The 922,746-nt window shown below is 42.9% G+C and carries 726 protein-coding genes, 11 tRNA genes, 1 other RNA gene and 4 riboswitches (2 of these 742 only partly in view); of the genes, 419 read left to right on the forward strand and 319 right to left on the reverse strand.

Annotated features, from left to right (window positions below; all coding sequences use genetic code 11):
• The 11 genes from AABK40_RS04730 to AABK40_RS04780 form a co-directional block, all read left to right on the forward strand.
• Window positions 1-473 carry the 3' portion of an acetyltransferase gene (locus AABK40_RS04730; protein ID WP_338397765.1) on the forward strand. It extends 145 nt beyond the left edge of the window, so the window shows 473 of its 618 coding nt (coding positions 146-618); its start codon lies beyond the left edge, outside the window; it ends in the stop codon at window positions 471-473.
• Complete coding sequence (locus AABK40_RS04735; RefSeq protein ID WP_338397766.1) at window positions 470-1,612, forward strand: hypothetical protein; 1,143 nt, start codon at window positions 470-472, stop codon at window positions 1,610-1,612. The genes AABK40_RS04730 and AABK40_RS04735 overlap by 4 nt, the downstream gene beginning before the upstream one ends.
• Window positions 1,612-2,463 (forward strand): glycosyltransferase, encoded by an 852-nt coding sequence (locus AABK40_RS04740; protein WP_338397767.1) that lies wholly within the window; start codon window positions 1,612-1,614, stop codon window positions 2,461-2,463. The genes AABK40_RS04735 and AABK40_RS04740 overlap by 1 nt, the downstream gene beginning before the upstream one ends.
• 632 nt (window positions 2,464-3,095) lie before the next feature.
• Window positions 3,096-4,241: a glycosyltransferase family protein gene (locus AABK40_RS04745; RefSeq protein WP_338397768.1), complete on the forward strand. Its 1,146-nt coding sequence runs from the start codon at window positions 3,096-3,098 to the stop codon at window positions 4,239-4,241.
• Window positions 4,242-4,248: 7 nt separating this feature from the next.
• Complete coding sequence (locus tag AABK40_RS04750; RefSeq protein WP_338397769.1) at window positions 4,249-5,262, forward strand: CgeB family protein; 1,014 nt, start codon at window positions 4,249-4,251, stop codon at window positions 5,260-5,262.
• A 21-nt stretch (window positions 5,263-5,283) separates the two neighbouring features.
• Entirely contained in the window at window positions 5,284-6,537 is a 1,254-nt protein-coding gene (locus AABK40_RS04755) for a hypothetical protein (protein ID WP_338397770.1), read from the forward strand.
• A complete protein-coding gene (locus AABK40_RS04760) occupies window positions 6,489-7,523 on the forward strand; it encodes a glycosyltransferase family 4 protein (RefSeq protein ID WP_338397771.1) in 1,035 nt (344 codons plus the stop codon). Before AABK40_RS04755 ends, AABK40_RS04760 begins: the two co-directional genes overlap by 49 nt.
• On the forward strand, window positions 7,495-8,631 hold the full coding sequence (locus AABK40_RS04765; protein ID WP_338397772.1) for a glycosyltransferase family 4 protein: 1,137 nt from the start codon (window positions 7,495-7,497) through the stop codon (window positions 8,629-8,631). Before AABK40_RS04760 ends, AABK40_RS04765 begins: the two co-directional genes overlap by 29 nt.
• Window positions 8,612-9,157, forward strand: coding sequence for a hypothetical protein (locus tag AABK40_RS04770; protein WP_338397773.1), 546 nt, complete (start codon window positions 8,612-8,614; stop codon window positions 9,155-9,157). The genes AABK40_RS04765 and AABK40_RS04770 overlap by 20 nt, the downstream gene beginning before the upstream one ends.
• Complete coding sequence (locus tag AABK40_RS04775; RefSeq protein ID WP_338397774.1) at window positions 9,127-9,618, forward strand: hypothetical protein; 492 nt, start codon at window positions 9,127-9,129, stop codon at window positions 9,616-9,618. The genes AABK40_RS04770 and AABK40_RS04775 overlap by 31 nt, the downstream gene beginning before the upstream one ends.
• Window positions 9,619-9,726: 108 nt before the next feature.
• The gene (locus tag AABK40_RS04780; RefSeq protein WP_338397775.1) at window positions 9,727-10,287 is read left to right on the forward strand and encodes a WcaF family extracellular polysaccharide biosynthesis acetyltransferase; all 561 of its coding nucleotides are present in this window, start codon (window positions 9,727-9,729) and stop codon (window positions 10,285-10,287) included.
• A 52-nt stretch (window positions 10,288-10,339) separates the two neighbouring features.
• On the opposite strand, the gene AABK40_RS04785 is transcribed toward AABK40_RS04780, so the two are convergent.
• Complete coding sequence (locus AABK40_RS04785) at window positions 10,340-10,705, reverse strand: GxxExxY protein (RefSeq protein WP_338397776.1); 366 nt, start codon at window positions 10,703-10,705, stop codon at window positions 10,340-10,342.
• Window positions 10,706-10,912: 207 nt separating this feature from the next.
• Between AABK40_RS04785 and AABK40_RS04790 the strand changes: the two genes are divergently transcribed.
• The 5 genes from AABK40_RS04790 to fcl all read left to right on the forward strand — a co-directional run bounded on the left by AABK40_RS04790 (window position 10,913) and on the right by fcl (window position 18,180).
• On the forward strand, window positions 10,913-11,653 hold the full coding sequence (locus AABK40_RS04790; protein ID WP_338397777.1) for a glycosyltransferase family 2 protein: 741 nt from the start codon (window positions 10,913-10,915) through the stop codon (window positions 11,651-11,653).
• A gap of 425 nt (window positions 11,654-12,078) precedes the next feature.
• On the forward strand, window positions 12,079-13,218 hold the full coding sequence (locus tag AABK40_RS04795) for a glycosyltransferase family 4 protein (protein ID WP_338397778.1): 1,140 nt from the start codon (window positions 12,079-12,081) through the stop codon (window positions 13,216-13,218).
• Between the two features lie 408 nt (window positions 13,219-13,626).
• Window positions 13,627-15,369: a hypothetical protein gene (locus AABK40_RS04800; protein ID WP_338397779.1), complete on the forward strand. Its 1,743-nt coding sequence runs from the start codon at window positions 13,627-13,629 to the stop codon at window positions 15,367-15,369.
• 776 nt (window positions 15,370-16,145) lie between these two features.
• Window positions 16,146-17,255, forward strand: a complete 1,110-nt coding sequence (gene gmd, locus AABK40_RS04805) for a GDP-mannose 4,6-dehydratase (RefSeq protein ID WP_338397780.1) — start codon at window positions 16,146-16,148, stop codon at window positions 17,253-17,255.
• Window positions 17,248-18,180 carry a GDP-L-fucose synthase gene (fcl, locus tag AABK40_RS04810; protein WP_338397781.1) on the forward strand — a complete coding sequence of 311 codons (933 nt, stop codon included), beginning with the start codon at window positions 17,248-17,250 and terminating at the stop codon, window positions 18,178-18,180. The genes gmd (AABK40_RS04805) and fcl overlap by 8 nt, the downstream gene beginning before the upstream one ends.
• Before the next feature lie 934 nt (window positions 18,181-19,114).
• On the opposite strand, the gene AABK40_RS04815 is transcribed toward fcl, so the two are convergent.
• A complete protein-coding gene (locus AABK40_RS04815) occupies window positions 19,115-19,417 on the reverse strand; it encodes a hypothetical protein (protein WP_421953297.1) in 303 nt (100 codons plus the stop codon).
• A 590-nt stretch (window positions 19,418-20,007) separates the two neighbouring features.
• Window positions 20,008-21,165 (reverse strand): DUF6359 domain-containing protein, encoded by a 1,158-nt coding sequence (locus AABK40_RS04820; protein ID WP_338397783.1) that lies wholly within the window; start codon window positions 21,163-21,165, stop codon window positions 20,008-20,010.
• A 214-nt stretch (window positions 21,166-21,379) separates the two neighbouring features.
• Between AABK40_RS04820 and ppk1 the strand changes: the two genes are divergently transcribed.
• Together ppk1 and AABK40_RS04830 are read left to right on the forward strand one after the other, a co-directional pair.
• Window positions 21,380-23,536 carry a polyphosphate kinase 1 gene (ppk1, locus tag AABK40_RS04825; protein ID WP_338397784.1) on the forward strand — a complete coding sequence of 719 codons (2,157 nt, stop codon included), beginning with the start codon at window positions 21,380-21,382 and terminating at the stop codon, window positions 23,534-23,536.
• A 733-nt stretch (window positions 23,537-24,269) separates the two neighbouring features.
• The gene (locus AABK40_RS04830) at window positions 24,270-24,824 is read left to right on the forward strand and encodes an REP-associated tyrosine transposase (RefSeq protein ID WP_338397785.1); all 555 of its coding nucleotides are present in this window, start codon (window positions 24,270-24,272) and stop codon (window positions 24,822-24,824) included.
• An 860-nt stretch (window positions 24,825-25,684) separates the two neighbouring features.
• On the opposite strand, the gene gyrB is transcribed toward AABK40_RS04830, so the two are convergent.
• Window positions 25,685-27,646 carry a DNA topoisomerase (ATP-hydrolyzing) subunit B gene (gene gyrB, locus AABK40_RS04835; protein WP_332922036.1) on the reverse strand — a complete coding sequence of 654 codons (1,962 nt, stop codon included), beginning with the start codon at window positions 27,644-27,646 and terminating at the stop codon, window positions 25,685-25,687.
• A gap of 588 nt (window positions 27,647-28,234) precedes the next feature.
• Between gyrB and AABK40_RS04840 the strand changes: the two genes are divergently transcribed.
• Complete coding sequence (locus AABK40_RS04840; RefSeq protein ID WP_338397786.1) at window positions 28,235-29,224, forward strand: beta-ketoacyl-ACP synthase III; 990 nt, start codon at window positions 28,235-28,237, stop codon at window positions 29,222-29,224.
• Between the two features lie 287 nt (window positions 29,225-29,511).
• Here the strand turns inward: AABK40_RS04840 and AABK40_RS04845 are convergent, their stop codons facing one another.
• Window positions 29,512-30,141 (reverse strand): histidine phosphatase family protein, encoded by a 630-nt coding sequence (locus AABK40_RS04845; protein ID WP_332922038.1) that lies wholly within the window; start codon window positions 30,139-30,141, stop codon window positions 29,512-29,514.
• A gap of 175 nt (window positions 30,142-30,316) precedes the next feature.
• Here AABK40_RS04845 and AABK40_RS04850 point away from each other — a divergent pair, with 175 nt between their 5' ends.
• The 5 genes from AABK40_RS04850 to pyk all read left to right on the forward strand — a co-directional run bounded on the left by AABK40_RS04850 (window position 30,317) and on the right by pyk (window position 35,825).
• On the forward strand, window positions 30,317-31,033 hold the full coding sequence (locus AABK40_RS04850) for a tetratricopeptide repeat protein (RefSeq protein WP_338397787.1): 717 nt from the start codon (window positions 30,317-30,319) through the stop codon (window positions 31,031-31,033).
• A gap of 63 nt (window positions 31,034-31,096) precedes the next feature.
• Window positions 31,097-31,585 (forward strand): hypothetical protein, encoded by a 489-nt coding sequence (locus AABK40_RS04855; protein WP_332922040.1) that lies wholly within the window; start codon window positions 31,097-31,099, stop codon window positions 31,583-31,585.
• 332 nt (window positions 31,586-31,917) lie between these two features.
• A complete protein-coding gene (locus AABK40_RS04860) occupies window positions 31,918-32,640 on the forward strand; it encodes an outer membrane beta-barrel protein (RefSeq protein ID WP_338397788.1) in 723 nt (240 codons plus the stop codon).
• Between the two features lie 80 nt (window positions 32,641-32,720).
• Window positions 32,721-33,515 (forward strand): thymidylate synthase, encoded by a 795-nt coding sequence (locus tag AABK40_RS04865; RefSeq protein ID WP_332922042.1) that lies wholly within the window; start codon window positions 32,721-32,723, stop codon window positions 33,513-33,515.
• Window positions 33,516-34,382: 867 nt separating this feature from the next.
• On the forward strand, window positions 34,383-35,825 hold the full coding sequence (gene pyk, locus AABK40_RS04870) for a pyruvate kinase (protein ID WP_332922043.1): 1,443 nt from the start codon (window positions 34,383-34,385) through the stop codon (window positions 35,823-35,825).
• A 247-nt stretch (window positions 35,826-36,072) separates the two neighbouring features.
• Here the strand turns inward: pyk and AABK40_RS04875 are convergent, their stop codons facing one another.
• On the reverse strand, window positions 36,073-38,013 hold the full coding sequence (locus tag AABK40_RS04875; RefSeq protein WP_338397789.1) for a RecQ family ATP-dependent DNA helicase: 1,941 nt from the start codon (window positions 38,011-38,013) through the stop codon (window positions 36,073-36,075).
• Window positions 38,014-38,254: 241 nt separating this feature from the next.
• Here AABK40_RS04875 and AABK40_RS04880 point away from each other — a divergent pair, with 241 nt between their 5' ends.
• Both AABK40_RS04880 and AABK40_RS04885 read left to right on the forward strand, forming a co-directional pair.
• Window positions 38,255-39,457 (forward strand): aspartate aminotransferase family protein, encoded by a 1,203-nt coding sequence (locus AABK40_RS04880; protein ID WP_338397790.1) that lies wholly within the window; start codon window positions 38,255-38,257, stop codon window positions 39,455-39,457.
• Between the two features lie 455 nt (window positions 39,458-39,912).
• A complete protein-coding gene (locus AABK40_RS04885; RefSeq protein WP_338397791.1) occupies window positions 39,913-42,447 on the forward strand; it encodes a carboxypeptidase-like regulatory domain-containing protein in 2,535 nt (844 codons plus the stop codon).
• A 607-nt stretch (window positions 42,448-43,054) separates the two neighbouring features.
• Here the strand turns inward: AABK40_RS04885 and AABK40_RS04890 are convergent.
• From AABK40_RS04890 to AABK40_RS04905, 4 genes are all read right to left on the reverse strand, one after another.
• A complete protein-coding gene (locus tag AABK40_RS04890) occupies window positions 43,055-44,455 on the reverse strand; it encodes a voltage-gated chloride channel family protein (protein ID WP_332922048.1) in 1,401 nt (466 codons plus the stop codon).
• A gap of 3 nt (window positions 44,456-44,458) precedes the next feature.
• On the reverse strand, window positions 44,459-44,896 hold the full coding sequence (locus AABK40_RS04895) for a hypothetical protein (RefSeq protein WP_332922049.1): 438 nt from the start codon (window positions 44,894-44,896) through the stop codon (window positions 44,459-44,461).
• 450 nt (window positions 44,897-45,346) lie between these two features.
• On the reverse strand, window positions 45,347-45,925 hold the full coding sequence (locus tag AABK40_RS04900) for an acyl carrier protein phosphodiesterase (RefSeq protein WP_338397792.1): 579 nt from the start codon (window positions 45,923-45,925) through the stop codon (window positions 45,347-45,349).
• Between the two features lie 165 nt (window positions 45,926-46,090).
• A complete protein-coding gene (locus AABK40_RS04905) occupies window positions 46,091-46,960 on the reverse strand; it encodes a pentapeptide repeat-containing protein (RefSeq protein WP_338397793.1) in 870 nt (289 codons plus the stop codon).
• Window positions 46,961-47,381: 421 nt separating this feature from the next.
• Between AABK40_RS04905 and AABK40_RS04910 the strand changes: the two genes are divergently transcribed.
• From AABK40_RS04910 to AABK40_RS04965, 12 genes are all read left to right on the forward strand, one after another.
• The gene (locus tag AABK40_RS04910) at window positions 47,382-49,295 is read left to right on the forward strand and encodes an AAA domain-containing protein (protein WP_338397794.1); all 1,914 of its coding nucleotides are present in this window, start codon (window positions 47,382-47,384) and stop codon (window positions 49,293-49,295) included.
• 102 nt (window positions 49,296-49,397) lie between these two features.
• Complete coding sequence (locus tag AABK40_RS04915) at window positions 49,398-53,759, forward strand: PAS domain S-box protein (protein ID WP_338397795.1); 4,362 nt, start codon at window positions 49,398-49,400, stop codon at window positions 53,757-53,759.
• A 135-nt stretch (window positions 53,760-53,894) separates the two neighbouring features.
• On the forward strand, window positions 53,895-54,686 hold the full coding sequence (locus AABK40_RS04920; protein ID WP_332922054.1) for a DUF5020 family protein: 792 nt from the start codon (window positions 53,895-53,897) through the stop codon (window positions 54,684-54,686).
• Between the two features lie 160 nt (window positions 54,687-54,846).
• A complete protein-coding gene (locus AABK40_RS04925; protein ID WP_332922055.1) occupies window positions 54,847-56,151 on the forward strand; it encodes an NCS2 family permease in 1,305 nt (434 codons plus the stop codon).
• A gap of 463 nt (window positions 56,152-56,614) precedes the next feature.
• On the forward strand, window positions 56,615-59,440 hold the full coding sequence (locus AABK40_RS04930; RefSeq protein WP_338397796.1) for a M16 family metallopeptidase: 2,826 nt from the start codon (window positions 56,615-56,617) through the stop codon (window positions 59,438-59,440).
• Window positions 59,441-59,513: 73 nt separating this feature from the next.
• Window positions 59,514-62,513, forward strand: coding sequence for a SusC/RagA family TonB-linked outer membrane protein (locus AABK40_RS04935; RefSeq protein ID WP_332922057.1), 3,000 nt, complete (start codon window positions 59,514-59,516; stop codon window positions 62,511-62,513).
• A gap of 5 nt (window positions 62,514-62,518) precedes the next feature.
• On the forward strand, window positions 62,519-63,895 hold the full coding sequence (locus AABK40_RS04940; protein WP_332922058.1) for a RagB/SusD family nutrient uptake outer membrane protein: 1,377 nt from the start codon (window positions 62,519-62,521) through the stop codon (window positions 63,893-63,895).
• Between the two features lie 2 nt (window positions 63,896-63,897).
• Window positions 63,898-64,392: a hypothetical protein gene (locus AABK40_RS04945; protein ID WP_332922059.1), complete on the forward strand. Its 495-nt coding sequence runs from the start codon at window positions 63,898-63,900 to the stop codon at window positions 64,390-64,392.
• Between the two features lie 39 nt (window positions 64,393-64,431).
• Entirely contained in the window at window positions 64,432-65,172 is a 741-nt protein-coding gene (locus AABK40_RS04950; RefSeq protein ID WP_338397797.1) for a hypothetical protein, read from the forward strand.
• 129 nt (window positions 65,173-65,301) lie between these two features.
• Window positions 65,302-65,769 carry a hypothetical protein gene (locus AABK40_RS04955; RefSeq protein ID WP_338397798.1) on the forward strand — a complete coding sequence of 156 codons (468 nt, stop codon included), beginning with the start codon at window positions 65,302-65,304 and terminating at the stop codon, window positions 65,767-65,769.
• Window positions 65,770-65,791: 22 nt separating this feature from the next.
• A complete protein-coding gene (locus AABK40_RS04960) occupies window positions 65,792-66,250 on the forward strand; it encodes a hypothetical protein (protein WP_338397799.1) in 459 nt (152 codons plus the stop codon).
• Window positions 66,251-66,361: 111 nt separating this feature from the next.
• Window positions 66,362-66,955 (forward strand): hypothetical protein, encoded by a 594-nt coding sequence (locus AABK40_RS04965; protein WP_338397800.1) that lies wholly within the window; start codon window positions 66,362-66,364, stop codon window positions 66,953-66,955.
• Window positions 66,956-67,778: 823 nt separating this feature from the next.
• Here the strand turns inward: AABK40_RS04965 and AABK40_RS04970 are convergent.
• The 20 genes from AABK40_RS04970 to AABK40_RS05065 form a co-directional block, all read right to left on the reverse strand.
• Entirely contained in the window at window positions 67,779-68,600 is an 822-nt protein-coding gene (locus tag AABK40_RS04970; protein ID WP_338397801.1) for a hypothetical protein, read from the reverse strand.
• Window positions 68,601-68,610: 10 nt separating this feature from the next.
• Window positions 68,611-70,236, reverse strand: a complete 1,626-nt coding sequence (locus AABK40_RS04975; RefSeq protein ID WP_338397802.1) for a glutamate synthase-related protein — start codon at window positions 70,234-70,236, stop codon at window positions 68,611-68,613.
• 333 nt (window positions 70,237-70,569) lie between these two features.
• Window positions 70,570-71,316 carry a ferritin-like domain-containing protein gene (locus AABK40_RS04980; RefSeq protein WP_338397803.1) on the reverse strand — a complete coding sequence of 249 codons (747 nt, stop codon included), beginning with the start codon at window positions 71,314-71,316 and terminating at the stop codon, window positions 70,570-70,572.
• A 344-nt stretch (window positions 71,317-71,660) separates the two neighbouring features.
• On the reverse strand, window positions 71,661-72,104 hold the full coding sequence (locus AABK40_RS04985; protein WP_338397804.1) for a hypothetical protein: 444 nt from the start codon (window positions 72,102-72,104) through the stop codon (window positions 71,661-71,663).
• A gap of 126 nt (window positions 72,105-72,230) precedes the next feature.
• On the reverse strand, window positions 72,231-73,136 hold the full coding sequence (locus AABK40_RS04990; RefSeq protein ID WP_338398059.1) for an IS3 family transposase: 906 nt from the start codon (window positions 73,134-73,136) through the stop codon (window positions 72,231-72,233).
• A complete protein-coding gene (locus AABK40_RS04995) occupies window positions 73,127-73,414 on the reverse strand; it encodes a transposase (protein ID WP_338396827.1) in 288 nt (95 codons plus the stop codon). The genes AABK40_RS04990 and AABK40_RS04995 overlap by 10 nt, the downstream gene beginning before the upstream one ends.
• 193 nt (window positions 73,415-73,607) lie before the next feature.
• Complete coding sequence (gene rplI / locus AABK40_RS05000) at window positions 73,608-74,051, reverse strand: 50S ribosomal protein L9 (RefSeq protein WP_332922068.1); 444 nt, start codon at window positions 74,049-74,051, stop codon at window positions 73,608-73,610.
• A gap of 31 nt (window positions 74,052-74,082) precedes the next feature.
• A complete protein-coding gene (gene rpsR, locus AABK40_RS05005; RefSeq protein ID WP_332922069.1) occupies window positions 74,083-74,334 on the reverse strand; it encodes a 30S ribosomal protein S18 in 252 nt (83 codons plus the stop codon).
• Window positions 74,335-74,337: 3 nt separating this feature from the next.
• Window positions 74,338-74,709, reverse strand: coding sequence for a 30S ribosomal protein S6 (rpsF, locus tag AABK40_RS05010; protein WP_332922070.1), 372 nt, complete (start codon window positions 74,707-74,709; stop codon window positions 74,338-74,340).
• 605 nt (window positions 74,710-75,314) lie between these two features.
• Window positions 75,315-76,208, reverse strand: a complete 894-nt coding sequence (locus AABK40_RS05015) for a chromosome segregation protein SMC (RefSeq protein WP_338397805.1) — start codon at window positions 76,206-76,208, stop codon at window positions 75,315-75,317.
• Window positions 76,209-76,473: 265 nt separating this feature from the next.
• The gene (locus AABK40_RS05020; RefSeq protein WP_338397806.1) at window positions 76,474-77,250 is read right to left on the reverse strand and encodes an O-methyltransferase; all 777 of its coding nucleotides are present in this window, start codon (window positions 77,248-77,250) and stop codon (window positions 76,474-76,476) included.
• A 53-nt stretch (window positions 77,251-77,303) separates the two neighbouring features.
• The gene (gene apaG, locus AABK40_RS05025; protein WP_332922073.1) at window positions 77,304-77,690 is read right to left on the reverse strand and encodes a Co2+/Mg2+ efflux protein ApaG; all 387 of its coding nucleotides are present in this window, start codon (window positions 77,688-77,690) and stop codon (window positions 77,304-77,306) included.
• A 315-nt stretch (window positions 77,691-78,005) separates the two neighbouring features.
• A complete protein-coding gene (gene lepB, locus AABK40_RS05030; protein ID WP_332922074.1) occupies window positions 78,006-79,103 on the reverse strand; it encodes a signal peptidase I in 1,098 nt (365 codons plus the stop codon).
• An 11-nt stretch (window positions 79,104-79,114) separates the two neighbouring features.
• Window positions 79,115-79,831 (reverse strand): 4-hydroxy-tetrahydrodipicolinate reductase, encoded by a 717-nt coding sequence (dapB, locus tag AABK40_RS05035; RefSeq protein WP_332922075.1) that lies wholly within the window; start codon window positions 79,829-79,831, stop codon window positions 79,115-79,117.
• 36 nt (window positions 79,832-79,867) lie between these two features.
• Window positions 79,868-80,575, reverse strand: coding sequence for a DUF5683 domain-containing protein (locus AABK40_RS05040; protein ID WP_332922076.1), 708 nt, complete (start codon window positions 80,573-80,575; stop codon window positions 79,868-79,870).
• A 6-nt stretch (window positions 80,576-80,581) separates the two neighbouring features.
• The gene (locus tag AABK40_RS05045) at window positions 80,582-81,487 is read right to left on the reverse strand and encodes a ParB/RepB/Spo0J family partition protein (RefSeq protein ID WP_332922077.1); all 906 of its coding nucleotides are present in this window, start codon (window positions 81,485-81,487) and stop codon (window positions 80,582-80,584) included.
• 73 nt (window positions 81,488-81,560) lie between these two features.
• Window positions 81,561-82,334 carry a ParA family protein gene (locus AABK40_RS05050; RefSeq protein ID WP_332922078.1) on the reverse strand — a complete coding sequence of 258 codons (774 nt, stop codon included), beginning with the start codon at window positions 82,332-82,334 and terminating at the stop codon, window positions 81,561-81,563.
• A gap of 5 nt (window positions 82,335-82,339) precedes the next feature.
• Window positions 82,340-83,023 carry a metal-dependent hydrolase gene (locus AABK40_RS05055; RefSeq protein WP_338397807.1) on the reverse strand — a complete coding sequence of 228 codons (684 nt, stop codon included), beginning with the start codon at window positions 83,021-83,023 and terminating at the stop codon, window positions 82,340-82,342.
• A 267-nt stretch (window positions 83,024-83,290) separates the two neighbouring features.
• On the reverse strand, window positions 83,291-84,775 hold the full coding sequence (locus tag AABK40_RS05060; protein WP_338397808.1) for a magnesium chelatase ATPase subunit I: 1,485 nt from the start codon (window positions 84,773-84,775) through the stop codon (window positions 83,291-83,293).
• An 88-nt stretch (window positions 84,776-84,863) separates the two neighbouring features.
• Entirely contained in the window at window positions 84,864-85,964 is a 1,101-nt protein-coding gene (locus AABK40_RS05065; protein ID WP_332922081.1) for a vWA domain-containing protein, read from the reverse strand.
• A 172-nt stretch (window positions 85,965-86,136) separates the two neighbouring features.
• On the opposite strand from AABK40_RS05065, the gene AABK40_RS05070 reads away from it, so the two are divergent.
• The 7 genes from AABK40_RS05070 (at window position 86,137) to AABK40_RS05100 (ending at window position 95,748) form a co-directional block, all read left to right on the forward strand.
• The gene (locus AABK40_RS05070; RefSeq protein WP_332922082.1) at window positions 86,137-86,970 is read left to right on the forward strand and encodes a formate/nitrite transporter family protein; all 834 of its coding nucleotides are present in this window, start codon (window positions 86,137-86,139) and stop codon (window positions 86,968-86,970) included.
• A 1,035-nt stretch (window positions 86,971-88,005) separates the two neighbouring features.
• Window positions 88,006-89,955, forward strand: a complete 1,950-nt coding sequence (gene thrS, locus AABK40_RS05075) for a threonine--tRNA ligase (protein ID WP_338397809.1) — start codon at window positions 88,006-88,008, stop codon at window positions 89,953-89,955.
• Window positions 89,956-90,328: 373 nt separating this feature from the next.
• Entirely contained in the window at window positions 90,329-90,856 is a 528-nt protein-coding gene (infC, locus tag AABK40_RS05080) for a translation initiation factor IF-3 (protein ID WP_332922084.1), read from the forward strand.
• Window positions 90,857-90,956: 100 nt separating this feature from the next.
• Window positions 90,957-91,151 (forward strand): 50S ribosomal protein L35, encoded by a 195-nt coding sequence (rpmI, locus tag AABK40_RS05085; RefSeq protein WP_332922085.1) that lies wholly within the window; start codon window positions 90,957-90,959, stop codon window positions 91,149-91,151.
• Window positions 91,152-91,254: 103 nt separating this feature from the next.
• Window positions 91,255-91,599, forward strand: coding sequence for a 50S ribosomal protein L20 (gene rplT / locus AABK40_RS05090; RefSeq protein ID WP_332922086.1), 345 nt, complete (start codon window positions 91,255-91,257; stop codon window positions 91,597-91,599).
• A 223-nt stretch (window positions 91,600-91,822) separates the two neighbouring features.
• Window positions 91,823-94,618, forward strand: a complete 2,796-nt coding sequence (locus AABK40_RS05095) for a TonB-dependent receptor domain-containing protein (RefSeq protein WP_338397810.1) — start codon at window positions 91,823-91,825, stop codon at window positions 94,616-94,618.
• 296 nt (window positions 94,619-94,914) lie between these two features.
• The gene (locus AABK40_RS05100; RefSeq protein WP_332922088.1) at window positions 94,915-95,748 is read left to right on the forward strand and encodes an endonuclease/exonuclease/phosphatase family protein; all 834 of its coding nucleotides are present in this window, start codon (window positions 94,915-94,917) and stop codon (window positions 95,746-95,748) included.
• A 122-nt stretch (window positions 95,749-95,870) separates the two neighbouring features.
• Here AABK40_RS05100 and AABK40_RS05105 read toward each other — a convergent pair.
• The 9 genes from AABK40_RS05105 to AABK40_RS05145 form a co-directional block, all read right to left on the reverse strand.
• A tRNA-Met gene (locus AABK40_RS05105) sits at window positions 95,871-95,944 on the reverse strand.
• A gap of 48 nt (window positions 95,945-95,992) precedes the next feature.
• Window positions 95,993-96,066, reverse strand: a tRNA-Met gene (locus tag AABK40_RS05110).
• 48 nt (window positions 96,067-96,114) lie between these two features.
• Window positions 96,115-96,188 (reverse strand) — tRNA-Met (locus tag AABK40_RS05115).
• Window positions 96,189-96,236: 48 nt separating this feature from the next.
• A tRNA-Met gene (locus AABK40_RS05120) sits at window positions 96,237-96,310 on the reverse strand.
• Between the two features lie 48 nt (window positions 96,311-96,358).
• Window positions 96,359-96,432 (reverse strand) — tRNA-Met (locus tag AABK40_RS05125).
• A 47-nt stretch (window positions 96,433-96,479) separates the two neighbouring features.
• Window positions 96,480-96,553, reverse strand: a tRNA-Met gene (locus tag AABK40_RS05130).
• Window positions 96,554-96,602: 49 nt separating this feature from the next.
• Window positions 96,603-96,676 (reverse strand) — tRNA-Met (locus AABK40_RS05135).
• Window positions 96,677-96,725: 49 nt separating this feature from the next.
• A tRNA-Met gene (locus tag AABK40_RS05140) sits at window positions 96,726-96,799 on the reverse strand.
• A 48-nt stretch (window positions 96,800-96,847) separates the two neighbouring features.
• A tRNA-Met gene (locus AABK40_RS05145) sits at window positions 96,848-96,921 on the reverse strand.
• Between the two features lie 217 nt (window positions 96,922-97,138).
• Between AABK40_RS05145 and AABK40_RS05150 the strand changes: the two genes are divergently transcribed.
• The 7 genes from AABK40_RS05150 (at window position 97,139) to bshB1 (ending at window position 105,698) form a co-directional block, all read left to right on the forward strand.
• The gene (locus AABK40_RS05150; protein ID WP_338397811.1) at window positions 97,139-98,962 is read left to right on the forward strand and encodes an LptF/LptG family permease; all 1,824 of its coding nucleotides are present in this window, start codon (window positions 97,139-97,141) and stop codon (window positions 98,960-98,962) included.
• Window positions 98,963-99,082: 120 nt separating this feature from the next.
• Window positions 99,083-99,358: a 30S ribosomal protein S15 gene (gene rpsO / locus AABK40_RS05155; RefSeq protein ID WP_332920507.1), complete on the forward strand. Its 276-nt coding sequence runs from the start codon at window positions 99,083-99,085 to the stop codon at window positions 99,356-99,358.
• Between the two features lie 234 nt (window positions 99,359-99,592).
• Window positions 99,593-101,815 carry a polyribonucleotide nucleotidyltransferase gene (pnp, locus tag AABK40_RS05160; protein ID WP_332920350.1) on the forward strand — a complete coding sequence of 741 codons (2,223 nt, stop codon included), beginning with the start codon at window positions 99,593-99,595 and terminating at the stop codon, window positions 101,813-101,815.
• A gap of 176 nt (window positions 101,816-101,991) precedes the next feature.
• Window positions 101,992-102,855, forward strand: coding sequence for a sigma-70 family RNA polymerase sigma factor (locus AABK40_RS05165; RefSeq protein ID WP_332920351.1), 864 nt, complete (start codon window positions 101,992-101,994; stop codon window positions 102,853-102,855).
• A gap of 124 nt (window positions 102,856-102,979) precedes the next feature.
• Window positions 102,980-103,936 carry a thioredoxin-disulfide reductase gene (gene trxB / locus AABK40_RS05170; RefSeq protein ID WP_332920352.1) on the forward strand — a complete coding sequence of 319 codons (957 nt, stop codon included), beginning with the start codon at window positions 102,980-102,982 and terminating at the stop codon, window positions 103,934-103,936.
• A gap of 23 nt (window positions 103,937-103,959) precedes the next feature.
• The gene (locus AABK40_RS05175) at window positions 103,960-104,970 is read left to right on the forward strand and encodes a peptidoglycan DD-metalloendopeptidase family protein (protein WP_332920353.1); all 1,011 of its coding nucleotides are present in this window, start codon (window positions 103,960-103,962) and stop codon (window positions 104,968-104,970) included.
• Window positions 104,970-105,698, forward strand: coding sequence for a bacillithiol biosynthesis deacetylase BshB1 (bshB1, locus tag AABK40_RS05180; RefSeq protein WP_338397812.1), 729 nt, complete (start codon window positions 104,970-104,972; stop codon window positions 105,696-105,698). The genes AABK40_RS05175 and bshB1 overlap by 1 nt, the downstream gene beginning before the upstream one ends.
• Before the next feature lie 65 nt (window positions 105,699-105,763).
• Here the strand turns inward: bshB1 and AABK40_RS05185 are convergent, their stop codons facing one another.
• The 4 genes from AABK40_RS05185 to AABK40_RS05200 form a co-directional block, all read right to left on the reverse strand.
• Window positions 105,764-106,375 (reverse strand): hypothetical protein, encoded by a 612-nt coding sequence (locus tag AABK40_RS05185; RefSeq protein WP_338397813.1) that lies wholly within the window; start codon window positions 106,373-106,375, stop codon window positions 105,764-105,766.
• 154 nt (window positions 106,376-106,529) lie between these two features.
• Window positions 106,530-107,300: a pyruvate formate-lyase-activating protein gene (gene pflA, locus AABK40_RS05190; protein WP_338397814.1), complete on the reverse strand. Its 771-nt coding sequence runs from the start codon at window positions 107,298-107,300 to the stop codon at window positions 106,530-106,532.
• A 119-nt stretch (window positions 107,301-107,419) separates the two neighbouring features.
• Complete coding sequence (gene pflB / locus AABK40_RS05195; RefSeq protein ID WP_338397815.1) at window positions 107,420-109,672, reverse strand: formate C-acetyltransferase; 2,253 nt, start codon at window positions 109,670-109,672, stop codon at window positions 107,420-107,422.
• Between the two features lie 35 nt (window positions 109,673-109,707).
• Window positions 109,708-110,565, reverse strand: a complete 858-nt coding sequence (locus AABK40_RS05200; protein ID WP_332920358.1) for a formate/nitrite transporter family protein — start codon at window positions 110,563-110,565, stop codon at window positions 109,708-109,710.
• Between the two features lie 460 nt (window positions 110,566-111,025).
• On the opposite strand from AABK40_RS05200, the gene AABK40_RS05205 reads away from it, so the two are divergent.
• From AABK40_RS05205 to AABK40_RS05280, 16 genes are all read left to right on the forward strand, one after another.
• Window positions 111,026-111,568 (forward strand): hypothetical protein, encoded by a 543-nt coding sequence (locus tag AABK40_RS05205; protein WP_332920359.1) that lies wholly within the window; start codon window positions 111,026-111,028, stop codon window positions 111,566-111,568.
• Window positions 111,569-111,620: 52 nt separating this feature from the next.
• On the forward strand, window positions 111,621-112,475 hold the full coding sequence (locus AABK40_RS05210) for a hypothetical protein (RefSeq protein WP_332920360.1): 855 nt from the start codon (window positions 111,621-111,623) through the stop codon (window positions 112,473-112,475).
• Between the two features lie 88 nt (window positions 112,476-112,563).
• Complete coding sequence (locus tag AABK40_RS05215) at window positions 112,564-115,590, forward strand: ATP-binding cassette domain-containing protein (protein WP_338397816.1); 3,027 nt, start codon at window positions 112,564-112,566, stop codon at window positions 115,588-115,590.
• Between the two features lie 6 nt (window positions 115,591-115,596).
• Entirely contained in the window at window positions 115,597-116,361 is a 765-nt protein-coding gene (locus tag AABK40_RS05220) for an EI24 domain-containing protein (RefSeq protein WP_338397817.1), read from the forward strand.
• A 36-nt stretch (window positions 116,362-116,397) separates the two neighbouring features.
• Window positions 116,398-116,898: a YkgJ family cysteine cluster protein gene (locus AABK40_RS05225; protein WP_338397818.1), complete on the forward strand. Its 501-nt coding sequence runs from the start codon at window positions 116,398-116,400 to the stop codon at window positions 116,896-116,898.
• A 178-nt stretch (window positions 116,899-117,076) separates the two neighbouring features.
• On the forward strand, window positions 117,077-120,061 hold the full coding sequence (locus tag AABK40_RS05230) for a SusC/RagA family TonB-linked outer membrane protein (RefSeq protein WP_338397819.1): 2,985 nt from the start codon (window positions 117,077-117,079) through the stop codon (window positions 120,059-120,061).
• A gap of 12 nt (window positions 120,062-120,073) precedes the next feature.
• Window positions 120,074-121,717, forward strand: coding sequence for a RagB/SusD family nutrient uptake outer membrane protein (locus tag AABK40_RS05235; RefSeq protein ID WP_338397820.1), 1,644 nt, complete (start codon window positions 120,074-120,076; stop codon window positions 121,715-121,717).
• Window position 121,718: 1 nt separating this feature from the next.
• On the forward strand, window positions 121,719-122,816 hold the full coding sequence (locus AABK40_RS05240; RefSeq protein WP_338397821.1) for a SusE domain-containing protein: 1,098 nt from the start codon (window positions 121,719-121,721) through the stop codon (window positions 122,814-122,816).
• 199 nt (window positions 122,817-123,015) lie between these two features.
• A complete protein-coding gene (locus AABK40_RS05245; RefSeq protein WP_338397822.1) occupies window positions 123,016-126,525 on the forward strand; it encodes an alpha-amylase family glycosyl hydrolase in 3,510 nt (1,169 codons plus the stop codon).
• A gap of 217 nt (window positions 126,526-126,742) precedes the next feature.
• Window positions 126,743-127,807 carry a class II fructose-bisphosphate aldolase gene (gene fbaA, locus AABK40_RS05250; protein WP_332920368.1) on the forward strand — a complete coding sequence of 355 codons (1,065 nt, stop codon included), beginning with the start codon at window positions 126,743-126,745 and terminating at the stop codon, window positions 127,805-127,807.
• A 243-nt stretch (window positions 127,808-128,050) separates the two neighbouring features.
• Window positions 128,051-129,931: an alpha-amylase family glycosyl hydrolase gene (locus AABK40_RS05255; RefSeq protein WP_338397823.1), complete on the forward strand. Its 1,881-nt coding sequence runs from the start codon at window positions 128,051-128,053 to the stop codon at window positions 129,929-129,931.
• Between the two features lie 428 nt (window positions 129,932-130,359).
• The gene (locus AABK40_RS05260) at window positions 130,360-131,685 is read left to right on the forward strand and encodes an MFS transporter (RefSeq protein WP_338397824.1); all 1,326 of its coding nucleotides are present in this window, start codon (window positions 130,360-130,362) and stop codon (window positions 131,683-131,685) included.
• 317 nt (window positions 131,686-132,002) lie between these two features.
• Window positions 132,003-132,653, forward strand: a complete 651-nt coding sequence (gene pgmB / locus AABK40_RS05265; RefSeq protein WP_338397825.1) for a beta-phosphoglucomutase — start codon at window positions 132,003-132,005, stop codon at window positions 132,651-132,653.
• 112 nt (window positions 132,654-132,765) lie between these two features.
• A complete protein-coding gene (locus tag AABK40_RS05270) occupies window positions 132,766-135,078 on the forward strand; it encodes a family 65 glycosyl hydrolase domain-containing protein (RefSeq protein ID WP_338397826.1) in 2,313 nt (770 codons plus the stop codon).
• 180 nt (window positions 135,079-135,258) lie between these two features.
• Window positions 135,259-136,347 carry a LacI family DNA-binding transcriptional regulator gene (locus tag AABK40_RS05275; protein ID WP_332920373.1) on the forward strand — a complete coding sequence of 363 codons (1,089 nt, stop codon included), beginning with the start codon at window positions 135,259-135,261 and terminating at the stop codon, window positions 136,345-136,347.
• Between the two features lie 188 nt (window positions 136,348-136,535).
• Window positions 136,536-137,468, forward strand: coding sequence for an ROK family protein (locus AABK40_RS05280; RefSeq protein WP_332920374.1), 933 nt, complete (start codon window positions 136,536-136,538; stop codon window positions 137,466-137,468).
• Between the two features lie 289 nt (window positions 137,469-137,757).
• On the opposite strand, the gene AABK40_RS05285 is transcribed toward AABK40_RS05280, so the two are convergent.
• Window positions 137,758-138,135, reverse strand: a complete 378-nt coding sequence (locus AABK40_RS05285; RefSeq protein WP_338397827.1) for a hypothetical protein — start codon at window positions 138,133-138,135, stop codon at window positions 137,758-137,760.
• Window positions 138,136-138,288: 153 nt separating this feature from the next.
• On the opposite strand from AABK40_RS05285, the gene AABK40_RS05290 reads away from it, so the two are divergent.
• The 4 genes from AABK40_RS05290 to AABK40_RS05305 all read left to right on the forward strand — a co-directional run bounded on the left by AABK40_RS05290 (window position 138,289) and on the right by AABK40_RS05305 (window position 143,815).
• Window positions 138,289-138,765, forward strand: a complete 477-nt coding sequence (locus AABK40_RS05290; protein WP_338397828.1) for a hypothetical protein — start codon at window positions 138,289-138,291, stop codon at window positions 138,763-138,765.
• 149 nt (window positions 138,766-138,914) lie between these two features.
• Window positions 138,915-140,783 (forward strand): DNA topoisomerase IV subunit B, encoded by a 1,869-nt coding sequence (locus AABK40_RS05295; protein ID WP_338397829.1) that lies wholly within the window; start codon window positions 138,915-138,917, stop codon window positions 140,781-140,783.
• A 75-nt stretch (window positions 140,784-140,858) separates the two neighbouring features.
• Window positions 140,859-143,432: a DNA gyrase/topoisomerase IV subunit A gene (locus AABK40_RS05300; protein ID WP_421953304.1), complete on the forward strand. Its 2,574-nt coding sequence runs from the start codon at window positions 140,859-140,861 to the stop codon at window positions 143,430-143,432.
• 104 nt (window positions 143,433-143,536) lie between these two features.
• A complete protein-coding gene (locus AABK40_RS05305) occupies window positions 143,537-143,815 on the forward strand; it encodes a TIGR03643 family protein (RefSeq protein ID WP_421953298.1) in 279 nt (92 codons plus the stop codon).
• Between the two features lie 161 nt (window positions 143,816-143,976).
• Here AABK40_RS05305 and AABK40_RS05310 read toward each other — a convergent pair whose 3' ends face one another.
• The gene (locus tag AABK40_RS05310) at window positions 143,977-145,185 is read right to left on the reverse strand and encodes an OFA family MFS transporter (protein WP_332920379.1); all 1,209 of its coding nucleotides are present in this window, start codon (window positions 145,183-145,185) and stop codon (window positions 143,977-143,979) included.
• 529 nt (window positions 145,186-145,714) lie between these two features.
• Here AABK40_RS05310 and AABK40_RS05315 point away from each other — a divergent pair.
• A complete protein-coding gene (locus tag AABK40_RS05315) occupies window positions 145,715-146,440 on the forward strand; it encodes a TrmH family RNA methyltransferase (RefSeq protein ID WP_332920380.1) in 726 nt (241 codons plus the stop codon).
• Between the two features lie 226 nt (window positions 146,441-146,666).
• Window positions 146,667-147,296, forward strand: coding sequence for an NAD(P)H-dependent oxidoreductase (locus AABK40_RS05320; RefSeq protein ID WP_332920381.1), 630 nt, complete (start codon window positions 146,667-146,669; stop codon window positions 147,294-147,296).
• Between the two features lie 49 nt (window positions 147,297-147,345).
• Here AABK40_RS05320 and AABK40_RS05325 read toward each other — a convergent pair whose 3' ends face one another.
• From AABK40_RS05325 to AABK40_RS05335, 3 genes are all read right to left on the reverse strand, one after another.
• Window positions 147,346-148,533, reverse strand: a complete 1,188-nt coding sequence (locus AABK40_RS05325; RefSeq protein WP_338397831.1) for an MFS transporter — start codon at window positions 148,531-148,533, stop codon at window positions 147,346-147,348.
• A 180-nt stretch (window positions 148,534-148,713) separates the two neighbouring features.
• Window positions 148,714-153,411, reverse strand: a complete 4,698-nt coding sequence (locus AABK40_RS05330) for a glycosyl hydrolase family 18 protein (RefSeq protein WP_338397832.1) — start codon at window positions 153,409-153,411, stop codon at window positions 148,714-148,716.
• Window positions 153,412-153,918: 507 nt separating this feature from the next.
• A complete protein-coding gene (locus AABK40_RS05335) occupies window positions 153,919-154,086 on the reverse strand; it encodes a DUF2256 domain-containing protein (protein WP_332920384.1) in 168 nt (55 codons plus the stop codon).
• 175 nt (window positions 154,087-154,261) lie between these two features.
• Between AABK40_RS05335 and cysM the strand changes: the two genes are divergently transcribed.
• Window positions 154,262-155,143, forward strand: coding sequence for a cysteine synthase CysM (gene cysM / locus AABK40_RS05340; protein WP_338397833.1), 882 nt, complete (start codon window positions 154,262-154,264; stop codon window positions 155,141-155,143).
• Window positions 155,144-155,296: 153 nt separating this feature from the next.
• Here the strand turns inward: cysM and AABK40_RS05345 are convergent, their stop codons facing one another.
• The 3 genes from AABK40_RS05345 to AABK40_RS05355 form a co-directional block, all read right to left on the reverse strand.
• Window positions 155,297-156,040, reverse strand: a complete 744-nt coding sequence (locus tag AABK40_RS05345; protein WP_338397834.1) for an LrgB family protein — start codon at window positions 156,038-156,040, stop codon at window positions 155,297-155,299.
• Entirely contained in the window at window positions 156,030-156,380 is a 351-nt protein-coding gene (locus AABK40_RS05350) for a CidA/LrgA family protein (RefSeq protein WP_332920387.1), read from the reverse strand. Before AABK40_RS05350 ends, AABK40_RS05345 begins: the two co-directional genes overlap by 11 nt.
• Before the next feature lie 98 nt (window positions 156,381-156,478).
• Window positions 156,479-157,471, reverse strand: coding sequence for a 2-hydroxyacid dehydrogenase (locus AABK40_RS05355; RefSeq protein ID WP_332920388.1), 993 nt, complete (start codon window positions 157,469-157,471; stop codon window positions 156,479-156,481).
• A 463-nt stretch (window positions 157,472-157,934) separates the two neighbouring features.
• On the opposite strand from AABK40_RS05355, the gene lepA reads away from it, so the two are divergent.
• The 3 genes from lepA (at window position 157,935) to AABK40_RS05370 (ending at window position 164,307) form a co-directional block, all read left to right on the forward strand.
• Window positions 157,935-159,725: a translation elongation factor 4 gene (gene lepA / locus AABK40_RS05360; protein ID WP_332920389.1), complete on the forward strand. Its 1,791-nt coding sequence runs from the start codon at window positions 157,935-157,937 to the stop codon at window positions 159,723-159,725.
• A 201-nt stretch (window positions 159,726-159,926) separates the two neighbouring features.
• Window positions 159,927-161,579: a sulfatase family protein gene (locus tag AABK40_RS05365; protein WP_338397835.1), complete on the forward strand. Its 1,653-nt coding sequence runs from the start codon at window positions 159,927-159,929 to the stop codon at window positions 161,577-161,579.
• 1 nt (window position 161,580) lies between these two features.
• Entirely contained in the window at window positions 161,581-164,307 is a 2,727-nt protein-coding gene (locus tag AABK40_RS05370; protein ID WP_338397836.1) for a glycosyl hydrolase family 28-related protein, read from the forward strand.
• Window positions 164,308-164,642: 335 nt separating this feature from the next.
• Here AABK40_RS05370 and AABK40_RS05375 read toward each other — a convergent pair whose 3' ends face one another.
• Window positions 164,643-165,674, reverse strand: coding sequence for a LacI family DNA-binding transcriptional regulator (locus AABK40_RS05375; protein ID WP_332920392.1), 1,032 nt, complete (start codon window positions 165,672-165,674; stop codon window positions 164,643-164,645).
• A gap of 416 nt (window positions 165,675-166,090) precedes the next feature.
• Between AABK40_RS05375 and AABK40_RS05380 the strand changes: the two genes are divergently transcribed.
• The 7 genes from AABK40_RS05380 to AABK40_RS05410 all read left to right on the forward strand — a co-directional run bounded on the left by AABK40_RS05380 (window position 166,091) and on the right by AABK40_RS05410 (window position 180,339).
• On the forward strand, window positions 166,091-167,590 hold the full coding sequence (locus tag AABK40_RS05380) for an aldehyde dehydrogenase family protein (protein WP_332920393.1): 1,500 nt from the start codon (window positions 166,091-166,093) through the stop codon (window positions 167,588-167,590).
• 27 nt (window positions 167,591-167,617) lie between these two features.
• Window positions 167,618-169,177: an acyl CoA:acetate/3-ketoacid CoA transferase gene (locus AABK40_RS05385; RefSeq protein ID WP_338397837.1), complete on the forward strand. Its 1,560-nt coding sequence runs from the start codon at window positions 167,618-167,620 to the stop codon at window positions 169,175-169,177.
• 48 nt (window positions 169,178-169,225) lie between these two features.
• The gene (locus AABK40_RS05390) at window positions 169,226-169,924 is read left to right on the forward strand and encodes an enoyl-CoA hydratase/isomerase family protein (protein WP_332920395.1); all 699 of its coding nucleotides are present in this window, start codon (window positions 169,226-169,228) and stop codon (window positions 169,922-169,924) included.
• A 157-nt stretch (window positions 169,925-170,081) separates the two neighbouring features.
• Complete coding sequence (locus tag AABK40_RS05395; protein ID WP_338397838.1) at window positions 170,082-171,443, forward strand: glycoside hydrolase family 88 protein; 1,362 nt, start codon at window positions 170,082-170,084, stop codon at window positions 171,441-171,443.
• Window positions 171,444-171,744: 301 nt separating this feature from the next.
• Window positions 171,745-174,510 (forward strand): outer membrane protein assembly factor BamB family protein, encoded by a 2,766-nt coding sequence (locus AABK40_RS05400; protein ID WP_338397839.1) that lies wholly within the window; start codon window positions 171,745-171,747, stop codon window positions 174,508-174,510.
• A gap of 117 nt (window positions 174,511-174,627) precedes the next feature.
• A complete protein-coding gene (locus AABK40_RS05405; RefSeq protein WP_338397840.1) occupies window positions 174,628-176,949 on the forward strand; it encodes a GH92 family glycosyl hydrolase in 2,322 nt (773 codons plus the stop codon).
• 408 nt (window positions 176,950-177,357) lie between these two features.
• Window positions 177,358-180,339 (forward strand): T9SS type A sorting domain-containing protein, encoded by a 2,982-nt coding sequence (locus AABK40_RS05410; protein ID WP_338397841.1) that lies wholly within the window; start codon window positions 177,358-177,360, stop codon window positions 180,337-180,339.
• 441 nt (window positions 180,340-180,780) lie between these two features.
• Here AABK40_RS05410 and AABK40_RS05415 read toward each other — a convergent pair whose 3' ends face one another.
• The gene (locus AABK40_RS05415) at window positions 180,781-181,311 is read right to left on the reverse strand and encodes an NUDIX hydrolase (RefSeq protein ID WP_338397842.1); all 531 of its coding nucleotides are present in this window, start codon (window positions 181,309-181,311) and stop codon (window positions 180,781-180,783) included.
• A 290-nt stretch (window positions 181,312-181,601) separates the two neighbouring features.
• Between AABK40_RS05415 and AABK40_RS05420 the strand changes: the two genes are divergently transcribed.
• The 15 genes from AABK40_RS05420 to AABK40_RS05490 all read left to right on the forward strand — a co-directional run bounded on the left by AABK40_RS05420 (window position 181,602) and on the right by AABK40_RS05490 (window position 213,124).
• A complete protein-coding gene (locus AABK40_RS05420; protein WP_338397843.1) occupies window positions 181,602-183,059 on the forward strand; it encodes a hypothetical protein in 1,458 nt (485 codons plus the stop codon).
• A gap of 18 nt (window positions 183,060-183,077) precedes the next feature.
• Window positions 183,078-186,311, forward strand: coding sequence for a SusC/RagA family TonB-linked outer membrane protein (locus AABK40_RS05425; RefSeq protein ID WP_338397844.1), 3,234 nt, complete (start codon window positions 183,078-183,080; stop codon window positions 186,309-186,311).
• A gap of 8 nt (window positions 186,312-186,319) precedes the next feature.
• Window positions 186,320-188,074, forward strand: coding sequence for a SusD/RagB family nutrient-binding outer membrane lipoprotein (locus AABK40_RS05430; protein ID WP_338397845.1), 1,755 nt, complete (start codon window positions 186,320-186,322; stop codon window positions 188,072-188,074).
• Window positions 188,075-188,086: 12 nt separating this feature from the next.
• Window positions 188,087-189,163, forward strand: a complete 1,077-nt coding sequence (locus AABK40_RS05435) for a glycoside hydrolase family 71/99 protein (RefSeq protein ID WP_332920404.1) — start codon at window positions 188,087-188,089, stop codon at window positions 189,161-189,163.
• 10 nt (window positions 189,164-189,173) lie between these two features.
• Window positions 189,174-190,697 (forward strand): hypothetical protein, encoded by a 1,524-nt coding sequence (locus tag AABK40_RS05440; protein WP_338397846.1) that lies wholly within the window; start codon window positions 189,174-189,176, stop codon window positions 190,695-190,697.
• A 62-nt stretch (window positions 190,698-190,759) separates the two neighbouring features.
• Window positions 190,760-193,429 carry a PQQ-binding-like beta-propeller repeat protein gene (locus AABK40_RS05445; protein WP_338397847.1) on the forward strand — a complete coding sequence of 890 codons (2,670 nt, stop codon included), beginning with the start codon at window positions 190,760-190,762 and terminating at the stop codon, window positions 193,427-193,429.
• Window positions 193,430-193,594: 165 nt separating this feature from the next.
• Window positions 193,595-195,904, forward strand: coding sequence for a GH92 family glycosyl hydrolase (locus tag AABK40_RS05450; protein ID WP_338397848.1), 2,310 nt, complete (start codon window positions 193,595-193,597; stop codon window positions 195,902-195,904).
• A 155-nt stretch (window positions 195,905-196,059) separates the two neighbouring features.
• Window positions 196,060-198,741, forward strand: coding sequence for an outer membrane protein assembly factor BamB family protein (locus tag AABK40_RS05455; protein WP_338397849.1), 2,682 nt, complete (start codon window positions 196,060-196,062; stop codon window positions 198,739-198,741).
• Between the two features lie 77 nt (window positions 198,742-198,818).
• Entirely contained in the window at window positions 198,819-200,075 is a 1,257-nt protein-coding gene (locus AABK40_RS05460) for a glycoside hydrolase family 99 protein (RefSeq protein WP_338397850.1), read from the forward strand.
• Window positions 200,076-200,186: 111 nt separating this feature from the next.
• Window positions 200,187-202,898 carry an outer membrane protein assembly factor BamB family protein gene (locus AABK40_RS05465; RefSeq protein WP_338397851.1) on the forward strand — a complete coding sequence of 904 codons (2,712 nt, stop codon included), beginning with the start codon at window positions 200,187-200,189 and terminating at the stop codon, window positions 202,896-202,898.
• A 410-nt stretch (window positions 202,899-203,308) separates the two neighbouring features.
• Window positions 203,309-206,002 (forward strand): outer membrane protein assembly factor BamB family protein, encoded by a 2,694-nt coding sequence (locus tag AABK40_RS05470; protein WP_338397852.1) that lies wholly within the window; start codon window positions 203,309-203,311, stop codon window positions 206,000-206,002.
• A 262-nt stretch (window positions 206,003-206,264) separates the two neighbouring features.
• Window positions 206,265-207,905, forward strand: coding sequence for a TIM barrel protein (locus AABK40_RS05475; RefSeq protein ID WP_338397853.1), 1,641 nt, complete (start codon window positions 206,265-206,267; stop codon window positions 207,903-207,905).
• Window positions 207,906-208,193: 288 nt separating this feature from the next.
• Window positions 208,194-210,908, forward strand: coding sequence for an outer membrane protein assembly factor BamB family protein (locus tag AABK40_RS05480; protein WP_338397854.1), 2,715 nt, complete (start codon window positions 208,194-208,196; stop codon window positions 210,906-210,908).
• Between the two features lie 132 nt (window positions 210,909-211,040).
• A complete protein-coding gene (locus AABK40_RS05485) occupies window positions 211,041-212,285 on the forward strand; it encodes an RHS repeat domain-containing protein (RefSeq protein ID WP_479681203.1) in 1,245 nt (414 codons plus the stop codon).
• 623 nt (window positions 212,286-212,908) lie between these two features.
• Window positions 212,909-213,124 (forward strand): hypothetical protein, encoded by a 216-nt coding sequence (locus tag AABK40_RS05490; RefSeq protein ID WP_338397856.1) that lies wholly within the window; start codon window positions 212,909-212,911, stop codon window positions 213,122-213,124.
• Window positions 213,125-214,038: 914 nt separating this feature from the next.
• On the opposite strand, the gene AABK40_RS05495 is transcribed toward AABK40_RS05490, so the two are convergent.
• The 3 genes from AABK40_RS05495 to AABK40_RS05505 all read right to left on the reverse strand — a co-directional run bounded on the left by AABK40_RS05495 (window position 214,039) and on the right by AABK40_RS05505 (window position 219,056).
• Window positions 214,039-214,734, reverse strand: coding sequence for an outer membrane beta-barrel protein (locus AABK40_RS05495; protein WP_338397857.1), 696 nt, complete (start codon window positions 214,732-214,734; stop codon window positions 214,039-214,041).
• 622 nt (window positions 214,735-215,356) lie between these two features.
• A complete protein-coding gene (locus tag AABK40_RS05500; protein WP_338397858.1) occupies window positions 215,357-217,309 on the reverse strand; it encodes a RecQ family ATP-dependent DNA helicase in 1,953 nt (650 codons plus the stop codon).
• A gap of 250 nt (window positions 217,310-217,559) precedes the next feature.
• A complete protein-coding gene (locus AABK40_RS05505) occupies window positions 217,560-219,056 on the reverse strand; it encodes a Na+/H+ antiporter NhaC family protein (RefSeq protein WP_338397859.1) in 1,497 nt (498 codons plus the stop codon).
• A gap of 372 nt (window positions 219,057-219,428) precedes the next feature.
• Here AABK40_RS05505 and AABK40_RS05510 point away from each other — a divergent pair, with 372 nt between their 5' ends.
• From AABK40_RS05510 to AABK40_RS05525, 4 genes are all read left to right on the forward strand, one after another.
• Window positions 219,429-220,244 (forward strand): 2,3,4,5-tetrahydropyridine-2,6-dicarboxylate N-succinyltransferase, encoded by an 816-nt coding sequence (locus AABK40_RS05510; RefSeq protein WP_332920425.1) that lies wholly within the window; start codon window positions 219,429-219,431, stop codon window positions 220,242-220,244.
• A gap of 150 nt (window positions 220,245-220,394) precedes the next feature.
• Complete coding sequence (locus AABK40_RS05515; protein ID WP_338397860.1) at window positions 220,395-221,354, forward strand: hypothetical protein; 960 nt, start codon at window positions 220,395-220,397, stop codon at window positions 221,352-221,354.
• 125 nt (window positions 221,355-221,479) lie between these two features.
• On the forward strand, window positions 221,480-222,016 hold the full coding sequence (locus tag AABK40_RS05520; protein ID WP_338397861.1) for a hypothetical protein: 537 nt from the start codon (window positions 221,480-221,482) through the stop codon (window positions 222,014-222,016).
• Window positions 222,017-222,227: 211 nt separating this feature from the next.
• On the forward strand, window positions 222,228-223,163 hold the full coding sequence (locus tag AABK40_RS05525) for an ion channel (RefSeq protein ID WP_338397862.1): 936 nt from the start codon (window positions 222,228-222,230) through the stop codon (window positions 223,161-223,163).
• On the opposite strand, the gene AABK40_RS05530 is transcribed toward AABK40_RS05525, so the two are convergent.
• Complete coding sequence (locus AABK40_RS05530) at window positions 223,160-223,372, reverse strand: hypothetical protein (RefSeq protein WP_338397863.1); 213 nt, start codon at window positions 223,370-223,372, stop codon at window positions 223,160-223,162. The genes AABK40_RS05525 and AABK40_RS05530 overlap by 4 nt on opposite strands.
• A 349-nt stretch (window positions 223,373-223,721) precedes the next feature.
• Between AABK40_RS05530 and AABK40_RS05535 the strand changes: the two genes are divergently transcribed.
• On the forward strand, window positions 223,722-224,684 hold the full coding sequence (locus AABK40_RS05535) for an L-threonylcarbamoyladenylate synthase (RefSeq protein ID WP_338397864.1): 963 nt from the start codon (window positions 223,722-223,724) through the stop codon (window positions 224,682-224,684).
• 65 nt (window positions 224,685-224,749) lie between these two features.
• On the forward strand, window positions 224,750-225,937 hold the full coding sequence (locus AABK40_RS05540) for a phosphoglycerate kinase (protein ID WP_332920431.1): 1,188 nt from the start codon (window positions 224,750-224,752) through the stop codon (window positions 225,935-225,937).
• A gap of 71 nt (window positions 225,938-226,008) precedes the next feature.
• Here AABK40_RS05540 and AABK40_RS05545 read toward each other — a convergent pair whose 3' ends face one another.
• Complete coding sequence (locus tag AABK40_RS05545; protein WP_332920432.1) at window positions 226,009-226,326, reverse strand: hypothetical protein; 318 nt, start codon at window positions 226,324-226,326, stop codon at window positions 226,009-226,011.
• Window positions 226,327-226,659: 333 nt separating this feature from the next.
• On the reverse strand, window positions 226,660-226,968 hold the full coding sequence (locus AABK40_RS05550; RefSeq protein ID WP_332920433.1) for a hypothetical protein: 309 nt from the start codon (window positions 226,966-226,968) through the stop codon (window positions 226,660-226,662).
• Window positions 226,969-227,357: 389 nt separating this feature from the next.
• Between AABK40_RS05550 and AABK40_RS05555 the strand changes: the two genes are divergently transcribed.
• From AABK40_RS05555 to AABK40_RS05565, 3 genes are all read left to right on the forward strand, one after another.
• Window positions 227,358-227,684: a hypothetical protein gene (locus AABK40_RS05555; RefSeq protein ID WP_332920434.1), complete on the forward strand. Its 327-nt coding sequence runs from the start codon at window positions 227,358-227,360 to the stop codon at window positions 227,682-227,684.
• A gap of 158 nt (window positions 227,685-227,842) precedes the next feature.
• The gene (locus tag AABK40_RS05560) at window positions 227,843-228,211 is read left to right on the forward strand and encodes a hypothetical protein (RefSeq protein WP_332920435.1); all 369 of its coding nucleotides are present in this window, start codon (window positions 227,843-227,845) and stop codon (window positions 228,209-228,211) included.
• A gap of 121 nt (window positions 228,212-228,332) precedes the next feature.
• Window positions 228,333-229,841, forward strand: coding sequence for an IS1634 family transposase (locus AABK40_RS05565; RefSeq protein WP_338397304.1), 1,509 nt, complete (start codon window positions 228,333-228,335; stop codon window positions 229,839-229,841).
• Window positions 229,842-230,070: 229 nt separating this feature from the next.
• Here AABK40_RS05565 and AABK40_RS05570 read toward each other — a convergent pair whose 3' ends face one another.
• Window positions 230,071-230,634: a GIN domain-containing protein gene (locus tag AABK40_RS05570; protein WP_338397865.1), complete on the reverse strand. Its 564-nt coding sequence runs from the start codon at window positions 230,632-230,634 to the stop codon at window positions 230,071-230,073.
• A gap of 10 nt (window positions 230,635-230,644) precedes the next feature.
• Window positions 230,645-232,996 carry a TonB-dependent receptor gene (locus tag AABK40_RS05575; protein WP_338397866.1) on the reverse strand — a complete coding sequence of 784 codons (2,352 nt, stop codon included), beginning with the start codon at window positions 232,994-232,996 and terminating at the stop codon, window positions 230,645-230,647.
• A gap of 311 nt (window positions 232,997-233,307) precedes the next feature.
• Between AABK40_RS05575 and AABK40_RS05580 the strand changes: the two genes are divergently transcribed.
• From AABK40_RS05580 to AABK40_RS05610, 7 genes are all read left to right on the forward strand, one after another.
• The gene (locus AABK40_RS05580; RefSeq protein ID WP_338397867.1) at window positions 233,308-233,583 is read left to right on the forward strand and encodes a hypothetical protein; all 276 of its coding nucleotides are present in this window, start codon (window positions 233,308-233,310) and stop codon (window positions 233,581-233,583) included.
• 375 nt (window positions 233,584-233,958) lie between these two features.
• Complete coding sequence (locus AABK40_RS05585; RefSeq protein ID WP_332920439.1) at window positions 233,959-234,963, forward strand: multidrug DMT transporter permease; 1,005 nt, start codon at window positions 233,959-233,961, stop codon at window positions 234,961-234,963.
• 543 nt (window positions 234,964-235,506) lie between these two features.
• Window positions 235,507-235,977 carry a hypothetical protein gene (locus AABK40_RS05590; protein ID WP_332920440.1) on the forward strand — a complete coding sequence of 157 codons (471 nt, stop codon included), beginning with the start codon at window positions 235,507-235,509 and terminating at the stop codon, window positions 235,975-235,977.
• Window positions 235,974-236,465: a GNAT family N-acetyltransferase gene (locus AABK40_RS05595; protein ID WP_338397868.1), complete on the forward strand. Its 492-nt coding sequence runs from the start codon at window positions 235,974-235,976 to the stop codon at window positions 236,463-236,465. The genes AABK40_RS05590 and AABK40_RS05595 overlap by 4 nt, the downstream gene beginning before the upstream one ends.
• A gap of 44 nt (window positions 236,466-236,509) precedes the next feature.
• Window positions 236,510-236,989 (forward strand): MarR family winged helix-turn-helix transcriptional regulator, encoded by a 480-nt coding sequence (locus AABK40_RS05600; RefSeq protein ID WP_338397869.1) that lies wholly within the window; start codon window positions 236,510-236,512, stop codon window positions 236,987-236,989.
• An 802-nt stretch (window positions 236,990-237,791) separates the two neighbouring features.
• The gene (locus tag AABK40_RS05605) at window positions 237,792-238,745 is read left to right on the forward strand and encodes an immunity 49 family protein (protein WP_338397870.1); all 954 of its coding nucleotides are present in this window, start codon (window positions 237,792-237,794) and stop codon (window positions 238,743-238,745) included.
• Window positions 238,746-239,183: 438 nt separating this feature from the next.
• The gene (locus AABK40_RS05610) at window positions 239,184-240,137 is read left to right on the forward strand and encodes an immunity 49 family protein (protein WP_338397871.1); all 954 of its coding nucleotides are present in this window, start codon (window positions 239,184-239,186) and stop codon (window positions 240,135-240,137) included.
• A 427-nt stretch (window positions 240,138-240,564) separates the two neighbouring features.
• On the opposite strand, the gene AABK40_RS05615 is transcribed toward AABK40_RS05610, so the two are convergent.
• From AABK40_RS05615 to AABK40_RS05625, 3 genes are read right to left on the reverse strand one after another with little or no spacing between them, the layout of a single operon-like run.
• Entirely contained in the window at window positions 240,565-241,881 is a 1,317-nt protein-coding gene (locus AABK40_RS05615; RefSeq protein WP_338397872.1) for a TolC family protein, read from the reverse strand.
• Window positions 241,882-241,905: 24 nt separating this feature from the next.
• Entirely contained in the window at window positions 241,906-243,465 is a 1,560-nt protein-coding gene (locus tag AABK40_RS05620; RefSeq protein ID WP_332920444.1) for a DHA2 family efflux MFS transporter permease subunit, read from the reverse strand.
• An 11-nt stretch (window positions 243,466-243,476) separates the two neighbouring features.
• Window positions 243,477-244,523, reverse strand: coding sequence for an HlyD family secretion protein (locus AABK40_RS05625; RefSeq protein ID WP_332920445.1), 1,047 nt, complete (start codon window positions 244,521-244,523; stop codon window positions 243,477-243,479).
• A gap of 344 nt (window positions 244,524-244,867) precedes the next feature.
• Between AABK40_RS05625 and AABK40_RS05630 the strand changes: the two genes are divergently transcribed.
• On the forward strand, window positions 244,868-245,356 hold the full coding sequence (locus tag AABK40_RS05630) for a MarR family winged helix-turn-helix transcriptional regulator (protein WP_332920446.1): 489 nt from the start codon (window positions 244,868-244,870) through the stop codon (window positions 245,354-245,356).
• A 2-nt stretch (window positions 245,357-245,358) separates the two neighbouring features.
• Here the strand turns inward: AABK40_RS05630 and AABK40_RS05635 are convergent, their stop codons facing one another.
• On the reverse strand, window positions 245,359-246,105 hold the full coding sequence (locus AABK40_RS05635) for a phenylalanine 4-monooxygenase (RefSeq protein WP_338397873.1): 747 nt from the start codon (window positions 246,103-246,105) through the stop codon (window positions 245,359-245,361).
• A gap of 230 nt (window positions 246,106-246,335) precedes the next feature.
• Here AABK40_RS05635 and AABK40_RS05640 point away from each other — a divergent pair, with 230 nt between their 5' ends.
• From AABK40_RS05640 to AABK40_RS05670, 7 genes are all read left to right on the forward strand, one after another.
• Window positions 246,336-247,031, forward strand: coding sequence for a CoA transferase subunit A (locus tag AABK40_RS05640; RefSeq protein WP_332920448.1), 696 nt, complete (start codon window positions 246,336-246,338; stop codon window positions 247,029-247,031).
• Window positions 247,032-247,059: 28 nt separating this feature from the next.
• Window positions 247,060-247,716 carry a 3-oxoacid CoA-transferase subunit B gene (locus tag AABK40_RS05645; protein WP_338397874.1) on the forward strand — a complete coding sequence of 219 codons (657 nt, stop codon included), beginning with the start codon at window positions 247,060-247,062 and terminating at the stop codon, window positions 247,714-247,716.
• 18 nt (window positions 247,717-247,734) lie between these two features.
• Window positions 247,735-248,901, forward strand: coding sequence for a homogentisate 1,2-dioxygenase (locus AABK40_RS05650; RefSeq protein WP_338397875.1), 1,167 nt, complete (start codon window positions 247,735-247,737; stop codon window positions 248,899-248,901).
• 199 nt (window positions 248,902-249,100) lie between these two features.
• On the forward strand, window positions 249,101-250,225 hold the full coding sequence (gene hppD, locus AABK40_RS05655) for a 4-hydroxyphenylpyruvate dioxygenase (protein ID WP_338397876.1): 1,125 nt from the start codon (window positions 249,101-249,103) through the stop codon (window positions 250,223-250,225).
• Window positions 250,226-250,279: 54 nt separating this feature from the next.
• Window positions 250,280-251,560, forward strand: coding sequence for a fumarylacetoacetase (gene fahA / locus AABK40_RS05660; protein ID WP_332920452.1), 1,281 nt, complete (start codon window positions 250,280-250,282; stop codon window positions 251,558-251,560).
• 87 nt (window positions 251,561-251,647) lie between these two features.
• A complete protein-coding gene (locus AABK40_RS05665) occupies window positions 251,648-252,550 on the forward strand; it encodes a flavin reductase family protein (protein WP_338397877.1) in 903 nt (300 codons plus the stop codon).
• A gap of 171 nt (window positions 252,551-252,721) precedes the next feature.
• A complete protein-coding gene (locus tag AABK40_RS05670; RefSeq protein WP_338397878.1) occupies window positions 252,722-253,123 on the forward strand; it encodes a hypothetical protein in 402 nt (133 codons plus the stop codon).
• Window positions 253,124-253,160: 37 nt separating this feature from the next.
• Here the strand turns inward: AABK40_RS05670 and AABK40_RS05675 are convergent, their stop codons facing one another.
• The gene (locus tag AABK40_RS05675; RefSeq protein ID WP_332920455.1) at window positions 253,161-253,625 is read right to left on the reverse strand and encodes a PaaI family thioesterase; all 465 of its coding nucleotides are present in this window, start codon (window positions 253,623-253,625) and stop codon (window positions 253,161-253,163) included.
• 337 nt (window positions 253,626-253,962) lie between these two features.
• On the opposite strand from AABK40_RS05675, the gene AABK40_RS05680 reads away from it, so the two are divergent.
• Complete coding sequence (locus tag AABK40_RS05680; RefSeq protein WP_332920456.1) at window positions 253,963-255,171, forward strand: C1 family peptidase; 1,209 nt, start codon at window positions 253,963-253,965, stop codon at window positions 255,169-255,171.
• 99 nt (window positions 255,172-255,270) lie between these two features.
• The gene (locus AABK40_RS05685) at window positions 255,271-256,428 is read left to right on the forward strand and encodes a C1 family peptidase (RefSeq protein ID WP_338397879.1); all 1,158 of its coding nucleotides are present in this window, start codon (window positions 255,271-255,273) and stop codon (window positions 256,426-256,428) included.
• Window positions 256,429-256,505: 77 nt separating this feature from the next.
• Here the strand turns inward: AABK40_RS05685 and AABK40_RS05690 are convergent, their stop codons facing one another.
• Together AABK40_RS05690 and AABK40_RS05695 are read right to left on the reverse strand one after the other, a co-directional pair.
• A complete protein-coding gene (locus AABK40_RS05690; RefSeq protein ID WP_338397880.1) occupies window positions 256,506-257,015 on the reverse strand; it encodes a dihydrofolate reductase in 510 nt (169 codons plus the stop codon).
• Window positions 257,016-257,083: 68 nt separating this feature from the next.
• On the reverse strand, window positions 257,084-259,144 hold the full coding sequence (locus tag AABK40_RS05695; protein ID WP_338397881.1) for a M13 family metallopeptidase: 2,061 nt from the start codon (window positions 259,142-259,144) through the stop codon (window positions 257,084-257,086).
• Between the two features lie 188 nt (window positions 259,145-259,332).
• Here AABK40_RS05695 and AABK40_RS05700 point away from each other — a divergent pair, with 188 nt between their 5' ends.
• From AABK40_RS05700 to AABK40_RS05715, 4 genes are all read left to right on the forward strand, one after another.
• A complete protein-coding gene (locus AABK40_RS05700) occupies window positions 259,333-259,800 on the forward strand; it encodes a hypothetical protein (RefSeq protein WP_332920460.1) in 468 nt (155 codons plus the stop codon).
• Window positions 259,801-259,912: 112 nt separating this feature from the next.
• On the forward strand, window positions 259,913-260,071 hold the full coding sequence (locus tag AABK40_RS05705; protein WP_332920461.1) for a hypothetical protein: 159 nt from the start codon (window positions 259,913-259,915) through the stop codon (window positions 260,069-260,071).
• Between the two features lie 87 nt (window positions 260,072-260,158).
• Window positions 260,159-260,425, forward strand: coding sequence for a hypothetical protein (locus tag AABK40_RS05710; RefSeq protein WP_332920462.1), 267 nt, complete (start codon window positions 260,159-260,161; stop codon window positions 260,423-260,425).
• A gap of 117 nt (window positions 260,426-260,542) precedes the next feature.
• Window positions 260,543-261,187, forward strand: a complete 645-nt coding sequence (locus AABK40_RS05715) for a peroxiredoxin-like family protein (protein WP_332920463.1) — start codon at window positions 260,543-260,545, stop codon at window positions 261,185-261,187.
• Window positions 261,188-261,248: 61 nt separating this feature from the next.
• On the opposite strand, the gene AABK40_RS05720 is transcribed toward AABK40_RS05715, so the two are convergent.
• The 6 genes from AABK40_RS05720 to AABK40_RS05745 form a co-directional block, all read right to left on the reverse strand.
• The gene (locus AABK40_RS05720; protein ID WP_338397882.1) at window positions 261,249-263,312 is read right to left on the reverse strand and encodes a M13 family metallopeptidase; all 2,064 of its coding nucleotides are present in this window, start codon (window positions 263,310-263,312) and stop codon (window positions 261,249-261,251) included.
• A gap of 168 nt (window positions 263,313-263,480) precedes the next feature.
• A complete protein-coding gene (locus AABK40_RS05725) occupies window positions 263,481-265,163 on the reverse strand; it encodes a sensor histidine kinase (RefSeq protein WP_338397883.1) in 1,683 nt (560 codons plus the stop codon).
• 135 nt (window positions 265,164-265,298) lie between these two features.
• Window positions 265,299-266,969: a PAS domain-containing sensor histidine kinase gene (locus tag AABK40_RS05730; RefSeq protein WP_338397884.1), complete on the reverse strand. Its 1,671-nt coding sequence runs from the start codon at window positions 266,967-266,969 to the stop codon at window positions 265,299-265,301.
• A 45-nt stretch (window positions 266,970-267,014) separates the two neighbouring features.
• Window positions 267,015-268,661: a PAS domain-containing sensor histidine kinase gene (locus AABK40_RS05735; RefSeq protein WP_338397885.1), complete on the reverse strand. Its 1,647-nt coding sequence runs from the start codon at window positions 268,659-268,661 to the stop codon at window positions 267,015-267,017.
• 218 nt (window positions 268,662-268,879) lie between these two features.
• Entirely contained in the window at window positions 268,880-270,526 is a 1,647-nt protein-coding gene (locus AABK40_RS05740) for a sensor histidine kinase (protein ID WP_338397886.1), read from the reverse strand.
• Window positions 270,527-270,569: 43 nt separating this feature from the next.
• Complete coding sequence (locus tag AABK40_RS05745; protein WP_338397887.1) at window positions 270,570-272,117, reverse strand: sensor histidine kinase; 1,548 nt, start codon at window positions 272,115-272,117, stop codon at window positions 270,570-270,572.
• A 287-nt stretch (window positions 272,118-272,404) separates the two neighbouring features.
• Here AABK40_RS05745 and AABK40_RS05750 point away from each other — a divergent pair, with 287 nt between their 5' ends.
• On the forward strand, window positions 272,405-274,009 hold the full coding sequence (locus tag AABK40_RS05750; RefSeq protein ID WP_332920470.1) for a SulP family inorganic anion transporter: 1,605 nt from the start codon (window positions 272,405-272,407) through the stop codon (window positions 274,007-274,009).
• A 206-nt stretch (window positions 274,010-274,215) separates the two neighbouring features.
• On the opposite strand, the gene AABK40_RS05755 is transcribed toward AABK40_RS05750, so the two are convergent.
• The 3 genes from AABK40_RS05755 to AABK40_RS05765 all read right to left on the reverse strand — a co-directional run bounded on the left by AABK40_RS05755 (window position 274,216) and on the right by AABK40_RS05765 (window position 275,823).
• Window positions 274,216-274,839: a MarC family protein gene (locus tag AABK40_RS05755; RefSeq protein WP_338397888.1), complete on the reverse strand. Its 624-nt coding sequence runs from the start codon at window positions 274,837-274,839 to the stop codon at window positions 274,216-274,218.
• A gap of 78 nt (window positions 274,840-274,917) precedes the next feature.
• Entirely contained in the window at window positions 274,918-275,313 is a 396-nt protein-coding gene (locus AABK40_RS05760) for a hypothetical protein (RefSeq protein ID WP_332920472.1), read from the reverse strand.
• 309 nt (window positions 275,314-275,622) lie between these two features.
• Complete coding sequence (locus AABK40_RS05765; RefSeq protein WP_332920473.1) at window positions 275,623-275,823, reverse strand: YwbE family protein; 201 nt, start codon at window positions 275,821-275,823, stop codon at window positions 275,623-275,625.
• A 131-nt stretch (window positions 275,824-275,954) separates the two neighbouring features.
• Here AABK40_RS05765 and AABK40_RS05770 point away from each other — a divergent pair, with 131 nt between their 5' ends.
• The 7 genes from AABK40_RS05770 (at window position 275,955) to AABK40_RS05800 (ending at window position 282,856) form a co-directional block, all read left to right on the forward strand.
• Window positions 275,955-276,530 carry a Maf family nucleotide pyrophosphatase gene (locus tag AABK40_RS05770; protein ID WP_338397889.1) on the forward strand — a complete coding sequence of 192 codons (576 nt, stop codon included), beginning with the start codon at window positions 275,955-275,957 and terminating at the stop codon, window positions 276,528-276,530.
• Between the two features lie 269 nt (window positions 276,531-276,799).
• Window positions 276,800-277,789, forward strand: a complete 990-nt coding sequence (locus tag AABK40_RS05775; protein ID WP_338397890.1) for a Smr/MutS family protein — start codon at window positions 276,800-276,802, stop codon at window positions 277,787-277,789.
• Between the two features lie 144 nt (window positions 277,790-277,933).
• An RNA gene (gene rnpB / locus AABK40_RS05780) (RNase P RNA component class A) lies at window positions 277,934-278,307 on the forward strand.
• Window positions 278,308-278,383: 76 nt separating this feature from the next.
• On the forward strand, window positions 278,384-279,541 hold the full coding sequence (locus AABK40_RS05785) for a sigma-54-dependent transcriptional regulator (protein WP_332920476.1): 1,158 nt from the start codon (window positions 278,384-278,386) through the stop codon (window positions 279,539-279,541).
• A gap of 320 nt (window positions 279,542-279,861) precedes the next feature.
• Window positions 279,862-280,743, forward strand: a complete 882-nt coding sequence (locus AABK40_RS05790) for a glycine betaine ABC transporter substrate-binding protein (RefSeq protein ID WP_338397891.1) — start codon at window positions 279,862-279,864, stop codon at window positions 280,741-280,743.
• An 82-nt stretch (window positions 280,744-280,825) separates the two neighbouring features.
• Window positions 280,826-281,377 (forward strand): YehS family protein, encoded by a 552-nt coding sequence (locus AABK40_RS05795; RefSeq protein WP_332920478.1) that lies wholly within the window; start codon window positions 280,826-280,828, stop codon window positions 281,375-281,377.
• Between the two features lie 144 nt (window positions 281,378-281,521).
• Window positions 281,522-282,856 carry a DDE transposase gene (locus AABK40_RS05800; RefSeq protein ID WP_338397441.1) on the forward strand — a complete coding sequence of 445 codons (1,335 nt, stop codon included), beginning with the start codon at window positions 281,522-281,524 and terminating at the stop codon, window positions 282,854-282,856.
• Between the two features lie 341 nt (window positions 282,857-283,197).
• Here the strand turns inward: AABK40_RS05800 and AABK40_RS05805 are convergent, their stop codons facing one another.
• The 3 genes from AABK40_RS05805 to AABK40_RS05815 all read right to left on the reverse strand — a co-directional run bounded on the left by AABK40_RS05805 (window position 283,198) and on the right by AABK40_RS05815 (window position 285,279).
• Entirely contained in the window at window positions 283,198-283,389 is a 192-nt protein-coding gene (locus tag AABK40_RS05805; protein WP_332920479.1) for a cold-shock protein, read from the reverse strand.
• A 283-nt stretch (window positions 283,390-283,672) separates the two neighbouring features.
• Entirely contained in the window at window positions 283,673-284,179 is a 507-nt protein-coding gene (locus tag AABK40_RS05810; protein WP_332920480.1) for a DUF6933 domain-containing protein, read from the reverse strand.
• 287 nt (window positions 284,180-284,466) lie between these two features.
• Window positions 284,467-285,279: a hypothetical protein gene (locus AABK40_RS05815; RefSeq protein ID WP_338397892.1), complete on the reverse strand. Its 813-nt coding sequence runs from the start codon at window positions 285,277-285,279 to the stop codon at window positions 284,467-284,469.
• A gap of 308 nt (window positions 285,280-285,587) precedes the next feature.
• Between AABK40_RS05815 and AABK40_RS05820 the strand changes: the two genes are divergently transcribed.
• The 12 genes from AABK40_RS05820 to AABK40_RS05875 all read left to right on the forward strand — a co-directional run bounded on the left by AABK40_RS05820 (window position 285,588) and on the right by AABK40_RS05875 (window position 294,941).
• Window positions 285,588-286,937 (forward strand): DEAD/DEAH box helicase, encoded by a 1,350-nt coding sequence (locus AABK40_RS05820; RefSeq protein WP_338397893.1) that lies wholly within the window; start codon window positions 285,588-285,590, stop codon window positions 286,935-286,937.
• Between the two features lie 535 nt (window positions 286,938-287,472).
• The gene (locus AABK40_RS05825; RefSeq protein ID WP_338397894.1) at window positions 287,473-289,104 is read left to right on the forward strand and encodes an ABC-F family ATP-binding cassette domain-containing protein; all 1,632 of its coding nucleotides are present in this window, start codon (window positions 287,473-287,475) and stop codon (window positions 289,102-289,104) included.
• Between the two features lie 323 nt (window positions 289,105-289,427).
• The gene (locus AABK40_RS05830) at window positions 289,428-290,324 is read left to right on the forward strand and encodes an SH3 domain-containing protein (RefSeq protein WP_338397895.1); all 897 of its coding nucleotides are present in this window, start codon (window positions 289,428-289,430) and stop codon (window positions 290,322-290,324) included.
• Window positions 290,325-290,437: 113 nt separating this feature from the next.
• Window positions 290,438-290,650 carry a hypothetical protein gene (locus AABK40_RS05835; protein WP_338397896.1) on the forward strand — a complete coding sequence of 71 codons (213 nt, stop codon included), beginning with the start codon at window positions 290,438-290,440 and terminating at the stop codon, window positions 290,648-290,650.
• A gap of 23 nt (window positions 290,651-290,673) precedes the next feature.
• Window positions 290,674-290,814, forward strand: coding sequence for a hypothetical protein (locus AABK40_RS05840; protein ID WP_338397897.1), 141 nt, complete (start codon window positions 290,674-290,676; stop codon window positions 290,812-290,814).
• 41 nt (window positions 290,815-290,855) lie between these two features.
• Window positions 290,856-291,185, forward strand: a complete 330-nt coding sequence (locus tag AABK40_RS05845) for a hypothetical protein (protein WP_338397898.1) — start codon at window positions 290,856-290,858, stop codon at window positions 291,183-291,185.
• Between the two features lie 167 nt (window positions 291,186-291,352).
• On the forward strand, window positions 291,353-291,943 hold the full coding sequence (locus AABK40_RS05850) for an SMI1/KNR4 family protein (RefSeq protein ID WP_338397899.1): 591 nt from the start codon (window positions 291,353-291,355) through the stop codon (window positions 291,941-291,943).
• A 132-nt stretch (window positions 291,944-292,075) separates the two neighbouring features.
• Window positions 292,076-292,240 (forward strand): hypothetical protein, encoded by a 165-nt coding sequence (locus tag AABK40_RS05855; RefSeq protein ID WP_338397900.1) that lies wholly within the window; start codon window positions 292,076-292,078, stop codon window positions 292,238-292,240.
• 85 nt (window positions 292,241-292,325) lie between these two features.
• Window positions 292,326-292,604, forward strand: coding sequence for an AHH domain-containing protein (locus tag AABK40_RS05860; RefSeq protein ID WP_479681204.1), 279 nt, complete (start codon window positions 292,326-292,328; stop codon window positions 292,602-292,604).
• 2 nt (window positions 292,605-292,606) lie between these two features.
• A complete protein-coding gene (locus tag AABK40_RS05865) occupies window positions 292,607-293,215 on the forward strand; it encodes an imm11 family protein (RefSeq protein ID WP_338397901.1) in 609 nt (202 codons plus the stop codon).
• 68 nt (window positions 293,216-293,283) lie between these two features.
• Entirely contained in the window at window positions 293,284-293,547 is a 264-nt protein-coding gene (locus tag AABK40_RS05870) for a hypothetical protein (RefSeq protein WP_338397902.1), read from the forward strand.
• Window positions 293,548-293,741: 194 nt separating this feature from the next.
• Complete coding sequence (locus AABK40_RS05875) at window positions 293,742-294,941, forward strand: hypothetical protein (protein ID WP_338397903.1); 1,200 nt, start codon at window positions 293,742-293,744, stop codon at window positions 294,939-294,941.
• A gap of 199 nt (window positions 294,942-295,140) precedes the next feature.
• Here AABK40_RS05875 and AABK40_RS05880 read toward each other — a convergent pair whose 3' ends face one another.
• Window positions 295,141-295,680: a toxin-antitoxin system YwqK family antitoxin gene (locus AABK40_RS05880; RefSeq protein WP_338397904.1), complete on the reverse strand. Its 540-nt coding sequence runs from the start codon at window positions 295,678-295,680 to the stop codon at window positions 295,141-295,143.
• A 173-nt stretch (window positions 295,681-295,853) separates the two neighbouring features.
• On the opposite strand from AABK40_RS05880, the gene AABK40_RS05885 reads away from it, so the two are divergent.
• Window positions 295,854-296,123 (forward strand): hypothetical protein, encoded by a 270-nt coding sequence (locus AABK40_RS05885; protein ID WP_338397905.1) that lies wholly within the window; start codon window positions 295,854-295,856, stop codon window positions 296,121-296,123.
• 649 nt (window positions 296,124-296,772) lie between these two features.
• Here the strand turns inward: AABK40_RS05885 and AABK40_RS05890 are convergent.
• Window positions 296,773-297,042, reverse strand: coding sequence for a hypothetical protein (locus tag AABK40_RS05890; protein ID WP_332920487.1), 270 nt, complete (start codon window positions 297,040-297,042; stop codon window positions 296,773-296,775).
• 101 nt (window positions 297,043-297,143) lie between these two features.
• Here AABK40_RS05890 and mnmE point away from each other — a divergent pair, with 101 nt between their 5' ends.
• The 7 genes from mnmE (at window position 297,144) to AABK40_RS05925 (ending at window position 304,774) form a co-directional block, all read left to right on the forward strand.
• The gene (gene mnmE / locus AABK40_RS05895; protein WP_338397906.1) at window positions 297,144-298,520 is read left to right on the forward strand and encodes a tRNA uridine-5-carboxymethylaminomethyl(34) synthesis GTPase MnmE; all 1,377 of its coding nucleotides are present in this window, start codon (window positions 297,144-297,146) and stop codon (window positions 298,518-298,520) included.
• Between the two features lie 344 nt (window positions 298,521-298,864).
• Window positions 298,865-299,245: a helix-turn-helix domain-containing protein gene (locus tag AABK40_RS05900; RefSeq protein ID WP_332920489.1), complete on the forward strand. Its 381-nt coding sequence runs from the start codon at window positions 298,865-298,867 to the stop codon at window positions 299,243-299,245.
• Window positions 299,229-300,107 carry a hypothetical protein gene (locus tag AABK40_RS05905; protein WP_338397907.1) on the forward strand — a complete coding sequence of 293 codons (879 nt, stop codon included), beginning with the start codon at window positions 299,229-299,231 and terminating at the stop codon, window positions 300,105-300,107. Before AABK40_RS05900 ends, AABK40_RS05905 begins: the two co-directional genes overlap by 17 nt.
• A gap of 101 nt (window positions 300,108-300,208) precedes the next feature.
• Window positions 300,209-301,339 (forward strand): tyrosine-type recombinase/integrase, encoded by a 1,131-nt coding sequence (locus AABK40_RS05910; RefSeq protein WP_338397908.1) that lies wholly within the window; start codon window positions 300,209-300,211, stop codon window positions 301,337-301,339.
• On the forward strand, window positions 301,339-301,743 hold the full coding sequence (locus AABK40_RS05915; protein ID WP_332920492.1) for a hypothetical protein: 405 nt from the start codon (window positions 301,339-301,341) through the stop codon (window positions 301,741-301,743). The genes AABK40_RS05910 and AABK40_RS05915 overlap by 1 nt, the downstream gene beginning before the upstream one ends.
• A gap of 172 nt (window positions 301,744-301,915) precedes the next feature.
• Window positions 301,916-303,268, forward strand: coding sequence for a DUF3987 domain-containing protein (locus AABK40_RS05920; protein ID WP_338397909.1), 1,353 nt, complete (start codon window positions 301,916-301,918; stop codon window positions 303,266-303,268).
• A 255-nt stretch (window positions 303,269-303,523) separates the two neighbouring features.
• Window positions 303,524-304,774 carry a DUF6371 domain-containing protein gene (locus tag AABK40_RS05925; protein ID WP_338397910.1) on the forward strand — a complete coding sequence of 417 codons (1,251 nt, stop codon included), beginning with the start codon at window positions 303,524-303,526 and terminating at the stop codon, window positions 304,772-304,774.
• A gap of 341 nt (window positions 304,775-305,115) precedes the next feature.
• On the opposite strand, the gene AABK40_RS05930 is transcribed toward AABK40_RS05925, so the two are convergent.
• The 11 genes from AABK40_RS05930 to AABK40_RS05980 form a co-directional block, all read right to left on the reverse strand.
• Window positions 305,116-305,832, reverse strand: coding sequence for a type IX secretion system membrane protein PorP/SprF (locus tag AABK40_RS05930; protein WP_338397911.1), 717 nt, complete (start codon window positions 305,830-305,832; stop codon window positions 305,116-305,118).
• A gap of 61 nt (window positions 305,833-305,893) precedes the next feature.
• A complete protein-coding gene (locus AABK40_RS05935; RefSeq protein WP_338397912.1) occupies window positions 305,894-306,709 on the reverse strand; it encodes a hypothetical protein in 816 nt (271 codons plus the stop codon).
• Entirely contained in the window at window positions 306,691-307,776 is a 1,086-nt protein-coding gene (locus AABK40_RS05940) for a hypothetical protein (protein WP_338397913.1), read from the reverse strand. The genes AABK40_RS05935 and AABK40_RS05940 overlap by 19 nt, the downstream gene beginning before the upstream one ends.
• Before the next feature lie 550 nt (window positions 307,777-308,326).
• Window positions 308,327-309,025 (reverse strand): type IX secretion system membrane protein PorP/SprF, encoded by a 699-nt coding sequence (locus tag AABK40_RS05945; protein ID WP_338397914.1) that lies wholly within the window; start codon window positions 309,023-309,025, stop codon window positions 308,327-308,329.
• A gap of 46 nt (window positions 309,026-309,071) precedes the next feature.
• A complete protein-coding gene (locus tag AABK40_RS05950; protein ID WP_332920496.1) occupies window positions 309,072-309,878 on the reverse strand; it encodes a hypothetical protein in 807 nt (268 codons plus the stop codon).
• Window positions 309,860-311,101 carry a hypothetical protein gene (locus tag AABK40_RS05955; RefSeq protein WP_338397915.1) on the reverse strand — a complete coding sequence of 414 codons (1,242 nt, stop codon included), beginning with the start codon at window positions 311,099-311,101 and terminating at the stop codon, window positions 309,860-309,862. The genes AABK40_RS05950 and AABK40_RS05955 overlap by 19 nt, the downstream gene beginning before the upstream one ends.
• 354 nt (window positions 311,102-311,455) lie before the next feature.
• The gene (locus AABK40_RS05960) at window positions 311,456-311,629 is read right to left on the reverse strand and encodes a hypothetical protein (RefSeq protein ID WP_338397916.1); all 174 of its coding nucleotides are present in this window, start codon (window positions 311,627-311,629) and stop codon (window positions 311,456-311,458) included.
• A gap of 11 nt (window positions 311,630-311,640) precedes the next feature.
• Window positions 311,641-312,192, reverse strand: a complete 552-nt coding sequence (locus AABK40_RS05965) for a type IX secretion system membrane protein PorP/SprF (protein WP_338397917.1) — start codon at window positions 312,190-312,192, stop codon at window positions 311,641-311,643.
• Between the two features lie 87 nt (window positions 312,193-312,279).
• Window positions 312,280-313,305, reverse strand: a complete 1,026-nt coding sequence (locus AABK40_RS05970; RefSeq protein ID WP_338397918.1) for a PQQ-binding-like beta-propeller repeat protein — start codon at window positions 313,303-313,305, stop codon at window positions 312,280-312,282.
• A 524-nt stretch (window positions 313,306-313,829) separates the two neighbouring features.
• Window positions 313,830-314,396, reverse strand: coding sequence for an SMI1/KNR4 family protein (locus tag AABK40_RS05975; RefSeq protein WP_338397919.1), 567 nt, complete (start codon window positions 314,394-314,396; stop codon window positions 313,830-313,832).
• Between the two features lie 229 nt (window positions 314,397-314,625).
• Window positions 314,626-315,399, reverse strand: a complete 774-nt coding sequence (locus tag AABK40_RS05980; RefSeq protein WP_338397920.1) for an IS5 family transposase — start codon at window positions 315,397-315,399, stop codon at window positions 314,626-314,628.
• 102 nt (window positions 315,400-315,501) lie between these two features.
• Between AABK40_RS05980 and AABK40_RS05985 the strand changes: the two genes are divergently transcribed.
• From AABK40_RS05985 to AABK40_RS06030, 10 genes are all read left to right on the forward strand, one after another.
• Window positions 315,502-315,831 (forward strand): 5-methylcytosine restriction system specificity protein McrC, encoded by a 330-nt coding sequence (locus AABK40_RS05985; RefSeq protein ID WP_338397921.1) that lies wholly within the window; start codon window positions 315,502-315,504, stop codon window positions 315,829-315,831.
• Window positions 315,832-315,883: 52 nt separating this feature from the next.
• Entirely contained in the window at window positions 315,884-316,534 is a 651-nt protein-coding gene (locus AABK40_RS05990; protein ID WP_338397922.1) for a hypothetical protein, read from the forward strand.
• A 190-nt stretch (window positions 316,535-316,724) separates the two neighbouring features.
• The gene (locus AABK40_RS05995; protein WP_338397923.1) at window positions 316,725-319,616 is read left to right on the forward strand and encodes a S1 domain-containing protein; all 2,892 of its coding nucleotides are present in this window, start codon (window positions 316,725-316,727) and stop codon (window positions 319,614-319,616) included.
• Between the two features lie 2 nt (window positions 319,617-319,618).
• Complete coding sequence (locus AABK40_RS06000) at window positions 319,619-320,614, forward strand: hypothetical protein (protein ID WP_338397924.1); 996 nt, start codon at window positions 319,619-319,621, stop codon at window positions 320,612-320,614.
• Window positions 320,615-320,650: 36 nt separating this feature from the next.
• Window positions 320,651-323,119: an AAA family ATPase gene (locus AABK40_RS06005; protein WP_338397925.1), complete on the forward strand. Its 2,469-nt coding sequence runs from the start codon at window positions 320,651-320,653 to the stop codon at window positions 323,117-323,119.
• 1 nt (window position 323,120) lies between these two features.
• On the forward strand, window positions 323,121-324,197 hold the full coding sequence (locus AABK40_RS06010) for a hypothetical protein (protein ID WP_338397926.1): 1,077 nt from the start codon (window positions 323,121-323,123) through the stop codon (window positions 324,195-324,197).
• A gap of 30 nt (window positions 324,198-324,227) precedes the next feature.
• Window positions 324,228-325,562: a hypothetical protein gene (locus AABK40_RS06015; protein WP_338397927.1), complete on the forward strand. Its 1,335-nt coding sequence runs from the start codon at window positions 324,228-324,230 to the stop codon at window positions 325,560-325,562.
• 186 nt (window positions 325,563-325,748) lie between these two features.
• A complete protein-coding gene (locus AABK40_RS06020) occupies window positions 325,749-327,335 on the forward strand; it encodes an ATP-binding protein (protein ID WP_338397928.1) in 1,587 nt (528 codons plus the stop codon).
• A gap of 506 nt (window positions 327,336-327,841) precedes the next feature.
• The gene (locus AABK40_RS06025) at window positions 327,842-331,090 is read left to right on the forward strand and encodes a S41 family peptidase (protein WP_338397929.1); all 3,249 of its coding nucleotides are present in this window, start codon (window positions 327,842-327,844) and stop codon (window positions 331,088-331,090) included.
• Window positions 331,091-331,737: 647 nt separating this feature from the next.
• Entirely contained in the window at window positions 331,738-332,208 is a 471-nt protein-coding gene (locus tag AABK40_RS06030) for an SEC-C metal-binding domain-containing protein (protein ID WP_332920518.1), read from the forward strand.
• 111 nt (window positions 332,209-332,319) lie between these two features.
• On the opposite strand, the gene AABK40_RS06035 is transcribed toward AABK40_RS06030, so the two are convergent.
• The 3 genes from AABK40_RS06035 to AABK40_RS06045 form a co-directional block, all read right to left on the reverse strand.
• Window positions 332,320-333,525: a DUF418 domain-containing protein gene (locus AABK40_RS06035; RefSeq protein WP_338397930.1), complete on the reverse strand. Its 1,206-nt coding sequence runs from the start codon at window positions 333,523-333,525 to the stop codon at window positions 332,320-332,322.
• Window positions 333,526-333,669: 144 nt separating this feature from the next.
• A complete protein-coding gene (locus tag AABK40_RS06040; protein ID WP_338397931.1) occupies window positions 333,670-334,470 on the reverse strand; it encodes a hypothetical protein in 801 nt (266 codons plus the stop codon).
• Between the two features lie 7 nt (window positions 334,471-334,477).
• Window positions 334,478-335,395, reverse strand: coding sequence for a hypothetical protein (locus tag AABK40_RS06045; RefSeq protein WP_338397932.1), 918 nt, complete (start codon window positions 335,393-335,395; stop codon window positions 334,478-334,480).
• A gap of 655 nt (window positions 335,396-336,050) precedes the next feature.
• Between AABK40_RS06045 and AABK40_RS06050 the strand changes: the two genes are divergently transcribed.
• Window positions 336,051-337,775 carry a GAF domain-containing hybrid sensor histidine kinase/response regulator gene (locus AABK40_RS06050; RefSeq protein WP_338397933.1) on the forward strand — a complete coding sequence of 575 codons (1,725 nt, stop codon included), beginning with the start codon at window positions 336,051-336,053 and terminating at the stop codon, window positions 337,773-337,775.
• A 21-nt stretch (window positions 337,776-337,796) separates the two neighbouring features.
• Here the strand turns inward: AABK40_RS06050 and AABK40_RS06055 are convergent, their stop codons facing one another.
• On the reverse strand, window positions 337,797-338,477 hold the full coding sequence (locus AABK40_RS06055) for a pseudouridine synthase (protein ID WP_338397934.1): 681 nt from the start codon (window positions 338,475-338,477) through the stop codon (window positions 337,797-337,799).
• Between the two features lie 123 nt (window positions 338,478-338,600).
• Here AABK40_RS06055 and AABK40_RS06060 point away from each other — a divergent pair, with 123 nt between their 5' ends.
• Window positions 338,601-338,834, forward strand: a complete 234-nt coding sequence (locus tag AABK40_RS06060; protein ID WP_332920524.1) for a hypothetical protein — start codon at window positions 338,601-338,603, stop codon at window positions 338,832-338,834.
• A gap of 58 nt (window positions 338,835-338,892) precedes the next feature.
• Here the strand turns inward: AABK40_RS06060 and asnB are convergent, their stop codons facing one another.
• The 7 genes from asnB to AABK40_RS06095 all read right to left on the reverse strand — a co-directional run bounded on the left by asnB (window position 338,893) and on the right by AABK40_RS06095 (window position 346,315).
• Entirely contained in the window at window positions 338,893-340,569 is a 1,677-nt protein-coding gene (asnB, locus tag AABK40_RS06065; RefSeq protein WP_338397935.1) for an asparagine synthase B, read from the reverse strand.
• Window positions 340,570-341,117: 548 nt separating this feature from the next.
• Entirely contained in the window at window positions 341,118-341,567 is a 450-nt protein-coding gene (locus tag AABK40_RS06070) for a thioredoxin family protein (protein ID WP_332920526.1), read from the reverse strand.
• Between the two features lie 154 nt (window positions 341,568-341,721).
• Entirely contained in the window at window positions 341,722-342,630 is a 909-nt protein-coding gene (locus AABK40_RS06075) for a metal ABC transporter permease (protein WP_338397936.1), read from the reverse strand.
• An 11-nt stretch (window positions 342,631-342,641) separates the two neighbouring features.
• Complete coding sequence (locus tag AABK40_RS06080; RefSeq protein WP_338397937.1) at window positions 342,642-343,934, reverse strand: metal ABC transporter permease; 1,293 nt, start codon at window positions 343,932-343,934, stop codon at window positions 342,642-342,644.
• A gap of 5 nt (window positions 343,935-343,939) precedes the next feature.
• On the reverse strand, window positions 343,940-344,737 hold the full coding sequence (locus AABK40_RS06085) for a metal ABC transporter ATP-binding protein (RefSeq protein ID WP_332920529.1): 798 nt from the start codon (window positions 344,735-344,737) through the stop codon (window positions 343,940-343,942).
• Between the two features lie 8 nt (window positions 344,738-344,745).
• The gene (locus AABK40_RS06090; RefSeq protein ID WP_332920530.1) at window positions 344,746-345,666 is read right to left on the reverse strand and encodes a metal ABC transporter solute-binding protein, Zn/Mn family; all 921 of its coding nucleotides are present in this window, start codon (window positions 345,664-345,666) and stop codon (window positions 344,746-344,748) included.
• The gene (locus AABK40_RS06095) at window positions 345,656-346,315 is read right to left on the reverse strand and encodes a metal-dependent transcriptional regulator (protein WP_332920531.1); all 660 of its coding nucleotides are present in this window, start codon (window positions 346,313-346,315) and stop codon (window positions 345,656-345,658) included. The genes AABK40_RS06090 and AABK40_RS06095 overlap by 11 nt, the downstream gene beginning before the upstream one ends.
• Before the next feature lie 315 nt (window positions 346,316-346,630).
• On the opposite strand from AABK40_RS06095, the gene AABK40_RS06100 reads away from it, so the two are divergent.
• The gene (locus AABK40_RS06100; protein ID WP_332920532.1) at window positions 346,631-348,154 is read left to right on the forward strand and encodes an AAA family ATPase; all 1,524 of its coding nucleotides are present in this window, start codon (window positions 346,631-346,633) and stop codon (window positions 348,152-348,154) included.
• Complete coding sequence (locus tag AABK40_RS06105) at window positions 348,147-349,568, forward strand: VWA domain-containing protein (protein ID WP_332920533.1); 1,422 nt, start codon at window positions 348,147-348,149, stop codon at window positions 349,566-349,568. The genes AABK40_RS06100 and AABK40_RS06105 overlap by 8 nt, the downstream gene beginning before the upstream one ends.
• A 2-nt stretch (window positions 349,569-349,570) precedes the next feature.
• On the opposite strand, the gene AABK40_RS06110 is transcribed toward AABK40_RS06105, so the two are convergent.
• The gene (locus AABK40_RS06110) at window positions 349,571-350,551 is read right to left on the reverse strand and encodes a ComEC/Rec2 family competence protein (RefSeq protein WP_338397938.1); all 981 of its coding nucleotides are present in this window, start codon (window positions 350,549-350,551) and stop codon (window positions 349,571-349,573) included.
• A gap of 661 nt (window positions 350,552-351,212) precedes the next feature.
• Here AABK40_RS06110 and AABK40_RS06115 point away from each other — a divergent pair.
• Complete coding sequence (locus AABK40_RS06115; RefSeq protein WP_338397939.1) at window positions 351,213-354,791, forward strand: hybrid sensor histidine kinase/response regulator; 3,579 nt, start codon at window positions 351,213-351,215, stop codon at window positions 354,789-354,791.
• Between the two features lie 52 nt (window positions 354,792-354,843).
• Here AABK40_RS06115 and AABK40_RS06120 read toward each other — a convergent pair whose 3' ends face one another.
• Both AABK40_RS06120 and AABK40_RS06125 read right to left on the reverse strand, forming a co-directional pair.
• Window positions 354,844-355,278 carry a GNAT family N-acetyltransferase gene (locus AABK40_RS06120; protein ID WP_332920536.1) on the reverse strand — a complete coding sequence of 145 codons (435 nt, stop codon included), beginning with the start codon at window positions 355,276-355,278 and terminating at the stop codon, window positions 354,844-354,846.
• Window positions 355,279-355,390: 112 nt separating this feature from the next.
• On the reverse strand, window positions 355,391-356,347 hold the full coding sequence (locus AABK40_RS06125; protein ID WP_332920537.1) for a PhoH family protein: 957 nt from the start codon (window positions 356,345-356,347) through the stop codon (window positions 355,391-355,393).
• An 86-nt stretch (window positions 356,348-356,433) separates the two neighbouring features.
• Between AABK40_RS06125 and AABK40_RS06130 the strand changes: the two genes are divergently transcribed.
• Entirely contained in the window at window positions 356,434-357,219 is a 786-nt protein-coding gene (locus AABK40_RS06130) for an SAM hydrolase/SAM-dependent halogenase family protein (protein ID WP_338397940.1), read from the forward strand.
• Window positions 357,220-357,235: 16 nt separating this feature from the next.
• Here the strand turns inward: AABK40_RS06130 and AABK40_RS06135 are convergent, their stop codons facing one another.
• On the reverse strand, window positions 357,236-357,883 hold the full coding sequence (locus AABK40_RS06135; protein ID WP_338397941.1) for a class I SAM-dependent methyltransferase: 648 nt from the start codon (window positions 357,881-357,883) through the stop codon (window positions 357,236-357,238).
• A gap of 94 nt (window positions 357,884-357,977) precedes the next feature.
• Here AABK40_RS06135 and AABK40_RS06140 point away from each other — a divergent pair, with 94 nt between their 5' ends.
• Window positions 357,978-358,550, forward strand: a complete 573-nt coding sequence (locus AABK40_RS06140; RefSeq protein ID WP_338397942.1) for a thioredoxin family protein — start codon at window positions 357,978-357,980, stop codon at window positions 358,548-358,550.
• A 162-nt stretch (window positions 358,551-358,712) separates the two neighbouring features.
• On the opposite strand, the gene AABK40_RS06145 is transcribed toward AABK40_RS06140, so the two are convergent.
• The 6 genes from AABK40_RS06145 to AABK40_RS06170 all read right to left on the reverse strand — a co-directional run bounded on the left by AABK40_RS06145 (window position 358,713) and on the right by AABK40_RS06170 (window position 366,416).
• The gene (locus tag AABK40_RS06145) at window positions 358,713-360,503 is read right to left on the reverse strand and encodes a T9SS type A sorting domain-containing protein (protein WP_338397943.1); all 1,791 of its coding nucleotides are present in this window, start codon (window positions 360,501-360,503) and stop codon (window positions 358,713-358,715) included.
• A 265-nt stretch (window positions 360,504-360,768) separates the two neighbouring features.
• A complete protein-coding gene (locus AABK40_RS06150) occupies window positions 360,769-361,557 on the reverse strand; it encodes a PASTA domain-containing protein (RefSeq protein ID WP_332920542.1) in 789 nt (262 codons plus the stop codon).
• Window positions 361,558-361,593: 36 nt separating this feature from the next.
• The gene (locus tag AABK40_RS06155; RefSeq protein WP_338397944.1) at window positions 361,594-362,679 is read right to left on the reverse strand and encodes a D-alanine--D-alanine ligase family protein; all 1,086 of its coding nucleotides are present in this window, start codon (window positions 362,677-362,679) and stop codon (window positions 361,594-361,596) included.
• Window positions 362,680-362,792: 113 nt separating this feature from the next.
• Window positions 362,793-364,967 carry a M43 family zinc metalloprotease gene (locus AABK40_RS06160; RefSeq protein ID WP_338397945.1) on the reverse strand — a complete coding sequence of 725 codons (2,175 nt, stop codon included), beginning with the start codon at window positions 364,965-364,967 and terminating at the stop codon, window positions 362,793-362,795.
• 91 nt (window positions 364,968-365,058) lie between these two features.
• Window positions 365,059-365,316: a NifU family protein gene (locus tag AABK40_RS06165; RefSeq protein ID WP_332920545.1), complete on the reverse strand. Its 258-nt coding sequence runs from the start codon at window positions 365,314-365,316 to the stop codon at window positions 365,059-365,061.
• A 5-nt stretch (window positions 365,317-365,321) separates the two neighbouring features.
• The gene (locus AABK40_RS06170; protein ID WP_338397946.1) at window positions 365,322-366,416 is read right to left on the reverse strand and encodes an Mrp/NBP35 family ATP-binding protein; all 1,095 of its coding nucleotides are present in this window, start codon (window positions 366,414-366,416) and stop codon (window positions 365,322-365,324) included.
• A gap of 343 nt (window positions 366,417-366,759) precedes the next feature.
• Between AABK40_RS06170 and dnaG the strand changes: the two genes are divergently transcribed.
• The 6 genes from dnaG (at window position 366,760) to AABK40_RS06200 (ending at window position 373,966) form a co-directional block, all read left to right on the forward strand.
• On the forward strand, window positions 366,760-368,790 hold the full coding sequence (dnaG, locus tag AABK40_RS06175) for a DNA primase (protein WP_338397947.1): 2,031 nt from the start codon (window positions 366,760-366,762) through the stop codon (window positions 368,788-368,790).
• Window positions 368,791-368,831: 41 nt separating this feature from the next.
• Window positions 368,832-370,052, forward strand: coding sequence for a bifunctional 3,4-dihydroxy-2-butanone-4-phosphate synthase/GTP cyclohydrolase II (locus AABK40_RS06180; RefSeq protein ID WP_332920548.1), 1,221 nt, complete (start codon window positions 368,832-368,834; stop codon window positions 370,050-370,052).
• Between the two features lie 255 nt (window positions 370,053-370,307).
• Window positions 370,308-371,570, forward strand: a complete 1,263-nt coding sequence (locus tag AABK40_RS06185; RefSeq protein WP_338397948.1) for a right-handed parallel beta-helix repeat-containing protein — start codon at window positions 370,308-370,310, stop codon at window positions 371,568-371,570.
• 109 nt (window positions 371,571-371,679) lie between these two features.
• Entirely contained in the window at window positions 371,680-372,348 is a 669-nt protein-coding gene (locus AABK40_RS06190; RefSeq protein ID WP_332920550.1) for a hypothetical protein, read from the forward strand.
• Window positions 372,349-372,431: 83 nt separating this feature from the next.
• Window positions 372,432-373,202 (forward strand): 5'/3'-nucleotidase SurE, encoded by a 771-nt coding sequence (gene surE, locus AABK40_RS06195; RefSeq protein WP_332920551.1) that lies wholly within the window; start codon window positions 372,432-372,434, stop codon window positions 373,200-373,202.
• A gap of 302 nt (window positions 373,203-373,504) precedes the next feature.
• Window positions 373,505-373,966, forward strand: a complete 462-nt coding sequence (locus AABK40_RS06200) for a hypothetical protein (protein ID WP_332920552.1) — start codon at window positions 373,505-373,507, stop codon at window positions 373,964-373,966.
• 24 nt (window positions 373,967-373,990) lie between these two features.
• On the opposite strand, the gene priA is transcribed toward AABK40_RS06200, so the two are convergent.
• The 6 genes from priA to AABK40_RS06230 all read right to left on the reverse strand — a co-directional run bounded on the left by priA (window position 373,991) and on the right by AABK40_RS06230 (window position 382,497).
• A complete protein-coding gene (gene priA, locus AABK40_RS06205) occupies window positions 373,991-376,489 on the reverse strand; it encodes a replication restart helicase PriA (RefSeq protein WP_332920553.1) in 2,499 nt (832 codons plus the stop codon).
• 68 nt (window positions 376,490-376,557) lie between these two features.
• Window positions 376,558-377,241: a hypothetical protein gene (locus AABK40_RS06210; RefSeq protein WP_338397949.1), complete on the reverse strand. Its 684-nt coding sequence runs from the start codon at window positions 377,239-377,241 to the stop codon at window positions 376,558-376,560.
• Between the two features lie 599 nt (window positions 377,242-377,840).
• Window positions 377,841-378,827: a GSCFA domain-containing protein gene (locus tag AABK40_RS06215; RefSeq protein WP_338397950.1), complete on the reverse strand. Its 987-nt coding sequence runs from the start codon at window positions 378,825-378,827 to the stop codon at window positions 377,841-377,843.
• Window positions 378,828-379,085: 258 nt separating this feature from the next.
• On the reverse strand, window positions 379,086-379,607 hold the full coding sequence (locus AABK40_RS06220) for a GNAT family N-acetyltransferase (RefSeq protein ID WP_338397951.1): 522 nt from the start codon (window positions 379,605-379,607) through the stop codon (window positions 379,086-379,088).
• A gap of 104 nt (window positions 379,608-379,711) precedes the next feature.
• Window positions 379,712-380,701, reverse strand: a complete 990-nt coding sequence (gene hutG / locus AABK40_RS06225; protein WP_332920556.1) for a formimidoylglutamase — start codon at window positions 380,699-380,701, stop codon at window positions 379,712-379,714.
• Between the two features lie 164 nt (window positions 380,702-380,865).
• A complete protein-coding gene (locus AABK40_RS06230) occupies window positions 380,866-382,497 on the reverse strand; it encodes a S41 family peptidase (RefSeq protein ID WP_332920557.1) in 1,632 nt (543 codons plus the stop codon).
• 405 nt (window positions 382,498-382,902) lie between these two features.
• A riboswitch (TPP riboswitch) is annotated at window positions 382,903-382,993 on the forward strand.
• Between the two features lie 130 nt (window positions 382,994-383,123).
• Between AABK40_RS06230 and thiS the strand changes: the two genes are divergently transcribed.
• Genes thiS through thiH form a run of 7 tightly spaced genes read left to right on the forward strand, consistent with a single transcriptional unit; the run spans window position 383,124 to window position 389,061 of the window.
• Window positions 383,124-383,327, forward strand: a complete 204-nt coding sequence (gene thiS / locus AABK40_RS06235) for a sulfur carrier protein ThiS (protein ID WP_338397952.1) — start codon at window positions 383,124-383,126, stop codon at window positions 383,325-383,327.
• A gap of 3 nt (window positions 383,328-383,330) precedes the next feature.
• The gene (thiC, locus tag AABK40_RS06240; protein ID WP_338397953.1) at window positions 383,331-385,190 is read left to right on the forward strand and encodes a phosphomethylpyrimidine synthase ThiC; all 1,860 of its coding nucleotides are present in this window, start codon (window positions 383,331-383,333) and stop codon (window positions 385,188-385,190) included.
• Complete coding sequence (locus AABK40_RS06245; protein WP_338397954.1) at window positions 385,191-385,802, forward strand: hypothetical protein; 612 nt, start codon at window positions 385,191-385,193, stop codon at window positions 385,800-385,802.
• Complete coding sequence (locus tag AABK40_RS06250) at window positions 385,792-386,532, forward strand: hydroxymethylpyrimidine/phosphomethylpyrimidine kinase (RefSeq protein ID WP_338397955.1); 741 nt, start codon at window positions 385,792-385,794, stop codon at window positions 386,530-386,532. Before AABK40_RS06245 ends, AABK40_RS06250 begins: the two co-directional genes overlap by 11 nt.
• 2 nt (window positions 386,533-386,534) lie before the next feature.
• On the forward strand, window positions 386,535-387,176 hold the full coding sequence (thiE, locus tag AABK40_RS06255; RefSeq protein WP_338397956.1) for a thiamine phosphate synthase: 642 nt from the start codon (window positions 386,535-386,537) through the stop codon (window positions 387,174-387,176).
• A complete protein-coding gene (locus AABK40_RS06260) occupies window positions 387,170-387,943 on the forward strand; it encodes a thiazole synthase (protein WP_338397957.1) in 774 nt (257 codons plus the stop codon). Before thiE ends, AABK40_RS06260 begins: the two co-directional genes overlap by 7 nt.
• Window positions 387,943-389,061, forward strand: a complete 1,119-nt coding sequence (gene thiH, locus AABK40_RS06265; RefSeq protein ID WP_338397958.1) for a 2-iminoacetate synthase ThiH — start codon at window positions 387,943-387,945, stop codon at window positions 389,059-389,061. The genes AABK40_RS06260 and thiH overlap by 1 nt, the downstream gene beginning before the upstream one ends.
• A 74-nt stretch (window positions 389,062-389,135) precedes the next feature.
• Here thiH and AABK40_RS06270 read toward each other — a convergent pair whose 3' ends face one another.
• From AABK40_RS06270 to AABK40_RS06295, 6 genes are all read right to left on the reverse strand, one after another.
• Window positions 389,136-391,271 (reverse strand): OmpA family protein, encoded by a 2,136-nt coding sequence (locus AABK40_RS06270; protein ID WP_338397959.1) that lies wholly within the window; start codon window positions 391,269-391,271, stop codon window positions 389,136-389,138.
• Between the two features lie 2 nt (window positions 391,272-391,273).
• Window positions 391,274-392,185 (reverse strand): PorP/SprF family type IX secretion system membrane protein, encoded by a 912-nt coding sequence (locus AABK40_RS06275; RefSeq protein WP_332920566.1) that lies wholly within the window; start codon window positions 392,183-392,185, stop codon window positions 391,274-391,276.
• A gap of 3 nt (window positions 392,186-392,188) precedes the next feature.
• Window positions 392,189-398,464: an Ig-like domain-containing protein gene (locus AABK40_RS06280; protein WP_338397960.1), complete on the reverse strand. Its 6,276-nt coding sequence runs from the start codon at window positions 398,462-398,464 to the stop codon at window positions 392,189-392,191.
• 281 nt (window positions 398,465-398,745) lie between these two features.
• The gene (pth, locus tag AABK40_RS06285; protein WP_332920568.1) at window positions 398,746-399,306 is read right to left on the reverse strand and encodes an aminoacyl-tRNA hydrolase; all 561 of its coding nucleotides are present in this window, start codon (window positions 399,304-399,306) and stop codon (window positions 398,746-398,748) included.
• Window positions 399,307-399,411: 105 nt separating this feature from the next.
• Window positions 399,412-400,002, reverse strand: a complete 591-nt coding sequence (locus tag AABK40_RS06290) for a 50S ribosomal protein L25/general stress protein Ctc (protein ID WP_332920569.1) — start codon at window positions 400,000-400,002, stop codon at window positions 399,412-399,414.
• A 156-nt stretch (window positions 400,003-400,158) separates the two neighbouring features.
• Complete coding sequence (locus AABK40_RS06295; protein WP_421953299.1) at window positions 400,159-401,100, reverse strand: ribose-phosphate pyrophosphokinase; 942 nt, start codon at window positions 401,098-401,100, stop codon at window positions 400,159-400,161.
• 785 nt (window positions 401,101-401,885) lie between these two features.
• On the opposite strand from AABK40_RS06295, the gene AABK40_RS06300 reads away from it, so the two are divergent.
• From AABK40_RS06300 to AABK40_RS06320, 5 genes are all read left to right on the forward strand, one after another.
• A complete protein-coding gene (locus tag AABK40_RS06300) occupies window positions 401,886-402,497 on the forward strand; it encodes a TetR/AcrR family transcriptional regulator (RefSeq protein WP_332920570.1) in 612 nt (203 codons plus the stop codon).
• 2 nt (window positions 402,498-402,499) lie between these two features.
• On the forward strand, window positions 402,500-403,876 hold the full coding sequence (locus tag AABK40_RS06305) for a TolC family protein (protein ID WP_338397961.1): 1,377 nt from the start codon (window positions 402,500-402,502) through the stop codon (window positions 403,874-403,876).
• Between the two features lie 18 nt (window positions 403,877-403,894).
• Window positions 403,895-405,058, forward strand: coding sequence for an efflux RND transporter periplasmic adaptor subunit (locus AABK40_RS06310; RefSeq protein ID WP_332920572.1), 1,164 nt, complete (start codon window positions 403,895-403,897; stop codon window positions 405,056-405,058).
• An 11-nt stretch (window positions 405,059-405,069) separates the two neighbouring features.
• Window positions 405,070-408,549, forward strand: a complete 3,480-nt coding sequence (locus AABK40_RS06315) for an efflux RND transporter permease subunit (RefSeq protein ID WP_338397962.1) — start codon at window positions 405,070-405,072, stop codon at window positions 408,547-408,549.
• A 285-nt stretch (window positions 408,550-408,834) separates the two neighbouring features.
• On the forward strand, window positions 408,835-410,127 hold the full coding sequence (locus tag AABK40_RS06320) for a metallophosphoesterase (protein WP_332920574.1): 1,293 nt from the start codon (window positions 408,835-408,837) through the stop codon (window positions 410,125-410,127).
• 19 nt (window positions 410,128-410,146) lie between these two features.
• Here AABK40_RS06320 and AABK40_RS06325 read toward each other — a convergent pair whose 3' ends face one another.
• The 5 genes from AABK40_RS06325 to AABK40_RS06345 form a co-directional block, all read right to left on the reverse strand.
• Window positions 410,147-410,578, reverse strand: a complete 432-nt coding sequence (locus AABK40_RS06325) for a hypothetical protein (RefSeq protein ID WP_332920575.1) — start codon at window positions 410,576-410,578, stop codon at window positions 410,147-410,149.
• Window positions 410,579-410,597: 19 nt separating this feature from the next.
• Window positions 410,598-411,053 (reverse strand): pantetheine-phosphate adenylyltransferase, encoded by a 456-nt coding sequence (coaD, locus tag AABK40_RS06330; RefSeq protein WP_332920576.1) that lies wholly within the window; start codon window positions 411,051-411,053, stop codon window positions 410,598-410,600.
• 31 nt (window positions 411,054-411,084) lie between these two features.
• A complete protein-coding gene (locus tag AABK40_RS06335) occupies window positions 411,085-411,975 on the reverse strand; it encodes a DUF3822 family protein (RefSeq protein ID WP_338397963.1) in 891 nt (296 codons plus the stop codon).
• 8 nt (window positions 411,976-411,983) lie between these two features.
• On the reverse strand, window positions 411,984-412,571 hold the full coding sequence (locus AABK40_RS06340; protein ID WP_332920578.1) for a hypothetical protein: 588 nt from the start codon (window positions 412,569-412,571) through the stop codon (window positions 411,984-411,986).
• A gap of 75 nt (window positions 412,572-412,646) precedes the next feature.
• A complete protein-coding gene (locus AABK40_RS06345) occupies window positions 412,647-413,138 on the reverse strand; it encodes an NUDIX domain-containing protein (protein WP_338397964.1) in 492 nt (163 codons plus the stop codon).
• Between the two features lie 74 nt (window positions 413,139-413,212).
• Between AABK40_RS06345 and AABK40_RS06350 the strand changes: the two genes are divergently transcribed.
• The 6 genes from AABK40_RS06350 (at window position 413,213) to AABK40_RS06375 (ending at window position 420,461) form a co-directional block, all read left to right on the forward strand.
• Window positions 413,213-414,616, forward strand: a complete 1,404-nt coding sequence (locus AABK40_RS06350; RefSeq protein ID WP_338397965.1) for an ATP-dependent DNA helicase — start codon at window positions 413,213-413,215, stop codon at window positions 414,614-414,616.
• Window positions 414,617-414,618: 2 nt separating this feature from the next.
• On the forward strand, window positions 414,619-414,996 hold the full coding sequence (locus AABK40_RS06355; RefSeq protein ID WP_338397966.1) for a DUF1573 domain-containing protein: 378 nt from the start codon (window positions 414,619-414,621) through the stop codon (window positions 414,994-414,996).
• Window positions 414,997-415,068: 72 nt separating this feature from the next.
• The gene (locus AABK40_RS06360; RefSeq protein WP_332920582.1) at window positions 415,069-415,548 is read left to right on the forward strand and encodes a DUF4494 domain-containing protein; all 480 of its coding nucleotides are present in this window, start codon (window positions 415,069-415,071) and stop codon (window positions 415,546-415,548) included.
• Window positions 415,549-415,876: 328 nt separating this feature from the next.
• Window positions 415,877-416,497 carry a hypothetical protein gene (locus tag AABK40_RS06365; protein ID WP_332920583.1) on the forward strand — a complete coding sequence of 207 codons (621 nt, stop codon included), beginning with the start codon at window positions 415,877-415,879 and terminating at the stop codon, window positions 416,495-416,497.
• 8 nt (window positions 416,498-416,505) lie between these two features.
• Window positions 416,506-417,741 carry a transglycosylase SLT domain-containing protein gene (locus AABK40_RS06370; RefSeq protein ID WP_338397967.1) on the forward strand — a complete coding sequence of 412 codons (1,236 nt, stop codon included), beginning with the start codon at window positions 416,506-416,508 and terminating at the stop codon, window positions 417,739-417,741.
• 107 nt (window positions 417,742-417,848) lie between these two features.
• Window positions 417,849-420,461 carry a malectin domain-containing carbohydrate-binding protein gene (locus tag AABK40_RS06375; RefSeq protein ID WP_338397968.1) on the forward strand — a complete coding sequence of 871 codons (2,613 nt, stop codon included), beginning with the start codon at window positions 417,849-417,851 and terminating at the stop codon, window positions 420,459-420,461.
• 68 nt (window positions 420,462-420,529) lie between these two features.
• On the opposite strand, the gene AABK40_RS06380 is transcribed toward AABK40_RS06375, so the two are convergent.
• A complete protein-coding gene (locus tag AABK40_RS06380) occupies window positions 420,530-422,824 on the reverse strand; it encodes a patatin-like phospholipase family protein (RefSeq protein ID WP_338397969.1) in 2,295 nt (764 codons plus the stop codon).
• A gap of 125 nt (window positions 422,825-422,949) precedes the next feature.
• Window positions 422,950-424,260, reverse strand: coding sequence for a pyridoxal phosphate-dependent aminotransferase (locus AABK40_RS06385; RefSeq protein ID WP_338397970.1), 1,311 nt, complete (start codon window positions 424,258-424,260; stop codon window positions 422,950-422,952).
• 184 nt (window positions 424,261-424,444) lie between these two features.
• Here AABK40_RS06385 and AABK40_RS06390 point away from each other — a divergent pair, with 184 nt between their 5' ends.
• From AABK40_RS06390 to AABK40_RS06425, 8 genes are all read left to right on the forward strand, one after another.
• Window positions 424,445-425,107: a hypothetical protein gene (locus AABK40_RS06390; protein WP_338397971.1), complete on the forward strand. Its 663-nt coding sequence runs from the start codon at window positions 424,445-424,447 to the stop codon at window positions 425,105-425,107.
• A gap of 478 nt (window positions 425,108-425,585) precedes the next feature.
• Window positions 425,586-426,104: a hypothetical protein gene (locus tag AABK40_RS06395; RefSeq protein WP_338397972.1), complete on the forward strand. Its 519-nt coding sequence runs from the start codon at window positions 425,586-425,588 to the stop codon at window positions 426,102-426,104.
• A gap of 19 nt (window positions 426,105-426,123) precedes the next feature.
• Complete coding sequence (locus tag AABK40_RS06400; RefSeq protein WP_332920590.1) at window positions 426,124-427,542, forward strand: CCA tRNA nucleotidyltransferase; 1,419 nt, start codon at window positions 426,124-426,126, stop codon at window positions 427,540-427,542.
• 116 nt (window positions 427,543-427,658) lie between these two features.
• Entirely contained in the window at window positions 427,659-428,381 is a 723-nt protein-coding gene (locus AABK40_RS06405) for a tetratricopeptide repeat protein (protein WP_338397973.1), read from the forward strand.
• Window positions 428,382-428,789: 408 nt separating this feature from the next.
• Complete coding sequence (locus tag AABK40_RS06410) at window positions 428,790-429,146, forward strand: CsgE family curli-type amyloid fiber assembly protein (RefSeq protein ID WP_338397974.1); 357 nt, start codon at window positions 428,790-428,792, stop codon at window positions 429,144-429,146.
• A gap of 11 nt (window positions 429,147-429,157) precedes the next feature.
• On the forward strand, window positions 429,158-429,589 hold the full coding sequence (locus AABK40_RS06415; RefSeq protein ID WP_332920593.1) for a curli assembly protein CsgF: 432 nt from the start codon (window positions 429,158-429,160) through the stop codon (window positions 429,587-429,589).
• Window positions 429,589-430,971, forward strand: coding sequence for a CsgG/HfaB family protein (locus AABK40_RS06420; RefSeq protein ID WP_338397975.1), 1,383 nt, complete (start codon window positions 429,589-429,591; stop codon window positions 430,969-430,971). Before AABK40_RS06415 ends, AABK40_RS06420 begins: the two co-directional genes overlap by 1 nt.
• A 6-nt stretch (window positions 430,972-430,977) precedes the next feature.
• Window positions 430,978-432,504, forward strand: a complete 1,527-nt coding sequence (locus tag AABK40_RS06425; protein WP_338397976.1) for a carboxypeptidase regulatory-like domain-containing protein — start codon at window positions 430,978-430,980, stop codon at window positions 432,502-432,504.
• Window positions 432,505-433,084: 580 nt separating this feature from the next.
• Here the strand turns inward: AABK40_RS06425 and AABK40_RS06430 are convergent.
• Window positions 433,085-433,519: a hypothetical protein gene (locus tag AABK40_RS06430; RefSeq protein ID WP_332920596.1), complete on the reverse strand. Its 435-nt coding sequence runs from the start codon at window positions 433,517-433,519 to the stop codon at window positions 433,085-433,087.
• 52 nt (window positions 433,520-433,571) lie between these two features.
• The gene (locus tag AABK40_RS06435; RefSeq protein ID WP_338397977.1) at window positions 433,572-435,455 is read right to left on the reverse strand and encodes a hypothetical protein; all 1,884 of its coding nucleotides are present in this window, start codon (window positions 435,453-435,455) and stop codon (window positions 433,572-433,574) included.
• Window positions 435,456-435,931: 476 nt separating this feature from the next.
• On the opposite strand from AABK40_RS06435, the gene AABK40_RS06440 reads away from it, so the two are divergent.
• The gene (locus AABK40_RS06440; protein WP_338397978.1) at window positions 435,932-436,300 is read left to right on the forward strand and encodes a hypothetical protein; all 369 of its coding nucleotides are present in this window, start codon (window positions 435,932-435,934) and stop codon (window positions 436,298-436,300) included.
• 156 nt (window positions 436,301-436,456) lie between these two features.
• Here the strand turns inward: AABK40_RS06440 and gldC are convergent, their stop codons facing one another.
• Window positions 436,457-436,804, reverse strand: coding sequence for a gliding motility protein GldC (gene gldC, locus AABK40_RS06445; protein ID WP_332920599.1), 348 nt, complete (start codon window positions 436,802-436,804; stop codon window positions 436,457-436,459).
• A 95-nt stretch (window positions 436,805-436,899) separates the two neighbouring features.
• Between gldC and AABK40_RS06450 the strand changes: the two genes are divergently transcribed.
• The 9 genes from AABK40_RS06450 (at window position 436,900) to AABK40_RS06490 (ending at window position 448,199) form a co-directional block, all read left to right on the forward strand.
• On the forward strand, window positions 436,900-437,898 hold the full coding sequence (locus AABK40_RS06450) for an endonuclease/exonuclease/phosphatase family protein (RefSeq protein ID WP_338397979.1): 999 nt from the start codon (window positions 436,900-436,902) through the stop codon (window positions 437,896-437,898).
• 71 nt (window positions 437,899-437,969) lie between these two features.
• A complete protein-coding gene (locus AABK40_RS06455; RefSeq protein WP_332920601.1) occupies window positions 437,970-439,004 on the forward strand; it encodes an NADP(H)-dependent aldo-keto reductase in 1,035 nt (344 codons plus the stop codon).
• Between the two features lie 247 nt (window positions 439,005-439,251).
• The gene (gene holA, locus AABK40_RS06460) at window positions 439,252-440,274 is read left to right on the forward strand and encodes a DNA polymerase III subunit delta (protein ID WP_338397980.1); all 1,023 of its coding nucleotides are present in this window, start codon (window positions 439,252-439,254) and stop codon (window positions 440,272-440,274) included.
• 45 nt (window positions 440,275-440,319) lie between these two features.
• The gene (locus AABK40_RS06465; protein ID WP_338397981.1) at window positions 440,320-443,412 is read left to right on the forward strand and encodes a tetratricopeptide repeat protein; all 3,093 of its coding nucleotides are present in this window, start codon (window positions 440,320-440,322) and stop codon (window positions 443,410-443,412) included.
• A gap of 22 nt (window positions 443,413-443,434) precedes the next feature.
• The gene (locus AABK40_RS06470) at window positions 443,435-445,078 is read left to right on the forward strand and encodes a TonB-dependent receptor (RefSeq protein ID WP_338397982.1); all 1,644 of its coding nucleotides are present in this window, start codon (window positions 443,435-443,437) and stop codon (window positions 445,076-445,078) included.
• Between the two features lie 144 nt (window positions 445,079-445,222).
• The gene (locus AABK40_RS06475; RefSeq protein WP_338397983.1) at window positions 445,223-445,993 is read left to right on the forward strand and encodes an SPOR domain-containing protein; all 771 of its coding nucleotides are present in this window, start codon (window positions 445,223-445,225) and stop codon (window positions 445,991-445,993) included.
• A gap of 207 nt (window positions 445,994-446,200) precedes the next feature.
• Window positions 446,201-446,902 (forward strand): MotA/TolQ/ExbB proton channel family protein, encoded by a 702-nt coding sequence (locus AABK40_RS06480; RefSeq protein ID WP_332920606.1) that lies wholly within the window; start codon window positions 446,201-446,203, stop codon window positions 446,900-446,902.
• 41 nt (window positions 446,903-446,943) lie between these two features.
• Window positions 446,944-447,339 (forward strand): ExbD/TolR family protein, encoded by a 396-nt coding sequence (locus tag AABK40_RS06485; protein ID WP_332920607.1) that lies wholly within the window; start codon window positions 446,944-446,946, stop codon window positions 447,337-447,339.
• Window positions 447,340-447,341: 2 nt separating this feature from the next.
• A complete protein-coding gene (locus AABK40_RS06490; RefSeq protein ID WP_338397984.1) occupies window positions 447,342-448,199 on the forward strand; it encodes a hypothetical protein in 858 nt (285 codons plus the stop codon).
• A gap of 174 nt (window positions 448,200-448,373) precedes the next feature.
• Here AABK40_RS06490 and AABK40_RS06495 read toward each other — a convergent pair whose 3' ends face one another.
• The 3 genes from AABK40_RS06495 to AABK40_RS06505 are packed head-to-tail and all read right to left on the reverse strand — an operon-like array spanning window position 448,374 to window position 450,917.
• Window positions 448,374-449,228, reverse strand: coding sequence for an SAM-dependent methyltransferase (locus AABK40_RS06495; protein ID WP_338397985.1), 855 nt, complete (start codon window positions 449,226-449,228; stop codon window positions 448,374-448,376).
• Window positions 449,229-449,232: 4 nt separating this feature from the next.
• Window positions 449,233-449,958, reverse strand: coding sequence for a hypothetical protein (locus AABK40_RS06500; RefSeq protein ID WP_338397986.1), 726 nt, complete (start codon window positions 449,956-449,958; stop codon window positions 449,233-449,235).
• Between the two features lie 38 nt (window positions 449,959-449,996).
• Complete coding sequence (locus tag AABK40_RS06505; RefSeq protein ID WP_338397987.1) at window positions 449,997-450,917, reverse strand: prenyltransferase; 921 nt, start codon at window positions 450,915-450,917, stop codon at window positions 449,997-449,999.
• Between the two features lie 101 nt (window positions 450,918-451,018).
• Between AABK40_RS06505 and AABK40_RS06510 the strand changes: the two genes are divergently transcribed.
• The 3 genes from AABK40_RS06510 (at window position 451,019) to ribB (ending at window position 454,502) form a co-directional block, all read left to right on the forward strand.
• Complete coding sequence (locus AABK40_RS06510; protein ID WP_338397988.1) at window positions 451,019-452,815, forward strand: mechanosensitive ion channel family protein; 1,797 nt, start codon at window positions 451,019-451,021, stop codon at window positions 452,813-452,815.
• Between the two features lie 165 nt (window positions 452,816-452,980).
• Window positions 452,981-453,517: a carboxymuconolactone decarboxylase family protein gene (locus tag AABK40_RS06515; protein WP_338397989.1), complete on the forward strand. Its 537-nt coding sequence runs from the start codon at window positions 452,981-452,983 to the stop codon at window positions 453,515-453,517.
• Window positions 453,518-453,668: 151 nt separating this feature from the next.
• Window positions 453,669-453,783, forward strand: a riboswitch (FMN riboswitch).
• Between the two features lie 74 nt (window positions 453,784-453,857).
• The gene (gene ribB / locus AABK40_RS06520; RefSeq protein WP_338397990.1) at window positions 453,858-454,502 is read left to right on the forward strand and encodes a 3,4-dihydroxy-2-butanone-4-phosphate synthase; all 645 of its coding nucleotides are present in this window, start codon (window positions 453,858-453,860) and stop codon (window positions 454,500-454,502) included.
• A 180-nt stretch (window positions 454,503-454,682) separates the two neighbouring features.
• Here ribB and AABK40_RS06525 read toward each other — a convergent pair whose 3' ends face one another.
• The 5 genes from AABK40_RS06525 to AABK40_RS06545 form a co-directional block, all read right to left on the reverse strand.
• Window positions 454,683-454,871: a hypothetical protein gene (locus tag AABK40_RS06525; RefSeq protein ID WP_332920615.1), complete on the reverse strand. Its 189-nt coding sequence runs from the start codon at window positions 454,869-454,871 to the stop codon at window positions 454,683-454,685.
• An 82-nt stretch (window positions 454,872-454,953) separates the two neighbouring features.
• Entirely contained in the window at window positions 454,954-455,403 is a 450-nt protein-coding gene (bcp, locus tag AABK40_RS06530) for a thioredoxin-dependent thiol peroxidase (RefSeq protein ID WP_332920616.1), read from the reverse strand.
• An 81-nt stretch (window positions 455,404-455,484) separates the two neighbouring features.
• Window positions 455,485-457,392: a M23 family metallopeptidase gene (locus AABK40_RS06535; protein ID WP_338397991.1), complete on the reverse strand. Its 1,908-nt coding sequence runs from the start codon at window positions 457,390-457,392 to the stop codon at window positions 455,485-455,487.
• A 111-nt stretch (window positions 457,393-457,503) separates the two neighbouring features.
• Entirely contained in the window at window positions 457,504-458,115 is a 612-nt protein-coding gene (locus AABK40_RS06540) for a fumarylacetoacetate hydrolase family protein (protein ID WP_338397992.1), read from the reverse strand.
• A gap of 119 nt (window positions 458,116-458,234) precedes the next feature.
• The gene (locus AABK40_RS06545; RefSeq protein ID WP_338397993.1) at window positions 458,235-458,846 is read right to left on the reverse strand and encodes a fumarylacetoacetate hydrolase family protein; all 612 of its coding nucleotides are present in this window, start codon (window positions 458,844-458,846) and stop codon (window positions 458,235-458,237) included.
• Window positions 458,847-458,957: 111 nt separating this feature from the next.
• On the opposite strand from AABK40_RS06545, the gene AABK40_RS06550 reads away from it, so the two are divergent.
• The gene (locus AABK40_RS06550; protein WP_332920620.1) at window positions 458,958-459,503 is read left to right on the forward strand and encodes a hypothetical protein; all 546 of its coding nucleotides are present in this window, start codon (window positions 458,958-458,960) and stop codon (window positions 459,501-459,503) included.
• Between the two features lie 225 nt (window positions 459,504-459,728).
• Here AABK40_RS06550 and AABK40_RS06555 read toward each other — a convergent pair whose 3' ends face one another.
• Window positions 459,729-459,950 carry a hypothetical protein gene (locus AABK40_RS06555; protein WP_332920621.1) on the reverse strand — a complete coding sequence of 74 codons (222 nt, stop codon included), beginning with the start codon at window positions 459,948-459,950 and terminating at the stop codon, window positions 459,729-459,731.
• 160 nt (window positions 459,951-460,110) lie between these two features.
• Between AABK40_RS06555 and AABK40_RS06560 the strand changes: the two genes are divergently transcribed.
• The 6 genes from AABK40_RS06560 (at window position 460,111) to AABK40_RS06585 (ending at window position 465,381) form a co-directional block, all read left to right on the forward strand.
• Window positions 460,111-461,154 (forward strand): glycosyltransferase family 9 protein, encoded by a 1,044-nt coding sequence (locus AABK40_RS06560; protein ID WP_338397994.1) that lies wholly within the window; start codon window positions 460,111-460,113, stop codon window positions 461,152-461,154.
• Between the two features lie 3 nt (window positions 461,155-461,157).
• On the forward strand, window positions 461,158-461,970 hold the full coding sequence (gene murI, locus AABK40_RS06565; RefSeq protein ID WP_332920623.1) for a glutamate racemase: 813 nt from the start codon (window positions 461,158-461,160) through the stop codon (window positions 461,968-461,970).
• 10 nt (window positions 461,971-461,980) lie between these two features.
• The gene (locus AABK40_RS06570; RefSeq protein WP_338397995.1) at window positions 461,981-462,883 is read left to right on the forward strand and encodes a histone deacetylase family protein; all 903 of its coding nucleotides are present in this window, start codon (window positions 461,981-461,983) and stop codon (window positions 462,881-462,883) included.
• A gap of 111 nt (window positions 462,884-462,994) precedes the next feature.
• Complete coding sequence (locus AABK40_RS06575) at window positions 462,995-463,747, forward strand: rhomboid family intramembrane serine protease (protein WP_338397996.1); 753 nt, start codon at window positions 462,995-462,997, stop codon at window positions 463,745-463,747.
• Window positions 463,748-463,846: 99 nt separating this feature from the next.
• Window positions 463,847-464,449: an OmpH/Skp family outer membrane protein gene (locus tag AABK40_RS06580; protein ID WP_332920626.1), complete on the forward strand. Its 603-nt coding sequence runs from the start codon at window positions 463,847-463,849 to the stop codon at window positions 464,447-464,449.
• Window positions 464,450-464,721: 272 nt separating this feature from the next.
• On the forward strand, window positions 464,722-465,381 hold the full coding sequence (locus AABK40_RS06585) for a M48 family metalloprotease (RefSeq protein WP_332920627.1): 660 nt from the start codon (window positions 464,722-464,724) through the stop codon (window positions 465,379-465,381).
• 11 nt (window positions 465,382-465,392) lie between these two features.
• Here AABK40_RS06585 and AABK40_RS06590 read toward each other — a convergent pair whose 3' ends face one another.
• Both AABK40_RS06590 and AABK40_RS06595 read right to left on the reverse strand, forming a co-directional pair.
• Window positions 465,393-465,842: a DUF7832 domain-containing protein gene (locus AABK40_RS06590; protein WP_332920628.1), complete on the reverse strand. Its 450-nt coding sequence runs from the start codon at window positions 465,840-465,842 to the stop codon at window positions 465,393-465,395.
• Between the two features lie 130 nt (window positions 465,843-465,972).
• Window positions 465,973-467,211: a nucleoside recognition domain-containing protein gene (locus tag AABK40_RS06595; protein ID WP_338397997.1), complete on the reverse strand. Its 1,239-nt coding sequence runs from the start codon at window positions 467,209-467,211 to the stop codon at window positions 465,973-465,975.
• Window positions 467,212-467,310: 99 nt separating this feature from the next.
• Here AABK40_RS06595 and AABK40_RS06600 point away from each other — a divergent pair, with 99 nt between their 5' ends.
• From AABK40_RS06600 to AABK40_RS06610, 3 genes are all read left to right on the forward strand, one after another.
• On the forward strand, window positions 467,311-467,823 hold the full coding sequence (locus AABK40_RS06600; RefSeq protein WP_338397998.1) for a hypothetical protein: 513 nt from the start codon (window positions 467,311-467,313) through the stop codon (window positions 467,821-467,823).
• Window positions 467,824-467,989: 166 nt separating this feature from the next.
• The gene (locus tag AABK40_RS06605; protein ID WP_332920631.1) at window positions 467,990-469,660 is read left to right on the forward strand and encodes an AMP-binding protein; all 1,671 of its coding nucleotides are present in this window, start codon (window positions 467,990-467,992) and stop codon (window positions 469,658-469,660) included.
• Window positions 469,661-469,797: 137 nt separating this feature from the next.
• Window positions 469,798-471,219 (forward strand): YfcC family protein, encoded by a 1,422-nt coding sequence (locus tag AABK40_RS06610; protein ID WP_338397999.1) that lies wholly within the window; start codon window positions 469,798-469,800, stop codon window positions 471,217-471,219.
• A 341-nt stretch (window positions 471,220-471,560) separates the two neighbouring features.
• Here AABK40_RS06610 and AABK40_RS06615 read toward each other — a convergent pair whose 3' ends face one another.
• The 3 genes from AABK40_RS06615 to AABK40_RS06625 form a co-directional block, all read right to left on the reverse strand.
• Entirely contained in the window at window positions 471,561-472,451 is an 891-nt protein-coding gene (locus AABK40_RS06615) for a DUF6089 family protein (RefSeq protein ID WP_332920633.1), read from the reverse strand.
• A 172-nt stretch (window positions 472,452-472,623) separates the two neighbouring features.
• Complete coding sequence (locus AABK40_RS06620; RefSeq protein WP_332920634.1) at window positions 472,624-473,151, reverse strand: ferritin; 528 nt, start codon at window positions 473,149-473,151, stop codon at window positions 472,624-472,626.
• 44 nt (window positions 473,152-473,195) lie between these two features.
• Complete coding sequence (locus AABK40_RS06625; RefSeq protein ID WP_338398000.1) at window positions 473,196-474,131, reverse strand: sulfotransferase family protein; 936 nt, start codon at window positions 474,129-474,131, stop codon at window positions 473,196-473,198.
• 122 nt (window positions 474,132-474,253) lie between these two features.
• Here AABK40_RS06625 and AABK40_RS06630 point away from each other — a divergent pair, with 122 nt between their 5' ends.
• The 4 genes from AABK40_RS06630 to AABK40_RS06645 are packed head-to-tail and all read left to right on the forward strand — an operon-like array spanning window position 474,254 to window position 478,735.
• A complete protein-coding gene (locus AABK40_RS06630; protein WP_338398001.1) occupies window positions 474,254-475,435 on the forward strand; it encodes a glycosyltransferase family 2 protein in 1,182 nt (393 codons plus the stop codon).
• Window positions 475,425-476,333 carry a glycosyltransferase family 2 protein gene (locus tag AABK40_RS06635; RefSeq protein ID WP_338398062.1) on the forward strand — a complete coding sequence of 303 codons (909 nt, stop codon included), beginning with the start codon at window positions 475,425-475,427 and terminating at the stop codon, window positions 476,331-476,333. Before AABK40_RS06630 ends, AABK40_RS06635 begins: the two co-directional genes overlap by 11 nt.
• A gap of 1 nt (window position 476,334) precedes the next feature.
• Window positions 476,335-477,513 (forward strand): glycosyltransferase family 4 protein, encoded by a 1,179-nt coding sequence (locus tag AABK40_RS06640; RefSeq protein WP_338398002.1) that lies wholly within the window; start codon window positions 476,335-476,337, stop codon window positions 477,511-477,513.
• The gene (locus AABK40_RS06645; protein WP_338398003.1) at window positions 477,503-478,735 is read left to right on the forward strand and encodes a glycosyltransferase family 2 protein; all 1,233 of its coding nucleotides are present in this window, start codon (window positions 477,503-477,505) and stop codon (window positions 478,733-478,735) included. The genes AABK40_RS06640 and AABK40_RS06645 overlap by 11 nt, the downstream gene beginning before the upstream one ends.
• A 22-nt stretch (window positions 478,736-478,757) precedes the next feature.
• Here the strand turns inward: AABK40_RS06645 and AABK40_RS06650 are convergent, their stop codons facing one another.
• Both AABK40_RS06650 and AABK40_RS06655 read right to left on the reverse strand, forming a co-directional pair.
• Window positions 478,758-481,154: a GIN domain-containing protein gene (locus AABK40_RS06650; protein WP_338398004.1), complete on the reverse strand. Its 2,397-nt coding sequence runs from the start codon at window positions 481,152-481,154 to the stop codon at window positions 478,758-478,760.
• A complete protein-coding gene (locus AABK40_RS06655; RefSeq protein WP_332920640.1) occupies window positions 481,151-481,489 on the reverse strand; it encodes a PadR family transcriptional regulator in 339 nt (112 codons plus the stop codon). Before AABK40_RS06655 ends, AABK40_RS06650 begins: the two co-directional genes overlap by 4 nt.
• A 527-nt stretch (window positions 481,490-482,016) precedes the next feature.
• On the opposite strand from AABK40_RS06655, the gene AABK40_RS06660 reads away from it, so the two are divergent.
• Entirely contained in the window at window positions 482,017-483,741 is a 1,725-nt protein-coding gene (locus AABK40_RS06660) for a GNAT family N-acyltransferase (protein WP_338398005.1), read from the forward strand.
• Between the two features lie 41 nt (window positions 483,742-483,782).
• On the opposite strand, the gene AABK40_RS06665 is transcribed toward AABK40_RS06660, so the two are convergent.
• Together AABK40_RS06665 and AABK40_RS06670 are read right to left on the reverse strand one after the other, a co-directional pair.
• Window positions 483,783-484,514 carry a hypothetical protein gene (locus AABK40_RS06665; RefSeq protein ID WP_338398006.1) on the reverse strand — a complete coding sequence of 244 codons (732 nt, stop codon included), beginning with the start codon at window positions 484,512-484,514 and terminating at the stop codon, window positions 483,783-483,785.
• Window positions 484,515-484,603: 89 nt separating this feature from the next.
• The gene (locus AABK40_RS06670) at window positions 484,604-486,394 is read right to left on the reverse strand and encodes a GAF domain-containing protein (RefSeq protein ID WP_338398007.1); all 1,791 of its coding nucleotides are present in this window, start codon (window positions 486,392-486,394) and stop codon (window positions 484,604-484,606) included.
• Window positions 486,395-486,470: 76 nt separating this feature from the next.
• On the opposite strand from AABK40_RS06670, the gene AABK40_RS06675 reads away from it, so the two are divergent.
• The 5 genes from AABK40_RS06675 to cobC all read left to right on the forward strand — a co-directional run bounded on the left by AABK40_RS06675 (window position 486,471) and on the right by cobC (window position 490,882).
• A complete protein-coding gene (locus AABK40_RS06675; protein ID WP_332920644.1) occupies window positions 486,471-487,229 on the forward strand; it encodes a patatin-like phospholipase family protein in 759 nt (252 codons plus the stop codon).
• Between the two features lie 71 nt (window positions 487,230-487,300).
• The gene (locus AABK40_RS06680) at window positions 487,301-487,870 is read left to right on the forward strand and encodes a 1-acyl-sn-glycerol-3-phosphate acyltransferase (RefSeq protein WP_332920645.1); all 570 of its coding nucleotides are present in this window, start codon (window positions 487,301-487,303) and stop codon (window positions 487,868-487,870) included.
• A gap of 92 nt (window positions 487,871-487,962) precedes the next feature.
• Window positions 487,963-488,146: riboswitch (cobalamin riboswitch) on the forward strand.
• Between the two features lie 364 nt (window positions 488,147-488,510).
• On the forward strand, window positions 488,511-489,557 hold the full coding sequence (gene cobT, locus AABK40_RS06685; RefSeq protein WP_338398008.1) for a nicotinate-nucleotide--dimethylbenzimidazole phosphoribosyltransferase: 1,047 nt from the start codon (window positions 488,511-488,513) through the stop codon (window positions 489,555-489,557).
• A 29-nt stretch (window positions 489,558-489,586) separates the two neighbouring features.
• Window positions 489,587-490,315 carry an adenosylcobinamide-GDP ribazoletransferase gene (locus AABK40_RS06690; protein WP_338398009.1) on the forward strand — a complete coding sequence of 243 codons (729 nt, stop codon included), beginning with the start codon at window positions 489,587-489,589 and terminating at the stop codon, window positions 490,313-490,315.
• Complete coding sequence (gene cobC / locus AABK40_RS06695) at window positions 490,316-490,882, forward strand: alpha-ribazole phosphatase (RefSeq protein WP_338398010.1); 567 nt, start codon at window positions 490,316-490,318, stop codon at window positions 490,880-490,882.
• A gap of 41 nt (window positions 490,883-490,923) precedes the next feature.
• On the opposite strand, the gene AABK40_RS06700 is transcribed toward cobC, so the two are convergent.
• Window positions 490,924-491,709: a lipopolysaccharide kinase InaA family protein gene (locus AABK40_RS06700; protein ID WP_332920649.1), complete on the reverse strand. Its 786-nt coding sequence runs from the start codon at window positions 491,707-491,709 to the stop codon at window positions 490,924-490,926.
• Between the two features lie 320 nt (window positions 491,710-492,029).
• Between AABK40_RS06700 and treF the strand changes: the two genes are divergently transcribed.
• The 10 genes from treF to AABK40_RS06750 all read left to right on the forward strand — a co-directional run bounded on the left by treF (window position 492,030) and on the right by AABK40_RS06750 (window position 501,833).
• A complete protein-coding gene (gene treF / locus AABK40_RS06705) occupies window positions 492,030-493,562 on the forward strand; it encodes an alpha,alpha-trehalase TreF (RefSeq protein ID WP_338398011.1) in 1,533 nt (510 codons plus the stop codon).
• A 77-nt stretch (window positions 493,563-493,639) separates the two neighbouring features.
• Window positions 493,640-494,026 (forward strand): hypothetical protein, encoded by a 387-nt coding sequence (locus AABK40_RS06710; RefSeq protein ID WP_338398012.1) that lies wholly within the window; start codon window positions 493,640-493,642, stop codon window positions 494,024-494,026.
• Between the two features lie 418 nt (window positions 494,027-494,444).
• Window positions 494,445-495,314, forward strand: coding sequence for a FixH family protein (locus tag AABK40_RS06715; protein WP_338398013.1), 870 nt, complete (start codon window positions 494,445-494,447; stop codon window positions 495,312-495,314).
• A 262-nt stretch (window positions 495,315-495,576) separates the two neighbouring features.
• Window positions 495,577-497,517 carry a TonB-dependent receptor plug domain-containing protein gene (locus tag AABK40_RS06720; protein ID WP_338398014.1) on the forward strand — a complete coding sequence of 647 codons (1,941 nt, stop codon included), beginning with the start codon at window positions 495,577-495,579 and terminating at the stop codon, window positions 497,515-497,517.
• A 341-nt stretch (window positions 497,518-497,858) separates the two neighbouring features.
• On the forward strand, window positions 497,859-498,164 hold the full coding sequence (tnpA, locus tag AABK40_RS06725) for an IS66 family insertion sequence element accessory protein TnpA (RefSeq protein ID WP_338398015.1): 306 nt from the start codon (window positions 497,859-497,861) through the stop codon (window positions 498,162-498,164).
• Window positions 498,158-498,520, forward strand: coding sequence for an IS66 family insertion sequence element accessory protein TnpB (gene tnpB / locus AABK40_RS06730; RefSeq protein ID WP_338398016.1), 363 nt, complete (start codon window positions 498,158-498,160; stop codon window positions 498,518-498,520). Before tnpA ends, tnpB begins: the two co-directional genes overlap by 7 nt.
• A 35-nt stretch (window positions 498,521-498,555) precedes the next feature.
• Window positions 498,556-498,765 (forward strand): hypothetical protein, encoded by a 210-nt coding sequence (locus AABK40_RS06735; RefSeq protein ID WP_338398017.1) that lies wholly within the window; start codon window positions 498,556-498,558, stop codon window positions 498,763-498,765.
• Between the two features lie 57 nt (window positions 498,766-498,822).
• Window positions 498,823-500,022, forward strand: a complete 1,200-nt coding sequence (tnpC, locus tag AABK40_RS06740) for an IS66 family transposase (protein ID WP_338398018.1) — start codon at window positions 498,823-498,825, stop codon at window positions 500,020-500,022.
• A 27-nt stretch (window positions 500,023-500,049) separates the two neighbouring features.
• Window positions 500,050-501,426 (forward strand): RHS repeat domain-containing protein, encoded by a 1,377-nt coding sequence (locus tag AABK40_RS06745; RefSeq protein WP_338398019.1) that lies wholly within the window; start codon window positions 500,050-500,052, stop codon window positions 501,424-501,426.
• Window positions 501,426-501,833, forward strand: a complete 408-nt coding sequence (locus tag AABK40_RS06750) for a hypothetical protein (RefSeq protein WP_338398020.1) — start codon at window positions 501,426-501,428, stop codon at window positions 501,831-501,833. Before AABK40_RS06745 ends, AABK40_RS06750 begins: the two co-directional genes overlap by 1 nt.
• 191 nt (window positions 501,834-502,024) lie before the next feature.
• Here AABK40_RS06750 and AABK40_RS06755 read toward each other — a convergent pair whose 3' ends face one another.
• From AABK40_RS06755 to AABK40_RS06770, 4 genes are all read right to left on the reverse strand, one after another.
• Window positions 502,025-502,330 (reverse strand): transposase domain-containing protein, encoded by a 306-nt coding sequence (locus AABK40_RS06755; RefSeq protein ID WP_421953300.1) that lies wholly within the window; start codon window positions 502,328-502,330, stop codon window positions 502,025-502,027.
• A 787-nt stretch (window positions 502,331-503,117) separates the two neighbouring features.
• Window positions 503,118-503,735 carry a rhomboid family intramembrane serine protease gene (locus AABK40_RS06760; RefSeq protein ID WP_338398021.1) on the reverse strand — a complete coding sequence of 206 codons (618 nt, stop codon included), beginning with the start codon at window positions 503,733-503,735 and terminating at the stop codon, window positions 503,118-503,120.
• Window positions 503,719-504,411, reverse strand: a complete 693-nt coding sequence (locus tag AABK40_RS06765) for a TVP38/TMEM64 family protein (protein WP_338398022.1) — start codon at window positions 504,409-504,411, stop codon at window positions 503,719-503,721. The genes AABK40_RS06760 and AABK40_RS06765 overlap by 17 nt, the downstream gene beginning before the upstream one ends.
• A 373-nt stretch (window positions 504,412-504,784) precedes the next feature.
• The gene (locus AABK40_RS06770) at window positions 504,785-506,374 is read right to left on the reverse strand and encodes a polyamine aminopropyltransferase (protein WP_338398023.1); all 1,590 of its coding nucleotides are present in this window, start codon (window positions 506,372-506,374) and stop codon (window positions 504,785-504,787) included.
• Between the two features lie 283 nt (window positions 506,375-506,657).
• Here AABK40_RS06770 and AABK40_RS06775 point away from each other — a divergent pair, with 283 nt between their 5' ends.
• On the forward strand, window positions 506,658-508,460 hold the full coding sequence (locus AABK40_RS06775) for an AMP-dependent synthetase/ligase (RefSeq protein ID WP_338398024.1): 1,803 nt from the start codon (window positions 506,658-506,660) through the stop codon (window positions 508,458-508,460).
• A 460-nt stretch (window positions 508,461-508,920) separates the two neighbouring features.
• Here AABK40_RS06775 and AABK40_RS06780 read toward each other — a convergent pair whose 3' ends face one another.
• Window positions 508,921-510,807, reverse strand: a complete 1,887-nt coding sequence (locus AABK40_RS06780) for an LTA synthase family protein (protein WP_338398025.1) — start codon at window positions 510,805-510,807, stop codon at window positions 508,921-508,923.
• 214 nt (window positions 510,808-511,021) lie between these two features.
• On the opposite strand from AABK40_RS06780, the gene AABK40_RS06785 reads away from it, so the two are divergent.
• A complete protein-coding gene (locus tag AABK40_RS06785; protein ID WP_338398026.1) occupies window positions 511,022-513,046 on the forward strand; it encodes a transketolase family protein in 2,025 nt (674 codons plus the stop codon).
• Between the two features lie 268 nt (window positions 513,047-513,314).
• A complete protein-coding gene (locus AABK40_RS06790; protein ID WP_338398027.1) occupies window positions 513,315-516,932 on the forward strand; it encodes an AAA domain-containing protein in 3,618 nt (1,205 codons plus the stop codon).
• Window positions 516,933-517,059: 127 nt separating this feature from the next.
• On the opposite strand, the gene AABK40_RS06795 is transcribed toward AABK40_RS06790, so the two are convergent.
• The 8 genes from AABK40_RS06795 to AABK40_RS06830 all read right to left on the reverse strand — a co-directional run bounded on the left by AABK40_RS06795 (window position 517,060) and on the right by AABK40_RS06830 (window position 529,142).
• The gene (locus AABK40_RS06795) at window positions 517,060-518,712 is read right to left on the reverse strand and encodes a sensor histidine kinase (protein ID WP_338398028.1); all 1,653 of its coding nucleotides are present in this window, start codon (window positions 518,710-518,712) and stop codon (window positions 517,060-517,062) included.
• Window positions 518,713-518,756: 44 nt separating this feature from the next.
• Complete coding sequence (locus AABK40_RS06800) at window positions 518,757-520,415, reverse strand: sensor histidine kinase (RefSeq protein WP_338398029.1); 1,659 nt, start codon at window positions 520,413-520,415, stop codon at window positions 518,757-518,759.
• Window positions 520,416-520,613: 198 nt separating this feature from the next.
• Window positions 520,614-521,816 (reverse strand): acetate/propionate family kinase, encoded by a 1,203-nt coding sequence (locus AABK40_RS06805; RefSeq protein WP_332921629.1) that lies wholly within the window; start codon window positions 521,814-521,816, stop codon window positions 520,614-520,616.
• Window positions 521,817-521,939: 123 nt separating this feature from the next.
• On the reverse strand, window positions 521,940-523,157 hold the full coding sequence (locus AABK40_RS06810) for an acetate/propionate family kinase (RefSeq protein ID WP_332921630.1): 1,218 nt from the start codon (window positions 523,155-523,157) through the stop codon (window positions 521,940-521,942).
• 38 nt (window positions 523,158-523,195) lie between these two features.
• A complete protein-coding gene (locus tag AABK40_RS06815) occupies window positions 523,196-524,152 on the reverse strand; it encodes a 3-hydroxyacyl-CoA dehydrogenase family protein (protein ID WP_332921631.1) in 957 nt (318 codons plus the stop codon).
• 78 nt (window positions 524,153-524,230) lie between these two features.
• Entirely contained in the window at window positions 524,231-525,232 is a 1,002-nt protein-coding gene (pta, locus tag AABK40_RS06820; protein WP_332921632.1) for a phosphate acetyltransferase, read from the reverse strand.
• Window positions 525,233-525,604: 372 nt separating this feature from the next.
• Window positions 525,605-527,407 carry a membrane protein insertase YidC gene (yidC, locus tag AABK40_RS06825; protein WP_332921633.1) on the reverse strand — a complete coding sequence of 601 codons (1,803 nt, stop codon included), beginning with the start codon at window positions 527,405-527,407 and terminating at the stop codon, window positions 525,605-525,607.
• Between the two features lie 118 nt (window positions 527,408-527,525).
• On the reverse strand, window positions 527,526-529,142 hold the full coding sequence (locus tag AABK40_RS06830) for a CTP synthase (RefSeq protein ID WP_338398030.1): 1,617 nt from the start codon (window positions 529,140-529,142) through the stop codon (window positions 527,526-527,528).
• Window positions 529,143-529,509: 367 nt separating this feature from the next.
• Between AABK40_RS06830 and AABK40_RS06835 the strand changes: the two genes are divergently transcribed.
• Window positions 529,510-530,730 (forward strand): response regulator, encoded by a 1,221-nt coding sequence (locus AABK40_RS06835; protein WP_338398031.1) that lies wholly within the window; start codon window positions 529,510-529,512, stop codon window positions 530,728-530,730.
• Window positions 530,731-531,258: 528 nt separating this feature from the next.
• Here the strand turns inward: AABK40_RS06835 and AABK40_RS06840 are convergent.
• Window positions 531,259-532,272 carry a 3-oxoacyl-ACP synthase III family protein gene (locus AABK40_RS06840; RefSeq protein WP_332921636.1) on the reverse strand — a complete coding sequence of 338 codons (1,014 nt, stop codon included), beginning with the start codon at window positions 532,270-532,272 and terminating at the stop codon, window positions 531,259-531,261.
• Between the two features lie 429 nt (window positions 532,273-532,701).
• On the opposite strand from AABK40_RS06840, the gene AABK40_RS06845 reads away from it, so the two are divergent.
• The 6 genes from AABK40_RS06845 to AABK40_RS06870 all read left to right on the forward strand — a co-directional run bounded on the left by AABK40_RS06845 (window position 532,702) and on the right by AABK40_RS06870 (window position 538,780).
• Window positions 532,702-534,111, forward strand: coding sequence for a DUF5106 domain-containing protein (locus AABK40_RS06845; RefSeq protein ID WP_338398032.1), 1,410 nt, complete (start codon window positions 532,702-532,704; stop codon window positions 534,109-534,111).
• A gap of 135 nt (window positions 534,112-534,246) precedes the next feature.
• Complete coding sequence (locus AABK40_RS06850; RefSeq protein WP_332921638.1) at window positions 534,247-534,636, forward strand: GtrA family protein; 390 nt, start codon at window positions 534,247-534,249, stop codon at window positions 534,634-534,636.
• A gap of 3 nt (window positions 534,637-534,639) precedes the next feature.
• A complete protein-coding gene (locus AABK40_RS06855) occupies window positions 534,640-536,349 on the forward strand; it encodes an ArnT family glycosyltransferase (RefSeq protein ID WP_338398033.1) in 1,710 nt (569 codons plus the stop codon).
• Between the two features lie 33 nt (window positions 536,350-536,382).
• Window positions 536,383-537,990 carry an OmpA family protein gene (locus AABK40_RS06860; protein ID WP_338398034.1) on the forward strand — a complete coding sequence of 536 codons (1,608 nt, stop codon included), beginning with the start codon at window positions 536,383-536,385 and terminating at the stop codon, window positions 537,988-537,990.
• A gap of 2 nt (window positions 537,991-537,992) precedes the next feature.
• Window positions 537,993-538,142, forward strand: a complete 150-nt coding sequence (locus tag AABK40_RS06865; protein WP_332921641.1) for a hypothetical protein — start codon at window positions 537,993-537,995, stop codon at window positions 538,140-538,142.
• The gene (locus tag AABK40_RS06870) at window positions 538,139-538,780 is read left to right on the forward strand and encodes a DUF7255 family protein (protein ID WP_332921642.1); all 642 of its coding nucleotides are present in this window, start codon (window positions 538,139-538,141) and stop codon (window positions 538,778-538,780) included. Before AABK40_RS06865 ends, AABK40_RS06870 begins: the two co-directional genes overlap by 4 nt.
• A gap of 69 nt (window positions 538,781-538,849) precedes the next feature.
• Here the strand turns inward: AABK40_RS06870 and AABK40_RS06875 are convergent, their stop codons facing one another.
• From AABK40_RS06875 to AABK40_RS06885, 3 genes are all read right to left on the reverse strand, one after another.
• Window positions 538,850-539,467: a deoxynucleoside kinase gene (locus tag AABK40_RS06875; protein ID WP_332921643.1), complete on the reverse strand. Its 618-nt coding sequence runs from the start codon at window positions 539,465-539,467 to the stop codon at window positions 538,850-538,852.
• A 1-nt stretch (window position 539,468) separates the two neighbouring features.
• Window positions 539,469-540,086 carry a deoxynucleoside kinase gene (locus tag AABK40_RS06880; protein WP_332921644.1) on the reverse strand — a complete coding sequence of 206 codons (618 nt, stop codon included), beginning with the start codon at window positions 540,084-540,086 and terminating at the stop codon, window positions 539,469-539,471.
• Window positions 540,087-540,188: 102 nt separating this feature from the next.
• On the reverse strand, window positions 540,189-540,518 hold the full coding sequence (locus AABK40_RS06885) for a tetratricopeptide repeat protein (RefSeq protein WP_338398035.1): 330 nt from the start codon (window positions 540,516-540,518) through the stop codon (window positions 540,189-540,191).
• 205 nt (window positions 540,519-540,723) lie between these two features.
• On the opposite strand from AABK40_RS06885, the gene AABK40_RS06890 reads away from it, so the two are divergent.
• The 4 genes from AABK40_RS06890 (at window position 540,724) to AABK40_RS06905 (ending at window position 544,531) form a co-directional block, all read left to right on the forward strand.
• A complete protein-coding gene (locus AABK40_RS06890) occupies window positions 540,724-541,461 on the forward strand; it encodes an electron transfer flavoprotein subunit beta/FixA family protein (RefSeq protein ID WP_332921646.1) in 738 nt (245 codons plus the stop codon).
• 30 nt (window positions 541,462-541,491) lie between these two features.
• Window positions 541,492-542,463, forward strand: a complete 972-nt coding sequence (locus tag AABK40_RS06895) for an electron transfer flavoprotein subunit alpha/FixB family protein (RefSeq protein WP_332921647.1) — start codon at window positions 541,492-541,494, stop codon at window positions 542,461-542,463.
• A 6-nt stretch (window positions 542,464-542,469) separates the two neighbouring features.
• Complete coding sequence (locus AABK40_RS06900) at window positions 542,470-543,129, forward strand: bifunctional nuclease family protein (RefSeq protein WP_338398036.1); 660 nt, start codon at window positions 542,470-542,472, stop codon at window positions 543,127-543,129.
• 100 nt (window positions 543,130-543,229) lie between these two features.
• The gene (locus tag AABK40_RS06905) at window positions 543,230-544,531 is read left to right on the forward strand and encodes a NupC/NupG family nucleoside CNT transporter (protein WP_332921649.1); all 1,302 of its coding nucleotides are present in this window, start codon (window positions 543,230-543,232) and stop codon (window positions 544,529-544,531) included.
• Between the two features lie 85 nt (window positions 544,532-544,616).
• Here the strand turns inward: AABK40_RS06905 and xseB are convergent, their stop codons facing one another.
• From xseB to AABK40_RS06930, 5 genes are all read right to left on the reverse strand, one after another.
• Window positions 544,617-544,826, reverse strand: coding sequence for an exodeoxyribonuclease VII small subunit (xseB, locus tag AABK40_RS06910; RefSeq protein ID WP_338398037.1), 210 nt, complete (start codon window positions 544,824-544,826; stop codon window positions 544,617-544,619).
• 71 nt (window positions 544,827-544,897) lie between these two features.
• Window positions 544,898-546,199, reverse strand: a complete 1,302-nt coding sequence (xseA, locus tag AABK40_RS06915; protein WP_338398038.1) for an exodeoxyribonuclease VII large subunit — start codon at window positions 546,197-546,199, stop codon at window positions 544,898-544,900.
• 2,370 nt (window positions 546,200-548,569) lie between these two features.
• Window positions 548,570-549,025, reverse strand: coding sequence for a hypothetical protein (locus AABK40_RS06920; protein ID WP_338398039.1), 456 nt, complete (start codon window positions 549,023-549,025; stop codon window positions 548,570-548,572).
• Between the two features lie 15 nt (window positions 549,026-549,040).
• The gene (locus tag AABK40_RS06925; RefSeq protein WP_338398040.1) at window positions 549,041-549,460 is read right to left on the reverse strand and encodes a hypothetical protein; all 420 of its coding nucleotides are present in this window, start codon (window positions 549,458-549,460) and stop codon (window positions 549,041-549,043) included.
• Between the two features lie 41 nt (window positions 549,461-549,501).
• Window positions 549,502-550,047 (reverse strand): RNA polymerase sigma factor, encoded by a 546-nt coding sequence (locus AABK40_RS06930; RefSeq protein WP_421953301.1) that lies wholly within the window; start codon window positions 550,045-550,047, stop codon window positions 549,502-549,504.
• 176 nt (window positions 550,048-550,223) lie between these two features.
• Between AABK40_RS06930 and AABK40_RS06935 the strand changes: the two genes are divergently transcribed.
• Entirely contained in the window at window positions 550,224-550,835 is a 612-nt protein-coding gene (locus tag AABK40_RS06935) for a 3'-5' exonuclease (RefSeq protein WP_338398041.1), read from the forward strand.
• A gap of 94 nt (window positions 550,836-550,929) precedes the next feature.
• Here the strand turns inward: AABK40_RS06935 and AABK40_RS06940 are convergent, their stop codons facing one another.
• A complete protein-coding gene (locus tag AABK40_RS06940; protein ID WP_338398042.1) occupies window positions 550,930-552,615 on the reverse strand; it encodes an AMP-binding protein in 1,686 nt (561 codons plus the stop codon).
• A gap of 436 nt (window positions 552,616-553,051) precedes the next feature.
• Here AABK40_RS06940 and AABK40_RS06945 point away from each other — a divergent pair, with 436 nt between their 5' ends.
• The 8 genes from AABK40_RS06945 to AABK40_RS06980 all read left to right on the forward strand — a co-directional run bounded on the left by AABK40_RS06945 (window position 553,052) and on the right by AABK40_RS06980 (window position 560,096).
• Window positions 553,052-553,519: an Lrp/AsnC ligand binding domain-containing protein gene (locus AABK40_RS06945; RefSeq protein ID WP_053406889.1), complete on the forward strand. Its 468-nt coding sequence runs from the start codon at window positions 553,052-553,054 to the stop codon at window positions 553,517-553,519.
• Window positions 553,520-553,714: 195 nt separating this feature from the next.
• The gene (gene sufB, locus AABK40_RS06950) at window positions 553,715-555,166 is read left to right on the forward strand and encodes a Fe-S cluster assembly protein SufB (RefSeq protein WP_332921656.1); all 1,452 of its coding nucleotides are present in this window, start codon (window positions 553,715-553,717) and stop codon (window positions 555,164-555,166) included.
• 57 nt (window positions 555,167-555,223) lie between these two features.
• On the forward strand, window positions 555,224-555,985 hold the full coding sequence (gene sufC / locus AABK40_RS06955) for a Fe-S cluster assembly ATPase SufC (protein ID WP_332921657.1): 762 nt from the start codon (window positions 555,224-555,226) through the stop codon (window positions 555,983-555,985).
• A gap of 27 nt (window positions 555,986-556,012) precedes the next feature.
• Window positions 556,013-557,314 carry a Fe-S cluster assembly protein SufD gene (gene sufD, locus AABK40_RS06960; RefSeq protein ID WP_338398043.1) on the forward strand — a complete coding sequence of 434 codons (1,302 nt, stop codon included), beginning with the start codon at window positions 556,013-556,015 and terminating at the stop codon, window positions 557,312-557,314.
• A gap of 249 nt (window positions 557,315-557,563) precedes the next feature.
• Window positions 557,564-558,793, forward strand: a complete 1,230-nt coding sequence (locus AABK40_RS06965) for an aminotransferase class V-fold PLP-dependent enzyme (protein WP_338398044.1) — start codon at window positions 557,564-557,566, stop codon at window positions 558,791-558,793.
• A gap of 38 nt (window positions 558,794-558,831) precedes the next feature.
• The gene (locus AABK40_RS06970) at window positions 558,832-559,269 is read left to right on the forward strand and encodes a SufE family protein (protein WP_332921710.1); all 438 of its coding nucleotides are present in this window, start codon (window positions 558,832-558,834) and stop codon (window positions 559,267-559,269) included.
• An 18-nt stretch (window positions 559,270-559,287) separates the two neighbouring features.
• Window positions 559,288-559,599 (forward strand): SUF system Fe-S cluster assembly protein, encoded by a 312-nt coding sequence (locus AABK40_RS06975; RefSeq protein ID WP_332921660.1) that lies wholly within the window; start codon window positions 559,288-559,290, stop codon window positions 559,597-559,599.
• A 77-nt stretch (window positions 559,600-559,676) separates the two neighbouring features.
• Entirely contained in the window at window positions 559,677-560,096 is a 420-nt protein-coding gene (locus tag AABK40_RS06980; RefSeq protein ID WP_332921661.1) for a BrxA/BrxB family bacilliredoxin, read from the forward strand.
• A 292-nt stretch (window positions 560,097-560,388) separates the two neighbouring features.
• On the opposite strand, the gene AABK40_RS06985 is transcribed toward AABK40_RS06980, so the two are convergent.
• The 9 genes from AABK40_RS06985 to AABK40_RS07020 form a co-directional block, all read right to left on the reverse strand.
• Entirely contained in the window at window positions 560,389-561,114 is a 726-nt protein-coding gene (locus AABK40_RS06985; RefSeq protein WP_338398045.1) for an SH3 domain-containing protein, read from the reverse strand.
• Window positions 561,115-561,173: 59 nt separating this feature from the next.
• A complete protein-coding gene (locus tag AABK40_RS06990; protein ID WP_338398046.1) occupies window positions 561,174-561,764 on the reverse strand; it encodes a hypothetical protein in 591 nt (196 codons plus the stop codon).
• Between the two features lie 39 nt (window positions 561,765-561,803).
• Window positions 561,804-561,980, reverse strand: a complete 177-nt coding sequence (locus AABK40_RS06995; RefSeq protein ID WP_338398047.1) for a hypothetical protein — start codon at window positions 561,978-561,980, stop codon at window positions 561,804-561,806.
• A complete protein-coding gene (locus tag AABK40_RS23830; protein ID WP_421953302.1) occupies window positions 561,910-562,077 on the reverse strand; it encodes a transposase in 168 nt (55 codons plus the stop codon). The genes AABK40_RS06995 and AABK40_RS23830 overlap by 71 nt, the downstream gene beginning before the upstream one ends.
• A 90-nt stretch (window positions 562,078-562,167) precedes the next feature.
• Entirely contained in the window at window positions 562,168-563,133 is a 966-nt protein-coding gene (locus AABK40_RS07000) for a tetratricopeptide repeat protein (protein ID WP_338398048.1), read from the reverse strand.
• Window positions 563,134-563,223: 90 nt separating this feature from the next.
• Window positions 563,224-563,643 (reverse strand): hypothetical protein, encoded by a 420-nt coding sequence (locus AABK40_RS07005; protein ID WP_338398049.1) that lies wholly within the window; start codon window positions 563,641-563,643, stop codon window positions 563,224-563,226.
• A gap of 380 nt (window positions 563,644-564,023) precedes the next feature.
• Entirely contained in the window at window positions 564,024-564,875 is an 852-nt protein-coding gene (locus tag AABK40_RS07010; RefSeq protein WP_332921667.1) for a DUF350 domain-containing protein, read from the reverse strand.
• A 253-nt stretch (window positions 564,876-565,128) separates the two neighbouring features.
• Entirely contained in the window at window positions 565,129-565,899 is a 771-nt protein-coding gene (locus AABK40_RS07015) for a hypothetical protein (protein ID WP_332921668.1), read from the reverse strand.
• Window positions 565,892-566,455: a DUF4178 domain-containing protein gene (locus AABK40_RS07020; protein WP_338398050.1), complete on the reverse strand. Its 564-nt coding sequence runs from the start codon at window positions 566,453-566,455 to the stop codon at window positions 565,892-565,894. The genes AABK40_RS07015 and AABK40_RS07020 overlap by 8 nt, the downstream gene beginning before the upstream one ends.
• Window positions 566,456-566,931: 476 nt before the next feature.
• Between AABK40_RS07020 and AABK40_RS07025 the strand changes: the two genes are divergently transcribed.
• The gene (locus AABK40_RS07025) at window positions 566,932-568,116 is read left to right on the forward strand and encodes a hypothetical protein (RefSeq protein ID WP_338398051.1); all 1,185 of its coding nucleotides are present in this window, start codon (window positions 566,932-566,934) and stop codon (window positions 568,114-568,116) included.
• Window positions 568,117-568,237: 121 nt separating this feature from the next.
• Here the strand turns inward: AABK40_RS07025 and AABK40_RS07030 are convergent, their stop codons facing one another.
• Window positions 568,238-569,467, reverse strand: a complete 1,230-nt coding sequence (locus AABK40_RS07030; protein ID WP_338398052.1) for an S-adenosylmethionine:tRNA ribosyltransferase-isomerase — start codon at window positions 569,465-569,467, stop codon at window positions 568,238-568,240.
• A gap of 453 nt (window positions 569,468-569,920) precedes the next feature.
• Here AABK40_RS07030 and AABK40_RS07035 point away from each other — a divergent pair, with 453 nt between their 5' ends.
• The 4 genes from AABK40_RS07035 to AABK40_RS07050 all read left to right on the forward strand — a co-directional run bounded on the left by AABK40_RS07035 (window position 569,921) and on the right by AABK40_RS07050 (window position 578,204).
• Window positions 569,921-572,935, forward strand: coding sequence for a SusC/RagA family TonB-linked outer membrane protein (locus tag AABK40_RS07035; protein ID WP_338398053.1), 3,015 nt, complete (start codon window positions 569,921-569,923; stop codon window positions 572,933-572,935).
• A gap of 12 nt (window positions 572,936-572,947) precedes the next feature.
• A complete protein-coding gene (locus AABK40_RS07040; protein ID WP_338396566.1) occupies window positions 572,948-574,441 on the forward strand; it encodes a RagB/SusD family nutrient uptake outer membrane protein in 1,494 nt (497 codons plus the stop codon).
• Window positions 574,442-574,443: 2 nt separating this feature from the next.
• The gene (gene bglX / locus AABK40_RS07045; protein WP_338396567.1) at window positions 574,444-576,732 is read left to right on the forward strand and encodes a beta-glucosidase BglX; all 2,289 of its coding nucleotides are present in this window, start codon (window positions 574,444-574,446) and stop codon (window positions 576,730-576,732) included.
• An 80-nt stretch (window positions 576,733-576,812) separates the two neighbouring features.
• Entirely contained in the window at window positions 576,813-578,204 is a 1,392-nt protein-coding gene (locus AABK40_RS07050) for a hypothetical protein (RefSeq protein WP_338396568.1), read from the forward strand.
• 142 nt (window positions 578,205-578,346) lie between these two features.
• Here AABK40_RS07050 and AABK40_RS07055 read toward each other — a convergent pair whose 3' ends face one another.
• Window positions 578,347-578,670 carry a DUF2834 domain-containing protein gene (locus AABK40_RS07055; protein WP_338396569.1) on the reverse strand — a complete coding sequence of 108 codons (324 nt, stop codon included), beginning with the start codon at window positions 578,668-578,670 and terminating at the stop codon, window positions 578,347-578,349.
• Between the two features lie 150 nt (window positions 578,671-578,820).
• On the opposite strand from AABK40_RS07055, the gene AABK40_RS07060 reads away from it, so the two are divergent.
• The 3 genes from AABK40_RS07060 (at window position 578,821) to AABK40_RS07070 (ending at window position 581,513) form a co-directional block, all read left to right on the forward strand.
• Window positions 578,821-580,500 (forward strand): AAA family ATPase, encoded by a 1,680-nt coding sequence (locus AABK40_RS07060; protein ID WP_338396570.1) that lies wholly within the window; start codon window positions 578,821-578,823, stop codon window positions 580,498-580,500.
• A 469-nt stretch (window positions 580,501-580,969) separates the two neighbouring features.
• Complete coding sequence (locus AABK40_RS07065; protein WP_338396571.1) at window positions 580,970-581,266, forward strand: type II toxin-antitoxin system RelE/ParE family toxin; 297 nt, start codon at window positions 580,970-580,972, stop codon at window positions 581,264-581,266.
• Window positions 581,253-581,513 (forward strand): helix-turn-helix domain-containing protein, encoded by a 261-nt coding sequence (locus AABK40_RS07070; protein ID WP_338396572.1) that lies wholly within the window; start codon window positions 581,253-581,255, stop codon window positions 581,511-581,513. The genes AABK40_RS07065 and AABK40_RS07070 overlap by 14 nt, the downstream gene beginning before the upstream one ends.
• Window positions 581,514-581,703: 190 nt before the next feature.
• Here the strand turns inward: AABK40_RS07070 and AABK40_RS07075 are convergent, their stop codons facing one another.
• Window positions 581,704-583,020 (reverse strand): D-alanyl-D-alanine carboxypeptidase, encoded by a 1,317-nt coding sequence (locus AABK40_RS07075; protein ID WP_338396573.1) that lies wholly within the window; start codon window positions 583,018-583,020, stop codon window positions 581,704-581,706.
• 191 nt (window positions 583,021-583,211) lie between these two features.
• On the opposite strand from AABK40_RS07075, the gene AABK40_RS07080 reads away from it, so the two are divergent.
• The 14 genes from AABK40_RS07080 to AABK40_RS07145 all read left to right on the forward strand — a co-directional run bounded on the left by AABK40_RS07080 (window position 583,212) and on the right by AABK40_RS07145 (window position 596,773).
• Window positions 583,212-583,625 (forward strand): META domain-containing protein, encoded by a 414-nt coding sequence (locus AABK40_RS07080; RefSeq protein ID WP_332921679.1) that lies wholly within the window; start codon window positions 583,212-583,214, stop codon window positions 583,623-583,625.
• A gap of 487 nt (window positions 583,626-584,112) precedes the next feature.
• Window positions 584,113-585,534, forward strand: coding sequence for an anthranilate synthase component I family protein (locus tag AABK40_RS07085; RefSeq protein ID WP_338396574.1), 1,422 nt, complete (start codon window positions 584,113-584,115; stop codon window positions 585,532-585,534).
• Window positions 585,535-585,561: 27 nt separating this feature from the next.
• The gene (locus AABK40_RS07090; protein WP_338396575.1) at window positions 585,562-586,134 is read left to right on the forward strand and encodes an anthranilate synthase component II; all 573 of its coding nucleotides are present in this window, start codon (window positions 585,562-585,564) and stop codon (window positions 586,132-586,134) included.
• Window positions 586,135-586,330: 196 nt separating this feature from the next.
• Entirely contained in the window at window positions 586,331-587,332 is a 1,002-nt protein-coding gene (gene trpD / locus AABK40_RS07095) for an anthranilate phosphoribosyltransferase (protein ID WP_338396576.1), read from the forward strand.
• A 150-nt stretch (window positions 587,333-587,482) separates the two neighbouring features.
• Window positions 587,483-588,265, forward strand: a complete 783-nt coding sequence (trpC, locus tag AABK40_RS07100; RefSeq protein WP_338396577.1) for an indole-3-glycerol phosphate synthase TrpC — start codon at window positions 587,483-587,485, stop codon at window positions 588,263-588,265.
• 194 nt (window positions 588,266-588,459) lie between these two features.
• Entirely contained in the window at window positions 588,460-589,089 is a 630-nt protein-coding gene (locus AABK40_RS07105) for a phosphoribosylanthranilate isomerase (RefSeq protein ID WP_338396578.1), read from the forward strand.
• A gap of 6 nt (window positions 589,090-589,095) precedes the next feature.
• Entirely contained in the window at window positions 589,096-590,283 is a 1,188-nt protein-coding gene (gene trpB / locus AABK40_RS07110) for a tryptophan synthase subunit beta (RefSeq protein ID WP_338396579.1), read from the forward strand.
• 205 nt (window positions 590,284-590,488) lie between these two features.
• Window positions 590,489-591,265, forward strand: coding sequence for a tryptophan synthase subunit alpha (gene trpA, locus AABK40_RS07115; protein ID WP_338396580.1), 777 nt, complete (start codon window positions 590,489-590,491; stop codon window positions 591,263-591,265).
• Window positions 591,266-591,459: 194 nt separating this feature from the next.
• Window positions 591,460-592,047: an imidazole glycerol phosphate synthase subunit HisH gene (hisH, locus tag AABK40_RS07120; RefSeq protein ID WP_338396581.1), complete on the forward strand. Its 588-nt coding sequence runs from the start codon at window positions 591,460-591,462 to the stop codon at window positions 592,045-592,047.
• A gap of 103 nt (window positions 592,048-592,150) precedes the next feature.
• Window positions 592,151-592,870 (forward strand): 1-(5-phosphoribosyl)-5-[(5-phosphoribosylamino)methylideneamino]imidazole-4-carboxamide isomerase, encoded by a 720-nt coding sequence (gene hisA / locus AABK40_RS07125; protein WP_338396582.1) that lies wholly within the window; start codon window positions 592,151-592,153, stop codon window positions 592,868-592,870.
• A gap of 6 nt (window positions 592,871-592,876) precedes the next feature.
• The gene (gene hisF / locus AABK40_RS07130; protein ID WP_332921689.1) at window positions 592,877-593,635 is read left to right on the forward strand and encodes an imidazole glycerol phosphate synthase subunit HisF; all 759 of its coding nucleotides are present in this window, start codon (window positions 592,877-592,879) and stop codon (window positions 593,633-593,635) included.
• A gap of 9 nt (window positions 593,636-593,644) precedes the next feature.
• Window positions 593,645-594,238, forward strand: a complete 594-nt coding sequence (gene hisIE, locus AABK40_RS07135; RefSeq protein WP_332921690.1) for a bifunctional phosphoribosyl-AMP cyclohydrolase/phosphoribosyl-ATP diphosphatase HisIE — start codon at window positions 593,645-593,647, stop codon at window positions 594,236-594,238.
• 312 nt (window positions 594,239-594,550) lie between these two features.
• Window positions 594,551-594,982 carry a hypothetical protein gene (locus tag AABK40_RS07140; protein WP_338396583.1) on the forward strand — a complete coding sequence of 144 codons (432 nt, stop codon included), beginning with the start codon at window positions 594,551-594,553 and terminating at the stop codon, window positions 594,980-594,982.
• Between the two features lie 243 nt (window positions 594,983-595,225).
• Window positions 595,226-596,773: a MutS-related protein gene (locus tag AABK40_RS07145; RefSeq protein WP_338396584.1), complete on the forward strand. Its 1,548-nt coding sequence runs from the start codon at window positions 595,226-595,228 to the stop codon at window positions 596,771-596,773.
• Between the two features lie 17 nt (window positions 596,774-596,790).
• Here AABK40_RS07145 and AABK40_RS07150 read toward each other — a convergent pair whose 3' ends face one another.
• On the reverse strand, window positions 596,791-597,606 hold the full coding sequence (locus tag AABK40_RS07150; protein WP_338396585.1) for an SDR family NAD(P)-dependent oxidoreductase: 816 nt from the start codon (window positions 597,604-597,606) through the stop codon (window positions 596,791-596,793).
• A gap of 79 nt (window positions 597,607-597,685) precedes the next feature.
• On the reverse strand, window positions 597,686-598,612 hold the full coding sequence (locus tag AABK40_RS07155) for a phosphodiester glycosidase family protein (RefSeq protein WP_338396586.1): 927 nt from the start codon (window positions 598,610-598,612) through the stop codon (window positions 597,686-597,688).
• A gap of 102 nt (window positions 598,613-598,714) precedes the next feature.
• On the opposite strand from AABK40_RS07155, the gene AABK40_RS07160 reads away from it, so the two are divergent.
• Entirely contained in the window at window positions 598,715-598,957 is a 243-nt protein-coding gene (locus AABK40_RS07160; protein WP_338396587.1) for a hypothetical protein, read from the forward strand.
• 48 nt (window positions 598,958-599,005) lie between these two features.
• Here the strand turns inward: AABK40_RS07160 and AABK40_RS07165 are convergent, their stop codons facing one another.
• Window positions 599,006-600,142 carry a glycerate kinase gene (locus tag AABK40_RS07165; RefSeq protein ID WP_338396588.1) on the reverse strand — a complete coding sequence of 379 codons (1,137 nt, stop codon included), beginning with the start codon at window positions 600,140-600,142 and terminating at the stop codon, window positions 599,006-599,008.
• 152 nt (window positions 600,143-600,294) lie between these two features.
• On the opposite strand from AABK40_RS07165, the gene ctlX reads away from it, so the two are divergent.
• Both ctlX and AABK40_RS07175 read left to right on the forward strand, forming a co-directional pair.
• Complete coding sequence (gene ctlX / locus AABK40_RS07170; protein ID WP_338396589.1) at window positions 600,295-601,221, forward strand: citrulline utilization hydrolase CtlX; 927 nt, start codon at window positions 600,295-600,297, stop codon at window positions 601,219-601,221.
• Window positions 601,222-601,342: 121 nt separating this feature from the next.
• Window positions 601,343-602,368 carry a tetratricopeptide repeat protein gene (locus AABK40_RS07175; RefSeq protein ID WP_338396590.1) on the forward strand — a complete coding sequence of 342 codons (1,026 nt, stop codon included), beginning with the start codon at window positions 601,343-601,345 and terminating at the stop codon, window positions 602,366-602,368.
• Window positions 602,369-602,468: 100 nt separating this feature from the next.
• On the opposite strand, the gene AABK40_RS07180 is transcribed toward AABK40_RS07175, so the two are convergent.
• The 4 genes from AABK40_RS07180 to AABK40_RS07195 all read right to left on the reverse strand — a co-directional run bounded on the left by AABK40_RS07180 (window position 602,469) and on the right by AABK40_RS07195 (window position 606,175).
• Complete coding sequence (locus tag AABK40_RS07180) at window positions 602,469-602,948, reverse strand: DMP19 family protein (protein ID WP_338396591.1); 480 nt, start codon at window positions 602,946-602,948, stop codon at window positions 602,469-602,471.
• 81 nt (window positions 602,949-603,029) lie between these two features.
• Window positions 603,030-603,512 carry a hypothetical protein gene (locus AABK40_RS07185; protein ID WP_338396592.1) on the reverse strand — a complete coding sequence of 161 codons (483 nt, stop codon included), beginning with the start codon at window positions 603,510-603,512 and terminating at the stop codon, window positions 603,030-603,032.
• Window positions 603,513-603,557: 45 nt separating this feature from the next.
• Window positions 603,558-604,652: a hybrid sensor histidine kinase/response regulator gene (locus AABK40_RS07190; protein WP_338396593.1), complete on the reverse strand. Its 1,095-nt coding sequence runs from the start codon at window positions 604,650-604,652 to the stop codon at window positions 603,558-603,560.
• A 101-nt stretch (window positions 604,653-604,753) separates the two neighbouring features.
• Window positions 604,754-606,175 (reverse strand): FGGY-family carbohydrate kinase, encoded by a 1,422-nt coding sequence (locus AABK40_RS07195; protein WP_338396594.1) that lies wholly within the window; start codon window positions 606,173-606,175, stop codon window positions 604,754-604,756.
• Between the two features lie 518 nt (window positions 606,176-606,693).
• Between AABK40_RS07195 and AABK40_RS07200 the strand changes: the two genes are divergently transcribed.
• The 5 genes from AABK40_RS07200 (at window position 606,694) to istB (ending at window position 612,833) form a co-directional block, all read left to right on the forward strand.
• Window positions 606,694-607,869: an ABC transporter substrate-binding protein gene (locus AABK40_RS07200; protein ID WP_332921700.1), complete on the forward strand. Its 1,176-nt coding sequence runs from the start codon at window positions 606,694-606,696 to the stop codon at window positions 607,867-607,869.
• A gap of 53 nt (window positions 607,870-607,922) precedes the next feature.
• Window positions 607,923-608,903 (forward strand): iron chelate uptake ABC transporter family permease subunit, encoded by a 981-nt coding sequence (locus tag AABK40_RS07205; protein ID WP_338396595.1) that lies wholly within the window; start codon window positions 607,923-607,925, stop codon window positions 608,901-608,903.
• Between the two features lie 4 nt (window positions 608,904-608,907).
• Complete coding sequence (locus AABK40_RS07210) at window positions 608,908-609,882, forward strand: ABC transporter ATP-binding protein (protein ID WP_338396596.1); 975 nt, start codon at window positions 608,908-608,910, stop codon at window positions 609,880-609,882.
• Window positions 609,883-610,566: 684 nt separating this feature from the next.
• On the forward strand, window positions 610,567-612,087 hold the full coding sequence (gene istA, locus AABK40_RS07215; protein WP_338396597.1) for an IS21 family transposase: 1,521 nt from the start codon (window positions 610,567-610,569) through the stop codon (window positions 612,085-612,087).
• An 11-nt stretch (window positions 612,088-612,098) separates the two neighbouring features.
• Entirely contained in the window at window positions 612,099-612,833 is a 735-nt protein-coding gene (gene istB, locus AABK40_RS07220) for an IS21-like element helper ATPase IstB (RefSeq protein ID WP_338396598.1), read from the forward strand.
• Window positions 612,834-613,293: 460 nt separating this feature from the next.
• Here the strand turns inward: istB and AABK40_RS07225 are convergent, their stop codons facing one another.
• The 5 genes from AABK40_RS07225 to AABK40_RS07245 all read right to left on the reverse strand — a co-directional run bounded on the left by AABK40_RS07225 (window position 613,294) and on the right by AABK40_RS07245 (window position 618,006).
• A complete protein-coding gene (locus AABK40_RS07225) occupies window positions 613,294-613,635 on the reverse strand; it encodes a hypothetical protein (RefSeq protein ID WP_338396599.1) in 342 nt (113 codons plus the stop codon).
• Window positions 613,636-613,987: 352 nt separating this feature from the next.
• Entirely contained in the window at window positions 613,988-615,184 is a 1,197-nt protein-coding gene (mnmA, locus tag AABK40_RS07230; RefSeq protein WP_332922574.1) for a tRNA 2-thiouridine(34) synthase MnmA, read from the reverse strand.
• A 98-nt stretch (window positions 615,185-615,282) separates the two neighbouring features.
• On the reverse strand, window positions 615,283-616,008 hold the full coding sequence (locus AABK40_RS07235; protein WP_332922573.1) for a tetratricopeptide repeat protein: 726 nt from the start codon (window positions 616,006-616,008) through the stop codon (window positions 615,283-615,285).
• A gap of 65 nt (window positions 616,009-616,073) precedes the next feature.
• Complete coding sequence (locus AABK40_RS07240) at window positions 616,074-617,681, reverse strand: S8 family serine peptidase (RefSeq protein WP_338396600.1); 1,608 nt, start codon at window positions 617,679-617,681, stop codon at window positions 616,074-616,076.
• The gene (locus tag AABK40_RS07245) at window positions 617,674-618,006 is read right to left on the reverse strand and encodes a thioredoxin family protein (RefSeq protein WP_338396601.1); all 333 of its coding nucleotides are present in this window, start codon (window positions 618,004-618,006) and stop codon (window positions 617,674-617,676) included. The genes AABK40_RS07240 and AABK40_RS07245 overlap by 8 nt, the downstream gene beginning before the upstream one ends.
• A gap of 142 nt (window positions 618,007-618,148) precedes the next feature.
• Here AABK40_RS07245 and AABK40_RS07250 point away from each other — a divergent pair, with 142 nt between their 5' ends.
• Window positions 618,149-618,763 carry a beta/alpha barrel domain-containing protein gene (locus tag AABK40_RS07250; RefSeq protein ID WP_332922570.1) on the forward strand — a complete coding sequence of 205 codons (615 nt, stop codon included), beginning with the start codon at window positions 618,149-618,151 and terminating at the stop codon, window positions 618,761-618,763.
• A gap of 103 nt (window positions 618,764-618,866) precedes the next feature.
• On the forward strand, window positions 618,867-620,558 hold the full coding sequence (locus AABK40_RS07255; RefSeq protein WP_338396602.1) for an ArnT family glycosyltransferase: 1,692 nt from the start codon (window positions 618,867-618,869) through the stop codon (window positions 620,556-620,558).
• Here the strand turns inward: AABK40_RS07255 and AABK40_RS07260 are convergent.
• The 6 genes from AABK40_RS07260 to AABK40_RS07285 all read right to left on the reverse strand — a co-directional run bounded on the left by AABK40_RS07260 (window position 620,548) and on the right by AABK40_RS07285 (window position 632,102).
• Window positions 620,548-623,847, reverse strand: a complete 3,300-nt coding sequence (locus AABK40_RS07260) for a SpoIIE family protein phosphatase (RefSeq protein ID WP_338396603.1) — start codon at window positions 623,845-623,847, stop codon at window positions 620,548-620,550. The two genes, AABK40_RS07255 and AABK40_RS07260, sit on opposite strands and share 11 nt — an antisense overlap.
• A gap of 461 nt (window positions 623,848-624,308) precedes the next feature.
• A complete protein-coding gene (locus tag AABK40_RS07265; RefSeq protein WP_338396604.1) occupies window positions 624,309-627,587 on the reverse strand; it encodes a PP2C family protein-serine/threonine phosphatase in 3,279 nt (1,092 codons plus the stop codon).
• A 363-nt stretch (window positions 627,588-627,950) separates the two neighbouring features.
• Window positions 627,951-629,318 (reverse strand): hypothetical protein, encoded by a 1,368-nt coding sequence (locus tag AABK40_RS07270; RefSeq protein ID WP_338396605.1) that lies wholly within the window; start codon window positions 629,316-629,318, stop codon window positions 627,951-627,953.
• Between the two features lie 184 nt (window positions 629,319-629,502).
• Complete coding sequence (locus AABK40_RS07275) at window positions 629,503-630,129, reverse strand: phosphatase PAP2 family protein (RefSeq protein ID WP_332922566.1); 627 nt, start codon at window positions 630,127-630,129, stop codon at window positions 629,503-629,505.
• Window positions 630,126-630,818, reverse strand: coding sequence for a tRNA (guanosine(46)-N7)-methyltransferase TrmB (gene trmB / locus AABK40_RS07280; protein WP_332922565.1), 693 nt, complete (start codon window positions 630,816-630,818; stop codon window positions 630,126-630,128). Before trmB ends, AABK40_RS07275 begins: the two co-directional genes overlap by 4 nt.
• Window positions 630,819-630,824: 6 nt before the next feature.
• Window positions 630,825-632,102: a bifunctional folylpolyglutamate synthase/dihydrofolate synthase gene (locus AABK40_RS07285; RefSeq protein ID WP_332922564.1), complete on the reverse strand. Its 1,278-nt coding sequence runs from the start codon at window positions 632,100-632,102 to the stop codon at window positions 630,825-630,827.
• A 178-nt stretch (window positions 632,103-632,280) separates the two neighbouring features.
• Between AABK40_RS07285 and AABK40_RS07290 the strand changes: the two genes are divergently transcribed.
• The 5 genes from AABK40_RS07290 (at window position 632,281) to AABK40_RS07310 (ending at window position 635,942) form a co-directional block, all read left to right on the forward strand.
• Window positions 632,281-632,871 (forward strand): DUF6134 family protein, encoded by a 591-nt coding sequence (locus AABK40_RS07290; protein ID WP_338396606.1) that lies wholly within the window; start codon window positions 632,281-632,283, stop codon window positions 632,869-632,871.
• Window positions 632,872-632,995: 124 nt separating this feature from the next.
• Window positions 632,996-633,118, forward strand: a complete 123-nt coding sequence (locus AABK40_RS07295) for a hypothetical protein (protein WP_332922562.1) — start codon at window positions 632,996-632,998, stop codon at window positions 633,116-633,118.
• 152 nt (window positions 633,119-633,270) lie between these two features.
• Complete coding sequence (gene nadA / locus AABK40_RS07300) at window positions 633,271-634,275, forward strand: quinolinate synthase NadA (RefSeq protein ID WP_332922561.1); 1,005 nt, start codon at window positions 633,271-633,273, stop codon at window positions 634,273-634,275.
• Between the two features lie 189 nt (window positions 634,276-634,464).
• Window positions 634,465-635,715 carry a U32 family peptidase gene (locus AABK40_RS07305; protein WP_332922560.1) on the forward strand — a complete coding sequence of 417 codons (1,251 nt, stop codon included), beginning with the start codon at window positions 634,465-634,467 and terminating at the stop codon, window positions 635,713-635,715.
• Window positions 635,715-635,942 (forward strand): ferredoxin, encoded by a 228-nt coding sequence (locus tag AABK40_RS07310; protein WP_332922559.1) that lies wholly within the window; start codon window positions 635,715-635,717, stop codon window positions 635,940-635,942. The genes AABK40_RS07305 and AABK40_RS07310 overlap by 1 nt, the downstream gene beginning before the upstream one ends.
• A 71-nt stretch (window positions 635,943-636,013) precedes the next feature.
• Here the strand turns inward: AABK40_RS07310 and AABK40_RS07315 are convergent, their stop codons facing one another.
• Window positions 636,014-636,442: a hypothetical protein gene (locus tag AABK40_RS07315; protein WP_338396607.1), complete on the reverse strand. Its 429-nt coding sequence runs from the start codon at window positions 636,440-636,442 to the stop codon at window positions 636,014-636,016.
• Window positions 636,443-636,717: 275 nt separating this feature from the next.
• Between AABK40_RS07315 and AABK40_RS07320 the strand changes: the two genes are divergently transcribed.
• From AABK40_RS07320 to AABK40_RS07330, 3 genes are all read left to right on the forward strand, one after another.
• The gene (locus AABK40_RS07320; protein WP_338396608.1) at window positions 636,718-638,184 is read left to right on the forward strand and encodes a nicotinate phosphoribosyltransferase; all 1,467 of its coding nucleotides are present in this window, start codon (window positions 636,718-636,720) and stop codon (window positions 638,182-638,184) included.
• 275 nt (window positions 638,185-638,459) lie between these two features.
• Window positions 638,460-639,857 carry a spermine/spermidine synthase domain-containing protein gene (locus AABK40_RS07325; protein WP_338396609.1) on the forward strand — a complete coding sequence of 466 codons (1,398 nt, stop codon included), beginning with the start codon at window positions 638,460-638,462 and terminating at the stop codon, window positions 639,855-639,857.
• Between the two features lie 3 nt (window positions 639,858-639,860).
• A complete protein-coding gene (locus AABK40_RS07330) occupies window positions 639,861-641,378 on the forward strand; it encodes an FAD-dependent oxidoreductase (RefSeq protein WP_338396610.1) in 1,518 nt (505 codons plus the stop codon).
• Here the strand turns inward: AABK40_RS07330 and AABK40_RS07335 are convergent.
• Window positions 641,375-642,217: a helix-turn-helix domain-containing protein gene (locus AABK40_RS07335; protein ID WP_338396611.1), complete on the reverse strand. Its 843-nt coding sequence runs from the start codon at window positions 642,215-642,217 to the stop codon at window positions 641,375-641,377. The genes AABK40_RS07330 and AABK40_RS07335 overlap by 4 nt on opposite strands.
• A 79-nt stretch (window positions 642,218-642,296) precedes the next feature.
• Here AABK40_RS07335 and AABK40_RS07340 point away from each other — a divergent pair, with 79 nt between their 5' ends.
• The 5 genes from AABK40_RS07340 to AABK40_RS07360 all read left to right on the forward strand — a co-directional run bounded on the left by AABK40_RS07340 (window position 642,297) and on the right by AABK40_RS07360 (window position 646,758).
• On the forward strand, window positions 642,297-642,689 hold the full coding sequence (locus AABK40_RS07340; protein ID WP_332922553.1) for a YbjN domain-containing protein: 393 nt from the start codon (window positions 642,297-642,299) through the stop codon (window positions 642,687-642,689).
• Between the two features lie 19 nt (window positions 642,690-642,708).
• A complete protein-coding gene (locus AABK40_RS07345) occupies window positions 642,709-643,410 on the forward strand; it encodes a PspA/IM30 family protein (RefSeq protein ID WP_332922552.1) in 702 nt (233 codons plus the stop codon).
• Window positions 643,411-643,592: 182 nt separating this feature from the next.
• Window positions 643,593-644,507 (forward strand): mechanosensitive ion channel family protein, encoded by a 915-nt coding sequence (locus AABK40_RS07350; protein WP_332922551.1) that lies wholly within the window; start codon window positions 643,593-643,595, stop codon window positions 644,505-644,507.
• 169 nt (window positions 644,508-644,676) lie between these two features.
• Window positions 644,677-645,252 (forward strand): efflux RND transporter periplasmic adaptor subunit, encoded by a 576-nt coding sequence (locus AABK40_RS07355; protein WP_338396612.1) that lies wholly within the window; start codon window positions 644,677-644,679, stop codon window positions 645,250-645,252.
• A 153-nt stretch (window positions 645,253-645,405) separates the two neighbouring features.
• Window positions 645,406-646,758 (forward strand): fasciclin domain-containing protein, encoded by a 1,353-nt coding sequence (locus AABK40_RS07360; RefSeq protein ID WP_338396613.1) that lies wholly within the window; start codon window positions 645,406-645,408, stop codon window positions 646,756-646,758.
• A 106-nt stretch (window positions 646,759-646,864) separates the two neighbouring features.
• On the opposite strand, the gene AABK40_RS07365 is transcribed toward AABK40_RS07360, so the two are convergent.
• The 3 genes from AABK40_RS07365 to AABK40_RS07375 form a co-directional block, all read right to left on the reverse strand.
• Window positions 646,865-647,866 (reverse strand): 7-cyano-7-deazaguanine synthase, encoded by a 1,002-nt coding sequence (locus AABK40_RS07365; protein ID WP_332922548.1) that lies wholly within the window; start codon window positions 647,864-647,866, stop codon window positions 646,865-646,867.
• A gap of 151 nt (window positions 647,867-648,017) precedes the next feature.
• Window positions 648,018-648,878, reverse strand: coding sequence for a sugar phosphate isomerase/epimerase family protein (locus tag AABK40_RS07370; protein ID WP_338396614.1), 861 nt, complete (start codon window positions 648,876-648,878; stop codon window positions 648,018-648,020).
• Window positions 648,879-649,426: 548 nt separating this feature from the next.
• Window positions 649,427-650,332: a phytanoyl-CoA dioxygenase family protein gene (locus AABK40_RS07375; RefSeq protein ID WP_338396615.1), complete on the reverse strand. Its 906-nt coding sequence runs from the start codon at window positions 650,330-650,332 to the stop codon at window positions 649,427-649,429.
• Window positions 650,333-650,434: 102 nt separating this feature from the next.
• Between AABK40_RS07375 and AABK40_RS07380 the strand changes: the two genes are divergently transcribed.
• From AABK40_RS07380 to AABK40_RS07405, 6 genes are all read left to right on the forward strand, one after another.
• Window positions 650,435-651,286, forward strand: coding sequence for an AraC family transcriptional regulator (locus AABK40_RS07380; protein ID WP_338396616.1), 852 nt, complete (start codon window positions 650,435-650,437; stop codon window positions 651,284-651,286).
• Between the two features lie 92 nt (window positions 651,287-651,378).
• The gene (locus tag AABK40_RS07385) at window positions 651,379-652,974 is read left to right on the forward strand and encodes an ATP-binding protein (RefSeq protein WP_338396617.1); all 1,596 of its coding nucleotides are present in this window, start codon (window positions 651,379-651,381) and stop codon (window positions 652,972-652,974) included.
• Between the two features lie 647 nt (window positions 652,975-653,621).
• A complete protein-coding gene (purL, locus tag AABK40_RS07390) occupies window positions 653,622-657,317 on the forward strand; it encodes a phosphoribosylformylglycinamidine synthase (RefSeq protein ID WP_338396618.1) in 3,696 nt (1,231 codons plus the stop codon).
• A gap of 194 nt (window positions 657,318-657,511) precedes the next feature.
• Entirely contained in the window at window positions 657,512-658,354 is an 843-nt protein-coding gene (locus tag AABK40_RS07395) for an LA_2272 family surface repeat-containing protein (protein WP_338396619.1), read from the forward strand.
• A 236-nt stretch (window positions 658,355-658,590) separates the two neighbouring features.
• Complete coding sequence (locus AABK40_RS07400; protein ID WP_338396620.1) at window positions 658,591-659,706, forward strand: YARHG domain-containing protein; 1,116 nt, start codon at window positions 658,591-658,593, stop codon at window positions 659,704-659,706.
• 616 nt (window positions 659,707-660,322) lie between these two features.
• Entirely contained in the window at window positions 660,323-660,610 is a 288-nt protein-coding gene (locus AABK40_RS07405; RefSeq protein WP_338396621.1) for a hypothetical protein, read from the forward strand.
• 901 nt (window positions 660,611-661,511) lie between these two features.
• Here the strand turns inward: AABK40_RS07405 and AABK40_RS07410 are convergent.
• A complete protein-coding gene (locus tag AABK40_RS07410; RefSeq protein WP_338396622.1) occupies window positions 661,512-661,922 on the reverse strand; it encodes a response regulator in 411 nt (136 codons plus the stop codon).
• The gene (locus AABK40_RS07415) at window positions 661,915-665,433 is read right to left on the reverse strand and encodes a chemotaxis protein CheB (RefSeq protein WP_338396623.1); all 3,519 of its coding nucleotides are present in this window, start codon (window positions 665,431-665,433) and stop codon (window positions 661,915-661,917) included. The genes AABK40_RS07410 and AABK40_RS07415 overlap by 8 nt, the downstream gene beginning before the upstream one ends.
• Window positions 665,434-665,607: 174 nt before the next feature.
• Here AABK40_RS07415 and AABK40_RS07420 point away from each other — a divergent pair, with 174 nt between their 5' ends.
• From AABK40_RS07420 to AABK40_RS07435, 4 genes are all read left to right on the forward strand, one after another.
• Window positions 665,608-669,648 (forward strand): chemotaxis protein CheB, encoded by a 4,041-nt coding sequence (locus AABK40_RS07420; RefSeq protein ID WP_338396624.1) that lies wholly within the window; start codon window positions 665,608-665,610, stop codon window positions 669,646-669,648.
• A 151-nt stretch (window positions 669,649-669,799) separates the two neighbouring features.
• Window positions 669,800-670,177 carry a winged helix-turn-helix transcriptional regulator gene (locus AABK40_RS07425; RefSeq protein ID WP_338396625.1) on the forward strand — a complete coding sequence of 126 codons (378 nt, stop codon included), beginning with the start codon at window positions 669,800-669,802 and terminating at the stop codon, window positions 670,175-670,177.
• Between the two features lie 702 nt (window positions 670,178-670,879).
• Window positions 670,880-671,902 (forward strand): helix-turn-helix domain-containing protein, encoded by a 1,023-nt coding sequence (locus tag AABK40_RS07430; protein WP_332919292.1) that lies wholly within the window; start codon window positions 670,880-670,882, stop codon window positions 671,900-671,902.
• A 112-nt stretch (window positions 671,903-672,014) separates the two neighbouring features.
• Window positions 672,015-673,082 carry a J domain-containing protein gene (locus tag AABK40_RS07435; protein WP_338396626.1) on the forward strand — a complete coding sequence of 356 codons (1,068 nt, stop codon included), beginning with the start codon at window positions 672,015-672,017 and terminating at the stop codon, window positions 673,080-673,082.
• A gap of 105 nt (window positions 673,083-673,187) precedes the next feature.
• Here the strand turns inward: AABK40_RS07435 and AABK40_RS07440 are convergent, their stop codons facing one another.
• From AABK40_RS07440 to AABK40_RS07460, 5 genes are all read right to left on the reverse strand, one after another.
• Window positions 673,188-675,242 carry a T9SS type A sorting domain-containing protein gene (locus tag AABK40_RS07440; protein WP_338396627.1) on the reverse strand — a complete coding sequence of 685 codons (2,055 nt, stop codon included), beginning with the start codon at window positions 675,240-675,242 and terminating at the stop codon, window positions 673,188-673,190.
• Between the two features lie 71 nt (window positions 675,243-675,313).
• The gene (locus AABK40_RS07445) at window positions 675,314-676,888 is read right to left on the reverse strand and encodes a RagB/SusD family nutrient uptake outer membrane protein (protein WP_332919289.1); all 1,575 of its coding nucleotides are present in this window, start codon (window positions 676,886-676,888) and stop codon (window positions 675,314-675,316) included.
• An 11-nt stretch (window positions 676,889-676,899) separates the two neighbouring features.
• Window positions 676,900-680,091, reverse strand: a complete 3,192-nt coding sequence (locus AABK40_RS07450) for a SusC/RagA family TonB-linked outer membrane protein (protein ID WP_338396628.1) — start codon at window positions 680,089-680,091, stop codon at window positions 676,900-676,902.
• A 901-nt stretch (window positions 680,092-680,992) separates the two neighbouring features.
• Window positions 680,993-685,744, reverse strand: a complete 4,752-nt coding sequence (locus AABK40_RS07455; RefSeq protein WP_338396629.1) for an InlB B-repeat-containing protein — start codon at window positions 685,742-685,744, stop codon at window positions 680,993-680,995.
• Window positions 685,745-687,414: 1,670 nt separating this feature from the next.
• Window positions 687,415-691,272 carry an InlB B-repeat-containing protein gene (locus AABK40_RS07460; protein ID WP_338396630.1) on the reverse strand — a complete coding sequence of 1,286 codons (3,858 nt, stop codon included), beginning with the start codon at window positions 691,270-691,272 and terminating at the stop codon, window positions 687,415-687,417.
• Between the two features lie 398 nt (window positions 691,273-691,670).
• Here AABK40_RS07460 and AABK40_RS07465 point away from each other — a divergent pair, with 398 nt between their 5' ends.
• Complete coding sequence (locus tag AABK40_RS07465) at window positions 691,671-692,384, forward strand: hypothetical protein (RefSeq protein WP_338396631.1); 714 nt, start codon at window positions 691,671-691,673, stop codon at window positions 692,382-692,384.
• A gap of 85 nt (window positions 692,385-692,469) precedes the next feature.
• Here the strand turns inward: AABK40_RS07465 and AABK40_RS07470 are convergent, their stop codons facing one another.
• From AABK40_RS07470 to AABK40_RS07490, 5 genes are all read right to left on the reverse strand, one after another.
• Window positions 692,470-694,002: a sulfatase family protein gene (locus AABK40_RS07470; protein WP_338396632.1), complete on the reverse strand. Its 1,533-nt coding sequence runs from the start codon at window positions 694,000-694,002 to the stop codon at window positions 692,470-692,472.
• A 217-nt stretch (window positions 694,003-694,219) separates the two neighbouring features.
• The gene (locus AABK40_RS07475; RefSeq protein WP_338396633.1) at window positions 694,220-695,686 is read right to left on the reverse strand and encodes a sulfatase; all 1,467 of its coding nucleotides are present in this window, start codon (window positions 695,684-695,686) and stop codon (window positions 694,220-694,222) included.
• A complete protein-coding gene (locus AABK40_RS07480) occupies window positions 695,683-698,946 on the reverse strand; it encodes an Ig-like domain-containing protein (protein ID WP_338396634.1) in 3,264 nt (1,087 codons plus the stop codon). The genes AABK40_RS07475 and AABK40_RS07480 overlap by 4 nt, the downstream gene beginning before the upstream one ends.
• 7 nt (window positions 698,947-698,953) lie before the next feature.
• The gene (locus AABK40_RS07485) at window positions 698,954-700,468 is read right to left on the reverse strand and encodes a hypothetical protein (protein WP_332919281.1); all 1,515 of its coding nucleotides are present in this window, start codon (window positions 700,466-700,468) and stop codon (window positions 698,954-698,956) included.
• Between the two features lie 20 nt (window positions 700,469-700,488).
• Complete coding sequence (locus AABK40_RS07490; protein WP_338396635.1) at window positions 700,489-702,759, reverse strand: GH92 family glycosyl hydrolase; 2,271 nt, start codon at window positions 702,757-702,759, stop codon at window positions 700,489-700,491.
• 592 nt (window positions 702,760-703,351) lie between these two features.
• On the opposite strand from AABK40_RS07490, the gene AABK40_RS07495 reads away from it, so the two are divergent.
• On the forward strand, window positions 703,352-704,245 hold the full coding sequence (locus tag AABK40_RS07495) for an ABC transporter ATP-binding protein (RefSeq protein WP_338396636.1): 894 nt from the start codon (window positions 703,352-703,354) through the stop codon (window positions 704,243-704,245).
• A gap of 14 nt (window positions 704,246-704,259) precedes the next feature.
• Window positions 704,260-707,835, forward strand: a complete 3,576-nt coding sequence (locus AABK40_RS07500; protein WP_338396637.1) for a M1 family aminopeptidase — start codon at window positions 704,260-704,262, stop codon at window positions 707,833-707,835.
• A gap of 51 nt (window positions 707,836-707,886) precedes the next feature.
• Here AABK40_RS07500 and AABK40_RS07505 read toward each other — a convergent pair whose 3' ends face one another.
• The gene (locus AABK40_RS07505; protein ID WP_338396638.1) at window positions 707,887-708,489 is read right to left on the reverse strand and encodes a hypothetical protein; all 603 of its coding nucleotides are present in this window, start codon (window positions 708,487-708,489) and stop codon (window positions 707,887-707,889) included.
• A gap of 1,582 nt (window positions 708,490-710,071) precedes the next feature.
• Between AABK40_RS07505 and AABK40_RS07510 the strand changes: the two genes are divergently transcribed.
• Window positions 710,072-710,872: a hypothetical protein gene (locus AABK40_RS07510; protein ID WP_338396639.1), complete on the forward strand. Its 801-nt coding sequence runs from the start codon at window positions 710,072-710,074 to the stop codon at window positions 710,870-710,872.
• A gap of 463 nt (window positions 710,873-711,335) precedes the next feature.
• On the opposite strand, the gene AABK40_RS07515 is transcribed toward AABK40_RS07510, so the two are convergent.
• From AABK40_RS07515 to adhE, 6 genes are all read right to left on the reverse strand, one after another.
• Window positions 711,336-711,740, reverse strand: a complete 405-nt coding sequence (locus AABK40_RS07515; protein WP_332919276.1) for a DoxX family protein — start codon at window positions 711,738-711,740, stop codon at window positions 711,336-711,338.
• 98 nt (window positions 711,741-711,838) lie between these two features.
• Window positions 711,839-712,441 (reverse strand): hypothetical protein, encoded by a 603-nt coding sequence (locus AABK40_RS07520; protein ID WP_338396640.1) that lies wholly within the window; start codon window positions 712,439-712,441, stop codon window positions 711,839-711,841.
• Between the two features lie 318 nt (window positions 712,442-712,759).
• Entirely contained in the window at window positions 712,760-713,230 is a 471-nt protein-coding gene (locus AABK40_RS07525; protein WP_338396641.1) for a GNAT family N-acetyltransferase, read from the reverse strand.
• Entirely contained in the window at window positions 713,227-713,562 is a 336-nt protein-coding gene (locus AABK40_RS07530; protein ID WP_338396642.1) for an avidin-fold protein, read from the reverse strand. Before AABK40_RS07530 ends, AABK40_RS07525 begins: the two co-directional genes overlap by 4 nt.
• 57 nt (window positions 713,563-713,619) lie before the next feature.
• Window positions 713,620-713,913, reverse strand: coding sequence for a PD-(D/E)XK nuclease domain-containing protein (locus tag AABK40_RS07535; RefSeq protein WP_338396643.1), 294 nt, complete (start codon window positions 713,911-713,913; stop codon window positions 713,620-713,622).
• Between the two features lie 331 nt (window positions 713,914-714,244).
• Window positions 714,245-716,896, reverse strand: coding sequence for a bifunctional acetaldehyde-CoA/alcohol dehydrogenase (gene adhE, locus AABK40_RS07540; RefSeq protein ID WP_332919271.1), 2,652 nt, complete (start codon window positions 716,894-716,896; stop codon window positions 714,245-714,247).
• Window positions 716,897-717,836: 940 nt separating this feature from the next.
• On the opposite strand from adhE, the gene AABK40_RS07545 reads away from it, so the two are divergent.
• A complete protein-coding gene (locus AABK40_RS07545; RefSeq protein WP_338396644.1) occupies window positions 717,837-718,862 on the forward strand; it encodes a DUF4421 family protein in 1,026 nt (341 codons plus the stop codon).
• A 2-nt stretch (window positions 718,863-718,864) separates the two neighbouring features.
• On the opposite strand, the gene AABK40_RS07550 is transcribed toward AABK40_RS07545, so the two are convergent.
• From AABK40_RS07550 to AABK40_RS07565, 4 genes are all read right to left on the reverse strand, one after another.
• The gene (locus AABK40_RS07550) at window positions 718,865-719,299 is read right to left on the reverse strand and encodes a TlpA family protein disulfide reductase (protein WP_338396645.1); all 435 of its coding nucleotides are present in this window, start codon (window positions 719,297-719,299) and stop codon (window positions 718,865-718,867) included.
• Between the two features lie 88 nt (window positions 719,300-719,387).
• Entirely contained in the window at window positions 719,388-726,872 is a 7,485-nt protein-coding gene (locus tag AABK40_RS07555; protein WP_338396646.1) for a S8 family serine peptidase, read from the reverse strand.
• A gap of 503 nt (window positions 726,873-727,375) precedes the next feature.
• On the reverse strand, window positions 727,376-729,031 hold the full coding sequence (locus AABK40_RS07560) for a tetratricopeptide repeat protein (RefSeq protein ID WP_338396647.1): 1,656 nt from the start codon (window positions 729,029-729,031) through the stop codon (window positions 727,376-727,378).
• 820 nt (window positions 729,032-729,851) lie between these two features.
• A complete protein-coding gene (locus AABK40_RS07565; protein ID WP_338396648.1) occupies window positions 729,852-732,191 on the reverse strand; it encodes a glycoside hydrolase family 31 protein in 2,340 nt (779 codons plus the stop codon).
• A 276-nt stretch (window positions 732,192-732,467) separates the two neighbouring features.
• Here AABK40_RS07565 and AABK40_RS07570 point away from each other — a divergent pair, with 276 nt between their 5' ends.
• Entirely contained in the window at window positions 732,468-733,844 is a 1,377-nt protein-coding gene (locus tag AABK40_RS07570; protein WP_338396649.1) for a response regulator, read from the forward strand.
• 151 nt (window positions 733,845-733,995) lie between these two features.
• On the opposite strand, the gene AABK40_RS07575 is transcribed toward AABK40_RS07570, so the two are convergent.
• From AABK40_RS07575 to AABK40_RS07585, 3 genes are all read right to left on the reverse strand, one after another.
• The gene (locus AABK40_RS07575) at window positions 733,996-734,919 is read right to left on the reverse strand and encodes an aspartate carbamoyltransferase catalytic subunit (RefSeq protein WP_338396650.1); all 924 of its coding nucleotides are present in this window, start codon (window positions 734,917-734,919) and stop codon (window positions 733,996-733,998) included.
• Window positions 734,919-735,473, reverse strand: coding sequence for a bifunctional pyr operon transcriptional regulator/uracil phosphoribosyltransferase PyrR (gene pyrR, locus AABK40_RS07580; protein WP_332919263.1), 555 nt, complete (start codon window positions 735,471-735,473; stop codon window positions 734,919-734,921). The genes AABK40_RS07575 and pyrR overlap by 1 nt, the downstream gene beginning before the upstream one ends.
• A 163-nt stretch (window positions 735,474-735,636) precedes the next feature.
• Window positions 735,637-737,157, reverse strand: coding sequence for a hypothetical protein (locus AABK40_RS07585; RefSeq protein ID WP_338396651.1), 1,521 nt, complete (start codon window positions 737,155-737,157; stop codon window positions 735,637-735,639).
• Window positions 737,158-737,347: 190 nt separating this feature from the next.
• On the opposite strand from AABK40_RS07585, the gene AABK40_RS07590 reads away from it, so the two are divergent.
• From AABK40_RS07590 to AABK40_RS07600, 3 genes are read left to right on the forward strand one after another with little or no spacing between them, the layout of a single operon-like run.
• Window positions 737,348-739,051 (forward strand): DNA polymerase/3'-5' exonuclease PolX, encoded by a 1,704-nt coding sequence (locus tag AABK40_RS07590; protein WP_338396652.1) that lies wholly within the window; start codon window positions 737,348-737,350, stop codon window positions 739,049-739,051.
• Between the two features lie 4 nt (window positions 739,052-739,055).
• The gene (locus AABK40_RS07595) at window positions 739,056-740,084 is read left to right on the forward strand and encodes a glycosyltransferase family 9 protein (RefSeq protein ID WP_332919260.1); all 1,029 of its coding nucleotides are present in this window, start codon (window positions 739,056-739,058) and stop codon (window positions 740,082-740,084) included.
• 8 nt (window positions 740,085-740,092) lie between these two features.
• The gene (locus AABK40_RS07600) at window positions 740,093-740,530 is read left to right on the forward strand and encodes a hypothetical protein (RefSeq protein WP_338396653.1); all 438 of its coding nucleotides are present in this window, start codon (window positions 740,093-740,095) and stop codon (window positions 740,528-740,530) included.
• Between the two features lie 40 nt (window positions 740,531-740,570).
• On the opposite strand, the gene AABK40_RS07605 is transcribed toward AABK40_RS07600, so the two are convergent.
• From AABK40_RS07605 to folK, 10 genes are all read right to left on the reverse strand, one after another.
• A complete protein-coding gene (locus AABK40_RS07605) occupies window positions 740,571-740,993 on the reverse strand; it encodes a gamma-glutamylcyclotransferase (RefSeq protein ID WP_332919258.1) in 423 nt (140 codons plus the stop codon).
• A 227-nt stretch (window positions 740,994-741,220) separates the two neighbouring features.
• Window positions 741,221-742,474, reverse strand: coding sequence for a tetratricopeptide repeat protein (locus AABK40_RS07610; RefSeq protein WP_338396654.1), 1,254 nt, complete (start codon window positions 742,472-742,474; stop codon window positions 741,221-741,223).
• A 31-nt stretch (window positions 742,475-742,505) separates the two neighbouring features.
• On the reverse strand, window positions 742,506-745,076 hold the full coding sequence (gene gyrA / locus AABK40_RS07615; protein ID WP_338396655.1) for a DNA gyrase subunit A: 2,571 nt from the start codon (window positions 745,074-745,076) through the stop codon (window positions 742,506-742,508).
• A 421-nt stretch (window positions 745,077-745,497) separates the two neighbouring features.
• Window positions 745,498-746,667 carry a hypothetical protein gene (locus AABK40_RS07620; protein WP_338396656.1) on the reverse strand — a complete coding sequence of 390 codons (1,170 nt, stop codon included), beginning with the start codon at window positions 746,665-746,667 and terminating at the stop codon, window positions 745,498-745,500.
• 3 nt (window positions 746,668-746,670) lie between these two features.
• Window positions 746,671-747,615, reverse strand: coding sequence for an FKBP-type peptidyl-prolyl cis-trans isomerase (locus AABK40_RS07625; protein ID WP_338396657.1), 945 nt, complete (start codon window positions 747,613-747,615; stop codon window positions 746,671-746,673).
• A 185-nt stretch (window positions 747,616-747,800) separates the two neighbouring features.
• Window positions 747,801-748,868, reverse strand: coding sequence for a response regulator (locus tag AABK40_RS07630; RefSeq protein WP_332919253.1), 1,068 nt, complete (start codon window positions 748,866-748,868; stop codon window positions 747,801-747,803).
• Window positions 748,869-748,978: 110 nt separating this feature from the next.
• Window positions 748,979-750,586: a hybrid sensor histidine kinase/response regulator gene (locus AABK40_RS07635; protein WP_338396658.1), complete on the reverse strand. Its 1,608-nt coding sequence runs from the start codon at window positions 750,584-750,586 to the stop codon at window positions 748,979-748,981.
• Between the two features lie 41 nt (window positions 750,587-750,627).
• On the reverse strand, window positions 750,628-751,086 hold the full coding sequence (locus tag AABK40_RS07640) for a response regulator (RefSeq protein WP_332919251.1): 459 nt from the start codon (window positions 751,084-751,086) through the stop codon (window positions 750,628-750,630).
• A gap of 232 nt (window positions 751,087-751,318) precedes the next feature.
• On the reverse strand, window positions 751,319-752,845 hold the full coding sequence (locus AABK40_RS07645; protein ID WP_338396659.1) for a sensor histidine kinase: 1,527 nt from the start codon (window positions 752,843-752,845) through the stop codon (window positions 751,319-751,321).
• 1 nt (window position 752,846) lies between these two features.
• On the reverse strand, window positions 752,847-753,341 hold the full coding sequence (gene folK / locus AABK40_RS07650) for a 2-amino-4-hydroxy-6-hydroxymethyldihydropteridine diphosphokinase (RefSeq protein WP_332919249.1): 495 nt from the start codon (window positions 753,339-753,341) through the stop codon (window positions 752,847-752,849).
• 103 nt (window positions 753,342-753,444) lie between these two features.
• Here folK and sppA point away from each other — a divergent pair, with 103 nt between their 5' ends.
• Complete coding sequence (sppA, locus tag AABK40_RS07655) at window positions 753,445-755,208, forward strand: signal peptide peptidase SppA (RefSeq protein WP_332919248.1); 1,764 nt, start codon at window positions 753,445-753,447, stop codon at window positions 755,206-755,208.
• 166 nt (window positions 755,209-755,374) lie between these two features.
• Here the strand turns inward: sppA and AABK40_RS07660 are convergent, their stop codons facing one another.
• The 4 genes from AABK40_RS07660 to AABK40_RS07675 all read right to left on the reverse strand — a co-directional run bounded on the left by AABK40_RS07660 (window position 755,375) and on the right by AABK40_RS07675 (window position 758,344).
• A complete protein-coding gene (locus AABK40_RS07660; RefSeq protein WP_338396660.1) occupies window positions 755,375-756,070 on the reverse strand; it encodes a potassium channel family protein in 696 nt (231 codons plus the stop codon).
• A 273-nt stretch (window positions 756,071-756,343) separates the two neighbouring features.
• Window positions 756,344-757,111: a S1/P1 nuclease gene (locus tag AABK40_RS07665; protein ID WP_332919246.1), complete on the reverse strand. Its 768-nt coding sequence runs from the start codon at window positions 757,109-757,111 to the stop codon at window positions 756,344-756,346.
• Window positions 757,112-757,155: 44 nt separating this feature from the next.
• Window positions 757,156-757,827, reverse strand: coding sequence for an HD domain-containing protein (locus AABK40_RS07670; RefSeq protein WP_338396661.1), 672 nt, complete (start codon window positions 757,825-757,827; stop codon window positions 757,156-757,158).
• Entirely contained in the window at window positions 757,817-758,344 is a 528-nt protein-coding gene (locus AABK40_RS07675; protein ID WP_332919244.1) for a gamma carbonic anhydrase family protein, read from the reverse strand. Before AABK40_RS07675 ends, AABK40_RS07670 begins: the two co-directional genes overlap by 11 nt.
• 36 nt (window positions 758,345-758,380) lie before the next feature.
• On the opposite strand from AABK40_RS07675, the gene AABK40_RS07680 reads away from it, so the two are divergent.
• From AABK40_RS07680 to AABK40_RS07690, 3 genes are all read left to right on the forward strand, one after another.
• Window positions 758,381-759,676, forward strand: coding sequence for an anthranilate synthase component I family protein (locus tag AABK40_RS07680; RefSeq protein WP_338396662.1), 1,296 nt, complete (start codon window positions 758,381-758,383; stop codon window positions 759,674-759,676).
• A 26-nt stretch (window positions 759,677-759,702) separates the two neighbouring features.
• Window positions 759,703-760,503 (forward strand): DUF3298 and DUF4163 domain-containing protein, encoded by an 801-nt coding sequence (locus AABK40_RS07685; protein WP_338396663.1) that lies wholly within the window; start codon window positions 759,703-759,705, stop codon window positions 760,501-760,503.
• 220 nt (window positions 760,504-760,723) lie between these two features.
• Entirely contained in the window at window positions 760,724-763,069 is a 2,346-nt protein-coding gene (locus AABK40_RS07690) for an outer membrane beta-barrel family protein (RefSeq protein WP_338396664.1), read from the forward strand.
• Between the two features lie 60 nt (window positions 763,070-763,129).
• On the opposite strand, the gene AABK40_RS07695 is transcribed toward AABK40_RS07690, so the two are convergent.
• The 3 genes from AABK40_RS07695 to AABK40_RS23835 form a co-directional block, all read right to left on the reverse strand.
• Window positions 763,130-763,795, reverse strand: a complete 666-nt coding sequence (locus tag AABK40_RS07695) for a Rossmann-fold NAD(P)-binding domain-containing protein (RefSeq protein ID WP_338396665.1) — start codon at window positions 763,793-763,795, stop codon at window positions 763,130-763,132.
• Between the two features lie 855 nt (window positions 763,796-764,650).
• On the reverse strand, window positions 764,651-765,085 hold the full coding sequence (locus AABK40_RS07700; RefSeq protein WP_338396666.1) for an IS1 family transposase: 435 nt from the start codon (window positions 765,083-765,085) through the stop codon (window positions 764,651-764,653).
• Window positions 765,086-765,134: 49 nt separating this feature from the next.
• Window positions 765,135-765,404, reverse strand: coding sequence for an IS1/IS1595 family N-terminal zinc-binding domain-containing protein (locus AABK40_RS23835; protein WP_421953285.1), 270 nt, complete (start codon window positions 765,402-765,404; stop codon window positions 765,135-765,137).
• Between the two features lie 320 nt (window positions 765,405-765,724).
• Here AABK40_RS23835 and dpp5 point away from each other — a divergent pair, with 320 nt between their 5' ends.
• From dpp5 to AABK40_RS07715, 3 genes are all read left to right on the forward strand, one after another.
• Window positions 765,725-767,764, forward strand: coding sequence for a dipeptidyl-peptidase Dpp5 (gene dpp5, locus AABK40_RS07705; RefSeq protein WP_338396667.1), 2,040 nt, complete (start codon window positions 765,725-765,727; stop codon window positions 767,762-767,764).
• 132 nt (window positions 767,765-767,896) lie between these two features.
• Window positions 767,897-769,114, forward strand: coding sequence for a 6-phosphofructokinase (locus tag AABK40_RS07710; protein ID WP_332919239.1), 1,218 nt, complete (start codon window positions 767,897-767,899; stop codon window positions 769,112-769,114).
• 153 nt (window positions 769,115-769,267) lie between these two features.
• The gene (locus AABK40_RS07715) at window positions 769,268-771,325 is read left to right on the forward strand and encodes a T9SS type A sorting domain-containing protein (protein WP_338396668.1); all 2,058 of its coding nucleotides are present in this window, start codon (window positions 769,268-769,270) and stop codon (window positions 771,323-771,325) included.
• Between the two features lie 41 nt (window positions 771,326-771,366).
• Here AABK40_RS07715 and AABK40_RS07720 read toward each other — a convergent pair whose 3' ends face one another.
• Window positions 771,367-771,648: a DUF427 domain-containing protein gene (locus tag AABK40_RS07720; protein WP_338396669.1), complete on the reverse strand. Its 282-nt coding sequence runs from the start codon at window positions 771,646-771,648 to the stop codon at window positions 771,367-771,369.
• A gap of 190 nt (window positions 771,649-771,838) precedes the next feature.
• Window positions 771,839-772,492, reverse strand: a complete 654-nt coding sequence (locus AABK40_RS07725; protein ID WP_338396670.1) for a hypothetical protein — start codon at window positions 772,490-772,492, stop codon at window positions 771,839-771,841.
• 595 nt (window positions 772,493-773,087) lie between these two features.
• Here AABK40_RS07725 and tyrS point away from each other — a divergent pair.
• From tyrS to AABK40_RS07740, 3 genes are all read left to right on the forward strand, one after another.
• Window positions 773,088-774,386 (forward strand): tyrosine--tRNA ligase, encoded by a 1,299-nt coding sequence (gene tyrS / locus AABK40_RS07730; RefSeq protein ID WP_332919235.1) that lies wholly within the window; start codon window positions 773,088-773,090, stop codon window positions 774,384-774,386.
• A 156-nt stretch (window positions 774,387-774,542) separates the two neighbouring features.
• On the forward strand, window positions 774,543-775,367 hold the full coding sequence (locus AABK40_RS07735; RefSeq protein WP_332919234.1) for a patatin-like phospholipase family protein: 825 nt from the start codon (window positions 774,543-774,545) through the stop codon (window positions 775,365-775,367).
• Window positions 775,368-775,451: 84 nt separating this feature from the next.
• Window positions 775,452-776,189, forward strand: a complete 738-nt coding sequence (locus AABK40_RS07740) for a DUF4145 domain-containing protein (RefSeq protein WP_338396671.1) — start codon at window positions 775,452-775,454, stop codon at window positions 776,187-776,189.
• A 316-nt stretch (window positions 776,190-776,505) separates the two neighbouring features.
• On the opposite strand, the gene AABK40_RS07745 is transcribed toward AABK40_RS07740, so the two are convergent.
• Window positions 776,506-777,525 carry an aldo/keto reductase gene (locus tag AABK40_RS07745; protein WP_338396672.1) on the reverse strand — a complete coding sequence of 340 codons (1,020 nt, stop codon included), beginning with the start codon at window positions 777,523-777,525 and terminating at the stop codon, window positions 776,506-776,508.
• Window positions 777,526-777,718: 193 nt separating this feature from the next.
• On the opposite strand from AABK40_RS07745, the gene AABK40_RS07750 reads away from it, so the two are divergent.
• The gene (locus AABK40_RS07750) at window positions 777,719-778,249 is read left to right on the forward strand and encodes a hypothetical protein (RefSeq protein ID WP_338396673.1); all 531 of its coding nucleotides are present in this window, start codon (window positions 777,719-777,721) and stop codon (window positions 778,247-778,249) included.
• A 77-nt stretch (window positions 778,250-778,326) separates the two neighbouring features.
• Here AABK40_RS07750 and AABK40_RS07755 read toward each other — a convergent pair whose 3' ends face one another.
• The 10 genes from AABK40_RS07755 to AABK40_RS07800 form a co-directional block, all read right to left on the reverse strand.
• A complete protein-coding gene (locus AABK40_RS07755) occupies window positions 778,327-778,941 on the reverse strand; it encodes a hypothetical protein (protein ID WP_338396674.1) in 615 nt (204 codons plus the stop codon).
• A 2-nt stretch (window positions 778,942-778,943) separates the two neighbouring features.
• Complete coding sequence (locus tag AABK40_RS07760; protein ID WP_338396675.1) at window positions 778,944-781,337, reverse strand: TonB-dependent receptor; 2,394 nt, start codon at window positions 781,335-781,337, stop codon at window positions 778,944-778,946.
• Between the two features lie 226 nt (window positions 781,338-781,563).
• Window positions 781,564-782,922 carry a DEAD/DEAH box helicase gene (locus AABK40_RS07765; protein ID WP_332919228.1) on the reverse strand — a complete coding sequence of 453 codons (1,359 nt, stop codon included), beginning with the start codon at window positions 782,920-782,922 and terminating at the stop codon, window positions 781,564-781,566.
• A gap of 768 nt (window positions 782,923-783,690) precedes the next feature.
• Window positions 783,691-784,773, reverse strand: a complete 1,083-nt coding sequence (locus AABK40_RS07770) for a hypothetical protein (RefSeq protein WP_338396676.1) — start codon at window positions 784,771-784,773, stop codon at window positions 783,691-783,693.
• 462 nt (window positions 784,774-785,235) lie between these two features.
• A complete protein-coding gene (locus AABK40_RS07775) occupies window positions 785,236-785,670 on the reverse strand; it encodes a hypothetical protein (protein ID WP_338396677.1) in 435 nt (144 codons plus the stop codon).
• Window positions 785,667-786,929 (reverse strand): RHS repeat domain-containing protein, encoded by a 1,263-nt coding sequence (locus AABK40_RS07780; RefSeq protein ID WP_338396678.1) that lies wholly within the window; start codon window positions 786,927-786,929, stop codon window positions 785,667-785,669. The genes AABK40_RS07775 and AABK40_RS07780 overlap by 4 nt, the downstream gene beginning before the upstream one ends.
• Before the next feature lie 500 nt (window positions 786,930-787,429).
• Entirely contained in the window at window positions 787,430-788,044 is a 615-nt protein-coding gene (locus tag AABK40_RS07785; RefSeq protein WP_338396679.1) for a hypothetical protein, read from the reverse strand.
• A gap of 241 nt (window positions 788,045-788,285) precedes the next feature.
• Complete coding sequence (locus tag AABK40_RS07790; protein ID WP_338396680.1) at window positions 788,286-788,645, reverse strand: phage holin family protein; 360 nt, start codon at window positions 788,643-788,645, stop codon at window positions 788,286-788,288.
• A gap of 172 nt (window positions 788,646-788,817) precedes the next feature.
• Complete coding sequence (locus AABK40_RS07795) at window positions 788,818-790,473, reverse strand: pyruvate dehydrogenase complex dihydrolipoamide acetyltransferase (RefSeq protein ID WP_338396681.1); 1,656 nt, start codon at window positions 790,471-790,473, stop codon at window positions 788,818-788,820.
• Between the two features lie 264 nt (window positions 790,474-790,737).
• Window positions 790,738-793,665, reverse strand: a complete 2,928-nt coding sequence (locus tag AABK40_RS07800) for a TolB family protein (RefSeq protein ID WP_338396682.1) — start codon at window positions 793,663-793,665, stop codon at window positions 790,738-790,740.
• A gap of 149 nt (window positions 793,666-793,814) precedes the next feature.
• Here AABK40_RS07800 and AABK40_RS07805 point away from each other — a divergent pair, with 149 nt between their 5' ends.
• From AABK40_RS07805 to AABK40_RS07815, 3 genes are all read left to right on the forward strand, one after another.
• On the forward strand, window positions 793,815-794,591 hold the full coding sequence (locus tag AABK40_RS07805; RefSeq protein WP_338396683.1) for a hypothetical protein: 777 nt from the start codon (window positions 793,815-793,817) through the stop codon (window positions 794,589-794,591).
• A 244-nt stretch (window positions 794,592-794,835) separates the two neighbouring features.
• Window positions 794,836-796,647 carry a translational GTPase TypA gene (gene typA, locus AABK40_RS07810; protein WP_338396684.1) on the forward strand — a complete coding sequence of 604 codons (1,812 nt, stop codon included), beginning with the start codon at window positions 794,836-794,838 and terminating at the stop codon, window positions 796,645-796,647.
• A gap of 548 nt (window positions 796,648-797,195) precedes the next feature.
• Window positions 797,196-798,164: an OmpA family protein gene (locus AABK40_RS07815; RefSeq protein WP_332919222.1), complete on the forward strand. Its 969-nt coding sequence runs from the start codon at window positions 797,196-797,198 to the stop codon at window positions 798,162-798,164.
• Between the two features lie 271 nt (window positions 798,165-798,435).
• On the opposite strand, the gene AABK40_RS07820 is transcribed toward AABK40_RS07815, so the two are convergent.
• The gene (locus AABK40_RS07820; RefSeq protein ID WP_332919221.1) at window positions 798,436-798,858 is read right to left on the reverse strand and encodes a response regulator; all 423 of its coding nucleotides are present in this window, start codon (window positions 798,856-798,858) and stop codon (window positions 798,436-798,438) included.
• 189 nt (window positions 798,859-799,047) lie between these two features.
• Here AABK40_RS07820 and AABK40_RS07825 point away from each other — a divergent pair, with 189 nt between their 5' ends.
• Entirely contained in the window at window positions 799,048-799,686 is a 639-nt protein-coding gene (locus AABK40_RS07825) for a transglutaminase-like domain-containing protein (RefSeq protein ID WP_338396685.1), read from the forward strand.
• Window positions 799,687-799,874: 188 nt separating this feature from the next.
• Here AABK40_RS07825 and AABK40_RS07830 read toward each other — a convergent pair whose 3' ends face one another.
• The 3 genes from AABK40_RS07830 to AABK40_RS07840 all read right to left on the reverse strand — a co-directional run bounded on the left by AABK40_RS07830 (window position 799,875) and on the right by AABK40_RS07840 (window position 802,460).
• A complete protein-coding gene (locus AABK40_RS07830; protein ID WP_338396686.1) occupies window positions 799,875-800,108 on the reverse strand; it encodes a heavy-metal-associated domain-containing protein in 234 nt (77 codons plus the stop codon).
• Window positions 800,109-800,130: 22 nt separating this feature from the next.
• A complete protein-coding gene (locus tag AABK40_RS07835) occupies window positions 800,131-800,775 on the reverse strand; it encodes a 7-carboxy-7-deazaguanine synthase QueE (RefSeq protein ID WP_338396687.1) in 645 nt (214 codons plus the stop codon).
• A 797-nt stretch (window positions 800,776-801,572) separates the two neighbouring features.
• Window positions 801,573-802,460 (reverse strand): bifunctional 5,10-methylenetetrahydrofolate dehydrogenase/5,10-methenyltetrahydrofolate cyclohydrolase, encoded by an 888-nt coding sequence (locus tag AABK40_RS07840; protein ID WP_332919217.1) that lies wholly within the window; start codon window positions 802,458-802,460, stop codon window positions 801,573-801,575.
• A 260-nt stretch (window positions 802,461-802,720) separates the two neighbouring features.
• On the opposite strand from AABK40_RS07840, the gene AABK40_RS07845 reads away from it, so the two are divergent.
• From AABK40_RS07845 to AABK40_RS07915, 15 genes are all read left to right on the forward strand, one after another.
• Window positions 802,721-804,259 carry an alanine/glycine:cation symporter family protein gene (locus AABK40_RS07845; protein ID WP_338396688.1) on the forward strand — a complete coding sequence of 513 codons (1,539 nt, stop codon included), beginning with the start codon at window positions 802,721-802,723 and terminating at the stop codon, window positions 804,257-804,259.
• 163 nt (window positions 804,260-804,422) lie between these two features.
• Window positions 804,423-806,012 (forward strand): ATP-binding protein, encoded by a 1,590-nt coding sequence (locus AABK40_RS07850; protein ID WP_338396689.1) that lies wholly within the window; start codon window positions 804,423-804,425, stop codon window positions 806,010-806,012.
• A 103-nt stretch (window positions 806,013-806,115) separates the two neighbouring features.
• Window positions 806,116-806,814, forward strand: a complete 699-nt coding sequence (locus AABK40_RS07855) for a hypothetical protein (RefSeq protein ID WP_338396690.1) — start codon at window positions 806,116-806,118, stop codon at window positions 806,812-806,814.
• Window positions 806,815-806,849: 35 nt separating this feature from the next.
• Window positions 806,850-807,221 carry a hypothetical protein gene (locus AABK40_RS07860; protein WP_338396691.1) on the forward strand — a complete coding sequence of 124 codons (372 nt, stop codon included), beginning with the start codon at window positions 806,850-806,852 and terminating at the stop codon, window positions 807,219-807,221.
• Window positions 807,218-807,985: a class I SAM-dependent methyltransferase gene (locus AABK40_RS07865; protein WP_338396692.1), complete on the forward strand. Its 768-nt coding sequence runs from the start codon at window positions 807,218-807,220 to the stop codon at window positions 807,983-807,985. The genes AABK40_RS07860 and AABK40_RS07865 overlap by 4 nt, the downstream gene beginning before the upstream one ends.
• Window positions 807,986-808,102: 117 nt before the next feature.
• Window positions 808,103-808,648 carry a hypothetical protein gene (locus tag AABK40_RS07870; protein WP_332919214.1) on the forward strand — a complete coding sequence of 182 codons (546 nt, stop codon included), beginning with the start codon at window positions 808,103-808,105 and terminating at the stop codon, window positions 808,646-808,648.
• Window positions 808,649-808,821: 173 nt separating this feature from the next.
• Window positions 808,822-809,352, forward strand: coding sequence for an outer membrane beta-barrel protein (locus AABK40_RS07875; RefSeq protein ID WP_338396693.1), 531 nt, complete (start codon window positions 808,822-808,824; stop codon window positions 809,350-809,352).
• Between the two features lie 207 nt (window positions 809,353-809,559).
• The gene (locus tag AABK40_RS07880; protein ID WP_338396694.1) at window positions 809,560-810,258 is read left to right on the forward strand and encodes a pseudouridine synthase; all 699 of its coding nucleotides are present in this window, start codon (window positions 809,560-809,562) and stop codon (window positions 810,256-810,258) included.
• A gap of 147 nt (window positions 810,259-810,405) precedes the next feature.
• On the forward strand, window positions 810,406-812,160 hold the full coding sequence (locus tag AABK40_RS07885) for an ABC transporter ATP-binding protein (RefSeq protein ID WP_338396695.1): 1,755 nt from the start codon (window positions 810,406-810,408) through the stop codon (window positions 812,158-812,160).
• 300 nt (window positions 812,161-812,460) lie between these two features.
• On the forward strand, window positions 812,461-812,697 hold the full coding sequence (locus tag AABK40_RS07890; protein WP_338396696.1) for a hypothetical protein: 237 nt from the start codon (window positions 812,461-812,463) through the stop codon (window positions 812,695-812,697).
• A gap of 99 nt (window positions 812,698-812,796) precedes the next feature.
• On the forward strand, window positions 812,797-814,695 hold the full coding sequence (serA, locus tag AABK40_RS07895) for a phosphoglycerate dehydrogenase (RefSeq protein WP_332919209.1): 1,899 nt from the start codon (window positions 812,797-812,799) through the stop codon (window positions 814,693-814,695).
• Between the two features lie 147 nt (window positions 814,696-814,842).
• Window positions 814,843-815,952, forward strand: coding sequence for a GDP-mannose 4,6-dehydratase (gene gmd / locus AABK40_RS07900; RefSeq protein ID WP_338396697.1), 1,110 nt, complete (start codon window positions 814,843-814,845; stop codon window positions 815,950-815,952).
• 904 nt (window positions 815,953-816,856) lie between these two features.
• Window positions 816,857-817,231, forward strand: coding sequence for a hypothetical protein (locus AABK40_RS07905; protein ID WP_332919207.1), 375 nt, complete (start codon window positions 816,857-816,859; stop codon window positions 817,229-817,231).
• A 473-nt stretch (window positions 817,232-817,704) separates the two neighbouring features.
• The gene (locus tag AABK40_RS07910) at window positions 817,705-818,061 is read left to right on the forward strand and encodes a hypothetical protein (RefSeq protein WP_338396698.1); all 357 of its coding nucleotides are present in this window, start codon (window positions 817,705-817,707) and stop codon (window positions 818,059-818,061) included.
• Between the two features lie 295 nt (window positions 818,062-818,356).
• Window positions 818,357-819,364, forward strand: a complete 1,008-nt coding sequence (locus tag AABK40_RS07915; protein WP_338396699.1) for a universal stress protein — start codon at window positions 818,357-818,359, stop codon at window positions 819,362-819,364.
• 42 nt (window positions 819,365-819,406) lie between these two features.
• Here the strand turns inward: AABK40_RS07915 and AABK40_RS07920 are convergent, their stop codons facing one another.
• Window positions 819,407-819,688: a hypothetical protein gene (locus tag AABK40_RS07920; RefSeq protein ID WP_332919204.1), complete on the reverse strand. Its 282-nt coding sequence runs from the start codon at window positions 819,686-819,688 to the stop codon at window positions 819,407-819,409.
• A 205-nt stretch (window positions 819,689-819,893) separates the two neighbouring features.
• On the opposite strand from AABK40_RS07920, the gene AABK40_RS07925 reads away from it, so the two are divergent.
• Window positions 819,894-821,939 (forward strand): M3 family metallopeptidase, encoded by a 2,046-nt coding sequence (locus AABK40_RS07925; RefSeq protein WP_338396700.1) that lies wholly within the window; start codon window positions 819,894-819,896, stop codon window positions 821,937-821,939.
• 116 nt (window positions 821,940-822,055) lie between these two features.
• Here AABK40_RS07925 and AABK40_RS07930 read toward each other — a convergent pair whose 3' ends face one another.
• The 3 genes from AABK40_RS07930 to AABK40_RS07940 form a co-directional block, all read right to left on the reverse strand.
• A complete protein-coding gene (locus tag AABK40_RS07930) occupies window positions 822,056-823,090 on the reverse strand; it encodes a PorP/SprF family type IX secretion system membrane protein (protein WP_332919202.1) in 1,035 nt (344 codons plus the stop codon).
• Between the two features lie 518 nt (window positions 823,091-823,608).
• Complete coding sequence (locus tag AABK40_RS07935; protein WP_338396701.1) at window positions 823,609-825,678, reverse strand: dipeptidyl-peptidase 3 family protein; 2,070 nt, start codon at window positions 825,676-825,678, stop codon at window positions 823,609-823,611.
• Between the two features lie 12 nt (window positions 825,679-825,690).
• Complete coding sequence (locus tag AABK40_RS07940; RefSeq protein WP_332919200.1) at window positions 825,691-827,643, reverse strand: OmpA family protein; 1,953 nt, start codon at window positions 827,641-827,643, stop codon at window positions 825,691-825,693.
• 161 nt (window positions 827,644-827,804) lie between these two features.
• Here AABK40_RS07940 and AABK40_RS07945 point away from each other — a divergent pair, with 161 nt between their 5' ends.
• Entirely contained in the window at window positions 827,805-828,887 is a 1,083-nt protein-coding gene (locus AABK40_RS07945) for an aminotransferase class V-fold PLP-dependent enzyme (RefSeq protein ID WP_338396702.1), read from the forward strand.
• On the opposite strand, the gene AABK40_RS07950 is transcribed toward AABK40_RS07945, so the two are convergent.
• Window positions 828,884-829,915 carry a hypothetical protein gene (locus AABK40_RS07950; protein ID WP_338396703.1) on the reverse strand — a complete coding sequence of 344 codons (1,032 nt, stop codon included), beginning with the start codon at window positions 829,913-829,915 and terminating at the stop codon, window positions 828,884-828,886. The two genes, AABK40_RS07945 and AABK40_RS07950, sit on opposite strands and share 4 nt — an antisense overlap.
• A 259-nt stretch (window positions 829,916-830,174) precedes the next feature.
• Window positions 830,175-832,223: a methionine--tRNA ligase gene (gene metG / locus AABK40_RS07955; protein WP_338396704.1), complete on the reverse strand. Its 2,049-nt coding sequence runs from the start codon at window positions 832,221-832,223 to the stop codon at window positions 830,175-830,177.
• A 185-nt stretch (window positions 832,224-832,408) separates the two neighbouring features.
• Between metG and AABK40_RS07960 the strand changes: the two genes are divergently transcribed.
• Window positions 832,409-832,951: a GNAT family N-acetyltransferase gene (locus tag AABK40_RS07960; protein WP_332919196.1), complete on the forward strand. Its 543-nt coding sequence runs from the start codon at window positions 832,409-832,411 to the stop codon at window positions 832,949-832,951.
• A gap of 220 nt (window positions 832,952-833,171) precedes the next feature.
• Here AABK40_RS07960 and nuoL read toward each other — a convergent pair whose 3' ends face one another.
• From nuoL to AABK40_RS07985, 5 genes are read right to left on the reverse strand one after another with little or no spacing between them, the layout of a single operon-like run.
• Entirely contained in the window at window positions 833,172-835,340 is a 2,169-nt protein-coding gene (nuoL, locus tag AABK40_RS07965; RefSeq protein ID WP_338396705.1) for an NADH-quinone oxidoreductase subunit L, read from the reverse strand.
• A complete protein-coding gene (gene nuoK, locus AABK40_RS07970; RefSeq protein ID WP_332919194.1) occupies window positions 835,341-835,628 on the reverse strand; it encodes an NADH-quinone oxidoreductase subunit NuoK in 288 nt (95 codons plus the stop codon).
• Window positions 835,629-835,632: 4 nt separating this feature from the next.
• Window positions 835,633-836,733, reverse strand: a complete 1,101-nt coding sequence (locus AABK40_RS07975; protein ID WP_332919193.1) for a complex I subunit 1/NuoH family protein — start codon at window positions 836,731-836,733, stop codon at window positions 835,633-835,635.
• Entirely contained in the window at window positions 836,730-837,245 is a 516-nt protein-coding gene (locus AABK40_RS07980) for an NADH-quinone oxidoreductase subunit J family protein (RefSeq protein WP_338396706.1), read from the reverse strand. The genes AABK40_RS07975 and AABK40_RS07980 overlap by 4 nt, the downstream gene beginning before the upstream one ends.
• Before the next feature lie 5 nt (window positions 837,246-837,250).
• Window positions 837,251-839,029, reverse strand: a complete 1,779-nt coding sequence (locus AABK40_RS07985; RefSeq protein WP_338396707.1) for a 4Fe-4S binding protein — start codon at window positions 839,027-839,029, stop codon at window positions 837,251-837,253.
• Between the two features lie 229 nt (window positions 839,030-839,258).
• Here AABK40_RS07985 and AABK40_RS07990 point away from each other — a divergent pair, with 229 nt between their 5' ends.
• Window positions 839,259-840,161: a DUF3078 domain-containing protein gene (locus AABK40_RS07990; RefSeq protein ID WP_332919190.1), complete on the forward strand. Its 903-nt coding sequence runs from the start codon at window positions 839,259-839,261 to the stop codon at window positions 840,159-840,161.
• Between the two features lie 56 nt (window positions 840,162-840,217).
• Window positions 840,218-840,994 carry a YdcF family protein gene (locus AABK40_RS07995; RefSeq protein ID WP_338396708.1) on the forward strand — a complete coding sequence of 259 codons (777 nt, stop codon included), beginning with the start codon at window positions 840,218-840,220 and terminating at the stop codon, window positions 840,992-840,994.
• Between the two features lie 363 nt (window positions 840,995-841,357).
• On the opposite strand, the gene AABK40_RS08000 is transcribed toward AABK40_RS07995, so the two are convergent.
• The 4 genes from AABK40_RS08000 to AABK40_RS08015 all read right to left on the reverse strand — a co-directional run bounded on the left by AABK40_RS08000 (window position 841,358) and on the right by AABK40_RS08015 (window position 846,288).
• On the reverse strand, window positions 841,358-843,145 hold the full coding sequence (locus AABK40_RS08000; protein ID WP_332919187.1) for a glycoside hydrolase family 15 protein: 1,788 nt from the start codon (window positions 843,143-843,145) through the stop codon (window positions 841,358-841,360).
• 260 nt (window positions 843,146-843,405) lie between these two features.
• Window positions 843,406-843,594 (reverse strand): PspC domain-containing protein, encoded by a 189-nt coding sequence (locus tag AABK40_RS08005; protein WP_332919186.1) that lies wholly within the window; start codon window positions 843,592-843,594, stop codon window positions 843,406-843,408.
• A gap of 188 nt (window positions 843,595-843,782) precedes the next feature.
• Window positions 843,783-845,600 carry a DUF349 domain-containing protein gene (locus tag AABK40_RS08010; RefSeq protein WP_338396709.1) on the reverse strand — a complete coding sequence of 606 codons (1,818 nt, stop codon included), beginning with the start codon at window positions 845,598-845,600 and terminating at the stop codon, window positions 843,783-843,785.
• A gap of 106 nt (window positions 845,601-845,706) precedes the next feature.
• On the reverse strand, window positions 845,707-846,288 hold the full coding sequence (locus AABK40_RS08015) for a YqgE/AlgH family protein (RefSeq protein WP_338396710.1): 582 nt from the start codon (window positions 846,286-846,288) through the stop codon (window positions 845,707-845,709).
• Window positions 846,289-846,397: 109 nt separating this feature from the next.
• Here AABK40_RS08015 and pdxH point away from each other — a divergent pair, with 109 nt between their 5' ends.
• The 3 genes from pdxH (at window position 846,398) to AABK40_RS08030 (ending at window position 850,196) form a co-directional block, all read left to right on the forward strand.
• Window positions 846,398-847,036: a pyridoxamine 5'-phosphate oxidase gene (gene pdxH, locus AABK40_RS08020; protein WP_338396711.1), complete on the forward strand. Its 639-nt coding sequence runs from the start codon at window positions 846,398-846,400 to the stop codon at window positions 847,034-847,036.
• A 49-nt stretch (window positions 847,037-847,085) separates the two neighbouring features.
• A complete protein-coding gene (locus tag AABK40_RS08025) occupies window positions 847,086-848,357 on the forward strand; it encodes a glycosyltransferase family 2 protein (protein ID WP_338396712.1) in 1,272 nt (423 codons plus the stop codon).
• Between the two features lie 612 nt (window positions 848,358-848,969).
• Window positions 848,970-850,196, forward strand: coding sequence for a Glu/Leu/Phe/Val dehydrogenase dimerization domain-containing protein (locus tag AABK40_RS08030; protein ID WP_338396713.1), 1,227 nt, complete (start codon window positions 848,970-848,972; stop codon window positions 850,194-850,196).
• 42 nt (window positions 850,197-850,238) lie between these two features.
• Here the strand turns inward: AABK40_RS08030 and AABK40_RS08035 are convergent, their stop codons facing one another.
• Both AABK40_RS08035 and AABK40_RS08040 read right to left on the reverse strand, forming a co-directional pair.
• A complete protein-coding gene (locus AABK40_RS08035) occupies window positions 850,239-850,433 on the reverse strand; it encodes a hypothetical protein (protein ID WP_332919180.1) in 195 nt (64 codons plus the stop codon).
• Window positions 850,434-850,480: 47 nt separating this feature from the next.
• Window positions 850,481-851,371 carry a YheT family hydrolase gene (locus AABK40_RS08040; RefSeq protein WP_332919179.1) on the reverse strand — a complete coding sequence of 297 codons (891 nt, stop codon included), beginning with the start codon at window positions 851,369-851,371 and terminating at the stop codon, window positions 850,481-850,483.
• A 247-nt stretch (window positions 851,372-851,618) separates the two neighbouring features.
• On the opposite strand from AABK40_RS08040, the gene AABK40_RS08045 reads away from it, so the two are divergent.
• The 8 genes from AABK40_RS08045 (at window position 851,619) to AABK40_RS08080 (ending at window position 857,567) form a co-directional block, all read left to right on the forward strand.
• Window positions 851,619-852,158 carry an RNA polymerase sigma factor gene (locus AABK40_RS08045; RefSeq protein ID WP_332919178.1) on the forward strand — a complete coding sequence of 180 codons (540 nt, stop codon included), beginning with the start codon at window positions 851,619-851,621 and terminating at the stop codon, window positions 852,156-852,158.
• 93 nt (window positions 852,159-852,251) lie between these two features.
• Window positions 852,252-852,971 (forward strand): hypothetical protein, encoded by a 720-nt coding sequence (locus AABK40_RS08050; RefSeq protein ID WP_338396714.1) that lies wholly within the window; start codon window positions 852,252-852,254, stop codon window positions 852,969-852,971.
• 137 nt (window positions 852,972-853,108) lie between these two features.
• Window positions 853,109-853,990: a cell division protein FtsX gene (locus AABK40_RS08055; protein ID WP_338396715.1), complete on the forward strand. Its 882-nt coding sequence runs from the start codon at window positions 853,109-853,111 to the stop codon at window positions 853,988-853,990.
• Between the two features lie 18 nt (window positions 853,991-854,008).
• Window positions 854,009-854,215 (forward strand): DUF3098 domain-containing protein, encoded by a 207-nt coding sequence (locus AABK40_RS08060; RefSeq protein WP_332919175.1) that lies wholly within the window; start codon window positions 854,009-854,011, stop codon window positions 854,213-854,215.
• 3 nt (window positions 854,216-854,218) lie between these two features.
• Window positions 854,219-855,013 carry an undecaprenyl-diphosphate phosphatase gene (locus tag AABK40_RS08065; protein ID WP_338396716.1) on the forward strand — a complete coding sequence of 265 codons (795 nt, stop codon included), beginning with the start codon at window positions 854,219-854,221 and terminating at the stop codon, window positions 855,011-855,013.
• A 16-nt stretch (window positions 855,014-855,029) separates the two neighbouring features.
• Window positions 855,030-855,716, forward strand: a complete 687-nt coding sequence (truB, locus tag AABK40_RS08070) for a tRNA pseudouridine(55) synthase TruB (protein ID WP_332919173.1) — start codon at window positions 855,030-855,032, stop codon at window positions 855,714-855,716.
• Window positions 855,717-855,750: 34 nt separating this feature from the next.
• Window positions 855,751-856,692, forward strand: a complete 942-nt coding sequence (locus AABK40_RS08075; protein WP_332919172.1) for a bifunctional riboflavin kinase/FAD synthetase — start codon at window positions 855,751-855,753, stop codon at window positions 856,690-856,692.
• Between the two features lie 50 nt (window positions 856,693-856,742).
• Window positions 856,743-857,567 (forward strand): M48 family metalloprotease, encoded by an 825-nt coding sequence (locus AABK40_RS08080; RefSeq protein ID WP_332919171.1) that lies wholly within the window; start codon window positions 856,743-856,745, stop codon window positions 857,565-857,567.
• 135 nt (window positions 857,568-857,702) lie between these two features.
• Here AABK40_RS08080 and AABK40_RS08085 read toward each other — a convergent pair whose 3' ends face one another.
• Window positions 857,703-858,353 carry an NUDIX hydrolase gene (locus AABK40_RS08085; protein ID WP_338396717.1) on the reverse strand — a complete coding sequence of 217 codons (651 nt, stop codon included), beginning with the start codon at window positions 858,351-858,353 and terminating at the stop codon, window positions 857,703-857,705.
• A 215-nt stretch (window positions 858,354-858,568) separates the two neighbouring features.
• On the opposite strand from AABK40_RS08085, the gene pgi reads away from it, so the two are divergent.
• Window positions 858,569-860,218, forward strand: coding sequence for a glucose-6-phosphate isomerase (gene pgi, locus AABK40_RS08090; protein WP_338396718.1), 1,650 nt, complete (start codon window positions 858,569-858,571; stop codon window positions 860,216-860,218).
• 121 nt (window positions 860,219-860,339) lie between these two features.
• Here pgi and AABK40_RS08095 read toward each other — a convergent pair whose 3' ends face one another.
• Entirely contained in the window at window positions 860,340-860,477 is a 138-nt protein-coding gene (locus AABK40_RS08095) for a hypothetical protein (protein ID WP_332919168.1), read from the reverse strand.
• Between the two features lie 249 nt (window positions 860,478-860,726).
• On the opposite strand from AABK40_RS08095, the gene AABK40_RS08100 reads away from it, so the two are divergent.
• Together AABK40_RS08100 and pepT are read left to right on the forward strand one after the other, a co-directional pair.
• Window positions 860,727-861,413, forward strand: coding sequence for a hypothetical protein (locus AABK40_RS08100; protein WP_332919167.1), 687 nt, complete (start codon window positions 860,727-860,729; stop codon window positions 861,411-861,413).
• Between the two features lie 44 nt (window positions 861,414-861,457).
• Window positions 861,458-862,690, forward strand: coding sequence for a peptidase T (gene pepT, locus AABK40_RS08105; RefSeq protein WP_332919166.1), 1,233 nt, complete (start codon window positions 861,458-861,460; stop codon window positions 862,688-862,690).
• A 119-nt stretch (window positions 862,691-862,809) separates the two neighbouring features.
• Here pepT and AABK40_RS08110 read toward each other — a convergent pair whose 3' ends face one another.
• The 3 genes from AABK40_RS08110 to sdaAB are packed head-to-tail and all read right to left on the reverse strand — an operon-like array spanning window position 862,810 to window position 866,293.
• On the reverse strand, window positions 862,810-864,120 hold the full coding sequence (locus AABK40_RS08110) for an efflux RND transporter periplasmic adaptor subunit (protein ID WP_338396719.1): 1,311 nt from the start codon (window positions 864,118-864,120) through the stop codon (window positions 862,810-862,812).
• Window positions 864,121-864,141: 21 nt separating this feature from the next.
• Window positions 864,142-865,590 carry a TolC family protein gene (locus AABK40_RS08115; RefSeq protein ID WP_332919164.1) on the reverse strand — a complete coding sequence of 483 codons (1,449 nt, stop codon included), beginning with the start codon at window positions 865,588-865,590 and terminating at the stop codon, window positions 864,142-864,144.
• 28 nt (window positions 865,591-865,618) lie between these two features.
• Entirely contained in the window at window positions 865,619-866,293 is a 675-nt protein-coding gene (gene sdaAB / locus AABK40_RS08120) for an L-serine ammonia-lyase, iron-sulfur-dependent subunit beta (protein ID WP_332919163.1), read from the reverse strand.
• 71 nt (window positions 866,294-866,364) lie between these two features.
• On the opposite strand from sdaAB, the gene AABK40_RS08125 reads away from it, so the two are divergent.
• Together AABK40_RS08125 and AABK40_RS08130 are read left to right on the forward strand one after the other, a co-directional pair.
• Window positions 866,365-867,192 carry an aminotransferase class IV gene (locus AABK40_RS08125; protein WP_338396720.1) on the forward strand — a complete coding sequence of 276 codons (828 nt, stop codon included), beginning with the start codon at window positions 866,365-866,367 and terminating at the stop codon, window positions 867,190-867,192.
• 81 nt (window positions 867,193-867,273) lie between these two features.
• Entirely contained in the window at window positions 867,274-867,558 is a 285-nt protein-coding gene (locus AABK40_RS08130; protein WP_332919161.1) for a hypothetical protein, read from the forward strand.
• 122 nt (window positions 867,559-867,680) lie between these two features.
• Here AABK40_RS08130 and AABK40_RS08135 read toward each other — a convergent pair whose 3' ends face one another.
• The 3 genes from AABK40_RS08135 to miaA form a co-directional block, all read right to left on the reverse strand.
• Entirely contained in the window at window positions 867,681-869,267 is a 1,587-nt protein-coding gene (locus AABK40_RS08135) for a M1 family metallopeptidase (RefSeq protein ID WP_338396721.1), read from the reverse strand.
• A gap of 151 nt (window positions 869,268-869,418) precedes the next feature.
• Window positions 869,419-869,550, reverse strand: a complete 132-nt coding sequence (locus AABK40_RS08140) for a hypothetical protein (protein ID WP_338396722.1) — start codon at window positions 869,548-869,550, stop codon at window positions 869,419-869,421.
• Between the two features lie 67 nt (window positions 869,551-869,617).
• On the reverse strand, window positions 869,618-870,538 hold the full coding sequence (miaA, locus tag AABK40_RS08145; protein WP_338396723.1) for a tRNA (adenosine(37)-N6)-dimethylallyltransferase MiaA: 921 nt from the start codon (window positions 870,536-870,538) through the stop codon (window positions 869,618-869,620).
• 75 nt (window positions 870,539-870,613) lie between these two features.
• Here miaA and AABK40_RS08150 point away from each other — a divergent pair, with 75 nt between their 5' ends.
• The 3 genes from AABK40_RS08150 (at window position 870,614) to AABK40_RS08160 (ending at window position 872,958) form a co-directional block, all read left to right on the forward strand.
• Entirely contained in the window at window positions 870,614-870,979 is a 366-nt protein-coding gene (locus tag AABK40_RS08150; protein ID WP_338396724.1) for an arsenate reductase family protein, read from the forward strand.
• A gap of 40 nt (window positions 870,980-871,019) precedes the next feature.
• A riboswitch (cobalamin riboswitch) is annotated at window positions 871,020-871,195 on the forward strand.
• Window positions 871,196-871,274: 79 nt separating this feature from the next.
• Complete coding sequence (locus tag AABK40_RS08155) at window positions 871,275-872,042, forward strand: DUF4465 domain-containing protein (RefSeq protein ID WP_338396725.1); 768 nt, start codon at window positions 871,275-871,277, stop codon at window positions 872,040-872,042.
• A 130-nt stretch (window positions 872,043-872,172) separates the two neighbouring features.
• The gene (locus AABK40_RS08160) at window positions 872,173-872,958 is read left to right on the forward strand and encodes a DUF4465 domain-containing protein (protein WP_338396726.1); all 786 of its coding nucleotides are present in this window, start codon (window positions 872,173-872,175) and stop codon (window positions 872,956-872,958) included.
• Between the two features lie 22 nt (window positions 872,959-872,980).
• Here AABK40_RS08160 and AABK40_RS08165 read toward each other — a convergent pair whose 3' ends face one another.
• From AABK40_RS08165 to AABK40_RS08190, 6 genes are all read right to left on the reverse strand, one after another.
• Window positions 872,981-873,667 carry a VOC family protein gene (locus AABK40_RS08165; RefSeq protein ID WP_338396727.1) on the reverse strand — a complete coding sequence of 229 codons (687 nt, stop codon included), beginning with the start codon at window positions 873,665-873,667 and terminating at the stop codon, window positions 872,981-872,983.
• Complete coding sequence (locus AABK40_RS08170) at window positions 873,660-875,315, reverse strand: ATP-binding protein (protein WP_338396728.1); 1,656 nt, start codon at window positions 875,313-875,315, stop codon at window positions 873,660-873,662. Before AABK40_RS08170 ends, AABK40_RS08165 begins: the two co-directional genes overlap by 8 nt.
• Before the next feature lie 33 nt (window positions 875,316-875,348).
• On the reverse strand, window positions 875,349-876,950 hold the full coding sequence (locus tag AABK40_RS08175; protein ID WP_338396729.1) for a sensor histidine kinase: 1,602 nt from the start codon (window positions 876,948-876,950) through the stop codon (window positions 875,349-875,351).
• A gap of 148 nt (window positions 876,951-877,098) precedes the next feature.
• On the reverse strand, window positions 877,099-878,673 hold the full coding sequence (locus AABK40_RS08180; protein WP_338396730.1) for an NAD(P)/FAD-dependent oxidoreductase: 1,575 nt from the start codon (window positions 878,671-878,673) through the stop codon (window positions 877,099-877,101).
• Window positions 878,674-878,894: 221 nt separating this feature from the next.
• On the reverse strand, window positions 878,895-879,626 hold the full coding sequence (locus tag AABK40_RS08185; RefSeq protein WP_332919301.1) for an RluA family pseudouridine synthase: 732 nt from the start codon (window positions 879,624-879,626) through the stop codon (window positions 878,895-878,897).
• A gap of 190 nt (window positions 879,627-879,816) precedes the next feature.
• Window positions 879,817-881,397: a peptide chain release factor 3 gene (locus AABK40_RS08190; RefSeq protein WP_338396731.1), complete on the reverse strand. Its 1,581-nt coding sequence runs from the start codon at window positions 881,395-881,397 to the stop codon at window positions 879,817-879,819.
• 220 nt (window positions 881,398-881,617) lie between these two features.
• Here AABK40_RS08190 and AABK40_RS08195 point away from each other — a divergent pair, with 220 nt between their 5' ends.
• The 4 genes from AABK40_RS08195 to AABK40_RS08210 all read left to right on the forward strand — a co-directional run bounded on the left by AABK40_RS08195 (window position 881,618) and on the right by AABK40_RS08210 (window position 887,450).
• The gene (locus tag AABK40_RS08195) at window positions 881,618-883,426 is read left to right on the forward strand and encodes a dipeptide ABC transporter ATP-binding protein (protein ID WP_338396732.1); all 1,809 of its coding nucleotides are present in this window, start codon (window positions 881,618-881,620) and stop codon (window positions 883,424-883,426) included.
• Between the two features lie 204 nt (window positions 883,427-883,630).
• Complete coding sequence (gene rnr, locus AABK40_RS08200; protein WP_338396733.1) at window positions 883,631-885,799, forward strand: ribonuclease R; 2,169 nt, start codon at window positions 883,631-883,633, stop codon at window positions 885,797-885,799.
• Window positions 885,800-885,801: 2 nt separating this feature from the next.
• Window positions 885,802-886,779 (forward strand): polyprenyl synthetase family protein, encoded by a 978-nt coding sequence (locus AABK40_RS08205; RefSeq protein ID WP_332919146.1) that lies wholly within the window; start codon window positions 885,802-885,804, stop codon window positions 886,777-886,779.
• A 137-nt stretch (window positions 886,780-886,916) separates the two neighbouring features.
• Window positions 886,917-887,450, forward strand: a complete 534-nt coding sequence (locus AABK40_RS08210; protein ID WP_338396734.1) for a hypothetical protein — start codon at window positions 886,917-886,919, stop codon at window positions 887,448-887,450.
• Window positions 887,451-887,484: 34 nt separating this feature from the next.
• On the opposite strand, the gene AABK40_RS08215 is transcribed toward AABK40_RS08210, so the two are convergent.
• The 3 genes from AABK40_RS08215 to AABK40_RS08225 all read right to left on the reverse strand — a co-directional run bounded on the left by AABK40_RS08215 (window position 887,485) and on the right by AABK40_RS08225 (window position 888,859).
• Window positions 887,485-887,949 carry a thioredoxin family protein gene (locus AABK40_RS08215; protein WP_338396735.1) on the reverse strand — a complete coding sequence of 155 codons (465 nt, stop codon included), beginning with the start codon at window positions 887,947-887,949 and terminating at the stop codon, window positions 887,485-887,487.
• 129 nt (window positions 887,950-888,078) lie between these two features.
• Window positions 888,079-888,558: a hypothetical protein gene (locus tag AABK40_RS08220; protein ID WP_332919143.1), complete on the reverse strand. Its 480-nt coding sequence runs from the start codon at window positions 888,556-888,558 to the stop codon at window positions 888,079-888,081.
• 100 nt (window positions 888,559-888,658) lie between these two features.
• The gene (locus AABK40_RS08225; RefSeq protein WP_332919142.1) at window positions 888,659-888,859 is read right to left on the reverse strand and encodes a hypothetical protein; all 201 of its coding nucleotides are present in this window, start codon (window positions 888,857-888,859) and stop codon (window positions 888,659-888,661) included.
• Window positions 888,860-889,051: 192 nt separating this feature from the next.
• Between AABK40_RS08225 and AABK40_RS08230 the strand changes: the two genes are divergently transcribed.
• The 5 genes from AABK40_RS08230 (at window position 889,052) to AABK40_RS08250 (ending at window position 895,131) form a co-directional block, all read left to right on the forward strand.
• The gene (locus AABK40_RS08230; RefSeq protein WP_332919141.1) at window positions 889,052-890,938 is read left to right on the forward strand and encodes an amidophosphoribosyltransferase; all 1,887 of its coding nucleotides are present in this window, start codon (window positions 889,052-889,054) and stop codon (window positions 890,936-890,938) included.
• 198 nt (window positions 890,939-891,136) lie between these two features.
• On the forward strand, window positions 891,137-892,717 hold the full coding sequence (locus AABK40_RS08235; RefSeq protein ID WP_332919140.1) for an AbgT family transporter: 1,581 nt from the start codon (window positions 891,137-891,139) through the stop codon (window positions 892,715-892,717).
• A 110-nt stretch (window positions 892,718-892,827) separates the two neighbouring features.
• Complete coding sequence (locus tag AABK40_RS08240; protein ID WP_332919139.1) at window positions 892,828-893,859, forward strand: elongator complex protein 3; 1,032 nt, start codon at window positions 892,828-892,830, stop codon at window positions 893,857-893,859.
• Window positions 893,860-894,035: 176 nt separating this feature from the next.
• A complete protein-coding gene (locus AABK40_RS08245; RefSeq protein ID WP_338396736.1) occupies window positions 894,036-894,437 on the forward strand; it encodes a hypothetical protein in 402 nt (133 codons plus the stop codon).
• Window positions 894,373-895,131, forward strand: a complete 759-nt coding sequence (locus AABK40_RS08250; protein WP_338396737.1) for a hypothetical protein — start codon at window positions 894,373-894,375, stop codon at window positions 895,129-895,131. Before AABK40_RS08245 ends, AABK40_RS08250 begins: the two co-directional genes overlap by 65 nt.
• Window positions 895,132-895,190: 59 nt before the next feature.
• Here the strand turns inward: AABK40_RS08250 and deoD are convergent, their stop codons facing one another.
• Genes deoD through deoC form a run of 3 tightly spaced genes read right to left on the reverse strand, consistent with a single transcriptional unit; the run spans window position 895,191 to window position 897,730 of the window.
• Complete coding sequence (gene deoD, locus AABK40_RS08255) at window positions 895,191-895,889, reverse strand: purine-nucleoside phosphorylase (protein WP_332919136.1); 699 nt, start codon at window positions 895,887-895,889, stop codon at window positions 895,191-895,193.
• A gap of 12 nt (window positions 895,890-895,901) precedes the next feature.
• The gene (locus AABK40_RS08260) at window positions 895,902-897,056 is read right to left on the reverse strand and encodes a phosphopentomutase (protein WP_338396738.1); all 1,155 of its coding nucleotides are present in this window, start codon (window positions 897,054-897,056) and stop codon (window positions 895,902-895,904) included.
• Window positions 897,057-897,067: 11 nt separating this feature from the next.
• On the reverse strand, window positions 897,068-897,730 hold the full coding sequence (deoC, locus tag AABK40_RS08265; RefSeq protein WP_332919134.1) for a deoxyribose-phosphate aldolase: 663 nt from the start codon (window positions 897,728-897,730) through the stop codon (window positions 897,068-897,070).
• Between the two features lie 215 nt (window positions 897,731-897,945).
• Between deoC and AABK40_RS08270 the strand changes: the two genes are divergently transcribed.
• From AABK40_RS08270 to AABK40_RS08340, 15 genes are all read left to right on the forward strand, one after another.
• Window positions 897,946-898,539, forward strand: a complete 594-nt coding sequence (locus tag AABK40_RS08270) for an alpha-ketoglutarate-dependent dioxygenase AlkB family protein (protein ID WP_338396739.1) — start codon at window positions 897,946-897,948, stop codon at window positions 898,537-898,539.
• A 31-nt stretch (window positions 898,540-898,570) separates the two neighbouring features.
• Window positions 898,571-899,260, forward strand: a complete 690-nt coding sequence (locus AABK40_RS08275; protein ID WP_332919132.1) for an SIR2 family NAD-dependent protein deacylase — start codon at window positions 898,571-898,573, stop codon at window positions 899,258-899,260.
• A gap of 267 nt (window positions 899,261-899,527) precedes the next feature.
• On the forward strand, window positions 899,528-899,974 hold the full coding sequence (locus AABK40_RS08280; RefSeq protein ID WP_332919300.1) for a response regulator: 447 nt from the start codon (window positions 899,528-899,530) through the stop codon (window positions 899,972-899,974).
• Window positions 899,967-901,199, forward strand: a complete 1,233-nt coding sequence (locus AABK40_RS08285; RefSeq protein WP_338396740.1) for a sugar transferase — start codon at window positions 899,967-899,969, stop codon at window positions 901,197-901,199. Before AABK40_RS08280 ends, AABK40_RS08285 begins: the two co-directional genes overlap by 8 nt.
• On the forward strand, window positions 901,141-901,932 hold the full coding sequence (locus AABK40_RS08290) for a TolC family protein (protein ID WP_332919130.1): 792 nt from the start codon (window positions 901,141-901,143) through the stop codon (window positions 901,930-901,932). Before AABK40_RS08285 ends, AABK40_RS08290 begins: the two co-directional genes overlap by 59 nt.
• Before the next feature lie 5 nt (window positions 901,933-901,937).
• The gene (locus AABK40_RS08295; RefSeq protein WP_338396741.1) at window positions 901,938-904,142 is read left to right on the forward strand and encodes a GumC family protein; all 2,205 of its coding nucleotides are present in this window, start codon (window positions 901,938-901,940) and stop codon (window positions 904,140-904,142) included.
• A complete protein-coding gene (locus AABK40_RS08300) occupies window positions 904,121-905,350 on the forward strand; it encodes a glycosyltransferase family protein (RefSeq protein ID WP_332919128.1) in 1,230 nt (409 codons plus the stop codon). Before AABK40_RS08295 ends, AABK40_RS08300 begins: the two co-directional genes overlap by 22 nt.
• A complete protein-coding gene (locus tag AABK40_RS08305) occupies window positions 905,313-906,635 on the forward strand; it encodes a lipopolysaccharide biosynthesis protein (RefSeq protein WP_338396742.1) in 1,323 nt (440 codons plus the stop codon). Before AABK40_RS08300 ends, AABK40_RS08305 begins: the two co-directional genes overlap by 38 nt.
• Window positions 906,636-906,697: 62 nt before the next feature.
• Window positions 906,698-907,360, forward strand: a complete 663-nt coding sequence (locus AABK40_RS08310; protein ID WP_338396743.1) for a TetR family transcriptional regulator C-terminal domain-containing protein — start codon at window positions 906,698-906,700, stop codon at window positions 907,358-907,360.
• Window positions 907,360-908,676, forward strand: a complete 1,317-nt coding sequence (locus AABK40_RS08315) for an ABC1 kinase family protein (protein WP_338396744.1) — start codon at window positions 907,360-907,362, stop codon at window positions 908,674-908,676. The genes AABK40_RS08310 and AABK40_RS08315 overlap by 1 nt, the downstream gene beginning before the upstream one ends.
• A gap of 91 nt (window positions 908,677-908,767) precedes the next feature.
• Window positions 908,768-908,844, forward strand: a tRNA-Ile gene (locus AABK40_RS08320).
• A 44-nt stretch (window positions 908,845-908,888) separates the two neighbouring features.
• Window positions 908,889-908,962: transfer RNA gene (locus tag AABK40_RS08325), tRNA-Ile, on the forward strand.
• Between the two features lie 194 nt (window positions 908,963-909,156).
• A complete protein-coding gene (gene menD, locus AABK40_RS08330; RefSeq protein ID WP_338396745.1) occupies window positions 909,157-910,863 on the forward strand; it encodes a 2-succinyl-5-enolpyruvyl-6-hydroxy-3-cyclohexene-1-carboxylic-acid synthase in 1,707 nt (568 codons plus the stop codon).
• Window positions 910,854-911,951 (forward strand): AMP-binding protein, encoded by a 1,098-nt coding sequence (locus tag AABK40_RS08335; protein WP_338396746.1) that lies wholly within the window; start codon window positions 910,854-910,856, stop codon window positions 911,949-911,951. The genes menD and AABK40_RS08335 overlap by 10 nt, the downstream gene beginning before the upstream one ends.
• The gene (locus AABK40_RS08340) at window positions 911,908-912,330 is read left to right on the forward strand and encodes a DUF2141 domain-containing protein (protein WP_338396747.1); all 423 of its coding nucleotides are present in this window, start codon (window positions 911,908-911,910) and stop codon (window positions 912,328-912,330) included. Before AABK40_RS08335 ends, AABK40_RS08340 begins: the two co-directional genes overlap by 44 nt.
• Here the strand turns inward: AABK40_RS08340 and AABK40_RS08345 are convergent.
• Window positions 912,327-913,295 (reverse strand): lipid A deacylase LpxR family protein, encoded by a 969-nt coding sequence (locus AABK40_RS08345; protein WP_332919121.1) that lies wholly within the window; start codon window positions 913,293-913,295, stop codon window positions 912,327-912,329. The two genes, AABK40_RS08340 and AABK40_RS08345, sit on opposite strands and share 4 nt — an antisense overlap.
• 206 nt (window positions 913,296-913,501) lie before the next feature.
• On the opposite strand from AABK40_RS08345, the gene AABK40_RS08350 reads away from it, so the two are divergent.
• Together AABK40_RS08350 and AABK40_RS08355 are read left to right on the forward strand one after the other, a co-directional pair.
• Window positions 913,502-914,053, forward strand: a complete 552-nt coding sequence (locus AABK40_RS08350) for a GNAT family N-acetyltransferase (protein WP_338396748.1) — start codon at window positions 913,502-913,504, stop codon at window positions 914,051-914,053.
• 61 nt (window positions 914,054-914,114) lie between these two features.
• On the forward strand, window positions 914,115-915,053 hold the full coding sequence (locus AABK40_RS08355) for a hydrogen peroxide-inducible genes activator (RefSeq protein ID WP_332919119.1): 939 nt from the start codon (window positions 914,115-914,117) through the stop codon (window positions 915,051-915,053).
• A 35-nt stretch (window positions 915,054-915,088) separates the two neighbouring features.
• Here AABK40_RS08355 and AABK40_RS08360 read toward each other — a convergent pair whose 3' ends face one another.
• A complete protein-coding gene (locus AABK40_RS08360; protein ID WP_338396749.1) occupies window positions 915,089-915,622 on the reverse strand; it encodes an NUDIX hydrolase in 534 nt (177 codons plus the stop codon).
• 2 nt (window positions 915,623-915,624) lie between these two features.
• Entirely contained in the window at window positions 915,625-916,041 is a 417-nt protein-coding gene (locus tag AABK40_RS08365; protein WP_332919117.1) for a BT0820 family HAD-type phosphatase, read from the reverse strand.
• A gap of 195 nt (window positions 916,042-916,236) precedes the next feature.
• Here AABK40_RS08365 and AABK40_RS08370 point away from each other — a divergent pair, with 195 nt between their 5' ends.
• A complete protein-coding gene (locus tag AABK40_RS08370) occupies window positions 916,237-916,851 on the forward strand; it encodes a hypothetical protein (RefSeq protein ID WP_338396750.1) in 615 nt (204 codons plus the stop codon).
• Here AABK40_RS08370 and AABK40_RS08375 read toward each other — a convergent pair.
• The 4 genes from AABK40_RS08375 to AABK40_RS08390 form a co-directional block, all read right to left on the reverse strand.
• Window positions 916,832-919,306, reverse strand: a complete 2,475-nt coding sequence (locus AABK40_RS08375; RefSeq protein WP_338396751.1) for a PIG-L family deacetylase — start codon at window positions 919,304-919,306, stop codon at window positions 916,832-916,834. The genes AABK40_RS08370 and AABK40_RS08375 overlap by 20 nt on opposite strands.
• Before the next feature lie 120 nt (window positions 919,307-919,426).
• Window positions 919,427-919,810 carry a DUF3127 domain-containing protein gene (locus AABK40_RS08380; protein ID WP_332919114.1) on the reverse strand — a complete coding sequence of 128 codons (384 nt, stop codon included), beginning with the start codon at window positions 919,808-919,810 and terminating at the stop codon, window positions 919,427-919,429.
• A gap of 67 nt (window positions 919,811-919,877) precedes the next feature.
• On the reverse strand, window positions 919,878-920,690 hold the full coding sequence (locus AABK40_RS08385; protein ID WP_332919113.1) for an XRE family transcriptional regulator: 813 nt from the start codon (window positions 920,688-920,690) through the stop codon (window positions 919,878-919,880).
• A gap of 12 nt (window positions 920,691-920,702) precedes the next feature.
• A complete protein-coding gene (locus tag AABK40_RS08390; protein WP_332919112.1) occupies window positions 920,703-921,011 on the reverse strand; it encodes a hypothetical protein in 309 nt (102 codons plus the stop codon).
• Window positions 921,012-921,142: 131 nt separating this feature from the next.
• Between AABK40_RS08390 and AABK40_RS08395 the strand changes: the two genes are divergently transcribed.
• Window positions 921,143-921,580, forward strand: coding sequence for a peptidylprolyl isomerase (locus AABK40_RS08395; protein ID WP_332919111.1), 438 nt, complete (start codon window positions 921,143-921,145; stop codon window positions 921,578-921,580).
• 64 nt (window positions 921,581-921,644) lie between these two features.
• Here the strand turns inward: AABK40_RS08395 and AABK40_RS08400 are convergent, their stop codons facing one another.
• A complete protein-coding gene (locus tag AABK40_RS08400) occupies window positions 921,645-921,998 on the reverse strand; it encodes an Hpt domain-containing protein (protein WP_332919110.1) in 354 nt (117 codons plus the stop codon).
• Between the two features lie 25 nt (window positions 921,999-922,023).
• Window positions 922,024-922,746: the 3' portion of a sigma-54-dependent transcriptional regulator gene (locus AABK40_RS08405; RefSeq protein ID WP_332919109.1), read on the reverse strand. The gene runs 645 nt beyond the window's last position; the window shows 723 of its 1,368 coding nt (coding positions 646-1,368); the start codon falls outside the window, past its right edge — the gene reads right to left on this strand; it ends in the stop codon at window positions 922,024-922,026.

Consider the following 922,746-nt stretch of genomic DNA (forward strand, 5'->3'; position numbering starts at 1 on the left):
GATCCAAAGAAAGCCTAGGGAAATATTTTAAGAAGAAACCACAATTTGTTTTAGGAGTAGGAGGTGTTCATGTCCGAGAAAAATTATATGATTTGGCTGTAAAAATGGAGGGTGATCCTTATACGCTTGTAGCAGTTAATTCCACGGTGAGTAGGCAAAATACGACTATAGGCTTAGGCTGTTCAATAATGCAGTATGCATTTGTGGGTCCTTCGGTGCATATTGGTAAAGGAACGCTAATAAACACACGTGCAAATATTCACCATGATGTTGTCATAGGCAATTTTTGTGAAATTGCTCCAAATGCTCTTTTGTTAGGTAGGGCTAAAATTGGATCCAATGTATTTGTTGGTGCAGGGGCAGTAATACTTCCTGGTGTGGTGATTGGTGATAATTGTAGAATTGGAGCGGGAGCAGTAGTTACGAGAGATGTTCCTAGTAATTTAACTGTGAAAGGGAACCCTGCTAAATGATGAAATTTATACCAGAGTACTTTAAGCGAGTAATTCGGTTTTGTTATTACAGAAACGAGCGCAACAAAGTTTATCGAGAAAGGCTGATTCGTAAAAATCAGAACAAACAACTACAATTACAATATAGTTCTGAAATTGAAAAATTGATTATTTTCGTGGTTGGCGGAGCAAGTTGGTTTACGGGTAAAGATGAGATTTCTGGTGGGATTATGTCTATAGCGTCAATTTATGAGGAAACCGTGAAATTGAAGGAAATTCATTGCGCAGAAGTTATTATGGTAACAAGTCCTGATGCTCATCTTTTACTGAAACATACACAGTTTCCAAATGATATCCCACTTTACAGGTTCAATCAATTATCGTTTTTTTCTAACTTACATGAGGTTACCATTCATATACCTGAATATATGTTTAAGCCACTATTGATTGAAAAATTACGACAAAAGCTATCTCCGATAAAAGTAAATCAGTTTCATTTGAATATTTTAAATCAAAGAATTGATATAATGCCAACACCTGAAGTTATCAATTCGATTAGGGGCAAAGGATATTATGTTACCCAAACCACTGCGCACGAACAATACTCTAACATTGAGATTCGTGAGAAGTATGGGGTGCCCTTACATAAGCTGTCCGTTTATGCCACCCCCGAGCGATATGACTTTAGACCATATTCAGAAAAAGAGGATATCATCTTAGTTTCACCAGATATGGGCGAACTTAAAGACCTAATTTTAGAAAAAATTAAGCGAGAGCTTCCGAGGTTCGAAGTGATAATTATTTCAGGAATTACTTACATGAAATATCTCGAACTTATTCAAAGAGCTAAATACATGATTACTTTAGGAGAGGGCTTGGACTTTTATTTCATTGAAACGGTGTTTTCAGGGGGTGTGTCTTTTGCTGTTTATAATCAAGATTTTTTTACACCAAGTTTTGAACATTTAAATGGTGTATTTGATAGTTATCAATCGATGGTTGAAAAGATTGATGATGTGATTAATAAAGCTGAGACAGATTTGAATTATTTTCAGGATACTAATGGACAGCAATTTGAAGCGTGTCACAAGATTTATAATGGGGATTTTTATAAACAAAATTTGATTGACTTTTATACAACGGATTATTTATTTCCATAATGAATAAAAAAACGGAAAACACATCACCATTGGTGACAGTTGCAATGGTGACATATAACTCATCCCTTTATGTTCGCCAAGCCATTGAAAGTGTTTTGGCAAATAAATATGCTAACATAGAATTAATTATTTCTGACGATTGTTCTACTGACAACACCTGGCAGATAATTACTGAGTATAATGACAATCGAATAGTAACAGTACGGCATGAAACAAATATAGGTGAATATCCTAATCGTAATTTTTGTCTTCAGATGGCTACGGGTAAATATATAATTTATATTGACGGAGATGATAAATTAAATCCAGAAGGATTAGGGAGTGCAGTCAAAGAGATAGAAAAATACAAGGATTGTGGCATGCTAATTTCTAGAGATTATGATGAGTATAGGTTGTTTAGCTCTGAAGAGTGTATGCGAAAACATTACCTTACGAATTATTCGATGTTAAATTTAGCATTGGTATACGATTTAATAAATAGAGATTTTTTTTTGAGGCTTGGTGGTTTTTCAACGAAGTATAAATCAGGAGATGACTATGCAAGGTTATTAATGGCCACTCATTATTCTGTATTAATTCAACCATCTGGTTTAGCTTGGTGGAGGCTTAGCCCTAATTCGGCTTCTCAAAAATTATTTAAATCGTTTAGTGGAGTTAGTGAGCCATTTGAAATCAAGTTTTATTTTTTGAAGATGCAGTCTTATTTAAGTAACTCGGAGGTGCGTATGGCTCACCGGAAAATTTTTTATAAGATCTACTTAGTTATTAGATCCTTGGTAAAAAGAGGGAGAATAGCCTGGATTTTTTTACTATTGTATAAGGTTCTCAAGTGGAGGGGTAGGATTGTTTAGGGATATGTTCTTAACCGTCAAAAAAAATGGACTGGTTTTATAGCATGAAACTAGATTCAAATGGTCGTAGAAATTAAAAAAATGCTGGATTTTTACGAAGTGGAAGAAATCTATTAACCTTAGAACAAAAAGCTTCAAATGAATAAAGTAGTGAGCAATCATCTCTAACCGCATACGATTTGGGCAGTGGTATCGTTTAATTACATGTTAACTTTAGGTTTGATGATCAGAGGCCAAATGTGGTGTGATTATGGGTGTTAAATTTAAGGAGAATTCCTCGGAAAAAACTCCTTTGGATTTTCTTAATCAGCAAAACGAAGATCTTTTGAAGGCTTTGGTAATGTTACTGGCATATCAATTTTTTACTTTACATACAGTTGCTTAATTGTTTTAGTTCTTCATGGGAAAGGGCAATTAGGATTGTCCTATTTGCTAGCGGGAGCTCTTTGTTGTTATTGTTCAATGTGATTTTATATTCACATGGGATTTATGGGAAAATGTAATTTCATATCTATGAATTAATCCTTTCCCCAATGCCATAGGCGAATACTGAATTGTCTAGTATTTTATAAATTGAATGTTATAGTTTATTTAGTTTTAAAGTGAAATGTAGGTTTTTGTATTAAAATGACATGTTAAATAATAATTGTACTAAATTGGCAATTATTCACTTTCAACCTTTGGAATATTATCCGCCAGTTTGTAATTTAATAAATACTCTTGGCGATAGTTTTAGTTCCGTTAAAGTGTTTAGTTGCTCTAATGTTGCTCAACGAGATTCATTTACCCCGGATAGACCTGCTAATATCTTTATTCATAAATTCCCCTTTACAAAGATTGGGGAAAGTCGAGGGTTTAGGTTATTGAAGTATATTTTTTTTAACCTCTTCACTCTATTAAGATTGCTGTTTTTTCGGCCAAATAAGTTGTTGTATTTTGAGTCATCTTCTGCCTGGCCCGCATATGTGTATCTTCGCTTCTTCAATTCTAAATGCCAATTGTTTATTCATTATCACGAGTATGAGTCTCCAAAGGATTATTTACAGATGATGACAACCGTTAGGTTTTATCACGATTTAGAAAAGAAGTGGCTTTATTCTAATGCGAAATGGATTAGTCAAACAAATGCGGATAGGATACAATTTTTTCATGAAGATCATCCTAATTTGATGAAAAACCAATTACGAATTATGCCTAATTATCCTCCAAAGTCTTGGTTATATAAATCTCTTTCAGTTAAAAAAAGGAATATTGGTTCACTTAAGTTAATATATGTTGGCTCACTATCTTTTCAATCAACTTATTTGAAGGAAGTTTGTGAATGGGTGGAAAATCAAGGGGGGCGTGTTCTATTTGATATTTTTGCCTATAATGTTTACACCGATGTTAAGGATTATTTAAATGAAAGGGAAAAGGGCTATATACGGTACTTTGAAAAGGGAATCGAATACCAAGATCAACCACCACTTCTTAGTCAATATGATGTTGGCTTAGTCCTGTATAAAGCGCATAATCAAAATTTCACCTATAACGCACCCAATAAACTGTTTGAATATTTAGCCTGCGATTTGGACGTTTGGTATCCCGATGTACTTAAAGGGCCTGTTCCGTATCAAACGGTAGATACTTTTCCAAAAGTCTTGCCTATGAATTGTGAAGATATGGAAGCCTTTGACTATGGGGAGGCTATTGATCGTACAGGGTTGTCGTACAAACCTTCTACTTATTTTTGTGAGGATGTGTATGCTGAATTATTGAAGGAAATTTCAGAAAGCTAAGTTTCGGATGAGGGTTTTATATATAGGGCAATATGATGAGGGGACGACGAGTAAAATGCGCGCTGATAGGCTCAAGTTCATTCTTAAGCCTGGAGAATTTTCTGTAATTAACACGAATATACCATTTTTTAGACCAAATAAGGTATTTCGTTCAATTGGGTTTCGGTATAAGGTAGGGCCAGTTATTTCAGCTGTCAATGAATACATATTAAGCTATATAAATGGGGCTTATGATCTAATTTGGGTGGATAAGGCTATTTATATTACTAAAAAAACTACAAAATTCCTTAAGTCCTGTACTAATAATTTAGTGCACTTCACTCCTGACCCAGCTTTTACCTTTCATAGATCAAAACATTTTAATCAGAGTGGAGGACTGTATGATTATTTGATTACAACAAAGAGTTATGAGTTAGACTGTTATTCAGATTTTTCTGATAGTAAAGTGCTTTTGGTAACTCAAGGTTTTGAGAAAGGATTGCATAAGCCAGGGGTATTTGCTCAAAAAGATGTTGATGTAGTTTTTATCGGTCATTATGAAAAAGAACGATCGAGATATATTTCTTTATTATTAAATAATGGAATAACAGTTGCATTGGCAGGGATAAAATGGGAAACCTTTGAGGCTAAGCATAAAGGTAATAGTAATTTAATCTACTTTGGGAAAGGTGTTTATGGAACGGATTACGTGAAGACGTTACAAAAGGCAAAAATTGCTTTTGGTTCGGTTAGTAAATGGGTTCCAGAAAAACACACGACTCGTACTTTTGAAATTCCAGCATGTGGAACCGCTTTGTTAACAGAGTGGAATGAGGAAATCGCTTCATTTTATGAGGATGATGAAGTCATCTATTATAGAAGTGAGAAAGAGTTTGTAGAAAAGGTGAAATATTTTTTAGCCAATGAAGAGGCCTTGAAGGCGGTTACAAAAAATGGTCACCAAAAAGTAATCCAAGGAGGCTATGATTATGAGTCTATAATGAGGAAGCTTTTAGGTCAAATCTTTGAAAAAGCCATATAGTATTTTGATTGATTTAGGTGGATGGTGATAGATTTTTGGTCCTTTGTTGGCTTGCTGTTAACAGCGTTTTTATTTTATCGGTTTATTGAGCAATTAGGGAAAGGTTTTCCTGTTTTTGAGTTAATAGGCCTGTTGGCTTCTCTGCAATGGATTTTAGGGCCTTTTCAAAGCTACAATAATCCGATAAGTCACTATAAATATTATATGTATGTAAGACAGGAGGAGTATATGGCTTTTGTGGTACCTGCGATGCTTTTGTTTAGTTGGCTGCTTATGAAAAAGCGGACGATCAATATTAATATAGGTATTCTTAAGAATTACTCCAATTATGGTCTTCCCCTGTTGTTCATCGGTTTCTTTGCCGACTTGGCAAGTGGTTTTGTGCCGAATGCACTTTTATTCTTTTTGTTCTTAATTAGCAATTTCAAATATGTTGGGGCTGTGTTATTGCTTTTTTCTCCTAACCCAACGCATCGAACGTTCTTTTATGGCTCTTTGGTGTATTTGGTTTATAGGGCATTATCTTCAGGAATGTTCCATGATTTGATTTTATGGAGTATTTTCTTTTTGATGTTTTGGGCGGTAAAGTATCGTCCTTCCTTCAAATTTAAGTTAGTTATTATTGGTGTGGGTATCTGCTCTTCTATCGCCATTCAGGTTGTCAAAGCGCAATATAGAGTTGCCTTGAGAGGTAGTGGAGCGATCAACAAAGTCGAGCTATTCACTTCTATCTTCGTGGAGAGAATGGAAGCAGGAGTATTGGAAGAGGAAGAAGGGCAGGAGGAGCTGAATGTACGACTGAATCAGGGATGGATTATTTCTGCTATTATGCACCATGTTCCCAATAGCGAAGATTATGCAGGTGGTGAAACCATTATTGAGGCTTTTTCAGCAAGTTTGCTTCCCCGGTTTCTTAACCCAAACAAGAAAAAGGCAGGAGGGCGTGAAAATTTTATGCGATTTACAGGGCTTCCTTTGGGGGGAAATACAAGTATGGGAACCAGTGTGATTGGAGAAGCCTATGCTAATTTTGGGAAATGGGGTGGAATTGGGTTTATGTTCTTCTGGGGAGGAATCTTACTTTGGTATTGGAATCAATTACAGCGTTTGATTTTTACAACACCATTATTGGTGGTGTTTGTTCCATTATTATTTTTGCAGGTCGTTAAGGCTGAGACCGAGTTAGTTGTGGTGTTAAATCATTTGGTCAAAGCCTCCATGGTTGTATGGATGTTTTTTTGGGGAGCGAGGAATATATTGAAATGGGAGGTTTAGTGTCGCCGGTATTTTTATTTCGGGCAAAAAGAGCAGGAGGGAATAGCATCGAGGAGTTGTTTTCAACTATTGTTGGAGGCTTAAATAACCCCGCGAAAGTGGTAAATATTCCACATGTAGGTGCTTCGTTCAAGGCCTTATTCAAAAATATCATATTTGGAAAAAGACTCAAGGGGCAAGTTTTTCATATCACTGGGGATGTGCAGTATATGGCATTAGGGACAGGGCGAAATACGGTTTTAACGGTTCATGATGTAGGCTCAGCTCTACAAGGGAATGTGTTAAAGTGGTTTTTAATTAAGCTGTTGTGGTTTTGGCTGCCTTCTTTAATCGTAAGAAAGATTACCGTTATTTCTGAATTTTCAAAGGGTGAGCTTTTGGAGATTATACCTTGGGCAAGGCATAAGGTGCAAGTAATTCCTAATCCAGTGGATTACGAGCGTTGCATGATATATACGAGGCAAGAACCTACAAAATTCACCTTGCTATTAGTGGGGACTAAACCCAACAAAAATCTTGAAAAAACAATTGAGGCACTAAAAGGGCTTGATGTTCATTTAAATATTATCGGATCGCTAACTGAGGTACAGCAATCTTTACTAACGGCAACCCATCTAACTTTTGATAATTATGTGAACATTAGTTATGATGAGGTTTTAGGACTGTATGCGAGATCCTCTTTGCTTTGTTTTGCCTCTACCTATGAGGGTTTTGGAATGCCTATTATTGAAGCGCAGGCCATCGGAATTCCAGTGATTACGTCAAATGTGGCCTCTATGCCAGAAGTGGCAGGGGATAGTGCTATTTTGGTTGATCCATTGAATGTTGGAGAAATTCGGGAAGCAGTTCTTCTTGTAAAAAACAATCCATCAAAAGCACAAGAGTTAGTAGCGAAAGGGCGTGTTAATGTTGAGCGGTTTAAATTGGCTAATATAGTGGCTCAATATGAGGCCGTGTATGAGGAGGTGTATAATGGAAAGGCCTAAAGTATTGTTATTTACGGAATACTTTGCTCCCGCCTATAAGGGAGGAGGGCCTATTCAGTCTTGTGTAAATTTGGTTCGATACCTTGCTCAGGCCTATGATTTCTATGTAGTATGTCAGGCTTTTGATTTAGATAAATCCCCTTTGGGTGTGCCATTTGAGGAGTGGGTTGATTTTGAAGGCAAGGCGCAAGTTTTTTATGGAGAGGAGCAAAAATATAGCGACATTAAAGCGATCATAGACCAGGTAAAACCTGATGTGGTTTATGTTAATGGCGTTTTTAACCTTTTTACCACTTTGTTTCCTTTGTTATCTAATCGGAAGGTGGGTAGTCAGGCCAAAGTAATTATTGCTCCAAGGGGAATGTTGCAGCTTAATTCACTGAAAATTAAACGACTTAAGAAGCGCCTATACTTAGAGGTTTTGAAGCAATTGTTACCAAAAAATTTGATGTGGCAATTCACCACCCAACAGGAGCAATTGGAATTTCGGACACTTCGGCTTCAAGGTTTACAATCCATTGTAGGTAATGTACCTAACATTTCAATTGGTTTTTCTAAGGGACAAATGAAAAGCAGTGAGGCAATAAAATTAGTTACCGTTGCATTGATAAGCCCTATGAAAAACCATTTGTTAGTGATTGAAGCTTTAAAAAATGTGAAGGGGAATGTACAGTGGGACATATATGGACCTGTAAAGGATTCTCAATATTGGAATTCTTGTCAGGAAACAATTAACCGTTTACCGAAGAATATTATTGTGAATTATCATGGGGAGGTGAAACCTACGAGAATAGGGGAGGTGTTGAAAAAAGCAAATGTTTACATTCAGCCAAGTCAAAGTGAAAACTTTGGACATTCTTTGTTTGAGGCATTTGCAAATGGCCTACCTGTAATTAGCAGTAACCAAACGCCGTGGAGAAATTTGAAGGAAAAAAAGGCAGGCTGGGATGTGGTTTTAGAGGGTAATGAACTGCAAATTGCCATCGAGGAAGCCATTTCGATGGATAGTGAAACTTTTGGTATATGGCAAAAAGGAGCAAGAGCAGTGGCTGAGCAATATATGAGTGAAGCCAATTTAAAAGAGGAGTATGGGCGTTTATTTGGATAGAGTTCGATATTATTGGCAGGTGCCTTTGGTGAAGTTCTTGTTTCGGTTCTTATCCTTGGGACTAATTTGGTTTGTTGTTTATCATTTAGTTTTGGAGCCTTCAGGTGTTCTGGATACTTGGATGACAAGTGGTGTAGCTAAAGTTGCTATTTATTTCATGAATGCTTTTGGTTTGATGATCCAATCTGTAACTAATGCAGATGGATCTGTAACCATGCTTCTTAATGATTTAAATTTGTTGCGTATTGCTCACCCTTGTAATGGGTTAGAATTGGATGTGCTGTTTGTGGTATTCGTGCTTTCCTATGGAAATAGCAAGCTTGTTCCGAAAGTTTCATTTTTGATCGGAGGTTTAATATTTCTATTCTTCTTAAATGTTTTACGGGTTATTGCCTTGGTGAAAATTCAGATGGTTCACCCTGAGTGGTTAGATTTTAGCCATAAGTATTTATTTACTGCGGTGGTGTATGGTTTTGTTTTGTTATTGTGGTGGGTATGGGTAGAACGATTTCAAAAGCAAAGATAGTTTGTCAAAAAATAGTGATGTTAATAGCCCTTAGTGGGCTTTTTTTTATTGGGTATCATCACTATTTGTATGTGTTTGATATTTTTCATTTGGCAGACCCATGGCTTTCAAGGGCTGGTGGTTTTAGTACCTATTCATTCTCAAAATTAGCTTCGGGAGAGGATCCCCGTCTTTATAGTTTGATGTTTTACATCGGAACAAGCACTGTGTTAGGCAGTATTTTTTTGAGTAACGGTTTGAAGGTTGGCCATAGAAGAGCATTACTTATTTATTTCTTAACCTATACAGTGCTTTGTGCTGTTGGAGCCGTGGTTTGGTTAATTTTCAATTTGGAATTAGCGTTTAAGATTATGCAGGAAGGGAAAGCGGTGTTAATAGGGCCTTTTTTTACGATGTTTTGTTTTTTTGTGGGGCGGTTTTTAGTCAATGTTGACAAACGCTCAGGTAGCATTGTTATATAGAGAGTTGAGGAAGGAGAGACGTTTATTGTACACAGATTACACAGATTAACGCAGATTTTTTATTGGTAGGTACAGGGCATGCTCTGCACCTACGAATGATATAAACAAATGAAAACAAATCTATCCATATACAACAACGCTTGGTACTCCACCGGTGCAGGACGCATCAAACGCCTTTTTTGGTATTTTACCAACATTCTATTTTTCATTAACCCACTGAATATTTCTTCGGGGCTAAAAGTCCTACTCCTTAAATTTTTCGGAGCAAAGATCGCCGAAGGTGTGGTGATCAAACCTGGGGTGAACATCAAATACCCATGGCGGTTAGAGATCGGACCGCACAGTTGGATAGGCGAGAAGGTGTGGATTGATAATTTGGTGGCGGTGAAGGTTGGGGCGAATTGTTGTTTGTCGCAGGGTGCGATGTTATTGACGGGTTCGCATGATTATAAGAAAGCTACCTTTGATTTGATGGTGGGAGAGATTGTGTTGGAAGATGGTGCCTGGGTAGGTGCTCAGGCGGTGGTTTGCCCGAAGGTGAGGGTGGGGAGTCATGCGGTGGTTGCCGTGGGGAGCGTGGCGACGGGTGATGTTCCTGAGTATGAAATTTGGCAGGGGAACCCTGCTGTTTTTAAGCGGGAGCGGATTGTTTTTGAACCCACGGATTAGTGTTTTTTATTGTCCACAGATTACACAGATTTCCACAGATAATTATTTTAGTTTATAATATTACTCGCTTGTATTCAAGGCTTTTCGCTCCAAAGTTTAGAATGAGTCCTTTCTTGAATTTTGTGGCTTTCAAGTAATTTAGCGTTTGAGCTGTATGTGCTGGTTCTAATTTATTTACTGCTTTTAATTCTACAATGATATTTTGAAAGCAAATGAAGTCAGCATAATATTTCTTTTCGAGCAATTGGTTTTTATAGTAAATACTAAGCATTACTTCATGTTCGAAAGGAATGTGTGCAGTATTCAATTCAATGGAGAGAGCTTCATGATAAACATGCTCTAAGAAACCTTTACCTAAGTTTTTATGAACCTCCATTGCGGCGCCTATTATTTGATAAGTTTGCGGATCTTTAGTCATACCCATATGTTTTGTGAATTACACGAAGGTATCGTTAGATAGTTCACCGCAGAAAAAGAATCTATGTATAATACTGAACCATTTCCCTTAGTCATTAAAAAAAGAAATCTGTGCTAATCTGTGTAATCTGTGGACAATACCTACGCTTTCAATTGGTTATGAAAGAAGAAATCTGTGGGTGGATAAAACACAATCTGTAGTTAATAAATGAAAATATCAATCATAACGATCTGCTACAACGCAGAGCAAACACTGCCGAGCACTCTCGCCTCGGTGGAGCAACAGGATTACCACAATATTGAATACATCGTGGTAGATGGCGGTTCCAAAGACGGAACCATGGATTTAGTGAAGGCTTGCCAACGGGTGGATCGCTATGTGAGTGAGCCTGATAAGGGACTGTATGATGCCATCAATAAGGGTATTGCCATGGCGACGGGTGATTATGTCGGCTTGATTCATGCAGATGATTTTTTTGCGGATCATCAGGCGGTTTCTAAGATTGTCAAGCAATTGGAAAAGGCACCTGCGGATGGACTGTATGCTGATTTGGATTATGTGGATCAGGAGGAGGTGAGCAAGATTCACCGGCATTGGGTGTCTGGGGAATATGATGCTAAGCGTTACCTGAAGGGGTGGATGCCTCCGCACCCGACATTTTATTGCCGTCGGGAGTTGTTTGCGCAGTTTGGGGGCTATCGACTGGATTTTGGTTCGGCAGCTGATTATGAATTGATGCTGCGCTTTATGGTGAAGCATCAGATTTCGATGACTTATTTGCCGGAGGTATTGGTGAAAATGCGGGTCGGTGGGGCAAGTAATGAAAGTTGGAAGGCGCGTTGGAAAGCGAATCAGATGGATGCCCGTGCCTGGGAGGTGAATGGCTTACAGCCGAAGTTTTATACGCGCTGGGCGAAGCCATTAAGTAAGCTGGGGCAGTTTGTTTGATTTATTGAGAAGGTCGTAGACAGGAGCCTACGACCGGTACGTGCGGTGTGGAAATGTAGGGACGTTGCATGCAACGTCCGTACCGGCAGGCACATGAATTGCAGAACAAATAGATGTCCACTTTGAGCCTTTGCTGTGAAATCAATTTTTTACATATTTTTATTTAATGCAAATTTTATTTTACTTTAAGGCGATTTGTTTTTCTTACACTGTAAATAGTTAAACGCCTTTATCACTGTGAGGCATGTTTTTTGAAATATTTGATCCAAGCGAGACGCTTGAACTAAATAATGTGTCAGGCTACACACGATCATACAAAAAAAATATGTGGACAATAAAAAACATGAATCTGTGGATAAAATATAACCTAATCAACGTTAATAAGAATACCTATTAGGGTATAACCTTAACTCAACATCTCTATTATGGATTTTAGCTTTGAATTCCCTTTTTGGGGTCAAGCATTTTTGGCCTTTATCGCCTCTTTATTTTTCAGTTTAATCACTATTCCAGTGGTAATTAATGTTTCGTTGGCAAAAGGATTGTTTGATGAACCTAACGGTCGGAGTTCGCATCAGCGTGTAACACCTACTTTAGGAGGCGTTGCTGTTTTTATCAGTCTGATATTGACCTATTTATTGGTCGGGGGCGTACATTTTGTTCCTGCTATCCGTTATCTTTTTGCCAGCTTGCTGATCATCTTTTTTATTGGCATTAAAGATGATATTCTGGTGATTGCACCGATAAAGAAACTGTTGGCGCAGCTCTTTGCGTCTTTGATTGTGATCATCATGGCCGACATCCGTATTGGCTCATTGCATGGTGTGGTGGGCATCTATGAAATCCCCTATATTGCTTCAGTCGTTCTTTCACTGTTTGTGTATGTGGTGATGATCAATGCGATCAACCTTGTTGATGGTATCGACGGACTTGCGGGAGGCTTAGGGATTGTCATGGCAGGTTTTTTGGGCGTTTGGTTTTATGTCAATGGCGCATATTCTTACGCTTTATTATCAGTGATTTTGATCGCTTCCTTGATCGGGTTTCTGCGGTTCAACTTCTCTCGGGAACAGAAAATTTTCATGGGCGACACGGGTTCCTTGCTTTTGGGATTTGTGTTGGCGGTATTGAATATACAGTTTTTACGGATGCACGAACTGCCCGAGGTAATGGTCTTCAGCTTTAAGTCTGCACCAGCCATGGCCGTTTTGCTTTTTGCCATTCCATTATTTGACACTTTGCGCGTTTTTACGAACAGAATCAGCGAGCGTCGATCACCTTTTTTTCCCGACCGTAACCATATCCATCATATCTTTATCGACAAGGGACTGCAACATTGGAAAGCTACAGCGCTGATCTGTATCTGCAATGTATTGTATGTGTTGCTGTTTACCTATATCGTGGAGGCACTTTCGCCTTCATTATCCTGCTTGTTTATTTTTGGTTTGTTCCTCATTTACGCCTATGTGTTGAACTTGATGAAGATGCCACCAACCAGCAAGATGTTTGTGAAGAAGTCAGTGGTGAGGTTTCAGCAACGGACGAATATGCGGAAGCGGGCGTGATTTGACGATTTATTTGTAGCCGCACCGCATGCGGTGTGGTATTGTAGGGACGTTGCATGCAACGTCCGTACGGGTTTGGGTATTTTGATAACCATGGTTGAAACCATGGCCTATCAGCACAAAAACCTGCTAAAGCAGGTTGGCTCCGTACTCCTATTCAAGCAGGACATTTTATAAAATCCGTAGTGTCAAATTAAGTGCAATACTAACCCATTTTAATGGGTTTTTGTATTGATAGACCATTGCTTTAGCTGTGGGATAATATGATTCGTCTTAATGATCGGGTCGTAGATCGGAGGCTACGACCAGGATAGTAATTATAATAAAAAATAATCTGTGTTAATCTGTGAAATCTGTGGACAATATTTAACCACTCCAACTTCAATACAATAACAATACTATTAATCAATGAAAAATACCTACCCATCAGCCAAAATACTCAGCTTTTTGGCTTTTTTTATGCTCTTTTTTCAAGGATACAAGGTCATTGGTCAGCGGGCAAGTGTGCCACTGAACGATGATTATTACTATTTGATTCAACGGTTTGAAGGGCTTTCGGGCAAGCAGAACCCTCAGCTGCACACAACGGTCTTGCCCTATCGACGAGATCTATTGGTGCCGTTTTTACAGTCGTTGGATCAGCGTGCATTTTCTCGTGTAGATCAGTTTAATTATCAGTATTTGCTGAATGACAGTTGGGAGGCTTCTTCGGATTCCACCACTGGCAACAGTCAGAAGACGATTTGGAATACTTTTTTTAAGAAGCAGTCTGATTTTCTGATGGTCAATACCCCTCGATTTGATGTGCATGTTAACCCCGTGATTTATTTCGCTGGAGGGGTGGAACGCAAGGGGCAGGTTGCCGAAGGCGGTAGTAATAGCCAAACCTTGTTTCAGAATACCCGGGGCGTGGAAGTTCGGGGACAGATTGGTCAGAAGGTGGGGTTCTATTCTTTTTTGGGTACCACCCAAGCTGTTTTTCCGAGCTATGTTCAAAATCAGTTTGGCAAATACCGCTCATTGCCTGGCGAAGGTTACGTGAAGGATTTCAAGGAGAACGGTTTCGATTATTTTACCTCCAGAGGTTATTTTACTTTCGATTTTATTCCTGAAATTAATGTGCGTGCAGGTTATGATCAGGTGAAGGTGGGCGAAGGTTTACGATCGATGATCCTGTCCAACAATGCGAACAGTTACCTTTTTGCCCAACTGACCACACAGGTATGGAAGCTTCAGTACACCAGTATTTATGCACAGATGGCAGCTTTGCCGTCGGATCAATATTTAGGAAGTGAAACCTATTCAAAAGGCTTTGGCTTTCATCGTTTGGGTTTGAATATCGGAAAGAAAGCGAATATAGGGTTGTTTGAAACGGTGAATTTTGGGGGATACGATAGCCTTGCTCATCGTCCGTTACCGATGCCACTGACCTTCTATAACCCCATTATTTTCTTTCGGGGGATGGAGCTGGAGTCAGGTTCTTATTTCGGCAAGATGCAAATTGGTCTGGACTGGAAGTGGTACCTGACGCCTGGCCTGAAATGGTATGGGCAGTTTGTTTTGGATGAGTTCAACTTGAACATGCTGAAGGAAAACGACGGTTGGTGGGCGATGAAGTTTGCTGTGCAGTCGGGTTTGGCATGGTACAATGTTGGAGGAGTCAATAATTTGGATTTACAAATTGAAGGGAATCTGGCACGACCATATACCTATAATCACAAGTCGCCCTATTCGGCCATGACGCACTATGGAGCCTCACTTGCGCACCCGCTTGGTTCTAATTTTTATGAGCTTTTGGCAGTGGTTCGAGCGCAACCTTTTCCTCGACTCAGCCTTGTTTTTCAGGGACAATATGCCATTTACGGACAGGATTACCTGAAGGAAGATGGCACAGAAACCAACTTCGGCAGCGACCCGATGAAGGATTATGACACACGGGAATCGGATACGGGCAACTATATCGGTCAGGGAAATACGACACGACAATTGATGGCAGATATGCGGGCAAGCTATCAGCTGAAGCACAATCTGTTTATCGACGGGCGTTTGCTAATGCGTCAGGTGCAACCTGAAATGACTACGGCTTATACCGACATCACTACCACCATGAGTCTGCGGTGGAATATTGGGTATCGGTCGGATTTTTATTGATAACCGGTAGCCCCACTGCACGCGGTGGGGAAGTATTGAGAATAAAATTTGAATCCACCGTCAAAAATCCGTAATTGCCGTTTTTAAAGAAGAAATGTAATGGTTGAGTCGTAGACGAGAGCCTACGACCAGTGTTCATGGATGCATTTCGATAACCATGGTTGAAACCATGGCCTATCATCACAAAAACCTGCTAAAGCAGGTTGGTCTTGTTTTTTCAATGGAACACCACAATTATTTAAAAATGGTGTTTTATTCGAGGCGCAGGTTCAACCCATTTCAATGGGTTTTTGTATTGGTAGCCCATTGCTTTAGCTGTGGGTATTTAAAGTTGGGTCGTAGACAGAGCCTACGCCCAGTGTTCATGGGTGCATTTCGATAAGGGGCTGTTGCTCAATCATAAATTGATATTGTCCCACGAAATTTTATTTGGTCACTGTATGGGCAGACCTGTGTGTCTGCCCGAATCATAATAAATTTTGTATGGTTTGGATACACACTTAGGTGCATCCGTACAGCTCACGAAATAGTCTTTTGTGCTAAATGAATAGAACTGAGTTGTGCGACAGCCCCCTATCATTACAAAAACCTGCTAAAGCAGGTAGGACTTGTTTTTTCAATGGAACACCACAATTATTTAAAAACGGTGTTTTATTCGAAGCACAGGTTCAACCCATTTCAATGGGTTTTTGTATTGGTAGCCCATTGCTTTAGCTGTGGGTATTTAGATAAAAGAAATTAACGGGTATTCAACCCAACAAAAACTGAATTTATAGATGAAAAAGGCTTTAATCACCGGAATTACCGGTCAGGATGGTGCTTATTTGGCGGAATTGCTTTTGGAAAAAGGCTATGAAGTGCATGGAATCAAGCGCCGTAGTTCTTTGTTCAATACGGATCGTATCGATCACCTGTATCAGGATCCACATGAAAAGGGGATTCGTTTCAAATTGCATTATGGGGATTTGACGGATTCCATGAACCTGACGCGGATCATTCAGGAGGTGCAGCCGGATGAGATTTATAACCTCGGGGCGATGTCGCACGTGAAGGTGTCTTTTGATACGCCGGAATACACGGCCAATGCGGATGGTATTGGGGTTACGCGTATTTTGGAGGCGATCCGTTTGTTAGGCTTGGAGAAGAAGACCAAGTTTTATCAGGCATCGACGTCGGAGTTGTATGGCTTGGTGCAGGCGGTGCCTCAGAGTGAGACGACGCCATTTTACCCACGCTCGCCTTATGCGGTGGCGAAATTGTACGGCTATTGGATCACGGTGAACTACCGCGAGGCTTATGATATGTATGCCTGCAACGGGATTTTGTTCAACCACGAATCTCCTTTGCGTGGCGAAACTTTCGTAACCCGTAAGATTACCCGAGGGGCTTGTAAAATTGCCTTGGGGCTTGAAGAAACCATCTACCTGGGTAATATGGATGCTAAGCGTGACTGGGGACATGCCAAGGATTATGTGAAGGCGATGTGGTTGATGTTGCAGCAGGAAACTGCCGAGGATTTTGTGGTGGCTACGGGCATTACAACGACGGTTCGTGATTTTGTGAAGATGTCTTTTGCCGAGTTGGGTATTGAGGTGGCTTTCTCTGGCGAAGGGGTTGATGAAATCGGTTCCGTGGTGAAATGTACCGGTGAATACCAATTACCAGAGGGTATGGTGGTGGTTCGTGTCGATCCAAAATATTTCCGTCCGACGGAAGTAGATTTGTTGATTGGTGATCCAGCCAAAGCGAAAGAGAAATTGGGATGGGAGCTTGAGTATGATTTACCTTCTTTGGTGAAAGATATGGTTCAGAGTGATATGAATATCTTCAAGCGTGATAAATTCTTGATGGAAGGCGGTCATAAAGTCTATACTCAATATGAATAAGGATTCGAAAATATATGTGGCAGGTCACCGTGGAATGGTGGGCTCGGCGATTGTCCGCAATTTGCAGGCAAAGGGATTTGAAAATATTGTTTACCGTACATCCAAAGAATTGGATTTGCGGGATACGGTAGCGGTAAAAGCTTTTTTTGAAGCTGAAAAACCCGATTACGTTTTCTTGGCGGCAGCCAAAGTTGGTGGAATCGTGGCGAACAATACTTATCGTGGTGAATTCATTTATGAAAACTTGATGATCCAGAACAATGTGATTCATCAGGCGCATTTGGCTGGGGTGGAGAAGTTGATGTTTTTGGGTTCATCCTGTATTTACCCAAAATTTGCGGAACAACCGATGCGTGAAGATGCTTTGCTGACAGGGATTTTGGAACCAACCAATGAACCTTATGCGATTGCAAAAATCGCAGGGATCAAAATGTGTGAGGCTTATCGTTCACAATATGGTTCGAATTTCATTTCGGTAATGCCAACGAACCTGTACGGTCCGAATGACAATTATGACTTGCAGAATTCCCACGTATTGCCGGCATTGATCCGTAAGTTCCATGAAGCAAAAGTGGAAGGCAAGGACTCGGTGGAAATCTGGGGAACGGGCTCGCCGAAGCGTGAGTTTTTGCATGCCGATGATTTGGCGGAGGCTTGTGTTTACCTGATGGAAAACTACAATGAGGAATCATTGGTCAACATCGGAACGGGTGAGGATATTTCGATCAAGGACTTGGCCTTGTTGGTAAAAGACACCGTTGGTTTTGAAGGCGAATTGAAATTCGATACTTCGAAACCGGACGGCACACCTCGCAAGCTGATGGATGTATCGAAATTGCATTCAACAGGCTTCCGACACAAGATCACTTTGGCGGATGGTATTGCTGAAGTTTATAAGGATTTTGTGGAGCATCCTCCGGTTTAAGGGGATCGCATGTAATCATATTGTAGTGACGTTGCATGCAACGTCCGTACCGTAGGTGCAAAATCAAAAACCGCAACATGGAATTGCTTCTTGTTGCGGTTTTTTTATTTCCATTCTTTGAGATGTTTGACGGGATTTCATAATGTAGTGACGTTGCATGCAACGTCCGTACCGTAGGTGCAAAATCAAAAACCGCAACATGGAATTGCTTCTTGTTGCGGTTTTTTTATTTCCATTCTTTGGGATGTTTGACGGGATTTCATAATGTAGGGACGTTGCATGCAATGTCCGGAACGATAGATACAAAATCAAAAACCGCAACATTGGAATTGCTCCTTGTTATGGTTTTTTTTATTACCACTTTTTTGGGATGTTTGACGGGATTTCATAATGTAGGGACGTTGAATGCAACGTCCGTACCGTAGGTGCAAAATCAAAACCACAACATTGGAATTGCTTCTTGTTGCGGTTTTTTTTATTTCCACTTTTTTTGGGAAGTTTTAATGGTATCGCATAATGTAGTGACGTTGCATGCAACGTCCGTACCGTAGGTGCAAAATCAAAGACCGTAACATTGAAATTGCTCCTTGTTACGGTTTTTTTTATTACCACTTTTTTGGGATGTTTGACGGGATTTCATAATGTAGTGACGTTGCATGCAACGTCCGTACCGTAGGTGCAAAATCAAAACCGCAACATTGGAATTGCTCCTTGTTACGGTTTTTTTATTACCACTTTTTTGGGATGTTTGACGGGATTTCATAATGTAGTGACGTTGCATGCAACGTCCGTACCGTAGGTGCAAAATCAAAACCACAACATTGGAATTGCTCCTTGTTGCGTTTTTTTATTTCCATTCTTTGAGATGTTTGACGGGATTTCATATTGTAGTGACGTTGCATGCAACGTCCGTACCGTAGGCGCAAAATCAAATTCATGAATGGAATTTATCTTGTGCCCATTTCTGTGGATTATTTTTAATGTAGTCATCGATATTATGAAAGGCCTCTTGATCCTTGATGATATGATCGTAAAATCTGTTGTGCCATTGCATGGGATAACCCAACTGATTACAAGTTTTCGTTACTGCAGATTTGTACGACCTGATGATTGTTGATATGGAGTTCTGTTTTGGCGTGATTTTTCGGAAGTTGCTATTTTTATCTGTTGCTGCTGAACATTCCTTGGAATGGTGAAACTGATTTAGTTGAATGATTCCGTGTAGATGATTAGGCATGATACAAAAAGACCCTAACCAAATTTTATTTTTTGTATGATATGGGATCTGTTGCCATAACAAATGAGCAACCAAGCCGGCATGTGACAGTGTCATTTTACCTGAAATAATATTGCCGAATAAATGTCGGTATTCGTGTGTGCAGATGGTGATGAAATAGGTTCCCGGCCAACGATAATCCCAGCCATTTAGCCGACTTGATTTTCTGTTTCATGTTGGTCTTGTTTTGTGGACGTTGCGTGCAATTCCCGTACAGGGTTAGAATAAATTGGGTGTAGTGACGTTGCATGCAACGTCCGTACCGATAGGTACAAAATCAAAAACCGCAACATTGGAACTAATCCATGTTGCGGTTTTTTTTATTTCTATATTTTTGGATGGCAAAATGTATGGAGGTTACATTTAACATTCATATTGAAGGTAATGACGGCAAGTTGATCATAGGTCTAAAAATGCAAGTTGAAATATAAATTACAGATCGCCATTATCAGCTGTATTCTTGTAATAGTTCAATTTTTAGATATTGGTAATGGTTCCAAAAGGCTGAAATTCTTACGGATGTAAGTCCTTCAGCCTTTCGTGAAAGTGCATCAGGGTAATATTTCATATTCCTTCGGTGATTTGAGGCCTGTTGTTCCGAAGTAGCTTTGAAGCGTTCCTCCTCTAACAACAATTTTTTTGCCTAACAGGTCCGGATTATCCTTCAGGTTGAGCACTTCCCGAATAGTACCGCTGGGTAGCTGAAGGGGGAGAATTTTTGTGACAACGGTTTCATTGGGCGTGTCCGCTAATGCGATATTTGTGGAGGAAGTGAAGGGCGCTGTCAGTTTAAAGTTTGGACCCGAGGAGGTTGTTCCGACGATATATCCGTGTAGGTCTGCTTCGGTTTCCAGAGGTGCTGACAAGGCTTCATTGATGGTCAGGCCGAGTTCAGGGTTTTCCGCAGGAGGTGTCGGAGGCTCCTCATTATTACAGGCGATGGTGTCAAACTGAAACGTAACAGGGGATCCGTCGAGGGCTTTCAATTCGGTAAGGGAGAGCTCCAGCGATTTTTTGGCTTCTTCGGTCTGGAAGTCAATATGGTATTTTTCAGCCGACTCGACAAGCAGACTGTGGTATTGGGCGTGGTTTTCATTGATCCTTGCAAAGGGGATTTCCCGACCTTGTGAATCTGTGATTTGAGGCGCTTGCTGAAAGTATTCCCAGCCGTTCAGTGGACAAATATACCGAAGCGCAACGAGGTTGAAGGGGATGAGCTCAATCAGTGTAACCTCCATGCCAATGCCTGTTTCTTGCGGTGCTTTTGGCGCTGCTACGCTAATGGTGGTCAGGTTTATGGTATTGGTGACGAGCGGAGCAATGCTGAAATCAAGCGGCAAACACGCATCGATGGCCATAAACTGTCGGCACAATTCACTTTCCTGGCCGGGGGTGTAATACAGGGGCTCAGCCTGTGCATTTCTTACTTCCAGTTTAGTCAGTTGGTATGTCCCGACAGGAAGCTCGATAGGTGCAAAGGATACACGACCATCAGCCAGCTGAATAGGCAGCGGGCCAAATTGCAGTGATTGAGCATCGTCCATACTGGTGATTTCAATATGGATATGATCGATAGTAGCGATGTCCGCCTGTCGATGATTGAGGCTGGCGACGCTGCCACGAAATTGAATTTTTCCCATAGGTTCCTCGACCTGGGTTTTTGTACAGGCGGCAAGCAGTATGCTCAGCCATAGACAATATTTCAGCATAGTGTTCAAGAGATTTTATGCTGATATACTTTGGAAAATAAGGCACATTTCTGTGGTGAAGGATTTCAGTGGAACATTGGGGTAGGATTCTTTTCTGTGATTTATGGAATATCATGTAAATAGTGGAATTTTTGATTTCTATTTGTGTGCTGAAATCCGTAAATTGAAGGTAGTGGTGTTCACGAGTGAATAAGAAAATTACAATTCAAAATATATGGCTTCAGTAGAAACAGATCGGATTTCCAAATTAATTGACAGCAGTGACTTGATCAGCAGGGACTTAAGCTGGTTGAAGTTCAACGAGCGTGTGCTTGATCAGGCGAAAAAAGATCGCAGCCTACTGGAGAAGCTTAAATTTTTGGCCATCACAGATTCAAACCTCGATGAGTTCTTCATGATCCGAGTGGGCTCGCTGTATAATTATATCGATTACGGTAAGGAGCGCACGGACTACTCGAAGTTGCGGGAGTATCAGTTCAAGAAGCGGCTGTTTGCAGAAACTCAGCGCTTTGTGAATCAGCAACAGAGTTTGTTCTTAAGTCTAGTGGATCAGTTTGAGGGCAGTGGCTTTCGGATTGAAAACGATCTGGATCAGCTGACGATGAATGACCGTGCGGAAGTGGAGGAGTTTTTTGATCGGACGGTTTTCCCGATGTTGACACCAATGGCCTATGATAATTACCATACTTTTCCGCTGTTGATGAATAAGTTATTGATCTTTGGGGTGTGGACGCAAGCGGAAGATGGGGGAAATCAGCATAAATTATCCTTCGTACAGATTCCTGCCAATTTACCGAAATTCTATGAGATCGAGCGTCAGGACTTGCTGTTGTTCGTTCCGATTGAGCAGGTGATCCGCTATTATATGCAGAAGCTTTACCGCAATGTGGTGATTGATTCGCTGACGCTGTTCCGTATCACGAGAAATGGTGATTTTACCTTGGAGGAATCGGATGATATTGAGGCGAATTTTCTCGATGAGTTGCGCCTGAAGCTGAAAACAAGGAAAACGGGTCGCGTGGTTCGGCTGGAGACCGAGTACAATCCTGATCCCAACCTTTTGGCGATTTTGAAAGAGCGTTGGCTGATTGATGAGGACAATATTTTCAGGATGCACCAGGCGAGTCTGGTGGATTATACCCGTTTTTGGGGCATCGTCAATCACCGATTGTTGCGTGCGCATCTTCCTAAGCAACCTTCGCCAGTACGGCCAGTGAGCTTGCCTCCAAAGGGGGAGCAAAATATGCTTGAGGTACTCAAAAAGCGTGATGTGTTGATGCATCACCCTTACAATAATATGGATCCATTGCTTGAATTGCTGGATCAGGCTGCTGATGACCCAAAGGTGTTGTCGATCAAGATTACCATTTACCGTTTGGCAAAGCGATCAAGAATTGTGGAGGCCCTATTGAAAGCCGCAGAAAATGGAAAGCACGTTTCGGTTTTATTTGAGGTCAAAGCCCGTTTTGATGAAGAAAACAACCTTGCGGCAGCGAAACGATTGCAGTCTGCAGGATGCTTTGTGATTTATGGAATTTCCAACTTTAAAACCCACACAAAACTGTGCTTAATTGTGCGTAAAGGGGAATCAGGCATTACCTCTTACGTGCACATGTCAAGTGGTAATTACAATGAATCCACGTCGAAGCTGTACACTGATTTGGGGATGCTGACCACCAAAAGGGAATATGCGAAAGATGTGGCGGAGTTTTTTAATGTGATTACGGGGCATTCGAACCCTAACCGATTTAAATCCCTGATTACTGCGCCAACCAATATGCGTGATCAGTTGATTGAGATGATTGATCAGGAAACGCAACATGCCAAGCAAGGTTTGCCCTCAGGTATTTGCATCAAGATCAATTCCCTGCAGGACAAGAAAACGATCAAGGCGCTTTATAATGCCTCTCAGCAGGGAGTGCCCGTGAAGCTGATCGTCCGTGGAATTTGCTGTTTGCGCCCACAGCGTCAGGGTTTGAGTGAGAATATTGAGGTAATCTCTATTGTAGGCGATTATTTGGAGCACAGCCGAATTTATTATTTCCACAATCAGGGCGACCCTTTGTTGTATTCAGGCTCTGCTGATGTGATGGTGCGCAGCTTTGACCGTCGTCTGGAGTCTTTGTACCTCATTACGGATGAATTGCTTAAAAAGCAGGTAACCAACATTCTGGCTTATAACCTCAAGGACAATGTGAATGCCTATTCTATGCATGAGGATGGCAACTTTACCCGCCGGGAACCGCAAGAAGGAGAGAAAAAGTTCAATGTGCATAAGGAGTTTTTTAAAGTACGGGCGACGGCCATCAAAAAAGTGTCCTTATTTGCGGATCAAGTGGAAGAATCCACTCCGACCACAACGAAAAAATAATGCTTTTTCGCAGATGCTTATCGCTGATCTTCGGAAAAGCCTATGAGGATTATTTTGTCACGCGACGGAGTCACGCGACAGGTGTGTTTTTAGTCAAAGTATTCTTTTCTGTTTACCCTATCGCGAGAGTCTCTCTCGTAATAATTGCTTATTATGATTAGTTCGTCACGAGACGGAGTCACGCGACAGGTGTGTTTTTAGTCAAGGTATTCTTTTCTGTTTACCCTATCGCGAGAGTCTCTCTCGTGATAATTGTTTATTGTGATTAGCTTGTCCCGCGACGGCGTCACGCGACAGGCAGTGGAGCCGGTTTAGTGTGTTTTTCAATTAATTGAGCACATTATTAGTTTACGCTATCGCGAGAGTCTCTCTCGTGATAATTGCTTATTGCTATTAGTTTGTCCCGCGACGGCGTCTCGCGGCAGGAAGTGGAGTCAGTTTAGTGTGTTTTTCAATTAATTGAGCACATTATTAGTTTACGCTATCGCGAGACTCTGTCTCGTGATAATTGTTTATTGTGATTTAGTTTGTCCCTCGACGGAGTCTCGCGACAGTCCCATTCATGATAAGTGCTTATTTTGATCAGTTTTCCGGAAGACAGCGTGCAGCCTTAAATCTAACTGTGTCGAGAAATGTTTTCATTCAATTTTTTAATTTAGATCAAAAAACCTACACCTACTCTTTTTACCATGGCATAAACCGTAATTGATAAGCAATTATCAAAAACAAGAAAATGTCAAGTGCATACAAGATCAAAGACGAAAGCCGTTTTCATTTCTTGACCATGTCAGTGGTGGATTGGATGGATGTGTTCACAAGGAAAGATCATCAACAAATTATCATTGATTCACTTCGGTTTTGTCAGAAAAATAAAGGCTTACAAATAGGTGCCTGGTGCATGATGACCAATCATATTCATTTGATTGCTCGATCAGAACAAAATTCATTAGGTAAAACCATTGGTGAGTTCAAGCGATTTACGTCACATCAAATGCTAAAGGAGATAAGCGCTTCAGCAAAGGAGAGTAGAAAAAATTGGTTAATGGGTCGTTTTTCTCAAGCCTCTCGCCAATATAAAAGCGCTGATAAACATCAATTATGGCAATATGAATCGCATCCTGTTGAATTAAATACGAATACTATTATTCAGCAAAAAGTGGATTATCTTCATTATAATCCTGTAAAAGCAGGTTTTGTCGAAACCCCTGAGGCGTGGAGGCTAAGTAGTGCTATGGAATATAGTGGGGGAGGGCGCGTGCCTTTAATTGATTGTTATTTGATGTGGTGATATAATGGAAAGTCACGAGATGGAGTCTCGGGACAGGTGTGTTTTTAGTCAAGGTATTCTTTTCTGCTAACCCTATCGCGAGACTCTGTCTCGTGATAATTGTTTATTGTGATTTAGTTTGTCCCGCGACGGAGTCACGCAACAGGTGTGTTTTTAATCAAGGTATTCTTTTCTGCTTACGCTATCGCGAGAGTCTCTCTGGTGATAATTGCTTATTGTGATTAGTTTGTCACGAGACGGAGTCACGCGACAGGTGTGTTTTTAGTCAAGGTATTCTTTTCTGCTTACGCTATCGCGAGAGTCTCTCTGGTGATAATTGCTTATTGTGATTAGTTTGTCACGAGACGGAGTCCCGCGACAGGTGTGTTTTTAGTCAAGGTATTCTTTTCTGCTAATCCTATCGCGAGAGTCTCTCTCGTGATAATTGTTTATAGCTATTAGTTTGTCACGAGACAGAGTCTCGCGATAGGTAATGGAGTCGGTTTAGTGTGTTTTTCAATTGGCAAAGTCCCTAATATTATTTTACGCAATCGGAGGGTGCATAACTGGAATTGTAGTTTATATCACCAAATAATATTTCGTTTTGGTAGGGTCAGGCCTGTGTGCCTGACCGAAACAGTCATTGTAACGCTATTTTTGGGCGAGCACGTGGGATCACCCGTACCAAACAGAATAAAATTTTGTAGGGCAGTTTTAAATTACGGTCATGCAACAGCCCCTGATAATGCTTATTGTTGTTTGTCACGAGGCAGAGTCACGCGACAGTCCCACTCGTGATAGTCATACATTCTATCCCACCCACAAAAAAAACCGCTGTAAAATCAATTACAGCGGTTTTTCTATTTTTAACGACCCTAAAATCAGGTATCGATATTGGCATATTTTGCATGTTTTTCAATGAACTCACGGCGAGGTGGTACCTCATCGCCCATCAACATAGAGAACAGGTGATCTGCCTGTGCTGCAGATTCTACCGTTACCAATTTCATGGTTCTTGTTTCTGGGTTCATGGTTGTTTCCCACAATTGCTCAGGGTTCATCTCTCCAAGACCTTTGTATCGCTGAATGCTTACTTTGCTTTCATCACCAGCGCCAATTTCAGCGATGGCTTTCATGCGGCCTTCTTCATCCCAGCAATATTGTGACTTCGCACCTTTCTTCACCTGGTACAATGGTGGCTGTGCGATATACACATAGCCGTTGTCAATCAAATCGCGCATATAGCGGAAGAAGAACGTCAGGATCAGGGTACGGATGTGAGAACCATCGACGTCGGCATCCGTCATGATCACAATTTTGTGATAACGGAGTTTCTCGAGGTTCAGTGCTTTTTCATCACCATCAACACCGAAGCGTACGCCCATGGCGGTGATCATGTTTTTGATCTCCTCGTTGTCGTAAATTTTGTGCTCCTGTGCTTTTTCAACGTTTAGGATTTTTCCTCGCAAAGGAAGAATTGCCTGGAATTCACGCTCACGGCCTTGCTTGGCAGAACCACCTGCAGAGTCACCCTCGACAAGGTACAATTCAGAAAGCGATGCATCTTTAGAAGAACAATCGGCCAATTTACCAGGAAGCGAGGTAGAGCTCATCACGTTTTTACGCTGAACCATTTCCCTTGCTTTACGGGCAGCATGACGCGCCTGCGCGGCAAGAATCACCTTTTGAACGATCTGACGGGCATTTTTTGGATTTTCTTCCAAATAGGTAGCAAGCATTTCTGAAACAGCAGAATCCACTGCTCCAACAACATCTGAGTTACCTAATTTGGTTTTGGTCTGACCCTCGAACTGAGGTTCAGCAACTTTTACAGAGATTACGGCTGTTAATCCTTCACGGAAATCGTCACCGCTGATGTCCACCTTTGCCTTTTCCAACAAACCAGATTTGTCGGCATAGCTTTTCAGTGTACGGGTCAGTGCTCTGCGGAAGCCAGAAACGTGTGTTCCCCCTTCGTGGGTGTTAATATTATTGACATAAGAAACCACGTTTTCAGAGTAGGAAGTATTGTAGCTCATCGCTACGTGTACTGGAATGCCTGATTTTTCCCCTTCAACGTAAATAGCCTCCTGAATCAGTTTTTCTTTGGAATTGTCAAGGTATTCTACAAACTCCTTGATGCCGCCTTCAGAGAAGAACGTTTCCGTGATCGCATTTCCTTGCTCATCAAGATCGCGGTAATCTGTCAGGATAATGCTGATACCAGCATTCAAAAATGACAATTCACGCAAGCGGTTTGCTACACGATCCCATACATACTCATGGTGGGTGAAAATCGAGTCGTCAGGCTGAAACCATACTGTTGTTCCAGTAATATCTGTTTCGCCTACGGCCGATACATCCTGCTGAGGAATACCTTTTTTGTAATTTTGCTCATAAACCTTACCGTCATTGGAGTTAACGGTAACTTTCATGTCCTTGGAAAGTGCATTCACACAGGATACCCCTACGCCGTGCAGACCACCCGATACTTTGTAGGTGTCTTTATCAAATTTACCACCAGCGTGCAAAACGGTCATCACGACCTCAAGGGCAGATTTGTTTTGCGTTGGGTGCATCCCGACAGGAATACCACGTCCGTTATCACTTACGGTAATGGAGTTGTCCTCATGAATGCTTACGTTGATGGTGTCACAGTGACCAGCAAGGGCTTCATCGATAGAGTTATCGACCACTTCCCAAATCATGTGATGAAGACCTTTGATGCCAACATCCCCGATGTACATCGCTGGACGTTTTCTTACCGCCTCCAAGCCTTCAAGAACCTGAATATTCCCTGCGGAATAATCTCCGCCAGTTGGTTTATTGGTTTGTTCGCTCATGTTATTTTAATTCCAATTGAATTGCTTTGTAAATTAAAGCTTCCCTGCGGTAAAAGCACGGAGCTTCAAGTGTTATCGTCGTTATTGTGGGTGAAAAATCACCTGAAAAATTTCGGCCAAACCCTTTGCTTTTTGAAAGAAAAGCACAGCGTTTATGGCTTCGATTTACTAACGCTCACAACTTGTCAAAAATACGATAATTCACCCTAAAAATCTAATTTAAACCCTCCTTTTAAGGCCTGAAATCCGCCTTTTGCTGCCATAAAAGTGTTTTTTTTAAAGGGAAACAGGATTGATCGTTGTTGGCGGAGAAAGTTAACTTTTTTACTGTCTTTTTCAGACGGTAAAAGAATATGGAAAATGCGGAAAAGGCAAAATGATATTATAAATTTTATGCGAAAATGGAAGTTTGGCAATGATGTTGCTATGTTTTTGTTTTTAGGAAACTCAGAAGGATAAGTGAGGCCTGCATGTTGCGTTAATAATTGTGTTTTTTACGACTTTTATATTGCGACATTTGGATCTTATTTCTTACTTTTGAAAACAATTATCATTTTATTTTAGAGAATAACTCATTATAACGATACCATGACCATAGAAAATGCAGCTATTACCGCTGTCGGTGGCTATGTGCCAGAGGATGTTCTATCGAATGCTGATTTAGAAACTATGGTGGAAACTTCCCACGATTGGATCGTTAGCAGGACAGGAATTTTAGAACGAAGGATTCTTAAGGGAGAAGGGAAAGGGACTTCTGTTTTAGCAATTGAGGCCGTTAAGGATTTGTTGTCAAAATCGGATGTTGAGGCACAGGAAATTGATGCTGTGCTGGTGGCAACCATGACTCCCGACATGTTATTTCCATCCACTGCCAATTTGGTGTGTGAAGCGCTGGGTATTCAGGGGGCTTTTGCATTCGATATGCAAGCCGCTTGCAGTGGCTTTGTGTATGCACTGAATGTAGGTTCCGCTTTGGTAACTTCTGGGCAATATAAAAAAGTACTCGTGATTGGGGCGGATAAGATGTCCTCGGTGATGAACTACAGAGACCGCAACACCTGCATTCTGTTTGGCGATGGGGCGGGCGCTGTTTTATTGGAGCCCAACGCCGAAGGCTTAGGCATTCAGGATTGTGTGATGAACTCCGACGGGGTCGGTAAAGACATGATCATGATGAAAGGTGGCGGTTCTGCATATCCGCCAACCCATGAAACCGTTGAGAATGGCGACCATTATTTCTATCAGGATGGCCGACAGGTTTATCGGCATGCGGTAACGAACATGAGCAACGTTACGCTGGAGATTATGGAGCGCAATAAGCTGAGTAGCGAGGATTTGGCCTATTTCATTCCACATCAGGCCAATAAACGGATTATTGAAGCCATTGCGCAGCGTTTGCAGGTGGGTATGGACAAAGTAGCCGTAAACATCCATAAGTATGGGAACACCACTGCAGGCACAATTCCGTTGTGTTTGTGGGAATGGGAGCAGTCGTTCAAGAAAGGGGACAATATTGTGTTGTCAGCTTTCGGCGGAGGCTTTACCTGGGGAAGTGTATATCTGAAATGGGCGTATTAACCGAAGGCTGATGGCGCTGAGGCGGTGGTTGATTGCCTCGATAATCCCTCAGTACAGCTAAATATTTAAAGCAATTTAGGGAGGAATTGATTTTCTTCAGAAAAAAATGCCTTGTGATCGTGGTGATCGCAAGGCATTTTTTTGTTTCATTTTTTGGTTTTACTAAGGGTGCGTTTAAAACTGACCATCCTGCTGCAAATTCAGATGATTGGTATTGAAGTGGAATGATGGATCACTTCTACTATACACCAAATTATCGTCGCGAATTTGAAGTTTTAAACTCGCTCTTACTGAGGCGCCAAGCCTTCAAGGTGTTCGGTATTGTTGAACTCGATCAGTTCAAAAGTCTTGCTCACCGTATCGTAGCTGAATTTGGTGATGCCCGTATTTTTTGGGGTGAAAGTATGCATCTCGGTGAGGGGCTTTTTCAGTAAGGTACACATCAAAATACGAATTGCCCGACTGTGCATCACCAAAAGGATGGTTTGCTCGTTGGGTTCCGCAAGAATACCCTCAAGGGCTTCTTTTTGTCGGTTTTGCACCTCAACAGGGCTTTCTCCGCCTTCTGCTTTCGCCTTCGGGTTGCCCTCAATCCACTGGTTCATCACATTCCATACATTATCACCTTCCTGATTAATCGGCGTGTTTTCATAAACACCATAATGCAGTTCATCAAGCCCCTCTACCGCTTCAGTAGGATAGCCTTTCTCCAATAACAGGCGGGCGGTTTCCCATGTTCTTTGAAGAGAAGAAGTGTAAATTTTATCGAAACTGACCTTCATTAAAGCTTCAGACATGGCGTCGCCCTGTGCTTGTCCGTAGTCGTTCAAATGCGCATCAATAGCTCGGCCCTGCACCAAATCAGCCTTGTTATAATCCGTTTGGCCGTGTCTTGCGATGTAAATTGTTTTTTTCATACTGAATTTCTGTCAAAAGGGAATCCGAAATTACGATAATCAGGGATATTTTCCATTCCTTTTAACGGAATCTATTAGCTTTGTGGTGAATTATAATTTAGTGGTCGTCGCAGTGGTCTTGACCCCATGGCTGGACTTTTTAAAACCATTGACGACCTCCCAACAAACCAAACCCATGAAGAAATTAACAATCAAGATATTGCGCCCATTATGCCTGGCAGGTTTAATGATGGCCTGTCAGCCTGCGGTGGAGGATATGATGCAGGAAGCAAAAGTAGCACTCAACGCTGGCAATACTGCTGAGGCCAAACAATGGCTCAGCAGGGTGGTGGATCGCCAAGCCGATAATGCCACCGCTTTTAATATGCGTGCGGTGGTGTATTTCCGTGAAGCTAAATATGATTCTGCCATTATGGATTGCTCGCAGGCAATTGCCATAGACCAACAGGAATACAAGGCTTATTACAATAAGGGGAATGCACAGCGGATGCTCTCGCAGTGGGCAGAGGCACTGGCCTCCTATAATCAGGCCATAAAACTGAAGCCCAACATGGTGGACCTGTACAATAACAGGGCTTTTGTGCTGGTTAAGCTGAATAACTTTGAGCAGGCACTGAAAGATTATGATTTTGCACTCAATTTGCAACCCGAGCAGGGAACGGTGTTTTATAACCGGGCACAGCTGCACTTGAAAATGGGCGATCAGCAGGCGGCAGAGGCCGACTTTATGCAAGCCATAAAACTGAATGCAGACAATGCCGAGGCGCACTTTTTCCTCGGCCTGATGGCCAAGCAGGCAGGAGACGATGAAAAGGCCTGTCAGTTTTGGCGTCGTGCGGCAAATTTAGGTTCTGAAGATGCCAAACAAAGCCTCGAAGCTTTTTGTAAATAGAATAAACATTGAAAATGCAGGGCCTGTGGAGGCGCTGCATTTTTATCAGATAATAGGGTGATCATGAATATGCTGGGATGGCTTAAGCAACGTAATGCCGACCGTTGGCGGTTTGCCACTGTAACGAATGAAGCGCAAGTGGCAAAATTGTTCAATCGGATGTATGAGGATTATATTCAGATGTACGGACTGGAATTAGAGGGGCTGGAGCATCGGGAAGCTTCCGCTGTAAATCTTTCATCGCATTATGCCCTGGATGGCCATAACCCTGAGATGCTGTCGGCTTACTATGTGGGGATTATTCAACTGAATAAATCCGATGAAGGCATTGATGCGCATTGGCAAATTGGGCAGACGGGCAGCCCGCAGTGGGGACAGGGGCAGCTTTTCGGGGATTATTTACTGATTGATTTTCAGTATGAAGAAGAGGACGCTCCTTATGCTGGAAGGGTCGTCTATCGGTGGAATGGTAAAGTATGGATCGGCTTTTGGGCAGAACATGAAATTTATGAACTGGGCTATGAACGGCTGAGCCCTCTGCAGGAGCGTTAAACGGTGCCGTTGTGTGGGCGATTCACACAGGTTTTTTCGGTCATCGTAAATATGGCATCGTATTTTGACAACGGCAATAACGGAAACCTACCGAACAGTCTGCATTATTTTGTCTATTACTTGGTCAGAGCGGCAGGACCTGCATAACATAGGAGGAATCAGCATAAGTATTAATCTGTAAATAAATAGATCAGACAATAGCCGTGGGCTTTAGCGCCGTGTAAACCGTTCAACATTTTGTGGCGGATTTTGGCAAACCTCCGCAATTGTTTTAGTATATAGCAATGAGTAAATTGCATTAATTTTTTGACGACCAATATTGACCTTATAATATGAGAAGAAAATTACTTGACCTTTTTGGCACCCTGATCGTGTGTTTTATGTTGCTGACCTCTTTTCAGGCACAAGCACAGCGCATCAATATTAAAGCAGGTGCCGTGTTGGGCAACAGCCTGTTGATTGATTCCGATCAGCTACGGACATTTACCGATTCAAGACTCGGCCCAATGCTTGGCGTGGGTTTTGAACAGCAGTTTTTCTCTTTTATGATATGGAATGTGAGTGTGGATTATCAGTCGCAAGGGTACCATGTCTACTATCAGAATATCAAGCAGACCTACGCCATGAACGTGATCAATATTCCGCTAAATTATGGTTTTCGTGTGGAGGTGGCTGACGGCATGGCGGTGTCTATATATGGAGGGCTCTATGGACAAATTCACCTTAATGGAACCGATACCGAAGGCAATAAACTGGTGTGGGGCGGACAGGAAGGCCATATTGAGCCCTGGGACATGGGGGTGAATGTTACTGGTGGCTTCGATATGGGGCCGATTCGTCTGGCGCTGTCCTATCAAAATGGCATGCGGGACCTGAACCATGTCGAAGGGGAGACCTTCAAACAATATAATATACAGTTCAGCCTGAGCTATTACTTCGGTATGCCGCAAAGAGATGGGCTGCCGAAAGTGTTGCGCTCCAAGCCTGGCAAGAACCGTAACCGTGACTGGACCAAGCCCAACCCGAGAAAACGAAATCAGAAAATGCATTTTTAGCCTTGGGGTGGTTCGTAAATTCATTTTTCCTTACCTTTGGGTGTTAAAAAAGAAAATCACGCACAACATATCATATCATCATGAAGCAATATCTTGACCTGATGCAAGACATCCTGGAGAATGGCACTAAAAAAGAAGACCGTACAGGAACAGGGACAATCTCAGTATTTGGGCGCCAAATGCGCTTTAATCTTGCAGAAGGATTTCCTTTGCTGACCACCAAAAAGGTGCACTTGCGATCCATTATTCATGAGTTGCTGTGGTTTCTTAAAGGTGATACCAATATTGCTTACCTGAAGGAAAACAAGGTGCGTATCTGGGATGAGTGGGCTGATGAAGAGGGGAACCTCGGACCTGTATATGGCGCTCAGTGGCGTTCATGGGCCACAGCAGATGGTCGTACCATCGATCAGATTGCTGAAGTGCTCGAGCAAATTAAGCACAATCCAGATTCCCGACGCATGATCGTGAATGCCTGGAATGTTGGGGAGATTGATAAGATGGCCTTGCCTCCTTGTCATACCATGTTTCAGTTTTATGTTGCTGACGGTAAACTTTCCTGCCAGTTGTATCAGCGTTCGGCGGATTTTTTCCTCGGCGTACCATTTAACATTGCATCCTATGCCTTACTGACGATGATGATGGCTCAGGTTTGTGAGCTCGAGTTGGGCGAGTTTGTTCACACTTTCGGCGATACCCACCTATATACCAATCATCTTGAGCAGACGGAACTTCAGTTGAGTCGTGAGCCACGTGCTTTACCTCAAATGAAAATCAACCCTGAGGTTAAAAATCTTTTCGATTTTACAATTGATGATTTCGAGTTGGTGAACTACGATCCGCACCCACATATTAAAGCAGCCGTTTCTGTTTAATCAGCAACATGTTGAATCTGCATGAATCGGACAATCACGGTTCATTTTGCCAATTTGGCGGCAAGCAACGATCAATACATTATAATAAGTGTAGCTTCAGCATACACTGACCATAAAAGGGCAAGACGTTCATAGCGGTGTTGCCCTTTTTCTGTATAAATCAATTGATGCCATGATCAACACCCGTAGGAAGGTCATGTAAACCTGACTATCTGATTTTTGTAAAAATAGGATCTGAAAAGTGCTGTTTTTAATGGTGTCAATATTTTGTGCACCCCCATTATATCTTGTAGGCTGCCAAAAGTCGGAGGTTTGCAGACTTGCCAAAGCCATTTTTTCACGAAAAACGGAAACCGCGCAACCGATTGTTAGTGGTCAAATGATGTTTCAACGCCATTTTTCCATGGAAAGGAGTGATTTGAGCCCATTTTAGTGGTCTGTGTCATTGTTGTTCGCACGAACAAAAAGCGGACAATAAAAATTGATGTTTTAGTGCGAAATATAAAAACTTTCAGCTAATGCAAAAGATATCAAGGCTTGTTTCTTGTCTTTTAAAATGATATTTATGTATCATTTAAACTTAAGTATGTTCCTTAGAAACAATTTTTGTCCATTTCAATTTAATCTAAGGTGCTAAGAGGTTAGTGGGTCAAAAAAAGCCGATTTGGTGATTTGTTCAAATTATGCGAATTGCTTAAAAATAGAAGTGTATAAATTGTTTTGTGGTAAAATAGATCCTGAAAACAGGCCGGTATTTGAGGTTGTTGCAAAGACTCAAGCGCTTGGCTTTTTTTGATGATACGTATCATGTATCCACTACTGCTTAATCCCTACATTTGAATGCAAATAAAAAAACGAAATAATAAGATGTCCATTTCCACTAAGCGTACGAAAATCGTGGCAACTGTTGGCCCAGCCAGCAGTACCAAAGAAATGTTATTGCAGTTTGCAATTGCAGGTGTTAACATTATGCGATTGAACTTTTCTCACGGAACTCATGAAGACCACCTGAAGGTGATCAACACGATCCGCGAAATTAACAAAGAGTTCGATTTTAACATCACGATTCTTCAGGATTTGCAGGGACCAAAAATCCGTGTAGGTCAGGTGAAGGATAATGGTCAGCAGATCGTTGCAGGTCAGCCATTGATCATTACGACTAAAGAATGCGAGGGTACGTCTGAAAAAGTATCTACTGTTTACCAAAACTTTGCAAACGATGTAAAGGTAGGCGAAAAAATCTTGATTGATGATGGTCGTTTACAGTTGGTTGTGAAGCGTATTGAAGCGGATGAAGTTCATACGGAAGTATTGGTAGGTGGTTTGTTGAAATCACGTAAAGGAATTAACCTTCCTGATACAAATATCTCGGAGTCAGCATTGACGAAGAAAGACTTGATTGATTTGGAATTCGGTCTGAAACATGAAGTAGATGTGATTGCACTTTCTTTTGTGCGCACGGCTGCTGATGTAGAATTCTTGCGTACTAAAATTAATGATGCTGGAAAAAAATGCCGTATCATTTCTAAAATTGAGCGCCCTGAAGCATTGGTACATATCGATTCGATCATCAAAGCATCAGACGCAATCATGGTAGCACGTGGTGACCTCGGAATTGAAACCAACGCTGCTGAAGTGCCATTGGTACAAAAATCAATCATCAAAAAATGTCACGAGAAGGCGCGTCCAGTAGTTGTTGCGACACAAATGTTGGAGTCGATGGTGAAAAACCCAATCGCTACACGTGCTGAAACCAACGATGTTGCTACGGCAGTATTTGATGGTGCAGATGGCGTAATGCTTTCAGAAGAGTCTGCTGCTGGTCAGTATCCTTTGGATGCAGTAAAAGTGATGGCTGATATTTGCCGCACTGTAGAGCAGTCTTCTCAGTATGAGTATGACCGTACTTACCCTTCTACGCCAGAATCTCCATACTTCATGTCTAAAGAAGTGGTAAGATCAGGTACGCAGTTGGCTTCTTCAATTAACGCAAAGGCGATCATCGGTAGTACAACTTCAGGTTTTACAGCGACAAACCTTGCGAAATACCGTCCAAAAGCCAAAATCTTTGTGTTCACCAACGACAAAGCAGTCTTGACACAATTGAACTTGGTTTGGGGTGTTCAGCCATTCTTGTTACCAAAAACATTCACTTCATCATTGGCATTGCATGCGCACACTGAAAAAGTGTTGATGAACGAAGATGCCCTTCGTGAGAACGATATTGTTGTACATGTTTCTTCTTTCCCAATGGACGGAGAGCGCCGTACAAACATGATTAAATGTTCAAAAATTGAGGCTGCAAAATAAGACTCAAGTGAGTTAATCATAGGCAGTTTAATCTGTCAATCTTGAAAAGGGAGTTCAGCAATGGACTCCCTTTTTTTGTTGGTGCGCTGCATGGCGATGAACTAATGGCGTGATCAATCTTTACCGCGCAATTTTTTATTGTCCACAGATTATTGAGATTAAAAGGATTTTATAGGTAGTTCCTTTTAATCTCATCATCCCATTCATCTGGAGATAAATTATCGCGCAGAATTTAAGGGTTGCACCGCTAATCGGTGTAAGTCCGTACAGGGAGCAGCTTCAGCGCATCCATCACCTCATGAAAAGGCAGGCCTTCCAACTTGCCAAAACCTGCAGCCTGCCGATTGCGCAAACGGCTAAAGCGTGGCATGGTGATGCCCAACAAAAACTTGGCGAGCAATCGCGGAGAGAGTGGTGCTTTGTAACACGCTTCGGCGGCATCCCGCATCGCTTCCAAGTCGAAATCTGCAAGTTGCTGCTCGTTGGTTGTTTTCGGGAATTGTGTGGCTGCGTGGTCGAGACAGTAGGAGCAATGACCACAGGCCTCCCAATGGGGTGCTTCACCAAAATAGGTCGATAACTTACGGCTCAGGCAACCATCACGCTCAAAGAAATTTATCATCGCCTCGAGGCGCTGGAGCTCACCTTGCTCTTTATGCAGAAATAGCGTGGCAAATTTCTCCGTCAATATCTCAACTGCTTGTGCATCCGGCTGTACATGATAAACCTCAGTGAGATTTTTCGTTTCGAGGATGATGTGTTTTTTCTCATGGAAATAATCTAAGGCGGTGATGATGCGCTCTCGTGTGGCTTGCGGATATTGCTCTTGAATATTTTCAAAATTGATGGTCATCCACGTAACTGCCATTTGGCTGTAGTTGAAGATGGCACGCACAAATTCACGTTTTTCCCCTTCAGGCATCATGGAGATGACTTTTTCCTGTTCCGTCTCAAATTTCATCCGATACTCCGCAAAGTAGCTGTGCGATGGTGTGATAATGCCCTCACTTTCCAAATAGACCAATAAAGTTTTGAGCGGCGCCTGACGAATATTGGCATCGTAGCTCATGCGGTAGAGCTGAAATTCCCATTGCCCTTCGGCTTGTGCCAAATCGTTGAGTACATGCGCAATCGCATCCGCTTCGGGGGTATCGCCATAGACAAAGTTCTCGAGCGTTTGTTTGGCACTCAGGTCGGCCATGCAGACACAGTTTGCCGGCTGCCCGTCACGACCCGCTCGACCAATCTCTTGCGAATAATTTTCAATCGACTTCGGCAGGTCGTAATGTACCACGTGGCGGATATTGGCTTTGTCGATCCCCATACCAAAAGCGATCGTAGCGACGATAATGTCGTGCGTACCAAGCATGAAATCCTGCTGAATTGTTCGGCGATCGTCCGACGACATGCCCCCGTGATAGGCCACCGCATTCAGACCCTGTGTTTGCAACGCTTGCGCAATTTCCATGGCCGTCTTTTGTAGGGTAACATAGACAATACCCGCCTCTTTTGGATAGTGCTGGAAGTATTTGACCAGCTTATCAAGACGCTCACTGCCATCGAACGGCTTGATAAAAAGCTTTAGATTTTTACGATAAAATCCCGTAACAGTGAAGTTATTGATCGGCATTTCAAACTTTCGGGCCATATCTTTAACAACATTTGGTGCAGCCGTTGCAGTCAGTAGCAACACCTGCGGAAAGTTGAACGCACGGCGGTAATCGGGCAGCTTCATGTAGTCGGGGCGGAAATTGTGGCCCCACTCTGAGATACAGTGCGCCTCGTCCACCACCAAAAGCGAAAGTTGTAGCTGTTGCAGAAATTTGCGGAAGCGTTCGTTTTTGAAGCGTTCCACGGAGATAAACAGTATTTTGTACTTTTCTGCCTTCAGGTCAGTAGTGATTTGCCGTGCCTCATCGGGGCTGAGCGTTGAGTCGATGCGAGTAGCCGCAATCCCTTTGCTGTGCAGAAATTTTAATTGATCCTGAATCAAGGCCAATAGCGGGGAGACCACCACCGTCAGGTGCGGCAGCAGCACCGCCGGCAATTGGTAGCAGAGCGACTTGCCCGATCCGGTAGGGAAGATGGCTCCCGCCGATTCTCCTTGCATGATATGGTTGATCGTAGCCTCCTGACCTTCGCGGAAGGTGTCGAAGCCGAAGTGTTTTTGCAGTGCTTGATGGAGCATATGTTGGGGATTTATTCTTACAAGTTCAAATTTACGAAAAATTGAAGATTTTGGTATTGGAATATTCGATTTGCGATGTTTGATGAGTGAAGGGCTCAACCCATTTCAATGCGTTTTTGTATTAATAGCCCATTGCTTCAGTTGTGGGTGATAGGATACGACGGGTCCACGATTTTCCCCTCCGAATAATGAAAATGTTCTCAATACGCCTTAACTTGCGAAAAATAAGCGATTAAGGTTCATGGAATTGACGAATCAAGAAATATTTTATCAGCACCAAGCGCAAACTTCTCCCTACCCTTTAGGTATCGAGATTGAGCGTGCTGAAGGCGTGTTTATGTACGATACTGAGGGGAAGGCCTATATGGATTTGATCTCGGGTATTGCGGTGAATAATTTGGGGCATGGTCATCCACGGGTGATTAAAGCGGTGAAGGATCAGGTGGACAAATACCTGTTTGTGATGGTCTATGGTGAAATGGTGCAGAAGCCACAAATCGACCTCACCCGTAATTTATTGTCTGTTTTGCCCGAGCAGCTGAATTGTACCTATTTTGTGAACTCGGGTACAGAAGCCAATGAGGCGGCGCTGAAGCTGGCCAAAAGATATACGGGGCGCACGGAACTCGTGAGTTTCAACCGTTCCTACCACGGAAATACGCATGGCTCATTGAGTGTGTCGGGGAATGAGGTGAAGAAGAATGCTTTCCGTCCGTTGTTGCCGGATGTGCGTTTTATCGACTTCAATGTGGAGGAAGATTTGAAGCAGATTACCGAGCGTACGGCGGGGGTGATTGTTGAACCGATTCAAGGCGATGCCGGTGTTCGGATTCCTTCAGTAAATTATATGAAAGCCCTCCGTAAGCGATGTGATGAGGTCGGTGCGGTACTGATTTTTGATGAAATTCAGACGGGCTTCGGACGCACGGGGAAATTCTTTGCTTTTGAGCATTTCGGCGTCGTGCCCGATGTACTGACCATGGCTAAAGGCATGGCAGGCGGTATGGCGATGGGCTGTTTTGTGGCGAATCAAAAGTTGATGAAAACCCTTAGTCATGATCCTATTTTGGGGCATATTACTACTTTTGGCGGGCATCCTGTATGTTGTGCGGCGGCCAATGCTGTTGTGGAAACCCTGAAAGAAGAACCGCTGATTGCAGCGGCTGAAGGCAAAGGGCAATTGATTGAAGACCTGCTGAATACGCACCCTGCGGTGAAGGAAATCCGCAGAAAAGGACTGATGTTTGCCATTGATATGGACAGTTTTGAGTTGGTTAATCGGGTGGTAACCAAATGCATTGAAAGAGGTGTAATTACCTATTGGTTTCTTTCTACGCCATACGCATTCCGCATTGCACCTCCTTTGGTAATTTCTGAAGAAGAAATTCGACAGGCCTGTGCCACGATCTTGCAAGTCATTGAAGAGGAGTATCAGAAAGAATAATCGATATCGTTGGTTTTTCTTTAAAACCATGGATAAAGTATTGAGGAATTAACTTTGAAAGCCTGATTTATAATGTATAAATCAGGCTTTTTAATTTTTTATTGGGGTGTGGGTTTTTCGTGATTCGTGGGGGTAAAGCGAACCTCTCGAAAGGTGTTGCGGTACTGCATGAAGGGGCGCGTAAGTCTGACGCTTATCGAATAAGTGTTTATTATTGCTATTTTTATCATTACCGAAAACTGCAAATATATATCGAGTTTCCTTTTTTCTTTTAGCTGTTGGCCAAAGTCCCTGTGGTATGATGTTGGCTATATATTGCTTTAAAAAGATCATGAAAGAATTTTTTAAGGTCTTTTTTATTTTGAGTAGGGGTAAACCTACACCTGCTGCTCTTATCACTGAGTGGGGCTTAATGTCAAGCCTTTATCCGTGAAGAAGAAAAATCGAATTCAAGTATGAATAATACACGACTCCATATAGCACTCATTGAAGCGACATCACCAAAACGCAAAAAAACAATCAGTTTTAAAGCCCTTGCTTGTTGCTGGTGGTTGGTGGCTGGCCTTGCTTTTTCATCCGTAGCACAAAAACGGGTGGAGAAATTGGCGAAAAGATCCGTATTGAGGGCGAAGGTGATTGATGCCGACAATGGCTCAGGCTTGCCGTTTGCCGCTATTGCTGTAAAAGACCATTACGGTGTAGGGGTGAATACTGCAATGGATGGGAAGTTCGAATTGAACCTTGAAGCGATTACTCCACAGGATTCGCTGGTCATCAATTATATGGGTTATCATAACCGCACGGTATCGGTAGCACAGGTTTTTGATATGAAAGGCCATGCCATTGAAATGACTTCGGAAACAAAATTACTGGGGGAAATTGTTGTGGAGGCCGGTGAAAATCCTGCACTGGCATTTTTGAAGAAAAACCGAAAAGCATGGCGACAGCAGGTGGCCAAAGACCGTCACCATCGTCAGTCGAGAAAAGCAACCATCCTTTGGGAAACCACCGACAAGCCTGAACATACGGGTTGGCTGATGGCAGATTTATCGAAATACCTGACCGTCGATAAGAAAGATGGCAAACAGCACCTTCCGGTAATGGTCGCACAATATGATTTGGTACGCAAAATCAGACAGGGCAGAGTCATTGAAACTAAAACCATCAAAAAGGAGAAAAAAGGACTCGGCTTTGATGCCAACGGGGTACTTGGCGAGGTGATGGGCAATGCCAAGCTGATGATCGACAACATCATGAATCCACAGGTGATTGTGATGGACCGCACGGTGGTATCGCCCTTCAACAGTCTTGGCGGGCAGATTTATGAATTTGTATTGGCTGATGAGCCAGTGGAAAGAAGTGGTAAGAAATTCTATAAGCTGGATTTTGAGCCCAAGAAAAATATAGAGACAGGTTTTATCGGGACATTGTGGTTTTGTGCTCAGGACAGTCTGCTGACAGAGGTGAGTATGAAGCTGAAAAACAGTGCCAACCAGAACTTTTTGACCCATTTTGATTTCGATCAGCAATGGATGACTGGCCCGAATGGGGAGCATTACCCAACGGTTACACACTATAATCAGGAAATGACGGGCCTGCCAGTTTTCAAACACCTGAATGCGCACTACACTTTGCGGGACTGTTGGCTTGATGGTAAAAAAGCAACGGCCACAACGGCACCAGTGTCTTCGTCCAACTATGTAGCTCCTGCCTTGGCGCAGGCTTCAGACAATGCCATGCAGGTGATGGATCAGCTGAACAGCACAAGCCGCATTGCCAAGTTCAATAAATGGGTGAATGTTTTTGGCTCAGGCTATTATGAATTCAAGCACTGGGATCTTGGCCACGCCCTTGATTTTATGCTTTATAACGATATTGAAGGGGCGCGTCCGGGTGCAGGGGCCATGACAGACGAGCTCTTTAACAAAAAGCTGTTTGTTTCTGCTTACTCGGGCTATGGGGTGCAAGATCAGCAATGGAAATACAATCTTGATACGAGGGTCATTTTTAACCGTCAGAAGCGATTGACGCTTGGCGTGAAAGTGCGCAATGAACTGGCTCCTTTGGCGAACTTATCTTTTGAACAACCGCCACTCGAAGCGGATTTCCGCATGGCTCAGTGGGGAGCACTTTCTAAACGGATGCCGTTCTATCAACGCCTCGCCCAGGCCGACTTCACCACACGATTACACCCTGACTGGTTGCTGACGACCGCAGTGCGACATGAGGAGTTGAGTGCTCCAGAAAAAAATGTATTCAGAACAGATATGCCCACACCTAACTGGATTGCCAATGAAGGGGTGGTCGAGTTGAGATGGAGCCCGCATGACCGTAGTTTATACAATAAAAATTACCGATTACTCAGAAAAGGCGGGCAGCCGTATCCTGAATTTCGACTGGGTTATGTGCCAGGAAATGTCGTCGATGGGCAACATCATTCTTACACCTACAACAAAGTGTATTTTCAGTTGCGCTCAGAATTTGCCCCAGTGATTCCTTCTATGGGGGAGACGTCCTACTTCCTTCAGGCGGGATTTATTCAGGGGAAAGCACCATTTCCTTTTTTGCGGGTTTCGCAGGGAATCGACGGGCCAGTTTATGCTTATGGAAGCCATCAGATCATGAATTCTTTTGAATTTGTAAGTGATAAGTATGTTGAATTTGAGATGCAGCACTTTTTCGAAGGGGCGCTGTTCAACAGGGTGCCTGGTTTGAGGTGGTTGCATGAAAAAACAGGCATGGGCGTTGTCGTGGACTTTGATTTTGCCTATGGCGGAATGTCCAAAGAGAACCAACAACTCAATGCGGCTTACTTTCCAGCTGACGGACATTTTCAAACCTATCAGGAGCCTTATATGGCCGTTGGTTATGGTTTGCACAACATTTTCAAGATATTCTTTGTCGAATATTGGAATCGTCTGACGTATAAAAATCAGCCATATTCGATGAAGAATGACGGCTGGACAGTCGGCTTTGCTTTGAGAATGTAATCTAATAATATGGGGTGAAATTGATATTGCCTCAAGCGTCCCGCTTGGACCGACACCCTTAATCAAGTTTCAGTTTGAGAAGATGTAGAAAAAGATTTGCTATAATGGCAAATCTTTTTTTTGAATAATTTTTTGTGGTATTATTCTAATTTTTACTTTTCAATTGAAGCGACATATTTTTTGTTTTTACCTTCAATAGGAGAGTTTTCCTTGATCGCTTCACACGCCACGCTAATTTTGAAGTCAGGGCTAAATGCCCTTCTTCTTTTTCTTGATTTACAGGTTGATATGCTGTTTTAACTTGCTGCCTAAATTATTGAGGGAAGTATAATTTTTACTTTCAGAAAAAGCATCCTGGGTTACAGGAGCAATTTGGGATACTGATGGTGGCGTTATGGCAGGAAGAAATTAAAAATATAAACTGGTGTAAAAGCCAGTGGCTGCAAGGCATAAAAAAGATAGCAGAAAAGAGCTAAACTTATAGTTTGGTCCTTTCTGCTATTTTTGTTTTCACCAGAAATATATTGCACATAAATCTTCTGCTATTTATATGCAAACCCGATAGCCAGTGTCATCTGCGTACAAAATCAACCGCTAATAATTATGCCTAACCCTTCGAGTCATCCGAGGAGTTGGTTTTTGGAGGTCGTAAATGTTTACCCTTTTTCCTCAATTGCCCCAAATTTTCTTCAAACTTTTGCAAAGAACCAATATGCTTCGGTGTATGCACTTTCTGGGAGGTATAGATCCCTGTATGCCCGCTGAAATAATAAGCTGTGAAACAGGCCAAGGCGAAGTAAAGGAAATATTCAGAGCCGAAAAGTTCAACGCCCATAATGGTACAAGCCAGGGGAGTGTTGGTGGCGGCAGAAAATACGCCAATGAATCCCAGTGCGGCAAACAATGGAATGGGGCCGTCAAGTAAAACACCCATGGTGTTGCCTAAAGTGGCACCCACAAAAAACAATGGGGTTACCTCGCCACCTTTAAATCCTGCGCCAAGTGTAATGGCGGTCAATACTAATTTTGAAATCCAGGAGTACCAATATGCTCCACCTTCCTGAAAGGCCGTACTGATGGCAACGCCTCCCTCATGGTAAGGCTTCACCCCAATACCGATATAATCATAATTTTGTGTCGCCGTAACAATGGCGATCACCACGGCACCCCCAACAACGGGAATCAGGTAAGGGTTTTTGATGTGTTTTTTGAGGGTGTCTTTCACCTGGTGGGTGAGTTCCCCAAAAAGATAACCCGCCAGACCAAATGCGATACTGGCAACAATAATTTTGATGATCAGCAAACTAACGGGCAGAAAATGGATGTCCATGTTAAAGGCCACATTGATCGGGTCGGTGATGTTGCTGAGCTTGTTATGGCTGTGGTGAGTCCCCCAGGCGACGGTCACGAAGTTGGCGATAACAGAAGCGTACAGCGCTGGAATAATCGCATTATATCGCATGCGGCCGATATACAGCACCTCCAGAGCGAAAATTGCCCCAGTAAATGGTGTGCCGAAAATGGAGCCGAAACCTGCGGCGACACCCGCTATCAAAATCAGCTTATGATCGTTTTCGTCCAGGCGGAAAAGTTTGCCCAGTTGTTCGGCGGTGGCTCCTCCAATCTGAACGGCCGTCCCCTCTCGGCCTGCCGAGCCCCCAAAAAGGTGGGTGATGACCGTGGAAAATAGGACAAAAGGGCTCATGCGACCAGGAATTCCTGCACTGGAGGCATGGATCTCATCAAGGATCAGGTTGTTGCCCCCTTCGGAGTTTTTCCCAAACTTACGGTAAGCCCAGATGATGGCGACCCCTGCCAAAGGCAACAGGTAGATGATCCATGCATAATTGTCGTAAGTGGAAATTCTGAAATCCGTGGCCTTGGAAAGTAACCACAGAAAAAAGGCATTGATGGACCCCACAATCACAGCGAGTGGAGTAATGATCAATAGCCATTTCAGGAGCATTTTAATTTGATGGTAGGTGTGTTGAGTAAAGGGGAAATTCATCCGCTATTTTTGTTTGGTTTTGAAATGCTTAAGTAGGAACCGATGTACTTGATCGAACTCGGTATGTTTTTTTGGGTTTATACGTATTATTCGCTGAGGAAAGGCAATGATGAGCTCTTGTATTCTTTTGCCTTTGTATTCAATATCGCTTTTCATCCAGAATTTCATCTCTGGCGTGCTGAATGTGGTTTTCTGAAGACCAAATAGGCGCTCCTCTTCGATTTCCGCTTTAATAAATTTATAACTTTTCAGCTCCAATAAAAAGCGGACGGTCAAGATAATAGAGAGCGCAAAGGCAAAGGCCAAAGAAATCAGCCACCAAATTGTTACAGAGGGGCTTGTGGCCACATGGTGGAAATTAAAAATTACGGCGCTGTAACACAAAACGATCAATACGGTCAGCGTAAAACGAACGCCAAATTTAGGATATACTTTAATCATAATAATAAAATCTGCGGGCGACCGAAAAAGGTGCGTCGCCTCGTGGCGCAAATTTATGGGGATTATGGGAAAGGGCAAGAGGTTTTGATATTTACCCGTGTGTTGATTTAATTATTGTCCACAGATTTATGGGATTTATGAGATTTGATTTTAACCCAAGTGTAGAAAGGTGGGCTGAAATTATGGGTCGCATATAAATGTTAAAGCGGTGTTATGGATCATGATTTAAAAAATTACCATGCTTTTTATTTTTTTCAGGTCATTTTGTAACTATAACCTTTCAAACTCATTCAAAAATAATCTGTGGAAATCTGCGGACAATAAATATCCCTTTAATTTTTGTGGGTGGTCGTAATGGTCTGTCGGACAATTGATGGTATAAAAGGCGAAGGTTCACATATTTATAATCCTTTTAATTCCATTAATCTGTGGACATATTTATCGTTTCGTTTAAAAATCCCCCGAAATACAATGCGCCTGCAATTCCTGATAAAATTCTCGGAACAGTCCCTTAATCGGGTCACCGAATTCCTTCAGATCGGAATATGCCTGTTTCATATTATTCGGATGCCGCACCCGATTGCTAATACCCGCCAACGCCTGACAGATACCCGTTTCCGTCGCATAGCTCAGCAACCAATCATCCTTGCTCATGTACTGATAGATCTGTTTCGCCCGTTCGGGGAAACAATCGTGGAAAGCAGCAATTTTCTGATAGCTGTTGGTGGTGAATTCTTCCAAATTCATTCCTTGCCATTGCTCAAAATCCTTCGCCAAAAAATGATCAAAAAACATGTCCATCACCACGCCCGACCACTTGCCCTGCCGTGGACGGATCAGGCTTTTGGCTTCCAAAACCAAGGGGTGCGTATCGGTAAAGTGGTCAATGCTTCGATGCATGATGATGCCCTCGGCCACGCCTTTGGGAAAAGCACTGAAGTTTTTTCCCTTAACAAAATCACCGATATAATTGCCAGCCATCAGGGCAGCATCGGGCGCAGAAAGGTGCAAATGGGCGAGGTAGTTCATCTTGTAGTTTTAGCTTGAATATTTTGTAATTTAATCAAGATAAATGGAAGGGCATAATGGTGCCGTTTTAATATAATGTAGGGACGTTGCATGCAACGTCCGTACTGTAAGGCATGAGATTACCTTTCGCGCTATCGCGAGAGTCCCTCTCGTGATAGCCATACCTTATTCCTCCACCACCTCAATTCCATCCAACTTCACACCTTCATTCTTCAGGAAAGCACAAGTCAAAGCATCGGCTTTACAATTCACAAAGCGGATATCTTTTAACTTTCTATTATTTTTGAAAAAAGTATTGACCAAAGTCGCATTTTCGAAGGTTACTTTTTTGAACCCACAACCGTCAAAAGCACAATCCTCGAATTGGCCAACGAAGGTCATCTGTTCGAAGGAAGTTTGCGTGAATTTCGTCTTTTGCCATAGAGCATGCTTACATTTCAACTGCTGAAGGTGGCAGTGATCGAAGGTGGCTTCGCTGAAATTAGCACCGACCATTGATCCATTTTTGATGTAGCTTTTGAGGAAAGAAGCTTTTGAGAAATTGGTCTGTTCAAAAGTGTTTTTGGTCAGGGATGATCGCTCCACCTTACTTTGTTGCCAATCGGATTTTGTGAAATCACATTGGATAATTTGATTGTCCTTGAGATGAAGCGGGGAGAGGGTTGCGCCTATGAATTGACAGTTTTTAAGGTTGCCTTCGCGGAATTGTTGGTGCAGATTTTTTAAACCTGAAAAATCAGCATCTTCCCAAATTCCACCTGAAAAATCAAAGGTGTTGTTTATTGCTTTTTCCTCGGCTGTTGGCTTGGTATTGTTCTGTGGTGTGGAGTCAAAATCTTCTGAAAAGTAATTCAGATCCACCTTTAGAATCTTCGCCAATTTATTCAAGCTGATGATGTCGGGCATGGATCCCCCCCTTTCCCACTTGCCGACTGCCTGCGGACTGATGAACAGTTCTTCCGACAGTTTAGCCTGAGAAAGTTGTGAATTTTTTCGTGCCTCGGCGATTTTTCTTCCGATTGATTTTGTTTCCATGAGGTTCATATTGAAATTTTTTTTAACATCACAAAAGTATTTCGAAAGATTATAAGTAGATATTTTCAGCAACTACTTGCGGTTGTTTTCACGCTACACGCTGTTGTATGCCGCAACGGGTGGTTGTTTTTTTGAAAAATATCCTAAATTCGAACTTTAATTGAATATTAAATATTATGTAGGGACGTTGCATGCAACGTCCGTACCGATAGGTACAAAAATATTCGAAAGCGTATTTAGACCATGAATTTTTATAGAACTATCGCGAGAGTCCCTCTTGTGATAGCCTACGATCTATTGCTATCACGAGACAGCGTCTCGCGATAGCTTGAATAAGCTGTGGAAATCCGCGTAATCTGCGGACCATCAGGTACCCCTTTCACATCATTCGTTCAGTATAAATTAAACCATACATATCATTATGCCCTCAACTTCTGAGATTGCCATCCAACAAACCATCAAATTATTGCAGCAGGAAAAAGAAGCAGACCTGGCGATTTTCCGACAGCAGGTGATGGAACGATCTATCGACAAAAAAAGGAAGGATGGCGTTTGTTGGTATCCTGTTCAGCTCAATAAACAATTCTATGGCACTGGCGAACGGCTTGTGATTGATATTGAACGCATCAAAGGGCAGGAAGATAACCATCAGTTTGGGGCAGGGAAGAGTGTGGCGATTTTTGTCAATGATAACGGGCAGCAAGGAAAAAAATGGCTTTCGGGCGTGATTCAGTACGTTCGTGGGCAGGTGGCCAGAATTGTATTGCAGGAAGATGAATTGCCAGATTGGGTTACTGAAGGTGGACACCTCGGCTTGCAACTCATGTTTGAGGAAACCACCTACCGCGAGATGGAACGGGCATTAAATATTGTGGCCAATGCTACCGGCCGGGCCAAGGAGCTGCGCGAAATTATGCTCGGTGATCAGCAGGCAGGTTTTAAGGAGGCCTTTCCGGAACAATTGCCACAGCTGAATCCCTCTCAGAACAATGCCCTGTATAAGATACAGACGGCAAAAGATGTGGCGGTGGTTCATGGCCCTCCGGGCACGGGGAAAACCACCACTTTGGTTTATGCGATCCGTCAGGTTTGTAAAAAAGAGAAGACCGTTTTGGTTTGTGCACCTTCCAATGCGGCGGTTGATTTGCTCACTTCCAAACTGGATGAAATGGGCTTGTCAGTTATTCGGCTTGGGCATCCGGCACGGGTAACGGAAAGCTCCATGCAGTTCACTCTTGACATGCAGATCGTTAATCATTCGAGTTATTCAGACCTGAAAACGGTGAAGAAAAAGCGGGAAGAGTATATTCGCCTGGCTGGAAAATATAAAAGAAAATTTGGCACTGAGGAAAGGGCGCAGCGGACTCGCCTGTATCAGGAGGCCAGCAGGTTGGCTGAAGAGGCGCGCATGCTGGAAAATTATATCTCTGATGATCTCCTCGACAAGACGCAGGTCATCACTTGTACCCTTGTTGGGGCCTCTCATTATTTGCTCCGCGAAATGAAATTCAAAACAGTCTTTATCGATGAGGCCGCTCAGGCACTGGAACCCGCCTGTTGGATTCCTATTTTAAAAGCCTATCGTGTTGTACTTGCCGGAGATCACCATCAGTTGCCACCAACGATCAAATCTTTTGAGGCAGCCAAAGCGGGTTTGTCCAGGACCCTGTTTGAAAAGACCATCAATAATAATGATGCAGATGAAATGCTGACCATTCAGTACCGGATGAACGAGGAGATTATGGGCTACTCAAACAAGCATTTCTATCAGGGCAGACTGAAAGCGCACCCTACGGTAAAAAATGGCCGATGGGAATCGCTGTCGCCCGTGGTATGGGTGGATACCGCAGGGGCGGGCTTCTTTGAACAACAACACCGGGATTCACGGTCGAGCTTTAACCCTAAAGAAGGACAGATCCTGTTTGGCTACCTGAAGCAACTTGCCGAAGCAAGCCCAGAAAATATTCCTACGGTCGGGATTATTGCCCCCTATAAAGCACAGGTAGAATGGCTGAAGCAACATTTGGAGCAGGAGTGGAAAGACCACCCCTGGCGTGCAAATATTTCGGTGAATACCGTGGATGCCTTTCAGGGGCAGGAGCGGGACATTATCCTGATGAGCATGGTTCGTTCCAATACGGATTGTAAAATTGGCTTTTTGCAGGATCAGCGACGGATGAATGTGGCCATGACCCGCGCAAAAAAACACCTCTGGATTATTGGCGACAGCGCCACTTTGTCTTCTGATGATTTTTTCGATCAGATGTTAAACTATATTCAGAATATCGAAGGCTATCAGTCCGTTTTTGATGCGCAATTCCAAGAATGGATGTGATTTCAAGATTGATTTCCAAGGGTTTTTGGGGAATCCTGCCGAACTGTTTATATTCATTAAACCGTTTGACTCCTGTTCATTATTTCGCCTAATAAAATACGCATGCAACTCAAGCAGAAAATTATATTCCTGGTGGTTTCGGTCCTTTTCGTTGGTATTGGAATTCTCACCTATGGTATTCATCATAAAACAAGCGATTACACCCTGAGCACCTCCAAGGTGCTGGCCAATCAGATCTCCAAGCGCTATGCCAATAATATGGAAGAGCTGTTGGCGGTTTCACTCAATAAAGGGGAGTTATTGCAAGAGGTGATTCTGCAGATTAAACATACCAACAAACAACCGCGGGAACTGATCAATAAGATTGTGGAAAAATCCGTGATGGAAGATCCTACCGTGGATGGCGTTTGGATGGTCTGGGAACCCAATGCCCTCGATGGCCTGGATGCGCAGGAGAAAAATACCCTGGGCTCCGATAAAAATGGTCGTTATATGCCCAATTTTTATCATCAGGGAGATTCTGTTACCGTAGAGTTGCCTTTCGCAAATCCAGACACCTCTTTCTGGTACCTGAAATCCCGCGTGGTGGGGCGCCCATTGGTGCTTAACCCTTATTGGGCGCAGCGCGGAGGTCAGCAAAAGCTGGTGATTTCAGCCGTTACGCCACTCGAAGGAAAAGACAATATTTTTGAAGGTGCCATTGGGGTGGATGTCTCTTTGGCCAATATTCAGCAACGTATAGCAGAAATCGGCTCTTTTGTAAGTGGGCGGGTGCTGTTGGTAGGTAACGACGGCACCATTGTCGCTGATTCAGATTCTACCCAGATCGGGCGTAAATTACAATCCTACAAGGAGCGAAAAATTGATCCGCTGATTGTATATCAGGGGCGTGCCCGTGAGCGCAAGGTGGAAACAAAAGCGGGGGTGATGTATCAGTTTTATTCCCCGATAAATATTGGTTTTGGCGAAAACCCGTGGTCATTCATTATTCAGGTGCCGGAATCCCAGATTACGGAATTGACCAACAACGTAACGCGCAACCTTTTGCTGGGATCGTTGATTTCCCTGGTTGTGCTGGTTTCTTTGCTCGTGTTTTTCCTGAACCGGATTGTCGCGCCCTTGTTGCGGGTCTCCAAAATGATGCGAGAGATTGCCGGGGGGAAAGAGCCCGATATGATGTCGTTTTTGCATAAAAACAGGAAACGAAAAGATGAAGTAGGGCAGATGATTGAGTCGTTCACCGTTCTGGCCTCCGCAATGCAGGAAAAGCAAGTGGCGGAGGAAGAGTTGATGACCGCTTTCGAGAGCCTGGAATCCTCGAACACTGAAATCAAACGACTCAACAATCAGCTTGAAAAACGGGTAGTTGAACGAACCGAAACTTTGCAAGCGACCTTACACGATCTGGAGGTGAAGAATGAGGAACTTTCGGAAAGCAAGCGAAACCTTGAGCTGGCCCAAAAAGAATTTGTGGCGAGTGAAAAACGGTATCGTTCCCTGGTGGATGATTCTGTGGTGGGGGTGTTCCGATTGAATCACGAAGGGGATTTTAAATTCCTCAATGAGGCGATGGCGAGTTTATGTGGATATAATTCCTCTATTGAACTGATGGACGATCAGCCATGTTTTTTCTGTATATGGAAAGAAGGCGAACAGGTGGAGGAGCTCCTTGATCGTATTCGAAGGGATGGTTCTGTAACGAATTTCCTGGTGAAGATTTATGCCAAAGATGGCAGCATTCGACATTTGCTGATCAATGCCTCGTTCAATGGCGACCTGATCGAAGGGATGGTGGTTGACAACACCAAAGAACATGAAGCACTCGTTCGCCTGCAAGAGCGGGAAGGTACCTTGCGACTGGCGCAGAAAATTACGAAAATGACCAGCTGGAAGTGGGATATTGCCTCGGATGAGCTGAAAGTGTCCAGTGAGTTTTATGATATTTTTGATATTGACCCCAAGGAGTTTGACCACAAAGTAAGCTCTTTGCAGCAGTATTTTCCAGAGGAGGAGCACCTGTTCAACACGCGCACCATTCAGAAGCTGGTGAATCAGCATCAGGGCAGTGACTGGCAGGACTATATTTTCGAAGAAACGACTTTCAAAATCCGTACTGCCAAAGGAGAGGAACGGTGGATTTTAGGGAATGAAAAGGGCATGAGTAAAGATGGCCGTCATTACCTTATTGGTACGTTTCAGGACATTACAGCGAAGAAAATTTCCGAAGACCGATTGCGACAGTACCGCACGATTATTTCTACGGCGCATGAGATTATGGCCCTGCTGGATGCCGATGGCAATGTGGTGAGGACAAACCTGGCCTTCAGAAAAGCAATTCAGAAGGATTTCAGTGAAATTGAAGGAAAGTACATTAAAGAGGTGGTGCCCGATGTGGATTCCGAATTGGTGAGCATCATGAAAGAGTTCAGGGCGGGGAATGTTCGTCCGCATCAGATTCAACGATGGTTCAGCCTGCCGTCTTCTGTGGGTAGGGTCTTCCTGACCGTTCAGGTATTGCCCGTTTATGGGGAAGATGGCCAATATCAGGGCTTGACTATTTCGGCAAGGGACATTACAGATATCAGGGAAACTCAGGAGCGCCTGGAGCGTATCCTGCATTCTATTGATGATGGGGTCTTTGACCTCGACTACAGTTCCCGTGATTTCTTCTATTCTGAGAATATTTATAATATGCTGGGGTATCACCCGAGCGAGCTAAGCGATTATCAGGACGATATTTTTAGCATTACACATCCTGATGATCTCGAGGATTTCAGTCAGTCAGTGCTTGATCTGATTCAGGGGAAAACCGACCGTATTGTCTGCGATATCCGATTGAAAAAGTCTGATGGCATTTATCTTGAAGTTCAGATTCGCGCCACTGCTTTTCAATGGGGACCTGATGGTCGGGCGTCCAAAATTATTGGTACGCAAATGGATATTTCAGCACTGAAAGAAAAAGAATATGCCTTGCAGGCAGCCAAGGAGCAGGCGGAGCAGGCCAACAAGGCGAAGTCGGAGTTTTTGGCCAATATGTCGCATGAAATCCGCACGCCCATGAATGCGGTGATCGGGTTTACGGAATTGCTCGAAGGGCAAATTTCTGATCCGCGACATCAGGGTTACTTAAACTCCATTAAGGCTGGTGGCAAAAGTTTGCTGACGTTAATCAATGATATTCTCGACCTGTCGAAGATTGAAGCCGGCAAAATGGATTTGACCTATGAGTCTGTGCTGACAAAAAGCTTCTTTCAGGAAATTCAGCAGATATTTGCCCACCGGGTAGCGCAGAAAAATCTCGATTTTATTGTGGAGGTGGCAACGGATTTCCCGGTCAGTCTGATGATCGATGAGGCACGTTTGCGTCAGGTGATTTTCAACTTGATCGGTAATGCGGTGAAGTTTACTGATCAGGGCCATGTGAAGCTGACCGTCAAGCATGCCAAAGGGAAGCAGGAAAATGAAGTGAAAATCAATATTGCCGTGGAGGATACGGGTATTGGTATTCCGCAGGATCAGCAGGATCTGGTATTTAAGGCTTTTAGACAGCAACAGGGGCAAAGCACCCGTAAATATGGCGGTACAGGTTTGGGCTTGTCCATTTCTCGCCGCCTGGTTGGGATGATGGGCGGACAGATGTCCCTTTCTTCTGTGGAAGGAAAAGGCTCTACTTTTTCTATTGAACTGCCAGCGGTCGAACTCGGTATGACACTTATCGAGGAGGAACAGCATGGGTTTACTGCCGAGCAAAAGATCGTTTTTGCGGAGGCAAAAGTATTGGTGGTTGATGATATTGAGATTAACCGCGTGTTGATTTTTGAAAACCTCAAAGACACTTCGCTGCAATTATTTGAAGCCTCCAATGGTAAGGAGGCTTGTGAAATTGTGGAGCAGGAACGACCGGATTTAGTGTTGATGGATATCCGCATGCCCGTAATGGATGGTTATCAGGCGACACGTACAATCAAGGCCAACGAACACCTGAAGCATACGCCGATTTTAGCATTGACCGCCTCGGTGATGAACGAGGACCGTGGTAAAGTATTTGACGCCGGATGCGATGGGCTGCTCCGGAAACCGATCAGTGCCGTGGACCTGAAAGAGGCCATGTCGAAATACCTTCCTCACCATATTGAGGAGGAGCAAGCCGCTTCTGATACCGCACCATCGGCGGAAGGAAATAGCCAGGTGAGCCTGCAACATTTATCGGAAATTCAGCAACAAGCATTGAGAAAGGTGATTCGTGAAGAACTGACGCCCCTGTGGAAAAAGGTGGCCGATGAGCTGATGTCAGATGACGTGGAGGACTTCGCCGAGCTCTTGCAAGCACTTGCCGAAGAGTTTAAATTGCCTGCCTTCAAGCAGGTAGGGCAACAATTAAGTGCGTATTTAGATTGTTTCGATTTAGAGCAAATGGAACATGAGGTGTCATCCTTTGGACAAATTTTAGATCGCTTAGGTTAATATAGCATTAAGTTTGTGTTATACTTAAATTTAATGTACTTTTTATCAGTTGTGCGCTATATGATCAAATTGATGTGGTAATTAGATTTTTTGCTCGTATTTTTGCGGAAACTTAATTTTCTTAAACTTAATACGATGAATAAACGTTTAAACACGCTTTTTTTCCTACTTTCTTTAATGTTGGTTTTTGTTGCGCAAGGTGTAAGCGCACAGAATGTACAGCTTCATTATGACTTCAACCGTAGCCGTCCGGTAGAAAAAGGTCAGAATCAAAATTACGGGGATCAGGTATTCACTTCTACCTTTGAGTATTTCAAGCCAGGGGAAAAAGGGGAAACTTTCATGTTCTCTGATGTGGATTACCGAAACACCCAAGATGGTGGTGCCGGCCTTTTCTATTGGGAGATTTCTCATAAATTTTACCTTAACGACAGCAAGCTGAACTTACACGTGGAGTATGATGATGGTTTTGCTACTTTCAGCCCTAAAAAAGATGGGTTTGATGGGCAGTTTCCTATTCGTCGTGCGGCATTGTTGGGTATTGGCAAGCCATTCGTTTTTGGTGATTTGTTTGTTCACGCTACTGTGATGTACAAGTATCATCCTCGTGCCAACAATCATTTGGATGCTCAGTTCACGACTGTTTGGATCTGGCCTTTGTTTAATGGCAAAGTGATGTTCAACGGTTTTGCTGATGTATGGACAGAAGATAAAACATTCCGTGGGGATGCACTTCCTAACGGCGACGGAAAACAACTGGTATTCTTGACTGAACCACAAATCTGGTACAATGTAACAGACCACTTTGCTGTGGGTGGTGAGGTTGAAATTTCCATGAACTTTGCTGAAAATAATCCAAGCTTCTTGCGTGATAAAATCAACAAGTGGATGGTCAACCCTACGGTTGCAGTAAAGTACACATTCTAATTTCTTAGAATAAACCTTGTTGGATAGTGGAACCTCAACATTGGCGGCCGACGGGTCTGTGCGGATATTTCCTTGATTCACCGTACTATTCAATGCTTGCCCACTGTCTGTTTTCTCATTAAGGGCTACGAACGGTGGACTCTAAACTTGATAAATAATCATGGAAAAGTTTTTCAAACTGCAAGAACGTGGAACAACCGTTAAGCAGGAGATTTTTGGAGGGCTAACAACCTTCCTGACGATGGCTTATATCATCTTTGTCAATCCTAATATTTTAGGAGCGGCAGGTATGGATCAGCCAGCATTGATTACTGTAACATGTATTGCAGCAATCGTCGGTACACTTCTGGCCGCTTTTTGGTCGAATGTGCCTTTCGCTATGGCTCCAGGAATGGGGCTGAACGCTTTCTTTACCTATACCCTGGTTTTGGGGCAAGGGGCCAAATGGGAAGAGGCACTCGGGGTAGTATTTTTCTCCGGAGTAGTGTTTTTGATCCTGACGGTCGTTGGTGTTCGCGAGAAAATCATTTCAAGTATTCCACAGACGCTGCGTATTGCGGTGGGCGCCGGTATCGGTTTGTTCATTTGCTTTATCGGCTTTAAAGAGATGGGCTTGATCGTCGCTAATCCAGCAACTTTGGTGGGCCTTGGCCACTTTACACCACAGGTAGCAATTGGTTTGGCAGGTTTGGTCTTGATCGGAATTTTGGAAGTAAGAAGAGTAAAAGGCTCGATTCTTATCGGGATCCTTTTCTGTACAATCGTAGGAATGGGCTTTGGTGTGGTTAATACACCTGATCATATTGTGGCTCTTCCGGCATCTATCGCTCCTATTGCCTTTAAATTGGATATCCTTGGCGCCCTGAAGGTGTCAATGATTGGTGCGATCTTCTCTTTTATGTTTGTAGATTTGTTCGATTCTATCGGTACAATCGTGGCTTGTTCTTATGAGGCCAAGATGGTAGACAAAGATGGTAACATTCCTGTGATCGGAAAAGTACTGGAGGCAGATGCTTTAGCGACTGTAATTGGTGCTGTTTTGGGTACATCAACCACAACGACTTATGTGGAGTCAGCATCGGGAATTGCCTCTGGCGCCCGTACTGGTTTGGCTTCGGTCGTAACGGCTGGTTTATTCTTTATTGCAATGTTTTTCGGCCCTGTAATTGGGGTGGTTCCTGCATTTGCTACTGCACCAGCGCTTATTATCGTAGGCGTATTCATGTTTAAGAATATTAACAAAATTGAGTTTGCGGACTTCAATGAAGCCATCCCCGCATTCCTGACGATCATTTTGATGCCCTTGACTTACTCGATCTCGATCGGTTTGAGTTTTGGTTTCATCGCTTATGTGTTAATCGCATTGGCGAATGGACGTGCCTCGAAGTTGTCGATCACCATGTGGGTTATCGGTGCATTGTCTGTCGTGAATCTGTACTTCACAATGACTGGTGGCGGTGCTTAAGGGTACCTAAATCCGTCATTCTCTTAAAGAGCCTCAGCTTCGGTTGGGGCTCTTTTTTTTGTCCGAAGAATAAAATTCAAAATTTTATGCGGGCAGGTGCAGGCCTTTGTGGGGTAAACAGGGATATATTTTTTGTTTCAGCTCAAACAACAAATATATTTTGGTATATGCTCATTCGGGCAAATGATTATAAAATGATCAATATAATAAATGTTCTATGAAATTGAATGTATCCAAGTAGTGTTGCTTCAGGGATAAAATTAACATTACAGAGAAGGATTATCGACATCATTACTCCATGCTGTGGCATCGGATTGGAGTACTTTGGCGAGGGTTTTGTTTAATAAAACTGTTAAGTGGAAGTTCCTTTTATTGAGATTTTCCAAACAAATAACCAAAACCATTGGCGTTTTTCCAATGCTCCAGCCCATTAGGGGTGGAGGCCGAACAACAGAAAAGTGATATGATGAAAATGTTAAAAGCTTTTGTCCTGATAGGGATGATGCTTGGTTTGCCGAAAGCCTTTGCGCAGGATGCAAGTCAAGATACCGTAGCAATTCCCCTAAATCCAGCGATTATACATAAGACCCTGCCTAATGGCTTCTCTTATTATATTCAGAAAAATGCCCTGCCAAAAGATCAGATCCAGTTTCGAATGGTCATCAAGGCGGGTTCTATTTTGGAAACAGAGCAACAGCGTGGCTTTGCGCACTTTTTAGAGCACATGGCCTTTAATGGGAGCAAGCACTTTCCTGAAAACCAACTCGTGGATTATTTACAGTCGATCGGGGTGGAGTTTGGTAGTGACCTGAATGCCTACACAGGCTATGACGAAACCGTTTACATGTTGCCTTTGCCGAACAGCAAAAAGGAAACACTGGACAATGGTTTTTATATGTTGGGCGATATCCTGAACGGATTGAACCTGACCACAGAAGATATTGACAAAGAGCGTTCGATTATCCATGAAGAGTGGAGAACAACGATCGGTTTGTCTCAGCGCCTCAAAGATGCCATGTACCCATTGTTGTACCAAGGCTCTCGCTACTTGGACCGCCGCCCGATTGGCCTGATGTCCGTAGTAATGGGCAAAGGAAATGAAGAGGGCATCCGTCAGTTTTACAAAGACTGGTACCGCCCAGACCTGGCCACGCTTGTTGTGGTAGGTGACCTTAATCCTGCTGAAATTGAAAAGCGAATTATTGCGACTTTCGGCCCGATGACCAACCCGTCGCCTGAAAAAGAACGCAAATATTATGGTGTGCCTGATCATGACAACACTTTGGTGAAAATCATTCAGGACAAGGAAATTACCTCGACTTCGATCAAGGTGATTCACAAATACCCAAAACACGAAGAGAAGACGCTGAAAGATTTGCGCCGTTCGGTAGTGAACTTGCTGTACACTTATATGGTCAATCAACGATTGAGCGATGTGGCACAATCACCGAATGCTCCTTATATGTATGCACAGTCGTATTCAACTTCTGCCTCGGGGAACAAAAACCGCTATATCTCACTGGCAACAGTGAAAGCCGATAAAATTATTGATGGTACCAAAGGGCTGATGCGCGAATTGCAACGCATTAAGCAATATGGTTTCACGCAGGCGGAACTCGATCGTAAAAAGGAAATTCTGAGAAAGGATTTCGAGAGCATGGCACTGGAAGAAAACAAACAGACTTCCGCACAGCTTACCGCCCTGATCACCAACCATGTGATTTCAGGAGAAGAGTGTAGCACCTTGTCTTTCAAGAAAAAGTTTGTAGACGAATGTCTGAAAACCATTAGCCTGAGCGATGTACAGTCATTGGTGGAGGAATTCATGCATGGCGAGCAAGCAAACAGAGTCGTTTTATTGACTGCCCCAGCTTCTGCCACCACGCCAAGCAAAGCGGATCTTTTAACTGCCCTTGATCAGGTACAAAAAGAGAAGGTGACTCCTTTTAAAGATACAGTTGTTGATGCCCCACTGATGACCACCACACCAAAAGGTGGTGAAATTGCCAAAGAGGTTTACGATAAGGATTTGGATGTAACGCATTTGACTTTTGCCAACGGCGTAACGGTTGATCTGAAACCTACGGAATTCAAGAACAACGAAATCCGTTTTACTTCGGTACGTAACGGCGGTTATTCCAAAGCTGCGGCAGATAATTTCGATAACGCTTCAATGGCTGCTACTTTCACCAATCTGGGTGGTTTGTCGAACTTCTCTTCTATGCAACTGGATCGTATCCTTTCTGCAAAGCAAGTGTATTTGGCACCATATATCCACCGATATACCGAAGGTGTGAGTGGTTTCTCTTCTAAAGAAGATTTTGAAACACTGATGAAATTGACTTACCTGACCTATACGGCACCACGTAAAGACCCAGCGAAGTTCAAGCAGTTTATCGACAACAAAAAGGAATACAACAGAAATAGCCTCAATGATCCAGATTCTTATTTTGCTGATCAGATTAATAAAGAAATGAGTCAGCATGATCCACGCACGGAGACCTTATTGACTCCTGAGCAATTGGATCGCCTGAGCCTTGATAAATCTTTTGATTTTTACAAAAGCAGATTCAATTCCGCCAAAGGTGCTCATTTCATTATCGTGGGAAGCTTCGATGTCAATACCATCAAGCCATTACTAACCACCTATTTGGGCGGTTTGCCTGCGGGTCCTGTGGATGCCTCTTTCAATGATGAAGGAATTCGTCCACCGAAAAAAGGCATGTCATTTGATTACCCTCGCAATACCGTGGATAAGTCTAAAGTAGTGATTCGCTACACAGGCGATTTCCCTGCAAGCCAGAAAGACCGTGTCGAGATGGGCTTATTGGGCGACATCCTGACCATCCGCTTAAATCAAAAATTACGCGAAGAAATCGGTGGGGTATATTCTCCATATGCTGCGGCGAATGTGTTCAAATATCCTTATACCCATTATAGAATGGATATTTTCTTTACCTGTGCTTCTGCCAACAGAGATGCTTTGGTAAATGCAGCCGTTGGGCAAATAAAAGAGATGCAAAAAGGCATTTCGGCAACAAATTTGGATAAGGTAAAGAAAGCAGCACTGAAAGACAGAAAAGCTTCGCTTCAAATGAATGGTTACTGGAGAAAACTCCTTGAGGATCAGTGGTCAAGAGGAGAGTCTAAAGTCAACTTTGAACAATATAATAAGGATATCCAGTCGGTTACTGCGAAAGATTTGCAGAAAATGGCGCGCAAGTATTTGAAAGCGAACAAACACCTGGAATTCACATTAAGCCCTAATCCTGAAGCTATTAAAAAGTAAGCGGGAGGGGGTGATAAACCTATTTTGAGCGCCTGTTGCTACAACGGGCGCTCTACTCCTAAAAATGATTTTTATGAGACAATTAATTACGCTATTACTGTTGCTGACGGTAGGTTGGGCTATGCCCAGCTTCACGATGGCTCAAAAGCAAGTGACCGTTAAGGGGCTTGTTACCGACGCAGATACAGGGGAAGGCTTGATTGGGGTGAATGTCATCCTGAAAGGCACAACCTCGGGTGTGGTAACAGACTACAACGGTCAGTTTCGTTTCGGTGGTTTGACCAGCACGAGCGAGTTGCAATTCACTTATATGGGGTATACTACCCAAACGGTGAAAGTGGGCAACAAATCGATCGTCGATGTTCAGATGAAGTCAGAGGTGAAATCGCTACAGAATGTGGTGGTATTCGGGGAAAGCCAGAAGGATGTCCGTACCATTACCGGATCGGTAGGAAAGATTGACACCAAAGTGTTTTCAGCGGGTACACCTTCGGGCTCTTTTGACCAATTGTTGCAGGGGCAGGTAGCGGGATTGTCGATTCAGGCAAGTGGCGAACCTGGCGAGCAGGCTAAAATTCGTATCCGTGGTAACAACTCCATGGGGGTACGTGCCAAAGACGATGCCGAGCAGCAGATGGCCAACAACGCCAACGAACCATTGTATATTTTGAATGGCGCGCCTATATCTTCGGATGTGTTTAATACCATCAACCCAGATGATATCGTGGACATCAAAGTACTGAAAGATGGTCTTTCGACGGTTCAGTATGGTACACGTGGTGCCAATGGGGTAATTGAAATTAAGACTAAAAAGGGGATTGTCGGTAAAACAACCTACAACATCCGCTATCAGCATACCATCCGTCCGATTGGTGGACTTGGCGGTATTGAGCTGATGGATTCCAAGGAAAAACTGGCGATGGAGCGTGAGCTTTCGATCGTGGACGGACTCGGATTTAAATACTCACCACATCAGGGCGATAGCCCAGAGGTGATCGCCTATAAGCAGCGAAAATATCAGGAACTGGAAGGTAAGAATACCAATTGGCTGAATGAGCTTTCGCGCGCAGGCCAGGTGAAAGATTTGCAAATGAGCATGTCGGGCGGGTCGGACAATACCCGTTATTACCTGTCGGCTTCTTACTATGACGAAGAGGGGGGATATTTGAACTCGTGGGCAAAACGTTATACCACCCGTTTCAATATCGACCATAACCTTCGCAAGAATCTTACCTTAGGAGTTGATGCTTCGATTGGTCGTTCACAGCGTTCAAAATCAAGCACTTCACCAGCCCGTTTGATCTACACTTTGCAGCCTTACGAAACCACATCTTCAGAAAGTTTTGTGGCTCGTCAGCCGAATACAGGAAGTGTGAATTTCATCAATCCTTTTGATGAGCTGTACAAGCAGTATTCGGAATACGACGCCTGGAGAATTGACATGAATTCTCGTTTGAACTGGACGGTAATGAAAGGTTTGAACCTGAAAACGGAAGTAGGATTTACCTTTAACGATGGGGAAAATGACCAAGTCGCTTTGGCCAATCCCGATGCAATAAAAGATACGCAAAAGGATGGTTCATTCTCGAAAAACCAGTCGAAGTCCTTAACCACCCGCCTGAACATGTCTGCCAATTACATCAAGAGTTTTGGTGAGAAAAGCATGATCAACGCTTCAGTAGGAACAGAATATATTCATGACCAAAACTGGGGATTTGGTTTCCGCAGTGTAGGTCTTGCTGATAAAGTAGCACCGATTATTGGTGCAAACCCAGATTCGAAAATCAACAGCTCATTGTATGAAAATGCATTGCTCGGTTTTTACGGACAGGGGAACTACTCTTATGCAGGAAAGTATGACCTGACAGGTTCGTTCCGCTACGATGGCTCTTCTATTTTGCCTAAAGATAAGCGATTTGTCCCTGCGTGGGGTGCGGGAGCTTCCTGGAATATTCAGCAAGAAGACTGGATGAAAGACCGCAAGTTTTTCGATCAGTTGCGTATGCGTGTTTCTTATGGGGTAAACTACAATTCTGCGGGTATCCGCCAGACCCTCGGAATGCCGTTCTACGACTTCACCAATTCCGATACTTACCGCGGACAGCGAACAGTGAACCTGACGGAATTCTATAACCCTGACCTGAAATTTGAGCGCACAAAACAATGGAGTGTGGCCATGGATTTCGGTATTTTGGATCACCGTCTGTACGGTACTATCGAAGCTTATATTAAAAACACCGATGATTTGTTGTCTAATATTTCCATTCCGTTGAGTAATGGTTATGGCGATTTGTTGCAGAATATTGGTGCTTTGGAAAACAAGGGTATCGAGCTGAACTTGTCAGCAGTGCCGATTCGTACGGATCATTTCCGCTGGACGTCAAGCCTGAATGTGGCCTACAATGTCAATAAAATTACAGACCTCTACGGACAGGATGAGATTCGTGTAGGAACGGAAGGACTGTTCAAAGTTGGAGAACCGATTAACAGTGCTTTTGTGAAACACTGGGCAGGGGTAAATCCTGTGAATGGTCAGCCGATTTATTATGATGAAAAAGGCCGATTGGTACCTGGTGGTTTTGCGCCGCAGGTAACAGGCTTTGGTACTTATGATCAGCCGTTGACTGGTGGATGGACAAACATTTTCACTTATAAAAATCTAGAGGTTTCAACCCTGTTCACTTATGCATGGGGTGGGGTGAATTACAACAACCTGAAATCGACCATGATCCGTAACGTGAAGAATGGGGAAGTGCCTTACGGTGGATTCCTTGGCGATATCTGGTTGCATCCTGGCGATGTGAAACCAATGCCATACCCTAAATTCTTTACCGATACATCGGTGAACTCACTGTTCCTGGAAAACGCTTCTTATATCCGTTGGAAAAACGTGATTGTGCGCTACAACCTGCAGGAGAAATTACACCTTAAAGGGGTAACTGCACTGAAACTGACCGCACAGGCAAACAACATCCTGACCATCACGAATTACCAGGGTATTGACCCTGAGGTAACGGGTATCGGGCAACCATTGTGGCGTTCATTTACATTAGGTTTTGACTTGACTTTCTAATCAGTATGAGTAAAAGAAATTGGATATTCCGAATGGCATTTTGGGGCGCAATGGTCGCCTCGACAAGTGCCTGTAGTTTGCTTGATATCACGCCTCAGGATGTGGTGCCTTCAGTAACGGCATTCAATGATGTTCCCTCTTATCAGATGGCGCTGAACAGAATGTACCGCGACCTGACAAGCCCTCAGCAGAATATGGCCACTTCTGATTTTGCATCAGATGATTTCCGCCAGGTGATTGAGGGTTACGCACCGTCAAACTATAATATTTTCCATTGGAACTACACCGCTCAGCCTCAGCCTTTCGTTTGGCAGGTGCAGTATCAGCAAATTGCCCGTGCCAATGTGATCATGGACAATTACGATGTGGTAACGCCGCAGTCTGATGAAGAAAAGAATGAAAAAGACCAGATTATGGCGCAGGCTTTGGCCATGCGTGCGTGGTCTTACTTTAACCTGGTGGAGCTTTACGCACCACGATATACAGGGCAAAATGGCGACCAGCTTGCAGTGCCTTTAAAACTGAAGCTTGACCGTGAATATTTGGGTAAATCTACCCTCAAGGAGGTTTATGATCAGATGTTCAATGATCTTGACCGTGCATCAGAGATCTTTAAGGAGACCAATTTCAACCCTTCCAGCTCCGATGCGCCATACGTTTTTGGTCAGCAGGCTGTTTGGGCACTGAAAGCGCGTATTGCCCTATATATGGGAGATATGAAGGTGGCCAGTGAAAATGCGGCACACTTCATCAATACCCCACTTTTGGATAAGGATAACTACTGGAAGTTGTGGGAAGATCAGGTAGGTTCAGACAATCAGGAAGTGATTTTTGAGACGGATAACCTGTCGGATACCGACGACGCGAGTTTGATTGACTATCAGGAAATTTATGAGTTCAGTAAGGTGAAACTTGCGCTTGAACTTTTACAATCCTTTGAAGCTGATGACATCCGCAAGGATAAAGATTATATCAGTACTGACGATATGCCGAATAAATATATTGTGCAGGTGAATGATCGCAATACCGCGATTAACAGAAACCTGTGCTATAAATATTTCCGCCTTGCAGAGCAGTATTTGATTTATGCGGAAGCCAATATGAATACGGACAAAACTGCTGCGCTTCGTGTATTCAATACGTTACGCAAAGCCCGTGGAGCATCGGAAGTAAGCACGCTGACGGCCACTACGATTCTTCAGGAACGTCGCCGCGAGCTCTTTTCAGAAGGTTTGAGATTCTATGATTTGAAGCGTAAGGCACAAGACTTGAATATTGTTGTGAAACGATCGACTGGGGAGATGCTACCCGCGAATTCTCCAAAATACAATTGGTCGGTGCCATTGGAGGAAATCAATGCCAACCCAAATATATCTGAATAAATATGAAAAAGTTATTGATGATAGCCATGGGTTTGGCCATGGGATTTACCGCCTGTACGGATCGCTACGATAATATCCCTTTGGATAAATCTTATAAAGGTGCCGCCTTTGTAAGCATGAGTGGCGAAGAGGGCGTCGTGTATATGAATGAAAGTCGAAATGGTGATCCTGAAGGGGTAACGACCGACAGTCTGGCACTTTCTCATGTGCTTGATCATGATGTGCGCATTCAGCTGGAATTCGTGGCGGCGAACTCTTTGGGCGAAGTCGGCAAGGAATTTGATTTTCAGAAAGAAGTGGAAATTAAAGCGGGTCAGTCTTATGGCCGCTTCACTGTCAGTGGTTTAACGATTTCTGATGAGCAAGCACAAGACCTTAAATTGGCGATCAGTATTAAAAGTACTGACGACCCTACCATTATTGCTGGCCTCTACGGGAGGAAAAAAGCCCTGGCCGAGAGAGAAAGATTTTATAAGACTTTCTCCTTTAAAAACTAATTTTTAATTGGGCATGAGCCCTATCCTATACTTATTATTATGAAAAAAGTAACATTTTACGCTGCCGTATTATTTAGTGCGATGACAATGTTCTCCGCATGTTCATCTAAAAGTGATGATCCAACTCCTGAAAAACCTTCTCAAGAGGAAGTTGATGCGCAGCATTTGGCAGCAATGAAACAAACGGCTGATTCTACTTATGCGGCAATCATCGCAGGTGATTGGAAATTGGAGAAATTTATCCCTTCAGATGATATGTTAAAGGCTTCACAAACACCTGACGGTGCGCCTGCATTGACCATCATCAATAAAGCTAAAGGTGCAATTGATTTTGGTTTGACACTTGATTTTCATAAAGAAGTTAATGGTCAGAAAATTGTTGTGGATACCAAAAACTTTGATGATTTGAGTCAAGGAGAAAAAGATAAGAAATGCGAAGACCTGCAGGTGGCTATTTATGGCTTCGGGTATGACGTATTTAAAATGGTGACAGAGGACAACTATGCAGTTGAAATTTTTGGTGCATATGCTTCTCCTTTTGCTACTGATGAGGCAAGTACTGACGATATTACAGATAAGGATACTGGCGAAGTAAAAGTAGCTGTTAACCCAACTGATTTCTCATCTTTTGACTATGAGAACATGTTAATGCACGGTAAAGAAGTTGTATTGAATAATACAGATAAGATTTACTTCCAAGATGGTAAATTGGTTGTTGAGTCAACAGAGCATACTTACAAGTATGGGGTTTCTCAATATATCTTTGCTCCAGCAAAATAATCATCCCACTGATTAAAATATTAAAGGTCGATGCTTTGGTGTCGGCCTTTTTTTGTGCTTGATTTTCTCAGTGTAGTTGTGGTGCACTTGTTGGTTTTATCATTGCATAAGACCAAAATTGAACGACCTATGAAAAGCATCTTTTTAATTTCAGTAAGTGCCACAAGTTCCCGTCAAGATTCATTTCACATCATCGGCTTCCGAAGTGGGGCAGCATTTGCGGAGCTTGTAACCAATGATTTTTCGGAGCTCTTGGATTGGATGGAGGAAGTTGTAGGAGCACATCCCGTATATGCCTGCCCGATGGCAAAGGCGTATCAGCAGTTTTTGAAAGCGCACTTGGAGGCTTATAGGCTTAAGCCTTTAAAAGCGGTTTTAAAAGCCCACAGATGGAAAATACGCAGGCACTATTCAAATATTCTACCGCTGTTTTATCAGCCGATGAGCCCCTCGGAGATGCTGATTATGGGGAGGTGTGTTTTGAAGATCGAAGGTGATTCTGATCTCTCTGGAGCACTCAGTGTACAGAAGACCGCGCCAATGATTGGCTTTGAGGCCATGGGCGCTAACCTTCTTTCCCGAATTTGGTTTTGGTGAGTATAACCCAATAATTTTTATCATGACCAAGCTCGAAAATCAATTGCATGCCCTCGATCAGGCTATCCAAAAAGGAGACCTTCAAAAGGTGTCCGTCTCCAAGTCAGGTACTTATTGGCATATAGGTCATGCCCTCAAGGTGATCATCAGCATTATCGGAGTAATGGAGGCTTCAGTCCCTGATCAATTCGTAAAGAAGAATTCCTTTATGTGGTTGTTGATTCAGTGTTTTGGGGTCATTCCGAGGGGGAAAGGGCGCTCTCCTAAACGGGTTTTGCCCCCCGAACAACTTGACCGTGCCTTATTGGAGCAAATGCTGAAAGAAGCGAGGGAAGCTGTTGCTACTTTACCCTCTTTACCGTCTGATAAGTATTTCAGACACCCTGCTTTTGGAGACATGAGAAAGAAAAAGGCGATTAAGTTTATAGGAATTCATTCACATCATCATATTAAAATAATAAATGAAATTATAGAAAAATGATGAAAGTTGTTAATATAAATCACTGAATTATATCGTGAATTATTTTTTGGTTTTTTTTAAGGTTGCGAAGGTGTTACAATTGCATTAGTATTTTTAATCAACCATAAAAAAATGAAAAAGACTTTTTTATTATTATCCGTATTCGCACTATCATTATCGTCATGCTTTGATACTTCCAATGATCCAACACCTGAAAATGACAGACAAGAGGAGGTTCAGGCTCCTGAGGAAGATAAGGATGGCGAAGGTGCTGAAGATGATCAGGATCAAGAGGATAATGAAGGTTCTGAGGATGATAATTCTGGTGTAGACGAAGGAGGAACAGAGGGTGACCAAGACCCTGACGGTGATGCTGAAGAAGACAATACGCCTGCTCTTTCTGTGCAGGAACAGGCTCGAAAGGCTATTTTGGCAGGTGAAACAAGTTTTGAGGCCGCTTATGTTGTCGACAGTGAAAACCCAAAATTCTTGATTAATACGATTGCTGAATGGAATGCTGAAGACGCATTCGGCAATGTCCGTTTTCGTAATCCTTTCAATTTTGCAGTAGAAATCAGTGCGTCACGAGGAAGTTTTGACACCATCACAATTGAGCCACAAACGCAACTGTTTATTGTTTTACCTGTAAAAGGAACTTATGTTTTTGAACTTTTGGGTAAAGGAGATCTGGAGTTTACAATGAAGAAAACGATTAGTGCTCAGTAAAAGAAATTGTTAATTTTGTGGATGCATAATTACAAGAGGGATGGTCTGATGATTACAATATCGGCGATCCCTCTCTTTATAAATACCCAAAGCATATTACCTACACGAGGGGCTGCCTCCTTGCAAAAACTCAACTTAAACATTGATCACGAGTCGGCGTCTCGCGATAGTTTATCGGCAGGCTTGTTGAAAATAGGCCATCACCCCAATCGAAAGATAATTTCTACCGCTGTAGTGAGATTGCCTTGTAGCAAAAACTCAACTTAAACATTGATCACGAGACGGCGTTTCGCGATAGTTTATGGGCAAGCTTGTTGAAAATAGGCCATCACCCCAATCGAAAGATAATTTCTACCGCTGTAGTGAGATTGCCTTGTAGCAAAAACTCAGCTTAAACATTGATCACGAGACGGCGTCTCGCGATAGTTTATGGGCAAGCTTGTTGAAAATAGGCCATCACCCCAATTGAAAGATAATTTCTACCGCTGTAGTGAGATTGCCTTGTAGCAAAAACTCAACTTAAACATTGATCACGAAACGGCGTCTTGCGATAGTTTATGGGCAAGCTGTTGAAAATAGGCCATCACCCCAATCGCAAGATGATTTCTACCGCCGTAGTGATGTTGCTACAACGTCCGTACAGATGATAGCTTATCGGCAAAGCAGCCATTTTTGTTGCTGTCAATTTAACTTCACTGATTCATCTGAAACTGTAAAGGATAAAGGAATCACTCGCTTATTTCAGCGGACAGGAATGACATGACATTTTGATGGTCGTCATTGCTCAATTTCAACAGGCACATGGCGAGGGTTCCATTTTCAGCTATCGCATGCTCTTAATCGCTTCGATGCCTTCACTGAGGAACTTTTTGATTTCCTTTTCCTGCTCTATGGTGTCCTCATGGAATTCCGTAATCGGACAAATGATGCCCTGCATTCCATTATCCACCCAATGCCCATACACCAAGCTTGGTCGATCAGTAGGTAATTTCTTTTCCTTGTTGAAATAATTAATGTAGCCATAAGGTTCCCTGCTGAGGTGGTCGGGAATAGCCAGGCCAAGGCCGATCGTTTCGGTGGCTTCTCCCTGTTCATTTTTTGAAAGAATTATCAGGTTTCCGAGGTCGAAATGGTGTGGCCAAACTCGTGTTGCTCCCGTGTGTTCCTCATTCTTTGTGAGCTGATCGATCACATGCTGGAACTGTCCAAGCATACGGCCCCAATGGCATAAGTATTTATTGTCAGGGATAATATAAGGCTGATCATTCACTTCAAAATCCTTGAAATCATAAGGTAAATCAAGCTTCATCTTTGCGGGCTGGTTGCTCAGAAAAGCGAGGCGGCTTTCCATCCACTGAATGATTTCCTTTGGCGACCAGGATTCCGAAGGTTGTAAAACGGTTTTCTGCTCGGTCTGCATGCCCAGCAGCGCATCCTTAAATTGCAGGAACATTCTTATTTTCGGCGTACCGCCACTCCACTGCCCGTAAAGGCGTCCTTCCTTGTCGTTCCATTCCATATTGGTATGGGAGGTATCGGCCTGTTCAGGCACCATGGTATGACCAAATATTCCCAGAAATTGGCTTAGATGGTGTAGATAATCAATGGATTCCGCAAGGGCCTCTTTATCCGTTTTAATTTTCATATCGGGTAGTTTATAGATTAGTTCCCCCATAGGCGATGCCCGTGAGGTGGTGCATTTCACGATTAAAGGTCGTCAGGTCATCGGCCTTGAAGGCGCCGAGTTGGTCATAGCCACAGGCGCGACTAATGACTTTCAGTAACTGATTACTTGCATTGAAGAAGTTAGCGAGCTGTTCAGCAGATTTGTTGATCTGTAAGCGGGCACGCAGGTTTTCTTTTTGCGTGGCAATGCCCACAGGGCAGAAATTAGTATTACAGGCACGCATCCCCAGACAGCCAATGGCCTGAATGGCGGAATTTCCGATGGCGATGGCGTCAGCACCAAGCATTAGGGCTTTGGCAAAATCTTCTGCCACCCGCAAGCCACCTGTGATAATCAGGCTGACATGGTCTGCACCTTTACTGTCGAGGTACTGCCTTGCCCGTGCCAGTGCAGGGATGGTAGGAATGTTGATATTATTGCGAATGATCGTCGGTGCAGCGCCTGTTCCTCCTCCTCGTCCATCAAGAATGATATAGTCCACCCCAACCTCGAGGGCAAAATCAATATCCTTTTCAATATGTGCTGCTGACATTTTAAACCCGACAGGAATGCCTCCGCTGACTTCCCTGACTTTCTCGGCAAAAGCCTTGAAGTCTGCCGCCGTTTTCAGGTCGGGAAAGGCAGGGGGCGAGATGGCGTCTTCCCCCACTGATATATCTCTGACGTCGGCAATTTCCTGATTGACCTTATTGGCAGGCAGGTGTCCGCCAATGCCTGTTTTGGCACCCTGACCAGCCTTGAAGTGGAAAGCCTGCGCCTGTTTTACTTTCTCCCACGAAAAGCCAAACTTGGCTGCTGCCATTTCATAGAAATAGTGGCTGTTGTTTTCCTGCTCTTCTTTGAGCATTCCTCCTTCCCCTGAACAAATGCCCGTTCCTGCCATTTCAGCTCCTTTCGACAGGGCGATTTTGGCTTCTTTGGAGAGGGCTCCAAAACTCATGTCCGTAACAAAAAGAGGCATGGAAAGTGTCAGTGGTTTTTTGGCCTTTTTACCAATCACCGTGGTGGTCTCAACCTCGGCATCGTCCATCAGTGGTCGGCGCGCCAGTTGCGCAGGAAGAAACTGAATGTCCTCCCATTTGGGGAGTTGATCCCGCTCCACACCCATGGCTTCCGCAGGGCCGTGTTTGGCATTCAGGCCATTTTTGGCAAGGGACTGAATGGTGGCGTTATGCGGTTCCGTAGGCTGCGGATTGGTGTCGGCATATAAACCGAGGTAAGCTTCGCGGTCGAAAGGCTGCGGGTTTTCCTTCAGGTAGTCTTCTACCTCCTGAAGACTGACATAGACCTTCCCTGCATCGATGGTTGATTTAAAATGATGAAGGGCTTCTTCGTTATTATATTCCGAAACGCCCGTATCAATGCGATAATCCCAGTAATGTAGCCCACAGATGAGGTTGTCCCCTTCAAGATAGCCATCCGCAAGCAGGGCACCACGATGGAGGCACCGACCATAAAATACGGATACCTGATCGTCATTGTATCGGATAACCACAAGGTCAAGATCCTTGACCTTGGCATAAGTGGGGGTGCGATCTTCAAGGTCCTCAAGTTTGAAAAGTTCATGATCACAATTATAAGTATCGGCAGACATAGCTCAGCGGGATTTGGTAAATTCAGTTATTGAACCTGCTGTAATGAATTTTGTCTATTGATTTCTGTGAAAATGTGATTTGTACAATATAATTAGGATGATATGAACATTTACTTTATTGCTGAACCACTTTCCTTATTATTTGATACCCAAAGGATTTGAATTAGGAACTAATTTTGCCCATTCGACGGATAAAATTCGATTCATCACTTCAGCAATACGCCGAATTTTCGTTACGAATTTTTAGTTTTTAACACGCTTGTAAACGATGTCCGATTTTCGAAATCAAAAAAATCATGTGGCCACTTTGCGTTGCCTTGCTCCGTCGGGTTTTCAGGCGGAGGCGTAATTTGATTCCATAGGAGCAGGCTTCGAGTGAGAGTATTTCAGGCTGTTGAAGAATTTATAATACATTTGGCGCATAAACTCTTTTTTATTGACTCCACCTGCTCTGAACGCTCTTTTGTGGCCAAACCAAACGGCGTGGATTGTTCCAAAAAAGAGTATTCCGTACAGCCCAATGCTCAGGGCCTTTTGGTAAAATCCTTTGTGCTCAAAAATTTTCCAGAGCCTTTCATTCTGAAATTTTATGTGGTGGGCTTCGTCGATCAGGATGTCATTACAGATCGATTTGAGGAGTGGGCAATTGCTGGCGTCGCTGAGTGCCTGATAAAAGATCTGTGCAGCACTTTCAACGATCAGTACCGTAATCGTCCACAGCTCCATACTGGTGTTAAGGTGCCTGATTTTCCTGAAGAAATAATCCCCCCAGTCTTTTTGAATGGTTTCTTCCCCTATGGCAGTGAGGTATTTGGCCAGATTTCTACCATGCTTCTGCTCTTCCTTGATAAACAGCTTAACAGCCTCCACATATGCGGGTTCGTGGTATTGATTGGCATGCTTTGCTGCTGCGGCCAATAAATGTTTGCCATCGCTCGTCTCTCCGAGTTGCCACGCTTTTAGGGAGTACAGTATCTCTGCTTTCTCACGGTTGGTCAGGTTGGGTTTGATGTCCCAGTTTATCCTCTTGACGGTTAAATTATTTTGGAAATGATCGGTCCAGAATTCAGCGCTATGCATTGTCGGTATCGGGTTAAGTTGACGGCTAAAGAATTGGCCTCAGTAGGCGAGGTGGTGTTGCCCTCATTGGGGTGGTGCACCATCATGATCGACTGGGAGGCTTTTGTAGAATATAATTATTATTGCTAAAAAATGTACTGTCTTGCTTGCTGTTTTTTGGACAGCTTTAGGAATAACAGGAGGGGGCAGTCTCCGATTTGTCGTGTTATCATCCACAGATTACGCCTGCAATTATCCATTTTAATACTTAACACGGCCGTAAAGAATTTATCCTTGTGAATCTGTAAATAGATAGGCAGTCGTTGAAGGTATTGGGGGAATACCCTTCAACAGGAGGGTTGTACTTATTTTGAAGATGATTTGCTGGTGGAGCCAAAAGTGTATCGGATACCCCACAAAGTCCGCAGGCGGGTTGGGTTATCAATCAAAAACTCAGGAGCGACCTCAAATAATAAGGAAATTTGCTTGAGATCTTGCAGGGGGTATAATTCAAGAGATAGGGGGACGGTTACGGCATACATTCTGTCATTGGATATAAATGGCGAAAAGGCGATGCCTAAACCTGCTGAAAAGCGGTGATAGGTTCCTGCTTTGAAATTGTAGAAGCCGTCGAGCTCAAAAAGTAAATCTTCAAAATCTCGGTTGGCGAAGGTCTTCAGCTCACCGCTGATCATTTTGTTGGTAGGTGTATTGACACTCACCGCATTAATGCCATAACTCGAAACACCGATTTGTGCGTTCGCCTGATGCGTCAGTAATAGGAAGGTGAATACTATAATTTCCCCCAATCTTCAGACAGCCATCTCTGCTATTTAAATTATTTTCCCTTGAACTCAAAACATCTGAGCGAGTTATCAAGTGCTTCAGTGAATCTTGTCAAGGGTGCTCCTGTGTTGCGCCTGCGGCAGGAGCATTTACCCGCCCTTGACTGATTCTAAGGAAGCGCTTACTTTTGCTTCTGATGTTGTTGAGTGCGGCTTGGATTGGTAAAGATCGCAGGGCCTTTTCTCATCGATTGAGCTATGCCTTCTTTCGTTATTGTAAAAGTTCATATATTCGATAAGTCCTATCTGCAGCTTTAATCCATCGCGATACTCATTCAAATAAATATCTTCATATTTGACCGTTCGCCAAAATCGTTCAATGTAAATATTGTCGGTTGCTCGACCTTTTCCATCCATGCTAATAGTTACTCCTTGGCCTAAGAGATAGCCCGTAAAGAGATCACTCGTAAATTGACTCCCTTGGTCTGTATTGACAATTTCAGGAGCGCCATGGTTGTTAATACATTCTTGAATTGTATTGCGGCACCACTCTGCTGACATGGTGTTTGAGAGTGACCAGCCTACAATATATCGAGAGTGGACATCAATCACAGCCATCAGATACATGAACCCTTTTGCAATAGGAACATAGCTGATATCCGTCTCCCAAACTTGATTTGAATGGGTTATTTCAAGGTTTCTAAGTAAATAGGGGTATATTTTATTTTCAGGTGAAGGTTTTGAAGTGTGCGGACCAGGAAGAAGAGAACGAAGCCCCATGACTTTGTACAGACGTTCAATTCGCTTCTTATTGATCGGATAACCGCAATCATTAATCAAAAACGAAGTCATAGAAGGTACCCCTCGAAAAGGATGCTCAAGGTATTCTTTGTCAATTACACGCATCAATTCAAGATTCAATTCACTTTCCCCTTTTGGCTTGTAATACCAGCCCGAACGAGAAATTTGGAGAAGCTCACATTGACGTCTAATGCTTAAATCAGCATGTTCCTCATCGACCATCACCTGTCTTTCGGTAACGCTCTTTACTTCGATGAGGCCTTTTTTAAAAAATCATTCTCAACTTGAAGTTGTCCTATTTTAGAGTATAATTTATTTAACGCTCCTTCATGATCAGATTCCTGCTTGATAGCCTTACTCCCTTTTTCAAAAACACTCGATGCATTCTCCAAAAAAAGTTGTTTCCATTGGCCAATCTGTGCAGGACTGATTTCATATTTCTGACAAAGTTCCGCTGTGCTTTGTTGTTCTTTGATCGCTTCAAGTGCTACCTTGGCTTTAAACTTGGGGCTAAATTTTCTTCTGCTTTTCATTGATTTACAAGTTAGTATATTATTTTAACTTGCTGTCTGAATTGTTGGGGTAATTATATACTGCCAGTAGGTTGATTAATTTTTTCATTAAATTAAGTTTAGGTTGAACTATAAATATAATGAAAAATTGGATTGGACAAAAAAAAGCCCGAACCGAAGTTCAGGCTTTAATATCTTAACATGAAGATTGAAATTATTCAGCGATAACTTCAAATTTAATTTCATGCTTAACTTCTTTGTGAAGGTCAATAGAAGCTGTGTACTCACCAACAAATTTAACTTCGCCGTTGATAGAGATTTGCTTACGATCTACATCGTAACCTTTTTCTTTCAACAATGAAGAGATTTGGTTAGTCGTTACAGAACCAAAGATTTTACCGTTATCACCTGCTTTAGTAGAGATAGTCAATTTAGTATCTCCGATATTAGCAGCCAATGCTTCAGCGTCAGCTTTGATTTTTTCTGCTTTGTGAGCAGCTTGCTTGATGTTTTCAGCAGTCATCTTCTTGTTAGAAGCTGTTGCTACCATCGCATAACCTTGAGGGATCAAGTAGTTACGACCATATCCAGGCTTAACGTCAACGATATCGTTTTTGTAGCCTAAACCTTTGATGTTTGTTGTTAGGATAATTTCCATTTCTCAATCAAATTTTAAAAAACTACAAAAATTATTTCAATGAGTCAGTCACGTATGGCAACAACGCAAGGTGACGTGCACGCTTGATCGCCTGAGAAACTTTCTTTTGGAATTTTACTGAAGTACCTGTGATACGACGAGGCAAGATTTTACCTTGGTCATTCACAAATTTCAATAAGAAGTTGGCATCTTTATAATCGATATATTTGATACCATTTTTCTTGAATCGGCAATATTTTTTGCGATTCTCGTTACGATTTACTGGTTCGTTAATCAATGTCATGACTTAAGCCTCCTTTGTTTCAGTTGTTTCTTTCTTTTTGTTGAACTCGCCTTTACGACGCTTCTCGTTGTATTCAACGGCAGCTGGCTCCAAAGCAGTAGTCAAGAAACGCAAAACGCGCTCATCACGACGGAATTCAGTCTCCAAAGCGTCAACGATTGTTGCAGCAGCTTTGAATTCGATTAAACCGTAGAAACCAGTTTTTTTGTGCTGAATTGGGTAAGCCAACTTGCGAAGACCCCACTCTTCAACATTAACGATTTCTGCACCTTCTTTTACCAAGATGTCTTTGAATTTGGCAACGGCTTCCTTCATCTGCTCATCAGACAAAACGGGAGTAAAAATGAAAACCGTCTCGTAATTTTTAAGTACCATTGTGCTTAAAGTATTAAGTGATTTTTTTAAACCGAAAGAATTCTTTCGGCCTGCAAATATACAGTGTTTATTTTAATTTCAAAAACTTAGGGGCAAATTTGGTGCCTGAAGTAGGCGGGTGGCGTGTTTTTTAGGCCATGATTTTGTTTTTGCAGGCCCCATATTGTAGGAGGCTGTTGCACAACCATAATCCGATATTATCCCACGAAATTTTATTTGGCCACTGTATGGGCAGACCCAATGTCATTAAGTTAAGCGCCTTACCCCGTAGAGACGTTATTTTTAACGTCTAACACAACGCTGATTTCTCTTGGATTAGTTCAAATTGTTATGTGAGACATAATGAATTATGCCTTTACATGCATTTCAAATTTACACCTGAGTCAGTCCAAAATCCTTAACTTAATGACATTGGGTGCGTCCGTACAGCTCATGAAATAGTATTTTGCGCTCCGTTCAATGAACTGAGTTGTTCGACCGCCCCGTACCGTGCAAAAAAAAAAGCGAACCTTTCAGAAAGGTCCGCCTTTATCAGTTCACCGTAACCCTTTCGGATCAATCGGTGAAAATAGGTGTTATCTGTGGGTTAGAACCTCCCACCAATATTATCTAACCGAGAAAGGAATTTGCCCCATTTTATAGTTGTCAGCGTAAACTTCCAAAATGTATTTTCCTTTTTCGTATTCAGTGCCCTTGTCGTAAATGAAGGTTAGGCTTTGCTGCGTGTTGTCGAAAAGAATCTCCTGCTTTTCAGAGTAGAAAGTCTCACGGCCATCAAGCATAAAGCTTCCGCCGCCCTTAGAAACATCGAACAATACATTATTATTGTCATCAATCAGGCGAATCATGATTTCACGGCCTCCGACTGGTGCCACTTTATTGTCAGCAATTTTGAAATTGACCTTCAGTTTTTCGAGGTGGCGGTGGCGGAATTCATCCCCTTTACGCTCTTTTCCACGATTGTTAATGGCGATCAGCTCAAAATTCTCGGCCTTCAGGCGGGAAGCAAATTCTACTTTCTCGTTCAGTTTTTCCTGTTTCTGGTTCAGGGTTTTGATCGATCGGTTCAACTCATTTTTCTCTTCCTTCAGGTCGCTGTTTTCTGTTACCAGCTGCTCGTTGATTTTCTTGAGTTTGGCAATCTCTTTTTCTTTTCTTACCAAAAGCTCACGGTAACCTTCTGCTTTGTCTTTAAAAGCCAACAGCTGACGGGTAGTTACGGTGCTTTTTTCTTCCAAAGCCTGTTTCTCTTGCTCAAGTTGCTCGCGAACGGCCTTCAGGTCATCAACATTTCCGCCGAGTTCCTGAATTTCAGCAATTTTCTTATCTAAATCTTTTTGCAAGAGCTCAACATTTTGTTTTGAACTTTGCAATTCCTGTTGCGATACCGTATTGACTTGGTGTAAGTGAAAAATATAGCCCAAACTTACTAACAGTAAGATGGCCAGTATAATTACTACGGGAAGCAACTTATTCCCTGCTTTTTTCTCCTCAGACATATGCTTATGAAATTTTCGTTTTGATGTAAATTTAGGAAGGTCAATCTTTTTTACAAAGGTCACGGCTAATTAAGCGCATGTTTTAAAATTACCTTGCAACTTCAAATTTAGGTGATTGGAATTGATTTTTAATGATTTTTCAACAATAGCGGTGCTGTGCTCTTCAAATAACCCTTTGCCTCAGTAAATCGCTAAACTATGGGCGCAGATTTTTTAGATTTGAAACGCCCTTCAAGAGTGCGGCCATTGTTTTGGGGCCATTAGGCTACCACCAACTGAAGCCAATGCGGTAATGTTTGGCCGAGATGGTGGGGCAGAGGCAGACAATGCCAAAGCGCCAGTAATCGAAGCTCATTTTTACTCTCGGGTGATTTTTTATCGCTTCCCACGCACGGGTCATGCCTTCACTATGGTAGATGTCATCGAAAATCAGCAAAGCGTTTTGATGGCAGTGCGGCAGCAACATTTCAAAGTAGCGCAAGGTGGCCTCGTAGGTGTGGTTGGCATCAATAAAGGCCAGATCGATAGGGGCGGCAGTGTTCAGGAATTCGGGCAGGCGGAGGTCAATATCTCCTACTGTTAAGCGGATGTTTTTCAGCTGCTGCACTTCCCAGAGCTGCTGCGCCTGTTCGGCGATCTGTGGAATCCCCTCGAAGGTGTGTACCGTTCCCGTGGTGGCTTTGGAAAGGTAAGCGGTATTGACGCCCAGGCAGGTGCCAAGTTCCACGATTTGCTGCGCCTGATGCCATTGGGTGAGTAAGTAAAAGAAGGAGGACATCCGTGGGCTCGAAAGGCTGCGTGCGGCCAATGATTTGACGGTTCTGTTACGGATGGTTTTATCAGCACCCATGTCCTGATAGGAGAGTACCTGTCCGTCGGTCAATAATTTTTTGCGCGCCTGTTCCAGGGCCTCCATTTTTGGGCGGGCTTGCCGTTGGGTATGCTCGAACAGGTCGTAGGCAAACTGCCCATGGAGCGAATGGCGGTCAACGGCTAAGAACCAATGCCTAATTAACGTTTTTAACTGATGTAATTTTTGCATAAAAAAATACCTAATCTTTGGCAAATTAGGTATTCTTTTGCTGAAAGCAATATTTAGTTCATTCGGAATGGAACGATCATATTGAATTCAGGAATGGCGACATCAAATTGCTTTCCGTCCAGTTGGCGCTCCATGGCGTATCGGCCGAGCATTTTGCCAATTCCTGTTTTGAGGTTACAGCCTGAGACATACTTGTGCGACTGCCCCGGTTCGAGTACTGGTTGTTGTCCAACGACCCCATCGCCCTCCACTTCTCTTGTTTGCCCATTGCTGTCATGGATCTTCCAATGGCGGCTGCGCAGCTGTATGGTGTGTTCGCTTTGGTTTTCTATGGCAATTCGGTAGGTGAAGACATAGTGATGTTGAATGGGGCTCGAGTAATCAGGTTGGTATTCCGTTTCAACGGATACTTTTATGCCCTGTGTGATTTCTGTGACCATATCCTTAATCTCCTTTGTTTAGCTAATGATTATTTCAAGAGTAATAACGCTGTATTTATCCCTTAGTTTGTTTGTGGAAGCGATGCTTCTGACCTAATATCGGAATCTATTTGAATAATTTAAACCTAATGTTTAAAAATTTAATGATTAACCAGAATGTTACTTTGAGTAAACAGAATTTTACCTTGGTACAGGTAGGATAATAAGGTAAAAAGGACGAAAACGTATTTTTTTTAAAATGAAGCAAAGCCCTTCAACAAGAAAAGCCAATTCACGAAATGCGAATTGGCTTTGTATTATTTTGAAGCACGAAGCTTAATCAATCATTTTAAGGATTTTCCCTGGGCGTAACCCGAAGCCTTGAGCTGTAGGATCAATAGACCAGAAAGTGAAGAATGCTTTCCCGACAACATGATCCATCGGTACAAATCCCCAGAAACGTGAATCTTCAGAATTATGGCGGTTGTCGCCCATCATGAAGTAGTAGTTTTGCTTAAAGGTGTATTGCTTGATGGCCTGCCCGTTGATCGTGATCTGATCTTCAGTGAGGACAACATTATCGTTGTGCTCATAGTTTTTGATCACTTTCCCATAACGTAGGATATTGTCTGGGTTGATGTCAATCGTCATGCCTTCAGCAGGGATGGTCATCGGCCCCCACCAGTCGGCATTCCAGGCGAATCGCTTGGCATCAGGATAAATTCCTGCTGTGGCATCGCCTTTGTTTTTCTTGAGCATCACCACGTCTTCAATAAAAGGAAGGGCTTTAAGGGATGCTGCGCCATGATTGGTGAGGTCGGCAAGGTAGCCACCACGCACCTTGATCACGTCAGCAACATTGACGTCGTTATCTCTCCAAATGCGCTCATGAACCGACTCATTGGTTTTGATGTAGTATTTAAACTGCATCTCTTCAGGGTTCTTGATCGCCTTGTCGTTAATGAAAACCTGCGTGTCTTTGACCTCAAGTTTTTCACCAGGAAGCCCGATACACCGCTTGATGTAGTTGGTCTTCAGATCGACAGGATGCTCAAGCTCTGGCGGGTAGTTGAACACCACCACGTCGTTGCGTTTCACTTCCGAAAAGCCTGGCAGGCGGAACTGCGGCAGCTTGACCCAGTCCAAATAGGAAGGGATATCCGTTCCCCAGATTTTTTGGTGGGTTAAAGGCACCTGAAGCGGGGTCATGGCTGTACGTGCGCCATAATGCATTTTACTTACAAAAAGGAAATCGCCTACCAACAGGGAGTGCTCCATCGAAGGGGTAGGGATGGTGAAGGCTTCCATAAACAGCCAGCGGATAATCGTGGCAGCAATGACGGCAAACACTATGGCGTCCGCCCATTCGCGAAAGAAGCCTTTCTTTTTCTTCTTCGGTTTTTGTGATTGCTCCTTTTGAGTTTGGATGTCCATATTTTGGTCGATTATAGTTTTAAGAAGTCATCCATGTTTTTCATTCCTTTTTGAGCAGGAAGCCACTCAGCCACTAAAACGGCACCAAGGGCAAAACCCTGGCGGCTGTGGGCGGTGTGTTTGATCTCGATAGTGTCCACTTCCGAACGGTAGTGTACGCTATGGGTCCCAGGTACTTCAGGCTCCCGAAGTGAAATGATGGATAACTCATCAGTTTTTTCAGAAGAATTATTTACCCATTTCTCCTTGCGTTCAGTATGATTGATCACGCCTTCAGCGAGGGTAATGGCGGTTCCTGATGGGGCATCAAGCTTTTCGGTATGGTGAATTTCTTCCATATCGATTTTATAGTCCTGCTGCGGATTCATCAGTTTGGCGACAAAATCATTGATTTTAAAAAACAGATTGACACCAATGCTATAATTGGATGCATAAAAAAACGTGCCATTTTTTTCCTTCACCAGGTTTTCTACGTCTGTCATTTTATCCAGCCAGCCTGTGGTACCCGACAAAACAGGAATGCCATTTTTGATGCAGGTGCTCAGGTTGTCGAAAGCCACCGCAGGCATAGAGAACTCAATGGCAACATCTACTTGCTCATTGGTAAGGGTTTGCAGGTCGGCAGCATTGTCCTTGTCGATGCGGGCAACAATTTGGTGTCCTCGACTGATGGCAATGCTTTCGATGATTTTGCCCATTTTCCCATATCCTAAAAGTGCGATTCTCATTGGTTATATTTTTTTAAAAAGGTGATGATTTAAATGCTATTTTAAGCTGAAATTCAGACACAGTCCCACGGCTGGTGTCCCCGTCATGTTGGGGATCAGGGTGGGTTGAATGCCCATACTTACATTGGGCGAAATTTCAAAATCCCGCAGGTGGGAGTCTACGTGTGCATCGACGATCTGCATGGCATACAGCACGGTCATGAACACAATCGACCAGTCACGGTTTCGCTGCGCGAGGTCGGCCCGTTGCTCGAGTTGCTCAATGGTGTAGGCATCTGCAATTGGGTTGCCGTTGGGGTTGCCGTTGTCTTTATCGAAAGCGGCAGTCCTGAACAGCTGATAGTACTGATCGTTGTAGCCCACAAAATAGCCGATCGTGATGGCCCCACCATAAATGATGGGCACTTTCCAGTATTTGTGGTTATAGATTTGCCCCAGTCCTGGTAATGCGGCGGAATAAAAAGCGGCACGCAGCGGGACATTTTTGTATTTCCTCACGGCGGGATCGTTCAGGTCCCCTTCGGGGATTTTCAGCGCTTTGGTGTATCCCTGATATCGGGCCTGATGCCTGAGTTTTGTGGAGTCAATTTGATAATTGATTGGCCCCGATGGATTGCTCAGGTCAATTTGTTCGTCGGCCTCGATATGCAAGTCAGGTTCCTTTTCCTTTTTGTCGGACTGCGCCCAGGCGGGGGAACTGCAGCATAGCAGCAGGCATAAACTTAAAAGTAAACGGTAATCCATTATCAATTATAAGTCAAGGATGTCCATAATTCGGTTAAAGTCTTCTGCAGAGATGAAAGGGATTTTGATGAAGCCCTTGTCTTTATCATCTGAAGTAATGCCGACTTTTGTGCCGAAGTGGTTGCTTAGTCTTGATTGAATACGCTTGATCTGATAGGCGCGTTCTGGGTCAAGATTTTTGTCCTTGCTTTCAACTGATTTTCCTGAAGCCAATTCACGCACGAGCTGCTCCACCTTTCTTACCGAGAGGTCTTCGGCAACGATCTTTTTAAAGATGCTCAGCTGAAGGTCAATATTATCGATATTAATGATGGCGCGCGCATGGCCCATGGAGATCTTGCGATCACGAACTGCCACCTGAATTTCTGGTGGAAGTTTCAGCAGGCGCATATAGTTATTGACCGTCGTACGGTTTTTACCAATACGTGAGCCCAGTTCTTCCTGTTTGAGGCCACATTCTGCCACCAAACGCTGGTAACAAAGGGCGATTTCAATGGCGTTCAGGTCCTCACGCTGAATGTTCTCGATCAGGGCCATTTCCAGCATTTGCTGATCGTTGGCCTGGCGAATATAAGAGGTGATATGGGTTAGTCCCGCCAGCTGAGCGGCCTGGTACCGACGCTCTCCAGAAATGATCTGAAAGCGGCCAGGCTCCACCTGCCGAAGGGTGATCGGTTGAATGATCCCCTGTACGCGGATGGATTCCGCCAGTTCCTGCAATGCCACAGGGTCGAAGTCGGTCCGTGGCTGGAACGGGTTAACCTCGATATGCTTGACATCAATTTCGTTGATCCCCATTGGGGCGGTGATCGGTTCAGCATCGATGCCCGCTTTACTGAAGCTTGCTGCTTTTGAGTCTTCCAACAATGCTCCAAGCCCTCTTCCTAACGCGTTTTTTCTTTTTTGACTCATAAATATCTATTCCAATACAGTGTACATGCCACTGTGGTGTTCTCTACTATCTTATCTTTTGCAATGCCCTGGTTTATTTCACCAGCTCATTTTTTTCCAGAATCTCTTTGGCGAGGTTCAGGTAACTGATGGCGCCTTTGCTGGAGGCGTCGTGGGCAATAACAGGCACCCCAAAGCTTGGCGATTCACTCAGCTTGATATTGCGGGGAATCAGGTTGCGGAATACCATATGCTGGAAATGGGTTTTCACTTCCTCTACCACCTGATTGGACAGGCGCAGGCGCACATCGTACATGGTCAGTAGAATACCTTCGATTTCAAGCTCAGGGTTCAGGCGTGTCTGAATAATCTTGATGGTGTTGAGTAATTTACCCAAGCCTTCGAGGGCGAAATATTCGCACTGTACAGGAATAATCACCGAGTTGGCTGCCGTAAGGGCATTAACGGTGATGAGTCCAAGTGAAGGAGAACAGTCAATGATAATAAAATCATACAAATCCCTGATCGGAGCAATGGCCGCTTCCATTTTTTGTTCACGGTTGGCCTCGTTGACCATCTCGACCTCGGCACCCACCAAATTGATGTGTGAAGGCAACAGGTGGAGGAAGTTGATGTCGGTCTCTTCGATGGCATCGCTGACGGTGGCTTCACCGACCATGCACTCGTAAATAGAGGTTTGGATATCCTGAGGATTAAAGCCCAAGCCAGAAGTAGAATTGGCTTGAGGGTCGGCATCAATGACCAAGGTCTTGAATTCCAATGCAGCCAAACTGGCCGCGAGGTTGATTGCCGTAGTGGTTTTGCCCACACCACCTTTTTGGTTGGCAATGGCAATGATTTTACCCATAAGTATTAAAGATTAACGCTTTTTCCGATTTCGATGAAGATCAATTCTTTGTTGGCTTTTTCTGCCTTCTGCAGGCACTCCTCCTGATTGACTTTTATCGGGGGGAAGGTGTCGTAGTGCATCGCAACAATGCGGTCGCACTGCACAAAGTCGGCGCTTCTCAGGGCATCGTCAATGCCCATGGTAAAGTGGTCGCCAATAGGCAGAATGCTGAAGTCGATCTTGTACTCATCAGCAATAAGCTTCATGTCATTAGTAAGTGCGGTATCACCCGCAAAGTAGAACGTGCCCTCCTGCGCTTTAACTACAAAGCCTGCAGGGTTGCCACCATAGCTGCCATCAGGGAAGGAGCTGGTGTGGTGGGCGATGGTCATTTTAATTTCCAGATCATCGATTTGTATCTTGCCGCCCAGATTCATCGGCAGGGCATTTTCGATCCCTTTTTCATTGAAATAGTTGATGATTTCAAAGTTGCTGATCAGGGTCAGGTCGGGATTGTTTTTGAAAATGGCTTCGGTGTCGAGGATATGATCCTGATGGGCATGAGACAGTAACAGATAATCTACTTTGATCGCCTCCAGGTCAATATCTTTGGCCAATTCATTTCCTGAAATGAAAGGGTCGAAAAGTAATCTCTTTCCTGCTACTTCCATGTAAACAGTAGCATGTCCATAATAAGTGACTTTCATATTGAAGGGAGTTTACGGTTAAAGGAAATTAGCGTGTTTCCACACGTTCCACGCAAATATAATAGAATGTTTGAAGTTTTCGTGAAAACCGTGAAACAAATTTTGTCGACAATCACGCCTAAGTATCGTCGGTGGTGTTTTGAGCGCTGTGGTGTATCTTTTCAGCTGGAAAAATTTATAAAATGAATTAAATTCATATGATTAATCTAACTATTTAAAAACTGTCCATCGCCAAAAAAAGGGCGAATGCCCTTTAATTAAATCAATTTATTCCTCATCGCCAAATGGCTGATCCATATTTAACATGCCCGAGAGCAGATCTGAAAATTGGTGCCCTTTGCCGAGGGGTTTTTTACTGATCAGGCTGTAAGCCGACAGCCCGTGGAGCAGGAACTCCTTGTGTGTGAGGTGTTCTTCGCCGGAGAGGTCGGGCTGGTGTTTCTTGATCAGCGCCTCAAGGGGCGGGATGTTCTTCAGTGCGGCTTCAAAGGCTTTATCAGTGGATTCAGACAGCAGATCAATGACGTTCCCTTTTTCGAAATACTGCGCTACTTGCAGGTAGGGGTTATCGGTTTGTTTGCGTACTTTTTCTGGCGAGGGGTAAAGCTCGGCAAAGGTGGAGCGCACGGCTTTTTCCATGAGCGTGGCAGCAACGGCGGCGGCACCTTCTTGCTCTCCTTCATACACCAGTTCCACTTTTCCTGTGATGGCGGGAATGATCTGAAGGAAATCCGCAAGGCGTGCCTGGCTTTGTTTTTCGCCATTGAGGAGCATCCTTCGCTCGGCAGTGGCATAAAGGGTTTCGAGGGCGGAGATGGTCAGGCGTGCCGATACCCCGCTTTTGACATCGATGTATTCGGAATTTCGGGCTTCTACGGCCACTTGTTCAATCAGGCTAAGCAAGAGGTCGGGGATGATGATGCTTTCTTTGAGTTGCTCAGGCACTTTGGCTTCCTGTTTGGTGATGGTTTTTCCTGTCTCAATATCCATAGGGTAATGAGTAATGATCTGGCTCTCGATACGGTCTTTCAGTGGGGTAACGATACTGCCTCGGTTGGTGTAATCCTCGGGATTGGCCGTGAAAACAAATTGTAAGTCCAGGGGCAGCCGCAAATTAAAGCCGCGAATCTGCAGGTCGCCTTCCTGCAAAATATTGAAAAGGGAAACCTGAATTCTTGCCTGCAGGTCGGGTAGTTCATTGATCACAAAAATGCTTCGGTTGGCGCGGGGGATCAGTCCGAAATGAATCACGCGCTCGTCGGCATAGGAAAGTTTCTGGGCGGCCGCCTTGATGGGGTCAATATCCCCGATCAGGTCGGCAATGGATACATCGGGAGTGGCTAATTTTTCCACATAGCGCTCGTCTCGGTGTTTCCATGCGATCGGGCAATCGTCTCCGAGTTGTTCCACCTGGCTTCTTCCAAAATGTGATAGTGGCGCAAAGGGATCGTCATTGATTTCTGATCCCTGAATGTAGGGAATATATTCGTCCAGCAGCTGGGTGAGTAAGCGGGCTATCCGTGTTTTTGCCTGTCCTCGCAAGCCCAGCAGGTTGATGTTGTGCCCAGCGAGAATTGCCCGCTGAAGTGCTGGAATGACCGTTTCTTCATAACCGTGAATGCCCTGAAAGGGGTTGGTGTTATTTTGCAGGGCTTTGATGAGGTTGCTTCGCAGCTCCTCTTTGATGCTTTTCGGCTGATAGTTGGAGGCTTTCAGTGCGCCGAAGGTGGTGCAGTCGTGGATCGTTGGCATATGGTTGTTTTGGTTTATTGCTAATGAGTGTTGTTACAGGGGTATTGGTTTGATCGATCAATCAATCGGTATAGGCTGAGCAGGTTAGTTAAAGGTTTTTTCGACGATTTTTCTTGAAATCCTCAAAGACCATGTCGCCCAGGCCTTGCAGTCCAGAGAAATAGGCATTGCCCTGATTCGCTTCCGTAAATTCCCTGACGAACTGTTGCAGGTAAGGGTCGGAGGCGATCATGAAAGTGGTGATCGGGATTTTCAGCTTCCTTGCCTGTGTGGCGAGGTTCAGGCATTTATTGACAATCTTTCGGTCGAGGCCAAAGCTGTTTTTGTAATACCCCCGAGGTTCTTTTAAGCAGGAAGGTTTACCATCGGTGATCATGAATATCTGTTTGTTGGTGTTTTTCCGCCGACGCAGCAGATCCATGGCCAATTCCAGCCCTGCCACGGTATTGGTGTGGTAGGGGCCGACTTTCAGGTAGGGCAAATCCTTAATGGCGATCTGCCAGGCATCGTTCCCAAAAACCAGAATGTCGAGGGTGTCCTTGGGGTATTTTTTGGTGATCAGTTCAGCAAGGGCCATCGCGACTTTCTTGGCGGGGGTGATGCGGTCTTCTCCATAAAGGATCATCGAGTGGCTGATGTCGATCATCAGTACGGTGGAGGTTTGGGTTTTGAATTCCTTCTCGACCACCTCCAGATCCTGTTCCTGTAAATGAAAAGCGTTGATGCCGTGGTTGATTTGCGCATTCCGCAGCGAGTCCGTCATGGCGATCTGCCCCATGCTGTCGCCAAATTGCCACGGACGCCTGTCGGCACTGAGTTCATCACCTTGCGGGCCAGTGAAGGGGGTGTGATGTTGCCCACGGTGCGATTTTTTCAGCTTACCGAAAATCTCCTCCAGGGCTGATTTGCGGATTTGGCTTTCCGCTTTGGCCGTTACTTCAATGCTTTGGTCCTGTGGGTTTTCTTTGATATACCCTCGGTCTTTGAGCTCCTGATAAAAATCCCCCATGCCGTAATCCTCATTGGTGAGTTTGTACTGGCGGTCAAGTTCATTCATCCATTTCATGGTTTCACCCACATCGCCAGAGGTGATGGTGATTAACTGCATGAAAATGTCGAGCATCTTCTCAAAAGGCGTTTTCTCGGATTGTTCCTCAGGGTTAAGGTGTTGGAATCGGTAGCCTAACATAGTTTGAATAGTCTGTTTAATTCAATATAGTCAAAAAACATGTCAATACGGTGAATTCAGGATGTCGTGTATTATTCATTTGGTATCGAAAAGGAACAATTTGTTTATAAAAAGGATTAGCTTCGTGTGTTAATATTTACACCAAAACCAAACGACTACCAATTCTTAAGCTATGGGCAGAGGAATTTTCAAATCAAGAGATCCTGAGAAAAATAATGTGGACAAGGCGACTTTAGACAAGCCGAAACAGTTCAAGCAAATTCTCGATGAGCAAATTGAGGCAGGGATGCACGAGTTCAACCGCTCGAATACGGGCTTGTTTTTTTCGGCATTTTCGGCAGGGCTTGAAATCGGGTTCAGTTTTTTGTTCATGTGTATCATCTATTCATTATTTCTGGAAGATGTCAGCATGGCGCAACAGCGATTTTATCTGGCGATGTGTTATCCCTTGGGTTTTATCTTTGTGATCATCGGCCGTTCGGAATTGTTTACCGAGCATACGGCCATGGCGATTCTGCCTTTGCTGAAGAAAATTGTGACGATAAAAGAGCTCCTGGTGCTGTGGGGGATTGTTTACGCTGGTAATTTGCTTGGCGGTTATCTTTTCAGCTTTCTGATCACCTCTCTCGGGCCTAAAATTGGTTTTACCGATTACCGCGCATTCGAGTACATTGCCGTGCACCTTGTCGATTATTCCTGGGACGTAATTTTTGAAAGTGCCATTTTTGCAGGCTGGATGATGGGCTTGCTCGGTTGGCTGGTGACGTCCTCACAAGAGACCATCAGCCGAATTGTTGTCGTGATTATGGTAACGGCCATTATTGGTATGGGCGGTTTTCACCACTGTATTGTGGGTAGCGTGGAGGTGTTCTCGGGTTTCCTTGTAAGTCCTAAGGTAACGTTTATGGATTACCTGAAATTTCAGGCATGGGCAACGCTGGGTAATGCCCTCGGCGGTTCTATATTCGTGGCCGTGCTCAAGTTCAGTCATGTACGCCTGAAGTAAGGCTGAAATGATGACAAAGCCTTTTTCTGATCCTTCAGTTGTTGGCGTCAAATACGATGTCAGTAGGGGGTGTTAACTAATGATGAATGGAGCCCAGAATCCTACGAGCCACTGATTTTCTCCACAGTTGAAGCAGGTTAGTGCGGATTTCATGGTTAAAACTTCCCCAGACATAAAACCTTTTGCTAACTGCGGGCATTCATTTGAAAGGCAGGCCCAACCCATTTTAATGGGTTTGACATTGTTAGGCCAAGGTTTCAACCTTGGTGAAATCGAATTTTACGATCAGCGCATGTACCGAAGGTACATTTCCATTAGCCTCGGGTGTGAACCCGTGGGGGGGCATCACGTGGTAAAAACGAGCCGTAAGACATAATGAGTGAGCCTTTACAGGGTTCTTTGATTATCACGAGAGGGACTCTCGCGATAGGTGTGTTCCATTGTGTCGCTGATTTTTTAACCACAGCTAAAGCAATGGCCTAACAGGGTTAAACCTGCTAAAGCAGGTTGGTGCGGATTTCATGGTTAAAACTTCCCCAGATATAAAACCTTTTGCTGATTGAGGCATTCATTTGAAAAGCAAGCCCAACCCATTTTAATGGGTTTTACCGTGTTAGGCCAAGGTTTCAACCTTGGTGAAATCGAATTTTACGACCAACCCATGTACCGAAGGTACATTTCCAATAGCCTCGATTGTGAACCCGTGGGGATGAATCCATGGGGATTAAACCGTGGGAATTAAACCATGGGATAAAACGAGCCTTTACAGGGTTCTTTGATTATCACGAGAGGGACTCTCGCGATAGGTGTTCTTACCTCGACCTCCTTCTTCTCTTTTAAAAATCATGGTAATCCTTTTAATCATGTAAATCATGGTCAAATCATAGCATTCATTGTTGTCCATTTTGCAATCCCACCCATACCGTTTATCTTTGTGATTAACCACCCTGCGGGCCCCTTTGTAGTCGGGTAGTTGGGTGAAGCGATTAAGTCAATAGTTGTAATATTGAAAAATCGAAACCATAACATATTATTATGTCTGAGCAAATTAAAATTACGCTTCCTGACGGTTCAGTTAGGGAGTACGACAAAGGAATCACCTCGCACGGGGTGGCGTTGAGCATCTCTGAAGGCTTGGCGAGAAATGTATTGTCTGCCAAAGTGAATGGCGAAGTGTGGGATGCTACCCGCGAGATCAAGGAAGATTCAGAAGTTCAGCTTTTGACTTGGAATGACGAGGAAGGAAAGCACACTTTCTGGCACTCTTCGGCCCACCTGATGGCTGAGGCTTTGCAGATTCTTTACCCGCACACCAAATTCGGTATCGGTCCTTCGATTGACAATGGTTTCTACTATGATGTAGATTTCGGCGATCAGGATTTCGGTGATCAGGATTTGGAACGCATCGAGAAAAAGATGTTGGAGTTGGCGAAGCAAAAACAGACGTTCGACCGCAAGGAAGTTTCCAAAGCGGATGCGATTTCTTACTTCACGGAAAAAGATGACGAGTACAAGCTGGAATTGATTGACGGTTTGGAAGATGGTCAGATCACTTTCTATACTTCAGGTGAATTCACCGACCTTTGTCGTGGGCCACACATACCTCACACCGGTTCTATCAAAGCGATCAAATTGTTGAGCGTGGCGGGTGCTTACTGGAGAGGTGATGAAAAACGTAAGCAATTGACTCGAATTTACGGGGTAACTTTCCCTAAAGCCAAAGAATTGAAAGAGCACTTGGCGATGTTGGAAGAGGCTAAAAAGCGCGACCACCGTAAATTGGGTAAAGAGTTGGAGTTGTTTACTTTCTCTGAAAAAGTAGGTCAGGGATTGCCATTGTGGTTGCCGAAAGGTGCGTTGCTGCGTGAGCGTTTGGAGAATTTCTTGAAGAAAGCCCAAAAGCGTGCAGGTTATTTGCCTGTAGTTACGCCACACATCGGTAACAAAAATCTTTATTTGACTTCTGGTCACTACGAGAAATACGGTGAGGATTCATTCCAACCGATTCAGACGCCTTCTGAAGGTGAGGAATTCTTGTTGAAGCCAATGAACTGCCCTCACCACTGTGAGATCTACCGTGCACGTCCGCGTTCCTACAAAGAATTGCCTTACCGTCTTGCCGAGTTCGGTACCGTTTACCGTTACGAGCAGTCTGGTGAGTTGCATGGCCTGACACGTGTCCGCAGCTTTACGCAGGATGATGCCCATATCTTCTGTCGTCCTGATCAGGTAAAAGAAGAGTTCAAAAAGGTAATCGACTTGGTGTTGTATGTTTTCAATGCTTTGGGCTTTGATAACTACACTGCGCAGGTTTCTTTGCGTGATCCTGAAAATAAAACAAAATATATCGGTTCTGATGAAGACTGGGCTTTGGCTGAGGCTTCCATTCAGGAGGCTGCTGATGAAAAAGGCCTGAACACCGTAGTGGAAACTGGCGAAGCGGCTTTCTATGGTCCTAAATTGGACTTTATGGTAAAAGATGCTTTGGGTCGTTCTTGGCAGTTGGGAACCATTCAGGTGGATTATCAGTTGCCTCAGCGCTTCGAATTGGAGTACACTGGTTCTGATAACCAAAAGCACCGTCCAGTAATGATTCACCGTGCGCCTTTCGGTTCTATGGAGCGTTTTACGGCAGTATTGATCGAGCATTGCGCAGGTAGATTCCCGTTGTGGTTGGCGCCAGAGCAAATTGCAGTCTTGCCAATCTCTGAGAAATATGCGGATTACGCGGAGAAGGTTTACAATGCGTTCCAGTTAGCGGATATCAATGGTTTTGTGGATCACCGTGATGAGAAGATCGGTCGTAAAATCCGTGATGCTGAGGTGACAAAAATTCCTTATATGATTATCGCTGGTGAGAAAGAAGCTGCTGAAGGCAAAGTTTCCTTGCGTAAACATGGCGAAGGAGATATCGGAACATTTACAATTGAAGAAGCATTGAAATACATGCAAGATAAAATTGAAAGCAGTGTTACTGGAGGCTAATTACTGATTTTTTATCGCAAAATGAAAAGGTCGTTGTTCTTCGGAATGGCGATCTTTTTTTTGTGCCTAAGGCAGAAGTGCCTCAAGAGCTATTGTTTTTGATCGATCAGGTTAGAAATTTAATCTTTGGGCAGATGAGGATTGAAATTCCTGAAAGCGGTTTTTTTGGTACGAATTTGGCTATTTATCGCTGAATTCGCAGTTCATGGTTACGCGCTTTTCTCATGAATTTATATTTTGATAAAAAATCCTTGTTAAATTGAGGGACAATAATTCCATTAGTCGGAAAAAATGTCCATATTTGCGACTCGAATTTTAAGTTTAACGAAATTAAATACATACTATCAGACCAAGAAGATCAAACCGTGGACGGATGGTGAGGCAAGAAGAGCCTTATCGCGTTAATGAAAAAATTACCGCACGTGAAATCCGTGTAGTAGGGGAAAATGTTGAAGTAGGTGTCTACTCAACACGTGATGCCCTAAAAATGGCCAAAGAGCAAGGTTTGGACTTAGTAGAGATTTCTCCAAAGGCCGATCCTCCTGTTTGTCGTATCATTGACTATTCGAAGTTCAAATACGAGCAAAAGAAAAAGCAAAAGGAAATTAAGGCGAAGGCTCAGAAAACGGTGTTGAAAGAGATTCGTTTCGGTCCTAATACTGATGAGCACGATTTTCAATTTAAATTGAAGCATGCTGAGAAGTTCTTGGAAGAAGGTGCGAAAGTGAAAGCTTACGTGCATTTCGTAGGTCGTACGATTGTCTTCAAGGATCGCGGTGAGGTATTGTTGCTTAAATTCGCTCAGGCTTTAGCTGAATTGGCGAAAGTTGACCAATTGCCAAAATTGGAAGGAAAGCGTATGACCATCATGCTTTCTCCTAAGAAAAAAGCGGCAAAGTAATCCAACGATATTCATGCAAGGAGGCGGGTATCTTCTGGTATCCGTCTTTATTGTGTCAATATATATTAGACTATTTTATTTATTTTAACCGATTTGTATTATGCCTAAGGTAAAAACCAAATCAAGTGCTAAGAAACGTTTTAAGTTGACTGGTACTGGAAAAATCAAAAGAAAGCACGCTTTCAAAAGTCACATTTTGACTAAAAAAACAAAGAAGCAAAAGCGTAATTTGACGCACGCAGGTTTAGTTGATAAAGCTGACTTGTCGAACATCAAAGCACAGCTTCACATCTAATTTCGGCTAAGCCGAAGTTTCGGTTTATTTATTATTTCACCAGGCATTTGGTCTAAAAGATAAGCATTCGTAAGAATCACCATCTGTCAAAAAATTTATTATTATGCCAAGAAGTGTAAATCACGTAGCGTCAAGAACGCGTCGTAAAAGAGTTCTTAAATTAGCCAAAGGTTATTTTGGCCGTCGTAAAAATGTTTGGACAGTAGCTAAGAACGCCGTTGAAAAAGGTTTGGGATATGCTTACCGTGACCGTAAGGTTAAGAAGCGTGACTTCCGTTCACTTTGGATCCAGCGTATCAACGCAGGTGCTCGCCAAGAAGGTATGTCTTACTCTGCCTTGATGGGTGCATTGAAAAAGAACAACATTGAGCTAAACCGTAAGGTATTGGCTGATTTAGCGATGAATCATCCTGAGGCTTTCAAAGCAATCGTTGCGAAAGTAAAATAAAATAGTTCTATTTCAATATAGAGGGCCCACTCATTAATTTGAGTGGGTTTTTTTTATGCCTTATTTTTTTAAGATCCTCCTTTGATTGAATTTTTTATGTTGTTGGTAGAATATTTTATAGTTTCAATAAAAAAATGAAGTTCTTCACGGTGTTATCAATTACTTCATCAACACTATGAGAACGCTTTACCTTCTTTTATTTTTTTTACTGACTCATGTAAGCATGGCGCAAAGTGTCAAAGTACAGGGGCAGGTGTTTGGTTTACAAAATCAGGAAGCACTTGAGGGGGCTTACCTTTTATTTACCGCAGTGGATGAGCCCTCGGTGAGTATTCAAACGGTTGTGGGCGCAGCGGGCAGTTATATGGCGCAGTTGCCACAGGCTGGCCGCTATAAGGTGCAATGTCAGTTTTTGGGTTATCAGCCTTATCAAATGGTGGTTAAAGTGGAAGGCGCTGATCAGGTGACCCTGCCGCTGATTCAGCTTGAGGCAACCACAAAGGTGCTTGATACGCTCGAAATCCGCGCTTCGGTACTTCAGGTGGAGGTGAAGCAGGATACGACGGTATTTATCGCTGACGGCTTTAAAACACGCCCTGAGGCTATGGCGGAAGATCTTATCCGAAAGTTACCCAGTGTGGAGGTGGACCTTTCGGGGAATGTCACCGCAGAGGGGGAGGAAGTGAAGAAGGTGCTGGTGGATGGCCGCCCATTTTTTGGCAGTGATCCCAAGATTGCCATGCGGAACCTGCCAGTGGAGATTATTGAGAAAATTGAGGTGATTGACGAGCAGAGTGAGCAGTCAAGGTTTACAGGTTTTGATGATGGCGACCGCACGAAAGTGCTCAACATCATCACCAAAAAAGCCAAGCAATACGGTAAGTTTGGTCGGGTGGAACTCGGCTATGGAGCAGACCAGCGTTATGCGGCTACGGGTAATTTAAACCTGTTTAAGGGTGACCAGCGGATTTCCCTGATCGGGATGTCGAATAATGTGAATGAGCAGAATTTTTCCATGCAGGATTTGATGGGCGTGGTTGGCGGTGGTGGCCGCCGACGCGGCGGACGTGGAGGGGACGGCGGCAGTTCGCCTTTCGATCAGTCGCAAAATTTCCTGAGCAATCAGAATGCGGGGATATCGACCACCAATGCGTTGGGCTTGAATTATTCGGACAAATGGGGGGAGAAGTGGACCGTGACGGGCAGTTATTTTTTCAATCAGAAAAGCACGGATCAGTTTTCAGAAACTTTCAGGACTTATCCGATAGAGGGGGCGGAAGATCAGCAGATGAATGCGGATGAGGGGCACCATCAGTCGAATTTAAATCACCGCTTTAATGCACAGCTCGAATATAAAATCGATGACCGAAATTCTTTGCTCATCAAGCCGAGTCTGAGTATTCAGGGCAACAACAGTACCGACGACTGGCGTCAGACGACTTTGTTGGAAGAGGATACGCTGAACTATTCCGACAATGCGCAGTCGGCAACACGGTCGGGGGTGAACTTTTCGAACAGTGTGCTGTATCGCCATCAGTTTGAAAAAGAACGTCGTACATTTTCGGTGGAAGCCAACACCTCGGTGTATCATCAGGATGGTATAGTGGATAACTGGGCCATTACCCGAAGTTTGCGGGAGGAAATGGTGCAGATCGATACCACTGATCAGCAAACCAATGCAGTGACTAAAAATTATGCTTTGGGTCTGAATACCAGCTATACCGAACCTGTGGGGACGTATGCCATGTTGCAATTGGGTTATAAATTTGGTTACGATGTTCGGCAGGCGGATACGCGTGTGTATGCGCAGCACCAGTTTTCGGAACAGGAGCGTGAGTTGCTCGATCAGCAGTCGAGTGTGTTTAATAACGCCAATGCGAGTCATGCGCCTTACCTGAGGTATCAGTGGCGTAAAGATGAGCTGTCCTTTTCGGCTGGCGGTTCTTATCAGTTGATGATGATGGATTCTGAAAATACTTTCCCGCAAAATGGCTTGTATCAGTACCAGTTTCAGCAGTTTTTACCTGAGGCCAATTTGTCGTATCGATTCAGCCGTGCCAAAAGGTTGCGCGTCAGTTATCGGGCATCAACAAGTCTGCCGTCAGTAACCGCCTTGCAGGATGTTATTGATCTGAGTGATCCGCTCAATATTTCGATGGGTAATCCCGCACTTCAGCAGGAGAATAACCATACTTTGCGCTTTAATTACCGGTCGTTTGATCCTCGGGCGGGAAAGTTTATGTTTTTGAATGCTTCGGCAGGTTTGACCAACGACAAGGTAACCAACGCCACCTATATTGTTCAGCGCGATTCTACGCTTTCGAATGGTGTGGAGGTGAGCAAAGGAACAACGATTCAGCAGTCGGTCAATCTGAATGGCTACCTGACGGCCAATATGCAGTTTGTAATCGGGTTTCCTGTGGAGGTGATCAAATCAAACTTGAACCTGCACTCCAATTATAGTTTTACTCGGGAAGTCGGCATGACCAATCAGCGGGTGGCCTATACTAATAATAACAGGTTCGGGCAGACGGTCAAGCTGTCGAGTAATATTGGGGAGGATACAGATTTCTCCATGTCATGGAAAACGAACCTTTACCTGATCAACAGCGATTTCAATCCTGACCAGAACAATGATTATTTTCAGCACAGCCTCCAATTGATGGCACGGCAAACGTTTCTGAAAAGGTGTTTTGTCAGTGCAGAAACCAACTTCGTGAAATACGACGGCCTGAGTGAGATTGATCCGACTGTCTTTTTGATGAACCTGTCGTTAGGGATGCGAATGATGAAGGACAACCGTGCGGAGCTGTCGGTGAAGGTCTTCGATTTATTTAATCAGAATCAGTCAATTGCCCGAAATGTTACTTCCGCCTATGTTGAGGATGTGTACACGCAGGTTTTACAGCGTTATGGTATGGTGAGTTTTACCTATCGTCTCTCCAACTTCGATCCGTCAGGAGGCAGGAAGCCACCCAAAGGGCTTTCTCCAGAGTTGATGCATCAGATGAGACCGTAATAGCAGGTGATTACTGTTGATGATCAACTATAAGTCAGATGATAGCAGCGTGAATGTTCGGAAGTTGAAAATAACAGAGGGATAATTTCTCATGATAATGAAATTGATATTATTCTATTGATCAGTGTAGAAGTTCATGCCAATCGTAAAGGGTTTGTAGGAAAACTTGGGGAGATCTTGTGTGTGGGGGATGGTGTTTTATTTTTGTACTGACTTTATTTTTAAGATAAAATGCCGGTGTCGATCCTTTGCTTGGGTTATTGACGAAGGTGTTTTTTCGCAAACCTATTATGACGATGATGAAGAAGATGTGTGTTATCGCATTGCTGTGCCTGTTTGCAGGGCAGTTGTATGCACAAAAAATTAATGTGGGAACCTACAACCTGAGGTATTATTCCACCAACGACGGCGAACACAGCTGGGGAGAACGAGGGGAGCAGGTGAAAGCTCAAATCCGTTATCATGATTTTGATATTTTTGGGACGCAGGAAGGTCATAAGGAACAATTGGACGATATCGCTTCCTTGCCAAATTACGCTTACATTGGCCTTTCCCGTGAAGGCAAAGGCGTGAAGGGCGAGCATTCAGCCATTGTTTATCGTACCGATAAATTCAAGCTGTTGGATCATGGCGACTTTTGGCTGAGTAAAACGCCCGAGAAGGCAAGTATGGGTTGGGATGCGCACTATAAACGCATTTGTAGCTGGGGGCTTTTCGAGCAGAAATCTAACCACAAGCAGTTTTATTTCTTTAATGTGCATTTGGATAATGCAGGAGAAATTGCGAGGGTAGAAGGCGCGAAGTTGATGTTAAAGAAGATTAAAAAAATCAACAAGAAGCATTTGCCACAGTTCTTAACCGGCGACTTTAACATGACGGCTGATCATGAATCGATTGGCTTGGTAAAAAAACAATTTCTGGATGCGCATGATCACTGTCAGACGCCTCGATTTGGCCCTGAAGGTACTTACAATGCCTTTGATGTGAACTTTGGCTGGCGCAGAATTGATTTCATTTTTGTCAGTAAAGAGATTCCCGTTCTCAAGTATGGCGTCCTGTCTTACATTCAGAAGAAGCCACGTTTTGCCTCTGATCACTTTCCTGTCTTGATTCAGACGACTTTGGATTAAGGTAGTCAATAACCTTTCATTCAGAAAAAATAGAATCTTCACTGAAGTAGGGACGTTGCATGCAACGTCCGTACCGTGTGGCATAAAAAAAGCACATCCGATAAAGATGTGCTTTTTTGTTGTGGCGAGAGCGAGAGTTGAACTCGCGACCTCCGGGTTATGAATCCGACGCTCTAACCAACTGAGCTACCTCGCCGAGAGGTTTGTTTTCAATCTCCCTTTAAGAGATTGTGGTATTTAATAGTGGCGAGAGCGAGAGTTGAACTCGCGACCTCCGGGTTATGAATCCGACGCTCTAACCAACTGAGCTACCTCGCCGAGAGGTTTGTTTTCAATCTCCCTTTAAGAGATTGTGGTATTTAATAGTGGCGAGAGCGAGAGTTGAACTCGCGACCTCCGGGTTATGAATCCGACGCTCTAACCAACTGAGCTACCTCGCCGAAGAGGTTTATTTTCAATCTCCCTTTAAGAGATTGTGGTATTTATAGTGGCGAGAGCGAGAGTTGAACTCGCGACCTCCGGGTTATGAATCCGACGCTCTAACCAACTGAGCTACCTCGCCGAGAGGTTTGTTTTCAATCTCCCTTTAAGAGATTGTGGTATTTAATAGTGGCGAGAGCGAGAGTTGAACTCGCGACCTCCGGGTTATGAATCCGACGCTCTAACCAACTGAGCTACCTCGCCGAGAGGTTTATTTTCAATCTTCTTTAAGGAGATTGTGGTATTTATAGTGGCGAGAGCGAGAGTTGAACTCGCGACCTCCGGGTTATGAATCCGACGCTCTAACCAACTGAGCTACCTCGCCGAAGAGGTTTATTTTCAATCTCACTTTAAGAGATTGTGGTATTTAATAGTGGCGAGAGCGAGAGTTGAACTCGCGACCTCCGGGTTATGAATCCGACGCTCTAACCAACTGAGCTACCTCGCCGAAGAGGTTTATTTTCAATCTCACTTTAAGAGATTGTGGTATTTAATAGTGGCGAGAGCGAGAGTTGAACTCGCGACCTCCGGGTTATGAATCCGACGCTCTAACCAACTGAGCTACCTCGCCGAGAGGTTTATTTTCAATCTCACTTTAAGAGATTGTGGTTTTATTTTGTGGCGAGAGCGAGAGTTGAACTCGCGACCTCCGGGTTATGAATCCGACGCTCTAACCAACTGAGCTACCTCGCCTGTTTCCGTTTGGGAGTGCAAATATAGGGAAATCCTCAGGCAAAAAGCAACGACCTTTTACTTAAACGCCTAAATTTATTTTTCAAAAAAATCTAAATGCTTGTATTAAAGCATATTTTGAGGTCAAAAAAATTTAAAAAAACAGAAGATCGCTTCTTGAGCTTCTAATAAGCCAATAATTTTATAAATTTGCCTTTAATTGGCCTTAAGTGCAATTATGAAGAAACTTGATAAGTTAATACTCCAATCTTTTATTGGTCCCTTTATCGGGACCTTGGCAGTGGCGGTGTTCGTCCTGCTGGCGCAGTTTTTCCTTCGTTATTTCGACGAGCTGGTCGGGAAGGGGCTTGGCGCATCCACTTATTTCGAATTGGTGGGTTATTTTTCAATATTCATGATTCCTCAGGCATTGCCCTTGGCGGTGTTGCTCTCTTCCCTGATGACCTTCGGTAACCTTGGGGAGCATTTCGAGCTGACGGCGATTAAGAGTTCAGGGATTTCCCTGTTGCGGGTTTTACGGCCTATCTTCATCTTTTCAATCATTCTCTCGGGCTTTGCTTTCTATTGTAATGATCAGATTGTGCCCAAGGCCAACCTCAAGGCGTGGTCGTTGCTATATGATATCAAGCGGAAAAAGCCAGCGATGGAAATTAAGCCGGGCGTCTTCTATGGGGATTTGCCAGGTTATAAGATTCGGGTAAAATCGGTTTCCGATAACGGGAAGTCGATGAAAAATATGATCATTTACAATCACAGTGATGGGCAGGGGAACAAGGAAGTGATCCTGGCGGATTCTGGCGATATGTATATGATCCACAACCAGCGCTATCTGGTCATGGAGCTCTATCATGGCAACAGCTATACGGAGTCCAATCCTGATGGGGTGAAGTCGGGCTCCTCGGGCTATCACGATATCGCGCCACTGATGCGGAATCATTTTCAGCGCTCGAAAATGGTTTTTTCAATGCAGTCTTTTGACCTCGAGCGTACCCGTGAGGATTTGTTTTCTTCCAATAGGATGATGAAAAACGTCAATCAGTTGGGGCATGATATTGACTCCCTGCAGTTGGATGCCAATGCTTTCAGGTATGAGGTGTACAATGGGATGAAGTCAAACAGCTGGTTTAAATATCACCTCAAAGGGCAAGTTGAGGTGCCTGATTTTTATGCCGAGCAGCATCTTAAACGGCAGAAGATCATCAGGAAAATGAACTTTATGAAAGCAAGGGGGAATGAAATTAGACGTTTGGATTCCCTGGCGCAGAATGGTACGGACACCACTGGAATGATGGAGCTGTTCCTGGAGAAAGAGGCTGGGAAAAAGATAACGAAACCAGTGAAAGAAAGTGGAACCTATGGAGGTGCCGCGCAGTCGATGCTGGCCGAAGAGGGTGCGCCTTTTGATGTTGATGAGTCTGCGGAAGATTCTATCAATACTCAGCCAATGGTAGCAGCGCAGGCGGAACCGGAAGTAAACCTTTATGCGGACTATTCTTTTGAAGTTGCGGAACAGGCTTCCCTGAAGGTGGACTCTCTGCTGGAGGTGAAGAATCGAAACGCGCGGGTTTATCGCTCGGCACTCTCTCAGTCACGGTATGTCAAAAATACCATCATGTCGCAGTCGAATAAAATAGAGAACAGGCTGAAGTCAAAATACCGCTTCCAGATTGAGTGGCAGAAGAAATTTGCCATGTCTATGGCCTGCGTGATCATGTTCCTGATTGGTGCGCCACTCGGGGCGATTATCAAAAAAGGTGGCCTGGGCTTTCCCGTGCTGATATCCATTGTGTTTTTTATCTTCTATTTCATCGTCTCGATGACGGGTGAGAAGTGGGCCAAAGAAGGGCTCGTTTCTGCATTTGCAGGAATTTGGGCTGCGGATTTCGTGCTTTTGCCTTTCGGTTTGTTTTTTCTCCGACAGGCACGTGTAGACGCCCGATTGTTCGATACAGACTTCTACGCCGTGGTTTTTGATAGAATAAAAATGCTTTTCAAAAAGAAAACGAAGCAAGATGCCCTCCCCGAACAAAAAGGGGAATAGTCTTTGTAATAAACTCCTCCGCAAAGAGGAAATTTAATGCGCTACTTGTTAGATTATCGTGTTTTAATTACTATCTTTGCGGTTCGTATAATAATTATTAAACCTAAATTTTTGCTAGCTATGTATTTGGCAAAGGAAAAGAAAGAAGAAATCTTTGAGAATCATGGTCGGTTGAAATCAAAGGCGGATACTGGATCTGCAGAGTCGCAAATTGCACTTTTCACGCACCGTATCAACCATTTGACTGAGCATTTGAAGCGTAACAAAAAAGACCACTCTACTCGTTTGGGTCTTTTGAAATTGGTTGGTAAGCGTCGTTCATTGTTGGATTATTTGACAAAGACTGACATCACGCGTTACCGTGCAATCATTGCAGAACTTGGAATTAGAAAATAATTTCAGAAATATAAAAGGGAATCCAATCCAAGGGTTCCCTTTTTTTGCTCATTGTAGCATACTTATTTCGTGTGATTTTTCATCGATTTATGAGGAAAATCGCCAATAATTAGATATTTTGGACGTACGAATGACCCAAATGGAGATGTGTCTGGTGGGGTAAATGCTGGACATCGGGTTACTCTTTTTACCTCGAATATAGTTTTTAGAAGATTCGATTTATATAATATTAATATGTATCCAAACGTAATAAACAAAACCTTATCCCTTCCTGATGGCCGTACTATCAGTGTAGAGACTGGTAAATTAGCGAAACAAGCCGACGGTTCTGTTGTGGTTCGCATGGGCGACACAATGTTGTTGGCCACTGTTGTATCTTCAAAAGATGCACGTGAAGGTGTAGATTTCCTCCCTCTTTCAGTTGACTATCAAGAGAAATTCGCTTCTGCTGGTCGTATTCCTGGTGGTTTCTTGAAACGTGAAGGAAAGCTTTCTGATCATGAGGTATTGGTGTGTCGTTTGATCGACCGTGCGTTACGTCCTTTGTTCCCAAGTGATTATCACTCTGAAACACAAGTGATGGTGACTTTGATTTCAGCGGATGACAATGCTAAGCCAGATGCTTTGGCATGTTTCGCAGCTTCTGCTGCTATCGCTGTTTCTGATATTCCTTTCAGTGAGCCAGTTTCTGAAGTACGTGTAGCGCGTTCTGAAGGAGAATACGTGGTTAACCCAACGCCTGCTCAATTGGAAGTAGCAGATATGGACATGATCGTTGCGGCGACTATGGATAATATCATGATGGTGGAAGGTGAGATGCACGAGGCTTCTGAGCAGGATATGCTTGAGGCAATGAAGGTAGCTCATGAGACCATCAAAAAACAATGTCAAGTTCAGCTTGAGTTAGCTCAGGAAGCAGGTAAGACGGAAAAGCGTACTTACTGCCATGAGACTCATGACGAAGCGCTTGAAAAAGAAATGTTCGAGAAATTGTATGACAAAGTTTATGCTGTTGCCAAACAATTGATCAATAATAAAAAAGAGCGTTCTGCTGCTTTTGCTAAAGTGAAAGAAGAGTACATCGAATCATTGGGCGAGGACACTGAGGTGAACTTGGGCTTGGTAAGTACTTACTTTGGTAAAATCAACAAGAAAGCATCTCGTAACTTGGTATTGGACGAGAAGGTGCGTTTGGATGGCCGTAAGCCTGAGCAAGTTCGCCCAATCTGGTCTGAAATCGACTATTTGCCGTCTGCACACGGTTCAGCAGTATTTACCCGTGGTGAAACACAATCTTTGTGTACCACTACTTTAGGGACGAAGCTTGATGAGCAGATGATCGATGGCGCGATGCACCATGGAACAAACAAATTCATCTTGCATTACAACTTCCCAGGTTTCTCAACAGGTGAGGCGAAGCCTAACCGTGGACCAGGACGTCGTGAGGTAGGACATGGTAACTTGGCACTTCGTGCATTGAAATATGTATTGCCAAGCCCAGAGGATAATCCTTACACTATCCGTATCGTTTCTGATATCCTTGAATCTAACGGTTCGTCTTCAATGGCAACTGTTTGTGGTGGATGTCTTTCTATGATGGATGCAGGTATTCCAATTAAAGCACCTGTTTCTGGTGTGGCGATGGGGATGATCTCTGATGTAGATACTGATCGCCATGTAGTATTGACGGACATCTTGGGTGATGAAGATCACTTGGGAGATATGGACTTCAAAGTAACAGGTACAGAGAATGGTATCACTGCTTGTCAGATGGATATTAAAGTAGACGGATTATCTTACGAAGTATTGGAGCAAGCTTTGATGCAAGCGCGTGATGGTCGTCTTCATATCCTTGGCGAGATGAAGAAAACAATCTCTACGCCTCGCAGCGAAATGAAACCTCATACACCACGTTCTAAATCCATCAAAATCGCTCGCGATATGATTGGTGCGGTAATCGGACCTGGTGGTAAGATTGTTCAGGAAATCCAAAAAGAAACTGGCGCTACGATCGTTATCGAAGAAGTAGAAGAAGGTGGTTTGGTGAACATCTTTGCCGCATCTCAGGAAACAATGGATGCTGCTGTAAACTGGGTGAAAGGTATTGTTGCAATGCCTGAAGAAGGTGAAATTTATACTGGTAAAGTAAAATCAATTACTGCATTTGGTGCATTTATTGAATTTATGCCTGGTAAAGAAGGCTTGCTTCACATCTCTGAAATCAAGTGGGAACGTCTTGAAACAATGGACGGCGTACTTGAAGTAGGCGAGGAAGTTCAAGTGAAGTTGATCGAAGTAGATAAGCGTACTGGTAAGTACCGTCTGTCTCGTAAAGTGTTGATTGAGAAGCCTGAAGGTTATCAGGAACGTCCTGCTCGCCAGGATCGTAATCGTGGTGATCGCAACAACGATCGCCGTGGTGGACGCGATTTCCGTGACCGCCGCAGAGATTCATAATTTACTGCATGTCAGTATTGTTGGATCGGTTTTTGTTCCTTCTTTAGAGGACACTCGATGCTCATTGGAGATAGTTGTGATTTAGACAACTATCTCTTTTGGTTATCGTATAATATATGTTAGCCTTTGAGCGACATTCGAGTTTTCCTCGGATTCAGTAAACACAAAAAGTACGGATGAGACAACTTAAGATCAGTAAACAGATCACTAACAGGGAGAGTCAGTCCCTTGATAAATATCTTCAGGAAATTGGTAAGGTAGACTTATTGACCCCAGAGGAGGAGGTTACGTTAGCTAAGCGTATTCGTGAAGGAGATCAAATGGCATTGGAGAAATTAACCAAAGCCAATCTTCGTTTCGTAGTATCGGTAGCTAAACAATACCAAAATCAAGGCTTGTCTTTAGGTGATTTGATTAATGAAGGAAACCTTGGTTTGATTAAAGCCGCACAGCGCTTTGATGAAACTCGTGGTTTCAAATTTATCTCCTACGCAGTATGGTGGATCAGACAGTCGATTCTGCAAGCTTTGGCAGAGCAGTCTCGTATCGTCCGTTTACCTTTGAACCGTGTTGGGTCCCTAAACAAAATTTCTAAAACATTCTCTGAATTGGAGCAACGTTTCGAGCGTGAGCCTTCTCCAGAAGAATTGGCGGAAGTTTTGGATGTCAATACCTCTGAGGTGGTTGATACACTGAAAATCTCGGGTCGTCATGTATCTGTTGATGCACCTTTCGTTCAAGGGGAAGAAAACAGCCTGTTGGATGTATTGGAAAATGATACAGAAGATACTCCTGACTCAGAATTGATCAGTGATTCTTTGCGCCGCGAGGTACAACGAGCACTTTCTACACTTACGCAACGTGAGGCAGATGTTATTTCTCTTTACTTCGGATTGAATGGCGAGCAAGCCATGACCTTGGAAGAAATCGGGGAGAAATTCAACCTGACACGTGAGCGTGTGCGTCAGATTAAAGAAAAAGCGATTCGTCGTTTAAGACATACTTCGAGAAGCAAAGCACTTAAACCTTATTTAGGTTAATATCGCTTATAGCATATCAAAATATTCAATGTTAAAAGGTCTCTATAGAGACCTTTTTTTTGTAGAATTCTTCCGATATTTGAGCCATTGAAATGCTTATAATAAAAAACTAAATTATATCAACATGACTACAGAATCTATTGATGTTTTAATCATCGGATCAGGACCTGCAGGTTACACTGCCGCTATTTATGCTTCAAGAGCTGGTTTGCAGCCCGTAATGTATCAGGGAATTCAGCCTGGTGGTCAATTGACGATCACTAATGATGTGGAGAACTTTCCTGGCTACCCAGAAGGAATCAATGGCCCAACGATGATGATGGATTTCATGAGTCAGGCACAACGATTCGGAACAGATATCCGCACAGGTATTGCTACATCTGTGGACTTTTCTTCTTACCCTCATAAAGTGGTTATTGATGAATCACATGAGATTACCGCTAAGTCGGTCATCATCTCTACAGGTGCTTCGGCGAAATGGCTGGGATTGCCTTCTGAGGATGAATACAATGGACGTGGGGTATCTGCCTGTGCTGTTTGTGATGGATTCTTCTACCGTGGGCAAGATGTTGCCGTAGTTGGTGGCGGTGATACTGCTGCTGAAGAAGCGACCTATTTATCCAAATTGGCCAACAAAGTCTATTTGATTGTTCGCCGTGATGAAATGCGCGCATCGAAAATTATGCAAGCTCGTGTAGATAAAACACCAAATATTGAAGTGCTTTGGAACTCTTCAACTGACGAGGTTTTAGGGAATGAAGAAGGTGTTACAGGGGTTAGATTGATCAATAATGTAACGAAAGAAAAATCTGAAATTGAGGTTTCAGGATTTTTTGTTGCTATTGGTCATAAACCGAATACCGATATCTTCAAAAACTATGTTAATACTGATGAGGCTGGTTACATTATCACCGAAGCAGGAACATCCAAAACGAATGTAGAGGGCGTATTTGCCGCAGGTGATGCACAGGATAAACTATACCGTCAGGCAGTTACTGCTGCGGGTAGTGGATGTATGGCAGCCTTGGATGCTGAACGTTTCTTGGCAGAAAAAGAGATGGAACTTACACCAGAAAAATAAGCGTGAAAAGAAGTTATTTAATCATGATTTTTGCCATTGCAGTCGCTATGCCTGCAATGGCTCAAAAATCCCAAAAGCACTCTTTTTGGGATTTTTTTAAGTTCAAAAAGAAGCATAAAGTAGAGACGGTCTATATTCCCGATTCTGTACTGAATGCTACGTGGAAAGATGAGGCTTATCAAAAAGAAATGGAGGATCTTGATGATTTCTCCTACGTGTTTGATTCTCTCGAACTTGCTGAATTACAAAAACCTTTGCCTTCCCGTTTTGATTACGACGAGGAATGCCGTACCCACATCGGATCAGTTGAAATTCCATGTTTTTTCTTAGAGAGTCAGGACTTCTTTTCTTCCTGGTCAACAGTAAATCTAAACCCGTATCAGTACGATGGAACCAAGTTCCGCGATACTTTGGAGTTACCGTTGTATGATGAAAGGCACCCCTATGTGTCTCCTATAGCTAAGAAAACGCACATCACTTCCAATTTTGGGATGCGTCGCTATCGTTGGCATTATGGTACCGATTTGAAGGTGCAGACAGGTGATACCATCGTATCCGCTTTTGATGGAGTGGTGCGTATGGCAAAATATGATCGCCGCGGATATGGCTATTATGTATTGGTGCGTCACTCCAATGGCTTAGAGACCCTTTATGGCCACCTCTCCAAACGTCTGGTTGTTCCAGGTCAGGAAGTAAAGGCTGGCGAGGTAATCGGGCTGGGTGGAAGCACAGGGCGTTCATCGGGTTCTCATTTGCATTTTGAGATCAGGTATAGAGGAATGCCCATAGACCCCATGACAGTGGTAGATATTGATCAGCAGTTGCAGCTCAAATACAGGATTATGGAAGTGACCCCTCAAACCTTTGCCTATCTGAAAGAGGTTCGTAAGGTTGTACACCATCGGATTCGTCGAGGTGATACATTGAGTCATATTGCGAGAAGGTACCATACTTCTGTTACAAAAATTTGCAGACTCAACGGAATGAAACGAAGTAGCGTACTTAGAGTCGGAAAAACAATTCGAGTTAGATAATGAAACTGGATATATTAGTATTGGCCGCACATCCTGACGATGCAGAACTTTCCTGCTCAGGAACGATTGTAAAACACATTCGCGCGGGTAAATCCGTAGGGATTGTTGATTTTACAAGAGGAGAGTTGGGTACGCGGGGTAGCGCAGAAATACGAGACCGTGAGGCCCGCGCTTCAGCGGAGATTATGGGGCTGGCAGTTCGGGAGAACCTTCAATTTGCTGACGGCTTTTTTACCAACGATCAGGCCCATCAGATGGAAGTTATCCGTATGCTGAGAAAATACAAGCCTGAAGTGGTGTTTTGTAACGCGAAGGAAGACCGTCACCCTGATCATCAGAAAGGTGGCGAGCTGGCAACCGTGTCCTGTTTTCTTGCGGGCTTAAAGAAGATAGAAACTTTTGATGAAGGGCATACGCAGGAAGCATGGCGCCCCAAGGCTGTATATCAGTATATTCAGAGTAATTACATTGCTCCTGATTTTGTGGTGGATTGCTCAGAGGTATGGGATGTGAAAATGGCGGCAGTAAAGGCATTTTCCTCTCAGTTTTTCACGGGCGATACCGCTGACGGTAATGCCGAAGACCAAACCTTTATTTCTACGCCTGCTTTTGTAGAGTTCCTCAATGCCCGAGGGCGTGAGTATGGTCAACATATTGGTGTGCAATATGCTGAAGGTTTTACCACCACTCGATTAATGGGGGTGGATGATGTTTTTGACTTGATTTGATCTTAGTCTGAAAATATCAACATAAAAAAAGAGCGACTTTCTGAGGTAGATTGTCGCTCTTTTTTTTAGTATCCTCTTACGGATAATTGTATCATTTCAAGCTTTCGGCTATCCACGACACCTATTTTTTTCTTGTTGGCTGTCAGTACATCAAAAGCGTGTCCTTTAGGAATTAGCGTGTTAATCACCCCTTCCTGGTTGGTTTCCATTTTTCGGCTTTTTCCTGAGTTCTGCTCTTTCAGAAATACGGGTTGGTGACTGATTTTATTGTTGGCTTCATCAAAGACCGTCATTTTGAGCACCGCACTGTTGCTGGTTGGCATCAGTTGGCCGTCATTGTAAAACGGAAGCTGAATAGCGGTAAAGTACCGTTGATTTTCTTTTTTTGGAAGGCTGACCTTTTCAATTTTGTTGGACAGCTCGGTGCTAATCCAATAATGGCCTCCTGTGGGTACCTTTCCGATTACCACGCCTCGGGCATCTGCTTGCATGCTGTATACCTCATGGGTGTGAAGATGCTCCAGTTTAATAGCGCCACTGTAAGGCTGATCTTTTAGATTGTGGAAAGTTATTTGGATCACACTTTCGGAGGCGGTGGGGGTGAGCTCCTGTGCCTTTAATGCAAAAGGAATTAGGCTTAGGAGAATATAGGCTAAAATGGGTAGGCGTTTTTTCATCTTGTTACTATTATTCGGTTTGTATTTTTATTAAGTGATTTTTGTCGAAATGGTTGGGCGAATCACTTAATAAATAATTCTTCGCTAAGTTATATATTTTAACAGAAACACAAAATAAAAGGACGGCCATAAATTGACCGTCCCTAAATTATATTTATTTCACTTTAACTTCCTTGAAGTACTTTCTTAGAATATCAGCAGCTTGTTGAGTTTCTGCTTCGGTAGGGGGCTCTACGCCCTCCAATTCATATTTCCATCCCATTACTTCCCACTTGTTTACGCCTAATTTGTGGTAAGGAATAAGCTCAATTTTTTCAATGCTTTTATAGTCTTTGAAGTGCTGACCAAGCGCCTCAATATGCTCTGGTTGATCTGACCAGCCTGGGACCAATACGTATCTTAGCCAGAGTGTTTTTCCTGTTTCTTCTCGATATTCTGCGAGTTTCAGGGTGGTGAGGTTGGATGCTCCCGTTAATTTTTTGTGCCACTCATTGTCAAAGTGCTTCACGTCGAGCATAACGGTATCCGTCTCTTCCAGTAATTCTTTGGTGTGTTGATCTAAAACACGGCCGTTGGTGTCGAGGCAGGTGTTAATCCCTTCTTCGTGCAACAGCTTAAATAATTCAAGGATTCGAGACCTTTGTAGTAATGGCTCACCTCCTGAGATTGTTACCCCTCCGATGCCCCTGAAGTATGACTTCATGTTTTTAGCACGTCGGATAATTTCTTTTAGTTCAATGAACTTACCTCCTTTTACATCGATCGTGTCAGGGTTTTGGCAGTATAGGCAACGGAACTGGCAGCCTTGTGCAAAAATGACCAATCGAATACCTGGCCCGTCATGCGTTCCAAAAGATTCAATGGAATGAATACGTAATTCATGACTTTCTACGTTGAGGTGGGAGGCGTCTTGTTCTGGAAGCATGTTGTTTGTGTTTTATTGGTAATTGATGCTAAATATCAAAAAAAAGGCGCTCGAAGAAAAGAGCGCCTTTAATAATTTGCAAATCTTCAAATTAACCGAAGCTAATTAAAAGAAGTGTATTACATGTTCTCGTGGAAAGTACGAGCGATAACTTCTAATTGGTGTGCTTTAGACAAACGAACGAAGTTTACAGCGTAACCAGAAACACGAATAGTCAATTGAGGATATTCTTCTGGGTTTTCGTAAGCGTCCATCAAAGTTTCACGGTTCAATACGTTTACGTTCAAGTGGTGAGCCATTTCAGCTTCAGTTTCACCGTTGAAGTAACCGTCCATCATGTTCACCAAGTTTACGATTTGATCCTTACGATCAGCACCCAAAGCTTTAGGAACAATAGAGAATGTGTTAGAGATACCGTCTTGAGCATCATTGTAGTCCAATTTAGCTACAGAGTTCAATGAAGCAACAGCACCTGTTTTGTCACGTCCGTGCATTGGGTTAGCACCTGGAGCGAAAGCTTCACCAGCTTTACGGCCATCAGGAGTAGCACCCGTTTTCTTACCGTACATTACGTTTGAAGTAATGGTCAACAATGACATTGTTGGAACCGCGTTACGGTAAGTTTTATGTTTCTTCAATTGCTCGAAGAAGTAGTGTGTGATCTCTTTAGCGATTGTATCTACAGATTCGATATCGTTACCGAACTCAGGATATTCACCTTCAGTTTTGAAATCAACAGCCAAACCTTGCTCGTTACGAACAGCAGTTACTTTAGCATTTTTAATCGCAGACAATGAATCGGCGATGATAGAAATACCAGCAGCACCGTAAGCCATATCGATACCTGGCTCAGTGTCCAAGAATGCAAATTGTGCTTTTTCGTAGTAGTAGTGATCGTGAGTGTAGTGGATGATGTTCATCGACTTCACATATACACGAGCAACTTCGTCCATCGCTTTCTTGAAACGATCCATTACTTCGTCGTAGTTCAATACGTCAGAAGTCAATGGCTCGATACCTTCGATACAAGTTACACCGTCTTTTTCTTCACGACCGCCGTTGATAGCCAACAACAATGTCTTAGGAAGGTTAGTACGTGCACCAAAGAACTGGATACGCTTACCGATAGTTTGTTGAGATACACAACAAGCGATACCGTAATCATCAGATCCGCGGTTTGGACGCATCAAGTCATCATTTTCGTACTGTACAGATGAAGTATCGATAGATACCTGAGCACAGAATTCTTTGAAACCTTGAGGCAATGCTTCAGACCAAAGTACAGTCAAGTTTGGCTCAGGAGATGGTCCCAAGTTGTACAATGTCTGCAAGAAACGGAATGAAGATTTTGTTACTTTAGTACGGCCGTCGTTGAATTGACCACCAATAGACTCAGTTACCCATGTTGGGTCACCACCGAAGATCTCATCGTAAGCACCTGGACGCAAGTGACGAACCATACGCAATTTCATTACGAAGTGGTCAACGATCTCTTGTGCACCTGACTCATCCAAAGTACCGTCAGCCAAATCTTTCTCGAAGAAGATGTCCAAGAAAGAAGAAACGTTACCCAAAGACATTGCAGCACCATCTTGTTCTTTGATGGCTGCCAAGTAAGCGAAGTATACCCACTGAGTAGCTTCTTTTGCAGTAGTTGCAGGAGCAGATACGTCGAAACCGTAGAATCCAGCCAATACCTCGATGTCTTTCAATGCATTGATTTGCATTGTAACTTCTTGGCGAAGACGCACTTGGTGAGCGATATCCTCTCCAGATACTTCAATAGCGTTGAAATCAGCTGTTTTAGCTGCAATCAAAGCAGTAGTACCATATAAAGCCAAACGACGGTAGTCACCAATTATACGACCACGTGCGTAGTTATCTGGCAAACCAGTCAATACACCCTTAGAACGGAATGTACGGATCTCTTTGTCATAAGCGTTAAATACCGCTTGGTTGTGATCAGTAACATATTTAAAGATCTCAGTTACCTGAGGATCAACAGTCATTCCACGCTCTTTAACAGCGTTTTCAACCACGCGGTATCCACCGTAAGGCTTCATCGCGCGCTTTAGCAATTCGTCAGTCTGAAGACCTACGATTTGCTCTTCACCCTCAATAATGTACCCAGCTTTGTGGCTTGTAGTAGAAGAGATTGTATGCGTATCGATGTCACGACATCCGTCATTCGCACGCTCTTCTTTCATACCTGCTGCACAAGCTTCCCAAAGTTTTTTGGTTGCTTCTGTTGGACCAGCAAGGAATGAGGCATCTCCTTCATAAGGAGTGATATTCAATTCTACGAAGCTTTTTGGATCAATTGTAGTAGACCAAGCACCTTCTTTAAAGCCGAGTTTTTTAACTTCTGCCATTTCTAAGGAATTTATATTTAAAAGGTATTTTTAAATTATTTGTTAAGCAGCTCTCCAGTTTCAGTAACTACAGAGTCTGACTTGTTTTCGTTTTGATCAACATTTTTCAGGTAAATGTACCAGTAGGCTAATCCCACAAATACAAATCCGCCGACAATGTTGCCTAATGTTGCTACAATCAGGTTATTTCCGATGAACTGTCCCCAAGTGATTGGAGCGCCACAGAAAATCGCTGCAGGTATAATATACATATTTGCAACGCAGTGTTCAAACCCAAAGGTGACAAATGTCATCACTGGAAGCCAAATACAAAAGATCTTGCTGAAAGTATCCTTTGCAGAGTAAGCCATCCAGGCAGCCATACAAACCATCCAGTTTGCGCCAACGGCTTTTACAAATGTTACCCAAAGGTGTGCTTCATTTGCCTGACTTGGTAGTGTTCCTACTTTGTGTTCCGCAATATGAAACATATAAGTAAGTGCTGCACCATGGAAGAATCCGATTTCTTTAGTAAAGAACCAAGCGACCAAGACTCCGCCGACAATGTTTCCTGCATAAACCAATCCCCATACTCTTAACACCGGAAGGAAGCTGGTTTGTTTTCGGAAAAACGGAATCGGCATTGCTGCACATGCACTGGTGAAGATTTCTCCGCCACCAATCATACACATGATGAATCCTACTGGGAAGGTACAACCAAGGATGAAACTTTTCATTCCTGGATCCAAACTTGGGGATCCGCCAGCAATTTGGATTGCAAGCATAAACCCTAATGCGATGAATGCGCCTCCAATAATTGATAATAAAAACAAACGCCCTGTTGAGTGTCCATTTTTTTCGTAAGCTGAATCGCTGAATACTTTAGCGATTTCTTTTGGTTTTAAAAGTGCCATATAATAGTAAAACGTAAATTTTTCAGCGGAGGGTTAGGGTTTTTGTGTTTTTTTCGCTGTTGATTACAATACAAATGTGAAAGCTTTTTTTTTATTTAAACATGACCGATGTTAGCATTAAACCAAATCTTTATCATGTTTTAAGGCTTTTTAGGCCGTTTTTGAGGTTTATTTCAAGTTTTTCACTCTTTGCGTCTTTTTTTGTAATCTTTTTAATTCTTATAAAATGAAATGTCTTTTTTGTTAATAGCGAAAATTCGCTGATAACGAATAAGATCAAGCGATGAGGGTTTGATTATCGTTCAATGTGCTTATCAAATAAATAGAATTTGGATAAACACTTATTTTTTTTGTTTAAAAACATGAAATAACCGTCATTGTATAGGAGAAAAGCATAAAGCATTTAATTTTTAATTATATTTACTCCGAAATACAACCTTATATTAACCTAATGAAGTGTATGAGATTCTTTACTATGTTCTTCCTGCTGCTGATAGGAGCAACTTCGATCAGCCTCGGGCAAACCTTACGACCTGGAAAAGGAGTTGGGGAGTTAACCCTGGGGATGACCATTGATGATGTGACCTGGATTTTGGGCTTTGAGGGGAAGCGCATCAGTTATGATGATTATCTTACCGCCTCGGTACAGTCGAATCCAAAATCCTTACCAGAAACCAAGATTGATTTTGATTATTGTCTGGACTATGTTTTTATCATGACATTGCCTGTGGAGAAAATTTTCATGAAGGATGATAAAGTCGTCATGATTCAATTAAGTAGCTTTCCTGATTACAACAAAATTCTGTGTGAAGATATTGAGACCGACAATGGAGTACGCTTCTTTGAGGATGCATCGGTGCTTGATCAGCACTTTAAGAAGGGAACTGCGGGCCCGTCAGCATTGCACAGCAATTTGTCCAATATTTTTTATTATAACGAAGGTATCGCCTTCGGTTTAGAAAAGGACAAGATTCGTGCCATGTACATTTTCGATCCTCAATAGTTTTGGTCCATTTTTAATCGAAAATCGACTACTCCAATTAATTCAAAGACCTATGAATATTTTTAGTAAGCCTATTATTCTCGCCTTCTTCATAGGCGCTATCCTTGCCTTTTCCTGTGAATCCGCAGAAAAAGAAAAAGCGGGCAAGGTGAAAGTTGCCAAAACACAGACCGAGCGATTGACGACCATCGCTGATGCCATTCCGGCGCCGTCGGTCATTCCGCAGATGGTTAAATCTACGGGTGTAGCCTATCAGTCAGACTTGATTAATGATATTTCCAAGTCCACCGAATACACTTCCTCGACGACCAAGGCGGCCATCAATTTGGGGATTTATGCAGTGGATGTTGCTTATCTGTCGCTGTATGACCGTTCCAATGAAGCGTTGACCTATATGAATGCTTCGGTAAAAATGACGGAGAGCATTGGCTTTTCTTCCGCACTTGACTATAATATGATCGACCGTTTTGAGAAGAATCTTAATTCTCAGGATTCTTTGAGTCATATTGTTAATGACGCTATTGGAAACGCTGATGCCTATTTTGTAAAAACAAGCCGCAAGTCGCTGGCTGCTTTGATGCTCGGCGGCGCATTTATCGAGGGCTTGTATATTTCTACTGAAACCATTAACCGGATGCCTACGGGCAAGGAAGTTCCTGAGCTGATCAATGTGATGCTTAAACAGGAGCAAGCCATTATTGAATTGGTGGAGCTACTGGATCAGGTGGAAAAGGACGACTGGACTATTGCACTGACGAACTCATTGGAGCAAATCAAAACATCGTACAGCCGATTGGAATATAAAGATTTGCCCGAAAGTCAGGTAAGCATGAAAGTGCCGACGGATCGCTCGCTGCATCTGTTATTCAGGCAAATACATGCGGTACGAAATAACTTTGTCCGATAAGAGTAAAAAAAGTTTATTGATCATACTGGGAAAAGCATTGCTTTTCCCTTTGCTATTTTGGTGGTGTATTTTTTTGTGATTGTTCCTTATGAATGAGAAAACGCTCTTAGTTATCATCCGTTTTTTTGCAGTGGTCATCCCTGAATCAAGTGTAAACTCGGCGATTAAAGAATCTATTGGTCGGTATTGTGCAAGACAGTCAGGGGCAACAGACCTCCGTAAATTTTTTAACTATTTTGAAGAAGAACTGAATTCACCATATATCGGTGATGACTTTTACAAAAAATCCATTTTCAGTACTGTACAAGAAAAGTTTACAACACAGGAACGACTGATGTTGTTGGCCATGCTTGCTGATATGTTGTTCGTGAAAGCGAATGAACAAAGCCGTCAGGGACACCACGACCTTTATTTTGAAGTGTGTGAAGGACTGGGGCTGGAACAAAAGGCAGGCGAGGGCATGCGGCTGTTTTCTATTGCTCAGCGCCCTGAAGAACTTCCAAAGGGACAGGTGATGGTAATTCATGAGCAGCCTGTAAAGGGAGATTTCATTTATTGGCAGTTTGAACGTATCAATGCTTACCTATGCGTGTACCATGCCCCTGTTATAGGCGGTATTTTCGTCCGAAAAATAGGGAAAGGACGCTTGTTCCTGGATAATGTGTTGGTATCGGACAATGAGGTCTTTGCTTTGCACAAAGGGGGATTCATGCGTCTGGATGGGTCCGAAGATATTTATTATACAGACCTGATCTGGCACTTCTTCCACCAAAACCCGCCAAGTCCTTTTCTTTTTGAGGTGAGTCATGTGGATTTTTTCTTTCCCAATGGGCATAAGGGCCTCAATAATATACACTTTACGGAAAAACACTCCAGCCTTGTAGGGATCATGGGACTGAGTGGTGCTGGGAAAACAACCCTTGTCAATGTGTTGAATGGAAATGCCATGCCTTCTCAAAACCCCGATTACCCCGAAGGCGGAACGGTTAAGATCAATGGAGTGGACATTCATCGTAACCCCGAGCAGGTTAAAGGTGCGATCGGTTATGTGCCGCAGGAAGATGCATTGTTGGAAAAACTGACCGTTCTGGAAAACCTGACTTATTCGGCAAAACTTTCATTGTCGCAATTGAAAGATGATGAAATTGACCGACTTGTGATGGAAAAGCTGGAGGCTTTGAGCCTTCAGGAGATTGCGAACCTTCAAGTGGGAAACCCATTGGACGGCGGAGTTTCAGGAGGGCAACGCAAGCGATTGAATATTGCCATGGAGCTGCTCAGGAATCCATCGGTGCTCTTTGTTGATGAGCCGACCTCTGGCTTGTCATCACGTGATTCAGACAGGATCATGGACGTGCTTCGGAATTTGGCCAAAGGTGGAATGCTTGTCTTTGTGGTGATTCATCAGCCTTCATCGGATATCTTTAAGAGCTTCGACAGGATCTTTATTCTGGATAAGGGAGGAGAGCAGATTTATCACGGTGCGCCAATTTTAGCGGTGCAACGGATCAAAAAATACCATACGGCACGAAATGGGGCCGTTTGTGAGCAATGCGGGAATGTTGAGGTCGAGGATCTTTTTGAGGAAATCGATCGGCAAGAGGGGAGGAAGGATGAGAATGGCAAAACAATTTATAAGCGCGTTACTGCTCCTTTGGATTGGAAGCGGAGTTTTCAGCCATTTTTATATCAGGTAGAGGAAGCGGTACGAGACCGCATTCGTAAGCTTGGAAAGCAACAGTCCGTCAGTCTTCATGTACCGAGCTTTGTGCGTCAGCTGGGCATTTTTCTCAAGCGCGATGTACTGACAAAAGTTCGGGATTCTCAATACCTTTTGATCACCTTTTTGCAGGCACCCGTCCTGGCGCTGGCTTTGGCCTGGGTGGTGCGATATGCGCCTATCGATACGGAATATAGTTATGGGGAAAATATCAATATTCCCTCCTTCCTATTTATGGCTGTTTTTGTGGCGCTGTTCATGGGGCTTGTTCAGAGTGGGGAAGAAATCCATAAGGATCGGGCCGTACTGAAGCGGGAGTCGTTCCTGAACCTGAGTAATGGGGCCTACCTGAGCTCCAAGCTGGTGATTCTGTTTTCAATATCCTTTATGCAGACCCTCACCTTTGTGGTGGTGAGCGCATTGGTGCTGCAGTTGCCGCAATTTGGTACGCTGTTCTGGTTTTCCCTGTTTACGATTACCTGTCTGGCGAATGTTCTTGGGCTGATCGTGTCGTCGCTTTTTGCCTCGGTAGTAACGATTTATATCAGTATTCCAATTTTGATAATCCCTCAGTTATTGCTTAGTGGGGTGGTGGTGAATTTCAATGAAGTAAACCCTGTGTTGTCGAACGATAGTGCGGTACCGCTTGTCGGAGAAATTATGCCTTCGCGCTGGGCGTTTGAAGGCGTGATGGTCGCTGCATTTATGGCCAATGATTATCAAAAAGAGGTTTATGATTTTGAGCAGAAAAATGCAGAGGCGGAATATTATCAGTTGTATTATATTCCTACGCTGAAAGACCTGATCCATCAGCTTAACAAAACAAATGACACTGACCAGTTTGACAGGCTTGCCCATGAGCTCAATTATCTGGATCAATATTTTGAAGGGCTGAATCAAAAGACGGTCGAGAAAGTCGAAAACCATGAAGGGTTATCTCTCGGGGAACGTGCAGATCTCGAGGATTTTCTCGATGGTGTTTCTGCCTATTTCTCACAGATGCAAGTTGATGCCCAAAAATTGCAGCAGGCCTATTTAACAAAGCGTACTTTGGGAAAAGACAAGCGGAATGCATTTGAGGCCTATAAAAAGCGTTTTTATAACCCAACGCTGGCAAGACATGTGAAAGCGACCAATTCTGTTCGCAGGATTGTTGCTGGCCCAAATCGCTTTATTCAGAAAATTTACCCGATTTATCAGTCACCAAGACCTTACGGTTTACTTGGTTTCAGGTCGATTATGTATGTGCCGAAAAAATATTTCATGGGCTATTACATTTCAACCCCTATTTTCAATGCCTTGCTCCTTTGGGTCGGGACACTGTTTTTCTATCTTTTGCTGTACACCAATGGAATTAAAAGATTATTTCTGCTAATTCAGCGCAATCAGGATTAAATACAAATGCAAAGTTCCCATATCCGGCAATTTTTTGACGCCATCAAGGCGTATCGTTTGGCGTGGCGATTTGTGGTCACTAATCGTATGTGGTGGATATTTTTGGTGCCTTTTGGCCTGGCTGTCGGGCTGTTTACCTTGGTCGATTGGTTGAGCGGGCAGTTGCACGTCCATTTATGGGAACTCATCAGCGGGCATTTCCCGATTTTATTAGAACCCTCCTGGTGGTGGGAATTCACCAGCTGGTTGCTGAAGCTGACATTAAAAGTCCTGCTGTTTTTGTTTTATCTGAAAATCTATCGGTACCTGACTTTGTTATTGCTCAGCCCTGTATTCTCCATGGTGTCGGAGCTGCTGCAAAATAAACTGACGGGCCACCAAAAACCATTTAGCTTCGTCGCCACCCTTAAAGATTTTTGGCGTGGTGTACGTGTAGCGTTCAGGAACCTCAGCCGGGAACTTTTTTATTCTTTGATCATTTATGTGCTGGCACTTTTGCTGCCAATAGGCCTGCCAATTTATTCCGTCTTGTTGTTACTGGTGGAAAGTTATTTTTGGGGCGCCGCCATGATCGACTATCGCAATGAGTATTTCGGTTTGTCAGTCAGGAAATCGATTGATATGCAGTCCAAATTTAAGGGCTTGGCCATAGGTAATGGACTGATTCTCAATCTCGGCTTATTGGTGCCTTTGGCCGGGATCACCTTTATGCCAATGCTTGCCCTGATTTCTGCAGGGATCAGTCTTCATCAAAAGCCCACAGCCTCCTGATTTTTCTTTCCTGCTGAAAATAGTTAATTTTGCGCCATGCAGAAGGAGATGGATTTGAACGCTTTTAAAAAAGAAGCGGAACAGAAATTAGCAGCCAACAAAACGCTGGGTAAAAATTTAAGAAAAGTGAAGCCGAGAATGCTGGATGAGCTGTTCCAGGAGGCGCATTTCGAGACCTTTGAGAAAATGGATTGCCTTACTTGCGCCAATTGTTGCAAAACAACAAGCCCGATTTTCAAGCAAGGAGATATTGCCCGAATGGCTAAAGCGGTAAAAATGAAAACAGCCGTCTTTATTGATCATTATCTGCATCTTGATCAGGAAGGGGATTATGTATTAAATGAAGCGCCCTGTCCTTTTCTTGCCGCAGACAATACCTGTATTTGTTATGAAAGTCGGCCAACGGCTTGCCGGGAATACCCCCACACCGACCGAAAAAAAATCAAGCAACTGATCAACCTCTCTGTCAGGAATACACTCGTTTGTCCGGCCGTTCTGAATATCTTTGATAAAATCAATGCAAAATTAAATTCCTGAAACTAAAAATAATGTATTTTCAAATAAATAATTTAACTATTTAAAGATTATATTTTCTTTAGACGGAATTGATCCCTTCATCGCAAACGATTGAAATTCCTTATTGTTAATAGTTTGTTATTCTTGAGGTGTCCACTTTAGGTACCTCCCGAATTATTCTAACAAACTATTAACCAATATGAAGCATAGTTATCTCTTGAAAGGAGGATTGCTGTCACTTGTACTGCTGATCTTTGCAACGCTTTCTTTCGCTCAAACAAAAGTCTCCGGCCGAGTGGTTTCCGGAGATGACGATGAGCCAATTCCAGGCGTCAATATCATTGAAAAAGGAACTGCAAACGGAACGATCACCGATGGCAATGGAAATTATTCTATTCAGGTGGAAGGACCAACGTCTGTTTTGCAATTCAGTTTTGTGGGCTACCAGGCCACGGAACAACCCGTAGGAAATCAATCAACCATTGATATTTCCATGGCCGCTTCTGTATCAGAGCTGTCTGAAGTTGTCGTGATTGGTTACGGTGCAGCCAAAAAGGAAGACCTGACGGGCTCGGTAAAAGCCATTTCCACCGCAGATTTTAATCAGGGCTCCATCACTTCGCCACAGGAACTGCTCAATGGTAAGGTGCCAGGGGTGCAGATCACCAATGCCGGTGGTGCACCTGGAGCAGAATCCACCATCCGTATTCGTGGGGGATCTTCTCTTACCGCAAGTAATGATCCCTTGATTGTGATTGATGGTGTGCCGATCGACAATCAGAAAATTTCAGGGATGAACAACAACCTGAACACGATCAACCCAAATGATATTGAGACTTTTACGGTGTTGAAGGATGCTTCGGCAACGGCTATTTATGGTTCTCGGGCCTCCAATGGGGTCATTATCATTACTACAAAAAAAGGACGCGCGGGCGGATTATCTTTCGATTATAATGGTAACGTGGCAGTGAATACGGTGCCAAAAACGATTGACAACCTCTCCACTACCCAATTCCGCGACTTATATACGGAGCGCTTTGGCAATGACCCTGACCTGATGGCTTTGCTTGGGGATGCGCAAACCGATTGGCAGGATGCTATTTTGAGAACAAGTGTTACCACTGATCATAATGCTTCTGTTTCAGGATCGATTAAAGATTGGCTGCCTTACCGTGCCTCAGTTGGTTATAGCTATAATGAGGGGATTCTGAAAACTTCAGAGCTGGAGCGTTTTACAGGTAATATCAATTTAAACCCTAAATTTTTTGATGATCACCTGAAAGTGGATATGAGCCTGAAGGGGATGAATATTGAAAACCGATTTGCTGATACAGGAACCATCTTTGGCGCTATTGGCTTTGACCCAACACAGGTTATTCGCGATGAAACCGAATTTGCACCTTACGGAGGCTATTTTACTTGGCTGACTCCCAATGGCCAACCGATTGATATTGCACCGGGCAACCCGGTAGCGACTCTTCAGCAAAAAACAGACCGCTCAACAGTTAATCGATTTATTGGTAATGTGCAGCTTGATTATAAACTTCACTTTTTACCAGAGCTGCATGTCAATTTAAACCTGGGTACCGACCGCTCCAAAGCAGGAGGGAATGTGGTTACCGATCCTATGGGGGCTTTTGATTTTGCCGCCTTCCAGAATGGTGGTGCCAACCGAAGATATGATGAGAAAAAGCGCAATGAGTTGCTGGACTTATACCTTCAATATATTCATACTTTCGAGGAAACAGACCTGACTTTAGATGTGATGGGTGGGTATTCCTATCAGCATTTCTGGCGTGAGCAAACGGAAACTGATGTTTTCGGCAACGGTAATATCCGTAATCCTGAAAAAATCGAGCGTTCTGAAAATTTCCTCATCTCCTTCTTCGGAAGAATGAACCTGAACTGGAAAAGTAAATACCTGATCACCGCCACTTTGCGGAACGATAATTCCTCAAGATTCTCAGAAGATAACAGGGCGGGGATTTTTCCTTCGCTGGCAGCAAGCTGGAATATTAACAATGAAGCCTTCTTGAAAGAATCACAAACGATCTCGCAGCTGAAACTTCGCTTGGGATATGGTATCACAGGTCAGCAGGATATTGGTGCTGATTATGGTTACCTCGGGATTTATACCCGTGGACAGACCACCGCTCAGGCGATTGGATATGACGCCAATGGTAACCCGATTTTTGTGCAGACCATCCGACCTGAGGGTTATGATGAAAACCTGAAATGGGAGACCACAACGACTTACAATGCAGGTATAGATTTCGGCTTTTTTGATGACCGATTGACAGGTAGCCTTGATGGTTATTACAGAATAACAGATGATTTGCTGAATGAAATTCCGATTGCCGCAGGATCAAACCTGAGTAATCAGCTGGTCACCAATGTGGGCTCGCTGGAGAATAAAGGTTTTGAATTCTCTTTGGATGGGGTGTTGATTCAGAATACGGATTGGTACTGGACGCTTGGCGTTAATGCCACTTATAACGAAAATGAAATCACGAAACTGACGCAGGTTGATGATCCAAGTTATAAAGGGGTAGAAACGGGAGATATTGAAGGTGGAACGGGTAACCGTGTTCAAATTCACTCGGTGGGTTATCCTGCCTTCTCATTTTATGTGTTGGAGCAGATTTATGATGACAATGGTAAGCCTATCGAAGGGGCTTATGTCGATCGTGATAACAATGGAATTATCAATGATGATGACCGCTACCGATATAAAAATTCTGCACCCGCAGTTTTACTGGGAATCAACTCAAGACTGACTTACCATGACTGGGACTTTAGCTTCTCGGGTCGGGCAAGTATTGGGAACTATGTTTATAACAACGTCAATTCCAACAGTGCATTCTACAATAATTTGCAGGTGAATGGCCGATTTACCGGCAATACCACAACGGATATTTATAATACCAACTTTCAGAACCCTCAGTATTTTTCTGACTATTATGTCGAAGATGCTTCCTATTTTAGATTAGACAATGTGATGGTTGGTTATAATTTTCATGAGATTTTTGGAGGAAAGTGGCACGCGCGGGTTTATGCGACGGTAAACAATGTGTTTGTTCTTTCGGGGTACAGCGGACTTGATCCTGAAGTTTTCAACGGTATCGACCGTAACGTATACCCTCGACCAAGGACATTCCTCTTAGGTGTAAATCTCGGATTTTAAAAACTAACGATCATGACTATCAACAATATAAAAAATTTGGCGCTGGCATTCTTCGTAATGCTGGGGCTCAGTGGCTGTCTCAGCGATTTAGATGTCGTGCCGATAGACCCCAATCTTGATACTGCTGACAAGGTGTATCAAACACAGAATGACCTGGAGGGTGGATTGGCAAAAATTTATGCTGGTTTTTCCGTTTCTGGTCAGCAGGGCCCTGCGGGAAATGGCGACCTTAAAGGTTTCGATGAAGGAAATAGCCAATACCTTCGTGGTTATTGGGTATGTCAGGAATTGCCTACCGACGAAGCGATTAACGGCTGGAATGACGGTAACTTGCCGAAAATGAGCCAAATCACCTGGGGTGGAGGGAACGAATTTATCCGCTCCTTCTATTATCGTGCGATTTATCAGGTGAGTCTCGCCAACGAGTTTATCCGACAGGCGAAGCGTTTTGAGGGGCAGGACGGATTTGACCGCGTACCTGAACTGATTGCCGAAGCAAGATACCTGAGAGCTTTCGCCTATTGGCATGCACTCGATTTGTTCGGCAACGGGGTTCCTTTCGTTACAGAAAATGATCCTGTGGGCGCATTTCTACCACCACCTGCTGGTGCAATTAAAGGAGATGAATTATTCAATTTTATCTCTTCAGAGATTAAAGCGATTTTGGGAGAAAACCCTGATGATAACAATTATTTGATCAGCGGATCAGGGACTACCATTTTTGGAAGGGCAAACCAGGGTGCTGCGCGAATGTTACTTGCCAAATTATACCTGAACCATAAATCTTACCTTTCTTCTGAGGATAACCAGTGGTACACTGCGGCAAAAGAAGAATTGGATAAAATTTATGCGACCAATGCGTATAGCCTGGTAACGACCAAAGATGCTGGCTCACCTTATTCAGTATATGAAACGCTGTTTTTGGCAGATAACCAAAAAGCGGCAAGCGAAATCATCTGGGCCTTTACTTTTGATGGGCAAAATGCCAAATCTTTTGGTGGAACAACCTATATCATCAATGCCGGAATTGGTGGGCAGATGGTTTCTACTGACTATGGTACTTCTGGCTCCTGGGGCGGAAACCGTACTACTCCTGAATTTGTAAATTTGTTTGATCAGAAATCACCTACCGACGGTCGTGATCTTTTCTTCACGCAGGGACAAAGCAAGGAGATCAATCAGCAGGATCAGTTTACCCAAGGTTATGCTGTAACCAAGTTCAAAAATAAGAAGCAGGATGGTACTGATGGCTCAAATCTTTCTGAAGGTTTTGCAGACGTCAACTTTCCCGTATTCCGATTGGCAGATGCTTATTTGATGTCTGCAGAGTTGGATTTGCGTTTGAACAATACCGTTACTGCAGAAAACCTGGCCAGAATTAACCAAATTAGAACTCGTGGAGGCGCACCAGCGGTGACCAATGCGGTGGTTGATTTGGACTGGATGATCGAGGAACGTGGCCGTGAATTATATTGGGAAGGGCACCGCCGTACCGACCTGATCCGATTCAATCAATTCACTGGAGGCGCTTATGTTTGGGCTTTTAAAGGGGGTAATTCTTCTGGACGCCCCGTAGAAGACTACTTTGCGGTCATGCCGATTCCAAGTACCGACGTAAATGCCAACCCTAACCTAACCCAAAACCCTGGATATTAATATGATGAGACGTTATATAAATGTGCTGAAAACCTTCTCCCTGGCTTTGTTGGCCATGGCGTTTTCAGCCTGTGAAGATACCGACACGCCCCGTATCAGTTCAGATACGCAAGGGCCGCAAATTACCTGGCCACTCAAAGACAACTATGTGCTGACGGTCACCAATGCCGATGAAACTTTTGAAACCTTTGAATGGGAAGCCGTTAATTATGGCGTGGTGTCCCCTGTGAGCTATAAAGTGCAGGTGGCAGAAAAAGGGACCGATTTTGAAACGGTGGAGGAGGTGGCATCTACCACCGACACGAAAGTGGAGGTCTCTAACAGTATGATGAATGATGCTGTTGGGAAGCTCGGATTGGCACCTTTTGAAGCACATGAAGTTGAGATGAGGGTAATTTCTACCTTGGGGAATAATGGTGGAGGCGTAATTTCTTCTACTGTTGCAGATACAGAAATTACACCATATGCATTGATTGTTACCTGGTATGTGCCAGGTCCATTCAATTTCTGGGCAGAAGGCAATGAATGGTCGCATAATGACCTGGATGTTATCAAAGCCGAAGATGGTCAGAATTTCAGAGGCTACCTTTACTTGGTGAATAAGGATGGGACAACACCGAGTGATTTCAAAATATCGACTGCCAAAGGCTGGGAATTAGGAATAAACTATGGTGCAGGTGATGCCGCAGGAACGTTGAGTGACGATGGCGGAGCTGCTAATATTACCGCCCCTGAAGCGGCTTATTATCTGCTAACCGTTAACAGTGCTGATTTAACTTACAATTTGCTGAAAACAGATTTTGCGATTATTGGAGCAGCAACACCTGGTGGCTGGGATAATGATACCCCCTTGACATTCAATCCTGACAGCCGTATGTGGGAAGGGACTTATGCAATGAAGGGTGGAGAAGAATGGAAAATTCGAGCGAATGGAAGCTGGGATGACCCTAACCCAAATTATGGACAAGGAAGTGAAGATGGAATGCTGTCCTTGGGTGGGGATAACTTAGTGTCGCCTGCTGAAGACGGTATGTATGAAATAAAGGTAAATTTGGACGATCCTGAGGCGTTAAAATATACCATCGAGAAAGTGAATTAGTTTAATCTATAGAAAAAGGAGTGCAGTAATTGTACTCCTTTTTTTGCGCTATAATTACAAACGTTTGCATTGAAAAACGCATGGATAAGGGCATTGGGATTCCCTTAAAACTAAATTGTTTTCCATATTTATTATGATTTTTTAACTGAAGAATAATTTCATGCATCAAGGAAAACTACTTTTATTAACAGTTTTTTGCTTGTTTATCCAACAAGTATCAGCCCAAAGTATTACCGTCAGCCCTGAAAGGTTTAAGGCTTCTGACGAAATTACAATTACTTGTGATGTCACTGGCAATAGCCAACTCGAAGCACTTTCTGATGCTTGGGCGTGGATATGGGTGCCAGGGGATCCTAATGGGTTCAGTGCTTTTACCAATGTGAACCCTGCAGGTGATGGTCAAGAAGCGGTAAAGTTCACTAAAGGTGAAAATAACATCTGGACCCTTAAAGTTCGTCCTACGGATATTTTTAATGAGTCAGCGGATAAAATCACGAGACTTGGTATCCTTATAAAAGGTCGCGATTGGCCCGATGGACAGTCGAGTGATGTGTTCTTTGATGTGGATCAACAAGGGGTTCTCACTGTAAACATGACCAAGTCCACAGACGATATGCTTAATGTCGGGGAGCAGGTGACTTTTACAGCCACCGCCTCAGAAAGCAGTCACCTTCAAATCTCAGATCAGCATGATGCTGTTCTTAAAGAAGCGGATAATGTTACTTCCCTTAATTATACATTTACAGCTCAAGAAGCGGGGCAATTTTCATTTCACACACAGGCAACTGTTGGAGACGAGACAGCAACAGCTTCTTTGAATGTGATCGTCAAGCCGACCGTTATTGTTGAAAAAATGCCGGAAGGGCTGAAGATCGGCCCAAACTACGATGCCAATGACCCTACGAAAGTTACTTTTGTGTTGCAGGATCCTGCGAAACTAAAACAGTTTGTAACAGTAATCGGTGATTTTTATGATAATGCCTGGGCAGTTCAGTCGAATCACGTGATGAAATTGGATGACACTGGCGACGCCAATTATTGGTGGTTGACCGTTACAGGGCTTGAGCCTGGTAAAGAATATCTCTATCAGTATTTATTGGACGGGTCAATTAAAATTGCCGACCCTTATGCAGATAAGATTTCTGATCCGAGTGATCAGTATATCGATGATGCCCGTTACCCAGACCTGATTCCTTATCCAGCAGACAAAACGGATAAAAGAGCCTCTTTCTTTCAGACCAATCAACAGGCTTATCAGTGGTCAGATGCAACGATAAATTTTCAGAAGCCAGAAAAATCTGCTTTGATGGTTTATGAACTGCATTTGCGTGACTTCACGAAGGAACAGACTTATGATGCCGCCATTAAAAAGCTTGATTATATCAAAAGCCTGGGGATAAACTGTATTGAGTTAATGCCTGTAAATGAGTTCGAAGGAAACAGCTCTTGGGGGTATAATCCAAATTTTTATTTCGCAGTAGATAAATGGTATGGCTCGAAAAATGAGTTGAAACGTTTTATTGACGAGGCCCATGAACGTGGCATGGCTGTAGTGATTGACATGGTTTTGAACCATAGTTTTCATTCGTCGCCTTTCGTGAGAATGTATAATCATGGCGACTACGGAGACCCTACTTCGGATAACCCTTGGTATAATGAAAAAGGGAATTTTATTGGGACTGATTTGAACTGGGGTGCCGATTTTAATCATGAGAGCATTTGGACAAAGCAATTGGTGGATTCCGTAAATACTTACTGGATGGATCAATATAAAGTCGATGGATTCCGATTTGATTTCACCAAAGGTTTTACCAATGAAATTAAAGAGGGAGCTGACAAATGGGGAAGCCGAAAGGATGATAGCCGAATTGCGATCCTGAAGCGCATGTATCAAAAAATTGAAGACTACGGAACCAATGCTTATGTGATTCTGGAGCATTTGACGGACTGGGACGAGGAGGCAATTCTTGCCAAAGAGGGCATGCTGCTTTGGACAGGCGCAGGACCTCACCATGAATTTGTGAAAGCAACCCAGGGTAACAATGCCAACCTTATTGAGCAGTATTACGGCAACAGAACAGGCGACGGTGATCTTGAGGGTACCAAAGCGTTGGTGTCTTATATGGAAAGCCACGATGAGGAACGCCTAAAATATGAAGCTGATATCAATGGAGAAAAGGTCAATGCTTATGACCTGACCAAGGAAGAGTACAACATTGATCGATTGAAATTAATGAGTGCGTTCTTTGTTCCTGTTCCAGGCCCAAAAATGATCTGGCAATTTGGTGAGTTAGGCTATGATGTTTCCATCAACCAAATTGAAAAAGACGGTGATGTGAGCGATGATTATCGTACCGGAGAAAAACCTGTGATGTGGGAGTATAATGATGCTGCCGAAAACCCTGAAAGAGTGAAATTGCGCAAGGTATATACTGCTTTGATGCATCTACGATCGGAATTGAAATTATACGACGCCAGCAAGGAGAACACAAAACTGGAATTGGATGACAATAACAAGATCAAGGTGATTCATCTGAAAAATGCCGAAAATGTTGAGGTACACATTGTAGGTAATTTCGGAATGCAGGGAGAAGAAGTGCCAGCGGCTAAATTGCCAAATGGTACTTGGTATGATTATTTTTCAAATGGTAAAGAAGTAACTTTCGATGGTCAGTCGAATATGTTGCTCGGCCCTGGTAACTTTAAAGTTTACATTAGTGAGCCATTGAACGATTACCCTGAAGAAGGCTTGATCAATACCGCACTTCCTTTTTTCAAGACCAATCCTGGTGCCGTTGATAAAAATAAAGAAGCGACCGTGATTTTTTACCCTGAAGGTGGAAATCAAGGTTTAATCAATACGGATAATGCCAAAATGATGGTGAAGGGCATATTTAAAAACCCCGATACGGAAGCTACAGGATCGTTAGACCTCATTAAAGTGGGAGATCGATTTGAAGGCCGATTTGTTCCAAATACGCTTTTGGGGCTTTCTGACGATACTGATTTGATCGGGATGGAAGTATACTTTGAGAATGAAAACGGGGAAAAGGCGTTGGATGAAAATGATCAAGCAGGCTTGATTTCTTTCAGCTTCGATCGGGTAACTTTTAACCCTGAAAACTGGAGAGCAGATGCTGAGGTCACCATTCATTTTGATTTTCATGACAAGAAGATTGGTGAGGAAGAAAACTTATACCTGTGGTCCTGGATCGAAAATCATGAAAATGAAAAGATTGACAACGGAGCTTGGGAACAGTCCTCAGAAAATGCAAAGCTTACCAATTTAGGCCATGGGCAATACGAAATCAAAATGGTGCCTACAACGTATTTCCATGCTACGGCGAGCCAGATTAAGAATGATGGCTTAAATTTCTTGGTAAAAACCAAGGAAGGCGGAATGAAATCGGATAATTTTGGCCCTTTTAAATCTAATTTAGTAACCGCGATTAAGCCTCAGGTTCCTGAAGCAAACGTTTTCCCTAACCCAACCTCTGGCGTTCTTCACATCAGTAACCTTAGTGGCTGGGAAGGAAGCGTGGGCGTTCGTGTCATGAACAGCTTTGGGCAACAGTTGTATTTTGCGACTTACCACGCAAACCAGCAGGGAGAAATTGTTTTGGATCTTTCCTCTTATGCCAGTGGGCAGTACATTATTCAATTGTACAATGAGCATAAACGCTTGATAAAAAAGATTATCAAATTATAATTTTAACAAATTCTTTTAAAGGTGGTTCATCATTTGATGGACCTCCTTTTTTTGTTGGAAATCAATGGTTTTCAAGACTTGTAATGACTTATTGATGAGAAATATTACATTCTTAAACCGGTGGATTTTAAGAAAGACTGACCCACGTCATGACTATGGTCATAAAAATCCCTAAATTTGCATTCAGAAAGACTTTATAGTTAACAAATATATTATCATGAAATTTCAATCAGGAGTAATTTTCGGTGAAGAGTTGAATAAACTTTTCCGTTATGCAAATGACAATAAGTTTGCTATTCCAGCAGTAAACACAGTTGGTACTGATTCAATCAACGCAGTTTTGGAGACAGCTGCAAAAGTAAACTCTCCTGTTATCGTTCAATTCTCGAACGGTGGTGCGCAGTTCATCGCTGGTAAAGGTATTGGAAACGAAGGACAAAAAGGTGCTATTGCAGGTTCTATTGCTGGTGCTAAGCATGTTCACGCCATGGCAGAGCTTTACGGTGTGCCAGTTGTTGTTCATACTGACCACTGTGCTAAAAAATTGTTGCCTTGGATCGACGGTTTGTTGGATGCTTCTGAAGAGCACTTCAAAGCGACAGGTAAGCCTTTGTTCTCTTCTCATATGATCGACCTTTCTGAGGAGTCATTGGAAGAAAACATCGAAACTTGTGCGAAATACTTGAAGCGCATGGCGCCTATGGGCATGACTTTGGAAATCGAATTGGGAATCACTGGTGGTGAAGAAGATGGCGTTGACAACTCTGATGTTGATGAGTCTCGTCTTTACACTCGTCCTGAGGAAGTAGATTACGCTTACACTGAGCTTTCTAAAATCTCTCCTAATTTCACTATCGCTGCCTCTTTCGGTAACGTTCACGGTGTTTATAAGCCAGGTAACGTGAAATTGACTCCAACAATCTTGCGTGATTCTCAAGCTTACATCCAAGAGAAATACAACACAGAAGCTAACCCAGTAAACTTCGTATTCCACGGTGGTTCTGGTTCTGAGAAAGCAAAAATCGAAGAAGCTTTAGGTTACGGTGCGATCAAAATGAACATCGATACTGATACACAATGGGCTACTTGGAAAGGTGTTTTGGATTTCTACAAAGGAAACGAAGCATTCTTGCAAGGACAAATCGGTAACCCTAAAGGGGAAGACGAGCCAAACAAATCTTACTACGATCCTCGCAAGTGGTTGCGTGAAGCACAAGTTTCATTCATCACTCGTTTGGAAGAAGCATTCAAAGATTTGAACTGTATCAATCGTAATGCTTAATTTTTAGCATTATAAAAATATTGAATAAGAAAGGCATGAGGTGGTTTATCTCATGCCTTTTTTTTATCTTTACCTATCATTCCGTTACACAGGCCAACTCCCCAACTGGCAGTAATGAATACTTCGAGTGATTTTTTCTCCTTATATTTTTATTGGTTTAAGCTGTTAAAATAACAGCGGTTTTAGCGTCTTTTCAGTGGTTGATAGGTTCTAATAATTTATAATTATCCTTTCTATTACAGTATGAAGAAGACATTTATCTTGGGTTGTGTGCTTGCAATGGGTATGGCCGCCTGTGGAGGTGAAAATCAGAAAACACAAGCTGACCAGCCCGCCAACATCAAGTCTATGAAACAGCCAGAAGGCAAAGTGGTCGTTTATCAGGTATTTACCCGCCTGTTCGGAAATAAAAACACCACCAACAAACCATGGGGAACCATTGACGAAAATGGTGTAGGTAAATACGATGATTTTACAGACAAAGCCCTTGATGAAATTCATAAAATGGGGGTCAACTATATTTGGTACACTGGTGTGCCTCACCATGATGTGATCACAGATTATACCAAATATGGGATTTCAAATGACGATCCGGATGTAGTGAAAGGCCGGGCAGGTTCTCCTTATGCCGTTAAGGATTACTATAATGTAGACCCAGATATGGCCGTTGATCCTGCAAAAAGAATGGAGGAATTCGAAGCCCTGATCAAACGTACACACGATCATGGGATGAAGGTCATTATCGATATTGTGCCTAATCACGTGGCAAGAAATTACGAATCTTTGCATGAAGGAGCGGAAGGTTTTGGCGTGGGTGACGACACCTCAGTAGAATACAAAAAAGACAATAACTTCTATTATATCCCTGGTAAGGCTTTTCAAGTGCCACAGGATAAAAATTATAAGCCGCTTGGTGGAGATAAACATCCACTTGCTGACGATAAATTTGATGAAAATCCTGCGAAATGGACAGGTAACGGTTCCCGTGAGGCGCAACCGAATATCAATGACTGGTACGAAACGGTGAAAATCAATTACGGTGTTCGCCCTGACGGAACGCACGATTTCCCTTCCTTACCTGAAGGATATGCTGAGAAGCCTGTGGCAGATCACTATGCTTTCTGGCAGGGTAAAGAAGTGCCTTCTTCGTGGGTGAAGTTCAAGGATATCGCCTTATTTTGGACAAACAAAGGGGTAGATGGTTTCCGATATGATATGGCCGAAATGGTGCCTGTCGAGTTCTGGTCATATATGAACTCTGCGATCAAGCATGTGAATGAAGATGCCTTCCTAATGGCGGAAGTTTATAACCCACAACAATACCGTAACTATATCCATTTGGGTAAAATGGATTACCTGTACGACAAAGTGGAGCTTTATGATACACTGAAGCACATCATGCAAGGACACGGAAGCACCGATCATATTGCGGCTATTCAGACTGGATTAAGTGATATTGAGCACCATATGTTGCATTTCCTTGAGAACCATGATGAGCAGCGTATTGCCGCACCAGAGTTTGCAGGCGACATGATGAAGGGGAAGCCTGCCATGGTTGTTTCTTCATTGATCTCTACTTCACCAACGATGATCTACTTCGGACAGGAAGTAGGAGAGCCTGGTGCTGAAGATGCAGGTTTTGGAACGCATTCAAGAACATCGATCTTTGATTATATCGGTGTACCTCACCACCAACGCTGGATGGATGGCGGAAAATTTGATGGCGCCAAGCTGACTGCCAAAGAAAAATCATTGAGAGATTTCTACGTACGCTTGTTGAACTTTACAGCCAAGAGCCCTGCATTAATGGGGGAGTATGCAGATATTCATGCTTATAACCGTGAGAACAGTAAAGATTACACGGATAAACTTTACAGCTTCGTGCGTTGGAACAAGGACGAGCAATTAGTTGTGGTAAGTAATTTCGATGGCGCAAAAAGTGCGAAGGTAGAAATGAGCCTTCCTCCAGAAATTGTTAAAGCATGGAACCTTAAGGATGGAGACAAGGTAACGATGATGGACCAACTTTATCAGAAGGTATCTGCTGATTTGGTTATCGAAAATGGTATTGGCAAATTCAGTGTCAGCCTTGCACCTTTACAGTCTTATATTTTCAAGTTATAAGAAAATCAATAGATGATCTTCAAAAGCCTTTCTCAGTTTGGGGAAGGCTTTTTTTGTTCCTAAAGCTTTTTTGCTGCAAATATTGATCGCCTGCTAATAATTTTTGGCACATTTTCGATCATAGCAACCGTTTGCGTAAAAGATTTATCGGCAAAAGAGGTGCTTTTTTCGGCTTTCTTAAAATCCGAGTATATTTGTAGTGTTAAATCGTTAAATTAATAATTTTTTTAACGATTGAAGATCAACTCTTCGGTTTTTTGTTTGTTCTCTTGATAAGGGATTTAGCGCAAAAATATCCGTTATAGATGATTTTCACCCCTGTCCGTCAGGCTTGTATTGATCGGCAGCAATAGATTAGGAAATAAATTTATATACAGCGTTGAGTGCCTTGGTGCTCAATCTTATAGCTATCTTTTTAATATATACAGATGAAAGAACAACCAAAATTATCGTTTTGGCAAATGTGGAACGTCAGCTTCGGCTTCTTGGGCGTTCAGTTTGGTTTTGCTTTACAGAATGGAAACGTCAGCCGAATTCTTCAGGCTTTTGGTGCGGATATCCATCACTTGGGTTTTTTCTGGCTCGCTGCCCCAATAGCAGGAATAATTATTCAGCCAATCATTGGTGGTGCCTCAGATAATAGCTGGTTTAAATATTTGCCCGGTGGACGTAAAGGACGACGTTTGCCCTTTATTCTTATAGGTGCTTTAGCAGCCATGGCAGCCATGTTCTTAATGCCGAATGCAGGCCTGTTTACCGCATTTATTCCTGCAATGTTCTTTGGTGCGATGATGTTGTTGCTCATGGACGCCTCTTTCAACGTGACCATGCAGCCTTTCCGTGCTTTGGTAGGGGATATGGTGCCAAAGAAACAACGTGATAAAGGTTATGCTATTCAGTCGTTTTTGATCAATACTGGAGCTGTGGTTGGTTCTTTGTTGCCGTTTATATTGACACATCTTGGGGTAGCCAATGAGCCTGGTGTTGGAGAAAAAGTAGCTCCTTCTGTAACCTGGTCATTTTATATTGGTGGAGCGGCGCTTATTTTAACCGTTCTTTGGACCGCCTTCAGAACTAAAGAATACTCTCCGGAAGAGTATAAAGAATTTCACCCAGTTCCTGAGGGTAAAAAGGAAAAGGAAAAAATGAATTTGATCAGCTTATTGGTGAATATGCCAAAGCCGATGATTCAGCTCGCGCTTGTGCAGTTCTTTTCATGGGTAGCCTTCTATTTTATGTGGGTATATGCCACCCCTGCAGTAGCAGAACATATTTGGCATTCTACAGATGCGCAATCGTTAGCGTATAATGAAGCTGGGAACTGGGTAGGCGTCTTGTTTGCGGCCTATTCCTTGTTTGCCGCATTGTTCTCCATTGTCATGGCTGGTCTGGTAGAACGTTTCGGGCGAAAGTCGGTTTATGCTACCGCTTTAGTTTTGGGGGGTATTGGCTTGGCTGCATTCCCATTTATTCATGATAAATATACTTTGATTATAGCCATGGCAGGTGTTGGTATCGCTTGGGCAGCAATTTTGTCAATGCCTTTTGCAATACTTTCAGAAGTATTACCTTCAGATAAAATGGGGGTTTACATGGGAATTTTTAACTTTACGATTGCGGGTCCTCAGATTCTTGCTGGTTTGTTCGGAGCCTCTATTGCAACAGCAATGGGTGCGCCAATCTGGATTATCTTTGCGGCAGGTATCTGCCTGTTACTTGGTGCGTTATCAGTCGCATTAGTAAAGCAAAAATAGAAAATTAAAATATTGCCAAATATCTTTATTTGTCATGAATAAGGATCTTTTAGAAACCCTCATTCCCTGAGGGTTTTTTTACGTCTAAACTTACATGGTTATGCAAACGAGTGCGGAAAAGTTGCGTCTCATATTACAATAATTGTATTGTTAGTCGCTCTTTAAGCGTTAGATTTGATATATGATCAAGTAAGGGATGGTCTTTTTGGTTTTTTTGTAATTACCATCCGCATGTAAGAACGATTATCGTTTAAACTGATTTATATTATATTAGGTGATGCTAATTTGGCACTCACACTTCAAAAGTAAAATTTCAGATGATGAATATTAAAGGTTGCATTTTTGACTTAGATGGCGTAGTTGTAGATACTGCGAAATACCACTTTTTGGCATGGAAAAAATTAGGCCAGGAGCTTGGTTTTGACTTTACTGAGCAGGATAACGAACGCCTGAAAGGAGTCAGTCGAATGCGTTCTTTGGATATTCTTTTGGAGATCGGTGGATTGTCGCTGACAGAAGAAGAGAAGGTTGCTGCGGCAACGAAAAAGAACGAATGGTATCTGGAGTACATCAAACAAATGAAGCCAGAGGAAATCCTTCCTGGTGTCCTTGATTTCTTCAAATCCTTAAAAGAGGCAGGTATTAAAATTGCATTGGGCTCCGCCTCAAAAAATGCGGTATTGATCCTCAATATCCTTGATATTAAAGGTTACTTCGACGTGATTGTTGATGGCAACTCGGTATCGAAAGCCAAGCCAGATCCTGAGGTATTTTTACAGGGTGCTGAAAAATTAGGATTGACAGCCGAAGAGTGTGTCGTGTTTGAAGATGCTGAAGCAGGAGTGGAAGCAGCTAAAAATGGCGGGATGCGTTGTGTGGGTATTGGTGAGCCTGCTGTTCTTTCAAAAGCGGATGTTGTCGTTGATGGCTTCAACGCTTTCACCATCGAAAATTTAAAACAACTATAAATCAACGCTCTGTAAAGAGACGCTGACGAACTATAAAATATGAGATCATTGCTGTTTTCGGTTGGGGAATTGGAAGGCAGCAAGTATTTTCTTTAGAATTTCATTTACTGATATGAACGAATATATAAAGCACTTCGATTGGAATATTGTTGAGGAAGGATTTGATCCTGCAAACAATAGAGTTTCAGAATCACTGTTTTCTCTTGGTAATGGCCGTATGGGTGGCCGTGGGAACTTTGAGGAGAAATATTCTGGCGACAGTCTTTTGGGGAACTATGTAGCAGGAGTTTACTATCCTGATAAAACTCGTGTGGGTTGGTGGAAAAATGGCTACCCAGAGTACTTTGCCAAAGTATTGAATGCGGCCAATTGGTTGGGGATTCATGTACAAGTGGACGGTGAAGAGCTGGATTTGGCTACGGCTAAAGTGGCGAATTTCAAGCGTGACCTGAACATGAAGGAAGGTTTTTTGAAAAGAACTTTCGAAGCTACTTTACCTTCAGGCAAGCAAGTGGCGGTAACTTCTACACGTTTCTTGTCGATTGTCGATGATGAAGGTGGTGCTATTCGTTATGAAGTGAAGGCGTTGAATTTCTCTGGAGATATTAAATTCACTGCTTTTGTGGATGGCGATATCGAGAATGAGGATTCTAACTATGATGAGAAATTCTGGGCGGAAGTTGCTAAAGAAAATACTGCAGGAGAAGCGTATTTGGTGAACGAAACACTGAAAACTGGCTTCCATGTAGCTACAGGAATGAAGTGGGCGATTACTTTGAATGGTGAAACACAAACACCAGCAATTGAAGTAGCCTCTAAAGAAAAATATGTAGAGAACAGTGCCGTTGTTGCGGTAAAAGAGGGCGATGTAGCAACAGTATTCAAATACATCACCAACATCTCTTCTGAGAACCACCCTAAAACAGAATTGGTCAGCAAGGCGAAAGCTTATTTGGCTATGGTTTCTGATAAAGGTTTCGAGCAGATGCTTGCCGAGCAGGCGGAAGCTTGGGCGAAGAAATGGGAATTCTCAGATATTCTTATTGAAGGAGATACCAAAGCACAGCAAGGTATTCGATTTAATATCTTCAACATGAATCAGACCTATACAGGTGAGGATGCTCGTTTGAACATTGGTCCTAAAGGATTCACTGGGGAGAAATACGGTGGGGTAACTTACTGGGATACGGAAGCATATTGCGTACCTTTTTACCTGATGACTGCAGATCCACACGTAGTGAAAAACTTGTTGATCTACCGTCATAACCACTTGGAGAAAGCCATTGAAAATGCAGCGAAACTCGGCTTTAAAGACGGTGCCGCGCTATATCCAATGGTAACCATGAATGGTGAAGAGTGCCATAATGAGTGGGAAATTACCTTCGAGGAAATTCACCGTAACGGTGCGATTGCCTTTGCTATTTATAACTACATTCGCCATACTGGTGATGACCAATATTTGGCAGATTACGGTTTCGAGGTGCTTCTGGGGATCACACGTTTCTGGACACAGCGTGTAAACTGGTCAGTTGGTTTGAACAAGTATGTGATGCTTGGCGTAACGGGTCCGAACGAGTTCGATAACAACGTTGATAACAACTGGTACACTTCTTATATCGCAACGTGGTGTATGGAATATACGACCCGTGCTGTTGAAATCCTGAAGGAAAAATATGCTGACCGCTATGAGGCGTTGGTAGCTAAAAATAACTTCAAGGAAGAAGAGGAGATCAGTAAATGGTCGGATATTCGCGAGAAAATGTACTTGGGTTACGATGAAGAAAGAGGCGTCTTTATTCAGGCTGATGGTTTCTTTAACAAAGAGCAAATCCTGGTAAAAGACATGGATCCTGCTCAGTTGCCAATCGTTCACCATTGGTCATGGGATCGTATCCTTCGCTCAAACTTCATCAAACAGGCGGATGTTTTGCAAGGAATTTACCTTTTTGAAGAGCGATTCTCAACAGAGGAAATTAAACGAAATTATGACTTCTATGAGCCACGTACCGTTCATGAATCATCGCTTTCCCCTTGTATTCACTCAATCCTTGCAGGTAAAATCGGTGATGAAGAACGTGCTTACGAATTCTATTTGAGAACGTCGCGTCTGGATTTGGATGATTACAATGCAGATACCCGTGATGGCTTGCACATTACCTCAATGGCTGGTACATGGATGGCCGTTGTTGAAGGTTTTGCAGGGAAGCGTGTTTATGATGATGGTATGTTGCGCTTGGCGCCATTCATTCCTAAAGAATGGGGTGCGTATGAATTTAACATTACGCATCAAGGCGCTTTGTTGCAAGTTCGCGTAACTGAAGGAGAGGTAACGATCAAAAACGTTTCTGATGTAGCTTTAACAGTTGCTGTTTACGATCAAGAAGTTACTGTAGCAGGAAAAAATGAGATTACTGTTCAAAAGTAATTGTTGATATTTTGTGATATTTTAAGAAGAGGAGGCTTGCCTTCTCTTCTTTTTTTGCCCTTAACTTTTTTGCTGAAGCGATTTCAGGATAATTTTAACCGAAAATTTGTTAATTTGTTTAAACTCCTTTGTGCAAGGGATGCAAGATGAGCAAATGAGGAGTTTTCAGAATTAGCATATATGAAGACACAAGTAACAATTAAGGACATCGCTAAGGCGTTAAACATTTCTCCATCGACGGTTTCAAGAGCGTTGAAGGACCATCCCGATATCAGCCAGAAAACCAAAGATGCCGTCAATAAAATTGCGGCCGAATTGGATTATCACCCGAATACCATTGCGCAGAGTTTGCGTAAAAGCCGATCGAATACCATTGGGGTAGTGGTGCCTGAATTGGTGCATCACTTCTTTGCCAGTGTAATTTCCGGGATTGAGGATATTGCCTATAAGGCAGGTTACCGTGTTGTTATTTGCCAGACCAACGAGGATGTTACTCGGGAAAAAATTAACATCAGTGCACTGATTTCTTCGAGAGTGGATGGCGTTTTATGCTCCATGACCAAAGAAACCAAAGAGTATAGTCACTTTAAATCAATTCAAAATCGAAATATTCCCTTAATATTTTTTGATCGAATTTGTAATGAAATCAAGGCGGACTCTGTAGTTGTGCAAGATTATGAAGGAGCCTATGAAGCTGTAGAACACCTGATAGAACAAGGGTGTAAGCGGATTGCGCACTTTAAAGGTCCAGATTCATTGCTGATCACTCGGCAGCGATTAAATGGCTATTATGATGCCATGAGGGAAAGTCATCTGCAAATTGACGAAGACTTAATTATTCAGGCTGATGATCGTGAATCTGCACGGAAGGCGATTTATGATTTGGTCAAGAGTGAAGAACCAATGCCTGACGGTATTTTCTGTGTGAATGATAATGTAGCGGTGGGTGCAATGATGCAGCTCCGTGAAATGGGAATCAATGTTCCGCGCGAAGTGAAGATTGTCGGATTTGAAGATGATACCACATTCACAAGGCTGACCGATCCGCAAATTAGTAGCGTATTTCAGCCCGCCTTTGAAATGGGGCAACGGGCAACCGAGATGTTCCTCGATGAGCTGAAAAGGAAAGAGGCCCATCCAGAAAAGATCTTGGAGCCAAAGACACCACGAATCGAGGTGCTGAAAACGAAGGTGGTGGTCAGAGGGAGTTCCAATGAGCAAGTGGCTCAGCAGGAACGAGCGAGAAGAAATTACCTGGAAAATGTTTAAAATTTTAAGCCTTCTGTATGGAAGGCTTTTTTTGTATAAATAAAAGATCTATTTTTTAGGTGTTTATTTCATGATCTCGTTATATTTCTATTCGTAAACACTAATTGGGTAAAAGCGGCAAGTGCTTTTTATTCAAAATCAAACATATTCTCAATCAATTGAGCGGAAGATCTTTCTTTTTTACCTCAATGACAAATGAACTGAAAATGGAAAATGCTTATTTAGGGATTGATATCGGAGGGACCAATACAAAATTTGGAATTGTAACACGCACAGGGGAATTATTGGAAAAAGTGAAGTACCCAACTGCGGATTTGGCCGATCAGCCTAATGGCTATGTAGAAGCTTTTATTGAAAAATTAGGGGCTTTTCTGGGCGACAATAAGGCGATCAAAAAAGTTGGAATTGGGGTGCCTGGTACTTTGGGGCCAAAAAGACGCAAGACCCTGGAATTTCCAAATATTGTAGGGCTGGGCAATATTGAGTTTGCCAAACGATTGGAGCAGGCATTTCCTGATTATCAATTCCGTTTGGAAAATGACGCCAATGCGGCCGCCCTTGGCGAGTTTTATTTTGGCGAAACAGCAGTGCCTCCTTCTTATATTTTCATTACACTCGGTACAGGCGTTGGCGGTGCGGCGGTCATCAACAAGCAAATTTTTGGCGGAGAAGGTGGCAATGCCATGGAGATCGGTCATATTCCTATCGGTAATGGCAAAAGCCTCGAACAGAGTATCGGTAAAAAAGGCATTGTGGGTATGGCTGAAAAATATATCGGCAGTGGCGAATATAAAACCAAGCTGAAGCTGTCGGATAACCTTGATGCGAAAAAAATTCAAAAGGCCTGTCTTGCTGGTGATGAAGTCGGCAAAAAAGTTTTCCGAAGAGTAGGGAAGTATTTGGCACAGGGGATTGTTTCCAATGTCAGGATTCTGGATATCTCGACCATCATTCTTGGTGGAGGTGTATCCGCGGCCTATGAAACAATTCATCCCGCAATGATGAAAGAGCTCAAGCATTGGCTCACTCCGTATTATCTCGATAAGTTGCAGATAAAAACGGCCTCTTTGGCTAATGAAGCAGGTATTTTAGGTGCTGCCTCTTTGGTTATTGAAGATTAATAGGGTTTTGCCACATGTTGGCAGCCTGATAAAAAAATGCGAGTCCATCCGACTCGCATTTTTTTTGCCTCAGCCATACCGAGGGCTCGTATCCCTGAACCATAGACCATTGCTGCATCCCGTAAATTATGTACACTTTTCTCAAAGTCGCCTTCCTTCATCAAAAAGAATAGTAAGGTGTCTTTGGATTTTCGATGGGTGATATCCGATTTACGGAATAAAAAAACCTGTGGAAATCTGTGTCATCTGTGGACAATACAAAACCATGAAATAATTAGGGGTTGCGCCACTATTCTTTTTCCTCGGTGGTAATTTTTTTAATTTCTATCAGATGGTCGGTGGCGGTAAAGCGCAACCTGTATTGTACTTTCTCCACAACGCCACAGGCTTTCCCTCCTTCAATATCATAAAAGAAAAAGCGCTGCGATCTGCGGTAAAGTTCCTCTTTGTTGGGCCTCCCGAGTAGTTTAACGATCTGGGTGGTGCTTAAATTCTCAAGGGCAGATTCACTTTTTTCAAGCAGTGGCAGTAGATGCTCCCGTTGGCCGTTGCAGCCTGAGCGGTCCGCTTTCCAGGCCTGGGTATCGAAGCCTTCAATTTTTGGCGTGGGTTTACAGGCAGAGGCAAAGAGCGCAATTAATAAAAATATATAGACAATCTTGTTCATACTTGAGTTAGGTTTTTGATGTAGTGCCGTTCAAAAGTAGCCTTTAAACTGCGGTTTTAGTGGTTTAGGAGCCATTATACTTTGGTGAAATTAGCGCAGAAAGTCGGGAAATGGAAAATTTCCATTAAATTGCTTAGGAAATTAAACAGGACAATGGAGAATTTTTTAAAGTTTTTTAGGACAAGCTCCCTGATTTTGGCATTGGGGATGTTCTTGTATGTGTATGCTTGGATGCCTTCGGGCGTAACGGTATCTATTGATGCTGTGGGCAATGCAGCAACAATCGTTACACGGGATACTTTCTTTTTTGGTGGTTTGGTGTTTTTGGCCTCCATCAATGGTATCTTTTTTATGTTCATCAACCTTTTACAAAACATGAGCTCAGACCCCATGGTCAGGGGGCTTACTTATCGGAATTACTTCTTCAAAAAGCAGATGAGTGACTGGTTTTTGGCATTAAATGGAATTCTAAATTTAGGCTTTGCCATTTCGGTAGCCTTTTTAGGGTCGTACAACAATAGCCAATTTGGGAACAGTACTTTAATCAATAGCACTATTTTCGTTTTTCCTATCGTTTTACTGGCGACGATGGTTTGGTTGATGGTTATCCTGTCAAAAAATAGGCGGTAAATCCGTTATTTTTTGAGTGGGATTGAATTTTATTTGGTTTACTTCACTTAGGTTTATTAAATTTAGATGGCTTTTTCAGTTCGCTGGTAATTTAGCATGAAAAAGCAGGATTTATTTTTTCACCTTTTGATCTATGGATTAACTGGAAAATGGCAAAGCAACAAGAAGCAATATATACAGAAGATAGCATTCGGTCATTGGACTGGAAAGAGCATATCCGCCTGCGACCTGGAATGTACATCGGTAAGCTCGGCGATGGTTCCTCCGTCGATGATGGAATTTATGTGCTGGTAAAAGAAATTATTGATAATAGTATTGATGAACATATGATGGGCTTTGGAAAGCAAATCGATGTGAAGATTACTGATTATCGTGTAAAAATACGGGATTACGGTCGGGGAATTCCTTTGGGAAAAACCATTGACTGTGTTTCAAAAATAAATACTGGGGGAAAATACGACTCTGGCGCCTTTCAAAAATCAGTGGGGCTGAATGGTGTGGGTACTAAAGCGGTGAATGCGCTTTCTTCCTATTTCCGTGTACAGTCATTCCGTGACGGGCAGACCAAAGTAGCAGAATTTGACCAGGGAGAACTGACCCTTGACTCAAAAATCGAAGCGACAGATCAGCCTAATGGTACTGAAATTACCTTTGAGCCAGATGCAAGCGTTTTTAAGAATTACCACTTTATCCCGCAGTATCTTGAAAATCAGATTTGGAATTACGCCTTCCTGAATGCTGGGCTGACGATCAACTTCAATGGGCAAAAGTTCCATTCCGCGAATGGTCTGCGCGATTTGCTCGAGCGCAAAACCAATGAAGATGATTTACGCTACCCCATCGTTCACCTGAAAGGGGATGATATTGAAATGGCTTTTTCTCACTCCAATCAGTATGGTGAGGAATATTATTCCTTTGTGAATGGCCAATATACCACGCAGGGCGGTACGCACCTTCAGGCATACCGTGAGGCTTTGGTGAAAACAGTGCGGGAATTTTATGGTAAAAATTTCGATGCTGCGGATGTCCGCGCAAGTATCATTGGCTCTGTGGCAGTAAGGGTTCAGGAACCTGTTTTTGAATCTCAGACCAAAACAAAACTGGGCTCACTGAATGTCGCTAATGATGGCCCCACTATGCGGACTTTTGTTGGGGACTTTGTAAAGAAAGCCCTTGATGATTACCTGCACAAACATGCCGATACCGCCGAGGCTCTGCTCAAACGGATTAATCAGTCGGAGCGGGAGCGTAAGGAGATTTCTGGAATTAAAAAGCTGGCCAATGAGCGAGCGAAAAAGGCGAACCTGCACAACAAAAAATTGCGTGACTGCCGCGTGCATTTCAACGATAAGAAGGAAAAGCCAGAGCGTGAAGAAAGCATGATCTTTATTACGGAGGGAGATTCTGCCTCAGGGTCGATCACCAAGTCGAGGAATGTACAGACGCAGGCCGTTTTCTCTTTGCGGGGGAAACCACTGAACTGTTACAGCCTGACCAAAAAAGTGGTCTATGAAAATGAAGAATTCAACCTGCTGCAACACGCCCTTAATATTGAAGACGGGCTTGATGGTTTGCGCTACCGAAAAATTGTGATCGCTACCGATGCCGATGTCGATGGAATGCACATCCGCCTGTTGCTGCTGACCTTCTTCCTGCAGTTTTTCCCAGATTTAGTGAAGCAAGGCCATGTTTACATTCTTGAAACGCCACTCTTCAGGGTGCGCAACAAGAAGAAAACCATCTATTGTTATGATGAGCAGGAGAAACAAAAAGCCATCAAGAAACTCGGCGGAAAGCCTGAAATTACCCGATTTAAGGGACTCGGTGAGATTTCTCCTGACGAGTTCGGGAACTTTATTGGCGACGAGATCCGACTTGATCCAGTGATTTTGCAGAAGGAAACCAAAGTGGAGGATCTACTGAGCTTTTTTATGGGGAAAAATACCCCAAAACGCCAAGGCTTTATTATCGATAACCTTCGCGTGGAGAAGGATATGGTGGAAGAGGAGGAGCTTTAAGGCCAATTTTTTTGATGCAGTAAAAGGGTTTGTGCCCGAAAAATTCTGAAAGAAAACATGAACGACGAAAATAATATGAATCAGGAGGGACAAGAGCTCAACGGAAACATCAGCGAAGCCACCATGGTTTCGGGGATGTACGAAAGTTGGTTTCTTGATTACGCCTCTTATGTGATCCTCGAACGCGCCGTACCAGCCATTCAGGATGGACTTAAACCTGTTCAGCGACGGATTCTTCATGCCATGAAGGAGCTGGATGATGGTCGATTCAATAAAGTTGCCAACGTGATTGGAGCCACCATGCAGTTTCACCCCCATGGTGATGCCTCTATTGGTGACGCCATTGTCTCTATCGGTCAGAAAGAATTGCTGATCGAAACGCAGGGGAACTGGGGGGATATCCGTACTGGAGACCGCTCGGCAGCACCTCGTTATATTGAGGCCCGCTTGTCTAAATTTGCCCTCGATGTAGTCTATAACGCACAGACCACCGAATGGCAACTCTCTTATGACGGCCGAAAAAAGGAACCTGTAACTTTGCCTGTGAAGTTTCCTTTGCTCCTGGCGCAGGGTGTAGAGGGGATCGCCGTAGGGCTTTCCACCAAAATGATGCCCCACAACTTTGTGGAACTTTGTAAAGCTTCGGTAGATATCCTCAAGGGGAAAAAGGTGAGTATTCTTCCAGATTTCCCAACAGGAGGAATGGCGGATTTCACCAACTACAACGAAGGGAAAAAAGGATCTAAAGTTCGCGTAAGGGCTAAAATTGAAGCCGTAGATAAAAAGACGCTCCTGATCAAGGATATTCCTTTTTCAACCACCACCACTTCTGTTATTGACTCCATTCTGAAAGCCAATGACAAAGGGAAGCTGAAGGTGAAAAAGGTGATTGATAATACGGCCAAGGACGTTGAGATTGAAATTCAGCTTGGGCCAAATCAGTCTCCTGATGTGGTGATTGACGCCCTGTATGCTTTTTCCGATTGCGAAGTTTCGATCTCGCCCAATGCCTGTGTGATTATCGACGATCGCCCACATTTTATGTCGGTGAACGATATTTTGAGGTTCTCTACAGAACAGACGGTGGGCTTGCTGAAGCAGGAACTTGAAATTCGCAAAGGGGAACTGATGGAGAAAATCCTCTTCAGCTCACTGGAAAAGATATTTATCGAGCATCGTATTTACCGCGATATTGAGGAGTGTGAAACCTGGGAAGCGGTATTGCAAACGATCGACAAAGGACTCGATCCTTTCAAAAAGGATTTCTACCGTGATATTACCGAGGAGGATTTGATTCGCCTGACGGAGATCAAGATCAAAAGAATCTCCAAGTTCGATACCTTCAAGGCGGATGAAATCATGCGCAAGCTGACCGACGAGCTGAAAGCGGTAGAGCATAACCTTGCCAACCTGACGGAATTTGCCATTGCTTATTTCCGGGATTTGTTGAAGAAATACGGCAAAGGGCGTGAGCGAAAAACCGAGATTAAAAACTTCGAGGAAATCAATGCGACCGTCGTTGCAGCCAACAATGCCAAGCTGTATGTCAACCGAGCGGAAGGATTCATAGGAACTTCGCTGAAGAAAGATGAGTTCGTTTGCGATTGTTCAGATATCGATGATATCATCATCTTCCGCCGCGATGGGGTATGTATGGTAACCAAAATTGCCGATAAAGCCTTCGTGGGTAAGGACATTATTCATGTGGCCGTTTTCAAAAAGAATGACGACCGCATGGTGTACAATATGGCCTACCTGGATGGGGCAAAGAAACGGACTTTCGTGAAGCGATTCCAAATATTGGCCGTTACCCGTGACCGTGAATATTCACTGATTAAAGGGGGAGCGAAATCCAAATTGTTGTACTTCACGGCCAACCCTAACGGGGAGGCGGAAGTGGTTCGCGTGAAGCTTACCGCTGGCTGTCCTGCACGTCAGAAAGTGTTTGAATACGATTTCGCAGAATTGGCAATCAAAGGGCGTGATGTGGTTGGAAATACCCTGACGGCCTATCCGATTTCAAAAAATGGCATCATCAAAATTTCAGATGGTGTATCTACACTCGGTGGCGTAGATATTTTCTTTGATGAAAATATAGGCCGACTGAATTCAGAAGGTAGAGGGAAAAAGCTCGGTAACTTCGTCGATCAGTCCATTTTGTGCGTTTTCCGTGACGGTAGTTATGAACTGACCAATTACGAGCTGACCAACCGTTATGCGGTAGAGGATCTGGTTTTGATAGAGCAGTTTGATGCCGAGCGCCCGATTACGGCCATATATTATGACGGTAACAACAAGGCGAATTATGTGAAGCGTTTCATGGTGGAAACCACCACGATCGATAAGCGATTCAAATTCATTACCGATGCCCGCAGTTCAAAGTTGCTCGCAGCAACAACCGACAGCCTGTCGAAGGTGAAGATCACTTATAAAAAAGCGATCGATGGCAAGACGAGTGGTACTTTTGAGCTCGATGTTCTGGCGGAAACCAAAGGATGGAGAGCGTTGGGGAACAAGCTTTCGGCTTATCCTGTGAAAACCGTGGAGATTATCGAAAGTGAATCCAAAACCGTGAAAGCGTCAGCTTCATCAACTGGGGAGAAGGCCGTTAAAGCCGATGATGACAAAGAACAACTGGGCTTGTTTTAACCCTGTCCGTAAAAAATAATTCAAACCGCAGTGTTCAGGCATTGCGGTTTTTTTTATGGCTGAAATTTTTCAGGCAAACGATTTGAAAGAACAGCTCGTTTGCAATGGCGATGAGGACAGCAGAAGAAACCGACCGAGTAATAGAAATGGCATGGGAAGACCGAACACCCTTTGAGGCCATTGAGCAGCAATTTGGGCTTTGTGAAGCCGAGGTGATTAAAGTGATGCGCAGGGAATTAAAACCCACCTCTTTCAGGCGGTGGCGCAAACGGGTAAACAGTGGGGTGAGCCAGAAACACCTCAAAAAGCGAAACCCAGAGATCGAGCGCTTTCGGTGCAGTCGTCAGCGCAGTATTTCAGGGAATAAAATTGCCAAGCGATAACCACAGCTAAAGCCGCCAACCAGCCACCAATAAAAAAGGCCAGTCGTCATGACTGGCCTTTTTAAGCATGATTTATTTTTTGCGGATAAAGCGCGTGTTTAAAACTTGAAAACCATCACGATCTTCTGAATTTTCAGTAGGATGGTCAGTTTATAAATGCACTAAGCAACTTCTACCGTTGGATTTTTTGGTGCACGAACAACGAAGGTCAGTACCAGTGAGATGATCAGCAAGCTGAGGATCAACCAGAAAGTAGCAATGAAACCACCGAAAAGTGAGGCTACTGCAGAACCAATGAATGACCCAATTCCGAAACCAAGGTAGATCAGTCCGTAGTTTTTTGTCAAGTTTCTCAAACCAAAGAAGTCACTAACCAATGAAGGATAAACCGTGATTCCCCCGCCAAAACAAAAGGCCATACAGCTTAAAGATACCCAGTACAACATTGGGTTAAGGTGTACGAAAAGGATCAGGATAATACCGATCAGTGCAAATATTAAGGCAATGGAGATGGTGTAAATTCTTTTGATTTTATCAGAAAGTACCCCAAGAATCAAACGGCCAAGGAGGTTGGCAGCTGCTACAATAGCGACCGCTGAAGTTGCCGTAGCCGTAGACAAGTGTGCGTAAATTTCACCAATATCTTTTGATACACCAATAACATACAGACCACTCATACAGATGGTCACGAAAATCAATGCCAATGTCCAGTAAGATTTCTGGTTCAGACATTCTTTCAAATCAAACTGGTGTTTTTCTTCTGAATGGCCATCAGCTGCTTGAACTGTTGATTTCACTTCAGGAGCGTCAGACATCAATAATCCACCAATGGCAACCAATACAATCATCAAAATACCCCAAATCTCGAAGGTCATGTGCATATGCTCATGAATCAGTAATTGGTTATTGATAAATTTAAATCCTAAAGCACCAAGGCCATAAGCGCCAATTGTGAAGGCAGAAATCAGCCCTTTTTTCTCTGGGAATTGTTTCACACAGTTGGAAAGGGTCATCAGGTAACCGATACCATCTCCCAAACCTACCAGAATACCACCGAAAAGATAAAGCATCAGGATATTACCTGCGAAAGAAGTAATGATCAAACTCAATCCGAGGATTAAACCTGCCGCAATGGTCGTTTTGGTGATCCCGAAACGATCCTGAATCTTTCCAGAAACCGACGAACCAATAGCAAGGGCAAGGCTCATCAATCCAAAGGTAAAAGCAACTGTTTTTATAGGAGAGTGTAAGGCTTTTGAAAGTGGTGCATTAAAAAGGCTCCACGTATAAACCGAACCTAAGGCAAACTCTGTAATCATCGCTCCGATGAAAGTCCGCATTCGATTTTGCTTGTTAATTTCAGAATTCATAAAGAATTTTTTAAGTAAGTTAATCGATGATCTTAAATCGAAAACCATACCATGAAATTGTTATCCTTATTGGTATTGATGTGGTAATTATCCACAGATCACTGAATTATGATGCACGCATTTGTTTTTTAATGACGCAGATCAGATTTTAATCGAAATGTTTAATTGCAAACTAAAAATGTGATATCTATTTTCGTGAAAAAAAGTATATTTTTTTCGCGGAGCTTATTACTGACGATGCGTTTTAATCTCAGCAGATTTGCGAAATACAATTCGATATCAAATAAATCATTTGCCAGAAAGCCTCTTGCCCAAACTTTGCTGTATATGCTGTGCAGGTGCTCCTTTGTTTTCTGATGCGTGTAGTACGGCTTAAAGCAAATTGGGCGAAACCAGTGAAACAGGGAATCTGTGGCTGAAAAATAAGATGATATTCAAGGGATGTAGCATTGATGAGCTTGATTCCCATCCTGCATACTTTATTGGGTTTTTAAAATGGCGTAATTTGCCGTACTTTTGCGCCATAAGCATGAATAGTAAAATGGAGGATAAAAAATCAATCGACCCCAAGGTGCTGGAGGCCGCCAAAGTGGAATATTTCAGACCTTATATTACGGAGGCGAAGGTGAATTTGCTGGAGAAAGTCATGGATCAGCGCACCCGTCAAATCACCGTAATTCTGGAGGATGTCTATAAGCCGCATAATGCGTCAGCGGTATTTCGCAATTGCGACTGTTTCGGGCTGCAGGATTTGCATATCATCAACAACTCTTCGGAATATGAGATCAATCCTAATGTTTCCAAAGGGGCATCCAACTGGGTGAGTATGCACCGTTATGAAAAAGAAGGGGCGAAAAATACGGCCGATTGCTATGCCAATTTAAAGGCACAGGGCTACACTATCTACGCCACCTCGCCAAATGTGGAGGGAAAAACGCTTGATCAGGTGGATTTGAGTGGGAAAGTGGCCATCGCCTTTGGTAATGAAGCCGATGGGCTTTCTGAGGAAGCATTGGCAAGTGCCGACCACCATTTGCGAATTCCTATGTATGGCTTCACTGAATCTTTTAACATCTCCGTAACAACGGCCTTGTGCCTGCACCATTTGGTGGAACGCCTGCGCAAAGAACGCAAGGATTGGCACCTGAGCGAGGAAGAACGCCAATTCCTGCGATCGGTTTGGTACACGGGGCTTGTGCGCCATGCGGATTTGCACATCAAGCGTATTATTGAGGAGCTGGCCACAGCCAAGTAACAGAAAAGTAAAAGCACCTTCAAGGGTGTTTTTTTTTGCCCTGCCCAGAAGTGGAACAAATAAGTCCCCCTTTTTTTGTGAAAAGTAAATTGGTCGGTGAATAATTCGGACGAAGTTAGATCTTGCCCTTCAACAGTCGTATGGATTATCAGATGCCACGATTGATCAGCACTTATGGTCAGTCGGTGATTGGCGTCTGTTTCGTTTATCAAAAAATGAATAATTCATGAAAATGCTTGAAAGCCTTCGTTGGCGTTATGCCACCAAAAAATTTGATGCCTCAAAAAAAATCAGTGGGGAAGACCTTGAATATTTGAAAGAATCCATTCGTTTGTCGCCAAGCTCGTATGGTTTGCAGTTGTTCAAGGTACTCATCATTGAAGACGAGGATTTGAGGAAAAAATTGCGCCCTGCAGCATGGGATCAGTCGCAGATTACCGACGCTTCCCACCTTTTTGTTTTCTGTAATTACATTAAGGTTGAAGATGAACATATTGATGAATATGTACAACTGAAAGCCGATGCCCTCGGGATAGATTTCTCCGAACTCAGCGGCTATGGTGATTTTGTGAAAGGGGTACTGAAAGAAAAAGACCCTAAAGAGGTTACCGCCTGGACCGCCCGACAGCCATATATTGCCTTGGGGAATTTACTGACTGCCTGCGCCACACAGAAAATCGACGCCTGTCCAATGGAAGGTTTTGAGCCTGAAAAATTCTCCGAGATTTTGGGCCTGGAAGCGGCCAACCTTCAGCCTGTGGTATTGGCAACGGTGGGTTACCGCTCTGCTGAAGATCAGACCAAAGATCAGCCGAAAGTGCGTAAGCCTGCCGACCGCATATTTGAAAGCCGTTAAATCGGACCTTTGGCCACAAAAAAACCATGCAGGATGCTGTGTGGTTTTTTTATTTTTTTGGCATGGCCTTTCCGCTGAGTAGCGCCCAAAGTCCCAAAGCTGGGCCCGCAGCAAGCACCATATATAAACCCGATGGAGGCAGCACGACTTTTAGCAACGAAACAGCCTGAATGCTGAGAATTGTGATGGCATAGCCTATACAATTGACAATCGTCAGGGCAGTTCCTTTCAGTTTGGCCGTTGTATTCTGGGCAACCAATGTTGAAAACAGGGGCGAATCCATAATCACCAACCCTCCCCATGCCAAAAGAAAAATAAGGAAAAGACCCCCGCTCGGCTGGGCAAAAAAGAGGGGAGAAAGCAAACAACAGGCACCCGATGAGGTCAAAGCGATCAGGGCTGTTTTTTTTGTGCCGAATTGTTTTGATAGGTAGCCTCCGAGCACACAGGCTATACTGCCTCCCGCAATAATGAGGAATGCCCAAAGCGGTATATTGAATTCGCTTTGCGGGTGTAGCTTTTCGTAACTCAGGAGCATGAGCGGCACAAAAGCCCAAAAGGTATATAGCTCCCACATATGGCCAAAATAACCGAAAGCCGCCGAACGGAAGGGGCGGTTACTGAAGATCTCCCGAAGGGCAGTCAGCCGAAATTTACTGCTCGCTTGCCGATAAGGACCGTCGGGCACAAGCAACACAATTGCTGCCCCACCAAGCAGAGAGAGTGCAGAGGTGATGATCATCACCATCCTCCAGGGCAGGGCATAGGCAGGGTTTTTCAGCAGGTGCGGAAATGCTGTACCTATCACCAGTGCGCCCACCAGATAGCCGAGGGATTTCCCAAGTCCCTGTTCATAATAGTCCGCAGCAATTTTCATTCCCACAGGGTAAATGCCCGCCAAAAAGAACCCAACAACAAACCGAAGTACCATGAGGCTCCAGAGCTGATGGCCGGGGAGCAATACCCCAGCATTGGCAAGTGCCGCCATAATCGCACTGCACAAAAATACTTTTGATGGTGAAAAACGGTCGACGATAGTGAGCACGGCAAACGTGAGGGTGCCAATTACAAAGCCAAATTGCACCGAGGAGGTAAGTAAGCCCATGGCACCGTCTGGAAGGTGGAAATGCTGGATAAGATCAGCAACGACACTATTGCCGGCAAACCAAAGGGAGGTGCAGCAAAACTGCGAGAGAATAATGATCCATAGAAGATGTGCTTTGGCTTTTTGGGGCATGTGTTTGGTGCTTTTCAGAAGAATAGTTCGCCTTAAAGCTATTGGTTTTTTGCTGAATTTCAAACAGTGCAAACAAGAGAAGCCGCACTCAGTAGGGTGCGGCTTCTGCCAGTGGGTCTTCATTTTTAGCGGATGCCTTCAATAACGATCAATGAAAGGCCTCCCGTTCGTTTTTTATTCCTATTGCTTGAGGATTTGCTTTTGAACGAGCCCGTGGCTTGTCCGAAGCTGCACCACATAAATGCCCTGAGGAAGATGCGCTACGGAAATGCTCGCGGTATTGGATACCAGTGGCGTATTGAGTACCTCAACTCCCTGACTGTTGAAAATTCTCAGTTGTTGCAGTTGCCCATCGAGTGTACCGATGTTCAGCAGGTGTTTCACTGGATTTGGGAAGAATTTTACGGATGGTGCGCTCGCTACCATGCTTCGGGCTTGAGGAAGACCGTAATAGTCGGCAAAGCTGTTGGCATATTCATAGCCGTTCGAGTTGTCCCAGTTTATCGACCAGGTCATCCAGCCACGTAAATCTGGATAGCCCGAAGGCTGCTGTAAAACGTAATTCCCTCCGAAGGAAATCCCCTGTGTCAGGTAATCCAGGGCCTTGTGCACTTCGGCAGGTGTTGTATAGCCTCCAGCAGGCGCAGCCGCGGCAACACAAGGCAAGCCAATAGCCACCTGATCTTCGCGGAAAGCAGGGAAAAATCCTGCGGTACTTTTGGTGTCAAACCCCTGAAGCATCATCTCGGTCATGGCCACAATGAAATCTGCCGAAGCCTGACTGTAAATGTTGCCGTCGTTGGCAATCACACTTCCCGTATTGTATAGCTGCACATGTACATATTCAAGCTGATCCCTGAAAGCGTACAATATGGGCAGGTAACCTCCCCATGAGCCACCGTAGGCGTTTTTACCCCCTTGCACATAGGCTGTTTCTGGCGCTGAGGTCAGGATGAAGTTGGCAGGGAAATTCGCCAGTACCTGCTCAATACCATCAATGAAATTGACGATGCGAGGGGTTTGTGGATTTTTAAAGTCCACATCGCCAGCGTCCAGGGTAATCGACGAACCCTCGAGGTCAATATCAATGCCATCAAAACCATAATCGTTAATCAGCTCGGTGAGGGAACTCACAAACTTGCCCTTTTCAGTTTCATTGTCGAGATGAACCACCCCGTTAGCACCACCAAGGCTGATCAGTACTTTTTTGCCCTGTGCCTGTAGATAGGCTACATCTTCTTTGAATTCCTGACGCGACGCTTCAGTAGGAACATAACCCGCATTGTTGATATCTATTGGATCAAAAACCATCGTATTGTCCGTGTCCCTGACTTTTGGTTCTGCAAAGGCAATACACACCACATTATAGGTGTCGTTAATGTCGCGCAAGCGGATATAGGGTGCAGATGAATTTTGCCAGTTATGCCAATAGCCGACCAGTACTCGGTTTGCAGCACTTGTCGAAGCGTCACGGAAGCGGATCGATATTTCTTCAGTCGTTGTGTTTCCGTCATTGTCCGTAGCGGAGGCCGTAATGGTGTAGCTTCCGTAAGCGGCAGGGCTGAAAGTGGCCGTGTTGCTGTTAAAGGTTTGTCCATCGACGGTAATTTGCTGACTGTCAATGGTGCCATCATCCGTTGCGCTAAATTCAATATTCACCGGATCAAGGTTATTAAACAGTTGATTATCCACCGGGCTGGCGAAGGTGATCACTGGCGCACCTGGCGTACCTCCTCCTGAAGTACCATCGCAATCCTTGATGAATTTCCACCAATGGTCGGCGGTGCCCGGCGTTACATTGTACAGGTTGGAGGTCAGGGCTTCATAAATTTTACCCTCATGAGCGACCTGATCACCGGTATTGTAGATGCTCGGATATTCCGCATAAGCCTCCAGACCATCGCAGTCGCCACCAACGGCAGGAGCTTCAACCGTTACCGTATGCTCACTGCTTGCTGTTAAGCCCTCAGCATCCGTAGCGGTGGCTGTGATGGTGAATGTGCCATAAGCTGAAGGAGTCCATTGTGCGGTGGTCGTTGACCAGGACTGATTATCGACCTCAATCAAAGTGGAGGCAAGATTATTGTCAGCATCCGAGGCGGTAATGGAAACGTCAATGGCGGATAATGTTTCCTGAACGATGGTGGCCTGATCTGCAGGTTGATTGATTTGCACCGTTGGCGCCTGATTCACATTCGGGTCGCTGATGGTGATGGTCAGGCTTTTGGTGGTCGTTTGCCCGGCATTGTCTTCTGCGGATGCCGTAACCACATAATCCTGATAGGCCGTTGGGGTAAAACTCACGGAAGTACCCTCGGTGGTTGTGCCATCAATGGTCAGGCTTGTTGCGCTGATGCCCAGGTCGTCAGTAGCCGAAAAGCTAATGTCAATGGCTTCAAATGTAGCTTGTTCAATAAGGGTGTCTGCCGTGGGGTTGGTGAAGGTAATCACTGGTGGCTGATCGGTATTTTCATCGCCACAAGGCGCGATCAGCTGCCATGCTGAAGGGCTTTGCCCTGGTGTTTCACCAAGCGAATACCATTTCAGGAACAGGTACACACTGCCTTCAAAACTGACTTTCATGCCGTTGGTCTGGTAGGTCGTTGTTGCATTCCAGCTGTCGTAATCAGCGCAGTCGAGGGTTGTCCCTGGACAGGCGGCTACAAATTTCCAGGCATCAGCATTTCCAGGTACACTGGCGGCGGAAGCTTCCCAGGCCGCTCGGTATTGAAGCCCCTGGTAGGAGACCTCGCTGTCCTTGGGGTACACTTTCGCTTCCCAGGGATCGCCGCAGCTTTCCGCTACCTCATTGATGGTGACGTTGATGGTCTGGCTTGCCGTTCCGCCTTGGTCGTCCGTAGCGGTGGCGACGATGGCGTAGGTTCCAAAAGCTGAAGGAGTCCATGCGGCCGTGGAAGTGCTGAAGGATTGCCCATCCACTTCAATGCTTGTTTCGCTGATGCTTCCATCGGCATCATCGGCAGTAATACTGATACTGATTGCCGTGAGTGCAGACTGATCAATGATAGCACCGTCGGCAGGGCTGTCAATACTGATGGTCGGAAGTTCATTCGGACAATCCGTCCCCGCACATTCAATGTTTACTTTGATCGTAGCCGATGCTTTTTCGCCATCGTTATCTGTCGCTGTAACAGTGATCGTCTGTTCGCCAAAAGCTGAAGGAGTCCATGAGGCGGTATAAGCCCCCTCGGTCAGTGTGCCATTCAGCTGAAGCTCGTTAATTTCAAATACTACTGAAGAGATGCTCCCGTTGGCATCAGTGGCAGCGGCAGAAAGTGATACAGGTGCAAAGGCAGTGCTCTGCGTAATGAGGTCGCCATCTGCAGGGCTGTTAAAGCTGACACTCGGTGTGCCATCGGTCTCTGCAAAAACCTTATTGACGACATTTACCAATGGCGATTTGGTGTTGGGGCAGTAGGGCAGGTTGTCGTAGGTGGTTTGTACAGCACCCAAATCAAGATCACCAAAGACTTGCCACACAATGACGCCCCCAATTTGGTGGTCGGTTACATACTTGGCTTTTTCACCAATGGATTGTTCGTTATCGTAACTCAGGAAATAATTTCCATTGGTGCGGTAGGGTACTTTAGCCTGATCGTCCCAGTGCTCGGTCCAGTTAGAAGATTTGGTGAGTAAAAACTGGTAGAAAGGGGTGGCATCGAAATCACCAAAATTGGTAAAATCTCCAGCAGTACTGACTGGACCATCGGGCTGAACAGTTTTGTTCACCTTCACGGTTGCTTTGTTCAGGGCGGCCTCGCCATCGGTAATTACCCCACGACCATAGAAGCCCAGCCCCATCGTGATTTTTGATGGTGGAATGTTCAGCTCGTCGCGCATATAAGTGAAGGTATGGTCCCATGAGCCTGGGCCATATTCCTCTCCCTCGTAGTCGTACAGTGGGCTGTTATGTCCTGCGATATTCGACCAGCCACCATGAAAATCATAGGTCATCATGTTATAATAATCCATGATATTGTTCAGCTTGCTCCACTCAAAATCTTTGATCTTCGCGGGCTGAGCGGCAAAAGCAGCGGTAATCAGTTTGTCGGGACCAATTGCGTCACGGATTTCCTGCATCATCAGCGTGAAATTCGGGTAATCGTCAGCCCCGAAATTTTCTATATTCATGCCCACATTGCCAGGGTACTCCCAATCGATATCAATGCCATCGAAACCCATCGCAATGAGCTTTTCGCAATCGGCCACAAAATTTGCCCGAAGCTCGGGGTCACGGGCCATTTCGGGAAAATGTTTACACATCGACCACCCACCTATCGAGGCCATAACTTTGACATTGTTGTCTTTGGCCAGCTGGAAAAGGCCTGGGGCACCTCCCGCTTTTTTCATTGGAATGGGCAGGTCTCCTTCAAGGCCCGTGATGGAATTTTGCCACCTTGTGCCATTTACCGAGAAACCGGCAGCGATCGCCTCCTCGGTAAGGGTATGAAGTTTGTCGATTTCACCATAGAGGAGGTAGTAATCCCAGCTGCTGTAAAGGTCTGGGTGCAGGATTTCCCCGGGTTCCTGCGTTTGTCCGGTTTCATAGATGCTTTTATTTCTAAGGTCACCGGAATGAATGGTGCCGTCTTTGGCCACACCGAAAAAGGAAAAGTTGAGGATAGTGTACTGGCTGTAATCAATATTGAGCTGATTGTAAGCACCTTTGGCGGGAACGCCATGCTTGCTGTCTTTCCAGGCATCCCATTGGGTAAAATAGCCGATAATTTGCTTTTGGTGGTCTTTGGTATCATGCGAAGCATTACCATTGACCTGCGCCATAGACATGGTGGTGCCAGCCAGGCAGAGTAGCACCAGTAGGGCATACTGCTTGAGTAGGGTATTAATAATTTTCATGGTAAAAAGTAAGTTGGTAAATAATACACGCTGGCCATTGTGTATTATTAATTTACCATTTAGTTTTTATAAACAAAATTACATGATTATGGATATGAGCGATAGGGGTTTGCCCGTTTCGGAGTATGTTTTTAGTGTGTAACTAAATGATAATGAGGTGTTTGTGGTGTTTTGATAGATATAGGATTGGATGAAGGAGGACTGAAAAGTTACATGGAGCATGTTGTCATTTTATTGAATTAATTCAATAAGTTAAGGAATCTATAAACCATTAGTTTTAAGTGTTTTAGCTGATTTTGAGGCTTAAAGGTAATTTTTTCATGTATTTTATAAACAGTGGGAGTACTCGTAAGAATCGATATATAGTCAATCGTTTGATTTTTACCACATTGGGCTAAAAAGTCGCTGCTGATCATTGTTGGGGGGTTAAACATAAATTAGTAAGTTTATAAACAATCGCCTTTTAATTATTATTTATTAAAAATTACAGGGCTTTTTTAGTGAGTATCAGACTTTATTGATGTTGTTTTTGTTTCTTCGGCACCGTTCGCTGCAATATTTTACTTCCTCCCATACTTTTGCCCACTTTTTACGGTATTCAAAGGGCTTTTCACACACCACACATACTTTCTGCGGCAAATTGGATTTGGTATATTTCTTTTGATTTGCATTCATCAAAGCTTAAACCAATTGTGCCTCAATTTACCCCTGATTATTGTTGGATATAGAGAAAATCATGATGGCAATTTGCGTCATTTCACAGGCATTGATGAAAATTTTGTTATTTTGCGGTCAGATCATTGCTTAATTGGCAAGATATCATCAAACAGACCTTTATTCTATCAATTATATGAAAGACCTTTTATCTCTTATAGGAAATACCCCTTTGGTGGAGCTGGCACATCTGAGCCCTAAACCCACGGTGAAAATTTTCGGAAAGCTTGAAGGGCACAACCCTGGCGGTAGTGTGAAAGACCGTGCGGCTTATGGAATGATTAAAGGTGCCATGGATCGTGGCGACCTGCGTCCGGGCATTAAATTAATTGAAGCCACCTCCGGGAATACGGGGATTGCTTTGGCCATGATTTCCAGATTAATGGGTGTGGAAATCGAACTGGTAATGCCCGAAACAGCCACTGCTGAAAGGGTGAAAACCATGGAGGCCTATGGCGCTACGGTAACGTTGATGTCGGCGGAGGCAGGAATGCTCGGCGCCCGCGATTACGCCAAGTCGAAGGTGGAAGAGGGCGGCTATTTTATGCTGAACCAATTCGATAATCCTGATAACTACGGGATGCACTACCGGACTACCGGCCCTGAAATATGGCGGGATACGCTGGGGAAGGTGACGCACTTTGTTTCAGCTATGGGCACGACGGGTACCATTATGGGTACCTCCCGCTACCTGAAAGAACAGTCTGATGCGGTGAAAATTGTAGGAGTGCAACCTACTGAAGGCTCTAAAATTCCAGGGATTCGCCGTTGGCCTGAGGAGTATTTGCCAAAGATATTTGATCCTAAAAGAGTGGACCAAACGATTGATGTTTCGCAGGAGGATTCCCGGGTGATGGCCCGCAGACTGGCCAAAGAAGAAGGTGTTTTTGGGGGGATGAGCTCTGGTGGGGCAGTAGCAGCAGCGGTTCGACTTGCTGAAACGCTCGACGAAGGACTGATTGTTTGCATCATCTGTGATCGGGGAGACCGTTATTTATCATCTGATCTGTTTGGTTGATGCCTCCTCTGTTAAAGTGGAATTGGTTCATTAATCGGCTTGTTGTTTCAGTAACCATTACTTTGATGGATGCGCAGTGCCATCATCGCTGATTTTAGCCAAAAAAAAGCCTCATCATTTTCAAAATGATGAGGCTTCTTGCTTAATGGATATTTATAGTGTCGACAGAATCGGCCAAACGATATGCAGTATGATCGGGCAGAGGATTGCGGTGATGACCCCACAAAGTCCTAATGCCAGCCCTCCATAAGCAGCATGCTCTTGTCCTTCTTCCGCAATGGCAGCAGTTCCCACCGCATGGGCACAGGCTCCCATGGCCATACCCATGGCTTTTGGGTTTTTAATTTTCATGGCCTTCAACATTGGTGGCCCGATAATTCCTCCGAAAATTCCCACCATAATCACAATAATGGCGGTGAGCGATGGAATACCTCCCAAAGCGCCAGAGATGCCCATGGCAATTGGGGTTGTTACTGATTTCGGTGCAATAGAGAAAACAATTTCTTTTGCTCCACCGAGGAAGTAACAAAGCACTACCCCAGAGAGAATACCTACAAAACAACCCAACACCAGTGAAATCAGGATCGGCTTGCTTTTGGACTTGATTTCTTCGATCTGGAGGTAAAGTGGTACGCCCAATGCAACTACGGCAGGCCCGAGGAAGAAACTGATAAACTGACCACCCTTATTGTATTGGTCGAAAGTAATGGCTTCGTCAAATAAAACACCAGTCAGTTTCAAATACATGATCAGCAGGAAAATGCTGAAAAGTACAGGGTGAAACAGAAAGAAGTTCTTCGTTTTTTTATAAATAAACTGAGAGATCAGATAAGCCACACAGGTAAGTGTAAGGCTGAATTCTTTGGTGAGCAGTATAGCGTGTAAATCATTCATCATTTGCAGGGGTTGGATCCAATTTGGACATGGTTAAAGATACAACAACCAATATCAGTACTGTACTGACGGCGCAAGAACCTAAAATGGCCAGCAAATTGGATTGCAGCATGTCGATATAATTGATCAGTGCCACGCCCGGCGGCACGAATAAAAAGGCCATGTTCTTATTGAGTAAAGAGGCAAAAGCCTTCACATCTTCCAAAAGAAGAACTTTGAAGTGCAGGGCGGCGGTCAGTAGCAGCATCCCGATGATGCTCCCTGGAATGGAAATATGTAGGAAAGTCTGAATGATGTTTCCTATGAGTAAACATCCAAAGATGTACGCTAAACTTTTTATCATAGTCTCACTGTAATAGTATGCTTATAGCAGTACAAGAAATATACCCGGATATTGTTTTCTGAAAGAAAATTTTACCCGAGTATATTTGATGTCGATTATTATAATTTTACTTCATTATCACTGTTCTTGCCCTCAACAAAATCTTTGATATTTCCTAAAGTTACTGCTGCAATTTGCTCCAGAGCCTCTACGGTAAAGAAGGCCTGATGCGAAGTGATGAGCACATTCGGGAATGCCAACAGGCGGGAGATCAGGTCATCATTGATGATGGTATCTGACAGGTTGTTGAAAAACAGGCCTTCTTCCATCTCATAAACGTCCATGGCCAGGTAGCCCAGTTTATGTGATTTGAGGGCGTCGATAGCCGCACGGGTGTTGATCAACCCACCACGGGAAGTATTCACCAACATGGCGCCGTCTTTCAGTAAGCTGAAAGTATATTGATTCATCAAATGGCTGGTCTCTGGGGTCAGTGGGCAGTGCAAAGAAACGATGTCAGAGCTTTTCAGCAACTCGGTCAGTTCCACATAACGAACCCCTTCGGTTTCATAGGCTTTATTCGGATATTTGTCATACAACAAAATATTACAGCCAAAACCTTTCATGATATTGGCGAACATCATCCCGATTTTACCTGTTCCAACAACCCCAACGGTTTTGCCATTGACATTAAAACCTGTCAGGCGAGACAAAGAGAAGTTGCCATCACGCACACGGCCATAGGCACGGTGAATTTTTCTGTTCAGGGTCATGATCAGGGCTACGGCATGCTCTGCCACAGCTTCAGGGGAATATGCAGGGACACGGCGTACACTGATGCCAAATTCCTGAGCCGCCTCAAGATCCACATTGTTAAAACCAGCACAGCGGAGTACAATTAACTTAATGCCATAGCTGTGGAGTTTCTCGATGATCTCGCGGTTTAGTTTATCATTCACAAACACACAAACGGCATCAGAGTCTTTAGCATAGGCTACTGTTTCCTCGTCCAAAGCAACACGGAAATACTTGAATTCAAATCCGAAGTCTACATTGGTTTTATTGAACCATTCCTTGTCGTATGATTTGTAAGAGAAAAAGGCAATTTTCATGGTTTCATTGTTATAGTGAAGGAAAGCATGCTCTGCCTTCCCTAAATTGGGTTCACAGGATAGCCTTGGAGCGCCTCAGCACCCAAATCCACCCTTAATTGATCATCACAAAAATAAGACTTTATGATTAATTTTGATAGTCGAAAAAGCGTATCAGAAAGGGGTTGAGCCTAAGGTTGTCAAGATTTTCTTTTTACGCCTGATTTTTGACCGTTATATTGTAATACGGCCGATATCCGCAGGCCTTTGTCATTAATATTGAAATAATTTTTTTATTTATTTGTTTTTCCAAAAGCGGAACCTTTCCCCATTTTTTATTTTGTCAGATGAAAGTGGCGATGCCTGCGTAAATCCCCTCAATATTTCGTATATTTGTGGACTTATGCCGCCTTCAACGTCTTGGGCTGTTGTTTTAAGCTGTCAGCGTAGGCGAATTGCGAGTTTTGAAACTATATTATCTTCAATGAATCATATTAGAAATTTTTGCATCATTGCACACATTGATCACGGTAAGAGTACATTAGCCGACCGTTTGCTTCAGGAGACCTCTACAGTAGGTGACCGCGAAATGCAAAATCAGGTGCTTGATGATATGGATCTTGAGCGTGAGCGCGGGATCACCATTAAGTCTCATGCCATTCAAATGGACTATGAAAAAGATGGTCAAAAATATACACTCAACTTGATTGATACTCCAGGTCACGTGGATTTCTCCTACGAGGTCTCTCGTTCGATTGCCGCCTGTGAAGGAGCATTGTTGATTGTAGATGCTTCGCAAGGGGTGGAGGCACAAACCATTTCCAATTTGTATTTGGCAATGGAGCATGACCTGAAAATCATTCCCATCCTAAATAAAATTGACTTGCCTTCGGCAGATCCTGAAGCGGTATCTGATGAGGTGGTTGAACTTTTGGGAGTAGAATATGACGAGATCCTGACTGCCTCAGGGAAAACAGGGGCAGGTGTTCCTGAAATTCTTGAAGCCATTGTTGATCGCATTCCTGCGCCTTCAGGTGATCCTGAGAAGCCTTTGCGTGCGATGATTTTTGATTCTGCCTACAACCCATTCCGTGGGGTGGAGGTAATCTTCCGTATTTTTGACGGGAAATTCAAAAAAGGCGACAAAGTAAAGTTCTGTGCTACAGGACGTGAATATAGTGCTGATGAAATCGGTATTATGCGCCTTGAGCAACACCCACAGAAAGAGCTTGGAGTAGGGGATGTAGGTTATCTTATCTCTGGAATCAAGGATGCCCGCGAGGTAAAAGTCGGGGATACCATCACGCATGTGGATCGCCCAACAACGCATATTGTCAAAGGTTTTGAAGATGTTAAACCAATGGTATTTGCGGGTATTTACCCTGTAGATACGACAGAGTTTGAAGAGCTGCGTTCTTCAATGGAGAAATTGCAGCTGAACGATGCCTCTTTGGTTTGGGAGCCTGAAACTTCTGCCGCACTTGGCTTTGGTTTCCGTTGTGGATTCCTCGGAATGCTGCACCTCGAGATTGTACAGGAACGTTTGGAGCGGGAATTTAACATGACCGTGATCACGACCGTCCCTTCGGTACAGTTTGTTTGTAAGCGCACCGATGGCGAAGTGATTAACATCAATGCCCCATCCGAGATGCCAGAGCCGAACTACATCGACACCATGGAGGAGCCTTTTATTAAGGCGCAGATCATTACCAAATCAGAATTTATCGGCCCGGTGATTGGTTTGTGTATGGATAAGCGTGGGCTCTTGATGAGTCAAACTTACCTGACGACCGACCGTGTAGAGTTGATGTTTGAATTGCCACTTGCAGAGATCGTATTTGATTTCTTCGATAAGCTAAAAACCATTTCTCGAGGTTATGCTTCGCTGGATTATGAACTGATCGGTTTTAGAAAATCTCACCTTGTCAAGCTCGACATCATGTTGAATGGCGAAGGCGTAGATGCCCTTTCTGCCGTTGTTCACCGTGATAAAGCCTATGAGTGGGGAAAACGCCTGTGTGAGAAATTGCGTGAATTGTTGCCTCGTCAGCAATTTGAGGTAGCGATCCAGGCCGCAATCGGTCAGAAAATTATCGCCCGCGAAACAGTAAAAGCTTTGCGTAAAAACGTAATTGCGAAATGTTACGGTGGTGATATTTCCCGTAAGCGTAAGCTGCTCGAAAAGCAGAAAAAAGGAAAGAAACGTATGCGCCAGGTGGGTAATGTGGAAATTCCACAGGAAGCATTTATGGCCGTGCTTAAATTGGACGATTAACCGTTTAATCAATAGATACCAAAAGCTCCTTCTGACGTATTTCAGAAGGAGCTTTTCTGTTTTTAAGCCTTTCTTAGCAGTGGTCTTTGATGCTGAGCCCTTACATGTTCTGAAGAATATTCACAAAATTTGATATTTATTCTCGGATTACCTTGATTTTTTTAACACGTGTAAGTAAGTTTAGGCAAACAATTTTTTGCTATGTTTAGAGCCTATTTATCAACCATCATTATTTGTAGCTTTTTTGCAGTTTCCTGTGCCAATAAGGCCGGGCAGCAACAAGAAGAAGCGAAGCAACCGAACATCTTGTTCATTATGTCTGATGATCATGCCTATCAGGCCATTAGTGCCTATCAGGACCATCTGATTAATACTCCCAATATCGACAGAATTGCCAAGGAGGGCATGCGATTTGATAACGCCTGTGTTACCAATTCAATCTGCGCCCCATCTCGGGCGGTAATTCTTACCGGTAAGCATTCTCATATCAATGGGAAGACTGATAACCATTTTCCCTTTGATACTTCCAATGTAACTTTTCCTCAGCTGTTCCAGCAGGCAGGTTACCAAACGGCGATGTTTGGGAAGCTGCATTTTGGAAATGCGCCAAAAGGATTTGATGAATATAAAATCTTGCCTGGGCAAGGGGCATATTATAACCCGACATTCATCACCAAAACAGAAGGGAAGAAAGATTTTCCAGGCTATGTTACGGACATCATTACCGACATGACCCTCAACTGGCTGGATAAAGAACGTAAGGAAGACCAGCCGTTTATGCTGATGTATTTGCATAAAGCACCGCACCGTGAGTGGTTGCCGGCAGAACGTCATATCGCTGAGTATGCCAACAAAACATTCCCAGAGCCTGCTTCTCTATTTGATGATTATGAAGGGCGTGGCACGGCAGCGCATACGGCGGAAATGAATATTCTCGAGCACATGAACTGGGCTGGAGATTCAAAAATTTATCCTGAGGTAATGGATGAACTCGGTATTCCTGATGCTTCTGGCTGGGATCATAAAGCCTTTAACCGTGAGCGTAAACGAATGACCGATGAGCAAAAAGCGAACTGGGATAAAGTTTATAAGCCGATGAATGAGGCCTTCAAAAAGAACTTCCCGAACATGACCCGTGAAGAAAAAATGAAATGGCGTTATCAGCGTTATATGCAGGATTATTTGGGGACCATTGCCGCTGTGGATGAAAACGTGGGGCGCGTGTTGGATTATTTGGATGAGCATGGTTTGGCAGAAAACACCTTGGTGGTTTATACTTCAGATCAAGGATTTTATTTGGGTGAACATGGGTGGTTTGATAAACGATTTGCTTACAATGAGTCTTTCAAAACGCCTTTGCTGATGCGCTGGCCTAAGGAGATTAAGGCAGGGACTGTACGTAATGAAATGGTACAAAACCTTGATTTTGCACAGACCTTTTTAGATGCTGCGGGCATTGATCAGCCACAGGATATGCAAGGTGAAAGCCTGATGCCTCTCTTGACCGGTAATGATCAGGATTGGGACCGTGATGCCGTTTACTACCATTATTATGAGTACCCATCGATTCATATGGTGAAACGTCATTATGCGATCATTACCCAAAAATACAAGTTGATTCACTTTTATTATGATGTGGATGAGTGGGAATTATACGACCGTGAGAAAGATCCACAAGAGTTGACCAATCAATACAATAATCCGGAATATGCGTCAGTTGTGGAAAGCCTGAAGGGGCAGCTGGACGAGTTGCGAGTGAAATATAAAGATTCCAATGAGTTGAATCAGGCTTATATCGATAAGTACTTGAAGAAGGTGAGTGAATTTCGATATAATGTAAAAACCGGGAAGTAATATGAGAAATTTCATGCTTTTCTTGAGCTTGCTGATCAGTTTTCCGCTGTTGGTAAGTGCTCAACAGGTTGATTTCAAGCCGACACCCAAAGTTTACCCTACACATTTCCCTGCTCAGGAGAAGGTCATTGCCATGGTCAATGCTGCTGATTATGGGGTGTTGGGCAATGGTGTTACCGACGTTACGGAGCCCCTTCAAAAAGTAATTGACCGCCTCCATAATTGGGGGGGCGGAACGGTATTTTTGCCAAGGGGAGGTTACCGCCTGACCAAACAGCTGGTATTAAGGCCAGGGGTTACCTTGCGCGGCGACTGGAGGAATCCTGAAGATAAGTCCCAAAAGGGATTGGGAACAACGCTGATGATTGAGTGGGGACACAATACCAAAGGCGCTCCATCGGGTGATGATGCCGCTATTTTAATGGGACGCTCTGCCGGCCTGACGAATATGGCGATTTGGTACCCATTGCAAAATTTTAAGCAACCGGTGCCTTATCCATGGACCATCAAACAGCCCTTTGGTAACTTTGCCACTTTGGAGAATGTAACGATGATCAACGTATGGAATGGTATCAAGCTGGGACCAAGACCCAACCAATTCCTGACGGTAAAAGATCTTTACATGACTGCCCTGAATATGGGCTTTGAGCGCGACCAGGTTTACGATTGCGCCCGAATGCATAAAGTGAGAATTTCTCCGAAATATTGGATAGATTCCCCTGCGCCCAACAGGCCGACCTCGCAGGTGGATATTGCCAAATTCAGGCAATATCTCCGCCAAAATGTGATCGGGGCCCATATTGGTCATTATGCTTGGACGTGGATGTATGACTGGGAGATTGAAGATTGTAAAGTGGGGATCAGAACAGATCGCTCCTATGTGAAGAAAAATCACAAAGGGCCCAATGGTGGATTTGTAAAGCTCAGATTGATCAATAACCAGATCGGAATGCTGATCGGGGACAACAATTATCAAGGGTGGGCGGTTTCGGATGCCTTCATTTCGTCGAATTTACCGAATGCCATTGGAGTGCAGTTTAAGCAAGATTTTGCAACGATAGCGCAATTCAACGAGGTCGTTTTTGATAAAAATCTAAAGAATCCAGTGATTCACCTTGGCAAGGTGGGGACAGCCACTTTCGTTAACTGTGAATTTTTGGGGCATGCTGAGGGTGGTCGTGATATTGATGTGAAATCAGGTAATATTGAGGTGACTCAATGTGCTTTCAAGGGGGAGAAAGACCATGTGTTCGTTGGACCGCAAACAGTTCAGGCACAATTGCTTTCCAATGATTTTGCCACCAAGCCAGATATCCTGAATCAGGCAAAAAATCAGTATAAGGTATCGATCAATCATGATGTGATTGCCTACCAGTCACCGAAAAAGGATTTTCAGTACCTCGATGAGCGTTTCATGCCAGCCACCGATAAAATTTTCGATGTGACAGATTTTGGTGCCCTCGGCGATGGAAAAAAAGATTGTACCCGTGCTTTTCAGCGTGCAATGAAAGCGGCCAAGAAAAAAGGAGGCGGAACGGTGTTTATCCCTGCAGGAGATTTTGTGCTTACCGCTCCGGTGGTGGTGCCTTCGGGTGTGGAGTTGCGCGGAACTTATGAGGTACCACACCACCCGCTAAATCAGTTTGCCCAAGGCAAAGCCTGGGGAGTTCCGGGTAGTGTGATTTATGCTTATTATGGGAAAAACGAACCTGATGCACCTGGTTTAATTCAGGTAGAATCCAATGCCTCGGTGCGAGGTTTTCGAGTTTGGTATCCGCAGCAGCGAGTTAAAGAAAAGGGTTTTACACCTTTTGCCTGGACCTTGCAGGGCTTGGGTCCCAACGTCTGGATGAAAGACATCACTTTTGTGAATAGCTATAATGGGGTGGATCTTGGTTCTCATGAAAGTACGGGGCATAAGGTGGATTTCATCGCCGGATGTGTGCTGAACAAAGGACTTTGGGTCGATCAAAATAAAGGACTTGGGCAGATAAAGAATGTCCATTTTATTGGTCACTTCTGGAGTAACTCCCACTATCCTGGAAAGCCAAAAGACTGGAAACAGGATCGTGCGCTGATCATGGAGACCCTTGAGGCATTCACCTACGGGGAGACAGAAAATGAGCAAACCCTGCATACTTTTGTGTTTGGCTCCAAGATTGGTCAGCATTTTGTCAGCGGAAAAAATGGCCGTGCTGCGAATGGATTATTTGTCGCTCACGGTACAGATGAATCACAGATCTCTTTGGCCTTTGATGATATTGGGGATCGTGCTATTTTCCACAATTATCAGTTGGTGTCCATGACTTCTCCGCACGTGAAAAACTATTTGAAAATCGGGGATCAGGTTAAGGGTAAGGCGACCTTTGTCAATACCCTCGTTTGGGGATTCAATCCTGGACCAACCACAGGTATCGAGATGAAGTCTGGGCATTTTCAGTTTGAGCAGATCAATTTCACCAACCACGCAGACAAAGGACATTTTGGTGTCGATCAGACAGGTGGGAAGTTGTTGATGATTGCCCCTCGTTTTCGATTAAGATCTGAAGGTCCAATGGGCCCAAAAGGAATGTACACCACCGGAAAATATTTCCATTTCGGAGCCGAAATCGATCAGGCAGAGATTTATGGGGTGTTCACCAATTTTCCGGCACAGTTGCCACAGGCAATCGTCGATGAATCTAAGGGGAAAGTGAAATGGAATTCTAATATTCCCTCGAATTTTTAGCACACTTTTAAACTGTTGAAAAAAGAAACGGGGGATAAGTTACCGTAACGGTTTTCCAAATAGTGCCCACTAAAAGTTGATTTTTTGATCAATAAATAGTGCTGATCACTATTTGATTTATTGCCCTTGTTTCATTTATTTTTGAATTACCAAGTTCAAGTTTCAGATTTAAAGCAGATGCTTTAAAACATAAAAAAATCGCCAGTTATCAATGAATAACTGGCGATTTTTCTTTTATTCAAATGCCTAATAATATGCAATTAATGAGCACCTCAAGCATTGGATTTTCCCCAATCGAGGGTAGTGAGCGTTTATCTTGAGCGCATAAATGGGCTTTAATCTACATAAACATTCTCTTTCACACTATCTCGGAAAATAACAGACCCAGAGAAAAACTCATCCTGTATTTTTCCATTGGAATTTTTGATCAGATAAATCAGGTTGCGTACTGTTTTTTTAGCAGCCTCCATAGAATTTAACTTCACGCTCGATAGTCGGGGGCGTGTGAGGCGTGCAATGGCAGTGTCTCCAAAACCCACTACACCCAAATCTTCAGGAATTCGAATATTGGCTTCTTCACATGCGCGATATACCCCCAGTGCAGTGGAGTCATTTACACAAAGGACAACCTCAGGTAATTCCTTGTGTTTTTTCAAATATCCTTTAAAGGCTTCATAACCACTTTCTTCTGTAAGCTCTGTGGTGATGATTCTGTCTTCATGAACAGGCAGATTCCTGCTGTGCATTCCTTCAGTAAAACCATTAAGGCGCATTTTACCAATATTGATATTCTGTGAACCTGACAGATATAGCATATTGGTGTAGCCCTTGTTAATAAGCTCTGTTGTCAGCTGAAAACTCAGGTCATAATCTTGAAAGTAGATACCAGCATCATTGATGCCCACAATTTTACGGTCAAAGAAAATGAAGGGGATCTGATTTTTTTTAATGATGTCGAATACTTTCGTGTCCAAATCAGTTACCGCCGTATCGATGATAATTCCATCTACCTGCATGCTAATCAGCGTTCGAATGGCCTGCTGCTCTCGCTCCTTATCCTCAAAGGAGACCATCAGAATTACCCGATAGCCCAACTCTTCTGCTGTCGCATACATTTGTTCTGTTACAGAACTAAAAAAGGAATGGTTAATTTTCGGAAATACGATACCGATGGTTTTGGTGCTTTTATTTACCAGACTTCGCCCAATAGTACTCGGGACATACCCGACCTCCGCAGCGACTTTCTGAATCCGCTTGCGGGTTTCAAGTGCAATATCTTCATGATCCTGCATAGCCTTGGTGACCGTCACACGTGACACCCCCACCAGGTTTGCGATATATTGCTGGTTGATCTTTTTTTTCTCCATTATTACCTATTTTGTTCGGTCTTTTTAAAACCTTTATACAAAGTAATAAAATTTATTGAATTATTACTTACACGTGTAAAAATAATCACTATATTAGTCTTGTAATACAATATCAATCTACAAAACAGTACCTCCGATGACGCTTAGATCAAACCTAAAATACAGCCCATAGCACCATCTTTTATCTTTTTTGCCCTGAAAGGATATTAGGATGATCATTTTTAACAGTCAGGGCCTTCGCCAAAAGATTGCAGTGTGAAATTCGTAAAAGTGCGAATACTGTGATTTTAGGCTATTTTTCCAAGCCCTTTTTGTGGTAAGTTATATGTAAGTGTTTTTTACGCCACTGTATTACTTACCTATGTAAACTAAGGGCGCTAATAAATTTTATTGACAACCCATCATTAACTAACATCATGAGCAATAAATATCAATTGCCGAATCAGGCCCGCATTTTTCAGAACTGGGTAGGCGGCACATGGAAGCCCTCGGCGAGCGGCAAAACTTTCAACCGAATAAGCCCGGGACATGGGCAGGAAGTTGGGCAATATCCACTTTCGCAGGAAGAAGATACGATTGAGGCTATTCAGGTCGCTAAGGCAAGTTTTGAGCAGGGCCTTTGGAAGGACATGTCGGGTATTGATCGCTCAAAAATTGTTGGTCGGGTGGCGGAAATTATCCGTCAGCGTTCCGAAGAGTTGGCTTTGATAGAATGCCTTGAAAGCGGTAAGCCGATCTCGCAGGCACAAGATGAAATGGAATGGGCGGCTGGTATCTGGGATTTTGCTGCAACAATGTGTCGTCATATTCAAGGAGGTGCCAATACGAACTTGGGACCCGACATGACCGTGATGACCATTAAGGAGCCGGCAGGAGTGGTAGGGATGATTACCCCCTGGAATTTTCCGCTGTTGATTATTTCACAGAAATTGCCCTTTGCCCTTGCTGCTGGCTGTTCGGCTGTAATTAAACCTTCAGAGATGACTCCCGGCACTACGCTTCTTTTAGGCGAGATCTGTCAGCAAGCGGGCGTACCCGATGGCGTAGTGAACGTATTGTCGGGCTACGGTAACCCGGTGGGAACCACCTTATCGTCCCATGCTGATATCGACATGGTTACCTTTACCGGTTCAACGCAAGTAGGGCGCATGATTGCTAAATCGGCGGCTGATACCCTGAAAAAGGTGGAGCTGGAGCTTGGTGGTAAAAATCCGCAGCTTGTATTTCCTGATGCCGACCTTGATGTGTTGGTGGATGCCGTGGTGTTTGGTATTTTCTTCAATATGGGCGAATGCTGCAATAGCGGCTCGCGGATCATCATCCATGAATCGCTGAAAGAAGCTTTTGTAGAGAAAGTGGTGGCGCATGCCAAAAAGATGAAATTTGGCGATCCGTTGGATCCTACGGTGAAAATGGGAGCGATCATCAATCAACAGCAATGCGATAAAATCATGCATTATATTCATAGCGGCGAAGAGCAGGGAGCTCGCCTGGTGCTTGGTGGTCGTAAACTCGACACGCCTGATGGATTGTTTATCGAACCGACCATTTTTGCTGATGTAAGCCCTGAGATGGACATTGCAAAGGAAGAGATTTTCGGCCCGGTGCTATCGGTGATTACTTTCAGTACAACGGAAGAAGCTATTGCGATTGCCAATGGAACTGAATTTGGACTGTCCTCTGGAGTGTGGACCAAAGACATCAACACCGCAATGATGGTCAGCCGTAAAATTGTGGCAGGAACGGTCTGGATTAATAACTGGATGTCTGGATTCCCTGAAGTGCCCTTTGGAGGAATGAAACAAAGTGGCTTGGGGCGTGAACTCGGCGTGCATAGTGTAGATGAATACCTTGAAACAAAATCGATCCTGATTCAGACCAACCCCACCGCTGGTAATTGGACCACCGGCGAATAATTTTTTTCAACTTAACCAATACTTACGATGTTTAAAATCATAGATAGCGATCAGGCCGTCAGCTATATCAAAGATGGCCATACCCTTGCCATTGGCGGTGCAGGTGCAGGCCATGCTGTACCCGACAGGCTGCTGCAGTCATTAGGGGAAGTTTTTGAGCGGACAGGACATCCACAAAACATCACCTCCATTCACCCTTGCGGAATTGGTGATAATGACCAACGAGGGCTAAATCATATTGCCCGAGAGGGACTAATCAAAAGGGATGTTGGTGGTTTTTGGGGCAATGCACCAAAGATGACCGCCCTGGCTAAAGCCGGAAAAATCGAAGGTTATAACCTCCCACAGGGGGTTTTGAGTCATTTAATGCGTGCCTCAGCTTCCAAAAAGCCGGGAATTATTACCCGCGTAGGATTAAAAACCTTTGTTGATCCACGCCTTGAAGGAGGTAAAGTAAATGCCGAAGCCAAAGACGATTTGGTACGTTTGATGCCTATCGATGGGCAGGATTACCTGTTCTATCCTTCTTTTAAAATTGATGTGGCTTTCATTCGGGGAACTTCGATTGATTGTGAAGGAAATTTGACGATGGAGCAGGAGGTCGGCTTTTTTGCGATGATGTCCATTGCACAGGCAGCCAAAACCAACGGCGGAATTGTGATTGCGCAGGTGAAGCAGGTGAAGGAAGGTCATTGCGACCCTGGGCATGTTAAAGTGCCGGGTAATTTCATTGATTATGTGGTAGTGGAACCAGCGCAGGAGATGACTTTTATTTCGGGCTTTGAAGAAGCATTGGTGAAGCGAGATGTAGCCTACCAAAGTGATGACCTCGGGCTGGAGGGCCTAAAAAAGGTGATCATGCGTCGGGCTTCGATGGAGTTGGAGCCAAATGCTTTTGTGAATTTGGGCTATGGGATGTCGGATGCGGTGCCGATTGTGGCGAATGAGGAAGGGGTTTGTGATGAGCTGACTTTCATGATCGAGCAGGGTGCTTCGGCAGGTATTCCTACTACAGGCTTGAATTTTGGTGCCATGTACAACCCGTCATCGATCGTGGATGATGGCTATCAGTTTGATTTCTTTCAGGGGGGTGGATTGGATATTGCCTTTCTCGGCTTTGCACAGATCGATAAAAATGGCAATGTCAATTCCTCCCGCTTCGGAAACGTACTGACGGGCTGTGGAGGATTTATTGATATTTCTCAGAATGCTAAAAAAGTAGTTTTCACCGGTTCTTTTGCAGTGAAAGGCACCCAGGAAATCACCGATCAGGGGGTAAATGTAACCTATGCTGGCAAAGCCAAGAAGTTTGTGCCGCAAGTTGAGCAGGTGACTTTTTCAGGGGACTTTGCAAGGGAAAATGGACAAGAAGTTTTTTATGTTACTGAAAGAGCAGTATTCAAACTCACGGATAAAGGGCTTCAATTGATTGAAATCGCCCCTGGTGTGGATTTGGAAAAAGACATTTTGGCGATGATGGATTTCATGCCCGAGATTGCCGACGACCTGAAGGTTTGCCTTATCAGTATTTACAATGGAGAAAGCCTTGGGCTGAAAGAAAAGTTCAAACAGGTGGAATTGGTGTGATGATTTGTAGCGGCAGGGGGAACCCTGCTGCAACCAAATGATATATTTATGATTTTAACAGAAAAAAATAACGGCATACTCAAGGTTACCCTCAACTTTCCGCAGAAAATGAACTGCATGGGATTTGAGATGTTAACCGGATTGCAGAAGGCGGTTCAACAGGCCAAAATAGACGAAGAAATTAAGTTGTTGCTCATTACTGGAGCAGGAGAAAAAGCCTTTTCTTCGGGCGCAAACATCAAGGAATTTCAGGCACTCACAGGCGAAAAGGTCAAGGAATGGATTCGCCTCGGTAATGAGGTGAACAATGAAATCGAAGCCCTCAGCATTCCGACCGTAGCTTTAATTAATGGCTATGCGATGGGTGGAGGCCTTGAATTGGCGCTGGCTTGTGATTTTCGCTTGGCAACACCTAATGCCCTTTTGGCTTCACCGGAAGTGAAAAATGGTTGGTTGCCTGGTTGGGGAGGAATGACTCGCCTACGTAATCTATTCGGTGAACCGCTGGCCAAACGCCTGGTGTTGGCGTCCGAATATGTGGATGCTCAGGAGGCCTATCGCCTGGGTTTGGTAACCAAAATTGTGGAGGAACAAGAGCAAACAGCTACTTTTTTGAATGGCCTGCTTGAAATTAAAGGAGCAGCCTATGGCATTGCGAAATCCGCTTTGCAAAACCCACACCGCCGAACTGATGGGGTAGATGTAATTTTTGATGTGCTGGCAGTGCAGATTGCCAATGAATCTTGATGATTTTGTGAATAGCTTTAAATAGTCCAAGTGTCTTGCTTGGACTCCTTGTTCACAAATAGGCAGAGCAAAACCACGATTAGCAGAAAATAAAATCGGGGTAACGCTTCAAATCAAGGTCTCAAAAACATCGACACAACATAACATGAAATAGACCATGAAAATAAACCAAACATTAACCTTTGATCAATTGGCAGAGGGCATTGATCAGCTCTCTGAAATAATTAAAATAAAAGCCAAATCCCTAAATGCCAATTATGATCCGCAAAAAGGATCACCGGTATTTACGGTGGAGGGCAAATATACTACACGTGGCTGGACCGAATGGACGCAGGGATTCCAATATGGTATTTCCATTTTGGGCTTTGAACTGACAGGGGATGAGGAATTGTTGCACATCGGTAAGGAAAAAACCCTCAACGAGATGGCGCATCACCTTTCACATTTTGGGGTGCACGATCATGGTTTCAACAATATTTCCACCTATGGAAACCTGCTTCGCCTGTCGAATCAGGGTAAATTTGAGGCCTCAGAATGGGAGAAAGAATTCTATCGACTGGCTTTGAAGATGTCCGCTTCGGTGCAGGCGAAACGCTGGACAAATATTCCTGAAGGCGGATACCTGTACTCGTTCAATGGACCACATTCTTTATTCATTGATACGATACGTACGGCAAGAATCCTGTTGTTGGGTCATCAATTGGGCCACCGTATGCTGGAAGAAAATGATCAGCAGGTGGATTTGCTCAACCGTGCCGTACAACATGCGATGGTGTCTGCAAAATACCTTGTTTATTATGGCGAGGGAAGGGATTCTTACGACGAGCGTGGCCGTGTTTCTCACGAAGGGATTTTTAATACCAATGATGGGAATTACCGTTGCCCGAATGCCCAGCAGGGATTTTCAGGCTTTACTACCTGGACTCGCGGTCTGGCCTGGGCGATGGTTGGTTTTTCGGAATTTATTGAGTTTATCGACGCCCATAAAAGTGCGGTGAAAGATTACGCAAATGTGCGGGAAACACTTATGAAAGCCGCTCAGGCAACTTGCGATTTTTATATCGACAACTCGGCAGCAGACGGGATCACTTATTGGGATACGGGCGCACCAAAATTACACCTTTTAGGCGATTGGCGAAACCGTGATGCGGAGCCATATAATGATTTCGAACCGGTCGATAGTTCCGCTTCGGCGATCGGTGCTCAGGGAATGTTGCGCTTAGGAAGATTGCTGCTCGCTGACGATCCGCAGTTGAGTAAGAAATATACGCAAGCTGGTCTGACCACCCTTCAAGCGCTTTTGACAGATGAATATACAGCACAGGATGTCAATCATCAGGGGCTGCTATTGCATACGATTTATCATGAGCCAAACGGCTGGGACCATAAACCACAGGAAGGCAAAGCCGCCGCAGGGGAATCCTCGATGTGGGGCGATTATCACCTGGTAGAGTTGGCCGTGTTGGCTAAGAGCATTGCCAATAATGGCTATTATCGATATTTTGATGAAATTAAATAGGGTGGCGTTTTAGCTTGAACTATCGCGAGAGTCCCTCTCGTGATAGCTCTAGCTAAAAAAATAATCTTCTGCTTTAAATTCTAAGATCGGTGTTATGCAATAGTCCCTTACCCAAAATTAGGCTGTCGAATATTTTTGTACCTATCGGTACGGACGTTGCATGCAACGTCCCTACACAGTAGAAATCATGCTTTAAGTGTCGTAATGTACACTTCCGACAGACTAACCTAAAAGCTATCACGAGAGGGGACTCTCGCGATAGCTTTTATAAATGATCAATTTTTTTACCCTCCCCAATACCATGAAAAACCTACTCTTTTTTTTAATCTTGATCTCTTGCATCGCCTGTCATCCCAACCAAACCAAGGTGGAGGTGGATGGGCAGCTGCTTGGCTATTATGATGCAGGAAAGCACATCACGTTGGAGGCAAACGTTCCTTCAGGAAACCATTTCCAATCCTGGAAAGGAGCAGAGGGATTCCTTTCTGACCCTTATGCTGAAACGACCACTTTGCAGGTTCCTGATCGAAAATCGGTACGCCTTCACACCACTTTTTCCTCCCAACAACTCAGTGGGATTTCGGATATCGATCAGATTTTTGATGAAATTCAGACCCAACCTACCAATATAACCAATGTAAAGGCTCACCGTGCGGCGCTATACCGCTGGTGGCGATTGTTGTGGCGAAAAGGCTATGACCTCACAGCTGTTCAGCTACTTGCTGATGCGCTTCTACACACCAACAATGAAAACCCCAAAGCTCCGGCAATGGTCGATAGTGCCTTTGGTAGATTATCCGCTTTGCAGTCAGAAGGGAAAAAGATTCAGGAGGTAAAAGCCAATAGACAACCTTTCAATGGGCAATTTACAAATTGGGGTTACTATAATGGAACCGAAGGGCATCATACAGGATTTAGCCCTGATCAGGGGGCTACTGAAGGTAAGTTACAATGGCGCTTTCCGAAGGGGTATTATTCCAATGCTGCGCCTGTATTGGAGAATGGGAAATTGTATTTATCCACGCCCGCGATTGATGTGATGGCGATGTGTTTGGATGAAATTACAGGCGAAACAATTTGGAAGGCAAGACAGTATGGAGAGAATTTTTATGAGGTTCATGGATCCCGTTGGGCTCCTGTTTTGGGGGATAAGCAGGTTACTATTCGTACTGATTATAGTCCTGCTTCAATCAAAATTTTGGATAAAACAACGGGTCAGCCGTTTGTTGGCGATACAACCAAGGTCGTGCCTTTTGCTTATGTCCGAAAGGGCAATCAACTGGTGTTTGCAAACCAGCTGACGGGAGAGGACTTAAAGGTGATTAAAAACAATGCATATTATGGTACATCGCCATTATTGAGTGGCGAGTGTGTTCTAATTGGAGACCGTTCCGGCCATTTATTTTGTTATGATTTGAAAGGAGCATTGAAGTGGAAGCAACAACTTGATCAGGGGATTGTCGGGGAGATTAGTGTAGATCAAGGGGACGCCTATATTCCTGGAACCACCGATAAATTATATAAAATCAATCTTTCAACTGGAGAGATTGTATGGACATTTACATCCATTTCGCAACTTGAGCATGCGGCCCAATTTTTTAGCCAACCACTTTTGTTGGGGGACAAATTAGTGGTCGGTACGGCCGCTGCTCAAGTCTTTTTACTCGATCGAAAAACGGGGGAACGATTGCATGAAACTAAGGTTGATGATTGGGTGCGTGCAAAGCCCCAAGTATTTGAAGAAGATGTTTTTGTGGTGGATTACGCAGGGAAGATGTATCGTTTTGACCTGACCAACTCAGGATTGAATTTGAAATGGAAAAAGCAAGTCAGTACACATCCAATTACAGCGGATTTGGTGGCTGGCAAAAAGTATATTTATACCGCCAATCAGCAATGGGTATTGCAGGCGATTTCTCCCGAAACAGGTAATACCGTTTGGAAAAAAGGCATTGTCGAAGGGCAATGGGAAGATGGCGAATTCCATATGGCCGACTGGGCAGGTGGCTTGTTGGGCTCGCCCGTTGTAGCCGATGGTATCGCCTATATCGGTGGGCCGGATGGTTTTGTCAATGCTGTTAATGTGCAGACAGGAAAGGAAATCTGGAAATTTGAAGTCGGCAGCACCATTTCAATTGCGCCGATGGTAGCGGATGGAAAAGTGTTCTTCGGCTATCTCGGTGCCAACACCGAACACTATGGCTACAATCATCCAGGGGAGGTTTTTGCCCTCAATGCCAAAACGGGCGATGTGGTCTGGAGAAATAAAGAATATGCAAGGGTTTGGGTAGCACCTGCCTACAAAAATGGAAAGCTGTTCTTCGGTAATACCGATGGAGACTTCTTCGGCGTAGATGCCAATACTGGTCAAAAGCTATGGTCTTTTTACACCGGAAAGGGGACAATTAAAGAAACATTACCCAAAGATACCCCATTCACCCACGGTTATCCTGCAGGGGTATATTCTGTGCCTGTCGTGGATGAAAACATGGTTTACACAGGTTCCTGGGCAGGATTTTATTATGCTTTTGATCAGCAGACAGGAAAGGTGAAATGGCGAACAAAAACAGGGTTCAATGACTGGGGAGGTTTGCCGGACTCTGCGGCGCCAACGCTCTGGAAAGGTAAATTATATGTTCAGAAATTCGGTTCACGAATCGCTGCGATCGACATTGAAACAGGAAAGATCAGCTGGGAGTGGAACGCCCCCCGCGGCTATCTTCAGAATGCCACTGTGGCGGCTCATGATGGAATCCTTTATGGTTCGATCGTTCGTGGTGTTACCAAATTGCCCATGCGTTCGGCAATGTTTGCTTTTGACGATCAAACCCACGAGCAACTATGGTCGGCCGATGGCATGGGAGGATTAACGGCTCCTGTCATTGCTGGAAATCAGTTGATTGCGGGTTCTTCAGCGGATGTTTTCTTGACGAGCAGAAATAGAAAAACAGGTGAACTCCTCTGGCGATACAACATGGGTGGTGAAATGCTCGAAAATGTCCCGGCAGTCTATGGAAATATGGTTTTTGCCCTGAGTAAAAACGGCTATTTGCATGCCGTCAAATAGCAACTGATCAATACCTATCGCGAGATTCCCTCTCGTGATAGACTTTTCTGGTCGTGGCCTCCCGCTACGACCCATAATTACTGCAAGCGTCCGCTTGCTAATCAAAAGATTGAAACCATGAAAAAAACAGCCATCTATATCATTTGTCTTCTTTTGTCCTTACCATCATTGGGGCAAAACATCATTGAACAAACCAACCTGTTTATCGGAACGGGTGGGCACGGACACACTTTCCCACATGCGATGCTGCCTTTTGGCGCGGTGGCTGCGGGTCCCGACTGGGCACAGCGTGGCTGGGATGCGGCAGGAGGTTACCATTATGATTCAAAATCTATCCTCGGTTTTTCACAGATTCACCTATCGGGCACAGGACTGACCGAGGCAGGGGATTTTCTGATTCAGCCAACGGTCGGTAAAATTCAAATCAATGCCGGAAAGCCCGATGTTATTGATGATGGCTACCGCAGTCGTTTTTCTCATGAAGACGAACAGGCACACCCTGGCTACTATCAAGTTCGCTTGCAGGATTATGATGTGAACGTGGAAGTAACCGCTACTGAACGTACGGGTTTTTATAAGATGACCTTCCCGAAATCGGATTCTGCTCATGTCTTGATTGATTTGATGCATCACATCAATGGAAATGCGGGTTCAGTGAAACATGCCTCCCTTTCAGTTAAGGATCAACAAACGGTAACGGGTTATCGCCTGACCAACGGCATTTGGGCGAACCATCGTCAGTTGTATTTTGCCATGCGCTTTTCCAAGCCATTTGAGTCGAAACTCATCTATGATGCGAACAAATATGGCTTTACCAAAAAGCATTTTTTCAAAGACCTCAACCATCGGGTGAGTGATAAACTCAAGGCGGTTTTCAATTTCAAAACTGAAGATCAAGAAGCAGTTTATGTGAAAATTGCAGTTTCCTCTGTGTCGGCAGGTAATGCGTTGGAGAACCTTGAAAAAGAGATCCCTGATTGGGATTTCGATCGAGTAAAAAAACAGGCGGAGCAAAAGTGGGAAAAGGAGTTATCTAAAATAACAGTCAGTGGAGATCAAGATCGAGTAGCGAAATTCTATACGGCGCTGTACCATAATTTTATCCATCCTACCTTGAATCAGGATGTGAACGGACAATATCGTGGAATGGATCACGAGGTGCATCAGGGGCATGATTTCGAGCATTATACCATGTTCAGTCTTTGGGATACCTTCCGAGCAACGCACCCGCTTTTGACCTTGACGCAGCCCGAACGCACGGACGACATCATGAAAACCATGACGGCTTTTCAGCAGGAAAACCCCGAAAAGATGTTGCCGATGTGGTCGATGTATCAGAATGAAAATACTTGTATGATTGGTCTGCATGCCATTCCTGTTTTGGCAGATGCCTTTTATAAAGGACTTTACACGGGTAAGAACGATCGATTGTTGGAAAGCATGGTGGCTTCGGCGGAAAATCCTGGCGTGGACAGCACGGCGGGTCGTGCGATTTATCCGGCTTATTACGGACAAAAATACTATATCGAGAAAGGCTACCATCCGAATGATGTAGTCAGAACGGGTGTAAGTGTAACCCTTGAGCATGCTTACGACGATTGGGCGCTGGCGCTGGCCGCCAAGAAAATGGGGCAGGATGATGTGGCAGAAAAGTACCGTCAGCGGGCACAGAACTATCGCAATGTCTGGGACAAGGAACGACAGTTTTTCAGGGCTAAACTGAATGACGGAAAATTCCGCGAGCCATTTGATCCACGTGCCTACCATCGTGAGGATTTCCATGACCGTGATTATACCGAAGGAAATGCCTGGCAATATCTGTTTTTTGTGCCTCACGATGTTTATGGCTTGGCTGAACTGATGGGCGGTGAAAAACAGCTGGAAAGTCGATTGGATGAACTCTTTACTTTGCCGTATCAGGGAGAGAGTTCAGTGGGAGATGTCTCTGGTTTAATCGGTGATTATGCCCACGGAAACGAACCATGTCACCATGTCGCTTATTTGTATGGACATGTGCGTAAACCCTCCAAAACCCAAGCGTTGATTCATCGCATTGATCGTGAATTTTACAAAAATGCGCCCGATGGCTATATCGGCAATGAAGATGCAGGGCAGATGTCAGCCTGGTATGTTTTCAGTGCGATGGGCTTCTATCCGGTGAACCCTGCAGGAGGTGTTTATGTCTTTGGGTCGCCATTGATGGAATCCGCCTCGATCAAGGTGGGCAAAGGCAAAACCTTTGATATTTCGGTAGAGAACTACGCTCCCGAGAATATTTACATCAAATCTGTTAAGCTCAACGGCAAGAAATATCCAAATGTATTTATCCGCCATGAGGACATTGTGAAGGGTGGTAAATTGGAATATGTGATGAGCAACAGACCCACACGCTGGGGCGAGAAGTCTGAGCGCGTTCCTTTTGCCGATGGTGGGCTGTAAATAATTGCGGCTAATTATAGATCAACATTTCTGATGGGAAAACCCTCAGAACATTACATTGTAACAATAACCAATTATATAGAAAGCCCAACTTCTTTTGTTAGAGGTTGGGCTCCATTTTTTCTGCAATTAACGGTTTTTGACACATGGCTGGTATGTTAGCCTCCCCTCAATAGGTTTTTTATTGCCTCTTCCTGTGTTTTCTACTACATAAGACGTATTTAACACGTGTAAAATAAATGAGTTTCATTAGTGAATTATTCCGGAGAATTATTAATTTTATTATGTGGGTCACCTTTAGGAGGTCTTCGTTTTTCAGAAAGCCCCTCCTCGAGCCATTGCGCAATTTTTTAATACAGATAATTCAGTACCCAGTACTGTTGCAAAACCCAAATGAAACCTATTATCATGAAACATTTTGACTTATCAAAAGTGCGGAATACTTTCCGCTGCTTGCTATTTTTATTTATTGCTTTTAATTCAGCGCTCTCGGTAGCGCAACCCAATATTGAATATCCCATAGAAGTCTTCAGGGTTCGAAATGAGGCCAATACTGCCTGGCGCGAAACGACGGTGGTGCGGGTGGATACCAAGAATTTTCAAGGATCGGCGGGTTGGCTGTATCTTAGAGTGAATAATCTAAATAATAAGGATGCCCTGAAATACCGTGTGCGCAGCTACAAAAACGGTACAGCTGAGCCGTGGACTTCCTGGCAAAATTCAGCGCCTAATTTCAGTCAGTTTCCTGTGGATCTTGCTTACGGCGGACTCGGTGGCGGTTTCGGAACGGTAAAAATGAGTACTCCCATCAGTGGGTTTGTGGCGAATGCAAGACATGATATTGAATTCTGGTATGACTATATCGATGGGACGGACGAAAGTGGCTTCAGAATTATTGAGATGGCACTTTGGCAGACGAACGATCTGTCGGCAGAGGATCAAATAGCCAATGCAGCGCAGCCAGTTGATCCTTCTCAGTGGGTAGGGCCCTATGATGGAATGGCTGAACAGGCTAATATGCGCAGTGCTGGAGAAGATTTGTGGTTTGGGAGAAATGGTGCGCCTGCCCTGATCGACGGAAAAGGCTCGCCAATCAAGGCAAGTTGTTCAGATTGTCATGCCTACACGGGCTACGACCTGAAGTATTTTAATTATTCCAACGAATCTATTATTTCCCGCGCAACATTTCATGGCATGGATCATGAGCAGGGAAAGCAGATTGCCGAGTATATCCGTGATCTTAATTATTTGCAGTCGGCCAAAGGGCGGCCATGGCAGCCTCCATTTCAGCCGGGGCCTGGTGCTGATGACAATAAGTTTGAGTGGGCCGCAGGGCAGGGACTTGAGGCTGTTGGTGCCGATGAAAAAGTGCTTTTACAGGATCTTTTTGGTGGCGAAAACCCTTCTGAAAGTCAGATTGAATCGGTGATTAATAACTATGAGGGAAATACCAATATCCGTACGCAGCGAATAGCAGTTCAGTTCCCGGACTGGAACGAGTGGTTGCCCAAAGAGCACCCCAAAGAAATATTGACAACCGAAGAATACAACTTTATTGAAAATGCCTTTTTTAATCTTCGTGAGGCGGTTAACAGCAGTACAAAGATCAATAATCTTAACGGCAAAGTAGGGGTCAGTGGCGCCCATAATAATAATGGGGTATTTGAAGCTGTCGGGAATTTTGCACGGGAAATTCATAAGGTCATCCGTAGCGATTACAGTATTGTTACCCCACGTTCGCCGTGGTGGGCTGATGATCGAACAACCTTGGCGGTAGAAGAAAAAAAACGGAGTCTGGCCGCATGGTATGGGGTCAAGCTTTTCGATGTTATCCATCAGTTTAATTTGTATCAGATTCAGGATTTTGGAAACATCCCTAACACAGAGGAGGAGCATCAGCAATGGCCCACAAGACAATGGGCGGTTTTTCAGAATGCTGCACATATTATCTCCGGAAATCGAGGAAAATCTTACTTTCTGACGGATGATACCCCGCTGAAGCAGACAAAAAGCATTTATATGTCTTCCATTTGGTATCAGGTACAATTGAGCCTTACACCCGGCCACCGTCGCGGCGGACAGGTGGAGCCGAATGATTTTGCCTACAATTTACAACACATTCACCGGCTTGGAGCGCAAACGGGGGTATATGAGCCTGTTCGCTTCTTTCAGAATTACCTCAAAAATGCAGAGCAGCGCAACAACGGGAAGCTGCCCAACCAGACCAACCAGTACTTTTTGGGATGGAACATGAGGGAACTTTCTCCGTGGCGACTATATGGGACAGGGAAGGGCATTACCGATACTTTTGATGCCCTCGATGCTGACTTGTGTTTCCGCCTGAGAAATGAATTTTGGGAAGCCACGGCAAATCGGTTGAATGGATTCGGTGATAATGATTGGCCACGGACGGCCGTTAATGTTTGTGAACGAACAGACTATCACCTGGAAAATCGAAATGTAATTCCTGCGAATGGGGCGACCAATGGAGGCGACTGTGTTTTCTTTGATCGACGTTCTTGTGGCGGATGTGATGATTCGAACGATGCCGTGGAGATCGATGCCATTTACACCTTGCTTTACCTTACACAGGATGGCGAGGTGATGTCGGAGGATAATTTCAACGACCTGCGGGATTGGGCCAATGCCTCCTGGGATTATACCGCATGGCCTACTTTTGCCGGTGGAGGGTCACCGCCGCCTGCTTCGGGCATTGAGCCTGGTTTATATCATTTCGTCAACCGACAGTCAGGCCGGATGCTAAGAACGGTTTCTTCCGCTCAGGGCAATGGCGGAATTGACTCGAATGTTGCTGTGGTTGAGGCAGGGGATATCAGTGAATTTGTAGCATGGGAAGTTATTGAAACCGGTACAGAAGGACAATATTATATTGAGAATGTAGGGGCAAATGGCAATAGGCTGTGGACCAACAATGATGAAAGCCGAACAGATTATTTGCTGAAAATGAAATATGGTACCTGGACGGGAGCATTTACGCGCTGGTACATCCGTGAGGCGGCATCTACTAATGGCAAGGTTTACTATTGGCTGACTTCAGTAGGGAATGATCGTAACGTGTGGGAGAATGATAGCTATTTGGCCGAGGATCGTAATTATACCGGCAATAAAACCCATTGGGAATTGGTGCCTGTGGATAATCAGCGGGTCGTTTCAGATAATGAGCCGGCGAAGGTGTTGTTTGCGCCCAATCCGGTAACAGAAAGGTTGACTATTTTCAATGCGGAAAATAAACAAATCGACTTGCTGAATATTTCCGGCCATTTGGTAGCGTCGGGTAAAGGTTTGTCTTTCATTGATATGCGTCAGATGCCTTCCGGGATTTACCTGTTGAGAATTGATGGCAAGGTTTTCAAGGTTCTGAAACAATAAGAACAATAAAAATTGGAGTGCATAAGGAAAAGGCGGGTACGCTCGGCGCTTTATGCACTTCAATGATTTAAAGCAGGTTTGAAGCTTGAAAATTTATAACGAAGATAGAGCTTTTGAAGAAGTGATGAAGAGTGTCATTTCTCAGCCTATAAATAGCCATTCCTTTCTTGGAGGCCTCCTTTTCCTGAAAGAATAGAAATAGATTTTGGATGAGCAATGGGCGATATCCAATTTGCGAAATATAAAATAGCTTAATATCAATTCCATCAAGATGAATCGGCGGGAGGCTGGGAGGTTTAAAACGATTTACTTTCTCCATCTGCTTGACTTATCAGTTTGAAGCCTTTTATTAGAGAAATATCGTTGCTTGATAGAGAATGATGAGACACAAAAAAACGGCAGAGCGCTCAAGCTTCTGCCGTTTTTTTTATGGAATATAAATTATAAAATATAGAAAGGATCAATGTAGTCTGTAATCCTGCTGTGAGGCCATTCGGTATTGTCAATCCTGATGGCGCCTCCGATAGTTTTTCCTGGTTCTTCCACCATAAATTTGTGGATGATTTCTGCCATCGATTCAAAAGGAATCAACTTAATGGCTTCTTCCATCGGGAACCAGCGGATGTCTGTGCAGTCGGCAGGAGGAACCGGCGTTCCTGAAGTGTATTCTGCCGCATAAAAATGAAAAATGATGCCAAAGGGTGCCTCATTGTAATATTGATTGACTAAAGCGCCCAGATGCGGATTTTTGATTTCTACCCCCACTTCTTTTGCCATGATTTCCAGGGTCTTTTTTATTGACTCTGAATTATTATAGCGCTTGCCGATCGGCTCCCAGATGCCTTTGTACTTTACAAGCAGTAATTCGTTGCGCTCATTTTTGATGCAAAATTTGAAATAGGAAAAGTTCTTTTGTGCTATTGTTGTTGTCGCGAGCAACATCAATAACATCAAGGTGGTCAATTGCTTCATAATTGTTTATTTTTTTACACGTGTAAAATATAAACTTTAGACCGACTCACCAACATAACCCGCGTTTTTGTGATGATCATTTTTATAAAATTAACAGCTTTTTTAAGCGTTATATTAAGCTTTTTTGCAGAAACATGATTATTATTGCCCAAGAACTTAATTTTTACTTGAAAATATTTTTCCCTACAATTTGTCTCTTTGATTTTATTTCTTAGCTTTACTTTACACGTGTAAGTAAGGCGTGTATAACTAACATCCAACATATTTTTTTAACCTACTCCTACTAAAATATGAGAAAATTTTTATGGCCGTTATCAGTGTTTTTGGCCGCTCTGATGCTACTGAGTTGTCAGAAAGAAGAGGTCAAACCTCTGGAACCCAATGAGAACTCCAGTGTCTCGTTGAGCACGATTCTTCGGGCGCCATCGACGATGGATCCGAAAATTACAGAAATGAATAAAGTAACCGATGATGCCCCGACACTTGCAATTGCCAAATTGCTTCAGGAAGGGAATGATCAGATTCGGAAAGCGGGTATGTATCTTAATCCGGCAGGAGATGTAAGTATCTCTAATGAAAAGCTGGGGGATAAATCTACGCAAGGTGCACCCTTTGTTTACAACTTTAAGGTGGAAGACAAAGTGGTAGCTTATCAAGTAAGCTCGAACCAGGAGGTTTATTACCATGAGGTATTTACGGACGAAGGGCAGATTATCGATGCCAAAGAAACCAAGCTTGATAAATTTAAGCAGGGTAATCTTGTGATGGGAGGCGACAGCCTTGCCTGGCAGCAGGATGATCTTGGCGCATTACATTATCAGATTGCTTATGCTGATGAAGCTGGGGCTCGAAAGAATCAGTCTGTGACGGCACATTTTAATGGTACGCATGATATAGCGTATGCAGTGAATGACATCAGACAGTATGAAATCTATCTTAATGCAATGGGGACTTCGGGTCGCTTGAAGCAATATAGTGAAGATGGACAAGAGGTTGTGTATGAAGGTCCATGGCCAACACCTCCACCACCAGAAGATTTCTCAGGAGTTCGTATGCCATTCATCAATGATGGTGGATTGGATATGGGTAAGCGCACTGTTGCGAACATGGAGAAACACCTGGCGAATGATGCGATGAGAAATGTGTTCAACAACATGAATTTTGTACTGAACAAAGTAGGGGAACTGGCCTATTATTTTAACCCGCCAGAAACTGCGCATACATCCAATACGCCAGTATATGGTGATGCTGACCTTTGGTGTTTGACCTACGAATGGATCAATGAAGATCTTAACGTTGGGATTGCTTATCAAATTTCTACTTCAAGATCTGATTATTATCATCACCTGATGATCCGTCCGGCCGATGGAAGTACGCCTTATGTGCTGACCTACGAAGGGAAGCAGTCAAGGGAATCATTGACCGACTGTGAGGTTTTCTATAAAAATGACCCTGCTGAGGTGATGCTGCGAATGAAATTCAAAATTACCGAAAGCCGTGCTTATTATGAGTACCTGCAGGAGCGTGCCAACTTTGTAGACATCCTTCCGCTGGCTGTTGACAAAACAAATGCCGATGCAGAGTTTGAATGGCGATTCCGTGATAAAAAACAGGTGGATAAAGATTTCTATGACCTGGTACCGGCTGACTTGGTACAGTGGTTAAAGGCTGCCTTGAAAATGAATGGTGAGCAAGGAACCTATGATGATGCCTTTGGTGATTCAGGAACGTGGGGAGATCAAAACTAACAGTAAGACAATAATATCATGAAGATAAATATTAAATATTTTTTGACTGTTGGACTGTTTCTTCTGTTCAGCAGCCTCACCACCTATGCCCAACAAGTTCAGGTAGCAGGAAAGGTGATTGATACTGATGGTGCGCCATTACTTGGTGCGACCGTCCAGATTGAGGGGACTACCAACGGGACCATTACGGATATGGAAGGGAAGTTCTCCATCACCTATAACAAAGGTCCGGAGAAAAAACTACATATTTCTTTTATCGGCTATAAAGACCAGTCCATCCTGATTGGTAACCAAGCCAACATTGAGGTGATTTTGGCCGCTGATGTTCAGGAACTTTCTGAAGTAGTGGTTACTGCCCTCGGCGTGAAAAGAGAAACCAAATCATTGGTGTATGCACAGCAGGGCGTCGATAGTGAAAGCATGAAGGAGGCACGTTCTCAGAACTTTATCCAGACCCTTGCCGGAAAAGCAGCGGGTTTGCAGATTTCTGCTTCACAAACGGCAACAGGTTCCAATAAAGTATTGATTCGTGGGGTTTCTTCCCTGACAGGAAATAACGCTCCCCTTTACATTGTCGATGGTATTCCGTTGGAGAATGAAAATCAGGATAAAGGAGTTGCTGTCTGGACAGGAATGGGAACGCAAAACCTTGATATGGGAGACCCGCTTGCGCAGATCAACCCAGACGATATTGAAGATATTCAGGTGCTTAAAGGTGCCAATGCTTCTGCATTGTATGGTTCACGTGCCGGTAATGGTGTGATTATCATCACGACAAAAAAAGCCAAAAAGCGCAAGAAAGGTGACCTCGGTGTTACGGTGAATTCTAACTGGATGTGGCAGCAGGTGAATCAGTGGCCCGATTACCAGTATGTATATGGATCGGGTATGGGCGGTGCAGTAACCCTTGACCGACAGTGGCTTGATGAAGAAACAGGTTTGCCGATGATTGCCGGTTCGGCACAGGCATATGGTGGTCCATTGTTGGGCTACGAGGTGATCGATGTTACAGGTGAGCGAGGCCGCTATTTGGCGGATAAAAATAACGTGCGGGATATTTACCAGACCGGATTGACGGCAGCGAACTCTGTGAGCTTGGAAACGGCATCCGATAAAGGGTGGTTAAGGTTCTCTTTTACCGATACACAATCTAAGTGGATGATTAAAAATCAGGAAGAGCTTGATCGTAAAAACTTCACGCTAAGAGCACACATGAAAATGTCGCCGAAGCTTTCTGCCGATGCCACCATGCTCTATACTCACGAGAATGTAAAGAATAGAATGTTCCCTAACGGGAGTATCAAAAACCCGGCCTTCTCTTACCTTCAAATGTTGCCTAACTTCGGAAAGCATAATTTGATCCCTTATAAAGATGAAGATGGTAATCAGTTGCGTTTCCGTGATGTTTGGTTTTCAAACCCTTACTGGAACATGAACGAGCATATCAATGAAGATCGCTCGAACCGTATCCTGACCAACCTTTCGCTTTATTACCGACCAATAAAGGGGCTGACCATTTCGGCAAAAGCCAATGGAGATATGTTTTTGAGAAAAGGGTATGAATTTACGCAATATGGATCCTCTTTTGATCCGGATGGTAAATATACCCACATGAGTTTCGACGTTTACAACTGGAACTTTGAAGGGATGGCAGTTTATAATAAGCGATGGAAAGATCAGTTCAGCTTGAATGCTACGCTCGGAACCAACGCTTATATTTATGACAACAAAAGCTCAAGAACAGTGATTGATCAGCTGTTAATGCGTGATCTGGCTTCGGTATCCAACAATGCGGGTATTGCACGGGTTACTCAGGGCTCATCAGCTTCGGTGATCAACTCGGTATTTAGTTCGGTTTCCTTGGGCTATAGAAGTACCTTCTTCCTTGATGGTACCATGAGAAATGACTGGTCTTCAACTTTGCCTTCTCATAACAACAGCTTCTTTTACCCATCGGCAGGTACAAGTATTGTATTTTCAGAATTTTTGTCCTCTCGACGCATCATTAACTTTGGTAAACTGAGAGCCTCTATTGCGCAGGTAGGTAACGGAACGCGTCCTTTCAGGGTGTTTGATTACCATAACTATGGCGGAATTTACAATGATATCCCTTGGACCTCCAACACGCCGAACCGTCAGAACCCTAATTTGCTGCCGGAAATTACCACTTCTCTTGAGTATGGGGTGGAGTTGAAATTACTTGACCGTGTGAATCTGAACGTTACTTATTACAATTCAGAGTCAAAAAACCAGATTGTAGATGTGCGCCTGCCGGGTTCTACCGGTTACAATACCGGAACCTATAATTCTGGCTCTCTGACCAACAAAGGTTGGGAGATTTACATGGGACTTGACGTTGTGAAAACGAAAAACTTCTCTTGGTCTGCGGATATCAACTGGTCGAATAACAGAACTTATGTAAATGACCTGGGCGCTTTAGATCGATTCAGACTTTCCAACTGGTTGGCAGTATCCTCTAATGCCGAGGCTGGCATGCCTTATGGCGTGATTCGTGGAAGAAAGCAGCGCATCGATCCAGTAACAAACACTGGTTTGGTATATGCTGACACCGGCCTGCCTGTTTTTGATGAAGATCAAATCATTGGTAACGCACAACGCGACTGGACTGGTGGGGTGAAAAACACCTTTACTTACAAAGGGATCTCGCTTGGTGTTTTGGTGGATGTAGCCTGGGGAGGGAAAGTATTCTCCGCTTCACGCCAACGACAAGGACAGTATGGCGTGGCGACATATACACTATATGGCCGTGACGAACACTTGTTCTCCAGCAGAATATTGAGTGAAAGTAATGAAGAGCGCAGAGGGGAAGGCCTTTTTGGTAACCCTTATGAGGATGATCGCAGCAAAGGGGCATTGTACCCAGGAACAAAATACGAGCAGTTTGATCCGGATGGTGATGGCAATGGCGTTTGGGTAGCAACAGGCAAGCCGAATGATGTTTATATCCCTTCTAATACTTGGGCATTTCAGGCCATCAACGATAACCCTCGTGCAACCTTTGATGCTTCTTATGTGAAGCTGAGGGAAATTACTTTGGGCTATGACTTGCCAACCAAAGCACTTGGGCCATTCAAAGCAGTAAGAGTTTCAGCAGTGGGTCGTAATGTGGCTATTTTGCATCAGAACACCCCTAAAGGGATTGACCCTGAGGCTGCAGCAGGTCTGGGGATCGAGTTTGCATCCTTCCTGCCAACGGCTTCTTACGGTTTCAATGTCAAACTATCATTCTAAACACAGCCATGAGAAAATACCTTAACACATTGACCTTATGCTTGTCGCTGCTGATCGGATTGATGGCCGCATGTACAAGTAACTTTGACGATATCAATAAAAACGAATATGTTTTCAAAGACACCGAAGTGGAGTTTCTGCTGCCAGGTGTGATGAAAAGTACCCTCGACCTGGTTGGGGGAGAGATGAACACCTACATGTTTCTGCCATATGCGCATTATGCTGGCGGACAGCAAGGGGTGATGCCAGAATTCTTCTACGAGCAGGTTTGGACCGATGGCTGGTGGAGACGATGGTATGTTCAGGTGATGAAAAACCTGGATGAAATCGAACGAATTCATAACGTGGACAATAAATACGCTAACCGTATTGCCATTGCAAGAATCTGGAAAAATTATGCTTATTCAGTAATGGTTTCCACTTACGGAATGGTGCCTTTTGAAGAGGCGCTCAATGCACCGGACGATATTAAAGATGGGATTTTCAACAAGTTCGATAATGAGGAATTGATCTATGAGACCATCCTCACCGACCTGAAAGCTCAAAGTGATTCACTGACGATCAATATCGATAAGGATGTCTTTAAAAATGACCCTATTTACAGCGGTAGCAATGATAACTGGATCCGTTTTGCCAACAGCTTAAGACTGAAAATCGCCATGCGAGTTTCTGATGCTTTTCCTGAGCTTGCCGCAACGCATGTGAATGAAATCATGAACAATGATTTGCCAATGATTGAGGACAATATGCAAAATGCTGTACTCGATTTTGGGACCATCGAAGAAAACTGGTCATTTATCTATTCCAACGCGGTCAATAGAAACAACCTCTTCCTGTGGCCAAAAATGAACCATCAGTTCATGGTTTATCTCAAATCTTTCAAGGATCCCCGTACTTCGGTATTCGCTGATCCTGCCAAAAAGCCTTTTGAGTTTGTAGATACTTTATTCTCTCAGGCGACCAATGCAGAGGTGGCGGTTCGTTATAAAGTGCCATATGTAGGCTGGCCATTGGCGAGAAATTACGTGTTGCCTGACTGGGATCTGGATCCTAACTTGAACCCCTTGCAATCTACTGAAAGAGACAATTTTGCTGATTTCAATGAGGATTACCTCAAGCAGGATATGGCTTTCCCAATTGTTACTGCCGCACAGGTAAGTTTCTTGAAGGCTGAGGCGGTTGTTCGTGGCTGGGGTGCTGGGCAGTCGGCACAGGAAAATTACCTAAATGGTATCGCACATTCTTTTGCTCAACATGGCATCCCAAGTTTAGCCTTTGATGAATATATCGAGCAGGATGGTGTTAAGTGGGGAACGGTCAGTGAAGGTGACCTGAACTTTTGTGGAATTGTTAGCTCTTCGGTAACTGAAGACCCACTCGAAAAGATCATTACCCAGAGATGGATCGCAGATTTTAACCAAGGTCACGATGGCTGGTGTCTGCAAAAAAGAACCCGCAGGATGATCATGAGCCCACACTTGTTGCCATCCCGTAATTTGGCGTTGCGTTACCTGGATTTCCCAGAGCGTGTAGTTTACGGGGCTGATGAGCGTAACCTTAATACCAAAGGTTACAATGGCATGCTTGAGGTTCAAGGTGGCGACGATATGACCACCCCAATTAAAATCAGTAAGTCGAAAGATCACCTGCCAGCGTGGGAAAAATACCCTGCAAAATGGTCATGGGATTTTGTACACGCTTATTATGGTGAGAATGTCGAAGACCTCGATAAGGCTGGGGTTGCATATGAGATAATTAAATAAATGCTGAGCGAGATGAAAAATATTAATTATATATTATTGTTGGCGGTATCAGCGATGCTGTGGTCATGTAATAATGATGTCCCAACAGCTGACGACCACTTTTTGAATTATGAAATTCCTGATGTGGCTCCAGAGTTTGATTATACCGTAGGTGCCCATTATGGTGGTTTTACCTGGAACTCGAGAATGAAGGAAGTGCCCGTTTTAGGCAATTATACCTTCAACGATCCGGCGGTTTATGAACAGCATGTAAAATGGGCAAAGCAGGGCGGCATTGATTTCTTTATCATGAATTTGCGCTCGGCTTATGTACCCAATCAGTTTACGCAGGACAGTACCTACCTTGCAGGATTGCAAGAAGTGGAGAATGCTGCTGAACTTAATTTTGCACTCGCATATAATTATGCTGCCATGGGCTTGAGCAACGAAAACCGTATTGAAAACTCCGTAGCTGGTGTAGATGCCATGGTGGAGGATTTCAAAAAAATGACGGTATTCTTTGATAAAGAAAACTATCAGAAGGTAGGCAACAAGTTTGTGGTTTATATCCGTCAGGCGCAGGATTTACATGCTCATGACAATCAGGCAGTTTTTGCCAAAATCCGGGAGGAAATGGCCAATTACGGAGAAGGTTATGAACTGTATCTGATTGCTGAACAATGGCAATGGACGCCTCCTATGCGTTATGCCTTCCGCTTCAAAAATGGGGTGGACGCGGTGTCGCATGTTTCTTATGCTTTGGTGGACCAGGCTTCTTATGACCGATACGTGATGTTCCACCAATATACCGATCAGGCTTTGGTGTATTCAAGAGATGTCCTTTCGGAAAATGACTTGGACTATGTCCCTCAGTTTTCACCCTCCTTTACGGGCAAAATTTTAAATTCTGCAGCAAAAACTTATGACTGGCCGAAGGATGAACAATGGTTCATTACCAATTGTAACATCGCCAAAAGAAGTGCTTCGGCAACGAGAATGGTGATTTTGGACAGCTTTAACAACTGGAGCCTCGATAAGCAGGTAGAGCCAGCCCAAAGCTATGGTGATGACTACCTGAAGATCCTCAGAAGTCAATTTAAAGTGAACTAAACCTACAGTGATGAGAAAGATTTTTTTATTTTTTATAGGGCTCATCGCCTTTTCTGCCTGTCAGAAGGTAGAAGAAGAAAACCTGGTATTCAGGGAGTCCATTCAAAACCCCAACGGTACTTTGAGTGTCCGTGGGGTAGCTGACTACAGCGAATTTATCAGCTTGGTGAGCACACAAAACCCGCTATATGACCAGGCAGTACTGATGGGTGAAAATTCGATCAGTTTGCAGGGAAAAGAGGTCGGTAATGCGGTAGCTTCTCTTTTTGAGGCGACCATCCCGCTGCTCGATGTGTTGGTAACACCTGCAAATGCAACTTTTCAATATAATGATGACAGCACGCAGCTCACACTAAATTATCGATTGGTGATGATGTCGCAGCCGGAAGATGAAACGCAGGAGTCTGTAATGGAAACCAATTTCATCAGCCAGGTCATTACCCTTAGCGATTCATTGGTAGAGCACCGTTATGCTTCCAGTGCCAATGCAGATCAGCAAGGTCAGGAGTTTATGATGATTAGCAGAACACCTAACAATGTGTCAGGAGAAATTAAGCTGTTTTTCAGTGAAAATGCGACAGAAGAGTTGCCCGATTTGAGTACTAAATACACCCGAAATGCAGACGGCTGGACGGTAGCGGTGAGTACAGATGGCAAGACCGAAATCAGCAACACATTCATAGAAGATCAAAATGGGAATGCGCTTGGAGGAGAGGTTATGCAATCTGAGGAGGAGTCTTTGAAGTTCACTTCTACTTATGATAAGGCCATACAGGGCGGAGCATACATGGATGGCAATGGGGTAACCACTGACTGGAAGAGTAACCTGGTACCGTTCCATTTGTTGGAGGTATTTGGAGAAATGAAGGCGGTAAAATTAACCATTGATCAGACTTCGGCAGGGGCAACGTTTGCCAACAATATTGTTCCGATGATTCAGATTTACAATGGGTATTTACCTTATTTCACACCAACCGATGAAGTGGTGGTAACCTTCAAAGAGGTGGAAGGATACAAAGCAGTGTCCAATGCTTTTGAGGTTAGTAACACGAAAGTTGTCTATGATATTATTCTTCAGGATGATCGTACTGTTCACCGTGTTTATCAGGAAAATGATGACGAAGTAATGGAGCTGTTTCTTGATGCCTATGAACTGAATGCCACCAAGGAAGGGGTGATTAAGGAGCCTACTGCTGAAGGGGAACTGAATCACCGTCACGATTATTTCCATTTACTGACATTGACCATCAGTGGGGAAGAGCAGTCGATGGAAGTATTGAAGCCTTTACCAATTGCCGAGGGACAAGATGGTCCTGATGACATCCGTCGACAGGAATTTATCTTTACGCTCAATGGCGATATGGGAAATATCCAACGTCACACTAACGTTACAGCCTTCCCTGTTGGGGAAGATAAGGGCGGGCCTTATCATGTTCGATATATTGCTGATTGGACTGATGCAGGAATGCATGGCGTTTATACTTTGAACTCTCCCTGGTGGAATAACCCCATCGAGGAAAACGTTTCCTGGTAAAATATAATTTGGTTAATTTCAAAAGAGAGGGTGTGAAAGCGCCCTCTCTTAAATTTTTAGCGATGAGCAGACAATCCATTTTTCTTTTTTTCTTTTTCCTTATTGTAAATCAGTCTTTTGCTGATAATAAAGACCACTTTATTAAAAGTGGAGACCCTGAGTTGGATGCGGTACGCCAAGAGGTGGTGCAGGCGCCGACCGATCGGGGAAATTTTAAATTTCGGGCGATCAAGATGAAATTGTGGGCGGCGATGTTACAGCAACAGGGCGTACCTTTGCCGGAATATGTGGCGGTGGATAATGCGCTGAATAAGGTTACCCGATGGAATAATTTAAGGTTTGGCGGGGAGCCTCAGCAGTTCAGTGCTTCGCAGGTTGCGGAGCTGAGTGATATCATTGGTCGTGGATACCAGGTATTGGAAAAATACCAAAAGCAGGCTTCTACTCAACCGTCCTTGGCTTTCACTTCTTCAGAACAGCCGATTGATGCTGCTACCCAAAAAGAGATTCCATGGACTTCTTATAAGGGCAATAAAAACCTGAGTGGATACACCGGTGCCAATGGCCCAACCAAAGGAGAAATGGCCTGGAAATTCCCTGTCGGACTGGCTTGGGAAGTACAGCCTCAGATTGAAGGTGATAGAGTGTATTTGTCGTCGCCTGGCGTGCGAACCAATATGTTTTGTGTGGATCTGAAAACAGGTGAGGAGCACTGGAAAACACAGCAAATTATTGAGATCATGGGCGACCAGCTCTACCATGCTCCCAATAATCAGAGTACGCCAGTAGTGTTGAAAGATAAAATATTGTTCAGAGAGTTGGGCGCAAGAGGGAATTCTGGCCCAACGAAGGAAATTGTGGTGGTCGATAAAATCACCGGTAAAATTGAGCGTGAAATCTTGGCCGGGCATGTAGATTATCGTGCAGGAAATGCGCCTTTTGATGCTGATGAAGACTTGGTGGTTTATACCTTCGGGATTCAGGATATTCATGATACGCCACCGAAAACTCAGGCGGCCAATCGCGTGATCGGGAAAAATATTAAAACAGGTAAAGTGATGTGGGATTATATGGTTGGCTATACTTTCGCCGAACCTGTATTGCATCAAAAAAGAGTCTATGTCGGAACGCAGGACGGCTATATGTATTCTTGGGATGCGACCAAAAGACAATTTTACAGACCAAAACCTCAGTGGCAGTTCCGTGCCGGCGGGCCGATCAACAAACAACCATTGGTGTTGAATGATCGCCTGATTTTTGGTGCGAATGACGGCAAAGTTTATTGTTTGAATAATAAGACAGGAGCATTGATTTGGGAATTTCAGGCGGAAGATGTTCAGGAACATGCCTTCAGTCATTTCACCACACCATTTGTTTCGGATAACAAAGTATTTATCGGTGCAGCTAATGGACATTTGTATGGTTTGGACTTGGAAAGCGGAAAAGAAATCATGGATTTCAAAGCCGATGACTGGATCAAGTCGGCGCCGGTAGCCAAAGGAAATCAAGTGTTCTTTGCTACTTTGAAAGGAACCCTTTATGGAGTAGAAATCAAGAAAGGAAAAGTAAAAACCTTATTTGAAAAGCATATCGCTCACCATCCGATTTTGGCGGATTTAGCCATAAAGGATGATATTATCTTGGTCAACGATACCGACCTCTATGCACACGCGATTTCCACCAAAGGAAAGACGCTTTGGAAGAAGAGTTTGATTGAATCTTTTGAGAAGGATGGTAATCGTATTTTAACCGATCAGATTGCGGGTGGAGCCTATTATCAGTCTAAACCTACCGCTTCGAATAATACCATTTATTTCGGAACGCCGATGCGCTTTGTTTTTGCTGTCGATAGCGAAACAGGTAAAGAAAAATGGAAGTTTGAACTGGGGGCCTCTATTTCCGGTGCGCCGACCATCTATAAGGATAAAATCTATGTCGGTCAGCAAGGTGGCGAAGATGAATTTTACTGCCTCGATGCTAAAACTGGAGATCTGATCTGGTCGCAGAAAGTGGACTGGGTGTGGGGATCGGCGACAGTTTCCGATGGTATGGTGTATGTTCCGGGTATCGACGGTTATGCCTGGGCTTTGGATGCCAATAACGGACAGATCGTCTGGCGACAGCCATTCAGCAAGTCGGTTTGTAGTGAGCCTGCCGTGGATGATGAACGTGTATATTTCGGCTGTTGGGATGATTACCTGAAGGCTTTCGATAAAAAGACTGGTGAGATCATCTGGCAATTCAATGGTGCTGGTACCGACTCCGGTGTGGCGATTGTCAAGGATGGAAAAATCTTTGTCAAGAATAAATGTATCGATGCCAAAACTGGCGAGTTGCTTTGGGAATTCAAGGATGGCAACAACATTTTTAATATTACGCCTGCAGTCCATGATGGGAAAGTCTATATGTCATGCTGGCATGGCCTCGGCCTTGGTGGTGTCTGTGTGGAGGCCGTGGTTTATTGTATCGATATCGACAGTGGCAATTTGCTTTGGACGCAGAATGGTGCAGGCTTGAGCAGTCCCGTGATCGGTGGGGAAGGTGATGTTTATTTTCCAAGCATTGCCGATCCATATTTCTATTGTGTGGATGCCAATGGCAATGGGGATGGAACGACGAAAGTCAAATGGATGTACCAAATGGGCAACAAAGTGGAGGAATCAACGCCCGCACTTTACAAGGGAAAAGCCTATGTGATGTCATCGGATGGCTATATGCACGCGATTCAATAAACTATTATTTGGTTCAATAATTTTAGCTTGGTTCAAGCGTCCCGCTTGGATCAGCCAATAAATTTAGGTCGCAGTCCAAGCGAGACGCTTGAACTATGGTGGCCTTTAACAACTCATTAATTGGTCGTAGGCTCCTACCTGCGACCAATCCAAAAATTCAAACCTATGAAACCATTTTTTTATTTTACTATTTTAGTCGCCTTTTTGAATACTTCCTGTCGGCAGGCTGAAGTGAAGGAATCCACCACTGAAACCACGCAATTTACCCATTATGTAAATCCATTTATTGGGACAGGCGGACATGGCCACACTTTTCCTGGTGCGACGCTTCCTCATGGAATGGTACAATTAAGCCCCGATACCAAAACCAACGGTTGGGATGCCTGCGGAGGTTATCATTTTGACGATCATTCGATTATCGGTTTCAGCCATACCCACCTGAGTGGTACAGGAATTGCCGATTACGGTGATGTCCTTTTCATGCCGATTGTGGGCGAAAAACCATTGGTTCGTGGCGAAGATAATGATCCGGACAAAGGCTACCGTTCTCGTTTCAGTCACGATCAAGAGTCCTCAAAACCGGGCTATTATAGCGTTCAGCTGTTAGATGATCAGATTCATGCTGAACTGACGACTACGCTCAGAACAGGTTTTCATCGTTACACTTATCCAAAAGGAGCTACCCCAAAATTGATCATCGATCTAACACATGTGTTACAGGAAAGATTTAATAAAAATCAGGTGAATGAATTTAAGGTAGTCAATAAAAATACTTTACAAGGAAAGAAAAATACCAAAGGTTGGGCAAAAGATCAAACCATCTATTTCTATGCTGAGTTCAATCAGGATTTTGATATTCAATTTTTCAAAGATACCGTAGCGGTTGATGCTAAAGAAGAATTAACGGCCAAGCGCGCAAAAGCGATCTTGACTTTCAAGAATTCAGACCAACCCTTATTGGCAAAAGTAGGTATCTCAGCAGTGGATTTTGAGGGAGCCAAGAACAATCTGATGACTGAAAACGCACTGTGGGACTTTGATCAAGTAGTGGCTTCGGCAGAAAGAACTTGGAATGATGCCCTTGCTGTGATTGAGGTGGAAGATGAACAATTGGAGCAGAAGAAAATCCTTTACACTTCCTTGTATCATACGCTTATTCAGCCGAACGTTTTCTCTGATGTGGATGGTCGATATTTGAAAATGGACAAGATGATCGGACAGTTGGAAGAAGGAGAAAAGATGCACACGGTATTTTCTCTTTGGGATACTTTCCGGGCGTATCATCCTTTACAGACTATTATTGCACCTGAAGAGAACGAACAGTACATCCGTAACCTTTTGAGCAAATACCAAGAGGGAGGCATCTTGCCTAAGTGGGAATTGGCAGCAAACTATACCGGAACGATGATCGGGGCACATGCGATATCAGTCATCACAGATGCCTATGCCAAGGGCCACGGTAACTTTGATGTCGAATTGGCAATGGAAGCCATGAAGCGCTCATCGATGTACGATTCATCCAATATTTTGGCACCGAACAAAAGGGTACTCAATAAGATGATGGCTCCAGGAAAATATTATAATGAAACTCTGGGCTTTATTCCTGGCGACAAAGATATTGAATCAGTAGCCAAAGCAATGGAGTTTGCTTACAATGACTGGGCGCTGGGTGCGTTCGCCAAGAGCATAGGACAAAAAGAAGATGCGCAGTATTTTACTGATCGTTCCAAGCACTACAAAAAGTACTTTGACGCCTCGACCGGTTTCATGCGAGGAAAGATGAGCGATGGCAGTTGGAGAACGCCTTTTGACCCACAGGCCTCGAAGCATAGAAAGGATGATTATTGTGAAGGAAATGCCTGGCAGTGGACTTGGTTTGTGCCGCATGATGTAGCAGGTTTGACAGCATTGATGGGCGGTCAGGAGAAAGCGATTACCAAGTTGGATCAATTCTTTTCGATGAGTTCAGAGATTACTGGAGGACACCGTTCCAATGATATTTCCGGAATGATCGGTCAGTATGCGCATGGTAACGAACCTGGTCATCATACCACATTCTTCTATAATTATTTGGGTCAGCCTTACAAAACACAGGCTTTGGTGGATTCGGTGATGTATCATTATTACTTCAATGATCCAAATGGCGTTGCCGGAAATGAGGACTGTGGGCAGATGTCTGCTTGGTTCATTTTGAATGCTTCAGGTATTTATCAGTTCTGTCCAGGGGAAACCACTTACACTATCGGACGCCCGATTTTCAAGAACTTCAAATACAATTTACCTAATGGTAAAGCCTTCGAAGTGAAGACGGTAAACAATAGCCAAACCAATAAATATGTTCAGAAAGTAAGTCTGAACGGTAAAGAGTTATCGACACCATTTATCGATTACCAAGACATCGCCAAAGGTGGTTTGTTGGAATTCGAAATGGGGGATCAGCCGAATAAAGAATGGGGCAAGAGCCAACAAATTTAAATTCTATGTAGGGTCAGGCCTATGTGCCTGACCTTATGTCCAATTTTTTGTTTTCCCTATCGCGAGACTCTGTCTCGTGATAGGAATTTGAAACAAGGCCTATCACGAGAGGGACTCTCGCGATAGATCAAATACCAACATCAACCAAAACCAACATGAAAGCGAAAGTATTCTTATTTTTTCTACTTCTGCTGACAGTCAATTTACAGGCGCAGGACATTAAATTTCCTTCTGGTGATCAGGAGCTTGACCTTATGCGTCAGCAGGTCAGTGAGCAACCAACCGAATGGGAAGATTTCCGCTTGCGTTGTTTTAAAATGAAACTATGGATGGTTTTGCTTCAACAGCAAGGAGCAGACTTAACGTCCTACCTCGATATTGATAAACGCTTGCGAAAAATTGTCTGGTGGAATACCATTTTCTGGAATGAAGGTAAGCCGCAGCAATTTACGGAGGAACAAAAAGTCAAGCTATGCAAGATTGTGGATGATGGTTTTATGGCTTTGGAACAGTCTCAGAAAAAATTGGCAGAACATCCGCCGTTGGTGAAGAAATCGGACCGTCCTGCTTATGCGTCTAATAAAAAGTCACCTAACTGGACGCATTATAAAGGAGATAATGGCTTGAGTGGTTTTACCGGAGCCATGGGGCCGCAGCAAGGCGAAATGGCTTTTAAATTTCCGGTAGGATTACCATGGGAATCTGCGCCGGTCGTGGATGGCAATGTCGTTTATTTATCTTCTCCCGGAATGCGTGAAACCCTATATGCGGTTGATATTCATACGGGAGAAAAGCTGTGGACGAACCGTCAGACGGCCGAGATCATGATGGATCAGATCTATAATACACCAAGCAATATGTCCACGCCTGTGGTATTGGAAGATGTGGTGATGTATCGGGAATGCGGAAGCCGAGGCAACAAAGGACCAAGCCGTGATTTGGTCTATGTTGATAAGAAAACAGGGGAGACTATCAGGCAAGTTGAGGCTGGTCATGTCGATTACCGTGTGGGTTTACCCGCCTTCAGTGCCAATGAGAAATATGCCATTTTCCCGCATGGGGTGCAGGATATTGAAGCTGTTCCGGCTATTGCTCAGTCATTCAATCGCATCATTTGCCGAGATCAGCAGTCAGGTAAAAAATTGTGGGATTTTAATATTGGTCATACGTTTTGTCCACCGGTTTTGGATGGGAATCAAGTGTATGTGGCCAATCAGATCGGATATGTTTATGGAATGCGTGCGGATTTAAAATTATTCCCCGCTTCGAGTAAACGATTGGCTTGGCAGTTTCGAGCAAAAGGGTCTGTGAATGAAGAAATCACTTACGATGACCGTAATGTTTACTTCGGTGATAATGCGGGTTTTGTTTATGCTTTGGATAAAAATACGGGGGCTGAACGTTGGTCGTATCAGGTGAAAAATCCCAATCCAAGAGCTTTCCGTCATTTCTCCAAACCATTGGTGCATCAGGGCAAATTAATCGTCGGAGGGGCTAATCAGGAATTATATATTTTTGATAAGGAAAACGGAAATCTTGAAGCGCAATTGAGGATGGATGATTGGGTAAGAGCACAGCCTACGGCACAAAATGACCATCTTTTTGTCGCCACCATGAAAGGTTCTCTTTATCATATCAGTCTAAAAAATAAAGCCAAGATTAAGGATAAAATCAAGATTGGCAATCATGCTGTTTTAGCGGATTTGGTCAGTACCGATCAGTATGTTTTGGTCAATGATACAGACCTGAAAACCCGCTGTTATGACTTGAAAGGCAAACTGAAATGGGAGCTGAGTCAGATTGCCTGTTTTGAAAAAAATGGCAACAGAATTCTAACCGATCAAATTGCTGGTGGCGCAAGGTTCATGTCTAAGCCTACCGTCGTGGATGGTGTCCTTTATTTCGGTACACCGATGCGATTTGTCTATGCAGTCGATGCCAAAACAGGTGAAGAATTATGGAAATTTGAAGCGGGAGCTTCACAATGTGGTGCGCCGGTTTACGATCAAGGGAAATTGTACTTTGGTGTGCACAGTGGGGAGGATGAATTCTACTGCGTAGATGCCAAAACCGGCAAACCCGAATGGACACAGGATATTGGCTGGGTATTCGGCTCTCCCAATGTTTCGGACGGAATGGTTTATGTGCCGAGTATCGATGGCAATGTCAATGCGATGGATGCCGAGACGGGTGCTCTGATCTGGCGACACCGCTTGGATCGTTCGATCTGCAGTGAACCGATGTTGGAGAAAGATCAGGTTTTCTGGGGAAGTTGGGATCATTATCTGTATGCGATGGACAAAAAAACGGGACACATCAACTGGAAATTCCCTTTGGATGGTGGAACGGATTCCGGTGTGCCGATTGTCAAGAATGATCGCATTTATTTACCGATTGGCGGACCTCGTTTTCGTTGTCTGAACGCCTTGTCGGGCGAGGTGCTGTGGGAGTATTTCGAGCAGGGAGCGACTTTCAATGTAACGCCCGCATATCATGATGGAAAAGTATTCGCCTCTACTTGGCGGGGTGTCGGATTGGGGGGTATTTGCGTGCAGTCGATCCTGTATGGAATGGATGCCGAAACTGGCGAAGTCCTTTGGGAACACCCTGGTGGTGGTTTGAGTGGGCCGGTAGTGGGTGCCGATGGGACCGTTTATTGCGCTTCGGTTTCAGACCCTTTCTTTTATGCGATCAAACCCGAACCCACTGAGGACGGCAGCCCGCAAACCCTTTGGATGTATGACTTGGGCAACAAGGTGGAAGAATCCACACCGGCACTATACGACGGAATGGCTTACGTGATGTCGTCTGACGGTTATTTACATGCGATAAAATAATGAATTTTTCACACGACTGATATGTGTTTTTATTGGTTAAATTATAGGTGATTATGAAACATTTAATTTGCTTTTTTTTGTGTTGGATATCTGTAAATCCACTGCTGGCTGATCATGGAGCGAAGCATCAATCGAAGTCACGGTTTATGCAATATGATCAGCTTTTGATGGCCGGATACCAGGGGTGGTTCAGAACGCCTGGCGATCCTTCCGGGGAAAACTGGTGGATTCATTATGGTAAAAACGGTTTTTTTGATACAGAACATTGTACTATTGATCTATGGCCTGATGTTTCAGAATATAAGAAAACCTATGACACCCCATTTTATTTTAAAAATGGCGAACAGGTGAAGGTGTTTAGCAGTGTCGATAAAAGCACATTGAACCTGCATTTTCAGTGGATGAAGGATTATCAGATTGATGGGGCTTTTATGCAACGGTTTTATGTAAATCGCTACATTCCTGGAACAAAAAATACCATGACAAAGGTGCTTGAAAATGGAATGCAAGCGGCGCAAAAGCACGAGCGGGCGTGGGCGGTTATGTATGATTTGTCGGGGATGAATGCCTCAAATACCGATTGTCAGGATATCATTGATGACTGGAAATATTTAATTGACAGCATTCGCATCACACGGCAGGGGAAAAAGCAAACTTATCTTTATGATCAAGGGAAGCCTGTCGTTGCTATTTGGGGACTTGGTTTCAAAGAACGCCCCTATGATACCTTTAAAATTCAAATTGAAACGCTGTTGGATTTTCTGCAACATGACCCCGAATATGGAGGGTGTGCGGTGATGGTTGGGGTACCTACTTACTGGCGGACACTGAAAAATGACTGCATAACCGATCCCAAATTCTTGGAGGTCATGAAGCGTGTCGATATCATTATGCCATGGATGGTGGGACGTTTCGATAATCACCCTTATGCATTGGAGAGGTATAAGAAGATCGTTGCTGAGGATCAGGCGTGGTGTGATACCCATCAGATAAAATATGTACCGGTTACTTACCCGGGTTTTAGTAATCATAATTTAAGTCTTTTTGAAAGAGGCGAGGAGGATAGTTTTCCGGTGAATATGATAAAGCGGGAGGAAGGACTTTTCTTTCAGCAACTACTACAGGCCAATATCGATGCAAAAGCAAGCAACATTTATGTAGCGATGTTTGATGAAATCGATGAAGGAACGGCGATATTTAAATGTATTAACCGAAAACCGGCGGGACCACTGGATTTCTCCACTTATGAAGGGATGCCATCCGATACTTATCTGAAAATTGCTGGAGATTATGCACAAAAGTTAAAGCGAGTAAAGAAACGGCCCTCAAAGTAAAATAAGCAGTTTACTGCGATAAAAAAAATTAAACCAAATACTGGTCGTTGTTCGCTGCAACGACCCCAAATTACTGCAAGCTGTTGCTTGCCATCAACACAATCTAATCTTATGAAACGCCTATCAATTTTTTTATGTATCCTTCTCATTCATAGCCTTAGCTATGCGCAGGAGTTCACCTCAAAATATTCTTCCGGAGATGAAGAATTGGATCAAGTAAGAAGTGAAATTCAAGTCGTGCCTACCGATAGAAGTAACTATGCTTCACGGGCTATTTTGATGAAACTTTGGGCAGTATCTTTGCAACAGCAGGGCGTCCATATTTTCCCAAACTATGCAAGTATCGATACCCGTCTGCGGGCGATCTCAAAATGGAATCCGATGTTTCATGGGGGGGACGCACAAGCATATACGGACAAGGATATTGCCGGTATTGGCGAAGTATTGAAGGAGGGCTATCAGGTGCTTGAAAATTACCAGCACGCTTTGGTGGACGACCCAAAATCAGTATTGTTTGCAGTGGGAAATCAACATGAAGACCCTGTAAAACCGTCCACTTATTCCAATATCGATTGGGCGCAATATCGAGGAAATTTGGGCAGAACAGGCTATACCGGTGCCAAGGGGCCGACTAAAGGAGCGACCAAATGGCGCTTTCCGGTAGGTTTGGCTTGGGAGGCTGCTCCGGTTGTGAAAAATGGCGTGGTGTATTTGACCTCACCGGGTATCCGAAATTTCTTATGGCAAGTGGATCTGAAAACGGGTCAGCCGATCAAGGTTTTCAAACAAACGCCTTCACTGAAAGGGGACCAACTGTACAGCAGTCCGGCGATGGCATCAACACCAATCCTTGACGGCGATCATGTGATTTTACGTGAAATGGGTAGCCGTGGAAATCGTGGGGAGTCTAAGAACATTGCTTTTCTGAACCTAAAATCAGGAAAGATTGAAAAGAAAATCGATGCAGGCCATGTGGATTATCGTGCGGGTTATGCGCCGGTACAAGCCAACGACAAAGTGGTGGTTTTCCCTTTTGGTATTCATGATATTGAAGATAAGCCTCCTGTTTGTCAGCCGTTCAACCGTATTGTGGTTAAAGACAAGAAGACAGGCAAGAAGAAATGGGACTTTAACATTGGCCCGACCTTCTCTTCTCCGGTTTTGGATGATTCTTTAATCTTTGCCACAAATCAATTTGGCAATTTATATGCACTGAAAACTTACCAATGGTTTGCTCCTGCTTCGAGTCATCGTATTGCCTGGGAATTTCAGGCCGGTTCGGGCATCAACAAGGCAGTGGCTGTCAATGATCAAAAAGTAGTATTCGGAGCCAATGACGGTTTTGTATATTGTTTGGATAAGAGAAACGGTCAATTGATTTGGAAGAAATCTTTCGGGCAGAATCACCAGCAGGCCTTCCGTTATTTCTCTACGCCTTACCTAAAAGATGGGAAAGTATTTATCGGTTCTGCGGATAAGCAGATGCTGATATTGGACATTGAAAACGGGAAAACCTTATTCAAAGCTCAAGCCAATGACTGGGTTCGTGCAACGCCGGTTGCAGATAATCGAAATGCTTATTTCTCAAGCATGGACGGCCATATCTACCAAGTAAATCTTCATAAGAATAAGTTCAAAATTAACTGGGAGAAACGTTTCGGTGAGCACTTCATTTATGCGGATTTGGCTTTGGCCGATGGTCATCTTTTGTTCAATGATTCGGATCTTTATACTTTCTGTATCAGTGAAAAAGGAAAAATGGAATGGCAGTTCAGTACCCTTAAATCCTTCACGGATGAAGAAGGCTTCCGTATTTTCATGGATCAACTGGCTGGTGGTGCTTACTACCAATCTAAGCCAACGATTGCCGAAGGAAAGCTATTCATCGGGACACCATCACGTTTTATTTATGCCCTCAATGCTGAGAGTGGTGAGCAGCAATGGAAAACTGAAATCGGTGCAGCCATTTCCGGATCTCCTGTTTATGACAATGGAAAAATCTATGTCGGTCAGCAAGGTGGTGAAGATGAATTTTATTGTTTAGATGCCAAAGACGGAAAGATCCTTTGGACGCAAAAAGTAGGATGGGTATGGGGATCATGCGCCGTGTCCGATGGCTTGGTTTTCTTGCCAGGTGTGGATGGTTTTGTGAATTGCTTGGATGCTGAAAGCGGACACATTGTTTGGCGTCACCGTACCGAGCGTTCGACTTGTTCGGAGCCTTTGGTGGTGGGTGATGAAGTGTTCTTCGGTTCATGGGATCATTACCTGTACAAGTTCGACAAGGCAACAGGGAAATTGAAATGGAAATATCAGGTAAATGGTGGCTTGGATTCAGGTTCACCGGTTTCAGGTGAAGGAAAAGTATTCTTGCCTGTAGGTGGAGGTACTTTCCGAGCGATTGTGCCGAAAGATCATAAAATCCTATGGACGCCAAAATTGGAAGCGAAGATGTTCAATGTAACGCCTGCTTATCATGATGGGGTGGTCTATATTTCTACGCTGAATGGTCAAGGCTTAGGTGGTGTACCGGTAGGTGCAGAGATCTTTGCTGTGGATGCCAAAAATGGACAGTTATTGTGGACTTTTGAAGGCGGAGGTGGATTGAATGGCGCCATTATCGGATCGAATGATCGGGTGTATTTTGGGTCTACTGTTAATCCTTATTTCTTCTGTGTAGATCCGAAAGGAAATGGGGATGGGACCACCAATCTGTTGTGGCGAGTGCGTATGGAAAACAAAACTGAAGAGTCGGTTCCGGCACTTTACAACGGGAAAGCTTATGTACTGAACTCGGGTGGTTTCTTGCATTGTATTGAGTAGTTTCAGTAAAACAAAAAAATATACGGGGGATGATTTTCCATTAAGCTATCGCGAGACAGATTCTCGCGATAGTTTGGTCGTCTCCTCCAATACTAAGTTGATTCTTTAATCTAACACAGAAAATTTTTTGGGTAGCTGTACGGATGCACCTAATGTCATTAAGTTAAGGATTTTGAGGGACACAGGTCTAAATTTGAAATGCTCGTAGAGGCGTTATTCTTAACGACTCACGTAACAATTTGAATAAATCTAAGAGGAAACCTATAAAATCACCATTGAATTAGACGTTAAAAATAACGTCTCTACAGGATAATGCGCTTAACTTAATGACATTGCGGATGCACCTAAGTGTGTATCCAAATTATTCAATACCTGCTATGATTTGATAACCCAAATAAAAGCCTAAATCCATGAAAATACGCCTGCTCACCTCATTCGCCTTTAGTTTTTTGTTCTTATTTTCCTGTACCCAGCCCAAGGAGGAAACCTTTCAAGCACCCAAAAATTTCATTCCTTCAGGCAATGCTGAATTGGATCAGTTGCGCTTGCAGTTTCGGTCGGTTCCCACGGATTTATCCAATTACAATGAAAGGGGCGTGATGATGAAGTTATGGGCAACTTCTTTACAGCAACAAGGGGCTGATCTCGGTGATGGCTATGTTGTGGTGGATGATAGTCTTCGGGCGGTGGATAATTACAATCCTGTTTTTACCGGAGGAGCGGAAAAGGTGTTGTCTGATGTTGATAAAAAGCGATATGCAGTTACGGTGCAAAAGGGATTGGGTATTTTGGACAGTATTCAAAACCATTTGACCGAAGAAAATGAAAGCCAAAAGTTGGTCGCTTCAGTAGGTACGAATACAGCCTCCGTAAATCAAACACCATGGCCAAACTATCGCGCCAATGCGCAAAGAACAGGCTTTTCGGGTGCGCCTGGTCCCACTCAGGGTGTGGTTGATTGGAAATTTCCTGTCGGTTTACCTTGGGAATCTTCGGCTTTGATTGATGGGGATAAAGTGTATTTGTGTTCGCCTGGTATGCGGAACATGCTGTTTACCCTCGATTTGAAAACGGGAAAAGTCATTCATGAAACCAAGCAAAAAGCCAACCTGCGTGTGGATCAACTCTATGGAACGCCAGCACTGAACAGTACACCTGTTTTGGTCAATGGTAAAATTTTAATGCGGGAATTGGGAAGTCGTGGTAACAAGGGCGATGCCAAGGATATTGTGGTGATTGATCAAAAATCGGGAAAGGTTACGAAGGAAATTACCGCCGGACATATTGATTACCGTGCGGGTTATGCGCCTTTTGATGCCAATGATAAATATGTAGTTTTTCCTTTCTCCCACCATGATATTGAAGAAAAACCGCCTGTTGCTCAGGCTTTCAATCGCATTATTTGTAAAGATTATGAAGGAAATACACATTGGGATTTCAACATCGGAACGACCTTTTGTAATCCTCATATCGATAAGGAATTAGTGTATGTCGGCACCACTTCCGGTACCTTATATGCGCTGAATCTCGAAGGACATTATGTGCCAGCTTCTTCCAAGCGTATTGCTTGGGAATTTCAGGCGAAAGGTGCTGTAAATCAGACCGTGAGTACGGATGAAATTAATTTGTATTTTTCGGATAACGCAGGTTGGGTTTATGCCCTGAATAAATATAATGGACAATTGGTTTGGGAGAAGCAAATCAGTAAAATCACCATGGATACCCATCGATTTTTCAGTAAAATTAATGTTGAAAATGATCGACTTTATGTCGGTGGAGCTGATCAATTGATCTATTTTATCAATAAAAAGAATGGAGCAATTGAAGCTTCCCGAGAACTTTCGGATTGGGTAAGGTCCAAGCCTATTCAGATCGGAAAGATGACTTATGTGATGACGATGGATGGACATCTCCATCAATTGAATGCACAAGCTGAAATATTGAAAAAAGTAAAAGTAGGAGATCACCGATTCTTTGCTGATTTGGCTTATGCTAATGGGGTTTTGGTAGCTAATGACGCCAACTTTACGGCCTTTGCCTTTAATCCTCAATTAGAAAAATTGTGGCAGTTCGATTTCCTGAAGAGCTTTTATAATAAGGAAAAGGAGCGTATCCATACCGATGAGTTGGCGGCTGGTGCCTATTATCAGTCTAAACCAACTGCAGACTTGGGCATGGTGTTCGTTGGTACGCCTTCACGCTTTGTTTATGGTATTGATGCGCTGAGTGGTGACGCCGTTTGGAAGACGGAGTTGTCAGGTGCGGTTTCAGGTGCGCCGGTGATTGATCATGGAAAAATTTATATTGGCCAACAAGGTGGTAGCGATGAATTTTACTGCTTGGATGCCAAAAGTGGTAAGGTGCTATGGAAACAAAATATCGGCTGGGTTTGGGGATCAGTCAATGTATCTGATGGAAAGATCTACGCTCCAGGCATTGATGGTTATGTCTATTGCCTCGATGCCGAAAATGGAAACATTGTTTGGCGTTACCGTACCGACCGCTCTACCTGTGGGGAACCCTTGGTGATGGGTGATGCGGTTTACTTTGGTGGCTGGGATCATTATTTGTACAAATTCAATAAAGAGAACGGCGACCTGTTGTGGAAATTTCAGCTCAGTGGTGGCTCAGATTCAGGGGCTCCCGTTGGTGAAGATGGTAAGATTTTCCTCCCTGTTGGTGGTGCATCTTTCCGTTGCTTGGATGCCACGACCAAGGAAGTCCTGTGGAAACCTCAGCTCGATGGCGAGATTTTCAATGTTACTCCCGGGGTGCATGATGGGCAAGTGTACATTTCCCAACTGATCGGCAAGGGCTTAGGAGGCGTTCCTGTGAAAAATAAAATCTATGCGCTGAATAAGGACAACGGGCAGAAACTATGGGAATTCGATGGAGCTGGTGGATTGACCGGTGCTGTGATCGGCTCCAACGATCGCATTTACAGTGGGGCTACAGCCAATCCCTATTTTTATTGTCTATCCAAAGAAGGAGAATTGTTGTGGAAAGTCCGAATGGAGAACAAGGTGGAGGAGTCGGTACCAGCGCTGTATATGAATCGCGCTTATGTACTGAGCAGTGGCGGATTTTTGTATGCGATCAAATAAGAGTGCATAACACCTTGAGGTTAGTCTATCGCGTGACTCTGTCTCGTGATAGGAAAAATCGGGTAAGAGCTATCACGAGAGGGACTCTCGCGATAGCGATAAGCTGTTTGCCGCTTACTGTTATGGATTCATCAAATAAAGTGTGATAACTGGTTGTAGATTTCTATCTACGGCTCAATTCCATAAAGAAACAAATAAAACACACCATACTATGAAAAGAGTCAACCTAATCATTTTACTCTTCCTATTACCAATAATGACAATGGCTCAGCGCTTTCAAGCCGACTGGCCCATGTATGTTTATAACTTCGGTGGGCTGAACAAATTGCCTGTTAAAGAGCAAAAAGCCATGTTGAAAAAATACGGTTATAAAGGCGTGGCGCTGATGGCAAACAACCGCAAGCAGATGATCGACCTTTCGCCTTACTTTGATCAGGCGGATAAGGATTTCCCAATTCAGGCGGTGTTTTTCCGCTATAATCATCATGATCCGGAAAAAGTGAGAGAGGGCTGGAAACAGGTGGTGGATCAGGTTTCGGGCACACCGACTGCTTTTTGGTTTATCATCGGTCGGGATGTGATGATGCCTCATGAAGAAACTTTGGCTTTATTGGAAAGGGTGGCGGATTATTGTCAGCAAAAAAACGTGGTGATGACCATCTATCCGCATTCGGATGATAATATCCCAACTGCAGAAGAGGCATTGACCTATATCGAGGAGATGGATCGCCCAAATGTGAATATGGTGATTCATTCCTGTCATGAGATCCGTTCAGGTAATGGAGGTCGATTGCCAGAAATTATTAAAAAAGCCAAAGATCATTTGGCTTATGTAACGATTGCCGGCAGTGATCGTCAGGTGGATCGTTCGACGCCGATGACTTTGGAAAATAGTACCATCATGGCGCTTTATCGGGGTAATTTTGATTTGTATCCAATGCTTAAAGCGTTGAAAGAAATTGAATATAAGGGGGCCGTTGGTTTTATCAATCATCAAATCAAGGAAGCCCCCGACCAATACCTGAAAGGTTCAATGGAGCAATATCAATCGTGGTTGAATCAATTAAATGCACCACCCACTGAGGCTTATGATGCACCCGATCAGGTGTTGTGGCATGCCAAAACGAAGCAGTGGTTTGTTTCAAATTTGGGTGGTGGAATCTCTTTGGACCGTGATGGCTACAGTTGGATTTCCCGTCTCGATGCTTCGGGAAAAGTGATTGATCCGGTTTGGATTGGTTTTGAAGAAGGCTTTGATGCCATCTCGGGCATGATCTCCGACGATCAGTATTTGTATGCCGTAGATCGTGATGGTGTTCGTCAGATTGATATCGCCCAAAGAAAACAGGTTGCCTTTTATCCGATTCCTGAAGGGGAATTTTTGAATGATATTGCCTTGGCAAAAAATGGGGATTTGTATGTGTCGGATTTCTTCGGCGATCAGATTTTCCGCATCATTCCTAAGAAAAAGAAAGTTAAACTATTTTTGAAATCAGAACGCCTTGAAGCACCCGATGGTCTGTATATGGAAGATGGTTATTTGGTGGTGGCATCGTGGGGGAAATTGATTCCAGGCAAAGGATTTGACACCTCGAAAAAAGGGGATTTGCTACGAGTGGATCTCAAGAAAAAGACCATTGAGCCACTGTCTGATAAATTGGTCGAACTGGGCAATTTGGAAGGCATCACCAAAGGCAATGGAAATTATTACATTACCGATTGGGCTTCAGGAGAAGTGATTAAAGTGGATAAGGACTTCAGTCCAAGCATTTTGATCAAGGGATTGAGTCACCCGACGGATCCTGATTTTTCAGGGGAACAACAACGCCTCGCTTTTCCTCAACATGGCACCAATCAGGTGTTGTTTGTGGATGTGGAGGAGAAAAGAGTTATAGAGCAATAAATGTAGGGGGCTGTTGCGCAACTCAGTTCTATGAATTTAGCACAAAAGATTATTTCGTGAGCTGTACGGATGCACCTTTGTGTGTATCCAAACCAAACAAAATTTATGATGATTTGGGCAGACACACAGGTCTGCCCGTAGAGTGGCCAAATAAAATTTCGTGATATAAAATCAGATTATTGTTGTGTAACAGCCTCTATCGATAGGTACAAAAATTCTATTGCTGGTCATAGGCGCCTATCTTCAACCAATCATTTCCCACTAATTTTTTTACATAAAAATCAAACAATGAAACCGCTCAACCTACTTCTCGCCCTTCTACTTTTACCCCGCCTTTTATGGGCGGATACCGTACCTTTTGTATCTTCTGGCGATGCCGAGATTGATGCTGTGCGCAAGGAAATCAACGTTCAGCCCACCGACGAAAGCAATTATGCCAAGCGACTTTTGCTGATGAAACTTTGGGCAGTTGCGCTTCAACAGCAAGGTGTTTATTTGGGCGCTGAATACGAGCAGGTGGACTTGGAATTGCGTCGGGTATCGAAATGGAATCCCGTTTTTCAGGGCTTGGAAGGACAGGTTTATACTGCTGCTGACATCAAAAAGATAGGTGAGATTGCAGGAAGGGGCTACCAAATATTGGAGGAATTGCAACGTCAATTTTCTGAAAATCCGGAATCGGTCGGTTATGCGCATCAGCAAGGGGAGGAACGCCTTACTTTTACCGATGCGCCTACCGATTTACCGTGGGCAGATTATCGTGGAGATGCCCAGCGCACGGGTTTTTCGGGTGCCGATGGACCGGTAAAGGGTAAATTGGCGTGGCGTGCTCCGGTGAGTATTCGTTGGACTTCATCGCCCGCTTTTGACGGAGATACCCTTTATTTGGTCAGCCCAGGCATGCGGAATATGCTCTGGAAAATGGACGTGAATACCGGAAACGTGCATGAGGTGTTCAAACATACGCCCAAACTTCAAGGCGATCAGTTGTATTCTGCCCCTGCGATGGCTTCACAACCTGAGATTGTAGGCGATCATATTTTCTTGCGACAGATGGGGAGTCGTGGAAATCGTGGAGCAACCAAATATATTGTCAAATACAACCGTTACTCGGGCAAAGAAGTCGATCGTTTTCTGGTAGGTCATGTGGACTATCGGATGGGTTCGGCGCCTTTGGCAGTGAACGAAAATTTCCTTGTTTATCCATACGCCATGCATGACATCGAAGGACGTCCCCCATTATGCGAGCCTTTCAATCGGGTGATTTGTCGCAATCCAAAAACGGGTAAGAAATTGTGGGATTTCAATATTGGACCATTCTTCAGCGATCCCGTTTTGGATAACAACCGAATCTTTGTGGGAAATGCGACTGGTCAGTTTTATTGCCTGAAAGCGGATCAGTGGTATCGTCCTGCTTCTGAGGAGCGCATCGCTTGGGAGTTTCAGGCCGATGGTGAGTTGAATCAGAATCCACTGGTAACCGATAAAGTGGTTTATTTTAGTTCGAATACGGGATGGCTTTATGCGGTGGATCGACAGACAGGGAAGTTGAATTGGAAATCCAAGCTTGAAAGAGCTACGGGACATTTTTCCAAATTATTCTCGGCTCCTGTGCTTACTGCCGATGGTAAAAGTGTAGCCATTAGTTCGGCACAAAAACACCTGTATATTCTGGATGCAATGAGCGGAACCCTCCTGGCGAAAACCACACTTGAGGATGGCAGCTATGCAGGTATTGGGGTTGATGGAAATGATTTGGTAACTGTTGATTTCTCTGGTAAGGCTTATGGATTCGAATGGACGGGTAAAAAGTTGATCACCAAATGGAAAAAACAGGTCGGCGAGCATGAGGTCTTCAGTCAGGTGAAGATCAAAAATGGTAAAGCGATTTATACGGACGGTCATCTGATGGCTTACGCTTTGGATGTCCGAAATGGCAAAAAGCTTTGGGAACATTCGATCATCAATGCTTTCAAAAAGGATGGGCAATATATCGGAACGGATCAGATCGCTGGAGGGGCGTATTATGAATCCAAGCCGACGGCGAATAATGGTAAAATCTACATTGGTTCCCCTGCAAGATTTGTTCAGGCGGTGGATGCTCAAAGTGGTAAAATCCTGTGGCGATTTGAAATCACCGGAGCTATTTCAGGTGCGCCCGTAATTAATGACGGTAAAATCTATATTGGACAAGAAGGTGGTGATGACCGCTTTTATTGTTTGAATGCAGAAACGGGCCAACAGCTGTGGACACAAAGCATCGGTTGGGTATGGGGTAGTGCCAATGTTGCGAATCAGAGGGTTTTTGTGCCTGGTGTTGATGGTTATGTCAATTGCCTGAGTGCCGATAATGGCGCTATTTTGTGGCGCTACCGAACCGAACGATCTACCTGTACCGAGCCTTTGATCTTGGGCAATGATGTTTATTTCGGTGGATGGGATCACTATATGTACAAATTTGATAAGGCGACAGGAAAGCTGAAATGGAAGTTTCAATTAGGAGGCGGTTCAGACAGTGGGGCGCCAATTGCTGGGGATGGCAAGCTGTTCCTTCCCGTAGGTGGTGGTACTTTCCGTGCGCTGAACCCCGAAACCAAAAAGGTAGAATGGACTCCTTCTCTGCAGGGAAAAATGTACAACGTAACGCCCGGCTACCATGATGGTAAAGTGTATTTGTCCTGCCTCAATGGACAAGGTATCGGGGGAATTCCGATCAACAATCAGATCTTCTGTGCCGATGCCAAAACAGGAGAAATCGAATGGACCTTCGATGGTGGTGGCGGCCTGACCGGTCCTGTGATTGGTAATAACAATCGCTTGTATTTTGCCTCTACCGCTTCGCCTTACTTTTATTGTGTCAAACCCAAAGGCAATGGCGATGGTACTACCGATATTCTGTGGAAGGTGAAAATGGAAAACAAGGTGGAGGAGTCTGTTCCGTGCTTGTATGAGCGAAAGGCTTATGTGCTGAATTCAGCGGGATATTTGGTGGCGATTGAGTAGGGGGAATCCTGCTCTATCGGAGAGTCATCTCTCGTGATAGCCTAACCATTATCCTGTAAAGGCATCATTCATTATGTCTCACGGCTCACTTTTATCCCATGGTTTAATTCCCAGGGGTAGCCATCCGAGGCTATTGGAAATGTACCTTCGGCACATCCATTCCAATACAACGCATCAGGAAAAATCACTAACATCACGTCGCGGAGCAACCCACTTGCAAGCTATCACTACAACACCCTTGGATTCCGTGCGAAAAAGACTAATTTTGAAGCTCAATCAACCGAATACTACATGCGAGATGCATCAGGAAATATTGTAGCGATCTATGATCAAGACCTCAACCAAAAGGAGATCCCACTCTATGGCAGTGGCCGATTGGGGGTGCGTTTAGTAGAGACTGATGATACGTTCAGTAAAAACGTCTTTGAGTTCAAAGACCATTTAGGTTCCGTTCGTGCCCGTGCTTATTGGCAAGGCGCAAGCCTCACCACCGATCAATGGCGTGATTATTATCCTTATGGTTTGCAGATGGATAGCAATAAAGAAGGAAAAGACACCCGCTTCGGTTACCAAGGAGATTTCGCAGAAGAAGATGGGGAAACGAACTTCAACTTCTTCGAAGCCCGAGTTTTTGATCCCGTGATCGGTCGTTGGATGGTGGTGGATCCTGCAAGGCAGTTTGCGAGTGGCTATGTGGGGATGGGGAATAATCCTGTGAATGGGGTGGGTCCTGATGGAGAGGATTGGTATTATTATTTTGATGAAGGCGGTTATTCAAGAGTCATGTTTGATAGGGAGTTGACGGGACATCAAGAAGGGTTATTTTATTTAACAGATAATAAAGCGAGTATTTTTGAAGTAGCGGCAGTCTTAGATTGGCATGGGGATAGGGGTAATGCGGGAAATGTTCTGGCTAATGAGTTTGTACGTGGATGGCTTGAAGGTTCTGCTAATGGAATTTTATATGCAGTAGGAGTTGGAACTGTGATTTTAGATGGTGTGCAAAGTGCGTTTACGGATCGTTCTTACTTATATGCGGAGTCAATAAAATTTGGTAAGTATGAATTTGCTGTAGGTTATAATCAAATTACGATTGATAGAGAGTTTTCAAATTTTTACATTGAATCAAGAAGATTAGAAGGTTTAGAGGATGGGAGTGCTGCACTCAATTCCGCTTTAACATTTGTAGGATTAGGAGGAAAAGGAAAGCCATTCCTTAACCTTGCTTCACCATCTTTTTTGATTAATCCATTTACACCAAAAGGTATAGTAGATTATACTTTTGAAGGAGTTAAAATGGGGGCACATCAAGTGATTACCGAAACGGATTGGAAGCATAATTATAACGAAATGAAAAACTACAGTTTCAATGAATGATCCAAGTATTTTCGGGAAATTACCTTTGGATCAAGAGTTAGTATTGATGTTTCTAGTACTAATTATATGGTTTGCGAGATTTGGGGGTTGGCAGCTATTAAATAAATTATTTATTAGATATGTTATATATAGAGGAGATCGAACAAAGGAAGCAAAGATTGACGGACCGGAGGGTTGTCTTGTTTCCATCATAGTTTGTTTAATTTTTATGTTTTCGTTATTTGCCATATTTGGCCTTATTGCTAATTATCTCAATGAACATTATGTGATTAGTGATTGAGGTATGCCTTAGGTTCTATATTAATGAAAATTAAAGGTGTGATACATATCATGAGATGTAATGAATTATGCCTGTACACGATGAATTGGCTACCAAGATAGGTTCCTGAGCGGTAATCTTTGGTTACCTCATGGTGGCTCAAAAATGTTTTTGTACGGACGTTGCATGCAACGTCCCTACCTCTTTGGGGTGGTTTTTTTTCACCACAGCTAAAGCAATGGCCTAACAGCGTTAAACCTGCTAAAGCAGGTTGGCACGTATTCCATGGTAAAAATGTCCCCAGACATCAAACTTTTTTGTTGACTGCGGGCAATCATTTGAAAAGCAAGCCCAACCCATTTTAATGGGTTTGACGGTGATAGGCCAAGTTCGGAATCGAGCAATTGAAAATGCAGGTGGTTTAGATAATTGGAATGCTTTACCTCTTGAGGAAGCTACACAATATTTTAGGGTGGCAGAGTTATTAATGGGGCCTTCCCCTATTATGATAATAGAAGAGCATCTCAAGAGTTTTCAACAAGGTGAGCGAAAAATCACACCATTACCAATTATTAATTAAATATGAGGAAAGAAGTAGATTCCATTTTTTTGATAGCCGTATCAACATTGATTTGCGGAGTTTATATGATTTGGAATGATATAACCATTTCGGGGATTGATGGGCTAACACAAAATTACAAGGTTACATCTGGTTATACTTACTTATTTTTTTCTTGTATTTTATTTTGGGTGGCATATTATAATTTAAAACCTAATAGTAGGCTGAAAAAGAGGGTAGATTTTCTTATCAATATATTCCTGTTTATACCGAGATTACTAATTAAGTTTATTAAAAATCGGTTTTGAAATTACAGTCTTGGGTGGTAATTAAGGAGAGATGCAAGACATGAGACATAATAAATTATGCCTTTACAGGATGGGTTGGCTATCATGATAGGGACTCCTGCGATAGGATTTTTGATGCGGATTTCATGGTAAAAATTTCCCCAGACATAAAACCTTTTTGTTAACTGGGGTATTCATTTGAAAAGCAGGCCTAACCCATTTTAATGGGTTTGACGGTGATAGGCCAAGGTTTCAACCTTGGTGGAATAGAATTTAACGACCAGAAAGGTGCGCCGAAGGTGCATCTCCAATAGCCTCGGGTGGCAACCCGTGGAAAATAATAGGTAATACAGCTGAGCCGTGAGATGCCATAAATTATGCCTTTACAGAATAATCATTGGCTATCACGAGAGGGACTCTCGCGATAGGAGTGTGCCGAGGGTGCATTTTCAATAGCCTCGGGTGCAACCCGTGGAAAATAATATTACAATAAAACCGAGGGGTGAGACATAATGAATTATGCCTTTACAGGATTGTCGGTTAAAGGCGGTGCAATGTTTGGTGCCGATTGAGTAGGGGGGATGAAATGCTCAAAATAAAAAAAGGCTCAACTAAATGTTGAGCCTTTCTATTCTTATCACTTCCTGATTAAAGTGTCACTGATACTACAATACTCTGATGTTTCATATTGTTACTGTCTTCAAGACCGTTAAATAAGTTCGACAAGCCCATTTGGTAACGGATATCAATTGGACACTTGTTGATGTAAAAACCACCACTGAAAGAAAGGCCAAAATCCATTTTCTTGAATTCAGGAACTGTAACTTCAGGACCAAGATCATCGGCTTTTATGCCATTTAACTTGTAAGTGTTATCCACCAACAAAGCCCCGTATCCACCGAAACCGATGAATGGACTAATACCTTTTGTGCCTAATTTAAAAACGACAGGCATGATGTGCAATTCGGCTGCATGTTGGATAAACTCTTCTTTTACTTTAAGACCGGCTATATCCATCGACTGAACCTGTCCTCTGTAAGCGTACAATAATTCTACTTTGTAAGAATAGTATTTATTGTAGAACTGCTCAAAAACTAGACCTGCTGTACCACTCAACATTTCTTCAGTAGTGTAGCCGTCCTGTGCGCCATTGAAACGGTAAGATGGTACCGCCAAGCCCACTTTAAAGCCTACACGAAGGTCTCCTTTGTCGAAAATAGATTCTTCTTGAATAGCTGGCGCAGTGCTTTCTTCTGTGGTTGTCTCTTGCGCAATGGCATTAGAGATAAAAAGCGATAGGAAAAGAGCCAGTCCTAAGAATAGGTTGTTTTTGTAAAATCTCATTATAGGTTGATTTAAAAAAGGTTGTAATTAATCGCTAAATTAATAAAAAACAGTAATAATCAAGTAAAAAAGAGATTAAATATCACTTTATGATACACTAAGTGCATTAATTGACTTTTTGATAATATGACAGTTATTCAGGTAAGCATAGGTGGTATCCGCTAAAATTCAAACGAATGAATAAATATAGTAATAGCTCGTGGGGCCTGATTTTGGGGAGTAGGGAATTGATAGAGGTTTATTGATTTCCTCGAACAGTAATGTTATCAGTGGGAGCGCTGCTTGTTTGGGGAATCGAATTGGATTTTACTCACTCAGCAGGTAGTCAGGGGATTATGTGCGATTTTTATTTCTGTTACGCTGTAGGATATTTTAAGCTTTAAATTGCGGATCAGAATCTAAGGTGTAGCAGGGGGGCGAATGATTGTTTTGCGCTTGAAGCTGAGCGATCGTGGAGAAGCCTGTTTGGTTAGGGGGGGTAGTGGCCAAAAAAATATGACAACCAATTTTGGCGTGGCGGGCTGTGCAAGAAGTGTTTCCCTTTTGTGGTTGCTAAGTGATGGTCAAAAAAAATCGCCTTGGTTTATTACCAAGGCGATTAATATGCTATAAAATATAATATTTATGACGCTCGATTCTCCAACCCACTGCCTACCCAGGCAATTACTTCAGCAAAAGGGTAATCGGCAAGTACGCCAAAACCACCGTCTTTTTTCTTCCGCATACGGGAGAATTTTGGCATGGCCATACCGGCCAGGAAAGTGGCGAGGTATCTTGGGGTAATGTGTTTTTCGTCGAGGGTTTTGAGTGATTTGTTGTAGACCTCCTCAAAATTGAATGCCTCATCAATTGGCGTAATTTCCGCTAATGCAGGGAAATCAGCCGCCTTTTTTGTTTCACAGTAAGAACATTTACCGCACTCATCCCAGTCAGTTTCCTCCCCGAAATAGGCGGAAAGCTTTTTGCTCAGGCAACCTTCTCCCTGAAAGAAAGCCATCAGGTCACGCAGGCGCTGAATTTCCGTCGCTTCACGTTCCTGGAACATCTGATCGTATTTGTCAGTGAAATCTTCAATGTCCACCCCTTCAGGAATGTGCAAGTTGTAGGCCTCTTTGAGTTTTTTGGCCTCCAGCTTCATTACATTTTGCTCTTCAAGCTCTTCCAGAATTTCAATAATTTTAAAGCGATCGCCGGCAGGGAAATTCTGCTTGATCTTTTCAAAATCAATGGTGTACCACATTCTGGCTTTAGGGCTGTATTTGAAGATGGCTTCCGTCAGGGCTTTTTTCTCGGCATCCATTGGGCGTGTGATCCGCTCCATCAGAATCACCGGATTGGCTTTGTATTCGGCATAGTAGGAGTGAGAAGGGGTCAGCAGACCTTCATTTTCAAGATATACCAAAAAGGTGCGCAGGGGCGTTTGTTTGAAATTGGCATTGAAGGAGAGATCATAAACCTGGGGCTCCCAAAGGTTATTTTCCGCTCTTTTAATGGACCTCAATACCCTTGCCACAGATTCTTTGTCTGGGGTGTCGCCGTAAACGAAGTTTTCAAGCACGGGCAACTGGGTGGCATCAGCCATCATAATACACTGGGCGTCTTTGCCATCACGGCCGGCACGACCAATTTCCTGTGAATAGTTTTCAATCGATTTGGGTAGGTGATAGTGAATGACATGGCGAATGTCAGATTTGTCAATCCCCATACCAAAGGCGATGGTAGCCACTATTACGGTGATTTCACCGGTCATGAATTTCTGCTGAATATCTTTTCGCTGATCGTTGAGCATCCCGCCGTGAAAGGCAGTAGAATTGATGCCCGCTTCCTTCAGATAATAAGAAAGTCGTTCGGTATCTTTTTGCAAAGTAACATAAACAACCGCCGAATCCTGATCATGGTCTTTGAGGTATTCAATCAGTTTCGCCTGTCGTTCTTCCTCTTCATGTGGCTCCACCTTCAAGATCAGGTTGGGGCGATGAAAACCGGTAATTGAAAAATTGTCGAGCGGAATATTGAACTTTGCCGCCATATCTTCATAAACCCGTGGAGGGGCAGTGGCGGTAAGGAGCAGCACCTGCGGAAATCCGAAGTCTTTCATGTACTGCGGAATTTTCATATAATCAGGGCGGAAATTGTGCCCCCATTCCGAAATACAGTGGGCCTCATCAATTACAAGCAATGAAAGCTGCAATTCATGGAGAAACTGTCGGAAGCGCTCATTCTTAAAGCGTTCCACGGCAATGAATAATACCTTGTATTTTCCGGCACGTAAGTCTTCCTGAATTTTTTTTGCCTCTTTGGGTTTGAGGGTGGAATCGATACGGCAGGCCGGAATATTGTTTTTGTTTAAGAACTTTAACTGATCCTGAATCAAAGCAAGTAAGGGAGAAACGACCACCGTCAGGTGCGGCAACAAAACCGCCGGTAACTGATAACACAGTGATTTACCAGAGCCTGTCGGGAAGATTGCCCCAGCAGATTCGCTGTCTACCAAAGTCTGAATAACCTTTTCCTGTCCACCTCTAAAAGTATCAAAGCCGAAATGGGCTTGTAAATGTTGCTTTAATTCGCTCATAGTTCAAATAATGATTTGGTGTATATTATACATTAGTCCCCACAAATAAAAAGGTCAGCCCTATTATTTTTGTGCTATTTTATGCCGTTTAGGCACAGGCAGGGGCTTATCAAAAGGAAATGAGATGGATAGGGTAGAAATGAGCTCCAGGCTTGCTGGGGATCATTTTGCCATCTGTTTTTTGTTTTCAGGAAAAATCAGGTCAATAAAAAAAGGCGATGCGGTTGGCATCACCTTTCGAGGGCTTTGTTTAAGCAGTTTCCTGGGCAGGTTCCTGCTGAGGTATATTTGATTGTGGTTGTTTTTTTAATTGCACTGTTGGCTCACTCGGCAAACCAAAAAGGGGCACGAAGCGGTCCCAGCCGGTAATGGTCAAGGTCAGGATTGTCACCACAGCAATCATGGCCATGAAGTTGTACTGAATGATGTCCATTGGGTCGAAATTATAAAATTCCTTTGGGTAAACCGCCGAGGCAATCCCGACATAGAAGCCGATATAAACATGCCAAGGAATCAGTTGTGAACCAAATACCCCGAGGGCATCAGAAAAGGTGGCATTACGGAGGCGTAATTTGTAAAGGTCCGCTTCTTCGCCTTCGACGTTTTCATCTACCAGGTTTTTTATCATCGGCCCGACAGTTACAATCTGTGCCATTTCATCAGATAAAGCAGCATTCCCAAGAATGGATAACACCCCATTGCAAAACAGCAACTGACGCACATTTCTGACCAAATAAACCACCAGTTTGGAGATGGGCTCAAAAGCATTGATTTTACGCATGATCCCCCCGAATGCGGCCACCCACATCATCATTACAATAACCCACGAGCCGGCATTGGAGAATCCTTCAAAAACCAGTTTCCCGAAAGCTTCCGGCGAAACGACCGTTCCCTGAAGGAGCCCAAAACCAAAAGCACTCAGGATACCGATAAACAGGCAGCCGATGGTTGGCAAGCCTTTGACTGCCGCAACCAGTACCAATATCAGCGGGATGGTCATGTACCACGGCATTCCAGTTTTTACCTGTTCCAGCAAGGCGACTGCGGAAGCTCTTTCCGATGCCAGGGCGGTCCAGGCAGATTCCGGAATAGCATTGATGGCCGAGACGGCGTTTGCGGTGGTGGAAGGCAGATCCATAAAATAGCCCACCAGTCCAAAGGTCAATGCTCCGAGGACCAGTACCGATGCTGACCATACGCCTTGATGTCGGATTCTGTCCATAACTTCCACCTTCTGAATGCCGGAACTGACAATGGTAGTGTCGGAAATCAGTCCGATATTGTCACCAAAACAAGCCCCGCCGGCAATAGCACCGATGGTCAGGGCGACGTGTCCGCCGAGAATGTGATTCAGCCATAAAAATACGGGTGCACAGGCGGCAAATGTTCCCCAGCTTGACCCTGTCGCAATGGAAAGAATGGCAGTAACCAACAGACCAATAACGGCAATACTTTGCGCCGTAATCCCCATGTTCAGGGCAATATTGATAATCGATGCACCCACGCCCGTGGCCATAAAGGCTTCCGCCATGGCATAAGCAGCCATCAGGATGAAGAAGACCATCTGCATCTCCTTCACGTTGTCTACGGCGGCTTTCAGTATATTATTAAAGGAGATTTTTTCGGTAAAATAAGCGATGATGGAGGCGTAAAGGGTCGCGATAGGCGCTGCCAGCAGTACGTCGAGGCCCATAATCATCAGGGAGGCCAGTACGAATACTGGGCTGATTTTCAATAATGCATTCATTTGATGTTGGGGGTAATATCCTGTTGTTTTCTGTTTGTGGAGGTAAACTTAAGGGTTTTTAATGCAATAGTTATGAAATGTTATGTTTCGTATTGATTTGTAACATCGTGTTATGAAACAAACAAGTGTTTACTGCCCAAAAGGTACCTTAAAAAGTCTTGTAGCGGTTTGGAGTACGCCATAGTTAATAATTTAAGTATTCGGCGTTTGAAATCAAACAAAACACTGTATTTAAATAACATCTTCTGTTATATTTTTAAAAATTCAGTCGGTTTTTGTTTCTTTGACCCAAATGAGGGAAAGGTAATTTTTATCCATTATGGATATTATTAGTTTTGTCTGTCTAAAATAACCTAACACGATAATTAAGCCATGGAAGAATTAAAGTCAATTATAGATAAAGCCTGGGATGACCGCTCTTTGTTGCAGGATCCTCAAACGGTCGAAGCAATTGAAACGGTTGTGGAGATGTTGGATAAAGGAACTTTGCGTACTGCGGAGCCTGTAGGCGACGATTGGCAAGTGAATGAGTGGGTGAAAAAAGCAGTAGTGCTTTATTTCCCTTTGCGTAAAATGGAAACGCTTGAGGCGGGTCCAATGGAGTTTCATGATAAAATGAAGCTGAAAACCAATTATGCCGATTTGGGTGTTCGTGTGGTACCGCATGCGGTGGCACGTTACGGTGCTTATTTGTCGCCAGGTGTAGTGATGATGCCTTCATATGTGAACATCGGTGCGCGGGTAGGTTCGGGTACGATGGTGGATACTTGGGCAACCGTAGGATCATGCGCTCAGGTGGGTGAAAATGTACACCTTTCTGGCGGTGTTGGTGTCGGTGGTGTTTTGGAGCCATTACAGGCTTCTCCGGTAATTATCGAGGACGATTGTTTTATCGGTTCTCGTTGTATTTTGGTGGAGGGTGTCCGCATTGGAAAAGAAGCTGTTTTGGGTGCCAATGTTACCCTTACAGGATCTACAAAAATTATTGACGTTACGGGTGATGAGCCTGTAGAGTACCGTGGGTATGTGCCTCCTCGCTCAGTCGTAATTCCAGGAACATTGCCGAAGAAATTCCCTGCGGGAGAGTTTCAGGTACCTTGTGCATTGATCATCGGGCAGCGTAAAGCGTCTACCAACAAAAAGACCTCTTTGAACGCAGCCTTAAGAGAAAACAACGTGTCTGTTTAAGAATATACGTACGAATAAATTTGTTGAAACCTTTGGTCTTCGGATTGAAGGTTTTTTTTTATGAAAATCGAAAGCATCAGCATTTTTATCCTGTAGAAAATCGGGCCTTTTGTGGTACATTGGAATTTAATTAAGAAATCTTTCCTGATCATGAAGAATACCCCACTCATGCTGGCCCTTGGGTTTGCGTTAATCTCTTGCAACCCAACGGAACAACATCAGCAAAATAAGAAGGAACAGCCCCAGCAACAGCAGGCGTTGGTGTCGAAGCTTGACCCGGCACATTATGGTGATTTTGTGCTGAAGGATGCTTACGAACAGCGGAAATCCGGTGCCGACTGGTTGGCCATTACCATCTCGAAGGTGAATGAACGACAGGTTGAAGTGAAAGTCCGCAGCAGGGCAGACAAAAAAAAGCCGACCTGCACGCTTGACCGTCTTGGGCAAATTGAAAGCCCCGATGTGGTGCGGGTGCGCATTGACGACAAATCTGCCTTGTTGAAATTCAGTGGGCAACAACTTCAGGTGCTGCCAGCCTCCGATGATGATGCTGGTATACTTCAGTATGTGTGTTCTGGCGGGGGAAGCCTTGCGGGAACTTATGAACAGGTGAAATCCCTTGATGCTGCCACCCTTGATGCTCGGCAATTTGTCCGCAATTTTTTCAATGCAGGTACAGGAATTGAAATGGCACAGGAGGGACAAAAACTGTCTGTCGCCCTATATGGCGAGAAGCGCAACGAAACACTGCAATTTCCAGTGGAGGGGACGGTTTACAATATGGAATCGGAAAACTTATCGGGGGATGGTTCACTGGCGATCATGGTTTACAGTATGGGAGAGAAGCAGGCTGTGAAGGGCTTTTTGATAACCCCTGATGCACAAGTTGAGACTATCGGAATTCCTCGCCCTGAAAACTTTGCGGATGCTTATCCGAATTTTCATGGTCATGATGAATACGCTTTGGTCGAAAATACCCTCATACATCGCTATCAACAATATCAGGATGGCAAAGCAAATGGGACCATGACGCAGGTTCAGTATAAGCTGAAAACAACGGATGGTCAGTGGCGGTTTGTCAAAGATAAAATGGTTTCTTACCCTTTATAGCTGTAGGGCAGCATTTAAGGCGGCTTAGGCGCAAGATGGCGTACTGTAAATCCTTATATTTATTAACTAAAATATTGGCATTCTGATGGCAAATTGACTTAATTGCTGTATAAAGGTTATTTCAATTGAATTTATGGGTTATGGATGAGTTTGGCACCTGGATATATATTATAGGCGGTATTTTATGGTTTATTTATAAGGTACTCGGTAAAAAAAAGCCGCAAGCGTCGGATCAGCTTTATGAAGAAGAATCGGGCTCAACGGCACAACAGGAGGATGAATTTCAAAAATTGCTCAATGAAATGATGGGCAAACCCGCTGAGGTGAAGCCACAAAATTCTTTTGAGGATAAGGATAATCTTTTTGATGATGAGGACGATTTTTATGAAAATAAGGAAGCCTCCATTTGGGAAGAGGATATCGACGAATTGCCAGTAGAAACACCTCCGATTACCGCATTGCCTGCCGAGGATGAAAATCCTTATGAAAGGTTTCAGTCGATAAGTGATCGTCAAATTGGTGAAGAAACAGCAGAGGAGGTTTTTGTGATCAAGAAAAAGAAGCCAAGCCGACCTTCCTCACCCACAAAAAAACTCCTTAGAAGTAAAGGCGGGCTGAAACAGGCGGTCATTCTATCAGAAGTTTTAAACAGAAAATATTAAGTCCCTGATATGGTGAGGTGGATTGCTGAAAAGCGATTTCCACATGTCGATGACCATTGCTTTAGCGCGTATTAAAAACTCAAAACCTGAAGTAGATGATTAGGTTTTTTAAACACGCTCATAGTTAAGCCGTCGGTCAGAACTTATCTCGGAAAAAAATACGAATGGATTTAAAAGGGGAGGGATCCCCTTTTTTTATGCTTAATCACTCATGGCTTTAAAAAGGAATAAATTAGAAAAAGATCTGGGACTGTCGCTGGAGTCCAAACAGACTGGGCGCGTGGTGCGGCAGGATGGCGAATTCAATGTGAGATATCATGGGGATCGTGAACTGAATCACTACCAAAACCTGGTGTCGGTTTCCTGGCTGAAATTTTTTGTTTTCTGTACCAGTATGCTGGTGGGGATCAACTTGATGTTTGCCACCATTTTTTACACCATTGGCGTGGAGCACTTTTCGGGCATCCATACCTTGGTGCCTGCCGAGCAGTATTATTATTTTCTTTACTTCAGCTTCCAGACTTTCTCCACAGTGGGTTATGGGGGAATTGCGCCAGTGGGACATTTGGCGAATATCTTTGCAACCCTGGATTCCCTGGTCGGGATTCTTTTTGTCGCCATCACTACCGCACTGTTTTTTGCACGCTTTTCCAGACCGCAGGCGAGTTTCCGTATTTCTAAAAAAGTGCTGCTTTCGCCATATAAGAATAATTCAAAAGCACTGATGTTTAGAGTAGTGAATAACCGTCGGCATGCCATGTCGGAGGTTTCAATTCGAATCGCTTCAAGGTTTGAAAAGAAAACACCGCAGGGGACTTATCAAAGTGTGTTTGCGGAATTGAAACTCGAAAGAAGTGAAATTATGTTTTTTCCTTATAACTGGACGATCGTCCATGAAATTGATGAAGACAGTCCCTTCTATCATTTTTCGGCACAGGACTGGCAACGGCCTTTTGAGTTGTTAGGAATTATGAAAGGCTTTGATGATGTGTACGGGCAGGTAGTACAGCAGCGTATCTCCTTTACAGAAGAGAATTTTGAATATGGGAAGAAGTTTACAAAAATGTATTCCCGTGCTGCTGATGGGGTAATGGATGTGTATATGGAGGATTTGGACACCTTTGAAGATGCCCAAATACCGAATTAGTCTATTTTATGGAGGCAGGCCTTGGCGTCTTTCTCTGTTTTTTCTTTTAACACGACCTTTTCAACTTTAACGGTTGGGTTATCCGCAGCCTTGCAGATGGTTGTGTTTACATTTTGAATGGAGCTACTTTCCTTTGCGACACTTGCACCATCCCGGGTTCCGAGATACATGAAAAGTAAAAATACGGCAAAACTTAAAATTGATTTCATAAGTAAAAAAATTGAGTGTTGAACAATGAGGGGGAATTGTTAATCCAAATGTAAACAAAAATTCATTAAATCGCTTTAACTGAATATTGTCTTCTTATTAATATAGTGATAATATAAATCATTTTTGGACTTTTAGATAACTTTTTTTCATCTGATTTTAATCTTGATGAGTGTCCTATTTGAAAAAATGATATACATCATGCGCTTAACCTTGTTCTGAAGTAAAATTCTTCATTGCTGTATCAACGGATCAGTAGCCTGAAAGATATTCAGTGATTATTTTGCAGGAGGGCTTTTGGCGTTAAAATGGATTTTTATTATACCTTTGCGCAGTAAACTAAACGAGAAAATGGCAGAAATAGGACAGGACTTAGCGCAAGCAAAGCGCTTGTTGGAATCCGGGGAGCTGGTAGCGATCCCGACAGAAACAGTGTATGGTTTGGCCGCCAACGGCTTGAATGCACAGGCGGCGGCGAAAATCTTTGAAGCCAAAGATCGCCCTTCTTTCGATCCCCTGATTTGTCATACCGACACCATGGACAAGGTGGAGCGCTTTACACAAAATATTCCTGCGCAGGCTTATGCATTGGCTGAGGCATTTTGGCCAGGGCCGATGACATTGTTGCTGGAGCGCCAAAGCAATGTTCCCGAGCTTACCGTTAGTGGATTGCCAAGGGTAGGGGTGCGTATTCCCAATCATCCACAAACCCTGAAGTTGCTGGCAAGCCTTGAATTTCCCTTGGCTGCGCCTTCCGCCAACCCATTTGGCTACATCTCGCCAACCACTGCCCAGCACGTAGATGATCAACTTGGTGAAAAATTAAGTTACATCATTGACGGAGGTCATAGTGAAGTGGGGATTGAATCCACTATTATTGGGTTCGAAAACAATATGCCGACAATTTACCGACTTGGGGGATTGTCAGTTGAACAAATCGAAGACGTGATAGGATCTGTGCAGGTTAAGGCGCACAGCTCTTCAAATCCTTCCGCACCAGGAATGCTGAAAAGTCATTATTCGCCTTCTTGCCCAGTGATATTAGGGGAGAAGCTTGAAGAGATGATGAAGGCCTATGCTGGAAAAAAAGTGGGGATTTTAGGATTTGATTACGGCTTGGAGGATGTGGCTGCTGAAGATCAATTTATTCTTTCCGTAAAGGGAGATCTTAAGGAGGCTGCCACACGTTTATTCACTGGGCTGCGTTATCTCGATAGCAGAAAGCTCGATTTGATTATTACGACTCAAGTCCCTGATACAGGCCTTGGCCGTGGTATCAATGACCGCCTGAGAAGATCGGCGGCTAAAGGATAGCTATTAATAAAATAGAAACATAATACGGAGTGCTCATTGGAGTGCTTCAAACAGAAAATAACACTATGAAAACAGTAGACAATTTCAATTTCGCTGGCAAAAAAGCCGTTGTTCGTGTTGACTTGAACGTTCCATTGAACGAAGATATGACTGTACGTGATTACACTCGTATTAATTCTGTGGTTCCAACAGTACAAAAAATCGTTAAAGATGGCGGTTCTGCGATCTTGATGTCCCACATGGGTCGTCCAAAAGACGGATTCGAGGATAAATTCTCATTGAAGCACATCGTTGCTGACTTGTCTGAGAAGTTAGGTCTTGAGGTTAAATTCGGTGGTGACCCTATCGGAGAAGAAGCTGATGCCATGGCTGCTGACTTGAAAGCAGGTGAGGTAATGTTGCTTGACAACTTGCGTTTCTACAAAGAGGAGAAGAAAGGTGATGAAGATTTCGCTAAGAAATTGGCTTCACGTGGTGATGTATGGGTAATGGATGCTTTCGGTACTGCTCACCGTGCACACGCATCTACTGCTGTGATCGGTAAATTCATGGCGGATAAAGTTGCTGGTTACACAATGGGCCGTGAGATCGAAGCTTCAAGAAAAATCTTGGAAGAAGGTCAAAAGCCTGTAACTGCAATCATGGGTGGTGCTAAGGTTTCTGATAAAATCTTGATCATCGAGAAAATGATCGAAGTATGTGATAACATCATCGTTGGTGGTGGTATGGCTTATACTTTCTTCAAAGCAATGGGTGGAAACATCGGTTCTTCTTTGTGTGAAGAGGATAAATTAGAGTTGGCTTTGGAATTGATCGAAAAAGCAAAATCTAAAGGTGTTCAGTTGTTGTTGCCAGTAGATTCATTGGCGAACACAGGTTTCTCTAACGACGGCGTTTGTATCGAAGTAGATAACATGGATATTCCTGAAGGACACATGGGATTGGATATCGGACCAAAAGCTGCTGCTGAGTTCTCTCAAGTAATCAAAGACTCTAAAACTGTTCTTTGGAATGGTCCAATGGGTGTATTTGAATTCGAAAACTTTGCTGAAGGAACAATCGCAGTAGCTAAAGCTGTTGCGGCTACTACTGTAAACGGTGGATTCTCATTGATTGGTGGTGGCGACTCAGCTGCTGCTGTAAACTCTTTAGGTTTCGGTGACCAAGTATCTTACATCTCAACTGGCGGTGGCGCTATGTTGGAAATGATGGAAGGTAAAGTATTGCCAGGTATGGCTGCTTTGGAAGCATAAGAAATAAAGACCAAAAGTCTTAAAATAAGAACAGCAGGCCATTGTGGTCTGCTGTTTTTTTTATGCATTTTTTACGGTATCGCCTCTATCAGGCAAACGACCTGTTTGGCACCGTTGATCTCCTTTTTATAGTCGTCATAACTGATGTCCTGCGTAGCAAGAAACTTGTTAAGGTCATCACAATCATTCAACTCCTCGGTTAAAGTAACGAGTTTCGTAAGTTCATCACAGTTCAGGTCGATCAGATCTTCTACACTCTTTGGCGCAATAGCAATGAATTGTGCAAATTTGGAAACGCAATTAACGTCTTCCTTGATTTCATCAACACTGCAAGCACTGAAGCTCAAAGCAGTGAACGCAAAAGCGAAAAGTAAAAATGTTTTTCTCATAAGGTTGAAATTAGATTAAAAAACACTTCAATTTAATTAAAAAAACATCATTATGAAGCCTCAGAGGCATTTTTCAAAAGGATGTTTATGGTCTCCTGACGGGAGGATTCGTGTATCCGCCTGAGATTTATACATTTAGGGTACCAAAAAAAAGCGGCAAATATGATATTTGCCGCTTCAATTTATGCGCGTGTTTAAAACTTAAAATCCGCTTCAAAAATCTGGAGTATCGCAGAAGTGCTGAAGGATTATTTTTAGCAAATAGCATTACTGTTGTTGCAAAATAATTCAAAATCAATTCCAATCACCCGACTTCGCAGTTTTAGGTACGACTTAATTTGCAAGATCTTCTAAAGAACAAATAAGCTCTTTGGTCGCCTTAATCGTTGAGTGGTAAGTCTCATAAGTGAAACCTTCCTCAGTAATTGCATCCTCGAACTCCTGACATCCCTTAAGTTCTTCAACCAGGTTGAGAATCTCTCCCATGCTCTCACAGTTAAGGTTGTCTTCGTCTTCCGCTAATTTTGTGAGTTCAGCTATTTTTGCAGAACAGTTAATTTCTTCTTCCACTTCATCTTTACTACATGAGGTGAATGAAAATGCTAAAAATAAAGCTGCGATTACAAATAAATTCTTTTTCATAGGTGTTGTTGAGTTTAGATTAAATTTAGATTCAAATTTATATAAAATATACTTAATAGACAATAATGGGCTGATTTTATTTGTTGAGTAAAATATTTGGGGGAAATTGTTATATTTTAAACGAAGTAGGAGCGAAGTGCTGAAATCAGCAAAAATCTTAACTTTTTATTTTTAATAATATCAAGATGAAGTTTAGTGTAGCTAATTTTTTAGGTGGTATTAACTATTTTTATGTAAAAATATTAAGTTTAAATATTATTAATATTAATTATTTTACTTATCTAATATTTAATTTTAAAGGAACAAAATGGGTAAGCTCCTGTTAGTGTGAAGGTAGAATTACTTTGGTAATTTTATCGAAACTAACTATTTACCAAAAGAATAACCTTATGAAAAAGTCAAGTATTTGGAAGTCGGCCTTGGCAGTTGTTGCTGTTGCGTTTGCTGTTGCATTTACTCCTAAAGAGAAGGAAGAAGATTGCAAGTACTATGCTCATTGTGAAAGCCATGAGTGGATGGGGGATGTAAGAGAAAATAAAGATGATGCCGCTCAGGACTGGCAGGACCACTTGCAAAAATGGCCAGAAGAGCAACACGAAGGACAGGTAAAAATGGATTGTGATGGACAGGGCCATATGGAAAACAAGGATCACGATCGTGGTGATCAGGGACATAGCCCATGGAACAAGCAGGGGAATGACATGAACCATGAATAAAAGTGTTGGACCCCACTGATGATTAACACACTTCCGATGATGCGGTAATGGCTTGCCTTGTGGTGATTTGAATAAATGCTCACCATTGCTTTAAGGTTCAAGCTGATTGCCCAATATTTTGGAGCACAATACAAATTGAATACCTAAAACTAAACACTATGAAAACGACAAAATTATGGATGATGGCATTAGCGGCAGTAATGGTTGCTTTTGTCTTCGCTTTTACGCCTAAACAAGCAGATGAATCAGTTAAAGTTGATCAGATTCAGGAACAGGCTATGGTACTGATGGTCAGTGATACGATCGTTCACGATGCAGATGAAGGCATGGAAGGGATGGATCCTGAAGCCACAGATGAAGATATGGAGAATGAAATGAAAAATGCTCAGGATCATATGGATGATGCGCATGATCAAATGAATGATGAGATGCACAAGGGGCATGACCATATGAAAGATGAGATGCATAAAGGTCACGATCAAATGAAGGATCAATCGGATAAGATGAAAAATCAATCTGATTATTAATCATCTCCTGTCTTCGCCACCTTTTTTGGCTGATTTTCGCTACATCCTAAAAATCAATCGATTACAATAAAAATAGGTCAAAAGTGGGTGTCCCGTTTCTAAATTTTGCCTAATTTAAGGCATGTTTGTGCGTGAAAAACTCAATAAAAGTGGTAGCATCAGTGTCCAAGTCATCTATAAATCCTCAAAAAAGTACAAAGTTGTTAAGACTTTTGGCTCATCGGCTGACCCAAACGAGATTTTAGCACTTAAAAATGAAGCAAATCGATGGATTCATGGTCAGACTGGTCAGGTTGTCATTAATTTCGATAATCAAAGAACCGAAACTCAACAGGTCCTTGACAAAATAGATCAAGTCAAATCAGTTGGCATTGATCTTCTGCTAAATTCCATTTATGACGAAATAGGCTTTAATCTTGTCGGTGATCTCTTATTTCGAAGATTGGTATTTTCTCGCATCGAATACCCTGTAAGCAAGCTTGCGACGACAGAGCATTGGTCGTTAAATCATGGAATGAATGTGTCTGTCAATACTGTTTACAGGCTAATGGATAAAGTTCATTCTGAGTATAAAGAGATATTACAACATCTTAGCTTCGAACACTCAAAACAAGTTTTAGAAGGCGAGGTGAATATTGCATTTTATGATGTAACCACTCTTTATTTTGAAACAGATCATCAAGATGATTTAAGAAAAACAGGCTTTTCAAAAGAGGGGAAACATCAAAATCCGCAAATTGTACTGGGCTTATTGGTTAGTAGAGGAGGCTATCCACTTGCTTACGAAATATTTGAAGGTAATAAGTTTGAAGGGCATACCATGTTGCCTATCGTGGATGAGTTCTGCAACAAATATAATATTACCAAGTTGGTAGTTGTTGCTGATTCAGGGCTCATGTCTAATAAAAATGTAAAAGAACTACTTAATAAAGGCTATGGATTTATTCTCGGAGCAAGAATTAAGAACATGAACAAAGAAGTCAAAGACCAAATATTAAACTTGACTTTGGGTAATGGAGAGTCTGCTGAAATAGCTCAACCTGATGGATTAAGGCTGATTATTACATATTCTGACAAAAGAGCCAAAAAGGATGGTAAAAACAGACAAAAAGGGCTTGATAAACTCAAGAAGAATATTGCATCAGGTAAGCTTACAAAGTCCAATATCAATAACAGAGGCTATAACAAATATTTAAAACTTGATGGCGAGGTAAAGGTGCAGTTAGATGAAGAGAAGTTCAAGGAAGATGGTAAATGGGATGGCCTAAAAGGCTATTTAACGAACGTAGAGGGTAATTCTGATGAAATCATTGCCAATTATGGAGAACTATGGAAAATTGAAAAAGCTTTTCGTATCTCGAAGACAGACTTAAAAATTAGACCTATATTCCATCGGATTCAAAAAAGAATTGAGAGTCATATCTGCATTTCCTTTGTTGCATATAAGGTACATAAAGAGTTGGAGAGACAGCTCAATATTAAAGAGGCAGGGCTAAGTCCTGAACAGGCAATCAAAATTGCTCGAAGCATTTATGAAATTCAAGTTCCACTGTCAGATGGCAGCAAAATAAACAAAGTACTTTTGTTGCAACCAGAGCAGGTAAAATTAGCGGAATTATTCAATTTTTGACTTGGGTGTCCCGATGGCGAAAACAGGAAAAATGCTCAGGATCATATGGATGATGCGCATGATCAAATGAATGATGAGATGCACAAGGGGCATGACCATATGAAAGATGAGATGCATAAAGGTCACGATCAAATGAAGGATCAATCGGATAAGATGAAAAATCAATCTGATTATTAATCATCTGATGATTGTAAACAGAAAAGGTCAGCGATTTGCTGACCTTTTTTTATTAATTGATATTGAGTTGAGTAGTGTCTGCCTTCGCTCCGCTTTGTAAATCAAGCGACAGATCATTTAAATGTCCAGCTAACTTTATTTTTGAGTAATCATCCAATGTTGCTTTCAGGAATTTCGAATGGACTTCTGCGGATAAATTAGCATGTTTCCTCAATAACACTTCAAGCGAATCGGCATTAAAAGGGCTGAGGATTTCAATGGAAGAATAATCATAAGCCTGTGCATATCGCAGCGGCTTGGGCAGCACCAAAGTCGCCTGAACTTCATAAGCTTCCGAAACATTGGCACTTTGCGCCAATCGAATATCGAGCGTATTTTCCAACTCATGCACCAACACGTAGGGCAGGATATTTTTGTCTGCGGTTAATCTGAGGTTGGGCTGTTCTCCTGTTGCTATTTTCAGGTGAATGTGATGATTGAGCATCAGTCGGTTCAAATCGATATTTTCCAACGGAACCGTTTTACTTTCCATGGCACCCTCGGGTTTAATATCAAAAGTCTCGGTACAAGCCGACAAGCCAAGAACGACCAACAAGGATAGAAATATATTTTTCATTTTTTTGGATTTAAAATTCGATGCGATAAGCCAAAGACGGCAGAATGAAGAATTGATCATAACGATCCATTTGCCCCGTCACCATATTGTATTTATAGCCATTGTAGGTTGTGGAAAGGGTTGCATTTTTGAAATCAAGCGTCCAACTGCTCGTGTAGTGTTTGTGGTTGGTTTTGATATAAATAGAAGCATCCACAAAGATATTGTCAGGGCTCTTGACACTGAAGGCGCGCGTTTGGTCATAAACAGGGTGTTTGGCTTCGATAGCCTCCTGATACAACAGCGGAGAGTGGTAGCCACCACCCATAAAATTCCCCTTGATGTTCAGTCCAAGTACCCTCTGTTTTTTGTGACCTTTCAGGATGAACTCTTTTCCCGCCAGCATATTGACCACATATTGATTGTTGAATTTGGAGTTGCGTTCAGTGCCGTTGCCGTCCGTGTATCGGGCATCGAATAGGGTAGCGGTCGTCATCCAATACCAACCCTTGTGAAAACTGCGGTTGATCGTCAGCTCGATGCCTTTATTGGTTACCGTTCCTGTATTCACCAACGGACGATCCACCAACCATTCCTTGTTGAAATTCGCCAACGAATAAGACGTTCCCGCCTCAACAGGCACATGGAAAAAATGCTGATAGAAGCCTGCGATCTTCACACTGAAATAGTCGCTCAATGCCCAAGAATAATTCAGCACATAATGGTCGCCCTGTTGCATTTTCAGCTGTTCGTTCAAACGGTTGCCCAAGCTATCGGGCGTATAATAAATCGACAATTGCTCCCTTTGGCTGTGTCGGCCATAAGCAAAACCCACCGAATGCCCATGTCCCAAATCAAGGACGGTATTCATCCGTGGCTCGATAGTGGTTTCATTTGTCAGACCAAAATGCGACAAGTGAACCCCTGCATTAATGCTCAGATAATTCGTGGGCTGAAAAGTTCCATTCAGATAGGCTTGCGCAAAAGTGGTTTGCTCCTTGAAATTCGCCAACGTATCCACCACGGCTTTCTTTTCTTTTGGCTGAGCGACTCTGAAATCAGTACCGAGCTGATCCAATGTAAAGCCCGTCTGTAATTTTACCTTCTGACCGATCGGCTGTGCATAATTGGTTTGCAAGGTGTATTTCCATTCGTTCAGTTCATTATTGTTATGGTCATAGAATTGATCTTCCACCTCATCGTACCATTTTGTTTTGTAGGAATAAAAATTACCTGTCGCCACCAAATCTGTCTTTAAATGCCCACGGTTTTTAAAGCTGATCTCATGACTGACACCCGTTGCGCCAACCGCCCAATGCATGTCTTTTTCAAACCAATCATTCTCGTATTTTGGGTATTTGTATTTGGTCAAAACGCCTTCTTCCCATTGTTCCTGATATTCATATTTAGGTTTGAAATTGGAACTCTGTCCACCAATCCCCCAAAGCTTGAACGTGCCCGCTTTAGCCGTTGGGAATTTCATATTAAAAGAAACATCATGGTAATCGGGCGCTTCACTTCCCGACATTCGGCCAATCGTGCCCAAAGAAGAAACACGCGCTCCAATATTATAAGTGCTTCCGCCATCTTTTTTGAAATAGCCTTCCGCACCTGTTTCAATGCCCAGCACACCGATCTGTGCAAAGTACTCCCGCTTTTGGGCATTTCCTTCCCGCAGGTGCAAGTCCATTACGCCCGAAGAGGCATTACCATAATCGGCAGGAAATGCGCCTGTCAGAAAGTCCGCATTTGCCAGCATATTACTGCCGAAGATATTAACGAAACCACCGCCTGCAACATTGCCACCTGCCAAATGATTCGGGTTGAAAACTTCCACGCCTTCCACTCGCCACAACATGCCCTTCGGTGAGTTACCACGAATCACCAAACCATTGTCCTGCAAATTGCCTGTCGTTACCCCCGCAAAGGTGGAGGCCAAACGTGCCGGATCACCGATGCTACCCGCCATTAATTTTGCCGACTCAATCTTCAAGGTTTCACCACTGAGTCCCGCCATCTGATTCATGGGGCGGTTATTTTCATAAGTGGCACGAACGGTTACCCCATCCAACTGTTTCAGGCTTTCGTGCATGCTGAAAGTAAGCACCTGCGATTTACCCGAGGCCACCAACACATTCGCAATCCGCTGCGGCTGATAGCCCACAAAACTCGCTTCCACATCGTATCGGCCAATTTCCAATCCATTGATCTCAAATTGTCCTTTGTCATTGGTAATCGTTCCCTTTGCCTGATCCATAATTTTTACGGTTGCAAAAGGAATCGGCGCTTTTGTATTCGCATTGATCACCTGTCCGCTGATCGTCTGTGCCCAAGAAAGGGTTGCAAGCATACAGCACAGTAACAGCATTGAAATTTTCTTCATGATCTTGTAGGGTTATTCTTACTTATGTATTGTTTGGATGTTGAAGATTTCATTTACCCCTATTCGATTTGAAAAAAAGTGTAAAAAATACCGGTTTGACTTTTAACTTGAAAACCAGCAATGCCTGTTTTTTTGTCATTGTCTGCTGATAAAAATAGCGGCTAAAGACGAATTATTTACCATCTGAAATATTTTCGCTTCATGTTGATGCTTAGGCTTTTGTGTGGGGTTTTTGCAGTGAAATTCACCTGCGGATTTTGAGCTATTTCTACACTGTTATAAGTGAAAGGACATTTAAACTTAACAGAAAGATGAAAAAGTTAGCAGTTTTAGCCGTAGCATTGGGCTTAGGATTTGGAGCTCAGGCACAGGAAGTGAAAAGCAATAAAAATGCAGTAGCCAAAGCGCGCATCGAAAAGATGAACAAAAGCGAAGTGGCTGAATTTACGGCAAACAGCAAGTCTGATAAAGTGGGACGTGCTCAGGCACAAAACCAAATGATGATCAAGCAGCACGATCAAGAAAATGAAACGGTGACTGTCAAAAAAGTAAAAAGTGATAAAACCACCCGTAAGTTGGTGAAATAATAAGTTGATGTTTAGGTTGAACAAGGCAGGTCTGTTATATACGGGCCTGCCTTTATTTTTTTGGGGCTTGGTGTAGTCCTCAAAAATATTGAAACAGGCGATTAACTACATATTTTCTACTGTCGTAGGGACGTTGCATGCAATGTCAGTACCGTGAGGTACAAAAAAAATCTACCGCTTAACTATGGTATGAGCACTACATTTCCTCTATTCATTGAAAAATCACTCCAATTTTGTGAATCAATATAGCTGTATTCGGAACATTGGCTAATTTGGGAGCAAATCATTAGTTTATACAAACATCACATTTCAAATAGGAGCGCCCTGATAAGAAGGTCGCTTATGCTGTAATGGTTGATGGATAATTTTTTAAATATGATAGTACCTTCGAGTTATCTGATTTCTGTTTTATTGTGTGTAATTACCATGTTCTGTTGGGGTTCTTGGGCAAACACCCAAAAGTTAGTTTCCAAGTCGTGGCCCTTTCCATTATTCTATTGGGATTACGCTTTGGGAATCTTGATATTGACGTTTTTGTCGGGAATGACCTTCGGTAGTTATGGGGAAGTGGGCAGGAGCTTTCTATCAGATCTCCAGCAAGGAGATTTAAGTTCCTTTGTATCTGCCTTCATCGGTGGGGTGGTTTTTAATTTAGCGAATTTATTGATTGTTGCCGCCATATCGTTAGCTGGGATGGCGGTTGCGTTCCCCGTAGGTATTGGTATCGCTTTGGTATTAGGAGTAATAATAAATTATATGGCGGCCCCTGTTGGGAATGCAACCGTTTTATTTACAGGGGTGGCAATGGTTACGGTGGCCATTATTCTTGATGCGGTCGCTTACGGGAAGTTGCCAAATCAAAAAGCAGGATCAATGAAAAAAGGCCTTTTGTTGTCTGTTTTTGGCGGTGTTTTAATGGGCTTTTTCTTTCGCTTCGTAGCGGCCTCAGTTTCAAATGACTTTGTAAATCCGACAGCAGGCTTATTTACTCCGTACAGTGCGGTTTTTATTTTTTCAATAGGCGTATTTGTTTCTAATTTTTTATGGAACAGTTGGTTCATGTATAAACCCATCGACGGGGAGAAAAGTCGGTATAGCGAGTATTTCAGTCTTGGTAGCTCGAGAATACACCTTATTGGAATTCTTGGGGGAGTAATTTGGGCCATCGGAATGGGGCTTAGCATGATCGCCTCCGAAAAGGCAGGATTTGCCATTTCTTATGGCTTAGGTCAAGGCGCAACCATGGTCGCCGCCGCATGGGGGGTATTCATTTGGAAAGAATTTAAAGGGGCACCTAAAGGGGTGAATTTGTACATATTCCTCATGTTTGCCTTCTTCATTTCAGGATTGGCATTGATCATTGCCTCCCGTTTCGTTTGATTGCGCTGAACAGGCAATGAAAAGGCGGGGATACCACTTACTCGTGTCGTATACCGGGAGGTTCTCCGCTTGAAGGATAGGTTAAGATGTAATGAATGCAGTCTTTATTAGGAAAGATTTGAATAAAATGCATAAAAAAAGCCCCGATGGGTTAATCGGGGCCGAGGTAATTTTGGTATTAGTTTGCGCTTTAGTTTGATTGTGAAAAGCGAAATCTTTTGTGTTGTGGGTTGTTTGTTTACAGTTTCAATTAACGCTCGACGGGAGGTATTGTTTCAGAAAAAGGCTAAAAAAATCACATTAATTCGATGATTGAATATTTCAGGCTTGATTATGAGTGGGTTAGCAGGTGCTTTTTTTGATGCAGGAAGTGAGGGGCTTTAGGTAAAATAGGTTGGATTGTTCTCAATCGCTTGATCAGTAAAAATGTAATATTTTGTTTGATTTTAAGCAAAGTTAAAAGGTAAGGATCTTCGAGACTTTTTTCAAAAATGACTTTTTCGTGCTATTTTGTAGCATCGGAATTTTTTACCTGAATAAATTATGGACTTCAATCAGATCAATAAACGGCGCACAGCTGGCCGGAGGCTTAAAAAAGCTTATCGAAGAATAGAGGCTTTGCTTTACGAAATTGGAGACAAGCAACTTTCTTACGCCTTTGTTACGGAAGTCAATCGGCAAATTGCGGGCATTAATAACTTTCAGGAGAACGATCGGCTGTTGGCGGCGCATATCAATCAGCTTTATGAAGAGTTGCTGACCGAACTGGAGCGCGATTTTGAACTGGTCCCCAAAAATTATTTTCAGCAAAAGTGGCTCCTTTATGGGGTTTCTGTGATTGGTTTGCCGATCGGGCTGATCATTGCGATTATCAATCATATCCCTGGTAACATTATTTTGGGGCTGCCGATAGGCCTTTTGATTGGCCTGCTGATTGGGATTGAAAAGGACAAAAATGCCAAACGCGAAAATCGGCAATTGCAGGTGGAACACATTGAACACGATCTGCTATGATTAGCCTACTCAGGACAGATGCATTTCATCATGATTTTTTGTTTTTAGTTCGCTTGCTTGATCGGGAGCTGTCTGCCGATGTCGGGAAATTACCTTCTTTTCACCAACGATACAATCGCCTCGATCAGGTTGATCATATCGTGCTCGCCTATGTGGGTGGGCAGGTAGTGGGGGCTGGCGGTTTCAAGTTGTTTGATCAGCGTTCGGTGGAATTCCGGCAGATGTTTATTTTGCCCAACTTTCGGGGGCAGGGTATCGGCAGTAAAATCTCCCAAAAGCTCAATCAATGGCTGGCCCAATTGCATAAGGAGGCTTGTGGTCCATATACAAGCATTCATCGACTCCGGAAGCTTCCTGTGGAAATGGCTTTCAAGGATAAATCAGGGGTGAATTTCAGACCAATTCAGACCAATTCAGGGCAGATGAAGTGGAGGTTGCTTCATGAAAAATCTTTCGTTAGGGCTTTCAGCTTCAATTTTAAAATGTAATTTCGGCAAAAAAAGTGTATCAGAAGTCTAATTAAGTGAAGGGCATGGAAAAGACAATGGATGAATGGATGGTGTTTATTACTGATCAGCAGAAGAACAGTATTCCGAGGTTACATTCCATCTTCAGAAGACAAATGGAAGCGGTAGTTTTGGCAAAGATGGAAGCCCGAGGCTATGCTAATTTTAAGGTCGGGCATTTGGTGTTGCTGGCCAATATTCAGCCCACGGGGTCGATCAGTAATGAAATGGCCAAGCTGGCGCAAATCAGTAAACAGGGCATGAACAAGGTGGTGCAGTCGCTGAAGGAGCAAGGTTACCTGTACACCGAAGACCACCCGACAGACCGCAGGGCGCAGATGATCAAGTTTACAGAAAAAGGCAAGGTGTTCCGCTACGATTTATATATGGCGGTGCAGGAGATTCGTGCAGACTATGAATCCGCAGTAGGGGTGGCTGAAGTCAAGCAGTTCGAGCAGACCCTTTCCAAATTGGTGGCCTACGGGCAGAAGCACCTCGAGGAGTAAAGCCCTCCTGATCCTATTCCCTCCATCCTATCTTGTAGAGACGTTATTCTTAACGTCTTAGCATCCCCATTCTATCCCATGCTATCGCAAGATTCCCTCTTGTGATAGCCTTAATTCGATCTCATCCGGTCGTAGAACCTTTTCTACGATTCAGCCCGATATTTTTAGATCATGATTACCTTGATTTTTTATATATCCTTTCTTCAGGTCGTAGAGCCCTTTGTACGACATTTCCTGTTGTTCTCACCAATGAATACCCCTGTGATGATGTTGTTCTTTCCCTTTTGAAATTTCTCAATAATAATGATGATTCATTGGCTTTCCATGTGAAAATGATAATTTTATATATCCTTATTTTAAGGTTAGACGCAGGATGTGTCAAAGGAACATTTCCATTACCCTCGGTTGGTAACCTGCGGAGAATAAACGCGCCGTCAGACATAATGAATTATGCCTTTACAGGATGGAATTATCTTTCACGAGAGGGACTCTCTCGATAGGGGCATTGATATCCGATTTGTGATGTTCGATTTCCGATATGCGATGTATTCAACCCATTTCAATGGGTTTTTGTGTTGATAGGCCAAGGCTTTATCCTTGGTGAAAAAATAATCTTTGGAGAGTAAACCGAAGCGTGAGACATAATGAATTATGCCTTTACAGGGTGGGATTTGGCAATGACGCGAGAGACTCTCTCGATAGGGCGTATTGGCATGTTAAACAGTCTTTCACTACTGATGGTAAGTTAAAGCCAATCGAAGTACAAGCATTTGATATTGAAAGAATTTAAGAATAAAAACAGATGATTAAGAGACATAAGATTCGTGAGGGATTCATAGAAATGCGGATACCTAAGCTTGATCCAGAAAGTGAAGGTAATTTTAAATGTATAACTTCTATTTCTAATAGTTATAATAAAATAGGAACTTATAATGTGAGTTTTTTGGGGTGGCGTCAACTTAAAAACTTCACCTTCTCTTTAGTTGCTGATTTACAACAGGAAAGATACTTTCCATTAATCCATTATGCTCGTCAATATGGGGTGTTTCATTTTAAAAAGGCAAGTAATCCTGATCAAGAAGTAAAACAGTTGATTGGAGATCGTGAGGTATCAGCAACAGGAAGAATTATGAGGGATGATGTTGGGACTGAATATTGGGAAAAAATATGGTGTTTATGTATGATTTTTAGGGATAAAAAAGGTCAAATGGCTCTACTTGAAGTTCCAAAAATTGTACATGAGAATGCTTATCCAGAACCTTATGTAGAGGATTTAGCAATGAATAGCGCTATACGGCATATGCAACACCCTGACTTGAATGATGGTCATGCCATGGAAGCTTTAGGACGTGCTTTTGAGGTTATTAAAAATTTGGACAAAAATGTGAATATGTACTATATCCGTCGAGAGATGTGTTTATGGCTTTATGTTCCCTTACTTCGTGTATTTGGAGCAATACTTTCAAAAGATGAAGCACAGTACAATAAAGAATTAGAAGACGCAATAAACTTACATAAAGAGTTTTATTCAATATTTTATTATTATGAAAAGGAGCCATGGGAGGAAGAACCTCAAGAATGGGATCGCCCAATAGATAGGAACGGATGGATTGCTTGGCGTTTATTGGCAGCGGCTTCAATTGCTTATGATAGGGGTCTGAATACCACTGTTGAAAGTGAGTATATACCTTCCTGGTTATATAAGGGAGAATTTAATGGATTACCAACTTTTTTTGATTTAGAAAAATATGGTTAGGCGCAGGATGTGCCAAAGCTACATTTCCATTACCCTCGGTTGGTAACCTGCGGAGAATAAACGCGCCGTCAGACATACTGAATTATGCCTTTACAGGATGGAATTATCTTTCACGAGAGGGACTCTCTCGATAGGGGCATTGATATCCGATTTGTGATGTTCGATTTCCGATATGCGATGTATTCAACCCATTTCAATGGGTTTTTGTGTTGATAGGCCAAGGCTTTATCCTTGGTGAAATAATGATCTGTGGACAGTAAACGGTAGCGTGAGACATAATGGATTATATCTTTACAGGGTGGGATTTGGCAATGACGCGAGAGACTCTCGCGATAGGGCTTATTGGCATGTTAAACAGTCTTTCTCAACTGATGGGAAATTAAAGCCAATCGAAGTACAAGCATTTGATATTGAAATAATTTAAGAATAAAAAAACAGATGATTAATAGACATAAAATTCGGGAGGAGTTCATAGAGATATGGACACCTAAACCTGGTGAAAAAAGTGATGATAATTTTAAATGCATACCCTCAATTAGTGAATTTTATAGTAATATTGACAGGTATAATATAAGTTATTTAGGAGAAGAACAACTTAAAAACTTCACCTTTTCTTTAGTCGCTAATTTACTACAGGAAGAATATTTTCCTTTAATCCATTATTCACGTCAATATGGAATACTGCATTTTAAAAAGGCAAGTAATCCTGATCAAGAGATAAAACAGGCGATTGGAGATCGTGAGGGATCAGTAAAAGGAAGACTTACAAGGCATAATGTGGGTACCGATTATTGGGAAAAAATATGGTGTTTATGTATGATTTTTAGGGATAAAAAAGGTCAAATGGCTCTACTTGAAGTTCCAAAAATTGTACATGAGAATGCTTATCCAGAACCTTATGTAGAGGATTTAGCAATGAATAGCGCTATACGGCATATGCAACACCCTGACTTGAATGATGGTCATGCAATGGAAGCTTTAGGGCGTGCTTTTGAGGTCATTAAGAATTTGGATAAAGATGAGGACATGTACTATATCCGTAGAGAGATGTGTTTGTGGCTTGATGTTCCTTTACTTCGGGTATTTGGAGCAATACTTTCAAAAGATGAAGCACAGTACAATAAAGAATTAGAAGAGGCAATTAACTTACATAAAGAGTTTTATTCGATTTTTTATTATTATGAAAAAGAACCATGGGAGGAAGAACCTCAAGAATGGGATCGTCCGATGGATGAAAATGGATGGATTGCATGGCGTTTATTGGCAGCGGCTTCAATTGCTTATGATAGGGGACTGAATACGACTGTTGAAAGTGAGTATATACCTTCCTGGTTATATAAGGCAGAATTTGACGGATTACCAATTTTTTTTGATTTAGAAAAATATGGTTAGGCGCAGGATGTGCCAAAGCTACATTTCCATTACCCTCGGTTGGTAACCTGCGGATAATAAACAAGCCGTGAGACATAATTAATTATGCCTTTACAGGATGGAATTATCTTTCACGAGAAGGACTCTCTCGATAGGGGCATTGATATCCGATTTGTGATGTTCGATTTCCGAAATGCGATGTATTCAACCCATTTCAATGGGTTTTTGTATTGATAGGCCAAGGCTTTATCCTTGGTGAAAATAATGGATGGACCGTAGAAAGGGTTCTACGCCCAGACAAGGATGGTAACAAACTCCACACAAATCATGATAATCCTTTTAATCAAGTAAATCAAGGTCCAGAACACAACGCCTCGCCCACATCACGCGCCAAAAAAAACCTCTGGCAATTATACCAGAGGTTATTATTTGGGAGGATTATTACAAATTATTCGGCGCTGGCCCAATAATGAGTGCTGTTCAGTCGGAGGGCTTCCAGGTCAGCATTGCTCAAATTGAACTGCTGATGTAAAGAAGCCAGCTTGGCATTGAGCAAGGCTGTTCTCGCATTCTGAAGATCTACATAAGTGATGGCACCATTTTTATACTGCGATTGCGCCATTTCGAGGGCTGTTTGTGCCTGATCGATCAGCGTTTGTGCAGATTGCAATTTAGCCTGGTTGGTTTGAATTTCTGAAACCAGCTTGGTCCACTGTTGCGATAAATCGGTGATCACATTTTTTGTAGACAATTTTGAAACGGACACTTTTTTGCGTGCCATATGATTTTGTAACCTTACTTTATTTCCGTGGAAAATAGGCACTTTAAGTGTCAGCCCTACACGGTAATTAAATTTCAGTTCGTCAAGTTCTGGAACAAACCCGTTTTTGTAACCTACTGCACCGTCAAGGTACAAGGCAGGCAAACGGCTTGATTTGGCCGCAGAGAGGTCCATGCGGGCAATTTTTTCTTTGGCTTGCGCAATCTGGATTTGGGTGTTGTTTAGCCAGTTGGAAGCGTTCTCAGGGCGCTCAGGAAGCATTTGTGCAGGCCACGACATATCTTCCACTTCGTCACTCAGGTCGGCATGTTCTTCGCCAGTAAGGTAGGCTACCGTCGCCAGAATTTTCTGCTCACCATTCTGAAGGTCATAAAGCTTGTTCTGGGCGTTTTCAATCTGAACTTTGATATTCAACAGGTCCAGCTCCAGAGCTGTACCATTATCAACCCGAGACTGAATCAAGTCTTTGGTTTCTACCAATACCTTGATATTGGCCGTTTGCACTTTCAGGCTTTCCTCAACAAAACCAAGGTTCAGGTATAATCTTGAAAGTTCAAAAGCCAGTTGTTCTTCAGCCTGCTGAACACTCAAATGGGCCGTTTCTGCTTGCGCTTTTGCTTTATTGACCTGGCTGTTTACTCTGCCAAATCCCAGCAACAATTCACTGGCTTCCACACCAACATTTTCATTGTTGTTGGGGAACAGTTTCAAGTCTACCCCCTGTGGGCCAATAGGTAAAGTAACCGTTGGGGAAGGGGCAACATAATGATAAGAAGCCGAGGCGTCGATCATCGGCAGTCGGTTACCCTTCTGGAAAGAAACATAATCTTCGGCCAATTTTTCCTGCAAACGAGCAGACTGAATATTTGGGAAATTGGTGAACGCTTTTTGAATCCAAACCTGAAGGGTTTGAGGGGCTTTATTTTCTGCTTTTACCTGAAGGCTCATCGCAAGGGCGAAAGCAATAATTATAACTTTTTTCATGGAGTCAATACTTAAAATACTGAATTAATGACCAGCCTCTACTTTACCGTTGACTTTGGTCTTTTTCATGATCAGACAGATCGGTAATATACAGACAAAGAACACGCCAATTACCTGAAATGAAGACACATAGGTAATGGTGTAGGCTTGTTTGTCCACAAGACCTTCAATCATCCGCATGGCGGTGGCACTTGCCTGGTGAACATTCACTCCTTTGGCAATTAAGCCGTGCATGATCAAGTTTTTCTTCTCGACAAATGCAGGATTGTCTGGGGTGATAAAACTGATCAGGTGGCCGCGTACACCCGCTACTTTACGCACGATGTAGGTGTTCATCAGGGCAATACCAAAGGCACCACCTAACTGACGGATCATGTTGTTGATGGCCACCCCTTGCGGGATTTCTTCGGGCTTCAGTCCGGCAATTGCCTGATTGGTGATCGGTACAATGGAAAATCCAAGACCAATACCCCTGATCAGCAAAGGCATTACAAAGAAGACCATTCCTGCCATTGGGCTCGCCAGTGACATCCAGAAAGAGAAGATCGCATAGACCCCAAAACCAACAAAAAGCAGGTATTTTGGGTAAGCACCTTTTTGCATCAGTTTACCGACAATCGGCATACAGAAGGCAGAGAACAAGGCGCCAGGAATCAGGCTCATTCCTGTTTCTGTGGCGGTGTAGCCCAGCAGGCGTTGCATCCATACGGGATACACATACATGGAACTGTACAGCCCAAAGCCGAGGATCAGCGCAATGAAGGTGGTCATGGCCAGGTTGGGGTCTTTCAGGATTCTGATGTCCACCGCCGGCTTGTCTGTCCTCAGTTCCTGCCAAATAAACAGGCCGAGGGTAAGCACGCACAAGATGGCAAGTCCTAAAATCAGCTTGGAGTTAAACCAGTCTTCTGACTGCCCACGCTCAAGAATATATTGCAATGATCCCACCCAAAGCGCAAGGAAGATAATCCCCAGACGGTCGATGTGAATCTTGCTGCGGTCGATATGATACTCTTCTGGTTTTTTGTCGATGTAAAGAAATACCATCGCAGCGGCCAGAATTCCCAAAGGAATGTTGATATCGAAAATCAATGACCAATGGTAATTATCGACAATAAATCCACCGAGTGTTGGTCCAATGGTTGGTCCAACGATCAGCCCCATCGAAAAGATGGCGGAAGCAATCGGGCGCTCTTCGAGTTCAAAGGCATCGAAAAGAATCGACTGAGAAGTAGAGAGTAACGCCCCGCCACCAATTCCTTGCAGGATTCGGAAAAATACCAGCATCTCCAAGGAGTTGGAGGCCCCACAGAAGTAGGAGGAAATGGTGAATAATAATATGGAATAGAAATAATAATTTTTTCGACCGAAGTAATTGGCTAAGAAGCCTGTCAGGGGAATGATGATTACGTTGGCAATCGCATATCCAGTGACCACCCAGGAGGTGTCTTCGATCGTGGCACCGAGGTTACCACTTATGTTCGTCAGTGCTACATTGACGATCGTTGTATCGATCAGTTCAAGCACTGCGGCAATTACCGTAGTTGCTACGATAATCCACTTGACAAATCCTTTAGCTGCCATCCTGTGAGTTTTTAGTAGGCTACTGAAACATCAACACTCAAACCTGAGCGAAGCAATTTTGCTGCTTTAGCGCTTTTGTTTAATTTAATGATCACCGGCACACGCTGCACAATTTTCACGAAGTTACCTGTGGCGTTATCTGGAGGTAATAAAGAGAATTTTGCTCCTGTGGCTCTTGAAATACGGTCTACTTTTCCGCTCAATTCCAAATCAGGGTAAGCGTCTACCGACACTTCAGCCTCGTCTCCCACTTTGATATTCTCCAGCTGTGTTTCCTTCATATTGGCGACCACATAGAAGTTTTGATCGTTCACAACGGTGAACAATGGCTGTCCCGCAGCGACAAATTGTCCAGGTTCGATGGTCATCTTTCCGATGCGCCCTTCAACAGGTGCTTTTACCGTGGTATAAGAAAGGTTCAGTTCTGCTTGTTTCAATTTAGCCTTGCGGATATCAACAGCAGCTTCTGCTTTTTTGATGGCCGAAGCCGCAATATTGATGCTCTGTTTGGCAAGGGTGATTTGATCCTGCGCAACAGCATATTTTTGATGCATCAGATTGTATTGCGCCGTAGCGTCGTCAAGGGTTTTCTGTGTTGTCGCGTGATCTTTGAAAAGATTTTTTGCGCGGTTTAAATCATCCGCCGCTTTGTCGTTGGCAATTTTGCTGGCTTTTGCGGTTGCTTTTACCAAATGCAATTTTGCTTCTGCCGCTTTCTTGTTGGCTTTGGCCTCAGCAAGGGTCGCGATGGATAAATCCAAATCGCCCTGTGCAGCAGTAACACCGATTTTATATTCTTTATTGTCAAACTGAAGGATGGTCTGCGCAGGCTTTACAGCATCATAATCATTTACGTTCACCGCCGTCACATAACCTGTTACCCGACCAATGACTGGATACTCATGTCCTTCAATCATGGCATTGTCGGTGGTTTCGTGGTGAAGGTTATACATCACCGTCTTAATACCATATCCAAGACCAATCAGGATAATCAGTCCTATAATATATTTCATTTTGCCTGACGGCTTTTGTTGTCCTTGTTGATTTTCGTTTTCCATAGTCATAAGTGTTTTGATGTTACAAAAGTAAACTAAGCTGACTAAAAAGACAACTTTATTGACTAAAAAAGGTCAATCTAATTGACTTTTAATATTTTGACTATGATTCGTTATAGTATTGATTTACAGATATGTACAATTTTATTCTTTTCTTGTTCTTTTTGAGGTAAGATATAGGGATTGCTAAAATACCTTTCATGAATTATCAAATCGGCAGTAGCTTTATTAAAGGATCGTGAGGAAGTGTGAAAACAACAAAAGACAACTTTATTGACTAAATAAAGGTCAATTTAATTGACTTTAGGATTTATTTTTTATCTTTGTGGAGATCACAGGACGATAAGATGAAAAAGGAGAAAAGTTTAGACGAGTGGATGACCTTTATATCGGCGCAGCAAAAGAATAGCATTACCCGCTTGCATGGCATCTTCAGAAAGCAAATGGAAATGACTGTTTTGCAGGAGATGGAGGCACTCGGTCACCCCGATTTTAAGATTGGTCAGTTGGTATTGCTGGCGAATATCAAAAATGAAGGGTCGATCAGTAATGATATGGCCAAACATGCGCAGATCACCAAGCAAGCGATGAACAAGGTGGTTCATGAATTGAAGGAGAAAGGCTATATATTCACGGAAGCCCACCCGAGCGACCGTCGGGCGTTGATGATCAAATTTACCGAGCGGGGGAAGGTTTTCCGTTATGATTTATATTGCGTGGTGAAACGATTGCGTCAGAATTATGAGGATGTGGTGGGTGTTTCTGAAATGCAACAATTTCAAAACACTTTGGAGAAGTTGGTAAATGCGGGCATGAAACACCTTCCTGCTCACTGATTTTACCTGACGGGTTTTACATCGTTCAGCCCGTCTTCAATAAGCTGATCGAGTCGTTTTTTTATCTCTGGTATTGCCCGTTCGAGTTCCTCCAGTTCCGAAATCACATAGTATTCCTGTTGGATATTGCTTTTTTCAAAGGGGTTGTTGAATATCGTGTCAATATTAAAGGGCAATTTGCGGGATTCCCCACCCACAGAAAATAAGGATTCTTTAGGGCTTGAAATAATGCCTGCACCATAAATCCTGACCGCCTCCCGTTCCTGAATCAGTCCAAATTCCACCGTAAACCAATAGAGCCGTTGTAAAAGAGCAATGGCTTTTTCATTTTGGGTATATTCCAGCGCCATTTGAGCATAAGCCTGTATAAAAGAGGCGTAAACAGGGTTGACCAGCAAAGGGACATGCCCGAAAATATCATGAAACATATCGGGCTCTTCGATATATTCCAGCTGTTGTTCATTTCTGAGCCAGGTGGAGGCAGGGAATTTTTTTTCCGCCAGTGCCTGGAAAAAATCCTCTACGGGAATCAGTCCTTTCACCACCGTAATTGACCAGCCCGTAGCTTCCATCAGAACTTTATCCAGCGCCTCAAAACGGGGAATTTCTTCCCTTGAAAAACCAATTTTGTCCAAAGCTTTCAGGAATGGCGTACAGGCATATTTGGGGACAATCGCCATTTGTCGCTCATAAAGCTCCCGCCAAATTTTAAAATCTGCATCCGAATAGTCTTCATATTGTTGTTGCATACTGATGAAATTTGATTTCAGGTAAGTTTTAACCATCTGTTACAGTAGAATACCGTTACTGAAAATATACGTTTGTCTAACGGGCTCGTTATTTCTTGATTATTAATATTTGAAATAGCGTCATGTTTTTAGCCTGTATTTTCGCATAGGCTCTTTAATGTGCTAAAAAATTTACAAATAATTAAAAAAATATTAAATTAAGTTAAACTTCACCCTTAACACTACCTACAATGAACAAAGTATTTGAAAACGCTGACCAAGCGCTTTTTGATGTGCAGTCTCATCAAACCCTGATGCTTGGGGGCTTTGGGCTGTGCGGTATTCCTGAAAATTGTATCGCCACTCTGGCAGGCTCCAAGCTCGAAGGGCTTACCTGTATCTCCAATAATGCAGGGGTGGATGATTTTGGCATTGGCCTGATGCTGCAAAGAAAACAGGTGAAAAAAATGATCGCCTCCTATGTTGGGGAAAATGCAGAGTTTGAGCGGCAGTTGCTCAGTGGAGAGCTTGAGGTGGAGCTTATTCCGCAGGGATCTTTGGCGGAAAGGTGTCGGGCTGGCGGAGCGGGAATACCTGCTTTTTATACGCCCGCAGGTTTTGGTACAGAAGTGCAGGGACAAAAAGAGGTGCGGTGGTTTAATGGGAAACCTCACATTCTTGAACATGCCCTAAGGGCAGATTTCGCTTTTGTGAAAGCCTGGAAAGGCGATCATGAGGGGAATCTGATATTTAAGGGAACGGCGAAAAATTTTAATCCCGTGATGGCGATGGCAGGAAAGATTACCGTGGTGGAGGTGGAGGAGCTTTATCCTGCTGGGGCGCTTTCAGCCAATGAAATTCACCTGCCAGGGGTATTTGTCCAACGCATTTTTCAGGGCGAAAATTATGAGAAGCGTATCGAGAAACGCACCGTTCGCCAAGCCTAATTGATCCACTTTAAAACCAACCAAACTTATGTTAGATAAATATGGAATTGCCAAGCGAATAGCACAGGAACTCACCGATGGGGATTATGTGAATTTAGGGATCGGAATCCCTACGCTGGTGGCCAATTATATTCCTGAAAATATCAGTGTTACCCTTCAGTCCGAAAACGGATTGCTGGGCATGGGGCCGTTTCCAGAGGAAGAACAAGTGGATGCCGACGTGATCAATGCTGGTAAACAAACCATTACTACTTTGGCAGGATCGGCATTTTTCGACTCCTCGCTGAGCTTTGCCATGATTCGCGGAGGGCATATTGATCTGACCGTTCTCGGGGCGATGGAAGTTTCTGAAAACGGAGACATCGCCAACTGGAAAATTCCCGGAAAGATGGTCAAGGGCATGGGCGGGGCGATGGACTTGGTGGCTTCGGCACAGAACATTATTGTGGCGATGATGCATACCAACAAAAATGGGGACTCCAAATTACTGAAAAACTGTAGCTTGCCCATCACTGGAGTAGGTTGTGTAAAACGGATAGTGACCAACTTGGCCTTGCTTGAAGTTAAGGATGGGGCTTTTCATTTGCTGGAGCGCGCACCAGGGGTTTCGGTAGCGCAGATTCAGGAAGCGACAGCTGGGCGGCTGGTTGTCGAGGGGGAAATCCCTGAGATGAATATCGACTAAAAAATAAATTTCACCACTATGCCATATTATCATCAGTCGGGTAGCATTCCCCCAAAGCGCCACACCGTTTTCAAGAAAGCGGACGGCAGCTTTTATTATGAGCAGCTGTTTGGCAGTGAGGGCTTTTCTGGGGATTCCGCTTTGTTGTATCATTTGGAGCGGCCCACTCAGGTTAAGGAAATCAGGGAAAAGATCGACGTTCGGCCAAAAATTGCTGTGGAGCACAATGTTCAGGCGCGGAAGTTTGTCGGCTTTAATTTACCCACGGAAAAAGATTTCCTGAGCGCTCGAAAAACAGTGCTTTGCAATAGCGATGTAGCGATTGCCCTCGCATCGCCAAGCAGCAGTATGCATGATTATTTTTATAAAAATGCCATGTCGGATGAATGCATTTTTGTGCATCGGGGGTCGGGGATTTTACGCACCATGATGGGCGAAATCCGATTTGAGTATGGGGATTATCTCATAATCCCCAAAGGGGTGATTTATCAATTACTTTTCGATACCACCGACAACCGCCTGTTGATCATTGAATCCAACAGTGCAATTGAGCCCCCCAAGCGATATTTAAATAAAAGAGGTCAGTTTTTGGAATCGTCGCCTTACTGTGAGCGAGACCTGAAACTCCCTCAGCATTTCGATCCTGTGGCGGGGCGGGGCGATTTTATGGTCAAAATTAAAAAACAGGGATTTATCCATCAGGTAGTGTATGCTACACACCCTTTTGATGTGGTCGGATGGGATGGCTGCCTTTATCCTTATGCCTTCAATATTCATAATTTTGAACCCATTACAGGAAGGATTCATCAGCCGCCGCCAGTACATCAAACCTTTCAGGGGCATAATTATGTGATCTGCTCGTTTTGTCCTCGGTTGTACGATTACCATCCTGACGCCATTCCTGCGCCATACAATCACAGTAATCTGGATTCCGACGAGGTGATTTATTATGTCGAGGGAGATTTTATGAGCAGGAACGATATCGATCAGGGTTATATCACTTTGCACCCTTCGGGGATTCCACATGGTCCGCACCCTGGCGCCATGGAGCGAAGCATCGGGAAAAAGGGCACGGCGGAATTTGCCGTCATGGTGGACCCTTTTCGTCCGCTGTCCATTACTGAAGACGGACTGAAACTCGATACTGGTGATTATTTCCGATCGTGGCTCGATGATCAGCATTGAAAATTTTGTCAATAGAAAACTAAAAACAAGCGACTGCCAAGCAGTGAATCGAGCAATGATTTCAGGTATTTTGCACACCAGTGGAAAGCCTGAATAAATGCCCCCTCAATACCCATTGCCACGTGAAAGCAATTGTTTTCGGACTGATCGTGGCCGAATGAAGCCCATTAATTCACCCAATGAACCAAAATAAACCACAATGAATCAACATACCGAAAACCAACCATCTGCAACTCCTGATTTTTTACCGATCATGGGGACGGATTACATTCAGTTGTATGTCAGTAATGCCCTGCAAACGGCGCACTTTTATCAGACCGCCTTTGGTTTTCAGCCTCTGGCGAAAGCAGGCCTTGAAACGGGGAATCAGGCGGAGGCCTCCTATGTGCTTCAGCAGGATAAAATCAGGCTGGTGATCACAAGCCCTTTGCAGGCCGACAGCGATATTGGCCGACACATTGATGTGCACGGCGACGGGGTGCGTGTGATCGCCCTTTGGGTGGAAGATGCCCAGAAAGCATGGGAAGAAACCACCGCCCGAGGAGCGAAATCGTTCCTCGAGCCACAGCAGTTACAAGATGAATCGGGGGTGGTGATTCGCTCAGGAATTCACACCTATGGCGATACCGTGCATGTTTTTATTGAAAGAAAAAATTATCAGGGCGTTTTCCTGCCAGGGTATGAAGCCTGGCAACCCCAGTATCAACCCGCTGCGGTGGGACTGAAATACATCGACCATATTGTGGGGAATGTCGGCTGGAATGAAATGAATACCTGGGTGAAATTCTATGCTGAAGTAATGGGCTTCAGTCAGCTGGTTTCTTTTGATGATGAGGATATTTCGACGGATTATACTGCGCTGATGAGCAAGGTGATGTCCAATGGCAATGGGCGGATTAAGTTTCCGATCAATGAACCTGCCGAAGGAAAGAAGAAATCCCAAATTGAAGAATATTTAGATTTTTATAATGGGTCGGGCGTTCAACATATTGCCGTGGCTACCGACGATATTGTGGGCACTGTTCAGGCGTTGGTCAGTAGAGGGATCGAATTTTTGCAGGTTCCAGGCTCTTATTACGATGATTTACAGAATAGAGTAGGGAATATTGAAGAAGATTTGGAACAATTGCGAGAGTTAGGTATTTTGGTGGATCGAGATGATGAAGGCTACCTTTTGCAGATTTTTACAAAGCCCGTAACGCCAAGACCAACCCTGTTTTTTGAGATTATTCAAAGAAAAGGAGCGAGATCTTTTGGTAAGGGGAATTTTAAAGCGCTCTTTGAAGCCATCGAGCGGGAGCAGTCCAAAAGAGGAACGCTCTAAATTGTCCGATAGTAATACCAAACCTATACCACCAACAATCTTAGTCAATACACTATGACCGACTACTACCAAAAGATGAATTCGTGGGTTCCTGTCGATCCCGATTCAGGATACACGATTCACAACCTTCCTTTTGGCATCTTTTCTACTCCTGAGTTAAGCCCACGTGTTGGGGTTGCTTTAGGGGATTATATCATTGATATGCGAATGCTTGCCCGTCTTGAATTTTTGGAGGCACTCTGCATTGATACCACTGTATTTAACCGTGACAGCCTGAACGACTATATTGATTGCGGGCGAGATGTGTGGAAAAAAACCCGTCAGATTCTGATTTCCCTTTTGCGTGAAACAGATCATGATTCCCCGCTTAAGGATCATTTTGAGCAGGTGTTTGTTCCTCGCCGACGTGCCATGATGCACCCGCCAATTAAGTGTCAGGATTATACTGATTTCTATTCCTCTCTTGAACATGCCACCAATGTGGGTAAAATGTTTCGGCCGGATAACCCACTGATGCCCAATTGGCGACATATGCCAGTGGGATACCATGGGCGGTCGTCTTCTTTGGTTACTTCTGGCCACGAAATTATTCGCCCTCAGGGTCAGATCATGCCCAAAGATGCGGAAAAGCCTGTTTTTTCTGCTTCCAAAGCCCTGGATTTTGAGCTGGAAATGGCCTTTATCGTCGGTAAGAAAACGGAAATGGGAGAGCAGGTTCCTGTCGATCAAACTGAAGACTATATTTTTGGAATGGTGCTTTTTAACGACTGGTCCGCAAGGGATATTCAAAAGTGGGAGTACCAGCCATTAGGACCATTTTTGGGGAAATCTTTTGCCTCATCCATGTCGCCGTGGGTAATCACAATGGATGCCCTTGAACCTTTCCGCTGTGAGGGCCCTGAGCAGGAGCCTGAAGTTTTGCCCTATTTGAAACAGCAAAAACAGGCCACTCATTTTGACATCAACCTTTCAGTGGAAATCCGTCCAGGGAGGTATGCTGATCTGGAAGTGGTTTCAAAATCCAATGCCAAATTTTTGTACTGGAGCATTGATCAGCAGTTGGCCCATCAAACGGTGAATGGCTGTAATATTAATATCGGAGATATGATGGCCTCAGGGACTATTTCAGGCCCAACGCATGATTCCTGTGGTTCTTTACTTGAGCTGACTAAAGGCGGAAGTTCGCCCATCCTTTTTAAAGATGGACAGACCCGAACTTACCTGCAAGATGATGATGTGGTGATTCTTAGAGGTCATTGTGAAAAAAATGGAATAAAGGTGAGTTTTGGCCATGTCAGGGGATATATCGGCCCTGCCCGTGAACCTTCAAAGTAAAACAAGAGTTTATCAATAAAAGGGGAAAGCTTCGGTTTTCCCCTTTTTCTTCACTCAAAATTCTACGATCGATACCCTTAATTTTTTATGATAATCAATCCTAAAGAACAAAGTATTGGTGATTTTCATCGTCTGATGCTCAGCGCTGTGGTGCCGCGGCCTATTGCTTTTGTCAGTACCATTGATGCCAATGGACATGTAAATCTGAGTCCCTTTTCCTTTTTCAATGCTTTTGGTGCCAATCCGCCAATCCTGGCCTTTTCCCCTGCGCGCCGTGTGCGAGATAACACCACCAAGCATACCCTTGAAAATGTACTTGAAGTCCCAGAATGTGTCATTCATATCGTGAATGGTGCCATTGTGGAGCAAATGTCACTGAGCTCCAGTGAATATGATGAACAGGTCAATGAATTTTTGAAAAGTGGCCTGACGGAAAAACCCTCGACCATGGTAAAGCCTCCCATAGTGCAGGAAGCGCCTGTGGCATTTGAGTGTAAAGTACAGCAGGTGGTGGACCTCGGCGGAAAAAAAGGATCGGGGAATTTAGTGATTTGTGAGGTACTGGTTGCTCATGTTCGCGAAGGATTGTTGCAGGAAGATGGTTTGATTGATCCCCTTCGATTGGACCCTATGGCGAGAATGGGGGGAAACCTTTATTCCAAAGTTAATCATGATAGTCTTTTTACAATTCAGAAGCCAGGGGCTACTTTGGGTATTGGTGTGGATCAGTTGCCAGACTCGGTGCGGTTGTCGCGTATTCTTACGGGCAATGAACTGGCCATTCTTGCTGGTGTTGCAGAAATTCCAAAAATGGAAAGCGATACCATTTCCGGATATCAGCGGAAAATAGAAAAAATGGCACAAAACCATACCGAAAAGGAATTGGTCGATGTGCTACATTCTTATGTCAAGCGCTTGTTGGCTAAAAATAAAGTGCAGGAAGCCTGGCAAATGTTACTGCTGTTTTCGGCACAGGAAAAAGATATATAAAATTATTCTTACCGTATCGAGGGAGGCGGTTTGTCATTAGAAGTTGATTACCTGCCGATATTCTTGAAGTGGGGGCTGTGAATCGGTTCGTTATTTGTTTTATTGCGTTGGTGCGCATCCTTTTTCAAACATAAGGAATGGCACCACTACTATAAATTCAAGTGATTGATTATGAAAGAATATTTCTTCATAGGCGCCCTTATTCTTGGCCTCTTCGGGGTAGGGGAGTATATGACACACGAAAATCAACAGCAAGAGAAGGTCGAGTACAAAAATGCTGTGAAGGTTGTGCAGGGCTTTCAGCACCATCACGTTTTGGCATATAAAGATTCCACGCTCGAAGGAAGCGGTACCCCTTTATTGGTGGATACGGTCGTGCTTACCTCCAGGCAAAATGCACAAGGTTATTGTAAAGGATATGTGAGGGTACATGATAATCACTCTCCTTTCAGTTTTAGAATTAATGGATACTTCTATTTTCGTCGTGGTCAGGAAATCCTGAACGGCTTTATCTCTGGTTTTGGGCAAGCGCACGTATGGCTCAGCCGAATTCGGAAAGTCTCTCATCAATAAAAAAGGTTCCTGTGATGGCAGGAACCTTTTTTTGTACTTATCTTTTTTTCAGCGATAGTGTCAGCTGAAATTCCGCAACCAACTCCTGATCAAACTTCTCAGGACAGGTAGCGGTAATTCTAATTTCGTCGGTAACGCGCTCACCAGAAGACATACATTCCATCACCATTTTTTGTATTTTCTTGCCTTCTTCGCAGTGGAAAAGCACATCCGCCTCTGGTCGTTTAATGAAATTTGCGTGAAAATCCTTGAACACCAAATTGATCGGGAGCTGTTGCTGCTCAATCATCGAGAAGGCCATAAGGCCACCTGCGACATCGGCACCGACGGCCATGGCGCCGAAGTACATACTGTTGAGGTGGTTTTTTGTCTGGTTTGCGAAAGGGATTTTCACCGTTAGGGCTTCAGGGGAAAAAGCGGTAATTTCTGGCTGGCAGAACTCAATCATGGGAACTTGCTCGTTGGCAAATTTACGGAGCATTGCGTTTGCAATTTCAAGCATAAGGCTGAATTTTTAGGGTTTAGATGAAAGTTAAGACGTCGTTTTAGAATATAACGAAAATTATATAAATACTGAAATTTAACATTCGGTGTTCTGTGCGGATATTTGGTCAAAGTTGAATTTTCACATTAAAATTTCGTTTTTAAGCATTTTATCCCTCTAATTATTATGGGAATTCCTGACAGATACTTTATATTCGCACTATTGATAAAAACGTACTGATGATGTTGTAATCGTGCTGTATGGGGTTTTTCGGGGCATTCGGTAAAATGTTGCGCTCGAAGGTTGGCCTATATCAGACAATAAATGGCATCAGTTACAGGAAAGCAAAAGATAGATGAAAAGACATTTGAAAAATGCCATTGCAACAGTAGCCCTTGGTGCTTCTGTCGCATTAAGTGCTCAGGCACAAGATATTTCCACCAACAAAAAAGATGGTGGGTATCACTTCACAACGATCAAAAACCTTGAAGGTGGATCTGTGAAAAACCAAATGAGAACAGGTACTTGCTGGTCATTTTCAGCATTGTCTTTTTATAACAGTGAAGTAAAAAGAATTACAGGAAAGGATGTCAACCTTGCAGAAATGTGGGTGGTACGTAATGCTTATTTCCTGAAAGCGGAAAAATATGTGCGCATGCACGGAAAAACCAACTTTGGTGAAGGTGGCGCATTCCACGATATTCCTGCTGTAATGCGTAAATTCGGTATTGTTCCTGAGTCGGTTTATGAAGGAACGATCCCAGGCCAAACGGTGCGTAACCATGCTGAATTGGAGTCAGTATTGAAAAATATGCTTGACGCCTTTATCGCGAATAAGTCTAAAAAATTGTCGCCAGCATGGAAAGATGCCGTGAATGGTGTTTTGGATGCTTACTTCGGTAAAAGACCAGAGAAATTTGAGTACCAGGGTAAAGAGTATACGCCAGCGTCTTATATGGCTTCTTTGGGCTTGAACCTTGATGATTATGTTTCGATCACTTCTTATACACACCACCCATTCTACAAGCCATTTGTGTTGGAGGTTGAAGATAACTGGGAGTGGAAACAATCTTACAATGTGCCAATGAATGAAATGGTGGACATCGCCAAGCATGCAGTAGAAGAAGGTTATTCTATTGCCTGGGGTGCTGACGTTTCAGAAAAAGGATTCTCTTACCGTGACGGATTGGCTATTGTTCCTGCGGATGGTATCAGTATCAAGAAATCAGGTAAGGACAATAAAAACTTCTCTGATGCAGGTGCTAAAAAATCATCAAGTGCATTCGATACGCCTCAGAAAGAGGAAGAAATTACGCAAGAGATGCGTCAGAAAGCTTTCGATAATTATGAAACGACTGATGATCACGGAATGCACATCACGGGCTTGGTGAAAGACCAAAATGGTAAAGATTACTTCTTGGTGAAAAACTCTTGGGGTAACTCCAATGATATCGACGGTTACTTCTTCGCTTCTGAGCCTTACTTCGCTTACAAGACGATGAACTATGTAGTCAACAAAAATGCATTGACAAAATCAATGAAAAAGAAATTGGGAATTAAGTAATTAATTCTTTTCAAAACAGAGAGGCTATCTTTACGGGTGGCCTCTTTTTTTTGGTTAAATATTTATTATTTTTGAGTAACAAAATATAAAATCAATACTATGCAATATCGTTGGATGAAGATCATGGGTTTAACCATGATGATGGCAGGATCTGGATTGGTCGCTCAAGCACAGGACAGTTTTAAAAATATGGAAGATGGCGCTTACCATTTTACCGTTGTAAAAGATAATGATGGTGGGGCAGTGAAAAATCAATTCCGTACAGGTACTTGCTGGTCATTTTCAACGATGTCATTTTATGATGCAGAGGCCAAGCGACTTAGCGGATTGGAAACCAACCTGTCGGAAATGTACACCGTTCGAAATGCCTATTTCATGAAAGCGGAACGTTATGTGCGATTGCATGGCAAAACACAATTTGATGAAGGTGGCCTGGCTACTGATGTGCCGAAGGTGATGCGCCGTTTTGGGGTGATGCCAGCATTTGCCTACGAGGGAAATATCAAAGGGCAGGGGCAGGTTCGTAACCATGCTGAGTTGGTGGCTGTGCTTAAAGCCATGTGCGATGCCTTCATCGAGAACCATTCCCGTAAGTTGTCTCCAGCATGGAAAGATGCCGTAAATGGCGTTCTTGATGCTTATTTCGGTGCTGTTCCAGCAGATTTTAAAGTCGATGGGAAAACCTACACCCCAAAATCTTATATGGAACATTTGAAACTTCAGCCGCAGGAATATGTGGCATTAACGAGTTTCACCCACCACCCATACCATAGTTCTTTTGTGGTGGAGGTGCCAGATAACTGGTCGAGAAGTACCGCCTTCAACCTGCCTTTGGAGGAACTGATGGCGACGCTTGACGCAGGACTTGAACAGGGTTATACCGCCGTTTGGGATGCGGATGTGAGTGAACGCGGATTTATCCATGCGGCAGGTCTAGCAGTGCTTCCAACGGATGAAATGACCAAGGCCGACCTTGATGGCAAACACTATGTGGCGGAGCAAACGGTTACTCCGGAGCGTCGTCAGGAGATGTTTGACAATTATCAAACCACCGACGACCACTTGATGCATATCACGGGAATCGTTAAAGATCAGGAAGGTAAAAAATACTATATCATTAAAAATTCCTGGGGAGCTGACAGTAACCAGACGGATGGTTATTTGTATGCTTCGGAGGCTTATGTGAAAGCTAAAACGATCAGTTTTTTCTTCAATCAGTCTGCATTGAGTAAGCAAATGCAAAAGGCTGTTCGATAGGTGATTGACGGTTAATAAAATAGATGATAATCAAAAAAAAGCGACCCGATGAAGGTCGCTTTTTTTGATGAATCAATTTATATTTTTTCATAGATACAAAATGTCATATCATGTGTATGTTCATGATCCTTAGGGTGATATTCCTCACTGACTTTTTTCCAGATGGCAGGGTCGATAGGTGGGAAGAATGCATCGGCCTGTGAGAAGGTGGCGTGGACATGCGTGATATAAAGCCGATCGACATCCTGAATCGTCAGGTTGTAAATTTGTGCGCCACCGCATACCATCACTTCGCGATTTTCCGCTGCAACCAATGCCCAGGCTTGATTGAGATTTTCAGCAATTTCAAAATCCCTAAGCTGGTAACCTTGCTGTCTGCTGACGATGATATTTTGGTAATCTGAATGTTCCATATCTGGCGACTCCGCCGTTTTTCTACCCATAATCGTGGGCAGCAGTTTGATTTTATCAGTGAAAAATGCGGTGTCTTTTGGGAGGCGCCAAAGGAGTTGATTCTCTGCTCCGAGTTCACCATTTTCGCCAATAGCGGCAATAATCGCCGTTTTTCTTTCTTTTCTTTCGCTCATCAGTTTAAAAGTAAAACAAAAAAAGGCTTCCCCGAAAGAGAAGCCTTTAAAATTATTATGAAAAAGGATTACCAGATCACGATACGGTCTTTACGTACCATTTTCGAATCATTTTTTAAGTCGAAAGCTTTTTGGAAAGGCTCGAAATTACTCAATGGAGCATAAGCTCTGAAGAATCCTGGTGAGTGTGGATCAGTCATTACTTGCTGACGCAAAGCTTCATCACGCGCTTTGGTTCTCCATACTGTTGCCCATGACAAGAAGAAACGTTGCTCAGGAGTGAAACCGTCGATTTTTTCCTGACGACCATTTTTCTTCATGTCGTTCATCATGGCATTGTAGGCCAAAGTTACACCACCCAAATCGGCAATGTTTTCACCCAATGTCAATTGGCCATTCACATGAACAGAATCCAATACAGTGTAGTTATTGAACTGCTCAGTTACTTTATGCGCCAAGGCGTCAAAACGTTTGCCATCTTCTTCTGTCCACCAGTCTTTTTGGTTTCCTTGTGCATCGTATTTACGACCCTGATCGTCAAATCCGTGTGTGATTTCATGACCAATCACCGCACCAATACCGCCATAATTAACCGCTTTGTCAGCTTTGTAATCATAGAATGGAGGCTGTAGAATGGCCGCAGGGAATACGATTTCGTTGTTGGTAGGGCTATAATAAGCATTTACCGTTTGCGGTGTCATTCCCCATTTTGTTTTATCAACAGGCTTTCCAAGATCACCGATCATATCCTGATAATCAAATTCATTTGAATTGATCATCGTTTGTAGGAAAGAAGAAGTGTCAACATTCAAATCTTCGTACGATTTCCACTTGTTAGGATAACCGATTTTTACATTGATGTTTTCCAGTTTTTCATGGGCTTTCTCTTTGGTTTTTTCGCTCATCCAAGAAAGCTGATCGATACGTTGTCCCAATACGGTACGCACGTTTTCAATCATTCCTGCCAACATTGTTTTAGCTTCTTCAGGGAATACCTTCGCTACGTACATTTGGCCAAAACCTTCGCCAACAACACCATTAACAACAGATAACATACGCTTCCAGCGTGGACGCATCACTTTTGCACCGCTCAATTTCTTCCCATAAAAATCGAAAGAAAGCGTGACAAAGTCATGGCTCAGGTAAGAGGCATAAGTGTTCACTGTTTTGAAAGTGAAGTACTGCTTCAGGGTATTTACTGAAGTTGTTTTCAAAATACGACCAAGACCAGTGAAGAATTCAGGCTGACCAACAATAACTTCAGGAACTTTTGCCTGAGGGATTTTTGCGGCCTGGAAGAAATCCGTTACATCAAAATGAGAGAAGGATTTATCAAAATCCGCCGTTTTCATTTTGTTGTAGTTTTTCTCTGGGTTACGCAGCTCAGCACGTGATCTTGAAATCTCTGCCAATTTGGTCTCGAAAGCCAAAATGTCTTTGGCTGCTTTTTCTGCTACCGCTGGTTTTTCACCAACTTTTGTCAAAATAGCGGAAATATACTTTACGTAGTCCTGACGAATACTTTCAAAGTGCTCATCTTTGTTCAAGTAATAGTCACGATCAGGAAGTGATAAGCCTCCCTGACGGAACCAGAAAGCATTTTCTGTAGAGTTTTTACTGTCGGTGTACACATAGCTTGTGAACAAACCATAAACCCCCTGTGCATTCAGCTCGCCCAAAAGTGAAGGAACCTGCTGCTTGTTGGAAACACTGTTGATCTTGGCAAAAATAGGCTCCAAGGCTTTATAGCCCGCAGTTTCAATTTTAGCACTGTCCATTCCCAACTGATAAACCTGAACCGCCTTCAGCTGATCACCTGTATAAGTGTCGATGTGCTTGATGGCATCGTCCATGATGGTTTTTTGAGCGCTGACGTTACGGTCACGTAACTCATTAAAAGCACCCCATCGTGTTTGATCATCAGGGATTTTGGTTGCTTTTTGCCAGCCACCATTGGCAAAGTTATAGAAGTCATCAGAAGGGGAAACGGACTGATCCATGTTTTTTACATCGATGCCGTGCACTTCTGTGTCTGCATTTGCCTGGGCTTTTTGCTCTCCATTATTGCAAGAAGCAAGCGTGCCCGCCATAGCAACTGCTAAACTGAGGGTAAGGAATTTTTTATTCATAGAATATTAAAGTGATTCTTCAATTAGGCTGCAAGGTAAATAAGAAAAGTCGATTAATCCGCTAAATTTTGATGAGTGGAAATATTTAGCCAAATACGGTAACTCCGAGCGGTCACAATGTGTTATGTATTTGGATTTACAGGGTGCAGCGTGGTCTCCCTTTCATTATAACCTAAAAAATATAGCATATGGCACGGTCGAATTTAGCTTTGGTGGATTGCATACGTAAAGCGGCAAAAAATATTGAGCAAAGTGAAAATTATCAGTGGGGGCACATGGGAGGGTGTAACTGTGGGCATCTGGCTCAGGAAATTACCAAGCTCAGTGCCAAGGAAATTCATACTTATGCTTTGGCCAACAGAACAGAAGGGGACTGGTCGGAACAAACTGCGGCCTACTGCCCGACGAGCGGTTACCCGATGGATATGGTGATTTCGCTAATGTTGGATAAAGGGCTTGATGTGACTGACCTGAAGCACCTGGAAAAGCTTACAGACCCAAAAGTCCTGCGGGCAATGGCACCCGTGCTGATGTACCCAAAGCATAACCGTAAAAACGATGTGGTACTGTATATGCGCACCTGGGCAGATATTATGGAAAATGAGTTGTTACGCAGTGTAACAGTGGAGGATTATGAAAAAATAGAATTATATTAATAAGTCCTGATCTTCAATATGTTCAATGTAATGAATGAAGGATCAAAGGGGAATCAAATGTCAGGGAGTTTCGTTTATAATTTAAGTCGAATGTTGTACTTAATGAAGTTTTATGGAACCTGAAAATTTACCTTTTGAGAATGAACATAGTCACAATCCATCAGTAAATGGGGAAGAACGGCCCAAAGTGCTCCGAGATATTGTTGATGAAAATATTGACAATTTGATGGACGATCTGTTCGCTGATATGGGTTTTGATTTTGAAGACTGATAATTATATGATGCCGACTTCTATATGGTCGGCATTTTTGTGTTTTTGAATTTTTGAGGCGTATATTTGTGCAAATTATTAATAATTATGGCGAAGAAATCTTCAAACATCGTTTGTAAATATTTCATCAATGAGTTTGGTGACTATAAAGTTTTGGTGCAGGTAAACCCTGTAACCATGGAGGGGGTAGAATTGATCGTACACCCTGATAATAAGATTGAAAAGACAACCATGACCTTCGATGAAGACATTTATGAAGACTTGGAAGAGGACAAATTTCAAGAGACCAATGGGCTGGCTTTCAATTTGTATTTAGGGCAGGCAGAGGGTGACCTTCCTGCAGGTGAAGAATAAGCGAAATCGCTATAAATGAAATAAGAAATCGGCTTGTTGGCCGATTTTTTTATGCCTAATTTTTCGACCAACGGCTGCTGAAATAGTTTATAATGGGAGAACCATCATCATATTACCATGACATTTCAGGAAAAATTATCCAACTTAAAAGATCGGTTGGAAGGGAAAATCCCAGAGGATAAGTTGAAAATTATGCATCAAGCGACTGAAGATTTAAAACAGTCGGGCCTGAAGAATTCGGTATTGGGCGAAAATGAGCCCGCGCCTTCTTTCTCATTGGTCAATCAAAACGGCGTTCCCATATCGAGTAAAGACTTATTGAAAAAGGGGCCTTTGGTACTGACCTTTTACCGTGGGGTATGGTGCCCCTATTGCAACCTTGACCTCGCAAACCTGAACCATTACGAGGCAGAGATACACGATTTGGGTGCCCAGATGGTGGCGATCTCTCCTGAAAAGCCGAGCTATCTGAAAGAGATTATCGAAACTCAGCGGTTGCGTTTTGATATTCTGCACGATAAAGATAACGAGCTCGCCAAGGCGTTTCAGCTCGCATTTACTTTGCCTGCGGACCTGATTGAAGTTTATAAGGCTTTTAATATCAATTTGCCTGAACATCAGGGCAATGAAGATTGGATGCTTCCAATGCCTGCCCGTTTTGTGATTGATCAAAGAGGGACAATACGATATGCGGAAAGCGAAGAAGATTACCGTCAGCGGCCAGACCCTGACGAACTGATGTCCGCGCTGAAAAAGCTATAAACGAAAAAAAGCTATCTGACAGACTCAGATAGCTTTTTTTATTAACTTTTGATCTTAGGATTTACCAGATGACGATTCTGTCTTTTCGAACCATCGGAGTGCCATCTTTAATGTTGAATGCTTTTTGGAAAGGCTCAAAATTACTCAGCGGAGCAAAAGCACGGTACTGCCCTGGCGCATGTGGATCAACCATCACCAATCGGCGTTTAATTTCGTTTCGCGCTTTCGTTCTCCAAACGGTAGCCCACGACATGAAGAAACGTTGTTCAGGAGTGAACCCATCAATCTTGCCAGGTCTGCCATTTTTCTCAAGGTCTTTCAGCAGTGCATGGTAAGCCAGCGTAACCCCACCAAGATCGGCAATGTTTTCGCCCAGGGTCAATTGGCCATTCACATGAACGGAGTCAAGGACGGTATAATCATTGAACTGCGCAACGACTTTTTGTGCAAGGGCATCAAAATGCTCGGCATCTTCTTTTGTCCACCAGTCTTTCTGGTTACCATCGGCATCATATTTACGGCCTTCATCATCAAAACCATGCGTGATTTCATGACCAATAACAGCACCAATGCCACCATAATTAACCGCTTTATCAGCTTTATAATCATAAAAAGGCGGTTGCAGGATTGCGGCAGGGAACACAATTTCATTATTGGTAGGCTCATAATAAGCATTGACCTCCTGAGGGTTCATTTCCCATTTGCTTTTGTCAACAGGCTGCCCCAGTTTATTGACCATTTCACTATATTCAAACTTGTTGACATTAATGATGGTCTGTAAGAAAGATTGCGGATCGACTTTCAAGTTTTCATAGGATTTCCATTTATCAGGGTATCCGATTTTTACCGTAATTTTGTCCAGCTTTTCATGGGCTTTTTTCTTGGTCTCCTCACTCATCCACGAGAGTTGGTCAATACGTTCTCCCAAAACTGTTCGAATATTTTTTATCAGTCCTGCTGCTTGTGCTTTCGCCTCCTCAGGAAATACCTTCGCTACATATAATTGCCCAAAACCTTCTCCCACGGTAGCATTAACAATGCTGAGGTTGCGTTTCCATTCTGGTTGCATTTTCTTGGCGCCATTGAGCTTCTTACTGAAAAAGTCGAAAGTCAATTGGTGATATTCCTCCCCAAAAAAGGAAGCGTAACTGTTAATGGTTCTGAAAGCCAAATAATCTTTAAGTTCATCCAAAGACAATGCGTGCATGATTCTTCCTAAATGCTGAAAGTAATCGGGTTGCCCAACGATGATTTCCTTTGCCGCGGAAGCATCAATATTGGCCGCTTTCATATAAGCATTCAAATCAAAATGAGCAAAAGAGCGATCAAATTTACTTGCAGACATTTTGTTGTAAGTCTTGTCAGGATTCCGAAGCTTGGCGGGAGTCCACGAAATTTTTGCGATTTTTGACTCTACATCCAGAATGTGTTTTGCTTTTTGCTGCGCCACGTCCTCATTGTTACCCATTTTGGTAAAAAGGGCGGCAATATAGTCCGCATAAGCCGTTCGGATACTTTCAAAATGTTCGCTTTGATCCAGGTAATACTGGCGGTCAGGCAGGGTCAGGCCGCCTTGCTCAAAATACAGGGCATTTTCCTTGGAATTTTTTCGGTCTGTACTCACATTGGCATCAAAAAAGCTGCCGACGCCCAAAGTAGCTAATTGTCCAGCAAGTTCGGGAATTTGTTTTTTATCCTTCACCTTGGCAATAGCGGCAATGGTCGCATCCAGTACCGCGTGGCCTTCTTTATTGATGCTTTCGGTGTCTTTGGCCAAGGCATAAATTTGAATGGCTTTGAGCTGATCACCTTTGAGCTTGTCCTTATTTTGCAAGGCTTGTTCAATAATTTCCTTTTGGGCCTTCACATTTCTTTCTTCAAGTTCATTGAAGGATCCCCACATGAGTTGATCATCAGGAATATTGGTAGAGGCATCCCACCCACCATTTACATATTTGTAGAAATCCTCGGAAGGATCAACCCGTTTATCCATGTTTTTGATATTGATACCATGGACGGTATTGTCTTTGGGTTGCTGTGCGGGCTCTTTTTCGCTACATGCCATGAAGCACAAGGAAAACAGGGCAGTATATCCGATTTTACGCAACGGATTTTCAATCATCATAATTCAGCAGTTTAAAGTTTGATCGAAAAGTAACAATTGAAATTCAATTGTTCTCTAAATTTTTGATGAATGGAGAAATATGGAAATGGTCGAATGATATTGTTTATGAAAAATCGTCATGTCTAAAAAAGACATCTTACTTCTCCATCTTTATATTAACAGGGGAGTTTATTGATGGTTTTTGCTTGACAGGATTCTTTTATCGCTCAGCTGGTTTTCATTAAATTTTTTAACGGGTCTGGGGAGCCCTTCTTCAAGCGGGAATTTGATCATAAAAGTAGTCCCTTTCCCCAGTTCACTCATCACTGTTACCGTTCCGTGGTGGAGTTCAACAAACTGCTTCACGAAGGCCAGCCCGATTCCCGTTCCTTTAATATTTTCTGTATTTTTTGCCCTGAAAAAGGGATTGAAAAGTTTGGGGATTTCCTTTTGCGCAATCCCAATTCCCTGGTCGGTAACAGAAATGTTGTAGTGTTTTTTTGAGGCCGATAATCGCAAAGAAACGCGGTCACCATTTGGGGAATACTTGATGGCATTGGACAACAGGTTGCCTAAAATGTGTTCCATGAGATAAGTGTCGGCATACACGATCAGCTGTTCTACATTGGCGGAAAACTGAATACGGTCTTTGCTTTCAGAAAATTTTTGTTTGTCCAAAATGGTATGGATAAAGGAGACCATGTCCAATTGCACGGGCTTTATCTGCACTTCATTGGCCTCCAACTTTCCAAAATCCAGTAATCTTTCCATCATCACAGTCAGGCTGTTTACAGAGTGAAAAACCTGGTCATATTTTCGTTTTGCAAAAGCATTCTCTTCACCTGAATGCAGCTGAAGGATTTCTATGGCGCTGTAAATGGTCGTCAGTGGGGTTCTGAATTGATGGGACACCATTGCGATAAACTCATTTTTCATTTTATTGATTTCGAGTTCCTTCTTCAGAGAGGACATCAATTGTTTTTCATGCTCTTTTTGTGTGGTAATATTCTGAACAATCAGCTGAACAAAAGCGCCATTTTTCTTATTGCGGAGGTGCTTTTGGTTGATCCGTAAATATACCCGTTGCTGAAAGGCACGAAAGTCACTTTCATAAATCGTATCTCCCTCCTGTGGTCTTACAAGGCTGCGGAGCAGGTCCAATTGTTTTGATGCCCTCATTGGCCCCAGGATCCTATCCACGGAAGCACTTTTATACCTGATATTGAGGTCATCATCAAATTTGACAATAAAGAAGTCATTTTCAATTGCCTCAATCAATTGTTGCTGATCTTCATTGGTGTCTTTCAGCCGGATCGCTCGGTGATTGTCCTGTCGTTTGAAAAGCCAAAGCGAGATGGAAGTCATGGTGTTCACGGTGATGAGTTGCCCAATCCTGCCAGGTAGGGCATCCTGCATTGGTGCGGAAATTTCAGGAAACAGCAGGTTGATTTTTACCAGCGCAATAATTAATAGGGTAGAGAAAATAAAGTAGAGGCCATGTTTTCGGTTGTCGAGCAAATTGTAATTGATCACATGAAAGCAAATCAATAAAAGAGGAGATGGACCTACAATTCCGCCCATGGCGACAAAATCTGCAGTAAAAATGACCACTTCCGAAGAGAGGAATAGTAAAACGGCCCAGTTGAATTTTCTCAGGTACCTGTTAAGGATCAGTACCAAAGAATTGGCCACCACCAAATAGCTGAAGGCGAAAAGATAGATCTTTGGCAGTTGAAGTGTTGAATGCAAGAGGCCGTTAATAAGCGCGGCCGAGACCATTATTAAAGCAATAATGTTCACGACTTTTTCAGCCAAAGTGAATTTGGAATCGGTACCTGTTAATTGACTAAAAAGCCTGATTATTCCATTCATGTATTTTGTGCTACATCATTATTCCTTATTATTTATAGCCTTTTCAGAGAAATAAGTTGATGATTACAGCATTTTTTTAAGGGTGATTTACAATTATTTCAAAGGATTCAGAGGTGCTTTCGTACCGCTAAAAGATCACCTCTCAAGGGTATGGCTCGTTTTTGGGTAAGGGGGCGGTGCTTGTTGGGTGAGGGTAAATTGGTAGGGAAGCTTCAAGGTAAAGACCGTCGCTTTATTAATGGTACTTTGGACATTGATTTCTCCACCGTGGAGCTCCACAATTTTTTTGACAAAGGAAAGACCAATCCCCGTTCCTTTGATGTTTTCTGTATTTTTAGCCCTGTAAAATGGCTCAAATAAGTGAGGGATTTCCTGTGGTGAAATCCCTATTCCATGGTCTTTAATGGCCAATTGACATTCCTGCTGACCATATTTCAGGGAGATAAAAATATCGCCCTCGGAGTATTTTATTGCATTACTGATCAGGTTAATAATCACATGCTCCATAAAATAGGGGTCAAGGTTCAGGAGTCGTTCTTCGCCCTCGAATGTAGCTTTAATGCGGTCGATCTTTAAATTGTGGTGAAAGCGCTTCACCTGTGTTAGAAGAATAGCTTTCAGGTTGGTAGGCTGAACACGTGCCTGCAATTCGTTGGCTTCCATTTTGCCATAATCGAGCAGCCTTTCCATCATTTCGGTCAAAGAATTGATGGCATCAAAAACCTGATTGAAACGCGGCTCAACGGAGGTGCTGGTCAATGGTACTCCTTCGGAAATCTGATATTGAATAAGTTGATTTGCCGACTGAATGGTGGTTAATGGCGTCCTGAATTGATGAGAAACCATGGTGATAAATTCATTTTTCATTCGGTTGAGCTCCGATTCTTTTTGTAAGGCATTCAGGATTTTGTTTTCATGTGTTTTTCTGTTGGTAATATTTTGAACGATCAGCTGAATGTTCTTACCCGTTTCAGGATCGTCAAATTCATGCTGATTCACACTCAGATAGATTTCTTCTCCATTATCAAATTGGAATTTTTTTTCATAGGTCACAGTTGCCACGCCCAGATGTACCAAAGATTGCAACAAGCTTTGCTGCGCATCTTTTGGGATTGTTTGAAGGATTTGGGCCGTGGAGGGGCTGGTGTAAATTATTTGTTGCTGATGATCGAACTGAACGATAAAAAAGTCATTTTCAATGGCATGAATTAATTGATGTTGGCGGTTGTTGGTATATTCTAATTTTACGGCCCGCTGACTGTCTTTGTGTTTGAAGATCCATAATATTGCTGTGGACATGAAATTGATGAGCACAAACTGAATCAGGCGGGAGGTATTGATGTCGCTAATCTCATTGGAGAGCTGCGGTTGGTAATAATGGACCACACATAAAGCGGGGATGAGGATATTGAAGGTGATAAAGTAATGGAGGTGAAATTTTTTGTTTAGCAGATTAAAGTTAATGATATGCAAGAGGATCAATAAAATCGGTGCAGGCCCGGTAATTCCTCCCATAATGAAAAAATCAGTGCCAAATACGGTCAGTTCAGAGAGAATAAAAGGCAATAGGGCCAAATTATGCCATCGGAAAAAGCGATTGAGGGTATAGCTGACAACACCGCATAGCGCAATGATAGAAAAACTGTACCGATATGGTTCGGGCATCGCTAACTCCTCAAACAAGACGAGGTTTAACACGGAAGAGAAAGTGGCAAAAAGGGTGATGGCGTTCAAAGTCCGCACGGCAAGGGTGGTATGGCGATCATCCCCAATGATGATATTTATGAAATGCTTTAGGTGGATCATTGATGGTTGACGTATTTTTCAGGTTTAAAAATTTATGGCATCACCTCAGTAAGGTAAGTCGATTTTTTGGGTAGAACGGTTTGCGCTTTCAGTAGGCAGGTAAGGAATAGTGATCATGAATTTTGAACCTTCTGAAGGTTTGCTCTGAACACTTACATTTCCGTGGTGAAGCTCGACGAACTTCTTTACAAACGATAAACCAATGCCTGTACCTTTAAAATTCTCCGTGTTTTTTGCTCTGAAAAAGGGCTCAAACAACCGCTCAAGCTCAGGGGGCGAAATTCCAATTCCCTGATCGATGAAGGCGATCTGATAATCTGCCGCCTGAAAATGGACCTTAATCTCTATCGGTTGCTCAGAATACTTAATCGCATTGCTGATCAGGTTAATGATGACATGCTCCAACAGGTTGGCGTCGGCGTACACGGGCTGTTTTTTTCCTGCTATCGATAAATGAATTTCCCGATCATTTATTCGTTGGGCAATTTGCCGGTTAATCAGTGGCAGCAAGTCTATTTTTCGATAACTTGGCTGAAGGTCATCGGCTTCAATTCTGCCAAAATCAAGTAATCGCTCCATCATGCCCGTTAAGGATTCAATGGATTCGGAAATTTGATTAAACCTTGGCTGATATTTCGTCGGTGGCTTTTTAATGTCTTGTTCAATTTGATAGGCAATCAACTGATGCGCACTTTGGATGGTGGTCAGCGGAGTCCTGAACTGATGAGAAACCATGGTGATGAATTCATTTTTAGCCTTGTTTAACCGTGATTCTTTTCTCAGCGAAGCATATAGGTTTTCTTCATGGTTTTTCTGCTGCGTAATATCCTGCACAATGATTTGCGTGTACTGTCGGGCAGTGGCAGGGTTGAATACCTTTTGGTTAATTTTCAGGTGAACGTTTTTGCCATTAATCTTAATGGTTTGTTCCCGTACCTGATTGTTTCGGTGAGGATCAATTAACTGTGCCCAAAGCCGGTCAATTTGATTTGGCGCAATTTCAGGAAAAATGCTGTTGAAGGAGTGGCTATGATAATATGGCTTTAACTGGCGATCGTACTGTACAATAAAAAAGTCATCTTCAATGGACTCAATAAGTTGTTTTTGGTGATCATTGATTTCCTTTAGCTTTTGGCTTCTTGTATAATCTTGTCGCTTGAATAACCATAGCGCTGCCGAGCCCAAAAGGTCTACGGATAAAATCTCCCCAATGCGGCTAAAAATTTGATACTGAAGAGGTGCTGAAAGGTCCGGGTTGATGAGGTTGTAGCCGATAGCGATGAATATCAGACTGGTACTGCATAAAAAATAAAGAGGATGATGCTTAATATGTAGCATATTGTAATTCAGCATATGGCAAACCATCAGGAATATAGGGCTCGTGCCTACAAGCCCACCCGTACCGACAAAATCAGAATACAGCATGGCCAACTCAATGGAAAGGAAAATACCGAGGGCAATATTAAATTTACGATAGTAGCGATTGAAAACTAATACCAGAACATTGGCGACGGCCATATATTTGAAGGAGTAATTATATGCGGGGTGAAGGTTTATGTTGGGAGCCAAAAAGATCAGGCAAAGTATGGCTGAAGCAATCATGACCAATGCCGCTGCGTTGATAATTTTTTCGGAAAGAGAAAACTGATCGTCAACGCCGAGAATATTTAAATAATTGAGCTTTCGTGCCATCTACAATGAATAAGGATACTAATTAATTATATCCTTTTTTGAGGATGAGGTTCTGAAAATTGGCTTTTTAATTATATTCGGTTGATTTAAGTGAAGAATGCATCCTTGAACTACTCCTTATCCTTCTGTCAAGTAGAGGAGGGAAGCACCAAAAGCATAATAATGGAAGACTTCAATATGGAAATGTGATCCGTAAAGCAGATTGATATTAGCCGATTTTATTCCGACGGTATTGCCTTGAGTGTCGGCTGCACAGGCATATGTATTTTGAAGCAGGCACCTTGACCAGGCACGCTGTCTACTTCTACCGTTCCGCCGTGGAGTTCAACAAATTTTTTCACAAAAGACAGGCCGATACCTGTACCTTTAAAGTTTTCGGTGTTTTGTGCCCTGAAAAAGGGAGTGAATAATCGGCTGAGTTCCTTTTGGGCAATCCCAATCCCCTGATCTTTGACCGACAGTGCGTAGGTCTCACCCGTGTATTGCAGCTGAATCCTGACCTGTTTCTCAGAATACTTCAAGGCATTGGTCAACAGGTTAATCACGATATGTTCCATGAAATAGGGATCCGCAGACACCCTTTTCGATTCCCCTGTTACCGAGAAATTAACCCGCTCGGGAGAAGTCCTGTTAATCTGTTTCTGAATAATACTTTCCAACTCAATCTCCTGGAAAGTGGGGTTGATCTCGTTGGCTTCCATCTTACCATAATCAAGGAGTCGCTCCATCATGCCCGTGAGCGATTCTACGGATTCAAACACTTGATTGAACTTGCTCGTCATTCTCGGGCTGTCTTCTTCAGGAACCACTTCTTCCATTTTGTACTGGATCAATTGGTTGGCGCTCTGAATGGTAGTTAATGGTGTTCTGAACTGATGGGAAACCATCGTGATGAATTCATTTTTCATCTTATTAAGTTCCAGCTCTTTGCGCAATGCAAGGTTGAGCTGTTTTTCATTGTCCTTTGATTCCGTAATATCCTGAAGAATGAGCTGGTAATTGTTCTCCTCTTCATTCGGATAATAGCGCTGATGTACCCTGAAATAGCGTTTTTTTTGAAGGTATGTATAACTGACCTCTTGTCGGAAGTTTTCCTCTTTACGGTGAATAATTTTTTGCAGAAAAATACGAACCTCCTGGGCTGACCAATTAGAAAATTCATTCATGAAGGATTGGCTCGCATAAGTGAGGTTGAATGCCCGATTGGCCTTCAGGATATAAAAATCAGTTTCGATGGCCTCAATCAGTTGTTCTTGATCCTTGAGGTTTCGATCCAGTTTTTTTCGTGAGAAATAGATTTGTTTTTTAAAAAAGATGAGGCCGATTAAGCAAAGCACATTTGCCGCAACGAACTGGGCATATCGTGTTTTTTCTGACAGGTTGATTTCTGGTAACTCAAGAAACAGCTGAAATTGTTCCCCAAACTTAAATAATGTAATGACAAAAACGGCACTGATCAGGATATATGGAATTTGCCGATGGGGCTTGAGCAGGTGAATATTAAAAACATGAAAACAAATGATCAAGAGCGGAAACAGACCATAAATGCCTTGGATGGCAATGTAGTGGGTCGTTACCCCAATGGTTTGCAATAGCAAAAAGCAGGCAAAAGCCAGGTGATATTTTCTGAAAACCCGATTTAGAATTTGAGAGGTAATGGATAAAATTATACCGCTGAACACCACCTCCTGCATGGCCACCGAAAGCCCCAATACCTCATTGGCCGTTAAAACGCAAGAAGCAAGAAGCGCCACCATGAAGGTAAACGAATTGAGTACACGCTCCTCCATTGTGAACAGGGAGCGAGTACCCATCACGAGGGAAAGAAAGGCGCCAATGGAAGATATATGCTTTCGAAAATTCAAAATAAGTCAGGGTCAGTATTGTGATTTACTATGAGGCAATGGTTTAGGTATTATTTTTCATTCGATTATTGATAATTTTAAAAGGCTGTTCATCGCCTTTGTTCGGCGATTCAACCGGTACCATAACTTGCTGCGGGTTGATCGGAATGGTAATCCAGAAACAGGAACCCTGCGTTAGAACACTCTTGACGTCCACAGTCCCTCCATGGAGTTCCACGAATTTTTTAACGAAAGATAAGCCGATGCCTGTCCCTCGAATGTTTTCTGTGTTTTGTGCTCGGAAAAATGGATGAAATAGCTGATCCAATTCATTTGCTTCAATACCAATCCCATAGTCTTTCACCAAAAGTTCATATTGCTCGGCTTCGAAGGTCAGTAGCATATCGACCTGTTGCTCAGAATATTTTAGGGCGTTGGTCAGTAGGTTGATAATGATGTGTTCGAGAAAATACGGATCAGCATTCACTAATCTTGGGGTGCCTTCGATACCAAATTGAATACGTTCAGCAGAAGTCCGCTTAATTTGTTTTTCAATAAGTTGCTCAAGATTGACCTGTTGGAAAGTAGGCTTAATTTCATTGGCTTCCATTTTACCATAATCAAGCAAGCGTTCCATCATGCCTGTCAGGGATTCCACAGATTCAAAGACCTGGTTGAAGTTATTCTTCAGCTTTGATGACTCTTCCGCTGCTGTCATGGCATCAACCCTTAACTGAATCAGTTGGTTGGCACTTTGAATCGTCGTTAAAGGGGTTCTGAACTGATGAGATACCATGGTGATAAACTCATTTTTCATTTTGTTGAGTTCGAGTTCTTTGGTCAGTGCAAGGTGCAGCTTTTTCTCGTTATTTTTTATTTTGGAAATGTCCTGTATAATGAACTGGTAGTTGTTTTCGAACTCGTGGGGGTAATATTGCTGATGGATTCGTAAATACAGAGGCTGTTGATTAATGGTCAAGGCCAGCTCCTTCTCAAAGTTTTCTTTTTTTTGAAAGCTATGCTCTTTCAGGAAATTTTGAATATCGATATGCGACCATGAAGGAAATTGATTTTTGAAGGAATCGCTGATGTGGGTAATGGTCATATCTTTATTGGCCTTCAAAATGAAGAAATCTCGCTCAATGGCATTGATCAGGTGATGTTGATCTTTCAGGTTCCGATTCAGCAAAGTTCTTGAATGGTGTATCTCTCTTCTGAAAATGACCAACCCCACCAGGCAGAGGATATCGTTGGCAATAAACTGGGCTAAACGAGCCTGATCGTCAGCGGCTGAGAGCTCAGTTAATGGAAAAAGCGGGCGTAAATAATCAGCAGTCAAAATTAAAAGGCCAATACTGACTGAACTGAGAACGATATATGGCAGGTGCTGCTTTGGCTTGAGCAGGTTGATGATATAAATGTTGAAAGAGAGGATTAATAGCGGGAATATGCCAGAAATGCCCTGGGCATAAATATAATGTGTAGCTGCGCCGATAAAAACCAATAGGGAAAAGAGCAGGAAGGCGAGGGTGAATTTCCGAAGGAAACGATTGATAAGATGCGACGCTGGCGCCATTATAACAGCGAAAATGACCATTTCCCGAATGGCCATTTTCACCTCGAAAACTAAATATTATGCTACGAGGAAAATGTTTGAGGGATGAAATAGTAGGATTTATCTTGTTGATGGTGGTTCAAAGCAGGAAATAAATGGTCAATAAAGCACATCGGTGAACAGGAAGAAGTGCTGCGAATTGCTGTTTTATTGATAAGGATCATTTTTTAACAAACGATTGAGCTGTTGTATGATGATTTTCGATAGGTTAATGATGTTTTATGAAGTTTTTACTCTATTTTTAATGCGTAAAACTTACCTAATCGACCTTAACCTAACAGAAAATGACAAATCGTTCTTCTCTTTTGTCTAACCTTAAACATGATTTTCCTGCGAGTATTATCGTGTTTTTAGTTGCTTTGCCCTTATGCCTGGGGATTGCCCTGGCCTCAGGAGCACCATTATTCAGTGGTATTATCGCTGGTATTGTGGGGGGTATTATTGTGGCGACCTTAAGTGGCTCTCCTTTAGGGGTGAGTGGCCCTGCGGCAGGCCTGGCCGTGATCGTATTGTCAGCAATACAGGAATTGGGGAGCTTTGAGCTCTTTTTGTTTGCCGTAGTGGTGGCAGGTGTTTTTCAGATTATTCTTGGTCTTTTTAAAGCAGGAATTATCGGCTACTATTTTCCGTCCTCTGTCATTAAAGGAATGCTTTCGGGTATCGGGATTATTATCTTCCTGAAACAAATCCCTCACGCTGTCGGGTACAGTGCAGCGCCTGTGGGAGATTTTGCCTACCGTCAGATAGATGGCGAAACTACCTTTTCAGGTTTACTTAAAATGTTTGATTTGTTAAACCCTGCGGCCATTGTGGTTGTAACGATTGGTTTACTCATTCTTATTCTTTGGGAACAACCATTTATTAAACGTCAGGCTTTTTCAAAATTTATTCAGGGACCACTCGTTGTTGTATTGATGGGCGTAGGCCTTAACCTGCTTTTTCAGCAAACAGGCTGGTTAAGCTTTGATGCCGACCAGTTGGTTCGCATCCCTGATGCAGATTCTTTCGATGGCTTTTTAGCGCAATTTACCTTCCCTGATTTTAGTCATTGGGCAGATCCAGAGATGTATGTGCTGGCAGCGACCATCGCTATTGTGGCCAGTCTTGAAACTTTGCTTTGTGTGGAGGCAACCGATAAACTTGATCCTCAGAAGCGGGTAACGCCTACAAATAAAGAGCTTATCGCCCAAGGGGTTGGAAATATTTGTTCAGGTTTGATCGGCGGTCTGCCAGTAACCCAGGTGATTGTTCGAAGTTCTGCCAATATTCAGTCAGGTGGAAAGTCGAAGTATTCGGCCATCTTACATGGTGTTTTTATTCTCGTATCTGTCATTGCTATTCCAAATATTCTGAACCTGATTCCTCTGTCAGCCTTGGCTGCTATTTTGTTTTTGGTAGGATATAAGTTGGCCAAACCCGTTATTTTCAAAAACATGTACATGAAAGGCCGTGCTGAGTTCTTGCCTTTCTTGATCACGATTTTAGGGATTGTATTTATGGATATGCTGAGTGGTATTGGCTTCGGATTGGCCATCGCGATTATGTTTATCCTGTGGAATAACTACCGTAAACCTTTTCATTTCGATACAAAAGATTATCAGGAGGGGCAACCGATCAGACTCCGTTTGTCGGAAGAGGTATCCTTTTTGAATAAAGCACCAATTTTGCGGACATTGAAATACCTGCCTAACAATACTGTCGTGATTATTGACGCTTCAAGTACGCGATGTATTCATCCAGATGTGCTTGAAATTATTGATGACTTCGAGGAGAATGCTAAAACTCGGGGTATTGAGTTGCAGCTCATCGGGCTTAGTCAACCGACAGAAGATGACCCCGTGAAATTGTTGCGTAATGCAGTGCAGCGTGAGGTAGAAACGGTTCATTAAAGACCAAGAATAAGAAATCGGTCAAAAATAACCAGTGAAATGAGACGGGTGATCAGTGCCTCTCACGAGGTAGGTTATAGTGCTTCGATTGCCGATCAAAATTCACCCGCCATCTTTTTATAGGGTTAGGGCGCTTTTTGCTAAAAGCAGTGATTAGGCCCTCTAAATGTGACCAAGAACATTTATTTTAAAATAACAAACTCGGATTATTTCAAAAATCCGAGTTTTATTCCATCGATGACCATCCCTGTGCCCATGATGGCAATGACCAATCCCATGATTTTGCCGATCACGATGATTAAGTTTTGACCTAATTTTTTTACAATGATATTGCTCATCCTGAAGCTCAGGTAGCTTAGAAAGCACATGATGGCAAACATACCGATCACGATCGCATTATTAATCAAATTTGTGGAGGTTACATGACTCATGGCAGTGACGATTGTGCCAGGGCCCGCAAGGATCGGAATAGCCAGTGGTGATATCGCAACACCATCATCCACTTCAGCATGTTCTCCCTGATGGTGAACATTGGACTTTTTAGATTGCAGCATTTCAAAACCGACATAAAACAATAGCAGTCCGCCTGTAATTTTAAAGGCAGGAATAGTGATGCCAAACACGCTGAAAAGCACATTGCCCAGCACCACAAAGGCCGTTACAATCACAAAGGCCGTAATGCAGGCGGTTCGAGCAATTTTTTCACGTTGTGCCTGCGGGCTGTCTTCCACAAGGCCTAAAAAAACAGGTGTATTTGCAATCGGGTTCATGATCGCAAAAAAACCTGTAAATACACTGAGCGCAAAAGCAAAATAAGAGGATTCCATCATTGGAGAATAAGAGCTGTTTAAGGGCGGCTATTTAAGAAAAAAAAATCAACTTAAACAGTTAAATTTTAAAGGCATCGTTTAATCTGATTTCAACCTCATGGCTTTCATCTGATCAATAATCAATTGATGTTTCTTGAAATATTGCTGATCCCGTTCCAGCTGATCTTTCAGATTCTGAATTTTTTTCTCTCGGATACTTTTTTCTACCTGCAACTGAAACAGGCTTTTATTACGCTTTTTGCAGTAGTTGGGAGAAAATTCATCACCTTCAGCCTCAATCAATAATAAGTTGTGAAGCTCCTCAAAGAGCGTTTTTTCCTTGCTGAGCTTGATGATTTCCTGCTGACATTTCCTCAGATTATATTTGAGGGTACGGTGATCTATAATGACTTCTGAGAGTAGGTTTAATCGGCTTTTGTGAACAAGGCGATCCATGGATTTCCATGAGGGGGTGGGGGTAGTTTCTTGTTCCATACCTGAAGTTTTAATGTGAATGTTCCGTTTTGAGAAAAGGTTTCTTTTAATGCTAACTTGCAGGTAAATGGTTAGGTTGTAGGGTTTTGGTTGTTTAATACACAACTTTATGTAAGAATAATACTTAAGTTGAAGGAACATTCAGTCCTGACTCAGTAATGCTGAAGAGGTGAAATGATGTTTGTAATTAATTCTCTTTTTTGGTCATGTAGTTTGAGTGTTGAACCAAAAGAACGGTTTTGTTTTTTTGATGATGGAAGAATGGGGATGTAAGAAAATAAAAAAAGCAGCCAATAGCTGCTTCGGAAATTAATCCTCTTCTAAAATCTCTTGAACCCGTCCGACTTCGCCCGTCTCAAGCCTTACTTTTATGCCATGAGGGTGTTGGGGGGATTTTGTCAAAATATTTTTCACAACGCCTTCCGTTCTTTCTCCTGACCTTTGGTTGTGTTTTTCTACAATCGACACATATTGGTCGATTTTAATGTCTTTTCGATATCTTCCGTTCATGCTTTTTTTTCAAAGTTACAATTAAATATTCAATTGCACAGACCGCTGCTGATGAAATGAAATTTAGGAGCCTTGAAAAGAATTGACAGCAGATAGATTTTTTACAGCAGGGCTTTTTTTTACCTTGCATTATGAATTTGACCAAAAAAGTAATCTTGGCTTCTCAGTCCCCGAGAAGGAGGGAGTTATTGCAAGCCCTCAATGTCGATTTTCAGGTGCGGGTAAAAGAGGTGGATGAGTCTTTTGATGCCACAATGCCAGCAGCGGAGGTCGCTGAATTTTTGGCCTGCAAGAAGGCTTCCGCTTATGATTTGTCAGCAGATGAATTGTTGATCACTTCGGATACGGTGGTTGTGGTGGACGGTAAGGTATTGGGCAAACCGATAGACCGTGCCGATGCTATAAATATGATTGAATCCATGTCGGGGAAAACCCATCAGGTGATTTCGGCTTATTGCTTGCGCACGGCCAATGAGCAAATCAGTGGTGATGCAGTAACAGCGGTAACTTTCAGGAATTTGTCTATTGATGAAATTCAGTTTTATGTAGACACTTATAAGCCCTTCGATAAGGCAGGTGCTTATGGCATTCAGGAATGGATTGGAATGGTCGGCATCGAAGAAATCAAAGGATCATATTACAATGTGATGGGGTTGCCAGTGGATAAAATTTACCAGGCCTTGCAAGCTTATCGTCATCAAGAATAAATGCCCCTCCATCTAAAAATAGCGGAGGGGCATTCGTCATAACCCAACATTAACCTGTTGATTATTTGGCAATTAGTCTGCCAATAAATTTCAAAGGTCTTGATTCAGTTATATATATAAATTTTCGTTAGGTAAGTGATATATCGCTAATAATTGGCGTCAAAGAAGGGGCCTTTGGGCTATTGCTGATTTCCGCTTTGGGATTTATTTTCTCATTTTGGGAATTTGACCAATAGCCTTTTTGAACTAAAAGAATAAATAATAAAATAATGAATATAGGTGATCGCGTTCGATTAATGCATGATAATCAAGAAGGAATTATTGTGCACATCACAAAAAACAATATCGTTGAAATTGAAATTGAAGACGGTTTTGTGATTCCTGTTGCTGCCCGTGAGGTGGTGGTGATCTCGCAAGAGGAAAACAACTATTTCGGTAACGATATGGCAGAGGAAGGGAACAAGCAGCATAAAACAAAGGACGATGAGTTTTTCGTGCCTGCCAAGCCTGTAAGTTCCGCTCGGGGAGTGTTTATGGCTTATACCAAACTCGGCCACGAAATCCTTGAAGCGATATTAATTAACAACACCGATTATACACTGGTATTTTCAGTAAGTGAAGAATTGGAGCACCATAAACATCACGGTGTTTCTGCGGGAGTTATTCTGCCTAAAAATTACCAACGAATCCATAAACGCTCGATCCGTACTTTCGACGAATGGCCTGCGCTTAATGTGCGATACATGATGCATTCGGAAGATCACTTTGAAGAGGCTGGGCTTTTTCAGCGACGCCTGAAATTCAAAGCGGCCAATTTTTTCAAAACCGAGAAAGAAGCGCCAGTATTGAATGAGTCTTGCTACCTGGTGCAGATTGATCAGGACGTGAAAACGGTGGATGCTATTGAAATCTCTGAGAAATTAAGTCAGCAACAGGCCAAAGCAACACTTGCAGGAGATGGTTTGCGTGTGGTGCGCCCTGCCGATAAGGTCGATCTTCATATTGAGAAACTTTGCGATGACCCTGAATTTTTGAAGAAGGAGGAAATGCTTGAAATTCAAATGACGCATTTTGCCAAGAAACTCGACGACGCCATAGCCACAGGGATGGATGAAATCATCTTCGTCCACGGTATCGGTAATGGTACCCTCAGAAATAAAATTCATAAGTATCTTTCCAAGGCAAGTCACGTAAGATTTTATGAAGAAACGGAAAAGACCCGCTTCGGCTTCGCTGCCACGCGGGTAAAAATAAAATAGATCTCCCCCTCAAATCGCTGAGGTGTATTCCTAATTTTATTTGTTAAGTTAGAAAAAGTGTGAATTTCACGCTTTTCTGATTTTTTATAAAAATATAAAAGCTGCAAATAGGGGATTTCCTTTGCAGGAATCCTATATTTGCAGTGTGCAAGCTGGCTTATCGCTCCTGTTTAATCAGGTGAGGAAAGTCCGGGCAACAAAGAGTACCGTACTTCCTAACAGGAAGGGCGCCATTTCGATGGTGTACAGAAAGTGCCACAGAAAATATACCGCTCCTCGGAGTAAGGGTGAAAAGGTGGGGTAAGAGCTCACCGCGCTATTGGTGACAATAGTGGCAGGGTAAACCTTACGGGTTGAAAGACCAAATAAACCGGCAGTTCGTGCTTTGGCACGATAAGGGCTACTCGTCCGATGTCGGAGGGTAGGTTGATTGAGCCTGTCGGCAACGGCAGGCCCAGATAAATGATAGGCGTATTCCTCGGAATATACAGGACCCGGCTTACAGGCTTGCACATATTTTCCCCTTTTACAGTTGAAGAATTGAACCTATTCCCATTTTGGGAACTATGATTTTACCCAAGAACTACGAACGACATGCCTAAAATTCTTATTATTGATGATGAACGCAGTATAAGGATGACCCTGAAGGAAATCCTCGAATATGAAAAGTTTGCTGTTGATGAAGCTGCAGACGGAGAAGAGGGTTTGAAAAAGTTGCAAATGGGTACCTACGATGTAGTGCTTTGTGATATTAAAATGCCTAAGATGGATGGTATGGAAGTATTGGAAAAGGCGCAGGATTTAGGTATTGAAACCCAGTTTGTGATGATTTCTGCACATGGGTCCATTGAAACTGCCGTGGAGGCCACAAAAATGGGTGCCTTTGATTTCGTTCCAAAACCACCAGATTTGAATAGATTGCTACTGACCTTGCGTAATGCAATGGATAAAAAGAGCCTGGTGAAGGAAACCAAAGTGCTTAAAAAGAAAGTGGCACGCAAATACCAAATGGTAGGTAGCTCTGAGGCATTGTCTGATGTACAGTCCATGATTGAAAAAGTGGCCCCAACCGATGCCCGAGTATTGATTACTGGGCCAAATGGTACGGGTAAGGAATTGGTTGCGCGCGCCTTGCATGCCAAGAGTGAGCGATCGGGTTCCCCATTGGTGGAAGTCAATTGTGCGGCCATCCCTTCTGAATTGATCGAGAGTGAATTGTTTGGTCATGAAAAAGGTTCCTTTACTTCCGCGCACAAGCAGCGTATTGGTAAATTTGAACAGGCCAATGGAGGAACGCTCTTCCTTGATGAAATTGGTGACATGAGCCTGTCTGCGCAGGCGAAAGTGCTTCGTGCATTGCAAGAACATACCGTTACAAGAGTAGGAGGAGACAAGGACATTAAAGTAAATGTTCGGGTGTTTGCCGCGACAAATAAAGACCTCAAAGCGGAGATTGCTGAAGGTAACTTCCGTGAGGATTTATACCATCGCCTGAGTGTGATTGTGGTGAATGTTCCTGCGCTGAAAGACCGTAAAGAAGATATTCCTGAATTGGTCGATAAGTTTTTGGGAGATATCGCTATGGAGTACGGTAACAGTGCAAAAACCATTGCTGATGATGCCATCAAGGAGCTTCAGAAAGGAGATTGGACAGGAAATATTCGTGAACTTCGTAATGTAGTGGAGCGTTTGGTGATTATGTCTGATAAAGAAATTACCAAATCAGATGTTCAAAAATACGTGGAGGTTTAGCGTCTGTTTAAGGCTTAAAATTCGCAATGAAAATTTAGCGTGTCGTAAAAGTGATGACGGATTATGTTGAGGGAATAGCATCGTTATGCTTGCTCAATAATTCAAAATCAGTTCCAATATTCCGAATTTGGAGTAGGACAGTAAGTATTTTGAAACACCCTTGATTCACTGACATCTTAAAATATTAATAAATTCAAGAAAGCAAACTGTCTCAGTTTGCTTTTTTTATTTCTCAAAAATAGATTTTTATATATTCTTGAATTTTCAAAAGTGGAATATGGTGATTAATTTGATCTTAAATCATATCATCCTTTCCTTCAATGAAAAATTTATTCTCCATTTTTAGTGCCTCCTTGTACCTGATGCTTTCCCTTTTTTGTGGTTGTGCAGGTGAAAACTCAAGTGTTAAACAGGAGTCGGCGCAAAATGCTAAAGAGATCACCTTTGCTTATGTGAATTGGGCGGAGTCCGTCGCGATGACCTATTTGGCGAAATCTGTACTCGAAGCCAAGGGCTATGATGTGAAACTCTTTCAGGGCTCTGCCACCGAGGTGTTCTCTGCCTTGTCCAATGGCGATGCCGATGTTTTTCTGGATGTCTGGTTGCCCAAAACACACCAGCACCTCGTCGATCAGTTTAAGAATGATATCAACCCCGTAGGGCAGACAGTGGCGAATACCAAAACAGGTTTTGTCGTTCCTGCCTATATGGAGCATGTAAATAGTATTGCTGATCTCGATAGTGTAGCGGAACAGTTCGGCGGAATGATTGTTGGTATAGATGAATCCTCTGGTTTGATGGAAAAGGCGAGGCAGGCTATAGCCACTTATCAGCTGAAAATTAATTTGGTGCCTACTGATGGCAAGCGGATGGTCTCCAGGCTGCGCAATGCTGTTCAGCAGGAAGAGCCAATCGTGGTTACCTTGTGGCGTCCACATTATATCTTTGCCGATACCAAATTGAAATTCCTGAAAGATCCGCTCAATGTTTTCGGGGAAGGGGAGTCGATTTATGTCTATGAGCACCGTAAATTCTCGGAAGCAGACCCCATATTGAACAGGTTCCTGAAGAATTTTAAATTGACCAATACCGAATTAAGCAGGCTGATGGAGGCTTTTGAAGATAAAAAAGAAGATCCTGAGATGAGTGCCAAGAAATGGGTGGAGGCGAATAAAATCCTGGTGAATTCTTGGTTTAATTAAATCGTTGTATCTTTGCAGGGAATTTGAAAGTGCCTTGGCGCTTTCATGCTTGTTGAAGAAGAAATAGAAAGAAAAGTATCCTATGGATAATAATGATATAATCAGACAAATCCGTTACACCTTTGATTTTGGTGATGATAAAATGATCAAACTGTTCGCTTTGGGTGATCTGGAGGTGGATCGTGCGACGGTAAGTGACTGGCTGAAGAAAAAGGACGACGAGTCTTTTGTGCAGATCCCTGATGGCGCGCTGTCGCGTTTTTTGAATGGGCTGATGATTGATAAGCGCGGAAAGGCGGAAGGCGTCGAGTACAAGGTGGAAGATCCGATTACAAACAACGATGTGCTGAAAAAGCTGAAAATCGCCCTGACGCTCAAGGATACTGATATTTTGGATATGCTGAGTTCAGTAGATTTCAATTTTGGGAAGCATGAGTTGAGTGCCCTGTTCCGTAAACGTGGGCAGCAGCAATATCGATTGTGTAAAGACCAGGTGTTGCGTAATTTTTTACACGGCATGCAATTGCGCTTCCGTAAAGAGATTGATCATGCCAAGCGTGTGCGTGAGTACCAGGAGGCGACCAAGCCAGTAAAGGGAAAGCCCAATTTCAATAAGTTTAAAAAGAAGAAATAAATCTTCTGAAAAAAAGACGGTCTATCTGAAAACATCTAACTAATAGATATTCAGTGGTTTTAAGTCAGTAAAAGACAAAAAATAACCCCAAATCTCGTCAAAAATGGCGATTTTTGGGGTATTCTTTTTTAAACTGATTTAAAGATGCCAAATAAATATCATCAAACCTCAATTTTTCCCAAAGAATTAACTTTATCCCCAAGGTGGTGGATTTTTAAAGATTCCAAGCTTGGTCAAATTCATCAAGAACTACCATTTGATGAGTTAGCTTCACTTTTACCGGATCCTGAGCATCAAACTGGCCGGCCGGCGCACCTTTCTAAGAAAGGAATGATCGCCTTGGTTTTTCTGAGTTCATGCATGAATGGTATGTCTGACAAGCAACTTCGTGAACGGATAAATACAGATTGGGCTTTGCAGATGTTCTGCTTTCGCCAGTTTTCTGATAACTACACAATCAAAGAACACGGCTATGTTTCTCGGGTGAAAAAGATAGTTGGAGAGCATATTGATTTTGATCTTTTACAGCAGAATATGCTTAGTTCATTCAAAGATGACCTTGAAAATGTAGGAGCAATTCTAATGGATGCCACCTGTTATGAAGTTAAAATCAAAAATCCTACAAGAGTCAAATTGCTCTGGGACACAATATGTTGGGTTCATAATCAGATGAAGTTATGGTGTAAAGCCCTGAAGATTCCTATGCCTCGAAGTCGGTTCAATGATCAGCGGAAGAAACAACTCAACTATCAGAAAAAGAAGAAAAGATCTCATAAGAAAAACCTAAAACGCAGGCGAAGCTTGGTTTACCTGTTGGAGAAATTATTGGGGCAATTTCTAATTATTAGGACTGAAAATAGTGGAACGAAACTTTTGGCTGACCGCGAAACAGCCATTTTTAATATGTGCCAACGAATACTAAAGGAGCAAAAACACTTCTTATCAAACCCTCCTTCGAGTATTCCCGATCGAATTGTAAGCTTCGCTCAGCCACATATTCGTCCGATCGTTCGAGGCAAGGAAAATAAGCCCGTCGAGTATGGTCTGAAAGTTCATATGGTTTCAGTATCAGGTATCAGCTATATCGAACATATGGATTTCTGCGCTTTCCATGAAGGTGTCCGATATCAAAAGACCATTCAGAAGCATACAGCGTTTTTTGGGGAGGTGAATTGCGCTGGTGCCGATAAGCTATATGCTAATAATAAAAACAGGACTTACAGTACGAACAAGGGTATTATCACCTGCTTTCCGAGGAAAGGTCCTAAACCAAAAGACCCTGACAAGCAAAAAGATACATTGGTGAAAGCCTTATCTAATGCGCGGAATACCGTCATGGAGGGAGCATTTGGTAACCATAAAGAAAGCTATGCATTGAAGAAGATTACAGCTCGAAACCCACAGATCCAAATGCTGATGGTTTACACAGGGGTCTTCGCTTCGAATGCCCGCTATTTAAGTCAAAATAAGGTAGCCTAATTGAATTTTATTTTAAGATCGAACAAGCTGTAAAAAGCTTGAAGGGGATTGCTATGCTTATACTTTTTTAACCACCTGATTTATAATGTATTAACCCGGTAATTCTACACAAATGTAGGTTTACCAACTTGTGAATTGTACTATTATTAGAAAGTTAGAAAAAACAAAATCCACCATAACCAAATTTTATTCTGATCGTGGTGGATTTAGGGTGTTTACAGACGAACCGAAAAGATAGACCTTTTTATAAAGGTCTTTTTTTTTGGCTCAAAAAAGTATGGGCATGAAAAAAGCCCAAAAAATTGGGCTTTTTAATAATTCTGGTAATGAATATATTAGTATTAAACTAGTTTAACATTAATCGCATTCAATCCTTTTCTTCCTTCAGTTAGTTCGTATTCTACGAAATCACCTTCTTTTACTTCCTCTGTACAACCAGTAACGTGTACAAAGTACTCTTGTTTTGTGTCTTCATCGATGATGAAGCCGAAGCCTTTCTCATCATTGAAGAACTTTACAGTTCCTTTTTTCATTATTCAAATATTATTGAGTCAAAAGTAAGGCTATTTTTTAGGATCTCAAACATTTCGTCGATAATTATTGATTTTTTTTCAAATTTATTAAAAATCACGCTTCCGCTGAGGGACTTTTAAATCCTGAATTATGCTAAAATGGGCTATTAGAGGCGTTCAGGGCGCTATTTTGGCGTATTCTAACCGTAACTGCCCATTTGTAATAAATGTTGGGCTTTCGTAGCGATTAAATTCCAAATCGTGAAGGGGCAAAAAAAAGACACCTCATTGGGTGTCTGAAATATTATACTGGTTGAAGTGTTTCAACCATCACCTCAATGGGTGGGCGCTTTTTATCTTTGTTCCTTTCAATGTTGGTATATTCAAGGTGATTGAGTTTTGGTGCCTCAGCTTCGAGGTCTCCACCTTTGGTTTGTACCTCCTGCAGGTATTTGGCCATTTCATTCATTGCATGAATAACCTGGTCTGAATTGGTTTTGGTAATTACGATCTTTTCAGGAGAATTCTCGAAATACATATCAATCACTTCCTGCGAAAGTTCATTCTTTTGTGCCGTATTCAAAAATGCCTCTTTAAAGACTTCCTCAAAATTTCGGAAGATGGGCATCGTGGCCTTTGGGTAGTAGAGGGTGTAGAGTGTTAACGCATTGGTAATAATAAGACCCTTTTGACGGCCGAACGAAACCTGGTTCACATACCAATTATAAATATGTGGCTCTGGCTTCTCCTTGGCAATAGGATAAAGTTTTGTGATTTTCTCATTGACGATTTGTGTACAACTAAATATCATAGGTGAAAGGGGGTTAGTCTGCTCGAATCAGGAGACTCGAATAAAAGTATTTATCAGCCATCGTAGGGCATGGACATAGTATCTTATACGCAAAAAATATTATTCTGCATGAAATTTTTGTAAAGAAGTCGGTAAAAAACTTGTTTTGCTTTAAAATGTTATATTTATTTTGGTATTGTTGAATTTTTTTTAGTCCCAATACTATCGATTTTCCCCGCAGGAGCGCCAAAAAAAAGCCAATGCAATTCTGCACTGGCTTTCTCAAAAAATTTTTTTTATTTCAGCAATTAACCTTGTAGCCACTGCCCTGGTGTAATCGGAATCCAGGTAGTGCCGATGCTCTGTCCGCCTGACTGAAAATAAGGCTTGATCTCCAGTCTGATATTATGTGGGTTTTTATCTGTAAGCGCCTTAATAATTCTTGTAAGGCCGCTGTTCCCCTTGAATGTTTCTCCCAAGTGGTATAAATCAGCCACTTTTATCGCAACAGGCAATACCTTCTTCTGGTCGGGCTGAATCTCGAAACCCTCATCCTGCTGGCCAAAGTTATAGGTGAAAGCGTGTGAGGCCTGATCTGCCACAACATTCTGAAAAGCATTGGCACGCAAGGCACTGATGTGTCGAGCGCCCACCGCAATTTCTATGTCAGCAGGTTGCCAATCGCCATTTCCGTCTTTTACCGACAGGCGAACATCCAGACGGCTCATGGCTGCCTCGCGGTTGGTTGTATTGTGCGCAACCACATTGGCGATGAAGACAAGCGGTAACTGTGTTTTGGTGTTCTTCATGCCATTATGAAAGCCATCGCCACTGATCCAGCTGCTGATTCCACCAATGAGCTTATCAATGCCCTGCTCGCCGAAGGTAACGGCCGCCTCTTTAAATACCTCATTGTAATTGTTGGATTGCACGGCGTCTTTCATGGTGTGAAAGCTGATTGCCCCAATGGTAGCATCTCCAATGGCTGGAATTTGCTCCTCCTGGTCGCCCCAAGAGTAATGAAGATTGAACATGTTGAGTGCGTCCATAATTTGGTCGCAACTTTGCAAGCTGACGCCTACACAAACCAATAGCGCAAGGAGCGTGAATTTTAGTTTCATAAGTCAGTTAATTATTGATAAATCCCCCAGTGGCAAACCATTCTGGCGCAATCCACTGCGGAAAGGAGATGTATGTTCTTCAAAATTAATGGAGCGTGATTATTCGACGGCATGAACCCGACGGCTTTAATGAAAATTGATGCTATTGGAAGGGAATTTGAAACAGTTTCAGTAGGGCGGAGAAGAAGGTAAGGCGGCTGATCAGTGATCTTTCGGGTAGCTTCCTGAGCTAAAAATGAATACTCCGAATATTATTTCGTATCTTTGGGGCTGATTGCGCAAAACGGCGCATTTAGTAAACGATATATATGTCATTTGAAAATTTAGGATTATCGTCTTCATTATTGAAGGCGATCGAAGAGCAAGGCTACGACAAGCCATCCCCAATACAGGAACAAGTGATTCCTGTAGTGTTACAAGGGAAGGATGTGTTGGCTTCTGCTCAAACAGGAACAGGAAAAACAGCCGGCTTTACGTTGCCTATCTTAGAGCAATTCACAGAAAATCCTCATCATAATCTCAAGAAGAGAAACATCCGTGCGTTGATTCTAACGCCTACCCGTGAGCTTGCAGCTCAAATTCAGGAAAACGTCATCAATTATTCTAAGCATGTAGATGTCCGTTCAACGGTGATCTTTGGTGGTGTTAAACAGGCCGCTCAGGTTCGTGCATTGCAGAAAGGCGTTGATATTTTGGTGGCCACGCCCGGTCGCTTGCTTGACCTGCACAATCAGGGAGAAGTAAAGCTGAACAAAATTGAAGTTTTGGTTTTGGATGAAGCCGACCGTATGCTTGATATGGGCTTCCATCGCGATATTCAGCGCATCATGAACTTGATTCCATCAAGTCGTCAGACATTGCTGTTCTCCGCGACATTCTCTACAGAAATCCGTCGCCTGGCCTCTAAATTCCTTACCGACCCCGTAACGGTAGAAGTTGCGGCAACCAACACCACCGCCGAACGTGTGAATCAGTCTTTCTATAAGGTGGATAAAACGTCGAAGGCGATGGCCGTTATTCATTTGTTGGAAAAATGGGACGAGGAGCAAGTTCTTATTTTCTGTCGTACCAAGCATGGCGCAAGTCGCCTGAGTAAACGACTTGAGAAGAAAGGGATTTCTTCCGCAGCCATCCACGGCGATAAAAGTCAGCAACAGCGTATTCGTGCGCTTGAAGGCTTTAAAAAAGGCGCCATCCGTGTTTTGGTAGCCACTGATATTGCTGCGCGTGGTTTGGATATCCCCTTGTTGCCATACGTGATCAACTATGAGATGCCGAATGTGCCTGCAGATTATGTTCACCGAATCGGTCGTACGGGTCGTGCCGGCGCAAGTGGTGATGCACACTCATTGGTGGGGCAGGACGAGACAGAATATATGTTGGCCATTGGCAAGCTGTTGAAAAAAGCCATCAAGGCAAAGGTGCTGGAAGGTTTCGAGCCTTCGGACAACCCGCCGAAGATTCCTCAGCACAATAAGCCGTCAAGCAACAAGCCGACAAGAAAGCCCAATGGTGGTGGAGGATTCAAAAAGAAACGTCCGGCAGCAGGAAGTGGCAACAGCGAGCAGGGAGGCAACAGAAATGCTCGAAGTGGCAGACAGAATACCGGCGAAGGCAAAGCGAAATTGTCGAATAATCGCCGTTCGAACCGACGTTAAAATTCCGAATGTGGAGGCATTGCATGCGATGCACCATATGCAATGTCTCACGGCCCAATGCTATCGCGAGAGTCCCTCTCGTGATGGCAATTTTAAGAATTATCAAGAACTGTCGCACAACTCAATTCTTTGAATGAAACCGAAGGCTTGTTTTGATAGCTGTACGGATGTACCTATGGGTGTATCCAAACCACATCAAATTTATGATGGTTCGGGCAGACACATAGGTCAGCCCATACAGCGGTCAAATTACGGTTGTGCAACAGCTCAAGCAGTATGATAATTTGCCCACAGATTAATGGGAATTATGAGATTATATGCGGTTCATATCTAATAATGTATGATGATGAAGATATTTAATTTTACGGTTTGTCTGGTAGTTACAGAAAATATTTATTCGTCATTTAGAAAATCCTTTTAATCTCATTAATCTGTGGACAATAAAAATAATGCAGTATTTGCGGGTTGCGCCACTATTTTACTGTTGTAGTCCAAGCGAGACGCTTGAACTACAAATAAAAACAACATTACAAAAATGATTTCAGTTGACGGACTAACCATGGCGTTCGGAGGAAGAACGCTTTTTGAAAATATTTCTTTTGTGATCAATGAAAGCGACCGTATTGCCTTGATGGGGAAAAACGGCGCTGGAAAATCAACCTTATTGAAAATCCTTGCAGGCGCACAACAGCCTTCGCAGGGAAATTTGTCAGTGCCCAAAGATCGCCGAGTGGCTTATTTGCCTCAGCACCTTTTGACCGAGGACGATGCGACGGTGATGGAAGAAACTTCCAAAGCTTTTGCGCACATCCATGCGATGGAGGCAGAGATCGAGGAGCTGAACCAACAACTGACTACCCGCACCGATTACGAGTCGGACAGTTATATGAAGCTGATCGAGAAAGTTTCGACTTTGAGCGAAGCCTTTTATTCGATCGAAGAAACCAACTTTGAGGCTGACGTCGAGAAAATCCTGAAAGGACTCGGCTTTACGGCGGAAGATTTTGACCGTCCGACCAGCGAGTTCAGTGGGGGATGGAGAATGCGTATCGAGCTGGCGAAATTGCTTTTGCAAAAGCCCGATTTGATCCTGCTGGATGAGCCGACCAACCACATGGACATTGAGTCGATCCAATGGCTGGAAGAATTTTTGATCCGCAGTGGCAAGGCAGTAGTGGTAATTTCCCACGACCGTGCGTTTGTTGATAACATCACCACCCGAACCATTGAGGTAACGATGGGACGCATCTACGATTACAAAGCCAAGTATTCAGATTATTTGGTATTGCGTCAGGAACGTCGCGAGCAACAGCAAAAAGCCTATGACGATCAGCAAAAGATGATCGCTGAAAACAAGGCATTCATTGAGCGATTCAAAGGAACCTATTCCAAAACCAATCAGGTACAGTCGCGCGTGCGGATGCTCGAAAAGCTGGAGCTGATCGAGGTGGACGAAATCGATTCCTCCGCTTTGCGTTTGCGCTTCCCGCCTTCGCCAAGAGCGGGCGGTTTCCCAGTAATGGTGCAGGATTTGAGCAAAAGCTATGACGATCATTTGGTGTTCAAAGAAGCCAACCTGACGATCAAGAGAGGCGAACGTGTTGCCTTTGTTGGGAAGAATGGCGAAGGGAAATCCACCATGGTCAAGGCGATCATGAAGGAGATTGACTTCGAGGGAGAGATGACCCATGGACACAATGTGCAGATCGGTTATTTTGCCCAAAACCAAGCCACGATGATGGACGAAAACCTGACCGTTTTCCAAACCATTGACGATGTAGCCGTAGGGGAGATCCGAAACAAGATCAAAGATCTTTTGGGTGCCTTCATGTTCGGCGGTGATGAATCCTTGAAAAAAGTGAAAGTATTGTCGGGAGGAGAGCGCACCCGTTTGGCGATGATCAAACTGTTGCTCGAGCCCGTGAACCTGTTGATTCTCGATGAGCCAACCAACCACCTCGACATGAAAACCAAGGACATCCTCAAAAGCGCCTTGCAGGATTTCGACGGCACCTTGATCTTGGTATCTCACGACCGTGACTTCCTGACAGGATTGGTGGATAAAACCTATGAGTTCGGAAACAAACAAGTGAAAGAACACCTCGGCGGTATCAACGATTTCTTGGCGAAAAAGAAAATGGCGACGCTGAAGGAGATTGAGAAGTAAAGCAAAAAGAGAACATTTATTGAAGAACAGATCCACTTGGGTCTGTTTTTTTTGTGCCCAAAATTCAGATTGTATAAGAAGGACGGATTGCCTATCTTTTATATTTTAAAATTAACCAACCAATGAGAATTCGAACATGTATAATTTTTTTACTTCTACCATTTTTTGCAACCGCACAGCTTTCGCAGAATGAGATGGGCGGAAATGTTGATTCCTTAGGTTGTAGTACGGAGCCTACAACCAGTCGTGTGGGGGGGGGTGCATTTGGGATACTACGGCTACGTGGGGGGAATATTTAAATAAACTTAATACTATTTTTTCAAATGATAATAGAGAAAGTGAAATATTGGACTATGTTACTAATACTGATAGTGATTTATCCTAAGGTATCGTATGCCGATATTGGAAAGATAATAGATAAAGATGGCTTTGTGAATGTAAGGTCAGCTCCTACGGGCAGTGCTTCAATTTTGACAAAGATCAAGTCAAATGAAATAGTAAGCTATTTTCCTACGGAAAATGAAAAATGGTGGTTGGTCTTGACATTGAAAAATGAAATGGGATTTGTTCATCATTCTCGAATTGAATACCTCCGTGAAGGAGTTAGATTTGGGGAGCAGGATTTATCTTATGAGTATCATTATAAGAAATTTAAATTTGGCGAAGACCAAAATATGTGTTTAAATTTACTGTCATTAAACTTAGAGTTTGTTGATGGTGAAATCCCAATTACAATTATTAATTCCACTACCACTGACTTCATCGTTGATAAAATTTGTTTGGTATCAAAATTAGATACTGTCGAAGCTAAGGTAGTCATTGTTGAGCCTAAATTGTTTAAGCTGTGGTTTGAAGATTATTTTGTTTGGATGAATAGTGGTGGTAAATTTATTAGTGATAAATTATTTCACAGACGAGATTGGAGTCAATTTGATACAAATGGATATGTTTACTTTAAGCATAGTGATTATGTCAAAATAATTTACAATGGTATTTACTATGAATTTGAACTACCCGATAATTTATTGAAGGTTCATGGATTAATGGCATTCGTTCGGAAGGTCTTTAAAAAAGATGGAAAATATTACTTGGTCTGCAGTAGCATCGATTCTGGGCCATTAATTGAAGATTATCTGACCTTTATTTATGAGGTTAATTTTCAGAAAAATGAGTTAGTTAAGGCTGGCTTTGATAGTTATGAGTTTGAGCGAAATGATTAGAGTGATAAATACGCTCCATTGATTGAGAACTTTGTTCTTCGATTGATAAGGTAAATTAGATAAATTTTATTGAGATAGTCATAGTGGGCTATAACATACACTATCGTCAAAATATGATGTATTACACCAACCACCCCAAAATGAAAAAAACATTACTCCTCATCCTAATCTCTCTTACCCTCCCCGCCTTGCGCTATGCACCGGCGAGTTCCGCTTTGTCTGAAGATTTCAGTGTCTGGCTGCAGCATCGCAGTCAGGCGTATGAAGGCGGCATCAGCCGAAACCGTTCTATCCTCACGGCCGTCATGCCGTGGGTAGATGGGTAAGACAACACCCTGCAGGCTATTTAATGAATGAACAGCCTTCGGACACTATGGGGGTGAAGATGCAGGAGGTGGGTGGCTTTGCTGCTTTTTACACCCCTGATCGTAGTACGGGGACTACAACCAGCCGTGTGGGAGGTTTGGTACTTTTGGGATGCTACGAGTAGATGGGGTAAGATACAAATTTTGAATCAACAGTAAAATTGATATGGTAGATTTGGCAATGCATGAAAAAAAGGTACAGGAATTAGAGAGATTTTTTATAGAAACTATCTCAAATCCTAACAACCTAAATACAACTAGTTCAGGAGCAGGGGCTGAATACGGCTTGGAATGCGTCTTAGGTATAAAAAAGGCTATACATTCTTATAATGAAAAATCATCAAACAAGCAATTGAAAAATATATTTTATGGATTTACTGCTATTTCCAGAGGTGTTGAAAGTTTTGTTGATTATGATCTTGAAAATAGCTTTAGGAAAGTCTCAAAAGGCATCTATTCCCTACAAGAGGATTTAAAAATACATATTAAGTGGTGATATGATTTTAGAATATGAGATTTTCAAATCACATATTGATTTTAGAAAGTGATGATATGTTAATTGGTTATTTTGAAAGTTTAATTGATTAATTTATTCCACGAGATTTACATGGGAACATACCACATTCAAGTAGGGTATCAATTTAAGAAGAAATAAGTATTAATATGAAAAATATAAAAGAGCATTTTAATCAATTTGATTTATCTATTGAGTATACACATTCAGACGATGAAATTCTTAATTTCCAATCTTTAATGGAAATAAAGGGTATTACGCTTCCAGAAGAGTATTATGAATTTATTAAATATTATGGATGTGCTTTTATTATGAGTGAAGTTCGAGTAAAGTGTGAAAATACAATTCCAAATGTTAGTTCAGAAGGTAATTATGTTTCAATAGGTGCTTTCTTAAATTGGACAAACAATGATTTCTCAATTAATAAATTGAGAAAATCATTATGTCCTGAACAATTTTCTGAAGACTTTATCCCTTTTGCTGAGGGTGTTTCGGGAGATTATATAGGGTTTAAGTTACTACCTGATGGAAAATATTATATTGCTTATTGGGCACATGAAGAACTTCCCCTAAATGATACATTCTTAATAGCAGATGACTTTGAATCATTTATATTATCAATTGTGCCGTATGAATTTAAAATTCCAGTCAACGTAAAGTTTCTACCTGTGGAAGAGAAACTTACTCCTAAAATGATTGAGTTTTTAAAAAAAACAGGCCAGTGGAATAGAGAAGAATAATGGCAGGTCAGTTTTAGGCACTTTTTCAAGATTGTAGTTTAAATCCATCACATCTAATAAGGCAATTTATCAATCACTCCAACATGAAAAAAAACACTATTCCTCATCCTATTCACCCTTTCCCTCCCCGCCTTGCGCTATGCGCCTGCGAGCTCCGCTTTGTCGGAAGATTTCAGTGTGGGGCTGTTGCATCGCAGTCAGGCGTATGAAGGCGGTATCAGCAGAAACCGTTCTATTCTCACGGCGGTCATGCCGTTGGTAGATGCCCAATACAATGGCCTGCAGGCTATTTTATGAATGAACAGTCTTCGGGTTATATGGAGACTACAACCAGTGGTGTGGGGAGCTCAGTGCTTTTGGGATACTACGAGTAGATGGGGGGATATATGACATAGATAGAAAAAGTAATGGGCTTTATTTAGCAAAGAATGATGATGATGCAGTAGTAGGGATGACAAAAGAATTACCGAGACATTCGGGAAGTCACCCAGTTTATGATGAAGAAATAAATAAGATAATTAGAGAATACACGAATGTATTAAAGGACAATTTTGGTACATTAAATGATGTGCCAAAAGAGCTTATGGAGCGAACTTTAAGCACAATCGAAGACAGGTCTAAAGAAATATTGACAACTTGGAATGCGAATAAATTAAATTAATTATGGAAAAAGTATATAAATTAAAATGGGATTTAGACCATTCTGGTGACTCTGAAAAAGATGCATTTCACTTTACATTTAAAAATGACATTGAATTTGGGGCTGATATTATTAGTACCAGGTACTTTGAACTTCCAGATGAAATTTACTTTCAAGCTAATTTTAGTATAATAAATGAATATGATTACCTATTAAATAGTCTTATGGCTCCTGTTATGAGTAATAGAATGCTTGAAATTATTACTTGTTTAGGAGATACAAATATTCGAGTAATACCTGTAATAATGATTAGTGATTTATATCCAGTTAAATCGATTGATGTTAATAGAATTAAAAAATCAGATAATTTAGTTAATTTTAATTTTAGAATAATTCAAATAATGACTTATACCGATGTGTTTGATTATGGGAACTCAGAATATGATAATGATTTTATTCTACCTGTAGGTAATATCCATAAATTAGTATTAAGAAAGCCTTTAATTGGTTTTCCACCTATTTTTAGAATTAAAGAAAAAGCAAGTGAAATTTTTATTTCTCAAATAACTAAAGAGGCTTTAGAAACTGCAAATATCAAAGGTTGTATTTTTGAGCCTGTTGAGACATCATGATACCTACTTATATAAGTGATTAATTTTTTACTCACTTAAGTATAATTCACAAAAATCAACCACCCAACATGAAAAAACCACTACTCCTCATCCCATTCACCATCACCCTCTCCGCCTGGGCACATGCCCAAATAGGTGGCTTCAGTGCCCTACGGGATTTTTCCGCCTTGCGCTATGCCCCTGCGAGCTCCACTTTGTCGGAAGATTTCAGTGTTGGGCTGTTGCATCGCAATCAGGCGTATGAAGGCGGTATCAGCCGAAACCGTTCTATCCTCACGGCGGTCATGCCGTTGGTAGATGCCCAAGACAATGGCCTGCAGGCTATTTTATGAATGAACAGCCTTCGGGTTATATGGAGACTACAACCAGTGGTGTGGGGAGCTCAGTGCTTTAGGTGTGCTATGAGTAGGTGGGAGGATATTCAGAGAAGAACAGATCTACTCGGGTCTGTTTTTTTATGCCCAAAATTTGAATTGTATAAGAAGGACGGATTGCCTATCTTTTATATTTTAAAATCAACCAACCTATGAGAATTCTAACCTGCATAATTTTTTTGCTCCTTCCAATTTTTGCAACCGCACAACTTCAGCCGATCGGGCAGTTTTTGGGTAAAGATGGTATTCCGATTAATGAGTATGTCGATCGAAATGATCCACGTACAGAGGAAATTAGTCTTTTGTGGAATTATTATTATGGATATTCGGATCTTGAAACAAAGACAACCAACATTTTTGGAAAGGAAGAAATTACAGTTAAGGTGGATGAGGGATTTCAGCTATTTGGGGACACTAAAATTTTCCCTAATTTTTGGGAAAAGGTAGCTGACAGACTTCCTGCTCGCGGGTACACTCATAATGGAGAAAACCACTTGATAGGCTTTTGTTGGAGTAAGGATGACAAGGTTTATGATAATTATTGGGATGAAGATGTTTCAATAACGAAGTATAATGCCATAAAGATTGGTAATGATTCCTTGATTGTTTTTCCATTGGGCAAGAAAAATTATACTTATCGTTTTATATGCAGTTTGGGTGAATGGTCTTTTTTTGAGAGTTATCGAAATAAGAGGACATTATTATTAGATATTTTTGTGATGCATGAAAGTGGAGGGGGGTTATTTCCTTTAATGAAAAAGCAAAGGCAACAAAAATATGCAAAGGATTTTTTTAACTGTGAGTTAATGAACCAAAACCAGGACGTGGTTGATCTGTTTCATAAAAGAGGCTCATATTTAAAAAAAGAAGATCTTTTCCGATATTTTAAGTTTAGGTATAGAATTGAAAATAAGTGTCCTACATATTTCAATGAGTCATGTATTGAAATACAAGACTCATTAAATGCAGAAGTAATGATGACAAGTTCTTTGTCTGATGACTTCAGGTTGATTGAAGATTATTATAATAAAAAGGGGCAATTAATAGAACAAAGAATTATTGAGCTTGGATTGAAAGAAAATGGCCAATTGAATTATCAAATGAAAGGCGCTAAAATTGGGCTGGTTCGAAGGGTTAGTTATTTTTTCCCAGAGGAGGGGACGGTACGAAGAGATATTACCTATGAGAAGCGAAAAAGGATAGTTCTTGACTATTTTCCCAATGGACAGTTACATTATGAGTTCATCGATTACGAAAGTGGTTCGCCCGAATTTTTGAGGGTGATGGACGAAGAGGGGAAGCCGTTGTTAAAAAATGGAAATGGGATATCATGGGGAAAAGTACTTAGATAATAGTTATGATATGATGGACATGCACAATCAGATGCACAATCAGATTCATAATATCTCACCTCCAGTAAACATTAAATATAGAGGCTTTTAATCGATCCCCATGTGGCGGGCTCTCGGTTTTTATTGTGCCTATTGATCATTTCGATTGATCGTGCAGTATTAAAGGCATCAGAGCGTAATTTCTCCCTGATGCTTTTTTTTAGTCTTCCAGGGCGACCTGATCGGTGGCATCCGTCCGCGTCCAGTCTCCGACTAAAAAGCCATCGGAATAGGTTCCTTTTGCGGTAATTTTGCCGTTTTCATCATATTGAATATAGGTGCCATTTCCATTTTTTATGAGCTGGTAGCCAATGCGATTGTAGTATGATTTCAGTTTGAAGCGCTCCCGCTCAGACTGCCCTTCGGCCACGACTTCCCAATAACCTTCTTCCATCAAAAGGCCATTGTCGTACCACCACTGCCATCGTCCCATCTTTTTTCCCTGATCAAAATACTGAATGCTTTTGACCGCTCCATTAGGGTGGTAATAAACAAATTGACCGTGCGGTTTACCGTCAATCATTTGTCCTTTTCGGTGCAGAATGTGGTCAAAAGTATAGGATTGACCACGGCCATTTTCCTGTTCAATGTGGTAATACCTGGCCTCGGTTTCGCCACATAACTCATGGTTGTTATTCAGGTACAGGGTGTCTTGCGCCAGTGGCGTCAACAGATAGGCGAGAGGTAAAAGTAAAGACATAAAAGTAGATGGATTAAAAGCCTTTAATTTACAATATTTTTTATCAATATAATATATCGTCAGCGTTGATTTTTTAGATCACATCCCACATATTATTTTTCTAAATGAATAGTCTGTATCTTTGCAGGAATTCTAAACAGGGAGTGAAAACTCAAAATTTGACATGCAATAATATGAAGTGGGAAGCGGATACTTATCTTTTTCAGACTATTCAGGGAGAAATGAATTTAGTGATGGAGGGACACGAATTGTTGTCTGAAAACCCTCTGACTTATCAGGTACAAGCCAGCGGAAAGGAACTTCGTGTACAGTTTGGCGAAGAAAATATTGTGGTGTTTGAAGGCGATCAAGAAGCTTGTACTATTGCTATTGCGACCATTGATGAATGGGTAGATGAAGAAGCGGAAGCTTTGGGCTTTTTGGATGAATTTGAGGAGGAGTAACCTTCGGATTTATCCATTCAAACATTAATTAGGGCTACCCGTAAATAGCGCGTATTTTTCTTGGAGGCTCCTGCATCAAAAAGGACAGAAAGAGGTTTTTGATTTGCGATGGGATATCCGATTTGCGAAATAAAAAAATCTGTGGAAACCGGTGTAATCTGTCGGCAATATAAAATAGTGCAATAATTTGTGTTGCACCGCTCTTGGGCTTGAAATGCTTGTTGAGACATAATTCATGATGTCTCACATCGCATTTTTTGAATAAATCTAAGGGCACCTGAAAGATCAGCGTTGTGTTAGACATTAAAAATATCGTCTCTACGGGGTGCTATTCTAATCTTAAATGACATTGGTTCAGTCGATACAGCGGATTAATTACTATGAATCCTATCGGGGTCGTTGCATAACCATAAATTGATTTTGCCCTACAAAATTTTATTTGGTCACTGTAGGGGCTGACCTGTGTGTCTGCCCGAATCATCATAAATTTTGGTGGGTTGGATACACACATAGGTGCATCCGTACAGCTCACGAAATAATATTATGCACTATATGCAGAGCGCTGAGTTGTGCGACAGTCCCTGATCACTATAACAAAAACAAAAAAAATCCCACAACTTAACGGCTGTGGGATTTTTCATTTTCACCCTTATTCAACAATCTCCACATCACTCGCTTTGAGTTTGCACTGATCCCATTTTGGGTGCTGAACAATCATCTCTTCCAACAAATACTGAGGCCACTGATCCAAAGCATCAGCCTTGAATTCGACCAGCAAAGTAGGGTTTTCTGAATTTGGATTACTGATTTTCATAATCGTAACGACCTGCCCCCCCAATTGCAATTCATTCTCCAATGGGTTCACAACACCATCTTTGATCTTGACCAATTGTCCGCGTTTATAAGTAGTTTCTGCCATAACAGTTTTATTAATTTAAAGCTTTAATACGTGAAATTATCAAATTGCAGACCAATCCACAAATTTGATTATCTTTGCAACAAATAATAAGGAGAAATTATATGAACCCAATTGCATCCATGGACGATACGATCGTCGCATTGGCAACGCCACAAGGAGTGGGCGCTATCGCTGTCATCCGTCTTTCGGGGAAAGAGGCGATCGCAATTTGTAATAAAGTATTTCGTGGCAAAGACCTCACTAAGCAGGAAAGCCACACGATTCATTTCGGTACCATCCGCGATGGAGAAAAAATCATTGATGAGGTGTTGGTGTCGTTGTTCATCGCGCCGAAGTCTTTTACCAAGGAAGATGTCGTAGAGATTTCCACCCACGGCTCCCCTTATATTATAAAGCAGGTTATTCAATTGTTCCTGCGCGAAGGTGCCCGATTGGCCAGGGCTGGGGAGTTTACCAAGCGCGCCTTCATGAATGGGCAGTTCGACCTCGCTCAGGCCGAGGCCGTAGCCGATTTAATTCATTCGGATTCCGAAGCAGCACACAGCGCGGCGATGAATCAGATGCGTGGAGGGTTTTCAGCGGAAATTGCTGCCCTGCGTGATCAGTTAATTTACTTTGCGTCGATGGTGGAGCTGGAACTTGACTTCTCGGAAGAGGATGTTGAGTTTGCCGATCGCACGGAACTTCAAAATCTGGTCAATAGGTTACAGACGGTAATCAAGAAACTGATCGATTCCTTTGATCTGGGGAATGTCATTAAGAACGGCGTGCCTACCGTAATCGCGGGAAAGCCAAATGCGGGAAAATCTACCTTGCTCAATGCCTTGCTGAATGAAGAAAAAGCGATTGTTTCTGACGTCGCAGGAACGACACGGGATTTTATTGAAGATGAAATTCACCTCGAAGGACTCTCATTCCGATTCATTGATACGGCTGGTTTGCGAGATACCGACGACAAGGTGGAGGCCATCGGCGTCGAGCGAACGCGTGAAAAAATGAAACAGGCATCAGTAATCATTTACCTTTTCGATTTGGTGAATGAATCGCTGGAAGACATTAATGCTGAAGTCAAAAATCTCGAAGCGCAGTCGATCCCATTCATCAAAGTAGGCAACAAAATTGATGAAGCGGATGCCGAAAAAATCGCCAGCCTGAAAGCACAGGACGGCTGGTTATTTATCTCCGCAGGAAAGAAAGAAAACCTGGAAGAGTTGAAAGATCAGCTGGTGTCGAAAGTCAACCTGCAGGAAATCAAGTCTGGCAACACGGTGGTGACCAATGCTCGCCATTACGAATCACTGATTCGTACCAGCGAAGCATTAGACAATGTGACTACCGCCATTGCCGCCCAAATCTCTGGCGACCTGATGGCCATGGACATCCGCGAAGCCCTACATTATTTGGGGGAAATCAGCGGAACCGTTACAACAGATGACCTGCTGGAAACCATTTTCAGCAAGTTTTGTATCGGAAAGTAATACCTCCGACCGTCTAAGAATAATACTACCGAAGCCCTGCTATCTTGCTGATAGTGGGGCTTTTGTCGTTTTATGAAATTTGTCCAGTTGGTATAATCCATTACATTTGAGAAACAAGTCCGTCCCTTTTGAGAAATTTCAAGGGGAGAAAGGGACGGAGATGCCTCGTTTTAGGGGAGAGTTTTTTGAACATCAGTGAACAGCAATGAACAACTATGAACATCAGTGAACAACTATGGACAAACAAAAAAGGAGAGAAGTTTGAACGTCGGTGGACGTCAGTGAACAAACAAGGGGGGAGTTCTTTGAACACCAGTGAACAGTAATAGACAAACTCGGCGAAAATGAAAATGCAGAAAAATTGTCTTTACTGTAACCAGGAATTTACAGCACGGGCCACAACGACAAAGTATTGCTCGCATAAATGCAATCAACGGCACTACAAACAAAAGCGGAGGGAGAAGAACATCGATAAAGCGCTGTCTGAAAATAACCTTAGGGTGCTTTCGGCTATTCGTGCTAAAAATAAGGGGCAGACGGTTGCTCCACCTCAACAGGAGGAGTTTTTGAGTATACCACAAGCTTGTGAATTAATGGGGGTTAGTCGAGGAACTGTCTATGGTTTAATTAATAAAAATACTCTCAAAATTACTAAATTAGGTAGGAGGACAATTATTAAAAAAAGTGAAATACTAAAACTATTTAACCATGGAAACAATCAATAAGCAACCAACTGCAACGGAAATAGAAATGCTTGTGGCAGAGACCAAGCGCCTGTTTATTCAGACGATCTGTAATGATTTCATTGCCTTTTGTGAATCACCCGAAAATCAGTTCAAAAAGCTGAAAGTGAAACTCGATGATTTTGGCGATCAAATATGGCGGAAATATTTAGTTCCTCTAAAGTCTGCTCAGCTAAACGGGCAAACGCTTAACAATCCGCTTTTGGACCATCTCTATATGGAGCTTCCCTTCTATTTATCTGAATTTGAAGAGGGGTACCAATGGAAGGCCCTGATCGAATCTACCATTCCAAAACTGCAAATCAAATTTGGGGTGGATCATTACGAAACCACTTTCGAACCGCAATGGCTGACGGAAAAAAGTACTGACGCTTGGATGACTTTATTGGCTAAGTTCATGGTGATCCACGAACTGGTTGAGAAGGGGGCATTTTTCAGGAATCAGGTATTTATTGATGGCTTGAAGGCTTTGGGTGCAACTCCATTATGTAATAAAATTGAGAACTTATCCCCTCCTCCTACGCCTGAGCGTCTCTCACGTGAAACTGAAAACCCACCAATAATTGCTCAATTGATTCGTTTGGAGATCATTAGCAAGCAAGGGCTTTTTGAAGACAAAACGGACCAAGCCCGCTATTATTCCGAAACTTTACAACTGAAGAAAAATAAGTCTGGGTATAGTGCCCATTTATACGCCTTATTGAAAGCTGGAGCGCCATTGTATGGTAAAAGCCAGGATCATGTTTTGGATTGCTTCAATAAATATGTGGCGCAATATTTACCTCCTGCAATGAGGGAAAAAGCGAGGGAGAACATCGAAAAAGGGACAGATGAAAATGAATAATTTTGAAAAATTTTGGGCAACACAAACATTTGAGAGACTCTCAAGGGTCTCTCAAGCCCCCCGAAAGTGGTAAGTTTTATATATAACCAAACAAATTAGTTATGGACGCATTAATGTTTACCATCAAGCTCAGGAAGAAGCCCATAGCCAAAGGCTTAAAATTCTCACTCTTCCTCGATATTCATTTCAAGGGGCAGCGTTATAAAGACTATCTCCGCTTGCATATTTATGCATACCCCAAAGACAAGCTCGACCGGGAATATAATCGACAAACCCTGGCAAAGGCCGAGAAAATAAAAAAGCTGAGGATAAAGGAGCTCAAGGAGTCTATGATCGTCGAGAAACCGACTAAAAGAAATATGAAATTTATTGATTATTTCGTTGAGCAACACTGGAAGAAAGAATCTGCCTCAAGTCAAAAAACATGGGAGTCAGCATTGGGGACCCTATTACAAATTGACTGGATACACGACATCCTACTGATTCATGTGGGCTACGAAGAGTTAATGATGATCAGGTCTTACTTTCTTAATGAGGCACTTTCACTTAAAGGGCAAGGTCGAAGGATCAGCCAAAATACAGCGCAAACCTACTTTAACAAGGTCCTGGCTACCATGAAGGAAGCGTTCATGGAAGGAATCCTCATGACTAATTTGGCGGATAGAGTAGAGCGAATCAAGGAGCAGGAGGTGTACAAAGACTATCTGACCATTGACGAGCTCCATGCCTTAGCAAAAACGCCCATGCCTTATGGAGACTTAAAAAGAGCTTGTTTATTCAGTGCCTTGACCGGTTTACGTGTTGGAAATATCAAAAAGCTACAATGGCAAAATGTGATCACGAATGTTAGCGGTCAGACCTATATTCAATTTGAACAGGTCAAGCGACACAACGTTCAGCAGAATCCACTAAATGAAGAGGCTATTTTACTTTTGGGAGATCGCCAAAGTCCAGAGGAACCTGTTTTTCCATCGATCAAATACAGTTCATGGAATAATATGAGGATCAAGCAGTGGGTTATGAATGCCGGAATCAAGAAAGACATCACCTTCCACTCCTTCCGCCACACCTACGCTTCGAACCTGTACCAAACTACTGGAGATATTTACTTAACCCAGCGGTTAATGGGCCACAAAAGCATCAAAACAACTTTAAGATATGCCAAGCACAGCCTTGAGCAAAGCCATCAAGCCATGGCCAATTTTCCTTCAATTCTTAAACCTAAAAAGTAATGGAATATCAACAAACAGAAGCTCCCTTGTTCAGTATCAATGGAGAAGTATTCGAAAAACAAATGAAACGCTGGATCAAAGAAGCAATGTTGGAGTTGCAAAAAGACCCGCAGGCGATCGCCAACCAAGTAGATCAAAATGGTCTGATGGATACCAAACAGGCCTGCCAATTTCTTAACCTATCCTATTCAGCCCTAAAAAAGCTAATGGATGATCAGATTGTGGTTCCGATCAAGGCGGGGAAAAAGAACCTGTTTCTACCTTCTGCACTCCTGAAAGATTTGCAGGTGAAGCGTAAACTTGAAGCAAAAGAAGTTGAGATTAAAGAGAAAAAGATCAGCCAGGCCGCCGAATTAATCAAAAGCTATAAGGCCAAACACCAGCATAAAAAATTCGAGGCATAAAAAAAGAGCCCCAGCTTTCGCCAAAGACCCATCTAAATCCACTTAAAAATACGGATTTTTCCGCAGAAGGCAAAAATCTTTTAAGGTCTTTGGTAAATCAATTCCTTTCTTACCTGACAAAACGCCCCTATTTGGGGTGTAGGGAGTGTTTTGTCTAAATTTTACCAAAAATATGACTATTCAGAATATTGGCGCCTTTTCAGAGGTGTCCTCTCCGTTAAGCGAAAGCAAGTCCTTGAATCAATTTCCCTTAGAAGTTTTTCCTTTCAGAATTCAAGAAGCCCTTCATCAGGTGAGCAACACGCTTGGTTTTGATATGAACTACCTGGCGTCAGGTGTCTTAACGACCACCAGCGTAATGGTTGGCGCAAGGGCGCATGTGCGAGTAAAGAAGGGCTGGTCCACGCCATGCAATCTATGGTCAGTGATTATTGGTAACGCTTCGAATAAGAAGAGTCCGACGCAAAAATTCAGTATTGACCCTTTGAACCAACTGAATCTTGAGGCCATCAAAACATACGAGGAGAACCTGAAAACTTGGGAAATTGACTATGCACAGATTGAAAACAAGCAAGAAAGAGAGCTCTATTTGGCCAATAATCCTGCCCCCGAAATCGTCAAATTCATTGTCAAAGACATCAATCAGGAGGCCCTGGTAAAACGCTTCAAAGCCAATCCGCACGGTCTTTTATTGCTTTATGATGAAATTATGGGTTGGGTGAAATCCATGGACCGGTACAACAAAGCCGGAGATGTCCAGTATTTCCTAAGCCTATACGATGGGGATACCATATCGGTGGACAGGGCGAGCTATCAGGCCACGGTAACCAACCCTTTTTTGAGTATTTTGGGAGGAATTCAACCTTCAAAGTTGTTCGATTTGTTTTCGGATGGCCGAAAGGATGATGGTTTTGTATATCGATTTTTGTTCACTTTTCCGGAGAAAGATACCTTTACGGAACTGACTACCAATTCATGCGATGATGCCTTTGAACGCTATCAACTTTATATGCAGGAAGTCCATCGATTGGCATGTAGCTTCGAGCTAAAGTCTCCTTTCCAATTAAGTAACGATGCCTTAGAGAGATTTTTGAATTACTACAATCATCTGTTGCGAGAGGCACAAGGCAATGACCACCAGTGTTCACTCAGAGGTAAAATCCTCGGATACATTCCCAAATTTGCAGTCCTCTGGGAATTTATCCACCTAAACGACACCAGGCTAAAAAGAGGGGTAGTCAGTGCTGAAGCCATTGAAGCATCCATCAAGATCGCAGAGTTTTACCGCCATCAAATAGACCGGGCATTTTTTATTGTCAATTCTGCAATCAACCTGAAAGGCATTGAATTAGAAATTTATAACCACCTACCATTGAAATTCACCAAAAAAGAATTGCAAAAGTTGGTAGAGGAAGCTAACCAGGCCTTACGCAGTTATGAAAGGTCCATTGAGCCCAAAGGAAAATGGATTAAAGAGGGCTTGGTAGAGAAAATCACACAAGGCAAATACCGAAAACTCAAATAAAAGTGTGGCGGAAATGGCGGAAGTGGCGGAAACTCCAATACAGGCCATTCAGGCGGGTTTTTAGGAGGGGCATGCCTGTTTTTACTGAAAAATTGTTGGCGGAAAGTGGCGGAAAAGCAGACTGGCCAAAGTGAGTTTCCGCCACTTTCCGCCAAATAATTCATCCTTTTCACAGCCTCCAACCCCTGTATACAGCTTTAGGAGGCTTATTTGAGCACTTTCCGCCACTTCCGCCAACCTCAAAATTGAAAAACCATGATAGACCAGAGTTATACCATACGATTGGATCAAACCATTTCAGACCATAGCAAGAAAAAATTTACCTGTCCATCTTGTAACAAACCCAAGCGATTTGTGCGCTACTATGATTTCGAAAAACATGAATACCTCCCTGAGCATTTCGGGCGATGTGATCGACAGGAAAGTTGCGGATATTTCAACTCACCAGATAAAGCATATTGGGCACTAAGAAAGAACAACTACGATAAGGAAGGTATAAGTGCAAATTCGGCATTTATGAATAATGAAAATGTAAATTTCCACAAGCCACCATCAAAAACATCGAAGCAAAAATCCGGCAACAACAATAGAGGGCAGGCCCCTAAACACATCAGCGCAAACTTTGCACTTAGGAACAAAATACCCTTTCACTATTGCCAACCAACGCTCAGTGGATCAGATCAATTCAGTAATACAATCGAAAGGTGGTTTGGGAAAAGGGCCAAAGATAAGATCATCAAGCGGTTTTTAATCGGTACAGATAGTCAATGGCCACAAGCCACCATCTTCTGGCAAGTGGATACCGACATGAATTTACGTGCCGGAAAAATTATGCAATACGATCATCACCTTAAGCGAGTAAAAACCGGTGGTTCGGCACGCATTAACTGGGTACATAGCCGACTGAAAAAGCAACAACAATTGCCGGAGAACTTTCAGCTGGAGCAATGCTTCTTTGGTGAGCATCAATTAGCTACCGCCGGAGAACACGATCAAATTGTATTAACTGAAAGTGCCAAAAATGCCATCCTGGGTTGGTTGTGGAAACCGGAATATATTTGGCTGTCCACCGAGGGAGCTAATGGCTTCAAACAAGAAAAATGTGGGGAGTTGGAAGGCAGAACCGTTTATCTGCTACCTGATTTTTCTGATCAATGCCGCGCCGATTGGAAAGGTAAGGCTTTGGCTATGACCAGGGGGTTAGACATTGATTTTCGCATGATGCAGATTGGTGCCCACTTGAATGACGGTACTGATATAGCTGATTTGATCTTGGGGAATCCACAGGTCCGACAACGGATAATGCAGATTAATGAATTGGTGGACCCCAATTTATTTGGGCCATTAAAAGAAAGCTCGCAAAGTATCGAGGAGCAGTATTTAAAATTGCTGAAGTTTTATTCTCAGGATTTTGAAAAGGCCTATGATGTGTTGTGCCAAATACGAGAGAATGGTAAAGATTGGTCGGTTCATAATAGCCCACAAACTATTATAAGTATTCAATAGGTATGTGAAAAGCAGTGCAAGAGCACGATCAAAGTGCCCTTTAAGCACGGTTGAAGTACTATAAAAGCAGGTGTAAAGCAGGGGTGGAGTGTAGAAAAGTACAATGAAAGCACATAAAAGCGCTATAAAAGTACCCTGAAAGTACTATTTTTAGTGGTTTTGGGTGCTTTATCGTGGGGAGTAGTGTTTCGGCGCATGGGTGAATAGGTTGCGCAGACGGATCAAGAAGGCCAGGATTATTCTTTGCAAAATTTAATTTATAACATTCTCACTAACTCAATTGAGCTGCTTTTTTGTGGCAAGATGCAAAAAAGGAATAGAGCAAAACATAGGGGCGAGTTTTATAGAGGAAGATATTTTGAGATGTGACGCCATTCATTGTTCAGCCACAGGTTCACCGAGGCAAAAGCACTCCAGTCCAAAGCCAACTGATCCATCTCATTCAAGCCCGTCGGCTGGTTCATGCGATAGCCATTCACCCCCAGGCGATGCAACTCCCGCCCTTTTTTATCCAAGGCACTCCAGATCAAACCACTGTACAAACTCCAGTGATCCCTGTTTTCTCCTGAAAAATCCTCCCCCTGACCCAACTCAGGATTATAACCATAGACAGGATCCCACTGACTCCCAGTGGTGAAACCATCACCATTCAAGCGGATGCCCGACCAAGACAAGCCCATGCCAAAAGAAAGGTCATGCAGTGGACTCAAACGCACCAAATAGGACAAGGAGCCACCCACCTCCTGCATCTTCACCCCCATATTATCCGAAGGCTGTTCATTCATAAAATACAAACCCGCACCTGCCTGCAAGGTGTTGTCTTGGGTATCTACCCAGGGCATGACCGCCGTGAGGATAGAACGGTTCCTGCTGATGCCGCCTTCATACGCCTGACTGTGATGCTGCAGCCCGACACTGAAATCTTCCGATAGAGCGGAGCTCGCTGGCGCATAGCGCAAGGCGGGAAAATCCCGCAGGGCGCTGAAGCCTCCCATTTGGGCGTGTGCCCAAGCGGGGAGGGTGATGGTGAATAGGATGAGGAGTAGTGGTTTTTTCATGTTGGGGTGGTTGATTTAAAAATAGATACTTCTAAAGGTCTTTATAAAATATAATAAACCACTATTCATAAAATGGTCTTAGCCTTTCCTTTTCTTGTTCCTCTACATATTGATTAAATTTTTGATTCATAGCTTCCTCTTCCCACTCAAATTGTAAAATCTTGTGATCTAAAAAATATTTATACACTTCCTCATCAAAGTTTCGCATATCTAAAACAATACGCTCTTCTTTTCCAGTAGGCAGTGTATGTTTTTCTTCGTTTTCAGAACCTATGGCATCTGTGTTATAGGAAACTTTTGTAGCTATAAACTTATCAACATCATTTAGATGCACTTTATACTCTTTAGGCATATCAACACGTTCACGCTCTCCAAATATGGATCTAACATTCTTTTGAGGATCAACGGGAGTACCAAAAAGCTTACTTTTTTCTTCTGTATATACTCCTGGACGATAAACCTCATCAATTGTATTCACAAAACCAAGATAAGGTAAATCATTAAAAGGTCGATCTAATAAGCCATATTGATAAAAACGCTTAATCTCTTTGCTTTTAATTTCAATAGATAAATGGATACAATATAATTCAGAAATATCTTTAGGTTTAAGGCTTCTACTAAAACTTAATTCATCTTCCTTACAGTCTTCAATTAAGCCAATTTCTATAGGTAATTTCTCAAAATTAATACGCATTTTTAAAAAAAAATTATCCTTTAAACGTTGAAGTAATAATGGGCTATTAAGTATTTTTTTAGTCTTAAACCGAATACTAATACCACCAGTACCTATCCCATAATAAACAGGATGCCCCTCAAGTAGGATAAATGATTCGTGAGTTAATAATGTATTACAATTAATTATTCTATTATTTTCCATGATTTATCTTCTTTAATAAACTTATACTTCACCATTAATTGTCCATCTGTTCCACTTCTAAATTCTAAAATATCACCTTCCTTGTATATTCTACTCATCCCTTCTTTAAATTCATATTCAGGCTTTAAGCTTGATTTACTACCAGCAAACCCTGTATTACACATTGGACTATGCTTAGGGTGCATATTACCCTCAACATCATAAGTAAAACGCAATTTTGATGGATCATCATTTTTAAATTTAATAACCACGTAAAAATCATCAGTTATATCATAGGGTTTTCCATTGTAATCCAATCTAAATTCTTCCATAATTTGACGAATTGATTTAGGTTCAAAATACTCACCCCGTCCAACAAACCCTGCAACACTATTATAATCGCCAGCATTAACCTCTTTAATAAATTTACCATTTTTATCTATGAACCTTGAATACCAAGCTCCAGGTTGTATTTTAGTCAGTAATTCCCCTTCTTTTGGTAATCCTATTTTTCTTGAGTATTGATGTAGTTTTGAAATTAGTATTTTAAAACCCTCCTCCGATACTCCAAAGGCAGTCTTCTCTAAAAATGGTCTTCTTGATGCAAGATAATTTGTCATGACCAGTTCTTCAAATATCGAAGCATTCATTGGTAGTTCCCCTCCCATTTTTGATGACAATAAGGTCATATCATGTTTATTAATATCTGTTATTGCAAAAATAGGGTCATCCCATTTTTGGGCATCTATACCTGATTGGCTAATAATTCGAAAGCGATCCAAGTAAATTTGATCATTAACGATCTGATCAACTAACCCTGGTCTTTTACCTAAACCTTTAACCAAATCAACATTCTCAGCATAATCACCAAAAAATGTACTTTGAACATCAGGAGTCAAATCATCAATTCGCCTGAAAAGGTCATCAAATTGATTACTTGGAACATGCCTCATCATTTGAGCCAGGGCGGTGGTCTGACCGTTTGTGGCATTGATGTATGTTTCCAATTTGGCGATTCTGGCCTCAAAATGTTGACCGTGCAAGTTTTTGAGTACTTGCCATTCCTTGCTTGATAATCCCCATTTCAAGTTTGAAGGCAATAGATTATCGCCTACTCGTAGTCCTGTGGATTCTTCAATGATTTCGGTTTATAGTTTCCCCCTTTTAGGGTCTGCCTTGCCAGCAATGCTTGGGTTGAGGTCATTCAGTGATTTTTGCAGATTGGTCGGTTCATAATAGTCCACATGCTATAATAAGTACTCAATAGGTATTTGAAAAGCAGTGCAAAAGCACGATCAAAGTACCCTTTAAGCACGGTTGAAGTACTATAAAAGCAGGTGTAAAGCAGGTGTAAAGCAGGGGTGGAGTGTAGAAAAGTACAATGAAAGCACTATAAAAGCGCTATAAAAGTACCCTGAAAGTACTATTTTTAGTGGTTTTGGGTGCTTTATCGTGGGGAGTAGTGTTTTGGCGCATGGGTGAATAGGTTGCGTAGACGGATCAAGAAGGCCAGGATTATTCTTTGCAAAATTTAATTTATAACATTCTCACTAACTCAATTGAGCTGCTTTTTTGTGGCAAGATGCAAAAAAGGAATAGAGCAAAACATAGGGGCGAGTTTTATAGAGGAAGATATTTTTAGATGTGACGCCATTCATTGTTCAGCCACAAGTTCACCGAGGCAAAAGCACTCCAGCCCAAACTTAGTTGATCCATCTCATTCAAGCCCGTCGGCTGGTTCATGCGATAGACATTCACCCCCAAGCGATGCAACTCCCGCCCTTTTTTATCCAAGGCACTCCAGATCAAACCACTGTACAAACTCCAGTAATCCCTGTTTTCTCCTGAAAAATCCTCCCCCTGACCCAACTCAGGATTATAACCATAGACAGGATCCCACTGACTCCCAGTGGTGAAACCATCACCATTCAAGCGGATGCCCGACCAAGACAAGCCCATGCCAAAAGAAAGGTCATGCAGTGGACTCAAACGCACCAAATAGGACAAGGAGCCACCCATCTCCTGCATCTTCACCCCCATATTATCCGAAGGCTGTTCATTCATAAAATACAAACCCGCACCTGCCTGCAGGGTATTGTCTTGGGCATCTACCCAGGGCATGACCGCCGTGAGGATAGAACGGTTTCTGCTGATGCCGCCTTCATACGCCTGACTGCGGTGCAACAGCCCCACACTGAAATCTTCGGACAAAGCGGAGCTCGCAGGGGCATAGCGCAAGGCGGAAAAATCTCGCAGGGCGCTGAAGCCTCCCATCTGGGCGTGTGCCCAGGCGGGGAGGGTGATGGTGAATAGGATGAGGAGTATTGGTTTTTTCATGTTGGGTGGTTGATTTAAAAATAGATGCCTCTAATGTTGACTAATATTACTCTAAAAATGGCCTTAGCCTTTCCTTTTCAACATATTGATTAAACTTTTGATTCATAGTATCTTCTTCCCACTCAAATTGTAAAATCTTGTGATCTAAAAAATATTTATATACTTTCTCATCAAAATTTCGCATATCTAAAACAATACGCTCTTCTTTTCCAGTAGGCAATGTATGTTTTTCTTCGTTTTCAGAACCTATGGCATCTGTATTATAGTAAACTTTTGTAGCTATGAACTTATCAACATCATTTAGATGCACTTTATACTCTTGAGGCATATCAACGCGTTCACGCTCTCCAAATATGGATCTAACATTCTTTTGAGGATCAACGGGGTCACCAAAAAGCTTGCCTTTTTCTTCTGTATATACTCCTGGACGATAAACCTCATCAATTGTATTGACAAAACCAAGATAAGGTAAATCAGTAAAAGGTCGATCTAATAAGCAATATCGATAAAACCGATTAATCTCTTTGCCTTTAATTTCAATAGATAAATGGATACAATATAACTCTTCAACATCTTTAGTTTTAATATCTCTAATGAACCATATTACTTCTTTTTCTATGTTTTCTATTAAATTAATTTCAATAGGTACTTCCAGTGAGTCATAACTCATCTTATGATATCCTTTATTCTTTAATCCTTTAACTAATTTTAAATCCTTAAGTATTTCATTCTTTTTTATACCTACACCAACCCTTTTATTGCCTATTCCATATCTAATAGGACTGTCTTCAAGTAAAACAAATGACCTATTATTATATATGCCATTACAATTTTTTATTTTATAATTTCCCATGAATTCTCTATATAATTAAACTTATACTTCACCATTAATTGTCCACTTATTTCACTTCTAAATTCCAAAATATCACCTTCCTTGTATTCTCTACTTATCCCTTTTTTAAATTCATATTCAGGCTTTAAGCTTGATTTACTTCCAGCAAACCCTGTATTACACATTGGACTATGCTTAGGGTGCATATTACCCTCAACATCATAAGTAAAACGCAATTTTGATGGATCATCATTTTTAAATTTAATAACCACGTAAAAATCATCAGTTATATCATAGGGTGTTCCATTGTAATCCAATCTAAATTCTTCCATAATTTGACGAATTGATTTAGGTTCAAAATACTCACCCCGTCCAACAAACCCTGCAACACTATTATAATCGCCTGCATTAACCCCTTTAATAAATTTACCGTTTTTATCTATGAACCTTGAATACCAGCCTCCAGGTTGTATTTTAGTCAGTAACTCCCCTTCTTTTGGTAACCCTATTTTTCTTGAGTATTGATGTAGTTTTGAAATTAGTATTTTAAAACCCTCCTCTGATACTCCAAAGGCATCATCCTTTAAAAATGGTCTTCTTGATGCAAGATAATTTGTCATGACCAGTTCTTCAAATATCGAAGCATTCATTGGTAGTTTCCCTCCCATTTTTGATGACAATAAGGTCATATCATGTTTATTAATATCTGTTATTGCAAAAATAGGGTCATCCCATTTTTGGGCATCTATACCTGATTGGCTAATAATTCGGAAGCGATCCAAGTAAATTTGATCATTAACGATCTGATCAACTAACCCCGGTCTTTTACCTAAACCTTTAACCAAATCAACATGCTCAACACAATAATCAAAAAATGTACTTTGAACCTGAGAAGACAACTTATCAACTCTTTCTAGAAGCTCATCAAATTGATTACTTGGAACATGCCTCATCATTTGAGCCAGGGCGGTGGTCTGACCGTTTGTGGCTTTGATGTATGTTTCAAGTTTGGCTATTCTGGCCTCAAAATGCTGACCGTGCAAGTTTTTGAGTACTTGCCATTCCTCGTTTGATAATGGCCAATGCATGTTTGAAGGCAATAGATTATCGCCTACTCGTAGTCCTGTGGATTCTTCAATGATCTCGGTATATAGTTTCCCACTTTTAGGGTCTGCCTTGCCAGCAATGCTTGGGTTGAGGTCATTTAGTGATTTTTGTAGATTGGTCGGTTCATAATAGCCCACAAACTATTATAAGTATTCAATAGGTATGTGAAAAGCAGTGCAAGAGCACGATCAAAGCGCCCTTTAAGCACGGTTGAAGTACTATAAAAGCAGGTGTAAAGCAGGGGTGGAGTGTAGAGAAGTACAATGAAAGCACTATAAAAGTACCCTGAAAGTACTATTTTTAGTGGTTTTGGGTGCTTTATCGTGGGGAGTAGTGTTTTGGCGCATGGGTGAATAGGTTGCGCAGACGGATCAAGAAGGCCAGGATTATTCTTTGCAAAATTTAATTTATAACATTCTCACTAACTCAATTGAGCTGCTTTTTTGTGGCAAGATGCAAAAAAGGAATAGAGCAAAACATAGGGGCGAGTTTTATAGAGGAAGATATTTTGAGATGTGACGCCATTCATTGTTCAGCCACAAGTTCACCGAGGCAAAAGCACTCCAGCCCAAAGCCGACTGATCCATCTCATTCAAGCCCGTCGGCTGGTTCATGCGATAGACATTCACCCCCAGACGGTGTAATTCACGCCCTTTTTTATCCAAGGCACTCCAAATCAAACCACTGTATAAACTCCAGTAATCCCTGTTTTCTCCTGAAAAATCCTCCCACTGACCCAACTCAGGATTATAACCATAGACAGGATCCCACTGACTCCCACTGACTCCCACTGACTCCCAGTGGTGAAACCATCACCATTCAAGCGGATGCCCGACCAAGACAAGCCCATGCCAAAAGAAAGGTCATGCAGTGGACTCAAACGCACCAAATAGGACAAGGAGCCACCCACCTCCTGCATCTTCACCCCCATATTGTCTGAAGGCTGTTCATTCATAAAATACAAACCCGCACCTGCCTGCAGGGTATTGTCTTGGGTATCTACCCAGGGCATGACCGCCGTGAGGATAGAACGGTTTCTGCTGATGCCGCCTTCATACGCCTGACTGCGATGCAACAGCCCAACGCTAAAATCTTCTGACAAAGCGGAGCTCGCAGGGGCATAGCGCAAGGCGGAAAAATCCCGCAAAGCGCTGAAGCCTCCCATCTGGGCGTGTGCCCAGGAGGGGAGGGTAAGGGTGAATAGGATGAGGAGTAGTGGTTTTTTCATGTTGGGGTGGTTATTCAATATGACTCAAAATATTCGAAATTTAATATTAAGTTTTATTCGAGGTAATTAAATTTATTGATTAGAAAATCAATTTTGAAATTGATCGAAAATGTGAAGGGTATTTTCTAAATCTAATATGTGCAATTTCCCTGCATTCCAAACAATTGCATTATTGGAAAAAGGCAACTTTTTATTAATGGTGAAAAATTCAATAACTTTGAGACTAAGTCTATCCAACATACAAATCTTACCACTTAATACATCGACAACGATGATCACATCGGGATAAACCCATATAGGTCCTGTAGCATGAAAATCAACTAATAATGCATCATCAGAAAACTTTTTACTTTTCAATAAACCTCCATTATTTGCATCAATCTCGAAAACTTCTTTTCCGTCCTGCTTGTAAATTTTATCACCTACTATGCCATAGGCTCCTAAACGATCATGTTCCCAAATCCATGATTTTTTACCATCCGAAGCATTTAATGCCAAAAGCTGCCCTCCTTTCAATGGGACATACAACAACCCTTGATATCTAAATAATTCACCATCTATTTCATTAGGCTCATCTGATAAAACTTCACCTGTATTTCTATGCCTTATAATAACTCTACCATAATCACTTATGTCAATTTTATATCTCTCTTCATGGTGTCGATTAAATGAATAAACGAACTTATTAGATTTATTAAAATAGTGTTGATCAATTTTAGTAGAGTAAACACTAATGTTTTCACTTCTCTCGAGTTCTAAATCTGACCCCAATAAATACATACCACTTGGTAAAAAATCATTATTTATATAATAATATATTTGAAGTTTTGATTCAAATAAAACACCTGAGGAGATATTAGATACCTTGTCATCATCAGACATAATCTCAGTTATAATGTCCCCCTCTATTGAAAACAGCTTCGATCTATGATTAAACAACTTATAAACCAATTTACCATCATATACGCGGAAGGAATCAATCTCTTCTTGTATCACTGTAACACATTCATTATCAATGATTTTACACAAACCACCATTTATTTTTTTTGCATAAATACTGTTATCAGCTTTTCTAATTAAACCTATATTTTCATTTCTTTTTATTAATCTCATATCCTATTTAAAATTTTTCTCAAAAATTTCATCGAACCAATCATTTGTATCTACCAAAAAGCAAAATAGCCCGATTTCTACCCAATATTTGGGCATTTTGCATTTTCGCCATTTTTCCTGATAAGCATAATGGCTGATTTACTTAATTTTTAAACCTTTAAGATATACTTTCCCTAACCCAAATAATTGAGAAGGGGTGTACCAAAGCATAACGCAAGGCGGAAAAATCCCGCAGGGCGCTGAGCCTCCCATCTGGGCGTGTGCCCAGGCGGGGAGGGTAAGGGTGAATAGGATGAGGAGTAGTGGTTTTTTCATGTTGGGGTGGTATGGAGTGCCATATTATGTGATAATACACAGGGAACCGTAAATATTTGGTATTTTAAGGAAATTGCTTAAAATATAATTATAACTAATCAATCTCTTTAAATATTATAAACGAAATTATTTACATGAATTTTATGGAAAATTATTTATAACTATAAAGTATATTTTTATATACTTATTTTTATTTAAGACTTGTTAGTCTATTCTTTTATTCTCCAAAAATCTTCCCCCCAACTCTTAAATAGATTTTCAAAAGAAATGCCATCAGGCAGGTATGTTTCATTTGGCACTATTTTATAATCCTGAAAAAATGAAAATATAGTTTCGCTTACAAAGTGAATTCTTTCCTCTAAATGAGCATATTCGATAAAAATTTGATCTCTATTAGCTTCACCTATACCCAACATTAAAATGCCTTGATCATTACATTCACCAATAGGAAGTAGTTTTTGGTTTTTAATATAACTGTCATCTTCATACAAATTATTGTAAGTATTTAACATGTCATCTAATGAACTAAACATATTTTCTATTCCTATATGATTATTTTTAATATACTGAGAATCATAAAATAATAGACTACTATTACACTCTGTGTCAAAATATCGCAAAAATTGTTTAGTTCCAATTTCCTCAAACTTAAATGCTTTTATAAAAGCTTTAAAGGCTATTGGTAATTGAAGTTTATTTTCTTGCTCAAACTCAAAAATCTTATTACTAAGATCCCCACTGTTTTTCCTAACACTTATATAATTTAAAAAATTCATAATTATATTTTTATTTAAATACTGGTGAATCAAAAAAAACCAACAATTTTTTCATTAATGGCTTGAACTCCTCCTATATGAGCCGCATTAGATCTACTGTGTACAACGATAGGTACTGGAATTAATGTTTTACCATCTCATGATGATGCCATGTACACTTAACCCATCCGTCCTCAGGATATGGGGAATTTACATCTTTTATTTCACATTGGGTTCCTTTAGAGCGTGTTTAAAGTCGATATTCATGTAGTCTTATCAAAATCGTATTTGAATAACTTAGAGCTATAAAGGCCTCTGATGATCGGGGGTCTTTTTCATAATCCTTTGATAACCTACGATATGAATTAAGCCATCCAAATGTTCTTTCAACTTGCCATCGCTGTTTTTGAGGAACAAATCCCCTGTCTTTGGAAGGTGGATTCTGTATAGTATCTGTTATCCATCCGAAGATTTCAGCCCCTTCAGCGAATACCTTACCATAAGCACTGTCTCCACGAAACAATTCTAATCGTTCGAACTGGGTTAACTTGGGTAATAACTCCAAGCCCGCTTCACCATCGTGTTGATTGGCTGCCCCCACATAAACCGCAACTATTCTGCCGTCAATATCTACGGCAATACTTCTTTTCCTACCATTGATTTTCTTGTTACCGTCAATCCCCTTATCAATTGAAATTCCTGTTCCAACTTTGATAGATTGACTATCAACAGCGAGCAGAGATGGTGATGGTTTCTGACCCTGTTCCTGCCGATCTATTTTAGTTAACTCAATTATTATCTGAATAATAAGGCCACTTCGTTTCCATTTCCTGAAATAATAGTATACTGATTGCCACTTCGGAAATCGAGAGTCTAAATTTCGCCATTGGGTACCCGCTCTTGTAATCCACTGAATAGCATTAAACATTTCTCGGCTACTATATTTGGTCGGGCGATCGTTTACAAAAAACTTTTTAATATATTGCCATTGAAAATCGGTAAGGTCAACATGTTTTGCCTGCATAATTCTGTTTTTGGTGTGAGAACCGCAAAGTTAGGCGATTTTCAATTTTTTAATTTTCCTTCCTTAAGTTTTTAAACACACTCTAAGCTATTTTGGAAAGGAGTGGGTAAAGCCCCCGACCTGGGAGCCGATATCGTCTGCACCCACCGAAGCACCCAACAAGTCGTGGTTTTAGATACCAAGTGGAAAAATATTGGGGGCCAAGCCCCGAGTTCTGAAGATCTGCGTCAAATGTATGTGTATGCCGATTACTATGGCGCCAGCCGGACAGCTTTGGTTTATCCAGGGATAGAAGATAAGCGAATTCACGGGCAATTTCAGAGACTTTTTGATGAGCAGGAAGAAAAGATTTGCGAGATCATTCAGCTCGCTCCGAGGGGAGATCTGAAGGAGTGGGAAGAAGGAGTTGGTGGTTTGTGTTTGGGGCAGTGATACAAAATAAAATTTCAGGGCACATCGGTTGCACTATGCCTTGGTAGTTTTGGTGAGTGATTTTTCAGCAATCGAATTATATTTTTTACATCAACCAGATATGAAGACCCAAGGAGAAATATTAGGCGAGAAGGTCAGGAAGTACAATGAGCGTTCGACCAATTGCTCGCCAAAATCCCAAAGAAGCAAAGCACTTTTTGCTGAAATAGAGGATTTGGCGAAAGCAATCGGGCATGCGGTTAAGCTTACTCAACTTGATGGAGTTTGTGTTTTAAAGCTTGTGCAAATTCAGCAAAAACCTGTCGATCAACAGGTGCATCCACCGAAGAAAATAGAGAAATTACCAGTACCTGAAAACAAATTGGTGAAGAAGAGGAAGTCGAAACAGAAACCTCCTGAAAGACCGAAAAAAAGTCAGAAAATATCAGCCAGTTCCCGATCGCATTACCCCCCAAAACAAGTGGTGAAACAGGAGAGAGTTTCAAAAAATACATCTATCAAAAAATATCCTTCCCAGAAGAAAAAATGGTTGTCAGTTACTGAAATAGCAGAGATGAAACGGAGGCTTTTAGAGGATCTTGAGAGAACTTCAGGTTATGCAAATATTTGTAATAGGGTAGAAGAGGGTGAGGCTCAACAAACAGAAAAGCCGATAGTGAAAAGTGCCCGCTTAGATTTAGGGGTAATGGATGAGCATCATTAAATGGGGTCGTGTTGTTAAGAGGGGGGTGATTAGTTGAGTGCGGTTGAAGAACATCTAAAAAAATCATTCCAAACTGAAAAAAATAGTATTTTTTAAATTTAAAAAAGTCTAAATTTGAGGATGTGTTTTTCTGTAATCCTTGAGATGCATTTTTTAAGTTAAATATTGCCTCAATTAACCATCAACGCCTATGCCAGATAAGGATCAATTTTTTTCGGGAGAAGTAATTTACTGGAATAAATCATTTGGGTTTATTGACTGTGAAGAACTCGATGATAATATTTTCTTTCATAAATCAGCCCTGAATTTTTCAGCAAGTAATGTGTTTCTTTTCGATACGCTTTCATTTCGTGTGCAAAAGGTAACGCATGGTAAGCATAAAGGGTCTTATCGGGCAATTGATGTTCATTTACTAAAAAAAGGGTCCGTATTTGAACATGAGCGATATGTAGGGGTAGTGGAACGTCTGAAAGTTCGTTCTGGATATATTGATTACCCTACCAAAGAGGGGGAGGAAATCTTATTGTTTCGTACAAGATTGATTTTTGATGATAACATTTCGAATGGGGATTTGGTGGTTTTCAATCCCGTGGTGAATGAAAAAAATCGGGATCAGTTATTTGCGTTTTTTGCCTATCCAATTGCCTTTGAGAGTGATGTTCAATTTCTGATGAAGCAATATCAATTGCAACGGTTACCTCAATTGCGTCAATTTATTTTGGATCAATTTTCTAAGGAAGAAGTATGGACTCAAATCGAAATTGAATTGATTGAGATGGGGGAGGTTGATAGCTCAGAGCAATATTTAAGATTGAAGAAATTGTTGAAGGGATTGTCTGGGTTGGTAGCACCTTTTAGTCTATTGAAAAAATATGTTAGTACGCCCTTCCTGGTGCTATTACTTACCGAAAAACTGATTGATACTTATGAGTTTGATTTAGTTTATGATCATTTTTTAAATGTTCGATACAAGGTAAAAGAAAACCTGTTTGCATGTGTTTCAAAGGAAACCGAAAAATTGAAGCTTTTGGAAGCATGGCTGAAAGGTCTGTCGGATAGGGATGCTTTTGCCAATAGGCCGACTGAGGTAAATAGTTTCATAAGGTGCTTCGGGCGCTTAGATAAGCAAACAGCAAAGGAGTTTAGGGACAGGGTACAGGCAATTGCTTTGGAGAAATTGAGTCCGGCGGATAATATCAAAAGGTGGATCAAGGGTGAGCTTCATGATGAGTTATCAACGGATTATGTGTTGTCAAATACCAATTTGTGTGATGAGCTGAAAGTAAAGGAATTGTGTAGCCATCGGTCAAGACTGAAGGAGGGGATTTTGCTTCGGTATGAACAAGAGTTATCGAAAAATAAACTGCACAACCCTCAATCTGAACAGTTTTTGCGCCTCGCCAAAATGCTTTTGAATTACCAAAAGTACTTTGCGCCCAGCAGTGCTGTTATTGATGATTATTTTGGGGGCTTTTCCACGGAAATACAGCTGTATTTTTGGTGTTTGGGATATGAAGTGGATCAATTTGAGGATTTGATCAAAGTGTCATTTGTTCAATTGGATGCTTATTTTCAGCTCCGTTGTTTACTTCGGATGAAGGAAAAACAAGTCGATCAGGCATTTATATCCTCCTGCAAGGCAAAAGCATCAATTAATCAGACCTCTTTACAAGATTTATTTTTATCAAGAGAATGGAGTGAGGAAATCCTTTACGCTGTTGATATTGAACAAAACAAGGCGGTCCAAATAAACACCTTATCCTTCATTCAAGATGTGATTGATTGTGATGAGCGCTTTGATTGGCGAGCGTTGTTGGAACAGTTATATTATTCGACAGATGATATTTTGTTAAAAGCACGAATCTGGTTATTCACTGAAAATGAGAAGTATTATGACTATATACGCTTTTCATGGATTTTTAAAAAACTGGGTCGGAATGAACAGAAAAAGTTCAAGCGTCTTGGCGATGCCATAGGTAAGCAGGATGTTGAAGTTCGAGAGGTAGAAGGTGTGAAACCGTGTTATCATTTTAAAGATCAGGGGGATGGTCGCTTTCTTTATGAGGCTTCCCTCCTTAATATATTTTTTGAGAATAACTTATTGCGGTTGCGTAAACATGATGGTTCGTACACTACCCAGTTCCCCTACAATGGTTGTAGCCTGGGTTTAAATAGGGTTCCAGCTCAGCATGAATTAGCTAAGCAGGTAATCAATATTAAAGTTGCCGACGGTCAGATCAAGAAAGTTGAGGGCCTTGATCAAATTTTGGAAGCCATTGAAGTGGCCAGTATTTCAAATAGTCTTGATCAAATTAGCATCCACTCAAAGGCGTCCTTGAATGGTGAAAGTTCATTGGCCTATGTCGAGGATTGGGACCTTAGGAAAGTCGTTGTTGGTTATTTGAACAAACTCAATAGTAGGAACGATGCTCCTGAACCCGTTTATGTCAGTGAAGCCGAGAGTGAAAGATTCATGGAGCCAAGCCACCAAAATCGAAAGGATCATAAATCGGGTTTATTTGCTATAAAGCTGTCGCAAGGCTTTGCTATTGTTTGGGAGAATATCGATTCATCAGACAATAAGGCGACCAAGGTTTTCAAATGCGAAGATCAATATTTGGAGGAATATATCGAGCGAATCAAATATGCAATTGCCAATTACACCAATCTTCGATCTACTTTGAATAGAAGCCATTCAGAGGGGCCGTTGGCTACTTTCAGTGGTTTTCATGGTTATGTCGGAACTGTCGAAAAATTTAGAGGGAGGTCCAATGCTTTTGAATTATGGCGAGAGAAGTTGGAAGCATCTTTCTTACAACCAATTCCTGCATATTCGGACATGAGTATTGATGAAATAGAGGAGTTATATGCTGATATGATCAGTGTTAAGTTGCCAGCAAGTAGCAGTAGGAAGCAAGGTTTCTCGCTTGATAGCCAACTCCTGAAAACAAAAAGCATCATAGGGGAGTCGGGTGTAGATTCCGCAACGAAAGGCTCAGGCAAGAAGAAGGAGGAGTATAAAAAAATATCCCAGGCACTCAGCGATTTAAATAATATATTGGAAGGCTTTTTTAATTCATAACCATGCAAGACATCATAAAATCATTACAGGAAGAAGTCAATCGTTTTAAGGAAGCTTCCTCAACTTTGGGCTCTTTTAAGCAGTTGGGAGCAACCATTGAACATTTGACAAACAAGCAAAATGACCAGTCTGAAACTTTAGGGATGTTGGTCAATGCGATCAATCAGGTCAGTGAGCGGTTGGAAAAAGAAGGAAGCTCTACAAAGGAAAACAGGGATTCGCTAAACGTGCAGTTGGAATCTATTCAAAAGCTAATCAAGCAATTGAATGATGAGCAGAAGGAAATTAATGAGCGATTGGTTGTTGTCGATCAAATTGAAAAAAAGCAAGCAACGTTCGAGAATCGGTTATCAGATTTTACCTTAAAAGAGGAGAGCAAGCAACAGATCAATCGGCTGGAAACGCTTCTAAAGGATGTTTCTGACAAGTTGCAACAAAGTGCAGATCAAAGCAAGGATCTACGAACAGAGATGGATCGTTTTGCATCACTTGATGAGGTTTTGAAAGGCCAACAGCGTCAGATTAATCAATTATATTCTGCATTTGAATCTAAAGGAGAAGAGTTGAATGCGGTAAAAGAAGAATTGTCATGGATGAAGCAGGCCAATAAATTGCTTACTACTGATCTCCAAAATGTAAATGAGCAGAACGCAATTCTTGTTAAAAAAATCAAATTAACTGAAGAGAATGAGGAGCATCGGAGAGATGAGTTGAGGGAGATTCGAAAATCAATGCTGCCGATACTGGATAAAGAAAAATCCAATTCAGAAGGGCTAAGTGAAACTACCCTTCATATTAATCGCTTAGAGTCAGAATTTGCGGAGTTGTCTAAAAATGTAACTAATAATGGAGAAATATTTGACCAATTCAAGCAAGCTTTAAAAGGGCTGAATGATAATAGCGAGCAACAACAGGAGGTTATGTCAAAATTTAATAGGCAATTAGAGCGAGTTGAACGAAAAGCCTATCAATCCATCTGGGATCGACTGTTTGATTAATTGCCGATTAATCCACTTACTTAAACCATCACCACTATGAAACATATCAAACGACTCGGACTGCAAAACTTTCGCGGGTTCGCCAATCAGGCTTTCGATTTCTCAAAACTCAATATCCTGACAGGAACCAACAGTTCAGGAAAGAGCAGTGTGTTTAAAGCCCTCCTTTTACTTCAGCAAAGTGCGCATAAAAGTAATTTCAATGAATTGAATTTCGAAGGAGAACACCACAATTTGGGTACCTTTCAGAAGGTACTCAATAGGAATGCTCCTGAAGGGGATGATAATATAGGCTTTGAGTTGGTGTTTGACTATCATTCAATAAGTCAAGGAGCATTTTTTGATGTAGAGAAGAGGGAATTGCGAGATGTTGGCATGTGCAACTACCCTTTAGGTTTTGCAAGTTTAAAATCCCAAGATTTGGAAAAATATTTGGATGATGAGGATTTATCAGGATTCAAAGAGTCATTGTTTTGGGAAGATTGGAGAAGGGTTTTATTTTTTGAGGTTAATGAGCTGTTAGATTATATCCAAACTCCACATTCTTTAAAAGCATTTTTTCAAGCAAGGATACTAAGGCCCGAAATTGTAGCCCGTGTTCTAAATGGAGTGGAAGAAGCAACATTTATAAATTTGGTTTGTCAAAATCATGATATCGGAGAAGAAGTCTTAATTCAAGGGCTTTCAGAGATCGGGGGGTATAAAGTAATGCGGGAAAATTGGCAAAAGTATTTAAGTATACCTTTGCCATGGTTTGAAGGTAAAGGTTGGGTACCCGTGTCTATTGGAGGGCATCTCAATATCTCGGAGAGAGAAGACGCATTCATTTTTAAAAAAGCTAATTATATAATTAATAATAGAGACACGCTAAAGGTTAATTTGAATTATAGCCCTATTTCAAACCATGAAAATGGACGAATTAGCACTTTTTCTTTTAGTAATGTGTCCAGTTACTCAAAAGAGGAGCTTTTGTTATTTACGTCCTTACCCCCCTATTTAAGTGAGGATCCTTATGGTCCCGGTGGGCTTGAGAATGTGTCCTATGATACATTTACAGAAACCAATGCATTTACCGGTGGTCATTTTAACTTTCTTACTATTGATTATGAAAAGTTTGATACCGCTGTTGGTTGTAATTGGGTGGACATAAATAGTTTTTTTAAGCTATATTATGAGTGCAAATCAAGGACTAATTATTCAGTTAAGCAGCAAGAATTAAAGGATTCACTTGCCTTTACGAAGGATGTAGATATGGTATCAATTGTTCATAAAAAATTGATTTCTTTTTTAAGTGAACGATTAGCATCAGGTTTTGGAATAAATCGATTTTCAGTACAGACCGGTAGTGTTGCTTCATGTTTCGAGTATTTTAATAAAGGTAATTTACCTGGCTTTGCTTATGAGCAAATGTATGATGGTGAAGCTTTTCAGGGGAAAACAACCTTCAGTTTATATGACTTACTTACTAATGATTCTATTTTAGAAAAAACACTAAGCTTAAGGGGTGCGGAGAGCTCTTTGCATGAGTTTCCAAGTTATTATGCACTATCAGAAGAGGACTTGGTCTGCATTCATGAATTTAAGGAAAAGTTAGAGGAGGTGGATGTTTTAAGTATTATGGATTCTGATTTTATAACCTTTGTAAATCATGCGGTCATTGAATGCGTAAAGTACCTCCCGGAAAGTGTACCCCAATATTTTAAGTTGGAGGATCAGCGGGATTTGATGACCTACTTGCCGGCCTATCGAGGAAACAATGCACGAATTTACATGAATTCGAGTAATTCAGCTTTGAATAAATTATTAGGTGAATTCAAGCGAGGAACAGCCCTGCAGGAGGCCAACGACTATGTCAATAAATGGCTGAAGGCGTTCGGTATTGGTGAAAAATGTACCATTCGGTCCGTTGAAGGAATTGCTTACAAGGTTGAGGTCGAGAATTCAAGAGGAGACGTTGTGGATATTGCAGACCTTGGGTATGGTATTTCACAGCTATTACCTGTAATTTTAAAGATCGCCCTTGCTCCAAATTATGACGAAGGGGCCATTTCTAATTCAATTGTAGGGCAAGTGATTCTGATTGAGGAACCTGAAACGAATCTACACCCGAGATTACAGTCTATTTTAGCTGATATGCTGGTGGAAGCTTACTTGGTTTTTGGTATTCAGATCATGATTGAGACCCACTCGGAATATTTAATCCGAAGGTTACAGGTTTTAATGAAAAAAGGCTTTGCCTCAATAGAGGCTAATGGAGAGCATCCGTCCTCTCGACTTGGCATTTCATTAACCAATAAACCCCAAGAAAAGGAATTGGCTTCCGATGATGTCATGATTCACTATGTGTCCACGGATGAGGAAGGCGAAACATCAGCTTATAAAATTAAAATTGGTAACAATGGTGTATTGTCCAAAGACTTCGGTTCTGGCTTTTTTGATGAAGCAACTCGCTTAGAAATAGAAACGATTGAGATGGGAATGTTGTACACTAATATTAAGGATTGATATGGTGCCATTAGATGTAATTATTGATCCAAAATTTTTGCTGAAACTTCATTACAGTATTGAGTCGGGAGAAGTTAAAGATTCTGTTTTGCATGACTTTCATTATAATTGGGTACAGATGAATAACCGTAAGTCCATCCGGTATTTCACCTGTTTAGATAATATTGATGAGACGGGTCGGAAAGTAATTGATTTGATATTCAGGCGACTGAATAAAGGTGGGGAAATCCTTTTTACTTTGGATCAGATGCTATGGAGCGTAGAGGGTGTATATAAAAATTCAGAAAAGCTATCCCCCTTTAGGCTTCATTTTACTTGCTTGGATAAGAAGCTGAGTCAGCAATTGGAAAATAAATATGGCTACAAGTTTTTGACCATTGATGATTTGACCAAGTCCTGGGGGCAATTGATGGCCTTCCAAGGGTATAAATCATGGTCTGTCAAGAATGATGATGCGCATTTAAGGTCTTGGGAGAAATCAACTTTCGGTATCCCACCCAAAATCCATAGCTTACTTATTCATGATTTTTATCTGTTTGAGGTTGTAAATAACCGATTGAATGAAAAGAAATTGTATGAGAATCTATTTGAGATTTTAAGGAACTTCAAGCATCGATTAGCCAGTCAGGCTCCAGTTGAGATCATGCTCGTTACCGCTAAGAATAAGAACTTCGATCAAAAAATGGAAGCTGAAATACATAAGCGAGTGGATTGTGAGCTATTAAGACTTTTGGGGAAAGATGGCTTTAAATTGACTATAATATTTATGGAGAAAAATTGTCAGCAAACTGATCGAGCTCATGATAGGTTTCTGATTACGAATAATTCATACATCGAGTCAGGAGCAGGATTCAATCTGTTTTATAATAAAACACCAAAACACAATACCATTATTCGCCATGCTTATGTGTTTCAGTCTGAAAAGGAAATGCGAAATGTAAATTATCGCTTAGATGCAATCAAGGATCAGTTAGATATGGCATCGACGACTGTTTATGGGAGCGATTGGCAGTTATTTAGGTTGCTGAAGGAGGTAGGGAGTTTTAAGTCATCTAAGGTAGAGGTTAGGGTAGGTTAATTTTGCTTATAGGCTTTAATTTTTTGTAAAATGGAAATTTATATAGTTGTATTTTTATTATTTGCTATCGTCGCATGCTATTTGTTGTATGCGGGGAGTCGTTGGGTTGGACCTATATCAATTATCCTTTTGGTGCTTTCCATGATTGCAACGGTTGTTATTTGGGAGGATATGGATGATGTTAGCAATGACAGGTGGATGAATTTTTGGATGGTAATTCAAGTATTTTTTTTGATTGGACTTGTGGGGTTTACCATATTTAATTTTTATCGTAAACCTGAGCGTCTAAGGTATGTCGCAGTGATTGATAAGGTCGCTGTTTATGTCTTTGGATTTTCAGCATTTGTGGTGTTATTTCCCATATTATGTGTCGGGGTGATTTATTTTATTGAAACCTTTGATAATATTAAGAGCACTTTTTTTGCGCGAATTGATGCCAGTGAAAAGAAGTCTCCTTCTCCTGTTGATTTATGGGTTGATAAATTGAATGAACTTCCTCATAATGATAGAAAGGAAATTATCTTCAATAGCGATGGGGAATCTATACTCTACATTTATAATTTTAGATCAATTTATAACCCCAGGGAGATATCACGATCCGATCAAGAATGGATGGCAAAAGGAGAGGAGATTCTTATTAAGAATAATTATGACTCTGTCCTATATACAGCCAAAAAGCTGGGAGTGAGAAAGGTGGTTCCTCTCTATCATGATCACTATGATAGGTCCACCAAGGTAGGATATTATATTGATGTAGATGAAGGGCGTAGCCGAATTGCTGATGATACTTTACGTGATATTGTCAATAAACACAGACCTTCTATTAAAGGGGGAGTACGAGAAGAGCGGCACTTATCTTGGAGGTCATGTTCTCATTATGATTTATCTGTTATTGATTTTCAGAAATTGCCGAGGGAGCACAAGTCAAAAAAAGGCATGGATTTTATTTATCAAGATACGATCAATGTGGGGGCCGTTAAAGTGTTGGAAGGTGTTCGAACAGCCGATTATTTTTATGTACCCACCTTTTATGCTTCATTTGAACTTCCAGACTCATTAGAGGTTAAAACGTTTTATCCAGGTGATGTTTTTGCCAATTCTAATGATATTGTTTCTCAAATTGAGAGCCGTCGCTACAGGGGTATGCCATTTACCCCTTATTCTCCCTTGGTATTTTCTACCAGGTTCAGATTGTTTAGGCCTAAGTCCATTGACGATGTTAGAGGGAAGAGGACACGCATAACCAATATTCATTTCATAATGGAGGATGAAGCGCATGAATTTCATTTCTTTTTTAAATTGGTATATGTTTTTGAAATGGACTATAAAGGGGATTATTTTGATAAGCCGAATAAAGCAAGTTGATTTTTGTGGTTTGCATTTTTTTAATTCTATTTTCTCCTATATAGGGAGTTTAGTTTATTTTTATCCATAGAAACAGATGGATCAAGAGGCAATAATTTCAATAAGGACATGAGGTACCCGCCCTGTTGATAAGCAATGCACAATAATTTTGTATATTTACCCTATCATTAGCAAAATGAACCACCGATGAACCAAAGAAGAGCATTACCTATTGGCATACAGACTTTTGAAGATCTACGCATAAGTAAAGATGATTACCTATACATTGATAAGACTCAGTATGTTTACGAAATGACAAAGCTCTCTAAAGGATATTATTTCCTTTCTCGTCCTCGTCGTTTTGGGAAATCCATGCTCTGCTCAACTTTGGAATCTCTTTTTGAAGGCAAGAAAGAACTGTTTGAAGGGCTTTATATCTATGATCAATGGAATTGGGAAGAAAGCTATCCAGTGATCCGAATGGATATGAGTGGGGTGAATTATAAGGACATTGAGTCTGTTGATAAGAAACTTCAGTTTGTCCTGACCACCAATGCCAAACAACATCAAATTGAACTCAATAAAGATGAGCTTTTAGGAGCTCAATTGATGAATTTAATTGAGGCTATTGCTCATAAATATCAAAATAAAGTGGTCATTATTATTGATGAGTATGACAAAGCCATTCAGGACACTTTATCCAAGGAAAATGATTTAGCCTCTGAAGCATTAGATGTGTTACGTGGTTTCTATTCCGCTATCAAAGCTTCTGATCAGCATATTCGTTTCTGCTTCATGACGGGTATCACCAAATTCACGGGAGTAGGATTATTTAGTGGCGCGAACAATTTCAATGACATCACTTTAAGCACTAAGTTCAGTGCTATTTGTGGTTTCACGCAAAAGGAATTGGAATCTTGTTTTGGTAATTATTTTGATGCGATCGATATGGAAGAAGTCAAGGCGTGGTACAATGGCTACAACTACCTTGGCGATCGGGTTTACAATCCATTCGATATTCTTTTATTTCTTAATCGTGAAGGCGATTTTGATAACTATTGGTGGGATACAGGGCAACCTCATTTTTTGACCAAAATGTTTGAGCATGGGAAGTATGAGACCTATGATTTAGACCATTTGGAGTTATCTTCTCAGGAGCTGAAACAATTCACCCTCACTAATCTAAACTTAGCTTCATTGCTATGGCAAACCGGCTACTTAACCATCAAAGAGGTTATTCAGGAGCCATTTGGGGGGAAGAGTTTTGTCTTGTCTCCGCCTAACAGGGAAGTGCAGATTTCTCTTAATATGCTCTTTCTAATTAGTTTAACCTCCGTAGAGTCCAATCGGACATTGAAGCGAAACGAGGCGGTCAGGAGCTTATTTAAAAATGATTTAGATGGTTTTGAGGCGAGTGTAAAAGCCATGTTCTCTGCCATTCCTTACAATAATTATGTACAAAGCAACCTCCAAAAATATGAAGGGTTTTATGCGTCGGTAATGTTTAGCTTTTTGGCTGGCTTGGGTCTGAAATGCAAGACGGAGGAATCCACCTCACACGGTAGAATTGACATGGTCATGGAAAGTCCTACGCATATTTATGTGATAGAATTTAAGCTCAATGCTCCCAAACCTACTGAAGGCAAACAAGGTGAGGCCATTGTTCAAATCCATGAAAAGAAATACTATGCGCCTTACTTAAATGATGATCGGAAGATTGTATTGATCGGGATGCATTTTAATGAGGAGAAAAGGAATTTGGACCATTTTGAGGTGGATGAGTTGGGCGCTTAGCGGCGGCACGTATAATAAATCTTGAAGTCGATTACTTCATAAAAGATACTTAGCCTATACATCTATATTGAATGCAGGAAGGCATCATCATAAGACCCTGAAGAAGGATGTTTTATTTTTGAGGGAAAAATGCTATTAATTATATTTAGTACGATTAAAATCATACTTTGCCATAAAAAACTAATTAAACATCATAAATTCATATTATTTTTTTAAGTGCAAAATCAGTATTCGTCCCTCGGGCTGTCCGAATCCCTAAAAAATGTGCTTAGGAAGCGCTAATAGGGGAATTCCATAGGCTGTATCGGAAAGTAATACTTCCGATCGTCTAAGAATAATACTACCGAAGTCCTGCTATCTTGCTGATAGTGGGGCTTTTGTTTGTAGAAGAGGTAATGATGTTGTCAAGGTGTTTTTTTGAATCTGAAAATTGTCGATAAATGAATCGTTAATTTGATTATCTTTATTGATCATTTTTATTCAATCGCATACGCAACATCAATGCTATGAAAAACCTTTTCTTAATCCTCGGAGGGATGATGATGTCCCTTTCGGTGTTGGCGCAAAATCCGTTATGGATGCGCTATCCTTCAATTTCTCCTGATGGTGAACATATTGCCTTTTCTTATCAGGGGGACCTTTACGTGGTCGCTGCTGCTGGTGGTGAGGCGACGCCAATAACGAACCATGTGGCGCATGATTTTTCGCCTGTTTGGAGTCCTGACAGTAAGCAAATTGCCTTTGCTTCTGATCGGCATGGTAATTTTGACCTCTTTCTGACGACCGTGAATGGCGGACGAGCCAAACGTTTAACATTCAATTCCACCAGTGAAATTCCGACTTCTTTCACACCAGATGGGCAATCCGTATTGTTTACTGCTCAGGTCTTGGATGATGTCAAGAGTGCGCAGTTTCCTTATGGCCGACTTGATGAATTATATGCCGTAGGGATCGATGGGGGACGTCCAAAGCAAATTTTGACACTCACTGCCGAGCATGCTCAATACAGCGCTGACGGTACAAAAATTCTTTATCAGGACAAAAAGGGGTATGAAGACCCATGGCGAAAGCATCACACAAGTGCGGTCACCAGGGATCTTTGGATTTATGATGTGGCCTCAGGGAAACATCAACAGATTTCTGATTTCGAGGGGGAGGATCGTACACCAGTTTTCTTTGATCAGGATCAGCGTGTGGCCTACACCAGTGAGGTCGATGGAACCCTGAATGTTTGGACTATGGCAGTGGATGGCCGTGATAAAAAGCAGCTGACCAAACTGGAGAACCACCCTGTTCGATTTTTATCTGTATCTAAAAGCAATATTTTTTGTTTTGGATATGATGGAGAGATATATACTTTAAAAGAGGGAGGATCTCCTGAAAAAGTTGATATTAAAATCAATAATGATCAGAAGTTAAACAATGTTGTTTTTGAGAAAAAATCAGGTGGAGGGCAGGAGATTTCTGTCTCTCCTAATGGTAAAGAGGTCGCTTTTATTTTAAGAGGCGATGTTTTTGTAACTTCTGTTGATTACAATACCACAGTTCAAATTACGAATACGGCTGAACAGGAAAGATCAGTGTCTTTCTCTCCCGACGGACGATCGTTGGTTTATGCCGGTGAGCGAAGTGGCAGCTGGAATATTTATGTTGCCAAACTGGGGAAAGACGAGGAAAAGTATTTCATCAATGCAACGGATATTCAGGAGGAGGTTATCACTGATGCGCCAGTGGAGGAGTTTCAGCCGAAATGGTCGCCAAAGGGTGATGCAATAGCCTATTTGGAAGAAAGAACCACCTTAAAAGTGATCGATCTGAAAACCAAAACCGCAAAAACCATTTTGGCAGGTAGCTTTAATTATTCTTATTCTGATGGGGATCAGGCTTTCGACTGGTCGCCAGATGGCCAATATCTGGCGGTTCAATATTCGCCGAACCAGTGGACTTCTTCGGACATCGGACTTGTGAAAGCTTCCGGCGATGGGCAGGTGATCAACCTGACGGAAAGCGGTTACAGCAGTACGGCTCCTCGGTTTGTAATGGACGGAAAAGCCATTGTTTATGCCAATGACCGATATGGCTATCGCTCTCATGGGAGCTGGGGGGCAGAAGATGATGTTTTTGCCATTTTCTTGACCAAAGCGGCTTATGACGAATTCAAATTGCCGCAAGAGGAATTCGACCTGTTGAAGGAAGCACGAAAAGCGCAGGAAGATCAGGAGGCTGAAGAAGAGAAGTCTAAAAAGAAGAAGGCTAAAAAAGGCAAGAAAGCGAACGAAGAAGTCGCTCATTTGGCGATTGATTTTGAAGGACTGCAGGAGCGTGTGATGCGCCTTACGATTAATTCTTCCTTCCTTTCCGATTACCTTTTGTCGAAAGATGGTGGCCAACTGTATTATATGAGTCGTTTTGAAGGTGGTTATGATTTATGGAAAAAAGATATCCGCAAAAATGAAACAAAGCTTGTTCTGAAGTTAGGTGGGGGTGGTGGAAACCTGCAGTTTGATGAGGAGATGAAAAATATTTTCTTTGAAACAGGTGGCCATTTTGCCAAGATGGACATTGCTTCTGATAAGCGTAAAAATATCAATTATCAGGCGGAATATTACCTTGATAAACAGGCTGAGCGCAGTTATATGTTTGAACACGTTTGGCGACAGGTTAAAAAGAAATTTTACGACCCAGAGTTGCATGGCGTGGATTGGGCATTTTATAAATCTGCCTACATGAAATTTATTCCACACATCAACAATAATTATGATTATGCCGAGATGTTGAGTGAGCTGTTGGGCGAATTGAATGCCTCGCATACAGGTTGTAGATATTATTCGAAGGCCGAGAATGCAGATGCTACCGCAACGCTGGGCGCTTTTTTCGATCAGGAGTATGAAGGCAACGGACTGAAAATTGCCGAGATTATTGAAGGCTCTCCACTGACGCAGGTGACTGCGGATATCAAAGCGGGAATGATTATCGATGCAATTGATGGACAAAAGATTTTGGCTGGACAGGATTATTTCCAATACCTGAATCATAAGGCCGGGAAGCCTACGAGATTGGAAATTTCGGACCAGGGAAAAATGCAAATGGTGGTGGTGAAGCCAATTGGTAAAAGTGCAGAAAATAGCTTGCTTTATAAGCGTTGGGTGAAATTACGTGAGGAAGAAACCCGGGAGGCTTCCAATGGAAAGATCGGTTACGTACACGTTCAGGGGATGAACAGTGCAAGTTTTAGAAATGTATATGCCGAAACTTTGGGTAAGAATTATCATAAGGATGCCCTGATTGTAGATACACGATTCAATGGTGGTGGCTGGCTGCATGATGATTTAGCCACCTTTTTGAGTGGGGAAGTGTATTGTACTTTTGCGCCAAGAGGGCAGAAGTTTGGTACTGAACCGATCAATAAATGGTCGAAAGCCTCTGCCGTACTTTGCTCTGAAGGGAATTATTCAGATGCACATGCTTTTCCATATACCTATCAAACCCTGAAAATTGGGCCATTGGTTGGGATGCCTGTACCCGGGACGATGACTGCCGTTTGGTGGGAAACCCTGCAGGACCCCTCGTTGGTTTTTGGCATTCCTCAGGTAGGTGTGCAGGATCTGGAAGGTAATTACCTCGAGAATCAGCAGGTAGAGCCAGAGTTTAAAATTGCACAAGACAAAGATGTGGTGATTCATGGGACGGATCAACAATTACGTAAAGCGGTGGATGTTTTGTTAAAACAAACCCAAACTCTGACCGTCGAATAGTAGCTTTATAATGCTGCTCAGTGGAAAGCACTTGCAGGGGGAAATCTTTTTTCCTCACGCAAGTGCTTTTTTTATTCAATATTCTCCATAAAAAGCACATTGAAGTAGAATCTTCAAAATCGCACGGCGGTTATTCTGTTGAACATAATGTAATAGGGATAAGTGAAAAGTTTATCGAGTAATAATCTACCTCTTTCCATTGAATCACCCTTCAATAAGTTGAAAACTTTATCCGCTGTGTAGCGCTGTAATTGATTACGGCCAATACCCTGCTGAATACCCTGCTGATGCTTAGGGGAGTGACTTTGCTTCGTTTGATATATCTTTGTAAAGAATAACGTCACTTCAAGCATTTCAAATTTGAGCTCGATTCACCTGAAATCGAGGATTAATGATAATACCACCAAGCCCTTAATTCCTATTCTTACGATAAGAAGAGCATGGGAAATTGTTTGCCATAAGCATTCGACTCCTTATCTTCGCCTCATTATTTTAACCATTGTATTTATTCAAACAGTGCCCGGGCGAGGCATTTTTTGTTTTTCATAGCGCAAAAGACAAACATGCTACGGGTTTTGATGATTAGATATTCAATAGATGGTCGAAAATTCATAAGGAGTTCAAGAAATTTTAAAAAAATAGAAAGTATGTTGAAGGCAGATGGTTCGGTGGATTTGTCAATCCCACGCCGAAAATATTTTATGGAGCGTTCGGAGATGACGAATTGCCCGGAGTGTGGTGCGGAACTGAAGGGGCAGTCGAGTGCGGTGCTGATCAGTGTGGTGTCAGAATTGGATGAAGGTACTTTTGTAACCAATAATAACGACAGCCATTTTTGTACAGCATGTCCCGTGGTGGCCTATAATATGGATCCGTTGCTTGCGTCTGTTCGAACCAGTGTGGCTGGGGCAGAGAAGGAAACGACCCGTTTTATGCTTCATGGCGTGGTGAATTTTGACGAGTACCCCGAGGAAGATCTGGAGGAAGACGATGATTTACCGGTGGTAGAATTTTTACCCGACTTGAGCAGTCAGCCAAGAAGTGCCGAGGATAAAGTAGGTCGCAATGACCCATGTCCGTGTGGAAGTGGGAAGAAATATAAAAAGTGTTGTGGCTAAACGTGTGTCGAATAGTGGTTGGTGTTGTCTATCCGCTGACTGAATTATAGTAAAAAAGGTCTGCGCCAGTGATTGGAGCAGACCTTTTTTATTCCGTCAATTACGAGAAGGCTATTTTATCCACGTCCAGCGGTGCCAAAGCTGCTCGAAAGGCCCTTGACGATGATGTTTGAGCCACCAGTTACAAAATGTAATTTGCACGATCAGCATGGCTATACCGATCAATAGACTCAGGCTTGTTCCACAATATTTGGCCAGGTATAATCCATAACCAAAATAAACAACCCCTCCAAAAATACTTTGAGTAATGTAATTGGTCAGGCTCATTCGGCCATAGGCTGTCAGGGGTTTAGTGATGCGTTTGAAAGTGGTGTTTTCAGCCAAAAGCATAAAAATGGATACCCATATCAGCGTAAAGGAAAATTTGAACCACATATCGAAAACAATACCAAGGGTTCGTTTTATTGCCAGGAGCTCAGCTTGCTGAAAGTGGTTTTTCGCAAAATACAACGGAATACAGCAAATGGCTACCCCCATAAAAATGCGTTTCCACCGTGCTATATTTGACGGGCTGTGTTTGAAAAGTGAACTTTTTCCAAAGTATAGCCCCAGCATGAAAAGCCCGATGGTTTGTGTGAACCGTCCATTTTCGATGGCCCAAAGCATGCTGAATTTTTGCCCGTTGGTGATATTGGAACTGATGGTTGTCCAAAAAGAATCGGTGTGTAGCGCATCCATTACAGGTTGCCAATATTGTGCATAAAGCTTGGCGGGGAGGCTGAAATCGCTATCAAAGGCCGACCTTAAGTACAACAGCCATTCAACGGGCTGCATAAGAAATACAAGGGCAGTGAATAGGATAAATTTTGCACTTTTATTTCTGACAAAATACAAGGATATGCCCGTTACAGCGTACAGCATGAGTACCTCGCCTGGAAAAAACAAGGCATTAAAACAGGCAAATCCACTGAGGAGCAGCAAGCGCCATAAATACCTTGGGCCGAAATCCTTGCCAAGTTGTTGCTGCTTGTGGTTCATTAAGTAAAAAGTGAAACCGAACAACAGGGCGAAAATGGAGTAGGTTTTGCCCGCAAAGAGGAAAAACATGCCGTCCCATAAATGTTGATCCAACTGATTGAGCCAATTGGCTTGGCTTGCCTTGTCTGGGAAGAAATAAAAATTGAAATGCTCAATATTGTGTAAGAGCATAATTACCATGACCGCAAAACCACGAAGGATATCAATAATGGCGATGCGTTCTTTTTTTAAGGAGGGGAGGTTAGTCTCGGTAGGGGTACTACGCAAGGTTGATGTCATCTGTCTTTGATTTTTTTTCAAATATATCACAATATTAAGAAAACCACTGTGATATTCGACAGGTCATAAAAAAGCCTTTCCCCGAAAAACAGAGAAAGGCTGTAAATATTGTTATGAAACACCTGATGAAACAGCATTTTGAACTTACTGCCCTTTTTCCTCAAATGTCATATTGATATTGGTGAAGGCGTAATTCAATGACGCAAAAGTCAATGCGAGGTCTTGCTGTGCCAAAGGGGATGCCCACAGGTCAATATATTGATTCATTTCCTGGTCAGTAATATTTCGATACGAATACAAAGACATCATTATGACTTGTTCTTTGATTTTCTGTTCAAAATTAGCGGGGAACATCGCTTTTAAATTCGACGAAATTTCTGCCTCACTCAATCGATCTTCAGCGGGTAGTTGTGCGTTAACACCCGAAAGGATAGACGTCATCATATTTTTGAGTATCGAAGTCATGTTCTCGGAAAGCCTTGCCGTTTCATCTAATTTTATAAGCTGCTGAATTCTTTCTTGACTTGGCGGATCAGACTCGAAAGCCTGAAAGTAAGCGATCATGTCCTGCTGCTGGGCAGGATCATTCGCCTTCAATTCCTCTTCCATCACCTTCTGAATCAGAGGGGTCTCATGAAATTTGATGTAGCTCTTTAAGGTCTTTTTATCAGATTGCTGACCAAGGTATTTTTTGATATTCTCGAGCATCTTTTCTCCATTGAGCGTATTGGTCATAGTGGTGGAGAATTGTTGAAACTCTTGAGGAGAATTGAAGCTGTCTTTTTTCTCCGCAATTTTAGCATCCCTCAGCTCATCTATCTGACTGATTGCCGCGGACAGGCCTGAAAGGGTGATGTATTGCTCTATTACTTTTTCGGGGGTGCCAGCAAAAGTATTGAAGCCAATAGCAAGTAAAGCAAATAATATAAATAACTGTTTTTTCATAGCTAAATTATTGTAAATCAATGGTTCTGTCGATAACTTTTAAGTTATTTTCTGAATTGGCCTCAATGCTCTCCATACTGAGTAAAGGCCATCCATAAGCATGGAGCTCGGCCCCTATATATTTGATATGGGTAATCTTTGGAAGCTCCTTTACGTTGATGTTTCCCAACTTATAATGAGAAGCATTTTGCTTCAGGTACTCATGGGTGATGGCTGTAAGTTGATCGGAGTCACTTTCTTCAACCGATCGAAGCACAAAACTGTCGTTTTCTTCAAAAATTTCATCAAGAAAAACAGACATTTTTATCTGTAAAGGACCCGTTCCCAATCGGTTTTCACGATCAACTACGGCCTCATACACTTCATTAAGTTCATATTGCAGCCCATGAAAATAATAGAATTGAGCGTATTCCTTCCCAAACTCATTGGTGTAGTTGTTCAGAGATGCCAAATGGTGAGTTAATTTCTCCAGATCAAATTTATAATCCTGATTCTTTTTAGCGACTTTCTTGGCTTTTTTCAGTGTTTTAGACATATGCTTATTAATCGCCTTCCAATTGGAAATTCCCAGAAGCTTGCCATTCTCATCCGTTTTTACCTGAACAGTAAGACCTTCTTTAGCCATTGCTGAAAGATGGTGAATAGGGTTTGGTTGATTGTCTGTAAAATCGCGATAATGCCAATTGATCAGATATTCTGTGGCTGTGGAATCGGCAATGCTAATATCTACAAAATACTTTGTTTCGTTGCGGTCAAGGGTGTCGGTGTCCTGTATGCGGTAACTTTCTTCAGTAATCAGATAAGTCTGTTTTTCACCAATGTCCCAGTAGCCAATGACCTGAACAGTAGAATCGGCCATATTGATTTGAGCATTAGCAAAACTTGCCAACAAGCAAAGGGAAAAAAGAAAAATAAATTTTTTCATGCGTAAAAATTCGTGAAGGTAAATGCCAGGAATTACTGGTCAAAAGTTGATAAACTTACTTAATGTAAATTTAATATTTATATTTGTTTTGCTCAAAATTTTATCACATTTATGTCTACGTTAGCGTGTGGAAATGATATTAATAGAATAATATTCAATCCTATTGCTATGAAGAGCGAAGTCTATGCGGAGTGAAATGATGGAATTTCTGAATTTTGTTATTCACCTTCCTGTATTTTTGCTGATTGATTAATTCGGTGGGGCAATTTTCATTCATCGGCCTACTGTTGATTCGATTAATATTCTGAAAGTCAGTGATTAAAGATGATGCAATTATTGAGAGAGGTGATGATATCGAATTGACGTTTAACAATAGATGAAAAAGTGCCATTGTATCGGTACAGTTTTTTTGATGTCCATAGAAATGGATGCTGTTAAGCTGTTTACTGTAAGCGGATTCCCCTTAGAGGCGAGGTGCATTTTGAAATGGGCGTTGTGTTTGTTCGCAATTTTAGGGTTTTGCAAGACCTGATTCGCAAGACTACTGTTGCGGATTAATTTTTATGTTGAGCTCAATGAATATATTTTCTGTTCAATGAACCTAAGGGAATACAAACATCGTTTTTTTTATTTAATAATAAACGATAAACACCTTATGATTCGCCCCCAACCAACAGAGAATGAAGCGCAAAGATTGGCTAAGCTGAAAGACTATGAGATTTTGGATACGCCTGATGCTCCCGAGTATGACGATTTCACCAGAATCGCCTCCGAAATTTGCGGTACGCCAATTGCTTTGATTTCTCTTGTTGATGATCATCGGCAGTGGTTTAAATCCAAGGTCGGCGTTGATGCTACAGAAACGCCTCGGGAACTCGCTTTTTGTGCCCATGCCATCAACCAGCCCGACGAGATTTTGGAGGTGAATGATGCCCGTAAGGATGAGCGCTTTCATGACAACCCGCTGGTCACTCAAAATCCCCATGTAATATTCTATGCGGGCTCGCCCTTGGTTACCCCAGAAGGCTATGCCATTGGTACTTTATGTGTGATCGACAATAAGCCCAGGGAAATGTCAACGGGGGCGAAAGAGGCCCTTAATTTATTGGGAAAGCAGATCGTGAATGTTTTGGAGTTGCATCGGAAGGAGCGGGCGATTCGGTCGATCAATGATCAGCTCAAAGCAGAGATTGCCCTGCGGAACAAGCGAGAGGAGGAGTTGATTGAGGCCCGAAATTCCGCCATCGAGGGGGAGCGGGTTAAGGATCAGTTCTTGTCCTCCATGTCGCATGAAATACGCACCCCACTGAATGGGATTATCGGCATCACTAAATTGCTCAGTGATCTGGACTCTATTCAGGGGCAAGCGAAGGAATTTGTAGATCATATCGATTTTTCTGCCAAACACTTATTGCGGATCGTGAATGATATCCTTGATTTTGCCAAGATCCGTCAGGAGAAGGTTTGTTTTGAAAATACTGATTTTGAATTTGAGCAGTTTATGGAAAACCTGAGCCATAACCTTCGTCCAAATATTCAAAAAAAGAATATCGGCTTTTCCCTGAACATTGCGAATGGCATTCCAAAAATTCTTCGTGGCGACGTGCATCGCTTGGGGCAGGTGCTGCTGAATTTAGCGGGTAATGCGATTAAGTTTACAGAAAAAGGCGAGGTGAAGATAAATGTGTCGGCGGGGGCTGTTCGTGAAGGCAAAATCCGACTGAATTTCGAGATCTGTGATTCAGGCATTGGCATTCCCGAGGAGAAAATTGCCCATATTTTTAACCCATTCACACAAACAGATGAAACCATCGCCAGAAAGTATGGCGGTACGGGTTTGGGCTTGCCGATTTCCAAACAACTTATTGAACAGATGGGGGGTGAAATTGAAGTAAAAAGTGTGCTGAATGAAGGGAGCACGTTTAGTTTCTACCTCTATTTTGCGATTTCAGAGCTTGATTTAATAGATACTGAGCAGGAGCAAGAAATTAAACCTGAAGATATTCCTGCGCTGAACATTCTTTTAGTGGAGGATTTTAAACTCAACCAGGTGGTGGCCAAACAGCATTTGCGGAAATTTGGATTTAAGGTAACCATTGCGGAAAACGGGCGTGAAGCGTTGAATTGTCTTTCTGAAAGTGTTTTTGACGTTGTCCTGATGGACATCAATATGCCTGTGATGGATGGCCTGGAGGCGACCAAAATTATCCGCGCTCATCAGGCATTGAAAGATCAGTATATCATCGCGATGACGGCCTCTGTTCGTGAAGCAGAGGTGAAGCGATGTTTTGATGTGGGGGTGAATGATTTCGTTTCCAAGCCTTTTGAACCAAAGGATTTGAGAGACAAAATTCTGAAAAGTTTGAGGGTCGGGAAGTAGGTGGTCGCCTGAGGGAGCGCCTTATTGCTCCACCTCTTTTTTGTTGATCTCTCGCCACGCTCCTTCAGGAATGTCGAGCGAGAGCCCTCCAATTTTGCAGCGGTGTAGGGCCGTAACTTTATTTTTTACCGCAAAAAACATTCTTTTAACCTGATGAAACTTCCCTTCAGTGATGGTCAGTAAAACCTGTTTTTCATTGATCATTTCTATTTGTGCAGGGGCCGTAGGCTGTTTTTCCCCTTGCAACATTACCCCTTTTTCAAGCTGTTCAATGGCTTCTTTGGTTATTGGTCGATGGAGTTGAACTTGATAGGTTTTAGGAACCTTGCCCGCAGGTTGCATGATATTAAAGGACCAATGCCCATCATCGGTGGCAATGAGTAGTCCTGTGGTGTCGGCATCGAGTCGGCCTACGAGGTGCAGTTGATCGGTGTCGGGGATATTGGTTAGTGAAAAAACAGCAGGGTAGTGCTCGTCTTTATTGGAGCATATGGTGTCGGCGGGTTTATGGATCATATAGTACCGGAATGGGCGAGGGGTCAGGACTTTTTGGTCAAAAACAACCTGATTGGAAGCATGAACCTGATGGTGGGGCTCTGTGATTTTTTCGCCATTCACCTGAATTTTTCCTTCCGCAATAATCAGCGACACTTCGGTAATGGTCAGGTCTGTACATTTACATATGAATTTATCCAGTCGCATGTTTTTGCTTTAGGGCAAAGGTAAAAAAAGAAATGTCAGCTTGAAATTTCTACTCGATTTAGAAAGGAAAATAGACTGCACTTTGGTGGCCTAATTTTACGAAGGATCAAATATTTAAGTAAGATGATGTTTTTAGGATGGATTGTGTTGTCAATAATTGTGGGAATGCTCGCAACAGACAGAACCGTTGGGTTTTGGGGTGGTTTTTTACTGAGTCTGATTTTGTCACCTTTAATAGGTTTTATCATCACTATTTTGAGCAGCGAGAAGGAGGATATACAATATCAAAAGATATTAAGGGAGGAGCAAATGCGGGCGATAGCCAAGCGGGCGGTCCAAGATCAGGAAGGTGAATAAAAAAAGGTTAGCCGTAATATTGTGGCTAACCTTTGTTGTATTTAGTTCTAATTTGCTGTTATTCGCTTACATAGGCATCGTTGTGGACGGCCTTTACTGCTCTTCCCGATGGGTCGGCAGAATTTTTGAAAGACTCATCCCACTCGATTGCTTTGGCAGTTGAGCAGGCTACCGATGGACCTCCAGGAACACATTTAGCAGCATCCTCTAAAGGAAATAGCTCGTCAAATATTTCTCGGTACAAATAGCCTTCTTTCGTCAGTGGCGTATTGTATGGGAAGCGATAACTCGCATGTTCCAGTTGATGGTCAGAAACCTTTTCTTCTGCAACTTCTTTCAGGGAATCAATCCAGTTGTATCCAACACCGTCTGAAAATTGCTCCTTTTGGCGCCAAACAACCTCATGTGGCAAGTAATCTTCAAAACATTCACGAAGGACGCTTTTTTCCATTTTGCCGTTGCCACACATTTTATCTTTTGGATTGATGTTCATAGCCACATCCAAAAATTCTTTGTCCAGGAATGGTACCCGTCCTTCAATACCCCAGGCGGCCATCGATTTGTTGGCGCGCGCGCAGTCAAACATGTTTAAGGCCATTAATTTACGCACAGATTCTTCATGAAATTCCTGAGCGTTAGGTGCTTTGTGGAAATACAAATACCCGCCAAAAATCTCGTCAGCACCTTCGCCAGAAAGCACCATTTTTATACCCATCGCGCGGATTTTTCTCGCCATCAGATACATAGGCGTAGAAGCACGGATGGTGGTGATGTCGTAAGTCTCGATATGGTAAATCACATCCCTGATGGCATCAATGCCTTCCTGGACGGTATAAGTTAATTCATGATGAACGGTCCCGAGGTGATCCGCTACTTTTTGTGCTGCGGCTAAATCCGGAGCACCTTCCAAACCAATTGCAAAGGAGTGCAGTCGTGGCCACCAAGCCTCAACTTCATCGTTGCTTTCGATTCTCATCTTCGCAAATTTCTGCGTAATGGCAGAGGTGATCGATGAATCCAAACCGCCAGAAAGCAATACACCAAATGGCACATCAGACATCAACTGTCTTTTTACCGCTTGCTCCAAGGCTTCTTTCAATTCTTCTTTGTTTGTTTCTGCATCTTTTACCGCAGAGAATTCCATCCACTTGCGTTCGTAATAGCGCTGTGGAGCTTTGCCTTGCTCAGAATAGACGAAACTTCCTGGAGGAAATTCAGAAATACTTTTACAAACAGGAACAAGAGCTTTCATTTCTGAAGCAACATAATAGTTGCCGTGTTCATCAAAGCCTTGGTACAAAGGAATAATTCCAATGTGATCCCGCCCGATCAGGTAAGCATCTTTTTCGGCATCATAAAGAACGAAAGCAAAGATACCGTTCAGGTAGTCGAGCAGTTTTTCCTTTTTCTCCTCATAAAGGGCCAAAATTACCTCACAGTCAGACTCTGTTTGGAAATTATAGTCAACAAATAATTCTTTCTTTAATGCTTGATGATTGTAAATTTCACCATTTACGGCCAAAACATGGGTTTTGTCGTGGTTATACAATGGCTGTTCGCCGCTGTATAAATCAACAATGGCTAAACGCTCGTGAGCGAGAATCGCTCTGTCTGATGCATACACCCCTGACCAGTCTGGACCACGGTGGCGAAGTTTCTTGGAGAGTTGCAAAGCCTGAGTCCTAAGTTGCTCAGGGTCTGATTTGATGTCTAAAATTCCAAATATTGAGCACATATCATCAATAGTTTATTTTTATCTTTTTTCAAAAAGGAGTAAGCTGAAAAAAGTGCCCTAATTCTCGTAGGGCGATTGTTTGGTTAAATGATTGTCGGGAAATCATCTTCAATTGTGTAATTGTTAATGAATATCCCTTTCTGTTAAAACAAATTAAACGAATTTAGTTTTTGATTGCAATAAATATAATGAAAATAATGAATATATGCATAGGTGATAAAATTAGCCTATTTTTTTTAAGGGTTTGATAATTGGGGTTTGGTGAAACGGCCTCTGTTGCCATATTTGCAATATTTTCTGAATTTGATCGATTATATATCTATAATTTGCTGAAATTTTATGGCTCTTGTCCTCTTGACTGGTCCGTTTTTGAACGAGCCCTTAATAATACTCTATATTGAGCCGCTTCTGAATTTTTGATTCACCGTTTTAAGTCCAGGCGCTCTTGGGGCTCCTGAGATAAAAGGGACCATAGACATGGGGGAGGAAGCACAAAAAAAGGCCTTACTTTGCAGTAAGACCTTAGCGCATTATCAACTAATAATTTTTTATTCAAATCTTTCGAGCATTCGCGTGAATTGCTTGGCATTTTTATATCCAGGCTCAACACTTGTTGCGTCTTTTTCTGGTTTCAGTAACAGAATGGTAGGATAGCCTGGTACCTTGAACTTCTTGGCCAACTCAGCATAAGTAAGGCTTTCCCCCTTATAGGTAATTCGTTCCGTTGATTCAGCATCAATTTTCACCGCATAAAAGTCTTTATTGACCGCCTGCACAACATCTTTATCTTTGAAGGTGGTTTTGTCGAGTTTTTTACAATAGCCACACCATGAAGTATAAAAATCAATCATGATATGCTTGGAAGGATTTTTCTCGACCATTTTCATGGCATCCTCAAAAGAAATCCATTTAATTTCTTTGTCCTGACCACGCCCAGCGAAGGAAGCGGTACTGATTAAAAGGCAAATCAAGGCAAGTATTAAAGGCTTTTTCATCATAACGTTTCTTGGTAATATATTTATCTACGAAGGAAAAGGAGTTTACGACAGCGGTAGAGGGTCGGCTATTGGACAAACACCTCTACTTTAGGGGTATAATCGAAATATTGATTACCAAATCAAGGATGATCAATGATTGTTTCGATATTTCCGTTTACTTGCTTGTTGCGGAGAGAGTTGCTTCTAAAGTTGCCTTATTGGTACGTCTTTTATTGCGTGATATGTAGCCATCAGTAGGAGAAAACAAAAAGGCGAGCATAAAGAGCAAACCACCCACAGAGGCCATTGCTCCCGCAATAGACCCATCGACGGCATAGGCGATATAATACCCGAGGACGGAGGTCAGTACCCCAATTACGGCGGCATAAATGAGCATTTTTTTCAGTTCATGGGTTAACAGGTAGGCTGTTGCGGCAGGGGTTACCATTAGCGCAATGACCAATATGGCACCGACGGATTCGAAGGATGCCACCGAGACAAGCGAAACCATGCCCATAAGTGCATAATGCCAAAGGGTGGTAGAAATGCCAATAGCGGCAGCAAAGGCAGGATCAAAAGTAGACAGATACAGCGCCTTATAGCAAATGCTGATGAAAGTGATGATGACCACCATCACGATAGCACCAATCCACAGGGCGCGTGGGCCAAGGATGGTTCCTGCATCGGTAATCCATAAATCAATTGGAACATAAGCAATTTCTCCATACAAAACACAATCCTGGTCGAGGTCTACTTTTCCAGCGAAAACGGTAATTAAAATTACACCTACTGCAAAAAGCCATGTAAAGGTTACGCCAATAGAGGCATCAGATTGTAAACCGCCTTTATGATGAAAAAATTCAATGATAAAGGTGGTCAGGATGCCGAAAAGGGCTGCGCCAGCGAGCATCACCACCGAATCTCTTGAGCCGGACAGTAAAAAGGCGATCACAATACCAGGTAATACGGCATGAGAGATCGCATCGGCCACCATGGTCATTTTCCGCAAGACCAAAAAACAGCCGAGCAAACTGCAGGAAACCGCAACGCAGGCTCCTGTAAGAATTATTAATAGATCGTTCATGTTGAGTCAGCTTAATGGTAAGGGATTTCTTCATCGTGAGGGTCACGGTCGGGGAAGTCGAGTTTTTCTTCCAGCCGTTTTTCCAGCTCAGGTGTGATAACATGCTCCATTGTTTCAGCACTGTCATGCACGTGGTCAGGGTCGAGGTTCAGGTAAGTGGTAAGGTACACTTCCCAAAGTCGGTGCAGTTTCACAACCCTTTTGGCCCTTGCCACCCCTTCGTTACTCAGTCGGAAGCCTTTCTTTTCATTGATCAGGTAGCCGTCTTTTTGAAGGGAACGAAGTCCTTTTTTTAGTTTCCGAAGGCCCAGATTCGGGCGAATTTCCAATAATGCTTCCGCGCTGTAATGCTTTTTAATGTCCTCTTTGTTTTTTCCCAAATAGAAAAATGACTTGAGAATATTCTCCGTCAGGATTTTGTGCTGGTTTTCATACTGCCTGCGGAGTTTAAAAATGATGCCTCGATTTGGCGCAAATAAAATGGAAATCAGGGCAATTGTGGTCGCGATGACTACGATCCACGGGCCTGTTGGCATGCTGGGAGCCACGTAGGAAATCATGGCGCCACTGAATCCCGAAAATGCACCGAAGAGGGTGGCGAACCAAACCATCTTAGGCAGGTGATCGGTCCAGTATCGGGCCGCTGCAGGTGGCGTAATCAGCATTGCTGCCATCAGCACAACTCCCACGGCTTGTATGCCAATCACCACCGCCAAAACAGTGAGTGAGGTCAGTAAAAGCTCCAGCCATTTTACGGGCAGGCCTGTGGCGGAAGCAAAATCCCGATCGAAGGCAATTAAGGTGAGCTCTTTGAAAAACAGTAATATCAGTGCCATAATGGCCAGTCCGACCGTCAGGAAGATGATCAAGTCGGAGCCGACCAAAGAGGCCGCTTGTCCGAAAAGAAAATGATCCAGCCCCGACTGATCAGCATAGTCACCATGCTGAATGAAAGTCATCAGCAAAATGCCGAAACCAAAAAACACTGACAGGACCAGAGAAATGGCCGTGTCTTCCTTGATTTTTGAATGCTGACTGATGAAATTAATCAGCTGAAGGGAAAGCCACCCTGTGGTAAAAGCACCAATGATCAGGTAAATAGGGTTTTTTACGCCCGTCAGTAAAAAAGCCAAACATACCCCAGGCAAGACCGCATGTGCAACGGCATCACCGATCAGGGCCTGCTTTTTCAGAAAGGTGAAACAGCCCACCAAAGCCGAGGAGGCGGTCAGGATGATGGCTCCGAGGGTTACCATCCGAACACTTGGATCCTGAAAGGAAAGAAATTCTAAAAGCGCTTCCATAGTTGTTAATTTTCACGGTTAGGGAAGGCCTGGTTTTTCAGTTCCTGAGAAAGGTCGGTCAGTAAAGAAAGGTTACCGCCATAGGTTTCTGCTACAATCTCATTGGTCAGTACCGATTTTGTTGGTCCTGAAGCCACCAGTCGGGTGTTAAGCAGGATAATCCAGTCGAAATATTTTTGGGCGGTTTGTAAATCATGGTGCACTACAATGACTGTTTTGCCCTTTTTTGTCATCTCCTGCATCAGTTCAACGATGGCTTTTTCGGTGGCCATATCTACCCCCACGAAGGGTTCATCCATAAAATACAGATCGGCATGTTGTGCCAGTGCACGGGCAAGAAAAACCCGCTGCTGTTGGCCGCCGGAAAGCTGAGAGATCTGGCGGTGGGCAAAATTCTCCATATTCACTTTATGCAGGCATTCCATGGCAATGTCGAGGTCGGCTTTTCTTGCGCGGCTGAACAGCCCAATCTTGGCGTACCTGCCCATGAGCACCACATCTTTTACCAATGCGGGGAAGTCCCAGTCAACAGTACCACGCTGGGGCACATAACTGATACGGTCACGAACTTCATCGAGCTTTTTATCGAACATTTTGACGTACCCACTGGCCATAGGTAGAAGGCCCATCATGGCTTTGATTAAGGTGGATTTTCCAGCGCCATTAGGCCCCATAATGCCCACAACAGCTCCTTTTGGGAGGCTCAGGTCAATATCCCAAAGTACGGGTTTACGGTCATAGGTAACGGTTAAATCGTGGACTTCCGTTACGGGATTTTCTACGTGATATATTTTTTTGCTCATAGTGGTTGCTATTTGAGTGCCTGAACAATTGTTTTTAAATTGGCGCGCACCATGCCGAGGTAAGTTCCCTCGGGGGTGCCTTTTTCGCCCATGGCATCGGAGTACAGGCTGCCTCCGATTTTCAGTTGGTGCCCCTTTTGCTGGCAGGCCTCAACAACAGAAGAAATCGCTTTGGGAGAAACCGAAGATTCTACAAAGATGGCTTTGATGTTTCTTTCGATAATAAAATTAACCAAATCGACACGGTCACGAAGACCAAACTCCGACAGGGTTGAAATGCCCTGCAGTCCGCGCACTTCTATACCATAGGCTTTGCCAAAATAGCCAAAGGCATCGTGGGCGGTGATCATGACCCGCTGTTGTGCAGGAATCTGTTGAATCTCGCGCAGGATTTGCTGGTGTAATGCCTGCATGTCCTTGCGGTAACTGGCTTCGTTGGTTTCGATCATCGAAGCCCAGTCAGGGTATTGTTTTTTTAGGGCAAGTGCAGCTTCCTGTACAGCGATATCCCAGATGGAGAGGTCGAACCAGATATGCGGGTCGTGCAGGTCGGTGTCGTCGATGCGCAACAGTTTGTGTTCAGGAATCGATTGTGCCAAAGCGACGACGGGGCGGCTTCTGCTGAGTTTTTCAAGCACTTCGCCCATTTTTCCTTCAAGGTGAAGCCCATTATAAAAAATCAGGTTGGCACGAGCCAGCCGGTCAATATCGCCATGGGTCGCTTTATAAAGATGGGGGTCCACGCCAGGGCCCATCAGCGAGATGACATTCGCGCTGTCCTGCACAAGTTGCTTAACCGCATCGGCAATCATGCCTGTGGTACAGACAATATTTTGCTTGCCATTATTCATCTCAGGATGACGGTCACAGGCGGAAAAAAAAAGGAGGCTGATTGTTCCTGCAAGCAGGAGAAGGGTGTTATTTTTCACTCACGTAAATGTTTTTTGCGACTTCTTCGGAAATATATAATGTGCGATCGCTAAGAATAATTTCAAGGGAATTATCAAAAGGTATTCGTTCCTTAATCATGATATCGGCATTGATGCTCGCCTTAATCTTGTCGAGGTATTGTAAAAATAAAGGGTTGTTTTCTTTTACCGCAGCAATCACCGAAGGGGTGTTGACCTTCAGTTCGGAAAGCAGAATTTTTGGAATATCTTTGATATTTCCTTCTGCATCTGGGATTGGGTCACCGTGAGGGTCTTGTTTAGGGTAACCTAAAAATTGATCCAATCGGCTGATGAGCAGGGCGGAGTCAATGTGCTCCAGTTGCTCGGCCACCTCATGCACCTCGCTCCAGGTAAAATTAAGGTGCTTGACCAAAAATACCTCCCATAAGCGGTGCTTCCGAATGACCAGCAAAGCGATGTTCATCCCACTTTCAGAAAGCGTTGCCCCCTGGTACTTTTTATAATGAATCAGGGCCTTATTCGACAGCTTTTTCAGCATATCGCTCACCGATGCGGGTTTGGTTTTAGTCAACTCTGCGATCGAGGTGGTACTGACCCCCTGTGGTGTTTCGAGTTGTAACTGATATATTGCTTTAAGATAATTCTCCTCTACAAAACTTAAATCCATACTGTTGTTGCGGTTATTATGGGGGGTAATTTAATATTTAGATTGATCTAAAAAAAAGTTTAGTCAATAAAATAATATGGTTCGTAATTCAGTTTTGAATAATCTTTGATTGTAAGAAGTTTTGTTGTAATTTTTATTGGAAATGTCAGCTATTTTTCCATCAGAATAGTTAAGAACCTATCAAGGGAACACAACTGATTTCGATAATTATATATCTTTGAATAATTATCTATCAAAATGTGAATTAGAATATTTTTAGATGTACGTTTGAGCCTCGTTTAAACCTATATCTTATAACTTCATAACAATTACCATATGCTTATTCGTGATCGGATAAAAAAGATTTTGGAAGTCATAGGTGACGGCATGTTTGAAAAAGAGGAGGTCACCTCTTTGGGCGTGCTTTCGGCTATCGCAGGAGAGAGTATTTTCATGTTAGGCCCTCCTGGTGTTGGAAAAAGTATGATTGCCAAGCGGCTGAAGCATGCTTTTAAAGAGGGGCGATCTTTTGAGTATCTCATGAATAGGTTCTCCACCCCTGATGAAATTTTCGGACCTATTTCCATCAAAAAACTCAGTAAAGAAGATAAATACGAACGCATGACGGAAGGCTACCTGCCTGGTGCCACGGTGGTGTTTTTGGATGAGATCTGGAAGGCAGGACCAGCAATTCAGAATGCTTTATTGACGGTGCTGAATGAAAAGATTTATCGCAACGGGGACAAAGAAATTAAAGTGAAACTCCAGGCCTTGTTTTCGGCCTCCAATGAGTTGCCGGAAGAAAATAGCGGTCTTGAGGCTTTATGGGATCGTTTTCTGATTCGATGTTTCGTAGATCGGATTCTTGATGAAGAGAATTTTTACCGAATGCTCACCGAGCCCCATACCTCCAATAGCGTTGTGCTCGAGGAGTCTCTGGTTATTCATCAGGATGAAATCACAGAATGGGACCTGGCCATTGAAAAGGTGCGCCTGCCCAAGAATATTTTATTAACCCTGACGACCATCCGTAAAACCATTGCCAAGCATGGGCAAGGGTTGAAGGAAGGCGAATCTCCACTTTATGTATCTGACCGTCGCTGGGCAAAAATTGCACGTCTGCTGAAAACCTCAGCATTCCTGAACGGTAGGGAGGAAGTCAACCTTGCGGATTGCTTGCTGATATCGCCCTGCTTGTGGAGTAAGCCATCGGAAATTGAATTGACAAAAAAGTGGGTTTCCCAGGCAATTTTTAAGGTAGGTTTTCCTGCAGAATTTAAAATTCCTTTGGTGGAGGCGCAAATTAATTCTTTCCGAAGTGAAGTCATGGAGCAGGCTTTTGAGGTGAAGCTCATGGTAGAGAATGTGCCGCAGGTGATTAACGGGCAATACCATACTGTAATGGAGTTTCCGGGTTTCCACAAGAATATTCTTGCCGAGGATTTTGAGTTGCTCAGCGGATCAGTTCAGGAAATTACCCTGTATTCAACCGCTGGAGGCGAGCAGACCTTCAAGGCGTCAAAGATTTCCAATATTGAAATAGAGATCGAGATCAAAAATCATTTTCAGCGTTTTACGCTGGTGAATATTGAGGAAACGGTAGAGAAGCATATTCGAAAGAAGGTTTCTCCAGCGACGATTGAAATTCTCAATAAACAAAAAGCAGACATTCTGACTTATTTGGACAAAGTGGCCACAACACTGGTGGAAGTTCGGGAAACAGGTAAAGACCATGAATTGTCTTCGATCTTCCTGACCAAAAAACAAACCCAGGCCATGGATTTCAATTTACAGATGATCATGAAGGAAATTGTTTCACGCAAGACCGAGGTAGAAAAGATAGGAATGCAGTATGCCTGATTTTAAAACGCAGTTAGAGGAATTTAAGCTTTTTGGACGCTTTGGGAGCGAAGCACAACGCACCGACCTGGTGGCTTACATGGAGGCTATATGTAGCAATAAGCCCTATGAAGGAGGCGAGTTGTCGGAACACCTGACGGGCCCGATCAAAGAGGTTTTGGATACCCCTGGGCTGCAAGAATACATGCTTGGGCATGCTGATTTTCAGAATTACGTGTTGTTGGAAATCATTCAGCAACTCGATGCTAAATCTGTTCATAATATCGAGCGGGGGATCAAAAGGCATAACCGCTGGAAGCGGGTGTCTTCCGAGGTATGGTATAAGTTTTTGGAATTTCTGAATCATATTTTCGCCTCTTCGGTTTTTGATATGAATCATCGGGTGTTGGGTACCATTGAGGTTAAGAAGCTGAAAGGGAAAATTACCAAGAAAGGCGATTTTACCAAAAACACCAATTCACTGATTCAGACTTTGCGCCAAAATCTGATTCCGCATTGGTCCTCCGAAAGTGGGCAATGGAAGGATGTTCCTTTTGATCTGTTGGCGAAGTATGAGTCACAGATGCAAAATCATAAGGCATTGGATGAGCTGGTGGCTAATTTGGGACGTATGGATCGTGCCATGACGCAGTCAACGTTCAAAGAAGTGGAGGAAACGGAAATCCCCTCACTGGTGAAAAATCCGATTAAAGATAAGGAAGAAATCAAGGGAATAACACAAGGGGATGATTTGCCCTATGTGTTGCCTGGAGAAATAGCATTGCTGGGGCAGCCAGAAACCGAAGACCTATTTTATCAGCGGTTTGTGGAAAAGAAGTTGCTGGAATTTGACCTGATCGCCGATGCGAACAATGATGCCAACAACAAAAAGAAGGCGCCAAAATCCAAAAGTGAAGACGGTAAAGGGCCTATTATTTTGTGTGTGGATACCAGTGCCTCAATGATGGGGAAGGTGGAAGAAGCTGCCAAAGTGATCTGCCTGGCCATGATGAAGCGGGCTTTGGTGGATCATCGCCCATGTTATGTGGTTGCTTTTTCCCAAAAAATTGAAGTGCTTGAATTGAGCGGCGTCAGTGATGAAATTGAGGTCTTATTACAATTCCTGAGTATGTCGTTCCATGGTGGTACCGATGTTGGGGAAGCCTTAAATGCATCCCTTGAACTGATGAAAAACCAGAAGTTTCACAAAGCCGACATGATCATGCTGACGGATGGTAAAATCCCGATGATTGATCCTGGCTTGCGATCTCGTTTGCTGAATGCCAAAACTCGAGGGAATCGTTTTTTCTCGATTATCATTGCTGGGACAGCTTATGAAAATGTACATTTTCCAAGCTTTACGGCAAACTGGCGCTATAACCCCATGAATGGGGATGGTTTTCAGCATATGGTGGAGGAGCTTCGGAAATTGTAAACTTAAAGGTCGTCTTCGATCTGATGAATATCAATGGAATCAGCCGTTAGCGGTTGGTTCCATTTGTGTTTTAGATAGGGGCTAAGGCACAATACCAATCCCAGGGCAATTCCCCAATTACACCATTTTTTTCGGTAACCCCAGAAACCAATCAGCGATAGGGCAATCAGCCAAAAGCCCAGCACCATCATTTCGTCGAAATATTGAATGCGATGCATCGCGAAAGGCTGTTGAGCCAAATATTCCAAAAAGCGTTCATGTTGTTCAATAATATAGCTCAGCCACTGGCCAAGGGGTTTGGCGATGACAGAGAGCGGACTGATCACGATCATTAGCCAGCCTGCTACAAAGAAAAATGGAATACTGATACTGACTAAATAATTGGTCAGGAATCCCCAGTTAGAAACCTCCTTGAAATAAAACAGGATAAGTGGAAGGGTAAATACTTGTGCGCAGCAACCTACAAGTGGAATGCTGACAAGTACCTTGGTGATCCTGCCTTTAAAGTGTCGGAAAAGTGGAGGAAATAACCAGCCAATTCCCAACACAGCCAAAGAGGATAACTGGAAGCCTAAATCAAACAGTAGATTTGGTGAAAAAATCAGTAATAAATAGCAGGTCCAAAGTAAAGCATTCAGCAGGTTAAATTGTCTGCCTGATATTTTAGCAAAAAGGAAAATCATTGTCATTCCTACCGCACGATAAACGGAGGCGCGATCTCCAACGATATAGCAGAAAGAAAAGAGGAAAATCATTATGAGGAGCGCCTTGGGCCATGGCAAATAGCGTTTTTTCGGATTGATTTGAAGTAAGAAAAAACAAAAGCCCAAAACGATACCGACGTGCATTCCGGATACCGCCAAAGTGTGGGCAATACCAGTTTGCCGATAACGGTTTTTGATGGTGTCGGTATGTTGGTTGTGCCCCGCCCAGCACAAAGGGGCTAAAAGTCCTATGGCTTTTGGTGTGATATTTTTCCCCAAAAGATCGTTTAATAAGTTTTTTATTCTCTCATTTTTTATATTGGTTGTTGGGCTGGAAGTGTAAGCTATGTAGCTATAATTATTGTGTTTTTTGTGCTCCAGTAAAATTTCAACGCTTGAGTTTAATGGCGGTTTTTGTTGCGTAATTTCTAAAAAACATACTTCATTTTTAGGAATCCATTGTTTTTTGAATGTTTCAGTACTTTTAAAATAACCTGTTTTACCTTTGAATTTAAAAAAGTGACCTTTCAAGATCAGCTGTTGTTCAGCTGAAATTTTCGCATCAGATTGTTGGGTAAAAGGGATCAACAGGCTAACCGAAACACAAAGCAATATTTTTGGCCACTTTGTCGCTTTTTTTAGGAATAGCCATGATGTAAGAAAAATCACTAAAATCAATAAAAACGCAATACTATGAATTAAATCGATGGTTTTCGACCCTATTATTCCTAAAATTAAGCTGAAAAGTAAAACAGATATCTGTGTTGTCCTCATTATTAGATAGTTAATTTTCTGTGTTTACGAGGGCGTGATGAAAATGGCATATTTGGCATTAAATTTTAGGAAGTTATGTTTTATAGACTTTTCGATTCATTCCAAAAAAATATATAGTGATATTGTACCAAAGTATTTATCTATAATACTTGTGGAATCAGCGTTTATGAGTCAGTCAATTAATCCGAAGGTGAAAAATAAGGAGGTCCTTGAATTTTTGCTCTCCTCACCAGAGAGAGAGGATTTGCTGTCCTTTATTGTAAAGGAATTGGTTGGTTCGCTGAATCATAAAGTGACAGGTAAGAGCCTGCTTTATGTTGATACCGAAGACCAGTCGCTGGTGCACTTTTGCACCATGACAGAGGATTTTGATCTGGCGGGACGCTATTGGGATGCTTTAAGCCTGATTCAAACAGACATCAAAAAGCATCAAAAGCACATTCCACTTTATACGCCTTTTGATACCACAACTTGCAAGGCAGACCCACTCTTTAGTTCACTCGCAGATCTTCACATGCCTTACCATTTGCTGGCGCTTCCCCATCAGGGGTGTGGTATGTTATTGCTCGTGTTATTTTATCAAACCCCAAGCTTAGCTGTTCATGTCCCTGAATCTGACCTGCATTTCCGTTTTTTGGTAGAACGGCTTGTCGGTATTTTTCATAAAGAGCGAGCGAAGTCTGTGGGTGTTGACCTTCGTGCTGTCCCTAAGCGAAAGACCTCCACTTTAGGGATACTGGTGATTAACCGACAGGGAATCATCCAGAATTTTAATCCTATCGCCAAGAAATTACTTGGGTTGGAAGAATCTCCACTTGGCCTGTCAGTGCTTCGATTTACCCCCGTTCGACTTCGGGATAAGCTGATTGCCATTTTCCTGAATAAGAACAGGAGTCAGAATCACTTCGAGGAGGTTGAATACTACTCTCCGCTGATCATCAATCAACAGCAGACCACTACCAACTTACGATGGTGTTTAAATTGCTCCTTTCAGGGAAATCAGGAATTGATTTTGATTGAGATCGAGAACCCTGGCAATATTGAAAATCCCCAAAGTTTTCTTAACGGCAACTTCAAGCTGATGCGGAAGTTGCTCGAGAATATTCCCGGAAGTATAGGGGTGATAAATTTCCGGGAGAACTTTCTGGAATTTCCCGATGATGGGATTTTGAAGAAAATGGGTTATCTCCAAATTGCTTCCGATATCGATATGATTGAATTTGTATCGAAGGTGATTCATCCTAAGGATGCTGCCTGGTGGAGCAACCTGATTCGTCAGTTTAACATTAATCAGCCCAATGAGAAGATCGTTGAGTTCAGGGAAGAAAAAGGCAATTACCTTCAGGTGTTGTTGAAGTTCGTGCCTTTTCAGTTAGAGGATGAACCTTTCGGAGAAAATGCCCTGGTACTTGCTATGGATGTTTCTCATTATTTTGATTCAGAAAAATCATCAGAAACAACCTTGGATACGCCCGAAATTTTGCCACTTTCGTCGGGTTACGGCTCATGGCAGTGGTCAAGAGCGGAAGGTTTGCGGGTGTGTTCAACTTTGGCAAGCCAGTTAAAAATGCCTATTGACGATCGCTATGATTTTCATGAGCTTGACCATTGGCAACGATTCTTTTCAAAAAAGTCACTGATTAGTCTTCAGCAATTGATAGATCGGGTAGTGGCAAGAAAAGGTCGTCGTTTTCGGTTGCATCTGCCAGCGATTTTGGCGGATGGCAGTCAGGTATTATTGGATATCAGAGGGGAAATTGATCAATTTTCAGATCAGTCTTATTATTATAGAGGGATCGCTTTACAGGAATCATTGGTGAACGAAGTGCTGACCGCAACGCCGCCTGTGTTGCAGTCAGACCTGTTTTCTATACAGGACTTTCCTTTGCCAATCTGTGAGACGGATGAATTTTTAAATATCACGGATAAAAATACGAGCTTTGACCGTTGGTTTGATGTGTCGATAGATAGTGCTTTGACTGATGTTGTAGAAGTGGGCAGTAAAAGCTTGAAGTCGTATTTTGCTGATGCCATAAAAAATCATGAGGAGTTCTTCAGCCTTCAGCTTAGTTTTAGCATGCGAGGAGATCGTTTGTCTAAAATTGATCTTTCCGCTTTGCTGCAATTTGATGCCAATCAAAAGTTTTTGCGTGCGGTGATAACTTTCGCTCATGCCCACGAGGCAATGATGGAAAAATTTGAAACTCGCGAACAGGAACTGAAAGAATTGAAGGCCAGTCAGGAGGATTATTTCTCGAAAATTGCTCATGAGTTGCGGAACCCCATCAATGGGATTATGGGCTTGAGTGAGCAGTTGCTTCGATCAAAAATGCCTGAGGATGACAAAGCGGGTATTCGCCATATTTATTTCAGTGCGCAAATGGTGTATAATTTGTCGAATGACCTATTAGACCTTTCGAAGGCCAAGTCGGGGATGGTGAAGTTGGAGTACCGTGATTTTGATTTCTTCCAACTGATTCAGATTCTTGAGCGCACCATTAAAAATCAAAAGCATAATTACAATAATGAACTGAGCTTTCATATTGCAGAAAATATTCCGCAGTATATCAACAGTGATGCCCTAAGGCTCAATCAGATCTTATTGAACCTGCTCTCGAATGCCCACAAGTTTACGCTTGGTGGTAAGGTGTCGCTGGAAGTTGAAATGGCGGGAACGGAGGAAAGTCCCAAGCTGAAATTTATCGTTCGGGATTCTGGTATTGGGATTCCCAAAAGTCAGATCTCCAAAATATTTGACCCTTACCGACAGGCAACAAGAGATGTAACCCGTCGTTTTGGTGGGACAGGTCTGGGGTTGTCGATTACCAAAAGTCTGGTGAGCGTATTCAATGGCGAAATATCGGTAGAATCGATAGAGGGAGTAGGGACGACCTTTGAGGTGATTTTGCCTTACCGACCTTGTAAAGCGCATCGTATAGAGAGCCCGCAAGCGTCGAGCAGCTGGTCGAGCTTGAAAGGGCTGAAGGTGCTTTATGTAGAGGATTCTGTGGTGAATCAGTTTTTGATGAAGAAAATATGCGATCAGGAAGGGATCATTCTTCGTACCACGGCTTCGGGTTTAAATGCCATGGAAATTATTAAGTTTGATACCAATTACAATATCGTGCTGATGGATCTGAGCCTGAGCGATATTACTGGTTTCGAGGCCACACAGGGGATTCGTTCCCTGGGAACAAAATATCATGCGAACATTCCTATCGTAGCACTGACAGCAAGTACCAAAGATGATTTGGGGCAGAAAGTGATTAAGGCAGGGATGAACGATATACTGCTGAAGCCCTTTTCAAAAGAGCAAGTGTATCTTGTATTTGCAGAATATGCGCTGCCATTTAAAGGATTGAAAAAATCCATGCACCTTGAGCCCGTTCAGCACCTGCAAAAAAAGGTGATTGATTTTGAACGAATGAAGACGGTATTCACGCAAGAGGATGAATTTAGTGGTTTTATTGGAGTGGTTATTCGTGAATTTGAAGACGCTAAAGAAGATTTGATCGACAGTTTGAGTACGCAGGATGCAGTGATCTTTCATAAAGTGATGCACAAACTCAAAAGTAGTCTGGATGTCTTTCAGATGGAGGAACTTAAAGCCTATCGGGATAGTATTCAGGAGGTTTTAAGCAAAGGAGAGCAGCTGTCGGTAGTACAAAAGTCAAATTTTGAAAGTGCCTATTCTAATGTGTTGGAGGAGTTGAATAATACGATGGGTGCATTGTTTACAAAATAAGGCGGGTGGTTCCCAATAAAAAAGAGGTCAGTAAAATTTACTGACCTCTTTTTTATTCTTTAATCATTAGAAAATGTTTTTGCTGATTTTTAATGATCGATTCCTCTTTTTTGTTAAATCCCAAGGTTTGGTATAATGGAACGGCCTCTTCCGAGGCAAACAAATAAATGGGGAAACCTGCGGTATTCGGGTTGCATTGTATATCCTCAAGCACGGCAACACTCATGGCTTTGCCGACCCCGCATCCTCGGAACTTCGCAAGCACGGCAAATTTCTCAAGCCTGATGCCCATTTCTGCAAAGCGCCACCTTGCCGACCCACAAAAGGTGCCATCCTCATCATGCGCAATGAAGTGTTCAGAGACCTGCTCAAATTCATCCACTTCATCTTCAAAGCGGCCACCTCTTTCGTCAACAAAAACCTGTTCTCGAATGGCAAGGGCTTGAATAACTCCTTCAGGAGTTGAAACTTTATTTACCTTTATCATAACTGATGGTCTATCAAAATAGAATTATGTCCCCGAAATTTTTCGTTCCGTTTAAACTGATAAATAAAGAATATTATTGTTAGAATCAAAAATGATTTTTAACTTTTTGATTTTATGACCTTGTTTTTTGTTGGTCTTCAAATTGATCGTAAGCGCGGATAATGTGTTTTACCAACTTATGACGAATAACATCTGAAGCCTGTAAGCGCACCACGCCAATACCTGAAATACCTTCGAGAATTTTTAACGATTCTTTTAGTCCAGATTTCTGTTTCAACGGTAAATCTACTTGCGATTCATCACCTGTAATGATCACTTTGGAGTTTTGCCCCATCCGTGTCAGGAACATCTTAATTTGCATCGGTGTGGTATTTTGCGCCTCATCCAAAAGAATAAAAGCATCTTTTAAAGTTCGGCCACGCATATACGCCAAAGGTGCAATTTCGATGATATTGTTTTCCTGAAAAATCTTGAGTTTTTCTGCAGGAATCATATCATGCAGGGCGTCGTAAATCGGACGTAAATAGGGGTCAAGCTTTTCCTGAAGATCGCCAGGTAGGAAGCCCAGATTCTCACCTGCCTCCACGGCTGGTCGGGTAATAATGATCTTTTTGACCTCCTTATTTTTGAGGGCTTTCACCGCCATAGCCACAGAAATATAGGTTTTTCCTGTTCCTGCAGGGCCTAAAGCGAAAACCAGATCATTCTTTTTTACCGTATCAACCAAAGTTTTTTGGTTCTCTGTCCGTGCTTTGATCGTGATGCCTTTGGTGCCGAAAAGTACCGCGTCATTTTTCAGATCTGTAAAGACGGGCTGGTTTTCAGAAAGGTAATCTTTGACGACCTCAATGGTGATTTTGCCGTATTTTTTATGATGATTAATCAGCATATTGATCAAGTCATTGATCCTGAGGATCTCATGGCCTTTGCCTTTAATGCGGATTTCGTTGCCCCTTGAGACGATCTGTGCATCTGGAAATGCACTACTGATTTCGTTCAGGTTCAAATTAGCGACTCCGAGGATGTCAACAGGGGAGAAGCCTTCTAAGGTTATTACTTTTTCAATCAATGGCTAATTGAGTTTAAAATTTGCGAATCAAGTCTATTGACGTATTTTTGCCCTATTACAAAGCTAATGATTTTTTTGATTCAATTATGGGACTGATAACATTCTTGTCAGATTTTGGTGTTAGTGATCACTATGTAGCGGCGGTAAAAGCGCGAATACTACGAGTGAACCCTGAGGCGAAGATCGTAGATATAACCCACCAGATAAAGCCATTTGATATTATTCACGGCTCCTACGTGCTTGGTGCTGTTTTTCGGGATTTCCCCGAAGGCACGGTGCATTTGTTTGGTGTAGATTCTTTTTCCACTGCCACTACGCGCCACATAGCAGTAAAGCTTGAAGGGCATTATTTTGTTGGGCCAGATAACGGTTTATTGAGCCTGATCAGTGAAGAGGCCCCCAAAGGGATGGTGGCATTGGAGCTTGAAGACGGGCTTTCTTCAGCCTTTCCGTTGAAGGAAATTTGTGCGGCAGCGGCGGCGCGCCTTTCGTTGGGTGAAGCACTGCCAAAAGTAGGGACTTACACTTCGGGACTGGAAAGATTTATCAGCAGAAAACCACGCCTGACCAGCGATCAGATTATTGGGCATGTTTTGCACGTGGATGGTTATGGAAATTTGGTGACCAATATCAGTAGGGAAGATTTTGAGAAGCGTACTGCCGGCCGAAAATATACCATCAGGGTGGCGCGTGAGCGATTCAAGGAGGTGCATCAGGCCATAAGTGATGTCGATTACGGGGACTGCTACCTGATCTTCAACAGCCGAAATGTGCTGGAGGTGGGGATCAATAAAGGGAATGCTTCCCAGTTATTGGGGCTTCATTTTGAGAGCCTGATCAGTGTGCAATTTGAAGAAGAGGAAGCGCAATAGAAAAATAGGGGAGAGGTTATGGTTTCTGAAAAATGAACATTTGCCTCTCGTAGCCTTTATCAGTAAAATAAAAAATGGGGGGAAGAACGTTGAGCTTTGCTTTATGGGCGATCTGGTGCATTTCGGCGGCTGTGGGCTGTTCTGCGCGTAGTACGCCCCATTGCTGACGTAAAATCAGCCGTTGGTCAGACTCATAATCGCCCACTTTTTGAACTTTTTTCGCTGGAAGGTCGATAAAAAACCGGCCATTTTTTTTCAGTGATTTGCTGAAATGGGTTATTCGTTCAATTTTTTCATCATAGGAAAATTCCATGATCCCCGACCACAGCCACAGGAATACATCCGTATCGGGTAAATTCAGGTTGGTCATCAGGTCAGCGCAATCAGTCGGGGTGCCGTGTCCGAGGTGGGCATTGGCATAATCCGCAAAGCGCTGCGTGCGTTCAATGCCCAATAGCTTGTTGCTGAACCCCAGGGCGCGCAATCGGTACAAACTTCGGCCATAGCCAGAACCGAGCTCTACAATTTGCTGGGCATCTTTAATTTGCTCAAAGATGGTCTGTATATCTATACCACTACTAAAACCCGTGATTTCCGCAAAATTCTGCAGTTGTTCCACTTCCATTTCCTCATAAAATGGGCGGTTTAGTAAGTTTAAAGACATATTTAGTTAATTTTATGGTATAGATTGCGTCTGTAGATTTACAAACTTATTAAAAGATAATAAACAAGCACATCAATTTAAAATATATTTGAAGATGAAGAATCAGATTATTTTGGGTATCGTCCTTTTCGTGTTTGCGATGGGCAATACAGCTTTTGCCCAGAAGCAACATAAAAATACAAAAGATGGTATTCAGTGGATGACTTTCGAGCAGGCGATTAAAGCCAATGAAAAGGAACCAAAGAAAATTATGATTGATTTATACACTGACTGGTGTGGCTGGTGTAAAAAAATGGATAAAACCACCTTTGAACATCAGGAGGTCGCAAAGTTTATCAATGAGCATTATTATGCCGTGAAATTTGACGCTGAGCAGCGTGAGGACGTCAATTATAAAGGACATACCTTCAAGTTTGTTCCCAATGGACGCAAAGGCTACAATGAGCTTGCCGCAGCACTCACAGGCGGGAAGATGAGCTATCCGACGATCGTATTCATGGTTCCTGTGGAGGACGCTGCTGAACTGACGCCTATCCCTGTTCCAGGTTACCGCGGACCGAAGGAGTTTTATCAGCTGGCAGATTTTATTGCTCAGGAGGCTTATAAAGATAAAACAAAGACTTTGGAGGATTTCTCGAAAAGTCATCCTGTTTCTTTTAAGGATTAATGTTACAGCAGGAGTGATCAGTCGGATTGTTAAGGACTGAACGCTGTTGATTTCAGGTACCTCAGGAAGATTTATTTCTTCATATCAGGTTGCCGTTAGGAATTCCTACTGATGCTAAAAAAAGCTCGATCGTTATTGATCGAGCTTTTTTTATGGTGCTTTCTATCGGTGAATGATCAGTTTGTCAGTCATCCATTGCCCGTGAAGTTTATATTTTATCAGGTACAAGCCTGGCGTTGTATTGTCAAAGATGATCTCCGTTCGGTGTCCATCATAATGTTGATCGAACTGAATTCGATGGCCTGAAACATCAAACAATTGAATGCCCTCAAGTTCTGCATCAATATACACCTTGCCTATATTTGGGTTGGGGTAAAAGCTGTGGTGAATTTGCGGAAGCTCGTTGTCCAGCGGAGGAACCTGATTGCTTTTCAGGAACTGAAGCCTGATCATCAAAGCACCTTCAACATCCTGATTTTGTACCCACTCGCCATTGGTATTGAAATACATTTGGTCGCCTGCATCATGGTTTTTATCGAGCCCTACGGGGATACGGTCATTGGAGCTTTGCTGGTAACCTACATAAATATCGCCGTTAACCGCTACCGAGCCCACATTGTAAGTTGTGAAAGGCTGCTCGAGGGTACCTGGTGTGGTGGTTACTGTTCTGGTAACGATCGGGTCGTCGTTCAGGTCGCGCCAAATTTTCAGAGTGATCGGTTGCCCTCCCTGTGCGAAGCCCTCACTTCGCCAGTTGATTTGTACGGCGGTGAGAACGTCATTGGTCGGCACATTGAATTTGTAAGCCAGCTGCCCTTGTTGTTGTGCAATTCCTGCAGCATATTCCGCCTCGCCATCATCATAGGCCAGAATGTTGTCAATCACGGTATAACTGACTGTCGTGTCGTTCATCTTCAGGTCGATGCTGTCCGCATAAACATTTCTTCCGAAGGCATCCTGATACCGCACCAGCAGGGTGTCGTTAGAGGATATTTCACATTTCATGGCCAGGTAAAGCGAGTCTGAATTGTAGGCCAGCAGCTTGTCGGGGTCAAGGGTGGTGCTTTCAAAATCTTTGAAGGTAAAACCGTTGATAAGCCCCAGCGAGGTGTTCAGGTTGGTCTGCTCAATCACCTGATTGGCGATGGTGTCTATGACTTCAAAAGTATAGGAAACCAATTGTGTCTGGTTGTTGTGATTATAGGCCTGCACCTTACTGCCTTGTATAAAAGTATCAGGATCTGTTTTGAATTGCTTCATAGGGATCATGGTGTAAGGAGTGAATGGGCTCGAAGGTTTTTTGGTCAGGGTTCTGTCCACATAGGCCTGATCGTTGACCGTTGGATTTTCAGGGTTTTCGAGGAAACGTCGCTGATCCAAATGCACATAATTCAACAGCCAGTTATCGAAAGCGCCAGACTGGTTGCCATAAGCCTGAATTTTAAATCGGAAGCCTTCATGTAAGAATGCGGTGTCCACTTTTACCGCAAACATTCTAAATTGTTGGGTAGACAGGCGCGGATCGCTGCCGTCAATTTCCCAAATATCGTCATAGGTGCCTTCTTTTTCGAGGAATGAAATAATCAGTCGATCCCTGCCATTGGGCGCGTTGGCCAATCCTTTAGGCTGAAGGAAGAAAGTCAGGTAAGTGCTGTCGGCGGGTAATACCTGCGATAAATCGATGGCCTTGGAAGTCAGGGCGTCCGTAGGGCCATAGGCGATACCGTTGGTGTTGTAGGGTACGCCACTTGCGTCAACGCCATCAAAAACCATCACCTGGTAACTCGGGCTATTGATGTCAATGCCAGAGCGCACGGTAACTTTCTGTTCATCTTCCCACCAATGCGGATTCGGCAGGTGGTCGCTTTGCGAAACATCATCAAAGAAAGGCAGCTGAAGCGTATCGGAAGAGCTCATGGCAAGGCGTGCATGATTTGCTTGTTGCGCTTTCATCAGGGGCCATTGCTGGATTTGAGCGTGAAGTTGATGAATGCCAAAAAATGAAATGAGAAAAAGAGCCTTTAAATATTTATGCATGGTATAGGAGGATTCAAAAATCAAACGGCTTAAATATACTGAAATGCCTATGGAATCAGTATTTTTTTATGGAAAAAGAGCAGGGGTGGGCGGAAATAGCACAAAAAAACACCCTCCACAAAATGAGAAGGGTGTTTCCTGGTACCCGCGGAAAACCGCTGTTTTAAGAGGCGGCGTACGGTTAAAAGGTACTTACACTGTCGGCTTGTTCAACAACGGGTGTTACCCACAAGTCAATTTCCTGTCCGACATGTACTTTTTCGTTTTCAGCAGGGCGTTGCTGTTGCACCACATAATCCAGCGAATCATAACGCTCACGTGGCTTAATATTGCCCACTTTCAAAGAAGCGCCTTTGATGGCCAGCTCCACTTCATCCAATGGTCTGCCAACATAGTCCTCGACCTCAAAGGTGCGTTTGCCATATCCATCACCAACCACAAGGTCGATCGTCGATCCCTTGGCAATTAAAGTTCCTGCTTCCACAGGGCTTCCTTTATATTCCTGTTTCAGGACGGCATTTTCCGCCAAATCTGGCTCATAAGTGATTTCTCCCATTTTCAGCTTTAGGCTGTTCAGCACAATCTGCGCATTGGTCAGGGAGCCATCCACCAAATTAGGCATCGGTACCTTCGGCGGGTTCATGGCATTGAGGGTGAGGTAAATTTTTCTGTCGGATTTCACCTTTGTGCCTGGCTCAGGAAATTGCTTGATGACTGCCAAAGGTGGCAGGTCGGCAGAAAATCCAGAATCAGCATCCACCTCAAAGCGCAACGAACGGGCGGAAAGCTCTGTTTTCAAATCACTGAAATTACGCTCCACCACATTGGGTACCGTAACGGTTTGGCCGTGTTCGGTAATATTGGGAAGGTAATAATAGAAATAGCCGATCAACAGGGCTGACCCCAAAGCACCAAGAACTACCCAGTGCAGCAGGATGTCAAGGAAAGATTTAGGCTTAAAAAAAGACATATTTTTGTGTTTTTATGGAAGGGTTTATCCCTTGAATTATTTCGTGAAAGCGGACTCAAAGTGAGTCTCTTGCTGATGGGCCTGCTGGCTGCGTTTCATTGCCATGGCAATCAGCTGATTGATAAGCGCAGGATAACTGATGCCCGAATGTGCCCATAATGAAGGGAACATTGATACATCCGTAAAGCCAGGAATCGCATTGATTTCATTCACCAGCACGCGGCCATCGTTGGTGTAGAACAGATCGGCACGGGCGAAATCATTACACTGAAGGGCTTTGAAAGCCGCCACGCAATGTGCCATCATTTCCTGATGGGTACTTTCTGGAAGATCAGCAGGGACCTGAATTTTGGCACCTTCAGGATCTACATATTTCGCCTCAAAAGTATAGAAAGCATGTTTGGGATTGATGATCACTTCCCCTGCATAAGATGCGCGGGTATCCTCGTTGCCAATAATGCCACATTCAAGCTCACGGCCAACCACAAATTCCTCGATCAGCAGCAGGTTGTCGTATTTAAAGCCCTCGGCAATCGCTGTTTTGAAGGATGATTCATCGGTGATTTTTGTAACCCCGACAGACGACCCCAAATTGGCAGGCTTGGCAATGCAAGGCAAGCCGAGGTGTTCTTTCACCGCCTGAAAAGTGATCTCTTCTTTTTGATCTTTGCGGAAAGCCAAATATTTGGCGACAGGAATATGATTCGCCTCAAGGAGGTGTTTGGTAATGACCTTGTTCATGGTTACTGAAGCCCCAAGGACGTCGACGCCCACGCATGGCAGACGTAAAATTTTCAGTAAACCCTGCACGCTGCCATCTTCACCATCCGTGCCGTGAAGCACTGGGAAAACCACCTGCAGGCGAACAGCCTCCTGCGTATCAGTATTCAAAAGGAAAGGGTCTGAAGGATCAACATTGAGTTGAACATTACCTGTTGGGGCAAAGGGCTGGTCTGGGGTCATGCCAAGGTGCCAAGCGCCTTTTTTGTCGATACCGATAGGGAATACATTGTACACCGAACGGTCGATATTTTTTAGAACATTGGTAGCGGATTTGAGCGAAATTTCATGCTCAACAGATCTGCCACCAAACAGAACGCCAACGTTTAATTTATCCTTCATTGATTATAATTTCATTTTATATTATTGCCCAAAAATAGAGAATTAATTGTCAAAAACGGTGCGGCCTCCCTCAATATTCTTGCACGAATGGAAAGAAATTTAGCAGGCAGCGGCTATGGGATAAAGAACCTTTTGACCTCATGGTGCTGCGGACTGTTGATTTGCAGGAGGTAAATCCCTGAGGCATAGCCTTGTGTGGGTAGTGAGCAGCTGCCGTGCAGTACACCTTCGAGGATTTTACTGAAAACCTGACGGCCATCAATACTGACGATCCTGAGCGCCACGTTGGCCGTTTGGGGCAGTTCGTAAACCAAATCATAAACGGCAGGGTGGCTCCCTTTGGTGGTCAGTCTGAACATTGGCTCATCTCCTCCCGAAGGGGAAATGGTAAACTGAGATTCATTCAGTTGCAGTAAGCGGTTGATTCCCACAGGCTGAATCCTGAGGTTCTTCATTAACAGGGAGGAAGAACTGTTATTCTGACCGTCCAACACCAGACGAATGGCCTGATTTCTGAAGGGCGTCAAGTCGATATAATGCTTTTTATAGCTTTTTCCTGTGGTATTTTCAAAATCGTTGTCGGTGAAGGTTTTAAGGTGCAACAGGTTTTCATTTTCAGGTTCGGAAATCAGCACACTGAATTGTGGCATAAAGCTGCTGTTTTCAGGGGTAACAGCGGTTTGGAAAGTAAGTGTCAGTGAATCTGATGGTGCTCCATCAAGGGGGAGCAGTGGGGAGATCAGGTATTGGGAACTGACGGATTGCTCCTCAAGGGCAGCGACAAAAGATTCGTCCTCCTGTTTTTTGCTGACCCATTGGGCCCCTTCAAAATTGGGCACCTGCCAGCCATCGGAATTGATGAACGGGTTATCAAATGCATGAAGATAAGGCAAACTTGCTGTCGCTGAATTGGCGGTAAGTTGTTGTTTTTTTTCCGCAAGAATTAATGCCGTATTCGGTTGGTGATTCACGCTGTCCACGGTAACGGTGAATAATTCGGACTGTTCAGGGAGCTGCGTTAATTTGAAAGCAAGGGTATCCGCGGATTTGGAAGCAATATTTACCTCGGTGGCTAAATCAGCCTTAAAACTGCCAAAACCAAGGTGGATATTGACGCTGGTGACCTGATTTTCCCCAAAATTTCGAAGGACAACTTTTAGGCTCGTCCGATCGCTGTTGGCAATCACTTCGGGGCTCAGGATTGCCCCAAGGCTAATGGCATTCTCCTCGAAATCTGGGTCCACCAAACCGTGACTGTCGAGCAACGAGGCTCTTCGAGGGCTGTTTTCCAGAACAATATGGGCTCTTGTTGCCTGATCATGGGTGAAGGCGTTCATACAGGCGTCAAAGGTGTAATCCATATAGTTTTCATACATATCCTCCGTGCCGCAGGAAAAGGGTGGATTGGCACCAAAGTTGGCGCAGTCGCCCTGTGTTTGCCTTGACTGTGGAGGGGTGTCAGTACAAAAATCATCGGAATTACAACCGCCCGCACCACTCACGTGCAATAGCCCAAAGAAGTGGCCGATCTCGTGCGTCAAGGTTCTTCCCAAATCATAGTCAGGGTCAATGTCGGGAAAGTTTCCCTTGGCGATGGATCCGCAGGCAATAAAATTAATCACCACTCCATCCTGCAGCGGGGCGCTTGGGGTGCCTACACCACCAATATCTGTTTCAGGCCAGGAAGCATAGCCAAGAATGCCATCACGCAGGGGGGCTACCCAAATATTGAGGTAGTCTTCTGAAGGCCAATAGGAGTAGGATTTTAGCTCGGCATCGAGGGAGGAGTTGCCCGAAGGGTCGCCCCAGTTGTTTCTCAGGCCATTTACTCTGGTGATGCCAGTTGTAGGGTTACCGAAAGGATCCTGTTTGGCCAAAACAAATTCAATGTTCAGGCTCGAAGCCACATCCTGAAATTCGGGACGGGTGAGGTTGGCATCGGCATTGGTTCTCTGGTAATCTTCATTGATCACGTCGAGCTGGGAGAGGATCTGCGCGGTGGAAATGTTGGAGCCCTCGCCAATTTGTTCGCCAGGGCGGTGAATGATATGAAAAACCACAGGAACGCGATAGCGTGTTTCATCCTCCTGTACGGCTGTTGAACGTAGGCGCTTTTGTTGCTGAATTTTCTTGGTGGTCATCCAATTTTCAAATTGCGAGGAGGGCGCATTGCTGGAGGGTCCGCTGTAATAGTTTTCTGAGGAACAGCGGGGTTTTATGGGGCCGACATTCTGCGCAAATGAAGGGAGGGACGTCAGCAGGAGAAAAAATAGGAATATATTTCTCACAGGATTGGGGTTACTGTGGTGGAGAATGAAAAAGCTATAAACCAGCTCTGCCTTCAGATTGATTTATAGCTTTTTAAAATTATAAGTATACTTATTTTGAAAGAGGGGTCAGGTTAATCGCAATCACTTCTTTGATGGAAGGGACTTGCTTTTTTATCGCTTCCTCGATGCCTGCCTTCATGGTCATCGGCGACATTGGGCATGAGCCACAGGCCCCGATCAATTCAACTTTGACCGTATGATCTTCAATGATCTCAACGACCTTGACATTTCCGCCGTCAGATTCAAGATATGGACGGATACTTTCCAAAGCCAGCTCGACCTCCGATAACAATGGGGATTCTTTCATGACAATTATTTTGTAATAATAACTCTTTCAGTTTTGTCTAAATTGGCATTGCGCATCGCTACTTGCTGTGCTACATTTTGCGCCAACACATCGAAAGCCTCGGATGTGATACTATCTTTCATAACGGCAGGGTACCCACTGTCTCCACTTTCGCGAATTTCCTGTACCAGAGGGATTTGACCCAAAAATGGCACCTTGAAACGTTCGGCCATGTGTTTTCCCCCATCTTTACCAAAAATATAGTATTTGTTCTCTGGCAATTCTTTAGGAGTAAAATAAGCCATATTTTCAATTAAACCTAAAATCGGTACATTGATTTGTGGCTGCTGGAACATCGATAGTCCTTTTTGTGCATCTACAATGGCGACTTTCTGTGGGGTAGTAACGACAACGGCTCCCGTAACGGCAACATTCTGGATCAAAGAAAGGTGGATGTCGCTGGTGCCTGGTGGTAAATCGACCACTAAATAATCGAGCGCTCCCCATTTGGTGTCGCCCAGAAATTGCTTGATGGCTGAAGTGGCCATAGGGCCCCGCCAGATTAGCGGGCTGTCAGCAGGAGTAAGAAATCCGATCGACATGACCTTAACGCCATATTGCTCAATGGGCAAGATCCAGGTTTTTTCGCCTTCTTTTTCCATCTCAGGTTGCTCATGCTCACAGTTGAACATGGTTGGGGCGGAAGGGCCATAGATGTCAGCATCCAGCAAGCCTACTTTGGCGCCTGTACGTGCCAAAGCGACAGCAAGGTTGGCAGAAACCGTAGATTTCCCTACGCCTCCTTTTCCCGATGCCACAGCAATAATGTTCTTTACTTCAGGTAAAAGGGGTGTTTTTGCCTGTGCACTTGTTACATCGTGTGTCATCTCTGGAATAACTTCCAGCTCACTATCGACCAACTGATGGATAGCCTCAATACAGTTATTTTTGATCAGCTCCTTGAGTGGACATGCGGGAGTGGTCAGGACCACCTTGAAGGCTACCGTAGGGCCTTCAATTTTAATGTCCTTGATCATGTTAAGGGTTACCAAATCTTTCTTCAGATCGGGGTCTTCAACCGTCGCAAGGGCTTTTATAATTTGTGATTCATTGATTGTCATTGATATATAAATCTATGATGAAGCCAAAGGCATTGATGTTGGTGGGTGGATTGAGTCCCTGGGGCACTCAGTCCTGTTTACCGACATGAAATTTAGGCTTTAAAAGATAAACAGACTCAAAATTAGTTATTTTTTTTGAATTTATATTTCATTATTCCTTCGAGCCCACATTTTAAACAGCTTGTATGGCTGAACTATTAGTTTTGTGGTAAAATAAAGCTAAATTTATTGTATAGAATGTCTTTCAGGCAGCATCTTCCTGTTTTATGATAGGGATATGCTTGATAAATCAGTACATTTGTAGGCTAAATTAGACAGGGATTTTTAACAAGAAAGTAAAGCATTGGGTATTAGTCAAAATACTGTTCAGCAAGTAAAAGATAGTATGGACATCGTGGATGTGGTGTCGGATTATGTCAGCTTGAAAAAAAAGGGACAAAACATGTGGGCTCCTTGCCCTTTCCATGAAGAGAAGACCCCTTCGTTCTCGGTGGCACCAACGAAAGGGTTTTACAAATGCTTCAGTTGTGGAAAAACCGGCGACCCAATACGCTTTGTGATGGAGATGGAAGGGATGGAATTCCCCGAAGCCATTCGCCATCTGGCGCAAAAATATGGCATTCCGATTGAGGAGACCAAACTGACAGAGGAAGTTAAGGAGGCCATCAGTTTCCGTGACCGATTGCATCAGGTCATGCATTTCGCCAAAGAACTCTATGTTCAGAACCTGTGGGAAAATAAAACCGGACGTGCGATAGGTTACAGCTACTTGCGCGAACGGGGAATGACCGACGAGATCATCAAAAATTTTGAGCTCGGCTATTCACTTGAAGAGTGGGAGGGATTTAGAAAGTCGGCAGAGAAGATGAACTATACTGTTCCTGAAATGGAAGGAGCAGGGATGGTGATTAATAAGGATGACGGCAAAAAAGTTTTCGACCGCTTCCGTGCCCGCGTGATGTTCCCTGTGCACAACCTTTCTGGGAAGATCATTGCCTTTGGTGCAAGAACGTTATCGACCAATAAAAAAGAAGCCAAATATCTTAACTCACCCGAAACAGAGATTTATCATAAATCTCGGGTGCTTTATGGTATTTATCAGGCAAAAGAACGCATCAGGAAAGAGGATAACTGTTACCTTGTAGAAGGCTATACAGATGTTATATCCATGCACATGTCGGGTGTGGAGAACGTGGTGGCCTCCTCGGGGACCTCCCTGACCGAAGATCAGATTAAACTGATCAAGCGTTTTACCAACAATATTACCGTACTTTTTGATGGCGACAGCGCAGGGGTAAAAGCCTCTTTGCGTGGGATTGCCATGATTTTGGCCGGAGGGCTCGATGTGCAGGCGGTCGCCTTTCCTGAAGGGGAAGACCCGGACAGTTATTCCCGCAAGATTGGGCCGAACGCTTTCCGTGAATACCTCAGCGATAAGAAAACCGACTTCATTACCTTCATTACGAATGTAATGCTAAAGGATGTCGGGAACGATCCGCTGAAAAAAACGCAGGTAGCCCGTCAGATTTTGGAAGTATTGGCCAAAATACCCGACGCCATCAAGCGGGATGTTTACCTGAAAACCTGTGCCAAATTACTGGAGATTTCTGAAGAAGCCCTGAAAAAAGAGCTGCAGGGAATCTTTGAGGAGGAGCAAAAGCGCAGTCAGTACCGTCCGCAGACCGGAGGAGCATCAACGCCACCGCCGTCAGCGCCACCACAAAATTACCCAGATTACGAGCCCGACTGGGCACCCTCGCCAGAGGAATTGATGGCTATAGGTGAAATTCCTGAGCCTTCAAAAACAAATGTCCCAGTACAGGAAACGGCCTATTCCGCAGATGTAGAACTTCTTCTTCGTCATGAGCGTGAAGCCCTGCGCATGTTATTGTGCTATGGCCAACTGGATGTGGAAGAAGGGAAGTCTGTGGCAGTGTATCTACAGGAAGAATTGCAGGGCGTGGACATTCTTGAAGAACGCCATCAAGGAATTTTTGAGGTATATTACAAACGCCTTGGTCTTGATCAGGATGTTTCGGGCACTGCGATGCTGGGAGCTACCGAAGGTGAAGAACGAGCGTTGGTGGATACCCTGATTTCCGTAAAATATAAATTGAGTGGATGGATGGATCGGCACCAGATCAATGTGCCCGTGGAGCAGGATAACCTGGGGCATAATCTGTACAAGGTTATTGTTAACCTGAAGTCGGCACATTTCGACCGTATGGAAGGACAATTGCAAGCACAGCTTGAGGAAAGCCATATTTCTGGCGATGAACAATTGATGATGGAAACGCTTGCAATGATTGTAGAGCTGCAAAATATGCGTAAGCAACTGCATCAGGAGGCACACCAGAACAGGTACAAACTATAACGGTTTCTCATCCAAGCATGAAAAGTAAAGACAACAAACATATGAAAAACGAACGACTTTTAGACCCCGTAGAGGAAGGCATCGAGGCCATCCGCAGAGGTGAGGTGATTATCGTAGTGGACGATGAGGACCGTGAAAATGAAGGGGATTTTATTTGTTCAGCTGAAAAAGTAACCCCTGAGATTATAAACTTTATGGCCACTCATGGTCGTGGTCTGATCTGCGCATCCCTGACAGAGGAACGATGTGCTGAGCTGGGGCTTGATATGATGGTCGGGAAAAATACGGCAGAGTTCGAAACCGCCTTTACGGTTTCTGTAGATTTGATCGGCCATGGTTGTACCACAGGAATTTCTGCCCATGATCGTTCAAAAACGGTGCGTGCATTGGTGGACCCCAATACCAAGGGGACAGATTTGGGCCGACCAGGTCATATCTTTCCTTTAAAAGCCAGAAATGGTGGGGTGTTGCGCCGTTCGGGGCACACTGAAGCAACCATCGATTTGGCTCGCCTTGCAGGAGACCAGCCAGCAGGTTGTTTGGTGGAAATCCTTAACGAGGATGGCTCCATGGCTCGTTTGCCTCAGTTGCGGAAAATTGCGGATAAACATCAGCTTAAATTGATCTCTATTGAGGATTTGATCGCCTACCGTATGCGTCACGACAGCTTGATTGAGCGTGAAGTGGAGGTGGCTATGCCTACTGAATATGGGGATTTCCGCATGGTGGCCTACAAGCAAAAAACAACCGGGGAGAATCATTTGGCTTTGGTGAAAGGAAGCTGGAAGGAAGATGAGCCGGTATTGGTGCGTGTTCATTCCTCCTGTGTTACCGGCGACATTTTTGGCTCTTGCCGATGCGATTGTGGCGAGCAATTACATCGGGCAATGCAAGCGGTAGAAAAAGAAGGAAAGGGTATTGTTCTTTATATGAATCAGGAAGGTCGCGGGATCGGACTGGTCAATAAGCTGAAGGCCTATGAACTGCAGGAGCAGGGTTACGATACCGTGGAGGCCAATTTGAAGTTGGGCTTTAAATCGGATCAGCGGGATTACGGCGTTGGGGCACAGATTCTCCGTGACCTTAATGTGAGTAAAATTCGCCTCATTTCCAATAATCCCAAGAAACGTATGGGACTGACAGGCTACGGATTGGAGATTGTCGAACGCGTTTCTATTGAAGTGAAACCTAATAAATTCAACGAAACCTACCTAAAGACCAAGCGTGATAAAATGGATCACGAAATTCTGAAAGGGAAGTAATGGATGAAAAATATACAAAACTGCAGGTTATTCACTTGCAGTTTTTTTTGTGTTCAAATTTTAGCACCACCGAAGCCCTGTCATGTTCATGGCTTGTTTTTGTTGATCCCTTTTTTTTACTGATGTATTTTCAGCCGACCTTTACAAGGGGTTGAATCAGTTAGTGGCTATTCGGATTATTACATCGATATTACACCGCTTCAGTAACTTAACGAACAATAAGGGGGTTGTTGATAGTACACCAACCTGTTTAACATGCGCCTTTTGATAATTATGCTTTGTAGTTTGTCGCTGAGCTTTCCCCTGCAGGCGAAGCATTTTTATGTTGATAAGAATAATCCATTTTTTGATGCTTCAAAACAGGGGGTTCAGCCAGGAGACAGCATCATGCTTGTTGCGGGCAATTATCCTTTTGTTGGATTGGTGAATATTCGGGGGAGTGCGCAGCAGCCGATATTGATCCTTGCGCAGGGCGGACAAGTAACAATTGGAGGCCAGGGACACCACTATGGTGTGAGTATTCGTGACTGTCAGCATTTTCGGTTTACGGGCAAAGGACTCCCTGGTATTTCGAATGGTATCGTGATCACAGATCAAAAAAATACAGGTCTGGGAATAACAGGAACGTCATCAGATTATGAAATTGACCATATTGAAATTTCTAAAACAGGCTTTGCAGGTATTCAGGTAAAGTGCGATCCTATTTGTGATCAGCCATCTACTTGGGCAGAAAACTTCACGATAAAAAATATCCGTATTCATGATAATTTTATCCACGATACTGGCGGCGAGGGAATGTATATTGGTCATACGGGGCACGCCATTAAGCAGGGTAACTGTAAAGGGTTGCACCCTCCGAAAATGAGCAATGTTTATATCGCATTCAACACGATTGAGCGTACTGGATGGGATGGAATTCAGGTGACCAATGCCATTGAAGATGTTGTGATTCTGGGAAATCAGCTTATTGATTTTTCGCAGGCAAAACACCGAAATCATTCGTCGGGCATTTTTGTGGGAGAAGGCAGTTACAATGTTTCGGTGTCCAATAATCAGGTGATCAACGGCAACGGAGCCTCTTTGGCCCTTTTTTCTGCCAATGCCATGATGGTGTTCAATAATTACATTTCCTTCAGTGGTGCTGACGGAATTTACATCGGGAAACGCATCAGCAACCCCGTCGAGCAATTGGTTATTACGGGCAATACGATTGTCAACCCCAAAGACCATGGTATCATTACCTATAATAGTACCATCGGCTTGACGGTCATCAGGAACAATATGATTGTTGAACCACAGAAAATTTATGAGTATAAATTTAAGAAAAAGGCCCGTGCCTATATCATGATCCCCGACCATGTTACTGTGCGGCTGGACAGTGTGAAAAATTTGAAAATCCCCCAACTTGATGAAAAGGTAGGGGAGCAAATTCGAATGAATAACCCGCGGTATGCCGATAACGACAAGCTGTTTAATTTTATTTTCGACAAGAAATTTAATGCTGAAACTGCTGATTGATGGTCTTGTGGATCGAGAATGAAAGGATTTGGATTTTTTTCTTTAATCCCACGACTTTTTTGACATAAAATCGTTTTATATTTAGTGGAATAAGTCAACCTCCTATACAATGAAGCAAAAATTTCTTTTCGCCATATTTTTCATTTTCTGTTTTCAGCAACTCAAAGCACAGTCGTCGAGGCAGTTCCCCTCAGAGATGTGGCATCTTGGGGAGTTGGTGTTACTTAGTGGCGATACCCTTTCTGGCGCATTAAAGTATGATTTTGGCAATGATGCCGTTTTGATAAATGCCAAAAATAAAATCAGAACCTACAGTGCCCGAAAAATCCTCTTTTTTGAAATTTATGACTCCACAGTGGAGGATTACCGCGAGTTTTTTGCCATTCCTTATCGGGTAAGGTCGAATTATAAAATTCCAGTGATTTTTGAAGTGCTGCACGAAGGTCCGCTGACTTTACTCTCACGGGAAGAAATTGTGCAGGAAACCACCGCCCAAAATTACAACTATGGCTATTATGGTGGATTCCCTCAGAATAATTATTACGCCACCCAAAGAAAATTACGACACGATTATTTTTACCTTGACCTGAAAGGGAAGGTCGTTTCTTTTGATATGAAGAAGCGAACACTACTGCATATCATGCGGCGGTATTCTTCCGAGATTAAGCGATTTGTTAAGGAGAACAGACTCCATTTCAATGATCAGAATGATCTAATCAGGATTACCGATTACTATAACACCTTGGTATCGGAAGGTAATTCTAAAGTAAAATCATAAAAATGGAGGGGTTAAGCCCCTTTTTTTATGGGCAAACACCTTTTTAGCATTTATCTTTGCACAAAACGAATTCAGTAAAACTTATGAATAAACCATTAATCCTAATTACGAATGATGACGGTATCACCTCGCCAGGCATCAAGGTTCTTGTAGAAACCATGGAAAGAATAGGGGAGGTCGTCGTTGTGGCGCCCGATTCTCCACAATCAGGTATGGGGCACGCCATTACTATTGGCGAGGTTCTGCGGGTGAAAGAAGAAGTACATCTTTTTGGGGATGTAGAGGCTTTCAGTTGCTCTGGAACCCCTGCCGACTGCGTGAAAATTGCTAAAGCGGAAGTTTTAAAAGGTAGAAATATTGATTTGGTGGTCAGTGGGATCAATCATGGCGCCAATACTTCTATCTCGGTACTTTATTCAGGAACGATGTCAGCGGCGATCGAAGGGGCCATCGAGGGCATTCCATCCATCGGATTTTCTTTATGTGAGTTTGGTTGGGATTCTGACTTTTCCCACGTGGTAAGATATGTTGAGCGTATTGCACGCAAGGTATTGGAAAATGGCTTGCCAAAAGACATTACCCTGAATGTCAATTTCCCTGTAAAGCAGGAGGAACCTATACGCGGCATTAAGGTCTGTCGACAGGGCCGTGCCGTTTGGCAGGAGGAATTTGATAAACGCACCGACCCAATGGGACGAAATTATTATTGGATGGCTGGGCAGTTTAATAACCAGGATACTGGCGAAGACAATGACGTCTGGGCAATCGAAAATAATTATGTAGCGGTCGTTCCTACTCAGTTTGATTTATCGGCTTATAAGGCGATTGATTTGCTGAAAACGTGGGAATTATAATTACCAAAATATTGATGAAGCCTGAGGTAACCCTGCCTCGGGCTTTTTTTTGCCCAAACTATTTTTAAATCTTACACAGATGAAAATAATAATTTTATTTGGTAGATATATTTTATTCAATATATATGCGGTTTGAAAGGTCAAAATTCAAATTTGAATGAAAAATGATGATCATTTTATGAGAATGTTTCATCAGAATTAATTTCAGTATGTCTAAGATTAACTATTTTTTACACCACCCACTAACTTTTCTAACAACATTTGAGCACGATTTAATCGTAATAAAATTAAACAACTCAAATATGAAAAACCTAATTGCTTTGCTTTCGATAATTACATTATTCTCCTGTTCAGAAGATGTAGTTCCTCAGTTTATTCAGATTACTCCATACGAAATTCAATCTCAAACCTCCCAAATTGGGGATGGTAGTATGATGGTTGGTACGTGGCGAGTAACCCAACTACAATTCGATAATTATAACTCAGTAGATACTTTGTATGCAAGTATGGAGTTAGTGTTTGGTAAAAATGGCACTGTTGTGGTGAACGGCTCAAAAGTAGATGGGCAAGGGGTATGGCAAAGTGATCCTAATAACAATCAGTTATTTGTTGCGGGCTTACCTTTGGTGTTTAATACAAACCACCGTTTAAACGAAGAACGAGATCAGGGGAATCCGGCTTGGTTTATTTTTAACGACAATAATCAATTAGTAATATTTGATAATAACGATAGAGAAAAATTTATATTGACTAAAGCTAATTAAGAAGGCGCCCCTCGGGGCGCTTTTTTAGTAGGGGTCTACATCGCTGATAATATGCGTTTTTGCAAAAGCTTTTTGAGCGTAAGTTTCAATGACTGCCTGCTGAATCAATGACTTCACCCTTTTTAAATCCACACCCTCCCGCTCAATTTTTATGGTAATTTCCCGAAGGAATAAGTTGCGGATTTTTGAAATATAAGGGGTCTGTGCACCGAGCACACGTTGCTTACCAATCCATTCCTCCAACACGGCATTTAAATACAGGGCGGCCTGCTGACATACCTGCTCATCGGGATTTTTTATGGTAATTTTTATCAGTCTCCGAAAGGGAGGGTACTGAAACTCTAAACGTTCGGCGAGTTCCTGTTTGAATAAACCTTTAAAATCCTGCTGAATTACTTTTTGCAAAACATCCTGATCTGTTTGTCTGGTTTGGATAATAACCCTTCCTTGTTGTGAGGCTCGGCGACCAGCTCGTCCTCCCACCTGTGTAATCATCTGATATGCCCGTTCATTGGCTCTGAAGTCAGGGAAACGAAGCATTCTGTCGGCATCTACCACCCCCACTAAAGTTACCCCACCAAAATCAAGTCCTTTGGTTACAATCTGTGTACCGATCAGAATATCAATTTTTTGTTGTTCGAAATCATCGATAATCACCTGGTAGCTGTTTTTGTTCCGTGTGGTATCCAGGTCCATACGTTGAATACTGTAATCAGGGAAAATATTTTGCAGATCTTCTTCAAGCTTTTGGGTACCAAACCCCTGAGTGGATAGCTTTACCGACCCACAGGCAAAACAGTCCATCGGAACTTTGTCCTGATGCCCACAATAATGGCAGATCAATTCATTGCGGTGCTGGTGCAAGGTCAGTGAAACAGCGCAATTCGGGCATTGATGGGAGGTGCCACAATCTTCACAGATAAGTATTGGGGCATAGCCACGGCGGTTCTGGAAGATGATCACCTGCTCGCCTTTACCCACCGTTTCCTTGATCGCATTGATCAGTACGCTGCTGTAATCACCAACCATGGTTTTCTTTTTGCGCTCCCTGCTAATATCTACCAATTGCATTTTTGGAAGTTGGGCATCGCCAAATCTTTCTGTCAGTTGTACCAAATGGTACTTCTTTTCCTGTGCCAAAAAGAGCTGCTCGAAAGAGGGGGTCGCTGATCCCATAATAATGGGGCAATGGTGTAAGTGCGCCAGGATCAGTGCCGCATCTGCTGCATAATATCTGGGGTTGGGCTCATGTTGTTTGTAGGAAATCTCGTGGGATTCATCAACGATGATCAATCCCAAATTGTCAAAGGGTAACAATAATGAAGAGCGCACCCCGACGACAAACTGAATTTGCCCATTAACAACACCATTCCATACCTCTACACGTTCTTGGTCAGAATATTTTGAATGGTAAATTCCCATCTGTTCCCCAAAATAATGTGCCAGTCGATCTACGATCTGGGTGGTAAGGGCGATTTCTGGCAACATCAAAAGCACCTGTGTGCCTGCCTCAAGCGCTTGCTGAATGAGGTCTATGTATATCTCTGTTTTCCCTGAACCTGTTATTCCATGGAATAATACGGGCTTACCACTTCCCATGCCTTCGATAATTTCGGCTTTGGCTTTCTCCTGCGCTTCGGTAAGTGTAATGGTGGATCTGTCAGGGATTTGGTCACGGCCGAGGCGGGAAACCTGTACCTCAAACTCCTCCATAATCTGATTTTTTACCAGCGTTTTAATGGAAGATGCAGACACATTCTGTGCGACCAAAGCCTTTTTTTCCAAACCAACATTGTTGAGTTCAGGGTGATCAAAAATATTGACAGACTGAAGATATCGCATCACACATTCCAGTCCTTTTTGCTTTTTTTCAAGCAAGCCAAACAATTGATTTAAGGCGGTTTCTTCTGCCCAGTGTGCCTTTAATCGGACTCTTTTTTCTTTTTTAGGATTGTATTTTTCTTTGACATGTTCAAAGATGATGATGGCCTGCTTCTCAATCAGGGATTTGATATGTGGGGCGTACTGCTTTACACCGATAATTTTAGGCACCTCTTTCATGTCTACATGTGGGTGCTGACTCAAATGCGCTAAAAGCAGCTGCTCACGCTCATTCAAGGGCTCTTCTGTAGTCTCTAAATCGAAATCAGGGTGCAGCTGAACCCGTGATTCCGAACTGATTTTCATGCCTGAAGGTAGTACCGCTTTCAACACTTCCCCAATAGTACAAAGATAATAAGAGGCCATCCAGCGCATAAATTGGATTTGAACAGGACTGACTATGGGCTCATTATCGAGGATATTATCGATAAATTTGGTGTTGTATTTTGGGGGATTTTGATGAAGTTTATTGATGATTCCCGTGGTGATTTTTGAGCCAAACGGGACAATTACTCGAAAGCCGACTGAAAGAAAACCTACCATATTAGGTGGGATTTCATAGGTAAATAACTTAGGAACAGCAACAGGCAAGATCACATCGGCATAATGCGCAGGTGATTTTGGCGTATCGAATAAAGACATACTCAAATTTTTCAGGCATAAAAAAAGGCAGTAAAAAAATTACTGCCTTTAAATTTATCATTAATTCTTTAAAACAACCCGCTAAACTGGCTCAAAACCACTAAAATTAATATATAAATAATGACCGTTCCAATGGCCTGACGCTTATGATAGCGGCGGTTTTTACCTATAATTTTATCCCAGGCGTAAGTGATAATCAGAAAGGCAAAGGCGATATTTATGACCAAATTCACCACAATTATTGGCAGTAGCGGCAATAATGCGGAAGCGTCTGCCGACTGAAGTGCCTTAAAATCAATCGCAGCACTCTCGGGCATTAGGGCGCCGATAAGCGTGCTGATCACGATGTAGCCAATAACGAGAATCCAGGTTAAATTAATACCCTTCGTGTCTCCTGTGCGCCGTAAATTGGAAGAGAACAGGATAATTCCTAACAGTGGCGTGATGAAAATCGACGTCAGAGCAATGGATACCTTTGAATACAAACTTGGTACAGGCTGCAATTTTTTGTCTTTAATCAGCTTGCTGATCTGCTCCTCGTTCAGAACAATTTTCTTGCTGCCATCCGTTTGGTTGGTCACCTGAATGCCTTCTCCCTCTTTAATTTGCGGCTTCGGTCGTTCTTTGCGATCTTTTATTTCTTGTGCGGCCGCTTCAACGTAGAGCGCTGCATATTTTTCTCTATTCTTGATAACCTCCGAAAGTTCTTCGTCGGTCATTTTGACCATGGTCCCTTTGAAATAATTTGCCAACTTTGATAATCTTTTGGTGGACACTGTAACTGTATGCAAAAATGATGCTTAATGCTAAAAATTGGGGTATGCCTATTTTTTAACACCTGTATTTTTGCGCAAAGTTTAATTCATACTTGAATTAATGTAATAATTGCCAGCAGACAATGTCGTGATTTTTAATTTCAATAATACCCGTGAAGATATGAAAAATCTTGAAGGTTTGGGGCTATTTCCCTGCGGCTGTTCTTAAATTATTTTGAATAGTGCTACATTCCTCCATTACCGTCTGATATTTTACCCATAGATTTGCACGGAATTACACCTTTTACAAAATTCTCCCTATTTGATGTTTTGCCCAAGAATTTAATCACAGCAAACCACCCCATAGGATTTCATTCCTTAGGGGATGTGGCATAACGATGATTGCAATTAATCAAACCAAATCAAATTTGCTCACACCCATTTAATCCGAAGTAGAGGAGGGGCAGCATAAAATTTGGATATAGCGCTTCCATGGACAGTTGCGCAACAGCCTCTCGATTCCCTAAAAATATTCTGTGCGAAATTGTACAATCTGTGGACGTTAAAAATACCCTGAATTGAAGGGGCAATAGCGCTTATGTCAGGAATTTTTCTTGTTGCGCCTTCAGCGACTGAATTTCAGCGGATAAGTCAATATGGTTGGGCAGGGCAGCCATTTTGGACAATGTTGTGCGAATGAATTTTTGGTGTTCAGGGGTTTGCGGGAAGAATGGGCGATGCCGTGCGGCTTTTTTCAAATTCCCGACCAACCTAACCTGTGCCTGTGCCGAAGCGCTGAGGTAGGTGGCCTTGAAGCGGTCATAAATGATCTCTTCGGCCAAATGGCTGGGGTGGGTAAGGTCATCCGCATAATATCGATAGTCGCGCAGTTCGTCCATCATAATCTCAAAAGTAGGAAAATATTCGCAGCAGGAGTGCTGACTGACAATTTCATCCACAGCCAATTTCAATATAGCTTTGGATTTACTGTTTTGAACAGCGCCATCTTTCAGGTGACGTACAGGACTTACTGAAAAGAGGACCTGAATATCGGGCTGAAGGTTTTTTATTTTAGGCAACAGTTTTTCAAATTCGGAAGTGATTTGAGCAATGGTCAGCATTTTTCGGTCAAATGCTTTGGCGGGTATTTTATGACAGTTCCCTACCAACTGTTGATCACTTTTTCGGTAGTAAACAAAAGCAGTGCCGAGGGTAATAATGAGGAGTTTGGATTCGAGAATTTGTTTTTTTACCTGCCGCTGTATTTTCGTCAGTTTGTCAATCAAAGCTTCCTTCGAAAGCTCGGCACAATCGGAATGAAAATGAAAATGTCGCCACACCGATTGTACTTCTACAAGATCATGCACTTGGATGGGGTGCTCGTCCATTGCCCAGCTCAGGGCATTAAACACACTTGCAGGGTTGTACAAAGGCCCATAGGGGTTGCTTAAAACCTGAAAACCTCCCTCCTGAAGTCGGGAACCAGTAACTTCGGCGAAACAAGATCCTATGGTTAAGACTTTATCCGCAGGCTGCAGGCTGATATTTGTTGTGGGATTTGGAACTGCCGTTGTCAGATTCATAATGGTAAAGGGCTCGTAAATCAGCTGATCGATTTCCTAACTTGATGAGGGGTGAATGGTGTTCCGTAAAATGAGGCTGTTGCATGACGACATGCGTGATGCGACAGCCTCTTTATCGGTTAGTGGTGTAAGCCGAAAATACCGATGTTTTTTTAAATATAAACGCAAGAACCACCCATTATTCTTTGGATGGATAGCTGGATTAGGCGTTATCGTGGGCTTTGTTTTTAGGGGTCAGTATAAACAGTCGTTTTAATGCTAAGAATTTTTGATTATTCCATAAACTTCTACATCCATACCTAAATATGTAGTTTCGAATAGCACTTTCATTCCATTTTTGACTGCTACATTTATCGAGTCATAATTTTCCTTATCAATAATTGAAACAAGACGGTCTGCTTTGATTTTCTCAAAACCATATTTTTTCATTTGTTCGGCTAATTCTGTCCCATATCCATTTTTCCAAAATTTGGGCAGTAAAGAGTAAGCGATCTCAAATTCATTTTTGCTTTCCAATGTTCTTGGTATTATACCACCAACTCCGATGAATTCATCTGTCTCCTTCAATTCTACCGCTAAATGTCCTAAGCCTTCCTTTTCATACCTCTTCAGTTGCCTTTCTATCCATTCTGCTGCGAGAGTATCAGGTTTTTTTGACAAATCAATTCCTAAAAATTTTAATCTATCATTACCTACAAAAAAGGCTCTCCACGAAGGAATATCTTCTATCTCAAGTTTTCTGAATTTCAGTCTTTCTGATTCTTGTTTAAAGTAATTCATTTTTTACTACATCTGTTCTAATTGTAAACAACTACTCGCTAAACCCACTGTCATAAACCGATTGATCTATGGATAAAAACTGAAATTATTCAACAGACAGCTCCTTAGTCGGTGGTTTTTGCGGTGATGAGTTCGTAAATCAGGTGACTGGCCAGTTTAGCCGTGCGATCATCAATATCAAATTTCGGGTTGAGCTCGGCAATATCCATGCTCAATAATTTCCCTGATTTGGCAATTCGACGGACCATGGAGGAAATCACTTCAGGAAATGTGCCGCAGGAATTCAATGCGCTGACTCCTGGAGCGAAAGGCGCGGAAAAGACGTCCATATCGATGGTCAGGTAGATGAAATCACAACGATTGATGAATTTATGCACCGTATGCGCCAGGTCGTGAATATGGCTGATGTGCATCTCGTAATAAGGCACATGGTGCACATTCAGCTCTTCAGCAGTCTGAAATAATTTTCGCGTGTTCGCCGCAGGGTTAATACCCATGACTTCATACAAAAAGGGGGTGTTTTCTGCTTTGCAAAGTTCCGCAATTTGAAAAAACGGTGTTCCACTCGAAGGGCCTTCGGTAGGTGTCCGCAGGTCAAAATGCGCATCAAAATTGATGATCCCCAATTTTTTGTCAGGATGGTGTTTTTTCACCCATTGATGCAATCCCTGATAGTGCCCAAAAGAAATTTCATGTCCTCCACCAAGGACGATAGGCAGTGTGTTGCGTTCCAAAAGCTGGCGGACGCGTTTGCCAAGTTCTGTCTGCGCATGCTCCATATCGTGATTGACACAGGAAACGTCGCCTGCCTCCAGGAGTTTGACTTTCGCCTCGTCGAAATGAACGGCAGTACTGCTCATTACTTTTCGCATGACTTCAGGGCCTTTGACAGCGCCAATACGTCCCTTGTTTCTTTTTACACCTTCATCACTGCGGAAACCTAAAAAGGCAAAACGTTTACTTTGGTCATCTAATGGAGAGGAGGCGTCAAGGTCCAAACCTTCCACTACCTGATGCCAACGGTGGCCTAACGATCCGTCTTCAATATCAACTCTTCCATGCCATTGGCGTAAATCGGGGCTTGTGTAGCTCATGAGAATGTAATTGGTTTTTAGATACCGAAATTTAGTTATTCTTAGGCTGAATAGAAATTACCCTCACCGATTTTTATTTTTTGTCCGTTTTCGACCTAAAAAAAAGCGATACCAGTGGATGGTATCGCTTTTTAGAATTCAGTTATATTGTGGGTGAAAATCGGCTATAATTTCACCCAGGATTTATCGTTATCCATAATTTTAACGGCCTGAATAAAGGCTTCATTTTGTTCATTGAAAATCGGGTAGAAGCCTTCATTATCCCAAATGCTTCTCGCAACCTGCGCCTTAATTCGAAGCTTGATCATATCCTTTGAAGTTTCATACTGCTCTTTATTGAACTTGACATCGAGCTCTTCTGCCGTTTTGATCAAATCTTTAAGCATCGCCTCTGAAACTCGGAAATTCTTACGGAAGTCTTCATACTTCATTGCCTTTAATTTCTTGGCATTTTTCTCTGAATATTTGATCGTGTATTCTCTCAGCGCATTAGAGTAGAATAGCTTCACGAAGTAATCGCTTTGGTTTGCGGTATCCAATGGTACGAAATAATCAGGCATGATTCCACCACCACCATAAACGGTTCTTCCATGAACGGTTTTATATTTCAGGCTGTCATTCATCTTAATGCTGTCGGCGTGGAAAAACTCACCGTGTTCATACCTGTTGAGCCTGTCATTGAAATAATCCTCCATATGTTTGGCGTCATAAGGCTTTTGAATCGAACGACCACTTGGCGTATAATATCTACTGATTGTGAGTCGAAGTTCCGAGCCATCATTCAGCGGAATAGGCATTTGTACCAAACCTTTACCGAAGGAACGGCGACCAACAACCAAGCCGCGGTCATTGTCCTGCACAGCACCCGAAACAATTTCCGAAGCCGAGGCACTTCCTTCATCAAGCAAAACAATCAATTTTCCTTTTTCAAAAAGACCAGGGCGTTTGGCGTAATATTGCGTGTTGTAGCGTTTTTCTTTCCCTTTGGTATAGACGATCAGGGCGTCGTTGTCCAAAAGATCATCTGCAATTTTTACCGCCCGATCCATATAGCCTCCTGGGTTACCCTGAAGGTCAAGAATCAGTTTGGTCATGCCTTCATTTTTCAGCTTTTTCAAACCATCATGGAACTCCTGATAGGTGGTTGCCGAGAAACGGCTGATCTTCATATAGCCAATTTCGTGATCGACCATATAAGCGACCTCTAAAGAATTTTGAGGGATTTTATCTCTTACAATATCGAAGTTTAGGAGTTCCTTCGAGTTTTTGCGGTAGATCTTGACATTCACTTTGGTGCCTTGCTCACCTCGGAGCATATCCACTACGTCGCGGTTGGAGATTCCCGTAGAAGCAATATTTTCGCCATCGACCTCTACAATTTTATCCCCACTTTTTATCCCTAATTTTTGTGAAGGCCCACCACTTAATGGAGAGACCACATATAGAGTATCGCGTAAAATATTGAACTCAATACCTATGCCATAGAATTTTCCTTCAAGCTGAGATTTTGACATTTCTAAATCCTTGGCAGGGATATATACGCTATGCGGATCTAATTTTTCCAGCATTTTTGAGATGGCAGTTTCCACCAAATCTTCCGTGTCTACTTCATCGACATAATCCCGCTGAATATAGCTGACAATATTGGAAAATTTATGAATGGAACTGATGAGTGAGTTGTTTTTGGGTGATTCATTACCCGCCATGGTGGCGCCAATTAAAATACCTGCAATTAAGCCCAGGGCGATAAAAATCGGTAATTTAATGTGAAACGCTGAATTTTTCTTGCTACTCATTCTATAATGTAATGTTAGATTAATTGCAAAGTTGAAATGCGAAAGGGTGAGTTTCGCCTAATAATTATAAAATTAGGCATAAGTTGGGCATAATCTTTAATTTCCCAAAATGGGATTAATGAATTCTTTGCTTTAAATGCCAATTCTAAGGTATTTATTAGATAAGTACGTAATATAAGTTAAAAGTTATGGGATTTTTTGCGTTTGCACTTTACAATTATAGCAGTGCCAAAATTACTGTTGATGGGGCAGGAGCGACTTTTAAATGTAAAAAGCCAAAATATGGGGCTGTTTTGGACTTTTTAAAGGGGGTGTGGCCTCCGATTATTGCAGCTTTTTAAACTGACCAAAAAATAAAAGTGACGGATTTATTTGCTTGCAAATATATTTTAATGCTACATTTGGAGGAAACTTTAGGGGTGCCTGATCGGCTGAGATTATACCCTACGAACCTGATGTAGTTAACCCTACCGAAGGGAAAAGTGAAATTCTTCATGATGTGTGTACCCTCCTGAGCGGTGGTCATTCCTATGGTTTTAGGCGTTGATTTTTCAAGCCTGTATTAGATTTTAATCGATACCATGCTATTTATAGCATTTTACCGATTCAATTTTTCATTTTAGGAGATGATAATTTACCTCAACGAAACTGCAAAGGAGTGCACGGAAAATCTTTCCCTTGCCCAATTTTTAAAATCTGAACAACTTATTGAAGCCTCGGGTATCGCTGTGGCGGTAAATCAGTGTGTTGTTTCACGTGCCGATTGGGAAACTCACCTTTTGCAATCCGAGGATAAAGTTCTGATCATTCGAGCAACACAAGGAGGATAAACCATGAAAAAACCAGAAACCACACCTACTACGGCGACCATTACCCGTTCGCCCTTTCCAGCATCAAAAAAGGTATATATCCAAGGTGAGATTCACCAGGATGTAAAAGTGCCCATGCGGGAGATTTCTCTTAGCCCCACCAAGATTTTTGGGACGGAAAAGTTGGTGCCCAATGAGCCCGTGGCTGTTTACGACACCTCAGGAGTATATACCGACCCTTCAGAAAATGTGGATGTTCGGCAAGGGCTGAAGCCTCTGCGTGAAGCGTGGATCCGTGGACGAGGCGATGTGAAACAACTCGAAGGAATCACTTCAGCCTATGGTAATGAGCGGTTAAATGATGCCTCTTTGGATGAGTTCAGATTCAAGGCACTTCGGAAGCCGCTGATTGCCAACAGCGAGCAACCCGTTACCCAAATGTATTATGCCCGACAGGGAATTATTACGCCTGAAATGGAATATGTGGCCATTCGTGAAAATCAGCGACTCGCTGAAGTGAAAGACCGCGGCGTGGAGCATGAGGGCGAGAATTTTGGGGCCATGACGCCAAGAGAAATTACCCCAGAGTTTGTGCGTCAGGAAGTGGCTTCAGGCCGTGCGGTGATCCCATCGAATATTAATCACCCAGAAATTGAGCCGATGATTATCGGTCGGAACTTTCTGGTGAAAATCAACGCCAATATCGGTAATTCAGCCGTAACCAGCTCCATAGAAGAGGAGGTAGAAAAAGCAGTATGGGCTATTCGTTGGGGCGCAGATACCGTAATGGACCTTTCAACGGGGAAAAATATCCATGAAACCCGTGAGTGGATCATTCGCAACTCGCCAGTTCCAATTGGTACCGTACCAATCTATCAGGCCCTTGAAAAGGTAAAAGGGAAGGCTGAAGATTTAACATGGGAAATTTTTCGCGATACCCTGATTGAGCAGGCAGAGCAGGGAGTGGATTATTTTACCATTCACGCAGGGGTGTTGTTGCGCTATGTGCCCATGACGGCTAAACGCCTGACGGGTATTGTTTCCCGTGGAGGCTCGATAATGGCCAAATGGTGCCTGGCACATCATCAGGAAAATTTCATTTACACCCATTTTGATGAGATTTGCCAAATCATGAAAAAATATGATGTAGCCTTTTCTCTTGGAGATGGATTGCGCCCAGGCTGTTTGGCGGATGCCAATGACCGCGCGCAGTTTAGCGAGCTTGAAACCCTTGGTGAGTTGACCAAAAGAGCATGGGCTCAGGATTGTCAGGTGATGATTGAAGGGCCTGGCCATGTACCGATGCAGATGATCAAGGAGAACATGGAAAAAGAATTGCGTGACTGTTTTGAAGCGCCATTTTATACCCTCGGACCATTGGTTACTGATATTGCCCCTGGCTACGATCATATCACTTCAGCTATTGGTGCCGCACAAATCGGATGGTATGGTACGGCTATGTTGTGCTATGTAACACCGAAAGAGCACCTGGGGCTGCCCAATAAAAAGGATGTCAAAGACGGCGTGATAACCTATAAAATTGCGGCTCATGCTGCCGATCTTGCCAAAGGACACCCTGGTGCTTATGTCCGTGATAACGCCATGAGTAAGGCCCGCTTTGAGTTCCGCTGGGAAGATCAGTTCAATCTTGCCCTTGATCCAGACACTGCAAGGGAGTTTCATGATGAAACCCTGCCCGCTGAAGGAGCGAAGGTAGCCCATTTTTGCTCGATGTGTGGGCCAAATTTCTGTTCGATGAAAATCACGCAGGAAGTGAGAGACTATGCCGACAAAAATGGCCTTGATTCTGAAGAAGCGATAGCCAAAGGTATGGAAGAAAAGAAGCAGTTATTTGAAGCTACGGGTAAAGAAATTTATCAATAAATGAAAGTGCGGCTCATCTCACCAACGCATGCTTTAGTCGATGAAGCGGCTTTGGTGAGATCGCTCTTTGATCAGGGGCTGCATGCTTACCACTGGCGAAAGGCACCATTTAAGCCCCAAGATTTTCAGGATTTCCTGAAGCAGCTGCCCATGGGTTTTCATCAGAGAATATGGGTGCATTTATCAGAAATACCTGCTGAAAGTATTGGTGAGGTGAACATTCATGCCAAAGGGGAGCTTGCGGAGCAAATTTGTGCTGCTGAAGAAAATGAGCAGCAAAAAATGCTTGCCAAAGGTAACCAATGGAGTACTGGAGCACACACGATAAGCGCGCTGAATGCCCGAAGAAAGTGGGCTCCTATTTTATTGGTCAGTCCTGTTTTTCCGAGTATCAGTAAAAATAGTTATCAGCCTGAAGATGCCAATTTCGGCAGTCAATGCCTGAAAATATTCCCCGATGCAGTTGCTTTGGGCGGGGTAGGGAAACCCCAAATTCCAATTTTAAAAGATTGGGGATTTAAGTCCTGCGCTTTGATGGGCAGTATATGGGCGGGGGCTGATGAACCACTGGAGAATTTTAAGCAAATAATGACGATTATCAATGAAAGTTGATCGAACGACAGTCCTGAGCATTGCAGGTTTCGACCCTTCTGCGGGTGCAGGTGTGCTTGCTGATGTAAAAACCTTTGAGCAACATCAGGTGATGGGGCTGGCCGTTCAAACGTGCTGGTCTGCGCAAAACGAGCAGCATTTTGAGCAGGTGGGCTGGCTGAAAACCGAGGAGATTATTAGTCAGCTGAAGGTTTTACTTCAGCTTTACAAGCCGCAATACATTAAGGTTGGACTGGTGCCTTCATGGGTTGCTTTGCGGGATATTTTGCAGGTCATCATTTCACAGGCACCATCAGCAAGAATTATTCTTGACCCTGTACTTTCTGCTTCTGCAGGCTTCGAGTTTCATCAGGAAGGACATCGGATTTTTAAGACAGAAATTCTTCCTCAACTATTTCTGATTACCCCGAATGCCGAGGAGTACAAACAATTGTTTGGTAGCCAGTCCGTGGAAAAGTGGCCATATGCCGCTCATCTTTTACTGAAAGGAGGTCATCGGGAAAACCACCTTGGTGAAGACCTGTTGGTGGAAGGAGAGGGAATTTCGGTCATCAAAAGTAATCGGGGGAAGTTACCTGCCAAACATGGTACGGGCTGCATATTAAGCGCAGCGATTACCGCCCAGCTTGCTTTGGGGCAGGACCTGAAAACCGCCTGCCATTTGGCAAAAGAATACCTTGAACAGCGAATGGCCTACCACGAAGGGCTATTGACATACCACCATTTATAAGTATGGAAAGATTAATCTATATCAGTCAGGGAAAAACCCCTGCGATACAACTTGAAAATATTGCCTTTGCCTGTCAGGTGGGGGTGAAGTGGGTGCAGCTACGCCTGAAAGATTGTGATCCGAAGGAGGTGAAAAAAACAGCCCTTGCCGCACAGAAAATCTGTGGGGAACATCAGGTAAAACTGACGATCAACGACCATGCGGCACTCGCCTTGTCGCTTGGCATTCCTTCTGTTCATTTGGGGTTAAATGATATGCCCACAGATGAAGCGCGAAAGTTATTGGGGCCTTCGGTGGAGATCGGCGGTACCTGCAATACTTTTGACCACCTGAAGTGGCATTGGCAAAATGGGGTAGATTACGTAGGACTGGGCCCTTTTCGATTTACCAAAACCAAAACCAAGCTCAGTCCAATTCTTGCTATTGAAGGCTATCAGCGACTGATAAAACAAATGGCCATCGCCAAAATTGAGCTGCCTGTTTTTGCGATTGGGGGAATTAAAGCAGACGATGTTTACCCCCTTTTCAATGCAGGGGTTTACGGCATCGCGATTTCTTCGGAGCTTCATCATCATCCCGACCCTGAAGCCTTTGTGAAGTTTGTCGAAGGAATATTTCAATTAAAAAACACAACAACATGTTAACCATTGCCAACCGAACATTTCAGTCCCGTTTGTTTACAGGAACGGGGAAATTTGCCTCTTCCATAGAGATGGAAAACGCCCTGCTGGCTTCCGCTTCGGAACTGGTCACCATGGCTTTAAAACGGGTAGATGTCAATGATGAACGCGATGATATTTTATCGCACCTGCAACATCCGCACCTTCACCTTTTGCCCAATACCTCGGGGGTCAGAACTGCCAAAGAGGCGATTTTTGCCGCTGAACTTGCCAGGGAGGCCTTGCAGACGAACTGGCTGAAGCTGGAGATTCATCCAGATCCTAAATATTTAATGCCTGATCCTATTGAAACCCTGAAGGCTGCCGAAGCCCTGGTGAAAAAAGGGTTCGTGGTTTTGCCTTATTGCCATGCTGATCCTGTGCTATGTAAACGCCTTGAAGAGGTGGGGACCGCTGCCGTAATGCCACTGGCGGCGCCTATTGGCAGTAATAAGGGATTGGAAGCGGCGGCTTTTTTAGAGATTATCATTGAGCAAAGCAATGTGCCCGTGGTGGTGGATGCTGGTATTGGTGCGCCGTCTCATGCCGCGCAGGCCATGGAGATGGGGGCTGATGCGGTGCTGGTCAATACTGCTATTGCGGTCTCTGAAAATCCAACGCAAATGGCTTGCGCTTTTAAGCTTGCTGTTGAGGCAGGACGATTAGCTTATGAAGCGAAATTGGCACCAAAACAAGCAGTGGCACAGGCAAGCAGCCCACTGACGGATTTTTTAGCTGAACTCGGGGACTGATGGATTCATTTAAATCATTGTTTTCGGAATATCGATGGGAGGAGGTCAAAGCCAGGATTTATGCCAAAACGGCAACGGACGTCAGGCGGGCATTGGCAAGTAAGCACAGAAATCTCGAGGATTTCATGGCCATGATTTCCCCTGCCGCGGAACCGTTTCTCGAAGAGATGGCACAGCGCAGTCATCAATTAACACAAAAGCGTTTTGGGAAAACGATTCAGATGTATGTGCCGATGTATCTCTCCAATGAATGTCAGAATATTTGTACCTATTGTGGGTTCAGTCTTGACAATAAAATTCCGAGGCGGACACTGACGGATGCCGAAATACTTAAAGAAGCCTCCACGATAAAGGCGATGGGTTTTGAACATTTGCTGCTGGTAACGGGTGAGGCAAACCGTACTGTGGGTGTCCCTTACATCAAGAAAGCCATGCGCTTACTGCGTCCGCACTTTGCAAATTTATCCATGGAGGTGCAACCCTTGGAACAGCAGGAGTATGAAGAATTGATTGCGGAAGGGCTGAATCAGGTTTACATTTATCAGGAAACCTATCACGAGGCGGATTACAAAATTCACCATACCAAAGGGCGAAAATCCAATTTCGATTACCGACTGGAAACTCCCGACCGTCTGGGTAGGGCAGGGATTCATAAAATTGGCCTGGGGGTGCTGATTGGTTTGGAAGACTGGAGAACCGACTGTTTTTTCAATGCATTGCATTTGTCATATCTTGAGAAAAAATATTGGCAGACCAAATATTCGATCTCCTTTCCGCGCCTTAGGCCATTCAGTGGAGGGCTGGAACCTAAAGTAGCGATGAATGACCGTGAGCTTGTTCAGTTGATTTGTGCTTACCGCCTGTTCAATCAGGAGGTGGAAATGAGCCTCAGCACAAGGGAACATGAGGTTTTTCGAGATCATGCCTTCAAACTTGGCATTACTTCCATGAGTGCGGGATCGAAGACCAACCCAGGAGGTTATGCGGTGGCGCCACAATCGTTGGAGCAGTTTGAGATTTCCGATGAGCGGAGCCCCGAGGCGATTGCAAAAATGCTGCAATCCAAGGGCTACGAGGCCGTTTGGAAAGACTGGGACCTTTCCTATGATGTGAAATAGGCGCAAAGAAATGGGAGGTGCATTTAGCAACCTCCCCTAATTTTGGCTTTCGTGGAAAAGCCTAACACAGTATTTTAAAAGTCAAGAATTTTGAACTCGGTCCTTCGGTTTGCGGCATGCACTTCCTCTGGGCAGTCGCCGTTGGGGCAGGGCATTTTTGGCTGTGTTTCGCCATAATATTTATAGACCAGCCTAAAGGGCTCAATGCCGAATTTCTCAAAATAGGCCAGGGCGGATTTTGCTCTTTTCTGAGAAAGAACCTTATTGTATTCGTCCGTGCCTCGTGCATCGGTATGGGAGGAAAGTTCCAAAACGATGTCGGGATTATTTTTTAGGATGCGGATAACCTTGTTGAGTGTTGTCCGAGATTCAGGGGTAATGGCCGCTCGGTCAAATTCATAATAAATGTTCTCAATGTCGAGAATCTTATTTTTTTTCAGTCGCTCCAGCGGAGAGATCCTATTGATGTTTCTCATTTGATTTAAGGGCACGCTTACGGTTTGTTCATGACTCATGAAGTCCGTTTTCTGAGCCAGAATGAGGTATTCGCTCCCTGGCTGTACGGAAAAGTCATAGTAGCCATCCTCAGACTCATACGATCTGACATCGCCAGTATTTACATCTTTGAGCACCACTACGGCTTTAGGTAAAATGGTATTGGAAGTACCGTTCACCACCTTGCCAGTAAGATGCGGGGTGTAGCCTTTACTCAGATAAATCTCCTTCTCGATGGTTTTATTTTCAGTGAACCCCTTGGTGTCGAAAGCGAGGGCTTCCGTGGTGTATCGTTTTTTATCGCAATTGACCTTATATGCAATCTCAGGATTCAGGCGGATAAAATATTCGCCAAATTCATCACTGACCCCACGAACCACTTTGCCTTTATCATCAATCAATTCAATGCTTGCCATGGGAATGGATTTGCCATTTTCTTTGTCCTTTACCGTAACATTGAGGTCAATCATGATATTCTGAAAATGGTAAATGTCGTCATTGCCATTTCTTGCCCCTCGGTTGGAAGAGAAAAAGCCCCGAAAATCTGTGGAGTCCCTGCCAATCAGGCAAATCCCAAAATCATCTTTCTCGGAATTGAAAGGGGCACCGAGGTGTTCCACTTCCCCATATTTATCACCTTCCACTTTTACCCTGAATAAATCAAGGCCGCCAAGCCCTGGGTGGGTGTCTGAGGAAAAATACAGATAGCCGTCATCAGCAATATAGGGAAACAGCTCATTGCCATTGGTGTTGATGCTTTTCCCAAGGTTTTCGGGCGTGCCCCATTTTCCATAAGGTGTTTTACTGCTTTTATAGAGATCTGTGCCACCATAGCCATCGCTATAATTCGTGACCAGATACATGGTTTGCCCATCTTTGCTAATCGTCGGGTGACCTTCGGAAGAATGCTTTTTATGAAAGTTTAAATGTTTTGGCTTGCTCCACTTTTCATCCCCTTCCTTTTGGGTGTACATTATCTGTAAGTTTCGCTGCTCCCGTTCGTTGGAGGTGTTTCGAGTAAAGTAGAGGGTTTTGGTTGCCTGGTCAAAAGTAGCCGGCCCTTCATGTAGTTTTGAGTTGATGGTTTTGGGCATTGCTGTGGCATCATCAATCTGACCAATACCGTTGAGTTGCCCTTCAAATAAGTTGATAAAGTGCTGATTATCCCATAAGTACCGCGATTTGTGATATGCGCGAGAGGAACACCAGATCAGTTTGTCTTCAACAACCGTTGGGCTGAAATCATTAAATTCACTGTTGAAATTAGTGGCTTCCGCTTTAACGGCGAATTTGTTCACCGACAGGCTGCTGTAGTTTCCACAGGCGCGTAATTTGGGCATAATGAGTGCGCGGTCTTCGGGATGGTAATTGAGGTATCGTTTCAGTACCACCCGAGCGGCCTTGTAGCTTTTTTGACTCATCAGCAAATCGGCATAAGGCAACATCAGTTCTGTTTTTGCAGGGTATAGTTTGATCAGTACACGGTAGGTCTCCAGGGCTTCAGGGTACCTTTTGGCCGCCATATAGGCCTGCGCCAGCTTTTGTGTTACCTCGCCACTGTTTTTTGTGGCCAGGTACTTACTGTATTCATCAATAGCGGCGGTGTATTCATGTTTTTTGAAATGCTTGTCCGCTTTGATCAGTGTTTTTTGTTGTCCAAAACCATTCAAAGCAATGATGGCCGTCAGTAGGGTAGTGAGCAGTAGTTGTTTCATTGTTAGAAATATCTTGGGCTGAAAATCGCTTCATCCATTTTAAAGAGGTCGAAGCCTATAAATATTTCATGGGTACCAATTTGTTGTGGGCCCAAATCCGAAATAGGATAATCATAAGCATAGCCAAACCACCATTGGGGTTTGGGGTGTATTTCTGCCATGACCGCCAGGCCGTCATTGGATCGGTAGGTGGCCCCGACCCAAAGGTAATCGTTGAAGATCGCCGTGATGTTGGCATCTACCTGAAATGGCCGCCCACTGACCTGCTTCATCAATACTGCGGGTTTTAGCTTAACAGATGAAGAAACGGGAAAAATCGCCCCAAAGGTGATGTACATATGGTTGAGCAGCTGTGCCTGTGCATCGGGGTTCTCCTTGTTCAGTCGGTGTTGCATAAGCTGAGGCAAGGAGATTCCAGCAAAGAATCGCTCTGAATAATAGTAAGCGCCTACGCCAACAGTGGGTAGAAGGAAGGATTCATTGTTGAGGCCAAACAATGGGTCGTCAGGGTCCTGAATATTGAGTTCATCCCAGTTGTTGTTGTATTGAATAATCCCCCCAGTTACCCCCAGGCGTAAGGAGTGTTTTTTGCTGAGCGGAATTTTATAGGAATAGCTCCCGTTAAAGCCGGTGGTTCGGTTAACCCCGAGCTGGTCGTTGTAAACGTTCATTCCCAGCCCCATTTTTTCTGTCGGTTGCCCGTGCAGGGAAAAGGTGGCTGTTTTAGGTGCTCCTTCAAGCTGCGTCCACTGGTGGCGATACAGTAAACTGGCGCTTACCCAGGCACGGCTTCCGGCATAGGCAGGGTTGTACATTAAGCCATTAAACAGGTATTGGGTGTACATCGGCTCTTGTTGTGCCTGGCAGAACAGGCTGAAAACAGAGCAAAGCAACGTGATATATAATTTTTTCATAGGTTAGCGTTGAATGGTGATGAATCCTGAAAACTCTTCATCAATGCCTACAATTTTGAGTACATAGTAATAGGTGCCATCGGGCAGTGGCCTGTTGCGGGAGTCGGTTCCTGCCCAGTCGTTTTTATAGTTGGAGACCTGATAGACTTTTTCTCCCCATCGGTTGAAGATCAGCAGCTGATTCTTGGAGAACTGTTCCAAATCTTCGATATAAAATGTTTCATTCAAACCATCCCCATTTGGCGATACCGCATTGAAGATGTTCAGGGCAACCTGTTGTGTGATGTTGATGGTTACCATAGCCGTATCACAGAGATCACTTTTGGAGTCGTAACAAATGGTGTAGGTAAACTGGTCCGTGCCCACAAAAGAGGTGTCGGGGACGTAAGTGATAAAGTCCGTTCCGGGATAGATTGTGCCATTTGCCGGTTGGGTAATTATTTTAAAGTATGGCGGCAGATCCATCTCCGAATCCCTCGGATATTCATCATTTTCCCACGGGCTAATATCCACCCCCTGATTGATGCTTGTTTCATAAGTATCGTCCACTGCTTGAAGGCCTTCGAACATGGATAATCTGATATTGGAATTTTTACAGTTTACTTTCTGTCCATTTTTCCTTTCACAAACTTGATAACAGATATCCACATAAGACGTGCTACTGCTTGGGTCTGGGGTATATTCCAGCATCAGGCCAGAGGTTAGTGTTGCGGTGCCAGGGAATTCAGTATCACAGAGAATGACGGTATAATTTTCTGGCAATTCATCATTGTCAAGGAAATCGATCGTCGATGCGCCTTCAGGAGCAATGACCTTTTCATCGTTGGCAAGGGTGAAGTCTTTGAGCTCTCCAGTGACTTCCACCATCACGAAGGAAGTTTTACATCGGCCATAGATATCACAAACCTCATAGCAGAAAATGATAGGCTCATTGCTTGGGGATGCCCCTGCAGTGTACAGGATACTAAGCCCGTCAGCAACCACAGTACCGAATGCGGGCTGGCTACAAACGGTTACCGATTTTATTTCATTGGCAGAGATATTATCATTTTCTGTTACGGGTACCAATACGGATTGATTGACCAATACACTTGCCTGGTCCGTATTGAGTTTCAGTTCCTCGGGCTTTTGGACATCAATAATTACAAATGCCTTAGCGCAGTTGCTGGTGATTTCCTCATCACAAATCTGATAACAGAATACCGCTGTTCCGAAGAAGGTTTCCGCTGGAGTGAAAAGGAAAGATCCATCATCATTCAGGTCGGCAATACCAACATCAGGGCTTAATGGCTCGCATAGCGCAACGGTTACCGGCCGGTCGAATTGGTCATTGGCTTTTACATCCACGATGACTGGGGTTTGGTGAGGCGTGGAGATAAAGTCCTCTTCAGCATCGAGAGCCTCCATGGCATTAATACTGATGAAAGCCAGCGCCTGTGTACATTGCCCGTCTTCACTACAGAGTTCATAGGTAATGATTTCCGTTCCTGTGAAGGTCGGTTTCGGTGTGAAGGTCAGGGTGGTATTGTCCAGACTCACGGTGCCATTCAAAGAAGCTGACACAATATTCATCGATCCGAAAGAACCATTAACGATGCGATCGTTGGCAAAAAGGTCGATAATGGCCACCTCTCCCTGCTGAATGTTTTTACTGTCGGTCTGGGCAATCACTTCAGCATTTGGCAGACGAACTTCATAGGTAAGGTAAGTTTCATCGCACTGGTCGGCAAAAGTTGGCTGGGTGTTACAGACCTCATATTTGATTTTGAAAGCCCCCTCTTGGTTGGGGTCTGGTGTAAATTTGATTTTTCCGTCTTCCACAATTGCAGTTCCAAAATCGGGCTGTTCAGTAATGTTGATGGTATAATTTGCGGGAATGATAAAATCCTCAATAAGGTTGGGGTTGAAAACCTCTGGCGCATCGGTGGGCTGAATATAATAGGTCAGTGGATAGACCTCAGGGATCTCGTCCGCAGGCACTTCCTGTCGATGCACAGTAATGAATACCAATCCTTCGGCACATGGGCCTTCGCTGGTACATAACTGATAGGTGAGGATGTCTGTACCGAAGAATCCCGCCTGAGGGGTGTACGTCAGTGTTTTGGTGTCGTCGGAGAGTGCTATTGTACCACCGTTTATAGACGTGGCATCGGTTGTGATGGAGGCAAAAGTACCACTGCCCAAGTCATCGTTGGCGAAAATATTGACCTCAGCGCTTTCCCCCTGATTGATGATTGCAATATCAGTTTGGGCAATAATACTGATGTCCGGAGCGGTGATGTCATAATTCAGAATACTCTCATCGCACTGATCGGTATAGCCTTCACGGGTATTACAAATACGATATCTTATTTGCGCCACACCAGACTGATCCGGTGCTGGGGTAAATTTGATGTTGCCGTTATCAACAGTTGCACTGCCTTCCGTGGGTTGTTCAATGATGGTCAGTTCGTAATTGTCAGGCAATTCAAAATCACTGATATTCCCTGGAATGAAAGTTTGCTCTGGGGCATTGCTTTCGATATTCAGTGTTAAGGCATGAATATTAGGGATTTCACTTATTGGAATGGCGGTACGATTCACGCTGATGAATAATTGCGATTGCGCACATACAGCTCCTTTTGAACAAAGTTCATAGGTGATAATCTCAGTGCCGAAAAAGCTCGGATCGGGAATAAATTTCACCTGATCGCCCTCGATGCTTACCGTTCCGTTGTCCCCACCTGAAATGATGGAAATACTTTCAAACTCATCATTTTCTATCCGGTCGTTAGCGACCACATCAACCGTAACTTCTACACCCTGCGGAGTTGTGGCTCCATCTGTCTGGGCAACAACAATAGCCGAGGGCGCATAAATGTCATAGGTAAGGTATGCCGATGCGCATTTATCAGTGTGTGCAGGATCCGTATTACAAATCTCATATTTTATGCTGTAAATGCCTGCTCCCTGATTTGCATCGGGTACATAAGTGATGACGTTGCCATTCAAATTGACGGTACCGTCTGTGGGCTGTTCCAGAATGGTGAGCGCATAGTTTGGCGGTAAATCAAAGGCCGTGATGGTGGCAGGGTCAAATGCAGGAATAGGGGTGTTTGCTGAAAGGTTATAGTTAATCGTGTAAATCACCGGACTGTTGTCATCATTCGCTTGAGGATTTACACTTACAAACAATTGGGATTGTGCGCAAGGCCCTTCCTGACTACACAGTTCGTATTGGATAATCTCAGTGCCAATAAAATCGGCATTAGGCGTGAATGTAATGGTTTTGTCGTTGACGCGAACCGTACCATTGTCAGAGGTTGGGTTCACCAACGTAATGGATCCGAATATCCCATTATTAATCTGGTCATTCTCATATACATTTACACTTGCAACTTCCCCTTGCTGAATGATATCACTGTCGGTTTGGGGTGCTACCGTGGTCGATGGATAGAAGCTGTCGAAGGTCAGATACGCTTCGCTACACTGATCATCATATTGTGGCAGGGTATTACAAAGCTGATATTTGATTTTAAAGGTGCCCTCTTGAGATGGGTCCAAAGTGTATTTAATGATTTTTCCATCAACGATTATGGCATCTCCTGCCTCAGGTCCCTCTATTAAGATAATTTCATAGTTGGGTGGCAATTGAAATTGCGGAATCTGGGCAGGGTCAAATACGAAAGGAACAGCATCGGGCTGGGTATTAACCTCGACAGGGAAAATTGACGGAATTTCATTCGGGTCGATGATGACTTCCACAACGGCAAAGGCTTCTTCACAAAGTTCAGGGTTGTTGGTGCTACAAACACTGTAACAGATGATTTCCTTACCAAAGAAGTTGTCATTGGGTACATATCGTATTTCATTTTCCGCAGTTATGGTTGCCGTACCATTGACTTGCGTGTTACAAATTTGCAGGCTGTAACTGTCATCTTCAGGAAGCTCGGTATCATTAATCAAAACATTAATGTCGATCGGGCTTCGGTATGGGGTTTGGGTTTCATCGTCGGTAAGCTGGACATTCCAGGCGGTAGCTACCTCAACATTAATGATATTGGAATGGCACTGCTCTCCAGTAGGATCACAAAGGGTATAGCAGATCGCATCCTGCCCTTCGAAGTCTGTAGGAGGCGTATACTGAATTTGCTGATCGGCCAAAACGGTTGCATTACCCTGGGTCTGACCCGTATTACAAAGGGAAATGGTGTATCCTTCCGGAGCTTTGTCGTTGATTGTAGGGTCGAAAGTAATGGCCGTGTTTGGTGTGGTATTCACATCATCTTCAAGGGTAAGCACGGTAATGTCATAGTCGAATGGGATGACAATTTCGCCTGTACTACAGGTCTCGTCCTCCGTGTTGGGGTTCACACAGACCTCATAGCAAAATTGCGCCTGTCCTGCTTCTGTAATATAGTCAGGAATGTATTCAAGAATTTTGTTATCGATAACTGTTACGGTACCGAGTTCAGGGTCTTCACATATGGTTAAGGTGTAGTTTTCCGGCAGGTTTTCTGCTAATTCATCAATGTGAATTTGAAAAGGGCCAAAGGTTGTCAGGCTGTAAAAAGAGTCTTTTAGTTTAGGCGCTTCATCGGGAATAACCTGTATGATTACATAAGCCGGGTCACAGGCTTTATTGGCACCTGTTCCAACACATAATTCATACTCAAGGGTGTCCTGACCAATAAATCCATTGACAGGCGTATAGGTCATGATGCTATCTTCGACCGTTAGGGAGCCAAACTTAAAGTGGGACAGGATATTAAAATCCACATTTGTATTGGCTTGGTCATTTTTTAGGAAATTCAGGGAAATAGGGGTGTTGGCGCCTGTATATCCTAAATCATCTTCAGCATTTGGGGCATCATTACAGGGAATTGTTCCTTCAAGCAGAGAAATGCCAAAAGCAATGCCACCCAGAGCGCCAGGCTTTGATCCATAAAATTTGTCGGCACTGAAAAGCACGCTGTTTTCCTGAATGGTTCCAGCCTCCCCGCCCGTTGCCGACCAGGTGGTTTGATTTAAATACTGTGCTTTACTGAGCGATAAGGTTCCACCACCGCCACCACCGCCTGGGCCGTAGGCATCCTGTACATTGCCTTTGTAGGTGTGTCCGCCATTTCCACCGTTGAGGTCGATCAATAATCCTCCCGCTACACCGTCGGCATCAATGAGCACACTTCCGCCGGCACCACCACCACCAGAAGCATTGTCAGTAGTGGAATTGGGGATTCTGTCTGCGGAAACGGTGGCAAGTGCGGGGTAGGAGCCTCCGTTTGCACTGATTTTGTTGTTATTCGTGATCAGGTAATTAGCGGAAAGAATAATGATCCCCCCACCATTTTGTCCTCTGGAATGACGACGGTTTTTAAAGGCAGAAGTACCAGAGTTTTGATGTCCGGCACCACCGCCACCACCCATAAAAATCTTATTGAAGGAGGTGAGCTTGAAATTGTCTGACAAAGACATCCCGCCAAGTCCACCGATCAGTTCCCCAGGGGTATTGCCATCATTGCTGTCATTATCTGTAGTGATTCGTCGCTTGGTTTGAAGTGCACGACCGCCCAAACCTCCAGCGCCATAATTCGCACCACCACCACCACCGGCATTGTGATTATTTCCACCACCACCACCGGTAATAATTTTCCCTCTTCCATAATTAGAAGGGCTTACGTCCTGGGTGACTGGGAAGGCCATGGATTCTCCTTTGCTACCACCTATTGCCTGATCAGTAAAGGCATACTCAAAGGTGTTTTCCCGATTTCCCCCTCTTGCTGTTTGTCCTCCTATATAGCCGATGGAATCTGCAATTACTGGTGCATTAAGTTCAAGTGTACCATGTGCAAGGAGAAAGACAATCCCACCTGTTTTACCGTCCCAGGGTTTTGCGGTCACTTCAGCGGTGACCTCAGCGTCCACCATGTCGGGGAGCCCAACCACCTGGACACCGAAGCCCGGATCATAATCCCGGAGGAGTTTATGTGTAAGTATAAGAGTGTCCCCGACAACCGTCAGGACCGTATTGACTTCGAAATTTCCAGCGTTAGCCATATCAACAGCATCGCCATATTCGTCGGTTTGAGCCGTATTGAAGGTCGCACCTTTGGATTGGTGGATCAAAATTTTATCGCCTATGGAAAAACCTTCCGGATTGGTGATTTTGAGCTTACATTTCTGCTCATTGATCCCGAGGACCTCGCCATATTCATTGACGATTCCTGAGAGGGGTACAGGGCTTTGTGCCTGAAGTGAGGAAGGTAATATGAAGAAAAGACTGAATAAAAGAATAGCCATGTCTCTTCCAAAGGATGGAGCAAGGATGTTCATTAGGTTAATGATGTTAGGTGGTTACTGTGTTAACCCTTTATACGAACACCGTGTGTTTTTAAACCCAAACATAACCGCTATGTAATTAATTAGAGGAGAATCCGTGCAATGGCCCTTTTTATAGCTGATTTAGGGCTTTAGGTGGGGGATACGGCGTGGCAGTTGTACTTTTTAATGATGTGCGGATTGAGGTGTTTTTGCGAAAAAAAGCGCAACAAAAAAGCCTGAACAAAATCAGGCTTTCAATTTTAGTCATTATACTGACTCATGGTTCGGTTAATTCCGATGCTACAGAATCCGTGAATCATCTCAATGGCTTTATCCATGAAAAGGGGGAGTTCTGCGAGATCGCCTCCTTCAAATTTCCCCAATACAAAGTCGACTTGCTTGCCTTTGGAGAATTCATTTCCGATACCGAATTTCAGCCTTGCGTAATTTTGTCCGCCAGTGAGTTCTTCGATATTTTTCAGGCCGTTATGTCCTGCGGCAGAGCCTTTGGCCCGCATACGCAATTTGCCGAAAGGCAGGGCAAGGTCGTCCACGATCACCAATACATTTTCCTTGGGGATCTTGAGTTCATTCATCCAATGGCGTACTGCTTTCCCACTCAGGTTCATATAGGTGGTCGGCTTAATCAGGTGAATGTGTCTCCCTTTGAATTTGTACTCAGTTTTGAATGCCAGACGGTCTGTCTGGAATGCTACATTTTTACTGTCCGCTAATCGGTCCAATGTCAAAAAACCAATATTATGGCGTGTGAGTTCATATTCTGGTCCGATATTACCCAGACCAACGATTAGATATTTCATGATTTTTAGATCATAATAATGAAGGAGGTCCCTTCAGATTGGCAGGAATAAAAAATCCCCACGTTAAAACGTGAGGATTTAAATTTTTTAAGATCAGTGGGAAGCTTATGCTTCTTCTGAACCATCTTCGCCAGCAGATTGCTTCGAACGCAATGCACGAGGAATCTCAACTGTAGCGATAGAAATAGTTGGGTTGTTCAAAATTTCAAGTCCTTCTACAGGTACTTCACCAACTTTAACTGATTTACCCAATTCCAAAGTAGAAATATCAACTTTGATGTTATCAGGCAAAGCGTTAGGCAAAGCTTTAACTTTGATTTTACGCAATTTCGTAACCAAACGACCACCAACTGCAACACCTGGAGAGCTTCCTTCGAAAACTACAGGCAATTCCATTTTCATTGGCTTATCGTCGTTCACCAACAAGAAATCAGCATGCAACAAATTTTCTGATACTGGGTGGAATTGCGTGTCTTGCAATACCGCTTTGTATTCAGTTCCTTCAATGTTCAATTTTACGAAGTATACGTTTGGAGTGTATACCAAGTCGCGGAACAAGTATGCTGGAGCGTAGAAGTGTACTTGCTCTTCACCACCGTAAAGTACAGCAGGAACATTACCTTCTAAACGTAAATCTTTAGCATCCTTTTTACCAAGGTTCGCTCTTTTAAACCCTACAACCTCAATAGTTTGCATGATAATAAATTGTTAAGTATAAATAAATATTAAAAGCCTGTTCTTGTTATTCACTCAAACAGGCGTGCAAATATCGGAAAATAAAATAAAAAAACCACAAGTATTTCGAAAATACTTGTGGTTTCAGTGATTTAATAACCAACTAAGAAGTTCGTCTTAAATAGACATGCCTTTGATGAACAAAGAAGAGATCGACTCATTGTCGTGAATCTTACGGATCGCCTTACCGAAAAGCTCACCAACAGACAATACTTTGATTTTTGAAGACTCCTGACGCAATGGAATGGTATCTGTAACCACCAATTCAGTCAAGGAAGAATTCTCAATGTTTTCATAAGCCTTTCCTGAAAGGATAGGGTGTGTAATGACTGCGCGAACAGATTTAGCACCTTTTTCCAATAGAATATCAGCTGCTTTGCACAAGGTCCCGCCTGTATCGATGATATCATCAACAATGATAACATCAGCACCAGTAACATCACCAATCACCTGCATAGAAGCTACCTCGTTGGCACGCTCACGATGCTTGTCACAGATCACCATATTGGAACGGAAAATCTTGGCAAGGTCACGCGCACGTTTTGTTCCTCCAACATCTGGAGCTGCGAACAAAAGGTTCTCTAAGCCCAAAGAAGCCAAATAAGGAACAAATACAGTCGCTCCTTCAAGGTGATCCACAGGAATATCGAAGAATGCTTGAATTTGACCAGCGTGTAGGTCACAAGTCATGATGCGATCAGCACCAGCAGCAGTAAGCAGATTAGCTACTAATTTGGCAGCGATAGGCACTCTTGGCTTATCTTTACGATCTTGACGAGCATAGCCAAAGTAAGGGGCTACAACAGTTACGTATTTTGCCGAAGCACGACGGGCAGCATCTACCATTAATAAAACTTCCATCAAATTGTCTGATGGAGCAAAAGTAGATTGAATGATGAATACATCACAGCCACGAACGGACTCTTGGAAGGCAGGGCACATTTCGCCATCACTAAATTTACTGATTTTTACATCACCAACCTCTGTACCATACTGGTGGGCGATTTTTTCAGCTAAATATTGAGACTCAGTACCGGAGAAGATTTTTACCGCAGACATTTTTTGAATAATATGTTCAAAGTGTTGTAACGATTTAAATAAGGCTGAAAATAGTAAGCTTCGACCTTATTCAAATTGTCCTATTCTTTATTAATAGCGATGCAAAGGTAAGAAAAAAATTAAAAATCACTTCTGAAAACAGAAATAATAACGCCGCACTGAGCGCTGAAAATCCCTTTTTTTACCTTTCGAAAAGCTATTTGCTAAGGAAAACACGCAAAAAGGGGAGTTGTTTGAAAAATACAAGGCAATTAGCTGACTGAAGGTGGCGGAATGCAATTTTTCTCTCTGAAATTAAAATCCTCGATAAATTAAAGTTTATAGCATTTTAAGTATAAAGACGTCTCTCGGATTCAGGAGGTGTCTGATATGTACATTTTCATGTTGTCGCTATTTTGCTGTCTTCAATGTTGATCTTTTAGGTACGAATTTGTGCGGATCTTTTTGCGCTCTTTTACTTGTGTAAATACGCAGGATTGTTTTCTATTTGAAGTGGTAAATACCGCTTGAATTCGATGTGGCGTTTCACTCACCTTCTTTCATCATCGGGGGATCCAACAGTTATTAAAAGCGGCTTTATTTCAGCCATAAGGCGGTATGATTTTTCTGAGCCACTTTCGACGATACAAAAATCCTGTTTGTTAAAAGGTTTATTGATAAAACTAATGATAGGATAGGCAATGCAAATGAGAAAAATCACAATATACACTTTGGAAACGATTGAAATTTGCATAGTTTCGAGCGTTTTTAATGTTATATTAACTTAACCTCAATCCTAATTGTCAATGCATGATCGAATAATAGCGTTATCCTTCGAGCTTTTCAGTCGTCTGGGGATACGGTCAGTGACCATGGATGAAATCGCAAGAAAGCTCGGGGTGTCAAAAAAAACCATCTATCAGTGTTTTCCCAACAAGGAGGCATTGCTTCTGGCTACGCTTGAACAGGAATTTGAAAAGCAGGAGCAGCAAATGCGCTCCATCATTGATTTGGCCGCTGATCCTGTCGATGCTTTTCTCAAACTGTCGGGTTTTGCTAAAGAAATGCATGCCCGCAGCAATCCGCTCGTATTGCATGAAATTGAGCGGTACTACCCAAAGGGCTGGACTGCCTACTTGGATTTTAAGCATAAAGTGGTGCAGCATAACATGAGTGCCCTGCTTCAGCAAGGGGTGGATCGGGCTTTTTTTCGCCAGGATCTCAATGTGAAAGTGATGGCAGTGCTACGCATGGAGCAGCTTGAATATTGTTTTCGTCCAAATTTGTTTCCCCGGGCGACCTTTCAGTACGAAGAGGTGTATCAGCAGATCGCGGATCATTTTCTACTCGGAATTGTAACGGAAAAGGGCCTTCATACCCTTCAAAATATTAACCAATCAAACAAAACAGCAAACTAATCATGAGACTTTTGATGATGATTGCCCTCTGCCTCATGCCATTTTTGGGTAGGGGACAAGGCTCGACTTCACTGAATTTGCAGCAATGTATCGACATTGCCTTACAGAATAATCAGGCCATCAATAAAAGTGAGGCCAGTGTTCGGGAATCTCAGTACAAAGTAAAGGAAACCATCGCCATTGGTTTGCCGCAGGTGAATGGGCAGGTAACCGCCAACAATAACTTTGCCCTGCGGACCTCTTTTATTACGGGTGATTTTTTAGGAGGAAGTGACCCTAACGCCCCGCCGTCAGCGTCACCAAGCGACCAAATTACGCCCATCAGTTTTGGGACCAGCTATGATGCCAACGCCACCCTTTCGGTGAGTCAGCTGATTTTTGACGGCTCCTTCTTTGTAGGACTTGAGGCAGCAAAAACCTATGTGGATTTGGCTCAGAAAGACCTGATTCGCGCGGAAATTGATGTAGTGGAATCGGTAAAGAAGGCCTATTACCTGGTACTGATCAATAAGGAGCGACTCCGCCTGGTGGAACAAAACCTTGGCCGATTGGACACCTTGCTGAATGAGACCCAATTAATGTTTGATGAAGGTTTCGCGGAGAAAATTGATGTGGACCGTATTCGTGTATCTTACAATAATATTAAATCGTCGCTGAAAAGCTCACAGCGAATGATCGAGTTGAGCCAAAGGTTGCTTTCTTTCCATATGGGAGTAAATGTTAATGCGCCCGTAGTGGTGGAGGAGCATATCAGTGATATTGCCTTTGATCCAAGTATTCTCGATGCGGACCTGGCCTTTAAATCTTCGGATCGGGTCGAGATGCAACTCCTCGGGGTTCAGGAAGACCTGGCCAAATATGAACTCAAGAACATTCATGTACAATACCTGCCAAATTTATATGCAGTAGGGAATATGGGGTACCTGACGGGGGCAAATACCATCGGTGGCCTGACCAAATTTGGGACGCAATGGTTTGGCTTCGGAACCATTGGGGTGCAATTGAGCATTCCGATTTTCGACGGACTCATGAAGCGCCAAAAAGCACAGCAGGTACGGATGCGACTTGAACAACTCGAGTACGATCAGCAGCAAACCGCCATGGCCATAGACAATGAGGTCTTTCAGTCGAAAGCCAATTTGCTTAGCGCAATCGACCAACTCACCTTTGAAAAAGAAAATATGACCCTGGCCAAAGATGTTTTTGAAACCACCCGCCTGAAATACCAGGAAGGTATTGGAAGTAACATCGAATTGGTGGACGCCAACAATTCTTATATCACCGCTCAGGTGAATTATTTCAATGCATATTACGATGCACTTTTAAATAAAGTCAACCTTGAAAAATCCGTTGGGCAGCTGTATCGCCGCGGTTTATAATAAGCAAACAACCTAACTATGAAATATTATATCTTTTTAATGATCGGAGGCCTTGTGGCAATTTCTGCCTGCAATGATCATTCCCTTGAAAACAAAAAAGAGGAACTCTCGGAATTGCGTGCCGAACTCGCAGAAACCAAAGCGAAAATTAAGGTCGTTGAACAGCAAATCCTGGACCTGGACCCCGATGCCTTTAATGCCTCAGGTTCGGTGTTGAATGTGGCCACAATCCCCGTTCGCAGCCAGTCTTTTGAGCATATGATTGATGTGCGTGGTGAAGTACAATCCCGCAAGAATGTGATGCTTTCCGCAGAAATGATGGGCCGTGTGGAGAAAATTAATGTGGTAGAGGGAAGTGTAGTGAAAAAAGGGCAGTCCTTGTTGCACCTCGATGCCGATCAGGTGGTCAATGGTATTGCTGAGGTGAAAACTTCGCTGGAGTTTGCCGAGAAGATGTACAAAAAACGTGCAGCGCTTTGGGAGAAAAAAGTAGGCTCGGAGGTACAGTACCTCGAAGCTAAAAACCAATACGAAAGCCTGCAGCGGAAATTGGCGACGCTAAATTCGCAGCTCGATCAGGCGAGGGTAAAAGCGCCTTTCAATGGGCAGGTTGATGAAGTGATTGCCAAAGATGGCGAGGTGGTTTCTCCAGGCATGCCATTGTTGCGTTTGGCGGGAAGTACTGATATGTATATCCGTGCGGAGGTTTCTGAGCGCTACATTGGTAAGTTTAAGCGTGGCGATCAAGTAACGGTACGTTTTCCTTCCCTGAACAAGACGGTAAATTCTACGATTGCCTCGCTGGGGCAGGTGATCAATAAAAGCAACAGAACTTTCACGATTGAAATTCGCCTTGACGGTGAAACAGAAGGCATGGTTAAGCCGAACCTGCTGGCAGTTGTTGAGGTACGCGACTATCAGGCTGACGGGGCGATTGTTGTTCCTACCAAACTGATTCAGAAGGATTCTGAAGGTTACTATGTGTACACCGTAAAAACCGATGGCAAAGCCCAGAAGGCACACCGCTCGCGTGTAGAGCTTGGTAAAAGCTTCCGTGGTGAAACGGAAATTACCCGTGGGCTGACTGATGGCGACGAGGTGATTACCGAAGGTTACCGTGAGGCGGCACAGGACATGACCCTGCAGGTATTGAAGCCTACGGCGGAAGTTGATCAAAAATAACAAGCACAGCCATGGAAGAGAACAATAAAAATAAGCTTGACAAGGAATTTGGGCTCACCAGCCTGGCCTTGAACAATAGCTCCACTGTTTTTGTGATGACATTGCTGATTGCCGTTGCTGGTATTTTTCAGTACATCAACCTGCCAAAAGAGAACTTCCCGGAAGTGGAGATGCCCACCATTTATGTGGGGACAGTCTACGCCGGTAGTTCGCCCGCTGATATTGAAAACCTGATTACCCGACCGCTGGAGAAGGAAATCAATACGGTAGAAAATATTGACAATATTAAGTCTACCTCCGTGCAGGGGTATTCAACCATTGTGATTGAGTTCGTTACTGGAACTGATGTAAAGGATGCCTTGGTGAAAGTAAAAGATGCGGTGGATAAAGCCCGTTCAGAACTGCCAACAGACCTGAAGCTGGAGCCTGATGTTTTTGAACTTAATTTCTCGGAATTCCCGATTCTTAACATCAACCTTTCGGGGAATTATTCCCTCACACAGCTGAATGATTACGCCGAATACCTTGAAGATGAAATTGAAAAATTCAGGGAGATTTCCAAAGTTGAGATCCGTGGTGTGGGCGAGCGTGAGGTGAAAATCAATTGCAACCCGTACCTGATGGCTGCCAGGGAAGTTTCTTTTTCGGACATCGAAATGGCCGTGGCCAATGAGAACGTCAATATTTCTGGGGGGGATGCCCTCTCTGATGGCGTGCGGAGAAATATCCGTATTCTTGGGGAGTTCAAAGACCCACAGGGGTTGCTGGACATTGTCGTGAAAGCCGAAAAGGGAAATATCGTTTACTTGCGCGACGTGGCGACGGTAAATTTCGACTACAAAGACCCAGAATCATTTGCCCGCCTCGGGAGTGAGTCCGTAGTGATGGTCGATGTAGTGAAACGAAGTGGGGAGAACCTGCTTGCCGCTACCGATAAAATTAATGCCCTTCTTGCGAAAGCAAAAAAGACGCACTTTCCGAAGGACCTGAAGATTGTCATGACGGGCGATCAGTCCAAAGAAACCAAAACACAGGTAAGCAATTTGGAGAATAACATCATCTCTGGGGTGATCCTTGTAGTGTTGGTGTTGTTGTTCTTTTTAGGAACAAGAAACGCCCTGTTTGTAGGAATGGCAATTCCGCTTTCCATGTTCCTTTCTTTCCTGATTTTGGGAATTATGGGCGTAACCATCAATATGATCGTGCTCTTTTCGCTGATCATGGCACTCGGAATGCTGGTGGATAATGGTATTGTGGTGGTGGAAAATGTCTATCGTATGATGGAAGAAGGCCTTTCACCGATCAACGCTGCCAAAAAAGGTGTTGGTGAAGTCGCTTTTCCAATCATCTCCTCCACAGCCACCACGCTTGCAGCCTTTTTGCCCTTGGCCTTCTGGCCGGGAATGATGGGCGAGTTTATGAAATATCTGCCCATTACGCTCATGATCACCCTTGGTTCTTCGCTGTTTGTTGCCTTGGTGATTAACCCTGTGTTTATCGCTCAGTTTATGCGTGTACAGGGAGATGGCCCCGTAGTGAACAAAAAACGGGTAAATTACTGGGGATTCGGACTGATCATCGTTGGCCTTTTGGTCTTCGGTCTTAAAATGCTCGCTACGGCGGGAATTCAGAACCCTGCAGTTTTGGAATCCAAAGTGGTACATTATAATGTGGTAGGAAACCTGCTTGGTATAACGGGGGCTATTATACTGCTGAACGTTTACGTACTGACGCCTCTGGGGGAAAAATTCCAGGCGACCTTCTTGCCCTGGCTTGAGAATATGTACGAAAACACCCTTGCTACCGCCGTAAAAGGCCGTTTGCCTTATGCTTACTTCTTCGGAACCGTGGGCTTGTTGGTCCTCTCTATTGTATTAATGAAATATTTTACGCCCAATGTTGAGTTTTTCCCTACGGGAGACCCGAAATACGTGAATGTTTTCATTGAATATCCTGTAGGAACGGATATCGAAGAAACCAACCAAACGGGACTAAAAATTGAGCAGCAGCTCGCCGAAATTGTTGCGCCTTATGGAGATGTGGTGGAGTCCATTATCTCGAATGTTGGCGCTGGAACAAGTGATCCCGGCGAGATGTCAGTGGGTGGAGGAAAAACACCGCACAAAGCCAGAATCACCATTAACTTCGTGGAATTTGCTTTGCGTGGCGAGGTGAGTACCCGCGAGATCATGAATAAAGTGCGGGAGGGCGTTGGTGGCCTTGCTGGGGTGTCCATTACCGTGGATCAGGATAAAGGCGGACCACCGACAGGTAAACCGATTTCTGTAGAAATTATCGGTCCGAAGTTCGAAAAACTGATCAGTATTACTGATGAACTGAAAAGCGAAATCAGTGGTGCCGGGATTTTGGGAATTGAAAAGCTGAAATCTGACTTGGAAGTTGGCAAGCCAGAAATGCTCGTGAATATCGATCGTGAAAAGGCTCGTCGATTTGGTCTCTCTACCGCACAGATTGCCATGGAAATTCGTACGGCACTTTTTGGTAAGGAAATTTCGAAATACAAAGAGGGTGAAGATGATTTTGAAATTCAGATGAGACTCGATAAAGACTATCGTTATGATATCGAGGCGTTGATGAATCAGAATATTACCTTTAGAAACCAGTCTGACGGACGAATCCATCAGGTGCCGATTTCTTCGGTGGCCACCATCGAACTGAGTTCCACATATGGTGGAATTAAGCGAAAAGACATGGACCGTGTGGTAACGCTTTCGTCCAATGTGCTCGACGGCTACAATGCCAATAAGGTGAATGATGAAATTCGCCAGGTGGTGGATGAATTTCCGGTGCCTGACGGCTACACCATTAAGTTTGGAGGGGAGCAGGAAAAGCAGGCGGAAGAAATGGGCTTCCTTTCCGGAGCTTTGCTGATTGCGGTATTCATGATCTTTTTGATTATTGTGGCACAATTCAATCAGGTAACCACACCATTTATCATTATTACCTCTGTGGTATTCTCTACCATTGGTGTATTCCTCGGCTTGGTGATTTTCCAGATGGATTTTATCATTATCATGACCATGATCGGAATTATTTCCCTGGCTGGAATTGTGGTGAACAATGCGATCGTTTTAATTGATTTTATTGGCTTGAAGAAAGAAGAAAAGTTACAAGCTAAACAAAATAGTGATTTGAAACAGGAGCAGGTTCGACTGACCACTTTGGAAATGCGACAGGCGGTTGTGGAAGCTGGGAAAACCCGTTTGCGCCCAGTGTTACTGACGGCAATTACCACCGTTTTAGGGCTTGTGCCGCTTGCTGTGGGAATCAATATTGACTTCCTTGGCTGGTTTGCACATTTCGATGCTGGTTTCTATATCGGTGGTGATAATGTAATCTTCTGGGGGCCTATGTCTTGGACGATTATTTTTGGTTTGACTTTCGCAACCTTTCTTACATTGGTCATTGTCCCGGTGATGTATATTATTGTCGAGGATATAAAACTAAAGATCAAATCAAGAGTATACTAATATGTAAAGGTTGATTGATTAAATTGTAAGGGGAGAAATCGTAAAGATTTTCTCCCTTTTTTTCTGCCCAGAATGTTGTGATGGCCATTTTTGAGAATGATTAACCTCAAACAATATTGGTTTTCATACTTCTGCTGATGAAACTGATTTTGACGTAGTTTCCATTTAGTTTGAAGGTTTTTCTGCCAGTAGGTCAAAATTATTCTCTGAAAAATGGTGTATTTTTGACAATTCCTTACGTACTCATTAATAAATCACATACATCAACCAACACTTTCAATTTTCATGATTTCATTTGAAAAAATTGTCCCTGTTTTCATCTTCCTGCTGATCATGCTTCTGCTTGATGTTTACATCTTTCAGGCCGTAAAGTTACTCGTAGGAAACCTCAGCAGCAGGACGATAAAATATGTTTATAACATCTATTGGGGCGTGGCCATTTTCTGCCTGTTACTGACCCTCGCTTTGGGCTTGAGTGGCCCGGCTTCCCCATTGTTGGCGCATCGGCAACTGATCCTCACGGTACTGACCATCACCTATTTCTCGAAAATGATCGGATCGATGTTTTTAGTGCTTGACGACATTGTTCGCGGTGTTCGGTGGATGGCCGATTTTCTAAGTTCAAAATCAGTATCAGAAACCGTTACCACGGAATCCCTTGCAGAAGAACGTTCTGCAAAAGGGGTAAGTAGGGGAGAGTTCCTCTCGAAAGCCAGTTTGGTGGGTGTTGCAGTGCCGATGGCCACCATGAGCTTCGGGATTATCTCTGGAGCACATGATTATCGTATCCGTCGCCGAACGGTTTATCTGCCAAATTTACCTCAAGCTTTTGATGGAATTCAGGTGGCGCAGCTTTCTGATATTCACACAGGCTCCTTCTTCAATAAAACAGCCGTGAAAGGCGGCGTGGAGATGCTGATGAAAGAGAAGCCGGACGTGGTGTTTTTTACGGGCGATCTGGTGAATAATGTTGCAGAAGAGGCCCGTGATTATGTGCCGATATTCAAGGAGGTAAAAGCGGACCTCGGGGTATTTTCTGTCATGGGGAATCATGATTATGGCGATTACCAGCGTTGGACTTCTGCGAATGCGAAAAACCGGAACTTCCAGGATTTTAAAGAAGTCCACAAAACAATGGGCTGGGATTTAATGCTCGATGAAAACCGTTTGATTACCGTTGATGGCGCCGATTTGGGCGTGATTGGGGTGCAGAATTGGGGGACAGGCCGTTTTGCAAAATATGGCCAACTTGACAAAGCCTATCAAGGGATGGAGCATGTGGCTACGAAAATTTTGCTTTCCCACGATCCAAGTCACTGGGATGCGCAGGTGCGCCCTGAGTATGGAGATATAGATTTAACCCTCAGCGGGCATACACATGGCTTTCAGTGCGGCATAGAGATTGGCGATTTCCGATGGTCTCCGGCGCAATGGCGCTATAAGCAATGGGCTGATTTGTATCAGGAGGGGCGCCAGTATTTGTATGTCAATCGGGGCTTTGGCTATATTGGCTATCCGGGCCGTATTGGTATTTTGCCGGAAATTACCATTTTGGAATTAAAAAAGGCCATTTCATAATTTGAAATAGCCTTGACAATTATTGTTTTTTCCAGTCGTCGGAGGTACTTACCTCGATGGTGCCATTTTTATACACCAGCAGGAAGTCTTCGAGGACTTCCTCTTTGCACCCTCTAAATCTTGCGCCTGCGGTGCTTTTAAAGAAAATCGGGTAAGATTGTCCGTATTTCCTGTTGAACCGTACAGCGCTCCCTTTTGCATCTTTGATCATGCCCCACTGAATGGGAATAGGCGTATTTTTACAGGGACCAAAAGCGTAATCGTATTTATAAAAGCCCGTTCCGTCTGCGTGGAGTTCAAGGTATCCGCCTTGTGCGCCTTTGTATGTGCCGACGAATTTTTTCCCGATCGAGGCATTGACCTCAATGCTTTTGCCATTATAGCTGAAGACCGTGGAACTGTTGTTGTCAAAAAAGAACAATGACATCAGTATGGTAAAAAATAACTTCATAGGTTGATGTGGGTTGGGGTTAATCTAATTCAAAAGGAACAAATTCACTGACGTTCCCATCGTATTTGTGCACTTCCCTGATAATACTCGAACTGATGGCCGCATATTCAGGTGAAGTGAACAGAAAGACCGTTTCGAGGTCTTTGTTCAGGTGCCTGTTGACTTGCGAAATACTGTTCTCATACTCAAAATCCGTGGTATTTCTCAGGCCTCTGAGGATATAATGGGCATTGATCTTCTTGGCGTAATTGGAGGTCAGCTCCTGATAAGTGGAAATCTTTACATTGGGATTGGCTTCAAACAGCTTCTCCATTTTTTCGATCATCCCCTCTACTGGGAAATACCGATTTTTATTGGTGTTATGGCCAATAGCAATGTGTACTTCATCAAAGAGCTTTAGCCCTCGATTGACGATGTCTTCATGCCCTTTGGTGAAAGGGTCAAAGGAGCCGGGGAAAATAGCGATTTTTTTCATAGGGGCTAATTAAAGAAAAACCTTTGTAAAGTTATTTACAAAGGCTCAATGAAAACACATCAAAATATGCATTTTCCTTTATTTCATCAAAATGATAGGGGTAGAAAAGCGTTTTTGGGCGCTGTCCCATCTCCATATTGGTAAAGACTTCTTTCAGCTTCTTAAAGTGCGGACTGTCATCAGCAATAAAGCCGTAAACCTTAATCGGGCAATGCCTACTCAGTTCCTGTTCACTCAGGATCATCATCAGGTACTGCACGTAATCATCAAATTTCTTGATCGCAAACTGATTGTAGAACCGCAGCTGTTGGCCCTCACTAACAATAATGTGCATATAAAAGCGATCGATCAATATATTCACTTGCTCGCCCTCGGTTTTGGTTTCCGAAAAACAACCGTTGATCAGGCTGTTGGCCTGATGCACAAACTGTATGGTTTTCTGCTCATACTTTTGCTGAAGCATTTCCACCAGATTATTGTGCGTGTTGAATACATTAATGACACTCTCATCCTGCAGGCAGGGCGAGCTGAGCGTTGTACTGTTGCTGTGAACCACCGGGCTCACCAATGATAAATAATTTGAAGCTTGTTCGGCTTTGAAGAATTTTGCAGGAACCAGTGCGAAGGTGTTTGATTTTATACAAACCGTCACTGTTTTCCAGAATCCTGCAGGCAAAAGGGGATGTTGCTCGATAATTTCATCGATCAGCATTGCGTGTTCCTGCCCGTTGTCCGCTTCCTGTAAAATAAAGTCATCTAACAAAAGACAGCGAGAATCCCTGCTGTCGATGATTAATGCCTGCATGTCTTTCCTGCCGATCTCCAGAAAGAGATCGTAGAAATGCAGATCATCGATTGAGAGCTTCTCGCTGTCTAAAATATGATGAACTTCTTGGTAATTAAGTTTACTAATGATATTCAAATTAATAATTATTCGAAGTTACCAGCAGTTGTTACTTCAGTTCTTGAACCAATTCTTAGTGGCTTACGCGCAAAGATATCGTTATCTTCTTTACGAGTAGGATCAACAGGATCGATATCTTTCACCTCGAAAACAGCTACATCGTGGTTTCCTTTTTTCACTTTTCCTGCCCAGATGTCGAAGCTTTTCGAAGAACCAGGAATCTTGTTCAATTTCGAAGGATCGAAGTTAGGGAATTTCTCAGGAGTAAAGATAGTATCACGTACGGCAACTTGGTCCAAAGTATCTACTTCAACCCAAACAGAATCCGCACCGTAGCTCAAAGATTTAATGTACTCTTTCTTCTGAATGATATACACTTTACCGGTGTCAGCAAAAGCTTTCAACGTATCGAAGTTGCCGGTGTACTCACCGTAAACTGACTGGTATGCGATCTCCGCCTCACGGATGGTCTTTAAACGCTCAATTACGGCTTTCTCAGTTACCTTGATCTTTTCCTTTAGATCAATGTCACTTTTAATACCTGAAAAAAGAACATAAGCCAAGCCCAAGGCCACAATTCCAGTTACAATAGTAAAAATCCTAGTCGTGTTCATTATTATTCTCTAATTTTTATGCAAGTATAAGCTTTATTCGGCCATAAGGCAAAGAACAAAACAATTAATTGTAAGTTAAAAATCTTTTTTAAAATGTCCTTGAAGTGATAAAATATCTTCCCAATTCGCTCCAAAATCAAAAAACTGATGACGGGAATTTACAGATATTTTTTGGATTTCTAAAAGAGAAAATAAATGTAGTTCTTCTATGATCTGATTATCAGTTGCTAACTCGGGGTCAAAACCTTTAGATAATTCCCCAGATTGCTGTTTTACCTGGTAAAACAGCTCTATGGCGTGCAGTGGCGGGGCGAGGAATTCATTGAAAAATAAGAATTTTTCCACCTCAATTTCAAGGCCTGTTTCTTCCAAAAACTCCGCTTTGAGCCTTGACTCAATCGTTTCGCCGTATTTTAAGCCACCACCGGGGGGGCTGAAAAAGGCCTGGCTTTCGTTGATGCTTTTGTGTTGGATCATCAGACAGCGGTCGTTTTGAATCAGCAATCCACACACCCGAAGGCGCAGTTGGTTGCCGAAAGTTTGCACAATGGCCTCTTGAGTGTTCATAATTTATCGGTGATTGTTTGCAAAATTAGGCAGGTAAAAGTTTATTTTGTGTTAAACTATAAAATGCCGATCGTTTGACAAAATTTGCATCCTTATTAACTTCACATTTTCCTCATCAGCCTACGGCTGGACAACACCAACTTTTTGGTTTGCTGGATGATTTTATCCGCGAGGAACAGCAACAGGTATTCATCCTGCGGGGCTATGCCGGTACGGGGAAAACCTCGGTCATCAGCGCCCTGACCAAAAGCCTGCCGTCGGTGGCTTATCGTTCGGTGCTTATGGCGCCCACTGGCCGGGCGAGTAAAGTGATGGCCAATTATGCCAAGCGGCGTGCTTTCACGATCCATCGGCTGATTTATAAACAATCGGTGGATGAAATGACCGGTAGCCTGTATTTTGAACTTCAGAAAAACAATGCCAAACGTACGCTTTTTATTGTCGATGAGGCTTCCATGCTCAACGATGACACCGGCTACCAAAAGGGAGGGCTGTTACAGGATCTCCTTCAGTTTGTGTTTGCTGACCGGTCGAATCGGTTATTGTTGGTGGGCGATGTGGCGCAGTTGCCCCCTGTCGGGCACAGCCAGAGCCCAGCGCTTGAGCATCACCATCTTGAATCTCGCTATGGTTTTCAGGTGCGTCAATTTGAGTTAAATGAGGTGGTTCGGCAGGCCGAGGGCTCAGGAATATTAAGCAATGCGACCATGTTGCGAAGCATGATTCAGCAGAATCACGGTGCCGGATTTCGGTTTCAGATTACCGGCTTCGAAGATATTTATCGCATGACCGGGCAACGTTTGGAGGATGGCTTGCGGTATGCTTATGATAAATTTGGGGTCGAAGGTACGGCCATCATTACGCGGTCAAATAAATCTGCCGTGCAGTACAATCAATACATTCGCCGGCAAATTCATTTCAGGGAAGAGGCCATAGAGGCAGGGGACTACCTGATGATTGTTAAAAATAATTACAGCATTTTGCCCGACGATGCGCCTGCAGGTTTTTTGGCCAATGGCGATTTTGTGGAGGTGATGAAGGTGGTCAATACAGAGGAACGGTACGGTTTGAGGTTTGCCTCACTGGAGCTCCGCCTGCTTGATGTGGATGGGCAGCTGCCTTTTGAAGCCATGGTTTGCCTTGATACCCTGACCGCCGAAACACCGGCAATGCCTGAAGATCAGTTCCGGCAATTGCAGGATCAGGTGCAAAATGATTATTTCGAAGAGGGACTCACCAAGGTTAAGTTCAAGGAAGCCCTGCGGAAAGACCCTTACCTGAATGCTCTTCAGATTAAATTTGCCTATGCGCTGACCTGCCATAAATCGCAGGGAGGGCAGTGGCCTGCCGTTTTCGTGGATCAGGGGTATTTGCGGGAGGATCAGGTGAACCAGGAGTGGATGCGCTGGCTTTATACCGCCATGACCCGTGCTCGTGAAGAGCTGTTCATGATGAACTTTAACGATAAATTCTTTTAAATATGAAATATTGCTTGCTGATTTTGGGAATGCTGATGAGTTCGGTCCTGCTGGGCCAACAGCTTCCTGATGTAAAATGGTCGACGGATTATCAGGATTTCGGGCAAGTGGTTGCGGGAGATTCCGTCGCCCTGACTTTTGATTTTGAGAACGCGGGTCCTTCGCCTCTGGTGATCTCCAAAGTGATTACCACCTGCGGATGTACCGTCCCTACTTACCCCAAAGAACCCGTGAAAGCCGGGCAGAAGGCACAGATATTGGTGCATTTCAACAGCCGGGGTAAAATTGGTCGGCAAAACAAACTGATCCGTGTGGTGTGCAATGTGGCGGAGGGCTATAAAGTGCTCCGTATTAGTGGGACGGTCATTGAGAAAGATTAGCAGCGATGCCTGTGGCTTTCACTTTAAATGTCTATCTTGCGCCTCGATAAAAATTAGAAAAATATACACAACATGAATAACTGGTTCCTTTGTAAAGTAAAGTATCGTAAGGAAGACGATAAGGGAATGTTGAAAAACATGACCGAGCAATATTTGGTGGATGCACTGTCGTTCACTGAAGCAGAAACAAGAATTTATGAGGAATTGGGATCTGTCATTCGTGGTGAATTTCAGGTAACCAATATGTCTAAAAGCCGCATTGTTGATGTTTTTGAATATGAAGACACCGACAACTGGCACAAATGTAAGGTGACTTACACCATGATCGACGAGGAAGCGAAGAAAGAGAAGAAGGTTTCTAACCTGATGATCGTTTCAGCAAACAACGTTCGTGAGGCCTATGACCGCATTCAGGAAAGCCTTTCCACCATGTTGGTGCCCTTTCAGGTTCCTGAAATTGCTGAGACACCTATCGTAGAAATCTTCAAATATAAGAGCCCAGACCAGCGGGTTCCTGAAGGTTTTAAGCCGGTAGAGAAAAAAGAAGATTAATTCATCCCAACTTTGGCTTGTTCGCAAGTCAGGTGGTGACCATAAAGAATACAAAAGGAGCTTTTTAGCTCCTTTTTTTATGTAATATTTTTCGTATTTGGGTAATTTTTTGCGTTTCGAAGCATGTAATTTCGACGTAGGATGAGCGCCTTAAGAGTATGAATGCAGGAGAAGGGGCTTTGTGAAGTGGCTTTTAGAGCCCATTGACGGGTTTGTTGCCTCGTTCATACTTTTAAAAAATGATTCATCCCGATAAGTCGTCGGGATAGAAACACGTGTATGAATTATAGGGTTGTTATAGTGTATTTCGGGCGCTAAACACCAATCTATGAAAAAATTTATACTCCTTATTTTTCTTCTTGCACAAGCCACTTTATTGTTGGCTGGAAATGGCCGCTACCGCAGATATAATACAAATAATAATGGAATGACCCCATGGGTGATGTTGGGTGCAAAATCCACTTTCGCCTGGACGGAGCCTTTGGCTGGACAAATGGACCAGTGGGGGGTGCAGTTTAAAGGCGGCGTGATCTTGCCTTTCGCCGACCGCATCAATGTCCGCCTCGGGGCAGGTGCTTCTTTTAACAACTTCCGCGCCTACGAGATCACCACCATCAATAATGTTGATCATTCTTTTCAGCATACCCTTTCCACTTTGCAGCTCGATTTACCAATGCAGCTGATTATCAGACCTGATTCAAGATCAAGATTATATTTTATGGGCGGTTACGAACTCCATGTTCTTACGCCTGAAAAGGTAGCCAACCAATGGAATTTCGCCTTTTCTTCAACGATCGGTCTGGGATATCAAATGAGTGATTTTGTGGCCTTTGAACTTCAGTATATGCAGCAAGTCTACGCTGGGGAATATGCCACACAAAATCAAAATGCGATGCACATGCACCAAAATGCATTGAGCATCGGCGTTCAGTTTTCTCCTCAATTTTAAATTTTGCGATGATGAAAGTTTACGCTCTAAGTCTAACCCTCTTATTCAGTATCCTCCTTCCTGCACATGCAAGAGAGATGGTTACGGAAACTTTTCGATATAACCGCCTGCCTTCTGATGAAAAAACGGCCCTGGCAAATGTGTTCAGCCTGCGGGCGAGAAACCAGAAGCGCTTTGATATTCCCAAGCAATTTACGGTACCTGCCGAACTGATTTTCTACCGTCAGCAGTCGAAGAAATTTTGTTATGCGATAAAAAATAAAAACTATCCTTTCAGTGTGGGCATGATTCCGTCTGATCTTGTGTCTTATTACGAGCAGGAAGCCTGGCGCGCCCGTCAGCAACATGGCGAGGATGCCCCGGCATTGAGTGTGGTGCTGGCCTTGCATTATACTGAAAGTGCATTTAACCCGAACATTAAGGGGGACCACGGCAATAGCATTGGCCTTGGTCAGCTGTATAAGCCTACCGCCCGCATTTTACTGAAGCAAAACAATGAGCTTTGGTCCGATTACTTTTATTTTGATAAAAAAGGGAACCATCATTTTCGCAATACACAGAAGATGATCCGCTTTACATTTGATTTTCTCCCATTGGTGAAAAATTATGCCAAAGGTCAAAAGTTTGATGGCGTCCGCGCTTATAATGGCATCGGGGAGCATGCCGAACATTATGCGCACAAGGTCATTACCCGAAGCCTGGTGTACGAGCGTTTTTTCTCCAAGTACCATCAGTACACCATCAATACACAACAGTACAAAGTGAATTTGCGCAATCTGCTATCCAACTATTTATACCACAAATATCAGGTAGAATTGCCTGCGGATCAATTTGAAAATCTGTTCAATGAGTGTGTGGATCTGGTAGCTGCAGAAGGAATTTTTCCTTTGCAAAAAGCAACCGATCAGCATATCGCCCTTGAAAAGAAAATCAACGCTACAAACATGCACGCGCATCAGTTTTCAGTGGAGGAGCAGAAAACACACCTTTTGATAGAAGATGGTCAGGTGGTTTTTGATTATTTCAGAGATACCAAACTGATGTTGTCCGTGTTGAACCAACAGGAAAATGGAGGCTATTATTGCTATGACCGCATAAAAGGAGAGAAGAAAATTATTTTCGATGTTAATGATCTTGAAGATGAAACGTTCTATTCAAATATTATTCCTGGTGATTTTGTATATCTTCCTAAAGGAACTATGGTCTTCACGCCCAAAGAAAACGCCACTGTTTTAATCCGCTAAAAGGAATCCTTAAAATTTATTTTTTCTGTTGATCATTAGTACATGATTGCTTAATCCAATTTTGCTCAAATTTTCGTCATTATTACACGAAACCTAAGCAAACCTATATGAATGCAAAATTACCAAACCGTTCACTGAGAATTTTTACGCTGATATTATTGCTCTTCCCCCTCGGGCAGTTCAGCATGGCGCAGGGAATTAGGCCATTAGCGATTCAGTTAAGCAATGTCAAACATACCCTTTGCGGTCAGCAGAATGGTGAAATCAGTGTGAAAATCAGTGGAGGTCTCGCACCTTATGAATTGAGCTGGGAGGATGAAGCAGGTAATTTCATCGATGGTGATAGCACCATTACGGGGCTGGAATATGGCTTGTATTACCTTTTCGTAACCGATAAACTGGGATTTACCGAAAGCTTTTCTACACAGATTTTAGTGGAAGATGATCAGACAGGCCCTGTCTTTACCTCTTTTCCTGCTGATATTGAAGTTCCCCGTGTTGATCCCAAAAACTGGTTCAATAACATTTCCACAGATCTTACCTTGCGTCCAACTGCCGAAGATGGCTGTTCCGATGTTAAAGGTATCTGTTATCAGGATAAAGCCCGAGAGATTGATTGCCAGACCACAGAGGTAACCCGTACCTGGACGGCTTTTGACCATGATGGGAATGAAACTTCCGGTCAGCAAATTATTCTGGTGGTTGGCGAAAAGCTTTTTGATCCTTACTACCACACCGCTTTGAAAGTTTATACCAACACCCCAGCGGCCACTGCTGTGGAATTTGATGTGGAGGCTTATTTTGGGGTAGAGGAAGAAACCGTCATCACTTCAGTACCTTCGGGAAGCGAATTTGCACTGGGAACACACCAAATTACTTATGATATTACCAGCGAATGTGGACAGCAAATTCAGGATGTTTTAGTGTTGGAAGTGTTGCCGCAGCCGAATTCGCGGGCGGTTCGTTCGCCACTTTATCTGAATGCAGGGGGATGGAGAGCCTATTTTTCCGATGAAAAGAAACTGTTTCAGGAAGATCAGTTCTTTCTCGGGGGGCAGGAGCGTGAGATGCCTTATCGACTGATCTCTGGAATTAATGAGGACCGAATTATGCGGAATTTTCGGGAAGGGGAGCAGTTCGAATATCGGATTCCTGTGGAGAAAAATTTGCGCTATCGGGTAACGCTCGGTTTTACGGAATTGGAATTCAGCCAACAGGGGCAGCGTTTTTTTGATGTGCTTGTTGAGGGCCAAAAACTTAAAACCATTGATATTGTCGAAGAGGCTAAAGGAAAAGCCAAAGCGGTAGAAGTTTCTTTTGTGGTGCAATCTGATGATGAAACGCTGGAGCTTGAATTTGTGAAAGGAGATGACAGTGAGGGCTTGGCGATATTGAATGGCCTATCCGTGGTGCCTGCTGATATTCCTGACGGCACTTATGTGAATGCTAATGCAAAGGAGGATTACCTCACCAATGATTTTGAGCTGTTTGTGGCTGACTTTTCCGCCATCGGGGGGAAAGGTTCTTCGGACAACAGCCAGTCTGAAATTTCTGGTACCGACCGTGATTATTTGCATTGGACTGAACGATATGGTGAATTCAGGTACAAATTATCGGCAGAAGTGGGTAAATATTATGACCTGACCCTATACTTTGCTGAAATATACCATCAGGCAGCGGGGCAGCGAATTTTTGATGTCTATATGGACGATCAACTGCTGCTTGAAAATTTTGATATTGTTGCCGAAGCAGGTGCGGTAAAGACAGAGGTGAAGAAAAATTTCAGGATTAAGGCCACATCAAGTCAGCTGAATTTGATATTCAAAAAATCAAAAAATATTCCTGCGGGTGTGGATGATAACGCCAAACTGTCGGCTTTTTCATTCGTGAAGAGCGTGGCACAGGACCCTGTCGCTGAGGGCATCAATATTAATGCAGATGATCAGGAAGGCTTTGTTGGCGGTGATGAGACCGTCTATTCGCTGGATAATTATTTTGTGGGCGGCAAAAGTTATACCCTTCCTAAAGGTGTGGAAATCGAAAATACCGACGATGACCGATTATTTTGGTCGGAACGTTTCGGGAAGGATTTCAGGTATATTGTACCAGTGGATGTAGAGCGTTTTTATACAGTAACCTTGTATTTTGCAGAAACCTTCTGGGACAGTCCAGGTAACCGATTTTTCAATGTAGACATCAATGGGGAGCGCAAGTTATCCAATTTTGATATTTACCGTGAGGGGCAAGGGGCCAACCGCGCCGTGAAGAAAACCTTTATTCTTCAGGCAGATTCCACCGCTTTAGATATTCATTTTTATGTTGATGGGGGCGATGCGAACTTTTGTGTGGACAATGCCAAAGTTTCTGCCCTGCGGATAGAGCCTGCCAATCCGATCAATGACCTTTGGACCCTCGGCTTTTTAAATACTTTAAGCGATGAATTCACGGCGGAGCCCGGGGCAATTATGTTTCCCAATCCCATAGACCGCCATGCTTACTTTAATGTTGGCGCATCATCAGTGGAAGATTTTAAATTGGTGGTGGTGAGTAAAGATGGTCGAGAAATGAGAATTCCTTCTTCGCTCATGCGGATGGATGGAGATCTTATTTATGTCGATTTTTATTCCTTATTCCTTCAGCGCGGCGTTTATACTGCCCGCTTTTGGGTAAACGGAAAAGAAAAAGAGTCCATCCGATTTATTGTATTACATCATCGATAATCAAAAGTAAATCAGTTAACCGTGCTTTGGGGGATCACCTCCAAAGCACGTTCTGTTTGAGGCCTGTTCTACAGCCAAAAGCCAATATTCAAATTGAAAATTAGGTGTCGATTTCCCCATGCACGGGCAGTCTGTACTGAGATCGGGCCGAATTTTGAAAGGTAGGCGACTTCAAACCCTCCACCGATGGTCTGAAAAATATCATTCTCAAAAGGATCATAAATATATGGGCTGATGTCAGGGGAAAAGAAGGAGTCCGTGATGTGCATATAGCCATAATTGATCAGTCCCCGAACCACATACTTATTTCTGAACATATATTGCACGCCTATACGGCTGACAAAAATATCTTCCGCAGGAATTTCCCGCAATCCTAATCCCCAGAATTTTATGGAATTTCCCTCACGAGGGTTGAAGCCCCCAACAAAGGCGGAATTCAGGAGGTTCTGATTCGTGTTAAAGCTGTAAAAGGCATCGGCGCCAAGCTGAACAGACCAATGTTCTCCAATAGCAAAGTGTTGATCAAAATTGAATCGGGCGGTGATAATTTCCCTTTTAGAAGTGATTTTCTCCAGCGTGATGTCTTCATCAATCAAATCAGAGAGTACATCTTCATTGAAATTCAGGGTTTCCAACCCCTCACCAACGGTCGTTGAAAATACGACATCAGCGCCCTTTCTGGCATAAAATCGGCGGTCAAGGGAGTTATAGGTGTACCTGAATCGGTATTCCAAATTGGTGTAATTCAGGTTGTCAATCAGGCGGATGGTTTCATCGGCAATGGTGGGGCTGTGCTTTGCAAAGGTGGCCCCGGCTTCAAAAAATACCGAATGCTTAAAGGTGCCGACGGTCCGAATGCCCACCATGGGTTTGAAAAACTGCTCGGTCATTAAAGCGGTTTTCTTTCCGAAGGAACTGTATCTGGGCATAGGATTGCTGGCGGCGGTCATGTCAAGGTACACCGAAACCCTGTTGGAGTTTTTTATGCCTTTCAGAAAGTTAATATTCATATATGGGTATTCTGATAGGTTCAATTCGGTATTTAATCGGGAGTTGGGGAATACCCAGTCGTACACAGCAAAGTTGAACACCAGGCCTGCTCGGTATTCACTGGAGTAATTCGGGCTGAAGGAAAGGCGTCCCATGGGCGATTTTTCTCCCGTCAATTTAATAGTGTTCGTTGAATCGGTCGTTTTCAGGATTTCATAATTGAGCCTTGAAAACTGCAATGTTCCATAAATCCTTCGCAGTTCATTGTTAATCTCATCGACATCGATCACATCATTCTTTTTGAACCGCAGCGTAGAGGCCAGTAATGATTCATTGTCGGCAATAGAGGGCGCAAGCTCAAACTGGGTAATGTTATATTCGTCCCGTTGATGCCGCTTTTTTATAGGCGCCTGTTCACCAAAGGAGGCCAGGCTGTCGGCAAGATGATCGAAATAGGGCTGAAATTCTTCGCCAGTTTTGTTGCCTTGAGCCAGAATTTCTTCAAATTTATTAAAGCTTCCAGAAGTAAACGCCAACAGATCGGGCTGAATGAGGGCATTACATTTCGCCTTCTGAATTCGGGTGTCGTAAGCACCGTTCATCCAGGCGGATTGAAACAAAATTCCTGTGGCTGATTTCAGGGCTTCCTTGTTCAGCAAATCCTGCGCCACCAAAACACCAATCACAATATCAGCCCCCATTTCCTTTACCTCATCTACAGGAAAGTTTCTGATCAGGCCACCATCAACCAAAATTTTGTCATCAAGATTGATCGGCGTGAAAACGGAAGGAATAGCCATTGATGCCCGCATGGCCAGGGCCAGGTTGCCGTGAGAAAGGACCACTTTGTCGCCCGTGGCAATATCAGAAGCAATACACCTGAATGGAATAGGGAAGTCGTCAAATTGTTCTACACCATGCACGCTTCGGGTAAGTGTTGATAGCAACAGGTTGATTTGCTGACTTTGAATCATTCCTTGTGGCAAACTGATTTTTTGGCCATCAAACACCAAATCAATCATGAAACGATAGTAATATGGTTTTTCTTCCACCACCACATTTCGGTAAGGGATTTTATTGCTCAGTACTTCATTCCAGTTAATGCCCCGAATGATTTGCTCTATATCGTCAGCACTGTAACCAATGGCATAAAGTCCACCGACAAGGCTTCCCATGGAAGTTCCAGTGATATAATCTGGTCGGATTCCCGCTTTTTCCATAGCGCGCAATACGCCAATATGGGCAATGCCTTTGGCGCCACCACCACTGAGGACCAAACCAATTTTCGGACGTTCCGATGGCGTGTCTTGGGGTTGCGAAAAGGCAGAAAAGGCGAGTGAAAGTAATGTAAAGAGAATAAATGCGAATCGCATAATAGGTGTTGATGTAGAGGTTGATCGTTGTTATTGGGGGAATATCTACATTTTTTAGATGGAACACAATCATTTTAGGATAGAAACAAAAAAGCCACCTCAATCTCTTGAAATGGCTTTGTATTTTAGATGGACGTGCAATATTCCAACAGTGCTTCTTTAATGTTTTTGAAGATGTGTCGGAGTAAATCCTGATCTTCTTCAAGCAGGGTTACCCGAAAGCCCTGAAGGATGCTGGCAAAAGAGGAAGTGGGTACGACACATACCCCTTTGGCAGCCAATAGGGAATAAACAAAATGCTTGTCGAGTGGCATATCCGGCTCGGCCTCTTCCCATTGTTTCATCAGAGCGCTGGCTTGTGGATTATCCATTTTCAGATGCTGGCCTTTTTTCAATACGCCCTCCTTAAAAATGATGGTATTGTAGAAGGCCCCATTGGTAGGGTTGAAAGTGATGTAAGGTACTTCTGAAAGGATTTCCGTGATGATGTTGCTGCGCTCGCCAATTTCTTCATTTTTTGCCTTGCGGTAAGGCTGAAAGCGCGGGTCGTTCATGATCAGCGGGATGGCCTTTTGTGGTAATTTGGTGGAACAAACCTCCAGCATTTTGGCGTTGTCAAGGGTCTGACAAAACTGCTCGAATTGCTGATCGCTGTTTCTGTTGTAATATTCCATCCAGCCACATCGGGCTCCTGGCCACGGGAATTCCTTACTGATTCCTTTCAGTGCAATGCCAGGAACATCCTGGATATATTCAGCAAGACAATAGGCCGTAGCACCGTTGTAAGTCACATTTGAATAAATTTCATCCGAAATCAGGAACAGTTTAAATTCTTTGGCAATGGCGACAAATCGGTCGAGAATTTCCCGAGGGTACACCATACCCGTTGGGTTGTCGGGATTGATGATCAGGATACCGACAATATTTGGATTGTACTTTACCTGCAGGTAAAGGTCGTCCATGTCTGGGTACCAGTGATTGTCGGGGTCGAGTTTATAAGTCAGTGGTGCCGTGTTGGCATGAGCCCCTTCCGAAGAGGAGTGGGTGGAGTAGGCTGGTGAAGGGCCGATGATTCTCGAAGAGGGCATCAGGAATTGATACAATTTCGAGATGGCATCACCAAGGCCATTAAAGAACAGGATGTCGTCGGCAGAAATCTGCACACCGCCAAGGGCATTGGTTTGTGTGGCCAGAAAATCACGGGTTTCCAAAACACCTTTAGAGTGGCAGTAGCCAAAAGTGTCATCCTCCTGAATCAAGCCACCGATGATGTCTTTCATCCATGCGGGCATTTGCGCATTTTTTTGAATAGGGTCGCCAATATTCTCCCAGTAGATGTTTTGTCCAGAAGCCTTAATCAGTTCAGCTTTTTTTACTATTCCCCTAATTTCATAGGTCAGCTCTCTGGCTCCTTCCCTTAACAAACGTTGTCTCATAACCTAAAAAAGGATAAAATTATCTATAAAAAACACTGATTTACAGTGAGTTTTTCACTTTTAAAATAAGTGCGTGAATGTCCGTTAAATTGGCGAAATTTCAAAGGAAATTGGTCTGCAGGTGTATTTTTTAAGGAAAAATGTTCAATTTGTATGCTCTACAACAGATCAGTACCTATTGTTTATGAAAAAAATCGGTCAACTTATAATTATAATTGTCTTAGCATTTGGGGCTTACCGCTGGTACGCCTATCAAAAGGAGAAAGAAGCGTTACGGCAGCAGACCATTGCGCTTGAACATAAAGACCGCATTTTTTTGGATCAACTGAAAGCAACTGGTCGGGTAGAGCTGGCCACACAGACTTTTTTATATACCGATACGATCAGCAAAAAATCAGCCTATACCGTTTTTGGTATTCGTTATTACGATGCCACCGTTCAGCGGGTGTTTTTTGTGCCTGGGCGATGTGGTTATTTCATTGACCTTGGGGATGAATCAAAAACAACCATCGTCAATTCCCAAGATACCGTCTGGATCCGTTCTTCTTTAATTCTTGATCACCTGTCTCTGGATATCGAGAAAATGAGCATTAACACCTTGCAGGAGGATTGGTTTTCGGAGATGGATAATGTGGAGGCACTGCGGGCGTTGTCGAAAAGGTGTAAAGCTCACTATGCCCCTTTGTTGGGTAAGAGTTTTCTGTGGAATCCTGTTTTGGGGCACCTGCAACAGCAAGTGTTTTCACCACTTACCGATAAGGTGGTTATCCTGACTCTGAATTCGGATTTTTATGTCGAGGATCGGCATTATAGCCCAGCGAATGAAAATTTGATTTTAAAGCGTTAAATATAGGGGCTGAGGCAATGTCATTAAGTTAAGGGCATATTGCTTGAAGGCATGTATTAATTTGAGCAATTCTTCATTTAATGAAATGAAAATCCCTTCGGGATATAAAAACAGAAATTTTAAATACACATTAAATAACCTTTCGACTCATACCTCTCTGAATACCCTTTGGTTTAATCTGCTTTAAAGTCATAATTTCGAGCAAATGATCGACTGTTTCTTAACTTAATGACATTGGGGCCTGAGGGAAACGTTATTGCGTGCAGCGAATCAAATGTTTGATGCATCCGTCAGAATTTAGATCAGTTATCGGTCAGGTAGATGATCAGGTTGTGAGCATTTCGATTTTCGACCGTTGGTCAGATTAATGGTTAATTTGTGCTTGGGTGTCCCTGAATAAATGACTGTTATCATTTAATTTTCATTCTATACATCAGAAAAGGTCGCTTTGTGAGTGATCTTTTTTATTTTTGTGGTTATGGAAATAAGAAGAAATAGAGATTGGAAAAATAAGGTCTGGCAAATTGAGGGGAAAGGGGAGACCGCCCTGATATTGTCCATGAAGGAACAGCAACTCTTGAAAAGCTTAATGCAGGCAGGAAATCTGAATCCTGGGCATTGTTTTCTTTTGGTGAATGAAGTCGGATTGCTAAATATTTATTTTGAGAATATTCCAGAAACAGCCTATGATATTGTGGAGTTTACCGAAAAGCCTGTCGCTTTAATAATGCCTGAAGCCAGAAATGTTCCCGAAGATTTATTGGCAAAGAAGAAGACCCTTCAGGCCATGTTCATGAAAAAAAATCACTTCAACGAACTTGCCATGGTACAACAACCCCTTATCGCTATTGTGTTGCCTGAGCAAGCAAAAGACCTCAAGTGGTTGCAACAACAGGATAATGTACTAATTTTGCAAGACCAAAACATTCGTTTTCCATTTCGAATGCGCACTGTAGCCCACGATGCTTCAGGCGATATTAAAATTACCGATCACTAAAATCCGAAACCTGGATTAAATGAATTATAAATCACATTTAGATAAAGTTCCGATTTTCAAGAAAATTCAGGAATGTGCTGATGCCCTTAACTTAGAAACTTATGTCATTGGTGGCTATGTGCGCGACATTATTTTGGAGCGCCCAAGCAAAGATATTGACATTGTTTGTGTGGGCAGTGGTATTGAACTTGCGCAGGCAGTCGCCGATAAGGTGGGGCATGTGAAGGTGTCTGTTTTTAAAAATTTTGGGACGGCTATGCTCAAAGATGGCGATTGGGAAGTCGAGTTTGTGGGGGCACGGAAGGAGTCCTATCAGCGAGAGTCCCGAAATCCCATTGTGGAGGATGGTACACTCGAAGATGATCAGGACCGCAGAGATTTTACGATCAATGCGATGGCCATCCGCCTGAATGCTGATCATTATGGTGAACTCATTGACCCTTTCGATGGCATGGGCGATATCAAACGGCAGACGATCCAAACGCCGCTTGACCCAGACATCACTTTTTCTGATGATCCATTGCGGATGTTGCGTGCTATTCGTTTTGCCACCCAATTGAATTTCGATATTCATCCAGATACTTTCTATGCGCTTGGGAAAAATGCCGAGCGTTTATCCATTATCTCCCGTGAGCGAATTGCTGACGAGCTGAATAAAATTATTCTTGCCAAAACGCCTTCTTACGGCTTCAAGCTGTTATTTCAGGCGAAATTACTCGATCAGTTTTTTCCTGAAATGGTCGCACTCTATGGGGTAGATGTGAAAAATGGCAAGAAGCACAAAGATAATTTCTACCATACATTGCAAGTGCTCGACAATGTGGCCACCGTTACCGATGACCTTTGGGTTCGATGGGCGGCCATCTTGCATGATATTGCCAAACCACCAACGAAGCGTTTTCATCCCAAAGCGGGCTGGACGTTCCATGGGCATGAGGATAAGGGCGCGCGAATGGTGCCTGGCATCTTCAAAAAGCTTAAACTGCCATTGAACGATAAGATGAAAATGGTGCAAAAGCTTGTGCGCTTGCACCTGCGTCCGATTGTTTTGGTGAAGGAAGAAATCACAGATTCCGCTTTACGCCGATTGCTTTTTGAGGCAGGTGATGAGCTGGAAAGCCTGATGATCCTGTGCCGTGCGGATATCACCTCTAAGAATGAGCGAAAAGTCGTGCAGTACCTGAAGAACTTTGATATTGTGGAGGAAAAACTGAAGCAAGTTGAAGAAAACGATTCTGTGCGAAACTTTCAGCCGCCAGTTTCTGGGGAGGATATTATGGCGTATTACGACCTCAAACCTTCGCGAGAGGTAGGTGCGATAAAAGATGCCATTAAGGAGGCTATCCTTGAAGGGCAAATAAAAAACAACCATGATCAGGCTTTTGAATTGATGAAAAAGCTGGGTAAAGAGATGGGGTTGGAGAGAAAAGAAGATTAATCGATATCATATTAGTAGAGGAAGGCAGGCAGCCTTCCTCTTTTGTTAAATACTGTTAATATTTCCCGCAGATTAGGGATAAAGCCTATATTTGAGGCGTAAATACTTATTTTTTTATGAAAAAATTAATGCTGATCGTTGCGTTGTTTTGTACCTGGAATGCCGTACAAGCGCAAGATTCAAAGACGTCTGATCAAGAAGGAGCTAAAGCGTTACCTACTTTAAACATTGCAGATTATTATCATATCAATGACTTGAGTTATCGCCGTTCAATGCAATATAATGATTACGCCACGGCAAAATCTGCATTGATGAAGATGATTACCATTGACAATCAGAATGATTCGCTTTTGGTGAATTTAGCGAATATTTATTTCGAACAAAGAGAGTGGATTTCAGCGGTTATGGCGGCAAAAGATGCCAAAGCGATCAATAGCAATAATGTAGCCGCTCACCAGATTGAAGCCTACGGCTTACAATATTTAGGGGCGAAACAAAAAGCAGCCGAGGCTTTTGAGTCTTACTATTTGGTTTCGAATGAAAAAGAGGCGCTTTATCAATTGTCTTTATTGCAGCTGGAACTGAAAAAGTACAAAGAGTGTGAAACCAATGTGAATATTTTGTTGAAGGATGAAACCTATTTGGCCAACAAGGTAACCGTTGAAGGTACTGATGGAAAGCAAATTCAGATTCCAATGAAAGCAGTTATTTACAACCTTAAAGGGGTGATGGAGTCCATTCAGGGAAATACTGCTGAAGCTAAAAAAGACATCAATAAAGCTTTGGAAATTGCACCAAACTTTAAAATTGCCCAGGATCGATTGAAAACCCTGAAATAGGTTTTCAGCGAAATACGATACATGATGATGAAGGCTACCCATTTCGGGTAGCCTTTTTTTGTTGCGCATTACCAAAGGATCTGGGGAGAGAGGCTGTGCCTAAAAACTGAGGTGGTCCTGTTGTGGTCCTTTATTTTATATTTTGTTGCTTTTACATTATTGATAGTGGGTTTTCAGGAGAGGTATTTCAATAACAATAGATAATGGAAGTTAGTTTTTATGTTATTTAATAGATTTTATTACATCTGTTATTTGCCATAATTATAGCCAAAACATCGTTAAATTTAAACTGAGGGAGGTTTGAGGTTAAACAATGGGTTTTCTGATGTAAATCTTACCTCTGTTATTTTTTTGGGCATAATTTAAATACCTTCACATTGATTAGTGTATTTATTTATGGTAATAATTATGTTTTTATTGACCGCCCTGTGGAGTCCTCCGCAGGATCAGCTTTCAGGTTTTTTGGTGGATCAAACCATCACACCTCCAGGGCGTGAGTTTTTTTATCAGTTTGAAAAAAAATGGGTGTGGCCAAAAGTTTCGGAAGGCTTAACCCTTGAGGTAAAAGAGAAACGCGCCCGAGGAAACGCTACCGAGGTGGTCATTATGGTCAATAATGAAGTGGTCGGTAATTATATGATTACCGCAAGAGAGGAAATTATCGAAGCTTACGCCAATTATGCCGTCAGGCAAACGCAAATTTATATTCAGAATAATCAGGAATTGCTCAAAGCATTTGAATTGCTGGGCAATGGCATTTATTAACCCAACCTACAATGATCAGGATTAGCCTATTTTTATTACTTTTTGCATGCCTCCCTCAGGTGCAGGCGCAGGATTTTGTTTATACCCCCATTAATACCTCTTTTGGGGGCTCTTATCTGAATTATTCCTCTTTGCTCAATGGCGCCAATCAGCAAAATACTTACACGGACCCCAAAGAGGACGCCATGAATCAGCTGATTGAGCAGGAAAACCCAAATCAAAAGTGGGATGATTTGGCTGATGGTCTTGAAAACAGAATTGTAGATGCTATTCAGGATAAAATTCTTGAGGATTACCTCGGAGAAGATGGCAAGCTGCAGGAAGGCTCCTTCACTTTAGGGGACTTTAATGTGGATATTGAAGAAGGGTTGGAAGGCTTTTTTGTCAATATTGAAGATGGCCGAACTGGAGGTAGTACCCGAATAGATGTACCGTTTTTCTGATGCGATATTCCAATTATTTACTCGTTCTGCTGGCGGCCTTTCTTGGCGCCTGTGGGGGGAATTATCAGGCAGTAACCACCACCCCCGCACGCCTGGGTACCAAAACACCCACTGCGCGAGCATTCAATGATTTACCTGCTCCCGAAAAAAAGATTATTGCTGCCGTTTATAAATTTCGTGACCAGACGGGCCAGTATAAGCCAGCAACAAACGGGGCCTCATGGTCCACGGCCGTAACGCAGGGTGCCACCAGTATTTTGCTCCGTTCTTTGGAAGAAAGTGGCTGGTTTGTGCCTATTGAGCGCGAAGGCTTGTCCAATTTACTGAATGAGCGGAAAATTATCCGTTCAAGTCAGGCGGCTTACCTTGACCAATCGAAAGGGGAAACGGCGAAACTCCCTCCATTACTTTTTGGTGATATTGTGCTCGAAGGGGGCATTATTTCCTATGATGCCAATGTGGTTACGGGCGGTGCAGGTTTGCAGTATTTTGGTACTGGAGCACACGGACAATACCGCGAGGATCGTGTTACGGTTTACCTTCGTGCAGTTTCTACTTCAAATGGAAAAATTCTAAAGACTGTTTACACCACCAAAACTGTCCTTTCGCAGATGATCGATTTTGGTGTTTTTCGATATGTGGCTTTTAAAAGGCTGCTCGAAGCAGAAGTGGGAACAACCTATAATGAGCCCATGGAGCTGGCCGTTACGCAAGCGATAGAAAAAGCAGTGCATACTTTAGTTATTGAAGGAATGCTCGATGGGCTGTGGGCGAATGCTGATGGTTCCGTGGAGCAGCAGCGGGCAGTGAAGATGTATCTGGAGGAAAAGCGCCTCAACGATATGAAGGACGACCGTGGTGAATTGATAACCCAGCGTAGAGGGCAATTGAAAATTGGCCTTGGTGCAGGCGCAAATATGCTTTTTAGTGATTATCAGCGCGAGGGCGTAAGCCCTGTTGCGGGTGCGAAACTGGGTTATTTACATCATAATGGCTGGTTTGTGGATATTTCAGCACAAATGGGTGGATTAAAAGCCCGAGGCTGGAAGCAAAACTACTTCCATGGTGGGCTCGACATTGGGTTTCAGTTCCGTCAGCACCGAACATTTTCGCCCTATGTTATGGCTGGATTAGGCTATGCACAGTGGAATAAAAACATCAATTTTCCATATGACAACTCAAACCTTGAACCGATCGGTACGGCCTATAGCCAGGCAGGGGTTGGTGTAGATATCGCCCTGACCAGCTTTATGTCTGTGTTTGGGCAATTCGCTTACCAGTATTACCTCACGGATGATTTCGACGGATTGCGCCGCGGACGCTACAATGATTACCAATTCAACGGTATGCTCGGTTTGAATTTTTACCTCTTTAGACATTAACCTATTATGAAAACAGTAATATTTTCGGGCAGTTTTTGGCCCAAACAAATGAGCGCTTTGGGCTTGTTGATTTTATCCTGCCTCTTGATGTTGGGTTGTCAGGATGTTCCTGTAGAGCCCGACTTGACTGGCGCCTTGCAAGGTCAGGTTTTTGATAATGACCGTCAGCCGATTGAAGGGGTGAGTGTCAGTACTACCCCAGCAAGTTCTGCGACAATAACTGATGCTTCAGGGCAGTTTTTTATCGAACGTTTGGCCGTAGGGGAGTATGTTTTGAACCTGTATAAGTCGGGTTATAAAGGTCGTGCGGTAAATGTGGCTGTGCGTGCCGATGAACAACAGGTGATTCAGGTGGTGATGGAAGAAAAAGACGAGGAGGATGAGGACTTAAATTTGGTGATGCCTTATGCTCCCCAGCCTACAGATGGGGCGTCGGGGGTGGCTGTACAATTTGATTTGGCCTGGGGTGCTGATACCCTAAATGCGGAAGGAACTACCTATAATCTGATCATCTATCAGGGAAGTCAGGAGGAGGTTTACGATCAACGGTTAGGACTTACAGATACCACTTATTCTTTTGATGGCTTTGCTGGACAACAGTATTTTTGGCAGGTAACCACTATTCGAGGTGATCATGAAAGACAGGGGCCACTATGGCACTTTAGCACGGTTTCAAATACCAATGCCCGATTTGTTTTCACCAGAAAAACGAACAAAGGAAATGAGCTTTTTGCAGGTGATCCAAACTCCCTGGCGACGATCCAGCTGACCAATTCAGGGTTGGGGGTTCATTGGCCACGAATCAATCCAAAGAATGACTTGGTGGCATTTTCTGCTTTGGAAGATGGCCGATGGCAATTATTCCTGACCGACCTTTCAGGTGCAACGCCAAAAAAGCTAACAACCCTGCCAATGGGCAGTTATCATAATTTTGGTGGGGGTTTCTGTTGGTCGGCAGATGGCAAATATTTACTGTATCCTGTTTATGATAAGTTATACCGCATAGATTATAATGGCTCGGGTTTGACTCAATTGGCTACTGCGCCAGCAGATCGACATTTTGCTGAGGTAGAATGGGCACCCAATAGCAGTAAACTGGTTTGTCGGGTGGTGGGCAATGCCATTGGTGATGATGAGCTTTACCTGATGAATACCAATGGCAGTGGTCAGGAATTACTGATCGGTGATGCCACAGGGACGCTGGGCTCTCCAACGTTCAGCGTTGACAGTAAAAAAGTGTGGTACACCAGAGATAAATCTGGCCACGATGCCGCAGACGGCCGACAGCTCGATGCCTCGATCTTCAGTATTGATCTTTCCTCAAAACAAATTACTGCTCTCGAAACGGAGAAGCCTTCGGGTTTCAACGATCACCACCCACGTTTGAGTCCGAGCGGAGCGAATATCATTTTTCAGTCGGGGCCGAACAATTTTGGTGCCGCTACTCAAATTTATATCGCAGGAGAGAAGTCAGAAGATACCGATAATCGCACCTTATTGTTTGCCGATGCCGCCATGCCTGATTGGCGATAATGAGATTTTGACAGATTAATTATGGCATAATTCCGATGGCTTTAAAAGGCAGGCTTGCCCACAATTTTAAAGTGAGAGGTGCGAGTCGCACTGAAAGAAGGTAGCCATAGTTTATATAGCAAGAGAATTTTTTGGCGTTATGGTTCAGTCCGTAACGCTTTTTTTGTGCTTTTAGAGCACGAATTAATTTTTGCCATTTACTGATTCGTGTGTCACGGGACGACGACTTCCGATAGGGGTTGGGCTCTGTCTGGCAAGTTTTCTCTGTTCACATCGGCTACAGTTAGTTTGCTTGAAGAGGAATTAAGTTCAGCCATTTTGCGACATTTAATCGCCTTGCATTGCGTGAGAGTATATTGTAAAGGGTGAAAATGACCATTTGTTGCTGAACCTATCATCTATCGTGCATGTTTCGCTTGTGATCAATGTTTATGGTGAATCGTGTGTTACGAGAGGGCGCCTTGCGATAGGTGTGGTGAGACGGTAAATTTAGTGCTGTCTACTACAAATTCTTTGCTGTGGAGTTTAACGCAAAAAAAAGGTCAGCAATAAAGCTGACCTTTTTAAATTTTATTGTCAATTATTTATTCGTAATGATCACATGACCTCCGTGGGTTTGCGATACAGAATAATCAAATGAGTTACCTATCTTTTCAGGATTTACCTCTTCCATTTTCAAGTAATTGCCATCACCTTGTTGGGTAATGGTTACTGTTTGATTAGCTCCCTTTACCGCCAACTCTAATTTATTGTTGTTACCATTTTGAATAAGCTCAAAGTTTCCTGTCATTTCCTCTGCAGAAAAATCGATATAATTTTTGTCGCCTATTTGTAAAATGGATGTTTCAATGGAAATAGAGTTTTGCTGGTTGCCTTCAGGGATATTGGGAGAGGAAAAAAGGATTTCTACCTGGGGTGCTTTAGGCGCATGTTCGTTTTGTTTGGGCAGTCCAGTTTGGCAAATACCACTGGTAGCACAACATATAAAACACACAAGCATGATCACAATCTTCATCCCATAAAAGTTAAAAAAGCAGCGAGAAAAAATACCCGCTGCTAAAGTTAAATTATTTCATTCCCTGACTGATCGCAGCAAAATTGCGATCACCCATCTGGTTGATCACTGCTGTAGCAGAAACATTGGTCATTGAAGACTGATCGATGAATGCACTATTGTTATCGCCGTTAGTAACGATCATAGCTTCAACACTTACTGAGCTTACTTCCTGAGAAATTATGCCTACATTATCATCACCATCCTGTGAAATCAATGCGCCTGCAATACCTGTAATATCACTACCGATACCTTGGTTGATTGCTGCGAAGTTATCATCACCACTTTGGCCAACAATTGCACCTGCGAGACCACCATCAACATTTTGGGTTACAACAGCAATATTTTCGCCATCTAACTGTCCTACTGCAGCTGCAGCAATACCGCCATTCGAAGATTCTTGAGTAATAACCGCAACACTGTTCTTTGCGTCCTGACCTACAATCGCCAATGCATAAGCATTATCAGTAGTTTGGTTCACAACCGCTACACTTTTTGTGCCTGCTTGTAGTGAGAGTGCCAATGCCTGGCCGCCGTTTGATGACATCTGATCCACGTCAGCAACATTACCTTTGCCATACTGACCAAGATGAGCATCATTCTGTGCACCTGTTTCAGCTACTTGATCTACCGCGATAATAGATCCATTTCCTTGCTGATCAGTAGTGATCATGTTTCTGCTCTGATTAGCAGAAGCCGTTTGGTTGGTTGTTACAACGGCGTTTTTGCTTGCAGCAGATTGGTTTAAGTCTGCACTGTTGTAAGACCAGTCTTGCGCATCCTGGTTTATAGTAGCCACCCCGTTAGTACCAGCCTGAGTAACTTTTCCTTTGTTCTCATTGTATTTGTTATCTCCATTAGACTGGTCAGAAACACTGACGTTGTCTTTTCCTGACTGGTGAACGATGATTCGGTTTTGGTTGCTTTCCGAATCCTGTGTAGCAACAGCAACCTGGCCATCACCTGTTTGCTTGATTTGCCCCCAGTTGGCACCACCATTTGAATTTTGGCTTACATCCACAACATGATTTTTACCCATTTGTAATAGGTTCAAACTGTTAAGTCCGTCTGTTCCTTTCACATCCTGGTCAACCACTGCTGTGATTTTTGTACCATTCTGTGATCCATAAATTTTGTTGAATCTCGCGTTTGCATCACCCCAGTCCTGAGTTGACTTTAAAACGTTTTTACCACCACCTCTTTGAGTGAAGTTCACGTCGTTGGCTCCTTCAGCCATTACCGCTCCATTGCTGTTTTTAGTTACATGATCTCTTTTCAGGTTTTTTGAGCTTTGCCAAACATCAGCAACGCCGTTGCTTCCTAATTGCTTGATTTTTGTAACGTTAGCATCATATCTGATGTCAACATTTGAAACGTTGTTGTTGTCAGATCTGCCTTCTCTACCTTGTTCAACAGAAACTTGGTTTTTCTCTGCCCAACCTACGCCAATCTGAACTTTCGAGCTGTTATTAGCACCGTACTGTGTTACCTGGGTGTTGTTGTCATTTTCACCTAACTGAAGGATGGTAGAGTTGTGACTGTTACCTTGCTGCATTACATCAGCGTTGTTGTCTTTTCCTACCTGATAAATCACCGAAGTGGATACCTTGTTTGCACCACCATTACCATTTTGTACAGTAGTTGCCGTATTGCCTTCACCTTTTTGGTTGGTGTAAGCGGCAGTAGAACTTCCTGTTTGAGTGGAAGTAGCAACATTACCTTCTGTAGTTTGAAATTGGTCAAATCGTGCTTGTGAAATCTCGGCAGGCTTCTCTGCTGGATCGCCCTGATTGATCACCGCTGAATGGTTGTTACCATCCTGAGAAACGTTTGCTGTTTGCGCAAATGCAGATCCTGTTAGGAATAATGCAGATGCTGCGATAAACACTTTTTTCATAAGTAATAAATTTTGGTTAGTAATGGTTTTTACAAGGTTACGTTTGATAATGTCGCCTTATAGTAAAAAAAAATACAAGAAAAATAATATTTATCAAAAGTATCAATATCCATCACATTATCCAATTCCGGACTTTGGTCGTTGTAGGTGTTGGTGTACCAAAAAAGGCGTAAGTTTATATTTTTTAATAAAAAGTTTAAATATCAAACAAAGGGATTTAGTGGCTAAAATGGTTGTGTCGCCGCTATTTTTGTTATTTAACAAGATAAAAATTAATGATTGTAATTTTTATGCTTTTATTTTGGAGTGATATTGATGTAATAAAATGATCGAAATGCAATAGTATAATATCAAACAAAAGCCATGGGTGTAAGGGAAGGGTGCCTAAAGCATATTTTTGATAGTTGATTTAGTGCAAGGTTTCGCAGTAAATCACAATTTTTGGAACTTTGGTGGCTTTGCAAGGTTATCAAGGAATGAAGCATATTTTGGTGATGGTTTGGTGTAGTTTGGCTTTTGCAGCGCAAGGACAAGATCAGTTTCTTAGGGAAGATTTGCGGTGGTATCTGGAGCAAAAGGCGGTAACTGAATTATTGAGGGAGGAAATGCCGTCGGGAATGGCCGAGGAGGAAGCGGAGCTGTTTTTTCCTGATCCTGAAGGTGACCGTATATTATGGCTTAATCAGCGGGTTTGGCAAATTACCCAACCCAATGTCGTGTTTGGCCCTTGTGCTGAGTGGGGGCATGGTGCCGAAAAATTTATTTTCCCTAAGGGGCCGAATGCCGATGGCGTGTGTTGGCCATATCCTTCAGGTAGTTTGATTTTAAACGTGAAGCCTGAATGAGTGGGGATGAAAAAAGCCTGCCGATTGTAATTGATACAAAGGGCAGGCCTGAATGACTTGATCAGAGGAGTTGCCTATAAGAATCTCGGCAATAACGCAACAGCAAAGGTGCTGCGCGTGGTTCAACAGGTCTTGATCGTATATGATGCAGAAGGATTAATCCTTCTTGCCATTTTCCATTTCTTCAATATGGCGACGCATAAGTTTGTCGGCCAATTCTTTAATGTCCTCTGCCATCTTTTCATCTCCTGTAGAATTCAGTACCGTTTGCGCCATGCCACCGAGGGTATCAATACAGAATCTCTTCATCTGATCCATCGGCATTTCTTTATCCCACAAATCAATTCTCAGGGAATTCAGTTCTTTTTTGTCCCAGATTGAAAGGCTGAAAGCATGGGTTTGCTGTGCTTTGTCGAATGGCCCGTCGGTAGCGTTCCACTCAATGGTTTCAGGAATATTTTGTTCGTCCAAATTGACGTCCAATGTAATGGTTGATTTTTTCATGTTGTTTTATAATAAAGGGGAAAGGTGAACATTCACCCTTCAATTTGATTTCTATTAGCAATATTATTGGTTTTTTTTGTTAAATAAAATCCTCTATGCGCTATCGCTTATTGCTTTTTTCGATATGCCTTTTAATGTCTTGTGGCACAGCTTCTAATCAGGAGAAAGAACCTGAAGATTTAGCAGGTGCACAAACGGTTCGGCTTGGTTTTTATAATGTGGAGAACCTGTTTGATACCACCGACGACCCACAAACAAAGGATGACGAATTCACGCCTGAAGGCTCCAAACATTGGACAAACCGCCGTTGGCAAGAAAAAAATGAACAACTCACCAAAGTGATTTCCGCAATGAAAGTACAGTTGCTGGGCCTGTGTGAAGTAGAAAATGAACAGGTGGTGAAGGAGTTGGTGAAGCACTTGAATCAGGCGGGAGGGCATTATCAGTATGCTCATCGCGAAAGCCGTGACCTGCGAGGAATCGATATGGCACTGCTGTATGATCCTTCTGTTTTTAAGGTGGGAAAAATTCGCCAGCATCATATACGGGTCAATGGGCACCCATACCGTGGATTTCTTGAGGTGAAAGGACAATTACATGATGCGCCGCTATCGCTTTATATTTGTCATTTTCCTTCCAGACGGGGTGGTGTAAAACGTTCGGCGGCCAAGCGGATGCAGGTGGCGAAACAGCTGCGCGAGGCGATTTATCAAAGCAGGAAAGAAAAAGGGGCCATTTTGGTGATGGGCGATTTTAATGATAATCCACAGGATCAGTCGGTTAAGGCGGTGTTGTGTGATACAGATGTGTTGGTGAATCTGGCCAAAGACCTTCCCACCAACCAAAGGGGAAGTACTTATTATCGGGGCGAGTGGCTGCAATTTGATCAGATTTTGTATGGAAAGTCGGAGGAGGCAGGGACAAAAATTGACTTTACCCACAGCAAGCTCAAGCTATTTGCGCCATCATGGTTACGGCAGGGGCCTGATGCTCATCAATATGCTGATTATCCAAATCGAACCTATATCGGTAATCGTTATGTGGGGGGATATAGTGATCATTTTCCTGTATTTTGTGAGATTGTCGTTCAATAGCCTCGGGATTCTTGGACAAAACAAAGCCTTTAATTTAATTAGCGTGTTCAAAACTAAACTAACTTAGACAAATGATATATTCAAACTTAGGAGATACCGATATCGAAGTATCAAAAATCTGTTTGGGAACCATGACCTTCGGGGAGCAGAACTCCGAAAAAGAGGGGCATCAGCAAATGGATTATGCCCTTGAACAGGGCGTGAATTTTTTTGATACCGCCGAGCTGTACTCTGTACCGCCAAAGGCTTCCACTCAGGGGTCTACGGAAAGAATTATTGGTACATGGCTCAAAAAAACAGGCAAGCGAGATCAAATTATTCTGGCTTCCAAAGTGGCGGGCCCAAACCCCAACATGACGTGGTTTCGTGGCGGTCCCGACTTCTCCAGAACACAGATTCGGGAGGCGGTAGAAGGGAGCCTTCAGCGTTTACAAACAGATTACCTGGATTTATATCAATTACACTGGCCCGACAGAAATACCAACTTTTTTGGTCAGTTGGGCTATACCCATGAGGAGGATGAAAATACGCAGTTTGCCGTGATTCTCGATAGCCTTCAGGAGCTGATTTACGAAGGGAAAATCCGACATATCGGCATTTCAAATGAAACACCCTATGGTTTTATGAAATACCTCATGGAAGCTGAAAAGAAGGATCTCCCACGGGTGCGTTCCATTCAAAACCCTTATAACCTGCTGAACAGGACATTTGAAATTGGCAATGCTGAAATTGCCTTGCGGGAAAAAGCAGGGTTGTTGGCTTATTCTCCAATGGGCTTTGGTGTGCTTTCAGGAAAGTACCTTGGGGGCAAGCAGCCCGATAATGCCCGACTGACTTTGTTTCCGCATTATGACCGATACTCCAATGAAAACGCAACCAATGCCGTGAAGGCTTATGCTAAGATCGCTGATGATTTTGGCGTTTCGCTTGCACAGATGTCTTTGGCGTTCGTTACCACCCGACCGTTCATGACGGCCAATATTATTGGAGCCACGACCATGGAACAGCTGAAGGAAAACATCGATTCTGTGAATGTGGAAATTACGGAGGAGATGATGCAGCAAATCAACGAAGTGCATAAGATGTACCCAAATCCAGCGCCTTGATGCGCGTGGTGATATTAAAATCTATCCCGTGATTTTTTGGAATCACGGGATTTTTTTATGCCTTTTCCATGGTATTTTTCAGGCGGGGATCCTTCATTTTTCATTGTGGCAAAAAAGGGCGGACTTTATGCTGATCTTCGCATCAATTTCATGGGATAATTTTCCTTTTGTGGCGCATTCGGCTAAATTTGTGTAATGCGGTAGATAGCCTGCCGACCGATTGTTTAGATATTTTTAGCTGATATATATGCCACATAAGCCCGAAGATGTGCTCAAAGAGCTTCGGAAAAATCAATACGCCCCTGTTTATTTTCTGCAGGGCGATGAACCCTATTTTATAGATCAGATCTCTGATTTTATTGAGAATAATGCCCTTCAGGAGCATGAACGCTCATTTAATCAGGTGATTTTGTATGGTAAGGATATAACAATCAAAGATTTACTTTCGCAGGCACGGCGCTTCCCGATGATGGCCGAACGGCAGGTGGTGATTGTGAAAGAGGCGCAGTCGTTGGCGGGCCTTAATAATAAGGAAGCGGTAGAGCCGCTGATCCATTATCTGAAGCAGGTAGTGCCGACCACCATCCTGGTGTTCAATTTCAAAGGAAAAAATCTTGATAAACGATTGGCCCTGTACAAGGCAATGGATGCCCACGGGATCATTGTTGAGGCCAAAAAAATGTATGATAATCAGCTTCCAGCGTGGGTGAAGAATTATGTTCGGACGCTGAAGTGCTCCATTAATGATGAATCCAGCTTTTTGCTCACCGAACATATTGGGAATGATCTGGATCGCCTCACCAACGAGATCGATAAAATCAGGACCAATTTCAACGGCCCTTTTGAAATCACCCCAGACCTTATTGAGCAATATGTGGGGATCTCCAAAGAGTATAATGTCTTTGAATTTCAGAAGGCACTCGCTTCCAGAAATGTTTTGAAGGCCAATAAAATTGCACAGTATTTTGCTGCCAACCCCAAGGATCATCCGCTGATTCCGATCATCGCAATTCTGTTTGGTTTTTTCTCCAAGTTGCTCATCGCTTCAAGGCAAAAAGACCAGTCGGAAGCAGGCCTTGCACGGGTGCTGAAATTACCGCCCTTCGTGGTGCGGGAATACAAGCAGGCACTGCATCAGTACCCTATACGGCAGCTGATGAGCTGTATTCACACCTTACATCAGGCAGACCTCCAATCCAAAGGGGTGGATGCTGGACAAAAGGATGAACGGGCAATTCTTACGGAATTGGTCTACAACATCCTTCATTAAATTTATTTCTACGGACTACTATTTAACCGAAAAATACGCTTTACTATGGTTAAAAAATTGCTTTTAGCCACCATGCTTTTTGGTGCTACCGAGGCGGTTCATGCCCAAACAACCATCGGGCAGAATACAGACCAGCATGATTTTACCTTCGCCCAGAAATTACTGGACAGGGGAGATTATGTGGCTGCTCGGCTTTCTTACGAAAAATACCTAAAAAATACTGATCAGCCTTTTGCTGAAGAAGCAGCCTATGGGCAGGCATATACCGCCATGCGCTGTAACGATGCCGATGCCCTGAAACTGTACGAGGATTTTATTGCCAACTATCCCGCTCATCCCAAGCATAATTTGGCCCTTAACGATGTGGGGGACTATTATTTCCGCAAGCGGAAATATGCCAAATCCCTTGAGTACTACCAAAAGGTAGATAGCTATCAGCTGAGTGAAGAGCAAGCTGTAGCTTATAATTTTCACCTTGCTTATGCTAATTTTTCGGAAGAGAAATTCGAGCTGGCCTATCCGATATTCTCCAACCTGAAACGCAAGGCAGGGGAATATCAGTACCGATCGGCTTATTACGCAGGGGTTATTGCCTATCAGGAAGAAGATTACGATCAGGCGGTAATGGACCTGAAACTTGCGGCCAACGATCCGCAGTTTAAAGCTCAGGTGCCATATATGGTCGCCAACATATATTATAAGCAAATGCGCTATGAGGAATTGGTGGCGTATGTGGCTGAACATAAAAACGTCAGGAGCCTGTCGAATCGTCGGGAACTGATTTTGCTTACTGGGGCAGCTTACTTTCAGCTCGGCAACTATCAGGACGCAGGGGTGAATTTTGATGAATACCTGAAAGGGAACCGTTCCACTCCTTCTGCTGACGTGCTCTACCGTGTGGCCTTTACCTATTATAAGCTTGGCGAAACAGAGAAGGCCATCAACACTTTCAAGAAGGTGGCTGCTACCGATGATGATTCCGCAGTGTTGGCTTCCTATTATTTAGGGCAATTGTATTTGACGCAAGGCAATGAAGCTTATGCACTGACGGCCTTTGATCAGGTTCGGCAGGCGGAAGTGGAACCTGCGGTGAAAGAGGAAAGTGATTTTCAGTATGCTTACCTGAATTATAAATTGGGCCGATTGAACGTTGCCGTGGAGGCGTTGCAGGAATTTGTTGCCACTTATCCTCGCTCCCGTTATGTGCATCAGGCCACTGATTTGATCGGTGATGCTTACCTGAACACCCGAAATTATGAGCAGGCGTTAACCTACTTTGATCAGATCCCAAACAAGTCTGTGAAAGTTCGTCAGGCTTATCAGGAGCTCGCTTACAAGCGTGGGGTAGAGTTGTTCAATAACAATGAGCCCGATCAGGCAGTAGAATTTTTCAACCGATCGTTGCGCTACCCGCTGGATCCTGAGTTTGAAAATCAAGCGATTTACTGGATTGGGGAAGCCAAATCGCTGGAAAAAAACTGGGGGGATGCCATTAATGCCTACGCCCGTGTGTTTGTGCTTGCGGCACCTAACAGCCAGCTGTACACCAAAGCGAATTATGGAATTGGTTATGCTTACTTCAATTCCAAACAGTATAAAAAAGCGATCCCTCACTTCAAGGATTACACCAACAGCCTCAAGCGGTCAGCGGATAAAATGTTCTACAATGACGCCCTGTTGCGCCTCGGAGATTGTTATTACGTGACCAAATCTTATCAGGAGGCTACCAGAACGTATCAGTTGGCGATTGATCAGGGACTTGAAAATCAGGATCACGCATGGTTTCAGAAAGGGGTAGTGGCGCAGATCTCTGGTCAGGTAAAAACGGCTGCTGCCGACTACGACCACCTGATCAATATGGTGCCCCGATCCACTTATTATGCAAAAGCCTGCCTGCAGAAGGGGCAACTTTATATGGAGGCCTCTCAATACCAGAAAGCCATCAGTGCTTTTGATGTGTTGGTGGCAAATATGCCGCAGAGTCCGTATGTGCCTTTGGCCATTTTGAAAAAAGCTGGCGCAGAATACAATCTTCAAAAGTATGACCATGCGGCAAAATCCTATATCACGATTCTGAATAATTACCCGCAGGATCCTGTGGCGCACGAAGCTTTGATGGCCCTGCAGGAGAGTCTTGCTTCAGCAGGGAAACCTGAGCAGTTCAACAAATACCTTGCGGAATATAAGGAGCGTAACCCTGATGGCAACCTGACCAATGTGGAACTTGAGGCGGCAAAGAGTCTTTACTATGCCCAGAAATATGAGGCGGCCATGGCGGACCTTCAGAAGTTTGTGAACAGTTATCCTAAACACCCGTCGGTGGCGGAAGCCCGCTATTTGATCGGTGAGATTAATTACCGCACCAATAAGGTTTCTGAAGCCATGACGGCCTATAAGCAGGTGGTGAGAGAAGGGAAGAATAATTTTATCAATAAATCATTGTTGCGCCTTGCATCGCTTACGCAGGAACTTGGCGACTATGACCAGTCGATTGCTTATGGCAGATTGCTTGCCGAGCGAAGCACCAAAAAGAAGGAGCGTTACAATGCGTGGTCGGGATTGATGAAAGCTTATTACGATAAGCAATCTTATGACTCTGCCATTTATTTTGCCCATGCGATCAAGGAAAAAGCGGCGGTGAATGTTAATGCAGGCAATACAGCGAATTTGTTTATCGGTAAATCGTTGCTGGCCAAAGGGGATAATGATGCGGCGATGGATCAGTTTGTCGCCTTGATGAACAGTGCCAAAGATGAGAATGGTGCCGAAGCGCAGTACATTCTTGCGGACCTTTTCTATCAGAAAAAGGAGTACAAGCAATCCGTGGAAACCCTTTACGATCTTTCCCAGCAATTCGGGATTTATCCAAAATGGGTCGGGAAATCTTATTTGCTGATGGTTGACAACTATGTGGCGATGGACGAGCTCTTCCAGGCAAAAGCAACCTTGAATTCGATCATTAAAAATGCTTCGGACAAAACCCTGATTCATCAGGCAGAGGACCGCCTGACGCAGGTGGAGGAAGCACTTTCCAAACAGGTGGCGGCAAAAGATACCACAGCGGTGAAAATTGATCAGCCCGATAGTTTGAATGTCTCCGATGCGAATGATCAGCCTGCGGATTCAACCATTCATTAACCTCATTGACCAAAAATTAATCATGAAAAATCATATTGTACTTTTGGCAAGCGCACTGCTTTTTGGTGCGGCAACGGTGCAGGCACAGGATGACAGTGGCCTGAACGATGCGAGAATTGTCATTGAAAAAAACAGAACCAATACGGTTCAGTCTGAAGAAAGATCCTTCGAAAAAATTGCCCCCGTCCCACAAGGGAAAAATCAGCCGATTATGCTGAATTATTCACCCGTGGAATTCAAGGCTTCACTGGATCCCCTCGAACCGACGATCCGAGTTACAGGACTTAAAAGTGAGAAATTACCCCATTCAAAAAATGGTTATTTTGAGCTTGGTGTGGGTAATTACCTGAACACCTATGCGCAAGGGTATGCCAATACGATTCGTAAAAAAAATATGGATGCAGGTGTTTATCTTAAGCATTTTTCCGCTTTGCAAGGACCTGTGGATGGGAATAACTCAAGCAGCAGCGAGAATGAAATTGCAGGTTTGCTGAACTATTACACCAAAAAGGCGACCATCAATACGAAGTTGGGCTATGAGCGGTGGGCCAATAAATTTTATGGTTACCCCGCAGGTACAGAGGTGAATGATGCGCAGCTGAAGCAACATTTCAATTTCATCAATTTTGAAACGAAAGTGGAGGGTACGGATCAGTCAGCGCCCTTGGCATTCAAAGGTGGAATGGATTATCATTTCACAGGAGATCGTTTCAATGCGTCAGAACATTTGGTTAAGCTCGATGGTGATTTTGCTTACCGCACGGGTGAAATTTGGCAGCCTGGGGTAATGCTCAAAATGGATTACGCCAACCGCCAGGACAGCCTTGCCAGTGAGGGGCGTCTGGGCTTGCAAATCATTCCAAATGTGCGACTGGTTTTCGATCAGTTTGATTTGAGCCTTGGATTGAATTTCGCTTATCAGAATGATTCCACCGAAAACCTGGACAACTTTATGGTGTTCCCTTATTTTTCCGGAACGTATAAGATGAGTGAATATTTTGGCTTATTTGCCAGCCTGAAAGGGGATATGCAATTTAACAGCCTTTACAATGTGGTGCGGTACAATCCTTGGATGGCACCAGAATTTTCCTTGCAGAATGCCGCCACACCTTTTGATTTCTCTATTGGTGGAAAGGGTAAGTTTTCGCATTATTTGAATTACAGCGCCAGTTTAGGGGTGAAGCAAATTAACAACCTGATGACGGTGGTGAACAACCCGATGGATCAGGCACAATTCTTAACCGCCTATGACAGCGGCAAAACCACCGTTTTTCATGTAGCGGCACACTTGGCATACGAGTTAAATCAAATTGCTGCAGGTACCGATTTCAGATACAATAATTATAGCACCAGTACACTTGAGGCGGCTTTTCATCTGCCAACATTAGACTGGAATTTCTGGGGTAAATACCGCTACGACGATAAACTGTCTTTCAGCACACAACTTCATATTCTTGGCGGTTTGAAAGCGCTTGCGCCGACCACCAACGAAGTTACGAACCTGAAAACGATCGTTGATTTGGGTGTTCGGGCAGATTATCAGCTTAATGAACGCTTTGGTGCATTTGCCAAGATTGATAATCTACTGGCGCAAAAATACGAGCGTTTTCAATATTATCCAGTAAGGGGATTCCAATTAATGGTCGGAGCCTCAGTAACTTTCTAATCAGTAATTGGATTAATCAAACTTTAATCTGACGGTATTCCATCATAAATGAACAAAATTGTGTGGAATATTTAGTGATTTTTGCTTTATTAACATATTAATTGAAACCATTAACCATTTATTCACTTCAACGCCTTCATACTAATGGCAAGTATTAACGATTTAAATAACGACGATCAAAATAAAGAAGAATTAGACGGTGATAACTTCGGTCTTCCAAATTTTGACTTCGATTCCAATACTTCTTCAGCGCAAAATGCTTCTACAGAAGAACCTTCAGAAAATACTTTTTTCAATGAAACCAATGCTTTTGAAGAGGTAAGTGCTGCAGGTGCTTTTGAACAGGAAGAAACCAACAACCAGGAAGAAGCTAAAGATTCTTTTTCTTCGGACTTCAATGTTGAAGAGGAAGAAGAGGATAGCAATAGAAATACATGGATTTGGATCGGTGTAGTGATTTTATTGTTGGTAGGGGTTGGGACGTTCATTTTCAAGGCTATGGGCCCTGATGATACCAATTCCGCAGAAGCCAACCAGGTAGTGCAGGAAGCATTGCAGGATACGCAGGTTGCTGAAACTGCTTCTGAGCCTGTAGAGGAAGTAGCGCCAGAACCAGTGGAGGTTGTTGAAACACCTGTAGCTGAGGAGTCAGGGATCGTAAGATTGACTTCATTGACGGGGAACTTCCACGTGGTGGTGAAAAGTTTTGTGGACAGCGATTTGGCGATGGACTTTGCCAAACAACTCGAAGCGGAAGGAAATACCGTTTACCTTTTCAACTCACCACGTAAGCCAAATGGCATGATTTACCATCGTGTGGCTTTGGGTAAATTTACTTCTGAAGAAGAAGCGACCGCCTCTAAAGCGGATTACAGCGGAACTTACGGTGAAGATGTTTGGGTGAAGAAATTCTAAACTGAATTACTGAAAAAATAGCAGTAGAGCCTTGATAATTTCGGTTGTCAAGGCTCTTTTTTTATGCCCTGACCGACGCAAAGAAGAGATTTTCTTTTATATTTCGCTTTCAAATGCATCAATAAACCGACTTATTTTATAATCTATTGAATATCAGGAGGGTTGGTGCGCCTTATTACTGTTTCGCAATAAAAGTCAGAAGCCATTATGTTATCATTGCTTTTTCAACAAATATCTACAACAACAGAACCGATTGCCGCAGATGTCGCTGCACATGCAGATTCAATCAGCCTCCTGGATTTAGTCCTCAAGGGCGGATGGATGATGATCCCTTTGGCCTTATTGCTGGTGGGGGCCATTTATATCATCATTGAGCGCTATATGACGTTGATCAGTGCCTCGAAATTGCCTAAAGATTTCAATGAAACGATCCGTACGTTGGTGATGAGTGGGGAAATTGAGCAGGCCAAAGCAGTGTGCCGTGAGAATGATTCTCCTGTGGCAAAAATGATCGAAAAGGGAATTTCAAGAATTGGGAATTCCATGAAAAATATTGAGGCTTCAATCGAAAATGTGGGTAAAATTCAAATTTACCGCCTCGAGAAAAACCTGAGTGTGTTGGCCACTATTTCTGGTGCCGCACCTATGATGGGCTTCCTTGGAACAGTTACAGGGATGATCTCGGCTTTTATTGCCATTGCTCAGGAACAAGGCTCTGTAAGCCCAAAATTGCTTTCTTCAGGGATTTATGAAGCGATGATTACGACTGCTTTCGGTTTGCTTGTCGGCCTGATCGCCTATCTGGGTTACAACTTCCTGGTGGCTAAAGTTCAAAAGCTGATCCAGGCGATGGAGTACAATACCATTGATTTCATTGACTTGCTTCAGGAACCACAAAATAAATTGTAATACGCCCCTCGACGTATCATTAATCATTTATAGAACGAAAGATGGGTTTACAATCAAAAAATAAAATCAGTTCGGCTTTCAGTATGTCCTCCATGACGGACATCATCTTTTTGTTGCTGATCTTTTTCATGCTGACGTCCAATTTTATTACCCCTTCGGGGCTTCCAGTGAATTTGCCTTCCAGCAAAAAGGCTGAAATTGTCATGCAGAAACTCAGCATTACCATCACCAAGGATTTACAATATTTTGTGAATGACAAAAAGGTGGATCGGGCAATGGTAGAGTCGACACTCGCTGCTGAACTCAAAGGAAAAGAAGGCGTGGTGGTATTGCATGTGGATAAAACGGTGCCCACCGAACACTTGGTTTATGTTGCGGGTATTGCCGCCAAGCTGAAGGCGAAAGTATCTATTGCGGCTACGCCAGAAACAAAATAATTATGGAAGACCAAAAGCAAAAACAACGGGAATACCTCAGTATGGCCATTACGGCAGTGCTGGCGATCGCCCTGACGGTTTCTTTGTTCTTCATCATGGTTTGGCACGCTCCAGATCCACCCTTGCCCGTTTATGGTTTGGAGCTGAGTTTGGGGACAAGCGAAAGGGGGAGCGGTGAGCCCGTGAAGCCAATAAAAGCGGCTACACCCGTAGAAACTCCACCAACAAAAATCACCCCGAAGCCTATTCCTCAGCCTGAAGAACAGCCTGAGGAGGTGGAAGAAGTAACACCAGAAGAATCGACACCTACGGAAGAAACCATTACGCCAGAAGTGATCGAAACGCAGGAAGAGCCTTCTTATAAAGAGGAGGAGAAGAAGGAAAAAGTGGTGAAGCCGAAGGAGGAACCGAAAGAGGAGGTGAAACCGATTCATGAGTTTCCATCAAAACAGAAGGCTGCGGAAGAGCAAACGCAAACGGCGCCGCAACCGTCCTCTGGAACCGACGAATCTGGTGCAGGGAATCAGGGGAAGGAAGAAGGCAAGATTGATGAGCGCGGCATATATCAGGGGAGTTTTGGCGCCAAGGGAGCCAGCCTGGACATGAAAGGCTGGGCTTGGGATGGCGCTCCACGACCTCAGGATACTTCCAATGAAAGCGGTAAAATTGTTTATCAGATTCGAATTGATGAGGATGGTGAAATTCAGGAAGTACGACGGATTGAGTCCACGGTGCGCCCCGAAATTGAAACGAAATACCGTAAGGCGGTGGAGCAGTTGACCTTCAGCCGGACGGCAGATAACCTACGACCTACGCCATTCACTACGGGAAGGATTACCTTCATTATCAATGCCAATTAAGAGCATATTTTAAACACGCTCCAAAGCATACAGGAAATTGAAAACCGTCGTCAGGCGGTTTTTTTTATGTTTATAGGTGGAGAAACTTAATGGTGTGCGCTGCATTATTGCTGATATTTTATCCGCAGGTTAATTCACTTAGAGATGAAGCGATATTTGTTTTGAGAGTAGATATCAGTCGGGGACTTCGTTCTTTTGAGCAGTCAGGACACCGTATTTCCACAGCCCTTCCACCAGGGCTTCATGCTGAGCAATGACACTCTCTACGCGCGTTTTGGTGATCCTGAATTTTTTCGGGAAAATGGCATGAAGGGGCAGACTTAGCTTGCCGATTTTTCCAAGCAAATACAGCCGTTGGGAAGATTTAAAGGCTGCATTGGTGTAATCTTCAAATGGAGCCACGGAAAAATTCAGATCGGTCAGATTGGTGCGGAACACCTGATAATCCGCAAGTCGTTTAATGTGGTAGCCCTTAAACCAGCGCTCCAGCATCGGGTGGTGGTTCACATGTTCGCTCTGCCAGTAATCACAGATCATCAGTCGGCCAAGAGGCTGAAGTACCCGTGCAATTTCAGAGAGTAACATCGGAAGATCCTGACAATGGAAAACACTTTCCAGTGCCCAGTAATGGGTAAAGCTTTCGGCACTGAAAGGAAGTTGATGATAATCTGCCTTGACGAAGTTGACCAGATGCTGTACTTTTTGAGAATGGGCAAGATCGTTGGCAATGCTGAGCTGTCGGTCGGAAAGGGTAATGCCGGTAACCTTGCAGCCATAGCGTTTGGCGAGCCATACTGCCGTGCCACCATAGCCACAGCCAGCATCCAAGATATGGGCATTTCCATCGACTTTTGAGGTCGTAGCCAACCGCAGTCGCAGGTTCAAGATGGCTTCCTCGATATTTTTGGTGTCCGTTTCCCAATAGCCGTAATTCATGGCATAGGATTTTCCGAGCCTCCACACGAGTCGGTAGATCCATTCCGTCTGATCGTAGGCTTCATGAATGGCTTTGATTTCGTGATCTTTCATGACTTTATTTTTGCAATCGCTCCGCAATTATTTTCCGTTCGGCCTGATAATCCTTATCCCATACCGCTACGCCATCCCAGTCCCAGAGCGGGAGAGGAATCAGGTTTTGTGCAAAGAGCGAACGCATCAGGGTGGTTTCCTCCGCAGGAGTGCGGGCAAATGAAAAGGGGTTTCTATACTTTTCTCCGGATTTCAGTGGCGCATATTTTTCATCGTTCACCTCAATCAGTGCGAGCATTTCCTTGCCTCGGCCTTGCAGATAATCTAAAAAGAGAGGATCAAAAGCACCAATATTCTTACGGTGCTCAGGAGATTTGCCCACCCACTTTGCCCAGTCAAAGCCATAGGAGAAATCATGAACATATTGGAAAGAGATTTTTGTTTCCTTGCCAAAAGTGGCCATCAGCGCCTGTAATCGCTCAGATAACATCAGCAGGAAGGCATGGCCATTTTCCTGTTGAAGACTCATGCGAACACATTCGTGCACCATAAAATCCATATCGTAAAATACATTTTGCGGATAGTGCCTGATTTGGGCTTTAATAATGTCAAGGCATAAGCCTGCCAAAGTTGCCGTATATGGGTAGTTGGGGTAATCCTCCTGAAGTTTTCGCCCCAGCAGCTGAAAAGAGTGGGCTTTGTCTTGGGCAGGGTTCAGGGACTTAAAAGCGATTGATTTTGATTCGATAAATTCATCTATGGCAAGGAAAAGTGGTTCATGCTTCGTCATGGTGATAATTTACAAATTAGCAACAGAATTACAGGCTTTTAAATGAAAAATAATAGTAAGGCACTGCCGCCAAGCATACTCAGCCAAATGCCTGAATGAAGTTTGGATTTATATACGCCGATCGCCGCAAAGGCATTTGTGGTGGCATAGTGGGATTTTTTTTGCATCTGAATGCCAAAGTAAATCAAGTTCAGCAATACAAGCTCATGCACAACATTCGGAAGGTGAAAGGGCATCAGCCAGCTCACCAATATATAAGCCGTAGCCGCCCAATAGGAAATCATAATCCCCTGACGAACTTTATGGTTGCCCAGAATGGTGGTAAATGTATTTTTCCGACCCAGTCGATCGGTCTCTTCGTCTGAAAGGCCACTTGCCAGCGCACTGCTCAGCGCTAGCAAGGTGGAGGCAGGAATCAATACATAGGCACTTTCAACCCATAATTCCCCCGCCTGCAAAAAGGCTGCGAACAGGGGTAAGATCAGTCCGACCCCAATCATTTCGAGCAACTCGCCACCACCACGATAATTCAGCTTGATGGGGGGAAGGGTGTAGGCGATAAATATCAGGCAACAGGCAATGCCGAGGAAGAATGCCTCCTGTCCCAAGGCGATGGATCTGCCTGCAAAATAGGCGGCAGGAAAACCGATCAGCATACAGAGAACGGCCACAATTTTAAGATGGCGGGCAGGCAAAATATTATCAGGAATTGTTTTTGGGGAGCAACCGTCGGGAAACTTTTTTCTTTTGATGGTGTCCACCGCTACATCGCCAAGGTCATTGACCATCACAATGAAAATTACGCCACAAATGGCAAACACACTGCCCCAAAGTAAGGGTGCAAGGCGCAAGGTTCCACTGTGATGAGCACCCATAAACTGCCCCATAAAAAATGGGGTCAGAATTTTAGGCCAGCTGTTAATTTTTAGGGCTTTGGCCCATTTATTGATTAAACTCAAATCGAATATTTTATAAATATTTTCATTATATTTTTAATTGGTGTAAGTTGAATGCATCAGCGGTTTTCCGCCTTCAGATTCCATTACCATACTTTCTACTTATGATTACAAGAACGTTTTTATACGTTACGCTGTGTTTGTTCCTGGGGCTTGTGTTCCCCCAACAAGCCAAATCAATGACCAACACGGATTCTTTATCTGTACGTGTTGCTCAGCGCATTGAGCAACTGATTATTCAGGATTCTTTGAACAGGGTTCAGCTACAGGAAGCCTTGCGCGATTATCATTATATTTCAGGTAAGGGAACCGAGGCGCCTTCCTCTTCGATCAATGCTGTGCAGAAAGCTCGAATTGAGGAGAAAAAAGCAAAGGATAAAATTCTGATTCCCGTGATCCCTTTCAGTGGTGATACCATATTTTCCCTCTTTGATACTGCCAACAGGGCAGAAATGCAGGTAAAAAAACGCCTGATAGAAAACAATATTCAGTATATCGTCAATCATTATATCTATTTTGAGGATTCCTTGAAGATAAGGAATAAGATTGAATTTACGGACATCTATTATCGGGATACCGTGCTGATGACGGTCGATAATTTTGATGCGCTGATGGCTGATACTACAAGGGCAGGACTGGCAAAAAAGTACAGGGGAGCGATCAATACGGCGATTGATAAAAATGTATCGGAGCGGAACGTAATGTCTATTGCCATGGCCATTGGTCTATTAATCCTTCTTTATATTATCATCAAACTGATCAAGCGACTGGGGAAAATAATTCGCCTGTGGGTGATTCAGCGTAAATTAAAACTCTTCAAAACCATTAAGCTCAAGGGGGTGGATTTCCTTGATGCAGATCAGCAACTTTTCTTCGCCCTAAAGCTGATACAGGTCCTCTATTATCTGGTGCTGGTGATTACCGTTTATCTTTACCTGCCACTGGTTTTCAGTGTATTCCCACCACTTAGGGGTGTAGCGAATAAACTTTTTGGTTTTGTATGGAACCCTGTGAAGTCTATTTTCTTTGCTATTTTCGATTATCTACCCAACCTGTTTTTTATTGTTATTATCTTTTTGGCCATTCAGTACCTTATTCGAGCACTCGATGCCGTCGCCAATGAAATCAAACAGGGGAAGATAAAAATTCAGGGCTTTTTCCCCGAATGGGCAAAACCGACGATGAAAATCATCAAATTTTTGCTTTACTCTTTTATGCTGGTATTGATCTTTCCTTACCTTCCTGGGGCGCAGTCGGAGGCCTTCAAAGGGGTTTCGGTTTTTATTGGGGTTTTGATTTCCATCGGGTCAAGTTCTGCCATCACCAATTCCATTGCAGGGATTGTCATCACTTATATGCGTCCTTTTACTATCGGTGACTGGGTGGAGGTATCTGGCGTTCGAGGTGAGCTTATCGAGCGGTCGATGTTTGTGATTCGCCTTCGAACCAATGAAAACAAGATCGTTACCATTCCCAATTCTTCTATATTGGCCAATAACTCGATCAACCTGTCGGTGTCCAATAAGCGATACAAACTGATTGTCCATACGGAAATATCCATTGGCTATGATGTGCCCTGGCGGAAAGTGCGGGACTTGATGATCAGCGCGGCGCAAGCTACGGAAGGCGTGTTGCAAAACCCAACACCTTTTGTGTTGACCCCAAAACTTCATGACTTTTATATTGAGTACAGTGTCAAGTGCTATACCAATTTCCCGAATAAATTGCCAAAAATTGAAGCCTTGCTGAACCAGAATATTCTCGACAAATTCAATGAGGCAGGAGTGGAGATCCTATCCCCTCATTTTCAGTCGCAGCACGCAGGGGCATCTCCTGTGATCGTTGATCAGTTAAATTATGACACTGCCAAAGGAAACACCGACCCTGATAATGATCAATAATAAGGCTCATTCTTGCTGCAGAATGGCGGTCATGCAGATGACAAATAGACCGTGAATCGGTAAAATCGATACTTTCAAGGTGAAAATAGATGAGATTGAGTGGGAAGCTTTCGGTTTATTGCTGTTATAAATTTTGAATTGTAACAAAAAAACCAAAACACTATTATGGCAAATTTCACAGTCCCATCGAAAGAACAAGTTTCTGAAGAAAACCAAAAATCATTCACGAACCTTAAAGGTGCTTTAGGTTTTGTACCTAATATTTATGCCTACATGGCGCACAGTAAAACGGCTCTGAAAGATTATTTGGCTTTGAGTGGACGCAAAAGCAGCCTGAGCATTAAAGAACAAGAAATTGTAAACTTGGCCACCAGTCAGTTGAATGGTTGCCAGTATTGTTTGGGAGCGCATACGATGATTGCAAAAAACAATGGCTTCTCTGGAGAGCAGGTTATTGAAGCCCGTAATGGGGAAGCTTCTTACGATGAGAAGCTGAACGTATTGGCGCAATTCACAAAAGAAGCGGTAGATAATCGTGGTAGTGTTTCGGAAGCTTCAAAAGATAAATTTTTTGAGGCAGGCTTTACCGAAGAAAACCTTGTAGATGTGGTGATGTTGATTGGTGACAGAACAATCACTAACCTGATGCATAACCTCGCACAGTTTAAAGTGGACTTCCCTGCTGCAGATCCTATGGATTAATACATTGAAAAAACAATAATTTAAAGCACCTTTAACCGGGTGCTTTTTGTTTTTAGGGACTTTGTGAAGCGAAAAGTGCAAAAATTCAACGGGAGGGCATTTTCAATCCCTTCATTTTTTTTGGACTAATAATTATTCGTTAGCTTCACATGATTTTCTTCAGGGCGGGGCGAAATTCCCCACCGGTGGTAGAGTCCACGAGGCTAAAGCCTGATATGGTTAAATTCCATAACCGACGGTCATAGTCCGGATGAAAGAAGAAAAAATAGATCCCTAATGGTCTGCGGACTGATAGGGGAAATTATGCCCTGATGAGTTTTTATATTCATAAACACAAAGAATGAAAACCATCAAAGAATTTGATCGTAATTTTGAGGCTCGGATAAACGAGGCAATCGCCGCTTTAAAGGCGGGTAGAGGAGTATTGGTGATGGATGATTTTGACCGCGAAAATGAAGGTGATATCATCTTCCCGGCGCAAAGTATCACACCAAAAGACATGGCCCTGATGATCAGGGAAACCAGTGGAATTGTATGTTTATGCCTTACGCATGAGCGATGTGAGCAATTGCAACTGCCACCTATGGTCCTTGACAATAACAGTAAAAACCAGACGGCTTTTACCGTTACCATCGAGGCAAAAGAAGGGGTAACCACCGGGGTTTCTGCCAAAGATCGGGTAACGACAATCCAAACGGCGGTAGCGAAAAATGCTCAGCCAGAAGACTTGGCGCGGCCAGGTCATGTTTTTCCTTTGAGAGCACACCCTGATGGCGTGTTTGGCCGTCGCGGGCATACCGAAGGAAGTATTGATTTGGTGAAACTTGCAGGGCTTGGCGACAGTGCGGTTTTGGCTGAGGTAACCCTCGAGGATGGCACAATGGCCAAATTGCCAGAGATCATCGCCTTTTCTGAAGTTCATGATATGCCTGTACTTTCCATTGAAGACATCTTTCAGTATCGGAAATTGCAAGAAAAAAATTAATCCTAAAAGACTGTTCAAACGATGGACAGTCTTTTTTTAGGTCTTAGTAATTTAACATAATGTAATCGTATTGCCTTTTGCCATTGCTGTGCGTTTGACTACTTCAAATAATAGGGCAGGAGGCCGGGCAAAAAAAAAAGAAGCCCCAAAGGACTTCTCTTCAATTCTGGATAATCTGAATTATTCTTCATCGGACTGCAAGGTGTTCAGTTCAGAGATCGTCTTATTGACATAATGAACAAATCGCTGATCCACCAATTTCCTTGAGTCATCTTCAGTACATTCTATTTCTTTATAAACTTTACCGATAATCTGCCGAATCCCCTTCCAGTGAAGGTCGAAATGTTCAGCGATTTTTTGAACAGGCATGCCATTAAGATATAGACGAAATATTTTGAGATATTTTACTTGCATAAAGAATTTGAGTCGAAAAAGAATCGTAGCGTAGGAATTATTTAAGGATTTGAGCGGTATGCTCTTTCGTTTTTACCTTTTCAATAATTTCCTCTAATTTACCTTCTTCATCAATAATAAAGGTAGTACGCACTGTTCCCATATAGGTACGGCCATAATTTTTCTTTTCAGCCCAGGTGCCATAAAGTTCGTGCACTTTTTTATCCTCATCGGCAATCAAAGGAAAAGGAAGCTCGTGTTTGGCAATGAATTTTTGGTGTGAAGTTTCGCCATCTGTAGAAACGCCAATCACCTGATAACCCTGCTGTTGAAGTGCCTCATAATTATCACGAAGGTTACAAGCCTGTGCTGTACAGCCAGGGGTATTATCCTTCGGGTAAAAATAAAGGACCACTTTTTTTCCTTTAAAATCTTCTAATTTAATCAGGTTCCCATTTTGGTCTTTGCCTTCAAAGGCAGGGGCCTGTTCTCCAATATTTAAGCTCATAGGACGGGTTTTATTTTCTGTTCTATTGAATGTGATTGGCAATATAACAGTTCAAAGACGGAATTGAAAACAAATCAGCCCTTACCTTAAAGTAGTTTTGTAGATCCCCACATTTCCTAAAAAGTCTTCAATTTCAACCTTGAACTCCCCTTTGAGTGGCTTGGTTTTATCCAATCGCTCAGAAACCAACAGGCGTGTTTTATAATCGTAATGCAGTAAAATCCACTGCCCATTCACATAAGCATTAAAGCTTTTTATGCCTGAAAGATTATCCGATATTCTAAATTTTAATTTATTATTTTTCAGCTGAATAGGATTGATCTTTGGGGGGATAGTGTCCTTTTTAATGGTAAAGTGCCCAAAGCTTCGGGTGCTGAAAGTGATTTTATTTCCTTCAGACCATTTGCCGCCCACATAGCCATAATATTTCCCTGATTTTGTGAATACAGCAGTTTTTTCATGGTCATATTCCCCATCCGCTTTGAGGGTAACAGTGTAGGATGATTTCAATGGAATGGTATTCTTCCCAATGGTGAAAATCTCCTGCTTTCCGTGTTTTTCATAAGAGGTATGCAGGTACAAATCCTGAAAAAGAGTGTTGCTTTTGAACTTCAGGTCAAAGCGATCGTGAAAATAATTGAATTTGGCACCCGCCGGAACCTCAATCTCAAAGGGTAGATGCACATTTCGGTCATGAAAACTGATCGAATCAGGGATTCCGCTATACAGATCCCAGAGATAGTAATTGACATCGTTTTTTGAGTAATCCGGACTTTCGATCGCCTTTGCATAGGCCATATGAATGACGGCTTTATTGAGGCTGTCTTCTTCCGATTTTTTCTCCCAGTACAGTAGGTTGTTACCGTTCACCTTAAAGCCATAAGGTTGTTTGGGCTTCACGGTTTTATCAATTTTATTGTCTGTCAGTACTTTTCCCTTGATATCGAAGGCAATTTTCCGGTGATTTTCATAGGCGTCGCCCATCGTAATAACCACATGGTAAGTACTGTCGGGCTCCACCCAGAAAGTGCCATCGCCGAATTCCTGTTGTTGAAACTTGAGTTCATTGCCCTGATCGACGTAAAGTTTGGCAAATTTTTGTCGGCGTTTTTTGGCGATTTCGTAGTTGGTGTACACCATAATCTGCCGCGATTCAGCAAAAGAAACACGGTCGATATTGTGGTGGTAAATCAGGGAATCGTTAATGCTCATTGAGAAACTACAAACGCCGTTTTTATTGTTGGCACCATTCAGGCGGTCGAAGGCCAAAACTTCGATACCAATTCTGCCATAGGCATTCACGGGTGCATCGATATAGTACGTTCCCAAATTGTATTTCAGTGGCCAGTCTTTCCACTGAAATTCTTTGTTTACCCGGCTGTCGATATCCATTGGTCGAAGGGCTATGCGGGTAGCCGTTGGAGCAACATTGTCCTTTATTTGATCAAAGTGAAAAGTGAGCGGATTCACAGGGATTTGGTTTTTGTCGCGAATCTCGAAGTGGAGGTGTGGCCCGCCGGAGCCTCCCGAATTCCCAGAATATGCAACAATCTCTCCCTGTTTTACAGGAAATTCATCTTTGGCAGGGAAGAGTTCCACACTGTAAGATTTTTGCTCATATTGTGCCTTCAGTACCGCAGCAGCTATGGCTTCATTGTATTTTGAAAGGTGCCCATAAACGGTGGTGGAGCCGTTGGGGTGAGCGATGTAAAGTGCCCATCCGTAGCCATATTTCGATACCTTAATTCTGGACACATACCCATCCGCGGCAGCATGTACGGGCTTTCCGGTCACCCCACCAGTCTTGATATCAATGCCTGCATGAAAATGCCCTGAACGCAATTCGCCCATGGTACCTGCAAGATAATGCTGCTTGCCCTCTATGGGGAAACGGTAATAATTAGGGACGTATTTTACTTGAGCGATGGCTTGCAATGACCAAAGGCAGCCGATAAGAATGGCAAAAGCTGTTCTAAATTTATGTGGCATGAAAACGAATAAATGGGATGGAGTTAATATCAGTGCAATAAAAAAAATGACTACCCCAATTCAAACGAATTTTACAGGATAGTCATTCAATTATTATCAATAAATTAATTTTTATTTGACTTGGAGCCTCAATATCTGCTGATCTTCAATAAATGCATCTAAAATATCGCCTTCGGTCACCTGACTCACGCCTGCAGGTGTTCCTGTAAAAATCAGGTCGCCTTCTTCGAGGGTGAAAAATTTGCTGATGTGTGCAATCAGTTCGTTGATTTTCCAGATCATCATTTTGGTGTTGCCCACCTGCTGCGGCTGACCATTTTTGTTCAGTGAAAAATTGAGGTCTGTGAGTGGTACTTCTTTCTTGCTGAGGAATAAACTTCCCAGTGGGGCAGAGCCATCAAAGCCTTTTGCGGTTTCCCACGGTAACCCTTTGGCTTTCAGTTTCGACTGTAAATCTCTTGCCGTAAAATCAATGCCGAGGGTGTATTCCTCGAAAATGTGTTCAGCTTCTTCAGGACTTAAATTTTTCGCCCTTTGGTTGATTTTTACCACAATCTCGATTTCGTGGTGCACATTGTTAGTCCATTCGGGAATTTCAAATACGTTGCCCTCAGGAAGGATTGCCGAAGGGGGTTTTGAAAAAATAATCGGGCTTTCGGGGCGTTCGTTGTGGAGCTCTTCTATATGGTCGGCGTAGTTTCTGCCGATACAAATAATTTTCATTCTTGTTGGTTTTATGGTTGATGCATTAAGATGCTAAAAAAAAATGGTCAGTCAAATGTTATGACATCCAACCAACCATTTAATTCCGCTAAAGCCGAAGCCTTCAGCGTTTCAAAGGATTATTTAACGTTTACCGTCAGCATCTTTTTCCCTTCAATAAAACCTTCCAAAACGTCACCAATCTCCATTTTCCCTGCACCAGCAGGTGTGCCTGTAAAGATGATGTCACCTTTTTTCAACATGAAAAATTGGGAAACATAAGCCACAATTTCATCAATGCTCCAGATCATGAATGAAGTATCAGAATTTTGTTTTTCTTCGCCGTTAACATTCATCGAGAATTGTAGTTTTTCCAAATTCAATTCCTCTTTATTAATGAACTTTGGGCAAACTGGCGCTGCACCGTTGAATCCTTTGGCAAGATCCCATGGCGATTTTTTCTCCCGAAGCTTGTTGAGCATGTCTTTGGCGGTGAAATCAAAACCAAGGCCAACCTCATCATAATATTTGTGGGCAAATTCAGGCTTGATATTTTTGCCGTTATGATTGATTTTTACAAGAATCTCTGCTTCATAAAATACATTGTCGCTCCAGTCAGGAATGTAAAATGGATCTACCTCGCGAAGGAGCGCAGATTCTGGCTTTGTGAAAATAACAGGGTCGGCCTGGCGAAGGGCTTCTTTTTCTGCCACGTTGGTCACATAGTTTTTACCTATACAAATAATTTTCATAACAATATATCAGATTATTGACAGGCTTGCCGCCTGTGCGTAAATATTTCCTCAAAAATAGTTTTTAATGAGAATAAATACCGTTCTTTGAAGTCAGAAATTTTAATCATTATGAGCAAAGTACTTAAAAATCTAGACCCTAAAGCGGTAGAGGCATTGAAAGCAGATTTGGCTGCTTCAGGTTTGAATCATCAGGTAATTGATGAAGGCGACAACAATGAAGAAATGGTCAATTTCAGATTCGTTGGAGAGCATGAAGGAGAGGAAGTCATCTTTGATGTGATGATGTCTACTTTACGCTTGGAGCATGCAGGAGAATTGTATGAAGTGGCTGAGAAAGAAGTTTTGAAGCGTTTTCCAAAATTGCCACGCAACTCTGAGGAGTGGGATTTGAAGCCTGAGCAATTGGAAGAAGTGGAAGAGGTTTTGGCAGAAGTGATGATGGAAGCTGAAGCAGAAGGAACAGTGAAGGTAAAAGAGCATGTAGAGCTTGATTACAATGCTGATCTGGACACTGAAATCTTTATGGATGTTGCTTTGAATTTGAGTAGTATTGACAATGAGGTGATCTCTGAGTTCGTGGATGCTTACAAAGAAGGTTCAGTGGAATTGGATGACAAAATGTATTCTTTCGTTCACGAAGGTGACGACGATTAATCATTTTCAAAATATATAAAAAGGGAGAAGGCCATGGTGGTTTTCCCCCTTTTTTTTGCCCGAATTTTTGCTGCTTAAATCATCGTTGTGGGCTCCTCATTTTTTATAAAGAAGCAGATCAATGTTGATAAAGCAAGACCATTAAAAATTTAGGTTCAACTTTTATAAGTTGTTAAATGATAAGTTTTTGATGATTAAAATAAACGGGCAGGTAATTGATTTGAATTAGCCTTTGTGGTAATCATAAGCCACCAGGCGAACACACAACTTTTTTTCCAATGCCTGGATTTTTTTCAGGGTTTCGGGATCAATTTCCGCGGGTTTTGGTGGCGTGTAATAGGCGAGCAGTGTTTTTCCACTTTCCTTTTCCAGGGCTTCAATTTTTTTTAAATCTTCTTCTGAAAGGTAATCGGCATACTTTCGCTCAAATTCAGGTAAATTTTCCATGGATCATTAATTTTGTGATGAAAAATAAGGTTGAATGAATCTGTAGTTCAGTGAATATGATGTATAGGAATATAAATATTTTTTTGTGCAGAAAGGTTTTCAAATATCATCTGTGGATTTCAGTGCCATAGATCAACAAAATTGATTTATATTTGTGGCTATGAGTCAGAAATTACAGAAATTTTTAGTGATGCAAACTGCGTTCATTGGCGATGTTATCCTGGCAACCGCGGTGATCGAAAAAATACATGCTGCTTTTCCCGAAGCGACCATAGACTTTTTACTGAGAAAGGGCAATGAAGGACTTTTGAAAGGTCACCCTTACCTTGGTAAGGTGTATGTTTTTGATAAAAAAGGCGGGAAGTTCAAAGAGATGAAGCGCCTGATTGGTGAGGTGAGAAAGGAGCGATATGACAAGGTGATCAACCTTCAGCGGTTCTTTTCTTCTGGTTTTATCTGTGCGGCATCTGGAGCCAAAGAAACGATTGGCTATAAGAAAAATCCGATGTCATGGGCTTTCAGCAGTAAAAAAGACCATGTTTTTTCTGAAGTAGGCGACGAAAATATCCTTCATGAAGTGGGGCGTAATCAAGCCTTGATTGCCGACTTTACGGACCCTCAGGCCGTGCGACCCAAATTGTACCCAACCGCGGAAAATTTTCAGAAAGTGGCCACCTACACTGCTGAGCCTTTTGTATGTATGGCTCCTACAAGCGTATGGTTTACCAAGCAATTTCCTGCAAGTCGGTGGGTGTCACTGATCGATGCATTGCCTGAATCGCTGAAAATTTATATTTTGGGAGCGCCAGCAGATAAGGCTGTTTGTCAGCAAATTATAGATCAGACTAAGCGAAAAAATGCGCTGAATTTGGCAGGAGAATTGAACTTGCTTGATTCCGCTGCTCTGATGTCAAAATCACAGCTTAATTATGTGAACGATTCCGCTCCTATGCATTTGGCATCTGCGGTGAATGCACCAACCGTCGCGATTTATTGCTCCACGGTTCCTGCTTTCGGCTATGGGCCCCTGGCAGAATTCAGCAAGGTGGTGGAGGTCAGAAAGCCGCTTGCTTGCCGTCCTTGTGGCATTCATGGACATCGGAATTGTCCTAAAAAGCATTTTGACTGTGGCCATAAAATAAATATGGATACCCTCGTAGACGCCTATACGGAGGCAGTGGCATTTCAGCAAAAAAATCGGTAGAACATGGAGGTGAAAAATCAGCCTATTGGCATATTTGATTCAGGTATTGGCGGGCTAACGGTGGCGAAAGCCATTCATGAAACGTTGCCTCAGGAGCGCTTGGTGTATTTTGGGGATATTGCACATTTGCCTTATGGGGATAAATCTACGGCTGCTTTGCAGGCCTATGCCATCAAGATTTGCAACGTCTTGCTCAGCATGTCGTGCAAGATGATTCTGATTGCCTGTAATTCGGCATCAGCGGCGGCCTATGATTTGGTGAAGGAGTATGTGGGTTCCAAGGCTATTGTGCTCAATGTGATTGATCCTGTGGTTGATCATGTGGCAGAACACTTTCCTGAACAGGCAGTGGGACTGATTGGAACGCGGCAGACGGTGAATTCCAATGTGTATTTAAAGCGTATTGATGCCAAAAACAAAGGGATTAAATTACAGTCTTTAGCGACTCCGTTGTTGGCCTCGATGATTGAGGAAGGTTTTTACAACAATAACATCAGTCAGTCAGTAATTGACAAATATCTTGCTGATGAAACGCTGCAAGACATTCGCGCCATTATTTTGGGTTGTACTCATTATCCACTGATAAAAAAGGAAGTGGCGCACTTTTACAAAAATGAGGTCGAGGTGATTGATTCTTCCTACATTGTAGCCGATACGGTGAAGCAAAAACTTGCAGAGGCGAACCTGTTGCGTCAGCATAAAGCGGCCAACAGCAATACTTTTCTTGTTTCTGATTACACCAAGTCTTTTGAAGCAAGTTCATCCCTGTTTTTTGGGGAAAGTGTGAAATTACAAAAATACCCGCTTTGGGATTAATCGCTGTTGAATGCTGAAAATTGCCTACCATCCGACCTTTTGTTTGAACTTGCCCGAAGGCCACCGTTTTCCAATGGCGAAATATGAGTTGTTGCCTCAGCAATTACTTTATGAAGGTACGGTAAATGTTGAGAATTTTTTTGAGCCCAGTATAGATGCCCGAAAATGGATTCTTCAAACACATGCTGAGGATTATGTGCACAGGCTGGAAAATGGGCAGTTGAGTAAGGCGGAAATTCGTCGATCTGGTTTTCCGTGGAGCCGTGAGATGGTTGACCGTGAATTTCTGCTCGCCGCAGGTACAATAGAGGCTACTCAGTTCGCCATGCGGCAAGGTGTTGCGATGAATATTGCGGGCGGAACCCATCATGCTTATGCTGATAAAGGAGAAGGATTTTGCCTGCTGAATGATCAGGCGATTGCGGCGAATTACCTGCTGGATCAACATGCACTGAAAAAGATTCTGATTCTTGACCTCGATGTGCATCAGGGTAATGGAACGGCGGAAATATTTGCCAAGCAGGATCGGGTTTATACTTTTTCCATGCATGGCGCGAAAAATTATCCCATGAAGAAGGAAGCGTCTGACTGGGATATTGGCTGCCCCGATGGGATGAACGATGAAGAATACCTGGCTGTATTGCAGGACGCCTTGGCGGTTTTGATGAAAGAAGTATCGCCTGAATTTATTTTCTTTCAGTCGGGGGTTGATGTGTTGGCTACCGACAAACTTGGGCGACTTTCCCTAACGATTGAGGGCTGCAAAAGGCGCGATCAGCTGGTGATCGAGTGGGCTAAAAACAATAATGTTCCCATGACAATCTGCATGGGCGGGGGGTATTCAGAGAAAATTGCCGACATCGTGAATGCCCATGCCAACACTTACCGTTTGGTTCAAAGTACTTATTTTTAGTTTTTTTATCATATATATAGGCAAGTTTATTATTTTTTAGTGATTTGGCCAAAATGAGGTATCTTTTGAATAAATGTAGAAGTTTAAAAAATAGACACTAATACATATTTCATGATAGATCAGGAATCAAAAATTTTCCATCGCAGCATTCAATATACTTTTGGGTTTGTTGGTTTGCTGTGGCTGGTTAAAATTACAGAATATATGATGGGCTTGGATTTGGGCTTTCTCGGAATTCTTCCAAGAACCCTCAATGGCTCTGTTGGCGTAATTACCTCGCCCTTGGTTCATGGCGGCTTCATGCACCTTATTTCCAACACATTTCCTTTGCTGGTTTTAGGGATCGGTTTGTTTTATTTTTATGAGCGAATCGCATTGCAGGTATTTACTTGGATTTATTTTGTTACAGGATTTTGGGTTTGGATTGTCGCAAGAAGCGCCTATCACATTGGCGCAAGTGGGGTAGTGTATGGTTTGGTGGCCTTTTTGTTTTTTAGTGGGCTGCTGCGGAAAGATTCTAAATCGGTGGCCATTTCTTTGTCAGTCTTTTTCCTCTATGGTGGTATGCTTTATGGCGTCCTGCCAACCGATCCATCTGTGTCGTGGGAAAGTCATTTGTTGGGTTCATTTGCGGGCATTGTAGCGGCCATTCATTATCGAAATGTGCCTGTTAGAAATCTTCAGCCTGCCCATTCGCTTCAGGTGGTAAATCATGAGCAACCTGCTCCCAAAGATATTTTTGAAACGAAGCAAGTGCCTTTTTTCTATTCCTCCTCCAAGCAATTAAGTTATAATTATAAATTCAAACCAAAAGGGAAGCCGCAACCACCGACAGAAAAGAATCAGCGGCCTAAAGATTTATAAATTCCCGACGTAATTTATACGTCAGTTATGTCTATTTTTTGTATTATTGTACCGCTGTGGAGCTTTGTTCCACCTTTTTTTAATATTAATTTATAGACTGTGAAAAATTTTAAGTTGGCGATAAACGCACTGATGGTGGGTGCTGCTTTTACTTTGTACTCTTGTAATGAGCCTAATACAACGGCAACAACGCCTACAACTGTTTCTTCGGCTAATGTTCAGGCTGCTGCAGGTGCAGGTTTACGTGTAGCTTATGTGAATACTGATACGCTGCTCAACAATTACAGCTTTTTTAAAGAAAAGCAGGAGGTAATGGCCAAGAAAACTGAAAAATACCAAAAGGAATTTCAGAACAGAGCACAGGGACTTCAGGCTGAGTTTAAATCGTATGAGAATACAAGAGGTTCGTTGACGATCAATCAGGCACGTTCTAAAGAGGAAGAATTGATGCGTAAGCGCGAAAATTTGGCGCAATATGAGCAGTCTTTGAACCAGTCATTGGCAGTGGAACGCAATAAAATGTTGGGCGAATTGGATTCTGTAGTTACTAATTACATGCAAAACTACGGATCAACCAATAGCTACGATTTGGTATTGACTTACACAAAAGGGTCAGGTGTTTTATATGCCAATCCAAAAATGGACATCACCAATCAAGTATTGGAAGGCTTGAATGCTGAATTTAAGAGCAAGAAAAAATAATCGTCATTAAACTGATGGAAAAAAGCACTACAATTATGTAGTGCTTTTTTTTGGTCAAATTCTTTGATTCAATTATACATTTTGAAATTTAATCCGGTGATATTCAGTTGTTTTTGCACTTTTCTGTTTTTTTTCGTTAGCTTGGATATATCAGTTAGTTTATCATTGTAAATTCTGAAATAGCACATTGTGAGGATTTTATGCTCCGAATCAATTCTCTGAAGAGGCTTGGCGTAATCCTTGTAACATAGTTACTGACTAATATTTGGACTATGAAAACGATTCTCTTCTTCTTTTTTATTTTAAGTATTTTAGGCTTTGATGCTGCAATTGCTACTGCAGAGACCAAAAAAGGTAATGATGGCAGAAAAAAGAACATCATTGATGGCTTCACAAACAAGATTGTTCCCATGGAACTATTGGAAGTAGTGAAAGAGGTGTTGCCACAATATCCTGAGTTGGCCAATGTGCCGATTGAGTTCAGAATCACAAAGTTGAAATCTATTTCAATGTGTGCGCAACCGAAGGCGGATATGCTGTATAGAAGCGCCGCCAAGAGGGCTTATGTAATTAAAGTAAGTGACAATCAGGAGGAGTGTAATGGGATGGTCGTTATGAATGCGCCACGTGAGGTGTTAGTGGGGCTTATTGCACATGAACTTGGCCATATTATGGATTACCGTGAGCGTAATAAGCTGCAGATGGCGCAATTTGGTTTGGGCTACCTGTTTTCAAAGAATTATATGCGAAAGGCAGAGTATGTAGCGGACAGTTTTGCCGTTTCCAAAGGGTACGCATCGCACGTTTCAGCGATAAAAAATTACGTGATCAATTCTTCAATTTTTCCTGAAACTTATCGTAATCGTTTGAAGAATTTTTATCCTTCACCACAGCAAATCCTGAATATTCAGCAATCTTGTGTGGTGAAGTAAAAAGTTATATGCTATTGTGCGTGATTCCATTTTTCAAATCGCTTGTCTAAAATATCACTGATTTTCTGATAATTTTTCCAGCTGTCTTTTACATGGTAAATTGATGGCAGACCATTGGCAAGGGTGAGTTCATAGTCTTTCAGGTATTCACCACTGCAATAATAATGGTGCGCGAAATTGTTGCCTTTTTCATTGATCAGTGAGTGGGTCAGGGCTCCGCCCCAAATTTCACTCAGGATCATCGGACTTAAGTCTCTGAGTTTGAATCTGAAAATTTCCGTTTCCGCTTCTTCTTCAAAGTATTCAGAGGTAAGCTCACTATCAATAAGCCACCCCAAAAACATTCCAATGTGGAGATAGGCATTCTCTATTGGCAGGCTTTCTGGAAACTTATTCAAGAAGTGAAGCTTCGCGTGGTCAATGCAAACTCCAATTTTTAGGTCAATATTTTCGTTGGGCATCACAAGATGAAATTTAATTCAAGTCCTATTACGAATAAAGTAATAGGTGATATCGAATATGTAAGGTTGAGTTTCAACTAATACAGTTATTAACTGATCAGTAGAATTAAAAATATACGTAAAAATTCGGTCAAATTTGATGAAAAAACAAATAAGATATCACGATTGCTGATATAATTCCTATAAAATCAGCAATTAATCCACAGGTGATCGCATATCGGGTTTTTCTGATATTTACAGCCCCAAAGTAAAGGGCGATGACGTACAGGGTGGTTTCTGTAGAGCCCTGCATTACAGAGGTCAGGCGGCCAACAAAGGAATCGGCTCCGTAGTGCTCCATCGCCTCAACCATCAAGCCTCTTGCACCAGAACCGCTGAGTGGTTTCATTAAGGCAGTAGGCAAGGCGGGCAGGAAGTCTGCATTTACACCAAGGTAGTTTAGCGCATGGGTGAGTTGATTAATGAAAAAATCCATTGCTCCGCTTGCGCGGAAAGCACCAATGGCCACCAACATGGCAATCAAATATGGAATGATTGTAATGGCGATATCAAAAGATTCTTTCGCACCTTCAATAAATGCCTCGTATACATTTACCTTCTTAAAAAAACCATAAATGATAAATGTGAATATGATGGAAAGGATAATGGCGTTGGAAGCCACCTTGCTAATCATGGTGAGTTTTTCAGGGCTGAGGGTAGAAAAGTAGAAGAGCAGTGAAATGATAAAGAGTACCAGGCCACCAAGGTAAGATAGAATCACTTTGTCAAAAAGATTGATTTTTTGATAGATGGAAACGGCGATGAGTCCGCCCAGTGTAGACATGAAGGTCGTCAGTAAAATAGGAATAAAAACATCCGCAGGATTGGCCGCTCCCATTTGCATTCTGTAGGCCAAAATACTGACAGGTAGAATGGTAAGGCCAGAAGTGTTGAGCACCAAAAACATGATCTGTGCATTGGAGGCCGTGTCCTTATTCGGGTTTAGCTCCTGCATCCCTTCCATCGCTTTAAGGCCAAGTGGAGTCGCGGCGTTGTCGAGCCCGAGCATATTGGCTGAAAAGTTCAGAAGGATTGGCGTCAGGACTGGATGGTCTTTGGGGATTTCTGGAAATAAACGCTGAAAGAAAGGACCTGCCAGCTTATTGATGATTTTAATTAAACCTGCTTTTTCCCCAATTTTCATGAGCCCGAGCCAGAAAGCCATAATACCTGTCAGCATCAGGGAGATTTCAAAACCCGTTTTCGACATTTCAAAAATTTTGTCTACTACTGCTGAAAATAGCGTGTAGTCACCAAAAAATAGGGCTTGCAGAACAGTGAAAATAAAGGCGATTGCAAATAGCGCAATCCAAATATAGTTAAGTATCATAATTCGGAGAAAAAAATAATCTGAATACAAAGATATTTGATCTGTTGTTTCTTTTAGCCTTTATGGGAAATGTTTTTCTTTGTGAGGAATAATAATACTATGAAAAAAATCACTTTCGCAATAATTCTTGGCCTTGCCTCGCTGATGGCCTGTGGGGAACTGGACACCCCTCAATTCAACTCTGATCAGGTAACGCAAATTTTAACGGGTGGCGGGAAGAAATCCTGGTTACCAGTACAGTTAAAAGTAAATGGGGAGGTCAGTGACGTAAAGGCCTGTGACTATGGCGAAATTTTCGTGCTGAATGAGCAATATGCGGAAATTGACAGCCTGTTTAATGTGCAACTCACGCAACCGCTTGGCTATTGGATTCGGACAAAAGTATCCTGCCCAACACAGGACGAAGATACTTTGCTCATTCCTGATGGAATTTGGAATATCAATCACCGAGATGATGATCAGCAATTTGTAACTGACATTAATGTGGTTGGAATTGACTCTACAATGAATACGCTGTACAATTTGAAAAGTATTTCTCCGAGCCGTTTTGAGGTGAATTACACGGATCAATCGGATAATAATTTTGACTGGACCTTTGTAAAGAGCGAGTAAGATAGGAGCGGAAAAACTGCAAAAATTTTAATGTCCAACTGAAGATTGCTTCGGTTGGACATTTTTTTTGGACTTTAGAAAGAAATCGGAGGGGCTTTAGGTGTGATTTTAGTTATAAAATACGTAATTTCTATTAACCTACTAACAACAAGACCCAAACTAAACCATGGAAAATCAGCATGAAGCCTTTTTTTGGCAGAAAAATTACCCCGAAGGAGTTCCCTTTGATATTGACCCTGGAAAGTATGAATCTTTAGTCGACCTATTTGAGGAAACGGTCGAACAGCATAACAGCAAAGTTGCTTTTGATAATTTTGACAAGGAATTGACTTATGCTGAATTGGAACTGTATTCCCGTTATTTTGGGGCTTACCTTCAGCAGGAATTAGGTTTGAAAAAAGGCGATGCAATTGCCATTCAAATTCCAAACCTTCTACAGTATCCTATTGCACTTTGGGGGGCATTGCGTGCTGGCCTGGTGGTGGTAAATACCAATCCACTGTATACTCCTCGGGAAATGGAGCATCAATTTAAAGATGCAGGGGTGAAGGCGATTTTGATTTACGAAAATTTTGCCTACAATTTACAGACGATCGTTCGCAATACCGATATTGAAACCGTGATTGTAACTGGAACGGGCGATATGTTGGGGACACTAAAAGGCTTTATTGTCAATTTAGTGGTGCGGCATGTCAAAAAGATGGTACCTAAATATCACCTTCCTGATGCGGTCTCATTCAAGGAAGTGCTTGATATTGGTAAAAAGAAAACACTGAATACAATTAAGCCTGCGGCTGAGGATATTGCCTTTTTACAATACACTGGCGGAACCACGGGCTTGTCAAAGGGGGCGATGCTGACCCACCGAAATATTATTGCCGCACTCGAAGGGAGCACCGCATGGGTTAAGCCCGTTCTGCCTGCAAGTGGTGCAATTATCGTTACGGCTTTGCCGATGTATCATATTTTTGCATTGACGGCCAACTGCCTTTTGATTTTTAAGCTTGGCGGTAAAAATATTCTGATTACCAACCCGCGAGATCTTCCCGCTTTTATTAAAACGATCAGTAAGCACCGTTTCAATATGATTTCAGGGGTAAACACCCTCTTTAATGCGATGCTGAACCATCCTGATTTTGGAATGATTAATTTCGATGAATTAAAAGTGACACTTGGTGGTGGTATGGCGGTTCAGGATGCCGTAGCACAAAAATGGGAAGAAGCCACAGGATGTCCATTGGCGGAGGCTTATGGCATGACGGAAACTTCTCCAGGAATCACCATTAACCCTTTGGACGGTAACCATCGAATGAGTTCTATTGGCTTGCCGTTTCCATCAACTGAGGTGAAAATTATGAGTGATGAGGGCGTTGAGGTGCCCCATGGTGAACATGGTGAGCTTTGGGTTCGTGGGCCTCAGGTGATGAAGGGGTATTGGAAAAATGAAGCGGCGACGAATGAAATGTTTGACGGAGAGTGGTTGAAAACTGGCGATATTGCGACGGTGGATGATGATGGCTTTTTTAAGATTGTGGACCGTAAAAAGGAAATGATTTTGGTGTCTGGCTTTAATGTTTTTCCCAATGAAATTGAAAATGTGATCGCCATGCACCCGAAGGTATTGGAAGTCGGGGCGATAGGTATTCCCGACGAGCGGAGCGGGGAAAAGGTGAAGGTTTTTGTGGTGAAGAAAGACGACTCCCTCACCGCGGATGAAGTTATTGAATTTTGTAAAGCCCAGCTTACCGCTTACAAGGTTCCAAAAGAGGTCGCTTTTAAAGCTGAGCTGCCCAAAACGAATGTCGGAAAAATCCTCAGACGAAAATTGAAAGAATAATTATCATTATAGAAATACTGACGAGCACAAACATTTTGTTTGTGCTTTTTTTATGCCATTTTCTTCTTTGAGGGTGATATCTTCTCTAATTCTACTTAATTTTGTGGTTTGATTTACTATTAGCGATAACAAATAGAATGAAAACCATCAAATTACCTTCTGCTTATACAATTCTCTTAGCCATTATTGTATTGGTTGCAGGGCTTACTTTTGTCCTTCCTACGGGGAAATATGCCTACACGTCTAAAGACGGTTCCGTTACCCTGACACCTCAGCAGGCCATTGGTAATACCGACAGTCACTTATTACCTGTTCCAGGAAGTTATGAAAATGTAAAATCCAATCCTCAGGGATTTTTTGAAGTTGTGAAAGCACCCATTGTCGGTTTTTATAAAGCCATTGATGTGGCGGTGTTTATTCTGATGATCGGGGGATTCTTAGGCATTGTGATGTCTACAGGAGCCATTGATGCTGGAGTGCATCAGGTGCTGGGCTCCATGAAAGGCAAAGAACAATTGATGATCCCCGTCTTGATCTTTCTTTTCGGATTGGGAGGGACATCCTTTGGAATGGCAGAGGAGACCCTGGCATTTTATCCGATCCTGATTCCCGTTTTCAGGTCGGCAGGTTTTGATGCCAAAACAGCGATTGGGACGATCATGTTAGGGGCAGGATTTGGCGTTCTATGTAGTACTGTAAACCCTTTTGCTACTGCAATTGCCTCAGGCTTTGCGGGAATTTCTATTGGGGATGGCATCATGGTTCGCGTATTCATGTGGGTAGTCCTTTGGGCAATTACCTCTGCTTTTGTCATGCGATATGCTAAAAAAGTAAAAAATGCACCTTCTGAAGAGATGCTTGAGCAAGCTGATACAGCAACTCCTGAAGCCATGACAGGCAAACAAAAAATCGTGCTGACGATGTTTACCCTAACCTTTGTCATCATGATTTGGGGTGTGATTCCTTTTAAGGATTTGGGAATTACCGCAATTCCTACTTTAAGCTGGTGGTTTGATGAACTGAATGCTTTGTTTTTTGTGTCGAGTATTTTAACTGGTTTACTGATCGGTATGAAAGAAAGTGAAATTGCTGGACATTTTGTAAATGGAGCACGTGATATGCTTGGGGTTGCCTTCATCGTTGGGATTAGTCGAGGTATCACAGTTGTGATGAATGACGGACTTATTATTGATACCGTGTTGCACTATGCAGAAGCGGCAATTACAGGCTTGAGTAGCTCTATCTTTGTCTGTGTAATGTTTTTCCTTGAATTGTTCCTTTCCATTTTTATTCCTTCCACTTCAGGCTTAGCAACACTGACGATGCCTATTATGACACCTTTGGCTTCTTTTGCAAACGTTGATGCCCACTGGGTGGTAACGGCTTATCAGTCTGCTTCGGGGTTTGTGAACCTGTTTACACCTACTTCAGCAGTGGTAATGGGTGGCCTCGCTATTGGAAAGGTGTCTTATGGATCGTATTTCAAATGGGTCCTTCCTTATCTTTTTATCGTGTTAATAGTGATATTGCTAACACTCGGATTTGGTGTGATGTTATAAAGATCAAACACGGTCTTATAACAAAACTATCAATGATTTATTGTCTCTCTTAGGGCGGCTGTGAATAAAGCAGCATGAATAAAGGTGTGAGCAGGGTAGGGTATCCTTGGCGTACACCACATGCCACGTAATGATTATCAATAACGATATTAAAGGCCTGCAACGCGTACGTGTTGCAGGCTTTTTTGGGTTTTCAGCAAAGTATGCTTATCAAAGTGATTGGGTATAGGATAGGTTTTGAGCAATATTGATGTTAAGTGGTCTCGGTGGGATCGAAAAACTAAACGATAAAAAAAACAGCCATCGTAAGATGGCTGTTGTCATTTATAACCTTAAATATTTTAGAATCTTCTTCTACGTGATTTGTATCGCTTGCTTCCTCGTGATTTCTTGTATCGTCTTCCACCTGCACCAAAAGCAAACAGATACTCTACCCGAACATTCATCAAGAAATATCCATCGTTATTTTCTGGGTTACCACGAACCTGTCTGTTTTCTGGCTGATTAGAATAATAACGATCAACGTCATTGCCAAATATTTCACGGCTTCTATCAGATAACCTTGATTCGATAGACTCTGAATCAAAAGCAACATATCTCGGTCCGGAAACATCATCCAAATAATCTGTACCAGTCAAACGGTAACCACCATCAACAGCAAGGTTGACAAAAGGGGAGATTTTGAAACTACAGCCAAAACCCATCGGAATTACATAGGTTACGCCACTATAACTTTGGTCGGGCTCCGTCACTACATTTCTCAATTTATATTTTGTACCGTCCAATTCAGTCGTTGGATTTACCGTTACCCCTCCAATACCGATAAAGAAATATGGATTGACAACTCTACGAGCGTAAAATCGGGTAGGTACTGGGAATAGATCAATATGTAATGTAGAGGTGAATTCTACATTATGGGAGTGAAAATTCAGATTTCTGTTTTTTCGTCCTTCACTGTTGGCTTTGGCGTCATCTCCTTCAAGAGTGAAATAGGTAACGTCGCCAGAAATACTAAGACGATCCCAAAAACGATATCTTAATCCAACTGTTAGGTTAGGTTTAGCCCAAAACTGACCATCATTTGCTAAATCGCCATGGTAGTTGGCTGTTCCCGTTCCTGCAGTAAATACAAATTTACGATCACCGCCACGCACACGGTAGCTTTGTGAAAATGCTTCTGTGCAATATATCAGGGAGAAGAGCAGGATAAAAAGAGTAGATTTAATTCTCATAAATTGATGTAGGGTTATAAAAGCGTTTTGGTAAAGCTGTAGAAAAGACCGAACGGCTATTACTATCCAAAAAAACGAAAAAAAATTAATAATAACAGGAAAAAAGTCTAAAATATATCAATATTTTAGACTTAAAGTACCTAATTATCATGTAATGAATTTGGGTGATTCATTAATTTCCTGAGTCGGCTCCACCACCATTAGCTAAATCACCAATGGATTTATCAATCATGTAAAGTGCCACACCGTCATTTCCTGCCACCTCGAAGAAATCCAAAATTCTGCGGGCTGTCATTTCTTCTTCACGCTGTTCTGTTACGAACCATTGCAAGAAGTTAATGGTGATGAAATCACTTTCCTGATAACAATGGCTCATCAGTTTATTGATCGACTGAGTAACCTCAACTTCATGACCTAAAAAGGCCTGACATAACGACTTCAAAGAATCGTATGATTGAGGAACATCCTGCACGGTTGGACTCACAGCATTTCCACCCACTTCATTGATATAAGTAAAAATTTTCAGCATATGCTGACGCTCTTCATCTGATTGTTCATAGAAAAACTGAGCAGAATGCTCAAAGCCATTTCTTTCGCACCAAGAAGCCATCCCTAAGTAGATGAAAGAAGCTTTCGCCTCCATTGCCACTTGTGCGTTTAGTAAATCTTCAGTATTCTTTGATAAGCTACGGTATTCCATTTGTTGTATGTTGATTGATTCTTTATTTACTGATAGTTTTTTGATCAGAATTGTTTCCAATGATCAAGGTTAATATTCAATAACTGCTCAAGTTTATCGATGTCTTTACGATAGATGTCGTTTGTAATTTGCATTTTTAGTGATTTATCCAATTTTGGACGGTGCAGATTATTATCTCGCAGGTCACCAACAAATTTTTTCACGATGCGCTGTTTCTTTATAAACCGAAATACAGCAGGGGCGGCCTTTTTCAGGCTTGATTTCACCACGCTATTTTGCCCAAACAACTTGTCAAGCTTTTTATTCTTGATGTAGCCAGATTTATTGAATTTCTTGTTGTAATCATAATTATAAGGCGACAAGTTAAGAAAATCATTGACCTGTTCCATAACTTTATGAGGATTATTCAACAGCTCTTCATGAAAAATCACCATGATTTGATTGCGGTCAAATCGGTTGAAATAATACGATAGGTGATCAGCATAAAAGCCACTTGGGACTAAATCCTGTCGTTCCCAGTAAATATTATCTTTTTTTAGTACATCAGCGAAATCATCCGTTGGCGTCCGATTTTCACGTGCCAGATGCAAATATCGCGAATATAGCCTTTCGGCAGGTTGGCGCAAGACGACCATCAATTTTGCCTCTGGGCATCGATTTTGAATGCCTTCTGCCGCTTTTTTGCTGTAAAGATACATCGTGGAGGCTTCGCCTTTTGACTGTGTTGGGCTGGCATCTTTGAACAGGTCACAGTACTGTTGCAAGTCAGTAACTGCCCACGGGTAGTGGTTCAACTGTTTTGGATCCTCTTTTTGGTGGTCAAGATGCTCTCCTTCCAAGGCAAAAAAGTTGGGCTCTTTTACCTTCGACATGAATATATCTTGGTGTTGATCAAGGTAGTGGTAAAGGGAGGTTGTACCAGCTTTTCCTGCACCAATAATGATGAAGTCTGGGAGTAAGGTTATTTGTTGCGTTTCCATAATTAATACTACCTATAACGATGCTATTGGTTGGTGCGATTTTATTCGATTTATCACATCTTCAGTGACCTTTTGCTATTTGTTATATTGTCAATATACTGATGATAATCGTACAGTTTGCTATGGAAATACTCAGCAACGTACTTATCTTTTATTTTGGCTTCAACGCATTATATTGGTTCTTATTCAGCTTCAGTGGGAAGTTTTATCGGCCTCGGAAAGTTGAAGCAGTACCGCAAGGAAAGGCATTTAACAAAATCGCAGTCCTTATTCCTGCCTATAAGGAGGATGAGGTGATTGCCTCGGTGGTGAGGGGGAATTTGGCGCAGGATTATCCTACTGAATTTTTTGAAATCGTCGTTATAGCCGACGGCTTCCGTTCCGATACTCTTGAGGACCTCAAACAATACCCTGTTCGAGTGATTGAGGTCAATTTTGAGCAATCGACCAAAGTCAAAGCCTTGAATTTTGCCATAGAAGCCATTGGGGATCAGTATGATCTTGCCATGATTCTTGATGCTGATAACATCATGGAGAAAAGTTGTTTAAGCAGGATGAATGCCCTGTTTGTTGATCAAGAGCTTCGGGCTGTTCAGGGGCAACGGATGGCCAAGAATGACAATAATGATATGGCTGTATTGGATGGTCTGAGTGAGGCGATAAATAATCATATTTATCGATCAGGACATTTAGCACTGGGTTTTTCTTGTCCACTAATAGGATCTGGGATGGCTTTTCGATATCGGATGGTCAAAAGGATACTCTCACAAATGGCTTCCGTTGGAGGCTTTGACCGTGAATTAGAGCTTCGACTGTTAAGAGAAGGCGTGAAGGTGCTTTACGATACAAAAGCAATTACCTATGATGAGAAAGTCCAAAATAGCAACAACTTTTATAATCAGCGGCGGCGTTGGATTTCCACACAGTTTGTTTATTTAAGGAAATATTTTGTAGAGGCTATTTTACTGTTGTTCAGGGATGGTAATTTGTCTTTTTTCGATAATGCGGTCGTTCGTAACAGTCAGCTTCCAAGATTATTATTCTTAGGCTTTATGTTTTTATTTACTGCCTTATCAGCCTTTGTCCCTTATTTTGGCAGTTTTCAGGCATGGGCAGCCATTGTCGGCCTAACGGTGTTGTCTGTAATTCTGGCGATCCCAAAATCGATGATGAACCGAAAATTGATTTTTGCGATGGCCCTTTTGCCCAAAACTTTTTTTCTGATGCTCAAAGCATTGTTTTCTGTGAAAGGGGCAAATAAAAAATTTATTCATACAACCCATAGCTCTAATGATGTCAAATAACCCTCTTGTGTCCATCATTGCAATTAATTATAATTCCCTTGCAATGACGATGGATTTTATAAGCTCTATTTATACGACGGCTACGGAAAATTTTGAAATTATCATCATCGATAATCACTCCAAGGAGCGCCCAGCAGCGGTTATTCATGCCGATTTCCCTGAAGTGAAAGTCATTGAGCTAGATCAGAATTTAGGTTTTGCAGGAGGGAATAATGTGGGTATTGAGGCCGCCCGCGGGGAGTATTTGTTTTTTGTCAATAACGATACCCTGTTCACTGTTGGGCTGATGGATCAATTGATATCGACCTTGAAAGCAGATGAAACCATCGGGATGGTTTGTCCGAAAATAAAATTTGATCAGCCAAGAGGATTGATTCAGTATGCTGGATCGACTGATATGAGTCCGTGGACAGCACGAAATTCAACTTTTGGCGCCAAGGAGGAGGATGAGGGGCAATTTAACTTTGCGCAGGAAACGGCATTTCCACACGGTGCCGCTATGATGGTCCCACGGCATGTAATTAATAAAATTGGGCCAATGCCTGAATTGTATTTTTTATATTATGAAGAATTGGACTGGGGCGCCATGTTTAAGAAACAGGGCTACAGAATTTTTTATAATGGCATGGCAGAAATTTTTCATCGGGAATCTTCATCAGTAGGTAAAAACAGCCCTTTTAAAACTTATTATATGAACCGTAACAGGATTTTGTTTGTGAAACGGAACTTTACAAAAGTTCAGCGTACCGCTTTTGGTTTGTATTTTAGTCTGTTCGCTTTTCCCAAAGGGCTACTACAGCATGCTTTAAAAAAGGAGTGGCAACACTGCAGGTCGTTGATCGAGGCGGTTCAGTGGCATTTGAAAGGAATGAAATCCAAATCTGAAAAATTTCAATAATATGCGAATAGGTATCGAAGCACGTCGGATTTTTAGGGCAAAAAAGCATGGCCTTGAGATTGCTCTTTTGGAAACCCTGAAGGCGTTACAGGAATTGGATACGGAAAATGAGTATTTCGTTTTTGCCAAGAAGGGAGAGGACATGAATTGTATCGTTTTTCAGACCAATTTTAATTTGGTGCTTGTGAGTGCGTTTACAGAGCTGGATTGGGAACAATTTGCCTTGCCGCGGGCGGTTGCCAATTATCAGCTTGATTTACTCCATTGCACAAGTAATACAGCACCGACCTCCCTGTCAGTTCCACTTTTCCTGACCCTGCACGATATCATATTTTTTGATGCTGGTCTTTTTGAAGGAACGTGGTACCAAAATATCGGCAATGCCTATCGTCGGCAGGTGGTGCCTTCAGCAGTGAATCGTTCGACAAAAATTTTTACGGTCTCAGCAACAGAGCGCAAGCGGATCATCAACCGCTATCCCGCCTGTGAGTCAAAAATTGAAGTGCTTTACAATGGACTGAATCCAATATTTAAGGAAGAAAATGAGCAAATCCGCCGGCAGCGGGTAAAAAATCATTATCAGCTGCCTTCAGACTTTGTCTTTTTTATTGGGAATGAGCACCCTCGGAAAAATGCGGGGAACATGCTTCAGGCTTATTTGTGCTACGTCAAAAACAGCGGTTCACCGTTACCATTGGTTTGTCCGAATATCAGTCAGGAAACGGTGAAATCGATCTTGCAAAAATCGGGAGATGAGCAGTTATTGGATCACTTTTATTTTCCTTCCTATATTTCTTTCGCTGACCTTCCAGTGGTTTATGGTTTGGCTACGGTGTTTTTATTTCCGAGTCTGGAGGAGGGTTTTGGTTTGCCCATTATCGAGAGTATGGCCTGTGGAACACCCGTGATTACTTCAGATTGTTCCTGTATGCCAGAAATTGCGGCAGATGCAGCGATGATGGTCAATCCTCATCATGTGGAAGAAATCTTCACCGCCATTCAGCAATTAACCGCAGACCGTGTGCTACTTCAGCGATATAAAGAAAAGGGCTTGCAGCGGGCACTTGCTTTTTCATGGGCGAAAACGGCGCAGCAACTTTTGGAGGCTTATCAAGAATTTACTCAAAACTCCCGACAATCGGCAGACATTAACCTAACCAAAGATACTTATGGAACTTAATTTTACGCTTCCTTATCAACAGGCTATAAATAGCTGGGAAATTATTTTATGGACGGGAATCGTTGTGGTGACTTACACCTATATCGGATATGGGGTGTTGCTTTTTTTTATGGTAAAAATGAAGCAATGGCTTCGTCCTGAGGCGAAATTTCAGTTTACGAGGGAGAATTTGCCGACGGTTACTTTTATTGTGGCAGCATATAATGAGGAGGACTATATTGAAGATAAAATACTGAATTCCCTTCAGGTGGATTACCCCAAGGATAAGATAGAATTTTGGTTTGTTACTGATGGCTCCAATGATAAAACAGTGGACATTGTTCAGCAATATTCGGGGCAGGTGACTTCGTGGCACAGTGATGAACGTGCGGGGAAGATTGCTGCCATGCACCGAGCGATGCAAATGGTGAAAAGTGATATCGCCATTTTTTCTGATGCCAATGCCATGCTGAATATTGAAGCGGTTATGGAAATCGTTCAGTGTTATGCCAATCCAAAAGTCGGGGCAGTGGCAGGGGAGAAAGGCATAGCCATGGCTGCCGAAGAGCAAGCAAGTGGGGCAGGAGAAGGTATTTACTGGAAATATGAATCTCAACTCAAGAAGTGGGATTATCAGTTATATTCGGTGGTTGGTGCTGCAGGAGAGCTGTTCTCGGTACGGACATCGCTCTATGAGCCTGTGCCTTCGGATACCCTGCTTGATGACTTCATGATTTCACTGAAAATTGCCGCGAAGGGTTACCGTGTTGCTTATGCGCCTGAAGCAAAAGCCATGGAGCAGGCTTCTTTAAATGTGGAGGAAGAGATGAAACGCAAGGTACGGATCTCAGCAGGTGGGCTACAGAGCATTTACCGTTTAGGTGGCTTGCTCAATATTTTTAAACACGGGCTGTTGTCATTTCAGTATATTTCACATCGCGTTTTGCGTTGGACCCTTGCCCCGTTGGCATTGCCACTGATTTTGGTGAGTAATTTTTTCCTCATCCTTCATGAGCATGAAATCATTTACGGGGTACTTTTCAATGCACAGCTGGCCTTTTATTTTCTGGCATTTTTAGGGAAAATCTTAGAAAACAAGAAGATTAAAATCAAGGGTTTTTTCGTTCCCTATTATTTTGTAATGATGAACCTGTCGGTCTATATGGGGGTGGCAAGGTTGCTGAAAGGAAAACAATCTGTAAAATGGGATAAAGCCGTGAGAGCATCAAGTACAACACCCTGATGCCCTCATGACTTATTGGCGGTTAGTACCGAGAAACTTTGGAAGCACCAGAGCTTGAAGTTTCAGATCGTGGCTCGCCTTTAAACTGAATTTTTGATGAACCTGAAGCATCAGCTTTCAGGTTTTTTTCTGCCCAAACTTTTATTTTTGAAGCACCCGAGGCACGGCATTTTACCTCTGCTGTTCTCAGGTCAATCGCATCAATTTTTGAAGCTCCCGCCGCCTGAAAATCGGACTGTTCCGCAAATCCTGTAAAAGACATTTTTGAAGCACCCGAGGCCGTGGCTTCCAGTTTGTAAAACCGCCCCTCACAAAATACCTTGGAGGCTCCCGTGGCAGAAATGCTCACAGGCTGCTTATAGTTAATTTCCTTTTCTGTCTCGAGTTCACATGCTCCACCCAATTTGATGTGACGAATTTTAGGCGCGGAAATGATGACGCGAATACCATTTCCGCTGTTGTTAAGCCAGCCGCCTCCTCTTGTGCCAATGGTAATTTTGTTTTGATTGATGGCTACTTCCGTATTATTGACCAGTTCTTCATCCCCATTGACGATCAGGAATTCATCTGCTGACTGAATAAGTTCAACCTCAAACGCGCCGTTCACTTCCAGTTCATCACATTTTTCAATCGGTATATTTTCATAATAGCCATGGATATAATCCGTAACTTCTGAAGGGACAAAGCTTGCTTCTTTTGGGCAATCCATGCAACTGATTCTTCCGTTGGCCACTTTATATTCTTTATTGGTACTCAAGTAGGGCATGTCCCGACCTCTGCTACCAAGAATATGATGTACCTGTGGGCCGACTTTGAACTTCAGCCCCTCAGGCAAGAAAAGATTGAGTTTAACGTGTTGCATATGGTAGGTACCCACTTCTGGAAAAGCGAAATACTGATCGAGCATTAAGGTGCCTTCATTGAAAAGTGCATTATAGCTGATCTGTTTGGCAAATTCTTTTGCTTCCTGCGGATTGGGTCCGTATGCCGTGATTTGTTGTTCAAGTTTGATCTCTGACCCTTTATAATGCTGAATATTGAGCCTCACTTGGCTGAAATCCACCCCATTATTTTCATTTACCTGAATGGTCAGTAAACTGTCTTGAGGGATTTCCGCTGTCGTCAATTGTTCAAAAGTGCCTTTACTTTTAAAATTGGCCATCTCCATTGGGCCTAAAATAAAGCCACTCACCAAAGCAATTCCCCAAAATACAAACATGCTGATATGAAAAGCAGGATTGCCAAATACCCTTCTCGAAAGGATCATGATGCCCAAAAAGATTAAGTACAGACTTGGGATGATCAGAATCAAAAATGCGACTCCAGTAAGGGCAGGAGAAACCATGGAGGTAAAGAGCTGGATGTCGAAGGGCAGGTGATTTTGGATCGGAAAGTAGTAGTTCGACCGGATTAAGAGCGCGACCACGATGGTTACCAGCAGGCTAATCCCGACAAGGGAGGTCATGGCACCAAAGGCGATCCTGACAATATCAATCAGTAAACCGAAAACAGGGCCGAGTGCTTTTTGTAGAAACTTAAAAACTTCGCTCAGTACCCGAAACGGAAGCAGTAATATTTTGGTCAGGTTGGTTTCCTGCCCCTCAAGGTTTTTGAGGCTTTTTCGAATGCTTTGCTCTATGTTTTGCAGATTGATGGGCTGCCCTTGCATTTTCACCTTTTGGCTTGGCGTGTTCGCCTCCTCAAGCAATGCCCATAATATCAGGTAGATAAATATTGCTGACCCACCAAAGAAAATGAGGGCTACAAAAATCAATCGGATAATCATCACATCGAGCTTATAAAAAGCGGCGATGCCAGAGCAAATTCCCCCAAGAACCTTATTATCGGGATTACGGAAAATCTGTCGGTCATTTTTATCTTCAGGAAATTCCACCCGCTCAGGAAGTATCAGTGAAAGACACAAATAGATGATGGCAAATGCCGCCGCCAATGATGGGACGAGGCTGAAGCCGAAAAAGAAGATCAGAAAGCCGATGCGGATCCATAGTGGATCGACGTGAAAATACCTGCCCAATCCAGCAAGGACGCCACCGATCACTTTTCTGCCCGTATCCCTGAAGAAACGTTTATGTACTTGAAAGTCTTCCGCCTCATCCTCCTGAGTGGTATTCGAGCTGTATTGACTATTGTTATCGAACGTTTCAAAATCATTGATACTCCCGAGGGTTTCCATGAGTTCCTCAACATCCTCAAGGGTGATGGCCTGTTTTTGCTCATCAAGTTTACCCATGAAAATTTCCGCAATACGATTTTCAATATCCTCAATGATCACGTAGCTGTCAGGGTAAGGCGAGAAATGCTGACGGATATTTTCAAGGTATTCGTTTAAAATCAGGTAGCCGTCTTCATCTATATGGAAGATGATTCCACCAATGCTTATGCTTAGGCTTTTTTTCATTTTTGTTCCGCTTGGTCTATGATGTAGGTAGTTTTGCTTTGTAATTGGTGCCAATGGTCAAGCCATTGCGCTAATTGGGCTTTTCCCGCTTCAGTAATATGGAGGTAGCTGGTATTTGGGCTGTCCTCTGCCTGAGGGGCTAATTTTTCAATGAATCCTTGTGCCCCGAGCCGATACACCGTGGGAAAAAAAATACCTTCAACCCATAATACACCCGTTGCTTTTAATTCATTGATCACCCTGTTGATGTTTTGTTTTTCATTTTTGCAAAGCAACAAGGTGTAAAAAGCAATAAAGTGCTCGTTTGAAATTAGTTGAGCCTGCTTATTGTCCATACATTTGTATTTATTTGTTAATGTAATTTTACGGACAATCAGTTTATTTGTCAAGGCTGATTCATGGTATTTTCATAAAAGAATGCATTTTATTGATCTTATTCTATTGGTGGTGTTTGAATAGTTATAAAATGTTCGTAGGAGGACACTGCGTTCAGTAAATCAAATGTAACTTTGAAAAATTGCCGCAATATTAAATATTCGTTTGATATCAGCGTGATTCAAAAAATAAATTCATTATTTTACATTAATATTTTAGGGTAAAGATGAATAATTTACACTTGTATTAATGTAGCACCTAAAAATTGTATCAAAAAATACAGGTCACTAATTTTTGATCTTTAGTTAATGAGGCATAAATAGCCTATTGATTTAAATTTTTGTATTATTGCGGATTCAATTACAATATGAGTCTGTTAAAACTAACCACATTATCTGGTGTTATTTTTTCAGGTTAGTTCATTATTGACTTTTAGGTTCCTGCTATTGATCAAAAAAATAGCGGAACAGCGGGATTATTATCATTTATGAAAAGAGATATTTCAAAAAAGGAGTTTTACGAAGCCTTGAATAAAGGGGCGTTGAAGTTAGAGACATCCTCATTGTTTCAGACCTTCAACTCCAAAGGGTTGGAGAATGATCAGCAGGGACACAGTTTCTTCGATACTTTCTTTGATGATTTAAATATAGATATTGAAGTTAACCCAAGGGAACTTCGTCGAATACCTAAATCAGGTGCATTCGTGACCGTGAGTAACAATCCTTTCGGATATGTGGATTTCATGGCATTATTACATTTAGTCAGTGCTCGCCGTGACGACTTCATGATTGGAGAAGAACGGAGTGTAAATATTGAGGCGCTTTCCCCTTATTTAACCGATGATAAGGAGTCTTTCTCGGAGGTGTTGAAAGCATCGATCAGTAAGGAGCAAGGCTTGGGGCTTTTCCCTTCAGGGAATGTGGAAAGTTACTATACCGATGACAAAGAAATTGCCGATCGACAGTGGGATTTTTCTTTACTTTCGGAGATTAGGGATGCTAATGTACCGATCATCCCCATTTATATTCAAGGGCAAAACGATGTGTTCTTCCACCTGATGGAAGCTTCAAAATCGGATAAGGAACTTGATTTAAGCAAATGGGCAACACCAGGGCGTAAAACCCTCAGAATGCGTATCGGTAATCCAATTTCTGTAGAAGAACAGCAAAATTTCAAGGATGCCAATCGTTTCTCAAGGTTCCTTCGTGTTAAAACCATGATGCTCGGTTGCCTGCTTGAGCCGCAAATCAATTCAGAAGGATTTTTCAATAAAACCTCTATTGTTGCCAGTAATGTAGACAAAGACCTGGAGGTAGAAGAAATTATTGACGCGGTTCCGGTGTCTGTTATTGAGCAAGAGCTGGAAGAAATCAAAGACCTGAAGGTTTTGACCAACAGTGTTTATGATGCTTACGTTTCCTCTTCCCGACGTATTCCAAATATATTGCGTGAAATTGGCCGTCTGCGTGAGATCACTTTCCGAGCAGTAGGAGAGGGCACCAACAAGGCAGTGGATTTGGATGAGTATGATTTGTACTATCACCACCTTTTTGTGTGGGATACTGAAAATAAAAAAATTGTAGGTTCTTACCGTATTGGTAAAGGGCAGGAAATTATGAACAAATATGGTATCAAAGGATTTTATACCAGTTCATTATTTCACATGGATCCAGCCTTCAGCCATTATCTGGAGAGAGGATGTGAGCTTGGCCGTTCTTTCGTAAGAAGCGAATATCAGTTGAAACGTTTGCCATTGTATTTGTTGTGGCAGGGGTTATTGTCATTGATGTTTTCTGAAAAGAATAATTATCAGTACCTGTTGGGCCCAGTAAGTATTTCTAATGAATACACCGATTTATCGAAAAGCCTGATTGCTCAGTTTGTGAAGAAATATTATTTCGATCATGAGTTGGCGAAATTGATTCACCCATTGAATGAATTCAAGATCGATCTTTCAGACCTTGATCATGAGCCACTCTGGGATTTTACAGGTGATGATTTCCAACGATTCGATAAATTGATTGGTGATGTGGATCCGAAACACCACGGTGTGCCGATTCTGCTGAAAAAATACATTAAGCAAAGTGGTAAAATTCTGGCCTTTAATGTCGATCCAGATTTTAACGATGCCATTGATGGATTTTTGTTGCTTAATATGGAAGATATTCCTCAGGACCAGCTCGCTGATTTAACCAAAAATATGGATGTTTAATTCCTTAAAAGCTAAGTAGTGATCAACTGCTTAGCTTTTTTTTATCTCCTGCGGCGCTTCTTCCCACCCTTGGAACGCCCTTTTTTACCCGTATTGATAATCACCCCAACGGAGATTTCATAGCCTGTAAAATCAAGCTGGGCATCGGGTTCCGAAAAAGCCAGCTCCTGTAATTGGTCAGACTGATCCATCCCCACAACGGTTCCTCTCCACGCATACTGACTTTGTCCCGAAAGGTAAGAGGCTTCCATTGTCAGGCTCAATTGGCTGTTGATATCCACCATATAACCAAGGCCTGCCCGATAGCCGTAGCCCAAGCCATTATCATTTTCTATGGCCGCATTGGCCAGCTTCCAGTCGTAAGTGGATTTGAAGGCTCGGTCAAAATTCCCTTCATGGGTGCTGAGGTCTAAATTGCCGTATCCAAAGCCGCCGCCCCGCAGTTGAAAAACGCCCAAGGGGGTGGGGATGCTGAAAGTGAGCTCCACGGGTACCATTAAGGAGAAGAAAGGGTTGACCAAAGAGTTTGAGCTTTCAAGGGCTGAATTTTTGATATTCATTCCTCCCATCCGAAAGAGCGTAACCCCCGTTTCTATGCCAACTAAGCCCCATTGCTGCCCCCAGCCTCTAAAAGAAAAGGGAGTGATGGGATTGGAGAAATCGCCTTGCTTGCTGAAAAAATAAGTTGCAGAGAGGCCGAACTGGGCTTTTGCCGTTTGAACAGAAAATAACAAACAGGAGATCAGTAAAATTTTGAGGAATTTGTCAGGCATTATATTTTTTTCTTAAACATAAAAAACGCCAAGGGATTTTCCTTGGCGTTTAGGGTATATTTTACGCGAACAGCTGGAGGGTTGTCCAATTATTTCGCGGCGGCATTTGTCGCACTTTTCAGCTTCATTAATTCTTCTTCCAGCTGACGAATACGGTCTTCATTTTCATATTTTTCAGTTTCATCAAACTGAATTCCCAAAAGACCTGTTTTGCCGAGGTAGTCGATATAAAATGGCATTTTTATCGTTCTGAGGTATTTGGTCTTGCCACCTGCAATTTCCGATAGCTCCGTTTGGCGATATTCCCTCATGCCTGTGCGCATGATTTCCTTCTCCTCCTCAACCATCGGTGTACCTGTTTTCTCTCCGAAAAAGTCTAAGTCCGATTTGCCCAATAAATCCTCTGCAGTACAATTATGAGCCTTGCAAACCGCCTCATTAACCATAATCATTCTGCATTCATCATCTTTCATGAAAAGCTTATTCGGTACTTCATTAAAGATTTTGGTAAACACATTGGCATGCTGTTTCTGCTCGTTTAACATTCGGTCATGCTGACTTTTCTGCTCGTCCTGCATGCGGGTCATTTGCTCGTGTGTTGCATGCAGCTCTTCCATATTCTGGCGCATTTCTTCTTCCTGTGCCCGAAGTTGTTCCGTTGCCAATTGCGATTCCTTCAGTAGGATATTTGTGCGTGCGGCCACTTTTCTGTTCACCAAATAGGCTGCAATAGAAGAGGAAACAGCCTTCAGGTACTCCATCTGATATTTGTTCAGCACATTAAAAGCAGCAGATTCAAAGACGGCCACAATTTCCTCATTGTAAATCATTGGAAGAATGGCGATGCATCTTGGGTTGGCTTCACCGAGCCCAGAAGTAATCTTCACGTAATCATTTGGTACATCCGTCAGGAAGATCGGCTCGCGCTCAAGATAACACTGCCCGATGAGTCCTTCACCAATCTGAATCTCCCCATCAATAAATTTCTTGCGGTCATAAGCATATGCAGCGGACAATCGCAAAAGATCCTTACCTTCTTTCTGCTCTACAAGATACAGACCTCCCTGTACCGATCCCGTGTACTTCACCACTTCATGCACAAGCGCATCAAGCATTTCTTGGTCTTGTAAATTTGATCTCAGTAAAGCATCTACTTCAGAGATGCCCGAGATAATCCATTGCCTATGCTCGTCTTCTTTTTTCTGCTTTTCAATCTCCTCAAGGTAGTCTTTCATCTCTTTGGATTGTACAGCGAGGGTCGTTTGCTTTTCTTCCATTTCGCTTACCAGCTTTCCGTTATTCTGACGTTGTTTGTGTGCGAAAAACTCCATCAGACCAACCAAAAAGAAGATGTTTAAGGCGGTGCCTGCGGAGAATACTTTATAGAAAAAGCTGCCGCTAACGCCTAAAATATGACCTTCAGGGTCGATAAATTCTGGAGTGAAATAGGGCGGAAGAAAGCATACCAATGTAAAGGCAACACTACCGACCAGCTGCGCTTTATTTTTCAGTGAGAAAATCACGAAGGGTAAAATCACAGCCACAATCTGCATCAGGATGATGGGTAACCTTGGGCTTTGTCCTAAGGCTGTATCAGCAATAGAAATCAGCATAATATTGATGGCAGTACCAAAGACCAAAACGTTAGCTGCTGATTGCGCCGCGCCGCGCCATGCTAATGCAAGGCAGGTGAAAGCGACAAGCATTTCGAGCCCTGGCAGCCATAAATGCTGTGAGTGGCCATAAAATAGGAAAGTCATACAGGTGGCAGCAAGGGCCAGCATGTTACAAGAGGTAATGACCGTCGCATGCAAATTATTGCGTTGGTGACCGTCCAGGTGTTGATGTCTTTCCCCGTTGAAAAATGTGGAAAATATCATAATCTTAAATCAGATTAGCTAAAAAATAGATATATTGATATAATTATAGTGATTTTTTTTAATATATGATAATCTTATGAAAAATTATTCTTCCATAGGTGGAGTGTTCTCTGGCGGAGGGGTGCGGGGTGTTGCTCATTTGGGGGTAATTAAGGCGCTGCAGGCTCGTGGAATAAATTTCGATATCGTTGCGGGCACCAGTTCTGGGGCACTTGTTGCCTGCTTTTATGCGGCGGGAGTTTCCCCTGATGATACCCTCGAAATCTTTAAAACCCTTACGGTTAGAAAGCTGCTCAAGCCAGCATGGAATCGGCGAGGATTATTGGACTTGCATCAGCTTACACCTTTATTTGATCAGTATCTCCCTGTACGCACTTTTGAAGCCCTCGAAAAGCCATTGACTATTTGTGCAATTAATATGACCGATGGGCAAGTGAAGTATTTTCAGTCGGGGGATTTATATGCACCGCTAATGGCGAGTTGTGCATTGCCGGGCATTTTTGCCCCGATTATTATTGACGGTAAGCAGTATGTGGATGGTGGGATGTTGAATAATTTACCCGTGGAGGCGATTCTGGGCCGTGCAGATTTTATTGTGGGAAGCCATTGCAATGTGGTTAAGAAGGGGGACGAGCTGCTGACCATCAAAAAAAATATTGAAAGATGCCTGCTGATGGCCGTTGGTGCCAATGTGAAAAATAGCCAAAAATGGTGTAACTGGTTTATTGAGCCACCATTACTTTGTGATTTTCAAGCCTTGGAAATGAAGCGCCTTGATCAGATTTTTCAGATTGGTTATGAATATGCTTCCCGTTATTTAGATTCACATCTGTAAAAAGTTTATTTGTAGGCTCAGTTTTTATTTCTCTAATTAAAAAGTAATTTTGAGCCTCAACTGAAATTTATATGTGGTATTTGATTGCTAAGATTATTTTTAAAGTTTCTGGTTGGACTGTTGAGCGCTCTTTTTCTGATGATGTCAAAAAGGCGGTCGTGATTGCAGCTCCGCACACCAGTAACTGGGATATTATTTATGCTCGTGCGGGCTTTTTTCTCATGAACTTGCCTGTTCGTTTCACCATTAAGCACGAGTGGGTGAAAAACCCTTTTGTGGGAGGCTTGCTCAAACAGCTCGGAGCCATCGGAATTGATCGCCGACCAAAAGGGGAGCGTACCGATAAAAAACGCTCGATGGTGGATGCCATGGCCAACCTGTATGAAGGTGTGGACGAGATGATGATTTTGGTCACGCCTGAAGGTACAAGAAAATATGCCCCAAAATGGAAGACTGGTTTTTACCGCTTGGCGCAACAGGCTAATGTGCCGATTGCATTGGGCTATTTGGATTATGAAAATAAAAAAGCGGGTATTGGAACGTTGGTTTACCCTTCGGGAGATTATGAAGCTGACCTTAAGCTGATTCAGGATTTTTATCGGCCGATTAAAGGACGATTCCCCGAGCAGGGCATCCGTTAAGAAAGGAAAAATATTTAAAGGGGAGGCAAAAGCTTCCCCTTTTTTTTCGGTCAAAATCTCGTTTCCGACTTGGATTTCTATCAATACTCCTTAAATTTGACTTAAGAAATGGTTCCTCAGAAGGATTAAAAGGGAATCTTGTGAAAATCAAGAACTGTTCCCGCAACTGTAATTTCGAGCAATGCCACGCTCATCCCTCACCACTGCCAAAAGAGGCGGGAAGGTCGAGTTAGTGGTTCGGAAAGTCAGGAGACCTGCCAATTTCAAATCTTTAATAAGGTGATTTTCCGCTCGGGATAGGCAGAAAATGAAAGATTTAAAATCTTACCTGTTGACGGTCAGCGTATCGGTTTTTGGCAATCAATCTGTTTGCAGCAATCGGGAGTTTTCCGCTCAGTTTTATTTTGTTTCTGGATAGTTTAAATACGAAAAGCCGATAGGCGATACTGTCGGTTTTTTTTACGAGATGAAGGTGTCAGAGCATTATTTAGTGTTCAGACCTATACTATATTCTGTTAATTTTATTTGTGCCGATACCTATTTTTAGGTTATCGGTTTTTTTTGCCTTAACCTTGAATCGCATTAATCCTTTAATTAACTCACTGAAATAATTACATTTAATATAATCAATACAATCCATATGAATCATACAAGCATTCCAACTGTTTCGCCATTAAACCTTGAGTCCAAAGCTGCTATTCAGCATAAAATCGATCAGAAAATCAAGCCTGTCGGTTCTTTGGGCTTGCTCGAGTCCATCGCTTTGAAAGTTGCATTAATTCAGGAAACAGAGGCTCCCGAAATCAGTAATCCCCACTTATTTGTTTTTGCCGCTGACCATGGCATCACAGCAGAAGGCGTGAGCCCTTTTCCTTCAGAGGTAACCCCTCAGATGGTATTGAATTTTCTTTCTGGCGGAGCTGGGATCAATGCTTTTGCGAATCGACATGGTTGGTCGCTCAAGGTGGTAGACGCAGGGGTGAATTTTGACTTCGAAGCCCACCCGTTGCTGGTTGACGCCAAAGTGAAAAAGGGTACAGGCAATTTCCTGAAAGCACCTGCCATGTCGGAATCAGAATGTTTGAGTGCCTTTGTAAAAGCCTCCGCTTTGGTGCAAGAGGCCAAGGAGGCCGGCGCCAATACCATTGCTTTTGGAGAAATGGGCATTGGAAATACCACCACCGCTTCTTTGCTAATGGCGAAAGTTTTAGGGCTTTCAGGAACGGAATGTGCGGGCAAAGGTACCGGAGCCAATGAGGCCATTGTGGCGCGCAAAGCCGAAGTGATCGATTTGGCCTTGGAGAAATATGCCGACCTGAAGGATCCTTTGGCGATTCTTTCTGCCATGGGCGGCCTTGAAATTGCGATGGTTTGTGGTGCGATGCTGGAGGCGGCAGCGCAGCGGATGCTGATTGTGGTTGATGGATTTATCATCACTTCTGCCTTGTTAATGGCCGAGCAGCTTTGTCCTGAAGTGCTTGATTATTGTGTTTTTGCTCACCAGTCCAATGAGCAGGGGCATCAAAAGATGCTGAAACACTTTAACGCCACACCAATTTTGCAACTGGGCCTCCGCCTGGGCGAAGGAACGGGTGCGGCACTGGCATTGCCGATGATTCAGTCTGCCGTTGATTTTTTGAATCAGATGAACAGTTTTGAAACAGGCGGCGTAGCCACAGGCGAATGAGGCGGCAGTGGCATTTGTTCCTAACGGCAATGATGTTTTTTACACGGATTCCTATCCCAGTAAAAATTCCTTATGGACAGGACTATCTTGATGGTGCAACGCGGTATTTTCCTCTCATTGGTTATTTGGTGGGGGGAATTTGTGCGTTGGTTTATTTCTTGGCTCAGCAGTTGTGGAGCCCAGAAATCGCTTTGTTGTTTTCCATGGTGTCAGGCGTTTTGGTAACAGGGGCATTTCATGAAGACGGCTGGAGTGATATGTGGGATGGCTTCGGCGGAGGATGGACCAAAGATCGAATTTTGGTCATTATGAAAGATTCCAGGATCGGCGCTTATGGTGGAATTGCTTTGGTGCTGTTATTACTGATGAAATTCTTTGCTTTGCGCGATCTTGCTCCTGGGCCAATTTTATGGTCAATATGGACAGCGCATGTGCTCAGTAGAATTATGGCGGGCTCGGTAACTTATCAATATCCATATGCCCGCGCGGAAGATGACCCTACCGCCAAGCCAAGTATAAAGCGGCCTCAGCCTGTAGATTTATTGTTTTATTTGCTGTTTATGCTGATCCCTCTTGCTTTTGCTCCAACGCTTGCCTTTTTATGGATCATCCTACCCGCATTTCTGGTGCGAACCTATATGGCGTGGTATTTCAAACGATGGGTGGGCGGTTATACAGGCGACTGCCTCGGGGCCATACAGCAAGCCACAGAAGTAACGGTCTATTTGTCTATTTTAGCCATGATTGCTTTAGTCTGAATGAAAAAAATTACGCTGATAAGACACACCACTCCCAAAGTAGAAAAGGGGATATGCTATGGGCAACTCGACTTGCCCGTAGCATCTTCATTTCCTCAGGAATCTGCCTCAGTTCGCGAAAAGTTAGGGAAGGCAGATTTTGACCTGCTGTATTCGTCGCCATTGTTGCGGACAAAATTGCTCGCCGAGGCGTTATTTTCTCCCTCAGAAATTGTGTTCAGTGATTCGCTTAAAGAGTTTGATTTCGGGATTTTCGAGGGGAAACGATGGACAGATTTACCTCAGGAATTGTTCGATGCCTGGGATGCAGATTTATTGAATTTTCAGTTTGAGCAAGGGGAGTGCCTGAAAGGTTTTTACCACAGAGTGAAAGAACTCACAGGCGCTTCAGCTTTTCAGTCAGCAGAAAATATAGCGATTGTTACCCATGCAGGCGTGATCAGGTGTTTGCTTGCCTGGGCTTGGGATGTTGAGGTGGAGAAAATTTTTCAGTTTGACTTTCCTTACGGATCAGTGTTGGAAATCAAATATTGGGGACCGGGAAAAATTCAATGGAAACTTCTCTGATAAAAAAATAAAAACTCAAGGCCAATGCTGGGATTAATCCCTTAATGCTGAAGTTTTTTCTGAAGAAAAATACGCTTCAGACCGTGAAGGAATTTCTTGGTATAATGGCGTTTTTTTCCGAGGAAATTTTTTACCGACAGCAATGGCATGACAACATCGCCAAAATTTTTCTGCTCAATTTCTGCATATCGCTTGGCCAAATAAATCAGCGCATCAACATCGGAGGTTAAAGATTGTACATTTTTGATTTTTGCCCGCCGATTGAACTCATGGTTAAAGCTCATCCTGTTGATGTCAATCAGTGCAAAACGATAATTCCTTTCAGGGCCTTTGTGTACCAAAATATTCCCCCCATTAAAATCTTTATGTAGAATTCCCTGTGCATGAAGATCATGAATGACAAAATCAATGAACTGATCAATGATCAGGGCCCGATCTTCCACCTCAGTAGAGAGCAAATGGGATACATCATACATCCCCGGATCAAAATCCGAAATATAATAGGCGTTCTTTAAAATGCCCCACCTGTTTTTTACTTCAATATAACTGATCGGTTGAGGCGTGTCCACACCCATTTCAAGCAACTGAAGGGCGTGCAGGTAAGAACGCTCCGCTTTTGTTTTTCTAATAAATGAATAAATAAAAGTATTGGCCAAAGTTGGCTTTCCAAAGGATTTTACGCAGAGTTTCTGGGCTCCGCAATCCACTACCTTTACCTCATTTCTCCCACCCTGTAGTGTTGTTCCAATGCTGTTGAAATTTTCATGAAGCTCATCAAGGAATGCCTGCTGCGCTTCACCCGTCGAAATTATTTTTACTTTATTCATAAGATTCCGCAAAGTTAAGGTTTTTTAGTCGAATGATTGAATAGATGATCATTTAAAAAGTTGTTATATTCTAAATGTACCTTAATTGTGAGGTTTAAGTGCAAAAACAAGGCGTTTAACCGAATAAATGTTCTTTAATGTCTGCGGATTTATTTTGGCTATTTTTAATTATAAAGTCTATTTTTTATATTATTTTGATTGAATTTAATAGGGGTAATTTAGACTGAAACTATCGTATGAGAAAAATATTAATAGGAATCGTGATTGGCGTGATTTTTATACAGTGTACAGAAAAAAGAAGGACTCCAATCCCTAATGTTATGCTTTCATACACGCCAGATACTCCCTTGTACGAAGTTTTTGAAGCCTTTCAGAATGTAGGCTTATTTGAAGACAGCAAGACTTTTGTGGATGCCGAATTGGTAACCAATCAGGATGCCGTGGTGCAGGACTTTTTAGCCACCAAAGGCAGGGATAAACAAACGCTATCGGCTTTGTTTAAAAGGCATTATGAATTGCCTGAGGCCAAACATGAGGTAGCGCTGAAGCCTACGGATAGTATGGAGGAGCATATTGCCATGCTTTGGCCTTTACTTGTTCATCAGGATTCGGTACAGCAGCAGGGGTCAAGTCTTATTGCGGTGCCCAAGCCATACGTTATTCCTGGAGGACGCTTTCGGGAAGGGTATTACTGGGATAGTTATTTTACGATGCTTGGACTTTTGGAAGCTGGTAAGCTTGAATTGGTGACGGGCATGGTCGATAATTTTGCCTATTTGCTGAAGACTTATGGTTTGATTCCCAATGGTAACCGAACTTATTATTTGTCGCGATCGCAACCGCCAGTTTTTGCCATGATGGTCAAGGCACTTGAAGAGAAAAAGGGGCGGGAATTCTGTCTGAAATATCTGCCTGCACTTCAGCGGGAATATGCTTTTTGGATGGATGGTGCTGCGGAACTTCAGCCTAAAGGGCAATACCGCCGTGTGGTGAAGTTGTCAACAGGTCAGGTATTAAACAGGTATTGGGACGATGAAGACAGTCCAAGGCCAGAAAGTTTCCGTGAGGATGAAGCCCTTGCCAAGGGGCTGCCAGAAGAGCAGCAAAAAGAAATGTACAGAAATCTTCGCGCGGGTGCTGAAAGTGGCTGGGATTTTTCTGCCCGCTGGTTCCGCGATCAGCAGTCGTTATCAGAAATCCATACGACGGAAATTTTACCCGTAGACTTGAACTGTATGCTGTACTTTTTGGAGCATACCATTGCTGAATATCATAACGAGCTGGATCAATATGAGGAAGCAAAACTGATGGCAACAAAAGCGCAGACCCGCAAAATGGCCATTCAGGAGTTGATGTGGTCGCGAAAGCATGGTTTTTTTGTGGATTATGACTGGAAGCAGGAAAAGAAACGCTACATTTTCACCCTCGCTGGTGCATGGCCATTATATTTTAACCTCGCCTCAGACGCTCAGGCGCTTAAAGTAACTCATAAATTGAGCGCTGATTTTCTAAAATCAGGCGGATGGGTGACCACCTTGATTAACTCCACCCAACAATGGGACAGCCCGAATGGATGGGCACCCTTGCAATGGGTCGTATTCAAGGGGCTGGAGAATTACAACCAAAAGCTACTCGCCAAAAAAGGTGCGCAGCGTTGGGTTGAGCTCAATAGAAAAGTATGGAAAAACACGGGGAAAATGATGGAAAAATACAATGTGGTGGATGCTGATTTGTTGGCTGGCGGCGGCGAATACCCTGCCCAGGATGGCTTCGGCTGGACAAACGGTGTGGTGGTGGCCATGTTAGCGGACGGTGTTATGGAAAAGAAAAAGGCAACGGTGGTGGCAGAGTAACTATTTTTTTGTGATTTTTATCAATAAAATTAATGGGATCTGTTGGCTTTTGATAGGATTCCTTATAGGTTTGTGGCGTGAAAAAATTTTTAGTCCTGTACCTAACGATCAACATCCTCATTGCATCCTTTGCAAGAATTGGGGTGGTGTTCACCTACGAGGTGTTCCAGGACTATATTGCCCAAAATTTATGTGAAAATAGATTTGAGCCAATCACGGTTTGTTATGGCAGTTGCTTTGTGAAAAATGGTTTTGAGCAAATTGAAACCGCAGCACAATCTACGCAGCAACAAGCGCAAGGCACGCCAGTAAACATTGTATTCGATTTTTTCTCAAATGAATTATTTGCGATCTCATTGCCCAAAATGAGTGATTTTACAGGACTGCAGCATCATGCGTGGTACCTGAATTTGTATGTCTTTTTGCAAAAAGGAAAAGTATTTATCCCTCCTGTGGCTGTTTAAGGCCATTTTTCTTCAATCAAATTTGTTTTTTGTATCCTGTAAAGGCGTAATTCACTGTGTTTTAATGGTATTTGTGTGCTTTGTTTTGTAGGGACGTTGCATGCAACGTCCGTACCGTCAGGTACAAAATACATAGCAGTTTAGTTCAATCATCCTAAAGTATGGACGTAACCACACTTGATGTTATCCCGCGGAACTTTATTTCAATGTTGTGTGGGATAACCTGAAGTCATTAAGTTAAGGATTTCGGCTTGGCTCAGGTCTAAATTTGAAATGTCTTTACAGGATCATGCGCTAATCTAAATATCTCATCGTTTTATTGACTGCAGGAAATTTTCCGAAAGATGAACTATACGCAATCAATTTAATGATGTGAATAACAGTAATTAACAAATACCTATATCAATTAATCAAACCTATGAAGTTTTTAAATTCATTTACTTTTTTAATGATCGCTATCTCAGTGGTCCTATTTTCTTGTTCGAACGAAACTGAAGAAGTGATTCAAGATCAAGGACTTTTGGTCGAATCATTTGATATTCCTGATACAGATTTAAAGTTGGAAATGTACGGACATCACAAGCTGATGTCGGGTTACAATCCTTTGGGCTTGCGTGTGGTGAATGCCAATGGAGAAACCGTTGATGCACAAATTAATGTGGAGCCGATGATGTATATGGGGGGAGGGACCTACCACTATACTCCAATTGATGTGCCTGCTATTGATTTTCCCAAAGGTCAAACGCCGATAGGAATTCTTTTTGTCATGTCATCTACAAATGGGTATTGGGAATTAACTTTTTCAGTTGAGGGTAATGGTGTTGAAACTCAATTTTCTGAAAGGGTTCAAGTGGCCGATAGCCAACCTGAAGATCGCACGTATGGCCAACATTTCTTAGGTACACTAATTCATGGCGAACCTTATTACTTTTCCTACTACTGGAAAAATGGGCGACCTTTAGCAGATGCAAACGAGTGGGTAGGGGTTGCCTATAAATTCAGCAGGTCAAATGGCTTCGTTCCCGTTTCTGGTTTGGAATGGAACACCATTTCTTGGATGGCTTCGATGAATCATGGTGCACCTGAAAACCAAACGGCTGAAGAAATCGACGGTTTCGAAGGCCACTACGCTACCAAAGTAAACTTCACCATGACAGGCGACTGGCAAATTGCCAACGATGTCAAAATGGGGGAAATGTCTGTGTTGTCATCAGAGGCAATGCCTGCAGAAAAAGAAGGTGAGATTGACTATTACGCAGGTGATGTCTTCTATCTTGAGTTCAATTAGATTTAGCTATTGGTAAGGTCAGACCCATATGTCCGTCCGGAACAGTTATTTTAATGATGATTACGGGCGAACACGTGGCTTCGCCCGTACCTACCACGATAAAATTTTGTGTGTCAATATCAAATTGAGGTTGTGCAACTACGCCTGATTTGAGAACAAAGCTAACGCAAAAGTCCTCTCTCGTGATCGCTATTTTGTAAAATTCAAATCATCATGGTAATCCTTTAAATCAAGGTAATCATGGCTTTTAACCCTGCCCTCCATGTCCATCCTCATTTTCCTTCTCACTCTTCCTTTCCTTCAGCCACAGGACACGGTTAAGACCATTTCGCTCGAAAATGTCGCCATTATCGGTCAGCGAGATAGTTTGAATCAGCCTGCGGGAGAAAGTCAGATCGACGATCTTATTTTACATAATCCACAGGTGCGATTGATCCGCCGTGGCGTGGTGGCAGGAGATCCAATGATGCTGGGCGTCAGTGGGGGACGACTGGCGATGAGCCTTGATGGTATTCGGGTGTTTGGTGCCTGTGCCGATCGGATGGATCCGCTGACGGCTTACCTTTCCGCTTCGGCGATTGAAAAGATCGAGGTGAAGGATGGCTTGAAGGGGATGTCGGTGGGCAATACCCTCGGTGGTGGAATCAATTTTGAGCTGGAAAATCTGCAACACTACCAAAAAGATAAATGGTATGTACGCAGCTTTTTAGAAGGACAATCCAATGGTTTGGGAGGAAGTATGGGGCTTTCTTTAGGGAAGAAAACGGGAGCGGTTTCATGGAAATATAGCATCTCTGCTCAAAAATATGGGGAATATTTTGATGGTAATGGAGCACTTGTTGAGCATAGCTATTTTCAGAAATACCACCAGACTTTTCAGGTGGCGACCCAATGGAAAGGGCATCAAATGCAACTCAATGCGTTGAATGATTTGGGGATTGATGTTGGCTATCCTGCCTTGCCGATGGATACAGGGCGGTCTTCCGCATGGATGATCTGGCTGTCGGATCGAAAGAAAATGAAGAACCACCTTTGGGAAGGTCGATTGTATTTTTCGACGATCGATCATGCGATGTCGGATGATGCTCGGGAGGATAAGTTGGTGGATATGGATATGCCCAATTATGCCAAAACCTTCGGGGCAAACACCCAAATTCAATCATTGAAAGGTAAATTTCTATATCAAATAAAAGGAGAGCTTTATCGTCGTTCGGCACTGTCGGAAATGTCGATGTATCCCGAAGGATTTATTCCTTCTTATATGCAAACCATGCCCGATGTGCACCGTTGGAATGCCTCCCTTTTTGCCAAGGTAGATCATCAAATCAATGAGCAGTGGTGGATGAATATCAATGCCCGTTGGGATGGGATAAGAGACCAACTGACATCAGAGGTAGGTTTGGGACAATGGCGTGCCTTGGGCTATGATCTTTCCGACCCAACTTATTTCATGACAGGCAATTTCAACTACTCCATAGGCTATCAAATTAGCCTAAATCAAAAAGTAAATTTTGACCTTGGTGCAGGAAGCCGAATGGCGGAACTCACCGAGCGTTATGCTTATTATTTATACAATACCTACGACGGCTACGATTATCGAGGAAATCCCGAGCTGACTACTGAAAAAGCCCTTCAGGCACAGATCAACTTTGATTTCAAAGCCGAGAAACAGCACCTCCACCTTTCAGCCTATACCCATTATATCTTCAATTACTTCATGGGAGTGATCGATCCCGACCTGATCCGAATGACGCCTCAAGCCAATGGAGTAAAGGCATACGAAGACGACCATAGCGCCACCATTTTCGGTTTTACCGCACAATATGATGTTGCTATTAACAACCACATCTCCGCCAACCTAAGCACCTCAGGGCACTGGGGGATGCGCTCCGATGGCGACGCCATTCCCTTAATGGTTCCGCTCACTTGGCGACCACAAATCAATTTCCATAAAAACCAATGGCAAAGCTTCGTAAGTTACGAAGGCGCCACGGGTCAATACCGCCTGAGCAAAGACTTTGGAGAACAAAGCACATCGCCCTATCACCAGTTCAATATCGGAGGAAGCTACCAACTCAACCATTGGAACTTTTCCCTTCGAATTGATAATTTACTAAATGCCCAGTACCGTACTCATTTGGATTGGGGAAACATCCCACAGAATGGGCGGAATTTTAAATTGAGGATGGAGTATCGGTTGTGATGATTTTTATATCCTCGCTGTAGAGACGTAATCTTTACGTCTGTGCGGAAGCAAGAAGGGATTGGTGGTTTGATCCTGTTTTAAAAATGAGGTTAGGGGTTTGTTGCTTATTCTGAACGATGACTAATCTACAGGGACGGTTTGGGTACATAGGTGCATCTACTATGTTAAATAGTCGGTCACTTAAGCGCAGTTATGGCTCTATTGAATGTCAAATCTTAGGGAATATGAAGGTGTATGACTTGAAAGATTATTTTGCGTGTAAACACCCCGCCAACCCCCATATTTGATATCCCCAATAACTTCCCGAAATTCCCTCTTTAACTAACATTAATTCAGTTATGAAAAGAGGTGAAAAACAAAAGATTGCTTTGGTAGAAAAGTGGGAACGTTCCTCGTTGAGTATTCGGAAATTTTGTGAATCCGAAGACATCAGTCAAGCGAGTTTTTATAAATGGAAGCGTTTAAAAAAGGAAAAGGTATCAAGCTTTTCTCAATTTCACACACTTGAAGTGGATTGGCCTTCAGGGCAGGAGGAAAAAGTAACGCAGGGTGAAATTGAAATTCATTTTCCCAATGGCGTCAAAATTTTCATGCCATCGGACTCATCAATGGAACGTTTAACTGATATCATTCACTCATGTTAGCTGTTGGACCAAAGGATTTATTATTTCTATTCAGTGAGCCAATGGATATGCGCAAGAGTTTCGATGGGCTTTGTGGTTTGATACGGAATTGTACGGATAAAAACCCAATGGACCGGAATATTTATATTTTTGTCAATAAGTCACGAAATATGATCAAGTTACTTCGTTTTGAAGGCGATGGCTTTGCGATCTATTTTAAGCGTTTGGAAAAGGGGCGTATCGAACTTCCTAAAAAGCAGGATGATGGAACTGTCAGTCTAAAAATATCTCATGCGACAGTCATGATGATGCTCGAAGGTATCGGTTTGGAAAAACGAAAAAATAGGAAGCGACATCAGTCTAAAAACAGTCTTTAATTAGCTTAAATGGCTGTTTTTGATTATATTTAGTCATGGACATCACCTCTAAATATAATGACTTACTCAAGGATCATAACGATCTGAAACACCGTTTTGAGGTGATGGAACAACAACTCAGTTATTTTTTGAAATTGCATAATGGCTCGAGATCAGAGCGGATGCCTAAGGGGAAAGTGGTGGATGAAAAGCAAACTGAAATACTTTTTGACGGGCAACAAATCATAGACACTCCCATTGAGTAATCTACTCAAAATACAACTAATAAAAAGTCACGTAAAAAAGGATTAGCCAAAAGGCTGGTGCTTCCGAAAGATCTACCGACCAAGGATATTTATTTGAAGCCCAAGAATCTTCCCGAAAATGCGCAAAAAATTGGTGCGGAAGTGGTTGAAGTACTGGACTATCAACCGTCGAAGCTAATTAAACTTTGTTTTCATCGGGAGAGGTATGTGATTCCTTTGGAGGATGAGCGGTTTGAATCATTTATGGCAGATTACCCCTCAAAAATTCCCATTCCGAAGGGCAATGTATCCGCTTCGTTGCTTTCTTATTTATTGGTCAGCAAATTTGTGGATCACCTACCGATTTATCGTCTGATCCAGATGTTCAAACGGGATCAGATCGTCATATCAGATTCGACCATCAACAATTGGATCAAAAAGTCAGCTGAATTGCTTGAAGAATTGTATCAACTTCTGACTCAAAAAGTACAGCAATCCAATTATGTGCAGGCTGATGAAACCACGATCAAACTCAGTAAAAAAGGTGGAGCAGTGAAAGCCTATATGTGGGCGTATCATGCGCCATGTGAGAAAATTGCTTGCTTTCAGTTCAACCGTGGACGAGGTGCTGTGCATGCGAAGAAATTTTTTGATGACTTCACCGGAAAATATATTCAGGTTGATGGTTACGCAGGTTATGATTACCTGGAAAATCGAAAAGAAGTAACATTGGTTGCCTGCTTGGCTCATATTCGTCGAAAATTCTTCGATGCACAAAAGAATGACAAAAAAAGAGCCTTATATGTGCTCAAAGAAATAGGGCAAATTTACGAAATCGAGCGAGCGTTCAAAGAAGAACAGGCTTCCGTTCGACAGCAAAAACGAAAAGAGCAGATCCTTCCAATTCTGATGGATTTAAAGGAATGGATCAAAGAAAATGCAATATATACCACCCCAAAACAGGATTTAGGCAAAGCTTTTCAATATTTCCTCAACATGTTTGATCGAATGATCAACTATGTTGAAGATGGGCTGTTGTTGCCTGACAATAACTTAATAGAAAATCAAATCCGACCAATCGCCATTGGACGCAAAAACTATATGTTCGTAGGTTCAGAAAGTGGTGGACAATGGGCGGCGATGTTCTATTCCTTCTTTGCCACATGTAAACTCAATGGAGTCAATCCGATGCAATGGCTTACCCATGTTCTTGAAAATATCCGCACAACTCCTAAGGATAAGTTGGAGGGGTTGTTACCTCAGAATTTTGAGGGGTGAGTATGACGGGGTGTTTACTTAAATAGAATGCATCCTACTGAAGGTCAAATAGATCAATTGACTTATGAGTACAAAGGGAATAAGCTTCAAAAAGTGATGGATGGAAGTATCTATAATAAGGACGGAATTGTAAGAGATTATCGACAGAATCCTCATCATAGCACAACCCATTATGATTATGATCACAATGGAAATATGAAAGCGGACTCAAGTAAGTTTATTACCTCAATACAGTATAATTACCTTAATCTTCCTCAGAAAATTCGATTTAATTCGGGAGTTGAGCTTCATTATTATTACGATGCTTCAGGGAAAAAACTGAAAATGCACCATTCACATGATAGCACCGAGTATATTGATGGAATACATTATGAAAATGGAAAAAGAGCTTTTGTTCAGCATAAAGAAGGACAGGTTGACCTGAAAAATCATACCTACCTATACTACCTTACTGATCATTTAGGAAATGTACGCCAAATGATGGATAGTAGCGGACACATTGCACAAAGTACTGACTATTACCCTTTTGGTTTGGTTGCACGAGGGGGCGCATTAGCCCAAAATAAATATCTTTATAATGATAAAGAATATCAGGACTTAACAGGTTGGTATGATTATGGTGCAAGAATGTATGATGGGCAGATTGGTAGGTGGCATGTGGTGGATCGACAAGCAGAACGTAATCTTTCGATGTCTTCATATAACTACGTAGCAAATAATCCATTACTATTTATTGATCCTTATGGAGAAGAGATTTGGATTAATTTTATGACTGATAATGGTGAGAAAGAACGAATAAAGTATTCTATAGGAATGGAATATAAAGGAGATAACTTATTTACTAGCAATGTAGTCCAAACACTTAATCAAATGAGTAGTGTGGATGGAGGGGCTGTAGTTCTTAATGATTTATCATCCTCAAAAAATTTATATAATTTTAGTAATGAAGTTGCTGTTGATAAACAAGGAAAGCCGATGAAGGATGTTTTGAGCTTTTCCCCTGATAAATTAAATGGTGGTGGAGTGATAAAAGCTGGTAATATAGGTACTATTAGCAAACCACTACAAGATATTGCTCACGAATTATTTCATGGATATCAATATGAAAATGGGCAAGGTGACTTTAAAGTTAATGGAGTAAATAATGAAGTTGGTGCCTATTTATTTGGTGCTATTGTATCTAAACAAAGTAGACCATATGGTGTTGATACTAAAATAGGACAATCCTATTATTTAGCAATGCTAGGCCTTGAATTGGGTGGATATAATAAGGATGATTATCATATAGCAATCAATAGTTTTAAAAAAGATGCAAGTGTTAATCAATCGGGCATTTATAATAAATTTGGAGTCAATCAAAATCTAAAACCACTAATTACAAAATTTTTAAATGGAGGGCATTAATGCGAAATTTGATTATTATTATATTATTATGTTTAACTTCATGTAGAATTTTTCAAAAAAAAAATACAGAGGAATTAATACATATTATTCAGCCACAGGCAATTGTTATCAAATTAGATCAACTACCTATAATAAATGTTTCTGATCTATTTGGAAGGAATGTTAACGGCAAGATTTATATAAAATTTTATGTGAATAAGTATGGTGAAATAATCTCTTATGAAATAGTGAAAATTGATATATACGATCAATCTAAAAATAAAATTACTAGCCTTGATTTTTTTCCTGAAAAGATCAAAGATAAAATAGAAAGAGTGATTTTAAATTTATCGTTTGAAATAACACCAGACATAAATAAAATTGACTTAAATAAACAATATAGGATACTTCCTATTCTTATAGAATAGATGGTAAAGAATCCTATCTCCATAAAAACTAACCCCTCTGAGCAACGCTTAGAGGGGTTTTATTTACACTTCAATTTTTTATAATCGGGAATAAATTTTTTTTCTGAAGTATTGTTTTCTTCCTCAAAGGAGATCACCCGTCAACCTCATATTTGATAACCCCAACAACTTTCCGAAAGGTAAACACCCCATCACTCTCCTGTCTCAAAATTTTGAGGCAGTAAATTTTCCAACTCATTCTCTGATGTCGAATGAATATGCTCAAAAACGAAGGTAAGCCACTGCATCGGATTGATGCCATTAAGTTTACAGGTAGCGAAGAAAGAGTAGAACATAGCAGCCCAATGTCCACCGGTTTCTGAACCGACAAACATATAATTTTTGCGGCCAATGGCGATCGGTCGGATCTGATTTTCGATCAAATTATTATCAGGGTAAACACCCCACCAACCCCCATATTTGATATCCCACACAACTTCCCGAAATTCCCTCTTCAACTAACAACACCACCGTTATGAAAAGAGATGAAAATCAAAAGATGGCTTTGGTCGAAAAGTGGGAGCGTTCTTCCTTGAGTGTTCGGGAATTTTGTAAATCTGAAGACAACAGTCAGAAGAGTGTTTATTAGCCTATGGTAATTTTTTTTTATATTATAAGGTTTTTTAGTTATATTTAGGTATGTATATCATTTGTAAATAAGATGGTATGCTAGTGAGTAAAAACCTGATTTTGAGGTGATAGATAGACTATTTGATTATTTTTTGAAATGGCATACTGCTTTGAAGTTAGAATGAATGATTAAGGTGTAAGCTAAAGGCGAACTAATTGCACAATCCTTAAATTGAGGGTGGTGTTTTCGGGTTGGTTACTTTTGCGAGTATCTAAACTTTCCGTTTTTATATCCCGCAGGGATTACATAACATAGCGAGGGGTGAAACCCCTCGAAATATTATTCTGAAAATCTGTAACCCTGAAAGGGTACAACTTTTGATTATATAGAAATTTATATTACGCCCTTTCAGGGCTCAGTATTTCGTGGGCTATTTTCCCGGGGTTAGCACCCCGGGCTAAGTTATCGCATCCCTTCGGGATTTTCTTTACTTTAGTAAATATTGACTCAAATTAATACAAACTGCCAGGCAATATGCCCTTAGCTTAATGACATTGGATGCCTCCATATAGTGCCTGAACCCCATTTTGAAAACCCGACCCAACCCATTTCAATGGGTTTTTGTATTGATAGCCCATTGCATTAGCTGTGGGCGCACTATGCAGATTTAACAATCACCCAAAATTCCCCAAATCATCACTCTCCCGAATAACGTCCGAGCTTTGCGAGCTTTCCGTCATCATCCTTTCGGGCATCATCATAAACCCAAAGATAGAACCGCAGATCCCGCCGATGATGTGGGCGCTGTGGCTGATGTTGTCGGCATTGTAGATCGCCATGAATTCTTGGCCGAGGTAGAGAATGCTGACCAGCACAAAAGTTACGGGCAGGTGTCCTCTTTTGTAGTTGGCGATCGAGCTGAGGATGATCATCATGAAGACGATGCCACTTGCGCCCCGCAGTCCCGTCGAGAAGAAGCTGACATTGATTATACCAGTGACTAAACCTGTCAAGAAGATCATTAGCATCAGTTTGCTCTTGCCGTATTTTTCCTCCAATAGGGGGCCGAGCAACAGAATGTACAGCATATTTCCCACGAGGTGATCGGTGTTGGCGTGCCCAAAGATATGGCTGAAGATCTTGAAATAATCAGCAGGATTTCCGAAATCAAAATAGGCGCCCACGGAGAACAGGTAGCCGATGACATCGGGTAAAAAGAATTGAGCAATCAGGACGACACAGCAGATGATGGCAAAGCCGATGGTTACGGGTGCGTTATTGTATATTTTCATTTGAAATAGCGTTTGAAATCATTTTACTTAATCCTAAAACCGAGATGATGATCAGCCCCAAAATCGCCCACTGTTGCCAGCCGGAGAAAGGATCATCCAACAATACGCTGAGGTGATTGGCTTGTATGCCGACATAAATCACCATCAGCGTGCGGGGCATCATGCCGATGAAGGCACCCCAAAAGAAAGGGCGCAATTTGGCGCCCGCCAAAGCAAGCAACACATTGCTGACCGCAAAGGGCAAAACAGGACTTAGCTTGGTCAGGATTACCAATGTCAGTTCCTGATGCTTGAGCCGTCTTAAAATCATCTGTGCCTGCGGATGATCGCTGAGGCTTTGGATGAAGTTTCCCCCGTCAATTTTTCTTGCGACAAAATAACAAATTACCGAGGCAATCAGGTAGGCGGGAATGACAGTGAATAGTGCCGTCCACCCCAAAAGGTAGCCGCTGATCAGGGCGATCAGGGTGGTGGGCGTCAACGCAAAAGCCATGGTGATGGCACTGACGGCACCGAGGATCAGCCATTGGTGCCATTCGAAAGCACGAATCACGCCCTCGTATTGGATTGCCAAATAGCCGACCGTCCCGCTGAAAAGCAGGGGCAAGGCCGTCAAGGCGATGGCGAAGCCAAGGGAACTGCCATTGGCGCGTAATATGTTGAAGATTGTTTTCAAGTTTTTTTAATGTTTTGTTTTCCACGGGTAAACAACCCGAGGCTATTGAAAATGTACCTTCGGCACATTAAGTTAGACGTTATTACAAGTTTCGAATTTTTCATTCTTGGATGCTAACGCAAAAGATTACTTTGTCAGCTGTATGGATGCACCTACGTGTGTATCCAAACTTTTCCATATTTTTGATTTGGGCAGACACATAGGTCAGCCCGTACAGCAATCAAATAAAATTTCGTGAGGTAGTTTAATGTAGTTATCGATTCCCCGCCCCCATCACTATACGTGAGACGTAATAAATTACGCCTTTACAGGATACCGTCTTTCCTCAAAATAATCTGTGGAAATCTGTGTAATCTGTGGATAAAATAAATAATCAATACAACTCCCAATGCCCATCCAAATAATATTTATAGAGCGTCGGGTGGTGCAGGTAATTCGGTTTGATATTCTTATCATCGACCTTAAAAACAGACTTCCCGAAGGACATCATCATTTTCATGGCATCTTGGTTGATCCAGTGCGTGGTGGAGTCGGGAAAATTAAGTTTTTCAAAGGCGCGTTTCATGTTTTGCTGTGGAATATTTTTGCTTCCCATCACCCAGCCCCATTCGCCCAAGGTTATCAGGTGGGTATGGTAGGGGAGAGTGCTGAAGCCTGCCGCCTGAAAACTTTTGTCGATGCACTTAAAGGCTTCTTCCGCATAATAGGGGCTTCCTGCCTGCGTTACCATTAGCCCGTTCGGGCGCAGGTGTTTGTAGCAAAGCTGATAAAATTCCACAGTATATAATCGGGCAATATCGACATTTTTTGGGTCAGGCAGATCAATGATGATGCCGTCATAATAGTCCGGATGATCCGCCATAAAAGTAAAACCGTCGCCATTGATAATTTGTACTTTTGGGTTATGGAAGGAGTCTTGATTGATCTTTCGCATGACGGGATTTTCCTTGGCAAGATGTGTCATCGCAGGGTCAAGATCTACCAAGGTGATTTTCTCCACCGACGGATATTTCAACACTTCGCGTGCCACACAACCGTCGCCTCCACCGAGGATCAAAATGTTTTTAGGTTGCTTCAATTTGGAAAGCATCGGGTGGACAATCGCCTCGTGGTAATTCACCTCGTCGAGGGTCGAAAGCTGTTGATTTCCATTCAAAAATAACCAGTAATCTCCCTTGTTTTCAGTCAGTACAATGCGCTGATAGTTGGTTTGCTGATCGAAAATCACCTGATCGGCATAGCGTTGCTGTTCGCCATAAGCGATGATGTTGGAAGCCTGCCATAGCCCCAATCCCCAAATCAAAAACATAAAAGCAGAAGCCCATTTGAGTTTTTTATACTGTACAGTTTTAAGGTGTTTGTTCAGCAATATCAATAGATAAAATGCCACGGAGAAATTGACCATTCCCAACACAAAAGGAGTGTAGGTCAATCCCAAATACGGACGCCCAACAAAGGCGAAAAATATCCCGCCCAATAAACTTCCATAATAGTCATTTTCCATGATGTTGGAAACATTCACTTTCAGCTCTTCGAAGGCGTCATTCATGCGAATCACCAAAGGAATTTCCATACCGATCAACAGACCGATGATCAGACTCAGACTGTATAAACTCACTGCTGTGAGCGAGGGAAATAGACTGATCCCGTAGGCCGTCAAGGAGGCGAAAGTAACCAGCAAACTCAGGATATATTCCAAGGAGATGAAGGTGGCCAACAGGTCGGTTTCAAAGCGTCGGCTGATGCGTGCGCCTAAGCCCATGGCAAAAAGCATGATCGAAACGATCAGGGTGAACTGTACCACCGAGTCGCCCAAGAAATAGGATGCCAGCGTGGAAAGCACATACTCGGCGACAATGCCAGACAAACCAGTGGCAAAAAGGGCAATCTTGAGACTGCGGGAAAATTTTGGATCCTTGGTCATGGATAACTTAGGGGTGAGCAAATATTGTTTATCTGCCAAAATTATGTTTTTTTATGGGAGTGCGGAAAGAATGATTCGTTATTTTGTTCATGAAATCCTATTTGCTACCAATTTTCAGTAAATAAAGAGGATTGTCTATTTTTATAGTTATATAAATGCAATCCGCTTTTAATCTATGACTTGCATAAAATCTGTAAATTTGTAGTTGTTTTACTACCAGGCATTTTCCCGATTTTAACGGTTTATTTTTTTGTCATCGCCCCATCATCAATCCGTTGCCTGCCTATTAGGGCAGGAAGTTCTGACTAAGTGAAATATAAATATGAGTGAACATTTAGCAATAATGATTCGGCGCCGTGCGAAAGAGTTCGCAGGTTTAAAGGCTTATGGCTTTCAGAATGAGCAAAAACAGTGGGAGTACCGCAGCTGGGAAGAATTTGTGGAACAAATCGACACCCTCGCGGTGGGTCTGCTGGAGTTGGGTATAGCCCCAAAAACCCATATGGCAATCTTTGCTCAAAATTGCCCTGAATGGACCATTGCTGATTTTGCCATCCTTTCTATTCGGGGGGTAGTGGTGCCAATGTTTGCTACAATTTCGGCTGAACAGGCCAAATATATTCTTGAAGATTCCGACGCCAAGGTGGTCTTTGTAGGCGGGCAGGCTCAATATGATGCGATCAAGACTTTGCGTTCGGAGGGTTTTGTTTTCCAGAAAGTCATTGTCATGGATGCTTCAGTGAAGATTGCCGAAGATGAGGTGGAGCTTTATTATGCCGATGTGATGAAACTGGGCGAAAAGGGGAATGCCCTGAAAGTTCAGCATATTTTGGCGCAGTCGAAAATGACGGACCTGGCTTCATTGATCTATACTTCGGGCTCGTCAGGAATACCGAAAGGCGTGATGCTCGATCATGAAAACTTTGCTTTCTCCCGTCATACCCTTGATTTGCGAATTGATGTTGGCGTGGGGGATACATCTTTGGCCTTTTTGCCATTAAGCCATGTTTACGAACGCGGTTGGACTTACTATATGTTGAGCCGTGGCGTAACGAATGCTTATCTTTCCAACCCTCGTGAGGTGATGGAAGCCTTCAAGGCCGTGAAGCCGACCCTTCTTTGTTCGGTTCCCCGCCTTTACGAAAAGATCTACTCGACGATTTACGCCAAACTCGAAGAGGCTTCCCCGCTGAAACGCAAAATCTTTCATTGGTCGGTAGGGATGGGAGAAGCGGTACTGAACCGTAAAAATGCCCAGCGCTCGGTGCCATTAACCTTAAAACTTCGTCATAAACTGGCGGAGAAATTGGTGCTGAAAAAATTGCGTGAAGTATTGGGTGGCAACATCAAATCAATCCCTTGTGGGGGAGGAAAATTGAGCCCTTCTATCCTGCGATTTTTCCATGCAGTGGGTATGCCGATCCGAAATGGCTACGGCATGACCGAAACGACGGCTTTGATTTCTTCCTTCGAAGATACAGGCATAAACTTTCAGTCGATTGGTAAGGTGATGCCAGAGATGCAGGTGAAGTTAGGTGCCAAGAATGAGATTTTGGTCAAAGCGCCGAATGTCATGAAAGGTTATTATAAAATGCCTGAGGAAACGAAGAAGGTGCTTGAGGGTGGCTGGTTACATACAGGAGATATTGGTCGATTTGATTCTCACGGTAATTTGGTGTTTGAAGAGCGCCTGAAAGATTTGATGAAAACCTCCGGTGGGAAATACATTGCTCCGCAGATGATTGAGTCCAAAATCGGAAAGGATCAGTTTATTGAGCAAATCGCCGTGATTGGTGATGAAAAGAAATACGTAACCGCTTTGATCGTTCCTGCCTATGATGTGTTGGAAGAATGGGCCAAGAAAAAGGGCGTGCAGTATAATTCGATGAAGGAGTTGATTGAAAACTCCACCGTTGCCGACTTCATGACCAAACGAATTGCCAACCTGCAATGTGGTCTGGCCAAGTTTGAAAAAATTCAAAAATTCAAACTGCTTTCCAAAGGATTCTCGCAGGAGAAAGGAGAACTGACTCCCACACTGAAAATCAAGCGGAAGGTGATTGATGAACATTTCAAAAAGGAGATTGAAGAAATGTACGATGAGCCTAATAAAAAGCGGGCATAGAAATTACAGGGTACAAAAAAACGATCGTTCAATGATGAGCGATCGTTTTTTTTATATTCAGAATCTACGGTAGGGGTTGTTTTACAACCATAATCCGGTATTATACCACGAAATTTTATTTGGTCACTGTATGGGCTGACCCAATGTCATTAAGTTAAGGATTTTGGGCTGACTCATGTGTAAATTTGAAATGCATGTAAAGGCATAATTCATTATGTCTCACGTAACAATTTGAATTAATCCAAGGGAAATCAGCGTTGTGTTAGACGTTAAAAATAACGTCTCTACAGGATAAGGCGCTTAACTTAATGACATTGTGGGCTGACCTATGTGTCTGCCCGAATCATTATAAATTTTGGGTGGTTTGGATACACACGTAAATGCATCCGTACAGCTCACGAAATAATATTTTTCATACTATCACGAGAGCGGACTCTCGCGATAGTTTTCAAAAGCTTTATTATCTTTTCAAATAATCATCCAACAGGTATTCTGTATAAGCCTTGGCATGTTTGATGGTTTGCGCCTTTATTTTTGGATCGTTTGAGCGCTGATATGTTACCGTATCCTCCTTGATATTGTAAATCAGATAGTCGTTTGGTGTTGCCCATCCAATGTTCTCGATAGAGGAGAAGTAAGCATATTCTGGTGTGTATGGATTGAAAACGTTCTTACTGAAAGGGAAATTGTCGGTATGAATATCCAGCTGTTTCAGCAATGAAGTGGTCACATCAATCTGAGAAACGACCTTGTCAATTTTCTTTCCTTTGAACTCTTTTTTCAAAGGTTCACCATAAATAATAAACGGGATCAGGCGGTTTTCATAAGAATCCAGTGGCCATTCACGTGGCGACTTGCGGGAGTGATCCGCCATAAAAACAAAGATGGTGTTTTTATACCACGGTTTTTGCTGTGCTTTGGTCAGGAATTCCCCAATGCGGTGATCGGTATAGTTTGCGCCGTCCAGCAAACCGTTTTCACTTCTGCCCACATGGAAGGTCTTAAAGCTTTTCTGATCAAAAGGCGAGTGCGTACTGATGGTCAGGAACATATTATAAAAGGGCTTTTTGAGCTTGAAAGTGTCCATGTCTGCCAACCAGCGGTCAAAATAAACCTCCTCATGGTAGCCGAGGCTTCCTTTCGGGATGTCTGTTTTAATATCGGGTTCATCCACAATCCTGTCCCATTTACGGGTAAACATCCATGCTTTTACATTCACATAGGATAGTTGTCCGCCATAGTAAGCCGAGGCATAGTAACCGTTTTCCTGTAAATTATTGGTGATCGATGGCAGGTGCTGATGCTTGCTCAGCTGCCCAACAATCGAAGTATGTGGCTGCGCAGGGTAGCCCGATTGCGTTCCACTGATCCCCTGATCGGTACGGGTTGCCGAACTGATGCAGTTGGTGAACAGCAAACCATTGTCGATCAAAGTATCCAGAACAGGGGTAACATCTTTATAGCCGCCCAGCTGTTCCACCAAATCAGCAGAGAAACTCTCCATCAGTACAAACACAATATTTGGTCTTTTCTGATTGAAAATATGGACAGTCGTGTCTTTTTTTACCGTCAGCAGAGAATCCACAATAGCGTTCGCCTCCTTGCGGGGCATATAGTGCGCAAAAGGATTTGTTGTTGAATTATGCTTGTTGTTGTCCAGGCTTTGCAGGAAGTTCCATGGGCCGTTCACCGTTGCCGTATTGACAATCGGGAACTTACTGAAGTAAACATCCGACTGCGAAATTGGAATACTTTCGGTCAAACTGCCTCGGAACGCCCAAACGATTCCTACGGCGGTGATCACAAAATAGACAAAGGCCATCAGCCAGTGCGTTCGCCCAACTTTTGCGGGGCGTACCACAATGTAGCGATACAGGAAGAAGCCCACCACACACAAAAATGTGGCGTAGGCCATTGTTTGAAAAAACAAGGCAGAACCGGTAGAGTCTACAATAATTCCCGGCGATTTAATGTAATCCACCACGCGGTAATTCAATCGGGTTTGCCACTCATCAAAAACAGGCAATTCCATCGCCATCATCATCGCAATAATGAAGGTGAAAAGCCCATTGAAGAAATGAACCACTTTTTTACCGATTCTTTCCCCCCCGAAAAGGTTCATCAGCAGGGTGATAATAACAGGTAATGCCATCAAATAGCCTGAAGCCGACCGATCCAGCGGCAAGGCCTGCCAAAAGCTTTTGAAAATTTCACTATTGGGAACGGTTTCAAAAAGGTGCCGATTATGAAATATGAAAATAATGCGTGTGAAGGCGAAAAACCCCAGCCAATAAAAGTATTGCTGAAGCGTAAATATTATATTTGATCTTGAGAGGGATTTGAACATAGGAAGTTTTTTTGCAGATTATATCATTTTTTTGTTCAGGCAAAAGGAACTATCGCAAATATTAAGCCTATTTTTGAATTTTTATAATATTCTATACAGAATCAAGATCGAAATAATTAGTTACTGAATTTTTTACTTGTTTTAACGATTTATTCCCGCCAATCAGCAGGAAATCGTTATATTTGCCGACAATTTCAACACGTTACAACTTCTGATGAATAACGAAATTTTAAATCGTGCCGCGGATAATATCCGTATCCTTTCTGCTGCAATGGTAGAACAAGCAAAGTCTGGTCACCCTGGTGGTGCTATGGGCGGCGCTGACTTTATCAACTTGCTTTATACTGAGTTTATGAACTACGACCCGAAAGATCCTCGTTGGATCAACCGCGATCGTTTCTTCATGGATCCAGGACACATGTCACCTATGTTGTATTCTCAGCTTCACCTATTGGGGCATTACAACATGGAAGATTTGAAAAACTTCCGCCAGTGGGGAAGCCCAACGCCAGGTCACCCAGAGGTAGATTTGGACCGTGGAGTGGAAAACACTTCAGGGCCATTGGGTCAGGGACACACCATGGCGATTGGTGCAGCTATTGCGGAACGCTTTTTGGTGGCTCGCTTCGGTGAGTGGATGGCACACAAAACTTATGCTTTCATCTCTGATGGAGGTATTCAAGAGGAAATCTCTCAGGGAGCAGGTCGTATCGCAGGTCACTTGGGCTTGGGTAACTTGATCATGTTCTATGATGCAAATGATATTCAATTGTCAACAGAAGTGGATGAAGTAACTTCTGAAGATGTTGAAGCAAAATACAAAGCTTGGGGATGGCATGTAGTTACTGTTGAAGGTAACAATGTGGCTGTTCTTCGTGATGCCATGAAAGCAGCGCAAGAAGAAACAGGCAAACCTTCATTGATCATCGGTAAGACGATCATGGGTAAAGGTGCTGTTACTGAAGCAGGCGAAAACTTCGAGCGTAAAGTTTCTACTCACGGTCAGCCTTTGGGTGCTGCGGGTGCTTCTTTGGCGAAAACTGTAGAGAACTTGGGTGGTGATGCTGCCAATCCTTTCGCAGTATTCGAAGATGTCGCTAAATTCTATGCGGAAGTTTTGGAGGAAAAAGCGGATTACGCTTCTACCAAAAAAGCAGAGCAAGCGGAGTGGGCGAAAGCTTATCCTGAATTGGCGGCCAAATTGGAGACATTCTTCTCAGGCGAAGCATCAAAAATCGACTGGGCATCTATCGAGCAAAAGCAAGGTGTGGCTACACGTGCAGCTTCAGCGACTGTATTGGGTCACTTGGCTGAGAACGTGGAGAACATGATCGTTTCTTCTGCCGATTTGTCTAACTCGGATAAAACAGACGGTTTCTTGAAGAAAACACACGCTTTGGCGAAAGGTGATTTCACCGGTGCTTTCTTGCAAGCAGGTGTTTGTGAATTTACTATGGCAGTTATCGCTAACGGTATCGCCCTTCACGGTGGGGTACAGGTTGCGGTTGCGACATTCTTCGTATTCTCTGATTACATGAAGCCAGCTTTCCGTTTGTCGGCATTGATGGGCTTGCCAGTAAAATATATCTGGACGCACGACGCCTTCCGCGTAGGTGAGGACGGACCAACGCACCAGCCAATTGAGCAGGAAGCGCAAATCCGTTTGATGGAGAAATTGAAAAACCACCACGGCGACATGTCTTTGTTGGCTTTGCGTCCTGCAGATGCAGACGAGGCAACGGTTGCTTGGAAAATGGCAATGGAGAACGTGAAAACGCCAACGGCTTTGATCTTCTCTCGTCAGAACATTACTTCACACATGAACTACGAACAGGCTTTGGGTGCTGAGCGTGGTGCTTATGTCGTGAAAGCTGAGGCACAGCCAGACGTAATCTTGGTTGCTTCAGGTTCTGAGGTAGCTACTTTGATGGAAGGTGCAACTACTTTGGAAGCACAAGGATTGAAAGTTCGCGTGGTTTCTGCTCCTTCAGAAGGTTTGTTCCGTGCGCAGGACAAAGCTTATCAGCAAGAAGTATTGCCAACAGAAGTTCCTACTTTCGGTATGACGGCAGGTTTGCCTGTAACGTTGGAAGGTTTGGTAGGTCCATTCGGTCGCGTATTCGGTTTGGATCATTTCGGGTACTCAGCACCAGCAGGTGTTTTGGATCAGAAATTCGGTTTCACTGGCGAAAATGTAGTGAAGCAGGTAACCGCTTATTTGGAAGATTTCAAAAAATAATTTAAAGCCCTGAGCTTTATAAATTCAAAAGCCTCCATGAATTTTCATGGAGGCTTTTTTTTTATTCCTATTCATCGCCCCCGCCAATGCAGCTCTGTTGCACTGCGAGTATTTAGTATTGCCTGCCTCGCAATGATTCACAGGAATAATTGAGCTGTATCCGTCGATATGGACCTATTAATTGGTGATTATTTTTTTGTTCATTGGTGGGTGAAAATGGAGGGCAAGGTATTTGCTGTTCAATTAATATAAAATTTGAGTTATATATATGGAGAATGCGCAGTTAAGTAAAGCGTTTGTTGGTTCTTTGGAGAGTAAACTGAAGGTTGGGAATTTAAGAGCGATTCACCTGAATGCTACGCCAGGCCGAAGGAGAAATAGGCTCGACCTGATAGATCTGAAGAAAGTGGAGGAAAAATTACCTCAGGATCTTCTAACTGATTTGCTTACCAAACCGAAGTTTAGTCATAAAATAGCCGTCAATAGTAAGCAGCTTACCTTGCTTTCGGAAGAGCAACTGTCGCAGGCGGATAAGGCTTTAGGGAAACTCAAAAACCTCCATATGGATTTAACTTCTGATTTTCAGGAGCATGGGGTCAATAGCCTCGGTTTTGGGTATCCGATGTTAATCGCCCGAAATCCCAATATGCCCAAACAGTTGATTTGCGCCCCGCTTTTTATATGGCGTTTGGACCTTGAGAAAGATCCCCGAAATCTCAACGACTGGAAAATCAAAAAGAATGAAGATCATCCGATCATTATCAATGAGCAATTACGCTCTTATATTGAATCAGAATTTGGCGGGCTGAAATTGCCTGAAATTCCTGAAGGGATGCTGGATGACAACCTCATTGATGAGGGTGAATTATTGCAGATGGTGAATACCATCATGGCTACCCTCAAAGCACAACAAGTGGAGGCGATTCCTGAACTTTCCGCCACACCCGATAAAGCCCGGATGGAAAACCTGACGGGCTCCACCCCATGGATTGCCTGGAGTGGTGTTTTTGGCATGTTCCGTGCACAGCGCGAGAGTATTATTTATGACCTGAAGCACGTGCAGGATCATTTTGAGGATTTTAAAGAAACGGAAGACCACGACTCTTACCGCGCATTCACTACCTCCTCGGTAACAGTGGACCCAAGTCAGGAGAAGCTGATTCATTTGTTGGGTGAGGAACGAAAGCTCATTATTCAGGGCCCTCCCGGCACAGGGAAAAGCCAATCGCTAACGGCCATTATTACCAATGCACTGGAAAATAATGCCCGCTGTCTGGTGGTATGTGAAAAGAAAACAGCCCTTGAAGTCCTTAAAAATAACCTTGCCAAAATCGGGCTCGATCACCTGTGTGTCGTTATCGATGACGTTAATAAGGACCGAAAAAAAGTGGTGGACGCTATCCGAAATATTGTCGATGGTAAGAACGAACTGCCTTTCGGGAATCTGAGTGTCAATGATTATGAGATGGCACGCAGCCGTTTCGAGAAAATCAAAGTGCAGGCCAATCAGCAGTATCACCATGCTACGGCCAAGGTGCTTGGCGATTTCTCGTGGAAGGATGCCATTGCCAAAAAAATGAGTGCGGAGAAGAAACTCTCCGATGGGCAACCGGAGCAATTGCCCCAACAGGGAAGTCTTGCCTTTACGATTGAAGAGCTCGCAAGTTTGGAAGATCAGATCAGGGATGCACAATATTTGTTTGAAGCCATCGGGCAGCTTGATTGTAGTTTGAAGTTATTCAAAGCCACTGTTTTTGAGCGGAAATTTTCTCAGACCCTGAGAAATGAACTGGATGGCAAGCTCGTGCAGGTTCAGGAAAATCTTAAAACCCTCCATAAGCAGTTGGCGAAGGCTGAAACAAGTTTTGGCGACAAACTCTGGGATCAGAAATCTCAGGGAGGATTGTTGTTTTTCATCAAGTCGATTTTCAACAGTAAGCTGAAACAGATGAAAGCAACAGCAACGGAGTTGGAACAACAAGCATTGAAGCTTGATGCCTCCTTGAGCGCCCTGATCAGTAATCATCCGGTGGAAGGCATTCAGTCTGGTGAGGACATCAGTAGGTTTGTCAGCGAGAATGAGTCATTGCTGGAGCAATTGCAGGCAGACATGAGATCCTACAAACCGTTCCACGACTGGCAATATTTTAAATCGCAAACAGCCCATCAGCAGGCACGGGTTCTAATAGATCATCTCGAACAGGTACCTGTTGCAGACTGGTACAACTGCTTTCAGTATTGGTATTTCAACAGTTTACTGTTGGCTAAAGAGCATGAACAAGTAGGGGTGCAGAATCAGGATGATCGATTGTTGCGGCAGCTGAATGAGCTTACGGCAGAAATTCAAAAGCATCAGGCGCAATACATCATCACGCAGCAATCTAAAAAAGTTCAGCAGACCCTCTCGCAGAAAAATCGGCAGAGCCTGAAATTATTGTTCAACTATCGGAAAAATAAAGCCCACCAAAGCAAGACGTCGCTAAGGAAAATTCTTGATCGGGAGTTTGATCTCTTCACCGATTTCTTTCCTGTAACAATGGTTAACCCCGTAGTTTGCAGTTCTATCATTCCTATGCAGGCAGACCTTTACGATCTCGTGATTTTTGATGAAGCTTCGCAGATTCGCCTTGAGGATTCCTATGCTGCACTGATGCGTGGCAAGTTTAAAATTGTTTCTGGCGATGTGCATCAAATGCCTCCTTCTTCTTATTTCAGCAAGGGTGGAGAAGCGGCAGAAGAAGAGGAGGGCGACGAGGAAGATGTGGCCCTGGCCGGTAGCGAGTCTTTACTGACTTTCGCCAAAGACAGCTCCTTTAAGTTTTCTTACCTTGATTTCCATTACCGCTCGAAACACCCACATCTGATTGATTTTTCAAATGCGGCATTTTATGGCGGTCGTTTGGTGCCTATGCCGAATTCAAAAAATTATTCGCCCATTAAGTTTCATGAGGTGAATGGGCTTTATGAAAACCGTACCAATCCAACGGAGGCCATGGAAATCGTGAAGTTCCTGGCCAATGAAATTAAGCCTGATCAGCAGGGGCAACTTCCTTCTGTGGGGGTGGCAACTTTCAATATGGATCAGCGGAATTTAATCTGGGACATGATTTTCAAGGCTTGTGAGGAGTCTGCTGAATTTTCCAAAAAATTACAGGCCCTGACTGCCGCAGGATTTTTCGTGAAAAACCTGGAGAATATTCAAGGCGATGAGCGTGATATAATTATGTTATCAACCACCTTTGGTTGTAATGCTGAAGGGAAATTCCGGCAAATTTTTGGGCAGCTGAACAATGTAACTAAAGGTTATAAGCTGCTCAATGTAATTGTCACCAGGGCCAAAGAACAGCTTCATGTGTTCAGCTCTTTTCCAAGTGAATCCTATGCAAAGTATTTGGATGAAATTGCAACTTCTGGCAACAATGGAAAGGGAATTCTATATGCTTATTTGGCTTATGCGCGTGCCTGTTCTAATGGAAATGAAGAGGAGCGACAAGGGATTTTAAATCATCTGCAACAGTATTCTGCAGAAAGCAGTTCTGCCGCGGAGGTGGGAGAAAATGAAACAGAATCCCCTTTTGAGCAGGAAGTTTATGAATACCTGCTGGATTTCTTCCCAAAAGAGTCGATCGTGTTGCAATATCCTTTTGGTGGGTTCAGACTTGATTTTGTGTTGAAAAATTCAAAAGGGGAGCCTGTGATTTGTTTGGAAGCCGATGGTAAAAAATTCCACGAGTCTGATGAGGCTTATCGTTACGACCTCCACCGTCAGAATATTCTTGAGCAGCACGGGTTCAAAGTCTATCGAATTTGGTCTACAAATTGGTGGCAAGATCCTTTGGGTGAAATTCAGAAGTTAAGACGCTACGCTGAACAGTATTTAAATTAATAGAAGGTTAGGCTTGCGGTCTTGTTACGAAAGGGAGGCTCGCGACTGGAACATCAAGTACAATTTTGTGGCTTTTCTTTTGTTTTGAAAGTGGAGCTTAATGTGCTGTTGTTGATGGAGGTGCCCCTTATTTTTGAGGGGCACTTTTTTCTGATTCCAAAAGGTATGGAATATTGATTTTGAATGTGGTACCGACGCCAAGGACACTTTCCACGCCGATCGTCCCCTTGTGGAGTTCAACAAACTGCTTCACAAACGACAGGCCGATACCCGTTCCCTTATGATTTTCGGTATTGGTGGCACGGAAAAAGGGCATGAACAAATTTTTCAAATCATCAGCAGGAATGCCAATGCCCTGATCGGCGATGGTAAGCTGAAAATCATCTTCCTGATAGGTTAACGAAATGGTGATCACCTCATTTTCACTGTTGGAATATTTCAGGGCGTTACAAATCAGATTAGACACAATATGCTGAAATAGATAAAAGTCCAAATTGACCTTGCGATCATTTTGAGGCGCTTTAAAGTTGACATTCCTTTTTTCAGGGAAGGCGTTCAGGTGTTTTTTGATTTGATCTTCTATGAGTGCTTTTAGGCAACAGGGGGTAACTTTCAAGGTCGGGTTTGCCGACTCAAGGCTACCGAAATCGAGCATCCGCTCCATCATCTGACGAAGGGACTCAACGGATTCGTAGATTTGGGAGTATCGCTTTGGCGAGTTTTTTGGAAGCGGATGGCAACCGCCTTCAATTTCAAGTAATTCGCTTGCAGACTGAATTGTGGCAAGTGGGGTTCTGAACTGATGAGAAACCATCGTTACAAATTTCGTTTTCAGTTCATTCATCTCTGCCTGGTGGTTCAATGCCTGTTGAAGCGTGATCTCATGGTTTTTTCGATCTGTGATATCATGAATGATCAGGTGGTAGAACCGCTGCTGGTTTTCCTGCCCCTGATGAAAAATGGTGTCAAGATATTTCTCCTGTTGATTGAAAGTAAGTTGTAACTCTTTGACGACATGATCCGCCTCGGATTGTATTCTTTCATTTACCAATCGGTGTAAAAACAGGGTGAGTTCGGTTTGGGTGTTGAACGGCAGCACCTGTGAGGCCGATTTGCTGAGGTAAAGCATGTTTCTGTTTTCATCAAAAGAGGCCATCAGGTAACTATTTTCAATGGCAGATACCAGGTGTCGTTGAATTTGGTTATTGAGTAACAATTCGGTTTTTCTTCGGAACTCCTCTTTTTTGAAGAAGTAAGTAGCAAATGTGGACAAAACGAAAATCGAAATGAGTTGTGCCTGTCGAGTATCAAAATTGACGGGCTCGCCCATGATGCTATCGGGTAAAAATCGTTCGGTCAGTAACATGGCGAGGAGCAATGCGCTGAAGGCGATGATGTACTTCCCAATTAAATTTTTAGGCATTAAAAGCAATAGCGCAACATTACAGCCAATGATCCCGACACTCGCTGTACCATGAACACCACCCATGGTGTACCATTCAAAAAGGAGTAAAAAGGTGAATAAGCCACAAAATCCATAGAGTGCTTTTAGAAAGTCTCTCCTGAACCGGTTAAGGTAATAACACCCACAGCTGATGGAAAACAGCAAGCTGATTGTAATGATGGGCAATTGACCGAAAACACCCAAAAAAGCTGCGGGAAGTATGGAGATTCCAATAAGACTTCCCGTCAAGGAAAAACCATTCAGTAGTTTTTCTTCAAAGGAAAACCGATTGTCGAAGCCAAGCAACTGACGGATATTTGAAATGGATAGGTTCATGGGCAATTTGATCTGAAAATAGGATACGGCTTTGGGTCGATAATTTAAGTGGAAACCTTCGTTTGTTGATGAACGGATTGCAGTTCATTTTCGGTTTGATAGGGGATAGTCACCGTCATGATCGTGCCAAGGTTGAGCTCGCTTTCAAGACTAATTTGTCCGTCGTGTATTTCAACAAATTGCTTGACAAACGACAGGCCGATACCCGTCCCTTTGTGGTTTTCTGTGTTCGATGCCCGATAGAAGGGCTCAAATAATTTTTTTTGATCTTCCGCAGGAATACCGATGCCATAATCCTGCACAACCAAAGAACAAGAAGATGCCCCAAAAATGAGCGTTACCTCGATCACTGAATTTGATGGTGAGTATTTCAGTGCATTACACATCAAATTACTGCAAATATGTTGATAGAGATAATAATCAACAGCAACCTCTTGAGTCTGTCCTTTGGTCTGAAATTGAATACTTCTGCCATTGTAGGTGGAGGTCGTCAGTTTTTGAATCTGATCTTTAATGATTTCGACAATATTGCAAGGCTCGCGCCGTAATATCGGGTTGCTGTTCTCCATCCGCCCAAAATCAAGCAGTCTTTCCATCATTTCTTTCAGGGAATTGACGGACTCAAAAATTTGGGTGTGGTGTTTCTGTGGCTGGTTAACAGACTGCTGATTCATCTGCAAAAGCTCGCAGGCAGATTGTATGGTTGTCAGTGGGGTGCGAAATTGATGAGAAACCATACTGACAAATTTGGTTTTCATTTGGTTGATTTCCGCCTGATGGTTAAGGGCCTTCTGCAAGGTTATTTCATCTTTTTTCCTTTGAGTAATATCATGAATAATCAGGTGTGTGAACTGAGATCGGTCTTCCTGTTCCAAATGAAAATGAATGTCAAAAAAGCGATCTTTACCATCTTCATTGAGCGAGAGAACTTTTGATCTGTTGGCACTTGACTGCATCATAAATGATTTGGCCGTAGTTACCAAAAATTGCTCCATGGCTTTTTTATCAGGAAAAGGGAGCAGGGATTGTGCCGAGTTACTGAGGTAAATCAGCTGGTATTCTTCATCAAAAGAAGCCATAATGTATTTATCCTCAATGGCTGATACAAGGTGGCGCTGAATCCTTGATTTGATCAGTAATTGCATTTTTCGGTGGTACTCCTCCTTTTTAAAAATATAGGCTGAAAGCGTGCTGATGATCAGCATAAAAAAGAGTTGCATTTGGCGGGTATGGAAATCGACAGGCGGGCCAATAATAACGGAGGGGTAATACCGCTCGATGAGAAAAATGGCACCCGCTACCGAGAAAATATAAAGGATGTATTTCCCGATGAGTTTCTTGGGCATTAACAGCATGGTGGCAATATTGAACCCCAACATCGCTATGCCATAGGTTCCTCGCACGCCACCCATCGTTCGCCATTCGTAAATAAAAAGGGTAGAGGCCATCAGTACAAATATGATGATGGCAGCATTAAATTTTTTGAAAATCCGTGAACAGATAAAGACAGCTGAATTGGTGCCGAAAAGAATAATGGTTGTCAGGATGGCTGCTTTGGGGTACACTCCAGCAACCGCCATAGGGAAATTTATCAACCCAATAATCGCTCCTAAAAATGAGAAGCCATGCAATAGTTTTTCCTCAAAAATAAAACTATCGTTAAAGCCCAGTAAAGTTCTTAGTTGATGGAGTTGTTGCTTCATGAATAGGTCAATAGTGCTAAAAACATCTTATCTAATATTGTATATGAATTATACTGTTTTTAGTTCAACAATTGACGGTGAATCATTCTGTGTATTGGGAAATTATGTTGTTTTTAGGTATTTCAGTACAACCTTTTCCTTAAACAAAAAAAGGTGAGCCAATGCCCACCTTTTCCATTTATATTTTTCTTCGCTTAATTAAAGCGCATTTACGATTTCCTCGGTGTCGCGGGCAATCATAAATTCTTCGTTTGTAGGCAATACCATTACCTTCACTTTAGAATCTGGTGTAGAAATTTCAGTTTCAGTACCAAATGTGGTTGCATTCAACTCATCATTAAGTTCAACACCCAAATATGGGAAGTGATCAGAAACATCTTTACGTACATAGAAAGCATTTTCGCCAATACCACCAGTGAAAAGAATCAAATCAACACCTTTCATCACAGCAGTATAAGAACCTACATACTTGGCAATACGCTGACAGTACATGTCATAAGCCAACTGTGCACGTTCGTTGCCATTTTTCATGCCTTCAAGAATATCACGCATATCGGAAGAGATACCTGAAACGCCCAACATACCCGATCTTTTGTTGATCAAGCTATTGGCTGCATTGGCATCGATTCCTTCCTGAATCATGATGTAGGTCAAAACACCCAAATCAACATCACCAGCACGTGTACCCATGATCATACCTTCCGTAGGGGTCATTCCCATTGAAGTATCAACAGACTTACCATTTTCGATTGCAGTTACCGAAGCACCACCACCCAAGTGGCAAGTAATGATTTTCTTGGTCGTGATGTCCCATCCCAACACTTCACATGCGCGTTCTGCTACATACTGGTGAGAAGTACCATGGAAACCGTAACGACGGATACCATATTTTTTGTACAACTGGTAAGGGATCGCATACATGTAAGCTTTTGCAGGCATGGTCTGGTGGAAAGCGGTATCGAATACAGCTACCTGAGGAACCTCAGGAAGAAGGGTATCGATCGCACTGATTCCCATCATGTTTGCAGGGTTGTGCAATGGCGCAAGGTCGAACAATTTCTTGATGTCCTCACGTACACTGTCGGTAATTAAGGTTGATTTTTTGAAGTGCTCACCACCATGTGTTACACGATGACCAACAGCATCAATTTCATTCATATCAGCAATAACACCATGCTTCTTAGAGGTGATAATTCCTAATACATACTCAATTCCTTGAGTGTGGTCATTAATTTCACCATCGAAAACAACTTTTTTACCGTTGTTGTCTTTGATTGTAAGGAATGCACCTGCAAGACCTACTTTCTCCACCAAACCAGTGATTTTCACCTCACGGGTTTCTGTGTTAAATAATTGAAACTTGATGGAAGAACTTCCACAATTTAGAACAAGAATATTCATTTTGGAATGGAGTATTTTTAATTTCTACTTTTTATTGCAATCGAAGATAATGTATTAAGATAAGTATAATGGTTAGGTATTGTTTGAAAGGAGGGTACTGCGGAACAATACCCTCAATTTTTTTTAGGCTTCCACCGCTTCAACAACCGTCAGGCGGTAAGAGTCCTCAGCAATAACAAGCTCCTCGTTGGTCGGCACGACCATCACTTTCACTTTGGAGTCTGGCTTGGTAATGATGCGTTCTTCAGCTCTGAAGGATTTGTTCACTTCATGATCGAAATCAACCCCCATAAACTCAAGACCACGGCAAACACCCGCACGGGTAACATCGCCATTTTCACCAACACCACCAGTAAAGATGATGGCATCAACCCCACCCATAGCTACTGCATAACCACCAATGTATTTTTTAATACGGTAATCATACATGTCCAGGGCAAGTTGTGCGCGGTCATTTCCTTTTTCGAAAGCCTCCAGCTCGATATCCCTCATGTCTGAAGAGATACCCGTGATGCCCAATACGCCCGATCGCTTGTTAATCAAGGTGTTGGCCGTGTTTACACTGATGTCTTCTTTTTTCATAATGAAGGTCAGCACGCCCAAATCGAGGTCACCAGCTCTTGTGCCCATAATCATTCCTTCCACAGGCGTTAATCCCATAGAGGTATCCACTGATCTTCCGCCATCAATAGCGGCAATAGATGCCCCACCACCGAGGTGGCAAGAAATGATTTTCGCTTTATTGTAATCAAGGCCTAAAATCTCACAGGCACGTCGTGAAACATACTTGTGGGAGGTGCCATGAAAACCGTAGCGGCGAATCCCGTATTTTTTATACAACTCATAAGGAATTGCATACATATAGGAGTGCGCAGGCATGGATTGATGAAAAGCGGTATCGAAAACTGCCACCTGAGGAACACCAGGTAGGATGTCCATCATGGATTTAATCCCCAAAAGGTTCGGAGGATTATGAAGTGGTGCGAGGTCGATACATTTTTCAATTTCCTTGAGGACTTCAGGAGTAACAATGGCTGAGTCCTTAAAGGTTTCTCCGCCATGTACCACACGGTGACCTACTGCTTGAATTTCTTCCAGTGAACTTACCACGCCAAAGCGCTCACTTTTCAATACTCCAAGTACATATTCTATACCTGCAGTGTGATCCATGATGTCACCTTCCAAAATTACTTTATTACCATTCTTATCTTTTGTTTTGAGGAAGGACCCCGACAATCCAATTTTTTCTACAATACCATTGGCCAGTTCCGTGGCTTCAGGCATGTTCAGTAACTGATATTTTATCGAAGAACTCCCGCAGTTTAATACTAAAATCTTCATAGGTTGGGTTCGGTTTAGATTGATTGGTTTGGTCTGTATTATTCAGTGATCTTAGAGCCGTACTTGTCGTACTTGTAAAAGCCTTCGCCCACTGAACGGCCAGTTTTACCTGCTCTCATTAATTTTTTAAGCATTGGTGATGCTTTGTATCGGGTGTTACCAAATTCGTTGTAAAGGTTGTCCAACCAGCGGATCACACGATCGATACCGAAAAGATCGGCTGTTTCGAATGGCCCCATAGAGTTGCCCATACCCAAACGCATGGTAATGTCGATATCTTCTTTTGTTGCTACACCTTCCATTAAAATAGAACATGCTTCGTTGATCATCGGTGCGATCAAACGTGTAGAGATAATTCCAGGAGATTCTACTACAGGAACTACTGTTTTCTTCAGCATTGTTGCAAAGCGCTGAACACGTTGGTAGGCAGCATCCGAAGTATGAAGACCTCTTGCCACTTCCACGATTTCAGCATCTTCCACAGGGAAGATAAAGTGCAAAGAAGCACAACGCTCAGGGTGTTCCAGCTCAGAAGCCAACTCTGTAATTACCAAAGTGGTGGAGTTGGTAACGATCAAGCATTCTTCGCTTACCACTGCTTCGGCTTTTTTGAAAATGCTCTTGCGGTCTGGTACACATTTTTCGCGCGTACGAGATTTGATCGCTTCGATAATGATATCGCTCTTGGCCAAATCCTGGTAAGTCATCGTGCCTGAGACGCGAGAAAGAATAGATTTCTTTTCAGACTCGGTTAATCCCCAGCGCTCAATCTCAAGATCCAAGGCATGAGACATCCCGTCAATCGCCTGAGCAACACGCTCCTCATTCAATTCAAGAAAGACAACATCGAAACCCCTGCGTGCACAAAGAATCGCGATTGCCTGGCCCAAGAAGCCACAGCCGACGATACCGACATTGGAGATGATGTTATGTTTTGGAGCGGCACCACTAAGGTTCAAGCCGTATTCTGCGATAGATTCTCTAATTTCAGACATTTTTAATATTTAAGAATGTAAACACTCAATAATATAAATTGAAATGCCCGACAGCGGACTGTCGGGCACGGGTATTTTTTAAGCTTCAGCAGCTTGGTTAGCTGTGATGGCAACAGTATTCACGATGTCGTCAATTGAACAACCACGTGAAAGGTCGTTGATAGGAGCGGCAACCCCTTGAAGCAATGGGCCAAAGGCTCTTGCTTTCGCCAGGCGCTGTACCAGTTTGTAGGCAATGTTCCCTGTGTTAAGGTCAGGGAATACCAATACGTTGGCTTGTCCTTTAAGTGGCGAGTTTGGTGCTTTAGAAGCAGCAACGGCTTCTACAATGGCAGCATCACCTTGCAATTCACCGTCGATCAATAGATCTGGTGCCATTTGCTTGGCAATCTCAGTAGCTTCAATCACTTTGTCTACCATCTCGTGTTTTGCTGATCCCTTGGAAGAGAATGACAACAAAGCCACTTTAGGTTCGATTTGTGCTACTGTACGGGCTGTTTCAGCGGATGAAATGGCGATCTGAGCCAATTGTTTGGCATCTGGGTTTGGTGTAACACCACAATCGGCGAATACAAACACACCATCTTCGCCATTATTATATTCTGGGACGATCATAACGAAAGAACCAGAAACGACAGAAACACCTGGCTTGGTTTTGATCACCTGAAAGGCAGGGCGCAATACATCTCCAGTGGAGTTCAATGCACCAGCAACTTCACCGTCAGCATCACCAGCCTTCAGCATCAAAGTAGCCATGTATAATGGATTCTCTACCGTTTGCAAAGCTTTCTCTGGCGTCATTCCTTTGGCTTTACGCAAGTCATAAAGGATGTCAGCATAAGCTTGCTTTTTAGGGTGATCCAAAGGATTGACGATTGTTACCTTATCGATATTCTTCAAGCCAAGGCGGGCAGCTTCACTTTTAATCGTTTCAGGGTTCCCCAAAAGGATCAGTTGAGCAAGACCTTGCTCAGTGATGATATCCGCTGCTTGAAGTGTTCTTAATTCTTCGCCTTCAGGAAGTACGATGCGCTTATTGATAGATTTTGCGCTTTCCTTAATCTTTTCGATCAAACTCATAATCGGCTTAACTTATATATGTGAAATGACGAATGTTCGTCATAAAATTTATTCGTCTTTATTATGATTCGAATGTAGTAAATAATTCTAATATTCACTGATTCTAAACCAAGCAAAATGTGTGCTGAATCATAATTTTTTACAACAATCTGTGTATTAGGGGGGATAAAATCTCGTTTATAATATGATTTAAATCATATGATCATAAATTCACCAAAAAACAACCGAATGTTAATCCCATTTTTATAAAGCAGGCATCGGGCTAAAAGGTTTCTTTTATCCCAAATTAACTGATACAGGGCTGTGATAGGGGATAGGATACAAAAAAAGCCCACATATCATGTGGGCTTTTTTATTTATAATTAGAATAAATTATTTCTTGTTTTTTTTCTGTTTTTGCATTTCCTGCGATTGTTTCATCGCCTCTTGAATACGAGATTGGAAGCCGCCTTTTTTGTCTTTGTTGGTCTTCTTGGCTTCTTGCATTTTAGCGTGGATGGCGTCGTCATCCACAAACTTGCGAATCGCATAAGTTTGGCCAAAAGTAATGATGTTCGACAGGAAGTAATAGTACGTCAAACCTGCAGGGAAATCATTCAGGAAGAAGATCATCATGATAGGCATGAAGTACTGAATGTTCTTCATTGGGCCTGCCATTGCCGCATTGTTCTGGTTGGTTGCTTTGGTGTAAAGGATCGTCGAAACGGTCATCAGCAAAGTGAACAACGAGATGTGATCGCCATAGAATGGGATATGGAAAGGCAGGTTGTAGATGCTATCGAAGGTCGATAAATCATGTGCCCAAAGGAATGATTGCTGACGAAGCTCCACGGAGTTCGGGAAGAATCGGAACATTGCAAACAAAATAGGCATTTGCAGGAACATCGGGATACAACCACTTAATGGGTTTACGCCAGCTTTGGAGTAAAGCGCCATTTGAGCCGTTTGTTGTGCCTGCGTATCGTCTGGGTTTTGCTCCTTGATTTCGTTGATCTCTGGTTGCAGGATTCTCATCTTGGCCATCGACAAGTAAGACTTGTAGGTCAGTGGGAACAGCAACATCTTGATCACAATCACCAACAAAAGGATGATGATACCATAGTTAGAGAAGAAGCCTTCGAAGAAGTGGAAGATCGGAATGATCAGGTATTTGTTCACCCACTTGAAGACAAACCATCCGAGGTTCAGGTTTTGGTCAAAGCCTTCCGTAACGTCTTTCAATACATGGTACTGGTTCGGTCCGAAGAAGAACGTCAGTTGCGTGTCAGTGGTATTGTAAGTGAAGTTGGTATGCGCCGTTTTCACGATGGTTGTGTCGCCAACAGGGGCAGGGGCTACCGATACTTCGCCAACCGTTACGGGTTTGGAAGGAATCACCGACGAAGTGAAGAATTTCTGCTTGAAGGCAACCCATTTCACCGCTTCTTTTGGTGTGGCCGCTTCTTTTTCTTTGGCAGTCATTGAAAGCTCTTCGAAATCTTTGCTTACTGTATAGTAATGCGCCGAAGTGTTCATTCTTGCACCTGCACGGCTTTCAAGGTCTGGCTCCACACGTTTCATGTGCTCAGTCCAGTCAAAAGCAATTTGCTTATTGTCCATGGCCGCAGAAAGGCCATTGAAAGCGATATTGGAATTCAGGGTGTAGGCATCGGCAGGAAGTTCATAAGTCTGAACAATTTGTCCGCCGTCCACATTCAGGGTGATGTTCACCTTGTTGCCTGACTGCTCAATGTCTGAGAAATAAAGTTGGTTCAGGTCTACTGCTTTGCCATTATAAGTAATGGTTTTTTGCATTTTACTTGAAGCCTCATCCACTAAGATAAGTGGCTTATCCTGGTAGGTTTTGTATTCTTTAAGCTCAACAGTTTTAATGCTTGCTCCTTTGGTAGAGAAAACCACTTTCAGAAATTTGTTTTCCAAAGTAGCGGTTGCTTCCTCGCCTTTCGCTGCGGAAGCCAAAGAGCCGTAGGTTTGCTGGTTGATGACTTCCTGAAGGCTGTCAGGTAAAACTGTTGGTGCAGCAACTTCAGTGTTTGTCGAAGTGGTGGCCGTCTGCTCTATGGCAGCTGGTGTGGCGTTGTCTTTTGCTTCGTCCGTTGAAGGCGCAAAGAAAAACGCATAGGCCATCAATAGTGCTGAAATCAGCACAAGGCCTGTTACTTGATTCTTATCCATAATTAATCGTCAATTACAAAAAATTGATCTCGGGTTTGCTTTTGAGAAGCGCAAATTTAGTAAAAAAAAACACCTCAAAGAATCTTGGAGGTGTTTTTTAATATTTTAATGAACCTGCTTATTTTTTTTCAGCCTGATAATCCATGGCTGCTTTTACGAAAGCCACGAAAATAGGCGAAGGATTGATTACCGTGGATTTAAGCTCTGGGTGGAATTGAGCCCCCACAAAGAAAGGATGATCCTGTACCTCAACCATCTCTACAAGGGTAGAGTCGGGGTTAATACCTGAGGCGATCATGCCGGCCTTTTCAAAATCCTTTTTGTATTTGTTGTTGAATTCCCAACGGTGACGGTGACGCTCGCGAACAACGGCTTTCTGGTAGATGTCCGCCGCTTTTGTTTCAGGGATGATCTCACAGGCATAAGCCCCAAGACGCATCGTTCCGCCAAGGTTTGAAAGATCCTGACCTTTCATCAAGTCAATGACTGGATATTTGGTATCTGGATTCATTTCTGTAGAAGAAGCATCTTTCCAGCCGAGTACGTTTCTTGCAAATTCTACTACGGCCATCTGCATTCCCAGACAAATACCAAAGAATGGGATTTTTTGCTCACGTACATATTGGATAGCAGTGATTTTCCCTGCGATACCTCTTTCCCCAAAACCTGGAGCAACCAATACACCTGCAGAGTCGCCCAAAAGCTGATCTACATTATCCGCGTGAATGCTTTCTGCACTTACCCAGTTAAGTTTTACTTTGGCTTCATTTTCAGCACCTGCATGAATAAAGGATTCTACAATTGATTTGTAGGCATCATGTAGTTCGACATATTTACCGACCAAAGAGATTTTAACCTCTGAAGTTGGGTTTTTCAATCGGCCAAGGAAGTCTTTCCACAATTCAAGCTTAGGCTCGTTTTCATAGCTCAACTGCAATTTTTCAATCGCACGCTCATCCAGCTTTTCTTTTCTCATCAAAAGCGGAACATCGTAAATGGTTTCGGCATCCAAAGATTCGATCACATTTTTGTATTCCACATTACAGAACAAAGACAGCTTACGACGAACATCAGCAGGTAAAGAATGCTCTGAACGGCATACCAATACGTCAGGCTGAATACCCGCTTCAAGAAGTTGCTTTACAGAGTGCTGTGTCGGCTTGGTTTTCAACTCGCCCGCAGCCTTCAGGTAAGGGATCAATGTCAGGTGAATCACCATCGCATTGGTTGAACCCAATTCCAGTTTGGCTTGTCGAACGGCTTCAATGAAGGGCAGGGACTCAATATCACCTACACAACCACCAATTTCAGTAATGATGACATCATACTCGTTGGTTTCGCCTAATTTGTAGAAATTTTCTTTGATCTCGTTGGTGATATGAGGAATCACCTGAACGGTTTTTCCCAAATATTTACCCTCGCGCTCTTTGTTGATCACGTTGTGGTAAATACGACCCGTGGTAATATTGTTGGCCTGCGAGGTCTGGATATTCAGGAAGCGCTCATAGTGCCCCAAATCCAGATCCGTTTCCGCACCATCACCCGTTACGTAACACTCACCGTGCTCGTAAGGATTCAATGTTCCTGGATCAATATTGAGATAAGGGTCAAATTTTTGAATAGTGACAGACAACCCTCTTGCCTGTAATAATTTTGCCAATGAAGCGGCAATGATTCCTTTTCCCAAGGATGATGTTACTCCACCAGTAACAAAAATATACTTTGCTGAACCCATAAGATTTTAAACTCCTGCTTACTTTACTTACGGGATACAAAGGTAGTTTATCTTTTGTATTCTCCGCATTTAAGCGCATCTAATTTTACAGAATATTTCATCGCCAAGTTAGATTTAGTCAATCTTTATGGCTGACCGTATCTAATTAGTGAAATATTTTGTACATATATTACATTTTATTTACTTTAAATAAAGCTACTATAACGTCGAATTCTTGCGTTCATCCTTATGCTTGCTCACATCGAGGGCTTGGCACAACATTATGCAAATAAGTAGGTTATAGAAGTATCTGCATAATTAATTGTGGAGTTGACAATAATGTTTGAATGAATTAAGGGTAATTTTTCACATGGTAAATATGGGTGGTATGCGAGTAGCTTCTTTTTCGACCAAAGAAACCTTACACCGATGGCTTGCGGATCTGAAAGCTGAAGCAAAACGTCGTCGGGTGAAGTTAAAAGCGTGGCTTGACACGGACATACCTGCCGTATTGGTTGGTGACAAACGGCGGTTATATGTTTTGGTGCATGTGCTGTTGTCGGAACTGTTGGAAAATACCGAAGAGCAGGCCATAGAGTTGGAGTTGCGGCTGGAAAGCAAAAATGACGATCAGCTGGTGTTGCTTTTTGAGGTTCGCAGTGGCTGGGGTACTAAACTTGGGTGCAAGGCGGCGATGAGCGGTAAACTTTTGCCTTTGGTGGAAGAGCTGGGTGGTAAATTGCAGTTGGAAGCCGCCCCAGGCGATATTCAGTTGCAGCTCTCTGTGCCATTGTTGGAAGGCAAGGAAGAGGAACAATCTGCCCACAGCCAAAAGCAGAAGCCGAAATCATTGGCAGATTTTGAAGGGCGCTCCGTATTGCTTGTAGAGGATGATCCCGTTAATGTTTTTGTGTTTAAAAAATGGCTCCTGCGCTGGAATCTTAAAGTGGAAGTGGCGCAAAATGGCCTTGAAGCCTGGAGGAAGGTGAACGAACAGCCTTTTGATATTGTGCTATTGGATTTACACCTGCCAATAATGGATGGCTGGGCGTTTATGGAACGGCTGCGTGCCTGTGATCAGGAATATTTTAAGCAGTTACCCGTAATCGCGATTACCGCTTTTATTAACTGGGAAGATGGTATCAAGCCCGTTGCGGGCGTGAAGGCCATGGTGGTTAAACCTATTATGCCTAACGAGTTGGTGCTATATCTCAAAAAATACATCAACAGGGAGTCTGTTCCTTTTGATTTTACACAGTTAACGATTCCGTCGGTATCTTCAGCAGAAGAAAAAGGAATGCCTCCGCATGAGTTTTTGACGGTTGATCTGAAGCTGAATCGTTTTTTGTATCAGTATCAAAAAGCTTGTGACCATGACGACCTTGCGGGCAGAATTGAGGCGGTGGACAACGTCCGTACGCTTTTGTTGAACCTGAAGGCGGATGTGTTGATGGGGGTACTGACAGAACACGTTGGTGGCAGCATCATTGATCATATGGATAAGGTAAGAAGGGAAGTGCGTGCGCTGCTTTCAAGGCTTCAACCTACATCGACAGTGAATGCTATGGCACCACAAAACCGGAAAGAGCAACCCCGTCAAATCAATTAATTCAAATCAATGCCGAATGGTGGAGACAATGCCATTTGGTCTGCTGAAATAGCGCTTGCTGCAACATTAGGGTATCCTGTCATTTTTGTGCCCACAGTTCATCGGATTTATGAGATTAGCTTTAAGATGAAGTCTAACATACAGGCTTCTGAAAACATCTAATTGTGCCGTTAATAAAAGAAGCACTGATAATCATTGAGGATGCTCTCAAGCGTCCTTTTGATTTCATTCTTCTGAGGACAGTAAAAAATAGGGGTTATTTAAATGGATATCCTTATGGTTATTTCCTTCAGCTTGCTCCAAGTGAGCGACACTTTCAATAGAAAGGATTCAGTGTGCAAATTTATTCTTGGGCGGAAATATTATCCAATTATGGAGGATTTTATTCCCGTTGGCGGCACATAAAAAATGGCTGACGAGATGGATCAGAGAATGAAAAGAATGGTTCTCATTCGTTGATCGCAAGCCACCAGCCATAGATTAGTCAATTTGTTGCTGATGATTTTACACCAGCATCTGGTCAGGAAATTACCATTCGATAAGTGCAGAAGCCCAGGTGAAACCTGAACCAAAAGCAGCCAGACAAATCAAATCTCCCTCCTTAATTTTACCTTGCTCCCAAGCCTCACTCAATGCAATCGGGATAGAGGCCGCAGTGGTGTTTCCATATTTCATAATATTGTTAAACACTTTCTCCTGCGGTAATTTCATTTTCTGCTGAATATACTGACTGATGCGCAAATTGGCCTGATGCGGAACAAGCAGATCAATCGCCTCGATCGGTTTGTTGTTGGCCGTCAGTGCTTCCTGAATAACTTCCATAAAACGAACCACGGCATGCTTAAAGACCACATTGCCATTCATGTGTGGCCGGATGCTCATCGATTCAATCACTTCACGGGACAGTCGTTCCTCTGGTGGGCGGCTCGATCCTGGATCCTTGCCAAAAAGTTCCTCCGCATGGGTGCCGTCGGCGTGTAGATGCGTGGAAAGAATGCCTTTCGATTTTCCGTCTGATCTTGCCTGTAGAACTGCTGCCCCAGCGCCATCACCAAAAATCACCGATACACTTCGTCCGCGATCACTCATCTCCAGGGCAGAAGACTGAATCTCTGCACCGATCACCAACACCGTTTTGTACATCCCCGTTTTGATGAACTGATCAGCGACAGAGAGACCGTAAATAAAGCCGCTGCAGGCATTACGGAGGTCAATTGCGGGAATGGTTTTGTGGTGAAGCCCTAATTCACGTTGTAATAAAACCCCTGAACCTGGAAAAAAATAATCCGGCGTGATGGTGGCAAATACGATCATGTCCACCTCGTCAATGGCTACGCCAGCACGCGACAAAGCTATTTTACTGGCCTTGGTCGCCATATTTGAACAGGTGTCTTTTTCAGGATCAAAAAAGCGTCGCTCTTTAATTCCTGTTCTTTCTTGAATCCACTGGTCACTGGTGTCCATCATCGTTGCCAATTCTTCATTGGTAACAATACGCTCGGGAACATGGTGGCCAACACCTATAATTTTAGAAAAGGTCATGCTGTTGTTCGTTTATGTCTGAAAAAAAGTGGGGTAGATTCAATTTAAGGGATTAGAACATAAAGAACAATTGCCCGAAAATCAGCCCTATTTTCCATTTTTTTATTTTCTTAAATGAATTCGCGAAAATATTAAATGATCTGAATTTATTTTGATGATGTATGTGGTTATTCCTATTTTTTTATAGAAATGAAACTGAGCGTGGGTAAAGGGTTTAATTTTGTTTTTGAATGATTTATTAAAAAAGGTTAATAAATTGATAATTCGCTATTCTTTATGGAATTTGGCTTTTTATTGCCCCTTGCAGGGGATATTTACTTCGTGATTATTTTCAGATTAGGAGCGGGCTTAAAGCTTTCGTCGTGATGGGAATTTGCCGCATGATGGTAAGTTTTAAAAATGCTCAAAGACCTTTAACAAGAACAATCTATGATTTTGAATAGAAAGACTTCGGTATGGCTGTTGGTGATGTTGCTCTTTGTGAGCGGAAAAACGTTGGCACAAGGCACAGACATCGATGTCAAAATCAAAAATTTTAGTGCCCCAGAAATCTACCTCGGTTATTATTTCGGCGATAAAGAATACGTGCGTGATACGGCAAAATTGCTGAGCGACCAAAATGGGGCAGGGCATTATCATTTTAAAAGTGAAGAGGAGCTGAATCCTGGAATTTATTTTGTGGTAAAACCAGGGAGCAAGTTGTATTTTCAGTTTGTTCCTGATGAAAAACCCTTTTCATTGACCACCGATACCCTCGATATTATGGGAAATTTAAAAGTGACTGGTTCACCGAAAAATGCCCTGTTTCTTGGTTATCAGCAATTCATTACTGAGCAGAATGGGGTAGCGCAGGCTATTCAGCAGGAAATGGCTGCTGTTCCCAAAGAGCAGACCGAGGTGATGGAGGAATTACGGAGCAAGCTACAGGAGATGGACAAAAAGGTGAAAGCAAAGCAATTTGAGGTTTTGCAGCAACACCCAAATTCTATGGCAGCAAAGGTGATAAAATCTACCAAAAGACCAGAAATTCCTGCTTCCATAACCGACCGATTCGGTAAATTACTCTATTATAGAACGCACTTTTGGGATAATTTTGATTTGAGTGATCCTGCATTGCTTCGGACGCAGTTTTATAACAACAAGGTGGAGGAGTATATGGAGAAATTGACTTATCCGCACCCTGACTCCCTATATCAGTCGGCATCGCGCCTGATTGAGCTGGCCAAGGGCAATGAAGAAACTTTCCGCTATATGGTGGTCAGTCAGACCAACTTCTTTGAAAAAGGAACGCGCCTGGGCTCTGAAAATGTATTCGTGAAACTGGCCAAAAAATATTACCTCTCGGGGCAGGCGACCTGGACAGACGAGGAGACGATCAGCAAGGTGAAGGAGCGTGTCGAGCAACTGGAGCCAAATTTATTGTATAAAAAAGCTGCACCAATCGAATTGCGAGATCCCGAAGGGAATGAGCTGAGTCTTGATGAGCACAATGCACCTTATACTGTCCTGTTTTTCTACGACCCTGATTGCGGGCACTGCAAAAAGGAAACACCGATAGCCCTGGACGCTTTTCATGAGTTAAGAGATCAGGGGATTGAATTCTGGGGGATCACCACGGTTACGGACACTGAAAAATGGCATCAGTTTATTGAAGAACGTGGCCTGGACTGGATTAATGGGGAAGACCCTTACGTACAGTCGAATTTTAGATATGATTATGATATCCGTACCACGCCAATGATTTATGTGCTGGACAAGGATAAAAAAATTATCGCCAAGAAGATCGCTGCTGAAAATATTGTGAAGTTTATTCAAATGTATCAGAAGAATAATCCTTAATTTTCAACTTCTTGATTGATGGATTAACCTCCCCTGAATATGATTTATTTTAGGGGAGGTTTTTTTGTGTTTTCTTAGCGCATTAGCGGATTATCCTTAATTTTGCGCATTGTACTCAACTGTACAATTTATTTTATGGAAGAACTAATATTGAAACTCCTGAAATTTGGGGCTGTGGGCTTTTCAGGATTGTTTATTGATTTTGGAATCACTTATATCACGAAGGAAAAACTCAAATGGCATAAGTATTTGGCGAACAGTTTGGGCTTTATCTTTGCAGCATCAAACAACTTTGTATGGAACCGACTTTGGACATTTCAGTCACACGACCCGAAAGTCCTTATGCAGTACTCTCAATTTATTGGGGTTTCCCTGATCGGTTTAATCTTGAATAATTTCATTATTTATATATTCAATGACCGCCTGAAAGTGAATTTTTATATCTCAAAAGTAATTGCGGTAGGTTTTGTGACGGTTTGGAATTTCTTTGTCAATTATTATTTCACCTTCTCGACAAATATTTAATTAATGCTGACCAAGTTTAAAGAAAATGATCAAAGTCGCCTGGTATGGCTTTTGGTGATATTATGGGTGGTTGTTAATTTAGTACAATCGGCAAGTGTGGGGGCGCATGAAGATGAAGCCTATTATTGGATGTGGTCGCGCTTCCTTGATTGGGGGTATTTTGATCACCCGCCAATGGTTGCGGTGATGATTGATGCTGGCCGGTACCTTTTCTCAGGGACGCTCGGTATGCGTTTTTTTACCGCTCTGCTGAGTGGGGTTTCGCTGTGGCTGATGTGGGATTTGGTGAAGGAGTATAAGATCAGTGCGAAAGCATTTTTTTTGTTGGCCTTGTCGATTCCACTGATTCAAATCTATGGGTTTGTAACCACACCCGACGTTCCATTATTCTTTTTTGGCGTACTGTACTTTCATGCCCTCAAGCGGTATTATGCCAACGATAATATAAAAAACAGCGTGCTGCTGGCATTGGTAATCGCATTGATGTTTTACAGTAAGTATCATGCGGTATTGTTTGTGTTTTTCAGTTTGTTATCCAATTTAAAATTACTGAAGAAACCAAGTTTTTGGGCAACGGCAGTGCTTGCGGTCGTCTTTTTGTTACCACATATTATTTGGCAGTTTAGTCACGATTTCCCCTCTATTCAATACCATTTGTTTGATCGGTCCAAGCGACCATATCGCCTGGACTATACCACCATGTATGTGCTTAATCAGTGGATTGTACTGGGACCATTAACGGCCTTTTTTGTTTTTAAAGGAATCAGTAAAATGACTTTTAAAAGCTATTTTGATAAAGCGCTTTTATTTAACCTTGTCGGAATTATAATCTTCTTTTTCCTTTCTTCATTTAAAGGATGGGTAGAACCACACTGGACCTTAATCGCCAGTATTCCATTGGTGATTTTGGGCGCAAGGGGTTTGTCGAATTTATCGGAAAAGTTATATCAGTGGTTTGAAAGACTTGCCATTACTACCATTGTTTTGTTGGGGCTTGCACGAATCATTATTGCGGTGCCAGGGCCTTGGAGTACCATTCCAGCACTGAAAATGTTTTACCCAAGAACGCAGTGGGCAGCGACGATCAAAGAAGCTGCTCAAGGGCGGCCTGTGCTTTTTATGAATGGCTTTCAGGCGCCCTCAAAATATGGATTTTACAGTGATGGCGCTCCAGTGGCCTGTCTTACACAGGTGGAATACCGCAAGCATCAATATGATTTGTGGCCCAACCTCGATAGCCTTCAGGGGCGTTCGGTATTACTCGTGGGCTGGAAAGGTCAGCTGAAAAATATGAAGCATTTCGATACCGATTTTGGTACGCTGGATCTCGGTGTGATTGATGACTTCCAGTCGTTGGGGAAAATCCATACACAAATTCTCAATCCGAAGAAATCATATAAGCCCAATGAGGTTGTGAACTTTGAGGTTTTGTTGAGCAATAATTTTAATCGGGCGGTTCAATTCCATCAGGATACCAATGGCGATGAGCCTGCGCTGGCAGCGACCATCTGGAAAGATGGGGAGGTGTATAATAAGAATTTTGAAAAGACACCCCTTCAGAAATTGAACTGGCAGGTAACCGAGCAAACGGAGCAACAGGTTACCGTAAAAATGCCTTCAGAAGTGGGGAAATATAAATTGATGATCTCCACGGTGCAAGCGCCTTTTAACCGTCGGATTAACGGACGGTCAATCGATTTTGAAATCAAATAGAAGTGGCATCAGCCATTTGATAAAATATAGATTATGAAACTTTTACAGCCCTTTGGTGTGGCATTGGCCGCTTTTTGTATGGGGGGAACCCCTGCAATGGCTCAGCACATCAGTCAAAAAAGCTTTGACCAGACGATCAACAGCCCACATGATGATCGTTCCCCTGTGTTGTCGCAGGATGGTAAAACATTATTTTTCGTTCGTGCTTCCGACCCTCAGAATGTTGGTGGAAAGAAGGACCATGGTGATATTTGGACTGCCAAACATCAGCAAAATGGCAGTTGGAGTGCGCCTGCTCCTTTGAGTGGAGCGGTGAACAATGATCAGGTCAATGAGATTCTTGGTCTTTCTGCGGATGGAAAAACGATGTTCGTTAATGATGCCTATCGCCAGGATGGAAGAACGGGCATTGCGGTGAGCCAGCTGAAGAATGGCCAGTGGGGTAAACCTGAAGCAGTGAAATTGCCTTATTTCAAAAATGCTTCGACCATGATTTCAGGCTGCCTGTCGGAAGATGGACGGGTTTTGATTTTGTCGATGGACTCCTTCAACAGTCGTGGGGCAGAAGATTTGTATGTCCTTTTTAAAGGGAAAAATGGTTTTGGAGACCCCAAAAACCTTGGCTCTACCATTAATAGCCGCTTTCAGGAAATCACCCCTTATCTCGCTTCAGATAATAAAACATTATATTTCGCCTCCAACGGACATGGTGGAGCGGGGAGTTTTGATCTGTTCAAAGCGGAACGCCTTGACGATTCCTTTTCAAATTGGTCGGCACCAGAAAATCTTGGTACGGATTTCAATACCAATGGAAAAGAGAGCGGTTTTCAGTTAATCACAGGTGGGAAGCAGGCGCTATATGTTTCCACACAGGACTCCAATGGTTATGGCGATATCAAGGTGTTTACTTTTCCAGAGCCTCAGCAGCTTGCTGAAAAGCAGGAAATCAAAGTGGAGGAAAATACCATTACGGAGGCTCCTTTGGCAGCGCCAATCGCTAAAAAACCTTCGGTGGATACCCTGCAAAGCGGTCGTCGTTATTTGCAGATTTGGGTGGTGGACGCCCAAACCAATGACTTCCTGAAGGAAGGAGTGGAGCTTCAGGCTGTTTTTGCGGACTCTACCGCAGTTATCCCGATGGACTTTGGACAGGGATCGGTTCCATTGCCAAACGCACAAAAGCTGAAAGAGTGGAAGGTGAAAGCCAAGGGCTATTGGGGCGAAGAGCGGGAAATTAATCTGCCCGTTACTGAACTTGCCGAAGCTTACCGCTTTAAACTTGAACCGCTGAAAGTGGGGGCTAATATCCGCCTGAGTAATATTCTCTTTAAAAGAGGAACAGCAGAGCGATTGGTGGCAGGTGATCAGGAGCTGAATAAAGTGGTGGCGTTTTTGAAAGAAAACCCATCGATGGTGATTGAAGTTTCTGGTCATACCGACAACCGTGGGAATTCAGACGCCAACCGCAAGCTCTCTCTTAGTAGAGCGGAGAATGTCCGTGATTACCTGATTGAACAAGGCATTAAAAAGAACAGGGTGAAGGCTAAAGGTTATGGCAGTACCAAACCAATAGCCTCGAACCTTAAAGAGGCCACCCGAAAATTGAATCGCCGTGTAGAATTTACCATTCTTTCAGAATAACTATGAAACGCTCCAAGCTTATTTTTATCATTATCGCCGTCCTGTTTTTTATTGGATTGGCATGGGTGTGTTATGATATTTCATCCCAAACCACCTGGCCAGGCTCCAAAGGGCAATTGAAGGAACGTATCAAAAAACAACTTGACGAATGATGGATCGGGTTTCAAAAGTTTTTTATCAGTGGATGGAGCAAGAATTGTTGTTCCGCCCTGAACAGTTACACCTGACAGAAGCCCTGTTGCGGAAATGGAAGGTCTATGATCAGCTTGAAGCGATTTATCTTGAACTCGGTGGGCAGTCTAAGCGGATTTTTATCCCTAAAAACATTACGGTGTGGACCGCCAACCGACGAGCGGTACTGATTGACAGCCCGCTGGATTATAACCGGTATCGTCTGCAAACTTTTCGTGCAGACTGGTATGCGGAAAAAATGCCAGAAATGGATGTGAAGGCGCTGGGGCGTTTTTGTAGAAATAAAGAAAAAGAATGCCTGAAGATGGGGATTGGTCCAAACTTATGGACCAGTAAGGTTGCCGAGGATTATTTCGGGAAGCCCGAGGCCCCTGGCGATTTCTTTGAAAATGGTGCTCCAGCCTGGCGGTTGCGTGCCTGGAATTCCCTGATGACCGATGTGGCTTGTCATGGTTTTTTCTACAACTTGCAACGGGTGAGCATCTACAAAACCATTATGCACCAGGGGAAATTACGGCCTTTGCAGGAGCTGCTTCTTGCGGGCAAGCCCGAAGATGCGGAGAAAGTAGGTAAGATTGTCCTTGCAGGCTGGAAATAAATGATTTGTCTGGTGGCAGTAATGGCCATAAAAAAATCCTCACCATCTTGATGATCGTGAGGATTTTTTTTAAGAAAACAAACCGAAGAGCTCTCTGTCGATGGCTTCTGTAATTGTGGCGAAGTCTTCCGCTACATGTTCAAAATCCATTTCATTGACATCGAATATCAAGACTTTTGATCCAGTAATTTGACTGATCCATGCTTCGTAATGATGATTCAGGTCTTCGAGGTATTTTATGGGAATCGTTTGCTCATAATCTCGGCCCCTTTTCTGAATCTGTTTTACCAGCTTGGGCGTGTTGGCCCGAAGGTAGATGATCAGGTCAGGGGAGCTGATAAAATTTTTCATGTGACCATACAAGGCTAAATAATTGTCCCAGTCACGGTCGCTCAGTACGTTGGTGTCTTTGAGGTTTTTGGCGAAAATATTTACACCTTCATCAATGGTACGATCCTGCACAGTGGTTTCCTCGCGCTCTTTAATGCCGACGGCTTGCTTGAATCGGCTTTTTAGAAAGTACAATTCAAGGTGAAAAGCCCATCGGGGCATGTCCTCATAAAAATCACTCAAATAGGGGTTGTCAGCAACAGATTCAAATTCAGCAACCCAACCATAATGCTGCGCCAACTTGGTCGATAGCGTGGTTTTTCCCGATCCTATATTTCCAGTAACTGCAATGTGCATCTTAAGAGAATAGACCGTTAAGTTCAATATCTATTTTATCAACAATAGTGGCGAAATCCTCCACACGGTTCTCGTAATCCATATTGTTTACATCAATAACCAACAGTCTGCCATCTTTGTAATTGTCGATCCACGAGTTGTAATAAGTGTTCAGCGACTGCAAATAATCGATTCTGATCGAGCTTTCGTAATCTCGCCCTCTGCGTGTAATCTGATCTACCAGCTTAGGGATATCCGCCTTCAGGTAAATGAGCAGGTCAGGGGCCTGAATGTAGCGGGTCATGGCTTTAAAAAGATCCATGTAATTTTCATAATCGCGGTCGCTTAAATTTCCCCCTTCATGCAGGCTGCGGGCAAAGATAAACGCATCTTCATAAATCGTGCGATCCTGAATAATGGAATCTTTTCCCTGGCGGATATCGAGAATTTGCTCGTACCTTTTACTCAAAAAATACACCTGCAAATGAAAAGACCATTTAGGCATGTCGGCATAAAAGTCACTCAAATAAGGGTTGTCGTCAACGGATTCGAACTGCGGAATCCATTGGTAATGTTTAGCGAGTTTTTTTGTAAGGGTGGTCTTTCCTGAACCTATATTTCCTGCAATTGCAATGTGCATTTTTTTGCCGTTTTGAATACGAATAAATTTTTCGGTCACAATAATAAGGGAATCAAAGAGGATAAAAAAGATGGATTTTTAATCCTTTTTTTCTATGTAAACTCAATCGTCGTATTCTTCGAAAAGGAATATGTCATAGGCGCTCTTTAACTCTTTGAAACTGTGTTGGTCATGGACTTTTTGAGCCACTTCCATTCCTTTTTCGTAAACTGCTTTGGCGTCGTCAATTTTTTCCATTTTTACCCATAATTTCGCCAAATGATAATAGGTAGCCACATAATCTGGGTGGTTTTTAAGCAGATGCACAAAGTGCTCTTCAGCCAGTGCCAAATCTGTTTTTTGGTATTCAAGCGCAAGGCTGTACCAAAGGAAAGGGTCGTTGGGTTCTTCTTGCTTGAATGCAAGTAATTGCTGTATGCGATCGAAACTCATTGGATGTTTTTAGTGTTTGTTTGAAAAATTTTTAATAAATTATACTAAGCGTAGGGTTGAGTGTAAAATCACACGAAAAAAAGCGTTGTAATTTGCAATCGTTATGTATGAATTTGCGTTCCTTATTATTGGTAAGAAAATTCTTGTTTTTACACAATTCCTTTCGCTACCATTAAACTTTAACCCATAAAATCAACCCGAATTTATGAAAATCCTTGTATGTATCACACATGTTCCTGACACGACGGCAAAGATTGCTTTTACTGACAGCAATACCAAATTTGATGAGTCAGGAGTTCAGTTCATCATCGGACCTTATGATGATTATGCGCTTGCAAGAGCAGTAGAGTTGAAAGCAGCACACAATGGAACCGTAACGGTACTGAATGTTGGTCTTGCCAATACGGAACCCACTATACGGAAAGCATTGGCGATCGGCGCTGACGATGCCATCCGTGTAAATGCAGCGCCTACCGATTCCTTTTTTGTGGCTTCGCAAATTGCTGCGGTAGCCAAAGATGGAAATTATGATTTAATCTTGATGGGCCGGGAGTCCATTGATTTTAACAGTGGCGTTGTTCACGCGCTTGTTGGCGAGTTGCTTGGACTGGTGAGTGTTTCCCCTGTTATGAAACTGGAGGTAAAAGACGGTGTGGCGATTATGGATCGTGAAATCGAAGGAGGTAAACAATCGGTTGAGATTCCATTGCCGTTTGTGGCAGGTTGTCAGGAGCCAATTGCAGAATGGAAAATCCCGAATATGCGTGGCATCATGACTGCCCGCACAAAACCTTTGCAGGTAGTAGAGCCTGTGGGTGCTGAGGAACAGGTAAAGCTTGATCAGTACAGCTTGCCTGAAGCAAAAGGAGCGGTGAAAATTGTGCAGCAGGATCAGATTGATGATTTGGTAAAAATGCTGCAAAACGAAGCCAAAGTACTTTAATTTTTCTACCTAAAACAAAGACCTCAACCAATGTCTATATTAGTATTTATTGAAACAGATAACGGCAACGTAAAGAAAAGTTCTTTGGAAGCCGTAAGTTATGCCCACGCGATTGCCGCTCAGAATCAGGGAACCGTAACAGCCCTTGTACTGGGGAAAGTGGAGGAATCTCAGCTCGGTGCACTCGGAATGGCAGGAGCATCAAAAATCTTACATGCTGATGATACCGCTCTGGATACGCCTTCGATTATGGCATACGCCTCTGCGACGGCCAAAATTTTCAACGATACCAACAGTGATCTCTTGATTTTGGCACAATCGGCGCTTGCAACACCTGCAGGGGCCCGTACAGCGGTAAAAGTTGGCGCTGCGATGGTTTCCAATGTAATTGAAGTGCCTGAGGTGTCTGGCGATAGTTTCAAGGTGAAGCGCGGTATTTTTACGGGTAAAGCTTTTGAAACACTGACGGTTACAGCGCCGAAGAAGGTGCTTGTAGTTAAGAAGAATGCTGTTGAAATGAAAACCGATGGCGGTGATGCTACGGTTGAAAAAGTGTCGGTGGATATTTCCGAAGGAGATTTCAAACTTAAAGTTCTCGAAACACACAAACAGGAGGGTGATGTGCTTTTGCCTGAAGCTGAGATTGTTGTTAGTGGTGGCCGTGGACTGAAAGGCCCAGAGAATTGGGGAATTATTGAAGAGCTTGCAGGAACTCTCGGCGCAGCAACAGGTTGCTCGAAACCCGTTTCCGACATGGATTGGCGCCCACATCATGAGCATGTTGGACAAACTGGGATAAAAGTAAGTCCTAATTTGTACATTGCTGTTGGTATTTCGGGTGCAATTCAGCATCTTGCAGGGGTAAACTCATCAAAATGTATTGTTGTGATCAACAAAGACCCTGAAGCGCCTTTCTTTAAAGCTGCCGATTACGGTGTTGTTGGTGACGCATTTGAAGTACTGCCGAAGCTTACTGAAGCAATTAAGGCGGTGAAAAGCTAAATATCTGTGGATAAAATCAAACTCGACATTTTAGGCCTCTCTTCCAGTCAATCACAATCAGGCTCTTTTGCCTTGGTATTGGGGGAGCATCATGGAAATCGACGACTGCCCATCATTATTGGTATGTTTGAGGCGCAGGCAATTGCGATTGAAATTGAAAAGATCGTTCCTAATCGTCCCATGACACACGACTTGTTCAAATCAATAGGTAACGCATTTAACTTTACGGTAGAAGAAATTATTATTTCTGAATTACGTGAAGGTGTTTTCTTTGCCAAGATTGTTTGTAACGATGGCTTGAAGAATGAAGAGATTGATGCACGGCCATCAGATGCCATCGCCATAGGTCTGCGTTTTAATGCACCGATTTATACCAATGAAACCATCCTTAAGGAAGCAGGAATTATTCTGACAGACGAAGAGGAGGAGGGCAGTGAGGCCGCTTCGGCAGCCGAGGATACTGCGGCCCCTTCAGAAGTGAAATCGGAACAGCCTGTTGAAGCTCCAAAACAGGAAGCTTCGCCATCATCGCCGTCCTCTGAGAGCCATAATCCTTTAAAAGCTTATTCGCTTTCAAAACTGAACGACCTGCTTGATAAAGCAATTCGGGATGAGGATTATGAAAAAGCTGCAGAGATTCGTGATGAAATTAATAAGCGAGAATAATTTACATTAGATTTTGATAAAAAAAGCCTACTAAATATATAGTAGGCTTTTTTTGTGCCTTGAATTCGGCTAAATTGCGAATCAATTTAAATTAGGGTTAATGGAAATAGTACGTGGACTAATAGGGGTATTAGTTATTCTCGCAGTGGCTTTCGCCTTTTCAAACAACAAGAAGGCGGTCAATTGGAGATTAGTAGGGTCGGGGATCCTGTTGCAGTTGGTCATCGGTTTATTAATTACAAAGGTACCAATGGTGGCCCATGGCTTCCAGACGGTCAGTAAAGGTTTTGTAATATTCTTAGGATTTACAGAAAAAGGCTCGGCCTTCCTGTTTGGTCCATTGGTGAATGTTGATACGATGGGCTTTGTTTTCGTATTCCAGGTACTTCCAACGATCATATTTTTCTCGGCAGTTACCACAGGACTCTATTATTTAGGCATTCTGCAAAAAGTGGTTTGGGTGCTCGCATGGGTGATGAAAAAAACCATGGGATTGTCTGGAGCAGAGAGTTTGTCGGTTGCAGGGAATATCTTCCTTGGGCAAACGGAGGCCCCACTGTTAGTGAAGCCTTTCATTAAAAACATGACCAAATCTGAGTTGATGTGTTTGATGACTGGAGGAATGGCGACCATTGCTGGTGGTGTATTGGCGGGTTACGTGAAATTTCTCGGTGGTTCGGATCCTGTGGAACAGGCAAAATTCGCCTCTTACTTATTGTCGGCCTCGGTGATGAATGCACCTGCCGCAGTAGTGATGTCGAAGGTGCTTTTTCCTGAAGTGAACCCTGATCAGATTGATAAAGAATTGAAAGTAAACCCTGAATCAGTAGGGGTAAATATTATTGATGCCGTTTCCCGAGGAACCTCTGACGGTTTAGGGTTGGCTATGAATGTTGGGGCAATGTTATTGTCCTTTATTGCGATTATCGCTGCGGTGAATTATATGTTCTCAGACATGATCGGGCAGTGGGTTAGCTGGAATGGAGAAACCCTTAATCAGTTGATTCAGCACTCAACAGGTGGTACTTTCGATGGTTTGAGCCTTGAGTACATGTTCGGACAGGTGTTCCGTGTATTTGCCTACGTTATGGGCGTAAGCTGGCATGAGTCGCTGGTGGTAGGTTCGTTACTGGGACAGAAAACGGCCATTAATGAATTTGTGGCCTATAACTCCCTTTCTCATTTAAAGGAGGCAGGGGAAATGTCAGCCAAGGCAATTTTGATTTCCACCTATGCACTTTGTGGTTTTTCAAACTTCTCTTCTATCGCTATTCAGGTAGGGGGTATTGGTGCTTTGGCACCATCACAGAAAGAGAACCTTTCAAAATTAGGCCTGAGGGCTTTATTAGCCGCATCCCTGGCTTGTTTATTGACAGGAACCATGGCGGGATTGATCATTTGATGATTCTAAAAATATAAATTTAAAGGGCTGATTTCTTAATGGAAATCAGCCCTTTTTTTATATCTGGCAGTCGCCCTACGGAAGGTTATTGTTCTTCTTCCTCTTCGTTCAGTTTTTCGATGGCTTTATTGAGTTGGCCTTCTGCACCTCGGAGTTTTCCTTTACAAAATTTCAGAAGCCCAGCAGCTTCTTCCACCATCCCTGCGAGCTCATCTACTTCGGGATTTTCATTTTCCATTTTGTGAACAATGCCTTCAAGCTTCTCCAAGGCTGTTTTGTAATTCAATTCTTCCATAGTTTATATTCTGTTTTTTTTAGCGTTTTTGGGTGCTTCAGCTCATTGCCTTACGGCAGCAAAAGCAAGGTTTATTCTACGATACTCTTGATCGTCATGCTGTCGGTAGTGGTAATCATCCGATCGCCCGATTTTGGTTTATGGTTTTCAGAAACCAGTTTGCCTTCGATCGTTGCAAAGGAATACCCGCGTTTCAATAACTTTTTGGGGTCGAGCAAGGCGATATTTTTCTCCAGCCATTCCAGCTTTTTATGTTCCTTCTCAAAGAGGCGTGGCGGCTGAGCGCAAAGCCTATTTGAAAGTTGCTCCAATTGAAGAAATTCCTTTTGGATTTTCAAGCCGGCTTTTTGTGGAATAACCCTATAAAGCTCATCAAGCATTCGCTCTTGCTGTCGGAATCGCTGTGTGGCCACCACCTGAAGGCGATTGGAAAGGTATTGCAATTTTTCTTTTTCCTGGGTGATTTTTGTGGCTGAGGTATGCGCAATATATTCCACCAGGTTCATGATATTCTGCTCATAGGCCTGAAAGCCTTCGAGTAGGAATTCAGCCACTGCCGTTGGTGTTTTCAGTTTGGTATGCGCCACAAGGTCAGCAATCGTCTCATCGCGCTCATGGCCGATACCAGTAATTACGGGCAAGGGGAACTGAGCAATAGTGGCACAAAGCTCATAGTCATCGAAACAGTCCAGGTCAGTCTGTGCGCCACCTCCACGAATAATAATGACCAGATCAAACTCCTGCTCGCGGTGGTAAATATTATGCAATGCCTTAATGATAGAGGGAGCGCCATTGGTGCCCTGCATGGTGGCAGGGAAGAGCCTTCCAGAGATATGATAGCCGAAGGCATTGTGTTTTATCTGTTCACGGAAGTCGCCAAAACCTGCCGCATTCTGCGCACTGATAATGGCAATGCGTTGCGGGACGGTCGGTAAATCGAACATTTTATTGTCCTCAAAAATACCATCCGCTTTCAGTTGCTGAATAGTCTCCTGTTTTTTTCTTGCACGTTCGCCGAGGGTATAATTCGGATCAAGGTCAAGAATATTAGCCGACATGCCATACACCTCATGGAATTGCACTTCAAGTTTTACCAGGACTTTCATGCCATTGCAAAGGTCGGAGCCCGTGTGGGTTTTGAACCAGTGACTTAAATTGCGATAGGTATATGCCCAGATGGTCGCCCGCATTTGCGCCAAGAACTGACCAGCATTTTTTTCTACAAGATTAAGGTAGCAATGGCCTGCGCCCTGTATCCGTAGTTCGGCAATTTCCGCCACCACCCAATAACTCGGCGCCATGCTTCTTTGCAGCACGGATTTTATTTCGTGATTAAACTGAGATAAACTGAGGTGCGTCTTTTCCTTTTTCATAGATCCACAATTTAATCAGAACAATAAAAGTTAGCAACATTAATTCTGAGTAGCGACAATCTATCACAGTCTATCGGGAGCGTCTCTCTCGTGATGTGTGCTGAAAAAGTAAGCTACTGATCAGGTTGAAAACATGATTGCTACTGACATCTCAACTCGAAATCTTTTGTGTTAAGGAAGTTTCATTCTATTGAATAATCACGAGAGGGACTCTCGCGAAAGGGTTAAAATCTTATTTTGTTTGCTGATGTTTTGCCCTCAGGTAAAGCGTCCGTTGTTGAAGTAAATATTAGGCGTTTAATCTATTGCTTGAAAGGTCTTTTTATGATCGATGGTCAGCAACGTCTATCGGGAGCGTCCCTCTCGTGATGTTTGCTGGAGTGACTCTCGCGATAGGTTCAAAATCTAATAACATTTGCTGATGTTTTGCCCTCGGGAAAAGCGTCCGTTGTTGAAGTAAATATTAGGCGTTTAATCGATTGCTTGAAGGGCTTTTAGTGATCTATGATCAGCAGCAATCTATCGGGAGCGTCTCTCTCGTGATCTGTGCTGAAAAAAGTGAGCTACTGATCAGATTAAAAACGTGCTACTGACATCTCAACTCGAAATTTTGTGTGTTAAGGAAGTTTCATTCTTATGAATAATCACGAGAGGGACTCTCGCGATAGGGTCAAAATCTAATAACATTTGCTGTTGTTTCGCCGTCGGATGAAGCGTCCGATGTTGAAGAAAATATTAGGCGTTTAATCGATTGTTTGAAAAGCTTTTTTGATCTCAGCAACAATCTATCGCGAGAGTCCATCTCGTGATGTTTGCTTGAGGGACTCTCTCGATAGGTTCAAAATCTTATTTTGTTTGCTGTTGTTTTGCCGTCGGATGAAGCGTCCGATGTTGAAGAAAATATTAGGCGTTTAACCGATTGCTTGAAAGGTCTTTTTATGATCGATGGTCAGCAACGTCTATCGCGAGAGTCCCTCTCGTGATGTTTGCTTGAGGGACTCTCGCGATAGGGTCAAAATCTTATTTTGTTTGCGGTTGTTTTGCCGTTGGATGAAGCGTCCGATGTTGAAGAAAATATTAGTCGTTTAATCGATTGCTTGAAGGGCTTTTAGTGATCTATGATCAGCAACAATCTATCGCGAGAGTCCCTCTCGTGATGTTTGCTGGAGGGACTCTCGCGATAGGGTCAAGGGCTTTTAGTGATCTATGATCAGCAACAATCTATCGGGAGCGTCTCTCTCGTGATCTGTGCTGAAAAAAGTAAGCTACTGATCAGGTTGAAAACATGATTGCTACTTACATCTCAACTCGAAATTCTGTGTGTTAAGGAAAATTTCATTCTTATGAATAATCACGAGAGGGACTCTCTCGAAAGGTTCAAAATCTAATAACATTTGCTGATGTTTTGCCCTCAGGTAAAGCGTCCGATGTTGAAGAAAATATTAGGCGTTTAATCGATTGCTTGAAAGGTCTTTTTATGATCGATGGTCAGCAACGTCTATCGCGAGAGTCCCTCTCGTGATGTTTGCTTGAGGGACTCTCGCGATAGGGTCAAAATCTTATTTTGTTTGCGGTTGTTTTGCCGTTGGATGAAGCGTCCGATGTTGAAGAAAATATTAGTCGTTTAATCGATTGCTTGAAGGGCTTTTAGTGATCTATGATCAGCAACAATCTATCGCGAGAGTCCCTCTCGTGATGTTTGCTGGAGGGACTCTCGCGATAGGGTCAAAATCTAATAACATTTGCTGATGTTTTTTCCTCGGATGAAGCGTCCGATGTTGAGGTAAATATTAGGTGTTTAATCGATTGATTGAAAGGCTTTTTATGACCTATTGATCAGCAATAGTCTATCGGGAGGGTCTCTCTCGTGATCTGTGCTGAAAAAAGTGAGCTACTGATCAGATTAAAAACGTGCTACTGACATCTCAACTCGAAATTCTGTGTAATAAGGAAAATTTCATTCTTATGAATAATCACGAGAGTGACTCTCGCGATAGGGTCAAAATCTTATTTTGTTTGCGGTTGTTTTGCCGTTGGATGAAGCGTCCGATGTTGAAGAAAATATTAGGTGTTTAATCGATTGATTGAAAGGCTTTTTATGACCTAAGATCAGCAATAGTCTATCGCGAGCGTCTCTCTCGTGATCTGTGCTGAAAAAAGTAAGCTACTGATCAGATTAAAAACGTGCTACTGACATCTCAACTCAAAATTCTGGGTGTTAAGGAAGTTTCATTCTTGAATAATCACGAGAGGGACTCTCGCGATAGGGTCAAAATCTTATTTTGTTTGCTGTTGTTTTGCCGTCGAATGAAGCGTCCGATGTTGAAGAAAATAATGTGTGCGGAATTGATGGAGTGCGATGATCGGTATTTAATTGAAGTTTCGTCTGCCACCACCGTGATTTCTTGGTTCCATATTTTGCATCAGTTTGTGTCGGAATTTGCCTTCGAGTACGGGAACCATGATGGCAATTTCACTGCCATTGATTTTCTCAATTTCTTTAAGGTACTTTTCCTGAATGTCAAGTTCTTCTCTTTTGGCCTTGAGAATCAGCTCCAGGCCCTCGCTTTCTTTGCCTTTATAAAGCCCCTGATTAATGGATCGGGAAAGCTGCATCATGTTTTTCCTGAGGGCTTTGGTTTCATCCTGCATTTTATTGTAGAGTGGCCAGAATTTTTGGGCATCTTCAGGGGCAAGATTAAGCTCTTTCGTAAAAAAGGCAATCTTGTAATTTTCAATGCGTTCATTGTTTTGTGTTTTGCCCTGTGCAAGCAGTTGGGTGCTGCAAAATAGCAATAGCGAAAAGGAGAGGATATATTTCATCATTTTAAGGTGTGCTGATTAAAAAATTTGTTCGGTATCATTAAGGTATTCGAGCTGTTCCTCAAGAAGGTCCTCATCTTCCTGCAGCGGACTGAAAGTGATGTCCTGAATAATGGACTGATCAGGGTAGTAGGTTCCCCAGCTGTCAAAAGGAGAGCTTTCCATGGCCAGGTAATCAATGATTTCTGCTTCACTGAAAGCTGCCGCCGCTGTTGTTGGCGAGAGTGGCGACAGCTGATTGGGAATGGAAAAGAACAATATCAGGGCAACGCTTGCCGCAGCCACAAAAGGGCTGGCATAGCGGATGGCTGGTTTTTTCCAAAGTGGTACGATGGGGTTCCCCGCATTTATCCGTTCCTCGATTTGATCGGGGAGTTGCTGAAAATACCCTTGAGGCACTTTGTCGATGTTCTTTTTTGGTATTTGATGTAATCGCATGGTGCTTTTTTTTTTCTTGGAGTAAATTTTTATCCAAAGGTTTAATCGTTCTGCAAGAAAGACTCAATTTTTTTTACTGCATGATGGTAGTTGGCCTTACAGCCTCCAACACTTTTGCCTACAATTTCCGCAATCTGCTCATACTTCAGGTCATCAAAATATTTCATGTTAAAAACCAGTTGTTGTTGCGGAGGTAAACGCAGAATGGCCTTCTTTAACCTTAGCTGAATTTCATCTCCATCAAGGTACTCCTGTTGATCTACCTTCTGAATCAGTTCCCCCTCCACGTCCACGATAGGAATGAAAAACTTATTCCTTTTTTTTCTTAGAAACGCCAGCGCTTCATTGCTCGCAATCCGGTATATCCAGGTGAACAGCGCCGACTCTCCCTTAAACTGATGAAAGTGCGTGTGTACCTTGATAAACACCTCCTGCGTCAGGTCGTCAGCGTCATCATGATCCACGACCATTTTTCGGATATGCCAATACACACGCTCCTGATAAGCTTCAATAAGATACTTGAAGCCCTTCGAGCGCTTTTGTGCTTCCTCAGCCTGAAGGTGGTCAATGATTAAATGTTCTTCCAAAAAAATAAAATGTAAGGTTGCTGTTGAGATGTGTAAAAATGAGAAAGGTTTAATTGAAGGGGAAATAAATTAGAAAAATATTTTTATCACATTAAAAAATATTTGTTCTCAGGGCTGATGCAACAATGGGTTGGCAAGATGTTTGATCTTTAAAAAACGTATCAATGTAGTTGAAAATGACTGATTTAAAGGCTTATATCGAACAGGGACGGAAGATTACCAAATCAGAAGTGAATGAGTTGCCCTTGCTGCGTTTTGAAGGTAAAATTAAAACGGTAGAAACACCTCAGCAATTGAAAGAAGCAGTACAGGATCTTGCCAAATATGGGCGAATAGGCTTTGATACAGAAACTAAACCAGTAGCGCGTAAAGGACAGCATCATCGCGTGGCGTTATTGCAGCTTTCTACACCGACAACGGCTTACCTGATTCATTTGCAGAAAACAGGCCTTTCGATAGAATTACAATGGTTGATGAGCAGTGCCGATCATCTGAAAATTGGTATTGCGCTGAACGACGATATTCGTGGACTGTTGGAATATGCTCATTTTCAGCCTCAGGGTTTTGTAGACCTTGCACAGGTGGCCAAATCCAAAGGGTTTCAGCAGACGGGCGCGAGAAATCTTGCAGGAATTTTATTGGAGGGAAGGGTGTCAAAAACACAGCAAATGTCCAATTGGGAAAAATTTCCACTGAGTCCTGCACAAAAATGTTATGCCGCTACTGATGCTTGGCTTGGGCCAGTATTGTACCGCCGATTTTTGGCCATTGACCATGAAGTGAATTAATATACTGTTCGTTGATACAATGAAACAACAAAGGCAATCTTTTCGGATTGCCTTTGTTGTTTGAAAGATATTTTCCTCTTTCGAGGCAACGGTTTTAAGCCGTTACATTTTTTGAAAGCTCATATTCTTTGAGTTTTCGACGAAGAATTTTTCCCACATTTGATTTTGGTAACTCCTCCAGGAATTCAATTTCTCTCGGGCGCTTATAGGCCGTCATTTCTGCCCTGCAATATTGAAGGATTTCCTCTTTGGTCAGACTCTGATCCGCCTTAATAATAAATGCTTTCACGCATTCGTTAGATTTAGGATCAGGAATGCCAATAACCCCAGCCTCGGCCACTTTTGGGTGGGAGCAAACCACGCTTTCCACCTCGTTAGGGTAAACATTGAAGCCTGAAACATTGATCATCTCTTTTTTGCGATCCACAAGTTTGATGTACCCCTCGAGGGTCATGTAGCCGATGTCGCCTGTTTTCAGCCATTGTCCGTCCATCACGAGCTCGGTTTCGTCATTGCGCTGCCAGTAGCCCGCCATGACCTGCGGCCCTCGAACATAAACCTCTCCATGCTCCGCAAAATCCTGATCCGTGCCGTCGTCAGCAACAATCCGAATTTCGGTGCTTGGCAAAGGCATGCCAATGGTGCCAATTTTTTCTGTGCCATCAATGGGGTTACAGGCTACCACAGGAGAGGCTTCCGTAAGGCCATAACCTTCCGCAAGGGGTTTTCCTGTTACTTGCTTCCATTTTTCAGCCACATGATCCTGCACCGCCATTCCACCGCCGATACCGACCTTGAAATTGTCGAAATTCAGTTTGAGGAAATCCTCTTGCATCAGTAGGGCATTAAAGAGCGTATTGACGCCGGTGAATACGGAGAACTGATGCTTTTTAAGTTCCTTGATAAAAGCGGGTAAATCCCTCGGATTGGTAATCAGGATGTTTTTTCCACCAGTTTTGAAGAACAGCCAGCAGTTGACCGTCATGGCAAAAATATGATACAAAGGAAGGGCAGTAATCACCACTTCTTTACCTTCTTCGAGGCCGCTCATCATCCATGCGCCATTTTGCTCCATATTGGCGATGATATTCCGGTGAGTCAATTTCGCGCCTTTGGAGATGCCTGTCGTACCGCCAGTATATTGCAGAAAACCAATATCCTCAGGCTGCACATCTACCTTTTGAAGTTGGAGTGCCTTTCCTTCTTTCAGGGCTTCCTTGAATTTAATATGGCCCGAAAGGGTGTAATCAGGAACCATTTTTTTGAGGTGTTTCACCACCAGATTGACTAACGACCCTTTGAGTGTCCCGAGCATATCACCGAGCTGTGTAACGATCACATGCTGAATGGCGGTCTCTTTAATGATGGCTTCAAGGTTGGCCGCGAAATTGGCAACGATGACAATCGCTTTTACGCCTGCATCATTAAATTGATGTGCCATCTCCCGGGTGGTATATAAAGGATTGGTGTTCACCACAATCAGCCCAGCTTTCAGTGCGCCAAACATGACAATCGGGTATTGCAAAAGGTTGGGCATCTGAATTGCAATGCGGTCTCCTTTTTTCAATCCAAGGGGCCCCTGAAGGTAGGCGGCAAAATCATTACTGAGGGTATCGACCTGTTTATAGGTAAGGCTTGCGCCCATATTCTCGAAAGCCACCTGATGGTCAAATTTCTTCACCGCCACTTCGATCAGCTCTACAAGTGAAGTATATATATTGGGGTCAATATTTTCGGGGACGTTATGAGGGTAGTTTTTTAGCCAAGGTTTGTGGTTCATAAAATTGATTTTAAATAGTGTCTTAGAAAAATGGTGTTCATAGTGGTTATTTTCTAATTTAAAATACTCATTATTTTTTAAATGGGAATAAGAAAATCGTAAAAAAATAGGGATTTTAGAAAAAAATTTTAAAATTTACGATCATAAACTAATGAGCTTTTGGATTTCTTTGATTTTTTAACACAATGAAGTCACCTGACAGCGCCCAGTTTTTAAGTGGAAAGTACTGATTTTCTGTTTTTTGATTTAGCGCAATGAGCATTACGCTTATTTTATTGTGAATTGATAATAGTGTTTCTTGCTGTCGTATTATCCACCTAAATAGATGGTGGAGGCAAAGATAATTATGTTATTTTTAAAAAAATGCATTGAAAGATAATTTTTTCGTTAGCTTGAACTTGAATAATTCGGAAATTGATAATATTTTTGCGGCATGATGAATAAAAATTATGAAATCGATAATGTAGATATGAAGATCCTTTCTCTGCTGACAGAGGATGCGAAGATGCCATATACCGAAGTGGCTAAGCGCGTTTTCGTTTCAGGAGGGACAGTACACGTTCGTATGAGAAAATTGGAGGAAATGGGCATTGTAAGGGGAACGACCCTGGATATGGACTACTCCAAGATGGGTTATGACATCACTGCATTTTTGGGTATCTATTTGGAAAAGTCGTCTCTTTATGATTCAGTGATTGAGCGCCTGGTTCAAATCTCTGAGATCGTTACCATCCACTACACTACAGGAAATTACAATATCTTCGTGAAGATGCATTGTCGTGATACCATGCACCTGAAAAATACTTTGCATGATAAAATTCAGCAAATCGAAGGTATCGAACGTACTGAAACGATCATCTCTTTGGAGGAAAGTATGAATAGACACATCAAGTTTGGTGAATAAGATATAGAAAGTTGATATAGACATATCACAAATAACAATTGAATAAGCCCACTTTTAAGCAGTGGGCTTATTTTTTTGTCTAAAATATGCGCTTATCTTTGAATTCAAACCCGACTTATTGGCTACAGGTAACATTTAAGTTAATCTTTTTATTACCTTTGTAGTACAGTATTTATAAACAGTCTAAATAACGACATGAGTAAAGACGATCAAATTCTTGAGGAATTTACCCAGTCGGAATATAAGCATGGATTTGTAACCAACATTGAGCAGGAGTTCGCTCCTAAAGGACTTAATGAGGATACAGTCCGTTTTATTTCCGCTAAGAAGCAGGAGCCAGCTTGGTTGCTTGAATGGCGACTGAAAGCTTTCCGTCATTGGGAAACCCTCACTGAACCCGAATGGCCTAACGTAGAATACCCTAAACCTGATTTCCAAGACCTCCACTATTATGCTGCTCCTAAGAAGAAGCCTAAACTGGACAGCCTGGATCAGGTAGACCCTGAATTGCTGGACACCTTCAAGCGCCTTGGAATTTCGCTGGAAGAACAAAAGCGTATTTCTGGGGTAGAGGTAGCCGTTGATGCGGTCCTGGATTCAGTATCCGTAGCCACCACTTTCCGTGAAACACTGGCCGAGAAAGGCATTATCTTTTGCTCCTTCAGCGAGGCGGTAAAAGAGCATCCTGAATTGGTGAAGAAATATTTGGGAGCTGTTGTTCCTTATAATGATAACTTTTATGCAGCGCTGAATTCAGCGGTGTTTTCTGATGGTTCTTTCGCTTACATCCCTAAAGGGGTGCATTGCCCTATGGAGCTATCCACTTATTTCCGTATCAATGCGGCCAATACTGGGCAATTTGAGCGGACTTTGATTGTGGCAGAAGAGGGCTCGAAGGTCTCCTATCTTGAAGGTTGTACGGCTCCTCAGCGCGATGAAAATCAGCTGCACGCTGCCGTGGTGGAAATCCTTGTGGAAAAAGAGGCAGATGTGAAATACTCTACGGTTCAGAACTGGTACCCTGGCGATGCCGAAGGCAAAGGCGGGATCTACAACTTTGTAACCAAAAGAGGAATCTGTAATGGCGCCCACGCCAAACTCAGCTGGACACAGGTGGAAACGGGATCAGCGGTAACCTGGAAATACCCTTCATGTATTTTGAAAGGCGATTATTCCGTAGGGGAGTTCTATTCTGTAGCTGTAACCAACAACATGCAGCAAGCCGACACCGGAACGAAAATGGTGCACATTGGTAAAAACACCAAGTCGCGCATTGTATCCAAAGGGGTGTCTGCAGGTAAGTCACAGAACTCTTACCGCGGTTTGGTGAAGGTGCTTAAAAGAGCAGAAAATGCGCGGAACTTTTCGCAGTGTGATTCCCTGCTGATGGGTGATAAATGTGGTGCCCACACCTTCCCATACATCGAAATTGATAACAAATCTGCGCAGGTGGAACATGAGGCGACCACCTCAAAAATTGGTGAAGACCAGTTGTTCTACTGTAATCAGCGTGGTATTGATACCGAAGCAGCAGTGGCATTGATTGTCAACGGTTACTGTAAAGAGGTGTTGAATCAGCTTCCGATGGAATTCGCCGTAGAGGCACAGAAATTATTGGCACTGACCCTCGAGGGAAGTGTAGGATAATTCAGGGCAAAAGCCCACAACAATTTTTCAATTAGCAATTACATAAATATCAGATAAATGTTAAGCATTAAGGATCTGAAGGCAAATATAGGTGAAAAAGAAATTCTGAAAGGAATCAACCTTGAAGTAAAGCCTGGTGAAGTTCACGCAATTATGGGACCTAACGGTTCTGGAAAATCTACATTGGCCTCTGTATTGGCTGGCCGTGAGGAGTATGAGGTTGTTGGTGGCGAGGTAGACTTTGGCGGTAAAGACCTTTTGGAGTTCTCTCCAGAAGATCGCGCTCGTGAAGGGCTGTTCCTGGCATTCCAATACCCAGTGGAAATTCCAGGTGTAAGTACTGTAAACTTCATGAAAACCGCTTTAAATCAAGTAAGGGAATACCGTGGCGAGAAAGCATTGACGGCCGTGGAGTTCCTGAAAGTGATGAAGCAAAAAATGGAGTTCGTAGAGATCTCTCAGTCATTGTTGAACCGTTCATTGAATGAAGGTTTCTCGGGTGGAGAGAAGAAGCGTAACGAAATTTTCCAGATGGCCATGCTGGAACCGAAGTTGGCGATTCTGGATGAAACAGATTCAGGTTTGGATATTGATGCCCTGCGCATTGTAGCCAATGGTGTGAACAAGTTGAAAAATAAGGACAATGCCACCATCGTGGTAACACACTACCAGCGTTTGTTGGATTACATTGTGCCAGATTATGTACACGTATTGTACAATGGCCGTATCGTAAAATCAGGCACCAAGGAATTGGCTATGGAGCTTGAGGAAAAAGGATACGACTGGATTAAAGCTGAAGCGGATAGTCAATTCGCTTAATTGTTCCACCTATAAACCTTTTTTGGTATGTCAACAACTGTATCCGAAAACGGATCATTGGGCCAGATAGCAGTGGTTCATTCGCAAGCAGCTGAAACCATCCCCGCGGCACTTCAGGCACAGGCTCAACAGGCCTGGGAGAAGTTCACCGCTACGGGCTTTCCGCATGCAAAAGCAGAAGAATATAAATATACACCGATCACCAAACAGCTTGATCGCCACTTTGACCTTTCAGCCTTGGCACCTCAGGGTGTTGTCTCTGAAGCCGAAGTGAAATCATTGGTGTTTCAGTCCGTGGAGGCAGATCTTTTTGTGTTGGTCAATGGCCGATTCAACGAGGCGCTTTCAAATTATGAAGGCAAAGGCTATGATGTCTGTACTTTGGCGGAAGCTGATGAGGAATTGGTGCAAGAAGTTATTGCCAAGCACAAGCCTCAGGATGATCCTTTTATCCATCTGAACAATGCCATGGCAAGTGAAGGGCTTTTCATTCACGTTCCAAAAAATACGCAGCTGCAAAAGCCGATCATTATTTTGAACGTGACGGATTCCCGCCACGGACAGGTCGTGAGCCATGCCCGCAATATTATTATTGCTGAGCAGGGTGCTGAAGCAGTCATTATTGAGCAGTATAAATCTTTGGGAGCGGTAAAATCGCTGACCAATAATGTGACAGAGCTTTTTGCGGAAGCAAATGCACACCTGAGCTTTTATAAATTTCAGCAGGAAAACGATTCGGCTTTCCATTTGGGGAATATCCTGGTCTATCAAACCAAAGATTCTGAGGTAACCACTTTCACCATGACGCTTGAGGGTGCCATGATCCGAAATAACCTCACTTTCTTACTTGATGGCGAGAACATTACTTCCAATATGTATGGTTTGTCTTTTCTGAAAGGTAAATCGCATGTCGATCACCATACGGTAGTCGATCATACACACCCTCATTGTGATTCCAATGAGTTATACAAAGGGGTGTTTGATGATAAATCGGCGGGTGTTTTTAATGGAAAGATTTTTGTCCGCGAAGGTGCACAGAAAACAAATGCGTTTCAGTCCAATAAAAACATTTTATTGTCTGACGATGCTTCCATTGATACCAAACCACAGCTGGAAATTTGGGCCGATGATGTAAAATGTTCTCATGGTTGTACAAACGGGCAACTGGATCCTGAGCAATTGTTTTACCTCAGAGCACGTGGGGTTGATAAGCGAACTGCACAGGGAATGTTGCTTTATGGTTTCGCTGCCGACGTTTTAGAAAATATTAAATTGGAATCTTTGCGAGAAGAGTTGGCGGACTTGATCCACGATCGAGCAGGATTCTGATCTGATCAGGTAGTATTCTGATTTTAAAAAAATCGATCAACTCATTATTCCAATTGTATATGAGTGATCGATTTTTTTTATGCACATTTTAATCTCCAAATATGAAATCGAAGTATAGATTTTGCGCAATACTTCGTAAATTAGAAGGATTTTAAATAGCAATAGAGGTAGTTCTTATAATTCTTTGAATTACACAATTTGTATTAACTTAGAAGGAATCCTCCTGCAACTTAACATAAAATAATGAACATGATGTCCACAAGTTTAGACATAGAACGCATCCGTGAACAGTTTCCGATTTTGCATCAGGAGGTCAATGGTAAGCCTTTGGTTTATTTTGATAACGCTGCCACGACGCAAAAACCGACAGTGGTCATCAGCGCTTTGGAAAACTACTACAAAGGCATCAATTCAAATATTCACCGCGGCGCACATGCCCTGGCAGATCAGGCAACTACGGCCTTTGAGGCCACTCGCCTGAGTATTAAGGATTTTATCAATGCCAAGGAAGTGGAAGAGGTGATTTTTACCAAAGGAACCACTGATGGCATTAACCTGATTGCGGCAACTTTCGGCCGTGCATTCATTGGTGAAGGAGATGAAATTGTGGTTTCGACCATGGAACATCACTCCAATATTGTTCCCTGGCAAATGCTCTGCGAGGAGAAAGGAGCCCAGCTGAAAGTAATCCCTTTGAATGCAAAAGGGGAATTGTTGATGGAGGAATACGAAGCTTTGCTTTCTGAAAAAACCAAACTTGTTGCCGTGGTGCATGCCTCAAATGCATTGGGGACTGTCAATCCTATTTCAGAGATTATCAGTAATGCCCATGCGGTAGGCGCCAAAGTGTTGGTCGATGGAGCGCAATCTTGTTCGCACCTGGATATCGACGTTCAGGCTTTGGATGTTGATTTTTTTGTCAGCTCGGCACATAAAATTTATGGCCCTACGGGAATGGGTTTTCTTTATGGGAAACGTCAGCTTCTGGAAGAAATGCCACCCTATCAGGGGGGAGGGGAGATGATTAAAACGGTCTCTTTTGAAGGGACGACCTATAATGAAATTCCATATAAATTTGAAGCTGGAACACCTAATATTGCCGATGTAATTGCCTTCAATGAAGCTATTCACTGGATTTCACAGGTCGGGAAAGAAGCGATCCGTGCCCATGAAAATGAACTCCTTGCTTATGCGCATGAGAAACTCTCGGCAATTGATGGCGTGATCTTTTACGGGGAGGCTGAAGACAAAGTCGCCGTTGTTTCCTTTGGAATTCAGGGCGTACATCCTTTTGATATTGGAATGATGCTCGATGCCCGTGGAATTGCCGTAAGAACAGGCCACCACTGTACACAACCCCTGATGCAGTTTTTTGGTATTGAAGGCACCGTGAGGGCTTCGTTCTCAGTCTATAATACTAAAGAAGAGATTGATAAATTAGCCGAAGGTGTAGCGAAAATCGCTCGCATGATGGCCTAAATATACCTGATGTGTTGCATTGGGCAAGATGAAAAATGATGAATACAATAAATCAAGTACAAGACGAAATCGTGGAGGAGTTTGCATTGTTTGCTGGCGACCGAGAAGCGATCACAGAATATATTTTCGAGATGGGACTTCAGCTGCCTGCTTTGCCAGAGGCTGACCGTGTCGATCAGAATGTTATTAAGGGCTGCCAGTCCACTGTTTGGTTGATTGGAGATCTTAAAGAAGGTAAAGTGCATTTCGACGCCGATTCCAATACAGGAATTACTAAAGGGCTGATCAGTATGTTGTTGCGAGTTTACAACGAAAGGACTCCCGAGGAAATTTTGGCAGCAGATTTGTACTTTATAGATAAAATCGGAATGAGTGGCATCATCAGCTCACAGCGTTCCAATGGCTTAACGGCCATGATCAAACAAATCAAACTTTATGCTTTGGCTTTTCAGGCTAAAGCAAGAACAAACGCCTAAAAAACAATAATTGCTGTCATGAGCGAAATAAGTCTTAAAGATAAAATCGTGGAGGCAATCAAGACCGTTTACGATCCTGAAATTCCTGTCGATGTATATGAGTTGGGCCTGATTTATGAAATCGAGGTCTTTCCGGTATCCAATGTAAATATTACCATGACATTGACTTCCCCTTCATGCCCTGCGGCTGAACATATTCCTAATGAAATTAAGGAAAAAGTGCAGGCAGTGGAAGAAGTGAATGAGGTGAATGTAGAAATTACATGGGATCCACCATATTCGCAGGACATGATGTCTGAAGCTGCCAAACTGGAGCTTGGCTTTATGTAATGTATGTTGTGGGGCTTTATCGGGCCTTGCAATTGCCTAAAATCAATTCAACTACAAAATAGTAAATATACAACCCTATGTACCCAGAAGAATTAGTAGCGCCAATGCGCCAGGAATTAACTGACGCAGGTTTCGAATCGCTGACTACCGCTGAAGCGGTAAATGCACATTTTCAGGATCACAAAGGCACAACCCTTGTTGTCGTGAATTCTGTTTGTGGCTGTGCAGCAGGAGCTGCTCGTCCAGGTGTTCGTTTTGCTTTGCAAAATGGTGCAAATAAGCCTGATAACTGTGTGACTGTTTTTGCAGGTAACGACCGCGAAGCAACACAGGCTGCCCGTGATTTGATGATGCCTTATCCGCCATCATCTCCATGTATCGCTTTGTTCAAAGATGGCGAGTTGGTACAAATGGTAGAGCGTCACCACATTGAAGGACGTAACGCAGAAATGATCGGTGCTTTCTTGGTAAGCACTTTTGATGAGCACTGTGCATAATATCCAATGCATTCAACGAAAAAAGCATGAACCAAAAGTTCATGCTTTTTTTATAGACTTTCATTGATATAACAATATTTATCCTCTCATTTGGAAAATTGGAATAGAATTTGCTATATTTAAGCAAACAAAAGGACATTTTCATTGATGATCGTCCATCGGGTTTGCCGAGGGTATTAGAGATGAAAACAAACGCATGAGGTTGACCCCATGCGTTTTTTTATGGGGTAGTTTGTGTCCTTTTCAAGGGTAAGGTCAATTTTTGGTTAATAATCCATGTTTCTTTTATTCATTAACAGCCTCGGGAATAATACCATATATTTGGTAAGCCATTGCAGTCAACAATCTTCAACCATCCTTCTAATTCCTCAATGATATTTTCTTTTTCTGAAAGGTTTGTAACGCAAGGGTGTTTTTTGTGAATGATTATCTTAACTTTTGTCCAAGTCCCATTTTTTTCATTCGTTAGCACAATTTGATTAGTTTCACCTTTCAAGTTTCTGATTATTCTTGAGTCGATATTTGGTTTTTCTCTTAGATTTAGACCATTGGCATAATAGCCCAATAGATTATCCATATTGGCCATAAGAAATGATTCCCACCCGACTAATTTAAAGCCCAACGCTTCAATTTCACTCTGCTTCAACCACAGGTCTTGGTTTGAGTAACTAAATTTTACGAATTCCTTTTCTCTTTGAGAATAGGGGATAGCCCAAATTTCATAACCTATTTCTTTGAAAAATTTTAAGTCAATCTGGTTTTCTGCTTTAGTCTGATGATTGATATGGTAAATTCTGTAAAAAGACTGATCTCCAACATTTTGGGCAACATTTCTTGTTATTCGCCCCACGACCTCACCGTTGGGGTTGTCATAAACATTAAAGCCTTCTTTTGGGGAATATATACAGCAAATTTCTTGATTAAAACCCTGTGTAGGCAATATAAGCCCATTCTGAAATCCTTGTCCATAGGCTATATTTACCGACAAAAGAAAAACTGTGAAAAAGAATTTAGGCATGGTTAGTTGCTTGGTTATTTATTTTCTTAAAAAAACTGTAAAATAAATGCTGTCCATATTTATAAATATGGAAAGTTAAAGCGATGGATCTTGCCGATTATTGTCAAATCTTTTGATTGCATCTTTATCATGTTATTTCTTATCTCCAAAGAGTATTTACCATGATAAATTGATTCTTTAATTATTTTACCTGTTCCTGTTGGTTTAATTTTATTTTTGGAATCCTTATCTATATTGAACCTTGATATAATTAAACTGTCATTTCTAAATTCCCACCTACACCATACCCCATGGGAATCAACACCAGGGAGTGTGACAATCCCATTACTACGAAAATCCATTGTTTCTAAACAATTGTCATATTCACTACTTAATTTTAAACCAGTTGAGTTAGGGGTCAACTCTTGTCTTTTATAGTACAAATTGTCTACACACCAACTGTTTTCGGTTAGCATTTCTAATTTTGAAGGAATCGCTAATATGACAAGCGGAGTTACAATTGCAATTAGGATAATCGTGGTAAAAATTAATAGCCTTATTTCTAATGGTAGTTTTCCAATTAAAGGGAAATTGGTGGTGGATTTGTCAACCCTTGTTAATAAATTTTCATCAATTTGTTTTTCAATTTCTTCAAGTGATCTGGATTTCATTCTGAATTTTAGATGGTTGTAAATTAGAAATGGTTTTTATCAAATCGCCAAAGTAATCAGCACCGACCCACCAATATAGGCAAAGGCTTCGATGATTGCTGCTCCAATATTAGGCTGTTCCTGATTGATAGCCTTACTCCCTTTTTCAAAAACACTCGATGCATTCTCCAAAAAAAAGTTGTTTCCATTGGCCAATCTGTGCAGGACTGATTTCATATTTCTGACAAAGTTCCGCTATGCTTTGTTGTTCTTTGATCGCTTCAAGTGCTACCTTGGCTTTAAACTTGGGGCTAAATTTTCTTCTGCTTATCATTGATTTACAAGTTAGTATATTATTTTAACTTGCTGTCTGAATTGTTGGGGTAATTATACTGAATGTAATCTTAAAATTCAAGTTGTTGATTTAACTACCCGCACAATAGAGCCCCATTAATTCTGTTACTTCATCACCATACCTTGAAGAAAATTCTAAGCTTTCCGCTCGCTCCAAATCTTCACAAACCTTTTCTTTTTCATCCATTTCCAGATAGATTAATGCCCTGTTTTTATATGCATAGGAGTTTTCAGGATATAATGAAATAGAATGTTGAACATCCTCAAATGCCTTTTGAATTTCTCCTAATTTAAGTAAACAAAAAGCTCTGTTGTTAAAAGCTAAAGCCTTGAAAACGCTATGATTTTTTTTCGATTCAATCTCAACTAATTTGTCAAAATTATGAAATGCATTTAAATAGTCCTGTTTATCTAAGTAATAAAATCCTCGCATATCATAAGCGTCTGCATTATTGGGATCATCTTTTATTAGATCATTTAGGGTTAACAATGCGTCGTTATTTTTTTCTTGTGAAAATAGAACTTTTGCCTTTAGTATTTTTGCATCACGATTGTTTGATTTCACCAAGAGCACTTTATCTATTTCAGAAGATGCTTCCTCGAATGATTCTATTTTTATGAAATACCTTATTTTTGTTAATATAAGTTCAATAGCTTCATTTTGAGTTAGTTTTTTGTTACTGAGTGCTTTATCGAAATCCTCCAAGATGCCGTCTTTAGTCCCTTTATTTACGGAGCCAAGCATAAGTGCCCTGTAACCATATTGAGGCAAATAGTCAGGGTTTAGCGAAATCGATTTGTTTATATTTTTAATGGCATTATCAGCTTGTCCCAAATTGAATTGCGACCTGCCTTTAATTAGATATAAAAAATTGTCGGCTGGGTATATTTTTAATAAAGAGTCAGATAATATTACCGCTTCTTTAAACTTCAAATCATTGAATGTCGATTGAAGTTTTTGGATAGATTGATCTGGTGCGAAGGGGCTTAAACATGAGGTTAGTGTTATTAGAAAAGCGAGTTTGAAAAATTTCATTGTAATTGTATAGGTTAATTATTGTTGTTGTTTCAATAGTGAATTGAGTTTAATTGTGATGTATTTATTCTTTATGGACAATCAGTAAATCTATTCTGCCATACTAATAAAGTGATCAATTATTTTTCTTTTATGCTCTATGAATTTTATAAACCAATAGGCAGAAATAATTAATAAAAGAATACCAAATATAAATGTTGGGTAGTCAACAGATTTAAATATCAAGACTATAGAGGAAATCAAGGTTATCAATTTGCCTAAAATTTCTATATATCCCCTTTTACGAATATTTATATTCAATAATATCTTGTCATCCTCTATTCTTCCCGATATTATATAAAGTAGAGCACTATTTCTTCTTTTTCTATTCACTGATAAACTAAATGCATCAAATTTAATTTCCCCTGTATATGGCTTGTTAGAGGGTCCGAAAATAGACTCTTCGTTATCAATATTTTGAAGTAAGTTGCTTGCGAACTTATCCTTATCTGATATTTTAATCTCTGTCATCTAATTTAGGAAGTTTTAAAAACGTGTTTAATCATCAATCACCTGATGATCACTGTCATCTCCAAACTTTACAAGGGTAGAATAGTGATCACATCTGCAATCGGTGACAATTTTCCTCGGTATTTGGTTAGGTCTTGATTTTTTGATAAACAGGAGCTTTGATGCTAAATCGGATATTAGCATTGTTAGGAGGTAATAAAATTTTTGAAAATCGATCTTGATTTTCTGTGTTGGTATTTGCTTGATAGGCTGCTTTACAGTTTTTTATTGAAGTTCTGCCAACTATATTTAGGACGATACAAATCCTCTAATACTCAAAAGACCCTCCCAGCAATAACTGAGAGGCTTTTCATAATTTTTAATCTATTTCAATCAGCTCATCAAATCGCCAAAGTAATCAACACCGAACCACCAATATAGGCAAAGGCTTCGATGATTGCTGCCCCAATATTAGGCTGTTCCTGATTGATAATTTCGTCGGTAAGGTTTTGGCCAGGCAGTAGAATTTTGTCGGTGACTAATCGGCATAATGGCAGGAATAGCAGGCCGAGAATCACTTCGTAAGAAATGATGATTGCCGCGGTTTCCCAACCTTCAAAAGGGTGCATAATTGCGGCACGCAAAACATTGGCAATTCCGATTAAAGCCCCTGCTTTTCCGATGCCTACGGCAACATTGCTCTTGGCCAAATGTTCGTCAGTGTCGTAGGGGAGGATGGCGTTGTAAACCAAGCCTGTGATGATGAAAATCACCTGCCCGAACAGCCAGAAGCCTATGGCTGAAGGAATGCCATAACCTGTGTATAGTCCTGCATAAATAATCAATCCGCTTCCTGTAGCCGTTGCACCTTCAACGAGTCCGACTCCGGCATTTTGTTTGTCGCAAATTTCAGCACGTATTTTAAACTTTCGCAGGATCAGCTTGTCGGCAATCAGCAAGGAGATATTCAGTAAAATAATACCGATGATTCCGTAAAGGAGTACACTCAATAAGTCGGCAACTAAGCCAAGGGAATCTCCCGTCATGGCGCCAGCAATGGCCAGTAATAAACCAATGTAATAACCCGTATTGGAAAGGGCAAAAGCAAGGTTGTCTTTAATGACCAGCTCCTCATTGACCTTGATGGAAGGATTGAGGAGTTGATAAACTATTTTCCCGATAAAAAAAAGCAGGAAACAGCTGAACAGATAAGCGATAGTGAGCAATAGGCTCTGTCCAATTTCTATAAGCATGATATTCTTTTTTTAGGTCAATGATCTGATATTTTGTAGGGGCGTTGCATGCAACGCTTTACAATTTTCTCCTGGTTCAAGCGGGTCGCTTGGATCAGGGTTTGGTACTTAAATTTTAGTTCAGGCAAGGCGCTTGAACTAAAAATGTAATTGGTGAGACGTAATTAATTACGCCTTTACGGGATCTTCATCAGCTATCACGAGAGCGACTCTCGCGATAGTCTTGATGCCCGTACAATGTCAAAATTTAAAACTACTTTCCGAATCCACCACCTCGGCTTCTGTAAGAAGAAGAGGAACTGCTGCGGCTACGACTTCCCCAGCCAGAGCTTTTGCTGCTGCGTGAAGAGCTTCGGCTGCTACGGCTTTGTACCCTGGACTTAAAAGCACTGCTTTTCGACCATTTTGAATTTGAGCGGGTATTTTTATCGGCATAAGTGCCGTAATAACTTCGTCCTGAGGAGGGGTTCACGGGGCCGTAATAATCCCGACCTCTGCTGCGGTAATTACTGTAATAATCGTTGTAATAGGAGCGGCGGATTGGGTGGGACATCAGGTTGAACATCGAGCTCATGAAAGCGTATCGCCCGTAAAATTCCCAGAAGCTGCTGCCTCCACGGTCTACCCAATGCCCGTATTGTGAATTACCCACATAATTGGAGTAGCCTGCTGGCACAACGGATTTATTGAGTTTGCCTTCTTTTTTGGCGGCAATTTCCATTCCCATAGCATCTTCATACTGGTGGAAAGTGCGTTGAGAAACTTCGGCCCAAGGGGTGATCTCTGATTTGGGTACGCCATCTTCCTCAATCACGACTTTATACTGCTGTTTATAAGTCGTGAAAAAAGTCCCGTCCGCATCCATATCATATAAAATGATGGTGAAGTTGGGGTATTTGTCAAGTCGTTTGACCAGTTCGTCCAGAGGTGTTTTGTAACGGTGCGAACTGCCGCAGGCACTGAGCAGCACCATCGCCAGGGCGCATAGCAAAAAAGATATTGGTCGGTTGAAAAAGTTAGTCATTCGTTTTTGGCAGTATGTTCGAAATTTCAAATGGTTTCACAGGTCGCCCAACGGAAGCTTCAAATTCCCGTTCATCCCATTGGCTAACAGCAATAAGCTTTTGCTCGTCTTTGGTGTAATATTCCCACTCAATGAATTCCGCCCAGGCATCATCATATTTGTCCTCCACGGCCATGTCTTTACTGTATCCTGCGGAATCGGTATCGAGGAAATAAGTATCGCCTTCAAAAACGATTTTATTGGGGCCTGTTTTATGTTGCACAATATAGTCAGGCAGATCCTCATCGAGTGTTCGGATTTTTACGGATCTGCTGATACTTAAATCGAGCCCATCATTGGCGTCCACATGGAGGTAGAGGGAGTCGGTACCATCAAAAATTTTGAATTCTTTGGTGAAATATTCACTGCCCCAGTCGTACTCCCAGCCTTGCACAACTTCCCAGGTCTTTAAATCATAATCAAACATAAAACCAACCTGTAAGTCGGTGACCTGAATATTGGAGGGGTCATAATCAGGGGTGTTGTCCTTCTTCTTGAAGAAATCAAAAATACCCATATCGTTATTATTTTTTTGTGATCGTCTTTTCTCAAACATAACTAAAATTTGGAGAAAATACCCTGATTTAATTCAATATACGATACAATAAGCGGACTTACCGCTGCCTGCAAACACCTTAGCTTTGTCGGTTTCCATCCTATTATCATCTGATCTCCCAGTAAAATGGGAGAAAATCCTGTGAATTTGAGTTAAATGTGAAAATTCTGATAAATAAATTCAGAAAATTTAGCCTAATTTAAGTGCTTTTGGTGTAAGTTTTTTATGGTTTTTTAATTAAAAACGTAAATTTGTTTAAAATCCAACAAAATATTATCCGCCATATATATGCTGTAAAAAGGATATTTTAAATTAGATAAGTTCATTTTCGTCATTTTTTTGGCGTTTCTGCACGTGTAAGTAAGGTGGGGTAAATGTGAGTTTTATTATTTTTTATTTCATTATTTTTGAAAAAACAACATAAACAACCTAATCGTATGATTTTTAGAAAAATGTTACCTGTTGCCTATGGGGCAGTTATTGCAATGTGTATGGCAAGCTGTCAGGAGGCCATTCAACCAGCAACAGAGCTTACCGCCACAACCCAGGATTCAGAATTGAGAACGATGGAGGAAGGGATGCCTTCCCTTCAAACTGCCTATGACATTAATTATGTAGCGGCAGGCGATTATTATTCAATCGTTGGAGAAGATGCCAACGGTGATTTGTCGGTATTTTTTGGTGATCGAGTGAACGGCTGGACACGCCTTCAGGATAAATATGCCAAAAATGCTATTTGGGGAGATTACCTGGCGACTTCATATGATGATGAGTCTGGAAATTTCCTTTATGCTTTTATGCACAATGGTAAAGTTGCCGTAAATGGCGGTTATCAGTTTGGAGGAAAGCCGCGCTACAATTCAGGAAAAAGCTATGTGGGGAGCGGTGCGGACTGCTTAGTGGAGTTTCTTGATTTGGATTATGTACACTCTGCAGGCTATTGGGTGATCAGTGGAAAAAATGCCAGCGGTAAAGTTTTGACTTTTGTAGGCAAGCAGAGAGCTTGGACACAATTGCCTGACAAACAATCTGCAAGCAATGCCTGGGGTGAATTTTTGGCTTCAGCTTTCAATCAGGTAGATGCTGGTGAAAAATTTGAAGGGGTATATGCTTATTTATTCCCAAAAAATGGGACTAAATATGTTGTAACTAACGGTTTGCGTGAGTTCTATGGCAAGCCTTGGTTTAATTCAGGAAAAAGATTTGTAGGAACTAAAGGAGATCGTCTGACTTCTTTGATCAATCTTGATTATGTACCAAGTATGGATGCTTACATCATTCAGGGAATGAGTGAAAGTGGTAACATTGATACTTATTTTGGAAGCCATAAAAATGGCTGGGTAAAGACTGAAGATCGCCACTCTGCAGGGAAATTGGCAGGAAAGTATGTTGATATCGCTGTACAGTCTGTAAAAGGCGGTAAAGGATTCGGCATCAATTACCTGTTGCAATTTGGCGAAGGCGAAAATGGCAAAGTGAATGTTGGCTGGGGAAAAGGAACAAGCTATAAGAGTGAAGCAGAAATTCTGGATAAATTCGGAAACGTGATCGGTACTGGTGGCTTGAATGTAAGACACTACGGAAACGGCGTCAAAGTAGAAGGTGAGCAGGCTAAAGGATAATCTGAAGTCGCGTTGTCAACCATTTTGACTTGGTATATTAACAGTAGTTAATGATCGGGTAAATGATTGATCAATAAATGAAAACAGCACAACTGATAAAGGTTGTGCTGTTTTTTTTTTGTTATTTTTTCCGAAGTAAGAAAGAGGCGTCTCCGTAACTGAGGAATCGGTAATCTTTGTCAAGGGCATTCTGATAGACCTTTTTCCAGTCTTCGCCAATGAAGGCCGCCACAAGCATAATGAGGGTCGAGCCTGGCTGATGGAAATTCGTGATGATGCCATCAATAATCTGGAAAGGATAGGAGGGGAAGATGAAAATTTCTGTGCTTCCCTGCAAATGGTCGGTCTTGTCGGCATCCATTCTCTGCAATACGGCGGTCATAGCTGCTTTTACCGAAGGCAATTCCTCCACGGAATATTGGTAAGGGCGCAGCTTCTCAACAAAGAAATCCGCCTGTGGATCTTCAATCAGTTTTACCCCAAACCAGTACAGGCTTTCGAGTGTCCGCATGGAGGTCGTCCCGACACAGTAAATATTTCCCTGACGCTCGATAATGGCCTCCACATTATGTCGGTGAATAATGATCTGCTCCTCGTGCATCGGGTGGTTCACCGCATTTTCCTCTTTTACAGGCTGAAAAGTTCCCGCACTCACATGCAATGTCAGTTCCTGACGATCAATATTTTTGGCATCAAGTCGTTCAAGGATTTTGTCCGTAAAGTGTAAGCCTGAAGTTGGTGCTGCCACAGCGCCTTCATTTTTACTGAAAACCGTCTGATAGCGGGGCTTGTCTTCATCTTCAGCCTCCCGATTCATATAAGGAGGCAGCGGAACCGTTCCCGCCTCTTCCACGATAGCCACAAAAGGAATATCCGAAGGTGTCCATTCAAATTTTACCTGAAAAGGTGATCGACTGATGATCTCGGCTTTAAGGTGCACCTCCTGGCCTTCCACCGTCATCTCGCGGTTCAGTACCTGCCCGTCTTTCAGTTTTTTGGCATTGCCCACCATTGCTGCCCACACGGTTTCTCCTTTGGCATCCATGGCTTGAGAAATCACAGGGCTTGGTGTTATTGGGTTCAGCAGGAAAACTTCAATTTTAGCACCAGTGTCTTTTCTGAAAAAAATCCGTGCAGGAATCACCTTGGTGTTATTGAAAAAAAGGACTGAATCAGCAGGGATGACCTGCTCAATATCAGGGAACTGCAAGTTTTCAATTTTTCCTTGCTGATAGTACAATAGTTTGGAAGCATCACGCTCGGCAAGTGGGTACTTGGCAATGCGTTCATCATTTAGCTCGTATGTATATTCTGCCAATTTTATTTCGGGCAGTTTGACCTCTTTTTTCATAGGGCGCAAATATAATATATAATCAGCATAAGGCAATGAATCGGGAAAATCATGATGCTCGTGAAGTATGGTTTGCTTCTGTTATCAACCTTTAAATAGGAGGAGGCTGATGTAAGGGGAACGGTCTTATGGTTATTATATCTTAGGGGAAGAGCATAGGATTTAATGGGGGTGGTTTGAATTGATATTATTTAATATTGATCAAATGATCGAATAGCAAAATCTGGTTTTAAATAGGTGAAGATTGAGGATAAGTTGTTGTAATAAAAGGAGGTGTGATACACAAGTAGTTGTATATAGTTTTTTATCATTATTGTTTATGATTTAACGGATAATTATATGATTATATTTACATTTGCCCTATTCAAACATTCAGCGTTTGGTTTGGTCATTAGTTTATTAGAAGCTTTACCAAGCGGTGGCAAATTATCATTTTATACAAAACCTACTACTATGAACTACTTTACAGGTTTCAAGCTGCACAATGCCCGATGGCTGCTGTTGGTCGTCCTGCTTCAGATTTGCAGCTGGCAGCAGGCCTTCGCCCAAGAAGGCACCACCATTTCGGGAGTGGTGATTTCTCAAACTGACCAGGAGGCTGTTATCGGCGCTTCGGTGGTCGTACAAGGAACAACCCGAGGAACGGTTACCGATGTGGAAGGAAATTTCAGCCTTCAGCTCGAAGAGGGAGATCAGACGCTTGAAGTTTCCTATGTAGGCTACAAGCCCGCCATTATTACAATTGGCAACCAATCGACTTTTAAGGTTGAACTGGAAGAAAATGTGCAGCAACTTGACGAACTTGTCGTGGTTGGTTATGGTGTTCAGAAGAAAAAAGACCTGACAGGATCCATTGCCACCATTGATAGTGAGAACCTGAAATCAGTGCCCTCAGCCAACCCAACAGACGCCCTGCAGGGGAAAGTTTCTGGGGTTCAGGTTGTTCAGCAGGGGCAGCCAGGTACAGCACCCGTTATTAGGATTCGCGGGGTCGGTACAACAGGAAACGCTAATCCATTGTATGTTGTGGATGGGATGTTGTTGGATGATATCAGTTATCTTTCTGCCCAGGACATCAAGTCTATGCAGGTACTGAAAGATGCTTCGGCAACGGCAATTTATGGTTCGCGAGGAGCAAATGGGGTTATCATCATCACGACTAAAGAAGGAAAAAAAGGTAGCAATACAGTCAATTACAGTGGCTATGCAGGTATTCAGAACGTTCAGCGCCGTATCGATATGGTGAACGGTAGCCAGTATGCCACCCTTGCCAATGAGCTGACGACCAATAATGGCGGTACAGATTTACCTTTCCCTGATGTGAACAATGTAGCGGATACCGATTGGTTCGATGAAATTTTTCAGGTGGCACCTATTCAGAATCACCAATTGACTTTCAGTGGAGGTAACGACAATACGCTGTATAATGTCAGTTTAAGTTATTTCAAGCAGGATGGTGTGGTGAAGAATTCTTCTTACGATCGAATTGCCCTGAGGATCAATAACACCTACCAGATGGCTGACTGGTTTAAAGTCGGTCACAATATTCAGTTCAGTTACATTACCGAGGATCTTGCACCAGGAAATGTAGTGCAGAATGCCTACATGATGGCGCCAACAGATGTACCCACCAATCCAGATGGTTCATTTAAGGCCTCTTCTACGAATGTGGCCAACCCTGCGGCACAGCTTTTTTATGAGTCCAATAACCGAACACGTCGTCTTTGGACGGTAGGAACCGTTTTCGCAGAGGCCACCATCGCCAAGGATTTCCGACTGAAAACCAATGTTGGTTGGGAAATTAATGGAAGTACGAACAGGAATTTTGTGCCTCAGTATTTTGTCTCGCCTACGCAGCAAAATCTGGCTTCAAGATTAACGGTCAGCAATAATATTTTCACTTCCTACCTGTGGGAAAACACCCTGTCTTATTATAAAGAGTTTAATGAAAAGCACCAGTTAAGTGCTGTTGTTGGGGTAACGGTTCAGAATTTCCGCTCGGAATCTCTTACGGGTGGCCGACTGAATGTGCCAAGTGGTTCGGAAGATTTGTGGTACCTTGATGCTGGTGATCTGGATGGTCAAACCAACAGCAACAATGCCTCGGAATCGTCTTTGTTTTCGTACCTGGGGCGTGCCAATTATACCTTGCTTGATCGCTATTTGCTGACCGCCTCTTTGCGTGTGGATGGCTCTTCCCGTTTCGGTACAAATAACCGATTTGCAGCTTTCCCTTCGGTGGCTTTGGGTTGGCGGGTTTCCGAGGAGTCTTTCTGGAAAGATAATATCAGCTTTGTTTCAAATTTTAAACTGAGAGGTTCCTACGGTCAGATTGGTAATGATAAAATTGGGGATTATGCCTCGCAGGCAACCATCTCCACGGGCTTTGACTACAGCACGGGTACTCCTGCAAACAGACGCCCAGGCGCCACTGCCATTGACCTCGCCAATCCTAACCTCGTTTGGGAAACCGTAGAGCAATATAATGTCGGTTTTGAAATCGGATTTCTTCAGCAGCGTCTGACCACCGAATTTGATTACTACGGACGTACCTCAAGAGATTTGCTGGTCAATATTCCAGTACCTTCCAATGCGGGCTTTGATGCACAGCAAACGGTGAACCTTGGCGAAGTGGAGAATAAAGGGATCGACCTTTCAATTAACTGGGAAGACAGCAAAGGGGATTTCAACTATCGCGCTGGCGCAACATTCTCTACAGTGAATAACAAGGTCAACCAACTCGGAACCGCTATTCCGATTATTAATGGTCCGCTGAATTTCGGTGGCTACCAGGCTTCCATTACACGGGTGGGTGATGCCATTGGTTCGTTCTATGGCTATGAGGTAATAGGCGTAAATCAGGATGCTGATGACCTGGCGAATTTCCCTCAGGCACCCAATGCTAAAATTGGAGATTTAAGATTTCGCGATCAGGATAATAACAATGTAATTGATGATGCTGACCGTGTGATTATCGGTAACCCAACACCAAGTATGATTTTCGGACTGACCCTCGGCTTTGGCTATAAGGGACTTGATTTCTCGATGGACTGGGCAGGGCAAGCAGGTAACGATATTTATAATGGTAAAAAACAGGTTCGTCCCGATTTGGTCAACTTTGAAAGCTCTTTCCTAAACCGCTGGACAGGCCCGGGGACTTCGACAACCGAGCCATTGGTAGAAAACAGTGGGGCGAGTTTCAACGTTTCCGACCGATTTGTGGAAGATGGCTCTTTCTTCCGACTAAACAACGTTACGGTAGGTTACACTTTCAATTCCGAGCTCACCGAGCGTGTGTTTATCAAGAAACTGAGGATCTACGCTTCGGGAACCAACCTGGTAACCTTCACGGATTACAGCGGTTTCAATCCTGAAATTATCAGTTCAAACCCTATCGCAACAGGCATAGACCTCGGTACTTATCCAGTGCCATCTGTTTATACTATGGGCGTTGATATCACCTTTTAAGCCTTAACCATTATGAAAACCAACTATATATTCAATACCAAAATTTTATGGGCGCTGAGCTTCCTGATGCTCTTCTCGGCCTGTGATGACTTTTTGGACAAGGTCCCGCAGGGGCGACAATCCCCTGATACTTTCTTTACTTCTGAAGAAAATGTCGAAAGGGCAGTTTTTGCCACCTACAACACTCTTTTGCGGTGGGAGCTTTCCGCTTTCCCTTTTTTGGGCTGTAACAGCATCATTTCCGACGATGCCGACAAAGGCAGTACCGCAAGTGACGGCGCCACGCAAAAAGAAATGGATGAATTTACCTTCACCACCAGTAATCCCGAGATTTTCGGCTGGTGGTCGGGGAATTATTTCGGTATCAACAGGGCCAACCAGGTATTGTCCAATATTGATGCGGTTGCCATGGACGATGCCATTAAAAACCGATTTAAAGGTGAAATGTGGTTCCTCAGAGGATTCTTTCATTTTAATTTGGTGAAATCTTTTGGCGATGTGCCGATCAGAATCAGCATCCCTGACGACTCGGAATTTGCCGTGCCTAAAAATGATGCCGAAGAGGTGTACGCTCAGGTGATTGACGACCTTGAAAAAGCAATTGACAATCTGCCTTTGCGCAGTGAATTAAGCCCAGAGGATCTTGGCAGAGTTACCAAAGGTGCCGCGCAGGGGATGCTTGGAAAAGTTTATTTGTACCGTCAGGAATATGCCAAAGCACTTACATTGTTTGAGGCGGTGATCAACAGTGGCGAGTATGAGCTTTTCAACGATTACGCGGCATTATTTACGCCTGCGGGTCATGGCAGTAAAGAAGTGCTTTTTGAGATGTTTGCTACCGCTACCGCAGAAGGTGGTGTGGGTTCGCAATACAATCAGGTACAGGGTGTGCGTGGCGATTTGAACCGTGGATGGGGATTCAACATTCCATCGGCAGCCCTGGATGATGCCTATGAAATGGGCGACCCACGCGAAGAGGCTACCTTCCTTCGGGCTGGAGAAACTACGCGTGATGGCTTTACGGTGCCAGATGTTGATGGGATCAAGGCCTACAATCAGAAGGCTTACCGTGCCGAAAGTGAAATTGTGAACAGTGTGGACAATGGTGGCGGACACCTATACCACCTCCGATATGCTGATATTCTTTTGATGGCCGCTGAATGTGCCAACGATGCTGGAAACAGTACCGATGCCCTGAAGTACCTCAATATGGTACGTGCCCGCGCCCGTGGAGGCGATGCGACTTTACTTCCCGATGTTACGGATACAGACAAAGCGGGGCTTCGTGAAAAAATCTGGCAGGAACGTCAGGTAGAGTTCGGGATGGAAGGGATTCGCTATTTCGATTTGATCCGTATGGATCAGGTAGTGCCAGGCTATGCAAAGCAAAAAATGGACCTGCATGGAAAAACGAATTTTGATCCGCAGAAGCATAAGATTTTGCCGATTCCGCAAGTGGATATCGACCGTACGAATGGCGTTTTGGAACAATCCGAAAATTATTAATCATGCGATTTTTTTTGAAAATTGTGGCGTGCAGTTGGTGCCTGATCGGTATCAGCTGTACGCTCAGCTTTGGCCAGGGGGCATCTACACCCGACTGGGAAAGCTTCAGCAAAGACCCTAAAATTATTAAGCAGGTCAATGAGCTCCTCAGCCAAATGACCCCCGAAGAAAAAATTGGGCAGATGACCCAGTTCGCGGGGCAGGGAGCGGTTACGGGGCCAACCATTGACGCACAGTTTCAGGAGTACCTCGACAAGGGCATGGTGGGTTCGATGTTCAATGTTTTTGGGGCTGAAGGACTCAAGAAGTTGCAAAAGAATGCCATGGAAAAGTCCCGTCTGAAGATTCCCATTCTTTTTGCTGCCGATGTCATTCACGGTTATGAAACCATCTTTCCCATCCCGCTTGCGGAATCATGCTCCTGGGATTTGGAACTGATGGAACAGAGTGCGAGAATAGCTGCCGTGGAGGCGACTTCCGCAGGTATTAGCTGGACTTTTGCGCCTATGGTGGATATTGCCCGCGATGCCCGATGGGGACGCGTGATGGAAGGTGCTGGCGAAGATGTATACCTTGGCAGCCTTGTGGCCAAAGCGAGGGTCAAGGGATTTCAGGGGGTCAGTTCGATTGAGGATTTTAAAAAAGAACATACCCTTTTGGCATGTGCCAAGCACTTTGCCGCTTATGGTGCCGCAGAAGCTGGCAGGGATTACAATACGGTAGATGTGAGTGAGCACACCCTCAGGGAAACCTATTTTCCTCCTTTTGAGGCCTGTATTGATGCTGGCGTGGCGACTTTCATGACTTCTTTCAATGAAATTTCTGGAGTGCCGAGCACGGGAAGCCAGTTTTTGTACAAGCACGTGCTTAGGGAAGAATGGGGTTTTTCGGGAATGGTCGTAACCGACTATACCGCCATCAACGAGCTTATTCCACATGGTTATGCCGAGGACCTTAAACATGCTTCTGAGCGTGCCTTGCTTGCAGGAATCGATATGGATATGAACGGTGCAGCTTACATTCAGCACTTGTCATCTTTGCTGAAAGAAGGTCGGATCAGTGAAAAAATGCTCGATGTGGCGACGGCGCGTATTCTTGAACTGAAATTTATGCTTGGCCTTTTCGACGACCCTTATTTGTATATGGATACCAAAAGGGAAAAGAAATGGATCGGTCATGAATCACATAAAAAAGCCGCACTCGATGGGGCGCACCGATCGATTGTTTTGCTGAAAAATAAAGATCAGATTTTACCGCTGAAGAAAAATCAGCAGAAAAAAGTGGCTTTGATTGGTCCGATGATCAAGGAGCAGAATAGCCTGAACGGCGAATGGGCGATTCGTGGCGACCGCAGCAAAAGTGTATCGATCTTCAAAGGGTTGCAGGATGAATATCAAGGCTCAGGGGTGAAATTTACTTACGCCAAAGGTTGCGACCTGTTGAATGAAGAAGGAGAGCAGGGATTTAAAGCCGCTGTGAACCTGGCAATGGAAAGCGATATGGTGCTGGTGGCTATGGGGGAGGACTTTAACTGGTCTGGTGAGGCGGCAAGTCGCACAAATATTAAGTTGCCTGAACCTCAGCGAGCACTGCTCAAAGCCTTGAAAGCCACTGATAAGCCGATTGTTTTGGTTTTGCTCAACGGCAGACCGCTGAACCTTTCATGGGAAGATGAGCATCTCGATGCGATTGTGGAGGCCTGGTACCCTGGGGAGGCTGCAGGAACTGCAATTGCTGATATTATTTCTGGAGATTATAATCCTTCGGCAAAATTGACGATGTCATTCCCAAGAAATGTAGGGCAATTACCGATCTATTATAACCACAAAAATACTGGCCGACCATTGGATCCTAAAAATAGGATGGACTACAAATCATCCTATCTTGATGTGGAAAACAGTCCTTTGTATCCGTTTGGCTACGGCCTGAGTTACACCACCTTTAAATACAGTAATTTGAGTTTAAGCAGTGAGAAATTCAGTGTTGGTGGTGAAATTCAAGTATCGGTGGAGGTGAAAAATACAGGGGATTATGACGGCGAGGAAATCGTTCAGCTTTACATTCAGGATATTGCCGCCTCTGTTACGCAGCCTGTAAAATCGCTGAAAGGTTTTCAAAAGATCATGCTCAAAAAAGGAGAACAAAAAAGGGTTTCATTTACTTTAAATGAGGAATCCATTAAGATTCTAACCGCAGATTTAAAACGGGAGGCAGAAGCAGGAAAATTCAACCTTTGGGTAGGGAATTCCTCAAATGATGCGTCAAATCATAAAACATTTTACTATGAATAATACATCTTTGTAGTACATATTAACACCTTGGAAACCCGTCGTTGATAGCGGCGGGTTTTTGTTTAAATACTTTCGAATAAATGATGATGTTGAAGAAAACCAGTGCATTTGTATTGATGCTGTGCATGGCCGCAAGTATGGCGATGGCGCATCCTGCAAAAAAACGCGACAAAAAAGCCTTGGAAGAATTGCTGCATAATACCTGTAAGGTTTATGATTTAATGCGTACTGAAAAAGGTTTCTACCGCGATTATGTTGGAACAAAAGATGTTTGTGACCATGGCTCTACGGCCAGTATCGGTATGGGACTGGTTTCACTCTGTATTGCCAACCAAATGGGATGGGCTCCAGATGCCGAGCAAAAAATTATTCAAACCCTGAATTCGGTGCTTGGCGACGAAAATCAACAGGGGATTGCGCGCACTCCAAAAGGGTGTTACATCCACTTTTTTGATTTAGAAACAGGTGCTGCCAAAGGAGATGATTACAGCCCGATAGATACCAACATTATGCTTGGTGGCGCATTGTTTGCCAAAAGGTATTTCCATAAAAATGAAACCATTGCGCGATTGGCCGATCAGCTCTATAATGAGGTGGATGAGTCTCTTTTTGTAGGCGATGTGAAAACGGGAAAAATCTGCCTGAAGATGAACGAAGACGGCAGCCCGCTGAACATGTACACTTCACCTTACAATGAATACATGATGGTGGCCTACTTTGCCAAGTCGCAGGAATCTGTGTTGGATGGTAAAGCACATCAAAACTGGAAGGGGCATTATGGAAATCCGTCCAAATTGCCTGCAGTGGATTATGTAACCAAATCAGGGGAGAAAATCCCTGTGAATACAGATTTGGCATTTATGAATGAGTTCACGTCGAACTTTACCTTCATGTTCAATTACCTGTTTGTACATTCATTTTCTAACGATCCTGTATATATCCAAAAGCTGAAAAACGCAGCAATGGCAGATCGTGCGTGGTGGCAGGAACACCCTCAGCGCGCGGAAAAAGGATGGAAAGATTATGAGTGGGGTACTACCGCAGGTACTGGCTTGTATAACCGCAACGGGAAAATCGGGCAAGGTTATATGGTCGATAAAATTTGTTTGGCAGAAAATATTGGTACCAACAAAGACCACAATCTTGGGTTGAATGTGGCGCCATCAGCATTGGCAGGATACTCACCAGCAATGCCTCAAGAAGTGGAAACGGATTTGCTGGCGATGCTACATGATCAGCGAAAAATTGGGCAGATGACCTTACCTAAGCAAGAAGGCATTACAACAGGAAAAGAGTTTGTGCTTTGGAAATATTCTTATGCTGACCCTTCGTGGAAGGCAGACCGAATTGAAGGGGTAGATTTCGGCTGTATGTTAATGGGACTGGCGGCTTTGCCAGACCTTCTGGGGCATGAGTTCTTCAATACTTACAATGATTTCTTTAACCCAGACGCACCCCAATACCACAAATAATTAATCAGAAATAACAGTGAAAAGACAGCGGGAGCACAATCCTTTCGCTGTCTTTTTTTTGCCCTAATGTGTAGCATACAACCAGAGTGCTCACTTGCTATCTGAGATTTTCATTCCTAATACAATCCATTATCACGTTGCTTCAGGTGAACTCCGTCTCGATTTTCACCTCCCTCATATATAAAAACAGTGGCAAGGCGAAGGATGCCCCAACAATAAAGCAAGCCAACATCGGAGCCCAAAGATTTTTCATATCCTTTCGCCGCCCCTCCAAAATCACAAAAGCCAAACAGGCCATCGCCGAAATGATCGAATCCCAGGCAAAATAAGTGGAGGAAGGCTGTTCAAATACTTCCATGAACAGCAGGCCAATATCAAAGCCTTTATCCATGAAAAATCGGATCAAGGACTCAAAAGGAATCACCAAACCAAATACCGCGAAAATCAGAAATGTATGCTTAGCCATGAGAAGTGTTTCTTTTGATAACATTTTAGTAGTCATTTTGTGAGGTAAGAGCTGATAATAAATAGGCCATGGCGTTTAACCTCCACACAATGCAATCATTCATCAAATCCAAAAATTCCCTATATTGCATCAAAAGTACAAATCAGCATCATGAAGAAACACATCCTTATCGGTTCATCGGACTTTAAAGAGTTCATCGAGCAACAGGCTTGTTATATTGACAAGACGGCGATGATCGAAGAACTAATGACCAATAATCATGCGAAAGTATCCCTTTTTCCTCGTCCGCGCCGATTCGGAAAGACCCTCAACATGAGCATGCTGAAGCACTTTTTTGATGTAGATCAAGCAGAAGAAAACCGAAAGCTGTTCAAAGGTCTTGCGGTTGAGCAGTCCAAAGCATGGGGACATCAGGGGAAGTATCCTGTGATTTTTTTGACTTTAAAAGAATTAACAACTTCTTCTTCCGAGGTATTCAGACAAAAGTTAATATCTCTTTTATCGGCTACCATTAGGAATCAATTCAGATTTCTCTTGAACTCAGATCAGTTGGATGAGTTTGATATAGATTATCTGAAGGCTATTGTTAGTGGAACAATTAATGCTGGTGGCTTAGAAAATTTTTTACGAGAGTTCAGTAATATTTTATATAGACATCATGGAGTGGCTCCTGTCATTCTGATTGACGAATACGACGCACCCATTCATTCGGCTTTCACCCACGGCTACTTGCCTGAAATGCTGGAATTCATGCGCAATTTCCTTTCGGCGGGCTTCAAGGATAATCCCAATTTGACCAAAGGAATCATTACAGGGATTCTTCGGGTATCAAAGGCAAACATCTTTTCAGGATTGAATAATATTAAGACTTATTCGATTTTGAATCATCAGTTCTCAGATTGTTTTGGTTTGACGCAAGCCGAGGTCGATCAGTTACTGATCGATGCCAATTGTCAAGAGCAATCGGAGGATGTGGCGGAGTGGTACAATGGTTATTCCTTTGGAGGAAGCAGCAAAATTTATAATCCGTGGTCTATTCTGAATTTTGTGGGGAACCTTCGGGATGGATTAATACCTTATTGGGTAAATACTTCTTCAAATGATTTGATCAAGGAGATTTTGCCGAAGGCGGAAAAAACAACCCAAGACCTGTTATTTGGCCTTTTGGAAGGAAAGACCTTCGAAGCTGATGTGGAGGACTCCATGACTTTTGAGGATTTGTACAAAGGAAAATCTGCAACGGTGTTAGGACTTTTACTGTTCAGTGGCTACCTGACGACCGATGGTTATTCACCAAGCCGAAGACAGCGATTGCGCATCCCGAATTTGGAAATCAAGCAGATGTACGAGCGTATTTTGGAGCAATACCTTGAAGCAACCAATATCCGACAGGGACATCTGATCGGTTCATTCCTAAGACAAGAACCTGCGACTTTCGCTGACCTTTTGGAGCGCTTCTTTTTGAACTCTTTCAGCTTTTTCGATTTCGATCATCTCGGTGAATCCCCTGAGAAGATTTACCATGCTTTTATGTTGGGACTGATGACACATCTGAGCGGTGATTATCATGTTAAATCCAACCGTGAAAGTGGCTTGGGTAGATCGGATATTATCATTTATCCAAAAGACAATAGCAATCCGAAAGCATGGGTACTGGAATTCAAGAAGAAGAACAAAGACATCAAGGAAAGTCTGCAGGAGTTAGCGGATATGGCTTTGGAGCAAATCAAAACCAAGCAATATTACAGCGAATTGAAGGAAGCCGGACATACCGAAATACTGGCGATGGGCGTGGCCTTTAATGGAAAAGAAGTGGCGTGTGCTTGGTAGGAAACGAGTTGGTAGTATTACATATACTATGTTTTCTAATGTGATAAATTGAACAATTAAAAACTCGCATGAGGTCATTAAGTTGGATTGTAAAGATAATGTATTGGGTTTTGATGGCCTTTGTGTTTTTGTATGGGTTTTATTATCTATTTAACAAAACTCCTGTTGATCGAATTAACTTTACTTATTACGCAGTAATTGTAGATGTGCAATTGATTGTTTTTATTTTGTACTTTACTTATTTGAGAAGGTATTTATACGTGATGATTTTGGTCGGATTTACGTTTCTTCTTTTTTTTACTTCATTATTAGGAAAAGGGCTTCCTCCTATTTTTTGGATCATCTTGTCAATAGTGGCTATTTTGTCAATAAGAGATTTTAAGAAAGTGTAAAATGTAAAGTACTCCTCGTTTTTAATGTTTACTTGATTCCTGTTTTTTTATATGTAAAAACCTTTTTACATTTGAGTATGTTTTTACAGAAGACGAAGAAGTTTGATAAGTGGCTTCGTAAATTGAATGATATGACGGCGAAGGTTCGGATTCTTGCGAGAATTAGAGCAATAGAGTTGGATGATCATTGGGGAGATTACAAACAATTGGCCCCAAATTTACGGGAGTTAAGAATTGATATTAGTAAAGGATATAGGATTTATATACAGGTGATTACTACTGATGAGGGAGTGATTTTAGAAGCTGGTACTAAGTCAGGACAACAAAATCAAATTAAGGAAATCAAAAAAGGATTGCGAAATGGAAACAAGTGAATTTAACTATTTGGAATACCTTGAAACAACTGAAGAGAAGATTGAATTTTTAAAGCAAGCCAAACGCGAGTTGAGTTTTTCTTCTTATATCAAGACCTTGTGTGAGGTAATTAAAAGTATTGGGGTTTCTAAAGTGGCGCAGAAAAGTGATATTACTCGACAAACAATCAGTCGTTTGATTAATAATAAATCGAAGGCAATCTATGCAGAAACCCTGTTCGAGATCGAGAGGGCTATTGGATTATAGGGTCTCAATTATTTCCATTTAACAAAATCTCCAACCCACTTTAGTCGGTTTTTTTGTCTGGTAGGCCTTGGATTTATCTTTGGTAAAATAACATTCCACAAAAAAAAGGACGTTGCGTGCAACGTCCGTACAATGAATGTCTGGTATATTGAGTCTATCACGAGAGAGGGCCCTCGCGATAGACAATTTATCAATAGTTTTCCGCAACCTCCTTCAACTTTTCAAACATCGCCTTCCGCACAGGATGATAACTCCCATGAATATTATTATTCAACCACGAAAACGACAGCACGCGCCCGCTTTTGCAGACCACATATCCACTCAGGCAGTAAATGCCCGACATGCTTCCTGATTTGGCATAGATAAATGGGGCATCATTTTCCAAGAGGTATTTCAAAGTGCCATGCCCTCCATTATGAGGAAGGATTTCTTTCATGCGATCAAATTTCCCTTCTTGATATAATCGGTTCAGTAATTTCACAAATTGCCGTGGCGTAAACTGATTGTAACGGGAAAGTCCTGAGCCGTCTACCCATCGTGGATTTTCATGAATCCATTGATTTTTTTTGGCCCACTGAATGACTTTTTTGGTACTCAATGTATCCGACAATTCCCCCGAAGCCATGAGCATGATTTGTTCCGCAAAGAAATTATCAGATTCCTGTAGCATTTTTTTGTAAAGAGAATCCATGGGTAAAGTTTCGAGCACATCCCACTTTTTGCCTTCGGGAAGCTGATAGGGGAGAATCAGTGGTAAGAATGTTTTGCCACTCAGGGAGGATAGCAATGGAATATTAACGGTCAGTTGATCTGTGGCAAAAGGCACCGAAACAGTTTTTCCTGTCATTGGGCACGCCTCAGGATGATAATACACCTGATTGGTTTTGATGTCCCGCTCGATGCACTTCCCCGAATTTCGCCATTTTGGTACTTGGTTAAAAAAGTTGGTAGAAGAATGCGGCTTCAGCGTGAAGGGGTCCCACTGATAATTCACCACATTGCCATGCACGGGCATCACCGAACGTTCAGGGCAGTAGCTCAAATGAAAATCATCCCAAGTCCAACCCGCTCCCCACGGCTGATCTTCGAAAGTTCGAGGTGCTACATAAATTTCCTTGGGTGCGAGCAGTAAAAATTGACGTAATAGAGTATCCTCAAAATCGGGATGGAAAAGTGTCGGGTTGCCGGTGGGCTGAACCACGAGGCTGTCACCTTGCCAATGGTATCGGAATAAAGGAGCTCGATCGTTAAGCAGGGAATCGGCGGTGAAGAAGGTGAATAATTTGGTATTGGAAGCAGGGGTAAACCATTGATCGGCATTCAGCGAGTCTAAAACATGGCCTGTTTGTGGATCGGTCAGTATAAATCCTGTCCAATGATTTTCTGCAAAATGCTGCAAAGGCGTCTCAGGTAATGCCGTTTTGACGGCTTGTTTTTTACAACCGAAACAGCACGCCAGCAGAATCAAAGCGGTGGGGAACAGTATTTTAAAGTGTTGATTAATCATTAGGAAACGAAGTATATGATTTCAGTGTGATAAAAATGGCGCTGAAATCAGAGAATTATTTTTTGCATTATAGGTATTAGATTATCATTGTTTTATGATTAAAAATATAACCATTCCGAATAAAAATCTATACTTGTGGTGTTTTGGAGCCTTATTTTTTATAATTTTGGGTCAAATTTAATTACAATTCAATGATGAAGAACTTTTTAATGGTAATCATGCTTGCATGCATGTTTGCGTGTACAGCGGGAAAAAAATCAGTAACCGTAGATGCCAATGCGCTTAAAGGCGAATGGGTGATGGTTGATTTTAAAGGGCAAGAAACTGAGAAGTTGGAAGAAATCCCACCAGTGCCTCTACATTTTTTTGAAGGGGAGAATCGTTTTCAGGTAAAACCATTCAATTCGGTGTCTGGCGGATATGAAGTCAACGGACCGGAGATCAAATTTTTGATGGGGCCTTCTACCATGATGGCACAACCTCCGGAAGAAATGATCTTTTTGAACAACTTCTACAAGGTGAATCACTTTGAAATCGTGAAAGGACAGTTGATCCTTAAAAACGAAGCCGATCAGGTGAAAATGACCTTCAAGAAAAAAGGTTAAGCTGACTTTGGCTTAAACCCGCTTATGACCATATACAAGACGGTACCTCTATTTTAGGGGTGCCGTTTTTTTTTGCACACTGAAGAGTAGGACCATCAGGTTGGGTATCGACTTATTGGTGAGTCAGTTAATGCAGGCGATATTTAGCGATCCTTAATTTTCAGCAAGGGGAGTGGTAAAACTGATGGGCAGGGAAGACTATTTTTTAAGGATATTTTTTTGAATTATGATAATATTACATACCTTAGCGATATATGAAAACAACAACAGGACATATTCATGCATGGTATTGGCATCTTTACATTACAAAGATGAACAGCCCCGTAATGCCCTGAGTTTTCTCGCTTAGCACAAACTATACTAATCGATATTTAAAGGCTTGCTGTTCATCCGAACGGTAAGCCTTTTTTATTTTTTAAAGGTTTGTTAAGTGGCCGATAAAGAAAAACACCGTAGTCATCATTCAATGATCCTTTGGGAATAATCAATGGAAAGAATAAAAATAAATACACGATATCGCCACCTTTTGGCAGACACAGTAACACCTGTAAGCGTCTATTTGAAGCTTAGAGATGTGTTTGCAGAGAGTATCCTGTTGGAGAGTTCTGACTATCGAGGCAATGACAACAGCTTTTCTTATATCTGTTCGGATCCCGTTGCCGAGTTCATGGTAAAGGATGGCATTGCGACGATTCAGCGACCAAACTTACCAACACAAACACTGGAAGTGAAAAACAAAGGAGAGGCGATTAATGCCTTGAAATCTTTTTCTTCTTCTTTTGATGTGGAGGAACAGAAGGACCTGAAGTTTATCACCAACGGGCTGTTTGGCTATATGGCTTACGATGCGGTAACGCTGTATGAAGATTTGGACTTTTCAGATAATGAGGACTCGGGGCATGATTCGCCTGAAATGATTTATCGGGTGTACCGATATGTGGTGGCGATCAACCATTTCAATAATGACCTTTATGTGTTTGAGCATCAGCCGGAGGGCATGTTTAGCAAAGATGGTTTGGAAAAGGTGATTGGTATTTTGCGTTCGCAGGCGTTGCCGACCTATCATTTTCATGCCAATGATGATGAAGAGTCGAACTTCACGGATGATGAATTTGTGGAGGTGGTCAAAAAAGGCATCAGCCACTGTATGCGTGGCGATGTATTTCAGATGGTGTTGAGTCGTCGATTCTCTACCGGTTTTCAGGGGGACGATTTCAATGTTTATCGTGCTTTGCGTTCAATCAATCCTTCTCCTTATTTATTCTTTTTTGATTTCGGTAGCTTCAAGATTTTTGGTTCTTCGCCCGAAGCCCAATTGGTGGTCAAAGATAAGCAAGCCACAATTTTCCCAATTGCAGGTACTTTCCGACGAACAGGCGACGATGAGCGCGATGCGATATTGGCGAAAAAGCTGTTCGACGATCCAAAAGAAAATTCCGAGCACATTATGTTGGTGGATTTGGCCCGCAATGACATGAGCCGTCACGGTGATAAAGTGAAAGTGGAAGTTTTCAAAGAAATTCAGTTTTATTCCCACGTGATTCATTTGGTATCTAAAGTAACCGGCGAATTGGCCTCTCAGACCGAGGGCTATCAAATGGCTGCGGATACTTTCCCTGCGGGAACACTATCGGGTGCTCCCAAGCACATGGCGATGCAGTTGATTAATAAATATGAACCGAACCGACGCGGATATTATGGTGGCGCGATTGGTTTCATGGGCTTCAATGGTGATTTCAACCATGCGATTATGATCCGTTCGTTCATGTCAAAATCCAACAGACTATATTATCAGGCAGGCGCGGGATGTGTAGCCAAATCTGTTCCTGAGTCGGAATTGCAGGAGGTGAATAACAAGCTGGCGGCTTTGAGAAAGGCCATTCATGCGGCGGAAGAGTTTGCGAAATAATCACCTTATTTAAGAGAAAGAGAAATCATGAAAATATTAGTTTTTGATAATTACGATTCATTCACTTACAATTTGGTGCATATGATTCGTGAGTTGGGATTTGGCGATCAGATGGAGATTCATCGTAATGATCAGATCAGTTTGGAGGCTATCAACAAGTTCGATAAAATCCTTTTGAGCCCTGGGCCCGGTATTCCCGAAGAAGCGGGTTTGCTATTAGATGTGATCAAAACCTACGGAGAAAGCAAAAGCATTTTTGGTGTTTGCCTCGGTCATCAGGCAATCAGTGAGGTCTATGGTGCGCAGCTTGAAAATATGTCGGAAGTTTACCACGGCATCGATCACCCCATTCAGGTAACCAAAGCCGAAGGAATTTTTAATGGACTTCCCGAAAAATTTCAAGTGTGTCGCTATCATTCTTGGACCGTAAGACCGGAGACGATCAGCGGAGATCTGGAAGTTACAGCCGTGGACAATGAAGGCCGCGTGATGGCGGTCAAGCACAAAAAATACGATGTGCAGGGCGTACAGTTTCATCCCGAATCTATCCTGACTGAAAATGGCATGGCGATGATCAAAAACTGGTTAGGCGTCAATTGATGATTATTACCCCACAGATCACACAGATTAGTTGATAATGTTTAAAATATTTTGTCCACAGATTAATGGAATTTATGAGATTGGATTAAAGACTAAAAAAAATCCTTTCAATCTCATTAATCTGTGGATAAAAAAACTAATCAAATCTGTGTTCATCTGTGAAATCTGTGGGTAGAAAAATATTAAACCCTTTATCATGAAATCAATACTCAACAAACTTTTTGATCATCAGGCACTCGATCAGGAGACCGCAAAGCACATCCTGACCCAAATTGCCAAAGGTGATATCAACACTTCGCAGATGGCCGCTTTTATGACTGTCTATCTGATGCGTCCGATTACGGTGGAAGAATTGGCTGGATTCCGCGATGCGATGTTGGAAATGTGTAATGCGGTGAACCTGTCGGCTTATAATCCGGTGGATATTGTCGGAACAGGAGGTGATGGAAAGAATACTTTTAATATTTCTACCCTAAGCTCTTTTATAGTTGCGGGTGCGGGACAGCCTGTTGCCAAACATGGTAATAATTCGGTGAGCTCGGTGAGTGGTTCTTCGAATGTGTTGGTGCAGGCAGGTGTGAAGTTCACCAATGAACAAGACAAGTTGGAGGAGCTGTTAGACAAAGCTGGAATTTGTTTTTTGCATGCGCCGCTTTTCCACCCTGCGATGGCGAATGTTGCGCCGGTAAGAAAAGAATTGGGCGTAAGAACTTTCTTCAATATCCTTGGCCCACTGACCAACCCGTCGATGCCAAAAAACATGGTGAATGGGGTTTATAATTTAGGCTTGGCTCGTCTGTATGGCTATTTATACCAAAACTCAGGAAAGAATTTTACGATTCTTCACGCCTTGGATGGTTATGATGAGATTTCTCTGACCGGCGCAGTGAAGTTGATTAATAATAAAGGAGAGCATACGCTTTCGGCACAGGATCTTGGTTTCGATCAACATCCCGAAGCAGCACTTTATGGCGGGAATTCAGTTGAAGATGCCGCAACAATCTTTATGAATATCCTTGAAGGACGTAGCACCGCCGCACAATCGCAAGTGGTGATCGCCAATGCAGGGGTTAGTATCCAATGTGCTCAACCTGAACTTTCATTGGAAGAGGCGATGGCAAAAGCGAAGGAGTCTTTGGAGTCCGGTGCTGCTTTAAGATCCTTCAAAACGTTCGTCGAGTTGTCTCAAAAATTTTGATGATTTACCCAAAGATTTTACAGATTAACTTAGTTCAAGCGTCTCGCTTGGACTAACTAAAACCAATTTCTTGATCCAAGCGGGACGCTTGAATCAATACAAAAAAATCTGTGTTCATCTGTGAAATCTGTGGGTTCATTTATAGCAATAATGAATATATTAGATAAAATCATATTAGAGAAGAAGAAGGAAGTTGCCGCTCGCAAATCTCAAATCACTGAAGAGCAATTGCGTGCCATGCCTTTGTTCGGTCGGGTTTGTCCTTCTTTTGCGGATTCATTGAAATCACATCCTTTCGGAATTATCTCTGAGTTCAAAAGACAATCGCCTTCCAAAGGGTTGATCAATGGAACGGCTAAGCCATTCGATACCGCCAAAGGTTATGAGAATGCGGGAGCAGCCGCGATTTCTTGCCTGACCGACGAGCAGTTTTTCGGTGGGACCTTGGCGGATTTGGAACAAGTTCGTTCAGCTGTTGAGATTCCTGTTTTGCGCAAAGAATTTATCGTCGATGAATTTCAGATTTTGGAAGCCAAGGCTTATGGTGCAGACATTATTTTGTTGATCGCTGCGGCATTGACTGTCGAAGAATGTCATCGTTTCGCCCGCTATGCAAAATCCTTGGGATTGAATACGCTTTTGGAGGTGCATGATAAGGACGAATTGTTATCTTATCAGAATGAAGATATGGATGTGGTTGGGGTGAATAACCGAAACCTGAAAACCTTCAAGACCGATTACCGACAAAGCTTGGAGCTGTTACCATTCTTTCCGGAAGGAACGGTAAAGATTTCTGAAAGTGGTCTGCATGATGAGGAGCAGTTGAAGGAGTTGAAAGCGGCAGGATTTAATGGTTTCTTGATTGGAGAGAACTTCATGAAGACTGATGACCCTTCGAAAGCGATTCAGGATTTTATGAATGGTTTGGTGTAAAGTATTTTAAACCCACAGATTTCACAGATTAACACAGATTGAAATTAAATTCAGGCCAAATTAGCTGATGGCGTCTCTTTTTTTTCCTTTTGGTGGATTCAATTTATCAATAGGAAAATACCCAAAATATAATCTGTGAAAATCTGTGTAATCTGTGGGTCAATAAAGATCTCAATAATAAAAATACAAAAGCGATGTTGTGGAAAGTGTGTGGCATGCGTTCGGACGAAAATATCCGGCAGGTAGCAAAGCTTAGACCCGATTTCATGGGCTTTATCTTTTACCCAAAATCTCCACGCCATGTGGAGGATCTCGATCAGTTGGTAGAAAGCTTTCGACACCTGAACGAAGAAACCTTTACGGTGGCGGTGATGGTGAACCCAACGATCGCCGAGGCGGAGCGAATTATCAAAACGCGCTCATTCGATTACCTGCAATTGCATGGGAAAGAAACGCCGGAGTTTTGTGCCTCAATCAAAGCCAAGGGAGTGAAAGTGATTAAGAACTTTGCGATGGATGAAAATTTCGATGTAACACAACTCGACCGCTATCGAAAATGTGTGGACTTATTTTTGTTCGATACAAAGACGAAACAACATGGAGGCAGTGGCGAAACCTTCGATTGGAAATTGTTGGAGCAATTGCCGGAAGACTTACCTTACCTGTTGAGTGGAGGGCTGAGCCTGAAAAACATAAAAAGAGCCAAACGTCTGCATGCACCCGCGCCACAAGGCATTGATGTAAACAGCCGTTTTGAAATTGAGCCCGCATTGAAGGATGTTGAAAAGCTCAAAGAACTAAAAAGAATTCTCAAGGAAAAATAAACAATAATGGAAGCTACTTTCGATGTTAACGATAAAGGATATTACGGCAAATTTGGTGGTGCCTATATTCCCGAGATGCTTTTCCCTAATGTGGATGAATTGAAGCAGGCCTACGAAGGCATTATGAATGACCCTGAATTCAAAGCCGAGTTCAATGACTTGCTGAAAAATTATGTCGGTCGTCCAACGCCATTGTATCATGCCAAGCGCTTGTCCGAAAGTGTAGGGGCCAAGGTTTATTTGAAAAGAGAAGACTTGAACCATACAGGAGCGCATAAGGTGAATAATACCATTGGTCAGATCCTGTTAGCGCAACGCTTGAATAAAAAGAAGATCATTGCCGAGACGGGTGCCGGTCAGCATGGTGTGGCAACCGCTACGGTTTGTGCTTTGATGGGCATGGAATGTATCGTTTATATGGGAGAGATCGATATGGAGCGTCAGAAGCCCAATGTGGAACGCATGAGGATTTTGGGGGCAGAAGTTCGTGCCGCCAAAAGTGGATCAAAAACCCTTAAAGACGCCACCAATGAAGCCATGCGCCATTGGATTCAACACCCAACCGATACGCATTACATCATTGGTTCTGTCGTTGGACCGCACCCTTATCCTGATATGGTGGCCAAATTTCAGTCGGTGATTTCTGAAGAGATGAAAAAGCAATTGTTGGAACAAGAAGGTCGTGAAAATCCTGATTATGTGATCGCCTGTGTCGGTGGAGGATCAAATGCTGCGGGTGCTTTTTACCATTATATGGATCGTCCGGAAGTGAAATTGGTCGCTACGGAAGCAGGTGGCTTGGGCGTAGATTCGGGTAAGACTGCCGCAACTACTGCCAAAGGAAAAGAAGGTGTTTTGCATGGTTCAAAAACCTTGTTGATGCAAACAGAAGATGGTCAGGTTGTCGAGCCATATTCTATTTCTGCAGGATTGGATTATCCAGGCATTGGTCCATTGCACGCCCACCTTTTCGATTCTGAACGCGCGCAATTCTTGTCCATTAATGACGATGAAGCCATGGATGCGGGTATCAAATTGTCCAAATTAGAGGGGATTATCCCTGCGGTAGAATCTTCACATGCTTTGGCCGCTTTGGAAAAAATGACTTTCAATAAAGAGGATATCGTCGTGGTGAATTTGTCTGGTAGAGGGGATAAAGATTTAGCGACTTATATCAAATACGGTAAGTATTAATTTTTATTATTACCCACATATTTCACAGATGAGCGCAGATTTGTAATAGTTTTTTTGTCCACAGATTCATGAGATTAAAAGGATTGTTTTAGTACATCATTCAATCTCATAAATTCCATTACTCTGTGGACAAAACACTTTAGACCATAAAAAAATCAATCTGTGAAAATCAGTGTAATCTGTGGGTTAAAAATACACAGTAACGATGAACAGAATAAAATCAGCTTTCAGCGATAATAAATCTCCGCTGTTGAATGTTTACTTCACGGCGGGCTATCCAAATTTAAATGACACCCGAACGGTTTTGGAAGCCTTGGATCAGTCAGGTGCCGACTTAATCGAGATCGGTGTTCCTTTCTCAGATCCCGTAGCCGACGGTCCCGTGATTCAGGCAAGTAACGATCAAGCCCTGAAAAATGGCATGAGCATGAAAGTGCTTTTCGAACAACTCGAAGGTATGCGTGAAACCGTTAAGGTGCCGGTCATTTTGATGGGGTACATTAATGTAGTTTTACAATTCGGTGTAGAAGAATTTTGTAAGGCTTGTCAGCGTGTAGGGGTTGATGGAGTGATCTTCCCAGACCTTCCTTTGGCTACTTTTGTGGAGGATTATAAAGCGACCTTCGATGCCTATGGCGTAGCGAATATCTTTTTGATTTCTCCACAAACAACGGAAGACCGCATCCGATTGATTGATGAAAAATCTGATGCCTTCATCTATATGGTTTCGGATGCTGGAACTACTGGAGCGAGAAAAGGAATTTCTGATGCACAGCTTTCTTATTTTGAAAGAATTCAGGCCATGAAACTGAAAAATCCACGCATGATCGGTTTCGGGATTTCTGATGCAGATTCTTTTCAAACCGCTACAAATTATGCTGAAGGAGCCATCATCGGTTCAGCTTTCGTTAATGCGATCACCGCAGGTAAAGACGATATTCCAACAGCTGTGGCTTCCTTTGTAAAAGCTGTCAAACAATAAAAAATCAACCCACAGATTACACAGATTATCACAGATTAGTTTTAAATGATTGATAATTTTTATCCGTCAGTCCTCTGATCTACATTCATTATTAAGTAGCCCTGTAAGGCGTAATTAATTGAATCTTACAAGGTCAATAAAATCTGTGTTCATCTGTGAAATCTGTGGGTCAGAAAATAACAAACCAAACCATTATGCCCCAAACCGTAGCCATTGTAAAATATAACGCCGGTAATGTCCGATCTGTGGAAAATACACTGATTCGCCTGGGCATTCAGCCCGTCATTACCGATGATCTGGAAATTTTGAAACAAGCCGATAAAGTGATCTTTCCAGGAGTAGGTGAGGCCTCGACCGCCATGAACTATCTCAAAGCAAAAGGCCTGGATCAAGTGATCAAAAACTTGAAACAACCTGTGCTTGGCATCTGTCTTGGCCTTCAGTTGATGTGTAAACATTCCGAAGAAAATGATGTCGATTGCTTGGGTATCTTTAATGTGGCCGTAAAGAAATTTCCACCCAAGGACAAAGTTCCGCATGTCGGTTGGAACGCCCTGACAAAAATGGATAGCCCACTATTTGAAGGGCTTAGCGAAGGCGATTATGTTTATTTCGTGCATAGTTTTTATGCTGAGGAAAACCCCGCTCAAATTGCTTCCACTGAATATATTTTGCCATTTGCACCCGCTCTTCATAAGGACAATTTCTATGCTATTCAGGCACATCCTGAAAAAAGTGGAACTGTCGGTGCAAAAATTTTGGAGAATTTTCTGAAATTATAAAAATCATTCATTGATCTGTAGAGACGTTATTCTTAACGTCTTCACAAGCTTTTAGACGTTAAGAATAACGTCTCTACACCAAAACAAATTAAACCTTTACCCCATGGAAATCATTCCAGCCATAGACCTGATTAACGGCGAGTGCGTTCGTCTGACCAAAGGCGATTATGCCCAAAAAACTGTTTATGAAAGCGATCCTTTAGTCATTGCCAAAAAATTCGAAGAAGCAGGTATTCATCGTCTGCATTTGGTGGATTTGGACGGCGCAAAAGCCCGCAAAATCACCAATGATGTGGTGCTAAGACGTATTTCAGAAAACACCAATCTTCAAATAGATTTCGGTGGCGGACTGCGTTCTGATGAAGACCTGAAGATTGCTTTTGAATCTGGAGCTCATCAAATTACAGGTGGTTCCATTGCCGTGAAATCTCCCGATGTTTTTAAGCGTTGGATTAATGATTTTGGTGCAGAAAAAATTATCTTGGGCGCAGATGTGCATGGCGAACAGATTGCCGTGAGTGGTTGGGCGGAAGCTTCCGATCAATCCTTATTTCCTTTCCTTGAAAATTACCTCGGTCTGGGGTTGCAATATGTAATTTGCACTGATGTAAGTAAGGACGGTTTGCTTCAGGGGCCAAATACTGCCCTTTATCAGAAAATTCTGAAAGCTTTTCCTGAGGTTAAACTTATCGCCAGTGGAGGCGTGGCCAGCTTCGAAGACCTTCAGCAATTGGAACAAATCGGTGTTTATGGCACCATTGTCGGTAAGGCATTTTACGAAGGGCGTGTGAGTCTTGAGCAATTGGCTTCATTTCAAAAATAATTGGCGATGTTAGCAAAAAGAATTATCCCTTGTCTGGATATAAAAAATGGACGCACCGTAAAGGGTGTTAATTTTGTGGAGCTGGTAGATGCCGGCGACCCTGTTGGCTTGGCGAAAATCTATGCCGACGAAGGCGCCGACGAATTGGTCTTTTTGGATATTTCTGCCACGCAGGAAAATCGAAAAACACTGATTGATTTGGTCGATCAGGTGGCCAAAGAAATCAATATTCCTTTTACTGTTGGTGGAGGAATCTCATCCGTGGAGGACGTACGTGCGCTACTAAATGCCGGTGCCGATAAGATCAGTATTAATTCTTCAGCTGTCCGAAATCCACAACTCATCAATGATCTTGCTTTGGAATTTGGTTCGCAATGTGTAGTCGTAGCTATTGATACCCGCCATGTGGATGGCGTCGATATTGTTCATACACATGGAGGAACTAAGCCTACCGAACTGAATACTCAAGCTTGGGCAAAAGAAGTCGCGGAACGTGGTGCTGGGGAAATCCTCTTGACCTCCATGGATCATGATGGCACCAAGGCAGGCTTTGCTTTGGACATTACCGCCGAGCTCTCAAAAGCCTTGCCCATTCCTGTTATTGCCAGTGGAGGCGCTGGAAATATGGCGCATTTCGTAGATGTTTTCACCGACGGATATGCCGATGCGGCACTTGCGGCAAGTATTTTCCATTTTAAAGAAATTCCGATCCCCACGCTTAAATCTTATTTGAAAGATGAAAATGTGGTGGTTCGTACCAAATAATAAAAAATCATGAAAGTAGATTTTGAAAAAGTGAATGGTTTGGTTCCTGCAGTAATTCAGGATGCTGAAACCGCCAAAGTCTTGATGCTCGGTTATATGAACGAGGAAGCTTTGGAGAAAACAGAAGCCGAAGGAAAAGTAACCTTCTTCAGCCGCACGAAAAATCGCCTGTGGACGAAAGGAGAGGAAAGTGGGAATTTCTTGTTGGTCAAAGAGATCTTGAACGATTGCGATAACGACACCCTGCTGATTAAAGTAAAGCCCGTCGGTCCGACCTGCCACAAAGGAACAGATACCTGTTGGGGAGAAGAAAACACCACAAACCTCAATTTTATCGAGCATCTTGCCAAAACAATTCATGATCGGGTAGTAGAAGATGATCCAAAATCATATACCAATAAACTGATCAAAAGAGGCATCAACAAAGTAGCACAAAAAGTAGGAGAGGAAGCGGTCGAAGTGGTCATTGAAGCCAAAGACGACAACACCGAATTATTCCTCAACGAGTCCGCCGATTTGCTGTACCATTATTTGGTATTGTTGGAAGCAAAAGGGCATACATTGACAGACGTCGTTGATGTGCTGAGATCCAGACACAAATAATAATATATATTGTAGAGACAGCGCTTGCGCTGTCTTTTTTTTGCCGTGATTTTGGGGAATGATTTCCGCGATTAATTTTTATGGTATTGTAGGGACGTTGCATGCAACGTCCGTACCGATAGGTACAAAAATAATCCATTTCTCACTCTCTCTATCGCGAGAGTCCCTCTCGTGATAGACCACAACCAAATTTTCCTTCACGAAATAGACTCAAACGGTAGAATACATCCATTTAAATAAATGTGATGAATAAATATTTTTTGAATGTTTTGCATTATTTGGTATGTTTAGAATAATAACCAATAAAATTAGATGGCTTCATTACCCCAAACCTTTCAATATTTAAATACCAAGATTTCATTTACAGAAGAAGGCATTCAATTAATTGATAGAGCTATACTTGTTAAGTTGTCTTCACTTTTTTGTGGTATTGCAAACCTTATTCTTTCTGTAGTGAGTATTAATCGATTAACCCCTAAGGAAGATATCGCGTGGTTTTTGGTGAATTGCTTTCTTTTTTTGGCGTCAGCTTCACTTATCTATCTTGGTATTACCCGTTCTACCAAAGCTCAAATTACTTGGGAAGAAGTTGAGGCTTTGGATTATCGTAAACGACTCTCGACGCATAGTTTGAAAATAAAATTGAAGGGGTTTCAATCAAGAATGTTTCACCTCGGTTCTGTTAATATTGGTTTAAAGGATTTTGTTAATTCAGAGGAAGTCAAGGAGGGGCTAAGTCAATAATATTTTTCCGTAAAATTTAATCTATGTCTATTACCAGAGACCCTTTTTGTTTTTTTCTCGAAGGGTTGCTTGTCGGTAATTTGTGACCTCTCAAACTAAAAACCGGATTTCTTCTGTTGTAGGGACGTTGCATGCAACGTCCGTACCGTGAGGTACAAAAAATTTCGACATCATTGACCGAGCAAAGATTATTCGAACCTTAAAACCTATCATCAACACCTATATCAAATTATTTAACCTTAAATGATCACCAACCTATTCCTAAGCCAATCCCACCAGCTAAAAAATCTCCTTCAAACTTATCCCTTTTGGAAACCAACCGATTTCAGTATCCACGGCTGTCGGTTGTATCATCAATATTTTGGTCAGAGCACCCAAACGATTACCAATCAGACACAAAGAGATTTACATCTTGATGAGGTTTTTCAGCTGGTGAATTTTTGTCAGACATTAGCGGGTAGTAATTATCTTTATCACCTTTCTCATTTGCATGAAAATGATAGTCGGGAGGAACTGGTGGCTTGTGCTCAATTGATTGATGACCACCCCAACACAAGGGAAAAGTTATGTAAAGCATTGATGGAGATGCAAGCGGATGACCCTTCCCAATTTTTTAAATATCTGCATACGATTCAGCCAAAGTTACCGAGGTTTTTGAGGTGGGCTCCCTTGCTTGCCTGTTTATCTTTGATTTGTGTTGTAGGTGGATTTCTCTTTCCCTTTTTATGGTTGATGCTGATTCCTTTGATGATCATAAATTTCGGGATTCATTTCATGGCGAAAAGTCATCATGGAGGTTTGGTGGAAACTTTGGGAACGATCAGTTACTTGAGTAATACACTTATTGAAATTAGGAAAGATACCCAATTGGCTGAATACAGTAAGTTGAACGATGCTCCGAACATCAGGTATTTTTACAGCTTCGATTTCCTGAAATCAGATACCGATCTTGGAAGTGATATTGGGATTATTTGGTGGTACATCAAGGAGGTGATCAATGTGCTGTTTCTGTTGGGGGTGAATATTGCCAATGTGTATCATCAAAAAATTTATCAACAAAAAGAAGGCTTATTGGATTTGTATCAGACGGTCAGTTTTTTTGATGTGAGTTTATCTCGAACAGTTTTGAGCAAAAAGGCAGGAGTTTGTGAGAGTCAAATGAATGAAAATTTGGGGCTTTCCTTCGTAGGCTTGACGCATCCATTAGTGAAAAATTGTGTATCCAACTCAATGGCTTTGAAAGGTGAAAATATCATGTTGTCGGGAGCAAATATGACGGGCAAAAGTACTTTCATTCGCTCCGTAGGCATCAACACTTTACTATCTCAGACCTTGGGTCTTGCCTTTGCCGAAAGCTTTGTTCATGCTCCGATGGCTGTTTACTCTTCCATGAATATTAAGGACAATATAGAAGAGCAATCGAGTTATTTCAATGAGGAGATTTTGGCATTGAAGACGATCATTCAGGCAGAAGAAAGTAAAAAATTGATACTGCTTGATGAGTTATTTAAAGGCACGAATACCGAAGATCGGATTCTATTTGGGAGTCGGGTATTGAATTACCTGACGACTGAAAACAATACCATTTTGGTTTCAACCCATGATTTAGAGCTTGAAGAGCACTTGAATAGTTCCTTTGTTCATCAGTCTATGCAATGCAGAATTACGATAGACGATTATGAGTTTCTATATACCATTGGCGAGCAGCGTAAAAACAACCAGTTAGTGGCGCATTTATTCCGAAAACACGGGCTGACAAACCTGCTTACCAATGATGAAATCACGGTCTGATCGTTAAGAATAGGATTCTATTGCCAGCTAATTTCCTCACCAAACTTCATCAGTTTACCATTAATTTCATCAGGAGATCTGTCTATTAAATCAATAATCGATTTGGCGGCTTGAAACGGAGATTGGGCATGTTTCATGTTTTCGAAGAACGGGCGGGAGGCTGCAGTATTGACCAAACCAGGACAAACAGCCAATATGGCCTGGGCGTCTTTTTTCTTCTGAGCGGCAATCCTCACCAAGGCGACTTGTCCAATTTTTGAAGGAATATTAATCCATTTTGGCCAACCTTTCAGGGCATCGGTCCCTGCTTTTACCTCTTCAACATACTCATGCATCACCCGATTGATGTCAATCATAGACCTTTCTGTGGTTGCAAACAAAGGGTGCAATTTAGTCGTCAGGTGTGTTAAGGTACCAAAACCACTGGCAACGACGATCAATCTTCCTTTTTTAGTCAGTAGGGGCTGGAAATGTTTGAGGACATGGTAGGCGCCCATATTATTGGTTTGGATAAATTCCGCCACCTGTAATCGGTAAGGGGTTTCTTTGTCCATTCGCTGCGCCGCATTGGAGATCACCAAATCAACAGTGCCGTGCTTTGCCGCCATATATTCCATGACCGCCTGCACACTTTCTTCCTTCGATACATCCATAAATACCGCTTCAAAATGGGCCTTTTTATCAATGATCGAATCAATGGCTTCTTGTCCTTTTGCGACACGCCTGACCGCGAGGTAAATAAAATCACCTGCTTTATAAATGGCATTGAGTTGTTCCACCAAGCCAAAACCTAACCCCTGATTTGCTCCCGTAATAATTGCTACTTTCCCCATAGAGGATTAACTGCCCGATTGAGCAAATGATTAAACAAGAAGGAGATCGATAGATTTTCGGGATGAACAGGTTAAATCCTTATTCTGAGGAGCGCTGGTAATTGATAAAAACAGGGGAGGAGTTGAAAAATCTTTTTTTGGTCATGGAGATGAACAGTTCATCAAACTTGTGCCCAAGATTAATTACATTATTATAAGTATAGAAAGACAGATAATAATCCCCATCATCAAAACAATATTGAAGGGCAACGCCTGCATCGAGCAAAGTGGCTGTTTTTACCCCAAGCTGATCAGCAATCTCGGCAATTTCCTTTACCGACAATAAGCCGCCGTCTGCAGAAACCAGAAAGCAAATATTGCCATCGGCATCCATGCCACAAAGGTTGCGGTAGGTCAGGCGTTTCCATGCGGCTATTTGTTGATCTTCATTTAGAATATAAGACCAGATATGTCCATCTTTCATGACCGAGGGATGTGCCTGGCATGCATACTCCACTTGATCATCCAGTCCCGAAAAGATACTTTTCGGTCCAGCGACCGCCTTTCCATTAATCACTTTAAAAAAGCCTGATGATCTTGAAGCGTGCCCTTTCGACTGACCATCAACTACCACTTCGCCCAAGGACTGTAATTCTTTATCGTAAAAAGAGCTGTTAATTGCAAAGATCGTGTTGCCCTTCACCAAATCCCCCGTGGTATTTCCCTGCTTGTCGAGACTTACCTTAAAGTTATGATCATTTTTCTTGAACTTGAAAAAGTATAATTTTGGCTTATTGAGCTCATTCACGAAATCACTTAGTGGGGCATTGTTTTGACGCACCAAATCGATCTGCCTGATTTCAACATCTGCTGACTGGTACACTACCCTTTGAAGCTTTGAAGTGATGGGCTGTATGGCACCATTTGACTGAAAAACATAATGGAGTTTTTCTATGGGCTTAAAGAGAAAATAAAATACCAAAAAGACCAAAATCAGAAGGACTTTGGCTTTAAAATTCTTTAACATTGTATCAATTAATGGAAGATGCTTTAAGATAATAGATCGAAAGTTGAAATGTAAGTTATCAAGCAGAAATCCTTATGGATAAATATAATTTGAATAGATATCATGGAGAATAAACCAAAAAAGCAGGGACCGATTCCCAATAAACAGCAAGTTTTAATGGCGGTGTTGTTTTGGGTGATAGGCGCGATATTAGTGGCTTATTTTATGACAGCGGGCTTTACCTCTGCAGTTGACCTTCAAAAAAGTGCTGTTTACTTATTGCTTTTAGGCTATTTGACTTATAAAGTCGGGCGCATTATTTATCAGTATAAAAAATATGGAAACGACGATCATTTTTCAGAATAAAGCTGACGGTCGTCAGTTGTAACCGACCGTTTAATCCTTGAAGGACAGTTAGTTGAATTGCTGAATTAAACGGAAGACTTGTGTAGTCTTGAAGGTGATCATACCTGCTGCCGTAGCGGGATTCATCGCTTTCTCAAGACTGACAGGTTCGTTGATGATCGAAAAAACAGCCGTAATGCCCGCCGCGTCAAAGGGTTGAGTTTCAGGCATTACTCCTCCTCCCAAAACAATGAGCGGTACATTTTTGGCAGTACACCTTTTGGCGATTCCATCAATCACTTTTCCAGATACCGACTGATGATCGATTTTTCCTTCCCCAGAAAGTACAATGTCTGCCCCTTCAAGATGATGGTCAAATTGCTGATGATCCAGAATAATATCTACCCCTGATTTCAGTGCACCATTAAGCATCGCAAAAAAGGCTCCGCTGATGCCGCCACCTGCGCCACTGCCCTTAACATGCCTCAGGTCGATGCCCGTGAAATGATGGATTTTTTCAGCAAAATGGATCATCGCCTTCTCCATTCGGTCAAGCATTTCGGCATTCGCTCCTTTTTGCGCCCCATAAATATAGGTAGCGCCCCGTGGCCCATAGAATGGGTTATCAACATCGCAGGCAATTTTGAAAGAAGCATTTTTCAGTCCAGGATGCGCATTTGCATTTTGCAGGTGTTCTACTTTTGCCAATCCTTGCGCCCCATGAGGTACAGGATTTTTGTTTCGGTCCAAGAATTCAAAACCCAAAGCCTCAAGCATTCCTTTACCGCCATCATTGGTCGCACTTCCGCCAATGCCAATAATGAAGTTCCGCACCCCCTTGTTCAGTGCATCGAGGATTAATTCACCAGTGCCAAAGGTGGTCGTTACCCAGGGGTTTTGTTCCTCCATTTTTAAAAGGGGCAATCCGCTTGCCTGTGCCATTTCAATAACGGCTGTTTTACCATGATCTGTCAATCCATATTTGGCATCCACCAAGCGGAAAAGCGGATCATGAACTTTTACCGTTACCCAGTTTTTTTGCTCTTCCACCAGTGCCTCAATGGTTCCTTCGCCGCCATCAGCCATCGGAATTTCGATAATTTCAGCATTGGGGTAAACGGGATAAATGCCTTTTTTCATCGCCGATCTTACTTGTTGGGCAGTAAGGCTTCCTTTAAAAGAGTCGGTGGCAAGGATAATTTTCATGTTGATTTTGAAAGCTTGAAAATGATAATGAACCAATTTAGCAGATTTGGGGGCTTTTTTAAGGGGAAGGGGAGGATAATATCAAAAAAAAGTTTTTGACCATCGGGTCAAATATGTACTTTTGAAATCTAACATAATTGTAATCAACAGAGATGAAACAAACACCGAATACTGTGATGATGATGCGCCCAGTGCGTTTCGGTTTTAATGAGCAAACAGCGGGTTCGAATGCCTTTCAAAGTGCAGAAACCAGCCTTTCGGTGGATGAAATCCAGGAGCGGGCATTGGCTGAGTTTGATGCTTTTGTGGCGCGTTTGCGTGCGCATGGTGTAAAAGTGATGGTGGTACAGGACACCCCAGAACCCCATACGCCAGATTCCATTTTTCCTAACAACTGGATTTCGTTTCATGAAGATGGCCGTGTGGTGCTATACCCTATGATGGCGGATAATCGCCGTCAGGAGCGTCGTATGGATGTTTTTACCCAACTTCAGGAAGAGTTTGGTTTTCGGATTCAGCAGATTATTGATGTAACGGACAATGAAAACCAAGGCGAAATTGTTGAGGGAACGGGCTCAATTATTTTCGATTATCCTCACCAGTTGGCTTATGCAAACCGTTCGGATCGTACTACGGAAAAGCTATTTTTTCAGATTTGCGAGCGTCTCGGTTTTGAAGGGATTCTTTTTGATGCTCTCGACAAAGACGGAAACACCATTTATCATACCAATGTCGTGATGGCGCTGGGGGATAAATTTGCGGTAATTTGCGGTGATGTAATTCCTACTGATCAGGAACGAGAATTGGTTTTTGAGAAGCTTCGAAACTCAGGGCATGAGATTGTAACAATTTCTTATGATCAGATGATCGCCTTTGCAGGAAATATGCTTCAGGTAGAAAATGAAAAGGGGGAAACCTTTTTGCTGATGTCTCAATCGTCTTTTGATGTGCTTACCGCAACACAAAAAGCAACGCTGGAAAAATACACCAACCTTTTACCCATGAATGTCAATACCATTGAGCAATTCGGTGGGGGATCTGTTCGGTGCATGGTCGCAGGTGTGCATCTTCCAAAATAATCGTCATGGAGCATTTGTTAATTTAACATAATGTAATTGATGAATGCCCATTTTTCAGCAACAATACCAACAGCCATTACCAAAGGGTAGTGCTCCTCAACCTCTCAACCTTATTCATTTTATGAATCGCTATTTATTCCTACTATTCATTAGTGTGCTGCTCAGTTCATGTGGTCTCTTCGATAAAGAGCAGCGTAGAGATCAATTGTTTCTGAAAGGAAAATTGGCACTGCAGGCTGGGGAGTCTGGCAAGGCAGAGAAATATTTCAGTCAGGCGATAGATTTTGACCCTCAGTTTGTTGAAGCATTAAATAACCGTGGTGTTGCTCGTCGGCAGCAGGGAAAAACGGGGGAGGCGATAGATGATTTCAGTCAGGCGTTGGCTTTGGACCCCAACTTTACGGGGGCTTATTATAACCGTTCGCAGGCCTACCTTGATTATAAGGAATATTACCAATCGCTACGTGATATTCGCCAGGTCGAGAAAGTTCATGCTGATACCTTGCCCGTATTTTTCACCAAAGGCCTCATTTATATGCAGCTGCACCAATACGAGCAGTCGCTGAAAGCCTTCAATACAGCCATTCAGAAATCACCTGAAAATATTGAGTTATGGGTCAATCGAGCTTCTTGCTATTATTATGCAGGTCAGTATGTTCAGGCACGAAACGATGTGGATCACCTGCTGGAAATCGCACCAAATTACGCTTATGCCTATAATGTTCTTGGCCTGATAGAAAGTGCTGAGGAGCATTTCCATAAAGCCATTTCGGCTTATAATGAGGCCGTTAAGCTGAAAAGTGGTGAGCCTTATTTTTTGAATAACCGTGCCTACGCTTACATTCGGTTGGGAGATTTGGGACCTGCACAAACTGATCTGAACCGCAGCATTCAACTTGATCCCTATAATCAGTGGGCATATCGTAATCGGGCGCGCTTATATATCGAAAAGAAAAATTTCGCAAAAGCCATCACCCTATTGGAGCGCGTCTATGCCAAAGATAAAAATATTCCCCTGACCACCAACTACCTCAGTTATGCCTATGCACAATCAGGAGATTTGTCAAAAGCCTGTGAATGGTGGCAAAAATATGAAGCAGCAGACGAGGTGTTGAAAGGGGAGTTTCCTGAGCCTGAATGTCGGTAGACTGAAATAATAACGGTTGAGAAATCCTTCCTTCAGTAACAAAAAAAGCTCCTGATACCGGCCCGATGCATAACACGTTTAAGTGTTGTGGTAGGTATTTTTACTTTTTAATTTTATCCCTGTTATTCTCTGCATAAGAACGATATAATTCTCGCATAGACCCATCAGGGTAGTCTGAAAACTCATTGTCAAGCCTTGACATTAAAATTTCCGAGTCTTGATCTGAGCTATCATAAAACCAACTTTCGTCTTTTGGTAAAAGTGCATTTACCCTGTTTACTATTTTAGATGAATTGACGGCTCCAATTTCCTTTAAAGCCTTAATTACTCGTTCTTTGTATTGTGGAAACCATTCTTGTAGAAAACTTAAGATACTGTCAGCTTGACCTGCATTTTCAATATGCATACACAATAAGAGATTGAGTTCTTCTGTATTTAGTGATTCTGGGTCATTATCATATCTATTTACTAAAATTTCATAAAGTGCAATTGAAAAATCTACATTATCATGAAGATTAAAAAGGCTACCAATGTCCTGCTTGGCAACTATCTCATTAATTTTCCTTAAATCACGTTTCATTTCTCAGTCTTTTATGAAGGTCAATAATATAAATCTGGGTCCATTATGACTGACTTTGAAGTTTCTGCCAATAGAAGTACTTTAATCTAATTCGTACTTATCAAATTTCACTCTGAATAAGTGTTCTATCCACCCATCCTTCAATCCATTTAATATTTCATGTTCAAAAAGTTGAATGGACTTAGTTTCGCCATAATTATCTTTCGCTTCTAATTTTCTACTGCTAAGAATTGTGTCTAATTCTTCAATTCCTTTAGCCGATTCAAGTGATTTACCATTTGAATAAGTCCTAAAAATCGGAGTTTCGGAAATATAGAATGTCTTAACCTCAAAATTATTAGAAACATTTAATGGGAGCCTTTCATTGTATGTAACTCTATTCGCAACATCCGTAATAATGACCCATCCATTTAACTCAGTCACGCCCATTGCTTTTTCCATTCTGTATGAAGTCGCATCTTCGAAAAAGAGGTTTTCGTCAGATTTGTAAAATACATCGGGTATAATATTGTCAATTTCCCCTTTTGATGCTTTAACACACATGAAGCTGATATTCCACGCCATAATTTCTGATCAATTATTATTTATCCACAACAGGAGCTTTTTTTATTATAAATGCTGTGGGATAGTGAAACTGAAAATACTTCCTTGTTCAGGAATCGACTGAATATCGAATTCACCACTGTGCATTTTTACAAATTTCTTAAAGAGATAAAGTCCTAATCCACTGCCTTTTTCCCCTGCGGTTCCCGAGGTGGTATAGCCATCATTCTCCCGAAGTTGCACAACGGTTTCTTCCGACATGCCCATGCCAGTATCACGAACGGCCATTTGGAAATAATCGCCCTCGGAGGTGCCGCTAATGGTAATTTTTCCGCCATCATTGGTGAATTTTATGGCGTTGGTCAGTAAGTTTCTGATGATCGTTTTGATCATTTCATCATCAGCAAAAACAATTGCATGCGGCTCTACTTCGTTGATCAGCTCGATATCTTTGTTCGATGCCTGCAAACTCACCAAACTGATCATCTCAAGGGTCAGTCGATAGATATCCACTTTCTTGGGATTAAAGTTGATCTGATTTCGTTGGGTTCTTGCCCAGTTCAGCAGGTTCTCAAGCAGTGCAAAAGTAGACTCAGCGGACTCACGGCCCAGCGAAAGAAAAGTCTGAAACTGCTTGGGGTCGAAGCTTTTCTGATTGTCGGTCAGTAGGCTAAAGATGGATTTTATATTCCCGATAGGGCCCCGTAAATCGTGCCCGATAATGGAAAACATCCGATCTTTGGTCGCATTGGCTTTCTCTAACTCCTTTTGTGTGGTTCTTAAACTGATGTGGTTCCTTACCCTTGCCAATAGTTCAATCCCATTGAAAGGCTTGGTGATATAATCAATACCACCAACTTCAAACCCTTTAACAATACTTTCGGATTCCGTCTTTGCAGTAAGAAAAATCACGGGAATGCCCTTTGTGGCTTCATTGGCTTTTACCCTGCGGCAAACCTCAAAACCATCCATCTCGGGCATCATCACATCAAGCAAAATAAGGTCAAAATCAATTTTCTCAATTTTCTCCAAAGCTTGTACACCACTTTTCGCAAAAGTGATGTTGTAGTTTTCCTGCTTTAAGATATTCGCTGCCACTTGAATGTTTTTAGGAATATCATCGACAATTAAGATCTTGGCATTGAAAGAAGAGGCGTTCATAATATAAGGTTTGTCTGCCATTACAAAGTAATAACAATTGGTTCCGCTTGATTGGTTGATGTAAGGAATAAAAAAGCCCTGAAACAGGGCTTTCAAAATTATTATAAAAGCGCTAAGCCTTCAAGTTCAGGAATATCAAATTCATTAATCATCTCAAACTGCAACAGGTTATCCAGGTTGGTTTCCTTATTCCAGTGGGTGTGCAATGCGAGCGCCGCACCAAGAGCGGTTGCCCGATTTACGCCATTGGTATAAAACTGGATATCTGGCAGAATAGCGGGCAAAATCCGCTTAAAGTTGTCGTTATAAGAGAACCCTCCTGCAACGAATACTTTGCCTACTTCAGACTCTCCAATCACCGACTCAATAGCCGAGGCCTGTAAACAGGACAAGTCAAGGATAAGCTGATGATAAGCACACTCTGGCAAATTGAACTGATCCAGATCGTTAAGTGGAAGGTCTTCGTCAGGAGAAAATCGGCTACCCAATTTACTCTGAGGGAAGAATCTCCGCTCAGGCGAAAGTTTATCCATCAGTACACGAATCATCTCCTGATCTACAGGTACATTTTTGTAGAAAGAGCGATCGAGATTCCAGTGGCTGGCAATTCTTTGCAGGTGGAATTCGTGTTCTTTACCCAAAAAGATTCTGCTGGTACGCATGGTATCACCACGGAAGCTCAACAGGTCGAAGTTATCATTATCGATATCTTCAAGGGTGATCTTGGACTGATTCCCTGGATTGGTTGCCGTACTCCAGGTACCTGTGGTCAGGACGATATAATTACGTTCAAAACCCAATTGGTAGGGCACCATAGATGCCGCACTGCCCGTAATACCGATACCGACTTTTACCTCTCTGTTTTTTACAATAATGCGTTCGCAAGAGGTGGTATTTACAATAGGAGGGAACTTTGAATACAATTTCTCCTTGTAAACCCAATCGTGGGAGCGGTCTTTTTTGTAATCCCATAAAGAGGAATGACAGCCCAGGTGAGTGATTTCCGAAAAGGCTTTACCTGTGATGACGTAACTCAGATATTGAGGAATACCTAAAGAGGTATGTATTTTCTTATATAAATCAGGCTTGTCATGCTTGAGCCAATAAAGCTGCATACCCGCATTCAACAAACCATGCTGAGGGCTTGATGTTTCCAAAGAAAATTTGTCAACATCACCGTATTTTTTATAGAATTGTTCCTTGATTCCCTGTGGAATTGGTTTCCAATAGCTGTAAACGGGAGTAACGGGTTTTCCAGCCTTATTGATATGAACCCAACTGGCGCCATAGGAGGTAAAGTTCAATGCACGAATCTGAAATTCCTTCATTTTCATGCTTTCCTTAAACGTCCTTTTTACCCACTCCACAATGGCTGCTAAGTCTTCACAAGTGTCTCCATCCTCATCCACGATGTCATCGAATCGGGTTACCTCTTCGTGGACAATTTCGTAATTGCGGTCAAATAGAAAAAACTTCTTGTAAGTACGGCCAATATCAAAAATGGCTATTACTGATTTACTCATATGAGATGCTATAAACTAAAGAAAAATGAAGCTCGTGTTCTTTGAGAACTTCTCAATTCAAGATACTAAATTATCAGTTTGTTGCATTTTTTCCTAACAAATCGGTCGCAATTGAATCGTATTTGAGCAATTATTTGTGAACATCGCTATTTTAACATCAAAAATTAGGCATATCAATATTTATAAATGGGCGGGAGGAAATGATATTGAGGACGGGCTTTGGTTGTTGTCTTTGTAATGATTTAATAATGAGTGATTTATGATTACGTAAGGCAATTTTTATGCTTATTATCGATATTGAATAATATTTTAACTGAATAATTATAATTTTGGGCTATTCATTTCTAACCCGGTATTTTATAGTGGCCTTTGGATTGCTGATACTGAAAATTTGTAGCCATTTCATGGCCGCGGATGCTGTTTAATTGTGGACGTTCATAAATTAAATGCCGCTGAACCTTTTTGGTATAAGATTTTCCTTTTTTATTTGTATTGGTTTTTAGTTTTTATCCAGCAATATGTACAAAGCACATTTTACGGCATTTTTGATTTTACTGATTGGTTTTACAGCCTGTAACAGCAATAATGGCAGCCGACTTGAGAAAGTGGAGTCCGTTGATCTCCAGAAGGCTGATTTTACCTTTTTTGAAGATTCTATCGATATTCAATATGCCAAGAATTTTAAGGTGGACTATTTCTCAAACTATAAACGGCTGGCGGTTTACAGTCATGTGAATGGTCATGAGGATTCATCGATTTTCTTTTTAGTGAAAAGAGGAACCCCTTACCCGAAGGATGTACATGCCAGTCAGGTGGTGGAAGTGCCTGTCCGAAAGGTGGTCGCACTGTCCAACACACAAGTCGGAATGCTTGACCGCCTTCAGGGGTTGGAAACCTTGCGTGGTGTGGAAGATAAAAACCTGATTCCCGACCGAACGATCCGCAAACATATTGAAAGCGGTAAGATTCAGGAAGTTGGTGGGTACAATAAGCTGAATGAAGAGCTCGTGATTGCGATGAAGCCCGATGTGGTGCTTTACGATGATATGGGCGCGAGTAGCCGAAATAAGTACCCTGCCTTGCGAAGTCAGGGGATTTGTCTGTTGCCATTTTCCGACTGGCAGGAACAAACGCCACTTGGCAGAACCGAATGGCTGAAACTGATGGCGCTGTTGCTGGATAAACCCGAAAGGGCGGTGCAGGCATTTGAACGCACGACAGAAAATTATAACCATTGGGTGGCATATGCTGATACGCTGGACCATCAGGTGAATGTGATGTGTGGCTTGCCATTCAAGGGCGTCTGGTATATGCCAGGCGGAAACAGTTTCACGGCACAGTTTATCAAGGCGGCGGGTGCGCAATACCTGAACCATGGCAACCATGAAACAGGTGGTTTTCCATTGGATTTTGAAGTGGTGTATAAAGCCTCAAAAAAGGCGGATGTGTGGATCAATACTGGAGGCATTAAGCACATGTCTGATTTATTATCGCTGAATGAAAATTATAAAGATTTTAAGCCAGTGATGAATCAGCGGGTTTATAATAATAATGGTTTGGAGGTTGATGGCGTGAATGCTTTTTGGTACACGGGTTACCTGAACCCTGATTTGGTGTTGCATGACTTGATCAAAATATTTCATCCTGAAGTGGTACAGGATTCTACCTTAACCTATTACCGACATATTGAATAATGGCTTTGAGTCCTCAAGTAAATAGACAATGGGTTTGGCCTATTCTACTGATATTGTGCGTATTATTGTTTGTGTTGGATCTTAGTCTGGGGTCTGTCAATATTGCTTTCACGGACACTTTTCACCAATTGGTAGGAGGAGGTGAAGCCAATATAAACCACGCTATTATTTTTAAACTCCGACTTCCCCGTGCATTGGCAGGTATTATTGTCGGTGCCGCACTTGCTGTAGGAGGCTTACTGATGCAGTCACTGTTCGGAAATCCTTTGGCAGGGCCGTCGGTTTTGGGGATTTCCTCGGGTGCCAGCCTTGGCGTAGCGATGGTCGTTCTGCTCGGTGGTGGATCTGTGTCAGCTACTTATTTATCGGCCGTAGGGCTGGGGCAAGGAGCGGTAGTCGTTGGAGCCGCCCTTCTCGGATCGTTTTTGGTGTTCATGGCGATTCTTTTGCTCAATAATAAGCTGAAAGATGCGGTAAGCCTGCTGATCGTTGGTGTCATGATTGGCTTCCTGACGAATGCAGTGGTGGCGATCGCCCAGTTTTTCAGTCAGCCAGAACTGATTCAGGATTATCTTTTATGGTCTTTGGGCAGTCTTGCAGGCTTGGATTTTTCACAGTTGTCAGTGATGGCCATTATGGTCGGCCTGGGAATTGCAGGCGCCTTATTGCTGGCAAAACCATTGAATATTTTACTCTTGGGAGAGAATTATGCCAGAACCATGGGTATGCCCATCCGTCAGTTGAGAATGCTTATTGTAGCCATTACCAGCGTGCTGACTGCCGCCACGGTAGCCTTTGTTGGTCCCATAGGTTTTGTTGGGATTGCCGTGCCACATTTGGTGCGGAAAATTTTCCTGACCGCCAACCATTGGTTGCTTATTCCCGCCTGTGGATTGACAGGTGCAATGCTGATGTTGCTTTGCGATATCATTAGCAAGCTCCCAGGTAGTCAAGCGGTATTGCCATTAAATGCTGTTACAGGGTTACTTGGGGCACCGATCGTCATTTTAGTCATCATTAATCGGAGGGGATAACGGCGTGATAGAGTTAAAGAAGGTAGCCATCGGTTATCAAAAAAAAGGAGGAGTGCTTACCGTTCAGGAAAACATCAATGGGTGTATTTCAAAAGGTAAATTGGTGGGGCTTTTAGGGGGAAACGGAAAAGGAAAATCGACCCTGCTACGAACCATTCTCGGGCTGCAGCCTGCCCTCAAAGGCGAAGTCCTGATTCAGGGCATTCCATTGTCAGGAATCAGTGCAAAAGCCATGGCCAAAGAGGTGGCTGTGGTATTGACGGATAAAATTCAGACGCCTTATATGACCGTCCGAGAGCTGATTGAAAGTGGACGATCGCCACATACCAATTGGTGGGGAAAGATGAAGCATGAAGACCTGCTACTGATTGAACAGGTGATTGATCAACTTGGGATTGATGCCATTCAGCATCGCCCCTTTAATGAACTGTCTGATGGGCAAAAGCAATTATCTCTGATTGGCAGGGCACTCGCTCAGGATACTGGGGTGATTTTACTTGATGAACCTGCGGCACACCTTGATGTACCCAATAAAATAAGAATTTTTTCCTTGCTTCAACAGTTGAGTAGGGGAGGTAAAACAGTATTGATTTGCTCCCATGACCTCGACCTCAGTTTGCGGTTCTGTGATGATCTGCTGCTGCTTCATCAGGAAGAGTTGCCTGTATTGGGGATGGCGGAAGAATTGGTCCTGAACGGTACCTTCGGACGCTATTTCAATCAGGGGGAAGTTCAGTTTAATATTCAGTCTGGAAGGTTTGATTTTCAAAAAAAGTTTCGCCGTCAAGTGAATATTGATACTGTGCCGTCACCGCAAAGGCGGTGGCTTGTTCAGGCCCTTCACAAAAAGGAAATAGGAATCAGTCCTTTGCCCACTGAAAATGAAATTCAATGGAAAGATTCCCAATGGCACTTCAATAGTCAGCAATTTGATCATTTATCACCCCTGATAAATGCAATAGATACTTATTTAACATAACGCAATTCCGTCATTTTTTTCACACAAAAAACCTTTTACTTTCTATAGAGGAGGCGCCTTGTCGTGATTGTCGTCGTCGATGAAAATATTTTCATTATTAATATCATTAGCTAAAATATATAGTATTTGCATATGTAAACAACTGTTTAATAAGATATTACAATGTTTTTCGCAGTGCAATAAATCTATCTTTTGGTAGTTAATTGCTTATTTAGAGCAACCGATGAAGCCGTTAGGATTACACTCTTAAGCTGGGAATTGATGAAGGACAGAAATGTTGAGGTGCCGTGTATCAAGAATTAAAGGCAGAACAAGCCGAGGAATTTTCTACGATTGCTGATGCCAATTGCGGAGGTAATAAATCACGCAATCCATAAATGCCGCATGAATATTTTTGCTGACGACGGTCGGTGAGTTTTAAAAGACCTTTTTAAATCGAAATGCAAGGACGAACCATTTTTCATTTGAAGACCATTCAATTTGGCGTTATTGGGGGCGTTGAATTTAGGCTCACGCTAAACCCAATCTCATGCCTGGTTATTCCGGATCGGATTGTGCCACGGATTTCGGACTATTTGTGCCAATAATTTCGGATCGGATTGTGCCACTTTTGGATAGGGTGAAATAAATGACTATCGTTTTTTCTAACCAATAGAAAAAGCGATGGCTAACCCTATAAATACAATGGATATCAAACAGATAATCACTTTAAAGAAAGATGGAGTCAGTAATCGACAGGTTCATAAATTGCTTGGCATTCACCGTAATACAGTCAATGAATATGTTAAGAAATTTGAGGTCAGCTCGTATTCCATGGATGAGTTGCTGACCTTTAATGATCAAAAACTGCGGGAATTGTTCACCACCAAGACGACAATGGATAAGGGCCGGCATAGTGGGTTGATGTCTTATTTTGACAACAATGATCTTAGGCTCAAACATCCTGGCTTCAATGCTCAGTTCCACTATTTTGATTATTGCAACAAGGTAGAATTGCCCTATGGTTACACGCAGTTTATGGAACATTTTAACCGTCGCTACAAAACACCGAAGGGTTCAATGAAGCTTAATCACGTGCCGGGTGATAAGGTTTATATTGACTTTGCTGGTAAAAAATTACATATCACTGACCGAAATACAGGTGAGATGATACCGGTGGAAGTGTTTGTGGCGATCCTGCCGAGCAGTCAATATACATTTGTCTGTGCTTGTAGGAGCCAAAAAAAGGAGGATTTGATCACCTGCATGAAGAAAGCATTTCAATTTTACAGTGGTGCTCCCAAGGCGATTGTACCGGACAACTTGAAGTCAGCTGTTAGTAAATCGAGTAAATACGAGCCGGAAATTAACCGAAGTTTCAAGGATTTAGCCCGTCACTATGATTGTGTGGTCAGCCCGACTCGCAGTTATAGTCCGCAGGACAAAGCATTGGTAGAAAACGCCGTTCAGTTGGCCTATCAGCGGATTTATTACCCATTACGGCAGATAACTTTCTTCAGTTTGCAGGCACTAAACCAAGAGATTTCAAAGCTACTGATGGCCTACAATGATACCATTTTGCAACGGGCAGGGGCAAGTCGAAGGCAGTTGTTTGAGTCCACTGAAAAGGCTACGCTAAAGCCATTGCCAGTTGCTGAATTTGAGATGATTGAGTACCGGTCAGCTAAGGTTCAACAAGTTGGATACGTGTATTTATCCCCTGACAAGAACTATTACAGCGTCCCGTATCGCTACATAGGCAAGCAAGTCCAACTGCAATACACCCAATCATCGGTCTGTGTTTATTTCAATTCAGAGCGAATAGCAACTCACCGCAGAAGTTATCAAAAAGGACATTATACAACAGATACAGATCACCTTGCGAGCACCCACCAAGCTTATCTGAAATGGTCACCGGAGTATTTCAAAAAGCGAACGTCATCGATTGGAGAACAGACATCAAAGTATGTAATGCGAATGATTGACCACTTTGAATATCCGGAAATAGCTTATAAACGTTCTCTCGGAATACTCAATTTGGTGAAGAAATATAGCTCTGACCGCCTTGAAAAAGCTTGTTCACTCGGAATGCAAGCTGAAGCATACTCTTACAGGCACATCGCTAATATTCTTGAAAACAAGATGGATCTACAACAAGAGTCAAACGAACCGATCGCTGAGATTCCCCCGCACGAAAACATCCGTGGCGCCTCTGCCTATCAATAAACTCCAAAACAATGAACAGTCAAACCATTGAAAAACTACACAAGCTCAGGCTATTCGGCATGGCCGAGCTTCATCAACAGCAATTGAATAATACAAATAAACAGTCACTTACAGTCGATGAATATTTGGCTCTTTTGGTGGATCATGAATATGATCAACAACAAAACAGAAGGGTCGGTAGGCTACTCAAACAAGCTCGTTTGAGGCAAAACGCAAACCTAAATAGTGTAAACTACCATGCCAACCGTAATTTAGACAAGAACACTTTCAGCCGTTTAGGTACATTGGATTTTATTGACAAAAAGGAAAATATCATCCTTACCGGACCTTCCGGAGTCGGAAAAAGCTACCTCGCACAAGCCCTAGGGCATCAGGCATGCATGATGCAAAAAAAGGTGCGCTATAGCCCTTTCGCTAAGTTAATCGATCAGCTCCACCTGTCTAAAATTGACGGCACATATCAAAAGGAGTTGTCTAAAATTAACCTGTCTAAATTATTGATACTCGATGATTTCGGTCTCCACTCATTCAATAAAAATAGTCGAGAGATCATGATGGACTTAATCGAAGAACGACACAATTTTAGCTCCACCATCATTGCGTCACAACTACCTGTTTCTGCATGGCACAAGATGATCGGTGAAGGAACAATTGCCGATGCTATTCTGGATCGAATTGTTCATTCTTCACACCGGATTGAGCTCAAAGGCGACTCCTTGAGAAAGGGGAAGATCGAACACCTATAATTGAAAAAACGTTAAAAATTAAAGCCCTTCAAAAGTGGCACAGACCCTCCGAAATGAGTGGCACGGTCAGACCGAAATAGCCATCATGCCTTTGGAAAATTATCCAACAGCGTTCAGCGTTAAAGTACGGGTAGCGAAAAGTGTAACTTCACCTGTTGATGGTTAAATATAGTATTCACGATTAGACTTGTCGGTAAGCATGTGGTCCAGATATTTCTTGTGCGCTAAGAATGGCAGATCAAAATTTCAATCTGTAATAAGACTGTTTCGAAGATGTTTTCAAAACCACTTAATGAAATGAATAACAGTTAGATATACCTGGATTTACGCAAAATTTTAAAATGTTTATAATTTGTATTATGTTAAATACGGTTAATTATTATTCTTAATCAAAGTAAATATCCTTCTTCTCTTCACTATAAAACCTCATTGCTTCATTCTGAAAGTCCATCACTAACCATCACCCAAAAACAGGCTGCTTTTCGATAAAGGTCCTGTGGATGGCCATTGCCAAAAACAAATATCCGAGGAGTCCATAACCGCTGATCATAAGGAATTCCCATTTCAGAAAAGTGTTCATTCTTTTCTTGCCAATGCCTGACTGAGGATGGGCTGAAATCAACTGCTTCAATGCCTGGTATTTTGCGGCTCCTATTAAACCTATCAGCATAAAAATGATACTGAGTAATCCGTTGATGGGCCACATGGCACTTTCATTCACAATGCTTACCGCTATGCAGCCTGCCGTCAAAAGCCAGCTGAGCACGGCCAACCGATACCCTATGGATTGGTATACCTTCATGATAAAAAATTTCAGTAAAAATATGAAAGCCATCACCCCAATTAAGGAATGATGGCTTTTTATAAGGTACCTACCAATGGCTTTTGAGAGGTTTTATCAAAATCTCTATTATAACACGATTTGGGCTGCTAACCAGATCAACCTTCCACTGTTGACAGCCTTCCGAAGATGACTGACTGAGATAAACTCAGTTGAGGCCTGGTTTTACTGAATCGCTTTACCCGGTAATATTAAAACTGTTAGATTTGAAAAACGTGACCACTGATAGGATTTATCTTTAGTCATTTTCTATATTCAAATATACGTAAAAAATAGCTTTAGGGAACGCCCACGGCTATTTTTTTTAATATTTTTAACCGATTGTCCCTGATCCTATCAGTTCTTCGCCATCATACCAAGCAACGAATTGCCCGGCAGCGACCCCTACTCTTTCAGTATCGAAAACCACGTACAGGCCTTCTTCTTTCTGATATAAGGTTGCTGATGAAAGATCCTCTCGGTATCTAATTCTTGCCTGAAAGCGCTTCATCTCTCCGACCTTCATGCGTAAATCTTCCCGAACCCAATGGGTCTCTTCATTGCTCACAAAAATCCCGAAACGCTTCAAACCTGGGTGATCTTTTCCCTGTCCGGTGAAAATCACATTGGATTCCGTGTTGGTATCAATAACAAACAACGGCTCCACAGTTCCACCGATTCCCAGTCCTTTACGCTGACCAATAGTATAGTAATGTGCACCACGATGATCACCAACCTCTTTCCCCATACTCGGATGAAAAAAGAAAGGTGCAGCAATGGCTTTCAGCCACTCTTCCTCGTTTGCAGCATTCTTTATTTTGGCTTGATAGGCTTCAAAAACTGGTGCATCCGCAGGAATCTCATACACTTTTCCCGCTTTCGGTTTCAGCTTTTGCTGAAGGAAATCTGGCAAGCGCACCTTCCCAATAAAACACAAACCCTGAGAATCCTTTTTCTCGGCAGTAATCAAATCGGCTTCTTTAGCGATTCTTCTTACTTCCGGTTTTTCAAGATCACCAACAGGGAACAGTGCTTTGGATAATTGCTCCTGATTTAATTGGCAAAGGAAATAACTTTGATCCTTGTTATCATCCTTACCAGCCAATAGCTGATATACCTGCTCTCCATCTTTCTCTATGGACGATTTACGACAGTAATGTCCGGTAGCCACGTAATCAGCACCAAGCTCCAGTGCAGTCTTTAAGAATATATCAAATTTTATTTCTCTGTTACATAGCACATCAGGGTTTGGGGTTCTCCCCTTTTCATACTCATTGAACATATAATCCACAATACGTTCCTTGTACTGCGTGCTTAAATCAATGGTTTGAAATGGGATTCCCAATTTCTGGGCTACAATTAGGGCATCATTTGAGTCTTCCAACCAAGGACATTCGTCGCTGATCGTTACGGAATCATCATGCCAATTTTTCATAAACAGGCCGATTACATCGTAGCCTTGCTCTTTGAGTAAATAGGCCGCCACAGAGGAATCAACGCCTCCCGACAAACCAACTACCACTCTTTTCATCTATTCTCCTTTCGATTGAATCTCAAAGTTAAGGAACTACAAATTGCGAACCAAAAAAGTAGGCATCGATCAACGTTATTTTACGATAATAAAGAAATTTAAGGCTTGGGCTTACAATAATCCTTGATAAGGTCTTTGAGTTCCGTCATTCCAAGTTCATAAGCCTTATTGAAATCTTCGCAGGCGTAATCGAGTTCTTTTAAATCATTTTCTGCGAGCCCTCGCTGATAATAGACCTCCGCATTATTTGGGTCAAACATCAGGCAGGTATTGAAAAAGCCAATGGCGCGGGTGTTTTTTCCCTGTTGGCGGAGGCAAATGCCAATATAGAAATAGTCTGAGGCTTCATCAGCTTCAAGCAAAAGTGCCTCCTGAAAATCGCCCAATGCCCGTTTGAAATTGTCCTGCAGGTAATACACCATCGCCCGCGAGCGATAGGCTTCCGGCAGTTCGTCATTAAGATCAAGGGCGTGAGTGAAATCCATCACGGCACCGTCATCATTTCCCAAAGACATTTTCAACTGCCCACGCACCACATAGGCCATGGTATCTTCAGGATTAAGCGTCAGTGCCATATTATAATCTTCCACGGCCTCCTGCCCCATTTCCAAGGCTTCACGTGCCATTCCCCTGAGCATATAAATCGCAGCATTCTTCATGTCCACGTTTACAGCCTCCGTAAAAGTCGCTTCTGCCTTTTCAATCTCACCTTTATCATAAAGGGCGAGTCCTTTATCGATTAATTTTTGAGCATTTGTTGATGTCTGAGCTACCGCTCCAAAACTGCATATCAGCAGTAGCATTAATGTCAGGGTGTATTTCATTGGTATAAAAAATTTTATCAAATATGGCAGAAAAAATCAAATGCTGAAAATTATTGTCCAAAAGCTTATTTCACTACCAGCTTTTGACTGCCCTGCCCACGAGCACACTTCCAAACCAGGCTGTACACTCCTGGATTCAAATAGGTGTTTATGGGCAAAGAGACCAGGCTGTAGGCCTCCAGCTGGGCATTCGTTGAAACGACCTGGCTCCCCTTACTGTCATAAATCAAAAACTGACAATCCGTAACTGGGGAAGCCCCCACCAACAACTGAATCCGGTTTCCTTCAATAGGATTTGGGGCTATTTTAAACAAAGCAGTCAGTGGCTTTTCATTGCTCAATGGCTTACATTCATTGAATGGCACCCCGTAGCCAAGCTCAACGGTAGGGCTTTCACATCGGTGACTGATTTCATGAAAATACGCGATCACTCTCTCAGGCCGCCAGTCAGGGTGCTCTTTAAGAACCATGGCCGCAACACCCGCCACCATTGGACTCGCAAATGAAGTTCCGGAATTGGTGCCAAATCGATCCTGCCAGGAGGCCACCACCACGCCACTGCCCAACGTGACTACATCAGGCTTTATTTCGTCGGGGTCTTTGGTGCCGAAAGAAGAAAAGCTTGCCCTTCCCCAGGTAGAGGTTACCGCCCCTACGGCCAATACCTCTTTGCTATCAGCGGGCATGGAAACTTTTTGCCAGCTTTTCCGCCCTTCATTTCCTGCAGAATTGACCACCAAAATACCGCGGCTTGCGGCAAAATTCGCCGCCTGGGTAATCATTGCCGACGCACCATCGAGGTCGTCCCAGGTATAATTCATCTCCGGATCATCGAAATCGTAATAACCCAGTGAAGACTGTATCATATCCACGCCGGCACTGTCGGCATACTCTGCCGCCATCATCCAGTTGAGCTCCTCGTAGCGATACTCATTACGGACATCCTCGGTAACGCACAATAAATAATCGGCATCGGGTGCTATCCCTTCAAATTTCCCCTGCTCATAATACCCCATCACCGAAAAAACATGGGTGCCGTGTGCGTGGTAGCGAAATACATCTTTGTCAGGTTCAATAAAATTTTTCTGTCCAATTAACCGCCCCTGAGCAATTGCCTGAAAACCGGCGCCCCCGGCATCTTTCATATGAATAAAGCCGGCGTCGAAAATGGCGATTTTTATGCCCTCTGCATTCCACCCTTCATTTCTCAGTGAATCCACTTTAAGAAAATTGTTATTCTGTACATTGGTCAGGTTTTGATCGGTACCATAGCCTGCTTCACGTTCTATGGGCTGTACGTGTTCGTGGTCATCCACAGGGCCGAGGTAGGTTACCGCATCTACGCCATCAATCGCCAAAAGCGCCTCCTGCTGATCTTTATCTGCTATAACTTCCACTCCATTCAGCCATTTGGTCTGACCGATTAGGGAAAATCCGGCATCTTGAACCTCTTCGATATATTTTTTACTGACGGGCAAATCCGTTTCGTCAACACTAATCCCCAGGCGGTTTCGTCGTTCAATAGCTGCTGAAGAAAGAAATTCTTCGGGCTTGCTGATGGAATAATGGCTTCCTGCCTTATCGGCAAACTGAAGCAGAAAACGTGCATCCTGAGCAAAGGCGGAACAGAAGGTGAAGAAAAATAGCAGTAAAACGGTTAATCGTTTAGTCATCTAAAAGAGATTTGAGAAGGTTTATGAAAACATCTGGCTTGTTGGTGGCTTGGTGCGCTTGCAGCACTCCTTCTTTATAAGTCGCAAAAAATGGCAAACTTGTTACATTGGCCTCCTTTCGCAAATCAGGAAATTGCCCAATATCTACGGTGAAAAAATCAATCGCCGGAAATTCGACAGATTTGGCGGCGAACAGGGGTTTCAGCCGTTTGCACATACCGCACCAGGGCGCTGTAAATAGCACTACCGCACGTTGCCGTTCCTGAATCGATGACCGGTAATCGGTTTCCGAAAGTGATTTTATATTTGGGGAATTTGCTTCCATAGCACTAAAATTCTAATTAAAGGTTGTGAAGTACACAGACTATTTCGTAATTCGTAGCACATTTCGCCGTTAGGTTTACTTGCTAAACGAAATAGCAGCGAAATCAGCAGTAAAATTAAAATAGATTTTTTATAATATTGATATGGCCCTAAAAACATTTGTCAAAATCAGTGAAGTAAACAACCTGAGTGATGCGCGCTACTGTGCAGGAATGATGGTTGATGCAATTGGCTTCCCTGTGGATCCTGCAATGGCAAACTACCTGAAGCCAGAGGAATATACCGAAATTACGGAGTGGATTTCAGGCATTGCCAAAGTGGTAGAATTCGAAAGCAATGATCTTCAGCTTATTCAGCAGATGACCGTTGAGCATCAGGTGGACTACATTCAGGTCATGCACATTGATCTTTTGGAAGCACTACAGAGCACCGGCAAAAAGTTGATTTACAAGGTTGATCTTGCGCAGAAATCAATGGATGAAGTCGAGGATGAAATCAGTGATATTGAAAGTTATATCGAATTTGTCCTCATTGAGGACAGCCGTGCGGTAAGCATGAAGGAAGACCTTGAGGCGGTTTATGAATTGTCTAAAGAGTATGACATTGTGCTTGGCTTTGAAGTAAATCAGCAAAGTCTGCCAAAATTGCTGAACTCTGAAATTAAGGGTATTGCCATTAAAGGTGGTGAGGAAATTCGTCCTGGATTTAAAAACTACGATGAATTTGAAGAAATCCTTGAGGCGCTTGATGAAGAATAATCTTTTGAGCATTGATAAAGAAAAAGTCGCATTCAGTCATTTGAATGCGACTTTTTTTATGCGTCATCGTAATAAAGATTAACGCCATCCCTTCCTTATTACTTTGAACAAACCCAACAGCAAAACGCAACAGTTATGGAGTAAATATCAAGCAGAGATATTTATCACTATTATAGGACTTCTGCTGTTTGTACCCTATACGCAAAGCCTTCCACTGATTGAAGGTCAGGAGCTCAACTTGGCAGAAAAATCCCGAGAAATGTGGCTCACCAAGGAATGGTGGATTCCGCAGATAGGCTTTAAAAAGATTTGGGGCGACCTGCCACTCTTTAGCTGGTTGATTACAATTTGCACACAACTTTTGGGTGATAACCCACTGTTTTTTAGGCTACCAAATGCTATTAGTGGTGTTTTTACTTTAATCATGATTTACAGGATGGGTAAAAGCCTTCATGGTATCCGAATGGGATGGCTGTGGCTGGGCAGCTACCTGACCTCCTTTCTTCCTCATTTCTTCTTCAGGTTTATTAACCCGATTCCACTGCACCACCTGCTATTTTTCAGTGCATTGTATTATTTCTACATCGGCATTCATAAAAAATCTGATAAAAACCTTTTGCTGTGTGGTTTCCTTACGGCCCTCAACCTTTTGCTGGCAGGTTCTGAGGCACTCATTATTCCGATAGTGGTGATGGTGGTCATTTATACCATCAACAGAAAAATGCCCCCCTTCAAAGCCACTCAATTTACACTGATTTTAATGGGCTTCTGTGCGCCAATACTCATTTATTGCGTTTTCTTTCTGATGCAACACAGCATCGAGGATCTTGCGCTTTCGGTATTTCCAAACATGAGCTTGATGGATCGCTACCATTCTTATCATGGGCCAATTCCAAGTACCCATTTATGGCTGATTATTGCGGCCTGTTTCCCGATGAGCTTACTTGCGATTGCCTATTTCATTTCCAATATCAATGAACAGCGCAACAAGCTTTTTAAAAAATTTATGGCCATTACCCTTTGGGTAATCCTGATTTTATTTGCTTTTCTGCCTTCAAAAAACTGGTTTTATTTTAATGCCCTGGCCTTGTTTCCACTCAGTTACTTTTCGGGCCTGTACCTCAATCAGATCTTCCTGCAGAAGCGTACCTTTCCTGTTTGGTTGTATTCTTCTATTTCCCTGATGGCCATAATTTTTGGCGTAGGGCTGTATATTTTACCCAAACTTGCCGAAATCAGTGGGGTATTGCCGCTCGAAGATTACCCGCTGATCAGACAAATGTTTGAAACCCTGAAATTCAATGGAGAACAGGACGGTATTATAGGCCTATTATACACCGCAGGTATTTTGTACGGCCTCTACCTGATGGAGCGAAAAAAAATCACCTTTGCCGTCGAGATCATTTTCTTCTCTATTGTCCTGAGCATTCAGTTTTCCCTTTACCGTTATTTGCCGGTTGTTGAGGAGGCCTACCAGGGGCCTGCCCTGCGGTTTATTAAAGCTCATAAGGCAGAAGATTGCTACATTTTGGCCAGTGGCACCAATAATGCGTCCCCTTTATTTTATGGTCAACAGCAAAAAAGCGGTCCTAAAAGTCAGTCTGCTGACTGGTTACTTTTTGGCAATATTGATAAAGACCTGTACATCTATATCCGAAAAGAGCAGCATTTCAGGGTTAGAGGCGTGAGAAACCTAAGGTTGATATATGAAGAAAATGGCTTCTATTTTTATCACCGTCCTGCGGTTCATCAAGATCCTGAAAAGGAAAAAGCAACTTCCTCACCTAAGCCATAAATTCATCCCGATTGAAGACGCCATGACGCGGCCCCTTGTGTTTAACAGAGGCAGGGCGGCAGCCAAACACCATCACATCGTCCACCAATTCTTCCTTACCTTTCCATTTATCGAAAAACTCAGCAATGCGCGTCCCCTGTTCCTCTGCAGGTTGTCCGATGATCGACTCAAAATATTCATTCTGCAGTCTTTTTTTCATCTTCCGCCCATGCTCACCCCCAAACTGATCGGAGAAACCATCAGTGGCCAAAAATATTTCGCAATCCTTGTCAAAGGGTTCCTCAAAATAAGTAAAGCTGAAATCACGATCAAAGATGTTATTGCCGATATAAAAACGATCACCTTTGATCACTTTCACTTCTGAATGCTGCACCAGCAATAAATTCATATTTGCCGCAGCGAAATTTAAAACCTGCTGATTTTTATCCACCAGTACAATCCCTATTTCAAGTCCTTCACCGCTGCGATTCTTTGCCGTAGCCTCTCGGAAAGTAAACTGTTTTTGAAGCTCCCTTAAAATTATCGCAGGATTGGTTTCTGCTCTATTAAGGACAATTTCCTCCAATGTTCGCCTTGCATACATGGTCAGCAGTGCCGAGGCAACCCCATGCCCTGTACAATCTGCCACTGCAAAAATCACCCCCTGAGGCACCTCTTCAATCCAGAAAAAATCACCGCTTAGGTGATCTTTCGCCCGCGAAAAAAGAAAAGAATGAGGAATGAACTTTCTGATGGTAGATAATGAAGGTGAAAAAACTTTTTGAACCCGCTTCGCATAAACAATCGACGCCTCAAGGTTTTGGTTTCTTGATTCCAATTCTCGGTTAAAGCCCTCAATCTCCTGAGCCTGAATGGCAATTTTTTTATTTTGCTCCTCTAAAACCACCGCTCGATGTTCCAATTCCTGTGTTCTGTTATGCACCTGTTCCTCGAGATATTCATTTCGGGCCTTTATTTTATGGAGGCTGTACCTGCGGGCAATGTAGATATTTATCAGTAGCAAAAATACATAGAGCGCCAGCATATAATAAGACAAATACCATGGCGCACCGACACTCAGGTCAAAAGTTATTGGCGCAATGAAATGATCAAAATTATGCCGTGCCTCAATCGTTATTCGATGTTTTCCAAACGCCAGCCCAGACAACTGAAACTGCTGCCCCGAACCCCAGCTCTGCCAAACTTCCCCATCCACCAGACACCTGTACATAATCTTAGAATGGTGGTCGTAATTTGCCGTCGCCACTTGCAACAACAGGCTCTCATCGCTTTTCAGTTGCAATAAGGTCGGCTGTAAATCCTGATTAACAAAAGTGGTGGAGGTGTCTCGAGGTGCATTGACCACCTTTTGATATTTGAAGAAGCACAATTGCAGACTGTCTTTGGCCATTGTGAAATCTCGATAGACATAATGATCTGTCAGAAAAAACAAATACTTATCCTGCCCGATTTTTTTAGAAAGGCTGATATGCGCTGCATCACGGTGGCCTAAACCCAATGGGTAACGATCTCCATTTGCATTTTGAAAGTAAGAAAAACCCGCTTTGGTCAGCACCACTTTCCCTGGGCCCTCTTCCTGAACATAGATGCGATGTGAATCGGCCATATTTTCTACCAACTGAAGAGCGCCTTCTTCTGCATCAACATGGAAGGTTTGTTCCTTAAAGGCAAAATATAGCTCCTTGTTCTCAAAATAAAACATCCCTTCATCGCTCTGTTTTTGAGTTACAACAACCCGATTGTCCATTCTTTTATAGAGTTGATCGGCATTTGGCAATCGTTTACCGTTAGTATATTTTTTAGTATACTCCTCTATCGGCAGCAAGTGATCCATCAAGAAATCAATTTGAGCGTTGTCTAATTCAAGGAATCCAATATTGTTGCCATCAAAAAATGAAAAAGAAAACCCTTCACCATTTTTGTGATTATGGTGAACTTTTAAAGGGGAAAATTTAGTATCCAGATAAACTGAAAAGAAGAACAGCTGACGTCCAATAAATTTCGCCACCCCAATAGTTTCTGCCCCGAAACACGCATAATATACCTCACCTTTGTAGACAAACTTTTTATACTGGGTAATCGAAAGATTGCCTATTTTTTTGAAGCCTTTAGATTTATCCAAATAGCAATAAAGGAGCTCCGATTTACCGCCCACAACTAAAGGATAATACACACTTATTCGCTCAAGGTGATCGTTTATCTTATGCAAGGTTTCTACTGAAAACCGCCCAGCAGAATCGTCATAAGTAAAATGATTAAACTGCTCATCAGCAATATAATATTGTAGATCATTTTCCGCTACACTTATTCGGCTTCCCTCAGGAACATAAACATTTAGTTGCTGATTTTTTGATAAACATTTCAAATTTCCATGACTGCCCCACCAAATATTTTGCTGCCGATCTACCAAAAAACCATAAGCTTGGTCTTCATCTTGAAAACTGCCCATCTTTTTCAACGCCTTGCTATGGATGTTAAACAGGAAAGGCGCCGATCGGGCCACGTCAAGGAGAATGTGGTCATCATCATATTTAATGGCTGCTTTTACCTTGTACTCCAGTAATTCCTCAAAAAACAAGGAATCCGTGATACTCTTCCCTGCTGTATTATATTGATAAACTTCCCCTTTGCGGTTAAATATAAAAGTATTGTTATTCAGGCTGCAAAATCCTACGGGAGTGCTTCTCAATTTGAGGTGGGCCAACGGTTCAACGGCCACTAAATTCTCGTCTTGTAATTGAAATACCCCTTTAAAAATGTCCGTAACCCAATAATTACCCTCATCATAATACACACTATGACCTTTCCGAAGATCAAAAGTTCGCCACTGTTGCTCCTGAAAATCATATTGACCAACTTTTGTATCGATGAGGATTGTTACCCGATCGTCTTGCACACTAAATATTGGACTATCTTTAGGTTCAACACTGAAAGGCAATGCACATTTTAACATGGCGCCTTTCGCGGGATCATAGCGATGCAAACTATCCTCCGTCAGGCCAAACATGACCCTTTTTTTATTAAAAAATCGTTTGATATAAGGTTTTGGTGAAGGGTATTTATCATTTAAAGGAATGACTTTTTCACCCTGTACCAAACCTATGGACTGGCTTTTACCGACCACATAAATCAACCCATGATCATCTTCAAAAATCTTCTGCTCAAAAGTAAATTCTGATATTTCATCCTCAAGGGTGATGGTGGTCAGTTTGTGATCTATTGATCCCTGAGTGGGTTTTGCCTCCGTAAAGTGAAGCAAGGCAAGCAGTAATAGGTATATATAAGACATTGCGGTAATCCAAATAAAAAAATAAAAGCGTCATGCTCCCATATCAATAATTACTTAATGTATTATTTAAATTATTAAGCCGCAAATGTATCGCTTTATTTGGGCTGAATATCCTTCAAATGGTTCAACTTTTATTTTATCGGTCTCGCCTTTCCAATAAGAATGGTATCGCAACAGCTTCCGACAGGTTATGGTGTAGGCTGTCGAAAATATGCCATCAGCCTGATTAAAAACTTGAGTTCTACCGATAGGTAAAAAATAATTGACAGCCTACTTTTGAATGAGGCAGGCCTCCAGGAAAATTGTGTAGGAATTACGGCTTGTAATACTACCCTATGGGTTGTGGGTTACATCTAATTATGTTGGGTTGAAAATATTATACAATCCCGACTTTGCATTATGTTAAACAGTATTGGCTCATCAGAATAATTGTAGAGATCAATTGAGGAGAATAAAATTCCCTAATTCAAAAGAAGCTGCGCATTATCCGTGGCGGATTGTTGTTGCATTGCTGCTTTTTCAATCAAAGCATAAGGTTTACAGCCAATCACCATCGCATCATCAATTGCCTCTTCTGCGCCACGCCAAGCTTTGTAAAAAGCTCTTACCTTCTCTCCTTGTTCATTGGCATCGAGCCCATGAATTTCAGAAAACAGTTTATTTTGTCGGTGAACCATCATTTTTCGGCCTCTGGGTCCACCAAACTGATCGGAGTAGCCATCTGTCGCCAGAAATATTTCCGTACTTTCTTCAATATCGGCTTCAAAACAGGTAAAACCTGTCTGCGATGAGGTTGTCGGTGTTCCGATATAAAAACGGTTTCCTTTAAACACCTCTTCCACCGTCCGTGATTTATGAAATAGATTGATATTTGCCCCTGAGAAATAAAGCTTCTTCTCCTCAACATTAATCATGACGATACCAATTTCCAGCCCTTCGGTATCCATATCATGATCATGCTTTTCTTTCTCCAGAAATTGGCGCTGAAGTTCGAGAAGGATCAATGCAGGATTATGTTGTTTCTTCGTAACGACCACTTCTTCGAGACATCGGCGTCCGTACATGGTTAATAATGCTGAAGGCACCCCATGCCCGGTACAATCTGCAAGGGCAAAAACCACCCCTTGAGGCACTTTATGAATCCAGAAGAAATCCCCCGTCAGTTTGTCTTTAGCCTTTGAAAACAGAAAACATTTTGGCATAATTTCTCTGATACCAGCTTCTGACTTGGTAAACATTTTCTGTACCCTTGAGGCATAATTGATGGAGGCTTCCAGCAGGCCGTTTCTGGTTTCAAGCTTCCTACGACCTTCTTCAATCATATCGGATTGCAGCTTGATTTCAATGTTTTTTCGTGACAAAACCGCATTTTTCCGATTCAGCTCTCGGGTACGTTCTGCGACATGAATTTCCAGTATCCTGTTTTTCTTTTTTACCCGCTTGATCATCAATCGATAAATAAACAAGATGAGCAATAAATAAATCAACAAAGCCGGCTGACTCAAATACCAGGGCCAGGCCACTCTAAAATGATGGTCAAATCGGGAAATTCGGGCACCCATATATTCCCGCCCTTCAATTTCGAGCAGATAGCGACCCGTGTTTAAACCAATCAGGTCTATATTTTTAGATGCCGACCATTCACTCCACTCCCCTTTATTCAGGCGGTACCTAAACTTGTTGGGCTCATGATTATTGTAAAGGGGCACTCCAACTTCCAGACGCAAACCATCACCATAAGCGAGTACCTGAGGCAAAGCCAAAGAGGCAACCGATGTGCCTGCTGAAAGTAATTTATGATTGAGCACTTTTACTTTCATCGGCTTTCCCATCGCCAACCGCTGATCGTACAGATAGATGCTTTTGGCGGAGTAAAAAGCGGTGATATTATCTGAAAGTTTGAAAAAACCTTTTAGTTGATAAAGCTCCTTTACTGTGGAAGGAAATGGTATTTTGGGTTCAGTATCATCGAGTACATCAGATTTGTACACCATATTATTTTTGACCGTCAGCACGCACAGTTCACCTGTCTGGGAGGTCAAGATAAGCCCTTCGAAATTTTTTCGGAAAAGCACCATTTTATTGTTCTGCGCGTCAAACCTGTAAATATCATCGTTGAACCACGCATAGACCTCCTGCTTAACCTTGAAAAATTTCACGGCTTTTGTTTTTTTGTCAGTGATGAATTGTTTACAAATAACTTTGTAATCAAGAAGATCATCATGGTTATTGGTAACAAAAAGAGGCGATTTGTTCGATGCTTTTGCGGTCATTAAATCCACACTTCTTCCCGCCTTATTCCAGCCGTCTTTCAGTTCCAGTAAACCAATATTATTTCCGTCATGAAATAGAAACTGAGGGTTTTTATTGGGGCTGCCAATATATATGCCATATTCTGGGTCAATGTCTTTATTGTATGCTGTAAACCAGAAAGTCTCAATTTTCCCATAAGGATCCAACGCGAGGATTCCCAGGCGGTAAGGACCAAAGCAGGCAATATATTCTTTATTTTCCCACTTAAAAGCCTCAAACCTGCGGTAACTCATCCTGGTAAGCAGCAACAATTTTTGCTGATCGACACGACCTATCGAAGTGCCGATTTTTGAACAAAGCAGTGTACTGTCTTTCAAAAAGATGTGATTGAAATCTCCTTTCAGCGCTTTCACCTTCTCGAGTGTAATCCCAAAATTATCTTCCGCTAAAGCCACCTTGCGCAAATAACCATCAGCATAAAGGAGGCTGTCTGTGCCCTCAACTTTAATAATAGGATCATCGAGCGTTATTTCCCGAAATACTTGTTCAAAAGAAACATGCTTTAGCTCATTTTTATTCAGCCACCAAATATTTTTCGCATGATCGACGAACATATAAGAAGAGGAAGAATTCTGACTTGCCTTTGTAACGGGGTAGCACGAATGTTTCTTGAGATTATATACAATAGGAGCGCTGTATTCAAAACTCAGTGCCACATGGTTTTGATCAAGAAATTGCGCCCCTGTCAAACCATAACTGACCAAGCCCTTTAATTGGCTTCGGGTAACCACCTCTTTGGTTTTCGGGTCATACTGAATAATATAGCCCCGACGATTGAAAAAATACACCAGCCCATTTTCAGCTTTTAATATACCAACGGGGGTACTTCGTTTTCTGAAATTCACCTGAAAATCAGATAGGTGAATTTCTCCATTCTCATAAATATAAATGCCTTTTAAAATATCGGTAATCCAAATCTGATGGCCAATAAAGTAAAAGGAATGACCAAAGGTAAGTGGAAAAGATGACCACTTGTCTTGCTGAATATTATAAACCCAAAATGCAGATTTCAGGAGGATATAAATCGTTTTTTTACGCAACTTCAGCAGTTCAATATCTACTCCCTTGAGCGCATCAGGCAGCGCAATATTTTGCTGATCTCCACTAACGGAAGTGTACAATAATTCCGTGGGATTTACACTGACATACCGACCGTCCTCAGCAATATAACTGTGCAGGGTCGTCGAATCCATTGGAAACCTACTGACTTTAGAGAAGGCCTGATCGTTGACCAAGCGCACCTGATGATAGCTATTCTTAAAATAAATAAAGCCTTGCTGATCCTGAAATATCGGCTGACCTATCGGAACCTGTTCAATTTTCGCACTCACACTTAATCCTGTCGCTTGCTCGGTAAACCGATCCTGCGCCACGACAAAAGTGGAAAAAAACACAAAAGCTATAAGTAAAAAAAGGCGGGTCTTCATTCAAAAAGTGGTGATTTAATTCCCCAAAATACAAAATTTCATACAGCCACAAGCCCTGTCCAATAAATTATTTTATCTATACTAAAAATCACTTCATTTAATCCCAATAAACTATTCAAATGATTCAAGTTTCTCTTTGAAGTCTACTGTTCAATTTTCTTCTCTTAGTGTTCTGTCAAATGAATAATGTCTATTTTTTTATCAACAGATTATACAGATTTCCGCAGACTTCTTTTATCGCTTATGGGGATTTCATTGGGGCTTGCTTAATTGAACTAAACCACAAATCAAAAAAACCATTCAAATCAAGGGTATAGAGGTCTGATTAGCCTGTCGAATATTTTCAAAAAACATGTACACGAGTTAAGCAGCCATTTGAACGCTCATCATTGCTTTTGCCACGGCTTCCTTATCTTTGATTTCTGCCACTTTTACGGTGTCAAATCCTGAAACAAGTTCGGCAATTTCATTTTCTTTCACAAAAAATAAGGGAATGGTCAGCAAGTGGTTGGTGCACATTTTCTGTGGGTGGCTGCTCATTTTTGATTTGTACTTTCCGAATACGCTTTCGATGATAGCACTGCAACAAAAAGGGATGTCTTCACCAATCGTTTTATAGGTTTTATGAAAATAATGAGTGATTTTTTCTCTGAATATAGTTGGCCGATCCCCTTCGAGTTCTTCCATTTTTTGAGTTAATTTCAAAATAGTTTTGTGACTTATCCCTTCCGTTCTGCCAACCGACAATATTTCTTTGATCACTGGGGTCAAAGATATCAAATCCTTGATGAAAGGTGTATGATCACTGATTTGGAGGAGGCTCAAAGCCGCACCTTTGCTTTCTTCGGCGACATTTTTCAGCTCAGGACCGACCTTTCTAAACCACTTTTCATATTGCCCAAGCTGATGAAACCTACAATGATGCCTTACTTTTGGAGGGGCCAAATGTGCATATTCCCCACACGCTAAATCTTTTCTGAGTTCACCAACCCATTTGATGAAATTCTTGTAATCATCTGTATCGTTATATAGATTTTTCAGTGTCCTTGATACTTCATGGGTGATATCCGAAACATGATCAAGCCCCAGCAAGGCTGTAGCCTTAAGTAAATTAGAACCTTTATCGCTTAGGACATATTGAATTTTCAGCTTCTGAACGAGTGGTTGAAGTTCCTTATAAATTACATCTGCCGACCAACCTTTTTTCGCACCAAGATAAACCAAGTGACAGTCCTCAAAACGTAATGTACGCTGCTGGTCAGAAACCGACACAGGAACGGCAAGTACCAAAAACAATTTCTTCCCGTTGAATGAAATGCTTTCATCACAAATCAAAACACATGGCCGCTCAGGTGAAAATGGTTCGATGGCCTGCATTCCTGCTTTTTTTAACCAATTATCAATCGTCGAATGGTCAGGGCATTTACTATCTATGTGCATTTGTTGAATGAAAATACGCAATACCGTCTCACTATCACGAAGGCTCATGCTGGTTTCAGTATGTAAAATTAAAGCCAAAGTAATAATGGCCGAACAGTAGCTGTGGTGCTTGATTTTTTTCCCACCAAACTCCGACTTGTTTTTAGACTTTTCCTCTTTGTACTTCTTTTCCCAAAAAGAAGCCCGAGCCTTATATCTTTTAATTTTGATACTGTCGTTTCGCCTTTTTCGTTTGGCTCTTTCTGTTGACTTTTTCTTTTTTAGAGATTGTTTGTTATTTTTAAAACTCAAAGCGATTCTGGTAAGGTTGAATGACGGTTTGGACACTCAAATTTAACCTTTTTTCTGGAATCGCTTTTTTTGTGAATTTTCGACAGGCTAAGGTCTGATAATTACCGACAAGACCGACAACAATTGACGACTCACGAATTGCAGGACAAAAAAAACACAGCAATAATTGCTGTGTTTTCTGTACTTAGAATAATGGTTTAGCCCATTTTTTTCGCAGTTGCGGATGCCAATAGTTCATATGATAATGAACGGCAAAAGCGCAACCCATTCCGAGCAGTGAACCGAAATAGATATCCACCAGGAAGTGTTGTGCCAGATACACCCTTGAGATGGCGGTTGTCAGTGCGATAACCAACCACAAGGTTGCCCAGCTGGATTTCCGTGCAACAATGATCAGGTAACCACAAACGGCAAAAATCATTGCAGTATGCCCTGACGGAAACGACCACCGACTGTGTAGGCTTACGCCTTCCACAATGTTCAGTGTAACATCATGAGGCCACCAGGCCGACGGTCTTGGAATATCAAAAGCCCTCTTGGCAATGAATGTCAGGATCGTCTGAACGATAATCACCAGTGCCCCTTCAAACAAAACATAACGACTGATGCGCGCGAGCCCAATGGCAAAGAGCACCAATGTCACCCCTTCTCCGAGTTTGGTGGCATATTTAAAGAACACATCCCCAAATGGAAAATGGTGATGGTTCACCCAAATTTCTACAGGTCCTTTCCCATACATCAGCAACAAGTAACCTGCGATCAGCAGAAACAGGCCGTATATGGGCATTACAACTTTTAGTTTGTTTTTCATTTGGTATAAGTGGTAGGAATGGATTGATCAAATTTAAATTTAAGATATTTGATATCCTCTCCTTTCTCTGTAAAGAGCTTTTCATAATGGGTTTTAATGCCATAATGCTCCTTCAGTAACTCCTCCTCTTTGTACAAATCAAATGTGTACTCCAAATTCAAAATATCCTTTCGTGCTTTCAGTACTTCAAGGGTGTATTCAAATAATGGCGTGTTGTCCGTTTTGAATTTCACCCAGCCGTCTTTGGCCATCAATTTTTTATACATTTCCAAAAATCTCGGGTGCGTCAGTCGGCGCTTTTCATCCCTGTCTTTTGGTCGTGGGTCAGGGAAGGTAATCCAAAGCTCGTCAATCTCTTCCTTATCGAATAACTTTTCAATATGCAGAATTTCTGTTCTCAGAAAAGCGATATTCTCAAGTCCTTCCTCAATGGCTTTGGAACTGCCGAGCCAGATTCTGGCCCCTTTAATATCCACCCCAATATGGTTTTTGTCTGGGTTGGTACGCCCCAAGCCTACTGTATATTCTCCTCTTCCGCAGGCTAACTCAACCACCAAAGGTTGATTTTTCGGGAAATGGTCACTATTCCACTTCCCCTTAATTACCTCGAACTTTTCTTTTCCTGGTTCAATAATATTGTATCGAACCGCATTATCAGCAAAACGTGCTAATTTACTGCATCTCCCCATTGTATTCTATAGTTGTTCTATTTCTGCGACGACGAATGTACTGCCGCCTATAAAAATCAAATCTTTTTCCGTTGCCATTGCTTTGGCCTGCTCAATTGCCTGAGCCACCGTGCCACAATCCTGCCCCTTGAGACCTTGTTTTTCAGCCATGGCAAGCAATTCCGACGAAGCCATCGCTCTCGGCACTTGCGCCTGAGAGAACAAATATGTTGCCGATTGCGGTAATAGCGAAAGAATTGGTGACAAGTCTTTGTCATTGACCATCCCCCAGACGATAAACAGTCGCTCGAATTGCTCCGTTTTCAGCTGTTCCATCACGGCGGTTACCCCATCGATATTATGTCCTGTATCACAAATTATTTTTGGTGATTCAGCCAGCACCTGCCAACGCCCTTTTAGGCCAGTCAGGCTGACAACCTCTTCCAGGCCAGCAACTATATCGCCAAGCTCAATATGCCAGCCCATACTTTTAAGGCTCAAAACCATTTCAAGCACCGCAAGAATATTTTCTTTCTGATAGCTTCCTTTCAGTTGTGGTGCCACTGCAAACGAAATACCGTCCTGCTCCGAAGAAATCACATACAGACCTCCCTGTTCTTTCAGTTGCCAATAATCCGATGGGTAAACTAAACCTGCATTTTTCTCCTCAGCGATCTTTTCAAAAACAGGAATCAGTGCCTCCTGCTTTCTCCCGATAATCACGGGAACCTCTTTCTTGATAATGCCCGCCTTTTCAGCCGCAATTTCCTCAAGCGTTTCCCCAAGCATCCCCTGGTGATCAAGGCCAATATTGGTGATCATCGTCGCCATTGGCGAAAGCACATTGGTGGAATCAAGTCGGCCACCAAGCCCTACTTCAACAATCGCAATATCCACAGCTTCCTGCGCAAAATAGTCGAAAGCCATCGCCACGGTCAATTCAAAAAATGAAGGAGAAACATCCTCGATCATATCCTGATGCTTTGCCACAAAATCCACCACATCCTGCTCCGCAATTTCCTGCCCATTCACTTTAATGCGCTCCCGAAAACTCTTTAAATGCGGAGAGGTATATAAACCGACTTTGAAACCTGCGGACTGCATCACGGCGGCAATCATATGTGAACAACTGCCTTTGCCATTCGTGCCAGCGATATGGACACTCTTGAATTTTTCCTGCGGATTGCCCAAAGCATCGCACAAATTCAAAGTATTGGTGAGGTCCTTTTTGAATGCCGTCGCTCCCTGACGCTGAAACATCGGCAACTGTTGATACAAAAAGTCAAGTGTTTCTTTATAATTCATAATTTGATCAACCTAAAGTAATAATTAGGCTATTTTTGCTGATTAAGTAGGACAAAAATACAAAATTGATCCATACCCCACCGTTTTTATCTAATATTTCCACTGATCAGCTTAGAAGGCAAACCAAACGGCAGTAATCAAGATATAATATAGAAGACCCATTAATCCTGTGCTGCCCATGAACTCCGTAAAAACCTATATGCTCCTCTTACTGCTGATGATCAACGGTGTTCAATTTGCAACAGCACAATTGCTCATGTTTGATATTTTTATTGGCGGAAAAGTGGTTGGTGAGATGCAGGTGGAGAAAAAGCTTCAAGGATCACTTGAACAATACTCCATGAAATCCTCCATGGAAGTGAATCTTTTCAAAAAGATGATCAATGAATTTACCATTAATGTAGAGTATATCAATGGCAAATTGACCTACAGTTATTTTGAAAATTACTTAAATCAAGACTTGAAGGAAAAAACGATCATCCAGACAAAACAAGGAAAACTCTCTGTCACCAAGGAAGATGACCATTATTTTATAGGTGAAGTACCTTTTTCCATCATTCGTGCATATTTTGAAAAACCTACTGGACAAAAAGTGCTTTTCAGCGAAAGACTCGGTGAGTTCCTCGACCTGAAAAAAGAAAGTGAAAATGCCTATAAATTAAAGGTAGGCATGATGAAGGAAAGTCATTTCTATTATCAGGACAATAAATGCGTGAAAGTGGAAGGTAAATTTGGGCCAACAAGCTTTACTTTCTTACGTCAAAAATAAAATAATACAAATGTTGAATAATCATCGTTTTCGAGCATTTTTTAATGGAAATTTTTATGCAAACGATTGAAATTTCACCTATCTTTGTTTTATAAAATATCCCCCAATATTTATATAAACAGATATGTCTAACGATTTTTCACATTCCGCCCCTATTGCAAGTGCAGCAAAATTTTACAAAGAATGGCAAGCCAAACAGTCTGCCAAAGGTAAAAACGACAACAGTAAACCAAACAAAAAGAAGTAAGCCCCCAATTACTTCTCCCCCAAAAACGAATCCCGGCAAGCCTATTTTGTCGGGATTTTTTTTGCTTTAGGCAATCTCAAGGGTATAAAACATCCTTCTTTCACAAATTTTTCATTACCTTTACAGTCTAATATATTGTATTAATACCTAAAATGGACAGTACACATCCCGCATTAAGCGAAGAGGGCTTTATAAACGCGCCCGTAAATCCTGAATTAGATCTTGTTGCTGAGATCAAGAAATTGAAGAAGGAAAAAAATGCCGTAATTCTTGGGCATTATTACATCACAGGTGACCTTCAGGACATCTCTGACCACCTCGGTGACAGCCTTGGGCTTGCACGTGCAGCGGCAGATACCGATGCTGAAGTGATCGTTTTCCTTGGCGTACACTTTATGGGAGAGACGGCGAAGATCCTCAACCCCCACAAAAAAGTGATTATTCCTGATCTTAAAGCTTCTTGTTCCCTCGCAGAATCTGCTCCTGCAGATGCCTTTGCGGCTTTCAAAGCGCAGCACCCTGATCATATCGTGCTTTCTTACATCAATTGTACCGCCGACATCAAGGCGCTTTCTGATGTAATCGTGACTTCTTCCAATGCCGTTCAGATTGTCGAATCTTTCCCAAAAGATCAGAAGATTATCTTTGCTCCTGATAAAAACCTCGGGAATTACATCAACAACCTGACAGGTCGTGAAATGGTCCTTTGGGATGGTGCATGTATCGTTCATGAACAATATTCGCTGGAAAAAATCCTTGACCTTAAAGAGGAGCACCCTGATGCGGAATTTATCGCCCACCCAGAATGTGAGCGCCCATTGCTAATGGCGGCCGATTTTGTAGGCTCAACCACTGCCCTGTTGCGTTATGTGGAGCAAAACAATAAATGCAATAAATTTATCGTGGCCACTGAAAGCGGTATTTTGCATCAAATGCAGAAAAACGCCCCATCGAAAACGCTTATCCCTGCCCCTTCGGTAGATGCCACCTGTGGCTGTAACGATTGCGCTTTCATGAAGCTCAACACGATGGAAAAATTATACAATGCACTGAAATTTGAGCAGCCAGAAATTCTTTTGACTGACGAACAAATAGCATTATCGAAAAAACCTATTGAAAAGATGCTTGAAATCTCCAACAAACTGGGGATAAAATAGCGTTTTTATCAGTTTTTGAAATAACTTGCATCATATTTGAATGACATTAAAGCCTCACCTTTTTGGTTAGGCTTTTTTCATAAGCCATTCCCCTGAAAAGCGTATCAGCTTGAAGATAAGGATTTTGGCTTTAAAAACTGTATATTTGTAAGCACCTTCAATGCTTCAAAAAAAATAGATAGATACAAAATGAGAGCACCTTTAAGAAAGGATATTGAAATCATGGCTCCTGCGGGAGGGTTTGAATCGTTAATGGCCGCAATTCAGGGTGGCGCAGATTCCATTTATTTTGGGGTTGAGCAACTGAACATGCGTGCACGGGCGACCATGAACTTCAAGTTGGATGATTTGGAAAAGGTGGCAGGCATCTGCCAGGAACATGGGATTCGTAGCTATTTAACCCTGAACACCATTGTTTACGATCACGACATGTCGATTGTAAAGCATGTCTGTAACCGTGTAAAGGAAGCTGGAATCACGGCGATTATCGCCTCAGATCAGGCCGTAATTTCCTATGCACAGTCTATCGGTGTGGAAATTCATATCTCCACACAGGTGAATATCACCAATGTGGAAACCATCCGTTTTTATGCCCACTTCGCCGATGTCATGGTATTGTCTCGGGAATTGAGCCTGATGCAGATGAAGCATATCTGCGATGCAGTAGAAAAAGAAGACATTAAGGGTCCTTCAGGAAAACGTGTTCAGATCGAAGTTTTTGCACATGGTGCGCTTTGTATGGCCGTTTCTGGGAAGTGCTACATGTCTTTGCATACCTATAATTCGTCGGCCAACCGTGGTGCTTGCAACCAGAACTGTCGCCGAAAATATACGGTTAAAGATGTTGAAGATCCAAGCATTGAGTTTGAGATCGACAACGAATACATCATGTCGCCGAAAGATTTGTGTACGGTGAATTTCCTGGATCAGCTTTTGGATACAGGTGTTCAGGTACTGAAAATTGAAGGACGTGGCAAAGGGCCTGAGTATGTTAAGAAGGTGGTCGGTGTTTATCGTAAAGCAGTTGATGCGATTTACGATGGTACTTACAGCGCCGAAAAAGCGGAAGAATGGATGGACGATTTACGCACCGTTTATAACCGCGATTTCTGGGGAGGCTATTATCTCGGTCAGGAAATGGGCGAATGGGCAGACCAGCCAGGTTCGCAGGCCACACAGAAAAAAGTTTACCTTGGTTTAGCGAAGCATTACTTCACCAAAATTGGGGTTGCAGAATTTAAAGTGGAGGCACAGAAATTGAAAAAAGGCGACAAACTGCTCATCACTGGTGTAACAACAGGTGTGATGGAGTTGGATGCCGAGGAAATTCACGTGGATGGGCAGTCGGTGGAAGAAGCCAAGAAAGGCGAAAACTTCTCGATCAAAGTTCCAGACCGCGTACGTCCTTCTGACAAACTTTATAAAATCGTTGAGGCATAATGGTTACGATCATCCACCAAAGGGATAAGTGCATCGGTTGCCATTACTGCGTGGAAATCGCATACAACCGTTGGCGAATGTCCAAAAAGGATGGCAAAAGTGTCCTTTTGGGCGCCCAGAATAAAAGAGGCTTTTGGAGTGTCAAAGTCAGTGAAGATGAATTGGAAGAAAACCAGCGGGCAGCAAAAGCCTGCCCTGTAAATATCATTCAGGTAAGGGAACACTAATTTTTCTTACCCACCAAAAAAAGCAAGCATCCATGGGTGCTTGCTTTTTTATTTTTCACTGAAAAGGGTTATCAAATGCGATTGAGCCCATATTCATTCACCAAAATCTTCTTTCCTGCCTGAAGGGAAAATTTTAGCTCTTCCCAGGCAGTCCCTCCATTTGATTTCAGGATGAACTCATTGTCGCTGGACTCAATGGAAAATTCAAAATCCGCTAAATCACCATTTTCATTCTTTTGCTGAACAGCCTTCAGGGAAGATTCCCCAAACTGATTAACAAACACCTTCTGGCCGTGGAGGCTGAAGGCTAATTTCTTCCATGCGGTACCTTCGTGGGATTTAATGGACAGCCCATTTTCGGTTTTTTCAAAAATGATTTGAAAAGACTCCGAATGCACCACTGCCCGATTGTTCTCAGCCTCGGCAAAGCCAAATAATAAAAAAGAAATGGCAATCAAGGCCGTTAACCCTACGCCAACAAAAGGAAAATATCGAGTCATAAAAAATGGTTATTTTAAAAAGTAAGTTTGTTACAATTAAAATAGGAATAATAATCTTACTTTTCAAGACCTGACCGCTATTCAAACCTCCATTTGATTATCCTCGACCGACTTCTTTTCAATCCGATAAATTTTCCTTTCCTTGCTCAATAATAAACTGATGGCAAAATGCATGGAAGGCTTTTACTGAAAACAATCGGTACCGACGATACATGCAGCGCCCCAACAATGTGGCCGCCCGACAATGGTTATGAACTCAAATAAACTGCACCTCAATGACTGATCTTTCGAAAATATACAAATCGAATCTTTCGCTACTCACCGACCTGTACCAAATCACCATGGCTTATGGCTATTGGAAAAATAACAAGCACGAGCAAGAGGCTGTGTATGAATTATACTTCCGTAAAAATCCTTTCGGTGGGGGTTTCAGCATTTCGGCAGGATTGGCTACTGTTATTGATTACCTCGAAAACTGGACATTCGAAGCAGCGGAAATAAAATATTTGGCTTCGCTGAAAAACCCCTCGGGCAGTCCGATGTTTGAGAAAGGCTTTTTGGATTATTTGGAGCAAATGAAATTCAGCTGTTCGGTAGAAGGCATCCCTGAAGGGGAAATTATTTTCCCATTTGAACCAGTCTTAAAAGTCAGAGGTCCTTTGCTTCAAGCGCAATTAATCGAAACACCCCTACTGACTTTGATTAACTTCCAGACCCTGATTGCCACCAAAGCCGCAAGGTTAAAATTAGCTACCGACGGCGATACCATCCTGGAATTTGGCCTCCGAAGAGCTCAGGGAATCGATGGCGGCTTATCTGCTACCCGTGCCGCTTTCGTTGGCGGAGTAGATGCGACTTCAAACGTGCAGGCGGGCATGCTTTTCGGCATTCCTGTAAAGGGCACCCATGCCCACTCTTGGATTTTATCTTTTGACGAGGAAGTGGAAGCCTTTGAGGCTTTTGCCAAAGCGATGCCCGAAAATACCATTCTGTTGGTCGACACCTACGACACCCTCGAAGGAGTCGCCTCAGCGATTGAAACCATGAAAAAACTCAGGTCCAAAAATATCCCCTTTCATGGTATCCGACTGGATTCAGGAGATTTGGCTTACCTGAGTATCGAAGCCCGAAAAATGCTTGATCAGGCGGGCTTTACCGCCACAAAAATTGTCGCTTCCAATGATTTGGACGAATACATCATTCAATCCCTGAAAAATTCCCAAAATGCAAAAATTGATATTTGGGGTGTTGGCACCAAACTCGTTACCGCCTATGACCAACCTGCTCTGGGGGGAGTTTACAAACTAACCAACATCAAGAATCAGGATGGTAAATGGGAATCAAAAATTAAACTTTCTGAGCAGGCCATCAAGGTGACTACGCCTGGAGATCATCAAATTGTACGTTTTTACAAAAATGGTAAAATGCGGGGAGACATGGTTTTTGACGTCCACCTTGGGCAGGATGCCGAGTATTTCGTCGATCCAACGGATGTTACCCGCAGAAAAAAAATCAAGATCGACTGGGACGAAAAATTGTTGCTCGAGCCTATTTTTGAAAAGGGTAAAAAAGTTTATCAGTCGCCTTCCTTAGTGGAAATCCGTGAAAACACCCTGCAAAATATGATGACCCTCGACGATAGCGTAAAGCGATTCACACACCCACACCATTATACGGTGGGCTTGGAGCCAAAATTGGACGAAAAGAAACGTCAGATGATTCACACTTTGCGCAAGCATTAATACAGTTTGGAGAGGTTTTGATAAGGTTTTGTCCACAGAATACACAGATTTCCACAAATTAATTTTTGTGCTAATTATCGTTCTGTTAGCTTTAAATGGTGCAAGGGCGATTGCGAGAATCCCGCTCGTGATAACCCAATTCTGGTTTAATCGTCCCCTTAGGGTCAATCCAATTTTAATGGTTAGTCCAAACGGGACGCTTGAACTAAAATCCGCGACAAAAACACTAAACTATAGCGAGCGTCCCACTCGGGATAGCACTACATGATTAATAAATGAACAACAAATCTTCCCTATTTTTAGGAATCATTGGCCCCGCCCTCTTTTTTTGCTGGGCATCTGCCTTCGGTATGCAATGGGCAGGTCCGCAGCATAAAGGCTATTTGCTGATTTTTTTATGTTTGATATTGGGACTGCTGATCCGGCAAAAAGCACCCCTGACAAAAAAAACCGAAAGGTTCTGCTTTGGTCTGGCCCTCTTCCCATTAGTTTTTGCCGATAGCATTTATGGCTTTCTAAAGGCGCAATCCCTTTATTACGAGCCCATCTTTTATGCCATTGCTGTGGCTACGGGATTTTTCATGCCCAAAATCTGGGGAAAATCAGTGAAAGCATTGCTGTGCTCCTCCACCGTGTTATTACTGGTTGGGCTTCTCACTCCTGCCTTCAGCATCCCATATATTTCCTCGGCTGTTTTGATATTCGTCGCCTGTGCCTATGGTATCTTTGGTCACAATTTGCCCACTTTTTTTGCTAAAAACAGGAAAGTCAGCTACCCTTTCGTACTCCTGATAATCATTTCTTCGCTTTACTGTCATGGGTATATCAATAAAAAGCCTTTCAGAGATCAGCCCCTTTTCGGTGAACTGATCACGCAACAAATTCAGGGGACGCTGGGAAAATACACCTTCACTCAATTCAAAAACACGCAGTGGACCTATAAAAATCAACAGCTGATACAATGCAATGTCGATCAAGCGATGTACCACGAGCCTTTCGTCATGTACCCGATGCAATACCTCCACAAACCAAAACGACTATTGATTATTGGCGATCTCAATGGAAGTATCCGACAGATTGCAAAAAGGTCAAATTCATGGGCGCAAATTGATTATTTGCCATTGGATTATGATGGCGCAAAAGCCATTCAGGGAAAAGACAAAGACTCCTCCACACATTGGATTCAGCAAAGTTTAGGCATGTTTTTGAATAACGATCAGCACGATCCTTATGATTTAATTTTGATGGACCTGCCCGAGGCTTTAACCATTCAATTCGGGAGGTGGTACAGTCAAAAATCTTTTCAGCTGGTCAAAAATCAATTGTCAGAAACAGGAATCATGGTTTGTAATGCCACAAATCCTTTTCTTTTTGCCAACAGTTTTAAAATCATCAAAAACACCATCGCCTCCACAGGTATGCACACCAAAGCTTTTCATAACAGCGCGCCCTCACTTGGCGACCGAGCATGGATTATGGCAAGTAAGGCGGATTTTGAACAGCAGGATGCGCTGGACTTTGATCGTCTGCAAACAAAATGGTTGACGCAGGAAAGTATTTCCCTGATCACTCACTTTCCGAAAGGCCCAAAATCTAATGATCAGCAGATCAACACGCTACGAAACAATATTTTAGCCTCCACTTTTAATTCCGAAATTCTGGGAAGTATTTAACTTATGCAAAGACGTCAATTTATTAAACGGAGTACCGCAGGTTTGTTCGCCCTCCCTTTATGGCAGGTGGCCTGTAATCAAAAAAGCACTTTGCCCTTTCCTTTTAAGATTAGAAGTGAGGATCAAAGCGGTCATTTTTTAAGATTTGGCTTGCCCGATTGGGAAGCAGAACAGGATCAGCATTTTAAAACCGTGGTGGTCGGTGGAGGCGTTGCAGGTTTGTCGGCCGCTTGTCACCTGCAAGATCAGGATTTTGTGTTGCTGGAAATGGCTGACCGACTGGGAGGAACCTCTTCAGCCGTTGAACATCAGCAACAATGGATTGGGCAGGGCGCGCATTACGATTTAGCGTACCCTGAAAATTTCGGAAAGGAGGTGCTGGCGTTTTTGGAGCAGCTGAAAATTATCCGCTATAACCCGATTGCCAAATTATGGCAGTTCAACGATCGGCAGCATATTATCCCGCCATATGCGGAGGCGCAATATTGGCAACAGGGAGACCGACGCCCTCAATTGATCGGCGATTTTGACGATCATCAGGCTTTTACAGCATTGCTTTCGGAGTACCAGGGAAAAATGCCTTTGCCTTCACGACTGATCGACAAGGAACATCTCCACCTGAATTCACTTTCTTTCAAAGATTTCCTGACGCAGGCTCACCCCTTTAAATTGCAAAGTCTGGAAGCCATAGATTATGTGATGCGTGATGATTACGGCGCCAAATCGGATCAGGTATCAGCTTTGGCGGGCATCCATTATTTTATGTGTCGCCCTTACGGTGATCCTTCCGTGGAAATATTTTCGCCAACATCAGGGAATTACTATTTCATCGATAAAATGGCCAAGCAATTGCCGTCAGCAAAATGTAGGCTTCAGCAAATGGTGGTCAACATTGAAACGGCTGCGCATGGTTACTCCTTACAGGTGCTTGACCTGAAAAAGGAACGGCAATACCATATTCATTGTGAGCAGTTGATTTTTGCGGCGCCCAAGTTTTTGTTGCCGACAATTTTCCCTGCGCATGCCTCCACTTTTAAAGCCGTAAAGTACAGTCCGTGGTTGGTGATCAATTATGTCCTGAAAAAGCCATTGCATCAGTCGACCAATTTTTGGCAGAACGAATACATCACTGCCAATCATCCGCTGGTAGGTATCGTGAATACGGCGAGTCATCGTGAGCAGGAATCTGTTCAGGTTATTAGCCTCTACCATAATTATCAGCCACAGGAAAGGCAACATCTTTTGAAGATCAAAAAAGACCCTTCCGAAGTGTTTCAGTTTGGGCTGAAAGCGATTGAGGAATTGATTCAGGAGGACATCACTGAGCAGGTAGCAACCGCCTATCTACACTTTATGGGACATGCCATGCCCATCCCTTCAGTAGGTTACCTTAACCAACCGATACAGAGCCCTGATAATCTCGCTTTTGCAGGCGTGGATACCTTCCGTCTGCCGCTACTATTTGAAGCCATAGACAGTGGAATACAAGCTGCTCAAAAAATGAGCACTCCTACAATTTAGTCACGCAACAGTTTTTCTATTTGTTCTTCGAGGCGTAAAACACGGCGTTCCAACAGGTTCGGGGCGTCGAGTTGCTGCGTGATGCGTTGCTTAACCGCCCAAATCTCCTCCACCTTTTCCATCGAAAGCGGCACCTGTTCGCTCGGGTCTTCCCAATAGCTGAGAATCAGCTGGTCGTCCTCTTCTTTTACAATCCGAAGCACGTAAGCCCGACGATTGTGAATAACGATGCCCAACATGCCCTGTACCGCTGCAATCTCCGAAGGCTTTACCATCGTCCCGATTAAAATATCCCCATTGTTCAAAGCCCTGCTCCCCCCTGCCTGTTGGCGATTAAAAACAAAAGCAAGGTGATTTTTTGGACTGATCTTGGGTATCACTATTTTAGGAAGGTTATCAATAAAATCGGGCTTTCGCTGCCCTAATATATAATTTAACCAATTTTTTCCTTCGAGCATCGGAATACCCTCCACCTGTTTTACAAGGGGCTCAATCTTTTCTTCCACTTTATCGATATCAAAATGATAAAGCTGATTGACGGTAATATCCTTGGTCAGCAGTAAATCTATGCTGAGGTTAAAATGCTGCGCAATTGCAATCACGGTATCGATCTTTGGTTCCGAGCGCCCTTCTTCATACGCCCCGACCGACGGACGGGCAAGTTTGAAAAGCTCGGCAAATTTGGCTTGGCTCAAATTTTTGACCGAACGTATTTTTCGGATATTTCTACCTATATGTGACATTAATCGATAAAAATTATAATTTATATTCCGAAAGTAATCATAATATTTAGGTGTGGAAAAGAAAGCAAGAAAAAAATTGCTACTTTTTTGAGCCATGTTAAAACTTATGTCATTTTTTTCCCGTACATTGATAATGTAATTGATCGGGAATCTAAAATTTTAAACCTTCTTCCCAATGAGTAATTTTGATAAAGTAAGAGAGTACTTGGTAGAACTCGATTATGCCATCCATTTTGAGAATGAATCAGATGGAATTTTTGTGGTAAACTATGAAGCCAATGGTATTAACAACATGATGCTGGGTGTGGCTGAACCCATCCTGATTATGGAACAGCATTTGTTTGACCTGCCCGCCAAAGATCCTGAGGTATTGCTTTCTTTACTTCAGAAAAATCGCGACATGGTTCATGGAGCCTTTGTTTTGGACGAGACAGGCACCAAGGTGATTTTCAGGGATACCCTACAGCTCGAAAACCTTGACCTCAATGAAATTGAAGCTTCCTTCAATGCATTAGGGCTTTTACTCAACGAGTACATGGATGAGATCATCCGTTTTTCAAAAGGATAAAATTTAAAAATATAATATTATGAATATTTTCAAGCGTTTATTTAGAATTGGTAGTGCCGAGGCACATTCTGCAGTGGATAAATTGGAAAACCCTATAAAAATGACCGAGCAGGGAATCCGCGATCTTAAAAAGGATCTGGACAGCAGCCTGCAGGCGTTGGCAGAGGTAAAAGCCATGCAAATTCGTGCAAGAAACGATGTGAACAACTTCAGAAGCAAATCGAAAGATTATGAAAATAAGGCCATGCTGGTGATTCAGAAAGCACAGGCAGGCAGCATGACAGAAGCTGAGGCGGATGAGTTGGCGGCAGAAATTTTGTCTAAAAAGGCGGAAATCGATGCTGACTTTGCACGTGCAACCAAAGAGAAAGAACTATTCGACCAGAAAGTTCCCGCTTTGGAAACCAACGTCAAGAAACTTCGCTCGAACATCAGCCAGTGGGAGAATGAACTTAAAACCCTGAAGGCGCGTGTGAAGGTGAGTGAATCGACCCAACGCCTGAACAAGCAAATGGCCAATATCGACTCTTCTTCTACTGTAGCCATGCTCGAGAAGATGAAAACCAAAGTGGACGAAAATGAAGCCCTTGCCGAAGCCTATGGCGACATTGCCGATTCCAACGAAAGCCTTGACTCTAAAATCGACAGCGCTTTGGGCGCAGAAGCCAAAGGCCTGAGCGCTTTGGAAGAGTTGAAAGCCAAAATGAACAAAGGCAACTAAGCAAAAAGCAACAACATCGCAATTCAATAGTTCAGAACAACCTCAATTTTGGGGTTGTTTTTTTTGTGCCCATATTCCACTTATTAAATCTTCTGTGTACTTTAGGGCGTGTTTAAAAACTGTCAACCCACCCTAAACGGCCATTTTAAACACCCCCTTAGTAAAAGCACAAACTATCAACCATGCTCGACAACACCTTAACCGAACTGACCGACTACATCAGGCAATCCTTCAATACCGTTTTCAGTACCCGAATCTGGAGTACCGACGCGGGCTACATCATTACCCTCGGAGATTTACTGCACTTTTTTCTGGCCACCCTTTTGGTCATTTTCCTTGCCCGAGGCATCAGAAACCTGCTCATTCACCGCCTGTTCAAAAACTCGCCCGCCATACATCCCTATCGGCACACCATCGGGAATGTGGTACGCTACCTGATCCTGATTTTCGGTTTCATGATCGTCATCAATTCCATTGGCATCAACCTTTCTTCCCTCTATGTAATTTTTGGTTCCCTGGGGGTCGGAATTGGTATTGGTTTGCAAAACCTGACCGAGAACTTCATCTCTGGACTGCTCATCATGTTTGAGCGCCCTGTAAAAGTCGGCGACCGTATTGAGGTGGATGATGTGAACGGAATCATTACACAAATCGGTGCAAGAGCGACTTCAGTCATTACCAACGACAACATTTCGATCATCCTGCCGAACTCCTACCTGACCAACCAGGCCGTAACCAACTGGTCGCACAACAACTTCAGAATCCGCCTTCGTTTTCCCGTGGGCGTCTCTTATAATGAAGATCCTGAAAAGGTCAGGGAAATTCTTTTAAGCGTGGTTGATGAACACAAGGGCATCATGAAAAACCCTGCGCCACAGGTCTTGTTTGTCAATTTTGGCGACAGCTCCCTGGACTTTTCCCTTGATGTTTGGACAGAATCTTACCTCCACAAATTCGACATTCTCAAAAGTGAAATTTATTACAATATTTTCAGGGAGTTTAAAGCCAATAACATTGAAATTCCTTTCCCACAGCGCGACCTCCACATCAGGTCTGGTTTGCACCTCACCGAAAAGGCCATGACTCCACAGGAATAGCATCATCCTGATCATAAATAAAGGAGGGTTTTCTTGAAGGCCGCTTGGTGTCTTAAACAAATTAAGCTTGCATTCATCTTATCCTCCTCCCTGTTCATCCCTAAAGCGAGACACAAAGGTTACTTTTATTACATGCGGTTTATTCATTAATAAATACCGAATGTAAAATATGCCTAAGAAAACGATCTATAGCGTTACCGCACTTCTTTTATTCATTATCGCACTGAGCTTTTACGCTTTGCCCTCCGAGGAACTGCCGCATCATTCGGTAACCCTTAAGGTGGACAAATACAATGTGCGCATCAAAAAAATATTCGTTGCAGGTGGTGCTGCAATTAACAAGGGAGATCAGGTCTTATTACTTGAAAGCCCTACGGTGGAAAAAAACCTGTGGATGGCACGCGAAAGTATTCATCAAACTCAGGTCAAGCTGATACAGCTACGCACCGAAAAGCAAACACTGCTCACCATGCTGCAACCCAAAAAGCTCAACAGTTCTTTTGATCTCAAAATCCGAGATGCCATAGAAAATGAAATGCTTGACATCAGGGTTCGATTCAATATGGAAGAAAGACAACTCAAGCAAAGACTCAAAGAATTTCAGGCGGAAGAACAATATTGGACGAAAATAAAAAAAGAACTCCTCATTAAAACCCCTATTGATGGCGTTGTGAAAGGCATTGAAGCCAACTGTGGGGATTTCCTCTCAGAAAATGACCCCCTGATCTCAATTTCCCCTTCCTAAAAACTCAACAGTTTTACGCGTAAAGTAAATGTCTTTAGGCCGACATATTTTATTTTAAGAAAAAAAAATTAGCCACATTCTTATCCGAAAAAAGAAACAAGGTGTTGGAATACCTGAACTAATTATACTCACCAACTAAAATTCCAACGCATTATGAAACTTTCTAAGTTAACCTTTCCGTTACTGCTTCTTTTAATGGCAGTCACTGTGTTCACTTCCTGTAAGGATGATGATGACGATAATCCGACCCCGCCTCAGGTTACCGATTCCATTCTCGATGAAATCAAAAAAGACGCTGATCTTTCCACCCTGCTCGATCAGGCATCCCAATTCAGTGATATTGCTGACCTGCTCGACGATGATGATCAGACCCTTACCCTTTTTGCTCCTACCAACGACGCCTTTACCAAATTTCTTGAAGCAAACCCTGACGTTACAGAAGATCAGGTAAAAGCGACCCTTCAGTACCATGTACTTACTACTACCAAAATGCTCGCTGACCTGAAAACAGGGGACAGTTACCTGACTGCTCAGGGAGAATCCATTACCGTAACTAAAAACGATGGTTTGGTGGTAATGCTTAATGACAGCATCATGATTACCAAAGGTGACATTGAAGCGACCAACGGTGTGATGCATAAAATCGATATGGTATTGACAATCCCTGAAGAAGATGACGAACCAGCAATGACCATAGCGGAAATCGCTACGGGGAATGAAAACTTCTCTACGCTTGTTGCAGCGGTATCGAAATTCGACGACCTTACAGCGGCGATTTCAAGCCCTGACAGCGATCTGACCGTTTTTGCACCGACCAACGATGCCTTTCAGGCGCTATTGGATTCGAACCCAGACTGGAATTCTTTGGATGATATTGATGAAGCCACTTTGAAGGCCGTTCTGACTTATCATATTGTTGAAGGCAGCGTGTTTTCTACTGATTTGAGTGATGGACGTGTTGAAACCCTCAATGGTAAATTTGTTACCGTAGATCTTTCGAATGGCGTAATGATTGACGATGCCAACGTTATCATTCCAGATGTGGAGGCAAGTAATGGGGTTGTTCACGCAATAGATGCGGTACTGATCCCTAAAATGAATTTGGTAGAAACGGCAATTGCAACGCCAGATTTGAGCACCTTGGTAGCGGCGGTATCCAAATACCCTGACCTTGTAACTGCTTTAAGTGATGAATCTGCGCAGCTTACGGTCTTTGCGCCTACAAATGATGCTTTTCAGGCGCTGTTGGATTCAAATCCTGACTGGAATTCCTTGGATGATATTGATGAAGCCACTCTGAAGGCCGTTCTAACTTACCATGTAGCAGGTGCGAAAATTCTTTCCTCTGACTTACAAGCCACCAATTATACCATGCTCGACGGAAATACCATCTCTGTTAATCTGGATAATGGCGTGGTGATTAATGGTAGCTCAACAGTGGTTATTCCTGACGTAATGGCCTCTAACGGCGTAGCACATGTGATTGATATGGTCTTATTGCCATAATCGCCTGACTTAAACATGAATTTCAAGGCTTCGTTAATTGGAGCCCATAAAAAAAACTCGGCTTATTGACCGAGTTTTTTTGTGTGTTATTTTTTGAAGACTGAAATTAGTCCATCGTATAAGCTTTCATTTTTGTAGTCAGCTCCTCTACATCAAATGCAGGGTAAACAACTTTTTCTTTATTGATCACCATCGTAGCCTCCACTTTTCCTTTGGCTTTAGAGTATCTTGAGTACAATTGTTTGGCGATCTCCAAATCCTCTTCCGTCATTTCACCATAAGCCAAAATTGCTGGACCAGGGGTTTCCGAAGTACCCTCTACCATAAAGGTTGCCATATCGGCATAAGATTCCACGGCTTCTTCTTCCTGCTGATTTCTGGCCATGAAGATATATTTTTTCTCATCAAGGCGTAAAAAACGGCTGTGTCTGATCAATTCAAACAAATCCGAATGCTCATGGTGCAACATGCCATCTGCTTCCAACTGCTTCAGGCGTCTTGAATAATTCGGCTCCGTCAGGCGGCAACCACCCGCAGGTTTAGGATAGTTTTCAATCCCCCAAGCTTTGGCCATCTCCATTTGACGGTGGCGACTGCGACCAGAAATGTTTTCCAACTGTTCGATATCCAGCCAGCCCTCGCGAATCGGCTTGGTATGCGGCAATAATTTTGCTGACATCGGGCGAACGATCAAATCATCCATTTTAGATAATTCCTGAACACGTTCAAGCGCATCTTTTCTTTGCGACATCGGACGCTGGTTCAGCACCTCTCCAGAAATCAGAAAATCAGCCTCATATCTTTTCATCAAATAATCGGCAGTGTAGCTCATCATTAAAGCATGACAATCCAAACAGGGGTTCATGTTTTTCCCTCGACCATTGGCAGGGTCTTTTACCACTTCCATATGCTCTTTTTTGAAATCAACATACTCGAGTTTTACTCCAATCTGATCACACAAACGCTGCGCGTTTTCATTTTCTCCCCCAAAAAAATGGGAAACAAAATTTAATGCGATAACCTCCACTCCTTGGTCTTTTACCAATTTCATTGCCAACAGCGAGTCAAGCCCACCTGAATATAATGCCAAAGCTCTTCTTTGCTCCACCTTCATAGAATTTGATGATTGATATTTAATTTAAGTGATCCTTAAATTTTTTCACCGACAAAAGTATTCCATTTGATGGAAACCACCGATAAAAAAAGGTTAAAAATCTCCTTTAATCTCAAAGGTGCAAAAAGAAAGCCAAAACGAAATCCTATGAATAATTTTCAATCTTTTCACTGTCCGTCATTGCGGCTTCGGCATAACGCTTTCTCAGTAAATCTTGCATAAAGTAGTTCACCTCCCACTGATCGGCCAGAGGCGCACCACCAAATGGACTGCTCGTCATATAAGGATGCGGACCAAATTCAGGTGTCATGTAAAGCACTTGCTGCCCTTCTTTGCGGTGACGGGCAATGATACGGTCCCACCAGCCCAAATGTGCTTCCAATTCCCATCGCCACTCCTCCGATCTTGGGTCGGTAATTTGTGGACCTTCCCCATGCCCCACACGACAATGAATGTAATCGGCACGATCAATGGCCAAGCGCAGGGCTTCCTCTTGCCCCTCAAGCAAAGATTCCGACACACAACACCAATGCGAAAAGTCGGTCGTGATCCTTAAATCAGGCAAGGCCTGTAAATACTGCATGGTCTGTTGCGCCGAAAAACTAAAGCGCCCACGGTGGGTTTCGTGCAAAATCCTGATGCCCTTTTCCGCCCCCATTTCATTGGCCATCTCAATCAAGGCGCTATTCCTATCAAAAGAATAATAGTCCTTACCCGTATGGGTATTAATCATGATTGGGTTCAGTGCCAAAAGCTTTTTGAGGTGTTCTGCATACGTTTTTTTGTGGGCTTCGAAATCAATCTCTGCGGTTTCCCAATGCTGAGCAATCAGCCCTAATCCATATTGTTGCAAAGTTTCAACCACCCCCTGCTGATCCGCCTGACTGGGATAGTTATGAAAAGGCATTTCCACCCCATCATATCCTGCAGCTTTTACCTTCTGACAAAATTCCTCAAAGGGTAAATGCTCCTGTCCCCAAAGGGGGCAAAAAATCTTGATTTTCATGTTGATGTTGATTATGTTCTCCTAATAAGAAGGATTCGGTAAAGTTAAATGTAAGGGCATACCTCATGGCGAGGTGTTTGCGATTTTAGGGAGATGAATATTCATTGAAGGTTTGAGTTCTCTCCCGAGACTATTAGAATTGATGTTGCACCACGAAATTTAATTTGGGCGCTGTACGGGCTGACCAATGTATCTGCCCTTTTTATTAAAAATATAGGATACACACATAAGTACCTGATCACATTTATCTTGTAGAATTCCGAATGCCCTAAATTTTAAATAATCTAAGTATATATCCAAGAAAAGGTGGCTGGTGGCTTGTGATCGGTGGCTGGAATACAAAATATTACCAGTCACCAGGCACAGATCACCGGTCACTTTATACAAGTTATTTCTGACCGAGTACTTAGGTGCATCCACACAGCAAACAAAATAATCTTTCATAAGAAGGATAAACTCGAGCTGTGCAATAGCCTAAGCAGAAGATTTGACTAACTAATATTTATTTTAAATGATATAAAGACGGCTTAGGCCCCCAAATTCAAAAATTATTCCCCCAAAGCCTCCAAAACAAGATCATCCGTCAGTAAAGGGAAAAACTGACCTTCCATCTTTGCACCTTTCTGTATCACAGGAACGCCTTTTAGCAGGACTTCATCAGTCTCCGACAGGGTGCCATCCTTAAATACATTCAGCACAAAAGCCCTTCTCGACATTTCAGAATCATTGGCCTCCGACCCATGCACCAACAACGGATGGTGGAAGGAACAGAATCCCCGTTTCAGCGGAATATGCACAGGCTTGAAGTCCGCCTTTTGCTCCTCGGTCAAGAATTCAAACAAGCCATTCATTTCCCCTGCAAGGTCTGGCTTGGGAATCAGCCCCCATTCGTGGCTGCGCTCAACATATTGCAAACAGCCATTTTCTGGCGTGGCATCATCGATACCCACCCAACAAGTCAGATGTTGCATGGGCGAGGTACGGGTCCAATAGGAATAATCCTGATGCCAAGCCACAACACCTCCATGCTTCGCAGGCTTGCAGAAAAGCTGATCGTGCCAAAAGCGAACGCCTCCACCAAGTAACTGAGCGGCTTTCATCACAAAGGACGGGTTCCACAGAATATCATGAAATCCCTGAGTGATGCGCCATGCACCAAGTGCATGAAACAACACCTTGTCGGGGTCCCCCGATTCATTGCTCCAAAATTCATAAAACAAATGGTGCTGCGGATGATTAGGATCCATGATTTCAGCGAGCTCACTGCCTAAAAAATCAAGCTGCTCCGCCGTTAAAAGCTGAATATTGGCGACATAGCCCAATTCATGAAATTGATCGATCTGCTCCTGAGATAATTTATAAGTTTCCCATTCTTCAGCAGAAGTCGGCCATTTAAAAAGTTCACCAACCAATTGGTGGGTTTTCGACAGGTCAGCGGTTAATGTAGTTTCCATCGTTTTGGGTTTTGTTTGATATTGAATATTATTCAATATCGTGAATGTGATTTAGACCATTTTTCAGTATATTAACATTAGCATCTACTATATTAACCAAACATGAAAGCCATCAGGGAAAGAATATTACCAACCGATGATCAGTCTTTTTTTGTGCAGCATTTTAAAATGCCCGCCTTCGATATGCCAAGGCATTTTCACCCCGAATATGAATTAACCTATATTATACAGGGAGAAGGCATTCGCTATGTGGGGGATCACAAGACGACATTCAAGGCAGGAGATTTGGTGTTGCTCGGCCCCGATCTTTCGCATTATTGGGAAACTGACCTGCAATGGGTGGAGGATACAGGCTTATTCAGCGAATCGATTGTGATACAATTCAAACCACAGGTCTGTCCGCAAGGAGGGTTAAAGGAATTTTCTGCTATACAAAATATGCTAAGAATGGCGGATGCAGGTATTCATTTCCCCGAGGGAGCGCAATTTCTACAAGCAATCCACGAACTTTTGGCGGCGAATGGATTTGAAAAACTGATGCAGCTGTACAAACTCCTGAACAAATTAAGCGCCGTGGAGGAAAGAACACTTTTGTCTTTCAGTGAAGAATCTCAAATGCAGCTTCATCAAAACCATGAAGTGTTCAGTCAGATTTTAGAGGAGATCTTTGTCAATTTCAACCAACAGATCACCCTCCAGAGCATTTGCGAGAAAATGGAGATGTCGCCACCTGCCTTTTGTCGATTTTTTAAAAAACGAACCAAAAGAACTTTCTCCGAATACCTGAACCAAATCAGAATAAAACACGCCTCCACCCTGCTGACAGAAACGGACGAGGCCATTTCTCAAATTGCCTACGGTTGTGGATACAATAGCCTCAGCTATTTCCATGAGCAGTTTGTCAGAAGGAAACAGATGAGCCCGACGGAGTACAGAAAGAGGAATTGGGTTTGATTTAATCTCATCAAAATAACCTTATGTCCTTTTCAGTCCCCTTTTCCAAAAAAACTGTATCTTTAAGCACCAATTCAAAAATGGATAATCCCATGAACCAACGAAAAGCATTACCGATCGGAATACAGACATTTGAAGACCTGCGAACCAAAGAGGCCGAATATGTTTATGTTGATAAAACACAGCATATCCATCAAATGGTTGCTTTACCCAAAGGCTATTACTTTCTCTCGCGTCCTCGCCGTTTCGGAAAATCGATGCTTTGTTCGACCTTTCAGTCACTTTTTGAAGGAAAACAGGAGCTGTTCGAAGGGCTTTACATTCATGACAAATGGGATTGGTCGCAAAGTTATCCTGTCATTCGAATTGATTTGAGTGGAATCAATTATAAGAACCTTGAGTCTGTAAATGATCAACTTGCTAATTCATTATTGAGAAACTGCTTAAAGCATAATTTATCATATGAAGACTTAGAGCTAAAAGGTGTAGGTCCAAAATTTGGTGAATTGATTGAAAAAATACACCAAAAATCGGGAAAGAAGATTGTAATCCTCATCGATGAATACGACAAACCCGTGCAGGACACCCTGTCCAGTGATGACCAGTTAGCAGCTAAGTCATTGGATGTTTTGCGTGGTTTTTATTCAGCGATCAAAGCCTCAGATCAATACATTCGCTTCTGCTTCATGACGGGTATAACCAAATTCACAGGCGTGGGGCTTTTCAGTGGGGCAAATAATTTTGAGGACATTACCCTTGATAGTCAATACGCATCCATTTGTGGTTTTACCCAAAAAGAATTGGAAACTTGCTTTGGAAACTATTTTGATGATGTCGATATGGAGGAGGTCAAGGCTTGGTACAATGGCTACAACTACCTTGGCGATAAGGTCTATAATCCATTTGACATTTTACTGTTCCTGAAAAAACAGGCGGATTTTGATAATTATTGGTGGGACTCAGGCCAGCCCACTTTCATCACTAAGATTTTTTCCAAAGGTGAAATGATGCCCTACCAATTGAGTAATATGGTTTTGCCATCGGAGGAGTTGAAGCAATTTAATTTGAACAACCTGAACTTGGTTTCTCTTTTATGGCAAGCGGGATATCTAACCATTGCTGAGCGCATCAAAGTGCCGATGCGTGGTTATCGTTACCGAATGGCTATTCCCAACAATGAAATTCAGGTTTCTTTGAATAATCTGTTTTTGATGGATCTGACGGGGCTCCGACAAAGCAATCAGCACCATAATTATAAAGCCTTTGATGCTATTTATGATCATCGATTAGGGGATTTCGAAAAAGCGATCAAGGCGATGTTTTCGGCGATCCCATACAATAATTATGTACAAAACAACATCGATAAATTTGAAGGCTATTACGCCTCAGTGATGTATGTTTATTTGATGGCTTTAGGCTTGAAAACCCACACCGAAGAAGCCACCTCCCACGGCAGAATCGACTTGGTCATGGAAACACCAACGCATATTTATGTCGTCGAATTCAAGGTGAATGCACCGAAGCCTGAAGGCAAAGAGAAAGGCGAAGCCATTCAGCAAATCCATGAGAAAAAATACTATGCGCCGTATCTAAATGATGATCGAAAAATCATTTTGATCGGAATGCACTTTAATGAAGCTGAGCGTAATTTGGATTGGTTTGAGGTGGATGATAGCGTGCAGGGTTGATAAATAAACCAAGGTTGAAACCTTGTCCTAACAGAGTCAAACCCATTAAAATGGGTTGGTCTTGCATTTCAAATGAGTTCCCATGTAAATATAGCAGCTTAAAGTTTAAGGAGGAATTCCCTATGTAATCCACACCAACCTGCTTCAGAAGGTTTCACGCTGTTAGCCCACTGCTTCAGCGGTGGTAAAAAAAGAGGGCAAACTAACAACACATGAGATATAATAATTATGCCTTTACAGAATAACCGTTATCCATCAAACATAAAATCGTGGTAATCCTGTAAATCAAGGTAATCATGGCCTAAAATACCCACACCAACCTGCTTCAGCAGGTTTTTGTATTGATAGGCCATTGCTTCAGCTGTGGTGAAAAACAAGCCGAAAGAAAAACACCCTCCTTCTTCAAATCAACGCACCCTTCAAACCAACCCTCCCCAAAAAATCACCCAAAAAAACGCTGCATTCCCTATTTTTAGGCCAAACAAGCTACTTTTCCATGCTAAAAATCATATTTAAAGCATCTATCGAAAAAAATATTTCCTTCGGCAGGTATTTTTATTAGCAAAAGCCCATATTCTATCAAATAAAGCCTTATTTTTGCCGCTTGAAGGAACAAATCCCTTAACCGTTCAAATTTTCTTATAAGGATGATCACATTCTATCAAGGCGTACAAAATAATTTTTTTGTAGTTGAAGCTCAAAAGCCTTTAAATGAGCAAGACTGCAATAAGTTGAAATGGTTGTTCGGAAATGCGAAAGCTATAGATCAAACCACAATTGAAGGGACGTTCATCGGACCGAGAAAAGAAATGATCACGCCATGGAGTACCAACGCCGTGGAGATCACTCAAAACATGGGGATCGAAGGTATCGTCCGCATCGAGCAATTCGAGAAGCAAGATGCTGAGGCTACTTTTGACCCAATGTTGCAAGCCAAATATGATGGATTAGATCAACAGGTATTCAATATCAGCAAAGCCCCAGAAGCGGTGGTTTATATTGAGGATATTGCCGCTTACAACAAAGCTGAAGGATTGGCTTTGAGTGCGGAAGAAATTCAGTACCTCGAAGGCCTGACCGAGAAGTTGGGGCGCAAATTGACCGATTCAGAAGTTTTCGGGTTCTCACAGGTGAACTCTGAGCACTGTCGTCACAAAATCTTCAACGGGACCTTCATCATTGATGGAGAAGAAAAAGAAGATTCCCTTTTCAAGATGATCCGCAAGACGTCCAATGAGCACCCAAACCATTTGGTGTCTGCTTATAAGGACAATGTGGCTTTTGTAAAAGGACCAAAAATGGAGCAATTCGCTCCTGCAACACAAGACAAACCTGATTTCTTCGAGACCAAAGAGATCGAATCGGTGATCTCTATTAAGGCAGAGACGCACAACTTCCCAACCACTGTTGAGCCATTCAATGGCGCGGCAACAGGTGCGGGTGGTGAGATTCGTGACCGTTTGGCAGGTGGACAAGGTTCTTTGCCATTGGCAGGAACGGCGGTTTACATGACGCCTTACTCTCGTTTGGAAGAAGCACGTAACTGGGAGAAAAACATCGCTCCGCGTCCATGGTTGTACCAAACGCCTATCGAAATTTTGATCAAAGCCTCTAATGGTGCTTCTGATTTCGGTAACAAATTCGGTCAGCCATTGATCACAGGATCGTTGCTGACTTTCGAGCATGAGGAGAACGACCGCAAATTAGGTTTCGATAAAGTAATCATGTTGGCGGGAGGTGTTGGTTTTGCCAAGCACGAGCATGCCTTGAAGAAAGCCGTTTCCAAAGGAGACCGCATCGTAGTGATGGGTGGTGACAACTACCGCATCGGTATGGGCGGTGGCGCTGTATCTTCTGTGGATACAGGAGAATTTTCTTCAGCGATTGAGTTGAATGCCGTTCAGCGTTCGAACCCTGAGATGCAGAAACGTGCCATGAATGCCATCCGTGCATTGGTGGAGTCAGATAAAAACACCATCATTTCTATCCACGACCACGGTGCTGGTGGTCACTTGAACTCGCTTTCTGAGTTGGTTGAAGAAGTGGGTGGAAAAATCGACCTTCGCAAGTTGCCTGTGGGTGACCCTACCCTTTCTGGCAAGGAGATCGTTGGTAATGAGTCGCAGGAACGCATGGGTCTTGTGATGAAAAAAGAAGACATTGACGAATTGATGCGCATCGGTGAGCGTGAGCGTTCTCCAATCTATGAGGTTGGTGAGGCTACGGGCGATATGCGTTTCACTTTTGAAGATAAACAAACGGGTGAAAACCCAATCGATTTGGACTTGGCGGACATGTTCGGTAACCCACCGAAAACGATCATGAAAGACCGTGCCAAAAACGAAAAATTTGCTCCTGTTGAATACAGCTCCGATAAACTTTTGGATTATCTTGTGGATGTCCTTCAATTGGAATCAGTGGCTTGTAAAGACTGGTTGACCAACAAAGTGGACCGTTCGGTTTCTGGTAAAGTTGCCAAACAACAAACTGCTGGGGCTTTGCAATTGCCTTTGAACAACGTGGGCGTAATGGCCATGGATTACAAAGGTAAAGGCGGTGTGGCTACGGCAATCGGTCACGATCCTGTTTCAGGTTTGATCGATCCAAAAGCAGGTTCTGTAAACTCTATTGCGGAATCATTGACCAACTTGGTTTGGGCACCATTGACGCACCAAATGAACGGTGTTTCTTTGTCTGCCAACTGGATGTGGCCATGTAAAAACGAAGGGGAAGACGCTCGTTTGTACGATGCCGTTAAAGCCGCTTCGGATTTCGCATGTGCTTTGGGTATCAATATTCCAACAGGTAAAGATTCGATGTCGATGACACAAAAGTACAAGGACGAAACCGTTATCGCTCCTGGTACGGTGATCATCTCTGCTGCTGGTGAAGTTGAAGACGTGAAGAAAGTTGTTTCTCCTGTATTGCAAAAAGGAGTGGACAAGCCAATCTTCCATATTGACTTGTCATCTGACGCTTTGAACTTGGGTGGATCTGCATTCGCGCAAGCGCAAAACAAATTGGGTGATTCTGCTCCTACCGTTAAAGATCCTGAATACTTCAAGAAAGCTTTCAACGCCATCCAAACGTTGATCATGGAAGACAAAGTGGAAGCAGGACACGATATTTCTGCGGGTGGTTTGATCACTGCTTTGTTGGAAATGTGTTTCGCTGAGCAAAACTTGGCTGCTGATGTGGACTTGACTGGTTTGGAAGAAGAAGACTTGATCAAAGTATTGTTCGCAGAAAACAGTGCGGTATTGCTTCAGGTAAATGATGAAGCTTACGTAACGGAGTTCTTCGAAAAAGCGGGTATCAAAGCGACATTGATCGGTATTCCTGTAGAAGATAAAGAATTGGCGGTTCGCAATGGCGGCACTAAATTCTTCATCCCTGTTCCTGAATTGCGTGATGTATGGTTCAAAACTTCTTATTTGTTGGATCGTCACCAATCAGGTGAAGAGTTGGCGTCTGAGCGTTTTGATTCTTACAAAAACTCGCCACTACGTTTCACTTTCAATACTGAATTCACAGGTAAGTTAGCTGATTACGGATTGACGCAAGACCGCAAAGGTAAGTCAGGCGTTCGTGCAGCGATCATCCGTGAAAAAGGGGTGAACGGTGACCGTGAAATGGCTTACTCAATGTTCTTGGCAGGTTTCGATGTGAAAGATGTTCACATGACCGACTTGATCGCAGGACGTGAGACTTTGGAAGATGTAAACTTGATTGTTTTCGTTGGAGGTTTCTCTAACTCAGACGTTTTGGGTTCTGCCAAAGGTTGGGCTGGTGCATTCTTGTACAACCCGAAAGCCAAAGAAGCTTTGGATAACTTCTTCGCTCGCCCTGATACCTTGTCGTTGGGTGTGTGTAACGGTTGTCAGTTGATGATCGAGTTGGGATTAATTAACCCTGACCACGAAGAGAAAACAGCCATGCTTCACAACGAATCAGGTAAATTTGAGTCTGGCTTCGTGAACATGACCATCCCTGAAAACAATGCCGTGATGTTGAACAGCTTGTCTGGTTCACGTTTGGGTGTTTGGATCGCTCACGGTGAAGGTCAATTCTCTTTCCCTTATGCCGAAGAGTCGTACAACATCGTTGGTAAATATGCTTACGAGTCATACCCTGCCAACCCTAACGGTTCAGACTTCAATACCGCAGCGGTTGCTTCACACGACGGTCGCCACTTGGCAATGATGCCTCACTTGGAGCGCGCGATCTTCCCATGGAACTGGGCACACTACCCTGCTTCTCGCAAAAACGACGAAGTATCCCCATGGATCGAAGCATTTGTAAATGCCCGCCAATGGGTTGAAGCACAAACCCAAGAGAAATAATACGAACGTATTTAACATAAATATAAATCCCCTGCTTCGGATGAGGCAGGGGATTTTTTTGTTTTTGGAAGGATGGCTTTCGTTTAGGGGAAGAATAATTATCGAAATATTCGAACAATCTTTTGATCAAGGTTTAGCATAGCTATATTATATAAATTAATATAAATCCATTGATTAAGTTTAGATTCATAAAAATGAAACAGATATTAGTCTTAACTATTTCCTTATGTATCTCATTTTCAGTAAAAGGCCAAAAAGCTCAAACTCCAAAGGTCAAAAATATTTTTTGGGTTCAACCTAATAATGTTTCAAAAATTAATGGAGTAGCCTTAGGACCATTTAATAGTTCAAGCTGGAGTGATCATGACCATTTAATGGTAAATGGCCTTAATATAGAATTAATAGGCAATGGTTTATGGGGATATTTTCTTCCCCACCCATCGTTCCCTGAGACTAATTATAATACCGTAAATGGAATTAGTTTATCACCAACATATTTTGGGGGAACCAATAACGGGATAACCTTATCAGCACTCACAATAATGTCCAACATGAATGGATTAAATTTAGGGCTATTGTCTCGCGTCAATAACATGAGTTCTGGAATCAATTTTGGTTTTATGATGGTAAAGAGTGAAAAGATGAAAGGAGCTCAAATTGGATTTTTCACCAATGCAAGAGATGGTAAGGGGCTTTTTTTAGGGGGAATAGCAATGAGTAATAAAATGAAAGGAGTTCAAATTGGAATTTTTAACCATGTACAAAAAGGAAATGGTCTATTTATTGGTGGGTTTGAATGTAGCGCTGATACATTGAATGGAGTAAGTGTATCAATGGTTAACCTTACCGATTCCACTCATAAAGGACTTCAAATAGGTCTTTTCAATTACGCTAATAGCTTAAACGGAACTCAAATTGGATTAATTAATTATGCAAAAGATGCGAAAATACCTTTCACATTATTTTTTAACAGAAATCGAAAAAAGAAAAAAGCACTTATTAATAGAGGTTCTGACAATGTCACAAGCCTTCCTTAAGAATCAAAAAAGGACTTTCTCATAGATATTAAATCCCCTGCCTCGAATGAGGCAGGGGATTTTTTCTATTTTTGGGGAATACCCTTCATTTATGGGAATAAAAATTATTGAAATAATTGAATAATTTTTTTTGGTTGGGTTGATATGATTATATTAATTAATTCATTTTTAAGAAGATAAAGACAAAAACATTGGCAATCCATTTATTTTGTGATTCCATGTAAACCTAAAAGGAAATGAAATACATTTTTTTGATTGTTCTAACCATTACCGCCCTTTTTGCAAAAGCCAATGACGGTGTGTTTTACGCATCAGGAAATCAGCTTATTCCTATCCAAGAAACCGACATCAGTATAACAAAAGAGATACTTAAAATAGAACGTACAACTAACAATCAATTTTTAGTAACAGTCAACTACACCTTTAACAACCCGAAAGATCAAAAAGAACTCTTGGTTGGGTTCGAAGCACCATCCCCTGCTGGAGATGTTGATGGAACACCTAAGAATGGACAACACCCCTATATGACCGACTTCAAGGTTATCTTTAATGGACAACCTCTTCCCTTCCAATCTTCTATCGTCCATACTGAAGAATATTTCAAAAATGGCCAAATTCAAGGCTTAACTGAACAAGAAGCTAAAGGAGATAACTTCAATAAAAATGAGCCTAATTTCTTCTATGTTTACCATTTTAACACAAAATTCAAGAAGGGAATAAATACCATTAAACACAGCTATAGAATAGACATTTCAGCTCACTTCAATACCATATTTGAACTTCATTACCTTTTAACTCCTGCAACGCGGTGGGCAAATAAACAGATCGACGACTTTACCCTAATTCTTGATTTAAGTGATTACTATGACTATCTAATTGAGCAAACATTTTTTACTGGTTTCCAAAATTGGACGGGGGCCACTAAAATACTTAATTCAAAAAAACAATCATCCTTCTCTGAAATATCTAAACCAATAAGAGTAATCACGGGACATAATCCTGTTGTATTCAAACAGAAAAATTTCTCACCCAAAGGGGAGCTTGTTATTTACGCTACCACTGACATGGAATTCCTTATGTCAAAATCATTCGATCATACAACGATGGATATTCCGTTCAATGTGAAAAATTTCATCCACAAATTTGAAACAAAAAATGAGGACTCATACAAAATCCTAAGAAATCTCCCTTTCGCTCGAAGAGGTTATGTCTTTAAAACACCCCTAATTCAACAATACTACGAAAAGCAAGAATGGTATACGGCGAACTCAAAATATAAAGCAAACATCAACCTTTTGACAGATACCGAGCAGAAATGGTTAAAGACACTGAAGCAAAAACATCAATTATAGACATGGAATCAATTGCTTGTCTTTTTAAATTGAAATTTTCTAATTCAGAACACTTTTAGGCTATCAAATATTTTTGAACTCTCGGTAGGGACGTTGCATCCAACGTCCCTACTGCGAGGTTTGACTTTTGCAAAATCACCACTCTCCGTATAAGTAATACCTAAAATATCAAAATAACCTTTTGGGGACCTTCAAATATGACTAAATTAATATAACATATATTTTTGCCTAACAAAATTTGGTAATGTGTTGGGTTTATGGAAAATCGACCTTTCGTCTACCTATGATTCGGATAAAATCTTAAAAAATGAACTCTAAATACACGATCCTATCAAATGTGATGTTAATTGGCCTATTCTTTATCCTCCGAGCTTCTATCATGAACTGGATATTTTTATTTGTCCTACTCATTTTCATTGAGATAATATTTGTATTCGTATTAATTTACAGGTTAATTTTCAAGAAGTATAGAACATTCCATAACCTAAAAATGACTGCCGTGCATATCTCTTTGATTGGGGCCATGTATTTCTCCATAGGTGATTATCTTTCAATAGGGTATCTTTCTATATACCATGCCAAAACAATCAATGTATTTCGTACCTATCATTCGATCATGCCATTAGAGAATAAAGTTAGTGGCTCATGGATTGTTGAAGATTATTCTTTAAAAAACAACCTGACTACAAAAGACTATATTTCGCTTTGTGAAAACTTTAATAAACTTAATCCTTGTCAATATGAGAATGGGTATTGTTATGTTGAGTTTGGAGGATTCCTTAAAAATTCTGGTGGATATTATTTTAAACTGAATGCTGAACAAGTCCCTCCTTTAGGCTTAGGCTATTCGAGAATAAACAAAACGAAAAAACTAACTGATGCTTGGGGGCTTTATAACTACTAATGAAATATCATCATGTACAAAAATCGATAAATAACAATGGACTTTTAAAGGTTTATTTGAGTATTTTAAATGATCATTGAGGTCAGCCTATCGCAAGTGTCCCATTCGTGATAACAACAATTAAACCCGCAACTAATCACGAAACGGAGTCTCGCGATAGAGAACCACTATTGATTTGTATAACAGCTGATCGGGTAAACCATAACCTTTTGTTAATTGAAGGGAATATGAGTTTCAAAAAATCTGTCGCGAGCGTCCCACCCTTAATAACAACAATTAAACCCGCAACTAATCACGAGACAGAGTCTCGCGATAGAGGACCACTATTGATTTGTATAACAGCTGATCGGGCAATCCATAACCATTGGTAAATTGAAGAAAGTATGAGTTTCAAAAAATATGTCGCGAGCGTCCCACCCTTAATAACAACAATTAAACCCGCAACTAATCACGAGACGGAGTCTCGCGATAGAGGACCACTTGATTTGTATAACAGCTGATCGGACAATCCATAACCTTTTATAAATTGAAGGAAATATGAGTTTCAATAAAATCTGTCGCGAGCGTCCCACCCTTAATAACAACAATACCCACAATTAACACGAGACGGAGTCTCGCGATAGAGGACCACTATTGATTTGTATAACAGCTGATCGGGCAAACCATAACCTTTTGTTAATTGAAGGGAATATGAGTTTCAATAAAATCTGTCGCGAGCGTCCCACCCTTAATAACAACAATTAAACCCAAAACTAACACGAGACGGAGTCTCGCGATAGAGAACCACTATTGATTTTTATAACAGCTGATCGGGAAATCGATAACCATTGGTAAACTGAAGGAAATATGAGTTTCAATAATCCTGTCGCGAGCGTTCCGATCGTGATGCCGACCAAGAAAACTACAAGTGCAATTTAGCATTAATTGCACTCACAAAATCCTGCTCTCCTATTGGTTTGTTGATCAATTTCTTGACCATCGGATAGTCCTTTGATTTCCGAACATCGGAATAACTTCTGCTGGTGGTGAGTAAAAAAATGCAAACATCAATCGGGTATTCTTCTTGCATCAAGCGCAATTCGTCCAATACATCCCAAGCCGACATCCGTGGCATATTTATATCCATGAAAATTAAATCAGGGAGTTCTCGCTTGGTCAGCAAAATATCTTTCAACTCGTTAATTAAATCCTCTCCGTTTAAAAGTGTGACAATATCCCCATCAAAGCCTGTTTTCTTTATCACGATGGAATGATAAAAATTATCTGCTGGGTTATCATCCACCAGAAACACACTTCTAATTAGATCATGCATTATTTATATATTTAGGTAAGGTGAAAATAAAGGTACTTCCCGTTTCACCATCTGACACTACGCTTATTTTTCCTCCATGCGATTCAACAATTTTCTTACAATAAGCCAAACCAATGCCTGTCCCCTCATAGTCTGCTCGATTGTGTAAGCGCTGAAAAATCATAAAGATTTTTTCGTGATATTTTTCTGCTATTCCAATGCCGTTATCCTTTACAAACACTTCAACATAGGAGGCATAATTCTTCACTTCAATTTGTATTCGAGGGTAAACATCTGTTTTTCTGAACTTGATGGCGTTATTCAATAAGTTCTGAAAAAGTAACTTTACCTCAATCCCGCTCCCCCAAATAATAACTGAGGATTCGGGGTAAATAATCCTTGCCTGAGTTTCAGCAATCGTCAAAGAAAGGTCCGATTCAGCCTCCTGAATCATTTCCACCAAATCCACTTCTTCATAAGCGCGTTTACGCCCAATTCGGGAATGTTCCAACAATCCCTGCACCTGATCGCTCATTCGGGCAGAAGCCTGATCAATAAAGGAAAGGTATTGCTTAAGTTCGGCATTATCAGCTATATCTTCATTTTTTTCTATTAATTTTGCAAAATTAATAATGGTACGCAAAGGTTCTTGCAAATCATGCGAGGCGATATAAGCAAATCTTTCCAGATCTGCATTCGAACTTTCCAGCTGTGTTTTGGCTTCTATAATTTCCGTAATATCAGTACTGATAATATAATATTCCTGGATATGACCTCCTACAATGACAGGAGAAATCACATTGGTATAATGCTTCACCCCATATAGACGATGATCAAAATGATGATCAAAGGTGAAGTTTTGGCCTGTCAAATTGACTTTTTTGAAAAGAAAAGGCAAATCTACAATCTGTAAATCCTCTACCACTTCTAAAAAGTTCAGGCCCATTAAATGCCGCTGATTATTATTCCAGATATTTTTATTGCAAAAAGAAATGCGTCCGTGCAAATCTACCGTCGTGAAACAGGTAGAGGTCGCAGAGATCAAAGAGGACAGCTTTTTCTCCTTTGCCTGCACCTTATTTTGCTCCTTTTTAAGTTCATCTATATCAATAAAAGTAACAACAACTCCTTCCGCTACACTATATTCGTTAATACTTGGGCAAACCTTACGTAGGTACCATTTTTTGTTTTCTAACTGAATTTCGTCTTCATAAACCTCCCTCGACGAAATAATGCCATACAAGAAGGATCGCAATCCCAAAGCTTTATGCAAAGCGGCCAAATCCTCGTAACACCTGCCCAAATCCGATTTCTGAATCCCGAAAAACTGCTCCATCAGTGGTGAGTAACGCTTGATCTCCAGTTCCCCATCCAGAAAAACCGTCCCGATATTACTGTTCCGCATCAGGCTCATCATATCGGAATTCAGCTGCCGAAGCTCCAGATTCTGATCATGGAATTCAGAATTCACGGTCATCAGTTCCGCATTCAGGCTTTGTAATTCTTCATTGGCGGTCTGAAACTCCTCATTGGACAGTAATAATTTTTCGTTGACCTCATGTAATTCCGTGGAAGCCTTTTGTGCCTCCTTTCGGATAATGTCAGCACTCAACTGGGTTTCAAACAACTCATCCCTCAATACTTGATGCATGTAATCTCCATGCTTATTGAGGTCCATTGCTGCCACACTGTTTTTACTTAATGTGGTTGGCATAATACAAATGATAAAACTCAATAGTTTACCATCATTAAAAAATGCTTTCAGGTAGATGTCCGTCGCCTGATGGTTAATCATGGCGTGAGTAATAAATTTCTGGTCCTCCTCTTCGCTCAATGCCTCCAACTGCAAAAAGAGGATTTCAAGTAAGTTCGGAGGGAAAAAGTGATTGATTTTCTTCCCAGGAAAAAATTTAAAATTCGGGAAATATTCCTGAAAAGAGTTATTAAACTTAATTAATTCAAAAGAAGATGAAAAATAACTTATACCTACATTTATAACTTTTGGAAACTCTTCCTGAAACCAATGATTTAACTTTTCATGTGCATCAATATTCAGCGTTTCTATATATCTGTCCAGTAATTTGTCTTTATCAACAGGCTCTCCTGTCGGGTTATGGTTCACCCCTTCCACCCTATAGAGTTCAAGCCGCTTAAAGATTTTACGCAAAGTTTTAAAGCCACCCAAAGGCTGAGCTAAAAAGCTTTTATCTTCTACGCTCATATAAAAATAAGCCCCCTTTTTTAGGGCAAATTCCAGCGATTTTACGGCAAACTGATATTGAACCGCAGGCATTTTGGATAACTTAAAGTTACATACCACGGCATCCAGATTGCTCAAAGGCGCATCAATTCCCAACTGATTGGTGTTGAAAAATAGCGTGGAGGCCACCTCTTTCTTTAGGATTAACCGATGTCTTCCAAAGGCAAAATAGTCCTTGAAATCTGAAATATTCAGCCCTAAAACATCCTGACTATAAAGCTTATTCAGATTAACTTTAAATAACTTATCTGTATCATGATCTGAAATGAAGATCTTGTAATTAAGCGGGATTCGTCGACGTTGATTCGCCCTGTACATGGCAATGGCAAACTGAAAAATCACCCATGAATCTGTAATGCCCAAAATCCAGACTTTCATCTGGTGCCCTTCAAAATTCCTGAACCAATGATCGATCAGTGTTGAGAAATTATAACTGTTAATCTTATTCAGCTTGGCACAGGCGCGTTCCTTGATCAGGCGGCCAATAAAGCCCACCTCATCGGGGTGGCTCATTACATACTTTCTGTAGTTGGAGTTCACTCGGTAAGAGAGGCTTTTCTTACGCTCCTTTAGGCATCCCAATAACTCCTCAATAGTTACTCCCCCCTCTATACTGATTTCATCTATAATTATTTTAAGAAGATGAAGCAGTTCCAAATTCTCAGAATAACTGATCGAACGATCAACAATCCCCTGCCCTCGATGAACTTCCAGAAAGGTCATGATCTGCTCAACATCAAGCGCACCATCATCACTATTGGCATCATTTTGCACCATCTCCAAATCCGTTTCCACCGCTACATTTTCAGCTATAGCCGCACCAATCGTGAGGCCGCCGTGGTGCTTTACCGCCTGCAATCCTTTTGCGCCATCTTCACTATGGCTGGCCATGAGTATCCCTACGGCTGACCGCTTTTTCTCCTCTGCCAATGAGGTGAAAAACTCATCGATAGGGTGCTTATATTGCCCAAGATCAGCAGAAAACAAACGCAGAGAAGCCCCTTCAATTTTGGCAAATTTACCGACAGGACATACATACACATGACCGATTTTAAGTTTTGTACCATCCTCGGCAATCGCTACAGGAAATTTACTGATCTCCGTCAGTTTGTCTGCCAGGTCGGTTTGCTGATGCGTCGGTAAATTCTGTACGACAATCAATACATCAGAAAACGAAGCTGGCAATGCGAGAATGAACTTTTCTACGGCTTGCTCGCCTTCAGCGCTTGCACCCAAGCCAATGGTGTATATCGGTTTTGTAAGACTGTTCATATAGTTCGATGTTGTACTTTCAAAGTAATCAAGTCTTTAAAAGAAAGCAAACAAGGTGAATTAAAAGCCACCATTTTATTACATAAAAACAATAATCAGCCAAACACTATCTATGTTCACATGAATTCATTACATTGGCTTTAATCATAAAAATAAAATATTAAAGTATAGATCATGAACAAAACCCAAACAGAAAAATCCTACGCCCCACACGAAATCAATCCTCAGGATTTCCAGGTGATTGGTATAGGCGCAAGTGCTGGAGGTCTGGAAGTTCTTAAGGAGTTTTTTGATCACCTGCCAAGGGAGTGTCCGCACAGTTTTGTGGTCATTCAGCACCTGTCGCCAGATTATAAGAGTCTGATGGCGGAGCTATTGGCTAAAAACACCGACATCCCTGTGAAAGAAGCAGGAGATGATGAGGAAGTGCTTCCCCGCACGATTTATCTGATTCCCCCAAAGAAAAATATGACCATCAGCGATAACAGGCTGTGGTTGTCCGATAAACCTTTGGGCTTCGATGCTGCACACCTCCCAATAGATATATTTTTCCGTTCCTTGGCCGCAGACAAAAAAGACCGCGCCGTGGGCGTGATTCTTTCTGGCTCGGGCAGTGATGGTACTCAGGGCGTGCGAACGATCAAAGAGGCCGGTGGTATGGTGATGGTTCAGAATCCTGAGGAGGCCAAATTTGATGGCATGCCCAAAAGTGCGATCAGTACGGGGCTGGCGGATACCATCCTCCCTATTCAGGATTTGGCGAGTGAAATGCTGAACCTGATTCAGTTGCCCAAAAGTGAAGACGGTGCTGAGAAGCAATTGCTAAACGATGAAAATTCCCTGGACAAAATCCTGACGCACATTTGTAATGTGTCCTCGCTGGATTTCAGTTCCTATAAAAGACCCACGCTTATTCGCCGGATTTCCCGACGCATGGGCATGGTGGGGAAATCTACGCCCAAAGAATATCTGGCCTACGTTTACCAGCACTCTAATGAGGTGGATTTACTGGTCAATGAATTTTTGATTGGCGTTACCCGCTTTTTCCGTGATGAGGCTGTTTGGTCTTATTTTAAGGATGAAATTGTACCGAACCTGATCAAGGGCGCAAAATCCTCTGGAGAATCGATCAAAATTTGGTCCGTGGGTTGTAGTACAGGAGAAGAAGCCTATACTTTGGCGATGATCATTCGTGAAGAACTCGACACGCTCGGATTGCAAATCGATGTGAAGATTTTCGCCACTGACCTTCAGAAACTCCACCTGGATGTGGCCCGAAAGGGGGTTTATCCACTCTCCACAGTGGCCGACATTCCCAAGTCCTATATCAAGAAATATTTCCGTGGCCAAGGCGACACCTTTAATATTGCCGAGAACATTCGTAAAATGGTCATCTTTTCGGAACACAATATTCTGAAAGATCCGCCATTCAATAAAATGGACTTGGTGGTTTGCCGAAACATGCTGATCTATTTGCAAACTGCGGCGCAGAACAAAGCCATTGGACTGATGCATTTTGCCCTCAAACTCAATGGTTACCTCTTGCTCGGTTCTTCCGAAACGGTAGGCGAACTGAAGGATGTGTTTGCTGAGGTCGATCGCAAATTCAGAATATATGTTAATAAAGAAGCCAGCAGACAATTGACCAGCGATAAGCTTCCCTATCATAATATCAACAGATCCATCAATCAGCGCACTGCTGCAGGAGATAAAAACCTGACGGTGGAGAAAAAAATGACGGAGTCTTTCAATTCCATCATTTCCAGAAAATTAGACATTGCGGGCGTTTACCTCGATGAGAATTACAATATCATTCATGCCATCGGGAAATTCCGCCACTTTATAGAATTCCCCGAAGAGGGCTTCAGCACCAATGTACTGAAAATGTTGCCCAACCAGCTTTCTATGGCCGTAAGTTCTGCCAGCAGGAAAGCCCTTAGGGACAATCAGGAGGTTGCTTACCTGAAAATTAGGTACACGCACAAAGACCAGGTCCTGACGGTGGATGTTTATGCGAGCCCTTTTGAAGTGCCCAATATTACGAGCCGAAAACTGGTACTGGTCACCTTCATTCCGCAAACCACAGTACAGGAATTATCTACCTCCGATGACGAGACCCATTATGTAATGGGTGACCAGCACCGTACGCAGAAACTTTCTGAACTTGAGGAAGAACTCGCCCGCACCAAAGAAGATCTTCAAAATACTATTGAGCAGGTAGAAACCAGTAATGAAGAATTACAATCTACCAACGAAGAGTTGCTGGCTGCCAATGAGGAGCTTCAGGGAACCAACGAAGAGTTGCAGTCGGTGAATGAAGAATTGCACACCGTAAACAGTGAGCATGAGCTTAAACTGGAAGAGGTTGGTGCGCTGAAAGCAGAGATTGACAATATCCTGAAAAGTACTGAAATCGGTATTATCTTTCTCGATACAGACAATAGAATCAAGAAAATTACGCCTTCGATCCGTGAGCAATTCAACTTGCAGGAAAATGATATCGGGCGACCAATCACTCACTTTACCTCCAATTTTGTAGATAATGAAGTCATTTCCATTACAGATGAAGTGAAGGTGGTTAGTGAGACCCATAAAGTTCGACAGGCGGAGGTAAAAACTAACGACGGACAATGGTACTTGCAGCGAATCCTGCCATTTGTGGATTCTGACGGCAAAAAAGATGGGGTCGTGATCACCTATATCAATGTGACCGAAAGCAAAGAAATGGACTCCAAATATGAAAATCTGGAGAAACTGCTCGATGTTACCCGTGATGCTTTAATCACGGTGGATCTTGATGGCACTATTTTGGGTTGGAATGAAACCGCCAAAGATATTTACAAATTCTTGCCTGCTGAAATTATCGGTAAGCCGATCTCGACGATCTATTCCGAAGAATCGGAAAAAGTCATGCGGGAAATGTTTAAGAATTTGGCGAACAATGGGGCTAATCAAAGTTATCGCACCAGACACAGCAATGCGGAAACAGAGAATATTGAGGTGCTGATTAAACCCACCATTTTATTTAACAAAGACAACCAAATCAGCGCCTACTCGCTCAGCATTAAAGACCTGACGGAAGAAAATACCCTCCGCCAGTCGTTAGCTGAACAAAAACAACAGTACAAAGCGCTTTATGAATCGAGCCCTGACATGTTATTGAGCGTGGGCACCAATGGTCTGATTACCAATGTCAATCAAAAGCTCTTCACTCGCTTAGGCTACAAAAATAAAGATGAAGTGGTGGGCATGCAAGTCTTCGATATTTATGCCGAGACCTCCAGAGCCATCGCCAAAAAGTGCTTTGAAAGGTTCATGAGAAATGAAAAAGTACACAATGAGGAGCTCACCGTTCTAACCAAAGAAGGCTACCCAGTCCCTGTACTATTAAGTGTAGAGCCTGTTTTGGATGAAAATGGCGAAATTTCACACAGCAATAGCGTTTGGCGGGAAGTTTCCAGTTTAAGCACCCAGCAAGGGGCAGAATCTTTATTGGAAAAAGCCTTTAAAACTGTTAATGCTGAATGTATTATTCTGAGCAGCGAGCTCAACATTATTTACAGTAATGATGAACAAAAAATCCCTTTAGGCAATCCAGAGAAATTATTCTCGGACAAATATTGGGAGACCTGCAAAAAGCAAATTGAAAATGCGATTGAGCAGAAGCAGGAAGTAGTATTTGAGACCCTTGAGAATTTCTCGAGTAAAGATTTAGAAGTTCAAATTCTGAAAACTTATGTTACGCCTGAGTTTAATGCGCAGGGTAAAGTGAAATGGATTTCTCTCATGCGCTCAGATATTTCTGATAAGTGGATGAACCATGAAAAGCTGAAATTAAAATCAGAATTCCTTTCTGTAGTCAGCACCGAAAATCGGGTAGGTTTCTTTGAATGGGATTTAAAAGATACCATCATCTGGGATCAGGTTACAGAGGAAATCTTCGGTTATGGCCCTAATGAGTTCAGCGGAAGTTATGCCGACTACCTCACCCTACTTCACCCTGATGATCGTGAGTATGTAAACACAACCAATAAGAAAATAGAGGATGTGGATGATACTGAGGACATTTATGAGGGAACGCATAAAATTATCCGTGCCAACGATAAGGCGGAAAGAAGGGTTTATTTTAAATCCAGGATTCTCGAAGGCCCAGAAGGTAAACCCATTAAATTGCAGGGTATTTGTTGGGACATTACCGATGAAGACCAAGAATAATAATAACGAATACCCATCAATTTTTTGATGGGTATTTTTCTGCCCCAACAACTATACTTTTGATAGTTACATAAAATTATATAGCTTTGTACTGAACAATAATAAGCAGCAGCTAAGTTTTGCTAAGCGTTACTGAAAATCACTTTAAGTTATGGCAACAATCGACAATACTTCAGAAAAACCTTCCTATCATTTCAATGGTAAAAAATACCCTTGTTGCACAAGTTTAACCATGGGAATTATTGGCGGAAAGTGGAAAACGGTCATTTTATACCACCTGATGGATGGTCCACTGCGCTACAATGTTTTGCGCAAAACAATGGATGCCGTTTCTGAAAGAACACTGAGCCTGCAATTGAAGGCCCTTGAAGAGGACGGCGTCATTTCAAGAAAAGTATATACTGAAAAGCCACCAATGAAGGTGGAGTATGCTTTTACTGACTTTGGAAAAAGCCTGATTCCCCTCATCTCTGCAATTGCCGACTGGGGAAATTTTGCCGTCAAAGAAAAATCACTCCGCCTGATTTAGCATCAAAACGGAAAAGGTTTCCCTGCAAAATAGGCAGACCAATATAGAAGTAGGCGGTTTTTATAGGGGCGTAACATGAAACGTCCCTACCACGAGGCAAAAAAATAATCGACAGCGCCTACTTTAGAGGCTATAACCTTAGTCGGGGGAAATGTAATCCGTGGACAAAAAAACACCAAGATGCATTCACCGCCTGAGGTTGCAGCCCAATTCTATTGTCCGAAAAAGATTCAGGAGCTTTCACCTCCCCTATCCTAAATCGCCAATAATCACTCCCGCACAATGGAGGCTACGAATCTGAAATTTCGGCACGCCTGAATTCATAAATTGGATACTTCAAATACATCTTCCGTTTCCCATCAAAGAGCATTAGACATTAAAACTCATTCAAATCGCCTTAAAATGGCCACAAAGCTAAATTAAACGAAAAGAAAAAAGACGCAAACACATTTAACTTAAGAGCTATTTTTTAATATTTTTTGAAGAATGTAGCGGAATATTTTCTATTGATTGCCCAAAAAAGAGATTTTGGAATTGAAAGAAAACGATATTTATGTATATTCTAATGCCTTTCGAGGCAACCATATTTTTTTTATTCAACCATCCCCCCAATTAATAACTATGACAATAGCTCTATTTTTTTGGTCATTTTTACAATGTACCCTAACTGGCCTTGCCATCACCTATTTTAAAAAAACCAAGTTGAATTTAATTTTAGCAGGCGTATTCTTAACCATGGCGCTGAACATCCTGCTTCAATATTACTTTCGATTTACAAATCTAAAATTTGAACAACCCCAATTACTATTTATCTGCGATGTACTGGATTTGATGCTCCCGAGCTTCATTCTATGGTACTCCACTTGCCTGTATGGCAAAGCCCCTACCAAAAAACATTTATGGTATTTCTTACCGCCTTTTGTTTCGCTGATCATCAATACCTCTTATGTATTGCTTGCGCAAGATTTCAGCTTTAGAATTTTTATTGGCAGCCACCTTCATGTTACACTTTTAACCGCTATCGTGGGCTGGAAAGCCTTTGTTCTGTACCGCATTCACCAAATGTACCATCAGGTTAAGGACAAGGTCAATCCAAAACAAAAAGATGACTTGCTATGGCCAAAAATGCTGATCGGCTTTGAGGCTGTGATCCTTTATATTGCGGTATTGCAATTGTGCTACCATACCCTAATTGCACCTTTTACCAATATTCAGCCCGAAAACATTATCTGGCAGCTGGTTCAGCTCAACTACATTATCTTTAATAGTTCGATCATCTTCCTGACGATGTTCTATGCCCTGAAATTCCCCAAATCATTTTCAGGTAAGGGCATCATTATTAAGGAAGAGAAGAAAGAAGGATTCGGTGAAAACCTTGATCAGTATTTGCCACAGCTCAATGAGCTTATTAATGAACAGAGCGTACATCTCGACACCGAACTCAATGAGCGAAAATTAGCGGAGAAAATGCAAATTCATACGTATTTGCTTTCCAAAGTGCTCAACGAGGAGCTGGGGAAAACCTTCAGTGAATTTATCAATGAACACCGCGTGGAAACCGCCAAGACGATCATTGCCAACGATCATGAAAAGGCGTTCACCAACTATGCTATTGCCGTGGACAGTGGCTTTGGCTCAGAATCGGTTTTCTATGTGAATTTCAAGAAAATTACCGGCATGACTCCCCGACAATACCGAACACAACTGAGAAAGATGGCCTCCTAATGGTCGAATATCCATGATCTGTAATTTTAAAACTGATCATCAGCTATAAAACGATGGCCGCAGGTTTTTTGCCTGCGGCCATTTTTGTTACCTTCGCAAAAATCTACAAAGCATGAGCGAAGTTACCAAAAGAAAAAATGCCCCCCAGCCCTCCACTGCTGAAGGGCATGCTGCGAATCAGCAACGCTATCACGATTTATATCAGCAGGTCAAGCAACTCAAACTTGACAAAATCGCTCTTGAAGAAAAGTTAAATATTCTGATGGGACTTTACCTGAAAAAAGTACCCACGCTACGGCAACAAATTGCCATGGTACAATTGCAGATTGTTAAGCAATTGCATCAGGCCACCTTTCAACACTCCTTCAATAAACACCAGTTGCAGGCCATCATCGAAAAGATCAATCAACTGCTGGAACAGGTCCTTCCTTATGTAGAGACCACCGAGGAGGTGCGGATGATTTTCAACCTCAACAACGACATTACTTTTGAGGAAGCACTTCGCAAAACAAAAAAGGACTTTCTTGACAAAACGGCCGCCTACTTTTTCGAACAATATCAGCAAGCCCTGAATATCGGCGCCTTATCTGTTCATCTTGACGATGAATCTTTTGCTGACTTTCAGCAAAAAGTTTGGCAGTGGGTTCGCCTTCAGAAACAACAATTTGAAGCCCAGCAAACTTCCCTGACAGATGCTAAAAGTAAGGCCAAGCATGAAAGCCGACCAGCGGATCAGCCTGCACTGCGTCCTTTGTATTTATCGCTGGCGAAAGTTTTGCACCCCGACAAAACCCGCTCCATAGTTCCTGCGGAACAACGGGAACAAATGATGAAACAAGCCACCGCTGCCTACGCCAACAAGGACATCGACAGCCTGCTTGAACTGGAGCAGCGATATATTGGCGCTGCAGATACATTGAATGAAAGTCAGCAGGATAAATTTACGCAATATTGTGCATTGCTTGAGGCCCAGATAGAAACCCTGAAAAACGACCTTCAATCTCTTCCTTCCGCTCCCCGTTTTTATGCCGTAGCGGATTGCGCCTACCCCAGCCTAAAGAATGGCAAGAAGAAAATCAAGGAGCTTATAAAGTGGTATGAGCAACATGTATTCTTGCTGCAACTTCAGGCTACCGCCCTTCAGGAGAAAGCACAGGTTTTGGCCTTTGTGGCCTCGTAGCAGCAATAATGTTCATAAAGTCAGCATTTTCCCACCAAAAAAAGGCCGTCCCCGAAAGGGAACGACCTATTTTAAACAGCTTGCAGTATTGTCAGGTGGAAATGCTTAGTCCACAAATATCTTTTTAGTCATCAACTGACCATCCTGAACTACACGAAGAATGTACATTCCTGAAACAGTTGGTGCCGGCAATACAAAAGTATCTTTAGAACCAACTTCTACACGAATCAATCGTCCAGACTGACCGTACAAACCTACCTGAGCCTGACGAACGGTTGGCTTCTTGAAAGTTACTTCCAATTGGTTACCCGTTTTTGCTACATAAAAATCATTCGCATTGATTTCTTTGCCAGTGCTTGTGGTTACATCCAAAACGATTTTGATTTCAGCCGTTCTGTCTTTACCTACAACCGCACCTTCACCAGTACGAGCATCAAGCGTAAGGATCAAAGTTTCTTCCTCTTCGAAATCATCACCATCATTCAAAATTTTCAAAATGGCTGTATCAGAAGACGTTTCCCCTTTTTTGATCTCCAAACCATCTTTATCAAGATCAAAATCTGCATCGTTGATATCCTGACCTGAAACATCGAAGGTGATTTGTGTATCTGCCAAAGCCGCATTTTCGGTTTCCATATGCACATCAATCTCTGTTTCTTCAATTTCATTTCCTTCCTCCGCAGAAACAACGATCGACAAAGCAGGGAAATCATAATTGATCGTGAAATCTTCCTCAGAACTAATCGAACCTACACTATTTGCTGTAGTAACTTCAATTTTACCTGTAGATGCCCCTTCAGGAACCGCCACTTCGTATTTATTTTCTTCCACCATGCGGAAAGCTGTGGCATCCAAACCGTTAAACTGAATACTTTTCACATCATAAAGGTCTTCGCCAATAACGTAGATGTATCCATTTTCCGGCCCTTGAGTTGGGCTGACCATCGTAATAGAGGTCTCAGGAGCAGTTGCATGAAGTAAACCTGGAGAAGAAACGTCTCCACCCGCCGAACGGTGTATAGTTACTTGTGCTTTACCTTTATCGTCACCATCATTGACCATATCAGCACCTGCAGGTACTTTAAATTTAACGAAGGTTCCATTATCCGCCACTTCAAAATTTGTTTCTTCCTCAGTATTTACAATATCGATACCACCGAAAGACAATTTTGTAACATCAGTAAGACGAGCTCCATTTACCGTCACCCACTTTCCTACTTTTTGTGTTTCTGGATCCAAGTTAGTAATGTTCGCAGATCCTTCTTCATAACCTGTAATTTGAATATCATCAACTAAAATCGGGTTTTTTGGATCGTTGTAGTTGTACTTGAACTTAATCGACAAATTAGCCGTTGCAGGCAATTGATTAGGGTTCTTGTACATTTTCACTTTAGAGTAAACCGCATCAACAGGTGCATTACCAATAGAATTCCAGTCTCCACCATCAACGGCATAGAAGATTTCAAATCCATCATGTAACTGGCCATTCCAAGAAGACAAAGAGTAAGCCAATCGAATATTCTCATATCCTTCGGTGTTAATTCCTGTGATCGTGAACTCACTTTCTGCAGTTCCTAAACCTACAGTAAAAAGGCTTGAAAATGACTCGTAAAAACCTACCCAGATTGGCTCTCCGGCAGCATTTTCTCTTTCTTCTGGCATCCAGGCTACTTTTGCAGCACCCGTTCCCATATAATTCACTACGCCTTTGTTTCCAAAATTAGAAGTGTTTCCAATCGCCTCATTATTTGCAGGGCGACCATCTACTGGGCTTACAAATGGCTCATAGAATAATAATCTTTCCGTGCCAGAAACCTGACCTACAGGGTGAACTTTTTCTTGCGTGTTCGATCTTTTATCGCCATCCCAGCCAAAAAACATCTGCGCAGCAGTAACAGGTGCATCCTCAGGAACGGTAAGGATCACTTCCGAGTCTGTCTTTTCTTTTAGAGGAAAGGTTACCCCCTCAACAGTAGCCCATTGGAAAGCGGATAATCCCGAGCCACGAATAATAAAATCACTCCCAGGCATAAATCCTGGAGAAACATAAGTAACCGTTCCTTGTGCCATCGCTGAGAAGCTAACTGCAACAAGAAAAAATAGAGCAACTAAATGTTTTGCCCAGCTAAATGGGCGCATTGGTAAGTGTACTTTTTGCATGTCTAAAAAATTATAAGGTTGTGTATATTCGGGCAGATGTGCGATCACACCTGCCTGAATGTTTGTATATATTAAGGGTTCTGATCTGCATCTGAGAGATCAGGGTTACGCTGAATTTCTGCTAATGGAATACGGTAAAGCGTTTCAGGGCCATCCCAGCTAATATCCTGTGCTGAGCGACGAGAGAAGGTATGATAGGCCACCGAAGAATATTTATTTTCGATAATTGCATTATATGCACCCATTCTTTTCCAGTTGAAGAAACGCTCTCCTTCACCCACAAGCTCCAAGGCTCTTTCCAGGGCAATGATTTCCAACAGCTCTGCTGCAGGAGGCGTACTTTCAATTTGTTTCGCTCCACGAAGTTGACGCAAAAGGTTCAGGTCTCTTACGGCTGCTGATGCACCCCCTTCAAGAGCCAAACACTCCATACGGATCAAGAGTAATTCTGCCAGGCGAATAGAAGGCCAATTGACATTATTAGAGCCTTCCAACATGAATTTATTAAAGATGTAAACGGTATCTGCTTCTTGCCCTGGACGTGGATCCATTGGGGTTTCCTTCACAAACGTTCTCAAACGAAGGGTATCGGAATTTTTAAAATCCCCTTGTTCGTTCATGTAATTAAGCATAAACTCCTTGTTCATGAAAATATTTGAAGCCGCCCCTTTGACCAATTCCTTGGCTGTAGACATCAAGTTCAATGGTTCAGAGATCACATAGTTTGCCGTTGTATTTCGAAGGCCACTACCCGCCGCTAATGATGCACTTGTAAACAAATCTGTTACCGTATTGACATCCGGCACTTGCATTGCAGCTGGTGCAATTTCCGGCATATCGACAATCGACCCATAGGAATTACCGATCAGCTTTTCTACCGCTAAACGGGCCTCTTTAATTTTATTCATCTGGAACAAAACTCGCGCTTTCAACGCTCCTGCATCATATTTATTGGCACGATAACGGTAACCAATAAAGTCACTATGTAGCGCACTATTATAAGCCTGAGGAAGAGAATCCATTGCAATTTCCAAATCCTCCAATACTAAGTCGTAAACCTCCTGAACGGAAGCACGGCCACCTGTTGCAAAACCTTCTGCTGGTGCCGTTCTAAGGACAATACCAGGATCTGTGCTTGCTGTATTTGGATCGTATTGCTTACCATAATAGCGAACGAGCATAAAGTTGGTATAGGCTCTGATGAAACGTGACTCCCCTTCAAGGCGGCCACGCTGGCTTGCAAAAACCATATCTACAGGCTTATTATCCTCAGATATTTTGATAATCTGGTTCATTTGGTTGATGGCACTATAGCTATCATTCCAAAGATTGTCATTCCTGAACTCCGTACGGACATAATCATATCGGTTCTGGAAAGCGCCCAAAGTATTGGAATTTTCATCCAAACTTGCTTCACTGTAATCGGAGATCACCAATGCGTCAGGCACGTGGTTTTTCACTACGGCTTGCGCCCAAAATCTATACCCTTCTGCCAGTACCATTTCAAGGTTATAGGTACTTTTTTCGACTTCCGAACCCGGGAATTCTTCCGTCGACAATTTATCGTCGAACTGTACACATCCGCCCAACATGAGCGCTGCACAAAGAAGGCCAAATCCTTTACGTTTCTGATTAAAAAATTTCATATTCCTTCAGATTAAAATTTAAGATTGACACCCAGCTTCAAAGTCATTGCCTGAGGAGGGTTGTTTTTAATAACACCAGGGGCGATGTTTCCAGCCATAGGGCTGAAGTTGGCCTTGGAGTTCATGGCTTCAGGATCCCATCCTGGATAATTTGTGAAGGTTAACAAGTTGGATCCTGTTGCAAAAACACGGATGCCTTCCATACCAATTCGCTTCACGACTTCTTTTGGAATATTGTAACTGATCGTTACGTTTTGCAGACGGATGAAAGATCCATCATAAAGGAAGCGCGTAGAACGGTTCAATCGATCTACCTGCCCTAAGGCTAAAGGATGGTCGTACATCTGCTTTGGCACATTAGTAACGTCACCAGGATTTTGCCATCTTTCATCATATACAAACTGTGGCACATTCGTCAATCTGTTGCCCGCAGCCATATAAGAAGTACGGGTTAGCTCGTCATCATACAGCCAGTTGCCGTAGTTGAGGTAAAAGTTAAATGAAAGGTTAAAACCTTTGTAGGAAACATTGTTATTCCATGAACCTGTGAAGGTTGGCAAACCAGATTTACCATCGATGGTCTGAATCAGCCCTTCCATTTCTGCCTTTGTTGGACGAGAAGGATCAGCAAATTCAAAAGGCAGGCCTGTTGCAGGATCTTCAAACATTTCGTTTCCTGTCTGAGGATCAACACCCAGCCATTTTACCATTTGATAAGAAGCCACACTTCCACCGATCATTGGGAAAGCCAACTGCCCTTCCTGCTCAAGAATTTGAGGATCTACCGCCAGAGACTCTACTCGGTTACGAAGGAAAGCACCATTGATACCCGTGTTCCAACGAACTGCACCACTTTGAATCACATCATACTGGAAAGAGAATTCATAACCCCAGTTTCTGATCTCTCCACTATTGGCAATATATTTTCCGCCACCAGCGGTACCAGGCAAGGTTAAGCTCGCCAAAAGGTCGGTGTTTAATCGATTATAATAAGCCAAATCCCCTTTCAATCGTCCTTCAAACATCTCGAAGTCAATTCCTAAATCAAGGGCGTAAGCACGCTCCCACCCGATACTCTCGGTAGAGCCTTTCAAACGGTTCGGGTTTAAGCCCGGCATTCCAAGGTAAGAGTTGTTCACTAATGTCCAGCTATAGAAAGAGGCATTCTGATCAATCTCCGCATTACCGGAAATACCAAAAGACGATCTCACTTTCAGGTGATTCAGGGTGGTGTTATTTTTCAGGAATGCTTCTTCAGAAATGTTCCAACCTGCAGATGCTGAAGGGAACACTCCCCAACGGTTTTTAACCCCAAAGCGGGAAGAACCATCGGCACGCACACTCATCCCGACCAGGTAGCGAGAATCAAAACCATATTTTGCACGTGCAAAACCGGAATAGAATACTGCGCCCTGACCACCAGATCGCCATTCTACGATTTCCGAAGCGCTACCCACATTTTTCACGGAGTTTGTGCGCGGGAAACCTACCCCTTTAATACTCAAGAATTGCTGATCCTCTACATAAGTCTCAGTACCTCCAGTAATAGAGAAAGCATGTTTTCCAATCTCGTTATTGTATTCTGCAAACAAGTTGGCGTTGGTATTAAAACGTGCCTGCTTCCATGAATCCGCATATCCGCGGTCATCTTCACCACGGCTTTTCAACGATTTGGTGGTAATCAGTGGACTGAACCAAACCTCACGCTGATAACCCGTGTAGTTCACACTTAAATTACTCTCAATTCTCCAGTGCTCATTCACATCGAAGATAAACTGACCAGAGTTGATTGCGGTAAAACTGTTGGAACGATGGTAGAAATAATCATCATCCAAAGTCGTCGCTACGTTAAACAAACTTGTTGGGCGGTAGAAGGTACCATCAGGGTTATGTGTTGGCAATTGCGGTAGTGCGTTACTGACCATATTCAAACCCGTAGGCTGCGTCCAGTTTTGGAACAAAGCTCCTGAACTTCCGGAAACATTCAAGAAATAAATGTTTGTTGGATACTGAGAGTTCTTAACGTTCGAAATTTTGGTATTAATATTCACCTTCATTCGGTCGGTCAATTTGATACCCGTATTTACCGAGAAAGAAAGGCGGTCATTGTCATTCTGATTCAAAATACCCTCGTGCTGATCATAAGAACCATTCAAACGGTAAACGAAACCATCATTACCACCACTCACACTCATAGAAGCATTTCTTGTACTACCCTGACGATAAATCATATCGTACTTATCAGAATCAATCGTACGAGCTACCTCATCGGTATACCATGTTTTTTCGTCTGTATAAGGCAAAACACGCTTGTCCATAGGCGTTTCGGCATTGTTCCAGCCTTCTTCAAGGTTATTCAGCCAGTTATTTGTTCTCAGGTGCGCCAGCTTGTTTGTTGGGCGCGTAATTCCCTCTGAATAATTCACCGTCCATTTTGCTTTTCCTTTTTTACCGGATTTGGTGGTAATCAGGATCACCCCATTCGCACCACGCGAACCGTAGATGGCGGTTGCCTCTGCATCTTTCAGTACCGTCATCGACTCGATATCATCTGGGTTGATGTTGGTCATCGGGTTATAAGAGGTTCCGAAGTTACCTGTCCCATCTGTTGGATAGGAGCTAAATGGCAAACCATCAATTACATATAACGGATTGGAGTTACTACTCAAGGAACCGGTACCACGTACACGGATGTTCACCGCACCACCAACAGCACCACTCGAACCGGTAACATTCACCCCGGCAGCCATTCCCTGCAATCCTTCCTGAAAACTTGAATTGATTTTGTTTCCAAGATCTTTGGCCTCAATGGTATTGTAGTTACCTGTCGCCAATTTTTTTGAAGTTGTACCGTAACCAATAACGATCACCTCCTCCAACGCCTGCACGTCTTCGGCAAGATTCACATTAATTACGGACTGATTTCCCACCTTAATTTCTTGAGGCAAAAAGCCCATAAAAGAAACTGTCAATACTGTTGATCGCGGGTCATTAATACTTAAAGAAAAGGAGCCGTCGAAACTCGTCACTACTCCGTTAGTCGTTCCCTTCACTTTCACCAATGCACCAGGCAAAGGCTCTCCATCTGATTTGGAGGTCACTGTTCCCTTAATTTGGGATTGCGCCATTACTTCTACTCCTAAATGCAAGAGCATAAATAGGATCAGTAATCGACCTCCGAGCTTGTAAAAAAATGTGTCCATATAGTATAAATAGTTTGGGTACACACCTTGCGATGTGCTGTCATTTTCAAAAAATCATATGCGATAATGACAAAAAATTTTTTCCGTATACTTTTTTTTAGCCAAATGACAGCAGAAGACCTCATTTTATTTTTCAAAAGGTTTTTAAGAGGCTCAAAAGATAGGATAAAACACTTACTGACAATGAATTACCGACAAATACCCGACCTTACAAAAACCGCTGAGATTTACTGCTGTTTCTCTCCTATTTACCCAAATAAAAGATTAGAAGTGGCTGAAAATACATGAAAATACCCTTTGAAGGCCGAGTATCGACCATGGTGTGTGGACAATTTAAATAGGTAAGATAATTGTAAAGTTGAATTCATAGTCTGGGGGATGGTTGATGAATAAATGTTTAAAAATAAAAATGGGTGAAAAAATAAGCAACACCCAAAACAGCACAGCTACTTGTGCTACTTTTAATCTAAGTATTAATTAGCCTTAATTTGATTGCTAATCTTATAAGGCTGAAAGCTGCCTTTTGCCCTATATCAAAATCAAGTTTATTTCATTAAAAAATATAATAAATCCGGTACGATCTCCTTCCATGAGAAGTAAAATATAATTAATCAAAGATCAACTAAACCAACCGTTATCATGAATAAAGTTAAAAACTGAATTAAATCATAAAATTTTGATTAAAAAATCATTTTTTTAATTGAGTGAATGATTTTGACCACCAAAAATACCACCCATCAAAATTGCATTATTTACATACCGAGCAAAAAAAACACACTACTCCATAAAGTAGTGTGCTTTAATATTAGTGGTCATTCGTCAATCAATAACCTCAATGTAAGTGCGTTATTGATTTTGAAATGCTCCTGCCATTTTCAGTCCTAATTCCAAACCAATAGGCTTAATTTCTTTTAATCAGCAACTTTTCGATCTGCCCATTGAAGCTCACGAAATACATGCCTTCTGGCAAGTGACTAACATCAATGGGTTTTCTGCCTGCCTGAATTTGAATCGATGCCACTGTTTTGCCCAGCGCATTGTAAATGATTAACATTCCTCCTGCATCCGAGGCGCTGAACATAAACTGACCAGCAGCGGGGTTAGGATAAATTTTACTGCTCGATTCCTGGCGGCTTCCTAAAGGGATTTGCTCAAAAATTGCCTCAATCTCCAAATCTTCCTGCCCAATGGTGACATAACTTTTGGCTTCATTAACATCTTCTACGGCTTGGGTATCTCCTGTCCAATGCAAAAATACCTCACCCGTTGGAACCGTAGCTGTAATTTCAACCCGATTACCTTCCAGATAATTTCCACTACCGGATCCTCCTGTTACTGTCAAAGTATATAACTGTTCGATCTCCTCAAAAATCGCCTCAATAGCAACCGCTTGCGCTGGCATCGTCAGTGTTGTGCTTGCCACTTCTGCATTCTCCAAGTATTCAACATCCCCAGACCAATGACTAAACTCCTGACCTTCGGGTGCTGTATCAGCCATAATAGCAACCTCAGTACCAACAGCATAATTGCCGCTTCCGCTGCCATCGGTTACTGATAATTCAAATTGAAGGGTTTCGTAAGTGGCTGTAAGGCTGATGTCCTGCCCCGGCATTACTATTGTTGTTGCCGCAGAATTCACATCAGAAACATAATCTGTATCACCTGACCAATAGGCAAAGGTTGTTCCCTCGGGCGCCGCTTCTGCTACAATAGCAACCTCAGCACCAACAGCATAACGGCCACTTCCGCTGCCATCGGTTACTGTCAAAGTATATGACTGTCCGATCTCCTCAAAAATCGCCTCAATAGCAATCGCTTGCGCTGGCATCGTCAGTGTTGTGCTTGCCGCTTCCGCATTCTCCAAGTATTCAACGTCCCCAGACCAATGACTGAACTCCTGACCTTCAGGTGCTGCTTCAGCCACAATATCAACTTCAGTGCCAACAGCATAACGGCCACTTCCGCTACCATCGGTTACTGATAATTCAAAATGAAGGGTTTCGTAAGTGGCTGTAAGACTGATGTCCTGCGCAGGCATCACGACTGTTGTTGCCGCAGAATTCACATCAGAAACATAATCTACATCACCTGACCAGGCCAAAAATGTCTCTCCTTCCAATGGCGTTTCCGCCCGAATTGCAACCTCATCCCCTTCTTCATACTGACCGCTACCTGCTCCGCGGTTTACCATCAAATTAAATAGCGTGAGTGGTTGTTCGAAACGCGCACGTAGATAAATATTTCGATTAGGCATCGTGAATGTTTGCGTGGTATTCATCGGGTCATCTTCCAAAATAAAAGTTGCCCCTTCCCAGCCGACAAATTCTAAGCCTTCGGGCGCCACATCAGCCTGAACGGTTACCGATGCCCCAGCAGAAAAATAGCCGGAGCCACTTCCGTTTTCGATCGTCAGCTCCACCTTCGGCGCTTCGCCAATCCAGGTGATATTATCGATATGGACAGGTGATTTTGAATTACTTACACAAACAATTTTCAGTTCTGTGCCCGCGGCCATGTCAAGATTTTCCCAACTGAATTCCTCCGCTGCCGACTGATTTATCGGTACTTCCACCGTCTGAAGAAGCGTTCCGTTCAAATAAACCTCCAAAGCTCCATTTTCTCGCCCATCGCCCATTTGGTTCTGCTGTGCCTGAAATTTCAAGGTATGAAAACCGATCGGGATGATGCCTTTAATTTCTGCAGAAGTCAAATTATCACCGCTACCGGTTTGCCCTCTTAATCTCAGGGTGTTGCCGTCAATAACCGATGTTCGCGACACTTCTTCCAAAGCCCAGTTCACCCCATGGTTACCTACAAAAGTAACACCACGTTGCCATGGCGCGTAATCGGGCAAATGGCCAAAAGTTTCGATGCCCTGCGATGCGGTTCCATGCTGAATTATCGCGATATTTTTGGACTGACACCCATAGACTGAAATTACCGCATGGCGTGTAATCGCCCCGCCGTAAGGCTCCACCTCCACGGTCAGCTGATCTCCTTCCCTTTCCACTTTGGCAAAACCGTGATCCACCTCAAAATCAAATGCTTCATAACTGGTTACGGCTATGGTCGCGGTTCCCCCTTGTGCATCGAAAGTCAATTGATCTTCAGTCAGTAAAATATCACAATCATTTTGCTGCGGCAATGAGCGGCGCCAAGGGCCAACGCCTGCCGTAGCGACATAATAAACTGCACGATCATTTTCCTGAATAATTTTTGCCTGCGTGGTCATGGCATGTGGCATAGCAGTGGCATTTTTCCCGGAGAAAGTCCAGTCAGACCATTGTAATTCTGAATCCTGATCTACGGTTGCTAAAAACACACCCAGCCCTTTTTTGTGGCTGTTCACCATGGTACAAACCACGAGGTGATCGCCATCGGCGGCCAGGCCCCCAATATTTATGGTTCGGCTATTTGCGGCCCACTTTTCTGGACGAATGCTTAAAGACTTGGCAGCATCAAAACCGGTAAACTCCCAGGCTTCGGCAGTGTCAAAATTATCTGCGTAAGGATTTTTATTCAAATACAAACCGTAATGCCCATTGATGGACGTAATCGCGGCAATCCAAACCTGTCCGTTACCACGGTTCCAAACATAAAGGTCGTTGGTAGAGCGGTTGAAACTGTCAGGAAGAATGGTCCAGCTAAACACCCCTTCGTCGTTGCGGTGCCCACGGAAAATCCGGCCATTAGCCCCCGTATTGTGCCCTGCGGCAAAGAGGTAACTGGCATCCGTTGGGTCCACCCATACATCACGAATATCAAAGCCATCCAAGGCTTCAGGAGTGATTTTTCGCCAGTCCTGAGTACCATCATACACTGCCTCAATGTCTTCAGCAACCCATATTCCACCGTCGGCAGTACCAGCGATACCACGGGTACCCACATATACTCTTCCAAGTTGATGACTGTCGTGGGTCATGACCCTGAAATTTCTTGAAGGCAGCCCCTGAGTTTCTCCGGCACCATTAGGCACGGCACCACCAATCAGTTTCCAGTCAGATTTATCATTCAACGTTTCCGTGTTCAATTTCAAAGCATACAAGGCTCCAGCGGTAGGGCTTGGTGCCCCAAAACCTTTTCGGGCATCTACGAGTACCATTGGGCTTTCTGTGGGTACTGTCAGCACCGACATCACATTGGTTACTCCCTGTGGCCCTTCTTCAGAAGTCCATGAATAGCCATAATCAAAACTCTGCAAAAGCCCATGATCGGCATTCCCCTGCAACATGTAATTTTCATAAACATCCATATCGTAGGCATATGGCGAGGCGAATCCCCTTGTTCGCGACATGGTATGGCTGGTGGCTGAGCTTTGAATGATTTCGCCGTAAATCTCGTGCCAGCTTGCTGCACTACAAGGAAAACCATCGGCCAAAGGGTCGCCCAAAAAGACATTCATCCCACCCATGGCAACAATAGCAGGGGCGTTCCAGCTTTTCGGAGCGTAATCATAGGCACGAACGATAAAAGCACGTTCTTCCCAGCCCACCTCAAACTCAAAACAATTTCCATTGGCGCCTTTGGTTGGTTTTTCAATAATTTTCTCCCAGGAATGTTGCTGAAGCTCATCTTGCTGATCAAAATTGAGTGTCGCTTCCCAAAGCCCTACCCGATTGGCATTGTTACTCCAGACGGTTCCTATCAGTAATTTTTGTTCCGTGGCCGTTGAACGTGGGTCTACCTTGGGGTTATACCACTCCGCAGTACTGGCCAGGTTGTTCATCACCTTTGTCCATTGGCCCAATGTACCATCCTCATGGATATTGGCATGAAAGATTTCCCATCTTTTATCCTCGTAACTGGATCCGCCCTGTGTCTGATAAACCGCATACAGATGCTTCCCTGAGGCATCGATGGTCAGCCCGCGAGATCCACCGTCAGGCCGACTGTTACAATTGGTGGCATCTCCAGCGCCCCTCAAAGCATTTTCGGGGGCATCTATAAGCTGAAAAGAAGCACCCTGATCCTGCGAACGGTAAATGCCACTTGCGGCACCTATATAAATATCATCTGAAAATGGGTGAACGGCCACACCGAAAACATGTCGATAGCCGGGAGTCTGCTCATAAACTGCCGTTTCCCAACTCATCCCTGCATCATGGCTGATGTAAATATTTCGGACACCATTGAACTTGCCTGAGGCTAAATCCTGTACAGGTTCAAGAATGGCATTCTGACATTTTTGAGGGTCTTTATTTTGCCAGCCTGGTGCCAAAACAACCATTTGGTCGTTGGAACTGATCCCGATCGAGGCAATAGCGTCGCCTTCCGTGATTGGAATCGTTGCCCAGGTAACTTCAAGCGGATGGTCCGTCCAGGCGTTATCAGAAATATTGGCTCCATAAAGCCCCCCCTGATACATGCGGCTGCCATTCTTTTCCTGCAACAGGGTAAAAGACATCCCATGAACAAGGTCCCGGCTTACGTGGGTCCAATGCTGACCAAAATCATCTGAACGGTAAATGCCTTCCATGTCGGAAGAAAACCAGATGCGCCCTTCCGTTTGGCGATCAAAGTACAGGTCCTGAATTTGCCCACCCCCACCAGGGTTGAGACTTTCCCACTGATCTGCATCGCCAAAATTTTGACCGCTAACCATGAAGGAGCAACAAAAAATAAACAGGCTTAAAAAATGTAGTCTTAATATCATTGTGTATCATTTATAGGTTGACAGAAAACGATCCGCCATATACCGACCGGTTTTCTCTTCATACTATTTTAATACAAATGCGCTACAAATCACTTATAGATGACCGCCGAACTCTTTTAATTATCCATTTGATATAATTTTATTGATCTCCCCTCTGATCAAGATGTCCTCAACCCCTCGGAAACAAAACTCAAACTCCTAAAAAACAGCCGATTACTTACCAAATCAGGAATACTACTCTATGAACGGTGGATCTTCATCACCAATATATTGCAAGGAAAAATGCCTGAAATTACCGTGATATTTTCTATCACTTGCCGAAATAAGACCTTTTTATAGTCGAAAAAACACTAAAGTATCTTGAACTGAAGGCCAAAAAATATTTTTCAAGGCTGCCGTCGATCAAAACAGGAAGTTGGGTCCATGGTCAAAATTTATTGTAAGCATCCCACTCGGGATCAATATTATTCTTACCATTAGCTTGTCACGAGACAGAGTCGCGCGACAGGTCATTGAGGTAATTTGTAGGCTTGATTAGCCTCTCACGAGACGGAGTCTCGCGACAGGTCATTGGGGTAATTTGTAGGCTTGATGATATTCTCACGAGACAGAGTCGCGCGACAAGTCATTGGGGTAATTTGTAGGCTTGATGAGATTCTCACGAGACGGAGTCGCCCGATAGGTCATTGGGGTAATTTGTAGGCTTGATTAGATTCTCACGAGACAGAGTCGCCCGATAGGTCATTGGGGTAATTCACCGCCTTGATAAGCTTGTCACGAGACAGAGTCGCGCGACAGGTCATTGAGGTTATTTGTAGGCTTGATTAGCCTCTCACGAGACGGAGTCTCGCGATAGGTCATTGAGGTTATTTGTAGGCTTAATTAGCTGCTCACCAGACGGAGTCTCGCGATAGGTCATTGGGCTAATTCGCAACCTTGATAAGCTTGTCACGAGACGGAGTCTCGCGATAGATCATTGAGGTTATTTGTAGGCTTGATGAGCTGCTCACGAGACAGAGTCGCCCGATAGGTCATTGGGGTAATTTGTAGGCTTGATTAGATTCTCACGAGACAGAGTCTCGCGACAGGTCATTGGAATAATTCGCAGCCTTGATGAGCTGCTCACGAGACAGAGTCTCGCGACAGGTCAATGGGCTAATTCGGAGCCTTGATGAGCTGCTCACGAGACGGAGTCGCGCGACAGGTCATTGGGGTAATTTGTAGGCTTGATTAGATTCTCACGAGACGGAGTCGCGCGACAGGTCATTGGGGTAATTTGTAGGCTTGATTAGATTCTCACGAGACGGAGTCTCGCGATAGATCATTGAGGTTTTTTGTAGGCTTGATTAGATTCTCACGAGACGGAGTCTCGCGATAGATCATTGAGGTTTTTTGTAGGCTTGATTAGATTCTCACGAGACGGAGTCTCGCGATAGATCATTGGGGTAATTTGTAGGTTTGATTAGCTGCTCACGAAACGGAATCGCACGATTGGTCATTGGGTCAATTTATAGTCCTGCTCGGGATTAATATTTATGATAACTGATTTATTCGGCGAAGAAGTAATTCCTGGATAAAGAGCATTGAAAACAAAAAGTTTAAAAACAAAAAAGCCCACGACCTACCAAAATATCGTGGGCTGAGGGAAGAATACCCTCTTTAATTAAACACTAATGAGTAACAATCAGCTTGGTGCTTTTCATTCCAAACTGAACAATATAAATTCCTGACTGAAGGCCTGAAATATCGACGCGCCCCTGATTATCGGTAATGGACTGCTGAATTAAGGCTCCCTGCGGACTAAAAATATTGATGGTCGTTTTTTGATCTAAGGAAGGGATGACGAAATGTCCTTTTGCAGGATTCGGCATAATGACAAGTTGTGTTCCATCGGAAGCATTTAGAGGCTGTGTTTCATAAGTCGCCTCCACCTTTACGCCATGGGCAGGCATGGTAACGGCAGTTTTGGGTGCCGTAGCATCTTCCAAAAATTCCGTATCGCCTGTCCAGGCCACAAAGCGCGCGCCTTCTGCTGGTGCATCCGCTTCAATCGTAACGATTTCCCCCTTTGGGTATCTGCCTTCATTGGTCCCGTTAATCACTTTCAACAGGTACACAATTTCCCGATATGAAGATTTGATATTCACCTCTTCAGCAGGCATGGTAATGGTGGTTTCACGGTCGCCAGCATCATCAAGCGCTGCTACATCACCCGTCCACTGATCGAACAGAAAACCCTCAGCAGGATCATCGGCCTTGATACTGATACGATCGCCAAGCTGATAAAACCCACTGCCTTCTCCGCCTTCTACATTCAAGGCGTAAGTAGCTGTTTTGTAGGTCGCTTGTACCACCGCGTCTTTTGAAGGCACGATCATGGTTGTGGAGGCCTGATTGACATCCGAAATGGTGGCTACTGCACCCGTCCAACGGTCAAACATCAACCCTTCGTCGGCAGCATCAGCAGTAATGCTTACCGCTTCCCCCACTTCATAATCACCGCTTCCTGCTCCACCAACTACCGTCAGCGTTACGGAGGTCGGCACAAATTCCGCCCACAGATTAACGTTTCTTTCAGGCATCACGAAAGTTTGTTCGCGTTCTTCCAGCGCCTGTCCGAGCACAAAAGTAGCCCCTGCCCAATTCAAAAATACCCCTGCGCCTTCATCGGCATTGGCGCTTACGGTAACCTGTTGGCCTGCTTCATAAAAGCCTGCGCCTGTGGCATTCTTTAAAATCAGCTCATATTTTTTGCTTTCCGCAGCTTCCTGAATGATTGAGAGGTGTTCGCTTCCGCAGCCCATCACGGCAAGAACTCCCTGCCGGTCAACCACATCACCATAAGGTGCCACAGTGATGGTCAGTGTGCGGCCATTTTTTGCTACGGATATAAAATCATGATTCACCGCAAGCTCAAAATCTGCTGCACCTCCAACAGTTATGGATTGGGATCCTCCTTCAGCAGGAAAAACCAAAGTGGATTTCGGCAAAGACAAATCACAATCAGTTACGGGAAGGCTTCTTCTCCAGGGCCCAATACCCGCCGTTGCGACATAATAATAAGGCGTATCGTTTTCTATAAAAATCTTGGCCTGATTGGTCATCGGGTGAGGCATTGAAACCTGATTTTTCCCCGAGTACGTCCAGTCGCTCCAGCTCAAGTTTTCATCATCAGTAACTTTCGCCAAAAAGACGCCAAGCCCTTTTTTGTGGGTCCCGATCATGGTACAGGCCACGAGGTAGTCGCCATATGCGGCCAATCCACCAATATTTATCGTGCGTTCCCTGACCTGCCATTTTTCTGGTCGGATTTCCAAAGAAGCCTCCGTATCAAAGCCGGTATATTCCCAGGCGGCAGCGTTATTGAAATTGGCAGCCTGCGGCGATTTATTGATATAAATGCCATAGACATTATTGATGGTGGTTGCGGCTACCAGCCAGCTGCTGCCATTACCACGATCCCATGCATAAAGGTCGGTGGTTCCTTTATTAAAGCTACTCGGCAAATCGGTCCAGGTATAGGAACCGTCGGCATTGCGCTTCCCACGGAAAATCCGCCCACTGTTACCCGAATGGTGTCCAGCGCAATAAATATAATCGCTATCATAGGGGTCCACCCAAACATCCCTGACGTCAAAATTATCAAAACTGCTATCCGTAATTTTTCGCCAGTTTTCCTGCCCCTCATAAACCGCCGAGATGTCATCAGCAAGATATATTCCTCCTTTGGTTCCTGTCCATGATGCGCCCCTTGTTCCGATATAAACCCGCTGGGGGATCGATGGATCATTGGTGATGACCCGATAATTTCTCGAAGGCAAGCCATTAGTTGTGGCAGCCGACGAAGAACTGCTTCCGCCGATCAGCTTCCAGTCGGAAGCATTACCCATTTTTTCGAGGTTCAATCGGTGGGCATACAAACCACCAGACACGGGACTTGGCGCGCCCCAGCCTACTCTTCCATCCACTAAAACCAATGGGTTGTCCCCTTCGATGATCAGTGTAGCCATGGCATTGGTAACATTCGAAGGTCCCGCTTCAGAGCTCCACGAATAGCCATAATCAAAACTCTGAAGCATTCCGTGGTCCGCATTTCCCTGTACCATATAGTTTTTATAAGCGGACATATCATAGGCGTAGGGAGAAGCAAAACCGCGTGTGCGCGACATGGTGTGCGTGGAGGCCTCACTTGGAACCACCATGCCATACACCTCTTTCCAGCTGCCAGGTGTACATGGAAAACCTTCATTTGCTGGATTTCCGAGGAAGACATTCATGCCGCCCATCGCTAAAATGGCTGGATTACTCCACGACAATGGTGCATAATCAAAGGCCCGAACGATAAAGCCCCGATCTTCCCACCCAATTTCAAAATCGAAACAGTTGGCCGTGGAAGGCTTGTCGATGATCCACTCCCACTGATCTGATACCAGCGCATCCTGTTCATCAAAATTGAGGGTATTTTCCCACAAACCCACACGGTTGACATTATTTCCCCAAACGACCCCGACCATCAGCTTTTGGCTGTTTGCTGTCGAGCGAGGATCAACTTTGGGATTGTACCATTCACAGTTGTCCTGAAGGCCAGTCATGATTTTTTCCCAGTCGCCCACGGCACCGTCTTCCCCAATGGAAGCATGGTAAACCGCCCACCGTTTGTCAAGGTAATTGGATCCTCCCTGTGTTTGGTAAACGGCATAAAGGTGTTTGCCTGTGGGGTCGATCGTCAGTCCACGTGAACCACCATCAGGTCGGTTGTTACAGGAATTGGCATAACCTGCCCCACGCAAAGCATCGGCAGGTTCGGGGATCAAAGTAAAAGAATGCCCCTGATTGGTGGACTGATAAACTCCACTCGCCGAGCCAATAAAAATATGATCATTTTGGGGGTGAATGGCTACGCCGAATACATGGCGGTATCCTTCTTCGGCCTCATAGTTCACCGATTCCCAGCTGCTGCCAGCATCACGGCTGATGTAAATATTTCGCTTTCCATTAAATTTATCGGTCGTCAGGTCCTGCACAGGCTCCAAAAGTGCCTTTTGACATTTCTGCGGATCCTTGTTCTGCCAGCCTGGCGCCAGCACAACCGTTTGGTCATCGGAAGAAATAGCAATCGCAGCAATGGCATCGCCCTCGGTAATTGGAATGGGCGTCCAGGTGATGTTCTTCGGATCATCGGCATCGGCATTATCAGAAATATTGGCATTGAAAAGCCCCCCCTGATACATTCGGCTGCCATTATGGGACTGTTTCATGGTGAAAGACATACTGTGAATAAGGTCCCTGCTGACATGCTGCCAGCTATTTCCAAAATCATCGGAACGGTAAATCCCTTCCATGTCTGAAGAAAACCACATCCGGCCTTCTTTCAGCTGATCGAAATATAAATCCTGAATCTGCCCTCCACCACCAGGGTTCAGGCTCTCCCACTGATCGGCGTCGCCAAATTGCTGGGCAAAGCTACTTTGGGCAGGGTAAAAGCCAAAAAATAGCAGAAGGAAAAAATAAGTATAATGTAGTTTCATGAATTGAGGGTTAAGAAAAAATAATGGTGACCTAAGAGCAGGTTCACCCTTCCGATTTAAAAAAAAATCCAGCAAAACATTTCCGAAGCATCTACACTTCACTTTCGATTGCCAAATTCACATAAACAAAGCGAAACAGTGCCCTTGCAAGTGGCCTGTATTGCCTTTGAAACCAAAATTTATCAACCAATGAAAGTTCTGTTACGATGCAAAAAAATCGCCGGGCGTTACCCATTTTCAAACCACCTGATGCCACTCCTTTTTGGCGCGCTGCAGCTGTAAAAATGCTCCTTTTCAATTAAAATATTTTCAGCTTCACCACAGCTGATCAAACCTATTCATTTTTAATATTCGCAAAATGGCGCCACGATGGCGTCCGAAAAACATTTTAAATTATTATGAAAAAATTATTTTTTGCCCTACTATCGATGGTCTTATTTGCTACTGCCTGTAACACCACACCGGAAATGCTGGAAGAACCAACCGGCACTTTGAGCCTTGCGCTAAACATCAACTTACCTGACCATGCGAGAGCGACACAGGAGGACATGGGAAACCTGATTCTGGATTTGGTGATCGACGGTAAGGACTATCAGATTACGGAGGAAGCGTCGGATATCATTCTTTCCGCAGGAGAGCATACCGTACAGGAAGCCAGTTTTATGCATGACGGCATTAAGTATGTGCTCATTCAGCCTACCGTTTTCAATATCCGTGTGAATGAAACCACTGATCTGTCATTGGATATGATTCAGGATCAAACGGATGACCATTTGGGAGAAACCACCATTTCGGTAAATGTATCGCCTTATAAAGCCATTGAGGCGGGTTACCGAGTGGTGAAGGTGAAGAATGGTGCTGATTTTACCCGCGTGGACGTTGCCGGTATTTATGAACTGAAGCAAAAGGGGTTTCATACTTTACGCATGAACAACGGTACTGATGAGCCGATGAAATTTACAGTGAATGACCTGCATGCTGGACAGACGGAAATCATTATTGTGCCTGCAAAATTCACTTACTTCAAGGTTTATGATTTAGCAGAAGGATCAAACAATGTAACGTTGAAAATTTCTTATGCTGATGTGGTCAACAAGCACTTGAGCCTATAATTCTTCACTGAGGTTACAAAAAACAAAAAGCCTGAAAGTCGATAAGACCTTCAGGCTTTTTAATTTTATCTGTTTTGCAGGATGCTTAAATGGCTTTTTTCCAGCCACGAATCTGATCCAGTTCGTCTTGCATTTTCTTCACCAACTCAGGGGAAGTCGGTGCCAAATCGTTCTGCTCGGCAGGGTCTTCCTTCAGGTTGAATAACTGTCGGTTAACCTGTCCTTTTTTCGGCTTAATAATTCTTGGTTTGGTAAAACCACCGGAGCCCAAATGCTCAATGAATTTATAATCTCCCGATTGCAAACCGAAGGTTCCTACCTGCGAATGATAAACGGCGGATGTTCTTCCTTTGAAGCCTTTTTCATTCATCAAGGCACCATAGAAACTATGGCTATCCACGGCTCCACCCACAGGGATTTCGGCATTGACCACCTCTCCCATTGTTGCGACAATATCATTCAACATCACCAAGTCATTGCGTCGGTTGTTGGCAGGAATATGTCCTTTCCATTTCATGATCAGCGGCACACGGTGTCCGCCTTCGTAAAGGTCACCTTTTTGACCACGGAATTTACCGTTGGCACGGTGACCGCTGCCACCCAATTCCTGAATAGAACCAATCGAAGCGCCATTATCGGAACTGAAAATAATGATCGTATTGTCCAACTGTCCTGTCTTTTCCAACACTTTCTCCAAACGCCCCACATAGGCATCCATCATCGTAACAAAATCACCGTATTTTCCGGCACCTGATTTGCCAATAAACTCATCAGCAGGAAGCCAAGGCGTGTGTGGTGCGGTGAATGGCAAATAAATGAAAAATGGTTTGTCCTGATCTTTTGTGATAAAAGCGGAAGCCTTGTCCACGAAAGTATCCAAAACCTCATTTGGGTCGAATCCGCTGGTGGATAAACCTCCACGCCAGAAATCTTTTTTGTTGTCGATCTGATGTTTTTCATCCTGCAAAGCACTGTCAAGCGCACTTACGTAATGTGCATCCTCGACAAAACCATAAGGCGGGATATCCAAAGAGGCAGAGATGCCATAAAAATGATCAAACCCTCTTTTGTTGTGCCATTGCTGATCGGTGAAAGGCGCATTAGGCTTGACGTCTTTTTCTTTGGCCAAGACTTGAAAGAAGATCTTATCTTTGGTTCTCTCTTCATAGTTGGAATCATCGGCCAATTCCCACGGCAAGCCCAAATGCCATTTTCCAATGGATGCCGTGCGGTAACCTTTGGATTGAAACATTTTCCCGATCGTGAACTCATCCTCTTCGATCAATGGCTGATCGAAGCCAAAAAGCACGCCACTTTGCAGCTTCGAACGCCAGCTGTAACGGCCTGTCAAAACAGAATATCGGGTAGGTGTACAAACCCCTGAAGGCGTGTGGGCGTTCATGAATGAAGTTCCCTCTTGCATCAAACGATCAAGATTCGGGGTGTTCATCAAGGGGTTATTGGTATAGGCAGCAATATCGCCATAGCCCATATCATCGGCGAGGATAAACAACACATTAGGCTGTTTGGCCTCGGCGGTGGGTTGTTTTTGGGTAGCAGGACTACATGCCCAACTACATAAAATCAAACTCAAAAATAAGGATGGTATTGTTCTCATGGATGATGCGATGGTTAAAAAAAATGGAGTGAATGCTTGTACAAAGATGTTGCCCAGATCATCAAACAAAAATCAGAGATCGCTATTGTAGGGACGTTGCATGCAACGTCCGTACCGTCCGGTACAAATGTAAACTCCAACAGAAACACTAAAAAAAAAGATATCTTGATCCAAGTGAGATGCCTGAACCAAGATACTTTTTCAAAATAATAAAAACTTACAAATTTTGCTCCTTATCCGGATGAATTCCCCATTCATGTCGGCGTTTAGGATCAAAATCAGGATTGTCTTGTGGTAATTCAGCCTTCACTTCCGACAGGTGATTATCCAACTCCTGAACCAGCTTTGCGGTAAGGGCAGGATCCTGGTCGGCGATATTTTTGCTCTCTCCCAAATCAGAGGAAAGATCATAAATCTCAACTTCTTCGGTGATATAATTTTTGATCACCTTGTAGTTTCCTTTTCTCATCGCACTGGCAGGCTCGCCATGGTGGAAAACCGGATAATGCCAGAACAAGGCGCGATCTTTGGCGGTACTTGTGCCATCAAAGGTTGGGATCATGGATTGTCCATCCAATACTCGATTTCCTTTTTCCACCCCAGCAATCTCCAGGAAGGTCGGATACAAATCAATACCACTTACCGGAATATCCGATACCGTATTGGCTTTGGTATGCCCTGGCCAACGGACCATCATCGGTACACGAATACCGCCTTCGTAAAGATTTCCTTTCTCCCCTTTCAATGGTTTATTTGAAGTTACCGGCTGATTACGGGTATATTTCAAATATTCTTTCCGGTAAGGCTCATGCAAACCACCATTGTCCGAATAGAAGACAATCATGGTGTTGTCGGCCAAATTCAGCTCGTCGATTTTGTCCAAAACAACACCGACATTGTTGTCCAAAGATTTGATCATTCCGGCATACCAAGGGTTATTAACCGGCATGGTGTGTGGCTTGTCTTTGAATTGATTATACAGACTGTCTGGCACTTCCAACGGCAGGTGAACAGCGAAGTGCGAGATAACCAAGAAGAAGGTAGAATCCTGATTTCTTTCCAGAAAATCTACCGCATAATTGGTCAGTGCGTCTGTCAGATAAACTGAATCTTCAATCTGTTGGGTTGGGTAAAACTTCTTATTCAATCCATAATAAGTTCCTCCACCCTGATACATTACCACATCGTCAAAGCCTTGCTTATCGACAAAATATTCTTCTTCATCGCCCAAATGCCATTTGCCGAAATAACCGGTTTTGTAACCCGCATCACGCAATGCCTCGCCGAAAGTTTCTACTTCCAAAGGCAAGTGCTGGGTGCGGTTTACCACTGCGAGCTTTTTTTCATAAGGTCGCCAATGGCCAGGAATCCAGTCTGTAACACCCAAACGTGCAGGGTACTGACCGGAGAACACCCCTGCCCTTGCCGGCGAACAAACCGGTGCCGGAGCGTAGGCATTGGTATAGCGAACCCCCTGCTCTGCAAAAGCATCGATTCGAGGGCTTTCGTGATAGGTGTTGTTGTAACAGCTCAGATCTGCCCAGCCCATATCATCCACATAGATGAAGACCATATTAGGCCTTTTCTCTGAAGATTTGGCATTTGCCTGGCTTTCGGACTGAGATTTTTGAGAACATGCTCCCAATGAAATCATCAGGAGCATGAAAGGAATTAATCGCATCATTGAATCATCAATTTTTGTGAGTATGATGTACGATTATAGAAAATATGAACGATATACATCGACGGATTCAGCGAAGGAATCTTTGATTTTAAAATTTCAGATACCTGCTTGTGATTTCCTGAAAACTGAATTTGAGACTGACCGCTGAAAGAGGTGATACTCAGGCTGATCTCGCCATCAAAAGGATTAATGTTTAAGCCTTCTCCAGATTTAATCACCGATGGGAAAAGCAATATTCCTCCTTTGGACTTGTCATTTGAAAGCGTAAAGTTCCCTTCTCCTTTAGCATTAAAAGAAAATTCTTCAATGGCATTAGATTTTAAGGTGATTTTCGACATCACTTCTGCTATTCCAATGCTGCTATATTCTACTGCAAAGGTTGTCTTTTCTCCTTGTGCCAAGCTTTTCTTCATGTTTGCATCGTCAATCATGAATGCTTCTGCATCACCTTCATTGGTAATTTCAGAGATTTCAAGCTGAATAAAGCCTGTATTTTCCAATACAAAGACTTTACGAATAACATCCTCTTCGTCTTCTGATTTACCAAAATCGATTTCAGCACCCGTCTCGATTACAGTACCCGACTGCGTAACATAAATTTTAGCAACGTTTTCATAAATGTTGGCTTTAACAGCAAAATTCATTTCTGAATTTTCATCAGCATCAGTAACAATCTTTAAGTTTGCTGCCAATTGGCGTTCCGTAGAATGATCAGCCGTCATAGAAACTCTTGACAACCCACCTACTGGAATAGATGCTGGTAAATTCGACAATGTAAAGTTGCCATTAGAAAAGCCTGAAGCATCCTGATCGATCATCAGAGGCTCATTCCCCAGATTTTCAATAAGCAAAGTAAATACATTGGCGCCAGTTTCCACTTCCACATTCCCACAGTCGATCACATCGCCATTACTTAGTTGATCGGTACCAAAAAAGTAGGACGCTTTTTTAAATCGAGGGCTTTGTTCTACTTCACCAGTAAGGTTCAAGACAATGGTCTGATCTGCCTCAGCACCACCAGTAGTAAATCTCAACTTCCCTGAAAATTCACCTAATTCCTGAGCGGTAAATCTCAATCTTTTATCCCAAACTTCACCCGGGTTAATGCCATCTGCTAATGGATCCAATGTAAATCCTTCAGCACCAAACCAACCTGTACTATCGGCCTTGAAAATAGCGATTTCTTTCCCTGAGTTAGACAGGATAAGCTCGTATTCTTTTGTTGTACCAATGTCAATCACTTTAGTCAATTGTGCATCGTGCTCTCCTGGCCCAAAAACCTGACCGTTAAATCTTAACGATAATGCAGAACGCATTTCGGCAACCTCAGCTCTGATCGTGAAGGATTTGAATACCGAACCATCAGCGTTCATCACAGACAGTTGGCTTAGATACTCACCGACCTCTGAGCGGTCAAGTTGAATATATACGCGAGTAAAATCACTACCTTGCTCAGGTACCAAGGTGTACTTAAAGCCATCCAAATTCATAGAAAAAGGACCGTCAGTATTGGAGAATACAAAAGGTTGCTCTGCATGGAACTCAAGAGTTGCTGGTCCAAGGTTTTTAATCGTCAATGCAAATTCATGCACTTCACCTTCCGCAGGAGTTACAGCACCCAAGTCAATACCAAAATCTACTTCTGAACCCTTATCTTCCGCATTAGTCACACGAAGGATGTATTCTGAAGCAACATGAATTACCGACGATTCAACCCAAGCTAAACCGTGAGCGGGAATCGTAATTTGCCCTTCAGTGATTGTTGCTGTTTCTTCAATTGGTGTATTTTCGCGCTCATATTCCTGGCTTGTAAAGTTATAAACCTGACCGTCCAAACCTTCTAAAGTACTTACATCAATCGTTTTGCTCTCTGCAGTATAGTTTACAAACAAGTAGCGGTCTGTTCCTTGACTGTTTTGAGAGAACTTCATTCCCATTACAGGCAAAATACCTTTATCCGTTGGGTCAACGCCATCAATATTAAGCAATGCCGCCGACTCACATCCACGAGAAGCTTTAGACAAAAAGGAATAAGCAACACCAAAAGCATTGATAGGTAATTCTTTACCTACATCTGTAAATTGGTGAAAACACAACAAACCAAGGTTACCATTTTTCATCCAGTTCCAAGCCTGGAAGATAGAAGCCATCCCTAATCCCCAAGAACGTTCACCCTCTTCAGGTTTATTCGATGTAGCATCAAACTCAGTGATCCAGTAATCAAAATCCTTAGGCATTTTTGAACGAAGGCTATCGTGTTCCCAAGATTCTTTTATAGAACCCAAAGCAGCAAGCATATTCTCTTCATCAGTGATCATATTACCATCATGCACACCACCATAGATGTGTAAACTTACCGCATCAATATAATCCTTATCCAAATGAGGCACGACTTTTTCGTTCCAAGCATTACGACGAGTGGTAGCATCATCTGAGTTGGCATCAGAAGCTGTAGCTGCCAATACAACACCCGGAAAACGCTTTTTCAATCGCTCAGCCCAGTTGTTTACTGCCATAGCATATGCCGCACCATCTTCAGGAAATGCCCCTACTAAATCTGGGTAGTTGGTTGAACCTGCAGAATAAGGCTCCACTTGTGCACCACCATTAGAACCTGTACCTGAAGGCCCTTTGGCAAAGAAATACTCATTACCAAACTCAATATACTTAATCGGGATATTGCGATTTTCAGCATCCTCAAGCATGATCATGGCATTGTCATAACGAACATCCATCATGGCCCACCAATCATCACTGCCAGGAGTTTGGTCTATTTCACGTTGCCACAATTGGGTGAAATAATCAGCACCAGGGGTGGTCATGTTCAATACCCACATTACCTCAGTTTGACCCTCCATATGTTTGATCAACTTTTGGAGATCAGAAACTGGGTTTTTTCCACGAGGGAAGGTATTAATCCAGTTGATGACATGTTTTTTGTCGATAAATGCACGGTTAGTTGAGTTGACATCAATTTCACCTTCAGTAACATTAAACAGGCGAGCCTCTTGATAATCCCAATAGGTACTTACAGTACCACCAGGATAGCGAATGAGCGGAGATCCGGTTTTCTCAAAAGCACTACGCATGTTGGCATTATTCCAGGGGTTATTCGTGGTAGCCGTTTGGCTATTAAAACCCGCCATTTCTTTATAGATTTTTTGGGCATTACCGGCCCCGGTGACCGATAACTGGGCTTTTGAAAACTGTGCCGAGCACAACAAAAGCAGTAAAAAAGATAAGTTTAAAAAGTTCTTCATAGAATAGTTATTTTAGGATACAGATTGAAAATGGGGGTAATTCAATATTTGGGTGGTTGGCCAAAACTTTTTCAGATTTGAGACTTTCCCAACCGACCACATTTTGCGCTAATTCCTGATTGTATATGGTGCCGTTCAGCCCAGTAAATAGATCTGGTTTCTGAAGGCTTTTATAGTTGGCGCTGAAATTAATCAGGATTGCAGAGCGTTCGTTAGCCTCATTGGTAAAGGCATAAACTTGCAAGCCTTCGAAGCGTTCTCCTTTATCGTTTTCAAGGAATACCTGATCTTTCACTTCCATAGGAATTGCGGTGGTTTTGCCCTCAATTGCGGTACTGAACAGGCTCGTTGCCACTCCCCCAGCGGTAAGTTCATAAGGTTTTCCAGTATTGAAGCCTTTGGTGTAAATTTGCCCGAAAAGGCCACCTACCAGGTTATGTACACTGGTGATTTCCACAGGACCATTCAAAAATTCCAGGTAAAATACGGAAGTAATGAGGCTATGCGCCCAGCTGTGCAAAGTGATGGAATGATCGTCACGCATATTGAACTCCGTAATCCACAAAGGCAATTCACGGTCATGGTGCAGCTTTTTATAGAAAGACGCTGTTTTTTGGGCATTCACCCACATATTGGTTTGTGCCTTAGGATCTTGAAGCAATGACTTCTCCCAGTCAGCGACGGTCATTTCTCCACCAGGATAGTGACGTGTTGCTGAAGATAAATCCTTGGACCCTTCCGTTCCTGCAGTAATATTGAGGCGCTCTTTGCTACCGTCCAATCCTGAAGGACCATACTTATGGTAAGTAATCGCATCGGCATTATTACAATGTGCCAACACACGATTCGTCCAGTTTTCCTGACGCTTATGGCGCTCAAGGGTAGTTCCTAATACAGAACATTTGGCTTTCGGAAATTCTGCTTTAATGGCAGCGATCCACGCCTGACAAGTATCCCCGTAAATTTCAGGGCTTGGGTACATTTTCTTTGGGAAAGGCAAGTCGAAATATAACTCATTACCCATTTCCACATACTCAATTTCAAGACCTGCCTTTGCCGCACGGCGCAAGTTTCGCAATGCATGCGCTCGGTCTTTGGAGAGCATATTCAGCATAAAAACAGGCTTGGAGTTGGTTTTATGTACCAATTCCGCGAATTGCTCTACGGTATAGCGGTTTTTGCTTTCACGCAAACCCTGGGTCACCACCCATTTGATCATCAGGTTATCAGGCACATCCTGATCGATCCAACCTAAATCCCAGTCCCAATAGTTCCCTATTGTTCCTCCTGGGTAACGGATCGTCTTCACATTCAGGTCCTGAATGGCCTCAATAAATTCTACATTTTTTTCAGGGGCATATTCCCCTACTAAATTGGCATTGACACCGATCATATCGCTATTGATCGCCCGCTTTTTTCCAGGCACAATCTCTTGGTGCTCTTCAATGGTTGAAGGCCCAAAGGCAAATATGAGCCCGACTATGATCGCCACACTCGAAAAATATAAATACTTATACTTCATAGGTTATAAAAAAATATCGGTTAATGATTAGGCAGTTTTATAAAATCCAGTTCGGAACTATTGATGAGTTCTTCATGGCTAATTTCAAAATTCTTGAACACCTTTCCATTGGCATTTACCGCCTGATCAAAATATGGAGAATCGGTGTTTTTCTTCAGTGTCAAGGTTTTTCCCTCATAGAGATAATCATCAAAATGAAGGGTTACTTTGTTGAATCTTGGGGTGGTCAGTTGATATACAGGTACTCCTGGAGCGTCGGGATAAATTCCGAGGTAGGAGAAAACCAACCAAGCCGATAAGGTTCCTGCGTCATCATTTCCAGGAATACCTTTTGGGCCATTGAAAAAGTTTTTATCAGCGATTTGAGGGATTTTTTCCTGCGTGATTTTCGCGCCATCTTTCACATAATTGAACAGGTAAGGGTAACTGATGTCGGGCTCATTGGTAATATCAAAATGCCCATCGGCAAATACCGAGTTCAACTTACTCACAAAAAGCTCCTCTCCCATTTTTTTCACCAATAAACTGGTGGCATGTGGGGCAAAAAAGTTGTATTGCCATGCAGAACCTTCGCAAAAACCGCGTCCACCGCTATTTTCCCATCGAATATCGAAGGTTCTGTCCAGTGGATTAAAAGGTTCGTGCCAAGAGCCATCTTTATTTTTGGCGTGGAAGAAAGAATTTTCAGGGTCGTATAACTTCATCAAAGACTGGCTTTGCTTCAGGAACTTTTTCCCCATTTTTTTATCTCCCTGATCGATCAGGAATTGACCAATCCCATAATCGGCCAAATTATATTCCATCGTTGTTGATACCGTTCCCCAGACGATCCCATTTTCAAAGCTGAATTTTTTCGGATCTCCATGGCGGTCATCCTCTGGGCAGTAACCCAATTGCCAGTAATAGTCATTCCCTGGGCGATTAAGGTTATTTTCCGTTTGTAATCCGTGTTTCAGAAAGGCCGATTTAGCCACCTCGATATCAAAATCTTTAATGCCTTTAAAATAGCTGTCCACAATGACAGGAATTGCAGGGTCCCCTACCATAACGCGGGTATCGTTTCCGAATAGCTCCCATTTAGGCAACCAGCCAGACTCTTTGTACATTTCCAACATTGTAACCACCATATCCCTTTGCTGCTGAGGATAAAACAAAGCCATCAGCGGGTGTAAAGTTCTGTAAGTATCCCACAGTGAAAATGTGCTATAACGGGTGTACTTTGACTGAGTATTCAAAGCGGTTTCGGTGTCGGCCATTTTTGGGTAATCACCATTAACATCGCTGATAACGTGCGGCAACAAAAGCGTGTGATATAAAGCCGTATAGAAGATTGTTTTTTCTTCTCCTTTATCGCCTTCAATCTCAACGCGTCCTAAAACTTCCTGCCAGGATTGCTGCGCTGCCGTTACAATTTCATCAAATGATTTATTTCCTTGCTCTACCTTCAGGTTTTCGCGAGCATTTTCCGCAGAAACAAAGCTAACGCCAACCTCTACTTCAACCTGGTCGATATTATCAGTTTCAAAAGTAAAAGCAACCCCAAGACGTTTGCCTTCGATCTGCTGAATCCCTTCAACAATTTGCTCATCCTGATATAACTGAACAACCGCCCCTGGGGTCAGCACATTGAAATAGTAATAAATTTTAGTGGAGGATTTCGCGCCGCAAAATTGCCCGTCGTTCTGATACCCCGTTACACTTCCATCAGCATTTAACTGAATAGCGCCCCCTTTTTTGTGGCTGACATTTGCACCCAAATCAAGCAACAGCTGAAATTTTTGCTCCTGCCCCTTGGCCGCAAAACGATAACGTGCAGAACGCTGCGTTGCGGTCATTTCAGCCTCAATGGAATGCTTTTCCAAATACACACTGTAATAGCCTGGGTGCGCCACCTGCTCACTGTAAGTTGACTGAAAATTTTCAATACTCAAGTCCAAAGCTCCCGCAGCAACCTTCAGTGGAACACTACCCGCCACTGGGCAACCAACGCCTGAAATATTGACGGTGCCGAATCCATATATATAGGGATCGTGATGTTCATAAACAGGTGCATTAGGTGCTTTCTCACGGAAGTTTTCAGTATGAGGCGTCGGCATTACCATTCCCCAAGGTACCACCGCACCAGGGTAATTATTCCCCTCGTTGGATGTACCAATAAATGGATTCACGCTGCGAATAATATCGCTCTGTGAATCATACTGATTCTCTGCCTGCGCACTGCCGCAAAGAAGTATAAAAAAAAGTAAATAAAAGTTTCGTACCATTCTTCTCAAGAACAAAAAATCTAACATATCAGCCTCCAAAATGCGATTTGGCCTGCTGAACTGTTCGGAAGGTAAAATGATTTATGATGATATACTATATGGAATGGAGAATCAAAAATAGATGATCTACAAAACGACTACAACCACTGACAATCAGTAAGTTAATTGATTTTTATACTGTTTTCTTTTTTCTTTTAGTATACCAATTCACAGAAAATAGGAGAATAAAAGCCCTAAAAAACAGAAGTCAGTCATCCTTATTTAAAGCGCATACAATAAAAATAAGCGGGAATTTAGCGGTAAAATCAAGTCTGTATTCCTCCCAAATAAGCGTAATTTTCACCTTGTTTTACTCGCCCGTATCAAAGGAGATCGCTTCAGCCACAGGCGGTGATTCACGGTTTTATTGGCTATTTTAATGATTGTCGATAATGTGTGTAATCACCTTTACCAACAATCACCCTCATGCCTCCTTTCGTGTAAATTCAACTTCAACTGGCCTTGCGTTTTTATACCTTTAATAACACAAAATAAGCTTTCGACGGAACCATCGGGAATATGCCCTTTTAATGGAAAAGACCCTATGGACCGCTCTAAATCACTTAACCTTCTTCGGATCATGAATAAACTTATCATTAAGGATTTAAAAAAAACCTACGACAATGGAGTCAAGGCCCTCGATGGCATTTCGCTTGAAATCAACAGCGGTATGTTTGGCCTTTTAGGACCCAATGGCGCAGGAAAATCATCCCTGATGCGAACCCTTGCCAGCCTGCAGGAAGCCGACAGCGGATCGATCTTTTTAGGCGATATTGATATCATGAGGGATAGCCTGACCCTTCGCAAACACCTCGGGTATTTACCTCAGGAATTTGGCGTTTATCCTCGAACGACGGCGGAAGAATTACTGGATCATATTGCGATTCTCAAAGGAATTACCAACAAAAAGGAACGACGGGAACTGGTGGGTTACCTACTGAACAAGGTCAATCTTTATGAGAAAAAAGATAAATATGTGAAAGGCTTCTCTGGCGGAATGAAACAGCGTGTGGGGATTGCCCAAGCCCTGATCGGTGACCCAAAACTGATTATTGTAGATGAGCCAACCGCTGGGCTTGATCCTGGGGAACGTAACCGATTCCATAACCTGTTATCTTCGGTGAGCGATGAGGTGATCGTGATTTTGTCTACTCATATTGTGGAGGATGTTCGTGAATTGTGCCTGAATATGGCCATTATGAATCAGGGTAAGATTGTTTACAAAGGAGCGCCACAGGCTGCTGTTGATGAACTTCAGGGCAAGATTTACGCCAAGCAAATCAGCCTGAAAGAGGTGGAAGAATACCAGGCCACTTACAATGTGCTTTCCAATAAAATGGTCGGCGGAACGCCCGTTATTCATATTCTGCACAACGAAGACCCACAGCATGGCTTTGAAGCCATTGACGCTGGACTTGAGGATGTCTTTTTTGCCAAACTCAAGGATTCCAACACCACCATTTCCAACCATTAATTTCATTGCGTTTTATGTTTAAGCTATTCTTCAAACAAGAAGTCAGCGCAGGATTGAAACGACCAATGTTTTATATATTCCTGTTTGTTTATGCCCTGATCGCTTTTGCGGCCATTGCAACGGACTCCTTCGCGATCGGCGGGGCTACTGGGGAAAATATCTACCATAATGCACCACATATTGTGGTTACCATTTCGATGATTTGCGCCCTGATTAATATTATTGTCTGTGCAAGCTATGCCAATAATGCTGCCTTGCGGGATTATGAAAATCAGTTTCACGAAATCCTTTTCTCCACCCCCATTAACAAAAGGTCCTACTTTTGGGGGCGCTTCCTTGGCGCTTTTACCCTTGCCGTGCTGCCATTATTTGGGTTTTTCCTCGGGGTGGTTTTATCGTCCATTGTCTCCCCTGTTTTCGGCTGGGTTCCTGCGGATAGAATCGGGCCTATTCCACTGGTATCCTTTGTGTATGTGTTGCTGATGTTTTTTATCCCTACCTGCCTGATGGCGAGTAGTGTCACCTTCACCCTGTCGACCCGATACAAAAACACCATGACCGCTTTCATCTCCATCATTTTACTGATTGTGGTGAACATGCTCGTGGACACCCTTGCAAGCGACCTCAACAACACCCATTTATCTGACCTTTTGGATATTTTTGGCGCAGCCTACCATAGCGGTTCGAAATATTTCACCCCGTCAGATAAAAATACGATCCAATTTCACCTCAACCAGTGGATAATTTACAACCGTGCCATTTGGCTGTTCGTTTCGGGATCAATCATCGGTCTGGGGTATCAATTCTTCAGTTTTAAAAATTACAGTCGAGGAAAAAAGCGCCTTTCAAAAAAGCAGACAGTGGCCACCAATACCACTTTCCGCAAGCCAGCCATCAAGCTTGATTTTTCATCCAAAAACCTGTGGCTGCAATTCCGCTCGACAATGCGCATCAATGTAAAAATGCTGATCGGCAGCCCAATGTTCCTGATTCTGCTTTTTCTGACGGTCTTCATTCTGGGCTTCAGCCTGTGGCAGGGCTTTGAATATTACGGTCTGCAATCTTATCCGCTCACCTATAAAATGCTGGAGAAAATTTCAGGCATCCTGAGCATGATGTTTATGCTGCTGACCATTTTCCTTTCTGGAGAGCTGATTCACCGCGATAAAGCGGCCCATATCCACGAGGTTTTATCCGCTACACGCCGAAACCATATTGTTGATCTTGCGGCCAAACTGACGAGCATTTTAGCCATGTGTGCGATCATCTTTTTCACACAAATGGCCATCAGTATTGGCTATCAGCTTTACCATGGCTTTACACAGATCAAGCCATTGCTTTACCTTCAGTATTTCTTTTTGGGAAGAATACCGACCGCCATTTTCTGGGTGATTGTTTATATGCTGATACAAAGACTGATCACCAATAAATACCTCGGCTATTTTATCAGCTTCCTCGTAATCTCGGCAGTACCACTGGCGATGAGCTTTTTGAAAATCAGCACCATTATGCTTGATTTAGGCTCAATTCCAGGCGTGTTTTACTCCGATATCAGTGGCTATGGGCCAGGTATGGTTACAAAACTATGGATGATCGCCTACTGGTTGCTGGTCGCAGGCATGCTCTTTATTGTGTTGTGCCTGTTTAATGTGATTCCGCATGGCATGACCTTTAAACAACGCCTGATACGTGCCTATCAGGTATTCCGAAAAGCCTATTATCAGCCATTTTTGATTTGTTATGGCCTGTTTGTAGTTGTGGCGGGCTGGGTGTTTTATAACACACAGGTGATCAATCATTATGACAGCTCAAAGGATGCTATTGAAGCGCAGGTACATTACGAAAAAGCCTACAAAAAATATGCTGATTACCCCAAGCCGATGATTACCGACTTGACGTATCATATTGATCTATTTCCACATCGCAGAGCGGTTAATATTACCACGGATCTCCGACTTGAAAACAAGGGTCAGTCCCCTATTGATACCCTGATGTACACCTTTAATGATGACTGGAATCCTGTGTTTGATATTCCAGGCGCCAAGCAGGTGCTCAAAGATAAAGATGGCTTTGTGATGTTCCGACTCGATCAGCCGATGCTACCTGGCGAAAGCAAGGAGATCAAAATTTCGACCAACTATGCGGCCAAAGGTTTTGAGAATGCGGTCAGTAAACTGAGTATTCTTGGCAATGGGACGTTTTTCAACAACCAGGAATTTTTACCGATTCCAGGCTATGCCGATCAGGTGGAGTTGCAAGACAAGGAAAAAAGAAAAGAGCACGACCTTCCTGAGCGGGAAAGGACGCCTGTTTTGGATCAGCAGAACCTGAAGGCGAGAAGCAAGAATTACCTTAGTGGAAATAATTCGTCGTGGGTGAATTCGGAAACCTATATTTCCACTTCTGGGGATCAGACGGCCATTGCGCCTGGCAGCCTGGTGAAGTCCTGGAAAGCCGACGGCAGAAATTATTACCATTATAAAGTGGATCACCCTTCGGTGAATTTCGCCTCTTTCCTTTCTGCCCGTTATGAGGTTAAAAAGGAACTTTGGAAGGGCATTTCCCTGGAGGTGTATTACCATAAAGGCCATGGAAAAAATGTGGACATGATGATTAATGCCCTGAAAAATTCCATTGATTATTACAGTAAAAATTTCGCTCCTTATGAGCATCGAGAGGCTCGAATTATTGAGTTTCCGCGGGTCTCCACCTTTGCGCAGTCGTTTCCTGGAACCATGCCCTACTCGGAATCCTTTGGCTTTGTGGTCAACCTTGAAAATGAAGGTGACAACAATATTGTGGAGGCGGTAATTGCCCATGAGATGGCACACCAATGGTGGGCTCATCAGGAAATTTCAGCAAAAATGCAGGGAGAAACCATGCTGACGGAATCCTTTGCGGAATATTCATCGCTGATGGTGATGAAACAGCACAGCGACGACAATAAGATGAAATCCTTCCTGAAGTACAATAAAGACCAATACCTTTCGGGTCGGGCGTTGGAAAGTAAAAAGGAAGTTCCGCTTTACAAAGTGGAAAATCAGCCTTATATCCATTACCGAAAAGGGAGTATGATTCTTTTTGCATTACAGGATTATATTGGTGAACAGCAGGTTAACCGTGCCTTGCATAACTTCCTGCTGAACTACCGCTATAAAGAGCCGCCATACCCTACTTCGCTCGATTTTCTCGACGAATTGGACAAAGTGGTTCCTGACTCACTGAAATATATGGTTGAAGATGGTTTTAAAAAAATCACCTTGTATGATTTCCGCATGAAGGACGCCCAGGTCAAAAAGTTGCCTTCTGGGAAATATTTGGTTCAGATGAAAATTGTAGCTAAAAAAACTTATGCTGACTCGCTGGGTTTTGATACACCAACACCTATCAATGATTATATAGATGTGGGCTGTTATAGCGACACGAAGGGGGAAAATCTCTTTCACACCGAAAGGCTGAAGATTAATCAGGAACAATCAGAGCTCAAGATGCGTGTCGATAAGTTACCGAAAAAAGTGGAAATTGATCCACGTCACTTAATGATTGAAAAGGATGTTACCGACAATAGTAAAACGGTAAGCATTCCATAAATTCTGCATTCAATATTTAAAAGCTGTGCGCCTTTGGGGGTACAGCTTTTTTTAGGCTTGCTCCTTTCGGCTGTGGATCAGCATCGTCAGGTCTTCAGTACAGGAATCAAGGTTAAGCACTTCCTTCCTTAAAATATTGGTCATCCTGATGATCTGATTCATCTCTGCTGTTTCCTGACCGAGAAAATTAACAATCCGCATAATATTACAAACTGGCTTTCTCAAGCTGTGGGATGTCAGGTGCATCAGTTGTTCGAGTTTCGCCAATTCCTGCTCCCTTTTGTCTTCTTTCTGTTTGCGATGCAGGGCATCAATAGAAAGCATCAAAATCCCCTGAGGTGCAGGCTCAATTTGAAGATCAAAAGTTTCGCCTCGCCCATTGATATTGATGAGTGCATTATCAATTGTTTTGGAAACCCTGCTGTGCATGCAAGTCATTAGATCGTCAAATAGCTCGGTGGTTTCAATGCCAGGGTGCCAGTCCATAATGGTTCCACCTAAAATTTCCTGCTTGGATTTCACACCACTCTGTTCAACGACCTTCTTATTGACAAACAGGTATTTCCAGTCAAAGCCGATCACCCGATAGCCCTCGGAGAGCCTGTCGAGCATGACCTCATTGAAGCCGTGTAGATTATTATTATTGTACTCCATACTTTTTTTGTATCAAGGTAACACAAACAATCCTATAAAACCGTCAAATGTAAAGCCCTAAGGCACGCTTAATGCTGGGTGTCAAACAATAATATTACTAATTATTTTTAAATTTTTTCCATAAAAAATATATAATCAGATCATATATGATTTGATGACTACAGGAACATTTTTGATAAATATCGGTGATCGCTGACAGTCAAGGCGGCAAAAGAGTATAAAAATCTTTAATGATAATGGATAAATAAGCTGAAGCCGCTTAAAAAAACAACCTCAAGCAACTGATTTAAATTCATGAAAAAATCACAAAAAACATACATCTAACAAAAACCATTACGCTTTTTAAATTCATGAATTATTGCGCATAAAAATAGCTTGATCAATTTTCGCTTGCATGGAAAAATATAAGCGCTGATGAACAGCTTCAAGCACTTTAGCTGAAGAATCAACAAGTGGAAAAAAGGAAGTCTTTCAGCATAAAACACCCCATGCCAATACCCTGAAGGACTGTGAGCCCTGACCACAAAAAACAAGCGCCAAAGCGTATCAATCCCGCTATTAGTGTCTTAAGGAAGGTATAAAAAAAATATAAAACACCACGCCTGTCGATTCCTGAGTGCTCTGAATACCGATCCGTGAATAGAGCAAAAGAAAAAGGCAAAAATCCGCCTCTATTTTTAAAATATCAAGGTTGACTACCCCCGAGAGGTCCATTAAGGATGATAATACATGCTATCTGAGGAAGCAGCCTTCCTACTTTTCAACTGTATATTATACCATCGTGAAGAAGGAATTGTGCTGAACTACCCCTAAAAATACTCCCCCCTCAACTCAGCCAGGAGAAGCCCTTCCTGTTCGATATTTACAAGAATGAACCATGCCCAATAAAGGGCGATACACCGCTCAGTATTCTACCTGATGTCCAAGTCTACCTTTCCAAAAGCAGCTACTCGTACAAGGTTGATTTGCTACTTCACCTACAATAAAATAATTTTTTTCTGTAAAAAGTGATAAAAAACACAAGTAGATGTGTGTAAAATTTCCTCAATTTTTGAGAAAAAATAATCAATTTCTTTCCTCAAATTCCCCAGTGTAACGCCATTAAAAGCAACATTTTTGATCAACAAAACACCACATTTGTTACAATTTCTGCTATTGAATAAAAATGAAACAAAAATTTTAATCCAAAATATTCAATTCCCACCATTATGGGCTCCTGATCAGCTTAATACCAAAGGAAGCCTTTTAGCCTACTGATATGCCTCCACAGAAGCTTTCATGCGGCATTCCACCATATATTAGCTTAAAGTATTTCTGAATATTTTGAGGTATCAATAATTCGCACTAAGCGAAACCACTGATGAACACAAAGCACGGTATTCAGGCTGATAAAGGATCACCTTTGTGCTGAACACCTACTCACATGATTTAAAAGCTGACGCAAATAAGCCCTCAGCCTTTACTGACACTCAGGCAATAAATGCTGATCTCGCTAAAATATTGCTATCCCCAAAAGCATCTATTCGTTCAAAACCGTTAAAGAGTAAATATCCAATGATAAATAAACTGAACCATGACTGAAATGAAAGCAAGTTTACTGCTGCTGCTAATGACCATAAGTCTGATGACTTTTTCCTGTGGCTCTTCCGATGACGATACCCCCTCAAGCGGCCCTGTGATTACGGCGCAGGATTTCACGGCCACCATTGAAGAAATGCCGATGAATGGGCAAAAAATCGGGGACATTGATGCCTCCACTTCTTCGGGACTGATTACCTACCTTTTAATTGATCAAAGCCTGGATACGGCCATGGAGGTTAATGCTTCTACTGGCGAAGTGACCGTTTTCGATTCCACTTTGTTCGATGCGCAAGCCAACCCGAAAATCACCGGGCAGGTCGCCTTGCTGAATGGTTTAGCGCGTGAAACGATTTCGGTAGAAGTTACGGTTACTGAAAAAGAGGAGGATGAACCCACCGCCAAGGTATGGGACGGTGCGGAGCTGACCTTTGAAAAAGCAGAGGTCGCTGATGAGAACTTACCCGCAAATCAGGATTCCCTGACCGCAAATGTAATCATTACCCGCGGTGTTGGCGGAGGACAAATCTATAATATCGCACAGGAAGCCAGCGCCAATAAGGTGGACAGCCCCGTGGGAACCACCTGGGCCATTGGAGAATTGGCAGATTATGAAACATTGAGTTTCGGGAAATTTCGTGCAACCGTTGGCGACCCCAAAAATGTGGTGGGCAAAAAATTAGTGTTACACCTGATCGAGGATGATATATACCTGCAGGTGACTTTCACCAAATGGTCACAGGGAAGGTCGGGAGGTTTTGCCTATACGCGTTCAACACCCGCTCAGCAAGTGGCGGCGTATTAATATAAATTAAAAAAGACAGCCGCGACGCTGTCTTTTTTTTGTACCTGCGGTATGGGGCTGTTGCACAATTCAGTTCTATGAATTTAGTGCAAAAGATTGTTTCGTGAGCTGTACGGATGCACCTGTGTGTGTATCCAAACAAAACAAAATTATGATGATTTGGGCAGACACACAGGCCTGCCCGCAATGTCATTAAGCTAAGCGCATTATCCTGTAGAGACATTATTTTTAACGTCTAATTCAATGGTAATTTTATAGGTTTCCTCTTAGATTTATTCAAGGTGTTTCGTGAGTCGTTAAGAATAACGCCTCTACGAGCATTTCAAATTTAGACCTGTGTCCCTCAAAATCCTTAACTTAATGACATTAGGTTTGCCCGTACAGTGACCCAATAAAATTTCGTGATATAAAATCAGATTATGATTGTGCAACAGCCCCCTACAATTTAATGGCTATGATGAAATCATGCTTTACTCAATTCCTTTTCCTGTTGAGCGACAGCTTGTGGCGCTCTTACCTTTTTCTCGGTAAAATACGACGCCAACAAAAGTACCATCGCTAAAACGGCTCCTCCCGCCTGACCATCGCTCACTTCAAGGTGCGCAAAAATTGCCAAGGTAAAATCGAAAAAGAAACCTGCATAAGCCCATTCTTTAAGCGACTGGGAATGGTTGATCCAGATGGCAACGATGCCCAGAACTTTTGCAAGGGCGAGCGGATAGATAATGTAGGTCGGATACCCCAGAGAGGACAGCATTTGTGCGACCATATCAGTTTTGAAAATATACATGCCAGCAGACATAAGCATCATGACAGTAAATAATGCTGTGGCACCATAGAAGATTTTTGACAAGGTTTTGATCGACATTTTTGGTTGATTTTGGTTAATGTTATTATTATGAAATATAAGGTATCAATCTTTGCAACAAGTCCCAAAAGAAAATGAAACAACAATTCCCCTGAAATTTAAAAATTATACGCCATACCGATCTTCACCCCTGACTCTGCTAAGGAATAAGAAAAGTCTTTATCTTCAAAGGAAAGTAGATTTTGCATTTTCAAATATGGATTGACAAACACGGTGGCTCCAAAGGAAAAATCATATTTAAGCCCTGCCCCAAGTACAAAGCCCAAGCCACTTAAAGGTCCTATTTCCTCGTTTTTTTGAGCATCTATACTGATAAGTGCCCCACCATTGACAAAAACGTATTTCCAAAAGTCAACTTGAGCTGTCAATGGAATATTCACAACCGAAAAAGATTGTTGCTTAGGCTGAGGTGGTTCTCCCCCTGTAAAAGGCGGTTCAAAAATCACATTATGATTCCCATATTCAATGCCCGATGATAGACCAAGCCAATGATTGATCCGGTAAGTGTAACCCAATCCGATAGTGAAAAAACGATCACTTTCATAGCTTCCGGTTCCTTCGATATCCGACAATTGGAAAAGCTCATTCCCGCCAAAAGTTCCATAGTGAACAGCTATTTGATGCTTGGAGAAATCATTGGATTGCGCGAATCCAGTCATGCTGAATAACAGCAAAACAATGGATAATTTAAAAGTTTTCATAAGGTTGTGGTTAAGGGTAAAAGTTATTTTTGTAAATGACTGAGCTAACAGAATTCCTTGCTATAGTAAAAACACATAGTACTAAAAAAAAGTGACTGGTGACTGGTGACTGGTGATCAGTGACTGGTGATCAGTGACTGGTGATCGGTGACTGGTGATCGGTGACGGGAACACAAAATCCGACCACTGACATTTTATAGGCTATTTTTGATCAAATACTTAACTTAAATAAAAATCCTGGCAATCCCTTTACTCAAGGTAATTACTCAAGGTATTCATGGCTCATAACACCCACTCACCAATATGGTGAATGCTTCCTCACATCGATCTTTCCATTTTAATATCCGCCCGAGCATACAGATCGGTATCCATCGGCACTTCTACGAAACCATATTTTTCATATAGCCTCAAGGCAGTCACCAACTTCCGGTTTGAGTACAAAATCAACTTCTCAACAGAAATCTCTATTGCTATTTTCAGGCAGTGTTCCAAAAGCAACCGGCCAATTCCCTGCCCTTGTTCCGACTCCGTTACCGCCATTTTTCCTACTTCATAAATATTTTCGCTTTTCTTTAACAGGCTCACAGTGCCAACTACCTCCCCATTCATTTGGGCAAAAAATATCATCCCACCTTTATCAATGATTTCTTCCTGAGGGTTTGAAAGCGCAACAACATCAGCAGGCTCCACCACAAAAAATTTCTCCAACCACTCGTAGTTCAGCCGCTTGATGTCCTCTTTTAATGGCGCTGCAAAAGGTAAAATTTTAATGGGTTCGGCGGCGCTCATATTTCCTCCAATATTGACGTTCCCGAAGAATAATCCCCCGAAGTCCACTGCCACTTTTCGTGCAGGCGGATTTTCCCGTTGGGTAAGAGCTCTGGTCGGGACTGACATTCCCCTGTCATCAGTTCACCTTTTGTATTTATCTGCTGATACCGCATATTGATATTTCCATCAGCATCCACCTTTCCAATCAACTGACCTCGGTTGATCATCCCTCCCGAATATTCCCCCATCAATATATCACCTAATTGGTTGTATTTAAAAATGGTGTCGGTTGTGATTTCGCCGTTATTAGCGTTGGAAGATACCCGAAAAAATTTTTGGTCGTAGTTCATTTGACAAGAAAGTATATAGGGTTAATGATTATTGTAAATTAGAAATAATCCTAATAATCAAAAAGCACAAACCACCTTTTCACCTTCAAAAGCAATCCCCATACACAAAATATTGATATGTCCGTGGACTTTGATTTCATCGAGATAGTCATGGATTTGCTTTAGGGCATCATCGCCAAGAGATGGTAGGTCTCCTTTATCATCGACATTCTTCTTTTTGAATTCCAGCACCCAAGCTTTTGGATTGGTCGCATCTTTTGGGTAAAAATAAATATCTGCTTGTCCGTAGCCAACTTCCCGGTTGGATGTTTTGCTATCAATTTTGAATTCCCCTACGTGAACGTGGCGCATGCGGTGACTTCTCGAAATTCAATTTAAAATACACACTCTTAATAGTACAATTTTCAGGGCAAACAATCAGATGAAAAAGTCGGTAAAAGGTGCCAAGTTATTTCAGGACAAGACACAAAAAATCTAAGGGGTATTTATTTGTCCACAGCGTACACATATTTTTAAGGAGGTCTATTCAATATATCACAAGAGCGACTCTTGCGATAGTGTTGGTGGTACCATTCAGTATCCCTTCTTTCTTGGCCCACAAAACTTTGGGCACAAAAAAACCCGACACAAAATGCGTCGGGTTAATTGTAAAGAACTAAATCGTCTTACAGATTAGTGTCAATTATTTTTTAGCAGCTTTTTTCGCTGGTTTAGCAGCTTTAGCTTCTTCAGCTTGTTTAGCTTCGTATGCTTTTGGGCCGTAGTAAGCACGCAACAACATCTCACGAATCTCTTCCATCAATGGGTAACGTGGGTTAGCACCAGTACATTGGTCATCGAATGCTTCTTCAACCAAAGTATCCAATTTCTCCAAGAACAATGCTTCAGAAACACCCCACTCTTGGATTGTTGCTGGAACACCAATTTTAGCGTTCAAGTCAGAGATTGCTTGGATCAAGTTTTGTACTTTCTCTTCTTCGTTTTTACCGCCTAATCCACAGTGGTCAGCCGCACGAGCATAACGGAATGCTGCGTTAGGGTATTTGTACTGAGGGAAAGCAGTCATTTTACGAGGAGAAGAAACAGAGTTGAAACGGATAACTTCGTTCAACATCAATGCATTCGCGATACCGTGAGGAATGTGGAATGCCGCTCCCAATTTGTGTGCCATTGAGTGACAAACTCCCAAGAATGCGTTAGCAAATGCCATACCCGCCATTGCAGCAGCGTTAGCCATTTTCTCTTTCGCTTTCAAGTCAGAAGAACCACCTTCAACAGACAAAGGCAAGTATTTGAATACTAAACGCGCAGCTTCCAAAGCCAATGGGTTAGTGTAATCAGATGCCATTACAGAAACCAAAGCTTCCAATGCGTGCGTCATTACATCAATACCAGAAGCAACTGTCAAGCCTTTAGGCATAGACATTACCAACTCAGGGTCGATAACTGCAACGTTTGGAGTCAATTCGTAATCTGCCAATGGGTATTTAACACCTGTTGCATCGTCAGTAATTACAGAGAAAGGAGTTACCTCAGAACCTGTACCTGAAGAAGTAGCAACAGCCATGAATTGAGCTTTAGATCCCATTTTAGGGAATTTAGCAATACGCTTACGGATATCCATAAAGGTCATTGCCAATTTAGAGAACTCAACCTCTGGGTGTTCGTACATTACCCACATGATTTTGGCAGCATCCATTGCAGAACCACCACCCAATGCGATAACGTAATCTGGTTGGTAAGCAGTCATTTGCTCAGCACCCTGACGTACTACAGACAATACTGGATCAGCATCAACTTCAGAGAAAATACGGTAATCGATGTTGTTTGCTTCCAAAGACTTAGTGATAAAGTCAGTGTATCCCAAACCAGCCAAACCACGGTCAGTTACGATGAATACGCGTTTTTTACCTTCATCATGCAATTCTTGCAAAGCCAATTGAAGTGAACCGAACTTGAAGTAAACCTTCTCTGGGATACGGAACCACAACATGTTTTCTCTTCTTTGTGCCACAGTTTTGATATTTAAAAGGTGAGTAGGTCCAACGTTTTCAGATACGGCGTTACCACCCCAAGAACCACAACCCAAAGTCAAAGATGGCGCTAATTTGAAGTTATAGATATCACCGATTGCACCTTGAGCTGCTGGCATGTTGATCAACGTACGGCCAGTTTTCATCAAGTTTTGGAATTTCTCAATCTTTTCGTGCTCAGCTTGGTCAGCATACAATACTGAAGTGTGACCCAAACCACCTTGAACAACCAAACGGTCAGCTTTCGCCAATGCGTCGTCAAAGTTTTTCGATTTGTACATCGCCAATACTGGAGACAATTTCTCGTGTGCGAATGGCTCGTCGAATTCAACGCTTTCCACTTCACCGATCAATGCTTTAGTACCTACTGGCACTTCGAAACCTGCCAATTCAGCAATACGCTGCGCAGACTGACCAACGATGTCAGCGTTCAATGCACAAGTACCTTTCTTAGTTTCCACCAAGATCGTTTTACGCATTTTCTCTACTTGCTCAGGCGTACAGATGTGTGCACCCATAGCAGCGAACTCAGCACGTACTTCATCATAAATTTTAGCATCTACAACAACCGCTTGCTCTGAAGCACAGATTACACCGTTATCGAAAGATTTAGATACTAATACAGAGTTAACTGCCATTTTGATATGACAAGAATCGTCAATAATTACTGGCGTGTTACCTGCTCCTACTCCAATGGCTGGAACACCTGAAGAGTAAGCCGCTTTCACCATACCAGGACCACCTGTTGCCAAGATCAAGTCCACAGAACTCATCAATTCAGAAGATTTATCTACTGATGGCTCGTCGATCCATCCGATAATTCCTTCAGGAGCACCAGCAGCAACAGCAGCATCCAATACTACTTTAGCAGCAGCGATGGTACAATCTTTTGCACGAGGGTGTGGAGAGAAGATGATACCGTTACGCGTTTTCAAAGCCATCAAAGCTTTGAAGATCGCCGTAGAAGTAGGGTTTGTTGTAGGAACGATACCTGCAATGATCCCAACTGGGCGAGCGATTTTGATGATACCACCAGCTTCGTCTTCTTCAATAATCCCACAAGTAACTGTTTCCTTGTACTTGTTGTAGATAAACTCAGAAGCAAAGTGGTTTTTAATTACTTTATCTTCAACGATACCCATACCAGTTTCAGCAACCGCCTGCTTCGCCAATGGAATACGCGCATTGTTGGCAGCCAAAGCCGCTTGGTGGAAAATTTCGTCTACTTGTTCTTGTGTGAAGTCACTGTACTCGGTCTGTGCCTTACGTACACCAGCGATAAGATTTTTGATCGAACTCATACTAATCTGTAAAAGTGTTTATTTAAATGCCGTGAAAGTTATCCATAGAGAAACTCTTTGTTTAATCGTTCACTATAATGGCATAATATTTTTAAGAGTGCTTTTATACTTGAATGGATAAGTACGCAAGCCCTTCCTTGTTGTTTTATTATGGTACAAATGTAGTGCAGGAATTGAGTGTTCCTAAATTTTTACAACACAAATTTTTAAAGAATAAGATCTTTTTCATAACAAATGACATAGATCAATTTATGCCAACTCCGACACAATTGTAGATCATGAAATAATGTTTGATACTGAAAAATAACTGATCCACATCAATATAATACCCTTTGGGCGACATCACCAATTTCACAATTTTTCAGACCTAAAATTACCATTACCCTATTTAAAACGGCACAAGCATGATAGAATGACTACAAAATCATTGAATATAACTATTGACCTTGTTGTGCATTGCTGAAAGGCTACCGTGGTTAGCGTAAATTTAAGCGATTTTCCAACTTATAATTATAAATATCTAAACCCTTTAAATAATCAACCAACTTATGTCAATTGTCATAAACCTTAATGACATATAATTCAAAACCAAAAACAGGCACTACGTAAACATCTATTATATGGGTTTTAAAATATAAATTTTTTTAACTACTAAATACATAGTTTATGTAACACATAAAGGTCGGTAAATAGACATTCTAATCTCATTCCTATAATAACTCATGATATTTTCGGTAAAAATACTTAGACCCAAATTATTCAGTATCTAATTGATCTTATAACAGTGTTCAAATTTCAATGTTTAAATACAAATGATTAAAAGTCATTTTTAAGGGCGAAAAAATCAGGATATTTCTTAATTTCGACCTATTGCCATATAATTGTCCGCTACTACTCCATGATGCGAATTAAAATTTTATCCCTACTGAGCTTTTTTTGTTTGATCACCAGCACACTTTATGGGCAGTACCTAAAAGACACCCAGATTGGCGAAGCTATGGGAATTTACGACCATGACAAGTGGGATGGCTATGACAGCCTGTATGTCATGGATTATTCTGAGGAATGGACCTTGCGGGCCATCAGTACTTATAAGAACAATCGGTTTGGGATTATCTCCAAAGATATCGAAGGCGACCTCCACCGCCTGGTATTCAGCCCTGTGGCGCCTTACAGTATAGGCGTGGGGCTGAACCACAACTGGCTTGGCGTCAATTTAAGCTTGACGATGCCTTTGGGGCCTCAGGAGAAGAATGAAACTTTTTCACAAATAGACCTGATTGGCCGATATTACACGAAAGCGATCGGTTTTGAGGGGCGTGCGCAATACTTCCAGGGGCATTATGCTGATGTACGCCCGATTCAGGGGGCGCCTATCAATCTTGACAATGCACCGAAGCTGAATACCATGCTGGTGTCGGTTAATGCGACCTATGTGTTTAATCAGAAGACGTACAGTTATATGGCCAACAGCGCGCAAACGCAATGGCAGAAGAAAAGTGCGGGTTCCTGGTTGCTTGGAGGCTTCAGTACTTTTCAGCATTATTGGAACCATAAGGATAACACCCTGCTGGACAAACGAAAGCTCAACCTCGATCAGTCCCAGTATTTCACTCTTGGACTGACAGGAGGATATGGCTATACCTGGGTATATAAATCGCACTGGTTTGCTGGCTTCTCTGCAATGGCGGGCGTGGGTGGCAACTACATCAATTTACAAACCCTGGCGAAAAACCAGAACGATGAAGTGATGTACAAACCCAGTATTATGACCGTCAGCAGACTGTTTGTCGGTTATAATAATGCCGATTTCTTTGTGGTCATCAATGCTACCACCGAGGCTAATTATATCTTCATCAACAGCTACAGCTCCAATATGATTCAGGGTTATGTGAGGCTGTCGGTAGGAAAAAGGTTTGCCTGGAAAGCCAAAAACAAGGTGTTGCATGAAATCGGCCTGGATTAACATCAAGCCGTTCCGAAAATATCCATCAGTCGGTAAAACAAACGGTTCTGGGCATTCTGCTGAGAACCGAATACCGACAATAATGCCGTACCTTGCTCATCGAGAAGAACCCAGTGGGGCGTTCCTTCACACTGAAAGGCGTCGTACAAACGGTGCGACTCATCTATATATATAGGAAAGGGACAAACGCCTGAAGAAAATACCTGCGGAATATTTTCAGCACTCCCCTTCCGTTCACCAAAATCGCTGTGGATGCCCAGCATCTGAAGCTGAGGATACTGCCTGGCAATTTCATAGGCCAACGGCAAAGCCCTTCCTGTGCAGCCTAAACAATCATTATTATAAAACAACAGCAATGTCAATGGCCGTTCGGCCAGCAGCTGCCTGAGCGATACCCATTGCCCGCTGAATTCCCGTACTTTCCCTTTTTCAGTCATAAGCGAAGATATAAAAAAAGCGCCACCATTAAATGATGACGCTTTGGTTTGTTGAGCAACTCAACAGGTTGATTTTATTTCGTTGATCTTATTTTTTGATCATTTTAGTCTGATGGATATCTCCGCCCACATTCAGGTTGATGATGTACATGCCCGAAGTCAAAGACTGACAATCGAAGTGTACGGCATACTTTCCTGATGACTGGAAGCCATCCACAAGGGTTTTTACTTTTCGGCCACTCAGGTCAAAAACCTCAATCACCACTTCCGAACCACTGTTTACATTATAATGAACCATCGTTGAGTGGGTTGCTGGGTTTGGTGTGTTGTAGAGTTTAACCGAAGCAGCATCATCACTGGATAGTGGCTTAGCAAGTACACTAACCTCCAGTGATAAGGTTGTTGCTCCTCCACGGCTATCGTCAGCGACTAACACAATCTCAACGTCCCCTGCGGCAATAGGGAAAATCATCAGGCTGTCTTGCACCTGAACCCCATGAGCGATAGTTTCATCGGTGGTGGTGATGGCATAGTTTACCTGATCACCATCGAGGTCTTCAAAAAGATCTGCAAAGGCAATTGTTCTGCTTTTTTCAGTAACATAAAGGATCAATTGATCCATATCTGAAGCCTCTGGCGCACGATTCACATCATTTACGGTCAAAGCAACCGTATGCATGCTCTGGAAGCCATATTCGTCTGTGGCGTAAACGACAAACTCATAATTTCCTTCGTGCTCATAATCGGTTGCATAAGTCAAGAAGAAAGCACCATCTCGCACTTCGGTTTCAAGGCCTTCATACGCTTCAGCAAGGGTGTATTCAAAATCATCGCCTTCGGCATCCGTTGCCATCAGTTCAAGGACAAGTGTTTCGCCTTCGTTAATATCAAAAGCAGAACTTTCTCCCAACTCAAACATTGGAGCTTGATTCATTTTCATACTGATCATTACTTCTGGCGCATCATTCACAGGGTCGTTAGAGACCGCAATCACCTTGGCCAAATTCTCTGACATTACTGAGTAGGAAGCATCGAATGCAAGTTCAATATCCTGCGACGCTCCTGAATCAACAGCGCCTGCAGAAGGTGAAAGCGTCAACCAGTTACCGTCAATGGCTTCGTTGGCAATTGCCCTTACCATGAAGGCAGTCGTTTCGAAATCATAGAACTGGCTGATGTCCGTGTAGCTGCCGTCTTCCTCCACATAAAAGAAAGTGTTGGCTACCGACTCCTCCATGGAAACAAATCCCTGAGGATACTCCACACCCAAATCATAATAAACCTTGATGTAGAATCGCTCGTGTGGCATAATCTTAACAGATTCAGACAACTCAAAGGTCATCAATGCGCCCTTGGTTTCATCAGCCGATGTTTCGGTTACAAAAGTTTGCTGAGCAACCAATACCGCCTGTGTAGGATCCATATTACCCACCAATATTTCTACCGTGATTGGACCATTTTCCAAACCATAAGGACGGTACCAAGTCTGAACGCTTGCCAGCTCGAAACCAGCCATAGGGGCAGTAAATCCGGTGAGGGTTGTGAATGCACCTCCACCAAAACCTAACGCACTCGCTGGCTCATCATCAGTTCCATAATACAAGTAATCGAAATAATCCTCAGTACTGCTTACTGCGGCTGCATTCCCTGTCAGGGCAATAGCGTTCATATCTTCAGCCGAATGGGTTACCCGATTGGCCATTGGTTGCATATCCGCAGATTGCGCACGGTTAAAGTCGATCACAAAATCGTAATCAAGGACAGACCCACCATTGGCATTACTTAAAGTGAACACCTGCTGCTCCTGATGGTCCACCGTATTGGCTAAAACTGTAAAAGTATCTGCATTCACTTCCGCTACAGGTGGTTCAACCACCATTGCAGTAATTGGAAGTATCAACTCCTGACCATCCTCGAAGGTAAATACCAGTTCAGCCGATAAATCTGTGTTTACCGTAGTTGGGGACAAAATAGCCACGAAAGAAGAAACCTCACCTGGAATAATTGTCATCGGGAACTCCATCCAGTCTATGGACACAAATTGTGGTCCCCAGAAACCTTCAGACATTTTCCCTACTTGTAGGTCATTGACCTGTTCTCCATTCAATACAATAGAGCTAATTGATGCCCCAGCGGAGCCGTCATTTGTCAGGAAGAATGAACGCTGATATGTCTTCGGCGAAGGCCAGTTATCTACGAGTTCATCATAAATCATAGCTTTTCCAAAACTCAAAGCCTCTTCAGACAATTTCAAGTCAGCAGATCCCTCAACCGTTAATGCTACCTCCAATGGGTATTCTTCCATTAATGGTGTATTGTTCAGCAGGGTCAGGCTGCCTTCATATTCTCCAGCAATCAAATTAGTCGCATCAACAGTCATGTTGATGGTTTTCGACGCTCCTGCAGGAATCGTGATTTTTTTCGCTGGTGTAAAAGAAAGGGCTAAACCATTTTCGATATACTGATAGAAAGCAGCGGCTTCTACCCCATCGGTCCCGGTTTTGTTTTCGATACCAACCGTTGGGTGGTGCAACCAACTCAAAGCAGCTTGATCCGCCTGATATTGATAAATTATAGTACCGTTCTTATTCAGAATTACCTGAGCCGAAGCATAACCTCCAAAGAAAGCCCAAATGTGCTGCATACGGTGGTAAGTAATCACAATTTTATCCTCATATTCCTTCACCCAAATTCCTTTGGTTTCATCGGTATCGTAATAGTTTTCGCCACCGACCATCCAGATTGGCGCCAAGAAATTATTCAAGCCTCCAGAGGTAGGAATATAGTCGTTAAGGGTGAACATGTAATTCTCATCGAAAGAGATCACCCCATTAATACCAATATAAATATCGCTGTACTCATCGCCGTAGAAATTGAAATCAAATGGCAATTCGTAATGAGTAGCAAAATGATCAGGGTTTTCAATCTCAATTTGTGTTCCTCCCCCCTGAATAATATCATCCCAACGGAAAACAGGAGCTTCAGCATCTTCCAATCCTGCCAATACTTTCTTGTTGTCTTTCAGCGCATAGGTAAAATCCGTCCCTGCCAATTCATTAACATCCGTTACCACAGCTTCGGTAGCGTATAACCAAGAGTTACCCATTGGCAAAATATCCAAAGCAGCTTCGCCATTTTCATTACTGATTTCCACAGCCATTGAATGTGAATCTCCTGCGGCTAAGGTCAGGATTTGTTTCTCATAAGTTACTTCAATCGCAGGAGCGGCTACCACCTCTGCGGTTAATGCAAACTCGTGGGTGTTACCGTCCTGGTCTGTCAGGGTCAGGGTTTCTGCAAACTCGCCCAGCTGATCTGTTGCCAGGGTGATCATTTTGCGCACACTTCTGCGGGCAGCAATTTGGTCGTTGGCAAAATCGTGGGTAAACCGGTCGCCAGGAATCTCTGCTGAAGTGATGGCGGTTGCCGCCCCTCCTGCATTGGTAATGTTCAGATGAACATAAGCCTCAGCTCCCTGGTACACCTGACCAAGATCAAAAGCCGTAAGGTTGAATTCAAGTTCAGCCTCACCACCAGACACATTGGTATTCACCTCAAAAGACTGATAAGGCGCCTCAGGGTCATTACTGAATACTGTCACTTTTTGAATGTTAGCACCATCCACCAAGCCATCAGCTTTCACGGTAAAGTCGATCGTTTCTGATCCACCTACAGGAATCAAGCCCGCAAATGCAGAAAGATCACTGACCATATCTACTCCTGGGGAATGCATCACATAGCGTAATTCAGTGGTTTTATCATTAAAGAAATCCCAATCGATCCCACCGTATTTGATCATCACCCCATCCTGCTTATTCTCAGGCTCGAAAGACAATACAGTACTGGTCGCCATTGCTGAGATGTCTTCATAGCGCACTTCAAAATCACCATCAGATTTCAGTACAATTTGGAAAGTCGAAGGCCCCTCCCATGTGCTTCCAACATTCTTGTACTCAACGATAACTTCATGCTCGAACTCCTTCACATAAATGTGGCCACTGTTCTGAACATTAAGTTCCTGCCCCAAGGCATAAATATAACCGTTAGGGGTGTACATTGACCCTAAACCTGGAGGGAACTCATTGTATGGGCTGTTATCATCAAAAGTGATCGCTCCATATCGAGAAACAAAGAATTCATTATATTCGGTTCCATAAAATGGGAAGCCAAAACTCAAATTGATCTTATGGTGATTATTACCCGCTCCTTTGAAATGGTCGGTAATTTCTACTGCATCATCATCCTCTGCCAGCTCAACCCACTCCCAAGGCAGGTCGTCAGCATGCAAATTGCTTTCATAGCTATAGCCAAAACGGTGAACCCCTTCAGGAACATTATCTGCAAATCTTGGAATAACATATTCCAATGGGTACTGCCCTGTATTTTCGATGGTTACCGATGAAGTTGTTTCTTCTCCTACTGCCAAATCAAAAGTTTGGGAGGCTGGAGAAAGACTCAAGGCTGCAGGCTCAGCGCCTACCCCGAACACATTGAACTGATAATGCTCGCCAGCGGTCGTTTCAATGGTAATTACCCCATTGACGTTTCCTGAGGTTTGTGGCTGAAATTTGAGTTTCAGCGGGCGAATAGCACGTGCAGGAACTTTATTGAATTCCCAGCTTTGCTGTGCCCAGACAAATGCATCATTTGAGGAGCTTACATTGCTCACCATAAAATTGCCATAACCATAGTTGGCCACATCAATTTCCATCTCCAGTTCATCCTGTACGAATACCGCACCGAAATTAACAATTGATGGCGTATGGAGCTCTGGTAAATGACCCGTAACGTTCAGGCTTGTTACTACCCGAACCTCTTTTTGGTTGGTGCCATTGGTACGGATGATCGTATTGGAATTATAATCACCATTTACCAACGTGGAAGCATCTGCCTGAACTTCAACAGTAAGCTCTTCGCCCTGCTGAATTTCTCCTTGTGAAGGTACAACAGAAATATATTCACCCAAATACTGACGCTGACTATTGCCAAGAATCACCCAGGCCCAGCCATCTTCTCCTATCGCTTCCTGAATTGGCGACCAGTTGCTACCAAAATCAAAACTCATGAATTGATTTCCAACGGCCTGATCCCAATCTTTTGCTGGCGATACCCCCAAAGGATAAAGGTTACCTGCAGGAACATGTACAGCCACAAAGAAGGACTCTCCTTGACTGAAATAAAAGTGCTCATCCAATGTCAGGTATTGACCGCCCTGATAAAAATAATCATATTCTTTACTGTAAATCAGTTGGTCAGGCGACATGCTGCTGCCTTTATAAATTTCTACAATAGGTTTTGTGCTTGGCTCAGAAAGCTCTAACCAGAACTGTAAATTCGTCAGGTTGAACCCCTTTGGGTCGTCAACTGTAAATTTAGTTGCCATAGAATTTGGCAGACTGGTATCTTCTTCTCCAATCACGTACCAGGCAAATCCTTCACTATAACTCAAAGTTGAGTTTTCAAAATCCTTGATTTCCTCAGGATCAAAGCTCGTGCGCTGAATTTGTTGAACCGCTCTACGTCCCACTTCTGCACTGCCTGAGTGCTGTAAAGTTTTTGGGTAGTTGGCTGGCGCCACCGAGTTATAAGCTAAATTGAACCCCGTCTGGCGATGTGTATAATCCCATCTTAACAGACCTTCTCCTTCATTGGCCAAAGTCATTGACTGTGATGTGGAAGCGGAAGTGCTGGCATCGATTGTGAAGTTCAACGCCTGCTGATCCAACACCAAAACAGGACCCAAGTTCGTTACCATCTGCAATACATTTGATAAGGGAGATGCATTATCCCAACGATCATAAGCCAAAACTGCAACATAATAGGTCGTTTCGCCTTTCAATCCCGAAAGTTCCACCGTATTAGCTTCGCCCGCGGCAGAATTTGCAACGAGTTCGACTTTCATAGCCGACTCAAGATTATTTGCCGTCAGGGTGTTTTCGCTATAATACACTTCATAACGCAATGGCTTCCCATCGTCTTCATCTGTTGGTGTTGAAAAAGTAACAACAGCAAAATCATGCGCAGCAGACTCCAAAGCAAGGTCAGCGATCTGTGCGGGTGCGTGCCCTTCGTTGGCCTGCAAAGCCAAAGCAGCATCAATAGCCCCTGTTCCTAATTTACCAACAAACCCAGGGTTCAGATCATAAATTGAATGGGTCGCCGTTTTAAGGTGTGCCCACATGTCTTGTGGTGTAAAGTTTTCACTCCCATGCTCCGACAGCACCAAAGCGGCAATCCCCGACACGTGCGGACAAGCCATTGATGTTCCTTGCATAAAACCATAGTTATTACCTGGAAGTGTACTCAAAACACCATCCTCCTGCTTCAAGGAAGTGTCACCTCCTGGCGCAGAAACATCCACCCATGACCCATAATTACTGTAATAAGCACGAACATTCGCAGGGCCCGTAGAGGCTACGGTAAACACATTTTCATAATAACCTGGGTAAAATTCACCATCCGCATTCGAGTTTCCTGAAGCGAAAATAACGATTCCACCTTTCATTGGGCTGCCAGGATAATCTCCCGCCTCGGCAATGAAATAATCTATCGCATCCAAAACAGACTGCTCGTAAGCTCCAGGATTGATATACCCCCAGCTGTTCTGCGAAATGACAGCGCCATTATCAGCAGCATAAACATAAGATGCCGCTGTATTGGCGTAAGGACCTGTCAGGGTATGACAAGACATCATCAAGACACCATCATCATTACCACTACCACCAGCTACACCAGCAATACCGACACCGTTGTTGTTCACCGCCGCAACGGTTCCTGCAACGTGCGTACCGTGAGATTGTGCTACAATTTCACCCTGGTCATAGGCAAAGCTATAACCATGTACATCATCCACATAGCCATTGCCATCATCATCAATGCCGTTGCCAGGAATCTCTCCCTGATTTACCCACATGTTGGCGGCCAAATCATCATGGGCCACGTCGATGCCCTCATCATGAATGGAAACAATTACACGGCGATCACCAGTATTAATTTTCCAGGCTTCAAAAAGGTTGACATCTGCACCAGCGGTCCAGTTGTCTTTGCTGCCATCGTTGCTATAATGCCACTGGCGAGCAAGGTGAGGGTCATTTGTAGGCAAGCTTCCATCGGTATTCGTTACCGCTGAAGAAGGAAGTATTTGCACAGTACCTGGCTCAATAAGTTGCTTCTCAAGGATCGGCTCGGCCATCTCAACAGAAGCTACTGAACTGAAGGACTGACAAGCCATATCAACAGCTCCAGATACCTCAATTTGGTACCACAAGTGGAGGCCATGCTTTTTAAGCTTGTGTTCCGTTTTGGGGTTATAAGGGAACACCCGCTGCATATTATGCCCTTGAAGCGATTGGGCTACCTGATCGAAAGTAGAGATGCCAATTTTCGCCCCTGTGGCCTGATTCATCGGCTGGGCGGCAAGCATCTGAGCAACCTCAGGCTTAAATTTGATTCTGACAACGCCGTTGGCGATGCCGTTCTGGAAGGTTGCTGTCTGCTGGGAAAATCCAGCAGCGGGTATCAGCAACAACAACCAAAATAATAGTTGGTTAAGAAAGGATAAGCGTTTACGCATAAAAATAAATAGGTTGAGTTACTCCTGCCATCGCAGGAAAATAAAGGTTAGTGCCCTTTTTTCAGGGCTTTCAAAAGCTTTTTCAGGGCTTCGTTTTCTGCCGCTCTTTTTTCGATAAGCGAACGAATCTGATCGGCTTCTTTAGGTTTGGGTTTTTCTTTCATCATGAAGAAAGAAACAATAAGTAATTGGTTAAAACATTACAGCCGAAAGTCATCACTTTCATACTGAACCCCAATAATACCAATCCGTTGTCGGCAACAAAAAAAAAGCAGGAACATCATCTCCCTGCTTCATTTTTTTTGGTAACATCATCACTACAACACCACCTAACATATTATTTATCAATAATTTAACCTCGTAACACAATTCTATTTCTTCCGATTTTTATGGGAGAAAAAATCAGTCACCTTTCACATCATTTAAGCGTTCAGGCTGTTCATAGACCTGCAGAACAAGGGTGATTTTACACAAAACCTCACTTGCTCCCTGCTCAAAATCCACTACCCTACTTCATTCATCAATTGGCACAGATCGACATCCGCCCCAGAGACGCCAAGTTTTTTCCGCAAACGAAACCGTGCCATATCAATCGATTTTGGCGACTGGTGTGTAATGGCTGATATATCCTTAGAGCTCATGTTCAATTTCAGGAATGCGCATAACTTTCGTTCGTTATTACTCAGGTCTGGATATTTCCTCGCCAGATCTTCATAAAAGCCCACGTGCACCTGCTGAAAGTGCACCTCGAAAGATTGCCACAGGTCATCGCTGCTTGAGGACTGCAACTGATAGATAATATTCCGAATTTCTTTCTGCTCCACCTTATTGGCCTTTCGCTGAAGTTGAAGCAAGTCCTCAGAAACCTTATTGATCAGTTCATTTTTTTGCAGCAGGTTCATCACATTGGTCGTCAGCTCTTTATTTTTGTGCTCAATATCCTGCAACAATTTCTGGTTGTTTTCTTCCGCTTGCTGATGAAGCCAATCGGAATGTTCTTTATCAAGCAAAGCCAATTTGGTTTTTTTCCGCTGATATAAATAGAGCACCAGCATTAAAGCCAAAACAAGCACAATAATTACGCCCCCAAAATAAAGTCGATACAAATAGGCCTGATGTGCAGCTGCGGTGGCCTGCTGCTGTTGCCTGAATTCATATTCCTGAACCAGGGCATTGATTTTCTGACTCCGCTCATCGCCTTTAATTTGGGCATCGAGCTCATTAAACCTGGTCAGCTGATGAAAAGCTTCCTCATAATTCCCCTGAGCGGCGGCAATGTCCACCCACTCGTCGTAAATGGCCCGCATTTCATATTTCATCCCCAAAGATTCACTGATTTGCTGCGCTTCCTTGAGGCATTCAAAAGCCTTGGACTCTTCCCCTCGCTGAAGGTAACAATGGCCCAAAATCAGTAAGGTGGTCGGCAATGTAAAGAGCTGCCCCTGTTCCCGTTTAATTTTTAGCGCATCATTGAGGTATTCGAAAGCTTTGTCATAATCGCCAAGCGTTACATAATGATTGCCAATATTGTGCAAATTATTGGCCAGCAACAGGTGAAAATCATTCGTTCGGGAAATGGAGGCTGATTTCTCATAACTGGCCAGTGCATCTTCCGCTTTACCCTGCCCCCGCAAAGAAGCCCCGAGATTAAGATACAGTTTGGCGAGCATTTCAAGGTTCACCCCATCTTCGGCACTTTTGAGCAATTGAATCGCCTCATGAAAAAAGGGTTCCGCTTTCTGTGAAGCGCCGAGTCGTTCATAAACAAGACCAAGGTTATTATTGACGATCGAACTGAAATAGGTGGAGGTATCTGCATGGAGCTCAAAGTAATTTCTCGACCTCAGGTAATAATCCGCCGCAAGACGATAGTTTCCTTCGTGAAATTGCAGCGTACCGAGGGTCAGGTTCAATTTTGCTTTTACAAAAAGGTCATCGATATGCTCGGTGAGTTGCTGTGCTTCACCCGCAAAAAAATTTGCCCTGCTGATATTTGTCCTGCGAAACTGCTCAATCAGATCGATATAGATGGCCGCTTTCTCGCTGTCGGTTTTCACCAGCTCCAATTGGGTTTGGAGGCTATCCACATCAAGGTTTTTAGGGGCTCCAAAAACAGCTGCAGGCAGAAGGCAACAGGAAAGAAGAAGGATCAGTCGCATAAGGTTAATGAAATAATATTGGGCAAAAGTGGGTATATAAAGAATAATACCACAATACAAACATTAAATAACCTCTTTTTTAGCTGAAATAAAAGCAAAAATCGGGTAGATGGCTGGTGAAAGAAAATTTCCTCTTTCACCAGTACACCTCCCACACCACCCTGCATACGGATCCGTACAGGGCGGTTTCTTGTCTTGAAATTATTAACCTCAATGACTTTCATTTCCTGTCGTTATCTTTCGGCATAAACACTCTTACCTATTTTCGGATTCCGTCCTATCTTCCAGTAAGGAGTCCCTTTCGGGCATCTGCTATCATCTGCTTTACAGTAACTTTCAGTTGAAAATCTGACAAGATTCAGTCCTTCCATAGATTGTGAGACCTCTGTAGTTCTTACAGCTCATTGCCTCTATGTACTATGACCTCTGCTGACTTCTCGCAATAAACCTTTTTCGACCAGGTATTACTGTCTGCGAGACCTCCCGCGGTAAGACGACTTAACTTTCTCTCCATCTACCTGCACCATTTACAGCATTGCCTTCCGAGTAGTTTTGGACTTCGTTTTGTTTGGCAAACTTATCCAGACAACACTGCCTCATGATGTTCGTGTCCCTCAGGCCAGAGATTTGCATACAGCTTCCTTCAGATTATACCTCACGGTAAACACCCTTGCCTTCTGCTATGTGGTTGGCACTACTAACCCCCACTACGGACTTGCACCGATTAGTTAATCGCCATGCACGGCGCACCAAAAAAAGCTAAGCAGGAAATCCCCACTTAGCTTTATTATTCATTGATTGTCTGCAATTTACATTGATGCTATTTCACAGCAATCACTACTTTATCTTTCAAAACTACTTTAACGAACAACTGACCAGTTGATTCATTAAAGAAGGCACCACCCTTGTCTTGCCATTTTTGTTCAGACTTTTGAACCTTCACTTTTTGGCCGTTGACCATCACTTTTTTGTGGTTTGGTGCATGGTGAACAAGCACGGTAATGGCTCTTTCTGATGGGGCATTTTCAAATCCTTTTCCTGTTTTTTCTACGGCAATGGTCAATCCCTTCTCGTTGGTATTGGCCTCAAATTTCAACAGGTCAAAGTTTCCTTTTTCAAGTGCATCTTTGCTGTGGCCGTCGTCATCATACATTTGGCCTTTCGCTTCTTTCACCGAAGCATCGGCATAATAATGCAAGGTCAAATCTTTGGTGGAATACTCCTTGGTGGTTTGGTAAACTGGTGCCATCGGAATGAAAGCACCCGCTTTTACCATTACAGGCAAATGCTTAATATCAGACTTGATCGTTACCTCTTTTCCTCCTTCATAAACTTTGTCGTTATGGAAATCAATCCACTGATGACCTTTTGGCAAGTAGAACGTTTTACTTGTCGCCCCTTTTTCTTTCACTGGCGCTACCAAGAAATCATCTCCCCACATGTAAGCGTCGGTGTAGTCAATTAGCTGATCGTTATCTTCTTCAAAAAACAACGGACGCATCAACGGCATTCCCGTAGTGGTGTTTTCGTAGGCAAGTGTGTAGTTATAAGGCATCATTTCATAACGCAGGCGAATGAAATCACGGGCGATAGACATGGTTTCTTTGTCCCAGTACACTGGCTCAGCAGGCACTTCTTCCTGTGCGTGTGTGCGGTAGATTGGGTTGAACACACCATAGGACAACCATCTCAAATACAATTCTGCATCTTTAGTAGTACCCGCAAAACCACCCAAATCAGAGGACATATATGCCGCACCTTGCAATCCCATACTCAAGGAAATCTCTACCTGAGGATACAAGCCACCCCAGGAACGGGAAACATCTCCCGACCAAGGCACCATGCCGTAACGCTGTGAACCTACAAAACCTGAACGCATCAGAATCAACGGACGCGTATTTGGAAAATCTTTGGCAAAACCATCATAGATCATTTTTGCCCACTCATGACCATATACATTGTGTACCTCGTCAGCAGAACCATTCACGTGCTGCAAAGCCGAAGGGTGAACTTCTGGCTCGCCCAAATCGCCCCACCAGCCGCCAACTCCGCTTTCGGTATGGTGCTTATAAATTTTCCAGAACCAGTCTTGTGCCTTTGGCTTGAAAATATCAATCAGGCCTGTATTGCCGAAAAAGAAATCAAATTTGAATGCACTGCCAAGGCTGTCGGTGCCCAACACTTTATTTTCGACCGCACTGTCCCAGGTTTTACAACCGTTCAGAATAAATGGCTCAGTAATTAGAATCGTTTTTACCCCCTGCTCATTTAAATTGGCCATCATTTTTTCTGGCTGAGGGAAGTTAGGTTTGTACCAGTCCAGGTTGCCCATGTGGCCTTTCAAATCTGGCCCCTGCCAGTAAAGGTCAATCACGATTCCATCCAATGGGATGCTGTCCTGTTGGTATTTGGCAACGGTAGTCTCTACTTCTTCCTGCGTATGGTAGCCCATACGCGAGGCAATATTCCCCAGCGTCCAACGTGCAGGTAATGGATTGCGCCCAGTCAAAGCGGTGAAATTATTCATCAGCGTTGGGTAATCGTGTCCGCTGACCACAAAGTAAGACATATTCCCACTCACGGCTTCAAAAGACATCACCTCTTTATCCGTCGCGCCAAGGTCCATAAATCCTTTGGCACCATTGTCAAAAATCAGCGCGTATTTGTTCGTCGATACCAACATAGGCATCGAGTAGTACATTAAATCTGCATGTTTTTCATAACCATAAGAGGCTTTATTATACAGCTCCAAACGGTGTCCACGACGATTCATGCCCAACACTCGTTCACCTCCACCAATCAATTGCTCTTGTGGCTGAAGCTTGAAACGAAATCCACTCACAGAATCCGCATCAAAAAAGCCCTGCTCTTCTGCAAGGAAAACTTTGTTTCCGTTGGCATAAGACACCTGAAAAGGGGATTTCTGAATTAAAACCTCCATATCTGGTAAGGAATAAATCAACCGATTAGGTTCTTCCTTCACTTTACTTTCAACCTTTTCTGCGCCATGAGCTGCCGCATAAGATGGAAACGGCAACGCTTTACCCTTTTCCAGAAAATCAACTTTCACCGTATGATGACCATAAGGCGTGATGACCATTTTGCCGTCATTGGTTTTTATTTCAAGGTGATCAGGAAAATATTGATAACTCTTAAACATTCTTTGCGCAAATGCAGAATCTGCGAAAATGCTGCAAAACAATAGTACTATAGATATTTTTCTTAACATACGGAGAGTTGTTTGGTCAAAAAGATATTCAAACCTGCTTTTGATTTATGAAATTTGCAATTTAAGACACATAAATTCATCGGAATTTTTCAGCAATCGTTTTCCGTAGATCATTTTTATACGCTTTGGCTAAAAATTAATCGGAATTAATTATTCAATTAAACTATATTGCGGCATGAAATATCATCACATCTAATTATTTGTTTTATGAAGGAGGAATTTTTAATCGAATCTTTGGCTACTACCATTGATGTACTGCCTCTACCCACCATCATATATCAACCTGAAAATAATAAAATACAGCTGTGCAACCAAAGTGCCTCCGAGCTGCTTGACGATGGTCTGAGCGACTATTTTGAGCAGGAGTTACCTGTATTATTTACAAAAATTAACCAGAATAGTCAATTATCAGAAGGTACACATACCGTTAATTTTAATCGTAAACCACCATTTACGCATATATATATTAAGTATAAGTGTATTTCTGACCATCTGTTTTGCTTACAGTTCACCCCCATTACATCACAATCCTGTGTGCAGGAGGAGAAGCAACTACTGGAAAGCAACATAAAAAGCATTATTGAAAGTACGCAGGATATCATTTTTTCTTTAGATAATAACTTTTGTTATACTGAATTTAACAGAAATCATTATCTGACAATGAAGAAAATTTATGGTAAGGATATCGAAATTGGAGAAAATATCCTTAGCTATATGCGGGTGAATGGCGACCATATTAAGGCTCAAACAGACATTCAAAGATCGTTGGATGGTGAACAGTATAGTGTGGTTCAGGTCTATGGCGACCAAAAATATGAAAGAACCTATTTTGAAGCGAGTTACAACCCGATTTACAACAATGGTGAAATTGTCGGTTGCTCTGTTTTTGTCAAAGACATTTCCGACAATATCCACACCCAGGAAAAACTTCAGGAACTGAACGATAGCCTTTCCAAGCAAAATGAACAGCTGCGGAAGTACCAGTTCATCAACTCTCACCAAGTACGGGCAAAGCTGAGCAGTATTATTGGCCTGGTACAGATTATGCTTGAAGATCAGCCTGAAGATGAAAATGTCAACCTTTTATTTCAGAGTGCACAGGGACTTGATGACCATATTCATGAGCTGAACGACCTGCTGAACAAAGAGCGGAAGCCTTTTCAGTTTAAGGACCTGCACATGAATGCGCTGACCAACATCTGGATGATTGATGACGATGCCCTGCACCATAAAATATCTACCAAAATGGTGGAGCTTTATAATCCTGAGCTCAGCATCACGTCGTTTTTCAGTGCCAAAGAAGCATTGAAACAACTTCATGACCGTGCCGAACTCCCCGATTTGATTGTCCTGGATTTAAACATGCCAGGAATGAACGGCTGGGAGTTTTTAGTACACTATGAGCAGCTGGCCTTTGCCATCCCAATTCATATTCTGACTTCGTCGATTGATTTTGAAGATAAAATTCGGTCGACAAATTTCGCTTGCGTCAAGGGATTTACCTCCAAGCCACTGAATATGGATAACCTGCAAGAGATTTTGGCCATAAACGCCGAGGAATCATTAACAAATATTATTCCCTGATCGGAAATCGCCATCAAAAAAGAGGCTGCAGAAGTTATCCCTTCCGCAGCCTCTTTTTTTATAAGTCAGTGCTTATTTCATATTCAATGCTATTCATTAGAGCGTGTTAAATTTCACCAACCTGCTCCAAATTTAAGCTTTAATCACGCTATTAAGTTCTTCCTGCCAACAGATACAGCACAGCCATACGAACCGCTACGCCATTTTCTACCTGATCAAGAATGATCGCCGCATCAGAATCTGCCACGTCAGAGTTTAACTCTACCCCACGGTTAATTGGCCCTGGATGCATAATTAAAATTTCCTTGTCCAAAGAATCCAGCAAGCGTTTGTTAATGCCAAAAAACTGAGAATATTCCCGCAGCGAAGGGAAGTATTTCAATTGCTGACGCTCAAGCTGAATACGAAGTACATTGGCCACATCGCACCATTGCAAGGCTTTACGAAGATCAAGTTCAACTTTCACCCCCAATTCCTGCACATATTTTGGCAACAATGTTTTGGGTCCGCAGACCATCACTTCCGCACCCAATTTTTTTAAGGCAAAGATATTCGACAACGCCACCCTTGAATGAACGATGTCACCAAAAAGGCAAACCTTCTTGCCTGCAACATCACCAAATTTTTCACGAATCGAGAAGGTATCCAACAATGCCTGAGTGGGGTGCTCGTGGGTTCCATCTCCAGCATTGACAATATTGGCGTCGATGTGTCTTGACAAGAAATGGGGCGCTCCAGCGCTCGAATGGCGCATCACGACCATATCCACTTTCATGGCCAAAATATTGTTCACCGTATCAACAAGGGTCTCACCTTTTTTCACTGAGCTGTTTCCTGCTGAAAAATTCACAACATCAGCACTCAGTCGTTTTTCTGCCAACTCAAAGGAGAGTCGTGTACGGGTGGAATTTTCAAAGAAAATATTGGCAATGGTAATATCTCGCAAGGAGGGCACCTTTTTTATGGGGCGGTTAATTACCTCCTTAAACTGATCGGCGGTCTGATAAATCAAGTGTAAATCCTCGGGTGTCAGATCCTTAATTCCCAGAAGGTGTTTCGTACTAAGTTGTGACATTAATCTTGGTTTTTTTCTTTTTCCGTAAGCCAAATAGAGTCCTCGCTAAAGTTCTCTCCTTTCAATTCTACCTCTACCCGCTGAGAGGCCACCGTATTGACGTGCCTTCCCACTACGTTCGGCTCAATCGGCAAATCGCGATTGTATTTTCTATTGACCAGCACGGCAAGCTCGACGGCCTCTGGGCGCCCAAAGGTGGTCATGGCATCCAAAGCGGCGCGTACAGACCTGCCCGTATAGAGGACATCATCCACAAGGATCACCTTTTTGCCTTCAATAAGAAATGGAACATGGGTGGTATTGGCCTGCAGGGGTTTTTCCCGACGGCGGAAATCATCACGATGGAAAGTGATATCGAGGTAGCCAAGTTTGACGGATTTACCAATGTTATCCTCCAAACACGTCTTCAGACGTTCGGCTAAAAAAACACCACGGGGCTGAAGGGCAAGGATTACCGTATCTTCAAAATCACCGTGGTTTTCAATGAGTTGCTGAGTCATTCGCTGGATAGTAATATCCAACAATTCACTACTGAATATCTTACGTCTGTTCATAGCGAAAGCAAATATAATAAGGCGATGGCAGGAATTCAAAGCCTTCACCGATTAAAGATTGGGAATTTTCGACACCCGTCCAAAAGGGCAAAAATCCCATTTTGCCCACTACACGAACCAGCACCGCTAAAAAGCACCACCGTTCCTGCTGGCACTTCGCACTTTAGGGGCCGCTCAGTGGTGGCAGTTCCTGCGGCACCCAAAGATATTTCTGTAAATATAAATGTGCTTTTTTCTCCCCGCCCAAAGGATAATACAGCCCAAAATGATAGAAGGATTTATTTAGCCAGGGGTACAGGTGACCAAAATTCCTGTGATCTTCTTTATAATCCTGCGGCAAAGAAGAAAACCGCTCCTTTATCGACGGAGCCGAATCCACGGTTAAATCGATCTGTTCACTGACCAGCTCATTGTTGTCATGATAGGCCATCACGGCACTATGCCCCTGCTCATAGGCAAAAGCGCCAACTTGCGTAATGGCGGGCATTTCAAAATTTTCATAATTGAAAGTTCTGTCCCACATAAAGTTGCCTTCCTGATCAAAAACCGCCATCAGTGCGTGAGTCATAACGTAAACCTGCTCTTTCATAATAACTTCCTGCAAGCCACTGAAATTGGTATTGTTTTTCAGGGTGGGGTAAAAAAATTCCCCAAAAAAAGCATGGCTTCCATCTGTACCCGCACGATAGGAAAGGCGCATTTTTTTAAAAAGGTTCATCTCCTTTCTGGCCTTTTTCTTCTTTTGCTGCTTGTGCTTCATTTTCACCTCCTGCTTTTCTGGCAAATAATTAAAGTAATGCTCAAAACGCGCAAAGGGAATCATATTAATCTGATGCTCGCCACTTGCAGAAAGTCGGGCGACGGTAACCCCTGCGGAAAAATCAAGCATCGAACTGCCACTGTCGCCATAGCTTGCCACAAGCAGCTGGTCAAGGTTAGGCAGCTCGACCACTTTGGCCATCATCAGGTTTTGACCTTCAGGAACCACAAAAGAATAACGGATAAGCTCCTGCCCTTCCTCATCAAAAACATTGACACTGGCCTTGTATTTGTGCGCCCGCTCCCGATGCACCGAGATGGTTTTAAAGGTTTTATCCTCTTCATTTACCGTCAGGTCGAGTAGTCGATTTTTGGAATGATAATGGTTCCGCACCACCTTCAGCTGACCTGAGGCAAGATCAAAAAGGCAAACGACACTCTTATCATTCACCTGTCCTGCCAAAATCACATGATGCCCCAAAGATTCATAATGGGACATCACCAACTGAAAGGGCAGCTCAATATTAAATTCCTGATACTGCTGAGGGCTATCAAAGGGCAATCGGTATAATTTCAGGTCGCGGACATATTCTGTATCATCAGTAAACATGAAAAACATGGCGGAATCATGGGCATCATACCCCACCAGTTCCTGATCAACAGGTAAAAAATAGCCCTGCTGATTTATCAGGGAAAGATCTTCCCCGTATTCACGAATTTCCCAATAAGCTTTTTTATCGCGAAACTTATGGGGTTTTTTCTTGAAGAAATACAGCCTGCTGCCGCCTTTATCAAATACATGATAGAAAGCATCCTGCTCGACGGGCTCGGCCTCGATCTCGGCAACCTTCCGTATTTGCGCAAAAGCACCGACCGCACCTACGGCTATACACAGCAAAATGACTAAAAAGCGTTTTATCATCATCTAAGGAATTTCTTGTTTAACAGGTTGACTAATAAAATATACTAAAATTATTACATATCATCTGCCCCAATGAAGGAAATAATCCTATTGATGAATAACAAAAGAGCCCCTTGTAGTTTTCTTAGCGTGCGATTTTGTTTAATTTTGACCCTCAGTAGAACCGCTTTTTTTATTTCTAAATTTCTGTCCCTTGACCAAAAAGCAAATCCTTTCGCCACTAAAAAAATACCTCCTCCTTAAAGAAGTCCACGGAGGAAATTCTTTCTCGCTGCGCCCCTATCAAAAAATCATCTCGATGATTGACAATGGCGTACTTTGGCTTGAAGAGTGGTCTTCGGAAACACTGCTCAACACCGAGGGGGTGAGTAAAAATATTGCAGGCATCCTGATGGAAATCGTTGAAAAAGGGACTTTCGATAAGCTCGAAGAACTGATCGACAAAACGCCCGCAGGCATACTGGACCTGGCACAGCTCAAAGGCCTGGGACCAAAAAAAATTATGGCCTTGTGGATGGACAGCAACATTACCACGCCCGAGGACCTTATCCTGGCCTGTGATGATGGCCGACTGGCCAAAGCAAAAGGGTTTGGTGCTAAAAGTATTGAATCGCTGCGTGAGTCTGCCATTTTCTGGACCGAAAATCATTTTAAGGAACATTGGGCAGATGCCGAACCTATTGCCGAGCGCCTGATGGCAAAGGTGAAGGAAATACTTCCGACAGCTTCTATCGCTTTGGTGGGCGATTTCGCAATGGACCTGCCAGAGATCAGTGCACTGGAAATGCTGATCGGCTCCCTGACGCCCATCAGTACACACCAGCAGGTAACAGCGCATGAAGACTTCACGGAAGCGCCTAAAACCTCTGGGCCTTTTACTTTTCGGGGCAAAGTGGCGGGTATCAGTTTACCGACCACGATTCATTTTGTGAATCAGGCTGATTTTGTTGCTGAAAAGTTCAAAAGAACCGCCATGCCGCAACACCTCAACAAAGCAGGAAAGAGTGGTCAATCGCTTCGAATGGTATTGGAAGAAAAGACTTTTGAAAATGAGCAGCAAATCTACGAAGCGGCGGAACTGCCATTCATTCAATTGCCGATGCGAAATGGAACCCATGAGTGGGAATGGGCGCAACAATTCAAGGCCGAAGACCTTATAACCACAGCAGCATTACAAGGGCCAATACATAACCACACCCATTATTCTGACGGCATGAACAGCCTGCAGGAAATGGCAGACTATTGTATCGCTAAAGGATGGAAATATATCGGTATCTCTGACCACAGCCAGACGGCCGCTTATGCCAATGGCTTGAGTACCGAGCGCGTTTTGGCACAACAGGCCGAGATCGATGAGCTCAACGCCTCCTTCAAAGATTTCAAAATTTTCAAGGGTATTGAATCAGATATTCTTCAACAGGGCGAACTTGACTATCCTGAAGAAATATTAAAAACTTTTGACTTCATTGTTGCTTCTATTCATGGCAACCTGTCAATGGATCTTGAAACCGCCACCAACCGATTGCTTCGCGCCATAGAAAACCCCTACACCACAATGCTGGGACATCCTACTGGCCGATTGCTATTGAAAAGAGCGGGATACCCGATCGATCACCAGCGTATTATCGATGCCTGTGCCGAACATCAGGTAATCATTGAAATTAATGCCAATCCATGGCGACTCGACCTCGACTGGCAGTGGGTCAATTATGCCGTCAGCAAGGGTGTCATGATTTCCATTAACCCAGACGCACACGTAACCACTGGCCTTGATGACATGCGTTATGGGGTGAAAGTGGCCAAAAAAGCAGGGCTGACCATCAAAGACACCTTCAATGCAAAATCGCGGGAAGAGGTGGCGGCATACTTTGCGGAACGAAAATCCAGAATTCAATAAATATATGTCCATAGATCAAAAAAATATCAAGAAAATATTGGTCATCCGATTCTCCTCTATTGGTGACATCGCCTGGACCTCTACCGTGGTTCGCTGCCTGAAACAGCAAATTAAGGGAGTAAAAGTCCATTTTGCCATCAAAAAAGGATTCAGAGCACTGATGGAGACCAACCCCTATGTGGACAAGCTTCACCTGCTGGATGGCAGCATGAAACCCTTGATCGCCGAGCTGAAAGCGGAGGAATTCGACTTTATTGTGGATTTACATAATAACCTGCGGACGGCACGCATCAAGTGGGCGCTCAATGCCCCTTCTTCTACTTATGACAAGCTTCGCATTAAACGATTCCTGTACACTAATTTTCAGATCAATTATATGCCGAATGTTCACGTAACAGATCGGTATATGGATGCGGTACGCCCCTTGGGTGTGGTCAATGATCAGGAAGGAATGGATTATTTTATTCCTGAAAAAGATGAGGTGGAAAAAGAGTGGCTCCCTGAGGAGTTTCAGAAAGGCTATATTGCTTATGTGATTGGTGGCACGAAATTCACAAAAATTCTTCCCTTTGAGAAGATGGTTGAATTATGTGATAAGATCAGTCGGCCGATTGTTTTAGTGGGTGGGCCCGAAGATCAGAAAAATGGGGAGCGCCTGGAGGAGTTTTTCAAAAAACAGCCTCATAATGCACCATATGAGGAAGGATTGAAGGAATTAGGCAAAAAAACCGTTATCTTTAACGGCTGTGGAAAGTTCAGTTTGAATCAGTCCGCCTCACTGGTAAAACACGCCGATTACGTGTTTGGCCATGATACAGGACTTACGCACATTGCGGCGGCATTCAAAAAGACTATTTACAGCATTTGGGGCGGGACAGTTCCCAATAACTTCCACCCCTACGGTACGAAGTTTTTTGTTTTTGAAAATAACAAATTATCATGTCGCCCCTGTTCAAAATCAGGGCTAAAGAAATGTCCGAAAGGGCACTTTAAATGCATGAAAGATTTGACATTCGATTTTTATTTACCATGATTAATCAGTTGAAAAGATTTGGAAGAGAGTTGCGCGTTGGAATACCATTTTTATGGTTGGGGTTGATCATCGGGCTTTCATTTGTTCATAATACTGTATCGGCAAAAGCCATGAAAGCGGACCTGACGGTGGATTTGATGGGCGCAGGGAAAATGGTCTTTACCAGTCTGAATAAAATGGAGATTTATCTGGCGATTGTCTTTGCGGTGAGCATCTTTTTTGCGATCCCTAAAGCGAAAGTTTTCTGGACTTATATTCTGATTGTACTGATATTGATCTTCCAGAGTATTCGGTTCCTGCCAGAGATTAGCGGTTACTGGCTCGATTCCTTAAAAATGATTGCCCATGGGAAAAGCACCCTTGAATTTTGGTATTTCTCCCTTGAGCTTGTAAAATCATTTTTATTGCTTCTGACAGGCTTTTTCGCCCTGAAGGAAATTCGTTAATAGCGCGATCCCTTTATTGGGTCAAGAATGCCTATTTGTTCTAAACAGATTGGCATTTTTCGTTTTTATACCACGACAACAAATCCATCCCTTTAAAGTCAATATTTTTGTTGAGTAATCTCTGGCTTTGTCCTTCCTCGATCGGTTTACCATCCTTTAGGCCGATATAGACAATGGCTTCTACTGCGCTGCCGCCTGTTTTCACTTTCAGTATTTCAGCAGAAGAAAAAGCTTTGCCTTCCCAGAGTTCCATCACCCGTCTTTCTTTAGGCTCAATCTCGACGACAATGCCTGAAACGGCACAGCTCGGTGCTGGGCGTAAAAACTGCTTATTCGTTTGCTCGTCACAACAGATCGTAAAATTATCCAGGGTGGCAGATCTATGCTGAAATTTCTTACCAAAGACCAATAGTTGATTTTCAGTTTCTGTCAGTGGGCCGAATAGGAAAAGTTGAGTTGTCATTTTTGTAAGGTTGAATATGGTATAGTGGTTTGTTTAATATCGTTCTAAATTAACAATAAATTTAGGTCGGATGCTATAACGTATTAAAATAAAATTAAGATACGTTTTTCCTCTAAAAAATTTCAACTTTCCGCTTACCGACTGATAATCAAGCCTCTTAAAAACATAAAAAAAGCCTGAACTCGAAAGTTCAGGCTTTTAAATATTGATGAATATCAATCAAATGATTATTCAGGGATTGATTCTAATTGCTTTTGAATCTCCGCAGCTTTCGCTTTATCTCCAATTTTTAGGTAAGTACCCGCCAAAGTCTCCAACAACATTCTGTCGTTAGGCTTTAACTCACGAGCTTTTTCGAAAAATGGCAAAGACTTACGGAATTGCTCTTTTGCTTTGTTTTCCACTTCAGCACCACGCTTACGGTACTCGTCCATCGACATGTCGTTGGCTTCGTTCCAAGTTGCAGCAGCAGTGTTATAGTGGTTTACAGCAATGTTAAATACTGCATCATAATACTTAGGATTAACCGCAACAGCATCTTCATAAGCTTTCAATGCTTTAGCAGAATAGGCTGTCATTGCCTCTTTATCCTCATTCTTTTTAGCGCTTGTCGCCAATTGGTCATAAACGTAACCCAAGTCATAGAACAAAACTTCGTTCTTTGGATCAGCGTCAATTTCCTTTTGGATTTTCTCGATCGCCATATCAGGCTGCTCCAATTTCAAGTACAAGCCTACCATTTCCTGGATCATGTTTTTATCCGTTGGGTAGTAAACACGTGCAGCATTCACAGCATCCAAAGCAGCTTGGTAATCCTCTTTGAAAGATTTTTCCAAATAGATCACTTGCTGATAATACAACATGTCAGCAGTATCATTCAATGCTTTTTTCGCTTCGATATACCCTTTGAAGTTATCCAAAGTGGCTTGTTGCATGCTCCCTTCCTGAGAAGCGGCAATTGCAGAGTACAAGAAAGCAGTAGTATCCGCTTTGATGATTTTCGACTGGTTGAAATATTTTACCGCCGTTTTGTAATCAGCAGCACCGTAAGCAGTCGCTCCTTGATTAAAGATCGCTCCCCAAGTAGACTCAATCGTCTGATCAGCCATAATAGGGTAAGTTGAATTTGGCTTTTCAAGATCATCTACTTTATGCAAAGCCGCCACACCTTCTTTCAAAAGTGATTCGTCGATATTTGCAGTATCTTTAAGCGCCAAAGCAGTATAGATTTTACCTTTAGCCAAGTAATCTTTAGCCTTAGGAGCTTTTTTTGCCGCTTTTTCTGCGCCTTTTTTCGCCGTAATTTTTTCTACCTGATCCTGCATGTAAGAGAAAGCATTGTCAATCTCTGTCTTTGCTTCATCCACTTTACCTTCAGTAAGCAAAGTCTGTGCTTTAGTAGAAGAACCTTTTGTTACTTGAGCAAATGAAACGGCGCTCATAGAAGCTACCATCATTGCCGTCACAAATAATCGTTTCATAACGTTGTAAATAAATTATAGAATAGTCGATTTAATTTTCTGTTTCTTCCTCTTCATCAGAAGAAGTTGCTGAAGGAGCATCCTCTACAGGAGTTTCAGCAGCGCCTTCAGTGGTGGCCTCTGCCCCCTCTTCTGTAAGCACTTCCATTTCCTCCAATTGCTCCACGCGCTCTACGGAAGCGATTTCATCCTCTTCCTGCAGGCGAATCAATTTCACTCCCTGCGTTGCACGTCCCATTACACGCAAGCCTTCAACAGCCATACGGATCAGGATACCAGATTTAGTAATGATGATCAGGTCGTCAGAATCTTCCACCTGCTTGATCGCCACCAACTGGCCTGTTTTTTCAGTAACGTTCATCGCACGAACCCCTTTACCACCACGGCGGGTTACGCGGTAATCAGAAACCAATGAACGTTTACCATAGCCATTTTCACTTACTACAAGTACATTGGCATTGTCAGCATCCGTTACAGGAACCATTCCGATTACGCAATCATCCTCACTGGCCAAGGTAACTCCTCGAACCCCAGTGGCATTACGTCCCATTGCACGAACATCCGCTTCATTGAATCGGATTGCCTGACCAGCACGTGTACCGAGCAGGATGTAATCATTTCCTGAAGTAAGGGCTACATCCAAAAGACGATCGCCTTCATTAATAGAAATGGCATTGATTCCGTCGCGGCGTGGACGAGAGTAAGCACTCAGAATGGTTTTCTTCACCACCCCTTTGGTGGTCACCATCATCAGGAAGTTGTTATTCACATAATCTTCATCCTTGAGATCCTTCACATTGACAATCGAGCGAACTTTATCGCCTTGCTCAATATTGATCAGGTTCTGAATTGCACGGCCTTTGGCAGTTTTTGAACCTTCAGGCACTTCGTACACTCTTTTCCAGAATACACGCCCCATCTCTGTGAAGATCAACAGGTAGTTGTGTGCCGAAGCCACAAACATCAGCTCGGTGAAATCATCCTCTTTAGAAGATGCACCACGCGAACCTACCCCGCCGCGTCCTTGTGTTCTGTATTCCGACAACAAAGTACGCTTGATATAGCCCTCGTTGGAAACGGTGATAACCATTTCTTCATTCGGGATAAAGTCTTCCACATCGAAATCATCCGCAGAATGAACAATGTCAGTGCGACGTTCATCACCATAGCGCTCTTTAATTTCCGCCAATTCCTCTTTGATGATGTCCATACGAAGGGTTTCATCATTCAGAATTGAAGTCAAGTAATCGATGGTTTTCTTCAGCTCTGCATATTCATTATTGATCTTATCACGCTCAAGACCTGTCAGGCGCTGCAAACGCATGTCCAGGATGGCTTTCGCCTGAATATCTGAAAGCGAGAAATTCTCGATCAATGATGCTTTGGCCAATTCAGGATCACGCGAAGCACGGATCAGACGAATAACCTCATCAAGGTTATCCAAAGCGATCAAATATCCTTCAAGGATATGCGCACGTTTTTCCGCTTCTGCCAATTCATACTGCGTACGGCGAACCACTACATCGTGACGGTGGCGCACATAATACTTGATGATTTGCTTCAGGTTCAACGTCAGTGGTCGGCCATTTACCAAAGCCACATTATTGACACCGAAAGAAGACTGAAGTGCAGTATATTTATAAAGGTTATTGAGAACGATATTCGATACCGCATCTTTTTTCAATTCATAAACAATGCGCAAACCTTTACGGTCAGACTCGTCACGAATATCACCAATACCTTCAATTCTTTTCTCATTAACAAGGGCGGCAGTTTTTTCGATCATCGCAGCCTTGTTCACCATATAAGGAATTTCGGTCACGATAATTTGCTCGCGGCCATTCTTCATGGTTTCGATCGTCGCTTTGGCACGTAATACTACTCGTCCACGTCCTGTTTCAAAGGCCGATTTAACACCTGAGAAACCATAAATCACCCCACCAGTAGGAAAATCAGGCGCCGTAATATGCGTCATCAATTCACTGATTTCAATATCATTATTATCGATATAAGCGGTAATTCCATTCACGACCTCCGTCAGGTTGTGAGGTGGCATATTGGTGGCCATACCTACGGCAATACCAGAAGCCCCGTTCAACAACAAGTTGGGCAAACGAGCGGGTAAAACCGACGGCTCCTTCATGGAGTCATCAAAGTTTGGCTGAAAGTCTACGGTATTTTTATTGATGTCTTGCAACAGCTCATCAGAAACACGCTTTAATCGTGCCTCAGTATAACGCATCGCTGCAGGAGAATCACCATCAATAGAACCGAAGTTCCCTTGTCCGTCTACCAAAGGATAGCGCAATGACCAATCCTGTGCCATACGCACCATGGTATCATAAACTGATGAGTCACCATGCGGGTGATACTTACCCAAAACTTCCCCGACAATACGGGCAGATTTCTTGTATGATTTATTGTAAGTTACCCCAAGATCCAGCATCCCGTAAAGGACACGGCGGTGAACGGGTTTCAGGCCGTCACGAACGTCAGGCAGTGCACGAGAAACGATTACAGACATTGAATAATCAATGTAGGCGCCTCTCATTTCATCCTCTATATTAATAGGGATGATATTTTCATTTTCTCCTCTTGCCATATTCAAAAATAAATACTGATTCCCCCAAAAAATTGGGAGCGCTTTATGAAATAATGCTTACCTCTAACGAGGTTCACAAAAATAACAGATTCTACCGTTTTTGCAGTAAATTCTGCCGCCCTTTTATCTTTTTTCAAGAAAAAAAATCTTAATCCACCCCTCTTCAATCGCGATTTTTCGTAAAATCAGCCTTTTTCCTGCGTTTTCCGCTCTTGAACCTTTTTTTACCCCCGATACATTATGTTAAACAAGAATTTAAAATATCAGTTTTTGAGGAACAGGGATCTTTGTTAAAGGTTGGACAGGGCTATAAAATTCATTCATTTTGAATAAAAAGTCATTGGCAAAGATTAAACAATAATCTTACCAAAATACAAAAAATCGAAAAATGAGATGAATTTTTAAGGGTTATCGGGCTAACTTACTCAGCATCTTTGGAATAGTCGCTGGCATTATTTGTTTTACTGCCTGAGGAAGACTTCCCTTTGCCTTTGCGCAGGGGTAATTTCTTCCATCTGAGTTTTTGATAAAACTGGGGAATTTGCCCGATTTGCGGGTCTTGGGGATAAAAAATTGGCTGTCCCCTGAAAGCTCTGTCGCCATGCTGATGCTTCTGTTGTGTACTGCAATTGGGAATAGGACAACGCTTGATTTCTGGGAAAGTAAAACTCAGCCCAAAGCTGATCGAAAAACCATTCTGACTGGTTTTAATGCTTGAGGTGGTTTGCGGCAGAACGGTGTTATAGCTGCGCATCTCATAAGATGGGCGCACATACAATCTGAAATACTCCGACACATTATAATACATCGGCATGGCCAACTGCACATCAATGCTTGGATGATTGACCGCCTCATTGAAGGCTTTGCCCATATTGTATTTCCCTATGCCCAGCTCGGCATAATAAGACCAGCCCATAAAATCAAAGAAATTATAACCCAGCAACAGGTTGTATTTAAAGTTCCAGGTACTGATATCCACCACATGACTACCAATTTGGCTATCGTAACTGTTGTAGGGATTCAGGTAAGATAATTTGTGGTGTTCGGCCTCAAAGCCTAAACCCACCCTAAATTTTTTGTAATTGAAAAAGAGTGACAGGTTAATGGGAACGGTCGTTGCCACCCCACGATACCCCAACTCAGGAAAACTGCCTGCGGGGAAATGAGTAACCGCACCAGCCGAATCAATCACGCCGGTATTAATCCCTCCTCCGGGCTGAATAGGTGTGGGAATATCAGGGAAATTGCCTCCTGCGCCAGTATTGCCGTTGATCGCCACCCGCTGAGGGTCGGTCAGCCAATTGGAAAATGCAACACTGTCCATTCCGCCATTCTCCTGAGGCAAGCCCAGCATCGGGATATTGTTCTGATAGTAAAGATCGTAACCGCTTAAATCCTGATTATAAAACGCTCGACCTGACCCCACCCCGACATCGAGGGAGAACATATTTAATATTTTGCGAAAGGGACTGTATTTGATCGGTGTTCGGGTGGCGTACACATCCGAGAGGTTGTACTGCGCCACTGCTTTTTCAGGATTGACGGCGCCCCAAAATGCGAATACCATAAGTATGACAAGTAATTTACGCATTGATCAGGGAGTTTGGGGGTTGGTGACATTAGGAGTGAATTCATCTACTCGCACGATAATCGACCCGAAAGGTTTTAAATCCGCAAATAAAGGAGCAATAATGCCATTTTCAGCACACTCCTCCCGCAAGAAAGCGGGCACGACAGTAACGCCTGCATCATAGGCCAGTTCCGAAGGAAACACCAAATAACCTTTGGCATTGGGCGCCAGGCTCAGAAAGGCATCATTAAGCCCTTCAAACAAGTTATTTTCTATGGCCGAGTCATAATATAGGGTTGTATCGCTTTTCAGGCTTACTTGTTCTTTGTCCAAATTAACAGCCTCTAAACCACACTTCAACCGCCCAGTTGTTGTGGGCTGACTGATGGTGGATTCGCTGGCATAAAAGTAACGGCTGGATAAATTTACTTCCTGCAAATTTCCTTTCACCTGCTCAAAGACCAATCGGGCATTTTCTAAATCCTGCGCTTTCCAGTCTGCTTCAGAAAAAACTTTTGTAACGGTAACATCCACCCTCAGGGATGAATTGGAAGGCAATTGCCGAAACGGAAAGGATTTCCATGCCAATTCCGAAGGCAACAAAATGCGCACTTCAGCCCCCTCCGACAAGGTCGATAATGCCTCATCGAGCACAAGGGGCAAAATAGCCTGCTGCCCTACCCTAAACCGCTGAACGGCGTCATCTATTTTCTGATCTTCTAAATCATAGACGGTAACACGTGCTTCCACCACATTATTTACACTGATGGGTGTGCCATTGCCCGCCTGTATTGTGCTAATATAATATCCTGACCCCTGTTGCTGATAATCCAGGCCAGCGCCAGCAATATAATCCTCCACCGACTTTTCCACGGGCACAATACGCTCTACCATTGGGCTGGTACATTGTGTCAGGCCAAGACTGAACGTGATGGCCAAAAAGAAAAGAAGTCGTTTTATATTTATCATATTAAAAAAGGCAATGCCCCACGGAGCTTCACCAAACACCTGTTTCGTGTAAATAACGTTGAAAATTGAGTTTATTCTTTTAAAATCAAAAGATATTGGGCACAATTTCACGATTAACCATAAAAAAACACCCAAAAACATCATTAACTGTATTTTTGGGTGTTCTTAAAGTCATGTGGAAGGTTTTAATAAAAACCATTCTTGATCGACTGCAGGCGACCAAGTTCTACGACTTTAATATTTCTTCCCCGAATCTGAATCAGGCCTTCTTCCTTAAAGTCTGCCAAAGTACGGATCACCGATTCGGTGGACGTCCCTACGATATTGGCCAAATCTTCACGAGTGATGGACATGGTGAATTCCGAAGAATTTTCACTTTCGTTATAACGTCCTTCAAGCATAATTAACGCTTCTGCCACCCGCTGACGAACCGAGTTGTAAGCCAAATTTAACAAACGCTCTTCCGATTCCTTGAGGTTGTTCGAAAGGATTTTGATGAACTTATGGGCAACATCCCTTTTGCTTGTAAGCAGGGCAAAGAAATCTTCCTTAGGAATGAAACAAATTTCAGAATCTTCCAGCGCCATCGCCGACTCAGTGTAGTTGGTCATCTCCAGCAAAGCCATATAACCAATAAAATCACCTGCTTTGAAAAGCCCTGTAATGTATTCCTTGGCGTCCTCATTGGTTTTGTAGGTTTTCACCTTCCCTTTAGAGATAAAGAACAAACCGTTTGGAATCGCTTCCTCATGATAGATGATCTCTTTACGCTTGTAGGTTTTTACTTTACGGTCTTTTGACAAGGAAGCCAGGTCACCACTTTCGGCAGCACTGAAGAAATCATCCAAACCACCCAAATCCTGAGAGAAGTCTTTTTTGAACAAGTCATTTTTCTTCAGTCTTGATTCCACAGCGTTCAACAACTCCATATCATCAAAAGGCTTGGTCAGGTAATCATCAGCACCCATTTCCATCCCTTTTCTGAAATCGCCCCTTTCCGCCTTGGCGGTCAGGAAAATAAAAGGAATGCTCGCCGTGTTCGGGTTTTTCCCTAAAAGATAAAGTACGCCGTACCCATCGAGTTCAGGCATCATGACATCACAGATGATCAGGTCAGGAAGGTCCTTGGTTGCTTTCTCAACACCTACTTTACCATTTTCAGCAGTGAGTACTTGGTAATTGGCTAACTCCAGAATTTCGGCGGTATTTTCCCGCATATCTGGGTTATCCTCTATCAGAAGAATCTTTTTCATTCAATTAGTTTGATTAATTGCAATGACAATACAAGCGCATTGTGTAAGCACCGAATAAAGTGCCACTGCAAATTAACTATTTTTTTCGCATGAATCTACATGCAAATTCATTACAATGGAATATTTATAAAAAAGGTCGTCCCTATCCCCTCTTCACTCTCAAAACGGATGGCCCCATTGAGCATATCGACATACTTCTTGACAATGTTAAGCCCGAGGCCCGTTCCCTGAATATTTTGAGCATTATTGGCACGGAAGAACCGTTCAAAGATATGCACCTGTTCACTTGCTGAAATCCCCATCCCCTGATCTTTGATGGTAATGGCCAGTTGATCATCCGTAAGGTCGACATTAAGGAAAATCAGTTTCCCTTCGCCAGAATACTTGATGGCATTGGAAAGCAGGTTGAGCAAAATATTCTTGAAAATCTGAATATCCATCGTAATATAGGCCTGGGAATCGCCCGTAAATGCATATTCAATTTTCTGCCCTTTCCGCAACAATACCTGAATCTCATCGATAATTTGCTGTGCTTTATCATCCACCTGCATTGGTTCGGGGGTGTGCTTGATTTTCCCTTCCTCCAGTTTTGAAATCGAAAGGAAATCATTCAGTATTCCCGTCAGGTTATTGACCGACGATTTGATCCGCTGCACGTGCTTATCCCGACGCTCCTGCTGACTGCTTTCCGTATAGCGGCCAATCAGCGAAGCTGAAGAAAGGATGGTACTCAGTGGGGTGCGGAATTCATGCGAAGCGGTGGTTACAAATCGGGTCTTGAGCTCATTGAGTTCAATTTCCTTGGCCAGGGCACGGCGGATTTCCTCCTCGGCTTTTTTGGCCTCGGTAATATTCTGGTGCACCAGCAAAATTTGCTTTACATAGCCGAGGCTATTAAACAAAGGCACGCCATTCACGTGATAGGACGTTTTGCCGATCGTTACCTCAAAAGACACCGTGTCGCCACGGAACACCTTGGTAAACTCCGCTTCCCAGTTCACCTTTTCTTCAGGTTTCAGAAATTCCGTATAATGGCGCCCCACCATTTGCTTGGAGGCTACCTGCAACTGATCCAGCTCCTGCCCATCAGCAAAGACGAAACAGAAATCGCTGTCGAGCACTGAGATGATCCCTTTCGGGAAATTTCGGGAAATGGCTTTGTATAGGCGCTGGGATTGCCGTAATGCTTTTTCCGTAGATCGGCGCACCTCTATTTGTTTTTCGAGGGAATCGTTGGAGCGTTTGAGTTTTTTTACGGCCACAGCCAGCTCCCGTGTACGATCCTCCACCCTTTGCTCCAGCTCTTCATTCAAAACCCGAATCTGATTGAGGTTTTGCATATGGCGCAAGGAATAACGAATTGATCGGTCGAGAATATAGGAATTCAGCCCGCCTTTATAGACATAATCTGCGGCGCCAACCATCACGGCCTGATCATCGACATTTTGATCCAGCTGACCTGTAAGCAAAATCATCGGCGCCCTTGTGCCACTTTGTTTCGCTTCCTGAATCAGTTCAATACCTGTAAAAGCACCCAAGCGATAATCGATCAGGTAAACCTCATGATCGTGGTGGCGAATGGCCTGCAGCCCCTCACTGAAATTGGAAATCCAGTCGATCGTGTAATTTCTGTTCGGGATTTCAGAAATAATATCCCGTGTAATTATGAAATCCTCCTCATCGTCATCGATAAGAAGGATTCTTACTAATTCATCCATATTAGGGCAAAATCTTTTAAAAATTGGCGTCGCCAAAAACGCTACCGCATTTGAGGGGCGATAGGGTATTTATTGAAGCCAAACCAATAAGTGCATAGCGAGTTCATCAGTGCGACAAAATCGACAAAGCGGACAGGCTTGTTCAAAAATGAGTTAACCCCTAAATCATAGGAGCGAACAATATCCTCATCATTGGAAGAGGTCGTGAGCACCACAACAGGCAAACTATGGTATTCATTCAATGCTTTGATTTCCCTAAGGGCTTCTCTGCCGTCTTTTTTGGGCATGTTCAAATCCAACAGTACCAAAGAAGGCACTGGATACACCTGACGATCGCTATACTTGCCATTACCCAGCAAGTAATCCATTAACTCCTCTCCGTCCTCCACGAAATAAATTTTCCCTTTAAAATCACTTGCTTCGAGCGCTTCCTGCGCCAACAATCGATCTTCGGCATCATCGTCCGCTATCAAAATTACTGGAAGAGAAGATTTAATCATACTAATGAATTAAGTTAAAATATAGCAACTATCAATATATTGGAAAAGTACAATAAGGCTGCACCATTCTGGCAGATTGATGTGTAAGTATATTCCTTCTTAAAGATTAAAACAACTGTTAAGTTAAAAAATCAAAGTAGAGAAAGTAAAACCATGATGAATATCACTAACGCTTCACACTTCCATCAACTAAAGTAATAATAAATTACATAATGACCTGATAAAAACAGTATTAATATGTTTTCGAGCCTTTCTTCAATAATTTAAAAGCAAAGCGAGAACCATGACCCAAATCACTTTTTGCTTCTATTTGACCACCATGAAGCTCAACAATTTTTTTACAAATGGCTAAGCCTACCCCCGAACCTTCATACTTCTGACCTTCAAGGCGTTGGAATATGGTAAAGATTTTGTCCACATATCTTTGATCGAAACCAATCCCATTATCGATAATGGCCAGCTGTACATACTTTTGCTTTCCATTGGCCGTTTCGGCCGTTTCGTTGGTAATTTTTATCACTGGAGGGCGGTCTGGCGAACGGAATTTCAGGGCGTTGGAAATCATGTTCTGAAATAACTGACGCATCATGCTGCTGTCGGACTCAATTTCCGGCAAGTCATCGATCTCCACAACGGCCTGTTCTTTTTCAATGGCGACCTCCAAATCGTTCAGTACTTCCTTCACAATATGATTAAGGTCGATGGGCTGAAAGGCCGCTTTCTTAGAGCCTACCCTGCTGAATCGCAACAAATCGTTGATCAGCTTCTGCATCCGTTTGGCGGCATTCATCATGCGGTTCAGGTAATCAACACCCGTTTCCGACAAATTATTTTGCTCTTTGGTCATCAGACGATCCCCGAAGGCACGAATTTTCCGCAAGGGTTCCTGCAAATCATGGGAAGACACATAGGCAAACTCCTCCAAATCCCTGTTAGAGCGCTCAAGGTCTTCAGCATAACTTTTCAATTGCTCCTCCACTTCTTTAATCGCTGAAAGGTCGTGCAGAATACAGGTAAACATTTTTCGGTCGGGCAAATGCACCACCCCTACCGACAATTTCACATGGAGCATTTCCCCACTTTTTGAACGTCCCAGAATTTCCCTTGAAGACGGAATACTGACACCCGACTCGTAGGAAAGGAAAATCTGATTGACTTTCCCATCTTCATCAAGGCCATCGTCAGGATGCACCAACTCCTGAAAATTTTTGCCATAAAGTTCCCGCTGACGATACCCGAAAATGTTGGCTGCCGTCGGGTTTACCGTTTCAATATTCCCCTGGGCATCAAGGGTAACAATCCCATCTGCAGCACTATTAATGATCGCATTCAGCTTATTGGTATTTTCCGTAAAGCCTTTTTCCAAAATCGCTTCCTGGGACTTATCCAAGATCAGTTCCGCAAAATAAGGCTCACCATCGATCAGCCTGATCGAGAGCCAAACCTCCACAGGAAACACATAACCATTCCGTTTGACCGCCTGCATCATCAGCTCGTCGGCCACCAACCGATCCGCCGAAGGCGCAAACCGCTGCACCCGCCTTATGGCATTGAAATGCTCGCTGTGGTATTCTTCTTCATACAGACTGTTGACATGCCTGCCAGGGAGTTGTTCGGCATCCAGCGAAAACATCTCCAGGGCTTTTTCATTCATGTGCACAAGCTCAAATGCCTTATCAAAAATCACAAAGCCCACCATTCGTTCCTGCGAAAGAATATCGCTTGCCCAGGCTTTAAAATTGCTATCAAACTGTATCATGTTACTTCATTTCTGGCTTATAAACCCATGCTTTCAATTTATCGGGACACTGCTCCAGCAAGTGCTCAAGGGTGTAACCCAAAGTAGGGTGCTGTTTGTTTTTCACTACCTCAATCAGCGGCAGCAAGGTAAATCTGCGGTTATGGAGTTCTGGATGCGGGACGGTCAACCGCTGGCTTTGCAACACTTCCTCCCCGAAGAACAGAATATCAATGTCCATCGTCCGTTCGCCCCAGCGTTCGTGGCGCACCCTGCCGAGCTTTATTTCAATCTGCTGAATGGCCATCAGTAGCGGATAGGCCTCCAGTGCTGTTTCCACCTCAAGCACCTGATTCAGAAACGCCGGCTGGTCCGTTACGCCCCATGCTTCACTTTCATACACCGAAGAGGCTTTCAACACCTTCCCCACGGAGATTTCGATCTCCTCCACGGCCTGCTTCAGCAAGCCCTCACGATCCTGCAGGTTACTCCCTAATAACAGATATACTCCTCTCATCCTCGAATATTACCCTAACATATAAATTGAACAGCTCAAAATTAGATATTTTATTATATTTCTATCCTATTTATGAACTGAAAAAACAACCTAATTTTAAAATATGAAATTTCTTAAAAATGTTCTGGCCGTAATCATTGGCTTGGGAATCTTTTCCTTGATTTCAGTATTGCTGCTGATTGGTATTTTGGGGGCCGTAGGATCCTCAGGCAACACCAAGCAGCCCCTCAAGGAGGCTTCCGTCCTTCGCATAAAGCTTGATGGCCCTATTGTGGACCGTGCCGACGAAGACCCAAGCTATGGCCTGGGAAAACTTCTTGGCAAAGAATCTTCGATTGGGATCAACAAAATTGAGCAGGCGCTTAACCATGCAGCAGAAGATGACAATATCACTGCCGTTTACCTGGAAGCACCACAGATTATGGCTGGCCCTGCCTCGGCGCTTGAGTTACGACGCATGATTGCCCATTTTAAGAACACCACGGATAAACCCGTTTATGCCTATTCTCCTTATTATTCTCAGCTTTCGTACTTTGTGGCCTCTGCTGCGGATTCCGTTTTCCTGAACCCTGCGGGGGAACTGGAACTGAAGGGGCTTTCTGCCAACATTACTTTCTATAAAGGTCTTTTCGACAAATTGGGCATCAAGCCAGAAATTTTCCGTGTGGGAGATTTCAAAAGTGCGGTGGAGCCTTACTTCAGAAAGGACATGAGTAAAGAGAACAGATTGCAATACACTGAAATGCTCAATGGGCTGAACAAACACCTGATTGCCGAAATCAGTCAGGATCGCCACCTTTCAGAAAAGGAAGTAAAACATATTTCCGACAGCCTGCTTGTTCGTGGTCCAAAAGACGCCCTGAAATACCACCTTGTAGATCAGCTATATTATGAAGATCAGGTGGTTGATTTGCTGAAAAAAGCATCGGGACTTGAGGAGGATGATAAATTGCACTGCATCGGTCTGAATGCGTATTTGAATACTTTCGACGCTCCGGTAAATACCAGCGACAATAAAATTGCGGTTATTTATGCCGATGGCGGTATCATGACAGGTAAAAGCAAGCCGGGGACCATCGGCAGTACCACCATCATGGAAGAATTGGCCAAAGCCAGAAAAGACGATAAAGTAAAGGCCGTCGTATTGCGTGTAAACAGCCCTGGAGGAAGTGCTTTGGCTTCTGATATGATCTGGAGAGAAGTTAAACTGACCAAAGCCGTAAAACCTGTGATCGCCTCGATGGGGAATTATGCAGCTTCTGGCGGGTATTATATTTCGATGGCCGCTGACACCATTGTTGCAGAGCCTAACACCATTACGGGATCTATTGGAATTTTTGCAGTACTGATGAACCTTGATGAGCTATTGAATCACAAACTTGGCGTAACCCACGATGTGGTGAAAACAGGGGCCTTCTCTGACCTGGGCAACAACACCCGAAAAATGACCGACTACGAGCGCCATATTATTCAGTCGGGGGTTAACCGTGGCTATGAAACCTTCACCAGCAAAGCGGCGGAAGGCAGACACATGCCGATTGAACAATTGCTGAAAATTGCAGGCGGACGTGTTTGGACAGGCGAAAAAGCGCAACAACTTGGCTTGGTGGATGTGATGGGAGACCTTCATACGGCCATTAGTCTTGCAGCGAAAAAAGCCGACATTGAAGATGACTATAAAGTATCCAATCGCCCAGAAATCAAAGACCCTTTCACTCAGTTTATAGAAGAGATGAACGAAGAAGCGGAAGTGAAAATTGCCAAATTCAATTTTGGTCCTTTCATGGAATACGCCTCAACAATCAACCGATTGAAGCAAGCTAAAGGGCCTCAGGCACGCATGGAATTCGATATGGAGATCAAATAAAAATTGAACGCCTAAAAAATTAAAGCCTGTGGAAATCATCCGCAGGCTTTTTTTTATTCCCTCAGTAATAACTAAATATTGAAACGCTGTAAAATCAAACCGTACAAATGCAGTACAAATCGCGGTCTGCGAATAAAATTCAAGACGAAAATGGAAGATTGCAGCACTACTCTTTCTTGCCGAAATGCTTTTTCTCCGTGGGCACTGATATGTTGGCAGTATATTTACTGATCAGGATAGCCATTACAACGGCGAGGTAAAACTGCCCAAGCATCCCGACAAACATTGCCAGCACCCGCCCCATCGGGTGAACAGGGGAAATGTCGCCATAGCCAATGGTCGTCAGGGTCATGAAGGAATAATAAAAAGCAGATCGCAAGTCACCCATCGCTAAATTGGTATAGGCATTTTCGGTGGTTTCCACCAGGGCAATTACCAAAAGCGCCGAACAAATGCCGATTAAAAGATAGCCTGAAATGGCGGCATAAAAAGTGTTCTGGTTCACCTCCACAGTATGTAATAAATGATGCAGAATACGCCAAAGGATATAGCCATAAAACACCACGGTAATCACCAGAAACAGGTCCATAAACCAGATGGGGTTGAAAAATATGCTCAGCAGCTGCATCAATCCTGCTGTTCCTGCCAGCACATAAGCATAAATATATTGCCGACGGCCCGTAGAAATTGAAATCGCTGAAGCCCCTGAAACCAGCACCAACCCTACTGGAAATAGCAATTTGAAAAGGGTCCGATTCCGCTCGGGAAAACCCAAAGAGATAAGCAACAGGCAAAGCATCACGCACAGCACCATGAAATTGTTAGCCTTGAAGAAGGCCATCATTTTTGAAGACTTGATCATAAAAGTTGATATTGGTAGGCAAACTTGCCGCTGGAAAATCCATTGGGTGTCCGCCAAAAATTGCATACTGAAAAAAGGTATCCGTTTCAAATTTAAGCCCTCAAGGGCTGAAGTGCTAATTTTAAAAATATAAATCGCACCAAATATAAATATTAGCAGATCGGCAGGCCGTCCACCACCACCCTGTCATTGAAATGCAATATATCAGCAACAAAAAAAATCCTGTGATACCGAGCATCACAGGATTTAATAAATATTGGAAAATTGAACATTTTAACCAAATAGCGCATTCAGGTAACCTGCCAAACGAACCCCACCTTTTTCAAGTTGGTTGTAAAGCGTTTCACGGTGATCGAACATGTAGCGGTAGCTGAAATTGCCATCGCCAACGGTATCATACAATTTAGTTGCTACCTGATGAGATTCCGCTACCCATTGCTCTACCGAGCTTGATTGCCAGTTTTTAATCTCTGCCTTGGTAGGAACTCCAACGTGTCTCGACAATTCCGTATAGCTCAGCTGTGTGTTATCGATCATGTCTGAATCCCAAACACGGTGCAAGTTCGACTTATGCCCGAACCATTTTACCTTCACCAAATTACCTCCAAGATCTTCCTTGTGCCCTACGTGCATTGGCTGATGAATATCCCCGATGATATGGATAATGTAGCGCAAAGCTTCCTGACGACGTACCAAAGGCTGCGTTTTGTCTTTTACAATTTTGCTCATCATCTGAAGTGCCGTGATGGCATCCCCATGCGGATTTTTTTCCGACTGCGCATAGGTTTCATCCGATTTCATGTTTACATAATGGTAAACTTTACAGGAATCATAAGCGTGATCAGACTTGATCTCATCTGGCCATGTAGCGGCCATCGCCATATTTTCATCACCCAAAATAGCGATAATCGCCTTTTGTGTTTTTTTACTGATATGGTGACTTGCCACCTCTGCAACCGTACGGTGACCATTCTGCCCCCATGCAAATACCTGCCCTACAGCAAACAACATCAGGACGGCTAAAACATTCAACTTCTTCATGAATCAATTCTTGTTATTAAACTCCTGCAAAGGTAAACAAATCCTTATTGCTTACCTTCCCACTCATTATAGAAAGTTTGCAAAAATTGCTCCATATACGCATGCCTGCCCTCAGCGATCGCCTTTGCCTCGGGTGTATTCATCATATCCTTAAGTAAAAGTAACTTTTCATAAAAGTGATTCACCGTGGAACTGCGGCTGTTTTTATAGGCTTCAAAATCTTCATGGAGTTCCGCCGTTGCCGAAGGGTCATGCATCGGGCTGCCCACACTTCCCCCATAGGCAAAAGTACGCGCCACACCAATGGCTCCAATCGCATCGAGCCGATCGGCATCCTGAACCACAAAACCTTCTTCCGACTTCATCTTATTGGCGACCTTGGCCCCTTTATAGGAGACATGTTCCACAATATGAACAATCGCTTCGGCACGGGCAGGCTCCACCCCAAGTCCATGCAGGTACTTGCGGGCTTCCTTCGGCCCTACGGATTCATCACCATCGTGAAATTTGAAGTCGGCAATATCATGCAGGAGCGCACCCATCTCCACCACAAAAGCATCCATATTACTCTTCTTGTCAAGGATGTTTTGCGCATTCTTCCACACCCTATAAATATGCCACCAATCATGGCCAGTGCCTTCGCCTTCAAATTTGGATTTCACAAAGGCTGCCGTCTGATCGATCCACGCCTGCTCCTGAACGGTTTTACTTTTCATCTTCCTCTTTATACCAAGTGGCATATTTTTTATAATAACTCTCTCCTATTCGGCCAATCATCTCCTTGCGATCACCAATCTCTTTGACCTTTTTCGCAGGAACGCCCGCATAAATTGTCCCCGATTCCACCACCGTATTTTCAAGCACTACCGCACCCGCAGCCACCATAGCGCCCTCTTTCACCACCACGCCATCAAGCAGTGTGGCTCCCATACCGATCAGGCAGTTATCTTCAATGGTACAACCGTGGATCATCGCCTGATGCCCAATCGTTACATTGCTACCAATATTGGTTGGGTGGGTTTGATAGGACCCATGCACACAGGCCAAATCCTGAATATTGGTATTATCCCCCACCTTTATGTAGTTTACATCTGCACGCAAAACAGTATTGAACCAAATCGTGCAATTATCGCCGAGGGTAACTTCCCCAATTACCGTAGCGTTATCAGCTAAAAATACATTTTCACCGAATTTTGGGGTTACATTTCCTCGAATGGTCTTTACAAGTGCCATAGCTTTATTATTTTTGTAAAAAAATACGCACTCCTTTTGAAAAGAAACACGCTAATCCTTCCTTATACAGAAGTTTCAGAATCTCAGATTTTGCAATGGGCACAGCAACAGCAACATTTCCTGCTGCTGAACCCGAACGACTACCGCCTGAAGGCTGACTTTTCCTCCTTCGAAAAAATTTTTGCCGTAGGCAGACGCGCGCACATAGAAGTGCCCGCCAACACCGATGGGCAATCCAGGCCTTTTGAGCAAATCCGAAAATTCCATGAGCAACATCAGGACTGGCTTTTTGGGCACCTGAATTACGATCTGAAAAATGAACTGGAAGATTTGCAAAGCAGACACCCTGCAAAAACCGCCTTTCCAAACCTGCATTTCTTTGTGCCCGAAAGCTTATTCTTTTTCGAGGCTCATCATGTAAGATTAGAAACTTATTCAGATTCAAGCAAGATAAAAGCGGAAATTCTGTCCACGAATTTACCCGCAACACGCCCCCTGAATCCTGTGGTTTTTCAGGCGCAAACCACCAAATCCGCCTATCTGCAAACGATCAACAGCCTGAAGGAGCATATCCGTCAGGGAGATTTCTATGAAATCAATTTCTGCCAGGAATTTACTGCCGAAGGGGTGTCGATCGACCCACTGCAAACCTATCAGGCACTGAATGCCATGTCGCCCATGCCCTTTTCGGCCTTTTACCGACTCAAAGAGCAGTATGCCATTGGCGCCTCCCCTGAACGGTTCATCAAAAAGGAAGGTCGAAAGGTGATCTCTCAGCCTATAAAAGGCACCAGCCGACGCAGAACCGACCCCAAAAAAGATGCTCAGCAAAAAGCGTATTTGGTTAATTCTGACAAAGAGATTGCAGAGAACATGATGATTGTTGATCTGGTCAGGAATGATCTGGCACAAACGGCCACCTACGGATCGGTCAAAGTGCCCGAGCTGTTCAAGGTTTATTCCTTTCCGCAGGTTCACCAACTGATTTCCACCATTACGGCCGAGCAACGTGAAGGTACACATTGGAGTGACATTATTGAAAAGGCCTTTCCGATGGGTTCTATGACTGGAGCCCCAAAAATTTCCGTGATGAATCATGCTGATCGTTACGAAAATGGAAGGCGGGAACTTTATGCGGGAACTATTGGCTATATTACACCCGAAGGCGATTTTGATTTCAATGTAGTGATCAGAACCCTGTTTTATAACACTGAAAACCACCAGGCCAACTATTGGGTAGGTGGTGCAATTACGATTGATTCCGACGCCGAAGCAGAATATGCGGAATGCATGCTGAAAGCTAAGGCTATTCAATCCATTTTCAAAAATTAAGCGGTAACGTTAATTTATTCCATAATATGAAAAAAACACTCCTACTTCTACTCAGTATTGCGACGCTCTTCAGTTGTTCCGACGACAAAAAGCAAGAGCAATCCACGAACACCACCACTGCTGAAACGCTTGGCAAGACCAATTATGAAACCTTCAAAGCGGTGGAGCACATTAAGGCTGAAAGCACTGACAGCATTACACCCGCTTCCTTTTCAGTAAAAATCCCGCTTTATGTGCAGCCCAACAAAGTAGAGAAACGATTCAATGCATCGGTATTGAGCATGTTCGCTCAGGACTCTGTACAGAGCACGGCCGATTTTCAGATGCAGATGAACGAACTCCTGAGCGAATACCTGCAAACCAAAAAGGAATTTCCTGAGATGCCTGGAGGCTGGTACCTGCAAAACGATGTTGAACTCACCTACCGCTCAGAAAAGGTGTGGGCGTTTACAAAAACCAGCAGTGAGTTTACTGGCGGCGCACATGGCAATTACAGCGTTACGTACGCCAACTTCATTCCTGCCACTGGAAAAAAACTAACCCTCAAGGAGGTCTTTAAAGAAGAATTTATGAATAAACTGACCGAGCTGGCTGAGAAAGCATTCCGCGAAGACCGAAATATCAAAGATTCATCATCATTACAGCAATTGGGTTACACCTTCAAAGATGGGCAATTTCAGCTTTCAGAAAATTTCCTGCTGACTGACGATGGCATCCGATTTTTTTACAATGCTTATGAGGTTGCGCCTTATGCCATGGGAACAGCAAAAGCAGACTTGTCGTTGGAACAAATACAGTCAGGATTAAAATACAATTGGATTAAGTAGTGTATTTAATTTGTTTTTAATACCACTGATTTACAAGTACTTAAACAGCCCAATTTATCTAATTATTGGGCTGTTTTTTTGCGCTAAAAGTTGTCATAAGCTAAAACAATCGATAATTTTACTATCATATAATTCCCACTTACTGATAAGTCTACATTTTCCCTGTTTTGGAGTGATATTTGCGGAATTCCCAAATAATCACCGTATTAATTGTTTTATTATGAATCAAAGCCCAAAGCTTTTTAAACTATTTGTGTTTTTCGGAGTGCTGCTACTCCCGTTAATTTCAAAGGCGAATGACCCAAAAATCACGGTTAAGGGCCAAATATTAGAAGCTGAAAAAAAAGAAGAAGTTCCCTTTGCCACAGTGGCTATTTATTTATCCGAAAACGAGCCGCAGCCTGTAAAATCTGGCTATTCGGATATGGACGGCCACTTTGCCATTGAACTGCCAAAAGCTGGCAACTACTTCGTCAGTATTCAGTCGATGGGCTACGACCCCTACAAAAAATCCATTCAGTTCGATGAATCCACCGACATGGGGACCATCCTGCTCAAAAGCCAGGTGCAACTGCTCGAAAGTGTGGTAATCACCGGAGAAAAAGCAACGGGAACAACGACCCCTGGCGCAATGACTTTCACGATGGACCAGCAAGGTACCGATGATATGGAGGAAATTGTAGGCAACATGCCCGGTGTGGAAGTGGACTTTGATGGCAACGCAACGATCAGGGGGCTTCAAGTGACTTATCTGGTCAACGGTGAAGAATCCGGAATGGAAAATCCCTTACAGGAAATCCCAAAACAATCGATCGCCCGAATGGAACTGATGACCAACCCGCCGGTGGAATTTGCCTCTTCAGGCCCAGTGATCAATATCATTCTAAAGGAAAATGCCAAAATCGGTAACAGCTTCCGCGGTGGTTTAGGAGCAGGTAACCTCGGTAACTTACGTGGTTATACAGGTGGTTCGATCCGTAAAGAAAACCTGACGATCAACCCATGGATTTATTACTCCCAGCGGGAAAAACGGTCTCATGGGTCATACGATCAACTCAATCATGGACAACGCTATTTGGAGCAAACCTATAATAACAACAGCGGTTTCCATTATGGAAATTACGGAACATGGTATGCCTATAAATTTAAAGATAAGAGTGAGTTGAGCGGAACGCTGAGGCTTTCGCTTTCCGATAACCACTCGAGCAACGATAATGACGGTGATATTTATTCGATAGACTCGACCTTTCAGACTTCAAAAAATATCCGTACCAGCGAAACGACCAGTTTTTCGAGGCAGGCACATTATGAAAATAAATACCGCAAAAAGTGGGATTCGGGACAAAAATTATCCCTGCGCTATTTTTTCTCTTTCAACCAAAACCTGTCTAAACCTGGTCAGTACTCGAGAATCACGGATTTCACGGATGCAACCGATGAAGTTACAAGGGACGAAGGTGATCGCTCAAGTCTTTCCAACAGACACCGTATTCAAACAAAATTCACGCAACCACTTGGTGAGGACATGAAAATTGTTGGAGGATATTTCTTTGACTATCGACTGAACCGCCAGACAGCCTCCTACCAAACCCAGATTAATGATGGTATTTGGCTTGATAATCCGGATCGCCGACAGGATGCTCAAACCCTCACCCAGTCCAATGATATGTTTCTCAGCTTTTCGGCAAAACACAACCGCTTTGGGTTCAATGCCGGTGCGCGCTACAAACTTGGGCAAACGGATATCCACCAATGGAACAGCAACAGTCAGCAATATGATGATTTCACCAACCCGTTCAGTAACTTGAACAGCAGCGTGAAATTCACTTACGACCTCAACGAAGACGCAAGCGAAAACATCATGCTGTCGTACCGCAACAACGTTCATCCGCCAAGCGCAAGTCAACTGAACCCTTTCATTGATGACTCCAACCCACTGTGGATCACGATGGGTAACCCAGACCTGAAAAATTCACAGAACCATTACCTTGAGCTGGAATACCTGAAGGTGGGTAAAGATTATACGCTGAAAACAGGGCTATTTGGAAGAAAGGTATTGAACTCTGTTGCCCGCTACCAATGGTCGAAAGAAGATACGGTTTATAACTCATTCCGAAATATTGAAGGGATCAGCACTACCGGACTTAATGTGTATTTCCAGAAAGACCTGTTGAGCAATTTAAAATTAAGCTCTGACGCCTCTTACACTTACGAATACATGCCCGAACGTGAAGGTACGCTGGACAAGGCACAAACTTACTTTTATATCAAGGGGAACATGGAGTATAAATTCTTGAAAGACTACCGTATTTCAATCACCGGAAGATATACCTCCACTAAACTCACCAACAATGCACAGGTTTTGGGTTACGGAAGTATGGACTTTAATGCAGAACGAAAATTCTACGATGGTCAGGCCAAAGTCTATTTCAATGTGCGGGATGTCTTCAATACCATCGAGCAGAACGTATTAACCTCCACAGATTCCTTCGTCAGGGATGCATTCACCAAGCAGGAAACCCGAAGGTTTATTGTCGGGATGTCATTCTATCTGAATGGAATCTAAAGGAAGATAAAATCAAAAATATAGCCCTAAGTGTGATCTTAGGGCTTTTTTGTATCCATACTAATCATTTCCCGCAAAGGCATTAATATCTTCCCCCGAAAGGTATTTATTGGTTCGAGGATTGAAATACAAAGTGATCATCGCCTGCCCTATTCTTTGGGTAGTCGTTACCGCTTTGGATTTTTTCATCAATGGAAAAAATGGACGCATCACAAAGTAAATCGCATTGTACCAGCCCGTTCTTGATTTGATGCCCCGCTCGGGGATAATCATACTAGGACGGAACGCATAGGCATCCTTAAAGCCGATTTGAAAAACCCTGTTTTCGGCCCTCCCCTTCACCCGTGCCCACATTACTTTGCCATTTTCAGTGCTGTCTGTCCCCTGCCCCGAAACATAATAAAAGACCATATCGGGATTGATTTCGTGTAAGGTCGAAGCCAATGACTGCGTTACGCCAAACGTCAATTGCGTGTATTTTTCTTCAGATAAGCCTGCTGCCGAAACGCCCATGCAATGGATGCACAAATCATAGCCCTGCATTTGCGATTGAATAGGACTGAAATCGCTGAAGTCTTTCAATAGCACTTCCTCCACCTTCGGATTTCTGATGTCAATGGAACTTCTGTTGATCAATAAAATTTTCTCTACCCGAGGATCATCGATGCATTCGAGCAATGCACCCTTTCCGACCATACCTGTCGAACCTGTAATGATTACTTTCATATAAGATATTTAGTGTTTTGGTTTGTCTACTGTTTTTTGAAATGCTATCCTTATCACTTGTTAAGATCATTCCTCAAGGCTTAGATTCAAAATAAAATCCTTGTAAAAGAATTAATACCTCATCCATAACCATTACCACATCCCTTTTAAAGTAATGTTTTATCACTATATTGAATTAATTACAAAAAATACATGAAGGACCAAAAACAACGAACCTAACCATCATTTTAATACCAAATATGCAATACCTCCAATTATTGATAGTTCTTTTTGTTCTTGGATGTACCACACCTGATAGTCAAACTCAGAGTTCCACCTCCTATTTCTATGTCCATTATGATTATCTTATCCCTGACATCCTTTACCTTGACACATCCTTTTTTGAATTAAAAAACGAACATTTAGGGATGCAATATCATCTCAAGCATCAATACAAGGAGAGTAAAACAAATAATCAGTATTCGTTTACTAAAAAAGAAGGTAAAAATGCGGTCCATAGATACATTGGAAAAACAGAGAAAACAGATTCTCTTTACTTTGTAGCCAAAAAAATATTGAGAACAAGCAATTTTGAATGTGAAGTATATAAATTCGCTCAAGACCCTGGAAGTAAGGATGGCTGTATAAATTACTTTTGGGTTCCGAGCATTGGCATAATCCTCCACCGATCTGCTACTTGGGGCAATTACAGTAAACTCCAAACAAATGATTTTGAGCTAAATCAAAAGATCAATACCATTACTGAGATCATTTATCAAAAAAATAATTTTTACAGAGGGTGCCGAGGGTCAAATGAAATCATTGATGATATTCCTGATGGTAGTGGGTCAATTCGGTTGATCCACCCTTTTTATTTTAAGCCGATGCGGAGTATTTACCATGTTTGAAATAATACCGCTCAATATACATACTAATCACCTTGTCATGAATATCTTCCCTCTTTGAAAAGCATATAGTTCTGCGAGCCAAACGTTTAATATGTTGCCTGAAGTTGAGATTCTTCCGTTCTATTCTCCAGGTTTCATCCTTACCAATTAGGTGCACATACTCTTTTGGGAAAAGCCTTTGATAGGCTCCCCAGTCATCGGTATAACATATCTTGATGGGGAATTTAGTGACCTTGAGTAATAGCTCTTTTAGAACTGAATCTTTGCGCCTTCCATTTTCCCAAGCAATGATTATTCCCGACTTTTTCTCAATCAAATACCAAGTCCAACGTTGATTGGCTTTATTCCCTACATAACTCCAAAACTCGTCCCATTCGGTTGAATAGCCTATTTCTACTTCCAATTCATTCAGAGCATCTTGCTCTAACTTATCTAATATGTAAGGGTTTATTTTACGAACATTTTTTTTTCAGATGACTCATAACTTTATACTTACTTATTTTGAGCACTCTTGCAATATCTCGTACGCCAGAAGCATTAAGCGTCATTTCATCAATTTTATCTTCAATGCCTGGTACGTAGGCATTTGAACGATAAGTAACCTGAAAACTTTTCCTGCAACTTTTACATCTCCACCTTTGGTCTCCATTAGAACGGTGTCCATTTTTCACAATATCATTGCTTTGACAATGTTTACAAGTAATTTCGGTATAATGTCTCATGACAAGTAAACCAAAGTACGGCGTCGATGTTATAAATTTACTATAATCAACCTTTTTGACCCACTACCTTCCTGATGATTTTATGGAGGACATTATTGATGATGAAGACGTGGATCTTAGTGAGTATTTTTGATCTGAGTAAATAATCCTTGGTCAATTATAAGCCTGTGAAAAAGCAAGTAAATTCCAATAAGTCAATTTCTAAATACCCCTACTCCTTCGTCTCGCAATAAGATTGCATTATTTCATCAAACCTTCGATTTTCATCAAATAAAGCCGTATTTTTACAGTCATTATCACAACCTTAATACTTTTTTCTAATGCTTAAAAAAGGACTTTTATTGGTCATGGCACTGTTCATGGCTTCAATGACAATCGCACAGGACGTGCTTACCCCGGAATTACTATGGGACTTGGGCCGTGTCAATGGTGGCATTGTTTCTCCGGACGGAACTTCGATGATCTATGGTGTTGTTCACTATGATTTGGAAAAGAACAGCGGCAAGAATGAGCTGTTCATCAAAGACACCAAAACCGGTAAAGACACCAAAATCAATCTGGCCGGCAGCCCAAACTCCATGACCTGGACACCCGACGGTCAGCGCATCGCCTTCTTGATGGGCGGTCAGTTGCATGAGATCAAGCCCGATGGATCAGGCTTGAAGCAAATCTCGGATGTCAAAGGTGGCATTTCTACTTTCAACTATGCTCCAACGGGCGACAAAGTAGCCTATTCCACTGCTGTAAAATTGAAGAAAACCACAGCGGACCTTTACCCTCAATATGACAAAGCCAATGCGGTAGTGATTGACGATTTGATGTACCGCCACTGGGATCATTGGTCGGATGCGGATTTCAACCACGTGTTTGTTGCTGATTTGAAAGACGACAAATTGACCAATGCCAAGGACATCATGGGCAATGAGCCTTTCGATTGCCCAACGGAGCCATTTGGTGGTTCGGAAGATTACACTTTCAGCCCTGACGGCAGCAAAGTGGTTTATGTAACCAAAAAGAAAGAAGGTAAAGATTATGCGGTTTCGACCAACACTGATTTGTATGTTTACGAATTGGCAACGGGAGCAACAAGCAACTTCACTGAAGGCATGATGGGTTATGACACCCACCCTACTTTCTCGAATGATGGTCAGAAATTGGCTTGGTTCAGCATGGCCCGTGATGGTTATGAGTCAGACAAAAATGATATTATAGTATATGATTTCAAATCGAAAACTAAAACCAATATCACCAAAGACTGGGACGAAACGGTTTCTACTTTTATTTGGGGAGAAAAAGACCGCAACATCTATTTCGTAGCCGGACATCAGGCAACGATTCAGTTGTGGGATTATAAGTTAGCGAAGAATGTAGCGGATTCTGATGTAAAGAATATTCGCATGATCACTGAAGGTGTTCACGATTACCGTTCGGTAGCGCAATTGAACAGCAAGACGCTGATCGGCTCAAGAATGTCGATGTCGGAAGCGCCTGAGTTGTTCACGGTAGACATCAAAAACGGAACAGAAAAACCTTTGACCGATGTAAACAAAGACATTTTCGATAACCTGAAAATGGGTAAAGTAGAAAAGCGCATGGTCGCTACGACGGACGGCAAAGAAGAATTGGTATGGGTAGTTTATCCGCCGAACTTCGATCCGAATAAAAAGTACCCTGCATTGCTTTACTGTCAAGGTGGACCACAATCGGCCGTTTCTCAGTTTTTCTCTTTCCGTTGGAATTTCCAATTAATGGCCGCTCAAGGTTATATCGTTGTCGCTCCTAACCGTCGTGGATTACCTTCTTTCGGAACAAAGTGGAACGAGGATATTTCTAAAGACTGGGGCGGGCAGCCCATGAAAGATTACCTTTCGGCGATTGATGCGGTAGCCGCAGAGCCATATGTAGACAACGACCGTTTGGGTTGTGTGGGCGCATCCTATGGTGGTTACTCTGTCTATATGTTGGCAGGTATTCACGAAGGTCGTTTCTCGGCTTTCATCTCACATTGTGGTTTGTTCGACATGAAGTCATGGTATGGCACCACGGAAGAATTGTTCTTTGCCAACTGGGATTTGGGTGGTGCTTACTGGGAGAAAAACCCTCCAAAAGCCTATACCGAATTCAACCCTTCAAACTATGTTCAGAACTGGGATACGCCAATGATGGTCATTCATGGCGGGCATGATTTCCGTGTACCGGAAGGTCAGGGAATGCAGGCGTTCCAAGCGGCAAAGTTAAAGGGAATTCCTGCCCGTTTCCTTTACTTCCCTGAAGAAGGACACTGGGTGTTGAATCCACAAAATGGGATGATCTGGCACACAGAATATTTCAAGTGGCTCGACCAATGGTTGAAAAAATAATTGAAAAAAGGGTACAATTCGACTAAATAATCAAGAAGGCTTTCGATATCGGAAGCCTTCTTTTGCTTTAATAACAATTGCACTAAATTTGTGTTCAGGCATATATTGCCAATGTTGAAAGTAAAAACAAATATGAAAGACGCAATTGCAATTTTGTGTGGTGGCGGACCTGCACCCGGAATTAACACCGTGATTAGTTCCGTAGCAAAAGTTTTCCTGAACAATGGCTACCGGGTAATCGGTTTGCATGAAGGCTACAAGGGCCTTTTCAGCACCGAAACAAGGATCGACGAAATCGATTATGAATTCGCTGATGACATCTACACCCGAGGAGGTTCAGCACTACGCATGAGTCGATTCAAACCTGACTTGACCAAACTTAATGTTTCCTTTTTCAAAGAGAACAACATCAAACTACTGGTAACTATTGGTGGTGACGATACCGCTTCGACGGCCAACCGCATCAGTAAATACCTCGAAGAAAATAACGTGACGGTCCAAAACATTCACGTTCCAAAAACGATTGACAACGACCTTCCGCTACCTGAGGGAATCCCTACTTTCGGATACAACTCAGCGAAAAATGAAGGGGTACTGATTGCCAACACCGTTTTGGAAGATGCACGAACAAGCCAAAACTGGTTTATCCTTTCGGCTATGGGACGCGAAGCTGGCCACCTGACTATCGGTATCGGCTCGGCCTGTCACTATCCGATGATCATCATCCCTGAAATGTTCGAAAATGTGCCTGTAACTTTTGAGAATATTATCCGCCTGAACATTTCTTCCATCCTGAAACGTAAGCTGTTGGGCTTGAAATATGGTGCTTCGATCATTTCTGAAGGCGTATTTCATTTCATGAGCGAAGACGAGATCAATAATTCAGGCATCGATTTCCCTCAGGACGACCACGGCCACCCAGAGCTTCATGCCATTTCAAAATCACACGTTTTTGCCAATCTGGTACAAAAGCGCGTGAAAGAATTGAATTTGCCGAACAAAATGCGTCCCGTAGAATTGGGCTTCGAGGTGCGCTGTGCCAAGCCTATTGGTTACGACCTGACTTACTGTACCCTTTTGGGCTTCGGAGTATACCAATTGTTCAGCAATGGCGATTCACGATGCATGGTTTCCGTAGATCATAACGGCGATGTAAAACCATTATTCCTCAAGGATGTAGAAGATGAAAACGGTCGCGTAAAAGCCCGTTTGGTGAATCTTCATGCAGCCAACACACAAGCGGTTTTGGATCACGGAATGCACTATATTACCGAAAAGGACTACGAAGCAGCCAAAGCTTTCGTAGACAATCCTGAATATTATGACTTCAACAAAATATTGAAGCGATAAACCGAATATTTTAATATATCAGGTTCACCTTATTTATAACCGCAGGGGCTTCTCTGCGGTTTTTTTATGCCCTAAAATATCAAAACACAACACCGAGTTATATTTTTTTATATCTTTAACAGTAATTACTCAGCCTTAATCTAATCTTCAATTATGATGAGATCACTATTCGTTATGGTGCTTGTAATGTTGCCATTTTTCGGACAAGCACAAAACCCCTATCAGAAATTTATCAATGCGCTAAAGCAAGATTTAAAATTACAGTCAGATCCTGACCACCTAACCCCTAAAGAAACGGAGCATACTGCAAACCAAAGAGCAAAAACGGTTTCAATCCTTAAGCAATTCAACAAACTAAGCTCCCTTCAACAACAAAACAGCAGAGTTGCATCTCCTGCTCACCCTATTGACAGCGTTGTTAGTCGCGTGCAAAACCCAGAAACTGAAGAATGGGCAAATATTGCTTTTGACACCTACTATTATAATGAGGCAGGTTTACTTTCAGAGATCAAAAGCGACTCTATCGTCCCTAACTCAGAAGATTTCACCTATCGAAAACAAACCTATCAGTACAATACCGATGGTCTGGTAACTCACTATTTATCCCAAACCCTTTCTGATGGCGAATTCATCACCGACGGTAAAGAGGAATACTTGTACCCTGACGAAAACACAAGCGTAGTGATTGAATATGGATATACCAATGAAGGAAGGGAGTATTTATCCCAGAAAACGACCATCAGCATCATCGATGAGTACACCAATTATAGAGAGTACCTGTCTTATTATTCGAATGATATTTTAAGCTATGGATATAGAAGTACCAGAAGCACTTCGGACAATAAAAATAATATTGAGGAATATAAATATCAATATGACTATAACACCAATGAAGGGAAATGGTCAGCTTATCAAAAGATATATAGAACATATGATGAGCAAAGAAGGCAAACTGAATTTATCCGATGGTATAGCAACTCAGCAGGAGATCAATTTGAATCAAGTATAAAACATACCTTCTCATTTACTGAAGATGGAATGGATAAAACAGAAAATCATTATTCACGAGCCAATGACGAGCAAGAATGGGCTTTGGTCTGGACCGTGGACTTCCTTTACAACCAAGGAGACTCCCTTTATGTGCGCAATTACCACGAAAGTACGGGTGTTCACATAAAGGAATTTGAACTTCCAAATGATGAAGGAAGTGAAATATTTGTCTTCACCTACGAATCAACTGAACCTCAACACTTTTCCGGCACAGAAAACACTAAAGACGCACAAGGCAGACCTACCCTTGTTAAAGAATATATGATTAACGACAATCAGCAAAAAGATTACGAACGTCAGCTTGCCTACGAATATTATGATAACACTGAACTCATCAAAACTAAAATCACCCAACCATTTAATACCGATAATGGACAATGGGAAAACTACAGCAAATCTGAATATGATTATGTTGGCGAAAAGGAAAGCCTTCACCACTATTTTATGTGGGACAACAACACCGAAGATTGGGTTTTAAAAAGTAAATTTGAGGAAACCTTTTATGAGGATGGGGGAATTAAATCCAGACTCAGAGAAGAAGTCAAGAGTTACTCAGAATATACTGAGGCAGATGAATTTCTTTATATCACTTTAGCTAAAAGTTATTATTACTCAAAGGATCGATGGGTAGGGCTACACTTTTATGGGCATGAATATATTTACCCGGATGGCACCAAAGAATCCCTATTGAAAATTGATGACTATTGGAACAGATGGGATCACAATACGGGAGAATGGTATTTAACAGAAAGAACTAAAAGTGAAATGTTTGAACCACATAGCAATGCAATGATCAAATGGACAGATGTATTTGATCTTTCACTACCTGAAGAATTCCAAAATTATCGTTCAGTATATTATTACGCTAACTTTGACGAGAACCAACCGGAAGAAGAGGAACAACCTGAAGAAGAAGATGCTCTTTCGGCAGGCAAAAGTATTAAGATCTCCATCTACCCCAACCCCGCCCAATCCCATCTTCAGATCAAATCTGAAATAAATATCGAGGCAGTGAGCATCATCAATTCGGCTGGGCAAACCATCCGCGCTTTTGATCAGGCATTGAACAGTTATTCGGTTGAAGGATTGCCTGCGGGAATTTATACGGTGGTCGTGAAAAGCCAAGGCAAGCAATATTCGAAACGATTTATTAAGGAGTAAAATGATTCATTGTAGCGACAGGCATGCCCTGCCGCTACGTTTTACGATTTAACCTCCACCCCTTTCCAAAACGCCACATGATCCTTGATTTGCGCTGCTTTGGGTTTCGGGTCAGGATAATACCACGCACTGCCTTTGTTCACCTCGCCTTCAACCTTCACATCGTAATAATGCGCCTCTCCTTTCCACGGGCAGGTGGTTCGTTGGCTGATTTCTTCAAAATAATCCATCTTCAAAGATGATTTGGGGAAATACTGATTCCCTTCGACCTCTATGGTCTGATCGCTCTCGGCAATCGTTGTGCCATTCCAAATTGCTTTCATATTTTTTTAGTTTGTTTACCAATAGCGGAAGCAAATAGTTTGCGGTACCCTACGACCATTGCCCCGAAACACAAAAAAGCGACTTGCACAGTGCAGGTCGCTTTTTTGTTTGCAACGAAAATACCAGGTATCCGAGCATCAATATGGACTAATCAGCCTAAACGATTGCTTGAATACCAATCTTGGAAGTTTAAACCGCCACTGCTGCCTCAGTCTGTAATTTTTTTTCAGCTAATTCTGCAGAAGTTGAATCGGATTTACTGTAAAGTACACCACATAAAATCGAACCAGAAATCACGAAAAACAAAGAAGCAAAAATGGTCAATGGTGCCACCCACCCAAACTGCAAAAGTGTCGTATTAACGCCTGCCGAAGGAACAAATAACGGTGAGTATTGCATGAAGGTCATTGAAATAATCGCCTGAATAAGGTAGGCGAAAAAGATCGTTTTCCGCTCTGTTTTGATATTGAATAAAACTAGAGTCCAAACGTAAAAGGAGATATTCAACAGGTTAACAGCCACAAAGGGGATCGTCGATCCATCTGCAAAATAGGCTGCATACCAATTGGAATAAAACACAGGCATGATGGCCATATAAAACTTAATGAACTTGTGAGCGCCCAATCGGGTAAAAATATAGGCAATTCCAAAGGTCACTGTTCCAGCCAATGGAATATGAAAAAGTCCTTCAAACTGCCAAAGGGACATCAATGTAAAAGTTACACCAATAATAATCGCAAGGATCAGCCCATAAAAGTGTGCACATTTTCTTCTGAAGACTTCCTGCACGCTAAGCCCCTCAACAATACCTGCTTCAAAAATAAAATCACCAATTGCACTCATAAATAGAAAAGTTTAATAAAAAAAATAAATATACACATGCAATTAAGGCTAATTAATCATCTTTATTGCATATAATTTAGATTATTTTTTAAATTAACAACAAATAAGCAATGTGTTTATTTCAAAGCACCAAAACCAACACTAAGCTGATAATAAACCACTTAATCAAACATTCAGACGAATCCAGCAAAAAATAAACGTATCCCATTATTTGTTAAATTTACTATTCGATGATTTAATCAGTAAAAAAGCACATACAAAATCCGCTCAAAAAGGATGACAAAAGCTTTAACCCAGCTAACGACTCACCATTTTTTATATCCCCTACCACCTCAGTATTCAATAGCATTCATCAGTCCATCTACCACCCTGTCCACCCGTATTCTCTAATCCCACGCTTAGAATTTCAAACACTGAAAGGACAAAACAGCATTCCTCCCCTGAAACCGACTCGATCTTACCACTTAAATTACGAAACCCATATTTCCCCTAAAAAATCAAATCTTCCCTCCGCAATAATGCCCACGATATAGGCCGCTGTTTGTCAAAAAAAGCTATATTTGTCCATTGAATATAATTTGAAATTTGACATATAATGGCAAAAAATTTTGTTGAAGAAGTACGCTGGAGAGGCATGCTTCATGATATTATGCCAGGTACTGAGGAGCAGTTGCAGAAAGAGCTGACTTCTGCATACTTGGGCATTGACCCTACTGCGGATTCCCTGCATATTGGTCACTTGGTTGGCGTGATGCTGTTAAAACACTTTCAGGATGCTGGACACAAACCCTTCGCTTTGGTGGGTGGTGCCACAGGTATGATCGGTGACCCTTCGGGAAAATCTGAAGAGCGTAACCTGTTAACCGAGGAGATCCTTCAGCACAATGTCAGCTGTATCAAAGACCAATTGGCGAAGTTCTTGGACTTCGATTCTGATTCAGACAATGCGGCTGTGTTGGTGAACAATTACGATTGGATGAAGGATTTTTCTTTCTTGGATTTTGCCCGCGACATCGGAAAGCACATCACCGTGAACTACATGATGTCTAAGGATTCTGTAAAGAAACGCCTGACAGGTGAAGCTCGTGATGGTATGTCGTTCACTGAGTTTACCTATCAGTTATTGCAAGGATATGACTTTTTGCACCTGTACCAAAACAACAATGTGAAGATTCAGATGGGTGGATCGGACCAGTGGGGTAACATTACTACAGGTACAGAATTGGTTCGTCGCAAGGCGCAGGGTGAGGCTTTTGCTTTAACGTGCCCATTGTTGCTAAAATCTGACGGTCAGAAATTCGGTAAAACCGAAGGTGGTGCCGTTTGGCTGGATCCAAAGCGCACGTCTCCCTATGCTTTCTACCAGTTCTGGTTGAATGTTGCTGATGACGACGCCAAGAAAAATATCAAAATATTCACCGTCCTTGACGAAGCAACAATCAACGGATTAATCGCTGAACACGACGAAGCACCACATACCCGTGTGCTTCAAAAGCGATTGGCTGAAGAAGTTACCCGTATGGTTCACGGACAGGAAGAATTGGACATGGCCATTAAGGCATCAGGCATTCTTTTCGGTAAATCTACTACCGAAGATTTGGCGGCTTTGAACGAGGATACACTTTTGGCAGTTTTTGAGGGTGTACCACAGACGGAAATTTCGGCAGAAGATTTTGCCGCGCTTCCAAATGTTACTGATTTGGCGGCTTATGAAAGTCTGGTTTTCAAATCAAAAGGAGAAGCCCGCAAAATGATTAACGGCGGTGGTGTTTCCATCAACAAAGGAAAAATCAGCGACCCGAATGCTGCTGTTGAATTTGACCTGTTGCAAGGAAAATACCTGTTGATCCAGCGCGGTAAAAAGAACTACTTTTTATTGAAGGTGGTGAAATAATTTTCCCATTAATAATATTTAAGAGCAAGGGGACTCCTCTTGCTCTTTTTTTTCAGCAAGCTGATTTTCCACCTTGTCATTCATTTGATTTTTGTAAATTGCATTCAGCCAATACCATAAAAATCTTAACCTTACTTAATTCAAAACAAAAATCTAATGGCTAAACCTTATAAAATTGGTATTGTCCTTTCAGGAGGAGGCTCAAAAGGACTCGCACATGTAGGCGTATTGCGTTACCTCGAAGAAATTGGAATTGAAATTGATGCCATTGCAGGCACCAGCGCGGGGGCTATCGTTGGTGGGCTATACGCCAATGGGGTACCACCTCGCGAGATAAAATCATTTTTTCAGAGCACCCCTATTTTTCACTGGCAGCATCGTGGCTTCTTCAGTCAGCGGCAATTTGACGGCATCATCGATTCGGCAAAAATCATCAAATTTTTCAAGCCTTACTTTCCCATCGACGATTTCAGCCACCTGAAAAAAGACCTGTACCTCGTGGCCACCGACCTCCAAAAGGGTAAAGAGCGTGTTTTTCATGGCAGTGGCCCAGTGTGCAAACCGATTATGGCAAGTGCCGCCTTCCCGCTTGTTTTTTCTCCTGTTACGATCGACGACACCCTGTACAGCGACGGAGGCATTCTTAACCACTTCCCTGTAGACGTGCTGTATGGCAAGTGCGAAAAACTCATTGGAGTTTTTGTGTCTCCAATTCGCGAAGCGGAGAAAGATTCCCTGCACGGTATTCAGAATATTGTGATTCGTGCGATGAACATCCAGAGCACCCACGGAGAGCAAGAGAAAATCAGGTATTGTAATGTAGGCATTACCTCTGAGGAACTCATCAATTATGGTACCTTCACCACCAAATCAGAAGTATTGCACGAAATTTATGAAATCGGTTATCGGGCGGCGCAACAACAACACGACGCACTCATTAAATTACTTGAACCACAGGAAAAATCTGCATCCAAATTATAATTATAAGTGCAATATGGTTCAATAATTGAATAATCTATTTGGTAAATTATTTACCTTGCATTCCTGTTTCATCAAATACCAAATATGCCTGCGACCTTTACCTTTTCTTTTGATTTAGCACACGACTACAAACTGTTCAGCGACTACCCTTCGCTGAGAATACTTCATGATCAAATCGGGCCGCTTCTCGAAATTGAGGACTATGCTTCTTGCATGTTCAAAATCAGGTCGCTGATCGAGGAAATGGTCGTCCTGTGGCTCAAAAAAAATGGGGCAAAATTAAACTGGAATAATATTGAGTTGGTCAAATCAATAAACCTGCTGCCCAACTATGGGGTTCCAAAATTCATTACACATAAACTTCACTCTATTCGGACTGAGGCCAATTTTGGAGTACATCAGCAAGGGAATGGGTGGATTAATGCGGAAAGTGTAGAAAAAGTACTGCTCGACTTTAAAGCCGTACTTGACTGGTATGAGGCCGAAAACAACACCAAAGCGAAGATTCCCACGGGAAGAAAAATCGGCTTAAATAAAAAAGATAAAAAAAATGATGAAACAGCATTTTTTAAGTACAAGCCAGCCCTTCTGATTAGCTTATCATTATTATTGATTTTATTGACATTTATTGGGTACAATCACCATCAAGATCAGTTAAAAAAAGAAGGGACGATGGTTTATGTTTGTGGAAACAGCCGTATATATCATACAAGCCCTAAACACCGTGCATTGGTGAAAAATTGCAAATCTGAAATTCATGAAATGACGATTCAAAAGGCACTCGAGCAACACCTTCGGGAATGCAAATGCCTGGATAAATAGCTGAAAATTATCCGTAATCAATTCCATAATTTCCGCTAAATTTCATATATTGAAATGCATAAAAAAAACACCCGCATGACGGCAGGTGTCTCAAAATCTAAATTAATTGAGCATGACGTCTCTATTAATTCAGTGTATTACAAACAAAAAAGTAAAAGTGGTAGTCACCTTTCGATGAATACCGAAGTGTAAAGTAGCATAAATTAGTGATTAGATACAAGTTTACTTATCAGATATTCATCTATAAAAAACTCATCTAACTCATTATCAACTCATGCTACCTTGCACTTTTTTTATTTCAATGGTTACTTCTCCACTATTTCGGCTGTCTTTTCTCTAAAAATACCCCTGCGAGAATTTGTTCAATCTTTGACCGTTCCATTTCTGAGAATTGTAAATGATCCAATGCCTGAAGGTTTTCAGTCAACTGACGGATACTCGAAGCCCCCACAAGGACACTCGTAATTGCCGACTGATTCAGCAACCAGGCAATCGCCATTTGATTGATTTTTTGCCCTCTGGAGCGGGCCAGTTCCTGAAGTTGCCCCAGCGCCCCGACCACCAAATCAGATCGCATATTCTCCGTTAAAAAAGTGGCCTTTGCCATTCGTGAATTCAATGGAATTCCATCGATATATTTATCCGTGAGCAAGCCCTGCGCTAAAGGCGAAAAGGCAATGCACCCTACCCCACTTTTGTCGAGTGTCGGCAGCAATGCTTTTTCTACATTTCGGTCGAACATACTATAACGCGCCTGATGGATCAGACAGGGCACCCCGAGATCTTCCAGCAGGGCAAATGCTCTCTGGCTATCCTCTGCATTATAATTCGACAAACCGACATAAAGCGCCTTTCCTTGTTGCACAAGCGTAGCCAATGCCCCCATACTTTCTTCAAGCGGGGTGTCAGGATCTGGCCGATGATGATAAAAAATATCCACATAATCGAGCTTCATCCGACGCAAACTCTGATCCATACTCGCAATAATATGTTTCCGCGATCCCCAGCTCCCAAATGGCCCAGGCCACATATCATAGCCCGCCTTTGTCGATATCAATAGTTCATCACGGTAGCCTTTCAATTCTCCTGCAAGTACCTTTCCGAGGGTCGTTTCAGCCGAGCCCGCCGAAGGCCCATAATTATTCGCCAAGTCAAAGTGATTAATCCCTCGATCGAAAGCACCCAACAGCATCTTTTTCGCATTTCCGAAATCATCTGAATCCCCGAAATTATGCCATAATCCCAATGACAATGCGGGCAGATGAATACCACTTTGGCCACATCGTGTGTATTTCATCCCGTGGTAGCGGTCTGTATTCGGTTTGTATAATTCCATAAACTTATCTTTAGCTAAGAACAACAGTCAGTATAAAAATAAGACAAATTACTGAATATCTTCTTAACACCTGTGAAAAACACTCCCTTCAAGGTTAAAACTTACATCCGAAAGATTAGGACTGAAATCGACCAAAAACTGAATCAATAATTTCTTAGGTTTACCATTCTATCCATTCAATAATCGCAGGACAATGACTTCAACAGAAATTAAAGATTACTTTAAAGACCAAATCCCCACGATGGACAAACCATCCATAATGGCCTTTCTCCAAAATCAAATGGAGGCCAGCATGGAGGTTACCGCGCATTTCCAGATTGAGTTCTCCGAGGTCCTTGGCGAACATATATATCCAAGTTTTAAAACTATCCTTGAGCACATTTACCTCCACCATGATGTAATGGAACCAGTACTTGAAAATTGGGATGTTTATCATATTGTTGAGGCTGCCATGAACAAAATCTATGAGTTATGGCAAAAAGAGAATTACGCTGTGGCTGAAAAATTAGCCCAGGCGGTTATTGAGTCTTTCACACCAGGGATTACAGCAATGGATACCCCCGAGAAAAATTATACCGCTTGCTACCTGCGTTTAATGCTGTTCATCAAAAACAGGATCCATAACAGCAACAACCCTGAGGAGAAAAAGTACGCACTGGCCCTTTACAATATCATCAAGAATTCTGAAAGCATGCAGCCATTATTGCACCAATTGAGCGATTAATTCTTCCTTCCATTTTTAATTTCTGCCAAAAAAAACCAAGCCTTTCCAGACTTGGTTTTTTGTGTTTTTAGTGCCTCTTACTTAATCCCAAAAGGGAATTTCAAATCAATATCCGACTCGCCATCTTTTGATGTTGAGGTAGCAGATTTAATTTTTGGCTGATGTTTCAACATCAGGTGAAATTCACCATCAGTGGAAGTTGTTGCCTCACCTGTGGTCCAGGTTGTTTCCAGACCAATAGGCAGCCCGTTTGCATCCTGATCTTTATAATTCACGGCATCCTCTGCTTTAGCATCGATGTTTCCGTCACCCTTAGGGTTAGTGAAGGCATCTTCAGGGAAAGCGAAGTAAAACTGATGATCAACCCCCTCTTCCTTAATTTCCGCAGCAATATCCTGATCGCCAGCCTCTGCGAATTCATTCAAAATCTTAAAAGTTAAATCATAAGTGGTATTGGGCTTCAATTCCACGCCTTTTTTGATTTCAAAATCCTTCACCCCTGCGCCATCTTCATCAACAGCGAGGGCGGTCAATGGCGCCTCATTGGGTGCATCAACATTTAGAAAAATCATTTCAACTCGTGTAATCTGCTCACCGTCATTTTCAGGAGCAGGTGCATCGTTAGAGCTACAGGCCGACATCACTACCATTACTATGGCAGCACTCAATAAGTTCTTCAAGTTAAGCTTCATGTTTAAAAATTATAATTTACGGAAATGGTAAAATTTATTCCCAGATCATCCGCGAAGTAACGCATCTGATTCAAGTAGTTTCTATAACTGGTATTCAGGGCATTTTGAACAGCAAACTGCCCACCGAAATGGTTGATTTGCCATTGGTAGCTCACATCAAGAAGAAAATAACCTTCAGGCGCAGCCTTGAAATCAAAAATTTCGCTGTCGGGCTTAATTTCTACAGCGCCAGAGATGATATCTCCAGGGCTAACCACCCTTGGTGCATTAAACTGCTCGAAGGTGTAGCTGCCTTTCAGGTGAAAATTCGACTGCGTGAGTTTCAAGAATAAGGGAGTATGCCAGGTCAGCTGATAATTCAAATTGATGGGTGGCTGATTGATCAGTGGTTCCGATCGTGAGAGGTTCTTGGACCACAATAAACTTGCGGCAAGTTCCCCATCTAACGACTTTGCAATTGGGTGTCGCCAGTTCAGGTCAACCCCTGCGAATAGCGCATCTGTCTGTTCGAAAATATACACGGGAATCGCACCTTTGGCCGTTTTGGTAATCCCGACAGGCTTATGGTAGAAATAATGATCAATGAAGTTGACATAAATACTGGCATCAATCATTTGCTTGCCTTTTTGCCATCTGATGTTATTGATCCATTTCACTCCTCGCTCGGGCGAAACAGGCTTTTCTGCCTGCGTCAATACTTTATTGGTATTCAGGTTACCTGATTCATCAAACTGATAACGCCAAACCCCATAGAGGTTAAAGAACTCATGGGAACCAAAACTGTACAACTCTGCCATATTCGGAGATCGCCAGGCAGTACCCAAATTGGTGCGGAAGGTGGTATTGTCTGAGAGTTTGGTTTTGTAACCGATAGAAGCCGACAGACTTGAAAAGCTGAAATCGTCCTCAAAAATACGCTGCTGAACATCCCTGCCCACGGCATTATTTTGCTCATGATCAAACCGTATTCCCAGTTCAAAAGTATGATTACCACGAACCAACTGCTCAATCCAATACGCCCCAATTCGTCCAGAACTGTAATTTGGAATAAATGGCGTGGTGTTCGTTCCAGGGTTGTTTTTATTTTTCTGATAGAAATAAGCCACACCTGCGGTGCCCTGAAAATCTCCCCATTCAGGGTGTGCCCAGTTCAATAACACATTGGTGGTCATCAAATCCAGATCCATGATGGGCGTGCTGGCATTTCTTCTGACGTCAAATTCCTGTCGCTGATTAAGTTGTTGTGCCAGTCGCAACGAAAGCTTCCCTATCGGGGAATGCCAGTCCACATCAGCAATGGCAATATGGTGTGCCGTTTCCTGATTCGGTTGATTGATTTCGTAACTGAAGGGTTTAATGATCAACGGACGTTCTGCATCAATGGCCTGCTGTAAATCGCTGGCATTGCCAAAAACGGAAGAGCGTAACAGGCCAAGATTTTGCTGCGTGAAAGTGTAACGCAGTTTGAAGTGCCAATTGGGAATATGATAATGCAAGCCAAGGTGGAAAGATTTTTCCTCCTTGCCCGTATTGGTCAAAAGATAATCGGCTGCCGAACGGTCACCGAACTTGGTGTAGCTGCCGCCGAGGGTGTAAGCAAAATGTTCTCCTCCACGGCCGAGGTTAAAATCGACATGCCCCCCCTTGCCGTTGGTCTGAAAATTGGTGTGCACACTGCCGTGAAAGTCTTGGTAGAATTCCATCGGGTCGCTATTGACCAGGATAACCCCACCAATGGCCTCAGGACCATAACGTACCGCTGCGGCACCTTTTACCACTTGAATATTATTGAGGCTCGCCACATCTATTTCTGCAGCATGGTCACTGCCCCAATTCTGAAATCCATGCTTGACCCCATCATTGATGATCAGGATACGGTTGCCATACAAACCATGAATAACGGGCAACTGCACATTGGCGCCCGCTGAGGCAATGGAAACGCCCGACACCGTGCTCAATGCACTTGCCAGCCCTCCACTTTTTTTGTAGGTCAGTGCTTTGGAATCAATACTTGAAATGGCTGATGAGGCCAAAGTTGTACCCGTTGCGGCGGCTTTCACTACCACGCCTTTGAGCACCGCTGTATTTTCCGCAAGGTGAACTACAGGATGTGCATGATAATCATCATAATGATAGCTTTTAGCCTTAAACCCTACACAGGAAAACAACAGGGTGCATTCGTGTACTTTCTTATTCAGCTGAATTCTGAAATGCCCATACACATCTGTTACCGCCCCAGAATTGGTCCCTTGAATCAGTACATTGGCAAAAGGGATGGGTTGTTCTTTTTGATCCAGAATCCGCCCTTCAATATCAAATCGGCCCTGTGCAAGGGTAATTTCAGAAAGGGCGCATAGGAACGCTATCGTGAGGATCGCAAATCGATGCAATTTCATTCGTTAAGGAGTTAAGGCTTTTGGAGTGATCTATTGCCGTTATACCGCAAGCGGTTTGGCAACAATGTTCCTAATTCCCAAACAAACCTAATGCCACAAGGTTGCAGAAAAAGATTATCGACAGCAATTTGAGGATATACACCACGATTATCATCTGATTTTAACCTAAAAAAAAGAGCGTCACCAGTATTAAACTGATAACGCTCCCCTCTTCGGAACAAGAAAATTAGTCTTTCTTTCGGACCATTTTATTGGCATTCTCCTTGAATCCTTTTCGTGCAGACCATTTCTGACGTGGTTTCAAGTTAAATTCTTTACTGTTTTTCGCAGACTTCTCATGGGTTGCAGCCCCTTTCTCCTTTTGCTCGCGCTCATGTCTTGAACGGCGGCGGTTGGAGTTTTTCATTGTATTACCGTATCGCTGATCGTTTTTCGGTTTATCAGACTCCTCGATAATCAACAGATTGTCTGGCAATGGAATAATTTCCAACTCTTCCCCAAGGTTTTCTTCAATACTTTCAAAGTGATTTTTTTCCGCATCACCTACAAAAGTAATAGCGGTACCTTCAGCGCCATTACGTGCCGTACGACCTACTTTATGAACATAATCAGTGTAAGTATAAGGCGTGTTGAAGTTGATTACATGGGAAACATCCTCCACATCAATACCACGTGCTGCTACACCAGTAGCCACCAATACACGCGCTTCACCTGACCGGAACTCCTCGATAGAGCGCAAACGGTAAGTTTCATCCTTATTGGAGTGAATAACCCGCACTTCACCAGGGATCGTCGCTCCCAATTTGGAAGTGATGGCATCTGCATCTTTTTTGGAACCTGCAAAAACAATCACCTTGGTGAATTTCTCATAATCCCACAAAATTCCCGAAAGCAAGTTCAGCTTGGTCGGTTTATTGAAAGGATACATCACATACTGACTCAGCGTATCCACTGGACGCTGTTCCTCGGAGATTTCCACCTTGATCGGGTCCCAGCAAATTTTCTGCGACATCTCATCAGACTCCTGATCGAAAGTGGCCGAGAAAAAGACATTCTGGCGCTGCTCAGGCAACAGTTCAAGAATCGCTTCCACCTGGCGGAAAAATTCTTTCTCCAACATGGAATCCGCCTCATCGACCACCAAGTATTTAAGATCTTTCAATACCAAGAAACGGGTAACAGCTAACTCATGAACACGACCAGGCGTCGCGATCAAAATATCAGTACCACGCTCCAGCTCGTCCATCATGCGCTGCTTACCACTACCCCCATATACAGAAGTAATGCGCAGGTTACTAAATTGCGTCAGTTGCTCAATCACCTCTCGAACCTGAAAAACCAAATCCTTGGTAGGTACCATGATCATCAGACGAGGGTGTTCGCCCTGTGCATATTGTAATTTATTGATCAATGGAATCAGATAGGCGGCAGTTTTACCAGAACCTGTCGGAGCAATCCCCACGAGGTCTCTTCCTGAAGAGATTTTCTTGATGGATTTTTCCTGTATCGGGCTCATGGTCTCCCAACCTAATTGACGAATCCCCTTCGCAAGATTTTTATTCAGTTTAATATTTTCGAAACGCACAACGATTTTGTTTAAGTTCCTTTGTCCCCTGATGGGACAAAATTATTCAGTTTGCAAAGATACAAAAATCGGGCAGGAAATTCAATCAAGCAGGGTAAATGAGCAGATCATTGTGATTTGGGGGTTTATTTGACCATGATTAGGTGATTTTGTATAGGCATTATTTGTTTTCCACGGGGTAGCTCCCGAGGCTATTGGAGATGCACCTTCGGCGTAGCACTTGGGCATTGGCGTCTATTTTACCAAGGTTGAAACCTTGGCCTATCAAAGTCAAACCCATTAAAATGGGTTAGGCTTTCGCTAACCGACAACCTATCGCGAGAATCCTTCTCGTGATTACCAAAACCGAATTATGTAAAAGCATAATTTATTAACGTCTCACAGCTCGATGTTATTACCTATTATTTTCCACGGGTTGGCACCCGAGGCTATTGGAGATGCACCTTCGGCGCACTATTCTTGTCGTTTATACCAAGGTTGAAACCTTGACCTAACAGCGTCAAACCCATTAAAATGGGTTGGGATTTCGCTAACCAACAACCTATCGCGAGAGTCCCTCTCGTGAGTACCAAAACCAAATCATGTAAAGGCATAATTAATTATGGCTCACGGCTCGATGTTATTACCTATTATTTTCCACGGGTTAGCTCCCGAAGCTATTGGAGATGCACCTTCGGCGCATGGGCAGGTCGTTTATACCAAGGTTGAAACCTTGGCTTAACAGCGTCAAACCCACTGAAGTGGGTTAGGCTTTCGCTAACCGACAACCTATCGCGAGAATCCCTCTCGTGATAGGCAATACACACTCCCCGTAATTTGTGCATTTTTTCCCAATATAAAATTTTGTTCTTCCTGTTCTCCTGAACTACAAAGTAGCAATGCCTGACCAGAAAGTTGGGCTTCTTTTTCGATTTGTAATAAGGCTTCTTTGGATTTACCCAAACAAACCAAAATGGAAGGATACTGAAGTTGTGCGCCCTGCTCTACAATAAGGGTATCTGCTGCAAGTGCTTGAATTTCTCCTTCATAATCTGAGGCAATAATGATTTTAAGGGCACAAACCACGATGGAGTTCAAAGAACTTGAGCCCATCACCACAACGGAGTCAGGATGACTAATCACCACCTGACCTTCCGCCTCGGCATGATGTAGCCACGGCTGTTCTAATTGACAATGCGCTACCGTATCGCTACCAAATGATTGCTGAATACCATAACGCAGCAGGGAGTCTTGGCTCACATTGTTGGCTAAACCCATCGCCATTTCATAAAATTCTGATAGGTTGCTGGTTAGCGCTGGCATTTTAGCCGTGCTATGACTGATATTCCCAAATACCATCTCACTTCTACTGTAAGGCTGGCGATTGAAATAATTTTTTTTGATGCCACTCAACGGAAGCGCCGCATCTCCCTTGATCAATGCCGCTCCCGAAATGGCCAAAGGACTCTTTTGATCCGATAAAAAAAGGGCTTCCTTGTGCAAGCGTTCGCCATACTGCCCAATAAAAAAAGCCTTTTGCCAATGCTTAAAGGGAACTGTTCGCTCCAACTGACAAACTTCCATGGCTCCCCAAGTTTTTAGCTTTATCCGAATGCTATCTTGCCCTTCGGGAAATAATGGAAAAACCTGCCACTGCTCATTCAGCTGATCATCCGCATAAGCCGCCAATGCCAGTTGCACGCCCTGCTGCAACAATACCCCCTGATCTGCCGAACGCTTCAACTGCTGAATATGCATTCGATGATAATAACCCATTAAGATCATCGCTGAACTCATGGCCACCAACAGCAGTACCACTCCAATTGTAGTGGGTAAAATACCTGCTTTGAGTTGGTGCTTGGTTATTTTCATCTTGGTTGTTGTTGTGCAATTTTTATATTTTCCTCTCGTGATAGCAAATCCACCCTGTAAAGGCATAATTAATTATGTCTCACGGCTCGCTTCTATCCCATGGTCTAATTCCCACAGATCCTATTTCACCAAGGTTGAAACCTTGGTCTATCAATACAAAAACCCATTAAAATGGGTTGGGCCTGCTTTTCAAATGAATGCCCGCAGTCAGCAAAAAGGTTTTATGTCTGGGATGTTTTTATCATGAAATCCGAACCAACCTGCTTTAGCAGGTTTAACGCTGTTAGGCCATTGCTTTAGCTGTGGTGAAACAAAAAAAAACACCCCACAAAAGTACGGACGTTGCATGCAACGTCCGTACAAAAAACATTTTTAATGCCATCATGAGGTAAACAAAGGAATCCTTCGACAAACTCAAGAGCCAAGCCTTGGCCTAACAAACTGAAACCCATTGCAGTAAAATCACTGCTTTTTCTTTAATACCCACTCCTTAGGCGAAATTTTATGAATGCATTTAGCATAAACATAAACTGTAGACCCTTGCGCTAATTGTCGTGGTATTCGATAATCAATATAAACTTCTGCCATTACGCTATCTTCTGAGGTATAACCGACTAAATAAACTGGATCATTAGGTGGTAGGACTCGAGTGTCCATTAAATATACTACTGTAGAGGTATCTTTCTCCTTCTTTTTATAGTATTCAATAATCCAATTACCAAAATCTTCCCAATCTGAATAGAAAGCAGGGTTTGGAACACCTCTTAGCGTATCATAAACATAAACAACCTCATTTGATTTCATTCTGGCGTGATAACTGGTTACGTAAACATGAGTTATCATAACTAAGATTGCTAAAGCAATTATTACCGCAGTTATATATCGTCCCTTTTTCATCGATTCATTTCATTGATATATTCTTGGGTTTGCCAAATTTGATTTGGAATTTTTTTCCCTTCTTCGGAAATTGATATGCCTGAAAAAACAGTAATATTTGAAATAGTATTGTTGTCCATCTTTACCTCCAAAACACCCTTGTATCCCGTTAAAACTCCTTTTTTAAAAACTTCAGTAACGTGATTTACCTGCCAATTTTCACCAATCAAAAAACTGGACTTTTGTTCACGAGTTACAGATATGGCCCTTAGTATATTAGTTTCCATATACGAAAATTTCCCACCATACCCAAGACCTACAGTTACACCGACATATTGATCCCCAAAGTCCACTCCAACATGCGGTCCCAATCCTACGAACCCAGAAAACACCCCTCTTTGATTTTGATATGCGAAATCATGAAAATTATCATACTTCCAATCATAAGCTAAACCCAGTGACATATTGGCATCCGCCCCTCCAACAAATGATGGATCTGGACTATGTTCATTAAAATTCTGTCCCATTGGGGTTAATACTCTGGCCATTGTAAATGATGTAACCCCATATTTTCCATAAGCGATACCTGCCTGTAAGGTCGCATTTAAACCATAGGCCACACCAGCTCCGGCTTCTAACTGCCAATATCTAAGCCATATCTCTCCGTTAGGATCCACCCCATTCACAGGATTATTCCCCATCCCCACATAGCCACTCGCATACTGCCTTGCGGGATCCACTGCCATCCAACGACCGATCACGGGATCAAAAACTCGGGCTTCGAAGAAGTTGAAGTTCGTTTCCCCATCTTCTTCTGCGAAATCTCCTTGGTAACCGAAGCGGGTGTCTTTTCCTTCTTTATTGCCATCCATCTGCAAACCATAAGGATAATAATCACGCCATTGATCGGTGGTGAGACTTGCGCCTTCCCAATAAGCACGGGCACGAACGGAACCTAAATGGTCCTTGAACTCAAAGACGTTTTTACTGTCTGTATCATCAGCCTCTACAAAACGCACACCGAGTCGGCCACTGCCATAGAGTGGGATCTCCTTTTGGTCGAGGTCTTGATCATAGATCGCTACGATATTTCCTGATACATCTCGCACGTAGTATTCGGTTGATTGAGATTCAAAATTAGTCTTTTTCACTCGGAATCCAAGGGTGTTGTAGTGATAGCTTGCGAGGGGGTTGCTGTCGGCGATGATATTGGTAATTTTTCCACACGTTTCCACCTTCGCCCATCGAAAATCGAACATCACAAATCGGATATCGATCATTCCTGTGGGGCTTTATCAGCCATTTTTTCACCAAGGTTGAAACCTTGGCCTATCAAAGTCAAACCCATTAAAATGGGTTAGGCTTTCGCTAACCGACAACCTATCGCGAGAGTCCCTCTCGTGAGTACCAAAACCGAATTATGTAAAGGCATCATTCATTATGGCTCACAGCACGATGTTATTACCTATTATTTTCCACGGGTTGGCACCCGAGGCTATTGGAGATGCACCTTCGGCGCACTATTCTTGTCGTTTATACCAAGGTTGAAAACTTGGCCTAACAGCGTCAAACCCATTAAAATGGGTTAGGCTTTCGCTAACCGACAACCTATCGCGAGAGTCCCTCTCGTGATTACCAAAACCGAATCATGTAAAGGCATAATTCATTATGGCTCACAGCTCGATGTTATTACCTATTATTTTCCACGGGTTGGCACCCGAGGCTATTGGAAATGTACCTTCGGTACAGAATCGGTCATTTCTACGCTACGCCCTTCAGCCTATATTGCTTCTCTTTTAAATAAGGTAGAATCAGGGTAGTTCTGTTCCAAAATCCACCATTGCTTATAATGTGGATTAAAACCTGCATCCCATATTTCTTTTTCCCTCCTACTTTTCCATTTTTCGAACTGTTTAATACTGAAATCTGTTGGATAATCAATGAATGACTCTTCACCATTTTTCTTCCTATACCCTGAATAATCTGCCCATCCCAATGACCTAAAACAGTCAAAAAATCCAAAATGAAAGCTTTTTGCAAATTTTAAGACTTCGGATTTACTCATCTCAGATTTTCTAAAAACAATTGTCGCTCTTGGTGTCAATCTATTGGCAACAATCCATAACTCTGTATTCTCCACCATTAACCCAATAGAGTTTCTTTCATACACTGTCGATCCTACCTGATAAAGTGCTGATGTTTTTAAACTTCGTTTGGAATGTCCATTGCTACGCCTCACAGTTACTCCTTCAACCACCGTCCAATCTTTCAGATCCAAAAATCTATATGCCCTAATAAAATAGAAATAGGAATATATACTTGCTGTGTATATCAAAAAATATAAAAGAGCATCTTTTGGGCTTATTTTTTTATTTGAAGGTCTCTGTGTAGGCATTGGTAACTTTTTTGAATTAGTAGAAAAAATATAAGATGTAGATTGATCCAACAGTGCCCCCCCATTCAGCAAAAAGGTTCTATATCTGGGGACGTTTCACCATGAAATCCACACCAACCTGCATTAGCAGGTTTAACGCTGTTAGACCATTGCTTTAGCTGTGGTGAAGCAAAAAATCCACACCCAAAAGTAGGGACGTTGCATGCAACGTCCGTACAGGATCATAATCTCTTCAAATCAATCAATCACGCTCCAAGCCCAAAATCATCTCCAAGAAAGTTTGTACGATCGACAGTACGATGGAGAAAAATAATGCCGACCAAAAACCACTTACATGGAAGGAGTCGATCAGTCCGCCTGCCATCAGGATCACCAAGGCATTGACCACAAAGGTAAAGAGTCCGAGGGTGATAACGTTAATCGGTAAGGTTAGCACAAGTAAAACGGGGCGGATCAAAAAGTTAAGAATCGACAACACAAAGGCGACGGACAGGGCGACAAAAAAGCGGCTATCTCCTGTGATCTGAGCGAGATCAAACAGCCAAACGGAAATAAGAACGGCAAGGGCCGTAACGATCAGGTTAATGATATATTGTTTCATGTTGGAATTTATAAAAAAAACCTTTGTCAACAAATGACAAAGGTTTTGATTTTTGGGTCGTAGCAAAATGCTGTAACCTTAGATTATTGCTATCACGAGACGGAGTCACGCGAGAGCTGAAGATGAAAATCATTCCAAGCGGGACGCTTGAAATAATTTTTCATTTATTTCATTAGATCAACATGCGAACAGGCTCTTCCAACAATTCTTTGAAAGTCTTCAAGAATGCTGCACCCAAAGCGCCATCTACTACACGGTGGTCACATGCCAAAGTAACTTTCATTACGTTGCCAGGAACAACCGCACCGTTTTTCACTACTGGTACCGCTTTGATCCCTCCTACTGAAAGAATACAAGCTGATGGAGGGTTCACAATCGAAGTGAATGACTCGATACCGAACATTCCCAAGTTAGAGATTGTGAAGGTGTTACCTTCCATTTCTGCAGGTCCCAATTTGCGATTTTTCGCTTTGGTTGCCAATTCTTTCACTTCTGCACCCAAGTGCGACAATGATTTGTTATCAGCGAATTTAACCGTTGGTACAACCAAACCGTCTTCGATCGCTACGGCAACACCGATATGTACGTGCTTGTTGTAACGGATCTTGTCGCCGTACCAAGCTGCGTTTACTTTCAAGTTCTGACGCAATGCCAAAGCAGTAGCTTTAACCACCATATCATTGAAAGATACTTTCACTGGAGAAACCTCATTGATCTGCTTACGCGCTTTGATCGCTGAGTCCATGTCAATATCCATCGTCAAATAATAGTGAGGAGCCGTTTGCTTGGACTCTGTCAAACGAGAAGCGATGATGTTTCTCATTTTTGAGTTTGGCACTTCCTCGAAACTTTCTTCACCAACCACCTGTGGCAATTCCACTGGTGCTGCTGCTGTCGCAGAAGCTGGTGCGCTTGCAGGTGCAGATGCCTGAGGAGCAGGCGCTGCCTGTGGCGTAAAGTTCTCAATATCGCGCTTAATGATACGACCATTATCTCCCGTTCCCTGAACCTGAGTAAGGTCGATACCCTTATCGGCAGCGATTTTCTTTGCTAATGGCGAAGCTTTGATTCTTCCTCCATTGGCAGTAGTGTTTACTGCGGGTGCTGGCGCTGAGGCCGCGGCAGTAGTATTTTCAGTTTTTGGCGCTTCCTCTTTAGGTGCTTCCGCTTTTGGAGCTGAACCTTGAGAAGAATCTGCTGCCAATAATTTTTTCCAGTCAGCATCGGACTCCCCGATAATGGCAATAATACCATCGATAGGCACTGCGCCACCTGCTTCAACTGCAATATAAAGCAGTTTACCGTCAGAGTAAGACTCCAGTTCCATGGTGGCCTTATCCGTTTCAACTTCAGCAAGAATATCGCCTGTTTCCACCTCGTCACCAACACTTTTCACCCAAGTGGCAATCACCCCTTCGGTCATGGTATCACTCATTTTCGGCATGCGGATAATTTCCGCAGCGATATCCGAAGTGTCCACCGCTTCAGCTGCAGGCGCTGGGGCCGCTGCTTCTTCTTCCTTAGGCGCTGGCGCAGATTCTGAAGCACCACCATTGCTGATTTCTGCTTTCAAAGAAGTAATGTCTTCTCCTTCTTCACCAATAATGGCAATCACTCCGTCAATCGGCACGCTTGATTTCTCTTCAACGCCAATATACAACAAAGTACCTTCCTCGTAAGACTCCAGCTCCATGGTTGCTTTGTCGGTTTCCACTTCTGCCAGGATATCTCCTGACTCCACTTGGTCCCCTACTTTTTTAAGCCACGTAGCGATGGTGCCCTCAGTCATGGTATCACTCATCTTCGGCATGCGGATTACTTCTGCCATAATTCTATAAATTGTGTGTTTGGATATTAATTAGGTTTTGATTGTGTCTGATGAGCAATGGAAGAAACACCACTCAGCTATGCAATATTAAATAAATATTTTCGTTGGTGAAAAATAAAATAGGACTTGTTTCACTTAAAAACATTAAATAAATCAGTTTTTAGGTTGGGCATTTCTTCTTTCCTGCTAATTAATAAGCAATTAACACATTTTGATCTTTTTATAAGTCAAACAAAAAAAATCTTTTCGCCCAAGATTCCTAACTTAGAAACTCAGCAAGAAGGAAACGTTATTCCCTTCATTAAAGGCATAGGAGTAACGGAAGCCTGCCGAGATCAGCGGCAAGGTGCGCAAGCCGTTGAAGTCAAACATAACTTCTGTCCCGACAGATTTTTGTTCCATAGACTGATTGGGGTCAATCACGATTTGGTTATTGGCATTTCTTTCAAATGTCCCTTTTGAATACCCATAATCAAAGAACATATTCAAACGGATGCGCTGAATATTTACCAGCGGACCGATATGAATGTCGGGGTACCACAAAGGCAGACCATAATCTACCCCCGTCAAAAAGTAATTTTGCATCGAAAAATAAGTAGCGCCACGCACCCATCCAATGGTGGAATTATAGGTATGGGTAAAGGGGTTTTCGAGGTATTGCTGTTGCGCTCCCGCCTTCAGTCGGATAGAATGATGGCGCATCACCCCAGGCAAGTACAAGCGCACCAAGCCACCATAAATCTCCCCTTCTTCCTTCTCGTTCCCCAAAATGGAGGTTTGCCACTGACCATAGACCGAGAATCCCCAGGGCGCATAAATATCCCGTTTGGCCCTTTTAAATAAGTAGCTATAGCTCACCGTTGAGTTGATCGTATTGAGCCAGCCATTCCCCTGCTCCGTGAATATTGGTCTGGTAAAGGTGGTATCCCCTACAACGGTTTGATAATTACTTACAAAGGTCTGATCCAGGGCGACACCGAGGTTCAAAAACTGAAAGAATCGGTTTCTGGTCAGGTCCAAAGGCAAACTGATTTTGGAAGACAGGTTAACCTCATTCCATTCCGTTTTGGAGGTCAATGGGCCAACGTCGGTATTGATATTCCTGTCCAGCTTCCTGTCGCCATAGCTTCCTGTAAAAGACAGCACAGGATACCACCCCTGCCAACTGAAACCACCCTGATATTTGATGGTCTTTTCTGTCAGGTCATAAACCGCTCCCGCATTGAGGGAAAAGTTGGACAAATTAGACTGACTCACAAAGCCGAGCATAAAATTATCCAGGCTGAGATTGGATGTGGTCGTCAGTCCCCATTGATACGGCCTAACCAAATGCGCCGCTTTATGATAAGGTTTTTCTTCCACCGACTGCTTCGGCACATTGGCCAACAGGTCTGCCTCCTTTTCCTGCTCCACAAGGGGCTGAAAATAGTGAATGCCTGTATCCTGCACATTCTTGCCCTTGCGCCACTGCTGCGGATCCGCAGCAGCCGAAACGACATTCATGCCGAACTTCCCAAAATCATTATAATAAAGTGTTTTCAGATCATCTGAAAGAACCCCGTTGTAGGCCCCATATTTGGAGGAAGTCAGCTGAAAAGTTTTTCCACTCGCCGTATCGAGGGCATAAATATTGTCAATGCCTGATTTTGGCGAATTATAAAGCACATATTTCCCCTGCGGACGAGGCACGCCAAAATTTTCCATCGTAGGACCGAGCAGCGTAGTTTGCGCTCCAGAGTTCACATTCAGCTTTACAAGGTATTTACCCTCTTTTTTGGTGGTTACAAACACGACATTCATCCCATCCTCAAACCAGCGCGGCGTCAGGAGATTCCAGGCGCCATCAATACTGAACGTATTTCTTACCGCACCCGAAAAGCCATCCAGCACCACCAATCGGTAATTGCCTGTTTCTGTACTCCGCACCGCCACAATCCTACTGCCGTCTGGAGAAAAAGCAGGCGCCATCAGGCGACTTTTTTGCGTGAGCTTCTCCACCTTGAGCGTACTGAGGTCCATCGTTTTGAGCACAGAATACACGCGCATCGGCCATCGGGGATCGGACTCAAACTCTGCCCACACCATTTTATTTTGTGCAACAGAAATATAGCCAGGGTTATTGAATCGCCCGAGGGTTCTAAGTAAACGCACCTCCCCGTCGGGGGAAATTTTCAACAGCTGATCTGCATGGCTTAAACCCGTGCGAACCACCAACAAATCCCCCGAAGGCAAAATTTCTGGTGCTGAATAATCAGTATAGACTTTATTTTTTCTTGGCGTGAAGTCGCTAAAATTGGTCAGTTCAATTTTTGCCAACTGTGCCTCCCACTGTTGGCGAAGGTCGGCAAGCATTTCCCCATAAGTTGCCCGTACACCACTTCCGCTGTATTTTTTGATGGAAGAGGAAAAAGCAAATGGGATAAATGGCCTGTTGAATGTCCGGCGGCTGATCTTCCCCCAAACCAAAGGATCATCGGTTTTCCGACGCACATAAGCCACCATATGATAGCCAGTAACATAATGGTTCGGGACAAAATCCTTGAAAGACGTCCCGATCTGCTTTTCGTAATTAAAGCCCCCCCGTTCAAGGAGGTTCATCCTGAAGGCACGATTAAATGCGGGGTATCGCCCACGACCGCCACGGGTCAGGCTGGTTTCCGCCACCACAGCATCTCCCTCCCAAAACCACGAATGGGCCATCAGGCCTGCTGCGCCTCTTGCGGCGAGCGTACCTGCCAGCACTTCAATCACACTACCTGTACCTGTCCGCGCCACTTCATTCTGCACCACATGCCGATATTCATGTACCGCCAGCAGATCCAGCCAGTTAATGGTACCGAGAAAATTATAATCCTGCGTTGTGTTCGTGAAAAATTCGGTTCGGCGTGGCCCCATCGATACAAAACCATTGGAGACCATCGTTTGATTCTGTAATATCAACGGCAGGCGGGTCGGTATTATTCCCAGCCCCCGCGAGACACTCCCCTGCACATGATCCAGGGTGGAACTTACATGACGTGCCAGAGAATCGGCCCCAGAGGGGTAAATTACGTCTACACTGTTATTCTTAAAATGTTTCCATTTGAGGCTTGCAGGCCCTGTATCGAGGGTTGTTTGTGCAAAAACGGCGCACAATGTCCCTAAAAACAAAACAGTGGTCAGCAGTAATTTTCGTGCAAAACGATGATTCATGTCGGATTCTGTAGGTTATAAACAAATACGAATATTTCTATAATTTTTATTCACTCAAAAACATAAAGTGATAATCTCCGACAATATCTATAATATTTGGCAAAAATAAAGCATTATTGTCATATGGAATCCCCTAATCCAAACAACCTATGAAAAATCTATTTTTACAACTGTCGTTTTTCATCCTCTTACTTGGTGCTGCCGCCTGCAAAACCGAGGAGAGTAATAAGCATTTGCCCCACTATCAGGCCACTTATAATATTAAAATCTCCGTCCTTTGGGGCTCGGAAGAGTTCCCCGCAGACAGCGTAGCAGAAGCGGCATTCGGCGAATGGGTATTCATGACCCACAATAAAAAAGTGGGTGATAAAGTTGAAAACCCTTTGCTTCGCTTTTTTGAGTTGCCGTTCACCCGCCCATCAGGAGAGCTTCAGTCCTTTATTCTGGCCGAGGAACAATCATCAGGAGGCTTGCTTTCCATTGCGGAATTGAATGTAAAAAATGGCAATGCAGGAATGTATGGCGTACTCCCTGCAAAAAAAGTCCCTTACACGATTGAGGATGAACAAATCACACTGACCGTCGACCACCCCTGGATGGATGCCGTGGCACGCATCAACCCTTCGCCGGATTGGTTTGCCTCCTTTACGGATGTCAGCTTACTTAGCGGAGACCAGTGGCTTTCAAAAATCTCCTATTCTGCCGCTTTTCATGATGCAGGGATCTTTCATGATGAACTCGATTCCGCTTTTCAATATGCCCCGCAATCCGCTATGGGCGACCTCGCCTACGTCAAAAATTTATTGGGAATCCACCCTTTTGATTTTTACTATGAAAACCCCGACAAAAAAGGCGACTACCCTTTCCGAAAAATCGTCCGGTTAGACCTTGAACTTGTCGAGGGCAGCATTCAGGCAGGAGAATAAGCCATTTCGGTTATTATTATTTGAGGTAAAAACTTTGTTCAGCCCATTTTCTTGAGAAAAATAGTATAATGAGCGAATTTCGTTGCAAGAAAAACTGTGAAACGGCAGAATTTTTACTACTTTTGCATGTCCGTTTCAATTGAGGCATCAATTTTGAACTGAACCCCTTGAATATCACAGGGTTTGAAGTTCAATCTCCGTGCCCGTCCAATTAACGCTATTCATTTTCTCTTTAAAATATATTATGCAGAGTATCAGAAACGTTGCAATTATTGCACACGTTGACCACGGTAAAACAACTTTGGTTGACAAAATTATCCACGCTTCTAAGTTATTTCGTGACAACCAGGAATTCGATGACTTGATCTTGGACAACAACGATTTAGAGCGTGAACGTGGTATTACTATTACTGCGAAAAACGTTTCCGTAAACTACAAAGGAGTAAAAATCAATATCATTGATACTCCTGGTCACGCAGACTTCGGTGGTGAAGTTGAGCGTGTACTTAAAATGGCTGACGGTGTATTGCTTTTGGTGGATGCTTTTGAAGGAGCAATGCCTCAAACACGTTTCGTTTTGAGTAAAGCATTGGGCTTAGGCTTGAAACCAATCGTTGTAGTGAACAAAGTCGATAAAGAAAACTGTCGCCCTGATGAGGTACATGAGCAGGTATTCGACTTGATGTTCAACCTTGAAGCTACTGAAGAACAATTAGACTTCGTAACTTTATACGGTTCTTCAAAAATGGGATGGATGTCAACAGACTGGCAAGACAAAACCGACTCGATCACGCCATTGTTGGATGAGATCCTGACGACTATTCCTGAGGCACCACAGCCAGAAGGTAACCTTCAGTTCCAGGTAACCAACCTTGACTATTCTTCATTTGTTGGTCGTATCGCTATTGGACGTGTGTACCAGGGTGAGATCAAAGAAGGTCAGTGGGTAGCAGTTACTAAAGCTGACGGTTCAGTAACGAAATCAAAAGTTAAAGAACTTCAAATTTTTGAAGGTCTTGGTAAAAGAAAAGTAGAAAGCGTTTCAGCAGGTGACATTTGTGCAGTTGTTGGTATCGACGGTTTCGAAATTGGTGATACATTCACTTCTGTAGAAAATCCTGAAGCAATGCCTCGTATTGCTATTGATGAGCCTACAATGAGTATGTTGTTCTCTATTAACAACTCTCCTTTCTTCGGTAAAGAAGGTAAATTTGTAACTTCTCGCCATATCCGTGACCGCCTGTTCAAAGAAACGGAGAAAAACTTGGCCTTGCGTGTGAAAGAAACTGACACTGAGGACAAATTCTTGGTATTCGGTCGTGGTATTCTTCACTTGGCCGTATTGATCGAGACGATGCGTCGCGAAGGATATGAGCTTCAGGTAGGACAACCACAGGTTATTTTCAAAGAAGTTGATGGTGTGAAGCACGAGCCAGTAGAATTGTTGGTGGTTGATGTACCAGAAGATACTTCAGGTAAAGTAATTGAGTTGGCTACACAGCGTAAAGGTGAGTTGAAAATCATGGAGCCTAAAGGCGATCTTCAGCACCTTGAGTTTGAAATCCCTTCTCGTGGTTTGATCGGCTTGCGTAACAACATGCTGACAGCTACTCAGGGTGAGGCAATCATGACACACCGATTCTTGAAATATGCAGAATTCAAAGGTGGTATCCCTGAGCGTTTGAACGGATCAATCATCTCTATGGAGAATGGCCCAGCGACCGCTTACTCTTTGGATAAATTGCAAGATCGTGGTGTTTTCTTCATCGATCCAGGAATCGATTTATACTGTGGTCAGGTAATTGGTGAGCACTCACGTAGCAATGATTTGTGTGTGAACGTTCAGAAAGGAAAGAAACTTTCCAACGTACGTGCTTCTGGTTCTGATGATGCAGCGAAAATTGCTCCTGCTCGTAAATTCTCTTTGGAAGAATCTTTGGAGTACATCCAGAAAGATGAGTACGTAGAGGTAACGCCATTGAGCATCCGTATGCGTAAAATTCTTTTGGACGAGAACGAAAGAAAGCGTGCGGCTTCTAAAGCTACAAAAGACTAATTTCGATTAGCTATAAAATATTAAAGCAGCATTTCCATTTGGGAATGCTGCTTTTTTTTGACCTTGATTTTCTCCAAAGATAAAACCTCGGCCTGACAGCACAAAAACATTCCGGTGGCCTCGAACTTTCATTTACCGAAGCCCTCACCCTGTGGCGAGTGTAAGCCGAGGACAATACAAAATCGGGTGATCATTAGCGGTTTCCCCACTCCTGATCGCCAAAGAGGGCCCTGCAAAGTCAGCATTAATTTGCTTCCCCTCCTCTATATTTCAGTTATCTGTTATCAGGTGTATTCAAATCAAAAAAGTGAATCGTTCAGAATAACCCCTCGACAAGCATTTCAAATTCAGGCATGATCCACAAGCCAACTTTTCAAGAATATTGTCCCTGCAAAAGCACAATAATTAAGAATTTTTGCTTATTCTTGTTTTGATAAGTAATCATAATAAATGGGAATCAGCCAATATGCAGCCTGAATATTTAAGCAATTAATGATCAGGCTTTTCGGTTTATTGCCAGTATTAAATCCTAATGAATGAACCTTACGATGGTGAATTTTTTATCTATTAAGCGAGGGCTGCTCCTTGCGACAGTAGGCTTGACTCTTGGCAGCTGTGTTAGCCAAAAAAAGTATGATGAGATCCTTGAAAGAAGAGATATGCTCTCTGAAGAGGTAGCGACCGCCAATGAAGCCCTTACGCTCGCCAAAGATGAGGCGAAACGCTCCAATGAACGATTAGAGAAAAATGACCAGTTGATCGAAAGCCTTAACGATCAATATGAGCAGAATCGTCTGGAAAAAGAAAAGCTCGAAGCCAAATACAAAAATGTCAATTATCTTTATAATGACATGATGCGCAACTCTGGCAGACTCAACCAAAGTGTTGCCGAACAACAACGCCGACTGAGCGAAATGACTGCCGACCTTGAGGTGACCAAACGCAATAATGAGGCGCTTGAAAAAGACCTGCAGATCCGTGAAGCCCGTGTGAAGGAACTGGAGAAGGTGGTTAAAAAACGTGACATTTCTGTGAATGCCATGAAAACCAAACTCGACAATGCGCTGAAAGATTTTGAAGTGAACGACCTTCAGGTAGAGGTTCGTCAGGGGAAAATATATGTTTCATTGGCCGACAAACTGTTGTTTGGTTCTGGGAGTATCGAAGTTGATGAAATGGGTATTAAAGCGCTTCAGCAACTGTCCGTAGTCGTGAAATCTCAGGATGGTTTCGAGGTTTCTGTTGAAGGCCATACCGACAATGTTCCCGTTTCGAGGTTCTCAAAGTACATGAACGACAACTGGGATCTATCCGTCGCTCGGGCCACTTCTATTGTCCGTATTTTGCTGGAATCTGGCGTTGCGCCTACGGCAATTCAGGCAGTAGGAAAAGGGCAGTATTATCCTGTTACCGAGAACAACACCAAAGAAGGCCGAAGCCTCAACCGCCGTATAGAAATTATCCTGATCCCAAAAGTAACGGAAGATTATATTTCTAATATTCTTCAGGGATCCTAAGCGCAGGTTTAAAACTGAAATTCACAACGAAGCTTGGGGGCATGGTAGAAGTGATGAAGGATTATTTTGAGAGCATAGTAATGCTATTGTTGATAAATAATTCAAAATCAATTTCAATCATCTGAATTTGCAGTAGGATGACAAGTTATTCAACATGCTATAAATTGCTTTCACAAAAAAATAGCGATGACCAAAATCATCGCTATTTTTTTTGCTTTATGCTTAATAAATATCCCCCAACTCATGGTAAGGTTTAAGCTTTTAACAGCTGCTAAACCATGCGGGTATTTTCAAGATTCAAATGAATACTCTCTAAAATATCGGGACGGATTGGCTTGGAGAAATACTGACGTACCATCGGGTGTTCATTTGCCCGATCCATATCTTCAGAAAAGATAGAGGACGAAAGGATCACGATATACATTTTCTCGTGCATCAGTGGGTCCAAAGCCGACAACTTATCCAGGAAAGCCCAGCCATCCATTTGTGGCATTTGTAAATCGAGCATCAGCACTTGTGGCAGTAAATTCCACAGTCGCTTATCAACGATTTCTTTAAGAAAACCCAATGCTTCCACGGGATTAGAAAAGGCGTTGAGTGTCGCAACATAATTATTCCTCGACATGATCCTGTCACAGATATAATTACTTACCACATCGTCATCCACCAGGATAATATTGTTAAATGTAGCCATTGACCGTCATAATTTAAGTTAATGCTCGCCTGGCAACTTTGTACGCTTCCATTAACGCGTCTCCCCCATTTTCATGGAGCGCCACCACACCGAGTACTTCTTTATAAATTTGGAAAATATTCAAAAATAAAACGAGCGAATGTCTTTTTTTTATTCTAATTTATATAGAGTATAAAAAAACATCAACACATGACTGACCCATTGATTGATCCCCAGGACCCTGCAATTGTTGACTTTGTTCAAACCCATTGCCCAGAATACCTCTCCCCGACCAATAAGGCGATCAGATTATACTATACCGTACGGGATTCTTTTAAATATAACCCATTGTTAATATCCTTCAGGCTTGAAGACAACCGAGCAAGTAAGATAATGGAGAAAAAAGAAGGTCATTGTATTGCCAAAGCCATGTTTCTTTGCGCCTGTTTGCAAGCTGCTGGAATCCCCTCGAAACTGGGTATTGCCAAAGTCCGAAACCATATGGGCACCGCAAGGCTCGAAAAGATTCTTCGGTCTAACGTTCTGGTACCACATGGTTACACCCTCGCTTACCTCAATGGCCGATGGATCAAATGCACACCCGCTTTCAATAAAGCACTTTGCGACAAACTTAACTGCGAAGCATTGGACTGGGATGGAGCACACGACAGCATTTTTCAGCCTTATGACCGCAATAAGGGGCAATTTATGGAATACCTTCACGACTACGGCGCTTTTGACGACTTTCCGCTTGAGCAGGTAATGGACCTGATGCAAACCGAATATCCCCACCTTTTTGATCAGGACAATCAGTTAATTCTTGAAGATATTCTTGCGGAATATTCATAGGTATCACCAATCAAATCAGCCCCTCTACACACCTATTCCAACAGGAAAACGATGCCAACAATTGCGAATATTTAGACCAAATGAAGAGGCGGAAATGAGGATCAGCAAGAAATCATCTACGAACAATTGACCATCACATTAATAGGCAATAAAGTAAATGATTTCTAAAAATGGGAACAGAAAATTGTTCAGCCAAACAGTTTACCGAAAAGTCCTTTTTTAACAGGCTCGGCCTTAAAACCAGCGTCGATTACTATTTGCTGAACTTCATGAGCGGCCTTGTCCGTTTCAACAGTAAGAATCTTGTCCTGATGATCGGTATTCACTGACCACTGATCATCGGAAAAATGCTGTTTCATGGTCGGCGTAACCTTGTCGATACAGCCTCCACAATTGATATTGGTTTTGAATTGGTGTTTCATGGGTTGATTTTATTTTTAAATATCAAGGAATATCCATATACTTATGCGTCTGCAAACTGATTTGCCATTGTGGGTTTTCCTTCACATACTCAATAATCATTGGCAAGAGCTCTGCACTTTTACCCCACTCTACCTGAAGCAATAACTTACAGTCCTTGCCGACCTTCGCTGCATGTTCTTCCGCCCAGGCGAAATCACTTTTATGGAAGATGACTACTTTCAATTCATGGGCCACGGCACAAACCTCCGCTAAAGGCGCCTTGAATTTTTTAGGTGAAAGTGTTATCCAGTCCCAGTCTCCACTGATCGGGTGCGCCCCTGAAGTTTCGATATTAGTTTGAAAACCATCAGCATGTAAAGCCGCCGTCAATGGCGCACAATTGTACATCAATGGCTCTCCTCCTGTTACCACAGCCATTCTTCCTGGGTAACTTGCAGCTTGCTGAACAATCTCCTCGGTGGATAATACAGGATGTTGTTCAGCATCCCAGCTTTCCTTCACATCACACCATACACAGCCGACATCGCAGCCTGCCAGACGGATAAAATAAGCGGCATGTCCTGCAAACTTTCCCTCTCCCTGTAAAGTGTAAAAAGCCTCCATAATTGGATAGGCCTTCCCTGCCTTGATGGCTTCTGTATATATTGCTTTTCCTTTCGTACTCATTCGGCGATTCCGTCTTTCTTCTGCCTTTGCAGAATATTAATTTTTTGAATTGACAAAATTACGATTTTTGCGTGTCTGATAAAAGCTAATCATTCATTGATCGTAGAGATTTAATCGATTAGGCGGAATGTTCGTCCGCAGATTAATGGAATGAATAGGATTAATTCTTGAAGATCACGGTATGGAAACGGAACTGACGCATAACTCTAATCTGAAATCACCTTAGGAAATTTTACCCTGTTGAGTACGGGCGAACCCAATGTCATTAAATTAAGCGCCTTATCCTGTAGAGACCTTATTTTTAACGTCTAATTCAATGGTGGTTTTATAGGTTTCCTCTTAGATTTATTAAAACTGCTACGTGAGTCGTTAAGAATAACGCCTCTACGAGCATTTCAAATTTAGACCTGTGCCCCTCAAAATCCTTAACTGAATGACATTGGATCTGACCCTACCAAAGCCGAATCTTATTTAATTTGTATAATTCCGAATGCCTTAAATTTTCAAAGATCTAAGAATTTATCTGAGAAAAGGTGGCTGGTGACTTGTGATCGGTAGCTGGAGTCCGAATAACACGAGGCACTGACCACCGATCACTCAATACAAGTTATTTCTGACTGAGTACTTATGTACAGCCCCCTACGACTAACCATTAATCTAATTAAAATCATGATAATCCTTCTAATCAAGTAAATCAAGATCAAAAAAAGCCCCCAACCTTGAAAAAGATTGGAGGCTAATATCATATCACTTAGATCCAAGCGGGACGTTTGAACCAAAGTTATTATTGAATCAACTTAAACCGAATAAACCGCTTTCTTCGCTGACTGCATCGTATTGTACAACAATGAAGCGATCGTCATTGGACCTACACCACCTGGAACAGGCGTGATGAATTCAGATTTTGGAGCTACCGCTGCGTAATCTACATCACCAACCAAGCGGAAACCTGATTTCTTGGAAGCATCCTCCACACGGGTAATGCCTACGTCAATCACGGTTGCGCCTTCTTTGACCATATCCCCTTTCAAAAATTCAGGAATACCCAAAGCAGCCACCACGATATCCGCCTGCAAAGTCATTTCTTTCAAATTCTTGGTACGGCTATGACAGATCGTTACGGTACAATCGCCTGGATTTCCTTTTTGCGAAAGCAAAATACTCATCGGGCGTCCAACGATATCCGAACGGCCAATCACCACGCAATGCTTACCTGAAGTTTCTACCTCGTAACGCTCCAACAATTTCATGATCCCGAAAGGTGTTGCTGAAATATAGGCTGGCTGCCCCAAAGTCATGCGCCCTACGTTGATTGGGTGGAAACCATCCACATCTTTTTCTGGACGAATGCGATCGGTTACCTTCGTTACATTGATGTGCTTTGGCAATGGCAACTGAACAATCAAACCATCGATATCGTCATTGGCATTGATCGCCTCCACTTCTTCCAAAAGGGCTTCTTCGGTAATATCCGCAGGAAAACGCTTTAGTGTTGAAGAAAACCCTACACGCTCACAGGCTTTAACTTTATGGTTCACATAGGTTTGAGAAGCACCATCCTCACCGACAAGGATCGCTGCCAAATGTGGTTTCTTTCCTCCCTGCGCCACAAAAGCAGCAGTTTCTTCAGCAATTTGGTCTTGTAGCGCCTTGGAGGTCGCTTTACCATCTAAGATCGTTGGCATTATATTATTGGGTTAGGTTTCTGGATTGTTTAAAATCAGCAGCAATTTGCATTTTTTGTTTAAGATAACAAAAGCAACAAGCCCCAAAAATGACATTTACCCACCAACAACAGCCCTTACTGACCAAATAATATTCGGCATTGTTCGTAATTTTTATGGTAAAAAAATAAAATTATCTGAATGATTATGGTTTAAAAAACCGACAAGCCTTACATTTGCAGTCAATTTTTGAAAACCATTAAAAAAATCATAGCAAACTAATGCTTCATTTTCTAACGCAGCTTTTCGGCCTGTTCGAAAAACTGCTCTCTACCTCCCCGACTGTCTTGGCGACAGCAACCAATATTGATGAACGGATCAACCAATTTCTGGACCCCTTCATTTCTGCCCTTGAAAAAGTCATTTTCTTCTCCATCAAACTTACCGATCAGGTCAGCTTACCGATCGTTGTGGTTTGGCTGTTTGCGGCAGCACTGATCTTTACCTTATATTTCAAATTTCTGAATTTTAGAGGCTTCAAACATGCCTTCGACATTATCCGAGGCAAATACGACGAACCCGACTCTGATGGAGAGGTCAGCCACTTTCAGGCGCTGACCGCCGCCCTTTCGGGAACGGTAGGTATCGGTAATATCTCTGGTGTTGCTTTGGCCATTTCTTTGGGTGGCGCAGGTGCTACTTTCTGGATGATCATGGCAGGTATTTTCGGTATGGCGACCAAATTCGTCGAATGTACCCTTGCCGTTAAATACCGATTGGTTCATGAAAATGGCGTCGTTTCTGGTGGCCCGATGTATTATTTATGGAAAGGATTAAAAGACATTGGCCGTGAAAAAACAGGCAAAGGCTTGGCGCTCGCTTATGCTATTCCTGCCGTCGGCTGTTCGTTTGGTGGCGGATGTATGATTCAGATTAATCAGGCGACCAAACAGCTGATCAATGTAACGGGCGGACAAAATAGCTTTTTGTATGGCCAAGGATGGATTTTCGGCTTGATCGTTGCCATCATCACTGGCTCAATCATCATCGGTGGAATCAAATCCATTGCGAAAGTAACTTCACGAATCGTACCCCTGATGGTCGTTGTTTATCTTTCTGCCGCCTTTGTGGTCATTGGTGCCCATTATCAGGAAATCCCTTCGGCTTTGCTTCATATTATTACTGAAGGTTTTAATCCAAAAGCCATGGCGGGTGGTTTCATCGGTGTATTGGTGATCGGTGTACAGCGCGCAGCATTCTCCAATGAAGCAGGTATCGGACAGGCGGCCACGGCACACGCTCCTGCCAAAACCGAGCACCCCGTTTCTGAAGGATTTGTCGGCATGATAGAGCCATTCGTCGATACCGTTTTGGTGTGTACCGTTACCGCTTTGGTGATCATCCTGACCAACTCTTTTGATCCATCAGCAACCGAAGGTGTAGAGCTGACTTCCCGTGCCTTTGCCTCAGTGATCTCTTGGTTCCCGATCGTGTTGTCCATCGCCGTCATCCTTTTTGCATTATCCACCATGATCTCTTGCTCCTACTACGGACTGAAAGCATGGACCTACATTTTCGGAGAGAACAAAGTCGCTGACCTTTCCTACAAATTGATCTTCTGTATCTTCGTCGTGATCGGGTCTTCCCTATCACTGACCGCCGTGTTCCGCTTCGGTGACGCGATGGCTTTTGCCATGTGTGCCCCGAACATCATCGGACTATACTGGCTCGCGCCGATTGTCAAAAAAGACCTCAAACAATACCGCCAATGGATCAAGGATTATGATCTCAAGCGGGAGAAGGAAATGGTAAAATCTTAAGCTTAAAATATTGAAAAGGCTCCTGTGATTGGGAGTCTTTTTTGTTTTTGATCTCTGCCTTTTTGGAGCCATTTCACCCAACATCCTTACATTTTTTTTGGGGTACACTGAAGTTCCTCAAAATTCAGTATCTTTAAGCACCTTATAAAAAATGGATAATACCATGAGTCAAAGACAAGCCTTACCAATCGGAATACAGACATTTGAGGATCTTCGAAAAGGAGGTTCTGACTACCTATACATAGATAAGACAGCACACATTCACGAAATGACGAAACTGTCAAAAGGTTATTATTTCCTTTCCCGCCCTCGTCGTTTTGGTAAGTCGATGTTATGCTCAACCATGCAGGCTCTTTTGGAAGGGAAACAGGAGTTGTTTGAAGGTTTGTACATTCATGACAAATGGGATTGGTCGGAGAGTTTTCCCGTGGTAAGAATTGACTTGAGTGGTGTTACCTATAAGAGTCTTGAAGCTGTCGAACAAAAGATTCAGTTTGTTCTGAAAGCAAACGCAAAGAAGCATCAAATTGACCTCAATACCGATGAGCAATTAGGGTCTCAGTTGATGATGTTGATTGAGGAAATATCAGAAAAATACCAAAGCAAAGTGGTGGTTTTGATTGATGAATATGATAAACCTATTCAGGATACAATTTCGAACGATGACAATTTAGCCTCTGATTCATTGGATGTTCTACGAGGATTTTACTCAGCCATTAAAGCCTCAGATCAATTCATTCGCTTTTGCTTCATGACGGGTATCACCAAGTTTACAGGTGTTGGACTATTCAGCGGAGCGAATAATTTCAATAATATTACATTGGATAGCCGATATGCTTCAATATGTGGATTTACTCAAAAGGAATTGGATAATTGCTTCGGAGATTATTTTGACGGGGTAAATATGCAACAGGTACAAGCTTGGTATAACGGCTACAACTACTTCGGGGACAAGGTCTATAATCCGTTTGATATCCTGATGTTTCTGGATAAAGGCGCCAAATTTGATAACTATTGGTGGGATTCTGGTCAGCCTTCTTTTTTGACCAAGATGTTTGAGAAAGGTGTATATGAAACCTATGATTTGGAAAATTTGGAGTTATCTTCTCAAGAGTTAAAACAATTTACGCTCAGCAACTTGAACCTCCCCTCTTTACTATGGCAAGCAGGCTATTTGACCATAACGGAAGAGATTCAGGAGCCTTTTGGCGGGAGCAGTTACGTCCTTGCTACCCCAAACCGTGAGGTTCGAATGACCTTGAATATGCTCTTTTTAATTAGTCTGACATCGGTTGAATCCAATCGCCTTTTGAAACGGAATGAAGCCGCGCGTAGCTTATTCAAAAATGACTTGAAAGAATTCGAAACCAATGTTCGAGCGATGTTTGCTGCCATTCCATTCAATAATTATGTTCAAAATAACATACAAAAATATGAAGGATTTTATGCCTCGGTGATGTTCAGTTTTATGGCTGGATTAGGGTTAAAATGCAGGACAGAAGAAGCTACCTCCAAAGGGCGTATCGATATGGCTTTGGAAACCCCAACACATATTTATATAGTTGAATTTAAAGCAAATGCACCAAAGCCCGAAGGTGATGAAAGAGGTGAAGCATTGGATCAGATTCATGAGAAAAAATATTACGAACCTTATTTGAATGATCAACGGAAGATCGTGCTGATCGGAATGCATTTCAATGAGGAGAAAAGGAATTTGGATTGGTTTAAGGACGAAGAGCTGAAGTTGGATTAAGGGAAGAGCTGGTTTAGCTCCCCTATCTCCTGAAGTATTTGTATAATTTTTAATTTTATCTTCCTACCTCAATAAGTTAGGATAAATAAAATGGACAAGGACGATGTTTTTATCAGTTGTCAGCAAAAGAGATATAAAACCTGAACAGTCTAACCCAACTATGATAAATACTAATAAAGACAATAAGAAAAGCATTCCGAATCAGATTAAATGTAAACTGTTGATAATTTTCTTATGCATAACAACCTTGTCATGTAAGCTCCCTAACAGACATGTGGAAAGCATCATGAAATTTAAGGAAGAGACAACCTTAAAAGAGTTAAAATGGGGAAACATTCATCTCAACCAAATCTCTGAATACGTCTCAGAATCCTCCGTTATTTACCCAATCTCCAAAAGTGCATATGGATATTGCGGAAGTTTCATTTTTTTAGATTTAAACTCAGAAGAATTCTTTCAATTAAAAAGAAAGCTTGGTAAGCATGCTATTTTCAAGGAAAATATAAACAGCAAGAATTGCTTGTACATCTCTGAAAATTCTAAGAATGAAAATTTGGAAAAAACCCCCCCTGTTCCAAGTATAAAAAATAAATTCTGTCCCTTAGTAGAAAGAACTGTTCAGTTTGGAAATAACTCAGAGTTTATTGTAACAGAATACGAACAAGGGAACTACCTCAATGACAAATACAAAACGCTACGAAAAGAAAAATTAAACAGACTAATACGTACTAATGGATATACTATTGGCGCTTTAGTCGACAATAAAAATCAAGCAATTACCTTATGGGTGATGATTTGGTAATTGCGTAAATATTGCTTTCATTCAACACGACTACAATGGAAAAAATAATAAAAATGGTTAACAAATGGCTTGGTAAAATCATAGAATTCAGAGCCATAATATTAATATCCATCATCTTCATATATTTCTTAACCATTGGTATTAAAGGAAAGCTTAAAACCTATTTATTAGACCACTATGCAATTGAGATTCCTGCAAGGGTAATAAATGAGAAGAACTTTTGGGGTAATAGCCCTGTATCGCACACTTTTTCTTACTCATATGAGTTTTCCGTGGACGGGAAGAGATTTAAAGCTGATTCTCGAAATAAAACCTTGAAGGTTGGTAATCACATCACCATTGAATATTTACCTGCTTATCCCACTTTTAGTAGAATATCTCAAAATTCGCAAACTCACAAAAAATGACATACCTCGATCTCATCATAGACCTTTTCAAAAACACCCCACGCCAAGGGCCTGGCAGTACCGCAGAAAGTCTACAAGCTTTGGCGTTGATGGATTTACCGAATGAAGCATTAACCATTGCTGATATTGGTTGCGGCAGTGGAAATGCTACGCTTACCCTTGCCCAGAACACGCAATCCAAAATTACGGCGGTAGATCTATTTCCTGAATTCTTGGATCAACTCAAAATCAATGCAGATAAAGTAGGTTTGATCGATCAAATCAAGACTTTGGAAGCATCCATGGATCAATTGCCTTTTGAAAAAAACACTTTTGATGTGATTTGGTCTGAAGGAGCGATTTACAATATAGGCTTCAAGAAAGGCACCAAGCAGTGGCGAAAATTCCTTAAACCGAAGGGTTATTTGGCCGTCAGTGAAATCACCTGGACCACCAATGATCGACCAAAAGAACTGAATGATTTTTGGAATGAAGCTTATCCTGAAATTGATACCGCCGCCAACAAGATCAAAGTCTTGGAAGAAAACGGCTATCGATTGGTGGGCTATTTTTACCTGAAACCCGAAAGTTGGATCAAAAATTATTACGAACCACTGGCCTTGGAATTCGACGCGTTCCTTCAGAAGCATGATCACTCTGAGGATGCCAAAGCGATTGTAAAAGAACAAAGGGAAGAAATTGAGCTGTATAAGAATTACCAAGATTATTACAGTTATGGGTTTTATGTCGCACAGAAAATCATCAAAACGCCATCATCGAATTAACAAACTTTAACTGCAACCTAAAACAAAATTGAAGAGAAAAATTTAACTTTATGATGATTTACATTGATTAATGTAAGTATTTAAACATTAAATTTTCATCAACACAACATCATCATTATGAAAAAGACTTTTCTGCTCAGTATTCTTTGTATAACAGCATTTTTCACACAAGCACAAGATTCAAAATTTGATTTTAGATTCGGTACTGGTTGGACTTTCACCAATTCGGGAGATGATTACTTCATTATGATTGAAAATGAAGTCAATTATAAAGCTACTCCTTATTTTGCTTTCAGTGGCAGCTTAGGCTTTGGGCAAAACACACAGGTTGGGGCGACAACCAATACCTATGGATCATTTTATCAAGTGAATACAAACGCCTACTTTTCTCCTTTTAAGAACAACAAGCAAAATGATTTCCGATTAGGGGTAGGCTTAGGACATATTTGGGAAAGAAGCGGAAATTATTACTACAGCCCCTCTCCTTCGGATCAACCGGTATTAGATTATGCAAAGAATAATTTTGTGGCTAATTTCATTTTAGAAAACACCTATCAATTAAATGACCGATTTTCCCTTGGCGCCAAAATCTTCACTCAGATGCATGACACCAACAATGGTTTTCATTCAGGTGCAATGATCAAGGTAGGCTACAAATTTTGATCGCCGCTAAGTTTAAGTAAAAATATGCCATAACCACTGATTCACCTCAGTGGTTATTTTTTTACCCAAACCTATCAAAACCTGTTATTTTTACATAAATTTTCATTAAACCACTCTGATTTATGAATATTTATAGATATATTTTATTGAATTTTTTATCAACCGAAAATGACATGAAAAAAGGCATCCTAATATTAGCCCTAATTACCATGAGCTTTTTAGCCCATGCACAAGATTCCAAATTCGACATCAGGATGGGAGGTGGCTGGTCTTTTATTGGTTCAGGAGATTACCACCAAAGTATGTTCGAAAGTGAGTTGAACTACAAAAGTAACCATTACTTTGCCTTCAGTGCAGGTTTTGCTTTTTCACAATCCTATACTGCGGCAGTTAGTACTAACGGCTCCATGCTTCAATTGAATGGCAATGCCTTTATATCTCCTTTCAAGAATAACCGAAGAAATGATTTTCGAATAGGTTTAGGTCTTTCTAATATTTGGATTACAAGTGGGAGTGATTTACCGAAAAACGACAACTCATTTTATAATACACAATCCGATCGCACATCCCTTGGCGCAAACCTTATTTTAGAGAACACCTTTGCAATCAATGATCATTTTTTGATTGGCATTAAAGGTCTGGTACAGGCTTACGGCGACACCGCTCATTCAGGAATTTTGGGTAAAATTGGTTATCGTTTTTAATGACAAAACATGGTAGGGTCAAACCTTTGTGCTTGCCCTTTATTGACCGTAAAATACATTCTGGTCAAGTACGTAGGCCGTACCCTACACCGTTCAAATAAAACTCGCAAGACAAAATAAAATTATGGTTGTTCAACAGCCCCAATCACCACCTTGAACAAACCAAACTAATCCACTACCTTTGCGCTCAATTTTGAGCTGAAAGAAATGGAATTAGAGATACTTTATCAGGATAAATATTTTTGTGCGATCAATAAACCTGCGGGGCTGATGGTGCACAAATCGTGGGTGGCACGCAATGCCGAACACTATGCGATGCAGTTGTTGCGTGATCAGTTGGGACAATATGTTTACCCCGTCCACCGATTGGATCGTGCCACAAGTGGCCTGTTGCTTTTTGGATTGAGTTCTGAATATTGCACCGCCGCACAGACCTTGATTCATGAGAAAAAAATTACCAAAAAATATTGGGCTTTGGTGCGTGGCTATGCGCCCGAAGAAGGTAAAATCGACCGTCCGCTGTCATCCGAATATTCTGATATTGAAAAAGAGGCCTTGACCATTTTCAAGAAACTGGAACAAACCGAAGCGCCTTATAAAGTAGCTGACCGCTACCCTGCCTGCCGTACAAGTCTGATGGAAGCCCAACCGATCACAGGCAGAACCCACCAATTGCGTCAGCACTTTGCCAAATTGCGCCATTACATCATCGGCGATAACAAACATGGCGATCACAAACTCAACAAAGGCTACAAAGCACTTTTGGGCTTGGAAAATATGTTGCTTCACGCCCGCAGCCTTTCTTTCATTCATCCTTATACCGAAGAACAGATTGACATTGAGGCGCCAATTCCCGATTATTATGATAAGATTCTGACAGATTTGGGGTATTCCCATCATCGATAAAATGCCTGTACGGACGTTGCATGCAACGTCCCTGCATCACCCAATTTCGTAATCTAAATTGCATAAAAATCATGGTAATCCTGTAAATCAAGGTAATCATGATCAAAACACCCTCCAACACCTATCACCAACCTAAAACCACCCAAAGTGACCGCACCTAAAAAGAAAAAAGCCTCGATCAATTCTATTAAATACGCCTTTAAAGAGATCATCTACCCAAGAAGAAAAATCCTTTTTCTCGGCTTGGTTTTGATTGTGATTAACCGCTTAGCTGGATTGGTTTTGCCTGCAGCATCCAAGCAACTCATCGACGAAGTCATTACACCTGAACGCCTTGATTTATTGAAATATGTTTTGATAGCCGTTGGAACAGCCGTATTGGTGCAGGCGCTGACCTCTTTTTTCCTTACCCAATTATTAAGCGTCGAGGCACAAAAATTAATCGCTGAATTGCGCATCAAAGTACATCAGCAAGTAATCAAATTACCTTTGGATTATTTCGATAATACCAAGTCGGGCGAGGTGGTCAGCCGCATCATGAGTGATGTAGAGGGTGTCCGAAATTTGGTTGGAACAGGATTAGTACAGCTTATCGGAGGACTCTTAACCGCCGTTTTATCATTATTCTTGCTGATCAATATCTCTCCAAGCCTGACCGCCTATGTCTTAATCCCTTTGGGGCTTTTCGCCCTGATCTCCATGCGAGCATTCAAATACATCCGTCCGATTTTTCGGGAACGATCCAAAATCAAAGCCGAAGTTACAGGTCGATTGACCGAATCTATCGGAGGAATTAGGGTGGTAAAAGGCTTCCACGGCGAAGATTTTGAAATCAGCATTTTCGAGGAAGGTGCCTACCGCTTGTTTAACAATGTCAAAAAATCATTGATCTCCACCTCCATCATCACCTCCTCTTCTACCCTTTTACTGGGCTTGGCATCGACGGGCATCATGGGCTTGGGTGCCTATCGCATCATCAGTGGAGAAATGACCATCGGAGACTTTTTTGCTTTCACGCTCTACCTCGGGTTTATGGTCGCTCCGATTGTTCAGATGAGTTCGATCGGCACACAAATCACCGAAGCTTTTGCAGGACTGGACCGCATGGAAGAATTGTTCAAACTCGACAAAGAAGGCGAAGAGGAAGACCGCAACAAAACACTCGATCGACCCAACGGACATTTGGTATTTGATCAGGTGAGTTTTGCTTACGAAGAAGGAAAAGAAGTATTGCACAATGTATCTTTTGATATGCCGGCAGGGAGTGTAACCGCATTGGTCGGGAGTTCGGGTGCAGGGAAATCGACCATCGCTGGACTGACCGCAAGCTTTCTGCAAGCCACCGACGGCAACATCAGCATCGATGGCATTGATCTGAAAGAAATCGAACTGGATGCCTATCGCCAACATTTGGGATTGGTATTGCAGGAAGACTTTTTATTTGAAGGAACGATCCGAGAAAACATCATCTTCGCAAAACAGGACGCCACAGATGCCGAACTGCAAAATGCGATCAAGTCCGCCTATGTCAATGAATTCACCGACCGATTTGATGAGGGTATCGAAACACTGATCGGCGAAAGAGGCATCAAACTTTCGGGCGGACAGCGTCAAAGAATCGCCATCGCCCGTGCGATCCTTGCCGACCCAAAAATCTTGATCTTGGATGAAGCTACCTCAAGCCTTGACACCGAAAGCGAAGCCCTGATCCAAGCCTCTTTGAACCAACTGATGCACGGGCGAACCACCCTCGTAATTGCTCACCGCCTGAGTACCGTCCAAAAGGCCGACAACATTTTGGTGATGGAAGACGGCCAAATCATTGAGAGTGGCAACCATCAGCAATTGATTGAAAAGCAAGGGCGATACCATCAGCTGTTTACCTATCAGAGTAGGATATAAATATTGTCACACAAAATCGGTATTTTAAGACCATGATTTCCTTGATTTAAAGGATTACCATGATTCTTATTCGGAAGAGATAAAGGAATATAGATCATCGTTACGGGCTGACCCAATGTTATTAAGTTAGCAGATTATCCTGTAGAGACATTATTTTTAACGTCTAACAAAATGCTGATTTTGAAGGCTTCCCTTTGATTTACTCAAATAGTTACGTGAGTCGTTAAGAATAACGTCTATACCAATCATGGTCAAAAATAATCCTTGAAAATCTCCTACAAACTTCCTTACCTTCGTGCCATGAAAACGGTTATCCTAAAAATTGTCATTAAAAAGCACGGCAACGCCATTCCTTTATCGGTCGATCAGCACCGCAGAATCCCCTGCTATTCTCTGAGCAGTTACGAATTCGAAGAGAAACTTTTTCAGATAGAATACAACCCACAGAGTGGTGTCACGGAGGCGGCCGTCATTCAAGAACACCTGATTTCATTGCACAAAAAATTCAAAATTCACCGTTTCGAAATATTGAAATAATCACCTACCCGCTTGAAAATATCAAACAGAATTGAATAATATTTGATATTTTATCATAAATTAGCTCAATTCATAAATAAAACACCAATTGCCTAACCCATGGAAACAGAACACAATTTTATCATCGACTTCGATAGCACCTTTATAAAAGTTGAATCTTTGGACTATATGGCCGAGAAGGCCTTTGCTCGTGAAGATGAATCTGAAGCAGCGCATTTAAGTCAGCAATTCAGGGCCATCACTGATCAGGGAATGAGCGCCGAGATCACCTTTGAAGAATCCATCAACAAACGCCTTAATTTCCTTAAAGGTGACCGCAAATTAGTGGCTGAAACGGTCGAAGAACTTAAAGGACTGGTAACGGAATCCTTTCGCGCCAACCGCAAATTTCTCGAAGACCATGCCGATAAAATATTCATCGTTTCCAATGGCTTTATTGACCTGATTGCCCCAGTGGTGGCAGAGTACGGCATTCCTGAATCCAATATTTACGCCAACCGTTTCATCTACGGCCCTGAGGATCGTATTATTGGGATGAACAAGGAAAATCCTTTGAGTAAAAATCAAGGAAAAGTAAAGGTTACCAAAGCCTTGAGCCTTGAGGGATTTGTTTATGTGATTGGTGACGGATATACGGATTATGAAATTAAAGAAGCGGGCTTGGCGACCAAGTTTTATGCCTTTACGGGGAATGTTAGCCGTGAGAAGGTAACCGCTGTCGCAGATCACATCGCCCCATCGTTGGATGAGGTGCTGTTTGATTTAGGTATTGAAGGCGCTGTTTCCTATCCAAAATCGCGTATTAAAATTTTACTGCTTGAAAACGTTCATAAATCTGCGGAAGAACGCCTGCGTGATGAAGGTTTCGATGTAGAAACCTATGCCGCAGCGATGGATGAGGACATGCTGATTGAGCGCATTAAAGGGGTGTCGATTGTCGGTTTACGATCGAAAACACAACTTACCCGCCGTGTCATTGAAGCGGCAGACCGCCTGGTAGCAGTGGGTGCTTTTTGTATTGGAACCAATCAGATCGATTTGCCTGCCTGTACTGAAAAGGGTATTGCAGTCTTCAACGCACCATATTCAAATACACGCTCGGTAGTGGAGTTGGCTTTGGGGCAGATCATCATGCTGATGAGAAATGTGTTCGACGCTTCGATGAGCATGCACTCTGGAAAATGGAGCAAAACTGCTGAGGGCTGTTTTGAAATCCGTGGAAAAAAACTCGGCATTATTGGTTACGGAAATATTGGTGCACAGCTGAGCATTTTGGCGGAAGCAGCGGGTATGGATGTTTATTATTATGACCTGGAAGAAAAATTGCCTTTGGGTAATGTAACCAAGTGCGAAACGCTTGAAGAGTTGCTGCGCCTTTCTGATGTGGTCAGCCTGCACGTAGATGGGCGTCCAGACAATAAGAATGTCTTCGGCGAAAAGCAATTCAGCATCATGAAAGATGGCGTGGTATTCCTAAACCTGAGCCGTGGCCATGTTGTGGATGTTAATGCCCTGAAAAAGTACATTGACAACGGAAAAATCCTCGGCGCCGCTGTGGATGTATTCCCGACCGAACCACGCAGCAATAAAGACCCCTTCGAGTCGATCCTTATAGGTTGCCGAAACACCATCCTGACTTCGCATATTGGTGGGTCGACATTGGAAGCTCAGCAAAATATTGCCGCTTTCGTTCCTTCAAAACTCATTAATTATATCAATGCTGGAGAGACGCTTAACAGTGTCAACTTCCCAGAAATTAAGCTGTCGAAAATTGATGGCGCCCACCGCCTGATGCATATTCACCGCAATGTGCCAGGAATCTTGGCCAACATCAACCAGGTATTCGCCAAACATAAGTGTAACATCCTGGGGCAAAGCCTTAAAACCAACGAGTCAATCGGTTACCTGATCACGGCGATTGATAAACAATATGATGCGGAAGTCGTAGAGGATTTAAAAAACATCCCCGATACGATCAGCTTCAGAGTTTTATATTAAGCCATGATAAAATAAGCAAAAAATATAGACAAACCCTGCCAGCACACTCATTGCCTGTCAGGGTTTATTTTTTTCTTGAATTCATGACTTTCAATATTGCATCGACTGATACGGGGTTGAAGTAATCACTTAACCCACTCCCCCACTATGAAAAAAGCACTGATCACGGGCATCACGGGCCAAGATGGCGCCTACCTCGCCGAATTATTGCTCGAAAAAGGATATGAAGTTCACGGGATTAAGAGAAGAAGTTCTCTGTTCAATACCAACAGGATCGATCACCTCTATCAGGATTTACACCAAAAAAATGTCCGCCTGAAATTGCATTATGGCGATTTGACAGACTCGATGAACCTCACAAGAATCATTCAGGAAGTTCAGCCCGATGAAATTTATAACCTCGGCGCCATGTCCCATGTGAAGGTCTCCTTCGACACCCCAGAATATACCGCCAATGCAGACGGAACAGGCACCTTGCGAATTCTCGAAGCCATCAGGCTGTTAGGGCTGGAAAAAAAGACCCGTTTCTATCAGGCCTCCACGTCGGAGCTCTACGGAATGGTGCAGGAAATCCCACAACGAGAAACCACGCCCTTTTATCCCCGCTCCCCTTACGCAGTGGCCAAACTGTATGGCTACTGGATTACCGTTAATTATCGCGAGGCGTACGGAATGTATGCTTGCAACGGCATCCTGTTCAATCATGAATCTCCTTTGAGAGGCGAAACCTTCGTTACCCGTAAAATTACTCGCGGAGCCTGCAAAATTGCCCTCGGCTTAGAAGACACCATCTTTTTGGGTAACCTTGACGCCAAACGGGACTGGGGACATGCCAAAGACTACGTTAGGGCAATGTGGCTGATGCTTCAGCAGGATGAAGCCGAAGATTTTGTTGTTGCCACGGGGAAAACCACCACGGTCAGGGAGTTTATTCAAAAGACGTTTGCTGAACTGAAGATCGAAATTGCTTTTGAAGGGGAAGGTATTAACGAGGTTGGAAAAGTAGTCCAATGTAATGGAGAATATCAGCTCGAAAAGGGAGCGACAGTGGTTCAGGTCGATCCAAAATATTTCAGACCCACAGAAGTGGAACTACTGATCGGAGACCCTTCTAAAGCAATTGACAAGCTGGGTTGGACACTTGAGTATGATTTGGATGGCCTTGTCAAGGATATGGTCAGCAACGACCTTGAGGTGTTCAAACGAGATCAGTTCCTCGAAAATGGCGGCCACAAGGTGTACCGACAATATGAGTAACGATTGATACAACACTACGGGGCGGCTTCAAATTTTAGCCACCACTTTATATAGAGTCTCGAAAGGGGCTCTTTTTTTGTGCCGAAAACAGGCATCAGGCGATCCAATTGAAATCAGCAGCTTAGACAGCACCCAAAAGCACATTGAAATTCTGAGCTCCGAGCACCATCCATATCGCTCTCCCCCCATCAACTGCACTCCCATATTATGAAGGTCGTAATATGACCTCAATATGACGAGCGAAAATTACGATACTCCCTCAAAAAGCCTTTTTAAGAAGCTAAAATCAACAATACAAATTAACACACTCTCTGAAAAACAGAAAAATCAGAATTTTATTTCACCGCTATAACCATTCCCAAATTTTCTTTTGAATAAGCCTTAAAAACCCCCAATCAGCAGGTTAAAAACCCAAATACACAAAGTACGACAATTGTCATAAATATTAGAATATTAATATTTTACAATAAAAGCAAAATTATGCTTCTACAGGTGCATATTACCGAATCATCAATAGAACAAGCCTCCCATTCACAGAATATATATACAGTAGGCCATTCATTATCAAATCAACACTAAAAACCCACTGAATTAACATTATCATAAACAACAGGCGATATTTACCGATATTATTAACACGAGCCACATATATCAAACTTTTTTTAAAATATTTTAAAAATTTTTTAGTCTACTTTTGAATCACAAATCGAAATTTTCATTCTTAAACTACGCCAAAACCAAATAAATTTTGGTCTTTATCATTATTGCAAAATATAGGCTGACGGGCTGAATTTTATGATAAAATGAAAAGTTTGCCCTTTATAAATTACTATGTACATTTGTAATGTCATCAGAGAGAAACAAAGCGATGACAGTTGAACATTGAATTTTAAATTGTACGGTCATGAAAGCCATCAAAATTTTAGTAGCATTATTCTTATTAAGCGGGAGTGCTTACGCTACTACTCCACCATCTACTGCCAATGAAGTTGTAGCGGAGGCGAACATGAATTTAATGATCGTGAGCTTTGATCACACCAACAATGAGTTGGTGATTTCTGATCAGCAAAACACGACCGTAGATTACAATACAATGATCGACTTGAACAAAGCAAATGATCTGGCGTACCGCACAAGAATCTACCGTTACTTCGGTGGTTTACTGAAAGCCGAAACAGAAAAATTTGCAACGATCCGTTACAGCAAAAATGGATCAACAACAACGGTTCCTTTCACCCGCCAAAATTTATCTCAACTGGTGGAGAAAGCAATCAACTAAAAGAAGAAAGTAATAAGGTTAAAGGATAAGCATTAGAGGCTCCTGCGAGACATCGCAGGAGTTTTTTTTATGCAAAAAATCCTATTCACACCACGCTAACCCTTTTCCCACACTGTATAATCAGCAGTGCTGGAAAGTCCCATACATGGTAGAAATACATATATCGTCTATATTGCCAACTTCGCAAGTTTCGAGTATGTTTACCTATCAATTTTATGACAATCATAATAAGGTAAATTTTTTTGAAAAATTTTATAACTTAGTTAAAGACCCCAACCTTTTTCTAACCCCTGTTATTGGTGTTAAACCATAGAAAATATCGCAAAATGACCCACTGTCAGAATGTCAATTTTAGACACCATTCTAAGGGTTTGTTAATCTAAAAATCCTACTTACCTTTGATACATCGAAACAGTAAAACAACGTTCTGCGAAGGACTTCAAAAATTTTTTTTATACTTTAAATTTACCGTTATGAGAGCTTTAAAATTATTCATCGTGGCTTGCCTTACAGTAATCGGATCAACTGCAATGGCTCATAACAACAACACTGCATCATCAAGTTCAGTCGTTGTAGCTTTCAACAAATCAAGCAAGACTTTGGAAATTGCCAAGGCTGGTGAGATTAATGAAAATATGAATACGGTAATAGATCTGAATCAGATTGACAACCTGAACTACAAAGCAAAAGTATATCGCTATTTTGGAGGAATCGTTCGCCATAACGCGATGGGTTTCGAAACCATCAAAATCAATGATGGTGCAAATACCAACGAAGTGGTTTTCAACAAAGAAAATTTGGCGGAGATTATCAATAGCTTGATGAAATAGGTAACCGATCATCGGTTTGCACTACAGCCCTGAGAGTGAACAAATTCCCTTGGCTGGACATAAAAAGAAAAGGCTTATCCTCAGTGGTTAAGAAATCAAAATACCACCCGATACAAGTCGGCAAACACGGATCACCTACCTGCAATTCAATTTTGATACGCATTAAAATAAAAGCTCAATCGCTTAATAGATTATAAAAGGCACTGTCAGTTATTGACAGTGCCTTTTTTGCGTCATTGCAGAACAAAGGAATCTCAGGAAGGTTTTTTAAGTACATTATTCCAGAACCTGCCAGATGTACTATAAACTAAAAAGAATACTTGCCCCTATTGACTTTTCCGCACAGGACGAGCAAATTATCACCTTCCTTTCTGCCATTGCCCGTATGGTTGACGTCGAGGAAATATTTTTCCTGCACGTCATTCCACAAGATCATTGGACTAAAGAGCCTGGCTATAGCACTGGCCAAAGCATTGAAGAACTCCTTGAAAGTAAATTCGCAACAGGTGTTGCCGAACACTTCAAAGATCACCCTACGCAAATACACTTTAGAATAAAACATGGAAGCAAAGCGGAAACCATTGTTACTTATGCTAAAAATAAAATGATCGACCTGATCGCCATTGGAAAAAAACGCTTCCGACCTGACCCCTCCCCTAAACCCGTTCCTGAGGAAGCACTGAAATACAGCCATCCAATAGAATTCTTGACCTCCTCGCCCATTGTCGAAAAAGAAAGCAGTGGCTATCTTGTGCGTAAAGTCGCCAACATGTCCCCCTGTTCCATGCTCATTATTCCCGAAAACCTACCTGCGACTATTTCTCACGTGATTGTGCCCGTGGATTTTAATGATGCCTCAAAAGTGGCCATGGAGAAAGCCTATGAGATTTCATTTCAGTCTGCTAACAACCCAAAGATTGACTGCCTGCACGTTTTCAGTGCTCCTATCAATGGTTTTCATACAGGAATGAACTATAAAGACTGGATAGATTCTATTGCCGAGGGACGGCGTCGAGCATTTGAGGATTTTTTCAAAAAGACAAGAATCCCTGAAAGGTCGGCCGTGAATTGCAAGTTTATTCACGACCCTGAGGGGGACTCGGCAAAAGTGATTGCTCGCTATGCGCAACAAATCAAAGCTTCTGCTATTTGCATAGGAACGGAAGGCCGCTCCTTTTTGGCAAGCCTGATTCTCGGCGATGTCGCCGAACGATTATTGGCCTACGAACTCCGCCAGCCATTATTTATTATTAAAGACCGAACAAAAAATATCGGTTTCTTCGATGCACTCTTCAAACTGTAATCGAATGGCAACTTAAGCACACAAAAAATAACTTCAATCAATTTATGCTCGCAAAGGTTTTGCGGGCATGGTTGATTTCCAGAATTTTTTAAATTCCACATAAGGCCTTAACTCTTCGCCAGCTTCCACGCCTTTATTTGAATTGATCGGAAAACCAGAACGGTCATACTGTTGTTCTTGCTTGATTTTCTTCCACTCCGTTTTTTCTTTTTTCTTCTTTTTTCTTTTTGACTTTCGCTCATCAACACCAATGCCGAATACCGCACCCGTGGAAAAGAGCATCACAAAAATCAATACTGCGGTGCTTTGTAATTTTTTTCGCATACCTATGGTTTAATAATAAATTTGATTGATTACTAAACAATAACTTACTGAAGTAAGGTTTGGTTCACCTTTCGCTCATAATCCCTTGCCAACAGAAGATAAGTCGGACAAAAGCACGAATTAATGATCTTTTGTAATTTGCAAATCGTAAAATTTGGATAAACTATCCTATTTTTGGAATCATTCCCAAATTGAATATTTAGACATGACAAATAACCCACTTTTAGTAGCGCATTTCGAGCACCCTTTAGAAGCGATCCCATTTGATCAGATTAAAGAGGAACATTTCTTGCCTGCGCTTGAGGAGGCCATCCGTCAGGGAAAGGCCGACATCGAGATGATCAAAACGCAAAAAGAAACGCCTTCCTTTGAGAACACCATCGTAGCACTGGATCAGGCAGGGAAATTGGTAGGCCGAGTCTCATCGATCTTTTTCAATCTGAATTCCGCAGAAACCAATGAGGAAATTCAAAAGATAGCACAGGAGTTTGCTCCCAAGCTGACCGTTTACAGCAATGAGATTTCCATGGACGAAGCCTTATTTGAAAAAGTAAAGCAGGTGCATGACCATACCGATAAATCATCGCTTACTGCTGAACAGCAAACCTTATTAGAGAAAACATATAAAAGCTTTGTCCGAAATGGTGCCCTCTTGTCCAAAGAGGACAAATCACGCTTAACGGTCATCAATACGGAGCTTTCTAAGGCTTCCCTGGAATTTGGAGAAAATGTATTGGCTGAAACCAATAAATATGTCAAATTCATTGACAACAAAGAAGCCTTGACTGGACTCCCAGAATTCGCCTTGGAAGCTGCTGCGGAAGAGGCCAAACAAAAGGGCAAGGAAGGCCAATATGCACTCACCCTGCAATACCCTTCTTACATTCCTTTGATGACCTATGCCGACAATAGAGAATTGCGAGAAGAGCTCTTTATGGCTTCAGGTCAAAAAGCATTCAAGGGTGATGAACTCGACAATCAGGAAATCATCAAAAAGATTGTGCGCCTTCGCCACGAGAAAGCACAGATTTTGGGCTATGCCACCCATGCTGACCTGACCCTCGAAGAAAGAATGGCGGGCACACCGCAAACAGTAACCGCTTTCTTACAGGATTTAATGGAAAAGGCCAAACCTGTTGCGGAAGAGCAGGTCGCTGAGGTGCGTGCCTTTGCGCAGAAAAATGGATTGGAAGGCGACCTTCAGCGGTGGGATTGGGCGTATTACGCCGAGAAATTGAAAAAGGAAAAATTCGCCATTGATGATGAGGTATTGAAGCCTTATTTCTCTTTGGAGAAGGTAGTCAATGGCGTTTTTGAAACGGCCAAACGCTTGTATGGCATCACTTTCAGCGAACGAAAAGACATCCCCGTGTATCATGAAGAGGTTACCGCTTATGAGGTGAAAAATCTCGACGGCAGCTATGTCGGTTTGTTCTATGCGGACTTTTTCCCACGACAAGGAAAACGAAATGGTGCTTGGATGACCTCTTACCGAGATCAATCGAATGTAAATAGTCAGCAGCAACGTCCACATATCTCGATTGTCTGTAACTTCACCAAACCAACGGCCACCAAGCCAAGCCTGCTGACGTTCAACGAGGTCACCACCCTCTTTCATGAGTTTGGCCATGCGCTACACGGCTTACTGGCCAACACGACCTACAGCACCCTTTCTGGCACGAGTGTTTACTGGGACTTTGTGGAGCTTCCGAGTCAGGTGATGGAAAACTGGGCTTATGAGAAAGAATGTCTGGACTTGTTTGCTCAGCATTATGAAACGGGGGAGAATATCCCTATGGAATTAATTCAGAAAATTAAAGATTCGGCCAACTTCCTTGAGGGATATCAGACCATGCGACAGATCAGCTTCGGGCTCCTCGATATGGCCTGGCACGGTACTGTTCCCAATGAGGACACGAAGGTGGCTGATTTTGAAGGAACGGCCATGGCTGCTACGGAATTATTCCCAAAGGTCGAAGGCACCTGCATGAGTACCGCCTTCAGCCACATTTTCCAGGGAGGATATTCGGCAGGTTACTATTCGTATAAATGGGCAGAAATTCTGGATGCTGATGCATTTGAAGCCTTCAAAGAAAAAGGGCTTTTCGATACTGAAACTGCTCAGGCGTTCAAAGAGCATGTGCTTTCTAAAGGTGGCAGCGAACACCCGATGATCCTGTACAAAAGGTTCCGAGGACATGAACCCAAGACTGATGCATTATTAAAACGGGCAGGATTAGCGAAAGCTTAGTGCGTGTTGAATACCATCGGCCTACTATACAAAAAGCCACCGTTGAAAAACGGTGGCTTTTTTTGGGGAAGCTTCAGCTCCTTCCCCCTATATCCTTAGTCGGTTGGTCGTCAATTTTAATAAAACAGCTCTTCCTTATAGAATGCTGGACAAGGCAGTGATTTATAATTATCACGGTTTCTTTTCAGTGGGTGTCGCTTGATCAAAATTTTGATGGATACCTCATGGGCACCACCGAAACTTTTACTTCCCGTACCTCCGAGCCCGAAATCGAAACTGTAGCCGAACTCAAAAATATCATAAGTCAAGCCCATCGTCATGACAAGTGCCTGATTATTACTTACTGCTTCAGGATAAAAAGGAATCGGCACCCCACGGTACCACATCCCGATCGTTACTGGGTAATGGTAATATTTTATCCCTGCGGAAAGGGTTTCAAAATCCCCCTGACGCTCATAAATCATACTTGGTGACACTGCCAGGCTCCGAAGCTTGGAGTTGAAAACGTTTTCCTTAATCTTGAAATTCCCTCCTACGGCAAAAGTGTAACGGATAGGTATGGAACTGATTCCCGACTCCTGAAAAGATAAAGTGGGACGCGCCAAATGATAAACGGCACCTGAGAACCACAAATTCCGAGTGTAAACCACTACGCCAGTATTCACATCGAAGCTGTTGTAGGTACCAAGGTTATTCTTAATGTCGGGAGGAATAGGATAAGTACCTTCCCCATCCACAAATATCAGCTTATCCATGTCCAAACTTCGGGAACCCGCAACAAACGAGACACCTGGGCGGATAATCAGCTTATTCTGAATCCGCAACATATAGGAGTACATAAAATTCATTTGGTTGGTGGCCAGGTTAGCCGTACCGATACGGTCTGAAGTAGCCATAATACCGAAACCACTATTCAGTTTCCTGACATTATAATCCCACGAAACGGCATGGGTTTGCACCGCCTGTGGTAGTTGCGGCCACTGCACACGGTTGTTCATCGTTACCCTGTGGTAAGGAGTCGCGCCAACAAAGGCAGGGTTTATATAAAAAGGGGCATTATAGAACTGAGAAAACAGAAAATCCTGCGCTTGAAGTTTTTGGCAGCATAGTGCACTCAGCAAAATAATAATGATTGTACATTTTTGCCTCATAGGTTGATATTTGTGACCAGAACAAGCGTAAGATTACGGCTATTTTGTCCTGATTTATTTATTAATATAAAAGAATATCCTTTGCTCCAACGGCCTGAACCGAATAAAAAGGGCTTAAAACATCTTTCAAAAACACGAAATTTAACAGCAAAACCAATAGCCCAATAGGACTAAATCACAAGCTATCAGTTCAAAGCACTTTATTTTGTAACGACAAAGCACTCGGTTTTGCATTATAATTCATTTAAAAAGTAATTGCTTAAAATGGCATATCCTTACAGGAATAACCGATTTCGTAAATCAACAGTAACACAACAAATGTAAAAATCTTTCCCTACTTTTGTGCCTATTATCATAATATTATAAGATAAATCATATAGATTTTTAGCAATAGCCCGCAATTTTAATGGCATTGAAAAAAGGTAACCCTACTAAAGGTACTATTCTTCATCATTTTACAACATAAAAAAAGCCAAACGCAAAAGTGCATTTGGCTTTCTAATGTATTTATTGGGTGCTTACTTTGCTGGCAAAAAAGCGTATTCTTTGCCGTAATGGAGCATTTGCTGCACAAAATCCGATGGATAGCTGATTTTCACATCCACAATTTTGTCACCATCCATTACAGGAGTAAGTGATGGCTGAATAAAGCCGCCATAAGGTTTAGACCCGATCGGCTCGTATCGCTTGATCACCTCGGCACGGATTTCCGCATCTACCTGCACGCCATAATTTTCGATCAGTGCTTTCCCTGCTTCATAATCTCCCTGAGATTTAATGCGCTGCACCTCTTTCAGTAAAGTTCCGAGAAGGGTTCTCATTTTTGAATAATCATTGATCACGAAGAAGGTCTTTCCGTCGCGCTGCTCACGGGTAATAACCTTGTCCTGCTGCCCTTTTTCAAAAAGCCAGTGCGCAATCATTGCTCGGTTTCTCATGTGTGCCTGCTCAATGATCGCGCCTTCTTCCAAACGGCGCAATTGCAACATCATGCCATTTCTGATAAAAGCATCATAAGCGGCTTTCCCCACCTCAAGGTTAGGAATCACACCGATATCTACCAATTTCTGATCCATCAAATAATACAGGGCAACCAAATCCGCACGGGATTCTTCAAGAGCATTGGCATAATTTTTCAGGGTTTCTTTAGGTGTCCCTACCCCAGCTTCGAGTTGCCCAGAGGCATGACCGACCACCTCATGCAGTGCCGTTCTCATATTATTGGAAAGGGTCCCGTACTTGATCGCACGCTCTTTCTCCGCTTCAGTCCACGCAAATTCATCCAGCATTCCAGGGCCTGCGGCTTCTTCGTAGGCATTTTTTATATTCCCCAAACTGACCGCCTTGGAACCATACTCTTTTCGAATCCAGTTAGAGTTAGGCAAATTCACTCCAACAGGTGTAGAAGGGGCTGCATCACCTGCTTCCATTACGGCATTCACGACCTTATAGGAAATACCGACCACCTTATCCTTTTTATGTGCTTTTGCTATAGGTGAATGGTCTTCAAACCACTGTGCGTATTGTGCCAGGGCCGCCATTCTTTTTGAAGCCTCAGGGTCTTTAATTTCAATGATAGACTCATATGCCCCACGATAGCTCATTGGATCACCATAAACTTCAATAAAGCCATGAATCATATCCACATCCCCTTCCGTTGTGTTGGTCCAGGCCACAGAAAAATCATCAAACGTTTTCAGGTCTCCTGTTTTGTAGAAGTCGATTAAAAGCGACAGCCATTTTTGTTGCCCCTCATTTTCTGCCACAGATTTCGCTTTTTCAAGCCAGAAAACCACCTTTTCCAAAGCTTCGGTGTAAAGTCCGCCTACTTTATAGGTATCCTCGACAACCTTGCCGTTCTTCTTGATCAGCTTAGAATTCAAACCGTGAGCCACAGGGCGCGGATTATTACGGTCAACTTTATTTCGGTAGAAATCTTCCACCTCCTGCTGTGTTACGCCTTCCCCGTACATATTCATGGCAGACGACGTTACCAAATCAGTATTTGAATCCCGACTGACACGCTTGGAATCAAACTTAGGGTCAAAAACAATCTTACTGATCTTCTTGGTGAAGTCGGCAACTGAAAGCCCATTCAATGGCAATGATGCAGGATCCACTTTGGCGATTAAAGCTTCAAAATAGGCTGCGTCACAGGCAGGAATCAACTTGTCTGAGGAGTAATGATGATGAATTCCATTGGAGAAAAATACCCGCTTGGCATAAATCAACAATCCCTTCCCATCTGGTGTATTATCATCGACAAGCTTGCTGGCCAGCAATGACTCAAGGGTTTTACGTACCAGCAGGTTGTGTTTATAGTTCTGATCATAAATCATATCCCTCCCCGAGAGCGCGGCCTGAGAAAGATAATAGACAAATGCTTTTTGCTGGGCAGTCAGCGCCTCAAAACCAGGCACGTTATACCTCAGGATCGAAACATCAGCAAACTCGTCTGCCTTATATTCAAACGATTTTGCAGGGGTAATTACTGTGGCGTCAATGGCATCCTTAGGTGCTGACGAATCACAGCTTTGGATGCTCAATAGCATTGCTGCCACACCCAAAGACAAAAAAAACTTCTTCATGTATAAAAATAATTAAGGTTGATTGTCGCCGATGATCTTAAACTCAATGCGGCGATTTTTCTGTCTGTTTGCATCAGACGTATTCGGCACGAAAGGCTGTTCTTTTCCGTAGCCTACATATTTTAAGCGTGATTTGGCGATGCCCTGACCAACAAGGTATTCATACACTGACTTTGCCCTGTTTTTCGACAGGGTCTTGTTGTAAGTTGCATCACCGACATCGTCAGTATGCCCTGAAATTTCCATGACCAGCTTTCGGTTGGCTTCCAGGAATTTCACGGCTTTGTTCAGTTCTGTTTTCGATTCCTCACGAAGTTCATAGGAGTTGGTATCGAAGAAAACATTGTCGAGGCGCGTTATCTGCCCTTTGCGAATTGGCTCCAAAAGAATGTCCATCTTCACCGACTCAAGCTCGCCAGCGGTCTTTTCGAAATTAAATGGAATAGACCTGAAAAGGTAACCTGGCGCAGAAACAAAAAGTGCGTAGCGGGACCCCTCGGTCAGTACAATAGAATAGGAACCATTCACGGCATCAGCGGTAACGGCATTCACGAGCTGTTCATTGGACACATTATAAAGTTCCACCTTTGCAGCCACTGGCTTTTGAGTATCTTTATCCAGCACGGTACCCGCCACATAACTACTGCGGTTCAGCACCCGTTGCGCTTTGGGAATTTCAAAAGTATAGAGCGAACTGTGCGCCGTGTTTCCCTGATACTGATCGATGGAAATGTAGCCAAGCGAACCATCGGCATTTACCGTCAGCGAAGACTGATCGTTGTGGTCATTGATGGGGTAACCCAGGTTTTCCGCAGGGCCAAATTCCCCGCCAGGGAGCCTGTCAGAATAGAAAAAATCGAAACCACCCATTCCCTTATGTCCATTGGACGAAAAGTATAATCGCTGATTATTCACATGGATAAATGGCCCAATCTCATCTCCTGAAGTATTGATATTTTTACCCAGGTTAGTGGCAGGGGTCCACAGCCCATTATCTGTTTTTGTGGTATAATAAATATCCCGTCGGCCAAAACCTCCTCGGCGGTCAGAGACAAAAAATAGCGTTCTACCGTCGGCACTTAAAGCAGGCTGAGATTCCCATGCTGAAGTATTGACCGTTCGTCCCAGATTTTTAGGTTCCGACCAGTCATCACCTTCTTTGTAGGTAACGTACAAATCGCAACTTCCATAATTCTTTCTTTCGCCTCCCTGTGTGCAGGAGGTAAATATCATCATTTTCCCATCCGAAGAAATCGTACAGGTCCCCTCGTTTTGAAGGGTATTGATATTATCAGAAATGGACACGGGCTTACTCCAGTTGCCATCTTTATTTCGGTGCGACACCACAATGTCCTCGGTATCGGAACCGCCACTGCCATCTCTTTTAGTGTAAATGAGGGTGTTTTCGTCCACCGTAACCACCGGAAAATATTGCAGGGCAAAGCTATTGACGGTGCTGTCCATCATCACGGCTTTAAACGGTACGGGCTTGGCCATTAATTCCTTGGCATAAGTCGCATTTTCCATGATCCATTCTGTGGCTTTGGCCTCAGATTCCCGAGGCCTTGAGCGCAGAAACAGGTTCCCCATCTTCAGTGCCCTGTCATAATCCCCTTCATTAAAATACACTTTTGCCAGCTTCATATAAACTGATTTGTATTTCAGGTTCCCATTGGCAATTCGGGCGACCTGTTCGAGGGACTGTTTTTCGAGCTCCTTCTTTCGGTACAAACCATAGATACTCGCCAGCCGCAAATGCGCTTCAATAAAATTGGGATCTTTTGCCAATGCCGATTGCAGTTTCTTTTCAGCTTCAGGGAACTCCCTCGACTTGAGTAAAACCGTCGCTTGCTCGAATAATTTGATGGCTTTTTTGGAGGTTGTAGCGTAACCATTTCGGGACTGCCCAAAGGTTTGAAGGCTGACAAACAGAAAAAATAGGATGAAGGATGCGAATCGTTTCATGGATTTGGCTATGTTGAATAATATCGAATGCAAAAATAAGGGCTTTATGTTTAATTTATAAATAATATTGGTCAGCATGTTGAATAAAACTCGCAAATAAATCCAATAAAACTTATAAATTTGGTGACTAATCAATTCACAAGCAAAAAGGAAGACCAACCATGCCTCAACTTATATTTGTACCAGGCCCATCAGCGACCTACTTTACCCTCGAAGATCACCTCAAGAGCGCACTCAAAGAACAGGTCATGGCCATCAGCCACCGATCTCCAGCATTTAAGGGCATCTATAAATTCACCGTAGAACAGCTGCGTCAGCTTTTGGACATTCCGCAGGCTTATGAAGTGGTATTTACTACCTCTGCTACGGAAGTTTGGGACCGTATGGCCGAAAACCTGGTGGACACCCACAGCCTCCACCACGTGCATGGGGCATTTTCCAAAAAATGTGCGCAGGCATTTCAGCGATTGGGAAAAGAAGCACAAATGATTACGGCCCCAGAAGGCACGGTAGCCTTATTTGACCCGAAGGCCGTGGAAGCTCAGCCCGAGCTGATTCACTTTACAGCCAACGAAACCGCTACTGGCGTCAAGCACCCGATGGCTGATCTCCGCGAAGCGAAAAAACATTTCCCCGACGCATTGATCGCTATGGATGTGGTATCCTCTACCCCGACCACGCCTATTCCTTTTGAGGACCTTGACAGTGTGTATTTTTCCGTTCAAAAATGTTTTGGATTACCTGCTGGATTGGGCGTATGGATCGTCAGTCCGCGCGCAATAGCCAAAGCCCATGCCCTGACCGTAGCGGGCAAGGTGTACCCATCCTATCACCCTTTATTGGAAATGGTGGACAAAGGCAAGGGTTATCAAACCATAGAAACGCCAAACACCCTCAATATTTATTTATTGGGCAAGGTGGCGGAAGATTTCCGCAGAAAGGGTGTGGATGTGATCCGACGTGAGGCTATTTATAAAAACACGATCCTGATCAAGTGCTTTGAAGATCACCCTTTACTTTCCCCTTTGGTTCAGGAAAAAGACTGGCGCTCGGACACTGTGGCGGTGGCCAATGTTGAGGGTGGTTCCGCACCTTTAATAGCCTATTTGAAAGAGAAAGGGCTTGTTGTTGGGGCAGGTTATGGAAAGCATAAGGCTGCGCAAATTCGCATTGCCAACTTCCCGACCCACTCCAAAGAGCAGATCGAATTGCTCGTTGATTTAATTGCTGACTGGCGACCTTAAAAATCACCCAACTCAATCACATGAACCTTTTCTGCCTGGATTTGAATTCTGAAATGAAAAGGTTCATAATACCACCACTCGGTAGCGTCCCCTTTTTCCTTCGCCCGCTTCACAAAAGTAGGCTTACCGAGGCGTTGTTCAAGATAGGTGATCATATCGCCAACGCTTATTCCGGCAAAATCAAATCGGCCAGAATCACCAAAGCCATACCACTTGATATTCCTCAGGTGATCGTCTTTAAAATGCAATGCAATTGTACTTCGGCCATCGTGGAAAGTCCATTTTGTATCACTCACCTTATGAAACTTGGCAAACCACAATTCTTTGGTCAACTCCTCTTTCGTCATGCCAACAAACAAATCTTCCGACAGGCGTAAACAAGAGCCCTGTTGAGCACTGGCATATTGGGTAAAGCCACAAATCAGCTTACCTGCCTGCAAGTGAAAGGTATGTTTTCTGGTTTGCAAAGGAGAGGTATTGTCTGAAACACGGTCGAAAGTCAGCACACCGCTTTGGGTCGTTTTTACTACCAGGTGGCGATTATTGACCGACATCAGCTTGAAATTCCATTTAACGTGCTCTTTAAGACTGTCCGTATAAAACGTCAGACTGTCGTTTCGCAAGGAATAATAAATGTATTGCTCATACAGCTTGCTGTTGCTTCGGCTGTCTGAATAGATGGCCTCGTAGGTATTTTCCCCGAAATAGCCCATCATGGAGGTCGATTTCCCCTTTCGTTTCCAGGTGCCGAGCAATAGTTCTTTATGAATATAGTCGCGGGAAAACAGGTGAATTTCTTTAGAACTTCTATAATCGACTTCAACCAGATTGTGATAATCAATTTTTTGGCGTTCCTGCGGAGAACTCAAAGGGAACTTATCAAGAAAAACTTTGGACTGAGGTAAAGCGACCACATGGGCAATTCTGCCTGAGTCTAACTCTGAAGGCCCACCCTGTGCAAAAGCGCTCACTAATCCGCACGACAAAATAATTGACGCAAATATTTTCTGAAAAACCTTTCTTTTCATTTCCTTAAATTCAGTAATCCATCCCCAATGATCTATTAAGATAACTACAAAGTGGGATTTCTGACAATATCACAAGCTTCAATTGAAAAATATAACCGTAATCTAACTCCAACTTGAGGTCAGTATAATTTCAATAATGAATTCTATATAAATATTAATATCCGTAACCGATTTTCTTCTGCTTTGAAATAACAGCATTTAATAAAAAAAAGCGCAGAAACCTTCATTTCTGCGCCCTTATTATATGTCCGTTGACGGATTAGCTAATCATAGATCCTGCTTCGGTATCTGCTGATGGCTCCATAAAACGGAGGCTTCCATCTTTGGCTTCAGCCATCATGACCATCCCTTCAGACTCAATGCCCATCATTTTTCGAGGAGGCAAATTCACCAACACCTGCACTTTTTTACCTACAATTTCTTCAGGAGAAAAGTGCTGAGCAATCCCACTCAAAATGGTGCGGGTTTCAAAGCCGACATCCACTTTCAGTTTCAAAAGCTTTTTAGACTTTTTCAGTTTTTCCGCTTCGAGGATTTCTCCAACGCGAATATCCATTTTCATGAAATCATCAAAAGAGCAATCTTCTTTGGCAGGAGCAACAGGGGTGTTTTCTGCTTCATTGGCCTTTTTGGTGTCTTCGAGTTTCTGCATTTGAGCATCAATGGTAGCGTCTTCCAATTTCTCGAAAAGCAACTGTCCTTTGTTGATTTGGTGCCCGTCGCCAAGAATATCCTGACGGCCAGCCTCTCTCCACTTCAAGGTATCGATGTTCAGCATTTCTACCAGTTTAGCGGCTGTAAAAGGCAAGAAAGGCTCTGCGACAATCGACAGGTTGGCAACAATCTGCAAAGCAATGTTCATGATGGTTTTTACACGCTCGGCATCAGTTTTCGCCAATTTCCATGGCTCGGTATCTGCCAAGTATTTGTTCCCCAGGCGCGCCAGTTCCATCATTGCCGCCAGGGCTTCACGGAACTTATACTTATCAAGGGCAGCGGCGATTTTCTCCGGAAGTACTTCCAACGCATCCAAGGTATCCAGATCAATCTGTTGTAATTCACCACGTGCAGGAATAGCACCGTCGTAATATTTGTTGGTCAATACCACTGCACGGTTCACAAAATTACCCAAAATGGCCACCAGTTCAGAGTTGTTTCTGGTTTGGTAATCTTTCCAGGTGAAATCGTTATCCTTGGTTTCAGGCATATTGGCACACAGCGTGTAGCGCAAAACATCCTGCTTGTCAGGAAGGTCGTTCAGGTATTCGTGCAACCAAACTGCCCAGTTACGCGAGGTAGAAATCTTGTCCCCTTCAAGGTTCAGGAATTCATTCGCAGGGACATTTTTAGGCAAAATATAAGAGCCATCACCCTTCAGCATAGAAGGGAAAATGATACAGTGAAATACGATATTGTCTTTACCGATAAAGTGGATCAGCTCAGCCTCTTCACTTTTCCAGTAATCTTCCCAATTTTTGCCATTTTCCGTCGCCCAGTCTTTGGTCGCTGAAATATAGCCAATAGGGGCATCAAACCACACGTACAACACTTTGCCGTCGGCTCCCTCTACAGGCACAGGGACTCCCCAGTTCAAATCGCGGGTTACGGCACGAGGCATCAGGCCACTGTCGAGCCAAGATTTACACTGACCATAAACATTGGATTTCCAGTCTTTATTTTGCTCCAAGATCCATTCTTTCAACCATGGCTCGTATTTGTCCAATGGCAAATACCAGTGGGTAGTTTCTTTAAGAATCGGCTGCTCGCCAGAGATTGTCGAGCGAGGATTAACCAATTCACGTGGAGAAAGTGTTGAGCCACACTTTTCACACTGATCGCCGTAGGCATCTGGATTCCCGCATTTTGGGCACTCGCCCATAATGTAGCGGTCTGCCAAAAACTGGTTGTTCTTCTCGTCATAATACTGCTCGGAAGTCTGCTCTACAAACTTTCCTTCATCGTACATTTTCTTGAAGTAATCCGCGGCAGTCTCTGCATGCGTTTTGCTCGAAGTACGAGAATAGATATCAAAAGAAATTCCGAAATCAGCAAAGGCATTTTTGATGATACCGTGGTACTTGTCAACAACCTGCTGAGGAGTTACGCCCTCTTTTTTTGCCCGGATGGTAATCGGCACACCGTGCTCATCAGATCCACAAACAAAAACCACGTCCTCTCCCTTTGATCTCAGGTAACGCACATAAATATCCGCCGGAACATAAACGCCCGCAAGGTGCCCAATGTGTACAGGGCCATTGGCATACGGCAAAGCCGCTGTAATGGTATATCTTTTAGATTGCTCAGTCATATTCATTATTAATTTCGGTTTCAAAGATAAGGTTTTTTTGTAGCCTATAAATGATCAGGACCATCTAATTGGCCGATTGGCAAACTATTTTCGGCATCATGAAAAAAAAAGGCTCAAATCTTTCTGATAGAATTTAAAAATGATGATAATAGTCCTTCAATTAGAAATCATAAAACCTAACTGTTATGGATTGGAAAAAAAATTTCGAGACAACACGCCTTCAGTTAAGACCTTTCATAGAAAAAGATCAGGAACCTTTCAAGGATCTTGTTGCGGACCGACAAGTGGAGCGTTTCCTTTCAATGCCTACTTTAGCGCATTTGAAGCAAACCAAGCACCTCAAGGATTACACCCTTTTTGAGACCCCAAAACCAGGTCATGGATTAACATTGTTGATCCGTGAAAAAGAAAATGAAGAGTTTGTTGGCATTATCGGCCTTCGCCCTGCAGAGGACAAAAATGAATACCGATTGTTCTGTACGCTTGGCCCACAATATTGGCTGAAAGGCTACGCCAAAGAAGCGGGAAATGTAGTGATTAAATATGGATTTGAAGAAATGCAGGCTGAGGCAATTCACGGTTCTGCGGAAGGCAGTAACCTGGCTTCAGTAAATTTCCTCAACAGTTTAGGCATGCGACTGAACACAGGGGACAAACCATCCCCAAATTCAAGCATTAAACCTTTTGAGATCACCAAAGAGGATTACCGACGAAGAAGCATGAAATAATATTTTTTACAGGAACTGAAAACGCCCGAAGTGTTGCATAACATTTCGGGCGTTTTTATTTGACCAGTTGTTGTCCATGGACTTCAATACTTGGTCATCTTTAATTGAGCAATTACTGCTTTCACAAAAAGGCGGCTGAGATCAGTAAAGAAGCCGCTGACGTCTTGCGATCGGTGATTGGAGGACAGGAAAAAAAGCCTGAGGCGGCTTATGGCTGCAATTACAACAACACCCATAAGGCCAAGATAAACACCCCACAAAGCATATAAGCAATGATGGATTGTGTTTGTCGCCCTTGCACTTTCCCGAAAGACTTGCCTAATGCAGAAGACAGGTTGGCGGAAAAATTAACCAGTCCATCAACAATCCAGATGTCAAGGGTTCGGAAAGCCTGCCCCAATATCACGACCGCAACCCCTATGGCATTAACCACCCATTGGTTGGCCTGATCGAATTTTCGGAAAACCCGAGAAGCACTCAGGGTTAGTCCGCCGATTGCAACAATGCCTTTGTCAAGCACATTTTTATCAAACCAATGCAGTCGGTAAGCCCAACGCAGGCTGCGGATCATGAAATGTTTTCGGTAAAAACGATCCATATAAAAATTATTGATCGACAAATACCCCCATCGGCCTTTTGGCCTGCGATGACTGTAATCTATGCCGAGTTTACTTACCCGACTATATTTTCGATAGGCATAGCCCAAGCCCAATAATGCCGAAGCCAAGGCCAGTAATGGGACATACCAAATCTCCCGCTGACCCGCAATTTGCCAGTCGGCGAGCATCACATTCATTGGCTGATCAACGGCATGATACAACCAGGAAGCGTGTCCATCGAAAGGATTCAAGCCGTAAACAAGCCAGACCGATAGCATCGCCAAAAGACCAACAGGCACGGTTTTCTTCCAGGAAGGATCGTGCAGGGAATCGTAACAATTACAGGCCGCCTGACATTCAACGATCAATCTTGACTTTGACCAAAAAACCAGGTACCACTGTCGAGCCATATAAAAAGCCGTAAGCACAGCGGCTCCAAAACCACTCAAAGGAACAAACCATGCCCAATATTGCCCGTGGGCACTGAGGTTTTGCGCCCATTCCCAGGAGGCCATAAGAATGGCATCTTTGGACATAAATCCTGAAAAGAACGGCAGGCCAATCAAGGCGAGTGCACAAATGGTGTATCCCGCATGAATCAGGGGCATCCGCTTGCCGAGGTCACCCATTTGACGCATATCTTGCGGATCGAGATGGATACTGATATTCTTCTTTTTACATTCAGCATGAAAATGGTGCATGGCATGAATGACCGCACCAACGGACAGGAATAAACCCGCCTTGAAAAACGCATGGGTAATCAGGTGAAACAGGGATGCATCGTAGGCACCTACCCCCATGCCCATCACCATATAACCCAACTGCGAGGAGGTAGAATAGGCCAACACCCGCTTGATGTCAAATTGGTTCAAGGCCGAAAAGGCTCCCATCATGGCGGTAATGGAACCGATCAGGGCGATCACTATCAATGTTTCAGGCGCCAGCATCGGGAAAACCCTCGCCAAAAGGAAAATCCCTGCGGCAACCATGGTTGCGGCGTGGATTAATGCAGAAACAGGCGTTGGCCCCTGCATGGCATCAGGCAACCAGACTTGCAAAGGAAACTGCGCCGATTTACCGACTGTCCCCATGAATATCCCCAGCCCACCGAGAATTAACCACGTGGAAGGGATTTGTGCCAAAACTGACGCATTGCTGAAAAGGGCGGTGAGTTCCTGAAAATTAAGGGTATGAAAATAGGCCCAGAAAATCATGATTCCGAAAAGAAAACCCATATCCCCCACCCTGTTGGTCAGGAATGCTTTACGGTTGGCATTCGCTGCCGAGGGGCGCTCAAACCAAAAACCGATCAGCAAATAAGAAGACAAGCCTACCAGCTCCCAACCCATGAAAAGTACCAATAGGTTATCAGCCAGCAGGATGATAAACATACTGAAGGTAAAGAGCCCGAGGAAACTATAATAGCGGGCATAATGTGGCTCGCCTTTCATGTAGTTCATCGAGAAAATATGCACCAGTAAAGACACCAGGCTGACCACCACCAGCATTACTGCGGTAAGCTGATCAAGCAATAGGCCGATATTGAACTGATATTCGCCGACAGAAAACCACGACCACTGTGCTGTAATCACATGGTTGGGAAATACCTGCATGGCGACAAATACCGACATGACCAACGAAATACTGACAGCGCTAATGGCCAGTCGGTCACTTTTGGCGCCGAAATAGTCCGAAAAAAAGGCGATCAGCACAAAAGACAGCAAGGGCAGGATCATGGCCAATATCCCTGCTCCAATGGCCAAAGAATTATATTGAGTTAAGGTTTCCATTTAGTTTAAGTCAAGGTCGATGGAACGCAAATGATGATAAAGCTTAAAAACAATGGCGAGTGCAATGGCAATTTCTGATACCGCAACCACCATTACAAACATGGTAAACATTTGCCCCGAAAAAGTGGGGTCGTAATGCGAAAAAGCCACCAGATTGATATTGGCGGCATTAAGAATCAGCTCAATCCCCATCAGGATAACAATGGCATTTTTCTTCATCAGGACAATCATGATCCCAAGAGAAAACAACAGGGCCGAAAATATTAATATATGCGCTAATGGAATCATTTCATTATATCATTAACATCCGCCAAAAAACGGACAGAACCACCAAAATTAATGTTGCGGGCGTCAGGTATTTCCAGGCGAAACTCATCAGCTGATCCACCCGCAAACGAGGATAGGTCCAGCGCACCACCATTTGGAAAAATATCACCACAAAGGCTTTCGACAGCAACCAAAAACCACCCCAAAGGTGCCCACTCACACTACCAGGCTGACCGCTTGTCCATTCGGCAAGAGGCCAGGATCCGATATTGGGAAATGGAGTATTCCAGCTGCCAAAAAACAATACAGCCATCAGAATAGACATCAGCAACATCATGCCGTACTCTCCAAGCATCAGCATGGCAAATTTAAAACCCGAGTATTCCACATTGTAACCAGCGATCAGTTCACTTTCCGCTTCGGCAAGGTCGAATGGCGCACGGTTGGCCTCTGCCAGCGAAGCGATGAAGAAAATCACGGCCACAGGAATAAGAATCGGCGCCCTGACAATATTCCAGCTTAGAATACCACCAATGCTGGAAACTTCAATGCCCGTGGCTTTAATGCCAAACAAATAGCTGACCTCCTGCCCGTGGGCCACGGCAAAAATTCCCTGCTGAAAGGATATTGCCTGCAAATCGAGGGTCTGACAAATACAGACGACTGCCAGCACACACATCCCCATAGGCACCTCGTAACTGATCAGCTGCGCTACAGATCGCTCAGCACCAAAAAGGGCATATTTATTATTTGCGGCCCATCCCGCCATCAGAATGCCGACAACATCAAAAGTGATAATGGTCAGTAGGTAAAACAAACCGACCTGCAAACCTGCGCCAGTCCAGTCAGAGGTTAAAGGCAAGACGGCAAACCCACTCAATATTGCAGAAAACACGATAATTGGTGCAATGGGGAATAGCTTTTTATCAACACGGTCATGGGAAATATCCTCTTTCATCAGGAGTTTCAGCACATCGGCGATGGTCTGCAAAAGGCCAAACTTACCCGTATCCATTGGGCCCAGGCGATCCTGAATAAATCCTGCAATTTTCCGCTCGGCATAAATTCCCGCTACGGCAAAAGTAAGCAACAGCGGAAGGTAAAATAGAAAGGTTGTGATGGTCATCTTGCTCGTTTTGCTAAATATGTCCCTGCGATTAATGCAACCAAAAGCATGACTGCCACCAATTCGAAAGGTAAAATAAAGTTGGTCATGGTGGCGATACCCAATGCACGAATACTCCCATCGGCAACGGCATCGGCCTGCATCCAGGGACGTTTTGCCCATTCAAACTGAGAAAACACCAAGCCAAGAAACCCAAAAGTCACCATGCCTAAAATCAGGCTGACCAGCACGTTTTTATTGGCCGTAATGATGGGTTTTCCATTGAGCCTGTTAGTCAGCATCACCCCAAAAATCATCAGCACCAATATGCCCCCGATATAGATCATGATTTGTGCAATTCCCAAAAAATCAGCCCCCATCAAAACAAACAGTGCGGCAACACCAAAAAGGGACACCAACAGCGAAAAAGCTGCGTAAAGTACATTTTTGGCAAAAATAATGGTGATGGCCGACAATAATGTCAGCCCCATAAATCCATAAAACAGGATTTCATATATCAAATATTGGTTCATTAAATTTAATCCTCTTTCGGTTTAGTATTAGGTATTTTTGGCTTAAGCACGGACTTTTTTGCTACATTCGTCCCTGAACCGGCCGTTGGAATTTTTGGCTTGGCTACTGCTTTCTTCACGACATTGCTGCCACTCGTTGTCGTTTCAGCGGCTGAACTCGTCCCACCGATTTTTGGCTTAAGCACGGGCTTTTTAGCCACATTCGTTCCTGAACCTGCCGTTGGAATTTTTGGCTTGGCCACTGCTTTCTTCGCGACATTGTTACCGCTCGTTGTAGTTTCAGCTGACGAACTCATTCCGCCGATTTTTGGCTTAACCACAGGCTTTTTTGCTACATTCGTTCCTGAACCTGCCGTTGGAATTTTTGGCTTGGCTACTGGCTTCTTCGCAACATTACTACCGCTCGTTGTCGTTTCAGCGGCTGAACCCGTTCCGTCGATTTTTGGCTTAAGAACGGGCTTTTTAGCCACATTCGTTCCTGAACCTGCCGTTGGAATTTTTGGCTTGGCCACTGGCTTCTTCACGACATTGCTGCCACTCGTTGTAGTTTCAGCTGCCGAACCTGCTCCGCCGATTTTTGGCTTAAGAACGGGCTTTTTAGCTACATTCGTTCCTGAACCGGCCGTTGGATTTTTTGGCTTGGCCACTGACTTCTTCGCGACATTGCTGCCACTCGGTGTAGTTTCAGCTACCGAACCCGCTCCGCCAATTTTTGGCTTAACCACAGGCTTTTTTGCTACATTCGTTCCTGATCCGGCCGTTGGGATTTTTGGCTTCGCCACTGCTTTCTTCGCGACATTGCTGCCACTCGGTGTGGTTTCAGCTGCTGAACCTGCACCACCAATTTTTGGCTTAAGCACGGGCTTTTTGGCCACATTCGTTCCTGAACCTGCCGTTGGAATTTTTGGCTTGGCCACTGCTTTCTTCGCGACATTGCTGCCACTCGGTGTGGTTTCAGCTGCTGAACCTGCACCACCAATTTTTGGCTTGAGCACGGGCTTTTTGGCCACATTTGTATTTTCTGGCGTTTGTTCATCCGCCTTTTTCATCGCTGGAATCTGGGGCTTCACAACTTTTTTGGCGGTTGCTGCTGAAGGCACCTTCGGTTTAATTACCGCCTTAGCCGCTGGTTTTGGGATACTCACCTTTGGCGCTCCCACGGCTTTAGGCTTGATAACCGCCTTGGCTGCAGGCGAAGGTTTCGCTGCTTTGGCTGCCTGCTTTTCCTCCTGCACCTTTTTCCATTTAGCCTCTGCCTCAAGAATCTCCAAAGGCGTCATGGTTGCAAAAGGCACATTATGCTCTGCAAAATCAAAAGTAGAATAGTCATATTCCGACGTCATGGTCAGACATTCGGTAGGACAAACATAAGTACAAAGGCCGCAGAACATACATTTGGCCATATCGATATCAAACTTTGCCAAATGCATCCTGATAGAAGATCCATCAGACGTTTTACCAAGTTCCTCCGCAGAGCGTACAGGAACGATATCTATACAATCCACAGGACACACCTTAGCGCACTTATCGCAAACAATACAGTCCTCCTGCTCCAAATCAAGCTTATATCGCCCATTGATAGGAACCTCCAGTTTTTGATGCGGATATTGTAAAGTTACAAGCCCTTCGTTCTGGTCAAAATACCCCTGTTCATCGATCCCACGGTTATCATGAGACTTGGTCGCCTTCACAAAATGGGTCAATGTCAGCCCCATTCCTTCCTTTAAGGTTTTATAGGCATCCTTTATATTTGTCCAATATTTATTCTTAAAATTTTTACTCATGGGTATTTTTTGAGAATATTGCGTCTCCAGCCTCCAAAGCTACAAGATCTCGGCACAAAACGCAATCTGTCCAACTGCTCAGTGTCAGTATTAAGAATTTAAGATACCTAAAATCTATTGCGAATGCGCAAATTTATATTTTTATAACACCGCAAATTAAAATTACATAAATTTTACACAAACTTACACAGCACAAATTCGATATAAAATTTAATTATATAACCTACTTATGAAAAAAATACTACTCCTTGCTGCACTACTCAGCACTTCATCTGTATATGCTCAAAATACAACAGCAAATGCAAAAAAAGAGGTACAAAGGCCTCAAAAAGAATGGAAAGTCGGTGGCACGACAGGCATTAATATGTCTCAGGTGACTTTAAGCAACTGGGCGGCTGGTGGCGACAATTCCATCGCAGGTAATGCCTTCGCCAATGTGTATGCGAATTATTCCCATGAAAAAATTATTTGGGGAAACAAGCTGGATGTTGGTTACGGACTGATCCGCAAAGGGAGTTCTGGTCAGGAAAAAACCGAAGACCGCATAGATCTGCTTTCGAGTTTCAGCCGCCAGATCAAGGACAGCCGATGGTACTATACTGGATTGCTGAACTTCAGAACGCAATTTGCCGATGGTTTCGACTTGAAGGGCGATGACCCTACCAAACGAATCTCGACATTTATGGCACCTGGTTACCTGGAATTTTCTGCGGGTACTACCTATATCATTAAAGATTTATTCAGTCTGTACCTTGGGCCTATCGCCACGAAAACCACCTTTGTAATGGATGATGAATTATCTAACCAAGGGGCGTTTGGTGTTCAGAAAGGCGATAATTACCGTTTTGAAGTGGGGGCAAACGTCAGGTTCCAGTTCAAAAAAGATGTGGCTAAAAATGTCACCTTTCAATTAAATGGTAACTTCTTCTCCAATTACCGCGAGAATCCTCAAAATATTGATGTAAACCTGGATGCTTTACTCGACCTGAAAGTAAACGACTGGCTTTCTGCCAACATTTCGGTGCAAACCATTTATGATGACGATATCAAAATCAACGACATGGGGCCACGCCTGCAATACAAACACGTGATGGCCATTGGCTTGGTGTACAAATTTAAAAACCACCAATAAGCCTTCCTGATCTTCAGAAAAACCACTAATTTTAAACTTCAATTAGTGGTTTTTTTATGTTCTTTTTGCTTTCCAAAATCCTCGTTTACGGCATCCAGCCAATTTCATGGATCTTCGTCCTGCTCCTGTTTTCGGTTTGCCTCCCAAAGTGGCGAAAAAAGGCGTTGATTTTTTCCCTTTTGCTGCTATTCATTTTCGGGAATCAGCCCCTGTTTGATTTCATCAATCTGAAATGGCAAATAGCACGCCCGTCGCTCGAAGAATTACAGTCCGCTGCTCCCAAAACAGCTATCGTTCTTGGTGGCGCCACCCTGACGGGGAGACAACCCTACAGACTGACCTCCTTTAATCAGGCTGCCGACAGGATCACGCAGGCGGTACAATTGTATCGGATGGGTGTGATTGACCACATTATTTTCACGGGTGGTAATGGGCATCTCCAAAAAATCGATGGGGAGCCAAGTGAAGCTGCCCAAAGTCTGCAATTTCTTTTGGACTGCAACATTCCCCGTTCCGCCATACTATTGGAGGATCAGTCAAGAAACACTTTCGAGAATGCGCTTTTGACCAAAAAAATCATCGATCAGCACGCCTCCTTCAAGCACAAAAATTACTTGTTAATTACTTCAGCCTTCCATATGCGTCGCTCGGTCGCCTGTTTCAAAAAACAAAATATCAACACTGTACCCTTCAGCGTTCATTATTTGACTTCAGACCGAGATTTTATGGTGCAAGAATATGTATTGCCCAATGCAGAAACGCTGACCCAATGGAATATGATCATCAAAGAATGGATTGGCTTTGCGGCTTATAAGGTGAAGGGGTATGTATAAGGTTTATCTACGGAGGTTGCTGAATCACTGAAACTCGAACAATAGCGCTACAACCCGTAAACAACACACGCTATTATTGGAGGGCTCCTTCATCAAAAAGAATAGAAAGTAATTTTGTGGATTTGCGATGGGCGACATCCAACTTCCGCAATAAAAAAATCCGTGGAAATCTGCTTGATCTATGGACAATAAAAATTGTGCGATAATTTAAGTCTTGCACCAGTCGGTTGTTTCAACCCTATTTCAAACTTGAAAATTTCGGCCTCATCAAGCTTTATGACCTTAATGTAAAACACCAATAACAGAAAAGGGCTTGGCACATCACCAAACCCTTTTTTATTCATTATCACCGCAATTGTTCTTTTAAAAGAACATCGGTTTATCCAACTTTTTCGCAATACGATAGGCGGCATTAATCAAACCGACATGGCTGTAGGCCTGTGGGAAATTCCCCCACTGACTGCCCGTTTTTGCATCAACATCCTCACTCAATAAGCCAAGGTGGTTCGTATATTTCAATAACTTTTCAAACTCGATAATCGCTTCCTCTACCCTGCCCACAACAGCAAGGGCCTCCACATACCAGAAAGAGCAAATCAGGAAGGTTGTTTCGGGCGTTCCAAAATCATCGACATGTCGGTAACGGTAAAACAAGCCTTCTTTGGTTCTGAGTTCCTTTTCCATCGCCTTCAAGTGCGACTTGGCTACAATACTGGAAGAATCCAAATAACCCATCATGATCAACTGCAGGTTGGCCGCATCAAGCTCGGGCGATCCCGCCGCCTGTGTATAAACACCGCGTTCATCTTCATAACACCCCTCGATACGCTCAAAAGCACGTTTTTTAAGGTCTCGGGCGAGGTTCATCATTTTCTGATCACCAAATCTTGAGGCAATTTTCAGTGCCGCGCTACTTCCTGCCCACTGAAACAAGAAAGTGTAACAATAATACTTCGAACGGTCACGGAACTCCCATAAACTGGCATCTTTTTCATCGATTGTATTTTCGATCATTTTCAGAATATCCCACATCATGTCGTGAGAACTGAAGCGGTTTTCATGGTGAAAACGGGCATCTGCGAACAAGGGCAAAAGGCTGATCATCACCTGCCCATACACATCATTCTGAATATGTTCATGCGCCTGATTACCAATCCTAACAGGGCCATTTCCGAGGTAACCTTCAAGGTCAAGAATCTTCTCCTCCAGCTTGGATTTCCCTTTAATACTATACAAAGGCTGAAAGCGCTCTTTCTCTTTGGAAGAAATATTGGCGATATAATTAAAGTACCTTTCCGACTCCTCGAAGTGACCAATATGATTGAAAGCCTGAAGGGTATAGAAAGTATCCCGCATCCAGCAAAAACGGTAATCCCAGTTTCTTCCACTGCCTGGCGATTCGGGCAATGAGGTGGTACTGGCCGCAATAATTGCCCCTGTATCTTCATACTGATGGATTTTCAGAGCGAGGGCAGAACGAATCACGGCCTCCTGCTGAAAATGCCCAATACTGGTGGACTTCACCCAATCTTTCCAATATTTCTGAGTGGCACGCAAAAACTCATCTGCGGTACGTTCAAGAGCCGCCTCGAGTGGTGCGCCGTAGGTCAGGGCAAGGTATTTGGTCTCATTCAGAAAGAAAGGCTCCTCATCATCAATCACATAACTCAGTGGAATGTTGGTCGTCAGTCGTACCTCATCGCCAATGCCAAGATATTTAATATGATTAGAGCCCACCACGCGTTGCGGATTTTTCTTCCCATAGTCCCCTTTAGGGCTGCAACGTACATTCACCCTTGGGTTACCTGAGAGCGGCTCCACTTTCCGAATTAACATTAAAGGCCGAAAATACCGATCGAACTGCGGAAATCGTGGGGCGAAATCCGTTACGCGGTACTTCCCATTGGAGTCTTCTATTTCGGTAACGAGAATGTTGGTGTTTTCCTGATAATATTGATGTGAGCTGAATTCCTCATCGACGGGTAAAATTGAGAACTCCCCGCCTTTTTCTTTGTCCAGTAAACTTCCGAAAATAAAACTGCTTTCAAAGGATGGCCAGCACATCCAAACCACATCGGTTCGTTTGTTGATAGAGGCCATAAAAGCACAGTTTCCTACAATTCCGAAATCATAAATATGAGGTTGCGACATAAGACTTAGGTTAGGTATGTTTGATTAGGAGATTATTAAGTTCTAAAATTTTTCAGTTAGAACCAAACTAAGCAAGCATGGATCCTTACTAAATTTTGGGCAAAAAAATAGCTGTTAGATTTAGAAATTACTAACAGCCAACACATTGTGGTTAAATGAAAAAAGATATAAAAAAATCATTCAACATAGTCAAAAAAATCCATTCGATAAAAAAATCAAACCTAATCCACAATCTAATCTAAAATGTATAAAATTACTTATTAAAAACGATCCGCAGGAATAACAATCCACATGATTGCATAAGCCAAAAAGCCTATTCCCAATGAAAGAAACAACAGAATGAATATCAGCCTTATAATGACTGGATCAATATTGAAATACACGCCAATGCCAGCACATACCCCTGCAATCAGCTTTCTATTTATTGATCGATATAATCTCCGCTCCATCTCTGTTTCTTTATATAAATATAGGCTAAATTTTAATATTCAGAAAAAATTTGGCCTAAAAATTACAATAAAATCAAAATATTATTTGAAAACAGCGGCATTTTTCAACTCCCACTAATATAAGTTTATAAAAAAAACCGCAGAAATAAAACTGCGGTCTTCATATTTTTTACGAAAAATGATAAAATTTATGCTTGCTGCAAAATTCTCAGTTCAGCACGCAAAGCTTTCACTTTCTGCTGTGCCTCTTCAATTTTCTTATCGTACTCAGCACGAAGCGCTTCGGCATTTTTCGAACGAGCGAAGAAACCTAAATTACTGTTCCAAGTATTGATTTCATCTTCCAAGCCCTGAATCTGCTTACGCAAATCCTGCTCTGCTTTGTGCGCAGCGTTACGGTCGTTTCCAGATTTCAAACGCTGATATTTGGCTTGCAAAACCATGCGTTGTTTTTCCTTCTCATCAATCCCTTCTACTGCCTCCAAATAAGCGGCATTGCTTTCCGCCCATTTTTGCTGAATGCTATTGATATCCGATCTTGGCACAAAACCGATTGCCTCAAATTTTGCCTGAATCTCCTGAAGCGGTTCCAAGCTTGTTGGTTTTTCCGCAGCAAGGGCTGTCAGTTGGTCACAAAGTGCCAATTTCTGCTCCAAGTTCGCTTTGAACTCTTGCTCAACCACCTCATTTTTCTGACGCTTACGGTTGAAGAAGTGATCACAAGCAGCTTTGAATTCATTAAATACAGAATCCTTGAACTTTTCAGGAACAGGTCCAATTTTGCGCCACTCCTGCTGCAAACGCTTCAGTTCATTGGCTGTGCTGTCAATATCCTCACTATCTTTAAGACCTTCCGCTTTTTCAACAAGGGCTTGTTTCAGTTTCAAATTCTGACCGCGTTCTTCTTCAAGGTTTTTAAAGAATTGTCCTTTATTATTAAAGAAAGCTTTAAAGAGTCCCCAGAATGTTTTATTGATTTCTTTGGCATCTTCACGAGGTACATGACCGATACCGTCCCACTCTTTTTGTAGTTCCTGAAGCTTCTTCGTTTCCTGATTCCACTCGGTAATTCTTCCACTGTTAAATTCAATGAAAGGCTTCACCTTTTCAATAACGGCCTTCTTCAGTACCAAATTGGCTTCTTGTTCTTTTCTGATCTCGTCAGTATATACCTTACGGCGATCATAAACAGCATCGGAAGCCGCTTTAAAACGATCCCAAACGGCATCTTGCTCTTCGCGAGGAATAGGACCGATATTTTTATATTCTTCATGAAGCTCGTTCAATACACGAACAGCCTCCACAATTTCTATTGCTGTCAGTGCTTCAGCTTTGGCACAAAGGTCTTGCTTTTTGGTCAGGTTTTTACGGCGGTCAAGGTCCTTCAATTCAAAGAAAATTCCACGACGGTCATAATACTGATCCAGAAGTGCTTTATAGTTGGCCCATAAGTCTTCGTTTTCAGCAATGTTTACCTGCCCAACTTTTTTCCACTCTGCCTGAATGGCTCTTACGGCTTCAATGCTTTTTTCGTCTTCGTCAGCTTTAACGATATCACGAAGTTGCTTCAGCAATAATTTTTTCTTTGCTGTATTTTCATTTCGTGAGCTCTCGAGGTTTGCATAATATTTCTGCTTACGCTCTCTGAGGGTGGTGAAAATGGCATCAAACTCACGATCAAACTCATCGCCATGGAATTCGAAACCATCAGCTTCTCCTCCTTCTTCCAAATACTTCGCTAATGCTTCTTTGCGCTCTGATTTGCGTAACGCATTAAAATGAGGAGCAATGGCTTTTAAAAATTCATCATTATAGCGAAAATTCTGTGAATCCTTAACTTCTTTCAGGCGATTCACCAATTCGCTTTTGTCCAATCCGACAAAATCTTCTTCATTCACGGGCGGAAGTTCCGCTACCACTTCCTGCTTTTCAACAGCTTCTTCAGTAGTATTGATATTTTCTTGCTCCGTATCGGAAGACTGCTCAAACAATTTGTCGTTATCCATGACTCTATTATTAATTTAAAAATTCCCGCCGCAAAAGGCGGTCCGAACACATTCTATAGCTTTTGGGCTATACCTCAATCGAGATCCCCCAAAAATAAACAAAATTTTAATTCATACGAGGATCTAAAGGGTAATTTGCAAACATCTTATATTTCCCACCCATTTCAGTGAGAATATGTGCCCACAAATTCTCTGGCGCCACATTAAAGACCATCTCCTTGGTTACATTTCTGCAGATGATCCATGAGTTCCCTTCAAGCTCCGCCTCAAGCTGCCCTTTCCCCCAGCCCGAATAGCCGAGAAAAAAACGCACCTGCTCCTGCATCCCCTGCTCTACCTCTATTTCCCTGAGTAATCCTTCATAATCCGCACACCAGTAAATCTGCTTATTGACTTCAATTTTTGCAGATCGGGCGTCTTCTTTGGCATGTATAATATGAAGGGTATCCTGTTGAACAGGTCCACCAATAAACAAAGGTAAAGAGATTGAAGACGCGTGAAAACTCACCACATCTTCAAGCGAAAGCACCGAAGGTTTATTGAGGGTAAAACCAATGGTTTCTTCCTCGCTGTGATCCACCAACAAGACCACAGAACGCTCAAAGTGCTCGTCGCCCAGATAAGGAACAGCCAGCAGCAAATCGCCGCTTTGTGGTTTCAGGGTATTTTCAAAAGATAAGAAATCCATTTTTCAATAAATTTATCAATTCCAATATTCACGAATTAAGGCAGACAGGGCTTAAATATCAAACAAATCACTTAATTTCGCCTTAAATTCTACAAGAGTTACTACGACTATGGAAATCAATATTGCAGATATCAGACAAGATTACAGCAAGAAAGAGCTGTCGATAGCGGAATGCGCCAACCACCCGATCGAACAATTTAACACCTGGTTTGAAGAGGCCATCAAGGCGCAGGTTATGGAGCCCAATGCCATGACAGTCTCGGCGGTAAGTAAGGAAGGAAGACCTTCGGCACGGACGGTTTTATTGAAGGGCATTGAAAATGACGCTTTTGTATTTTATACCAATTACAACAGCCGAAAGGGCCAACATTTGGCAGCGAATAAATATGCGGCACTGACTTTCTTTTGGCCTGAGCTGGAACGGCAGGTGAATATTGAAGGCCGCATTGAGCAGGTTGCGGAAGAGGTTTCCGATAAATATTTCAAAAGCCGCCCTTATAAAAGCCGGGTGGGTGCCTGGGCCTCTGAGCAAAGCCAGGAGATCAGCAGCAAAAGTGTGGTGATGACCCGTTTTGCCAAATATGCCACCAAATACATTACCCACGTACCGCGTCCGCCACATTGGGGAGGCTACGGGATAATTCCTGACCGCATAGAGTTTTGGCAAGGCCGACCAAGCCGCCTGCATGACCGTGTTTTGTATGTCCTTGAAAATGGTCAGTGGCTAAAAAAACGCCTTGCTCCCTGATGCCCCGCACACGGCCTGAATACTGTCTCACCCTTACCCCAAAATTGCTATGAATACCTATCAGCAAAGGTATGCTTATCCTACGCGTTATATTAATGATGCGATTGATCACGCCGTTTCCCAGATCGTTGTGATTCCCTGTTTTAAAGAAACGGCATTGATTCAAACCCTCAATGCACTGCACCGTTGTAGCCCCACTCAAGGGATGACGGAAGTTATTGTGGTTATTAATGAGTCCGAATCGGCAGACAGCGAAGCTACTGCAATTAACAGGCAATGTTTGGCCGAAGCCCAAAAATGGGCACAGAAGAATCCCTTCAGTTGGCTGAAGTTTCACTTTGTATATGTGAATGATTTACCCAGAAAACATGCTGGTGTAGGCTTGGCGAGAAAAATAGGCATGGATGAGGCGGCCTGGCGACTCGAGCAGATAAACAAGCCCAAGGCACCCATTATTTGCTTTGATGCTGATAGTCAGTGTTCGGAAAACTACCTTCAGGAAATTGAGGACTATTTTTCGCGCTACCCAAAAACCAAAGGGGCCTCCATCCATTTTGAACATCCCCTCAGTGGTGATTTCCCCAAGGAATGGTATGAGGCGATCGAGATTTACGAGCTTCATCTCCGCTATTATGTCAATGGGTTACGCTATGCCAATTTCCCTTTTGCCTACGAAACGATAGGCTCAAGCATGGTGGTACGTGCTGATATTTATCAAAAACAGGGTGGAATGAACAGGCGTAAAGCGGGGGAAGATTTTTACTTCCTTCATAAAATCATTCCTCATGGCGATTTTGCGGACATCACCGGCTGTATGGTCATTCCCTCTCCCCGACCTTCAGATCGTGTACCTTTCGGGACAGGTAAAGCGGTGGGCGATTTTCTGGCCTCAGGAGAAACCCAAAGCATGGTTTCCTACAACCCTGCGATCTTCACCATTCTGAAAGCCTTTATCCATCAGGCAGCAGACTTTTACCGAAAGCCCTACGAAGAGGTTATTCAACAGCTTGATGATGATAGTGTCGCCTTTTTGGAGCACTTGAATTTTAAGGAAGACCTGCAAAAAATCCTGAAAAATTCGCCCAATGCGAACATCTACAAACAACGCTTCTTCCAGTGGTTTGATGGGTTCAGGTGTCTGAAATACGTTCATTTCTTGAGGGATCAGCGCGCTTATAAAAACATAGACCTCCGAGAAGGAGCGCATGAATTAGCGCAAACTTTTAAGATGTCGCCCGACACCAAAGCAAACCTTCTCCACCTATTTCGGGAATGGGATAAAAAGAGCCATTATCTGCCTGATTTGAGCAGTTGGGAATAACAGACGCATTCACTCTTTATAATTTATTGCGGCATTTTATTCAGGAGGCTCACGCCTGATGCGGTTTATGCGGTAGTTATTGCCTCATGAGTAACGACCTTATCGACTACCACAGCCTCCTGATCACGCCACCGTAAATTGGCGTCAAGAAATATCATTTACAGTCATTGAATACATCCTCCATCGCCCTTGCATGGAAGATACATGAGGTGTTTTTCTGTGCGGATAACAATCCTGAATTATCACTTTATTTTTAATCCACAGATCAGGTTTCTCACCGACTTCGTTCTCTTCCGTCAAGGCGTTCTGCGCTGACCAAGTATTGATAAACATTGCATACTTTCCAATGGGCTTCCTCTATTTCCCTTTTTGTAATTCGATGTCACGGAGAAAAGCAGTGATATCCAATTTGAGGTGCCTAAAAAAATCTGCGTGCACCTATCTCCTCTGTGGACAACAAAAAGACCACTCAAAATTCAGGGAGAGGTTTCACTGAAATACAACAATATTCGGTCGCCTTTTTTAATTTTTCAGCCATCGGTTTCCTTCTACTTTCAGTTAAAAATAGTATCTTATTATAAGCATCATCATAATACTTACTGAACCCCAACGATGAAAACCCTACTTAACCAATTTGAAGAAAAGCCCGCTGAAATTATTTTTGAATGGAACGACCCCCACACTGAAGCCAAAGGCTGGGTGGTGATCAACTCCCTCCGTGGTGGAGCTGCTGGCGGCGGCACAAGAATGCGTAAAGGTCTTGATGTTCGGGAAGTGCTTTCTCTCGCCAAAACCATGGAGATCAAGTTTACCGTTTCAGGACCCAATATCGGCGGAGCTAAATCGGGCATCGATTTTGACCCCAAAGACCCCCGCAAAACGGAGGTGCTTAAACGCTGGTACAAGGCAGTTACCCCCCTGCTGAAAGCTTATTATGGCACTGGCGGCGACTTGAACATTGACGAGATTGATGAAGTTATTCCGATCACCGAGGATTTTGGACTTTGGCACCCGCAGGAAGGGATTGTCAACGGGCATCACCAAGCGACAGCGCCTCAGAAAATCAAAAAGCTTGGACAGCTCAGGTTAGGCGTAAAAAAAGTGATTGAAGACCTGAATTACACTCCTGACGTTCAGCAAAAACTCACTATTTCGGATATGGTAACAGGCTTCGGCGTCGCTGAGGCGGTATATCATTATTACCAACTTTGGGGCGGAAATTTAAAAGGAAAACGTGCCATTATTCAGGGATGGGGAAATGTGGGTGCGGCTGCAGGTTTTTTCCTGACTAAGCACGGGGCGAGAGTCGTGGGAATTATCGACAAAAATGGGGGACTCCTTACTGATGAGGGCTTTTCTCAGGAAGAAATCAACACCCTGTTCAGTGAGCGAAATGGCAATCAGTTAAAAGCAGAAAACCTGCTATCTTTTGAACAAGCAAACCAGCAAATATGGACAATGGGTGCGGAGATTTTCATTCCTGCTGCAGCATCACGACTGGTACAACAACAGCAAGTTCAGGCGATGATAGATCATGGATTGGAGGTTATCAGTTGCGGAGCCAATGTCCCCTTCAATGATCCAGAAATTTTCATGGGCAAGACCACAAAATTTGCTGATGAAAAAGTAGCCATACTTTCCGACTTTATTGCCAACTGTGGCATGGCGCGTGTTTTTGCTTACCTGATGTCCACGGAGGTAGAAATCACGGACACCAACATTTTTACTGATATTTCTGCAACCATCAAAAAGGCGCTCCATGAATTGCACCAAAGGCAACCTCAGAAGCACCACTTGGCCGAAAGATCACTTGAAATTGCACTTAAGAAATTGCTTTAAACAAAAAAAACGATACCCCGAGTATCGTTTTTTTTAGCTATTTCATGCTTTCCCAAAATCCTGCTGCAATTTCCTGACTTCCTTGGCATCCATATGATCAAGTCGGCTTTCACTCAAATTCGTAAAGCTCAAGCAAGTAGAAACCGTACTTTGACTGTCAATATTTGCGATAGCGAATAAATTACCTGCCATAGCATAAAACCTGACGCCATTCTCGTTGATGTGAACTAATTTCATAAATCACCTTTTTTTATCCACGGAGAATGTAACCAAAACAGTGCCAATCAACGCTGATCCACTAAAAATGAATGTGTTACCATTTCTGAATAATAACGTCCGCCAAACTGAAAAAAGCCCACATGCCCTCCAAAATCAGGTTGCAAAAATTGAATATTATCGTGACTAAGCTGATAATGCTCCGCATAACAGGTATCGGAAAGAAAGGGGTCATTCTTTGCATTCAAAATCATGGTCGGCACCTGAATGTGGTCCAACACAGCGCCAGAGCTACATTTGGTATAGTAATCTTTCGCACCTTCAAATCCAGCAATCGGAGCCGTAAACTGATCGTCGAAATCCCAAAGGGTTTTAAGCCTCCCAAGCGCCTGAAGGTCAAAATCACCCTCTCTTAGCTTTGCTTTACGACGAACCTTTTCCTTCAGGCTTTTTAAAAAGCGATCGTGGTAAATTTTATTATGCCGTTTATGCAGCTCAATGGTACAGCCATATAAATCCAAAGGCGTGGAAATCGCAACCGCTGCCTTGATCCCTGAGTCTTTACCCTGCTCGCCAAGATATCGCAAGGTCAAATTCCCACCAAGGCTGAAGCCCACCAAAAACAAATGATCATACCCCCGTGCCTGAGCAGCCTCTACTACCCGCTGAAGGTCGTCCGTTGCCCCTGAATGATAAAATCGCCGCAAACGATTCATCTCTGTGCCGCAGCCACGATAATTAAAGCTCAAACAATCAAAATCATCCTGAAGCGCCCGCACCATCCCCTGCATATACATCCGCTCGGCATCACCTTCCAGCCCATGGCATAAAATCACGAGGTTCTCATTTCCCTTAATTTTCCAGTATAAATCCAAAAAATCCCCGTCATCGAGCTCTAAACGCTGCTGCTGCATCGGTACTGCCACCTTACGGGAAAGTGTCGGGAAAATGGTCTCCATATGCCTGTTGAACAAAAATTTCGGGCGTTTATAATATTTTTTTGTCATTTACTTCAATAAATTGGTCGATAAGCCGTTAAGTTCCCTAAAGGTAGTATTATCGTTTAAAAATTGGTATTTTAAGTCTCTGATCACCCCCTACGAAATCATATTTAACGTTTTTTTATTTAATTTATATCACAAAAACACCCAAACTCTACTGTATTAGGGTTACTTTTTATCCATCTTACCGATTAACCCATAGTCAATGCAAGACAAAGAAATCATCCAACGAATAGAACAAGGTGACGAAAGTGCTCTTGATTATTTGTACGTCAAACTTTATAGTATGATTACAAAGTATATCATGCGTAATGGCGGAACTGAGGATGAGGCCAAGGATGTCTTTCAGGATGCTTTGGTCATTTTTTGGCAAAAGGTGGCTAAAAAAGAATTAACCCTGACCGCCAAGATCAGTACTTATCTCTTTGGAGTAAGTCAAAACCTTTGGCGAAGAGAGTTAAGTCGTAAAAAACGCTTCTCCAATGAAGAGGCAGAAGTAATCACCTCCTCAAATTTTGAGCAAGATGAAAGAAATAAGATCATTCGTGATTGTATTAAAAAAATGGGAGATTCTTGCAGAGACATCCTGACGGCGCATTATTTTGATGGCTTGGGGATGCCTGAAATTGCTCAAAAATTCGGTTTGGCAAATGCTGACACCGCAAAAACCAGAAAATATAAATGCAAAAAAAAATTGGACCTTTATATAAAATCACATTTTACATCCAATGACTTTCTCGATTAACCTATGAACACTGAAAACAAATATTTTGATCTGATTGAGGATTACCTTGATCAAAATTTAAGTAAGCCTGATCTTCAGGGGTTCGAAAAGGCCATGGGAGTGTTCCCTGATCTGAAAGAAGAGGTTCAAATACAAAAAGGCATTCGTCAGGCTTTGTCAGATTATCGCGCTGGACAGTTAAAGCAACGGTTGAGTGAAATCCCAATTCAAAAGTCATCTGCATTAACCTCCGCCTTCTGGGGTATTGCTGCCAGCGTAGGCGTAGCGGTCATTAGCGTACTCGTGGGTGGTTATGCTTATGTTTCCAATCTGGATCAAACCACAATTATTCCTGTCGTTCCAGTATCCGAGGTTAGCACCCATATTCCTGAGGAAATCAGTCAGGAAAATAGGTTATCCTTAATTGGTCAGCCTGAAAGACCCACCAGTGAGCCTATCGAAGAGCTGCCAAAGATTTCCCAGCAAGCAAAATCAAATGCATTGGCAACAAAAACGCTGCCTCCCGAAAAAAAGAAAAATAAAAATATCAACAGGCCACAAATTTCTGAGCCAAATGATTTCATTAATAGCCCCGCATCGATCGAAGTACCAAACAGCAAGCAGCTGAACACGGATCACTTTCAACAGATTAAGGTTAAGATTTTACCCCACAAAGGGAGACAGAGATACCAACTCACTGATAATCAACTTACCTTATTTGGTAATTTTGATAATGTTGAGTTACTGAAACAAGAAAATGATATTTTAAGTGTTAAGATCAATGGTTCCATTTTTCAATTAAAAAAGACCACAACAACACTTCCGTTAGAATAAAAATGAAAAAGCCACTATTAAATAGTGGCTTTTTTTATCTCCCATTTAACACTTTTTAGCACTCCCATTGCCGATTTTTTTTGTTTCAGGAACATAAGCAAATTATATTAGCAACTTATGTGATTTTTCCGCAAACAATGGCAAAAACAGAAAAGAAGAAACTTGGTTCGTATCCTTTACTGAGTGTTGTATTTAGTACAGCATTAGCACTTTTCATCGTTGGTCTGTTAGGGCTTTCCTACATTCAAACCATCAAGCTTAGTGCAAAGATAAAGAGTAAATTAGAGGTACAAGTATTTTTAAATAAAGGGATTAAACAGGCCAAAACAACGCAATTTAAACGTGAACTGGCTTTGCAGCCTTATCTACTTGATCCAGCTGCTGAAAATATCAAATTTATTTCCAAAGAAGAGGCCGCAAAGACCTTCCTAAGTGATACTGGGGAAGATTTCTCTGCTTTTTTAGGAGATAACCCCCTACATGATGCTTTTACAATCCGACTAAAGGAAGGGTATCAAAATGCCGACTCCCTTGCCATGATCAAGGCCAAACTAAGTAAAAATCCTTCCGTATTTGAAGTTACTTATGTCAAAAATTTGGCAGACCAGATTCAGGAAAATTTCGCCAAGGTAAGTGTAATTCTTATTGGGTTAGCGCTTCTCCTATTCGTTGTCGTTTCCATTTTGATTAACAACACCATCAAGCTGGCATTATTCAGTCAACGCTTTTTAATCCGATCTATGCAGCTCGTGGGCGCTACCAACCAATTCATCCAAAAGCCTTTTATATTGAGGTCCGTTTGGCATGGGTTATTGGGTGGTTTGGTTGCCAGTGCCGCTTTATTAGGGTTATTGTATTACGCCATCTACAATATCGATGGACTCAGCACCTTGTATGCACCCAAGGAAATTGGTATCCTCATCGGGCTAATGTGCTCAATGGGAATATTGGTCAGCTTTTTCAGCACGAAACGATCAGTAAAAAAGTACCTTGGAATGTCTTTAAATGAACTATATTAATTAAACATATTTATTCCTATGGAGGAACAAAAAGCAATGCCTTTCAATAAGAAGAACTACATTATTATGTTAGTGGGCATCCTGGTGTTAGCACTGGGCTTCATCATCATGACCCTTGATACTGAGACTTTCGGTTTTGGTTTCTTAGGACTTACGCTTGGACCCGTCACTATCTTGGTCGGATTTGCGATTGAATTTTATGCACTTTTTCATAAATCAAAATAATTAATGAGCTTAATAGAGGCTTTAGTTTTAGGCTTGATCCAAGGATTCACGGAGTTCTTGCCTGTAAGTAGTAGTGGACACATTGAATTGGCTAAAGCCATTATGAATGTGCATGTAAGTGAAGATGTCCTGTTCACGATGATCCTCCACGGTGCCACCGTCCTTTCTACCATTGTCATTTATTTTACAGAAATTCGGAAGTTGGTTCAGGAGGGGATTACACCAAGTTGGAATGACAGTAAAAAATACATTTTACTTTTGGTCGTTTCGATGATCCCCGTCTTTTTCGTAGGGATTTTCCTCAAAGATGCTTTAGAAGATTTCTTCTTCGGTAATATTCTCGCCGTAGGAATATCACTTTTATTTACTGGAGGTTTACTCTCTTTCACCTATTTTGCCAAGAACGAAACATCGCAAATAGGATGGAAATCGGCCATCGGTATGGGTATCGCCCAAGCCATTGCCGTTATTCCTGGAATTTCAAGATCTGGCTCTACCATTGCCACGGGCTTATTGATGGGAGTTAAAAAAGAAGAAGCAACACGCTTTTCTTTTCTGATGGTATTAGCGCCTATTCTTGGCGCCAACCTATTGGAGCTGCTAAAATTTGACCCTTCTACGGTTTCGGATTTGAGTATCCCAGTCATTGCTATTGGGTTCGTTACGGCATTTATTGCAGGGGTTGTAGCCTGTAAATGGATGATAAACCTCGTTAAAAAGGGAAAATTGATTTATTTTGCGGTTTACTGTATCGTCGTTGGCTTTACCGCTATCGGATATACACTATTCATTGCATAACAAAACTTTATCATAGATGGATTTAAAGGACTTAGATTTCCTGGCAGGGCAAGTGTTGTTGATTGACAAACCAAAAACTTGGACCTCTTTCGACGTAGTGGGAAAATTGAGAAATCTGATCAAAATAAAAAAAATTGGCCACGCAGGTACTTTAGATCCATTAGCGACAGGCCTTTTGATTTTGTGCACAGGTAAAATGACGAAGCAGATCGAATCTTACCAAGCACAGGAAAAAGAATATACAGGCACCATTACCCTGGGGCAAACCACCCCATCCTATGATGCGGAAACGGAGGTTGATGCCGAAAAGGACATTCAGCATTTAACTGCTGAAATGGTTCATGAAGCTGTGCCTGCATTTTTGGGCGAAATTGAGCAGATTCCGCCGATGTATTCAGCGATTAAAGTCAATGGCCAACGCCTTTACAAGGCTGCCCGCAAAGGCAAAACCGTAGAGGTTAAAGCACGACAAGTGACCATTCACGAGTTTGAAATCACCAATATTGATTTCCCAAAGGTGGATTTCAGAATTGTTTGCTCCAAAGGCACCTACATCAGAAGTATTGCCCATGATTTGGGCCAGGCACTGAATGTTGGCGGCCACCTTGCAGCTTTACGAAGAACCCGTATTGGAGACTTTAAAGTAGAAGACGCCAGAACTGTCGAGGACTTTATCGCTGCCTTTAAAAAAGAAGAAAATTAAAAGTTGGGAGGGGTAAAAGCCTCCCTTTTTTGCTATGAAAATATATAACAACCTCAGTGAATTCATCGCTCCTCAATATGCCGTGGTTACCAGTGGCACCTTTGACGGCGTACACCAGGGTCACCAAAAAATCCTGAAAAGAATTCGGAAAATTGCGGATCAGCATAACGGAGAAACCGTCCTGATCACCTACTGGCCACACCCTCGCCACGTCCTTTTCCCTGAGGATAATTCTCTTCAATTACTTTCTTCCATAGAGGAAAAAGCAGAGTTGCTATCACAGAATGGTATCGACCACCTAATTCGGCTGCCATTTACCCAGGAGTTTGCACAGATGGCTCCTGAAGATTTTGTGCAAAACATACTCATCAATGCTATCGGCACCAAAAAACTGGTGATCGGCTACGACCATCATTTCGGAAAAAACAGGTCAGGGAATTTTGAATTCCTCAAGCAAAATCAGGACCGTTTCGGTTTTGAACTTGAAGAGATCAGTCGACATGATGTAGACGAAGTCGGGGTATCCTCCTCCAAAATCAGGAACCACTTGTTAAGAGGTACACTTAAAGAGGCCAATCAATATTTAAGTCGCCCTTATGAACTTTCTGGGCAGGTGGTGCATGGGCAAAAATTAGGCAGAACGATTCAGTTCCCTACCGCCAATATCGAGGTAGCGTTTAAACACAAACTCATTCCTAAATTCGGGGTCTATGCAGTATTGGTTGAATTCGAAGGAGCACTTATGGAGGGAATGCTTAATATCGGAAAAAACCCAACCGTGTCGGCTACTGAAGATGTAAAAATGGAAGTACACATTTTTGATTTTGACAAAGACCTCTATCAGCAATGCGTCAGGGTAATTTTTATTGATCGACTTCGAGAGGAAAAAAAATTCGAATCTGTAGCAGCCTTAAAATCAGCTCTTGAAGAGGACAAAAATGCCGCAAAAACAATATTAAAAAACTATCGTAGATAGGCTTCGTTAATTTGATGTAAGACCAATTAATTACATCAACTTATATTGCAATGAAGTATCTTAACTACCTACTTATTCTCCTACTCCTCTTCCCTACCTTATCATGTGATAAAAATAACAACCTCGTTTTATTTGGCATCTCACAAGATAAAGAGCTTGGGCAACAGGTGAGCAACCAAATCAATAACGATCCACAGTACAACATCCTTTCTCCATCGGATTTCCCTGAGGCTTACAATTACCTCAATGGCATGCGAGATGACATCCTTAATTCGGGCAAAGTAGCTTATGCAAATGATTTCAACTGGGAATTAAAAATCATTAAAGACGATGAAGTCCTGAATGCATTTGCGACACCAGGAGGCTACATTTATGTATACACAGGGCTGATCAAGTACCTCGACTCTCCTGATGATTTAGCAGGAGTTATGGGCCACGAAATCGCCCATGCCGACCTAAGGCATACAAGCCGAAATATGCAGAAGGAGTATGGCATCCAGTTTTTGATTAGCATTATCAGTGGGCAAGCGGAATCCGAACTGAGCCAGATGGCACTTGCTTTGGCGACTAACGGCGCTATTGCACAATTCAGCCAGAAGTTTGAAAAAGAAGCTGATCTTGAATCCGTAGAATATTTGGCAGGTACCAAATACAAATGTGATGGTGCAGCTACGTTTTTTCAAAAACTTGAAGAGGAACAGGCAGCTAACAGTGGCGATATCAGCAACAGTATTGAACAATTTTTCTCTTCCCACCCTTCCCCAGCAGATCGTGCTGAATATATCCCTGAAGAAGCCGACAAAATCGGCTGCTCTACCAAGCCCTCAGGCACACAGGCTGCATACGATCAGTTTAAAAGTGACCTGAATCTATAATTCCCCCATTTAAATTAACCTGTATTAAGTCAGAAGCTATCCGCCAGTATTTCCCTGTCGTATTGCCTCGGTTTGATGCAGGTTAATTTGTTTTTATACCCTCACGGCGACAACCGTAAGAGGCCGCTAAAACGCTCAATCCGTAAAATACGGAGCACATAAACTGCGAAATTCTCCAAGGATTATCGCTGTGGCCCCCCAAACCACCTTGCCACCAACCTCAAAAAACGGCACTTCAAGCTTTCCCTTTCCTGTAGATACTTCTGTCCGTGCTGAGGGCTCCTGTTGTAGCACCAACTCCTCCAAATCACAAAGAAAAATCTCCTCTACCTCCCTGGGGTCAGGCTGAAAATCGACGGGTTGCTTGCACACACTGATCACTGGCTGAATAATGAAATTACTGACAGGGACAAATAGGTCTGTCAGCTCTCCGACCACCTGTACCGTCTCTGCCAACAGGCCAATTTCCTCATTTGCCTCTCGGAGTGCCGTGGCAACCACACTTTGGTCCCCTTCATCCTGTTTCCCCCCAGGCAGCCCGACTTGCCCACTGTGGACCCCTTGATATACAGGCCTTTGAATCAAAGGAAAGCATAGTCGCCCTGCCGATTCCATTACATTGATTAACACAGCACTTTGCCTTGCGTTCCGACGATCAGCTTCAAAGCGATCAAAAGCATCTGCGAATGGTGCCATTTCTCGCTGTACATCGGGGCCTGGCAATGGCTCCTGAAGTCTTTGCTTCAGCCAGGAATCGAAATTATTTATGGATCTATTATTTGTCATGATAAATTAAATTCAATAAAATCCGCCTTCAAACTACACACAAAACCATTAAACATCAATCAATTAACACTTAATACAGTTATAAATAAGGTCAATTAAAAATCTTGTACTATATTAAGAAAACGAAAACAATGACCTATGTTGTTGTTACTCTATCGAAAATCGATAATTTCGCAATATCAATTCAGAAACACTAATTTCAATTATATATTAAAATGTTGAAGACTCAAAATCCAACGAAAACAGCTGCATGGGCTGATTTGGACGCACACTTCCAGGACATGAAATCTGCTCAAATGAAAGATCTTTTCGCAAAAGATCCTGAGCGATTCAAAAAATTCTCTACAAAATTTGAGGATATCCTTCTTGATTACTCTAAAAACATCATTACTGAAGATACCTTAGCTAAATTAACACAACTGGCGAAAGAAACAGGTGTTGAGGATGCTATTCAGTCTATGTTTGCGGGTGAAAAAATCAATCAGACAGAAGGTCGTTCGGTATTGCACATCGCACTTCGTAACCAATCCAACACACCAATTATGGTGGATGGTGCTGACGTTATGCCTGCTGTAAATGAGGTTTTGGCTAAAGTTGAAACATTTTCTAACCGAGTTTCTTCTGGAGCATGGAAAGGCTACACAGGTAAGTCAATTACTGATATTGTAAATATTGGAATTGGTGGCTCAGATTTGGGCCCTTTGATGGTTACCGAGGCCCTTAAAGCCTACAAAAAAGACAACTTGAATGTGCATTTCATTTCAAATGTAGATGGAACACATGTTGCTGAAGTTTTGAAGCCACTGAACCCTGAAACGACGCTTTTCCTTGTAGCTTCAAAGACATTCACAACTCAAGAAACCATGACCAATGCAAACTCTGCAAAGGACTGGTTCCTGAAAGTAGCACAAGAAGAAGGACATGTAGCCAAGCACTTTGTTGCTCTTTCTACGAATGCCAAAGGTGTTGCTGCTTTCGGTATTGATACTGACAATATGTTTGAATTCTGGGATTGGGTTGGAGGCCGTTATTCATTATGGTCTGCGATTGGTCTTTCTATTGCCTGCGCTATTGGCTATGATAACTACAAAGCTTTGCTTGAAGGTGCGCACGCCATGGATCAGCACTTCGCTACCACTGATCTCGAAAACAACATTCCTGTGATATTGGCCTTGATCGGCATTTGGTACAACAACTTCTTCGGCGCTGAGTCGGAAGCTATTTTACCTTACGATCAGTATATGCACCGTTTTGCGGCTTATTTCCAACAAGGAAATATGGAATCCAATGGAAAATGTGTGGACCGAGCAGGTAAGCCAGTAGACTACCAAACTGGTCCAATTATTTGGGGAGAACCAGGCACCAATGGTCAGCATGCATTTTATCAGTTGATTCACCAGGGTACAAAAATGATCCCATGTGACTTTATCGCTCCTGCGATCAGCCATAACCAAATCAGCGACCACCATCCAAAATTATTGGCCAACTTCTTTGCACAGACAGAAGCGTTGATGACTGGAAAAACGGAAGAACAAGTTCGTGCGGAATTTGCTACCGCAGGAAAGTCTGCTGAAGAGGTGGAAGATTTGGTGCCTTTCAAAATCTTTGAAGGCAACCGTCCAACTAACTCAATTTTGGCGAAACAAATTACTCCTCGTACTTTGGGCGCTTTGATTGCAATGTACGAGCACAAAATTTTCGTTCAGGGCGTTATCTGGAATATCTTCTCTTTCGATCAGTGGGGTGTGGAATTAGGCAAGCAACTGGCTAATCAAATCCTTCCTGAATTGAATAACGACGAGGAAGTGGCTTCTCACGATAGCTCTACAAATGGCCTGATCAACGCTTATAAAGCAATGCGTTAAGCAAAATAAAAAGGGCTTACCCATAAAATGGCGGTATCAAAGTACTGATAATGCCATTTTTTTACGGATTCAGCCCCTAAAAGTAAAAAGCGTATCGGATAACATTCCGATACGCTTTTTTTTATTTTAACTCAATGATGGTCAATTCAAATTCATTACTTTCAACCACTACCCATTTCAAGGCTCTGAAAAACTGTTCCTCTTTCTTCAACAATAACCCTCCAGGACCCACATAATATTCGGAAACTTCTGATTTCATGTTCTTTATCTTTATTTTATTCTTTCCATTTCCGTGCCAAAGGCACATTTAATTTATATAGTGATATACCAAGAAAAAATTAAAAAGATACGACCATCTGATCAATCGACTCTTTTTTGGTTTAAACCCATACAACTATACACCTAATCGCACTTCCCTACAGGATAAATCCATTAAAAATTCAGCCTCAAGAAGCCCGAAGAATATGTATTTTTAGCTAAATTTGATGGTTCACAATTTTGATGCATTATGATCATCAACACAATTTTACCAGAAGAATGTCTCATACAGGAGCTGAATGGTAACATCAAGACGTTCCGCAAAACCATTTTTTTTCTGGAACAATATAAACGATTGGGTTTATTCAATGCCTTCAGGAAAGAGATTGCTGTGGGAGAAGTATCGATCAAGGTCGAAGAGGAAGGTAGCACAAGAATTGAGCACCGTGTCAATAACCGTAAAAAATCCACCGACACACGTGTCAGGGTTGATATGGGTGAAAACCACTCTTTCATTAAAAAGACTTTTAGCCAGCAAGACGAGCTTTTGGCGCAGGAGGAAGTGATCAGGACTGATGACCAGCTGATCGAGAAAATTATCATTACGGATTATAAAGAAGGTGAAACGACCCTCATTACTTTTCAATACAATGAACAGAAACTCATTGAGCGTATTGAATTCAGTAATGAGCATGGTTCTGTATTTCAAACAGCCTCCTTCCGATATGATAAAAAAGGGCGCCTCATAGAAGAAAAAGGCAGCCGCCACCGCAGGAAAATCAGTTTTGAAGAATTCCATTATATTACCCAGTTCAAGTATCTGAAAAAAGACAAACAAGGCAACTGGTTACAACGAAGACTGAAAACCGAGTATGGTTTCCATTATCAGAACGTAACCAAGTACGCCCTTGAGGAAAGAGAGCTTACTTATCAATAATTAAGATTTTGAGGGATCACCCCCTACAAACAACAGAAAAGACTATGAAAGCCATCATTGAAAGATTTACAAGATATGTAAAAGTCGACACGGAATCTGATCCGACTGTCGAAGCAATCCCATCAACCCAAAAACAGTTTAACCTGGCCAATATGCTGGTCGAAGAACTCAAGGAGATTGGGATGGAAGAGGTCACCATCGACGAACATGCGTATGTGATGGCCACCCTTCCTGCAAATGTAGATCATCAGGTACCGACGATCGGGTTTGTAGCACATATGGATACTTCCCCAGATTTCTGTGGGGCGAACGTAAAACCACAGCTTTGGGAAAATTATGACGGCAAAGACATCGTTTTGAATAAAGAACAAAACATTGTGCTGAAAACTGCTGACTTCCCAGAAATCCTTCAGTATAAAGGATGGGATTTGATTACCACCGATGGCACCACCCTTTTGGGCGCTGACGATAAAGCGGGCGTAACAGAGATTGTTTCCGCAATGGAATTCCTGATCAAAAATCCAGCAATCAAGCACGGGGAAATCCGAATTTGCTTCACGCCTGACGAGGAAGTCGGCAAGGGTGCAGATCTTTTCGATGTTGAAAAATTTAATGCTGATTACGCTTACACTCTTGACGGTGGCCCTGTTGGGGAGCTTGAGTTTGAGAACTTCAATGCCGCAGGAGCAACGATCGAATTCAAAGGGGTTTCTGTTCATCCAGGAGCTGCCAAAGACAAGATGGTTAATTCCATGAGAATAGCCACTGAATTTGCGCAAGAATTCCCTGCTGATGAAACACCAGAAACAACGGAAGGCTATGAAGGTTTTTTCCATTTGGTTCATATGGAAGGCTCCATTGAAGCCTCTAAATTGCAATTCATTATCCGCGATCACGACGGGGAGAAATATGAAGCCCGCAAGGCATTTGTAGAGAAGATGGTCAAGAAATATCAGGAGAAATATGGCACAGACATGGTCAAGCTGACAATGAAAGACCAGTATTTCAATATGCGTGAGAAGGTCGAGCCAGTGATGGAGATCGTTGATATCGCTGCCGAAGCCATGAAATCGCTTGAAATTAAACCATTGATCAAGCCGATCCGAGGAGGAACTGATGGCGCGCGTCTTTCATTCATGGGGCTTCCTTGTCCGAATATCTTTGCAGGAGGGCACAACTTCCATGGAAAGTATGAGTTTGTCCCTGTTCAGGCCATTGAGAAAGCCACTGAAGTAATTGTAAAGATTGCTGAACTGACTGCCCAGAAGCACCAATAATTTCATCTGCGATAAAAAAGGCCCTTACGGTTAGCGTAAGGGCCTTTTTTTATGCTGATGGGGGTAAGACCTTTCTTCCGAAATGATGGCACTCCCCTATCGCTTATTTGATGATGCAATTACTCTTCCTCCTTTTCCGCTACACGAACCTTGTCGCCATCGTTTAGGTTACGGGAAATAATCTGATAAGGACCCGTGATTAATTCATCGCCAGAGTTTAACCCTTCGGTGATTTCAATGAAATCGAAATTGGAAATACCCGTCTTCACAGGCACTTTCTTCGCCACATCACCATCTTTAATGAACACCACTTCCTCAATTTCCTTATCCGAACGACCAACGCCACCGTGCTTCAGGCTGTCGGCAACCGAACGGGTGGTTACTGCTGAAAGCGGTGCCATCACAGCATCTTTCCGAGTTTTGGTTTTTATCTCAACACTGGCCGTCATTCCTGGACGGAAAGGGAAACCGTTTTGCTCCTCCAACAAATCAGCATAGGAGGAATTCAATACACGGATTTTTACCTCAAACTCCGTAATAGCATCTGCTGAGGCCTTATCTTTTGCTGTGTTGGCAATCGAGGTTACCACACCCGTAAATTTCTTATTTAAATAAGCATAAGAATCAACATTAATAATAGCCGTATCGCCTTTATGCACCCTGATGATATCATTCTCATTCACATCCACTCTGGCTTCCATCGCTGAAAGGTCCGCTATACGCATCATTTCAGTACCTGCCATAGTTTGTGTCCCTACAACCCGTTCACCTTTTTCAACGCTCAGCTTCGTAACCTTGCCATCCATCGGCGCCACAATGTTCGTCAGGCGCAAATTTTCCTGAGCCTCCGCCAAAGAAGCTCTCGATGATTTAACAATATAATTGGAGGCCTTTACATTCTCCTCCGCTGCCGCCAAATCCTCTTTAGCAGCAAGAAATTCCGCTTCGGCACGCTGGAAATCTGCAACAGAAACCACTTCGTCCTTTTTCAGCTGTTGCTGACGTTTGTACTCCTGTTCCGCCCGAACAAAATTAGCTTTGCCCTTGGCAAGGTTAGACTTGGCCACGGCGAGGTTCGCCTGTTGCTGGTTATAGGCCGCACGCGCACGGTCCACTGCTGAAATAAAATTGTCAGGGCGAATTCTTGCCAATAGTGCACCACTTTTTACAGAATCCCCTTCCTGAATATTCAATTTGATAATCTCCCCAGAAACCTCTGGCGAAATGTTCACTTCAACCACGGGCTGAATCATTCCCGAAGCACTCACCACCTCCGTAAGGTCTCCCAATCGGACCATACCTAACTCTACAACGACCCCTTCATCGGAACCGATCACGCCAGCTTTATGCAAGCCAAACAAGGAAAGAAGGACTACCCCAAGGATAATCAACAACACCTTTGGGCGAAGTATATTACTAAAAAAACTCATGGTATAATATTTTAAAAGTGGTTACAAAGTGATGGGCTGACCCGTATAGAATTCCAATAATTTCAGCTTGAAAACATAATCATATTTCGCCCGCACCAATTCCGTATTGGCTGCAAAAAGGCTGTTGGAGGCAATCTGAAATTCTACGCTATTGGCGCTTCCTGCATCGAAACGCGATTGTACCGCACGAAGGTTTTCTTCAAGAGCAATCACAGATTTCTGTGCCGCATCGTAGGTTTTCACGGCAGAATAGGCATCGTTATAAGCTTGCTCAATGCTCTGGCGAAGTTCATTTTTCGTCTGTACAGCATTAAGCGCCGCCCTGTTTTGTTGGATTTTTGCACGCTGATAATCACCTGTGCGTTTAAAGCCCTCAAAAATAGGAATGCTCAGGTTCAGCAGTAATTCATTCGACCAGTTATCTGAATATTGTTTGGTCCAGCCGACGGTCTGAAACTCCCCTGAAGGAATGGAAAACTTTTGGTATACGGGCTGATTTCCCGCCTGATCCAAAAAGATGGAGGAAGACCGGGCAATTACCTCTACCTCATCCCCAATTGGCACCAAATTCTGATCCGAGTAGTTGGTAAAGGTACTTGCTGAAAGTGATAAACTCGGTAATAATGCCCCTTTGGCCATTCTCATGGCATATAAAGCACTGGTTTCGCGCTCTTCAGCCGCCTGAATTTCTGGCTGCGTCTGCAATGCCATAGCATATACTTGCTCCACCGTTTGATTAATCCACGGGTATTTGTCAGGATTGATGTCTGGCACAACAATATCGAAATCTGTGGAGACAGGTTTTTGCATATTCTGCTGCAACTGAAGCAAAGCAAAACGCAGGTTGTTTTCCTGCTGAATTTGTTCCGCCTCATTGGACGCCAAAGTGGATTGCATCTGTAGCAGTTCCGTTTTTGCCACCGCACCAGCATTGTATTGCTTTTCGAGCTGATCTACCTGCTTTTCAGTGGTGGCCACTTTATCCTTGGCATTGGCCAACAGCTCTTTATTGAAAATCACATTCATGTAACTTTGTGTTACCTGAAGCATGACATCATTGAGTGACTTTTCAAGGTCTTTCTCTGCAATATTGGTTTCTGTATTTGCCTGATTGATGTTATTATTAACCTGCATGCCTGCAAAAATTGGCATATTGGCGTTGGCAAAAACCCCATTGGTCTGAATCCGCTGATTCACAAAAAGGTTCGTGGTTCGGTCAATGGAGCGCCCCCAGGAATTACCATAACGCCCCCCCCCTGAAATGGTCGGAAAGCGACTCGCCCGTGCCTGCTTCAGGTTAATTTCTGACTCTTGCTTGTTCAGTTTTTGCTGACTGACCACAAGGCTATTGCTCTTGGCGTATTCAATACACGCCAAAAGATCCCAGCCACCGTCGGCAGGTTGCTGCGCTTGAACAGTCATGCAGGGCAGGCTGAGCAAAAAAAAGATAGGCAGATGTTTCCAGTTCATATAATTAGGTTAAAATTGTTCCGTGTTGTTATTCAATAATCGGCACATACAAAATGTGCTTTACCCAGCTTAGGCTATCGATATATTGCGTTGTTAAAGGGCGCAGCGGGGAATCCATCTCAATCACCTGGCAGGCCAAATCCGACTTCCCTCTGCGCGATACCGTCATGTTGGCAATATTGCAATTATCATGAGATAAAATATTTGAGATAAAGGCAATCGATCCCGGACGATCATCCGCAAGGATAATCAAAGTATGCAAGTTGGCTGAGAAATTCGCTGAGAAGCCATTCACTTCCGCAATACGGATCACACCGCCACCGCGACTTTCACCGATCACTTCCACTACATTATCCTGAGCCTTCAGGCGCAACTTAATGGTGTTTGGGTGCATGGTCGAAGCATTTCCCACGGACTTAAACTCATAGGCCATTCCCGCTTCCTCGGCATGCTCAAAGGCGGTCTTGATACGCTTGTCATCCGTATGAAAATCCAGCAAACCTGCCAATATTGCGCGGTCAGAACCGTGCCCCTCATAGGTTCGGGCAAATGAATTATAAAAAGTAATCTCAGCATGTTCAGGCTGAGCACCCAAAATTCTGATGGCCGCACGGGCAATCCTAACAACACCCGCAGTGTGACTGCTCGATGGGCCGATCATCACTGGACCAATCATATCGAAAACGCTGCTTCTCTCTGCCATAACTTATATTGAAAATATTATTAAATTCGCTACTGATAAACAAATATTATTTAATCGGTCATTTTTCAATTATGAAGGTAAATTTTGATGGTCATATTCTCGATGCCACTGCGGTAAAAATATCATCCAACGATCGTGGCTTTCAGTACGCTGATGGGATCTTTGAAACAATCATCCTTAAAGATGCCAAAATCCAATACTTACCATATCACCTTCAAAGACTAAAAAAGGGCCTTCATGCCTTGAAATTAGCAAATTCCTCCACAAAAGAACCCATTGAGTGGGAAGAAAAAATCCTGGAATTGGCAAAAATCAACAGAATGTCGGATTCGAGGATAAAAATTTTCGTTTGGCGACAACAGGGTGGGCTCTACACCCCCACAGGCACGGATTTTCATTACCTGATCACCAGCCGAGAATATCACCCAGCCAAGCCTCAGGCACTGAAAAATGTCGGCATTTGTAAAAGTTTATTTTTGAGTCCCTCCCCTTTCTCTTCCTGCAAAACAATGAATGCGCTCAGCTACGTGATGGCTGGCATTGAAAAACGGGAAAACGAATGGGAAGAGATTATTCTTTGCGATCGCAGAGGCCACCTTTCCGAAGCCGGAAGCGCAAATTTATTCTGGAAAAAGGGGAATGAGTTTTTCACGCCCTCCCTGAACACAGGTTGCATAGCGGGTGTCAGGCGGGCAGCACTTATTGAAGAACTTGAGGAGCAAGGCTACACCGTAAACCGCGGAGAATATTCGCTGCTTCATCTTGAAAAAGCTTCCCACCTATGGAAAACAAATGTGACGGGCATGGTCCCGATTGCACAATTAGAACATCTTTTATTTGAAGAAACCTTACCCGAGGAGGTGGCAATATTGCAAAATCATTATAATCAGGTGAAATGACCTGAATGTGATCAAGATTTAAAACGAAGCGCCGCAAAACACGTTCATGATAGTATATATAGGGATTAAACTACTGGAACTATGATGAATAAGGAAACAGCACTCGTTTGGAAATTAGTTTGTCATGATGACCAAAGCATCAAAACATGGCAAAGCAAAGCCGCCGCAGTAAATAATGATCAGGATGCTTTAAGTGCACAAATTAGAGAATGGATCTCAAAAATGGCGCATCGCGTAACCACAGAAGCTGATGATATAGAACCGCAGCTCGTTTTGGATTCTGCCATGATGGTCGATTGGGACCTTATTTCGAGATCAATCATTTATTCACTCCAGCCACCAACGCCAAAAGAAGAAATCAACTAAATATGCTTTGCGTAAAAAAAAGGGCGACAATTTTTATATTGTCGCCCTTTTTTGTGGGTTAATTTCCATGCGCTACGCTCCAACTTCCTATACCCCTTCCTACATAAGAATGCTCCTCGTTCTTAATTATCGCCTACCAAAAACAGGATCTGATCATTAGGATCGAGCTTTATCGCATTCACCTGCTCTCCTGTTTGCAAGCGGAATGTCTGTTCCAGCTGATCTAAATCACGGGAAAAATAAATTTTATCCCCTTCAAAAGTGATCGCCATAAATTCGATTTTGATCTTCACCAGCTTATCCTGATGCTGCTTCACTGTAACGATCGTTTCCTTATGTTCTTTATCATAAGCAACGGTATAACTCAGTCGGGGCAATAAAGGCGTTTCCAGCCAATGCTGAAAAAATCCTTTCAAATTACGCTTGGTCGTTGACTGCATTACTCGCTCAAAATCAGCAGTTGAAGCATTTTTCCCTTTGTAGGTATTGTAATATTTTTGTATTCCTGCATGAAAGGCGGCATCACCAATCTCCTGACGAAGCATATGCAAAACCCACGCTCCCTTCTGATATGAATAAGCATTCAATAGTTTTGAGGGATCAGGATTCCCTCCAGGACGAACCACCTTCGACGGAAACTTAGCCTTAAAGGCCAACAAGCGCTCCCTTGCCTGCCCCATATATTCATTCAGCGCAGCAGTACCGTACTCATGCTCCAAGTACATGGCTGTAAAGTAAGTAGCAAAACCCTCCGACAACCACAAATCATTCCAGCTTGCTTCCGTAACGGTATTTCCAAACCACTGATGAGCGATCTCATGAGCGACCAACGTTTCCATTTTTTTAGGATCGTCCACCGCATTTTCATCATAAAAGATGTTTCCCGCATTCTCCATTCCTCCGTAGCGAGTGGTAGACTGCACCTGCCACAATGCCTCGAAAGGATATGGTCCGATGTATTCACTGAAAAAATCCATGACTTTATTGGTGACTCTCAGCGCCCCATGCATTTTCGCAGAATCCTCAGCATAAGCAAATCCTTTCATCGGAATCCCCTGCCCATCAATCTCCCAGGAAGCCAATTTAGCGGCACCAAAAACCATCACCTTCGTCGGGATAGGCGTGGCTTCACGATAATGCCAGTCTTTGTACATTCCCCCATGCCACTGTGAGGACACCAACTTTCCATTGGCAACAACCGACATATATTCTGGGGCGGTAATATACCAATCTACCGAGGCCTTATCATCAGGCCGATCCATTACTGGCAGATAGTTCTTCGCCCTAACAGGCCAGTTATCTCCAAAAAAGGTCTTATGGCCATGTCTATTTTGGCTGATAATCAACCCGTCTTTGGGAACACCTGCATATTTAATGGTCACCGTAGCGGTATCGCCTTTCGATATTGCACTTTCGATCATCAACTGATCAAGATCCTGACTGAAGTCTACCTGCCGACCGCCTGCACTCACCTGATCAACGAGCATTCCACCGTCTTCAGATTGCCCCACAAGGTCAAGGGTGAAGTTACTTTTATTTTCACGTGCCAGAAAATGTACCTGCGCCGTTCCTTGAATGCTATCATTGATACTATTGACCAAAATGTCAAAACGATAATGTAAAACATCGATATCCGTTTGTGCCCAAGTCCGATGACTTGCCCCCACGAAAAAGATCAACATAAAAACGGTCAAAATATTTTTGCTCATAATAGCTTGAGTATGTTCAATTCCAAAAATTTGTATTCAGTTCCAGGCTGAGGTTTGCAGTTGCATTTTACTCAACGGTAAATACAAAACTAAAAAAAACGCAGTCCAAATTGAACTGCGTTTGATATTATAAAACAATTTTAATCTAAAATCAGAAAGGGCGACGGTTATTCTTCGCTCTAACAGGAACTAACTGTGCCTTTTTGGTCTTTTTAATTTGCTCTTTTCTATAAATTGCTACTGAAGCAACAGAAAGTAAAGCAAAGATGGTTATACTGATCATATAAGTATCTTTAGTTACAATAAGGAATAATCAATAATCGTTCCAATTTTGACATAAAATAAGACAATCAATTATTTTTATTCCAATGAGAAATAATGTTTTGAATATTTTCTTGAAGACCGTTTTCTGCACTTAGCCACAAAATCTTATGCCCCCGCTTCTCCATTCTACGGAAAAACGTCATCTGACGTTTTGAAAAACGGTGAATTTGGGCTTCTAAGGACATAAACATCTCCTCGTAGGACAAATCCCCCAAAAGGTGTTCAGTAATCAATTTATACTCCAAACCATAGTAAATCAAATCCTCAGCAGGCACTTGCTCCAATAAGCTTTGCACCTCTTCGATCATTCCCTCTTCTAACCTTTTCTGAAGGCGTAATGTTATTTTCTTTCTTCTAAGGTCACGGTGAATATCAATACCGACTAACAGCTGCTTTTCGAGGGGTAATGGTTTTACCCATGTTGGTAATTCTTGCGCATTATGTTGCTGAAAAAAGCGTGCAATCTCAATTGCTCTAATGGTACGCTTGCGGTGCCCCCAGTCTGAAAAATACGCTGGCGCCCCCACCCCCTTCAGCAAGTCGGTCAGGGCTTCGTCGGTCAGGGCCTCACTTTGCTGCCGCCATTGCGCATCCACGGACACAATGGTATTTTCATTCCCCTCCAAAATAGTCTGTATATAAAGCCCTGTGCCGCCACAGAGGATCGGTAATTTAGCCCGTGAAATAATTTGCTGAAATGCCGCATGAAAATCCTTTTGAAATTCACTCAGGTTATAACGATAGCCTGCATCACGGATATCAATCAAATGGTGGGCGACATCACCATATTCTGCCAGGTCTTTCCCTGTCCCAATATCCATCTTCCGATAAATCTGACGTGAATCGCCGCTAATAATTTCGCCATTTAATGCCTGAGCAAGTGCCACAGCATGTGCTGTTTTTCCTGAAGCCGTCGGCCCTATGATGGTGATCAGTTCATTTCTCATCCCAATAATTTTTCACTATGATTTTACAAAAGTAAAAAAAATCCCAACTTGCCACTTCAATAAACACTAGCAATCATGACAAGAAAAATTTATCACTTGGCCACCTGCAGTACTTGCAAAAAAATTCTTTCCGAATTACAGTTGGACCAAACCGTTGAGCTTCAGGACATCAAAACGGAGCAAATCACCGAAAAGCAACTCGAAGAAATGCAGGCACTCGCAGGTAATTATGAATCCCTTTTCAGTCGCCGTGCCCGAAATTATGCTGCCCGCGGCCTGAAAGATCAAAACCTGACCGAAGAAGATTATAAAAACCTTATCCTTGAGGATTACACCTTTCTGAAAAGGCCTGTAACCCTTTATGATGGCGAAATTTTTATTGGCAACAGTAAAAAAACAATTGAACAGACAAAGGTTAAAATCAATTCGCAGTCGGTATAATTTTTCATTAAAATCTTTTAGATATAGAGATTATTCGCTTGCTTTGCGGCTGAATAAAGGTGCTTTTGCAAAAAAGGGAAGCAGGTGTGAATCCTGCGCAGTACCCGCTGCTGTAATGTCAATTTTTACGGTTGATCTATATACCACTGACAACCCGTCGGGAAGGTGATCAATTGCTGACTAAGCCAGAAAACCTGCCTTCATTCATTTAATCAATTTTTCACACTTTCGGGAGTTAAAGTGTTCTATGGCCAGAAATTTTATGGTCAACCCTTCCCGTTATATCTATTTAGTTATGTTGAAAAAAGCATTTAATTTTATGCTTATGGCAGCAGTTGTTGCCCTGTCTGCCTGTAACAGTAGTGATGTTACCCCAGATAAAAAAATTACTTTTGACCATCTTGAGCTTGATCAGGCTGAATCCGCTTGGTACGGTCAGGACGAATCTGGTGAAGCTACAGGAGACGATGACCTTACCACCTACCATTCAGAATTGACTGCCGACATCGCCACTGTTAACAACTACTTCCACAAAACGCCAGCTTATGGTTATTGGGGAAGTTATGCTTATTCCAACCAAACAGCCGATACTTCTTTTGACCCAGAAGAAAAAGACAAAGGCACCTTCTTCTCTTACCAATTTGTTGCCGTTGGAAGCAATGCTGGGCAGTACTTAGTTTACAATCCAGGTTTTTCAGGTTTAAACAATATCGAATTCAATCAGTCAACCGAAATCAAATCAATATCAGTTAATAATTTAGGAGTCACCTATTTAAGCATTATGAATGGGGATGGTTTTGCTAAAAAATTCGAAGATGGAGATTGGTTCAAAGTTACCTTTACAGGTTTGGATGCTGAAGGCAAAGAAACAGGGGCACAGGATTTCTATTTAGCAGATTACCGTGATGGAAAAACCGATGTTGTTTCCAACTGGACGAATGTTGATCTTTCAGGATTAGGAGCTATCAAGGAACTAAAAATAACATTTGACGGATCTGATCAAGGTGATAATGGACTTAACACACCAAAATACTTAGCCATCAAAGAAATTGCTTATCAATAATTTTCATCAAACCTATATCGAAAAGCCTCTTTCTATTCTTGGGAAGAGGCTTTTTTGATTCCTTTTCTTATCTTGGCAGTACTTAATATTCGACCTTACCACACTCTTACTTATTAACTTACAGTCCGTTATGTTAAAAAAATATCTGTCTTTACTGTCAGTCCTCTTGTTGATCACAAGCTGCGACAGTCAGACAAATCCTCCAAAGACCATCGAATTCAATCACCTTTTTTTACCCAAGGCGGAATCCGCTTGGTATGGACAGGATCATCTCAAAGAAAACATTCAGTACGGAAGGAAAACCGACCACACCACTTTTGAGTCGGGCATTGCCTCTTTCGATAATTATTTCATCACGCAAAAACTCTTCGGTAACCTGACGGCACAATATGATGGTTTTGCCTACTCGAATAAAACCACTAAAGAATTCGACCCTGCTACGATCAATCCGACTTTCAATTCGCTATATGAGTTACTTAGTGTTTCAAGCAATAAGGGCAATTATCTGATTTACAAAAACTCCACGGAACTAAAAAAGAGCATTTCATTTAGCCATCCTGTTAAGCCTACCTCCATTACCATTTCGAATACAGGACAAACCTACCTCAGCATTTTGAATGGGAATCCTGATCCATCAGCAGGCAAGCAATTCACCAAGGGCGATTGGCTGAAAGTGATTTTTACGGGTAAGAATGAACAAGGGGAAACGACTGGAAGTCAAGAGTTCTATTTGGCAGATTTCAGGAGTAGCCGACCTTATGCCATCCAAAAATGGACGAATGTTGATCTTTCTGCATTGGGGAGTGTCAATCAAATAGACATTTCATTTGCCTGCTCAGACACCGCTGTTTATGATGGCAAAACATACATCAACACCCCGGCAATGCTTTCCATAAAAAAAATACAACTACAATAAAACCAATAGCCTCTTACTGACATCAGGAAGAGGCTTTTTTTATAACTGGCTCACCTCCCCCAAGCATGCACTCGTACATTTCCCCTTCTGAAGAATAGGTGACCATGCCCGCATTACCGGTCGCTTTTTGTTCCGTTGGCAACCAGTTTCTACCTATTTTAGAGACAATAAATGCCCCAAGCATATCCCCAAGCCAGCAAAAATTTTCCGTCATAAAGGCTTCGGGCATCGGCTTAATGCCTCCACTGCTTTTAAAAAGTGCCGCCGTCTCCATAGGGCTTGCCGTCGGGCAACCGATCTCATTAATGCAATGCACCTCATCAATACTAAAATCTGACGTTTTGGTGGTCTTCAGAATCGGCCGCTCTATAAATTCCACAATATTATTGTTGGGATCATTGAAGTATACCGCCCTTCCATCGGTAAACTCCACAATTTCCGTTTGACCAATCCCCAACACAGGTATGCCTTTCGTTTTCAGAAAATCCATTGCCGCTGAAACACGCCCCAAAGGAATTAAAAAGGCAAAATGATAAATCGCTGATTTTGGATGCTTTTGAAACGACAAGTTTGTAAAGCCTGCTGACAGGTTCAGAGCATTTGTTTCTAATGAACATTGAAAACCCAAACTCGAGTAAAAGTCATGCATCGGCTTGAGCTCAGTGGCGTGAATACGGATGGTGTGAAGCTTGGTCGTCTGACTATTCATTGATCATCAGGGTTTGTTCAATTTTATTATCCGCAGTCTCATAAGGCATTTCGATGATGAAAGTCGCCCCTTGCCCTTCCACACTTTCAACGGTTACCATTCCAGCATGGAGATCTACGAACCGCTTAACAAATGCCAAACCAATACCTGTTCCTTTATGATTTTCCGTGTTTTTCGCTCGATAAAAAGGCACAAAAAGGTGCTCAATTTCCGACTCGGAGACACCAATCCCAAAATCCTGAACACGAAGCAAATACACCTCCCTTTTAAAAACAAGCACCACTTTTACCGCTGTATCTTCTGGGGAATATTTGATCGCATTGGAGACTAAATTCATGATAATGTGTTCAAAAGCATGTAAGTCTACATAGGCCTTAGACGGCCTCCCAAGCACTTCAAAAGTAATGTTCCGTTGGGTAATTTCCCGTTGCTGTTCCAGTTTTTCATCAATGAAGGTTACTAAATCCAGCGACTCAAAATTGATTTCTATTTTCTCTTTTTCCAATTGCCCGAAAACCAGCAAATGCTTCAGCATGCTTTTAAGGCTTTCAATGGACTCAAAAATCTGATTGAACTTCGACTGTATCAGGCCCATACCTTGCAGTCCTGTATCTTCCACATACATTTTCATGATTTCATTAGCGGTCTGAATGGTGGTCAGTGGAGTTCTGAACTGATGCGAAACCGTCGAGATAAACTCATTCTTCACTTTATTCAAAGCCACCTGCTGATCAAGTCTTGCCGTCAGCTTTTGCTGTTGTTGCTTTTGCAGGGTCAGGTCCTGAATAACCAAATGCTGAATAACGGTCGTCCCTTCAAGGGTCAGGCGCTGATTTACCCGCAAGAAATAACCAATACCATCCACTTCAATAGACTTGTCGAACTGGTGATTCGTGCCCACCTCAAATGAGGGACGAACCAATTGCAGTACAATATCCTTGACATCTTCATTCGACATTTGAGGGAAAATATTATTTACAGCATCACTGATATAACTGATCTCTTTTCCGTTTTTCACCCTTGCCAAAAAGTAATCCTTCTCAATCGCATTCAGAAAATTACCCTGATGTTCTACATTTCGCCGATGCAAATGCTCCCGTTTCTGATCCTGCACCCGAAAAAACATCAGTGTAATATTGGAGATCATGCTCAGCCCAAAATATTGTAATGCACGCACATTGATGGCAATATCAATGGTTTGAACAATTTCAGGCATAACCGAATTAACGGTGATAAAAACAAATAGTACCAAGGTACTGATGCTGAAATACCACCAGTGATACCTGGGCTTTATCAGGTTATAATTAATGATATGAAAAGCGATCAGCAAAAAGGGAAAGGTCCCCATCAGTCCGCCTAAATACCGCCATTCCAAAAATAAAATAACAGACTCCCCCGTAAAGCTCATCCATAAAGCGGCCTTGTAATTTTTAAAATAGCGATAAACCAATAACGCACAACTGGCCTCAATAGAGACATACAAAAAGCCATAGAAAAAAGCGATAGGCAGCCCCAGCTTGGAGAAATTCAACACATTAATAATAGAAGCCAATGCCCCCAGTAAATTGATAATATTGAGCACTCGTCCCTCAAAAGGATAATCCTGACCGGTTCCAAAGATTTTATGTAAGATAGATTTGATACGCATCGAAAAACAAGATCAAATGATGAATTAAACCCACTAAGGCTTTTTATTAGGTAGATTAATGGAAAATGTTGTCCCCCTTGCCCTTTCGGAGCGCACCGTGATATTTCCGCCGTGCATCTCCACAAACTGCCGCACAATGAATAACCCAATACCCATCCCCTGATGCATTTCAGTCGAGGGCAAATATTGAAACAGGTTGGGGAGTATTTCAGAATCGATGCCTTTCCCAAAATCCTGAACTTCAATCACAAAATCATTTTTCCCATATTCAAGTCCCACAAATACGGGCTGTGTGGGCTCAGAATACTTACAGGCGTTGGAACATAAATTAGAGAGAATGGTCGAAATCATTTGCTTATCCACCTCCACATGTTTTGGGTAACCGAGAATCTCAAACTGAATGGCCCTGTTCAGTACAATTTCCTGCTCTTTAATAAAGGATTGAATGAAAGTAGCCATATCAATTTCAGTATAGTGTAAAGAAACGACATCGCTTTCAATTTTACCGAAATCCAATAACTGCTCAATCATTTTGGTCAGGGTGTTCACTGAATCGGTTACCTGCTGAATTTTAGGGGTGATTTTTTCCTCATAGAGCGTTGGTTCCTCCTCCTGAAGCGCATAAGAAAGCAGCTCGTTGGCACTTTTGATGGTGGTGAGTGGGGTTCGGAACTGATGAGAGACCATCGTTACGAACTCATTTTTATTCTTTTTCAGTACCTGTTCTTTTCGGATGGCCTCTTTAAGCTGATCTTCAAAAGTGTAATGCTCCGTAACATCCTTCACAATCAGGTGATCAACCCTTTCTTTCCCCTCATAAACCGTCTGCTGACTGATTTTCAAGAACTTTGTGTAGCCGTGGAGTTCGACCTTTGAAACTGAAGGGTGATGCCCATCTTCGGTAATCAGGTCAACGACATAAGGGGAAATCTCATGGAGCTCCACTTCAGGAAAAATTTTAAAGACAGACTCCGTTAAATAAGTGATGGTGAAACGATTTCGCACCGTTGCCAGAAATACCTCCCGCTCAGTGGATTTTATGAGTTGCGATTGTTGCTCCTCCAACTTTCTAAGGTCCAGTAATCGATCATGATCTTTGGAGCGAAAAAGAATAATCCCCATACTACTGACAAATACAATACTTACCGTCTGAATAATCCGAGTATTCAAACTTACATCAACAGGGGCAATCGTAAAAACTGCATTTTTTTCAAGCCAGAGCAATACGCCAACAAACAGGGTCGAGAAAATAAAAAAGTATATTTGCTCACGGCTGTCCAGTAAATTAAACATCAGAATGTTTATTCCATAAATCGCCAAAAACAGCGACCCCTTGACTCCTCCCATAAAGTACCATTCTGAAAAAGCATACAACGCACAATTGAGCGCTAAAAGGTAAACCCCCAATTTACTGCGATTGAAAATAACGATACTTAAATAAGCAGAGGTCTGGATTAATAAGGCAACATATAAAAAAAGGTGAAAGCCTTCAGTAAAGGCCGAAGGCTGAATAAACAATACATAAAGGATACATAACCCACCCGAAAGGCTGGTAACAACCACAAACCTATCCCGCAGGGGGACATCTTTGGTGAGCTTTAAACGGCTTAAAAGTTGAGGAACAAAATCGGTCATAAGTATGAAATGGCTACTGCTTTATTATACTTAATTCATAAATTTTGTTTTTATTAAAAGGGGCTAAAATTGAAGAATACCCATTTTTAGCGATAAAAAAAGCCGCAGGGTTTCCCGCGGCTTATAAATTCACATGAATGTGAGATTATTATTTTATATACATCGCTGCAATTCGCTCAGCAATTCGTTCACCATCAATAGCAGCCGAAGCGATCCCTCCTGCGTAACCTGCCCCTTCACCACATGGAAAAAGACCTGTTATTTGTGGGTGCTCCAACGTTTCTTTGTCACGTGGAATACGAACAGGTGAAGAAGTTCTCGACTCTACCCCTAATATTTGAGCATCATTGGTCAGGTAACCTTTCATGGTTTTGCCAAAAATCTTGAAGCCGTGGCGCAATCGGTGTGCTACGGGATCTGGCAATACATTTTTCATGTCCACAGATTGCAAACCTGGCTGATAGGAAGTTTCCAAAAGATTGGTCGATACGCGACCTTTCACAAAATCCATCATTCTTTGTGCAGGGGCAGCTTGTGTTCCTCCTCCTGCCAAAAATGCCGCTTGTTCCACTTGTCGCTGATATTCCATGGCGGCCAAAGCCCCGTATTCAGGAATCAGGTGACCGTAATCGTCCTCGCCAATAGCCACGACCATCCCGGAGTTCGCAAATCGGCTATCACGACGTGAAGGTGACATCCCATTGACTACAATCTCACCTGGTGCGGTGGCTGCAGGCACAATAAAACCACCTGGACACATACAAAAAGAGAAAACACCTTTTTTCTCGCCTTTGAAAGCCGCCTGAGAAACCAATGAATAAGCTGCCGCAGGAAGGATTCCCCGATCAGTTCCACACTTGTATTGAATATCATCAATCAAAGACTGCGCATGCTCGATACGCACCCCCAATGCAAAAGGCTTATTTTCAATGAGAATTTGCTTTCTATTCAGCAATTCGAAAATATCTCGGGCAGAGTGCCCTGTGGCCAGCATCACCGCCTTGCCTTCAAAAAGCACTCCATTTTGAGTCTCTACGCCATTGGCGTGCCCTGACTTAATCTTCACATCCGTTACACGGGTATCGAAATGAATCTCCCCACCAGCATCCAAGATACTCTGACGAATTTCGGCAATCAGCTTAGGCAGTTTATTGGTGCCGATATGCGGATGGGCATCCACCAGCAGTTCTTCACGACCACCATGCGCTACCAGAATCTCCAAAATTCTGCGGAAATCACCACGCTTTTTTGAACGGGTATATAGCTTCCCATCTGAATAAGTTCCTGCACCGCCTTCACCAAAACAGTAGTTGGAGTCAGGGTTCACGATATGATCTTTGTTGATCGCTGCCAAATCTCGGCGACGCGCCTGAACATCTTTACCACGTTCCAAAATAACGGGCTTCACCCCCAGCTCCAGGAATCGAAGTGCTGCAAACAAGCCCGCAGGTCCAGCGCCTACAATAATCACTTTTTCGGCATTGCTTACATTCGGATAATCGCGGCGGTAGGTAATGGCATTGGAAGGTTGCTCATCGATGAACACCTCCACGGCAACATTCACACGCACCTTTTTCTTTCTCGCATCGATCGAACGGCGCGTCATGCGAACATGCACATCATCACGGTCACTCACTCCAGCTTTTTTCTTAACAAAACTATTGAAGATTGCCTCATCATAGGCTACTTCAGGAGCGAGATTTAAATTGAATTCTTTTTTCATTTGGGTATTCCCTTAAAACAACAATGCTTCCGACCTAATGCTAAACCATACAGCTTTATTTTTATCCACAAATTACATAGGTAACTTTGGTTCAAGCGTATCGCTTGGGTCAAAGTCTTTCAATCATTTCGTCCAAGCGGGATGCTTGAACGAAATGATCTGTGGACAAAAAACAGACTGATTTTTGTGTCTTAGCACTAAACGGAAGCAATCATTATTGATTAACCGTGATAATTTTCCATGTGTTTATCCTTGAGTTTACGATCCTCAAGTTGCAGCCACTGCTCCCAGAAATCATTCTGAGGGACACCTGCTCTCAGGAACATTTTTTCCTTTGTTACAGGGTGCGTAAAATTCAGGTACAAGGCATGCAGATTGATCGATTTATCAGGGTTTGGCTTGGAGAAACCATAGCGTAAATCTCCACGAATTGGGCAACCCATCGAAGACAACTGCACACGAATTTGATGCGGACGGCCCGTGAGCGGGTTTACCTGCAACAAAAAGTGGTCGTTCATTTTGCCCAGCGATTTATACATTAACTCCGAGCGTTGTGCGCCTTCTGTTGGCTTATCGAATGCAGTAGTTACATTCCGTTTGCCATCTTTTTGAAGGTAGTGCACCAATTTATCCTCCCATTTTGGCGGACGCTTTTTTACCACCGCCCAATAGGTTTTATAAACTTTCTTTTCACGGAAAGCCCGTGTCATACGTTCTAATGCTTTAGAAGTACGTGCCATAATCACCAAACCAGACACTGGACGGTCCAAACGGTGAACGGCATGCAAAAATACAGCACCAGGCTTATCGTATTTTTCTTTGATGTACTCTTTTCCGTAATCCAACAAGGTTTTATCCCCTGTAGCATCACCCTGTACCAACACTCCAGCATCTTTATCAACGACCAACAAGTGGTTATCTTCATACACGATGCGGAATGGAAATTTATTCATATTCATACCTAAAGTATTTTGGGAGGGATTTAACCTCCAATAACATAAGACCTTTTGTCTTGATTATTAACAACCCACAGCATTCACCTGCCTCTGGTTCAAGCGTCCCGCTTGGACCGAACATTGATTAATTTTTTAGTCCAAGCGAGATGCTTGAACTAAAAAATCTGCGTAATCTGTGGACGATATATTAAAATTCCGAAGTAAAGTGGAAAGTGATCTTAGGGAAATTGTCCTGAACCATCTGCAACCAAGCACGCGACTCGGCCATGAACACCAACTTACCATCTTTATCTTTGGCAATATGGCGACCTTTTGAAGCATAGAACTCATCCATAGCTTTTTCATCTTCCGAAGAAATCCAACATGCTTTGTACAAGTTCATCGGACGGAAATCACAAGAAGCGCCGTACTCATTCAACAAACGGAACTGGATTACCTCAAACTGAAGCTGACCAACAACACCTACCACTTTACGGTTACCCATTTCAAAGGTAAATAACTGTGCCAAACCTTCTTCCATCAACTGAGAAAGTCCTTTTTCCAACTGCTTGGTTTTCATGGCATCTTTATTCACCACCTCACGGAACATCTCTGGTGAGAAGGAAGGGATACCTTTATAGCTCCCTTTTTCTCCTTCGGTCAAAGTATCCCCGATCTTCAGGTTACCTGTATCATACAAACCGATGATATCGCCTGGCCATGCCTCATCAACGATCTCCTTGTCCTGCGCCATAAAAGCGGTAGTGTTGGAGAACTTCATCTTTTTGTCATGACGGATATGCAAGAATGGCTTCGAACGCTGGAATTGCCCCGAACACACCCGCATAAAGGCGATACGGTTACGGTGCTTAGGATCCATATTGGCGTGAATCTTAAAGATAAATCCTGAGAATTTAGGATCGTTAGGTGCAATAGATCTCAGCTCAGTCTCACGAGGGATTGGCGCTGGCGCGATGTCCACGAAACAATCCAACAACTCCTGAACACCGAAATTATTCACTGCTGAACCGAAGAATACGGGCGCAATGTTTCCTTTCAAATATTCCTCCTTGTCGAAGTCTTCATAAACACCATTGATCAACTCCACATCTTCGCGCAACTGGTTGGCATCATTTTCACCAACATACTGCTCCAATTCTGGGCTGTTGATGTCCTCGATCTCGATTTTCTCTGCGGAAAGCTTCTGACGGCTCGCTTCGAACAATACCAATTTCTTTTCATACAAAGAGTAAACCCCTTTGAAGTTTTTACCAATGTTGATCGGCCAAGAAAGTGGGTGAACACGAAGGTTCAACTTCTCCTCAATCTCTTCCAACAACTCAAAAGGATCACGTCCTTCACGGTCCATTTTGTTGATAAAACAAAGCACTGGCGTCTGGCGCATACGACAAACCTCCATCAATCGCTCGGTTTGTTCCTCCACCCCTTTCACACAGTCAATCACCATGATTACAGAATCCACGGCGGTAAGCGTACGGTAAGTATCTTCGGCAAAATCCTTGTGACCTGGTGTATCCAAAAGGTTGATCCGCTTATTGCGGTAGTTAAATCCCATCACGGAAGTGGCTACCGAAATACCACGTTGCTTCTCAATTTCCATCCAGTCAGAACGGGCATGATCCTTAATTTTATTGGACTTTACCGCCCCAGCTTTTTGGATCGCACCCCCGAAAAGCAAAAGCTTCTCGGTAAGGGTGGTCTTACCTGCATCGGGGTGAGAAATAATACCAAAGGTTCTTCTTTTTTCAATTTCCTCAACTAAACTCATCGTGGAATCTATCTATGTTTTAATGACGCGCAAAAGGCTCAATTTTATTCAGTCTGCAAAATTAGTCATTAATCAAGAAAAACCCCTAACAAGAAGGATATTTTACAAGTTCAGAAAGGGAATGCCGAGGAATAATTTAAATTTTTGTAGATTATATTTCCATAAACCTGTCATTTTAAATAAAATTGTCACCAAATAGGAATTTCTCAACCCTACGTAATTGATTGCACCGACCCCAAATATTACACAGCCCGCGGCTGTCCTGACCAAAAGACTGCTCCTTTCCGTTGAGCACCTGACCATTGTGTTAAATGGGCCACAGGGTCCACTGACTGTGGTCGATAACCTGTCCTTCAATTTGCATGAAGGCGAAGTGCTCGGCATTGTCGGGGAGTCGGGATCGGGGAAGTCGGTTACCGCTACAGCCATTTTGGGATTATGGATCGGGCATGAAGTCGCGCATATAGAAGGCAACGTATGGTATTATTTGAGTAACGGCGAAAAAATCAATTTGCTGGCCATGCAGGAACGGCAATTATTGAAATACCGAGGCAAAGAAATTTCGATCGTATTTCAGGAACCCCTCACCGCACTGAACCCTTTAAAAACCTGTGGACAACAAGTTCAGGAAGCCCTGCTCAGGCACAAAAACATCAGTAAATCGACAGCTAAAACCGCGGTACTTGAACTACTGAAGAAAATCCCTTTCAGCAGCCCTGATCGTATCTACAACGCTTATCCTCATCAGATTTCTGGAGGGCAGAAGCAACGTATTCTGGTGGCCATTGCAATGATCAACGAGCCGCGTTTATTAATTGCTGACGAGCCCACCACCGCCCTTGACACCATCATTCAGCAGAAAATCATTCAGCTGTTTCAAAAGCTGAACCACGATTTTGCAACCGCCATGCTCTTTATCTCGCATGATCTCGGGGTGGTTTCGCAACTGGCCGATCAGGTACTGGTCTTGAACCATGGCAAAGTTCAGGAACACAACCCTTCGGCCATCCTTTTTTCCGACCCGCAATCGGCATACACCAAGGGGCTTCTCGCCTGCCGCCCTCGATTAGATGTGAAATTACACCGCATGCCTACCCTGGCTGACTTTATCCCTACTGATAATCAAGCGGTACGGTATCAAAACGTGGAAGAGGCCATCGAAGATCAACGGATTTCAGCAACAGACCTTACCGACAAAAGGCGGGCATTTCATCGCCGAACGCCTATTTTGCAGGTGGAGGGGCTTTCGTATTCTTATAAAAGTGAGAAAAGATTTCCGTGGTCCAAGTCTAAAGTGTTCCCCGCCCTTCGGGAAGTTACCTTCAATATTTATGAAGGTGAAATCCTGGGTTTAGTCGGGCAATCAGGCTCAGGAAAAAGCACCCTCGCTCGGGTAATCAACCATTTGCTTACTGGCGCTGAAGGCAAACTTTCTTTTCATGGGCAGAACATCCTTGCATTCGACAAAAAAGAGGTCAAATCCCTGCGTCAAGAAATTTCCATGATTTTTCAGGACCCTTTTCAGTCTTTGAACCCTCGACATACCATTGCACATTGCCTGACCGAACCGCTGAAAACTTTCGGCATCGGGCACTCCCATGCCGAGCGCCTGCAGACAGCGAAGCACTGGATCACGAAAGTTGGATTGCCTGAAGATGCCCTGCACCGTTACCCTCACGCTTTCAGTGGTGGTCAACGCCAAAGAATCGCCATTGCGAGGGCGCTGATTACCCACCCGAAATTAATCATTTGTGATGAATGTGTCTCTGCGCTCGACGTTTCTGTGCAGGCTCAGATTTTAAATCTTATTCTTGATTTGCGAGATGAACTTAAAATTTCCTTCCTGTTTATTTCTCATGACCTTTCGGTGATCAAGGCCGTGGCCGACCGCGTTTGTGTGATGAACCGCGGGGTGATCGTAGAGCAGGATTTTGTGGATACCCTGTTCGATAAACCCAAACACCAATACACACAGGCACTTTTGGAGGCTATCCCAGACATAAAATCTGCAAAAAAGATCGACTTATAATAAACCATGCCATAATACATCGCTTTAATAGAAGAATAACCTAAGGAAATTGTATAGGCAGTGGAATAATGGTAACTTGCAGACATTAATGGATTCGAGCCCTGAAGTCCTGCTTCAAAAAAATTAATCCCAAAACCACACAGGCATTGCGCCTGCAACGCTTAAAGACCCGCTCTGGCATTCCTGCCAATCAATATACTATATATGGGAAGAAAAAATAAAAAGACGAGTTTTATCAAAAAACGAAGAACTCGCGAAAAACAAACCACACAAAATCTACACGAAAAAATCGTTCAACTCCTGAACAATGACCCTGGCAAAGCCTGGTCCGTAAAACAACTTTGCCGTAAATTATTACTCAAAGATCGTGTCAGCAAACAAAAAGCCGCCTTATTTTTAGAGGATTTAGCCCGTGACGGCGATGTATCCATTAATGCAGAGGGGCGCTACCAATGCAAAGAAGATCCAAACAAATTGGTCGGCATTGTGGATCATGTAAATCCACGTATGGCTTTCGTCATTATTGAGGGCCGCGAAGATGACATTAAAGTAACAGGCAACAACCTCAACTATGCCCTTGATGGCGATAAAGTTGAAGTGAGCATCATTAATAAGCATGGCGACCGTGCCGAAGGTCGTGTAACAAAGATTGTCGAAAGAGGCAAAGACGAATGGGTTGGGAAGATCGAAATCTTACCCCGTTTTGCTTTTGTCGTTCCTGACAATAAAAAAATATACAAAGATGTTTTTGTCCCTCTTGAGCATATTATGGATGCCAAGCACGGGCAAAAAGTGATTGTAAAAGTCCGCAAATGGGCAGATGCCGAAACCCGAAATGCGATGGGTAAGGTAACACGCGTGCTTGGAAACTCTGGGGATAATGAAGCCGAAATCCACTCGATCATGGCGGAATATGGCTTGCCTTTCGATTTCCCAAAACACGTTCTGAAAGAATCTGAAGGGATTTCTGAGGCCATTACTGAAGAGGAAATTGCCAAAAGAAGAGATTTCCGAAATATCACCACCTTTACCATTGACCCCGTTGATGCCAAAGATTTTGATGACGCCTTGTCTTTTCAGAAATTACCTAATGGCAATATTGAAATTGGCGTTCACATTGCCGATGTTTCGCACTATGTGCGACCAAACACCAAGGTAGAAGAAGAAGCCTACCACCGCGCCACATCGGTTTATTTGGTGGACAGAACCATCCCGATGTTGCCTGAGCGCTTGTCCAACAAATTGTGTTCTTTACGCCCGAATGAAGAAAAACTGACTTTCTCTGCCGTTTTCGAATTGAATGAAAATGCTGAAATTCAACAACAGTGGTTCGGCAGAACAGTGATTCACTCGGATCGCAGATTCACCTATGAGGAAGCACAGGAGCGTATTGAATCGCAGGAAGGTGATTTTTCGGAAGAAATCATTGAGCTCAACCGACTCGCTAAAATCATCAAAGACCGAAGATTTAAAAGTGGCGCAATTGCTTTTGAAACCATTGAGGTGAAATTTCAGCTTGATGAGCATGGCAAACCGCTTATGGTGGTACCAAGAGAGCGAAAAGATGCCCACAAGCTGATTGAAGAATTCATGCTTTTGGCGAATAAAAAAGTAGCTGAATTTGTTTTCAAGAAAAAAGCCAAGGGCGATGCTCACCCACCGACCTTCATTTACCGAACACATGACTACCCTAACAACGAAAAACTCGAAAGCTTTGGCAGTTTCGCCAAACGATTCGGGCATCAGTTGCGATTGGGAGAAACTGGTATTTCGCACGAAATCAATAAATTGATGGCCGAGATTCAGGGCAAGCCTGAGCAAAATGTTTTAGAGCAATTAGCCATTAGATCAATGGCCAAAGCGATATACACCACCGATCCATTGATCCACTTTGGATTGGCATTTGAACACTACACCCATTTCACCTCGCCTATCCGTCGATACCCTGACATGATGGTGCACCGATTATTACAGCACTACCTCGATGGGGGAAAATCTGCCGATCGTGTAGAATACGAAAAGGCCTGTGAACACAGCTCCGAACGGGAAAAGCGTGCTGCAGAAGCTGAACGTGCCTCGATCAAATACAAGCAGGTAGAATTCATGCAAAATGCCCCAGACAAGCAATATGAAGGGGTAATTACTGGCGTTACTGAATTTGGCATTTTCGTGGAAATCACCGAAACACGATGCGAAGGCATGGTCAGGATGGTCGATATGAAAGATGACTTTTATGAGTATGATGAAAAAAATCTGCGCATGATTGGTCGCAACAACAAACGGATGTTTAGCTTGGGAGATCGTGTACAGGTGCGTGTAAAACATACTGACATAAACCGTAGAACGATAGATCTTATTTTTTCACAGGACTAAAAATGAATAATTTTCTAAATCCCTTGATTGAGACCATCAGTCAAGCCATTAAAAAACAACAGTTTGGCCAAGAGCCTAAAGAGCTTTATGAGCCCATCAGTTATATCATGAGCCTCGGCGGAAAAAGACTCCGCCCAGTACTTACCCTGCTCGGATATCGCCTTTTTCAAGAAGACATTCGCCCAGCGATAAAGCCTGCCATGGCCGTGGAAACCTTCCACAATTTCACTTTGGTACATGACGACATCATGGACAAAGCGCCATTGCGAAGAGGTCAGGCGACGGTGCACACCAAATGGAATGACAACATTGCTATTTTGAGTGGCGATGTGATGATGATTAAAGTTTATGACTTGCTCCTGGATGTAGCCCCTGAGCTCCTCCCTTCGGTGATCCGTGCATTTAACAACAATGCCACAGAGGTTTGTGAAGGCCAACAAAAGGACATGAACTTTGAGACGCGCAATGATGTCAGCACCGATGAATACATCGACATGATCCGACAAAAGACTGCCGTACTTTTGGGCTTGGCGCTTCAGCTTGGAGCGATGATCGCCAAAGCACCTGAAAAAACTCAGCAAGATTTGTATCAATTTGCAGTAGATTTGGGCATCGGTTTTCAGCTAAAAGACGACCTGCTCGATGTATATGGTGATCAGGCAAAATTTGGCAAACAGATTGGTGGCGACATCATTGAAAACAAGAAAACCTTCCTGCTGATTAATGCCGTGGCTTTGGCAACAGGCAGCACAAAAGCAACCTTACAACAATGGATTGAAGCAACAGATTTCGATGCCACAGAAAAGGTACAGGCGGTAACTCAAATTTATGATCAGTTGGGCATCAAGGCACTTACAGAACAAAAGATGAATGACTATTTCGATCAGGCATTCGCTATTCTAAAGCAGATGGACATTGGCGATCAGCAAAAAGAGTGGTTATCGGGCTTTGCCCAAATGGTGATCAACAGAGAAAAATAATCTAATAAAAACGCATCCTTACCGATGCGTTTTTTTCTGCCCAAAAAATAGCCGTTCCTATCCAAAAAGGCACATTTATTTACTTTTAACACTATTTTTTATAACTTACAGCTTTTCCCGACTTCAATCTTAATAACATGAAAAATATATCCACCTTGGTTGCGGCACTCCTTTGCATTTTATTTACAAATGCTGCCTACAGCCAATGTAACAACAGCTACGATGATTTTGAGGATGTTGACATCGTGCAGACGGACCAAATTTCGGTAGCCTCTATGGGAAATGTAAAACTCACCTTCGCTTCCTACGCCTACCCTACCAAAGGAAAAGAAGTGTTCATGTATGTTTCTGTACTGAAGGAAAACATGAATGACCTGACCCTCCGACCATATCAATCGCCATTTTTCGCCATAAAAACACGTGCTGGAAAAATCAAAAGGTACGAATACGCGGGGCCTGTAACTGTAAACCCCTATTTGATGGCCTTCAAGATTGACAAAGAACTTGTGGACTTGTTTAAATCAAAAATGGTATTGAAGGCAAGGGTTCATTATGAAGGGAAAAATAGAGACTTTGACCTGACGGGAACACATGGCGACAAGCTCTCTTCTGGTATTTTGTGTTTCTCACAATCGACCGATGATTTAAAGCCTAAGAAAAAAATTAGATAAAGAAAAAGCCGATCTCAGCAGATCGGCTTTTTTATTATTTATTGTCCTGGTAAACTTTCACCAATTGGGCTTTGTCATAAGACTTGTCTTTTTCCAAATCTCCCGTAGGCTGAACATGTGTTACCTTTCCTTTCTTGTTTAAGAATACTAAAACTGGAAAACCGTTCTTCTGCGGGTTGCCCCAGCTTTCGAGTAATTCAAGGTTCTTGTTCTCCTTACTGTAATTGAGGTGAACATAAACGAAATTATCATCCACCATTTGCTTCAACTCAGGGTCCGTCATCACAAACTTGTTCAGACGAATGCAGTAAGGGCACCAATTACCCCCAACCTGAACCATCACTTTCTTGCCCTCTTTCTTTGCCAGCGCAACCGCTTGCTCAATTTGAGCTTTCCCGTTTAAAGATGGATCGTAAATTTTCTTCCAGTTCGTTTCCTGTGCCTGGGCCGTCAGGGTTCCAAAAACCACCGCCATCAGCACCATTAAGATATTTTTCATAAGTTAAAATTGTTAACAATTCAAAAATATCATTCTCACTGCTAAAACAAAACCCTTCCATGTCGATAATAGACAACAAAGGCGAAAAACAGCAGAAATCACCTCATAATGTAGCCGTGCCGACGATCATCAAGGAAGTCTGTGCCACACTTCCTCCAGATAGGTGGAGTCCACTTTGGTGAACTTCCCAGAGCTGGGATCAATTTGAATTTCGTGAATATAGCCCCAGATTTTCCACTGGTTCTTTTTCAGTTCATATTTAAATTTTACTGATGTACCCACTAAATTGGAACCTGCGGGTTGAAAAAACTTGATGTGTTCGGTATAATAATCTTTGTTCAATTCATAGGTACCCCCACCAGCGCCCACCACTCCGCCGTCAGTCGGCGAATAAGACACCCAGGTAAAATGCTCCTCGGTGATATGCTTAACATACTTGAGTTGCTCAGGAAGTTCATTCAGCGCTTCATCCTTTCCATAGCGAAACTCGGAAAGTTCCCAGGAACCCGCCAAAGGATGATGGTCTTTTTTGTGAGTAGCAGCCGTTATAGCCAAAAGGCCGATAACACCAAAGAATCCTATCAGAAGGAGTAAGTTTAACTTTTTCATAGCAGAGGTCTTTGCCGATTATAACACCACAAGCCTCCTTTGTGTTAGTTCATCACGCGAAAAACTTCCGCTCAGCAGCCTGAACCATGGCTAAAAAAGACTAAATCTCCTCCAGTTCGTAATCTGCTCCCTTACCATATTGCACCAATTCCTCAAACTGGTATTGATCCATCGTATTGAGGTCTTTACACAGGAAATTAGTGTTACTGAATATTTCCATCACCACAAATTCGAGCTTCTCCCCGAAATTTGTCAAACGATATTTTTTACCCAATCTAACGTTGATTGTTGAAATCCCCATGCCACTTGCTTATTTTTTGATCCTCAAATATTCTATTTCGCCGAAAGATCGACAAAACATCTTTAAGTTTGAACGAGAATCGAAATAATAAAAAAAAATCCTCGAAAAAGTGTCAAAACATGAAAAATACGATACTTTTGCGCATGGTTTAACATGAACGGTACTAACCATACCGTAGCCACAAACACGAGGATGAGCGACGCAATTAAACACGAATGCGGGATTGCAATGATCCGTCTCCGCAAGCCGTTACAGTATTATTACGACAAGTACAACACGCCCACTTATGGGATGAGTAAGCTTTACCTTTTAATGGAAAAGCAACACAATCGGGGCCAAGATGGCGTCGGTGTAGCGAATATCAAACTGGACCTGCCTGCTGGTAGCCGTTACATTAGCCGTTACAGATCAATTGCCGAAAAACCTATTCAGGATATTTTCGAAAAAATTGGGAAGAAGTACAACAAGGCCAATAAGACAAATCCAGAAGAGTATATGAATGCTCAATGGATGAAAGAAAATACCGCTTTTACTGGAGAGATGTGGCTTGGACACCTTCGCTACGGAACGCACGGTAAAAACAGCATCGAAAACTGCCACCCTTTCCTTCGTCAGAATAACTGGAAGAGCCGTAACCTTGTTGTTGCGGGTAATTTCAATATGACCAACGTTGATGAGCTTTTTGAGCGATTGGTCAGTTTGGGGCAATCTCCTAAAGATAAGATCGATACCGTGACTGTCATGGAGAAAATCGGTCACTTTTTGGATATGGAAGTGCAGCGCCTTTTCGATGAGCATAAGGAGGATTATGACAATATTGCCATCAATAAGGTCATTGAGGAAAACATTAATCTTCAGGAAGTGCTTGCCAATTCCTGTAAGGACTTTGATGGTGGATATGCGATGGCGGGTATGGCTGGTTATGGTGGCGCATTTGTGGCACGTGACCCTGCGGGAATCCGTCCTGCTTATTATTATGCTGATGATGAAGTTGTTGTTGTGGCCTCTGAGAAGCCTGCCATCAAAACAGCTTTTGATATTGAGTACAGCCAGATTAAAGAAATCCCTGCGGCACACGCTTTGATCATCGATAAGCAAGGGGATTATAAAGTAGTTCCTTTCACCAACAGCCTACCGAAGAAACCTTGTTCTTTTGAGCGCATTTACTTCTCTCGTGCTTCAGATCCAAACATCTATCAGGAACGCAAAGATTTGGGTAAATTATTGATCCCTCAGGTACTGAAAGCGATTGATAATGACCTGGAAAACACCGTTTTCTCCTTCATCCCAAATACCGCTGAGGTGTCATTCCTGGGAATGACTGAAGAGGTGGAAAACTATTTGGTGAATGAGCGACTGGCGGCAATTCAACGCTACTCCAACGATGTTGAAGCCATGAAGAAGGTTTTGTCCTTCCGACCACGTATCGAGAAATTAGTGATTAAAGATGCCAAAGCGCGTACTTTTATTGCTGATGATGCCCATCGTGATCAAATGGTGGCCCATGTTTATGACACCACCTATGAGGTCGTTCAAAAAGAAAAGGATACCCTGGTGATCATCGACGATTCTATCGTTCGTGGTACAACACTGGAAAAATCCATTCTTACCCTGGTCAATAAACTGAGCCCAAAGAAAGTGGTGATCGTTTCTTCTGCACCACAAATTCGCTTCCCAGACTGTTATGGTATTGACATGTCGAGAATGAAAGAGTTTATTGCATTCAGAGCTACTTTGGAGCTTCTTGAAGAGACCAAACAGTCACATATTCTTCAGGAGGTTTATCAAAAAATCAAGGAAAACGAAGCTGACTTAACACAGGAGAACTATGTAAAGGCGATTTACGAGCCATTCACTGATGAACAAATCTCAGACAGAATTGCGAAAATCGTTACGCCTGCTCATATGGAGGCAGAGGTGGAAGTCATCTTCCAGACTGTTGAAAACCTTCATAAAGCTTGTCCTGAACATACGGGCGACTGGTATTTCACTGGAAATTACCCCACCAAAGGTGGTAACAGAGTGGTGAATAAAGCTTTTAAATTATTTATTGAAGGCAGTGAAGATCGTTCTTACTAAGCCTCAAAAATAATCTTCATATTCTAAAGCGGGAGTCAGTAGGCTTCCGCTTTTTTATTTCCATAAGTATCAAAATCGTTTCGAATTATTCAACCGACCTGTTTTTTAAAACCATCAAAAACGGGCTATCCGTTAAAAAAACGTATATTTGCGATTGAAAAGGCTATTTTTTCTAATCCAATATCAATCTTTATATACATGAAGGAACAACAGGTGCAAGCTCAAAAAGGGCTTATCAATAAATTTTTAGCTACCGTTGAACGCGTAGGAAATGCGCTCCCCCACCCAGCCACCTTATTTGCTATCTTGGCAGTGGTTGTGATTGCGCTCTCAGGTATCATGTCTCAATTGGGCTTATCGGTACAAAATCCCGCCACCAAAGAGATCATCGAACCTTTCAACCTTATTTCTGTGGAAGGCCTCCACATGATGATCACCAACCTGGTCAAAAACTTCACCAGCTTTGCCCCATTGGGTGTAGTGTTGGTAGCCATGCTTGGCATTGGTATTGCTGAAGGCAGTGGGCTGATCGGCGCATTAATTCGCCTGTTAGTGGTAAAATCACCAAAGCAAATCATCACTTTTGTAGTGGTATTTGCAGGAATTGTTTCTAACACGGCCTCAGAGGTGGGCTACGTATTACTTGTTCCGCTTGCGGCGATTATTTTCCATGCTTTTGGGAAACACCCACTGGCTGGACTTGCGGCAGCCTTTGCAGGGGTTTCTGGAGGTTACAGCGCCAACCTTTTACTCGGAACCATTGATCCGCTCCTGTCAGGCCTTTCGGAAGAAGCCGCCCAGATCCTGGACCCTGCTTATACTGTCAATCCTGCGGCCAACTACTATTTCATGTTTGCCTCTACCTTCTTTATTGCCATGGCAGGTACGTTTGTTACTGAGAAGATTGTAATTCCCCGATTGGGAAAATACCAGGGCGATGCGGAACTCGAGGAAGTAAAATCACTTTCTACTGAAGAACGCAAGGGGTTACGCTATGCGACCGTTGTAGCTTTGGCATGGCTGGCCATCATTCTGATCGGTATTATTCCAGAAGCAGGATTTTTACGTGGTGCAGGAGGCGAAATCTTGCGCTCTCCCTTAATGAAGGGGATTGTTTCTTTTATATTCTTTATTGCCGCAACCTGTGGAATTGCGTTTGGGATAGGCGCTGGAACGATTAAGAGTGATGCTGATGTGATGAATGGCATGGGAGAATCCATGAAAACAATGGGAATCTATATTGTTCTTGTATTCTTTGCCGCACAATTTGTGGCTTATTTCAAATGGACCAACCTCGGAATGATTGTCGCAGTAAAAGGCGCTGATGTTTTACAATCCGTGATTGGTGTGGCTGGTGAAGCAGGCGCAACTTCCATTCTGGCAAAAATTCCCCTGATGCTTGGCTTCATTCTCCTTACTGCACTGATCAACCTTGTGATGGGATCTGCTTCGGCAAAATGGACACTAATGGCACCCGTATTTATTCCAATGTTCATGATTTTGGGTCTTTCTCCTGAGCTTACACAGGTCGTTTACCGTATTGGTGACTCAGTAACCAATATCATCTCACCGATGATGTCCTACTTTGCGCTGATTGTAGCCTTTATGCAAAAATATGACAAGAATGCAGGTATCGGAACCATCATCTCCACCATGCTTCCCTATACGGTAGTCTTTCTCTTTGTCTGGACAATCCTGCTGGTAATCTGGATGGTATTCGGCTTGCCAATTGGCCCAGATGCCCCACTCCATTACATTTTAAATGTACAACCGAGCTAATTGATTCCGTGCTTAAAAAAATCCCTGACCACTGTGGCCAGGGATTTTTTTTATCCCAAATGATTCAGTACTATCAAACTTTGCTTTATTTTTGAGGAAAATTTACTGCCTTGAAAAAGAAACACTACAATATTCCTGTCTTCATTCCTGAACTTGCCTGCCCACACCAATGCGTGTTTTGCGATCAGGTGCAGATCAGCGGGGAGGAGAAAGTCCCCCAGCCGTCGGAGGTGCCTGACATCATTGAAGAAATGCTCTCCACCATGGACCCAGCAACAGCAGATATTGAGGTCGCCTTTTTTGGAGGCAGCTTTACGGGCATTCCTGCGGAAGACCAGGAGGCCTATTTACAGGCCGTTCAGCCTTACCTCCAAAGCCAACAAGTTAAAGGGATCCGTCTCTCTACCCGTCCAGATTACATCGACCATGAAATTCTTGACCGATTAAAACAGTATGGGGTAACGGCAATAGAACTTGGCGCTCAATCCATGGATCCGCTGGTGCTCAAGCGTACCGCCCGCGGGCATGCGGTGGAAGATGTACATATTGCGGCCAGGATGATTAAAGAGCGAGGGTTCGAGCTGGGCCTTCAGATGATGATCGGCTTGCCTGAAGACACCCTTGAAAAAGCCATTTTCACTGCCGAAGAAATCATCAAGCTGAAAGCCGATACCACACGCATCTACCCAACGCTGATCATCCCCAATACGGCACTCCACAGGTTATATAAAACCAACCGTTATACTCCTTTAAAATTAGCAGAGGCCGTGCAATGGGTTGCGCAAATATTACCGAAATTTGAAGCGGCAGGCATAAAGGTGTTGAGAACAGGATTGCACCCTTCGGAAGACCTCAGAAGTGGAAAAGCTATGGTTGCGGGACCTTTTCATCCTGCATTTAAAGAATTGGTGCAAACGCAAATTTGGGCTGAAGAATTTGAGAAAAACCTGGAAGTCTTCCCCAAAAACAGTACGGTTGCCGTAGAGGTCCCTGAATCGCAGATCAACTTTGCCGTGGGCTTCAAGAAAGCCAATAAATTGAAAATGGAGCAATACCTAAAAAGCCGATTTAAAGTCAGGGGGAACAAAAATTTGATGGGCTATCAATGGTCAATCATTGAGAGTGCTGAAAAAAGGGGCTAAATGATAAAAAAAAGCACGCCTATGACTTGTCAAAACAAGCCCCTAACGGCGGGTAAGACAGTTTAACGGCTTTTATTCTCTTATTTTCAGCACAAAAATATTACAGTATTCAAAACGCAGCAACCTATCAAATCAGGCGGGGTCATACGTATATTCTCCAAACCCAATAAAACGCTATGACAACACTGGTTAATGATTTTGAAGTCCCTGTTTGCGGATACAATACCCGTGGGAAATTTCTCACCATTATTATCGACCGAATTCTTTCCTATAATGCACGCTTATTAATTCAAAAAAACATCCAGCAATTGCTGTGGGTCTCCAACTGCAAAGGTTGTTTAGTTGATGTCAAGTTCACCAATGAACTCAGCTGTGTTCAGCTCGACTGGCTATGGAGTTTAGCACAAAAACAAATCAGGGAAAAGCCCAGCAAGCTTGACAAAATTGCGATCCTTCATGACAACCCCACCTCGATTACCCTGTTGTTCAAAGAAGTGAAGTCACCGATAAAGATTGAATTCTTTAAAGACTATTCGTCTGCGGCAGCCTGGCTACAAGAAGAAAACAGCCATGGTTGAAAACTGTCTCCAGGAAGTTCTTCAGCACTTACAGCTCGAGCATGCTTTCTTCCGTGAAAACCCGTTGTTTTCCTTACTAAAAAACAAGCTCGTCAGTCGCGATGAAAAGCTGGCCATTGTACCAAAGCTTCATTTTCTAATGATGGGCCTTCAGGATATTTTCCTGCTTTCAGAGGATCACAGAAAGCAGTCCGATTTAATTCAGTCGCAGATCAATCGCCATTGCCTTGCTCATTTTTCCAGCTGGCAGCAGTATATGCATGATGCTGAGCTACTCGCCAGCAATGGACACTTCTGCTACCCACCATGCAGTACTGCGCTATTTCAGCAAGATGACCTCCACTTACGGAGAACACAATATTTGGCCGTCCATCATATTGTAAAAAATGAACATCAGCCCTTTTTCAAGCTGATTGTACTGATGACCCTTGAAACCTCCCTGAGGAAAATTATCGAGGAGTTGCATTGCATTACCAAAAAGCTACCGATCAGTCGAAAACTTCAATTTATACAACCACAATCTGTCAATACCAGCCTGCTCTTCTGGCTGATGCAAAAAAATCAGGAAAAGGGTCTTCACTGTTCAAGTGCACAGGCACTGATTTCCACTGAAATAATGTCAGAAATATATAGCCTCCTGAACCAAACCCTCCACCAATGGAGCACGACAAGTTCCCCTTCGATTCCCTTATAAAAAAAATGACGCCCCCAATTACGGAGGCGTCATTTTTTATAAATATCAATCGCAATTACTTAGGCGATTTCCAAGGCAATTTCCATCATCTGCGTAAAGGTCTTTTCACGGTCTTCGGCAGGTAACCCTTGCTGTGTTACCAGGGAATCCGAAACGGTAAGGATCGTCAGGGCCTGCACGCCGAATTTTGCGGCAATAGTGTACAGGGCTGTTGTTTCCATTTCAACGGCCAACACGCCGTATTTCGCCCATTGTTTCCAGAATTCCGGTTCATCGTCATAGAAAACATCCGAAGAAAGAATGTTTCCCACGTGTGGATTAATCCCCATGTCCATAGCTTTGGCAACAGCACCCATAATCAGGTCAAAACTCCCCACAGGGGCAAAATCCATTCCTTTAAATCGGTTTTTATTGATTGATGAGTTGGTTGAGGCGGCCTGTGCAATCACAATATCTCGCAATTCAACCTCAGGCTGAAATGAGCCACAACTTCCAACACGGATCAGTTTTTTCACCATGAACTCATTCACCAGTTCGTGGGCATAAATACTTAAAGAAGGCAGCCCCATCCCAGAACCCTGAACAGATACACGTTTACCTTTATAGGTCCCTGTATAGCCATACATGCCACGAACCTTATTGTAACACACGACATCCTCTAAAAAATTGTCAGCAATGTATTTTGCTCTTAACGGGTCTCCAGGCATTAATACCGTTTCGGCAATATCACCCTGCTTTGCTCCTATATGTACACTCATAATTGAAATCAGTTAAAATGATAAAATCTCATTGGCGAAAGAACCTTCCTTAGGCTCCTGAAGCAAAATATGCTCGATGGTTTCCCCAATGTCTTTGAATGAAGGCCTCAGCCCTAAGTTTACGGCTTTGACTTTCTGCCCAGCCACCAATAATGGAATATGCTCACGGGTATGGTCTGTTCCTTTAAAAATAGGATCGTTTCCATGATCAGCACTGATGATCAGTACATCATCCTCTTTCATTGCTGCCAATATTTCTGGAATTCTCGCGTCCCATTCCTGCAATGCATTCTGGTAACCGTACACATCTCGGCGATGGCCAAAATGCATGTCAAAATCTACCAGATTGGTGAATATCAGCCCTTTATTTTCTTCTTTTATCCACTCAATGGTACGGTCAACACCTTCCATATTATTTTTGGTGGAGACGCTATGGGTGATGCCTTTTCCTGCAAAAATATCGCTGATTTTCCCTACGCCCCGAACATCCAGCCCTGCTGCCTGAATGCGGCTAAGCATGTTTTCACCCGGCTCCAAAGCGTAATCATGTCGCCCTGAAGTTCTGGTATATTGCCCCGAAGTACCAACAAATGGCCGAGCAATCACTCGTCCGACCGAAAGCATTTCCCGAGCGATTTCACAATATCTGTATAAATCCTCGAGAGGAACAACCTCCTCATGGGCGGCAATCTGAAAAACGGAATCGGCAGAGGTATAAACAATCAAATCGCCTGTGGCCACATGCTGATCGCCAAGTTCATTGATAATGGCAGTTCCTGAAGCCACTTTGTTGCCGAAGGTTTTTTTCCCCGTTTTCTGCTCAAACTCACTGATAATTTCTTCAGGAAAACCGTCAGGGTAAGTCGGTAGAGCTGTTGTAATTAACTCTCCCGCAATTTCCCAGTGTCCAGTGGTGGTATCCTTACCTTTGGAAACTTCCTTGGCTTTACCAAAGGCGCCCTCAGCATTAGCGATGGGTGCAATTCCTTTGAAATCGCCAATATTCCCCAGCCCCATTCGTTGCATATTGGGTACATTCAGCCCTACGGCATCTGCAATATGCCCGAGTGTGTTGGCACCTAAATCTCCATATTCATGGGCATCTGCGGCAAAGCCTACGCCTACAGAATCCAGAATAATAAGAATTACTCTATTCACTTCTTTCATTGGTGCAAAAATTAGTATGCTGAATCAGACGCTTCGCCTTTAACAATTTTGATCCCAGAGCTGGTCCCCAATCGGCTCACTCCCATGGCAATATATTTCTCGGCAACCTCCTTGGAACGTACACCTCCAGAAGCTTTCAGTTTTGCATTGCCCTTAACGGCATCTTTCATCAGCTGAATATCTTCATAGGTTGCTCCTGCAGTCCCGAAACCAGTGGATGTTTTCACAAAATCAGCCTTCGCCTCCACACTCAATTCACTGGCTTTAATTTTTTGCTCATCTGTCAGGTAACAAGTTTCAATAATCACCTTCAACACACGATCTCCACAAGCCGCTTTAATCAATTCAATTTCATTTTTCACCAAATCAAATTTCCCATCCTTCAGCCAGCCGACATTAATCACCATATCGATCTCATCAGCACCATCCTTAATGGCCTGCTGCGTTTCAAAAACTTTGGCTGCTGTGGACATCATCCCCAAAGGAAAGCCGACCACCGAACAAACTGCTACCTCAGTACCTTTTACCTGTTCAGCGGCAAAAGCAACATAAGCACTGTTTACACAAACTGAAAAGAAATTATAGGCTTTAGCTTCCTCGCATAATTGCTTTACCTCGGCCTCCGTTGCTGTAGCAGCAAGAATCGTATGATCGATAAATTTACTGATTTCCATAAATGTAATTTTTATTGTACATGATTGGCGCTTGGGGGATCACAGGTTATATGAATCATGATAGTGAGGTGCAACGCCTTTAAACCTATTGAGATCAAAATTAATAGAAACTCCATAAATCCAATTCATTCTGGCGTATTTTGTCCGCACATTAATAAATAAATATCCCCTCGGCACCCAATACCTATAAGTTATAACATTCAAAAAATAATAATGTGAAAAATTTCATCAAATTAAATCCGATTGATGAACTGCATTTGGCTTTTTTTCCTGACTTTCTGGATCAGCAACAGGCCGATGCTTTCTTCAAGGACTTAAAATCCTCTATTGAATGGGAACAGCCTATTGTAAAAATTTTCGGAAAGGAACACCCTGTACCGCGAAAGGTGGCATTTTATGGTGAGCCCGACGTTCAGTATCGCTATTCTGGCCAAACCCATACGGCAATACCATGGACTGAAAGCCTACAGGCAATAAAATCCAAAATTCAGGAAAGCACCCCTTATGAGTTCAACAGCGTTTTATTGAATTTTTACCGAAGTGGTGCCGATAAAATGGGATGGCATGCCGACGATGAAAAAGTGCTGGGCAGCAACCCCGTCATCATTTCCCTGAACCTCGGTGCTGAACGACGCATGGACTTTCGGGACAAGAAAGACCATCAAAAAAAATGCAGCATTCAGCTACCTGTTGGCTCATTGCTGATTATGCTGGAAGATTGCCAACATCGGTTTCACCATCAGATACCGATGCAAAAACGCATTAAAGAGGAGAGGATAAATCTTACTTTTCGTCAAATTAAATATTAAATTAAGCCTTTATCTCGATAAGACCGAAAACATGAAAAAACAAAAAATTGCCGTTTTAACAGGCGCAGGAATCAGTGCTGAAAGTGGGCTGAAAACTTTCCGTGATGCTGACGGCCTTTGGGAAGGCCACCATGTAGAGGAAGTAGCCACCCCCGAGGGCTTTCGGAAAAACCCTGATCTGGTATTGGAATTCTATAACCAGCGGTTTCATCAGGCTCGTGAGGCACAGCCCAATCAGGCGCACCTTGCACTGAAAAAACTGGAGGAAAAATATGAGGTGGTCGTGATTACCCAAAATGTGGATGACCTCCATGAACGCGCAGGCTCCAGCAACATCATTCACCTGCATGGCAGCCTGAACACCTGCCGATCGTCAGCGAATGAAGATATGGTTTTTGAAATGCCCGAGGAAGGTTTGAAGATGGGGGATTTGTGTCCGCTGAACAGTCAGTTAAGGCCCAATATTGTCTGGTTTGGAGAAGCCGTACCCATGATTGAACGTGCAGCGGCAGAAATGAGTACCGCCGACATTGCGGTCATTATCGGCACCTCGATGCAGGTGTACCCTGCCGCAGGGCTTATTGATTACCTCCCCGACGGCCACCCCGTATATATTATCGACCCCAATGCAGACCAACTGCCTGCACAGAAAAACTACACGGCAATCAATGAAAAGGCGACCCTCGGCGTCCAGCAATTACTTCAGCAACTTCTTGACTGATTTCAGGGCGGACTCGAAAGTTCATAATTCATCAATAATTGCAAAATGACCAAAAACATTACATCCGCCTTAATTTGGTCAAAATCACCCAAATAAGGTAATTCACTGATAAACAAACCCATATACCCACCTCCTTTTTAATCGAAAAGCGATAAAATGCTCCGAAGGGCCACCCCTGCCCTCAACTTCTCATAATTGATTACATCAGGCAACTAACTTTTAAGGATTTATTAAAGTCTAAGAAATGAAACAATGAGATCTACCTTGATGAACAATTTAGAGCAAAACGCTGATCCAAGCAATCCTTACGCCTCCTTGCCTGAGCAATTGCACATCTTGACCATAGATGATGAATTAAGTATCCGTAAGCTTCTCAATTTCACCTTGAGAACTGACTATAAGATTACCGAAAAAGAAAATGGTATTGAGGCCATGATGTGGCTGGAAGATGGCAACGTACCTGACCTGATTGTAACCGATATTGAAATGCCTGAAATGAACGGCTACACTTTAGTGGAAATATTGCGCAAATCTGGTTTCTATCGGGAAATCCCTATCATTATGCTTTCTGCAAGGGAAACGAGTGAAGAGCGCATAAAATGTCTTGAACTGGGGGCTGATGATTATGTGCTGAAACCCTTCAATCCCCATGAACTAAAATTAAGAATTTCAAGACTTCTCGACCATATCAAAAGGTATAAATATCATGCTTGATAAAGCTCCCACCCCTTCGACAGATATGACTCACTTCATCACTCAAAAAACCCAGTATAAAATTTTTATGCTGGGGCAGCGGCATATAAGCCTTGAGATGGCCTCCCGAGCGAAATTTATCCCCCTTACTTATAGTTCGAATATCGACCAGGTTTCGCTTGGGCTTAAAATCCATGTGGAGCAAGAGGAGAAAGCGGTACTCATTATCAATGATCCGAAAGGAACTGTTTTATTCTCCAACACAGAGTTTATTGAACTGAAAGAATATTGTATTAGAAATGGTATTCCGACGATTTTGGTTTCCAAGGGCTTTCGCTTAAAAGTATTTAATGAAGCGTTGGCGCATCAGTTGGATGATATCTATTTTGAGCCCCTTAATTATGAAGACCTGTTCTACAGGGTCAATTTTCTTTTCAATTTCAGAAAAAGTAAAATTGAATACCTTCAGCAAAGCACCCAAACGCAGCATGAAATCTATATCTCACCACTGAAACGTGCAATGGATATCATCATCAGTGGTGGCGTATTGTTGGCGCTTAGCCCTTTGCTGTTAATCATTGTTGGCCTGATTTATCTGGAATCGCCAGGGCCCGTATTTTATGCTTCTAAACGTGTTGGTGCTGGTTATCGGATTTTTGATTTCTACAAGTTGCGCAGCATGCGGATTGGCGCAGACAAGCTGCTGAGCAGTATTAAAGGGCAGAATCAGTACGCCCAAAGGGCGGAGCAGGAAACCTTTCAACACTGTGATGGCTGCCTTGAAGGACAGGGAACCTGCAGTTCCTATTTGTTCTCCAATGAGGGTAAAACCCTGTGTGAAAAACATATTCAGTTCCTGAAAGAACAAGAAAAATTAAACACCTTTATTAAAATTGAACAAGACCCACGCATCACCAAGGTCGGGCAATTTATAAGAAATACATCCATTGATGAATTACCACAATTAATCAATGTACTCAAGGGAGATATGTCTATTGTTGGCAACCGACCACTTCCCCTTTATGAAGCAGAACGACTAACCACCGACAGCTCATCAAAAAGATTTTTAGCACCCGCAGGTATCACCGGACTATGGCAGGTTAGTAAGCGAGGAAAAGGAGGAGAGCTTTCTCCTGAAGAGAGAATTGCCTTAGATAACGAGTATGCTGACAAACACAATGTATGGTATGATATCAAGCTTATTCTCCGAACAATCCCTGCTCTTTTTCAAAGTGAAAACGTTTAAGTTTTTACTTTTCACCTTTTTATTCATCAGTAGTTCACCAATTCAAGCCCAGGATGTAGAAATTTTCAACAACCGAATTTTTGAAAGCCTTCCTAATCGGGAAACCCTGATCGACTCGGCGCAGTACCACTCTCCATTACTGGAGGCCCAAAAAGTGGAAATCGAGCGCATGGAGTTGGAGCTCCGTCTCAACCGCCATGATATCTGGAAGGACTTTCGTCTGTTCAATCAAGCTTTTTACACCAATTCTTCCGCCGTCGTATATAATGACATTTCCACAGGGGGGGGCACCAGTGTTCCTACCGATGCCCGACAGTCGGGCTATCAGGGGAGAGTGTTGTTTGGCATCAATTTCCAGTTTTCATTAATCGATTTAATCGACCGCCCAAAGCAGCTGAAAAAAGACCACCTTGAACTTCAGTTGTCCAACCTTGAATATCAAGGGAAAATCACCGAAGTGCGCACAAAGTTAATGAAACAATATTTTAGCCTTGCCAAAGCTCAAATTCAACTTAAAAAAACGATTCGTGAAGAAGGGCAGCTCGACTACCTCTTCAAAAAATCCAAGAATGATTTTGATGCAGGACTCATCGAGCTCGGTGAACTTTTGGAACAAGAAGCCAAACTTGAACAGGTACGTGTCAATTTAGAACAGGATAAAATTAATGTCCTGATGGAATACCTCATTCTTGAGGAATTCGCAGGCATTCCTTTGTCCAACTTTTACGACTAACCTACATGGAATTAATTAACCTCATACGCCTACTCACCTCCAATTGGCGATACTTAGTTTTTCTGCCCGTGCTGGTAACAGCAGGGGTTATTTATGCAACTAAGGGAGAGGTTCGTTCATTCACTACTTCATCACAAATATATACTGGCCTTGCCTCAGGTTATGATATAGAAACCCACAGCGAAGACAAATTCAATTATAAGCTCTCACAGGTAATCTTCGACAATGCCATTAACCTGATCAAAACAGATAAGATGGCCGAAGAAGTCTCCATACGTTTGATGGCCCAACACTTGGCTATGCCTGCGCCAGACCATCTGATTGTAAAAGATGAAAACTGGTCTAAAGCCAAAAAATTATTCACCCCTGCCTTCAGTAAAAAATATATTAAAGTGGGTAATGCGGAACAGACTTATGAAAACCTGAAGAAGGTACGCTATGAATCTGTGAGCAATGAAGTGATTGATATTCTGCAAAGTGAGCACCCATTTTATGGTATTGAAAAACTTAAATCCTATTCTGTAAAAAGACTTCAGGGAAGTGATTTAATCAAATTTGAATATTCCAATACCGACCCTGGAGTCGCGCAAAATGTCTTGCTATTTTTGGGTAAAGCTTTCGAGGAAATCTACAACCACCTGAAGGCGCGGCAAGCCAAGCAGGTGGTCAAATATTTTCAGGCACAACTTGACAGTACTTACAGTGCATTAACCACCACCGAGGAGGATTTGATGAACCTGAAAGCGGACAATCAGATCCTTCTGCTCGAAGATCAGCTGCAATTGATGGAGGCAAAAAAGGATGAGCTCATCAAGGGACAGGAACACCTTGAGTTGGAACTGTCAGCAAAAAAAGCACAATTGAAATCCATGAATGTTTCTTTGCCTCAAACGAAGAATGCTTCCAACACGAACCGACAATCCGCTAATGTCATCAAGATCAAAAACCAACTGACCGATGACAACTTTAAGCTGTCATTGCTTGAACTGACCACTGCAGACGTGGAGGTGGAACGTGAGCGCCTGACGCAACGGATTGAACGCAATCAAAAAAAACTGGAGGCCTCTATTGACTTGGGAAAAGTGCGAAAAATGCCTCAAGGTTCAAATAAAGAACTTGCAGCAGAACTTATCGCCAATATTGCTTCTTTGGAAGCCCGACTCAGGGTAACGGAGCGAATCATCGGTAATTTTTACAATAATTACCGTTCTGCCACCGCCCTGAAACTGGAAATCAATAAAATGGAACGACGGATCACCATTGCCCAGGAAAACTATTTCGCCTTATTAAAAGACCTGCAGCGATCGAAAACCAAGCTAAAAAACCTTTCGGTGAGTCACTCCATTACGGTGGTAGATTACCCATTTTACCCGGTCAATCCAGACCCTTCCATGCGGAAATTACTGATTGTTGCGGGTTTTGCAGGCACACTGATTTTTGTTGTTTCCATCATTATTGTGGGTTATTTATTTGATGCTTCCATCGCTACAATTGCCAAGGCAGAGAAGCTGGCAAAATCCGAAGTGGTTGGGGGAATGCCTGATATGAGTAAAATTTACAAAGAAGTTGTTATTCATAAGGTAAAGTCCAAACTCATCAAACAGCTCGAAGCCGATATTCAACAAACGAAAACGGCTAAACAACTATCGACAATGTTTATTTCGGTGGTGAGCTTACGTCCGCAGGAAGGGAAGTCAAGAATTGCTTATGAAATTGCACAAAAGTTATCGGCCTACAATAAGGTTTTGCTGATCAGGAATGGTTCCACCGAAGGAGAGCCTCGAGATATTCGCTCCAAAAATTTAGAGGCCTGGTATTATTCCACGGCGGAATCGCTGAACCAGTCAAAGGATATGGACAAATTCCTGGAGAACCCTTTAATTCAGGAGGAGTATGATTTTATTATTCTGGAGCTGGGGGCCATCTTAAATTTCGATTACCCGATTCAGCTGCTGGCCAAATCAGACCACAATTTTCTGGTGATAGATTCCCACCGTTCATGGTCGGAAGCCGACGGAAAATCCATTGACAAGATCAAAAAATTAAAGCAGGTAAGTTTCGATGTTATCCTCAATAATATCGACCTCTTTGAAGCGGAAAAGTTAATCAGCGAATTACCGAAAAAGCGTACCCGCTTCAGACAGACCATCAAAAATATTATTCAGTTTAAATTTAGAAATAATAAGTTTTGGGTAAAGAGCAAGAAGTAATCGTATGTATTGGCTTCCCTACCTGGGAGGACAATTACACCAAATCGACGGTAGAACTGATGAAGGTGATCAGCAAACATATTCCTGTGGTCTATGTCAATTATCCCTTCACTTTTAAGGATGTTTTTTCAGGAATGAAAGGACAGCACCGTATCCCGTGGAAAGCTATTCTCGGCTGGGCACCCAGCACGCAGCAAGATGGCAAGGTTACCGTCCTCTACCCTCCCGCTTTTCTTCCGAATCAATTTTTGAGTAAGGGCTTCCTTTTTAACTGGAGTTCCCAGTGGAATGCCAAAAGACTGATTGGTCGCCTCACCAAACATTTAGCCGCCAAACAGCTAAAGCCACTGGCGATTGTCAATGCCTTCAATCCATTTGTTGGGGCGTATTACCCTGACGGCTTTCGGGAAAAATATCCGCAAATTTACTACTGCTATGATGAGATCAACCAAACGCAGTGGTCGGGCAAGCATGGCGGGTACCTCGAAACGCTTTTCCTGACCCAGACCCAGGGGCATATTTTTAGCTCCGCCCCATTACAGAAAAGTAAATCTACGCCTGGAAAGCCCTCTTTTTTGGTGAAAAACGGGGTCGATTTCTCCCTTTTCAACCAGGCAAACATTCCGATTTCAAAAAGGGGGGAACAGGACCGTGCATTATATATTGGGGCAATGGACGACCGCCTTGACTATCCCCTGTTAAATTACCTTGCAGCACAATTACCCAAGTGGCAATTTGATTTTTTTGGCCCTGTAAAAAGTGACGCTTTCCACCAATTGGTACAGCAGCATCAAAACATCAATTACAAGGGGAATTTTCCTGCTGCCGAAATTCCCGTACAAATCACCAAACACCACATCGGCCTTATTCCTTTTGTGCGCAATGCATTTACCAAAAATATTTATCCGCTAAAAATCAATGAATATCTGGCCGCAGGGCTCAATGTCGTCACTACACCCTTTGGGGACTTGTCGGATTTTGAATCCACGGTCTATTTTGGCAATAGCCACGAAAGTTTCCTCAGCAGCCTCCGACAAGCACGGAAGCAACTGAATGACGAACAGGTGCTGAAAAATGCGTCCTTTGCCAGCCACAACAGCTGGAGCAGTCGTGGAGAAGCCTTTTTGAAAGCAGTAGCGGAAATCACACAAAATAACCAAGGGATTATCAATGAGAAAAAAAATATTGAAACTGCAAAATTCAAGTAATTTTGGTGCCCTTTTAACCAACGGCCTTCTGGCGAGCATGCGTTTGCTGAACTTCACATTACTTGCCCGGGCCCTGAGCACAGAAAATTTCGGTATATGGGTAATTTACCTGACCACCGTAAACTTCATGGAGATGCTGCGTTTTGGCTTACTCAGAACCGCTTTCATTAAATTTACCAGTGGATTGGCGGAAGTTGAGCAGCGCATTGTTGAGGGCAGCAGCTGGTTGATCGCCCTCGCTTTCTGCCTGCTGATTGGCCTGCTTGCGCTTCTTTTTCATTTTCTTCAGCCACTGATTCCATTGAGTGAAAGCTTCAGGCTGTTTTTCGTGTATTATCCGGCCTATGCCTTGTTGGTCCTTCCCTATCATTATGCCACTTTCAAATTACAGGCCGCAAAGCGCTTCATGGCTATTTTTGCCTTAACGGTTACCCACACTACCTCTTGGGCGTCGATCCTGATCTTTAACTTATTTTACCCTTTGTCCCTTCAGCAGCTGGTATGGGGACACATTGCGGCCATCAGCATGGCCAGTGGTTTGGCACTACTGTTAGGTTGGAGTAATGTCAGCGCTATTCCTGCCGCCAGTAAAGCGTGGATCATGAAACTGCTTCATTTCGGAAAATACAGCATCGGTACCCTCATCGGCTCGAACCTGCTGAAAAGTGCCGACACCTATCTGATCAATCTATTCCTCGGCCCTGCGGCCACTGCGCTGTACAATATTCCGCTCAGGCTTACTGAAATGCTCGAAATTCCCTTGCGAGCACTGGCCCAAACGGCCTTGCCTAAGATCTCTGCGGCAGCCAATCAAAATCAGAAAACAAGAATCAGCGAACTGTTTGCCCAATATACCTCATTTGCAAGTTTAATCTACCTGCCCCTGTTATCAGCCGCTTTCATCTTTGCGCCGCAATTGGTTACCCTTATCGGTGGGGAACAATATACAGGCACCCATTCCATCTTCAGGATTTTCCTTGTGGCGTCGGTATTTTTGCCTGCTGACCGTTTTGCAGGAGTTACCCTCGATGCCATCGGTCTCCCGCAAATCAACCTGAGGAAGGTGGTCGTCATGGCATTGGTGAATATTGCTGGCGATTACCTGGTACTGCAATATTCTACAAACCTGAGCCTTGTGGCTTTGGTAACGATCAATACCCTTTTTATCGGTATGAGCTATGGATTATATCAGCTGATCAGACTGAAGATCATAAAAATGGCGCATTTCAAGGCATACCTTTTCAAATATGGAAGAAGACTCAAGTTGAGCAAAAATACCCCCTGACCAACACAACCAAGACCTTCGACAGGAAGTCTTGAACTCTAAGGCTAAAACATTATTTTATTATGGCAAAAAAAACCGTGGACCTCAAAGAAAAAATCAAGCATGAGTATCTTGATTATTACCTGACCAAAGGTCATGATCCCAAGACCGTCTATCATTTTTGCAAAGAACTGAAAATAAAGGAAGAAGCGTATTATGAGCATTATAATTCCTTTGCGCAGATCAGGGCTGATATATGGAGAAGCCTATTTTTAGAGACCAAAAAAGGTATTATGGAGGATGATGTTTACAGCAGTTATTCCGTGCGGGAAAAATTGCTCGCTTTCTATTATACCCTCGGGGAAATGCTCAAATCGAAAAGAAGTTTCGTGGTGCAGGACTTCCCCCGATCGCCAAAGGAGTTCATTAAAAAGAGCCAGATAAAAGCTTTCAAGGAACCTTACCTGCTGTTTGTGCAGGATCTGGTTCAGGAAGGTATAGAAACAGGAGAAATTAAAAGCCGATCGAAACTCGAAGCCAAATACAAGGAGGCTTTGTGGGCGCAATGTGTTTTTATCATTGACTTCTGGACCAAGGACGACAGCGAACAGTTTGAAGCCACGGACGCCGCCATTGAAAAGGCCGTCAATCTTAGCTTTGAACTCATGGGCGCTTCCGCTTTGGACAGCATCCTTGATTTCGGAAAATTTCTTTTTCACAACAGAGATAAAATGCGTTACCAATAATGAAAGAACAGTCAAAAATCCCAACCACAAAGGTAGAACGTGCTTCAAAGTTTATGAAAGCGGGAGTGAAGGTCGGAGGAAACTATATTAAGCATTATGCCAAGCGTGTGATAGGTAATGATGCTGACCGTTCCGAACTGAATGAAGACAATGCCAAAGTGATTTATGGTTCCCTGAGCGAGCTGAAAGGCAGTGCCCTGAAGGTGGCACAGATGATGGCCATGGACAAAAATCTTTTGCCTACTGCCTACCAGAACCAATTTGCCATGGCACAGTACAGCGCCCCACCGTTGTCTTATCCTCTGGTGGTGAAAACATTCAGAAAATTCTTCAAAAAGACCCCTTCACAATTATTCGACAGCTTCAGTCAGTCGGCGATAAATGCGGCCTCTATTGGGCAGGTTCATGAAGCCTTCCTGAATGAAAAACGCCTTGCCGTGAAAATTCAATATCCTGGAGTGGCTGATTCCGTCACGTCGGATTTGAAAATTGCCCGTCCACTTGCGGCAAAATTACTTAATATGAGTGATGCTGAAATCAGTCAGTATATGAGCGAGGTCGAGGAAAAATTATTGGAGGAAACCGATTACGTGCTTGAGCTGAAACGATCCCAGGAGATTACCTCTGCTTGTGCACATATCGAAAATACACACTTCCCAACCTATCACCCACAATTTTCCTGTGAGCGCGTCCTGACGATGGACTGGATGCCTGGCGACCACCTGAAAGAATTTTTGCAGAAGCAACCTTCGCAGGAAGTCAGAAATAAAATAGGCCAGGCATTATGGGATTTCTATGATTATCAAATCCATTCCATGCAGCAGGTACATGCCGATCCGCATCCTGGTAATTTTTTATTGCAGATGGATGGTACCCTTGGCGTCATTGATTTTGGCTGTGTGAAAGTCATTCCACCAAAATTCTATCATGCTTATTTCAGTTTATTAGCCAAGGATCTCATCAAAGACAGCAAACGCTATGAGGAGCTGTTGTATGAGCTGGAGTTCTTGCTTCATGACGATACCGAAGAGGAAAAACTTTTCTTCAGCAAAATTTTCGAAGAAATGATTGACCTGCTCGGACGACCATTCCATTATGATGAGTTTGATTTTGCCGATGAATCCTATTTTATGCAAATTTATGAGTTAGGAGAAAAAATTAAAACCATGAAGGAATTGCGCAAATCAAGAACCGCCAGAGGCTCAAGACATGGTTTGTACATTAACAGGACCTATTTCGGCCTTTATAACTTGTTACATGATTTAGGCGCAAAAATTAATACAAAGACCCTCAGTAAATTAGCCCTGATTGCATAAATTTTATGAAAAAATATCATAAAGCCGTTTGGCAGACTGTAAAATTAGCCCTAATATTGCACAGCAAAACGGTGATAACAGCCGTTGAGCAGGGCCTATAGCTCAGTTGGTTAGAGCTTCTGACTCATAATCAGGAGGTCGCTGGTTCGAGCCCAGCTGGGCCCACCACATCATTTATGATATTAAAAATTTATAGAATGTTTATACATTCAGGGCCTATAGCTCAGTTGGTTAGAGCTTCTGACTCATAATCAGGAGGTCGCTGGTTCGAGCCCAGCTGGGCCCACAAGTTTTTCAAGTCGCTTTTTGAGCGACTTTTTTTTGTCCAAAAAATCAGGAACTCTCCCTAAACACTATTCGGCGCATTTATGGCTGAAACACCCTACGATTTCTGATGGAACTTTCATTTTGGCAATGAATATTAATTCCTAAATTGCGGTCAATCGGCCCCAAAGGCAACAATCAACAAAAATCAAAAGTATGCTACTTCCTGCTATCAATAATATTGTTGAAGTCTGTGCGAAACAACAACTCGAAGATGTTATCCTCTCTCCAGGATCGCGCTGTGCCCCTCTAACAATCGCATTTAATCGACACGAACATTTCAACCCGCTTTCGATTCCTGATGAGCGTGCTGCTGCTTTTACCGCTTTGGGGATGAGCCTGAAAAGTCAAAAAGCAAGTATATTGGTTTGCACCAGCGGAAGTGCAGCGCTAAACTATGCACCTGCTGTTGCTGAAGGGTATTTTCAGCAAATACCCATGATTGTCATGACGGCCGACAGACCTCCGGAGTGGATCGATCAACTGGATGGACAAACCATCAGGCAAACCAATGTATTCGGCAATCATGTTAAAAAATCTTACGACTTGCCCGTCGATTATACCCACCCCGACGCCCAATGGCAAATCAATCGGATCATCAATGATGCCATCAATCTGGCGCATCAGGCTCCTGCCGGCCCGGTGCATCTCAATATTCCTTTTCGCGAACCCTTCTACCCTACTGTTTCCGAAACCGTAACGTTTGATGAAAACAGTAGAACCATCAAGCAGTGGGCCGTGAAAAAAGACCTTGCACAAGATCAGTGGCAGTTGGTGAAGGAGCAATTTGAATCTTTTGACCGTCCGCTGATTGTTGTTGGACAGGCCCCACTGAATGATAGCCTGATTCGCATCATTGACGAGTTCTCCAAGAAATACCATATTCCCGTTGTTGCGGATGGCATCAGTAATTTTCAAAGCCTTGAAAATGCTATTGGACTGATTGATAACATTCTAATGGGAGCCAACAATAAAGCCAATCTTCAGCCCGACTTACTCATCACCTTTGGGAAGTCGGTGATTTCTAAACCGCTGAAAATCTTTTTACGCCAGCACAAGGCTCAAAAACATTGGCATATTCAGGAAGAAGGCATTCCTGCGGATACCTTTCAGCAACTTACCGATACATTCAACATCAGCCCGACGACCTTTTTCTCCAACATGAACTCAGGTATTGGGACTACGGCTGACATTAACTGGTTTGAAGCTTGGGCAACACATGAACAGCACCAGCGGAACATTCTTTCGCAGCATTTTGCGAAGGAAACTGCTTTTCATGAATTGGCCATTGTGCATCAGATTCTTCAGGCTTTGCCTGCTGGCTCAGACCTACACCTGGCCAACTCCATGACGGTGCGCAACGCAAATTTTGTCGGTATTCCTACTGACAGCGATTTGGAGGTTTTCTGTAACAGGGGGACAAGCGGCATCGATGGTTCCAACTCCACAGCCATTGGCTCGGCGATCAAAAGTGGGAACATCACCACCCTGATTACGGGTGATCTCGCATTTTTTTATGACCGAAATGGCTTCTGGAACAATTACCTGCCAAAAAATTTGCGGGTCATTGTGATCAATAACCATTGTGGCGGAATTTTCGGCGTGATTCAAGGGCCAAGTCAATTGCCTGAACTGGAGGACTATTTTGAAACCCATCAGCCGTTGGATGCCCAAAAATTAGCCTCAGACCATCAAATGGAATATGCCTGCGCGCAGGATGCGACGACCCTGAAAAACAGCCTCGAAGACTTTTATCAAGCTGGAAACGGGCCGAAAATTCTGGAAATTAATGTGGACAAAGCCCTCAATAAAGCAGCTTTTTCAGCCTTCAAAACGCTCATCAAGACAAGCCCATGCAACTGATCATTGAAGGACAAAAAATCGATAAAAAAAGCATTGCCACCACCGTACTCGAAGAAAAAATAGGTCGATTTATTGCCGCATGGCAAAGTGGTCAGCAACAATTCTCCTTGCAGACTTCTGGCTCAACGGGGAAACCCAAGATCATTGAAGTACACCGCCAGCAAATGCAAAAAAGTGCCGCATTAACAGCGCAGGCATTAGGATTGAAAGCCGGCGAAACCGCTTTGTTGGGCATGAATCCTGAAATGATCGGTGGACGGATGATGATTGTCAGGGCTTTGGAATTGAACCTAAACCTTGAGGTGGTACGGGCTCAGCTTAACCCCGTACTCCAAGCCACCACCGACTTTGACTTCGTTGCGCTCGTCCCTGCACAATTGCAGGAAGCGCTGCAGAACCCTGTCAGCAAGGCAAAAATCAACCAGTGTAAAAATGTGATTATCGGCGGTGCCCCGATGTCTTATGGACTGAAACAGGCCTGTCAGTCGCTCCAGTGTCAGGTATTTGCCACCTACGGCATGACCGAAACGGTGAGCCATATCGCCCTGCAAAAAATCAATGGGATAGATGCCTCAAAAACATTTAATGCCCTGCCCGATGTCAAGCTGCAAACTGACCATAGGGGTTGCCTGGTGATAGACAGTCCCACGGCCAAGGGGCAAATTATTACCAACGATTTGGTGCGTCTGACCTCCCCAAGCACTTTCATCTGGCAAGGAAGAGCCGATTTCACCATCAACACTGGAGGGGTTAAAGTTCAGGTGGAAACCATAGAACAGGCGATTGAAAAATTATTTTTCGATCATCAAATACTTGACCGCTTCATCATTACAAGCCAACAGGATGACCGATGGGGCGAGAAAATATGCCTGATCATTGAAACCTCCAAAATCAACAATGAGTTGTTGCAATTGATTACCCATCAGTTACAACCTTATCTGCCCGACCAATATTACCGCCCCAAGTGTGTTGCCGTGATTCCTTCTTTTGATGAATTAGCTTCAGGAAAATTGAATCGGTCAGCGATAAAAAACCAACTCAACAATGCGCCTGACTCTTTTATTGATTTGCATTACCCTGTTTGCTAACCTTGCCCATGGGCAAAATCAACTGAACATTGATATTTCCGGCCTCCGGAATCAGACAGGAACGCTGAACGTATTAATTTATGATAATGGTAACGGTTTCCCCGATGATATTCAGCTCGCGGTGAAGAAAATCATTGTTGACGCCTCTTCTCCGACGATCCGGATTGATGATTTGAGTTTTGGGCAATATGCAATCGCGATTCTTCATGATGAAAATAAGGACCTGGCCATGAATTTCAACTGGCTTGGACTGCCCAAGGAAGGCTTTGGTTTTTCAAATAATAAACCCATTCTTGCTGGCCCACCGAATTTCGATGCCGCTGCCATCACGTTTAAGCAACACCAGCAGAATGTTAATATTAAACTGAAATACCTCTAAAACCACACTCGGTATTCTATCCTTCCCCATCGGTGCCATTGCCCCCCATGAAATTCAGGGCTTGTCATGGTCAGCCTACCCAAAATCTGATGATTCCGATACGTCAGCCCCAATTCTGTAAAATAAACCTGCACCAGACGCTCCACCTTTGCCCGATCAAAAGTATGCGGGCTCTCATCGTAGTTAACCACCAGCCCTCCCTGCATCGTCGCATCATAACCGATCAGTTTCACCTCTGCTCCCGTCATGCTATACACTTCAACCGATCGGCGTTTCACCGTTTCAGGCGATAACCGCTCGAACCAGCTGTTCATTTTCCCAAATCGTATTTTGGAGCCCAAACCGACATGATCCTGCCATGACCCTACCGCAAGCTTTCCACTGGCCATCCACTCGAAATAATCAGAAACCACCAAGCCCTTGTCTGCCTCCACAAAATAATTGATCAGAAAATCATTCTTAATTTGTTGCTCCCAGCCCAAGGGCGGATGCGATGGCGTAATTTTATGCACCAAACCCTGTGTCAGTCCACCCAAAGCGTGCTGCCCCACCAGTCCCATAACAAATTCTGTTTTTATCCGCCATTGTTGTTCTGGCAAAAAAACATACGCAAACTGACTCAAGGTTAAAGTACTCGCATAAGGGCGATCGAAGGATTTGTCGTCAGGCAGGTGGGTGTTGTTGGGCGTGTACATATCCTGGCGGAACTGAATACCCGTAACCATTTGCTCCTTATGCTTTGCAAAGAGCCCTAATGGATACATCAATGGGCTTTTTCGGAACAGGGGATCGATATAGGAAAACCGCACACCATTGGTGTAATACATGTCTGTAAAAAAGAAAAAATCATTATCAAAGATCGTCTGAAACGAACGATAATCATGCGTTTGCCGTTCCTGTGCCAAGCATCGAGAAGAATGATGGATACAGGCGAAAAACAAGAAAAGAAAATAGACTATGCGCATAATACTCAACAATTAAGCAGTTCCCCAACTGCATGAATTTGTATTAATGCCTTCCAAATATGGTGTTAATATCTTACGATTTTATTGTTTTAACAAATGAATTAGCAATAATCATCTGAAAAAATGATGAATACTGTAATTTTTTTCCAATACCAAACATTCATTCTCATCATCAGTAATATGTATAAATAACCTGACTGAACAATATGGTAGCGATTGAGATTTCTCCGATGATTAAATTGGTCCCTTTAAATTTTACACACACTGAAGACTTACTGAGTCTTATTGATAAAAATCGAAACTTCCTGCGGCAGCACTTCCCCTGGGTGGAAATTCAGAAAAACCAAAAGCAAATTGCGCATTTCATTTCTACTTACGACCAAAAAATGAAAAACGAGCAGGGCATTATGTATGGGATATTTAAGCAGGATCAGCTCATTGGCAATGTAGGAATCTATGACATCGATCAGCACAATAAAACAGGCCAGCTGAGTATTTGGCTTGACCAGGAAGCCCAGAAAAAAGGGATTGCCAAAAATGCCACCCAGCAGGTGATTCAGTTTGGCTTTATGAACTGGAAGCTGAACCGCCTGGAGATCAGATGTAAAAGTGGACATCAGGACACCCTCCGTTTTGCAGAAAGACTTGGCTTTAATATTGAAGGTAAACTGCGGCAATCAGAATGGTTTTACGACCGATATGAAGATTTAATTATATTAGGTTTACTCGAGCAAGAAATCACAGCTAAAATGGCCTGATATTTTGGATAATTGATCTGTTGAATCTAATTTACGCCAATAGCAATTATTAGAACATCATATGATGCTTAACATATCAATCACGCAGATGGAGTACATTGTGGCGGTGGATACCCACCGCCATTTTGTTACGGCTGCCGAACACTGCTTTGTTACTCAGCCTACTTTGAGTATGCAGATCAAAAAGCTCGAAGACCAATTAGGGGTAACGATTTTTGACCGTACAAAGCAACCCATCATTCCGACGGACGCCGGTGCAAAAATCATCGCACAATCGCGAACGGTACTGAATGAGGTGGAAAGAATCAACGATATTCTTCAGGATTACCGCGAAACTGTTTCAGGAGAGCTGAAAGTGGGAATTATTCCAACGATCGCCCCTTACCTGATCCCTAGATTCATTGGGAATTTTTATAAAGCTTTTCCGAACGTTAAGCTGACCATCAAGGAAATGCTTACTGACAACATCCTGAAATCATTGAAGAATGATACCCTGGATGTTGCGATTTTGGTGACACCACTCGACGAGGCTGAGGTAGAAGAAATTCCTTTATTTTACGAAGAGTTATTTTTATACTTCAACGAGCAGCATATCAATCAAATTGATACGCCGATCACGCCTGAATACCTGAAAGGGGAAAGAATTTGGTTACTTTCTGAAGGCCACTGTTTCCGGAATCAGATGCTGAATATTTGTAAGATCAGCAAAAACAACAGCTTGCCAGGCTTTGAATTTGAGAGCGGTTCTTTAGAGACGCTTCGAAAAATTGTTGATACCGAAGGAGGCTTTACGGTACTGCCTGAACTGGGCACTGAAGGCATTAAAGCCGAGCAACTCAAGGTAATGGGAGAACAGAAACAATACCGCGAGATCAGTATGATTTATACACGCAACTTTGCGAAAAAGAAGCTGATAAAATTACTGGAAGAGGAACTTAAAAAATCAGTTCCTGAAAGTATGCTCTCTGCCAATGGAGGCAACATTGTAGAATGGAAATAAATGACAAAAAGAAGATCGGTTAGGCCGATCTTCTTTTATTTTAGGGATAAACTCCCCTCATACACCTGCCGATCGCCGGGCTTTCTGCTGAGCCATTTTTCCAGGGCGTATTTGGTGCTTTCAAAAGCAATCTCGTCCCATGGAATTTCCGACTTGGCGAAAAATCGGGCTTCAAGCGTTTCTTCTCCCGCGCCAAACCTGCCCTGTGGCAAAGCACCATAATAAATCAGATACACCTGATGAAATTGCGGAAGATTATACACCACATGTAAATACTGCAAGTCTACTTCAGCCATTGCCTCCTCACGTGTTTCCCGCATGGCCCCTTCCCGAACGGTTTCCCCATTTTCAAGAAAACCCGCGGGTAAATTCCACAAGCCTGCCTGTGGTGCTATTTCACGGCGCAAAAGCAGCACTTTTTCGTCCTGTTCAATCAGGCAACCAGCGATTACCCGAGGATTTTGATAATGAATGGCACCACAATCGTCACACGTAAAACGGCGCCGATGATCTCCAACAGGTGTTTTCATGACCATATTGGAACTGCCACAATGACTGCAAAATTTCATATTTACCCGAAAATTTTCCTCCAAAAACTCTTTTCCTGTTTATAATTCTGATGGGCCTCAAAATCCACAAAATGCATCTCAGGCTGGTCAGCATTCAATAGTTCCCAAACTTTACTCCAGCCCAGAAAACCGCCAATATTACGGTCATCGATAAATATCTCCGCATCAATTTTACGACTGATGCCCTCCATAGATTCTCCGGGGTAACTTTCATTCACAGCATAAAAATTAATCCCATGCTCTTCACAGAAGGCCACCGCATCCCGTAATGGTTGCCCCCTGCGGTAAGTCCATAACACCAACTGATGCCCCTGTTTTTGCAACTCCTTCATGGTTTCAAAAGCAAACATCATAGGTCGGCCTATTTCAGGATAAGCATCCTCTACAATTGTTCCGTCAAAATCTATCGCTATTTTCATAATTCAACTGATACATGGCCCGCTTTTAAGATCAACAAAAAATATAACTAATTCAATATATAAATTGGTTTGCTAAAGTGTACTGCTTTTTATTGATTCCTCACTTAGACCTATTTTTACTTTCTTTATACTTTATAAAATGAATTTACCGAATATGGTCATCTTTTTCCTTTCCAATCAGACAAAATCCCTTTAATGCGTGTTGATATACAGAACTCGGTTAATAAAATACGCATGGAGCCTACCTTAGTCATATTCGATTTGGACAATGTTATCCCACCTTCCAAATTCCTATCTTCTTTCATTCCATTCCTGAAGGGAAGAAAACATGGATTTATTGATCGGACAACATTGTATTTTTATAAGAAATTAATTCAAGCAAATTTAATTTCTGAAAAGCAAATGCTCACAGAGCTTGCTGCTAAATACTTTAAGGGTGTCAATCAATATATACTTGAAGAACAATCGAAAAGATTCTTTGATGCTCATGAATCGTTATTACTTCCAGACACTACGGTCAATAAAATTCGATTTCACCAGCTTTTGGAACATCAAATCGTTTTCATGACCTCCTTGCCCAAAAACCTACTCTTTAGTTGGTGCCGAGAAAAACTCGGCTTACTATTGGGTAACGAACTGGAGCAAAAAAACGACTTGCTGACGGGAACACTCAGGTATTCCTCCATCAACGATACCCTTCAGATGAATTGGATTAAACAAAAGATCACTCCTGAATATTACTCAGAAGTGATCATTTATTCAAATAATCAACAGACCTCACAGCAGTGGGTTACTTACCGTCGGCCATAAATTGACCCTGTTGCAATCCAATAATATTGCTAAACAGTCGATATGCGCCATTTACTCCAGCGGGAAGCTCCCGAAAGAAGCTTAATGAGGTATAGACAAAAACACCTTTTCCGTGCTGAGCAACCAACAAGGCGGATTCAAGAGGGCTTTCTCCATCATCTGCCATCCGGAGTATTGGCTGATAAGCTTTGTCCCATTCCTGAGGAAAATACAACCCTCTTTCCTGTACCCAGCCACTGAAATCATCCTGCCCAATTTTATTGAAGTTATTCAGTACGGGGTGCTTAGCATCTACAAAAGACACCTTTGCCAATTCATTCGTAACACGGTTTCTGCCTAATTTCAGCGGATAAGGCCCAATTTGATCTGTTTTTAACCTGTGCGAAGTATTGTATTGCGTGATCACCGTACCGCCCTGAGCTACAAATTCGATTAACGAAGGCATCCAATCCTTCATTTGTGGCAGGGTATTTAAAGCACGCACGCCCAGAATCACCACATCGAGTCCTTGTAGCTGCACGCGCTTGTTTTTATCGACATCGATCATTTTTACTGACATCCCCACTTCCCTGAGTGCTTCAGGAATCAGATCCCCTGCCCCCATGATATAACCAATCTCACGGTCAGGCACTTCAAGTTTCATTTTCTTCAGACTGACTTTCGCATCCTTTACCATCATTTGGGTAGGGATATGATCGTATTCAATTCGCTGAACATACTGATCGAAAATTGCGCCCTGATCCGAAACAAAAGTAAACTTCAAGAAACCGTTTGCCGCTTTTTCAGGGCTGTTGATTTTCACGGTAATCGATTGGGATTGGCTATTTAGCGTCAATGGAAATTCAGCAGTGGTTACCCCCCAATTCTTTGGCGATTCCACTTTTAGTATCCCCTTCACCTTTTGCTTTGACTTCAACTTCACCTGCAAAGTTTTCTGCTGCTGATTACCAAAAATCACCTCTTGAACGTTTGGCTGAATTTCCACCATTGGCGTTACCAACACTGGTTTTCTGATTAATCCCTTAACAGGGTCTGATGACTGATAAACGACAGGAATATTCAGGCTGAATTCCTGCCCTGAAACCTTCACTAACAGTTTCGCTAAAAATGTTGGTGCATTCTGGGCATCACCAATAAGTTGTGCATTAGTCACCTTAAACATTCCTGCAGAATGCGCATTTCTTAACCAATAAGGTTGGGACAGTGGAAAATTGGCAGGTATTGTAAAATCTATTTTTTGTTGGTACAACTCGTTCGCTGAAAGTTTTTCATCAATCTGCCATTCCCCGATTTGAGAAACCTTGATTTTATCTACCTTCACATCAACATCAAAAGGTGTCGATAGCTTTAATGTCGCTTTCAATTGTTCAGCAGGATATACTTCCGCAGCAGGCAATTCCAGCTGCGCAAATAGGCCAAGGCAGTCGGTAATAATCCCATCCACCTCTTGCAGCTTTTGCTGTTGCCAAAAACTTGATGGCGACTTCTGAAGAGCAGTCCTTAATTGCAATAAATCTTTTACAGAAGCTGCTGGATTCACCACCGAGAAGGAAGATAAAATTTTGTTCACCAATGGCATGAGAGCCTCTCCCCCAGCAAACCGCCCCCAGGACTGATCAACACTCTCCATTATTGAAGCAGGAAGCGCCTGCCCATCAAGTGCCTGAAAATATTCTGGCATTTCCCCAGGGTAGGCCATCGTCCCAAAACCCTGACTTTTATGCTGACTCCTACTCAGGGCCGCCAATTCAGCCACCGATGTTCCCAACAAAGGCTGATAGCGTCCAATATCCACTTTCAGGGTTTCCAACTTCTTAAAATCCTCTTCATGATCTCGGTAAAACCAGGAAGAAGTGTTCCATAAAACACGCTTCACCTGGTGCGCCGCGCCCCACTGCTTGAACAATTTTGGGTTTGCTGCAGCTTCCGCACCTTCAAGAGCCAAAATCGCCGATGCCGTATGGTGGCCGTGCGTTATCCCGGGGATCGTCGGAAATCGGGTAATGATAACGTCAGGTCGAAACTCACGAATCACCTTTACCACATCACTCAGAACAGCATCTTTCTTCCAGAACTCAAACGTTTCGTCAGGGTGTTTTGAGTAGCCAAAATCATACGCTCGGGAAAAAAACTGCTGCCCATGATCCACTGAACGGGCGGCAAGCAACTCCTGCGTACGAATCAACCCCAGCCCCTCCCAAAGTTCAGGGCCAATCAGGTTCTGCCCACCATCACCTCGCGTAAGGGACAGGTAAGCGGTTTCAATATGTTCCACATTTTGCAAATAACTGATCAGGCGGGTGTTTTCATCGTCGGGATGCGCAGCCATATACAGCACCCGAGATGCCACGGGCAGTTGTTGTAATTTCAGAAGGGTTTCTGCGGCCGCTTTTGTCTGACTGAAAACAGGCACAGTGAGCAAAAGGGCCAAAAAGCTTAGAAAAAGCGATTTCATGGGTTGATGTTGTTTGATTAGTGCTGGAAATACCCGCTGAGAACAGGCATGCCGAAAAATTTTGTAAAAAAAATCCCCAAAACCAAAAGGGCTTGGGGATCTCAATTTATCTAAACCATCTTAAAATGGCAAATCATCATCGCTTGATGAGTCGTTTCCTACCATAGGAGGCATCGTTGGTGCTGGAGGAACAGCAGACGGAGCTTCAGGAGCTGGGGCACCTGCAGTTGCTGGAGCCAATCTCCACGCTTGCAACGTATTGAAATACACTGCCTGGCCCTGAGGGTTCACCCACTTGCGGCCACGTAAATTGAACTCTACGTTCACATCCTGCCCTGTTTGGTATTTATCCAACTCTTCACATGCGTCCTGAGTAAATTCAAATTTGATAAACTGTGGATACTGAGGATTATCAGCATATTCAATTACAAATTCACGTTTACGAAAACGATCAGAAACGTTCTGAACGGGATAAATTTCAATCAGTTTGCCTTGGATATTCATATTAAATTGCTTTTTCTAATTTCTATTAAAGTCAAAATTACGATAAAGTCTTAAATGCACCAACGAATCATTCACTTTTAAGCTTAATGATTTCTTCTTTCAGGTGCATGACCATTTTACTCAACTCTTTCAGGTCCATCTCTTCGATCTCCTCCACCTCATTCACCGCTTCTGGAAATTTCACACTGATGAAAGCTTTCGACTCCCATACCTCAAGCACATCGTCGGCATGCACCTCATAAGCAGAATACTGAAGGTTATCCGATACCAGATAAAGCGACCTTTTGTCTTCAAGGTAATTAAAAACCCGCTTGTAAACTACCCCCTCTTTCTTGGTCACAACAATATAGGTTTTGCCACTCCGAACCTGATACAGGTTATCAAGAAAACGGCCTACAATGATGGTCCCAGACTCTAAAGGCAGCATAGAATCGCCATTGATCTCGAAAGCGCGGAAGGTCCCATTTTTGCGTAAATTAGGCAGGTTGAATTTCGGCAACTCCCCAATATACTCAGGGTCCATATAACCATTCAGGTAGCCTGCTGAAGCTTTTTGAGGCACCAGCTCAATATTTTCATCATTGTTTGAATTGACCGTAATGGCCAGTACCCGCTCACCTCTTTTGGCTTCCTTTTTTCCGTACCGATTCTCTTTAAGAATTTTATCACCTTCCCGACAGAAATCCCTTTTCACCATCTGATCTACAGACACCCCAAAAAACTGGGTGATGTTGATCAGGTTATGAATTCTTGGATCCGCACGCCCTTCTTCATAAGCCCCAACTAATGAGCGCTTAATTTGTACTGCATCGGCCAACTGACCCTGAGTCAGGCCACGGTGTCTTCTTAACCACCGCAGGTTTTCACTTACTAAAGACATAATTGTTAAATTTTAGGCTGACATATATATCATAAAATCTTCGGCACGGCGCCTCTGCCCAATCCCGTACAGGTGGCTGTGTTGAAAATAATCATCCTTGCACAACGAAAGAATTCTAAACTCAATTTCACTCACAATCTCTTCTTGCTCAAGACTAAAGTCAGAAATCGCTTTCAGAAGGTACCCGTAAAGTACTTGCTCCTCCTGTTCATGAATGAGGAATTTAATTTGAAAATTCCCTGATTTTAGTTTTTTTGCGTCCAAAGTCAAGGTGAGGTTACCCTCCAAGATTCTTTTTAACTTTTGGCTACTGATACGCATGGGCTATATTTTTTAGCTTTGTTATATACCAAATATAATAGAACAAAAAAACTTAGCAAAATAATTAGCCTAAAATAATTAGAGCAACTGGTAAAAAACATTATTTAGTTTATAATTTTAAGTTAGCAACAATGGCTAAAGCAGAAATCCACACGGAAAAAGGAATGATGACCGTTTCCTTTTATGAAAACGACGCACCAAAAACTGTCGAAAATTTCATCAAACTTTCTAAAGAAGGATTTTATGACGGATTGACTTTCCACCGCGTAATTCCTGATTTCGTAATTCAGGGAGGTTGCCCAGATGGCACTGGCGCAGGTGGACCAGGTTATTCAATCGACTGTGAATTGACTGGCGACAATCAATTCCACGATCGTGGAGTACTATCGATGGCACATGCTGGCCGCAACACTGGCGGGTCGCAGTTTTTCATCTGCCACAGCAGAAACAACACTTCGCACCTTGACCGCAACCATACTTGCTTCGGTAAAGTAATCGAGGGTGTAGATGTTATTGATGACATCCGCCAAGGCGACAAAATTGAAAAAATCGTGGTTATCGAAGATTAATCTCCGAAAGCACAATGCATAAAAAAAGGGTCTTACGACCCTTTTTTTGTGTTTAATATGGTAATCAAGCGTTATTCGTTTCCATCACCTCTCTCAGCTCTACATAAGCGGCCTCACAGCCCTGCTCAAACTCCTCTACCATCCCCGCCATCTTGTCCAGGTTCTTGGCATCTTTGCCAGAATGTTCAATTTCAAGAATCAAGGCTTCAAGACTGCTGATCCCCATAAAGGAGATCGAGGGTTTCACCTTGTGGGCCAAAGCACCCAGGCGCGCCCAGTCTTGCGACTGACAAGCTTCTTTCATTTGCTTGATCATGTCAGGGGTTCCCTGTAAAAAGGTTTCAATCATATCGTTCATGAAATCCGTGTCTCCATCACAGATTGATTTCAAGTAGGTTAAGTCAATCATTGTACTCATGGCTTTTGTTGTTAGGTTTAGTCGGTTATTGATTGGAATTCACGATTTCCATTTCTTTAATATATCTATATATAGTTGATTTTCCAATGTCAAGCTTCTCGGCGACAAGCATCACATTATGATCATATTTCTCTAAAAAGTGCGTAATAATCTTGAAGGTATAATCTTTGAGTGTCATCTCTTCAGCAATCAGGTTGTCATCCCTGAGCACACTATTAAAACGTATTTCCTCAGCGGTAATTTCGGAGCCCGCCGCCAAAACTGCGGCAAGTTCAATCACCGACTTCAATTCCCTGACATTCCCAGGAAAACGGTACTGAAGGAGTTTGGATTTCGCCTGTTCAGACAAAAACATCGGGTCCATTTGATTTTCATGAACGAAATGATCCAGGAAGTGTTTAGCAATCATCAGGACATCATTATCTCGATCCCGCAAAGGCGGTAACATGACGGGCAAACCCAGCAAACGATAATACAGATCTTCCCGAAACTCACCATCTTTGACCATTTGCGCCAAATTTCGGTGAGTGGCCACAATAATGCGCACCTCAATTTTCTGCACCAGATTCCCCCCGATCTTCACCACCTCCCGCTCCTGAATCACCCGCAACAGCTTCGCCTGCAAATTCAAATCCATTTCCCCGATTTCATCCAGAAAAATAGAGCCCCCGTGGGCTTCTTCAAATTTACCAATCCGCTTATTAAAGGCCCCCGTAAATGCACCCTTTTCATGACCAAAAAGCTCACT

The organism is Persicobacter psychrovividus, assembly GCF_036492425.1.
Classification (GTDB): domain Bacteria; phylum Bacteroidota; class Bacteroidia; order Cytophagales; family Cyclobacteriaceae; genus Persicobacter; species Persicobacter psychrovividus.

Bases quoted from the DNA above. Each gene is read 5' to 3' on its own strand.
- AABK40_RS07085 (WP_338396574.1), top strand. From the start codon at position 584,113: ATGGAAAGAATAAAAATAAATACACGATATCGCCACCTTTTGGCAGAC.
- AABK40_RS07005 (WP_338398049.1), bottom strand. From the start codon at position 563,643: ATGACAGAGATTAAAATATCAGATAAGGATAAGTTCGCAAGCAACTTA.
- AABK40_RS06835 (WP_338398031.1), top strand. From the start codon at position 529,510: ATGCGAGTAGCTTCTTTTTCGACCAAAGAAACCTTACACCGATGGCTT.
- cobT (WP_338398008.1), top strand. From the start codon at position 488,511: ATGAATCATACAAGCATTCCAACTGTTTCGCCATTAAACCTTGAGTCC.
- AABK40_RS07850 (WP_338396689.1), top strand. From the start codon at position 804,423: ATGAGTCAAAGACAAGCCTTACCAATCGGAATACAGACATTTGAGGAT.
- AABK40_RS06600 (WP_338397998.1), top strand. From the start codon at position 467,311: ATGAAAAAAATCACTTTCGCAATAATTCTTGGCCTTGCCTCGCTGATG.
- AABK40_RS04830 (WP_338397785.1), top strand. From the start codon at position 24,270: ATGTCAAGTGCATACAAGATCAAAGACGAAAGCCGTTTTCATTTCTTG.
- AABK40_RS06010 (WP_338397926.1), top strand. From the start codon at position 323,121: ATGGTGCCATTAGATGTAATTATTGATCCAAAATTTTTGCTGAAACTT.
- purL (WP_338396618.1), top strand. From the start codon at position 653,622: ATGATCACATTCTATCAAGGCGTACAAAATAATTTTTTTGTAGTTGAA.
- deoD (WP_332919136.1), bottom strand. From the start codon at position 895,889: ATGAGTGTACATATAGGAGCAAAGCAGGGTGATATTGCCGAAACGGTA.
- AABK40_RS05100 (WP_332922088.1), top strand. From the start codon at position 94,915: ATGATGAAGAAGATGTGTGTTATCGCATTGCTGTGCCTGTTTGCAGGG.
- AABK40_RS05255 (WP_338397823.1), top strand. From the start codon at position 128,051: ATGAAGAAGACATTTATCTTGGGTTGTGTGCTTGCAATGGGTATGGCC.
- AABK40_RS06645 (WP_338398003.1), top strand. From the start codon at position 477,503: ATGGAACTTAATTTTACGCTTCCTTATCAACAGGCTATAAATAGCTGG.
- AABK40_RS05175 (WP_332920353.1), top strand. From the start codon at position 103,960: ATGATTTTTGCCATTGCAGTCGCTATGCCTGCAATGGCTCAAAAATCC.
- AABK40_RS07070 (WP_338396572.1), top strand. From the start codon at position 581,253: ATGGAAACAAGTGAATTTAACTATTTGGAATACCTTGAAACAACTGAA.
- AABK40_RS07840 (WP_332919217.1), bottom strand. From the start codon at position 802,460: ATGCCAACGATCTTAGATGGTAAAGCGACCTCCAAGGCGCTACAAGAC.
- AABK40_RS05370 (WP_338397836.1), top strand. From the start codon at position 161,581: ATGAGAAATTTCATGCTTTTCTTGAGCTTGCTGATCAGTTTTCCGCTG.
- AABK40_RS06155 (WP_338397944.1), bottom strand. From the start codon at position 362,679: ATGAAGGATAAATTAAACGTTGGCGTTCTGTTTGGTGGCAGATCTGTT.
- AABK40_RS08165 (WP_338396727.1), bottom strand. From the start codon at position 873,667: ATGAATAGTCAGACGACCAAGCTTCACACCATCCGTATTCACGCCACT.
- AABK40_RS05765 (WP_332920473.1), bottom strand. From the start codon at position 275,823: ATGAACGGAAGATATCGAAAAGACATTAAAATCGACCAATATGTGTCG.
- folK (WP_332919249.1), bottom strand. From the start codon at position 753,341: ATGAGAGGAGTATATCTGTTATTAGGGAGTAACCTGCAGGATCGTGAG.
- gmd (WP_338397780.1), top strand. From the start codon at position 16,146: ATGAAAAAGGCTTTAATCACCGGAATTACCGGTCAGGATGGTGCTTAT.
- AABK40_RS06875 (WP_332921643.1), bottom strand. From the start codon at position 539,467: ATGCACATTGCAGTTACTGGAAATATAGGATCGGGAAAAACCACGCTA.
- AABK40_RS06860 (WP_338398034.1), top strand. From the start codon at position 536,383: ATGAAACTTTTACAGCCCTTTGGTGTGGCATTGGCCGCTTTTTGTATG.
- holA (WP_338397980.1), top strand. From the start codon at position 439,252: ATGCCACATAAGCCCGAAGATGTGCTCAAAGAGCTTCGGAAAAATCAA.
- AABK40_RS05455 (WP_338397849.1), top strand. From the start codon at position 196,060: ATGAAAGCGAAAGTATTCTTATTTTTTCTACTTCTGCTGACAGTCAAT.
- AABK40_RS07320 (WP_338396608.1), top strand. From the start codon at position 636,718: ATGACTGATCTTTCGAAAATATACAAATCGAATCTTTCGCTACTCACC.
- AABK40_RS05215 (WP_338397816.1), top strand. From the start codon at position 112,564: ATGAATGAGAAAACGCTCTTAGTTATCATCCGTTTTTTTGCAGTGGTC.
- AABK40_RS04860 (WP_338397788.1), top strand. From the start codon at position 31,918: ATGAGAAGAAAATTACTTGACCTTTTTGGCACCCTGATCGTGTGTTTT.
- AABK40_RS04760 (WP_338397771.1), top strand. From the start codon at position 6,489: ATGGATGTTTTTTTGGGGAGCGAGGAATATATTGAAATGGGAGGTTTA.
- AABK40_RS06475 (WP_338397983.1), top strand. From the start codon at position 445,223: ATGGCAAGTATTAACGATTTAAATAACGACGATCAAAATAAAGAAGAA.
- AABK40_RS08400 (WP_332919110.1), bottom strand. From the start codon at position 921,998: ATGAGTACAATGATTGACTTAACCTACTTGAAATCAATCTGTGATGGA.
- AABK40_RS08065 (WP_338396716.1), top strand. From the start codon at position 854,219: ATGAGCTTAATAGAGGCTTTAGTTTTAGGCTTGATCCAAGGATTCACG.
- AABK40_RS07775 (WP_338396677.1), bottom strand. From the start codon at position 785,670: ATGAAAAAGGGACGATATATAACTGCGGTAATAATTGCTTTAGCAATC.
- AABK40_RS04765 (WP_338397772.1), top strand. From the start codon at position 7,495: ATGAGGAGGTGTATAATGGAAAGGCCTAAAGTATTGTTATTTACGGAA.
- xseA (WP_338398038.1), bottom strand. From the start codon at position 546,199: ATGAAAAAGGAAAAGACGCACCTCAGTTTATCTCAGTTTAATCACGAA.
- AABK40_RS07835 (WP_338396687.1), bottom strand. From the start codon at position 800,775: ATGAGTACGAAAGGAAAAGCAATATATACAGAAGCCATCAAGGCAGGG.
- AABK40_RS07040 (WP_338396566.1), top strand. From the start codon at position 572,948: ATGAAAACCAACTATATATTCAATACCAAAATTTTATGGGCGCTGAGC.
- AABK40_RS07640 (WP_332919251.1), bottom strand. From the start codon at position 751,086: ATGATTAAATCTTCTCTTCCAGTAATTTTGATAGCGGACGATGATGCC.
- AABK40_RS06615 (WP_332920633.1), bottom strand. From the start codon at position 472,451: ATGAGAATTAAATCTACTCTTTTTATCCTGCTCTTCTCCCTGATATAT.
- AABK40_RS07195 (WP_338396594.1), bottom strand. From the start codon at position 606,175: ATGAGTAAATCAGTAATAGCCATTTTTGATATTGGCCGTACTTACAAG.
- apaG (WP_332922073.1), bottom strand. From the start codon at position 77,690: ATGGTCACAGAAATCACACAGGGCATAAAAGTATCCGTTGAAACGGAA.
- AABK40_RS06390 (WP_338397971.1), top strand. From the start codon at position 424,445: ATGAAAAAAATCGGTCAACTTATAATTATAATTGTCTTAGCATTTGGG.
- gyrA (WP_338396655.1), bottom strand. From the start codon at position 745,076: ATGGCAAGAGGAGAAAATGAAAATATCATCCCTATTAATATAGAGGAT.
- AABK40_RS05605 (WP_338397870.1), top strand. From the start codon at position 237,792: ATGATTAAGAGACATAAGATTCGTGAGGGATTCATAGAAATGCGGATA.
- AABK40_RS06140 (WP_338397942.1), top strand. From the start codon at position 357,978: ATGAAGAATCAGATTATTTTGGGTATCGTCCTTTTCGTGTTTGCGATG.
- AABK40_RS05630 (WP_332920446.1), top strand. From the start codon at position 244,868: ATGAAAAAGGAGAAAAGTTTAGACGAGTGGATGACCTTTATATCGGCG.
- AABK40_RS07725 (WP_338396670.1), bottom strand. From the start codon at position 772,492: ATGAGTGCAATTGGTGATTTTATTTTTGAAGCAGGTATTGTTGAGGGG.
- AABK40_RS06385 (WP_338397970.1), bottom strand. From the start codon at position 424,260: ATGAGACAACGTTTGTTAAGGGAAGGAGCCAGAGAGCTGACCTATGAA.
- AABK40_RS08375 (WP_338396751.1), bottom strand. From the start codon at position 919,306: ATGAAATCGCTTTTTCTAAGCTTTTTGGCCCTTTTGCTCACTGTGCCT.
- dpp5 (WP_338396667.1), top strand. From the start codon at position 765,725: ATGCTTAAAAAAGGACTTTTATTGGTCATGGCACTGTTCATGGCTTCA.
- AABK40_RS06290 (WP_332920569.1), bottom strand. From the start codon at position 400,002: ATGCAAACTATTGAGGTTGTAGGGTTTAAAAGAGCGAACCTTGGTAAA.
- AABK40_RS06670 (WP_338398007.1), bottom strand. From the start codon at position 486,394: ATGATATTTTCCACATTTTTCAACGGGGAAAGACATCAACACCTGGAC.
- AABK40_RS05540 (WP_332920431.1), top strand. From the start codon at position 224,750: ATGAAAACAGTAGACAATTTCAATTTCGCTGGCAAAAAAGCCGTTGTT.
- AABK40_RS07920 (WP_332919204.1), bottom strand. From the start codon at position 819,688: ATGCGAAAAAAATTACAAAGCACCGCAGTATTGATTTTTGTGATGCTC.
- AABK40_RS05335 (WP_332920384.1), bottom strand. From the start codon at position 154,086: ATGAATGCAAATCAAAAGAAATATACCAAATCCAATTTGCCGCAGAAA.
- AABK40_RS05700 (WP_332920460.1), top strand. From the start codon at position 259,333: ATGGCACGGTCGAATTTAGCTTTGGTGGATTGCATACGTAAAGCGGCA.
- AABK40_RS07425 (WP_338396625.1), top strand. From the start codon at position 669,800: ATGGCAACAATCGACAATACTTCAGAAAAACCTTCCTATCATTTCAAT.
- AABK40_RS06535 (WP_338397991.1), bottom strand. From the start codon at position 457,392: ATGCCACATAAATTTAGAACAGCTTTTGCCATTCTTATCGGCTGCCTT.
- AABK40_RS07575 (WP_338396650.1), bottom strand. From the start codon at position 734,919: ATGTCACAACTTAGTACGAAACACCTTCTGGGAATTAAGGATCTGACA.
- AABK40_RS07670 (WP_338396661.1), bottom strand. From the start codon at position 757,827: ATGAAAAGTAAAACCGTTCAGGAGCAGGCGTGGATCGATCAGACGGCA.
- AABK40_RS05040 (WP_332922076.1), bottom strand. From the start codon at position 80,575: ATGGATTACCGTTTACTTTTAAGTTTATGCCTGCTGCTATGCTGCAGT.
- AABK40_RS08335 (WP_338396746.1), top strand. From the start codon at position 910,854: ATGCAACTGATCATTGAAGGACAAAAAATCGATAAAAAAAGCATTGCC.
- AABK40_RS06760 (WP_338398021.1), bottom strand. From the start codon at position 503,735: ATGAAAATATACAATAACGCACCCGTAACCATCGGCTTTGCCATCATC.
- AABK40_RS07530 (WP_338396642.1), bottom strand. From the start codon at position 713,562: ATGAACTACGACCAAAAATTTTTTCGGGTATCTTCCAACGCTAATAAC.
- AABK40_RS06180 (WP_332920548.1), top strand. From the start codon at position 368,832: ATGAAAAACGAACGACTTTTAGACCCCGTAGAGGAAGGCATCGAGGCC.
- AABK40_RS06045 (WP_338397932.1), bottom strand. From the start codon at position 335,395: ATGAAAAAATTTATTTTTCTTTTTTCCCTTTGCTTGTTGGCAAGTTTT.
- AABK40_RS08230 (WP_332919141.1), top strand. From the start codon at position 889,052: ATGAGCGACGCAATTAAACACGAATGCGGGATTGCAATGATCCGTCTC.
- AABK40_RS06135 (WP_338397941.1), bottom strand. From the start codon at position 357,883: ATGTCTTTAAACTTACTAAACCGCCCATTTTATGAGGAAATGGAAGTG.
- pgi (WP_338396718.1), top strand. From the start codon at position 858,569: ATGTTGAAGACTCAAAATCCAACGAAAACAGCTGCATGGGCTGATTTG.
- AABK40_RS08000 (WP_332919187.1), bottom strand. From the start codon at position 843,145: ATGTCGCAACCTCATATTTATGATTTCGGAATTGTAGGAAACTGTGCT.
- AABK40_RS05350 (WP_332920387.1), bottom strand. From the start codon at position 156,380: ATGATAAAAAGTTTAGCGTACATCTTTGGATGTTTACTCATAGGAAAC.
- AABK40_RS07870 (WP_332919214.1), top strand. From the start codon at position 808,103: ATGAAAAAGACTTTTCTGCTCAGTATTCTTTGTATAACAGCATTTTTC.
- priA (WP_332920553.1), bottom strand. From the start codon at position 376,489: ATGTCTTTATTCGATACGCCAAAATCACCTGCGCATTATGCCGATGTG.
- AABK40_RS08135 (WP_338396721.1), bottom strand. From the start codon at position 869,267: ATGAGCAAAAATATTTTGACCGTTTTTATGTTGATCTTTTTCGTGGGG.
- AABK40_RS06975 (WP_332921660.1), top strand. From the start codon at position 559,288: ATGAGCGAAATAAGTCTTAAAGATAAAATCGTGGAGGCAATCAAGACC.
- AABK40_RS07020 (WP_338398050.1), bottom strand. From the start codon at position 566,455: ATGGGTATTTTTGATTTCTTCAAGAAGAAGGACAACACCCCTGATTAT.
- AABK40_RS05565 (WP_338397304.1), top strand. From the start codon at position 228,333: ATGTTTGTGCGTGAAAAACTCAATAAAAGTGGTAGCATCAGTGTCCAA.
- AABK40_RS06150 (WP_332920542.1), bottom strand. From the start codon at position 361,557: ATGTCTTTTTTTAAGCCTAAATCTTTCCTTGACATCCTGCTGCACTGG.
- AABK40_RS07265 (WP_338396604.1), bottom strand. From the start codon at position 627,587: ATGAAGACCCGCCTTTTTTTACTTATAGCTTTTGTGTTTTTTTCCACT.
- AABK40_RS04980 (WP_338397803.1), bottom strand. From the start codon at position 71,316: ATGCATAGCGCTGAATTCTGGACCGATCATTTCCAAAATAATTTAACC.
- AABK40_RS08390 (WP_332919112.1), bottom strand. From the start codon at position 921,011: ATGCGTATCAGTAGCCAAAAGTTAAAAAGAATCTTGGAGGGTAACCTC.
- AABK40_RS05575 (WP_338397866.1), bottom strand. From the start codon at position 232,996: ATGAAGAAAATTTCAATGCTGTTACTGTGCTGTATGCTTGCAACCCTT.
- AABK40_RS05205 (WP_332920359.1), top strand. From the start codon at position 111,026: ATGAGATTCTTTACTATGTTCTTCCTGCTGCTGATAGGAGCAACTTCG.
- AABK40_RS07925 (WP_338396700.1), top strand. From the start codon at position 819,894: ATGACAAATAACCCACTTTTAGTAGCGCATTTCGAGCACCCTTTAGAA.
- AABK40_RS06145 (WP_338397943.1), bottom strand. From the start codon at position 360,503: ATGAAAGCGCAACAAGCAAATCATGCACGCCTTGCCATGAGCTCTTCC.
- AABK40_RS05900 (WP_332920489.1), top strand. From the start codon at position 298,865: ATGAAAATGCAGAAAAATTGTCTTTACTGTAACCAGGAATTTACAGCA.
- AABK40_RS05275 (WP_332920373.1), top strand. From the start codon at position 135,259: ATGAAGACACAAGTAACAATTAAGGACATCGCTAAGGCGTTAAACATT.
- AABK40_RS05320 (WP_332920381.1), top strand. From the start codon at position 146,667: ATGAAAATGCTTGAAAGCCTTCGTTGGCGTTATGCCACCAAAAAATTT.
- AABK40_RS08365 (WP_332919117.1), bottom strand. From the start codon at position 916,041: ATGAAAATAGCGATAGATTTTGACGGAACAATTGTAGAGGATGCTTAT.
- AABK40_RS06245 (WP_338397954.1), top strand. From the start codon at position 385,191: ATGAAAGTGCGGCTCATCTCACCAACGCATGCTTTAGTCGATGAAGCG.
- AABK40_RS06880 (WP_332921644.1), bottom strand. From the start codon at position 540,086: ATGCACATTGCAATTGCAGGAAATATAGGTTCAGGAAAGACCACCCTT.
- AABK40_RS07945 (WP_338396702.1), top strand. From the start codon at position 827,805: ATGCCTCAACTTATATTTGTACCAGGCCCATCAGCGACCTACTTTACC.
- pgmB (WP_338397825.1), top strand. From the start codon at position 132,003: ATGATGAATATTAAAGGTTGCATTTTTGACTTAGATGGCGTAGTTGTA.
- bcp (WP_332920616.1), bottom strand. From the start codon at position 455,403: ATGAGCTTAAATATTGGAGAACAGGCCCCTGCCTTTGAAGGCAAAGAC.
- rnr (WP_338396733.1), top strand. From the start codon at position 883,631: ATGGGAAGAAAAAATAAAAAGACGAGTTTTATCAAAAAACGAAGAACT.
- AABK40_RS07665 (WP_332919246.1), bottom strand. From the start codon at position 757,111: ATGAAGAAGTTGAATGTTTTAGCCGTCCTGATGTTGTTTGCTGTAGGG.
- AABK40_RS08275 (WP_332919132.1), top strand. From the start codon at position 898,571: ATGAAAAAACAAAAAATTGCCGTTTTAACAGGCGCAGGAATCAGTGCT.
- AABK40_RS06970 (WP_332921710.1), top strand. From the start codon at position 558,832: ATGAATACAATAAATCAAGTACAAGACGAAATCGTGGAGGAGTTTGCA.
- pyrR (WP_332919263.1), bottom strand. From the start codon at position 735,473: ATGAACAGACGTAAGATATTCAGTAGTGAATTGTTGGATATTACTATC.
- AABK40_RS05150 (WP_338397811.1), top strand. From the start codon at position 97,139: ATGAAGAAACTTGATAAGTTAATACTCCAATCTTTTATTGGTCCCTTT.
- AABK40_RS07295 (WP_332922562.1), top strand. From the start codon at position 632,996: ATGTCTAACGATTTTTCACATTCCGCCCCTATTGCAAGTGCAGCAAAA.
- AABK40_RS06550 (WP_332920620.1), top strand. From the start codon at position 458,958: ATGAGCAAAGTACTTAAAAATCTAGACCCTAAAGCGGTAGAGGCATTG.
- AABK40_RS05635 (WP_338397873.1), bottom strand. From the start codon at position 246,105: ATGCAACAACAATATGAAGACTATTCGGATGCAGATTTTAAAATTTGG.
- AABK40_RS06855 (WP_338398033.1), top strand. From the start codon at position 534,640: ATGCTGACCAAGTTTAAAGAAAATGATCAAAGTCGCCTGGTATGGCTT.
- AABK40_RS07290 (WP_338396606.1), top strand. From the start codon at position 632,281: ATGAACTCCGTAAAAACCTATATGCTCCTCTTACTGCTGATGATCAAC.
- AABK40_RS05975 (WP_338397919.1), bottom strand. From the start codon at position 314,396: ATGAATTTTTTAAATTATATAAGTGTTAGGAAAAACAGTGGGGATCTT.
- AABK40_RS08010 (WP_338396709.1), bottom strand. From the start codon at position 845,600: ATGGATAACGACAAATTGTTTGAGCAGTCTTCCGATACGGAGCAAGAA.
- AABK40_RS07630 (WP_332919253.1), bottom strand. From the start codon at position 748,868: ATGAAAAAGATTCTTCTGATAGAGGATAACCCAGATATGCGGGAAAAT.
- AABK40_RS07695 (WP_338396665.1), bottom strand. From the start codon at position 763,795: ATGAAAGTAATCATTACAGGTTCGACAGGTATGGTCGGAAAGGGTGCA.
- AABK40_RS06925 (WP_338398040.1), bottom strand. From the start codon at position 549,460: ATGCGATTACATCAAATACCAAAAAAGAACATCGACAAAGTGCCTCAA.
- rpmI (WP_332922085.1), top strand. From the start codon at position 90,957: ATGCCTAAGGTAAAAACCAAATCAAGTGCTAAGAAACGTTTTAAGTTG.
- AABK40_RS05380 (WP_332920393.1), top strand. From the start codon at position 166,091: ATGAGCAATAAATATCAATTGCCGAATCAGGCCCGCATTTTTCAGAAC.
- AABK40_RS05560 (WP_332920435.1), top strand. From the start codon at position 227,843: ATGAAAACGACAAAATTATGGATGATGGCATTAGCGGCAGTAATGGTT.
- thrS (WP_338397809.1), top strand. From the start codon at position 88,006: ATGTCTGAGCAAATTAAAATTACGCTTCCTGACGGTTCAGTTAGGGAG.
- AABK40_RS07345 (WP_332922552.1), top strand. From the start codon at position 642,709: ATGAATATTTTCAAGCGTTTATTTAGAATTGGTAGTGCCGAGGCACAT.
- AABK40_RS06785 (WP_338398026.1), top strand. From the start codon at position 511,022: ATGAATAACGAAATTTTAAATCGTGCCGCGGATAATATCCGTATCCTT.
- AABK40_RS06980 (WP_332921661.1), top strand. From the start codon at position 559,677: ATGTACCCAGAAGAATTAGTAGCGCCAATGCGCCAGGAATTAACTGAC.
- AABK40_RS08225 (WP_332919142.1), bottom strand. From the start codon at position 888,859: ATGGGGATTTCAACAATCAACGTTAGATTGGGTAAAAAATATCGTTTG.
- AABK40_RS08310 (WP_338396743.1), top strand. From the start codon at position 906,698: ATGGCAAAAAAAACCGTGGACCTCAAAGAAAAAATCAAGCATGAGTAT.
- pta (WP_332921632.1), bottom strand. From the start codon at position 525,232: ATGAGTTTGATCGAAAAGATTAAGGAAAGCGCAAAATCTATCAATAAG.
- AABK40_RS07480 (WP_338396634.1), bottom strand. From the start codon at position 698,946: ATGAAGAACTTTTTAAACTTATCTTTTTTACTGCTTTTGTTGTGCTCG.
- AABK40_RS06570 (WP_338397995.1), top strand. From the start codon at position 461,981: ATGCTGAAAATTGCCTACCATCCGACCTTTTGTTTGAACTTGCCCGAA.
- AABK40_RS06720 (WP_338398014.1), top strand. From the start codon at position 495,577: ATGTCCATCCTCATTTTCCTTCTCACTCTTCCTTTCCTTCAGCCACAG.
- AABK40_RS07830 (WP_338396686.1), bottom strand. From the start codon at position 800,108: ATGAAACACCAATTCAAAACCAATATCAATTGTGGAGGCTGTATCGAC.
- AABK40_RS05050 (WP_332922078.1), bottom strand. From the start codon at position 82,334: ATGGGTAAAATCATTGCCATTGCCAACCAAAAAGGTGGTGTGGGCAAA.
- ctlX (WP_338396589.1), top strand. From the start codon at position 600,295: ATGAAACAAACACCGAATACTGTGATGATGATGCGCCCAGTGCGTTTC.
- AABK40_RS04930 (WP_338397796.1), top strand. From the start codon at position 56,615: ATGATGAAAATGTTAAAAGCTTTTGTCCTGATAGGGATGATGCTTGGT.
- AABK40_RS06120 (WP_332920536.1), bottom strand. From the start codon at position 355,278: ATGATAAAGGTAAATAAAGTTTCAACTCCTGAAGGAGTTATTCAAGCC.
- AABK40_RS08350 (WP_338396748.1), top strand. From the start codon at position 913,502: ATGGTAGCGATTGAGATTTCTCCGATGATTAAATTGGTCCCTTTAAAT.
- AABK40_RS08040 (WP_332919179.1), bottom strand. From the start codon at position 851,371: ATGGAGACCATTTTCCCGACACTTTCCCGTAAGGTGGCAGTACCGATG.
- AABK40_RS05055 (WP_338397807.1), bottom strand. From the start codon at position 83,023: ATGAAAGTCACTTATTATGGACATGCTACTGTTTACATGGAAGTAGCA.
- AABK40_RS05590 (WP_332920440.1), top strand. From the start codon at position 235,507: ATGGACTTCAATCAGATCAATAAACGGCGCACAGCTGGCCGGAGGCTT.
- AABK40_RS04855 (WP_332922040.1), top strand. From the start codon at position 31,097: ATGAATATGCTGGGATGGCTTAAGCAACGTAATGCCGACCGTTGGCGG.
- AABK40_RS07735 (WP_332919234.1), top strand. From the start codon at position 774,543: ATGGCTAAACCTTATAAAATTGGTATTGTCCTTTCAGGAGGAGGCTCA.
- AABK40_RS07450 (WP_338396628.1), bottom strand. From the start codon at position 680,091: ATGGACACATTTTTTTACAAGCTCGGAGGTCGATTACTGATCCTATTT.
- AABK40_RS05920 (WP_338397909.1), top strand. From the start codon at position 301,916: ATGACTATTCAGAATATTGGCGCCTTTTCAGAGGTGTCCTCTCCGTTA.
- AABK40_RS06295 (WP_421953299.1), bottom strand. From the start codon at position 401,100: ATGTCTGCGGTAAAAATCTTCTCCGGTACTGAGTCTCAATATTTAGCT.
- AABK40_RS06815 (WP_332921631.1), bottom strand. From the start codon at position 524,152: ATGTCTGAAATTAGAGAATCTATCGCAGAATACGGCTTGAACCTTAGT.
- AABK40_RS07860 (WP_338396691.1), top strand. From the start codon at position 806,850: ATGGAAAAAATAATAAAAATGGTTAACAAATGGCTTGGTAAAATCATA.
- AABK40_RS06800 (WP_338398029.1), bottom strand. From the start codon at position 520,415: ATGAAGCAACAACTCCATCAACTAAGAACTTTACTGGGCTTTAACGAT.
- AABK40_RS07610 (WP_338396654.1), bottom strand. From the start codon at position 742,474: ATGAAACGATTATTTGTGACGGCAATGATGGTAGCTTCTATGAGCGCC.
- AABK40_RS07555 (WP_338396646.1), bottom strand. From the start codon at position 726,872: ATGCGTAAACGCTTATCCTTTCTTAACCAACTATTATTTTGGTTGTTG.
- AABK40_RS07175 (WP_338396590.1), top strand. From the start codon at position 601,343: ATGAATCGCTATTTATTCCTACTATTCATTAGTGTGCTGCTCAGTTCA.
- AABK40_RS05685 (WP_338397879.1), top strand. From the start codon at position 255,271: ATGCAATATCGTTGGATGAAGATCATGGGTTTAACCATGATGATGGCA.
- AABK40_RS06465 (WP_338397981.1), top strand. From the start codon at position 440,320: ATGGTTAAAAAATTGCTTTTAGCCACCATGCTTTTTGGTGCTACCGAG.
- AABK40_RS06810 (WP_332921630.1), bottom strand. From the start codon at position 523,157: ATGAAGATTTTAGTATTAAACTGCGGGAGTTCTTCGATAAAATATCAG.
- AABK40_RS07315 (WP_338396607.1), bottom strand. From the start codon at position 636,442: ATGACTCGATATTTTCCTTTTGTTGGCGTAGGGTTAACGGCCTTGATT.
- AABK40_RS05405 (WP_338397840.1), top strand. From the start codon at position 174,628: ATGAAAAAAACAGCCATCTATATCATTTGTCTTCTTTTGTCCTTACCA.
- AABK40_RS05375 (WP_332920392.1), bottom strand. From the start codon at position 165,674: ATGGAGAAAAAAAAGATCAACCAGCAATATATCGCAAACCTGGTGGGG.
- AABK40_RS07250 (WP_332922570.1), top strand. From the start codon at position 618,149: ATGGCCCTAAAAACATTTGTCAAAATCAGTGAAGTAAACAACCTGAGT.
- thiE (WP_338397956.1), top strand. From the start codon at position 386,535: ATGGAAAGATTAATCTATATCAGTCAGGGAAAAACCCCTGCGATACAA.
- AABK40_RS06410 (WP_338397974.1), top strand. From the start codon at position 428,790: ATGTTTTTATTGACCGCCCTGTGGAGTCCTCCGCAGGATCAGCTTTCA.
- AABK40_RS07185 (WP_338396592.1), bottom strand. From the start codon at position 603,512: ATGGCGTGGAATATCAGCTTCATGTGTGTTAAAGCATCAAAAGGGGAA.
- AABK40_RS07030 (WP_338398052.1), bottom strand. From the start codon at position 569,467: ATGAAAAAAGAGGTCAAACTGCCCGAAATAAAATTGGCAGAATATACA.
- AABK40_RS05395 (WP_338397838.1), top strand. From the start codon at position 170,082: ATGAAAATAAACCAAACATTAACCTTTGATCAATTGGCAGAGGGCATT.
- hisA (WP_338396582.1), top strand. From the start codon at position 592,151: ATGGAAATCATTCCAGCCATAGACCTGATTAACGGCGAGTGCGTTCGT.
- AABK40_RS08295 (WP_338396741.1), top strand. From the start codon at position 901,938: ATGGAATTAATTAACCTCATACGCCTACTCACCTCCAATTGGCGATAC.
- AABK40_RS06990 (WP_338398046.1), bottom strand. From the start codon at position 561,764: ATGAAATCCAGATCACTTGAAGAAATTGAAAAACAAATTGATGAAAAT.
- AABK40_RS05200 (WP_332920358.1), bottom strand. From the start codon at position 110,565: ATGGCACTTTTAAAACCAAAAGAAATCGCTAAAGTATTCAGCGATTCA.
- pth (WP_332920568.1), bottom strand. From the start codon at position 399,306: ATGAAATATCTAATCGTTGGTCTGGGTAATATCGGACCAGAATATGAA.
- fahA (WP_332920452.1), top strand. From the start codon at position 250,280: ATGACCGACTACTACCAAAAGATGAATTCGTGGGTTCCTGTCGATCCC.
- AABK40_RS06035 (WP_338397930.1), bottom strand. From the start codon at position 333,525: ATGACATCAACCTTGCGTAGTACCCCTACCGAGACTAACCTCCCCTCC.
- AABK40_RS07535 (WP_338396643.1), bottom strand. From the start codon at position 713,913: ATGCGCCACGTTCACGTAGGGGAATTCAAAATTGATAGCAAAACATCC.
- nadA (WP_332922561.1), top strand. From the start codon at position 633,271: ATGGACAGTACACATCCCGCATTAAGCGAAGAGGGCTTTATAAACGCG.
- AABK40_RS07190 (WP_338396593.1), bottom strand. From the start codon at position 604,652: ATGAACGCCTCTTCTTTCAATGCCAAGATCTTAATTGTCGATGATATT.
- AABK40_RS06905 (WP_332921649.1), top strand. From the start codon at position 543,230: ATGGAAATAGTACGTGGACTAATAGGGGTATTAGTTATTCTCGCAGTG.
- AABK40_RS05535 (WP_338397864.1), top strand. From the start codon at position 223,722: ATGGCAGAAATAGGACAGGACTTAGCGCAAGCAAAGCGCTTGTTGGAA.
- AABK40_RS08155 (WP_338396725.1), top strand. From the start codon at position 871,275: ATGTTGAAAAAAGCATTTAATTTTATGCTTATGGCAGCAGTTGTTGCC.
- metG (WP_338396704.1), bottom strand. From the start codon at position 832,223: ATGACTGAGCAATCTAAAAGATATACCATTACAGCGGCTTTGCCGTAT.
- AABK40_RS05550 (WP_332920433.1), bottom strand. From the start codon at position 226,968: ATGAAAAAGAATTTATTTGTAATCGCAGCTTTATTTTTAGCATTTTCA.
- AABK40_RS07915 (WP_338396699.1), top strand. From the start codon at position 818,357: ATGTACTATAAACTAAAAAGAATACTTGCCCCTATTGACTTTTCCGCA.
- AABK40_RS06430 (WP_332920596.1), bottom strand. From the start codon at position 433,519: ATGAAGATTGTGATCATGCTTGTGTGTTTTATATGTTGTGCTACCAGT.
- AABK40_RS04795 (WP_338397778.1), top strand. From the start codon at position 12,079: ATGGATTTTAGCTTTGAATTCCCTTTTTGGGGTCAAGCATTTTTGGCC.
- rpsR (WP_332922069.1), bottom strand. From the start codon at position 74,334: ATGACATTGATTAACGAACCAGTAAATCGTAACGAGAATCGCAAAAAA.
- AABK40_RS07780 (WP_338396678.1), bottom strand. From the start codon at position 786,929: ATGATCGATATCCGATTTGTGATGTTCGATTTTCGATGGGCGAAGGTG.
- AABK40_RS05440 (WP_338397846.1), top strand. From the start codon at position 189,174: ATGAGAAAGATTTTTTTATTTTTTATAGGGCTCATCGCCTTTTCTGCC.
- AABK40_RS05980 (WP_338397920.1), bottom strand. From the start codon at position 315,399: ATGCAGGCAAAACATGTTGACCTTACCGATTTTCAATGGCAATATATT.
- AABK40_RS05490 (WP_338397856.1), top strand. From the start codon at position 212,909: ATGGGTTTGACGGTGATAGGCCAAGTTCGGAATCGAGCAATTGAAAAT.
- AABK40_RS07380 (WP_338396616.1), top strand. From the start codon at position 650,435: ATGAAAGCCATCAGGGAAAGAATATTACCAACCGATGATCAGTCTTTT.
- infC (WP_332922084.1), top strand. From the start codon at position 90,329: ATGGTGAGGCAAGAAGAGCCTTATCGCGTTAATGAAAAAATTACCGCA.
- AABK40_RS06995 (WP_338398047.1), bottom strand. From the start codon at position 561,980: ATGAAATCAGTCCTGCACAGATTGGCCAATGGAAACAACTTTTTTTTG.
- sufB (WP_332921656.1), top strand. From the start codon at position 553,715: ATGAGTAAAGACGATCAAATTCTTGAGGAATTTACCCAGTCGGAATAT.
- AABK40_RS06510 (WP_338397988.1), top strand. From the start codon at position 451,019: ATGATTACAAGAACGTTTTTATACGTTACGCTGTGTTTGTTCCTGGGG.
- AABK40_RS06485 (WP_332920607.1), top strand. From the start codon at position 446,944: ATGGGTTTACAATCAAAAAATAAAATCAGTTCGGCTTTCAGTATGTCC.
- AABK40_RS05230 (WP_338397819.1), top strand. From the start codon at position 117,077: ATGAAGCATAGTTATCTCTTGAAAGGAGGATTGCTGTCACTTGTACTG.
- AABK40_RS07010 (WP_332921667.1), bottom strand. From the start codon at position 564,875: ATGCTTATAGAAATTGGACAGAGCCTATTGCTCACTATCGCTTATCTG.
- AABK40_RS06170 (WP_338397946.1), bottom strand. From the start codon at position 366,416: ATGACAATCAATGAATCACAAATTATAAAAGCCCTTGCGACGGTTGAA.
- AABK40_RS06805 (WP_332921629.1), bottom strand. From the start codon at position 521,816: ATGAATATTCTTGTTCTAAATTGTGGAAGTTCTTCCATCAAGTTTCAA.
- AABK40_RS04995 (WP_338396827.1), bottom strand. From the start codon at position 73,414: ATGAAAAGCAGAAGAAAATTTAGCCCCAAGTTTAAAGCCAAGGTAGCA.
- lepB (WP_332922074.1), bottom strand. From the start codon at position 79,103: ATGGACATCCAAACTCAAAAGGAGCAATCACAAAAACCGAAGAAGAAA.
- AABK40_RS06870 (WP_332921642.1), top strand. From the start codon at position 538,139: ATGATGGATCGGGTTTCAAAAGTTTTTTATCAGTGGATGGAGCAAGAA.
- AABK40_RS05680 (WP_332920456.1), top strand. From the start codon at position 253,963: ATGAAAAGACATTTGAAAAATGCCATTGCAACAGTAGCCCTTGGTGCT.
- yidC (WP_332921633.1), bottom strand. From the start codon at position 527,407: ATGGATAAGAATCAAGTAACAGGCCTTGTGCTGATTTCAGCACTATTG.
- AABK40_RS06415 (WP_332920593.1), top strand. From the start codon at position 429,158: ATGATCAGGATTAGCCTATTTTTATTACTTTTTGCATGCCTCCCTCAG.
- AABK40_RS05295 (WP_338397829.1), top strand. From the start codon at position 138,915: ATGGCAAAGCAACAAGAAGCAATATATACAGAAGATAGCATTCGGTCA.
- AABK40_RS05935 (WP_338397912.1), bottom strand. From the start codon at position 306,709: ATGGAAAATAATAGAATAATTAATTGTAATACATTATTAACTCACGAA.
- typA (WP_338396684.1), top strand. From the start codon at position 794,836: ATGCAGAGTATCAGAAACGTTGCAATTATTGCACACGTTGACCACGGT.
- AABK40_RS07385 (WP_338396617.1), top strand. From the start codon at position 651,379: ATGAACCAACGAAAAGCATTACCGATCGGAATACAGACATTTGAAGAC.
- trpD (WP_338396576.1), top strand. From the start codon at position 586,331: ATGAAATCAATACTCAACAAACTTTTTGATCATCAGGCACTCGATCAG.
- AABK40_RS05800 (WP_338397441.1), top strand. From the start codon at position 281,522: ATGCCAAATAAATATCATCAAACCTCAATTTTTCCCAAAGAATTAACT.
- AABK40_RS06115 (WP_338397939.1), top strand. From the start codon at position 351,213: ATGAGTCAGTCAATTAATCCGAAGGTGAAAAATAAGGAGGTCCTTGAA.
- AABK40_RS05675 (WP_332920455.1), bottom strand. From the start codon at position 253,625: ATGCTTGAAATTGCAAACGCAATGCTCCGTAAATTTGCCAACGAGCAA.
- cobC (WP_338398010.1), top strand. From the start codon at position 490,316: ATGAAAAAAATTACGCTGATAAGACACACCACTCCCAAAGTAGAAAAG.
- sufC (WP_332921657.1), top strand. From the start codon at position 555,224: ATGTTAAGCATTAAGGATCTGAAGGCAAATATAGGTGAAAAAGAAATT.
- AABK40_RS07690 (WP_338396664.1), top strand. From the start codon at position 760,724: ATGAATCAAAGCCCAAAGCTTTTTAAACTATTTGTGTTTTTCGGAGTG.
- AABK40_RS07570 (WP_338396649.1), top strand. From the start codon at position 732,468: ATGAAGGAGGAATTTTTAATCGAATCTTTGGCTACTACCATTGATGTA.
- AABK40_RS06650 (WP_338398004.1), bottom strand. From the start codon at position 481,154: ATGAAAAAAAGCCTAAGCATAAGCATTGGTGGAATCATCTTCCATATA.
- AABK40_RS08215 (WP_338396735.1), bottom strand. From the start codon at position 887,949: ATGAAAAATATCTTAATGGTGCTGATGGCGGTGGTTTTTGGAACCCTG.
- AABK40_RS07015 (WP_332921668.1), bottom strand. From the start codon at position 565,899: ATGACTAACTTTTTCAACCGACCAATATCTTTTTTGCTATGCGCCCTG.
- AABK40_RS07805 (WP_338396683.1), top strand. From the start codon at position 793,815: ATGAAAAATCTATTTTTACAACTGTCGTTTTTCATCCTCTTACTTGGT.
- AABK40_RS05665 (WP_338397877.1), top strand. From the start codon at position 251,648: ATGATAATCAATCCTAAAGAACAAAGTATTGGTGATTTTCATCGTCTG.
- AABK40_RS08290 (WP_332919130.1), top strand. From the start codon at position 901,141: ATGATATCAAGCTTATTCTCCGAACAATCCCTGCTCTTTTTCAAAGTG.
- pnp (WP_332920350.1), top strand. From the start codon at position 99,593: ATGTATCCAAACGTAATAAACAAAACCTTATCCCTTCCTGATGGCCGT.
- AABK40_RS06355 (WP_338397966.1), top strand. From the start codon at position 414,619: ATGAAATATTGCTTGCTGATTTTGGGAATGCTGATGAGTTCGGTCCTG.
- AABK40_RS05995 (WP_338397923.1), top strand. From the start codon at position 316,725: ATGCCAGATAAGGATCAATTTTTTTCGGGAGAAGTAATTTACTGGAAT.
- trxB (WP_332920352.1), top strand. From the start codon at position 102,980: ATGACTACAGAATCTATTGATGTTTTAATCATCGGATCAGGACCTGCA.
- AABK40_RS05345 (WP_338397834.1), bottom strand. From the start codon at position 156,040: ATGATGAATGATTTACACGCTATACTGCTCACCAAAGAATTCAGCCTT.
- AABK40_RS07715 (WP_338396668.1), top strand. From the start codon at position 769,268: ATGATGAGATCACTATTCGTTATGGTGCTTGTAATGTTGCCATTTTTC.
- AABK40_RS05400 (WP_338397839.1), top strand. From the start codon at position 171,745: ATGAAAAACCTACTCTTTTTTTTAATCTTGATCTCTTGCATCGCCTGT.
- AABK40_RS04965 (WP_338397800.1), top strand. From the start codon at position 66,362: ATGAAAAAGACTTTTTTATTATTATCCGTATTCGCACTATCATTATCG.
- AABK40_RS05730 (WP_338397884.1), bottom strand. From the start codon at position 266,969: ATGATCCACCTAAAGCATTTCATAAATATCATCATTGGGGATGATCGC.
- trmB (WP_332922565.1), bottom strand. From the start codon at position 630,818: ATGGGGAGATGCAGTAAATTAGCACGTTTTGCTGATAATGCGGTTCGA.
- AABK40_RS05705 (WP_332920461.1), top strand. From the start codon at position 259,913: ATGGAACCTGAAAATTTACCTTTTGAGAATGAACATAGTCACAATCCA.
- AABK40_RS06185 (WP_338397948.1), top strand. From the start codon at position 370,308: ATGCGCCTTTTGATAATTATGCTTTGTAGTTTGTCGCTGAGCTTTCCC.
- AABK40_RS07525 (WP_338396641.1), bottom strand. From the start codon at position 713,230: ATGAGCGCCGCCGAACCCATTAAAATTTTACCTTTTGCAGCGCCATTA.
- thiC (WP_338397953.1), top strand. From the start codon at position 383,331: ATGAAAAAACCAGAAACCACACCTACTACGGCGACCATTACCCGTTCG.
- AABK40_RS08355 (WP_332919119.1), top strand. From the start codon at position 914,115: ATGATGCTTAACATATCAATCACGCAGATGGAGTACATTGTGGCGGTG.
- AABK40_RS08180 (WP_338396730.1), bottom strand. From the start codon at position 878,673: ATGAAAAAAGAATTCAATTTAAATCTCGCTCCTGAAGTAGCCTATGAT.
- sdaAB (WP_332919163.1), bottom strand. From the start codon at position 866,293: ATGGCAGAGAGAAGCAGCGTTTTCGATATGATTGGTCCAGTGATGATC.
- AABK40_RS06165 (WP_332920545.1), bottom strand. From the start codon at position 365,316: ATGAAAGAATCCCCATTGTTATCGGAGGTCGAGCTGGCTTTGGAAAGT.
- AABK40_RS06230 (WP_332920557.1), bottom strand. From the start codon at position 382,497: ATGAGTAGCAAGAAAAATTCAGCGTTTCACATTAAATTACCGATTTTT.
- AABK40_RS07660 (WP_338396660.1), bottom strand. From the start codon at position 756,070: ATGATCAAGTCTTCAAAAATGATGGCCTTCTTCAAGGCTAACAATTTC.
- tnpB (WP_338398016.1), top strand. From the start codon at position 498,158: ATGTTAGCTGTTGGACCAAAGGATTTATTATTTCTATTCAGTGAGCCA.
- AABK40_RS06640 (WP_338398002.1), top strand. From the start codon at position 476,335: ATGCGAATAGGTATCGAAGCACGTCGGATTTTTAGGGCAAAAAAGCAT.
- AABK40_RS05915 (WP_332920492.1), top strand. From the start codon at position 301,339: ATGGAATATCAACAAACAGAAGCTCCCTTGTTCAGTATCAATGGAGAA.
- AABK40_RS07060 (WP_338396570.1), top strand. From the start codon at position 578,821: ATGAAGAAACACATCCTTATCGGTTCATCGGACTTTAAAGAGTTCATC.
- AABK40_RS07995 (WP_338396708.1), top strand. From the start codon at position 840,218: ATGTTCTTTTTGCTTTCCAAAATCCTCGTTTACGGCATCCAGCCAATT.
- AABK40_RS07310 (WP_332922559.1), top strand. From the start codon at position 635,715: ATGGTTACGATCATCCACCAAAGGGATAAGTGCATCGGTTGCCATTAC.
- AABK40_RS08245 (WP_338396736.1), top strand. From the start codon at position 894,036: ATGACAACACTGGTTAATGATTTTGAAGTCCCTGTTTGCGGATACAAT.
- AABK40_RS07330 (WP_338396610.1), top strand. From the start codon at position 639,861: ATGCAAAGACGTCAATTTATTAAACGGAGTACCGCAGGTTTGTTCGCC.
- AABK40_RS06680 (WP_332920645.1), top strand. From the start codon at position 487,301: ATGTGGTATTTGATTGCTAAGATTATTTTTAAAGTTTCTGGTTGGACT.
- AABK40_RS07740 (WP_338396671.1), top strand. From the start codon at position 775,452: ATGCCTGCGACCTTTACCTTTTCTTTTGATTTAGCACACGACTACAAA.
- AABK40_RS05095 (WP_338397810.1), top strand. From the start codon at position 91,823: ATGGCGCAAAGTGTCAAAGTACAGGGGCAGGTGTTTGGTTTACAAAAT.
- AABK40_RS07350 (WP_332922551.1), top strand. From the start codon at position 643,593: ATGCTCGACAACACCTTAACCGAACTGACCGACTACATCAGGCAATCC.
- AABK40_RS06700 (WP_332920649.1), bottom strand. From the start codon at position 491,709: ATGAATAAAGTAAAAATAATTTCGACGGGTGAAGCGCAGCAGGCATTC.
- AABK40_RS05280 (WP_332920374.1), top strand. From the start codon at position 136,536: ATGACAAATGAACTGAAAATGGAAAATGCTTATTTAGGGATTGATATC.
- trpC (WP_338396577.1), top strand. From the start codon at position 587,483: ATGAATATATTAGATAAAATCATATTAGAGAAGAAGAAGGAAGTTGCC.
- cysM (WP_338397833.1), top strand. From the start codon at position 154,262: ATGAAAGACCTTTTATCTCTTATAGGAAATACCCCTTTGGTGGAGCTG.
- AABK40_RS07200 (WP_332921700.1), top strand. From the start codon at position 606,694: ATGTACAAAGCACATTTTACGGCATTTTTGATTTTACTGATTGGTTTT.
- AABK40_RS08025 (WP_338396712.1), top strand. From the start codon at position 847,086: ATGAATACCTATCAGCAAAGGTATGCTTATCCTACGCGTTATATTAAT.
- pdxH (WP_338396711.1), top strand. From the start codon at position 846,398: ATGGAAATCAATATTGCAGATATCAGACAAGATTACAGCAAGAAAGAG.
- AABK40_RS07950 (WP_338396703.1), bottom strand. From the start codon at position 829,915: ATGAAAAGAAAGGTTTTTCAGAAAATATTTGCGTCAATTATTTTGTCG.
- thiS (WP_338397952.1), top strand. From the start codon at position 383,124: ATGATAATTTACCTCAACGAAACTGCAAAGGAGTGCACGGAAAATCTT.
- hisF (WP_332921689.1), top strand. From the start codon at position 592,877: ATGTTAGCAAAAAGAATTATCCCTTGTCTGGATATAAAAAATGGACGC.
- AABK40_RS05950 (WP_332920496.1), bottom strand. From the start codon at position 309,878: ATGGGAAATTATAAAATAAAAAATTGTAATGGCATATATAATAATAGG.
- AABK40_RS08085 (WP_338396717.1), bottom strand. From the start codon at position 858,353: ATGACAAATAATAGATCCATAAATAATTTCGATTCCTGGCTGAAGCAA.
- AABK40_RS04865 (WP_332922042.1), top strand. From the start codon at position 32,721: ATGAAGCAATATCTTGACCTGATGCAAGACATCCTGGAGAATGGCACT.
- AABK40_RS07825 (WP_338396685.1), top strand. From the start codon at position 799,048: ATGACTGACCCATTGATTGATCCCCAGGACCCTGCAATTGTTGACTTT.
- AABK40_RS05600 (WP_338397869.1), top strand. From the start codon at position 236,510: ATGGAAAAGACAATGGATGAATGGATGGTGTTTATTACTGATCAGCAG.
- AABK40_RS06895 (WP_332921647.1), top strand. From the start codon at position 541,492: ATGTCTATATTAGTATTTATTGAAACAGATAACGGCAACGTAAAGAAA.
- trpA (WP_338396580.1), top strand. From the start codon at position 590,489: ATGAACAGAATAAAATCAGCTTTCAGCGATAATAAATCTCCGCTGTTG.
- AABK40_RS08140 (WP_338396722.1), bottom strand. From the start codon at position 869,550: ATGATCAGTATAACCATCTTTGCTTTACTTTCTGTTGCTTCAGTAGCA.
- AABK40_RS07910 (WP_338396698.1), top strand. From the start codon at position 817,705: ATGAGAGCTTTAAAATTATTCATCGTGGCTTGCCTTACAGTAATCGGA.
- AABK40_RS04905 (WP_338397793.1), bottom strand. From the start codon at position 46,960: ATGGAAACAAAATCAATCGGAAGAAAAATCGCCGAGGCACGAAAAAAT.
- AABK40_RS06060 (WP_332920524.1), top strand. From the start codon at position 338,601: ATGATGTTTTTAGGATGGATTGTGTTGTCAATAATTGTGGGAATGCTC.
- AABK40_RS06095 (WP_332920531.1), bottom strand. From the start codon at position 346,315: ATGGATTTAAGTTTTGTAGAGGAGAATTATCTTAAAGCAATATATCAG.
- AABK40_RS06940 (WP_338398042.1), bottom strand. From the start codon at position 552,615: ATGAACCACAAACCTTGGCTAAAAAACTACCCTCATAACGTCCCCGAA.
- AABK40_RS04845 (WP_332922038.1), bottom strand. From the start codon at position 30,141: ATGAAAAAAACAATTTACATCGCAAGACACGGCCAAACGGATTATAAC.
- AABK40_RS06030 (WP_332920518.1), top strand. From the start codon at position 331,738: ATGTTGAAGGCAGATGGTTCGGTGGATTTGTCAATCCCACGCCGAAAA.
- AABK40_RS05495 (WP_338397857.1), bottom strand. From the start codon at position 214,734: ATGAGATTTTACAAAAACAACCTATTCTTAGGACTGGCTCTTTTCCTA.
- AABK40_RS05465 (WP_338397851.1), top strand. From the start codon at position 200,187: ATGAAACGCCTATCAATTTTTTTATGTATCCTTCTCATTCATAGCCTT.
- AABK40_RS07285 (WP_332922564.1), bottom strand. From the start codon at position 632,102: ATGAATTATAAAGAAACACTTGACTTTTTGTATCAACAGTTGCCGATG.
- AABK40_RS06965 (WP_338398044.1), top strand. From the start codon at position 557,564: ATGATGTCCACAAGTTTAGACATAGAACGCATCCGTGAACAGTTTCCG.
- AABK40_RS05470 (WP_338397852.1), top strand. From the start codon at position 203,309: ATGAAAATACGCCTGCTCACCTCATTCGCCTTTAGTTTTTTGTTCTTA.
- AABK40_RS06270 (WP_338397959.1), bottom strand. From the start codon at position 391,271: ATGAAACAACTACTGCTCACTACCCTACTGACGGCCATCATTGCTTTG.
- AABK40_RS06525 (WP_332920615.1), bottom strand. From the start codon at position 454,871: ATGCCTGTTCAAAAAATCGCTGAACATTTCGACCTTCACTGGAAGGGG.
- AABK40_RS07815 (WP_332919222.1), top strand. From the start codon at position 797,196: ATGGTGAATTTTTTATCTATTAAGCGAGGGCTGCTCCTTGCGACAGTA.
- AABK40_RS04875 (WP_338397789.1), bottom strand. From the start codon at position 38,013: ATGCTCCATCAAGCACTGCAAAAACACTTCGGCTTCGACACCTTCCGC.
- AABK40_RS07225 (WP_338396599.1), bottom strand. From the start codon at position 613,635: ATGAAGGTATACCAATCCATAGGGTATCGGTTGGCCGTGCTCAGCTGG.
- tyrS (WP_332919235.1), top strand. From the start codon at position 773,088: ATGGCAAAAAATTTTGTTGAAGAAGTACGCTGGAGAGGCATGCTTCAT.
- AABK40_RS06885 (WP_338398035.1), bottom strand. From the start codon at position 540,518: ATGAGTTTCGATCGCATACAGCAATTACTTGCATTCAAGCAAGAAGAA.
- AABK40_RS07455 (WP_338396629.1), bottom strand. From the start codon at position 685,744: ATGATATTAAGACTACATTTTTTAAGCCTGTTTATTTTTTGTTGCTCC.
- AABK40_RS06515 (WP_338397989.1), top strand. From the start codon at position 452,981: ATGGCAAATTTCACAGTCCCATCGAAAGAACAAGTTTCTGAAGAAAAC.
- istB (WP_338396598.1), top strand. From the start codon at position 612,099: ATGAACAGTCAAACCATTGAAAAACTACACAAGCTCAGGCTATTCGGC.
- AABK40_RS06000 (WP_338397924.1), top strand. From the start codon at position 319,619: ATGCAAGACATCATAAAATCATTACAGGAAGAAGTCAATCGTTTTAAG.
- AABK40_RS04820 (WP_338397783.1), bottom strand. From the start codon at position 21,165: ATGCTGAAATATTGTCTATGGCTGAGCATACTGCTTGCCGCCTGTACA.
- xseB (WP_338398037.1), bottom strand. From the start codon at position 544,826: ATGGAAGAATTGAATTACAAAACAGCCTTGGAGAAGCTTGAAGGCATT.
- AABK40_RS07645 (WP_338396659.1), bottom strand. From the start codon at position 752,845: ATGATACAGTTTGATAGCAATTTTAAAGCCTGGGCAAGCGATATTCTT.
- AABK40_RS07905 (WP_332919207.1), top strand. From the start codon at position 816,857: ATGAAAGCCATCAAAATTTTAGTAGCATTATTCTTATTAAGCGGGAGT.
- AABK40_RS06455 (WP_332920601.1), top strand. From the start codon at position 437,970: ATGATATATTCAAACTTAGGAGATACCGATATCGAAGTATCAAAAATC.
- AABK40_RS05750 (WP_332920470.1), top strand. From the start codon at position 272,405: ATGACAAATCGTTCTTCTCTTTTGTCTAACCTTAAACATGATTTTCCT.
- istA (WP_338396597.1), top strand. From the start codon at position 610,567: ATGGATATCAAACAGATAATCACTTTAAAGAAAGATGGAGTCAGTAAT.
- AABK40_RS05825 (WP_338397894.1), top strand. From the start codon at position 287,473: ATGATTTCAGTTGACGGACTAACCATGGCGTTCGGAGGAAGAACGCTT.
- AABK40_RS05710 (WP_332920462.1), top strand. From the start codon at position 260,159: ATGGCGAAGAAATCTTCAAACATCGTTTGTAAATATTTCATCAATGAG.
- AABK40_RS05670 (WP_338397878.1), top strand. From the start codon at position 252,722: ATGAAAGAATATTTCTTCATAGGCGCCCTTATTCTTGGCCTCTTCGGG.
- AABK40_RS04915 (WP_338397795.1), top strand. From the start codon at position 49,398: ATGCAACTCAAGCAGAAAATTATATTCCTGGTGGTTTCGGTCCTTTTC.
- AABK40_RS08125 (WP_338396720.1), top strand. From the start codon at position 866,365: ATGAAGGTAAATTTTGATGGTCATATTCTCGATGCCACTGCGGTAAAA.
- AABK40_RS07420 (WP_338396624.1), top strand. From the start codon at position 665,608: ATGAACAAAACCCAAACAGAAAAATCCTACGCCCCACACGAAATCAAT.
- AABK40_RS08005 (WP_332919186.1), bottom strand. From the start codon at position 843,594: ATGGAGCGGAGATTATATCGATCAATAAATAGAAAGCTGATTGCAGGG.
- AABK40_RS05785 (WP_332920476.1), top strand. From the start codon at position 278,384: ATGCCTAAAATTCTTATTATTGATGATGAACGCAGTATAAGGATGACC.
- AABK40_RS07820 (WP_332919221.1), bottom strand. From the start codon at position 798,858: ATGGCTACATTTAACAATATTATCCTGGTGGATGACGATGTGGTAAGT.
- AABK40_RS05845 (WP_338397898.1), top strand. From the start codon at position 290,856: ATGGTAGATTTGGCAATGCATGAAAAAAAGGTACAGGAATTAGAGAGA.
- AABK40_RS05885 (WP_338397905.1), top strand. From the start codon at position 295,854: ATGAAGTGGGAAGCGGATACTTATCTTTTTCAGACTATTCAGGGAGAA.
- AABK40_RS05430 (WP_338397845.1), top strand. From the start codon at position 186,320: ATGAGAAAATACCTTAACACATTGACCTTATGCTTGTCGCTGCTGATC.
- AABK40_RS06920 (WP_338398039.1), bottom strand. From the start codon at position 549,025: ATGATGAAATATATCCTCTCCTTTTCGCTATTGCTATTTTGCAGCACC.
- AABK40_RS06595 (WP_338397997.1), bottom strand. From the start codon at position 467,211: ATGATACTTAACTATATTTGGATTGCGCTATTTGCAATCGCCTTTATT.
- AABK40_RS05285 (WP_338397827.1), bottom strand. From the start codon at position 138,135: ATGAACAAGATTGTCTATATATTTTTATTAATTGCGCTCTTTGCCTCT.
- AABK40_RS05445 (WP_338397847.1), top strand. From the start codon at position 190,760: ATGAGCAGACAATCCATTTTTCTTTTTTTCTTTTTCCTTATTGTAAAT.
- AABK40_RS07625 (WP_338396657.1), bottom strand. From the start codon at position 747,615: ATGATAAATATAAAACGACTTCTTTTCTTTTTGGCCATCACGTTCAGT.
- AABK40_RS07055 (WP_338396569.1), bottom strand. From the start codon at position 578,670: ATGGCTAAGCATACATTTCTGATTTTCGCGGTATTTGGTTTGGTGATT.
- AABK40_RS06420 (WP_338397975.1), top strand. From the start codon at position 429,589: ATGCGATATTCCAATTATTTACTCGTTCTGCTGGCGGCCTTTCTTGGC.
- AABK40_RS08260 (WP_338396738.1), bottom strand. From the start codon at position 897,056: ATGAAAGAAGTGAATAGAGTAATTCTTATTATTCTGGATTCTGTAGGC.
- AABK40_RS08385 (WP_332919113.1), bottom strand. From the start codon at position 920,690: ATGTCTTTAGTAAGTGAAAACCTGCGGTGGTTAAGAAGACACCGTGGC.
- AABK40_RS06490 (WP_338397984.1), top strand. From the start codon at position 447,342: ATGGAAGACCAAAAGCAAAAACAACGGGAATACCTCAGTATGGCCATT.
- AABK40_RS07145 (WP_338396584.1), top strand. From the start codon at position 595,226: ATGATCACCAACCTATTCCTAAGCCAATCCCACCAGCTAAAAAATCTC.
- AABK40_RS07790 (WP_338396680.1), bottom strand. From the start codon at position 788,645: ATGAAACAATATATCATTAACCTGATCGTTACGGCCCTTGCCGTTCTT.
- AABK40_RS07635 (WP_338396658.1), bottom strand. From the start codon at position 750,586: ATGGATGAATTAGTAAGAATCCTTCTTATCGATGACGATGAGGAGGAT.
- AABK40_RS05510 (WP_332920425.1), top strand. From the start codon at position 219,429: ATGGAAGAATTAAAGTCAATTATAGATAAAGCCTGGGATGACCGCTCT.
- treF (WP_338398011.1), top strand. From the start codon at position 492,030: ATGCTTTCATACACGCCAGATACTCCCTTGTACGAAGTTTTTGAAGCC.
- ribB (WP_338397990.1), top strand. From the start codon at position 453,858: ATGAAAACCATCAAAGAATTTGATCGTAATTTTGAGGCTCGGATAAAC.
- AABK40_RS04960 (WP_338397799.1), top strand. From the start codon at position 65,792: ATGACCAAGCTCGAAAATCAATTGCATGCCCTCGATCAGGCTATCCAA.
- AABK40_RS05830 (WP_338397895.1), top strand. From the start codon at position 289,428: ATGATAATAGAGAAAGTGAAATATTGGACTATGTTACTAATACTGATA.
- AABK40_RS07800 (WP_338396682.1), bottom strand. From the start codon at position 793,665: ATGAATCATCGTTTTGCACGAAAATTACTGCTGACCACTGTTTTGTTT.
- AABK40_RS05870 (WP_338397902.1), top strand. From the start codon at position 293,284: ATGAAAAAACCACTACTCCTCATCCCATTCACCATCACCCTCTCCGCC.
- AABK40_RS07470 (WP_338396632.1), bottom strand. From the start codon at position 694,002: ATGAGAACAATACCATCCTTATTTTTGAGTTTGATTTTATGTAGTTGG.
- AABK40_RS08050 (WP_338396714.1), top strand. From the start codon at position 852,252: ATGGGAGTGTTCCCTGATCTGAAAGAAGAGGTTCAAATACAAAAAGGC.
- AABK40_RS08095 (WP_332919168.1), bottom strand. From the start codon at position 860,477: ATGAAATCAGAAGTTTCCGAATATTATGTGGGTCCTGGAGGGTTATTG.
- AABK40_RS07260 (WP_338396603.1), bottom strand. From the start codon at position 623,847: ATGTCTTATATATACCTATTACTGCTTGCCTTGCTTCACTTTACGGAG.
- AABK40_RS05775 (WP_338397890.1), top strand. From the start codon at position 276,800: ATGAATATAGGTGATCGCGTTCGATTAATGCATGATAATCAAGAAGGA.
- AABK40_RS06085 (WP_332920529.1), bottom strand. From the start codon at position 344,737: ATGAGCAAAAAAATATATCACGTAGAAAATCCCGTAACGGAAGTCCAC.
- AABK40_RS08220 (WP_332919143.1), bottom strand. From the start codon at position 888,558: ATGAAAAAGTTAAACTTACTCCTTCTGATAGGATTCTTTGGTGTTATC.
- AABK40_RS06610 (WP_338397999.1), top strand. From the start codon at position 469,798: ATGAAAACCATCAAATTACCTTCTGCTTATACAATTCTCTTAGCCATT.
- AABK40_RS07165 (WP_338396588.1), bottom strand. From the start codon at position 600,142: ATGAAAATTATCCTTGCCACCGACTCTTTTAAAGGAAGCCTTACTGCC.
- AABK40_RS07495 (WP_338396636.1), top strand. From the start codon at position 703,352: ATGAATAAACTTATCATTAAGGATTTAAAAAAAACCTACGACAATGGA.
- AABK40_RS05715 (WP_332920463.1), top strand. From the start codon at position 260,543: ATGACATTTCAGGAAAAATTATCCAACTTAAAAGATCGGTTGGAAGGG.
- AABK40_RS07795 (WP_338396681.1), bottom strand. From the start codon at position 790,473: ATGGCAGAAGTAATCCGCATGCCGAAGATGAGTGATACCATGACTGAG.
- AABK40_RS06100 (WP_332920532.1), top strand. From the start codon at position 346,631: ATGCTTATTCGTGATCGGATAAAAAAGATTTTGGAAGTCATAGGTGAC.
- AABK40_RS07000 (WP_338398048.1), bottom strand. From the start codon at position 563,133: ATGAAATTTTTCAAACTCGCTTTTCTAATAACACTAACCTCATGTTTA.
- AABK40_RS05500 (WP_338397858.1), bottom strand. From the start codon at position 217,309: ATGAGCGAATTAAAGCAACATTTACAAGCCCATTTCGGCTTTGATACT.
- AABK40_RS08380 (WP_332919114.1), bottom strand. From the start codon at position 919,810: ATGAATATCCAAGGCAAACTGATTGAAATTTATCCCGTTCAGAACGTT.
- AABK40_RS08190 (WP_338396731.1), bottom strand. From the start codon at position 881,397: ATGAGTTTAGTTGAGGAAATTGAAAAAAGAAGAACCTTTGGTATTATT.
- AABK40_RS08370 (WP_338396750.1), top strand. From the start codon at position 916,237: ATGCGTGTTGATATACAGAACTCGGTTAATAAAATACGCATGGAGCCT.
- rpsF (WP_332922070.1), bottom strand. From the start codon at position 74,709: ATGGTACTTAAAAATTACGAGACGGTTTTCATTTTTACTCCCGTTTTG.
- AABK40_RS07985 (WP_338396707.1), bottom strand. From the start codon at position 839,029: ATGAGTAAAAATTTTAAGAATAAATATTGGACAAATATAAAGGATGCC.
- AABK40_RS06275 (WP_332920566.1), bottom strand. From the start codon at position 392,185: ATGAAAAAATTATATATCACGTTGCTTTGCTCTGTTTTCAGCCTGTTC.
- AABK40_RS06690 (WP_338398009.1), top strand. From the start codon at position 489,587: ATGATGTTTTTTACACGGATTCCTATCCCAGTAAAAATTCCTTATGGA.
- AABK40_RS06625 (WP_338398000.1), bottom strand. From the start codon at position 474,131: ATGGAAACGCAACAAATAACCTTACTCCCAGACTTCATCATTATTGGT.
- AABK40_RS06540 (WP_338397992.1), bottom strand. From the start codon at position 458,115: ATGAAAATTATTTGTATCGGCAGAAACTACGCCGACCATATAGAAGAG.
- AABK40_RS23830 (WP_421953302.1), bottom strand. From the start codon at position 562,077: ATGATAAGCAGAAGAAAATTTAGCCCCAAGTTTAAAGCCAAGGTAGCA.
- AABK40_RS05945 (WP_338397914.1), bottom strand. From the start codon at position 309,025: ATGAAAAAACCAATACTCCTCATCCTATTCACCATCACCCTCCCCGCC.
- AABK40_RS05210 (WP_332920360.1), top strand. From the start codon at position 111,621: ATGAATATTTTTAGTAAGCCTATTATTCTCGCCTTCTTCATAGGCGCT.
- AABK40_RS04900 (WP_338397792.1), bottom strand. From the start codon at position 45,925: ATGAACTACCTCGCCCATTTGCACCTTTCTGCGCCCGATGCTGCCCTG.
- AABK40_RS05475 (WP_338397853.1), top strand. From the start codon at position 206,265: ATGGCTCAGCGCTTTCAAGCCGACTGGCCCATGTATGTTTATAACTTC.
- AABK40_RS07090 (WP_338396575.1), top strand. From the start codon at position 585,562: ATGAAAATATTAGTTTTTGATAATTACGATTCATTCACTTACAATTTG.
- AABK40_RS08030 (WP_338396713.1), top strand. From the start codon at position 848,970: ATGAAAACCCTACTTAACCAATTTGAAGAAAAGCCCGCTGAAATTATT.
- AABK40_RS08210 (WP_338396734.1), top strand. From the start codon at position 886,917: ATGAAAAATATATCCACCTTGGTTGCGGCACTCCTTTGCATTTTATTT.
- AABK40_RS04800 (WP_338397779.1), top strand. From the start codon at position 13,627: ATGAAAAATACCTACCCATCAGCCAAAATACTCAGCTTTTTGGCTTTT.
- AABK40_RS07565 (WP_338396648.1), bottom strand. From the start codon at position 732,191: ATGTTTAAGAGTTATCAATATTTTCCTGATCACCTTGAAATAAAAACC.
- AABK40_RS06345 (WP_338397964.1), bottom strand. From the start codon at position 413,138: ATGAACACTCAAGAGGCCATTGTGCAAACTTTCGGCAACCAACTGCGC.
- AABK40_RS05850 (WP_338397899.1), top strand. From the start codon at position 291,353: ATGAAAAATATAAAAGAGCATTTTAATCAATTTGATTTATCTATTGAG.
- AABK40_RS05505 (WP_338397859.1), bottom strand. From the start codon at position 219,056: ATGAATGCATTATTGAAAATCAGCCCAGTATTCGTACTGGCCTCCCTG.
- AABK40_RS07865 (WP_338396692.1), top strand. From the start codon at position 807,218: ATGACATACCTCGATCTCATCATAGACCTTTTCAAAAACACCCCACGC.
- hisIE (WP_332921690.1), top strand. From the start codon at position 593,645: ATGAAAGTAGATTTTGAAAAAGTGAATGGTTTGGTTCCTGCAGTAATT.
- AABK40_RS05545 (WP_332920432.1), bottom strand. From the start codon at position 226,326: ATGAGAAAAACATTTTTACTTTTCGCTTTTGCGTTCACTGCTTTGAGC.
- AABK40_RS06590 (WP_332920628.1), bottom strand. From the start codon at position 465,842: ATGCCCAACGAAAATATTGACCTAAAAATTGGAGTTTGCATTGACCAC.
- AABK40_RS08205 (WP_332919146.1), top strand. From the start codon at position 885,802: ATGAATAATTTTCTAAATCCCTTGATTGAGACCATCAGTCAAGCCATT.
- mnmE (WP_338397906.1), top strand. From the start codon at position 297,144: ATGAACCCAATTGCATCCATGGACGATACGATCGTCGCATTGGCAACG.
- AABK40_RS07855 (WP_338396690.1), top strand. From the start codon at position 806,116: ATGTTTTTATCAGTTGTCAGCAAAAGAGATATAAAACCTGAACAGTCT.
- AABK40_RS07075 (WP_338396573.1), bottom strand. From the start codon at position 583,020: ATGATTAATCAACACTTTAAAATACTGTTCCCCACCGCTTTGATTCTG.
- AABK40_RS05880 (WP_338397904.1), bottom strand. From the start codon at position 295,680: ATGTCTTTACTTTTACCTCTCGCCTATCTGTTGACGCCACTGGCGCAA.
- AABK40_RS05235 (WP_338397820.1), top strand. From the start codon at position 120,074: ATGACTATCAACAATATAAAAAATTTGGCGCTGGCATTCTTCGTAATG.
- AABK40_RS06790 (WP_338398027.1), top strand. From the start codon at position 513,315: ATGGAGAATGCGCAGTTAAGTAAAGCGTTTGTTGGTTCTTTGGAGAGT.
- AABK40_RS04850 (WP_338397787.1), top strand. From the start codon at position 30,317: ATGAAGAAATTAACAATCAAGATATTGCGCCCATTATGCCTGGCAGGT.
- bshB1 (WP_338397812.1), top strand. From the start codon at position 104,970: ATGAAACTGGATATATTAGTATTGGCCGCACATCCTGACGATGCAGAA.
- AABK40_RS06655 (WP_332920640.1), bottom strand. From the start codon at position 481,489: ATGGACAATAAGCAGGCTCAACTAATTTCAAACGAGCACTTTATTGCT.
- AABK40_RS07050 (WP_338396568.1), top strand. From the start codon at position 576,813: ATGATGATGTTGAAGAAAACCAGTGCATTTGTATTGATGCTGTGCATG.
- AABK40_RS05735 (WP_338397885.1), bottom strand. From the start codon at position 268,661: ATGGCACGAAAGCTCAATTATTTAAATATTCTCGGCGTTGACGATCAG.
- AABK40_RS05650 (WP_338397875.1), top strand. From the start codon at position 247,735: ATGCCATATTATCATCAGTCGGGTAGCATTCCCCCAAAGCGCCACACC.
- AABK40_RS06480 (WP_332920606.1), top strand. From the start codon at position 446,201: ATGTTATCATTGCTTTTTCAACAAATATCTACAACAACAGAACCGATT.
- AABK40_RS07710 (WP_332919239.1), top strand. From the start codon at position 767,897: ATGAAAGACGCAATTGCAATTTTGTGTGGTGGCGGACCTGCACCCGGA.
- AABK40_RS07355 (WP_338396612.1), top strand. From the start codon at position 644,677: ATGCCTAAGAAAACGATCTATAGCGTTACCGCACTTCTTTTATTCATT.
- AABK40_RS07720 (WP_338396669.1), bottom strand. From the start codon at position 771,648: ATGAAAGCAATTTGGAATGGCACAACGATTGCCGAGAGCGATCAGACC.
- hutG (WP_332920556.1), bottom strand. From the start codon at position 380,701: ATGAGCTACACAAGCCCCGATTTACGCCAATGGCATGGAAGAGTTGAT.
- AABK40_RS07990 (WP_332919190.1), top strand. From the start codon at position 839,259: ATGAAAAAAATACTACTCCTTGCTGCACTACTCAGCACTTCATCTGTA.
- AABK40_RS05355 (WP_332920388.1), bottom strand. From the start codon at position 157,471: ATGAAAATTGCCTTTTTCTCTTACAAATCATACGACAAGGAATGGTTC.
- AABK40_RS05625 (WP_332920445.1), bottom strand. From the start codon at position 244,523: ATGGAAAACGAAAATCAACAAGGACAACAAAAGCCGTCAGGCAAAATG.
- AABK40_RS06735 (WP_338398017.1), top strand. From the start codon at position 498,556: ATGGACATCACCTCTAAATATAATGACTTACTCAAGGATCATAACGAT.
- AABK40_RS06340 (WP_332920578.1), bottom strand. From the start codon at position 412,571: ATGAACACGACTAGGATTTTTACTATTGTAACTGGAATTGTGGCCTTG.
- AABK40_RS05305 (WP_421953298.1), top strand. From the start codon at position 143,537: ATGGCGATGAGGACAGCAGAAGAAACCGACCGAGTAATAGAAATGGCA.
- AABK40_RS06370 (WP_338397967.1), top strand. From the start codon at position 416,506: ATGATGAAAGTTTACGCTCTAAGTCTAACCCTCTTATTCAGTATCCTC.
- AABK40_RS05580 (WP_338397867.1), top strand. From the start codon at position 233,308: ATGAAAAAGTTAGCAGTTTTAGCCGTAGCATTGGGCTTAGGATTTGGA.
- AABK40_RS06075 (WP_338397936.1), bottom strand. From the start codon at position 342,630: ATGAACGATCTATTAATAATTCTTACAGGAGCCTGCGTTGCGGTTTCC.
- AABK40_RS04840 (WP_338397786.1), top strand. From the start codon at position 28,235: ATGACCATAGAAAATGCAGCTATTACCGCTGTCGGTGGCTATGTGCCA.
- AABK40_RS06715 (WP_338398013.1), top strand. From the start codon at position 494,445: ATGAAGTTTTTAAATTCATTTACTTTTTTAATGATCGCTATCTCAGTG.
- AABK40_RS06105 (WP_332920533.1), top strand. From the start codon at position 348,147: ATGCCTGATTTTAAAACGCAGTTAGAGGAATTTAAGCTTTTTGGACGC.
- AABK40_RS04925 (WP_332922055.1), top strand. From the start codon at position 54,847: ATGGAAAAGTTTTTCAAACTGCAAGAACGTGGAACAACCGTTAAGCAG.
- AABK40_RS05165 (WP_332920351.1), top strand. From the start codon at position 101,992: ATGAGACAACTTAAGATCAGTAAACAGATCACTAACAGGGAGAGTCAG.
- AABK40_RS06555 (WP_332920621.1), bottom strand. From the start codon at position 459,950: ATGGAAAATTTACCTGAATTTGAGCGAAAGTATGCCGATTACCTTTCA.
- AABK40_RS06665 (WP_338398006.1), bottom strand. From the start codon at position 484,514: ATGCCTGACAAATTCCTCAAAATTTTACTGATCTCCTGTTTGTTATTT.
- AABK40_RS06775 (WP_338398024.1), top strand. From the start codon at position 506,658: ATGAGTGAACATTTAGCAATAATGATTCGGCGCCGTGCGAAAGAGTTC.
- AABK40_RS04880 (WP_338397790.1), top strand. From the start codon at position 38,255: ATGGAATTGACGAATCAAGAAATATTTTATCAGCACCAAGCGCAAACT.
- AABK40_RS06660 (WP_338398005.1), top strand. From the start codon at position 482,017: ATGAAAAGAGATATTTCAAAAAAGGAGTTTTACGAAGCCTTGAATAAA.
- AABK40_RS07560 (WP_338396647.1), bottom strand. From the start codon at position 729,031: ATGCGACTGATCCTTCTTCTTTCCTGTTGCCTTCTGCCTGCAGCTGTT.
- AABK40_RS05805 (WP_332920479.1), bottom strand. From the start codon at position 283,389: ATGAAAAAAGGAACTGTAAAGTTCTTCAATGATGAGAAAGGCTTCGGC.
- AABK40_RS06220 (WP_338397951.1), bottom strand. From the start codon at position 379,607: ATGAATTACTTTAAACAAGAATCAGAAAGACTGAAATTCAGAAAACTT.
- AABK40_RS06250 (WP_338397955.1), top strand. From the start codon at position 385,792: ATGAAAGTTGATCGAACGACAGTCCTGAGCATTGCAGGTTTCGACCCT.
- AABK40_RS05365 (WP_338397835.1), top strand. From the start codon at position 159,927: ATGTTTAGAGCCTATTTATCAACCATCATTATTTGTAGCTTTTTTGCA.
- nuoK (WP_332919194.1), bottom strand. From the start codon at position 835,628: ATGATTCCATTAGCGCATATATTAATATTTTCGGCCCTGTTGTTTTCT.
- AABK40_RS08115 (WP_332919164.1), bottom strand. From the start codon at position 865,590: ATGAACTGGAAACATCTGCCTATCTTTTTTTTGCTCAGCCTGCCCTGC.
- AABK40_RS05045 (WP_332922077.1), bottom strand. From the start codon at position 81,487: ATGAGTCAAAAAAGAAAAAACGCGTTAGGAAGAGGGCTTGGAGCATTG.
- AABK40_RS07510 (WP_338396639.1), top strand. From the start codon at position 710,072: ATGAAAGCAAGTTTACTGCTGCTGCTAATGACCATAAGTCTGATGACT.
- AABK40_RS05795 (WP_332920478.1), top strand. From the start codon at position 280,826: ATGGATAATAATGATATAATCAGACAAATCCGTTACACCTTTGATTTT.
- AABK40_RS07160 (WP_338396587.1), top strand. From the start codon at position 598,715: ATGGAGAATAAACCAAAAAAGCAGGGACCGATTCCCAATAAACAGCAA.
- AABK40_RS07975 (WP_332919193.1), bottom strand. From the start codon at position 836,733: ATGACCATCACAACCTTTCTATTTTACCTTCCGCTGTTGCTTACTTTT.
- AABK40_RS04885 (WP_338397791.1), top strand. From the start codon at position 39,913: ATGAATAATACACGACTCCATATAGCACTCATTGAAGCGACATCACCA.
- AABK40_RS07155 (WP_338396586.1), bottom strand. From the start codon at position 598,612: ATGTTAAAGAATTTTAAAGCCAAAGTCCTTCTGATTTTGGTCTTTTTG.
- AABK40_RS05840 (WP_338397897.1), top strand. From the start codon at position 290,674: ATGAATGAACAGCCTTCGGACACTATGGGGGTGAAGATGCAGGAGGTG.
- AABK40_RS05720 (WP_338397882.1), bottom strand. From the start codon at position 263,312: ATGATGATTGAAAATCCGTTGCGTAAAATCGGATATACTGCCCTGTTT.
- AABK40_RS05420 (WP_338397843.1), top strand. From the start codon at position 181,602: ATGAGAAAATTTTTATGGCCGTTATCAGTGTTTTTGGCCGCTCTGATG.
- AABK40_RS06400 (WP_332920590.1), top strand. From the start codon at position 426,124: ATGAATTATAAATCACATTTAGATAAAGTTCCGATTTTCAAGAAAATT.
- AABK40_RS07605 (WP_332919258.1), bottom strand. From the start codon at position 740,993: ATGACAACTCAACTTTTCCTATTCGGCCCACTGACAGAAACTGAAAAT.
- thiH (WP_338397958.1), top strand. From the start codon at position 387,943: ATGGATTCATTTAAATCATTGTTTTCGGAATATCGATGGGAGGAGGTC.
- AABK40_RS06470 (WP_338397982.1), top strand. From the start codon at position 443,435: ATGAAAAATCATATTGTACTTTTGGCAAGCGCACTGCTTTTTGGTGCG.
- tnpA (WP_338398015.1), top strand. From the start codon at position 497,859: ATGAAAAGAGGTGAAAAACAAAAGATTGCTTTGGTAGAAAAGTGGGAA.
- AABK40_RS05645 (WP_338397874.1), top strand. From the start codon at position 247,060: ATGTTAGATAAATATGGAATTGCCAAGCGAATAGCACAGGAACTCACC.
- AABK40_RS04790 (WP_338397777.1), top strand. From the start codon at position 10,913: ATGAAAATATCAATCATAACGATCTGCTACAACGCAGAGCAAACACTG.
- AABK40_RS07490 (WP_338396635.1), bottom strand. From the start codon at position 702,759: ATGTTAGATTTTTTGTTCTTGAGAAGAATGGTACGAAACTTTTATTTA.
- AABK40_RS07245 (WP_338396601.1), bottom strand. From the start codon at position 618,006: ATGGAAGCAAATTCCCCAAATATAAAATCACTTTCGGAAACCGATTAC.
- AABK40_RS04950 (WP_338397797.1), top strand. From the start codon at position 64,432: ATGAAAAAAGTAACATTTTACGCTGCCGTATTATTTAGTGCGATGACA.
- AABK40_RS05065 (WP_332922081.1), bottom strand. From the start codon at position 85,964: ATGTTAGGCTACCGATTCCAACACCTTAACCCTGAGGAACAATCCGAG.
- pflA (WP_338397814.1), bottom strand. From the start codon at position 107,300: ATGCTTCCAGAACAAGACGCCTCCCACCTCAACGTAGAAAGTCATGAA.
- AABK40_RS05310 (WP_332920379.1), bottom strand. From the start codon at position 145,185: ATGAATTCTGAAATTAACAAGCAAAATCGAATGCGGACTTTCATCGGA.
- AABK40_RS05325 (WP_338397831.1), bottom strand. From the start codon at position 148,533: ATGCCCCAAAAAGCCAAAGCACATCTTCTATGGATCATTATTCTCTCG.
- AABK40_RS04945 (WP_332922059.1), top strand. From the start codon at position 63,898: ATGAAAAAGTTATTGATGATAGCCATGGGTTTGGCCATGGGATTTACC.
- murI (WP_332920623.1), top strand. From the start codon at position 461,158: ATGGAGGTGAAAAATCAGCCTATTGGCATATTTGATTCAGGTATTGGC.
- bglX (WP_338396567.1), top strand. From the start codon at position 574,444: ATGCGATTTTTTTTGAAAATTGTGGCGTGCAGTTGGTGCCTGATCGGT.
- pyk (WP_332922043.1), top strand. From the start codon at position 34,383: ATGTCCATTTCCACTAAGCGTACGAAAATCGTGGCAACTGTTGGCCCA.
- AABK40_RS08305 (WP_338396742.1), top strand. From the start codon at position 905,313: ATGAGAAAAAAAATATTGAAACTGCAAAATTCAAGTAATTTTGGTGCC.
- AABK40_RS06025 (WP_338397929.1), top strand. From the start codon at position 327,842: ATGAAAAACCTTTTCTTAATCCTCGGAGGGATGATGATGTCCCTTTCG.
- AABK40_RS06945 (WP_053406889.1), top strand. From the start codon at position 553,052: ATGAATAAAAATTATGAAATCGATAATGTAGATATGAAGATCCTTTCT.
- AABK40_RS06130 (WP_338397940.1), top strand. From the start codon at position 356,434: ATGGGACTGATAACATTCTTGTCAGATTTTGGTGTTAGTGATCACTAT.
- AABK40_RS05620 (WP_332920444.1), bottom strand. From the start codon at position 243,465: ATGGCAGCTAAAGGATTTGTCAAGTGGATTATCGTAGCAACTACGGTA.
- AABK40_RS06985 (WP_338398045.1), bottom strand. From the start codon at position 561,114: ATGCCTAAATTCTTTTTCACAGTTTTTCTTTTGTCGGTAAATATAGCC.
- truB (WP_332919173.1), top strand. From the start codon at position 855,030: ATGGATTTAAAGGACTTAGATTTCCTGGCAGGGCAAGTGTTGTTGATT.
- AABK40_RS07685 (WP_338396663.1), top strand. From the start codon at position 759,703: ATGAAAAAAACACTCCTACTTCTACTCAGTATTGCGACGCTCTTCAGT.
- AABK40_RS08075 (WP_332919172.1), top strand. From the start codon at position 855,751: ATGAAAATATATAACAACCTCAGTGAATTCATCGCTCCTCAATATGCC.
- AABK40_RS06890 (WP_332921646.1), top strand. From the start codon at position 540,724: ATGAAAATCCTTGTATGTATCACACATGTTCCTGACACGACGGCAAAG.
- lepA (WP_332920389.1), top strand. From the start codon at position 157,935: ATGAATCATATTAGAAATTTTTGCATCATTGCACACATTGATCACGGT.
- AABK40_RS06795 (WP_338398028.1), bottom strand. From the start codon at position 518,712: ATGAACCTATCCATTTCAAATATCCGTCAGTTGCTTGGCTTCGACAAT.
- AABK40_RS05270 (WP_338397826.1), top strand. From the start codon at position 132,766: ATGAACGAATATATAAAGCACTTCGATTGGAATATTGTTGAGGAAGGA.
- AABK40_RS06675 (WP_332920644.1), top strand. From the start codon at position 486,471: ATGAAAAATTATTCTTCCATAGGTGGAGTGTTCTCTGGCGGAGGGGTG.
- AABK40_RS07520 (WP_338396640.1), bottom strand. From the start codon at position 712,441: ATGAAAACTTTTAAATTATCCATTGTTTTGCTGTTATTCAGCATGACT.
- AABK40_RS05450 (WP_338397848.1), top strand. From the start codon at position 193,595: ATGAAACCATTTTTTTATTTTACTATTTTAGTCGCCTTTTTGAATACT.
- fbaA (WP_332920368.1), top strand. From the start codon at position 126,743: ATGAAATTTCAATCAGGAGTAATTTTCGGTGAAGAGTTGAATAAACTT.
- AABK40_RS07235 (WP_332922573.1), bottom strand. From the start codon at position 616,008: ATGAAATACACCCTGACATTAATGCTACTGCTGATATGCAGTTTTGGA.
- pepT (WP_332919166.1), top strand. From the start codon at position 861,458: ATGAAAGCCATCATTGAAAGATTTACAAGATATGTAAAAGTCGACACG.
- adhE (WP_332919271.1), bottom strand. From the start codon at position 716,896: ATGAGTTCGATCAAAAATCTTATCGCTGGTGTACGTAAGGCACAGACC.
- AABK40_RS06830 (WP_338398030.1), bottom strand. From the start codon at position 529,142: ATGGGTTCAGCAAAGTATATTTTTGTTACTGGTGGAGTAACATCATCC.
- AABK40_RS08100 (WP_332919167.1), top strand. From the start codon at position 860,727: ATGATCATCAACACAATTTTACCAGAAGAATGTCTCATACAGGAGCTG.
- AABK40_RS06630 (WP_338398001.1), top strand. From the start codon at position 474,254: ATGGAAATACTCAGCAACGTACTTATCTTTTATTTTGGCTTCAACGCA.
- AABK40_RS05835 (WP_338397896.1), top strand. From the start codon at position 290,438: ATGATGTATTACACCAACCACCCCAAAATGAAAAAAACATTACTCCTC.
- AABK40_RS08055 (WP_338396715.1), top strand. From the start codon at position 853,109: ATGGCAAAAACAGAAAAGAAGAAACTTGGTTCGTATCCTTTACTGAGT.
- AABK40_RS08160 (WP_338396726.1), top strand. From the start codon at position 872,173: ATGTTAAAAAAATATCTGTCTTTACTGTCAGTCCTCTTGTTGATCACA.
- AABK40_RS06450 (WP_338397979.1), top strand. From the start codon at position 436,900: ATGCGCTATCGCTTATTGCTTTTTTCGATATGCCTTTTAATGTCTTGT.
- AABK40_RS08235 (WP_332919140.1), top strand. From the start codon at position 891,137: ATGAAGGAACAACAGGTGCAAGCTCAAAAAGGGCTTATCAATAAATTT.
- dapB (WP_332922075.1), bottom strand. From the start codon at position 79,831: ATGAGAATCGCACTTTTAGGATATGGGAAAATGGGCAAAATCATCGAA.
- AABK40_RS06300 (WP_332920570.1), top strand. From the start codon at position 401,886: ATGCATGATCGAATAATAGCGTTATCCTTCGAGCTTTTCAGTCGTCTG.
- AABK40_RS07460 (WP_338396630.1), bottom strand. From the start codon at position 691,272: ATGAAACTACATTATACTTATTTTTTCCTTCTGCTATTTTTTGGCTTT.
- AABK40_RS05745 (WP_338397887.1), bottom strand. From the start codon at position 272,117: ATGGCCATTCGGGAAATGGTCATTTTCGCTGTTATAATGGCGCCAGCG.
- AABK40_RS06850 (WP_332921638.1), top strand. From the start codon at position 534,247: ATGGAAGAACTAATATTGAAACTCCTGAAATTTGGGGCTGTGGGCTTT.
- AABK40_RS08315 (WP_338396744.1), top strand. From the start codon at position 907,360: ATGAAAGAACAGTCAAAAATCCCAACCACAAAGGTAGAACGTGCTTCA.
- AABK40_RS05240 (WP_338397821.1), top strand. From the start codon at position 121,719: ATGATGAGACGTTATATAAATGTGCTGAAAACCTTCTCCCTGGCTTTG.
- AABK40_RS04910 (WP_338397794.1), top strand. From the start codon at position 47,382: ATGCCCTCAACTTCTGAGATTGCCATCCAACAAACCATCAAATTATTG.
- AABK40_RS06605 (WP_332920631.1), top strand. From the start codon at position 467,990: ATGGAAAATCAGCATGAAGCCTTTTTTTGGCAGAAAAATTACCCCGAA.
- nuoL (WP_338396705.1), bottom strand. From the start codon at position 835,340: ATGGAAACCTTAACTCAATATAATTCTTTGGCCATTGGAGCAGGGATA.
- AABK40_RS06425 (WP_338397976.1), top strand. From the start codon at position 430,978: ATGAAAACAGTAATATTTTCGGGCAGTTTTTGGCCCAAACAAATGAGC.
- gldC (WP_332920599.1), bottom strand. From the start codon at position 436,804: ATGAAAAAATCAACCATTACATTGGACGTCAATTTGGACGAACAAAAT.
- AABK40_RS05810 (WP_332920480.1), bottom strand. From the start codon at position 284,179: ATGATATTTAGTTGTACACAAATCGTCAATGAGAAAATCACAAAACTT.
- mnmA (WP_332922574.1), bottom strand. From the start codon at position 615,184: ATGAAAAGAGTGGTAGTTGGTTTGTCGGGAGGCGTTGATTCCTCTGTG.
- AABK40_RS08130 (WP_332919161.1), top strand. From the start codon at position 867,274: ATGATGAATAAGGAAACAGCACTCGTTTGGAAATTAGTTTGTCATGAT.
- AABK40_RS05300 (WP_421953304.1), top strand. From the start codon at position 140,859: ATGAATCAGGAGGGACAAGAGCTCAACGGAAACATCAGCGAAGCCACC.
- hisH (WP_338396581.1), top strand. From the start codon at position 591,460: ATGCCCCAAACCGTAGCCATTGTAAAATATAACGCCGGTAATGTCCGA.
- AABK40_RS06840 (WP_332921636.1), bottom strand. From the start codon at position 532,272: ATGACCTTTTCTAAAATTATAGGTGTTGGCCACCATGTTCCCGAGCGT.
- AABK40_RS23835 (WP_421953285.1), bottom strand. From the start codon at position 765,404: ATGAGACATTATACCGAAATTACTTGTAAACATTGTCAAAGCAATGAT.
- AABK40_RS05965 (WP_338397917.1), bottom strand. From the start codon at position 312,192: ATGAAAAAACCACTACTCCTCATCCTATTCACCCTTACCCTCCCCTCC.
- AABK40_RS06020 (WP_338397928.1), top strand. From the start codon at position 325,749: ATGAACCAAAGAAGAGCATTACCTATTGGCATACAGACTTTTGAAGAT.
- AABK40_RS08035 (WP_332919180.1), bottom strand. From the start codon at position 850,433: ATGAAATTAGTTCACATCAACGAGAATGGCGTCAGGTTTTATGCTATG.
- AABK40_RS07035 (WP_338398053.1), top strand. From the start codon at position 569,921: ATGAACTACTTTACAGGTTTCAAGCTGCACAATGCCCGATGGCTGCTG.
- AABK40_RS07150 (WP_338396585.1), bottom strand. From the start codon at position 597,606: ATGGGGAAAGTAGCAATTATTACGGGAGCAAATCAGGGGTTAGGTTTT.
- AABK40_RS08280 (WP_332919300.1), top strand. From the start codon at position 899,528: ATGAACAATTTAGAGCAAAACGCTGATCCAAGCAATCCTTACGCCTCC.
- AABK40_RS05060 (WP_338397808.1), bottom strand. From the start codon at position 84,775: ATGCCAACGATCCACGACTGCACCACCTTCGGCGCACTGAAAGCCTCC.
- AABK40_RS07140 (WP_338396583.1), top strand. From the start codon at position 594,551: ATGGCTTCATTACCCCAAACCTTTCAATATTTAAATACCAAGATTTCA.
- AABK40_RS05515 (WP_338397860.1), top strand. From the start codon at position 220,395: ATGAAGAATACCCCACTCATGCTGGCCCTTGGGTTTGCGTTAATCTCT.
- AABK40_RS07880 (WP_338396694.1), top strand. From the start codon at position 809,560: ATGGAATTAGAGATACTTTATCAGGATAAATATTTTTGTGCGATCAAT.
- rplT (WP_332922086.1), top strand. From the start codon at position 91,255: ATGCCAAGAAGTGTAAATCACGTAGCGTCAAGAACGCGTCGTAAAAGA.
- AABK40_RS05925 (WP_338397910.1), top strand. From the start codon at position 303,524: ATGATAGACCAGAGTTATACCATACGATTGGATCAAACCATTTCAGAC.
- AABK40_RS05875 (WP_338397903.1), top strand. From the start codon at position 293,742: ATGAGAATTCTAACCTGCATAATTTTTTTGCTCCTTCCAATTTTTGCA.
- AABK40_RS08185 (WP_332919301.1), bottom strand. From the start codon at position 879,626: ATGAATAAATTTCCATTCCGCATCGTGTATGAAGATAACCACTTGTTG.
- AABK40_RS04970 (WP_338397801.1), bottom strand. From the start codon at position 68,600: ATGAAAATTAAAACGGATAAAGAGGCCCTTGCGGAATCCATTGATTAT.
- AABK40_RS06325 (WP_332920575.1), bottom strand. From the start codon at position 410,578: ATGAAGTTATTTTTTACCATACTGATGTCATTGTTCTTTTTTGACAAC.
- AABK40_RS06005 (WP_338397925.1), top strand. From the start codon at position 320,651: ATGAAACATATCAAACGACTCGGACTGCAAAACTTTCGCGGGTTCGCC.
- AABK40_RS06200 (WP_332920552.1), top strand. From the start codon at position 373,505: ATGAAAAACCTAATTGCTTTGCTTTCGATAATTACATTATTCTCCTGT.
- AABK40_RS05790 (WP_338397891.1), top strand. From the start codon at position 279,862: ATGAAAAATTTATTCTCCATTTTTAGTGCCTCCTTGTACCTGATGCTT.
- AABK40_RS06585 (WP_332920627.1), top strand. From the start codon at position 464,722: ATGAAAACGATTCTCTTCTTCTTTTTTATTTTAAGTATTTTAGGCTTT.
- AABK40_RS06435 (WP_338397977.1), bottom strand. From the start codon at position 435,455: ATGAAAAAAGTGTTTATCGCAGCATCTGCATTATTCCTAACAGGATCT.
- AABK40_RS06055 (WP_338397934.1), bottom strand. From the start codon at position 338,477: ATGCGACTGGATAAATTCATATGTAAATGTACAGACCTGACCATTACC.
- AABK40_RS05930 (WP_338397911.1), bottom strand. From the start codon at position 305,832: ATGAAAAAACCACTACTCCTCATCCTATTCACCATCACCCTCCCCGCT.
- AABK40_RS04920 (WP_332922054.1), top strand. From the start codon at position 53,895: ATGAATAAACGTTTAAACACGCTTTTTTTCCTACTTTCTTTAATGTTG.
- AABK40_RS07080 (WP_332921679.1), top strand. From the start codon at position 583,212: ATGATGAAGAACTTTTTAATGGTAATCATGCTTGCATGCATGTTTGCG.
- AABK40_RS06260 (WP_338397957.1), top strand. From the start codon at position 387,170: ATGTTAACCATTGCCAACCGAACATTTCAGTCCCGTTTGTTTACAGGA.
- AABK40_RS08080 (WP_332919171.1), top strand. From the start codon at position 856,743: ATGAAGTATCTTAACTACCTACTTATTCTCCTACTCCTCTTCCCTACC.
- AABK40_RS05820 (WP_338397893.1), top strand. From the start codon at position 285,588: ATGTCATTTGAAAATTTAGGATTATCGTCTTCATTATTGAAGGCGATC.
- AABK40_RS07340 (WP_332922553.1), top strand. From the start codon at position 642,297: ATGAGTAATTTTGATAAAGTAAGAGAGTACTTGGTAGAACTCGATTAT.
- AABK40_RS05415 (WP_338397842.1), bottom strand. From the start codon at position 181,311: ATGAAGCAATTGACCACCTTGATGTTATTGATGTTGCTCGCGACAACA.
- AABK40_RS04740 (WP_338397767.1), top strand. From the start codon at position 1,612: ATGAATAAAAAAACGGAAAACACATCACCATTGGTGACAGTTGCAATG.
- AABK40_RS07325 (WP_338396609.1), top strand. From the start codon at position 638,460: ATGAACAACAAATCTTCCCTATTTTTAGGAATCATTGGCCCCGCCCTC.
- AABK40_RS04755 (WP_338397770.1), top strand. From the start codon at position 5,284: ATGGTGATAGATTTTTGGTCCTTTGTTGGCTTGCTGTTAACAGCGTTT.
- AABK40_RS04780 (WP_338397775.1), top strand. From the start codon at position 9,727: ATGAAAACAAATCTATCCATATACAACAACGCTTGGTACTCCACCGGT.
- AABK40_RS05595 (WP_338397868.1), top strand. From the start codon at position 235,974: ATGATTAGCCTACTCAGGACAGATGCATTTCATCATGATTTTTTGTTT.
- AABK40_RS07960 (WP_332919196.1), top strand. From the start codon at position 832,409: ATGGATTGGAAAAAAAATTTCGAGACAACACGCCTTCAGTTAAGACCT.
- AABK40_RS05290 (WP_338397828.1), top strand. From the start codon at position 138,289: ATGGAGAATTTTTTAAAGTTTTTTAGGACAAGCTCCCTGATTTTGGCA.
- AABK40_RS08360 (WP_338396749.1), bottom strand. From the start codon at position 915,622: ATGAAATTTTGCAGTCATTGTGGCAGTTCCAATATGGTCATGAAAACA.
- AABK40_RS05610 (WP_338397871.1), top strand. From the start codon at position 239,184: ATGATTAATAGACATAAAATTCGGGAGGAGTTCATAGAGATATGGACA.
- AABK40_RS04975 (WP_338397802.1), bottom strand. From the start codon at position 70,236: ATGTCTGCCGATACTTATAATTGTGATCATGAACTTTTCAAACTTGAG.
- AABK40_RS06575 (WP_338397996.1), top strand. From the start codon at position 462,995: ATGATAGATCAGGAATCAAAAATTTTCCATCGCAGCATTCAATATACT.
- AABK40_RS06560 (WP_338397994.1), top strand. From the start codon at position 460,111: ATGAGTCAGAAATTACAGAAATTTTTAGTGATGCAAACTGCGTTCATT.
- AABK40_RS04735 (WP_338397766.1), top strand. From the start codon at position 470: ATGATGAAATTTATACCAGAGTACTTTAAGCGAGTAATTCGGTTTTGT.
- AABK40_RS07180 (WP_338396591.1), bottom strand. From the start codon at position 602,948: ATGAAACGTGATTTAAGGAAAATTAATGAGATAGTTGCCAAGCAGGAC.
- AABK40_RS06620 (WP_332920634.1), bottom strand. From the start codon at position 473,151: ATGGAATACCGTAGCTTATCAAAGAATACTGAAGATTTACTAAACGCA.
- AABK40_RS05690 (WP_338397880.1), bottom strand. From the start codon at position 257,015: ATGAGCGAAAGAAAAGAAAGAAAAACGGCGATTATTGCCGCTATTGGC.
- AABK40_RS07445 (WP_332919289.1), bottom strand. From the start codon at position 676,888: ATGAAATTTTTTAATCAGAAACGTAAAGGATTTGGCCTTCTTTGTGCA.
- rpsO (WP_332920507.1), top strand. From the start codon at position 99,083: ATGTATTTGGCAAAGGAAAAGAAAGAAGAAATCTTTGAGAATCATGGT.
- AABK40_RS04775 (WP_338397774.1), top strand. From the start codon at position 9,127: ATGGGTAGAACGATTTCAAAAGCAAAGATAGTTTGTCAAAAAATAGTG.
- AABK40_RS07595 (WP_332919260.1), top strand. From the start codon at position 739,056: ATGTCCATAGATCAAAAAAATATCAAGAAAATATTGGTCATCCGATTC.
- AABK40_RS05480 (WP_338397854.1), top strand. From the start codon at position 208,194: ATGAAACCGCTCAACCTACTTCTCGCCCTTCTACTTTTACCCCGCCTT.
- AABK40_RS07980 (WP_338396706.1), bottom strand. From the start codon at position 837,245: ATGAACCAATATTTGATATATGAAATCCTGTTTTATGGATTTATGGGG.
- AABK40_RS08170 (WP_338396728.1), bottom strand. From the start codon at position 875,315: ATGCGTATCAAATCTATCTTACATAAAATCTTTGGAACCGGTCAGGAT.
- AABK40_RS05770 (WP_338397889.1), top strand. From the start codon at position 275,955: ATGAATTTGACCAAAAAAGTAATCTTGGCTTCTCAGTCCCCGAGAAGG.
- AABK40_RS06315 (WP_338397962.1), top strand. From the start codon at position 405,070: ATGGAAGAGAACAATAAAAATAAGCTTGACAAGGAATTTGGGCTCACC.
- AABK40_RS05760 (WP_332920472.1), bottom strand. From the start codon at position 275,313: ATGGAACAAGAAACTACCCCCACCCCCTCATGGAAATCCATGGATCGC.
- AABK40_RS05220 (WP_338397817.1), top strand. From the start codon at position 115,597: ATGCAAAGTTCCCATATCCGGCAATTTTTTGACGCCATCAAGGCGTAT.
- AABK40_RS07370 (WP_338396614.1), bottom strand. From the start codon at position 648,878: ATGAAAATCAAGATTTTTTGCCCCCTTTGGGGACAGGAGCATTTACCC.
- AABK40_RS06865 (WP_332921641.1), top strand. From the start codon at position 537,993: ATGAAACGCTCCAAGCTTATTTTTATCATTATCGCCGTCCTGTTTTTT.
- AABK40_RS04785 (WP_338397776.1), bottom strand. From the start codon at position 10,705: ATGACTAAAGATCCGCAAACTTATCAAATAATAGGCGCCGCAATGGAG.
- AABK40_RS08045 (WP_332919178.1), top strand. From the start codon at position 851,619: ATGCAAGACAAAGAAATCATCCAACGAATAGAACAAGGTGACGAAAGT.
- AABK40_RS05225 (WP_338397818.1), top strand. From the start codon at position 116,398: ATGCAGAAGGAGATGGATTTGAACGCTTTTAAAAAAGAAGCGGAACAG.
- surE (WP_332920551.1), top strand. From the start codon at position 372,432: ATGAATAAACCATTAATCCTAATTACGAATGATGACGGTATCACCTCG.
- AABK40_RS07745 (WP_338396672.1), bottom strand. From the start codon at position 777,525: ATGGAATTATACAAACCGAATACAGACCGCTACCACGGGATGAAATAC.
- AABK40_RS05185 (WP_338397813.1), bottom strand. From the start codon at position 106,375: ATGAAAAAACGCCTACCCATTTTAGCCTATATTCTCCTAAGCCTAATT.
- AABK40_RS05695 (WP_338397881.1), bottom strand. From the start codon at position 259,144: ATGAATAAAAAATTCCTTACCCTCAGTTTAGCAGTTGCTATGGCGGGC.
- AABK40_RS07845 (WP_338396688.1), top strand. From the start codon at position 802,721: ATGCTTCATTTTCTAACGCAGCTTTTCGGCCTGTTCGAAAAACTGCTC.
- AABK40_RS05070 (WP_332922082.1), top strand. From the start codon at position 86,137: ATGGGCAGAGGAATTTTCAAATCAAGAGATCCTGAGAAAAATAATGTG.
- AABK40_RS05970 (WP_338397918.1), bottom strand. From the start codon at position 313,305: ATGAGATTAATAAAAAGAAATGAAAATATAGGTTTAATTAGAAAAGCT.
- AABK40_RS05815 (WP_338397892.1), bottom strand. From the start codon at position 285,279: ATGAAACTAAAATTCACGCTCCTTGCGCTATTGGTTTGTGTAGGCGTC.
- AABK40_RS07785 (WP_338396679.1), bottom strand. From the start codon at position 788,044: ATGCCTACACAGAGACCTTCAAATAAAAAAATAAGCCCAAAAGATGCT.
- AABK40_RS07240 (WP_338396600.1), bottom strand. From the start codon at position 617,681: ATGACTAAACGATTAACCGTTTTACTGCTATTTTTCTTCACCTTCTGT.
- AABK40_RS05525 (WP_338397862.1), top strand. From the start codon at position 222,228: ATGGCTTTAAAAAGGAATAAATTAGAAAAAGATCTGGGACTGTCGCTG.
- AABK40_RS07275 (WP_332922566.1), bottom strand. From the start codon at position 630,129: ATGAAAAACAAACTAAAAGTTGTAATGCCCATATACGGCCTGTTTCTG.
- AABK40_RS07755 (WP_338396674.1), bottom strand. From the start codon at position 778,941: ATGAAGCTTAACTTGAAGAACTTATTGAGTGCTGCCATAGTAATGGTA.
- AABK40_RS07750 (WP_338396673.1), top strand. From the start codon at position 777,719: ATGACTTCAACAGAAATTAAAGATTACTTTAAAGACCAAATCCCCACG.
- AABK40_RS04745 (WP_338397768.1), top strand. From the start codon at position 3,096: ATGTTAAATAATAATTGTACTAAATTGGCAATTATTCACTTTCAACCT.
- AABK40_RS06375 (WP_338397968.1), top strand. From the start codon at position 417,849: ATGAATGCAAAATTACCAAACCGTTCACTGAGAATTTTTACGCTGATA.
- AABK40_RS05260 (WP_338397824.1), top strand. From the start codon at position 130,360: ATGAAAGAACAACCAAAATTATCGTTTTGGCAAATGTGGAACGTCAGC.
- AABK40_RS05865 (WP_338397901.1), top strand. From the start codon at position 292,607: ATGGAAAAAGTATATAAATTAAAATGGGATTTAGACCATTCTGGTGAC.
- ppk1 (WP_338397784.1), top strand. From the start codon at position 21,380: ATGGCTTCAGTAGAAACAGATCGGATTTCCAAATTAATTGACAGCAGT.
- asnB (WP_338397935.1), bottom strand. From the start codon at position 340,569: ATGTGCTCAATATTTGGAATTTTAGACATCAAATCAGACCCTGAGCAA.
- AABK40_RS07415 (WP_338396623.1), bottom strand. From the start codon at position 665,433: ATGAACAGTCTTACAAAACCGATATACACCATTGGCTTGGGTGCAAGC.
- AABK40_RS05410 (WP_338397841.1), top strand. From the start codon at position 177,358: ATGAAACATTTTGACTTATCAAAAGTGCGGAATACTTTCCGCTGCTTG.
- AABK40_RS05890 (WP_332920487.1), bottom strand. From the start codon at position 297,042: ATGGCAGAAACTACTTATAAACGCGGACAATTGGTCAAGATCAAAGAT.
- AABK40_RS07405 (WP_338396621.1), top strand. From the start codon at position 660,323: ATGCCATTAGAGAATAAAGTTAGTGGCTCATGGATTGTTGAAGATTAT.
- AABK40_RS05390 (WP_332920395.1), top strand. From the start codon at position 169,226: ATGATTTTAACAGAAAAAAATAACGGCATACTCAAGGTTACCCTCAAC.
- AABK40_RS04890 (WP_332922048.1), bottom strand. From the start codon at position 44,455: ATGAATTTCCCCTTTACTCAACACACCTACCATCAAATTAAAATGCTC.
- AABK40_RS07395 (WP_338396619.1), top strand. From the start codon at position 657,512: ATGAAACAGATATTAGTCTTAACTATTTCCTTATGTATCTCATTTTCA.
- AABK40_RS05585 (WP_332920439.1), top strand. From the start codon at position 233,959: ATGATAGTACCTTCGAGTTATCTGATTTCTGTTTTATTGTGTGTAATT.
- AABK40_RS05435 (WP_332920404.1), top strand. From the start codon at position 188,087: ATGAAAAATATTAATTATATATTATTGTTGGCGGTATCAGCGATGCTG.
- AABK40_RS07335 (WP_338396611.1), bottom strand. From the start codon at position 642,217: ATGGCTCAAAAAAGTAGCAATTTTTTTCTTGCTTTCTTTTCCACACCT.
- AABK40_RS05315 (WP_332920380.1), top strand. From the start codon at position 145,715: ATGAATAGTAAAATGGAGGATAAAAAATCAATCGACCCCAAGGTGCTG.
- AABK40_RS06495 (WP_338397985.1), bottom strand. From the start codon at position 449,228: ATGAAAGATCACGAAATCAAAGCCATTCATGAAGCCTACGATCAGACG.
- AABK40_RS06190 (WP_332920550.1), top strand. From the start codon at position 371,680: ATGAAGCAAAAATTTCTTTTCGCCATATTTTTCATTTTCTGTTTTCAG.
- AABK40_RS07505 (WP_338396638.1), bottom strand. From the start codon at position 708,489: ATGGAGTACAATAATAATAATCTACACGGCTTCAATGAGGTCATGCTC.
- AABK40_RS07440 (WP_338396627.1), bottom strand. From the start codon at position 675,242: ATGCAAAAAGTACACTTACCAATGCGCCCATTTAGCTGGGCAAAACAT.
- AABK40_RS07475 (WP_338396633.1), bottom strand. From the start codon at position 695,686: ATGATGCGATTAATTCCTTTCATGCTCCTGATGATTTCATTGGGAGCA.
- AABK40_RS08345 (WP_332919121.1), bottom strand. From the start codon at position 913,295: ATGCGCATAGTCTATTTTCTTTTCTTGTTTTTCGCCTGTATCCATCAT.
- AABK40_RS06500 (WP_338397986.1), bottom strand. From the start codon at position 449,958: ATGACGAAGCATGAACCACTTTTCCTTGCCATAGATGAATTTATCGAA.
- AABK40_RS06015 (WP_338397927.1), top strand. From the start codon at position 324,228: ATGGAAATTTATATAGTTGTATTTTTATTATTTGCTATCGTCGCATGC.
- AABK40_RS05570 (WP_338397865.1), bottom strand. From the start codon at position 230,634: ATGAAAAATATATTTCTATCCTTGTTGGTCGTTCTTGGCTTGTCGGCT.
- AABK40_RS06545 (WP_338397993.1), bottom strand. From the start codon at position 458,846: ATGAAAATTATTTGTATAGGTAAAAACTATGTGACCAACGTGGCAGAA.
- AABK40_RS05530 (WP_338397863.1), bottom strand. From the start codon at position 223,372: ATGAAATCAATTTTAAGTTTTGCCGTATTTTTACTTTTCATGTATCTC.
- serA (WP_332919209.1), top strand. From the start codon at position 812,797: ATGGAAACAGAACACAATTTTATCATCGACTTCGATAGCACCTTTATA.
- AABK40_RS07375 (WP_338396615.1), bottom strand. From the start codon at position 650,332: ATGGAAACTACATTAACCGCTGACCTGTCGAAAACCCACCAATTGGTT.
- AABK40_RS05725 (WP_338397883.1), bottom strand. From the start codon at position 265,163: ATGAATGGAATAATCAGGCTTTTTAGTCAATTAACAGGTACCGATTCC.
- AABK40_RS06280 (WP_338397960.1), bottom strand. From the start codon at position 398,464: ATGGCTATTCTTTTATTCAGTCTTTTCTTCATATTACCTTCCTCACTT.
- rplI (WP_332922068.1), bottom strand. From the start codon at position 74,051: ATGGAAATTATCCTAACAACAAACATCAAAGGTTTAGGCTACAAAAAC.
- AABK40_RS04935 (WP_332922057.1), top strand. From the start codon at position 59,514: ATGAGACAATTAATTACGCTATTACTGTTGCTGACGGTAGGTTGGGCT.
- AABK40_RS07550 (WP_338396645.1), bottom strand. From the start codon at position 719,299: ATGACTGAAAAAGGGAAAGTACGGGAATTCAGCGGGCAATGGGTATCG.
- AABK40_RS06070 (WP_332920526.1), bottom strand. From the start codon at position 341,567: ATGATGAAAAAGCCTTTAATACTTGCCTTGATTTGCCTTTTAATCAGT.
- AABK40_RS06745 (WP_338398019.1), top strand. From the start codon at position 500,050: ATGCATCCTACTGAAGGTCAAATAGATCAATTGACTTATGAGTACAAA.
- AABK40_RS08175 (WP_338396729.1), bottom strand. From the start codon at position 876,950: ATGACCGATTTTGTTCCTCAACTTTTAAGCCGTTTAAAGCTCACCAAA.
- AABK40_RS05555 (WP_332920434.1), top strand. From the start codon at position 227,358: ATGAAAAAGTCAAGTATTTGGAAGTCGGCCTTGGCAGTTGTTGCTGTT.
- AABK40_RS08340 (WP_338396747.1), top strand. From the start codon at position 911,908: ATGCGCCTGACTCTTTTATTGATTTGCATTACCCTGTTTGCTAACCTT.
- AABK40_RS07940 (WP_332919200.1), bottom strand. From the start codon at position 827,643: ATGAAACGATTCGCATCCTTCATCCTATTTTTTCTGTTTGTCAGCCTT.
- AABK40_RS06080 (WP_338397937.1), bottom strand. From the start codon at position 343,934: ATGGAAGCGCTTTTAGAATTTCTTTCCTTTCAGGATCCAAGTGTTCGG.
- AABK40_RS07105 (WP_338396578.1), top strand. From the start codon at position 588,460: ATGTTGTGGAAAGTGTGTGGCATGCGTTCGGACGAAAATATCCGGCAG.
- AABK40_RS04940 (WP_332922058.1), top strand. From the start codon at position 62,519: ATGAGTAAAAGAAATTGGATATTCCGAATGGCATTTTGGGGCGCAATG.
- AABK40_RS07500 (WP_338396637.1), top strand. From the start codon at position 704,260: ATGTTTAAGCTATTCTTCAAACAAGAAGTCAGCGCAGGATTGAAACGA.
- AABK40_RS07675 (WP_332919244.1), bottom strand. From the start codon at position 758,344: ATGGCACTTGTAAAGACCATTCGAGGAAATGTAACCCCAAAATTCGGT.
- AABK40_RS04750 (WP_338397769.1), top strand. From the start codon at position 4,249: ATGAGGGTTTTATATATAGGGCAATATGATGAGGGGACGACGAGTAAA.
- AABK40_RS07770 (WP_338396676.1), bottom strand. From the start codon at position 784,773: ATGAAAATAACCAAGCACCAACTCAAAGCAGGTATTTTACCCACTACA.
- AABK40_RS05020 (WP_338397806.1), bottom strand. From the start codon at position 77,250: ATGCAAAAATTACATCAGTTAAAAACGTTAATTAGGCATTGGTTCTTA.
- AABK40_RS07515 (WP_332919276.1), bottom strand. From the start codon at position 711,740: ATGTCGATCAAAACCTTGTCAAAAATCTTCTATGGTGCCACAGCATTA.
- AABK40_RS07065 (WP_338396571.1), top strand. From the start codon at position 580,970: ATGTTTTTACAGAAGACGAAGAAGTTTGATAAGTGGCTTCGTAAATTG.
- AABK40_RS07435 (WP_338396626.1), top strand. From the start codon at position 672,015: ATGAGCGAAGTTACCAAAAGAAAAAATGCCCCCCAGCCCTCCACTGCT.
- AABK40_RS05015 (WP_338397805.1), bottom strand. From the start codon at position 76,208: ATGTCTGAGGAGAAAAAAGCAGGGAATAAGTTGCTTCCCGTAGTAATT.
- AABK40_RS07585 (WP_338396651.1), bottom strand. From the start codon at position 737,157: ATGATGATAAAACGCTTTTTAGTCATTTTGCTGTGTATAGCCGTAGGT.
- AABK40_RS06635 (WP_338398062.1), top strand. From the start codon at position 475,425: ATGTCAAATAACCCTCTTGTGTCCATCATTGCAATTAATTATAATTCC.
- AABK40_RS07875 (WP_338396693.1), top strand. From the start codon at position 808,822: ATGAAAAAAGGCATCCTAATATTAGCCCTAATTACCATGAGCTTTTTA.
- AABK40_RS06750 (WP_338398020.1), top strand. From the start codon at position 501,426: ATGCGAAATTTGATTATTATTATATTATTATGTTTAACTTCATGTAGA.
- AABK40_RS04815 (WP_421953297.1), bottom strand. From the start codon at position 19,417: ATGCCTAATCATCTACACGGAATCATTCAACTAAATCAGTTTCACCAT.
- sufD (WP_338398043.1), top strand. From the start codon at position 556,013: ATGTCAACAACTGTATCCGAAAACGGATCATTGGGCCAGATAGCAGTG.
- sppA (WP_332919248.1), top strand. From the start codon at position 753,445: ATGAAATTTCTTAAAAATGTTCTGGCCGTAATCATTGGCTTGGGAATC.
- AABK40_RS07360 (WP_338396613.1), top strand. From the start codon at position 645,406: ATGAAACTTTCTAAGTTAACCTTTCCGTTACTGCTTCTTTTAATGGCA.
- gmd (WP_338396697.1), top strand. From the start codon at position 814,843: ATGAAAAAAGCACTGATCACGGGCATCACGGGCCAAGATGGCGCCTAC.
- AABK40_RS05330 (WP_338397832.1), bottom strand. From the start codon at position 153,411: ATGAAAATTATTAATACCCTACTCAAGCAGTATGCCCTACTGGTGCTA.
- AABK40_RS06360 (WP_332920582.1), top strand. From the start codon at position 415,069: ATGAATAACTGGTTCCTTTGTAAAGTAAAGTATCGTAAGGAAGACGAT.
- AABK40_RS08110 (WP_338396719.1), bottom strand. From the start codon at position 864,120: ATGAGTTTTTTTAGTAATATACTTCGCCCAAAGGTGTTGTTGATTATC.
- AABK40_RS06395 (WP_338397972.1), top strand. From the start codon at position 425,586: ATGGAAATAAGAAGAAATAGAGATTGGAAAAATAAGGTCTGGCAAATT.
- coaD (WP_332920576.1), bottom strand. From the start codon at position 411,053: ATGAAAAAAATCGCTATTTTCCCCGGCTCCTTTGACCCTTTCACCAAA.
- AABK40_RS05905 (WP_338397907.1), top strand. From the start codon at position 299,229: ATGGAAACAATCAATAAGCAACCAACTGCAACGGAAATAGAAATGCTT.
- deoC (WP_332919134.1), bottom strand. From the start codon at position 897,730: ATGGAAATCAGTAAATTTATCGATCATACGATTCTTGCTGCTACAGCA.
- AABK40_RS07620 (WP_338396656.1), bottom strand. From the start codon at position 746,667: ATGCGTAAATTACTTGTCATACTTATGGTATTCGCATTTTGGGGCGCC.
- AABK40_RS07400 (WP_338396620.1), top strand. From the start codon at position 658,591: ATGAAATACATTTTTTTGATTGTTCTAACCATTACCGCCCTTTTTGCA.
- AABK40_RS08015 (WP_338396710.1), bottom strand. From the start codon at position 846,288: ATGGATTTCTTATCTTTTGAAAATACCCTGAAACCACAAAGCGGCGAT.
- AABK40_RS06215 (WP_338397950.1), bottom strand. From the start codon at position 378,827: ATGAATCTGACAACGGCAGTTCCAAATCCCACAACAAATATCAGCCTG.
- AABK40_RS08060 (WP_332919175.1), top strand. From the start codon at position 854,009: ATGGAGGAACAAAAAGCAATGCCTTTCAATAAGAAGAACTACATTATT.
- AABK40_RS06440 (WP_338397978.1), top strand. From the start codon at position 435,932: ATGAAGCATATTTTGGTGATGGTTTGGTGTAGTTTGGCTTTTGCAGCG.
- AABK40_RS08150 (WP_338396724.1), top strand. From the start codon at position 870,614: ATGACAAGAAAAATTTATCACTTGGCCACCTGCAGTACTTGCAAAAAA.
- AABK40_RS06780 (WP_338398025.1), bottom strand. From the start codon at position 510,807: ATGTTCAAATCCCTCTCAAGATCAAATATAATATTTACGCTTCAGCAA.
- AABK40_RS06040 (WP_338397931.1), bottom strand. From the start codon at position 334,470: ATGAAAAAACAGTTATTTATATTATTTGCTTTACTTGCTATTGGCTTC.
- AABK40_RS07465 (WP_338396631.1), top strand. From the start codon at position 691,671: ATGAAAAAATTATTTTTTGCCCTACTATCGATGGTCTTATTTGCTACT.
- AABK40_RS06935 (WP_338398041.1), top strand. From the start codon at position 550,224: ATGACTGATTTAAAGGCTTATATCGAACAGGGACGGAAGATTACCAAA.
- AABK40_RS06845 (WP_338398032.1), top strand. From the start codon at position 532,702: ATGATTTTGAATAGAAAGACTTCGGTATGGCTGTTGGTGATGTTGCTC.
- AABK40_RS04895 (WP_332922049.1), bottom strand. From the start codon at position 44,896: ATGATTAAAGTATATCCTAAATTTGGCGTTCGTTTTACGCTGACCGTA.
- AABK40_RS06365 (WP_332920583.1), top strand. From the start codon at position 415,877: ATGAAAAAATTTATACTCCTTATTTTTCTTCTTGCACAAGCCACTTTA.
- gyrB (WP_332922036.1), bottom strand. From the start codon at position 27,646: ATGAGCGAACAAACCAATAAACCAACTGGCGGAGATTATTCCGCAGGG.
- hppD (WP_338397876.1), top strand. From the start codon at position 249,101: ATGAATCAACATACCGAAAACCAACCATCTGCAACTCCTGATTTTTTA.
- AABK40_RS05910 (WP_338397908.1), top strand. From the start codon at position 300,209: ATGGACGCATTAATGTTTACCATCAAGCTCAGGAAGAAGCCCATAGCC.
- AABK40_RS05425 (WP_338397844.1), top strand. From the start codon at position 183,078: ATGAAGATAAATATTAAATATTTTTTGACTGTTGGACTGTTTCTTCTG.
- AABK40_RS07930 (WP_332919202.1), bottom strand. From the start codon at position 823,090: ATGAGGCAAAAATGTACAATCATTATTATTTTGCTGAGTGCACTATGC.
- AABK40_RS05755 (WP_338397888.1), bottom strand. From the start codon at position 274,839: ATGATGGAATCCTCTTATTTTGCTTTTGCGCTCAGTGTATTTACAGGT.
- AABK40_RS06310 (WP_332920572.1), top strand. From the start codon at position 403,895: ATGAAATATTATATCTTTTTAATGATCGGAGGCCTTGTGGCAATTTCT.
- AABK40_RS04955 (WP_338397798.1), top strand. From the start codon at position 65,302: ATGAAAAGCATCTTTTTAATTTCAGTAAGTGCCACAAGTTCCCGTCAA.
- AABK40_RS06380 (WP_338397969.1), bottom strand. From the start codon at position 422,824: ATGCGATTCGCATTTATTCTCTTTACATTACTTTCACTCGCCTTTTCT.
- AABK40_RS06405 (WP_338397973.1), top strand. From the start codon at position 427,659: ATGAAAAAATTAATGCTGATCGTTGCGTTGTTTTGTACCTGGAATGCC.
- AABK40_RS05615 (WP_338397872.1), bottom strand. From the start codon at position 241,881: ATGAAAAAAGTTATAATTATTGCTTTCGCCCTTGCGATGAGCCTTCAG.
- miaA (WP_338396723.1), bottom strand. From the start codon at position 870,538: ATGAGAAATGAACTGATCACCATCATAGGGCCGACGGCTTCAGGAAAA.
- AABK40_RS08395 (WP_332919111.1), top strand. From the start codon at position 921,143: ATGGCTAAAGCAGAAATCCACACGGAAAAAGGAATGATGACCGTTTCC.
- trpB (WP_338396579.1), top strand. From the start codon at position 589,096: ATGGAAGCTACTTTCGATGTTAACGATAAAGGATATTACGGCAAATTT.
- AABK40_RS07760 (WP_338396675.1), bottom strand. From the start codon at position 781,337: ATGAAATTGCATCGATTTGCGATCCTCACGATAGCGTTCCTATGCGCC.
- AABK40_RS07025 (WP_338398051.1), top strand. From the start codon at position 566,932: ATGATTTTTAGAAAAATGTTACCTGTTGCCTATGGGGCAGTTATTGCA.
- AABK40_RS06305 (WP_338397961.1), top strand. From the start codon at position 402,500: ATGAGACTTTTGATGATGATTGCCCTCTGCCTCATGCCATTTTTGGGT.
- AABK40_RS08285 (WP_338396740.1), top strand. From the start codon at position 899,967: ATGCTTGATAAAGCTCCCACCCCTTCGACAGATATGACTCACTTCATC.
- AABK40_RS07410 (WP_338396622.1), bottom strand. From the start codon at position 661,922: ATGCATGATCTAATTAGAAGTGTGTTTCTGGTGGATGATAACCCAGCA.
- AABK40_RS07890 (WP_338396696.1), top strand. From the start codon at position 812,461: ATGAAAACGGTTATCCTAAAAATTGTCATTAAAAAGCACGGCAACGCC.
- AABK40_RS06320 (WP_332920574.1), top strand. From the start codon at position 408,835: ATGATTTCATTTGAAAAAATTGTCCCTGTTTTCATCTTCCTGCTGATC.
- menD (WP_338396745.1), top strand. From the start codon at position 909,157: ATGCTACTTCCTGCTATCAATAATATTGTTGAAGTCTGTGCGAAACAA.
- AABK40_RS07485 (WP_332919281.1), bottom strand. From the start codon at position 700,468: ATGAAGTATAAGTATTTATATTTTTCGAGTGTGGCGATCATAGTCGGG.
- fcl (WP_338397781.1), top strand. From the start codon at position 17,248: ATGAATAAGGATTCGAAAATATATGTGGCAGGTCACCGTGGAATGGTG.
- AABK40_RS05385 (WP_338397837.1), top strand. From the start codon at position 167,618: ATGTTTAAAATCATAGATAGCGATCAGGCCGTCAGCTATATCAAAGAT.
- AABK40_RS07935 (WP_338396701.1), bottom strand. From the start codon at position 825,678: ATGAAGAAGTTTTTTTTGTCTTTGGGTGTGGCAGCAATGCTATTGAGC.
- AABK40_RS07305 (WP_332922560.1), top strand. From the start codon at position 634,465: ATGAGAGCACCTTTAAGAAAGGATATTGAAATCATGGCTCCTGCGGGA.
- AABK40_RS04770 (WP_338397773.1), top strand. From the start codon at position 8,612: ATGGGCGTTTATTTGGATAGAGTTCGATATTATTGGCAGGTGCCTTTG.
- AABK40_RS05640 (WP_332920448.1), top strand. From the start codon at position 246,336: ATGAACAAAGTATTTGAAAACGCTGACCAAGCGCTTTTTGATGTGCAG.
- AABK40_RS06050 (WP_338397933.1), top strand. From the start codon at position 336,051: ATGATTCGCCCCCAACCAACAGAGAATGAAGCGCAAAGATTGGCTAAG.
- pflB (WP_338397815.1), bottom strand. From the start codon at position 109,672: ATGGCAGAAGTTAAAAAACTCGGCTTTAAAGAAGGTGCTTGGTCTACT.